Genomic DNA, 906,786 nt, shown 5'->3' with positions numbered 1-906,786 from the left:
GTCCGGCCGGTCGTCGACTTCGGCAAGTGACCGGCGCCGGGGACGCGGTCGCGCGGCTGGTCCGGGACGAGGGCACCCGGGTACTGGCCACGCTGGTCCGCGTCACCGGCAGCGTCGACCTGGCCGAGGACGCAGTGCAGGACGCCGTCGTGCGCGCGCTCGAGACGTGGCCGCGCGACGGCGTCCCGGACAATCCGCGCGGCTGGCTGCTGGTCGCGGCCCGCCACCGCGCGGTCGACGTGGTCCGCCGCGAAGCGAAGCGGCTCGGGAAGGAGGCCGTCGCGATGCCCGCCGTCGACCCGTGCCCGGACCCGGTCTCGGTCCGCGACGACCTGCTGCGGCTGGTCTTCACGTGCTGCCACCCGGCGTTGTCGCTGGACGCGCAGGTGGCTTTGGCGCTTCGCACGTTGGGCGGTTTGTCGACCGCGGAGGTCGCCCGCGGCCTGCTGGTCCCGGAAGCGACGATGGCGAAGCGGCTGACGCGCGCGAAGCAGAAGATCACTCAGGCGCGGATCCCGTACCGGGTGCCTGCGGCGGAGGAGCTCCCTTCCCGGTTGGCCGGCGTGGCGTCGACGGTGTACCTGATCTTCAACGAGGGTTACACGGGCCGCTCGGTGTTGATCGCCGAGGCCGTCCGCCTGGCGCGTCTGCTGGTTTCCCTGATGCCGGATGAGCCGACGGCGCTGGGGCTGCTGGCTTTGGTGCTGCTGCAGGACGCCCGCCGTACTTCCCGCTTCGACTCGGCCGGCTTGCCGGTGCTGCTCTCTTCGCAGGACCGTTCGCAGTGGGACGCGTCGTTGATCAAGGAAGGCGTCGCGTTGGTCGGCCGGAGCCTGCGCCGGACGCCGTCGGTCCCGAACGCGTACGTGGTCCAGGCGGCGATCGCGGCTTGCCACGACCTCGCGCCGACGTATGCCGAGACGAACTGGGACGCGGTGATCTCCTGGTACGACGTGTTGCTGACGGTCCAGGACACGCCGGTGGTCAGGTTGAACCGCGCGGCGGCGGTGGCGGAACGGGACGGACCGTCGGCGGCTTTGGCGCTGGTGGACGCGTTGCCGGGGTTGGCCGAGTACCCGTGGTGGCACGCGTCGCGGGCGGAGTTGTTGCACCGCTTGGGTTCTCCGTCGGCTTTCGCTGCTTTGGAACGCGCGGAAGAAACGGGCTTGCCCGCCGCCCACGCGGCTCACCTGCGGGCCCGGTTGAGTCCGGAGTAGCCGCCCCCGCTGTGGGTGTTTTCCTTACCGGTGAACTGAAAAACCGAGGTTGCGGGCGGCCTTGACCGTGGTCCGGACGGACGCGTTCGATGGACGGACGTCCTACCCCGAGGAGGCCACCATGGCCGAACACCAGAACGCCACCCTCATCCGCCGGGGCTACGAGGCATTCGCCACGGGCGATGTCACCACGCTGTCGGAGCTCCTCGCACCGGACGCCGTGCAGCACATGCCCGGTCACAACGTGTTCTCCGGCGACCACAAGGGCCGCGACGCCATCCTGGCCATGTATGGGCAGTTGGCCGAGCGAAGCGGCGGAACCCTGAAGGTGAAGTTGGAGGAGGTCTACGCGAACGACGAGGAAGTCGTCACCGTCTACCACTCGACGGGCACCCGCGACGGCAAGCGGCTGGACACCCGCCACGCCCTGGTCTTCCGCATGCGCGAAGGCAAGGCGGCGGAACTGACGGACGTTTCGAGCGACGAAGCCGCCGACGACAATTTCTGGTCCTGATACGCGAAAACCCCAGGTCCACAGTAGACACTATGTGACCTGGGGTTTCGCCCTGAGAGCGGATGACGGGAATCGAACCCGCGTATTCAGCTTGGGAAGCTGATGTTCTACCATTGAACTACATCCGCAGTGCGTCGTAAGCATACACGGCACCGTGATCCCCTTGTCCAGGACCCTCCCCTCCTTGACGTTCGCGCGTCAAGTGACAACACTTGTTGTCGACTCCGGAGGTGAGCGTCATGGACGACCCCGAGCTGTTCCGGCAAGGCGGGTTCCGGCTCGCCCAGCGGCTGTTCATCGAGGGCGACATCCGGGGTGACGAGCGGCAGGTCGCGCGGCTGCGGGAGTTCGCCCAGGTTCAGGACCGGCTCGCGGACGACGTCGTCGCCTGGATGGCGCAGCAGCCGAAGGGGCACGGGCGCAAGCTCTTCGAAGACGCCCTGATGAACGGCGTCGACAGCTCGGCGCCGGAGCCGCTGAAGGCCTTCTTCGAGCAGGTGAACACCAAGCCGTACTGGGTTGACGACGGGCGGCTCGAGCGGGGGGCGCGGGCCATCACCCGGGCCGGCCTGCTGGGGCTCTTCCCGCTCGGCGACATGTCGCTGATGGGTGGCTACCTCGCTTCCCGCGCCACGAAATCGCTGGTCGGGACCGGGGAGATCGAGTACAAGGCCACCCGGCGGCTCGTCGAGACCGCCACCTGGTGGATCGACGTCACCACGCCCGGCGCCCTCAGGCACGGTGAGCAGGGGTACGCCTCCGCGCTCCGGATCCGGCTCGTGCACGCCCACGTGCGCGCCGCGATGAACCGGCGGGACGACTGGGACTACGAGGCCTGGGACCGGCCCGTCAACCAGGTGCAGACCGTCGGCACCCTTCTGCTTTTCTCGCTCGTCTTCGTCTTCGGCACGCAGCTGCTCGGCCTGCGCTACTCCGCCCGCGAACGCGGCGACATCCTGCACCTCTGGCGCTACATCGGCTGGCTGATGGGCGTCGACGACGAGCTGCTGCCCACCGGCGAAGAGGACGCCTGGCGGCTGCTGTGGCTGCTCGCGGTGACCGAGTTCATCCCCGACGACGACTCGAAGCGGCTCGCCAAGGCGTTGATCGAGGCCAACGCCGCCGTCGGTGAGGGGCGCGGGGCGGTCGGGAAGGTGCTCTCGCACGTCTCCGTCGCCGTGCACTCGTCGATCAGCCGGCTCGTGCTCGGGAAGAGCAACGCCGACTTCCTCGGGCTGCCGAACGACCCGGTCGCGCAGGCCGCGATCGTCGCCGTGGCGGGCGTCAACTTCGCCGCCGAGACCGTGCGGCGGTTCATCCCCGGTGCCACCGCGCTGCAGGAACGGATCGGTCGCGCCGGACGCCGTGGGTACGTGAAGCGGCTCGAGAAGATCTTCGCGCCGGACACCACCTACGCGCAGCACATGCGGGCGGCCTGAACCCACCGGATAGGCTTCGGGCCGTGCTGCTCAGTGACCGTGACCTCCGCAAAGAGCTCGACGCCGGCCGGCTCGGCATCGACCCCTTCGATGCCGGCATGGTCCAGCCGTCCAGCATCGACGTCCGGCTCGACCGGTTCTTCCGCGTCTTCGACAACAGCAAGTACACCCACATCGACCCGCAGCTGCAGCAGGACGAGCTGACCTCGCTGGTCGAGAAGGAGGGCGAGGAGCCCTTCGTGCTGCACCCCGGCGAGTTCGTGCTCGGCTCGACGTTCGAGCTCGTCGCCCTGGCCGACGACCTGGCCGGCCGCCTCGAGGGCAAGTCGTCGCTCGGGCGCCTCGGGCTGCTCACGCACTCCACCGCCGGGTTCATCGACCCCGGCTTCTCCGGGCACATCACCCTGGAACTGTCGAACGTCGCGAACCTGCCGATCACGCTCTGGCCGGGTATGAAGATCGGCCAGCTGTGCATCTTCCGGCTTTCGAGCTCGGCCGAGCACCCGTACGGCTCGAGCGAGGCGGGGTCCCGCTACCAGGGGCAGCGCGGCCCGACCCCGAGCCGGGCGTACAAGAACTTCCACCGCGTCGACACCTGGCGGTAGTGGATTCGCCCTCGGCGGGAAAGAGTGCCTCGGGCGCTAAACGGCCACCTTCTCGTCCCAGTCGACGCGGTGGTTCCACATGAAGGCGTTCGGGTCCTCGTCGAAAGGCTTCGCGAACGCCCGCTTGATGAAGAAGTCGCGGACGACGCGCCCGACCGGGCCGATCACCTTCTGGTCGCCGTTGCGCTTGCCGGCCGCGACCACCGCCTCGACACGGTCGCGTCGCAAGCTCTCGTACTTCGCCAATGCGGGCTCGACACCGGCCACGTCGCGCAGGCATTTGCCCAGCGTGACGGCATCTTCGATGGCCATCGACGCGCCTTGGCCCGCCGCCGGTGACGTCGCGTGCGCCGCGTCGCCGATGATCACCATGCGGCCGCGGTGCCAGACCGGGACCGTCGGGAAGTCGTACGTCGGCCAGGCCGGGTAGATCTCGCGCGTCGCGCGGATGACCTCCGTCGCCGGTGTCCGGTCGCGTGCGACCAGGTCCAGCAGCTCGGCCCGCAGCTTCTCCCCGGCGAGCGTCGCCAGTTCCGACGTGGTCGGCTCGGTCTTGCGGGCAGGGTTCGCGAACCACCAGACGCGGCCGTCCGGGCTGACCACGTGGCAGAAGAACACGCGCTTGCCGAACACCATGTTCAGCATGCCCGGCTCGTCGGGCAGGTCCAGGCCTTCGGCGAACCCGCCGGTGTTCAGCAGGGGGACGTACCGCGGTGACGGCGCGTCCGGGTCGATGATCGTGCGGACCCGCGAGCGGAGGCCGTCGGCGCCGATCAGGAGGTCGCCTTCCGCGTGGGAGCCGTCCGAGAAGTCGGCTCTGACCTGCGAAGACGTCTGGCTCGCGCCGATCAGGCGCTTGCCGTACTCGGCGTGGATCCCGCGTCGGGCGGCTTCGTCGCGCAACGCGACGTAGAGGTCGGAACGCAGCACGGTCTGGCTCACCGTGCCGTCCGGCAGCGTGCCGCCGAGGGGGAACTCGGCCAGCCGGGTGCCGTCGCCGAGCGCGATCGACATCCGCGGTGAATCGAAGCCCGTGCTCTTGACCACGTCCTTCAGGCCGAGCGGGAGCAGGGCGTCCAAGCCGTTGACCGCCAGCGTCAGGAACGCGCCGACGCCTTCGGCGGTCCGGTCGTACGCCTCGAACAGCAGCGGCTCGTGCCCGGCTTCGTGCAGGGCGATGGCCGTGATCGTGCCCGCGATGCCGCCCCCGATGATCAGTGCCCGTGTCATGTCGTTCGACCCCTCGAATGTCTTAGAAAGTAATTCGTTCTGTCGAACTAAAGAGTGGGCTAGGCTGGTCGCCGTGTCAAGCGAGCGAGCGAAACTGGTCGAAGCAGTCCTGCTCAGGTCGCGGGAGCTGTCGACGGAGACGGTCATGTTCCACACGGCGATCTCGGAGACCCGGGGGCTGTCGGCGGTGGAGAGCAAGGTCCTGGACTACCTCGCGCGGTTCGGGCCGCAGACGCCGAAGGACCTCGCGCGGCACTCCGGGCTCGCGCCCGCGTCGGTGACGGCGATGATCGACCGGCTGGAGAGCAAGGGCATCGTCAACCGCGAACCGCACCCGGACGACCGGCGCAAGATCCTCATCGCCCTGGACCTGCAGACCATCGCGAGTGGCCTGCACCTGTGGGACCACCTCGTCAAGGGCATGTACGAGCTGTGCGACCGCTACACCGACGGCGAACTGCGCACGATCATCGGGTTCGTCGAGGCGGCCACCGCCCTCACCCACGAGTCGACGGCGAAGCTGACCGGTTCCACGAACGAGTGAGATCGAAGGCGTAAGACCGGTTCTCGTGCCACGCTCCCAAGGTCGTCTCGGCCCCGGAGGTGGCGAGGAGTGCCGTTGCCCGAAAGACCGCTTCGCCCGATTCTCGTGCTGGCATTGGTCTTCCTGGCCTCGGCCATCGTGCCGGCGGCGGGCGCGGCCGCCGCCGGGCCCCTCAAGGTCGGCTACGACGCCGTGGTCTACGGCGACTTCCTCTACGCGGGCAACGGCGTCCTGCGCTGCCCGGTCGCCGCGGACGGCGCGCCGACCGCCGGCCCGGTCGCCACCCCCGCGGCGTGCGCGAACACCGCGGACCGCAAAGACACCATGGCCAACGACGACTTCTTCATGCAGTGGGCCGACATCGACGCCGACCCGGGCACCTTCGACTCGGCCAGTGCGTCGGTGAGCGTTCCGCCCGGCGCGAAGATCGTCTTCGCCCGCCTGAACTGGGCGGGGAACACGACCACGTGCGATTCCGGCAAGAGCGTCCCTGTGGCCGTTCCGCCCGGGACGCCCGCGAAGCAGCAGGTACGGCTTTCCGTCGGCAGCGCGAAATCCGTCGACCTGGCGCCCGAGGGCTACGCCGAAGACGCGGGTTACTACTCGGCCCACGCCGACGTGACCGGCCAGTTCGCGAACGCCCCGACCGGAACCGCGCTCGACCTGACGCTCGGCAACGTCTGGGCTCCCAAGGGTTTCGGCTGCGTCGGCGGCTGGTCGGTCGCGCTCGTCTACGCCTATCCGGAGCGCAACGCCGACTACGCACCGGACAAGCGCAAGGTTGTTGTCTACGACGGGCACGTCCGGCAGGCCGCCGGCGACCCGGTCGCCGAGACAACGATCACCGGCTTCCGCGCCGCGGCCGCCGACGCCCACCTCGGCGTCACCGCGTACGACGGCGACTGGGGTGCGTCCGGCGACCAGTTCCTGGTCGACGGCACGCCGGCGGCCGAGCCCTCGACCGGCGGCACGTCGAACTTCTTCGTCGCGAACGCCGAAAGCGTCAACACGGCGGCGGCCGCGGCCCCGGGTGTCAAGAACAACTTCAGTGTCGACGCCAAGGCGTTCAACGTCGACAGCGTCGCCGCCGGCGCGACGAGCACCAGGCTCGGCTTCGTGACCAGCGGCGACGCCTACCTCGCGCAGAACCTCGCGTTCTCGGTGCCGGTGCCCGACCTCCGGGTCGCCGTGCGCGCGGACCGGCCGAAGGCGCACGCCGGTGAGCCGGTCGTGTTCACCGTCGTCGTGACGAACCCGGGCAGCGTCCCGGCGTCCGGTGTGCAGGTCGCCGCCGACGTCGTCCCGGACTGCGCGAAGCCACTCGGCACGCTCGACCCGGGCCGGACGGTCAGCTACTCCTGCACCGGAACCACGCCGGCCGACAGTTTCACGAAAGCGTTCACGAAAGCGTTCACGAACACCGTGAAGGCGACCGGCACGAGCGCGCTCGGCGACGCCCTCGAAGGTGTGGCCGCCGCCCGAGTCGACGTCTTGCACCCGGCACTCGGCCTCACGAAGACGGCCGACCGGCCCGCCTACCGCGCCGGCGACACCGCGACGTTCACGATCACCGCCGCGAACACCGGCGACACCGGGCTCAGCGACGTCGAGGTGACTGACCCGAAGACGCCGTCGTGCACGCGGTCGCCGTCCGGAACGCTCGCCCCCGGCGAAAGCCGCACGTGGGAGTGCGCGGCGAAGACGCCGATCGCCGACGGTGTCAACACGGCCGCCGCCGCGGCCCGCGACGAACTCGGCAAGCAGGTCACGGCCACCGCCGACGCCCCCGCGCCGACGATCGCGCCCGCCGTCGAGGTCACCACCACCGCGGACCACCCGGTGATCCACGCCGGCGACACCGTCACCTGGACGGTCGCCGTGCGCAACACCGGCGACAGCCCGCTCGCGCCGGTCAAGGTCACCGACGACACGACGACGTCGTGCTCGCGCACCTTCGCCGGCCTGGCCGCGGGCGCGACGCAGACGTACACGTGCACGGCGAACCCGTCCCGGACCACGACGTCCCAGGTGACCGCCACCGGCACCGACCTGGGCGGCCGGCCCGTGACCGCCACCGCGGCGGCCACCGTCACGGTGATCACCCCGGCGCTCACCCTCGCGAAGGACGCTGTCCCGGCCGTCGCCCGCGCCGGCGACCCGATCACCTTCACGATCACCGTCGCCAACGCCGGTGACGCGCCGCTGACCGAAGTCGCCGTCACCGACGACCGCACTCCGGCCTGCGCCAAGGCGATCGGCGCGCTGCCGCCACAAGGCAAGCAGGCGCAGGGCAGGCAGACGTACACGTGCACCGCACCCGCACCGGCCGACGACTTCGCCACCACGGCCACCGCCACCGGCAAGGACCAGCTCGGCCGCACGGTCAAGGTCACCGACGACGCCGTGGTCGACGTCATCCACCCCGCCGTCGCGCTGGCCGTCCGGGCCGCACCCGCCCAGGTCCGCGAAGGCGACACGGTGACCTGGACGATCACCGCCGCCAACACCGGCGACGTGCCGCTCACCGGCGTCGCGGTCGTGGACGACCAGGTCGCCGCGTGCGCGAAGCCGCTCGACACGCTCCAGCCGCGGGCGGAGCAGGCCTACACGTGCACGACCGTCGCGGGCGCCACCGGCTTCACGAACAAGCCGACGGTGACCGGCACCGACCCGACCGGCCGCCCGGTCGAGGCGGCCGCCGAGGCCGCGTTCGCCGTGCGGCACCCCGCCGTTGCGATCACCGCGGACGTCGTGGGTGGCCCGTTCCGCGCGGGCGACACCGTGCCCTTCCGGATCACCGTGCGCAACACCGGCGACGTGCCGCTGACCGGCCTCCGCGTGACGGACACGCAAGCCCCAGGCATGCAAGTCACAGGCATGCAAGTCACAAGCACGCAAGGCGCGAGCACGCAGGCCACCAGCACGCGATCCGGCACGTCAGGTCCGCACGCACGAGTCACCGGCTGCACCCAGACGATCGACGACGCACTCGAACCCGGCGCCACACGCGACTTCGGCTGCACCACCACCGCCCCGGCCGACGACGTCACTCGCACCGTGCGAGTCACCGCCACCGCACCGGTAGGCCCGGACGTCACCGCCTCCGCTGGCGCGAACGTGGACGTGATCCACCCGGCCGTCGCGATCACCAGGACCGCCGACCCGAAGGTCGTCCGCGCAGGCGACACCGTGACGTCGGAGATCACGGTCGTGAACACCGGTGACAGCGTGCTGCGAGACGTGTCCGTCGCCGACCAGCTAGCCGCGGACTGCGCCCGCACCTTGGGCTCACTCGAACCGCAGGCGAAGCAGACCTACAACTGCACCCAGTTCGCCGGCGAAGCCGACTTCGCCGCCACCGCGAAGGTGACCGGTACGGACGCCACGAACCGTCCGGTGACAGCCACCGCCGAGGTACCGGTCGACATCATCCACCCGGCGGTCACCATCACGAACGACGCGACGCCCGCGCAGGTCCGGCAAGGCGACACCGTGACGTTCACCCTCGTCGTCGCGAACACCGGCGATGTCCCACTGACCCACGTGTCCGTTGTGGACAGTCGCACTCCGGCGTGCGCTCAAACCATCGGCACTCTCCTTCCCGGCGCCCGGCAGCGCCACTCCTGCAAGGTAAACGCCGGCACCGACAATTTCGTGAGCTCCGCCACCGCAACAGGCACCGATCCGACGAACCGCCAGGTCAGCGCGACCGACGACGCGTCCTACACCGTGCTGCACCCTGGACTGGCGGTCGCCCAGGAGATCCACGGCGGACCCTTCCGGGCCGGCGACACCGTGACGTCCACGATCACCGTGACCAACACCGGCGACGGCTCGCTGACCACCGTCGAGGTCACCGGCGGACCGGCCTGCGTCAAGACCTTCGCCAAGCTGGAAGCCGGTGCCGCGCAGAAGTTCGACTGCACGACGACCGCGCCGGCCGACGACGTCGTCAACACCGCGAAGGCCACGGCGACCGCGCCCGTGGGGCCGCCGCTCGAAACCACGGACTCCGACAAGATCGACGTCATCCACCCGGCCGTGCAGCTCACGGTGGACGCCCCGCCCAAGCCGGTCCGTGCGGGGGACGAAGTCACCTTCACGGTGGTCGTCCGCAACACCGGCGACGTCTCGCTGACCGAGGTGTCCATTATGGACACTCAGGCCTGCGCGAAGAAGTTCGACAGTCTGGCAACGGGCGCGACGAAGACGTACACCTGCACCCGGAAAGCGCCGGACGACGACTTCGCGGAATCCGCGGAGGTGACCGGAATCGACCCGACCGGTCGCGCCGTGCAATCGGCCGATGACGCGAAAGTCGACGTCATCCACCCCGAGATCGCGTTGATGAAGGACGCGACGCCGTACGAAGTGCGCGAAGGCGCGATTGTCACGTTCTCGATCCTGGTGAAGAACACCGGCGACGTGCCGCTCGCCGGCCTGGCCGTCGTGGACGACCACACGACGGCGTGCGCGCACACCGGGCCGGACCTGGCCGTGGACGCGGAAATCACCTACACCTGCACGACGATCGCGGGCAAGGAAGGCTTCACGGGCAAGGCGACGGTCACCGCTCAGGACCCGAACGGGCGTCCGGTGACCGCGTCCGGCGACGCCGTGTTCGTCGTGCGACACGGCTGAATGGAGTAACGAGCAAGCGGCCGATTGCCGCGAAATCCGTGCCTGTCACCGAAAAACACGGGCCGGAAAATGTGACCAGTGCGTTCGCAGGGTTCTCGCTGTAATCGTTCCGTGATACGTTCCTGCGCCGTGTCCCCCATTGGTGAACGTGCTCGCGTGGTGATGGTGTCACTCAGTGTGCTGCTCGGCGTTTTTTCCGCCGCGACCGGCACCTGGATGGCCACCGCGGAAGGAAACACCGCCGAGCTCGGCGCCGCGGCACTGGTGCTGCCGAACGCCCCCGCCGGGGCCGGCGGCACCAGCGGCACCGACCTCTCTGGCCGTCAGGTCCAGACCACCACCACCGGCAAGCCCGCCGTGCCGACGACCTCGGCGCCGCCCCCGACCACGTCCAGCGCGGCGCCGACCCCGACCGAGACGTCCGAGGCCCCGCAGCCGACGACGTCCGAAGCTCCGCCGCCGAGCACCAAGGCCGCGGCGCGGGTCGCGCCCTCGGTCACCGCCCAGGTCGTCGCGCGGGTCAACGACGAGCGGGGGAAGGCGGGCTGTGCGCCGCTGGCCGAGGAGCCGCACCTGACGAAGGCCGCGCAGGAGTACAGCGACCAGATGTCGGCCGGGAACTTCTTTTCCCACACCAGTCCCGACGGCACCACGTTCGACCAGCGCATCAAGAACGCCGGCTACTCGAAGCCGGGCGCGGAGAACATCGCGAAGGGGCAGACGTCCGCGGAGCAGGTCATGGACGCGTGGATGAACTCCGAGGGCCACCGCGCGAACATCCTGAACTGCTCACTGACCAAGATCGGCGTCGGCCTCACGACGGCCGGCTGGTACTGGGTCCAGGACTTCGGCTACTGAGTCACGGGCTCTTGCTCCACCGCTCGGCGATGTCGCCGTAGCGGGCCAGCACCGTCGCCCGCAGGTCCGGGTCGGACCGCGGCACCGGTTCGATGAACACCTCGGTGACGTCGTGGAACGTCTGAGTCAGCTCGCCGGCGAGCCGGACGCAAGCGCGTTCGAGGTCCGCCGCGCCGAGCGAGTCGTCGAAGTCGACGCGGGTGCAGACCAGGACCTGGTCGGTGCCCATCAGCATGGTCTGCAGGTCCACCACGATCTCGATTTCCGGCGCGGCGGAAAGGTGGTCGCGGATGCCGCGGACCAGCTGCGGGTCGGCCTGGCGCCCGACGAGCAGGCCGCGGTTGGTCCGGCCGAGCAGGTACGCGACGCAGGCGAGCAGCAGGCCGATGGCGATCGACGCGGCGCCGTCCCAGACCTCCGAGCCGGTGAGCTGGTGCAGCCCGATGCCGCCGAACGCGAGCAGCAGGCCGACCAGCGCGGCCGAGTCCTCGAACAGCACCGTCTTCGGCGTCGGGTCGTCGATCAGCCGGAGGTAGGTCCACAGCGAGCGGTTCTCGGCCTTCGACTCCCGGACGACCTGGCGCACCGCCTGGACCCACGACGTGCCTTCGAGCACGAACGCCACGGCCAGGACGATGTAGCTGAGCATCGACGTGCTCTGCGATTCGCCGTGCCCCAGCACGGTCGACACGCCTTCGTAGAGCGCGAACATCGCGCCCGAGGCGAAGATCGAGACGGCGGCGAGCAGCGACCAGAAGTAGCGTTCCTTGCCGTAGCCGAAGGGGTGGACACGGTCGGCCGGGCGCGCCGAGCGTTTCAACGCCGTCAGCAGCAGGACCTCGGTGATCGTGTCGGCGACCGAGTGCGCCGCTTCGGACAGCATCGCGCCAGAGCCGCTGATGATCCCCGCGATCAGCTTCATGATGGCGATCGCCAGGTTCACCCCGCCGGCGAGCAGGACGGTCAGGGTGCTTTCGCCGCCGGAATTTTCCTCGCTCACCTCAGTGAGCGTAGTGGTCAGAGCCGCCGCAGGCCGTGCAGAACGCGTTCCATGAGCGCCACCGCCGGGCGGCCGTCGGCGTTGACGCGGCTGTCGTGGATGGTGACCAGGCCCAGTTCGGCCATGTCGTCCAGCAGCACCCGGACGACGCCGAGCGGCACGCTGAGCTTGGCCGCGACCTCGGCGACCGAGCGTGGCTGGTGGCAGAGGGTGCGCACCGAGCGGAACTCGCCGGTCAGCCGCGCGCCGTTCCAGTGCGCGCCCGCCCGCGTCGAGACGAGCGCTTCGATCGCGAGGTGGCGCCGCGACTGCGTCCGGCCGCGCGTGAGGACGTACGGGCGGACCAGTGTCCGCTGGGTGGGAACCGGATCTTCGGGGTCCGGAACGGCGAGCCGGTCTTGGAGGTCGTCGGGGAAGGTGCGAAGTGCGTGCCGCCCGGTCGTGGTGCTCCGCCGGTCCTCGGCCATTCGTGCCGCCCCCTGTTTCTGTGATCGTCAATGGTGCCCTCGCTGGCAACGGCGGCGGCGAGGAAAGGCCAGGATACGCCGGTTGTCCAGGGTTGCGACGATCGTTTGTCTTTGGCTTGATGGGCCATTTCGGTGATTATTGTGAACATGTTTCGTGAAAACGATTACCTCGACGAAGTCCCAGCTAGTGGGCGGTTCGAACATCGAGAACTGCTTTGGTGACAACCGGTAGTTAATCGGCTACGAATAGGCGAGTCGTGTCATGAAAACGGCCCCGGCCAGGAGTCCTGACCGGGGCCGTGCGTTTTCGAGAAATGTGTCACTCCTCCACGAGTGACGGCGCTCCGAGCGCGATCGGCTTCGGTTCCGGCTTGCGCTTGACCGCCTCCAGCAGCATCTGCGCGACGTCGACGATCTCGACCTTCTCGCTCGCGGTGCCGTCGGCCTGACGCGCGGTGAGGCCGTCGTTGAGCATCACCTTGCAGAACGGGCAGCCGGTGGCGATCTTCGACGGCGCGGTGCCGAGCGCCTCGTCGACGCGCTCGACGTTGATCCGCTTGCCGATCTTCTCTTCCATCCACATCCGCGCGCCGCCCGCGCCGCAGCACATCGACTTGTCGCCGTGCCGCGGCATCTCGCGCAGCCGCGCGCCGGTCGCACCGACCAGCTCACGCGGTGCCTCGTAGACCTTGTTGTGGCGGCCGAGGTAGCACGGGTCGTGGTAGGTGACGTCCTCGGCGACCGGCGCCACCGGTACCAGCTGCTTCTCCCGCACCAGGCGGTTCAGCAGCTGCGTGTGGTGCACGACGTCGAACTGGCCGCCCAGCTCCGGGTACTCGTTGGCGAGGGTGTTGAAGCAGTGCGCGCAGGTCACGACCACCTTGCGCGCCTTGCGCTCACGGCCCTCGAAGACCGAGTTCAGGACCTCGACGTTCTGCTGCGCCAGCATCTGGAACAGGAACTCGTTGCCCGCGCGGCGGGCGGGGTCACCGGTGCAGGACTCCTCCGAACCCAGCACCTTGTACTTCACGTCGGCCATGTGCAGCAGCTCGGCGACCGCGCGCGTCGTCTTCTTCGCGCGGTCTTCGAACGCGCCGGCGCAGCCGACCCAGAACAGGTACTCGGCGTCGCCCATGTCGCCGTCGAACACCGGCACCTCGAAGTCGAGGTCCTCGGTCCAGGTCAGCCGGTCCTTGGCGTTCTGGCCCCACGGGTTGCCCTTGTTCTCCAGGTTCTTGAACATGCCGTTCAGCTCACTGGGGAACGACGACTCGATCATCACCTGGTAGCGGCGCATGTCGACGATGTGGTCGACGTGCTCGATGTCGACCGGGCACTGTTCGACGCAGGCGCCGCAGCTGGTGCAGGACCAGAGGACGTCAGGGTCGATGACGCCACCGTCATCGCCGATCAGCGCCTTCTGCGACTCCGCGATGGCGAGGACGTCGATCCCCGCGTACATGTTGTCGCCGGACAGGCCGACCTCGTCGCCCGCCATGTCGCGCTTGCCGCCGGCCAGCAGGTACGGCGCCTTCGCGTAGGCGTGGTCGCGCAGCTGCGTGATGACCAGCTTCGGCGACAGCGGCTTGCCGGTGTTCCACGCGGGGCATTGCTCCTGGCAGCGGCCGCACTCGGTGCACGTCGAGAAGTCCAGCCAGCCCTTCCAGCTGAAGTCCTCGATCTTGCCGACGCCGAAGGTGTCCTCGTCGGGGTCGGCTTCCTCGAGGTCGAGGACCTTGCCGCCGCTCATCATCGGCTTGAGCGCGCCCAGCGCGACGCCGCCGTCGGCCTCGCGCTTGAAGTAGATGTTGAAGAACGCGCTGAAGCGGTGCCAGGCGATACCCATGGTCATCGTGCGCGCGACGACGATCAGCCAGACCGTGGCGCTCATCAGCTTGACGAACGCGAACACCGTGACCAGGTTCGGGCTGGCCGGCAGCAGCTCGCCGATCGGGTTCGAGACGAAGGCGGCCCAGGTCGGCGTCTCGTGCGCACCGAGCGCGGCCTTCGCGGCCCGGACGCCGATGATGCCGATGCCCTCGATCAGGACGACGGCCTCGATGAAGTACGCCCACTTGAAGTTCGAGCCCTGGAAGCGCGACTGGCGGTCGGCGCGGCGCGGGTGGTTGCGCTGGCGGATCGCCATCAGCACCAGGATGCCGACGATCGTGCCGACCCCGAGCAGCTCCATGAGCAGCTGGAACGGCGGGAAGTCGTCGAGGATCGGCCAGCCCCAGCTCGGCACGAAGACCTCGCCGTAGGCCTCGAACAGGGCCAGCGAGCCGAGCAGGAAGCCCCACATGACGAGCCAGTGCGCGGGCCCGACGCTGCGCTTGCGGTTCATCCGCGTGTGCGCGGCGAACTCCTTGATCAGCGTCTTCATGCGCGCCGTGAACGGCCCGTTGCGTGTCGAGTCGGGCTGCCCGAGGCGGATCACCCGCACGAAACGGGCGATCGTCGCGGCGAACATGCCCCAGGCGACGAGGCCGAGCGCGACGGAGATCCCGCCGAGCGTCAGTTGCAGAGCGCCCATCGTTCGGGTGCCTTTCGTCCGGATGCTGCAGTGATCAAAGCAGTGGTGGTGCCGGGAGACTAACCGTCCTTACTGATGAGTAACCCGTGGAGTGGCCCTAAGTCCCACCGATGTGGTGTACGTCGCTCTTTGTTTCGGGACGATCGTTCAGGTACTTTTCACCCTATGGTGAAGCTGCAAGTGGACGGCCGGAAGGCGCGAGGAGAGAAGCGGCGCACCGAAATCATCGAGGCCACGCTGCGGATCATCGAGCGCGACGGCGTCGCGGGCGTGACGCACCGGATCGTCGCGGCCGAGGCCGGCGTCCCGACGACGTCCACGACCTACCACTTCTCGTCGCTGGACGACCTCCTGATCGCGACGCTCATCTCGTGCGCCCGCGACATGGCGACCGAGGTCTACTGGATGATCGACCGGGCCCGGTCACGCGGTTCGCGCGGCGCCGAGGAGGTCGCGGGCCTGCTCGCCGAGGCGTTGGGGCCGCGACGCGGGCGCACGATGGCGGAGTACGAGCTGTACCTGCTGGCCGCGCGGAAGCCGGAGCTGCGCCCGGCCGCGCGTCGCTGGCTCGACGTCCTGACGTCGATGGTCCGGCACGACGACGAAGTGGCGTTCCGCGTGTTCCTCGCGGGCATCGACGGGCTGCTGATCCAGGGCCTGATCGACGACGGGCCGCCGTCGGCGGAGGAACTGCGTCCCGTGGTCGACTACCTGCTGAAACCGCGTTGACTCGCCGTTTAGCGTCGGGACATGCGGATCTTCGGTGACTACGAACTCGACGACGATCGGACGCGGCTCGACCTCGACGTGGTGTGGAAGTTCCTCTCCACCGAGGCCTACTGGGGTCGCTGGCGCACGCGCGAGCAGGTCGAGGCAGCGATCGACGGGTCGTGGCGGGTCGTCGGCGCCTACCGCGGTGACGAGCAGGCCGGCTTCGCGCGGGCCTTCTCCGACGGCGTCTCGTCCGCGTACCTCGCCGACGTGTTCGTCGTCGGCTCCGCGCGGGGGAGCGGGCTCGGCAAGGAACTCGTGCGGGAGATGGTCGACAACGGTCCCGGCGCCGGTTTCCGCTGGATGCTGCACACCGCCGACGCGCACGGGCTGTACCGGCAGTTCGGCTTCGGCGAGCACACCCAGGGCCGTTACCTGGAGCGCGAAGGCACGTTCCCGGCGCCCCTGCGCTGAGGACCAGCGCGCCAGGTCGGAAAGGAGCAGCGATCCGGGCATCAAGATCGGCTGCCAGGTGAGCACCGCGCTTGCCGTCCGCTCGTACTCAACGGGCCCGGCGCCGTTGCCGATCCGCACCAGCGCCGGGCCCGCTCGACAACTCAGCCCTTGTTCTCGTACACCGGCGTGATCACCGCGCGAGCCAGGGTGTGACCGAACATATTGAAGCCGAGGAACGCCGGGGTCGCGTCCTCCGGGACGTCCAGCTTGTCGACGTCCAGCGCGTGCACCGCGAAGTAATAACGGTGCGGGCCGTGCCCGGGCGGGGGTGCCGCGCCGAGGAACCGCTTGACCCCGCCGTCGCCCTTCAGGGTCACCGCTCCTTCGGGGAGGCCGGAGCCGTCGCCAGCGCCGGGGGCCAGTTCCGTCACCGTCGCCGGGACGTTGAACACGGCCCAGTGCCAGAACCCGCTGCCGGTGGGCGCGTCCGGGTCGTAGCAGGTCACCGCGAAGCTCTTCGTCTCCGCCGGGAAGCCCGCCCACGCCAGGTGCGGCGAACGGTCCTCGCCGCCGGCGCCGAAGATGCCGGACAAATGGGGCGTGGCCAGGGTTTCGCCGTCGGCGACGTCGCTGCTGCGGAGGGTGAAGGACGGCACGTCGGGCAGGGATTCGTACGGGCCGGGTGCTTGCGGCATGGATCCTCCTGATCAAGAACTCCGAGTCTGCGCCAGGTTAGGCCCCCGAAGCCGGCCCCGCGTGTCAGGGACGGATCTCAGGGTCTTTCGGGGGGTTACCCCCATGTACCACTCCCGCACCACCCCATAACGTTTTCTCACGCAGAGGGAACGACGCAGAGAAACAACACTGAGGGGACCAACGACCATGGCGCGCCCGCTTCTGGCTCTGGGTGGCATCGTCTTGATCGGCGTCGGCCTGGCGACCGCGTTCGGCTGGGGCTGGGGCTCGGACTTCGACAACACCAACACCGTTTCGCAGACCATCCGCAGCGTAAAACTGGAGAGCGACTCGGGATCGGTGAAGATCCGCACCGGGACGGGACCGTCCACGGTGCACCAAAAGATCAGCTACCACTGGCGCAGCAAGCCGGGTGAGTCGTTCTTCCGCGTCGAGGGCGACCAGCTCGTGCTCGCCGACTGCGGGAACAACTGCTCGGTCGACTACGAGGTCGTCGTGCCGCCCGGTGTCCCGGTGACCGGCCGGATGGACTCGGGCGGCCTGGACGTCGCCGGGGTGGCGAGCGTGGACGTCCGGTCCGACTCCGGCCACGCCCGCGTCGAAGACGTATCCGGCCTGGTGAAGCTGCGGCTGGACAGCGGCGGGATCGACCTGCGGGACGTCGGCCAGGTCCAGCTGAACGCGGACTCGGGCAGCATCAGGGGCACCGAGGTGCGTGGCCCGGTCGACGTGACGTCGTCGAGCGGAAGCGTCGACTTCTCGCTGACGCAGGCGAACGACGTCAAGGTGAAGGCCGACAGCGGCAGCGTCGACGTCGAGGTGCCGGGCGGGCCTTACCGCGTCATCGGCGGCAGCGACAGCGGGCACCGCGACATCGCCGTGCCGACCGACGGCTCCGCGCCGCACACACTCGACCTGACGACCGACAGCGGCAGCGTCACGGTCCGCGCGGCCTGACCTTTCTCTTACTACGGGGGCTTTTCCGATGGGCAGGATCGAACGGCGGGTGCTGGCCGCCGCGCTGCTGGGGGCGGTGGCGATGCTCGGCTTCGTGGGTTTCACCCGCGGCGAGGCGGCCGTGTCTCCGGCGCAGGGGGTGCCGGTCACCGCGGATTACCACTATCGAGTGACTTCGTGGGTCGGCACCCCCGCTGAAGTCGTTGTGCAGCAAGGAAATCCCGATTTCTCCCGCTCTTCCTGGACCGCCCGCCGCTCCTGAGTTGTCGGTGGTCGCTGTTAGGAAGGAAGCACGCCGAAAGCCGGCGTGCAGGGGAGGAAACAGATCATGGACGTGCGCCGGGTCACCGCGGTCATCGCGGCGGTCGTGGTCATGGCGGCGGTACCGGCCGTTGCCGCAGCGTCGGCGCTGTCGTGGCACCCGTGTGCCACAGCAGGAGCCGGCGGCGGAGTGCGCGACGGTCGACGTGCCGATCGACCGCGCACGGCCGGAGCTCGGATCGGCCCAGCTCGCGCTGGCCCGGCTGCCCGCGCTCGATCCGGCCCGCCGGATCGGCTCGCTGCTGGTGAACCCGGGCGGACCGGGCGGCTCCGGCGTCGGGTTCGTGCAGTTCGGCGGGCTGGCCTCGCCGGACCTCGCGCCGCTGCGGCAGCGGTTCGACGTCGTGGGGTTCGACCCACGTGGCGACGGGTTCAGCACCCCGCGCATCACCTGCGACGCGGCGACGCTGTTCGACCCGGCGCTGGACCGGTTCCCGTCGACCCGCGCGGGGTTCGAGGCGCTGGTGGCGCACAACCGGGCGGCGGGCCGGGACTGCCTGGCCCGGACCGGGCCGTTGCTGGCGAACGCGGACACGCAGAGCGCGGCCGAGGACATCGAGACGATCCGCGCCGCGCTCGGCGAGCCGAAGATCTCCTGGCTGGGCCTCTCCTACGGCACCGAACTGGGCGCGATCTACGCGTCGAAGCACCCCGGCCGGGTGCGCACGATGGTGCTCGACGGAGCCGTCGACCACGCGCGGCCGCTGCGTCAGGCGATCCTCGAGGAGGCCGCCGCGACCGAGGACGCGCTGGTCCGGTTCGCGGACTGGTGCCGTGGCTCGGCGGAGTGCGTCCTGCACGGCCAAGACGTCCTCCGCTTCTACGACGACGTCGTGGCCCGAGCGGCGCGAGGGGCGATCTGGTCGAGCGACCTCGGCCGCAAGGCGACGGCCGACGAGGTCTCGGCCGGCGTCTACAACCACCTCTACCTCCGGGAGGAGTGGCCGGCGCTGGGGAAGGCACTGGCCGCGGCCGGCGGGGAGTTCCCGGACGCCAAGGGGCTGACCGAGCGGAACCAGTTCCTGTCCCCGATCTACGGGGCCTACCGGGCGATCGGCTGCCACGACTTTCCGTCGCCGTTCACCGGGCCGGTGGACATGGGCGCGCTGGCCGGGCTGGTCCGCGCGGTGGCGCCGCACAGCTGGCGGTACTCCGAGTTCTGGGACCTCACCAGCGGGTGCGCCGGCTGGCCGGTCCCGGCGAAGAACCCGCCACAGCCCCACCCTGTGCGGGGTGCCTCGCCGATCCTGGTCGTCGGAGGCGCGCATGACCCGGCGACACCGCTGTCCTGGGCTCGTGGGCTGGCCGCGAGCATCGACAACGCGTCCTTGCTCACTCGCACCGACGACGGCCACACCGGGCTGTTCAACTCCGCCTGCGCCCGCGCGGCCGAGGTGAAGTACCTGGTGAACGGCGTCACGCCGGGCCGTGACCTGGTCTGCCGGTGAACCCGCCGAGATCGTGAGCGGCGTCACGCCCGGTTGCGGGGGAGACGGCCGCCGGACCCGGGAACAAGAACCCGAACCGGCTCGTTAGGGTGGGTACGAAGGTTGAGCGCAGCCGACTCAAGTCTGGCTTGACGAGTGCGCGAAGGCCCGATAGAACTTGCCAGAGCCCCGCTCAAGGTGGGGGCGAACGTGCAGGTCACGAACCAATAGCAGGCGAACTGCTTACACAGGAGGAAAGCACCATGGCGCGAGCGGTCGGCATCGACCTCGGCACGACCAACTCGGTCGTCGCCGTCCTTGAGGGCGGCGAGCCGACGGTCATCGCCAACTCGGAAGGCTCCCGGACCACCCCTTCGATCGTCGCCTTCGCCAAGAACGGCGAAGTGCTGACCGGTCAGCCGGCGAAGAACCAGGCCGTGACGAACGTCGACCGGACGATCCGGTCCGTGAAGCGGCACATCGGCACCGACTGGAAGACCGAGATCGACGGCAAGAACTACACGTCGCAGGAGATCAGCGCGCGCGTGCTGATGAAGCTGAAGCGCGACGCCGAGGCGTACCTTGGCGAGACGATCACCGACGCGGTGATCACCGTCCCGGCGTACTTCGAGGACGCCCAGCGGCAGGCCACCAAGGAGGCCGGGCAGATCGCCGGCCTGAACGTGCTCCGCATCGTCAACGAGCCGACCGCCGCCGCGCTGGCGTACGGCCTGGACAAGGGCGAGAAGGAGCAGACCATCCTGGTCTTCGACCTCGGTGGCGGCACGTTCGACGTCTCGCTGCTGGAGATCGGCGAGGGCGTCGTCGAGGTCCGCGCGACCTCCGGTGACAACCACCTCGGTGGCGACGACTGGGACGAGCGCATCGTCAAGTGGCTGGTCGACAAGTTCAAGGCCACGAACGGCATCGACCTGACCAAGGACAAGATGGCGCTGCAGCGCATCCGCGAGGCGGCGGAGAAGGCCAAGATCGAGCTGTCCAGCTCGAACTCGGCCAGCATCAACCTGCCGTACATCACCGTGGACGCGGACAAGAACCCGCTGTTCCTCGACGAGACGCTCTCGCGCGCCGAGTTCCAGAAGATCACCGCGGACCTGCTCGAGCGCACCCGCAATCCGTTCAACAACGTCATCCGGGACGCGGGCATCGCCGTCGGCGACATCGACCACGTCGTGCTCGTCGGTGGTTCCACCCGCATGCCTGCCGTGTCGGACCTGGTCAAGGAGCTGACCGGCGGCCGCGAGCCGAACAAGGGCGTGAACCCGGACGAGGTCGTCGCGGTCGGCGCGGCGCTGCAGGCCGGTGTCCTGAAGGGCGAGGTCAAGGACGTCCTGCTGCTGGACGTCACCCCGCTGTCGCTCGGCATCGAGACCAAGGGTGGCGTGTTCACCAAGCTCATCGAGCGCAACACCACGATCCCGACCAAGCGCTCGGAGATCTTCTCCACCGCGGACGACAACCAGCCGTCGGTGCAGATCCAGGTGTTCCAGGGTGAGCGCGAGATCGCCGCGCACAACAAGAAGCTCGGCATGTTCGAGCTGACCGGTCTCCCGCCTGCCCCGCGTGGCGTGCCGCAGATCGAGGTCACCTTCGACATCGACGCCAACGGCATCGTGCACGTGACCGCGAAGGACCTGGGCACGAACAAGGAGCAGTCGATGACGATCACCGGCGGCTCCGCGCTGCCGAAGGACGACATCGAGCGGATGGTCAAGGACGCCGAGGCGCACGCCGAGGAGGACAAGACCCGGCGCGAAGAGGCCGAGACCCGCAACCAGGCGGAGACGCTGGTCTACCAGACCGAGAAGTTCCTCAAGGACAACGACGACAAGCTGCCCGAGGACCTCAAGGGCAAGGTCAAGTCCGCGATCGACGAGTCGAACGAGGCGCTCAAGGGCACCGACTCGACCAAGATCCGCGAGTCGATCGAGAAGCTGAACGCCGCTTCGCAGGAACTGGGCACCGCCCTGTACGCCAACGCGAACGCCGACGCGGCGGCTGGTGCGGCCGGTGCCTCGGGCGCGGCTGGTGCGGCCGGCGACGCCGGTGCGGCCGGCGGCCAGGCCAAGGCCGATGACGTGGTGGACGCCGAGATCGTCGAAGAGGACGAGAAGAAGTGACCCACAGCTACGACGAATCCGAGAACCAGGGCCGAGGCCCCGAGGAGCCGGTGGTCGTGCGGGATCGACGCCGGGTGGACCCCCAGACCGGGCAGGTCCGCCCGGCCGGTCCGGCCCACGCCGCGCCGGAACCGGACGAGGCGCCCGTGGAACACGCGGGGCCCTCGCTCGGCGAGTCCATTGTGGACGATTCGGTGGCTGTCGTCTCCGACGTGGAGAAGGAGCTGGCCGAGCGCACCGCCGACCTCCAGCGCCTGCAGGCGGAGTACGCCAACTACCGCAAGCGGGTCGAGCGTGACCGCGAGGCGGTCGTGATCGGCGCGAAGGCGACCGTGGTGAACGACCTGCTGCCGCTGCTCGACGACCTCGAGCGGGCCGAGCAGCACGGTGACCTCACCGGTGCGTTCAAAGCGGTCGGCGACAAGCTGATCAGCGGCCTGCAGCGCGCGGGTCTCGAGTCGTTCGGCGCCGAAGGCGAGCCCTTCGACCCGAGCGTGCACGAGGCCGTGCAGCACAACACCTCGCCGGACGTGGCGGGCCCGACGGTCACCGTGGTCATGCGCCGCGGCTACCGCTTCGGGGACCGCGTACTGCGGGCGGCGCTGGTCGGCGTGACCGATCACGAGCCCGGTGCGGCCCCGGTGGACCCGTCCGTCGGTGGCGAGCGGCCACTCGGCGGCGGAGTCGATGAAGAGCAGCAGTAAGCACTATCCGGTTCAAGTGAGAGGAGGAGACGCCCGATGAGCGCACGGGAATGGATCGGTAAGGACTTCTACCGTGAGCTGGGCGTCTCCTCCGACGCCACCGCGGACGAAATCAAGAAGGCCTACCGGAAGCTGGCCAAGGAGAACCACCCGGACGCGAACGCCGGCAACGCGCAGGCGGAGCAGAAGTTCAAGTCGGTCTCCGAGGCCTACGGCGTGCTCTCCGACGCGAGCAAGCGCAAGGAGTACGACGAGGCGCGGCGGCTCTTCGGCGGTGCGGGCGGGTTCAACTTCCCGGGAAGCGGAAGCGGGGGCACCGGCAGCTTCGACGTCGGCGACATCTTCGGCCAGGCCGGCGCCGGTCAGCAGGGCGGTTTCGGCGGGCTCGGCGACATCCTGGGCGGTATCTTCGGCCGCGGCCGGGCGTCGGCGGGCGCGACGGCGAACCGGCCGCAGCGCGGTGCCGACGTCGAGACGGACGTCCGGATCGACTTCACCGAGGCGGTCAAGGGCGCGACCCTGCCGCTGCGGCTGTCGAGCCCGGCGACCTGTGCGACGTGCAGCGGCAACGGCGCGCGACCGGGGACGTCGCCGCGGACCTGCCCGACCTGTTCCGGTTCGGGGCTGGTCAGCCGCAGCCAGGGCGCGTTCGCGTTCTCGGAGCCGTGCCGTGACTGCCGCGGCCGCGGGACGATCATCGACGACCCGTGCCCCGAGTGCGGCGGCGAAGGCATCAGCACGCGGACCCGCACGCTGACCGTCCGGATCCCGCCGGGCGTCGACGACGACCAGCGGATCCGGCTGGCCGGCCAGGGTGAACCGGGCCGGGGCGGGGCGCAGGCGGGCGACCTGTACGTCCGGGTGCACGTGGCTCCCCACGCGCTGTTCGGCCGCAAGGGGCTCGACCTGACGATCACCGTGCCGGTGGACTTCACCGAACTGACCCTCGGTACGACGATCACGGTGCCGACGCTCGAGGGCAAGGTCTCGCTCAAGGTGCCGCCGGGCACGGCGAGCGGACGGGTGCTGCGCGTGCGCGGCAAGGGCATCGCCAAGCGCGACGGTTCGCAAGGTGACCTGCTCGTCACCCTCCAGGCGGCGATCCCCGCCAAACTGGACGACAAGGCGCGCGAGGCGCTGCAGGCGTACGCGGAGGCGATGGCCGGGCACGACCCCCGGCCGGAGATCACCGAGCTGCTGCAAGGTAGGTGAGACAGATGTTCGGCGGGATGCCCCCTGAGGGGGACGAGGAGACCCCGGTGTTCGTCATCTCGGTGGCGGCTCAGCTCGCCGGGATGCACGCGCAGACCTTGCGCACCTACGACCGGCAGGGCCTGGTGTCGCCGGGCCGCACCTCCGGTGGCGGCCGGCGCTACTCGATGCGGGACATCGCGCTGCTGCGCGAGGTGCAGCGCCTCTCGCAGGAGGACGGCGTCAACCTGGCCGGCATCAAGCGCATCATCGAGCTGGAGAACCAGGTCGACGCGCTGCGGGCCCGCGTCGCGGAGCTGACCGAGGAACTGGCCGCGGCCTACGTCGCGGCGGACCAGGCCGCGGCGGCGGCGCACGCGTCCTACCGCCGGGACCTGGTGCCCCTCAACCAGCAGACGGCGATGGTGGTGTGGCGGCCCAAGCGCCGCTGACGACCGCGCCGCTGAAGACTGTGCCGCTGAAGACTGTGCCGCTGAAGACTGTGCGACGAAGGCCTCCCCGAGGTGACCGGGGAGGCCTTCTCGCGTTCAAGGTGCGCCGCGGGGGGTCACACCTTGAAGTTCAGCAGCTGCCCGACCTCCGCCGTCCGCGACTCGATGACCCGCCGGGCCAGGTCGCGGGCCTCGGCGTTGACTCCGCCGCCGGTGCCGTTCTCCGTCCGGGCCAGTTCGGCCGCCCCTTGCTGCTGTCCGATGAGCACGTCCAGGAACTTGCGGCCGAACTCGGCGTCCGGGGCGGTCTTCAATGCGGACACCAGGTCCGGCGAAGTCATCTTCATGCCGCCGTGACCCGCGTGGGCCTGCGGATCCATGTCCATCGTTTCGGGCGCGGCCCAGCCGCGGAGCCAGCCCTTCATGGTGTCGATCTCGGTCTGCTGGGTCGACCCGATCGCCGCCGCCAGTTCCTTCAGCGCGGCCGGCAACGGCCGGTCGGCGGCCAGCCGGACGATCTCGATGCCCTGCCGGTTCTGCGGGATCAGCATCTGCAGGAACATCACGTCGGCCGCGTTGTACGCGGGTGGGGCGGCCGTCGCGCCGCAGGCGGTCAGCAGCAGCGACGCGACGACCAAGACCAGCCTCACTGACGCTGCCAGAGTGCCGGGGTGTTCGGCGGCTCCCAGCCCGCGATCGCCGTGTGTGCCTGGATGCAGCGGTAGCTCACGCCGCCGTAGGTGACGACGTCGCCGACCTTGTACGCCGTGCCCGCCGCCCACGTGCCACTCGAAGGGGGCGTGGTCGTCGGGGTCGTCGGGGGCGGCCGCGTCGTGGTCGGCGGTGGGGTCGTTGTGGGTGGCGGAGTTCCGCCACCGCCGATCTGGAGGTCGACGCAGCTGTAGAACGCGTTGGTCGTGTCGGAGATGTTCCAGATCGCGAGGACCTTCACCCGGCCCGGATAGCCGGCCAGGTTCACCGTGTGCGACACCGTCGCCGGCGGCTGCTGGTTGTGGCCGTCGAACGACGCGACGAGGGTGTTGCCGACGAAGTACTGGTAGTCCTTTGTGGCGTGGCGGGCGGTGAACACCCAGTTGAACGTCACCGTCGTGCCGACGGACTTGGCGGGCCACGGCTTCGACTCGTCGGAGAGCTCCGAGAAGCGCGCGTTGCCGCCGTCGCAGCTGCGCAGGCCCTTGGGACCTTCGACGCTCTGGGGTTCGTAGACGATGCTGCCGCAGGCCGGGACCTTCCCCGCCGCGCAGTTGGCCTGCCTGCTGGGCGGATCCGAGATGTAGCCGTGGGCGCTCGCGGTGGTGGCGGGGAGGACGACGACCAGCACCGGCGCGAGCAAGACACCGGCAGCGGCCGCGAAGAGCTTTCTGTTCCAGGTCATTTCGGCTCCTCGAGGGGGAACACCGTTGTTCCGGGGGAGGACGAACGAGCACATCGGAGGGATCGATGTGGTCTAGACCATAAGGCGATTCGGGCACAACGGTCAACAAACTGCCGCCGTTCGATGAAAGCTCTGCCCCACTTGGCTCAGTGCGAAGGTCGGGACGGCTGCTGCAGGTGTTCGCCGAAGAAGGACGTCACCCGGTGCCACGCGTCTTCGGCCGACTCGTGGTGGTAGGTGAAGCCGACGACCTTGAGCAGCAGGTTCACCGGGGCCGCCGTGTCGATCTTGTTGGCGAACCCGTGGCTGGCGTCCGGGTACTCCTTGACGTCGTGCGGGATGCCACGCGCGGCGAGCGCCGTCTCGAGTTTCGCCGCGGCGCCACGCAGCCCGAAGTCCTTCTTGCCGAAACTGGCGACGATCGGGCACGCGTCGTCGAGGACCGACAGGTTCTTCGGCAACTGGCCGTAATACGGCGCGGACGCGGAGAACCCGCGCGATGCCGCGACGAGCGCGAAGCCGCCGCCCATGCAGAACCCGGCGATGCCGATCCGGCCCGAGCAGTCCGGCCGCCCGGCGAGCAGCGAACGCGAGGCCTCGATGTCGCCGAACGTGCGGCCCTGGTTGGCGAACATGTCCGAAAACACCCGGCGCACGCAGCGGCGCATGCCCCCGCGCGAATACAGGTCGGGGCTGAGCGCGAGGTAGCCCTCGGCCGCGAAGCGGTCGGTGATGGTTTTCGTGTCCTGGCTCAGCCCGAACGCGTCGTGGATGAGCACCACGCCAGGGTGGGGGCCCGCGCCGGCGGGTTCCGCGAGGTAGCCGCCGATGGTGCCGTCCGAAACCGGAATAGTCATCTCCATATCGGTGAAGATAGACCAGAATCCGGTGGTTCGGCTGGAGCGGCTGAGAGTCTCTCAGCGCATTCCGGGCAAAGCTCAGTCCAGCGTAAACGGGTCGTAGGATATTCGTTCCAGGTCGACCCCCCTGTCCAGCAGCTTCGCGACGGTCGCCTGGATCATCGCCGGCGAACCGGAAACGAGGACGTCGTGGTCCTGCCACGTGCCCCGCTGGGTCACGGCGTGGGCGAGCGTCCCCCGGTCGCCGCCGGTCACGGCGCCTTCCTCCGTGACCGGCGTGACCGTCAGCCACTTGGACGTCGCGGCCAGCCGGCGCAGGTTCTCCAGCGCGTACAGGTCTTCCGGTCTTCGGCCCCCGAAGAACAGGTGCACCGGCGGGTTCCGCTTCCAGCGGGAAAGGTCGTCGAGGACCGCCAGCAACGGCGTGATCCCGGTGCCGCCGCCGACCATGAGCAACCGCCGTTTCGCCGTGGCCGGCCGCACGTTCAGCACGCCCATCGACGGCCCGAGGCGCCAGACGTCACCCGGCCTGGTGTGGTTGACGATGCTTCCGCTGACCCAGCCGCCAGGCACGGCGCGCACGTGGAAGGTGAGCTGACCGTCGCCGCGGGGCGCGTTCGCCGGCGAGAGGTACCGCCAGAACCGGGGCCGCTGCGGCACTTCCACGCTGACGTACCCGCCGGGACGATACGGCAGGAGACCGTCGGTGCGCACCTTCACCAGTGCGACGTCGCGGGCGAGCTTCCGGTGTTCCAGCACGGTCGCCGCCCACGCCGCCGGCCCGGTCTCCGCCAGGGCGGCCTCGCGCATGGTCTTGGCGATGAGCCCGTACGCCGCGGTCCACGCGGATTCCACCTCGGTGGTCCACTTTTCCTTGAGAAACCGTTTCAGCGCCGCGATCAGCGCGACCCCGACGGCGTCGTAGTGGCGGCCGACGACGGCGAACTTGCGGTGGTCGCGGCCCAGCTGCCCGAGGAAGGTGACCAGCTCGTCGGGCCGGTCGACCATCTGCACCACGTACACGAGGGCGCGCAGCAGCCTGCCTCGCTGGGTCGCCATGGCGACCGGGAACAGAGCGCGGCAGTCGGGGGCGACCACGAACAACGCGGCGTAGAAGTACTGCGCGAGTTCGTCGGCTTTCGGTTCGATCTGCGCAAAACTTTCACGAATCAACCGGGCCATCTCTCGGCCTTCCACAGCCGAAACGGGAAGCGTTTCGGGCATTGCGGAGATCTTCACGGATTCAGCGTTCATCGGGAACGGTAATCTCCAGTCCTGCAAAGACTTTTGCGCCGTGCATGCGGCGTCGCTGTCGCGGTACCGCCCCCGAGGGTTCCCGACTGTAGGCGAATTCCCGTGCAGATGCGCGTGATTCCGCGCGTTCCGCTCGAACGGAGCAATTCAAGTACGCCCGGTGAGCCCCATCTGTCGCAGCGTAAAAATGATCACGGCGTCGATTCATCCGTTATTGGTTGCCGATTTCCGAAGCGTAACGAAATCATTCACCGGACGGTGGATTGCCGCTGGGCAGATGGTGGTTAGTCGATCGTGAACGGGTCGTACTGGATCTGGTCCAGCGCGCTGCCCGCGACCAGCATGCGCGACACCGTCGCGCGGATCATCGCCGGTGAGCCGGACACGAGGATGTCGTGGCCGGGCCAGGCGCCGTACCGCGTGACGGCCTCCGCCAGCGTGCCCTGTTCGAACCCGGGGACGTCGCCGCCGCGCTCCACCACCGGCGTGATGGTCAGCCACGGGTTGATGGCCGCGAGCGCGCGCAGTTCCTCGAGGTCGTAGAGGTCCTCGCGAGCCGGCCCGCCGTAGAACAGGCGCGTCTTCGGGTTCTCGCCCCACAGCGCCAGGTGGTCGAGGATCGCCCGCAGCGGCGCGACGCCCGTCCCGCCGGCGACCATCAGCACGCCCCGCGACGACTCCCGGTCGACCGCCATCCGGCCCAGCGGCGGGCCGAGGCGCCAGACGTCGCCGGGCTGGGTGTGGCTGACGATGGCGCGGGAGACCCAGCCGCCGTCGATCGCGCGGACGTGGAACTCGATGCCGCCGTCTTCCCGCGGCGCGTTCGCCGGCGAGAAGTACCGCCACAACCTCGGCCGCTGCGGCACTTCGACGCTCACGTACTGGCCCGGGTGGTAGGGCACCGGCTGGTCGGGCCGCAGCCGGACCAGGGCGAGGTCCCAGGTCAGCCGCCGGTGCTCGACCACGGTGGCCTGCCACGACCGGGGGTTCGTGTCGGACGCGGCGGCGTCCTGCATGGCCCGGGCGGCGATGGTGAACGCCTCGGCCCAGGCCCGTTCGACCTCGGGCGTCCAGCCCGGGCCGAGGTGGTTCTTGAGGGACGCCAGCAATGCGGTGCCGACCGCTTCGTAGTGGCGGGGCACGACGCCGAACTTGCGGTGGTCGCGCCCCAGCTGGCGCAGGAACGGCGCGAGGTCGTCGGGCCGGTCCACCATCTGCACGATGTGCACGAGCGCGCGCACCAGCCTGCCGCGCTGGATCTCCATGTTGATCGGGAAGAAGTCGCGCGTGGTCGGAGCGAGGGTGAACAGCATCCCGTAGAAGAACTGGGAAATGTCGGCGATGTACGGCTCGGACCTGGCCCAGCTGTCCCGGATGAGCTGGACCATCGCCGTGACGGCCGGGGGAGCTTCGCGCGGCGCCGAAGACCTGGGGAGCGGGCTGACCGAGTCGGCTGTCATGGGCGGGTGTTCACGGGTCGGTTGAGCTGTGGCACCCCGTCACGCACCGCCGGCCGGGGCGCGGCGACGGCTCTTCCGCTCACGGCCGCCTCCTGGGTCCATCGCCACTGCTTCCACCTCGTCACTCGAACGTGCCGCTCGCACGGCCCGTCCGCAGGGTAGCGGCCGGGCAGCCTTTTGCCCGCATTGTTGCTCCGACCGGGTGTATCGGCCCCGGTCACGGCGTGGGCGACCTCACCGGGCAGATGGTTGTCTTCGGCAAGCGTCCGGCAATAAACTTGTATTGCACAACTAAGGGAGGTGCCGAGATGGGCTTCGGCGACAGCGACAGCGACGAGGACGTCCGGGTCGACCTCATGCGCGAGCTGAAGACCGCTTCCCAGCTCCAGCACGCCTGGATCATGCAAGCCTGGCAAAGCGAACCGGGGCTGCATCCGGCGGCCGCGATGCTGCTCTCGGACCTGCTGAAGAACGGCGAGGCGCGGCCGTCCGAGCTCGCGAAACGCCGGTTCGTCGACCTGTCGGTCGTGAGCAGGCAGATCACCCAGCTCTCCGCCGCCGGGCTGATCGATCGCCGTCCCGCGCCCGAAGACGGCCGGGCGTCGCTGGTGAGCGTGTCCGAGAAGGGCCGGGCCGAGCTCGCCCGCTGGCGTGCCAACTACCTCGAGTTCATGGAGAAGGCGCTCGGCGGCTGGGACGACGAGCGCGTCACCGACCTCACCGGGCGGCTCGCGGAGATGAACACCGACCTCCGCCGGGCTCTCGGCAGCGCCGCCGACTTGGCTGACACGACCAAGTGACGCCCGTGGCCAAGAGGCACACTGGAAGTGGCTTTTTGCCCTTCGGAAAGTGTCCGTTCGGTCCTGACTTGGGGCCATTCGTCAGGGTTAACGTCGGTGGGTGACGCGTAGCCGGGTCGCACTGCTGTGCGCGCTGGGGATCGACAACTTCGGCTCAGGGTTGTTCCTCCCGTTGGCGCTGGTCTACGTGACACAGGTCGTCGGCGTGCCGCTGGCGATGGCGGGTACCGCCGTCACCCTCGGTGCGGTAGGAGGGCTCGTCGTGCCGCCGCTGGCCGGCCGGCTGGTGGACCGCTTCGGGCCGCGCGCCGTGGTGATCGTCGCCCAGCTGCTGCAGGCCGGCGGCGCCGGCGCCTACCTCATCGCCGACGGTCCCGGCCCGGTGGTGGCCGCGGCGGTCCTGCTCGCCGCCGGCCAGCAGCTCTTCTACAGCTCCCTGTTCGTGTTCATCGCCGACGTCGCGGGCGACGTCCCGAAGGATCGGCCGTTCGCCGAGGTGGGGATGGTGCGGGCCGGCTGCTTCGGCCTGGGCGGTCTCGCGGCGGGTGCGCTCCTGACGTGGCTCGGTACCGCCGGCTACCGCATCGCACTCGCTGTCGACGCCGTGACGTTCTTCGTGGCCGCGTCGATCCTCGCCGCTTTCGTCGAGCTCGCACGGCCGCACCGGCAGGTCTGCACGCCGTCGGCCCGGGTGCTGCGCGACCGGCCGTATCTCGCGTTGATCCTCTTCAGTGGCCTTTTCGGGCTCTCGCTCGACTTCTTCCTGATCGGGACGCCGGTGTTCGTGCTCGACCGGCTGCACGGCCCGGCCTGGCTGCCGGGGGCGATCCTCGCGCTGCTGACCGTGGTGACCAGCGTCGGCGGCACGCTCGCGCTGCGGCTCACCGCCCGGCTGAACCGGATCGCCGCGATGCGGGTGGGGTCGGCGTTGTTCGCCGTCTGGTGCCTGGTCAGCCTGGGTGTGCTGCTCGTGCCCGGCGACTGGCGCGTGGCGTACCTGCTGGCCTCGACGCTGGTGTTCGCCGCCGGTGACCTGGTCTTCGGGCCGCGGTCGGGGGCACTGGCCGAGGCCGCGGCACCTCCGGTCGCCCGCGGCCGTTATCTCGCCGCGTACCAGTACGCGTTCACCGTGGCGCAGGTGATCGCGCCCGTCGTGGTGGCGTTGTTCGCCGTTGCGGACTGGTTACCCTGGGTGCTGGTGGGGGCGTGTGCCGGTCTCGCCGTGGCCGGGCTCGGGACGTTGGGCACGCGGTTGCCGGCGAGCGCGGTCGCTCCCGGACAGAGTTGAGCGGAACAGACTCAAGTTTTCGTGCGTTAGGGATAGTGTCAGGTCACGGTCAGGCCTGTCACCAGGCGTTTTTGAGTGTTTCAGCGCAGTACCGAGCATGAGGTGAGGGATGGACGCTTTCAACCCGACCACGAAGACCCAGCAAGCGATCTCGTCGGCGGCGCAGGCAGCCACGATGGCCGGCAACCCGCACGTCTCGGCGCCCCACCTGCTGGGCGCCCTGCTGGCGCAGGGTGAAGGGCTCACCGCGCCGCTGCTGACCGCGGTCGGGGCCGACCCGGAGGTGGTGCACAAGGAGCTCGAGCCGCTCATCGCGGCGCTGCCCTCCGCGACCGGCGCGACCGTGTCGAGCCCGCAGTTCGACACCTTCGCCGTCAAGTCGCTGACGCGCGCCCAGAAGCTCGCCACCGAGCTGGGCGACGAGTACGTCTCGACCGAGCACCTGCTCGTCGGGCTCGCGACCGAGGGCGGGCAGGTCGCCGACCTGCTCAAGCGCCACGGCGCGACGCCGGACGCGCTGCAGGAGGCGTTCGCCAAGGTCCGCGGCTCGGCCCGGATCACCAGCGCGGACCCCGAGAGCACGTTCAAGGCGCTCGAGAAGTACGGCGTCGACCTCACCTCGCGCGCCCGCGCCGGCGAGCTCGACCCCGTCATCGGGCGCGACACCGAGATCCGCCGCGTCGTGCAGGTGCTGTCGCGGCGCACGAAGAACAACCCGGTCCTGATCGGCGAGCCGGGCGTCGGCAAGACGGCCATCGTCGAAGGGCTGGCCCAGCGCATCGTCGCCGGCGACGTGCCGGAGTCGCTGCGCGGCAAGCGCGTCGTCGCCCTCGACCTCGGGTCGATGGTGGCCGGCGCGAAGTACCGCGGCGAGTTCGAAGAGCGGCTGAAGGCCGTGCTCAAGGAGATCACCGAGTCCGCGGGCGAGGTTGTCACCTTCATCGACGAGCTGCACACCATCGTCGGCGCCGGCGCGACCGGCGAAGGCGCGATGGACGCGGGCAACATGATCAAGCCGATGCTCGCCCGCGGCGAGCTGCGGATGGTCGGCGCGACGACCCTCGACGAGTACCGCCAGCACATCGAGAAGGACGCCGCCCTGGAGCGGCGCTTCCAGCAGGTGCTCGTCGGCGAGCCGTCGCCGGAGGACACGATCGCGATCCTGCGCGGCCTGAAGGAGCGTTACGAGGTCCACCACGGTGTCCGCATCACGGACGCCGCGCTGGTCGCCGCCGCGACGCTGTCCGATCGCTACATCACCGCGCGCTTCCTGCCGGACAAGGCCATCGACCTGGTCGACGAGGCCGCGTCCAAGCTGCGCATGGAGATCGACTCGCGGCCGGTGGAGATCGACGAGGTCGAGCGCGCCGTGCGCCGGCTCGAGATCGAGGAGATGGCACTCGCCAAGGAGAGTGACGCCCCTTCGAAGGAGCGTCTCGCCGCGTTGCGCGCCGAACTGGCCGAGAAGCGCGAGACGCTGACGGCGCTGACCGCGCGCTGGCAGAACGAGAAGGGCTCCATCGAGCGCGTCCGCGAGCTCAAGGAGCAGCTCGAGCAGCTGCGCGGCGAGTCCGAGCGCGCCGAACGCGACGGCGACCTCGGCAAGGCCGCCGAGCTGCGCTACGGCCGGATCCCCGCGCTGGAGAAGGAGTTCGAAGCGGCCACCGCGGCGAGCGAGGCCAGCCAGCAGAACGTCATGCTCAAGGAAGAGGTCGGCGCGGACGACGTCGCGGACGTGGTCAGCGCGTGGACCGGCATCCCGGCGGGACGGCTGCTGGAGGGCGAGACCGGCAAGCTGCTCCGGATGGAAGAGGAGCTGACCCGCCGCGTCATCGGGCAGGCCGAGGCCGTGCAGGTCGTCGCGGACGCGGTCCGCCGTGCCCGGGCCGGCGTCGCCGACCCCGACCGGCCGACCGGTTCGTTCCTGTTCCTCGGCCCGACCGGCGTCGGCAAGACCGAGCTGGCCAAGGCCCTGGCCGAGTTCCTGTTCGACGACGAGCGCGCGATGCAGCGCATCGACATGAGCGAGTACGCCGAGAAGCACTCGGTGGCGCGCCTGGTCGGTGCCCCGCCGGGCTACGTCGGCTACGACCAGGGCGGCCAGCTGACCGAGTCCGTGCGGCGCCGCCCGTACTCGGTGGTGCTGCTCGACGAGGTCGAGAAGGCCCACCCGGACGTCTTCGACGTGCTCCTGCAGGTCCTCGACGACGGGCGGCTGACCGACGGCCAGGGCCGGACGGTGGACTTCCGGAACACCATCCTGATCCTGACGTCCAACCTCGGTTCGCAGGCCATCGCCGACCCGAACCTGGACGAGCGGCAGCGGCGGGACGCGGTGCTGTCGACGGTGCAGCGGCAGTTCAAGCCGGAGTTCCTCAACCGGCTCGACGACATCGTCGTGTTCCACTCGCTCGGCACCGAGCAGCTGACGTCCATTGTGGACATCCAGGTGGCCAGGCTGGCCGCGCGGCTCGCCCAGCGGCGGCTGCACCTGGAGGTCACCGACGGCGCCCGCGAGTGGCTCGCGCTGAACGGCTTCGACCCGATCTACGGCGCCCGGCCGCTGCGGCGGCTGATCCAGTCGGCGATCGGCGACAAGCTGGCGAAGGAGCTGCTGTCGGGCGAAATCCGGGACGGCGACACGGTGCGCGTCGACATCCCGGCCCTGGAAGCCGCCGACTCGCTGACCGTCACCAAGGTCTGACCCAAGTCCGTGAAGGCCACCTTGAGGAACTTGTAGTTCCTGAAGGTGGCCTTCACGGCGTTCCGGGCGTCCACAGTGGCGTCTTATGGCGATTTGTCGACCCGGGACCGGGTGAATTGGTTCGAATGGGCACGGCGACACGGGTACCGGCGATCATCCCTCCGGCGTAACAGGCGATACCCTGGCGGTCGTGGGTATTCCGGCGTGGATCTGGTTCGTCATCGCCGCCGTCGCGCTGGTGGCGGGGCTGGGGCTGCTCGCGGCCGACCGGGCGAAGGAGGGCTCGCGCAACCGCGAGCGAATGCGCTGGGCACAGTTGCGCGGCTGGCAGTTCGTCGAGGAGGACGAACGGCTGCCGCAGCAGTGGTCGAACGGCGCCATCGGCTACTTCGGCGCGGACGCCGCCGTCAACGTCGTCGCGGGCTCGACCTTCACCTCCGACGGCCGCCGCCCGGTGTTCATCTTCGACATCGAGACCGAGGGCCAGATCCCCGCGGTCGTGGTCGCCGTGCGCTGCAACAAGAAGCACCGGATCCCGATCGAGATGTGGCTGTCCAGCGTGCCGTTCCAGCGCGCCGACATGCCCGAGATGCTCGGCCCGATCGGCTCGCGCTACGCCTTCGCGGACGACGCCGACGGCGCCCGCGTCGTGATCACCCAGGAGCTCGTCGACGCCGCGGACCAGCTCGGCGGCGACGTCGGCGTGGCCTGGCTGGAGAACGAGTGGGTGCTCGCCAGCGTCGCCCCGACCGCGGGGCCGTCGCGGCTCGAGCGGCTGCTCAGGGATCTGGGCGAGATCGCGGACATCGTCGACCCGTTCGACGAGGACTACGACGCCGGCCGCCACCAGGCGAGCGCGCCGATCCCGGCCGAAGCTTCCGTCCCGTCCGAAGCCACCGCCCCGGGCACTCCGGCGGCCGGGACCCCGGTCCAGCAGCCACCCGCGGACGGCCCGCCGAAGCCGAGCGAGAGCTAGAAGCCGACCACCGGCTGGTCGAGCGCGCTGAGCGACCCCGACCGGTCGAGCGTGCCGCGCACCGACGTCGTGCCGCCTTCGGCGTGGACGACGTGGTCGACGCCGAGGTCACCGCGGATCGAGCCCGCCGGCCCGGCCGGGCCGAGGGACTGGCTCGTCTTCGTCCAGCCCCGGGCCGGGCCGAGCTGACCACCCAGTTCGTGCTGCTGGCCCAGGTCGAGTACGCCGGCGAACTGGCCGGTCGCGTGCTGTTCGGACGTCGTGCCGAGCGCGCCCAGCTGACCGAGGTCGACGGCCTGCCCGGACGACCGGCGGGCTGAGAACGCGCCCTGGAGGTCTCCGGTGAATGTACCGCGCAGGCCGGTGTCGGCCTGTTCGGCGTTCTGGCTCAGCACGTCGACGTCGTCGGCCAGCCAGACGCCGTGGTTGGTGCCTTCGCCGACGCCGATCCGGCGCTCGGCGCCGCCGGCGAGGGGCGAGAGCGACAGGCTGCGCGAACCACCTTGACCGAGCCGCTGGTTGTTCGCGGTGACCGCGCGGACGTCGCCGGACCGCAAGGTGTGCCGTCCGGTGCGGGTGAGCGACTCGGTTTCCCGCGACGCGGCCGACGTCTCCGTCTGCCGCTCCTCGCGGTGGGTGGTTGCGGACTCGGCGAGGTCGTTGGTGACAACCGCGCCGGCGACCTCCTTCGCGAGGAAGTCGTGGCGGGTCGCGGTCAGGGTCTCGCGCACTACCGATGAACCGTCCTGGCCCGAAGTCGAGGCGTCGCGCCCGAACGTGCTGTCTTCGCGGTGGTCGAGCGGCAGGGTCAGCTCGGCCGGGCTCGCGAGCGCGGCCGCGGGCGCCGCGAAAAGCAGCGCGACGGGCGCCGCGCCGGCAGCGACTTTGGGCAGATAGCCGCTTTTGCGCCTGCTGTGCTTACCCATGCGCCGGACGATACTTCCCGGTGAATCGCCGCGCACATCCGGCCCTGACCAGCAGGTATGGTTCACCCACATGACCACCACCGCTCTCATCACCGGAGCCACCGCGGGCATCGGTGCGCAGTTCGCCCGCGCGCTCGCCGCCGAGAAATACGACCTCGTGCTCGTCGCCCGCGACACCGCGCGACTGGAGGCGTACGCCGCTGAGCTGCGCGAAAAGCACGGAGTCGCCGTCGAGGTGCTGCCCGCCGATCTGTCCGAAGTGGACGGACGAGCCGCGGTCGAGGAGCGGCTCGCCACCGGGCCGGTCGACCTCCTGGTGAACAACGCCGGGTTCGGGTTGAACGGCGATTTCTGGACGATCCCGCCGGACGCGCTGCAGCGCCAGCTCGACGTCAACGTCACCGCCGTGCTGCGGCTCACCCGAGCCGTGCTGCCCGGCATGATCGAGCGCGGCCACGGCGAAATCATCCAGGTCAGCAGCGTGGCGGGCTTCTTCAGCGGCCGCGGGTCGACGTACACGGCGAGCAAGAACTGGGTCACGTCGTTCACCGAAGGCATCGCCGCGTCGCTGCCGAAGGGTGTCCGGATGATGGCGCTCTGTCCTGGTTTCACGGCGACCGAGTTCCACGAACGGGCCGGCATCGGCAAACCCGGCCCGAAAATCGCCTGGCTGGGTGTCGAACAGGTGGTCGGCGAGGCGCTCGCGGATCTCCGCCGCGGCAAGGTGATCTCCGTGCCGAGCCTGCAGTACAAGGCCGTCGTCGCGATCGGCGGCCTGCTGCCACGCGCGGTGCTGCGCCGGATCAGCGGCGGCTTCGGCGGCAAAGGCCGCACCTGAGTAGGGCTGTCCCTACCGGGAAGACGCGCGTGCGCACCAGGGTGGCCGGGCCGCTGCCTGCCTAGCGTTTTCCCCATGACGAATGAGGCGGTCCGGCTCGAGGCTGTGCGCAAGGAGTACGGCGGAGTGGTCGCGCTGGACGGGGTTTCGATCTCGTTCCCGCGCGGCGGCTTCACCGCGGTGATGGGGCCGTCCGGCTCGGGCAAGAGCACGTTCCTGCACTGCGCGGCCGGGCTCGACCGGCCGACGTCGGGCCGGGTCGTGCTCGACGGCCAGGACCTCGACGGCAAGAACGAGACCTTCCTGACGAAGCTGCGGCGTGACCGCGTCGGGTTCGTGTTCCAGGCGTTCAACCTGCTTCCGGCGCTGACGGTCGAGCAGAACGTCGTGCTGCCGCTGCAGCTGGCCGGGAAGCGCCCGGACAAGCGGCTCGTGGCGCGGATCCTCGCGCACGTCGGCCTCGACGGGCGCCGCAAGCACCTGCCCGGGCAGCTGTCCGGCGGCCAGCAGCAGCGCGTCGCGATCGCGCGGGCCCTGGTCACCGACCCGGCCGTGCTGTTCGCCGACGAGCCGACCGGCGCACTCGACACGCGGACCGCCGCCGAGGTCCTCGGCCTGCTGCGGGAGTCCGTCCGGTCGTCCGGCCAGACGGTGATCATGGTGACGCACGACCCGGTCGCCGCGTCCTACGCCGACGACGTCGTGTTCCTGGCCGACGGCCGGATCGCCGGGCGGCTGGCGAGGCCGACCGCGGAAGCCGTCGCCGAGCGGATGACCCACCTGGGCGCCTGGGACCGGATGGGGGTGCGCGCGTGATGTTCTCCCTCGCGCTCCGCACGGTTCGCCTGCGTAAAGGCGGCTTCCTGGCGACGTTCGTCGCCGTGTTCTTCGGCGCGCTGATCGTCTCGGCGTGCGGTGGCCTGATGGAGACCGGCATCCGGTCCGAGACGCCGGTGCAGCGGCTGGCCGCGGCGCCGATCGTCGTCGGCGGGCAGCAGGCGCTCAAGCTGCCGGAGGACGACCCGGCCACCCTCGACCCCGAAGACAAGCACAAGGACAAGCACAAGTTCGACAACGCGACCCTGCCCGAGCGCGTCCGGCTCGACGAGGCGCTGGCGGGCCGCCTGCGCGCGGTCCCCGGCGTCACCCGCGTCGTCGGCGAGGTCAGCTTCCCGGCGCAGATCGGCTCCGCGAGCGCGCTCGGGCACGCCTGGGATTCCGCCGTGCTCGCGCCGTACGCGCTGAGTGGCCAGGCTCCGCAGCCGGGTGAGGTCGTCGTCGATGCCGCTCTGGCGCGTTCGGGTGGGCTCGCGGTCGGCGACGTGCTGCCGATCGCCGCGCACGGCACTGTCGGCTCGTTCCCTATCTCCGGCATCGCCGAAGCGCCGCAGGCCATGCGGGATTCGGCGCTGTTCTTCGCGCCTTCGGACGCTTCACGGCTGTCCGGCCACCCGGGTCGCTTCGACACCATCGGCGTCTTCGGCGGTGACGTCGCCGCGGTGTCGGCCGCCGTCGGGGACGCCGGGGTCGTGACGACCGGCGTCGGCCGCGGTGCCCTGGAGTTCCCCGAGGTGGGCAAGGGCGGCGAGGACCTGATCGTGCTGGCCGCGGTGTCGGGCGGGCTGTCGGCGATGGTGATGGTGTTCGTCGTCGCGGGCACGCTCACGCTGTCGACCCAGCAGCGCCAGCGCGAACTCGCGCTGCTGCGCGCGATCGGCACGAGCCCGCGCCAGCTGCGGCGGATGGTGCGCGGCGAAGCGCTCGTCGTCGGGCTGCTCGCCGTCGGTGTCGCGGTCGTGCTGGGTCCGGTGCTCGGGAACTGGCTGTTCGACCAGCTCGCGGCGCAGCACGTCGTGCCCGACGTGCTGCGGTTCGAGCAGGGCTGGCTGCCGGCGACGGTCGCCGCGGGCGCGTCCCTGCCGGCCGTCGTGGCGGCTTCCTCCGTGGCGGGCCGTCGTGCTTCGCGGGTCCGCCCGACCGAGGCGCTCGCCGAAGCCGCCGTCGAGCGGCGCTGGCTGACACCGATCCGGGTGATCACCGCGATCCTGTGCTTCGCGGGCGGGACGGCGCTGGCCATCGTCACGGTCGCCGTGATGACCGGCCCGGTCGCGGCCAGCACGGCGGGCCCGGCGGTGATGCTGTGGGCGTTCGGCCTGGCGGCGATCAGCCCGGGCGTCACGAAGCTGACGGCGTCGCTGCTGCGGTGGCCGGTCCAGGCGATCACCGGCGTCAACGGCCGGATGGCGCTGCGCAACACCCGCGTCGGCGCGGTGCGGACGGCAGGCGCGGTCACCCCGATCATGCTCGCGGTCGGCATCGCGACGGCCAACATCTACCTGCAGACCACCCAGGAAGCCGTCTCGAACCAGGCGTACACCGAGGACCTGCGCGCGGACGCCGTCGTCGCCGGGCCGTCCGGGCTCGATTCTTCGGTGCGGGGGCGGGTTTCCGCCGTTCCGGGTGTGGCGGGTGCCTCGGAGTACGTCACGAGCACGGTGTTCGTCGAGAAACCGTTCGACTCCAACCAGGACAAGGACGGCTGGCCGGCGCTCGGCGTCAGCGAGCTGACCGGGAACGCCGTCGAGGTGCCCGCGAAGCTCGGCCGCAACGTCGGCGACACGCTGTCGCTGCGGCTCGGCGACGGCACGCCGGCGGAGGTGCGGGTGGCCGCCGTCGTGAGCCAGCGCCCCGGGTTCGAACGGCTCGTGCTGCCCGCCGAGCTGCTGGCCCCGCACACGACGCTCGGGCTCCCGCCGCAGCTGCTGGTCCGCGCCGCTCCCGGCGTCGACACGGCGTTGCTGACTTCGCGTCTTCGCTCGGCGACCGCGGGGTTGCCGGTGTTCGTCGGCGATCGCGAAACGCTGATCGCGGCGCACGCGAAGGGCGACGAGATCGGCGCGTGGGTCAACTACCTGCTGGTCGGGATGATCATCGCGTACACGGTGATCTCGGTGGTGAACACGCTGGTGATGGCCACCGCCCGGCGGCGCCGCGAGTTCGGGCTGCAGCGGCTGAGCGGGTTCACGCGCGGCCAGGTGCTGCGGATGGCCGGCATCGAAGGCGGCCTGATCGCGGCGATCGCGGTGCTGCTCGGAACGCTGGTGGCGGCGGGCGCGATCGTCCCGTTCTGCCTGGTGGTGACGGGATCGCTGCTGCCGTCGGGCCCGGTGACGATCTACCTGGCCGTGCTCGCGATCGCCGTGGTCCTGTCGCTCGCGGCCATCCTGGTCCCGGCCTGGGCGGCGACGCGCGGGCGTGCGGTCGACGCCACATCCATCGGTGAGTGAGCGGGCTCGTGTGTAAGACTCACCGCCGTGGCGAACCCCGGGTTGGATCAAGCGGCGAAACTCGAACTGGCCAGGCTGGTCACCGATCTTTCCGTGGTGCACGGAAAAGTGACCCTGGCATCCGGCAAGGAAGCCGACTACTACATCGACCTCCGGCGGGCGACCCTGCACCACGCGGCCGCGCCGCTGATCGGCAAGCTGCTGCGCCAGCTGACGGCGGACTGGGACTACGTCGCGGCAGGCGGCCTGACCCTCGGCGCCGACCCGGTAGCGCTGGCAATGCTGCACTCGGCGGCTTCCGACGGCGTCGTGCTGGACGCGTTCGTGGTCCGCAAGGCGGTCAAGGAACACGGCATGCAGCGGCGCATCGAGGGCATGGAGGTCCGCGGCCAGCGCGTACTGGCGGTCGAGGACACGTCCACAACGGGCGGCAGCGTGCTGACGGCGGTGGAGGCGTTGCGCGAAGCGGGCGCGAACGTGATCGGCGTCGCGACGGTCGTCGACCGCGACACCGGGGCGCGCGAGGCCATTGAGAAGGAAGGCCTGGAGTACCGGTACGTCCTCGGCAAGGACGACCTCGGCCTGGACTGACGGCTCGTCGGAGGTCATGAACGACTCGTTCATGACGTCCGACGAGGTGAAAGAGTCTTTCACGGCATCGCGACGCGTACCGTCGAACCAGTACCCGCACGAGGAACCCACCCAGTACCCCGGCAAGCGCCCGCCGGAATTTCCACCCGGTGTGACCCCTCCGTCACCGCCCAGGTGAACGGGTTGCTCCGCTGGGTTAAAAATCACACGGCGGGGCACTCTTGAGGGCGGCCGAACCCCAGCAGCGGAGTAAAGTCGCTGGTAGGGGGATCGGTGGGAGGGGGGTGCGGATGGCGAAGTTCCTGGCCGACGTGACCGTAGCGGTGCACATTCTGGCCCTCGTGCTCATCGGCTTGGGTGGCTTCCTCGCCTGGCGCTGGCCGAAGCTGATCTTCGTCCACGTCTTCGCGGCGGCCTGGGGTGTCCTCGTCAACGTGACGCCCGTGCCGTGCCCGCTCACCGCGCTGGAGAACTACTTCCGCCACCAGCAGGGCCTCGGCGACCTGCCCGGCGGGTTCAACTCCTACTACCTCTACGGCACCGTGTTCCCCCACTCGTGGCTGCCGGCGATCGGCATCATCGCGATCGTGCTCGTCGCCTACTCCTATGTCGGCGTGTACCACCGCTGGCGCCACCGCCACGACGCCCAGGAAACCCACGCGCGCCCCGTCCACCTCGGCTAGGCGACAATCGACAGGTGAGCACAGTGCCCGGCCCCACCGAGTGGGTCAGCCGCGAAGAGGTCGGCGTCGGTCCTTGGCCGGGTGAGTGGCCTTCGGACGAGCGGTACGACCCGGAGTTGCTGCGGGAAGGCGACCGCCGCAACGTCGTCGACGCCTACCGCTACTGGCGCCGCGAGGCCATCGTGTCCGATGTGGACAGCCGACGGCATCCCTTCCACGTCGCGATCGAGAACTTCCAGCACGACCACAACATCGGCACCGTGGTCCGCACGGCCAACGCGTTCGCCGCGGCCGAGGTGCACATCGTCGGCCGCCGTCGCTGGAACCGGCGCGGCGCCATGGTGACCGACCGCTACCAGCACCTGCGCCACCACGACGACGTCGAGACCTTGGTCGCCTTCGCGGCCGAGCGCGGTCTCGCCGTCGTCGCGGTGGACAACACGCCGGGGTCCCGGCCCGTCGAGACGGCCGAGATCCCCCGCGAGTGCGTGCTGCTGTTCGGCCAGGAAGGGCCAGGGCTTTCCCCGCTGGCGCAGGAAGCCGCGTCACTCGTGGTGTCGATCGCCCAGTTCGGCACGACCCGCTCGATCAACGCGGGCGTCGCGGCCGGGATCGTCATGCACGCCTGGATCCGGCAGCACGCCGACCTCGGCCGCGCCTGGTAGGCCCTACAGCCCCCAGCCCCAGCGCAGCTGCGCCACGCCCGACGTGTTGTTGGTCTCCAGGCCGCTGCCGCTCTGCCGCGTGATCGAGTACGTGTCGCCGGACCGCAGGCCGGGCCAGTAGACGACGCCCATCTGCCGCGACCGCGTCAGGTCGGTGGTGGCGGCGAAGTACGCGGTGAAGTTGTTGCCGTCCTGGTGCCCGGCGGAGTAGTCCAGCCCGGTCGTCATCGGGGCGCCGGCCTCGTCGATGATCGTGCGGGAGGAGTACGACCCGAGCCGGTTGCTGAGGTTGGTGGTCCACGCCGAGCGGGTCGTGTCCGAGGCCCAGTAGCCGTAGAAGTGCAGCGACAGCAGCGTGCCGTTCAACGCGCTCGCCGCGCCGACGCCGGTGACGTTGTCGTTGTAGCCGGTGCCGCTGATCACGACCCGGTCGCGGGGGATGTTCGAGTGCCGGGACAGCCACGACGAGCACAGCGAAACCCAGGCGCTCAGGCTGTAGCCGAACGGCTCGTTCATCGGTTCGAAGTACACGCTGCCGTTGCCGCCGTAGTCGGCGGTGACCTTGTCCCACATGGTGTTCCAGGCATTCGTGTCGTCGACGAAGCCGTCCTTGTTCGCTTCCCAGTAGCCGAAGATGACCTTCATGCCGTGGGCCAGCGCCGAGTCGGCGGCGCCCTTGTACCGCGCCCACCAGTCCGAGTTGACGCTCTGCGGGTTGATCGGCAGCCGCACGGTGTTCGCGCCCAGCTTCTGCTGGAAGCCGGTGATGATGCCGTCCGCCTTGCCGCGGACGCTCTCGTAGCTGTCCCCGGCGGCGAGGCCGGTCGGGATCACCCAGCCGTCCACGTAGTTGTCGCGGGCGTCCGCCCAGTTGACGCCGCGGAACGCATTGGTGGCGGCGGAGGCACTCTGCGGGACCACAAGCAGGGGTACAGCGAGTGCCGCGACCATCGCGGACCGTAGCCAGGCGTGAATGCGGGTGCGCTTCATACGAACTCCGATGTCCGATGGGGGCCGCGATGGTGATCGTGTTTACGTCAACATCCGAGCCGAGAATGCGTCAGGCCCCGCACCGGTGTCAAGGTTCAGGCCGGCGCGACTTCGACCGGAATCCCGTTCAACACCGACGTTCCGGACGGAACGTCCAGCAGTGTCTCGTCGGCGACGAGGTTCGAATTGACGCCGGGGTTCGCGCGCGCCACCCGCATCCGCGAGCCGTCGACGTCGTGGCCCCAGCCGTGCGGGATGCTGACGACGCCCGGCCGGACCTCGTCGGTCACCTCCACCGGGACCTGCAGTTTCCCGGCGCGGGACGTCACCGACGCCAGGCCGCCGTCGGTGAGGCCCAGGCGCGTGGCGTCGGTGGGGTGGACCTGCACGGTGCACCGGTTGCCGCCGCGGATGAGCGGTTCGAGGTTGTGCATCCACGAGTTGTTCGAGCTCAGGTGCCGCCGCCCGATCAGCACGAGGCCCTCTTCCGCGGTTTTCGCAAGTTCTTCCCGCAACCGCGGAACGTCGGCGACGACCGGCTCGGGCGCCAGCTCGATCCGGCCGGACGCGGTGCACAGAATTTCGGGGATCCGCGGCCGCAGCGGCCCGAAGTCCATCCCGTGCGGCGCGGCTTCGAGGTCGGCCAGCGCGACGTCGTAGGGGCCGGCGCGCAGCAGCAGGTCGACCAGGCGCGCGGGCCCGGTGCGGTCCCCGGCGACGCTGACGTCGAGCCCGTTGCGGCGTGCGGTCTCCCCGGCGACGAAGGCGTCGAGTGTCGCGACGTCGGCCTCCGGGCCCTGACCGGCGACGATGCCGGTGAGCCGGAGCATGGTCTCCCACTCCTGCGGCAGCGCGGACGGCAGCGTCGCGGGCGTCCAGTTGGCGACATTGCGGACCGACAGCTGGTAGAACGCCAGGTCGAAGTGCGGTCGCTCGAGCGGCGACGGGCCGGGCAGGATGACGTCGGCGTGGCGGGACGTCTCGTTCAGGTAGACGTCGACCGAGATCATGAAGTCGAGGCTTTCGAGGGCCGCGGCCAGACGGGCGGCGTTCGGCGTGCTCAGGCAGGGGTTGCCGCTGACGGTGAGCAGCGCGCGGACCTGGCCCTCGCCGGGGGTCTCGATCTCGTCGGCGAGCGTCGCGACCGGCAGTTCACCGAGGACCTCGGGGTACCCGCGCACGCGGCTGCGCCAGCGCCCGACGGCGAACGGCCGCCGGTTCCCGGTCGGCCGGCACGCGGCCAGCGGAAACATCGCGCCGCCCGGCTCGTCGAGGTGGCCGGTGAGCACGTTCAGGACGTCGACCAGCCAGCTCGCGATGGTGCCGAAGGTCTGCGTCGTGGTGCCGATCCGGCCGTAGACCACGGCGTTTTCGGCGTCGGCCAGTTCCCGGGCCAGCCGGCGGATCTCGGCGGCGTCGATGCCGGTGCGTGCCTCGACGGCCTCCGGCGTGAACGGCTCGGCCAGTGCGCGGACGTCGTCGAGGCCGTTGAGGTGTTCGGCGAGGCGGCCGGGAGCGACGCGGTTTTCCGCGAACAGGACGTTGACCAGCGCGAACAGCAGCAGCGCGTCGGTGCCGGGGCGGATGGCGTGGTGCTCGTCGGCGAACGCGGCAGTGCGCGTGCGGCGCGGGTCGACGACGACGATCTTGCCGCCGCGGTCGCGGATCCCGCGCAGCCGCCCGCGGATGTCCGGCGCGGTCATCAGGCTGCCGTTCGAGACGAGCGGGTTGGCGCCGAGGATCAGCAGGTGCTTCGTCCGGTCGAGGTCGGGCACCGGGATGGCGAGCGGGTCGCCGAACATCGTGCCGGCGGAGTAGTGCTTCGGCATCTGGTCGACCGACGACGCGGTGTAGAAGTTCTTGGTGCCCAACGCTTTGTAGAGCGGGCCGCCGTAGAGGGTCAGCGCGATGTTGTGCACGCCGGGGTTGCCCGCGTAGACGGCGACGGCGTTCCGGCCGTGCTCCTCGATGATCGGCGGGAGACGGCGGGCGATCTCGTCGTACGCCTCCTGCCAGCTGACCTCGACGAACTCGCCGTCGCGCTTGAGCAGCGGCGCGGTCAGCCGGTCGGGGTCGTGGTGCAGTGCGCCGAGCGACGCGCCCTTCGGACAGATGTAGCCCTTCGAGAAGACGTCCTGCTCGTCGCCTTTGACGCGCGTGACCTGCTGGTTCTCGTCGAGGGTGACCTCGAGGCCGCAGGTCGCTTCGCACAGCGGGCAGGTGACGTGTGCTGTGGTCATGGGCACCTCGCAGGCCGTCGGGACCCTCAACATACCGAGCGGTATGCCGGTGGGCAAGGCAGGATTGCGTCATGGACGTCCCGGCTGCCGAACGCGCGGTGACCGCGCGCCACCTACGCCGCGTCTGGGCGCTGCCGGCCACGGTGCTGGGCCGCAGCGGCTGGCCGGCTTCGGCCGGCCAGCGGGCGCACTGGCACTGGAACTACTGGTGGCAGGCGCACCTGCTGGACACCCTGGTCGACGCTCAGCTGCGCGCCCCTTCGCCGGCGCGCTTGGCCCTGATCCGCGTTTTCGTCCGTTCGGTGCGGCTGCGCAACTTCGGCCGCTGGACCAACGACTACTACGACGACATCGCGTGGCTCGGCCTTGCGCTGCAACGGGTTTCGCCGCTGGGCATCGACGTGGGCCCGGCACTGGCGGCGATCGACGCGCAACTCCTGTCGGGCTGGACGCAGGCGGCGGGCGGCGGCATCTGGTGGCGACGCGGGGACGACTTCAAGAACGCCCCGGCCAACGGCCCGGCGGCGATCTTCCACGCCCGGTCCGGGAATCTCTCCCGCGCTCGCGAGATGACTTCGTGGATGACGTCCACTTTGGTCGATCCTGCGTCCGGCTTGGTCTGGGACGGCATCCGGGCGGCCACGGGTGAGCTGGTGAAGCACATTTACACGTACTGCCAAGGTGTTTATCTCGGGGCGTGCCTCGAGTTGTCCGAAATGGACGATGCGGCTCGGACAGTGCGGGCCGTCGCGGAGCACTGCGCACCGGGCGGAGTCATCCGCGGCCAGGGCGGCGGCGACGGCGGGTTGTTCGCGGCGATCCTGGCCCGCTACCTGGCGTTGGCGGCTCGCGCGCTGCCGGGACCGGAGGCTTCGGTGGCCCGGTCTCTGGTGCTCCGGTCGGCCTCGGCGTGCTGGTCCGGCGCTTCCGAAACCCCCGATGGGCCGTTGTTCAGCGCGTTCTGGGACCGCCCGGCACCGTGGCCGTTGCCGGACGACGCGCCGGAACGGGACATGTCGGTCCAGGTAGGCGGCTGGATGCTCCTCGAAGCCGCGGCAGCGCTGTCCGCCGAAGTGCCGTGAATGGCACATTGAGGGACTCTAAGTCCCTCAATGTGCCATTCACGGCAGCTGAGGGTCAGCAGCCGCAGGAGGCGCCGTGCAGGAACTTCGGGGTCAGGAGCACCGACTCCGGGGGCCGGTCCGGGTCCGCCATCCGGGACGTCAGCAGCTGCACCGCGCGGTGGCCGATGTCCGCCGCCGGCTGGGCCAGCGTCGTCACCGCCGGGCTCACCCGGCGGGCCCAGTCCATGTCGCCGTAGCCGACCACGGCCAGCTCCGAACCGATCTTGATGCCGCGGCGGTGGGCTTCGTACTGGACGCCCACCAGCATCGACTCGTCCGCGACCACCAGCGCCGTCGGGGAGGGCCAGCCGTCCAGGAGCTTGGCCGTCGCCCGGGCCGCGCCGCCCGGGGTCGACAGCCCGCACTCCACCAGTTCGCGGTTGAAGCGCAGGCCCGCCTGCTCCAGCCCCAGCCGGTAGCCGCGGACGCGTTCGCGGCTGACCTCCTGGCTCTCCTCGCCCGAAACCAGCCCGATCTTGCGGTGGCGGCGGGAAGTCAGATGGCGAACCAGGGACGCCACCGCGTGCACGTTCTCCGTGCCGACCTGGTCGACGTCGTTGCGCGCGGCCAGCCGGTCCACCAGCACCGTCGGCACGCCCATCCGGACCAGGCCGTTGATCACCGCTTCGTCGCCGGCCGCCGGCACCAGCAGCACGCCGTCCACCAGGTCCGCGCGCAGGGCGCGCACCACCGCGGCCTCTTCGCCGGCGGCGTCCTCGGTTTCGGCCAGCAAGACGTCACACCCGGCCTGCGCCGCGGCGCCCCGGATCGCGCGCAGCAGCTCGCCGGAGTAGGGGTTCGCTTGCACACCCATCGCGACGCCGATCCGGTAGGTGACCGGGGGGTCCCACAACCGGAGGTCCGGCGAAAGTGCCGTCATAAGCCCTCGCAGACGCTCAGCGGAACGGTATCCGCTGGAGGCCCGCGAAGGGATATCAGGAACCCAGATTCACTGAAGTGAGTGAACCGATGGGCAGCCGCACGACTCACGGTGACGCAGAGTGGGGGGCAACCGCACGGTTTCGGCCTTGCGCGCCGGGTCGTTGATCCGGGCGAGCAGCAGCCGCACCGCCTGGCGCCCGATCTCCTCGATCGGCTGCGCCATCGTCGTCAGCGGCGGGTCGACCAGGTCCGCCCACTCGACCTCGTCGTAGACCACCACCGGCAGGTCACGCCCGATCCGTAGCCCGCGCCGACGCGCCTCGTGCAGCACCCCGACCATCATGCTGTCGTTCCCGACCACCAGCGCGGACGGCGGATCCGGCAGCGCCAGCAGCGTGCTCAACGCCAGGGCGGCGCCCTCGCGCGACGAGTTCCCGCAGGCCACGAGCTCGGACGACCACGTGAGCCCGGACCGGCCGAGCCCCAGCCGGTAGCCCAGCACGCGCTCCTCGCTCGTCGACAGCCCGGGTGCGCCGCTGATCATCCCGATCCGCCGGTGCCCGAGCGTCGCCAGGTGCGCGGTCAGCGCCGACGTCGCCTGGATGTTCTCCGAGCCCACCTGGTCGACGTCGGTGCGGGTGGACAGCCGGTCGATCAGGACCGTCGGCACGTCCAGCGACACCAGCTCGCCGATCACCGGCCCGTCGCCGGGCGCCGGGGTGATGAGCAGGCCGTCGACGCGGCGGGAGCGCAGCGCCCGCACCGTGTCACGTTCCGTGTCCGCGGTGTCGTGCGTGTCGGCGAGCAGCACGGTGTACCCGTGCGCCGACGCCTCCCGCTCGATCGCCTGCATCAGCACCGCGAAGTACGGGTTCGCCACCAGCGAGATCGCCATCCCGATCGACCGCGTCCCGCCCGTGACCAGCGACCGCGCGATCGCGTCACCGGTGTAGCCGGTCGCCTCGATCGCCCGCAGCACGGCCGCTTTCGTGTCCTCCGCGACCGCGCGCGTCCCGTTCACGACGTGCGAGACGGTCGTGATCGACACACCCGCGAGCTCGGCGATGTCCCGCTGGGTCGGCCGCGAGGATCTCGATTGAGGCATACCCATCCTTTCCGGCAAGCGTTTGCGCAAACGCTTGCGTGCACGGAGCAGTCTGTCTACCTTCCCGACCATCGGCAAGCCTCGGACCTATGAAGGACAGGAACCATGAGACACCGAAGTCTCACCGCAGTCGTGCTGGCCGCCGTCCTCGCCGCGACGACCGGGTGCACGGTCGAGCGTCACTGGGGTGGCAACACCAACACGGGCGGGAGCGGCGGCAAGGCCAAGGTCGGCCTGGTCACCAAGACCGACACCAACCCCTACTTCGTGGAACTCCGCAACTCCGCCAGAGCGGCCGCGCAGGCCAACGGCGCCGACTTCAACGCGCTCGCCGGCCAGTTCGACGGCGACAACGACGGCCAGGTCCGCGCCATCGAGAACCTCCGGCAGCAGGGCGTCAACACCATCCTCATCACGCCCAGTTCGTCCACCGGCGTGCTCAAGGCGATCAAGGACGCCCGCGACGCCGGCGTCCTGGTCATCGCCCTCGACACCGCCACCGAACCGCCCGACGCCGTCGACGCCACCTTCGCCACCGACAACTTCGCGGCCGGCGAGCAGCAGGGCGCCTACGTCAAGGCCGCGCTCAAGGGCGTCCCGCCCAAGCTGCTCATGGTCGACGGGACCGCCGGCAGCTCGGTCGACACGCAGCGGCACACCGGGTTCCTCAAGGGCATCGGGCTGACCGACGGCTCGCCGGAGATCAAGGGCCACACCGCGGCCAACGGCGACCAGAGCCTCGCCCAGCAGGGCATGGAGAACCTGCTGCAGCGCAGCACCGACATCAACGCCGTCTACTCGATGAACGAGCCGATGGGCCGCGGCGCGTACGCGGCGCTGAAGGCCCGCAGCCTCACCGGGCAGATCGTCATGGGCTCGATCGACGGCGGCTGTGAAGGCGTCCAGAACGTCAAGGACGGCCTCTACGCGGCGACCGTCATGCAGTTCCCCAAGAAGATGGCCGAACAGGGGGTGCTCGCCGCCGTCGAGTACGCCAAGACCGGCAAGAAGCCGAGCGGGTTCGTCAACACCGGGTCCGCCGTGATCACCGACAAGCCCCTGCCCGGCATCGAAAGCCACGACACCGCCTGGGGCCTGCAGAACTGCTGGGGAGGCAAGAAATGACGACAGCCACCGTCGCTCGTCCGTCCACAAAGGAACGCGAGTCGCTCGGCGAGTTCTTCCTCCGCGCCCCCGCGATCGGCCCGGCGCTCGCGCTGGTCATCGCGATCGTGGTGTTCTCGCTGGCCACGGACACCTTCTTCGACCTCGACAACCTGTCGACGGTCGTCCAGCAGTCGCTCGTCGTCGGGACGCTCGCACTGGGCCAGACGCTCGTCATCCTGATCGCGGGCATCGACCTGTCCAACGCGGCCTCGATGGTCGTCGCGACGCTGATCATGGCGAAACTCGCCGCGGCCGGGACGAACGGCTTCGTCGCGCTGCTCGCCGGGGTCGTGCTGACGATCATCGTCGGCATCTTCATCGGTGGCCTCGCGACGCGGATCAAGCTGCCGGCGTTCATCATCACGCTCGGCACGTTCACCATGCTCACCGCGGTGTCGAAGCTGATCGCCGGCGGCCAGGCCGTGCCGGTGACCGACGGGCTGCTGCAGTGGCTCGGCACCAAGCGCTACCTCTTCGGCGGCATCCCGATCACCTACGGCATGACGCTGGCGCTGCTGATGTACCTCGGCGTCTGGTACGCGCTGACGAAAACCGCGTGGGGCAAGCACGTCTACGCGGTCGGCAACGCGCCGGAGTCCGCGCGGCTGTCCGGCATCAAGGTCAACCGCACGGTGCTGTCGGTCTACATCGTGGCCGGGCTGACCTTCGGCATCGCCGCGTGGCAAGCACTCGGCCGGACGCCGAACGCCGACCCGAACCAGTTCCAGCTCGGCAACCTCGACTCGATCACCGCCGTCGTCCTCGGCGGGACGAGCCTGTTCGGCGGCCGCGGCTCGGTGCTCGGCACGCTGATGGGTGCGCTGGTCGTGGCGGTGCTGCGGTCGGGGCTGACGCAGATGAACGTCGACGGCAACTACCAGGACCTCGCCACCGGCGCCCTGCTCATCGCCGCCGTCGTGGTGGACCGGATCGCGCGGAGGCAGCAGCAGTCATGAGTGAACCCATCCTGCAAGCTCGCGGACTGGTGAAGCGCTACGGCCGGGTGACCGCCATCGACGGCGCCGACTTCGACCTGCTCCCCGGCGAGGTGCTCGCCGTGGTCGGCGACAACGGCGCCGGGAAGTCGTCGCTCATCAAAACCCTTTCCGGCGCGGTGATCCCGGACGAAGGGGAGATCAAAGTGGACGGTGAAACCGTCCACTTCAAATCCCCTCTGGACGCCCGGCACTACGGGATCGAGACGGTGTACCAGGACCTTGCCGTCGCGCCCGCGCTCGACATCGCGTCGAACATGTTTCTGGGCCGGGAAAAGCGGCTTAAGGGACCGCTCGGGCTGTTCCGCAAGCTCGATACCGCCACCATGCGGTCCGAGGCACAGCGGATCCTCGACGAGCTGGGCATCAACATCAAGTCGATCAGCCAGCCCGTCGAGACGCTCTCCGGTGGCCAGCGCCAGGGTGTCGCGGTGGCCCGCGCGGCCGCGTTCGGCACCAAGGCCGTGATCATGGACGAGCCCACCGCCGCGCTCGGCGTCGCCGAGTCCGGCAAAGTGCTCGACCTCATCGGCCGGATCCGCGACCGCGGCCTGCCGGTGGTGCTGATCAGCCACAACATGCCGCACGTGTTCGACATCGCCGACCGCATCCACGTGCACCGCCTCGGCAAGCGCGTCGCGGTCGTCTCGCCGAAGACGCACACGATGAACCAGGTCGTCGGCCTGCTCACCGGGGCGCTGCGGCTCAACGAGAACGGCGAAGTGGAAGAAGCGGCCGCTGCGACGCACGTGGCCGGCTTGAAGTGAGAGTGCTGCTGGCGGGCTTGTGCACGGTGGACGTCGTCCAGCGGGTCGAGGAGCTTCCGGCGCCGGGCGAGAAGGTGCAGTCGTTACGGGTGGACGTCGCCGCGGGTGGACCCGCGACGAACGCCGCGGTGACGGCGGCCGCGCTCGGCGCCGAGGCGACCCTGCTGACCGTCCTCGGTGCACACCCGCTGGCGGCGCTCGCCCGCGCCGACCTCGAAACCCACGGCGTCGAGGTCGTCGATCTGGCTCCCGACCTGCTCGACCCGCCGCCGGTCAGCGCGGTCGCGGTCCGCGACCGCGACGGCGAGCGCACGGTCGTCTCCCGCAACGCGGCCGAGCGCCACTTTCACGTGAAAGTGCCGCTTGGGGAAGCGGACGTCGTGCTGATCGACGGGCACTATCCGGAACTCGCGCTGGCGGTGGCCCGGGGTGTGGAGGCGCCGGTCGTGCTCGACGCCGGGAGCTGGAAGCCCGTGCTCGACGACCTCCTCCCGCTGGTCGACGTCGCCGCCTGCTCCGCGCACTTCACCGCGCCGGAACCCGGCCTCCACGAGCGCGGCGTCGGCACCGTGATCACCACCGCGGGGCCCGGCCCGGTGCGCTGGTCCACTGCGGACGGCGACTCGGGTGAGGTGCCTGTTGCGAGCGTGGAAGCGCGGGACACACTAGGGGCGGGCGACGTCTGGCACGGCGCGCTCGCCGTGGCCGTGGCCCGCGAACGGACGGTGCCGGACCGGATCCGCTTCGCCAACGAGGTGGCCGCCGAACGGGTGCGGCATGTGGGACCGCGGTCGTGGACGACCGCGATCGCAGGAAGGAACAGGACATGACGGCGTTCGACGACCTGCTGGCCCGGGCCGAGGGCCTGACCGTGCGCGGGCAGCGCCACGTGCTCGGCATCGTGGGCGCGCCCGCGTCCGGCAAGACCACGCTCGCCTGGGCGCTGGCCAGTGCACTCGGCTCGCGCGCCGCGGTGGTCGGCATGGACGGCTTCCACCTCGCGCAGGTCGAGCTGCGCCGGCTCGGCCGCGCCGAGCGCAAGGGCGCCCCGGACACGTTCGACGCGGCGGGCTACTACCACCTGATCCGCCGGCTCGCCGAAGGCCGCGAAACGGTGTACGCACCGGATTTCCGCCGCGAGATCGAGGAGCCGATCGCCGGCGCCGTCGCGGTGCCGCCGGAGGTGCAGCTCGTCATCACCGAGGGCAACTACCTCCTGCTGCCGGACGACCCGTGGAGCGCGATCCGGCCGTTGCTCACCGAGGCCTGGTTCCTCGCACCGGACGAGCCCGAGCGGATCGAACGCCTGGTGTCGCGCCACCGCCGGTACGGCCGTTCGCTGGTCGAGGCCCGCCAGCGCGCGCTCGGCTCGGACCAGCGCAACGCCGACCTGATCTCGCAGACCCGGGACCGCGCGGACCTGGTGCTCGAGAACCTGCCGCTGGCCAACTTCGCGATTTGACGCTCATCGTCACCGGCGGCAGCCGCGGGATCGGCGCGGCGATCTGCGAGCTGGCCGCCGGACGCGGCTACGACGTCGTCGTCAACTTCTCCGGCGACCCGTCGCCCGCCGAAGCCGTCGCCGAACGGGTGCGGGCGCACGGCCGTCAGGCGCTCGCCTTCCGCGCCGACGTCTCCAGCGAGGACGACGTCCGCGCGCTGTTCGACGCGGCGGCGGAGCTGGGCCCGGTGACCGGCTTGGTCAACAACGCCGCGATCGTCGGCAACACCCGGGCCGGCTCGAGGACTACGACGTCGGCGTCGTCCGGCGGACCCTCGAGGTGAACGTCACCGGGGTCTTCCTGTGCTGCCGTGAGGCCGTCCGCCGGATGTCGACGCGGTACGGTGGCGGAGGCGGTGCGATCGTCAACATCTCCTCGACCGCCGCGCGCACCGGATCCGCCGGGGAGTGGGTGCACTACGCCGCGTCGAAGGCGGCCGTGGACACGCTGACCTTCGGGCTCGCGCAAGAGGTTGCGGCGGAGGGGATCCGGGTCAACGCCGTCCGGCCCGGCATGGTCCACACCGGTCTGCACGCGGCGGCCGGCCTGCCGGACCGGATGGCGAAGTACGCGCCGCAGATCCCGCTGGGGCGCGCCGGGCAGCCTGCCGAGATCGCCGAAGCCGTGATCTTCCTGCTGTCGACGGCGTCGTCGTTCACGACCGGCGCCGTGCTCGACGTCGGTGGCGGTCGTTGATCCCTTTGAACCGGTAATTCCTGCTATTCGTGTGGTTGACGTTCCCGAAACCGCGCGAAAGGTGAACAGGAGAATGCGTACATTTGAGCTCCCCGATTCGGTGAGCGGGACGACAGTTGATCGAATACTGGGCCGCCAGCTGGTCCGTACCTGGGAGACCGACGGGATCTTCCAGATCGCCGCGACGGCGGAACAGGAGCGCATCACCGAGGAAGCGCTTGCCGCAAGCCGCCGGTTCTTCGGCAGATCTTTGCCGGAAAAGGCGAAGTTCGTGAGCGACCTGACCTACAGCGGCTACATCGCTTCCGGGGAAGAAGTGACCGCCGGTGAAGCCGACTTCTCCGAGATCTTCACGGTGTGCCCGGACGTCCCGCTCACCGACACCCGCGTCACCGAAGGCTGGCCGTGCCACGGGCCGGTCCCGTGGCCCGATGACGGCTACCGAACGGCGATGCGCGCCTACCTCCGGCAAGTCGGCGAAACCGGCGAGAAGCTCCTGCGGCTCGTCGCGCTCGGGCTGGAGGTGGAGATCGACCGGCTGACCCGGCTCACCCGCGACGGCTGGCACCACATGCGCGTGCTGCGGTTCCCCGCCCGGTCCGCGACGACCGAACGCGGCATCGGCGCCCACACCGACTACGGCCTGCTCGTGATCGCCGCGCAGGACGAGGTGGGCGGGCTCTTCATCCGGCCGCCGGTGCCCGGGGAACCCCGCCGCCGCAACTGGCTGCCGGAGGAGAGCACGGCCGGGATGTACCAGGACGACGAGCCGTGGCACTTCGTCGAACCCGAGCCGCGGGTGTTCACCGTCTTCCCCGGCGACATCCTCCAGTTCCTCACCGGCGGCGCGCTGCTGTCGACGCCCCACAAGGTCCGGCTCGCGACGCGGGAGCGCTACACGCTGGCGTACTTCCACGAGCCGTCGTTCCGCACCACCGTCCGCCCGTTGGACGGCGGGGACGACCGCATCCACTACGGCACGCACTTCACGAACATGTTCACCCGCTGCTACCCCGACCGGGTGACGACCAAGCGCATTCACGAGGAGGGACGCCTCGATCGGTTGCGGGCAATCAGCCGGTAGATGTCACCGGCGGTCACCATCCGTGAGACGGGGGTGACCGCTGGTGGGCTCCGTCCGCCTGCTGGGACGGCCGGAGACGGCGAGATCACGATCGGACCGGGAACTTGGTCACCTCGGTTTCGGCGGCCAGGCGCTGTGTAACTCTGGGAAGCCGCCACGCGAAAGGACGGCTTCGGAAGCCATGGCCAAACTCATGTCCGTGCACCACCTCGCGCTCACCGTGACCGACGTGGACCGCAGCGTGCCGTGGTACGTGCGTGTCCTCGACCTCGAGGAGGTCACCCGGCGCGAAGAGCCGGACACGGGTCTGCGGAAGGTCGTGCTGCGGTCCGCCGGGGACGAGTTCTCCGTGGTGCTGGTGCAGCACGCGGACACCGGCAGGCGCGGGTTCGACGAACGCCGGACCGGGCTCGACCACGTCGCGTTCCGGGTCCACACGGCCGCCGAGCTGGCCGAATGGGAGAGCAGGCTCGCCGAGTTCGGCGTCTCCTACCTGCCGGTCGCGCCGTCACGCACCTTCGAGGGCTCGCGCGTCATCGTGTTCCGCGACCCCGACGGCATCCAGCTCGAGATCTGGGCCGACCCGCAGCTCTGAGCCGGGGAGTCACGCCCTCGCGTCGTCGCGGTCGTCCACCGGTCGGCGCATCTCCTGGCGGTAGCGCAGCACGCCGTACCCGGTGCCGAACACGAAGAACGCGATGCTGAGCCACAGCGCGGCCGTCTTCAGCCACGGCAGCGCGTCGAGCAGCCCGGCGCCGTAGTAGCCGAGCAGCACGAGCGTCGGCACCCAGAGCAGCCCGCCGAGCGCGGTCGCCGCCATGAACCGGCGCGGGTCCATCCGGGCGGCGCCGGCGATCAGCGGCGCGAGCGTGCGGATCCACGGGATCCACCGGGCCGCCACGATCGCGAAGAAGCCCTTGCGGTCCAGGAACCGCTGCGCGCGCTCGAGGTTGTGCCGGTTCAGCACCTTCCCGTCGCGGCGCGCGATGAGCTTGGTGCCGCTGCCGCGTCCGATGTAGTAACCGATCTGGTTGCCGAGGACGGCGACGATCAGCGCGGCCCCCGACAGGAACCACGCGTTCGCGTCCGAACCGTGCTGCGCCAGCACCACGCCGGCCCCGAACAGCAGCGAGTCGCCGGGCAGGAACAGCCCGATGATCAACGCGCATTCGACCAGCACGAAGCTCAGCACGATCACCCAGACGAGCAGCGGCCCGGCGGTGTCCAGCCAGCTCACGCCGACGCCCGCGGCCTCGATGCTCACGACGTTCACACCCGGAGCCTACGTGGCCCAGGTGAACTCCCCGCGCCGAACGGTCGAATCGGGCTCGCACGGAAGTCAGCTTTCACGAACGGTACCCGTCCCCTCACCAGGGGTGAAAGTCATGAGGGGCACCTTCATGGCGCTAAGAGCCATGAAGGTGCCCCTCAGGGAACTTCAGTACTGCGGCAGCGACTCGCCTTGCACCGCTTCGATGTCCAGCTCCACCTTCACCGTCGTGCCGACCACCGCGACACCGGCGCGGGCCAGCGCGCTGTAGTTGATCGCGAAGTCGCGGCGGTGCAGGGTCGTCTCGGCGTGGAACGCGGCGCGCACGCCGCCCCACGGGTCCGGGTTCCAGCCGCCGTAGGTGAGCTCCAGCTCGATCTGACGGCGCTCGCCGTGCAGCGTCAGCTCACCGGTCAACGTCCACGCGTCCACGCCACGCTGCCGCATTCCGGTGCTGGTGAACGTGATCACCGGATGCACGTCGACGTCGAGGAAGTCCGGCGAGCGCAGGTGGTCGTCGCGCATCTTGATGCCGGTCTCGACGCTCGCCGCCTTGATCTCGGCGTGCACCGTCGACCGCTCGGCAGGCCGGCCGATCTCGATCCGGCCGGACAGGTCCGGGAACCGCGCCTTGATGCTCGCGATGCCCATGTGCCGCGCGGTCGCGACGACCGACGAGTGCACCGGGTCGATCACCCACGGCCCGGCGGCCGGCAGGTCGACCGCCTCGGCGACCGGGGCCAGCACGACGTCGCCGAGCGAGCCACTGCCGTCCGAGGCGATCTGCGTCGTCCGCGCGACCGGGGTGTACCCGGCCGCGGTGACGACGGCGGTGTAGACGCCCGGCGTGAGCGCCTCGGTGACGACTTCCCCGCGGACGTCCGCCGCTTGGCGGGCGACCTGCCGCCCGGCCGGGTCGGTGACGGTGAGCACCGCGTGCTCCACCGCCCAGCCCTCGGCCGTGCGGAAGGTCGCGCGCAAACCGGTCATGACCGGTCGACCAGCTCGTCGAGCGCCTGGTCGTAGCTCAGCCGGACGTCGTGGCCGGCCTCGCCGCCGGTCAGCTCCACCTGGCTGGTCGCCGGCGGGTAGCCGCTCGCGACCACGGTGTACGCGCCCGCGGGCAGATCGCTGACCACGTACCGGCCTTCGTCGTCGGTCCGGGCCACGGCGGCGACGTTGCCTTCGGCGTCGAGCACGGTGATCCGCGCGTCCGGCACGATCCGGTCGCCCTCGGTCCGCGCGGTGCCGCTCAGCAGCACCGAGCTCGCGAGCTCGACATCGTGACGCAGCACTCCGCTGTCCGGCACGGTCAGCGTCACCGCGAAGGGCCGGTAGCCCGGGCCGCTGGCGACCAGCGTGTACGCCCCGGCGCCGACTCCGACGAAGGCGTAGGTGCCGTCCGCGGTCGTGATGAACGCGCCGTTCACCTCGCCCCGGCCGTCGGTCAGCGTCACGGTCACGTTCGCCAGCGGATCGCCGGTGGCCGCCCGCACGGTGCCGGTCAGCTCGCCGGACCCGGTGAGCGTGACGTCGGCCGTCGCCGGCCCGTTGCTGATCACGACGCTGGAGGCCTGCGGCTGATGGCCGTGCGCGGACACGATGAGCACGTACGCGCCCGGGCCCTGGCTGGGCACCGAGAAGCTGCCGTCGGCCGCCCCGGTGGCCCGGGCGACCTGGCGGCCGCGCTGGTCGATCAGGGTCAGCGCGGCACCCGGCACGTGGCTGCCGTCCTGACGGCGGACGTGCCCGGTCACGGGCACCCCGCCGGTGCCGACGGGGACGTCGATCTCGGAGTCGGCGACCGAGTTCGTGATGGGCAGCGCGCCCGACACGGCCTGGTAGTCGCCGTGGCCGTTCCCGTTCAGCGCGTGCTTCCCGCCGCCGACCAGCGCGGGCTCGCGGTCGGCCGGACGCACCGCCTTGACGATCTCGGTGGGCGCGTCGGCGTGGTCGGCGCTGTTGTCCGCGTCGAGCAGCGCTTCGCCGCCCTCCATGGCCGCCGCGGCCGGGGCCGCGTTGGTCAGCGGGATCTCCTTCATGAACAGCAGCACCAGCGTGGCCAGCAGCGCCACCGCGCCGGCGATGTAGAACACCGTGGTGATCGAGTCGGTGAAACCGACCAGGATCGGCGTCTTGATCGCGGTCGGCAGGGACTGGATCACGCTGGTGTTCTCGGACAGGTTCCCGACGCTCGCGCCGGCGCCGGGGGGTAGCTGCCCGCCGAACGCCTTGGTGATGTTGGGCATCAGGGTGTTGAACAGGACCGTCAGGAAGATCGCGACACCCGCGGTACCACCGATCTGGCGGAAGAACGTCGCCGACGCGGTCGAGACGCCCATGTCGCTGCGCGGGCCGGCGTTCTGCACCGCGATGATCAGCGTCTGCATGCACTGGCCGAGGCCGAGACCGATGATGGCGGCCGCGGTCAGCGGGTGCCACAGCGGCGAGTCGTAGTCGACCTGCGCGAAGAAGAACGCGCCGGCGGCGATCATGAGGGTGCCGACGATCGGGAACACCTTGTAGCGCCCGGTCTTCCCGGTGATCCGCCCGGACACGATCGAGCTCGTCATGATGCCCGCCATCAGCGGCAGCATCAGCAGACCGGACTCGGTCGGCGTCTTGCCCTGCACGACCTGCAGGAACTGCGGGATCATCGTGATCGCGCCGAACATCGCGACACCGACGATGACACCGCCGATGATCGCCACGGTGAACGTCGAGTTCTTGAACAGCCGCAACGGGATCAGCGCGGCGTCCTGCATCCACCGTTCGACCAGGATGAACGCGATGACGCCGACACCGCCGACGACGTAGCAGAGGATCGCCTTGCCGTCGCCCCAGCCCCACTTCTGGCCCTGCTCGGCGACGATCAGGAACGGCACGACCGCGACGACCAGCGTCAGCGCGCCCCACCAGTCGATCTTGTGGTCGTGGCGCTCGTGCGGCACGTTCAGCACCCTGGCGACGACGAACAGCGCCGCGACACCGATCGGGACGTTGATCAGGAAGACCCAGCGCCAGCCGTGGATGTCGTAGCCGAAGATGCTGCCGGCGTGCTCGATGCCGGCGAAGAAGCCGCCGAGCACCGGGCCCAGCACGGTCGACAGGCCGAACACGGCGAGGATGTAACCCTGGTACTTCGCGCGTTCACGCGGCGGCACGATGTCGCCGAGGATCGTCATGGCCAGCGACATCAGGCCGCCGGCGCCGAGGCCCTGCACCGCGCGGAACGCGGCCAGCTCGTACATGGACTGCGCGAAGGCCGAGGCCAGCGAACCGGCCACGAAGATGCCGATCGCGGCCAGGTAGAACGGCTTGCGGCCGTAGATGTCGGACAGCTTGCCGTAGATCGGCGTGACGATCGTCGAGGTGATCAGGTACGCCGTGGTCGCCCAGGCCTGCAGGTCGAAGCCGTGCAGGTCGTTGGCGATCTTGACGATCGACGTGCCGACGATCGTCTGGTCCAGCGCGGCGAGGAACATGCCGCACATCAGGCCGCTCAGGATCGTGACGATCTGGCGGTGGCTCAGCCGAGGTGGTTGCTTCACCTCGGCCTGCAACGGTGCTTCTGTGGTGGAACTCATGCGTTGGCCCCCTTGGCCGGTGCACTGGCGGACGGCTGCGCGTCGGCCAGCTGTGGAGAGTGGTTCTCGATACCTGTGTTGAGCCGGCCGAAGAGCCGGTTGAGGGTCTGGATCTCCCCTTCGGTCCAGTCCCCGAGTACTTCGGCCAGCCACTGGTTGCGCTGCTTGCGGTTCTCTTCGAACACCCGCATGCCCTCGGCCGTCGGCGCGAGGAGGCAGGCCCGCCCGTCTTCCGGGTCGGCCTGGCGTTCGACCAGGCCGTGCTGGACGAGCGAGCTCGACTGCCTGCTGATCGTGGAGATCTCGGAGTGGAGCGACTCGGCGAGCCGGCTGGTCCGCTGCGGGCCCTCGTGGATGAGGGTGAAGAGGATCGCGTACGCCGCCCGTTCGATGCCGTCCGGCCCCTGCTTCGACACCTGCGACTTCGCCTTGTTGATCAGGCGGACCAGGCGCACGAGCTCGTGACCGAGCTGGTCGGCGAGGTCGAGTTCGGCCCTGGGCCGGGCGGCGGCGGTGTTCGGTGCCATGGGTGATCCTTCGAAGGCGTTGGTTGGCGGCTGCAACTAGTTGCCTCAGGCAAGGATGTGCCTTCACAAGCGGTTACGCAAGCGGAGTACCTCGGGTTGTGGTGCAACACACTTTAGTTGTCGTATGCAAGCAGATTTCCTCCGGGCTGCGGAACAACGGCGGTGGCTGAGGGTTGGAAGAACTATGACCGACGACACAGCGTTGAAGGACTTCATCGCCGCGCGCAGCCACGGCGTCCTGGCCACGATCCGCCGCGACGGGCGGCCCCAGCTCTCCACGATCACGCACCACTACGACGCGGAGGCGGGCACGATCATCGCGTCGGTCACCGAGACCAGGGCGAAGACCAGGAACATGCGGCGCGACCCGCGGGTGACCTACCACGTGGGCAGCGAGGACGGCTGGAGCTACGCGGTCGTGGAGGGACGCGCGGAGCTGACGCCTCCCGCGGCCGCACGGGACGACGCGACGGTGGAGGCGCTCGTCGGCTACTACCGGCGGGCGGCGGGCGAGCACCCCGACTGGGACGAGTACCGCGAGGCCATGGTCACCGACCAGCGGGTCCTGCTGACCATCCACGTCGAGAAGCTGCTCGGCCTGGTCCGCTGACGCCGGTTTGCCCGGGTTGGGCCGCAAGGGTTGGATTCGAAACAAACTTTCCGCAGTGCGGACTCCCCGGGCTTACCATCGAGTCATGGGCCACGAAGCTTTTGTCAGCCGGCTGCGCGACTTGCTCGGCAAGAGCGCAGTGCTCACCGATTCCGACGTCACCGCCTCCTACGCCCGCGACATGATGCCGCTGGCGCCGTCGGGGCGGCCGTTGGCGGTGGTGCTGCCGGCGAACGCCGAGCAGGTGCAGGCCGTCGTCAAGGCGTGCGCCGAGGCCAAGGTGCCGATCGTGCCGCGCGGGGCGGGCAGCGGGCTCTCCGGCGCGGCGAACGCCATCGACGGGTGCGTCACGCTGTCGCTGGTCAAGCTGGACCGGATCGTCGAGATCGACCCGGGCAACCGGCTCGCCGTCGTGCAGCCCGGCGTCGTCAACCTGGACTTCCGCAACGCCGTCGAGAAGCAGGGCCTGTTCTACCCGCCGGACCCGTCCAGCTACGACTGGTGCACGATCGGCGGCAACCTCTCCACCAACGCCGGCGGCCTCTGCTGCGTGAAGTACGGCGTGACCACCGACTCCGTCCTCGGCCTCGAGGTCGTGCTGGCCGACGGCTCGCTGCTCAAGACCGGCCGGCGCACCGTCAAGGGCGTCGCCGGATACGACCTCGCGCGGCTGTTCGTCGGCAGCGAGGGCACGCTCGGGGTCATCACGCAGGCGACCGTCCAGCTCAAGCCGCTGCCGCAGGCGCCGTCGACGCTCGTCGCGGGCTTCAGCACCACCGAGGCGGCCGGAGAGGCCGTCGCCCGTGTCGTCCGCGAAGGGCTGGTGCCGTCGCTGCTGGAGATCATGGACGCGTCGTCGATCAAGGCGGCCGAGGCGTACCTCAAGACCGACCTCGGCGCGGGTTCGGACTGCCGGGCGCTGCTGCTCGGCCAGTCGGACGCCGGTGGCGAGGTCGCCCGCCGCGAGCTGGCGGCGCTGGAGCAGATCTGCGTCGACTGCGGCGCCGACCCCGCCTACACCACCGAGGACGTCGAAGAAGGCCGGATGCTGCTGCAGGTCCGCCGGGTCGTGCTGACCGCGCTGGAGATGTACGGCGTCTGGCTGACCGACGACGTCTGCGTCCCGCGGACGCGGATCGCCGAGCTCATCCGCGGCTGCGAGAAGATCAGCGAAGAGGTCGGCCTGCGGATCGCCGTGGTCGGCCACGCCGGCGACGGCAACATGCACCCCACGATCGTCTACGAGCCCGGCAACGAGGACGAGTTCGCCCGCGCCCGCCGCGCGTTCGACGACATCCTCGAGGTCGCCCTGTCCCTCGGCGGGACGGTGACCGGCGAGCACGGCATCGGCAAGATCAAGCGCGAGTGGCTGGAGCGCGAGATCGGGCCGATCGGCATGCGGGTGCACCGGCAGATCAAGCAGGCCCTCGACCCGGAGAACCTGTTCAACCCGGGCTCGATGTTCTCGATGCCCTGACCTGCGCGCCCTGACCTGCGCGAAGAGAGGTCACCCGCCCGGGCCGGGTTCCGGCGAAGTCGCGTCCGGTTCGCGGCTCGCCCGAGGTCTTGAATGACTCATTCAGGACCTCCGAAGTCCTGAATGAGTCATTCAAGACACCGCGGTTACCGCGGGGGTCCGGCAGTTTCGGGCGCCCCGGTACTCGGCGCTCAGTCCTTGATGCGCGGGATCCGCTGCGTGACCTCGGGGTCGGTCTCCGCCACGGCCTTCTTCTCGCGGCGGGACTTGAGGTACTCGAGCCCGATCGGGACCACCGACACGAGCACGATCAGCACGAAGATCGCGTCCACGTTTTTCGCGATGAACGAGATGTTCCCCAGCAGCGAACCCAGGATCGTGATGCCCGCGGCCCACAGGACACCGCCGATCACCGTGTACGTGAAGTAGCGCTTCGGGTCCATGCGGCCGATGCCCGCGATCCACGTGATGAACGTCCGGACGAACGGCACGAACCGGGCCAGGACGACCGCCTTCGGGCCGTGCTTCTCCAGGAACTCGTGCGTCTTGTCGACGTACTCGCGCTTGAAGAACTTCGAGTCCGGGCGGTTGAACAGCTTGGGCCCGGCGAAGTAGCCGACGTAGTAGCCGACGACGTTGCCGAGCAGCGCCGCGACCGTCACCAGCACGCAGACCAGCCACAACGGCGCGTCGAGGGTGCCGTTCGCGATGAACAGGCCCGCCGTGAAGAGCAGGGAATCGCCGGGCAGCACCGGGAAGATGCTGCTCTCGATGAAGATGATCAGGCACAGCACCGCGATGACCGGCGCCGTCAGGCCGCTCAGCAGGTGCTGCGGGTCCAGCCATGACGGCAGGAGCGACATCGTGTTGACCGTGCTCTGGGCGAGAATCACCCCAAAAACGGTACAGGGTCACCCTGAGTCGTGACTGAGACCCGTCAGACCAGCGTCAGCAGGCCGACCACGGACCCCGCGGCGAGCCCCAGCAGCACGGCCAGCAGCAAGATCCAGTACGCGGGCAGCTGCGCCGACGCGCGCGGAGGAGGAGGCAGCGGCGGCGGCGGGGCGAACGTCGTGGGCGCCTCGGACGCGGCGTCGAGCGCCGCCCGCTCGCGCTCCAGTGAGTCCGCGCCCGCGCCCGAGAGCAGGCCGTACGCCGACGGCAGCTCGTTGATCGCGTTGGTCGGGACGGCGTCGGTGCTCGGCTCGGCGTCGCGAACAGGAGCCGGTGGCGACGACGGCGGTGGCGACACCTGCGGGGCGAAGACCGCCTGCGCGCGAAGGGCGTCCGCCAGCAACTGCTCGGGGTCCTTCGGCTCGCTCATCTCCGCCCGTCCGGTCGTCGTGACTATGTGCTCAAGGTAGCCGTTCCGACCTCGGCGACCCATTCACCCCGGCGCAGCACCTTCGCGGGCCGCAGGTCCTGGTCGAGGACCACGATGTCGGCCGCGTAGCCGGAGCACAGCATCCCCGTGTGGCCGGCGATGCCGAGTAGCTCCGCGGGCCGCTGCGACGTCGCGTGCACCGCGTCGAGAATGCCGAGTTTCGCACCCCGGACCAGATTGCGGAAGGCGGTGTCCATCGTCAGGGTGCTGCCGGCCAGGGAGCCGTTGTCGGCGAGCGTGGCGACGCCGTCGTGCACGTCGACCTCGAGCCGGCCCAGCGTGTAGCGGCCGTCGGCCGCGTCGGTGGCCGACATCGCGTCGGTGATCAGCACCGTCCGGTCGCGGCCCGCGTGCTTCGCGGCCAGCCGCACCACGGTCGGGTGCAGGTGCACCAGGTCGCAGATGAGCTCGATGGTGATGCGCTCGTCGTCCAGCAGCGCCCCGATCGGGCCGGGCTCGCGGTGGTGCAGCGGCCGCATGCCGTTGAACAGATGGGTCGCGACGGTCGCGCCCGCGTCGATGGCGGGCAGGAGCTGCTCTTCGACGCCGTCGGTGTGCCCGATGGCGGCGATGACGCCGGACTCGGCCAGCTGCCGGACGGCCTTCACGCCGCCGTGCAGCTCGGGGGCGATGGTGACCATCCGGATCGCGCCCTGGCCCGCGCGCAGGAGCTTCTCGACCGTGCCGGTGTCCGGCTCGAGCAGCGTCTCCGGGTCGTGCGCCCCGCACCGGGCCTTCGAGATGAACGGCCCTTCCAGGTGGATGCCCGCGACCTCGCCGTCCTGGACGAGCTCACGCAGCGCGGCGACCTGCTCACGCAGGATGTCGACCGGGTCGGAGACCAGGCTGGCGAGCATGGTCGTGGTGCCGTGACGGCGGTGCGCTCGCACCGCCGTCAGGAGTTCCCCGGGATCGAGGGAGGTGAACGAAGCACCTCCCCCGCCGTGGCAGTGGGTGTCGATGAACCCGGGGACGACCAGCGCCCCTCCGACGTCCACGTGCTCGCCGGACGGCGGGGTCCCGGAACCCACGCCGGCGATCCGCCCGTCGGTGACGGCTACCCAGCCGTCGTCGAGTACACGGTCCGGGGTGGCCACCCGGCCGCCCATGATCACGAAATCTCCGGCGCCTCTCACGCGCCCCAGCATATATTGGTCTGGACCAAGCATGGTGATACGACTCAGTGATCGGAGTGGTCCACCCGGGTCACTGTGGCGCCTGCATGGCCTTCTGGAGTGCCTCGAGCGCCCGGCTGGCGGTCGATTTAACGGTACCCTTGGAGATACCGGCGGCCTCAGAGATTTCGGCCTCGCTCAGCCCACCGTAGTAACGCAGCACCAGCACTTCGCGCTGGCGAGGCGGCAGCTTGGACAGCGCGCTGACCACTGCCTGGTGCTCGCTGGAGAGCATCGCGAGGCTCTCGGCGGACCGCGCGTTCACCGCGTGCGGCGGCACGTACTCCCGCGCCGTCTTGCGGCGGCGCAGCACGCTGCGCGACCCGTTGACCACCGCGGTGCGCAGGTAGCCGACCGCGGCCGCGGCGTCCCGGAGCCTGCCCCAGTTGCGGTGCAGGCCGGTGAAGGCCTCCTGGACGACGTCTTCCGCCGTCGCGGGCTCGTCGACCAGCAGGATCGCCAGCCGGACCAGCCGCATCCGGTGCTGGCGGTAGAGGTCTTCGAGGGTCAGTGGCGCCGGCGTCTGTGCCGGGGCCGGACCGTCCATGACCCGCAGCTGGCCGAGGGTTGCCTCGACGCTGCGTTCAGCATTGCCCTCGAGCATGAACCCCTGCCTGTTCTCGACCCCGGCTTGCACGGTGTGCCGCGTCAGCAGGTTCACGGTATTCACAGCGCTCACACAGGTACTGACGCATGCCCAGCCTATCCGGTTCACCTGCCCCCGCCACAGATCGGATGCCGGACGCACCTGTGACGCGGGTAGCGTCGGGTCCGTCCGCCCCGCGCACGACCCCGGAGATCCACATGGCCTGGTTCCTCGTCGAAATCACCTACGTCCAGGAGAAGCTGCAGGAGGTGCGGCCCCGCCACCGCGAATTCCTGGTCAAGCTGGCCGAGGAGGGCCGCGTCGCGGTCGCCGGCCCGCTGGGCGACGGCACCGGCGGCATCACGCTCTACCAGGCTGACGACGAGGCGCACCTGAAGGAGACGATCGACCGGGACCCGTACTTCCTGGAAGGGGTCGTCGCCGAGCGGACCGTCCGCGAGTTCAAGCCGGTGATCGGCGCGTGGCTGCCTCAGGAGCCGTGACCCGCCCGGTCAGCTCGTAGTCGGCCGGGTTCACCTTGCGCGTCTGGAGCCAGTAGCGCCAGGTGAACCCGGGCCAGATCGTCCGGTTCACGCCCTGCGCGTCGAGGTACCAGCTCTTGCAGCCACCCTGCGTCCAGACGCCCTTGACCAGCTTGTCCTGGATCTCGCGCTGGAACTCGTCCTGCACGCCCGGCCGGACGTCGAGCGCGGCGGCACCGCGCGAATCGGCGAGCTTGATGGCGTCGGCGACGTACCGCGCCTGCGACTCGATCATGAACACGACGGAGTTGTGGCCGAGCGCGGTGTTCGGGCCGAGCAGGAAGAACAGGTTCGGGTAGCCGGACACGGTGATGCCGTGGTGCGTCCGCATGCCCTCGGCCGCCCACTCCTTGGCGAGGCTGCGGCCGTCGACGCCGGTGATGTCGAGGTACTCCAGCGCGTCGGTCACCTTGAATCCGGTGCCGTAGACGATCGCGTCGACCTCGTGCTCCACGCCCGCGGAGTCGACGATCGAATGCGCCCTGACCTCCTTGATCCCGGACGTGTTCACCTCGACGTTCGGCCGGTTCAGCGCCGGGTAGTAGTCGTTGGAGATCAGGACGCGCTTGCAGCCCATCGTGTAGTCCGGCGTGACCTTCTTGCGCAGCGCGGGATCCTCGATGCCCTTGGCGATGTTCCGCTTCGCGATCAGCTCGCCGGCCTTCATGATCGCCGGGTGGCCGTTGAAGCCGATGGCGCGCGCCTCCAGGAACCAGTACAGCGCGTTGCGGTAGGCGCGCTGGGTGCCCGGGACGCGCTTGAACAGCGTCTGCGCCCACGAAGGCATGGCGTGGTCGGGCTTCGGCATGATCCACGGCGGCGTGCGCTGGAACAACGTCAGCTCGGCGACGTCGGGGGCGATCTTCGGCACGAACTGGACGGCGCTGGCACCCGTGCCGACCACGGCGACCCGCTTGCCGCGCAGGTCGTACTCGTGGTTCCACCGCGCGGAGTGCCAGGTCTGGCCTTGGAAGTCCGCGATGCCGGGCAGCTCGGGGAGCTGCGGGATGTGCAGGCCGCCGACGCCGGAGACGAGGAACTGCGCGACGAACTCGCGGCCGTCCCTGGTCGTTGCCGTCCAGCGGCGCTCCCGCTCGTCCCAGTGGGCGCCGGTCAGCTCGACGCCGAAGCGGATCTTCTCGCGCAGCCGGTACTTGTCCGCGACTTCCTTGAGGTAGCCGAAAATCTCCGGCTGCGGTGAGAACGACCGCGACCAGTCCGGGTTCTGCTCGTACGAGAACGAGTACATGTGCGACTGCACGTCGCACGCGCACCCGGGGTAGGAGTTGTCGCGCCAGGTGCCGCCCACCTCGTCGGCCTTCTCCAGGATCACGTAGTCCCGGATGCCGGCCTTCTCGAGCTGGATCGCCTGGCCGAGCCCGGAAAACCCGGTGCCCACGATCACGACCTTGAACCGCTCGGTCATCTGTCGGCCTCCGCTGTTTCGAGGATGCTGCCCGGATGACGTTACCTCAAGTAACAGTTACTTGAAAGTACTCCCTACTGGTTGGTACGTCCCGTCACCCGGGCCGTGGTGGCGGCCCGCCCGCCGTAGCCGGTGACCGCCGACTCGAACGCGCCGCGCGCCTCGATGTCGGCCAGCGCGGCCTTGTCCGCCGAAGGTACCCGGCTGCGCGAGCCGATCTCGATGATCGGCGGCAGGAACGCGCGGAGCAGCTTGAGGCCGCCGACCCAGCGCGGCACGTGAATGGTCCGGGCGCGCTTGAGGATGCCCGCTTCGAGGTCGTCCAGAGCGACGTCCAGCGGGTAGGTCTTGCCGAGCAGGCCGGGCATCGACGCGCGGAGCTTGCCGAACACCGGGTGCGCGTCGGCGCTCTCGACGAGGTCGGTGCGGATCCACGTCGGGTGCGCGACGCCGACCTTGACGCCCAGGTGGGCGACTTCGGCGCGGAGGCTGTTCGAAAACGCTTCCACGCCGGCCTTGGCGGCGGCGTAGTTCGCCATGCCCGGCGCGTGCGTGATCGCGGCCAGGCTCGAGATGGCCAGCAGGTAGCCCTTGCGCTCGATGACGTGCGGGAGCGTGACGCGGAACGTGCGCCAGACACCGAGCAGGTCGACCTCGATGACCTTCTCGAACGCGGCCCGGTCGACCGAGCGGACGAAGCCCGCGGTCGCGATGCCGGCGTTCGCGATGACGACGTCGATCCCGCCGAAGTGCTCGACGACGCTCGCTGTCGCTTTTTCCAGAGCGTCCCAGCTCGTGACGTCGGCCTCCCAGGCGCGGGCGTTCGGCCCGATCCGGTCGGCGACCTTCTGCTGCTCTTCGGCTTCGAGGCCGACCAGCGCGACCTTCGCGCCGCGGGCGGCGAGCCGCTCGGCCAGCCCGGCGCCGATGCCGCGCGCCGCACCGGTGATCAGCACGACCTTGCCGTCGACCTTCTTGGTGCCGCTCAGCAGCGAAAACGGGTTGGCCACGGTGCCTCCTAGACGTCGCTTGGAGGCACCGTACCTCAACTTACCCGCAGTAAGCTACCCGTGAGTATGTTCAGCTTGCGGCGTCGCTCAGGGCGGTGACCTCGGCGTTCGAGAGGTCGAGGCGCACCGACGCGATCAAGTCGGTGAGCTGCTCCGGCGTCCGGGCGCTGGCGATCGGCGCGGCGACCGTCGGCTGGACGCGCAGCCACGCGAGCGACACTGTGGCGACCGAGACGCCGTGCGCCCGCGCCACTTCGTCGAGTGCCGCGAGCACACGCTCGCCCCGGCCGTCCAAATAGGACGCGGCGCGGGCGGCGCGCGGGCTGTCGCCGGTCTCGTCCTTCGTGCGGTACTTGCCGGTGAGGAATCCCAGCGCGAGGGCGAAGTACGGCAGTGTGGCCAGGCCTTCGCGCTCGACGAGCGGGGCGAGGTCGCGCTCGTAGTCCCGTTCGACGAGGTTGTAGTGCGGCTGCAGGACGGCGTATCGCGCCAGCCCGTTCCGGTCCGAAATGGACAGTGCTTCGGCAAGCCGTCCGGCGGTGTAGTTGGAGGCGCCCAGGTAGCGGACCTTGCCCGCGCGGACCAGCGCGTCGAACGCTTCGAGGGTCTCTTCGAGCGGGGTGTCCGGGTCGTCGCGGTGGGCGTAGTAGAGGTCGATGTGGTCGGTCTTCAGGCGGCGCAGGGAATCCTCCGCGGCCGCCTGGATGTTCTTCGCGGACAGGCCCGGCCTGTCGTCCCACAACCCGACCTTGGTCGCGACGATGACGTCGTCGCGGTTGTGTCGCGCGGTCAGCCAGTTGCCCAGGATCTCCTCCGAGCCCCCGCCGCCGCCGTAGAGGTCGGCGGAGTCCACGAAATTGCCGCCCGCGGCGGTGTAGGCGTCCAGCACGGCGAAGGACTGCGGCTCGTCCGCCGTCCAGCCGAAGACGTTGCCGCCGAGGTTGAGTCCGTACACGTCGAGGTCGGTGGTGCCCAGCTTGGTCATGCGTTCGACGCTAGCCCGTTCCAGCGGTTTTCCACAGAATGGGACGCCGGGACGAAAATCGGTTTCTCGTGCGTTGGAGTGTTCCATGGCAATCGAACTCGGCAAGCTCGGTATCTGGCGGCACTACTCGGGCGTCGACGCGAACTTCGCGGCGGAGGCGGAGAAGCTCGGCTACGGCGCGATCTGGCTGGGGGCGTCCCCGGGCGGCGACCTCGCTTACGTCGACGACCTGCTCGCGGCGACCGACCACCTGGTCATCGCGACCGGCATCGTGAACATCTGGCAGGACGAACCGGCTTCGATCGCGAAGGCGTACGAGCGGATCGCGGGGAAGTACCCGGACCGTTTCCTGCTCGGCGTCGGCGCGGGGCACCGCGAAGCGACCAAGGAGTACAAGAAGCCGTACGAGGCGTTGGTCGACTACCTCGACGGCCTCGACAAGGCGGGCGTGCCGGTCTCCGGGCGGGCGTTGGCCGCGCTCGGGCCGAAGGTCGTCAAGCTGGCCGGTGACCGGACCGCGGGTGCGCACCCATACCTGGCGACGCCGGAGCACACTCGCGGCACCCGGGAGATCCTCGGCTCGGGCAAGCTGCTGGCGCCGGAGCACAAGGTCGTCCTCGGGACCGACGCCGAGGAGGCCAGGGCGATCGGCCGCGCGACGGTGAAGTACTACCTGGGGCTGTCGAACTACGTCGCCAACCTGCGGAAACTCGGCTTCACGGACGAGGACCTCGAAGGCGAGGGCAGCGACCGCCTGGTCGACGCGCTGGCCCTCCACGGCGACGCGGCGACGATCGCCACCGGCCTGCGGGCGCACCTCGAGGCGGGCGCGGACCAGGTCATCGTGCAGGTGCTGAACGAAGACCCGTGGCCCGCATACAGCGCGCTGGCCTCCGAGCTGCTGTGATCCCGATCCGGCCGCCGGTGCATCCGGCGGCCGGGCGGACCCTCTTCTGAACCGATTCCACGTGCGCGGAAGTTTCTGTGCGGGGACCGGTGTGCGGTGGCGGAGGACCTCGTACGATGCGGTCGGGACCACCCTGTGTCAAGGAGGAGTCAACGATGCCCATCGCCACCCCCGAGGTCTACGCGGAGATGCTCGACCGGGCCAAGGCGAACGAGTTCGCCTACCCGGCCATCAACGTGACCTCGTCCGAGACCGTGAACGCCGCCATTCGCGGCTTCGCCGAGGCGGAGAGCGACGGCATCATCCAGTTCTCCACCGGCGGCGCGGAGTTCGCGTCGGGCCAGAAGGTCAAGGACATGGTGACCGGCGCGGCCGCGCTGGCGGAGTTCGCGCAGGTCGTGGCGGCGAAGTACGGCGTGAACGTCGCGCTGCACACGGACCACTGCCCGAAGGACAAGCTGGACGGCTTCGTCCGCCCGCTGATCGAGATCTCGGCCGAGCGCGTGAAGAACGGCCAGAACCCGCTGTTCCAGTCCCACATGTGGGACGGCTCGGCGATCGACCTCGACGAGAACCTCGAGATCGCCCAGGAGCTGCTCGCCAAGACGGCGGCCGCGAAGATCATCCTCGAGGTCGAGATCGGCGTCGTCGGCGGCGAAGAGGACGGCGTCGAGGCGGAGATCAACGAGAAGCTGTACACGGCCGAAGGCGACTTCCTGAAGACGATCGACGCGCTGGGCTCGGGCGACCGCGGTCGTTACCTGCTGGCGGCGACGTTCGGCAACGTCCACGGCGTGTACAAGCCGGGCAACGTGAAGCTGCGCCCGGACGTGCTGAAGGGCGGCCAGGAGGCGGCGTCGAAGAAGCTCGGCCTGGACGCGGGCTCGAAGCCGTTCGAGCTGGTCTTCCACGGCGGCTCGGGCTCGCTGCCGGAGGAGATCCGCGAGGCGGTGTCGTACGGCGTGGTGAAGATGAACGTCGACACGGACACGCAGTACGCGTTCACGCGCCCGATCGTCGACCACTTCTTCAAGAACTACGACGGAGTGCTGAAGATCGACGGCGAGGTCGGCAACAAGAAGGTCTACGACCCGCGCTCGTACCTGAAGGCCGCGGAGGCCGGCATGGCTCAGCGTGTGGTCGAGGCCTGCCAGGCGCTCGGCTCGGCGGGGACGAAGCTCAAGTAGTCACGCGCGAAGGGGCCGCCACGGAAGTTTCGTGGCGGCCCCTTCGTCGTGTTCAGACGTTGTCCGCCTCGGGTAATCGCCTGCGCCGGGCCGGCAGTCGCAACTCGGCGATCTCCACGGCGTCCATGATGTCGTCGAGTTCGTCGCGAAGCTCGACTTCGTCGATGATCTTCATCGAACGAGTATGGGCTACGTCGTGACCCGCCTCGAGGACCATCGGCGCAAAGCCGGACCGGCCGCTGCCCACAGCACGAACACTCCCGCCAGCACCACCGCCGCCGTCCAGTAGGCCGCCGGTGGGGCTGACTCCGTGTGCGCGTCGCCCAGCACCCAGGGCCGGAACTGTGACTGCAGCCAGAACGCGCCGTACCCGAACGCCGTCACCAGCAGGGCTCCGACGCCCGCCGTCAGAATGCCGTGGCCGCGGCCGATCGTGAACGCCAGGTCCACCGCGAGGCCGACGAAAAGCAGGTAGAACGGCACCGTCGACACCGGGAAGCCCAGCCCCAGCAGCAGCGGCCACATCACCGAGCGGTACGCGACGTACGCCAGCGCCACCGCGGAAGCCGACCAGCGGAAACCCAGGGTCCGGCGGGCCAGGGCCAGGATCAACGCCATCACGCCGATGCCCCACAGCGGGTACACCCACTCCGGGATCGGCATCGTGAAGTGCAGGACCGCCGTCCGGTCGACCGGGTGGCCGATCTGGTTGGCCGCGAAGTCCAGCAGCGTCTGCTCGGCCTCCGGCTTCCCGCGCTCCCACGCACGCAGGCCGAGGATGCCGTACTCCTGCTGGCCGTTCGGGAAGAACGTGTTCTCCAGGAAGAACGCCCACAGCGCCAGCAGCACGCCGGTGCGGAACCGGCCGGGCGGGGCGAACTTCAGCCAGCCCAGCAGCACGCCGGCCTGCATGATGCCCGTGCCCAGGTAGAGCATCAGGTGCGACGGGCTCCACGCGGTCAGGTCGAGCCCGTTGACGCGGTGGTTGATCACGTCGAGCGGCGCCGCGACCAGGAACGTCAGCAGGCCGATCTGCATCAGCCGCAGCGACCGCTTGTCGCAGCCCAGGCCCGTGTAGCTGTGGATCGCCACCAGCACCACGATGATCACCGTGCCCACGGTGTTGATCAGGTGCGGAGGTGCCAGGTCGTCGCGCAGCCACCGGAAGTGCCACGACATGTCCCACGACGAGCCGACCAGCTTGAACGCGAACGCCGTCAGCCACATCCCGTAGCAGAACCGCAGCACCCAGTCCGGCGTCGGCTGCCCGGGGGCGCCGCGGTGCCAGTGCCGCGTGAAGAACAGCCGTGTCTTGCCGATCGGGCTGCGCGGGATCACGTCCGCCGGGACGTCGACTGCCTTGGCCATGCGAGACATCATGGCCGGTCATGGTCACGAGTGGGCCAAGACCGTGGCAAAGGACGCGAAAATCGGGGTTCCCCCGACCTTCTTCCCCACCACCGCCCTCAACGGAGGCGCTTCGCGCCAGGGTTCACCCGTAGGGGTGGACGACTTGCTTTCCGCGGCCACGGGTTGGCATGGTGTGCGGCCATGATGCCGAAACGAGTTGTCGCGGGCGTGCTGGTCGCCGCGCTGGTGCTGGCCGGTGCCGGGGTGCTCGGGAGCCTGTTCTTCTGAGGGCACAATCTTCTAGAGGCACAATGGGCGGCATGACGCACAACCTGCTCGGCCCCGGGCCGACGCTGCTGCCCGAGCACACCACCGCCCAGGCCGCGCTCGACGCCGGGAACGACCCGGCCGCCGTCGCCGCCGAACACCCCGACTACAGCGAAGCGTGGGCTTCGCTGGCCGAGAAGGCCCTGGACGCGGGCGAGACCGTCGCCGCGTACGCGTATGCCCGCACCGGTTACCACCGGGGTCTCGACCAGCTGCGCCGCGCGGGCTGGAAGGGCTTCGGCCCGGTGCCGTGGTCGCACCGCCCCAACCAGGGGTTCCTGCGCGCTCTCGCCGTGCTCGGCAAGTCCGCCGGGAAGATCGGCGAGACCGAGGAGTACGAGCGCTGCCGGACCTTCCTCGCCGACTCCGACCCCGCCGCTTCCGAGGCCACCGGCCTGAAGTGACCCCAAGTCCGTGAATGGCACATTGAGGGACTCTAAGTCCCTCAATGTGCCATTCACGGCTTTCGGCAGGGTCAGAACCAGCCGCAGTTGACCGGTGCGGGGAGGCCGGCGAAGCGGCCCTCGAGCCAGGCGAACGCCTCGGGGAACGCCCGTACCGCGCCGAGCACGTGCGTCGGGATCAGCGTCGTGCTGAACTGCACCTTCACGCCCTTGCCGCACCACGTCCGGCCCAGGTCGCGGTCCTGCGCGTAGGGCACGATGTCGTCGAGCGCGCTGTGGACGATCAGCACCGGCACCGCCGGCTTCAGCGACCCGATCTTCTGCTCGGCCACCCGCGACCGGTACGGCTCGTCACCGAGGTACGAGGTCAGCGAGCGGCCGTCGTTGGTCAGCGTCGACGACTGCGTGAACGCGTGCGCGGCGATCGCCTCGACCGTGCACTCGGTCCGGACCTGCTCGAACAGCTGCTTGCCGCGCGTGTTGAGCAGCGCCGGGATGTTCAGCTCCGGGTACGCGTAGTTCATGCTCACCAGCGCGAAGCCGAGGAAGCCGACCGCGTAGTGGCCGTCGAGGTTCTTGGCCACCTCGGCGAGGTCCGCCGGCACCGCGCCGGCGTAGGCGCCCTTGAGGTTCAGTTCGGGCGCGTAGCTCGGCTGGAGTTCGGCCGCCGCGGCTGACGCGCCGCCGCCCTGGGAGTAGCCCGCGATCGCGACCGGGCCGTCGGCCGGGAGCCCCCCCTCCGGCAGCCGCTGTGCCGCGCGGATCGCGTCGAGCACCGCGTGCGCCTCCGCCGCGCGGTTGACGTACGTGTGGTCGCCCGGCGTGCCGAGCCCTTCGTAGTCGGTGACGACGACGCCGTAGCCCCGCGTCAGCAGCCCGGCGATGAACGGCCCTTCGTACTCGAAGCCCGCGGCAAGCGCTTTCGACGGCGCGCAGTCGTCGCCCTCGCCCTGGGTGCCGACGGCGTAGGAGACGATCGGGCGCGCGCCGGTGCCGTGCCACGCCGACCGCGGGGTCAGCACCGTGCCGGTGACGGCGATCGGCGAGCCGTGCGTGTCGGTGCTGCGGTACATGATCCGCTGCACGTTCGCGTCGGCCTTGATCAGCTGGATCGGATCGACGTAGAACGTCGACGCCTCGTGCCGGATGAGGTCGCCGTTGGCGCCGGCGGGGAGGGGGGACGGCGGATCGTAGAAGGACGCGGCCGAAGCCGATGGCGGGCCGAGCGTCGCCAGTACCAGAACGGAAACCGTGGCGACGGCCGCGGGCAGGGCGCGGCGGAGGAAGATACGCATGCTTGCTCCTCGTTGAGCAGGGCGGGTGCGCGGGGAACACCTTTTTGGACAGAGGTGTCGGAAAAAGAATCACGTGAGGTGGAGCACTATGTCAAGCCCGGCCCCGCGCGGGCGGCCGCGCAAGCTGCCGGTCGGGGAGCAGCGCGCCCGGGTACTGCACGCGACGGCGAGGGTCGTCGCGCAGCACGGGATGCAGGGCGCGACGATCGAGCAGATCGCGCGCGAAGCCGGCGTCTCGCGCCAGGCCGTCTACGAGCAGTTCGGCGACCGCGCGACCCTGTTCGCCGAGGTCGTGGCCGCTACCGAGGAAAGCGCCTTCGCCGCCATCGCGGGGCCGTCGGTGGCCGACACACAGCCCGGCCTGCGGGCCTGGGCGCGCGCCAACTACGCCAACATGGTCACCTTCGTCGCCGCCCACCCCGAGGGCTACGGCGTGCTCCGAGCGGCCGAGCGCGCGGGCGACCCCGCTCTCACCCGGTTGAGGGAGAGGCTGGCCGTCGTCTACGCCGAGGCCAGCCGCAAGCGGTGGGCCGCGCACGGCATCGACTCCGGCCGCGCGGACCGAGCGCTCGTCACGCTCTTCTTCGCGATGACCGAGTCACTGGTCCAGGCCACCTGGGACGGCGAGCCGCCGGACCAGGATGCCCTGATCGACCTGCTCACCGAGTTCACCGTCGGCGGGGTCGCCCGCCTCCAGACGAAGGCGAGCGACGTCATCGACCGGCTGCGGTGAGGCCGCTAAGCCGCGGCCAAGGCCACCGCGGCGGACCCCACCACCCGGTTGCGGCCGCCGTGTTTGGCCGCGTACACGGCCGCGTCGGCGGACGCCATCACTTCCTCGATCGACGCCCCGTCGAGTGGATAGGCGGCGACGCCGATGGACGCTGTCTGGCGCTGGATGTCGACGGCGGCGCCTTCGTTCGTCTTGGTGCTGATGATCAGCTCGCTGATCCGTTGCCGGACCCGCTCCGCCGTGACGATCGCGTCCTCTTTGGACGTCGCGGGCAGCAGGGCGACGAACTCCTCGCCGCCGAACCGGCCGACCAGGTCGTGCGCCCGGGTCTCCTGCTTGACCACGGCGGCGACCGCCTTGAGCACGTCGTCCCCCGCGAGGTGCCCGTAGGTGTCGTTGATCCGCTTGAAGTGATCGAGGTCGATCATCAGGGCGCCGAAGCTGCCGTTCTCGCGCTGGGCGCGCGAGATCTCGCGCTGCGCGCCGTCCTGCCAGGTGGTGGCGTTGAGCAGCTGGGTCTTCTGGTCGGTGGTGGCGAGCTCCTCGAGCCGCTTGATCAGCACCGACCGCTGCAGCACGTACAGCGGCAGGATGACCAGCACCGACAGCAGCGGCTCGGTGGTCAGGACCATGACGAGCAGGCCGCCGACGCACAGGGTGGCCAGCTCCAGCAGGTTGTCGTCCATGTTGCCGAGGCAGCCTTCGACGGTCGCCTTCTCCGGGGCGGCCAGGTACAGGCCGAGGCCGGTGAGCGCGGTGTTGGCGGTGAAGAACGCGGTGGCGGCGAGCGCGACGGCCACCATCCCGTGCCCGCTGAAGTAGTCCGCGACGAGACCGGCGGCGAAGCCGGACAGGATCATCGTGGTCGCGTTGGCCGCCACGCGGTGAGCTTCACCCGGACGGGTGCCAGACCAGCTACGGAACGCGAGGTAGACGTAGAGCACCGTGCCCAGGACGGCCACCAGCTGCGGCGGCACCAGCAACCCGGCGGGCAGCAGCCAGACCGACGTCATGTTGATGTGCGGGCCGTTGCTCAGGATCCGGCGCTGGCGTTCGATCCGCCTGCTGACCTCGGTCTGGGTCACCGCCAGGGCCGTGAGCAGCGCGAACGTCCCCAAGTTCGCGAGCGTGACCGGGATCGAGAGCGTCGTGGCCACGGTCCAGGCCAGCATGACGGCGATCGCGGTGAGCGTGACGGCGACCCAGGCTCGTGGCCGGGTCCACAGTGCCCAGTCCGCAACCCCAAAAACCGAGCCTTGTCCAGACCGTTCCCCCGATGTGACCATTTTTCCCCCAGACCCTTGCGCAGCTGACCGGTGACAATCTACTCACGGACAGTTTCAGATCGTTTGCGTGCTGTCCACAAGGGCTTTCGGTGTGTACTTTTTGGTTGACACCGGAACGAGAGGTGGCCAGCGATGCGCGGCAAAGATCAGTGACCGCACAGCGCACCGCAAGGTCGCGCAGGGTCGGGCGCACGCGCGGAGCATGTCAAGCATGTTCGGCGCGTGCGGCTTCTTCGTCATCGGATCGTTGGGACTCGCTCGACAGGGTCCTGGCCCACAGCGTGGCCAGCGGCAGGGTGAGCAGGATCCCGGCGACGCCGAAGATCCCCACCGTCCCGTGTGGCGTGAGCTGATCCGCGAGCACGCCCCCGATCAGCGGGCTGATGCCCATCATCGTGGTGAGCCCGGTGTTGGACAGGCCCATCACCTGCGCGCGCTGCTCGTCGGGCACGGCCAGGGTCAGTGACGCGGTCGCCTGCAGCAGGCAGATCGTGCCGAAGCCGCCCGACACGATGAAGAGCACGATCGACGAGACCGGGCCGGGGTTCAGGAAGCACAGCACCAGCGGGACCGCGCACAGCGCCGACAGCGGGCCGATCAGCTTCGGCCGCAGCCGCGCGGGCACCCAGCGCGTGTAGGCGAAGGTCGCGATGACGCTGCCGATCGGGTCGGCCGCGAGCAGCAGGCCGATCGCTTCGGGGCCGCCGCCCGACGCCGAGACGTACGGCGCGGCGATGCCTTCGTAGACCGGCAGGAACCCCATCAGCCAGGTGAACAGCACCAGTGTCCGCAACGACGAGCTCGCGAACGCCGTCCGGCCACCGCCGCCGAGCGTCGCGAAGAAGGACTTCCGCTGTTCGCCGCTCGCCGCGGCCGGCCGCTCGCGGACGCCGAACCGGACGAAGAGGGCCGACAGCACGAAAGTGGCGGCGTCGACGACCAGCGCCACGTGCGGGTCGAGGGCGATCAGCAGCGCGCCGCCGCCGGCGAAGCCGAGCAGCTGGGCGCTCTGCACGGTCATGCTCCGGATGCCCATCCCGACGACGAACCGGTCGCCTTCGAGCACCTGCGGCAGCAGTGCCAGCTGGGACGCCTTGAACGGCGGGTTGACCAGGGAGACCCCGCCGACCAGCACGCACATCAGCCAGAACGGGATGCCGGGCAGGGCGACCAGCAGGATCAGCGCGGCCCGCAGCAGGTCGACGAGCACCATCACGCTGCGGCGGGGGAAGCGATCGGCGAAGCCGGTCAGGAAGATGCCGCCCAGCAGTGAAGGGGCGTAGGTCAGGGCGTACGTCAGGCCGGTCAGGGCCGCGGACTTGGTCCCGGTGAACACGAGGATGGACAGCGCGACCCTGGCCAGCTGGTCGCCGGCGATCGACAGCAGTTCCCCGAACCAGAGCGCCCGGAACTCGGCGACTCCGAACACCTCGCGGAACGTGACCCGGTCCGGCGGTGCTGCCATGCGTTTCTCCCGAACTGTTAAGCAGACCGCGACTCTCCCATGACCGGCGGTGACAAGACGACCAGTCGGTCATGAGTCAGTTACGGTACGTGAGTCCCCCGATCAGTGTCCCGTGACGGTTGGTAAATATCTAGGTTCTTTCGCTGGTATCCAAAGTGTCACGAAACTTTCCCGAACGGGTCAGACGATAGCCCGCAGTGTCTGGTCGGTCGCTCAGGAGTCACGAATCGATCATTCCGTACCACGTGGTCCCGGGACCAGGGGCAAAAGTAGCCACCTCGCCCTCGCGAGGTGGCTACCTGGGGAAGGGATCAGCGGGTGCCGCGCGCGCGTTCGATCACCTCGATCGACGCGCGGACCTGCTCGAACGTGGGCGGGGCCGCCCGGTTGAACACGACGGTCAGGGACCGGCGCGGGATGACCACGAACTCGACGTCGACCCCGACCGCCTCCGCGGCGGCCTCGACGACGTCCCGCCAGTGCTTCGGGTCGATCCCGTCCGGATCGGCCCACTCGTGGGCGAAGATCGCCCAGTTGCCCTGGAGCAGGGTGCCGACCACGTCCTGCGCGGTGTGGACGCGGTGCGGCGAACCGATCTCATCGGCCACGTCTTCGCGGCGGCGGCGCGAGATCCCCGGCTTCGCCCCGGAGCCGGGGGCGTCGCCACCCGCACCTTCCGGGGAAAGCCGGTGGGAAGGCCCGGGCGCCTGGGTGGACGAGGGACAAATCCGCTCCTTTCGCCGGTGTGCCCGGGGAATTCGGAGCCGGTGGCCGGGACGTATTGGTGACGCGCGGAGGTTGGGCCGTCCGGACGCCGTGAACGACTCGTTCATGGCGTCGGGTGAGGTGAACGACTCGTTCATGACGTCGCCGCGGCACCGGTTCCGCACTGTGGGAAGCGGGGGGCGCGGCGGAACTCGGGCGTAGCTTCGGTTTTGTGGCCGACCATCCGCCGTTCACCCTCGCCGTCGTGGGCGCCGGACCCCGCGGGGTCGGCGTCCTCGAGCGGCTCGGCGCGAACGCCGCGGAGCTGCTCGGCGGCCGCCGGCTCGAGGTGCACCTGATCGACCCGTTCCCGCCCGGGCCCGGCCGGGTGTGGCGGTACGACCAGTCGCCGCTGCTGCGAATGAACTCCATGCCCGAGGACGTCACGATGTTCACCGACGACTCGGTGAAGATGGCGGGCCCGGTGCGGCCGGGGCCGTCCCTGCTGGAGTGGGCGCGGAAGGTGCGGGGCGGCGGGCTCGAGGCCGACGTGCCGCCCGGCGTCGTCGCCGAGCTGACCGCGCTCGACCCCTTCGACTTCCCCACCCGGCGCCTGCAGAGTGCCTACCTGCGGTGGGTGTACCAGACCGTCGTCGAGGACCTGCCCGACGGCATCGACGTCGTCGAGCACGCCGCCCGGGCGGTCGGGGTGGACGGTCACGACGTCAGCCTGTCCGACGGCTCGACGGTGTCCGCGGACGCCGTGCTGTTCACCGTCGGGCACCTCGACGCCGAGCCGGACGAGCGGGAGCGCGAGCTGGTGTCGTTCGCCGCGCGCCACAGGCTCTCCTACTACCCGGCCGGCTACACCGCCGATGTCGACTACTCCGGCATCGAACCGGGGGAAACCGTGCTGGTCCGGGGGTTCGGGCTGGCCTTCGTCGACCTGATGCTGCTGCTGACCGAGGGGCGCGGCGGCCGGTTCGAGGACCTCCCGTGCGGTGGTCTCCGCTACCACCCGAGCGGCGCCGAGCCGGTGCTGCACGTCGGCTCGCGGCGCGGGGTGCCCTACCACGCGAAGATCGGCTACCGGCTGCGCGGGAAACCGGTGCGGCTGCCCAGGTTCTTCGACGCCTACGCCATGGACGCGCTGACTGGGGACGCCCTCGATTTCCGCCGGGACGTCTGGCCGCTGGTCGCGAAGGAGCTGGCCTGGGGCTACTACAGCGAGCTGTTCACCGGGCACCCCGACCGGGTGCGTCTGGACTTCGCCGTGTTCGCCGACGCTTTCGCCGACCTGGACTGGGATTCGCCGGGTATGCGGGACCTCATCGCACGGGCGGTGCCCGCCGAGGCCGACCGGCTCGACCTCGACCGGCTGGACCGGCCGATGGCGGGCCGCGAGTTCGGCTCGGCCGAGGAGTTCGGGAAGGAACTGCGCGAATACGTCGAAGCCGACCTGACACGGCGGGCGGACCAGGAGTTCAGCGCCGATCTCGGCGCGTTCATGGCGCTGCTGTCGGCGTACTCCCAGCTGCCCGCTTTAGTCCACAAAGGACGTTTATCCGCCGGGTCGCAGCTGTCCGATGTGGATGGCTGGTTCCACGGGTTCTTCTCGTACTACGCCAGCGGGCCGCCGCCACGCCGGCTGGAGGAACTGCTGGCTCTGCACGAGGCGAGGCTGGTTTCCTTCGCGGGCGCGGAAATGCGGGTGACGGCGGAACGCGGCGTCTTCGTGGCGTCCGGCGCGAGCCACCCGGAGTCCGTCGAGGCCCGCACGCTCATCGAAGCGCGGCTGCCGGGCCCGAGCGTGACCCGCGCGGCCGACGGACTGCTCCGGCGGCTGCGCGACGCGGGTGAGCTGGCCGAAGAGACGGTCGCGGACCCGGTCACCGGCGACCGCCTGCCGTCGGGCCGCATCCACACGCGCGTCGCGGACTCCCGCCTGCTCGACGGCGCCGGGCGCCCCCACCCGCACCGCTTCGCGGTGGGCCCGCACACGAGCGCCCGCTCGGCGGCGGCGTTCTCCCGGCCGCGGACGAACGCGACGTCCTTCCGCCAGAACGACGCCGTGGCGCGGGAAATCCTGACGCTGGCCAATCCGGCCGGCTGACCCTGCCGCCGGAGTGCCCTGAATGACTCATTCAGGGCGCGGGAGGTCCTGAATGAGTCATTCAGGACCGCGGCTCACGACGCCCAGGTGACCAGTTCCTCCAGAACCTGTTCGGGCGGCGGCATTTCCGCGATCTCGGCCGCGATCCCGCGGGCGATGTCCCGGGCCGCCGGGCCGGCCAGCAGCTCGCGGACCGCCGCCTCGATCGCGTCGATCCGGACCGCGTCGCCCACCAGCGCCTTCGCCGCGCCGAGCGCCGACAGGGTCTCGGCGTTGGCGAACTGGTCGGCGCCCTGGGGCAGGATCAGCTGGGGCAGGCCGGCGGCGAGCGTGGCGAGCACCGTCCCCGTGCCGCCGTGGTGCACCACCAGGCCCGCGTGCTTCAGCACCTCGGCTTGGGGCACGAACCCGGCGACCCGCACGTTGCCCGGCACCGGGCCCAGTGCCGCGGGGTCGCCCGGGCCGACCGCCACCAGCACGTCCACCGGCAGCCGCGACAGGGCGGCGATCGCCCCGCGCAGCACCTGCGTCGCGCCGAACACCACCGTGCCCAGGGTCAGGTACACGAAGCCGTCTTCCGGGAGCGGCGGCAGCGGGACAGCCGCGTCGTACGGCGTCGGGCGCATCCGGAACACCTTCGGCACGGCCGCCGAGCCCGGGTCGCGGACGCTGTCGGGCCAGACGTCGATGCAGGCGTCGCCGAACAGGGCGTCCGCGGGCAGGGTGCCCCAGAGCGGCCGCAGCCGTTCGGTCGCGACGGCCAGGATCGCCGGCGGCATCGACCGCCCGATGACGACCGACACGACGGGAAGACCCGCCTGGCGGGCCGCGATCCCGGTGCCGACGTCGCTCTGTTCGTAGACCACGAGATCGGGACGCAGCCCGGGGAGCAGCGGCGTCAGGTCGTCGAGGTTCGCCCGCGGCAGCAGCTCGGCGAACATCGTGAGGGCGATGTCGAAGATTCCGGCGTCCTCGCCGTGCCGCCGCTTGGCTTCGGTTTCCGCGTCGCCGATCCCGATGCCGACGCGATGAGTCTCGAAGCCGAGTTCACGCACCTTGGGCACGAACGCCTCGCCGGTGCCGAACACGACGTCGTGCCCGGCCGCGCGCGCCGCGTTCGCCAGGGGCAGCAGGGGAAAGAGGTGGCCGTACGCCGGGCGGCACGTGAAGAGGATCCGCACCGCCCGAGCGTACCGGCGTCAGCAGCGGTTGAGCATGTCCGTCAGGGCGGTCTTCTCGGCGGACTTGATCGTCAGCTTGAACTTGTACTTCACCGCGACCCACATCTTCGCGTAGGTGCACCAGTAGCTCACGAGCGGCGGCTTCCAGGCGTCGGGCGACTTGTCGCCCTTCTCCTGGTTGACGTTGTCCGTCACGGCGATCAGCTGCGGGTCGGTGAGGTCGTTCGCGTACGCCTGGCGCTGCGCGGTCGTCCACGACGACGCGCCGGTGCGCCACGCGTCGGCCAGCGGCACCACGTGGTCGATGTCCACATCGGAGGCCGCGGTCCAGGTCGCGCCGTCGTACGGGCTGACCCACTTGCCGGAGGTCGCGGCGCAGCTGGAGTTCGTCACCACGTTCGTGCCGTCGCGCTTCAGCACCACTTCGCGGGTGTTGCAGCTGTTGCCCTGGTCGATCCAGTGCGGGAACTTGTCGCGGCTGTAGCCGGTCTGCGAGCCGTCGGCCTTGACGGTCAGTGCCGCGAGCTCGGACTTCGCCGTGGTGGCCGACGGGATGCCCGGCGGGGTCGCGTCCGCGACGCCGGCCAGGGTTCCGGACAGCACCGCGGTGACGGCCAGCACAGTGAACGAATGACGAACAGCACGCCTGGTGGGCATTTTGCTGCCTCCGTGTCAGAAGTGGGGACAGCTAACCCTGAGGCACGGGAGTGGCGCGTACAACACGTATAGGTGACATGTTGCTGCCCGTCAATGAACACCGCGTTGTCCGCGACGAACCGTACGGTGTGGATCAGCCGGCGCCGCGGACCAGCCGCAGGTCTTCGGTGTGCCGGTACCAGGTCCACTTGTTCACCGCGCGCTCGTGGACGACGTCGTCGAGCACCGGCCGGGTCGGGATGCAGCCGATCTGGAACGCCCGCGAGTACAGCGTCGTCGGCCGCTTGAAGATCGTCCCCTTGACGACGCGGACGGCCAGGCCCGGGCCGCCCGGGTCGGGCGTCACCTCGATCGACGAGGCCGGCCCCCGCAACGCGACCTGCTCGTCGGCGTAGGCGACGCCGCGGACGAGCCGGAGCTGCCCGCGCCCGACGAGCACGCCGCCGACGTCGTCGCGGATCAGCGGCACCGGGTCGACCTCGCCGCGCAGAGCCAGCGCGAGGGCACGCAGCGGCGTTTTCGGCAGCCCCCAGAGCGCACCGACGACCGAGTCCGGCGACGACGGCACGAACCCGACCGACACGCCGGAGAGCGCGTCCTTGCGGAGCAGCCGCAGCACGACCGCGGCGAGGTCGGCGTCCGTGCCCGAGACGACCAGGTGATCGTGTTCGCCCAGCAAGGGGTCGATTTCCGCCTTGCCGGGACGGCTCGGGACACGGATCGACTCGACGTCGTCGACCTCCTCGAAGCCCGCCGCTTCGTCGCCACAAGCCACCACTATTCCGCGCACCCGCGGGTCCTCCGTTACGCTCATGCACCGGCATTTAGCAGCGCCACCGGTGTCCGTCCGGGACACTAAACCTCACGTCCTCGAACACCTGGAGTGTCACATGCCGGCCATCGTGCTCATCGGTGCCCAATGGGGCGACGAAGGCAAGGGCAAGGCCACCGACCTGATGGGTGACCGCGTCCAGTGGGTCGTCCGCTACCAGGGCGGCAACAACGCCGGTCACACGGTCGTCCTGCCGAACGGCGAGAACTTCGCCCTGCACCTCATCCCGTCCGGCATCCTGACGCCGGGCGTGACCAACGTCATCGGCAACGGCGTGGTGGTGGACCCGGGCGTGCTGCTCGAAGAGCTCTCCGGCCTCGAAGCGCGGGACGTCGACACGTCCAAGCTGCTGATCTCGGCCGACGCGCACCTGATCATGCCGTACCACGTGGCCATCGACAAAGTCACCGAGCGGTACCTCGGCAGCCGCAAGATCGGCACCACCGGCCGCGGCATCGGGCCGTGCTACCAGGACAAGATCGCCCGCGTCGGCGTCCGCGTGCAGGACCTGCTCGACGAGAAGATCTTCCGCCAGAAGGTCGAAGCCGCGCTGGAGTTCAAGAACCAGGTACTGGTGAAGGTCTACAACCGCAACGCCCTCGACGCGGACCAGGTCGCCGACGAGGTGCTGGCCGCGGGCGAGAAGTTCGCGCACCGCATCGCGGACACGCGGCTGCAGCTCAACCAGGCGCTGGAGCGCGGCGAAACCGTGCTGCTGGAGGGCTCACAGGGCACGCTGCTCGACGTCGACCACGGCACCTACCCGTTCGTGACGTCGTCGAACCCGACGTCCGGCGGCGCGAGCGCCGGCTCCGGCATCGGGCCGGGCCGGATCACGACGGTGCTCGGCATCCTCAAGGCCTACACCACGCGCGTCGGTTCCGGCCCGTTCCCGACCGAGCTGCACGACGAGTCCGGCGAGTACCTGCGCAAGCAGGGCGGCGAGTTCGGCGTGACGACGGGCCGCTCGCGCCGCACCGGCTGGTTCGACGCGGTGATCGCGCGGTACGCGGTGCGCGTCAACGGCATCACCGACTACTTCCTCACGAAGCTGGACGTGTTGTCCGGGCTGGAGAAGGTTCCGGTGTGCGTCGGCTACGAAGTCGACGGATTCCGCACGCAGGACATGCCGATGACGCAGACCGACGTGCACCACGCGATCCCGATCTACGAAGAGCACCCGGGCTGGTTCGAGGACATCTCGGCGTGCCGCACGTTCGAGGAGCTCCCGGCGAACGCCCGCGCGTACGTCGAGCGCCTGGAAGAGCTGTCGGGCGCCCGGATTTCGGCGATCGGCGTCGGCCCGGGCCGCGAGCAGACGATCGTGCGGCACAAGTTCGTTTGAGCGGCTAAGTCAGCTTCGTGCTGACCGGCGTCTCGTTCCGGAACAGGTCGAGCACCGGGCAGTGCTCGTCGACCTCGCGCTTGAGGTCTTCGTAGCGCTCCCGGCTCGCCGGTCCTTCGAGCTCGACCGACACGCGGACGTCCCCGAAACCGGGGCGGGTGTTGAAGGAGAAGCCGAAGAAGCCGTGCAGGTCGAGGTCGCCGTCGACGGTGACCTTGACCGAGTCGAGCGGGATCCCGCGCTTCGCCGCCCAGAACTGGTAGGTGATCACCTGGCAGGAGCCGAGGGCGGCGAGCGCGAACTCGACGGGGTTGGCGGCGTGGTCGGTCCCGCCGAGCGCCGGCGGTTCGTCGACGGTGAACTCGTGGCCCCGCACCTTGACGGCGACTTCGGTCTTGGTGCCGGGCTTCAGGACGTTGTCGACGCTGAAGGAAACGGCGGCGTTGTGCGGGTCGGCGTCGACAGCCTTGCGGGTGCCTTCGATGACGTCGGTCAGCGACATGGGCTCTCCTGAAGATCGGATTTGCTTCAGGGTGAGCGATTTCACGGCCGTCCGCTCGGGTTCTCACGCGGTGGGAGCACGGGTGCCCGCGATGCGGAAGCGCTTGCTCGACCCAGCCGGTCCGCGCGCGTGATCTTTCCGCAGATCGCGTGGCCCAGCTCGGCTTCCGGCGAGTGGAAGTGCGATGGATTCTGTCGGGGGTCGCGTGCATACTTGTTCGCAATACGCACATGTGTGCGGATGACGTGCACCGACGCACCACCGGAGGTTCCCATGTCCCCTGGCACCCGCTCCTGGGTCGTGCCCCTGGCCTGGACCGCCGTCCTGCTGGACGGGTTCGACCTGGTCGTGCTCGGCACCGTGCTGCCCGTGCTGCTCCGCGGCCACGTCTGGGACCTGACGCCCGCCACGGCTTCGGTCGTGTCGACCGTCGGGCTCGCCGGGATGATGCTGGGCGGCCTGGCGATCGGCACGGTCACCGACGTCATCGGCCGCCGGAAGTCGCTGATCATCTCCGTGGCGCTGTTCTCGCTGTGCACGCTGCTGTGCGCCTTCGCGCCGTCCACGTTCGTCTTCGGCCTGCTGCGGTTCGTCGCCGGTCTCGGCCTCGGCGGCTGCCTGCCGACGGCGATCACGCTGGTCACGGAGTACGCGCGCCGCGGAAAGGCCGGCAGCGCCACGACCACGGTGATGACCGGCTACCACGTCGGTGCGGTGCTCACCGCGCTGCTGGGCATCGTGCTGATCTCGCCGCTGGGCTGGCGCGCGATGTTCGTCGCCGGCGCGCTCCCGGCCGTCGTGCTGATCCCGCTGATGCTGAAGTTCCTGCCGGAGTCCGAGACGTTCCAGCGGGTCCGCGAGACCGAGCGGTCGGCCGGGCACGCCGTCGCCGGCCTGTTCCGCGGCGGCCTGCTGCGCGCGACGATCGCGTTCTGGGCGACGTCGTTCATGGGCCTGCTGCTGGTCTACGGGCTCAACACCTGGCTGCCGGAGATCATGCGCCAGGCCGGCTACCCGCTCGGCGCCGCGTTGAGCCTGCTGCTGACGCTGAACGTCGGCGGCATCGTGGGTCTGCTCGTCGCGGGCCGGGTGGCCGACCGGGTCGGCATCCGCCCGTCGGCGATCGTCTGGTTCTGCGCGGGCGCGTTGTTCCTCGCGCTGCTGAGCGTGAAGCTGCCCGCCGTCGGGCTGTACGCGGCGGTGTTCTTGACCGGTTGCTTCGTGTTCAGCGCCCAGGTGCTCGTGTACGCCTACGTCGGCCGGATCTACCCGGACGCGATCCGCGCGACCGGCCTCGGCTGGGCCGCCGGCATCGGCCGGATCGGCGCGATCTCCGGCCCGATCCTCGGCGGCGCGCTGCTGACGGCGGGAATCGCGTACCCGTGGGGCTTCTACGCGTTCGCCGGCGTCGGCGCCCTGGGCGCGGCGGCGGTCACGGTCGTCCGCCCCGGCCACCACAGCCCGGCCCGCGACGACGTCAGCCCGGCCACCCGCCCGGCCACCACCTAGAGCCGTGAATGGCACATTGAGGGACTTCAAGTCCCTCAATGTGCCATTCACGGACTCTCAGCCGAGTTCCTTCAGTTCCTGCTCCACCGCGGCCAGTTCGGCTTCGGAGCCCTGGACCTTCGGGCCCGTGAACCACTTCCGGGCCGAGACCACCCACCAGATGCCCGCGCCGCCGAGGACCACGAGGAACGCGATCGGCGTGTAGTTGAAGGAATCCACCGTCACCGGCGACGCCGGCGGAAGCATGAACAGCACGAAGATGAACGCGACCCAGACGGACGCGACGATACCGATCGGCTTCCCCCACTTGCCGAGGTGCCACGGACCCGGTTCGAACGAGTCGCCTCGCCGGACCCGGAGGAACACGGGAATCACGTAGGCGACGTAGAGACCCACGACCGCGATGGAGGTGACCGCGTAGTACGCCGTCGCGCTCCACAGGTACGGCAGGGCCAGGATCAAGGCGCCGACGGCGGCGAGCCAGACGGCGTTGGTCGGGGTCTGGGTCCGTTTGTTGATCCGGTGCCAGAAGCCCGAGCCCGGGATCGCGCCGTCACGGGCGAAGGCGTAGATCATCCGCGAGTTGGCCGTCACCGACGACATCCCGCAGAACAGCTGCGCGCCGATGCAGATGAGCAGGAGGAACTTGCCGGTGGTGACCCCGGTGGCGTCGATGAAGATCTGGGCGGGCGGCACCCCCGTCGCGGAGCCGACCGCGCCGTCGTAGTCCTGGATCGCGAAGGTCAGGCCGATCAGCAGGATCCACCCGGCGACCAGGGAGACGAGGATCGAGGTGACGATGCCGCGCGGCCCGGCCTTGGCGGCGTTCTTCGTCTCTTCCGTCATGTGCGCCGAAGCGTCGTAGCCGGTCAACGTGTACTGCGCGAGCAGGAGGCCCAGCGCGAACACGTAGATCGGCGAGGTCCAGCCGGTCTTGTTGACGAACTCCCCGAAGACGAAGCTCGCGTCCTGGTGCTTGGCGGGCACGAAGGTCAGCACACCCACGATGACCAGCACGCCGACGAGGTGCCACCACACGCTGACGTTGTTGAGGATCGCGACCAGCCGGACGCCGAAGGTGTTCAGCAGGCCGTGGAGCACGAGGATGATCACCAGCAGCAGGATCGTGTGCCCCGCCGTGGCCGTGAAGCCCCATTGCAGATCGAGGAACGCGTTGAGGAACAGCGCGGCGCCGAAGTCGATGCCCGCCGTGACGGCGATCTGGCCGACCAGGTTGAACCAGCCGGTGAACCACGACCAGGCCGCGCCGTTGCGCGGGGCCAGTTTCGCCGCCCAGTAGTACAGCCCGCCCGCGGTCGGGTAGCTGGAACACACTTCCGCCATGCCGAGGCCGACGAGGATCACGAAGAAGCCGACCAGGACCCAGCCCCAGATCATCGCGGCCGGCCCACCGGTCTTCATTCCCGTGCCGTAGAGCGTGAGGCAGCCGGAGAGGATCGAGATGATCGTGAAGGAGACGGCGAAGTTCGAGAACGCCGACATCGTCCGTTTGAGCTCTTGCGCGTACCCCAGCTGGTGCAGGCGGGCGCTGTCGTCGTCGGCGTGGTCGGGGGTGGTCTGCTGGTCGGAAACATCCATCGAGCACCTCTTGAAAGGTATACGGCCAGACCTTTGAATTTGCCGAAATTAGCCTGGGTCCCGGTAGGTGTCAAGCCTCCGTGAAGAACTCGTCCAGCCGCAGGAGGGGCCCGCCACCTCGGTGGTTGTTCGAGATCAGGGTCGCGGTGAGCCCGGACGACGGCCGGTGCGTGCTCAGGAACGTGACGCCGTGGTCGCCGCCGACCAGCCGGACCCCGCCGTCCCCGGGCAGCCAGAACCCCAGCCCGTAGCCGTCGGCGTGCGGGCTGAGCATCCGGTCCACCCACTCCCGCGGCACGATCCGGCCGGCCAGGAACGCCGGCCAGAACTTCCGGAAATCCGGCGCGGAGCTGTAGATCCCGCCGTCCGCGTAGCCCACGACGGGCAGGCTGAACACGTTGGTGCGGCCGTCTTCCAGGTACCCGGTGGCCGTCCGGCCGGGCAGCGCGTCCGAGCGGAGGAACGCGGTGTCCGCCATGCCCGCGGGCTCGGTCACGCGGGTCCGGACGAGGTCGGCGAAAGGTATGCCGGCGATCCGTTCGGCGATCAGGCCGAGCACGGCGAACGCGCCGTTGTGGTACCGGAACTCCGTGCCCGGCGGGGAGATCTGCGGATACCCGTCGAGCGCCGCGAGGTAGTCGGCCGACGTGGCGAGGAGCGGGGTCGGCGGCGGGTCCGCTTCCTCGTCGCAGTAGTCGCCGATGCCGGAGGTGTGCGTCAGCAGGTGCTCGACGGTCACCCGGTCGTCGATCAGCGGCAGGTCGTCGCCGAGGACTTCACGGGCGGTGGTCTCCAGCCGCAGCCGTCCCTCGGCGACCAGGCCGACGACGACGAGCGCGGTCAGGCCCTTGGTGCCGCTGGCGATCGCGAACCGAGTGTCGACGGTGTTCTCCACGCCGTACCCGAGGTGCGCGTGCCCGTACGCCTTCGCGAACAACGTCTCGTCACCCCGGCTCACCAGCAGGACACCGGAAAATCCGTGTTCCCCGGCCAGCCGGTCGATCTCCCCCTGCACAGGTCCCCCCCCCGAAGCCGTGAATGGCACATTGAGGGTTCATCCATGCCCCCGCCACCACCCTCAACGGAGGCGCTGACGCGCCACTGCGCCAATTCTAGTCCCTCGATGTGCCATTCACGGCCAATCACTTTCGGGCGAACCTAGCGGCCCAGGAACGCGTGCAGCGACTCCAGCGCGGTGTCCGGCTGGTCGGCGAAGAAGCCGTCGACGCCGGCCTTGAAGAACGCCGCTTCCTCGGTGAAGACGTCGCCGTAGGCGTCCGGCTCGGCCGACGAGCGCAGGTTGGCCGGCAGGAACGGGTTCTCGTTCCGGAACGTGTACGGCTGCACCTTCAGGCCCGCCTTGTGCGCGTCCGCGACGAGCGCGGTCGGCGTGCCCAGGTTGCCGGCGGCGTCCCGCGGGATGACCTGCGCCTTGTCCGGCCCGAAGTACTTCGCGTACTTCGCGACCTCACGCAGCCCCTGCGGCGTCACGAGGTCCGCGTACGTCCGCTTGTCGCCCTTCGCGACGAAGTCCGCCGGGGCGCCGGTCGCCGAGGTCAGCTGCAGCAGCGGCGTCCGGAGCTGCTGGTGCAGGTCGATCAGGTTCGACACCTCGAACGACTGGATGATCGCCGGCGCGTCCGGCCGGTCGAGGCCGTTGCGCTTGAGGATCGAGACCAGCTTCGGCTCGGTCGGGTTGCCGATCGACTGGAAGAACGTCGAGTGCTTGACCTCGGGGTAGGTGCCCAGCGTCCGGTGCAGCTCCCGGCCCAGCCGCTTGGTCAGGTCGAGGACCTCCTGGTAGGAGGCGATCTGGTAGCGGCCGTCGTACAGCGTGTTGTGCGGCCGGTTCTGCGGGATCCGCTCGACCGCGCGCAGCGTCTTGAGCTCGGCCAGCGTGAAGTCCTGGGTGAACCACCCGGTCGTCGTGACGCCGTCGAGCACGACGGTCTTCTTCCGGTTCTCGAACTCCGGGTGCTTGGCGACGTCGGTGGTGCCGCCGATCTCGGGTTCGTGCCGGGCGACGAGCTGGCCGTCCTTGGTCGGCACGAGGTCGACGTCGACCCAGTCCACGCCCATCCGGTAGGCGAGCTCGTACGAGGCGAGGGTGTGCTCCGGCCGGTACCCGGGCGCGCCGCGGTGTCCGATGATCACGGGGTCATGGTGGCCCCGTCCGTGCGCGGCCGCGTCGGCGGACCCGGTTTCTGTGGCGCTCGCCGCCCCGACGGTGAGTCCGGTGACGCTCAGCAACGCCAGCCCGGCCAGTGCCAGTACACCCACACGTTTGCGCTTCATCCGGTGACCTCTTTTCCCAGGGTGTCCCTGATCTACCCGCGTCACCCTTGATGTCGCAAGCGTCCGAAGCGCGTATCCGGGTGGACACCGCGGTAAACGGCGGGTGGACTCCTCTTCCCCGGGGTGCCCGGGGACGGCGAAATGTCCGCCGGGAAGGCGGGCCGATACGCTGTGCGGCGTGCGCGTACTGGTAATCGGCTCCGGCGCCCGTGAGCATGCACTCGTCCTCGCGGCGTCCGGCGACCCCACCGTCACGGCCCTGGCCTGCGCGCCCGGCAACGCCGGGACGGCCGCGATGGCCGAGCAGCTCGGCGTCGAGGCGTCCGACCCCGAAGCGGTCGCGGCGCTCGCGAAGAGCTGGCAGGCCGACCTGGTGGTGGTCGGGCCGGAGGTCCCGCTCGTCGCCGGCGTCGCCGACGCCGTCCGCAAGGCGGGCATCGCCTGCTTCGGCCCGTCGGCCGCGGCGGCCCGCATCGAAGGCTCGAAGGCGTTCGCGAAGGACGTCATGGCCGCGGCGAACGTGCCGACCGCGCGGTGCGAGGTGGTCGACAACCCGGCCCGCCTCGACGCCGCGCTCGGCCGCTTCGGCCCGACGTGGGTGGTCAAGGACGACGGGCTGGCCGCCGGCAAGGGCGTCGTCGTCACCACCGACTACGACGTCGCGCGCAAGCACGCGATCATGCTCCTCGACGGCGGCCACCCGGTCCTCCTGGAGTCCTATTTGGACGGTCCGGAGGCGTCGCTGTTCTGCTTCGTCGACGGCAGCACCGTCGTGCCGCTGCTGCCCGCGCAGGACTTCAAGCGCGTCGGCGACGACGACGCGGGCCCGAACACCGGCGGCATGGGTGCGTACGCGCCGCTGCCGTGGGCGCCCGAGAACCTGGTCGGCGAGCTGGTCGAGAAGGTCGTCCAGCCGGTCGCCGACGAGCTCGTCGCGCGTGACGCGCCGTTCTCCGGCCTGCTCTACGCCGGGCTCGCGCTCACCTCCGAAGGCCCGCAGGTCATCGAGTTCAACTGCCGCTTCGGCGACCCCGAGACGCAGGTCGTGCTGGCGCTGCTGCGCACGCCGATCGCCGGCCTCATGCACGCCACCGCCACCGGCAAGCTCGCCGAGCACCCGCCGCTGGAGTGGGCGGGCGGCGCCGCGGTCACCGTCGTGATCGCCGCCGACGGCTACCCGGGCAAGCCGCGCACCGGCGACGTCATCACCGGGGCCGAGCTGGAAGGCGTCCTGCACGCCGGGACGCGCCGCCGTGACGACGGCGCCGTCGTCTCCGCCGGCGGCCGCGTGCTGTCGGTCGTCGGCACGGGCAAGACGCTCAAGTCGGCCCGCAAGCACGCCTACGAAACCGTCGAGAAGGTCCACCTCGCGGGCTCGCACCACCGCACCGACATCGCGCTGAAGGCGGCGAACGGGGAGATCGGCGCGCCGACGGCGAAGCAACGCGCCTGACTTTCCCGGATCGGGGGAACCGGCCCGAACCGTTCTTCGTCCAAACTCAGGCTGCCGCCACACGCTCGTTGGTAGCCTCGACGGGAGCCGGCCGGTCACTGTCCGTACGACGTCAGGGGAGAGCATGTCAGGACCCTCGTACGACCTCAGCTCGGCGGTCCCGGTGGCGCCCGCGGCCGCGGACGTCCTGGTCCGCCCGGACAAGCTCCTCGACGTCGCCCGCATCGTCGAAGACCAGGCCAACGCCCTCGAGGACCAGCTGCTCACCCGGCTCGGCGAGCTGCGGATCGACGCGCCGTCCGCCGACGTGATCAGCACCCAGTCGATCGAGGCGTGGAACAGCCTGATCGCGGACGGCGACCGGTCCTACGCCGGCCAGGTCCGCGAGTACGTCGCCGGGCTCAAGCGGCTGGTTTCGCAGCTGCGCGAAGCCGCGAAGGACTACAAGATCAGCGACGAGGAGAAGGCGGCAGTGTTCGGTGACCGCGGCAAGCACGGTGCGTAACCGGCGGTGGCGGATCACCGGGGGCGTGCTCGCGACCGCGGCGCTCGCCGGCTGTTCGGCGGGCACCGGCGGCACCCCCTATCCGGTCGAGACGGCCGCGACCGCGGCTTCGCAGAGCGCCAAGGCGGCCCAGCTGCCGCAGCGCCCGGCCGACCTGCCGCTGCTGGGCGTCGACCTGTGCGAGATCTTCCCGCAGGTGCAGCTCGACAACCTGAACATCACGAGCCTCCCTCGAAGTGTCAAAGTCCCCACGGACGGGCCGACCTGCGTGTTCGACGCCGACGGCGCCGAGCCGGTGCACTCCTACCACGTGCGGGCGGTGGCCGCGGACCTCGACCAGTGGATCACCGGGGCCCGCAAGAAGAACAGCATGACCACCGAGCCGAAGACCATCGGCGGTTACCCGGCGCTGACGAACTACCGCGCGGCCGGCGACCCGGCCGACTGCGAGACGCTCGTCGGCGTCGCGAAGGGCCAGACGCTGGCCGTCCAGACCTTCGCCATCACCCGCGGCAAGCTCACGCAGCCGCAGCTGTGCGACATGTCGGCGCACGCCGCCGACCTGGCGCTGCAGTCCCTGAAAGCACGGAACTAGGGAGGGCGCGTGGAATTCTCCGAGCTCGCGGCCGGCATCCAGAACCACCGGTTCGACGGCTGGACCAACACCGCGGTCGCCACCCAGATCACGCGGATGATCAACGGTGACGGCACCGGCAGCATCGGCACCGCCGTCGACGCGCTGAAGGCCGTCGCGACCGCGCTCGCCCACACCGACCAGACACTGCGCGCGCAGCTGCTCAAGCTCGGCGTCGAGTGGCAGAGCCAGGCCGGGGGCGCGGCGAGCCAGGTGTTCACCGAGCAGGCCGGGTTCTCCCAGGACGCCACGACGAAGGTCGCGCACGCCGCGGAAATGGTGTTCGAGCAGGGCGAGGCGTTCAACCGGACGAAGTACAAGCTCCCGGACGCCGAAACCGTCCGGAAGGGCGCGGGCGGCTACACGCTCACCGACGGCGTGCTGCTCAGCCTCATCGGGTTCGAGACCGACCACGCCCGGCAGGTCGAGGCCGCGAACAACGCCAAGGCGCAGGCGACGCAGGCGCTGAACGAGTACGCGCAGGAGAGCGGCACGAACCTGCTCTCGACGCAGTCGCTCGGCGACCCGGAGTCGCTGAAGCTGACCGCCCCGGGCGTCACGCCGGGCGTGCTCGACGTCGCCGGCGCCGCGGTCCAGGTCACCCCGGACGGGGGCGTGAAGCCGGCTTCGGACAAGGTCCGGTCGGTGCACGTCGACCCGCCGGTCGTGCAGCCCGTGTCGCACCACGTGCACGCCGACCCGCCGACTCCCGCCTACGGCATCGCGGCCCAGCCGCCGTCCCGGCCCGCGCAGCAGCCGCGGCAGAGCGGCCTGGTGGGCGCTCCGCCCGCACAGCACACGACGCCCAGTTCGTCGACGACGCCGTCCGGCGTGAAGCCACCGACATCGGCGCCCGGGCCCGGCTGGGTCAACGCCCCGGGGCGTGGCACGGCCCACGAAGGCGGCCACTTCACCTCCGGCCCGTCCGCCGGTGGCGGTGGCGGTGGTGGTGGCGAACAGTTCGTCCCGCCCGGGGCGCCGGGCGCGCTGCCGCCCGGTTCGTCGCCCGCGACGACGCCGATCAAGTCACTCGGCGGCGCGGGCGGGGGTGCTTCCGGCGGCTCGACCGGCGTCGACAGCTCGCCGGGCCGCGCCCCGGACGGGCTGCTGGCCAAGGGCCGCACGGTCGGGGCAGCCCCGCAGGCGTCCCTGCCGCCCGGGCAGTACACGGCCGAACGCGGCTTCGCGGTGAAGCCGGGCGCGACGCCGGGTGAGCTGGGCGCGGGTGCGGCGGCGGTCGGCGCGGGCGCGGCCGGTGGCGCGCTGAGCGGCGACAAGGAGCGCCAGCGGCGGGAAAAGAGCCAGCCGAAGGGCCCGATGCGGCCGCTGCCGGTCGGGGAGCTGCCCGAGGAGGAAGCCGTCGCGCTGAGGAAGTCGGAGCAGATCAGCCCGAAGCAGCAGCCCGGCGAGACGAAGTTCCTGTCCGAGGCGGCACCGCAGGAGGACGACGCCGAGCACGTCCGCCGCTACGGCGTCGACGACCAGGACCTGTTCGCCGACCAGCGGATGGTTTCGCCCGACGTGCTCGGTGACCACGGCGGGGATGTGCGCTGACCGTGTCGCTCGTGCTGTCCGCCCTCGAGTTCGACGTGCTCTGGGAGTCCTTCGAACTGCCCCGGCGGCACGTCGCCCTCGACGTGCCGAGCGAAGGGGCCACCTATGCGGAACGGCGTGAGCTGGTGGAGTCGGCGTGGGCGTCGCTGAGTGAGCGGCGCCTCGCCCGCAACCGCCGGGCGTCCGGCGAGGTGGCGGACCTGCTGCACCTGCTGGGCCGCCCCCAGTTCGGGCTGGACGTGTGGGTGTGGGCCGAACGCGAGATCCGCGGCCGCGCGGTGAGCGTCCGCGGCCAGGCCGTCCTGGCGGTGGTCGACCACGGCGAGGTCTGGCTGATCCCGGCCACGGAGGACGGCCTCCCGGAAGCGGCGGTCTCGGTCGCGGGCGACCTCGGCCCGGGCGTCGGCCAGACGGTGAGCATCCCGTACGCGGCTCTTCGCTCCGCCGACGAGGCGGCGAAGGGCGACGCGAAGGGGCTGGTCACGGCGCTGGAGGATCGCGGGGTGCCGTTGTTCCAGGCCCAGGAGCTGTCCGGGATGCTGCTGGGGCAGGAAGCCCGCGGCCAGTTCGGCGCCGAACGCACTTCACGCGACGGCGTCGTCCACCGGGCGGGCCGGGTGGTGGCGTTCTTCGACACGGACGCGGGAAGGTACCTGTTCCAGGTGGCCCCGGACCGTGACGGCCGCGAGTGGGCCACGGTGACCCCGGCGGACAACGCCCTGCTCGCGACGAGGATCCGCGAACTGATGGCGGAGGCCTGAGCCCTCCCGGGTGGAAGTTCGCGGAGACCGTACGCGCGCCCCGCGCGAAGTCATAAAGTAAGCGCGGGAACCGTCCTGGTCACGGCGACGTCTGACCGGGCGGAGACAAGTTTCCGAAGGGGATGACGAACCGTGCCTGTCTACGACTCGGACTCGCTGGCCATCGCGGCCGGTCAGGTGGAGAAGCTGAAGGACGAGTTCGAGAAGTCCAAGCACAAGGTCACCGGCCTGGACCACGAGAAGGAAAGCCCCTTCGGCGGGATGGACGCCACCGGCGACGCGCACGGCGCGGTCGGCAAGTTCAAGGACGGCGTGCACAGCCAGTTCGACGCCGCGGGCAAGCACATGGAGGCACTGGGGTTCGCCATGCGCAAGGCGGCCGGGCTGATCGCCGAGACCGACCAGGTCGGGGCGAGCGACCTCACCCTCCACGTCGACAAGTGAACCGAGGGGCACGACAGTGGGTTTGAACTCCAACGGCGCCGGAACGCCGGACAACTGGGCCGCCTTCATGGAAAAGGTGAACCAGGTCGAAAAGGTCGACCTGGGGAAGATCACCGCGGCGGCGGCGCAGTTCCGCGAAGCGGGCAAGAACGCCGGCGACCACAATGCGTCGCTGAAGAATTCGACCGACGCGCTCAACAGCGGGGTGTGGGCCGGTCCGGCGGCGGACCAGTTCTTCCAGTACGTCCGCCAGGTCCGCGATGCCGGGACCAAGGTGCAGACCCACCTCGAGGACGTCGCCAAGGACCTCGACGACCTCGCGTCGTCCCTCGAACAGATCAAGAAGAACGTCCAGGACAAGCAGCTGGCGGCGGAAAAGGCCGTCAACGCCCGCAACCAGCAGGCGCAGACCGCCATCGACAACGCGAGAGCCGCGGAGAAGACGGCGCACGACGAGGGCAAGCCCGGTCCGAGCCCGAGCTCGGCGGAGATCCTGGCCACCGCGAAGACGGACATCCACACCATCACCGCCGGTTTCGACGGCGACGTGACCGGTCTGCAGACCCAGGCCGACACGGCGATCAAGGCGTCGCAGAAGCTGATGTCCCAGCAGATCGAGGGCGGCTACGACCAGGTCCCGCTGCCGAGCAGCTCGTCGGCGCCACCCCAGAGCACCGGCGGCGTCCACAGCAACGGCGCCTCCCACCACGGCGGCGGTGGTGGCGGCGGCGGGGGTGGTGGAGGTGGTGGCCTCGGGCCCAGTGGTGGCCCGCCTTCCTCGCCGCCCCCGGGCAATGTGCAGCAATGGATTCAGGAAGCGTTGAAGGCTCTCCAGGCGGCGGGAATTCCGGTGACGGATGCGGATATCCCGAAAATCTGGGCGATCATTCAGCACGAATCCGGCGGAAATCCGAATGCCATAAACAACTGGGATTCGAATGCCGCCGCGGGGCATCCGTCAAAGGGTCTCATGCAATGTATCGACTCGACGTTCAATGCCCATAAACTGCCGGGGCACGACAACATCTACAGCCCGGTCGACAACATCATCGCCGGGGTGCGGTACTCCTTCGACCGGTACGGCGGCCTCGACAACGTGCCCGGCATCAAGGCCATGGCCCACGGCGGTGCCTACCGCGGCTACTAGCCTGGCCGCATGGTCGACCTCGGAGCCTTCGCCGGGCCCGCGCTGCGGGCCGGTGTGCCGCCCTTCCACGTCATGGACGTCCTCTCCGCGGCCGGTGCCCGGCAGCGCAGCCACGGTGATCTCGTGTCGCTCGCCGCCGGGCAGCCGTCCGTGCCCGCGCCGGAGCCCGTCCTCGCGGCCGCTCACGAAGCACTCCGGAAAAGCACCCTCGGCTACACCGAGCAGCTCGGTCTCCCGGAGCTGCGGGAAGCCGTGGCCGGGCACTACCGGACGCGCTACGACGTCGACGTCCAGGCGCACGACGTCGTCCTGACCACCGGCTCCTCCGGGGGCTTCCTGCTCGCCTTCCTCAGCGCCTTCGACCCCGGTGCGAAGGTCGCCATGGCGCGGCCCGGCTACCCCGCCTACCGCAACCTGCTGTCCGTGCTGGGCTGCGAGGTCGTCGAGTTCGCGACCACCGCCGAAACGAACTTCCAGCCCACCGTCGCCCTGCTCGACGAGCTCGGCCCGATCGACGGGCTGATCGTCGCCAGCCCGAGCAATCCGACCGGGACCGTGCTGCCGCCCGGGGAGCTCGCCGCGATCACCGGCTGGTGCGCGTCGCACGGGGTGCAGCTGATCAGCGACGAGATCTACCACGGCATCTCCTACGGCGCCGAACTTGACTGCGCGTGGCAGTTCGGCCGTGAGCCGGTCGTGCTCGGGAGCTTCTCCAAGTACTTCGCGATGACCGGCTGGCGGCTCGGCTGGCTGCTCGCGCCGCAGCGCCTGCACCGCGCGGTCGACGTCCTGACCGGCAACTTCACCATCTGCCCGCCCGCGGTCTCGCAGTACGCCGCCCTCGCCGCCTTCACGCCCGAGGCGTACGCGGAAGCCGACGCGCACGTCGAGCGGTACCGCGCCAACCGCGACCGGCTCTTCGCCGGCCTGAAGCGCATCGGCATCGGCAACCTCGCCCCCGCTGACGGCGCCTTCTACGCGTACGCCGATGTCAGCGCGTACACCGAAGACAGCCTGAGCTGGTGCCAGCGGCTGCTCGCCGACACCGGTCTCGCGATCACTCCCGGCGTCGACTTCGACCCGGTCGACGGCGGCAAGTTCGTCCGGTTCTCCTTCGCCGGCAGCGCCGAGGACATCGACGAAGGGGTGCGCCGGCTGGGTGCCTGGCTCAGCCAGGGGGAACCCTGATTTAACCCCGAACGTTGGCTCTTCGAGGGGAGTTCCACCGCCGGAGCTGGCACTGTGTAGCTATCGGGCCGGTGGGGCCACGGGAAACATCGGAGGAGCCATGTTCTGGAAGATCGTCGGCGGCCTGATCGTCGCCTGGGTGGCGTTCATGGTGCTGGGGAGCGTGCTCGGCTTCCTGTTCAAGGCTGTCCTGTGGATCGCCATCATCGGTGGCGTGGTTTTCCTGGGCACGGCCGCGTACGGCGCCATCACCGGCAAGAAGGACAGCAAGCGCATCAACCGCTACTGAGTTTCACGGGATCCGCGCCACGCCGCACAGCGACGTCCAGTTGACGGGCGTCAGCGGCGCCAGGCGCGGCCCGTCCGGCCACCACAGGTGCGGCGCGGTCAGCCCGGGTTCGAGCAGTTCGAGGCCGTCGAAGAACGACGCGATCTCGGCCCGCGCGCGGTAGCGCGTGTCGAGCCCGGTGCGGCCGAGCCGGTCCTGCAGTGACGCGGCGACGGCGGCCGCTTCGGAGCCGTCGTCCGGGTTGTGCTGGTGCAGCAGGAGCAGGTACGAGCCCGGTGCCATCGCGCCGACGTAGGACTTGACGACCTGCTGCGCCTGCTGGAGGTCCGTGATGTGGTGGACGATCGCGCACATCACGAGCCCGACGGGCCGCTCGAAGTCGATGAACTGCTTCACCGTGTCGTCGGCGAGCGTCTCTTCGGGGTGCAGCAGGTCGTTGCCGGAGAAGTGCGTGAAGTCGTTGTCGACGAGCAGAGCCCGGCCGTGCGCCTGCACCACCGGGTCGTTGTCGACGTAGACGACGTGCGCTTCCGGGTTGTACTTCTGCGCGACCTGGTGGGTGTTCTCCACCGTCGGGAAGCCCGAGCCGAGGTCGAGGAACTGGTCGACGTCCAGCCGTTCGGTCAGGTAGCGGACGGCGCGGACGAGCCACTGCCGCATCTCCTGGGCCATCGCCGGGGACTCGGGCGCGATGTCCAGGATCTGCCGCAGGGCCGCGCGGTCGGCCGCGTAGTTGTTCTGGCCGCCCATGAGCGCGTCGGAGACGCGCGCGATGCTCGGCCGGTCGAAGTCGACGCGGTCGGACGGTCGTTCGCTCGTCGCCATGGCACCTGCCGGGGGAGTCGGGGGACGCCCAGCCTAGGTCATGGGAATCACGGCCGGTAGGCGGCCGTGCGGTGTGGGTGAGTTTCAGTCCAGCCAGGCGCGGGCCGCGTCGGCGCCGTTCCAGACGTGGGCGCGCAGACCGACGGCACGTGCACCGTCCACATTGGACTCGCGATCGTCGAAGAACAGGCAGTCGGCCGGTTCGGCGCCGAGCTCGTCGAGCAGGAGACGGAAGATCTTCGCGTCCGGCTTGACGCACCGGACGTCGCCCGAGAACAACGTCACGCGGAAGTGCCGCGCCCAGTCCTGCGCACGGACCCACTCGCCGAACACCGACGGCGCGTTCGACAGCAGCGCCAGCGCCGCGCCGGCCTCGGAAAGCGCCTCGAGCAGTGCCTCCGAAGCCGGTTCCAGGTGACCCCAGCCCTCGATGTCGATGCGGGTCAGCTCGGCCGACATCGCCTCGTCGACGGGCACGCCCACCGCGGCACCGACGGCCTGCCAGTACTCCAGCGGCGTGCTGCCGGCGTCGTACGGGATCCGGTAGTCCCAGTACGCCTTCTCGAACTCCGGCAGCGGTGCGCCCATCGTCGCGGCCAGGTCCGGGCGCGCCGCGCTCGGCTTGCTGAGCACCTCGCCGTAGTCGAACACGATCCAGTTCATCGGTACCCCCAGTGTCGTCGTCTTCGTCACGCGCCGGTCTTGAGCCGGCGCAAGGCTTCTTCGATGTCGGCCGCGCTGAGGTCCCGGTGGGTGACGAACCGGACCCGGCCCGACACCGCGACCGAGCGGATCCCCAGCGAGTCGAGCCAGGTCTGCGCGGCCAGGCTGTCGGGCACCTCGGCGAGGACGATGTTGGTGTCCGGCTCGCTCGCCGGCCAGCCGTATTCGCGCAGGCCCTCGGCCAGCCGCCGGGCGTTCTCGTGCGATTCGGCCAGCTCGGGGACGCGGTCCAGCGCGACCAGGCAGGCCGCGGCCAGGATGCCGCCCTGCCGGACGCCGCCGCCGAGCATCTGCCGCATCCGGCGGGCTTCCTGGACGAACGCCGCGCTGCCCGCGACGACCGAGCCGACCGGCGCGCCGAGGCCCTTGCTGAAGCAGGCCGACACGCTGTCGACGCCGACGGTGAGCGCGGCCGGCGGCACCTCGAGGGCGACGGCGGCGTGCCAGATCCGGGCGCCGTCGAGGTGCACGGTCAGGCCGGCCTCCTTGGCGACGGACAGCAGCTGGGCGTGCTCGTCGGGCGGGGTCACCGCGCCGCCGGCGGCGTTGTGCGTGTTCTCGAGGCAGAGCAGCGAGGTCCGCAGGGGGAAGTACGGCGCGGGCCGCCCGATCGCGGCCGCGAGGCCGTCGGGCGAGGGGCGGCCGGGGCCGCCGTCGTGTTCGACCGGCTCGGGCATGCCGCCGGCCAGCCACGCCGCCGACCCCAGCTCGTTGGCCAGCACGTGCGCGCCGCGCGTGGCGAGGAAGCGGTCGCCGCGACGCAGGTGGAGGCTCAGCGCGACGAGGTTGGCCATGGTCCCGCTGGGTACCCAGAGGGCGGACGGCATGCCCAGGACGTGCGCGGCCCGCTCCTCCAGCTCCGCGATCGTCGGGTCGTGGTCGAGGACGTTGTCGCCGACCTCCGCGGACGCCATCGCCGCCCGCATCGTGTCATCCGGCCGGGTGACGGTGTCGGAGCGGAAATCCAGCGGCGGCAGCGTGAAGGTCACGGAGCGATCACATCACACCGACGTCGAGGGGATCAATGTGCCCTTGAGTGGTCGAACCCGCTCGGTCCGTGCAACCGTGGACGCCCCTGATTCCGTCCTCCCGGGCGAACGACAACAGAGCGGAGCACGACTGCGCGTGGACCAGCGCGACGAGCAGGAGTTCGCGGAGTACTTCGCCGCCAGGCGGGACGCCGTGCGCCGGACCGCGTACATGCTCTGTGGCGACTGGCACCGGGCGGACGACCTCGCGCAGACGGCGTTCGTCGCACTGCACCGGAGGTGGAAGAAGATCAGGGATCGCGCGGCGACCGACGCGTACGTCCGCAAGACACTCGTCCGGGCGTCGATCGACGAATCACGGCGTCCGTGGCGACGCGAGTGGCAGACCGAGACGCTGCCGGAGCCCGTCGACGACACGCCTGGCCTCGACGACCTCGTCGCGACCAGGGAAGACCTGCTCGCGGCGCTGAAAGAAGTGCCGCCCAAGCAGCGGGCGGTGCTGGTCATGCGGTTCTTCGAAGGACTCGACGTGACCAGCGCGGCACTGGAGCTGGGCTGCAGCGAAGGCAACGTGAAGAGCCAGACCGCGCGCGGGCTGGCGAACCTGAAGCAGGTCCTGGAACGGGAGGTGGAGACCAATGGATGAGCCGGAGCTGCGCTCGCTGTTCTCCGCCGCGCCGGGCGACGCGCCCGAGCCGACGTTCTCCCAGGACGACGTCGTCCGCGAATCCCGCCGCCAGACCGTGCGCCACCGCAACCGGATCACCGCCGGGGTGAGCGCCGCGGTGTTGGTCGTCGCCGGGTTCGGGGCGTACGGCGTGCTCTCCGGAAGCACTCCGGAGTCGCTGACCGCGGCCAAGGACAACGCCGCGTCCTCGGATTCGGGACTGGGCTCCGCACAACCCGGGGACGGCCCGATGCGTCCTCAGGTCGGTGGGGAGTCACCGAACTTCCCGTCTCCGGTACCTCAGCAGGGGGGTACCACGGACGGGAGGACCGGCCAGCTGGCCGAAGGCGCCTCCGGGTGCGAACAGGTGGACAGGGAGCTCGCCATCGCCCTCGCTGGCGAGCTCCCTGTCCACGTCTCCGACACCCAGGCCGTCCCGGGTGGTGCCTGTTCGACGGCGGCGCGGTCCGCCGGGTTCCCGGTCGCGGGCGGCGAGATCGCCGCGGCGGTGTACCCGAAGGGCATCCCGGTGGCCCGCAAGTTCCAGCCCGCCGGCACCGTGACCGCGCAGGTGGGCACGGCGTCCGGGGGCGCGCTGGTGCTGGTCAGCGTGCCTTCCGCCGGGGCGGCGGCGCCGCTCGCGGGGCAGGTCGAGCAGTTCGCGCACCATCTCGCGCCCCGCTTCTGAACCTGGCACGACCCGGTTGGCAGAATGACCGGCCATGACCGCTGCGACCACCCCCAAAGGGGAGCGACGGCGCGCCGCGCTCGTCGAGGCCGCCGCGAAACTGCTCGTCGAGGGCGGGTTCGACGCCGTCCGGCACCGGGCGGTCGCCGAACGGGCCGGCCTGCCGCTCGCGTCGACGACGTACTACTTCAAATCCCTGGAAGACCTGGTCACGGCGGCCGTCGAGCACCACTCGAAGGCCGAGCTGGCGACCGGCCGCCGCCGGCTGGAGGAGCTCGCGACCCGCAACCGCGGCGTGCAGGCGACCGTCGAGCTGGTGCTGGAGATGCTGCTGGGCCCGGCGAGCGGTGACGCCGACGCCGACGCCGAAGCCGTGCTCCTGCGGTACGAGCGGCTGGTCGCGACCGGCCGCCGTCCCTACCTGCGGCCGTTGATGCGGACGCTGTCGGCCCAGCTCAACGAGCTGCTGACGGAGATCTTCGCCCGCTCGGGCACGCCCGTCACGGAGGCCGAGCTGGACCGGCTGGTGGCACTGGTCGACGGCGCGGTCGTCAACGCGCTGATCGCGATCGACCCGGCCCCGCGCGCGGCGGCGGCCCGGATGCTGCGCGGGGCCCTCGAAAGTCCGTGAATGGCACATTGAGGGACTTAGAGTCCCTCAATGTGCCATTCACGGACTTTCACGACCGGGTGCGCTGAGCCTTTTCGAGGTCCTCGCGGGACTTGGCGACCAGGGTGAGCATCGCCTGCTCGGCCGCCGCGGGGTCACGGGCGACGATCGCGTCGAACACCTTCCGGTGGCTCGGCACCGGGTCCTCCGCCGTCGGATCGCCGTGTACCAGCTTGTCGCGCTCGGCCAGGCCGATCGCGATGACCCGTTCCATCCGCACCAGGAAGTTGTTGTGGGTGGCGGCCATCAGCCGCCGGTGGAAGGCGAGGTCGGCCTGGACGCAGGCTTCGGGGTCGTCGCCCGCGGCGGCCATGTCGGACAGCGCTTCCCGCAGCGCCTCGACGTCCTCGCCGGACGCGCGGTCGGCGGCGATCCGCGCGGCGGCGGGCTCCACGACCGCACGGACCTCGGTGAGCTCGTCGAGCAGCCCCGGATCCTCGGCGGCCGCGGTCTGCCAGCGCATGACGTCGGCGTCGAGCATGTTCCACTTCTCGCGCGGCTGGACGAACGTGCCGCGCTTCTGCCGCGCGTCGATCATCCCCTTCGCGGCCAGCACCTTCAGCGCCTCGCGCAGCGCGGTCAGGCTGATGTCGAGTTCTTCGCGCAGCGCGGGCAGGTCCAGGACGGTGCCTTCGCCCCATTCGTCGGAGAGGATCCGGCTGGCCAGTGCCTCCACGGTCTGGCCGTGCAAGCCGCGTGGCCGGTGTTCGGTCAAGGGAACGCCCTCTCAGCTGGCAGGTGGGGAGAATCCTACGGTCAGGGCAGGGAAACCGGGAGCACGAACGTCGGCGACCCCGTCGGGTGGTACCGCAGCTCCGCGTCGCCCGACGCGGTCAGGGTGAACGCCGTGATCGCGTCCTCCGACTGGGCCGCGACGTAACAGGTCCCGTCGACCAGGGCGAAGTGCCGGGGATTCGCGCCGCACGGCTGGTCCGCCACCGCGGCCGTGTCGTCCAGGGCGAACTCCGTGACACAGTCCGGGCCGCGGTTCGACACGTACAGGCGCTCGCCGGTCAGCTCGAGGTGGGCCACCAGGTTCGGGCCCGGAGACGGCGAAAGCGTCGAAACCGTCGAGGAAACCACCGAGAACGCACCCGGCGAGGTCTCCCGGACTGTCACGACCGTCCCGGCCAGCTCCCCGGCGACGTACGCCAGATCCGTGCCCGGGCGGCGCACCAGCTGGCGCGGGCCGGTGCCCAGCGGCAGCGAAGACACCGCCAGCGGCTCCAGCGAACCCGACGAAGACAGCGTGTAGCTGCGGATCTCGTCGGTGCCGAGGTCGACCGCGCTCACGACGGAACCGTCCGGCGACGGCACCGCCATGTGGACGTGCGCGGCCTCCTGGCGGTCGGAAACCGGGCCGCTGCCGCTGTGCTGGACCAGCGCCGTCCGGGCGCCGAGCGCACCCGAAGGCGACAGGGAGAACACCGCCAGGCTGCCCCCGGTGTAGTTGGCGCACAGCAGGAACCGGCCGTCCGGCGTCACCGCCAGGTGGCACGGGTGCGCGCCGCCCGTCTCGGCCGAGCCCAGCACCGACAGCACACCGGAGGAGGAGAAGGACAACGCCGTCACCGCGCCCGGAGCCGTCTCGTTCGCCGCGTACAGCACCGGCAACGACGGGTGGCGCACGAGCCACGACGGGGACTCCAGGGCCAGCGCCGAGATCTCCGTCAGCTCGCCCGTAGGCGAACGCGAGAGCGTCGTGATCCCGGTGCCTTTCCCCGCGTCGCCCGTGTAGCACCCGACGAAGACCAGTTCAGCCATGCGCGCTCCTCAACAGCGTCTCGACCCGGGCCCCCGGCCGGTAGCCAGCGTGGCAGGTCCCCGGGGCCGTTATATTTTCGGATTTAATTTGGCGACGGTCGAGGCGACACGGCATGCTGGTCCTGGCTGACGACGTCCGAGAGGAGACGGCGATGTCCGCGCGTACGGCCGTGGTGACGGGAGCGGCGTCGGGGATCGGAGCGGCGACCGCGGCGAAGCTGCTCGACGACGGCTACCGCGTCCTCGGCGTGGACATCGCCGAACTCCCCGGCGGTGTCACGCCGATCCGGGGCTCGGTGAGCGACGAAGCGACGTGGGCGAACATCGGAGAGGTGGACGCCCTGGTCAGCAACGCCTACGCGCCCAGCACCGGGCCGCTGCACGAGATCGGCCTCGCCGAGTGGCAGCGCCAGCTCGACGTCAACCTGACCGGCAGCTACCTCGCCGTCCGGGCCTGCCTGCCGTCGCTGCGGGCCCGAGGTGGCGCGATCGTGCTGGTCTCGTCGGTGCACGCGCACTTCGGCCTGCCGGGCCACCCCGCGTACGCCGCGAGCAAGGGCGCGCTGGTCGCGCTGGCCCGGCAGCTGGCCGTCGAATACGCCCCCGCCGTCCGGGTCAACTCCGTGCTGCCGGGGCCGGTGCTGACCGAGGCCTGGAAACACATCTCGCGCCAGGACCGCGAACGCAGCGCCCGGGCGACGCCGGCCGGCCGGCTCGGCAAGCCGGAGGAGGTGGCGAACGTGATCGCCTTCCTGCTTTCGGACGCGGCGTCGTTCGTCACCGGCGCCGAACTGACCGTCGACGGCGGCTGGTCCGCCGCCAAGGATTCCGCGTAGATGGGGACACGGGTGAAGATCACCGGCATCGAAACTTTTCTGGTCGCGCCGCGCTGGCTGTTCCTCAAGGTCAGCACCGACGAGGGGATCAGCGGCTGGGGCGAGCCCGTGGTCGAGGGCCGCGCGGGGACCGTCCGCGCGGCCGTGCACGAGCTGTCCGAGCTGCTGATCGGGCAGGACCCGCTGCGCATCGAGGACCACTGGCAGGTCCTGCGCCGCGGCGGGTTCTACCGCGGTGGCCCGGTGCTGTCGAGCGCGTTGTCCGGCTTCGACCAGGCGCTGTGGGACATCGCCGGGAAGGTGCGCGACGCGCCGGTGCACGAGCTGCTCGGCGGCCCGGTCCGCGACCGCGTCCGGGTCTACAGCTGGGTCGGCGGCGACCGGCCCGCCGGCATCCGCGAAGCCGTGGCCGCGCAGGTCGAGGCGGGGTTCACGGCGGTGAAGATGAACGTCGCCGGCCCGATGCTCGCGATCGCGTCGCCCGCGGAAGCCGACGCCGCGGTGGCGCGGGCGTGGGAGGCGCGGGAGGTGCTCGGCCCGCACCGCGACCTCGCGATCGACTTCCACGGCCGCGTCTCACCCGCGATGGCGCGCCGGCTGGTGCGCCTCCTCGAAGACGTCCAGCCGATGTTCGTCGAGGAACCGGTGCTGCCGGAGACGCAGGGTGACGCGCTGCGCTCGGTCGTCGAGGCGTCCACGGTGCCGATCGCGCTCGGCGAGCGGCTCTTCTCGCGCTGGGAGTTCAAGCCGGTGCTCGACGCCGGCGTCGCGGTGGTCCAGCCGGACCCGTCGCACGCGGGCGGGATTTCCGAGCTGCGGCGGATCGGCGCCCTCGCCGAGATGTACGGCGCTTCGCTGGCGCCGCACTGCCCGCTCGGCCCGATCTCCTTGGCCGCGTCGCTGCAGGTCGCGTTCGCGACGCCGAACTTCCTGATCCAGGAACAGAGTGCGGGCATGCACTACCACGAAGGACGGGAGCACAGCTACCTCGCCGACCCGTCGATCTTCGCCTTCCGCGACGGTTACGCGGCCCGCCCGCTCGGGCCCGGCCTCGGCATCGAGATCGACGAGGCCGCCGTCCGCCGGGCCGACGAGGCCGGGCACGCGTGGCGGTCGCCGGTGTGGCGTCACGAAGACGGCGGCTTCGCGGAATGGTGAAAGCGCTTCACAGCAGCGGAATTTCTGGGACCATGCCTGATGCCCTTCACCGTCAGAACCCTGACTGCCGCGGTGTTCGCGCTGGTCGTCTCCGCCGCGCTGCCCGTCACGGCGCACGCGCAGGACACCCCGGCGCCGGAATGCCCGGCGAACCTCGACTGCCGGTTCGTGCCGGCGGGGTACGACTGGTCCAGTGCCGACCACAGCGACCCGAACAACTACGGCAACTACGATCCCGCGAACCGGCCGGCTGACGGCCAGAAGATCCAGTACATCGTCATCCACGACACCGAAAGCTTGCCGAGCAGCACCGCGAGCCCGTACGACCAGGCCATCGGGTCGTTCCGGAACCCGGCGAGCGGGGCCAGTTCGCACTACGTGATCCGCTCGTCCGACGGGCAGGTCACGCAGATGGTGCCGACCAAGGACGTCGCCTGGCACGCCGGCAACTGGACGATGAACGAGCATTCGATCGGCATCGAGCACGAAGGCATCGCGGCCCAGGGCGGCACCTGGTACACCGAGCAGATGTACCGCGCCTCCGCGGCGCTGGTGAAGTACCTGGCGGCGAAGTACCACATCCCGCTGGACCGCAAGCACATCCTGGGCCACGAAGACATCTCGCGGGAACGCACGAAGAACTTCGTGGCCGCGCACTGGGACCCGGGCCCCTACTGGGACTGGGCGCACTACATGGACCTGCTCGGCGCGCCGATCAAGGCCACCGGTGCCGCGGACAGCCAGGTCGTCACGATCAACCCGGACTACGCGGCGAACCAGCCCCCGATGACGACCTGTGACGCGGCCGGGACGTGCACGCCGCTGCCGTCGCACGGCGCGAACTTCGTCTACCTGCGTACCGCGCCCGACGAGACCGCGCCGCTGATCACCGACCCGGTGAACCACCCGGACGGCTCGCCCGGCACGACCGCGATCGACGACTGGAGCGACAAGGCGGTCGCCGGCCGTTCCTACGCGCTCGCCGGGCAGCAGGGTGACTGGACGGCGATCTGGTACGGCGGGCAGAAGGCTTGGTTCAGCAACCCGGGTCACCGCGCGACGCGGCCCGCCTGCGGCCTGCTGCTGACCGCTCCCGACGGCGTCGCCTCGGTTCCGCTCTACGGGCGCGCCTACCCCGAGCAGTCCGAGTACCCGGCGGCGATCCCGTTCGACCCGATCTGGACGGTCGCGCCGATCCCGTGGACGCTGCCCGCCGGCCAGAGCTACCTCGCGACGGGCTCGTTCCGGGCGGAGAACTACTACGCGCGGTTCGACCCGGCCGGCGTGCCCGCGAACCACACGCTCGTCCTCGGCGGTGAGACGTACTTCCAGATCTCGTACAACCACCGCGTCGTCTACGTGAAGGCGTCCGACGTCAAGGCACTGCCCTACGAGTCCTGACCGGGGTGCGGTGGCGGCCCGTGCCCCGGGCCGTCACCGCGCTGACCTGCGCAGGTATCGTGAGGGCGTGACGGACAAGCCCCGCATTCCGAACGTGCTCGCTGCCCGCTACGCCTCGGCGGAGCTGGTCTCGCTCTGGTCGCCGGAATACAAGGTCGTCCTGGAACGGCAGCTCTGGCTCGCCGTCCTCAAGGCACAGAAAGACCTCGGCGTCGAGGTGCCCGACGGCGTGATCGAGGCCTACGAGCAGGTGCTTGACGACGTGCGGCTGGAGTCGATCGCCGCCCGGGAGCGCGTCACCCGTCACGACGTCAAGGCCCGCATCGAGGAGTTCAGCGACCTCGCCGGGCAGGAGCACATCCACAAGGGCATGACCTCGCGCGACCTCACCGAGAACGTCGAGCAGCTCCAGCTGCTCCGCTCGCTGGAGCTCGTGCGGTCCCGCGTCGCGGCCGTGCTGGCCCGGCTGGCCGCCCTCGCCGTCGAGCACGCCGACACCGTCATGACCGGGCGCTCGCACAACGTCGCCGCCCAGGCCACCACCCTCGGCAAGCGGTTCGCCACGGCGGCCGACGAGCTCCTTGTCGCCTTCGAGCGGCTCGACAACCTGATCGACCGCTACCCGCTGCGCGGCATCAAGGGCCCGGTCGGCACCGCGCAGGACATGCTCGACCTGCTCGGTGACGAGTCCACTTTGGACCAGCTCGAAGAGCGTGTCATGCGGCACCTCGGGTTCGGCCGCCGGTTCGTCAGCGTCGGCCAGGTGTACCCGCGCTCGCTCGACTTCGACGTGCTGTCCACTGTGGTCCAGCTCGCCGCGGCGCCGTCCAGCGTGGCCAAGACCATCCGGCTGATGGCCGGCCACGAGCTAGTCACCGAGGGCTTCAAGCCGGGTCAGGTCGGCTCGTCCGCCATGCCGCACAAGATGAACACCCGCTCGTGCGAGCGCGTCAACGGCCTCGCCGTCGTGCTCCGCGGCTACCTGTCGATGATCGGCGAGCTGGCCGGCGACCAGTGGAACGAGGGCGACGTCTCCGACTCGGTCGTCCGCCGCGTCGCGCTGCCGGACGCGTTCTTCGCCCTCGACGGCCTGCTGGAGACGTTCCTCACGGTGCTCACCGAGTTCGGCGCCTTCCCGGCGGTGATCGAGCGTGAGCTTGATCGCTACCTGCCGTTCCTCACCACGACGAAGGTGCTCATGGCGTCCGTCCGCGCGGGGGTCGGACGTGAGACGGCCCACGAAGCCATCAAGGAGAACGCCGTCGCCGTCGCGCTGGAGATGCGGGAAGGCCGCGCCGAGAACGACCTCCTCGACCGCTTCGCCGCCGACGAGCGCATCCCGCTCGACCGCGGTGAGCTGGACAAACTCCTCGCGGACCGGATTTCCTTCACCGGCACCGCCGGTCGTCAGGTCGCCCAGGTGGCCGAGCGTGTCGCGCAGGTTCTCGAGCGGTTCCCCGAGGCGGCGGGCTACGCGCCGCAGCCGATCCTGTGAGCTGACGCACCCGTCCACGGACTGGAACGAATCCACACGAACGGGCGAAATCCCTAATCTCGATCGCTGAAACCGGAGCGTCAGGACGTTTACCCAGTGACCTGACGTGCTTTCCGCGCGCCCCGGCGCGCCAACCTCGGGAAGAAGCGATGAGATCCACGCTGTCGAAGATCGCCGCGGCCGTCGCCGCGAGTGCGCTGACCCTGACCCTCGCCGCGTGCGGCGGGCAGGGCTCCTCGTCGGCCGCGGGCCAGACCCTGCGCGTCGGCACCCTGAGCGACGCCCCGCCGTCGATCTACCTGGAGAACGGCCGCTTCACCGGCTACGACAACGAGCTGCTGCGCGACATCGCCAAGCGTGAGGGCTTCGAGGTCGAGTTCGTCGGCACGGAGTTCGCCGGGCTCCTGGCCGGCGTCGCGAACGGGAAGTTCGACATCGGCAGCTCGACGATCTCCAGCACCGAGGCACGCAAGAAGACGGTCGCCTTCTCCAACGGCTACAACACCGGCTTCACCACCGTCGTCACGGCGAAGGGCGCGAACCTCAAGGACGTCGCCGCGTTGTCGGGCAAGCGCCTCGGCGTGGTCCAGGGCTCGGTGCAGGACGAGTTCGCGGGCAAGGTCGCCGGCGCCCAGGTCGTCCGCTTTCCCGACTACAACGCGGGCTTCGCGCAGCTGAAGAACGGCACCCTCGACGGGTGGGTCGTGCCGCAGGACATCGGCCGGAAGTACCTGGACCAGAACCCGGCGGTCCCGCTGGAGCTCGGGTACACGATCGAGGACAAGGACACGCCGTCCGCGTTCGCCGTCGCCAAGAAGAACACGGACCTGCTGAACAAGCTCAACGACGGCTTGGCGAAGGCGGTCGCGGACGGCACAGTCGCCCGGATCTACGCGCAGTTCTACAAGAACACGCCGTTGTCCAAGGAGCTTCAGCAGGGCGGCCCCGGCCTGCTGGTGAAGAACGTGGGTGTGTGACGTGAAGAAGCTGATCGTCACGGTGCTGGCCGCGGTTCTCACGCTCACCGCGTGCGGTGGCGGTTCGGACAGCGCTTCCCCGGTGTTGCGGGTGGGGACGCTGAGCGACGCGCCGCCGAACATCTTCCTCAAGGACGGCAACTACACCGGCTTCGACAACGAGCTGCTCAAAGCCATCGCGGCCAAGCGGAACCTGAAGCTGGAGTTCGCCGCGACCGACTTCTCCGCGCTGCTCGGACAGGTCGCGTCGGGCCGTTACGACATCGCCAGCTCGGCGATCGCGCAGACCGACGAGCGCAAGAAGACGGTCGGCTTCTCGGCGGCCTACGACTTCGAGACCATGAGCGTCCAGGCCAAGCAGGGCACGCCGGTCACCGACGAGAAGGGACTGGCGGGCAAGCGGGTCGCGGTCATCCAGGCGACCGTCGGCGACCACTGGCTGACCGGCACGGTCCCTGCCGCGCAGGCCGTGCGGTTCCCCGACTACGCCGCCGCGCTGACCGCGTTGAAGAGCGGTGCTGTCGACGCGTACATCCTGGACCAGAGCATCGCCGAGAAGAACGTCACCGACAACCCGGACGCCAAGCTCGTCGTCGTGAAGAGCTTCGTCACCGACGTGCCGCACGGTTTCGCCGTGAAGAAGGGCAACGCCGACCTGCTGCGCAAGATCGACGACGGGCTCAAGCAGGTGATCGCCGACGGAACCTGGCTTAAGCTGCACCAGCAGTTCCTGCCGACCACTCCGGTGCCGGCCGGGTTCCGAGGTTAGGAGAAGCATGAAGAAGACACTGGTCACGGCGATAGCGGCGACGCTGCTCGCGGCCTTGACGGCGTGTGGCGGCGGCTCCGACAGCGGCGGCGGGAAAACGCTGCGCGTCGGCACGCTCAGCGACTCCAAGCCGAACGCCTACCAGGAAAACGGCACCTTCACCGGCTTCGACAACGAACTGCTGAAGGCCATCGCGGCGAAGGAGAACCTGAAGCTCGAGTTCGTCGCGACCGACTTCTCCGCGCTGCTCGGCCAGGTCGCGAACGGCACCTTCGACATCGGCAGCTCGGCGATCTCCCAGACCGAAGCCCGCAAGAAGACGGTCGACTTCTCGGCGCCGTACAACTACCAGGCCCTCGGCATCGAAGCGAAGGAAACGGCCGGCATCACCGACGAGAACTCGTTGGCGGGCAAGCGGATCGGCGTCGTTCAGGGCACCGTGTCCGACAGCTGGCTCGGCTCGAACGCGCCGACCGCGCAGGCCGTCCGGTTCCCGAACGACGCGGCCGCGCTCGCGGCGCTGAAGACCGGCGCGGTCGACGGCGCGGTGTTCGACCAGGCCACCGCCGATGACTACGCGAAGAACAACCCGGACGCGAAGCTCAAGGTGACCAAGGCGATCGCCACGACGATTCCGCACGGGTTCGCGTTCAAGAAGGGCAACACGGAGCTGATCGGCAAGATCAACGACGGCCTGAAGAAGGTCATCGCGGACGGCACCTGGGTCAAGGTGCACGACCAGTTCGAGCCCAACGCGCCGGTGCCTGCCGAGTTCAAGGCGGGGCAGTAGTCCACAATGGACCAATTTTTCGACACCTTCCTCAACTGGGAGTACATCTGGCAGGTCTTTCCCGACCTGCTGAAAACCGGCCTGCTCAACACGCTGATCCTGGCGGTCACGTCCGCGCTGATCGGCACCGTGCTCGGCATGGTGGTGGCGGTGATGGGCCTGTCCACCAAGATCTGGCTGCGCTGGCCGGCGCGGGTGTACACCGACATCTTCCGCGGGCTGCCGGCGATCCTGACCATCCTCGTGATCGGCCAGGGTCTCGGCACGCTCGCGCGGGACGTCGTGGGCACCAACCCGTACCCGCTGGGCATCCTGGCGCTGAGCCTGATCGCGGCCGCCTACATCGGCGAGATCTTCCGGTCCGGCATCCAGAGCATCGACAAAGGACAGCTGGAGGCCAGCCGCGCGCTGGGGATGAGCTACAGCAAGGCGATGCTGCTGGTGATCATCCCGCAGGGCGTGCGGCGGGTGCTGCCGGCGCTGGTGAACCAGTTCATCGCGCTGATCAAGGACTCCAGCCTGGTGTACTTCCTGGGCCTGCTGTCCGAGCAGCGTGAGCTGTTCCGCATCGGGCAGGACCTCGCGGCCAACACGGGCAACCTTTCGCCGCTGGTGGCCGCCGGGTTCGTGTACCTGGTGATCACGGTGCCGCTGACGCACCTGGTGAACTACATCGACAAGAAGCTCCGGACCGGCCGCAAGGTGCGCGTCGACGAACCGGGCGAGGACGAGCTGGACCTGGTGGCCGGCGGGAAGGTCGTCTCGTGACGACAGCGGTGCGTTCGTCCAGTGTGGAACTGCGGGACATCCACGTCAGCTTCGGCACGCTGGAAGTCCTGCGCGGCGTGGACCTCCGCGTGGCGAGCGGCAAGACGACCTGCGTGATCGGCCCGTCCGGCTCGGGCAAGTCGACGTTGCTCCGGTGCGTGAACCGCCTGCAGGAACCGGATTCCGGCGACCTCCTCCTCGACGGCGAGTCCGTGATCCGGTCCGACCCGGACGCACTGCGCCAGCGGGTGGGCATGGTGTTCCAGCACTTCAACCTCTTCGGGCACCGGAGCGTGCTGGACAACATCGTGCTGCCGCTGCGCAGCGTGAAGAAGCTGGGCAAGGAGGAGGCGGTGGAGATCGCCCGGGCCCACCTCGCCGAGGTCGGCCTGGCGGACAAGGCACCGTACCGGCCGAGCGCGTTGTCCGGCGGTCAGCAGCAGCGCGTGGCCATCGCCCGGGCGCTGGCGATGGACCCCGAGGTGATGCTGTTCGACGAGGCCACCAGCGCACTGGACCCCGAGCTGGTCAAGGGGGTGCTGAACCTGATGGCGGGCCTGGCCGAACGCGGGCTGACGCTGATCGTGGTGACGCACGAGATGGGCTTCGCCCGCAGTGTGGCCGACGAGGTGGCGTTCATGGACGCGGGCCGCATCGTGGAGCAGGGCCAGCCGGCCCGGATCTTCGACGAGCCCCAGAGCCCGCGCCTGCAGCGCTTCCTGTCCCAGGTGCTCTAGGTCCGGCCCCACCCGTCCCCGGCAGGGTTCCGGCAATGTCGCGCCCGGTTCGCGGGTCGGCGGCTCGCCGGAGGTCCTGAATGACTCATTCAAGACACCGCGGCAGCGGTGGCTGCCACCCACGCCGGCGAGCGGACAGGCGCTGCCGGAGCCTTGGCGCACCCCGGACGGGCGTCACCTTCGGCATGAAGGGAGCCGTACTCCGAGCGGGTCAGGTCGCGGTCGGCGACGAGGTGATCGTGCACTCCTGGGCCGGCCCGAGCCCGAGCACGGCCGCCGCCGAGCCGCCGTTGACCGCGACCGCGAGCCGTCCCGCCGAATCCGTGTAGAGCACGCTGGCCCCCGCGGGCACGTCGGCGAACGTCCGCCCGATCACCGTCGTCACGGCCACCCGCTCGCTGTGCACCGACACCGCGCCGGACAGGCCCGACAGCTCCAGGTCCACCGGGGTCGCGGCGAGCTGGACGTTGCCGAAGTGGTCGACCGTCAGCACCTCCGACACCAGCTTCCCGGGAAACGCCGCCACGAACGGCTCCGGCATCGCGACCAGGTCGTCGACCGGGTCGCCGAAGTCGGACGGCGGCACCCCCAGCGCGAGGTGCGCGGCCGCGGGCGCGAAGACGTCCCGGCCGTGGAAGGTCGCCGACGTCGTCGGCAGCCGCAGCGACGGCTCCGCCAGCTCGTACGCCGCCCGGACCCCGCCCAGCGCCTGCGCGGCCGGCAGCAGGAGGCCGTTGTCCGGTCCGACCAGAAGCCCGTCCCCGGCGACGACGACCACGCCGAGCCGGGTCGTGCCGACACCCGGGTCGACCACGGCGACGTGCACCGCCTCCGGCAGGAAGGGGACCGTCTGGGCCAGCGCCATCGCGCCGTGCCGGATGTCCTGAGGTGGGACTTCGTGGGTCACGTCGATCACCCGCACGGCGGGGGCGAGCCGCGCGATCACGCCGCGGCAGGCCGCCACGAAGCCGTCGCGCAGCCCGTAGTCGGTGGTCACCGAGATCCAGTCGTACGCCATGCCAGCATCATCCATCGTGGCGGAGGGTGCCCGTTATGGTTCGGTGCGTGACACCCCTCCCCACACTCCGGAGGCTCGCCTCCGCGAAGGTCCGTGACCTGTACGAAGTGGGCGACGACCACCTGCTGATCGTCGCCTCCGACCGCATTTCGGCCTTCGAGAGCGTTTTCCCCAACCCCGTCCCGGACAAGGGCCGGGTGCTCACCGCGATGAGCGCGTTCTGGTTCGGCGAGCTCGCCGACGTCCTGCCGAACCACCTGGTGGCCTGCGACGGGCCGCTCGTGCCCGACGCCGTCCGCGGCCGGGCGCTGCTGGTCGAGCGGCTCGACATGCTGCCGGTGGAGGCGATCGTCCGCGGCTGCCTCACCGGCCGCGGGTACGCGGACTACCGCCGCTCCGGCGAGGTGTGCGGGCTGGCGCTGCCGCTCGGGCTGGCCGAGTCGGCCCGGCTGCCCGAGCCGATCTTCACACCGTCCACCAAGGCGCGACCCGGCGAAAAGGACGAGAACATCGACTTCGGCACGTGCGTGTCGGTACTCGGCCGCGCGCTCGCCGAGGAGGTCCGCGAGGCGTCGCTGGAGCTGTACCGCCGGGGTGCCGCGCGGGCCGCGGAGCAGGGCCTGCTGCTGGCCGACACGAAGTTCGAGTTCGGCACCGACGCGGCCGGCCGGCTCGTGCTCGCGGACGAGCTGCTGACGCCGGATTCGGCACGCTACTGGCTCGCCGACGGCTACGAGCCCGGCGTCGGGCGGCCGTCGTTCGACAAGCAGCACGTGCGTGACTGGCTGGTCGGCCCGGAGTCCGGGTGGGACTGCGTGTCGGCACTGCCGGCGTTGCCACCCGAAGTGGTGACGGCCACGCGCGACCGGTACATCGAGGCGTATCACCGCATCACCGGGCTTTCGCTGGCAGACTGGCCTCGTGATCCTGCTGATCTGCGGCAGCCTGCGAGCCGGCTCGGGCAATGCGGCGGTGCTGGGGACCGTCGCGACCCTCACCGCGAGCAAGACGTACACCGGTCTCGCCGGCCTCCCGCACTTCAACCCCGATGACGACCGCGACCCGCTGCACCCCGCTGTCGCCTCGCTGCGGGCGGCGATCAAGGAAGCCGACGCGGTGATGATCTGCACGCCCGAGTACGCGGGCGGGCTGCCGGGTTCGTTCAAGAACCTCCTCGACTGGACGGTCGGCGGCGGCGAGATGTACGGCAAGCCGGTGGCGTGGATCAACGCGTCGTCGATCGCGGCCCCGACCGGCGGCCGGGACGCGCACGACTCGCTGCGCAAGGTGCTGACGTACGCGGGCGCGAAGATCGTCGAGGAGGCGTGCGTGAAGATCCCGATCTCGCGGGCGGACGTCGCCGACGGCCAGGTCGCCGACCCCGATCTGCGTGGTCGGATCGCTGTCGCCGTGAAGCGCCTGCGTGAGGGTGTCTGACCCTTCCGGCAACGGTCGTCTGCCTGTTCTGCGCAGTTCATGACGACGTCAGGCGCGTGCGTCCCAATGGTGGCGTGGACGCTCACTTGCTGGTTTCGCTGTCGGGAATCACCCCGCGCACGCTGCACCGGTGCGCCGATCTCGCGGCCGAGCTCGACCGCCGCAAGGTGCCGCTCTCGGTGCTGTACACCGCCCGCACCGGCGAAGGCCCGGTGACGGAGTGGGTGCGCACCCGCGCCCGCGGCGGTGATTCCGTGCTGCTGCACGGGTACGACCACACCGTCACGCCCACCCATCGCACGGTCTACCTGGGCAAGAAGGCGGAGTTCGCGACGCTGCCGGCGCACGAGGCCCGGCTGCGGCTGATCGCGGCGAAGGCCGCTCTCGACAACGCCGGTCTCGCCGTCGACGGCTTCGCGCCGCCGCGGTGGGTCGTGTCCCAGGGCACGCTGCAGGCGCTGGCCGAGCACGGTTTCCGGCTGTGCGCGGACCTCGGCGCGGTGCGGGACCTCGTCACCGGCGAGGTGCGCCGCGCCCGCGTCCAGGAGTTCACCAGCCAGTCGCACCGCACGGAGACGGTGCGCTGCTTCACGCTGGTGCTGGCGGCCGCGCGCGCGGCTCCCCCGGGCGGGCTGGTCCGGCTGGGGGCGGATGCCACGGACCTCACCCGCCCCGGCCTCCGCCAGGCTCTGCTCGACGCGGTCGATGTCGCTCTCGAGAACCGCGCGTTCGGCGCGACCTACGGCTCGCTGCGCACCGTGACGGCTTAGAACTTCGCCGGTTCGCCCCGCTCGAGCACCTTGAGCTCGGTGCCTTCGGGCGCGAGGTTGCCGAACAGGCCGTAGTGCATGGCCGGGTTGGCGAGCACGGCTTCGTGGATCGGCACGGCGACCCGCGGCGCGACGGCCCGCAGGTAGTCCACGGCCTCCCCGGCCTTGAGCCACGGCGCCCCGGTGGGCAGGCCGAGCACGTCGATCTTCTGCTCGGGCACGAAGAACGAGTCGCCGGGGTGGAAGAACGCGCCGTCGTCGAAGACGTAGCCGATGTTCGGGATGACCGGGATGTCGGCGTGGATGACGGCGTGCTCTCCGCCGACGGCCTTGATCGAGGTGTCCCCGACGGCGAAGGCGTCCCCGACGTTGGCGACGTCGAACGGCAGGCCCAGCTTCTCGATTTCGGACGCGGAACCGGGATCGGCGATCAGCTTGGCGCCCGGGTTGGCTTCGAGGACCTTCGGCAGCCGCTCGACGTCCAGGTGGTCGAAGTGCTGGTGCGTGATCAGCACGGCCGACAGCTCGCGTTCACCCTCGAAGCCGGTGGAAAACACGCCGGGATCGATCAGGATCCGCTCGGAGCCGGTCTCCAGCAGCACGCAGGCGTGTCCGAAATGGACGATACGCATCGATGGTTCTCCTTCACGGGTAGTCGATTCCAGCCTACTGTGCCGATCGTTACTAATCCGACCACAGTCACGGCCGAATGGCTTCGTAGCTACGGTTACGTGCCGCGTGGGGGTCGGCCTACTTTTGGTCGGATTAGTAACCCCGGTTCGTCAGAGTTGGCCGGTGAGCAACACGTCGCCCAGGTCCGTGCGCCGGTACAGCACCTGGTGTCCTCGGCGCTCCGAAGCGAGCAACCCGGCCCCGCGCAACGCTGTCAGGTGCGCCGAAACCGTCGCCGGGGCCAAGCCGTGCCGCCGCGCCAGGTCGGTCGTCGCCGCGGGAGCGTCGAGTGCCGTCAGCAGCAGGGCCCGCGTCCGGCCGAGGATCTCGGCCAGCGGTTCCGGGGGCACCGCGGAAGACGTCCACAGCGAAGCCACGCCCCGAGCCGGGTAGAGCAGGGAGATCTGCCACGGCGGCACCGTCACCACGCCGACGTTCGGCCACGCGAAGACCGCCGGGATCAGCAGCAACCCGCGCGAATCGATCGAAAGCCGTTCCCGCGACCGGATGTCGACCAGCAACGACGTCCCCGAAAGCCGGACCCGCGGGTGCAGCCCGGCCAGCATCGCCGCGATGCCGCCCGAACCCAGCTGCCGCGTCCGGTACGCGATGTCCGCCGCGAGCAGTTCGCGCAGGCGAGGCCATTCCGGTGCCAGCAGGGCGTGCCACACCTGCTCGAGCTGGCCGGCGAGGAGGTCGCGCGCGGTCGCCGGGTCGGCGGGCAGGCCGGACAGGTCCGCGTCCACCATGCCCAGCTCCAACGCGACCTGCGCGGACGGCGTCGCGCGGACCACCCGCAGCTGCGCTTCGGCGGTCGTTTCCGGGTCGTCGGGCGGCGGGCTCAGGAACTCGGTGATGTAGTGCCGCGCGCTCAGCACCGCGGCCAGCTCGGGAACGTCGGGGACGGCCACGCCGGACGCCCACGGCAGGTTCGCCGGGTGGCCGCGGACGCCGAGCAGCGTCTGGACGGCGCCCAGTACCTCTTCGAGGGGCGAGATCGCGAAGCGGACGCGTTGCGCGCCGGCCGCCGTGAGGATCAGCTCGATCATCGACATTCGCTCCTCTCCGAATCAGTGTGCCGCACGACGACGCCGAGCCAGCGTGTGCGCATGTCGTTGTTCACCCATCGCGCCTACTGGCGCTGGTCGGCCGCCGTCCAGCTCACCCGGCTCCCGTCGTTCATGGCGCCGCTCGCGTTCACCCTGCTGACCACCGCCACGACCGGGTCGTACCGGCTGGGCGGCGTCCTGATGTCCGTCTACGTCGCCGCCGAAATGGTCTGCGCGGTCCCGGTCGGCCGGCTGCTCGACCGGGCCGGCCCGTCGCGTGGGCTGCCGGTGCTGCTGCTCCTGACCGCCGCCGGGTTCGGCGTCCTGGCCGCCGCGGCCGCGGCCGGCGCACCCAGTGCCGTGCTGCTCGCGCTCGTCCTGCTGCCCGGCATCGCGGGCGGCGCGCTGTCGGGCGGCTTCCGGACGCTGCTCGCGGACACGGTCGACGACGCGCTCCTGCCGCGGGCGATCTCCGTCGACGCGATGATCCTCGAAGGTGTCCTCGTCGGCGGCCCGGTGCTGGTCGCGCTGCTCGACGTCGCCGGCACGTTCGTCCCGGTCACGGCCATGGCCGTCGCTTACGTGGCCGCCGCCGCGCTCGTCCCGCGCCGCGCGGCTCCGCACGACGGGGTGGAATCCGAAGCCGGCGCGGCGCCCGCCCGGCTCGTCGCCTACCTGCCCTGGCTGTGCTGCGCCTTCACCATCGGGCTGCTGACGTCGACGATCGAGGTCGCGCCGCTGCCGCTGGTCCAGCGCCTCGGCGCGCCCGAGACGGCCGCGCCGCTGGTGATCGCCGTGCTGTGCGGGGCGAGCTTCGCCGGCAGCGCGGTCTACGCGTGGCGCGGCAAAACCGGTGACCCGCGGCTGTTCCTCGCCGGGTTCGTCGCCGGCGGGCTCACCCTCGCCGCCGACCTCGGCTGGGCCGGCCTGCTCGGATCGGTGGCCGTGATCGGCGCGTGTGGCGGGCCGCTGGTCGCCGCGACCTCGGTCAACCTCCAGCGTCTGCTGCCGAAGAACCGCAGGTCAGCGGGGTTCTCTCTGAGTTTCACCGTGCAGTCGTGCGGCTTCGGGCTCGGTTCGCTGGCGGTCGGCGTGCTGCCGTTGTGGCTCGCGCCCTTGTTCGGTGTCTTTGCCGCGGCGGTCGCCGGTGCAATGCTGGTGGCGAAGCCCGCACGAGCTATTGGCACGATGTCAGTAAGGTCGTAACCTGGGCAGACCCTAGACCTCACAGGAGACGCCGATGACCGCCGTCCAGCCGAAGCCGACGTCGGTCGGCGAGACCTTCGACTCGCTCAGCCCGGCGACCGACGAGGTGGTCGGAACCTACCCGATCCACACCGCGGACGACGTCCAGGCGGCCGTCGAACGGGCGCGCGTCGCGGCGGAGTGGTGGGCGGACCTCGGGTTCGCCGGACGCGCGGAGCGGCTCAAGAGCTGGAAGGGCGTGCTGACGCGGCGGCTGCCGCAGCTGTGCCAGGTGGTGCGCGACGAGACGGGCAAGCCGATCGTCGACGCGCAGCTCGAGAGCGTCCTGGCCATCGAGCACATCGCCTGGGCGGGCAAGCACGCGAAGAAGATCCTCGGCAAGCAGAAGCGGTCCGCCGGCCTGCTGATGTCGAACCAGGCGGCCACGGTCGAGTACCAGCCGCTGGGCGTGGTCGGCGTGATCGGCCCGTGGAACTACCCGGTGTTCACGCCGCTCGGCTCGATCGCGTACGCGCTCGCGGCGGGCAACGCCGTGGTGTTCAAGCCGAGCGAGTACACCCCCGGCGTCGGGAAGTGGCTGGTCGACGCGTTCGCCGAGATCGTGCCGGAGCAGCCGGTGCTGCAGCTGATCACGGGCTTCGGCGAGACGGGCGCGGCACTGGTCGGCGCGGGTGTCGACAAGATCGCGTTCACCGGTTCGACGGCCACCGGCAAGCGGATCATGGCCGCGGCGGCCGAGACGCTCACCCCGGTCGTCATCGAGGCGGGCGGCAAGGACCCGGTGCTCGTCGACGCGGACGCCGACCTCGACGCCGCCGCCGACGCCACGGTGTGGGGCGCGTTCTCCAACTCCGGCCAGACCTGCATCGGCGTCGAGCGGGTGTACGTCCACGAGAAGGTCCACGACGAGTTCGTGGCGAAGGTCGTCGAGAAGTCGAAGGACGTGCGCGCGGGCTCGGACGAGGCCGCGCAGTACGGGCCGGTGACGATGCCGTCCCAGCTGGGCGTGATCAAGCGCCACATCCAGGACGCACTCGCCCGCGGCGGCAAGGCGGTCCTCGGCGGCGAGGACGCGGTCGGCGACCGCTACGTCCAGCCGACGGTGCTGGTGGACGTCCCGGAGGACTCCGAGGCGGTGACGGAGGAGACGTTCGGCCCGACGGTGACGATCGCGAAGGTCCGCGACATGGACGAGGCGGTCGAGAAGGCGAACAGCACGAAGTACGGCCTCGGCTCGACGGTCTTTTCGAAGGCCCGCGGCGTCGAGCTGGCGGAAAAGCTGCGCACGGGCATGACTGCGATCAACGCGCCGCTGTCGTTCGCGGGCATCGCGTCGCTGCCGTTCGGCGGCGTCGGCGACTCGGGCTTCGGCCGCATCCACGGCCCGGAGGGCCTGCGCGAGTTCGCCCGCACGAAGGCGATCGCCCGCCAGCGCTTCACGGCCCCGCTGACGCTGACGTCGTTCAGCCGCAAGCCGTCGACGGACGCCCTGGTCGCCAAGCTGGTGACCATCCTCCACGGCAAGCGGTGACGCGATCCGGGGTTGTGGACAGCTCAGGTCCGCAACCCCGGAACTGTCGGTGCCCGCCGCCAGACTGGATACCGGGGGCCGCGGCCCGCCCTCACCGCCCCCGAATCAGATCGGCGGCCTTCTCGGCGACCATGATCGTCGGTGCGTTCGTGTTGCCGCGCGGCACAACCGGCATCACCGACGCGTCGACCACACGCAGCCCCTCCACGCCCTGCACCCGCAGCTGAGGGTCGACCACCGAACCGATCGCGCACGTCCCCACCGGGTGGTACAGCGTCTGCGTGTGCTCGCGGACGTGCTCGGCCAGTTCGGCGTCGCTGAGGTCGTGGCGCGCCGGCAGGAACGGCTTGTCGAGGAACCGTGTGAGCGGCCCCGACTTCCCGATCTCGATCAGCGCCCGCAGCCCGGCGATCATCGTGTCCATGTCACGGGAATCCGCGTAGTACGCCGGGTCGATTTCCGGTTTCCACAGCGGGTTCGCCGACTTCAGCCGCAGCCGGCCACGGCTCGCGACGTCCACCACGGTCGCCGCCGACGTGAACCCGGAGACGGTCGGCTCGCGCAGGCCGTTGTCGTAGAACAACGTCGGCGCGACGTGGATCTGCATGTCCGGCCCGGCCAGGCCGTCCGTGGTCGGGTAGAACGCGCCCGCTTCGCCGATGTTGGACGTCAGCGGCCCGCGCTTGGTCAGCTGGTAGCGGATCAGGCCGCGCGGCGTGGCCGCGTCGACCAGGTCGGTCGTCCCGCGCGTGGACCAGATGATCCCGCAGGCCGGGTGGTCGTGCAGGTTCTCGCCGACGCCGGGCAGCGCGGCGACGACGTCGATGCCGTGCTCGCGCAGGTGCTCGGCGGGGCCGACGCCGGAGACCATCAGCAGCTGCGGTGAGTTGACCGCGCCGCCGCTCAGGACGACCTCGGCCGACGCGCGCGCGGTCCGCTCGACGCCGCTGTCCAAATAGGACACTCCGACGGCGCGGGTGCCCTCGAAGACGACGCGGGTGGCGGGCGCGCAGGTCTTCACGGTGAGGTTCGGCCGGTCGAGGACCGGGCGCAGGTAGGCGTCGGCGGTGGACCACCGGCGCCCCTTCTTGCAGGTCACCTGGTAGACGCCGGCGCCTTCCTGGCTCTCGCCGTTGAAGTCGTCGGTGCGCTTGAGTCCCCACGAGACGGCGGAGTCGACCCAGGCGCTCGACAGCTCGTGGGTGAACCGGCGGTCCTCGACGTTGAGCGGGCCGTCCGTGCCGTGCAGCGGCCCGCCTAGCCGCTGGTTGCCCTCGGCCCGCTTGAAGTACGGGAGGACGTCGTCCCAGCCCCAGCCTTCGGCGCCGTGCTGATCGCGCCAACCGTCGTAGTCGGCGCGGTTGCCGCGGATGTAGATCATCGCGTTGATCGACGAGCAGCCGCCGAGCATCTTGCCGCGCGGCCAGTACGCCGGCTTGCCCGTGTGCTTCTGCTCGACGGTCTCGTAGTTCCAGTCCCACTTGGTCTTGAACAGTGACGAGAAGGCAGCCGGGATGTGGATCTCGTCCGCGGTGTCCTCCGCGCCCGCCTCGAGCAGCAGGACCTGGGCCGCCGGATCCTCGGTCAGCCGGTTCGCCAGCACGCAGCCCGCGCTGCCCGCGCCGACGATGACGTAGTCGTAGGACTCCTGGACGGCCACGGTGCCTCCTGTTGGCGAGATGTCAACGACTCATCATGGCGCAGCGCCGCGCCGTCGGCCAGTCTAGGTTCCCGGTGGGCCCCGCCAGGGGGGTGAGCGGGTGAACTATGCTCGCGGAGTACCCACGACCTGCGTGAATAAGGAGCAGCCTGCCGTGGCCCGAGTCGTCGTCGACGTCATGCCGAAGCCCGAAATCCTCGACCCGCAGGGACAGGCCGCGCTCGGCGCCGCCGGCCGCCTGGGGTTCACCGGGATCACCGAAATCCGCCAGGGCAAGCACTTCGAGATCGAGGTCGACGACACGGTCGACGACGCGACGCTGGAGAAGATCGCCGAAGGCTTCCTCGCGAACCCGGTCATCGAGCAGTGGACCATCAAGCGGGTCGGCGCGTGAGCGCCCGGATCGGCGTCATCACCTTCCCGGGCACGCTGGACGACGTCGACGCGGCCCGCGCGGTCCGCTACGCCGGCGGCGAGGCCGTGTCGCTCTGGCACGCCGACGAGAACCTGCGCGAAGTCGACGCGGTCGTCGTCCCGGGTGGCTTCTCCTACGGCGACTACCTGCGTGCGGGCGTGATCGCCCGGTTCGCGCCGATCATGACGCCGGTGATCGAGGCGGCTCGCGCGGGCATGCCGGTGCTCGGCATCTGCAACGGGTTCCAGATCCTGTGCGAGGCCGGCCTGCTGCCGGGCGCGATGATCCGCAACCAGGGCCTGCACTTCATCTGCCGCGACCAGTGGCTGCGGGTGGAGAACACCTCGACGCCGTGGACGACGCGGTACGACGAGGGCGCGGAAATCCTCATCCCGATGAAGAACATCGACGGGTGCTACATGGCCGAGCAGTCCACTTTGGACGCTTTGGAGGCCGAGGGGCGCGTCGTGTTCCGGTACGTCGGGAGCAACCCGAACGGGTCGCGGAACGACATCGCCGGGATCCGCAGCGAGAACGGCCGGGTGGTTGGCCTGATGCCGCACCCGGAGCACGCGATCGACGCGCTGACGGGCCCGTCGGACGACGGTTTGGGCATGTTCTTCAGCGCGGTGGACGCGCTGGTGAAGGCCTGAGGGCGGGCCTCGCCCCCCGGTAGCCATTTTACCTGGGCCCACCGACAGTTCCGGGGCTGTGGACGCACGTTGTCCACAGCCCCGGACTGCGACTTCGCCTCGCCGGCCCCGGCCGCGTGTCGACCCTCCAATCACGCGTGTCGACCTTTCGATCACACGTGCCGACCCTTCGCGCCCGGCCTGTCCCTAGCTCGCCGCCGCCACCAGCCGGGCGTACGAGCCGCCAGCCGACAGCAGTTCGTCGTGCGGGCCCAGCTCGGTAATGCGGCCGCCTTCGACCACCGCGACCCGGTCGGCCGCCGCGGCCGTGTGGAGCCGGTGGGCGATCGCGATCACCGTGCGTCCCGCCAGCACGCTGTTCAGCGACTTCTCCAGGTCCCGCGCCGAGCCCGTGTCCAGCAGTGACGTCGCTTCGTCGAGCACCAGCGTGTGCGGGTCGGCCAGCACCACCCTGGCCAGCGCCAGCTGCTGCGCGATCGCCGCGGGCACCGGGTGCTCGCCGGAGCCGAGCTTCGTGTCGAGCCCGTCCGGGAGCGACGCGGCCCAGTCCGACGCGCCCGCCGAGGCCACGGCCGCGAGCAGCTCGTCGTCCGTCCAGTCGCCGCCCTCGCGCCGCGCCGGCAGCGCCAGGTTCTGCCGCAGCGTCCCGGAGAACACGTGGTGCTCCTGGGTCAGCAGCAGGACCTCGCCGCGCAGCACGTCGTCGGCCAGCGCCGAGACGTCCTGGCCGCCGATCCGCACCGAGCCCGACGACGGCGCCGCGATGCCGGCCAGCAGCCGGCCGAGCGTCGACTTGCCCGCGCCGGACGGCCCGACGATCGCCAGCCGCTCGCCGCGTGGCACCCGCAGGTCGATGCCGTGCAGCACCTCGCGGTCGGCGGTGTAGGCGAACCGGACGCCGTGCACGTCGATGTCGCGCCCGCGCGGCACCTCCGTCACCTTCGGCGCGTCCTCCGTCGCGACCGTGTGGACACCGAGGATCCGGCGTGCCGCGGCCGCCGCGACCTGCAGGTCCTCCAGCCAGAACAGCGCCTCGTTGAGCGGCGGGGCCATCGCCTGCATGTACAGCAGCATGGTGGTGATCTCGCCGAGCCCGGCCCAGCCGCGCGTGTACGCGAGCAGCCCGAGCGGCAGCATGACCGCCAGCGGCGCCACGTAGCTGATCTCCAGCGACGGCAGCCACCGCAGCTGCAGCGCCCGCATCCGGCGTTCGCCGAGGATGCTCTGGTCCAGCGCGTCGTGCGCGGCGTCGATCCGCCGCCCGGTCAGCCCGAGCGCCTCGACCGTGCGCGCGCCTTCCGCCGTCTCGTGGACGCTGGTCGTCAGGTCCGCCCAGCGGTCCAGCATCCACTGCATCACCGGCGGGATGCGGCGCTGGTACCAGACGTTGACCGGCACCAGCAGCGGCACCGCGACCAGCAGGCCCAGTGACAGCAGCGGCGACGTCAGCACCATCGCGACGACCGTGAACACCACGGTCACCGCCGCGACCAGGATTTCCGGCGCCGCGAACCGCGCCGCGTGGTCGATCCGGCCGAGGTCGGTGGTGGCCCGGCTGAGCAGGTCTCCGGTGCCGGCCGCCTCGACGGTGCCGAGCGGCAGCTGCAGCGCCGTCCCGACGAACTCCTCGCGCGTCTCGGCCAGCACCAGCTCGCCGAACACCGCGCCGCGCATCCGCGCGATCTTCCGCGCCAGCGCCTGGAACACCAGGATCGCGACGAACGCCACCGCCAGCACATCGACGTGGGCCGTCGTCGTGCCGGCCGCGACGTCGTCGACCAGCGCGCCGAGCAGCTGCGGGCCGGCCAGCCCGATCAGCGTGGCCACGGCCAGCGAACCCAGCAGCAGTGCGAACTCGCGTTTGTGGGTCGCCGCCGTCTTCAGCGCCCAGCGGCGGACGTCCCGCCGGGACGCCGTGGGAAGCCGTTTCATACCGTCACTACCTTCGCCGTGAAGACTTCGTCCGCCACATGTGTCCACAAAGGACTCTGGCTGAACACCACCGTCGTCTTGCCGCGTCGCAGCGCGGCGACGCGTTCGGTGATGCGTGCCTCGGTGTGCGCGTCGACCGCCGACGTCGGCTCGTCCAGCACCAGGACGTCCGCGTCGGTCGCCAGCGCGCGGGCCAGGTTCAGCCGCTGCCGCTGGCCGCCGGACACCTCGCGCCCGCGCTCGCCGATCACCTCGTCGACGCCGTCGGGCAGTGCCTCGACGATGTCGTCGGCGTCGGCCGCGTACAGCGCTTCGGTGATGTCCACGCCGCTCGGTCGCGCCGGCGCCAGCTGCTCGCGCAGCACGCCGGAGAACCAGATGTCCTGGTTGTGCGCGTACACGACCCGCTGCCGCAGCTCCGCGAGCGCGACCTGGTCCGCGCGGACCCCGCCGACCAGCACGTCTTCGCCCTCGGCCGGGTCGGCGAACCGGGCCAGCCGGTCGGCCACCGCTTCCCCGCCGGCGCCGAAGTCGACGACCGTCAGCCGTCCGGCCGCGACGCGGACGCCGGACTCGGTGTCGACCAGCTCCAGCGGCCCTCGGGGCAGCGGTACCGGCGTCTCCGGGTCCGCCAGCTTCGGGCGGATGGCCAGCAGCGCGACGACCTTCCGGGCCGCGACCAGGCCGGAGGTGATCGAGCCGACCGCTTCCGTCGCGGTGGTGACCGGCCAGATCAGGAACGCCGAAACGCCGTAGAACGACACGAGCTGCCCGACGCCGATCTCCCCGGCCACGGCCAGCCGCGCCCCCAGCCAGGTGATCACCACGGTGACCAGGCCGGGCAGCGCGATCTCCGCCGCGGCCAGCCACGACTCGGCCTTGCCGACCTCGATGCCGGCCAGCCGCACCCGCCGGCTGGTTTCCCGGAAGCGGGCGAAGAACCGCCGCTCGCCGCCGATGCCGCGCAGGATCCGCAGGCCGGACACGATGTCGGCGCCGAGCGCGTTGACGTCTCCGCGCTTCTCGCGCTGCTTCGCCTTGCGATTCTGCAGCGGCGCCAGCAGTGGCCCGATGCCCAGCACCGCGACCGGCACGCCGATCAGCGCGACCACGCCGAGTAGCGGCGACGTCGAGACCAGCCACACCGCGACCACGACGAACGCCATCAGCGAACCGAACGCCCGGCTGGTGATTTCGACGGTGTTGCCGATGTGGTTGATGTCCGTCGTGCTGATCGCGACGAGGTTGCCGGTGGTCGTCTGCTCACGCAGGCCGGCGCCGACGCGGGTGGTGTGCGCCGACACCGCGCGCTGCGTCGAGCCGGCGCCGTGCAGCCACAAGCCGAAGTTGAGGAAGTGCAGCCAGGTCCCGGTCAGCGTCTGTACGACCCCGAGCAGGGCGGCGGCCAGCGCCCAGCGTCCGACGGCGGCGCCGTCGTGCGCGCTGACCGCACCGATGCCCTGGCCGACCACCAGCGGCAGCAGCGCGCCCGGCAGCGCCCAGACGACACCGATCGCGGCCGCGCCGAGCACCGTGCCCAGCCGGGCACGGAAGACGGCGAGCAGGAAGCGGCTCGCGCTCGGCCGTGCGGGCAGCCGCAGCGGCGGAAAGGGATACGTGGCGGAAAGCACGATTTCCGACGGTAAGCCGAGGCTCGTGCGAAGGCGACCGATTTTCCGGCCGCCGAGTCCGAAGGCACCCCCGGTGCTCGGGTCGCGCACCGGCCCCGCCGGTCGGCTTTTCCCGGCCGGAGTGCCTTCGCCGCTCGGCCCTGCCCCGGCCCGAGTGCCCTCGCCGCTCGGGGGACCCCCGGTTTCGACGTTACTCGAGGGGACCGACAATTCCGGGCCCGCGCACCGGAGTTGTCCCCAGGGCGCACCCCCGCGTCCCAGGCCGCATCGGGGCGTCCGGGCCGGTCGCGATGTCGGCTCGGTCACACCGGCCGCGGGCCGTCCGATTTCGACGGCCCACCGTCCGGGGCGCCCGGGCCCGGCACGTATCCTGGCGGCCGTGGCGAACCCTGACACGGACACCGTGACCAGCACCGTTGACACCACCGAGCGCGCCGGGGCGACCCCGGACCACACCCAGCCGTATCGCGAGCTCGGGCTCGCCGACGACGAGTACGCCCGCATCCGGGAGATCCTCGGCCGCCGGCCCACCGACGCCGAGCTGGCCATGTACTCGGTGATGTGGAGCGAGCACTGCTCCTACAAGTCCTCGAAGAAGCACCTGCGCTACTTCGGCGAAACCGCCACCGACAAGATGAAGGCCAAGATGCTGGCCGGCATCGGCGAGAACGCGGGCGTCGTCGACATCGGCGAGGGCTGGGCGGTCACCTTCAAGGTGGAGAGCCACAACCACCCGTCCTATGTGGAGCCGTACCAGGGCGCGGCGACCGGCGTCGGCGGCATCGTCCGCGACATCATGGCGATGGGCGCGCGGCCCCTCGCCGTCGCCGACGCGCTGCGCTTCGGCCCGGCCGACGCCCCCGACACCAAGCGCGTGCTGCCCGGCGTCGTCGCCGGCGTCGGCGGCTACGGCAACTGCCTCGGCCTGCCGAACATCGGCGGCGAGCTGGTGTTCGACCCGTCCTACTCGGGCAACCCGCTGGTGAACGCGCTGTGCGTCGGCGCGATGCGCGTCGAGGACCTGCACCTGGCGTTCGCGTCCGGTACCGGCAACAAGATCATCCTGTTCGGTGCCCGCACCGGCCTCGACGGCATCGGCGGCGTTTCCGTCCTGGCGAGTGACACCTTTTCGGGTGACGAGTCGGCGTCGGGCCGCAAGAAGCTGCCGAGCGTCCAGGTGGGCGACCCGTTCACCGAGAAGGTGCTCATCGAGTGCTGCCTCGAGCTGTTCGCGCAGAAGCTCGTCGTCGGCATCCAGGACCTCGGCGGCGCCGGGCTGTCCTGCGCGACGTCGGAACTGGCCGCGGCCGGCGACGGCGGCATGCACATCTACCTCGACCGGGTTCCGTTGCGCGCCACCGGGATGACGCCGGCCGAGGTGCTCTCCAGCGAGTCGCAGGAGCGCATGTGCGCGGTCGTTTCGCCGGAGAACGTCGAGGCTTTCATGGCGGTCTGCCGCAAGTGGGACGTCATCGCCACCGACATCGGCGAGGTCACCGACGGCGAGCACCTGGTCATCACGTGGCACGACGAGGTCGTCGTCGACGTCCCGGCGCACACGGTCGCCCACCAGGGCCCGGTGTACGACCGGCCGATCGAGCGTCCGTCCACTCAGGACGCCCTGATCGCGGACACGTCGGCTTCGCTGCCTCGTCCGTCCACTCCGGACGAACTGCGCGCGGACGTACTGCGGTTGATTTCGTCGCCGAACCAGGCGTCGAAGGAATGGGTGACGTCGCAGTACGACCGGTACGTGCGGGGGAACAGCGTGCTGGCCCAGCCGTCGGACTCGGGCATGATCCGGATCGACGAGTCGAGCGGCCGCGGCGTCTCGGTGGCGACGGACTGCAACAGCAAGTTCGTGTACCTGGACCCGTACCGCGGCGCGCAGCTGGCGCTGGCGGAGGCGTACCGCAACGTGGCGACGGGCGGCGCGACGCCGGTCGCGGTGTCGGACTGCCTCAACTTCGGCGCCCCCACCGACCCGGGCGTGATGTGGCAGTTCGAGCAGGCGGTGCACGGCCTCGCGGACGGCTGCGTCGAGCTGGGCATCCCGGTGACGGGCGGCAACGTGAGCTTCTTCAACCAGACGGGTTCGACGGCGATCCTCCCGACACCGGTGATCGGCGTCCTCGGCGTGATCGACGACGTGACCCGCCGCATCCCGACGGGCATCGGCGCGGAGGCGGGCGAAACCCTGCTGCTGCTGGGCGAAACGCACGACGAGCTGGACGGCTCGGCCTGGGCCCGCGAGCTCCACGGCCACCTCGGCGGCGTTCCGCCAAGGGTCGATTTGGCCCGCGAGAAGCTGCTGGCGGAGATCCTGGTGGCGGGTTCCCGCGACGGAATGATCTCGGCGGCCCACGACCTTTCGGACGGCGGCCTGATCCAGACGCTGGTCGAGACCGTCCTCATCGGACAGTGCGGCGCCCGGGTGTTCCTGGACAGCGACCAGGACCCGTTCGTCCAGCTGTTCTCCGAGTCGGCGGGCCGAGTGCTGGTGGCGGTCCCGCGCACGGAAGAGCTGCGCTTCACGGAGATGTGCACGGCCCGTGGCCTGCCGTGGCGCAAGACGGGTGTGGTGGACCCGGAGTCGGGCACGCTGGAGCTGCAGGACATCACGGAGTTCACGCTCGACGAGCTGCGCGAAACCTGGGAGCGTACTCTCCCCGCTTTGTTCAACTGACCCGGAAACCCGACTTGTCCACAGGCCGGCTCGATTGTGGACAAGTCGGGGCTTCCGAGGCGATTCCAGGGTTTTCGGCAGACCCCACCGGTAGACTGGACTTGGGGACGCCCCCCAGGGAGGGCGGGGGTTCCGGCAAGGTCGTGTCGTTGCAGGCAGCGCAGAGCACTCAATGGACCCACCACCCCGAAGCCGGATTGTGACTACGGCCGGCAGTACCGCGTCAAGGCGGGAAAGCGTGCCTTGACCCGGCACTACCGTCCGTGTTCTGGCTTCGTATCGGGGTTGCGGGGAGGGGGCTGGGTGGGGCGCCGGTCATGCCGTCAGCGCGTCGAGCACACTGGCGAGGCGCCTGCAAAGAGGCGCTACGACTTTGCCGGAACCCTGCCAGGGTGGGCAGGGGAAGTTTCGCGACGGGCAGGGCCCCGGCAAAGTCGTTTCTGCAGTTCAGAGGCTGATTTGTCGGAAGAGGCTGCGCGAGTACGCATGTCGGCGCCCATGCCTGGGAGCGCCTGTTCGCTCACCGGTGTGCGTGGCGGCCGCTGCTGCGGTGTCTTGAATGACTCATTCAGGGCTTGGGAGGTCCTGAATGAGTCATTCAAGACCTCCGGCGAGCGGCCGATCCGCGAACCGGGCGGGACTTTGCCGGCCCCCCGGGAACGGGTGGGGGATGCAGTGAAGCCGGACCGCTCCGCCGGCCGACGACTGTCCGGACGTCATGAACGACTCTTTCCTGTCGTCGGACCCGGATCCACCGGTGAATGTGCTGGCTGGGGGTATGTCGTAAACGGGCAGATGCCCTCTGACCTGGGATGATTGTTCTTGTCTAGGGAACAAACAGACCTTAAGTGAGAGGGCATCTGCTGGATGCGAGCATCTCATACCTGGGGCAGGGTGGCGGCGAGGTTCGACGATCAGAGCGTCGTGTCCCATGCCGGGCTGCTGCCCTTGCTGCGACTGGCCGAGAATGTCGGCTTCGCCGATCTGGCGGCCGAACGGATCAGGATCCCTGGTCCGGCTGGTGCGAACCCGAGCGCGAAGCTGCTCTCGATCGTCGCGGGCATGGCCGCGGGCGCGGACAGTATCGACGATCTGGATGTGCTGCGGGCCGGCGCGATGCACCGGCTGTTTCGCGGGGTCCGGGCACCGTCGACGCTGGGGACGTTCCTGCGCGGGTTCGACATCGGCCACGCCGGTGCGTTGGAGGCGTTCGCCGCGCAGGTTCTGATCCGCCTGGCCCGGGCCACCGGCGGGCGGTTGCTGCCCGGGGTGGGTGAGTACGCGATCCTGGACGTGGACTCGAAGATCACCCAGGTCTACGGTCACGGCAAGGTCGGTGCGAACCGCGGCTACACCCACGTGCGGGGCTACCACTTCCTCGCCGCCACGTTGTCCACCCCGATCGCGGCGCCGGTGCTGCTGGCGACCCGGCTGCGCGGCGGGCAGGCCGACACCCGCCGCAACGCCACCTCGTTTGTGGAGCAGGCACTGCGGACCGCCCGTGGCTGCGGCGCCACCGGGAACCTGCTGGTGCGTGCGGATTCCGGCTACTACGTCTGTTCCCTGATCCACGCCGTCATCGCGGCGGGGGGCCCGGTTTTCGATCACCATGCGCCAGCATCCCGGCCTGCAGCCGGTGATCGAGGGCATCGACGAGCACGCCTGGACCCCGATCACCTACGCCACCCCGGTATTCGATCAGGACACCGGGACCTGGATCCACACCGCGCAGGTCGCCGAGACCAGCTACACCGCCTTCACCAACTCCACCGAACACCCGCAAGGCCCCATCTCCGCCCGGCTGATCGTGCGCCGCTACCGCGTCGAGACCCGCAGCGAACAGGGCGAGCTGTTCCCCGTCTGGCGCTACCAGGCCATCTTCACCAACACCGGCCTGAACACCGTCGATGCGGAGAAACAGCACCGCGGCCGGGCCGGCACCATCGAGCAGGTCTTCGCCGACCTCAACAACTCCGCCCTGGCGCACTTCCCCTCCGGGCAGTTCCACGCCAATCAAGCCTGGCTCACCCTGACAGCCCTGACCCACAACCTGCTGCGCACCCTCGGTGTCCTGGCCAGCCAGGCGCACGCCCGGGCCCGCACCGCCACCCTCCGCCGTCAGCTGATCGCCGTTCCCGCCCGCGTCACCCGCACCGCCCGCACTCTCACCCTGCGGCTCCCGCAGAACTGGCCCTGGCAGGACAGCTGGCTCGGCCTGTTCACCAGCACCGCAGGGCCACCACCGCTCCGCTGAGCCCCTGCCCCGACGACCGGAGACCTCACCGTGGACGAGCTGGACCAGCCAGCACGATCCAGCACGCCCACCACCCACAACAAGATCAACAACCCAGCCCCAAGATCACCAAAAATCACATCGGTGGATCCGGGTCGGACGAGGTGAAAGAGTCGTTCACGACATCGCAGCGGCGCCCACCACGCACTTCCGGAGTCCCGGCACAAGACTTCGCCGGACCCCTCCGCTCAACCCGCCTTGGCGACGATCCGAGCTTCATCGTCGCGGAGTTCCTCGATGGCCCAGCTCGCCGGCAGCCGGATCTCCTTCTCCGTGCGCACCCGCGTGTTGTACAGCGAGACCGCGTCCGGCAGCGAAGCGAACCGCAGGTCCGCCTGCCCGCTGAAGCAAGTCCGCCGCAGGTCCAGTGAATCGAGCACGGTCACGCCCTGGAAATCCGCGTCCCGCGCGAACTTCGCGTCTTTGAACGTGGTCGGCCCCGCGAACGTCGTGTTCGTGAAGTCCGCCAGCTCGGCGAAGCCGGTGCCGCTGAACCACGCGTGGCCCTCGAACCGGGCGCCCTTGCAGCGGAACATCCCGATCAGCCTGCCGGATCCGGTGCCGGCGCCGGTGAAGTACGCCTTGCCCGTGAACACCGCGCCGCTGAGGTTCGTGCTGCTGTAGAGGCTCGCGTAGCGGAGCCAGAGGTCGCCGACCCGGCGCTTCGACAGGTCGAAGTACTCCAGCGTCGCGCCCGTCAGGTCCAGGTCGAAGGACTGCGCCGACGTTTCGGACGCCGGAGGCAGCAACCCGACCACCAGCCGCTGCGCCGTCAGCCGGACCGTCAGCTCCCGCTCCTCCTCAGGGCTGCCCTCGTCGTCGCTGTCGTTCTTCGAGTCGTTCTTGTACCGCGGGTGCTTGAACGGCCGGCGCAGGTACGAGCACAGCACGTCCAGCACCGTCTGCGTGTATTCCGGCCGGCTGCGCGCCAGGCCCGCCAGCGCGTGCAACGCCCCGACCCGCACCTGGTCGGCCGCGTGCCCGAGCAGCTCGACGGCCTTCGCGAACCGCTCGTCGGCGACCCGCTCGCGGTCCTGTTCCGCGCGCTGCGACTCCAGTTCGTGCCGTCGCCGCTCGATGTCCTGGCGTCGTTCCTCGACCCGGCGCCGCCGGTCGTTCAGCCACAGCGCGTACAGCGCCACGATCGCGCCGCCGGCGAGGCCGCCGGTCTTCAGCGCGTCACTGCGGCTGGTGGCGGGGTCGGTCAGCAGCCAGCCGCCGACCCCGAGCAGCAGCGCCAACGACGCCAGGAACGTCCACGCCAGCGGTGATCGCCACAGCTTCACCGGCTCAGGAAACCAGCATGGTGCTGATGCAGAAACCCTTTTCGTCGAAGTTCGTCGCGCTCAGCGTGCCCTTGACCGGCTTGCCGGCGGCGGTCCCGGTGACCTGGCCCTCGGCCAGGTACTCGTCGTCCGGCACCTCGCCGAGCCGCAGCTGCAACGGCGGCTTGAGGAACGTCCTGAGCCACGAGTCGAGCAGCCGCTTCGAGTTGGCGCAGCCCAGGGCGACCGCGCCGGCGTTGTCACCCGCGTTGAGCTTGTCGATGAAACCCTGCAGCACGGCCTTGGCGTCCGAGCCGCCGCCGGACGTCGACGGCTTCGTCTTCGGCGCCGACGGGTTGGCGGACGTGCTCGGCTGCGGGGCCGCGGCGGTGTTGTCCTTCGACAGGAAGAACCCGGGCGTGACGAAGCCCGTGACACCCACCAGGGCGAGCACGACGACCACGGCGGCGCCGACGGCGATCCACATCCCGGTCCGGCTCTTCTTCGGCGGCGTCGGCGGCCCGCCGAAACCCTGCGAATAGCCCCCGGTCGCCGGGTCCCAGCCGGACACCTGGCCGCCCGCGTTCGGGGTCCACGCCTGCTGGCCGTACTGCTGCGCGTTCGGATCCGCCCAGGCCGACTGCTGTGCGTTCGGATCCGCCCATTGCTGCTGCTGCGCGTTCGGATCCGCCCACGCCTGCTGCTGCGCGTTCGGGTCGCCCCACGCCTGCTGCTGCGTGCCGGGATCTCCCCACGCCGGCTGCGGGTTCGCCGGGAACCCGCCGGAAGGCGGCGCGTACCCCTGCTGACTCGGGTCCCAGCCCTGCGGGTACTGCTGCGTCGGGTACGGCTGCTGCTGCTGGTTCGGGTCCCACCCGCCCTGCTGCGGGAAACCGCCGGACTGCGGCGGCCGGCCGTACGGATCGGGCTGACCGGGCTGTCCCGGCTGAGGCGGGTACGTCATCTTTCCATGCCTTCCGGGCGTGGGGAGTCAGTGCGCTTCCGACGTCCGGCAGGCGGAAGCGGTTCCCCCCGGACGTGGCAGCGGCATTCTGCAATGCTCGGACGGTACGGCATGAAACCGGCTCCGGGCCCGCGACGATGCGAAGTCGTCGCGGACCGGAGCCGGGCCGGGAGCGGGGCGGGTGTGGATCAGCCGGTGGCGAGGGCCTGGAGCCGGTCGTAGGCACCGTTGAAGGTGTCCTGGTCGAGCGGGCTCGAGGTGTACTGCCAGACGGTGTAGAAGCCCCAGTTGTAGGGCAGGGTGCCGACCGAAGACGAGTACCGCGCGACCCACAGCGGGGCCGTGCTGGAGAAGTCACCGCTCACGCACTGACCCCACCAGTTCGCCGACGTGTAGATCACCGGCCAGCGCCCGGTCAGGGCGTGGTAGGTGTCGTGGAAGTCGAGGATCCACGACGTCATCCCGGCTTTGCCCAGCCCGTAGCAGGTCGCGCCGTACGGGTTGTACTCCATGTCCAGCGTGCCGGGCAGTGTCCTGCCGTCCTTCGACCAGCCGCCGCCGTGGGCGACGAAGTACCGGGCCTGGGCCGCGCCGCTCGAGGTGTTCGGGGTGGCGAAGTGGTAGGCGCCGCGGATGAAGCCCTGGTTGTAGGAGCCGTTGTACTGCTGCGCGAAGTACGGGTTGGTGTAGCTGGTGCTCTCCGTGGCCTTGGTCCAGACGAACCGCTTGCCTTGGTTCCACCAGTTCGCCCAGTCGACATTGCCCTGGTAGCCGGCGACGTCCATGCCGGCCACGGTGGCCAGCACCTGGTTCGGGATGGCCTGGGCGGGCTGCGGCTGCTGCGCCGCCCGCTGCGTTTCCGGTGTCGACTTGTCGCCTTCGACGCGCCGGATCTGGGACCCCAGCTCGTGGTCGTGCTGCGCGATGTCCGCGTTGATCGCGGACACCGGGTCGACCTCGGGGGAGAACGTCGTCGCCTGGGCCGTGCCGCCGAGCAGGAGCAGCGTGGCCGGGACGATCAGGGCAGCGCGGAACCGCCCTCTTCGGGGAGTGGACATCATGAAATCCCTTCACAGATACCCTCGCTGAGAGCGGCTTACTGCAGGTAGCCGCCCGCGCACGATTGTTGAGGACGAAGTGGCGTTTGTCACTCAGTTCCGTGAAATTGGGTATACGTGTGGGTGATTTTCCCGGGAAGTCGATCTTCAATTGGTCAGCGGTTAACACTTATTACTGGACCGCGGCCGGTCGGCCGAGGGCCAGGGCGAGCAGCCGGTCGGCGCCGCCGTTGAACCAGTTCTGGTCGCCGGGCAGGGTGCCGCGATCGGCGAACTGCCAGATCGTGTGCACGCTCCAGCCGGCGGGGAGCTCGCCGATGAAGGTGTTGTACCGGGCGATCCAGAGCGGGTTGCCGCCGAAGCCGCCGTTGTTGGCGGTGCACCGCTTCCACCAGCTCGTCGACGTGTAGATCGCCGGGAACCGGCCGGTCGCCGCGCGGTAGGTGTCGGAGAAGCCGCGGATCCAGGCGACCATGCCCGCCGCGTCCTTGCCGTAGCAGGTCTCGCCGTAGGGGTTGTACTCCGCGTCGAGCGCGCCGGGCAGGGTCTTGCCGTCGGCCGACCAACCGCCACCGTGGGCGAGGAAGTACCGCGCCTGCGACGCGCCGTCGGAGACGTCCGGCCGCGCGAAGTGGTAGGCGCCGCGGACCAGGCCGGCGGTGTAGGAGCCGTTGTACTGCTGCGCGAACTGCGGGTTGACGAAGCCGGTGCCCTCGGTCGCCTTGACGTAGACGAACTTGGCGCCCGCCCCCGCTGCGCCGGGCCAGTCGACCGGGCCCTGGTGCCCGCTGACGTCGTGCCCGAGCTGCTGGTCGCTGCCCCCGTACGTCAGGCCGGGTACCGCGTCGACGCCTTCCACCTTGGCGATCTGCGAACCCGCGTAGTGGCCTTCGGCGCCGGCGTAGACGTCGAGGGCCTTCGCCGGCGCCTGCCCTGCCACGAGGAGGGTGGCGGCGAGGACGGCGGCGAAGGGCAGCGAACGACTTCTTACCAACGGCACAGCACCCTCTTGCTCCCCACCGGTCTCATGAGACTTCTTCAGCCTCACGATGCACCCGAGTCGCCGGATCGGCGACTCGGGTCGTCACTCGGTGGAGTGAAACCCGCAGGTCAGCGCTGTTCTTCGGTGATGGCCTTCAGCAGGTGCTCCGCCGGCACGACGGCCGTGATCAGGTCGTGCGGGTTGATCGCGACGGGGTGCCCGCCGAGCAGGCCGACGATGTCCCGGCCGAGCACGGCCCGCGCGTGCGGCCACTCGCGCGGCACCAGCGCCTTGCGGGTGTACGCGGGCACCATGACCCGGCCGTCGGTGTTGTGGAAGCCGATGACGGTCCGCTGCACCGGCGACATCGCGTAGACGAACAACGTCGAGTCGAGGACGATCTTCGGCAGGTCCGACGGCGGGCGGTGCTCGGTGCGGACGAGCTGTAGCAGCTGCTCGAGGTCGTTCGCCGGCTCGGGGAAGCCGAGCGCCTTGGGCGAGGGGCGGTAGCGGTCGTTGGGGTGGAAGTCGGCGACGACGTCGCCGGCCGCGTTCACCGGGTAGGCGCCGACGACCGCCCACGACGGCACCGGGCCGTTCGGGTCGAAGGCCTCGTCGATGACGTAGAGCCAGCTGTTGGGATTGGCACGGGCGTTCTCCCGCATCTCCGCGGTGATCTCGGGTGTGCCGTGCTTGCCTGAGCGCCGTGCCTGCCGGCCTTCGCGCCGCGCGGCGCGGTTGTGCTTGCCATGCCTGCCGGGGCGATCGGCCCCGCTTCCGGTGGGCTGCTGCGAAACCGTCCGATCCGCGTCGTCCCGCTGCGCCATCGTCATCCCCACGTTCTCGGGTGTGCCTGCGAACTCTTGGTGCGCCACTCTACTGTTTGCCCATGGCCTCTTCGCGTTCGGTCGACCCCGGACAGTTACGCGCGGCGGTGCTGGTGATTTCCCCGTGGTTGCAGGGCGATGCGCCCGATCCGGCGCGCGCGGAACTGGCCGCGGCGGTCCGGCTCAGCCTGCGGGCGCTGGCGGCGGACGCGCCGGGCCGGGCGGTCGAGGTGCGGGTGCCGCCGTTCGCGGCGGTGCAGTGCGTCGAGGGCCTGCGTCACACGCGGGGCACCCCGCCGAACGTGATCGAGACCGACCCGCGGACGTGGCTCGAACTGGCCACCGGGCGACTGGACTGGACCACGGCCGTGGCGGACGGCCGGGTGTCCGCGTCGGGCACCCGGGCCGACCTTTCCCACTGGCTCCCCCTCGTCCGGCTCTGACGGACGGGTGCGTGGGTTACGGCTTGCGGCCGATTCCGCCGGCGATGGTCCGCTGGGCGACGTTGAGCTCCTTGAGCCGCGGGCCGTCCGGCCACCAGTCGGCGCACCGGACCACGCCCGGGGGCACCATGTCGAGCCCGGGGAACAGGCCCTCGATCTCCTTCTGTGTGCGGAACGTGCCCGAGCCCATCGGGCTGTGCAGGAAGAAGTCCTCCATCCGGCGGGCCGTCGCGGAGTCCTCGTCCTCCGGGTCGAAGAAGTGCGACACCGCCACGAACGAACCCGAGGGCAGCGCGTCGACGTACTCCTTCATGATCTCCGCCGGCCGCTCGGACGGGCCGTTGAAGTGGTGCAGCGTGCCCATCTGGAGGAAGGCGATCGGCTCCGAGAAGTCGATGTGCTGCCGGACGACCTCGTTCTCGAGGATCCGCTGCGGCTCGAAGATGTCCTCGGCGACGAAGTGGGTGTTCTCGTTCTCTTCGAGCAGCGCACGGCCGTGGGCGAGCACGACCGGGTCGTTGTCGATGTAGACGACCTGGATGTCCGGGTTGATCCGCTGGACGACCTGGTGGGTGTTCTCGGCGGTCGGCAGGCCGGAGCCGCAGTCGAGGAACTGGGTGATGCCCGTCTGGCTCGCGAGGAAGCGACAGGCCCGGATGAGGAAACCCCGGTTTTCGAACGCCAGGTCCTGCGCTTCCGGGGCGGCCTTCTGCACCTTGTGCAGGACCTCCCGGTCGATCTCGTAGTTGTCCTTCCCGAGCAGGAAGGCGTCGTACACGCGCGCGATGCTCGCTCGGGTCGGGTCGACCCCCACGGGAACTCGTTCGGTCCGGGTCGCGGCGTCGGGCATTTTGAACCTCGCAAGTTCTGTGTCGAAAGTCTCGTGCTCTACGTACAGTAGGACGGTGCGCGCACGCGGTAAACCGGGTCACCCCTTTGCGCAGGACGGGTTAACGTGTACTTTCGGTAGTCGGGTTAGAACCCCCTGGTGATATGAGTGCGGAAGGTCCGGGAATGAACGCGGTGAACGCGGCCGGTGGCGAACAGAACATCGGCCCGACGGCCCGCCGGATGATCCTGGGCTCGCAGCTTCGCCGACTCCGTGAAGAGGCGGGCATCACCCGCCAGCAGGCCGGCTACAACATCCGCGGGTCGGAATCCAAGATCAGCCGCCTCGAGCTGGGCCGGGTCGGGTTCAAGGAACGCGACGTCACCGACCTGCTGACGATGTACGGGGTCGAGGACTCGACGGAGCGCCAGACGTTCCTCGACATGGTCAAGCAGTCGAACGAGCCAGGCTGGTGGCGCCGCTTCGGCGACACCATGCCGAACTGGTTCACCGACCTCGTCGGCCTCGAAGAAGCCGCCGCGCGCATCCAGATCTGGGAGCCGATCTACGTGTCGGGCCTGCTGCAGATCGAGCCGTACGCGCGGGCGATCTTCAGCCACGGCCGTCCGGAGATGGCCGACGAGCGGGTCGACCAGCTCGTCGCGCTGCGGATGCGGCGGCAGAAGATGTTCAGCAGGCCGGACGCGCCGCGCGTGTGGATGGTGCTCGACGAGTCGGTGCTGTACCGCCCGATCGGTGGCATGAAGGTTCTCAAGGAGCAGATCGAATACCTGCTCGAGATGAGCGCGCTGCCGCACGTGTCGGTTCAGGTGCTGCCGTATTCGCGCAGCGGGCTGTCCGCCGAACACGCGTTTTCGCTGCTGCGGTTCGGTGAGCCGGAACTGCCGAACATCGCGTATGTCGAGTACCTGACCGGTGCGCACTACATCGAGAAACGCGAAGAGATCGAAAAGTACAGCCGCGCGCTCGACATGCTGGCGGTCGACGCGGAGACGCCGGAACGGAGCCGGACTTTGCTCGCGAAGCGTCGGCAGGAGATCTAGAAAGTCCTGGTCGGGCCCTGATTCGACAGCTTGTCAATGCCGCTGAGCGGTAACTCGCCGTAGCTATTAGTCCGATCGGGTATGTGCCTGTCACTCGATCGCTTAACCGCGACCTCGTGATTCTTTACCGTCCGAGAACTTTGCAAGAAATTCTGCACGTGCATTTACCGTTGCAGTCACACGTGCTAGCCTCGGATACGCGGGCAAATGCACATGCAGATGCATAGCCCGCAGCAGATTTCCGCATCGAGAGGTGGGACCATGGCTGAGCGATTCGAGAACGGCATCCCGGCCGATCGGCTCTCCGGCGCCCAATGGCGCAAGGCGAGCTACAGCGGCGCGGTGGGCAACTGCGTCGAAGTGGCACCGCTGTCGAACGGTGAGATCGCGATGCGCAACTCGCGGTTCCCCACCGGCCCCGCGCTCGTGTACACACGCGCGGAAATGGCGGCGTTCCTGGCGGGCGCGAAGGACGGTGAATTCGACGATGTCCTCGGCTGAGGCCGTCGCCCCCGCCATCGACATCGAAACCGGACTGCAGGAGCTGGTGGCTCGCGGCTACCAGTTCGTCCACCCCGCCGACGAGCACGGCGAAGTTCTCGCCGTCGTGGGCGTGCGGGTGCATGACGACGTGGTGGACGTGGTCCGGCTGAACGCCGAGGACGACGTCGTGGCGACCCGGATGCCCGGCACCGAAGAGAACATCTTGGAGCCGGAGCGGTGGCTGTGGCGCCGCCGTGGCGAAGGCGCACAGGTCCTCGCGGAGATCCTCTCGCTGTCGGATGCGTGCTAGGGGTGAAGACTTGCGGGCCCCGTCCGAAGTGGTCAGTGCCACGTCGGGCGGGGCCTGGCTCATGACCGGACCGTCTACACTCGGAACCGGCCTGACCACGTCTTCCCAGGAGCTCCTCGGTGGTTTCCGACCCGCAAGTCGTGTCCGACCAGCCCGACCCGGAACCCCGCGAGGAGTGTGGCGTCTTCGGCGTCTGGGCTCCCGGGGAAGAAGTCGCGAAGCTGACCTACTACGGCCTCTACGCCCTGCAGCACCGGGGCCAGGAGGCGGCCGGCATCTCCGTCTCCGACGGCTCGCAGATCGTGGTCTTCAAGGACCTCGGCCTGGTCAGCCAGGTGTTCGACGAGCAGATCCTGCAGTCGCTGCAGGGCCACATCGCCGTCGGGCACTGCCGGTACTCGACCACCGGCGCGACCATCTGGGAGAACGCGCAGCCGATCTTCCGCACCACCGCGACCGGCAGCGGAATCTCCTTCGCGCACAACGGCAACCTCGTCAACACGGCTGAGCTGCGTGAACGCACCATCGCGGCGGGCCTCAAGCCGCACGCCGGCCTCACCGGCTCGTCCAGCGACTCCGACCTGATCTGCGGCCTGCTCGCCGCGAACGCCGCCGACAAGGGCATCGAGGCGGCCGCCGTGGAGCTGCTGCCCACCCTCAAGGGCGCCTTCTGCCTGGTGTTCGCCGACGAGAACACGCTCTACGCGGCCCGCGACCCGCACGGCGTGCACCCGCTGGTGCTCGGCAGGCTCGAGCGCGGCTGGGTCGTCGCGAGCGAGACGGCGGGCCTCGACATCGTCGGCGCGTCGTTCGTCCGCGAGGTCGAGCCGGGCGAGCTGATCGCCATCGACGCCGCGGGCCTGCGCTCCTCGCGGTTCGCGAACCCGGACCCCAAGGGCTGCGTCTTCGAGTACGTCTACCTCGCCCGCCCCGACACCACGATCGCCGGCCGCGGCGTGCACGCCACCCGCGTCGAGATCGGCCGCCGCCTGGCCACCGAGCAGCCGGTCGAGGCCGACCTGGTGATGCCGGTGCCGGAGTCGGGCACCCCGGCCGCGATCGGCTACGCGCAGGGCTCCGGCATCCCCTACGGCACCGGCCTGGTGAAGAACGCTTACGTCGGGCGCACGTTCATCCAGCCGTCCCAGACCATCCGGCAGCTGGGCATCCGGCTCAAGCTGAACCCGCTGCGCGACGTCATCCGCGGCAAGCGCCTGGTCGTGGTGGACGACTCGATCGTCCGCGGCAACACCCAGCGCGCGCTCGTCCGCATGCTGCGGGAGGCCGGCGCGCTCGAGGTGCACGTCCGGATCGCGTCGCCGCCGGTCCGCTGGCCGTGCTTCTACGGCATCGACTTCGCGTCGCGGGCCGAGCTGGTCGCGAACGGCGTCGACCTCGACGGCATCCGGCGCTCGATCGGAGCCGACTCCCTGGGCTACATTTCCCTGGACGGCCTGGTCGCGGCCACGGAACAGCCGAAGTCGCGGCTGTGCACGGCGTGCTTCTCCGGCGAGTACCCGATCCCGCTCCCGGAGGACGCGCTGATCGGGAAACACCTGCTCGAAACCCTCGACGCGGTCAATGGCGCGGCGACCCCCGTCAGCCCCGCCGGGTACGGTGCCGAAGACGCCGTCCGGCGTCCCTGAGTTCCTTCCAGTAGGGAGTCCGTCCACCGTGAGCGAGTCCACGCGCGCCACGTACGCCGCCGCCGGCGTCAGCATCGACGCCGGCGAGCACGCCGTCGAGCTGCTCAAGCCGCACGCCGAGCGGGCGACGCGGCCCGAGGTCATGGGTGGTGTCGGCGGTTTCGCCGGGCTCTTCTCCCTGAGGCTCGACAAGTGGAAGGAGCCGGTGCTCGCGTCGTCGACCGACGGCGTCGGCACCAAGATCGCGGTCGCGCAGGCGCTGGACAAGCACGACACGGTCGGCATCGACCTGGTCGCCATGGTGGTCGACGACCTGGTCGTGACCGGGGCCGAGCCGCTGTTCCTGCAGGACTACATCGCCGTCGGCAAGGTGCACCCGGAGAAGATCGCCGCGCTGGTCGGCGGCATCGCCGAGGGGTGCGTCAAGGCCGGCTGCGCCCTGCTCGGCGGGGAGACCGCGGAGCACCCGGGGATGATGGGCGAGCACGACTACGACATGTCGGCCACCGGCGTCGGCGTCGTCGAGGCGTCCCAGCTGCTCTCGCCGGAAAAGGTCCGTCCGGGTGACGTCGTGCTGGCCCTCGGCTCGTCGGGATTGCACTCGAACGGGTACTCCCTGGCCCGGCACGTGCTGCTGGACATCGCCCGGATGCCGCTCGGCGGGCACGTCGAGGAGTTCGGCCGCACCCTCGGCGAGGAGATGCTGGAGCCGACGCGGATCTACGCGAAGGACTGCCTGGCGCTCGCCGCCGAGACCGAGGTCCGGACGTTCGCGCACATCACCGGCGGCGGCCTGGAGTCGAACCTGGCCCGCGTCATGCCGCGCGGCCTGGTCGCCCGGCTCGACCGCGGCACCTGGACCCCGGCGCCGGTGTTCGCCCTGATCGGCCAGCGCGGCAAGGTCGAGCGGGCCGAGCTGGAGAAAACGTTCAACATGGGTGTCGGCATGGTCGCGATCGTCGGTGCCGAGGACGTCGACCGGGCGCTGGCCATGCTCACCGCGCGACACGTCCCGGCCTGGGTGCTGGGCGACGTCCAGCCCGCCGGTGACGTCGACGGCCCGCGCGCGGTGCTCTCGGGCGACCACCCGCGGTTCTGAAACGTACTTGATCGCGGCTGTCACACTGGTTGACGTGGCAGCCGAAGACGTGGTGATCGGCTCCCGGTTCGTGATCCCGGGAGCCGAGTTGAGCGAGCGCTTTTCGCGGTCGTCCGGCCCGGGCGGCCAGGGCGTGAACACCACGGACTCGCGGGTGGAGCTGTCCTTCGACGTCGCCGCGTCGCCGTCGATCCCGGAGCACCTGCGTGACCGGGTGCTGACCGGGCTCGGCTCGCGGCTGGTCGACGGCGTCCTGACGATCGCCGCCAGCGAACACCGGTCACAGCTGCAGAACCGTGAGGCGGCGCGTGGCCGCTTGGCGAACCTGCTGCTCGACGCGTCGGCACCGCCGCCCGCCAAGCGACGCCCCACGAAGCCGTCCCGCGGTTCGAAGGAGCGCCGCCTGGCGTCGAAGAAGCGCCGGAGCGACGTGAAACGAGGCCGCTCCGGCCGCTTCGAGGATTAACCCAATGACAGGTGCACGCACTCGCCCGCCGGCCGGTAGCCGACGCGGGCGTAGATGCGCCCGATCCCGGCGTCACCCGGGGTCAGGAACGCGGTGTGCGCGCCCTTCGCGAACGCGTCGCGGGTCAGGAACGCGGTGAGCGCGGCGGCGAGCCCGCGTCCGCGATGGGTGCCGAGCACGCCGATGCCGGCGATCTCCGTGGTGCTGTCGACGATTTCGAGGGCGACCCCGCCGGCGACGACCTCGCCGGTGACCAGGTCCTCGGCGAGTGCCGAAGTGACTCCCGCCGCCTTGCTCTTCTCCGCCCTTTCGGTCTCTTCTTCGGTGACTTCGGCTGGTTCGCCGTACGCGCGGTTCTGCGCCGAGCGCATCCGCCGGTAGTCCTCGCCGGACTCCGGTTCGCGGATGGCGTAACCGCTCGGTGCGGGACGGCCGGTGAACCCGGCCGGCGTGCAGGTCATCAGCGCGACCCGTCGTTCGAGCGCATACCCCGCTTCGACCAGCAGGTTCTCCAGGTCGGGGGCGACGTCGGTGAAGTACTCGAGCCGCGGGAGCAGGTCCCGCCGCCGGTACGCCTCGGTCAGCGCGTCGATCTCGGTCGCCGTCGGCTGCGCGCCGTCGTCCGGGATCGCGTAGTTGAGCATCGGGTGCGCCGTGCCCGGCGAGTAGGTGGCGAGGAACGGGCCGACCCGCTCGGTCGCCCGGCCGCGCGGCGCCGTCTTGCGGACATACGTCTGGATGGCAGACATTCGAGCCTTTCGAAAAGCACGTCAAGGAACCGCAACCCTCGAAAACGGGTCTGCGGGCAGGTCGCTGGGCGTCGGGCCTAGCGGAGGCCGACGCCGGAGACGGCGCCAGGCATAGGCGGTCATTCCTTGACTCGAAGGAGGCTCTTCTTCCGCGATGATCGCACGGCCCGCAACCGGTTTACTGGCGTTCCGGGTGCGCGATGGCCGCGTAACGCGTGTCCCACACCGACCGCGGCACCCGCAGCGTGAGCGCCGGGGCTTCGCAGATCGTGCGGCGAGGCGCCGGGATCACCACCGGGACCGGCGGTGGCACGTCGAGCGAACGCCAGCCGCGGCGGCTGAGGGCCGCCCCGAGCGCCGCGCCCGCCGCGTTCAGCAGGACGTCGTCGGTCGACGTCACCCGGCCGTCGTGGATCAGATATTGCGTACCTTCCACCAGCACCGATGCGATCAACGCGGCCAGCGCGACCCGCGGCAGCGCCCGCAGGCGGCGGATCCGCAGCGGGAGCAGCGCGCCGAGCGGGCTCAGCAGCAGGACGTTGCCGACCACCTGCCAGAGTGAACCGTCGCTGCTGAAAGCCGCGGTGATGTCCGCACCCGGCACGAGGTCGAGCGTGCTGCCGGCGGAGTCGCCCACGGGCATCGTGACCAGGAAGAACACCAGGAAAGCGGCGAAGAAGACAGCGCAGTCGACGCCGGCGGACGCGGTCGCGTAGCGGGCGGGTAGTCTTCGGCGGCGCCGGGCCGCGAGCAGTGGCCAGCCGAGCAGCGCGTACGGCAGCGCGATGGCGGAAACCGGAATCATCCCCCAGAAGGCGCGCAGCAGAGCATCCATGCGCCTCCCTTCTCGAACCCCTCAAGATCGACAATGCGCGATGAAAGTGACCCCTCCCAAGATCACCTTCGCATCACAAGATCGACTCGGCATTCTGAGCGGACCGCACTATTCGGTGATCTTTCCGGTGGCGCCGGTTGTCTTCCCGTGGTTCGGTCAGCGGGTGCACTGTCCACAGTGGAGGCTGTGGACAACCTGTGGATGAATTCGCGCGAGAAGTGCGAAAGTGTTGTGCTGCAAGGAAAGAGCGCGAAGCGGACCTGTGTACTACTTCGCGGCCAGTTCGAGCGCCTGCTCGAGCAAGGTCTGCAGGTGCAGGCCGCGCCGGACGTCGCAGGGGTGCGTCGTCGTGCCGCTCGCGATCATCGCGGCGAAGTCGTCCAGCAGCGCGGTGTACGACTCCTGCGCCGAGCCGGGCTTGCGCCCGAGCGTCCGGTAGCCGTGCTGTCCCCAGACGGCGACCTCGACGACGGTCGGCTGCACCGGCAGCCGCAGGGAGAGCGTGGCGGTGCTGATCACGCCGCCCTCGTGGGCCAGCATCAGGTGCCAGAGGTCGCCGGGGCTCCGCCGAGCCGCCACGACGTCGGTGATCGGGCCGAGCGCCGCGTCCAGCAGGTCGAGCGCGTGCGGGCCGATGTCGTACAGCGCGCCGCCGTCGTCCTGGCGCCACTCCGACGCCGCGTACTGGCCGCCGAGCAGGGCCCCGGACAGCCAGCGCGCCCCACCGCCCGCCCAGCCGCCCGCCTCGGCGAGGCCGGCGAGCCACTCCTGGGTCTGCGCCGCGTAGCGCAGGGTCAGCACGACGAGCGCGGCGACGTCGGCGGACGCGACCGCGTCGGCCAGCCGTTGCGCGCCGTCGAGGTCGGCGGCGATCGGCTTCTCCAGGATCAGGTGCTTCCCGGCTTCGGCCGCGCGCACGCCCAGCTGCGCCTGGATCGACGGTGGAACGGCGAACGCGACCGCGTCCACCTGCTCGAACAGCTCCTCGACGCTGCCCGCGGCGGTCGTGCAGTGCGTCTCCGCAAGCGCTTGCGCCGCCTCCGGCCGCCGGGCCCAGACCGCGGTCAGCGCCGTGCCGGGGTGATCCGCCAGTCCGGGCGCGTGCACCGTCGCCGCCCACGGGCCGGCACCGATCAGGCCGACGCGCAGCTGTCCGTCCGCGATGAGCTGTCCCACGGCCGCAGTCTAGGTGTGTCCCGCGTCGCGCCGGAACCGCACCTCGGCAGCCGCCGACGTGGTGACTGTGCCGATCATTACTAATCCGACCACAGTCACGGCCGAATGGCTTCGTAGCTACGGTTGCGTGCCGCGTGGGGGGTCGGCCTACTTTTGGCCGGATTAGTAAAGTGCCTGCATGATCGCGTCCCGCTTCGTCGCCGTCTGCGCACTGCTGCTCGCTGCCGGCTTCACCGGCGCCGCGCCCGCGTCCGCGGCGGCCACCGAGGGGGCGTGCCCCGCGGGTGGCGGGGTGACGGTGGTCGTCGACTTCGGCGACCTGGGCCCCGGGTCGTCGATCCGCTGCGCTCCCGGGACGCCCGCGAACGGCATCGCCGCCCTGCAGGAGGCGGGGTTCCAGGTGGTGGGCTCGCAGAAGTACGGCCTCGCCGTGGCCTGCCGGATCGACGGCAAGCCCGGCCCCGACGTCGAGCCCTGCGCGGGCATGCCGTCGGCCACGGCGTACTGGAGCTACTGGCACGCGCCGGCGGGCGGCACCTGGCAGTCGAGCCAGGAAGGCGCCCAGACGGCGAAGCCGGCCCCCGGCGGGTTCGAAGGGTGGGCGTTCGCGCGTCCGAAGTCCGCGAACGACCTGCCGGCGCCGCCTCGGGTGCCGCCGGTCCGGCAAACCGGGACAGCTGTCCCGGACGTCGCGGTGGCCGGCGACATCGAATTCCCGTGGGGGTTCGTGATCGGCGCCGCGGTGATCCTGGTGATCGGTGCCGCGGGGGTGTTCATCTCGTCGCGCCGGCGGCGTCGGCGTGAACAGTAGGGCTCTGCACCCCGGCGCCTGGTGGGTCTGGGCGCTCGCGCTGGCCGTCGCCGCCAGCCGCACCACGAACCCGTTGCTGCTCGGCCTGATCATCGCCGTCGCCGGGTTCGTCGTCGCGAACCGGCGGAGTGACGCGCCCTGGGCACTGGCGTTCCGGCTGTACGCCTACGTCGGCGCGCTGATCGTCGCCTCACGCGTGCTGTTCCGGATCCTGATCGGCGGCGAGGACGGCGGGCACGTCCTGTTCACGCTGCCGCGGATCACCTTGACCGCCGGGTTGTCCCTGCTCGGGCCGACGTCGGCGGAGGAACTGCTCGGCGGGTTCTACGACGGCCTGCGGCTGGCGACGATGGTGGTCTGCGTCGGTGCGGCCAACGCCCTGGCCAACCCGAAACGGCTGCTCAAGGCGGTCCCGGGGGCGCTGTACGAGGTGGGCACGGCGGTGACGGTGGCGCTGACGGTCGCTCCGCAGCTCGTCGAGAGCGTGCAGCGCGTGCGGCGGGCCCGCCGGCTGCGGGCCGGCCGGACTCGCGGGCTTCGGGCGGTCAAGGGCATCGTGGTCCCGGTGCTGGAGGACGCGATGGACCGGTCGCTGCGGCTGGCGGCCGCGATGGACTCCCGGGGCTACGGCCGCCGGGCGTACTTGAGTCCCGGCGTGCGGCTGCTGATCGCTTCTTGCGTCCTGGCCGGGCTGGTCGGCGTGTGCGTCGGCGTCTACGGCGTGCTCGACGGGACGACGCCCTGGCTCGGCGTCCCGCTGCTGACGGCCGGGCTGGCGGTGGCGGTCGCGGGCTTCGTCCTCGGAGGCCGGCGCGTGCGGCGGACGGCGTACCGGCCGGATCCGTGGCGGTGGCCGGAGACGCTGGTCGTGGCGGCGGGCGCCGGGGCGTGCGGGCTGCTGTTCGTGACCGCCCGCGTCGCCCCGGGGAACCTCTACCCGTCGCTGAGCCCGCTGCGCTGGCCGGAAGTCTCTTCGGCGCACGCGTTGTCCCTGCTGGTGGCAGTGCTGCCGGCGTTTGTCGCGCCTCCTGCCCCTTCGTCTTCGTCGTCGTCGGAGGTCGTCCGGTGATCGAGTTCTCGCGGGTCACGGTGACCTACCCGGACGCGGCGCGGCCGGCGCTTTCGGACGTCTCCCTGCAGGTCGAAGAGGGTGAGCTGTGCCTGGTCGCCGGGCCGACCGGGGCCGGCAAGTCGACGTTCCTCGGCGCGATCAACGGGCTCGTCCCGCACTTCACCGGCGGACGGCTGGCCGGGCGGGTGCGCGTCGACGGGCAGGACACTTCGCTCTTTCCGCCTCGTGAGCTGGCCTCGGTCGTCGGCGTCGTCGGGCAGGACCCCCTCTCCGGGTTCGTGACGGACACCGTCGAGGAAGAACTCGCGTACGCGATGGAGCAGCTGGCGGTCCCGCCGGACGTCATGCGCAAGCGGGTCGAGGAAACGCTGGACCTGCTGGGCATCGCGGAGCTGCGCAACCGTCCACTTCGGACACTCTCGGGCGGGCAGCAGCAGCGGGTCGCGATCGGCTCGGTGCTGACGGCGCACCCCCGCGTGCTGGTCCTGGACGAGCCGACGTCCGCGCTGGACCCGACGGCCGCCGAGGACGTGCTCGCGGTGATCACGCGGCTGGTGCACGACCTCGGGACCACGGTGGTCGTCGCGGAGCACCGGATGGAGCGCGTCGCGCAGTACGCCGACCGGCTGCTGTACCTGCCGGGCGACGGTTCGGTGCGGTCCGGGCCGCCCGCCGAAATCCTGGCGACGTCTTCGATCGCACCCCCGATCGCCGAGCTGGGGCGGCTCGCGGGCTGGTCACCGTTGCCGCTGTCGGTCCGGGACGCGAGGCGGGTCGCGGGGCCGCTGCGCTCGCGCCTCGCGCCGAGTCTTCAAAAACTGTCGGTGGTGGGTCGTAGTCTCTCGGTGACCGGTTCGGCACTGGATGTGAGAGGGGTGGTGGTCCGATACGGAGATGTCCTGGCGGTGCGCGGGGTCGACCTGCGTGTCGGACCGGGAGAAGTGGTCGCGCTGATGGGACGCAACGGCTCCGGCAAGTCGTCGCTTCTCTGGGCGGTGCAGGGCAGCGGGCCGAGGTCGGCGGGGAAGGTCGACGTCGGCGGCGCCGACCCTGCGTCGCTCAAGCCACGAGTGGCCCGTCAGCGCGTGGGGCTGGTCCCGCAGACCCCGGCCGACCTGCTGTACCTCGATTCGGTGGACGCCGAGTGCGCACAGGCCGACACCGAGTCGGAGGTACCGGCGGGCACGGCCCGGGCCCTGCTGGACCGGCTCGCCCCCGGGATCGCCGGTGAAGCGCACCCCGGCGATCTGTCCGAAGGGCAGCGACTGGCGCTGGTGCTGGCGGTCCAGCTGGCGGCGGCCCCGCCGGTCGTGTTGCTCGACGAGCCCACCCGCGGCCTGGACTACCACGCGAAACGGCGCTTCGCCGCGGTCCTGCGAGAGCTGGCCTCGCAGGACCGGGCGGTGGTGCTGGCCACCCACGACGTGGAGTTCGTGGCCACGGTGGCCGGCCGCGTGGTGGTCATGGCCGAGGGCGAGATCGTCGCGGACGGCCCGACGAGGGAGGTGATCGTCGCCTCGCCGGCGTTCGCGCCGCAGGTGGCGAAGATCCTGGCCCCGGAGCCGTGGCTGACGGTCGACGAGGTGTCGGAGGCATTGAAGTGAGGGTGGCGGAGGCGGGGGTGGGGGGCGGGGGCGGGGGCCGAAGCAGACGAGCGCGCTCCGCCGCCGGCCCGCGGTTGGCGGCCCCTCCGGCGGGGCCGCCGGCCATGGCTCGGTGCCGAGGCGACGCCCCGCGGACCTCGCCTGTCAACGCGCCCAGCCGCGCCTTTGGAGCGGCGGAGGCGGCGGCATGACCGAGTTCCTCGGCGCGCCCCGCGCCGTCCGCCTGACGTTGCGGCCCGCGCTGGTCCTCGGTGTCGCGAGCCTCCTCGGCTTGGCCATGTTCTGCTGGCCGCTCTTCGCGCACCCCCGGCCCAGCGCGGCCGCGCACGCCATGGATGCGCCGTTCGTGTTCATGGCGACGTTGCCCGTGCTGATCCTGGTCGTCCTGGCCGAGCTGTCCCGCGGTGGCATCGACGCCAAGGCGCTCGCGCTGCTCGGTGTGCTGTCGGCCGTGAACGCCGGTCTTCGGCCGCTCGGGGCCGGCACCGGGGGCATCGAGCTGGTGTTCTTCCTGCTCGTGCTCGCCGGGCGCGTGTTCGGGCCCGGCTTCGGGTTCGTGCTCGGCTCGACGTCGCTGTTCACGTCGGCGCTGCTCACCGCCGGTGTCGGGCCGTGGCTGCCGTTCCAGATGCTGGCGTCGTCGATGATCGGGCTCGGCGCCGGGGTGCTGCCGAAGGCTCGTGGCAAGGCGGAGATCGCCCTGCTGGTCGCTTACGGCGTCTTCGCGGCCTACTTCTTCGGGCTGCTGATGAGCCTGTGGACGTGGCCGTTCCTCGCCGGGACCGCTACCGAACTCGGGTTCGTGCCCGGCGCGCCGCTGCTGGACAACCTGCACCGGTTCGCCGTCTACACGGTCCTGACTTCGACCCTCGGCTGGGACACCGGCCGAGCCATCACCAACGCCGTGGCCATCGTCCTGCTGGGACCGGCCGTGCTGACCGTCCTTCGCCGGGCGGCCCGGCGGGCGGCTTTCGACGCGCCCGTCGGGTTCGACCAGAGTCAGCTGTACGAATAGAAGCCGCGGCCGGTCTTCTTGCCGAGCAGGCCCGCGTCCACCATGCGCAGCAGCAGCGGCGGCGACGAGTACAGCGGCTCCTTGAACTCCGCGTACATCGAGTCCGCGATGGCCTTGATGGTGTCGAGTCCGATCAGGTCGGACAGGCGCAGCGGGCCCATCGGGTGGGCGGTGCCCAGCTCCATGCCGCGGTCGATGTCCTCGGCCGAGGCGAAGCCCGACTCGATCATCCGGATCGCCGAGAGCAGGTACGGCACCAGCAGCGAGTTCACGATGAACCCGGCGCGGTCCTGCGAACGGATGACCGTCTTGCCCAGCGCCGTCGTCGCGTGCTCCTCCGCGCGGCGGGTGGTCTCCTCGCTGGTCAGCAGCGAGGGCACCAGCTCCACCAGCGGCAGCACCGGCACCGGGTTGAAGAAGTGGATGCCGACCACCTGCTGCGGCCGGCTCGTCGCCATGCCCAGCTTCATGATCGGGATCGACGACGTGTTGGACGCGAACAGCGCGTCCTCGGCCTCGACGATCTTGTCGAGCTGGCGGAAGACGTCGACCTTCGCCTGCTCCTGCTCGAGGATCGCTTCGATGACCAGATCGCGGTCGGCGAACTCGGCGATGTCCGTCGTGAACCGGAGCCTGCCGAGGGCCGCGTCGGCGTCCTCGGTCGAGAGCTTGCCGTTCTTGACGCCGCGTTGCAGCGACTTCTCGATGCGAGCCTTGCCCGCGTCGAGCGCCGGCTGGTTCACCTCGGTGACCACGACGTCCAATCCGGACCGGGCGTGTACCTCGGCGATGCCGGAACCCATCAGTCCCGCTCCGACGACTCCAACCCGACTTACCACCGGCTCACTCCTTCATCGCTTCGCAGCCCCGTATCCGGGCAGCACGCAGCGCGCGAGGGCAGTCACCGGAAGCCTCCGGCGATGCCCTCGCGCAGTTACGCGTGCTCAACGACGGTACTCGTCGTACCCGTCGTCGTACGGGTCTTGATCATCGCTGTCGGACTCCTCGTAATGACTACCCGAGGAGTTACTCGACAGCTCGCGCTGCAAAGCATCGAAGTCGGTCTCGTGCGAGCTGTACTTGAGCTCACGCGCCACCTTCGTCTGCTTGGCCTTAGCCCGGCCGCGCCCCATGGCTCGACCCCCTCGCACAGGGGCGGGGCGGCCGGGGGAATCGGCGGCCCCGCATCGTCTCGACAATTCTTTCCTGGTCACACCGTACCGTGTCCGGGGGGTTGGATGCGACGTGGCACGGTGTGCCGGAGCCGACAGTGTTCGGCGGACACCGGTTACCGGCCGGTCGGTGGCGATCGGCGCAGGTAAACGTGCCACGATCTACTCGTGCTCCGTCCCTTCGTGGCTTACTTGCGGGTGTACGAACCCCTGCTCGCCCTGGGCGACCCGCCGGACGAACGGCTGTGCGCGGCCGTCTCGGCGGCCAAGCTGCGGCGGACGGACGCGGGCGCGCGCGAGCAGGCCATGTGGCTCAAGTCACAGGTCGCCGCGCCGCGGCGGCTGCTGCCCGCCGAACTCGCCGACGGCCGTCCCGCGCCGAGCCTGCTGACCGACGTCCTGGTGCTCGACGCCGAAGAGGTGCCCGGTGGCAAGGCCGAACACGGTCCGCTGGTCTGCCCGCTCGAGCTGCGGGCCCGCTCGGCCGCCGCGCTGGTCACGTTCCTCGGCGACGCGCACCCGGCGCTGAAGAACGTCGTCCTCGACGAAGGTGGCTTCACCCAGGAGACGATCCGCGGCCGGACCAAGTCGGCCATGGCGGACCTGAGCACGACGGCCGCGCACACGCTGTCCACCACCTGGACCGTCCCGCTGCCGTGGTTCGTGCTGATCGAGCCGGACGAACGCCGGCTGGTGCTCGGCCGCGGCCGCGACGACCCGCAGCGGGAAATGTCCTGGCGAGCCACGCTCGCCGATGCCCAGCATCGCGCGCGCGAGGCCGGTGACCTGCTGGAACAGACCTTCGGCGACTCCGGTCCGGGGCGCGTGCTCTTCGAGACCCGGCGGTGGCTGGACAACTTCCACCCGGACTCCGTCGTCGAGCTGGACTACGGCGGCCTCGTGCAGCTCTTCGCCGACCCGGTCCTGGAGGCCGACAACACGGCCGACGAGGTCCACGACATCCTGGACGCGCTGCGCTCGGGCAACGTCGAGGAGCTGGCCGAGCTGTTCTCCGACCTGCGCGAGTTCTGGGGCGACCTGGCCGCCCGCGAACGCGCGAACTAGCGACGGCGACGGGACCCGCAGGCTGGGGAAGGCCACCATGCCGGACGGCGGTTCCGGCCCGGAACTGTCGGTGCCCGCCGGTAGCGTGGAAAACGGGGGCTGCTCAGCGCAGGTCAGCCGCGCAGCTCCGGCACCCGTACTTCCCCCACGGGGCGGCCGCCACCCGAGACGACAGGGCCGGCGAGGGCTTCGAGGCCGGACACATCCACGCCGAGGTAGCGCAGCGCCGCCACTGCCAGCGGCGCGCAGGCCCGCTTGGCGCCGTCGTCGATCTTGATCGCCACCGCGAAGCCGTCCGGCAGGGCGAAGGCCTGGACTCCTTCGGCGCCGCCCTTCGCGATCAGACCGTCCACGGCGGACATCAGCTCGGTGTCCTCGCGCCCGGTGCCCGCCACCAGCCACGGGTGTTCCCGCATCGCCGACGCCACCGTCCGCAATGGCCCGTCCGCAGCGAGCGCGACGCGGCCGAACGCCCGGGCCAGCCCGGTCAGCGAGAACGCGAACAGTGGCGCGCCGCAGCCGTCCACGCCCGTGTGGGCGATCGGCTCGCCCGTCAGCTCCTCGACGGCCGAAGCGATCGCCTGCTGCAGCGGGTGGTCCGGTGCCTCGTAGCCCGCGGTCGGCCAGCCGGCCCGGACGCACGTGGTGAGCATCGCCGTGTGCTTGCCGGAGCAGTTCATCGTCACGCGCCGCGGCTCGGCCGCGTCGCGCATGCTCGGCACGTGCAGCGGGAAGTCCGGCGGGCACGCGAGGTCGTCCTCGGTCAGGCCGGCCGCCCGCAGCAGTTCGAGGACGCGCTTGACGTGCGCGGGCTCGCCGGAGTGGGACGCGCAGGCCAGCGCCAGGTCCTCGCCCGCGAAACCGAGCCCGGACCGCAGCATGCCGACGGCCTGCAGTGGCTTGTTCGACGAGCGCGGGAAGACCGGCGAAACCACGTCGCCGAGCGCCAGGCGCGCTTCGCCTTCGGGGCCGGTGACCACGAGCGCGCCGCGGTGGACGCTTTCGACGAATTCGGATCGGACGACTTCGGCGAGGACGGGGTTCGTCACTCGCCGCGGCCGCCTTCGTTCTCCAGCAGCTCGTCCACAGTGGCCGAACCCTGCTGGTAGCGCTGCGCGATCTCGGCGTTGAGCGTGTCCATCACGCCCTGGACCTCGCGGCGGAAGGACGACACTGACAGCTCTTCGCTCGCGTAGGTGTCCAAAGCGGAGGCGAGCTTCTCGTCCGAGAGGGACCCGACGTCGGTCAGGTCGGTGTCGCCGATCAGGGCTTCGGCGTGCCGCCGGTGCTCGCCGGCCCGCGACGGCTCCAGCTGCTGGTGACGTCCCGAGCCCGCCGCCGGGCCCAGCGCGTTGTCGGCCAGGATCGTGGCCAGCTGGTCGACGATGCTGGCCTCGCCGCCGGAGCTGCGCCGCGCCTGCTCCGCGCGCACGATGTCGATCCGGGCGTGCAGGAGACGGCGCAGGTAGGACAGGTCGGTCTCTTCCTGGGCGGCTTCGTCGCGCCGCTCGCGCAGCACCTTCAGCGGCAGCTCACCCAAGCCGCTGAGGTACCCCGGGCCGAGCACGCGGTCGATCCGCCGCCTGCCGCCGGGCCGCACTTCGATCACAGCGCAGTTTATCCCGGTTGAGCGTGATCTCGCTGTCAGGGGCTTTTGATCAGCCACGAAGTTGGGCCGCCGCGGCACGCCCCGGTGCCGGCTGTTCCGAAGGCACGGAGTCGGGGTCGATCGCCGCCTGGACGAGGTTGTCCTCCGAGCCGGTCAGCAGCTCCGCGCCCACCGGCGTCGACCGCTTGACCAGGGCCAGCGCGATCGGGCCGAGCTCGTGGTGCTGGATCACGGTACCGATCCGGCCGACCGTCCGGCCGTCCAGCTGCACCGGGTCGCCGGTCTCCGGCGTGACCTCGGGTGAGCCGTCGAGGTGCAGCAGGAGCAGGTTCCGCGGCGGCCGTCCCACGTTGTGGACCTTCGACACCGTCTCCTGGCCGCGGTAACAGCCCTTCGCGACGTGTGCGGCCGACCCGACCCAGCCCACCTCGTGCGGGATGGCGCGCTCGTCGGTGTCGACCCCGAGCCGCGGCCGCAGCGATTCGACGCGCAGCGCGTCGAACACCCAGCTGCCCGCCGCGCGGGCGCCGGCGTCGGTGAGGCGCTTCCACCAGTCCACGAGCGCCTCGCGCGGCACCGCCAGGTCGACGCTCCACCGGCCCGGCCACGGCATCCGCCGCGCGAAGCCAGCGTGTCCTTCCAGCGCCGCCACCGCGTACGGCTCCGGGCCGACTTCGGCGCCGGCCGCGCTCAGGACGCGCTCGGCGTCCGGGCCGAGCACGGTGAGCAGCGCGAGCTCGCCGGTCGTGTCGCGGATGTCCACCTTGGACCAGAACTTCATCGCCTCGAGGTACTCGCGCAGCGTCTGGGGGCCACCCTTGGGCAGGGCGCTCGTCACGCTCGGGGCCGGGTCTGTGTCGAGGTACACAGTGCCGTCGAGGTGCGCCACCACCATGTGGGTCTCGATGCGGCCCTGGCTGTCGAGGACCAGCGCCTCGGTGCCGGAGCCCTCGGCCAGCTCGGTCACGTGCTGCGAGATGACCAGGTGCAGCCACGACAGCCGTTCTTCGCCGGTGACGGCGAGGAACTCGCGGTGCGACCGGTCGATCACGACCACGCCGCGCGAGGCCGTGCGCTGCTCGGCGAAGGGGTCTCCCCAATGCCAGGGCACGCCTGCTTCGGGGTGATCGTCAGGCGGTGGGATGGATCCGGGCACGTCCAGCAGCGGCGAGCGGTACGGCATACCGCTCAGCCTAGGTGAGTACCGTGTCGGCATGCGCGTGCTCGTCTTCCTCGACGGAACCCAGGCCGATCCCGACGTGGCCCAGATCAAGGTCGACGACCTCGGGTTGACGCGCGGTGACGGCGTTTTCGAGACGATCCTCGTCGTCGACGGCCACCCCCGCGAACTCCGGCCGCACCTCGAGCGCCTGGCCCGTTCGGCGGCCATGCTCGACCTGCCCGAGCCCGACCTCGCGGCGTGGGAGAAGGTCGTTTCGCTGGTGCTCGAACGGTGGGCCGGCAGCCGCGAGATGGTGCTGAAACTGGTGTACACGCGGGGATCGGACGGCGATCCGGACGCGGCGCCGACCGGCTTCGTCCTGGGTTCCGAGGTCTCGCCGGCGATCTTGCGGGCCCGCGCCGACGGCGTCGCCGCGATCACCCTGGAACGCGGTTTCGCGCCGGACCTCGCCCAGCGCGCGCCGTGGCTGCTGCTGGGCGCGAAGCCGCTGTCGTACGGCGTCAACATGGCCGCGCTGCGCGAAGCCGGGCGTCGCGGAGCCGAAGATGTGATTTTCACCGCCGCCGACGGTTCGGTGTTCGAAGGCCCGACGTCGACCGTGGTGCTCGCGAAGGGGCGAACGCTCGTCACGCCGCCGTCGAGCATCGGCATCCTGCCCGGCACGACCCAGGCGGCGTTGTTCCGCGGCGCCGGGAAGGCCGGCTGGGCGGTCGAGGTGGCGCCGCTGACCGTGCGGGACCTCGTCGAGGGTGACGGCGTCTTCATGGCGTCGAGCGTGCGCAAGCTGACCCGCGTGCACACGCTGGACGGCGAGCGGCTGCCCGGCTCCTCGGCGGTGTACGCCGAGCTGGTGGCGGCCTACGAGGCCGAGTACGCCTGACCCTGGCTGATCCGGACGACGGCGGGGGCGACCTCTTCGGCGCGGTAGGCGGCGATCTTGTGGTGGCCGTCGATGATCAGCTCGCGTTCGCCGTCGGCCAGCACCACCGCGACCGGCCGGTGGCCGGTGCGGATGGCGGTCCGGTAGTACCCGACGCGGGCTTCGTCCGACGGCGGCCAGGTGTCGGTCGGCGTGAGCAGCCGGCCGTCGGGCAGGCGTTCCGGGCCGCTCACGCGGTAGTCGCCGTCGACGAGCAGGTCGAGGACCGGCCCGAGCGTGGCGGCCAGCGGACGGCGCAGCTGCCCGGTGGCCAGCGCGATCCGCAGGGACTGCGGCAGCTCGGCCCGCGCCCGCGTGTTCACGTCGAGGAAACCCGTGCCACCGCTGATCGTCACCTGTTCCACGCTTATCAGGACGGGCGGCGGCGCGACATGGTTCCGGCCCCTACCCGGACGGGTGCACCGCGTGACCCGGCTCTCACCCGCGCGGCGGTACGCGTTGCTCAGGAAGGCCGGAACCGGATTCGGGTACCCGGCCGGGCTTGCGCGAGCGCGCCGAGCGCGGCCGTCCGGACGACGGCGGCCACGGGATAGCCGCCGGTGGTCGGGTGGTCGGCGAGGAACACCACCGGGAGCCCGCTCGGCGGCACCTGGATCGCGCCCGTGAGAACGCCTTCACTGGGCAGCTCGCCGTCGACGGCCCGGCGCAGCGGAGTTCCGTCCAGGCGCAGGCCGACGCGGTTCGACTCCGGCGTGACCGTCCACCCCGCCGAGAGCCCGCCTGCCGGGTCGTCGAACCAGTCGTCGCGGGGGCCGAGCGTCACCGGGACCACCAGGTCGGCCGGCGCCGGAACGGGCACCACGACGTCCGCGCCCGCCGGAACTCCGGCCGGGACGCCGAGCGGGAGCACGTCACCGGCTTTCAGGGGCTCGGGACCGATGCCGGAGAGGACGTCCCGCGACCGGCTGCCCAGCACCGGCTCCACCGCGATCCCGCCGGAGACGGCCAGGTAGCAGCGCAGTCCCGCGGACGGGGTGCCCAGCGTCAGCGTCTGCCCGGCGCAGACCGGGACGGGCAGGTGGGAGCCGAACGCGCGGCCGTCGACGGAAACCGCGACGGCCGGGCCGGTCACCGCCACCGTCGCCGCCGCGCTGAACCGTGCCGACAGGCCGCCGAGCAGGGTTTCGATTCCCGCGGCGGTTTCGGGGTTGCCGGCGAGGCGGTTCGCGAGCCGCAGCGAGGCCGCGTCCAACGCGCCCGAAGGGGGGACGCCCAGGTGGGCGTAACCGGGCCGGCCCAGGTCCTCCACGAGTGCGTACCGGCCCGGGTCGAGCACTTCCAGGCACCTCATCGGACGCTCCGGAAGCGGACGCGGTCACCGGGCGCGAACAACGCGGGCGGGTCGGCGTGCGGGTCGAACAGCGTCGCCGTGGTGTGCCCGAGCAGCCGCCAGCCACCGGGTGACTCGCGCGGGTAGACGCCGGTGAACTCGCCGGCGAGCCCGACCGACCCGGCCGGGACGCGGGTCCGCGGCGACTCCAGGCGAGGTTGCTGAAGCTGCGGGGGCAGCCCGGTCAGGTAGCCGAAGCCGGGGGCGAACCCGGTGAAGGCGACCGTGTAGACGGCTTCGGTGTGCAGCTCGACGACCGCGTCCGGGGAAACGCCGGCGTCGGCGGCGATCAGGGCCAGGTCCTCACCGTCGTAGCGGACGTCGAGGGTCACTTCGCGGGGCTCGCCCGAAGGCGGGTGCGTGAGATCGGCGTCCTCCAGCAGCGCCCGCACTGCCGCGACGCCGCCGACGACCAGCAGGCTGCGTGCGCCGGGCACGAGGTCGACCACGCCGTCGGGGCGCGCCGCGCAGACGGTCGCGTGGGCCGCCCGCATCTGCTCGAGGGAGTCGCAGTCCAGCAGGGCGGCGTCCTCGCCACACCGCCGCCAGCGCACGGTGTCAGCCGACGACGCGGTGCAGCAGGGCCGAGGTGTGCGGCTGCATCTCCTGGCCCACCATCGCGCGCTCCTCGACATAGCCGAGGGAGCCTTCGATCAGGCCGTACAGGCGCTGGGCCGCGGTGACGTCCTTGGCCGTGGCCGTGCGGACCACCGCGTCCGTGCCGAGCTCCCAGGACGTCTGGTTGCGCGGCTTGCCGTAGTACAGCTCGACGATGCCGGTGTTGTGCGTGAGCAGCAGCTCGATCGTGTCGTCCTCCTGCGGCCGCCAGAACCCGGACTCGCGGGCGGCGGGGCGGATGACGTTGCCGTCTTCGTCCAGCAGCCACGAGCGGGACTCGTGGATGAGGAACGGGCGGCCGTCGTGGGAGATCGTCAGCTGCTGCGCGAACTTGCGCGGGCCGTCGATGGTCGGGTAGCCGACCTCGCCCTCACCGCGCCAGACACCGACGATCGGCAGCAGCGCGAGGCAGGCGTCGTTGAGGTTCGGCCCCTCGCGCAGGTTCGCCGTGTCGTTGGGGATGGGCAGGTCGTCCCACAGCGGAAGGTTGCGCACCCGCGTGCTTTCGGCGCGCTTCTCCGCTGCCGCGATGGCTTCGTCGCCGCTGGCGGTCATGGGTCAGCGCTGGTCCGCGTACAGCCGGTAGACGACATACACGGCGAACCAGGTGATCGCGACGCCCGCGAGGACCAGCAAGGTCGTAAACAGAGCTTCCACGCGCCGGAGTTTAGTCCGCCCGGCCGCGTCCGGTCCTGCCCAGGGTGGCCGCGGTGAGCACAGTCACCGCTTCGGGACCCCGAAAAGCCGTGAAGGCCACCTTCAGGAACTTCAAGTTCCTCAAGGTGGCCTTCACGAACCACGAAACTCAGCCGACGGAGATGGCCAGCTGGTGCACGCCCGGGCCTTCCGCGGTGACGGAGGCTTCGCCGTTGCCGGTGCGGTGCAGGGCGCGGACCGTCCACTCGCCCGGCGCCGCGTAGAAGCGGAAGTCGCCCTCGGCCGACGAGACGACCTCGCCGGTGAAGTCGCCGCCGCCGTCCAGGAGCCGGACGAACGCGCCGCCGACCGGCCCGTTCGCGCCCGTCACCTTGCCGGCCAGCACGACCTGCCCGCGCGTGTCGTAGTCCGCCGGCGTGGCCTCCTGGGCCGGTGCGCCGCAGCTGTCGTCAACCGCCATCACTTGGCTCCCAACTCGACCGGCACGCCGACGAGCGAGCCGTATTCCGTCCATGAACCGTCGTAGTTCTTCACGTCCTCGTAGCCCAGCAGCTCGTGGAGCGCGAACCACGCGATCGAGGAGCGCTCGCCGATGCGGCAGTAGGCGATGGTGCCCTTGCCCTCGTCGATGCCCTCGTCCTGGTACAGCTCCTTGATCTCTTCCTCGGTCTTGAAGGTGCCGTCTTCGTTGGCGACCTTCGCCCACGGCACGTTCAGCGCGCCGGGGATGTGGCCGGGAACCTGGGACTGCTCCTGCGGCAGGTGCGCCGGGGCGAGCAGCTTGCCGGAGAACTCGTCGGGCGAACGCACGTCGACGAAGTTCTTCGACCCGATCGACTGGACGACCTCGTCGCGGAAGGCGCGCAGCGACAGGTCCTGGTCCTGGGCCTGGTAGTCGGTGCCGGCGCGCTTGACCTCGTCGGAGTTCAGCTCACGGCCGTCGAGCTCCCACTTCTTGCGGCCGCCGTCGAGCAGCTTGACCTTGTCGTGGCCGTACAGCTTGAAGTACCAGTACGCGTACGCGGCGAACCAGTTGTTGTTGCCGCCGTAGAGGACCACGAGGTCGTCGTTGGCGATGCCCTTCTCCGACAGGAGCGCCTCGAAGCCCTCCTTGGAGACGAAGTCGCGGCGCACCCCGTCCTGCAGGTCCTTCCGCCAGTCGAACTTCACCGCGCCCCGGATGTGGCCGGCGTCGTAGGCGGTGGTGTCCTCGTCGACCTCGGCGAACACGACGCCGGGGGTGTCCAGGTTCTCCTCGGCCCACTGGGTTGTGACCAGGACGTCTTCACGGCTCATGGACTTGGACTCTCTTTCTGGGGTTGAACTTCTAGGACGCGCGGGCGGGGGTGAAGCGTTTGATGAGCAAGTACATTTCGCAGCCGAGGCAGAAGTCGAAGGCCGCGTTGAGGAAGGCCGCGAACAGCGCGAAGGCCGTCGCGACGATGCCGAGCGGGGTGACGTCGAGCGCGAAGCCGACCGTGCCGGCCAGGGCGAACACGAACCCGACGGCCTGGGCGAACCGCAGCGGCGCCGCGTCCTCCCGCTCGTCCGTCGGACCGAGGCGCGGGGCCACGAGCTTGCGGTAGACGATCGAGTACGGCGCCGGCTTCAGCCCGATGAACGCGCCGATGGCGAACACGACGGTCTGGATCGCCAGCAGCGGCCACCACCCGGTGACCAGCACGACCGCCAGGACGATCGTGGTCAGGATGGCGGCGAACCGCGGGCCTCGCGGGTCGACGGCCGGTCCTGCGGGCATTCGTTCCTCCAGCTGGAGCAGAGGGGGTGCGTGCGAACGGCACGCTTCAGCGGCTTAGGGGCTGGCTGGGACCGGACGTGCTTCAGCGCCGGTCGGACTGAACACGACACAGGCTGCTGCGGACGCGGCAGAGGTCGACTGCGCGTCGCTGCGTCAAGAAGAAGGTGGTCAGCCGGGTCACGGGTGCGAGGGTACCCAGAGCTCCCTCAGAGTGGGAACCACGTTCATCCCTTGGGACGGTTCCCGTTTTCTGGGACAACACCCTGGTCAGGACGTCCGGGTGGTGAGATGCGGCCGCAGGGCGGCCAGCAGTTCGGGCCCCTTGGGGACGCCGCCGACGCGCAGGAGCTCCCGGCCGTCCGGGGTCAGCGCGATCGTGGTCGGCGTCCGCAGCACGGCCAGCGACTGCGCGACCTCCGGCTGGTTCGTCACGTCGAGCTCGACGTGGTGCAGGCCGTCGGTCCGCTCGGCCAGCGGCGCGAGCACGGCCTTCGCGTGCCGGCAGGGCGCGCAGAAGGTGGTGGAGATCTGGACCAGCGTCACGGCGGACGCCGGGTCGAGCACGTCGGTGACGGGCGCGGGCAGCTCGCGGGCGGGTTTGGCGTCCCGGACCCGGCCGTTGCGCGCCCGAAGCAGCGCGCCGGCGGCCACGGCGGCCACCAGCGTCGCCACGAGCACCCACAGCCCCGTCACCGGCCGCTCCTTACTTGCTCAGGTCCGCGAAGGACACGTTCGCCGCCTTGCCCTTGATCGTCACCGATCCGCTCCGCACCTGCACGCCGGTCGGGGTGACCGACAGCGGGAGGTCCTTCGTGGTGATCGATGCCCGGAAGTTCGGCATCAGCGCGTTCTGCACCGCCTGGGGGACGACCGTCGTCTCCTGGTTGTTCCCGAACTGCAGCCGCTTGGGGATGAAGTTGATCGTCCCGCCCTTCGCGTCGGCCTCGATCATCGCGAAGCAGAAGATTTCCAGATCGCGGCCCGCGAACGACAGGTGTCCCGAAATGCGGACACCGGTACTCGACTCGTCCTGGTCGGCTTGACCCTCGGTGGTCTTCGTGGTGGTCGGCGTCGGCTCGCTCTGCCCGGCGTCGCCGTTCTTGACGTACGCGGTGCTCGACGGCTCGATCCGGAGATCCTTGATCTTGTCCAGCGGCGAGACGCGGGCCAGATCGGCGGCCTTGATGGTGACCGAGCCGGTCAGCTCGCCGATGGTGATCGCCTTCGTGTTGCCGTTCGCGAGGTCGGACAGCGGCGCCTTGACGTTCTCGAGTTCGGCGTTCACCGCGACGTCCTGCAGCTTGTCCGCGACCGGGATGCCGGCGGCGGACACGCTGATGTGACTGTAGTCACCGCCGAGTGCCTGCGTGAGGAACGGGAAGCCGTGGATCGTGACCGACGGGTCGTCGTTCAGCTGCAGCTGCGTGCGTGCCTTCTGCGAAATCATGTGCTCGGCGTACGCGGCGGCTCCGAAATCGGCACCGACCAGCAGCAACACCAGAACGACCAGTGCGATCACCCAGCGGCGGGCACGGCGGCCGCGGCGTCGTGCGTCGGGCCTCGGTGCGGGTCGGTCGTCCCGGGTCACGGGCCTGCTCACCATCGCGTCCGTACTCCTGTTCGTCGGGGACACCCGGATTCCTCCAGGTGTGATCGATCCAGCAAGGGTTAGGTGCCCGGCCGTTCAGCCGCTATTCTCACTTAGCACCGACCAACGCCGCTTTGCGGCGACGACTCGAGAAGGCGGTGCGGCTGATGAGCCTGGACCTTCTGGTACTGACTGCGGAGGCCGACGCCACCTCGGTGCTGCCCGCGCTGGACCTGCTGCCGCACACCGTACGCGTCCGTGCTCCCGAGGTGACGGCCCTGCTCGACGCGGGCCACCGCGATGTGATCCTCCTCGACGCCCGCACCGACCTGGCCTCGGCGAAGAGCCTCTGCCGCCTGCTCAAGGGCACCGGCGAAGACGAGGCAGCCACCCCGATCATCGCGGTCGTCGGCGAAGGCGGCCTGGTCGCGGTCAGCGCCGAGTGGCGCACCGACGACATCCTGCTGCCCACCGCCGGCCCGGCCGAGGTCGACGCCCGGCTGCGGCTGGTCACCACCCGCGACGGCGGTTCCGCGCAGGTCGACGCCGAGCTGCGGGTCGGCGAGCTGGTGATCGACGAGGCGACCTACACCGCGCGCCTCCGCAAGCGCACCCTCGAACTGACCTACAAGGAGTTCGAGCTGCTCAAGTACCTCGCGCAGCACGCCGGCCGGGTGTTCACCCGCGCCCAGCTGCTGCAGGAGGTCTGGGGCTACGACTTCTTCGGCGGCACCCGCACGGTCGACGTCCACGTCCGGCGGCTGCGCGCCAAGCTCGGCCCCGAGCACGAGCAGATGATCGGGACCGTGCGCAACGTCGGCTACAAGTTCGAGCGGCCGGCCAAGAGCGGCGGCCCGCGTCCGGGCGTGCCCGCGCAGGCGACCGCCGATGCCCCGGCCGACGCTGTGCCGACCAGTGCGAATCCGACCACAGTCACGGCCAAATGACGTCGTAGCGGCGGTTACGCGCCGTGTGGGGGCCGGCCTGCTGTTGGCCGGCCAAGTACTCCCGAACGCGCGCACTGATCCCCCTTTCGCGCACGAAAGACGTCTCACGCAGCCTTCGCGTTGCGTCCGGCGCGGGTACGGTCGCAGGGTGAGCGGAGACGGCGAGTGGCGCCAGGAACTGGACAAGAAGCAGCTTGATGACGTCCGCGGGCTGCTGCTGGCTGTCCGTGAGGCCGACGGGCGGCCCGAGGTCGGGCCCGAGGGGCCGCTGCCCGGCGAGTTCGACGGCGGTGAGCACCTCGTCGCCTGCGTCGAGGGCGACGTCGTCGGCTATGCGCACATCGACACCACCGGTGACTCCTTCGGGCACCAGGTGGCCGAGCTGTTCGTCCACCCCGCCCACCGCAACCGCGGCTACGGCGCGAAGCTGCTTCACGCGCTCGACGAGCGTGCCGCGGTCGGGTTCCGCGTCTGGGCGCACGGCGACCACCCGGCGGCGCAGCGGCTGGCGCGCAAGACCGGCCTCGAGCGCAAACGCGAGCTGCTGATCCTGCGCGTCGAGGTCGACGGCGCGGACTGGCCGGAGCCGATCCTGCGCGACGGCGTCTCGCTGCGGACGTTCGTGCCGGAACAGGACGAGGACGCCGTCGTCCAGGTCAACGCGCGAGCCTTCGACTGGCACCCCGAGCAGGGCGCGCTGACCGCCGACGACGTCCGCGCCGACGAAGCTCGGCCCTGGTTCGACGCCGAAGGCTTCTTCCTCGCCGTGGAAGAAGACACAGCAGCCGGCAGCGGGAATGACACAGTGATCGGCTTCCACTGGACGAAGGTGCACGAGCCGACGCCGGGCCGGTTCGACGGCGAGCGCGTCGGCGAGGTGTACGTCGTCGGTGTCGACCCCGCCGCGCAGGGCGGCGGCCTCGGCCGGGCGCTGACGCTGGCCGGGCTGCGGTACCTCGCCGGCCGGGGGTTGCGGCAGATCATCCTGTACGTGGAGGGTGACAACGCGGCGGCCTTGGCGGTCTACACCAAACTCGGGTTTGCGCGTTACGAAACCGACGTCCAGTACGGTCGGTGAACACGATGGACGCCGGGCGAACAGTCCGTCACAGTGCGCGAACGCGCAGGTCACGGGCCGGACACGGGCCTCTCTCAGGCTAGTCGCGCTCCTCACATCGAAAGGCTTGTTCACTTTGCGTTCATCTGGACAGGGGAACCCGTCCATCGGCGCTGCCTAATGTCCGGATCCGGCGCGGCAGCACGCCGCGACGACCCGGTCAAGCTCCTGATGGAGGAAACAGCAGTGAAGATCATGCGGCCCCTGAGCGCGGTGGGCATCGTCGCGAGCGCCGCCCTCGTGCTCGCCGCCTGTGGTTCCGACCCCGCGGCGACCAACAGCAGCAGCTCCAACTCGGCTTCGGCCCCCGCTGCGACCGGCACCGCCGACGTGGAGTGCGGTGGCAAGAGCCCGCTCTCCGCGGAAGGTTCGTCGGCTCAGAAGAACGCCATCGACATCTTCACGCAGCAGTACAGCAAGAAGTGCTCGGGCCAGCAGGTCAACTACAACCCCAGTGGCTCGGGTGCCGGCGTCAAGCAGTTCAACGCCAACCAGATCGACTTCGGCGGCTCGGACTCGCCGATCAAGGACGCCGACGCCGCGGCCGCCAAGACCCGCTGCGGCAGCGACGCGTGGAACATCCCGATGGTGGTCGGCCCGATCGCGATCGCCTACAAGCTCTCCGGTGTGGACAAGCTGACGCTGACCCCGTCGGTCGCCGCCAAGATCTTCAGCGGTGGCATCACCAAGTGGAACGACCCGGCCATCAAGGCGGTCAAGGGCAACGAGAGCCTGAACCTGCCGGACAAGCCCATCCAGGTCGTCTCCCGCGCGGACGAGTCGGGCACCACCGACAACTTCCAGAAGTACCTGGGCGCGGCCGCGAAGGCGGACTGGACCAAGGGCGCCGGCAAGAAGTTCAACGGTGGCGTCGGCAACGGTGCGCAGGGCTCCAACGGTGTCGCGACCGCGGTGAAGGCCTCCGACGGCGGCATCACCTACGTCGAGGGCGCGTTCGCCAAGGACGGCCTGACCCCGGCTCTGATCGACAGCGGTTCCGGCGGCGTCGAGCTGAACGCGGCCAACGTGGCGAAGTCCCTGGACGCGGCGAAGTTCCTCAAGGACGGCACGAACGACCTCGCGCTCGACCTCAACGGCATCTACGCCAGCAACACCGCGGGTGCCTACCCGCTGCTGCTGACGACCTACGAGATCGTCTGCTCGAAGTACTCGAACCCGGACGTCGCGAAGGCTGTCAAGGCGTTCCTGACGGTGGCCGCCACCGACGGTCAGCAGCCGCTGTCCGCCAAGGGCTACGTGCCGATCCCGCAGTCGCTGCAGACCAAGGTCCTGGCCGCGGTCAAGGCGATCTCCTGACCTGGTCTTGCGACTTTTCCCCGAGTTGATACAGGCTGGACAGAAGTAGTCGATGAGCGAGTCAAGCTCGACGCGAACGCCCACCGGCGACCCCGGTGGGCGTTCGTCGTCCGCCACAACGCCCCCGGAGGATCCGATTTCGGAGCAACGAACCTCGACGGCGGCGCCCGAGCCGCCCGCGAGCGAGAAACCGAAGAAGGTGCGGCCCGGTGACCGCATCTTCGAGAACCTGACCACCGGGGCCGGGATCTTCGTCGTCGGCCTGATCGGCCTGATCGGGCTCTTCCTGCTCATCCAGGCGATCCCGGCGCTGCAGGCCGACAAGGCCAACTTCCTCTTCAACCACGGCTGGTCGACCAACGACCCGGCGAACATGTCGTTCGGCATCCTCGACCTGCTCGAGGTGACCGTGGCGACGTCGCTCGTCGCGCTGATCATCGCGATGCCGGTCTCGCTGGGCATCGCGCTGTTCCTCACCCAGTACGCGCCGAAGCGGCTCGCTCGGACGTTCGCCTACGTCGTCGACCTGCTCGCCGCGGTGCCGTCGATCATCTTCGGCCTCTGGGGCATCCTGGTGTTCGCCCCGGCGATCGAGCCGTTCTCGCAGTGGATCAACGAAACGTTCTCGTGGTTCCCGCTGCTGGCGCCCGGCAACGTCGCGCCAAGCGTGCGCGGCACGATCTTCACCGCCGGCATCGTGCTGGCCGTGATGATCCTGCCGATCATCACCTCGCTCTCGCGCGAGGTCTTCGAGCGCACGCCGACCCCGCACATGGAGGGCGCGCTCGCGCTCGGCGCCACCCGCTGGGAGGTCATCCGCACCACGGTGCTGCCGTTCGGCAAGGCCGGGTACGTCGGCGCGTCCATGCTCGGCCTCGGCCGGGCACTGGGTGAGACGATCGCGCTCGCCGTCATCCTGCTGATCCCGCAGGGGCGCAACTTCGACTGGAGCCTCTTCGACGGCGGTGCCACGTTCGCTTCGAAGATCGCCGCCAACTACAGCGAGTTCAACAACCAGATCTCGGCGGGCGCGTACATCGCGGCCGGCCTGGTGCTGTTCGTGCTCACCTTCCTGGTGAACTTCGCGGCCCGGTCCGTCATCGGCAAGAAGGGAGACTGAGCATGTCCACCTCCACGCTCGAAGCCCCTGCCACGACCCCCGCGTTCCAGCAGGTCAGCCTGGCCCGCAAGGTCAAGAACGGCATCGCGACCGTCCTGGTCTGGCTGTCGTTCCTGATCGCCGTCGTCCCGCTGGTCTGGGTGCTGTACACGGTCATCGCGAACGGCATCAAGCGCATCCCGTACTCCAACTGGTGGTCGCAGGACCTGGGCAACTTCCTGTCCGACGAGGTCGGCGGCGGCGTGCTGCACGCCATCATCGGCAGCCTGCTGCAGGGCCTGGTCTGCGCGGTCATCGCGGTGCCGATCGGCATGCTCGTCGCGATCTACCTCGTCGAGTACGGCCGCGGCAAGCTCGCGAAGGCCACGACGTTCATGGTCGACATCCTCTCGGGTGTCCCTTCGATCGTCGCCGCGCTGTTCATCTACGCGCTCTGGATCACGACGTTCGGCCTGCCGCGCAGCGGGTTCGCCGTGTCGCTGGCCCTGGTGCTGCTGATGATCCCGGTGGTCGTCCGCTCGTCGGAGGAGATGCTGCGGATCGTCCCGGACGACCTGCGCGAGGCGTCCTACGCGCTGGGCGTGCCGAAGTGGAAGACGATCATGAAGATCGTCCTGCCGACGGCGATGTCCGGCATCGTCGGCGGCGTCATGATGGCGCTGGCCAGGGTGATGGGCGAGACCGCGCCGCTGCTGGTCCTGGTCGGCTACTCCGCCTACACGAACTGGGACATCTTCAGCGGCGAGCAGGCGGCGCTGCCGTTGCTGATGAACAACGAGCGCGTCACCAACTCGATGGATCCGGGCTCGGTCGGCTTCGACCGGATCTGGGGTGCGGCCCTGACCCTGGTGCTCATCATCGCGCTGATCAACCTCCTCGCCACCGTGTTCGCGCGCCTCGTCGCCCCGAAGAAGAAGTGAGCTGTTCCTGATGGCCAAACGACTCGATGTCAAGGACGTCGACATCTACTACGGCAAGTTCCACGCCGTGGACGGTGTCACCCTTTCCGTGCCGCCGCGCAACGTCACCGCGTTCATCGGCCCGTCCGGTTGCGGCAAGTCGACGGTGCTGCGCACGCTCAACCGCATGCACGAGGTCATCCCCGGCGCCCGCGTCGAGGGCGACGTCCTGCTGGACGGCGAGAACATCTACGCGTCGTCGGTCGACCCGGTGCAGGTGCGGCGCACGATCGGCATGGTGTTCCAGCGCCCCAACCCGTTCCCGACGATGTCCATCAAGGACAACGTCGTCGCGGGCCTGAAGCTGGGTGGCACCAAGGGCAAGAAGACCCTCGACGACATCGCCGAGCGCGCCCTGCGCGGCGCGAACCTGTGGAACGAGGTCAAGGACCGCCTCAACAAGCCGGGTGGCGGTCTTTCGGGCGGTCAGCAGCAGCGGCTGTGCATCGCCCGCGCGATCGCGGTCCAGCCGGACGTGCTGCTGATGGACGAGCCGTGCTCGGCCCTGGACCCGATTTCGACGCTCGCGATCGAGGACCTGATCGGCGAGCTGAAGAAGGACTACACGATTGTCATCGTCACGCACAACATGCAGCAGGCGGCGCGGGTTTCCGACCAGACGGCGTTCTTCAACCTCGCCGGCGTCGGCCAGCCGGGCCGGCTGGTGGAACTGAACGACACGGAGAAGATCTTCTCCAACCCGGACGAAAAGGCCACGGAAGACTACATTTCCGGCCGCTTCGGCTGAGACTTCGTTGCGGAACAAGGCCTTTCTCGCCGGCGCTCGGGGGCCGGCGAGAAAGGCCTTTTCTTTTGTCCAAAGTGGATCAACGAAGAAAGCCCCCGGCATCGGCCGGGGGCTTTCTCCTTGTCAGGGCTCAGATGTCTTCGTCGGTGCCGTAGCCCGGCATCTTGCCGGTGACCACGAAGATCATCCGCTTCGCGACCGACACCGCGTGGTCGGAGTAGCGCTCGTAGAAGCGGCCGAGGAGGGTGACGTCGACCGCCGCGGCCACGCCGTGCGGCCATTCGCGGTCCATGATGACCGTGAACAGGTGGCGGTGGATGTCGTCCACCTGGTCGTCCTCGGACTCGATCGACTTCGCCGCTTCGACGTCCTTCGAGTGGATGACCTGCTCGACCTGGCGGGCCAGCTTGACCGCGACCTCGCTCATCTCGGCGAAGTACGGCCGCACCGAGTCCGGCAGCACCGGCTCCGGGTGTCGGCGCCGCGCGGCCTTCGCCACGTGCAGTGCCAGGTCGCCCATCCGCTCCAGGCTTTCCGCGGCGTGGATCGCCGCCAGCACGGTACGCAGATCGGTCGCCACGGGCGCCTGCAGGGCCAGCAGGGCGTACGCCTGCTCCTCGCACTGGGCACGGGCGTCGTCGACCTTGGCGTCGTCGCTGATCACTTGTTCGGCGAGACTGAGGTCGACCTCCAGCAGTGCCCGTGTGGCGCGCTCCATGGCGTCGGCGACCTGGACGGACATCGCGGCCAGGTGGTCGGCGAGCTGTTCGAGTTCGACATGGTAAGCCTCACGCATGGCCCAACCCTACGGCCAACTGTGACCGAATACCGCATCGCCGGGTGAACCGCATGTGAACCCGGTCTAACGATCCTCGCGGCTCAGCCGTTGCTGGTGCTCTTGCGGGTGGTGGTCGACTTGGAACTGCCGCTGCTCTTCGGCTTCGACGTGCTGGTCGGCGGCGCCTGCTCGCTGCGCGGGATCGGCGCGTTCGGGTCGGGCATCGCGGTGTTGTTGCGCAGCGCTTCGAAGAGGGCCTTCGTCTTGCTGACGACGAGGACCTCGTTGCCGCGGCTGTTGGCTATGCCGACCGTCGGGACCGTGAGGAACGTGATCTTCGACGGGTCCAGGCCCTTCATCGACTGCGCCAGCGTCATCATCTGCTTGACGCCGAGGTTGTCGCCGAAGGTGGCCTTCGCGAACGCCGTGATGAAGTCGCTGAGCTTGCCGGGGTCGAGCACGACGTCCGACGACATGACCTTCTTCAGCAGCGCGCCGATGAACGCCTGCTGCCGCTTGATCCGGTCGTAGTCCGACTTCGCCACGTCGGACCGGACGTGCCGCGCGCGCACGTAGTTCAGCGCCTGGTCGCCGGAGATCGTCACGTCACCGGTCTGCATCACGACCTTGCCGAGGACCTCGTCGTCGATCGGTTTGTCGGTGTGGATGGTGACCCCGTGCACGGCGTCGACCATCTCCTTGAAGCCGTTGAAGTCGATGCCGACGAAGTGGTTGATCCGCAGGCCGGTGATCTGCTGGATGACCTTGGTCACACAGGGCGGCCCGCCCACGGCGTACGCGGTGTTGAGCTTGGCGATCTTCTGCCTCGGAGAGACCTGGTCGGTGGTCTTGTTCTGCGCCGGGTCCCATCGCTGGCAGTCGGGCCGGTCGATCTCCAGGTCGCGGGGGAACGACGTGACGACGACGCGCTTCCGGTCGGCCGGGATGTGCGCCACCATCACGGTGTCCGAGCGCGCCCCCGGGGTGCTGTCGGCGGTGCCGACACCTTCCTCGTCGGAGGCGCCGTCACGGGTGTCGGAGCCGACCATCAGGAAGTTCTCGTCGTTCGCCTGCGCCTCGGCGTCCTGGATGTCGGACGAGTTCTCGTCCAGCGCGGAGACCTGCGTGAACTTGGCGTCGAAGTACGTCTGGGCGCCCCACGCGCCGCCGATGCCGAGGAACACGAGACCGGCGACGACGGCCGCGGCGATCCGGCCGAACCGGGCCGTGCGCTCGATCTTCCGCCGCTTCTTCTCCTGCAGCCGGGTCTGCTCGGCCTTCTCGGCGGCGTCGGCCTCTTCGTCCGGCGACGGCACCGGTGCGACGACGCGCTGAAGCGCCGTACGCGTGCTCTCGATCAGCGAAGTCGGCGAGAGGCGGTCACGGCGTTCGCGGCGCTTCGCCTCCTCGGCTTCCATCTCGTCGTGCGCGGCCGAGAACCGGGCGAGCGTGTGGTCGATCTTGCGGCGGTACTGCGTCGCCTCGTCGATCGCTTCCATCTCGTCGGTCATGGTCAGCGGGTCGAGCTCGGCGCGCGGCGGCACGCCGCCGGTCAGGGGCCGGGCCGGCGCGTCGGGTACCGGGGCGGCCTGGGTGCGGCCGGCCTCGGGCGTCGCTGTTTCCGGGACGACGGGCGCGCGGAGGGGCGCGGGCGCGTCGGCCGCGGGGTGCCGAGGGGCTGCTCCCTCGGGGGTGGCTGCCGGGCGCCGGGCGGCCGGACCGGCGGGGCGGCGCGATGGGACGCCCTCGGCGGCCTGCGGCGCGGCGCCGTCGGCGGCCGGGCGGCGGGGCCGCCGTGGCGGCTGGGGTGCGGCCGACGTCTGCTGCGCTCCCGGGTTCGCGGCCGGGCGGCGCTGGAGCGGGGCCTCGGGCAGCGGAGCGGCGGCCGTCGTGCGGCGCGGCTGACGCGGCCGCGGCGGGCGCGATTGACGAGTGGCGTCCGTGGGTACTGGGTCTTCTGCGGGAGCCTGCGCCGGCCGCGGCGCACGCGGCGGCTGCGCGGCCCGGGCCGGAGCCGGCGGGACGGGTGGTTCGGCGGTGCGGCCACGGTGTCCCGGCTGGTCGGAGCGGTCTTGCTGCTCACGGGCCGGCACGGGGCGGACGCCGGTGGTCTTGGCGACGACGTCGGAGACGCTGATCCCGCCCTGGTCCTCCATCGACCGGCGCCTGCCGGCCCGGGGGCGCGCGGGACCGTCGAGGCGGCGACCGGTTCCCGGGCTGTCGTGCTCGTCCGGCACTCGGTCTCCTTTCGAACACGGGTCTACATGGCCGTCTTCCCCCGCAGGAGGTGATCGTTCCCCGGAGGTTTTCGTTATCGTACGGATACCCCCCGTTCGTGACGACACCCTCCCGGAATTTTCTTCACCTTGAGTCGACGAACGGCCGGTGTGCGTCGACAAACGGGTGATGCACCTTGTCGGCAAACCGGAGTAATGCGGTGTTTGTGTTACTCAGAGTGGGTTATTAACTGTGTCGTTTGCGCGTCGTGATAGGCCACTTTGTTCCGGCCCGCACGTTTGGCCGCATAAAGCAAGGTGTCCGCGCTGCGCAGCTGCCGCTCGGGTGACGTGGGCGTCGTCCCGGATCCCGGTGCGTGGTGCGCCAGGCCGGCGCTGATGGTGACCCGCAGCCCCGGCTGGAGTTCTGACCAGGGATGACGGGCGACGCGGAGGCGGGCGTCGTCGACGATGCGGACGGCGTGCCCGGCGTCGACCCCCGGCAGCCACAGCACGAACTCCTCGCCGCCGTAGCGGGCGCAGAAGCCGTCCGGCGGCAGGTTCTCCTGGAGGAGGTCGGCGACCCGGCGGAGGACGCGGTCGCCGACGAGGTGACCGTACGTGTCGTTGACGCTCTTGAAGCGGTCGACGTCGACGAGCGCGATGCCCAGCGGCGAACGCGCCGCCTGTCGTTCGGTGAACGGTCCGTACAGCCGCTCGTCGAGGTAACGGCGGTTGTAGCTCGACGTCAGCGCGTCGCGCAGGCTGCCGTCGCGGGCGATGTCCAGCGCGGACCGCAGGTGCTGGTAGGCACGGCGCCAGTCGCCCTGGGTGGCGAAGAGGCCGGCGATGGCCTCGTGGAGGCGAAGCAGGTCCGGCTGGTGCGGCGGGCCGCCAGGCCGGGGCATCGCGCCGTCGCCCTCGGCGACCATGCCCACCTCCACCACGCATTGGTTGTCGTCGCGGCGGAGGCCGCGCTTGAGACGTCGGTGCGGAAGAAGGTGAATTTCGCTCAAACGGGAGCCGGGCGGTTACTCTGCGGAGTGTGGTGTTGCGAGTCCGGCGAACGGCTCAATGTCCTTGAGCTGGGAGAACTGGTCCTTGGCCCAGTAACTCACATTAGCCGTCGGATCGTTCAGTAGCTCGGTGTAGCCGGGCCAGCTGACCCAGCGCCAGTCGCCGACCTCGGCCGGGTTCGGCGCCGGCTCGGCGTCGGCCCACGCCGCGAACACCGGGCAGAACTCGTTCTCGACGATCCCCTGGAACGGCGGCGTCCGGTAGCGGTAGGCCGGCAGCACGCAGTGCAGCCCGGCCAGCGAAGGCACCCCGAGCTCGTAGGCTGCGCGCCGGAGGACGGCGTCCTCGAGGGATTCGCCGGGTGCGGGGTGGCCGCAGACGCTGTTGGTCCAGACTCCCGGCCAGACCTTCTTGTGGAGGGCGCGCTGGGTGATCAGCAGGGCGTTGTCGCTGCGGCGCAGCACGTAACACGAGAAGGCCAGGTGCAACCGGGTGTGTTCGTGGTGGCTGGCCAGTTTCGGGCCGGTCTCACCGGTGGGCACGCCGTCCTCGGTGACGAAGACGATCTGTTCGGTCTCGGGTTCGGTCGCGGTGTCCACCCGCCCAGTGAACACGACGGGCCGCGGCGAGCCGTACCGCAAGGCGGGTGGGTTACCGCCCGTCCGCCCGGCGGTGTGACGCGCCGTTACCGCGCGTTGAGGTGCTCGACGAGCAGCGTCGTGACGGCCTCCGGAGCCTCCTCGGGAACCCAGTGCGTGACGTCTTCGAGCATTTCGAAGCGGTAGGGCCCGGTGACCCAGTTGGCGGTGTCGAGCGCGGCGGTGGAACCGAACGAGACGTCTTCGGTGCTCCAGATGTACAGCGTCGGCACGGAGATCTTGCCGATCTTCCCGCCCGGCCGGCCCGCGCGATACCAGTTGAGCGCGGCGGTGAGCGCGCCCGGCTCGGCCAGGCGCCGCACGTAGTCGTCGACCTTGGACGGCGACACCCGCCGCTCGAACATGTCGCGCAGCGCACGGGCGTCGTTCTCCAGCATCCGCCGCTCGGTGACGCGGGTCTGCCGCCACTCGGTCAGGTAGCGGGTGCGCAGGTACTGGTCCTCGTCGGTCTTCATGGCGCCGGCGAGCGCGGCGGGGTGCGGCGTCGACACGACGGTGAGGCTGCGCAGCCGCTCCGGGTGCGCGTCGGCGGTCCACCACGCGACGGCGCCACCCCAGTCGTGCCCGACGAGGTCGAACTTCGGCCAGCCCAGTGCTTCCGTGACGGTGACGACGTCCCCGACGAGGTGATCGATCGAGTAGTCGCCCGCCTGCTCGGGCCGCACGTCCGGCGAGTACCCCCGCTGATCCGGCGCGACGGCCCGGAACCCGAGCACCCCGAGAGTGGCGACCTGGTGCTCCCACTCGGTGGCGGCTTCGGGGAAGCCGTGCAGCAGCAACACGGGCCGCCCGTCCTCGGGCCCGGCCGCGATGGCGTCGAAGGTACCGGCCTCGGTGGGGATGCTGATGTGGTCGATCACGGAGGCGAATCTACTTCGCCCGGTTGGACGTCCGGTGTCAGCGGTCCTGGATGGTCACGACGGTGCTGTCCGGTCCGAGCAGCTGCACCCCGACCGGCTCGACCAGATCGCTGACGTGGATGCGGAGCTGCGACCGCCCGGCGAGCGGCCGCAGGTCGAGCCGGCCCATCCCCGTCACGGTCAGCTTCTTGAGCCGGCCGAGATCGGCGAGCGGGGTCAACTCGGGCATGCCGCGCAGATCCCGCAACCGCAGGTCCTCCAGGTGCCGGAGCCCGGACAGCAGCGCCAGGTCCGGCAGGTCGGTCGCGGTCAGGTCGAGCAGCCGCAGGTTGGTCAGTTCGGCGATCGGCGCCGGATCCGCGGGTGGGCATGCGATGAGGCGCAGCCACCGGAGGCCGGCCGCCCACCGGGTGAGCAGCGATACGTCTTCGAGTGCCTTGCAGGAGAGGAAAGCGAGAGAGGTCGGCGCGGCCAGGAACTCGAGCGGTGTGAGGTCGTCGAGCCGGAAGACATGGCTCAGGGACAGTGACCGCAGGCCGGTCAGCGGCACCAGGTCGGCCAGCTCGGCGGCGTCGTGGATCCAGCTCAGCTGCAGGTGCTTCAGCTCGGGCAGTTCGGCCAGCGCCGGCCAGCCGTGGGTGGCGACCCGAGCTTCGATCGAGCGCAACCCACGGACTTCGGCGAGCGGGCTGAGATCCGTCGACTCCCGCAACGGGGGACCGGTCAGCGTCAAGTGGGTCAGTCCGGTGCCCGACAACGAGGGCAGGTCGTAGCCGGCGATGTCCTCGACCACGAGCGAATCGAGCCGAGGCAGATCGCGCATGAAGTCGAGTCGCCCGTAGCCATCGGTGAACCGGCAGCGCAGCCGTTCGAGATGACGGAGGCGGGGCACTATCACCAGCTTCGCCGGGTCGTACAAGCTGAGGTATCCATCGAACAGAGGCGAATCGGCCAGCACTCGTTCTGCGTACTCCTCGGGTTCGAACTGTGCATCGGCCGCGAGGAGTTCACTGACGACTCGAGGGTCGTTGCTTCTGCGATGCCGTGCGATCAGGTCGAGCGCCGCCGGGCCGCCGATGAGAGCGGCGGCGTGGATGAGGAACGGAACCTGCGCCGGCTCAGGTTCGCAGCCGACCAGCAGGTCCAGTACGAACTCGCCCGCCGCCGCCAACGCGTCGGCCACGTCGGAGCTGTTCGGCGGGATCAGGGTGCTCGCGCGATCCTCGATCTCGTTCCGCAACCGCTCACTCAGCTCGGGCGAAGTCTCCAGGCAAGCCAACGCCACCAGGTCCAGCTTCAGCCGCTGCGGCTCTTCCGCGTCCCAGCTGAGGATTCCGTCCAGCAGGCGCTCACGCTGCGCGGGATGAGCGTGCCCCGCGGCCAGCACGACCACTTCACGCCACTCGTCCAGGTGTGCGTTCGCTGTGAGGATTCCGATGTCGTCCTCTTCGACCGCCGCCTGTGCGGCCAGGTACTCCTGGAACGTCCGGTGCACGAAGTCGACCCGGCCTGGAACCGGCTCGCGCAGCACGCCGCCACGATCCAGCAGGTGGCGGAACACCGTTCGCGGGGTGACGTCGATCTGCCCCATCGAACGCAGCTTCGCCGCGATGCGGGCTTCGGCGTCGACGGCCGGGACGTCCGTGTGGCCGTTGCGGACCAGCCAGTACGCCAGGTTCCGCAGCAGCACGAGCTTCTCGGTCAGGGAAAGCCGGACGGTCGCTTCGATCCGGCGCTCGATGTCCCGGCTGTCGAGCAGCATTCGCAATGCGACCTCGTAGAGCTCCATGCGGTTGTCCGGCAGCCGCCCGTTGCCTTCGTGGTGGAGCGCGCAGAGCAGCGCGCACATCAACGGGTTCTCGGCCAGTCGCCGCAACGCGCTTCGGGCGACGATGGCGTCGACCAGCGCGTCGCCGCGGTCTTCGACGGCAGGCATCGCCCGGTGCCACCGCTTGACGAACGTCCGGACGTCACGAGGCGTCATCGGCTGCAGCCGAACCTCGGTGAACCCGTCGCCGCGCAGCCAGCCGGGGGCCACCGCGGACGGGCGGGTGGTCACGACGAACCGGGCGCGCGGGAACGCGCCGACGAGTTCGCGAAGCCACTCGCGTACCTCACGGCGACGCTCGTCCGGGAGCTCGTCCAGGCCGTCGACGAGCAGGACGGCCTGGCCGCGGCGCAGTCGCTGCTGCACCCAGCCGGACGGCATCTCGTCGGCGATGTGCCGGCCGATCTCGTCGAGGAAGTGCTCCGGCGTCGGCAGTGGTGACCGGCTGAACCGCCGCAACCGCACCAGGAAAGGCTCCACGTCCGACCAGCCGTCGACGTCCTGCAGCTCTCGGCTCGCGCACTGGACGGCCAGCCACTGCAGCAGTGTCGTCTTGCCCGATCCGGCCTCTCCGCGAAGCAGAATCCGCGACGATCGCGGCAGCACGTGCTCTATCCGGTCAGCCGGTCCGTCGTCGTGGTCGGCGCTGATGCTCAGACTCAGATACGCCACTGACAGCGGGTACAGGCGGGTCGCGTCGGTCAGGCCCGCGCCGAACAGGGCCATCCGATCCAGTGCCGTCACGACTTGGCGCCTGAAGTCGGCCGCGAAGTCCTCCGGGTGCCGGCGTTCCGGCAATGCCGCGAGCACGTTCCGGACCGTCTCCAGGATCTCCGTCTCACGGCGGAGGATCTCGACGAGCGCGCCCGGCTGGAACCGGGGCAGGGTGCTCGTCACCTGCACGAGGTACGCGCAGCACTCGCGGAGTACTCGCCGATACAGCGCCGTCGCGTCGGCCGAGAGGAGCGCAGAGGCGCCGGGGGCCGTCCGGAGCAGGTAGCGGTACAGGTAAGCCGCGTCGAGGTCGGTGGCGAAGAGGTCGTCGTCGGTCAGCGCGGCACGCTCGAACGTCTCGCGCGCCGCGTTCACCGTGGCGGTCCGCTCGTTGTCCGGCAGGGCCCGGAACTCGACCTCGAGGAAGGGCAGGAGCCGGTCCGCCACGCGGGACTCGAGATTGGTGAACAGCAGCCGCAGCTTGCGCTGGTCGTTGAGGCCCGTGACCTGCTTCTCCAGCAGGTCGAACACCTTCGCAGCAGCATCAGCTGCGATCGGGCGGTCCCGGAGCCAGATCTTCGCGGCGGCCTTCACCACCGCCGTGGTCAACGCGATCGCCGAGGCTTCGAGGCTCACCGAGCCAAGGTTAGCCCAGCACTTCCGCCGTTGTGGCCACCTTCACCAGCGGGCCGTACAGCCGCATGATGTCCAGCGCCTTCGCGTGGCTCTCGTCGTCCACGCTCGCGCACGCGTCGGCCACCACTGTGACGTCGACGCCCGCGTCCGCCGCGGCCAACGCCGTCGAAAGGACGCAGCAGTCCGTGGACACGCCCGCCAGGACCAGGCTCGCGCCGCCCACCCGGGTCGCCATCCGCGCGTGCCACTTGCCGAACGTCGTCGCGTCCACAGTGGACTTGGGCTGGAACGCGCCGACCACTTGGTACAGCGGCGCGTCCGGCGGCTGAAGGGCGAACGGCCACTGCGCGTAGTACTGCTTCCACGCCCCTTCCGGCTGCCGGGGCGCGACGAACCGGGTGAACACGACGTCGTCGCCGAACGCCGTCACCAGGCGCCGGATCGGCGGCACCACCTCGGCGAACCGCGGGGTGAACCACGGGCTCGCCGGGTCGGCGAACACGTTCTGCAGGTCGATGACCGCCAGGACCGCCTTCACGCCGTCTCCTGCGCCCGGACGCGCCGCCGGGTCAGCAGCGTGACGGCGAAGCCGAGCACCAGCGCCAGCAGGACACCGAGGTTCGCGAACGCCCACGAGCCGTCCCGGCCGCCGAGGCCGAACGGCTCGAGGAGGTAACCCTGCCACTTCAGCCAGTCCGCCGACGCGTTCGTCACCAGGCCCCAGCCGAGTGCGGTCGCCACCAGCACCAGCGCGATCGGCCCGGCCCGGACGTCGCCGTAGCGGCCGGCCGGGTCGAACAGCTCCTGCTCGGCGTAGTCGCGGCGCCGCAACAGGACGTCCGCGAGCATCACGCCGCACCACGCCGCGACGGGCACGCCCAGCGTCACCAGGAAACCCTGGAACTGGCCGAGGAACTCGCCGCCGAAGAACACGATGTAGACCGTGCCCAGCACCATGATCACGCCGTCGACGAGCGCCGCCACCGGCCGCGGCACGCGCAGCCCGGCCGAGAGCAGCGCCAGCCCTGACGAATAGATGTCCAGCACCGCGCCGCCGACCAGGCCGAGCACCGCGACGATCGCGAACGGCACCAGGAACCACAGCGGCAGCAACGTCGTCAGCGCGCCGATCGGGTCGGCCGCGATCGCCTTGTTCAGGTCCGGCGAGGACCCGGCCAGCAGCAGCCCGAACACCAGCAGCACCAGCGGCGCCACGGAGGCGCCGAACGTCGTCCAGCCGACCACGCCGCGGCTCGACGACGACCGCGGCAGGTAGCGCGAGTAGTCCGCGGCCGCGTTGACCCAGCCGAGGCCGAAGCCGGTCATCAGGAACACCAGCGCGCCGACCCATTGCTGCGCCGAGCCCGACGGCAGCGCCCGCACCGCGTCCCAGTGGACGTCGCCGGCCACGAGGACGACGTAGACGACCGTGAGCACGCCGGTGATCCAGGTGATCCACGTCTGCAGCTTCATGATCGCGTCGAAGCCGAGCACACCGGCGGCGACGGTCAGGGCGGCCACGACGACCAGCGCGATCGCCTTCGTCGGTGTCCCGCCGCCCCAGCCCAGGCGTTCGAACACCGTCGCCGTGGCCAGCGTCGCCAACGCGGTCAGCACGGTTTCCCAGCCCACCGTGAGCAGCCACGAGATCGCCGACGGCAGCCGGTTGCCGCGGACGCCGAACGCCGCGCGCGAGAGCAGCATCGTCGGCGCCGACCCGCGTTTGCCCGCGATGGCGATGAACCCGCACAGCAGGAACGAGAAGAGGATGCCGACCACACCGGCGACCAGCGCCTGCCCGAACGAGATGCCGAAGCCCAGGGTGAACGAGCCGTAGCTCAGCCCCAGCACCGAAACGTTCGCGCCGAACCAGGGCCAGAACAGCTGGCGTGGCGTCCCGCGGCGCTCGGCGTCGTCGATCACGTCGAGGCCGTTGGTCTCCACCTCGAGCCTGCGGGTACCGGTCATGGTGTGGCCTCCACGAGCTCGTCGATCTCCTCCCGGACCGGCGCGGTCGCCGGGCCGCGGCGGGTCACCGAAAGGGCGGCCGCCGCGTTGGCGCGCACGGCGGCGTCGAGGAGAGTACTGCCGCGCAGCAGCTCCGCGGCCAGTACACCGCAGTGCGTGTCTCCCGCGCCATTGGTGTCCACGGCGTCGACCGGGAAGCCGGGGACGTCGGTGATGTGGCCGTTTTCGTGGACCCGGCACCCCTTCGCGCCGTCACGGACGACAGCGACCGGGGGCAGCTCGCCGAGCACCTCGGCTTCACGGGCGTTGCAGCTCATTATGTCTATTGTGGACAGAATGTCATGAAGGTCTCCAGGGTCGATGTCAGCGATGAGTGGGCCGGGGTCGAACAGGATCCTCGAGCCGGGTAGCCGGGGTAACCAGCCGAGGAGCGCCGCGCGGTTGATCTCGTGCACCAAACTGTATCCGCTCACGTAGACCACGTCGTCATTCTTTGGGAGGACCCGGTCGAGCAGTTCGGCGCGCAGCCGTCCTTCGGCGCCGGTGCCGGTCGCGAAGGTGCGCTCACCGGTCCCGTCGACCAGCACCACGACGACGCCGGTGTCCACTTCGGACATCGGTTCGTGCGCCAGTTCCACGCCCTCGGCCGCGAGGGCCGCGCGGGCGAGGTCGCCGAAACCGCCGGTGCCGTGGCTGCCCGCGTAGAGCACGCGGGCGCCGGAGCGCGCAGCAGCGGCCATGACGTTGAAACCGCCGCCGGGCACCAGGTTCGTCGACGACGCCAGGACGTCACCGCCCGGAGGTGGCAGGGCCGGCACCGCCATGACGAGGTCGACGACGACCTGCCCGGTGTGCACCAGCCGCCCGGTCATCGTGCGCGCCGCCGAAGCTTCAGGAGTTCGTCGACCAGCGGCCCGAATTCGAGCCGGTTGACGGCGAGCACGGTTTCGACGACGTCGGGGCGGAAGGCGTCGATGCCGTGCGCGGCCCCGAGCATCGCCCCGCAGATCGCGGCGACGGTGTCGGTGTCGCCGCCCAGCCCGGCGGCCAGGCGCAGCGCCGCGGGCGGGTCGTCGCCCATGGCTTCGGCCAGCGCGAAGGCGGCCACGACGGACTCCTGCGACGCGACCGACGTGCCGATCACCCGCGCGACCGCGTCGGCGACGGCGTCCGGGGCCATGCCGCGCACCCAGCGGCGGGCCCACCGGATCCGGGCGGCGATCTCGCCGCCGGGCGCCCAGTGCCCGCGTTCCCCGCCGACGACGGCCGCGCGCTCGCCCGCGTCGAGCGCTTCGGCCAGGCTCGCGCCGTCCACTCCGGCCGAAACGGCGGCGGCGACCGCGGCGGCCGACGCGATGCCGAGGCTGGTGTTGTGCGTGACCCGCGCGGTCGCGACGACGGCGTCGACCAGGGCGTGCAGGTCCTCGGCGGGGGTGGCGATGCCGACCGGCGTGACCCGCATGGCAGCGCCGTTGGTCGTCCCGGTGCGGCCGGCTTCGTCCGCCGGGACGCCGTCCTGCAGCCGGGAAAGCGCGCGCTTGGTGGACGGGCCGAGCAGGTCCGCGGAACCGCGGCGGACCATGTCCGCCTCCCAGATGAGCAGCGCGTCGGCGAAAACGTGCGGCTCGACGGTGCCGCGGCCGTCGATGAGCAGGCGGGCCAGCAGGATGGCCTGCTCGGTGTCGTCGGTGACCGACCCGGCGGGCATCGACGGCGCGACCGGCTGCTCGGCGACGGCGGTGAGCAGGCCGGTCACCGGGCCGTAGGTCGCGGCGATGGCGGCGCGGGACATCGACTGCGTCGGCATGCCGAGCGCGTCGCCGACGGCCAGCCCGGTGAACGCGCCGAGCGCCCGGTCCCGCGCGCTCACCGGTGTCCGAAGGTGAGGTGGAACTGGAAGCGGTCCGGGTCCAGCAGGCTGACGACGCGCTCGACGAGCCGGCCTTCGACGTCGACGGAGGTGCGTTCGGCCCGGAGGAAGAGTTCGCCGATGGCGCGGTCCAGCAGATCGGCCGCGCAGGCGTCGAGGCGTTCGGTGCTGATCCACTGGTCGCCGCCGACGGAGACCCGCCCGGCGGCTTCGAGGGTCTTGGTGAGGGAGCCGTCCCGCAGGCCCGTCTCGGGGAGGGCGGCGAGCGGTCCGACGGCGGGCACGGTGGCGGTTTCCAGCGAGATCCCGCGGTCGTGCTCCCGCCGCACCCGCCGGACGGCGACGTAGGTCTTCTCGCCGAACTCCTCGTCGAGGGCGGCGTCTTCGACGGTCTCGATGCCGAGGAGCTCGGTGGTGACCGGCGCACCGGCGTCGGCGAGGGCCCGGGCCCAGCCGATCCGCTGGTCGAGCTGGACCCCGTCGAAGGTGACGAACGATCCGACGCCGGCCTGGGTGGAGATGAGTTCGAGCTGCTGCAGCTCGGACAACGCGCTGCGCACGGTGCCGCGGCTGACCTGGTATTGCAGGGCGAGCTGGTTCTCGCCGGGGAGCCGATCGCCGTGGGCGAGCCGGCCGGAGCGGATCAGCTCCGTGAGGTCCCCGACCAGCTGCTGCCGCTTGCTGAACATGTCCACACCTGTACACCCCGTGTTGTCGCAGGTCAAGCGGCCACGAGTGCACTGGTCTGCGCGTCGGCGGCGATCATCTTGCCCGCCTTTTCGGCGACCTTGCCGGCGACGACCATGATGACCGCGAAGGCGGCCGCGAAGATGGTGGTGCTCAGCCAGACCATGGTCGCGATGGGCAGCGTGAACGCGCCGACGATGCGAACCGAGCTTTCCAGCGCGAAGCCGATGCCCCAGATCACGCTGCAGCGCCGCAGGACGGCGTCGAACTGCGCGGTGCCGCTCAGGCGTTCCCATGCGGCTTCCCGTTCCGCGTTGCCGCGGGTGAGGAAGGGGCGCATCGTCTTGGTCATGATCGGGGCCGCGGTGAACGCGGAGACGAGGATGACCAGGCCGGTGATACCGCTGCCGAGCGAGTCCTTGGCGATCATCATCCGGGCGTCGCCGGAGACGAAGGTCAACAGCATGCCGACGACATTGGTCACGAGGACGACCAGCGCGAGGCCGTTGACGGTCCGGTCCTTCGCGAACTGGTAGAGGGTCCGGGCCAGCGGGAACACCCCGGCGAGGGCGAGCGCGGTGAAGTCGCTCGCGCCGAGCGAGTGAAGTCCGTAGTAGACGCCGGTCGGGACGGCGATCTCGATCGCGAGGGTCTTGAGGAGGTTGCTGCCGGGCTGGTTCGTCTTCGTCGTCATGAGAAGAGCTTGTCGCGGAGGCGGCCGTCGGAAGGATGTCGTCCGCCACGACTTCGGCCTGACAGATGTCACGGGCCTGGCTTGCTAGAATCGGCAGCGCGATTTGAGCCCACCGTCCGCGTTTGGAGGGGCGCAGCAGTGTTCGGTGGCTCGAAAAGATCGCTAGCGCTGCGAGTCTTGGGGCGCAGCCTACCCAGTGGAAACGCTGGTCGGGCTGGCTCGTGCACTTTGCATGCCCGATCGGGTAGGCAAGGAGTGGAGCATGTCAGCCGGACTTCCCGAGCTTGCGGTCGTGATAATCGCGGTCGGATCCATCGTCAGGCCGGTCTGCAAGTGGCTGACCGCGAAGACCTTGGTGTCCAAGGCGCGGCCGGAGGACATCCCCGAGATCGCGAAGGCCCTGCACCCGCCGCTCGAAATCAAGCGTAAGGAACAGCCGTGACGGCCCGGCGACCTCACGTTTCGGATGGCGGCGTCGTCGGGTCCGCATGGCAACCTTCTTGCGCGTCACGATCGCGCTGCAGACGCTGGCCGTCTTCCTTTCACCGGTCACCGCCGGCCTGCTGCTGACCACCCCGAACGGGCACGCGCTGCACAGCGCCTCGGCGTACACGGTGTTCGTCGTGGCGGTGGCGCACGTCGTCGCCGCGATCCTGGCGTGGCGACCGGGTGGCGGCTCGGCCCGCCCGATCCTCCACGCGGCCGTGTTCCTGGGGCTCGCGCCGGCGCAGGTGGCGCTGGGGATCGCGCACGTGAAGACCGTGCACGTCCCGCTGGGGGGCTGCTGTTCGGGATCAGCCTGCTGCGGCTCGCGCAGGTCAGGAATCCGACCAGCGCAGTCCGTAAGTCAGGCCTTGCCTGAGCAGTTCGAACTCGGCGGTCACCTCGCCGATCCGATCGATCGTCATGGGGACGTCTTCGGAATTGATCTCTTCTGCCGCTCGCGGAGGTATGCCGTGGACCGCCCACACGTGCCGCGGCAGGCGGTCCGGGGCGAACTTCACGCGGGCGCTGAAGCGGCTCGTTTTTCGCAGCGGGGTCAGGAAGTAGTACGAGTGCATCAGTTCGGGAGACAGCACCGTGTACTGGATGCAGTACTCGTAGCGCTCGCCGATGTGGAGGGTTTTGGCGAGCTGGACGGTCAAGATCATGTGGCTCGGCGAGGCCTGCCGGTGTTCGAGGATTCTTCCGCCGTACATGAACTCGGCCCGGACGTGGTCCTTCTGGCTCGGCGTCCGCCGCGGCGCTGTCGCGGGAAGCTGGATTTCGTCCAGTCCGTTCACCGACGACACTATCTGGCGGATTTCGGTCAGCACGGGAAATTCGAGGTCGAGCCGGAATACGCCGTGTACTGATTCGGTGTGCCACTGCTCGGCGGAATAGTCGTCCGCGGGGGACTGTTTCTTCTCGATCAGTTCTTCGGCCATCCGGCGGAAGGCGAGGTCGACGCGCCTGCGAGCGGTCCGCGGATCCCGGCCGAGCGCTTCCGCCAGCCACTTCAGGCGCTGGTCGAGGAACTCGCCCGAACAGTTCTCCTCCATGCCGAGGGCAGTCAGTGCCGCCAGCTGCAGGTCGTCGGGCAGCATCGTCGCCAGACTCGTGATCGCCTGGATCAGTTTCTCCCTGATCTGGCGTTCCGTGTCGGTCGTCTGGATCGCACAGGTTTCCCGGAGGATGCGGCCGGTGCGTTGCTCGATGTCCGTGGCGAAGATTCCGCGACCCCGCCGAAGCTCGCTCAGTTCACGAACTGCTTCGTCGATTTCGCTGCCGGCGTCGGAAGGTGCGGGGCTCATTTGCCATCCGTTTTGCGTCGCGACTTCGGAAAGCGGCCTGATATCGTCCAAGGACGGCATTTCGCGTATTCGCGGATCAGGGGAACACGATCCTTGGGGTCGCTTCCGCGAAGGACGAGAGCCAGCCCGATGAGCCAGGTGATCGGGAGGAGGGCAAGAGCCAGTAGTGGCGCCCAGGGCGTGAGCCATGTCCCGATTGCACCCATGAGGTGCCCTTTCTCCGAGGTCTTTGCGACCCGTCACGGAATGTGTCGATCATGCCGGGAGGCGGTTTGTTGATCGACGACAAAGCTCAGTGGGTCTCCATGACATCATGGTGTCCAGCTTGTGTCACCTTTGTCAAGCTTGTGTCATCCGTGTCAGGTCACCTCGGCCGTCGAACGCCTGTCCTCCGCCTCGGCGGACACGGTGACCAGAGCCACCGCGACGGCCAACCCCTCGGTCGGCGCTACCGTCGCACCCCGGACGGCCCGGAACAGGATCCCGCCGGGGACCGACACCAGCACCAGCAAGCTCAGCCCGGCCACGACCGCCCACACCGTGACCACCCGGCCTGTCTGCTTCTGGGCGACCAGTACGGCCACCGCGAGCATCGTGGCGGCCAACGCGATCCCGACCAGCCCAGGCCGGCCATCGTCCAGGCCGGCACCGTGAGCTTGTCCCGGTACAGAAGCCGGAACACCCACGGCCCCGCCCCAAGGCTCGCTCGACGGGCTCGGCTCGACCAGCGCGCGCTCGGGCGCCGAACGGCAACCAGGCGCACGACCCGATCGCCACCGCGACCGCGAGCCAGGTCAGCCCGCTGATCCCGGCCGCGACGAACCCGGCGAACGGCACCAGGCGCGCCCCGGCCTCGGCCAGCGAGATCGCCGCATAGCGACCGCTTTGACCAGCGCCGCGGGCGAGGTCGGCGACCGATCCGCCTCAGCCGCCGGAGTGCATGTCCTCGGCTTCGGGGACGCAGTCGTCGTCCGGGTCGTCGAGCCAGCCGTGGGGCAGCGTCACCTTGCCCGGCGAGCCCTGACGTCCGCGCGGCCCGGTCGCGGCCTCCGGGAACGGCGCCGAGTGGTCGAGCTGCGCGATCAGGTCGTCCAGCTGGTCCATCGAGGACAGCATCGCGAAGCCGCGGCGGAGTTCGGCGCCGACCGGGAAGCCCATCAGGTACCAGGCCATGTGCTTGCGGATGTCGCGCATGGCCTTGTCGTGACCGTCGTGCTCGATGAGCAGCTCCGTGTGACGGCGGAGTACTCGGGCGACTTCGCCGAGATTGGGCGGCGTCGGGAGGGGGCGACCGGCGAAGGCGGCTTCGAGTTCGCCGAACAGCCATGGCCGGCCGAGGCAGCCGCGGCCGACGACGACGCCGTCGCAGCCCGTCTCCGCCACCATGCGCAGCGCGTCGTCCGCGCTGAAGATGTCGCCGTTGCCGAGCACCGGGATGCTGGTCACCGCTTCCTTCAACGCGGCGATCTTGGTCCAGTCGGCCTGGCCGGAGTAGCGCTGCGCGGCGGTGCGCGCGTGCAGGCTGACCGCGGCGGCGCCCTCGGCTTCGGCGATGCGGCCGGCGTCGAGGTAGGTGCGGTGGTCGTCGTCGATGCCGATGCGGAACTTCACCGTGAACGGCACGTCGCCCGCGGCCTTGGCGGACTCGCGGACGATGGCTTCGAACAGCTTCCGCTTGAACGGCAGCGCCGCCCCGCCGCCCTTGCGCGTCACCTTCGCGACCGGGCAGCCGAAGTTGGAGTCGACGTGGTCGGCGAGCCCCTCGCCGACGATGATCCGCACGGCTTCGGCCATGGTCTTGGGGTCCACCCCGTAAAGCTGCATGGACCTGGGCTTTTCGTTCGCCCCGAAGGTCATCATGTGCATGGTCCCGGGGTGCCGTTCGACGACGGCGCGGGCGGTGATCATTTCGCACACGTAGATGCCGGCGCCGTACTCGGCGCACAGCTGCCGGAAGGCGACGTTGGTGATCCCGGCCATGGGCGCGAGCACGACCGGAGGATCGACCTCGTAGGGGCCGATCTCGAGGGCGGGCTTGCTCAGGGTGGCGGTCACGTCCTCCATTGTCGCTTGTGGCGTCGATCACGTCGACCAGGGCTCGATATCGACCGGCCGGCCCGGTCAGCCGTGCTCGGTGCTGCCGGGCCCGACCGGACCGGGACGCTGGTGCCGGCACGTGCGGTGCGGCACGAGGTGGAGGTCGCCGGGCCCGAGCAGGCGCTGGCTGATCAGGTAGTCCGGCAGCTCGTCGCCGTGCCCCTGCTCACCCCATACGGCGTCCATCGTTTCGCGGAGCGCGCGGTCGAGCTGGGTCGCCTTCTCCTGCCCCATGCAGCGCATCGTCTGCGTGCGGCCTTGCGGTGCCGGTGCGCGGAGCCCGGCCGTGAAGTACTCGCGGTAGTGCGCGGCAAGGATCACCCGGTGCACGGGGACCCGCTGCCACAGCTCACGCACCCGGAGCACAGCGCCCGGCACACCGGCTTCGGTGCGTTCGCCGTTCGGCGTGACGACCTTGACGACTTGGTGCGCCGACCCTTCGATCGTCAGCCACAGCCGGCATTCCTTGTTCCACGCGATGACCTCGGCACGACCGTCCGGGAGCCGGACCGAACAGCGTTGCGGCACCTGAACTCTCTTCGGCTCCCCGGTGAAGTGGACCGAGAGCAGGCCGTTGTGCGCTGTCGAATCGTTGTCCAGCCACCAGTCCCCATCCCGATGGCGAAGGCAGGGGGTGTTGGGCCGGCGTGAAATGGCTACTCCGCCATTCGCGCCGGAGAAGAACTCCCGGTCGAGGTAGACCTCGGTGCCCGCCAGGACGTCCCGGTCGGGCTGCGGCGGTGTGATCAATGTCAGGCGAGCCACGGTTGTCCCTGCTTTCGTTCTTCGACAACGTCGGCGACGGCCACGGTCACGTTGTCGGCCGCCCCGACCTGTTTCGCCATTGCCAGCAAATTGGCCACGCATTCCCGGGGCGGCTCGGCACGGGAAGCGAGGAGCGCCTCCTCGAGTCGTTCGGTACCCAGCGAACCGACCAGACCGTCCGTGGCCAGCACGAACCGCTGCCCGACCGACGCGATCTTTTCCCAGTGATCGGGCCGCACCGAATCCGAAAGGCCCACGGCCCGGAGCAGCCTGCCCTTGGCCACCGGATCACGCCGTCCCGCGAGCGCGAAACCCTGTGTGGCGTGAGGCCGCACGAGGCGGCTGATCCCCGCTTCCGTCTGCAGGAGGACCGTGCCGTCCCCGACGTGCAGGCCCTCGACGCGGAATCGGGTGCCGTGCGGCCGCAACACCGCGACGTCGAGGGTCGTCGCGAGCCCGGTGGCCAGGACATCGCCGGCACCGCGGGCGCGGATGGCGCGGTTCAGATTGGCCGCGGTCATGGCGAGATCCTGGTCAGGGCCGGCGTGGCGGACACCGTTCACCGCCATCTGGGCGGCCACCGCACCCGCCGGACGTCCCCCGACCCCGTCGGCCACGGCGACGACCGAGCAGTCCACGAAGAACGCGTCCTCGTTCTTCCGCCGGCCACCGATGACGCTGTCGCCGAAAGCGTCGAAGCACAGCTCTCCCGCGCGGTCGTGAGGGACGACCAGGCTGAGCACCTCCGTGCCGCCGAGGCAGACCTCGTCGCCGTTCCGCAGCCGGACCGGACGGCCCGGCGAAACCTCGTGCCCGTTGAGCGACGTGCCGTTGCTGGTCGGGAAGGCCTCCAGCCACCAGTCCTCCTCGATCTGGCTGATCACGCAGTGCCGTCTGCTCACCCGATCCCCGCTGAGCACGATGTCGCACTGGGAACTGCGGCCGAGAACCGTGCTCGCCCGGCTGAGCAGGAAGTCGTCGGTACCGCGCAGCCAGGCGAGGGTCGTGGCGACGCGGCGACGCTGTTCCCCGCCTTCGGCGTCCGGTGTGGCCTGCCACTCCGCCAAGGCTTTCCGGGACGACGGCGGATCTGCCGCGACGAGTACCTCGGTCGCCGGATCAGCCTGGCGCAGCGGTGTTCCGGACCCCTGCACCACGAGGTCGTGCCCGGCCGGCGTGGCGGCCAGGACCTCGGTGCCCGGCGGCTGATCATCGACGAGCCGGTCGACCGGCTCCGGTACGCGCTCCCGGAGGGTCTCGGCCGCCGGCAGTTCCAACGGCCGGTCTTCCGGTGCCGGCTCCGGTACCACTTCGGTGTCACCGAGCCCGAGTTCGAGGAGCCCGGCCGCCCGGCCCGGCTTCACCTTCCGCCGCGGGCTCTTCCGCAGGCGAACCAGACGTCGGACAACCGCGGCGCGGCGGAAGAGCCTGTACACGCCGGCCGCGGTCGCGATTCCGATGACGAATCCGAGCAGCATCGACAGCACGTTCACCATTTCCCGTCACCTCCGTAGTTGGTGGGAGCGGACGACGGTTCGCCGCCCTCGTCGGAGCGTCCGGCCGCCAAAGCGTTCGGCGGCAGCAGCTGGTACTGCAGGTCTCGGTCCTGAACGTCCTGTCGCACCTGTTCCAGCGCCTCTTGGGCCAGTTCGGCGTGACTGCGGTCCCTGAGCCGGCCTGTCACGCGCTTCGCCGGATCCCGGTCGAGCCACTGCATGACGAGCGCTGCCACCGGCTCGGGCAGCTCGGGGTTGAGCACCCGCGGATCTACCGGGTCGTGGTCACGCAGCAGCTCGACCAGCTGGTGGACGCCGATGCCGTCCGGGTCCCACCCCTTCGCCCGCGCCTCGTGGTACAGCGGCCGCTGTCCGGTGAGCAACTCGTACCAGACGGCCCCGACAGCGCGGACGTCGCTCGCGCTGCTGGCCCAGCCGTTGCGTGGCTGGCGAAGCACTTGTTCGAGCGGTGCGTACCAGCGGGTGAACTTGATCTCCCCGCCGGTCGGCGGCTGGGTGCCGTCGTCGACTGCCTTGGCCAGACCGAAGTCGATCAACCGGACGTTGCCGTCGAGATCCAGCGCGATGTTGGCCGGCTTGATGTCGAGGTGGACGCAGCCTGCGGTCCACGAGTCCATCAGCCCCAGCAGAACTTGCTCCACGATGCGCGTGGACCACTCCAGGGTCCGGACACTGTCGCCGTTGCGCAGCAGCCTGCTCAGCGTCTGCGGATACCGCGGGGTGACGATGTACGCGCCGAACAACGGGTCCCGTCCCACGCCGAGCATGGGGGCCACGAACTTGCTCCGGATCTTCTTGAGGAAGTGGAGGTCCTTTTCGATGGCTTCATGGGCGTAGTCGTGTTCGACGGCCCGTTTGACCACGACGGAGAGACTGGGTTCGCGCAGGTCGTGCGCAAGCAGCACCAGACTGAAGCCCGGGCGGTCCGCCTCGGGGAGAGGACCCTCCACCACCCAGCGACCGTCGAGGACACGCCGGGCCGGCTGCTCCCGCTGTGGCGTGAACTGTGCGGTCTCGGCGGCTGGATCGTCGACCATGGTCAGCCGGTCCGACTCCTCGTCGCGGGACGACTCGAGAACGGTCGTCGTCCCGAACCTGGCCTTGGCCGCCGAAACCTCGCCCTCGTGCCGCCAGCGGTGCACCTGCAGATCCCGGTCGTGATCCAGTTTGAGCCGGTGCAGCCGGAGGTCTTTCTCATTGGCGATCTGCTCCAGCAGCACGTCCTCGTTCGCCTGGATGCTCGCGAGATCGGAGACGCGCTGAGATCGGCTGCGCGCGCCTTCGAGTTCTTCCTCCTCCTGGTGCTGGGTCTCGTCGCGCGCGAAGTACCGGAGGACGGTGCGGCGCGCGACCCGGTCGTGGACACTTCGTGGTGCGAAGAACTTGAAGATGACCGGGAGCAGGTCGACGAGCAGGAAGATTCCCCGCACGACCCACACCCGCAGGCTCAACGCGCTGTTGCCGTCGACGGTCTCGTCCAGGGCCTTCTCCTGGGCGAGCAGGCCGTTGGCCTGTGCGGTGATCCGATCCTGCTCGACGACCTTTTCGTCGATCTCCTTCTTGAGCGCTACGAGGTCGTCGCCGTGCTTCGTCTTCGCCTTGGCCTCTGTGCCCTGAACCGTCCTGACTTCCTCTTGCCGCTCTCTGAGCGTCGCCTGGTAGCTGGCGCAGGGGCTGCCTTCGCGCAGCGAGCACCCCACGCCGGTGCCGTGCTTGCCGGCGATCTCGTCGTCCACGTCCTTCTGCGCCTTGTCCCTGGCGGACTGAGCGCCGACGGTGGCTTGCTGGGCGGTCGCCCACGCCCCCTCGATTTCCGCACGTCGCTGCGCAAATGTCGCTTCGACCTGTTCCCGCGTCTTCTTTTCCTGACCGTTCCGGTCGATGTCGACCTGGTGCGCGATCTCGGGCGCGAACATCGTCAGCAGCACGGGCTCGGAAACCGCGGAGGCGATGACAACGGCGAGGAGGCAGCGGCCCAGAACGGCCGCGATCTTGCCGACGGCACCAGTCCATTCCGGCCGGCTCTCGCCGTCCGCCTTTCCGTATGCCACCGAGCTGACCAAGCTGCGGTCGAGGTTGAAGATGATGAGCGCCCAGAATGCGGCCAGAACAAGGTGCCACCAGGAAAAGGCGTGCCGGACGGTGCCGACCACCATCGTCATCGAAATGCCGCTGGCGAGCGCCGTGAGCAGCACCGCGAGCCCAGTGCACACATAACGGGTTCGTTCGAGCCGCTGTACCCCACTGCCGTCGGTCAACGCCGGATCCGCGCCGGCACACCAGAAGAGGAGATCACCGAACTTTCGATGCACCTCGGTGCCTCCTGCCATGATCACCCCTCGTCGTCTTGTTTCTCACTGTGACACGGACATGTGGCCGCAAGCCGCTACCGAGCGCTACGAGGGTTCGTACTCGTTGCGCCCGTGTGGACCGTCCACTGCGAACTCCGTGTCGCCGATCCGGATCACTTGCCCGGGCAGGACATCCGCCGAACCGTCGATGCGGACTCCGTCGACCCACGTGCCGTTTGTGGAGCGCAGGTCGACGCACCGCACACCCGGGCGAGTCGGCAGCACGTGGCAGTGGCGCCGGCCGGCGCGCTCGTCCTGCAGACGCCCTGGCGCCGGCACCGCGCGGCCGAAAGTGATGCCCTGCGCGGGAAGGAAGAGCCGTACGCCGGTCATGATGCGGATCAGCGATCGGGCCGCGGGCGGCGACGGTGCCGTGACCTGCTGACGTGGGGCGGCCCGGTGCGGTGGCGCGGCGGGGCCGGCCTGTGGCGACTGCGGGTGTCGCAGGCCGGCGGTGGGAACCGCGTCCCTGTCGCCGGGGTGGACCACCTCGACGTGAGACCGGGCCGGGGTCATCGTTTCGCACAGCACCCGGACCGTCCCGAGGGGCGGGCCGTCCCAGGCGCGGAGCACGGCACGTTCGAGCCGGGCGCGCAGTTCCGTCCGGTCCACCGGGAGCAGGCCGAGCATGTGCCCGGCGATGGGAACCCGGACGGTCGGGTTCCGCGGCAGCACCCCGCTCGCCGCTTTCGCAAGCAGGACTTCGACAATGCACCGGCAGAGGTGGTCCTCGAACGAAAGCTCTGTCGCTTCACCAAACCGGTCGGTGTCGAACCACTCGATTCCGGCCATGCGTGAAACCTCCTCGAAAGTCATCTTCGATGGTGCCGGAATCGAGGTCGTCACGGCCGTCCTGGGTATTACGAGGGATCGCAGTATCTTGCGTCAACGGGTTCCAGTTCGTTGTCGAAGTCCGTGAAAAGTCGTCGTCGGGGTATTCTTGGCGCTCGTTCTTCATTCGCTTGCTGGTCGTCGCAAAACTCGGTTCGGTTACACCCCTTGACCTGATCGTCACCCGTCGACCCCGGATCGGGTGATTCCGCCGTCGGCGCCGATCTGCCGGACTCGACGGCGAAAATCGATCACATTGCGGTCCGAAGCCGGGGAACCCTAGGGTTCCGGCATGACCGACAAGCCCCTGCGCTGGGGAATCATGGGTACCGGCCTCATCGCGGGCGTCTTCGCGGAAGACCTGAAGCTCACCGGCTCCGGCGTGGTCGCCGCCGTCGGGTCACGCACTGCCGGGAGTGCCGCGCGGTTCGCGGACGAACACCGCGTCCCGGTGCGCCACAGCAGCTACGAAGCCCTGGCGAACGATCCGGACGTCGACGTCGTCTACGTCGCCACTCCGCATCCCCTGCACCACGGCAACGCGCGGCTCGCGCTCGAGGCCGGCAAGCCCGTGCTGGTCGAGAAGCCGTTCACGATGAGCGCCGGCGAAGCGCGCGACCTCGTCGAGCTGGCGCGCACCAAGAACCTCTTCCTGATGGAAGCCATGTGGACGCGGTTCCTGCCGCACATCCGGCACGTCCGGGAACTGCTGCCGCGGCTCGGCGACGTCGTCACCGTCTCCGCCGACCACGGGCAGTGGTTCGCCGAGGATCCCGCCTTCCGGCTCTTCGCTCCGGAACTGGGCGGCGGCGCCCTGCTCGACCTGGGGATCTACCCGGTGTCGTTCGCGTCGATGGTGCTCGGCGCGCCGGACCGCGTCGCCGCCATGGCGACACCCGCCTTCACGGGTGTCGACGCGCAGATGTCGATGCTGTTCGGCTATCCGAGCGGTGCGCAGGCCGTGCTGACCTGCACGCTGAGCGCCGTTTCGCCGACCACGGCGTGGATCGCCGGCACGGACGGGCACATCGAGATCGAAGGGCCGTTCTACGCGCCCGCCTCGTTCACGTTCGTCCCGCGCGAGGGCGAGCCGAGCCGTCACGAATACCGGGACGAAGGCCGTGGCCTGCGGCACCAGGCCGACGAGGTGGCGCTCCGGCTGGCCGCCGGCGAGACCGAAAGCCCGCTGATGCCGCTGGACGAGACCGTCTCGATCATGACGACCATGGACGCGGTGCTGGCCGCGACCAGGACGTGACCCGGGTTTGAGTAGTGCTACGGATCCGCGGGTGGACGCCGGTGCGTGACCCTGTCCGGCATGACCACCGAAGCAGATGTGCTCCTCCGGCTCGCCGGCGAGATCGACGACCTGGGGCGTCGTCTCGCCCTGGTGGGTTCCGAACTGCGGACCGTCCGGGACGGGCCGGCCGACCAGCCGCAGCCGGCTGAACAGGCGAAACCGGAAGTGCGGCCGGAGCCGGAACCGCAGCCCCAGCCTCGGCCGGAACCGCAGCCGCAGCCTCGGCCGATGCGGCCCGAGTCGATCCCCTTGCCGCAGTACCAGTGGCAGCCGCCGCCCCCGCAGTACGTTCCGCCGCCCCGGCAGTACTACGTCCCGCCGCCGGCGCCCTACCTGCCCGTTCCGCGGGAGACGCTGGGCGCGAAGCTCGGCAAGGAGGGCGCCGGGAGCCGCGTGCTCGCCTGGGTCGGCGGTGCCGTCACGCTGCTCGGCGTCGTCCTGCTGCTCGTGCTGGCCGTCCAGCGGGGCTGGCTGGGGCCGCTGCCGCGGGTGCTCGTCGGGGCCGGGTTCGGCCTGGCGCTGACCGGCACCGGCGTGTGGCTGCACCGCAAGCCCGCCGGCCGCACCGGGGCCTTCGCGCTGGCCGCCACCGGGATCGCGACGCTCTACCTCGACGTCGTCGCCGCGACCACGCTGTACGAGTTCCTGCCGGTGCTCGCCGGGCTCGCCGGCGGGCTGGCCGTCGCCGCCGTCGGGCTGCTCGTGGCTGTGCGCTGGGAGTCGTCGCTGCTGGCCTCCGCCGTCGTCGCCGGCTGCGTCGTGTGCGCGCCGATGATCGTCCGCGGGTTCACCCCCGAACTGGTCACCTTCCTGCTGATGGTCCAGCTCGCGACGACGCCGGTGCAGCTGCGCCGCGACTGGTCGTCGTTGACGCTCGCCGCCGGCGTCCCGCCGCTGTTCGCCTCCGTGATCAGCACGGCGGTGCTGGGCGGGGGTGGCAGCTGGGCCAACACCGCCGCGGCCGGGGGTGCCGGGGTCGCCGGCGTCACACTCGCCCTGATCGTGCTGCGCCGCCGCGAGAACGACCCCGCCGCGCTCTCGCTGCTGGCGACGGCGGTCGTCCCGACGCTGGTCGCCGCGCTGCTGCTGCCGAAGGCCCAGGCGGTGCCGATCACGGCCGGGGCGGGGGCCGTCCTGCTCGCCGTCTGGGCGGCACGTCGCTGGTGGCCGGGGCTCGCCGGGCACCTGGCCGGGCTGGCCGGGGCGCTGGCGATCCTGCAGGCGACGGTCACGCAGTTCGACGGCCCGGCCCGCGCCGGGGTGCTGCTCGGCGAGGCGCTGCTGCTGGTCGTGGCCGGGGTGGCCGGCCGCAACCGGGTCGCGCTGGCCGCCGCGTTCGGGTTCGCGTCCGTCGGTGGGCTGATCGGCGTGTTCTTCGACGTCACGCCGGTACTGCTGGTCGTCCCGCGTGCCCGGCCGGTCGCCGAGCTGACCGGCGCGCTCGCGGTCGCCGCGCTCATCCTCGCCGTGTCGGTCGCGCTGCCGTGGGCGGCGGCCCGTCTCGAGGTCTTCCGCGGACCGGCCGACGACCTGCCGGTGTGGCTCCTCGCCGGCGTTGCGGCGCTGTACGGCGCCGCCGGGGTGGTGCTGTGCGGGTCGCTGCTGGCGGTGCCGGACCGGCCGGGGTTCCTCCTCGGCCACGCGCTGATCACCGTGTCCTGGACGATCGCGGCACTCGTGCTGCTGCTGCGCGGGATCGACGTCGTCGGGCTGCGGGTGACCGGGCTGGTGCTGGTCGGCGCGGCGGTCCTCAAGCTGGTGCTGTTCGACCTGTCGGCGCTCGACGGCCTGGCCAGGGTCGGCGCGTTCCTCGGCGCGGGGCTGGTGCTGCTGGCGGCCGGGGCGCGGTACGCCCGGCGGGTCGCGTCGCGCTGACGCGGGCCACGATTTCCCGGCGGGTGGACGATCCCGCGCCCGGTTATGGTGATTTCGTGCCCGAACACACCGGCGAAACCCGTAACGAGCAGCTCACCCGCAACATCGGCGAGCTGCTGCAAGAGCTGCGTGTCGCCCAGGCGGGGGTGCAGATCCTCTTCGGTTTCCTGCTGTCCGTCGTGTTCACCGACCGGTTCCACGACGCCAGCGGGTTCGAGAAGTCGCTGCACCTGTCCGCGGTGGCGCTCGCGGTGGCGGCCACGGCGCTGCTGACCGCGCCCGCGGCGTGGCACCGGCTGCTGTTCCGCACGGGCAGCCGGGAGCGGATCCTGACCGTCGGCAACCGGCTAGTGCTGGTCGGGCTGGTCTGCCTGGCCCTGGCGATCACGTCGACGGTCGCGCTGATCGCCAAGGTGGTCTACGGCGGGATCGCCATGGTCGTCCTAGGCGTGCTGTGCGTGCTGCTCTTCGGGATCCTCTGGTTCGTCATGCCGATGCGGCTGCACCCGGACGACGGCACTCAGCCGACGGGCCCGCCCAAGTAGAGCGTGTCCTCCTGGACGAAGCACAGCGGGTTGCCGAACGGGTCGTCCGCGTAGAAGGAGCGTTCGCCCCAGAACTGGGTCTCGATGGCGTCGTCGAGCCAGCGCGGCCGGGCGGCGCGCACCCGCTCGAACGTCTCCTCGACGTCGTCGACCGCGAGGTAGACGATCCGCGGGTCCTTCCGCGGCCGCGGCTCGCGGTGTTCGAGCGGGGCTTCGACGCAGGCGAGCACCACCCCGCCGCAGGTGAAGTAGTGCCGGTTCACCGCGATCCGCTCGCCGGGGGCGCCGAAGACGGCGGCGTAGAACGCGACGGCGACTTCGATGTCGTCGACGGGCTGGATCAGCCGGAACACCCGCGGGCCGCTCATGCGGGCACCTCGCTGACGCTCGGTGCGCCCTGAGCGGGAAGCGCAGTGTTGAATGATTCGCTCGCAAGCTCGCTCATGCGGGCACAGTACCGCTGTTCATTCCGTGTTCGGCAGCAGTTGCCGGGGTGGTCGGACGCCGCCCGTAGCTTCCCGCCCGTGACTGACACTTCTCGCCGGACCTTCCTCCTCGGCGCACCGGCCGTCGCCGCCGCGGCGACCCTGCCGAACGTCCTCGGCGCGCCGGCCGCCCAAGCCACTGGCCGGCACCGCCCGGACACCGAAGATCCGCGCTTCACGCTCGTGGTCATGCCGGACACGCAGTACCTGTTCGACGAGGACCGCGGTGACGCGGCCCCGCTGGACGCCTCGCTGCGGTACGTCCTCGAAGAGGAGGACGACAACGTTGTCTTCCTCGCCCACCTCGGCGATCTCACCCAGAACGGCCGCGCGGACGAGTTCGCCCGCATCAGCCGGTCGTTCCAGGCGCTCGACCGCTGCCGCTTCCCCTACAGCACCCTCGCCGGCAACCACGACATCGACGGTTCGAAGGACGACCAGCGCGGTCCGTCGCCGTACCTCGACGCGTTCGGCCCGCAGCGCCAGCGCAACTCCCCGACGTTCCGGGGCGCCACGAAGGACGGCTACAACAGCTACCACGTCTTCCGCGGCGGCGGCCGCGAGTGGCTGCTGCTCGCCCTCGACTGGCGGCCCTCGGCGGGTGGCCTGAACTGGGCGAAGCAGGTCCTCGCGCAGCACCCGACACTGCCCGCGATCCTCACCATCCACGAGCTGGTCTGGGCCGACGACGACGCCCAGGCGCAGTTCTCGACGTTCGGCGAGCACGTCTGGAAGGAACTCGTCGAAGGCAACGACCAGATCTTCCTCACGCTCAACGGCCACTACTGGCCGACCGGGCGCACCGTCCGGAAGAACGCCGCCGGGCACGACGTGCACGTCCACATCGCCAACTACCAGGACCGCTACTACGGCGGCAGCGCGATGATCCGGCTCTACCAGTTCGACCTGGCGCGCGGCGTGATCGACGTCCGGACGTTCTCGCCGTGGCTCGCCGCGCAGGACCACCTGTCCGAAATGCAGCAGGTCGAGGTCGAGCGCAGCGGCACGGCCGACTACTTCAGCCTGGAGATCGACTTCGCCAACCGCTTCGGCGGCTTCGCGCCGGTGCCGGTTCCGCCGGCACGCCCGGCGAAGCAGCTCCTGGTGCCGGGCACGGTCGCCTACTGGCGCTTCGAGGGCGGGAAGGACGGCAAGCCGGTGCCGGACGGCGTCGTCGTGCGCGATCAGACCGGGCGCGGCAACGACCTCACCCGCGTCACCGCGCCCGGGAGCGGGCCCGACGCGCTGAAGTACGCGAGCGCGTTCTCGCCGCGGCAGCCGTCGCGGGCGAGCCTGCGGTTCGACGGCGGCCGCGACCCGAGCCGTGGCGCGTACCTGCGCACCGTCGACGCGGCGCCGATGAACCGCCTGAAGTTCGAGCGCGGGTACACCGTCGAGGCGTTCTTCTGGCTGCCCGCGAACTTCAAGGACGGCCACCACGGCTGGTGCGGGCTGTTCGCCCGGCAGGGCAGCGGCGCGGCCGCCGGCAAGACCGGGGACGACCCGAAGGAATCGGCCGCCACACTGTCCCTTTCGGACGGTGGGGAGCTGCAGTGGGCGGTGTACCCGCTGAACCAGGACCGGACCTCGACGAACTGGGGCCACGAGCTGCCGGTGGAGAAGTGGTGGCACGTCGCCGTGGTCAACGACGGCAGGCGCACGACGGTGTACGTCGACGGCTGCCCGGTGGTCCGCAACCCGGCCACGCCGGCGGTCGGGCTGGCCGATCCGGGCGGGTCGTGGCTGGTCGGTGCCTCGTCCTACGACGGGAAGGTCGACCGCAGTTTCGCGGGGCTGCTGGGTGACGTGCGGGTGGCCGACCGGCCGCTGAACCCGCGTGAATTCATGCTGGGCTGAGGGCCTTGACAGCGGGTGGACAATAAAAAATCGGCGCGCCCTCCAGAGATATCAGGAGAACTCGCCGAACCTGTTAAGAGTCTAACCGCTGTGAGGGGAACTTGTCAAACCAGGGGTACGACGAGGAATTGCGGGAAGAACGGGCCTACGTCGCCGCGCTGTACGAGCGGCTCGACCGCGAGCGCGCGGCGGCGCAGGCCCGCTACCACGGCGCACTCGGGCAAACCGGTCTGACGCCCGGGGAACGGGAGACCGACGTCCGGTGCCGGTCGCGGGAGGCGGTCCGGCTGGACTTCGCCGACAACGGGCTTTGTTTCGGCCGGCTGGACGCCCTTTCGGGCGAAACCAGCTACATCGGCCGGATCGGGCTCTTCGACGCGGAAAACGACTACGAACCGTTCCTGCTGGATTGGCGGGCGCCGGCGGCGCGGCCGTTCTACGTCGCCACCGCGGCGACGCCGGAAAACATGCGCCGCCGCCGTCAGTTCCACACGATGGGCCGCCGGGTCCTCGATTTCACCGACGAGGTTCTGGGGCGTCCCGGCTTGGACGACATCGGGGGGTCTGGGGGGTCGTCCCCCCAGGCATGTCTCAGCGAACGCGGGGACGCGGCGCTGCTCGCGGCCGTCAACGCGCCCCGCGGCGACGGCATGCGGGACATCGTCGCGACGATCCAGGCCGAGCAGGACGAGATCATCCGCCTCGGCCACTCGGGCGTGCTGGTGGTCGAGGGCGGGCCCGGTACCGGCAAGACCGCCGTGGCGCTGCACCGGGTGGCGTACCTGCTCTACACCCACCGCGAGCGGATGTCGCGGACCGGCGTGCTCGTGGTCGGGCCGAGCCCGCTGTTCCTCGACCACATCGGCCGCGTGCTGCCGTCGCTCGGCGAGTCGGACGTCGTCTTCCTGACGACCGGCGCCCTCGTGCCCGGGCTGCGCGTCACCGCCGAGGACTCGCCGGAGGTGGCACGGCTCAAGGGCTCGCTGAAGATCCTCGACGTGCTGAACGCGGCGGTCGCCGACCGCCAGCGGGTGCCCGATGAGCCCGTGCCGGTGGAGCTGGGGGACGTCACCGTGGACCTCGACGCCGGCCTGGCGGACGAGGCCCGGCTCGAGGCGTGTCGCTCGGGCCTGCCGCACAACGAGGCACGCGCGGTCTTCCGCAAGCACGTCCTGGCGCTCGTCGCCGAGCGGGCCGTGGCGAAGATCGGCGAGGGCTGGCTGACCAGGGAGGATCGCGGGGCGTGGGCCGATCTCCGCGACGACGTCCTCGACGAGCTGCGTGAGCACGAAGAGCTCGATGCCACGCTCAGCGCGCTGTGGCCGGAGCTGACGCCGGAGACGTTGCTGGCACCGCTGTACATGTCGCCGCGCCGCCTCGAAGCCGCCGGTGCCGACCCGACCCTGTTCCGCGCGGACGGCTCGGCCTGGACGGTGTCGGACGTGCCGTTGCTCGACGAGCTGGCCGGCCTGCTCGGCCGGGACGACTCCGCCGAACGCGCCGCCGCACGACGTCTGGCGGACGAGGAGGCCGAGTACGCAGCCGGCGTCATGGACGTCATGAAGCTGGACCGCGAGGAGCTGGACGAAGACGTCATGCTGGTCGCCGAGAACCTGCTCCACGCCGAGGACCTGGCCGAACGGTTCGTCGAGCGCGACACCCGCGACCTCGCCGAGCGCGCGGCCGCGGACCGCGACTGGACGTACGGGCACGTCGTCGTCGACGAGGCGCAGGAACTGTCCGAAATGGACTGGCGGGCGCTGATGCTGCGGTGCCCGAGCCGCTCCTTCACGATCGTCGGCGACCTCGCCCAGCGCCGCAGTGCCGCGGGGGCGACGGCGTGGGGCCCGGTGCTGGCGCCGTACGTCGGCGACCGCTGGCAGTACCGGGAGCTGACCGTGAACTACCGCACTCCGGCGGAGATCATGACCGTCGCCGGCGCCCTGCTCGCGCGGTTCGCGCCGGACGTGCGGCCGCCGGAATCGGTGCGGGCGTGCGGCGTCCGGCCGTGGTCCAGACGAGTCGTGGACGGCGAACTGCCCGGCGCCGTCGACGAGTTCGTCCGCGACGAGACCGGCCGCGAAGGCACCAGCGTCGTGATCGGCCCGCCTGGCGTGCCAGGCACGATCCCGCCCGCGGCGACGAAGGGCCTGGAATTCGACGCCGTCCTGGTCGTCGACCCGGCCCGGATCCTGGCCGCGGGCCCGCGTGGCGCGGCCGAGCTGTACGTCGCGCTCACCCGCGCCACGCAGCGCCTCGGGGTGCTGCACCGGGATCCGCTCCCGGCGGCGCTGACCGGGCTCGCCGAAGCCGGGGCCCCCGCGCGGGCCGGGCATCGGCGATTCCTGTAGTGCCTCGTGAGTGAGAAACAGTGTTCCAACGCTGTTTCTCACTCACGACCCCTACGCCGTGAGCCGGCCCCAGGAGTAGTTCTGCTTGGCCAGCTTCAGGTACACGAACAGCTCGGTCCCGGACACGCCCGGGATCTTCCGGATCTCTTCGCCGAGTACCTCGAGCATGTGGTCGTCGTCCCGGCAGACGAGCTCGGCGAGCAGGTCGTAGCGCCCGGCGCACAGCACCACGTAGTGCACGTTCGGCAGCTCGGACAGCTTGTCCGCGACGTCCCGGGGATCAGCCCCGTCGACGCTGATCCCGACCATGGCCTGCCGCGTCAGGTCGACGTTGGCGGGGTCGGTCACCGCGACGATCTGCATGAGGTCGTCGCGCAGCAGCCGCTGCACGCGCTGGCGGACCGCTCCCTCCGAAAGCCCGACCGCTTTGGCAAGCGCGGTGAAGGAGGCTCTGCCGTCTTGTTGCAGCAGAGCGATCAACGATCTGTCCGTATTGTCCAGCGCGCGCGCACGTGTTTCGTCACCCATGCCGTCCCTCCCTGTGTTTCGGCATGTGATTTGTCAAGTGCGCAGCGTATCGAGACCTGCCGAGAAAGCGAGACCCCCGCGCCAGCTTCGCGCGATCCGGCGTACACGCGGCCGTCAGCCGAGGAATCGGTGGCGGGTGACGAAAAAGACAAGGCTTTCCGAGGCGGTTTTGTGCGTCCGCGCACAGCCGGACGCACGTTCGGGCCCGCGCCGGGTACCTTCTGGCGGCTCTGTCGTCTTCAGCAACCTCAGGAGGACCAACGCATGGCGCTCGCTCCCGCCGTTCCCGCGAAAGGGCTGCGCGACGGCGCACTGGGCATGGTGTCGTCGATGGTCATCGGGATGTCGTCGACCGCGCCGGCGTACTCGATCGCGGCCACGCTGGGGCTGATCGTGCTGGCGGGCACCGGGTTCAAGGCGGCGGCGTTCGTCCTGCTGTCGTTCGTGCCCGTGCTGTTCGTGGCCGTCGCCTTCCGCGAGCTGAACACCGCGGAACCCGACTGCGGCACCAACTTCACCTGGGCGGCGCGGGCGTTCGGCCCGCACGCCGGGTGGTTCACCGGCTGGGTCGTCACGGTCGCCCAGCTGCTGGTCATGAGCAGCCAGTCCGCGCTGACCGGCCGGTACACGCTGCTGCTGTTCGGCGCGTCCGGAGCGGCGGGCAACCGGTGGGTGACGACGGCGATCGGCGCCGTCTGGCTAGTGGCGCTGTGCTGGCTGTGCCATCGCGGGATCGAGGTGTCCGCGCGGGCGCAGTGGATCCTGCTCGGGGTGGAGCTCGCCGTGCTCGTGCTCTTCTCGGTCGTCGCGCTGGTCCGCGTCTTCGACGGCACGGCCGGGCCGCAGGCGTCGGTGCCCCGGCTCGACTGGCTATGGCCCGGCGGGGTCGGCGCCGGGACGGCGGGGTCGGCGGTGCTGCTGGCCGTGTTCATCTACTGGGGCTGGGAAAGCTCGCTGTCGGTCAACGAGGAGTCCGCCGACCCGCGCCACGCCCCCGGGCGCGCCGCGGTGCTCTCGACCGTGCTGCTGGTGCTGAACTACCTGCTCGTCACGGTCGCCGCGCTGGCCTTCGCCGGGGCCGGAACCGAGGGAATCGGTTTGGGCAACGAGGCGAACGCCGAAGACGTCCTGGCCGGCTTGGGCGGCGCGGTGTTCGGCGACGGGACGACCGGCAAGGTCCTGGGCGTGCTGCTGATCGTGTCGGTGCTGACCAGCGGCGCGGCCACCAGCCAGGCGACGATCATGCCGGCCGCGCGCACGACGTTGTCGATGGCCAGTCACGGCGCGCTGCCGCGTGTCTTCGGGCGCGTGCACCCGCGGTTCCGGACGCCTTCGGTGGCGACCTGGGCGTTCGGGCTCGTCTCACTGGCGGTGTACGTGCTGCTGGCGCTGCTGAGCGGCAACGTGCTTTCGGACTCGGTCGACGCGGTCGGGCTGACCATCGCCATCGAGTACACGATGACCGCGCTGGCCTGCGTCTGGGTGTTCCGCCGGACGCTGTTCGCGAGCCTGCGCAACTTCCTCCTGCGGGGGCTGCTGCCGTTCACCGGCGGCGTCTTCTTCCTGGCCGTGCTGGTGTTCGCGCTGATCGAGTACGCGCGGCCGGACGCGGGCGAGACGACGGTGTTCGGCATCGGCGGGGTCGCGGTGATCGGCGTGGTGTCGATCGTGCTCGGGGTACCGCTGATGTTCGCCGTGCACCGCGCCTGCCGTGACTTCTTCGCCGGCCGCCGCCTGCCGCGGGGAGTGGTGCGGCGCGGCGGCGACGTCATCGAGCCGGTCTAGAACCACGTGTCCAGCGCGACGTCGAGGGGGCCTTCGCCCGCCCAGGCGATCACGCCGTCGGGCCGGAGCAGCAGCGGGCCGGTGTTCGTCACCGGGACGACGTCGACGCGCGGGCCGGCCGGGTGCCCGGTCGCCAGCAGGAGCCCCCGGCCGGTGCGCGTGTGCTCGAACAGCCGGGACTCGCGGCCGTCGGCGTGGACGAGTTCGAGGTCCGGGCAGTGTTCGCCGACCGGCTTCGGGGCGGGATAAGGGAAGTTGTAGCGGTGACCGATCCCGGACAGGAGATTCGCGAAGTACCGGTTCGCCTCGGGCAGGTCCAGCAGCTCCGCGACGATCTCCCGCAGCGCGTCGACGTGCGGGCCGGGAGCCAGCAACGCCGACTGTGCGCGCGTGTTGCGTAGCACCGCTTCGCCCGCTGGGTGCCTTTCGCGCGTATACGTGTCGAGGAACGCTTCGGGCTTGTCGCCGCGAAGGACGGCGCCGAGCTTCCAGCCCAGGTTGGCCGCGTCCGGGATGCCGAGGTTCAGGCCCTGGCCGCCGCTCGGCGAGTGCACGTGCGCGGCGTCGCCGGCGAGGAAGACGCGGCCGAGGCGGTAGGTGGCGGCCTGGCGAGCCTGGTCGCCGAACCGCCGTCCGTCGCGGACCTCCTCGACGACGACGGCCACGCCGGTGACGCGGTGGATCGCCGCGGAAAGCTCGTCGGGGGTCACCGGTTCGTCGCGCTCGGGACCGGCGGGTTCCGTCACGCCGGCCATGCTGCCGCCGTACAGGAACGCGCCGGTGGCGTAACGGCCGCCCGGCGGGACTTCGCCCGCGAAGCGGACCCGCCCGGCGATCGTGTGCAGCAGCGCGGGGGTGCCGGGGAAGGCGAACCCGGCGAGTTTCCGGACGGTGCTGCGGCCGCCGTCGCACCCGACGAGGTACTTCGCGCGCCACTCCCGTCCTCCCGCGGTGACGGTGACACTGTCCACATCGGACTCCAGCGTGGTGACCTCGTGGCCGCGCAGTACCCGGACGCCTTCGGTGTGCTTCGCGAGCACGCGTTCCAGCTCGGGCTGCCAGATGTTGGTGCGCGGCCGGCCGGGGTCCGGGACGATCTTGTGGATGCTCGCGAAGTGGCCGAGCGTGCTGCCGTGGTCGCGGGCGAGGTCCTTCGTGCCTTCGGCATCCGCTTCGGCGAGCTGGTCGCCGAGGCCGCGTCGCCGGAGCGCCTCGGTCGCCAGGGTGCCCAGGCCGCGTGCCTTGGTCTCTTCGGAAGGCGTCTCGCGGCGTTCGAGCACCAGGGCGTCGGCGCCGGCCAGTGCGAGCTCCGCGGCGAGGAACAGGCCCACCGGACCCGCGCCCACGACGATCACGTCGGCATCCATGCTTTCTCCTTAACTTGTTAAGGGTTAGGATGGCCTTAACAAGTTAAGGCGTCAAGGAGGATCATGCCGCTGGAAGTCGCCGACGCGGTGCGCGTCGCGCTTCGCCTGCTCGAAGCCGACGGCCTGGACAAGCTGACGGTCCGGCGGCTCGCCACCGACCTGGGGGTCAAGGCACCCGCGTTGTACTGGCACTTCCGCAACAAGCGCGCCCTGCTCGACCACCTGACGGACGCGATCGTGGCGCCGGTCGTCGCCGGGCTGACCGACGGCGGGCCGTGGCTGAAGTGGCTCGAAGACGCCGGGTTGGCGCTGCACACGGCGTTGCTCGCGCATCGCGACGGCGCCCGCGTCGCCTTGGGGGCGGACCTGCGGGTGGCCCGCGCGCTCGGGGAGTTCGCCGAGCGCGGGGTCGGCGTGCTGCACGACGCGGGCTTCCCGCTCGGCGACGCCACCCGCGCGGCCGGGGTGCTGGTGCACTTCGTGCTCGGCCGGGCCGTCGAGGACCAGACGCGGCTGCCGCCGGATGAGGAGGCCGCGGCGATCGCGCTCGGCTCGTTCCCCTTTCCGCTGATGGCCCGTGGCCTGCGTGAACGCGCCGGCTCGACGGTCGAGGACGACTTCCGGTACGCGCTCGGGGTGCTCCTGGCCGGGCTGGACGCGGTCAGCCCACGTCGCGGCGGCTGAGGTCTTCCTCGGTTTCGCGGCGCACCAGCAGCGTCGCGACGCCGTTCTTGACGCCGACCAGCGGGGGCCGGCCGACCTGGTTGTAGTTCGACGCCAGCGAATGGTGGTACGCGCCGGTGCACGGCACGGCCAGGAGGTCGCCGGCGTGGAGGTCACCGGGCAGGCCGACGCCGTCGGCGAGGACGTCGCCGGATTCGCAGTGCCGTCCGACGACCGTCATCGGCGTCCGCTTCGCCGTGGATCGCCGTCCGACCAGGCGTGTCGTGTAGCGCGCGCCGTACAGCGACGGGCGGGCGTTGTCGCTCATGCCGCCGTCGACCGCGACGAACGTGCGGCTCCCGCGCTTGACGGCGCAGACGCGGTACGCCGTGATCCCGGCGGGCCCGGCGATCGCCCGGCCCGGCTCGATCGTCAAGCGGGGCAACGGAAAGCCGTGCACCGCGCACTCGTAGGCCAGTGCGACGCGCAGCCGTCGCGAGTAGCCGCCGAGGTCGAACGCGGGCTCGCCACCGGCGTACGGCACCGCGTGCCCGCCGCCGAGGTCGAGCTCCCGCAGCGTGACGCCGTGCGTGTCGCGGATCCGGACGAGCACCTCGGCCATCCGCCGCGCGGCAGCCTCGTACCGGTCGACCCTGCGGACCTGCGAGCCGATGTGGCAGTGCAGTCCCGCGAGCCGCAACCCGGGTTGCGCGAGCACGGCTCTCGTCGCCGCGTCGACGTTGTCGGGGACGCGGTCGAGCAGCGAGAAGCCGAACTTCTGACCTTCGGTTCCGGTGCTGATGGCCGCGTGCGCCCCGGCCGCGACGCCCGGCGTCACCCGGATCATCACCTGCTGGGCGCCGTGGGCGAGGGCCCCGAGCTGCTCGATCTCGTCGAGCGAGTCGACCACGATCCGCCGGACGCCGTATTCGAGCGCGGCTTTCAGATCTTCGGGGGTCTTCGCGTTGCCGTGCAGCAGCATGCGCTCCGCGGGGAAGCCGACTGCGCGGGCGACGGCGATCTCGCCCGCGGAGCACGTGTCGAGCGACAACCCTTCTTCGGCGACCCAACGCAGTACAGCCCGCGTACACAACGCCTTGCTCGCGTATGCGACTTCGGCGTCCGGCAGCGCTTCGCGGTACTCGCGGGCGGTGTCACGGACCTGCTGCTCGTCGATGAGGTACGACGGCGTCCCGAAGCGCGCCGCGAGGTGGCTGACGCGCGCGCCGGCGAAGAGGAGTTCGCCGTCTTCGCCGATTCGGGTGCTTCGCGGCCAGACTCCTGGCTCGAGGTGATCGGCGGCTTCACAGCCGAGGCTGGGAAGAAGCTCGCTGAGCGTCACGGGTGCCTCCGGGCGTCGACGGATCGGATTCCGCCAGGACACTCCCGTCAACGCGGCCGGAGATCCCCCGTGAATGCCGTCCTGACGGGTTGCCGGGATCCGCTTACTCGTCTTTGACGCGTGAGTAACTTCGAACACACCGTGGGTGTTCGAGCGAGGTGCTCAGGGGGCCGCGTGGTCCTGCACCGTGCCGCAGACGCAGCCGCGGTCGGTCCCCTGGCCGGCCGCCGTTGCCGCGCAGTAGCGGCGCGCGATCGCGTCGTGCGTGCCCAGCGGGTGCGGGCAGCTCGGGCACCGCGTGCCGGCGCGGGGCACGTCCGGCGCCTCGGGCACCGGGGCCGTCACGGTGTCACCTTCGTCCGCAGGGGTGCGCTCACCGAGTGGAGGTGCTGCAGCACGTAACCGTACGAGCGGGCCCAGCCGCACTCCGCGTAGGAGATTTCGTGGCGGACGCAGAAGTCCCGGACGATCACCTGGGCGTGTTTCAGGTTCGGCCGGGCCATGCTCGGGAACAGGTGGTGCTCGATCTGGTAGTTCAGGCCGCCGAGGGAGAAGTCGACGATCGGGCCGCCACGGATGTTGCGTGATGTCAGCACCTGCTTGCGGAGGAAGTCGAGCTTGTGCCCGGACGCCAGCATCTCCATGCCCTTGTGGTTGGGCGCGAACGAGCAGCCCATGTACAGGCCCCACAGGAACTGGTGCACGAGGATGAAGATGATCCCGGTCAGCGGCGACAGCACGATGAACACCGCGGCGAGGTAGGCCGCGAGGTGCGCGATCAGCAGCGCGGACTCCAGCTTGTGCTGGCGGACATCCCCGCGCCACACGGCTTTCACGCTCGAGACGTGCAGGTTCAGGCCTTCGAGCAGGAGCAGCGGAAAGAACAGGAACGCCTGGTACTTCGCCACCCAGCGAAGGAAACCACGCTTCCGTGAGCTCTGCGCCTTGCTGAACGCGAGCGCGGCGATGTCGACGTCGGGGTCTTCGTCCTCGTTGTTGGGATTGGCGTGGTGGCGCGCGTGCGTGCCGATCCACCAGCCGTAGCTCAGCCCGGTGAGTCCACCGTGGAACAAGCCGGTCGCGTCGTTCGCCTTGCGGCTGCGGAAGATCTGCTTGTGCCCGGCATCGTGCCCGATGAACGACAGCTGCGCGAACACCATCGCGAAGAACGCCGCGAGGAACAGCTGCCACCACGAGTCGCCGAGGTAGGCGAAGGCGACCCAGCCGCCACCGAACGCGGCGAGGTTGAGCCCGATCCGGACGGCGTAGTAGCGGCGCCGCCGGCGCAGGAGGCCTGCTTCCTTGATCAGCCTCGACAGCTCGGCGAAGTCGCTGCCGTGCGAAGTGTCCGGAGCCTGGAGCGAAGTCATGTCCGCCGTCCTGGTCAGCTTTAATGCTTGTCCAGCAACGGTTTCCGGCGATTGTGAGCCGGTCCGGTCCGGGATAAGGGCACTGGGGCCTGGTCGCGGGTTCGCTCCGCGACATGCGTTCAGCGTCCCACCCGCCGCCCTCGATGGCAATTCCCCGTGGACCACCGAAGAGGTGTACAGTCGGCCACATCGGGATGTCGGTGACGTACCGCACATTCGAGGCTTCCGGCTGGTTCGTCCGGCCGGGGACAGGAGCTGAACCGGGTTACGCAACCCGTTCGTCTCGCAGCCGTGCCGGCCAGTCGGCCGGCGAGCAGCCGCCCGCAGTCGCGCAGAGCGACGCCCGGGGCGCCCAATCAGGTTGCTACGGCGAGGTTCGCACTCGACAAGCTCTTGTCATCGGGTGGCTCGTCGACGAGCCTGGGTTCGGCATCACCGTGCCCCGGCCCGCCGACGAGCCACCATTCAAGACAGCCCCCACGAGGAAAGCAGCCCGAAGAGCTGCTCCCGCTCGGCGCCGGTCAGCGGCCGGCTCGGCGGCCGCACGTCGGGGCGGCACAGGCCGAGTTGACCGAGCGCGTCCTTGACCACGCTGACGTTGTTGGCGTTCCCGTTGGCGGCCCGCAGCTCTTCGAACGGCCGGATCCGCTCCCAGACCACCATCGCCGCCGGGAAGTCCCCTGTGGACAGTGCGCGGAACATCTCCAGCGAGATCGCCGGGTCGACGTTCACCAGCCCGGACGTGAAGCCGGTGGCGCCGACGGCGAAGTAGCCGGGCGCCGAAAGCTCCGCCAGCCCGGCGATCCACACGAACCGCTCGAAGCCGGTGTCCCGCGCGACCGAGCCGAACCGCACCGGGTCCGGCACCGCGTACTTCACGCCGATGACGTTCGGGGCCGTCTCGCCCAGCGCGCACAGCTGCGCGCCGGAGATCGCCGGGTTGCGGACGTAGATCACGACGCCGAGTTCCGGTACGGCCGCGGCGATCGCGGCGTGGTAGTCGACCCAGCCGGCACCGGAGATGTACGGGTGCACCGGCTGGTGGATCATGATCATGTCGGCCCCGGTGTCCCGCGCGTGCTGCGCGGCCCGCGTCGCCGACGCGACGTCGTGACCGACCCCGGCGAGCACGCTCGCCCGGCCGGCCGCGGCCTCGACGGTGACCTCGAGGCACTGCCGGGCCTCGCCCTCGTCGAGCGCGTAGAACTCGCCGGTGTTCCCGTTCGGCGTCACGACCTCGATGCCGCCGGTGATCAGCCGGTCCACCAGTTTCGCGTACGTCTCGCCGTCGACGGCGCCCTCGGTGTCGAACGGCGTCACCGGGATGGCCACCACCCCGGAAAGCCGCCGCCTCTGCTCCTCGAACGTCATCGAGCCCCCTTCGGATCGCCGGTTTCGGTGGTGCGGTCGCCGGGGAGCCCGAAGGCGACCCGGTCGATGAAATCGGTGATGTGCTTGCGCAGCAGGTGTTCGGTCTGCCGGGCGTTGCCGCTCTCGGCGGCGTTCAGGATGGCCCGGTGTTCGGCCGCTTCGCCCTGCCAGGTCGGGCTGATGCCCCAGCCGGTGACGGTGATCAGCGCCGCCTGGTCGCGCAGGCCGTCGAGGACCTCGACCAGGAGCGGGTTCCCGCACCCCGAGTAGAGCGCGCGGTGGAACAGCCGGTTGGTCAGGCTGGCCTTCGCGCGGTCGGTGGCCGCGGCGCCGGTCTCGACCTCGGCCAGCACCTGACGCGCTTCGCCGAAGTCCGCGCCCTGTTCGACCGCGCGCCGGACGGCCTCGGGCTCGAGGAGCGCGCGCAGGTCGTACACCGCGTACGCGCTCTCGGCGTCCATGACCCGGACTGCTGCCCCCTTGTACGTGCTCATCGTGACCAAACCGGAACCGGCGAGGATTCGCAGTGCCTCGCGCACCGGGGTCTTCGACACTCCGAGCAGCGCGCCCACCTCGGCTTCGGCGAGCGTTTCGCCCGGTCCGAACTCGCCGCTCAAGATCGCTTCCTTGATCGCGTCACGGACGAAATCCGTGCGCGAAACGGGCGGCGGCGGTCTCCTGGCCGAAGAAGTGCTCGCCACTGGCATGTCCGATCTGATATACGATGCGACATACAACATTATCATGGACCGAGGGAGCAGCCATGCATCGTCGCACCGGCTTCCGATTCCGGCGAGTGCTGCTGGCGGCAGGCCTCGCCGCCGGCCTGGCGGCCTGCGGCGCGCCCGGCGGTGACGGCGGCCAGGCGGCGAACCCCCAGGCCGTGCCGGACAAGCCGAGCAAGCCGGTCGAGCTGAACATCCTCGACGTCGCCGGCAATCTGCAGCTCACCAAGCAGATGATCGAGAACTTCAAGGCCGCGCACCCGGAAGTGCTCTCGAAGGTCACCTATTCGACGGCGCCCGCGCCGAGCATGGCGGGCAAGCTCAAGGCCGAGCAGGACGGCGGTGTCGCCCAGACGCACCTGGTCCTCAGCGGCACCGACGGTCTCTCGGCCGGCATCGCGAACGGCACCCTGGCCAAGATCCTCCCGGACTTCGCCGGCCGGTTCCCGAACCTGATGCAGAACTACCAGGAACCCGCGGCGAAGATGCAGGAGCTGGCCAACGGCTACGGCGTCGAGCTCGTCTACTCCCCGGCAGGCCCGCTGCTGGAATACAACCCGGGCGCGGTGCCTGCCGCTCCGGCCTCTCCGCAGGAGCTGCTCGACTGGGCGAAGGCGCACCCGGAGAAGTTCCAGTACGCCCAGCCGTCGAACTCCGGCCCGGGCCGGACGTTCCTGATGGGGTTGCCGTACCTGCTCGGCGACAAGGACCCGAAGGACCCGGACAAGGGCTGGGACAAGACCTGGGCGTTCCTGCAGGAGCTGGGCAAGTACGTGAAGTACTACCCGTCGGGCACCACCGAGACCATGAAGAACCTGGCGTCCGGCTCGGTGGCCATGGTGACGTCGATGACCGGCTGGGACCTCAACCCGCGCAAGCTCGGCACCGTGCCCAACACGGTCAAGACCGCGATGATGCAGCCGATGCACTGGGTCACCGACGCCCAGTACGCCCTGATCCCGAAGGGCCTGTCCCCGGACCAGGAGTCGGCGATCCTGCAGCTGATCGCGTGGATGCTCAAGCCGGACCAGCAGGCCATCGCCTACGACGACGGGTACTTCTACCCCGGCCCCGCGGTCAAGGACGTCACCCTGCAGATGGCGCCGCAGAAGAGCCAGGACACGATCAAGCAGTTCGGGCGCCCGGAGTACGAGCAGTGGATCGCGCAGTACCCCAAGGAGACCTCGCTGCCGGCCGAGCAGCAGGTCAAGGCGTTCGACAAGTGGAACCAGCTGGTCGGCGGCTCGAAGGTCGGCAAGAAGTGACGTTCGAGCAGCTCCGGTTGGACGGCGTTTCGCGCAGCTTCGGCACCGCGAACGCCCTGAGCGGCCTCGACCTCGCCATCACGCGCGGCGAGTTCGTGGCCCTGCTCGGCCCGTCCGGCTGCGGCAAGTCGACGGCGCTGAACTGCCTGGCCGGACTGCTGCCGCTGACCGGCGGCAGCATCTGGCTCGACGAGGCCCGGATCGACGGGCAGCCCCCGGAGCAGCGCGGGTTCGGGATGGTCTTCCAGAACTACGCGCTGTTCCCGCACATGTCCGTCCGCGCGAACATCGGGTTCGGCCTCAAGATGCGCAAGGTGGGCCGGGCCGAGGCCCGCCGCCGCGTCGACGAAGCGCTGCGCCTGGTGCAGCTCACCGAGCACGCGGCGAAGTTCCCCGCCCAGCTGTCCGGCGGCCAGCAGCAGCGCGTCGCCATCGCCCGCGCCGTGGTGCTGGAGCCACCCGTGGTCCTGATGGACGAGCCACTGTCCAATTTGGACGCCAAGCTCCGCCTGGAGATGCGGATGGAGATCCGCCGCCTCCACCAGACGCTCGGCCTGACCACCGTGTACGTCACCCACGACCAGGAGGAGGCCCTGTCGCTGGCCGACCGCCTGGTGGTGCTGCGCGAGGGCACGGTCCAGCAGATCGGCACACCCGAGGAGGTCTACGCCCAGCCGGTGAACAGCTATGTCGCGTCGTTCATGGGCTACCGCAACCTCCTGGACGTGACGGTCACGGACGCGGCGGGCTCATCGGTCACCGTGGAGGGCGCGGGAGTCCGCCTGACCGGCCGCGGCTCCCTGACAGAGGGACCCGCGAAGGTGGCGATCCGCCCGGAGGACTTCGTGCTCGGCGACGGTACGGAGAACGCCCTCGACGTGACGGTCGAGATTGTCGAGTACCACGGCCGCGAGCTGTCGGTCTCGGCCCGCCTCGAGAGCGGGACGCCGGTGTACTTCCGGACGGACAAGCGCCTGGCCCCGGGCGACACGGCGAAGATCGGTGTCCCGGCCGAGCGGGTCCTGGTGTTCGCGCCGTGACCGCCGTGGCCACTGCCCGGCCGGCGTTGCGGCACCGGCTCGCCGAACGCGGTGTCGACCGCACCCTGCTGCTCCTCGTGCCTGGCCTGCTGGTCACTGCCTGCCTGTTCCTCTACCCCTTCCTCTACGGCCTCCAGTTGTCCTTCGCCCCACGCAAGGGCGGGGTCTTCGCGAATTACGCGCGGTTCTTCGGCGACCCGTACTTGCGCGACACGATCTGGACGACGCTCGGCATCGCGCTGCCCGCGACGTTCATCAACGTCCTCGCCAGCATCCCGATCGCGTACGTGATGCGCGGCCGCGTCCGCGGCAAGCGCCTCCTGACGACCATCCTGGTCGTGCCGATCACGCTCGGCACGGTGCTCACCGCGCAGGGCCTGATCATGTACGGTGGGCCGGCGGGCTGGCTGAACAAGGTGCTCACCGTCCTCGGTGTCACCGACCAGCCGCTGCCGCTGATCCACAACTACACCGGCGTGCTGTTGTCGCTCGTGATCACCGGCTTCCCGTTCTCCTTCCTGCTCACGTTGTCCTATCTGTCGGGCATCGACCCCTCCTTGGAGAAGGCGGCCGCGACGCTCGGCGCGAACGGCGTCCAGCGCTTCCGGCGGATCACGCTGCCGCTGCTGGCGCCCGGCCTGGCGATCACCTTCTGTCTCTCGTTCGTCATGGCGTTCTCGGTGTTCCCTTCGGCGCAGCTCGTCGGCGACCCCGCGAACGAGACCCGCGTCATCTCGATCGCGGCCTACCACGCCGCCTTCGAGGAGTACGACTACTCGATGGGTTCGGCCGTCGCGATGCTCATGGCGGTGATCATGTTGATCGTGATCGGCCTGGTCATGGCGTGGCGCGGCACGCTGTACCGCGGAGCGACCGGAGGCAAGGGATGACCGGGCAAGGGATGACCGGGCAAGGGATGACCGGGCAAGGGATGACCAGGGAAGGGATGACCGGTTGGGTCGCGCGTCCCGGACGTTGGGTTGTCTGGGCCGTGGTCGTGTTCTTCTTCGTCAACCTCGCGGGCGTGGTGCTCTCGGTGGTCGTCGACTCGTTCGGCACGCAGTGGTTCGGCAGCTGGCTCCCGGACGGTTTCACCGCCCACTGGTACGCCGACGCCTGGCGCGAGTTCGGCCTGTCGGACGTCCTCCTCACGACGGCGATCGTCGCCCTGGTGGTGATCGCCGTGTCGGTGGCGGTCGGCGTCCCGGCCGCCTACGCGCTGGCTCGCCGTTCGTTCCCCGGCAAGCGCCTGGTGATGCTGCTGTTCGTCCTGCCGATCCTGATCCCTCCCATCACCTACGGCATCCCGCTGGCCACCGTGCTGTACAAGTTCCACCTGGCCGGCACGATCACCGGCGTCATCCTGGCCAACCTGGTGCCTTCGGTGCCGTTCGTCGTGCTCACGATGACGCCGTTCATCGAGCAGATCGATCCGAAGATCGAAGCCGCGGCCCGCATGTCCGGCGCGCGCACCGTCTCGGTGTTCACCCGCATCCTGGGCCCGCTCCTGCTGCCGGGGATCCTGGCCGCCTCGATCCTCGTGCTGGTGCGGACGGTCGGCATGTTCGAGCTGACGTTCCTCACCGCGGGCCCGGACTCGACGACCCTGGTGGTGGCGCTCTACAACTCCGTGTTCGCCGCGGGTATCCGGGCCAACCAGTCGGTCGACGCCATGGCGACCATCTACACCGCCTCCATGCTCGTGCTCCTTCTCATCGCGTTGCGGTTCGTGAACCCGACCCAGCTGGTGACCCGGATCCGGGAGGAGACCTAGTTCGTTCGCTCATGTGATCGACTCTACCGCGCATCATCGAACATCTGATCGACACGATCGGGCGAACCTGGACCCTTGCTCCTCCCCCGAGAGGAGGTGCCAGGCTGACGGCATGCGGTATTCGATCGGCGAGCTGGCCCACCGCACCGGGCTGACGATCAAGGCCGTCCGCTTCTACTCCGACCGCGGTCTCGTGCCGCCGTCGGGACGCAACACCGCAGGTCAGCGCCGTTACGACGACGCCGCGCTCGCCCGCCTCGACCTCGTCCGCACCCTCCGGGACCTGGGCCTCGACCTGGCCACGATCCGGCGGGTCGTCGACGGCGAAGCGACCGTCGCCGACGTCGCGGCGAAGCACGCCGAGGCCATCGAGGTGCAGATCCGCGTGCTGCGCGTGCGCCGCGCGGTGCTGACGGCGGTGGCCAGGCGCGATTCGACCCCGGAGGAAACAAGTCTCATGCACAAGCTGGCTCTACTGTCCGAAGTGGAACGACGAAGGCTGGTCGACGAATTCCTGACCGCGACACTGGGCGACCGCCCCGAACTCGCCGGCGTCGCCCGGACGTTGACGCCCGAACTCCCCGAGAACCCCAGCCCCCGGCAGATCGAAGCGTGGATCGAACTGGCCGGGCTGACGCAGGACACCGAGTTCCGCGCTGTCCTGCGCCGGCTCGTGGAGGACCATCGAGGTGGCTTGCGCCGCGACCTGGCGGCCGAGGTCCGTGACGCCGTCACGCCGGCCCTCGAAGCCGGCGTGGCACCGGACTCGCCGCAGGCCGCGGCGATCGTCGACGGTCTCCCGCGCACCCCCGATGACCTGCGGGAATGGCTCGGTTTCGTCAACGATCCACGACGTGAGCGCTACCTGGAACTGCTCTCCGTGGTCAACGGCTGGGCGGCCCCGGAAAGCTTGACGCCCGCGCTCGACTGGCTGGCCGCGGCTACGGCTTGACCTCCGCGTCGATCCGCGCGAGAACGTCCTCGACCGGCTGCGCGTCGAGACGGCGCCCGTCGCGCAGCCGCAGCGAAAGCCGTCCCGCCGCGACCTCCTCCGGACCGATCACGGCCTGGTACGGCACCAGCCGTCCGTCGCGGATCCGCGCGCCGAGGCTGCCCTGCGAGACGATCTCCGCGCGCAGGTCACCGCACCGGTCGAGGACCGACTGCGCGTCGGGCACTTCGGCAAACGACAACGGAAGTAGCCGCAGCTGGACCGGCGCCAGCCAGGCCGGGAACGCGCCGCCGTGGACCTCGACGAGGTGCGCCACCGCGCGCTCCACGCTGCCGATGATGCTGCGGTGCACCATGACCGGCCGGTGTTTCGCCGCGTCCGCGCCGACGTACTCCAGCCCGAACTGCGCCGGCTGGTGGAAGTCGACCTGGACGGTGGAGAGGGTTGACTCGCGGCCCGCGCTGTCGGCGATCTGGACGTCGATTTTCGGCCCGTAGAAGGCCGCTTCGCCTTCGACGGCGTCGTACGGGAGCCCGTCGAGGACGGACCGCAGGATTGCCACCGAGCGGTCCCAGTCGCCGGCCACGTACTTCCCGCCGGCGCCCGGGAGCGAAAGCCGGTACCGCGCCGGGCTGATGCCGAGCGCGTCGTAGGCCTTCCGGATCAGCCCCAGCGCGGCGGCCGCCTCGGCTTCGACCTGATCGAGGGTGCAGAAGACGTGCGCGTCGTTGAGCTGGATCGCGCGGACGCGGTTCAGCCCGCCGAGCACGCCGGACAGCTCGCTGCGGTACATCCCGCCGAGCTCGGCGATCCGCAGCGGCAGCTCGCGGTAGCTGCGCCCGCGCGAACGGTAGATCAGCGCGTGGTGCGGGCACAGGCTCGGCCGCAGCACGAGCTGCTCGCCGCCGACGTCCATGGGCGGGTACATGTCGTCGCGGTAGTGCGCCCAGTGCCCCGAGATCTCGTACAGCTCACGCTTGCCGAGCACCGGCGAATGGACGTGCCGGTACCCCGCGCGCCGTTCGAGGCCGCGGACGTACTCCTCGATGCTGTAGCGGACGATCGCGCCGTCGGGCAGCCAGTAGGGCAGGCCCGCGCCGATCAGCGGGTCGGTGCCGAACAGGCCGAGCTCGCGGCCGAGCTTGCGGTGGTCGTGCATTGTGGACTCCTCGTGGACGGCGAGGCGGGTGACCACAAGACGAAGCCCGGGGCGACCGCCCCGGGCTGGAGACATCGTTCAGCGCGCCGGGACACTTTCCGGCGTCGTCGTGGAAACAGCGCGCTTCATGTCTTCGACGGTAGCAACCGCGGCCAGTCCTTTTACGCCTTCGTGAGCTGGAACGTGTCGAACCGCGGCTTCCCGGCCGGGCGCAGCACGAGCACGTTCACCCCCGTGGCCGTGTGCCGGGTTTCGACGTGTTCGAAGGCTTTCGGCGCCACGCCGTCCGGGAAGAGCCGGCGCCCCTTGCCCAGCACGACCGGGTACAGCCACAGCCGGTACTCGTCCACCAGGTCGTTCGCGATCAGCGTCTGCAGCAGGGCGCCGCTCCCGTGCACCTGGATCTCGCCGCGGTGCCGGGACTTGAGGTCACGGACGAACCCGGCGACGTCCCCGTCCACGACGGACGTGCCGGACCAGGACGGATCCGTCAGCGTCCGCGACGCCACGTACTTCGGCAGGGTGTTGAGCCGGGACGCGACCGGATCGCCGGGGTCGGTGACCTTCGGCCAGTGCGCGGCGAAGATCTCGTACGTCCGCCGTCCGAGCAGGAAGGCGTCCGCGCGGGAGAACCACTCGGCGACGAACCCCGCCATGTCCTCCTCGTAGAACGGCGTCACCCAGCCGCCGAGGTCGAAGCCGCCGGAAGTGTCCTCGTCCTGACCCCCGGGCGCCTGGTAGACGCCGTCGAGGGTCAGGAAGGTCGTCACGGTGAGGTTGCCCATGTTTTCTCCTTCGGGTCGGGCCTGCACCTGACCCGTCGAACAGGGGCCTGCCGGTTCGACAATCCGACCGGAAGAATTTTTCAGGGGTTCAGGAACAGCTCCAGCTGCTCGACGACGAACGCGTGGTCGTCGGCCTGCGGGAGCCCGGACACGCCGACCGTGCCGACCGGGCCGACCCCGCGGACGAGCACCGGGAACACCCCGCCGTGGGCCGCGTACTCGTCCGGGTCGAGGCGGGAGTCCTCCTCGAACGAGCCGCCCTTCGCGCGGAACTGCGCGCCGACCAGGAAGGAGCTGTGCCCGTAGCGATCGACGACGCGGCTCTTGCGGTCGATCCAGGCGTCGTTGTTGGCCGACGTGCCGGGCAGCGCGGCGTGGAAGAGCCGCTGGCCGTTGCGGCGGACGGAGATCGTCACCGGCAGGCCGCGGTCCCGCGCGGCCGCCAGCAGCTGCTGGCCGAGCGCGAGCGCGGTCTCGTTGTCGAAGGTCGCGAACTGGAGGCGTTCCTCCTGGCCGGCGAGCTGGGCGAGGGCGTCGGCGTCGGTCATGCCGCCATTAAATCAACAGTGTTGTTTAATCGCCAGTGAACTCGGTCAGTGACAGCACGTTGCCATCCGGATCGGTGAACCAGGCGATCCGGCCACCGGGCGTGGTCCAGATTTTGTCGGTGTCCTGTGGCAGCGTGTCGAACGTGAGGAACTCCACGCCACGGCCACGCAGCTCGGCCACCGCCGCCCGGACGTCGGTGACCGCCCAGCCGAGCACCGTGAACGGCTGCGGCGTCAACTCGGCCACGGCGGTGACGCGCAGCATGGTCGAGCCACTGCGGAACACACACGCGAAGGGGGTCTGCTCGATGAACTCGAGCCCGGCGACATCCGTGTAGAAGGCACGTGAGCGCTCCAGGTCGGTCGAAGGTGCGAAGGCGACCAGTTCCGCTGAGTCGAGCATGGCTCCACCTCTCTCAGCGGTGAAGGTACTCCCTTGCCCGGGCCGTTGACGTGGGGAAAGCTCGCCCGAGGAGGTGGGCATGGGCCGGATCCGCCGGCGCACGGTGCTCGGTGGCGCGGCCGCGGCGACCGTCGCCGGTGCGCTGTCTGCCGCGTGCGCTCCGGCGGCGCGGAAGGGCACGATCGACGACGTCCGCCACGTCGTGGTGCTGATGCAGGAGAACCGGTCGTTCGACCAGTACTACGGCACCATGGCGGGCGTACGCGGGTTCGGCGATCGTGCGGCCCTGCGTGACGTCTTCCGCCAGCCGGCCAAGGCCGGCGGCGCGCCGGTGCTGCCGTTCCGGATCGACACCTCCGTTGTGGACGGTCAGGACCTCGGCGAGCTGCCGCACGACTGGAACAGCACGCACCGCGCGTGGAACGGCGGCGCGTACGACCGCTGGATAGCGGCGAAGAGCCCCATGACGATGGGGTACTTCACACGCGACGACATCCCGTTCCAGCACGCCCTGGCGAGCGCGTTCACCCTGTGCGACCACTACTTCTGCTCGATCCAGGGCCCGACCCACCCGAACCGGCTGTACCACTGGACCGGCACGATCGACCCGGACGGTCTCGCCGGCGGCCCCACGACGCACAACACACCCGACTACGAGCCCGCCTTCCGCTGGACGACGTACCCGGAGCGGCTGGAGGCGGCGGGCATCTCGTGGCGGATCTACGCGAACACCGAGGAGCGCGGCGTCCCTGACCACTTCGTCGGCGACTACGGCGGCAACCCGCTGTGGCTGTTCCAGAACTTCCACGACGCGCTGCACTCGATGGACCCGGTGAAGCGGCGGCTGGCCGAACGCGCGAACCTGCGCAAGAAGCTCAAGCCCGACTCCGGGAAGGGCAAGGACCTCGACCACGTGCTGGCCGAGTTCATCGCCGACTGCGCGGCGGGGACGTTGCCCGCCGTGTCGTGGATCGTCGCCCCGTACGGCTATTGCGAGCACCCCGCCGCCCGGCCGGTCGACGGCGCCGCCTACGTCCAGCGGATGCTGAAAGCGTTGTGGGACAAGCCCGATCTGTGGGAGTCGACCGTCGTCTTCATCAACTACGACGAGAACGACGGCTTCTACGACCACGTCGTCCCGCCGACGCCGCCGCCCGGCACGCCCGGCGAGTACCTGCCGGCGAACCGGCCGGAGAAGGGCCGCCCGTCCGGGGCTCCCCTCCCGATCGGGTTGGGGCCGCGCGTGCCGATGATGGTCGTCTCGCCGTGGAGCCGCGGCGGCTGGGTGAACTCGCAGGTCTTCGACCACACGTCGGTGCTGCGGTTCCTGGAGACGTGGACCGGCGTGCGCGAGCCGAACATCTCGGCGTGGCGCCGCGCCATCTGCGGCGACCTGACCAGCTGTTTCGACTTCGGCACCCACGACACGACGATCCCGCTGCTGCCGGACGCGGACGCGCTGCGCGCCGAAGCCGACCGGACGCAGAAACGGCTTCCCAAGCCCGGGCTGGGGCCCGGCGCGCTGTGGCAGGAGCCCGGCACGGCGAAGGCGCGTCCCCTGCCCTACCAGCCGGTCGCCTGGGTCACGGCCGAGGCGGACGTCCTGAAGCTGCACCTGGCCAACCACGGCACGCAGGCGTTGCAGCTGGCCGCGTACGCCTACCACGCCGGCGGCACGTCACAACGCTTCGACGTCGGCCCGAAGAGCGAGGTGGCCGGCGAAGTCGCGTACGGCGGGACGTACGACGTCGCCATCCACGGCCCGAACGGCTTCGTCGTCGAGGCTTCGGGAGGCCCGGGCCTCGACGCCGCCGTCACGTTCGTGAACACGCCCCGGCTGCGGGTGACGGTGACCAACAGCGGGCCGTCGCCGGTCACGCTGAACGACGTCACCGTCCCGCCGGGCGGCTCGCACGAGTTCCCGGTGCGGGCGGAGAACGGCTGGTACGACGTCACGTTCGAGACGCCGGGGTGGCGTCGCCGCTTCGCCGGCCACCTCGAGGACGGCCGCCCGTCGCGCACCGCGCCTTAACGCAGGGCGTCCAGCGCGAAGGCGGCGAGCATCGCGACGCCGCTCGGCATCGCGTCCTCGTCGAAGAGCACGCGGTTGGAGTGGTTGGCCGCCGCTTCGGCCGGGTCGACGCCGGGCGGGCAGGCGCCGAGGAACGCGTAGGCGCCCGGAACGCGTTGCAGGACGTACGAAAAGTCCTCGGCGCCCATCAGCGGGTCGGCGAGCAGCTCGACGTTCTCCGGCCCGAGCACGGCCGCGCCGAGCCGCAGCACCTCGGCGGCGATCCGGTCGTCGTTGACGGTCACCGGGTAGCCCGGCTCGACGTCGGCGACCACGCGGCAGCCGTAGGCCGCGCCGACCTGTTCGCACACCTTGGGCAGCTCGGTGCGGACCAGCGCGCGCGTCTGCTCGGACAAGCTGCGGATCGTGCCCTCGAGCTCGGCGGTCTCCGGGATAATGTTGGACGTCGTGCCGGCCTGGATGCGGGTCACCGAGAGCACCGCGGGATCGAACACGCTGACCCGGCGCGTGATCATCGTGTGCAGCGCCCCGACCATCGCCGCGGCCGCGGGCACCGGGTCGATCGTGTACTGCGGCGCGGAGCCGTGCCCGCCCTTGCCGGTGACGCGCACGAAGAACGAGTCCGCCGACGCCATCAGAGGGCCGGGCCGCAGCTGCAGCAACCCGCTGCGCGCGTTGGCCAGGATGTGCACGCCGAACGCGCGCTCGACCCGCGTCCCGGCGGCGTCGAGCACGCCTTCGTGGATCATGAACCGGGCGCCGTGGTGACCTTCCTCACCCGGCTGGAACATGAACACGACCGACCCCGCGAGCCGGTCCCGGCGTTCGGCGAGCAGCCGCGCGGCCGACGCCAGCATCGCGACGTGCGTGTCGTGCCCGCACGCGTGCATCGACTCCGGATCCTCGGACGCGTAGTCGAGCCCGGTCTCCTCGGTCAGCGGCAATGCGTCCATGTCCCCGCGCAGCAGCACGGCCGGGCCCGGCCGAGAGCCGCGCAGAACGGCGGTCAGCGACGTCGTGGCCTTGCCCTCGGTGATCTCCAGCGGCAGGTCGGCGAGCGCTTCCCGGATCGCCGCCTGGGTGCGCGGCAGCTGGAGGCCCTGTTCCGGCCCGCGGTGCACGACGCGCCGGAGCGCGACGGTGCGGTCCTGCAGCGCCCGCGCGGCGTCGAGGAGTCCGGCGAACGGCGTGCCGGGCAGGGTGGGCAGGTCAGTGGGTCCGGTCATGCTCCCGATAGTGGCGCATGCGGCGCTTCGGGCGCACCGTGCGTGCGCCGGATCGACCGGCGGAATACGGTGTGCGCATGGCGGTGGAAGAGCCGGTCACGGGCTTCGCGGTGGCTGTGGTCCGGGAAGACGGTCGGTGGCGGTGCAGTGTGCTCGACCCAGGGGCGTTGACCGAGCTGGACGCAGCGATCACTGAACTGGGCAAACTACGTTCCACCGGCGCGAGCTTCGGGCTGCTGGCGGTCGACGACGAGTTCTTCGTCATCGTCCGGCCGAGCCCGCGGGGGCCGTCGTTGCTGCTCTCGGACGCGGCGGCGGCGCTGGACTACGACATCGCGGCGGACGTCCTCGACGTCCTGCGCGTCGATCCTCCCGACGAAGAGGACGACTCCGTCTGGCCCGAGGGCGACCTGGAGATCCTGACGGATCTCGGGCTGCCCGGGCCGGAGCTGGAGGTCATCGTCGGCGAGGTGGACCTCTACCCGGACGAGCAGCTGCAGATGGTCGCGCAGCGCTGCGGGTTCGGCAACGAGTTCGCCAAGCTCCTGGACGAGCTCTGAGACGCCCGTCCGACACCGAGGCCGTGGAGGCGGCGCTGGAAGCGGCGCGCGCCCCCGGCGCGGACGTGCCGATCGGGGCGGTCGTGTTCGGCCCCGACGGCACCCCCCTGGCCGCGGCCCGCAACGCGCGCGTCGAGCTGGGCGACCCGACGGCCCACGCGGAGGTCCTGGCCCTCCGCGCGGCGGCGGCGGTGGCAGGCGACGGCTGGCGGCTGGAGGGCTGCACGCTGGCGGTGACGCTGGAGCCGTGCACGATGTGCGCGGGCGCGCTGGTGCTGGCGCGCATCTCCCGCCTCGTGTTCGGCGCGTGGGAGCCCAAGACGGGCGCGGTGGGTTCGCTCTGGGACGTCGTGCGTGACCGCCGTCTCAACCACCGCCCCGAGGTGCACGGAGGCGTCCTGGCGACGGAGTGCGCGTCGCTGCTGGAGACGTACTTCGCCCTGCGGCGCTGATTTCGCGCCGGGTCTGGTGGGTACCCCTCCCGAAGGAAGGGAGGTACGTCATGACGATGAAGGACAAGGTCCAGCAGGTGGTCGGCGGCGCCCGCGAGAAGGTCGGCTCGGTGACGGGCAACCGGCGCCTCCAGACGGCGGGCCGCATGCAGCGTCGCCGCGCCCAGGTGACCGAGGTGGCCCACGACCTGCGTACGAAGGCACGCGGCTTGGTACGCGACGCGCAGGTGAGGCGGCGTTCCCGCCGTCCGGTCGACCCCTTGTGAGACTGGGGACGGCCCTCCGGTATTGTTCTCGGCGGTGGCGTGTCCGAGCGGCCGAAGGAGCACGACTCGAAATCGTGTGACGGCTAATCCCCGTCCGTGGGTTCAAATCCCACCGCCACCGCTCGATCCGGACCCCCGGTCAGCTCAGCTGGCCGGGGGTTCGTTCGTGTTCAGGCCGCCGGGAGTTTCAGCGCGAGCACATCCGGGGTGAGCGTCGGGACACGGTCGACGGTCGTGCTTCCGCTGATGGCCAACACGGTGTTTTCGGATTCAGGCGCGGCGGCGAGCGAGGACCTCCCGCGGGGAAGCAGTGTGCTCAGGAGATGCCACTTACCGGTACGCAGATCGTAGATCTCCGTGGTGCGGTGGCGGCTTAGGCGATCCTGGAAGGGCCCGGGGCCACCGCCCACCACGACGATGCGGTCTCCGTCGTCACCGCCGAGGACGGTGGCTCCCGGCAGGGCTCGCGGTTGGTGCATCGAACGCACGGCTTCCCAGGTGTCGGACTTCGGCGCGTACCGTTCCACGGTGCTGAACGCTTCCTGGAAAAAGCTCCGCAGCCCGCCGATCGAATACAGATGACCACCTGCCGCGACAAGTCTGTGGCGGGCTCGCGGACTCAGCATCGAGGCAACAGGTGACCACCGTTCCTCGCGCGGATCGAAGACGAGGACGGAGTCCGTCGCGTGCTCGTCGGTGTCGTTCTCGTCGATGACGCCGCCGGCCACGTAGAGCAGACCGCCCAGTCCGGCGGCCGAAGTCACCGTGCGTGGTGACGGCAGGGGCGGGGCCGTCGTCCATCGGTCGCTGAAGGGGTCGTAGCGTTCGACCACATCGGTGCCGTGGTCACCCTCGATGATGCCACCGACGGCGTAGATCATCCCGTCGACCACGCCTACCCCGTGGTTGCCCCGCGCCGTGGGCATCGGAGCGACTTCGTGCCACTCACTGTCCCCGTGAATTCGGCGAAATTCGACGGAGTTGAGGGCCACATTCGCATCCGCGCCGCCGATGACGTAGATGTGCCCGTGCGTCGTCGCCGCGGCGTGGGCGAACCGCCCGGTGTGTAGCGGCGGCCGGTCTTTCCATTGTTTGCTCATTGTTTCCAGCCTCTTTCTTCGGTGATTCATTCCCTTCCGTTTCCGGGGACAAGGGCAAAGTCTCTGCCACGCCGCCGCCTGTTGCGGGTTCGTGCGCGCCGATATCGAATCGCGTCCCGGGCTTGACTTGAAGGGCTCTTGAAGTGTGACCGTGGGCGGCACAAGCTGATCACGAGGAGCGCACCATGACCGTTCTCGTCACCGGGGCCACCGGCCACTCCGGACGGCACGTCGTCGCCGGCCTGAAGGCCGCGGGCGTCGCTACGAGAGTTCTCGTCCGGGATCCCGCGAAGGCGCCTGAAGGCGTCGACGTCGTCCAGGGCGACATCACCGATCCCGCTTCGGCCGCCAAGGGGGGCGACGCCGTCTACCTCCTCTGGCCCTTCTTCACCGGCGAAGGCATCAAGGCAGCCGTGGAACCCTTCAAGGGCAAGAGAATCGTCTACCTTTCCGCGATGTCCGCCGAAGCAGGAGGCGTCTGGGGAGACGTCGAAGCCGCCGTCGAGGAGGTCACCGATGACTGGACCTTCCTCCGCGTCACCGGGCTCGCCACCAACGCGCTCGGCTGGGCCGAGCAAGCGCGCACCGGCGTCGTTCGCGGGCCGTATGGTCAGGCGAAGCGATCTCTCGTGCACGAACGCGACGTTGCCGATATGGCCGTCAAGGCGCTCACCGAGGACGGCCACGCCAAGCAGCGCTACCTCGTCACCGGCCCGGAATCTCTCGCCCAGGCCGACCAGGCCCGGCTCGTCGGGGAGGCGCTCGGGAAGCCCGTCCGCTGGGAAGAACAGCCCCGGGACGAAGCGAAAAGGCAGCTGGCGTCCTCCATGGGCGAGGAGTTCGCGGAGAGCGCGCTGAACCACTGGGCGTCGCTCGTCGAGGAACCGGAACCCGTCTCAGCGGACGTCGCCCGGGTCACCGGGCATGTCGCGCGGCCCTTCGCGGAGTGGGCCCGGGAGCACTTCAGCTGAGCTCGACGGCGGGGGTCGTCAACGGCTCCAGTTCCGCGGCCAGCGAAGACAGGGTCGCGACCTTCGCGGAAACCGCGCGGATCACGGCGGTGCACGCGGCGCTGACTTCGCTGACCGCCTCGGCGGACCGGTCGCCCGCCAGCACCGCCGCCACCGACGACCCGGCGGAGGCGGCGATGAGGGACACCTCCGCCGACACCGAACTTGCCAGCTCGTCCAGCCGCTCGGCGATCCGGACGCCCACCGCGGCCGTCGACGCGGCCGCGCGGGCCGCCGCCACGTACTGACCGTCCACTGTGTCCGCCCACGTGCCGAAAGTCTCGGTGCTGCCACCGTTTTCCGCGCGGTCGACGCCGGCGCGGAACTCCGCCTGCGCGGAGGTCACCGCCAGCGCGCCGGTGTCGACCGCCGAGGCGGACGTGCGGATCGACGCCGGTGAGCAGTCGAGGTGCCGCAGGGCCGCGACCGGGTCGGGGACACCGAGACGCCCGGCCGCCGCGCGCAACGCGGACAGCCGCGAAGCCGCCGTCGTCAGCGCCGGGTGTTCGAAGACTTCCGAGGTCACGGTGCCACCGCGATCGGCCCCCGGAAGCCGGTGCTCCGGGGGCTCCCGGCCGTCATGCGCAGCCGGCCCGCCAGGTCCGACGTCGCGTCGCCGAGGACGCGCGCGTCCGCTTCGCGCGCGGCGAGGGCGGACGTCCAGCGGGCCGCCAGCTCGCGGGCCTGCGGGGAGATGCCGAACGGCGTCAAATCGACGCGGGCTTCGGCGTACCGGCCGGCCGCCTTGTCGTCGGCGGCCGCCGCCTGGTCGAGCAGGTCGGCCGCGGCGCGCAGCCGGTCGGGATCCTTTGGGGGGTTCCGGGTGGCGAAACCCCTGGGGCGAAGCTCCGGGTTGTCAGTGCCGATCCGCGAGCCTCTGCCTTCCGGCATGGGGACCTCCGTCGTCAAGGGCGCTCACCTGATCGTGGAAGATCTTGCCTCATGCTCCCGCACGGCCCGCATCGCGGTGACCTGCGGCGTTGACCGCGTTCCACCCAGTGGACGTCTTGACCGCGAGCCGGGAAGAAGGCGACCATGAACACATGCCCGTCACCTCGGAAAGCACGCTGATCCGGGCCATCGAGTGGTCGATCGGGGAAGGCGTCGCGGAGCTGCTGCTGCGCCGCGGCCGCCTGGGCTCGCCTCCTGCCTGACGCGAGCCCGGCGTCCGAATTCTCCCGAAAACCCTTGGAGCACAACCATGTCCGTAGAGCTCCCTGCCCGGATTCCGTTGCGTGAGGCCATCACTCCCGCGGATGGCATCTTCGAAGGTCCCCGGCTCCTGCGAGAACCGCAGGAAAAGTACGAGCTGTTCACCATCCGCCCGCTGGGCCGGGTGATCGGCGCCGAGATCGACGGCGTCGACCTCGCCGAGCCGCTCACGCCCGCGCTGCGCGAGGAGCTCAACCGCGCCCTGCTCGAATGGAAAGTGCTCTTCTTCCGCGACCAGCGGATCACTTCGGCGCAGCAGCGCGCGTTCGCCGCGAACTGGGGCGAGCTGGAGACCAACCCGTTCATCCCGAGGGGCGACGACGACGCCGTCACGCGCTTCGAGCGCACCGCGGCCATGCCCGGCTACGAGAACATCTGGCACACCGACGTCACCTGGCGGCCGAACCCCGCCCTCGGTTCGGTGCTGCGGCTGATCGAGGTGCCGCCGGTCGGCGGCGACACGATCTGGGCCGACATGGCCGCCGCCTACGACAACCTGCCCGAAGACGTCCGCGCCCGCATCGACGGGCTCACCGCGGTGCACGACTACCTCCCCGGTTTCGACCGGTTTTCCGATCACGCGCTCCTCGCGCAGTGGCAGGATCGCTTCCCGCCGGTCGAGCACCCGGTGGTCCGGACGCACCCGGAGACCGGGCGGCGCACCCTGTTCGTCAACCAGGCGTTCACCACGCACATCGCCGGACTGGACCGGGCCGAGAGCGACCGGCTGCTGCGGTACCTGTTCCTGCAGGCTCACACGCCCGAATTCCAGGTCCGGTTCAGCTGGCGGCCGAACTCGGTGGCGTTCTGGGACAACCGCGCGACGCAGCACTACGCGGTCAACGACTACCACCCGCACGTCCGGATCGCGGAGCGCGTCGCCATCGCGGGCGACCGGCCGTTCTGACCCGTAACCTGGGGTCATGACCGAAGAACCCCAGGTAGTGGTGACCGGTTTCCTCAAGGCCCTCGAAGACCTCGACATCGACCGCGCGCTGACGTTCGCGGCGAGCGACATCGTGTACCAGAACGTGCCGTTGCCGCCCGCCCGCGGCGTCGCGGCGGTCGAGAAGCAGTGACATGCCGTGGCTTCGCCCCGGGCCGGGGGCTTCGCCACCCGGAACCCCCTCAAGAGGGTGTGCGCGTCATGGCCAAGTACGGCTCGGGGTTCGAAGCACGCACGCACCACATCGCGGCGGACGGCAACGTCGTGCTCACCGAACGCACGGACGTGCTGCGCCGCGGCGCGTGGGAAGCGGAGTTCTGGGTGTGCGGCACGTTCGAAGTCCAAGCGGGCCGGATCGTGCTCTGGCGCGACTACTTCGACTGGACGACGGTGCTGGCCGCGAGCGCGAAGGGTGCCGGGCGGGTCGCGCTGGCCGGCGCGCGCACGCTGCTCGGCCGCTACAAGGCGAGGCAGACGGTGCGCTAGACCCGGTGTTCGCCGCGGTCGTGGTCCCTCAGGTCCACGACCGCGGCTATCCCCAGCACCAGCACGAACACGCAGCTGAGAACAATCAGCCCCCACATGATCGTTCTCCCTCCCCCCGTGTCGTGCCGGTGTGAGCTGTCGGGAGTGGTCTACGCCACTATTTCCGGCGGCTCACGCAGACCGTACCGCCGCTTGACGCCGGTTGTTCCGGTCCTTGAGCTGCATTTAAGGCAGATGCGCCGGATGGGTGACAAGCCGGTGTCGAGTTGTCACAGAACGCGCGCAATCCGTTACGCGCCAACAGGTACCGACGCGATCCCGTCCCGGACGGTCACCGTGGTGGAACGCAGAGCCGAGACCTCCGCGACGTACCGGAGCACCGTGCCCGCTTCGTCCCCGGCGAGCGGTTCGCACTCGTTGTCGGCGTTCCGCCGCACCGGGATGAGCTCGAGCCGTGGTTCGTCGCCGAACATGCAGCCGGCCAGGAGCCCGTCCGGCCATTCGGAGGCGAGGTTGCCGAGGCCGTAGAGGATCGGCCGGCCGCGGTACACCTCGACGGCCTGGATGGTGTGCGATCCGTGCCCGGCGACCAGGTCGGCGCCGGCGTCGATCGCCGCGCGCCCGTACGCGACCTGGTACTCGGTCAGCTCGGGCCCAGGCAGGCCCCAGTGCATCGAGACGACGACGTGGTCACTGGCGGCCTTCGCGCGCTTCACGTCGGCGATGAGCCGGTCGAGGTGCTCGGGGACCGGCGTCGTGCGGACGAGCGGCATGCGGCCCGGAATTTCCGCGACGCGGGGATCGGGCTGGTATGCCGTGGTCGCAAACGCTTGCGCAACACCTGGGGCGTCGGGCTGCGCGGCTCGGCCGGGGAGGCGGAGCGAGGTGTATGCGAGGAAAGCCACCTTTGTGCCGGACCGTTCGAGTACCGCGGGTGCGTGCGCGGCGTCGAGGTTCGAGCCTGCGCCGCAGTGCGCGATCGCGGCATGGTCGAGAACCGCGAGGGCGGCCGGCGGATGGTCGGCGTCGTTGGCGACCGAGACGACGTCGATGCCGGTCGACTTCAGCGCGTCGGTCATCGCTGCGTCGACGGGCCCTTCGAGGTTCACGAACCGGAGGTCGGCGCCTTCGAGCAGCGGATTCAGTCGAGCGAACGCCGACGACGGCGTCGCGCGGCCCTGGATGTTGACGTCTCCGCCGAGGACGAGCGTGATCACGAAACCTGCTCTGCCGAATGAGTGACGACGAAAGTAGTTGTTACGAATCGTTGCATCTTTGTCTTCCTCCTCCTCATCTGTTCGGGGGACTATGCCACGACTGTTCAAGCACAAAGGGGACTCAGGGTGACCAAGACCCACAGATCCAAGGCCGTCTTCACGGTGGCCGTCGCGTCGGGCCTGGTGCTCGGCGGCGTGGCGGCACCGGCGGCGCTCGCCACACCGAGCGCCGACGCGGTCATCGCCGAGGTCTACGGCGGTGGGGGCAACGCCGGAGCGACGCTCACCAGCGACTTCGTCGAACTCGCCAACCACGGCGCCGCAGCCGCGAGCCTCGCCGGCTTCAGCGTCCAGTACCTGCCCGGTTCGGCGAGCCCGTCGAGCACCTGGCAGGTGACGCCGCTGGCCGGCAGTGTCGCGCCGGGCGGGCGCTACCTCGTGGCCGAGGGCAAGGGGGCCGGCGGGACCGTCGCGCTGCCCACGCCGGACGCGACCGGCGCGATCGCGATGTCGGCGACCGCCGGCACGATCGCCCTCGTCTCCGGCACCACCGCGCTGACCTGCAAGACCGCGGCCGACTGCGCTGCCGACGCGCGGATCAAGGACCTCGTCGGGTTCGGCACGGCGACCGTGCGCGAGGGCAACCCGACCGCGGCGCCGTCGAACACGACATCCGTCGCGCGCGGCACGGCACTGGCCGACACCGACGACAACGCCGCCGACTTCACCGTCGGCGAGCCGACCCCGACCAACACCGCGGGCGAGTCGACCGGCGGGGACCCCGGCCCGGCGCCGACCCCGGCGAAGATCCACGACATCCAGGGCACCACACGGATTTCGCCCTTCAAGGACAAGAAGGTCTCCGGCGTCACCGGCGTCGTCACCGCGACCCGGACGTTCGGCTCGTCGCGCGGTTTCTGGGTCACCGACCCCAATCCGGACATCGACCCGCGGAGCAGCGAGGGCCTGTTCGTCTTCACCGGTTCGACGAGCCCGGCCGTCGTGGCCGGCGACGCGGTGACCGCGACCGGCACCGTCCGCGAGTTCTACCCGGACGCGCCCGCGACGTCGAACTACCAGTCGCTCACCGAGCTGAGCAGTGCACAGTGGACGGTCGACTCGCACGGGAACGCCCTCCCGGCGCCGACGGTGCTGAACCCGGACACCGTCCCGGCGCCGTACGCGCCGTCGCCCGGCGGGAACATCGAGCCGCTCACGCTGGAGCCCTCGAAGTACGCGCTCGACTTCTGGGAGGCGCACGAGAGCGAGATCGTTTCGGTCACCGACGCCCGGGTCGTCGGCCCGTCGAACTCGTTCAACGAGCTGTATGTGACGACCAAGCCGGACCAGCACAAGTCGGTCCGCGGCGGCAGCGTCTACCTGGGGTATGACCAGCTGAACAGCGGCGTCATGAAGGTTTCGTCGCTGATCCCGTTCGCCGAGCGGCCGTTCCCGAAGCTCAACGTCGGTGACGTGCTGACCGGCACCACGTCCGGACCGGTCGAGTACAGCAACTTCGGTGGCTACACGCTGTTCGCCAGCGTGCTCGGCACCGAGAAGGACAACGGGCTGCAGGGCGAGACCACGCGCAAGCAGCGTTCCGGCGAGCTCGCGGTCGCGACGTACAACGTCGAGAACCTGGCACCGGGCGACCCGCAGGCGAAGTACGACCGGCTCGGCGAGGCGATCGTGACGCACCTGGCGACGCCGGACATCGTGAACCTGGAGGAGATCCAGGACAACACGGGCGCGACCGACGACGGCACGGTCGCGGCGGACCAGACGCTGCAGAAGTTCACCGACGCCATCGTCGCGAAGGGCGGCCCGCGCTACCAATGGCGCTCGATCGACCCGGTGAACGACCAGGACGGCGGTCAGCCGGGCGGCAACATCCGCGTCGTGTTCCTGTTCAACCCGGACCGTGTGTCCTTTGTGGACCGCCCGGGCGGGACGTCGACGACGGCCGTCGGCGTGGTCCGTGACCACGGCAAGGTGCACCTGACGGCGTCCCCGGGCCGCGTCGACCCCGCGAACGAGGCGTGGACGACCAGCCGCAAGCCCCTCGCGGGCGAGTTCGTGTTCAAGGGCCGCACGGTGTTCGTCATCGCCAACCACTTCAACTCCAAGGGCGGTGACCAGCCGACGCACGGCCGGTTCCAGCCGCCGACGCGCAGTTCGGAGGTGCAGCGGGCGAAGCAGGCGACGGTGCTTCGCGGCTTCGTCGACCAGCTCCTGGCGGCGGACCGCAATGCCAACATCGTCGTGGCGGGCGACCTGAACGACTACCCGTTCTCGCCCGCGGTCCAGACGCTGACGGCCGGTGGTGCGCTGAAGGACCTGATCGCGTCGGTTCCGGAAGCCGAGCGGTACAGCTACGTGTTCGAGGGCCAGTCGCAGGTGCTGGACCACATCCTGGCGTCGAGGGCGCCGCGCGGGGTGGACTACGACGTCGTCCACATCAACGCGGAGTTCGCCGACCAGGCCAGCGACCACGACCCGCAGGTGATCCGGTTCCGGCCGAGCGCGGGCAATGCGTTCGAGGACGGGATCTGGGACCTGCTCGACTGCCTGGAACAGCTGCTGAACAGGCATTAGTCCGCTGACGAAAAGGCCACCGCCGGGCACTGCGCCCCGGCGGTGGTTTTTTTGGTGCTAACTCCTTCGGGTGACGACGAAACCGCGGAGCGTTGACAGCCGTCTTACGGTTGACGAGACCTCAGGGGAGGGTGGCGCGTGGACGGGTATGCGGTGAAGGTCGACGAGCTGGGCAAGCTCATCGACGACCTCGGGACGGCGGCGGACAAGATGGCCGACGCCAACAAGAAGCTCGGCGGCGGCGGAGCGTTCGGCTCGCTCGGGACGGAGGAGCTGGGCAAGGCGGGCGTCGAGTTCGAAGAGGCCTGGGGCTACGGGATCGGCCGCCTCGGCGAAGCGGCTTCGGACATTACGGAGCGTTTGAAGCAGGCGAAGCAGAAGTACGAGCAGATCGAGGCGCAGTTCGGCGACCAGCTGTCGAAGTTCGGCTCGGCGGTGCTGGGCGACGGCGGCGCCCCGATCGGCGACGGCGACGGCAAGGTCGGCGGTGGGGTGACCGGCGGTGTGCCGGGCATCAACGACCAGGCCGAGCGGAAGGATCCGGACGGCGGCATGGTCGGCGGTGGGGTGACCGGCGGTGTGCCGGGCATCACCGACATCCTGAACGGCGGTGACCGATGAGCGCCCGCGAGTTCCCGGCCCTGGGCTTCGACCCCGCGCCGGGTGAGCTGGACGGCATCACCGACCTGGCCGGCAAGTACCGGGCGGTGAGCACCGGCCTGACCGAGGCCGACGATTCGCTCCGGGAGATCGTCCGGAAGCAGGGCATCTGGCAGGGCGAGGCGAGCGAGGCCTTCGCGCAGCGCATCGGCCCGCTGCCGCAGTACCTCGAAGGTGCGGCCCGGTCGATGGGCGAGGCCGCGGACGCGCTCGAAGGCTGGTCCCGCGACCTCGGCGAACTGCAGAAACGCGCGGCGGAGCTGGAGGCCCGCGCCGAGGCGGCGGCCAAGGCGGCCGAGCAGGCACGCGCGAACCCGGACTTGGCCCTGGCCAACCGCGCGTTCCCGGACCAGCAGTCCCTGCAGATCGCGCAGCGGCTCCTCGACAACGCGGGTCAACAGCTCCAGACGGCGATCGACGGCTGCCAGAACATCCAAGACGCGGCGAAGCAGCTCCAGCAGGAGCACAAGGAGGCGGCGGGCCGGGTCGCGGAGGCGCTGCGGAAGGCGAAGGAGCTGGCTCCGGACGAGCCGGACGTCCTCGACAAGCTCACCGACGCCGTCGGCGGGGCACTCGGCGACCTGGCGAACAACCTCGCCGACGGCGTGGACGAAGCTGTGAACTTCGTTCAGGACCACGCGGAGCTGATCTCGAAGGTCTCGGATGTGAGCGGTGACGTCGGCAACGTCCTCGGTGTGGTCAGCGAGTTGTTTCCTGACCCCGCCAAGGAGGTCGTCGGAGGGGTCGCGGTGGGATTCAGCTTGGCCGCGACGACGGGCCACGTTGTCGCGGGTCTCGCTGGGGCGGACGTCGCGCCCGAGACAGTCGCGATCGATTTGGCCGGCGCGGTGACCACCATCGCAGGCCTCGGTCTTCCGGGGGATGCCGGGATCGCGGCGAAGGCCATCGGCCTGGGCCTCGTGGGAGCCCAGTTCCAGACCGATGCCGCCACCGAGGTGGCGGGGTTGAACTTCGAGGGACCCATCGACGACTTCAAGAATTACTGGCTGCCGAAGGACGTGAACCAGGCCGCTGCTGCCGTCTTCGCACCGGCAGGTGTGGCGTATTGGAACGCCGCCGAGGCGGGGCTACAGGCCGACAACGCGCCTCAGCGGGCCCGCGCGCGAGCGGAAGACGAGGTGTGGAACTGATGCCTCTGCAGATCGATCTCCCGCCCGGCTTCGCCGGCATGCCGGTGGGCAGCGACGACAAGATGAACCGGAGCCACGCCTGGATGGTCGCCGAGAACGTCGCGGCCGGTGCCGGGAAGAGCGTCGAGGAGTTCGGCAGCTACCTGATGGCGTTGGTGCCGACGATGCAGGCCAACGGCATCCGGGTGTTCGGCAAGTTCGCCGTCGGCCCGCGGGAGGGGGATGTCGCGACTCTGACGCTCGGCGTGGCGCAGTGGCCGGAGACCGCACCTGGAAACCCCGACGCCGTGGTGGCGGCCCTGGCCGAGCAGTACCGCGGTCGCCACAAGCGCGCGGCGGTGCAGCCGGTACGGCTTCCGATCGGCCCGGCCGTCGTCGCGATCAGCGGTGGTGAGTTCCACCTTCCCGGACGGGACGTCCGCACCCAGATCAAGGCGGAGTACCAGATCCCGCTGCCCGACAGGCGGTCCGTGGTGATCCTTTCGGTGGTGGCGGGTTCGGAGGACGCTTGGCCCGCGATCGCCGACGCGACGGCGAAGGTGGCGTGGAGTCTTCGTAGCGGCGAGGTGGCGCGGTGAGCAACTCGGTCGGGCCCTGGGTCGCCTTGCTTACGATCGTGCTTTGCGGGAGCGCCTTCGCCCTCGTCGTGACGTTGATCATCGTCCGGCTGAGTCGGCGGGGGCAACCGCGCGAACAGCAGCTGGCTCGCCTGGCCACACGGCTGGACGGGCGGAACAAGGTCACCATCCGGGCGGTGGAGTTCAGCGTGTCGCAGGCCGACCTCCTCTGGGTCGCGCGGAGCCGCGGCTACTCCATGATCCATCACCAGTTCGGCAGGTACTACGAGTTCGTCTACACACCGCACCAGCCGGGGAGGTGGGCATGAGCGACAACGCGCGGCTGATCGAGGAAATGCGCTGGCAGCTCAAGCAGATCGAAGACCGCAAGGCCGAAAACCAGCGCCTCCTCGCGGGCATCGCCGGCAGCAACCACACGACCGTCGTCTCGCCGGATCGGAGCGTCACGGTGCTCGCCGGGCCCGGTGGGATCGTCAGCGAGGTGCGTCTCGCGCCCGAAGCCCTGCGGTTCGACGCCGTCACGCTCAGCCGGACCATCACCGCCGCCATCCGGGAGGCCGTCGCCGCCGGACGGCCACCAGTCCAACCCCAGCCGCCGCGCCCGGTGCCACAGGCACAGGCGCAACCACGACGGCGGCCGGTTCCGGTGGACGACGACACTCCCTATGACACAGTGTTCGACGTTTAGGCCGGCGGCGGCTGCTCTGCCCGCTTGGCGGCCGCGCGCTTGGCGCGCCAGCCCAGCGCCAGCACCGCCTGCACCAGCTCCTGGTAACTCGGCTTGACCTCTTCGAGGTACCGCTCCAGGTAGGCCGCCCGGGCCGTGGGAACCGGGCGTGGCTCGTCGCCCGGTGCGAGCCACGTCAGGCCCTGGATGTTGTGCAGCGCCATCTTCCACCAGCGTGTCGCGCGCTCGGCTGCCCTCGCTTCGCGCTCCTTCGCGATCTCGATGGCGTTCTGGGCTTCCTCGATCTCTCCTTTGAGGGCTTCGGCGCGGGCCAGCTCCCACTCGCGCAGGTTCTCCGCCGAACCCCGGGACAGGGCGATGATCTCCTTGTACCGCATGGCCGCGGTGGCGCCTTCGTCGGTCATAGCGCGTTCTCCGGACGCTGGAACGGGATGATCACTTCGGGGGCGCCGTGGGTCGTGCGGTCGAAGAACAGCGCGCGGCCCGGCCGCGGCGACCAGTGCACCACCTGGCCTGCCGCGAACGGCGAGAGCTCGTTGCCCTGGACGTCGAGGGCCGCCCACGTGCCGATGTCGTCCGTGCCTCCGAAACCCAGGGTGTCCTTCAGCCGGGCGATGCTGCGCCACCAGCCGATCGTGTGGATGCCGTGGCCAGGGCCCTGCTTCAGCAGCACCCGCAGGTGGTCGAGCCCGCTCTTCAGCTGGCCGACCGCCTTTGTCTCCAAAACCGGCAGGGCCGCGTCGACTCCGTACAGGAGCAGGATCTTCGCGCCGCTGCTCATCGAGCCCGTCATCGACTCGAGCACCCCGGACAGATCCTCCACCAGGGTCGCCGCGTGGCCGTCGTCACGCAGCCGCAAGGCCAGCTCCATCGCCGCGTCGGCGCACGACTCGATCGGGCAGCTCAACACGAACTCGGCCTCGCCCGGCTCGTACTGCCGGGACAGCGACCGCGCCGACGAGTCCATGATGGACAGAGCTTCGGCGGTGGCCGACCCGAGCACCGCGACGTTGCGGCCCGGCGCCCGCGGCAGGTCGACGCCGCACGCCGTCTCCGTGACGTCGATCGACTGGCCGAGCAGCGCCCGCGGCTTCGAGTTCGGCTTGAGGTCCAGGTACGCCGGGAACCGTTCCAGGACCGGCTGGTGCGCGCCGTCGAACAGACGCGGCCGCGGGAACCGGCCCGCGTACTCCTCCCACAGCCGGTGCTGCAGCCGGACGAACACGTTCTTGCTGCTCGCGTCCGGGATGTGGGCCAGCTGGTTGCCGTGCGCGACGCCGGAGTCGTGGTTGATCACCGCGTGCCACTTCGGTGCCGACACCGCCGCGTTGTTCGTCTCGGCCAGCACGCGCCGCGCCTTCGGCATCGCGATCCGCAGCGTGCACTGCTCGAACACCGCCGGCTTGCCCCAGAACGCCTCGATGCCGGCGACGTCCTGGCTGGCCAGCACCAGGTGGATGCCCTGCGACCGGCCGCGCCGCGCGATGTCCTCCAGCAGCTGCGTGGCCGTCGCCGTCACCTGGTCGCGGCCCGCGAACAGGTACTGGAACTCGTCGATCACCGCGACGATCCGCGGCCAGTGCCCGGACGGGTCGGCTTCGCGGAGGTCGGCGAGGTTCGTGACCTCGTGCTCCTTCGCGGCCGCCGACCGGCGGCGCAGCTCGTCGGCCAGGAACCGCAGCAGCGCCAGGCCGAACTCGCGGTCGGTGTTGACGTTGACGCCGACGAGCCGCGCGTGCGGCAGCCAGCTCGCGTCCTTCCGGCCCGGCGCGAGCCCGGCGAAGGAGACGCCTTCCTTGAAGTCCAGCAGGTACAGCGCCAGCTCGTCCGGTGTGTACCGCGCCGCCAGGCTGCCGAGCAGCGCGTACAGGAAGTTCGTCTTGCCCGAACCGGACGGGCCGCCGATCAGGACGTGCGGGCTCGGGTCGCCGATCACGACCTCGACCGGTTCGCCTTCGAAGAACCCGACCGGGGCCCGCAGTTCGCGCGCCGAACTTTCGTGCCCCAGCTCGGCCGGCAGGAGGTCGTCGAACGACCGCGGCCCGCCCTGCCTGGCGATCAGCGCCTTGGAGATCGTGTCGACGGCGCGGATCACCTGCGCGGACGGCATGGCGTGATCGAGGTCGACGACCAGGTCGGTACCGGACATGCTGCTGATCGCGTGCCGGTCGTCGACCAGGCTCAGCGTTTCGACCGGCGCGCTCACCGCGGTCGGCACGTCGACCATGATCAGGCAGATGCCGGCGGCCAGCGCACCGCTCGCGACGCGCTTGAGGTCGCGGGCGCGTTCGGGTTCGAGGGTCTCGCCGTTGCCGTAGAGCACGACGATGCGGTACGGCTCGCCCCGCTGCTCGTTCTTCTTCCGCATTTCCCGCAGCGACGTGAATCCGGCGGACATGCAGCTGGCGTGGATGCGGCGGATGTGCCCGGCCAGCTCGTCGAGGAGGTCCTCCAGCCGTCCCGGGTCGTACAGCGAGAGCGCGCTGGTGTGGCTGAGTGGGTAGAGGTCGGGCAGGATCGCGGTCAGCTGCCCGATGTCCCACAGGTGCACGCGCACCGCGCCGGGCTCGAACGTCGAGAGCACGCGGACCAGCAGGTTCTGCACGATGCCGTCGATCGCGGGCCGCGTCTTCGGCGCCGACGTGATCGCCAGGTGCGACTCGTCGAGCAACGGGACGGCGACATCGAACGTGCGGGTGGCGTCGCCGCCGGCGGCCGTGGCGGAACCGACGCGCCACAGTCCGGGCGACGTCAGCCCGGGGTTGTTCCCGACCGTGCCGAGCCAGTCGCCCGGTGGCAGCCCGGCCGGGCCGGGTGCGTTGTGCGCGACCAGTTCCCGCAGTGTCGCGGGCCCTTGGCTCCAGTCGGTGTAGAAAGCGCTTCGCACACTGCCGAGGGCGCCGAACACTTCGTGCGCGGCGGCGTGGCGGGACCACTCGTTCTGCTGCTCGGCACTGGCGTGGTTCATGCCGGTCTTGACGATCTCCTGCTCCAGCTGGAGTTTGGCGAGGTCGGCCTCCGCGGCTTGGCGCGCACCGGCCGCCGCCCCCAGCACCAGTCCGATCTGATGACGGACCCGGTCGAGGGCGGTTTCGACGCGGTTGCGTTGCTCGGCTGACTTGTTGGCCATCGGCGTCCCCAAGAAAAGGTGTCCCCTAAAGGATTACAGGCGCGACCGGTATCCGCTCACCAGATCCTCGGCAGCGGACAGGCGGACGAGGAGCTGGTCCAGCCCCTCGCCGGCCTGGGCGTACTGCGAAGGAAGCCAGGGATCGGCCTTGGCCTGGGCATCCACGAGAGCTTGCCGGGCTTCTCCGAGCAGGCTTGTGGCCCGCTCGGAGTGGGCGCGCGCGTCGGCGAGCCCGGTCACGGCAACGGTGAGCAGCTGGTGGAGTTCGGCGAGCGTCATCCGGCTAGAGACGCGCCGAGTAGGAGTCGGCGGAGGAAATGCTGGCTTGGACGGTGCTCTGCAAGCCGTTGATGCCTTGCAGGGCTTCCGCCAACAGTCCGTGTGCCTGGCTCACTTCGTGCTGGCTGCTCCCTTGGGTCGCCTGTGCGAGCGACTGCTGGGCTTCTTCGAGAGACTGCGCTGCCTGTTGCAGGGCGGCGATGCTCGCGGACGCCTTTTCGTTGGCGAGCGCGATGCCAGCGCGGATCTCTTCGACTCCGGCCATCGGGCCTCTACTCCTCGGAATCTGGGGGGTCGTACGGGGACGGTTCCATTGAAACAGATCCAGCGACTCAGCGTGATCATCTGACTTTGCCGAGTGATCGCGGGTCCGGAATCAGCAAGGCCCCGGACGTGGGAACGTCCGGGGCCGGGCCGATCACGGTCTGTGCGGGGGTCGTCCCGACACCAGTACCGCACCTTGAAGTCGCTGGCCAGCGCTACCCCAGGTCAGAGCGGTTTTCGTGCCACTGCTGGCCTTTCTCCACGGGGGCGGGCGAGGTGGGGCTGAGACTAGCGCGACCGGAGTAACGCACTTCGTTCAGCCCTACTCGTAACTCCCCGTACAGGAGCGGAAATTCCCTGCGTCGAAGACATTTTCACGTTCGCCGCGGCCAAAAGGGCCGGACGGGCATCCCGCGGACGTACTGAAAGTTGGCCGCGCGGGCGCGAGGTACCCCGGCCGGCGGTGGGTCCGATGAGAACCGGAACCGGGACGAAGACGACAAAACGCCGGGCTGCCCGTGAAGGCTGCCCGGCGTCTCGTCTGGTTACTGCGGCGGAGGATACAGGATTCGAACCTGCGAGGGCGTGAACCCAACACGCTTTCCAAGCGTGCGCCTTAGGCCGCTCGGCCAATCCTCCGCAGGAGACGATACCGGATGGCCTTCCGGGGCTGCGAAGGTGGGTCTGAGCAGGGCGGCCTTCAGCGCGTGACGTCGGCGACGACGCAGGTGATGTTGTCCGGGCCGCCGCCTTCGTTGGCCAGGCGGATCAGTTCCGGGATCACCTCGGCCGGCTCCGAGCCGGCCGCCAGCACGTCGCGCAGGGTCGCTTCGGAGACCGGGCCGCTCAAGCCGTCCGAGCACAGCAGGTACCGGTCGCCCTCGCGGGCGGTGAACGTCCAGATGTCGGGGTCGCCGGAGCCCGCCGTCTGCAATGCCTTCATCAGCAGCGAACGCCGCGGGTGGGACTCGGCGTCCTCGGCGGCGACGCGGCCGTCTTCGACCAGGGCCTGTACGAGCGTGTGGTCGCGGGTCAGCCGGCGCAGGCCGCCTTCGCGCAGGAGGTAGCCGCGGGAGTCGCCGATGTGGGCCGCGGCGAACTCGACGCCGTCGAAGAGGAGGGTCGTCAGCGTCGTGCCCATGCCTTCGGTCGTCGGCTCGTTCGAGGCGACTTCGGCCAGTCGCTCGTCGATCGACTTGACCACGCCCACCAGTGTCGCGGCGAGGTCGACACTCGTCAGGTCGATCCGGCGCAGGTCGACCTCGAGCTCGCGCAGCACGTCGATCGCGGTCGCGCTCGCGACCTCGCCGTGCGGCTGGCCGCCGATGCCGTCGGCGACGGCGAGCAGGCGGGAACTCGCGTAGACCGCGTCCTCGTTGACCCGGCGTCGCTTGCCGACGTCCGACCCGGCGGCGTACCGCAGGACGTACCGATCGTGTGTCATGATCCCATGAAAGCATTGGTTGACTGAGTTCACAAGCACAGCGACTGAATGGAGCATCCTCCGATAGAGTCCTCGCCATGGACGACGACGCCACAGTCAGCGCGGCCGACATCGCGCGGCTCGCCGGGGTCGGCCGGGCCGCGGTGAGCAACTGGCGCCGCCGTTACCCGGACTTCCCGCAGCCGGTCGGCGGTACGGCGTCGAGCCCGTTGTTCGGCCTGTCCGCCGTGGCCGGCTGGTTCGCCGCGCGCGGCAAGAAGTTCGAGCTGAGTGCCGGCGAACGCGCGTGGCAGCGCCTGCGCGCTCTCGGCGACGACCTCGACCTGGCCGGACGCGTGAGCCGCGCGGGCGCCTTCTTCGCGTTCCAGGCCGGGATCTTCGACACCTTCGACCGCAAGCTCGACGACCCCGAGCTGCTGACTCTGCTCAGCGAGCTGACGCACCGGGCCGGCCCGGTCGAAGCGTTCGAACTGGTGTGCCGCAGGTACTTCGAGGCGCATTCGCGGCGGTTGTCGGCGACGCCGGAGCCGGTCGCCGAGCTGATGGCCCGGCTCGTCGGTCCGGTGTCGACGATCCTCGATCCCGCGTGCGGCTTCGGCGCGCTCGCGCTGGCGAGCGGCGCGAAAACCGTTCTGGGGCAGGACAGCGACCCGACGACGGCGTCGATCGCGGCGCTGCGGCTGCGGCTGCGCGGCATCGAAGCCGAGGTTTACGCGGTCGACGCGCTGCGCGAAGACGCCTTCGCCGGCCGGACCGCCGAAGCGGTGCTGTGCGATCCGCCGTTCAACGAACGGGCCTGGGGGCACGACGAACTGGTCGGCGACGAGCGCTGGGAGTACGGCCTGCCCCCGCGCGGCGAGCCCGAGCTCGCCTGGGTGCAGCACTGTCTCGCACACGTCGAACCCGGGGGCACCGTCGCCATCCTGATGCCGGGTGCGGCGGCCGGGCGGCGCAGCGGAAAACGCATCCGGGGCAACCTGTTGCGCGCGGGCGCGGTCCGCGCGGTCGTCACGCTGGCCCCGGCCGGCCCCGATCTCTGGCTGCTGCGGCGACCGGTCTCCGGCGAACGCCCGCCGTCCACGGTGCTGCTCGGCGAGGCGGGGGACGATCTGTCCACAGTGGACACGAAGTGGACCGGGTTCTTGGCCCGCCCCGAGTCCGGCGTGCGGATCATCGACCTGCTCGACGACGACGTCGACCTGACGCCGGCCCGGCGCCGAGCCAGGGACGAAGACCCCGGGACGGCCTTCCAGGCCGTGCGGGGCCGGTTCGCCGAGCTGGTTCCGCGGCTGCCGTCGCTCGAAGCAGCGGACACCGAACCGGTGTTCACGACGATCGGCGAGCTGGTCAAGGCGGGTGTGGTCGAGGTCAAGCACGCGGCCCGCGCGGACGCCGAGCACCCGGTGGCCGAGGCGGGGGACGTCGTGGCCTCGGTGACCGGGATCGCGTACGTCCACAGTGGACCGTCGCGGCCGGTCGGGGCCGGCCTCACCGTGTACCGGGTCGACGCGGATCGGCTGGACGCGGACTTCCTGGCCGGCTGCCTGCGCGCGGCGGACCTGCCCGCCACGTCGGCTTCGACCCGGATCGACGGCAGGCGCGTGCGGATCCCGCGCGTCCCGCTCGCCGTCCAGCGCGAATACGGCCAGGTCTTCCGGCGGCTGGCCGAGTTCGACGACGTCCTGCGGCAGGCGGCGGAAATCGGCCGTGACCTGGTGCGGTTAGGCTTCGCTGGACTTGTCGAAGGACGGCTCAGGCCGGGCCGTCAGGGGAACGGATGCTGATCGCCGACCGCTACGAGCTCGACGAGCTGCCGCTCGGCCGCGGCGGGATGGGCGCGGTGCACGGCGGGCACGACCGCAGGCTGGGCCGCAGGGTGGCGATCAAGCTGCTCCGCCTGCCGGGCCGTGACGAAGAGCTGGAAGCCCGCTTCGCCCGCGAAGCCCGCATCCTGGCGACGCTCGACCACCCCGGCGTGCCGACGCTGTACGACTACGGCACGCACGACGACCGGTTGTTCCAGGTCATGCAGTTCGTCGACGGCGTGACCGTGGCCGACCTGCTCGCCGAACACGGGCCGCTGCCGGTGCCGTGGGCCGCGGCGATCGCGGCGCAGGCGTGCGCGGTGCTGACCGCCGCCCACGCGCACGCCGTGTGCCACCGCGACCTCAAGCCGTCCAACCTGATGCTCGGTCCCGACGGTGGTGTCAAGGTGATGGACTTCGGGCTCGCTGTGCTCCGCGAAGCCGACGCCGCGCAGTTCACCCGGGCCGGGCAGCTGCTGGGGACGCCGTCGTACATGGCGCCCGAGCAGATCCAGCGCGGCGGCGCCGAACCGCGAAGCGACCTCTACGCGCTCGGGTGCGTGCTGCACGAGATGCTCACCGGCCGGCGGCTCTTCGACGGGCCCACGGCGTACGCGGTGTTCGAACGGCAGGTCAAGGAGCAGCCGCCGCCGGTCCGGGGCGTCCCGAAGCAGCTCAACGCCCTGCTCGCCCGGATGCTCGCGAAAGACCCCGAGGCCCGGCCCACCGGCGCCGCGGCGCTGTACGAGCGGCTCGGCGCGTTCGTCGGCGAGCTGCCGCCGCTGCCGGGGTTCCTGGTGCCGCCGTCGGTGCCCAGCCCGGGCCGGATGTACGCGCGGATGCTCGGGCGGGTCAACGGCTGAGCGCCGCCGGGCGCCGGTCGGCGAGCGGCAAGCCGCGGCGCTGGAGGCGCCGGTAGGTCGTCGCGTTCTGCACCGCGATGCTCACCCCGAGGGTCAGCGCGATCGACGCCGAGGTCAGCGGGCCCGCGACGCCGAGCGCGGTCCCCAGCGCCACCACACCGATCCGCGCCGCGACGGTCAGCATCCACAGCCCGATCGTGACGGCCGAGCCCTTCTGGAACGTCGTGCCGTCGCGCTCGGTGAGAGTGGTCGTCGCGCTGCGCAGCACGCCGAGCCCGGCCAGCACGAGCAGGTCGGCGGCGAGCAGGCCGACTTCGGCGGTGGCCGCGCCGGGCAGCGCTTTCACCGTCAGGTAGCCGCCCACCGCGGTGAGCAGCAGCGGCATCGTGATCAGCGTCTTGCGGTCGAGCAGCGTGCCGCGGACCTGCTGGTACACGACCTTGTAGAGGACGAGGCCGGCGATGGCGGCGTAGAGCAGGACGTTCGCGGCGCTGGGCATTCCGGGGCTCCTCGGTTCGGAAGTCCGTCCAGCTTCGGCGAACGGCGGCCCGGTTTCGCCGGCGCGGGGATCGGGTCCGGGTGGATCCGCGCGTCAACCCGCGGGTGGACGGCTACCCAAATCGTGACCTTTCCCGACGAACCTCGAACGGGTGACCGCCGTCTTTACCGGTGTCCAAACGCGATGATCGAGACAGCTGGGGGTACCGGATCGTGAAGAGGCTTCTGGCGGGAGCGGCCGCGCTGGCCACCGCGTTCGTGCTGGCCGCGTGCTCCGGCGGCGGGGCGTCCGGCGGCCAGAACGCGGGTGGCGGGGCCGTCGCCGCCGCGGGGACCGGCGGTGGGGCGCCGACCACGTCCAGCACCACGCCGGCGCCCACGACGGCCAGTGCCACGCCGACACCGACACCGACGTCCGCGACGCCGACCTCGAAGCCGGCGCCGACCAGCACCACGCCCAAGCCGAAGCCCAAGCCGAAGCCGCAACCGCAGCCCCCGGCGGACCCGGGCGTCCCGTGCGCGGCGGCGGCCGCGGCGCCGGGCACCGCCGCCTGCGTCGACATCTCGGCGCACAAGGCGTGGCTGCTGCAGGGCGGCAAGGTGATCTACGGGCCGGTGCCGATGCTGCCGGGCCGGAAGAGCAACCCGACCCCGACCGGCACGTTCAGCGTCCTTTACAAGGAAAAGATGCATCTGTCGAAGGAATTCGACAATGCTGAGATGCCGAACTCGGTGTTCTTCTACCCGGGTGACGCCTTCCACACGGGTAGCCTCTCGGTGTATTCGCACGGCTGCATCCACCTGTCGGCGGGTGCGTCGTTGAAGTTCTTCACCACGCTGCACGTCGGTGACGTGGTGCAGGTCGTGCCGTAACCGGTACCAAACAATCACTGACAGTAGGTCACGGTCAGATAAATTCATACGGGGGAGTGCAACTGGCTCCCCTTCTCCGGCGATAAGTGATCGCTTGGGAAGGGGGGCCAGATGGCCTTGCGAAAACTTCGCGCACTCCGTCACGCCTTGGTGGCGGCAGTCATGACTGGAGCGTTGCTGCCCGCCGTGTCCACGGGGGTGGCGTCGGCGGCAACACTCCCGCCGGGATTCGTCCTGCAGGACACCGACTCCGGCCTGGGGGCCGGATCACTCACCGATTTCGGCTACCTGCCGGACAACTCGACCATCGTGACCGGCAAGGACGGCACCGTCCGCTGGTTGCCGGTCACCGGAACGGGTAAGACGATCGCCACGCTTCCGGTCCGCACCAACGAGGACCTCGGTCTCATGGGGCTGGCCATCGCGCCCGACTACGCGACGTCACACTCGATCTACCTGACGCGCTCGATCAACATCTCCGGCAGCTTCGTCATGCGGCTGGCGCGGTTCACGGTCACCGTGGACGCGGCCGGTGCACCGGCCGGCCTGACCGGCGAGCAGACGCTGTTCGAGGTGCCGGGCAACTTCAACGTCCACGGCATCGACACGGTCATCGCCGCCGCCGACGGGACGTTCTGGCTGTCGATCGGCGACAACGGCGACTACACCAAGGTGAACCCGATTTCGCTGCGGGCCCAGGACATCAACCAGCCGTACGGCAAGATCTTCCACCTCACGGCCGACGGCAACGGCGTGCCGTCCAACCCGTACTACGACGCGGCCAACCCCGGTTCGACCGCGAGCAAGGTGTTCGCCCGCGGGTTCCGCAACCCGTTCCGGTTCAGCATCGACCCGAACCTCGGCCTGCCGGTCGTCGGTGACGTCGGCTTCAACACCTGGGAAGAGGTCGACGTCGTCCAGCGCGGCGGCAACCAGGGCTGGCCGTGCTGGGAAGGCACCCACCCGACCCCGGGCTACAGCGATCTCGCCGGCTGCGCCGGGGTGGCGAACCAGCCGCCGATCTACGAGTACAACCACGGCGACGGCGCTATGCAGGGCAACAGCGTCAGCGGCGGGATCCTCTACAACGGATCCAGCTACCCGGCCGCGTACCACGGTGCCTACTTCTTCGGCGACTACGCGAAGAACAAGATCTGGACGTTGACGTACGACGACCAGGGCAAGCTCACGCAGGCGCCGCAGAGCCCGCCGCTGTTCACCGACATCGGCGGCCCGGTGAAGTTCGCCGCGGCACCGAACGGCGACATCGTCTACGCGGACATCATCTCCGGGAAGCTGCGCCGGCTGAGCTATTCGGCCGGCAACACCGTCCCGGTGGCGAACGCGTCGTCCACCACCGACCCGGCCACCCGGACCGTGACGTTCGACGGCTCCACGTCGGTCGACTACGACAACGACGTGCTGACCTACGACTGGGACTTCGGGGACGGGCAGGTCGCCCCCAACGCCGGTCCGAAGATGTCCCACGCCTACGCGGCGGGCACCGAGACGTTCACCGCGACACTGACGGTCCGCGACCCGCTGGGCGCCACCGGCACGACCACCATCGCGGTCGCGCCGGGCAACCACACCCCGGAGCTCACCCTCACCACGCCGGGCGACACCGCGACGTTCGCGGTGAAGCAGCAGGTCTCCCTCAGCGCCACCGCGACCGACGCCGAGGACGGCGCGCTGCCGGTCACCTGGACCTCGGCGGTGCAGCACTGCCCGACCGAGGGGACCTGCCACCTGCACCCGGACGTGGGTGGGACCGGGGCGAGCTTCTCGGTGCCGTTCACCGCGCACCCCGACTCCCGGATGACGTTCACCGCTTCGGTGACCGACAGCGCGGGCGTCAAGACGTCCAAGACGTACACGGCCATGCCGCGACGGCACCAGCTCACCCTGGTCAGCACGCAGCCCGCGGTGCTGACGATCGCGATCGAGGGCGGTATCGGTACCAGCTCGGCGCAGGTCACCGAGGGTGCGACGTTCGACGTCGAAGCCGCGGGGACGGCTATCGACGGCGTCTCGACGTTCACCGGCTGGCAGGGCGGTCCGACGGACAACACGTGGGTCATCACCGTCGGCACGACCGACATGACGCTGACGGCGAACTACGCGACCGCGATCGACCAGCGCTACAACGCCGACCCGGCGTTGCAGGCGAAGCTCGGGGCGCCGACGGCGGCCGAGGTCACCGACGGCCCGGTCCACTACCGCGCCTACGCGAACGGACGGCTCTACTGGAGCGCCGCGACCGGGACGCAGCTGGTCACCGGACCGGTGCTGGACAAGTACGTCGCCTTCGGCGGCAGCAACGTCCTCGGGCCGCCGACGAACGACACCACGACGACCCCGGACGGCGTGGCGCAGTACAACCACTTCGTCAACAACGGCAACGTCGGTTCGATCTACTACACGGCAGCGACCGGTGCGCACGCGCTCTACGGTGAGATCCGGAAGAAGTGGGCGGCGCTCGACTTCGAGCGTGGCCTGGGCTTCCCGACGACCGACGAGGGCGGCACGCCGGACGGAGTCGGCCGCTACAACCACTTCCTCAAGGGCACCAACGTCGGTTCGATCTACTACACGGCCGCGACCGGTGCGCACGCCATCTTCGGCGAGATCCGGAAGAAGTGGGCGGCGCTCGACTTCGAGCGCGGTCTCGGCTACCCGGCCACCGACGAGCTCGGGACGCCGGACGGCCGTGGCCGCTACAACCACTTCAGCCTCGGCCACTCGATCTACTACACGGTGGCGACCGGTGCGCACGCCGTGAAGGGCGAGATCCGGAAGCGGTGGGCGGCCCTCGGGTGGGAGGGGTCCTACCTGCACTACCCGAAGACCGACGAGTACGTGACGAACGGGGTGTACCGCAGCGACTTCGAAGGCGGCTACATCACGTTCACCCTCTCCGGCGGGGCGGTCGACCGCCCTTGGTGACGTCGAACTGAACCCGGCGCGGGCCGTCTCCGGAAGTCTCCGGAGGCGGCCCGCGTTTTTTCTGCGCCGGAACGATCAACCTCCTGTGGGGGCCGCACGTCTTGGTGGGAAGAAAGCAGAATCACGGATTCACTGGGGGAACACATGCGTATTCGGCGCACGCTGGTCGGCCTGTCCACTTTGGTCACCGCGGTGGTGCTGACCGCCTGCTCGGCGACGAGCGGCACCGGGGAGGTCCGGCTGGCCGCCGACACCCCGTCGGCGCCTCAGGCCACGTCGGCGCCGTCCACTTCGACGCCGTCCACTTCGACGCCGTCCACTTCGGCCCCGGCGAAGGAGACCAAGGCGGCTCCGGCGAAAACGGCGAAACCGGCGATGGCGGCCGGGGTGCCGTGCACGATCACGGCGAAAGCCTGTGTGTCCCTTTCGGGCAAGCAGGCTTGGCTGCTCGACGAAGGCAAGATCGTGTACGGCCCGGTGAAAATGTTGCCGGGTAAGAAGGACGAGCCGACTCCGGTGGGCAGTTTTCACGTACAATACAAGGAAAAGATGCACCTCAGCACCGAGTTCAACGGTGCACCGATGCCGAACTCGGTCTTCTTCGCCCCCGGCGGCATCGCGTTCCACGAGGGCAGCCTCGGCAGGTACTCGGCCGGCTGCGTGCACCTCTCGAGCGCGGCGTCACTGAAGTTCTTCAACACCCTGGAGAAGGGCGATGTAGTCCAGGTCGTCCGTTAGGTCCGATCAGGACGTTCGCAGGCCGGCCGGGGTCGTTCCGGCCGCCGTCAGCGGCAGGCCGAGGGCGACGCGCTCGGTGAGCCACGGGCTCGGCCGGTAGCGCGGGTCCCCGGTGGCCGCGGCCAGGCCGCGCAGGATGCGCAGCACGACGTCGCCGCCGACGAGGTCGCCCCAGGCCAGCGGGCCGCGCGGGTAGCCGAGGCCGAGCCGGACCGCCGTGTCGATGTCCGCCGGGGTCGCCAGGTGCTGGCCCGCGATGAAGCACGCCGTGTTGACGATCGACGCCAGCAGCCGCTGCGCGATCGGGGCGGGCCCGTCGCGGACGACCGTCACCGGGTGGCCGGTCGCGGCCAGCGCGCCCCAGGCGGCGCGGCCCGCGGCCGGGTCGAGACCGGGGTGCACCGACATCGTCAGGCGGCGTTCGTAGCCGCCGAGCGGGTCGACGCCGGCGACGCGCTCCGGCGGCAGCCCGGCGCGGGCTGCGGCGTCCACAGTGGACTCGCCGTAGAGCGGCACGAGCAGGACCGAGTCCGGGTAGGCGTCGGACACCACCTGGACGCCCGCGGACGACAGCGCGCGGGCGAGGTGCTCGTCCGCGGTGAACACCGGGCTCGCCGGCTTCGGCGGCACCGCCGGGTCCTCGGCGACCCGTTGCTGCCCGTCGACGTAGGAGTAGAAGCCTTCGCCGTTCTTGCGTCCGAACAGCCCGGCGGCCACGCGCGGCCGGGTCAGCCACGACGGCCGCAGCCGCGGGTCGCCGTGGAAGCCGCTCCAGATGCTCTCCAGCACGGCGTGGGACACGTCGAGGCCGGTGAGGTCGAGCAGCTCGAACGGGCCGAGCTTCAGGCCGAGCACGTCGCGGGCGACGCGGTCGATGTCGGCGGGCCCGGCCAGCGCCTCGGCGAGGATCTGCAGCGCCTCGGTGTTCAGGCCGCGGCCGGCGTGGTTGACCAGGAAGCCGGGCGCGTCCTTCGCCAGCACCGGCTCGTGGCCCCAGCCGCGGACCAGTTCGAGCGCCTGGCCGGGCAGCCAGTCGCGGGTGCGGGCGCCGGGCACCACCTCCACCAGGCGCATCAGCGGCACCGGGTTGAAGAAGTGGAGGCCGACGAGCCTGCCGGGATCGGCCAGTTCGGCGGCGATCTCGGTGACCGACAGGGAACTGGTGTTCGTCGCGAAGATCGTCTCCTGTGGACAGACGCGCTCGAGGTCGGCGAACAGGGCACGCTTCGTCGCGAGGTCTTCCCGCACGGCTTCGAGCACCAGGTCGACGCCGTCCGCGGGGGCGGCGGGGGCGGCCACCGGCACCAGCCGGTCCTTGACCACTTGCGGGTCCTCGTCGAGCTTGCCCTTGGCGGCGAGCTTGTCGATCATCCCGCCGATGAACTCGACGGCCTTGGCGACGGCTTCGGGCTGGACGTCGGCCAGCTCGACAGTCACGCCCGCGGTCGCGGCGAGCTGGGCGATCCCGCGGCCCATCACCCCGGTCCCGATCACCCGGATCCTGCCGACCTTCCCGGCCCACCCCGTCACGTCGTGCCGCCTTCCGCCGTTGGACTCTCGCCTCAGCCTAGAGCCCGACGAACTCCGCCATCCGCCTCGCCGAGTGGGCGAAGAACGCGTCGGCCGGGTCGACGCTGCCGACGTACTGGCCGAACAGGTCGAAGCTGATCGCGCCGAACAGCTGGGTCCACGCCATGAGCAGCCGGGCCACGGTTTCGGGGCCGGCGATGATCCCGAGGACCTTCGTGAGTGCCTCGGCCTGGGCACGCAGCTCAGGCGGGACTTCGCCGTCGATCCCGCGCAGCTCGGTGTGGGTGAGCACCTTGACCAGGGCGAGCGCGACGCGGGCGGCCGGCACGACCGTCTCCTGCGGCGCCGCGTACCCGGGGATCGGCGAGCCGTAGATCAGCGCGTACTCGTGGGGGCGCGCGCGGGCCCAGTCGCGAGTTCCCTGCCAGATCGCCAGCCACCGATCGCGGGGCGCGCCCCGACCCGGGTCCGCCTTCTCCGCCGCCTCGCCGATCGCGTTGTAGGCGTCGACGATCAGCTCGGTCAGCAGCCGGTCGCGGCTCGGGAAGTACCGGTACAGCGCGGACGACACCATGCCCAGCTCCCGGGCCACCGCGCGCAGCGACAGCCCGTGCGCGCCGACCTCGGCGAGCTGGCGGCGGGCCTCGTCCTTGATCTCCTGGGTCAGTTCGGCGCGGGCACGTTCACGTGCTGTGCGGGTGGCGGTCATGGGGATCAGTGTGCCACGACGAGAGCAGCGCACAAAACAGAGAGCAGTGCTCTTGACAGCGTGCTCGCGAAGGTGTTCACTGCTCTTAACCGAGAGCACTGCTCTCCCGAAACTCCGGAGGACACCATGAACGACACCCGCTACATCCAGCCCGGCAAGTCCACCGACATCTTCAACAAGGTGGTCGCGAAGCTGACCGAGCTGGGCGTGAGCGTCTGGGGCAGCCGGGTGCTGACCGTCGTCGGCCGCAAGAGCGGCGAGCCGCGCTCGACCCCGGTCAACCTGCTGACCGTCGACGGCGTCCGCTACCTCGTCGCCCCGCGCGGTGAGACGCAGTGGGTGCGCAACCTGCGCGCCGCGGGCCAGGGCACGCTGCGCGTCGGGCGCCGCGTCGAGACGTTCACCTTCCGCGAGCTGGGCCACGACGAGAAGCCGGGCATCCTCCGCGCTTACCTCAAGCGCTGGAAGTTCGAGGTCGGCGTGTTCTTCGACGGCGTCGATGACAAGGCGTCCGACGAGAAGCTGCGCGAGATCGCGCCGGGCTACCCGATCTTCGAGATCTTCACGAAGTAGGTTTGCGCCGGGTCGCCGACGCCGCGACCAGGACCACGCCGACGAGGAACGCGGCGAGCCCGATGAGGAACCACAGCTTCTGGCCGGTCATGAAGCTGCCGGTGATGACACCGACGCCCTGCAGCACCCAGACGGCGCCGACGAGCACGAGCACGACCCCGGCCGCAAGGGTGATCCACCGCTTCATCCACCCAGTCTAGGCGCGGGACATCGCGATCGCCGGGGCGGTTAGGGCAGAGTTGCGGGTGTGCAGGACATCAGGGGGTCACTGAGGCGGCAGTCGCTGCTGGTCGCCCTCGTCTGCGTCGTCTGCGACGCCGCCCTGTTCAGCCTCCGCGGCCCGCTCGGCGAAGCCGGCTGGCGCGCCTGGGTGGTGCTGCTGGCCGGGATCGGCGTCAACGCGGCCCTCGCCGGGGCCGCGCGGTACTCCGGCTGGGTGGCGCTCGCGCACGCCCTGCTCTTCGCGGGCGCGCCGCTGCTGCTCTGCACCTGCCAGGGGTACGTCACCGGCAACAACGCCGGGCTCCTCATCGCCGGGTTCCGGGCCGGGGCCTGGCTGCGGCCGAAACCGGCCGTGCTCGCGCTCGGCGCGCTGCTCGCCGGCGTCACCGTCGGCTGCGTCGAAGGCGGCGGGCGCACGGCGGCCGACTGGCGGTTGATCGCGATCAACGTCAGTGTGCAGGCGCTGCTGCCGTGGCTGGTCGGCCGGTACACGACCGCCCGGCGCGCCTACATCGCCGACCTCGAACGCGAAGCCGCCGAACGCCGTCTGCACGAAGAGGAGGTCGTGCGGAGGGCCGTCACCGAGGAACGCACGACGATCGCCCGCGACCTGCACGACGTCATCTCCCACCACGTCAGCGCGATCGGCGTGCACGCCGGCGCGGCCCGGCTCGGCCTGCCCGACGGCGACTCGCCGGTCCGGAAGTCCCTCGGCGCGGTCGAATCGGCGAGCCGTTCGGCGATGGCCGACCTGCGCCGGCTCCTCGACCTCCTGCACGCCGAAACCACCGCCGCCCAACCGGGTCTGGACAACCTCGACGAGCTGGTCGAGACCGTCCGCGCGGCCGGCCTGCCGATCCGGCTGACCCTGCGCGGCGAACCCCGCGAGCTGCCGGGCTCCCTCGACGTCGCGCTGTACCGGATCGTGCAGGAGGCCCTGACCAACGCGCTGCGCCACGGCGAAGGCCCGGTCGAGGTGGAGCTGAACCACGGCCGCACCGAGGTCGTGCTCACGGTGACCAACGGGCTGCGGCCGGACCGCAGCCCGCCGAGCGAATACGCGCATCGCGGCCTGGCGGGGATCCGCCGGCGCGTCACGCTGTTCGGCGGCCAGGTCTCCTACGGCGAGGCCGGCGAGGACTGGCAGCTGCGCACGACCTTCCCGGTGGAGAGCACATGATCCGCGTCCTGCTGGCCGACGACCACGCGATGTTCCGGTCCGGGATGCGCGCGCTGCTGGACACCCAGCCCGACTTCACGTGCGTCGGCGAGGCGTCCGACGGCCGCGAAGCCGTCGCCGAGACCGCGCGCCTGCGTCCGGACGTCGCGGTCCTCGACGTCCGGATGCCCCGCCTCGACGGCCTCGCGGCGACCGAGGCCATCCTCGCCGCGCCGGGCAACGACACCCGCGTCCTCGTGCTCACGACCTACGACGCCGACGAGTACGTCTACCGGGCGCTGCGCGCGGGGGCGAGCGGGTTCCTGCTGAAGAGCCTGGCCCCGGAGGAACTGGTCGCGGCGATGCGGGTGGCGGCGCGCGGAGACGCGCTGATCGACCCGTCGGTGACGCGCCGGCTGGTGGCGAAGTTCGCGGCGGTCCTCGAACCGGCGGCCGCCGAACCCCCCGAGCTGGCCCGGCTGACGTCCCGCGAACGCGAGGTCCTGCTGCTCCTGGCGGGCGCGTGCAGCAACGCCGAGATCGCGCGGAAGCTGCACGTCGGCGAGGAGACCGTCAAGACGCACGTGTCGCGGGTGCTCTCGAAGCTCGGGCTGCCCGACCGCGTGCACGCCGTCGTTTACGCCTACCGCCACAAGCTCGTCCCGGGCGACTGAGAGAGGTTGGGAACGCCCCGACGCGGCGGGAGGGGTACGCGACAGTCGGGGCGTTCCCGGCACTGGAGGGGGTGGGTCAGCTCGTCGGGCGGGCCGAGTAGGTGCCGCCGCCGTTGCGGCGCTGGCCCGGCTGGCGCTGGCCCTGCTCGAAGCCCTTGCCCAGCGAGGTCGCCGTGGCCGTCTGGCCGTCCACCTTCGCCACCACCGTGATGTTCGTGTCGCCCGTCTTCACGTCGCCCGTCTTCTGGGTCGACGAGTCGATCGTGTACGTCTGCTTGTAGCCGTCCTTGCTGGTCAGCGTCACCGACGTGGCGCTCAGCTCGGTCACGTCGCCCGTCTGCAGACGCTCGGTCGTGTAGCCGCCGCTGCCGTTCGCCACGACGAAGTCGCCGTGCAGGGCGTCGCGCAGCGCTGTCATGCCGCCGCCGAAGCCGCCGCCGGGCATGCCCTGGCCGCGGAACTGGCCACCCGGGCCGCCGAAGCCGCCTGGGCCCTGCTGTGCCGAGTTGTCGGCGCTGCTGGTGCCCGCCCAGATCGCCGCGCCGCCGCCGGCCGCGATCACCACGGCGATACCCGCCGCGATCGCCGTCTTCTTGCCGGACCAGCCCTTCCTGGGCGGGGCGGCCGCGGGGTCACCCCAGTTCGCCGGAGCCGGCTCGCCCGGGGCCGGGGTGTTCGCGGCGGGGGCCGGTCCGCCTTCGGGCGGGGTGTTCGGGGTTGTCATCGTGTCCTCCGGTCGTACCCACACTGGATGAGGCCAGGTTCGCCGCCGTGGCTGTGTCCGAGCTGTGCGGAGCGTCAGCGGGCGCTGTGGCTCCCTTACCCGGGCGAACGACCTTCACAGGGAACGCACAGCGAGCGCACAGTGAGTCCTGAAGAGCCGCCGGGAAGATGGCACTATGACCGCTATGAACGCCACGTCACCAGGCCCCGGCAAGGCCGACCTGCGCCGCGCCGACGGGAGCCCCGTGCGGGTCCTCGTCGTCGACGACGAGGCGACGCTGGCCGAGCTCGTGTCGATGGCCCTGCGGATGGAGGGCTGGGAGGTGCGCAGCGCGGGCGACGGCACGGAGGCCGTCCGGATCGCGCGCGACTTCCGCCCCGACGCCGTCGTCCTCGACGTCATGCTCCCCGACTTCAGCGGCCTGGAGGTGCTGCGCCGGATGCGGTCCGAGGCGCCGAACCTGCCGGTGCTGTTCCTGACGGCGAAGGACGCGGTCGAGGACCGCATCGCCGGGCTCACCGCGGGTGGCGACGACTACGTCACCAAGCCGTTCAGCCTCGAAGAGGTGGCGCTGCGCCTGCGCGCGCTGCTGCGCCGGGCCGGCGGAGTGACCGGGGTGAGCGGGTCGACGCTGGTCGTCGGCGACCTCACCCTGGACGAGGACAGCCGCGAGGTGCACCGCGGCGGCGACCTGGTGCCGCTGACCGCCACCGAGTTCGAGCTGCTGCGCTACCTCATGCGCAACCCCAAGCGGGTGCTGTCGAAGGCCCAGATCCTGGACCGCGTCTGGAGCTACGACTTCGGCGGCCAGGCCAACATCGTCGAGCTCTACATCTCCTACCTGCGCAAGAAGATCGACGCCGACCGCGAGCCGATGATCCACACCATGCGGGGCGCCGGGTATGTCCTCAAGCCCGCAGGCTGAACCGAAGCGCGTCCGCCGGCCGTGGTCGCTGCGGCGGCGGCTGATCGTCCAGCTCGCCGCCCTGCTCGCGCTGGTGTGCCTGGTCGTCGGCGTGGTCACGGAGTTCGCGCTTTCCGAGTTCCTCGTCGGCCAGCAGGACAAGCGGCTCGCCGCGGCGAGCGACCGTGCCTCGCACATCGGGGAACGGCCGCCGCCCTGGACCTACCACGAGACGCCCCCGCCGCCGGACGCGCTGCGCGTGCTCGGCCAAGGCGACGGCACGCTCGCGGTCGTCACGTCCGGCTCGAAGGCCTCGGCCGCGGTGATCGACTCCGCAGCGGCCGGGGCGTCGAAGCGCAGGCCGCCGTTCAAGAGCGTTCCGCAGGACCAGGCCCTGCGCCTGCTGGCGCTGCCGTCCGACGGCAAGCAGCGCAGCATCGACCTGGGCGGCAACCTCGGCGAGTACCGCGTCGTCTCGACGACGTCGTCCACCGGTGAGAAGACGGTCATCGGCCTCCCGCTGAAGGACGTCAACGAGACGCTCTGGCAGCTCGGGTTCATCCTCGGCGGCGTCGCGCTCGCCGGGATCCTGGTGGCGGGCGCGGTCGGCGCGGCGACGATCCGCCGCACGATGCAGCCGCTCGACCGGCTGGCCGCGACCGCGACGCGCGTGTCGGAGCTGCCGCTGGACCGCGGCGAGGTGGCGCTGTCCGAACGCGTCCCGGAGGCGGACACCGACCCCGGCACCGAAGTCGGCAAGGTCGGCTCGGCGCTGAACCGGATGCTGCAGCACGTCGCGAACGCGCTCAGCGCCCGGCACGCGAGCGAAAACCGGGTCCGCCAGTTCGTCGCGGACGCGAGCCACGAGCTGCGGACGCCGCTGGCGGCGATCCGCGGCTACGCCGAGCTCACCCGCCGCAGCGGCGAGCAGGTGCCGCCGGACATCGCCTTCGCGATGAGCCGCGTCGAGTCCGAGTCGCGCCGGATGACGACGCTGGTGGAGGACCTGCTGCTGCTCGCCCGCCTCGATTCCGGACGGCCGGTGGTGCACGAGTGGGTGGACCTGAGCCGGCTGGTGGCCGACGCGGTCGCGGACGCGCACGTCGCGGGCCCGGACCACAAGTGGCTGCTGGACGTCCCGGGCGAGCCGCTCGGCGTCCTCGGCGACGCGGGCCAGCTGCACCAGGTGGTGATCAACGTGCTGGCCAACGCGCGCACGCACACGCCGCCGGGCACGACGGTGACGACCACACTGTCCACTTCGGACGGAATTGTCCGGCTCCGGGTGGCCGACGACGGCCCGGGCATCCCACCCGAGATCCTCCCGAACATCTTCGAGCGCTTCGCCCGCGGCGACAACTCGCGTTCGCGCGCGGCGGGGAGCACCGGCCTCGGACTGGCGATCGTGGCCGCGGTGGCCGGAGCGCACGGTGGCCGCGTCGGCGTCCAGAGCCGTCCGGGCCGCACGGAGTTCGAGATCAGCTTCCCGGAGGCACCGGCTCCCAGAGGTGCCCAAAGTCCGTGAATGGCACATTGAGGGACTCTACGTCCCTCAATGTGCCATTCACGGACTTCTGGTGTGACCGGGGTGGATGCACAGCCGGCACACAGGTTCGGCACAAGTTCACCACATGCGGCGCCGACACGGTGAACGCCATGACGACCACGCTGTCGGCGCCCGAACACGCCCAGCCCGCGCCCCAGGCCGCCCGGAAACCCCGGTGGGTCAAGCCTTCCGTGACCGCCCTGCTGCTCGGCACCGGCCTGCTCTACCTGTGGGACCTGGCGGAAAACCGCTGGGGCAACGACTTCTACGCGATGGCCGTGCAGGCCGGGACGGGGAACTGGAAGGCGCTGTTCTTCGGTTCGCTCGATCCGGGCAACGTCGTCACCGTGGACAAACCGCCGTTTTCCCTGTGGCTCATGGGGTTGTCCGGCCGGATCTTCGGCTTCTCCAGCTGGAGCCTGCTCGTACCGGACGCGCTCGCCGGGGTCGCGTCGGTCGGCCTGCTCTACCTCGCCGTGCGGCGGCTGTCCGGGCCGGGTGCCGGGCTGCTGGCCGGGGCCGCGCTCGCGCTGACCCCGGTCGCCGCGCTGATGTTCCGCTACGACAACCCCGACGCGTTCCTCGTGCTGCTGCTCGTCGCCGGCGCGTACTGCGTCGTGCGCGCGCTGGAGCACGCGAGCACGAAGTGGCTCGTGCTCGCCGGGGTCGCGATCGGGTTCGGTTTCCTCGACAAGATGCTGCAGGCGTTCGTCGTCCTGCCCGCGTTCGTGCTGACCTACGCCGTCGCGGCGCCGACGTCGCCCGGGCGGCGGATAGGGCAGCTGTTCGCCGCCGCGGGCGCGGTGCTCGTCTCCGCCGGCTGGTGGGTCGTGGCCGTCGCGCTGTGGCCGGTCGCGGACCGGCCCTACATCAGCGGGTCGACCGACAACACCGTGCTGGAACTGGCCTTCGGCTACAACGGCCTCGGCCGCATCTTCGGCGAAGGCCGCGGCGGTGGCGGCGGCGGGACGTTCGCCCCGCCGTCCGGGGCCCGCGGCGGGTTCGGCGGATTCGGCGGGCAGACCGGGCTGACGCGGTTGTTCGGCGGCGAGTTCGGCGGCGAAGCGTCGTGGCTGCTGCCCGCGGCGCTGCTCGGCCTGGCCGCCGGGCTCTGGTTCACCCGCCGCGCGCCGCGCACCGACCGGACGCGGGCGGCGCTGCTGCTGTGGGGCGGCTGGCTGGTCGTCACCACGCTCGTGTTCAGCTACATGAGCGGCATCATCCACCCGTACTACACGGTCGCGCTGGCCCCCGGGATCGCCGCCACGCTGGGGATCTCCGCGCGTGAGCTCTGGCGCGGCCGGGCGAACTTCGCGGCCCGCGCGGTGCTGGCCGTCATGCTCGCGGTGACCGCGGTCTGGGGGTTCGTGCTCCTCGCGCGGACGCCGGACTGGCAGCCGTGGGTGCGCTACGCGCTTCTCGTGCTCAGCGCGGCCGCGGTGGTGGCGCTGCTCTTCGGTGCCGATCGGTTCCGGCGGCTGGGCCCGGTCGTGGCCGCACTCGGCCTGTGCGGCGCACTGCTCGGGACCACGTCCTTCACGCTGGCCACGGCGTCGACCGCCCATTCCGGCGGGACGCCGTCGTCCGGGCCGGCCGTCGCGAGTGGACGCGGCTTCGGCGGTGGCCCGCGGGGCTTCGGCGCGGGTCAGGCCGACACGGCGGTGATCGACCTGCTGAAGAACACGACGACGAAGTGGGCGGCGGCGCAGAGCGGCGCGATGCAGTCGGCCGGGCTGGCGCTGGAGAGCGGACGGCCGGTGCTCGCGATCGGCGGGTTCAGCGGCAGCGACCCCGCGCCGACGCTGCGGCAGTTCCAGCAGTACGTCGCCGATGGTGACATCCGTTACTACGTCGCCGGTGGGCGAGGCGGCTTCGGGGGCGGCCGGGGGACCGCGGGCGAGATCCAGGCCTGGGTCGAGCAGAGCTTCGCCCCGGTCACCGTCGGGGGCACGACCGTCTACGATCTGGCTAAATCTATCGCTTGATCGAAATAGGAGGATTTGTTTCAGGCGTGTTAACAGTCGGGGAATCATTCCCCGAATCGCGGAACCGTGCGGTATCGACGGATTCGGACAGGTGTTCGATCGTTGCTCCGACCGGCCGCATATCGCGAACGATTGTTCGGAAATAGTGGATAGCCGTCCGTGCCGAGCCCGGCACTCCGCGCTGTCGCTGTAACGACTGGGAACTATCACTTGTGCAGTTGCACGGTGGTAGGACACGTGCGGGCCGCGATCTTGGCCGGGCGGCCGACAGAAAACACCCCGAAACTGATGGTGAACAGCGTCGATGTTGCTGGTTGACCCACTTGATGGTCACTCGTTCGGATGCACTACCGGGGCGTTGTGGGGATCTTGTGCTAGTCGCTAGGCTCTCCGCCGGGAGAGGGACAAGGGGTGGCTGATCCGGTGCGTTGAGCGCTGGCTTTTTCACTGGACGTAGGTGCTCCCTGTCCTCGTTCTCTCGTCATGACCCGATCAGGTGGGAACGGAAGCGAGCAGCGATGACCGTGCGCGGTGGCGCAGCTCGGCCCGACCCCCCTCCTCGTGGTGACGACCTGTAACCCCCGAGCACCGCAGTCCCCCCTTCGGCACGCACCACTCCACTTCCCCCGCAACCTGGAGTCTCGTTGTGATTTCCCGTCCTCGCCCCCGTCTGCTGACGGTGCTCCTGACCCTGCTCACCCTCGCCGGGGTCACCGCGCTCTCCGGGTGCAGTGACAGTTCCGCGACGGGCAGCGGCAGCAAGATCACCATCGGGTTCAGCGCCTGGCCGGGCTGGTTCCCCTGGCAGGTGGCGCAGGAACAGGGTCTCTTCGCCAAGAACGGCGTCAACGTCGACCTCAAGTACTTCGACAACTACACCGACAGCATCAACGCGCTGGCCAGCGGCGCCATCGACGCCAACAGCCAGACCCTCAACGACACGCTGTCGTCGGTCTCCGGCGGCGCCAAGCTGTCGATCGTGCTGGTGAACGACAACTCCACCGGCAACGACAAGATCATCGCGCGGGACGGGATCACCAGCATCGCCGACCTCAAGGGCAAGAAGGTCGCTGTCGAGCAGGGTGCGGTCGACCACTACCTGCTGCTGCTGGCGCTGCAGTCGGCGAAGATGACCGAAAAGGACATCCAGCTCGTCAACCTCCCGACCGATGCCGCGGCCGCGGCGTTCAAGAGCGGCCAGGTCGACGCGGTCGCCGCGTTCGCGCCGTTCACCTCCACGGCGCTGGAGCGCGCGGGCAGCCGCGCGATCTCCTCGTCGGCCGAGTTCCCCGGCGCCATCCCGGACCACCTCGTCACGTCGCAGAAGCTGGTCAAGGACCACCCGAAGGACGTCCAGGCGCTGGTGAACACCTGGTTCGAGACGCTGACCTGGATCAAGAACAACAAGGACGCGGCCGTGAAGATCATGGCCAAGCGCGGTGGCGTGTCCGAAGCGGACTACAAGTCCTACGACGCCGGCACCACGATCTTCACGCGGCAGCAGAACATCGACGCGTTCACCCCGGGTGTCACCCCGCAGCACCTCGACTTCCAGGCGAACAAGATCATCGACTTCATCACCGGCAACGGGCTCGCCCAGCAGCGGCCGTCGCTCGACGGGTTGTTCGACGACCAGTTCGTGAAGGCCGCGCCGCAGTGACCGGTCCCACCCAGCGCACCACACCGGCGGCGACCCCGGCCGACGAGCGGGCCGCCGAGGCGCTCGAGGCCGAGCAGCGGCTCGCCGAACAGCAGGAGTCCGCCCGGGGCGGCGGCAGGCCGGACTGGTCGCCGCTGCCCCGCCGGGCCGGGCTGAAGCCGTCCGTTTCGCCGCTGTTTTCCCTGCGCACGCCGATTTCCGCGGCGGCCCGCTGGACGCTGGCGGTGCTGTCGTTCGCGATCCCGTTCCTCGCCTGGGTCGCGCTGAGCGTCAGCGGTGCCGTCGACTCGACGTTCCTGCCGTCCCCGGCCGCGGTGCTCAAGGCCGGAGTGGACATGGCGAGCACCGGCGAGCTCTTCGACGACCTCTGGACGACCACCCAGCGGGTGCTCGAAGGCTTCGGCCTCGCCGTGCTGATCTCGGTGCCGCTCGGCATCCTGATGGGCACCTTCACCGCCGGGCAGGCGTTCTTCGAGCCGCTGATCGGGCTGCTGCGCTACCTGCCGGCGAGCGCGTTCATCCCGCTGCTGATCATCTGGCTCGGCCTCGGCGAACCGTCGAAGATCGCCATCCTGTTCATCGGGACGGTCTTCTTCAACACGCTGATGACCGCCGACGTCGTGCGCGGCGTGCCGCACTCGCTCATCGACGTCTCCTACACCCTCGGCGCGCGCCGAGGCGAGGTGCTGCGCAAGATCGTCGTGCCGCACTCGCTGCCGGGCATGCTCGACGCGATCCGGGTCAACGCCGCCGCGGCGTGGAACTTCGTGGTCGTCGCCGAGCTGATCAACTCCTCGGCGGGCCTCGGCTACCGGATCGTCCGCGCGCAGCGGTTCCTGCAGACGGACAAGATCTTCGCGGTGCTCGTGGTCATCGGGCTCGCCGGGCTCGCCATCGACGTCCTGCTGCGCCTGCTGCGCACCCGGGTCGGGAAGTGGGCGGCATGACGCTGGAACTGCGGAACGTCGCCAAGGACTACACCGTCCGCGGCAAGGTCACGCGCGCCCTCGACGGCGTCGACCTCGACGTGCGGCGCGGCGAGTTCGTCTGCGTCGTCGGCGCGAGCGGCTCGGGCAAGTCGACGCTGCTGTCGCTGGTGGCCGGGCTCAGCCGGCCGACCGAGGGCGAGATCGTGCTCGACGGCGTCCCCGTCACCGGGCCCGGCCCGGACCGCGGGCTCGTCTTCCAGCACGGCGCGCTCTACCCCTGGCGCAGCGTCGAGAAGAACGTCGCGTTCGGACTCGAGCTGCTGCCGATCGACGCCGCCGAACGCGCCAAGCGCGTCGACTGGTACCTGGCCGAAACCGGGCTCGACGCCGTGCGCCGGTCGCTGCCGAAGCAGCTCTCCGGCGGCCAGAAGCAACGCGTCGCGATCGCGCGGGCACTGGCCTGCGAACCGGAAGTCCTGCTGCTGGACGAACCCTTCGGCGCCCTGGACGTCCAGACCAAAGAGGACATGCAGGTGCTCATCCGCCAGGTGTGGGCGGACACCGGCACCACGGTGCTGATGGTCACCCACGACGTCGAGGAAGCGGTGTTCCTCGGCGGCCGGGTGGTGGTGCTCGCCTCCGACCCCGGCCGGATCGCGGCCGACGTCGAGGTGGCGCTGCCGGCCGAGCGGGATCTGGCGGTGAAGCGTGAGCCGGGGTTCCTCGCGCTGCGTGCCCGGATCGAGGACTTGGTCCGGGAGCAGCACCGCGGCCACGTCAGCCGGGTTGCCGCGGTCGAGTGAGAACGGAAGACGGGAAGGTGGCGGGATGAGACACGGCAGGTCGGCCGCGCAACGGGCCGGCGGCGGGGGCTTTCTCGCCCGGCTCGGCATTCGCGGCAAGCTGAACCTGCTGCTGCTGCCCCCGCTGATCGCGGTGGCACTGGTGTCGGTGCCGTTCGTGCTGACCCAGGCGAACAGCGCCGGCGCGGCGTCGCAGTCGGCGACCGTGGCGCGGTACACCCAGCAGCTCGGCGGGCTGGTCTGGCAGCTGCAGCGTGAGCGGTTGCTGACGGGTGCGTTCGTCGCGTCGCCGTCGATGGCCGCCGACCAGATGCTCCAGCAGCGGAAGGCGGTCGACGCGACGGTCGACGACGTGCGGAAGTCGCTCGACGCCGACGCGCCGGACGAGCTGTCCGCGGCGCTGACCCGGATCGGCTCCCTCGCCGAGCTGCGGCAGAACGCGGAGCGCCGCGGTGTCGCGCTGGACAGCGTCGCCCGCACCTACCACGCGGTGATCGGCGCGGTAATCGATGCCTTGCGGCTCGTCCCGCAGCTCACCGACGATGCCGAGGGCACCCGGGAGCTGTCCGCGCTGGAGGCACTGCTGCGCGCGAACGAGGAGAACTCGTTGCGGGGCATGGCGTTGATCGTGACCGCGGTGTCGCCCGAGGCCGGCCGGTCCATCCTGGACGACGCGACCCAGCAGGCGCCGATCTTCACCGACCGGTTCGTCCAGCAGGCCGACGACGAGACCGACAGCTCGCAGGCCGCCCTGGTCGTCAACGTCGAGGCGAGCGAAGCCGGCCGGAAGGTCGAGGAACTCGCTTCCCAGGTCGGCAATCCGCGAGACGCGGCAGGCACCGTCAAGTACGTCGCCGACGTCCTCGCCGCTTCGGAAAGCCAAGCGGGGCAACGCAAACTGGTCCAGGAACGGGTCATCGGCGAGATCGCCGACTCGGCGACCAGCCGGGCGAGCGCCGCGACCCGGCTGGCGTGGACGGTCGGTCTCGGCGCGGGCGGGCTGTTCCTGCTGGTCGCCTTCCTCGCCGTCGCGGTCTCCCGCTCGATCGCCGGTCCGCTGCGCCAGCTGACCACCGCGGCGACGTCGGTCGCCGACCTCGCCGGCACCGAGCTCGTCCGCGTGACCGACACCGAGGAGGCCGAGGAGCAGATCCCGCGGCTGGCCACCATCGACGTCGTCTCCGCCGACGAGCTCGGCCAGCTGGCCGCCGCGTTCAACCGGGTCCAGACCACCGCGGCCGAACTGGTCGAACGGCAGGCGCTCACCCGGCGCAACACCAGCCTGATGTTCGCGAACGTCGCGAAGCGCACGCAGAACCTCGTCGGCCGCCAGCTCGCCCTGATCGACGAGGTCGAGCGCAACGAGCAGGACACCCGGCTGCTGGCCAGCCTCTACCGGCTCGACCACCTCTCCACCCGCCTGCGCCGGAACGCGGACAACCTGCTCGTGGTGTCCGGCACCCGCGACGAGACCCGGATCGCCGGCCCGATCGAGCTGTCGACCGCGCTGCGCTCGGCGCTCGCGGAGATCGAGGACTACCAGCGCGTCAGGCTCGGTGTCGTCGCGGAAATCCTGCTGTCGTCGGCACTCGGCGCCGACCTGGTGCTCGTGTTCGCGGAACTGCTGGAGAACGCGACGTCGTTCTCGCCGCCGGGCTCGATGGTCGAGGTGGACACCATGCACCTCGCCGACGGCGCCTTGCTGGTGAGCATCGTCGACCACGGCATCGGCATGACCGCGGAGAAGCTGGCCGAGGAGAACCGGCGGCTCGTCGAGCGCGAGCGCCTGGAGCTCGCGCCGACCAGTGTGCTCGGCCTGTTCGTGGTCGGCCGCCTGGCGCGGCGCCACGAGCTCGGCGTCGAGCTGCTCGCGACGCCGACCACCGGCGGCGTGACCGCGCGGCTGACCATCCCGGGGGCGCTGTTCAGCCACCGCACCGCGCTGCGCCCGAAGAGCGAGCCGGCGCCGGTGATCCCCGCGCAGGCCGTGCCCGCGAGCGCTCCGCGGCACGCGGCACCGGCTGCGCTGTCCACTTTGGACGAGTTCCGGCCGCTCGCGATCGAACCGGCACCCGAACCGGTCCGCGAACGGCTCACCGAGCTGCCGGCGCCGGCGATCCCGGCGCTGCTCGGCCACGGCAACGGCTTCCGCTGGTTCCGCGAGCTGGAACCGGTGTGGCCGGACGCCGAACCCGACGTCAGGCCGGCCGAAGAACCCGCGACCGGCACCGACGGCGAAAACCGCGGCGGGCTGCGCCGCCGCGTCCGCGGCGCCCAGCTGCCCAGCCCCGGCACGTCGGCGCCGACGGCCGACGAGAGCAAACCGCGTCACGACCCGGAAGCGACCAAGGCCGCGATGGACGGCTTCGCGAGCGCCTTCGCGAAGGCCGCCGAGGTCAGCGCGCTGACGACCGACCTGCCGCCCTCGCCGCCCACCATCGTGACCAAACCCGTGTCACCTCTCCCGGTCCGCGTCCCCGTGGACGCGCCGCTGGTGGCCACGGCCCCGATCAGCGCCGCCGAGCAGTCGCGCGACGGCCTGATCCGCCGTGTCCCCGGCGCCCAGCTCGCCCCCGGCCTGCGCCAGCAGACCGCGGGGCGGCCGATCGCCCGAGCCGTCGCCAACCGCACCAGGCGGGACCCGGCGGCCGAGCGAGCGGCGTTCGACGCGTTCTCCGCAGGCCTCGCCAAGGCGGAGGACGTTACGGCAGACAGCCCGCCCCAAGGCGTGGTCGCCGGTCGTGTGATGGAACGAGGAGAAGAGAGCAGGAAATGAGCATCCCCGCACCTGGCGTCAGTGTCGAAGCCCAGAACTTCAACTGGCTGGTGAGCCGCTTCGCGCAGCACACCGCGGGCGCGATAGCCGCCATCGCGGTCTCGGCCGACGGCCTGCTGATCGCGATGTCGACGGAGCTCGAGCGCTCCAACGCCGACCGCCTCGCCGCGATCTCCTCCGCCATGCTCGGCCTCGCCCACGGCGTCTCCGAAAGCCACCCGCTCGGCTCACCCGACAAGGTGATCATCGAGCTGGAGCACGGCTACCTGCTCGTCTGCACGATCAGCATCGGCTGCTCGCTCGGCGTCCTCGCCAACAAGCAGGCCAGCCTCGGGACCATCGCCTACGAGATGGCGATGTTCGCCAACCGCGCCACCGAGGTCCTCACGCCCGGGCTCATCGAGGAGCTGAAGAACACCGTCGGAATGTGACAGCGGCGCCCCGCGCCTCCGTCGAGGGCGGTGGTGGGGGCATGGATGGAGTAAGGGAGCGACGCGATGACCGAAGAACCGGACATCTCGCTGCTGCGGCCGTACCTGATGACCTCGGGACGGGCCCAGCCGGTCGACCAGAGCCTCGAAATCGAGGCGCAGGTCATGACGTCCCGCCTCGGCGCGGCGTCGCACCCGAAGCTCACGTTCGAACGCCAGGAGATCGTTTCCCTCTGCCGGAACACGATGTCGGTCGCCGAGGTGGCCGCCATGCTCGGCCTGCACATCGGCGTGGCCAGGGTGCTGGTGGCCGACCTCGCCGAGCTGGGCTACGTCGTCGTCCGGCGTCCGGGCAACCACAACTCGCACGACCTCGGCATGATCGAAAGGGTCATTCGTGGACTCGAAGCCATTCACTGAACCGGGCACCCGGCCGCCGGCCCCGGTCAAGATCGTCATCGCGGGCGGCTTCGGCGTCGGCAAGACGACGGCGGTGTCGTCCATCTCGGAGATCAAGCCGCTCACGACCGAGGCCGCGATCACCTCGGTGGCGGCGTCCGTGGACCGCACCGGGCACGTCCCGGCCAAGACCACGACGACGGTCGCGCTCGACTTCGGCTGCATCACGATCGACGAAGAGGTCAAGCTGTACCTGTTCGGCACGCCCGGCCAGGACCGCTTCGGCTTCATGTGGCAGGACCTGGTCCACGGCGCGCTGGGCGCGCTGGTGATCGTGGACACCCGCCGCATGGACGACTGCTACCCGGCGGTCGACTACTTCGAGAACGCGGGCCTGCCGTTCGTGGTGGCGGTGAACATGTTCGACGGATCGCTGGGCCACAACCTGGAGGACATCCGGTGGGCACTGGCGGTCAGCGACGACGTCCCGCTGATCACCTTCGACGCCCGGCAGAAGCTGTCGGTGCGCGACGCGCTGCTGGCGGTGCTGCACAACACGTTCAAGAAGGCCAGGGCGCAGGCGGGCGCGGGTGCCTGAGCGGGGCCCGCTACACTGATCCACGGACCCCGCGCGGCGTCCACCCTGTGAACTTCCCCAGGGCCGGAAGGCAGCAAGGATAAGCAGGCTCTGACGGGTGCGCGGGGTCCCCTTCGTTTCGGCTCCGGCTCTCGGGGCTTCGCCCCTTCGCCGGGCCTTCTCTTCGTCCTTTCGCCCGGGGGCCGAGCCCCCGGACCCCCACGGTGCCTCCCGCGCGGCCTGGGTGGTCTGCCGCAGCTCGGGTCGTCCTGCGGTTCGCGAGGTCTGCCGCGGTTCAAACGCCCCAATGTGGCATTGGGGCGCTGGGGCTGGGGCTGGGGCTCAGAACAGGCCCAGGATGTCTTCCGGCGGCTTCGGGGGCGGTGGTGCGTCCGCGTCCGTGATCGGTGCCGCCTTGCCCGCCAGTTTCCGCAGCTCCGCGCCGTACACGCACCTCGCCGGGAACGCCGCCGAGGCGGTGCGGGCCGCGATCTCCGCCGCCGGGAGCTGCCCGGCCGAAGCCGCGAGCACCAGGTTGCCGAAACGGCGGCCGCGCAGCACGCCCGGGTCCGCCAGCAGCAGGACTTCCGGAAACACCGGCAGCAGCGTCGCCAGGAACCGGCGGGCGAACGGGAGGCCCGAGCCGTCCGTGATGTTCGCCAGGTAGAGGCCGTTGGGGCGCAGGATTCCCGCGATCGCCTTCGCCGCTTCCAGCGTCGCCAGGCCGCCGGCCAGCGTCGCGCGCTCGAACGCGTCGACCACCACCAGGTCCGCCGAATCGTCGCGGCGCGTCGCCAGGCCCGCGCGGCCGTCCGTCACCCGGACGCGCAGGCCCGGGACCCGCAGCCCCAGCTGGGCGCGGACCAGTTCCACCAGCTCGCCGTCGGCGTCGAACACCAGCTGCCGCGATCCCGGGCGGGTCGCGGCCACGTAGCGCGGCAGCGTGCACGCCGCGCCGCCGATGTGCAGCGCCTCCACCGGACCCGGCGGCAGCCGGTCCACCACGTCCCCGAACCGGCGGACGTAGTCGAACTCCAGGTGGGCCGGGTCGTCGAGGTCGACGTACGACTGCGCGACCCCGTCGACCGACACCAGCCAGGCGTTGCCGCGGCCGGCGTCCCTGACCAGTTCCGCGGTCCCGAACCGCACCGGGTACGGCCCGGGCACCGGATCGGCTTTCCGCGTACGGCTCACGAAGTCCGAGGTTATCGGAAACATTCCGACCGGCCCCGCGATAAGGAACTGAACGATCATCGATCGAGGGGGTTTTCCTTGCGTGCAAACGCAGTAATCGTCGCTGCGGCACTCGCCGCCGGCGTCTTCGCGGCACCGGCTGCCGCCGACGTCCTGCCCGATCGGGCCCAGGCCGTCTCGCTGCTGGAGACCGGCGGCCCCGGCGTGGCCAGGGCCGCCGAAGCGGCGTTGCTCGGCTCGCCCGCCGATCTGCAGGCCTTCCTGGCCACCGGCCGCCAGCGGGCCCAGGACGACGACGAGCGGGTCCTCGTCGCCCAGGCCCTGTCCGCCGGCGGCCCGGTCACCAAGCGCGCCGCCCAGCAGGCGCTCAGCGGCACCCAGGCCGACATCCGCGAGTTCCTGGCCCACGGCTTGGCCCAGGCCCGGATCGCGGACGATCGGATCGCCGTCGGCCAGGCCATGAGCACCGGCGGCCCGACGGTCAACGCCGCGGCCCAGAAGGCGCTCGACGGCACGCCCGCCGACGTCCGGGCGTTCCTCGAGACCGGCCTGCAGCAGGCGAAGGACATCGACGAGCGCATCACCGCGAACCAGGCGCTCGCCGCCGGCGGGCCCGAGGTCAAGGCCGCCGCGCAGACGGCGCTCGACGGCACCCCGGACGACGTCCGGTACTTCCTCTCCCTCTGGCGGAAGGTCGCCGCGGACGGCGACGCCGAGATCGCCGCGGTCAAGTCCGAGGTCGACTTCGCCAAGGCGGCCGCGGCCAGGCACAGCGCCATCGGCGTCAACCTCGCCCGGAGCCGCGCGAACACGATCGCGAACGACGCCCGGACGGCGAACACGAACCGGCTGGCCGCCCAGCGGGCCAAGGGCCAGCAGGACGGCAGGGCCGCCGCGGCCGCCGAAGCCGCCGCACAGCAGCAGGCCCGCGAGGCCGCGGCGCGCGCCGCGCAGGCCAAGGCGGACAACGACAAGCTGCTCGCCGACGCGGCCGACCCGGCGCTGACCGTGCCGAACGGCCGCCGCGCGTCGGCCTACCTGCTGCGCAACGGCGGTGCCGCGGTCAAGAACGCCGCTCGCGCCGCGCTGAGCGGTTCCGACGACGACGTCGTCACGTTCGTGCGCAGCGGTCTCGCCGTCGCGCAGGAGTCGGACGACCGTGCCGCCGTCGCGGCGATCGCGGCCGACGCTTCGGCTCGTCCCGGACTGCGTCAGGCGGCTCGTGACGCGCTCGCTGGGCCGTACGCCGGTGTAGCCGCGCTGCTGCGCACCGGCGACTACCCGGGCCGCGACACCGACGACCGCGTCGAGGTCAACCAGATCATGGCGGCCGGCGGCCCGGCGACGAAGTCGTGGGGCCAGCAGGCGCTCGACGGCACCGTCGCCGACGTCCGCGAGTTCCTCGCCCACGGTCAGCACGACGCGCACCTGGTCGACCTGGACATCTACGTGACCCGGACGCTGTCCGACGGCCCCGAGGTCGACGCCGTCGCGCAGGGCGTGCTGGACGGCCCGCGGTCGGGTCTGCAGCCCTACCTGGACAACGAGCTGCCCAGGGCGCGGGCGCGGGACGCCTTCACCGCGCAGCACGTCGCCAAGGTGAACGCGCTCCTGGCCCAGCTGCCCTGACCGCACGGCGAAGGTTGTCGGACCCTGCCGGTACCCTCGCGAGGTGGCTCTCGCGCTGTACCGCAAGTACCGTCCGGCAACCTTCGCCGAGGTCGTCGGGCAGGAGCATGTGACCGAACCCCTCCGCACGGCGTTGTCCGCCGGGCGGATCAACCACGCCTACCTCTTCTCCGGCCCGCGCGGCTGCGGGAAGACGTCGAGCGCGCGCATCATGGCGCGCTCGCTGAACTGCGTCCAGGGACCGACGCCGGACCCCTGCGGCGAGTGCAGCTCCTGCAAGGCGCTCGCGCCGGAGGGCTCGGGCAGCGTCGACGTCACGGAGCTCGACGCCGCCAGCCACGGTGGTGTCGACGACGCCCGCGAGCTGCGCGACAAGGCGTTCTACGCCCCGGCCGAGTCGCGCTACCGCGTGTTCATCATCGACGAGGCGCACATGGTCACCACGCAGGGCTTCAACGCCCTGCTGAAGATCGTGGAAGAGCCGCCGGAACACGTCATCTTCATCTTCGCGACCACCGAGCCGGAAAAGGTCCTCCCCACCATCCGCTCGCGCACGCACCACTACCCGTTCCGGCTGATCCCGCCGGGCTCGATGCGCAGCCTGCTGGAGCGCAACATCGCGGCCGAGGGCGTCGAGGTCGAGCCGGCGGTGTACCCGCTGGTCATCCGGGCGGGCGGTGGCTCGGCGCGTGACACGCAGTCGGTGCTCGACCAGCTGCTCGCCGGCGCGGGCCCGGAAGGCGTTTCGTACTCGCGGGCGGTCGCGCTGCTGGGCGTCACCGACGTCGCGCTGATCGACGACATGGTCGACGCACTGGCGACCGAGGACGCCGCCACGGTGTTCGGCACGGTCGAGAAGCTGACCGAGGCCGGGCACGACCCGCGCCGGTTCGCCACCGACCTGCTCGACCGGCTGCGCGACCTGGTGCTGCTGCGCGCGGTCCCGGAGTCCGCGGGCGGGCTGGTGTCCGCGCCGGAGGAGGAGCTGTCGCGGATGGTCGCGCAGGCCGAGCGGATCGGCCTCGCCACGCTCTCGCGCTACGCCGACATTGTCCACAATGGACTCCTGGAGATGCGGGGCGCGACGTCGCCGCGGCTCGTGCTCGAGCTGTTGAGCGCGCGGATGCTGCTGCCGTCGGTGGCCGAAGCGGAGAAGGCGCTGCTGGCCCGGCTCGAGCGGCTGGAGCGCCGCGCGACCGCGCCCGCGGCTCCGGTCGAGGGTGGTGTCGAGCCGCCGCTGCGCGCGGCTCCGGAGCGAGCGTTCTCCCGGCCTTCGCAGCGTCCGGCTTCCGCGGGTCCGGCGCCGGTGCCCGAGCCGGTCAAGCCGCCGGCCCGGCCGGCCGCCGAGCCGGCCCCGGTGGCCAGGCCCGCCGACGACGGCTCGAGCGCTCCGCGGACGCCCGCAAGCGGCCCGTCCGCTCCGGCGGCTGCCTCCGCTCAGCCGGGTGGCGACTCGGGTGGCGCGCGTCCGGCCGCTGCCTCCGCCCCCGCCGCTCAGCCGGGCGATGGCGGCTGGGGCGCGGTGCGTACGCCGGGTGGCGGTACGCCCACGCCCGAGGCTTCGAGCGCCCCCGCGTCTTCCGACGGTGGCCCGTCCGCCCCGGCGCCGGAGGCCGCTCCCGCGGCGACGGGCGGGATGGACGCCGCCGCGCTCCGGAACGTCTGGCCGCAGCTGATGACCGCGTTGCGCAAGTTCACCGGTGGCCGCAGCATCGAGGCGATGCTGACCCAGGCCGCGGTGGCGAGCGTCGAGGGCAACGCCGTGACGCTGACCCACAAGTCCGAGCCACTGGCCCGGCGCCTGTCCGACCAGGACAACGCCCGCAAGATCGCCGGCGCGCTGACCGACGTCCTGGGCGGCGAGTGGCAGGTCCGCTGCGTCCCCGGCAACGCCTCGGCCGCGCCCGCCGCCCGCTCGCAGCAGGCGGCACCCGCGCCGGAGCGGTCGTTCACGCGCCAGTCGGCGGCGGCCGCGCCCGCGGCCCCCGCCGAGCCCGCACGCCCGGTGACCCCGCCTCCGCCGGCGCGCCCGAAGGTCACGACGGCCGAGCCGGACATCCCGCTGCCCCCGGAACCGTCCGACGAAGACGACGAGGACCTCTACAACGAGGACGCCAGCCCGGCCCCGCCGCCACCCCCGCCCCCGCCGGACAAGGACCCGGACGAACTGGCCCGCAAACTCCTGGCGGACCACCTCGGCGCCCGCCCCCTGGACTGACACCGGGCGGCCGTGTCGACCCTGGAATCACGCGTGTCGACTGCCGGATCACGCGTGTCGACTCTCCAAGTACGCGAGTCGCCGCTCCAGCCGGCATATCGGCGTGACGGGAGGGGTGACACGCGTGATCGGGAGGTCGACACGCGTGATCGGAGGGACGACACGGTGGGCCAGGGGTCGAGGCCCGTCACCCGGTCGGCGGTGACGCGCACGATCACCGCCGCCGTCGAGCCCATCGGCGTCCTCACCAGGTGGGCGACCGTCAACGGCGAGGCCGTCGCGGCGGCTCAAGAAGCCAGGTAGGCCTCGATCGCCGCCGTGATGGCCGCGGCGAACTGCTGCCGCCCGTCCGCGCTCGTCATCCGGGCGGCCTCGGCCGCGTTGCGCATGTTGCCGCACTCCACGAGCGCTGCCGGCCGGGTCGAAAGGTTGAGCCCGGCGAGGTCCGTGCGCGCCGAAAGGCCGTTCTCGCCGATGTAGTTCGCCGGGCTGAAGCCGCTCGTGCGCATCGTGTCCCGCAGCGTCCGCGCCAGCCGCGTCGACGGCTCGCCCTGTGCGGCGTTCAGCGGCGGTGACGAATACGCGACGTGGAAGCCGTTCGCGCCGGCCGCGTCCGAACCGTCGGCGTGGATCGAGACGACGGCGTCGGCGGCCGCCTCGTTGCCGAGCGCGGCCCGCCGGTCGACGCAGGGGCCGACGCCGGTGTCGTCCTGTCGCGTGTAGACGACGCGAATCCCCTTGGCCGCCAACGCTTCCCCGACTCGCTGGGCGACGTCGAAGGTGAAGGCGTGCTCGGAGTAGCCGGCGTTGGTCGCCGTGCCGGTGGTGTTGCACGGCTTGGTCTGCCCGCGCCCGGCGGGCACGAGCCGGTTGATCTCCGCCGGGTGCGAGCCGTTCCCGCCGTTGTGCCCGGGATCCAGCACGACGACCTTCCCCGCCGCGGGCGGCACCGGCGTCACGGCGGCGGACGAAGACGCGGACGCCGGCGAAGGTGGGGGCGACGGCGACGTGGCGGGCGGCGTGGGCGTGGCCGTCCGCGTGGTCACCGGCGCCGGCACCGGCGTCGCCGAAATCTCGTCTTCGCAGCCGGTGAGCAGGAGAGCACCGGCCAGCAGCAGGGGGACAGTCGCGCGTCGCACGGCGACCACGGTGCCACAACCCGGCCACCCGCGTGGCGCGACTACCCTGGTGGGGACACAGGCGTGCAGAGAGGACCGAGTGCGATCATGGCCCAACCCGGCGGCGGCTTCGACCTTTCCCAGCTGATGCAGCAGGCGCAGCAGATGCAGCAGAAGCTCGTCGAGGCCCAGGAAGAGCTGGCCAACACCGAGGTCACCGGCACGGCCGGCGGCGGACTGGTCACCGCGACCGTCTCCGGTGACAGCCAGCTGAAGAGCCTGCAGATCGACCCGAAGGTGGTCGACCCGGACGACGTCGAGACGCTGTCCGACCTGATCGTCGCGGCGGTCCGCGACGCGTCGGCGAGCGCCCAGAAGCTCACCGAGCAGAAGCTCGGCCCGCTGGCCGGCGGCCTCGGCGGCGGTGGCGGCATGCCGGACCTCGGCAGCCTCGGCTTCGGCGGCTGACGAACTTGTACGAAGGTGTCGTCCAGGACCTGATCGACGAGCTCGGGCGGTTGCCGGGGGTCGGGCCGAAGAGCGCCCAGCGGATCGCGTTCCACTTGCTGGCCGCGGACCCGGTGGACATCTCGCGGCTGCAGGACGTCCTCGGCAAGGTCAAGGAGGGCGTGCAGTTCTGCGAGATCTGCGGCAACGTCTCCGAGCACCCGAAGTGCCGCATCTGCCGCGACGAGCGCCGCGACCTCACGGTCATCTGCGTGGTCGAGGAGCCGAAGGACGTCCTGGCGGTCGAGCGCACGCGTGAGTTCAAGGGGCGCTACCACGTCCTGGGCGGCGCGCTCGACCCGCTGTCGGGCATCGGCCCGGAGCAGCTGCGGATGCGCGAGCTGCTCAAGCGGATCGGTGAGGCCGACATCAGCGAGATCATCATCGCGACGGACCCGAACACCGAGGGCGAAGCGACGGCGACGTACCTGGTCCGCATGCTGCGGAACTTCCCGGGCCTGAGCGTGACGCGGCTGGCGTCGGGCCTGCCGATGGGCGGTGACCTGGAGTTCGCCGACGAGCTGACGCTGGGTCGCGCGCTCTCGGGCCGGCGCGTGCTCTGAGTGTCGTGAGTGAGAAACAGCGTTAGAACACTGTTTCTCACTCACGGCCGGCAGGGCCGCCGCGCAGAGCTCAGCAGTAGCCGAGCTGCGCCAGGGTGTCCACGACGATCTCGGACGGGTGGTACTTGTCCATCCAGGACTCGCCGCGGCGGTTCTGGTACGTGTCGAGGAAGTTCTGCAGCTTGTCGCCGCGCATTTCCGTCAGGACGACCGTGTCGCCGAGGTGCTGCGGCGTCTCCGTCCGCTCGCGGTGCACCGCGCAGGGCAGGCCGAGGTAGTAGCACTCGGCCGAGAGACCACCCGAGTCGGTGACGACGTACTCGGCGCGCGCGACCAGCGGCAGGAATTTCAGGTACCGCATCTTCGGCTGGACGATGAACTGGTCGTCGAAGATGTTCCCGATGCCCAGCGCGCGGATCTTCTCGCGTTCCGGCGCCCCGGCCATGTACAGGATCGGCATCTTGCGGCTCTGCTCGCGCAGGATCTCCAGCACCTCGCGGTACTTGTCCGGCCGCGAAACCAGCTCGAAGCGGTGCAGCGTCGCCAGGCCGAACTTCTCCGGCAGGTTCGGCACGTCCAGCGGCTGGTTGATCGCCAGGCGCATCGCGTCGATCGCCGTGTTCGCCTCGGTGTCGACGACGACGCCACGGGCGTGCCGCAGGTTGTTGACCTCGCGGACGCTCGGCGCGAAGTGGATGTCGACGATCTTCGCCGCGATCTTGCGGTTGAGCTCCTCCGGCAGCGGCGACAGGATGCTGCCCGACCGCGCCCCCGCCTCGACGTGCCCGACGCGGGACTTGAGGATCCGCTTCCCGATCAGCGAGCCGTACGGCGTGGTGAACGTGTCGCCGTGCACCAGCACCAGCGGCGGACGGCCGTCCTCGGTCAGCGCGGCGCGCAGCTCGTGGCGGCGGCTCCACGCGGTGCGCAGCACCTGCGCGGCCCAGCCGGGCACCTGGGCGGGCGACTCGAGGTTGTGGGCCTTGTCCTCCGGCACCAGCCAGACGTCGGGCTCCGGCATCTTCAGGTCCGCGAGGACGTCCGCGACCTCGTCGACGTGCTGCGCGGTGAACCAGATCTTCGGCCGCATCCCGCGCTCGCGGATCCCGTGGTAGACCGGCGCGATCTTGATCAGTTCCGCGGTGGTGCCGAGAATGAAGGAAATCACCAGAGGAGCCCATTTCCGGTCGGGTGCGGTGGCGTAAGGATACTGGCCGACCCGGCGCCGGGGCCGCCGGGTAGCCTCGGCACGGTGAGTGCGAACCCGCTCCTCCCCTCGCTCAGCGTCGTGATCCCGGTCTACAACGAGCAGGACTGGATCGAACGCAGTGTCGGCGCGCTGCTCGCTTCGGCATCGGCCGCAAGCTGGCCGATCGAGATCGTCGTGGTCGACGACGGCAGCACGGACGCCACGCCGTCACGGCTCGACGACCTGCGCGAACGCCACGGGATCACGGTCATCAGCCAGGCCAACGGGGGCCGGTTCGAGGCCAGGAGCGCGGGCATCGCCAAGTCGTCCGGCGAGTGGATCGCGCTGCTCGACAGCCGCGTCATCGTCGACGAGCACACCCTGACGTTCCTGCGCGACCAGCTCGTGGAGCACCCCGAGCGCGCGGTCTGGAACGGCCACATCAACGTCGCTTCCGAGCACAACCCGTACGCGGGATTCATGGCCGGCCTGGTCAAGGTGCCGTGGCGCAAGTACTGCGCGAACCCGCGCCTGATGTCGTACGGCATCGAGGAGTTCGACGTCTATCCGAAGGGGACGACGTTCTTCTGCGCCCGCCGCGGCCTCCTCGAAGGCTCGGTGACGGCGTTCGCGTCGCTCTTCGACGACATCCGCTTCGCCAGTGACGACACCCGCATGCTGCGCTGGATCGCCGAGCACGAGCGGATCTGGCTGGCCCCGGAGCTGTCGGCGACCTACAACGGGCGCGACTCGTTCAAGAAGTTCACGCAGCAGGCCTACTTCCGCGGCACCACCTACGTGGACTCCTACATCGCTTCGCCCGGCCCGGCCCGCAACGCCCTGTTCGGCGCGCTCGCGGCCGGTGTCCTCGGCCTGGCCTTCGCCGCGAAGAAGCCGAAGACGACGCTGGCCGCCGGTGTCCTCGGCGCGGTCGCGGCGGGCGAAGTCGTCAAGAAGTGCGGTGCGACCGGGCCGGAGGCCCGCGCCGTCACCAAGCTGCTGCCGGTGTTCGCCGGCGGGTTCGGCGCCGGTGTCCTGCGTGGACTGGCCATGGCCGTGCGGACCAAGCTCCGCCGCCGATGAGCACCGACGTGGACGACGCGGCCACGCCGGTGGTGACCAGCAGCGGGCGCACTACCGCGGGCAGTCTCGGCGGCTCGCTGATCGTGTCGATCGGCCTCGGCTACCTGCTCACCGTCGCCTGCCAGCGCCTGCTGCCGCCGCAGGAATACGCGATCTTCGTGACGTTCTGGGGCCTGGTGATGGGCCTCGGCAGCACCCTCTCGCCGCTCGAGCAGGAGCTCTCGCGGCAGTCCGCGGTGGCCGCGCTCACCGGGGGCAAGGCGGGCCGCCCGGCCCTGCGCGCGGTCGCCGTCGGCGTGTTCGTCGCGGCCGCGTTCTCGCTCGCGCTGCTGATCCCGCCGGTCAACGAAAAGCTCTTCCGGGGTGACTGGTCGCTGGCGCTGATCGTGCTGTGCGGCGGCGTCGCGTTCGCCTGCCAGTTCGGCACGCGCGGGCTGCTGATCGGGCAGCACAAGGTGAAGGCCTTCTCGCTGCTCGTGGTCGCCGAACCGGCGATCCGGGCACTGATCCTCGGCGTGCTGTTCGTCTCGGTCGCCTACAACGTCGTCTCGCTGGCGATCGCGGTCGCCGCCGGCTCGTTCGCCTGGCTGCTGTTCGCCCGCCCGGCCCGGCAGCTGGTCGACTTCCACGTGGACGGCGACGGCTGGGGCGTCACGTCCCGCCGGATGGGCATGCTGCTGGTCGGCGCGTTCCTGACGTCGGCGGTCATCACCGGCTACCCGGCGCTGGTCGGCCTGCTGGCACCGGGCGGCGACGGCGACCGCGTCGGCTCGCTGTTCGCCGCACTGGTCATCGCCCGGCTGCCGCTGACCCTGATCGGCCCGGTCCAGTCGCTGGCCGTGCCGTTCGTCGTCCGGCTCTCGGTCACCGAGGACGGCCGCCACAAGCTGCGCCGGGTCCTGGCCCTCGGCGCCGCCGCCGCGCTGGTCCTCGCCGCGCTCGGCGCGCTGGTCGGCATGTGGCTCGGGCCGTGGGCGGTGCGGTTCGTCAGCGGCCCCGGCTACGACATCGACGGCTGGTCGGTCGCGGGGCTGGTGTGGTCGTCGGTGCTGCTGGTGCCGATGCAGCTGCTCACGGCGGTGCTCGTGGCCCGCACGCAGGCCAAGCTCGTCCTGGTCACCTGGGCCGTGGTCACCGGCACGGCGTCCCTGCTGCTGGTGCTCCTGCCCGGCGACACCGTGTTCCGCGCGGTCGTCGCGCTGGCCACGGCGCCGACGCTGGGCCTGGCGGTGGTGCTCGCGTTCGTCCTGCGGCGGGCGCCGGAAACGGGCACCGGGACAACCCCGGGCACCGGTGGAACGTCTTCGTAGCGGCCCAGTAAGGTGCGTGGCGAACCCGCCGGTGGGGACGGGGAACGGCGGGAAACGCCGGTAAGGTTTGGACAGCGAATTCGATGAACGTACTACTCGTTTTGCTCGCGTTCTGGCTGCCTGGTCTGCTGTTCGGCGCCGCGATCCGGTTGCGCGGCTGGACGCTGGCCGCCGCCGGGCCGCTGCTCACCTTCGGCCTCGTCGCCCTCGGCGTCCCGATCCTCGGCAAGCTCGGCATCCGCTGGTCGATGCTCAACGTCGCGCTGTGGACGCTCGTGGTTTCGGCCGCCGGGTTCGGGCTGGCCTTCGCCGTGACGCGGTTCACGCGCCGCCGCCACCCCGACTGGACCGAGCCGGAGCGGCCGGAGCGCAGTGTTCGCGACCACGTCCTGATCGGCATCGGCGTCGCCGCCGGCCTGGGGATCGGCGCCGTCACGTTCCTGCGCGGCGTCCGGAGCCTGAACAACGTCCAGCAGGGCTGGGACGCGCCGTTCCACGCCAACCTCGTCCGCTGGATCGCCGAGCACGGCGACGCCCGGCCGTCGACCGTCGGCACGATCGCGAACCTGCCGAACCAGACGAACTACTTCTACCCGGACACCTACCACGCGCTGCTCGCCCTGGTCTTCGGCAAGGGCGGCCTCACGATGATGCCGACGCTGAACCTGGCGGCGCTCGTGGTGGTCCTCACCGTGCCGATCGGCGTCGCCGCGATGTGCCACGCCTGGCGGATGCCGCCGGTCGCCGTGGCCTCGGCCGCGGCCGTGTCGGCGTGCTTCACGGTGTTCCCGTACGACTCGCTGTGGCGCGGTCCGCTGTGGCCGTTCGTGGCCGGCGTCGCGTTGGTCCCGGCGATGCTCGCGGTCGCCCGGCACCTCCTGGAACCCCGCGCGATCGCCGGGCCGGTCGGTATCGGCGTCGGCGTGGCCGGGCTCGCAGGCCTGCACACGAGCGTCGTCTTCGTGGTCATCGTGTACTTCCTGATGATCCTCGCCGCGGTGCTGTTCAAGTTCGAGAAGATCACCTGGCGCCGCTCGATGCCGTCGCTGGTCGCGACCTTCGTGCTGGCCGCCGCGTTCGGCATCCCGGTCGTCCTGCCCTCGCTGTACAACGCCGGCGGGGTGACCAGCACGTACTGGGCGTCCGAAGCCACCGTGTCCGGGGCGGTCGGCGAGACGATCACGTTCTCCCCGATGGCGTCGTTCCCGCAGTGGTGGATCGGCATCCCGGCCATCATCGGCGTGTTCCTGCTGGTCAAGCACCGCCGGATGATGTGGATGGTCGGCGCGTACATCGTGCTGGGCGCGTTGTTCGCCGCGACCGTGTCGCTCGAAACCGACATCGTGCACCTGCTGAGCAGCCCGTTCTACAACGACAACTGGCGCGTCGCGGCCCTCGTGCCGCTGGCGGGCTGTGTCGCCTTCGGCGAGTTCGTGCACACCGCGTCCGGCTGGTTCACCGAGAAGGTGCGGCCACGGCTGCCGAACCTCCGCCCGGCCACCTTGACCCTGGTCGGCGTGGTGCTGATCGCGCTGGTCGTCGGCGGCCTCAGCCGCGGCGGTTACGTCGGCCGCAACGCCGCTCGCGTGCACTACGCCTACAACGACAGCCCGACCGTCAGCAAGGACGAAGAGGCCGCGTTCGGCTGGCTCGCCGCGCACACCAAGCCCGGCGAGCGCGTGCTGAACGACCGGATCGACGGCTCGGTGTGGATGTACGCGCTGGCGGGCGTGATGCCGACGCAGTGGAGCTTCTACGGTTCGGACAAGGGCACGAACACCGACGAACAGTACCTGAGCGTGTTCGCCAACGACCTGGGCAAGTACCCCCGGGTCCGCAAGGCGCTCACCGACCTGAAGGTCCGGTACGCGTTCGTCGGCAAGGGCAAGGTCATGGCGGACCGGCCGAACGACGTCGGCCTCAAGAACCTCGACGTCACCCCCGGCTTCAAGCTGGTCTTCCGCAACGCCGGGGCCTCGATCTACGAGATCGAGGGGCAGCAGGGCGTCGTCACCTCCGGTGCCGCGCCTGGGTCCACAGCCGGTAACGGGCAGTGACCCATCGGCTTTCGGGGGTCCAGGGGGCTTGCCCCTTGGCTGGGGTCTGGGGTTTGACCCCAGAAGGAAAGGCTAAAGTGATCGCGTGTCTGTGACCTCCGTGACCTCGGTGACCAGCCGCCGGGTGCTCATCGTGATGCCCGCTCTCAACGAATCGGCGAGCGTCGCTTCGGTCATCGAGCAGGTGAAGCGGGCTCTGCCGGACGGCGATCTGCTGGTCGTCGACGACGGCTCGGTCGACGACACCGCCAGGCTGGCCCGCGCCGCCGGGGCCGAAGTGGCCCGGCTGGCCGTGAACCTCGGTGTCGGGGGCGCGATGCGCACCGGCTTCCGGTACGCCGCCGCCCGCGGCTACGACGTCGTCGTGCAGGTGGACGCCGACGGCCAGCACGACCCGGACGAGCTGGACGCGCTGCTGCGCGGCCTGGACGACGCGGACATCGTGATCGGCTCCCGGTTCGCCGGCAAGGGCGCGTACAAGGCCAGCGGGCCGCGCAAGTACGCCATGGTCGCGCTGTCGCTGGTGTTCTCGCGGCTGGCGAAGACGCGGCTCACCGACGTCACGTCGGGGTTCAAGGCGATGGGTCCGCGCGCGATCCGGCTGTTCGCCGGCTACTACCCGGCGGAGTACCTCGGCGACACGGTGGAATCGCTGGTCATGGCCATCCGGGCCAAGCTGACCATCAAGGAGATCCCGGTCATCATGCGCGAGCGCGCGGGCGGCACGCCCAGCCACTCGCCCGTCAAGTCGGCCGTTTACCTGGGCCGCGCCGGGCTCGCGCTGCTGCTCGCGCTGGTCCGCCGCCGCCCCGCGGTCGACTCCTCAGACTCGGCATAAGGAGCTTGGGAAGATGGCCGGTTGGCGCATCCTCAGCATCGTCATCGCTTGCCTGGTGCTCTTCGTCGTCATCGAGATGATGCGGCGGCGCAAGCTGCGGGAGAAGTACGCGGGTGTGTGGCTGGTCGTCGCCATCGGTGTCGTGGTGCTGGCCGCGATCCCGTCGGCCGCGCAGTTCCTGGCCCGGCTGACCGGGGTGGAAACCCCGTCGAACTTCGTGTTCCTCCTCGCCGGCGTCGTGCTGGCGCTGGTGTCGCTGCACCTGTCCACCGAGGTCGGGCACCTGGAGGAAGAGGTGCGGACGTCGGTCGAGGAGACCGCGTTGCTGCGCTGCGAACTCGAGGACGCCAAGCGCGAGCTGGAGCGCCGGATCGTCGAGCTGGAGGCGAAGACGGCGGCGCCCGACGACGTCAAAGGGCTCCCGGAGGTCGAGCGCGTCAGCAAGTGATGCGCTGATCGAAGCCCTCCTCGCCGCACCCGCCCGGCTCGGCCGGGTGCGGGTGCTGGCCATCGACGGTCCCTCGGGTGCCGGCAAGTCCACGCTGGCCGCCCAGGTCGTCGCCGGACTGCGGGCTCGCGGGTGCCGGACGGCCCTCGTCAGCACCGACGCCTTCGCCACTTGGGACGACCCGGTCGCGTGGTGGCCGCGGCTTGTCGACGGCGTCCTGCGTCCCCTCGCCGACGGCGTGGCCGGCGCCTACCGGCGAATGGACTGGTCCACTGGTGTGCCCCGGCCGGGTGAGCTCGTCCGGGTGGCCGTGCCGGATGTCCTGGTGCTGGAAGGCGTGTCGAGCGGCCGCACTTCGGTAAGACCCCTTCTTTCCGGCCTCTGCTGGCTCTCCGGCGGCTCCGAGGCCGAGCGGCTGGCCAAGACCGTCGCGCGCGACGGCGAGGGCGCACAGGCCGAATTAGAGCGCTGGCAACGGTTCGAGCGCGGCTGGTTCGCCGTCGACGGCACTTCCGAGGCCGCCGACACCCGGCTTTCGTAGGCGCCGGGCCCTTCACCCTCCGTGTGCGAGGAGGCCTGGATCGATCAAGAGGATTGTCCGCGAAGACACGACCGGACTAACGTGGGTACCGCCATGTGAGTTAGCGATCCGGCGCCAGATGCCGCCGTAAGCCAGAAATGGTCACATTCCGTCGTGATTAACGGACACATTGCGGTCAAATCGGCGTCCACGTAGCGCGATCGTAACCTCACGTGCTTAAGTGCGGGCCGAGTTCCCGCTAGTGTCGGCGGGCACACCGACCGTCCGTCGAGTTCCTGACCGACCGGACGGTGACTTTGAACCCGAACATCTCCCAAGGGGTGCCAGATGCAGCAATTGCGGCTGACCCGAACACGCCGCGTGGCCCTGATCGGGCTCGCCGGCGCGCTCGCGGTTTCGCTGTCCGCCTGTGCGGAATCCAAGCGTGAAGAAGGCGCGGGGGGTGGTTCCGGGGGCACGATGATCTTCGGCGCGGCCGGTAACCCGAAGCTGTTCGACCCCGCCTTCAACGACGAGGGTGAGACCTTCCGGATCACGCGGCAGATCTTCGACACGCTGATCCAGAACAAGCCGGGCACCGCCGACCTCGAGCCCTCCCTCGCCGAGAAGTGGGAGTCGAGCAACGACGGCAAGACCTGGACGTTCTCGCTCAAGTCCGGCGTGAAGTTCTCCGACGGCACCCCGATGGACGCCGAGGCGGTCTGCGCCAACTTCAACCGCTGGTTCAACATGAAGGGCGCCGCCGCCCAGAGCCAGATGATCTACTACGGCGACGTCTTCGAGGGCTTCGCCAAGAACGAGGGCGACGCGGCGGGCGACCCGGTCTACAAGAGCTGTGAGGCCAAGGACCCGGCGACCGCGGTCCTCAACCTCAACAAGGCCAAGGGCGCCTTCCCGGCCGCGTTCACGCTGCCGTCGTTCGCGATCCAGAGCCCGACCGCGATCAAGCAGTACAACGGCGACACGGTGACCCAGAGCGGTGACTCGTTCACTTACAGCGAGTACGCGAACAAGCACCCGGTCGGTACCGGCCCGTTCAAGTTCGACAGCTGGGACCAGGCCAAGGGTGAGATCACCCTGGTGAAGAACGACACCAGCCCGTCGCCGGCGAAGCTCGACAAGCTGATCTTCAAGGTCATCCCGGACGAGAACGCCCGCAAGCAGGCGCTGAAGGCCGGCGACATCCACGGCTTCGACTACCCGAACCCGGCGGACTACGGCCTGCTGCGCGCGGACAACGAGCAGGTGCTCATCCGCCCGTCGTTCAACGTGCTGTACCTGGGCATCAACCAGGCCAACAACCCGAAGCTGAAGGACCCGCGGGTCCGCCAGGCGCTGGCCTACGGCATCAACCGCGAGCAGTTCGTGAAGAGCAAGCTGGCCGAGGGTTCCGAGGTCGCGACCGAGTTCGTCCCGAAGGTCATCTCGGGCTACACCGACGACGTCACGAAGTACCCGTACGACCAGAACAAGGCGAAGGAGCTGCTGAAGGCGGCCGGCGCCGAGGGTATGACCGTGAAGTTCTACTACCCGACCGAGGTCAGCCGGCCGTACATGCCGAACCCGGCGGACACCTTCACGGCGATCTCCGAGGACCTGAAGCGGATCGGCATCAACGTCGAGGCGCACGCCGAGCCGTGGAACGGTGGCTACAAGGACGACGTGCAGAAGTTCGGCAAGCAGGACCTGCACCTGCTCGGCTGGACCGGTGACTACAACGACGCCGGCAACTTCGTCGGCACGTTCTTCGGCCGCGAGAAGAAGGAGTTCGGCTTCAGCAACCCGCAGCTGTTCTCGGCTCTCGCCGCCGCGGACGCGTCGCCTGCCGGTGACGCGCACGCCAAGGCGTACCAGGAAGTCAACAAGCAGATCATGGACTTCCTCCCGGCGATCCCGATCGCGTACCCGACGCCGGCGATCGTGGTCGGCCCGAAGGTCAAGGGTCTGGTGGCGAGCCCGCTCACCGACGAGCGCTTCAACACCGTGACCGTCAACTGATCTGACTCTCAGCCGGCAGGGGGTGGGTGCTACCGCACCCACCCCCTGCGCCTGATTCCCGGGCTGGCACAAAGGACTGCACGTGCTCCGATTTATCGTGCGTCGGCTGCTACAAGCGATCCCGACGCTCTTCATCCTGTCCATTCTGGTCTTCGCATGGTTGCGTTCCCTGCCCGGCGGCCCCGCCACCGCGCTGCTGGGTGACAAGGCAACGCCCGAGAAGGTCGCCGACCTCAACCGCGTACTGGGGCTTGATCAGCCGATCTTCCTGCAGTACTTCAAGTTCCTCGGCCGGGCGCTCACCGGCGACTTCGGCAACTCGCTGGTCTCGACCCAGCCGGTCGGCGGCGAGATCGTCACGTTCCTGCCCGCCACCATCGAGCTCGGCCTGTCCGCGATGATCATCGCGATCGTCGTCGGCATCCCCGCCGGCTACCTGTCGGCCCGCTACCGCGGCGGTGCGATCGACAACGGCGTGATCGTGCTGAGCCTGATCGGCGTCGCGGTGCCGGTCTTCTTCCTCGGCTACATGATGCAGGACGTCTTGGCGGCCCCGCTGGGCCTGCCTTCGCAGGGACGGCAGGCCGCGGGGCTCGACGCCACGGCCATCACCAACTTCGCCATCCTCGACGGCATCATGACGAGCGAGTGGGACGCCGTCTGGGACGCGATCCGGCACCTGATCCTGCCGGCGCTCGCGCTCGCCACGATCCCGCTCGCGGTGATCACCCGGATCACCCGCGCGTCCGTGCTCGACGTCCTCAACGAGGACTTCGTCCGCACGGCGAACTCGAAGGGCCTGACCCAGCCGGTGGTGCGCCGCCGGCACGTGCTGCGCAACGGCCTGCTCCCGGTGGTCACCACCATCGGCCTGCAGACCGGCGCGCTGCTCGGCGGTGCGGTGCTGACCGAGCGGGTGTTCAACTTCCGCGGCCTCGGGTTCCTGCTGGCCGAAGGCATCGAACGGCGTGACTACCCCCGGCTGCAGGCACTGCTGCTGTTCGGTGCGGTGATCTACGTGCTGGTGAACATGCTGGTCGACATCTCGTACGGGATCATCGACCCGAGGGTGCGTGTGCGATGAACACTCTGCTGAGCAAGAAGAAGGAACCGATCGACAAGCTCGCCGCGGCGAGCGGGCGCAGCCTCGGCGGCGAAGCGATCCGCCGGATGCTGCGCAGCCCGGTCGCGATCACCGGCGGGGTCATCACCGGCCTGTTCCTGATCATCGCGATCTTCGCGCCCTTGCTGGAGCCGAAGGACCCGAACGTCCAGTACCTCGGCGACCAGATCCGGCCGAACCACATCCCGGGCGCACAGGCCGGGTTCCCGCTCGGCGTGGACGACTTCGGCCGCGACTTCCTGTCGCGGCTGATCGCCGGCGCCCAGCAGACGCTGATCGTGGGTGTGCTCGCGACCCTCGTCGGGGTGCTGCTCGGCGTCATCATCGGCGGGGTCGCGGGCGCGTTCGGCGGCTGGGTCGACACCGTCCTCATGCGACTGGTCGACGTCATGCTGTCGTTCCCGTCGCTGCTGCTGGCCATTTCCATCGCGGCGCTGTTCGCGAAGCCGAGCCAGTGGACGGTGATCCTGGCCGTGTCGATGATCGGCGTGCCGATCTTCGCCCGGTTGCTGCGCGGTTCCATGCTCTCGCAACGCGACGCCGACCACGTGCTCGCGGCGACGTCGCTCGGGGTGAAACGCGGGACGATCGTGTTCCGGCACATGCTGCCGAACTCGCTCAGCCCGGTGATCGTGCAGGCGACGCTGACGCTGGCGACGTCCATCCTGGAGGCCGCGGCGCTGTCGTTCCTCGGTCTGGGCGACCCGGACCCGTCGCGGGCGGAGTGGGGGCTGATGCTGGGCAAGGCCTCGCACCAGTTCCTCGACGTCCGCCCGGAGCTCGCGTACTACCCGGCGATCGCGATCATCGTCGTCGCGCTCGGGTTCACGCTGCTCGGCGAGTCACTCCGCGAAGCCCTCGACCCGAAGAACAGGCGGTGAGAACCCATGGCACTCCTTGAAGTCCGCGACCTGAAGGTCGACTTCGTCCGCCGTGGCGAGCGGCCGTTCACCGCGGTGGACGGCCTCAGCTTCGACGTCGAACCGGGCCAGACGGTCGGCCTGGTCGGCGAGTCCGGCTGCGGCAAGTCCGTGACGTCGCTGGCGATCATGCGGCTGCTCGCCCGGCGCGGCAACAAGGTCAGCGGCTCGGTGCGGTTCGAAGGCACCGACCTGCTCAAGCTGTCCGACAAGGACATGCGCGACCGCCGCGGCCGCGACCTCGGCATGGTGTTCCAGGACCCGCTGTCGTCGCTGAACCCGGTCATCCCGATCGGGCTGCAGATCACCGAGGTGCTGGAGCGCCACCGCGGGATGTCGCGCAAGGCGGCGTCCGTCGAAGCGGCGGACCTGCTGGGCAAGGTCGGCATCCCGGACCCGTCACGGCGGCTTTCCGAGTACCCGCACCAGCTTTCCGGCGGGATGCGGCAGCGCGCGCTGATCGCGATCGCGCTGGCGTGCCGCCCGCGGCTGCTCATCGCCGACGAGCCGACCACGGCGCTGGACGTCACCATCCAGGCGCAGATCCTGGCGCTGCTGCGGGAACTGGTGCAGGACACCGGTACCGCGCTGATCATGATCACGCACGACCTCGGCGTCGTCGCCGGGCTGTGCGACGAGGTCAACGTGCTCTACGGCGGCAAGATCGTCGAGCGGGCGCAGCGGCACCAGCTGTTCGCCGAGCCGCGGCACCCGTACACCCACGGCCTGCTCGCGTCGATCCCGCGCCTGGACGCGGGCCGTGGCGAGAAGCTGATCCCCATCCGGGGTTCGGTGGCCGACAACATCCCGTGGGACCACGGGTGCGCGTTCGCCCCGCGCTGCCCGAACGCGCTGCCGGTCTGCCGTGAGGTCCAGCCGCGGCTGGTGCCCGACCAGGGCGGGCTGCTGCGCTGTCACAACCCCGTGCGGCCCGCGGTCGCCGCGGGAGGAGGAACCCGATGACCCGTCCCGGTGGTGACGTGCTCCTCGAGGTCACCGGCCTCAAGGTGCACTTCCCGATCAAGAGCGGTGTCGTGTTCGACCGGACGGTCGGCCACGTCTACGCGGTCGACGGTGTCGACCTGGCCATCCGCCGCGGCGAGACGTACGGACTGGTGGGCGAGTCCGGCTGCGGCAAGTCCACGCTGGGCCGCGCGATCCTGCGGCTGAACGAGCCGACCGACGGCCACGTGGTGTTCGACGGCACGGACGTCGCTCACCTCAAGGGGGAGGAACTGCGGAAGGCCCGGCGCCGGATGCAGATGATCTTCCAGGACCCGCTGTCCAGCCTGGACCCCCGCCAGTCGGTCGAGTCCATCCTGCTCGAGGGCATGCACGCGCACGGCCTCGACAAGGACAAGGAAACGACCCAGCGGCGGCTGCGGCAGCTGCTGTCCGCGGTCGGCCTGCCGGAGACGTCGTTGCGGAAGTACCCGCACGAGTTCTCGGGCGGGCAGCGCCAGCGCATCGGCATCGCGCGGGCACTGGCCGTGGAGCCGGACCTGATCGTCGCCGACGAGCCGGTGTCCGCACTGGACGTTTCGGTGCAGGCCCAGGTGGTGAACCTGCTGGAGGACCTGCAGCAGCAGCTCGGGCTGACCTACGTCGTGATCGCGCACGACCTCGCGGTGGTGCGGCACATCTCCGACCGCATCGGCGTGATGTACCTGGGTGCGCTGGTCGAGGAGACCGACGCGGACTCGCTGTACCGGGATCCGCTGCACCCGTACACGCGGGCGCTGCTGTCGGCCATCCCGGTACCGGACCCGCAGGTCGAGGACACCCGCGAGCAGATCCTGCTCGCCGGTGACCTGCCCTCGCCGGCGAACCCGCCGTCGGGTTGCCGGTTCCACACGCGCTGCCCGTGGAAGCAGGCGAGCCTGTGCGACACCGACCGCCCGCAGCTGCGTGAAATCGGCGGCGGTCACCGGGTGGCGTGCCACTACGCGGAGGACATCCGCGACGGGCGCATCCAGCCGCACGAGGTGGAGCCGGAGCTGGTGGAGCTCACCGGGGCGCTGAACCCCGACCTGGGCCCGCCGGACATCGGCACGTCCGCCGAGATCCTCTAGCGAATGGCCGGCCGGGTTTCCCCGGCCGGCCATCTCGTTTCAGGGCTTGAGGTCCAGCGCCGCGCTCATGGTGCCGTCCATGTAGAACGGCGTCGAGTCGTGCACGTGGGTGATCCGCCACTCGCCGTCCTCCTTGCGGAAGCAGACGGTGGAGCGGAACCACAGCTCGAACGGCTGCGGCAGCCCCTTCGGCGTCGTCGAGAGCCGGTTGAGGGCGTGGCTGTAGGCGATGTCGCCGCCGACGGTGACCTCGAGGTCGCGGATTTCGTACTCGATCGGGCCGTCGAAGCTCGCGAACCAGGCCTTGCGGGCTTCGACGTCTTCGCCGTGGTGCACGAGCGGCGGGGCCAGGGTGAAGGCGACGACGCCGGGCACGTACTGCCGGGCGAGCCCCTCGGCGTCACGCTTCGTCATCGCCTCCGCACGGGCCGACATCAGTTCGCGGATCTGCTTCTCGTCGTGCTCGGTCATGCCATCCTCCTGAAGTGGTGGTGCCGTTCGGAGGGGACGTAGGCGCCGCCACGCGGATTTCGACATCCAGCGGGAGGCGTTCGTGAAATACGTGGTCCTGATCTACGGCAACCCGGAGTCCCGCGCGGCGTGGGCCGGGATGAGCGACGAGCAGCAGGCGGCCGGGCTCGCCTACTACCAGCAGCTCAACGACGACCTCGACGCGTCCGGGGAACGTATCGTCTCCGAGCGGCTCGCGTTCCCGGAACTGACGAAGCGGGTCAGCGTCTCCGGGGGCGCCCCGCTGACGACCGACGGGCCGTTCGCGGAGGCCAAGGAGTTCCTCGCCGGCTTCTACCTGCTGGACTGCGCGGATCTCGACCGGGCGCTGGAGATCGCCGCGCGGATCCCGGAGGCATCGTTCGGGGTGGTGGAGGTGCGGCCGGTGATGGGGCTGCACGGGACGGACCTGTGATCCCGGATCTCCTGCGTTCGCTCGCGCCCCAGGTCCTCGCGGCGCTGGCCCGGCGGTACGGCGACTTCGACGCGTGCGAGGACGCCGTCCAGGAGGCACTGCTGGCGGCGTCGCAGCAGTGGCCGTCTTCGGGGATCCCGGACCACCCGAAAGGGTGGCTGATCACGACGGCGTCCCGGCGTCGCATCGAGCAGTGGCGCAGCGACACGGCACGGCAGCGGCGTGAAGAGGCGGTGGCTTCGCAACCGGACCCGTCACCGGTCTCCGGGGTCGACGACACGCTGACGTTGCTGCTGCTGTGCTGCCACCCGTCGCTGACGCAGCCGTCGCAGGTGGCGCTGACGCTGCGCGCGGTGGGCGGCCTGACGACGGCGGAGATCGCGCGGGCGTTCCTGGTCCCGGAGGCGACGATCGGCCAGCGGATCAGCCGCGCGAAACGGTCACTGCGCGGCGAGCGGTTCGCGTTGCCGGCGTCGGAACGCCCGGCGCGCCTGGCCGCGGTGCTGCAGGTGCTGTACCTGATCTTCACGGAGGGCCACACGGCGAGCTCGGGCGACGTGCTGAACCGCGTCGAGCTGACGACGGAGGCGATCCGCCTGGCCCGTCAGCTGCATGCCTCACTGCCGGCGGACGGCGAGGTCACGGGCCTGCTGGCGCTGATGCTGTTGACGGAAGCCCGCCGCCCGGCCCGGGTGTCCGAGACGGGCGCGCTGGTGCCGCTGGCACAGCAGGACCGGTCCCGCTGGAACGGCGAGTTCATCAAGGAGGGCGTCGCGCTGATCACGGCGGCGTTGTCCTCGGCACCGGTGGGCCCCTACCAGCTGCAGGCGGCGATCGCGACGGTCCACGACGAGGCACCCTCGACGGAGGAAACGGACTGGGCGGAGATCCTGACGCTGTACGACCTGCTGGGGGTGGTGGCACCGGGCCCGATGGTGACGTTGAACCGGGTGGTGGCGTTCGCCCAGGTCCACGGCCCCGCGGCGGGGCTGGCGGAGCTGTCGTCGGTGGCCGCGGACCCGGCGTTGGCCGTGCACCACCGGGTGGACGCGGTGCGCGCCCACCTGCTGGAGTCGACGGGCGACTTCGAGGGGGCGCGGGAGGCGTACACGGCCGCGGCCGGGCGGACGTTGAGCCTGCCGGAGCAGGCGTACCTGCGCTCCCGGGCGGCGGCCTTGGCCGGCCGCTGACCGCGGCGGCCGGAGTTGTCCACAGGCGTCACCCCCATGTGGACAACTCCGGACCCCCGCCTGAAGGAGGACCTGGACCCATACTTGAGTAGGCCGCCCGCAGCGCGCCGCCCCCGGTACTCTGCGGAAAAGCGATTCCGGAACCCAGGGGGTACGAGCAGTGCACATCGACCAATGGCTGGAGGCGATCCCGCCGCTTTCGGTGTACCTGATCGTCGGTGCCGTGATCATGATCGAGAGCCTCGGTATCCCGCTCCCCGGCGAGATCGTGCTGGTCAGCGCGGCGCTGCTGGCCTCGCAGCACAGCAACCTGAACCCGCTGTGGATCGGCATCCTGGCCAGTGCCGGCGCCATCATCGGCGACAGCATCGGTTACCTGATCGGGAAAACCGGGGGACAACGGCTGTTCGCCTGGGCCGGCCGGAAATTCCCGAAACACTTCGGGCCGACACACATCGCCAACGCCGAACGCATCTTCAACAAACGCGGTGTCTGGGCCGTCTTCCTCGGCCGGTTCATCGCGTTCCTGCGCATCCTCGCCGGGCCGCTCGCCGGGTCGCTGCGCATGCACTACCCGAAGTTCCTGCTGGCGAACGCCGCCGGCGGCATCGTGTGGGCGGGCGGCACCACCGCGGCCGTCTACTACCTCGGTGTCGTCGCCGAAGAGTGGCTCGGCAACTTCTCCAAGTACGGCCTGGTCGCCGCGATCGTCCTCGGCGGCGTCGTCTTCTTCGTCATGAAGAAGCGCCTCGGCCGCAAGCACGAAGAAGAGGAAAAGCAGGAAGAGACTGCCGCCTAGACGGTGACGAGTTCGCGCTTGGGCGCCGGCCGCAACGAGCCCAGGAGCACGCCGCCGATCACGACCAGCGCGGCGACGATCTCCAGGCCGCTCGGCCGCTCGCCCAGCAGCGCGAACGACGCCGTCAGCCCGACCACCGGCACCAGCAGCGAGAACGGCGACACCACGCCGGCCGGGTTGCGGCGCATCAGCGTCGTCCACAGGCCCGAGCCGACGACGGTGCCGATCAGCACGACGTAGGCCAGGCCGCCGAGCGCGGTCAGGCCTGTCGGCGTCCCGAGCGTCGTCAGCGAACGCCACTGCGCGGCCGGGCCTTCCATGACCAGCGAAAGCGCGAACATCGGCAGCGGCGGCACCACCGACATCCACAGCGTGAAGTGCAGCGGGTTGTCCGGCTTCGCCTTCCGCGTGCTGAGGTTGCCGAACGCCCAGCTCAGCGCGGCCAGCAACGTCAGGACCATCGGCAACAGAGCCGCGTGCGCGGACCGCTGCCACGCGATCATGGCCATCCCTGCCACCGCGAGCGTGATCCCGGCGAGCTGGTACGGCGTGACGCGTTCGCGCAGGAAGACGGCGCCGAGGAGCACCGTGAACGGCGCCGAAGCCTGCAGCACCAGCGACGCGAGCCCGGTCGGCATCCCGGTGTCCATCGCGATGAACAGGAACGCGAACTGCCCGGTGCCGAAGCCGAGGCCGTAGCCGAGCAGGTGCCGCACCGGCACCTTCGGCCACGGCACGAACAGGATCGTCGGGATGGCGATCACGGCGAACCGCAGCGCACCCGCGAACACCGGCGGGAACTGGCCGAGCGTGGCGTGGATGGCGAGGAAGTTCAGGCCCCAGAGGACGGCGACGAGCACGGCGAGAAGACGATCGCGAGCTGGCATGCCTTCACTCTGGCAACCTTGACGTTGAAGGACCAGCGAGAATATCTGCAGGAACCTTGTAGCAGTGCTTCACGTACGCTGGCGCCATGGACCTGGGTCGCCTGCGCACGCTGCGGGAGTTCGCCGACCGCGGGAGCGTGACGGCGGCCGCGCGGGCGCTGCACTGCACGCCGTCGGCGGTTTCGCAGCAGCTGCGCGCGCTGCAGGGCGAGGTCGGCCTGCCGCTCACCGAACCGGCGGGCCGCGGCCTGCGGCTGACCGACGCCGGCCGCGCGCTGGTCGCCCGCGCCGACGAGGTGCTCGCCGCGCTCGAGCGGGCCGAGTCCGAGCTGGACACCTACCGCAGCGCGCCGCGCGGGCGGGTGCGGATCGCGATCTTCCAGTCGGCCGGGCTGATGCTGCTGCCGGGGCTGCTGACCCGCGTCGCCGGGTACGACGGCTTGGAGGTCGACGTCCGCGATGTCGACATGACGCCGGCGGAGGTGCCCGGCCTGGTCGCGGACTACGACGTCGTCGTGGCGCACCGCGACGAGCACGCGCCGGAGTTCGATTCCGGGCGCCTCGACGTCGTGCCGCTGCTGCGTGAGCCGCTCGACGTCGCGCTGCCGGCCGGCCACCGGCTTGCCGGCCGGCGTCGCGTCGAGCTGGCCGACCTGGCGGACGAACGCTGGATCAGCGTCGACTTCGGTTTCCCGGTGGACGACGTGCTGCGCTCGCTGACGATCCGCACCGGGGTGCGGCCGATCGTGGTGCAGCGGATCAACGACTTCCGGATCACCGAGCGGCTGGTCGCCGCGGGCCACGGAATCGCGCTGCTGCCGAGGTACACAATGGACAGTAGTCGCGGCAGTGGCCTGGTCGGGCGGCCCCTCGCGGGCATCCGCGCGGCCCGGCTCATCGAGGCGGTCTGCCGCACCGGTGCGCTGCAGCGCCCGGCCGTCGCCAAGGTGATCGACGAGCTGCGCGCGGAGGTCGCCCAGCTCACGGCCTGAAGCTGTGGAGGTGCGTCAGCGCGATCCGCAGGGCGTCCTCGAGTGGCGTGATGTCGTGCCGGATGTGGGCCAGCAACAGTCCACCTTGGACGGACGTCATCGCGGCCTGGGCCAGCCGCGCCGGGTCGGCGCCGGGCGCGAGTTCTCCCTTGTCCCGCAACGCGGTCAGGCCTTGCTCCAGGTACGACTCCCATTTCCGGTACGCCTGGTCGACGAGCGGCGCGAGCTTCGGGTTGTCGCCCACCTCTCCGGCGAGGTTGCCCAGCGGGCAGGCGATCGGCCCGCCCGCGCGGCGGTGGATGTCCAGGATCTGCTCGGTCCACGTCTCGAAATCGGTCCAGGAGCGCAGCTCGAAGATCGCGGGCTGGTTGCCGAGGATCTGCTCGAGGTACCGGTCGATCACGGCCGCGACCAGCTGCTCCTTGTTCTTGAAGTAGTGGTACATCTGCGATTTTCCGGCGCCGCTCTTGGCGAGCACCTTGTCGACGCTCGTGCCCGCGACGCCGTCGAAGTACATCAGCTGGGCCGCCGCGTCGACGATCGCGTCGCGGGTCCGCTTGCCGCGTGGGGTCGTGGCCACCGCTTGCGCCTCCATGTACTGAATAGTACAGTCAGTCGTACTGTACCGATCAGTACAACAAGCTGGGGGAATCCATGACTCTCGACCAAGGCCTGTCCGGCATCCGCGCGAACCTGCGGAACGTGGCGCCCGCCGAGATCGCCGACGTGCTGGTCGAGCACCAGCGCGATCTCGTCGGCTCGGCGGACCCGGCGAAGTTCGCCGGGGTCGGCACGACGGCCGCCGGCTTCACGCTGCCGGACGCCGACGGCACCGCCGTCAGCCTCGGCGACCTGACCGCCGACGGCCCGGCCGTCCTGGTTTTCTACCGCGGGCAGTGGTGCCCGTACTGCAACCTGACGCTGCGGGCGTACCAGGCCGAAGTGGTTCCCGAGCTGGGGAAGTACGGGGCTCGCCTGGCCGCGATCAGCCCGCAGCTGCCGGACGGCTCGGCGGCCGTGAAGGAGTCCAACGAGCTGGGCTTCCCGGTGCTCTCGGACGTCGGCAACGTCGTCGCCCGCGCGTTCGGGCTGACGTTCACGGTCGGCGAGAACGTGCGTCCGACGATGGCCAAGATCGGCGCCGACCTCGACAAGCACAACGGCGGCTGGGAGCTGGCCCATCCGTCGGTCGTGGTGGTCGACCGCGACCGGGTGATCCGGTTCGTCGACGTCCACCCGGACTACACGACCCGCACTGAGCCCGCGCAGCTGCTGGAAGCCGTCAAATCGCTTTAACTGCTTAAGGGGGTCCGGGTGGCGGAGCCCCCGGCCCGGAGCGGAGCTCCGGTTGTCACAGCGCTGCGCTTCATGCCGTAGGTGATCGCCGAGCCCAGGATCAGGGCCACGCCGAGGGAGAGCAGCAGGCTGATCCCGGGTTCGGTGACCATCCGGCCGCCCGCGTAGCCGAGGAAGGCCACGTACGACGTCCAGAGTGTGACGCCAATGGCCGAGGCGGGGAAGAACTCCGCCATCGGCCACCGGAGCGATCCGGCGAGGAGGGCGCCGATCGTCCCGCCCGACGGCAGCCAGCGGGCGATCACCAGCACCGGACGGGGATGGCGCTGCAGCCGGCCGTCGAGCCGGCCGAGGCCGGCGGCGAACTTCTTCCGCCGGCTCAGCCGGTCCAGCGCCGCCCGGCCACCGAACCGGCCGAGGGCGTAGAGCGCCTGGTCGGACGCCAGGCACCCGGCACTCGCCACGGCGATCACCAGTGCGAGCGACGTCCCGCCCTGTGCCGCCGCGATGCCCATGCCGAGAAGTGTCACCTCGGTGGGCAGCAGCGGCACCAGCGAGACGACGAACAGCAGCACCAGTCCCGCCGTCGATCCGTCCACGCTTCCATTAACCGCCTGCCGGGCCCGGAAAACTCCTGATCACCGGGTACTCACAGGAACCCGACAGGCGGCGCACAGACTCGGCTACCGGTTGGCGCGGTTCACCGCCGAGACGACCGCGCGCAGCGACGCCGTGACGATCGACGCGTCGATCCCGATGCCCCAGAACACGCGGTCCGAGATCGCGCACTCGATGTACGACGCGGCGCGCGCGTCGTCGCCCGGCGAGAGCGTGTGCTCGCTGTAGTCCAGGAGCCGCAGGTCGAAGCCGACCGTCGACAGCGCGTCGAAGAACGCCGCGATCGGGCCGTTGCCGCGGCCGGTGATCTCGTGCTCGTCACCCTCCACACGGACGGTCGCGGTGATGTCGTACTCGCCGTCGCCGTTGTCTCGGACGTGCTGGCGGACCAGCTCCAGCGGCGTCTTCAGCTCCAGGTACTCGGCCGAGAAGGCGTTGTACATCGTCGTCGGGTCGACCTCGCCGCCCTCGGAGTCCGTGTAGCGCTGGATGACCTTCGAGAACTCGATCTGCAGGCGCCGCGGCAGGTCGAGCTGGTGCTCGGCCTTCATGATGTAGGCGACGCCGCCCTTGCCGGACTGCGAGTTCACCCGGATCACGGCCTCGTACGTGCGGCCGACGTCCTTCGGGTCGATCGGCAGGTACGGCACCTCCCACGGGTACTCGTCGATCGGGACGCCCTGCTTGTCGGCGGCGTCCTTCAGCGCGTCGAGGCCCTTGTTGATCGCGTCCTGGTGCGAGCCCGAGAAGGCGGTGAACACCAGGTCGCCGCCCCACGGCGAGCGTTCGGGCACCGGCAGCTGGTTGCAGTACTCGACCGTCCGCTTGATCTCGTCCATGTCGGAGAAGTCGATCTGCGGGTCGATGCCCTGGCTGTAGAGGTTCATGCCCAGCGCGACCAGGTCGACGTTGCCGGTGCGCTCGCCGTTGCCGAACAGGCAGCCCTCGATGCGGTCGGCGCCGGCCTGGTAGCCCAGCTCGGCGGCGGCGATGCCGGTGCCGCGGTCGTTGTGCGGGTGCAGCGACAGGATCACCGAGTCGCGGCGGGCCAGGTTCCGGCTCATCCACTCGATCGAGTCGGCGTAGACGTTCGGCGTGGCCATCTCGACGGTCGCCGGCAGGTTCAGGATCACCGGCTTCTCGGGCGTCGGCTGCCAGATTTCGGTGACGGCGTTGCAGACCTCGAGCGCGTAGGACAGCTCGGTGCCGGTGTAGGACTCGGGCGAGTACTGGAACCGGAAGTCGGTGTCGGGCTGCTTCGCGGCCAGCTCGACGACCAGTTCCGCGGCCTGCGTCGCGATCTTCTTGATGCCTTCGCGCTCCTCACGGAAGACCACGCGGCGCTGCAGGATCGAGGTCGAGTTGTAGATGTGGACGATCGCGCGCGGCGCGCCTTCGAGGGCCTGGAACGTCCGTTCGATCAGCTCGTGGCGGCACTGGGTCAGCACCTGGATGCTGACGTCGTCCGGGATGGCGCCTTCGTCGATGATCTCGCGGACGAAGTCGAAGTCCGTCTGCGACGCGGCCGGGAAGCCGACCTCGATCTCCTTGTAGCCCATGCGGACCAGCAGGTCGAAGAACTTGCGCTTGCGCGCGGGCGACATCGGGTCGATCAGGGCCTGGTTGCCGTCCCGCAGGTCGACGGCGCACCACAGCGGCGCGCGGTCGATGCGCTTTTCGGGCCAGGTGCGGTCGGGCAGGTCGATGTTCTCGACCACGTCGTACCAGGGGCGGTAGCGGTGGACCGGCATGGACGTGCCGCGCTGGGTGTTCCAGGCGGGCTGGTCAGCGGGCGCGGTACGGGAGGGTTTGCGGATCTTGCTCATGGGAAAGGGGGTGTCTCCAGCTCGACGGGTGCGACCGGCACCACGAAGCCCCGCGACGGGGAGCCGGTCCGGTCAGGCCCCGTCGCGGCAGCGAAGCAGGAGAGCACGCGCCACGACCCCACCATAACCAGGGAACGCGGGCTGAGGGAAGCCGGGCCGCGATGGATTCGTTACCCGGTCAGTTACTTGTGGGTAGCAATCGGCCTGGCCCCGTGCGAAACTGCGGGCATGGGTGAGCACGCAGAGTCGTCGGAGGAGACGCGCGTCTCCCGTCGCGCCGCCGTCGACTGGCGCCGGACCGGGGGCAAGGTGGCTTCGGTGGTGGCGTCGATCGTCCGCTGGATCGGGCTGGTCTTCGCCGCGCTGCTGGTGATCCACGTGATCTTCACGGTCGGCTCGGCCAACCCGGACAACGGCATCGTCTCGTTCGTCAAGTCCTGGGCGGACAGCCTGGCGCTCGGCTTCAGCGACCTGTTCACGCCGAGTGACGGAAAGCTCCGGGTCCTGGTGAACTACGGTATTGCGGCGATCTTCTGGCTCGTCGTGTCCGGGATCCTCGCGAAGGTCATCCGCCGGGTGGGCGGCACCTCCTGATTTCGCGGTGATCACGATCAGCGCGAGCTCGTAACGCACTGTCGCCGCCGGGCGATATCAGCACGCCGGAAGGGGTGCTGATCATGTCCGCTTCACCGTCTGTCGCAACGAGGCCGAGCGCGGTCGCCCGTGTCGTGAGCCTTTGGTATTTCGTCGTCACCATCGCCTCGTTCGGGCTTTTTGCCTGGGTGCCGTTCGTGCACGCCGCCGCCCGGCTGGGCCGGAAATCGTTGTACGTCCGGGCCGTGTTCTTCGCCGCGATCGCCGTGGCGATCGGTGTGCTGGTGGCACTGACGCCGACGGATGCGAACGGCAAGACGGTCGGTGCGACCGGCAGCCTGACCAGCATGATCGGCGCGACGCTGGCCATCGCCGTGATCGTGGTCGCCTGCGTTCAGCAGGCCAAGCTGCGCCGTGAAATCCTCCGGCAGGCCCCCGGCGAACGACTCGACGGGTCAGGCCCGGCCCTTGAGGCCGCACTGGCCGCGCGAGAGCGGCGGGCCGAGGCGCGGAAGCTGGCCCTCGGCGACCCGCTCATCGCGCGCGACCTCCGGGTCGGCCGCCCCGACCTGCAGCGGAACTACGACGACGGCGGGCTCGTCGACCTCAACAACGCGCCGGCGGCTGTCATCGGCTCGGTTTGCGGGCTCGACGCCGCCACGGCCGAAGCGATCGTCGAGATCAGGACCGCTGTCGGCGGGTTCACCACCGTCGACGACGTCCTCACCGCCGTGCCCGTCGCCTCGTGGGACCGCGTGCGCGACCGGGCCGTCGTCCTGCCGGGTTAGAGCGCCGGCTTGCCCCACTGGTCGGTGAAGGCGAACTCCGCCAGCGGCAGCCGCACCCGGTCCGCCTTCTCCCGCTCGATCCGCCAGTCCTCCTCCAGCACGTCCGGCTCGGCTGGTGATCCCACCGCGATGGCCACCTTCGGGACGACGTCTTCCGGGAGGGAGAACGCCGCGCTGACCGCCTCCGGCGAAAAGCCCGCCATCTGGTGGGCGATCAACCCCAGCTCGACCGCCTGCAGCACGAGGTTCTCCGAAGCCAGCCCGAGCCCGTACTCCGCGTACGGGACGTCGCCCTTCTCGTTCGTCGGCACCATCACGCCGATCAGCAGCAGGCTCGCCCGGTGCGCCCAGGCCCGGTTGCCCGAATTGAGCGTCGCCAGGATCGCGTCGAACGACGGGGTGCCGCGAGCGCCCACCAGGTAGCGCGCCGGCTGGGTGTTGCCGAACGACGGCGCCCAGCGGGCCGCCTCCAGCAGGGCTCTCACCTGTTCCGGGGAGACGGCAGCCGACTCGTCGTAAGCCCGCGGGCTCCACCGCTCCGCCATCAGGGTTGCGATCGGGACGCTCGTCACAGCTGGTTTCCGCACGGCCAAGACGTTACCTGTGAGTGCTGTGCATCACTCGGGAGGAAGGGCTCCGCGCATTTCGTTGGTGTTGCGGAAGATTTACTTCCGCGGTACCCGCGGGCGGGGTCCGCCCCACGTCAAGAGGGTGGCGGGCCGCCGAAGCCCCGGTAGGCTCCTGGTCAAATCATGGGACGCGGGGGCTCTCCGGTGCCCACCAGGGAGCCGCCCGGCCCGCGAGGAGGTTCGGGCGTGGCCCTCGTGGTCCAGAAGTACGGCGGATCGTCGCTGGAAAGTGCCGACCGGATCAAGCGCGTCGCCGAGCGGATCGTCGCCACGAAGAAGGCGGGCAACGACGTCGTCGTGGTCTGCTCGGCGATGGGTGACACCACCGACGAGCTGCTCGACCTGGCGCAGCAGGTCAACCCGGCGCCGCCGGAGCGGGAAATGGACATGCTGCTCACCGCCGGTGAGCGCATCTCGAACTCGCTGGTCGCGATGGCGATCGCGGCCCAGGGCGCCGAGGCCTGGTCGTTCACCGGTTCGCAGGCCGGCGTCGTCACGACGTCGGTGCACGGTAACGCGCGCATCATCGACGTCACCCCCAGCCGCGTCACCGAGGCCCTCGATCAGGGCTACATCGCGCTCGTGGCGGGCTTCCAGGGCGTCGCGCAGGACACCAAGGACATCACCACGCTGGGCCGCGGCGGTTCGGACACCACCGCTGTCGCGCTGGCCGCCGCGCTGAACGCCGACGTCTGCGAGATCTACTCCGATGTGGACGGTGTGTACACGGCGGACCCGCGAGTGGTGCCGGACGCGAAGAAGCTCGACACCGTCACGTACGAAGAGATGCTCGAACTCGCCGCGAGCGGGTCGAAGATCCTGCACCTGCGGTCGGTCGAGTACGCGCGCCGCTACGGCGTCCCGATCCGAGTCCGTTCTTCCTACAGTGACAAGCCGGGCACGACGGTGACCGGTTCTATCGAGGAGATCCCCGTGGAACAAGCCCTGATCACCGGCGTGGCGCACGACCGCTCCGAAGCCAAGATCACGGTGACCGGGGTGCCGGACCACACCGGTGCCGCGGCCCGGATCTTCCGCGTGATCGCCGACGCCGAGATCGACATCGACATGGTGCTGCAGAACGTGTCCAGCACGGTTTCCGGTCGCACCGACATCACGTTCACGCTGTCGAAGGCCAACGGCGCCAAGGCGGTCAAGGAGCTGGAGAAGGTCAAGGCGGAGATCGGCTTCGAGTCGGTCCTCTACGACGACCACGTCGGCAAGGTGTCGCTGGTCGGCGCCGGGATGCGTTCGCACCCGGGTGTCACTGCGACGTTCTGCGAGGCGCTGGCCGAGGCCGGCGTGAACATCGAAATCATCAACACCTCGGAAATCCGGATCTCGGTGCTGATCCGGGACGCGCAGCTGGACGACGCCGTGCGCGCGATCCACGACGCGTTCGAGCTGGGCGGGGACGAGGAAGCTGTGGTCTACGCGGGGAGTGGTCGCTGATGGCGGACGGGCTGCGGGTCGGGGTGGTCGGCGCGACCGGCCAGGTCGGCGCGGTGATGCGCAAGCTGCTGGCGGAACGGGAGTTCCCGATCGCCGAGCTGCGGTACTTCGCTTCGGCGCGCTCGGCGGGGTCGAAGCTTCCCTGGCGGGACACCGAAATCACGGTCGAGGACGCGGAGACGGCGGATCCGTCCGGTTTGGACATCGCGCTGTTCTCCGCGGGCGGTTCGACGTCGAAGGCGCAAGGGCCGCGGTTCGCCGCGGCGGGTGCCACGGTGATCGACAACTCCTCGGCGTTCCGGATGGACCCGGACGTGCCGCTGGTCGTCAGCGAGGTCAACCCGCAGGCCATCAAGGAGGCGCGCAAGGGGATCATCGCGAACCCCAACTGCACCACCATGGCCGTGATGCCGGTGCTCAAGCCGCTGCACGACGAGGCCGGGCTGGTCCGGCTGGTCGCGTCGACTTACCAGGCGGTGTCCGGCAGCGGCCTGGCCGGCGTGGACGAGCTGGCCGGCCAGGTTCGCGCCGCGGCGGAACACGCGTCGCTGCTGACCCACGACGGCGCGGCGATCGACTTCCCGAAGCCGGCGAAGTACGTCCGCCCGATCGCGTTCAACGTCCTGCCGCTGGCCGGGTCCATTGTGGACGATGGTGAGCTGGAGACGGACGAAGAAAAGAAGTTCCGCAACGAGAGCCGCAAGATCCTGAGCATCCCGGGGCTCGGCGTGTCCTGCACGTGCGTGCGCGTGCCGGTGTTCTCGGGGCACTCGATCTCGGTGAACGCGGAGTTCGAGCGGCCGCTGACGCCTCTGCGCGCGACGGAGCTGCTGGCGCACGCGCCGGGCGTCGAGCTGTCGGAGGTCCCGACCCCGCTGCAGGCGGCGGGCAACGACCCGAGCTACGTCGGCCGCATCCGCGTCGACCAGGGTGTCGAGGGCGGCCGCGGGCTGGCGTTGTTCGTCTCGAACGACAACCTTCGCAAGGGCGCGGCGCTCAACGCCGTGCAGATCGCGGAGCTGGTGGCCCAGCAGCTCTGACGACCACGCCGAAGGCCCCTCACCGATCGCGGTGAGGGGCCTTCGCGGGAGTTCACGGCCGGGTCGCGCCGTAGCAGGCCAGGTACCGCGTCTTCAGGAACTCGCGTTCCGGGCGGCCGGTGTAGGCCCAGACGAGCGCGTCCGCGTGCACGCCGAGCACCTTGAACTGCTCGACAGCCTCGTTGCCCCGGTCGTTCGCCACCAGCGCCTTCGCCGCGTACGCGCGGTCGCGGAGGTTCGCCGGGTGGTCCCGGCCTTCGCCGTCCAGCCAGGGCAGGACGACGTCCAGGACCAGCTTGGTCCGGTCACTCTTCCAGGCCTCGACGCCCTTGTCCTCCGCTTCGTGCGCGGCGACGAGGGTCAGGCCCGCGAGCTTCGGCGCCTTTTCGACGGCTTCGTCGGCGAACGCGAACATCAGCTCGTGCGAGCCGAACCACTTGGCGCACCAGTACTGCAGCGCCTGCTCGTGGGCCGGCCGGTGGAGCGGGTCGCGGGCCACGAGCTCCGCCCAGACCGCGCGGAAGTCGTCGTTCCCGTACTGGCGTCCGCGGGCGACCATCAGCATGGTGCACCACGGCGTGGGATCTTCGGGCGCGACTTCGACCGCGGCGTGTGCCGCGGCTTCGGCGTCTTCGAGCACGCGGAAGAACCCGGCCCACTGCTCCTCGGAGACGTGCTCCGGGGTGTACGACGAGCGGATCTGCCAGGCCAGCGCGACCAGGCCTTGGGCGTTGACGGCGGCCGCGTCCACGCTGCCGGACGCCTGCCACGCCTTCAGCGGCCCGTCGTCGTCCGCGGCGGCGTCCCCGAGCTGCTGGACCGCGAACGCCCGGCGGTCCCAGTCCGTGCCGAGGTCCGTCAGCAGCGCGGCGGCCGGCTGCCAGTCACCGGCGCGGTAGGCCGTGACAGCCTCGGCGACGCGGGCGTCGGCGACGAACTTCGCCGCCGTCACCTCCTTGTCCGGCGGGAGACCCCACAGCGCGACGTCCGGCATCTCGACCTTCGGTTTGTCGTCCTGGGGGACGAACTGCGCGAGTTCCTCCGGGGAGAGCGTCTTCGCGTAGTCCTCGACGCTCATCCCGCGGGCCTTCGCGGCCTTCACCAGCGCGATGGCGGCCTTGCGCCGCTTGGAATTGAACAATGACAGCACTGTTTCTCCTCAAGAACGGACGGGCAGCGCGCCGACGGCCGCCAGCAGGCGGCGTAGCGGCGCGGTGTCGTGGTCGGCCGCCGCGGCGTCGAGGGCCGCGGCCAGCTCGCTGCCGTGAGGCTCGTCGACGACGAATTCGGGCGGGCCGGACCAGGACAGCTTCCAGTGCGCCACCTCGGCTTCCGCGAGGTACGCCTTGACCACAGTGGACAACCGGTCGCGAACCGAGGGGGCGGCGAACTCGCGCTGGGCCCGGGGACCGGCCGACGCCGGCGGCTTACTCTCCGGGTCGGCAAGCTCGGCGGCCCGGCCGGCGTCGATGAGGTCGAGGGCCTGCGCCAGCGTCTTCCCCGAGCCCAGGATCCTGGCCGCCTCGAGAGTGACGGAGTGCCGGACGCCGAGGTCCACCACCCTGGCCCAGTCCGTGCGGCGCTTGGCCTTCGCCTTGTCGGAAAGGCCGGTGGCCATCGCCGCCTCCAGCGTCGCAGCCGCGTCGCGGAGGATTTCGCTCGCCGGGTGGCCGGCGTCCGGGCGCCCCGGGACCTCCGGGAGCGCCTCGAGCGCCGCGATCCGCTCCGCCGTCGGCGGATGCGTGTCGTAGCGGGAAGTCTCTTCCGCCGGCGGGTTCTGCCGGACGCGGTCGAACTCCTCGGCGCGGCCCTCGTCGGCGAGCAGCGACTGGAAGCCACCGGCCAGCCGGTCGGGCAGGTAGCCGGCGTCCCAGCCGATCGCGACGTAGCGGTCGAAGTAGAAGTCCCACGCGATGTCGAGGGCTTCGATCTCACGCAGCGCGCTGGTCATCGCCGTCGTGCCGGCGACGCGGGCCGCGGCGGCGTCGGCGGCGAGCTCCTGACGGCGGCAGACCGCGGCGGAGACGGCGAAGTACAGCTTCGCGTAGAGCACGAACAGCCTGCGGACCAGCCCTTCGAACCAGCCGTCGCCGCCGAGCCCGGTCAGCGCGCGCTCGATCGACCGGCGGCCGCGGTAGGTCAGCCCGGCCAGCCGGGTGTCGCGGTTGCTGTAGTGCCCGAGTTCGTGCCCGAGCAGGGCACGCAGCTGGTCGTGCCGCAGGCCGGCGAGCAGCTGCGCGCCGATGAACATCTCGCGCCGCCGCACCCGCAGCCCGAGCCACCCGGTCCGCTCGCGCACCCCGGCGTTGACCTGGCTGACCAGCGTGATCGTGTCCGGCGGCCGGGTGCCGACCGCGGCGGCCAGCTCCTCGACGAGCGCCCACAGCGCCGGCTCGTCCGCCCGCGTCACCGGCACGCCGTCCGCCGTGTCCCCGAGGGTCCGCTCGATCGCGAACAGGGCCTTGAGCAGGGCGTACGACACCGGCACCGCGACGATGCCGAGCTTGATCGCCAGGATGCCGGAGTGCCGGAAGAAGAGGTACTCGGCCACGGCGAGGCCGCCGACGACCAGGAACACGAGCACCGGGAACCCGGCCAGCAGGGCGACGGCGACGAGCGCGCGCCACGACGTCTTCACGATGGATCGATCCTCCCCCAGCCGCCCCTCCCCGGACGGTCGGCTCATTGTGCACGAAGGACCGGCTCGGCGGATTTCTTTTTGCTCACGAAGAAATCGCGTTGGTGTTTTCGCGGTGGCCGGGACATCCTGGGGCCCGCAAGCACTTCAAGGGGAGGAAAACCATGTACACCGCTGTCGAAGGCGCCCGCGTCCCGATCCGGATGTGGGCGGACCCCACGTCGGTCGAAGACCAGGCCATGCGGCAGCTGCACAACGTCGCGAACCTGCCGTGGGTGCACGGCGTCGCCGTGATGCCCGACGTGCACTACGGCAAGGGCGCGACCGTCGGCAGCGTCATCGCGATGCGCGACGCCGTCTCGCCGGCCGCCGTCGGCGTCGACATCGGCTGCGGGATGAGCGCCGTCCGGACGTCGCTCACCGCGACCGACCTGCCGGACGACCTCGGCAAGCTGCGCCGCCGCGTCGAAAGCGCCGTGCCGGTCGGTTTCGGGCTGCACAAGACGCCCGTGAACCCGGCCAAGGTGCACGGCGTCGGCGGCTGGGACGCGTTCTGGAAGGGCTTCGGCGAGCTGCACAGCGGCGTCCAGGAGCTGCACGACCGGGCCGCGCGGCAGATCGGCAGCCTCGGCGGCGGCAACCACTTCATCGAGGTCTGCCTCGAGCAGGGTGGCGCCGGCGAGGGCCGGGTCTGGCTGATGCTGCACTCGGGTTCGCGCAACATCGGCAAGGAGCTGGCCGAGCGGCACATGGCCGTCGCGCGCAAGCTCCCGCACAACGCGGACCTGCCCGACCGGGACCTCGCGGTGTTCGTCGCCGGCACGCCGGAGATGGAGGCGTACCGGCGCGACCTGTTCTGGGCGCAGGACTACGCGGCGCGCAACCGCGCCACGATGGTCGCGCTGGTGAAGCAGGCGGTTCGTGACGAGCTCCCGCAGGTCACCTTCGACGACGCGATCTCGTGCCACCACAACTACGTCGCCGAGGAGACCTACGACGGCGTCGAGCTGCTCGTCACCCGGAAGGGTGCGATCCGGGCGGGCTCGGGCGACTTCGGGATCATCCCGGGCAGCATGGGGACCGGTTCGTACATCGTCCGCGGCCTGGGCAACGACTCGTCGTTCCAGTCGGCTTCGCACGGCGCGGGCCGCCGGATGTCGCGGACCAAGGCGAAGAAGCTGTACACCGCCGACGACCTCGCGGCCCAGACGGCGGGCGTCGAGTGCCGCAAGGACTCCGGCGTGGTCGACGAGATCCCGGCGGCGTACAAGGACATCGATACGGTGATTCGTGCGCAGAGGGACCTGGTCGAGGTGGTGGCGCACCTCAAGCAGGTGGTCTGCGTCAAGGGCTGAGCGGTACCTTGGCCGGATGACGAGGGGTGGAATCACGGCCGCGCTGCTGGCCGCGGCCGCACTGCTGCTGAGCGGCTGCGACCAGGTCGGCAGCGCGGTCGACCAGGGGAGCAGGACGGCGGACAAGGTCGGCACGTGCGCGGAGGCGCTCGGGCTCGCCGACCTGAACCCGCTGGTCGACCCGGCCAAGTTCAAGGCCCGGGCCGAGGACAAGGAACGGCGGCTGCGCGAGCTGGCGGGGAACGTCCAGGACCAGCACGTCAAGAACGCGCTGCTCGGCATGGCCGACTCCTACGTCGAGGTGCAGAAGGAACGCATCGAGGACGCCGGCGTCGTGGCCAAGTGGGTGCAGCGCAACGTCAAGAAGATCGACGCGCTGCGCGCAGCCTGCGGCTGACGGTCAGGCTCAGATCGCAAGTCCGTGAATGGCACATTGAGGGACTTGAAGTCCCTCAATGTGCCATTCACGGACTTGCGTGTGGGCTCGCGCTAGTTGCGGCTGTCGGCCAGCGCCGGGACCGGCTCGGGGGCCGGGGAACGGCGGTGCAGCAGGCCGGCCGCCGCCAGGACCAGGCCGCCGAGGCCGGCCGCCGCGAAGCCCCATGCCGGGCTCGAGTGGTCTATCGCGAAGCCGACCACCGGGCCGCCCAGGGCCAGGCCGAGCCGGGTCGAAGCGTCCTGCAGTCCCATGGCCTCGCCGCGGACCTGCGGTGGGGCGATCCGGCTGACCGTCTCGGTCGTCGCCGCCAGTGTCGGTGCGCAGACCAGGTTCGTCGGGATCAGCACCAGCATCAGCAGCCACCACGGCTGGTCGGCCAGCCCGACCGGCACCACCAGCAGCGCGAGCAGCAGCATCAGCACGCCCTGGGGCAGTGACCGCCGCACCGCGCCGTGCACGATGCCGCCGAGGATCGACGCCGTGCACATCACCGCGATGACCAGCCCGGTCACCTGGAGGTCGCCGTTCGAGCGCAGGGCCGCCAGCGTCGCCAGCTCGGTGCCGACCAGCACGAACAACGCGCCGGCGGCGATCAGCAGCGTCGCCACCAGCCGTCCGGTGAGCCAGCTGCGCAGCGGCGGCCGGGGTCCCAGTGGTTCCGGCTCGGCGACCTCCTCGCGGAGCGGGGGGTTGACCAGCCAGATCAGGAACGCCGTGCCGCCGAACAGCACGCCGAGCGCGGTGAGCGTCCAGGTCGGTGAGAACGCCGTGATCGCCGCGATGCCTGCCGCGGGACCGATCATGAACGTCGCTTCGATCGAGATGGTGTCGAGCGAATACGCCGCCCGGCGCTCCTTCAGCGGCACGAGCACCGCCAGGACCTGCCGCGCCAGCGAGCCCGCCGGCACCGAAAGCATCCCCGCCGGAACCGCGACCGCGGCGAGCGCCGCGTACGGCAGGTGCGGCGCGGCGGCCCAGAACACCGTCGTCCCGATCCCGCAGACCGCGACCACCGGGCGCAGCCCGTACCGGTCCAGGCAGCGGCCGAGCAGCGGCGCGCCGACCCCCGTCCCGAGGGTGACGCCGGCGCCGACCACCCCGGCGGCGCCGTAGCCGCGGCCGAGCCCGGTGACGATGTACAGCGTCATCATCATGCCGTTCATGGTCATCGGCAGCCGGGCCAGGAACATCAGCGCCATCGTCGACGGGACACGGGGGACGGACAGGACCCGGCGGTACGGCTGCAGCGACACGCCCTCGATGAGAACCCAAGTTGGTACGCGCGTGCAACATGTTTCCGTGCTCAGCCCCTGGCGCCGGGAGATTTTGAGAGTTACTCTCATTTGGTAGTTGCTATCAATTGGGGGTCGCTATGACTCAACCTCATCCCCGCCGGTGGTGGGCACTCGGCGCGCTCGCGGTGAGCCTGCTGACCGTCGGCCTCGACCTGACCGTGCTCAACGTCGCCGTGCCGACGCTGGCCGTCGACCTCGGTGCCACGACCACGCAGCTGCAGTGGTTCGGGAACGCCTACACGCTGGCGCTGGCCGCCCTGCTGCTGCCGGCCGGCCTGCTCGGCGACCGGTTCGGCCCGAAGAAGCTGCTGCTCGGCGCCCTCGTGGTGTTCGGGCTGGCCTCGCTGGGCTGCGCTTACGCCGGTTCGCCGGGGGAGCTCATCGCCGCGCGGGTCGTACTCGGCGTCGGTGCCGCGTTCCTCATCCCGCTGTCGCTTTCGCTGCTGAACATCCTGTTCCCGCCGGAGGAACGGGCGAAGGCGCTGACGACGTGGGTGATGGCGATGTTCCTCGGCATCCCGCTCGGCCCGCTGCTCGGCGGCTGGCTGCTGGACCACTTCGCGTGGGGCTCGGTGTTCCTCGTCAACGTCCCGCTGACCGTGGTCGGCGTGGCCGCGGTGCTGTTCCTCGTGCCGCTGACCCGGGGCTCCGGCCAGGGCGGGATCGACTTCACCGGCATCGCGCTCTCGGCGGCCGGGCTGGTCGCGCTCACCTACGGCTTCGTCAACGCCGGCGAGCACAGCTGGGCCGACCCGGTGACGTACGGCCTGATCGCGCTGGGCGCCGCGCTCGTGGCGGTGTTCTGCCGGACGCAGACGCGGGTGGCCGCGCCGCTCACCGACCTCGCGTTGTTCCGCGAACCGCGGTTCGTCTGGGGCGCGGTGCTGGCCACGATGGCGTCCTTCGCGCTGATGGGCCTGTTGTTCGTGCTCCCGCAGCTGTTCCAGGCGGTCCAGGGCGCCGACGCGCTGCAGACCGGCGTGCGGTTGCTGCCGCTGATCGGCGGGATGCTGGTGGCGGCGAAGATCGCCGAACGGCTGGTCGCGGTGCTCGGCGTGCGGTGGGTCGTCACCGGCGGGTTCGTGCTGCTCGCGGCCGGGCTGGCCTGGGGTTCGGCGACTTCGCCGTCGGACGGCTACGGCGCCACCGCCGGCTGGGAGACCGTCGTCGGCCTCGGCACCGGGTGCACCCTGCCGCCGCTGATGACGATGGCGATGGGTGCGCTCACCGAGGGCCGGTCGGGGGCCGGTTCGGCGCTGATCCAGGTGCTGCGCCAGGTCGGCGGCACCATCGGCGTCGCGGTGCTGGGCACCGTGCTGAACGGCGTCTACCGCGACGGCGTCGCCGTCGACGGCCTGCCCGCGCCGGTGGCCGACGCGGTACGCGGCAGCGCGTCCGCCGCGGTCGACGTCGCGGCGAAGCTGCACCTGCCGGCACTGGCCGGTTCCGCGCGGGCCGCGTTCACCGACGGCATGGCCGCGACGCTGTGGGTGTGCGCCGGCCTCGGCGTGGCCGCCGCGGCGCTGGCGCTGTTGTTCTTGAGCGCGGCGGAGTTCCCGCCCGGGCGGGACCCCGCCGGAGCGCAGCCGCGAGAATCGGAGCATGACGTCGTCGCCATCTGAGCCGCAGGGACTGCGCGAACGGAAGAAGGCCCGGACGCGTGCCGCGATCCAGCGGCACGCGTTGCGGCTGTTCCAGGAGCAGGGCTACAGCGCCACGACGGTGGACCAGATCGCGGCGGCGGCGGAGATCTCGCCCAGCACCTTCTTCCGGTATTTCCCGACGAAGGAGGCGACGGTCCTCTACGACCCCTTCGACCCGGTGCTCATCGCGGCCGCGATGGCCCAGCCGGCCGAGCTCAGCCCGGCCGCCGCGCTGCGGGCGACCGCGAGCGTCATCCGCGAGGTCGTCTCCGGCGAAGACTGGGAGCGGGAACGCCAGCGGCAGATGCTGGTGTTCCGGGAGCCCGAACTGCGCAGCGCGATCATGGACCAGTTCGCCGAGGGCATCGACCTGCTGGCCGGGCTGGCCGCGCAGCGCACCGGCCGGGCCGTGGACGACTTCGAGGTCCGCAACTGGGCGGGTGCGGTGGTCGGCGTGATCATGGCCGCCTTCCTGGGGGCCGCGGCGGATCCCGACGCCGACACGCTGGTGATCTTCGACCGGGCGCTCGCGCACCTGGAGGCGGGCCTGCCGCTGTGACCGGCAGCCGTGGATTCCGGAATTGATTTCGCATTCGTGCGTCCACCTCGGGGGAACCGTGTGGGTGGCGATGCGAGCGTGGGGGACGCCCCATCTGGAGCAGTCGTGACACGCGGTCCGACGGAGTGATGAAGCTAAATGATCACCGTTTACACTCGTGTGAGTTACCAAGTCGTTCCATAGTGGACCGACGTTACCAGCAGTGATGGTCCGAATCGGTCATGATGATCTTCAGGGGGACGGGCAAGGCTCCGCCGTTAATCAATTGCGGGCCAGTTCGCTTTATTCGCATCCGGCACGTAAGGGTTAGAAAACGTCCCTAACCGGTGATCGGGTGGCTTATCTCCGACACGGCGGGTATCGATTACCTCGTCAGGTCTCCCGAGGCCAGGAGGTAAGGAATGAAAGGCAAGTTCGGGCGATCCATCGCCCTGGTAGCCGCCGGCAGTCTGCTGGCGGTCGCGACGGCGGGGATCGCTTCGGCGAGCCCCGGCGGGGGCAAGGGGTCCTCCAGCACCCAGGCCCTCGCCGCACAGGTGCTCCAGATGCGTGACGACCTGACCAAGGTGGCCTACGCGAGCAACGTCGGGGCGACGCGCACCGACCTGGGTCAGCTGAGCCCGGTCCTCGCGGACATCGCGGCCGGGAAGCGCTACACGGTCCAGACCGACACCGAGCAGCTGGCCGGCCTGGCCAAGGGCCGGGCCGACGAGTCCGCCCGGCTGCTGGCCAACCCGACGGCGAAGCCGCGCCAGCTGCCGCCGTTGCCGCTGCCGCCGATCCCGGACCTGCCCGGTCCGCTGAAGATCGTCAGCGACCTCCTCAAGGCCCTGCTGGGTGCCCTCACCGGCATCCTTGGCGGTCTGCTCGGTGCTCTGCCGGTGCCGCCGTTGCCGCTGCCACCGTTGCCGGTGCCAGGGACGTAGCCCGTCGTAACCACTGAAAACAGGGGGGCCCGGAGCCCGGCCGCGGACATTTCTCCGCGCCGGGCTCCGGGTTCGTCCGGTTCCGGAGGTCGTGAACGACTCGTTCACCTCGTCCGACGTCAGGAAAGAGTCGTTCACGACGTCCGGAAGCGGTGTCAGTCCCGTTTGGACAGACCCTGCCGCAGCGCGCCCGCCGTCTCGGCCAGCGCTTCGCGGAACCGGGTGCCGACGCCGGTGAAGTTGATGAAGCCGTGGATCAGGTCGTCGTGGCGGCGGAGGGCGACGTCGACGCCCGCTTCGCGCAGCTTCTGCGCGTACGCCTCGCCTTCGTCGCGCAACGGGTCGAACCCGGCCGTGACGATCAGGGCGGGTGGCAGGCCGCTCAGGTCGTCCGCGTGCAGCGGTGACAGCCGCGGGTCGGTCAGGTCGGTGCCTTCCGGCACGTAGTGGCCCTCGAACCACTTCATGTGCACGTCGGTCAGGAACAGGTCCTCGGCGAACAGGTCCTGCGAGCGGTAGCGCTGAGCGAAGTCCGTCGCCGGATAGATCAGCAGCTGGAACGCCGGGGCCGGGCCGCCGCGCCGCACGGCCTGCTGGGCCGTCACGGCGGCGAGGTTGCCACCCGCGCTGTCGCCGCCGACGGCGATCCGGGCCGGGTCGGCACCGAGGTCACTCGCCTTCGCCACCGCGTATTCGAACGCCGCCAGCGCGTCTTCCGTCGCCGCCGGGAACGGAAACTCCGGGGCCAGCCGGTACTCGATCGACAGCACCCGCACCCCGGCGTGCTTCGCCAGGTACCGGGCGGCGTTGTCGTGGCTCGAGCGGGTGCCGATCACCCAGCCACCGCCGTGGAAGAACACCAGCAGCGGCGATTGCTCGGGCAGTCCCACCGGCGTGTACAGCGTCGCCGGCAAGTCGCCATCGGGGGTCGGCACGGCGATCTCCCGCACCGAGACCGGCTCGATCGGCTTGCCGCCGACCAGGTGCCTGCCCTGGTCGAGCAGGGCGCGTGACCGCTCGACCGAGCCGCGGACCAGCTCGGCGCGGGCGATCTTCTGGAGCCGGAGCAGCAGCTGGGCGTCGAGCGCGAGGTCCTGGCCGTCGATGCGGACCGGCCGGCCCGCGACCGCGCGCCGCACCGGCGTGGGCAGCCAGAACGAGAGCTGTGACGCGGCCGCCCGGACACGGGTCGTGAGCGGGATCGCCATGGTTCCTCCTGGAGCGTCGGGGCCGCTCAGGACGTTACTTGCCAGTAGGTAACAGGTCCAGCTGTGACCGGCACCTCGGTCCCAGAGTCTGGTCCTCCAGTTAAGTGGAGGGGTTAGCCTGGAAAATGTGACTTCAGCCAGGACGGTGAACGTGCTCGGGATCGGCGGCTCTCTGCGCGAGGGCTCGCAGTCCGAGCGCGCGCTGCAGATCGCGCTCGGCGGCGCGGCCGAAACCGGTGTCCGGACCCGGCTGCTCACCGGCCCGGAGCTGGTGCTGCCGTTCTACGACGCCGGCGTGCCCGAGCGCGACGAGCGCGCGACGCGGCTCGTCGAGGCCATCCGGCAGGCGGACGGGCTCATCGTCGTCTCGCCCGGCTACCACGGCGCGCTGTCCGGCCTGGTCAAGAACGCCCTGGACTACGTCGAAGACCTCCGCGAGGACCGGCGCCCCTACCTCGACGGCCGCGCGGTCGGCCTCGCCGCCGTCGCGTACGGCTGGCAGGCCGCGGTCACCACGCTCGAACAGCTGCGCACGATCACGCACGCGCTGCGCGGCTGGGCGACCCCGCTCGGCGGTTCCATCAACTCGGCCGAGACCAAGTTCGACGAAGCCGGCGGCGCGTCGGACGAGAAGACCGTCCGCACCCTTCGCCTGATCGGGCGGCAGGTCGCCGAATTCGCGGTGACGCGCGCCGCATGACGTTTCGCCCGGTGGCCGCCGGGTACGCGATTCACGTGATGCCTGCCATGTGGGGGCACCATTCCGCGGGTGCGGGATGTTGTGCTCGACGAGAGGCGCCCGCAGTGGGGCGTCCGGGACAGAAGGCAGGCTGAGCATGGGTCAGGCGCTTTACACCGCGGTGGCGACGGCACGCGGCGACGGCCGCAACGGCGAAGTGACGTCCTCCGACGGCGTCATCGACGAGTCGCTGGCCATCCCGAAGGAAATGGGCGGCCCGGGTGGCGACAAGACCAATCCCGAGCAGCTTTTCGCCGCCGGTTACTCGGCCTGCTTCCACAGCGCGCTGCAGCTGGTCGCCCGCCAGGCGAAGGTGTCGCTGAACGGCTCGACCGTGACCGCGGAGGTCAGCGTGCTCAAGCAGGAGGTCGGGTTCGGCCTCGGCGTCGCGCTGAACGTCTCCCTGCCGGGCCTCGAGCAGGCCCAGGCCGACCAGCTGGTCGAGCAGGCCCACCAGGTTTGCCCGTACTCGAACGCGACCCGCGGGAACATCGAGGTCGCGCTCTCCGCCACCGTCTGACCCGCCGCGCCAGGTCCGAGCCAGTTCCGAGCCAGTACTGAGGAAAGGATCAGTCCAGATGAGCAAGTCTCCGATCAAGAGCCCGCTGTCCGAGGCCGACAAGGAGATCACCGGCAACGCCCTCCAGGCGACGCTGGTCGACCTGGTCGACCTCTCCCTCATCGCCAAGCAGGCGCACTGGAACGTCGTCGGTGCGAACTTCCGCAGCGCGCACCTGCAGCTCGACGAGCTGGTCACCACCGCGCGCCAGTACGTCGACGAGGTCGCCGAGCGGGCGAACGCGATCGGCGTCTCGCCGAACGGCAAGGCGAAGACCGTCGTCGAGAGCTCGGGCGTGCCCGAGTACCCGGACAACTGGCAGTCGGTCGAGTCCACGGTCGCCGCGATCGTCGACATCCTCGCGACGCTCATCGAGCGGCTTCGCCGGCGCATCGACGAGACCGACAAGAGCGACCTGGTCACGCAGGACCTGCTGATCGAGATCACCCGGGCGCTGGAAGAGGCGCACTGGATGTGGCAGGCCCAGCAGGCCTGATTTTTCGCACCAAAGGGGCCGTTCCGGACGGAACGGCCCCTTTCGCGTCGGCAGGCGCAGTACGTTCGGTGGCATGGTCCTGCATCAGGGGAAAGCCGACCGCCCGCACCGTGCGCCCGGGACGAATCCGTTGTACGCCGGGGCGAACCCGGCGCTCGCGGCGCATTTCGTCATGCCGCACGACAAGCTGCGCGACGACTCGCTCCCGCCGGACACCGCCCTGCAGCTGGTGCGCGACGAGCTGATGCTCGACGGCAACGCGCGGCTCAACCTCGCCACCTTCGTCACCACGTGGATGGAGCCGCAGGCGCGGGAGCTGATGGCGGAGTGCGTCGACAAGAACATGATCGACAAGGACGAATACCCGCAGACGGCCGAGCTGGAACGGCGCTGCGTGAACATCCTCGCCGACCTGTGGAACGCGCCCGACCCCAGTGACATCATGGGCTGTTCGACGACGGGCTCGTCGGAGGCCTGCATGCTCGCCGGGATGGCGCTGAAGCGGCGCTGGGCCAGGCTCGGGCGCCCCGGGAAGCCGAACCTCGTGATGGGCGCGAACGTCCAGGTGTGCTGGGAGAAGTTCTGCGAGTACTGGGAGGTCGAGCCGCGGCTGGTGCCGATGGACGGTGACCGCTTCCACCTCACCGCAGACGAAGCCGTCGCGCGCTGCGACGAGAACACCATCGGCGTGGTCGCGGTCCTCGGCTCGACGTTCGACGGCAGCTACGAGCCGGTCGCGGAGATCGCGGCCGCGCTCGACGAGCTGGAGAAGCGGACGGGCTGGGACATCCCGGTGCACGTCGACGGCGCTTCGGGCGCGATGATCGCGCCGTTCCTCGACCCCGGGCTGGTGTGGGACTTCCGGCTGCCGCGTGTGGCGTCGATCAACACGTCGGGCCACAAGTACGGGCTCGTGTACCCGGGCGTGGGCTGGGTGATCTGGCGCGACAAGGCGGCGCTGCCGTCCGAGCTGGTGTTCAACGTCAACTACCTCGGCGGCGACATGCCGACGTTCGCGTTGAACTTCTCCCGCCCGGGCGCCGAGGTCGCGGCCCAGTACTACACGTTCGTGCGCCTCGGCCGGGAGGGATTCCGCGCGGTGCAGCAGGCCTCGCGCGACGTCGCGACGCACCTTTCGGCCGGGATCGCGGCGCTGGGGCCGTTCTCGCTGCTGACGAGCGGTGACCAGCTGCCGGTGTTCGCGTTCACGACCCGCGCCGACGCGGGTTTCGACGTCTTCGACGTGTCCCGGCGCCTGCGCGAGCGGGGCTGGCTGGTGCCCGCGTACACGTTCCCGGAGAACCGGGCCGATCTGGCGGTGCTGCGGATCGTGGTCCGCAACGGCTTCACCCACGACCTCGCGGACCTCCTGCTGGCGGACCTGGCCCGGGTGCTCCCGGAACTGGAGCAGCTCGGCGGCCGTCCGAAGGACACTTCGAAGGTGACGGCGTTCCACCACTAGCTCACATCTCGTCGCCAGCGGGGTCTACCGCCGGGTAACGTCGTCCTCATGGGTGTCGCTGCTGACGAACGCCGGGCGCTGAGCGCGCTTTTCGATGACCTCGGGCCCGACGCGCCGACGTTGTGCGAGGGCTGGACCACGCGGGATCTCGCCGCTCACCTCGTCGTGCGCGAGCACCGGCCGGACGCCGCGCCGGGGATCCTCGTGCCCGCGCTCGCCGGGTACACCCGGAAGGTCCAGGACCGCTACGCCGCCAAGCCGTGGGCGAGCCTGGTCGAGCAGGTGCGGACCGGGCCGTCGAAGTTCTGGCCGACCGCGATCGGCCCGCTCGACGAGCTGACCAACGCCGCCGAGTTCCTCGTGCACCACGAAGACGTCCGGCGCGCGCAGCCGGACTGGCAGCCGCGGGCCGCCGACCCGACCCGGGACGCCGCCGCCTGGAAGTCGGTCAAGCAGGCCGCCAAGCTCAACCTGCGCAAGGCGCCGGTCGGCGTCACCCTCCGGACCAAGACCGGTCAAGAGGCCGCGGTCAAGACCGGGCCCGACCCGGTCACGATCGTCGGCGAGCCGGTGGACCTGCTGCTGTTCGTCTTCGGCCGCGACGCCGTCCGCCTCGAGTTCGAAGGCGACGCGACCGCCGTCACGAAGCTGCAGTCGGTGAACCGGGGACTCTGACCGAAACCCACCGGCCGACCGGCAGCGCGACGACGACCGCGGCCAGCACCAGGTGCACCGCCATGAACACCACCGCGGCCGGCACGCTCGGCGGCCCGCCGAGGAACACGATCATGTGCGACGCCCACTTCAGCTCGGCCGGCTTCGCGCCCGCCGACCAGACGTCGTTGAGCAGCCAGAACGTCAGGTCGTTGACGCCCGAGATGACCACGAGGATCGCCGCGACGCCGGTCTTGAGCACGTTGGCCGTGCGGCCGCCGCCGAGGCGGTAGGCCAGCAGCGCGAACAGCACGATGAACGTCGTGACGAACAGCTCGAACTGGTACACCGGCTGGAAGTCGTCGGGAGACCGCGCGAAGTCCTGGATCCGCAGCACCAGTTCCGTGTCCAAATAGGACATGTAGACGAAAACGGCGAACACGATCAACGCGGGACCGAACCGGCCGCGCGGGAACAGCGACACCGTGAGCACCGAGAAGACGAACGGGCACAGCTTGAACGCCCATTCGCCGATGCTGTCCAGCGTCTGGTCCGGCGGCAGGACCACCATGATCAGCAGAGCGGTCACCACGGCCGGCACGGCCGCAACCAGCCACAGCCACCGCCGCTGCCGGTACAGGGCCCCCACCCAGCTCCCGCGCGGGGTGACCGGCGCGGGAGCGGACGTCGTCGTCATTCGGTGTCTTCCTCCAGCCGCGGCTTCTCCGCCCAGAACGGGCCGAGGGCCAGCGCGTCGACGTCGGTCTTCAGGTAGCAGGCGATGGCGTCCTGCGGGCTCGCGACGATCGGCTCGTTGTTGTCGTTGAACGACGTGTTGACGACCATCGGCACGCCGGTGAGCCGGTCGAACTCGCTGATCATCCGCCAGTACAGCGGATTGTCCTCCTCGCTCACCGTCTGCACGCGCGCGGTGCCGTCGACGTGGGTGATCGCCGGGACCTCGTCGCGCTTGTGCGGCAGCACGTCGAACACCAGCAGCATCACCGGCGACGGGTAGTCGCTGACGAAGTACTCGCCCGCGCGCTCCACCAGGCACGACGGCGCGAACGGCCGGAACGCCTCGCGGTGCTTGACCTTCTCGTTCATCCGCGTCTTCGACTCCGGGTCGCGCGGGTCGGCGACCAGCGACCGGTTCCCCAGCGCCCGCGGGCCGCATTCCATCCGGCCCTGCACCCAGCCGACGATCCGCCCCTCGGCCACCTTCGCCGCGGTGTGCGCGGCGATGTCCTCGACGCGCGTGTACTCGACGCCGGCGTCCTGCAGCGCCTGCTCCATCTCGGCTTCGGTGTAGTCCGGGCCGGTGTAGGTGTAGCCGTCCCGCGGCCGCGGCCTGCCGTACTTGCCGACCGACACCTCGAGCGCGGCACCGAGCGCGCAGCCGTCGTCGGCGGCCGCGGGCTGGGCGAAGAAGTCCTCGAACGGCGTCTCCAGCAGGATCCGGCCGTTCATCACGCTGTTCAGCGCGACACCGCCGGCCACGCAAAGCCGCTTCGAGCCGGTCTCGCGCTGCAGCCACCGCGCCAGGTGCAGACCCGCCTCCTCGAGCGTCACCTGCAGCGCGTAGGCGATGTCGCGGTAGTGCTGCGGCACCGGGTTCTCCGCCGTGACGCGGGTCTTCGGCCGCGCCGGGCCGAAGGTGTCGGTGAACTTCGCGGACATCACGTGCTTGCCGGTGCGGTGGTGGCCGAACCAGCTCAGGTCGAGTTCGAAGCCGCCGTCGTCGTTCAGGTGGATCAGCTGCTTGAACGCGTCGACGTAGGTGTCCTCGCCGAACGGCGCGAGGCCCATGATCTTGCCCTCGTCGCGGGTCGGGTAGAAGCCGAGGTAGCCGGTGACGCCGGCGTACATCGCGCCGAGCGAGTGCGGGAACTTGATCCGCCGCAGGTCGACGATCTTGTCGCCGCGGCCGTGCGCGAGGTAGGTCGCCGTGCCGTCGCTGCCGATGCCGTCGAAGGTGAGCACGGCCGACTCGTCCCACGGCGAGATGAAGTACCCGCTGGCCGCGTGCGCGCGGTGGTGGTCGACCAGGTGCGTCTTGAACTTCGTCGGGCCGGTCCAGCCGGCGGCTTCCTTGACGTCCTTCTCCAGCGTGTAGGACCGCTTGAGGTGCGCGAGCACCGCGCCGCCGACGTGGTAGTCGTCGCTGCCCGTGCCGCCGCCGGTCTTGAAGGTGTCCAGCATCCCCGCGGACTTGCCGCCCTCGTCGCCGTTGGCGTTGCGGAAGACGTCCAGGGTGCCGGGGAAGTACCGCGCGAACACCTTGGCCGCGTGGATCCCTTCCTTCCAGCGCTGCCAGTAGTAGGCGACGTGGTCGACGTCGGCCAGGGTGATCCCGCCGCGCTCCAGGCAGAACTTGATGGCTTCGGCGGGGAAGCCGCCGTCGTGCTTCACGCGCGTGAAGCGTTCCTCTTCGGCGAACGCGACGATCTCGCCGTCGCGCACGAGTGCCGCCGCCGAGTCGTGGACCCTGCTGATGCCCAGTACGTACATGACTTTCTCTCCCGGTGAGTCAAACTTCAGTGGCGGCGGAGCAGGCGTCGCAGGACTGCCGCCTTGACCGCGATGGCGAAGACGAGCGCGGCGAAGCCGCCCACCGGGCCGAGCGGGGGGACGAGCAGCACCGCGGCCACGACGGTGGCGGCCAGTGACACGACGGCGGTGCCCGACGTCAGCGTCAGCACCTTGCTGTTGGTGTTTTCGATGAGGAAGCCCGCGTACAGGCCGATCGCGTACAACGTCGTTTCGACGAGCACGAGCACCCCGAGGGCGAGGTAGGCGTCTTCGGCGGTGAGCAACGTCCGGGTACCGGGCACGGCGAGACCGGCGCCCAGCAGCACCACGAACACGATCCCGGCCCGTTCGACGAACCGCAGCAGGTCCGCCGCCCGCGCGCGCCCGGCGGCCGCGCCGGTGCCGCGCATCCGCCGCGACGCCGCCGGCTGGTGCAGCCTGAGCTGGTAGAACAGCAGCGAGCAGAACGCGCTGGAAACGAGCAGTGCCAGGTAGAACGGGCCGCTGTCGGTGGTCCGCCCGGACAGCGCGAGCACGGCGAACACCACCGATGTCGAGATCACGTCGAGCAGCTCGGTGGCGCCGAGCAGGACGGTGCTGCGCCCGAACGCGGGCAGCAACCGGTGCCCGGGGACCCCGCCGCCGCGCAGCCACGGTCTCGGCAGCAGGGCCACCGAAGCGCCGAGGAGCACGAGGAGCCCGCCGAGCAGCAGCACCAGGTGCGTCTCGGGGGACCAGCGCACCGCCCACGTCACGCAGGTGGCGATGCCGACCACGACCGCGCCTGCGGTGAACGCGAGAGCGTCCAAAGTGGACTTTTCGCGCAACCGGTGCAGCCCGGACACGGTCATCAGCAGTCCGCCGCAGATCGACCAGGCCGCCGCCGTCAGGTAGAGCGCCGCGTCCGACCGCGGGGCCGCCACCAGCGCGACGACCATCGCGGCCAGCACCGCGAGCACCGGCGCCGCGGCGAGCCGGACCGCGAGCGCCGCGACGGCGTCCCGGGTCAGCCGCAGCCGCGGCAGGCACTTCAGCGCGGACTTCTCCACCGCGGACGGCACGAAGTTCAGCCAGCCCATCAGGCCGAGCGCGTTGGCGAACCGCCCGTAGTCGTGGGCACCCCACGCCGTGATCAGGACCAGCCCCATCAGCTGGACCGACAACCGGAACGCGCCCCGGCCGGCGAGCAGCCGGAGCACGACCGCCGGCCGCGGCGAGGCCGCGACCGCCGGCGCGGTGGACGGCACGGTCACGGCAGGGGTACCGCCATGTCCTGCTCGTGGAGCAGGAACTTCAGCGTGCCGCGCACGGCGTTCTCCACGGCGAGCAGCTCGGGCACCGAATCGGCGGTGAGCACGACGTAACCCAGCTTGTAGCCGGCCTGCTCGTAGGGCCGGACGAAGGAACCCTCCTCGGCGAACAGGTGCAGCCCGACCAGGCCGGGCAGCGAGCGCACGTCGTCGACACCGTCCACACGGGACAGGTGGCCGCCGCGGTCGGAGGCGAGAATGTGCACCAGGGTCGGCTTCGGCTCGTGCAGGTCCAGCCGCACCTCGCCGCCGGTGGCGGCCGCGATCCCGGCGGCGATCAGGTCGGCGCCGTAGCAGTGCTCGATCGCCTCCGCCAGGCCGTTGCCGCCCATCCGGGCACCCATCTCGATGAGGTAGAGCCGCCCGTCCCGGCCGAGGACGGCGTCCAGGGTGAGCGGGCCGGTGCGGTAGCCGAGCTCGGTGCAGATCAGGTCGAGCGCTTCGATCAGCTGCAGCTCGACGTCCGCCGGCAGCTCGCCGGGCAGCAGGTGCGACGACGTCACGAAGAACGGCGGCGGCGTCAGCGTGCGGTCGGTGACGGCGTGGAAGACGATCCGGCCGTCGACGACCAGTGCCTCGATGGTGAAGTGCGCGCCGTCGAGGTGTTCTTCCACCACCAGGCGGCCCGAGGGCGAGAACGCGAGGGACTCGGTGAACGCCGCGGTCAGCCGGCCGGGGCCGGAGCACGAGACGACACCCCGGCTGCCGGACGAGTCGACCGGCTTGACCAGCGTGGGGAAGCGCAGCTGCTGGGCGGCGGCCACCAGTTCCGGCCCCGGCCGGCCGCCGACACTGCGGTAGCTCGGCAGTCCGAGGTGGTCACACAGCGCGCGGAACACGGACTTGTCGGTCGACGCCTTCACCGCGTACTCCGGCAGCGGATCCGGCATGCCCCAGTGCCGGGTCAGCCAGGCCAGCGTCGGCAACCCGACGTCGCTGGCCGGGCACAGCACGCCGGCCAGGTCGCGGCGCCCGTCGAGCGCCGCCGCGATCTGCTCCGGCGCGCGGACGCTGACCTGCAGGAACTCGTCCGCACAGGCCACCGCGGGCGCGCCGGGCCGGACGTCGACGCAGATCGTGCGGAACCCCAGCTCCCTCGCCCGCTCGTAGGTGCTGACCGAACCGTCCGCGCCCCCCAGGATCACCAGGGTTCTCGTCGGGTCCTTTTTGGAACTCGTCACGCTGAAACGCCTTTCCCCAGATGGACATCGATGAGCCGCGGACCCCCCTGGTCCTCGGCCGTGAAGAGCCGGTCTTCGGCGTCGACGACGACGTTCGCTTCCCGGACGTAGAACTGGCGCGGCCTCGGCTGCCCGGCGCCGACCACGACGAGGTAGCGCACGGTCAGGGAGAGGACCAGCAGCAGCACGGAGAGCAGCGCGAACAGCACCGCGGCCGAGGCGCTCGCCCCGAGCAGCCCGAACGCCGCCGTGCCGGCCGCCAGGACGCCGAGGCCGGCGGCGAACAGGGCCGTCGCGGACGCCGCCGTCGTCAGCCTGCGGGTGAAGCCGACGAACAGCTCGATGGCGTGCGAGGTCAGGAAGCCCATGCCCACTTTGGACTCGCCGCGCTCGCGAGCCCGGTGTGCGACCGGGACGCAGGTGTACCGGCTGGTCAGCCGCGGGACCGTGGCCAGGAAGTACGGCGTGCCGAGCTTCAGGTCGACGATCTTGCGGGCCAGTTCGGCGCGGACCAGCCGGAACGCCGTGGCGCCCTGCGGGATCTCGATGCGCAGCACGCGGCGGCCGAGGAAGTGGAACGCGGCGGTGCCCCACCGCCGCAGCCGCGGATCCTGGCGGTTCGTGCGGACGCCGAAGACCGCGTCGTGGCCGTGTGCGGCGGCCGCGATCAGCTTCTCCGCCTCCGCGGCGGGGAACTGCTGGTCGGCGTCGATGTGCAGGATCCACGGCTTCGTCGCGTACCGGTAGCCGGCCGAGAACGCGGCCTCGAAACCGAAGTTGCGCGAAAAGGACACATACCGCACGCGCGGGTCGGCCGCGGCGAGGGCAGTGATCTTCTCGAGTGTTCCGTCGCTGCTCCCGTCATCGACGTAAAACAGTTCAAGCGAGTAGTGACCTAGTTCGTTGATAATTTCCCGATAGGACGGTTCGACGTTGTCGACTTCGTTGAAGCACGGAATGACTACGCTGAGTCCACCTTGGCCGGGTCCGGGGAAAGTACTGGTCATCGGGTGGACCAAGGCCGTGGACGCGGTCTTGTGTCCGCACGGTCACCGACCGTGGTATTACTCCTCATGAATCCCCCACCTGGATCCGATAAAGCTGTGCGACGTGCGAGTTATAAGCAGAAAACCTTTGGTTTGGGGACGGCAAAGACCGGAATTCGTCCTTTCAGCCCAGGGAGGAGGTCGGGTTGCTACGGCATTCGGCGTGTTCTTCCTCGGGACCGCTTCCCAAGCCGGGCCGGGTGACACAGACTGCTGCGCCATGGGGAATCCGGGGGTGGCGGTGCTTTGGCGCGCCGCCTATTTGCGCGCGGTGCGGTCGGCGTTCGCCACGGTGCCGTTCTACCGCGAGCGCTGGGCGCTCGACGGTCGTGAAGATCCGGTCCTGGTGCCCGGCCGCACCGGGACCGACGGCGGCGCGGCCCCGCTCGCCGAGGCCCTGCGCCAGGTCGTCGACCTGGTCCCGCTGGCGGGCGGCACCCAGCGGACCGAGCCCGGCCGCGGGCTCGGGCGGGTGCTGCGCACGGCCCGGGTGCCCGGGCGCGACAGCCTCGTCGTCCTTCTCGGACCGGACGGTCTGCGCCCGCCGGCCGACCTGCCGAAGGGCGTGCACGGCTGTGTCACCGACCCGGACACGCCGTCCGCGGCGGTGCTCGGCGAGGTGACGGCCGTCCTGCGGCGAGGCCACCGGGTGCTCGCGGTCGGCGACGACAAGGCACTCACCACGTTCACCGCCGCGGTGCCCGACGACCTCGCGCACCGCGTCGAAGCCGTGCCGCACCGCGAACTGGACTCAGTGGACGCCGGTCCGTACGGCGTGCTCCACGACCCCGCGCTCGGCTACCTCGGCGCGCTGGGCAACTGCGGCCGGTGGCACCTCGACTGGCCGCACGTCTACGCGCGGCGGACGTCCGGCGGGCTCGCGTTCACGTTGCTGCGCCAGGATTCCCCGCGGTTCGTGGACGTCATCCCGGCCGGCGGCGTCCACGGCGAAATCGCGTCCTGCCCGCGGCACGGCACCCCGGTCGTCCTGACATGAAGTTCGAGTTCCACGATCCCCGCGTGGATCCGGCACCCGCCGGCTGGGCCGGGTTCTCCCGCGACGCGCGGCTGCACCCGGTGTGGGACTACGAGGTGATGGGCCTCGAAGCCTGGGGCGCCCGCAACCCGCAGCTGCTGGTCGTCGCGGCCGAGGGCGACGAGCTCGTCGCCGGCCTGTCCGTCATGCTCTGCCGTCCCCGGTTGTCGCCGCGGTTCGCGCCCGTGCCGGGACGGCGGCGGCCGCTCGGGCCGTTCTGGGCCGAGGTGTACCAGCCGTGGCTGAGCGGGTTCCCCGGGATCGTGTTCGCCCCGGGCTTTTCCGGCCGCCACGCGCTGGTGCGGGAGTTCGAACGGCAGCTGGGCCGCCACCTCGGGCCGGGCCTGCTCGGCGTGGTCTACCGCTCGATCGGCGAGGACCTGGCCACCGGGATCGGCGGCCGCGGCCGCGTGGTCAAGCGCGTGGACCCGACGACCGTGCTGGAGAACCGGTTCGAGTCCGAAGAGGACTGGTTCGCCTCGCTCCCGAGCGCCCGGCGGTCCGCGCTGCGGCGCCGCCGCCGGCGGATCGAGGAGAACCCGGACCTGGTGGTGCGAAGCGGCCCGGGCCGCGACGACGTCGACAGCGCCGTCGTCGCCGGGCTCATCCGGGAGCACCGCGCGCGCTACGGAGCGCTGAAGATGGACACGCGCACGCTGCCGTCGGCGGGTTTTCTGCACCGGTTCCTCCTGCGGCCGGACGTGCACACGCTGACTTACACCAGTGCCGAAGGCAGGCTGCTCGCGGTGAACACGCTGCTCGACCACCCGGACAGCCCGACCATGCAGCACTGGGCGGCGCTGCCGCTGGACGAGCGCGGTCCGCAGGGCCTGTACTTCGACTCCTACGTCCTCGCGGTGCGGTTGCTCACCGAGCGCGGGGCGAAGGAGCTGTCCGCCGGGCGTGGCATGGTCGAGCTCAAGGAGCAGCTGGGCTTCCGGACCCGCACCATCTACACGGCCGCGGTGCCGCGACCGGTGCTGGGCCGATGACCTGGACCGTCCGGGTGCTCGATCCGCGCACGGATCCCGAGCCCGCCGGCTGGGCCGCGTTCCTGCGGGCGCAGCAGGCCCCGCTGACCTGGGACTACGGCCTCCTGCGCACGGAGTCGGAACGCTCCCGCAGCCCGGACCTGCTGACGGTGGTCACCGAAGGGGACACCCTGGTCGGCGCGGTGCTCGCGATGCTGTGCGGTCCCGGCCGGTGGCGTGGGCCGGCCCGGTGGGGGCCACGCTGGCTGGAAGTGCGGCACGCCTGGGCGCCGTGTCACCCCGCTTGGCTGTTCGCCGAAGAGCTGGACGCGGCCGCGTGCCGCGAAATCCTGCGGCGGTTCGAACGGGCGGTCTGCCGGTTCACCGGGCCGGGCTGCCTCGGCGTCGTGTACCGCGGGATCGCCCCGGACGTCGTCGGCCTGGTGTCCGGGCGGGGCAGGCAGGTCCGCGAGGTCCAGCCGGACCTGGTGCTGGAGAACACCTTCACCGAACTCGACGACTGGCTCGCGTCCCTGAGCAGGAAACGGCGGTCGAGCCTGCGCGGCCAGCTCCGCAAGATCGCCGCCGACCCCGGCGTGGTGGTCCGCACCGGCCCCGCCCGCGACGACCTCGACCCGGCCGAGCTGGCGGCGATGCTGCGCGCCCACCGCGAAGCCAAGGGGCCGCTGAAGTTCGACCCACGCGGGCCCGTCACCGCCGCTTACCTCGGCGAGCTCGTCCGCCGCCCGGACGTCGTCACCACGACCTACCACGACGATCGGGGGCGGCTGCTGGCTTTCACCAACCTGCTGGACCACCCCGTGATGCCGCTGCAGCAGCACTGGGCCGCGCGGCCACTCGCCGAGGGACGGCCGAAGCACCTCTACTTCGGCATCATCGCGGGCGGGGTGCGGCACATGATCGAGCACAACCGGAAGTTCCTGTCGCTGGGCGGTGGAGTCGTCCCGCTCAAGGAGTCACTGGGGTTCACGCCGAGCCCGCTGCGCGGCGTGGTCGTGCCGAGGCCGGTGACGCGGTGGTGATCGACGTCCTCGACCCGCGCCACGACGCGGAACCGGCGTACTGGACGGCGTTGCGGGAGCGGGCCGGGCTCCGGGCCGACTGGAGCTGGGAGGTCCTCGCCACCCAGGCGTGGGCCGCGCGGACCCCGCAGCCGGTCACCGTGTTCCGGGACGGCGGCGAACCGCGGGGCGTGGTCGGCGCCGCGTGGGTGACCGGCCGGACCCGCCGGTACCGGTTCGCGGGCACGGGCCGCGGGCGGCTCGGCGGGCTGGTCGTCCGGGCGCCCGGCGTCAGTTCCCTGCCCGGCTGGTGGTTCGCGGACGCCGGTGCCGACGGCGGGTTGAGCCGCCTGCTCGAGACGTACGTCCCGGCGATGCGGGCCGAGCTCGGGCCCGGGTTCCGCGCGATGCTGGTCCGCCAGCTCGGCGAGCCGGCGGCGGCGGGCGGCCGGGTGCGGCTGGTCCGGCGCACCGAGGACGTCGCCGTGCTCGACGTCGCCCGGTTCGCCTCCCGCGACGACTGGATGCAGTCACTGGCCAGGAAGCGGAAGCAGAACCTGCGCAAGATCTTCCGCACCGTCGACGCCGACCCGTCGATCGCGGTGCGGCTCGTCCCGGGCAAGGAGGCCGATCCGGTCGCCGTCGCGGAGGTCCTGCGGCACAACGAACGCAAGCACCGTGACGTGCCGATCGTCGCGCTGCCGCACTTCGTCGGCTACCTGACGGCCCTGCTGCGGCAGCCGGACGTCTCGGTGGTCGAGTACCACGACACCGCCACCGGCAGGCTGCTGGCGGTGGGGAGCCTGTTCGACCACCCCGGGCTCCCGATCGCCCGGCACTGGGGCGCGGTGGAACGCGAGGACGGCGGGCGGCCCAACCTCTACTTCCACTTCTACGGCGAAGCGGTGCGGTGGGCGCTGGCGAACGGCCGGCCGTCGGTGCTGTTCGGCAAGGGCATGGCCGAGCTGAAGGCGACACTCGGCGCGCGGCTCGTCCCGCAGTACGCGGCGGCCGTCCCGGTGCTAGCTTCGCGGCGTCACGCCTAGCAGCAGGAGCCCCGCCATGCCGATGATCAGCGTTGCCATGTTCCCCGGCCGAACGCCCGCCCAGAAGAGCGCCCTGGTCCGGGAACTGACTGACGCGTTCGTCCGCACCTGCGGCGGCAAGCCGGAAGGCGTCCAGGTGACGCTCGTCGAGGTCGGCGCGGACCACTGGGCCACGGGAGGCGTCCTGCACTCCGAGCGCTGAAGTCCGTGAAGGCCACCTTCAGGAACATAGAGTTCCTGAAGGTGGCCTTCACGGACTTGGCGGGTCAGCGCAGGCCGAGGGCCCGGAGCGCGAAGTGGACCTCGATCGACGTCTGCTTGATCGTCTCGGCGATCACCAGCGAGCCGTGGCCGGCGTCGTAGCGGTAGAACTCGTGGTGCAGGTCACGGCCGCCGAGGCGGTCGAGGTAGTTCTCGATCTGCCGGATCGGGCAGCGCGGGTCGTTGTCGCCGGCCAGCACGAGCACCGGCGCCTTGACCGCGTCGACGTAGGTGATCGGCGAGCATTCCCGGTACACCGCGGGCACGTCCTCCGGCGAGCCGCCGAAGATCCCGCGGTCGAACGAGCGCAGCTGCTCCATCTCGTCCTCGTACGCGGCGACGTAGTCCGCCACCGGCACCCCGGCGACGCCCGCCGCCCACCGCGACGGCTGCGTGCCGAGCGCGAGCAGAGACAGGTAGCCGCCCCAGGAAGCGCCGTTCACGACGCACTTCGCGGGGTCGCTCAGTCCACTCTGGACGGCCCAGTCGTGGACGGCGGCGGCGTCCTCCAGCTCGGTCAGGCCGGGACGGCCCTCGATGGCGTCGCGCCAGGCCGAGCCGTAGCCGGTCGAGCCGCGGTAGTTGACCTCGACCACGGCGAACCCCGCGTCGAGCCAGGTCGCGCGGTAGGCGGAGAAGCGGTCCTCGTCCGCCGCGTGCGGGCCGCCGTGCAGGGAGAACACCGTGGGCAGCGGGCCGTCCGGCGCGCCCGAAGGCCGCGAGACGAGCGCGTGGATCCGCCCGCCGACGCCTTCGACGAACGCGTCGGTCACCGGCTCCGACCCCGGCGCCCGCTCACCCGGCGGCTCGAGCAGGATCGCGTCGGTGCCGTCGGTCGTCCGCGCCCGGACCGCGGCCGGCTCGGCGGCGCTGGACCAGGAGTACTCGACCGTCCCGTCGGGACGGACGCCGGCACCGCCGATCCGCCCGGCCGGAGTGTCCACAGAGGACAGCTCGGCCGTGTCGAGATCGTAGCGGTACAACGAACTGCGGCCCTCGTGGAAGTGGACGACCAGCAGGGCGCGCGCGTCCGGGTACCAGCCCGCGACGACCTCGCCGGGTAGGTCCAGCTCGATTTCGGTCTCGGTGGCGGCCCGCACGTCCCAGACGAGCAGCTCCTCGCGGCCGCGGCGTTCGTGCAGCACCAGCAGCCGCTGGTCGCCGGGCAGCGGGGAGAATTCGAGTGCGGAGAGGCCCTTGCCCTCACCGTCCCACTTCTCGGCGACGGTCTCGAACCCGTCGGTCGCGAGCACCCGCAGCGCGGGGTGCCGCGAGTCGCCGTGCTCGGAGTGCGAGATGGCGATCAGGCTTTCGTCACGGGAGAGCGACGAGATGCCGGCGTCGTCCGGGTGGCTGTAGAAGCGGTGCGTCTCGCCCGCGACGCGGGCGAACAGTTCGCTGCCGTCGTCGGTAGAGACGCCGACCGCGACGATCTTCGCGCCGATCTCGAGCCCGGCCTGGTAGCCGTCGTGGACGTCCGGGACGGCCTTCTCCGGCTCGCTGCCCTCGGTCGCGGCGAACGGCTCGCGGACCCAGGAGCCGAACTCGTCGCCGTCGGTGTCGTCGAACCACCAGATCCACTCGCCGTCGGGCGACGGCGTGGCATGCAGGGTGCCGTTGGGCCGGTCGGTGACGCGGCGGTGCTCGTCCGTCGCGCGGTTCCAGGCGTAGACCTCCCAGACGCCGCTGGCGTTGGAGGCGTAGACGCATGCTTCGGGGGCATCGCGGGCCCATTCGGGCACGGAGATGCGTGGGGCGTGGAAGCGGGCGCGCCAGCGGTTCTCGGCTTCGGCGTCGTCGAACAGCCGGTCCGGGACCACCGCGGGCGGATATTGCTTGGCTGACTGCGTGCTCACCCCTCGATCCTGCCACCTTCTGGCCGTACTGTGTGCGGGGTGCTGGAGGGTTACGCGCCGGGCTACGGGCGAGACGCGGTTTCGATGATGGCCGCGCGCACGGCCGCGGAGCGCGCGACGTTCGCCCAGCCCCTGTTCCGGCCGGGCACGTGGGTGGTCGACCTGGGCTGCGGTCCCGGCTCGATCACCCTGGGCCTGGCCGCCGAGTCGCGGGTGGCGGGCGTCGACCTCGACGCCGGTCAGGTGGCGCTGGCCCGCGCGGCCGCCCGCCGCGCCGGAAGGTCCACAGTGGACTTCCTGGTGGCGTCGGCGTACGACCTGCCGTTCGCCGACGCGAGCGTCGACGTGGCGTTTTCCCACGGGTTGTTCGAGCACCTTTCCCGTCCCGCGAACGCACTGGCGGAGCTGCGCCGGATCCTGCGGCCGGGTGGCAGGCTGGCGTTGTCCACTTCGGACTGGAGCAAGGCGCGGCTGAGGCCGAAGACGGCGAACGTCGACGCGGCCCTGCGTGGCCACTACCTGCTGCGCCGTCGCGCGGGCGGCGACCCGTTCGCGGGCCGTCACATCGCGGACGAGTGCGCGCGGGCGGGTTTCACGGAGGTGGTTTCGCGTGCCCGCTACCGCGAGGACATGAGCTACCGGGACCTGGCGAAGTACGTGGAATCCCGCCTGGACCAGGCGATCGCGGACCCGGAGTTCGGCCGCGACCGCGACCAGCTGGCGAGCGCGGCCCGGTCGGCGTTGGTGTGGACCCGCGGCGGCGACGGTGATTTCAGCCAGTGCTGGGTCGAGGTGACGGCGACCCGCTGAAACCAGAAGAGCCGGTGTCCGAAGACACCGGCTCTTACTCGTCGGGGTGGCGGGATTCGAACCCACGACCTCCTCGACCCGAACGAGGCACGCTACCAAGCTGCGCCACACCCCGAGGTACTGCTTAACGGGTCGTGGAGAAGTCTAGCGGACACTGTCGCGGGCTTTCCGGGGGGCCGACTTACGGGGTTCGTCGGACCCCGATCCGCGCGGGACCAGCGTCAACAGGCTGGCCTCGGGCGGACAGGCGAACCGCGCGGGCGCCCACGGCGAAGTCCCGAGCCCGGCCGACACGTGCAGCCACATGTGCGCTCCCCACCGGGAGGCGCCCCGGGCCCGGCTGCGGTCCAGCTCACAGTTGGTGACGAGCGCGCCGTAGCCCGGGAGGCGGAGCTGACCGCCGTGGGTGTGGCCGGCCAGCACCAGGTCGTAACCGTCCGTGGCGAAGGTGTCCAGCACCCGCGGCTCGGGCGAGTGCGTGACGCCGAGGCGGACGGCGGCGGCGCTGTCGGCCGGGCCCGCGATGTCGGCGTAGCGGTCGCGGCGCAGGTGGGGGTCGTCGACGCCGGCCGCGAACACCGGCTGCCCGCCGACGTCGATCGTGCGGCGGACGTGCGTCAGGTCGGTCCAGCCGTGCTCGACGAACGCCGCGCGCAGGTCGCGCCACGGCAGCTGGACGCCGTGGATGCGCTTCTTCTTGCCGTGCGGCATCAGGTAGCGGGCCGGGTTCTTCGGCTTGGGCGCGTAGTAGTCGTTGCTGCCGAAGACGAACACGCCGGGCCGGTCGAGCAGCGGGCCCAGCGCGCGCAGCACGGCCGGGACGGCCTGCCGGTGCGACAGGTTGTCGCCGGTGTTGACGACGAGGTCCGGGTTCAGCTCGTCGAGCGCGGCCACCCAGCGCTGCTTGCTCCGGTGGCCGGGCAGCATGTGCAGGTCCGAGACGTGCAGGATGGTGAACGGCCGCGACCCGGGTGCCAGCACCGGGAGTTGTGCGGTGCGGAGGGTCCAGTGGCGCCGTTCGATGCCGACGGCGTAACCGAGGGTCGCGGCGCCGAGCGCCAGCGTCCCCACGGCGAGGCGCTTCGCGGTCGCCCCCGACGTGCTTGTGTTACTGAGCGTGCTCACGAAACCCAGGATACGTGCTCAACAGTTGGGTGACTCCGCCCCCGTTCCGGGAACGTGCCGCCTGGCATCTGCGTCGGCCCGGATGTCCCGGGTGACCAGCCGCACGACCGCGTCGCCGCACGACACGAAACTGCACGACGCGATTTCCCAGGCGTACAACGGAAACGCCACCTGCGGCGACGCGTCCCCGCGGCGCGGACTCGAACGTCGCCGACACGCCGAAGGCCCCCGCGCCGGAGCGCGAGGGCCTTCGAACGGTGCGCTAGCGGGCGCCCCCGCCCATGTACTGCGGGTCCGGTTGCGGGAGGTCCGCCGGCGGCTGGCCGTCCAGGATGTTCTTCATCGCGCCGAAGAACGTGCGGGCCGGCGCGTGACCACCGAAGATGTTGCCGTCGCGGCCGCCGCCGCAGAGGCTGACCTGCCCGGGGCCGCCATCGCAGATACCGCCCCGGCCGCCGCCGAACTTGAACGTCATCGCCGCCCCCGCCAGCTGCGGGGTGCCGCCGAAGAAGGCCGCCGAGACGTTGGCCTGCGTCGTGCCCGTCTTGCCGATGCTCGGCCGGTTCCAGCCTGCCCCGCTGGCCGCCTTGAACGACGTGCCGCCCGGCTGGTCGTCCTTCGACATGCCGACGGCCAGGGTGTTCGCCAGGCCCTCGGGCACGGCCTGTTCGCACGGCGCTTCCTTGACCGGCACCGGCTTGCCGTTCCGGTCGGTCACCGCGCCGATCGGCGTCGGCGGGCACCAGACGCCACCGGACAGGATGGTCGCCCCGACGTTGCCCAGCTCCAAGCCGCTGAGCGGGCTGAAGCCGAGGGTGAACGCGCCGTAGCCCGGGTTGTTGCCGTTGGGCCCGTAGACCTGCGCCTGGCTGAGCCGCTTCTTCTCGTCCTGGGACTTCGGGTCGGCCGTGCCACCGCCGATCGTGCTCGCCATCGTGTCGCGCATCCCGAGCCGCCGGGCGATGTCGATCGCCGGCGCCGTGCTGCCGAGCCGATCCTCCAGCTCGACGAACGTGGTGTTCGGCGACGTCGCGAGCGCGGTCTGGATGTTCGCGCCCTGGGCGACCCGGCTGTAGTCACCGGCGTTGCCCACGCAGTACCAGCGCGAGCGCAACGGTGGCCCGGTCTGCGGGCAGCTGTCGCCGCCACCGGTGAACACGTGCGACACGTAGTTTTCCGGCACGTCGACCGGCGTGTAGATCCCGACGATCCCCTTCTCCATCGCCGCGGCGGTGGTGAAGACCTTGTACGACGAGCCGGCACCGCCGGAGTTGTAGACGCCGGCGGGCAGGGTGTACGTCGTCTGGCCGGCGTCCGGGTTCTGGCCGTAGTCGCGGTTCGCCGCCAGCGCGACCACCTCGTGCCGCTGCTTGCCCGGTTTGATCAGCGACAACGTGTTCGCGATGTACGGCTGGGTCTTGTCGACCTGCGCCTCGGCCGACGCCTTCGCCTCGTGGTTGGCGCGCTGGTCGAGCGTGGTCTTGATCGTGTAGCCGCCGGTGTAGAGCTGGTCCTTGGTGAACCCGGCCTTGATCAGGTAGTCCTCGACGTACTGGCAGAAGAACCCGTCCTCGGCGCCCGCGCCGATGCAGTTGGCCGCCCCCTTCTTCGGGCCGTCCGCCACGACGCCCAGCGGCTCGCCCTTGAAGCGGTCGGCGTCGGCCTTGGCCAGCTTCTTGTTCTCCACCATCCGGTCGAACACCAGGTTGCGGCGCGCGGTGGCCTTGTCCGGGTGCTTCCACGGGTCGTTGTTGATCGGGTTGTTCACCAGGCCGGCCAGCAGTGCGGCCTGCGGCACGGTGAGCTTCTCCGGGGTCGTGTCGAAGTACGCGTGCGCGGCCGCGCCGATGCCGAAGATCTGCCGGGAGAACTCGACGATGTTGAGGTAGTTGGCCAGGATCTGCTGCTTGGTCAGCTTCGTCTCGAGGTTGATCGCGATCCGCGCTTCCTTCAGCTTGCGGGAGATCGACTGCTCCTGGGCCTTCTTCTGCCCGATCGGGTCGTTCCGGTAGACGACGTTGATCAGGTAGTTCTTGGTGAGCTGCTGGGTCAGCGACGAGGCGCCCTGGGTGTCGGCTCCGGTGCTGTTGCTGACGGCCGCGCGCAGCGTGCCCTGCCAGTCGACGCCGTGGTGCTCGTAGAACCGCTTGTCCTCGACCGAGACCAGGGCCCACTTCATGGCCTCGTTGATCTGGTTCTCGTTGATCGGCAGCCGGAACTGGTCGTAGAGGGTCGCGATCGGCTGGCCGGCGTTGTCGGTGACCGTCGTGACCAGCGGCGGAGGGATGTCGGCGAGGTCGGACGACGTCTTCTCCACCGTCTCGCTGGCCTGGTTGGACATGACACCGGCGGCCCCCACGACCGGGAAGAGCATGCCGGCGACGAGCACCCCCGCGAGCAGGCAGAGGCCGATGAGCTTGAACAAACCATCCGCTTTTCGCACGAGGGCCAGGCTACCCGGAGTGAACCGGGCGCCGGTGACGCCGTGTCCCCGCAGGTGCGGGATCAGTGACAAAACCGACCCCCTTTGGTGACAACTGGTAACGGAAGGCATTCTGGGCTTGGCGGGGGGAACCGAAGGCCCCTACAGTCCGTCAACGTCTCACGAAGACAAGCCGTCGGATGGATCAACGCGGGTGGGAGTCCGCTTGGTCCGAACGGCGGCACCGGCACCGGGGAGGTGCCCGGGTAACCGACGTGAGCTGAGGGAGACACGCTCGCGGGGGCAAGGAGCGCAGTGCCTTTCCCCGCTGGTGCGTCGATCACCAGGGTAGGGAGCTGGGGGTATGGAAACCAACCAGTCGAGCTGGCGAATCAACGCGTCCTGCCGGGACGCCGATCCGGACGGCCTGTTCGTCCGGGGTGCGGAGCAGAACCGGGCGAAAGCCGTCTGCATGGGCTGCCCGGTCCGCACGGAATGCCTCGCCGAAGCACTCGACGGCCGGATCAACTTCGGCGTGTGGGGAGGCATGACCGAACGCGAGCGGCGCGCGTTGCTGCGCCGCCGCCCCGACGTGGAGAGCTGGGCTGTCCTGCTCGAAGCGGCCAAGCGGAACGCACAGGAGCGGGTCGAGGTCGGCTGAGCCGCCACTTTCACGTGAAAGCGACCACCCGCGGGCGCCACTTTCACGTGAAAGTGGCGCTCAGTCGGCGAGTTTCACGCCGATGTCGCGCAGGCCGTCGAGGTCGTGGACGTCGCCGGCCAGCGCGGGAACCCGGGCCAGCGCCACCTCGGGGTGCGCCCGGGTGAACCGGGCCAGCAGCCGTTCCTCGCGGGCCGCGAGGCCGACGCGGTCCGCGTGCAGCCGAAGTACGGCCTCGGCCAGCGGCGCGTTCTGCAGGGACTCGGCCGCGGCCAGCGCCTCGGTCCCGGACAGCGGGGCGAGCACCGGGTGCGTCCGGTTCGCGATCAACCCGGCCAGCGGCATCGACTCCGCCGAGAGCCGCTCCACGAAGTAGGACGCCTCGCGCAGCGCGTCCGGCTCCGGTGCGGCCACGACCAGGAACGACGTCCCGGACGAGCGGAGCAGCTCCGCCGTCTTGCGGGCGCGCTCGCGGAAGCCGCCGAACATGCTGTCGAAGGCCTGCATGAACGCCGACGCGTCGGTCAGCAGCTGGCCGCCGATGATCGTCGACACGGCCTTGGCGAACATCGAGAACCCCGCGTTGACGACCTTGCGCAGGCCCCAGCCGCCGGCCTTGGCCGGGCCCGTCAGGAGCCGGATCATCCGGCCGTCCAAAGCGGACGAAAGCCGCGTCGGCGCGTCCAGGAAGTCCAGCGCGGACCGGCTCGGCGGGGTGTCGACGATGATCAGGTCCCAGTCGCCGGTGGCCGCGAGCTGGCCCAGCTTCTCCATCGCCATGTACTCCTGCGTGCCGGAGAACGACGTGGAAATGGTCTGGTAGAAGGGGTTCTGCAGCAGCTGCTCGGCGCGTTCCGGTCCGGCGTGCACGCGCACCATGTCGTCGAAGGTGCGGCGCATGTCGAGCATCATCGCCCACAGCTCGCCCTTGGGCTCGAACCCCTCGACCTGCACCTGCTTCGGGTGGTTGCCCAGCTCGCGCAGGCCGAGCGCCTGGGCGAGGCGGCGCGCGGGGTCGATCGTCAGCACCACGGTCTGGCGGCCGCGCTCGGCCGCCCGCAGTGCCAGGGCCGCGGCGGTCGTCGTCTTGCCGACGCCGCCGGAGCCGCAGCAGACGATCACGCGGCTCTCCGGGTCGTCGAGCAGCGCGTCGATGTCGATGGTGGTCACAACCGCACCCCCTGGTCGGTCAGGGCCTCGGCCAGGTCGTACAGGGCGGCGACGTCGACGCCGTCGGTCAGGTCCGGCAGCTCGAGGGTGGGCAGGTCGGCCTCGGCGAGCTGCTCGCGCGCCCGCTGCTCGGCGGCGACCCGCACGGCGTGCTCGACGGTCTCGTCGACCAGCGCCTCCAGCGTCGCCTGCGGCAGCTTCAGCCCGGCGGAGGCGAGTCCGTCGCGGACGCGGGAGGCGTCGACGCGGCCGTCTGCGGCGGCGGTCACCGAACGGGCCGGCAACCGCGGCGGTCTCACCCGGTTGACCAGCACCGCGCCCGGGCGCAGGTCGGCGCCGTCCAATTCGGCCACGGCCTCGACGGTCTCCCGGACCGGCATCTCCTCCAGCAGCGTGGCCAGGTGCACGGCGGTCTCCCCGGAGTGCAGCAGGCGGACGACGCCGTCGGCCTGGCCGCGGATCGGGCCGGTCTTCGCGAGGTCGGTCAGCGCCTTGGTAACGTCGAGGAACTTGACGACCCGGCCGGTCGGCGGCGAGTCGACGACGACGGCGTCGTAGGTGTGCCGCCCGTCCGACTCGGTCCGGCCGACGCACTCCTTGATCTTCCCGGTGAGCAGGACGTCACGCAGGCCGGGCGCGAGCGTGGTCGCGAACTCGATCGCGCCCATCCGCCGCAGCGTCCGGCCGGCGAAGCCCAGGTTGTAGAACATCTCGAAGTACTCGAGCAGCGCGGCTTCGACGTCGATGTGCAGCGCGCGCAGCTCCCCGCCACCCGGGACGGCGGCGATGCGCTGCTCGGCGTAGGGCAGCGGCTCGGTGTCGAAGAGCTGGGCGATGCCCTGGCGGCCCTCGACCTCGATGAGCAGCACCCGACGGCCTTCGCGGGCGAGCGCGAGGCCGAGCGCGGCGGCGAGCGTCGTCTTGCCGGTCCCGCCCTTGCCGGTGACGAAGTGCAGCCGGGCGCGGGCAAGCTCGTCGGTCCAGCCGGCATGGGAAGTGGTCACTTCTTCACCCTAAATCAGCGCTCAGCTGGCCAGCAGCATGACGCTGACCGCAGCGGCGACCGCCGCGACGAGCACCCAGCTCACGACGCCGGGCAGCACGGTGAGGGTGAGCACGCCCACCACGACCAGCAGCGTGAAGGTGATCACGCCGCCGAGCGCGACCTGGCCGGAGCTCTGCGTCCGGTCGCGCACTTTCGCCATCACGACCAGCACCAACGGCAGCCCGGCCGCCGCGAGCAGCGCGGCCGCGATCACCCGCCACGTTTCCACCCACTCACGCTAGCGGTCCATCAGGGGCACCCTCATTGACTTAAGAGCCATGAGGGTGCCCCTCATGGACTTTGTGAAGTCGGCCACAGCCCGGCGCGTCGCGGGCCCTTTTCCGGCGGGGCCCCCCGGCGCCCTTGCCCGCTTGGCTACGCTCCCGGTTCATGAGCGCCACCAAGTGGGAGTACTCGACCGTCCCCCTGCTGATCCACGCCACGAAGCAGATCCTCGACCAATGGGGCGAGGACGGCTGGGAGCTGGTCACCGTGCTGCCGAACCCGACGGGCGAGCAGCACGTCGCGTACCTCAAGCGTCCGAAGGGCTGACCCCGTGAGCTGGAGCGAACGGCTGAAGGAGCTCGGCATCGAGCTGCCCGGCGTCGCGGCCCCGCTGGCCGCGTACGTGCCCGCTGTCCAGAGCGGCAACCACGTCTACACCTCCGGCCAGCTGCCCTTCGTCGACGGCGTCCTCGCCGCGACCGGCAAGGTCGGCGCGGAGATCAGCCCCGAAGAGGCGAAGGGGCACGCCCGCACGTCGGTGCTCAACGCGCTCGCGGCCGTGCACGCGCTGGTGGGCATTGACAACGTCACGCGGATCGTCAAGGTTGTCGGCTTCGTGGCTTCCGCGGAGGGCTTCACCGGTCAGCCCGCGGTCGTCAACGGCGCGTCCGAACTGCTCGGCGAGGTCTTCGGTGACGCGGGCATCCACGCCCGCTCGGCCGTCGGCGTCGCGGAGCTGCCCATCGGCTCGCCGGTGGAGGTCGAACTGATCGTGGAGGTGCAGTGATGGATCCGGACATCGAGCAGTCCACCCACGAGCTGCTGCTCCGGCTGGCCGGGCGGCTGCCCGACCAGCTGCTGTGGCGGTTCCGGGACTGGCTCGGCGAGGGCGCCATGGGCACGCTCGCCCGGACCCTGCCGAGGTCTTTGCTTAAGCACAGGATCGACCTCGACCAGACGGAGTACCGCCTGCTCGTGGCCGGTCTCATCCCGCACGGCGCCGACTGGCACCAGGTCAGTTCGACGCTGGGGGTAGACGACGTCACCGAGAACCGGTACACATTCACGTCGAGTGCGCCCGAATGGGTTAACTCGGTCGACTCCGTGTCCGTGTTGATCCACGCAACGTTGCGAGGTCGCCCGGACGTGGGGGAAGTGCGGCAGAGCTGGCGACACGTCGGTGTGGTCGGGCAGGGAACCGCCAAGCGCGTCCTGCTGATCACGGCGCTGGCGGGGCTACCGAGGTTGACCGGCGAACTGCAGCGGGTGCTGCGGGTCCTGGGCGACGAAGAGCCCAGCGTCGAGCTCATTCCGCCGCGCTTCGACCTGCCGGGATACCACCGGGCCGCGCTGGCCGACTCAGAGCTGGTCTGCGTGGGCGCGGTGGCGGGGACCCGGCTAGTAGCCGCATAACGCTCGCCCGCCAGCGAGCTGGGAGGGAGCAAGGCAATGGTGGAGGTCCACGACGGCCCGCCCATGGACGGGTTCTCGGTGCCCCTGCGCCTGCACAACCTGTTGCTGGCCCTGGCGGGCCGGATCGACGACAGCGCGCTCACCGAGGCGCGTGAGCTGATCGCCCGGGCCCACATCGACGAGGCGGTCGAGCTGACCACCGGCACGCTCATCGCGGGCCGGATCCCGGTCAGCTCCGCCGAGCAACGCGAGCTGGCGCTGGTCCTCGAGATGAGCCGGTCGGACGCGACGCTGGCGAACGACCTGCTGGTCGACGAGACCGAGCCGGTGAACACGCACCGGTTCAGCGGCGAGAACTCCCCGGAGTTCGGCATCGCCGAGGCGCTCGATCGGACGCTGCAGGTGCTGCCGGATGTCCGTTCGGTGCACGCGGTGTGGCGCAACACCCCGGCCGGCAGCGTGCCGGGCGCGTTGCCGCAGCGCGTGGTGCTCGTCGAGCTGGGGCCGGAGGGCAACCCGCCGGCCGTCGCGTTCCGCGTCGACACGGCGTTGCGCCGGGCCGGGATCCACTCGGTCGTCGAGGTCAGCGGCCCCGGCGTCGCGCACTCCGAGTACCACCAGGCCGCTTCGGCGGCCGCGTCGCCGGCTTGGGTGACCGGGAGCACGACGTCGAGCGCGTCGTCGTACCGGTCGGAGCCCGTGAAGCCGAAGGCGCCGGTGACGTCGGAGTCGCTCGCGGAGTCGGGCAGCAGGCACAGCATGCGGTCGGGCAGCACCACGACGGCGCCGGCCGAGCCGGTCGCCCCGGTGGTGCCGATCGTCTCGCCGCCGCCCGCCACCGAGCTGCCCCGCAAGGCGCGGTCGGAGACGCGGGCGGAGCGCACCGCCGACCTGACCCCGGCCGAGGTGGCGCAGCTGCGGCAGGCGCTGGCCGAGGATCCGGAGAAGGGCCGCGAGATCGCCGCGGGCAAGCCGTCGATGCACGAGGTCGTCGAGCTGCCCGCGCTGGACCTGGACGACCCGAGCCTGAGCGAGCGCGACCGGGCGCTGCTGCGCGAGCTGCACGCCGAGCTGGCTGAGCGCGAGCGGGCCGAGGCGGCGAAGATGCGGCTCAACGGCGCGTCCCGTTCCGGTGGTGAACAGCGCGGCTGGACCGCGCCGTAAGACACTGTTCGCGAGAAGGCGGCACTTCCCCTCCGGGAGGTGCCGTCTTTTCCGTGTCCGGCGTGCCACAACTGCGCGACGGGACGTCGGGTGGCGGAGGTATGTTGCCGAGGTGGAGCAGCCAAAGGAGTTCGTCTTCGACATCCCGGTCGGTGCGGGGGTGGCTACGCGCGCCAACGCCGACGGCCCGCCGGCGACGCCGAAGGACGCGGCCACCGTCATCCTGGTCCGGGACGGCGCGGACGGCGTCGAGATCTTCCTGCAGCACCGGGTCAAGGGCATGCCGTTCGCGGGCGGGATGACCGTCTTCCCCGGCGGCGGGGTCGACCAGCGCGACGCCGATGCGTCGGTGGCGTGGGCCGGGCCTGACCCGTCGTGGTGGGCTTCGCGGTTCGGTTGCGACGAGGCCCTCGCCCGGGCGCTGACCTGCGCGGCCGTGCGCGAGACGTTCGAGGAGTCCGGAGTGCTGCTCGCGGGCGGCCCGGACTCGGTGCTCACCGACGTCACGCCGTATGCGGCGGCCCGCCAGGCCCTGGAGACGCGCGAGGTGTCGCTGGCCGGGTTCCTCGCCGACGCGGGGCTGACGCTGCGGGCCGACCTGCTGCGCCCGTGGGCGCATTGGATCACGCCCGAGCAGGAGCCCCGCCGGTACGACACCCGCTTCTTCGTCGCGAGGCTGCCCGAAGGCCAGGAGGCGGACGGCGCGACGTCCGAGGCGTCGAGTTCCGGCTGGCAGCGTCCCGAAGACGCGATCGCCGACGCGCGCGAAGGCCGCCGGATGCTGATGCCGCCGACGTGGCTGACGCTGAGCGAGCTGGCGGAGTTCGCCACCGCCGACGACGTGCTGAACGCGCCCCGCGAGATCGTCCGGATCGCGCCGACGCTGATCCGCGAGAACGACCACGTCCGCGTCGTCCTGGAGAAGCGATGACTGCCCCCGCGTACGGCGTGCTGCGCCAGGTGAGCGAGACGGCGTCGGTGCTGCTGGAGAACAACCCGTCGTCGATGACGCTCGAAGGCACCAACAGCTGGGTGCTGCGGGCGACGCCGGACACCCCGGCTGTCGTCGTCGACCCCGGCTACCGTGATCTCGAGCACTTGGAGCTGCTGGCCGGGGTGGGCGCGGTCGAGCTGATCCTGCTGACGCACTGCCACCCCGACCACGCCGAGGGCGCGCCGTGGTTCGCCGAGCGCACCGGCGCGCCGGTGCGGGCGTTCGACCCTTCCCTGTGTGTCGACGCGTCGTCCTTTGTAGACGGTGAGGTGCTCTCGGCGGGCGGTCTTTCGCTCCGCGTGCTGCACACGCCGGGGCACACCGGCGACTCGGTGTCTTTCGTGGTCGGTTCGCAAGTGCTGACCGGCGACACCATCCTCGGGCGCGGCACCACCGTCCTGCACGACCTCGGCGACTATCTGCGCTCGCTGCGGAAGCTGATCGAGCTGCCGGCCGGGACGATCGGGCTGCCCGGGCACGGTCCGGAGCTGCCCGACCTGGCGGCCACGGCGCGTGAGTACCTCGCCCACCGGGAACAGCGGCTCGACCAGGTGCGTTCGGCCTTGAAGACACTCGGGGCGGACGCCACCCCGCGCCAGGTCGTCGAGGTCGTCTACGCCGACGTCGACCGGGCGCTGTGGGCACCCGCCGAGTGGAGCGTGCAGGCGCAGCTGGACTACTTGCGGTCGGAGGAGAACGGATGAGCAACGTCGAGGTCGAGTTCTATTGGCGGCCGGGGTGCGGGTTCTGCGCCGCACTGGAGCGGCCGCTGTCGAAGAGCGGCTTCACCGTCCGCGCGATCAACATCTGGGAGGACCCGGCGGCGGCTGCGCGGGTGCGCGAGGTGGCGAACGGCAACGAGACCGTGCCGACGGTGATCGTCGGGTCGACGGCCATGGTCAACCCCTCTTTCGCCGAGGTCGAGGCGGCGGTCAAGGCTGCTTCGGCGGGGTGAGTGCGCCGGGCCGCTCTCCGTGGAGGAAGGCGGCCGGCACCGTCGCGACGGTGATCATCGGCTGAGCATCGGCATCAGGTAGTACGTCAGCTCCACCTCCCCGGGCTCGGCGGCCCGCAGGACACAGGCCCGCATCCCCGGCTGGATCGCCAGCGTCACCCGCTCGCCCGCGAACGCCGCCAGCGCGTCGAGCAGATACCGGGCCTGGAACGAAGGCGACGTCCGGCCGCCGCTGATCTCTGCCTTCAGCGTCTCCTCCGCTTCGCCCGTGTTCTGACGGGCGCTTGCCAGGAGGACCTGGGCGTCGCCGACCTCCAGGGTCAGCACCCGGCGGTCCTCCGCGTACACCCCGACGCGGCGGACCGCTGCCGCCAGGGCGTCCGCCTCCACTGACACTGTTGTGTCCGTCGCGCCCGAGGCGATCGACTCCTCCGACAGGAAGCCCGCGTCCAGCACCGCCGTGGCGACCAGGCCGCCTCGCCAGCTCAGCCCGAAGCGGCCCGGGCCGAGGTGGAGCCCGACGTTGCCGCTCGCTTGGCGCGCCGCCTCGGACAGCAGGGCCGCTGGGACCAGGACGTCCAGCGCGCCCGGTGTGCGCAGCGGCAGCCGCGCCACCGCCATCCGGTAGCGGTCCGACGCCGTCAACGTCAGCCGGGAGCCGGCCGCCTGGACCCGGACGCCCGTGAACAGCGGGAGCGGGTCGTCCTTCGCCGCCGTTCCCGCGACGATCCGCAGCGCCGGCGCGAACGCCGAGCCATCCACTTCGGCCACGCGGACCGGCGGGTCGGCAGCGGCAAGAGCGTCCGGCAGCAGTGGCAGCGCGAACCGGGCGTTGTCCAGCCGCAACGCCAGGCGGCTGCCTTCGACGACCAAGCGCACCGACTCGGCGTCGAGCACCTTCAGCGTCTCGGCCAGTGGTGCCGCGGGGACGACGACCGAGCCGTCCGTGTGCGTGGTCGCCGGGCAGTCGAACCGGACGGCGAGATCCGGGTCGCTCCCGGCGACCGTCAGCCCGGCCGCGTCCGCGTGCAGGCGAAGCCCGGCGCGGGCCGGCAGCAGGCGCGACGCGGCGGAGACGGCCGCCGAGAGGCGGTGGGCAGGCGCTGTGACGTCCATGCCCGCAAGCTAGCGGCCGGCACCGACAAAAACCGGAAACCTAGGCGTTGACCAGCTCAGGCACCGGAGCGGACTGGGGCGTCCGGACCGTGCCGCGCAACAGCCACACGACCAGCGCGAGCACCACCCCGGCCACGCTCGCCGCCAGGAACGCCGCGCCCGGCCCGGCGTGCTCGACGACGTACCCGCTGACCGACTGGTCCATGGCCAGCCCCAGCGTCACGGCGGTGAGCACCCAGCCGAAGGCCTCCGCCGCCGTCCCGGCCGGCGCGACCACCTCGATCGCCGCCGAGTGGGCCGTCGACTGCGGTGTGATCAACGCGCCCGCCAGCAGCATCATCAGCGCCAGGCCCCACAGCGACGACGGCCACGCGAGCAGCGCCACCAGCGCCCCGAAGCCGCCGAGCAGCACCGGCAGCCGCAGTCCCATCCGCCGCGGCCACGGCCGCAGGCTGTACGCGACGCCGAACGCGACCGAGCTCAGCGACCACACCGACAGCAGCAAGCCACCCACGGACGCCTGGCCCGCTTCCGTGGCCGACGCCGGCACGGCGACCTCGACGAACCCGATCACGACGCCGAAGCCGAGCGCGGCGAGCGCGAGTGTCCGCATGCCCGGGCTCGCCAGCGCGCCCAGCAGCGACCCGTGCGAGCCGGACGACGGACCCCACGCCCGCACGGCCGGGCTCAACGCGAACAGCACCGCGCCGGTGCACTGCAGCACGACGCCCAGCACCAGGCCGGTCCCCGCCCACGGCGCCATGACCAGCAGCCCGGCCACACCGGGGCCGAGGATGAAGAAGACCTCCATGCTGATCGCCTCGTACGAGAACGCGGCGTTGCGCGCGCCACCCGGGGGCAGCAGCCGTCCCCACAGCGCCCGCGACGCCGACCCGACCATCGGTTCCGTCAGCCCGGTGACCGCGCCGAGCGCGACCAGCACGGGGGTCGCGGCGTGCGACTCGATGGCCGTGACCAAGGCGGTCATCGCCATCGTCAGCAGGAGCGCGACGGTCAGCAGTGGCCGGGTCGGCCCGAACCGGTCGATCAGCCTGCCCTGCACCACGGCGCCGACCGACACACCGACGAGTGAACCGGCCGAGACGAGCCCGGCGATCGCGAAGGAACCGGTCTCGCGCTGGACGTAGAGCAGGGCCGAAATGCCGATCATGGCGATCGGCAGGCGGGCGAGCACGGACGCGACGGCGGGCCGCCGGGCCGCCCTGGTCGTCAGCGCGGTGCGGTAATCGGCAAGGGACGTGCGGCTTTCGTGGTTCGAGGCAGACTGGGACACGAGAACCAGTATGCCGCAGAATGGTACGTCAGTACCAGTTATTTCCGGGTCGTGTGTGTCACCATCGACCGGGAAGTCGATCTTGGTTCGGCGCCGGAGGTCTCGATCGGGTAACACCGGGGATATTCTCTGTGGACTCCTGCAACGAAACGGCCCAGGCGGCGTCCTTGAGAGTGAATGGCCTTGAATTCGTGGGTATGGGCCGTGATGGTTGAACAACAGCAGAAAAACCCAACTCCCTCCGGCACGCGGGTCGGGGCCTGGCCCGGAGGGTGGGGAGCGCGGATCGTCGGGGGATGGTCCGCGCGACAACGAGGAGCCGGTGCGCCACGTCGGGGGTGGCGCCCGGCTCTTCGTTATGTGAAGACGCCGTCATGAAGGCAGCATCATGAAGAAACATCATGAAGAAACACAGAAGGCCCCTCGGCAAGCCGAGGGGCCTTCTGTCGTGAAGAGGACTAGCGGGCCCGGCGGGCCAGCCGCTCCGGGTCGAGGATGAGCACGCTCTTGCCCTCGAGCCGCAGCCAGCCGCGGTGGGCGAAGTCGGCGAGCGCCTTGTTGACGGTCTCGCGGGAGGCGCCGACGTACTGGGCGATCTCCTCCTGCGTCAGGTCGTGCGTGACCCGCAGCAGGCCCGCCTCCTGGCTGCCGAACCGCTGCGCGAGCTGCAGCAGTGCCCGCGCCACGCGACCCGGGACGTCGGTGAAGATCAGCTCCGCGACCATGTTGTTCGTCCGGCGCAGACGGCGCGCGACCACGCGCAGCAGCTGTTCCGCTATCTCCGGGCGGGTCGAGATCCACTGGCGCAGGGCCGGGCGGTCCATGGTGACCGCGCGGACCTCGGTGACCGTGGTCGCGCTCGACGTCCGGGGGCCGGGGTCGAAGATGGACAGCTCGCCGAACATGTCCGACGGGCCGAAGATGCCCAGCAGGTTCTCGCGGCCGTCCGGGGACTTGCGCCCGATCTTCACCTTGCCGGACTGGATGATGTACAGCTTGTCGCCGGGCTCGCCCTCGTTGAAGATGACATGGCCGCGGGGGAACTCCACGGATTCCAAGGTCTGGGCCAGCGCCTCCGCCGCTGCCGGCTCCACACCCTGGAAAATGCCCGCACGGGCCAGGGTTTCGTCCACCTCGGGTGCCTCCTCGTCGAGAAACGATCACGCTCCCCCTTGGCTGGAGGAGCGTGACGCCGATCACTTGCGCGTCAGTCTAGGGCGTACTCCCGAGATCGCTCGCCGGACTCGCACATGGCGGAAACGATCTCGTTCGAACGTGGAGCCTAACTCCGCACGCGACGCGCGCGTAGCCTGGCTGCCCGTCCGCCCAGCCTACGCAGCCGGAACAGCTCCAGCGCGCGGCCGATGCCGTGCCCGTAGAGCGCTCTGACCTCGTTGGGCTGCGCCTGCTCGAGGAACTCTTCGACCTCGTTCTCCTGCACCGCGACGTGCTTGAGCCTGCTCTCCACCCGCTCCATGAACAGCGCGAAGAACATGATCACCAGGGGGACCAGGATGACGAACCAGACAGTCATGACCGGACCCCGAAACACTCGATGAAAAGCATCTACTCCAGATCCTCGCTCATGGCGGCCGGAAAACGCGCCGAGGTGGTGCTCTGGCGTGTCGGTCGTCCACCGGTGCAGTGCCCGGCTCGTCCGACGGCGCCCGTAGGCTATCGGGGTGCCACCTGCCACCACGAACGCCCCCCGTGAGGGCGCTGGTGAAAGCCGGTTAGCTCTGGTGAGACGCGCCAGGCGGATGAAGCGTTGCTTGGACGACGTGTATCCGGACGCCCACTGTGAGCTCGACTTCACCACGCCGCTGGAACTGCTGGTCGCGGTCGTGCTGTCCGCGCAGACGACCGACGTCCGGGTGAACCTCGTCACGCCCGCGCTGTTCAAGCGCTACCGGACCGCCGCCGACTACGCGGGCGCCGACCGCACCGAACTCGAGGAGTACCTCCGGAGCACCGGCTTCTACCGGGCCAAGGCGAACTCCGTGATGGGGCTCGGCGCGGCGCTGGTCGAGCGCTTCGACGGCGAGGTCCCGAACAAGCTGGCCGACCTGGTCACCCTGCCCGGCGTCGGCCGCAAGACGGCCAACGTCGTCCTCGGCAACGCCTTCGACGTCCCGGGCATCACCGTCGACACCCACTTCGGCCGGCTGGTCCGGCGCTGGGGCTGGACGGCGGAGGAGGACCCGGTCAAGGTCGAGCACGTGGTCGGCGAGCTGATCCCCCGCAAGGAGTGGACGATGCTCTCGCACCGGGTGATCTTCCACGGCCGCCGCGTCTGCCACGCCAAGAAGCCGGCCTGCGGCGCCTGCCCGCTGGCCAAGGACTGCCCGTCGTACGGCACCGGCCCGACCGGGTTCGAGGAAGCCGCGAAGCTGGTCAAAGGCGTCGAAAAGGACCACATCCTGGCGCTGGTGGCGCCCCGGTGACGAGAGTCACCAAGTGGGCACTGGCCGCTGCCGTGCTGGCCGTGGCGCTGATCGTCGCGCTGCTGCCGCGCGGAGGTGACGACACCGCCGCGAAGCCGTCCGGCGACCTCGCGCCCGCCCGGTCCGCGGCGGCGCTCCAGCCGTGCCCGGCGCCGGGCACGGCGCAGCCGGTGAAGCAGCTCGAAGGGATCACGGCGGATTGCCTGGGCGACGGCGCGAGCGTCGACGTCGGCAAGGCCCTCGCCGGCGCCCCGGTGCTGGTCAACGTGTGGGCGTCGTGGTGCGAGCCGTGCCGGACCGAGCTGCCCGTGCTCCAGGAGTACGCGAAACAGCCAGGGGCGGTGCGCGTCCTCGGCGTCCAGGTGCAGAGCCCGGCGAAGGACGGCTTGAACCTCCTCGCCCGGCTGGGCGTGCACCTACCGTCGGTGTTCGACGGGGACGGGCAGAGCGGGCCCGTCCGGACGGCGCTGAAGGTGCCTTCGTCGCTCCCGGCGTCGTATCTGGTCACCGCCGCGGGCGAGGTGCGGTTCATCGCGAATCCACGCACGTTCGTGAACACTGACCAGGTGCGCGCGGCAGTCGAGGGGGCATCGTGATCGGACCACTGGTCGAGCCGGAGTCGGTTCCGGAGTGGCTCCGGCCGCTGGTCAAGGTGAGCGGCGAAGTCGATTCGAAGACCTTCACGCGGTTCAGCCCGCCCGAAGACGCCTACACGCGGCCCGCCGCGGTGCTCATCCTCTTCGGCGAACGCGAAGCCGACGGCGAGCCGGACGTCCTCCTGCAGCGCCGCGCCGACACGCTGGGCTCGCACGCCGGGCAGGTCGCCTTCCCGGGCGGCGGCGCCGAGGATGGCGACGGCGGCCCGGTCGGCACCGCGCTGCGCGAGGCCGAGGAAGAGACCGGGGTGGTCCCGTCCGGGGTCCGGCCGGTCGCGGTGCTGCCGGAGCTGTTCGTCCCGGTGTCGAAGTTCGCCGTGACGCCGGTGCTGGCGCACTGGGCGGAGCCGTCGCCGGTGCACGCGGTCGACCCGGGGGAGACGGCGTCCGTCGCCCGCGTCGCCATCGCCGACCTGGCCGACCCGGCCAACCGGTTCACGGTCAAGAAGGCAGGCATGCCGTGGAAGGGGCCGGCCTTCGAGGTCGGCGGGCTCTTCGTCTGGGGGTTCACCGCCGGGTTGCTTTCGGTCCTCCTGAGCCTGGGAGGCTGGGAGCGCGAATGGGACCCGGGCGACGTCCGGGACCTCGACGAAGCGCTCGCGGCGTTCAAGGCACGGCTGGTGGGGAAGGAATGACACGGTGAACTGGGTCGATGTACTGGTGCTGCTGCTGGCCGTGCTGGCGGCGGTGTCCGGCGCATACCAGGGCGTGATCATCGCGCTGCCGTCGCTCGTCGGCGTCGTGCTCGGCGCGGTCGCCGGCGTCAAGCTCGCGCCGGTGGTGGTCTCGTTCTTCGACGACCCCGTCTGGAAGGTGGCCTTCGCGGTGGCGACGGTGGTCTTCCTGGTCGCCTTCGGCGAGGCGATCGGCGTCTACGTGGGCCGGCGGCTGCGGCAGAAGATCAACCCGGACAAGCTCTCCGGCATCGACAAGACGCTCGGCGCGGTCGTGCAGGCCCTGGTCGTGTTCGTGGTGGCGTGGCTGATCGCGACGCCGCTGACCACCGTGTCCAGCCTGCCGTGGCTACCGAAGGCGATCAACAACTCGGTGGTGCTCGGCAAGGTCAACGACGCGATGCCCGAGGCCGCGCAGGGCTTTCCGAACGAGCTGCGCAAGCTCCTCGACGCCTCCGGCTTCCCGTCGATCCTGCCCCCGTTCCAGAAGGCTCCGACGGCCGACACCTCGCCGCCGGATCCCGCGCTGCAGCGCAGCGGAATCGTCCAGCAGCTGCACGGCAGCGTGGTCAAGATCCGCGGCACCGCCAGTTCGTGCTCGCGGTCGCTCGAGGGCAGCGGGTTCGTCGTCGCGCCGCAGCGGGTGATGACGAACGCGCACGTCGTGGCCGGAACCGACACCGTCGGCATCGAGACGACCCAGGGCGACTACCCGGCCCACGTCGTCTACTTCGACCCCGAGGTCGACATCGCCGTGCTCGACGTGCCGCGGCTGCGGGCCCCGGCACTGCAGTTCGCGCCGGAGACGGCCAAGGCGGGCGACAGCGCGATCGTCCTCGGCTACCCGCTCGACGGCCCGTACCGGGCGACACCGGCCCGCGTGCGCGGCCGGATCAACCTGCGCGGCCCGGACATCTACGAGGCGAACACCGTGCAGCGGGACGTCTTCACGGTCCGTGCCGAAATCCGCAGCGGCAACTCGGGCGGTCCGATGGTGACCCCGGACGGCCGGGTCATCGGCGTCGTGTTCGGCGCGGCGGTGGAGGACCCGGAGACCGGCTTCACGCTGACGGCCGAGCAGGTGCGCGCCGAGGTGGACGCGGCCCCGTCGCAGACGGTGGACGCGTCGACCGGCTCCTGCGCGGCCTAGCGCCCGAACCGCAGCGCGAGCCCGTCCAGCAGCGCCCGCATGCCCAGTTCGAAGATGTCGTCGAGCACCAGGTCGTAGCCGGTTTCGGTCAGGTCGGCGAGCATCCTGGCGAACGTCGGGTGCCCGGCCGCCATCGCCGTCACCGCGGGGCCCTGGTGGTCCATCCAGTCCTCTTCGGTCAGCCCGGACGACGCCAGCGCGTTCTGCTCGCGCTCCAGGTGGACAGCCATGCCCTGGACGTGGCTGAAGAACAGGACGTGCAGGTTGCACAGCGTCGCGGCGTCGACGCCGAGTTCGGCCAGCGCGGACAATGCCCACTCGCCGTGCGTGGCGAGGTTGCGCAGCGGTAGCGGACGCGTGATCGGGCCGAGCTGCGCCAGCCACGGGTGACGCCGGAAGAGCGACCAGAGCGTGCGGCCGCCGAGGGTCAGCCGTTCGCGCCAGTCGCCGGACGGCTTCGCCGGGTAGCCGCGCTCGCCGAACGCGGCGTCGGCCATGAGCAGCACCAGTTCGTCCTTGCCGCGCACGTACCGGTACGGCGCCATCGCCGCGACCCCGAGGCGGGCCGCGACCCCGCGCATGGACAGCGCGCCGAGACCCTCGGTGTCGGCGATGGCGATGGCGGTCCGCACGAGCTGCTCCCGCGTCAGCCCGCGCCGCCCGCCGCGGTGCTCCCGGCCCGCGACGACCGTGCCGGACCGAGGCTCCGCGTGCACCAGGCCCTCCTGGCCCAACAGGGCGAGTGCCTTCGCGGCCGTCGCCATCGCGACGCCGTGGTCGGTGGCGAGCCGCCTGGTCGACGGGACTCGCGCGCCCGGCGGCAGATCGCCGCGCGCGATCCGGCCCCGCAGCTCGTCGGCGATGGCTAAGTACTTCACGATGGCCCCCTGACCTAGTACAGCGAGCCATCTGTACTAGTACAGAAATGGCATTGGAGCTGCATGGACTCCATGGTAGTGCACAACAGCGTACAACTCTGGAGGAAACATGCGGAACGTCCTGATCTCCGGCGCCGGTGTCGCCGGCGGCACCTTGGCCTGGTTCCTGGCGCGCCAGGGCTTCACCGTGACCGTGGTGGAGCGGGCGCCCGGCCCGCGCACCGGCGGCCAGGCGATCGACGTGCGCGGCGCCGCGCTCGACGTCGTCGGCGAACTGGGACTCGGCGACCGGATGCGCGCGCTGCGGACCCGGATGCGCGGAATGTCCATGGTGGACGGTGATGGCCACGAACTGTTCCGCTCGGAGGAGCACACCTTCAGCAGCGGCCGGCTGGACAGCGCCGACTTCGAGATCCTGCGCGACGACGTCGTCGCGATGCTGCTGGAGGCACCCGGCGTCGAATACGTCTTCGGCGACTCCATCACCGCCTTGACCGAGGAGGCGCACGGTGTGCGCGTCGACTTCGAGCGCGGCGGCTTCCGGACGTTCGACCTGGTCGTCGGGGCGGACGGCCTGCACTCGGCGGTGCGGCGGCTGGCCTTCGGCCCGGAGGAGGACTTCACCCGCCACCTCGGGCAGTACCTGGCGATCTTCCCGACGGCCAACTTCCTGGGGCTCGAGGACTGGCAGGTCTGGTTCCGGCACGAGCACACCGGCGGCGTGGCCTACCCCGTCCGGAACAACACCGAGCTCCGCGTGACCCTCGGCTTCGGTTCGGATCCGCTGCCGCGCATGGCCGTTCCGGAACAGAAGCGGCTGATCGCCGAGCGGCTCGCCGGGGTCGGCTGGGAGGTGCCGAAACTGCTGGAGGCGATGGCCGACGCGGACGTGTTCTACTTCGACGCCATGGCCCAGATCCACCTCGACCGCTGGTCGGCGGGACGGGTCGTGCTGGTCGGCGATGCCGGATACTGCGCGTCGGCGCTGTCCGGACAGGGGACGAGCCTCGCGCTCGTCGGCGCGTACGTGCTGGCTCAGGAGCTCGGCCGCGCGGCCCACGAAGACGCCTTCGCGGCTTACGAGCGGCGGATGCGGCCCTTTGTCGCGCTCAACCAGGCGCTGGCCACCGAAAACCCCGAAGGACCGGCGGCGGAGGAGTCGGTGGAGCGGGCGAAGAACGCCATCAGTCTCGCTTGAGGAAGTCCACCAGGGCCGCCGACGTGCGGTCCGGCACCTCGAGATGGGGGAAGTGCCCGACGCCCGGCCAGAACTCCGGCTCGGCGTGCGGGCCCGCCCAGCGCACCGACGACGTCGCCGTTTCGGGCAGGATGCAGGTGTCGTCGGCGCCGTGCAGCTGCAGGGTCGGCGCAGTGATCCGGGTGCCGACGGCGTCGGTGAACCGGCGGCCTTCGCCGCGGAACTGGGCGCGGAAGGCCCAGCGGTAGTACTCGAGCGCGCTGTGCGCGACGCCGGGCACGAGCATCGCCTGCCGGAACGCCTCGACGCTCTCGGTGAAGTCCGAAGTGGACCGCCAGCGGTGGCCGGCCCAGCCGCCGAACAGGTCCTCGACGGCCTTCGCCTCCTCCTTGAGCAGCCACTTCTCCGGGGCCATCGGCACCTGGAAGCGGAACAGGTGCCCGGCCGCACGGCCCTGCCCACGCCACGGGCGGACCGACGAGCGCAGCGCGAGGGGGTGGGCGGCGCCGATCGCCGTCACCGACGCCACGAGCCGCGGGTGCAGGGCCGCGACCGTCCAGGCGAGCATGCCGCCCCACGCGTGCCCGACGAGGTGCGCGCGGCGCGCCCCGAGCGACTTGATCAGCCCGCCGACGTCACCGGCCAGCGTCCACGCGTCGTAGCCGCGGGGCGGCTTGTCCGAGTCGCCGTAGCCGCGCAGGTCGACGGCGACCGCGCGGAAGCCGGCTTCGGCCAGTGCCCCCAGCTGGTGGTGCCAGGTCCACCAGAACTCGGCGAACCCGTGCAGCAGCACCACGACGGGTCCGTCGCCGAGCTCGGCGACGTGCAGGCGGATGCCGTTCGCGGACACGTCGCGATGGACCCACGGACCGTCGATCCGGACGATCGACGGGTCGGGGGACGCGTGCAACGAAGAGACTCAGTCGCGCGTGGTCGTCAAGTCGGCTTCGGGCGCGCGCTGCGGCTTGAGCGCGGCGGCGGTCTCCTTGACGCTGGCGATCGTCCGCTCGGGTGCTTTGAACTTCTTCACCTTGCGGTAGCCGAGGAAGCCGGCCACCGCCGCGACCGCCCACATCAGCAGGAGCACGACGCCGAACGCGCCCCAGCGGTGGAGGCCCCGGAACCACTCGGCCAGGCCCTCGGACAGGAAGAAAAAGAGGAAGAACGTGCTGTACAGGACGACCGTCAGTGCGATCATGAAGTAGACGGCCCCCTTGAGGCCCTTCTTCACCTCGCCGATCAGCTCGGACTTCGCGAGCTCCATCTCGGCCCGGACGAGGGTCGAGATGTGCTGGGTCGCGTCGCCGACCAGGCGGCCGATCGACTGGTCACCGGGGACGTCGGTGGCGGAGGACAGCGGGAGGTAAGGCACGGCCCCCACGCCGTCGGGGCCGATGCGTTCGTGCTTGGGGCTGCTCACCGGGTCATCGTGCCATGTGGCCCGAAACCGGGCGCGGCGGCGTCACAGTGTGTCGGAGATTTGCGCGTGAACCTTGCTGCGACGGAGTAGCAGGGCCGCCGCCAGGAGGGACGCCGTCGCCGATGCGATCAGCACCGCGGCCTTGGCCAGTTCACTCGTCTCACCGGGCAGCGCGAGCTCGGCGATCAGCAGGCTGACGGTGAACCCGACCCCGCCGAGCACGGACAACGCGACCAGGTCCCGCCAGCCCATCCCGCGCGGCTTCTCGGCCACGCGCAGCTTCACGGCGAGCAGGCTGGCCCCGAGGATGCCGACGACCTTGCCGCCGAGCAGCCCGGCGAGCACCGCCAGCGGCAACGCCGTCGTGAAGACCGCGCCCAGCGCGTCGCCGTCGAGCGAGATCCCGGCCGCGAAGAGCGCGAACACCGGCACGGCGACGGCGGCCGACCACGGCTGGAGCCGGTGTTCGAGCCGCAGCGCCGGAGCTTCGGCCTCGCCTTCGTCGGCGCGGACGCGGGTGAGCAGGCCCAGCGCGACGCCGGCGATCGTCGCGTGGATGCCCGCCGAGTGCACCGCGACCCAGGTGACCAGCGCCAGGGGCACGTACAGCCACGGCGTCCGGACCCGGCGGTGCTGCAGGAACGCGTACAGCGCGAGCGCCACGACGGCGACGGCCACCGCGACCAGGTCGAAGCCCGTCGTGAACAGCACGGCGATGACGACGATCGCGCCGAGGTCGTCCACCACGGCCAGCGACAGCAGGAAGACCCGCGCGCTGGAGGGCAGGTTCGACGCGGTCAGCGCGAGGACGCCGAGCGCGAACGCGATGTCCGTGGCGACCGGGATCGCCCACGCCCGGTCGATCCCCGGCGTCCCCCAGCCGACGGCCAGCGCGACGAGCGCGGGCACGACCATGCCGCCGATCGCGGCGACGACCGGCAGCACCGCCTGCTTGAAGCGCGACAGCTCGCCGATGACGAGTTCGCGCTTGAGTTCGAGCCCGGCGACGAAGAAGAACAGGGCGAGGAGGCCGTCCTTCGCCCAGTCGCCGAGCGTCAGGTTCAGGTGGAGGAACTCCGGGCCGAGCCGGAAGTCGCGCAGGGCGTGGTAGCTGTCCCGCAGCGGCGAGTTGGCCCAGAGCAGCGCGACCCCGCTCGCGCCGAGCAGGATCAACCCGCCGGTCGTTTCGGTGCGCAGGTAGCGGGCGAACTCGGTCAAGGGACGGGTCACGGGCGGCTCCGGGGTCGCTGATCACTGTTGCCGACCAGGCTTCCCGGCGCACCTTGACGTCACTTTAACTGCCCTTTGTCACGGAATGTCATGACCGCTGTCACACGTCGTGCCGGTGGCAGGTAACACGGTGGGCTCATAGCATGCCAACCAACAACGAAGTCCCCGGACAAAGGAATGACGAGAGTCGTGAGCACCTCAACCGAGGTCCAGCAGGACACGAGGTTCTTCGGGCACCCACGAGGACTGGCGAACCTCTTCGGCGTGGAGATGTGGGAGCGGTTCTCCTACTACGGGATGCTCGGCATCCTGCCGATCTACCTCTACTACAAGGTCGAACAGGGCGGCCTGGGCCTGGCGCAGGAATCGGCGCTCGGCATCGTCGGCGCGTACGGCGGCCTGGTGTACCTCTCCGCCGTCGTCGGCGCGTGGGTGGCCGACCGCCTGCTCGGCTCGGAACGCACGCTCTTTTACAGCGCCGTGCTGATCATGATCGGCCACGTCAGCCTGGCTCTGCTGCCGGGCCTGGCCGGCATCGGCGTCGGCCTGGTGTGCGTCGCGGTCGGCAGCGGCGGGCTGAAGTCCAACGCGACGGCGATCGTCGGCACGCTCTACGCCGAAGGCGACGAGCGGCGCGACGCCGGTTTCACGATCTTCTACATGGGGATCAACCTCGGAGGCTTCGTCGGTCCGCTGCTGACCGGGCTCGCGCAGACCGAGGTCGGCTTCCACCTCGGCTTCGGCCTCGCCGCGATCGGGATGGCGCTCGGCCTCGGCCAGTACGCGATCGGCCGGAAGAACCTCGGCGAGAAGGCCAAGGAGGTGCCGAACCCGCTGCCGTCGTCGCAGCGCCTGCCGGCCGTCGGGGCCACCGTCGTGCTGGTCGCCGCGATCGTGGCGCTGGTGCTGACCGGCGTGGTCAACCCGGGCAACCTGGCCGACGTCGTCGTCATCGTGGTCGGCGTGATCTCGGTGAGCTACTTCCTCGTCATCCTGACCAGCCGCAAGATCACCTCGGACGAGCGCAGCCGGGTCTTTTCGTTCATCCCGATGTTCATCGCCAGCGCGGTGTTCTTCTCGCTGTACCAGCAGCAGTTCACGGTCGTCGCGGCCTACACCGACCAGCGGCTGAACCGGAGCCTGTTCGGCTGGGAGCTGCCGGTGCCCTGGGTCAACTCGATCAACCCGGTGTTCATCATCGTGTTCGCCCCGGTGCTGGCGGCGCTGTGGACGAAGCTCGGCGAGCGCCAGCCGTCGACGCCGATGAAGTTCGTCCTCGGCACGGTGCTGATGGGCGCGGCATTCCTGCTGTTCCTGCCGATGGTGGGCAGCGGCAAGAACGCGAGCCCGATGCTCGCGCTGGTCGGCATCCTGTTCGTCTTCACGATCGCCGAGCTCTGCCTCTCGCCGGTCGGGCTGTCGCTGTCGACGAAGCTCGCGCCGGAAGCGTTCCGGACGCAGATGGTCGCGCTGAACTTCCTGTCGATCTCGTTCGGCACGGCGATGTCCGGCAAGCTCGCCGAGTACTACTCGGTCGACGACGAAGCGCCGTACTTCGGCACGGTCGGCGGGGTCGCCATCGGCGTCGGCGTGGTGCTGTTCCTGGGCATCCCCTTCATCCGCAAGCTGATGAAGGGCGTCCATTAGCCCACGGTGACCCCGAAGATCACCCCGACGAAGTAGGTCACGACCATGGTGAGGGCGCCGACGCCGACGTTCCGGAAGATGGCGCGCCGCACGTTCGCGTCGCCGAGCCTCGCGCTGACCCACCCGGTCAGCGTGAGGCCGACGACGACCGCGGCGGCGCACGCCCACACCCGCAGGGAGACGCCGGCCCAGGCGATCGAGAGGATCGGCAGCAGCGCACCGACCGAGAAGGCGAGCAGCGACGCCCACGCGGCCTGCCACGGGCTGGTCAGGTTGTCCGGATCGATGCCCAGCTCGGCCTCGGCGTGCGCGTGCAGGGCGTCCTTTTCGGTCAGCTCGCGGGCGACCTGGCTCGCCAGCTCCGGCGAAAGGCCCTTGTCTTCGTAGATCTCGGCGAGCTCGCGCTCCTCGGCCTCCGGCATGGCCTTGAGTTCCTGCGTTTCGAGCCGGAGCAAGGCCTGTTCGGTGTCGCGCTGGGTGCTCACGGAGACGTATTCCCCACCGGCCATGGAAAAGGCACCGGCGACGAGCCCGGCGATTCCGGCGGTGAGGATCGTCGTGTTTTCGGTGGTCGCCCCGGCCACGCCGACGACGATCCCGGCGACCGACACGATCCCGTCGTTCGCCCCGAGAACCCCGGCCCGCAGCCAGTTCAGCTTGCCGCCAACGCCCTGGTGTGGTTCGTGGGCGTGCTCCACGGCATCCCCGTCGATCGTTTCGGTCACCAGGACAGTGAAACACGAACGAGGAATCGTGGCGAGACCTGCCATTTCAGTCAGGTGCGCCTAAATAACACATGCCTTACCTAAGCCGGTCCTCTGTGGACTTCCGGCTTCCGGGCGGCTTACCCGGAAAAGGCGGAAACGCCCGGCCCCGCCAAACGCGGACCCGGGCGCTTCCTGAAATGAAGCTCAGCCTTCGGTGAAGCTCAGCCGTCGAGCTCGGCGAGGGCCTGCTTGGCCTTCTCGAGCTCGGCCTCCAAGGCGGCGACCTTCGCGGCCTGCGCCTCGCGGGCCTGGTTGATCACCTCGTCGATCGGGCCGGACAGGTCCGCGTGCAGCTCCTTCGCCGCGCGCGAGACCGCCGCGGCGGGGATCTCCAGACCCTTCGCGACCCACTTGCTGCCGTTCTTCAGCTCGGCCTGCCACTCGCCGTCGGCGGTGCCGGTGACGGTCAGGATCAGCTCGACCGTGCGGGTCTTCTTCGCCGTCGACGCGGTCGCACCCTTCGGGCGGCCGCGCTTGGGCTTGGGGGCCTCGTCCTCGGCGGGCTCGGGCGAGCCCTCCGGGGAGGGGGACGCGGACTCGGTGACGGTCGCCTCGGCGGGGGAGACCTCCGGAGCCGGGGCTTCGGCCGTTTCCTCGTCGTGCGTCAGGACATCCACGGTCATCGTCGTGTCGTCTCCTTGCCCGGGAAGGGGGTGTGGTTCGCGGCACAGCGTAGAACATGCGTTCGAGCCGCGCCACTCGGGGTGTCATGACAGAGCCCTCCCAGCTCGAAACCGGAAGGGCCCTGACGGGGTGAACGCTAGCTCACTCCTCCGACTTGCCCGACTTCAGGCCCGACGAGATCAGGTCCATCACCGATGAGTCGGCCAACGTGGTGACGTCGCCGACCTGCCGGTTCTCGGCGACGTCGCGCAGCAGGCGGCGCATGATCTTGCCCGAGCGCGTCTTCGGCAGCTCCGGCACGACCATGATCTGCCGCGGCTTCGCGATCGGCCCGATCTCCTTCGCGACGTGGTTGCGCAGCGCCTGGATGGCCTCCTCGCCACCGTCCACCGCGTTGCCGCGGAGGATGACGAACGCGACGATGCCCTGGCCGGTCGTCGGGTCGGTCGCGCCGACGACCGCGGCCTCGGCCACCGTCGGGTGCGAGACCAGCGCCGACTCGACCTCGGTCGTCGAGATGCGGTGGCCGGACACGTTCATCACGTCGTCGACGCGGCCGAGCAGCCAGACGTCGCCGTCGTTGTCGTACTTCGCGCCGTCGCCGGCGAAGTAGAAGCCCTGGTCCTTGAAGCGCGACCAGTACGTGTCGCGGAAGCGTTCCTCGTCGCCCCAGACGCCCCGCAGCATCGACGGCCACGGCTTGTCGAGCACCAGGTACCCGCCGCCGCCCGGGCCGACTTCGTTGCCCTGGTCGTCGACGACCTTCGCGGAGATGCCCGGCAGCGCCTTCTGCGCCGAGCCCGGCTTGGTCGAGGTGACGCCCGGCAGCGGCGAGATCATGATCGCGCCGGTTTCGGTCTGCCACCACGTGTCGACGATCGGGGTCTTGCCCGCGCCGATGTTCTCGCGGTACCAGATCCACGCCTCGGGGTTGATCGGCTCGCCGACCGAACCCAGCACCCGCAGCGACGAGAGGTCGTACTTCTCCGGGATCTCCGCGCCCCACTTCATGAACGTGCGGATCAGCGTCGGCGCCGTGTAGTAGAGGGAGACCTTGTACTTCTGGACGATCTCCCAGTGCCGCCCCTCGTGCGGGGTGTTCGGCGTGCCTTCGTAGACGACCTGCGTGACGCGGTTGGCGAGCGGGCCGTAGACGATGTAGCTGTGGCCGGTGATCCAGCCGATGTCCGCGGTGCACCAGTAGACGTCCTCGCCGGCCTTGTGGTCGAAGACGTTGTGGTGCGTGTACGCCGTCTGCGTCAGGTAGCCGCCGGAGGTGTGCAGAATGCCCTTCGGCTTCCCGGTCGTGCCGGACGTGTAAAGGATGAACAGCGGGTGCTCGCTGTCGAACGCCTCGGGAGTGTGCTCTTCGGACTGTCCGTCCACGAGCTCGTGCCACCACAGGTCGCGGCCGTCGGTCCACGGCACGTCGCCTTCGAGCTTGTCGCCCGTGCGCTTGACGACGATGACCTTCTCGACGGTCTCGGCGCCTTCGAGCGCTTCGTCGACGTTGGCCTTCATCGGCGCGGCCTTGCCGCGGCGGAACTGGCCGTCGGAGGTGATGACGACCTTCGCGGCGGCGTCGTCGACGCGGGCACGCAGCGCCGTCGGGGAGAAGCCGCCGAAGACGACGTTGTGCAGCACGCCGATCCGCGCGCACGCGAGCATCGCGAAGATGGCCTCGGGGACCATCTGCAGCTGGATCGCGACGACGTCGCCGGCGGTGACGCCCAGCGACACGAGTGCGTTGGCGGCCCGGGAAACCTCGGTCTTCAGCTCGGCGTAGGTGATGTCCCGGGTGTCACCCGGCTCGCCGACCCAGTGGATCGCGACCTGGTCGCCGTGGCCGGACTCGACGTGCCGGTCGACGCAGTTGTACGCGACGTTCAGCTTGCCGCCCACGAACCACTTCGCGAACGGTGCATTGGTCCAGTCCAGTACCGTGGTCCACTTCGTGTCCCACGTCAGCCGCTCGGCCTGCTTCGCCCAGAACGCTTCGCGATCGGCATCCGCCTCGGCGTAGAGGTCGGCCTTCGCGTTGGCCTGGCCAGCGAATTCGTCGCTGGGCGGGAAGGTGCGGCTCTCGGTGAGCAGGTTGTCCAGGGCTGGGGACTGCTCGGTCATGGTGCAAGGCCTCCTGTAGTGCGCCGAAACGACGGCTAGCGGCACGCTAGCGACGTTAGTCCGCCTTGTAAAAGGTTGCACCCACGTGGCTCGGCCGGTTCACCGTGGCAGGCGAGCGGCGGTGACTAAGCGTTCGTTCAGCCGTGCCTTCGCCGCAGGCCACTCGGGCGCCAGCATCGAATAGGTGACGGTGTCGCGCGAGGAACCGTCCGGCCGGATCCGGTGCGCACGCAGCACGCCTTCGCGAAGCGCGCCAAGCCGTTCGATGGCGCGTTGCGAGCGCAGGTTGCGGATGTCGGTCTCCCAGGCGACCCGTTGCGCGCCAAGGGTTTCGAACGCGTGGCCGAGCAGGAGCAGCTTCGACTCGGTGTTCAGCCCGGTGCGCTGCCAGTCCGCGCCGATCCAGGTGTGCCCGATCGACAGGATCCGGTGCTTCTCGACGACCTGGTAGTACGACGTCGTCCCGGCGACGCGCCCGGAGGCGGCGTCGAGTTGCGCGAAGGGCCGCCGGTCGGGGTCGGCGAGCGCCTGCTCGACCAGCCGTTCGGCGGCCGGGACGTCCGCGGGCTGCCGGGTGCTCAGCCACGCCCAGATGCCCGGGTCGGTGCCGGCTTCGAACAGGCCCTTGGCGTGCTCGCGGGTCAACGGCTCCAGGCGGACGTGCTCGCCGGACAGGGTCGGGAGGGTGCTCCAGTCGCTCACGGGATCACCGTAAAGCCGATAATGGCCGTCTCTGATAGCCAATTTTCGAGCATCTTCAGGTACCACTTCCCCGTTGCCTATGCTCGGCGGACCACGACGAAGGGCGAGATCGATGGCCGAAGAGCGGGAAGAGCTGAGCTGGGAGCTGTTCGGCACGGCGAGCCGTGAACTGGCTCACACCATCGCCGAAGACGGCTTCGCGCCGGACCTCATCCTGTCCATCGCCCGCGGCGGGCTCTTCGTCGCCGGCGCGCTCGGCTACGCGCTCGACGTGAAGAACCTGCACGTGATGAACGTCGAGTTCTACACCGGCGTCGACCAGCGCCTCGACTTGCCGGTGATGCTGCCGCCGGTGCCCAACCTCGTCGACCTCACGAGCAAGAAGGTGCTCATCGCCGACGATGTCGCCGACACCGGCGCCACGCTCAAGCTGGTCCGCGACTTCTGCCTCGAGCACGTCGCCGAGGTGCGTTCGGCGGTCGTCTACGAGAAGCCGCATTCGACGGTCAAGTGCGAGTACGTCTGGCGGCACACCGAAAAGTGGATCAACTTCCCGTGGTCGGTCCTGCCGCCCGTGGTCCGGCGCGAAGGACAGGTGCTCGACGCATGACTGATCCGCTCAAGCCTCTGCTCGACCTCGAAGGCGTCGCCGCGGCGGCGAAGTCCGCGCAGGACGCCGTCTTCGCGGTCCACCGTCTCCCGGCCAACCTCCGCGGCGGTGCGGCGACGGCGGCGGAGGCGTCGGTGCGGGCCGCCCGCGCGTCCGCCGGCATCGAGGGTGCGAACCCCGAACTGCCCGCGGACGGCGCGGTCGCCGACCCGGTCCTCGCGGGCGCGCTGCGCGTCGCGGAGACGCTGGAGTCGCTGCTGCCGACCTGGCGCCGCGCGCCGATGCAGGCCTTGGCGCGGCTGCACGTCCTGGCCGCGGCGGACCTCGTCGACCACCCGGATGCGTTGGGGCGCCCGCATTCCGGCGGCGGCCGTCTCGAACTGCTCGCCCAGCTGGTGACCGGCGCGACGTCGGTCCCCGGCCCGGTCCTGACGGCCGTGGTGCACGGGGAACTGCTGTCGCTCAAGCCGTTCGGCAGCGCGGACGGCGTCGTCGCGCGAGCGGCCGCGCGGCTGACGATGGTCGCGTCCGGTTTGGACCCGAAGTCGTTGAGCGTGCCCGAAGTCGCGTTCTTCCGGCGTGTCCCGCAGTACCTGGCGGCGTCGGACGGCTTCGCGAGCGGGACGCCCGAAGGCGTCCGCGCGTGGTTGCTCTTCTGCTGCGAAGCGTTCGAAGCCGGTGCGCGCGAAGCGAAGAGCATTTCGGACGCAGCTTCCTAAGGCTTGAGCACGATCTTGCCGTGGGTGTGCCGCCTCTCCAGTTCGCGGAAGGCGTCCCGGACCCGCTCCAGGGGATAGGTGCGGGCGATCGGTACTTCGAGCTGTCCGCGCGCGGCGAGCCGGGCCAGCTCGCCGACCACGACCGCGCAGGCCGCCGAACCTTCGCCGTCGGTACGGGCGCCGACCCGTGCCGCGGCCGCCCAGTCGCGGATCGTGTCGATCCGCTCGGGCCGCACGCCCAGCTCGATCGCCAGCTCGACGTAGCCCTCGCCGAACGTGTCGATGAACGCGTCGACCCTGCCGCCGGAGACCTGCCGGATCCGCTCGGCCACGCCACTCCCGTACTCGATCGGGGTGACGCCGTGACCGGCCAGCCAGGCGTGGTTCCGCTCGCTCGCCAGCCCGATCACCGTGGCGCCGCGCCGCCGGGCCAGCTGCACGGCGAGGGAGCCGACACCGCCTGCCGCCCCCGACACGACGACCGTGTCGCCCGGTTCGAGGTCGACCGCGAAGACCGCGGCATACGCGGTCGTGCCCGCCACGGCCAACGACCCGGCCACCTCCCAGGACAGCCCCTTCGGACGCGGGGTCAGCCGGACGTCTTCGACCACGACGAACTCCGCGTGACTCGCCCTCTCGTGGGTGAAGCCGATGACTTCGTCGCCCACCGCGACCCCGCGCACCTCCGGACCGGTCTCGACGACGACGCCGGCCAGGTCGGTGCCCTGCCCGGAGGGGAACGTCGCCGGCCAGCGCCCGTGCCGGGCGCCCTGCCGGATCATCGTCTCGCCGGGCTGGATCCCGGCCGCGCGGACCTCGACCAGCACCTGCCCGGGGCCGGGCACCGGACGCGCCACCTCCGCCACCCGCAGGACGTCGATCCCGCCGTACTCGTGGAACCGCACCGCCTTCATCTGTGCTCCTTTCGTCCCCTCGACCGTGCCGCTTCGCGGCCGGCCCGGGAACGGAGCGGTCTGCCTAGGACCGGCGGTCCGAGGCTGCGCCCGGTGAACGGTGCTATCCATGGACACATGGGAATGCAGCGCGCCGACCTCGCCGGCTTCCTGCGCCGGTCCCGCGAACGGCTGGGCCCGCGGGACGTCGGACTGGTCGAGGGACCGCGGCGGCGTACGCCGGGCCTGCGCCGGGAGGAGGTCGCGGCCCTCGCCGGGATGTCGCCCGACTACTACATGCGGCTCGAGCAGGCCAGAAGCCCGCAGCCGTCCGGGCAGCTGCTGGCCGCGCTGGCGCGGGCCCTGCGGCTGACCGAGGACGAGCGCGACCACCTGTACCTGCTCGCCGGGCACCGCCCGCCGGAGGGCACGCGGGCGGGCGAGCACCTGCGGCCGGGCCTGCTGTACCTGCTCGACCGGCTCGACGGCGTCCCGGTCCAGGTGCTGAGCGACCTCGGTGACCTGCTGGCGCAGAACGACCTGGCGCTGGCGTTGTTCGGCTGCGTCTGCTCGGTGGCCGCCGGCGACCGCAACGTCGTGCTGCGCTGGTTCACCGAGCCGGCCGTGCGGGACCACTTCGCGGCCGAGGAGCACGAGGAGCACGGCCGGGAGCTGGTCGCCGACCTGCGTGCCGCGGTGGCCCACCGCGGCGGCGACACGGCGTCCCGCGCGCTGGTCGCGCGGCTGCGCACGGCCAGCGCCGAGTTCACGGCGCTGTGGGACCGGCACGAGGTCGCGGTCCGCCGGGCCCACCGCTACCGGCTGGTGCACCCCGAGCTGGGCACGATCGAGTTCGACTGCGAAGTGCTGGCGACGCCCGCGACGGACCAGCGGCTGCGGATCTTCACCCCGCCGCCCGGGGGCACCGACGCCCTGGACATGCTGCGCGTCCTCGGCCCGCAGCACCGGTGCGTCACGACAGTTCCGCCGAGCCGGAGTTCATGAAGCAGCTAGGCGAGGACGGCGTCCAGCAGCCCGGGAAACCGCGCCTGCACGTCTTCGCGGCGTAGTTCGACCCAGCGCGTCCGGCCTTCGACGAACGTCGTCGTCAAACCGGCTTCGCGCAGTACGCGCCAGTGGTGCGAGAGCGTCGGTGCGGTGATGTCGACGTCGTACTCGCCGAGCGCGCAGCTGCGCGGCTCGATCACCTTCGCCAGTTCGCGCACCAGTTCCAGGCGCACGGGGTCGGCGAGCGCTTGCAGCACCGGCACGATCTCGATCGCCTCGCGCGCCGGCTGCGGCAGTGTCCGGGCCACGACCTTCCCTTCGACTATTTGACAACAATCGAAGTGTACCCCCATCATGGGCCACATGACGATTCGACGATCATCTAATGATCGGCTGGGGGTCCTGCTCGTCCTCGCGGTGGGCACGTTCACTGTCGGCACCGACGCGTTCGTGCTCAACGGCCTGCTGCCGGCCATCGCCGCCGACCTGCACGTGACGGAGTCCGTCGCGGGCCAGCTGACCACGGTCTTTGCCCTGACGTACGCGATCGCGTCGCCGCTCATCGCCGCGTTCACCGGTGACTGGGACCGCCGGTGGCTGCTGGCGGGCGGCATGGCGCTGTTCACCGCCGGCATGGCCGGGCAGGCGCTCGGCACGTCGTTCGCGGTGGTCGCCCTCGCGCGGTTGCTCGCGGCGATCGGCGCGGCCGCCTTCCAGTCCAACGCCTACGTCCTCGCCGGCGCACTCTCGTCCGAAGCACGCCGTGGCCGCGCGCTCGCCACGGTCGCCGCCGGGATGAGCGTGTCGATGGTGCTGGGCGTCCCGATCGGCGTGCTGGCCGGGACCTGGTTCGGCTGGCGCGCGGTGATGTGGGGGATCGGGGTGGTCGCGGTGGTCGTCGCGGCGCTGATCCCGGTCATCCCCGAGGTCCGGCTGCCCGCGGCCGGGCTGCGCGCGCGGCTCGAGGTGGTCCGCCGGCGCCCGGTCGCCCGGGTCCTGCTCGTGACGATCTCCGGCACGCTCGCCGGCTTCACCGTGTTCGTCTACCTGCCGGTGCTGGTCGCGCCGGTTGCGACCGGCGCCGTGCTGTCGTGGGTGCTGGTCGGGTCCGGGCTCGGCCAGGTGATCGGGACGACCGTCACCGGGCGCGCCACCGACCGCTTCGGCCCGGCCCGCGTCCTCGCGCTTTCGCTGGCGGGCACCGCGGTGGTGCTCGCCGTCCTGGACCTGGCCGTGCGGTCCCTGCCCGGCACGCTGCTGCTCGCGCTCTTCTCGGGTGTCTTCGGCGGAATGCTGATGGTGCCGCAGCAACACCGGCTGTTCACGCTCGCGCCGGACGCTCCGACCGTCGCATTGGGACTGAACGGCTCCGCGATCTACGTCGGTGGCGCACTCGGCTCGGCACTGGGCGGGGTCGTGCTCGCCGCCGCGGGGCCGGCTTGGGTCGGGCCGGTCGGCGCGCTCGCCGCCGTCGCCGCGCTGGGCGCCGCTCTCAGGTCAGCTTCGCCGACCACTTCTCCTCGATCCGCCCGAACCGCCACACCGCCAGCGCGATGACCCAGGTCAGCACGAACAACCCGACGATCCCGAAGCCGACGTAGTCGAGGTCGACCGACGCGATCGCGGCCAGCGGACCCGACGTGATGTCCAGCTGCTCGGCCAGGATCGACACCAGTTCGATGGTCCCGACGACCAGTGCCACCGCGATCGACAGCGCGGTCACCGTGATGTTGTAGAAGATCTTGCGCACCGGTTTCGCGAACGCCCAGCCGTAGGCGAAGTTCATGAAGCAGCCATCCGCCGTGTCGAACAGGGTCATCCCGGCGGCGAACAGGACCGGCAGCACGAGGATCGCGTACCACGGCAGCGCGAACGTCGCGGCGCCCGCGGCGAGCACGAGCAGCCCGATTTCGGTCGCAGTGTCGAAGCCCAGCCCGAACAGCAGCCCGACCGGATAGATGTGCCACGGCTTGCGCACGGCCTTCGTCGCACCGCGCAGCAACCGGTTCAGCACGCCGCGGTTGTCCAGCTGGCGTTCGAGCGCGGCTTCGTCGAACTCGCCGTGGCGCATCTTTTTGAAGACTCGCAGGATCCCGACGAGCACCACGAGGTTGAGGATCGCGATCACGTACAGGAACACGCCGGACACCGACGTCCCGATCAGGCCGGTGGTTTCGTGCAACGCCGAGGAGCCGTCCTCGACCGGCCCGGCGAGCGCGCGGACGCCGAGGGAGAGCAGGAAGCACAGCGCGAAGACGACCGTCGAGTGCCCGAGCGAGAACCAGAACCCGACCGACAGCGGCCGCCGTCCGTCGGCCATCAGCTTGCGCGTGGTGCCGTCGATCGCGGCGATGTGGTCGGCGTCGAACGCGTGCCGCATGCCCAGCGTGAACGCGGTTACGCCGAGGCCGATCCCGAACACGCCGGACGTGCCCAGCGCGTAGTGGTGCGGCGCGACGAACGCCGTGAGCACGCCCCAGCCCACGACGTTCAGCAGCAGGACGAACCCGGCCATCCCGCCGATCGACACCCACTCGCGGCGCGACAGCCCACGCCGCGAGTCCTCGCCCGTGTCCCTCACACCTGAGAGGTTAGACAGATGAACAGATAAAGGTCTAGCTTGCCCGCACGCGGACCAGGTCCAGCGCCTTGCGCACGTGCCCGCCCGACACGTGCAGCGCCTTCGCCGCGCTCTTGACGTCCTCGCCGGAGAGCAGGTGCACCAGCGCCACCTTGAGGTCGCCCCCGGCCTCGGTCAGTGCGTCCGAGCAGTCCGCCATCGTCATGCCGGTGGCTTCCTGCAGGATCCGGATGGTCCGGCCGCGCAGCTTCGCGTTGGTGGCCCGCATGCTGACCATCAGGTTGGAGTAGGTCCGGCCGAGCTTGATCATCGTCGCCGTGGAGAACGACGTCAGGATCATCTTCTGCGCCGTGCCCGCCTTCATCCGGGTCGAGCCGGCGATCGCCTCCGGGCCGGTGTCGACGGCGATGAGCACGTCCACCCCGGCGGGCTTGGCGGCCTTGGCGTTGCCCGAGACCAGCCCGGTCCGGGCGCCCTGGCGCGACGCCGCGAGCAGCGCACCCAGCACGTACGGCGTCCTGCCCGACGCCGTCAGCCCCAGCACGAAGTCACCCGGCTGCACCATCGCCGCCATCTCGGCGGCCCCGGCCGCCGAGTCGTCCTCCGCGTTTTCGACGGCCTGGCGCAGCGCGCGCTCGCCGCCGGCGTGGTGCGCGATGAACCAGTCGCCCGGCACGTTGAACGTCGGCACGAGCTCGGCCGCGTCCAGGGTGGCCAGGCGCCCGGACGTGCCCGCGCCGACGTAGTGCACCCGGCCCCCGGCCCGCAGCGCGTCCACCGCGTAGTCCACCGCGCGCGCCACCTGGGGCAGCACGGCGGCGACGGCACCGGGGACCGTGCGGTCCTCGGCGTTGATCGCGCCCAGGATCCCCGCGGTGGACATCAGGTCGATGTCCGTGGTGCGGGGATTGCGGGTCTCGGTCGGCGAATCGACGTGCACCGCTTGCACGGGGACGGTCATCATGCGCCTCACATTTTCGTCGGTCATTACTTGCCGGTTTCCCGCGGACGGCGACGACCGTCCGGCCTGACCCCCAAGCGGTGCGAGCCGACTGCGTCCCTCGTCGCGTCCAGGGCGTTGACCGACGCGTCCATGTGCCGCTGGGCGACGCCGATGAACAGGCAGTCGATGACGGTCAGCTGGGCGATGCGGCTTGCCGTGGCGCCCGAACGGAAGGTGGTTTCCCGCGCCGCGGTGGTCAAAACGTGGTCGGCGACCTCGGTGATCGGCGAGCGCGGGAAGTTCGTCACGGCGATGGTGTTCGCGCCGTGCTCGCGCGCCACGCGCAGCGCCTCGACGGTGTCGGTGGTCGCGCCGGTGTGCGAGACGCCGATCGCGACGTCACCGGGGCTCAGCACCGCGGCCGAGGTGAGCATGATGTGCGTGTCCGACCACGCGAAGCACACGCGGCCGATGCGGTGCAGCTTCTGCTGCAGGTCGGCGGCGACGAACGCGCTGGCGCCCACGCCGTAGACGTCCACCCGGCCGGCGTTCGCGACGACCTCGATCACGCGCTGCAGCGTGGCGACGTCGAGCTGGTCGGCCGTCTCCTCGACGGCCCGCGCGTCGGCGAAGCTGACCTTGCCGATCACGGCGGCCAGGTCGTCCTCCGGGCCGATCTCGCCGCCGAGGTTGCGCGTGGTCCGCGCCTCGGTGCGGGCGGTGTCCGCGGCCAGCGCGATGCGCAGCTGCGGGTACCCGCCGACGCCGACGGCCTTGCAGAACCGCGTCACCGTGGTCTCGCTCGTGTTGGCGGCCAGGGCCACCTCGGTGATGCTGCGCCGCGCCACGTGCGCGGGATCTTCCAGCACCACCTTGGCCACGCGCTGTTCGGCGCGGGCCAGACCGGGGAGCAGGGACCGGATCCGCACCAGCGGGCTGGAGTCGGCGTCTCGCACGGCCGTCTGGACCGATACGGGCTCGGACGGTGCCGGGCCGACTACGGATTCGGTATCACTCACCGTCGGAAAGTTACTAACCGTTGGCATTTGCGACAAGGCTACCCACACCCTTCGGTACGATCGCAACCCGTCCGTGTCTGCGGATCTAGATTTGCGATTAATCGTTGACCAGAAAGTCGCCAACAGGGTCGACCTTGTTAACGAGGTCAAGCTAACGACTTGGCAACTTAGTGTCGCGGTGCAAGCAGCAAGAGGACGGTAAATTCCGGCGGTTGGTCGACGTTCGGCGACGGAGGGGTCACCGAGAGCTCAATTGCCAACCCTCTGCGACGAAAAAGGCGGGGTCTCGTTCACCGTCGAGGAGTGATCGGCCGCTCTCGGTGACTTTCACACCGTCCACGGAAACCCCTCGTCCTGTGTAACTCGGGTCGGTGCTGTAACGCCACCGCAGGCTCACCGCCGAGCCCTGCGGCACCGCGGCCACCACCTTCCACCAGGCACGGTGCCCGTGTCCGGAGAGCGACGTCACGCTTCCGGAGGGTGCGCCCGGTCCGGATACCGATACGGCGATCGGTTGCCAGTTCACGCCGTCGGTGCTGGCCTGCAGCTGAAGTGGATCACTGCTGCCCTCGGTGTCCACGAAAGCGAAGAAGGAAACGTTTGCTTGATCACTATGCGTAGTAAAGGGCCGAGTACTCAGGGTGGCGACGCCGACGTTACCCAGGGTGCTCGTCCAGGCGTCCTTGCCGACCACCGGCCGGACGGCCATGGCCCTGGCCAGCGACGTCGCCCAAACCTGGCGCGCGGTGTTGATCGAACCCCAGCTGCGGGTCGGGTGCACCCGGTTGGTCAGCAGGATGGCGAACGACCGCGACTCCGGGTCGATGACCAGCGTCGTCCCGGTGAAACCGGTGTGCCCGGCGCTGACCGGCGACGCCAGCGCACCCATGTACCAGGGCTGGTCGAGCTCGAAGCCCAGGCCGTGCGAGTCGTCCGGGAACTGCTGGTTGTAGTTCGTCAGCATCTCGCGCACGGTGTCGTCGCGCAGGATGCGGTGCCCGCGGTAGCTGCCGCCGTTGAGGACGGTCTGGGCCAGCACAGCCATGTCGCTCGCGGTGCTGAACACGCCGGCGTGCCCGGCGACGCCGCCCAGCGACCACGCGTTCTCGTCGTGCACGCTGCCGCGCACCATCCCGCGCGGCGGGTTCGCTTCGAACTCCGTCGCGGCGATCCGGTTCAGCTTCGCCGCGGGCGGGTTGTACCCGGTGTCGGTCATGCCGAGCGGCGCGGTGATCCGGTCGTGGACGACCTTGTCCAGCGGCTGCCCGGTCAATTTCTCGACGATGAAGCCGAGGGTCAGCAGGTTGATGTCCGAGTAGAGGTAGGTCGTGCCCGGCTTGTTCTTCAGCGGGCTGTCGAGCACGGCCTGCCGGCGCGACGGGATGTCCGGGTAGCCGGCCCACAGCGACGGGATCGGGTCGGCGGCGAACCCGGAGGTGTGGGTGAGCAGCATCTTGACCGTGATGGCGGCCTTGTCGCCGGTGGCGAACTCCGGGAAGAAGCGGGAGACCGGGGTGTCGATGGTCAGCTGCCCGCGTTCGACCAGCTGAAGCACGGCGATCGAGGTGAACAGCTTCGAGATCGACGCCATGTCGAAGATCGTGTCGTTCTTCATGGGGACCTGCTGGTCCGCAGGCAGCTCGGTGCCCTTGGCGTCGGCGTACCGCAGCGCGCCGCCGACCGCGTACCGGTCGACGACCACGCCGTCGTGCGCGAGCAGGCCGACCGCACCGGAGAAGTGCGGGTGCCCGGTGGCGTCCGGCTTCGTCCAGCTCGCGAGGAAGTCCTCCGCCGCCTTGATCGGCGCTGGGTCGAGGCCGGCATCCTGGGGTTTTCCGTCCCGCAGGGTCGTCCACGGCGCGGCGAAGCCCTGGTGCGGCCGGTCGAACCGGCCGGCGCCGGTGTCGTGGCGTCCGGTGATGGCGCTGGCTCCCGAGTCCGACACAGTCAACGTGGTCAGCGCGACCAGCACTCCGGTGGCCGCGGCGAGGACCTTCCTAGCACGCACGACTCTTCCTCTCAGCGGTAGAGCAGGTAGCGGCGACGTTTCCGGTCGAACTCGGCCAGCTCGGCCCGCCAGGCGCCGGTGACCTCGTCGACGCCCGCACCGGCGTCGACCATGGTCCGCAGGCGATCGGACCCGGAGAGCTTGTCGATGTAGGTGTCGGGACGCCAGGCGAAGAGGTCCGGGTGCAGGGCCTTCGCCGTGACGAGCATGGCGACCGCGGTCCGGATCGCGTCGAAGGCCCGCGGGTCGTCGACGCTCACCTGCACCCCGCCGCAGGTCTGGTTGACGAACTTGCCGAACGTCGGCACGAAGTAGGTCTCGCGGAACCTCGCCCCGGGCAGCGCGAGGTCTTCGAGCTTTTCTCGCCAGCGCCAGTCGAGCCCGGGCGCGCCGATGATCTCGAACGGCCGGGTGGTGCCCCGGCCCTCGGAGAACACCGTGCCTTCGAACATCCCGGTGCCCGGGTAGACGAGCGCCGTGTCCGGCGTCGGCATGTTCGGGCTCGGCAGGACCCAGTTCAGGCCGGTCCGCGCGAAGAGCGTGTCGCGCTGCCAACCGCGTACCTGGACGACGTCGAGCTTCTGGAGCTGCACGCCTTCGCCGGGGAGGAATTCTTCAGCGAAGAAGCGGGCGAGCTCGCCGACGGTCATGCCGTGTTGCTGCGCGATCGGCTTCCGCCCGATCCCGGACGCGAACTTCGGGTCGAGCACCGGCCCGGCCGCCCGGCCGCCGAGCGGGTTCGGGCGGTCGAGCACGACGAAGGCCGCCTGGGTCCTGGCCGCGGCCACCATGGCGGTGTAGAGCGACCAGATGTAGGTGTAGAAGCGCGCGCCGACGTCCGCGATGTCGAACACGACGGTGTCGACGCCCGCCTTGGTGAACAGCGAAGCGAGCTTCGTCGCGTCGACGCCGTACGCGTCGTATACCGGCACGCCGGTGCGTGGGTCGGTGTAGTCGCCCTCGGAGCCGCCGGCCTGCGCGCTGCCGCGGAAGCCGTGCTCGGGGCCGAAGGCCGCGACCGGTTTCACCCCGGCCGCGACCATCGAGTCGACGATGTGGTCACCGTTCAGCAGGACGCCGGTCGGGTTCGACAGCACGCCCAGTTTGCGGCCCTTGAAAGCTTGCCAGCCCTGCGCCGCCAGTTGCTCCGCGCCGGTGAGGACGCGGCCGTGGTTCTGTGCCTGCTCGGGCCGGCCGGCCTGCTCGGGCTGGGCTCCGGCGACGGCGGAGCCGCCCGCCAGCATCGGAACGGCGAGCGCGCCCGCGCCGAGGAAGTGCCGGCGGTCGAGGTTCACCACGTCAGCCCGTGGCCGAATGGGTACTTCACGGTGTGCACGTCGGCGCCCGCCGGGATGTCGACCGGCAGCTTCCCGACCGGTTTCGTCTCGCCGAGGATGACCTTGGCCAGCGCCTCCAGGGTCGGCCCGATGTAACCGTAGGTGGCCAGCCAGGTCTTCACCGTGGTCGGGAAGCCCGCGTCGTACGGGATCTGGGCGGCGACGGCGACGACCGGTTTTCCGGTGGCCTGCAGGGCTTCCAGGAGCTTGGTCTGGAGGGGTAAGGCGGCGATGTTGTTGGTCAGCACGACGACGAGGTCGGTGTTCTTGGCGTTGGCGACCGCCTGCGCGATCTGCGCGTCCGTCGGGGCCTGACCGGTCGGGTACGCCGTCGCGGCCGTGCCGTGGGCGGTCAGCTTCTGAGCGAGGGACGCCGTCGTCGAGACGCCCCAGCCGGTGACGAGCGCCGTCGCGGGCTTCTGCTTGAGCGGCAGGAGGCCGGCGTCGTTCGCGATGGCCGTGATGCCGCGGTCGGCGATGTCCTGGGCCGTCTTGAGGCTTGCCGGGATGCCGACGGTCTTCATGACTTTGCCGGCGTCGGCGAACGGCGAGAACAGGATGCCGCGCTTGAACTTCAGCTTCAGCACCCGCAGCACGCTCTGGTCGATCCGCCGCATCGGGATCTCTCCCGACCGCACGGCGTCGAGCACGGAGTTGATCGCGACGTCGAGGTGCACCGGCATGAGCAGCTGGTCGACGCCGGCCTTCAGCGCGAGCACCGGGATTTCGGCGTCGCTGTGCAGCTTGCGCACGCCCTCCATCTCGAGCGAATCGGTGATCACGACGCCGTTGTAGCCCAGCTCGTCGCGCAGCCTGCCGGTGACGATCGGCTTCGACAGCGTCGCCGGTTCCAGCGACGGGTCGAGGCTGGGGAACTGGATGTGCGCGGTCATGATCGAGTCGATGCCGGCCGCGATCGCGGCCTTGAACGGCGGCACGTCGTTGGCCCGCCAGTAGGCCTCGGTGCTGTCGATCCGCGGCAGCCCGGTGTGGCTGTCGGTCGGCGCGGCGCCGTGGCCGGGGAAGTGCTTGGCGGTCGCCGCCACGGTCTTCTGGAACCCTTTGACCTCCGCGGTGACGAAGTCACTGGCCAGGCCCGGCTGCCCGGAGAAGGACCGGACGCCGATGACCGGGTTGACGGGGTTGGAGTTGACGTCCGAGTCGGGCGCGAAGTCCTGGTTGATGCCGACGGCGCGCAGCTCGTGGCCGAGGATCGTCGCGGCCTTCGTCGCGCGGCTGGTGTCGCGCCCGGCCGAGATCGCCATCGCGTTCGGGAACTCGGTGGCCGGCGCGCCCATCCGGGTCACCGTGCCGCCCTCCTGGTCGGCCGCGATCTGCAGCGGGATGTGCGCCCCGCTCGTCACGGCGGCTTTCTGGAGGCCGTTGGACAGCTTCGCGACCTGGACGGGGTCGTCGAAGTTGTCGCGCGTGTCGTTGTTGAAGTAGATGACCCCGCCCAGGTGGTACTTCTCGATCACCTGCGCCGGGGTGCCGACGCCGAAGTCCGCCTGGTTCTTCGCGTTGACCTCGTCGGCCGACTTGCCGTTGACCCAGGTGACGAACAGCTGCCCGACCTTCTGCTCGAGCGTCAGCCCGCGCAGCGCCTGGGTCGCCGCGGCCTCGGCCTGGGCGTCCGCGCTCACGCGCGGCGCGCTCGCGGCGGTCGCGACACCCACACCGGTGAGGGCAAGCACCCCCGCGACGGGCAGGGCGAGCGCATGGAACCTCCGATTTCGGGTCGTCACGACCAGCCTCCCAGAAAGTAGCGGGCGCCCGGTGGTGAGGTCAGAAGTCCACTCGGAGGCGCCAGTATCGGGAAGCTACTCACCGAATCCGGTGATGTCCATCGACCGACCGCGCGAACGGTCCAGTCGTACCCGGATCGGTAGGAAATTCGCCGTTCGCAAGATGCCGATGAGGCCGAACGGGTGGCGAGTCACGGCCCCAATCACGCGAGTCACGGGCCCAATCACGCGAGTCACGGCTCCGATCACGCGAGATCCATCCCCGCTCACAGGAGATGCCCCGTTGATCACGGGTGATGCGTAATCCCGCATCTCGCGCGCAACCGCCCCGACGAGATCCCACCCCGGTGTGTCCCCCACATAGACGAGGCGGCGCCCATGGCCGAGGGCCACGGGCGCCGCCTGCAAGCGCGAACTTCTCGGGCGACCAAGCGTGCAACTCTGGTCGTACCTACATGGACTCGGCGTGTGGCGTCCCACTACGCAGTCCCTAGACGACGAGCCTCCCGCGGCGCGCTGCGCGTGGGTACCCGGAGTCCGCGCACGGAGGTTTGCCGGGGTGGAACAGGCTTCTCTTCTACCTGCTCCCTGGCCGACCGAACGTCCGCACCTACTTTCTACGCCGTGAGCCCGGTCACTTCAAGTGCGCGTACGGGTGCACCGGTACAGAGGCTGGATCGGGTGACACGGGCACCCTGCGCGACGGACAATTCGGGGCTGGGCCAAGCAAAGTGGAGGCCTTACGGCCGTGTGGGTGGCCGGCGCGCGGTTATCGGGACCGACGGCGACGGCTGATGCCGTACCAGGTCGCCCCGGCGGCCACCGCGCCGACACCGAGCGCCACCATCCCCGCCGACCGCGTCGGGAGCCGGGTCCGCAGCGACATGGGCCGGTCGAAGGCCAGGATCGGCCAGCCGCGTTCGAGGGCTTCGCGCCGCAGGAGCTTGTCCGGGTTGACCGCGTGCGGGTGCCCGACGACCTCGAGCAGCGGGATGTCGGTGCTCGAGTCGGTGTAGGCGAAGCACTCGGCGAGGTCGTAACCGTGGGTCGCAGCGAGCTGCTTCGCGGCGACGGCCTTGTTGGCGCCGTAGCAGTAGAAGTCGACCTGGCCCGAGTAGCGGCCGTCGACGATCTGCATCCGTGTCGCCACGCTCCGGGTCGCGCCGAGCATCTCCGCCACCGGCGCGACGACCTCCTCGCCGGTCGCCGACAGCACGATCACGTCGTGCCCGTCCGCGTGGTGACGCGCGATCAGCTCCGCCGCCTCCGCGTACACGAGGGGGTCGACGACGTCGTGCAGGGTTTCGCGGACGATCGCCGAAACCTGGGCGACGTCCCAGCCCGCGCAGAGCGCGGAAACCTCGGCGCGCAGCCGTTCGGTCTTGTTTTCGTCGGCGCCGGCGAGCGAGAACACCAGCTGCGCGTAGGCGCTGCGCAACGCGGCGCGACGGTTGATCAATCCCTCTTTGAGCAATGGTCTGCTGAACGCCAGTGCGCTCGACGAAGCGATGATCGTCTTGTCCAGGTCGAAGAACGCGGCCACCGCGTGCTCCGGGCCCGGCTTCCGGATGCGCGACGGCGCGCTGCTCGGTTCGGCCACCCGCCCAGGATAGAAGCTTGATCGAGGCGCGTCCCGTTGATCCACCACGCGCGCGTCGCGGCGGGCGGAAAATCCATGACAGGCAGGCACTTCGGGCGCGCTGTGCCGTTACCGAACTGTGTGCCTCGCCCGGCGCGCGAACCGGTGCCGGGCGGAGTTACAGTGAACGAGCCCGGTGTCCAACCGGGCCGGTTCAGTCCGACCCCCCGGGGCTGAACCCACGGCGGCCCCCGTCCCTCCCCCCTGGCGGGGGCCGCCCTCTTACCTTCCCCTTGCTTTTCTTCGCCCCGGCTTTGATTCCCGTTTTCGCGCGCCTCTCGCCGGGGCCGCCGTCTTGCCTCCCGTTTACCTTTGCCCCTTTCTCTCGGGCGCCGGGTCCGGGTTTCGGCAACGCGGCGAGATCGTCGAAAGCGGGTTTTCGCGGCCATTTCCGCCGCAGGTGCGTCGCGGGCGCGCGCGAGCCTGCCACAGCCCACCGACAAAACCGGTCCGCGAGCCGGTCCCTGGGCGGCAGTTGTCCACAACACCCCGGTTGTCCACAGCCGGCCGTCCGGCCCGTTGTGCCGCCGTGCCCCCGCCCGCGACGGTGGAAGCCGGGCCACCCACGGCCCGCACCGACGACGGGGGAGGAACGCCATGACGGGGGAACGACCGCTGGTGGTCGCCGCGGACGAAACCGTGCTCGACGAGATACTGCGCGTGGCCGCGGTCGCGGGCTGCGAGCTCGACCGCGCACCGGACCTGACCGCGGCGCGCGGGCACTGGGCCCGCGCGCCACTGGTGGTCCTCGACGAAGAAACCGCGCGGCTGCCACCCACCTTGCCCCGGCGCGGCGGGATCCTCCTGGTCTGCAAGGGCAGCCCGGGCCCGCGGACGTGGGAGCACGCGTTCCGCAGCGGCGTAGAGCGCGTGATCTCGTTGCCCGACGAGGAGACCGAGCTCGCCGGCGCGTTCGCCGACATCGTCGAGACACCGGCGGAGCAAGCCGGGTTGGTGCTCGGCGTGGTCGGCGGCCGGGGTGGCGCGGGCGCGTCCGTCTTCGCCGCGACGCTGGCGCTGGTGGCCGACCGCGATCCGGGCGGTGCCCTGCTGGTGGACTGCGATCCGCTCGGCGGCGGCCTGGATGTGCTGCTGGGCTTGGAAAAGACGGCCGGACCGCGCTGGCCGGACCTGCGGCTGGACGGCCGGGTGTCGATGTCGTCGCTGGCGGCGGCTCTCCCGCAACGAAGACATCGCGGCGGCAGCCTGCCGGTGCTGGCGTGCGGCCGCGATGGCGAGGGCCCGGCGGTCGAGTCGCTGTCGGCGGTTCTCTCCGCGGGCCGTCACTCGGGCCGCACGGTGGTGTGCGACCTCCCCCGGACACTCGGCGACGCGGCGGCGGAAGCGGTGGCGCGAGCCGACCTGGTGGTGCTGATCGTGCCGGTGGAGCTGCGCGCGTGCATGGCGGCGAAGCAGGTCTTGCGCGGGCTCGCCGAACTGACGGCCCGCACCGGCGTGGTCTCTTGTGGACGGTCCAAGAACGGCGTCTCGGCCATCCGGACGGCCGGCCTCCTCGGGCCGCCCCTGCTGGCCTCGATGCTCCCGGAGCGCGGCCTGTCCGCCGACGTGGAGCGCGGCGAGTTCCCGGCCAAACCGGCGGGCCCGCTGGCCTCGGCGGCGGCGGAAGTGCTGGCGTCGGCCCGCCGCGAAGCCCGGGCGGCGTCCCGATGACCGCGGCCGCCGATCTCCGCCCGCCGGGCGGCCCGATCAGAGTGGGCGAGCTCCTGCTGTCCACGGTCTTGACCCTGGCGAGCCGCGGCCCGATGAGCGCGGAGAACTTCCTGGCGTTGCTGACGGCCCCGGTGCCGCAGCCGCGCTCGCGCCCGTCGCGCGGCACCCGCGTCACGGCCGGCCACCGGCCGCACGCACCCCGGCCCACGCTCCGAGCAAGGCGGATGAACCCATGACCACCGATTTCGTGGACCGCGTCCGCCACCGCCTGGCCGGCGACCGACGGCGGGCCGATCCGGTCGCCGTCGCGACCGCCGTCCGCGCCGAAGCGGGCGGTGCCCTGGGCCATGACGCGGCCCTCGACGCGGCTCGCCAAGCCCGCGACGAATTCGTCGGCGCCGGCCCGCTGGCCCCGCTCCTCGACGACCCCGCGACCACCGACGTGCTCGTCACCGGCCCGGACGAGGTCTGGACGGACGGCCCCGCGGGCCTCACCCGAACCGGTGTCCGCTTCACCGGCGAAGAGTCCGTCCGTCGCTTGGCCCAGCGCCTCGCCCTCGCGGCGGGCCGTCGTCTCGACGACGCCCAGCCGTACGTGGACGGCTGGCTGCCCGCCGCCGGCCCGCACGGCCGGATCCGCGTGCACGCCGTCCTGCCGCCGATCGCGGCCGGCGGCACCTGTTTGAGCCTTCGCGTCCTGCGCCCGGCGACGCACGACCTCGCCACGCTCGGCGAACTCGGCGCGTTCGACACGGATGGCGCGAAGCTGCTGCGGAACGTCGTTTCGCGACGGATGGCGTTTCTCGTCACCGGAGGCACGGGCGCGGGAAAGACGACGCTCCTGGCCGCGTTGCTCGGCGCGGTCGACCCGGGCGAGCGGATCGTCTGCGTCGAGGACGCCGGCGAGCTGCAGCCCGCGCACCCGCAGTTCGTCGGCCTCGTCACCCGTCCGGCCAATGTGGAGGGTGCGGGCGCGGTCGGCCTGCCCGAGCTGGTGCGCCAGGCGCTGCGCATGCGACCCGACCGGCTGGTGGTCGGCGAGGTCCGCGGCGCCGAGGTCGGCGCGCTGCTCACCGCGTTGAACACCGGCCACGACGGCGGCGCGTGCACCGTCCACGCCAATTCCCCGGCCGAGGTGCCCGCCCGCATCGAGGCATTGGCGGCACTCGGCGGCCTCGGCCGCGACGCGGTGCACAGCCAGCTCGTCGCCGCGATCCGCGTGGTGCTGCACATGCGTCGCGAACCCGGCGGACGGCGACGGCTCGCCGAAGTCGGCGTACTCCGCGCCGAACACGGCCGGGCGCGGGTCGTGCCGGTGTGGCGCGGCGGCCGGTGGACGGTCGATCGCCACCTGTTCGCGACGTCGGGGGCGATCGCGTGCTGAGCCTCCTCTTGGTGCGTTTTTCCTTGCTGGTGAACGTGTTCCCGCGCGTGCGGAGGAGGTGTCGATGATCACCGCATGGGTCCCGCTGTGCGTGGGCGCGGCTCTGGCGTGCTGGCCGGCGCCACCGAACCGCCTCCAAGCGGCGGTCGAGCAACGCACGACAGTCCGGATTCCCGAGGTGTGGCGCGTGGTCCGCTGGCTGCTCCCGGCGGCAGCCGCCGGACTGCCGGCGGGAGCCGGAGGCGCAATCGCCGCGGCTGTGCTGACGCTGGCGTGGCACCAGGAGCGGCGAGCCCACCACCGCGCGGCCGCCGACCTCGCGACGGCGGCGCACACCGCGACGGCGTTGCGGACGATGGTGGCCGAACTGAGGTCCGGAGCCCACCCGGTGACGGCCGCGGAAGCGGCGGCGGAAGTGGTCCCACAGCTGGCGGGCGACCTCCGGGCATGGGCAACGGCAGCCCGGCTCGACACGGAGCCGCCCGCACGGGCACTACCGGAACTGGCGGCGGCCTGGACACTGGCCAAGCGCCACGGCTTACCGATGGCCGACGTCCTGAACGCGGCCCGCCGCGACGCGGAGGCGGCCTTGGCCTTCGCCCGCCGAACACGCGCAAAACTGGCCGGCCCCCGAGCGAGCGCGGCGGTGCTCACCGGCCTCCCGGCCCTGTGCGTCCTGCTCGGCCAAGCCATGGGCGCGGCTCCGCTGGCGGTGTTGACGGAGAGCACACCGGGCGGGCTGCTGCTGGTTGTCGGAAGCGTCCTGCTGTGGGCAGGGACGGCTTGGTGCCGTGCCCTGACCGGACAGGTGCGTGCCCGATGACCGCGGCAGCGCTCCTGCTCTACCCGCGCGGCGGACGGTTTCAGGCGGCGATGGCCGAGTGCCGTGCCCTGACCGGACGGGCGGGCATCCGATGAACCCCACCGCACTCCTGCTCGTCGCCGGAGCCCTGCTCGTCTGGCCGGACGACGTCGCCGTGATGCGGCGCTTCAGCCGGCTGGCCGGCAGCCCCGAGCCCGTGCGCAAGTGGCCCCGCGCGGTACCTCACGTCGCGGCGACCCTGGGCGGCGTTTCGGTGGCGGTGCTGGTCGGCGGCGTGGCCGGAGTGGTGCTGGGCGCGATCGTGACCGCCACCGGGTGGTGGGCGATCCGCCGCACCCGCCGGCCGCGACCACCGGCCGTGGACGTCGCCACCAGGCTGCGGCTCGCGGGGACGCTCGACCTCCTCGCCGCCTGCCTGCAGGCCGGGCTGCCGGTGCCCTCGGCTCTCGATGCCGTGGCCGGTACCGCGCCCGGCGAAGCGGGTGCGGCGTTGCGCTCGACCGCCGGGCTGCTCGCCCTCGGCTCCGGGCCCGGCGAGGCATGGGCGCCGGTGCGGGCCGTCCCGGGACTCGGCGAGCTGGCGGCCGCCGCGATCCGGACGTCCCGCTCAGGCGCGGCCTTCGCCGCGGCGGCCGCCGACCTCGCCGGACGCGTCCGCGACGAGCTGGCCACCGAGGCGGAGGAACGCGCCGAACGGGCCGGGGTGGCGCTCGCCCTGCCCGTCGGCCTGTGTTTCCTGCCCGCCTTCTTCTGCCTGGGCGTCCTGCCGATCGTCCTCGGCCTGGCCGGAAAGCTCGGCCCGCTCTTCTGACCACCGCAACCGAAGGGAAGTCCCATGCGCGCGTTCCACCGGCGGCCGCCCCGCCCGGACGACGGTTCCACGACGGTCGAGTACGCCATCGTCACCGTCGCCGTGGCGGCCTTCGCGGCTGTCCTCTACGGCCTGCTGACCGGGGACTCGGTCGTCTCATGGCTGACGAGCCTGCTCATGAAAGCTCTCTCGGTGCCGTCATGAGCCGCCGAGACGAAGGCTCGGTGACCGTCGAGGCAGCGCTCGGCTTGGCCGGCCTGACCGTGGTGACGGTGCTGCTGGTCGCGGGCCTCACGGTGCTGACGAGCCAGCTGCGCTGCACCGACGCGGCCCGCGAGGCGGCACGCCTGCTGGCCAGGGGCCAGCCCCACGAGGCCGCGGCCGCGGTCCACCGGATAGCGCCATCGGGGGCGAGTCTCTCCGTCCAGCAGACGGGCGACGCGATCTCGGTGCAGGTCACGGCCCGCCCGACAGGGGGCCTGCTCCCGGCGATCCACCTGGACGCCACGGCCTACGCGGTCGCCGAGCCGGGCACGGAGGCCGCCAATGCACCAGGTTGACCGGCGCACACCCACCCGGCCGCCGTCGCCCAGCCAACGAAGCAGGCGTCAACCTCAGGACAGCCGCGACAGCGGGGTGGCCACCATCTGGACAGCCATGGCGGTAGCCGCGCTGAGCGGGGTGGCGGTACTCGGCTTCTGGCTCGGCGCCGCGGTCGTCGCCCGGCACCGCGCCGAGTCCGCGGCCGATCTGGGCGCGCTCGCCGCGGCCTCGCACGCCGCGGAAGGCCCGGTCCAGGCGTGCGAACGTGCCAGGTGGGTTGCCGACCGGATGAGAGTCACGCTCCTCGCCTGCCGATGGCAGCGCCTCGACGCGTTCGTCGAAGTCCAGGTCCCGGCCTCCGGGCTCGGCGGCATGCCCGCACTGTCGGCGCGAGCACGCGCCGGCCCCACTGGCCAGCCGCCGTGACCCTTGAGGGCGGCCCCCTGTGCCGAAGACAAGGCAGCAGCAAGCAGGCGAGCGTCACGCCCGTCTGCCGGGCCAACCACCGCGGCCCGGCCGGCACCGCCCGGCGGACGCCGACCGGTCGGTATGCGGCGATGACCGGCAGATCCACCGGGGCGGGCGATGAGCGGCCGATTGTCACGGGCAGCGGTCGTCAGTGCACGGCGAGCGGTCGAATTGGCTGCTCACCTGGGCCGGACCGGAGCGTTTCGCCTGGCGCGCGACCGCGAAGCGGCGTGTCCGTCCTGGCCTTTCGCGCGACGAACGGTCCGTGTGTGGTCGCCGTTCACCGTCGATCCGCGCCGCCGGATTCGGTCGGGCCGTAGGGATCACCGGGCGTTCATCGCCCCGTAACCACCGGTTGTCGCGCGGGGGTTCCGGGCAATGTGCAACTTGCCGTTAAGTGAGATGTGCGACACCACGACCGGGTCTAGCGGGTCGCGGAGAACCGGACTTGAAGGCAGGAAAGACAATGTTGGACGCGAATTGGCCGGACAGCTGGCGGGGCGCCTTCCGCATCGAACTGCGGGCGGAGGCGATCGGTCTCGCCTGGCGTGGCTGGCCGGTGCTCCCGGGCGTCAACCCCGCTCCGCTCGCCGACGGCGACGACCTCACCTGGCGCCGTCCGGTCCCGGCCAGTGACGCCTGGCGCGAGCAGATCGGCACCCACGCCCACGAGGTCGCCACCTGGTTCTCCGACCGCACGCACAGCCTGCTCGTCGCCACCGGCACCGTCCTCGACGCCATCGAGGTCGACGACGAACTCGGCAAGCGCGCCTGCCGCCTCCTGCGTGCCCTCGGCCACCCGGCGCCCATCATCGCGCTGCCGAACGGCCGCTGGCTCTTCCTGACCACCGTCGCCGACCACGTTCCGGCCGAGTTCGGCCCCCTCACCTCCATCCAGTGGCACGGCAAGGACAGCTACATCCCGCTGCCGCCGTCGCCGCTCCAGCACGGTGTCGTGCACTGGCGCGTCAAGCCCGAGGTGTGCGGCTGGCAGCTGCCGGACGCCGCCGAGGTGCACGACGTCCTCGTCCGTGCGCTGCGCGGTGAGCAGTCCCCGCAGCTGGTCCAGACCAGCGCGGCCTGAACCACCCGCACCACCCCGCAACCACCGCCACCGGCCGGTCCCAGCCCGGCCGGGGCGGAGCAGGACACAACTCCATGAACCACCAAAGTGGCCGTCCTAGGTGCCGTGTTGACGCAAAGCCCCGAGCACGGTTCCCAGTACTGCCACTGCGCCCGCCTTGTCCAGCGGTTCGTTGCCGTTCCCGCACTTCGGCGACTGAACGCAGGACGGGCATCCCGTCGGGCACTCGCAGGAGACGATCGCCTCCCGCGTTGCGGCCAGCCACGGGACAATCGCGGCATAACCGCGTTCGGCAAATCCCGCACCCCCGGGATGCCCGTCATGCACGAACACCGTCGCCTCCCCGGTGTCTTCGTGCCACGCGGTACTCACCCCGCCGATGTCCCACCGGTCGCACGTAGCGAACAGCGGTAGCAGGCCGATCGCCGCGTGCTCGGCGGCATGCAGGGCACCGGGGACCCGTGCCGGAACCAATCCGGCACCCCCCGGTGCCCTGCCACCCTCGTGAGCGGGCCCCCGACCGCTCGCCTGGGTCTCCTCCCCGGTCCCCACCGGCCCCGCAGATTCGGTCCCCACCCGATGGCCCCCGGTCCCCACCTCGCCATCGGAACCACCGGACGAAGCTCGGGCACTCCCGAGCAGCTCCGAAGAGACCGTGTACCAGACCGCCCGCGTGCGCAGGCTCTGCTCCGGCAGGTCTAGCGGCGTGTGGTCCAGCACCTCCCCGGACGGCCGCCGCCGCAGGTAACCGACTACCTGTGACGTCACGGCGACTTCCCCGAGGCAGACGCTCACCCCGCCGAAGTCCTGCTTTTCCTGCGTGCTCAGCACCGAGATGTCGACGATCTCGCGGGGGGTCGTCGTCCAGTCCGGGTTCTCCGCGTGCACCAGCGCCAGCCCCTGCTCCAGGTCCAGCTCGTCGACGACGTACGACGATCCCTGGTGCAGGTACACCGCGCCGGGGTGCACGGCGAAGCAGGCCGAGCCAGGGTCGACCGTGCCGAGCATCCGGCCGGAGTCCGCCTCGACCACCGCGATCTGCTCGCCGCCGGTCCCGCGGATCCCGACCTCGGCGTGCGGACGGTCCCGTGAAGTCCAGTACCAGCCGCTCGACCGGCGCCGCACCAGCTTCTGCTCCGCCAGCTCGGCCAGCACCTCCTGAGCCGCCGCACCGCCGAACACCTCCAGCTCGGAGAGGGTCAACGGCAGCTCGGCCACGGCGCAGGCGAGCTGCGGCGCCAGCACGTACGGGTTCGCGGGGTCGAGCACCGCCGTCTCGACCGGCCGCGAAAGCAGCGCCGCCGGGTGGTGCACCAGGTAGGTGTCGAGCGGGTCGTCCCGCGCGACGAACACCACCAGCGCCGAATCACCCGAACGGCCGGCCCGCCCCGCCTGCTGCCAGAACGAAGCGAGCGTGCCCGGGTAGCCGGCCAGCACCACCGCGTCCAGCCCCGCGATGTCCACACCGAGCTCCAGGGCGTTCGTCGTCGCGACCCCCCGCAGCCGGCCCGACAGCAGCGCGGCTTCCAACGCGCGCCGCTCCTCCGGTAGGTACCCAGACCTATACGCCGCAACGGTTTCCGTCAGAGCGGGGTCTACTTCGGACAGTATGCGACGCGCTCCCAGCGCGGTCAGTTCCGCGCCGCGCCGCGACCGGATGAAGGCCAGCGACCGCGCGCCTTCGAGAACCAGGTCGGCGAGGATTCGCGACGTCTCCGCCCCGGCCGAACGCCGGACCGGCGCGCCGTTCTCCCCGGTCAGTTCCTCCAGCAGCGGCGGCTCCCACAACGCGACCGTGCGCGCCCCGCGAGGCGACGCGTCCTCCGTCACCGCGACGCACGAGACGCCCGTCAACCGCGAAGCGAAGTCAGCGGGCGAAGCCGTCGTCGCCGAAGCGAGCACGAACACCGGCGAAGCGCCGTAGTGCTCGGCCACCCGCCGTAGCCGGCGGAGCAGCAGGGCGACGTGCGAGCCGAAGACGCCGCGGTAGCTGTGGCACTCGTCGACCACCACGCAGCTGAGCCGCCGGAAGAACGTCGCCCACCGGCCGTGCGCCGAGAGGATCCCGCGGTGCAGCATGTCCGGGTTGGTGAACACCCAGTTCGCGTGCGCGCGCACCCAGTCGCGCTCCGCCATCGGCGTGTCGCCGTCGAACGACGCCGCCCGCACCCCCGGCACGTCCAAAGAGGACACCGAACGCAGCTGGTCCGCCCCCAGCGCCTTCGTCGGGGACAGGTACAGCGCGTTCGCCTTCTCGCCCGCGGCCAGCCGGGACAGCACCGGCAGCTGGTAGGCCAGCGACTTGCCCGACGCCGTACCGGTCGAGATCACGACGTGACGGCCCTCGTACGCGTGCGAAGCCGCCTCGGCCTGGTGTGCCCAAGGCGCCGAGACGCCACAGTCACGCAGCGCAGCGACAACCGCCGGATCCGCCCACGACGGCCACTCTGCGTAGCCCGCGGCGCGCCCCGGCAGGTCCGCGACGTGCGTGATCGGGTCCTCGCGCGACGGGATGCCGGCGGTCACCCGCCCCAGCAGCCGCCGCCCCCGTGAGTCGTCCACCCGCCGAGCTTGGCACAGGGGTCCGACAGTTCTCGCATCCCCAACGGCGGCAACGGATCGGCGCATGAGTGATCGATCAAGTGAGGAGGCTCACAGGGTAACGGAATGTACCGTCACCGGGACGGCGTGAAGACGCTGGTTGCAGTACCAATACACTCCCGCAATCCACACCCTCTGTGGTGAGCGTCATGTGAGACGTGCATTGCTGCCCGGCTAGCGTGTCGCTCGGTACAGGGTCCATGCCAGCGCCGGCCGTGTCGAACCCTCGGCTTGCCGTCGACGCTGGCGCACGGCGACGTCTCCTGGAGGACGAATGTCACGGCAGTTCCTCGCGGAGGGCGGGTCCATCACGCTCTCCGGAGGTGGCTACACGATTGTCGGTGTAGTCGCCGTGGTCGCGCTTGCCGCACTCGTCATCGGCTACGTCCTGCTCAAGGAGGTGCTGGCCGCGGGCCAGGGCACCGCCAAGATGCAGGACATCGCCAAGGCGGTGCAGGAAGGCGCGGCCGCATATCTCAAGCGGCAGCGGAACACCCTCGCCATTTTCGGCGTGATCGTGTTCCTCCTGCTTTTCGCACTTCCCGCCGACGACTGGAACGAGAAGATCGGCCGTTCGATCTTCTTCCTGGTCGGTGCGGCGTTCTCGTTCGCGATCGGTTACCTCGGCATGTGGCTGGCCACGCAGGCGAACCTGCGCGTGGCCGCCGCGTCGCGCGAAGAAGGCGGCCGCGAGGTCGCGATGCGCGTGGCGTTCCGCACCGGTGGTGTGGTCGGCATGATCACCGTCGGCCTCGGCCTCTTCGGTGCCGCGGTCGTCGTACTGGTCTACACCGGTCAGGCACCCAAGGTGCTGGAGGGCTTCGGTTTCGGCGCCGCGCTGATCGCGATGTTCATGCGTGTCGGCGGCGGCATCTTCACCAAGGCCGCGGACGTCGGCGCGGACCTGGTCGGCAAGGTCGAGCAGGGCATCCCAGAGGACGACCCCCGCAACGCCGCGACCATCGCGGACAACGTGGGTGACAACGTCGGCGACTGCGCCGGCATGGCCGCGGACCTCTTCGAGTCCTACGCCGTCATGCTGGTCGCCGCGCTGATCCTGGGCAGCACTGCCTTCGGCGTGCACGGCCTGATCTTCCCGCTGATCGTGCCGGCCATCGGTGTCATCACGGCCGTGATCGGCGTCTACATCACGAAGGCGCGCGTCGGCGAGGGCGGCCTGGTCACGATCAACCGCTCCTTCTACATCTCCGCGGTCATTTCCGCGGTCCTGTCGGCGATCGCGGCGTTCGTCTACCTGCCGAGCAGCTTCTCCGACTTCGGCGTGGACTTCGCGAGCACCGCGGGCAACCCGGCGGTCATCGCGACCGTCGCGGTGATCATCGGCATCGTGCTCGCCGCGGTCATCCTGAAGCTGACCGGCTACTACACCGGCACCGAGTACAAGCCGGTCAAGGACGTCGCGCAGACGTCGGAGACCGGCGGCGCGACCGTCATCCTCTCCGGCATCTCGGTCGGGTTCGAGTCCGCTGTGTACACCGCGCTGGTGATCGGCGCGGCCGTGTTCGGCGCGTACCTGCTGGGCGGCGGCGTCGCGCTGTTCGCCGTGGCGCTGGCCGGTACCGGTCTGCTGACCACCGTCGGCGTCATCGTCGCGATGGACACCTTCGGCCCGGTTTCGGACAACGCGCAGGGCATCGCCGAGATGTCCGGTGACGTCGACGAGAAGGCCGCGCAGATCCTGACCGAGCTGGACGCGGTGGGCAACACCACCAAGGCCATCACCAAGGGCATCGCGATCGCGACCGCCGTCCTCGCGGCGACCGCGCTCTTCGGCTCCTACTCGGACGCGATCACGAAGACGCTGTCGGGCATGGGTAACGGCGTGGCCACCGGCCTCGACGCGGCCAAGTCCTTCACCAACACGATCGTCAGCCCGAACACGCTGGTCGGCGTGATCATCGGCGCGGCCGTGGTGTTCATGTTCTCCGGTCTCGCGGTCAACGCGGTGTCCCGGGCCGCCGGCGCGGTCGTCTACGAAGTGCGCCGCCAGTTCCGCGACATCCCGGGCATCATGGAGGGCACCACCCGCCCCGAGTACGGCAAGGTCGTCGACATCGTCACGCGTGACTCGCTGCGTGAGCTGACGACGCCGGGTCTGCTGGCGGTCTTCGCCCCGATCGCGGTCGGGTTCGGCCTGGGCACCGGCGCACTCGCCGGCTACCTGGCCGGCGCGATCGCCTGCGGCACCCTGATGGCGATCTTCCTCGCCAACTCCGGTGGCGCGTGGGACAACGCGAAGAAGCTGGTCGAGGACGGCAACCACGGCGGCAAGGGCTCGTCCGCGCACGAGGCCACCATCATCGGTGACACCGTGGGTGACCCGTTCAAGGACACCGCCGGCCCGGCGATCAACCCGCTGATCAAGGTGATGAACCTGGTCTCCGTGCTGATCGCGCCGGCCGTCGTGCAGTTCTCGATCGGCCCGGACGAGAACGCCGCGGTCCGCATCATCATCTCGCTGGTCGCGGTCGCGATCATCGTGGCGGCGATCGTGGTGTCGAAGCGGCGGGGGACGGTTCTCTCCGACACCCCGACGGAGATCAAGGCCTGAGTCCGGCTCCCAGGTGACCCCGGGCCCGGTGCGCGGCGACGCGTGCCGGGCCCGGGGCTTGCCCGGTCCGGTCAGGTCATCCCAGAAAGGCCCGGCGACTTGCGAAGCAGCACCGAGTCGGTACCGTCGGGGCTGCCGGGACGTCGTCGGGCAGGAGGTACGCGGGTGCGGCAGCGGTCGACCGTTTTCGCCGCCCTGACAACGACGATCGCCATCGGTCTCGCCGGGTGCGGGCAGCCGTCCGCGGTGCCGGCGCCGCCGCGGGACGGGGGTCTTTCGGTGACGACCGGGGTGCCCCCGGCCGATCCGGCGGCCACGTGGGCGGACGCCTACTGCGACGCGATGACGCTCCTGGTCCGCACGCTCGCGGCGCTGCCCGCCGTCGACCCGAGCACGCCGCAGCAAGCGTCCCGGACGTCCAGCGACCTCCTTTCGTCGGTCGTCGGCGGGCTCGACCGGAGCCTGGCCGGGCTGAACGCGCTCGGTGCGCCGCCGGTGCCGTCGGCGGACGGCGGTCGCGAGGCCGTCATCAGGCAGTTCGCCGAGATCCGCGCCCAGGCCGAGAACGCCCGTGAGCGCATCGAGCGGGTCCGCGGCGACGCGGCCGCGACGAAGGAGGCCCTCGGCCAGGCCAGGGCGGCGCTCGACCGCATCGACGCGCTCGACTACTTCAAGGGCCTCAAGGACATCCCGGCCTTGGCGGCGGCGGGGCAGCGCGCTCCGGCCTGCCGCCGGCTGGATCAGCCTGCCGGATGAAGATCGGCCCGAGACCTGCCGCGAATCGAACTTGTGTTCTAGTATGTCGCGGTGGATCGGACGATCTCGCTCTTCTCCGCCGAGGCCAGCGGGCCGGGCCTGGGCGACCTGGCCGGCCTGTTGTGCTGCCACGGCCAGATCACCGGCTTCGGGCGCACGGCCGCCCGGCTGTCGGTGGTCGTCGAGGAGCCGTGGCGGGCACACGTCCTGGTGCGTGAGTTCCGCTGCCGCGGTGCGGACGCGCAGGTGTCGAAGGCCGCCTGCGGCCGCCCACAGGTGCGCACGTCGTTCCGGGTCGACCTGCTCCCGCTGGCGCTGCGGTGGCTGCGTGAGGGCCGCGCGGGCCCGGTGGAGGACGACTCGGGCAAGGCGGTGCCGGAGGGGTTCCGCCTGAGCGGCGCGATGCTGCGGATGTGGGCGCTGGCCGGCGGCCGTCCCGGTACCCAGGGGTACCTCCTCGGCGTCGACCCGCTCGCCCCCGGCATGCACGAGCGGCTGGTCGAAGCGCTGACGCCGTTGGGCGTCGCGGCGAAGCTGACCGGCCCGAAGGCCGAGGTCCCGGCCGTCAAGGTCACCGGGAAACGCCGGTTGGAGGCGCTGCTGGAACTGATCGGGGAGCCGCCGCCGGGCGCCGAAGCGGCGTGGCCAGGGGCCGCACCGGAGCCGCAACCGGAGTCGCACCCGGAGGCCGTGACGAGCACGGCCTGACCGGGTGCGAGAGCCGCGTCAGGGCCGGGGAAGCGTGCAACCGGCCTGGGTGAGGGCGATTTCGTTGGCCGCGGTGAGGCAGGCCGGGATGCCGTAGGTCTCCTGCCCGTAGTTCGTCTTGTAGTGCACCGTGACGGTGCCGGCCTGGTCGACCTCGCACGGGTTGTTCTCCGTGCAGCGTTCGCCGTCCTCGTTACCGGTGTTGTTCACGCCGACGACCTTGCCGCCGGAGATGATCGGCGAGCCAGACGTGCCGCCGATGGTCTGGCAAGCCGGCGTGTAGCGAATCGAGTCCTTCCAGGTCCAGCTGCCCTCCTTCAGCCGGTAGACGAACCCGTCGATGTCGCACGAGTAGACGCGCTTCCAGTACCCGGAGACGACGTCGATCGCCGCGCCGGCCGCCGGATGGGCGTTCGACAGCTCGAGCGGCGAGATCCCGTAGCTGGCCTTGATCTGCGCGTAGGTGGTGGTGAGCTGGTAGAGCGACACGTCGGTGTCGGTCATCGTGCCGTAGACGATCTTCTTGGCGCGGAGCGTGGCCTTGGTGCTGCCACTGGCCGTGAGCAGCGTGAACGCCCGGGTGGAGGCGCGGTTGGTGATCACCTCGCCCGGCCCGGGGAAGCCGGTCTCCATGCAGTGCCCGTTGGACATCACGAGCGCGGGCGCCGAGTCGGGCGTCGCGGCCGGCTTGACCACCGACCCCGAGCAGTTGGACAGGGCCACGGTACCGGCGAAGTTCGCCGCGGCCGCGTTCGCCGGAGTGGCCCCCAGTAATACTGTGGCGGTCGCGGCGGTGAACAGGGCGCCGAGCAGGCGTCGGGTCATGGCAAGTCCTTTCGGCTGGACGGGGAAACCAGTGAAGCTGTGACATCCCCGGGCCCACCACCGTCGAACGGAGGGTATCCGGACGGTCACCCGCTAGGCTGCGCCGGACGTGTCCGAAATCACGTGACGGGTACGTTGAGGAAACATCGCCGAGGTCAGCGGCGATGCGCTGGGCACAGGACCGGCGGCGTGTTGGGCCACCTCCGCGCCGTCCGGGCCGGGAGTGCGTGCACACTGGCAGGTCGAGACGCGGCCCCTGGCGGGTACGTGGTGCAGTCCCGCGGCGGCGGGACGAGATGAGCGGAGAGCAGGACAGCGTGGCAGGAGCACGGACCAATAAGAACGGAGCCGGCGCGGACAACGGCGCCGGGCACCGGCGGCTGGTCATCGTCGAGTCGCCGACGAAGGCCCGCAAGATCGCCCCCTACCTGGGCAGCGGTTACGTCGTCGAGTCCTCCGTCGGGCACATCCGCGACCTGCCACGGGGTGCCGCCGACGTCCCCGCCCAGTACAAGGGCGAGGCCTGGGCGCGCCTCGGCGTCGACGTCGACAACGGCTTCAAGGCCCTCTACGTGGTCACCCCGGACAAGAAGTCCAAGGTCACCGAGCTCAAGAGCCTGCTCAAGGACGTCGACGAGCTCTACCTCGCCACGGACCCCGACCGCGAGGGCGAAGCCATCGCGTGGCACCTCCTCGAGACCCTCAAGCCGAAGGTCCCGGTCCGCCGGATGGTCTTCCACGAGGTCACCGAGCAGGCCATCCGCGCGGCCGCCGACTCGACCCGTGAGCTGGACGCCGACCTCGTCGACGCCCAGGAGACCCGCCGCATCCTCGACCGCCTCTACGGCTACGAGGTCTCGCCGGTGCTGTGGAAGAAGGTCATGCCGAAGCTCTCGGCGGGCCGCGTGCAGTCGGTGGCGACCCGGATCGTGGTCGAGCGCGAACGCGAGCGGATGCGCTTCACCTCGGCGTCGTACTGGGACATCTCCGCGACCATGGACGCCGGCGAAGAAGCTTCGCCGCGGAACTTCCCGGCGCGGCTCGTCGCCGTCGACGGCGCGCGCCTGGCCACCGGCCGTGACTTCGGCTCGGACGGGCAGCTCAAGTCCTCGAACAACGAAATCCGCGTGCTGGCCGAGGCCGACGCCCGGCGCCTGGCCGAAGCGCTGAAGCAGCGTGACTTCAAGGTCGCGAGCGTCGAGGAGAAGCCGTACACGCGGAAGCCGTACGCGCCCTTCATGACCTCGACGCTGCAGCAGGAGGCGGGCCGCAAGATGCGGTTCACCTCGGAGCGCACCATGCGGATCGCGCAGAAGCTGTACGAGAACGGCTACATCACCTATATGCGTACCGACTCCACGACGCTGTCGGAGTCGGCGATCTCGGCCGCGCGCAGCCAGGCCACGCAGCTGTACGGCAAGGAGTACGTCTCGCCGACGCCGCGCCAGTACACGCGCAAGGTCAAGAACGCGCAGGAGGCCCACGAGGCGATCCGGCCGTCGGGCGAGGTCTTCCGCACGCCGGGCCAGGTCGCGAGCGAGCTGGACACCGACGAGTACCGCCTCTACGAGATGATCTGGCAGCGCACGATCGCGTCGCAGATGGCGGACGCCAAGGGCACCACGATGTCCGTGCGCATCGTCGGCAACGCGACTTCGGGCGAGGAGTGCACCTTCGCCGCTTCGGGCCGCACGATCACCTTCGCGGGCTTCCTCAAGGCGTACGTCGAGGCAGTCGACACCGAGACCGGTGGCGAGGCCGACGACAAGCAGAGCCGCCTGCCGGTGCTCGAGAAGGACCAGGCCCTCACCGCGGCCGAGCTGAGCCCGGACGGCCACACCACGTCGCCGCCGGCCCGGTACTCCGAGCCGAGCCTGGTCAGCAAGCTGGAAGAGCTGGGCATCGGCCGCCCGTCGACGTACGCGTCGATCATCAAGACGATCCAGGATCGCGGTTACGTCTGGAAGAAGGGCTCCGCGCTCGTTCCGTCGTGGGTCGCGTTCGCCGTGATCGGCCTGATGGAACGGCACTTCGAGCGGCTGGTCGACTACGACTTCACCGCCGGCATGGAGGACGAGCTCGACCGCATCGCCAACGGCGACGAGCAGCGCGCGCAGTGGCTGTCGAAGTTCTACTTCGGCGGCGACATGGGCGTCGACGGCTCGATCGGCCGTCTGGGCGGGCTGAAGAAGCTGGTCGAGGGCAGCGTCGAGGACATCGACGCCCGCGAGATCAACTCGATCCCGCTGTTCAGCGACGAGAACGGGCACACCGTCGTGGTCCGTGTCGGCCGCTACGGGCCGTACCTGGAGCGTGAGGTCGACGGGAACTCGCAGCGCGCGAACCTGCCGGAGGACCTGCCGCCGGACGAGCTCACCCAGGAGATCGCGGAGAAGCTGTTCGCGACTCCGCAGGAGGGGCGCTCGCTGGGTGTCGACTCGGTGAGCGGGCACGAGATCGTCGCGAAGGAAGGCCGCTTCGGGCCGTACGTGACCGAGGTGCTGCCGGAGATCGAGATCCCCGAAGACGCCACGGCCGCGCAGAAGAAGGCCGCGAAGGCGAAGGCGCCGAAGCCGCGTACGGGATCGCTGTTCAAGTCGATGGACATCGAGACCATCACCCTGGACGACGCGCTGAAGCTGCTTTCGCTGCCGCGCGTGGTCGGCAAGGACCCGGAGTCCGGCGACGAGATCACGGCGCAGAACGGGCGCTACGGGCCGTACCTGAAGAAGGGCACGGACTCGCGCTCGCTCTCGACCGAAGACCAGCTCTTCTCGATCACTCTCGAAGAGGCGCTGAAGATCTACTCGGAGCCGAAGCAGCGTGGCCGATCCGCGACCGCGAAGCCGCCGCTCAAGGAGCTGGGCGAGGACCCGGTGTCGAAGAAGCCGATGGTGGTCAAGGACGGCCGGTTCGGCCCGTACGTGACCGACGGCGAGTACAACGCGACGCTGCGGAAGGGCGACGAAATCGAGTCGCTGACCGTGGAACGGGCGTCCGAGCTGCTGGCGGAGAAGCGGGCCAAGGGCCCGGCGCCGAAGCGGAAGGCGCCCGCGCGCAAGCCGGCTTCGACGACGGCGAAGACGGTCAAGGCGGGCACGACCAAGAAGGCCGCCGCCGCGAAGTCGACCACGGCCAAGCGCTCCACCGCGACGAAGACGAAGTAAGTCCGTCTCGAAGGCCTCCCCGCCTGCTGGCGGGGAGGCCTTCGACGTCACACCTTCAGGTGACACCTCGAACGGATGTTCGGGAAATTGTCGGTGGTGCCGGGTTCCATGAACGCGTGACCAAAACACCACGCACCGTGCACGCGGTGACCACGAAGATCCTCAAGCCGGTCCGGCCGGCGGCCGCCGGCAGTTCCACCGCCACGGACCTGATGGAATCGCTCCCCGGCTTCCTCGGGAGCGGCGGCGTCTGCGGCGTGGCCGTCGCGATGTCCGACGAGCCGTGGACCTCGGCGTTCTTCGACGATCGGACGAGATTCGGCATCGCCGGGGACGGCCTGCGCCTGTCCGGGCCTTCGCCGGGCTCGGTCGCCGAGCTGCTCCGGCTGGCGTTCACCCGGCTGCCTCCGCTCCCGCCGGCGCCGGGCGAGGGGCTGTACCTCGACGCCGACGAGCGCGGGGTGCTGGAACCCGAGCAGGAGTGTCTCGTCCTCGACCTGATGGACGACCTGCGGCGGACCCGGCTCGGCACCGTCCAGCTGGACCTCGTCCGCGACGGCGAGCGGCGGCCGTGGGAGATGCTGGCGTTCGTCGACGACGACCGCGGCCGTCACCTGGCGGCACTCGGCAGACGCCGGGGCGGCCACCGCCGGTTCTGGTGGCTGCCCGGCAGCGTGGAACGGCTGGCGGACTTCGTCGAGGGGCGGGTGCCGGACCATGGCTGAGCCGCCCGCCGACCGCTCGACGAACGATGTCACCCACTCGAACAAATGTGCGAGAAATTGTCGGTGCCAGGGTGTTCAATCGAGGGGTGAGCAACGCAGTCGCCGTCTTCGACGTCATCGACGAGGTCATCGCCCCGCTGTCGGCCGAGGTGCCGGAGCGGCCCTCCGTGATGGAGTTCTACGACCCCGAGTTCGAAATCCCGCCGGTGCTGGCGGACACCTCGCCGCTGCCGGGCCGCCGCTCTTCGCCGCCGGCCGAGCGGAGCCTGGCCGACGAGGTCGAGCAGTACATCCGGTTCGTCGCCGGGATGGCCGCCATCGGCCTCGCGCCCGGCGGCGAGGTCACGGCCGAGGCCGTCGGGCTGTACCGGGCGCTGCGCGGTGGCTTCATCCGCGGCGTGGTCACCGGGGTCTTCCCGGCCCGTGCCAAGCCGTGGGAGGTGCGGTTCTTCGGCGACGAGGACTACACCACGGTCCTGCACAAGCTGGGCAACCGCGCGCGGCTGCGGTCCGGGTTCCTCAGCGAGCTGCCGGGCTGGGTGTTCGACGGGCTGCCCGACCGGCCGCCGGGGCCGGGAGAGCACCTGCGCATCGAGACCGACGAGCGCGGGCTGATCCCACGCCGGTGCGAGCGGGCGGTGGAGCTGATCCGGGCGTGCGCGGCGCGGCCCCGGCTGGGCACGGTGCTCGTCGACCTGGCAGTGCGCGACGCGATCCTGGCCGAGTACCCGCACGGCGCGTTCGGGCTGGTCGACAACGACCTCGGCCGGTACCAGTTCAGCGCCGCCGTGGCCCGGAACGGGCGCTGGACGGTCACCTGGGGTCCGGCGTCGCGGAGCACGGCGGAGCAGTGGATCGTCGAGGCGGTGCAGAACCATGCGTGAGTACGACGGGCACCATCCGGCCCCGGCGGCCGGCGGTCCGGCACCGGAGGTTGCTCCGGCGCCGATGGGTCTCACGGTGGGGGAAGCCATCCTCGAGGCGGCGGAGCTGAACAGCGGCGTGCCGGACCAGCGGGCCACGGATGGCGCGGCCGCTCGGTCCGGTCCGGCCGAGGGTGGGCCGGCGCCAGGGGCCGAGCCGGTCTGCCGCGATGACCACGGCCGCGCGGCGGCCGAACGGACCGGACTGGCGGAGGAGGTGGTGCGCAGTCATGGCTGAACGGACTGCGGCCCGGGAGCTGCTGGAGCTGGCGGCCTGGCCGGTGCTGGCGGCGATGCCGGATCGCGAGCCGGTCGACCGGCTGTACAACCCGGACGTGAGCGACCACGAGATCCTGGTGCACGGCCCGGTCTCCGACGACCCGGCGGACCTGGTCGCCGAGGTCGAGCGGCACATGTCGTGGGCCGCTTGGATCGACGGCACGCCGTTCGGCGAGGCCGGCGAGCTCAACGAGGTCGGCTTCGAGGTGGTGTCGCTGATGCTGCGCGGTTCGGTCCGGGCGGCGCTGTGCGGCGTGTTCGACGGAGGACCGGAGACGGCGGACATCCGGTGCTACGCCGACGGCGAGCGGGCCTTCATGATGGGCTCGCTGCCCGACCGCACGGCGATCCACCTCGCCGACTTCGAGGAGCTGCCGGAAATGCTGGTGGCGGAGCTGCCGGAGGTCCCCTACGGCGCCTCGCCCCGGGCGATCTGGGTGTCGGTGGACGACGACGGACTGGTCCACGACGGCCAGGACGACGACGTGGGCGCGATGCGGGAACTGCTGGCCCGGCCGCGTTCGGGCACAGCGGTGCTGGACATGCTGGCGTTCGGCGGCCTGTGCGCGGAGTTCCCCGACCACGGCTTCGTACTGGTCGACACGGACCTGGGTCGCTTCGCCCTGGCGGCGCTCGACCGTGGCGACGGCCGGCGTCAGCTGGTCCTGAGTCCCTTCAGCCGCGGCATGCTCCGCGACTGGTGCCGGAAGATGATCGACCTCGGACAGGAGGAGACGTCCTGAGAAAAGCGTCCCGGCGGGTGCGGCCGGAGAAGCCGTGGCTCGCAGCCGTGTGATCGGGCTCACTACAATCTGTCACCATTGGCGGTCGACCAGACCACGCCAGGACTGGACACTGCAGAGGTTCGGGCACGGGCTTGCGCTGCGTGACCGACTCTCCACTGGAGACAGAGCCATTGGGCGGATGCGTTATCCGCCATCGTCGCTACCCTGGAAAGGCGAGGACATTCAGTAGTGAGGTGGTCACCATGAGCGCGAACGGTGAGGCTCCCTTCTTCAATGCCCCCGAGCTCACTCAGCGCGACGGCACTCTGTCCGCGGCACCTGCCGAGACGTTCGCGGATCCGGTCTCCGGGCTGGTCACCGCGGCGCCCGAGCCGGGCGTCGAGGTCCCGAACGGTCGCGAGCCCGCCGCCATCCCGGTGGCCGGACCCGTGAAGCCCGACGAAGAGGTCGTGCGCCGGATGGTCGAAGAGACGCTTCGCGACGAGCGGGAAACCGGGTTCAGGGCCCCCGAAGCCATTCCGCCGGCGGGCACCCTGACGTCGGTGGGCGAGACCGTCGCCCCACCACTGGGGGTGCTGCCCCGGCAGCGGAACCGGCAGCGCACGTGGCCGACCCGGCCGCCGCAGCTGCTGCGGCCCGTCCGGCCGGAGGTGCCGTCCGAGGAGGACGCCGACGACGTGGAAGTCGTGCCGATCCGGCGGCGGAAGCTGCCGAAGGTGCCCTCGATGTCGATGCCGGCGTTCAACCGGCCGTCGTCGAGCGCTGCTGGTGTCATGCTCGCGGTGGTGCTGCTGATCGTGTTCGGTTTCGTCGCCATCGAGATGGTGTCCAGCCTGGTCAGCAGCGTGACGGGGCTGTTCGACTAGCGTCCGTCCGCTGTTCACCGCCTGCCCCGCACCACGGGGCCGTGCCGCGCGCCAGAGGCCGATCGGGCTACCCTGGTTTCACGGTCGGACGACCTCCATTGAAGAAGACGGAGGGCGTCCGACGCCGCGGTGACTAATGGGGTGGGCGTATCAGCCAGGGCGTGCGATCGGTATCCGGGGCCGGCCCGGGTACGTCGTCGGGCGCCGAGGCGTCCACGATCAACCGGGTCCGGCGGGTACTGGCGATCAAACCTTTCCGGCGCCTCTGGGGTGTCACGTACCTGTGCAGCGTGGCCGACTGGCTGAACATCCTGGCCCTCACCGGCCTGGCCACGAAGCTCACGAACAACTACTTCGCGCAGAACTTCGCGTTCGTCGGCGTGGTGCTGACCGGCTTGGCACCGGGGCTGCTGTTCGCTCCGATCGGCGGGCTGCTCGCGGACCGCTTCGACCGCCGCAAGGTGATGATCGTCGCCGACCTGCTGCGGTGCGGGTTCCTGCTGTCGATCGCGATCGTCAGCGCGCCGTGGTGGCTGCTCGCCGGCAACTTCCTCGTCGGCAGCGCGGCGAGCATGTGGATCCCCTCGAAAGAGGCTGCGGTCCCGAACCTGCTTCGCCGGCCCGACCAGGTCGAGACGGCCAACCAGCTCGGCATGGTGATGACCTACGGCCTCGCCGTCATCACCGCGGCCGGCGCGAACGCGATCATCACCGGCATCAACACGACGTTCCACTTCTTCCCCAACGACAACGCGAGCTTGAGCATCGCGAAGCTGGTCGTCATCATCACCGGCCTGCTCTACCTGGCCAGCGCGATCCTCATCGCCACCCGGATCCCCGAGCTTTCGCTGCGCAACGTCCACGAGCTGCCGGAGCAGAAGGTCAAGCCGGCCGACGAGGAGAAGTTCGGCGTCGGCCAGATGATCGCCGACGGCTTCCGGTTCATCCGCAGCACACCGCTCGTGCGCGGCCTGCTGGTCGGCGCGTTCGGCGCGTTCGCCGCCGGCGGGGCCGTGATCGGCTCTGCCAAGCCGTACTCCTCCAGCCTGCTGGCCGGTGACTCGGCGTTCAACCTGCTGGTGCTGGCCGTCTTCCTCGGCCTGGCCACCGGCATGGCCACCGCGCCGAAGATCGCCCGGCGGCTCGCGCACGACCGGCTGTTCGGCCTGTCCATCATCGCCGCCGCGCTTTCGCTGCTGGTGGTGGCGTTGTCGCCGCACCTGACCATCTCGCTGATCGGCGTGTTCTTCGTCGGCATCTGGGCCGGCACCGCGTTCCTCACCGGCGTCACGATCATCGGCTCCCGCGTCGAGGACGCCATCCGCGGCCGGATCAACGCGATCTACCAGCTGATGATGAAGCTGGTGCTGTTCGGCACCACCGTCACCGTGCCGCTGCTGATCGGCCTGATCCAGCAGCAGAAGGTCACCCTCTGGGGCGGCCAGGTCACCATCGACGGCACCCGCCCGGTGATGCTCGGCGGCGCCGCCATCGCGCTGGTCGCCGGCCTCTTCGCCTACCGGCAGATGGACGACAAGCGCACCGAGCCGATCCTTTCCGACCTGCGCAACGCGCTGCGCCGCACGCCGCGGCGCGTCAACGGCTTCCTCATCGCCGTCGAGGGCACGACCGCCATCAACACCGCCATCCAGGCCGTCAACCTCGCCGGCTGGATGCGCGGCGGCACCCGGCCGGTCGTCGTGGCCGCCGACCCGGCGCTCGACGACCGGCGGCTCACCGCGCTGGTCTCCGGCGCCTCGCTCACCGGGGCACGCGCCCAGGCGCTGGCGGCCGCCGCGGTGCGGGCCGACATCGTGGAGCGGCACGTCCAGCCGGCCCTCGACGCCGGTTCGGTGGTCGTGATGGAGCGGTTCGTCGACTCGCCGCTGGCGCACCTGTCCGCCGTCGCCGGGCTCGATAGCGACGAGCTCGAAGGCCTCGCCGACTGGGCGACCGGGCGGCTTCGCCCGGACCTGACCGTCCTGCTGGACTCCGCCCCGCACGGGGCGCCGCGGGACAAGTCGGCCACGCTGAACGACCAGTGGCGCGTCCAGCACCTGCTCACCGAGATGGCCGCGGCCGATCCCGACCGTTACGTCGTGATCGACGCCGACGGCACCGACGCCGAGGTCGCCGAGCGCATCCGGACCGCGCTGCGCGCCGTGTTCGTCGGCCGCCTGGCCGCGCTGGCGCCGACGACGGAAAAGCCGGTCACCCTGCCGCTCGACGTCGACATCGACACGACCCTGCCCGTCGAGACCCCGGAAGAGCCTCGCGTGGAGGCGAAGTGACGACGACCGAACGCATCGGCGTCTGGAACCAGCTGGTCGGCCAGGAGCCCGCGGTCGAAACGCTGAGCGCGGCCGCGTCGGCGGCCGCCAAGATCGTCGCCGGCGAGCCCGCGCCGCCCGGCGCGATGACGCACGCCTGGCTGCTCACCGGCCCGCCCGGCTCCGGCCGTTCGGTGGCCGCGCGGACGTTCGCCGCGGCCCTGCAGTGCAGCACCGGCACCGGCTGCGACGCCTGTCCCGGCTGCCACACGACGATGGCGGGCACCCACGCCGACGTCCGGCTCGTGGTCCCCGAAGGCCTGTCGATCTCGGTCGCGGAGATGCGGGCGCTGGTGCAGGCCGCCGCGCGCCGCCCGACCACCGGCAGCTGGCAGGTCGTGATCATCGAGGACGCCGACCGGCTCACCGAAGGCGCGTCGAACGCCTTGCTGAAGGCCGTCGAGGAGCCGCCGGACCGCACGGTGTTCCTGCTCTGCGCGCCGTCCGACCACCCCGAGGACGTCTCGGTGACGATCCGTTCGCGCTGCCGCCTGGTGACGCTGCGGACGCCGCCGCCGGAAGCGATCGCGGACGTCCTGGTGCGCCGGGACGGCGTCGACCCGGAACGCGCGCAGTGGGCCGCTTCGGTGTGCGGCGGCCACGTCGGCCGCGCGCGCCGGCTCGCCACGGACGAGGCCGCGCGGCAGCGCCGGGCCACCGTGCTGCGGATCCCGCTCGGCCTGCGCCGTCCCAGCGACGTCTTCACGTGCGCCGACCAGCTGATCAGCGCGGCCGAGGCTGACGCGGGCGAGGCGAGCAAGGGCCGCGACGAGGACGAGCGCAACGAACTGCGCACCGCGATGGGCGGCGACGGCGTCGGCAAGGGCGTCGCCGGCGCGAAGCGGGCCGCCGAAGCCGCCGTCAAGCAGCTGGAGAAGAAGCAGAAGTCCCGCGCCACCCGGACCCAGCGCGACACGCTCGACCTCGCGCTGGTCGACCTCGCCGGGTTCTACCGCGACGTCCTGGTGACGGGAACCCGCTCGGGCGCGTCGCTCAACCACCCGGACCACGCCGACCAGATCCGCGAAGCGGCTTCGTCGTGGACGCCGGAGTCGACACTTCGCCGGCTCGAAGCGGTGCTGGAATGCCGCGAGGCGATCGACCTGAACGTGAAGCCGCGTATCGCTGTCGAGGCGATGGTCACGACGCTTCGCCAGGGCTGAACGCAAAGGAACCCGCCAGGAGCACCTGACGGGTTCCTTCACACCCCTCGGATCAGTCGCGCGGACGGGGTGACGGCTTGAACGGCTTCTCTTCGACGGCGACGGCGAGCGGGCGACGCCGTCCGCCCGGCATCGCGGCCACCATGACCACGCCGAGCAGCAGCATCGCGGTGCCGGTCCAGAACAGCGGCACGGTGTCGTAGGCGCCGCCGGTGTAGGCGAGGTTCTTCACCGGCCCCTTCGGTGCCTCGCCGCCGGCGGGCGGCGTCGCCGTGGTCCCGCAGATGACACCGCCGGTCGGTGCGTAGGCCCGCGCGACCTGCTCGCCGAGCGACAGCTGGGCCAGCGACGACGGCAGGTTCTTCGCCTGGTCGTCCGGCAGCAGGCTCTTGAGCTTGGTCGTCGGCAGCAGCTGCAGGTCGAACATCCGCGCCGAAGCGCCGAGCTGGAAGCCCTTGAACGGCGTGGTCATGTTCGCGGACTTCTGGTCGAGCCCGGCGATGCTCAACCGCAGCACGCCTAGGTCGAGAACGGTGCCCGCGGTGTCGCCGACCTGCTGGACGCCCTTGGTGAGCGTCGAGACCAGCCCGCCGACCACCGGGATGTCGCTGAGCTGCCCGAACTGGTCGCTCAGCCCCTTCAGCGGTAGCCCGATCGGGATGTCCTTGGCCGGGTGCGCGGCATCCAGCGTGTAGAGCACCTTGCCGCCGGCCGCGATCGTCAGCACCGGCGCGGTGTACTCCACTTTGGACGTCTTCGCGTCGCCGGTGGAGGTCACCTTGAGCGTCGGCTGGCTGGCCACCTTGACGCTCAGCGCCAGCGGCGTGCCCTTGAGAATCTCGATGTCCGCCGCCTGCAGCGTCGACGTCGCCTGCACTGCCTTGTTCTTCGAGCCGGGCAGGTCGACCAGCTTGACCTGCGAACGCGACGACAGTGTGTTCGGCAGGCTCAGCAGCGAACCGGTGCCGTTCGCCGCGGTCTGGCCGCCGCCCTGCAGGAGGCCACCGAGGCTCTGCAGGCCCTTGGTGAGGTCGAACCCGTTCGCCAGCGCGCTCGGGTCGAGCTTCGGCTTGAGGGCGTCGAGGCCGAGCTCCGGCATCGACGGGATGACGTTGAGCAGCGACAGGCTCGCCACCGACGTGCCGGCGTCGGCGATGGTGTCGACACACGGGCCGAGCGTCGGGCTCCACCGCGCGTGCGCGCTCCCGTTGAGCAGCCCCACGTTGAGCAGCGGGTTCGACGGCGCGTTGAGCCCCCCGCTGATCGGCTGCGGGTTGTCCGGCAACGCGGTCTGCACGACACTGCCCGGAGTCTGCGGCGCGTTCCCGCCCACCGACAACCCGAACGGCGACGCCTGCGCGATGGCCTTCTCGTAGCTCAGGTAGGCGTCGGAGTTCGCCGACGCGCTCGACAGGCCCATGCCCGCCTCGAGCGCGGACTGCTTCGGCAGCGTCTGCCCGAACCCCGGCAGGATGGTGCTCGTCGGCACGGCGTTCGGCAGCAACCGGATGATCCCGAGCGCGGTCCCGGCATCGCCGACGGCCTGCCCGAGCGGCTGCGGCCCGATCGGCGCCGAAATGGGCGCCTGCCCCGGATTGGCGGGCTGCGGGATCGGCGTCGTCGGATAGACGGGATCGGCCTGCGCGGGCGCGGCGCTGAACAGGAGCAACACCGCGGCCGCGGGCAGGGCCACCGAACGGGGCAGTCGTCGCCGCATGTGCCAGAGCCTCCAGGTAGGTCGACCGGGGAGTGAGACCGACGTCATAGGGCCCTAACGACGGTCCCCCCGGAAAGTGACGCGCACAGCCTCCGCTACACTTGTGGTCGTCGCCAGCGCGAGCCGGAGACATGCCGCCTTAGCTCAGTCGGCCAGAGCGATTCACTCGTAATGAATAGGTCAGGGGTTCGATTCCCCTAGGCGGCTCCACCACTTGACCAGGGACTTTCCGGATTCCGGAGGGTCCCTGGTTGCTTTCTGTGTAGCCATCTGTGTAGCCAACCCGGGTTTACGCTGGCTACATGACCAGCGCAAACGGCCCTCGGAAGCGCACTCGCGGCGAGATCGTGAAGCTCCCCAGCGGGTCACTCAGGGTGAAGGTCTACGCGGGCATCGACCCCGTGACCAAGAAGCGGTACTACCTGGACGAGGTGGTGCCCGCTGGTCCCAAGGCGGCAGCCGAGGCGGACAAGCTCCGGACCAAGTTCCTCAACCAGGTGGACGAAAAGCGCAGCTCACGGACCCGCGCGACCGTGACGCAGCTGCTTGACCGGTACTTCGAGTTGGTGAAGATCGAAGAAACCACCCGGACGGGCTATGAATCTCTGGTCCGGAACCACATCCAACCCCTGCTCGGAGAGACGGCGCTCGGCAAGCTCGACGGCGAGATCCTGGATTCGTTCTACAAGCAGCTCGGGACGTGCCGCGCTCACTGCCGGGGTCGTGGCTTCGTCGAGCACCGCACAGATCGGCCGCACGAGTGCGACGACCGCTGCGGCCCGCACAAGTGCAAGCCGCTCGCCGACAGCTCGACCCGCAAGATTCAGGCGATCCTGTCCGGCGCTGGCAAGCGCGCGGTTCGCTGGGGCTGGATCGGTGTCAACCCGTTCGACCTCGCCGAGCCGCTTCCGGTGGCTCGGCCCGAACCGAAGCCGCCGACGGTGGAGCAGGCCGCTCGCATCGCTACCGAGGCATGGCGAGATCTCGACTGGGGGATGCTCGTCTGGCTCGCATTCATCACGGGCGCACGCCGAGGCGAGTTGTGCGCTCTCGCGTGGGACCGGCTGGACTTCTCGACCCGCGTCCTGACGATCCGGAGCAGCATTGCCCAGTCGGGTGGCAAGACGTGGGAGAAGCCGACGAAGACGCACCAGCAGCGCCGCATCTCCCTCGACGAGCGCACCGTGGCTCTGCTGCGCTCGTACCGCGAACACTGCGCAGAACGCGCTGGGCTGAAGACGTTGAAGCCCGAGGCCCGGATCTTCTCGCTGAAGCCGGACGGCAGCGAATGGCTGAAGCCGGATTCGGTCAGCCAGCGCTACGCCCGGATGTGCGCCCGTCTGGGTTGGGACATGAACATCCACCAGCTCCGGCACTACTCGGCAACCGAGCTGATCGCGGCCGGCACGGACATCCGGACGGTCGCCGGACGCCTCGGCCACGGTGGCGGCGGTTCGACGACCTTGAAGGTCTACAGCGCCTGGGTCGCCGAGGCCGATGACCGCGCGTCTGGCACGCTCGCAGGACGGCTGCCTGACCTGCCCATCGCGCTCAGTGCGGAAGGCAAGCTCGCGCCGGTCACGCCGGTTGTCGCGCCCGAGGACGAGAGCCCTTACCGACGTATTGCGCAGGATCTTCAGGGAGCGATCGTGTCCGGCGTGCTCGCGCCCGGCCAGCAACTCCCTACCGTCGTCGACTTGGCGAAGCGGTACAAGGTGTCATTCGGGACGGCTCAGCGCGCCATAGCGCAACTCAGGACGGCTGGGCTGGTGAGCGTGAGCCGGGGCAAGCGCGCTGTGGTTGTCGACCCCGCCGCCGCTGTCAATGCCGAACCGGCGAAGGTCGTCGGGTTGCATTCGCCTCGCGATAAGTAGCCGTGTGAAGCTCTAACGGGTGGTCGACTTGACTGAGCTTTGCCCCCGATTGGGTGACTAGCGCACCGAGAGTGCTGGCAAAGCAGAAGTGTCGAAAAGTTGCGTAAGGGAGACCGAGGCTGCGTCTTTCATCAACGTGGAACGAATCGCGTTTACTGCTGTTCTGTCAGCTCAGGAACCGATCCCTGAGCTGCTGCCGTGGGGGGAGTTGGCCCGTGCTCTCGGGCCTTGGGCACTGATAGTCCTGGTCTGCGTGGTACTTGCCTGGAGGTACTGCCAGACCCGGATGATCTTGCGGCAGAGCTTACGTCGCCATGGCAGGAATGTCATCGTCCGCATTCGGCCGTTACGTGGCGTGGAGGTCGAAATTTCTGATCCTCCCTGCGCTGACTCCGCGTCGCCCAAGCTGCCATCCCCGCGTGTCGGCAATCATGACGAGCCCGCGCGTTGAGTTGCATCCGTCGCTGCATCGAGCGCCCGTAGCACCGGGCCGTAGACCTGACCATCGGGAATGAACCGGGTGAGATCGGCACGATCAACCCAGATTGCCGCGACGTTCTCGACGACGTCGACGTTGCGTGCCTCACCGGCCACGTAGTCGCACAGGACGTACTCGCACAGCACGCCGGTCGTCGGGTGCAGCCGAGTGCCGAGCTTGCGCGTGATCACGCAATGGACGTCCGTTTCGGCCAGCGTCTCACGTACTGCGATGACAGCCGGACGTGCGCCCGGCTTGATCACCCCGGCCGGAAACTGCCATGAGAGGCCGTTCGCGTCCTCCGCGCGACGGCAAACGATCAGGACATCGGAGCCGCGAACCACGATGGCAACGGCGACGCGCAGTGGTTGAAACGTCGTTCCGGCCAGCCTGTCGAGCGGCGCAAGGAGCTCATCGATGCTTATGTCGAAGATCCGTTCGAGAAGCCGTGCCGTCGCCGGCCGGACCGGGCCGAGCGGCTTTCCGTCTGGGTGGGAGCCTGCCACGAGCCGCTGAAGGTGTCGGACGCTGAGTGTGCCCGGCTCGCCGTGCTCCCTGGCGAACTCCTCGGCAGACTCGGCGAACTCTTCGAAGGTCTGGCGACGCTCCCAGATCAGTTGTTCGAGCAACGTGCGGGGTGCCGACTCGTCCCTGTCCGCGTCTCGCATTCGTCCTTCTCCCTTGTCGCCGCCCGAGTCGTGCTTATGGCGCCCACAGGTCGTCTGCGAGTCCTGGTTCTCCGCCCGCGCTGACCTGAGACTCATTTCATTCTGTCATGGAGGTCAATTTCGACCCAGCTTGGAAGGCGTGCGGGTGAGCTACGAAAGGCCGGGGAAGGTCGCCGGGTTGTACTTGAGCTGGCATCGATGCGTTGTCGACGGTCGCGATCACGCAGTGACCGATGAACAGTTCCTAGCCGGAACGCAAGCGCAGGACGGCCGTTATGAGGCAGTCTGCGGGCACGTCGTCGACGTCGCCTCGCTCCTCGTGCCTCCCGGTACCCCGTGCGCACGATGCCACGCCTTTCTAGCCGCTCTGGCCACCCTTCGAGATGTGTCCGAGCGGATAGCGCCGCGTCGGCATCCGAAGCGTGGTGTCTGGCGTCGGCTGTTCCGACGCTCGTGCACTCCGGCCGTCGTCGGCCGGACCCCGGTTCCGGCGGGGGCGGGTAGCGCCCCGATCGCATCCGTTCCCGCCGGGCGTCACGCGCTGCGGGGTGCGCGGTGACGGTTCGGCTGGTGTTCGGGCGTCCGTTGCCGGGCACGGTCGGCGAGACGCGTCGAGTGGTGCACGTGTTCGAGCTGCCGACCGGCGATGTGGTCCCGGAGCGGCTCACAGCGCTGTGTGGATCGGCGTTCGGTCCCGGCGAGCTTGAGCACCTCGACCTGATACAGGGGATGCCGTGCGTGTCCTGCTTGCGCCGGACACCGACACCCGATCCGGAGTTGCCCGCTGGTCGTCAGGAGCCGCAGGGCCAGCCCTGAACCCTTCGAGCAGTCTGCTCGGAGTTTGTTGGTAGACAAAGGAAAGAGGCGTGTTGAGAACAACCGTTATTGCGTGCGCGGTCGCTGTGCTGGGGCTTCCCGGTCTGCTCGGTGCCAGCGTGGGTACAGCCGCTGTCCAGCCTGATCTCGTCGGCGGGCAGCAGGCCACAGGCGACACCAGTTGGACGGCGTCGATGGTGTACGACGCCCCCGCCTACGGCCGCTTCGCCGCTCCCTGGTGCGGCGGCGCGCTGCTGTTCCGTAGCTGGGTGGTGACCAACGCCCACTGCGTCACCGACATGCCCGGCAACACCGGGAGCATCCCCATGTCAGCACGGACCTTCTCCGTGCGCGTGGGCTCGAAGGACCGTACTCAGGGCGGGGAGACGGCCAAGGTCGTCGAGATCAAGGTTCACCCCGGCTGGCAGTGGTCGGCCGGGGCGCCCGCCCAGCCGGTCGACGATATCGCCCTGCTCAAGCTGGACCACCCGGTGAACGTGCAGCCGATCCAGCTCGCCGGGCACACGGCCCGGCCCGGTGATCGGGTGACGCTGTACGGCTGGGGCGCGGACCAGCCGGACGGAGATACGAGCCATCGCCCGGTGCAACTTCAGCAGTTGCGCACGACGGTGCTGGCGCCGGACCGGTGCGCCGACGCGGGACAGTCGGCGGGCGAGATTTGCACCGACAACCCGCACGGCACGGACGGTCCCGGCGGCGGGGACTCCGGCGGCCCTGCCGTGGCGCTGGTGCGCGGTGTGCCGCAACTGGTCGGCACGTGCGGCCGCGCAGCTGCCCAGTACCCGGGTGTGAAGCCGACCGTCTACACCAGCGCGCCGGACTTCCGGACCTGGCTGTACGACACGGCCCGAGGAGTCCCGGCCGCTGCCGCGTAGTCCCACGACTGACCGTCAGGTCCCCGGCTGCCCGCCGGGGACCTGACGCCATTTCACGACACGACAAGCAACTGACGAAGGAACGACGAGTGATCGCCGAAGCGCACCGCGAGGGACGACCGGTCGCTGTCCGCAGCCTCAGCCGTGATCTTGACCCGGTGCTGCTGGCGCCCGCGCGGCTGTTCGTCGTGACCCTGCTCGCCGAGATGCGCTGGTGCGAGTTCGGCTTCATCTGCGAAGCGCTCGGCGTCACCCCGGCCGCGCTGTCCACTCAGCTCGGCAAGCTGCGGCGGGAGGGGATCGTTCAGACCCAGCGGAGCAAGGCGCGGCGAACGTGGGTCCGGCTCACGCCCGAGGGCTGCGAGCGGCTTGTGAACCATCTCGAAGCCCTGCAAGCCGTGGTTTCCCGCGCGGCCGAACTGGTCGAGACCGGGGCCGCAGCATCCGACGGCCCACCGGTCGAGAGTGAGGCGTGACGCCACGTCGACACGTCGCCGAAGCGACTCCTGACGGCCCATTTGGGACGGGTGAGACGGGTTCCGGCGAACCTGTCTTACCCGTCACGGACTGCGTATCGCCTGGTCGAACGTGGTTTGTACCCGTCACACCGCCTGAGACGGCGTGACGGGTACCTGAGACGGGTTGTGACGGGTTACGGGTCGTCCTCCCCGTCCCCGGGATCGAGCATGCCCGTCACCACGGCGTCGACGGCGGCCCGGATGTCGGCCGTCGCATAGCCGCGTACTTGCCTCGTCCGGCCGTCCCCGGCGGGCACGCGGAAGCGTTCCGAGCGGCATCCGTGGTCGCCCATCTGCCGCCCGAACGCGGTCGGCTCGACGTCGAGTGCTTCGACCAGTTCTGCCGTCGGTACGAAGTCCCGGCCGTCGTCGAGGTCGTCACCGAGGTACTCGACGACAGCCGCGAGCGGTTCGGGCAACTCGACCCGTTCAGCCGACACGGGCGGCGGTTCCGGCCTGCCCGACCCGATGGCGCGCGCCACGGCCGCATGGTCGAGCGCGGGCCGGGCGTCCTCTCCGGCAGCATGGCCGGATAGCGTCCCTGCCGCTTCTCGCAGCGCCCGGCCCTGCTGGCAGATCGTCTGCCAGTCCTCGTTCGGCATGTAGTAGGTCCGGACCGTCATCGCGAGGACGTCGGCCCCGGCGGCGGTGTCGCCGTCCGGCCGCAGGATGCCGACGCCCTTGTGAGAGGGCAGCAGCCGGGACGAGTCGAACCCGCGCGTGTTCATCTGCTCGCCGAGCACGATGTTCGAGTCGCGCCAGTCCATCACCCGCAGCGCGAACCGCGACCCGAGCACGGCCCGCAGCCCGGACGGGATCGTCTTCGAGTCCGGCCGCTGCGTGGCGAGCACGAGCACGATGCCGGCCGCTGGTCCCTTCTTCGCCAGCCACGTCAGCAACTCGCCGACGTACTCGCCCGCGGTGAGCTTCTTCCCTTGTACCGTCACGGGTGTCCGGTCCTCCAACGGAACCTGTACCTCATCGATGAACACCGCAGTAATCGGCATGTTCAGGCTCGCGTCCCGGGACATGTCCGGGGTGACCTTCGACTCGGGACAGGTCAGGTCGTCGAGGTCGCGCATGCGTCGGAACCGGCCCTGGACCTCGCCGACCAGCTCGACGAGCCAGTCCACCAGGGTCAGGACGTGTTCCGGTTCGTCGCCGGACATGAACCGGTGCGCCACCTGAGCGGCGGCGTCCCAGTCCTTCCCGGCCTTGAAGTCCGCCACGTACAGCCGGACCCAGGCGTCCAGGATCAGGCCGGCCGCCGCGAGCCTCGCGGCGAACGTCTTGCTCTGCCGGGGGATCGCCCCAACCAGCAGCGACGTCCACACCAATGGCAGGTCGATCCGCCGGTCCCGGGCGTCCCGTCCGAACGGCACCGGCCGCCACGCGTCCCATCGGGACACGCCGAGCAGGGGCGTCCGCAGCGGCGGCGACGCGTAGGGGTCCTCGTCGGCCACCCACATCGACACTCGCCCCGCGTGCCCGCCGTTGCCCCGGACTCGCTCCACGATGAGCTGAACCTCGTCGACTGCGAGCGCCGACGCGAGTGCGTCCCGGTTCTTCACCACGTCGGCGGCCTTGCGGGTGGCCGGGAGGTCGACCGTGACCGCCCACCCGTCCCCGACCCGCATGGCACGTTCGACCAGCCGCAAGGACTCGTCCTTGCCGATCAGCTTCGCGTCGCGGAACGCGTCCACCAGGACCTGCGGGTCCATCGTCCACGTCAGCGTCCGAGGGCCGGCCAACGCCGGTTTCCGGCCGGGGCTGCCATCCTTCCGCCGACCGAGGATCGCCAGCGCCACCGACAAGACAGCACCGGCGATCCACAGCGGATTGGAGCCGTACACCAGATCCACCACGGCGACGGCAAGCGCGACGACGGCGAGCACGGCGCCGGTGACCTTCCACCGGAACAGCGTCAGCTCGCGGATTTCGGTGAACTTGTCGGCCAGCTTCTCCGACTCCTCCGCCGCTGTCCGGTAGTCCGCGACACGGACCCAGCCTCGCCACCACCGGACACCGACCACGACACCGCGCACTACGGCGCCGAGGTATCGCCACGGCGACCGCAGTACCGCCACCGCCGTGTCCTTCGTGGCTTGCACTGCCTGTGGCTTGCTCTTCAGCCACAACGGCACCCGAGGTGAGTGCAGCCACCACCGCACGAACCGACGCCGGACGGTCCGGCGGCGCGGCTGCGGCAACGTGTCATCGATCAACTCGCCGTCGAGCACGGGCCCGACGTGCTCGACCGCGCGGGAATCGGCCCGAGCGGGGAGCGTGGCGCCGTTCACGGAGGCGTTCTCATCGGCGTTCATGACTGCTCCTTTCCGGGTTCGGTGGTGTCGAGTTCCGCCGTGAGCGCGGCGGCGAGCCGAGGCGACAGGCCGCGCGAGCAGCCGGTGACCTCGCGAATCCACGCCGGGGTGACGACCACGCCGGCCGACCAGGCGTCGCGTGCGTCGGCGAGGTAATCGGCGAACAACTTGCGCCGCGCTGCTGCCGTTCGGCGGGGCTTGCGCTCCGTGGATTGGTGAACGGCCGGACGACTGACAGGCTCCGCGTGGTCGACCGCATCCATGAACGCCACGTTCACGGCCTCGGTGAGCTTGTCTCGGAGATCCGTGATCGCCTCGGCGGCAGCGAACACGATCAGCGGCGTTACGGAGTGGAGCACCACGCCGGACAGCGAACCGGCCGCGAACGACGCCCAGGTGTTCATGACGTACGTGGCTCCGAGTGCGAGCCATTTCGCCGCGCGAACCCACCGGCCCGTGTGCACCTGGTACCGCGCGGTGACCTGCTCGGCCCGCAGGATCGCCAGCAGCACCAGCGACACCGTGGGGTCGAGCAGCCACGCGGCCAGCCACGGCAGCGACCACGGGACCGAACCGGCAGCGGCGAACCACTGCACGTTGGCCATCGTGAACGCCAACCCCAGCACGATCCCGGCCCAGCACAGCCGGTCCACCTGGGACCGGACGCGCTCGACCCGCAGAGCGATCACGTCAGGGTGGTCTTGCCAGTGCCGGACCTCCGCCGCGTCGGCGGCGTCAGCAGCCAGCCGCTGTGCCCTGGTCCGGGCGGGTGGCCGCCCGGAGGCGGCCACCCCTTCCAACCCTCGGAGTTCCTTCCTCGGTTCCGTCATCGCCGACCACCGCCGTGACGCTTGGCGGTGTCCATCGACGTGACCGTCAGAGCCCGCGTGAGCACGTAGGCGGCGATCAGATCCGGCACGCCGAGCACCACAAGCAGCAGCGTCGGATTGCCAGGGTGTGTGATCACCAGCCACTGAACGCCCGTGAACGCGGCACCCATGAACAGGACGCGTCCGGCCAGCGACACGACCCGTGCGGACGCACGAGCCGCGTCGGCCGCTCGGCGCGCCTTGCGCGCACCGAACCGCCACACCACGAACAAGGCGAGCAGGACCCCGATCCCGGCGAGGATCTGAGTCGGCGTCAGGTTGACCGTCATCGCCGCTCACCCCGTCCACGACCGGCCCGGCGTTCCCGCCAGGCCTGATAGACGGCCCGCCGGTCAGACTCGGGCAGCGCGCCCCAGACCCCGACGGTGTCGGCGCCGGCCGACCGCAGTTCGAGTTCCAGGCACTCGCTCATGACCGGGCAACCGGCGCACAACCGAGCGGCCAACTCCCGGTCCGGCTCGTCCTCTCCGGACAGCTCGGGCATCTCCGAGCGATCGAACGCCCAGAAACAGGCCGTCCCGTGTCACCACCTCGGCGAGCACGTTGTCAGGCACGACGGCATACCGATCCAGGTAGGCAGCAATCTCCTTGAAGTTGTCCCGGCTCACCACGACGCACCTCCCGCCCGGTTGGCTTCGCGCTCCATCCGGCGCTTGGCGATCACCTCGGCGAGGTCGATGCAGCCGCCCGACGCCGTGACCTCGGCAATCAGCTCGTTCAGGGCGGCGGCGGGGATGACATAGCGAGTGCGGATGCGGACTGCGGGGAAGGCGTCGTCCCGGATGGCGCGATACAGCGTCACCGGGTTGACGCGCAGGATGCGCGCCACTTTCCTGACTGTGTAGAACGTCGGTCCGACGTTCTGGTTGGTATCCATGAGTAAACCCTTTGATCGAAGACTAATTTAATCCATGAAAACGGGATGATTTAATCCCGCGATGGCGCAAAAGGGCCGAATGTGTCCACGCTGGCGCGGAGAGTGGGCCCCGGAATCGCGAGCCGCGCTAGTCTCGGCGTCGAGGCGGAGCGCGGAGGGATACGTGTCGGAAGACTGGGCGGCAGTCGCAAGAGCGATCAATCAGCGCATGGCCGAGCTCGGTCTCAGCCAGCGCGAGCTCATTGCGCGCTCGCAGGTCTCCAAGGCCACGGTTCGCGAAATCCAGCACAACACGGCGCAACGACGTCGAAGTGACCGCACGCTTGAGGCGCTGTCCCTCGCGCTTGACCTGCATGCCGGGCATCTCGCTGCGGTTTTGGCTGGCCGACGGCCGCCTGAGCTGGGCGAACCCGTGCTCCGGGGTGATGACGACATCTCGGGCCGACTGGCGGTGATCGAGCATCAGTTGCGTGAGATCACCGATCGGCTTCGCGGGATGAGCGAGCTGAACGAACGGCTCGACGAAATCAACGCTAGTGTCGAAACGGTGCTCAAGCACGTTTCCAACGACCGCGAAATACGTCGCCGCTGAGGGGATCGGATGACTGTTTTCCATGCATCACAGTCAACGCCGAATGCGCGCCTCAAACGATGCATAACCACTGCAGGAGCAGTGCACAAGCAGTGCATCAACGGTGCACTTTGCGAGTTCTGGGGGTACCGCCCGTGGAGTTCGTGAACAACTGGACGGGGCAAACCGCGTGCGCGCTCCAGGCGGCGTTCCGCATGAGCAATGACGCGTTCGCTGAACATCTCGGCGTCGCTGTGCGCACGGTTGCGGCCTGGCATTCGAAGCCGGGCGTCACGCCGCGCGCGGAGATACAGGACGCTCTCGATACCGCGCTAAGCCGAGCATCAGAACTGGTCAAGGCGCGCTTCGCGCGGTATGTCGAGCCGGTGGACAGCCCGGCCGTCACGGGCTCGGAGGGTGCGCAGGCCCTTCGCGTCGCGGTAGCTGTCGTTGTCAACGACGATGACGTCCTTGTTGTATGCCGACGCGGGGAGGACGGGGCAGGGATCTCGTGGCAGTTCCCGGCCGGCATGGTGAAGCCCGGGGTTGCGCCTGAGACCGTGGCTGTGCGGGAGACCCTCGGTGAGACGGGCGTTCACTGTGCGGTCAAGCGCACGCTCGGCAGTCGACTGCATCCGGTACTCATGTTTTCTGCGACTACGTTCTATGCGAGTACCTGACAGGGGAGGCGCAGAACATGGACGTTGTCGAGAATGTTAGCGTGGTTTGGATCGAGAAGTCGAAATTGACGCGATTCATCCCAGCTCAGCAGATTTTTCCGCCGATATTGGAAGCCTTGGAGGTCTCGGAGTGACTTCGGACGAAGTGCGGCCGCCGATCGCGGCCGCCGTCATCGTGCAGGACGGCAAGGTCTTGCTCGTCAAGCGCCGCGTTAAGGAGGGCAGCCTGTCGTGGCAGTTCCCGGCCGGCGAGGTCGAGCCCGGTGAGACTGGTAGCCAGGCGGCGGTCCGTGAGACGCAGGAGGAGACCGGGCTGACGGTGGCCGACGTGAAGGTGCTCGGCGAGCGCGTCCACCCGAACACGGGGCGAACGATGATCTACGTGGCGTGCCAGGTTGTCGACGGCTCCGCTTCGGTGGTGGACGACGAAGAGCTTGTCGAATTCGCTTGGTCTAGTCTGGGGCAGATTGCAGACTACGTTCCATATCCTTTTTATGGCCCAGTGCAAGAGTATTTGAACGAATCCTTGTCAAGCTGACTTGCAAGGATTGTTTTCTTGGCGAGTCTTACTTCTGGAAGATGAGACGGTCCCGTGATCGAATTTCTGTCGCGGTTAAATTGGGGTAACGTTCCCGCCTGGGCGGGTGCGTTATCGCTCATTCTTGCCTTTCGCATATTCTTGCGCGATAGAAAGAATTCCGATCGGCGACATGTCGACCAGTTGGGAATCTGGTTTACGTCCGAGTATAAGCCGGTTGCACCGTGGCGCGTTGACCCCGTTGAGGACGTTCGAGTGGTCGCACATGTTAGAAACGCGAGCGAGACTCCGATCGAGGTTGCAAAACTGGCTTACGAAGTGAGTACCGAATGGAGTGTTGCAGATCGAACTCAGTGGACTCCGCCGACCGAATATGAAGAGTTCGAAGGGCCGGGGGTATGGACGCCTGAACCTGGCCTTAATCCCGCCAAGCTCTTTCCTGGTGACTTCGTAGTTCCGCCGGGTGAAACTTTGGATATTCCCGTTGTATTGAGTGTTCGAAATATGGTCCCCGTCGATGCATTGCAACTTTCTTTTTTTGGCGGCGTTAAGTGTCGAACCTTGTGGGTGCTTGCTATAGATAACTCAGGTCGTCGATGGCGCCTAAATCCTAGCCAGGGATTGGCGCGTCCGATTGGGAGGCTTACGCGCAGACGCGACTTCTATCCCAAGGGTTGGGGTCACGACGTCACGATCGTGTCTGCGCGGGAACTGTTCCTAAAATCATGGTTCGGTTCAGATCGCTGAGAAGGCGTTCGCAGGATTAGCTGCGGTGACCTCCTTTGCTGCACTCGTCAAGATGTGGGTCTAGGAAGGCACGAGTCGCTCCATGGTCTTGAGTGCTCCTGCCTCTACACTTTGATGGATGAGCGACAAGTTCAGAACGATCATTGACCTCCTGGATGCCTTCTTCGGGGCTTCTTGGACTCCTGAAAGCGTCAGTAGGCTCACGGCGGACGAGCTTGATGCTCTTGCTGTAGATGTAGATGATTTCTATGCCGGTTATCAGCCCTCTGTCGCTAAGCCAGAGCTTCTTAGGTGCTTTCGGCGGAGAGCACTTATGGGGCAGGATTTCAGCATTCCTCCGAAGATGAGAACCGGGTGCAGATCAGGGAAGCGCTAATTCGCCTTCATGTTTTGGCGCCAGCCATTCGGCAGGGCTGGGTAATTCCTGTTCCACATTTGCGTATATGGAAGTCTAAGCAGGAATCTCTGCGTGCGCAGATGAGGCGAGATGTGGTGAATCTAGATCTGCTGCAAGTACTAACGTCCGATTTTGAGATTCCTCCGGCTCAATCCGACAACATACGCGGATTAAGTGTCATGCCCGGTGGCGGAGTTGTGCCACAGGATCACGCGCGCTCGGTGATTGAAAGTCCAATGATCTACTTTAATAGCGTGCTGGCGGTTGCGGGCGCAACTGAATCGCGGTTCTTGCCTACCGCAGATTCCGATCTTATGTTGCTACGGCAACGCGTGACCGATGCCGGAAAACTAAATAGGCAGATCCGTGACAGTCTCGCCGTCGGCAGTTTGAAACGAGTACTCGTTCCGGTATTCGATGAGGCTACGTTTGAGACTATCTGCAGCATTAGAGCTTCGGAAGATTCATTCAATGATTGGCGTGACGGTGTCCGCGAACTTGCTGATGGGGGGTATCCGATACCAGCGAACGAAATGCAAGAATATGAGAGCATCATGGATGAGCGCCTCGCTCAACATGTATTGAAGATTGAATCTTCTATCGAAAAAACCGCGAGCCTGCGAGGAAAGATAAATGCGGTCCGACCGAGCAAGCTCGATATTGGCCTTGCGGCAGCTGTATGGCTACTGCCTCCTCAGGCCTCGATATCGAAGCTTGGCGCTGGAGTCTTGGCTCCGGTACTCAAGGCCGCGTTGAATTCTTTCACGACATCACGCGGATCAGCAAATTCGGTTGTCATGAAGCTTCAAAAGAGATCATAAGCTTGTTGAGGCGAGCCGAGTGAGGATCAATCAGATGCGAGCAGTGAAGGTTGGTGCGCGCTGGCTGTTTTATGGGCGGTGGTCGGCACGGCTGCGCTGTCATTGCTGCACGGATCGTGCTGGCAGTGCGCTTAGCCCTGACTTGGCTCAAGATCGCTGATCTTGGGTAGGGTGCTGGCTGTTGAGCTGCGGTTTCGTCGTGTGAACGGCGAAAATCTGCGCACTAAGCGGCCGGTTCTAGGGGTCTGCCCATCGCTTCCCGGTTACGGCTTCAGCGACAAGCCGGCTGCGCCGGGGTGGGGGATCGAGCGGATATCCGACGCGTGGTGCGAGCTGATGGCCCGGCTCGGCTACCGGCGGTTCGGCGCCCAGGGCAGCGACTGGGGCACCAGCATCGCCACGAGCATCGGTCAACGGCAACCCGATCGGGTCGCGGCATCCATCTCATGCCGCCGCTCGCACCGCCCGATCCGGCCACGTTGGACGACCTCACCGGTGCCGAGCGGGCGGCGCTCGCGACACTGCGGGAGGCGGACGAATGGGGCTCCGGATACTCGGCGCAGCAGTCGACCCGGCCGCAGACGGTCGGCTACGGGCTGGTCGACTCGCCGGCCGCCCTCTGCGCCTGGATCGTCGAGAAGTTCTGGTCGTGGACCGGCTCCGGTGGCGACCTGCATCGGGTTATTACCCGGGATGAGCTGCTCGACAACCTGATGCTCTACTGGCTGCCCGGCACCGGTGCCTCATCCGCCCGGCTGTACTGGGAAAGCCTCCGGCAGGTCAACGAATGGATCTCCGGGTCGGCCGGCGCGCCGGTGACCGTACCCACCGGCTGTTCGGTCTTCCCCAAGGAGCTGCAGCGCCCGTCTCGGCGGTGGGCGGAGCGCCGGTTCCCGAACATCCGGTACTGGAACGAGCCCGGCAAGGGCGGCCACTTCGCGGCGTTCGAGCAGCCGGCGTTGTTCGTCGACGAGGTCCGGTCATTCTTCCGGCTGGTTCGCTGATGGTCACCCGTACTCGGTAAGCGGCTGGCTAAAGATCAACAAGTGCCCATCGGGTGTCCGTACGTTGAAGTCGCGCATCCCGTAGGGCCGGTCAGCCAGTGGCTCGACGATGTCGGCGCCGCGGGCGCGCAGCTCGTCGTGGCAGGAATCGACGTCGTCGACGACAACCGTCACCCTGGCCGGGCCGACGCTGCTTTCGGCGTACAGGTGGAACTCGGCGGTGTCGCGGATCACGGCCGCGTAGCTAGGTGGGGTCTCCCAGGTGAATATGGTGTCGAATCCGAGCGCGTCCGTGAAGTACGACCGCGCTGCCTGCACATCTCGGCACGGCAGCACGGGAACCGCCACCCGCATGACCATTCCGTTACCTTACCTGACTTTGGCTCAAGATCGCTGATCTTGGGTAGGGTGCTGGCTGTTGAGCTGCGGTTTCGTCGTGTAAACGGCGAAAATTTGCGCACTAAGCGGCCGGTTCTAGGCTGTCTCTCGTGGCGTATGTGCGCACGGTGAAGACGGCGTCGGGGGCCAGGGCGGTGCAGATCGTGCACTCCTCGCGTCGCGGGTCGCGGGACATCGAGCACATCGGCTCGGCGCATGACGATGCGGCGTTGGAGGCGCTCAAGGCGGTGGCGAGGCAGCGTCTGGCCGTGGGGCAGCCCGAGCTCGACTTTGGCCCGGACTTCGCGGCGTTGCAGGCCGGCAGTGGTGCTGGTGGTGGGCCGCTTGCGATCACGTCGTCGCGGATGGGGTACCTGTGGGACGCGCTCGGCCACGCCTACCAGCTGTTGGGGTTCGAGGAGGCCGCTGGTGGTGACGAGGTGTTCCGATTACTGGTGCTGGCACGGATCGTCGAGCCGACCAGCAAGCTGGACAGTCTGCGGGTGGTCGAGGAGGCAGGTTTCGACCCGCCGGCGTACGCGACCCTCAAGCGGCGTCTGCCCGCGTTCGCGAAAGAGTCCTGGCGGCAGAAGTTGGCCGCGGCGTGCGCCCGCACCGCTGATCTGGGGCCGGCGTCACTGGTTCTCTACGATGTGTCCACCTTGTACTTCGAGACCGATGCCGGGGACGGGTTCCGTGAGCCCGGGTTCTCCAAAGAACGCCGCCTGGAGCCGCAGATCACGATCGGGCTGCTCACCGACGCAAGCGGGTTTCCGTTGATGGTTAACGCGTTCGAGGGCAACCGGGGCGAGACCACTACGATGCTGCCGACCATCCGTGCGTTCATGGATGCCCACCAGCTGGCTGATGTCACGGTCGTGGTCGACGCTGGCATGATCTCTGCGGCCAACCAGCAGGCCATCGAGGCCGCGGGGTTGTCGTTCATCCTCGGCGCGCGGATACCCGACGTGCCGTACGTGGTCCAGGCGTGGCGCCACGAGCACCCGGATGAGCAGATCCCCGACGGGCACATCTTCACCCAGCCCTGGCCTGCGGGCCCCAAGGACCAGCGCCGCGACCAGATCATCTACTACCAGTACCGGGCGGACCGGGCTCGGCGCACCCTGCACGGCATCGACGAACAGGTCGCCAAGGCCGAGCAGGCCGTCGCCGGCAAGACCGCGGTCAAACGCAACCGGTTCATCCAGCTCACCGGCGCCACCAAGAGTGTCAACCGGACCCTGGAAGCCAAGGCACGCGCCCTTGCCGGCCTCAAAGGCTACGTCACCAACCTCCCGGACGTCACCGCCGAGTTCGTGATCGACGCCTACCACCGACTGTTCCACATCGAGAAGTCGTTCCGAATGTCTAAACACGACCTACGTGCGCGGCCGATCTACCACCACAAGCGCGAGTCGATCGACGCGCACCTGACGGTCGTGTTCGCCGCCCTGGCCGTCAGCAGGTGGATCGAGCAGACCACCGGCTGGTCGATCAAGAAGTTCGTGCGCACCACCCGCCGCTACCGCACCATCAACATCCAGGCCGGCGAGCACACCCTCACCGCCGTCGACCCGCTACCCGACGACCTCCGCGATGCCCTCACCAGCATCCACGACCGCGGTGCGCACTAATTTGAGCCAAGTCAGGTTTTATGGGCGGTGGTCGGCACGGCTGCGCTGTCATTGCTGCACGGATCGTGCTGGCAGTGCGCTTAGCGGGTGCCGGCGACGGACGCCGGCATGAACTAGAAACGTTCGGCTGCCTGGTGGGCGCCGGGTGGTCATGGGCTCTGGTCGGCGCCTTCAGGCCGGTGGGACGCGAGACGTGACTCGATGCGGTACAAGCCTGGTCGCCATTTATGCGAACGCAGAGTGACGGTGGTCGACTCGGGCTCGCAGGACGGAATCGTGGCAGCATGGGCACTGTCGTGTAGCTATCCGTGTTGCGAACTGTCGCAGCAAGGGGGCTGAGCAGTAACTGTGAGGCGCTTCTGAGCTGGGGGAAGACCAGGTAGCAACCATAGTGACCAACATCACAGACACTCGTAATGAATAGGTCAGGGGTTCGATTCCCCTAGGCGGCTCGCAGGTCAGCGGTACCCCCGGCCGGGTTCGGGGGTACCGCATGGACCCATTTGTGGACCGGGCGCGCGTACGACCCGGCCCATGGCCACCTCATCCAAGCCCAGGCGGCGCTCTCGCGGCATGATCGAGACCCTGCCCAGCGGGTCACTGCGGGTGAGGATCAAGGCCGGTATCGATCCGGTAACCAAGAAGGAACATCACCTGACCGAGGTAGTTCCCGCCGGACCGGACGCGGCTGTCGAGGCCGAGAAGGTTCGGACGAAGCTCCTCAACCAGCTCGACGAGCGGCGCGCTTCGAAAACCCGCGCGACGGTCAATCAGCTCTTGGACAAGCACTTCGAGTTGCTCAAGGTCGAACCGAAGACGATCGAGGGGTACGAGTCGGTCACCCGGAACCACATTCGTCCGCTGCTTGGTGAACAGCAGCTGGGCAAGATCGACGGGCACATCCTGGACTCCTTCTATTCGGTGCTCCGAACCTGCCGCGCGTACTGCGGAGGTCGCAAGTTCGTGGAGCACCGCAAGCAAGGCGAACACCAGTGCACTGACAAATGTCGACCTCACGTGTGCAAGGGGCTCGGTGACGGGTCTCTCCGTAAAATCCAGGCGGTGCTCTCCGGTGCCGGTAAGCGCGCGAAGCGCTGGGGTTGGATCGGCGTCAACTCGTTCGACCTGGCCGAGCCACTTCCGGGCGCTCCGTCGAACCCGCAACCGCCGAGTGTGGAGCAGGCCGCGCGGATCGCCACCGAAGCATGGCGGGACCTCGACTGGGGAATGCTGGGAGAAGGAGACCAAGTCGTATCAGCAGCGCCGCATCCCGCTCGACGAGCGCACGGTTGCGTTGCTGCGCTCCTACCGCGAGCACTGCGCGGAGCGCGCCGGGCTGAAAGCCATGCCGGCTGCCGCACGGCTCTTCTCGCTCAAGCCGGACGGCAGTACGTGGCTCAAGCCTGACTCGGTGAGCCGGCGGTACGCCCGGATGTGCGAGCGTCTTGGCTGGGACATGAACATTCACCAGCTCAGGCACTACTCGGCAACCGAGCTGATCGCGGCAGGCACCGACATTCGAACGGTCGCCGGACGCCTTGGCCACGGCGGAGGCGGTACGACGACCCTGCGCGTCTACAGCGCGTGGGTTGCCGAAGCCGACGACCGCGCGTCCGGCACCCTCGCCGGGCGGCTGCCCGATCTGCCCGTCGCACTCAGCGCGGAAGGCAAGCTCACCCCGGTCGCGCCGGTTGCCGCGCCCGAGGGCGAGAGTCCTTACAAGCGCATCGCAAAGGATCTTCAGGGAGCGATCGTGTCCGGCGTGCTCGCGCCCGGCCAGCAGCTTCCTACCGTCGTTGATTTGGCGAAGCGGTACGAAGTGTCGTTTGGGACGGCTCAGCGCGCCATAGCGCAACTCAGGGCGGCTGGGCTGGTGAGCGTGAGCCGAGGCAAGCGCGCCGTGGTCACCGACCCGGCCGCCGTTGCCGACGCCGAACCGGCAAAGGTGGTCGGCCTGCACGAGCGTCGCCGGAAGTAGTCCCACTTGCGAGTGTCACTGCGAGCTTCGACGCTGGACCCTCTGCCTTGGAGTAGTTCGAGGAGCTGGATGGCGTGTTTGCGCCCGGCTTCGTCCGCGCGGAATGACCAGAGAACGATGATCAATTGTGTCACGTACCGGACGGCCAAGGCCGTCCCCACGAGCCCGCTCATCGCTGTCGCCACAACTTCGCTGGTCACGGTGCAATGGTGAACGTCGGCCTTGTGCTCGCGCCATAACTGGCGCAAAAACGGGGTCTTTTTTCGGCCGATCTTTCGCAGTCGCGCAGCGGTGACGGTTCCGCGCAGCTCAGCGGCTGTAGAGCAGTCGCCCATGTGGCGCGTGCGGCCGGCGCGCTCGCCGGAGGGCTGGCTGACTTGCCCGTTGCGCTTACACCGACGGAAAGGCCAAGAACAAAATAGAGAATCGTCTGACCCAAGATGAACGACTCCACCTGGCTGGCAATTGCACTCTATCGCCGGCCGCGGCCGCGAAGCACCGGAAAGGACCGGCAACCGACCAGAAGTGCCCGTTTTCCTTGCCGACTTGCCCGTCCGGGACTTCGTCACGTGCCACTACTTCGGTGTTCATCCCGCTCAAATGAGCATGCGAGCCGGAGTGGCCGGGCCGAGCCCGGCACCGAGGACGCCGACCGCCTGGCTCCCGCCGCCGTCCTCGGCACCCGGCAGGTCACGTGCGCTGAAGGGCGCCTTCATCGCACGTGGTGACAAAAGGGCCCTTCAACAACGCTCAAGGCTGTTCGGGCGCCGCATCGTCGGCTGGTGGGGCGTAGATGCGCGTGGGCCGCAGCCGGCCGATCAGTCTGTGCGCGCCGGGTTCGGGCGGCGGGGTCGCGCCGCCCATGTACAAGTCGAACATCTCCTGGTGGAAGGCGCCGTCCGGGTCGTCGGTCAGTTCGACGACGCCGGAGATGGCGGCGTAGGTGAACTCCACTCCGTCCGCGACCAGGCCGTGGACCAGCAGGCTTACCCGCGGATCCCGCTGCATGTTGAGGGTCTTGCGGCGGCCCGCGATCGTGCTGAACAGCACGTCGTCGCCGTCGGGCTTCACGAAGATCACCGAGGCCTGGGGTGAGCCGTCCGGGTTGGTGGTCGAGAGAACCGCCAGGTGGGGCCCGGAGAGAATCCGGGTGGCGACCTGCCGCGCCGCCGCGCGTGGACGGCCGCTCAGCAAAGGGTCGAAGAAGGTGTTATCGGTCATACACATGTTGACTCGGCCGCCGCCACCGAAGAGTCGGCCGGACCGCGATTTCTTTTCGGCGGGAGGGCGAGTCAGCATGCGGTGTGGCCATGCGTGGCGCGAAGACCGACCAGTTCGACGCGGCGACCGCGCCTTCCGGAGGGAGCTGTTCGCCCACTGCTACCGGATGACCGGCTCGATCGGCGATGCCGAAGACCTCGTCCAGGAGACCTATCTGCGGGCCTGGCGGGCTTTCGACCGCTTCGAGCGGCGGTCGTCGGTGTGCACCTGGATGTACCGGACCGCCTGGTCGTCGACGAGCTGCCCGATCCCGCCGAGGTCGTGGCCGCCCGCCATCGCGTTCGCCTCGTCCTGGTGGCGATGTTTCAATTGCTGCCGCCGCGCCAGCGGGCCGCCGTGATCCTGGCGAGCAGCCTGGCGCAGCGTTACGTAGACCCGCGTCAGCGTGGTCCAGAGGCGTTTGTTGGCTTCAGCGAGCGAGCGAGTGACGGCCGACGTCGGCCGATTTTGGGCGCGCACCAGCCACGGTGGTTTTGCTCATCATGGAAAAGTCCTTCGGAGAGTAAACCGCAGCTTTAGGACGCGCTGCCCAGGTCGAGGACCTGGGCGCCCGTCTCGGACTCCAGCCTGGATATCCGGACCTCCCGAGGAGGCGGTTGTATGCCACATGGCGCAGCGACGGAACGATGACGTACAGCGCCTGTGTCCACCTTAGTACTACAGCAGCACTTCGTGATGGCCGTATCGGCGGTACAGTACCCACCAGATAGGTGCCCTCTCCCAGGACTGATCGTGTCTTCGCAACCACCATCATCCCAGGCCAGAGCGGCACCTATCGCCATCTCAGCAGCGTGTCACAGCCTTACTCGCGGATACGGGTCAGAGGTAGTCGGTGTTGGGTTCAAGACCGCAGAGATAGCGCCCGTACAACTCCGCGTTGGTGTCCGGGTGGATGAACGCGTGCAGGTTGATCGCCTGAATATCGCGCTGGATCCGTTGAATCGGCACGTTGCGATAGATCGACGAGCCGCCGCTCGCGGCCGCGAACAGGTCGACGGTCTCCTTCGCCAGCCTGGCGGCCATGCCGAGGTCGGCCCGCGAGGTGACCTTGTCCTCGAGAGTCCACTCCGAATCCTCGATTGCCTTGGTGTCCACCAGGGCGGCGAGGCGGTGCACGTGGAATTCGGTCTCGTCGATCTTCATCGCCGCCTCGGCCACCTGCAGGTGAGTCAGCGGAGCCTCTCGCTGGCTCGGGTAGGTGGTGTAGGTGATCCTTCGATCAAGTCGGTCGAAGAACACCTCGCGCGCCGCCCGCGCCAGCCCGAGCACGGTCCCGACCGGAGACACCGAGGCGACCGGAAGCATCGGCGCGCGATAAATCGGCGAGCGCGCGCTCGCCCGCGCGGGGAGCTGCCCGTTGAGCACCTCGTCCAGCAACAGAACCCGTTCGGCGGGCACGAAAACGTCCTCGGCGACCGTGCTGACACTGCCCGATCCGGCGAGGCCCGAGGTGAACCAGTCGTCCACGATCCGCAGCTCCTTGGTGGGAACCAGGGCCATGATCGTGGTGGGTTGCCCGTCGTCGCTTGGCAGCAGCGCGGTGACCTCTTGCCAGTGCGCGTGCGGGGCGCCGGTGACGAAGCTCCACTTGCCGTTGACGAGGAAACCGCCGGCCGCGCGCGCCGCGGTCCCGGTCGGGGCCAGCGTCCCGCACATCCGCACATGAGGCGTGGAGAAGATCTCCTGCTGAACCGCTTCCGGGAACAGCACGGTCATCCAGCTCGGAATCCAGTAGGTCGACGCGGTCCACGCGGTGGCCCCATCGCCGCGCGCCAGCTCGGTGGCCACCTCGACCATCGTCCGCGCGTCGCATTCGTATCCGCCGTACAGCGCGGGCACCCGCATCTGGAAGATCCCGGCCTCGGCCATCGCCTCGATCGACTCGTCATGGATGCGGCGATGCTCTTCCGACCACGGCGCGTTCTTCCGCAGCAGCGGCACCAATTCCGAGGTCCGGCGGACCAACTGTTCTCTGGTCGGGATAGCACCGGTCAACACGAGTTCCTCCCGGGGTCCGATGACTGGTCGCCAGCCGACGGTCCCACCGGTCATCGGGCCGGTGCGTCTTCCGACTTGCTGTCGCGGAACAGTTCGCGGGCGACGATGGCCCGCTGCACTTCGGTCGCGCCTTCGTAGATGCGCGGCGCCCGCACTTCCCGATACAGGTGTTCGAGCAGATGCCCCCGGCGCAGCGCGGTGGCGCGCCATGGATCTGTACCGAGGAATCCACCACGAACTGGGCGGTCTCTGTGGCCATCAACTTGGCCATCGCGCCCGCGGGGATACTCGGCTCCCCCGCGTCATAGGCGTGTGATTTGGTGAGGCGGAATTTAAGCGACGCGCTTCAACTTCGTCGCTGTTCCAAGGTGTGCGCGTGCGTCTCGATGTTGATCCGGCAACTGCGCAACGTGAGTGGCCAAGGGGTTGGTCCCTTCGTCGTGTAGAGGATGTGACAGAAGGACCAATGGGCAAGCTTGTTCTTGATGTCCCCGTGGACGACACGCTGGAGGACGACCTTGGTGACAAGAGTTGAGGGCGGGTCCGCCAGGGCTGAGCGGAAGACGCTGAACGCGTCGCGACGCAGCGGCGGCCGCGATCGAACCGTGGATGCTTGACCGCGCCTGGTGCGCGCCGGCGTATTCGGCAACCTGCTGTTCAACGCCGCAACTACCGCCCCCGTCGACATCCGGCAACATGAGGCAGCTCGGAGAATTGCTGGTAGCGGCGGTGCCGCTACGGACCGGTGGCACCTTTCGATCCGGGTGGGCGCGAGAGGGGAGGGGTTGGGCGGGCCGACCGGCGCAAGGCTGGCCGTGCTCTAGCCGGTCACGTTCCGTAACGCTCCGACACGCCGGGCGGTGCGACACGCCGATCGGATGGGGCCTGACTCGTCTCGTGGGTGTCCAAGTGGGTGTCTAGGACGCCTGGTCGATGGGTGGAGAAAGTTCCGCAGGTTCACCCGTCACGGGGAAAGCTTCCCGCGCCGACCAGCCGGAGGGGATGTTGGCGGTGGAGCGGGTTGTAGCCGTGATCGGCACTCAGCAGTGGTCGACCTGGTTGCGGATGTCCGGCGGCGGTGTACATCCACGCGTCGGACACCCCTCCCACATAGCACTCGCTGTGGAGCCGATGTTCTGGCCGGCGGGCGGGGGGAGCGGACCCTAGCGGTCCCGTTCGGCGAGCAGTTCCATGCCGCCGGGGCCGAGGCGTAGCACCGACGGGACCAGCTCCGTTGTCTCGTACGGTGAACCGAGCACCTGCTCCCGGATCGTCGCCGCCAAGCCGGATTCCGCCCTGGCGATGTACATCTCGTCCGGGCAGGGCAGGCCCACCAGCAGTTCGCCCGCGCCGAGGTGCTGGGTCAGCTGGGCGTACAGGTCGGGCAGGGCGAGCGCGGACGCCGCCATCAGGTTCTCCCTGGCGACCGAGACCAGCGTGTCCTCGCCCGAACGGCGGACTTCGAACTTCAGGCCTCGCGCCAAGCTCTGGTAGCCGACGCCGAACAGGTCCTCGAGTGGTGGCGTGCCCATCTGCTCGTGCTGGTGCCGGGTGATGTGCTGCATCCCGATCTTGCCCTGCGGGGTCCGCGACACCACCGCGAGCGCGACCGACAACCGGCCCGGCACCAGAGGCTGGTGCGGGAGTGCGTCGAGCAGGCCGGCGCGCGGTGAGGACGTACTCCACAACACCGGCAGCACTTCCTCCTGCCGGGCTTCTTGAGTTTCGGCCATCACGGCGCGCGCTTCGGCGAAGGCGCGCTCCCACTCGCCGGGGGCGGGCCGGGCGAAACTGTAGGTGCACTCGGCTTTGCGGAAGTGCTTGGCCATGAACTTCCGGTCGGCCGCGGAAGGCTGCCATTCGCTGTAGACGGCCGAAACCGCGGACCCGCGTACCTTGTGCTGCTGCCGGATGTTCGCCCACGCCTGTTCGACGGCGTCCTCGGCCTGCGTCGGTGCGCTCGCCATCACCGGCTCGTCGAATCCCTTGAGGCGGAAGACGACGAGGTTCCGCGACACGTCGTCGTTCACGGGATCTCCAGGAACGCGGGGGATCTCGGCACCCCGCCTGTCTATCACATCCGCGACCCGGCAAACCGGCGTTCGGAACCACCCGTCCGAGATCGGCGAAGGGCCCCCGGCGACAAGCCGGGGGCCCTTCGCGCGGCTGGGGGTTACTGGGGCGGGGTCAGCTTCACCACCGTGGCTTTCGCGTCGCCTCGGGGGGTTCGGTAGGTGATCTGGTCGCCGGCCTTGGCGCCGACCAGGGCCAGGCCCAGCGGGCTGTCCGAGGTGATCGCGTCGGCGTCCTCGCCCGGGACCGTCACCACCTGGAACGTCTCTTCGTCTCCGTCGGCGAAGCGCAGGGAGACGACCGTGCCGTCCGGGAGCTGCGCGTTGCCGTAGCCGCCGTGTTCCATCTTCGCGGCCAGGTCGGCGATCTGGCGGTCCAGCCGGGCGGCTGCTTCCGCCCGGTCGATCACGTCCGCCTGGTCCGCCGCGTCACCGGTGCGTTCCTGCTCGCCGGGTTGCGGCGCGAGGGCTTCCCGCTGCGCGCGCAAGTTCGCGATTTCCTTCTCCAGCTGGCTGCGCGCAGCCGGGCTGAGCCCCTTGTCCCCTGAGATCACCATGCCGGGCATTGTCCGCTGCGCGGACCGGGGTGGCCAATCCGGTTTTTCACCCGAAAGCCACCCACAGGACGTCTGCCCTAGGATTTCGGGTTCGGCGTCCAGGAGAAGGTAACGAGAATCACCGTGAGCGCAGTCCCCGGTCGCAGCGAGCGGCTCTCACCCAACCAGCTGGCCAAGCAGGAACAGATCGTCGAAGCCGCCCGCGTCGTCCTCGCCCGCGACGGGCTCGCGGGGTGCACCGTCCGCGCCATCGCCGACGCCGGCCCGCTCACCAAGAGCGCGGTCCACTACTACTTCGCCGACATCGACGTCCTCATCGACCGGGCGATGGCCGCCCACATCACCGCCTTCGCCGCGGGCCTGCGCGAGGTCGCCGCGAAGCACGACGAACCCCGCGAGCGGCTCTTCGCCGTCCTCGAGGAGTACCTGAGCGTCTTCGCCGCGAACCCGAACGCCGCCTTCCTCTGGTTCGAGTACTGGATCGCCGCCGGACGGGCGCAGCACCCGCAGGCCATCGACGTCATGCTCACGTCGCTCACCGAACTGCTCGCCGAGCTGCTCGGCCCGCTCGACGTCGACGACCCGCGGGCGCGGGCCCGCGCGCTGCTGTCGTACCTGCTGGGCACCGTCGTCCAGCAGCGGGTGCGCCCGCGGCCGTTCGCCACGCTGCGTGCCGACATCGAGGCGCTCTGTTTCGCCGACTACGGCTAGAAACGCCCAATAGATCCGTACTGCTACGGCTTGTGTGTTCCGTCCGGCTCCGGCCAAGGTCGAAGGACCCCCGAGAGCAGGAGACGTGATGCGCACACGAACGTGCATGGCGGCGGCCGCGGCCGTCCTCTTGGTGCTCACCGCCGGCGGCCAGGCCGGGGCCGCCCAGCCCGGCGGACCGCAGGTGTACGAGGTGACCGGCACGGGCACCGCCCAGCAGCGCACCGAGGTGGCGAGGACCGGCGCGGACATCCTCGACGCCGAAGGCGCGACGACCACGGTGATCGCCAACCCGGCCGAAGCGGCCCAGCTGCGCGCGCTCGGCTTCGGCGTCAAGGCGCTCGGTGCGGTGAACCGGCCGCAGGGCACCGCGACCGTCGAGGACTTCCCGGCCGGCTACACCGGCTACCACACCTACGCGGAGACGCAGACCGAACTGCAGAAGGCCGTCGCGAACTACCCGTCGCTGACGAAACTCGGCAGTGCCGGCACGTCGTACGAAGGCCGTGCCCTGTCGTTGATCAAGATCAGTGACAACGCCGGCACCGACGAGAACGAGCCCGAGGTCCTCTTCACCTGCAACCAGCACGCGCGCGAGCACCTCACCACCGAGATGTGCCTGCACATCGTGCAGCGGCTGACCAGCGGGTACGCGACGGATCCCGCGATCAAGCGGCTCGTCGACAGCACCGAGATCTGGGTGATCCCGAGCGTCAACCCGGACGGCTCCGAGTACGACATCTCCGGCGGTACCTTCCACAGCTGGCGCAAGAACCGCCAGGGCCCCGGCACCGACCCCAACCGGAACTGGGGCTACAAGTGGGGCTGCTGCGGCGGTTCCTCGGGCTCGACGTCCAGCGAGACCTACCGCGGCACGGCGGCGTTCTCCGCGCCCGAGACCCGCGCCGTCTCGAACTGGGTGAACTCGCGGGTGGCCGGCGGCGTCCAGCAGATCAAGACGCACATCGACTTCCACACCTACTCCGAGCTGGTGCTCTGGCCGTTCGGCTACACCTACGCCGACACCGCGCCCGGCTTGACCGCCGCCGAGGCGCAGAAGTTCCAGACGCTCGGCAAGCAGATGGCCGCGACCAACGGCTACACGCCCGAGCAGTCCAGCGATCTCTACATCACCGACGGCAGCGTCAACGACTGGATGTGGGCGCAGCACAAGATCTGGAGCTTCACCTTCGAGATGTACCCGAAGGGCAGCAGCCCGGGCTTCTACCCGCGGGACACCCAGATCGGGCCGCAGACGACCCGCAACGACCAGGCCGTCGACATCCTGATCAACGCCGCGATCACCGGTTGACCCCCAGCAACCGGCGCGGCTCGCGAACGGCCGCCTTCCCCGTTGGACCGGGGAAGGCGGCCGGCGCGGTTTAGGGTGCGGGCATGCCTCTGTTCTCGTTCGAAGGGCTCAGCCCGCAGGTCCACCCGGACGCCTGGATCGCCCCCACCGCCACCCTCATCGGCGACGTCGTCGTCGAGAAGGACGCCTCGGTCTGGTTCGGCGCGGTGATCCGGGCCGACTTCGGCCGGATCGTCATCCGCGAGGGCGCGAACATCCAGGACAACTCGGTGATCCACGTCAACGACGGCGTCTGCGAGGTCGGCAAGAACGTCACGGTGGGTCACCAGTGCCTGGTGCACGACTGCACGATCGGGGAGCAGGCGCTGATCGGCAACGGCTCGACGGTGCTCGACAAGGCGAAGATCGGCGCGCGGACGCTGGTCGCGGCGGGGGCGACGGTCACGCCGGCGACGGAGGTGCCGCCGGAGGTGATCGCGATGGGCAGCCCGGCGAAGAAGTTCGTGCCGCTGACCGACTCGGCGCGGATGTGGGTCGAGCACAACGCGGCGATCTACCAGGAGCTGGCGCGCCGGCACCGGGCGGGCACAAAACCGGTTTGACCCTCCAGTAGCTGGAGACTCTAGCTTCGGGGCATGGCTCCGAAGAAACTCACCCACCAGGTCACCCTGGAACTCACCGCGGGCAACGCCCCGGTCGTCGACCTCGGCAAGATGCTGGGCCAGACCGGGGTCAACCTCGTCGAAATCAAGAAGGCCTACGACGCGGCGACGGCGGCCCAGCGCGGCGACATCGTCCCGGTGGTCGTCTCGGTGTTCGAGGACCGCTCGTTCGCGCTCCGGCTCAAGACGCCGCCGACGTCGTTCCTCATCAAGAAAGCGTTGGGGGAAAAGGGGTCTTCGCGGCCGGGGCACGAGGTCGCGGGCAAGCTGACCGAGGCTCAGCTGCGCGAGATCGCCGAGCGCAAGCTGCCGGACCTGAACACCTCCGACGTCGACGCGGCGATGCGCACGATCGCGGGCACGGCTCGCTCGATGGGGGTGGTGGTCGTGGGTTGAGTGCACCGATGTCCGAGCGGAGTGGACTAGGCTCTTCCCCGCAGCAGCGACTGGCGCCATCGAGGTGGAGCACCACCGGGAAGCGACGACGAGGCCGGCACCGCGCGCCTGGGTGAAGGCCACTCCAGAGCCGGAGTACGCCATGACACACCAGCCGAAACTGAACGCACTCGCCGCCGCCGATCCCGCCATCGCCGGGCTCGTCGAGGACGAAGCCCAGCGTCAGCACGACAAGATCCGCCTGATCGCGTCGGAAAACTACGTCTCGCAGGCCGTGCTCGAAGCGACCGGCACCGTGCTCACCAACAAGTACTCCGAGGGGTACGCGGGCAAGCGCTACTACGAGGGCCAGCAGTTCATCGACCAGGTCGAGCGGCTCGCCATCGACCGGGCGAAGGCCGTGTTCGGCGCCGACCACGCGAACGTCCAGCCGTATTCGGGGTCGCCGGCCAACCTGGCCGTGTACCTCGCCTTCGCGCAGCCCGGCGACACCGTGCTCGGCATGGCGCTGCCGGACGGCGGTCACCTCACGCACGGCTGGAGCGTGTCCGCCACCGGCAAGTGGTTCACGCCGGTGCGGTACGGCGTCGCCAAGGAGACCGGCCGCGTCGACCTCGACCAGGTGCGCGATCTTGCGCGCCGGCACCGGCCGAAGCTGATCTTCGCCGGTGGCACGGCGATCCCGCGCACGATCGACTTCCCCGCGTTCGCCGAGATCGCCGCCGAGGTGGACGCGGTGCTCGTCGCCGACATCGCGCACATCGCCGGGCTGGTCGCGGGCGGCGCGCACCCGTCGCCGGTCGGGCACGCGCAGGTGATCACGACGACCACGCACAAGACGTTGCGCGGCCCGCGTGGCGCGATGATCCTTTCCGACGCCGAGCACGCGAAGGCCGTCGACAAGGCGGTGTTCCCCGGCCTGCAGGGCGGCCCGCACAACCACACGACCGCGGCGATCGCCGTCGCCCTCGGTGAGGCGCAGCGCCCGGAGTTCGGCGACTACGCGCACACGATCGTCGCGAACGCCCGCTCGCTGGCCGACGCGCTGCTCGCCTGCGGCTACGACCTCGTGTCCGGCGGCACCGACAACCACCTGCTGCTGATCGACCTGACGAACAAGGGAGTCGCGGGCAAGCCGGCCGCGCAGGCCCTCGACCGTGCGGGCATCGAGCTGAACTACAACACGGTGCCGTTCGACCCGCGTAAGCCGTTCGACCCGTCCGGCATCCGGCTCGGCACGTCCGCGATCACCACCCGCGGCCTCCGGCCGGAGCACCAGGTCCAGGTGGCGGAGTGGATCGACCGCACGATCACCGCGGCGGCCGCCGACGACGAGGCCGTGCTGGACACGATCGCCGCGGAGATCCGCGAGTTCCTGACGCCGTTCCCCATCCCGGGCTACTCCGCCTGACCCCGAGTTCGTGAAGGCCACCTTGAGGAACTTGTAGTTCCTGAAGGTGGCCTTCACGGCTTTCGGGGCCGGGAGACGGGGGTCACAGAATAATTGGTTGCTCGATACAAGCTTCTGGGGAATAGTTGGTCGAAGCAAGTAGTTGAGCTGTACAAGCAACTGCGAAGACTTCGAGGGAGACCACCATGAGCGACACCACCACGGCGGAAGGAGCAGCCGCTACGAACGGCAAACTGACTCACCGCCAGATCCTGACCGTGCTGTCCGGGCTGATGCTCGGCATGTTCCTCGCCGCGCTCGACCAGACCATCGTGTCGTCGTCGATGCGCACCATCGCCGACGAGCTCCATGGCCTGTCCCTGCAGGCCTGGGCCACCACGGCGTACCTGATCACCGCGACGCTCTCGACGCCGCTGTACGGCAAGCTGTCCGACCTCTACGGCCGCAAACCCATGTACCTGACGGCGATCTCGCTGTTCCTGGTCGGCTCACTGGCCAGCGGCATGGCGACGTCGATGTACGAGCTCGCCGCGTTCCGCGCCTTCCAGGGCCTCGGTGCCGGTGGCCTGATGTCCCTCGCGCTGGCGATCATCACCGACATCACCGCGCCGCGTGAGCGCAGCAAGTACCAGGGCTACTTCATGGCGGTGTTCGGCATCTCGAGCGTGGCCGGCCCGGTCGTCGGCGGGTTCTTCGCGGGCATCGACACCTTCGCCGGCATCACCGGCTGGCGCTGGGTCTTCCTGGTCAACGTCCCGATCGCGCTGGCCGCGCTGGTCGTCGTCACCAAGGTGCTGAACCTGCCGCACACCCGCGTGGACCAGAAGGTCGACTACTGGGGTGCCGTGGCGCTGGCCACCGGTCTGGTGCCGCTGCTGATCGTCGCCGAGCAGGGCCGCGAGTGGGGCTGGGGTTCCGCCGCTTCGATCGCGATGTACGTCGTCGGCGCGCTGGGCGTGACCGCCTTCGTGTGGATCGAACGCCGGATGGGCGACGCCGCCCTGCTGCCGCTGCGCCTGTTCAAGCGGCCGGTGTTCCGGATGTCGACGATCGTCACGGTCGTGCAGGGCGCCGGGATGTTCGGCGCGATGATGTCGCTGCCGCTGTACCTGCAGATCGTCAAGGGCGCGACGCCGACCCAGGCGGGCCTGCAGATGCTCCCGCTGACGCTCGGCATCATGATTGCGAGCCTGGGGAGCGGCGTGGTGATCTCCAAGACCGGGCGCTACAAGATGTTCGCGGTGGCCGGGATCGGCCTGATGGCGGCGGCGCTGTTCGGGCTGTCGACGATCACCGTCGACACCTCGCTGGCCTTGGTCATGGTGATCGCCTTCGTGATCGGCCTCGGCCTCGGCCTCGGCGCCTCGATGCAGACGCTGGTGCTGGCCGCGACCAACGACGTCCGCCCGCAGGACATCGGCGTCGCCACCTCGGCGGCGACGTTCTTCCGGCAGATCGGCGGCACGGCGGGCACCGCGGTGTTCCTGTCGATCCTGTTCGGCACGGTCGGCGACCGGATCGCGAACGCCATCCGCTCGGCGATGACCACGCCGGCCTACGGCGGCGCTGGCGCAGCACCCGGAGTTCGCGAAGCAGATGCAGAGCGGCCTCGACGTCAACGACACGTCGTTCCTGTCGACGCTCGACCCGACGCTGGCCCGGCCGATCCTGCAGGGCTTCGCCGAGTCGATGAGCACGGTGTTCCTGGTCGGCGGGATCGTGCTGACCGTCGGCTTCGCGCTGGTGTGGTTCCTCAAGGAGAAGCCGCTGTCGGACAAGTCGGCGATGGAGCAGCGCGCCGACGCCGAAGCGGACGCCGCTCCGGCCCTCGCCCTGGCCCACTGACCTGCTGAAAAGCCGTGAATGGCACATTGACGGACTTCAAGTCCCTCAATGTGCCATTCACGGCTTTGGTGGTTCAGTGGCCGCCGTTGGCCGCTTCCTTGGCCAGGCGGTCGGTCTCGCGCTCGTACGACCGGGCGATCTCCGCCTCGGCCTCGGTGCGGCCGACCCAGGAGGAGCCTTCGACGCTCTTGCCGGGCTCGAGGTCCTTGTAGACCTCGAAGAAGTGCTGGATCTCCAGCCGGTGGAACTCGTTCATGTGGTGGATGTCGCGCAGGTGCTCGAGGCGCGGGTCGTTCGCCGGAACGGCGATGACCTTGTCGTCCGGGCCCTTCTCGTCGGTCATCCGGAACATGCCGATCGCGCGGCAGCGGATCAGGCAGCCCGGGAAGGTGGGCTCCTGCACGAGCACCATCACGTCCAGCGGGTCGCCGTCCTGGCCGAGGGTGTCGTCGATGAAGCCGTAGTCGGCCGGGTACTGGGTGGCCGTGAACAGGGTCCGGTCCAGCTTGATGCGGCCGGTCTTGTGGTCGACCTCGTACTTGTTGCGTTCCCCTTTGGGGATTTCGATCGTGACGTCGAAGTCCACGGCGTCCTCGCTGCTTCTTTATAGATCCGGGCGTGCCCGCACGTCGCGGGCGGCAACCTTAGCGACTGTCTTGACGTCTCCTAGTGTGGACTACGCCCTGCCGGGGGGCCGCATCGATGTCGGCCACGCGGCATGTGAGCTTGGCCCCTCCCGGGGCAGGTGAGAAGGAGTGGTGGGTGCCGGAAAACGACCAGCCGATGTGGCCTTCGTCGGACGAAGACCGCTCGTCGTCGGGCGCGCGGAAGACCACTCCGATGTCCCTGCCCGACTCGCCGGAGAGCACCGGGAAGACCCCGGGCGTGCCCAAGGTCACAGGCAGTGAGGCCCCGAAGGGTTCGTGGTTCGCGCCGAACGTCCCGCCCGAGCCGGTCCCGGGGCTCAACGTGCCCGCCGAGGAGCCCGCACCTCCGCCGACCCCGGCCAAGCAGGACCTGGCCGACCGGCTCGGTAGCCGCGCGCCGAAGCAGCCCCCGGCGGCGGAGGAACCTCCGGCGGCGGAGGAACCTTCGGCCGCGGAGGAACCTCCGGCGGTGAAGGAGACTCCCGCGGCGGAAGAACCTGCGGCGGCGAAGGAGCCCCCAGCAGCGGAGGAACCTCCCGCGGCGAAGGAGACTCCGGCGGCGGAGCCCGCCGAAGAAGGCACCCAGTACATCCAGGTCGAGCAGCCCGAGCAGAAGCCGGCCGCACCGGCGTCGGCCACGGAGAGCACCCAGTACATCGAGGTGAAGCAGGCGCCGCTGGTGCCGGTCGAGCGCGACGTCTGGCCCGGCGAGCAGCAGGACCGCCGCGAGGAGCCGCAGCAGCAGTGGCGCGAAGAGCTGAAGTTGTGGCGTGACGAGCAACAGCGCCGCGAAGAGCAGTTGAGCCGCGGAGAAACCCCGCCTCGCGAAGAGGCTCAGAGCGCCGACACACCGCAGCGGACGGAAGAGCTCCGGCAGCAACGTCCCGACGCGCCCTGGGCCCAGCGCCTCGAGCTGCCGGACGACCGCACCGCCGAACCGGGCGACCGCCGTTCCGCGCTGCCGCCGGAGCCGCCGCGCGGGGTGGTGCCCTCGGCGTCCGCCGGGTCGCTGGCCCGGCCGCAGCGGATCGAGCCGGACGGGCAGCGGTTCGACGCCGAGGCGACCATCGGGATCGAGCGGCCCACGCAGTTCCCCGGCGCCTTCCAGCAGCAGCCCCAGCCCCGGGCCGAGCAGCCCCGCGGCGAGCAGCCGCGGACCGAGCCACCCGCCGAGCCACCGGCCCCGCCCGCGGCCGAGACGCCGTCCGCCGGGCCGCCCAAGAAGCGGCGCAAGGGCAAGGTGATCGCGCTCGTCGTGATCGTCCTGCTGGTACTGGCCGGAGCGGGCGTCGCCGCGGCGACGCCGAAGGTGGCGAACCGGCTGGGCCTGCCGTGGGCGCCGAACGCGCCCAAGGGCGACCTGCCCGAGCCGGTCGCGGCCACGCGGCAGCTGCGGGGACCGGCGACCGCCGGGCCGGCACCGACCGCGAACGGCGTCAAGTCCGCGCTGGCGTCGGCGGCCGGGAACAGCGCGCTCGGGCAGCTCACCGGCAGCGTGATCGACCCGGCGACCGGGACCGTGCTCTGGGACCACAACGCGGCGTCGCCGGTGACGCCCGCATCGACGACGAAGGTGCTCACGGGTGCGGCCGCGCTGCTCTCGATGGACCCGAACACGCGGTTTTCGACGAAGATCGTGCAGGGCGCCGACCCGGGCACGGTGATCCTCGTCGGCGGCGGCGACCCCACCCTCACCGCGCTGCCGATCGGCACCGATTCGCCGCTGTACCCGGGCGCCGCGCACGTCGACGACCTCGTCGCGCAGGTGAAGAAGGCCCACCCGGGCGTCAAGAAGGTGCAGGTCGACCTGAGCCTGTTCAAGGGCGCGACGACCGCGCCGGGCTGGGAGCCGGGCGACGCGCCGTCCACGTTCGCCACGCAGATCTCGTCGGTGATGGCCGACGCCGGCCGCACGGACGCGCGGAACAACGGGTCCCAGCGCATCGCCAACGCGGGCAGCGCGCTCGCGGGGACGATCGCGTCGAAGCTCAGCGCCTCGGCCGGCGGTCAGGCGACCGCCCCGAAGGACGCCAAGGTGCTGGCCGAGGTCAAGTCGGCCCCGCTCACCGAGCTCGTCGCCGACATGATGGTGCTGTCCGACGACGTCCTCGCCGAGGCGCTGACGCGGCAGGTCGCGCTGGCCAACGGGCAGGAGGCGAGCTTCGCCGGCGGCGCCGCGGCGACCCTCAAGGTGCTGAAGGACCACAGCTTCGACGTCTCCGGCGTCAAGCTCTCCGACGGCAGCGGCATCTCGACGGAGAACAAGATCCCGGCACGCGCGCTGGTCCAGGTCCTGGCGGCCGCGGCGGCGCCGGAGGGCAAGAACCCGGGCACGGCGAAGCTGCGCCCGCTGCTGGCGGGCCTCCCGGTGGCCGGCGGCTCGGGCACGCTCGCCGACAAGCGGTTCGACACGCCGGCGTCGCAGGCCGGCCGCGGCTGGGTACGCGCCAAGACGGGCACGCTCACCGCGGTGACCACCCTCGCCGGGCTGGTCCTCGACCAGGACGGCCGGGTGCTGGTGTTCGCGTTCATGTCCGGCGGCGCCGACCAGGACCCGGCTCGCGACGCCATCGACGCCCTCGCGACCAGCCTGCGCAAGTGCGGTTGTGCGTAGCGGAGGACGCCGAACCGTACGAAGATCGTGGCCGGAAACCCGTCGGGGCCGGGTAGCGTCGGAAGGGTGAGTCAGGAAACGCAGACCCGGCCCATGGTCGACTGGGCGATCGCCGCGCAGACCGGCGCGTTGCTGGTGCGCGGTGGCCCGCAGGTCCCGCGCGAAGAGGCCGAAGCGGCCGTCACCGACCTGCGCGAGCTGACCGTCGAGGCCGAGGGGCACGTGCGGCAGCTGACGAACCTGGGACTCGACCTGCCGCTGCTGCCCGGCGAGGTCGTCGACCGGCCCGGCTGGGTGCGTTCCGCAGCGGCCGGGCTGGACGCGCTGACCGGGCGGGCGCTGCCGCAGCAGGGCGGGCCGCTGGGTCCGATCCTGGCCGGCGGTGCCGGGGTGCAGACCGGGCTGGTGCTGGCCTTCCTCGCCAGCCGCGTACTGGGCCAGTACGACCCCTTCGGCGGGCCCGACAAGGAAGGCCGCCTGCTGCTGGTCGCGCCCAACGTCGTCGCCGCGGAACAGGCGATGAACGTGCCCGGCCACGACTTCCGGCTCTGGGTCTGCCTGCACGAGTGCACCCACCGGCTGCAGTTCACCGCGGTCAGGTGGCTGCGCGACTACTTCGCCGACGAGGTCGAGCGGCTCGTCTCGGGTCTCGCGGGTGGCGGCACCGACAGCCTTTCCGACCTGGTCGGCCGGCTGCCAGAAGCGATCAAGCAGGGGCCGAAGCTGAACCTCGCCGAGCTGCTCCAGTCGCCGAAGGAGCGCGCGGTGTTCGACCGGCTGCTGGCGCTTTCGACGCTGCTGGAAGGGCACGCCGACTACGTGATGGACGCCGTCGGCCCGCAGGTCGTGCCGAGCGTCGACACGATCCGCGAGCGGTTCACGACCCGGCGCAAGGGCGGCGGCGTCTTCGACCGGCTGCTGCGCGCGCTGCTCGGCGTCGACGCGAAGATCCGTCAGTACGAAGAAGGCGCAAAGTTCACGAAGCACGTCGTGGACGCCGTTGGCATGGACGGCTTCAACGCCGTCTGGCGGTCGCCGAACACCCTGCCGTCGCGCGCCGAGATCTCCGATCCGGCGGCGTGGGTCCGGCGCCTGCACGGATGACCGGGCCGGCGGTCGCGGCCGTCCGCCGGGCCGTCCGCGCCTTCTTGGAGTCCGTCGACGCGCCGCCGGAGCTGTGCGTCGCGGTCTCCGGCGGCGCCGACTCCCTCGCACTGGCCGAGGCCACCGCGTACGTCGGCCACCACCGCGGGCACGTCGTCCGCGCGCTGGTCGTCGACCACGGGCTGCAGGACGGCTCGGCGAAGATCGCGCGTGACGCCGCCGCCGCGGCGAAGGCCTTGGGCGCCGACGAAACCGAGGTGCGCCGGGCCGACGTGACCGGCCCCGGCGGGCCGGAAGCCGCCGCGCGCAAGGCCCGGTACCGGGCACTGGCCGGCCACGACCTCGTCCTGCTCGGGCACACCCTCGACGACCAGGCCGAAACCGTCCTGCTCGGGCTCGGCCGCGGCTCCGGCCCGCGCAGCGTCGCCGGCATGCGGCCGCACGACCCGCCGTGGGGCCGTCCGCTGCTCGCCGTCCCGCGCGCCGCCACCCGGGCGGCCTGCGCCGAGCTCGGTGTCGAGCCGTGGGACGACCCGCACAACGCCGAGCCGCGCTTCACCCGCGTCCGGCTGCGCGCCGAAGTCCTGCCGCTCCTGGAAGACGTCCTCAACGGCGGGGTGGCCGCCGCTCTCGCCCGTACGGCCGCGCAGCTGCGGGAGGACAACGAGGCGTTGGACACACTGGCGGAGGAGATCTTCACCCGCGCGGGCGGCCCCGATGGGCTGGATGTGGGCGTCCTGACGGCGGAGCCCGCGGCGGTCCGGCGGCGGGTTCTCCGCAGGTGGCTGCTGGCGTCGGACGTGCGCGAACTCACGGACGCCCACCTCCGCGCGGTCGACGCGCTCGTCTCCCGGTGGCGCGGTCAGGGCGGCGTCTGGTTGCCGGGCAACTTGGAAGCGCGCCGGGCGCATGGCAGGCTCTGCGTCATCTCCCAACCCACCACCCGAGGGGAATGACCCGTGTACGAGGGCGAAATCGCCTCCGTGCTCGTCACCGAGCAGCAGATCAAGGACAAGATCGCGGAGCTGTCGGAGCAGATCGCCGCCGACTATCCGGCCGACGGGCAGGGCGAACTCCTGCTGGTGGGCGTCCTGAAGGGTGCGGTCATGTTCATGACCGACTTCGCCCGTTCGCTGCCGCTGCCGACGCAGCTGGAATTCATGGCCGTGTCCTCCTACGGGTCGGCGACGTCGTCGTCCGGCGTCGTCCGGATCCTCAAGGACCTCGACCGCGACATCGCGGGCCGGGACGTCCTGATCGTCGAGGACATCGTCGACTCCGGCCTGACGCTGTCGTGGCTGCTGAAGAACCTCGCGAGCCGCAACCCCGCGTCGCTCGAGGTCGTTTCGCTGCTGCGCAAGCCGGAAGCGGTGAAGGTGGACGTGCCGGTGAAGTACATCGGCTTCGACATCCCCAACGAGTTCGTCGTCGGTTACGGCCTCGACTACGCCGAGCGCTACCGGGACCTGCCGTACATCGGGACGCTGGACCCGAAGGTGTACACGGCGTAGTTCACCGCGAGCTTTTCGGGGGCTCCGGGTGGCGGAGCCCCCGGCCTGGGGCGGAGCCCCGGTTGTCACCGACCGTTCACCGCAACCACCGGATTTGCGGAACCCCGGGCTCGCTGTTTGCGTCATAGGCTCTGATCACGTGCGTTAACCTATGCGAAGACCAATCGTGCCCGCGGTGAACCGGGTCGGGGGAACGGGAGAGAGTGCAGATGGGGAACAGCAGCGCTGCCGACGCGAACGCCTTCAAGGCCGCGGCCGCGGCGGGTCAGGTCGGGATCGACCCCGACGCCGCGCAGACCGTGCTGAACAAGATCCGCACCGGCAAGGACGCGGTCGAAGCCTTGCTCGCCGGCGCGGGCACGCTCGCCCAGCCGCCGAAGCTCGGCGACAACCCGGTCGGCCAGGCGATGGCCGCGAAGTTCGTCCAGCGCGCGGACGGCGGCGGCGACTCCTACGCCGCCGCGCTGCAGAACCTGCTCGACCAGTACTCCGCCGCCGAGGAGGGCATCGTCACGGCGATGTCCCGGTATCACGAGATCGACCAGGCCGCCGCCGACCCGTTCCGCAACGCCTGAGTCCAGAGGGGAACTCGTCATGGCTCCGAACCACACCGATCAGCCGTCGGGCGGCAACCCGGGCTCGGTCGTCCAGCTCGGCGACAACTCGGCGTCGCAGAACATCGTCGCCGACGCCCGCGGCCGTTCCGACGGCTTCGACATGGGCAGCGACCGCGCGATCGCCAACCCGCCGAACTGGAACGCGCAGGCGAGCCAGGAGCTGTACAACGGCGCGGTCAACAACAACGACCCCGGCACGGCCGAGACGACCGGGCACGCCTGGGCGCACCACGGCAACGAGCTGAAGCAGGCGTCCGACCACCTGTACAACGCGATCGCCGAGCTGGGCAACGCGTGGGTCGGCAAGGGTGCCGCGGGCGCGCAGGGCTCGCTGGTGGCCATCGCCAACTCCGGTTCGCAGGCGTCCGAGGCCGCGCAGACGATGTCCGACCGGCTCGCCCGGCAGGCCGCGGCGGCCGCCGAGGTCAAGAAGATGCCGGCCCCGAAGGACTACGACCCGAAGCAGGCCATGGCCGCGGCGCTGGCCGGCGGCCCGGCGGCGCTGATCGCCGACCAGAAGGTGCAGGCGGACGCGGCCAACGACGTCAAGGCACAGCAGGTCGCCTTCTTCAACGCCTACACCAAGGCGATGAGCGAGGTCGACAGCTCGACCCCGAGCTTCGGCCCGGAGTCGCTCGGCATGAAGCCGACCGCTTCGCACAACTCCGTTTCGTTCACCGGGATCGACTCCGTCGGCAGCGCGGGCCAGGTGCAGAGCCTGCCCGGCGGCGCGGGTGGCGCGGTCTTCGCTTCCGGCGGCACGGGCTTCGGCGGCCAGGGCGGCGCGTTCGGCGCGCAGCACACCGCGGTCGGCCCGAACGCGACCCACGGTGCCGGGGGCTTCGGTCACGAGGCCGCTGCCGCGCTCGGTGGCGACGCGCTGGGCGGCACGGCCGCGGGCACCGGCACTGGCACTGGCACCGGCGTCGGAACCGGCGCGGGCCAGGTCGCTCCGGGCGGTGCGCAGCACGGTGGCAGCAACCCGCTCGGCAAGGTCGGCATGGGCCTCGGCATCGGCGGCCTCGCCGGTGGTCTCGGCGCGCTGGCGTCGCGGGCGCTGGGCTCCGGCAGCAAGTCCGGCGCGAAGGCGAAGAACGACACGACCCTCGCGTCGGCCGATGGCCAGGGGCAGAGCGCCGCGTCGGCTCAGGCGCCGCAGCAGGGCGTCGTCTCGCCGGCGGGCACCATCGGCGGGCAGACCCCGCCGCCGATGAACCCGGGCATGGGCGGCATGGCCCCGCACGGTGCCCACGCGGAGCAGGACGAGGAGCACACGCACGCGTCCTTCCTCATCGAGGCGGACCCGGACGAGGCCTTCGGCGCGAACCAGGCGACCCCGCCGCCGGTCATCGGCGCGTGGTCCGAGGACGACGAAGACCGCTGATCCGCAGCCGGGCGCGCACCGCGCGCCCGGCTCGTCCTTCACTTGGGGGTGGCTCGATGCCGACCGCTGAGCTGCTCACCCCGGTCGAGGTGGACTTCCTGTGGGAGTCCGCCGGGCTGGGCGAGCTGCCGTACCCGCTGCGCGTCCGCTCACACGGCGAGACCGTCGACGAGCGGTCGATGCTGCGCCGTCGAGTCCTGGAAGGCCTTGCCGCGCGTGGGCTCGCCGACGGCCGCGGCCGGCCCGAACCGCACATCGAGGACTACTTCGGGGTGCTGGCGGCTCCCGAGCTGAGCTTGGACGCCGTCCAGCTGATCGCCCCGGACGCCGAACCGCTCCTCGCCGTCGCCGCCGTGCTGGGCGGCCAGGGGCTGCTGGCCGTGCAGGACACCCGCGGCCTGCACCTGCAGCCGTGCCCGGTCGACGGGCTCGCGAGCGCGATCGTCTCGCTGCTTCCGGGTGCTCCGCGCGGCAGTGAGAAGTCGGTCACAGTGCCGTTGGAGCAGCTGGTCGGCCCGCACGGCGTCGACTTCCTGCAGCGCCGCGGCAACGGCGACGAGCGTGCTTCGGCCGACGAGGACCGCAAGGCGCTGGCGAAGCTGAACGCCCAGCCGCGGCTGCGGGGTGGCCAGATCGGCGCCAACGCCCGCACCCGGATGGGCGGCCGGACGCGCACGCCGGTGCTGAGCTGGTTCGACACCGAGACCGGCCGCTACTTCACCCAGGCCAGCCGCGGCCGCGACGGCCGGGACTGGATCACCATCGCCCCCGCCGACGCTGCCACCCTGCGTCACCGCCTCGGCGAGATGCTCGCGGGAGCCGCGACGACCAGCACCGTGTGACTGGCCTCGGGTTTGCCATGAGGGGCGCCCTCATGGCTCTTATGTCCATGAGGGTGCCCCTCATGGACGCGGGGTTCTTCGGACGTGCCCTGCTCGCCACCGGAACGATCCCGTTTTGTCGGTGGTGCGGGCTACGCTGAGCAAGAGTCCGATCCGGGAGAGTAATGATGCAAGAGTTCTTCTCGCCGCTGGCGTTCGACTTCCTCTGGGAGTCGGCGCAGGTCGGGGAGCTGCCGTATCCGCTGGTCGTCCGGTCGCACGGCGCGACCGAGGACGAGCGCGTCTCGCTGCGCCACCGCGCCGACGTCGAGCTGAAGGCCCGTGGCATCCGGGAGCCGCGCGGCAGGCTCGCGCCGCCGATCGAGGACGCCCTGCACCTGCTGGCCTTCGCCCCGCTGACCATCGACGCCCTGCACATCCCGCAGTTCGAGGCCCCCACCGTGGGCGTGCTCGCGGCGGCCGACGACACCAAGGGCGTCCTCGCGATCCAGGACGCCGACGGCATCTGGCTGCGGGACGTCCCGCCGGACGCCCTGGTGTCCGCGGTCATCGGAGTGCTGCCCGCCGGGCCGCGCGGCAGCGAGGCATCGGTCACACTTCCGCTGGACGACGCGCTGCGCACCGCCCCGATCCGGGTGCCCGTGTCGCTGCCGTCGAACCAGGGTGAGGAAGAAGACAAACGCCGTGGCAAGGCGCGCCGGACGCCGTTGAGCGAACGCGTCACGGCCGATCCGCGCGAGGCCTACGGCCGGCTCGCCGGGCAGCCGCGGCAGCGGGGCGGTCAGCTGGCAGCGAACAGCCGTTCACCGGTCGGGGCCAAGCAACGATCCCGTGTGCTGGCCTGGTTCGACACCGCCACCGGGCGCTACCTGAGCGTCTCCCGCGCAGGTACGGACGGCCGCGAGTGGGTCACGGTCGCCCCCGCCGACCCGAAGACGCTGCGGACCCGGCTGGGCGAGATGGTGAGCAGTGTGTCGGACGGCACGCGATAGCGTTAACGACGCGGACACCCGCCGGGAACCCCGGGGCGGTATCGCCCGTTGACCAGCGAGAGGCTCACAGGGGATGAACGCGGCAGCGGACGGTACCCTGATGGGCAGGTGTCCAGGCACCATCGGTTGTCAAGATCGTGATGGCGGGTATCACAGGAGCCGCCCAACCAGGGAGGGTCGAGGCCACCAGGGCCGAGTCGTATGAACCGGAAGAGCGTGCTCAGGAACCCACTGCTGTGGATCGTCGCGGGGTTGCTGGCGTTGTTCGCGTACAACACGATCTTCGACAGTGATCGTGGGTACACCCAAGCACCCATCTCGGTGGCGAACTCCCAGATCACCTCGAACAACGTCAAGGAAGCCAGCCTCGAAGACAAGGAGCAGCAGCTCAAGCTGCTGCTGATCAAGCCTGTCGACGTCGACGGCCAGCAGGTCACCCAGATCATTTCGCAGTACCCGTCGGACGCCACCCGCCCGATCTACGACTCGTTGATCAAGGCGGAGACCGGCGGCCAGCCGATCAAGTTCACCACCAAGGTGACCCAGCAGGGCGTGCTGACGCAGATCCTCATCTTCGCCATCCCGCTCGCCCTCGTCCTGGGCCTGCTGATGTGGATGATGAACAACGCCCAGGGCGGCGGCAACCGCGTCCTCAACTTCGGCAAGTCCAAGGCCAAGCAGCTGAACAAGGACATGCCCAAGACGACCTTCGGGGACGTCGCGGGTGCCGACGAGGCCGTCGAAGAGCTGTACGAGATCAAGGACTTCCTGCAGAACCCGGCGCGATATCAGGCGCTCGGCGCGAAGATCCCGAAGGGCGTGCTGCTCTACGGGCCGCCGGGTACCGGCAAGACGCTGCTCGCGCGAGCCGTCGCCGGCGAGGCGGGCGTGCCGTTCTACACGATCTCCGGTTCGGACTTCGTCGAGATGTTCGTCGGTGTCGGTGCCTCGCGAGTGCGTGACCTGTTCGAACAGGCCAAGCAGAACGCGCCGTGCATCATCTTCGTCGACGAGATCGACGCGGTCGGCCGCCAGCGCGGCGCCGGCCTCGGCGGCGGGCACGACGAGCGCGAGCAGACGCTGAACCAGCTGCTCGTCGAGATGGACGGCTTCGACGCCCGCGGCGGCATCATCCTGATCGCGGCCACGAACCGGCCCGACATCCTCGACCCGGCGCTGCTGCGCCCCGGCCGGTTCGACCGGCAGATCCCGGTGTCGGCGCCCGACATGCGCGGCCGTCGCGCGATCCTCGAGGTGCACGCCAAGGGCAAGCCGATCGCGCAGGGCACCGACCTGGGCAGCCTGGCCAAGCGGACCGTCGGCATGTCCGGCGCCGACCTGGCCAACGTGCTGAACGAGGCCGCGCTGCTCACCGCCCGCAAGAACGGGCACGTGATCAGCGATGTCGAGCTCGAAGAGTCCGTCGACCGCGTTGTCGGTGGCCCCGCCCGCAAGAGCCGGATCATCTCCGAGAAGGAGAAGAAGATCACGGCGTACCACGAGGGTGGGCACGCGCTCGCCGCGTGGGCGATGCCGGACATCGAGCCGGTCTACAAGCTGACGATCCTGCCGCGCGGCCGGACGGGCGGGCACGCGCTGCTCGTCCCCGAGGACGACAAGGACCTGATGACCCGCTCCGAGATGATCGGGCGGCTGGTCTTCGCGATGGGTGGCCGCACGGCGGAGGAGCTCGTCTTCCACGAGCCCACCACCGGCGCGTCGTCGGACATCGAGCAGGCGACGAAGATCGCCCGCGCGATGGTCACCGAGTACGGCATGAGCGCCCGCCTCGGCGCGGTCAAGTACGGCCAGGAGCAGGGCGACCCGTTCCTCGGCCGGTCGGCCGGGCGGCAGGCGGACTACTCGCTGGAGGTCGCGCACGAGATCGACGAGGAGGTGCGCAAGCTCATCGAGACGGCGCACACCGAGGCGTGGCACGTGCTCAACACCTACCGCGACGTGCTCGACGAGCTGGTCATCGAGCTCCTGGAGAAGGAGACGCTGACCCGCAAGGACCTGGAGCGGATCTTCGCGACGGTCGAGAAGCGCCCGCACATCACCGTGTTCAACGAGTTCGGTGAGCGGACGCCGTCGGACAAGCCGCCGATCAAGACGCCGGGCGAGCTGGCGATGGAGCGCGGCGAGCCGTGGCCGCCGCCGGAGAAGGAGCCGAAGCCGGTCCTGAAGCCGGAGCCGACCCCGGTCGGCACGGCCCAGGGCGCGGGCGACCTGCCCGGCGGACCGCCGTACCCGTCGCCGGTCGACCCCAACGCGAACCCGTACGCCCCGCCGGGCGCCTACCCGAACGGCGGCCGTCCCTACGGCGGCCCGAACGGTGGCCCCAACGGCACGGCGCACTGGCCGCAGAACTACGGCGGCCAGCCGGGTGGCCCGGCGGGCCAGAGTGGCCCGCCGAACTACGGTGCCCCTCCGGGCTGGACCCCCGCGACCTCGCCGGGCGGTCAGCCGGGCCAGTCGTGGCGCCCCGGTGGTGACGAACGCCCTCGTGAGCATGGCTGGTTCGCCGACCAAGCCGGCAACCAGCAGAGCGAGGGGGAGCGTCGTGACGTGGATGGACCAGACAAGCCCCAGTAGCGCCGACCGCCCGGTCTTCGACCTGGACCGGGCGGAGAAGGCGATCCGCGAGCTCCTCCTGGCGTGCGGCGAAGACCCGGAGCGGGACGGTCTCAAGGACACTCCCGCCCGGGTCGCCCGCGCGTACAAGGAGATGTTCGCGGGCCTGTACACCGAGCCGGACTCGGTGCTGGACCGCACCTTCGACGAGGCCCACGAAGAACTCGTGCTGGTCACGGACATCCCGATGTACAGCGTGTGTGAACACCACCTGGTGCCCTTCCACGGCGTCGCGCACGTCGGGTACATCCCGAACGCCGCCGGGAAGGTCACCGGGCTGTCCAAGCTGGCCCGGCTCGTCGACCTCTACGCCAAGCGTCCCCAGGTTCAGGAGCGCCTGACCTCCCAGGTCGCCGATGCCATCGTGCGGAAGCTGGAGCCGCGCGGTGTCATCGTGGTGATCGAGGCCGAGCACCTCTGCATGGCCATGCGCGGCATCCGGAAGCCGGGCGCCCGCACCACCACCTCCGCCGTCCGCGGGCAGCTCAAGAACTCGCCGTCGTCGCGGGCGGAGGCGCTGGATCTCATCAAGGCACGCCGGTGAGCGTCGGGCTTCCCGCGCCCGGCCGGTGCGTTGTCATGGGCGTGCTGAACGTGACGCCCGATTCCTTTTCGGACGGTGGCCGGTACCTCGGGCTCGACCAGGCGCTGGAGCACGCCCGCGCGATGTGGGCGCGCGGGGCCGATCTGATCGACGTCGGTGGTGAGTCGACGCGGCCGGGGGCGTCCCGGGTGGACGCCGGCACGGAAATGCGGCGCATCCTGCCGGTGATCAAGACGCTCGCCGCCGAAGGGGTCGCGCTGTCGGTCGACACCACCCGCGCGGCCGTCGCCGCCGCGGCGCTCGAAGCCGGGGCGCACGTCGTCAACGACGTCTCGGGTGGACTCGCCGATCCGGACATGGCGCGGGTCGCCGCCGAGGCCGGGGTGCCGTGGGTGCTGATGCACTGGCGCGGGCACAGCAAGGACATGCAGGCGCTCGCGACGTACGGAGACGTGGTGGCCGACGTCCGAGCCGAGCTGCTGTCCAGGGTGGACGAAGCGATCGCGGCGGGCGTGGCCGAGAGCGCGATCGTGCTGGACCCCGGGCTCGGCTTCGCGAAGAACGCCGAGCACGACTGGGCTTTGCTGCGCGGGCTCGATTCGTTGCTCTCGCTGGGTTTCCCGGTGCTCGTCGGAGCTTCGCGCAAGAGGTTCCTCGGTCGCCTTCTGTCCGAAAAGGACGGTACGCCGCGGCCGCCGGACGGCCGGGAGGACGCCACGGCCGCGATCTCCGCGCTGGCCGCCGCCGCCGGTGCCTGGGGTGTGCGCGTGCACGAGGTCGGGGCGTCGCTGGACGCGGTCGCGGTGGCCGCCGCTTGGAGGGCGGATGGCTGACCGGATCACGCTGACCGGCCTGCGCGTGTTCGGCCGCCACGGTGTCTTCGAGCACGAGAAACGGGACGGCCAGGAGTTCGTCGTCGACGTCACGGTGTGGCTCGACCTCGGGCCGGCCGCCGCGTCGGACGACCTGACCAAGACCCTGCACTACGGCGAGCTGGCCGAGCTGGCGGCGGGGATCGTCGCGGGCGAGCCGTACGACCTCATCGAGAGCGTCGCGGGCAAGGTCGCCGACGAGGTCATGCGCGACGAGCGCCTGAGCGCGGTCGAGGTGACGGTGCACAAGCCGTCGGCGCCGATCCCGCTGACCTTCGACGACGTCGCGGTGACAGTGCGGCGGGACCGGTGAGCCGTGCGGTGCTTTCGCTGGGCTCGAACCTGGGCGACCGGCTCGGGTTCCTGAAGCTGGCCCTGGACGCCGTGCGGCCCGCGCTGGTCGCCGTGTCGAGCGTGTACGAGACCAAGGCCTGGGGCGTCGAGGACCAGCCGGACTTCCTCAACGCCGTGTGCGTCGTCGACGATCCGGCCCGGGACCACTGGGCGTGGCTGCGCACCGGCCAGGCCGCCGAGCGGGCTGCCGGGCGGGTCCGCGAGCTGCGCTGGGGCCCGCGCACCCTGGACGTCGACGTGGTCACCGTGGCCGGCGTGATGTCGGAAGACCCGGAGCTGCTGCTGCCGCACCCGGGGACGCCGGAGCGCGCCAGCGTGCTGGTGCCGTGGGCGGAGATCGAGCCGGACGCGGTGCTGCCGGGCCACGGCTCGATCGCCGCGCTGCTCGCCGCGCGGCCGGCGGACGAGATCGCCACCGTCCGCCGTACCGAGCTCACGCTGAGCTGACCAAGTCAACCCCTGGTCGCTCGCCGATCGCCGAATTGCTGTCCCAGCTCGGCGACAGGCAGGTCCTCAGCCGCGCAGGGCCGCGATCATGAAACCGACGGCGGGCTGGGTCGTCGGGACCGGCGGCCAGCCGTTGATGGCCGCCAGCAGCTGCCAGTAGCGCTCGGAACGAGCGTCGCCGCCCGAAGCGAAGCGGTCGGCGAGCTCACGGCGGTACGAGTCCGACGTCGCGTCCTGGTCCGGCCGCGCGCAGGCCGCCGCGACCTCCGCCGCAAGCGTTTGCCCCATCGGTGACGTCGGGTTTTCCCCGGCGTCGACGGCCTCCTGGGCGCGGGCGATCCACGCTGTCCAGTTCTCCCGCCAGGCCTCCGCAGGCTGCTGGAACTCGCCGTCCTCGATCTGCTGCGCCTGGGTTTCGCTCATGCCGCGGATCAGGGCCCGGAAGTCCGGGTCCTGGATCAGCTCGGCGAACTCGATCCAGGCTTCGAGCTGCTCGGGCGACGGGTCGTCGGGCAGCTCCGGCTTGCACGAACGCATCCGCCGGTAGAACTCCTGGTCGATGTCGAGCCCGGCGACCATTTCGTCCCAGAACTCGTCGACCAGCCGCTTGCGCTCCTCGTCGGACATCGACGCGAGACGGTTCATCAGGTTCACTTCCTCCAGTTCGGAATTGCGCTTGGCCACCGCGCGCAGCACCGCCCGGCGCAGCCGCAGCCGCCGGATCTGCTCGTCGAGCGCCTCGACGTGCCGGACCGCCAGCTCGCCGACGGTCGCCGACTGGCTCAAAGCGGCGGAGACGTCGGCGAGGCCGAGGCCCAGCTCCCGCAGCGTGCGGACCAGTTCCAGGCGGGCCATCGCGGCCGCGTCGTAGAGCCGGTAGCCGGCGTCCGTCCGCTCGGTCGGTGGCAGGAGGCCCTCGTCCGAGTAGAAGCGGATCGTCTTGACCGGCAGGCCGGTCCGCCGGGACAGCTCGCCGATGGTGAAGGTCGCGGTGGTGCCCACAAGACGCATGATGAACTCTCCAGTCGGTGGAGAGTCAACCGTACTTTGGGAAGCCCGGGTGGCGGAGCCCCCGGCCCGGGGCGGAGCCCCGCAACGTTACTGCACGGTACGGTTGAGGCATGCACTTCACCCGGCCTCGAGACCTGGTGGTGGCCGGGCTGCTCGGCCTGGTCCTCGGCTACCTGCTCTTCCTGGTCGCCTACGGCTCACTGCCGCAGCTGCCGCTGCTCGCCGGGATCACGTTCGCCGTCCTCGCCGTGATCGAGGCCGTCCTCGCGTTCTCCATCCGCTCGCGGATCAAGAACGGCCGCGTCGTTGCCGCGATCGGGGTCGCCCGATCGGTCGCCCTGGCCAAGGCTTCGTCACTCGCCGGTACGTTCATGGCGGGCGCCTGGCTGGCCGCGCTCGCCTACCTTTTTCCCCGACGTGACGAACTCGTCGCGGCCGTGCTCGACACCCGCGCCGCGGTGGTCGGCGTGGTGTCCGCCGCAGCCCTGGTAGCAGCGGCTTTGTGGCTCGAACACTGCTGCCGGACCCCGCGCGGCCAAGACCGGGAGAGCACCCGCGGGACGACCGGTTAGCGCTGGAATCACACCGCTCGCTGGACCAAGTAGGTCTCGTTCGGATTACGAGCAGGTACGGTGTCAGTCATGACCGGCGTGGGTGACGACTCGCGCGGCCGCCTACTGGGCAGGCCGTGGCTTGTCGTCGGCTTTGTCCTCGCCATCGGAGCCACCCTCGCACTGGTGCTCAGCGACGATCTCCGTTATCTCCGGCTCGGGATCGTCGCGGCCCTCTGGGCCGCCCTGATCGGCGCGTTCCTCGCCGTGAAGTACCGCAAGAGCGCGGCACAGAGCGAGGACGCGGTCGCCGAGGCGCAGGCTGTGTACGAGTTGGAGCTGGAACGCGAGATCGCGGCCCGGCGTGAGTACGAGCTGGAGATGGAGGCGGAGAAAAGCAGCGTGGCCGACTCCAAGGGACGCGAGGAGCTGGAGGCGCTGCGCGCCGAAGTTTCCGCCCTGCGCGACAGTCTCCAGTCACTGTTCGGCGGCGAGGTGCTGCTCGAGCGCGTCGCGCTGACTGCGCAGGCGACCCGGATGCGCAAGCTGTCCGACGAGAACCGCATGATCCCCGACAGCGCGCCGAAGAAGAGGCCCGCCCAGCTGATGTCCGGGAAGAAGCCGGTGGTCGAGGGCGGCGAGCGGCCGACCGAACTGATCGACCGCGTCCTCGACGAGCGCCGCCGCAAGGCTTCGAACGGCAAGGGCCTCGGCAAGGGCAAGGGTTTCGGCGGCAAGCCGGCCCCGAAGGCCCCGGCGAACGTCTCCGCGCAGAGCACCCAGCAGATCGCCCGGCCGAAGCCGCTGAGCGAACGCCGTCCGCCGGTGCCGCCGGTCGACCCGGCGCTGAACGCCGCGCAGCGCGAGCTGAAGGCCGCCGAGCTGCGCGCCGAGGCGGCCCGTCGCCAGGCCGAGTCGCAGCCCATGCGGCTGCCGAAGCCGGACGAAGTGGCCGCGGGGCAGCCGGAGCGACGTCCGGAAGCCGCTGCCGAGCCGACGCGCCGCGACGTGCCGCGGCCCGCCGACCCCAAGACCGAGATCCGCCGCCCGCCGGAGCCGAAGACCGAGATCCGGCGCCCGGAGCCCCAGACGCAGATCCGCCGTCCCGAGCCGCCGCCCGCGCGCCGCGCGGAGCTGTCGCGTCCGGCGATGCGGCCGGCGGAGGTGTCGCGTTCGGACATTCCGCGTGTGGAGATGTCGCGTCCGGATATCCCGCGTGTGGAGATGTCGCGTCCGGATATCCCGCGTGTGGAGATGTCGCGTTCGGACATTCCGCGTGTGGAGATGTCGCGTTCGGACATTCCGCGTGTGGAGATGTCGCGTCCGGATATCCCCCGTGTGGAGATGTCGCGGCCCGACATCCCGCGTGTGGAGATGTCGCGTCCGGACATTCCGCGTGTGGAGATGTCGCGGCCCGACATTCCCCGGGTCGAGATGTCGCGGCCCGACATCCCCCGCGTCGAAATGTCCCGTCCGGACATTCCGCGCGTCGGCGGCCAGCCGAACGGCATGCGCCCGGATCCCCGCAAGGCCCCCGAGCCGCCACGGCCCGCGCCGGGCCGTCCGGCGGCCAACGTGCCGCCGCCGAAGCCGTCGGAGATGTCGCGGTCGGACATCCGCCCGGTGAGGGACCTCAGCGCGGCCTTCCAGAACCGCGACGACTTCGCCGAGCGGCAGCGGCCGAACCGGCCCATGCCGCCCATGCCGCAGGAGCAGCCGATGTCGGCCAAGCCGCCGATACCGCGGGACGCCGCGGCGTCCCGCACGAACCTCCCGCCCGTCCCGGCGACGACGCCGGTGCCGAGCAACGGCTCGTCGCCGCGGCAGCCGTCGCGCACCGACCTGCCCCCGGTGGTGCCGCCGACCACGCCGGTCCCGGCCGCCGACGGCCGGCGTCCTTCGCGGCTGGAGCAGTTCTCTCGGGCCGACATGTCGCCTGCCCTGGAGGAGCCGGCGTCCCGGCACAGTGGTTCGCACCGTGCGCCCGCGGAGGTTGCCCCGGCCGAAGCGCCGATGATGGCGAACCCGACGCTGCCGGAGTCGGTCCGCAACTTCCAGGGCGGGTCCGGTGGCCGTCGCCGCAAGCCGGACGAGTCCCAGCAGATGCCCGCGGTGCCCGCGCCGGAGCCGGCGGGTGGCGGCCGCCGCCGTCGCCCGGACGGCGAGCCACCGGCCTGGGAAGGCATGGTCGCCGAACGGGCGTCCATGTCGCGCCGCGGCATGGCCCCGGTCGACCCGGCGGACGTCGAGCAGAACGGCAACGGCAACGGCAATGGGCACGGCGCCCGCAACGGCCGCCGTGCGGCCGAGCCCGCTCCGGGCAGCGGTTCGCACGCCGCGGGCCGTTCGGTGAGCGAACTGCTGGCAGCGAACGGCGGCACGGGTTCCACGCCGCGTCGCCGCCGGCGCGCCGAGGACTGACTCGCACCGCTACGCCGAGTCTCGAGCGCCCCAATGCCACAATTGGGGCGCATGAGCGCGCGCCCGGCGGCCTAGCGGCCCGGCGTGGGCGGCGCGCGGAAGACCGAGGTGGCGTTCCGGTCCCTGTCCGGTCTGCGTAGGGTGACCGGCTGTGAGCGGAACCCTCTCGCCCGCGACGGGACTGGATCGCGGACGGCGGCCTCGCCGGATCACCGTGCTGCTGCCGGTGCTCGGGCTGATCGTGGTGGCCCTGTGCGGCCTGTTCCTGTTCGGCCTGGTCACGGCGCGGGTCGGCCCGCTCGCCGTCACGATCGGGGTGCTGGCGGCGCTCGTGCCGGTCGCCGGGGTGGTGGCCGGGTTCCTGTGGGTCGACCGCTGGGAGCCGGAGCCGGCGAAGTTCTTGCTGCTCGCCTTCGCCTGGGGTGCCTGCATCGCGACGATCACCGCGCTGCTCATCAACACCACCGCCGAAGCGGTCGGTGACGAGCTGCTCGGCACCGGCCACGGCAACACGCTCGCCGCGCTGGTGTCCGCGCCGGTCGTCGAGGAGGCTGCGAAGGCGCTGTTCGTGGTGCTCATCCTGTGGCGCCGGTCCAGCGAGTTCGACGGCGTCGTGGACGGGGTCGTCTACGCCGGGTTCAGTGCCGCGGGGTTCGCCTTCACCGAGAACATCTACTACTTCGGCCGCGCGTTCGCCGACTACGGCTTCGGCGACGGGCACAGCCAGGGCGTCATCACGGCGTTCTTCCTGCGCGGTGTGCTCGCGCCGTTCACGCACCCGCTGTTCGCGGTGCTCACCGGCATCGGGATCGGCATCGCCGCGCGGACGACGACCAAGGCGCTGAAGGTCATCGCGCCGCTCGCCGGCTACCTGGCCGCGGTCTGCCTGCACGCGCTGTGGAACAGCGCCGCGCTGCTCGGCGGGTCGAAGTTCCTCACCGTGTACTTCCTGATCATGCTGCCGCTGTTCCTCGGCGTCGTGTACTTGGTCATCCTGCAGCGGAAGCGGGAGCAGCGGATCATCGCCGCGGCTCTGCCGCACATGGCGGCGGCGCGCTGGATCGCGCCGTCGGAGGTCGAGCTGCTGGCCAGCCTGCCGGGCCGCCGTGCCTGGCGCCGCCAGGCGAAACGGCAGTCGGGCAAGCAGGCGGCGCGGGCCGTCGCCATCTACCAGGCCAGCGTGACGGAGCTCGCGTTCCTCGACCGGCACCAGCTCACCAGCGACACCGACCGGCAGCGCCAGCAGGAGCTGCTGCGGACGTTGAAAGCCGCCCGCGCGGAGGCGACGCGCCTCGCCGACGAGGCCGCCCGCGGGTGACCCGGTCCGGGTGAAGCTGGTCACCCGGGCTCAACGGGGCGCGCTCGATCGAGTTAGTCTCGCGCCGTCGTCCGGTACCCGGAGCGGGACTGGAACGAGAGCAGAGGGAGTCTGCCAGCCATGAGCGTCCACAGGCGCACGCCATGATGAGGCCCGCCCGCCTCGCGGTCGGCGTCGTTTCCGCCGGCCGGGTGGGCAGCGTGCTCGGCGCCGCGCTGGCCCGGGCGGGGCACACGGTGGTCGCCGCGTCGGGCCTGTCCGGCGCGTCGCTGGCCCGTGCCGAACGTCTCCTCCCCGACGTGCCGCTCCTGCCGCCCGACGAGACCGTGAGCCGGGCCGATCTGGTGCTGCTCGCCCTCCCCGACGACGCGCTGGCCGGGATGGTCCGCGGGCTCGTCGCGACCGGGTCGGTGCGGGCCGGGCAGATCGTCGTGCACACCTCCGGCGCGCACGGCATCGACGTGCTGGCGCCGGTGGCCGAGGCGGGGGCGCTGCCGCTCGCGCTGCACCCCGTGATGACGTTCACCGGCCGCGAGGAGGACCTCGAGCGGCTGGCGGCTTGCAGCATCGGCATCACGGCGGCCGCGGACGACGAGGCGGCGTGGCACGTCGGCGAAGCGCTCACCGTCGAGATGGGCGCGGAGCCGGTGCGGATCCCCGACTCCGCGCGAGCGCTCTACCACGCTGCGTTGACCCACGGCGCGAACCACCTGATGACGCTGGTCGCCGACTGCGCGGAAGTCTTGCGGGAGGCGGGAATCGAGCAGCCGGAGCGCCTGGTCGCACCCCTGCTTTCGGCGGCGTTGGATAATGTTCTCCGGCACGGCGATCGCGCGCTGACCGGCCCGGTCGCCCGTGGCGATCTCGGCACCGTCCGCAAGCATCTCGCGGTGCTGGCGGACCGGGCGCCGGACGTGGCGCCGGCCTACCGGGCGCTGGCCAAGCGCACGGTGGCGCGTTCGACGGCTGCCGGGCTGCTGGACACCGCGGCCGCCAAAGACCTCACCGAACTCCTCGACGATCCCGCCGAAGGGCACCCAGACCAGTGACCACACCGAAATTCAGCCGCGGCACCCTGAACACGTTCTCCTCGCCGGAGCACGTGAGCCAGGTCAGCCGGGCGTTGCACGGCGTCGGCCGCAAGCTGGCGCTCGTGCCGACCATGGGCGCGCTGCACGCCGGCCACCGTGAACTCATCCGCCGCGCCAAGCGGCTGCCGAACGCCGTCGTGGCCACCTCGATCTTCGTGAACCCGCTGCAGTTCGGCGCGGGCGAGGACTTCGAGGCCTACCCGCGGCCCCTGGACGCCGATCTCGCCGTGCTGAGGGAGGACGGCATCGAAATCGCGTTCACGCCCGGCGCGGACGCGCTCTACGCCGAAGGGGCCGTGGTGACCGTGCACCCGGGACCGCTCGGCGACGAACTCGAAGGCGCCGTGCGGCCCGGCCACTTCGCCGGGGTGCTCACCGTCGTGGCGAAGCTGTTCAACCTGCTCCGTCCGGACTACGCCTTCTTCGGCGAAAAGGACTACCAGCAGCTGGTGCTGATCAAGCGGATGGTGCGGGACCTGAACATCGACACGCGCGTCATCGGCGTGCCGACCGTGCGGGAGCATGACGGGCTGGCGCTGTCGTCCCGCAACGTCTACCTGACGCCTGAGCAGCGCGAAGACGCCATCGTCCTGTCGGCCGCCCTCACCGCGGGGGCGTTCGTCGGCCGGGACGGTGCGGACGCGGTCCTCGAGACCGCGTGGAAGACCCTCGCCGCGCGTCCCGCGGTCGAGGTGGATTACCTGGAGTTGAGGGGAACCGACCTCGGGCCCGCGCCCGTCGACGGTGAAGCACGACTGTTGATCGCGGCCCGGGTGGGGAGTACCCGGCTGATCGACAACGTTCCGGTGTTGCTCGGCGCTGCCGTCGAACATCCGGAGCGGCTGGACGCAGGGGAATAGGAGTCCACGATGTACCGCACGATGCTCAAGTCGAAGATCCACCGGGCCACCGTCACCCAGGCCGACCTGCACTACGTCGGCTCGGTGACCGTCGACGAGGACCTGATGGAGGCCGCGGACCTGCTGCCGGGGGAACAGGTGTCCATTGTGGACGTCACCAACGGGGCGCGGCTGGAGACCTACGTCATCAAGGGTGAGCGCGGGAGCGGGGTGCTCGGCATCAACGGTGCCGCGGCGCACCTGGTGCACCCGGGTGACCTGGTCATCCTCATTTCGTACGGCCAGATGGACGACGCCGAGGCCGCGACGTACGAACCGCGGGTCGTGTTCGTCGACGCGGACAACCGGATCGTTCACCGGCACACCGACCCCGGCCACGCGCCGGAGGGCTCCGGGCTGCTGTCCGGCACGGTGACGCTGCCGCTCGACGACGAAACGGCGGTCTTCCCGGTCGCCGAGACAGCGGACGCCCGCCGCCTCGACGCGCTGCTGCACGCGGAAAGCTGACCCGCTTGCTGCTCACCGTCGACGTCGGCAACACGAACATCGTCCTGGGGCTGTGGTCCGGCCGGACACTGGTCGGCGACTGGCGGATGCGCACGGACGCGCGCATGACGGCCGATGAGCTGGCGTTGACGGTGCGCGGCCTGCTCGGCCCGCAGGCGGACATGGTGAGCGGCATCAGCGCGTTGTCCACGGTGCCGGCGGTGCTGCGCGAGCTTCGCGTGATGCTGTCGCGGTACTACGCGAAGGTGCCGAAGATCGTCGTCGAGCCGGGCGTGCGCACGGGCGTGGCCCTGCTCGTGGACAACCCGAAGGAGGTGGGCGCGGACCGGCTGGTGAACACGCTGGCCGCGCACCACCTGCACAGCACGGCGTGCGTGGTCGTCGACTTCGGCACGTCGACGAACGTGGACGCGATCTCGGCCCGCGGCGAGTTCCTGGGCGGGGCGTTCGCGCCCGGGATCGAGATCTCGGTGGACGCGCTGGCGTTGCGCGCGGCGGCGCTGCGGAAGGTGGAGCTGGTGCCGCCGCGGTCGGTGATCGGCAAGAACACGGTGGAGTGCCTGCAGTCGGGGATTCTCTACGGCTTCGCGGGCCAGGTGGACGGGCTGGTCCGGCGGATCGTCCGCGAGCTCTCACCGGGCGGGACGGAACAGGTGGCGGTGCTCGCGACGGGTGGGCTGGCACCGCTGGTGATCAGTGAGTCGGAGACGATCACCGACCACGTGCCGGACCTGACGTTGCTTGGGCTGCGGCTGGTCTACGAACGCAATATCCGGTCTTGAGGCCCGGATCGGCGGCTCACCGGAGGTCTTGAATGACTCATTCAAGACCTCCGAAGACCTGAATGAGTCATTCAAGACACCGCGGCAGCCAGCCGGCGCCGTTCCAGCACGTACCCCAACGCCGTCACCGCCAACGCCGGGAAAGCCACTTTCGCCTGCGGGAACCCTTCCCCGCGGTCCGGGTCCACTGCCTTCGAACCCGGGTACGCCAGCGCAGAAATCTGCGTCAGCCAGTACAGCGACGCCAGCACTGCCCCGGCGTCGAGGCTCGCCCGCGCCGAACCCGGGGCCCGCCACAGCTGCCACAGGCTCGTGACACCCAGTGCGAGTCCGAGGCTCATCGTCTGGCCGTTGTGGAACTTCGCGTGCGGTGGCCAGGCCGGGTTGAACACGTGGGTCTCGTTCCAGTCGGCGCGGTACGGGCCCACCGCCGTCACGAGTGACGTCAGGGAGATCAGTGCCCGCCCCAGCCCGCGGCCGCGCAGGAATTTGCTCCGCATGAGTGATCCTTTCGTCGCCTCCACCTCAGTATGGAACCTCGACTTTGATCGAGGTCAATGCGGAATCAGCGGCGCCGGGCGCGGAACACCCAGGTGCGCAACGGCAGCTCGAACTCACCGGACGCCGTGTGCGGATTCGCGGCCAGGAACTGCCGGATCTCCGCCAGGCCCGCGGCCGCGCTCGCCGGGTCCGCGACGATCATGTGCGAATGCGTGGCGATCGTTTCCACGAGGCTTTCCGCCGTGCGCCGTTGCACATGGTGAAACGCCTGGCTTTCGAAGGGGTCGAACGCCGCATGAGTGGCGGGTTCCTGGTTGCCGTCGGTCCAGGCACGGCTCACCCCGGTCCGGCCGAGTTTCCCGAACTCGGCGACCCACGGCACCGATTCGTCTTCGTAGTTCCACATCGGCACCAGTACTCCGCCTGGCCTCAGTACGCGCGCGATCTCGGTCATCGCCGCGGGCACGTCGAACCAATGGAACGCCTGGCCGGCGAAAACCGCGTCGACGCACGTGCCGGGCAGCGGGATCCGTTCCGCCTGCCCCGCCAGTGACGTCGCCGACGGCACGAGCCGCTCGAGTTCCGCGCGCATTTCCGGATCGGGTTCGACCGCGGTGACGTCGAGCCCGAGTTCGGCGAGGCCGAGGGTGAGTTTGCCGGTTCCGGCGCCGAGATCGAGCACCTGGCGCGGCGTTCCGCTCGCCCCGGAAAGGCCCCACTCGATCGCCTCCCGCGGGTAGTCGGGCCGGTGCTCGGCGTACTCGGCCGCGCGGCTGCCGAAGGAAGAAGCGCGCTGGGCTCGTGTGGGATCACTCACCTCGCCCAGGCTAATGGAGGGAAAGGTAAAGGTAATCCGGTTGGCGTAGCGTCCGGCCGGGTTCGTACCCTAGTGGCCATGACCGAAAACCCCGCTTCCACCAGCGAGCCCGCCGAAGACGAACTGCCCGAGCAGATGCGGGTGCGTCGGGAGAAGCGCGACCGGATCCTCGCGGAGGGTATCGATCCTTACCCGGTCGAGGTACCCCGGACGCACTCGCTCGCCGAAGTGCGCGCCGCGCATTCCGGGTTGCCGGCCGACACCGCCACCGGCGAGCAGGTCGGCGTCACCGGCCGGGTGATGTTCCTGCGCAATACGGGCAAACTGTGCTTCGCGAGCCTCCGCGAGGGCGACGGCACCGAGCTGCAGGCGATGATCAGCCTGGCGAAGGTCGGCGAAGACGCGCTGGCGGCGTGGAAGTCCGATGTCGACCTCGGCGACCACGTGTTCGTGCAGGGTGAGGTCATCACGTCCAAGCGCGGCGAGCTTTCGGTGATGGCCGACGCCTGGCGCATCACGTCGAAGGCGCTGCGCCCGCTGCCGAACGCCTTCAAGGACCTGGCCGAGGAAACGCGGATCCGCCAGCGCTACGTCGACCTCATCATGCGCCCGCGCGCGCGGGACGTCGTGCGCACGCGCGCCGGCGTCGTCCGGTCGCTGCGGGAGTCGTTCCACCGCCGCGGGTTCACCGAGGTCGAGACGCCGATGCTGCAGACGCTGCACGGCGGCGCCGCGGCCCGCCCGTTCGTCACGCGTTCCAACGCGTTCGACATGGAGCTCTTCCTGCGGATCGCGCCGGAGCTCTACCTCAAGCGCTGCGTCGTCGGCGGCATCGAGAAGGTCTTCGAGATCAACCGCAACTTCCGGAACGAGGGCAGCGACTCGTCGCACTCGCCGGAGTTCGCGATGCTCGAGTACTACGAGGCCTACGCCACGTACGACACGAATGCGGTGATGACGCGGCAGCTGATCCAGGAAGCCGCGGAGGCGGTGCTGGACTCGTTGGTCGTCACCCTGCCCGACGGTTCGGAGTACGACCTGTCCGGCGAATGGACCACACTCGGAATGTACGAGTCGTTGTCCGATTCCCTCGGCGAAGAGGTGACTCCGGAGACGCCCGCCGCCAAACTCCACGGATTCGCGCAGGCCAGGGGCCTGGAAGTGGACCCGAAGCTCGGGCACGGGAAGCTCGTCGAGGAACTGTGGGAACACCTCGTCGGAGATCATCTGCACGCCCCGACGTTTGTCCGTGATTTTCCGCTGGAGACGTCGCCATTGACCCGCCAGCACCGCTCGCGGCCGGGTGTCGCCGAGAAGTGGGACCTCTACGTGCGCGGATTCGAACTCGCCACCGGATACTCCGAGCTGGTCGATCCGGTCGTCGAACGGGAACGGCTCACCGAACAGTCCCTGCTGGCCGCGCAGGGCGATAGCGAAGCCATGCGGCTGGACGAGGATTTCCTGCGTGCCCTGGAGTACGGAATGCCGCCGAGCGGTGGCGTCGGAATGGGGATCGACCGGCTGCTCATGGCGCTGACCGGTCTCGGTATCCGGGAGACGATCCTCTTCCCGCTGGTGCGTCCCGAATAACCCGGCCGTGTGAGGATAGCCGCCGGTTATGGCAATGAGATTTGCGCTGCCCTCCCGAAGCGGGTACTAATGTTCTAGACAAAGTCTTCTGTCCCGGGGCTCGCCCCGTAACCAGATCATTGAGTAAGCCCCGCAGGAGGAATCGGATGGCACAGAAGGTGCTCGTCTCGCTGGTCGACGACCTCGACGGCAGTGAGGCGGAAGAGACCGTCGAGTTCGGTTTGGACGGAGTCAGCTACCAGATCGACCTCTCCTCGGAAAACGCGGAGGAGCTGCGGGACGCCCTCGCCCAGTATGTCGAGCACGCGCGTCGTGCGGGTGGCCGCAAGCGCGCTTCGGTGCGTCCGGTCGCGGGTAAGGGTTCCGCCCGCCCGGCCGCTGTGGACCGTGAGCAGAACCAGGCCATTCGGTCTTGGGCGCGCAAGAACGGTTACGCGGTCTCCGACCGGGGCCGGATCCCGTCCGAGGTCGTCGAGGCCTACCACAAGAAAAACTGAAGATTGTTCATGCCGGCCCCGGCAGGTCGCTGACCAGCGGTAACCGCCGGGGATGGCATGGAAAATCTCGTCGACGCGGGGTTTCCAGCGGTAGCCGCCGGGCGAATTCGCCCGGCGGCTTTCTTCATGTCCGATCCCTGTCCGGTTCCCGTTCGGGTGCCGTGCGGGCCGTTCGGGCGTACTCGGCGGGCGACTGACCGGTCACCGTCCGGAAATCGCGGATGAAGTGCGACTGGTCGCTATAGCCCAGCCGAACCGCCAGACCGGCGTAATCCGCTCGCCCTTCCGAGGCGAGCTGCTGCGCGGCGTCGTTGAGCCGGTATATCCGGATCGCCCACTTGGGCGGGCAGCCGACGTGTTCGGCGAACAACCGCTGTACAGACCGGGTGGTTAGTCCAGTATCCGCGCACAGTTGCGCCACCCGGGTAATTCCCGGATCCCGTGCGATTGATTCCACCGCCTCCGCGGCCTGCCGCGCGGCCGGGGAGAGCGTCACGGGATTTGCCGACAGCAAGTTGTCGATCGAACTGACCATTTGCGCGTCACCCGCCGCCGTGCACACCGATTCCGCGGCCTGGAGCGCCGCCGGCCCGAAAACGTCCGTGAGCGGGACAGCCCGGTCGGCGATGTCACGCACGGGCCGGCCGAGGAACGCGCGGAAGCAGCCGGGCCGGAAACGCACGCCCAAGCCCTGGACCCGGCCTTCGAGGCGGTACGAAAAGACGTCGCGGCCGGGTCCGTAGACGCCGGAGGCGCCGAGGAAGAAGGTCACGTTGACCGCGAGGTTCGGCAGCACCCGCTGCTCGTGGGGTGGTTTGCCGCGCAGGTCCCACCGCAGGACCCAGTGGTAGTCGACGAAGTCCGCCAGTTCGGGCGCGGGCGGGTGCCTCGTCAGCGTGAACATCGTGCGCGCGGTGGCCTCGGCCACGATGCCGCGCGGGATCCGGTGCGCCACGGGCCCACAGTAGTTGTCGCGTTCAGTTGTCGCGTTCGTCCAAGACGTCGTGGTCGTCACGCGGCTTGGATCACCGGCATGACTGCCGAGTTGCTGCGCCCCGCCGCGGCCGAATTCCTCCGGGTCACGAACGCGCTGGACGACCTGACGCTGCCCACGCCGTGCGCCGGCTACGACATCCGCGGGCTGCTGAACCACCTCCTGTATTGGGGCCCGTGGCTCATCGCCGCGGGACGGCGCGAAGAACCGCCGTCACCGGGCGTCACCGAAGCCGAGGCGGCACTGGTCGGCGACGACTGGCGCGCGGCGGTGGAGAAGCAGACGTCGACGCTCGTGGACGTCTTCGGGACGTCTTCGGCATGGACGGGCACGACGGCGCTGGGGACCGCCTCAATGCCGGCCGCGGTGGTCGGCGACATGGTCCTGGGCGAGTTCGTCCTGCACGGGTGGGACCTGGCACGGGCCGGCGGACAGGAGCTGCACTGCCCGCCGGAGGCGGCGACAGCGGTGTACGACTCGGCGGTGGCCATGGGCGAGCGGGCGCGTTCGATGGGCGTCTACGGGCCGGCTGTCGAGGTGGCTGCCGATGCGTCGCCGCTGGAGCGGGCGCTGGGCGCTTCGGGGCGTGATCCGGGGTGGACGCGGTGATGGTTGTCCACCGGCCTTTGGGACGGTGCCCACGTCGCGCCCAGCCCCTGGGGTGCCTGTCCGCTCACCGGCGTGCGTGGCAGCTGCCGTTGCCGTGGTGTCTTGAATGACCCATTCGCGACCTTCGGAACCACGGTCCCGCCCGGGCTGCCGGCGGTGAAGCGGCGGAGTCGGCGACTCGCCAGACCGCATTGAACGACCCTTTCACCTCGTCCGACGAGGTGAAAGGGTCGTTCAATGCATCGCCGCGGCGGCCATCACGCACTCCGGCAAGGGGGCCGGCAAAGTCGCCCGACGCTGCCGCATCCAGCTGACAGCCGGATGCGGCCGGGTTCCGAAGGTCCCGAATGGGTCATTGGGGACCTCGCACGCCCTGAATGAGTCATTCAGGACACCCGGCGACGCCCCGCTTCCACCGCGGAACACCACGGCGACAACCGACGCTGCCGGGACTGGTGGGGCCCAGGTGTGGAGCCGGATGGCCAACCGGGGGCACTCGCTACCGCGAGCAGGTGCGGGGGCAGCCGTCGCACTCCGATGCCGCCGGGAGCAGGTACGAAAAGCAGCAGCTCTCGCGGCGCCGTGTCCACTCTCGGTGGCCGTCCGGGCCGTCTACCAGGCGCAACGCCGATGCCGACGTCAGTGGCGGGTAATGCGCGTCAAGGACCAACGCCGCGTCCGCGACGCCCGCGCCCTCCGCTTCCGGGGTTCCGCCCTGGCGGCCCGCCCACCACAGCGAGTTCTCCAGCGCGTCCGTCGCCGCGGCCCAGAGGGTTCGGCGGCCCAACCTGCTGATCGGGGCGTACGCCCGGACGAACTGGGCCGCGTGGGCCAGGTAGCGGGCGCGCAGGACCGCCGCCAGGGCACGCTCGTCGCGGACCACCGTGGCCTCCGGGCGGGCCGAGCCCGGGTCCGTCGGCAGGCAGTGGAACGCGTCACCCAGGACGGCCATCCCGTCCGGGTGGGGGCGGTCGTCGGCCAGGCGGAACGCCAGCTCCGCCGGCTTCAGTGACGGCACCCGGCGCTCGTGGTGCAGCAACAGCGCGCCGACGTACGCCGGGACGTGCAGGTACCACGTCATCACCCAGCTCGCCGTCGTGCGGGCCGGTGCCGAGGAGTGCTCGCGCAGCAGCCAGTCGCCCAGCAGGCCGCGCCACTCGTCGAAGTACGCTGGGGTCTCCAGCAGCTCCGAGCAGCGGATCCAGCCCGCCGGGACGTCCTGCCGCAGCTCAGTGCGGTCCTGCAGGCCGGACACCCGCAGCAACGACGACGCGAGGCCGTCGCCGACCTCGCGTGCGTCACGGAAGGACCGCTGCTGGTTCAACCGCGGCCCTCCTCACAGCGCCGTAGATGATTAGGCGTGCCTAACCTTACACGCAAACCGTGGCTGCGCCAATCGAGTGGTACTCCCGGCTTGCGGACTGTTCGCGGTGAGCGGACAGGGCGCGGATGGCGGAATCCACGTGGCCACTCGCACGTTGGGGTTGACGTAAAGGTGCAGGGCAACCTGATGATGGGAGCACCCGGGAGATGCCACGTCCGGGTGCGGAAACAACCGCTGAGAGCCGTAGTGGTACGCCAGCGCGACGACTTGGCTACTAGAGTGGTCTCACGGTGCTGAATCCATCGCGGTGAAAGCACGATGGATACGGGCCGCCGGCGCAGCAGTCGAGGGAGTGCACATGTTTGAGAGGTTCACCGACCGCGCGAGGCGGGTGGTCGTCCTGGCTCAAGAAGAGGCCAGGATGCTCAACCACAACTACATCGGCACCGAGCACATCCTCCTGGGTCTGATCCACGAGGGTGAGGGTGTCGCCGCCAAGGCGCTGGAGTCGCTGGGCATCGCCCTGGAGGGCGTGCGCCAGCAGGTCGAAGAGATCATCGGCCAGGGCCAGCAGGCGCCGAGCGGGCACATCCCGTTCACGCCGCGCGCCAAGAAGGTGCTGGAGCTGTCGCTGCGCGAAGCGCTGCAGCTCGGCCACAACTACATCGGCACCGAGCACATCCTGCTCGGCCTGATCCGCGAGGGCGAAGGCGTCGCCGCGCAGGTCCTGGTCAAGCTGGGAGCGGACCTCAACCGGGTCCGCCAGCAGGTGCTGCAGCTGCTCTCGGGCTACCAGGGCGGCAAGGAGTCCACCGAAACCGGTTCCGGCCGCGGTGAGGGCACCCCGTCGTCTTCGCTGGTCCTCGACCAGTTCGGCCGCAACATGACCGTGCTCGCCCGCGAGGGCAAGCTCGACCCGGTCATCGGGCGCGGCAAGGAGATCGAGCGGGTCATGCAGGTGCTGTCCCGCCGGACCAAGAACAACCCGGTGCTCATCGGCGAGCCGGGCGTCGGCAAGACCGCCGTCGTCGAGGGCCTCGCGCAGAGCATCGTCAAGGGCGAGGTGCCCGAGACGCTCAAGGACAAGCAGCTCTACACGCTGGACCTGGGCTCCCTGGTCGCCGGCTCCCGCTACCGCGGTGACTTCGAAGAGCGCCTGAAGAAGGTGCTCAAGGAGATCAAGACCCGCGGCGACATCATCCTGTTCATCGACGAGCTGCACACGCTGGTCGGGGCGGGTGCCGCCGAGGGCGCGATCGACGCGGCTTCGATCCTGAAGCCGATGCTCGCCCGCGGTGAGCTGCAGACGATCGGCGCGACCACGCTCGAGGAGTACCGCAAGTACATCGAGAAGGACGCCGCCCTCGAGCGCCGGTTCCAGCCGATCCAGGTCGGCGAGCCGTCGCTGGAGCACACGATCGAGATCCTCAAGGGCCTGCGTGACCGGTACGAGGCGCACCACCGCGTCTCGATCACCGACTCGGCGCTGGTCGCCGCCGCGACCCTGGCGGACCGGTACATCAACGACCGGTTCCTCCCGGACAAGGCGATCGACCTGATCGACGAGGCCGGCGCGCGGATGCGCATCCGCCGGATGACCGCGCCGCCGGACCTGCGCGAGTTCGACGAGAAGATCGCGAACGTCCGCCGCGACAAGGAGTCCGCGATCGACGCGCAGGACTTCGAGCGGGCCGCCCGCCTGCGTGACGAGGAGAAGACGCTCCTCGGCCAGAAGGGCGAGCGGGAGAAGCAGTGGAAGGACGGCGACCTCGACGTCGTCGCCGAGGTCGACGACGAGCAGATCGCGGAGGTGCTGGCCAACTGGACCGGCATCCCGGTCTTCAAGCTGACCGAGGAGGAGACCACCCGGCTGCTGCGCATGGAGGACGAACTCCACAAGCGCATCATCGGCCAGGAGGACGCGGTCAAGGCCGTCTCGCAGGCGATCCGCCGTACGCGTGCCGGTCTGAAGGACCCGAAGCGCCCGTCGGGCTCGTTCATCTTCGCCGGCCCGTCGGGTGTCGGTAAGACCGAGCTGTCCAAGGCGCTGGCCTCGTTCCTGTTCGGCGAGGACGACGCGCTCATCCAGATCGACATGGGTGAGTTCCACGACCGCTACACCGCTTCGCGGCTCTTCGGTGCCCCTCCGGGCTACGTCGGCTACGAAGAGGGCGGCCAGCTGACGGAGAAGGTGCGTCGCAAGCCGTTCTCGGTGGTCCTCTTCGACGAGATCGAGAAGGCGCACCAGGAGATCTACAACACGCTCCTGCAGGTGCTGGAGGACGGCCGCCTGACCGACGGTCAGGGCCGCACGGTCGACTTCAAGAACACGGTCCTCATCTTCACGTCCAACCTGGGCACGTCGGACATCTCGAAGTCCGTCTCGCTCGGCTTCGCCGGGGGCAACGACTCCAGCACGAAGTACGAGAAGATGAAGCAAAAGGTCAACGAGGAAATGAAGAAGCATTTCCGCCCGGAGTTCCTGAACCGGATCGATGACATCATCGTGTTCCACCAGTTGACCAAGGAACAGATCATCATGATGGTCGACCTGATGATCGGCCGGGTCGAGACGCAGCTCAAGGCCAAGGACATGGAGCTGGAGCTGACGGCGAAGGCCAAGTCCCTGCTGGCCAAGCGCGGCTTCGACCCCGTGCTCGGCGCCCGGCCGCTGCGCCGGACGATCCAGCGCGAGATCGAGGACCAGCTGTCGGAGAAGATCCTCTTCGGCGAGGTCGAGCCCGGCCAGATCATCCTGGTCGACGTCGACGGCTGGAGCGGCAACCCCGAGGACAAGGACGACCAGGCCAAGTTCACCTTCCGCGGTGAGCGCCGGCCGTCGTCGATCCCGGACGCCCCGCCGGTCAGCATCGGCGCGGGCCACGAGGAGCAGGGCGGCGAAGCCGAGAACGACTGATCTCGGTTCGTAGTTCACAGGAGGGCGGTTCCCCGGAAGGGGAGCCGCCCTTCTCGCGTCGGGCGCATGAGACGATGCCCGCGGGCTCGGGGAGGGAACCGCTTTGGACGTGCTGTCGATCGACTTCGGGACTTCCAGCACGGTCGGCGTGCTCTCCGCCTTCGGGCGCGGGCCCCGCGCCATCGAGGTCGACGGGTCCGTCACCATGTCCTCCGCCGTCTACGTCAACGATGACGGCTTGCTCGTCGTCGGGCAGGATGCCGAGCGGCGGGCTCGGCTCGATCCCAGCCGGTTCGAGCCGAATCCCAAGCGGCGCATCGACGAGGGCGTTCTGCAGCTTGGCGAGACCGCCGTCGCGATACCCGACGCCTTCGCCGCCGTGCTGCGGCGGGTTGGTGAGGAGGCCGAACGGCAGCTGGGCCGGCCGCCCGCGCAGACGCGGATCTCGCACCCCGCCGGCTGGGGCGCCGACCGGCAGGAGGTGCTCCGGACCGCTGCCGCGAAGGCCGGGTTCGCCGATGTCCGGCTGATTCCCGAGCCGGTGGCCGCCGCCGCGCACTATGCGAGTCTCGGGAGCCGGACCAGCGGCCCGGTCGGTGTCTACGACCTCGGGGCCGGCACCTTCGACTGCGCTGTCGTCGCTGTGACGCAGCAGGGTTTCGCCGTGCTCGCCGAGGACGGCCTGCCCGACCTCGGCAGCCTCGACATCGACCAGACGCTGCTCGTGCACATCGGCCGCGAAGTGTCGCACGCCGATCCGGCGCAGTGGCAACGCCTTCTGCGGCCGCAGGCCATCGCCGACCGTCGCGCGCGCCGGGCCTTGCTGCAGGATGTCCGTGACGCCAAGGAAAGCCTGTCGCGGCACGCGCAGACCCACGTGCCGATGCCCGAGCCGTTCGGGGACGTCCTCGTCACCCGGGACGAGCTCGAAGCGCTCGTGCGGCCCAGCCTGCTGCGCAGCGCCGAGCTGCTGGGCGCGACGATCCGCCGCGCCGGGCTGAGCCCCGCGCAGCTCGGGGGTGTCTACCTCGTCGGCGGGCCGAGCCGGATGCCGCTGCTGGCCACCCTGCTCGGACGGCAGCTCGGCGTCACACCCACCACACAGGACCAGCCCGAGACGGCCGTCGCGTTCGGACTCCAGCACGTGCCGCTGGGCACCGCCACCGACCTCACCGTGCCCGCGTTCGCGCCCGTCCGCCCGCCCGTGACGCCGCCGCGGCCGCAACCCTGGCAGCAGCAACCGGCCCGGCAGTACACGCCGCAGCCGAAACCGGAGCAGCGCAAGAAGCCCAAGCTGTGGCTCATCGGGCTCGCGGTGCTCGTAGTCGTCGTCGCGATCGCGGTGCCCGTCGTCGTCCTCGCGACCAAGGGCGAATCCGCCGCCCAGTCCACTGTGGACTGCATGTCGACAGCGCAGCGCGACCGGGCCGGGTTCACCCCCTGCCTGCGCTCGCTGGCCGGCACCGTCCCGGACCGCGCCGCCTGCCAGGCCGCCGACGGCGTGGGCAAGCTGCTGCACGCCCAAGCGGCGGTCAACTGCGGATTCAAGGACGGCCGAAAGGACTACGTCAGCTACTACCAGGGCGTGACCATCGACGACATCGAGGCGAGCGTGAACCTGCAGCCAGGCGGCAACGGCGTCGTGAGCGGGACCTGGGACGGCGGCGGGCTGCACGGCCGGTACGTCGCCGGTCTCGGCAGTGTCGCCGGGATCGTGCTCTTCGACGTGGACGGCCGCCGGGCGGCCGGGCTCTACGTCTCGCATGATGCCCGCCGCACCGAAGACCTCGTCGCCGTCTTCACCGGCGAACTCAAGCCGGCCTGACGCCTCACCAGGCCGGCTGGAACCGCATTCCCTTGTCGTACCAGTCGTTGTCGCCCGCCGGCCCGGACGGTGGCGCGGCGGCCGGGGCGTCCGAAGACCGGTCCTTCAGCACTTTGCCGTCCTGCTCCGCGTGCGGGGCCGCGGGGGCCGCGGGAGGATCGGCCGGCGCCGGCTCGTACTGCACCCGCCAGCGCAGCCGGTCCATCAGGTAGCCGCCGCTGCCCAGCGGCGCCAGCAGCTGCCCGGTCCGCTTCGCCGACTCGCGCTGAGCCTCGACGTAAGTCCGGAGGACGGCGTCCGCGATCTCGGACGGCGACATCCCCGAGACGGCGTCGGTGAGCCGCAGCCGGGTCAGCACGCCGTCGGTGTTGACCGACAGCGCAACCGCGCCGTCGGCGGACGTCGCCGTCGCCGACAGCGCTTCGAGCTCGGCCAGCAGGGCATCGCGGTCCGGTTTTGCCGGACGGTCAGCCATTCATCCGCTCCAGGTGGCCGTCGTCCTGCGAAACCTGGCCGTCGGGGGCGATGTCGACGTTCGCGTCGCGGACGTTCTTCTCGGTCTGCCGCGAGGTGTGGCCGGTTTCGAAGTTCGACGGGTCGAAGCTCGAGCCGGGGCTGACGTCCGGCGGGTCGGGGATCTTCGGCAGGTCCACGGCTTCGTCGCCGATGCGGTTCGCCAGCGTCGTGGCCGCCTCGCCGGCGCCGGCGCGGATCTTGCCCGCGCTGTCGAGGAAGCTCTGGTAGAGGTCGAACGCGTTGTCGCCCTTGATCTCCGCCTGGTTCGCCACCACCGCGCTGATCGCGCCGCCCGCCGCGTTCCCGGCGATCAGCGCGCCCTCGGCGGCGCCGAACGTGGCGGCACCGATCGGCGCGGCGGCCCCGGCGGTGGCCACGGTGAGCAGTCCGGCGACCGCGCCGGCGAACGTCGCCGCCAGTACCTTCGACATCGCCGCTTCGCGCTTGCGGGACTGTTCCTTCTTGTAGTCCTCCGCCGTCTGCAGGAACGTCGTGCCGAGGTTGCTCAGGTCCTGCCGGGCCGCCGCGATGGCCTCGCGGGCGGCGACGACGTCGCTCTCCAGCACGGTGATCTTGGATTCCACGTTGGTGAAGGCGTCCGCGAGTTCGTTGAGGTACGCCTTGACCGCGTTCGCGGCCGAGCCGCGCCACTCCCCGAGGAACTGCCGGGCATCGTCGAGCTTCGGCTTCGAGTCGCGCTGCAGCTGCTTCCAGACGGCGTCGTGGCTCATGATCAGGTGCTGCAGCCCGCCGGCCGACTCGTGGTCGATGTCGGCGTCGGAGAACTCGCGGTAGATCGCGGCGATCTCGTCCTGCATCTTCCGGATGTTCTCGTTGGAATCGTCGAAGCCGAACAGCAGGAAGTCGGTCGTCCGGAGCACGTCGATGGCGTTCAGCGCGTCGTTCGCGCCGTCCTTCAGATCTTCGGAGACGCCTTCGAGGAGTTCGGCGCGGCGGTCGTCCCCGCCGGACATCGGTTCGGCGTCGAGGCCGGTGTCGAAGTAGCCGTCCACGGTGTCAGTTCCCTTCCAGGCCCGCGGCCGCGCGGTTGACGTGCCGCTGCGAGTCCGCGTCCGCCTGTTCGTACAGTTCCGCGACCCGCACCAGCGCGTGACTGGTGTCGGCGGTGGTCTGGTGCAGCTGCGCGACCAGCTTCTGGATCTTCGCCAGGTGGTCGTTGTAGGCCGCCGCGACGGCCGGCATGCCCAGCGAGCGGCCGAACGCGTTGTCCGCGGGGAACATGCCGCCCAGGATGCCGCCGACGACCGAAAGGGGGACGTCGGTGCCGCGCAGGCCGTTCGACGCGGTTTCCGCGGCGTCGGCCGCGTCCTGGAGGGCTCCGGCCGAGTCCCGCAGGTCCTGCAGGTCGGTCTCGAATCCGATCATCACTCACCTCTGCTTCGGATACTTCGGACATGTAAACACCGTTCGATCGACCGGCAGGGTGGTTTGCCGGCGGTGTGCCCCAGATCACGAGCGGCCCGCCGTACCGCCGAACGGGCGAACCTTGTCCTTGCCCGCGGGGTCTGGCGCTCCTCCCTGCATGAGCACACTCACCGAAGCCCGAGCGCCGACCGTGCGGAGCCAGTTGCGCGACGCGAAACGGTTCTCCTGGACCGGATTCGCCGTCACGGTCGCGGCGTCGCTGCTCGGCACGCTCGTCCCGGCCGCGATCGGCGCCGGTCCGGAGGCGACGCTGGTTTCGACGCTGGCGGTCACGGTGCTGGCGGCCGGCGGCTTCACCGCCAAGGACGGCAGCGCCCGCGGCATCAAGGCGATCGCGATCGTGCTGCTGGCAACGGGTGCGCTGGTCCTGACGGTGACCGGGGTGACCGTGCTCGACGTCGTGCGCGGGCGCCCGGCGACGTTCCCGGTGGTGCCCGAGACGGCGGTGCCCCGCGTGCTCGTCCCGGAGTCGGTCGCCTGCGGCGCGACGCCCGTGCGCACGACGACGACGTGCACGGTGGCGATCCGCAGCGTCGGCGCGAGCGCGCTGCGGGTGAGCGGGATCGAGCTGGACGGCCCGGACTTCGCGGTGGACGCGAGCGCGTGCGTCGGCCACGACGTCGAGCCGGGCAAGCGGTGCACGCTGGTGGTCAGCTTCACCCCGGCCGCGAGCGGCGAACGGGTCGTGGACCTGACGGTCCACCACAACGTCCCAGGCCCGGCGGCGTTCGTGGAGCTCACCGGCCGCGGCGGCTAGTGCTCCGCGCCCGCGCTGACCGGCAGGTCCTCGGTGACCGTCGACGCCGTGTCCGCCAAGGCTTCCAGCGCGTCGGCGATCTTCTCGACGCTCAGTGAAGGCGCGGGCTTGCCGGCGGCCGCGACCTGCTCCGGGCTGAACGGGACGTGCACGAAACCGCCGCGCGCGCCGGGGAAGTCCGTTGCCAGCAGGTGCATCAGGCCGTAGAAGACCTGGTTGCACACGTACGTCCCGGCGGTATGGGAGACCGACGCCGGCACGCCCGCGGCACGGATCGCCGCCGCGCACGCCTTAACCGGCAGCGTCGTGAAGTAGGCCGCCGGGCCGTCCGGGACCACCGGGACGTCCACCGGCTGCGCGCCCGCGTTGTCCGGGATCCGTGCGTCGATCAGGTTGATCGCGACGCGCTCCGGCGTCACGTCGAAGCGGCCGCCCGCTTGGCCGACGCAGACCACCAGCGACGGCCGGTGCTCGTCGAGCGCCCGGCGCAACGCGGGCAGCGACGCACCGAACTCACAGGGCAGCTCGACCGCGGCGACGTCGTTCCGGCGCGCGCCCACCGGCGAAACCGCTTGCCACGACGGGTTCACCGACTCGCCGCCGAACGGCGCGAACCCCGTCATCAGCACCCTGGCCATGCCGTCCTCCCGAAGTCCGTGAATGGCACATTGAGAGACTCTAAGTCCCTCAATGTGCCATTCACGGCTTTACCGCGGACTGGTCAGGCGGCCGGCTTCAGGGTGCCGGGGAAGAGGTACTGGTCTGCGGGCTTGCCGGTGCCGTACACCCACGCGTCGAAGAAGCCCTTGAGGCTCCGGTGCGCGACGAGCTCGGTGTAGCACTGGAACTCTTGCATGCTCGCGTTCCCACCGCGGTGCAGCGACGGCCACGTCTTCAGCACGAAGTCGAACGCCGGCTGCCCGATGTAGTTGCGCAGCGCGTGCAGCATCAGCGGGCCCTTCGAGTACACGTACGTGAACTCGTGGCCGGCGCCCATGTCATACAGCTTGCCGTTCCAGAACGCCGTCGACGCCTTCTGGACTTTGGTCGCGTACTGCTTGTTCAGGTCGACGCCCTCCTTTGCCTCGTCCCACAGCCACTCGGCGTAGGAGGCGAAGCACTCGTTGAGGCAGACGTCGCGCCAGTGCGCGACCGCCACCGAGTCGCCGTACCACTGGTGGGCGTTCTCGTGGACGATCACCGGGACGACCCCGGCCCAGCCGCCGGAGTAGATCGGGCGGCTCATCGTCTCCAGCGAGAACCCGATCTGCGCGTTGAGGAAGATGCCGCCCGCCGCGTCGATCGGGTACTTGCCGAACTTGGACTCGAGGAAGTCGAGGATCTCCGGCAGCCGTGCTTCGGCTTGCTTCGCCGAGTCGGGCACGCCGGGGGCGAACGCGCTGACGATCGGCGTGCCGTCCGCGCGCTTCTGGCGGTCGAAGGTCCACTTGTCGATCGCGACCGTCGTCATGTAGGGCACGATCGGCGTCTCTTCGGCCCACACATGCGTGGTGCCGCCCGCTGCCTTGACGGAGCCGCGTTCGCGGCCGTTGGCGATTACGCCCCACTCGTCGGGCACGGTGATCGCCAGGTGGAACGTGGCCTTGTCCAGCGGGGTGTCGTTGACCGGGTACCAGGTGGTCGCCGACTTCGGCTCGCCGGCGACGAAGGTCGCGCCGCCCGGGGTGAACTGCCAGCCGTTGTCGCCGAGCGACGGGTCGCTGATCGGTGCGGGCACGCCGTGGTAGGCAACCTTGACCGCGAAGTTCTGGCCTCGCCACAGCGCTCGAGACGGCGTGACGACCAGTTCGTGGTCCCCGGTCCGGCTGAACTTCGCGTCCCGGCCGTCGACCTTCACCGAGTCGACGGTCAGGCCGTGCAGGTCCAGGTCGAACGAGCTGAGCGACTGGGTTGCCCGCGCCGAGATGTCCTGGACCCCGGTGAGCTGGTGCGACGCGGGGTCGTAGCCGACCTTGAGGTTGTAGTCGGCGACGTCGTAGCCGCCGTTGCCGTCCTGCGGGTAGTAGCTGTCGCCCGCCCCGTCGCTGCCGGGCCGCGCCGGGCCCCAGCCTTCACCGGCCGCGGCGACACCCGCGCCGAGGCAGAGGCTGGCGACCACGGCGGCCACCACCACAACAGGCTTCTGTGCCCTCATTGACGCTCCTGTTCGTGTGGAGTCACTTCGCTCCGCAACGTATCGGCAGGAACGGACGATTCGGTGGCTCACGCCGGATTTGTCCGGATAATCAGCACTTCCGTCTGCCCCGCCCGGCGACGTGCGAGCGTCTGGAAAGCTGGACGCATGCGCGTTGCGCTGCTGGGCCCGCTGCGGGCGGCGGAAGACGACGGCACGCCGATCGACATCGGCGGTGCCCGCCTCCGCATGCTCTTGGCCAGGCTCGCGCTCGACGCCGGGCGCGCGGTCCCGGCCGACGCGCTCGTGGACGGGCTCTGGGGTGGCGAACCGCCGTCCGACGCGGCCAACGCCCTGCAGTCACTGGTCTCCCGCCTGCGGAAAGCGCTCCCGGTGGCCGTCGAATCCGGCCCGGGCGGCTACCGGCTCGCACTGGGTTCCGACGATGTCGACGCCGAGCGGTTCGAACGGCTCGCCGCGGACGGCCGCCGTGAGCTCGCCGCTGGCCGGGACGTTCGCGCGGCCGAGCTGCTCACCGAGGCTCTCGCGCTCTGGCAGGGTGACGCGCTCGCCGACGTCCTTGACGCGCCGTTCGCGGCCGCGCCCGCCCGGCGGCTCGCCGGGCTGCGGGCGGAGGCGGCCGAGGACCGGTTCGACGCACTGGTCCGGCTGGGTGAGCACGCCGGCGTCCTGGCCGACCTGAGCGCCGCGGCGGACGCCGACCCGCTGCGCGAACGGCTCGCCGGGCTGCGGATGCGCGCCCTCTGCGCGGCCGGGCGGCAGCCGGAGGCGCTGGTCGTCTACGCCGGGCTCCGCCGCACGCTGACCGACCAGCTCGGTGTCGACCCGTCGGCCGAGCTGCAGGAGATCCACGTCGCGGCGCTGCGAGGGGAGCTCGCTCCGCCGTCGCCCGTCGCGGACCGGCTGCCGACGCGGCTGACCACGTTCGTCGGCCGCGACGACGAGCTCAAGCTGCTGGCCGAACTGCTCGGCGGCGCCCGGCTGGTCACCTTGACCGGGCCGGGCGGGGCGGGCAAGACCCGGCTGGCCACCGAGGCGGCGTCGCGGCACCCGGCCCACCAGCGCGGCCGGGTCTGGTTCGCCGCCTTGGCCGGCGTGCGCGACCCCGACGACGTCGGCGGCGCGCTGCTGGGCGCGCTCGAGGTCCGTGACATCCGCACGGAGACCGAGGTCCACCGCCGCCAAGCGGACCCCGTGGCGCAGGCGGTCGAGGTGCTCGGCGGCGCGGAGGCGTTGCTGGTGCTGGACAACTGCGAGCACGTCGTCGACGCGGCCGCGCGGCTGGCCGACGAGCTGCTGCACCGGGCGCCGCGGCTGCGGATCCTGGCCACCAGCCGCGAGCCGCTGGCCATCACCGGGGAGGCGCTCTGCCCGCTCGGCCCGCTGCCGGTGCCCGCGGAACGCGCCGCGCCCGCGGAGGCCGCCGAGCTCGACTCGACCCGGCTGTTCCTCGACCGGGCGGCGGCGGTCCGTCCCGACTTCGTGCTCGACGAGTCCACTGTGGACCAGGTCGGGGAGATCTGCCGCCGGCTCGACGGGATGCCGCTGGCGCTGGAACTGGCCGCCGCGCGGCTGCGCTCGATGAGCGTGGCCCAGATCGCCGGACGCCTCGGCGACCGGTTCCGCCTGCTCACTTCGGGCAGCCGCACGGCCCTGCCGCGCCAGCGGACGCTGCGCGCGGTGGTCGAGTGGAGCTGGGACCTGCTGACCGAGCCCGAACTCGTGCTGGCCCGGCGGCTCGCGGTGTTCGCGGGCGGCGCCGAGCTGGAGTCGATCGAGGCCGTCTGTGCCGACAACACGGGGGCCGGCAACCCCGGGGCCGACGAGCTGCTGCCCGCCGCCGACGTGCCGTACGTGCTCGGCAGCCTGGTCGAGAAGTCCATTGTGGACACAGTGGCCGGTGTCGACGGCGAGCCGCGGTACCGGATGCTCGAAACGCTGCGGGCCTACGCCACCGAACGGCTGGCCGAGTCGGGCGAGTACGACCGGATGCGCCGGGCGGTGGCGTCGTACTACGCCGAGCTCGCGCAGCGGCTGGAGCCGACGCTGCGCACCGGCGAACAGCTGCGGGCGATCGACCAGTACGAGGCCGAAAGCGCGAACATGGTCGCGGCTCTGCGCGGTGCCATCGAGATGTCCGATGTGGACAACGCGGTCGGGCTGCTGGACGGCATGTTCTGGTACCTCACCGTGCTCGGCCAGGGCAGCCGGGTCGGCGGGCTGATCCGCGAGGCCCTCGCGTTCGGCGAGCGGTTGCCGCCCGAGGTGGCGGCCGCCTACCGGGCGCTGCTCTACCTCATGGACGAAATCCCGGTCCGCTCGGACCGGGACGGGATCCTCGAGCTGGTCGACGACTGTGTGCGCAGTGACGCGGTGACCCGGTACCCCGGGCTCGCGGTCGCCCTGCCGATGCTGGCCTTCCTCGGCGGTGACCGCGAGGTCGCCGACCGGGAGGTGCGCCGGGCCCAGCAGCACGCGGACCCGTGGACCCGGGCCGGCGGCCACTGGGTGGACAGCTTCCTGCTCGAAGACCTGGGTGACGTCGAGGGGGCCTACCGGGCGCGCGATCTCGCCCACGCCGGGTTCTCGGCGGTCGGCGACCGGTGGGGCCTCGCGATGACGTTGAGCTTCAAGGCGAGCGCGTTGTCCCAGGACGGCGAAAGCGCCAAGGCCATCGAGACCTTCCAGGAGGGCCTGGCGCTTTCGATGGAGCTGCGCTCGCACGAGGACGCCGTGCAGCAGTGGTGGCGGCTGGCCGTCGAACGGGCGCGCACCGGGGACATCGAGGGCGCCTGGCGCGACCAGGAGGCCGCGGAACGCTACGGCGAAGCCATCACGAACGTGCAGCACCGGGCCATCCTGATGTTCGGCCGGATGGAGCTGCTGCTGCGCACGGGTGACGTGGCCGGAGCGCGGGCGCTGCTCGACCGGGTCAAGGAGCTGGGCGGCGACGACTGGTTCCCCGGCGGTATCGGCGACGAGTTCATCCACGTCTTCGAGGCGCGGATCCTGCTGCTCCAAGGCCGCGCCGAAGAAGCGGAGGGCCACCTCGCCGTCGCGATCCAGGCGACGAACCGGCGTGGTGACATGCCGGACATGGCGGGCGCGGTCGAACTGCTGGCGATGGTCCGCGCGCGGCAGGGCCGGTACGAGACCGCCGCCCGGGTGGTCGCTGCCTCCGCTGTCGTCCGCGGCCGGCTGGACCGGGGCAGTCCCGAGCTGCGCGAACTGATCGCCGAGCTGCGCGAAGCACTGCCGGACTACGACGAGCGGTACGAACGAGCGCGTCAAGTGTCCAAAAAGGACATCGTCGCCTGGTTGCTGGACGAAGCGGGCGGAAACGACTGAAGGGGACGTCCGCCCCCCGGCGAACGTCCCCTTCAGCTTCCCCTGGCGCGACTCACCCCCGTGCGTGCGCGCCCCTCAGACCCGCCGGCGGTAAGCCCACGTCGCCAACGGGAAGAACACGACGATCGCCCCAGCCATCCAGGCCAGCGCCCCGGCCAGCGGCCCGGCGACGGCGCCGCCGTTCATCAGGCCGCGCAGCGCGTTCGCCATCAGGCTGACCGGGCTGATGTCGGCCCACGCCCGCAGCCAGCCCGGCATGGTGTTCGTCTGCACGAACACGTTGCTGCCGAACGTGAGCGGCATGATGAAGACGAACATCAGCGCCTGCGCCGAGCCCGGCGTCTTCATCAGCATGCCGACGAACACCGAGCCCCAGCAGAAGCTCAGCCCGAACGCCAGCGCGAGCAGGATCGCCACGGCGAACTCGCCGGGGCTGGTCGCGATCCGGTAGCCCATGATCGTCGCCACGATCATCAGGACGGTCAGGCACACGACATAGCGCACGACGTCGGCGAGGACCGCGCCGATCAGGGGTGCCGAGCGCGCGATCGGCATGCTGCGGAACCGGTCGAACACACCCTTGGTGACGTCGGTGTTGAGCTGCACGCCGACGGTCAGGCAGGCCTGCAGGATGTTCATCACGATGATGCCGGGCACGACCATCTGCAGGTAGGCGTCGGTCGAGCCGGACAGCGCGCCGCCGAACAGGTAGACGAAGATCACCAGGAAGACGATCGGCATCAGGGTGACGTCGGCGAGCTGCTCGGGGTTCTTGCGGATCTTCAGGATGCCGCGCCACGCCAGCGAAAGCGCGTGCTGGACCCCTTTGCCGGGGCTGATGTGCCGGGGCGGGGCGGGGCGGTCGAGGGCCAGCGTCGTCATGCCAGGCTCCCTTCGAGGTCACGGACGTCTTCGGTCGGCTCTTCGGCCTTGTGGCCGGTGAGGGCGAGGAACACCTCGTCGAGGCTGGGCAGCCGCAGCGCCAGCTCGTCCGCGGTGATCCCGGCTTCGTCCAGCTTGCGGACCAAAGTGGACAGCAGGACGGGGTCGTCGACCGGCGCGGTGAGCAGCCCGCTCGCGTCGTCGCGGGTCGGCCGGACGCCGGACAGGTCGCCGAGGATCCGGTTGACGGCGTCCATGTCGGACAGCTGGGTCGGCCGCACCTGCAGTGTCTGCCCGCCGACCAGGCGCTTCAGCTCGTCGGCGCGGCCGTCGGCGACGACCCGGCCGTGGTCGAACACGGTGATCTTGTCGGCGAGCTGGTCGGCCTCCTCCAGGTACTGCGTGGTCAGCAGCACCGTCGCGCCCTCGGCGACGAGGCCGCGGACGACGGCCCAGACCTCGTTGCGGGCGTGCGGGTCGAGCCCGGTGGTCGGCTCGTCGAGGTAGAGCACCTCGGGCCGGCCGACGAGGCTCGCGCCCAGGTCGAGCCGCCGCCGCATGCCGCCCGAGTACGTCCGGATCGGCCGCTTGGCCGCGGCGGTCAGCTCGAACCGCTCGATCAGGTCGGTGGCCCGCGCCTTGGCGGCCGCGCGGGAGTAGCCGTACAGCCTGCCGATCAGGACGAGGTTCTCGATGCCGTTCAGGTCCTCGTCGACCGACGCGTACTGCCCGGTCAGCCCGATCAGGCTGCGGACCCGCACCGGGTCCGCGACCACGTCGTAGCCCCCGACCGTGGCTCTGCCGGCGTCCGGTTTCATCAGGGTCGCCAAGATCCGGACGGCGGTCGTCTTGCCCGCGCCGTTCGGCCCGAGCACCCCCACCACCTGGCCGAACGGGACCTCGAGGTCCACCCCGTCCAGCGCCTTGGTCTCCCCGAACCGCTTGACCAGGCCCTCGGCCTGGATCGCGTGCGACATGGGCGTTCCTCCTTGACTGCTTTTGGGGGTCCAGGGGGCTTGCCCCCGGCCTGGGGTCTGGGGCTGGGCCCCAGAAAACTCAGCTGTCGCTTCCAGGGATCAACAGTGGAGGTCCGGGCTGTCAAGCCACGCACAGCGCGCTGGTAGGCGCTGGCAGCCACTGGTGGAGATCTTGTGGAGGAGTTGCCGTCGCCCGGGCCGCCCGGGGCCGGGCTCGGCATACTCGGCAGCATGGTGATTGCGGAACAGACGCGGTCCCGGCGGAAGAAACCGCTGGTCACGGCCTTACTGATGGTGCCGGTGGTGCTGCTGGGCGCCCTGGCCGCGCTGCGCCTGATCGGCTTCGACGGCGACTGGTACACCCTCGTCGCGCTGTCGCTGACGCCGTACGCGGCGGCCGCCGGCGTCCTCCTCGGCGGCCTCGCCCTGGCGCTGCGGCGCTGGTGGACCGGCGGGGTCGCGCTGGTGCTGGCGATCGTGCTGGCCGTCCTCGTGGTCCCGCGCCTGTCGGCGAGCGACCAGCGCGAGGTGCACGGCAAGACGCTGCGGGTGCTCGCGTCGAACCTGCTCTACGGCCGGGCGGACCCCAAGGCCGTCGTCGACCTGGTGCGGGAGCAGCGGATCGACGTGCTGAACCTGGTCGAGATGACGCCCGGCGCGGTCGACGGGCTGGCCGCGGCCGGGCTGTTCGAGACGCTGCCGTACCGGGTGCTGCACCCGGCGCCCGGCGCGTTCGGCTCGGGGATCGTGTCGCGGTTCCCGCTGACGGAGATCAACCTGACGGGTGATTCGGCGGCCAAGCAGCCGGGTGCCCAGGCCGACCTCGGCGACGGCGTGGTGGCCGAGATCGTCGCCGTGCACCCGGTCTCCCCGGACGTCGACACCCCGCAGTGGGAGCGTGAGATGAAGGACCTCTCCCGTGCGGCGGGCGAGCACGGCCTGCGCGTCCTGGCGGGCGACTTCAACGCGACGCTGGACCACGCGGCGTTCCGGACCGTGCTGTCCCGCGGCTACAACGACGCGGCGGAGGAGCGCGGCGAGGCACTGGTGCCGACGTGGCCGGCGGACCACACCCCGGTGGTGACGATCGACCACGTGGTGGTGGACAACCGGGCGGCGGTGCGGGACTACCGGGTCTTCGACGTCCCGGGCAGCGACCACCGGGCGGTTTTCGCCGAAGTGCGCCTGCCGTGACGGCGTTCCTGGCAGGCTGACCGGCATGCGAAGACTCGTGCCGCTGTTGCTGGTCCTGCTCGTCGCGGGCTGCGGGCAAAAGCCAGCCACTTCGGGGAACGGCTCGCATCCCGGCGACGGCCCGAAGAGCGCCCTCGGCTTCACCGCACACGCCGGGGCGGTCCAGTTCCCGGCCGACGGCGACTGGGTGGCGTCGAACGTCGGGCTGAAGACGCTGGTCCCGGTGGGCGGCTGCGTGCTCGGCCTCGGCAACTATTCGAACGGCTACCGCGAGGTCAACGCGAACTGGACCGGCGACGCGGGCTGCGAGAAGCTGAAGATCGATCCGGCGCCGGGCAGCGGCGGGCCCGGTCCGGAAGTCGTGCGCGCGGGCAACGGCTGGCGTGGCGGCGGGCTGCCCGCGGTGGGGGCGGTGCCGGGGCCGGACGGCTCGGTGCTCGGCGTGTACACCAAGTTCACCCGCCGGGACGCCGACGGCACGCTCACCGAACTCGCCGAGCTGCGCGGTCAGCGTGACCCGAGAGCACTGGCGCGGTCGGGCGGCAACCTCGTTGCCGTCGGCACGGCGTTCCTGGACGGGCAGACGACCCGGCCGGTCGCGTGGGTGTCGGACGACGAGGGCAAGTCCGAACGCACGGTGGTCATGCCGGTCGTTCCGGGGATCGACGGCGCGAACGGCCCCTGGTCGGTGGCGGCGAACGGCGCCGAGTTGCTCGCGGCCGGGTATTCGAACCCGCGGCTGCAGATCTGGGCGTCCCACGACGGCGGCGGCAGCTGGACGGTGTCGGAGCTCTCGACGGCGTCGGACCAGACGCTGGTTTACGGGATCCTGCCGGTCGCCGGGCAGTGGCTGCTCTACGGCGAGGTCTCGAACGGCTTCTCGCAGAAACCGTTCGTGGTCACCGGCAAGCCGGGTGCGTGGTCCACTGTGGACGCTCCGGGGCCGGGTGGGATCGTGGCGGGCACGCTGGACGCGCACGGCAACCCGGTGCTGGCCGGACGGACCTTCGAACCACAGCGGCCGAACGAAAACACCCGGTTCTGTTCGTCCGTGCTGGTGCGGGACGGTCAGGGCTGGCAGCGCGGGGAACTGGGCTGCGGGGGGTCGCAGGTGCGGGTGGCCGCGACCCTGGCCGACGGGCGCGTGCTCATCGCCGGGAACCGGGATCTCTGGCTGCGGCCAGCTTCCTGAGCGTTTCCAGGGCCCCGGCCGCGATCGACACCCCGCGGCCGTGGCGGATCTCCGGCTCCCGCGGGTTGATGCGGATCAACGCGCCGGACGCCGCGCTCGCGAGTTCGGCGTACCGGCGGACGGTCGGGACGGCCTGGCCCGCACCCAGCTCCACCACCACGAGATCACGCGCGGTCCGGCGCCACGCCGTCAGCTCGTCCAGCTGGGCCTGGCTGCGGTCCGGGACCCAGGAGAAGTCGCCGAACATCAGGATGTTGGGCCGCGCGAGCCCGCCGCAGCGGGGGCACGACGGCAGCGGCGGCACCGCGCGCATGGTCTCTTCGCCGACCACGACGGTGACTCCGGACGCGGGCCAGATCTCGGACGTGCAGCCGCCGAGGCACTGCAGGTGGTGGATCGAGCCGTGCGCTTCGGCGACGAACCCGAAGCCCGCCGCCTGAAACTGACCGTCCACATTGGATGTGAACACGCGGACACCGCCGGGCAGGCGCGAACCGAATGACCGCAGCAGCCGGAAACCTTCGTGCGGCACGGTCTTCCGGTACAGCTCCAGCCGGTGCCCGTAGAAACCCCAGGCCAGCTCGGGGTCCTCGGCGAAGTGCCGCGGGTCGGCGATCTCTTCGAACCGCAGCCCGAGCCGGGCGTACGGCGGATAAGCGCGCCAGAACCCTTCCCCACCGCGGAAATCGGGCAGCCCGGAGTCGACGCCCATTCCGGCGCCGGCGCAGATCAGGAGCGCGCCGGCGCCGTCCAGGAGCTCCGCGGCGTGAGCGAGGTCACTCACCCGGCTTCGAGCCGAGGACGACCTCGAACTCCAGGAGGTTCGCCCCGGTGGACACGGGCTTGGCCCGCTCGCCCGAGTGCGCCGCCGCGGCCGGGCCGCCCTTCGCCCACGCCTGGTAGTGCTCCTCGGTCTCCCACTTCGTGTACACGAAGTAGCGCGTCTCGCCGGAAACCGGGCGCAGTAGCTCGAAGCCGAGGAAGCCCGGCTGCTCGTCGACCGCGTGCATGCGGGCGGCGAACCGCTTCTCCAGTTCGGGCCCGGCGCCTTCGGGGACCTCGATGGCGTTGATCTTCACGACACTCATGGCTCCAGACTAGTTGGCCGCGAGGTGTGATCCGTGCCACTGTGGTGGCATGGGGAGTGCAGAGCGCGAACTCGCGGTGGACCTCGCCCGGATCGTCCGCGCCACCGCCGATCAGGTCGCCGGCGGCGGGGGCAACGAACTGATCGAGCGTGTGACCGGCCACCTGGGGGCACCGCTGCCGGAGGTCGTGGTCGTGACCCGCAACTGGCCGATGTGGGAGCACGCCAACATCCAGCGCGGAGCCGACGCCTACCTCGCCGAGCACGGCACGGCCGTGGACTGGTTCGGCGTCGCGGGCGGCCAGCGCACGCACGAAGACCTGATCGGGATGCTCGCCACCGCGCGCAGGCAAGGGATGTACGAACTCGGCTCGGTGGACTACACGACCACGGCGATCGGCCCGGACGACGCGACCGAGGCGGTGCAGCTCGGGCTCGTCGGCACGCACGCCCCGGACGGCGAGCCGGTACTGCTCGCCATCCGCGGCCCGAACCCGCAGTGGGGGCTCGAGCAGTGCCGGCTGGAGGTCCTGGCGACGTCGAGGGTGACCGCCACCGAAGTGCGCGACCGCGTCGAGCGGCTGATGTCCGAGCACGATCTCCTGCGGGGCCAGGTGCTGGCCTTCGGCACCAGTGAGCACCGCGGCAACGAGCTGCTCACGTTCCTCCCGCGGCCGACGCTGACCGGCGAAGAGGTCGTGCTGCCGGACGGCGTGCTCGACGCGATCGAGCGGCACACGGTCGGCATCGCGGAACACGGCGAGCGGCTGCTGGCCGCGGGCCAGCACCTCAAGCGCGGGCTGTTGCTGCACGGCCTGCCCGGCACCGGCAAGACGCACACGGTCCGCTACCTGATGAGCCGCCTGCCGGGCACCACGGTGATCATCCTGACCGGCACGGCGATGCGGTTCATCGGCAAGGCCGCGGAGCTGGCGCGGCGGCTGCAGCCGAGTGTGGTCGTGCTGGAGGACGTCGACCTGATCGCGCAGGACCGCAGCTACGGGCCGATGGTCCAGCCGCTGCTGTTCACGCTGCTCGACGCGATGGACGGCGTGGGCGGCGACGCCGACGTCACGTTCCTGCTCACCACCAACCGGGCCGGCGAGCTGGAGAAGGCCCTCGCGGACCGCCCGGGCCGCGTCGACCTCGCCGTCGAGATCCCGCTCCCGGACGCGGCCGGGCGTGAAGCGCTGCTCCGCCTGTACGCGCGGGGCCTGACGCTGACGGCGGATCTCGGCCCGGTCGTCGAGGCCACGAAGGGGATGACGGCGTCGTTCGCGAAGGAACTGCTGCGCCGGGCGTCGCTGCTGGCGCTGAACGCGCGCCCGGACGAGGACGTCGTCGTCGGGGACGAGGAGCTGGCGGCGGCGTTGCGGGAGATGCAGGACGCGCGGAGTGCGCTGACGCGTTCGTTGCTGGGCAGCTCAGCTGCGCAGTGAGCCGGGGAACAGGTCGGCGTCGGCGGGCAGTTTCGTGCCGCGGAACCAGTCGTCGAAGAACGCGCGCAGGTTCTTGCCGCTGATCCGCGTCGCCAGCGCCTCGAAGTCCGGCCAGGTCGCGTTGCCGTGGCGGTAGCGGGACGGCCAGTCGTGCAGCAGCCGGTCGAACGCCGGGTCGCCGATCTGGCGGCGCAGGGCGTGCAGCGCGAGGATGCCCTTGTTGTAGACGCCCTCGAACTCGTGGCCCTGGCCCATGCCGACCAGCTTCTGCGCCCAGAAGTCGGTGCTGCCGTGGGTGATTTCGATGGCCGCGCGGTAGCGGTCGTCCAGGTTCTGGCCCTCGCGCTCGGCCCACAGCCACTGCGCGTACGACGCGAAGCACTCGTTCAGGCAGATGTCGGACCAGTTCTCGAGCGAGACCGAGTCGCCGAACCATTCGTGGGTGTTCTCGTGCACCAGCGTCGGCAGGTCGGCCCACTTCGCGTACGTCGGCCGGGTCTGTGTCTCGAGCGAGAACCGGACGTCCTCGTTCAGGAAGATCCCGCCGGCCGCCGACTGCGGGTACGGCCCGAACTTGCCGCTCAGGAAGCCGAGCACCTCCGGCAGCCGGTCGCCGATCGCGCGGCGGGCCTCGGCTCCGGGCGAGTACGCCGAGACCACCGGCGTCCCGTCCGGCAAGGTCGACCTGTCGACGTCGAACTTGCCGATCGCGATGGTCGTCAGGTAGCTCGCGACCGGGTTCGGCTCGGTCCAGGTGCCCGGCGGCCCCTCGCGGCCGTTCGAGATCACCGTCCACCCCGGCGGGACGTGCGCGGTGAGCGTGAAGGTGGCCTTGTCGCGCGGGGTTTCGTTCACGGGGTACCAGAACGCCGCCGAGTGCGGCTCGCCGACCAGGTAGGCACCGCCGTCGGCCGAGTGCTGCCAGCCGTTCTCGCTGCCGCCGTCGTGCGGAGTCTTCGCCGGGTCGCCGCCGTACTTCACCCGGGTGCGGAACGTCGTCCCGGCCCGGATCGGCTCCGGCGGCGTGACGACCAGCTCGAACGCCTTCTCCCGGGTGAACCGCGCGGGCTTGCCGTCGACCTCGACGCCGTGCACGTCCAGGCCGCGCAGGTCGAGGTCGAACCGGCTGAGGTCCTGGGTGGCCTTCGCGGTGACTGTCGTGTCGCCGTCGAGGTGCCCGCTCGGCGGGTCGTAGGTCACGCCCACCTGGTAGCCGAGCGCGTCGTAACCGCCGTTGCCGTCGTCCGGGTAGTACGGATCGCCGGCGCCCGCGGCCCCCGGAGCCGGGTGCATCGGCGGTGGCGGGGGTGCCGCCGTGACGGCGTCGCCGCCGCAGGCCGCGGCGACGATCACCGCGGCGCAGACGGCGAGGGCGGTGAGTCGGCGGCGCATACGACCACCATAGGTGATGGAAAGCGATCGCTTCGTCACGTTCCGCACCAGGGGATCTGTGGTTAGGTGGCCGCGTGCTCTGTTTCGGCGGCAGCGGTGTGCCGATCGTCCTGCTGCACGGCCTGATGGGCCGGGCGCGGACGTGGTGGCGGGTCGCGGAGTGGCTCCGGCCCTACGGCGCGGTGTACGGCCTCGACGCGCGCGGCCACGGCAACGCGCCGCGCGTCGGGCCGTGGACGACCGAGCGCTTCGCCGACGACGTCGCCGAAGCGCTGCGGACCCTCGGCGCCGGTCCCGCCGTGCTCATCGGGCACTCGATGGGCGGCCTGCACGCCTGGGCGACCGCCGCGCGGTATCCGGAACTGGTGCGCGCGGTCGTGTCCGAGGACTTCGCGCCGGACCAGCGCGGCCGGACCGTGGAGACCTGGCGCGGGTACTTCGAGAGCTGGCCGGTCTCGTTCAAGTCGCTCGACCACGTGCGGGAGTTCTTCGGCGACGCGGGCGGGTACTTCGCGGACTGCGTCGAGGAGCGCGAGGACGGCTTCCACCTGGTCGCCGACCTCGAGGACCTGTACGTCATCGCCGCCGAGTGGGGCCGCCGGGACTTCTGGTCCATTGTGGACGGAATCGGCTGCCCGCTGCTGCTGGTCGAGGGCGAGCACACGGCGATGCCGCCGGGCCAGCAGGCGCTCGTCGCCGACCGCGTCCCGGGCGCGCACCACCTCGTGGTCCCGGGCTCGGCCCACCTGCCCCACGACGAAGCCCCGGAGACCTACCGAGGCGCGGTGGAAGCCTTCCTCAGCCAGGTCCTGTCCCGCTGAACCGGACGACACGCGTGATTGCGGAGCCGACACGCGTGATCAGAGGGACGACACGCCGCGCACGCCGTTGTGCCGCCGTGTCGACCCTTCAATCACGCGTGTCGACCTCCCCATCACGCGTGTCGACCCTTCAGGTCCGGGACAGGTCCGCTCGCCAGGCCGCCGTCGAGCGGTCGGCCGGGACGATCAGGGGCCAGACGTCCGCGCCGAGGAAGCCGGTCTCGTCGGATGCCTTCGCCGCGGTGCAGGTGTCGCGCGGCAGACCGGCCTGAACGGACAAAGCGGCCACGGCGTCCTTCGTCGATTTCCCGAAGACGCCGTCGGTGGGGACGCCGAATCCGGACGCCCGCAGGAACCGCTGGGCCAGCTGCACCCGACGGCCCGTGTCACCCGGCTTGAGCAGCGGCCACTCCGCCTCGGACCGCGTCACCGCGACGCCGAGGACGCGGCCCACCGCCGTCCGCAGCTCGGGCAGCCGGTTGTAGAGCACCTGGCCGGGGCACTCGGTCGAGTTGAAGTCGCGGTGGCCCTTGATGAACTCGGGCGCGATGCCGTACTGGTGCGCGATGTAGGCGACGAGCGAGACCAGCGAGTTCCACAGCGCCGGCGGCACGTCCACCGTGCTGTACAGGCCTTCGTTCTCGATGCCGATGACCTCGCTGTTGTGGTTGCCGACGTTGGCGCCCTGGACGTGCCGCGTGCCGCCGCGCAGGATTTCCAGGCTGCGATGCCTGCCCTCGGTGACGAACCCGCCGCGGCTGTTCGCGAACTGCTGGCCGCTGTCGATCCAGCCGTTCTTGTCCATGTGCAGGTTCTGGATGAACCGCGAGACGTAGAACGCACGGGCCAGTGAGAAGTCGTTGTTCATCGGCGGGTCCACCGCGTGGTGCACGACGATGTAGGTCGGCTTGTGGTTCTCCACCACGATAGTGCCCGCGGCGGGCCGGGCGCCCCACTCGGACGTCGGGTGGATCGTCGGTGTCGGCACGGCCGCTGTGGCCGTCCCCGTCGTCGTCATCCCCAGTGCGCCGGCCGCGGTCGCGGTCATCCCCGCCTTGAGCAGGGTCCGGCGGTCAACGTGGACCATGGTGAGAAAGGTAACTCCGGTTCGCGCCGATGACAACTATTGACCAACTTTGGTCGTAGCGCGTTAGTGTTCACCTGGCAGGGCGAAGAGGCCGTCCCTGGTCTGTTCGAGCAGGCCGTCGACCAGCAGGGAGTCCAGGCAGCGGTCGCGCTGGCCGCTGTCGTGCCAGACGAGGTCGAGGCGGGCCTTCTCGACCGGGCCTTCGCTGCCGCGCAGGACGTCGAGCAGCCGCCCGCGGACCTGCCGGTCGGTGCCGGCGAACTTCTGGACCGGCTTGGCCGGCCCGGCGTACTCCGGCCGTCCGGCGTGCTGCCACGCGCATTCGTCGTAGATCGGGCAGTCCGCGCATTTCGGCGAACGCGCGGTGCAGATCAGCGCGCCGAGTTCCATGATCGCGGCGGAAAACTTGGCCGCGGGCGCGTCTTTGGCGGGCAGGAGCGCCTCGACGTCGGCCATGTCGCGGGTGTTCGACGCGGGCCCGGCGTCCCCGGCCCCGTGCACGGCCCGCGCGACGACCCGCCGCACGTTCGTATCGACGACCGGCGCACGCCGCCCGTAGGCGAACGCGGCGACGGCGCGCGCGGTGTAGGCCCCGATCCCCGGCAGCGCGAGCAGAGTGTCCACATCGGACGGAACGACGTCGCCATGCTCGCGCGCAATCACCCCGGCGGCCTCGTGCAGCCGCAGTGCACGGCGTGGGTAGCCGAGCTTTCCCCAGGCCCGCACGACTTCGCCTTGGGAGGACGCGGCCAGCGCCGAGGGCACCGGCCAGCGCGCCATCCACTCGTGCCAGATCGGCTGCACGCGGACGACGGGAGTCTGCTGGAGCATGATTTCGCTGACCAGGACGCCCCAGGCCGAGCAGGTGGGCTCGCGCCACGGGAGATCCCGGCCGCGCGCGGAGAACCAGTCGAGCAGTACGTCAGCGTCCACAGCCACGCCGGGAGGCTACTTCACCTCGGGGAGGCGCTCGCGGGCCACTTCGTCCGGGGCGGGCATGGCGGCGATCTCCGCGGCGATCACGCGGGCCGCGTCGCGGCAGGACGATGCCTTCCGGGCCTGTTCGGTGACGGCGTCCGCGCTCAGCTCACCCGGCAGGAGGCGCACCGCGGCCCCCGCCGCGAGGAGCGCCTCGGCGTTGGCGAACTGGTCGGCCCCCTGCGGCAGGACCAGCTGCGGGACGCCGGTGGCGAGCGCGCCCAGCGTGGTGCCGCTGCCGCCGTGGTGCACGACCAGGTCGGCGTGCGGCACGACCGCCGCCTGGTCCACCCACGCCCGGACCGTGACGTTGCCCGGCACGGCGCCGAGGTCTTCCGGTCGCACCCGGCCGGTGGCGACCACGACGTGCGCGTCGAGCGCCGCCAACCCGCGGATCGCCGTGGTGAGCACCTCCGGGGTGCCGAACGCGGTGCCGAGCGTCAGGTAGACCAGCGGGCGGCCGTCGACCGGCGGCGCCGGTTCCGAGAACGGCACCGGACGCAGGGCGATCCGCTCGGCCGTCGCGAGGAAGTGCTCGTCCTGCAGGGACGGCGGGCAGATGTCCAGGTGCGTCCCGCCGTCCGGGCGTTCGAATCCGATACCTTCGGGGAACAGCCGGCCGAACCCGTGCCAGAGCGAGGGAATTCCGGCGCGTCGCGCGGCCACCGCCACCTCCGGGACGCCCCACCCGTGCACGACCAGGTCGGGCCGCAGCCGCGCCAGGTCCGGCTCGAGATCTTCGGCGTAGATCTCGTAGAACGAATCCGTGGGCCGGAAGGGGTTGAGCCCGAGCCGGTGCAATGGCGCGTGGACGTGCTCACCGGCGGCGAAGTGCACCTCGTGCCCGACGTCCCGCGCCGCGACCGCGAGCGGGACCATCGGGTACGTGTGGCCGGCCGACGCGAGGCCGGCGAAGAGCACGCGCATGCTGTCCCCATTCGGATGTCACGAACATCTGAATGGGAACGATAACCTACTCGACCTCGGTGAGCTTCCCCGTCTTCACGTCGTAGACGAACCCGCGCACGTTGTCCGTATGCGGCAGATAGGCACTCCGCCGCACTCGCTCCACCGACGTCCGGACGCTGTTCTCGACGTTGCGGAAGGCCTCGACCGACCACGTCGGCCGCAGGCCGGTGTCGTTCTCCAGCTCGTCCTTGAAGTCGTCCTCGGTGACCATCGAGAGGCCGCACTCGGTGTGCTGGACGATCAGCACCTCGCGGGTGCCGAGCTTGCGCTGCGACAGGGCCAGCGAGCGGATCATGTCGTCGGTCACCACGCCGCCCGCGTTGCGGAGGACGTGCGATTCACCCTGGAGCAGGCCGAACAGCTCGAACACCCGGATCCGGGCGTCCATGCAGGTCAGGACGGCCACCTGGAGCGAGGGCCTCGGCGTCGAGCGGTCACCGGGAGTGACTTCGCCGAGTTCCTGGTTGCGCTTGAGCAGTACGTCGATCGAGGTCATCGGTCACCTTCCGGCCAGTGGCCCCGCGGCGCGGGCGTGCCACTCCATTGCACCCGGTGAGTACCCGATCGGGCAATGCACTACGAGCAATGTCACGGCCGGTCAGCCGCCGAACCAGGGCTCCTCGACGGTCCGCGGCGGCGCCGACGTCCGCCCGATGCGCAGCTCGGTTGGCAGGGTGATCGTCTTCGGCGCACTCCGCTCGCCCGAGCTGAGCAGCAGCCGCCCGGCCGTCTTGCCCTTCTCGAGCACGGGCTGGTGGACCGTGGTGAGCCCGAGCCGCTCGGCCTCGGCGATGCCGTCGAAGCCGGTGACGGTGAGGTCCTGCGGCACCCGCAGCCCGCGCCGCTCGGCCTCGGCCATGGCACCGAGCGCGAGGATGTCCGAGGTGCAGATCACGGCCGTGATCTGCGGGTACGCGTCCAGCAGCTGGCGGGCCGCGGACGCGCCGTCGTCCACCGTGTGGTCGAAGCGCTCGACCACCGGGACGCCCGCCCAGTCGACGCCCGCCGCCGAGAACGCGATGGCCAGCGCCTCCAGGCGGGTGCGCTGGACGTGGAAGTGCGCGCCGCTCTGCCGTGTCGTGGAGACGAAGTCGTCGTTGCGCTCGCGGGCGAGCCGCATGCAGATCACGCCGACCTGCCGGTGGCCCAGCGAGACGAGGTGTTCGGCGATCTTGCCGACCGCCGCCGCGTCGTCCGGGCCGACGCGGTCGATGCCCTCGATGCTCGGCTGGTCGATGATCACCGTCGGTACCGGCCGCTCGAGCACGGCGGCGAGGTGCGGGTCGTCGTCCGGCACGGAGTAGACGACGAAGCCGTCGACGCCCGCGCGGTGCACCGCGGCGACGTCCTCGCGGCCCGGGCTGGCCGGCACCAGGTGCAGGCCGACTCCGGCGTCTTCGCAGGCCAGCGCCAGTCCTTCGAGCACGCCGATGGCGGCGGGGTCGCGGAAGGCGTAGGAGAGGTTCTCGGTGAGCAGCAGTCCGACCGCGCCCGCTTTGCGCGTGCGCAATGAGCGGGCGACCGGGTCGGGGCCGGGGTAGCCGAGGCGTCGCGCGGTCTCGAGGACGCGGCGGCGCAGTTCCGGGGACAGCTGGTCCGGCCGGTTGTAGGCGTTGGACACCGTGGTCCTGGACACACCGAGCTCCGCCGCGAGCGACGCCAGTGTCGCCTGCCTCCGGGTGCGAATAGGACGTCCCATCAGCAAACCGTAACGGTTCAGATCGAATTCATGAAGAGACACCCCGCGTGGTCGATGTCTCGATCCGCATGCGCGGAGATGCATACACCAAAGCGGGATCTGCCGGCCAGAAAGTCATCCGGATGGGGTAAGGTGAATCTGACAACGGTTTCCATTAGCGTCTGTAGGAGTCCTTGGATGAGTTCCCGCCGCACCAGGAGCGTGCTCGCCGCCGCTTCGGCCCTGTCCGTCTTCGCTCTGGCCGCGTGCTCCGGCGGAACGTCCGGCTCAGACGGAGGCGCGCAGTCCGGCGGCTCCGGGAAGATCAAGGTCGTCGCCTCGACCGACGTCTGGGGCAGCGTGGTCAGCGCCGTCGGCGGCGACAAGGTCGAGGTCAAGTCGATCATCCACGACCCGTCGGCCGACCCGCACTCGTACGAGACGACGGCCGACGACGCGCTGGCGGCGAAGGGCGCGCAGCTGCTGCTGTCCAACGGCGGCGGCTACGACGAGTTCTTCGGCAAGCTCACCGAACAGGCGGGTGACGCGAAGAAGCTCGTCGCCTACGACATCGCCGCGACCGGCGACGAGAACGAGCACGTCTGGTACGACCTGCCGGGCGTCGACAAGGTCGCCGACCGGCTCGCGACGCAGCTCGGCGAGCTGCAGCCGGCGTCGAAGCAGCAGTTCGCCGACAACGCCACGGCGTTCAAGGCCAAGGTCGACGCGCTGGAGAAGCGCCTCGGAGAGCTCGGTGCCGCCCACCCGGGCACCAAGGTCGTCGTCACCGAGCCGGTCGCGCACTACCTGCTGGCGAGCGCGAAGATCACCGATGCGACGCCGAAGGCGTTCTCGGACGCGGTGGAGAACGACACCGACGTGCCGGCCGACGCGGTCAGCACCTACAAGCAGCTCATCGCGACCAAGCAGGTCAAGGCGCTGATCAACAACGCGCAGACGGTGACGCCGCTGACCCAGGACGTCGTCGGGCAGGCGAAGGCGGCCGGGATCGGCGTCGTCGATGTGACCGAGACGCTGCCCCAGGGTGTGACGGACTACATTGGCTGGATGACCGGGGAAGTCGACGAGCTGTCGGGGGCGTTGAAGTAGCCATGTCTCCCGCTTCCGACGACGTACGCCCTGCGGTCCGGGTCCGCGGGGCGGGCCTGGCGTTCGGTCCCCGCACCCTCTGGTCGGGGCTCGACCTCGTCGTCGAGCCGGGCGAGTTCCTCGCCGTGCTCGGCCCGAACGGGTCCGGCAAGAGCAGCTTCCTCAAGGCCCTGCTCGGCATGCAGGGCCTGTCGGCGGGCACGGTCGAGATCGCGGGCGGCCGCCCGGGCGGCGCGAACCGCAAGATCGGCTACATCCCCCAGCAGCGCGCGATCGACGAGTCGCTGACCATGCGCGGCGTCGACCTGGTGGGGCTGGGCCTCGACGGGCACCGCTGGGGCCCCGGCCTGTTCGGCATGGCGGCGCGTCGGCGTCTCGTCGCTTCGGCGATCGACGCGGTGGGCGCCACGCGGTACGCGAAGCAGCCGGTGGGGCGGCTGTCCGGCGGCGAGCAGCAGCGGCTGCGGGTGGCGCAGGCCATGGTCGGCGACCCCGAGGTGCTGCTCTGCGACGAGCCGCTGCTGTCACTGGACCTGGCGCACCAGCGCGCGATCAGCGAGCTGATCGACTCGCGGCGGCGCACGGCCGGGACGGCGGTGCTGTTCGTGACGCACGAGATCAACCCGGTGCTGCCGTTCGTCGACCGGGTGCTGTACCTGGTCAACGGCCAGTTCCGGATCGGCAAGCCGGACGAGGTGATGACCACGTCGACGCTGTCGGAGCTGTACGGCACCCGCGTCGAGGTGCTCAAGGTCGGCGGGCAGATCCACATCGCGGGCGCGCAGAGCGCGTTGTGCGAGGCCGAGCCGCACCACCACGAACACGACGTCGAAGAGCAAGTGGGCTGAGTCTTGGATCTGTTCGACTTCGGCAAGACCTGGGAGCTGATCACCGAGCTCGAGGGCGTGCAGACGGCCCTGCTGGCGGCGGCGATCCTCGGCCTGGTGGCCGGCGTGCTGGGCCCGCTGATCGTGATGCGGCGGATGTCGTTCGCGGTGCACGGGACGTCCGAGCTGGCGTTCACCGGCGGCGCGGCGGCGTTGTTGCTGGGCATCGGCGTCGAGTACGGCGCCCTGATCGGCGCGGTGGTGGCGGCCCTGCTGCTGGGGATCCTCGGCGCGCGCGACGCGGACCGCGACTCGGTGATCGGCGTGATCCTGTCGTTCGGCCTCGGGATGGGCGTGCTGTTCCTGTCGTTCTACAAAGGACGGTCCGGGAACAAGTTCGGCATCCTGACGGGCCAGATCATCACCATCGATTCGACGAACCTGACGTTGTTCGTGGTGTCGTCGGTCGTGGTGCTGGCGGTGCTGGGGCTGGTGTACCGGCCACTGCTGTTCGCTTCGGTGGACCGGAACGTGGCGGTGGCGCGCGGGGTCCCGGTCAAGACGCTGACGGTGGTGTTCGCGCTGCTGGTCGGGGTGTCGACGGCGTTGAGCGTGAAGGTGGTCGGGTCGCTCCTGGTGGTGGCGCTGATGGTGACACCCGCCGCGGCGGCTGCTCGAGTGACGGCGTCACCGCTGCGGGCGACGGTGCTGGCGGTGGTCTTCGCGGAGGTGTCCGCGCTCGGCGGGATCGTGCTGTCGTTGGCGCCGGGCCTGCCGGTGAGCGCGTTCGTGACGGCGATTTCGTTCTTGATCTACGTGGTGTGCCGGCTGATCGCCTGGCAGCGCGACCGGCGGACCCGGGTGAGCGCGGTGGAACCGGCTCTCGTCGCGGCGGCCTGAGCGCCACTTTCACGTGAAAGCTACGCCCCCAGGTGGTCGCTTTCACGTGAAAGTGGCGCTCGTCAGCCCAGCATCAGCAGGACCTGGAGTTCGCCGACCACGAACCCGATCACCCCGCCGACGGCGATCAGCTTCCACTCGTCCTGACGGAACGCCGGCCGCAGCAGCCCCTCGAACTCCAGCGGCGTCAACGCCAGCATCCGCTGCTCGATCATCTTCGCGACGTCCATCGCCTCGGTCAGGTACCCCTCGGCGTACCGAGCCGTATCGGGTAGCTGTTCCAAAGCCTTCCGGGCCGCCGCGTGCTTCATCTCCCGCAGGCGCGTGCCACCCAGCGTCCGGGACAGCGGCACCTGCGTGTCGACCGTTTCCGAAACGAGGTTCTCCACCAACGCCGCCAGCCGGTCGGCGCGCGGGCCGCGTAGCACCGCGTCCAGCAGGTTCTGGACCGTCAGGACCTCGTTCGCGATCAGCTCGCCGTACTGCCGGGCCACCTCGGCGCGCCGCCGCTGGAACTTGCCCTGGAAGATCACCCGGCCGACGCGGACCGGCTCGCGGGGGACGAAGATCAGCTTGATCGCCAGCCAGTCCGTGCACAGCCCGATCACGCCGCCGAACGCCGGGAGCACCCACGGCTCGCGCGTGAACGCCCAGACGATCGTCTGCACCAGCCCCAGCCCGAAGCCGAAGTAGATGCCCATCCGCGCGATGAACGCCATCTCGGGCCGGGACGTCTCGCGGATCAGCCGGACCAGCAGCGCCTTGTCCCGCGTCAGCCGCTGGACCGTCATGTGCTGGACGTCGAGGACGTCGTCGAGGTTCTCGCGGACGTCGTCGAGGAACTCCCGCACCAGCCGCGGCGCCGACGCCTGGATCTGCTTGATCAGCATCTCCTGCGCCAGCGTCGGCATGACCTCCCACAGCCGCGGGTGGTGCTCGGCGAGCACCTCGCGCGCGACGTGGCCGACCGCGCGCAGCAGTGGCTGCTCCAGCTCGCTCGTGATGATCACCGGGTCGATCCGGCCCAGCACCTCGCGAAGGTCCAGCAGGTTCGCTGTCAGCAGTTCGGTCGCCACCGCGGCCATCCGCCCGCCGTGCTTGGGGACGACGCCCTGCCACCCCAGAACCGGCGGGATCCCCACGAAATCCAGCGGCCGGAACATCATCTCGATGGCGACGCGCTTGGTGACGTACCCGATCAGCGCCGCGACGAACGGCATCGCCGCGTACAGCGGCCAGTGCAGGGCGAGGTCGTGCAGGACAGCGTCCATTCCGACCTCCCTCGCCGTGCCGAGATCGAAACCGTACCGGGCTACCCGAGCAGGGCCGAAGCCTCCGCCGCCTGCGGGTCGCCGATTTCCTCGAACACGGTCCGGGCGTGCCGCCAGCAGTCACGGGCCTGATCCGGTTCACCCAGCCGGGACAGGGAACGGCCGAGGTTCATCAGCGTCCGTGCCCTGCCGAAGGCGTTCCCGGCGAGGACGTGCTGCTCGATCGCCTGCCGGTAGCGGTCGACGGCGCGGCGGTGGTCGTCCCGCAGGGCGTACGTCTCGGCGAGATTCGCCAGGCAGATCGCCGTGTGGTACCGGTCCCCGCGCCGGCGGAACACGGCCAGCGCCTCGCGGTTGTGGGCCGTCGCCGCCGTCAGCCGGCCCAGCGAGCTGCTGGCCAGCGCTATGTTCATCAGGGCCAGCGCCTCGCCGAGCGCGTTCCCGCGATCGCGGTGCAGCTCCCTCGCCTGGGTGAACGCGGCCAGTGCCGGTTCGAACCGGCGGGTCTCGGCGTAGGCGACGGCCATGCTGTTCAGCGTCACCGGCTCCCGGTCGTGGTCGCCGGTCGCCCGATGGAGTGGCAGCGCTTGCCGGTAGTACCCGATGGCATCGTCGTGCTGCCCGTTCACCCCGTGTGCGGAGCCGAGACAGGCGAGCAGCGCGCCTTCCGCCTTGGCGTCCCCGGCCGCCCGCGCGGAGCGCAGGCCGACCTCGCTGGTCGCAAGCCAGTCACGCCGGCGTTTGCCGACATAGCAGAACGTCGACAGGGCCAGCGCCAGCTGCCAGGCGTGGACGTGCAGGCCGTGGCCGGCGGCGTCGTCGATCGCGGCGACCAGGTTGGCCTGCTCCGCTTCGCACCACCGCATCGCGTCCTGGTTGCCGGAGAAGGCCGGTGGAGTGACGGTGGTGATCGGCTCGACCAGGTCGAAGGGTGGACGATGGGGTCGCAGCCAGGGTTCGGTGGCCGCGACGGTGTGCAGGTACCAGTCCAGGACTCGTTGCCGCGCAAGCGATTCCTCGGGATCTTCGGCGACGAGTTCCGCGGCGTAGTCCCGCAGCAGGTCGTGGCAGCGGTAGCGGTCGCCCGCGTGCCGGTCGAGCAGGTGCGCCCGGGTCAGCTCGGCCAGCGCGTCCCCGGCCCGGTCCGCCCCCGCGAGCGCGGCCGCGCTCGGCGCACTCAGCGTCTGGCCGGGGTGCACGGCCAGCAGCCGGAACAGCCTGGCCGCGGCCGGGCTGAGGGCCCGGTACGACCAGGAGAACACGGTGCGGAGGTTCTCCCCGGGGAGTTCGAAGGCGTCCAGCCGCTGCCCCGCGCGGAGCTGGGTGGTCAGGTCGGACAGCGAGAGCTCGGGGTCCTCCAGCGCGCGGGCGGCGACGATGCTCAGTGCCAGGGGGACGTGGCCGCAGTAGGCCGTCAACGCGGCCACGCCCGCCTGGTCGGCCCGTAGGCGAGCCGGCCCGAGGTAGCCGGCCAGCAGGTCGGTGGACTCGTCCGGGCTGAACGGTCCCAACCGGACGGACGCCGCGTGCTCTCGTGCGATCAGCGCACTCAACCGGGTGCGGCTGGTGACGAGCACGAGACACCGGCGCCCGCCCGGCAGCAACGGCCGGACCTGTTCCGCGTCGGCGGCGTTGTCCAGCAGCACGAGCGTCCGGCGATCGGCGAGCAGGCTGCGCAGCCGGGCGGCCTGCTCGTCCACCGTCGGCGGGACCGAGCCGGGTGGCACGCCGATCGAGTGCAGCAGCCGGGGCAGCGCCTCGGCGGGCCGCATCGGCGCCTCGGTGTGGTCGAAGCCGCGCAGGTCCAGGTACAGCTGGCCGTCCGGAAAGCGGTCGCGGACGTGGTGGGCCCAGTGGATCGCGGTCGTCGTCTTGCCGATCCCGCCCATGCCGTGGACGACGACGATGCCCGCGTCGCCGGTCACGGCGTCCAGTTCGGCGAGCTCCGGCGCCCGGCCGACGAACCCGCGGATGGCGTGCGGCAGCTCCGCCGGGGACAGGGCCGGCTTCGGCTCCGCCGGCGGCGCGGGGGCGGCGAGGATCCGCTGCTGCACCGAGCGTAGGTAAGCGCCCGGTTCGACGCCGAGGCCGTCGATCAGGGCCCGCCGGGCGTGCTGGTACTCGCGAAGTGCTTCGGCGGTCTGCCCGGTGGCGTGCAGGGCGAGCACCAGCCGGCCGCGGAACTGTTCGGCCAGTGGTCGTCCGGCGACCAGGGCACGCAGTTCGCCGAGCACCCCGGCGTGGTTTCCCGACGCCGTTTCGGCGTCGACCCACGCCTCGGTCAGCTGCAGCAGGAACTCTTCCCAGGCGGGCACGTGGCGTTGCCGCAGCAACTCCGAATCGACGTCGGCGAGCAGATCGCCGCCGGAAAGGGCCCGTGCTTCCTTCAGGAGAATGACCGATTTTTCCCGATCGCCGCATTCGGTGGCGGCCTTGTGCAACTCGCGGACGCGGAACAGGTCGACGTCCTGTTGTTCGACGTCGAGCGAATAACCGGGCGCCCTGGTCACAATGCGCGCACGTTCGGTGGCAGGCAGGTTCTTGCGCAGCCTGGTGATGTGGCTGTGCACGGTTTCCCGGGCCGTCGGTGGCGGGTCGTTGCCCCACAGGCAATCGACGAGCCCTTCGGCCGAGACCACCTGCCCGGGCCGCATGGCCAGTGCGGCGAAGACGACGCGCTGCCTCGGCGACGTAATCCGCGTCGTCCTGCCCGAATTGTCGCGAATTTCGAGCGGACCGAGCAGGCGGATTTCCACGCGCGCAGTCTGCCATCGATTTGCCCGCCGGCTGCCAGGCCCGGCGAGGACCCTACGAAAGATCCACGGGCCTGGGGGGCCCGTTTCGAACCGGAAGGACCAAGTCTTGCTCCACAGGATGAAACGAACCGCGATCGCACTCGTGGTGAGCGTGCTCTCCATCGGCCTGTTCTCGCTGGCCGTCCCGGCCACCGCGAACGCGGAACCGCACACCTACGTCATGGAATGCACGTCGTTGAGTGGCAGCCACTCCTACATCGACAAGCCGAGCCAGTGCTCGTGGGGCCTGATCAAGTTCATCAGCTCCTACGACGGCAAGGTCAAGGGCAAGCTGGACATGTACGCCCTGCAGAGCGGCATGAAGCAGCACGACGACAGCCTGCAGAAGCTCTACGAGAAGTGCTCGGCGAACATCATCTGCCAGATCGGGATCGCGGCGATCGACACGCTGATCCTGAAGAAGGTCAAGCTCGCCTACAACTGGTTCAAGGCCGTCCTCGGCTGACGAAGTCCCGGTCCGCCCCGGTCCCCTCCCGGGGCGGACCGTCCTACCTCGCTCACCCGAGCAGGGCGAGCGCCTGCAGTTCCCCGACGAGCCCGCCGATGATCGCGCCGACGGCGATGAGCTTCCACTCGTCCTGCCGGAACGCCGGCCGCAGCAGCTGCTCGAACTCCAGCGCGCTCAGCTTCCGCATCCGGTCCACGATCGTGTTGCGCACGTCGAGCGCGTTGATCGCGTAGTTCTCGGCGTATCGGATCGTCTCCGGGACGCGCTCCGCGGCCTTCGCCGCCGCCGTCTGCTTCATCTCCTGGAACCTCTTCGTGCCGACGGCGATGGCGACGAACGGTTTGACGACGCTCGCCTGCGCGTCGATCGTCTTCTGCACCTCGCGGGTGATCATCGCGAACAGGCGGTCGGACTTCGGGCCGCTCAGCACCGCCTCGAGCAGGTTGGGGATGGTGATGATCTCGCGGGCGATCATGTCGCCGTAGTCGGCGGCCACCTGGTCACGGCGCTTCTGGAAGACGCCCTGCCAGGTGTAGAGCCCGAAGAACCGGCGGGGCTCGCGCGGCAGGAAGATCATCTTCAGGGCGAGCCAGTCGGTCAGCCAGCCGATGCCGAGGCCGAACAGCGGCAGCACGATCGGCGACCTCGTCAGCGTCCACACCGCCAGCTGCACGCAGCCGAGGGTGAAGCCGAAGTAGACGCCCGAGCGGGCGATGAACCGCATCTCGGGCCGCGAGATGTCGCGGATCAGCCGGTTGAGCAGCGCTTTGTCGCGGACGAGGTTCGTCACGACCATGTGCTTGAGGTCGAGGACGTCCTCGATGTTGTCCGCGATCTCCCGCATGATCTTGGTGATCGCCCTGGGCGCCTCGGCCTGGACGCGTTTGAGCAGCAGCAGTTGCGCGCTGTTCGGCAGGACTTCCCACAGCCGGGGCTGGTAGGTCTCCATCACCTCGCGGGTGACGTCCTCGACGACCCGCAGCAGCGGCTGCTCGATTTCCTTCGCGACCTGCGCCGGGTCGAGCCGCGAGAAGATCTCCTTCGGGTCGACGAGGGTGGTCGTCAGCATCTCGGTGGCGGTCGCCGCCATGCGTTCGGCGTTGGCGGGCAGCACGCCCTGCCAGCCGAGGAACGGCCGGATCCCGGTGAACTCGAGGGGCCGGAACATCATCTCGATGGCGACCCGTTTGGTGACGTACCCGATCAGCGCCGCGACGAACGGCATGGTGACGTACACCTGCCAGTGCGTGCCGAAGTCCACGCGCGCACGTTATCGGCCCGGAGCCGCGGCGGCGGGTAGCGACGCCCCCGGTTCACCCGGTGCTGGATGTCCACAGTGGTCTCTGCTGGTCAACCGAGGTCAGGCTGCCATGCGTCACCGGGGGTTCTCGTTTTCGTGATGCATCCTTTTGGCGGTACGTCCTGAAGGACCCTTGCTCATTAAGGTGGCCCGATGGTCGCGCCTGAGAAGCCCAGTCCTGCCCCCAAGACCGCCCAGTTCGCCGTGGGTGTCCGCGGCTACAACCAGCGCCAGGTCGACGAACGCCTCGCCGAAATGAACAAGGACTTGCGGGAGACGTCCCGGAGCCGCGACGAAGCCGTCGCGACGTCCTCGGATCTGTCGAAGGCGCTGTCGTACGCGCAGAAGGAACTGGCCGAGACGAAGGCCGCCCTGGCCAGGATGAGTTCGAGCCCGTCCGGCGCGGGCGCCATGGCCGAGCGCGTCCGGATGATGATGCAGCTCGCCGAGGAGGAGATCGCGGACCTGCGGTCGGCGGCCGAAGCCGACGCGGCGTCGACCCGCGACCAGGCGGACAAGTACGCGCACGAGACCCGCCGCACGGCCGACAAGCTGGCGAAGGACGCGGAGGAGGAGCGCGCCCGCCTGCTGGCGGAGGCAAAGGGCGAGATCGAGAAGCTGAACGCGGCGGCGGGCGCGAAGCGCGTCGAGCTGGCGGCGGCGGCCGAGCGGGCGCGGCAGGAAGCGGACACTGCGGCGGAGGCTGCGGCGGCGGAGGCTCGTGCGGAGGCGGACCGGGTGGCTTCGGAGGAGCTGGCCCGCCGCAAGAAGGACTTCGAAGAGGAGTTCGCGCGCAAGAAGGCGGAGACGGAAGCGGCACTGGCCGACGCACAGGCCAAGCAGGCTTCGGCCGACCAGAACCGGAAACTGGCCCTGGACCTGCGGACGAAGGTCGCCGAGCGCATCGCGGCCACGGACGTGGCGGTCAAGGAGGCGATGCGGCTGCTGGCCCCGGAGCCTTCGGCCGCGGAGAACGGGGACCGGAAGCCGGCTCCGGCAGCGAAGGCTGCTCCTGCTCCCGCCGCTGCTGCTCCCGCTGCTCCGGCGAAGGCTTAGCAGTCCCGGTCGGCCAGGTTGTCCACAGGCATGCGCGAATGTGGACAACCTGGCCGTCGGCGGTGAAGCGCCGAGTCGGCGACTCGCCAGACCACTTGAACGACCCTTTCACCTCGTCGGACGAGGTGAAAGGGTCGTTCATGACATCGCCGCGGCGACCGCCTGGCGAGGGATTGAACTGGCCGAAGCTCGTGGGCGGCTGGCAGTGTGCACATCAGCTGCTTGATCGCCCACGAGACGGGACCTGCGCATGATCCTCGAGACCGAGCGGGCCGCGGTGTGCGCGTACGCGCGTCGGATGGTCGGTGACGGCCTCGTCGTCGGCACCTCCGGGAACGTCTCCCTGCGGGCCGGTGAGCTCGTCGCCGTCACTCCTACGGGGGTCGCCTACTCGAGTCTGACGCCGGCCGACATCCCGGTCGTCGATCTCGGGGGCGCGGTCGTCGACGGCTCGTTCAAACCGACCAGTGAGCTGCCGGTGCACCTGTCCGTCTACTGGGACGTGCGCGATCCCGACAGCGAGCCCGTCACCGCCGTCGTCCACACGCACGCGCCGCACGCCACCGCCGTGTCGACGCTCGTGCGTGAGGTGCCGCCCATCCACTACATCGTCGCCACTATCGGCCCTTCGGTGCGCGTCGCGCGCTACGCCACCTATGGCACGCCGGAGCTTGCCGCCGCTGTGCTCGAAGCGCTCGAGGGGCGCCGTGGCTGCCTGATGGCGAACCACGGCACCCTCACCTACGGTGACGGCCTCGAGGCCGCCTACCACCGTGCGCTGCAGCTCGAGTGGGCCTGCCGCGTGTGGCTGCTCGCGCAGAGTGCCGGCCGGCCCGGCCTGCTGCCGCCGCCCGAGGTGGCCAACGTCGTCGAGCGGCTGCGGGGTTACGGGCAGGGTTAGGAAGCGACCGCGTCCAGCAGTTCGACCACCGTCGGGTCGTCGACGGCCTCCTTGATGCACTGCCACAGCTGCAGGTTCGCCGTCGCCCACCGCGAGTACGTCGCGGCCGCCTCCGGGTTGTAGAAGTAGTACCCCTCGTCGTGGACGTCGCACTGCTCGCCGACGATCTTGTTCGCCAGCTCGCGCAGGCTCAGCCCGTTCTCGCGCAGGTACCGGTGCGCCAGCACGACCGGCGTCACCGGCAGCGCCTTGAACAACGTGTCCGCGTCGCTCAGGGCCTGCGCTTCCAGCGAAATGTCGCGGCCGCGAGTGGCCATTTCCGCCTCGTCGACGATCTCGTCGACCCACCGCGCGACGTCCGCGGGCACGCCGCACTCCGTGAGGATTTCCAGGCGCAGGCTCCGGCCCGCGGCGGCGGGCGAGTTCCGGCGCACCAGGTAGTTGACGTCGTGCACCACCGCGGCCACCTCCACCACGCTGCGATCGGCGCCGTTGTACGCGGCGAAACCGATCGCCTTCGCGCGGACGAAACTCACGTGGTGCCAGCCGTGGAACTGCAGTCGTTCGGCGTACTGGTGGCAAAGCCGGTGGACCCGGTTTCCGACGGCGTCGACGGTGGCCTGGTCGATTGTGCGTTCTTGCGTGCGCATACACCTCTCCCATCCCGGCCGTGGTGTTCAGACGGGTGGAGTAATGGTAAGCGCCGCTGACGCCGGTGTGTAGCTAGATGCGGTCGGCCAATTCCCCCAATCGGACCTCTGTCGGAACGTGCCGGTGACCGATTCCGCTGGCTGGGTCGAACGAAAGGCTGAAACTGCTCACCGGGCGTGATTTCACGAGGAAAGTCATCGTTCCGGCGGCCGCCTCGGGAATCCGGTGGAATTCGTCGGCCAGCATGGTGGCGCAGGTCCCGGCCGCGCACAGCGTCCGGCGGCGCAGCCGCGCGGACGCGATCAGCCCGGTGCCGGCGTCGATCGTCGTCTCGTATCTCTCGTGCAGGTAGTCACCACGGAGGATGGTGGTGCAGAAGTGATACCTGTGGTTGTGCACGGAATCCGCGTAACCTTCGCGCCAGTCTTCCTGGGCCTTGTATTCGTGCAGCCAGAAGGAAAACGGGTCCAGCGGCGCGTCGAGCAGGCACCAGGCGAAGTGGGTGGTCGTTTCCCGTGACGAGCGCAGCACCTTGGCCGCCTGCGCGGCGGACAGCGTGCGGAGCTGTGTGCGCAGCTCCTCCCGCAGCCCGGCCTGGGCGGCCCACGGCCGGAACCAGCCGTCGACCGCGCGCCAGTCCGCGGCGAGCGGGAACCTGGCCGTGCGCAGGCGCGTGGCCAGTTCGGTGAGGGGGGACAGGCGGGTGAGCAAGGTCAGCTCCCTAGCTCGGCGACTGCGGAGAACTCCGCGCGGAAGGCGTGGAACTTGCCCTCCAGCTCGCGGAACTGCTCCTCGGACAACGGAGATCCGGTGATCTTCTCGAACAGCGCCAGGAAATCCGTCCGTGTCGTCGCGGACGTGATGCGGAAGTGGCGGCCGGTCCGGGACTGCGAGACGCGCACGAATTCGGCGCGTTCCATGTTGTAGAGGAAGGAACCTTCGGTGAATCGCAGGGACCGCGGGTAGAGCTTCGTGGCGCCGCGGACGTCGCTGTAGAGCGACACCCACACGCTGTCGTCGAACATCTCGAGCCGGTCCAGCGGCGGGTCGGCGACCACGGTGATGTCGACCTGCGCGCAGCGGCTGCGCGCCAGGAAGAGGCCGACGAGCCCGATCCGGATCTCTTCGTCGAGCCGGGTCTGGATCTGTTCGTAGTCGACGTCGGCCGCCTCGCGGCGCAGCAGGTAGCGGGCGCGCCCGCTGATCGAGCTCGCGTCGCGCGGATCGGCGATGACGGCCCGCAGTTCCCGTTCGGTGCGGGAAAGCAGCAGGCGCGCGGCCGCGTGCCGGCCGGAGAAGCCGCGGAAGAAGTACTGCCGGGTCGCGTCGAGGTCGGCCATCAGCGCGCGGTTGAACGCGGGGTCGGGGTCGGTGGTCGCCTCGAAGACGTCGGTGGGGAAGAACTCCTTGTTCAGCGCCCGGTATTCGGCGCTGAGGTCTTCCAGCGCGCGCCTGCTCTCTTCGATCACCGGCGTCACCAGCGCTCGTTGCGACGCGCTGGCGGTGATCAGCGTCTGGCCGAACCCGACGATGGCGGAGATCAGGGTGCCGGTGCCCAGCGACGTCACCAGGTTCTTGCCGGTGCCGGGCTCCATCAGGCCGGCGATCCACAGGCTCAGGCCGGCGACCACGACGAGCACCGTGAGGAGCAGGCTCGTCCTGGTCCAGAAGATCTCCTGCAGTGGGGTACGGCGGAGGTGTCCGCCAGCCGCGGCCACGTGCTTCACCTCCCTTGAATCACCCGAACGGACGAGAGCAGAAAGTGTCTGTTCGAGCGCGGGGAGTTACTTTACGCGCCTCGGAGGGTGTGCGAAATAAGAAGTTCGGGGGACACTGCTGACGGACAGACGTCACTCTGGGCAATAATTCACCTGGTCGCCCGGTTTTCCGAAAATAGCGAAAAATCCCGGTCAAAGTGCCGCCGGGAGCCCGTTTTCGTACCAGCCGGGCCCGGGTTGGACGGTCTTCAGGAAATCCACGACGACCGGCGCGGGTGCCGGGTGGATCTCCGGGTGATCGCGTTCGTCCTTCGCCGCGTCGACCGGCCAGGCCAGTTTTTCTTCGTGGAGCGAAAACTCCCCGCCGGCGCCGGTGCGGTTGCCGCGGGCGTCCAGCCGTGACCACTTGCTGTGCAGATACACGGCATTCAGCCCGTGCAGCGCGGAGAGTTCCTGGTAGCAGAACCCGGCCGGAATCCCTTGTGCCCGAAGCAAAGCGGCGAGCAGGTGCGCCTTCGCGTGGCAGATCCCGACGCGCTCGCGCAGCACGTCCGAAGCGCGCGAGGTGACACGCGGATCCCCGGCGTCGATCACGTGCTCGACCTCGTCCCGGACGAAGAGGAACGCGGCTTTCGCGCTTCCGACGGGGTCGTCGCCCTTCGCGCGCAGAGCGTCGGCCTGGGCGCGGATCGCCGGGTGCTGGTGATCGACGACGGCATCGGCGGCGAGGTAGTCGCTGATCCGATCGGACGTCGGCGTCGGCCTGGGGTTCATCCACGCATCCTGACAGGCTCGGCCATTCGGGCGAGACCCGTTTTCGAGGCGGCCACGCTCCGCACTTGCCGATTACGGAACGTAAAAGTCGGGCGGAAAGCCGGTCCGGCGCAGTCCGGCGGGAAGGTGGGTCTTGTGGTGAGCCCGGAGGCTCAAGATCGGCCGCGGACGCGGAAGGCTTTCGGACGTCGCCCGGCCTTCTCCTTCTCCGAGGTGAAACCGGAGCTGAGCGAGGCGGTGAAGAAGCCGAGCGTGGCCACCAGGACGGGAGCCAGCACTTCGGCTTTGAGCAAGGGTGACGCCGGGTTGGTCCGGTACAGGTAGAGCGCGCCCAGGGTGACCAGGACGAGGGGAAGCAGGCCCAGCCCGAACCGCAGTGCCCCGGAAATCCACGACCGCCAGCGGGCGGCTCGTTCGATCTCTTCCACCGGGCTGGTCTCCCACTCGCCCCACCTTCCCTGCGCGGCGCTGATCAGCAGGTTCGCCACCTTGTCCGCGACGGACGCCCGGGTGGTCGCCGTCGGCAAGAGGCACTCCTTGGCCAGAAGCCGTATCCGTGCGGCGATCTCCGCGAATTCCCGCTGGGTGTGCTGAGTGATCGACGAGCTGTTCGTGGGGGTGAAGGTCAAGGTCAGGATTCGGGGCAGAAAACGTTCGATGCAGCCGGCGACGTGCTCGAGGTAGTGCGAAGCGATCGGGAAGCAATCCGGTTCCGGGACATTGAGCAGGTTCCAGTGCGTCCCGGCCAGCGTCTGGATGATCTCGTCGGTTGTCCACCTGCTCCAGGAGATGCGGTAGGCGGCCTCGACCAGCGCATTGCCGATCTGGCGAAGAAGCCCGAGTGCGAACAGGGCGGCGGCCGCGTTGAAGATGCCCGAGGACAGCCCGAGGCCCCAGACCGACTGCCAACGCAACAGCCACCACGCCGCGCCCGTGAGCGCACCCAAGCCGAGTAGCCCGGACAGGGTTCTGGCCATGCGTGACGTCGGTGCGCGAGCACCGGACAGGACAAGACCGATCGCGGTGACGACGAGGGCGGTCAAGAGGGCGACAACGGCGTACAGGAGCCTGCGCCAGAACGAACCGTCGACGTAGAACAGCGTTTCGCCGAGAGTGCTCGACAATACCGCGACGATGACGAAAGCGACTGCCCTGTCCACGATCTCGTCGCCCTTCTGGACGTCGCCCCAAATCTGGTACCCGCCGACTCGGAGCGTCGAGTCCCGTATCCGGTCGAGAAGAAGTTCGGGATCGCCGGGTTTCAGGCTTCGTGTCACGGTCGACGCCGCCTGCACATCGCGATCACTTTTTTCGCGCAGCAGGCGGTAGTACGTCCATCGCAGGCCGAGCGCGGACATCAGAAACCGGCCTTTGGCGTACGAGATCAGCACTTCGTCCGTGACTGGAGGAAGCTCCGCCGACGGGATCTTTTCCCCGGATGATTCCTGCGGATTCACGTCGCGGAGCCCCTCTCGCATTTCGACAAGAGGATCGCACATGGCGGCCACCCTGCTACAGGTGGTCACTCGGATGGTCGAATATCATTTGCCGGCCGGAATTCGGCTCAGAACTGGTAGTACAAGAACGGGCTGAACGTGCCCGTCGCGATCAGGATCGCCGCGTACAGCAGGCCCACCGTCATCACGCCGATGCGCATTGCCGTTGCCGGGCGGCTTCGGGATGACTCCAGCAGCGGGCCCGTCACCGGGTGGGCCGGCAGGAGGAACACCGCCAGTGCCGCCAGGAGCAGGACCAGGCGCTGGTTCGTGAACGCCTGCTCCACGCCCGCGCCGAGGCCGTCGAAGTCGGGGATCAGCATGTGGCCCAGCATCGAGAGCGCGTGGCCCAGGTCCGGGGACCGGAAGAACACCCAGCCGAACACCACCAGCAGCATCGTCAAGGCCCGGCGCAGATACCGCTTCCAGCGCACCGCCGGGTCCAGGTCGAAGCCGAAGCGGCGCTCGATCACCAGCAACGCGCCGTGGTAGCAGCCCCACACCAGGAACGTCCACTGCGCGCCGTGCCAGAAGCCCGTCAGCACGAACACTATGCAGAGGTTGCGGTACGTCTGGGCCGCGCCGTGGCGGTTGCCGCCCAGGGGGATGTACACGTAGTCGCGGAACCAGCGGGAGAGCGACATGTGCCAGCGGCGCCAGAACTCCGTGATCGTCACCGACGAGTACGGCCGCGCGAAGTTCTCCGGCAGCCTGAAACCCAGCATGCGGCCCAGGCCGATCGCCATGTCCGAATAGCCCGAGAAGTCGAAGAACAGCTGGAGTGTGTAGCCGATCGCGCCGAGCCACGCCGTGGCGAACGTCATCTGATCCGGTGGCACCTTGAAGCACGCCTCGACCAGCGGGCCCAGCGAATCCGCGATGATCGTCTTCTTGCACAGCCCCAGCGCGAACCGGGGGAAGCCCGCCGCGATGTCGTCGAGGCGGTGGGAACGCAGCTGTGGCAGCTGGTCGGCGATCTCGCGATATCTCACGATCGGGCCGGCCACCAGCTGCGGGAACATCGCGATGTACGCGGCGAACGACACCGGGTTCCGGAGCGCCTGCCGCTCGCCTCGATAAATATCCACCACGTACGAGATGTGGTGGAACGTGTAGAACGAGATGCCGATCGGCACCACCAGGCTCGCGACCGGCACGCTCCCGCCGAACCAGTGCGCCACCGCCGCGATCTGCTGCGTCGCGAACCCGGCGTACTTCCAGATCAGCAGCACCGTGACGTCGAGCGAGACCACGGCGATCAGGATCCGGCGCCGCCGCACGCCGTGGACGTCCCACGGGCTCGGCGCCAGCAGCGGGCCGGCCGCGAAGTTGACGACCATGCAGCCGAGCAGCAGGAAGACGAACGCGCCGGCGCCGATCGTGTAGAACAGCAGGCTGCCGACCGCGATGATGCCGTTGCGCCAGGTCCGCGGGCACACCAGCACGGCGATGAGCACCGCCGGCATGAAGTACCACAGGAAGAGCGGCGAAACGAACGACATCGGTGGTCAGGTCCCCTCGGGTTTATCCGAGGGGACCTTAACCCGACCGGGTGGTGCGTCGTCGTGAAGGTGGGGACTCAGCGGCCCAGGCGCTCAGATCCGCCCGGCGAGACGGCGGCGCCGCGCCACCTCGGCGAGCAGCACGCCCGCCGCCACGGACGCGTTCAGGGACTCCACGCCCGCCGCCATCGGGATCGACACCGTCGCGTCGCACGTCTCGCGGACCAGGCGTGACAGGCCTCGGCCCTCCGAGCCGAGCACGATGACCAGCGGGTCGGCCGCCAGCTCCAGCTCGTCGATGTCCACCGAGCCGTCCGCGTCCAGGCCCACCAGCATCAGGCCGTCGTTCGCCCACGCCTTGAGCTGCCGCGTCAGGTTCGTCGCCACCGCGATCGGCAGCTTCGCCGCCGTGCCCGCGCTCGTCCGCCACGCCACCGCCGTCATGCCCGCGCTGCGCCGCTCCGGCAGCAGCACGCCGTGCGCGCCGAACGCGGCCGCCGAGCGGATCACCGCGCCCAGGTTGCGGGGGTCCGTGACGCCGTCGAGCGCGACGAACAGCGGCACCTCGCCCGAGTTGCGGGCCGCCGCCATCAGGTCGTCCGGGTGGGCGTACTCGAACGGCGGGACCTGCAGGCCCAGGCCCTGGTGCACGGCCCGGTTGGTCTTGCGGTCCAGCTCTTCGCGCGGGATCTCCAAGATCGAGATGCCCTTGTCGCCGGCCAACCGGACGGCGTCGTTCACGCGGTCGTCGATCTCGATGTTCAGCGCGACGTACAGCGCGGTCGCCGGGACGTCCGCGCGCAGCGCCTCGACCACCGGGTTGCGCCCGGCGATCAGCTCCGGCTTGTCGGCCTTCTTCTGCCGCGCCTGGTCGCGCTTGGTCGCGGCGTTGTTCGAGCGGTACGCCTTGTGCCCGGGGCGGTCCTCCGCCTTCGGGGTCGGGCCCTTGCCCTCGAGGGCCTTGCGGCGCTGACCGCCCGAGCCGACGACGGCACCCTTCTTGGTGCCCGTCTTGCGGATCGCGCCCTGGCGCCGCGAGTTGCCTGCCATGGTGAAAGTTTCCTTGCTTGGTAACGAAATCAGTCGGACTTCACAGTCCACTGAGGACCGTTGGGGGTGTCCTCCACCATGATGCCCGCCTGCTGGAGGCGGTCACGGGCGGCGTCCGCGCGGGCGAAGTCCTTCTCGGCGCGAGCCTGCTGGCGCTCGGCCAGCAACCCTTCGACGATCCGGGACAGCGCTTCTTTGGTGGGCGATTCGGAACCGCCCGCCTCGGACCAGCGCGCGGACAGCGGGTCGAGGCCGAGCACGTCGGTCATCGCGCGGACGGCCGCGGCGAATTCGAGTGCCTTTGAGGTGTCGCCCGCGTCGAGGGCGGCGTTACCGTCTCGCACCGTGGTGTGGACCACGGCGAACGCCTGCGGGGTGGCGAGGTCGTCGTCGAGCGCGTTCGCGAACGCTTCCGGGACCGTGCCGACGCCGACGGAGCCCGACTGTGCGGCGCGGCGCAGGAACGTCTCGATCCGCCGGTAGCCCTGCGCGGCCTCGGAGACCGCGGCGTCGGAGTACTCGATGGTCGACCGGTAGTGCGGCTGGACCAGGTAGTACCGCAGCTCCGGCGCCCGGTAGCGCTCCAGCATCGCCGGGATCGACACGGTGTTGCCGAGCGACTTCGACATCTTCTCGCCCGACATGGTCACCCACGCGTTGTGCAGCCAGAACCGCGCGAACGGGTCGCCCGCCGCGTTGGACTGGGCGCGCTCGTTCTCGTGGTGCGGGAAGACCAGGTCGATGCCGCCGCCGTGGATGTCGAACTCCGCACCGAGGTACGCCGTCGCCATCGCCGAGCACTCGAGGTGCCAGCCCGGCCGGCCGTCGCCCCACGGCGTCGGCCACGACGGCTCGCCCGGCTTCGCGCTCTTCCACATGGTGAAGTCGCGCGGGTCGAGCTTGCCGCGGGTCGGCGTCTCGCCCTGCTGGACGTCCTCCAGGACCTGGCCGGACAGCTTGCCGTAGTCGTCGAACGACTTCACCGAGAAGTAGACGTCGCCGTCCGCGACGTAGCCGTGGCCCGCCTCGATGAGGCGTTCCATCAGCTCGACCATCTGGCTGACGTGCCCGGTCGCGCGCGGGTTGATCGACGGCGGCAGGCAGCCCAGCTGCTCGTACGCGGTCTCGAAGGCGCGCTCGTGCGTCGCGCCCCACTCCCACCAGGGCCGCTCGTTCTCGGCGGCCTTGGTCAGGATCTTGTCGTCGATGTCCGTGACGTTGCGGACCAGCAGCACGTCCAGTCCACTGTGGACGAGCCAGCGGCGCAGGACGTCGTAGTTCAGGACGCCGCGCACGTGCCCGATGTGGGGAACGCCCTGCACGGTGGCACCACACACGTAGATCGACGCCGTTCCGCTACGGACGGGGTGGAACTCCCGTGCGCTCCGGGTCGCTGTGTCGAAAAGGTGAAGGGCCACCCTCAAAGGGTACGGGGTGGGCGTGAGCGGCGTCGCAGCCGGTCAGCCGACGCCGTGGGTGCGCAACGCCGTGAGCAGGGCGTCCGGCCGGTCGGCGGTGGGCAGCGGGTCGACCAGCGCGAACTCGCAGCCGAGTGCGCGGGCGCCGCCGTCGGCCTCCTCGCTGTCACCGACCATCAGCGTCTCGGTGGCCGGCACGCCGAGCGACCGGACGGCCGTGCGGAAGATCTCCAGCTCCGGCTTGACCGCGCCGACCTCGAAGGACAGCACGAACTCGTCGACATAGGCGTCCCATCCGCGGGCGGTGAAGGCGGGCCGGATGTCGAAGGCGATGTTGCTGAGGACGCCGACCTCGAGCCCTCGCTCGGCGGCGGCCTTCAGCGCAGCTTCGGCGTCCGGGTAGGGCGTCCACTGGCTGGGATCGATGAGCCGGTCGTAGAGCGCTTCGGCTTGGTCGGCGTGCGGGACGCCGGACTTCTTGAGCACCTCGAGGTAGACCTTGCGGTGCAGTTCCGGGTCGCGGTCCCGGTGGTGCCAGGCGTGCAGGTGCTCGGCATCGAGTTCGACGACCTGCCCGACCGGGGCGGTCATCCGGCGCATCAGCTCGGCCTGCGCCTCGATGTCGAGCGGCTCGCCGTCGTGGTTCGTCAGTTCGGTGAGCCAGGACTCGTCCTGCTCGAGCCGGAAGAGCGTGCCGGAGAAGTCGAACAACACCGCCCTGATCGTCATGGGATCCAGCCTAGCGAGAGCGCGGGCGCCGCAGCGGCGCCCGCGATCCGCATCACGTCACGCCGCGTAGCCGGTGATCTTGTCCGGGACCACGCGCACGACCACCCGGACGATCTCGGGCGGCTCGGTGCGGAAGTCCTTGCCGTCGTACTTGTGCGACAGCTCGTTGATCAGCTCGCGGCCGCCCTCCTCGGTGATCTCGGCCCGGCCGCGGATCTCCACGTACTTGAGCGGGTCCTCGAGGTCGAACACGGACAGCGAGATGCGCGGGTCGCGCCGCATGTTCCGCTCCTTGAGACGCCCGCGGACGGTGGCGAAGAGCACGGCGTCGCCGTCCCGCTTGGCCCAGACGACGGAGGTCTGCACCGAGCCGTCGGCGTTGATGGTCGCGAGGACCGGGAAGTTCTTGCCGTCGAAGAGAGCCTTCGTGGCCTCGTTGAAAGTCACACCCATGGTCTGGACCCTATTTCACATTGCCGGCGATTTTCCCGGCTTTGAGGCGCACGACCACCCGCTGGACGTCGTCACCCTCGGGCGGCGGGTCCTGGGCGAGGTACTTGTGGCTCAGAGTCTTCGGGAGGGCCTTGCCGGGGTCGGGCGTGATCGTCACGGTGCCGCGCAGCTGGGTGTGCCGGTAGGGGTTCTCGGCGTCGGTGATCGAGACGCTGATGCGGGGGTCGCGGCGCAGGTTGCGGACCTTCCGGCGGTCTTCGGTGGCGCTGAAGACGAGCTCCCCGTCGTCGAGGCCGACCCAGACGACGGAGGCGACTCGCCCGTCGACATGAACGACTCTTTCCTGTCGTCCGACGAGGTGAACGAGTCGTTCATGACATCGCCGCAGCGAGGGAAGGCCTATTCCGCCGCGAGCAGCAGCGCCGTCGCGAAGGCCGCGATGCCCTCGCCGCGGCCCGTCAGGCCCAGGCCGTCCGAAGTCGTCCCGGAGACGCTCACCGGGCCGCCCACCGCCTCCGACAGCACCTTCTGCGCCTCCTCGCGTCGCTTCCCCACGCGCGGTGCGTTGCCGACGATCTGGACCGACGCGTTCCCGACCCGCCAGCCCGCCGCCTCGATCAGGGCCCTGACCTCGGCGAGCATGTCCGCCCCGTGGGCGCCGTCCATGCGGGGGTCGCCCGTGCCGAACACCGCGCCGAGGTCGCCCAGGCCGGCCGCCGACAGCAGCGCATCGCACAGTGCGTGGGCCGCGACGTCGCCGTCCGAGTGGCCCGCGCAGCCGTCCGTGTCGGGCCACAGGAGCCCTGCCATCCAGCACTCGCGGCCCGGCTCCACCGGGTGGACGTCGACTCCGTTGCCGATCCTCACAGCGTCTCCTCGTTCTTCGGTGCCGCCGCGATCGCCTCGGCCAGGGACAGTTCGAAATCCGTCGTGACGCGCATCGCGTCCGGGTGGCCCGGGATCGTCGTCGCGCCGGCGAGGTCCACGGCGTCAAGAGAGGAGGGGAACGCCGAAACCGTGAAGCCGATCGGCGTCTGGACAGTGCGCAGCCGCGACCGGTCCTCCGTGCCGATGATCAGGGACTTCTCGTCGGTCACCTTCACCGTGTCGGCCATCGGCAGCACCGGGACGACGACCGAGGCGCCGTCACGGACCGCGAAAAGCACGTCACGCACCGTCTGCGCAGGAACGAAGGCTCGCAGCGCGTCGTGGAGGAGTACAACGGAGTCGCGGGGCAGCTCGGGCTCGACGGCGGCGAAGGCCTGCCGGAGCGAGCCGGGGATCACCCGGCAGCCGAGGCCGCGAAGCGCCTCGGTAAACGACGACGCACACCGCTGGGGGGCCGCCACGAGCACCGAAGAGATTTCCGGCACGTCGAGCAGCCCCCGCACGGTGTGCGTGAGTAGCGGCTCACCATGGACCGGCGTGAGAGCGAGCTCTCCGTCGGAGGCATGATGTGCGACGGTCACGATCGCGACGACATTCATCAGTTCGCGATCGTAGAGGCACCCGCCCGCCCGTCGAGCGGGATGCCCCTGGGCTCAGAACCTCATTCTGGTCAGGACGGCGCCATGGACCGCAGGTCGCCTTCCTGCGGTGACTTCGGCGTCGGCCGACGGCTGAACAAGGTTCTCAGACCGTCGCGGTTTCCAGAACTTCGTCGAGGAGGACCTCAGCCTTGTCCTCGTCGGTGCCCTCCGCGAGCGCGAGCTCGCTGACCAGAATTTGCCGCGCCTTCGCCAGCATGCGCTTCTCACCGGCTGAAAGTCCGCGGTCCTTCTCTCGCCGCCAGAGGTCGCGCACCACTTCGGCCACCTTGTTCACATCGCCGGAGGCGAGCTTCTCGAGGTTGGCCTTGTACCGACGAGACCAGTTGGTGGGCTCCTCGGTGTGCGGAGCACGCAAAACGTCGAAGACCTTGTCCAGTCCTTCTTGCCCGACGACATCGCGGACGCCGACGATTTCGGCGTTGTCTGCGGGCACGCGAACCGTGAGATCCCCTTGCGCGACCTTGAGGACGAGGTACTTCTTTTCCTCGCCCTTGATCACACGGGTCTCGATGGCTTCGATGAGTGCGGCACCGTGGTGCGGGTAGACGACGGTCTCTCCGACCTTGAAAACCATGTGTCCTCTGCCCCTTTCGCTGACCCCATCCTAGCACGGTCCGCCAGTGCCCACCTAGCGGGCCGGACTCGTCCTCGCAGGTCAGCGGCCTGAGCGGGGGTTGACAAACGTCGGACCCCCGTGCTCACGCTGGTAGCGGGGAAGCGTTTCGTCACAGGGCTCGAAATCCTTTGTGGACGGTTGATCTTGGGCGCCGCGCCGCGGCAACGCGGACCGGTTCGGCCCGGGTGATCGCGCCCGGCTAGTCTTCGCGGTGACGAGGCCGTGAAAAGGGAAGGACTGCGACGTGAGGCTGCAGAATCGCCGGGTGCTCGGCGCGGCCGCGCTGGCCCTCGGTGCCGCGCTCGTGCTCGCCGGGTGCGGGGCCGGTCAGATCACCCAGACCGCGTCGCAGCAGGCCGCGGTCAACGGTACGCACGCCCAGGTCAAGGACATCGCGCTGCGCAACGCCGCGGTGCAGTACCCCACCTCCGGCCCGGGCTACCCGGCCGGCGCGACCCCGGCGCTGAGCCTGACGATCGTGAACCTCGGCACCCAGGACGACTCGCTCGTCTCCGTGACGACCGAGGGTGGCGGCCAGGCGACCATCGCCGGCTCCAAGGACATCGTCGCCGCCCACTCCCTCGTGATCGGCCCGGACAACGCCGTCGAGTCCACCAACGAGGTGCAGACCACCTCCCCGAGCGCGCCGACCTCGTCCTCGGGTGCCCCGACCTCGCCCGCCACCCCGACCGGCACCAGCTCGGGGACCAGCAGCTCCACCGCGACCTCGACGTCCGAGGTCCCGCCGGCCGGAGCGACCGCGACGCCGGCCGCGCCCGAGGTCGTCGGCCAGGGCACCGTGACGCTCGCCGCGCTGAAGCAGCCGCTGTGGCCGGGTCAGGTCATCAAGGTCACCTTCGTCTTCAAGAACGCCGGACCGATCACCGTCGAGCTGCCCGTGGCGGCGCCGGCGCACGTCAAGGACTAGGTCCCCGGTTTTGTCGGTGGTCGCCGATAGCCTCGCGGGGTGAAGAAGGGGACCACCTACCGCTGCGGAAGCTGCGGTCACGAAGCGGCCAAGTGGCTGGGCCGGTGTCCGGAGTGCCAGGAGTGGGGCTCGTTCGAGGAGCGCGGGGCGCCGGCCAGGCCGGCCATCCAGCGCGTCGCGGCCGGGGCGCCGAGCGCTCCCGCGCGGCCGATCGGCGAGGTCGACGTCGAAGCGGCGCGGGCGCGCCGCACCGGCGTCTCCGAGCTGGACCGCGTGCTCGGCGGCGGCCTGGTGCCGGGTGCGGTGGTGCTGCTCGCCGGTGAGCCGGGTGTCGGCAAGTCGACATTGCTGCTCGAGGTCGCCTACCAGTGGGCCAAGACCGTCGACCGGTCGCTGTACGTCACGGGCGAGGAGTCCGCGGGCCAGGTCCGGTTGCGCGCCGAGCGCACGGGCAACGTCCACGACCTGATGTACCTGGCCGCCGAGAGCGACCTTTCGGCCATCCTCGGGCACGTCGACGACGTCAAGCCGGGGATGCTGATCGTCGACTCGGTGCAGACGATGGCGTCCCCACAGGTCGACGGCTCACCCGGCGGCGTGACGCAGGTCCGCGCGGTGACCTCCGGGCTGGTCGCGCTGGCGAAGGAACGCGGGCTGCCGGTCGTGCTCGTGGGGCACGTCACGAAGGACGGCTCGGTGGCCGGCCCGCGCGTACTGGAGCACCTGGTGGACGTCGTGCTGCAGTTCGAGGGCGACAAGCACTCGACGCTGCGGATGCTGCGCGGCATCAAGAACCGGTTCGGCGCGTCCGACGAAATCGGCTGCTTCGAGCTGCAGGAGGAAGGCATCGTCGGGGTGCCCGACCCGTCGGGTCTGTTCATCAGCCGCACGGCGGAGCCGGTGCCCGGCACGGCGATCACGGTGTCGATGGAGGGCAAGCGGCCGCTGCTGGGCGAGGTCCAGGCGCTGGTGTCGTCGACGTCGGCGCCCCAGCCGCGGCGCGCGGTCAGCGGTCTCGACTCCGCCCGGGTGGCGATGGTCCTGGCGGTGCTGGAGAAGCGCGGCGGGCTGAAGCTCGGCGACAAGGACGTCTACACGGCCACGGTCGGCGGCATGAAGATCACCGAACCGGGCATCGACCTGGCGCTGGTGCTGGCGCTGACGTCGAGCTTCGAGGACGTCGCCCTGTCGCCTCGGCTGGTGTCGGTGGGCGAGGTCGGGCTGGCGGGGGAGATCCGGCGGGTGCCGAGCGTGGGCCGTCGGCTCGCCGAGGCGGCGCGGCTGGGCTTCACGCACGCGCTGGTGCCGCCGGATTCGGGCAAGCCGCCGGCGGGGATCCGGGTGCTGGAGGTCTCGAACGTCGCCGACGCGCTGAACGCGGCCAACCACGCCCGCTGACCGGAGGACGCACCCCCAGGAGTGTCCTCCGGTCAGCAGATCAGCATCCGCCGAGTCCGTGAATGGCACATTGAGGGACTTCAAGTCCCTCAATGTGCCATTCACGGACTTCAGTGAGGATTTTCAGCGGTCGGTCGGGGTCACCGAGTACGTGTAGATCGTCTCGAGTTCGTTCCGCGCCGATCCGGTCGGTCCCGGAGCCGCCTTGCTGGTGGTACCGGCCTGTGGCTGCGACGTCTGGGAGGTCGTCGAGCTGGAGCCGGGCGTGGTCGAAGGGATCGTGGTGGTCGCCTGCTTCGGCTGGCTCGACGGCTTCGACGGTTTCGGGGGCACCGTGTAGCCGATGAGCTGGGCCGTCTGCAGGTCGGCGATGAGTGTCTCGCCGGTGCCGTCCGCCGTGAACCCGATGCCGGTCCGGCCGTCCGGGCCCGCCTTGCCCGGGGCGGTCACGATGCCGGGCACCTGGGCCAGTGCCCGCCAGAGCGCGACCCGGACGTCGCCGCGGACCACGCCGAGCTCCAGCACCCGCCGGACCATCTGGATCGACATGCCCGGGCTGTTCGGCTTGCCCGGGTGGAGGGCGGTCGACATCGAGCCCTGGTCGTTGACCAGCCGCTCGCGCAGCACCTTGACGTCGGCCGGCAGGGCGGCGAGGAACGGCGCGGTCGGCGTGTCCCACGAGCCCTTGAATTCCTGCCCCTGGTAGTACTCCTGGACGTCGGGGAACATCCCGCCGGGGCCGTTCACGTCGGTCGCTGTCGTCGGCACCGGCTCCTTGTGCGGTGTGGGGACCTGCAGGCCGGCCGGGCTGTTCGTGAACCAAGAATGCCGGCGCCACTTCGCGGCCGTGTCGACCGCCACCCACACGTCGGTCTGTGTTCCCAAGAAGAGGTCCGGCTTTCCGTCCGGCCCGTGGTCGGTCGCGCTCCAGGACGACATGGTCGTGTGGAAGAAGCCGGCCGGGCCGGTCGGGAGGTCCACGCCCTTCAGCTGGTCGAGACCCGGGGCCTGGGCCGTGGCGGCCGGAGTGACGGTGCCCGGCGTGTGGTTGGTGACGACGATCAGGCCGGCGGTCAGCGCGGCGACCGCGGCCGCCACCGAGATCCAGCGCCACGAGCCGCGGGACTTCCGCGGCGCCGGCGGCGCCTGGTGAAAGGGGCTTTCGTCGAGCGGCGTGCCGGCCGCCGCCACCAGCGACGCCCGCGCGAAGGCGAGGCCGTCGTCGGGACCCGGGTTGCCGTGGAGGTCCGCGAGCGCTGCGTCCAGCTCGGCGTCGGACCAGATCGGGTGGACGTTCTTCTCTGTCACGAGGTCTGCGCCTCCTTCGTGTTCTGGGCCGGGGCGTTGGCCCGCAGCCAGCGCCGGATCCGGTGGAGCCGGGACCGGACGGTGCCCGGCGGGATGCCGAGGACCTGCGCGACCTCGGCGGGGTCGAGCCCGGCCCACGAGACGAGCAGGAGCGTGTCGCGGTCGGCCGGGTTGAGCTGCGCCAACGCCCCGGCCAGCTGCGCCGCGCGTGTCTGGGCGTCGACTTGCTCGGCGACGCGGCCGTCGTGCGCCGCGTGGCTGAGCTCGCCGGCGTGCGCGAGCCGCGCGGTCGCCTGCAGGCCCCGCAGCTCGGAACGCACCTGGTGGCGCACCAGGTTCGTCGCGATGCCGTAGAGCCACGAGCGGGCGGTGCCGAGCTCCGGCCGGTAGCTCTCCCGGCGGCGCAAAGCCACGAGGAACGTCTCGGCGACGAGGTCGTTCGCGGTTTCGGGCCCGACGCGCCGCGCGAGGTACCGGCGCAGCTGCGGGGCGTGGACGTCGAAGAGCCGGGCGAACGCCGGCCCGGGATCGAGGCCGCCGAGGTCGGGACGGTCGTCGCCCCAGACCTCGGCGCCTTCTTGGATCACCTGCATACCCCCTGTTGCCCGCAGGCCCCGCGCGCGTTCACGGCAACTTACTTCAGGGGATCAGCAGCCCCCAGTAGATCGCCCACGGGACGAACACCACGCCGCCCGCGAGCGGCAGGCCCAGCCGCAGGGTGCGGTTGCGCCACCACGCCACCGCCGTGCCGATCGCCGCCGCCACCGCGCCGACCGACAGCAGCTGCACCGCCAGCCACGGCAGCGGACGGCCCGCGACGACCGGGCCCAGCCCCTTGCCCATCGTCGTCTGGAGCAGCACGTCGACGACCACGAACCCGAGCACCGCGAGCAACCCCGTCGCCGCCAGCCAGCGGGCCGGACGCGCGCCACCGCGGACCAGTCCCCAGCCGAACGCCAGCAGCAGGAACGCCGGCGCCGCGAGCTGCAGCCAGCTCGACTCGGCCCAGTGCAACGGCGTGATCTCGACGCTCTGCCGGTCCTGCGCCGGTGGTTGGTCGGCACTCGACGTCGCGGGCAGGTCGTGCACCCACGTGCCAACCAGCTCCAGGTAGCCCGGTGCGTAGCCGGGCAGCTTGTCGAAGCCGTCCGTGGTGCGCCGCAACTGGTGCTGGGCGTCCGGAAAGACCCGCAGCGTGTGGTGCGCGACGGAGTCCCGGAAGATCCGGACGGCCTCGCCCGGCGGTGTCAGCACGTCCTTCGCGCCCCACAGCCCGAGCACCGGCTGACGCAGGCTCTGCAGCACCGGCACCGGGTCGTAGTGCGCCTCGGGGAACACGCCGCCGCCGACGAGCTGGCGGATCATCGTCGACGACGCCATCCGCACGATCGAACCGTCCATGTCCAGGCGCCGCAGCTGGTTCTCGATCGCCCACGCCTGCTGTCGCGCGGGCTGGACGCCGTTCGCCCCCAGCGTCACGACGAAAGCGACGTCCGAAGACTTCGACGCGGCGAGAGGCGCCACCCAGCCCCCTTCGCTCAACCCCCAGACACCGACTCTCGCCGGGTCGACCTCGGGCCGCTTCCGCAGCGCCTCGACGGCGGCGAGGGCGTCGTCCGCGAGCGTCGGGTACGAGCGTTCGAACTGCGAGTAGCCCTCGGTCCGCTTGTCGTAGATGAGCGTCGCGATCCCTTGCCGCGCAAAGGCTTCCGCCTGGTCGCGGTAGTCCTCCCGGCTGTGCGCCCCCGAGCCGTGGACCATCACCAGGCCCGGTAGCCTCGCGGCGCCGGGTGGTGCGACGACGGTGCCGTGCAACGTCACCCCGCCGTTCTGGAAAGTCACGTCGCCGTCCGCGGCCGAAGCCGGCGGCGCCAACGTCGTGACGGCCAGGATCACCCCGGCCAATAGAGCCCCTCTTCTCATGTGAAACCCCCTGTTGTCCTGTCATTCCCCTGGTTCCGGGAACGCGAGCAGGCGCACGAGCACACGCCGCGCTTCCGGTGACCGGTCTTCCTCGGCGCGCCAGTACCGGCGGAACAGCTCCATGTAGTCGTTCCAGAACTGGTGCAGCTCCTCGGCGGTGAGCCAGGTGCCGCCGCGCGCGTAGAGCAGTGCGTCCGGCCAGTCGCCGGGCAGCTCGTCGCGCTTTTCCGCGAACCGGTTGAGCTTTTCGAGGTCTTCCTCGAATCCCTGACGCTGCATGTCGTCGAACAGCACCCGGGATTCGGCGCTCTGCGAGCTGCGGCGCGGCCAGCGGATGTCCCGTGGCCGCGTCCGCCACCACCGTTCCTTGCCCCGCGCCAGCTCGGGGACGTCCTCGACGAACCCGAACCGCGCCAGCTCCCGCAGGTGGTAGCTGGTCGCGCCGGTGTTCTCGCCCAGGGCCTTGGCGAGCTTCGTGGCCGTCGCCGGGCCCGCCGACAACACGCCGAGTATCCGGCGGCGCAGCGGGTGCACGACGGCCTTGAGGGCGTCCGGGTCCAGTTCTTCGGGTGGTGGAGCGCTGGTCATGACGCCACAGTAGCCGTGCAAAGGAAGTTATGCAAAGAAATCTATGCACGTAGGAATCCCAGATCGCCGGACCCGCGGCTTACTATCCGTGCCCATGTGGTTCCGAGGGGTCAGTGGACGTGAGTGAGCCGAACCTGCCGGCGCGGCAGATGGGTCGACAGCTGAAGCGGATGCGTGAACGGCTCGGCATGACCCAGGACGAGGCGGGCAAGCCGCTGCGCATGTCGACGAGCAAGATGTCGCGCATCGAGTCGGGGTACCTGCCGCCTTATCACGACTTTCGCGCGCTGCTGGACCGGTACGGGGTGATCGTCTCGGACTGGGACGAGTACATCGCCGCCTTCGACCGCGCCAAGGAGAAGGGCTGGTGGCACCACTACGGGGTCGGCAATCGCGGCTTCCTGCCCATCGAGGCGGAGGCCAGTGCGGTGAAGGTCTTCCAGTTCGGCTACATCCCCGGACTGCTGCAGACCGAGGCGTACATGCGCGAGGTCTTCGCGGCGGCGCGGGTGCCGATGAAGCCGAAGGTGCTGGAGAACCAGGTCGCGGTGCGGCTCCGGCGGCAGTTGCGGCTCACCGTGGATCCGATCCTGAAGTTCCACGCGATCATCGACGAGTATGCGCTCCGGAAGCCGATTCTCGGGCAGGCGGAGAGGAAGGAGCAGTTGCGGCACCTGGTCGAGCGGGCTCAGCTGCCGAACGTGACCTTGCAGGTGGTGCCGGGGGACGTTGGCGCCTACGACGGGCAGAACGGCAACCTCATCATCGCCAGCTTCGACGACCCCGAGGAACCGGATATCGCCTATGTCGAGCACATCTTCGGCTCGGTTCACGTTGAGAAAAGGGACGAGGTCTCCGCTGCTAAGCTGGCCTTCAAGGATTTCGCCGATCGGGCCCTGGACGAGGAGGATTCGATCGCGCTGATCGAACGGCTCTGACCGGGAGGCTGCCATGTCCACTGTAGACACTCGGTGGTTCAAGAGCAGCTACAGCACCAGTGGCAACAACAGCGACTGTGTCGAGGTTTCTTTCAGTGAACCGGTCGCCGTTCGAGACTCCAAGGCGCCCGAGGGTGAACTGCACCTGAGCGCCGCCGCCTGGACCGCTTTCCTCACCAAATCGGGTGGTCGCTGAACTTCCGCAGCGTCTGCATCGACGGCCGCACGTAGAACATCCCCGCCAGGAAGCCCACGGTGGCGAAGGCGAGCGTCGAGATCGTCGTGAGCAGGTCCGGGGCCCGCAGCTCCGGCGAGTCGCGCCACACCCGGAACACGATCGGCACGGCGAAGGACCCGAGAATCAGCACGAGCGTCAGCACGTACGTGAACACGAGCGCGTTGCGCGTCTGGTGGGCGCTGGCCACGACGAGGTAGTTGCCGCGCAGGCACCGGCGGCACGTCAGCACCAGCACGGCCAGCGCGAGCACGCCCAGCGGCGGCAGCACGGCCGCGGCCTTGCCGAGCAGGGTGTCCGGGAAGACGTGGCCGTGGACGACGCCCTGCAGGAACGTGGTGAGCCCGAACAGCAGCACCATCCCGGCGACCATCGAGCACCCGACGACCACGGACCCCCAGCGCACGCGGTCGGCGAACCGGGGCGGCAGCGGTACGAACTCGACCTGGCCGAACGTCCCTTGCACCCACCTCACCTCCGAAGTCCGTGAAGGCCACCATAAGGAACTTGTAGTTCCTCAAGGTGGCCTTCACGAAGATTCAGACCGAAAGGGCTAACTGGCCGCCAGCAGGTTGGCGCAGCGGATCAGCCCGATGTGCGAATACGCCTGCGGGTGATTGCCGAGGGACCGTTCCGCGATCGGGTCGTACTGCTCCGGCAGCAGACCCGTCGGGCCGGCCGCCGCGACGATCTGGTCGAACAGCTCCTGCGCCTCGGTGCGCCGCCCGGTGAGCAGGTAGGCCTCGATCAGCCACGCCGCGCAGATGTGGAACCCGCCTTCGCCGCCCGGCAGGCCGTCGTCGCGGCGGTAGCGGTACACAGTGGACCCGCTGCGCAGCTCCGCCTCGATCGCGGTCACCGTCTGCTGGAAGCGCTCGTCGGCCGGGTCGATCAGCCCGGTGAGCCCGACGAACAGCGACGCCGCGTCCAGGTCCGTGCCGTCGTAGGCCGTGGTGAAGGCCTGGACCTCGTCGTTCCAGCCGTGCGTGAGGACGTCGGTCTTGATGTCCTCGCGCAGCCCCGGCCAGCCGCTCGGGATGCCGCGGCCGTACTGCTCGCCCAGCTTGATCGCCCGGTCGATGGTCACCCAGCACATGACGCGCGAGTAGACCCGGTGGCGCGGCACGTGCCGCTCCTCCCAGATCCCGTGGTCCGGCTCGTTCCAGCGCCGCGTCACGGCTTCCGCCATCGCGCGCACCATCTGCCAGTCCTCGTCACGCAGTTCGCCGCGCGCCGCCGCGAGGGTGCCGACCAGCTCGACGACCGGGCCGAAGACGTCCAGCTGGACCTGGTGGTTCGCCAGGTTGCCGACCCGAACCGGGCGCGAACCGGCATAGCCGGGCAGCGACTCGATGACCGCTTCGGCGCCGATGACGCTGCCCGCCAAGGTGTACAGCGGGTGCAGGCGCTCCGGGCCGGCCAGCGTGGCGAGCACGCCGTGCAGCCACCGCAGGTAGCCCTCGGCCTCCTCGAGCGAGCCCAGGTGCACGAGCTCCCGCACGGTCATCGCCGCGTCGCGGATCCAGCAGTAGCGGTAGTCCCAGTTGCGGACGCCGCCGATCTCCTCCGGCAGCGACGACGTCGCCGCGGCGAGCACCCCGCCGGTGTCGGTGTTGACCAGGCCGCGCAGCGTCAGCGCCGAGCGCAGCACCAGGTCGGTCTGCACCTTCGGGAGCTGCAGCTTCGACGTCCACTCGCTCCAGTAGCGGCCCGCGCGGTCCCGGCGTTCCACTTCGGACAGTTCGTGCGGGCCGAGGTCCGTGGTGCCGCAGCGCAGCTCCAGCACGACCGGCCGGGTCGGCGTCGGCTGCACGAGCGCGATCGCCGTGTCGTGCAGGCCGTCGGAGGTGATGGTCCACTCGACGCCCGGCGAGTACAGCACGAACGGCTCCGACGTGCCGAGCACCCGCACGCCGCCCTCGGTGACTTCCAGCTTCACCGGCACGCCGCCGAACTCGGGACGCGGCGCGAACTTGACGGACGCCGCCGCCTCGCCGGAGATGACGCGGACCAGGTCCGTCCGGTGTGGAGCGCTTTCCGGCTCGAGGTAGTCGGTGACGAGCAGGCGCGACCAGCGCGTCTCGACCGTCATCGTGTTCGGCAGGTAGCGCTGGCCGAGCGGGAGGCCGTTGCGGTGCGGCTTGATGGAGAAGTGGCCCGCCCCCTCGCCGCCGAGCAGGTCCGCGAACACCGCGGGCGCGTCGGGGCCGGGGTGGCACAGCCAGGTCAGCTTGGCGTCCGGGGTGAGCAGCGCGACCGAGCGCTCGTTGGCCAGCATCGACAGCCGCTCGATCGGCGGCGCCGACTCGCCGTAGAGCCAGTTGCGGCGCTCCTCCAGGAGGAAGCCGAGGACCAGCGCGACGTCGACGGTGTCGGGCACGCGGAACCCGGCGAGGGTCTCGCCGTCGCCGACCTTGATCCCCAGGTCCGGGCCGGACAGGCGGGCGAAGGCCTTCTCGTCGGTGACGTCGTCGCCGAGGAAGATCGCCGCCGTCGCACCGACCTGGTGGCGCAGGATGTCCAGCGCGCGGCCTTTGTCCGTTTGGACGACCGCGAGCTCGACCACCTCCTTGCCGTCGGTGGTCGACACGCCTTCCCACGTCGAGGGGCCGGCGTGGACGTCGGCCAGGACCCGGCGGCCCGCTTCGTGCTCGGCTCGGCGCACGTGGACCGCGATGCTGGCCGGCTTGACCTCCAGCGACACGCCAGGGACGTCCAGCACGAGTTGTTCGAGCTCCGACTCCAGCCGCCGGTGCAGCTCCCGCGCCTTCTCGTCGAGGGCGTGAATGAAGCCGATGTCGAACTCCGAGCCGTGGCTGCCGACGAGGTTCACCTCGGCCGGCAGCCGCGAGAGCGTGGCGAGGTCACGCAGCGCGCGGCCGGAGATGACCGCGGTGGTGGTCTCGTGCAGACCGGCGAGCGATCTGAGGGCGCCGACGGACTCCGGCAGTGGCCGTGCCTCGTCCGGGTTCAGCGTGATGGGTGCCAGCGTGCCGTCGTAATCGCAGGCGACCAGCAGACGCGGAGTACGGGCGATCTGGACGATCGCGCGCCGTAGCTCGGCGGGCAGGGCCTCGGCAGTCAACACTCCTCCTCAGGAGCTCGTGCTTGGGGTGGACTGGTTCAGTCGACTCCTTCGGCACCCAACGCTTGCAGGAACGAGCGCGCCCAACGATCGACATCGTGCGTGAGGACCTGGCGACGCATGGCGCGCATCCGGCGACGGCCCTCTGCCGGGTCGAGGGTAATGGCAGCCACTAGAGCGTCCTTCACCCCGTCCAGGTCGTGGGGGTTCACGAGGAATGCGCTAGAGAGCTCCGCGGCCGCGCCGGCGAACTCGCTGAGCACCAGCGCTCCGCCCAGGTCATGCCGGGTGGCGACGTATTCCTTGCACACGAGGTTCATGCCGTCACGCAGCGGCGTCACGACCATGACATCCGCAGCCGAGAAGAAGCCGGCCAGCTCGGTGCGGTCCACGGATTGGTGCAAATAGTGCACGACCGGGTGGCCGACGCGGGCGAACTCGCCGTTGATCCGGCCGACCATCTGCTCGATTTCGCCGCGCATCCGCTGGTAGTGCTCGACGCGCTCGCGGCTCGGGGTGGCGAGCTGGACGAACGTGACGTCGTCCGGCTGCAGCCTGCCCTCGTGCAGCAGCTCGTGCAGCGCCTGCAGCCGCAGGTCGATGCCCTTGGTGTAGTCGAGCCGGTCGACGCCGAGCATGACGGTCTTGGGGTTGCCGAGGTCGCGCCGCAGCTGCGCGGCCCGCTCCTGGACGCCCTTCGTGCGGGCGAGGGTGTCGAGGCCGGCGGCGTCGATGGAGATGGGGAAGGCGCCGACCCGGACGGTCCGGTCGCCGACCTGCATGGTGCCCGGCCGCGACCGGACGCCGACCGCGCCGCGCGTCGACTCGAGGCCGATCAGCTGGCGGCACAGCCACAGGAAGTTCTGCGCGCCGCCGGGGCGGTGGAAGCCGACGAGGTCCGCGCCGGTGAGGCCGCGGATGATCGCGGCGCGCCACGGCATCTGCATGAACAGCTCGACCGGCGGGAAGGGGATGTGCAGGAAGAAGCCGATGCGCAGGTCCGGTCTCAGCTCACGCAGCATCGCCGGCACCAGCTGCAGCTGGTAGTCCTGGATCCAGACGGTCGCGCCCTGGGCCGCGACCTCGGCGCTGGCCTTCGCGAACCGCTGGTTCACCTTGACGTAGCTGTTCCACCACACGCGGTCGAACACCGGGCGCTCGACGACGTCGTGGTAGAGCGGCCAGAGCGTGGCGTTGGAGAAACCTTCGTAGTAGTCGCGGACTTCGTCGGCGCTCAACGAAACCGGGTGCAGCACGAGCCCGTCGTCGTCGAACTCCTCGACGTCGACGTCGGGGACGCCCGGCCAGCCCACCCAGGCGCCCTTCCTCGACCGCAGGAACGGCTCCAGGGCGGAGACGAGCCCGCCTGGGCTGGCCGTCCAGCGGCGTTCGCCGTCCGTCGTGCGTTCGAGGTCCACCGGAAGCCGGTTCGCCACCACGACGAAATCGGCCTGGTTCCCGTTCTCCTTCTGGTCACTCACAGCTGCTGCTCCTCGCGTCCTGGGTCGCGGCCCCAGAGTGAAACCCTATCGCGTGAGCGATGAACAGTCCGTGACCTCTGGGTTACTCCAAGCTCCGCTCGGTCGGTTCGAGCGGACCAGCCATCCGTGGTCCGGCGAACCGCCGCTCGAGCCTGCCCAGGCCGGTCCGCACCGGCTGGGCGAGCCATTCCCCGAGTACCACGCCCGCAGCCAGGGCAAGCCCGATTGCGACGGCCGTCATGAGCGTCGAGATGTCGCCGCTGGGCTCGACCCCGATTTGGTACAGACCACGGTAGGTCGAGAGGCCCGGAAGCAACGGAGTGATCCCGGACACGGCGACCACCAGTGGCGTAACGCCGAGTCGCCGCGCGAGCACGCCACCGCAGAACCCGACCAGCGTCGCGGCCACGGCGGACGAGCTGACGCCGTCGAGCTTGGCCAGCATGAGGGCGCCGTAGACGGCGGCGCCGATGCCTCCGGCGGCCGCCGCGACCAGCATGGCGCGCATCTTGGAGTAGCTCGCGAGCGCGAAGCAGGCGGCCGCGCCGGCGCCGCCGAGGACGACGAGCGGCAGCTGCTGCGGCGTCGAACCGGTCACTTCGGGCAACGGCGTGCGCGGCAGGCCGAGCATGACGGCGATCCGCAGCGCCAGCACGACCCCGGCGATCAGGCCCGCCGACATCAGCGCCGTCTCCATGGTGCGGCCGGCGGCGGTGACGTTGTAGCCGGTGATGGCGTCCTGCACCGCCGACACGGTCGACAGCCCGGACAGCAGCACGGTGACGGCGGCCGCCACGACCAGCGTCGGCTTGTCGGTGGTCAGGACGTCGCTGCTGACGATGACCATGGCCGACAGTGTTGCGACCAGGCCGCCGATCACCTGCTGGAAGAAGAACGGCAGCCCGTAGCGGTTCACGACCCGGCCGACCCGGTCGATGACACCGCTGATGACGAACGCGACGAGCGCGACGTCGAACCCGCCGCCGAGCAGGATGGTGACGAAGGCGGCGACACCGCCCCAGGACAGCGTCGCGACCCAGCGCGGGTACGGGTGCGGCGCGGAGGTGATCCGCTCGAGTTCGGTCTGCGCCTGCTCGGCACCCATGTGCCCGCGGACGATCTTGCGGACGAGCTTCTCGGTCTCGGTCAGCCGGGTGTAGTCGAGACTCCGGCTGCGCACGACGCGCAGAGCGGTGATCGGCGTCAGGTCGGTGCCGCGGTGGCAGGTCACGGTGATCGACGTGAAGATGACGTCGACCTCGCAGTGCGGCAGCCCGAGCGCCCCGGCGATGGCGATGATCGTCGCGGTGACGTCGGAAGCGCCGGCGCCGCTGGCCATCTGCACTTCGCCGATCCGCAGGGAGAGGTCGAGCACGAAGTTGACGGTGGCCTCGTCGGGCAGCTGAGGCCCCATGGCCTCTTCGGCGTCGACAGCGGGGAATTCACCGGTCGGAGCTTCGAGGACGTGCCACGGGCGTCGCTTGAGGAGGTTGGGGCGGTGGGCCCGCTGCTTCTGCGGTCCGGGAGGTTCGAGGAGGGGCCATCTCGTCGACTGGCCCCCGTTGGTGCGCTCGTTGATCTTCATGATCCATCCACCTCCTCGCTCTCTCCTCCCGGACCATCGACGGCCACCCACCGACCGTTGCATGGATCATGGAGTGGCGTCCACCACGTTGCCCCATGGTGGCCAGGACCAGGCGATCTCGCCTCCCGGGCGGATCATGGAGGGCGGCCCGATACACTGGGTGCGGCGCTCCGGCGCCAGGCCGCTATAGCTCAGCTGGTAGAGCATCTGTCTTGTAAACAGAAGGTCAGGGGTTCGAGCCCCCTTGGCGGCTCCGCAAAAGAGGCATTTGACCTGCGCTTTTCCTGAAAATTGGGCAGGGTTTGCTGTGGTAAATGATCGTTGGGGCGCCGTTGCGTCTCCGTTTGCTCTGCTGTGCCGAACGGCCCGTGTGCTGCTCGTTTGAAACCCGCCGGACGGCAGGGCTGGCAGACAGAGATCGTTCGTGTGCAACGGAAGCGATCGGCGCCCACGACCCGACACGGGCCATTTGTTTACATCGGCGACGTCAGGCCGGCTTTACCGAGGCTGACCGCCCTCGCCTGCAGGCCCGCCTCGAACCACTGGAACGACGCAGGCATCCGTTCGCGATCGCGCCGCCGCATCGACGTCGGCCGGGCTGCTGGGGTGAAGCCGAACTGGGCGGCGAGGTCGTGTTCCGTATGTCGATCAGCGCATGCCGCGTCCGCCACACCGCCTGACAAGTGACCTGGTCAGTCCAGCTGGTCGGCTTTGCTGATCATCGGTTGACCTGGGATGGTCGGTCCGCGGAGTGCCTCGGCGCGGCACGCAGGCTTTCAATCCGTAGGTTCTGGGTTCGAGCCCCAGGCGGCCCACCGATGATCACGCGTTTGACCTGCATGTTTAGCCCGTGATGACCAGTGCTCGCTCCCGCGTGCGGACACATGGGGCTCCGTTGCATCTCCGTTTTCACTGGCGTGCCGAACCAGTCGTCGGAGGGAAACGGTCGTGACCGCTGGCAGGCGTCATGCGAACACCTGACCTGTGCCGCGCGGGTGCGCATCCGCAAGGTCCAGGTGCTCACTTGTCACAACTCTCTGCTTCGCACACCGCCTTCTGCCGTGCGCCGCTTGACTTCGGCGACGTCCTTGACCCAGTTCGATACGTGCAGATCCGCTTGACCGGCCGACGGGTCAGCGTGGAAGGTCGCATCGAGGTCACCCGCATAGATGTTGACCTCCGCGTGGCTTGTCGCACCCCATTCCGGACGCGAGACACTCAGGTGCTCCGGTGTGTCACTGGCTCCGCAAGTGACCTCGACGTTGTACCCCAAGAACACCAGCTCCCGGGCGAACGAGGTGCTGATGACCCGATCGGCGGCTGCGCGAGCGGCCATCCCCGCCAATTCACGGGCAGCATCGAGGAGCTCGTCGTCCAACTCCTTGCGTTCAGCGACCACAGCGTCGAGCCTCGCCAGCACATCTCGCTGGTGTGCCGAGAGCTTCCCGGGCTCCTCGGCCAGCGGTGCGAGCGCGATAAGCCACCCAGCGGCAGCTTCGGAGTTCCTCGCGCGGCGCTCTTGCTTCAGCCGTCCTTCGTGGGCCATCAGGTACAGCTGGTCGAGGTGTGCTTTGGCAGCGGCCGGCTGGCGTTGCGCCAGCACCTCGGCCGCCTGCTCGGCCAATGCCGCCAGGTCTTCGCTGCTGACTCCGCTGGCCATCCTGGCCAGAATCGCATCGACCGCTGGCTGCAGGTCGATGGGACCGTTTTTGTGCACCGGATCCGAGGCCGATGGGAAAGGAGCCGGTGCGGTGGGCACCGGCGCAGGTCCGCGGTCGACCAGACTGCGCCTGACCCGCTCGTAGACGACCCGGGCCGATGCGCTCACCGGCTGCTCAAGAGCTGCGCGGATCCGTGCGTCGGACAGCTGGTGTTCGGCCCGCCGCAGGAGGTGGTCCATCTCTGCGCACCAGATTGTGAGGTCCGACAGGGAGTGGCCTCCGTAGACGAACAGCGGCGGCGGAGTCGGCGCGCCCTTTGTGATGGTGGCCAGCCCGCGCAGCCGCACGATGCGGGAGTTGCGAATGAGCACCTCGGCAAAGGCCTCCTCCCAGCCGATAGCATTGGCACGGTTCACGCGCCGTTCTTGCGCCTCGTCCGCGGTCGCGAGACCGCGAAGTGCCGCACGAGTCAGGAACACCGCGCCCGTAGCGGCAGCGGCGCCAGCCACGAAGGGGTCCGCGGCGGCCGCCACCTGGCCAGCTGCATGCATCACCGGGCTGAGCGAGACGCTCGGTGCCGGCGCGAAGAGTGGCGAGGCGTGCGGCATCGCCGAAGCCTCATGTGGCCCGGTCTGCGATGGCGCGGTATGGGCCTGGGTGATGGCGGCTATCCCGGCGTCGGTGTCGATGTTGCGGGCGAGGGTCTCGTGAAGGCGGGCGGCGGACGCTCCCAGGACGGCGTCGAGGTCCGCATCGCTGATCGGGTGCTCGTGGGCGGTCATCGGTCCTCCTGCGGTTGCTGGTCTGCGTAAATTCGGTCTTTGAGGGCCATGCGCGCGCGGGCGGCTGCCTTCGCCACCGCCGCGGGGGTAGTGCAGATTGCTTGTGCGATCTCGCGGTGGGTGAAGCCGTCCATGAGGTAGGCCATCACCAGCCGCTGCTGCTCGGGCAGCGGGACCAGCAACGCGCGGACGGCCTCGGCGGCCTGGGCGACCTCGGCGTAGTGCTCGGGCGACAGAAGCACGGAGCACGCCGAGTCCGGCAGGACGTCAGCGAGGTTCTCGTGCACAGCCGAGACCGGCATCTTGTACAAGGCCCAGGTGACGTTATCGCGCGCCCATCTCCGGGGTGACCTGATTCGCTCCCAGGTCCGGAACATCTCAACCAGCACGGCTTGGGCGATGTCGGGCGCGTCGTGCACTCCGGCCCCGAGCTTCATCAGGAATCCCACCAAGGGCATGGCGTCCGCCCGGTAGTACTCCTCGAAGTTCGCGAACTCCGGCGGTTCGGCGTGCTCGCCGGCCACTTCGACAGCGTGCACCTCTTGCGCCCCGGCCGCGGGATTCGTTGCGGCCGGAGCGAGCGCGGCGGCGCTGGCCGTGTCATCGCCGGTCATGTTGTTCCCGTCCATCCGGTGCTGCGGCGGGCAGCGGGTCGATCTCCACGAGGGTGCACCCGTCTGGGTCGATCGAGGTGAGCCTGCTGCCGCGCGGAAGGCCAGCCGAGGTCTTCATCCGTTCTTCTTCGCGTCGTTCGCGGCATCGTTCGCGGCGCGCCTCGATCGCGATCTTGGTGCCGCACAGCATCGCGACCAGGAGGATCAGCACCCCGATCACCACCACCGTCATCGTCACGCCAGCTCCTTCCCGGAAGCCAACCCCGGTGCGTCGTGGCCAGCTACCCGGTTAGGGTCGCTTCGCCGCCGCGGCAGGACTTTGCGCAGGTCAGCGCCTCTGATGACAGAGGTGCGACTGGATCATCACCACAGTGACGAAGCTCGCCGACGCCCAAACGGCCCAAGAGGCGTTCGCGCCGGCGATGTCCGCCGCCCGGCGCCCCGTCGTGGTCGATCTCGTCGCCGTGACCTACCTGAGCGTGGAAGCCGTCACCCCGCTGGTGGACCTGGTGCACTAGCATCCCAGCTCCACGCAGGCGTCACCAACGTCATGGCCTCATACAGTTAGGCGGCCTTCCAGATCGTGTGGTCGAGTTCCCATGGCGTCCGGCCCAGCTCGACGGCGGCGTCTGCGAGCAGCTGTCGCGCGGCCGGGACGTCGACCTGGTGGCCGAGGTGACGACTCAGCCAGCGATGCACCTTCCGGTCCGGTTTGACCTGTTCGTCGGTGTCGGCCAGCATCCAGAGGTAGCCGAGCCGGACGTCGTGCCGCCGTTGCCGGGGACGGCTCGCAGTCGGCTTTCCACGGCGTCGAGCCGGGTGAGGTCGGACAGGAGCGTGGCCACGTCGCCGAGCGTGTGCACGCCGGAGCCGGCGAGGACCTCGGCGTAGCGCACCGCGGCTTCCGCTTTGAGCACGCCGCCTCGGGTGCTGGTGCCGCGCCGCGAAGCTGCAGAGTCGCTACCACGTAAGCGGCCAAGTCGGTCACCTCGAAGTACTCAGGTGCGTCCAAGTCAATCGTGGTGATTCCCGGCTCAAGAACCCGCAGCAGATCACCTTCGCTGTCGTAGCGCCTGGTGCCGATGAGTAGCTGGGCCCCCACATCTGCGCATCCGCTGGCAATCGGGACAATCAGCTCATGGGCGATGGCTCGCGCCTGCGCGGGGGTGCTGGCCTCATCCAGGGCGTCGATGAGCAGAGTGAACCGACTTGGCTGCTCTCGGCGCTCCGTCAGCGCGGTTCTCAGCAGTGCGGGTAGATCCTCCACCCGTTCCGGAATCGGAGTCGAGGCAGCGCGGGCGATTTCTCGGGCCACGTCCAACGCTGTCTTGCCTTTGGTATGGATAGCGCACGCCACCGACCCGATGGCCGCCCTGGGAACATCATCGTCGTTTATCTCGTCGGATGCCGATGGGAAGGTGAAATCAGAGGTGACCACGATTCGGCCAAGAACAGCGGATTTACCTGCGCCCGGAGACCCGGTAACCACCAGAACCCTCCGATCCGCTACGGGCTGGTCAAGCCAGGCGATGATCCGACGTAACGCGGAGTGTCGTCCGCGGAATCGCTGTCCGCCCTCCGCTGCAGTCATCACACCGCGAGCACGGGGGCGCCAATGTCTGTCGGCTTCCCTGTCTGTGGCCAGCGTCCAGCCCCACGCGGCTTGGGCGATCTCGTCGCTGGCTCCGATACTCCATCGCGCGAGGATACGGATCTTCTCATGCGGAAGGAAACCGTCCGCGTGGTGCAGAGTTACGGCCCGACCGTCGCCGCGCTGGTTGGCCTCGCCCACGACCGCGATGACCGCGTCGTAGTCCGGGCACCACAAGCCACCGCCGCTGAACCCGGGCTCGACAAGATAGCGGGACTCGCTGTCGAGTCTCACCCACCCATAGCCGAGGGCGGGACCAAGCTTGCCGTTGGCAGTATTGCCCTGCCAGTCCCCACCAGGGAAGCCGAACGCCCACCATCGCAGACCCTCCAACTCAGCCGGCGGTGGGCAGCGGATCTGTGCAGCGTAGACCCCAGCGGGGACCGGCGATTCGAGTTCGAGTACGGCAAGATCCGCCATTGCCGCCGCGGATGTGTTGTACCTTGACGCGCGTCAGCATCACATCCGGACCAGCCATCGGAAACGCGACCCACAGCTGGGGTCGCTCGCGATCACCGGTGCGCGTCACGTGCGCCGAAGTGATCAGCCGACGCTCGTCCAGTACCACCGCGGTTCCAAGCGGCGTGTAGTCGTCCCGCGATGCATGGACGGCGGCTATCCAGGAACGATGACGGGGCGCGACATCCACGCGATCTCGCTCAGGGTTTGGCCGCGCCAGGCTCGGCTGGCGGTGAAGGTGTTGGCGACGGGTTCCATGTCATCTCGATCTCGAAGTTGCCCTCGCTGGCCGCTTTGGCCACTAGCCAATTCGTAGTGCCGCTGACCTTTATCCCGAACTTCAGCTTCACCTGATCAGGTCGTGCTTGCTGGACGCGGTCGAGCACGACCCGCGCTGCCTCCACCGCCGGCGCCACGGCCTCCTTGACTCGCCCAGCGATCTCCTGGACACCCGCCGGACGAAACCCCGGAAGGGGATCGATCTCGAACCGCACCACGGTCTCGTCGTCGAGCTCGTACTGCACAACACTGGGCTCCACGCCACCCCTCCTCGTCCAGCCACCCGTCACATATCGATTTGCTAATCGTTTCAGCCGGCCCCACTGCTACAGCACCCCGAGCGTGACGAGCAATCGTCGCGGGTGCGTCGATCCGAGGTGGGGCTGTCCCATGGCGGCAGGGGCGGCCAGTTTGCTGGCTGGAATGTCCGGTTTCTGGCGTGAGGTCGGGCGGGGCGCGTCCGATTAGGTGTCCGATGACCGGTGATCTATACCGGACGCGTCCCGTCGCACCATGATCAGTCGGTTGGCTTGGCGTGTTTGGGCTGGCGAGGGTGGCGAGCGACGGCCGCGGGGGCGTCGATCCAGGTGGTGCCGTCCCAGGGCGACACGGTTGGCATGGTCAGCAACGCGTCGGTGGCTCGCTCCGCGGCGAGTGCTCGCAGCAGGTCCACCGTCGCCGTCTCGGATCGGCCGGCACCGCAAGCTCGTGTCGCCCGGGCCAGGCGGTGCCGGCTCCAGTGGGTGAGGTTCGGTTTGGAGGCGAGGCGGGCTGCGCGGGTGAGGGCTCGTTCGCGGCGGATGACGATCCAGGTTTGGTCGCCGGTGCCGGCGCCGGCGTAGGACAGCAGGTGCTGGCCGAGCGACCGGACGACCTGGCCGAGTCGGCTGAAGCGTTGGCGGGTACCCGTGGCTCGTAGTTCGAGTCCGAGGGCCAAGTGCAGGGCCAGTACCGAGGCCACTGGTCCGCCGAGGGCTCGCCACAGGCTGCCGGGCCATTCCGAGACGAGCAGGGCGGCGACGACGCCGAAACCGGAGAGCAGCCACACGACCGACCCGTACATGCCCGGGCGGCCCGTTCGTTTCAGGTTGGAGCGTATGGCCAGACCGGAGCCGAGCAGCAGCACTTCGACGACGGTGAAGAACGCGACGGCTTCCCAGAGGTGGACGTGGAGCACGTCGTGCCAGACACGGAACGACGCGTCCGCGGAGGCGGCCAGGCTCCGCCGACCCGAAGGCCGAGGTTCAGCGAGTTGCGGCATTCGCAGTAATTGCGCCGACGATGCGCCGATCCGTGTCAGCCTATACAGGGTGCCCCGCCGCGAAGGTCCGGCGGCCGTCACGCACGGGCTCAAGGTCGTCATGCGAGCGGCCTGGGCGACGCAAGACGTCATCGCCGAGGCGTCACCCCTCCAACGACCTCAGGTATCACCGCGGCGATCGAGGTGCGATCCGGGATCGTCCGGCCTCTCTGCAATAGGCCGTCCGGTTGAGATCGCACGCTTGCGGTTGTCCCGGCAGGTGCGGCTGGGATATCCCGGTAGGTCCGGAGGGCGAGGGAGGGCGGGGTGACGTTGTGGAATGGTGCTGACTATCCGAGCTCCCTGGGATTTCTCATCGACTGCCTGGAGCAGATCCCGCCCCTGCGCGACCCTGGCAGCCGCCGCCTCTGTCTGGAGCTGCTGTCCGACCGTCTCGGCAAACCGCTGGTCGTCGAGGAACTCCCGACCGCCCGGGCGAGCCTGATCGGCATCGTGCAAGCCTGCCGCCGGAGGGATCCGCGGGCGCTCAGCGCGTTCGTCGACGCGATCGAGCAAATGGAGCCCGGGTCGATCCCGGTGCAGCGCGCCCGGTCCGCCGTTGAGGACATGGTCGCGCTGGACGAAGACAGGGCCGCGTTGGACCTGGTCACCGAGGACGACCGCCAGGAGCTGCTGCACCTGCTCGGCGAGAATCCCAGCGGCAGGCTGGCTGAGCTGGTCCGGGCGGCCGCCGGGCCCGCGGCCGAGCTGACCTCGGCCGACCATCGCCCGGCGGACGCCCTGGCCACGCTGGAGCGGATCAACGCGCAACCGGATGGGGTTCCGCCGTTGCTGCTGTTCGTCGAGTACCTCGCGGCCGCCGCCGCCGACGACCGGCGCGCGGCGGGCCTGCGTGCGTGGAACGACCGGCAGGCCGCGCGCCTGGGCATGACCGAGCAGATCAAGGCCGTCCGACTGATGCAGGCCACTGAGCCGGCCGTGGCCGAGAAGGTCGTCGCCTACCTCGTCGTCCGCATCGAACCGGACCTCCTCGAAGCCGGCACGCTCGTGGTGGTTCACTGGCGGCACAACGATCCTGCCGCCTGGCGGCCGCTGCGGAGCGAACCGTTCAGCGGCAACCTCGACGCCGTCCGCGCGCATATGGCGGAGCTGGTCGCCGAGGCCGAGACCGGCTGGGCGAAGGACGCCTCGGCGATCCGGATCGAGTTCCTGCTCCCGTACTCGCTGCTGAACCTTCCCGTGGACCAGTGGGACCTGGAGGCAGGCAGCTCGCTGCCCCGCCCGCTCGGTCTGCACTACCAGGTCGTCGTCCGTAGCCTCGACCGCGCGCGCTCGCCGCGCTGGCACCGGGAATGGCGGCGCCGGTGGGACCTGCTCAAGCAGGTGCCCGCCGGGCTGACGACACCGGAAGAGCACTGGCTGTGGAGCGATGGCGCCAAGTGGCGGCACCTGACCGCGCTCGACGCCAAGCTGGCCGCCCAGAAGAAAGTTGTGTCCCTGGTGCTGCGTTCGGCGCCGGACAGCGCGGACCCCGGGGAGGTCCTCGTGGGGGTCCGCAGCGGGGTGCCGGTGATGATCTGGCACCGCGTGGAGTCCGCCCGCCCGGCGTTCGAGGCGGAGATCAAGTCCCTGCGCGACGTCCTGCCCGAGCTCGTCGAACACCTACGCCTGCTGCGCGGTCGGGCCCGACAGGCGGCCCGACCCGATTCACACGTCGGCAGTCGCGTTTCGCTGCTGTGGGACGACCCGGCAAGGCCCGTCGAGCCGCAGGACCCGCCTGCTGCCCCGATCGAGGAGGTGCCCGTGCGATGAGTGGTGCCGAGATCCCGCCATGGTGCCTCTACCACGGTCACGGGCTGCCGCCGCGCGCCGTCGAGGAGGCCGCCGAACTGCCCGCCCCGCCCAGCTGGCGCACGTTCGACGGCGGGCCGCCGCTGCCGGTCCCGCCGGCATCCGACGCCGAGTTCGTCCGGCGGCTCGGGGTGCCGGCCGTGGCCTCGGCGCGGGACGCGGCGCCCGAGGAGATCCTGACCGTGAACGCAGCGCTGTTGCTGCGACGTCCGCTGCTGATCACCGGCAACCCCGGCACCGGCAAGTCCAGCGTGGCCTACAAGATCGCGCGAGAGCTGGGGCTCGGCCCGGTGCTGCGCTGGCCGATCAGTAGCCGCACCGAGTCCCGCGACGGGATGTACACCTACGACGCGATCGGCCGGGTCCAGGCCGCGGCGGCGGAGGATGGCGCAGGCATCGGCGCGTTCGTCCGTCTCGGGCCGCTCGGCACCGCGTTGCTGCCCTACGACCGGCCACGCGTGCTGCTGATCGACGAGCTCGACAAGTCGGACATCGACCTGCCCAACGACCTGCTGGCGGTGTTCGAGGACGGCGACTTCGAAATTCAGCCGCTGACCCGCATCGCCGCCACCCAGCCGGAAGTCACCGTCTTCACACACGACCGCGGCGGCCGGGCCACGGTGCGCGAAGGGCACGTGCGGTGCCGCGCGTTCCCTGTCGTGGTGGTGACCAGTAACGGGGAGCGGGACTTCCCGCCCGCGTTCCTGCGACGCTGCCTGCGGCTCGACATGCCTCAGCCCGGCTTCGAAGAGCTCGTCAGCATGGTCGCGGCGCACTTCCACGACGTGCCCTCGCGCAGCGACGACCTGATCCACGAGTTCCTCGCGAACAGCGGCCGGGAGGGCGGCCTCGCCAACGACCAGCTGCTGAACGCCGTGCACCTCACCACCTCGGGCGCCCACCAGAACGACGCGAGCTGGGACGTGCTGCGCGACACCCTGTGGCGGCGGCTCAACGTCCGGGGAACGGACTGAGGCATGGCTGCCCCGGTCGACCAGCTCGCCACTGAGGCGCTCAACGCCGACGAGATCGCCGACGCGGTCTGGCTTGCCTCCCGCATCGCGGCGGGCGAACCGCCGCGCGCCGCCGCGGATCCGCGCCCCGAGCCCCCGCCGTCTCCCCCGCCCGAACCCACGCCGTCGCCGCCGGAGTCCCGCGCCCAACACCCGCCGCTCGACCGCCAGGTGCCGAGGCCGGCCCGGCTACCCGGCCCGGCCGAACCTGCACCCACTCCGGTCGAGCCGATCCCGGTGCGGCAGCGCGCACGGAAACTCGCGGCGGTGTCGCCGATCCGCTCGATGCCGCCGGGCCTGCCTAAGGGACTGGCGAAGGCGCTGCGGCCGCTGAATCGCCTCGTCCGGCTGAAGCACCAAGTCGAACTGGACGAAGAGGCAACCGCGGTCGCCGCGGCGGAGACCCGGGCGTGGCTGCCGGTGCACCGGCCCTCCCGGGGCCACCCCTTCGGGGTCGTGCTGGTCCTCGACCGCGGTTCTTCCATGGAATTCTGGGAACGCACCACCGTCGCGTTCCGCGCACTCCTGGAACGGCAGGGCGCGTTCAACGACGTCAAGACGGTCTCGGTGGACACCGACGATCCGGTTGTGCGGGCGGTGGAAACCACGCCGGGCACCGGCTGCGAACCGGCGCAGCTCGCCGAACCCAGCGGCCGGCGGATCATCGTCGTCCTCAGCGATGGCGTCGGCCCGGCGTGGCGCAGCGGATCGATGTTCCAGCTACTGTCCCTGTGGGCCACGACGTGCCAGGTCACCCTCTTCCACCTCCTGCCGGGTGAACGCTGGAGCTGGACCGGAGTGCACGCGGTGTCGCAGACCCTGCGCGGCGTCCTGCCCGGCACCGCGAACCCCATTCCCGTGCTGGAGCTGGAACCGAGGCACCTGCGCAGCTGGGCGGAACTTATCTCCGGCGTGGCCGGGGTGCGGCTCCCCGTGCTGGCACCGTCGCTCGTTGAGGACCCCCCGGACAGCGAACCGGCACCCGCCGAAGACGCGTTTTCCCCGGCGGATAGGCTCGACCGTTTCCTCGCCACCAGCACCTCGCCCGCGATCCGGCTGGCCGGGCTGCTCGCCGCGGCGCCGCTGACCCTCCGCGTGATGCAGGCGGTGCACGGCACGCTGATGCCCCACTCCCGGCCCGCGCACCTGGCGGAGATCCAGCTGGGGCACCTGCTTCGCCGGGTTCCGGCAACCGCGGACGGCGAAACGCCGCCTGTCGAGTATGACTTCGCCCCGGGGCTGCGCCGCAGGTTGCTGGCGACGGCGTCGCGCGCGGACACCGCACGGGTCCAGCGGGTAGTCGAAGACGTCCTTGGGCCGCAAGAGCCCTCGGTGGCGAATTTGCGGAGCGCCCTCGCCGCTCCAGACGACGCCCCCCTACCGGTGGTTACCTCGCGCACTGAGCCTCTGATAGCCGTTCAACGTGACGTTCTGAGAGCCTTGTCCGGCCCGTACACCCGTCGGGCAAACCGATTGGGTGACGCCTTGGACCGTTTTCAGAGGTCCCGTAACGATCCCGGGGCGAGTGCGACTCTAGATGGCGAAGCGGTAAGGTCCGCCCCGTCAGATTCCGCAGCTGAACCGATCAAGCCTCGAAGGATTTCTTCAGTGACCACCACCGGTTCGGAGCCAGGCACTGAGGTCCGCCGCTCCGGCAGGCAGCCTGCCGTCTGGGGCGGAGTCCCGCTTCGCAACATCAACTTCATCGGCCGCGGGGACATCCTGCAGGCGTTGCACGATGAGCTCTCGAAGTCGACCCGCACTGCGGTGCTGCCGGGCGCGCTGCACGGCATGGGCGGCATCGGCAAGTCGCAGATCGCTGTAGAATACGTGTACCGCCACGCCGAAGAATATGACCTGATCTGGTGGATTCCCTCGGAGAACCCGTCCGAAATCCAGGCGTCGCTGGTGAAACTGGCGAAGCGGCTGGATCTCCCGGTGGAGCAGTCGGTGGACACCGCAGTGCCCGCCGTGCTGGAAACGCTGGGCTCCGGCGAACCCTATCGCCGCTGGCTGCTTGTGTTCGACAATGCCGACCGGCCAGAGGATGTCCGCGAGTTCTGGCCCCGTCGGGGTGAGGGCCACATCCTCGTGACGTCCCGGAACCCGCAATGGTCCGCGGTGGCGCAGGCCGTGGAGGTCGATGTATTCCAGCGTGAGGAAAGCCGGGCGCTGCTCCAGCGGCGCAACCGGGACCTCGGCGACGAGGACGCCGACCGGCTCGCCACCGTGCTCGGCGACCTCCCGCTGGCCGTCGAGCAGGCCGCGGCCTGGCGCGCCGAAACCGGCATGGCGACCGACGAGTACCTGGACCTGTTCGAGAGCAAGCGCACCGAACTGCTGCAAACCCGGCCGCCAGCGGACTACGACGTCGCGGTCGAAGCCGCTTGGAACGTTTCGCTGGACAGGCTGCGCGACGAAAACCGCGGCGCGCTGGAATTGCTCGAGGTGTGTGCTTTTTTCTCCCCGGAGCCGATTCCCCGGGCAATGTTCAGCGGTGTCCGCAACGTCCCGACGTCCGAGGTGCTGGAAGAGACACTGGGCGACCCCATCCAGCTGGGCCGGGCGATCCGGGAGATCACCCGCTACAGCCTCGCCAAGATCGATCACCGCAGCGACACGCTCCAGCTGCACCGGCTCGTGCAGCTGGTGCTGCGCAACAAACTGGGACCAGACGACCAGGAGCGCGTGCGCCACACCGCGCACCTGTTACTCGCCACCCGCGACCCCAAGCTACCCGACTCGGTCGACTACTGGTCGCGTTACGCGGAAATGCTGCCGCACATCCGGGCCGTCGACGCCCGCAACTGCACCGACCGCTGGGTACGGCGGACGGCGATCAACGCCGTCAACTACCTGTTCGCCTTCGGTGACCCTGCCGGCGCGCTCGAGATGGCCAGGGAATACGCGCAGTTCTGGAAAGAGAAGCTCGGTGAAAAACACCCCGACACACTGGTCGTTTCGCGGTGGTGGGGACGCACGCTGCGCGCGCTCGGCCGGTTCGACGAAGGTCGCGCCGTCGCAGAGCGGACGTTGGCGCTGATGCAGGAAACGCTCGGCGAAAAGCACGAGGAAACGCTGCTCACCATGCATGGCGTCGCCTCGGATCTGCGCGCGAAGGGCGACTTCGAACGCGCGCGGCAAATGAACGAATTTGCCTATCGGAGCGCGCTGGAACGCTTCGGCGAGGACGACCCGGACACGCTCGCCGCGGCCAACAACTACGCGCTGAGCTTACGGTTGGTCGGCGACTTCACCACGGCGCGCGACCTGGACGAGCAGACAGCGCAGCGCAAGCAGACCGTTCTGGGTCCGGACCACCGGCACACGCTGCTGACCTTGGACAACTGGTCCGTCGACCTGCGCGAGACGGGCGACTACCTGCGGGCGCGCACCGAGCAGGAGGACACCGTGCGCCGGATGCGGGCCCACCTCGGCGCACGGCATCCGATGACTCTCTCCGCCGTCAAGAACCTCGCGATCGCCTACCGCAAAGCGGGTCGACACCGCGACAAGAAGGCGCTCACCCTGGCCATGGAGGCCACCGACGGTCTGGTCACCAAATACGGTGAATCCCACCCCGACGCGCTGTCGGCGACGATGGACCTGTCGATCGAGCACCGCCAGGACGGCAACCTCACCGAGGCCCAGCGGCTCGGTGAGCATGTCAAAGGCCTCTACGAAGCGACGTGGGGCGAGAAGCACCCGTTCAGCGTGGCCGCCGCGACCAACCTCGCCGTCACACTGCGGCTGCACGGTTCGGTCGGGCAAGCCCGCGCGCTGAACGAGCGAGCGCTGGCTGACATGACCGAAGCTCTCGGCCACGAGCATCCGTTCACGCTGGTGTGCGCGACGAACCACGCCAGCGACCTGGCCGCGTCCGGTGACCACGAAGGCGCTTACGCACTCGATCGAGCCACCCTCGAACGCTCCGAGCGCATACTCGGCCCAGATCACCCGTCGTCGCTGGCGCTTCTGGTCAACCAGGCCCTCGACCTGCGGGGGCTCGGTCGCGTCGACGAGGCGGACAGACTCCAGTTGACCGCCGTCCAGCGCTTGCGCCAGGTCCTCGGCCCGGAGCACCCGGCGACCACCGACGCGCAGTTCAACCACCGTGCCAACTGCGACATCGACCCGATGCAGATCTAGGCGCCTTCGGACAAACGCCTCCGGGTGAAGGAAATACTCGACCGGAGGCGTTTCTGTATCAGCTTCAGCTGAGCCAACGCGCCAGCCGATCCGGATTCGGCACCACCCCACGACGCGACCGCACCGCGCGGTGCACCGCGTGCACCAGCTCCGGCCGGCTCAGCAGAGCCGGATGCCGGGTCGCCAGGGCGAACCCGGCCCACGCCACCGCTGAATCCGGCGCGGTCATGAGCTGCTGTCGGTACAGCTCGGCCGCGGTCGTGATGTCGCCGTCGACGAGGGCCAGGTCCGCCGCGGACATTCCGGCGATCTCGGCCATCGCCAGGTCCGGCTCGGCGCGGTAGATGTCGTACAGGTCCGGGTCCGTCAGCCACGTCCGCGTGAGCGCGAGCCGGGCGTGCCCGGCGGCCCCCACCGCCGGAGTCAGGCTCGGCGGTGCGGCCGCCCGGAGCGGACACGGCCGGTTCCGCAGCCAGGCCTCGGCCAGCTCCACGACCACCCGGTCTGCTGCCCGCAGGTGCCGCAGCCGCCAGGACAGGCGATGGTCGAGGTTCGCCCGGCCGGCCGCGCGCATGATGTCGTCCGGCAACAGTTCCGTGCCCCACTCGCGAAGCTGCTCCCGCGCCGTGGTCAGGAACCGACGGCCGACCGCCGAGGGGACCGCGTCGGCGAGCAGGGTGCTGATGGCGTGCGCCGCCTGCTCGCGCCGGTAGGCGAACTCGAACTGCGCGGCCCGGGCTGCGAGTCCCGTCTCGACCGGGTAGTGCCCGTGGTAGAACGCGGTGACACCCAGGAACGAAAACGCGCCGTGCAGCAGCCCGGTCGGCGGCCGTGGGTCGTCGCGCCACGGCGCGTAGAGCCTCGGGGTTTCGTTGTCTCCGGCGGGATCGAGCAGATCGACTAGAACCAGCAAAGCGCCGAGTTTGCTGTGCTGGAACTCGTGTACAAGGGTTGCCGCGAACGTTGTTGCGTCCGACGGCCGGGACAGGACCAGAGAACCGAAGACCTCGTTGTGTGACGCACTGTAGGGGGTGAACCGGTCGACGGCCGCCCGCGGCACGAGGGTGCTGAGCCCGGCGGCGAGCTCCGACAAGATCGCGGGATGGTGCTCGGTGAGCAGCCGCCAGGTGTCCCGCAGGCTGTCCGCCCACCGCGCCACCTCGCCGACGTCGAGCCGATGAGGCGGGACAGGGCCGTCGAACTCACGGTACGGGTCGATGTCGTCGAGCCACAGCTCGCCTTCGCCCGTGCGCACGGCACGCAGGGCCAGCCAGCCCGGGCCGTCGGCCGAGCTGTCGTCCGGGAGCTGCATGCTCCCGGCCGGGCCCCGGACGAGGACGTTGCCGCATTCGGCGTGCACCTGCGCGAAATCCCACTCCCGGCGGCTCCGAACGTCGGCGAGGCCGAGTGTGGGCAGCATGACCCGGCCGCGCCACACCGGTACCCGGGACCGGAAGTCGTGCCCGGCGCGGATCGCCGCGGCGGAAGCCAGCCGGTGGAGGCCGCCGAGATCGGCCCACAGCGGCGGGTCTCCGGGCCCGCCCTTCGCCAGCCGCCGCAGGACGTTCACCGCCCACAGGCCAGTGTGCGGGTGCGTGATGACCCGGTCGGTCGCGGCTGGATCACGTCGCTGCGCCTCGATCAGCAACGTCCACGCTTCGTCGAGCGGTGGCAGCGGGGACATCGCGGGCTTCAGCTCGGCGGCGCTGTCGAGCACCGCACGCAGCAACGTCAGCCGCCTGCTGCGGTCGGCTTGCTTGAGCTGCCCGACGACGGCCACGTCACTCCTCCCCGCGGCCATCGCGTCGAGGTTCGTCAGTGACACCCGGTGGGTGTCCAGCATCGCGTCGTAGGTTCCCTAACCCCGGCTCAAGGAGCGTCCGGTGCCTGGTTCTGGAGAACGCCGGTCCGGCTGCATTCGGCCTGCCCGGTGACCAGCCGGAGCGAGCTGAGCAGGGCCGGGTCGTCACTGTCGCGCAATTCGGCCAGCGATAACGCGCTCAGATCGACCATGCTCGTGGTGACTTCGCCCCGCACCTGTCCCATGTCAGGTCCTCCCTCACGACACGCCCCGCGATCGGGGAGAGTAATCATCATGCAACACGAAACGGGATTTGTGAGCGTCCGCATGGCGGATCAATCGTCCCCGATCCGGATACGGTGCGTTTCCGAAGACCCACCGCACCGAGCATGCCATCGGTATTGCTCAGCAGTTCGCGCTGGCTCTTGAACGACGCCAGGAGCATCCAGGCGAGCGGCAACAGCGTCGCGGCGAAAGCGACGGTGAGGACGGGTAGATCAGGGCTCGTGCCCCGTCGCGACGCCGTGAGGTGCCCGCGGCCGTCGCGGCTCGGGCGGAGCGACCGCCCGGCTTGGTGTCTGCGGGGGTGACTGTCATGGCCGATCAGTCCTTCTATCGCAGCAGGCGGAACTGCGCGATGCTCAGCGCAGCGATCACCGCGAACAGCACGTAGCTGGCAGCATTCCCTCGGCGTGGTGCTCGGGGAGCGCGAAGCCGCCGCTTGCGTCAGCGTCCGGGATCGCCTGCGGGGCGACATCCTCGAGTTCACCGGCCGCGCCCAACTGCTGCAGCAGGCCACCGACCTGGTCCACCCCACGGCCGCCGGGATGGCGATGACCTCGGCTTTCGCCGGCGTGGCCGGTGTCGGCAAAACGACCCTGGCGGTCCACCTCAGCCACCGGATCTTGGCCCGGGGCGGTGACCGGACGGTGCTGTTCGCCAACCTGCGCGGCTTCGATCCGGCAGGCCCGCCCGCGGATCCGTTCGCCGTGCTGGAGTCGTTTCTCCGGCTCCTGGGAGTGTCGGGCGAGACAATCCTAAAGACCTAGGACGAACGGGTCCGGCTGTACCGTCGGTGCCTGACCAAGACCGAGGCGCTGATCGTGCTGGACAACGCGCTGGACGAACAGCAAGTCGAGCCGCTCCTGCCCAGGTCGCCGACTAGCCCGACCCTGATCACCAGCCGGAACAGCTTGCAGCGTCTGGACGGTGTCCGCAGCCTGTCGTTATCCGTGTTCACCACCGGGGAAGCGCTCGTCCTGCTGCGCCACACCGCCGGGACGGGCCGGATAGACGCCGACCCGGCGACCGCCGCCCGGATCGCCGAACTGCTGGGGACACCTGCCGCTGGCGCTCTCGATCATCGGAAGGCACATGCGGAACCATGCCGACTGGACGCTCGCCGACTACCTGCCGCCGCTGACCGCTCTCGCCATGGAAGGTGGAGTGCGAGCCGCGCTCGCCTGTCCGACCAAGGGCTACCCGCCGAACTACGACGTCTCGTTCGGCTGCTGATCTGGGCTCCGAACCAGGCGATGAGGTCATCGACGGGGTTGTCACTTCTCCCGGTAGTCGGGGTGGCCGGCGTGCTTCAGGCCGAGCAGGCGCACCATTTCGCGGTACGCCTCGGTGTAGCTGTCGATCGAGCGTGCCGCGAAGGATGTGGTGATCGGTCCGACCAAGACTCATTCGCGTGGCCGCCTGACTCTGGGGCGACCACGGTCCGGTGCTGGAACGACCATGTCCGGGCGTGGCAGCACCATCCGCTGGCCGGCGACGAGGTGGGGCCGTGGCTGTTCTCGGCCCGGCCCGACCGTCGCGCGCCGGTGCAGCCGGGGGTCTCGGACACCGGTTTGAGCGGCTGCGGAGCGGCCGGCTTGCCGGACGCCATGCTGCACCGGCTGCGGCACACCGTGGGCACTCATCTGGTGTCCCAGGGCAAGATCCTGAAAGCCGCCGCCCGGCTACGTCACCGGGACCCTCCACGACCCTGCGGAACTACGCCGATGCCCTGCCTCTCGATGACGAGGACGCCGCCGACGACCTCGACGCTCTCTTCAACGATCTCGGCGATGATGACGACCGTGGATGAGGTTGTCTGTGTGCGCGGCGGACACGCCTCAATCGTCGCCGGTCGCGATCACGGAATGCCCGAAATGTCTGCTCAGGCCCGCCCTATTGACTGCCTAACCGGTTGGTCCGAGCGGCGTGACGGCTGGAGCTCCGCCGCCGGCTTTGCGGCTGGCCGCCGCGCAGTACCTCCTCGGCTGCTGGCCGCGGGGCGGCGGCGGTGCACGGGGCTTCGTGAAGCGCTCGGGCGACGGCGGTGAGGTCACTGCGGCCGCCCTGCTTGTAGACCTTCCACAGGAACACGAGAGTGGCCAGCAAGCTCAGGAAACTGAACAAGGCACTTCCACTTGGCTCTGACTGACCTGCGGCAGGCAGCGAAAGTTGAGCATTCGGGTGAGCGCCGTAGCGACCGCGGTCGTTGTGTCAGCAAGATGATCCAGCCGCAAGCCCGACATCTGAGAGGTATTTGGTGACTGAGGAGTACTCGCAGCCGACGTGCCCCGTCCATGTCCCAGTAGAGATTGAGGGGCGCACGCTGTTCGTCGAGGTTACCCCGGTCGGGGAGCAGGAGGACCAGGAAGTCGCGGCGCGACTTCTGGGTTTCACTGAGTTCACGGACTCGCTCGGGGCGTTGACCGTATCCGTCACCGATGCCCTCCTCGGTGGCGTGCGGAAGATCAAGCCGGCGAAGGTGGCGGTCGAATTCGGCTGCGAGGTCGGAGTGGAGAGTGGTCAATTGACGGCGATCCTGGTCAAGGGGACCGCGAAGGCGAACCCAAAGGTCACCCTCGAATGGAATCCCGGCGAGCAGAGCTGACGTCGTCCGGTTTTATGTGTCACGGCCCTCGAGTCGCTTGAGGTAGTCCTTGATGGGTGCTTCCGTGGTTAGCCCGGCGCGTAGCCGAATGCCTCGGGACACGTCGAGGTTTTGGACTTCGGAAGCGGCATCGAGTCGAACTCTCGGACTGACGGAGGTGTCGAAAGCCACCTGGCGCAGAATCTTGATTCCCAGCGTCTTATCGGTGCTGCCGATCCGTCTGCCGCAGTCGATTCTATCGCCGGCAGCAACCCTAGAAAAGGAGGCTACCTGGAAAATGATGTCGCGGCCCGACTCGCTGTCCAAACGCCAGATCTGCTCGGCGGCGCCTAACTCGATTGCGGGCGAGGATTCGTAGCTTTCCACCAGTCTCTGGGCGGCCTCTATGCCTTTCACGGAGTCCACCTCACCCAGCGCGGTTAATGCGGCCAGCCGTAGTTTCGTGGAGAACTGTTGCGTTGTGATCATTTCTTGGAGGGCGCTGACACCGACTTCTGCATCCAGTTGCGGGGCCTCCCGTGCGGCCCGGATCGATAACTCTTCGCCGTCGGCGCGGGAGGACGACCAATGATCACGGCGGCTGTTGTACTTGCTGTCGACGCCGACCAGGCCGGTCAACGCGCGTGCGGCGGCGTTGGGGTCTATGCGGCCGGCGGCGAGCCCAGCAAGGATTCGCGCGTTGCCGAATGTCGGATCCGCTACGAGCTCGAGCAGAAGTTCCAGGCCAGCTCCTGAGTCGATGGCGGCGATTCGCTCGGCCGTCTCGATCCGGACGTCTTTCGTGACTGTCTTGCTGTCGACGATCGACTTGTACGCGTGCACAGCAGACGCGTCGTCGCGGTCGGTGAGTTCCTGCGCGGCCTCAAGACGGATGTCGACGTTCACTAGATGGTCTTGGGCGAGGGCGAGCAGCAAAGAGGTACCGGCACCGGCGTCCCTGGTTTCGATCGTCAGGGCGGCATCCAAGCGGATACGGTCGGATAACTCGTGGCGGCTGCTGAGGAAGGCCAAGGCGTCCGCATCCGCGCCTGGGCCGAGTGCGCGTCCCGCACTGAGCCTGGCTTCCTCAGAGGCGTCGGGGTCATAGGCGACGGCGCGGAGCAGTTCGCCGCCACGCTGGGAGTCGTGCTCGGCAATGAAGCGCGCTACTTCCACTCGGAGGTCGTCCGGTCGGACGTCGCGGGCGAGCCTTCCGAGCGCGGCCATCCCACGCCGGTGATGGTGCGCGAGCAGGTATTTCGCGGCCTTCAGCCGGTCCGGACCGTCGAGCGTTCCTTCGGTGGTGAGGTCTTCGAGGGCTTGGATGCCGATCGGGGCGTTGTGTTCCAACAACATCAGACTGGAGTCGAGGCGACGTTGCCAGCCTGCACCGTTCCGGGCCGTCACCTGGAGGACCGTGGCGGCCCGCTGGCTGTCGATGCGGTTCAAGCCTTCGGCCGCCGCGCGCCATTCGTCGTGGCTCCGGCCGTGCTCGGCGACCCAGCCGGCCAGTATTTCCACTAGTTTGGTGTGCACCTTCGGCGGCAGTTCCACGCCCTGCCTGTGCAGTTCGACGAGGAAGCGGTAGTTGACGTCGCGGTGGCGGCGCTGCAGCAACCGGCGGAGAACGGGCACGAGGTCGCGGTCCTGCCTGGCCCACAGGGCGGCGAGGAAGCTCTTGACTTCGAGGTCCGGCCACGGCCACGGCTGGGGTTCGATCAGTCTCCGCGCGGCGCGCCGGCGTGGTCGGGCTTGGAGTCCGGCGGGCGGTGCGCCTGGCTTGCTCGCTGTCGCGGCCGTGGCTGCCCGACCGGCAGGCGATGCGCCGAGACACTGCTGCCGGCCCGGCCGGGTGCAGGAACCGGTGCTGGTTCGAACTCGGCTGGGCCAGGTGCCGCCCGACGTGAGTTCAGTGACCATTTTGAGCGGCTCGGCTTCTGTCGAGAGTCGCGAGCGTGTCCCGGGCGGCGTTGGCGTCGGGCACGTCAAGATCGACGAAGAGAGCCAGTGCCTGCCGCACGTGGCGTTGTGCTTGCAGGCGATCACCTACGGCGAGGTCGTACTTGGCGGCTCCGTGGCAGGCATGGGCTTGCTCGTAGGGGTCACCGAGTTCGGTGGCCAGAGCGAGGGCAGCCATGTAGTTGATTCGCGCTTGGTCGAGGAAACCGCTTGCCAGGCAGCTTTCGCCGAGATTGTTGAGCATTTGCGGTTCGGCGGCCCGGTCACCGATATCGCGAGCTGCCGCGAGGGCCTGCCGGTGGTGCTCGGCCGCTTGCGCGTAGTGCCCCTGCCGGCAAAGCACAATGCCGATGTTGTTCGTGGCCAGGGTTTCACCCAACACGAACCCCGTCTCGCGGAACGCGGCGAGGGCCTGCTGGAGATGCTCGACGGCCGGCCCGTAATGTCCCTGTTGGATATGGACAACACCGAGATTGTTCAACGCGAAGGCCTCTCCCATGCGGTCGCCGATGTCGCGGGAGATGGCGATCGACCGTCGGTGCTGCTCGGTCGCCAGTTCGTAACGACCCTGGCGCCGGTGAACAACGCCGCAGTTGTTCATCGCGAAGGCTTCTACCACTCGGTCGCCGATGCGTCGGCCGATCGCCGCGGCGCTTTGGTAACGTTCGATAGCCACCGAGTACTGGCCCTGCTGCGAGTGGACGAGGCCGAGAAAGTTCAGCGTGATGGCTTCAGCTGCTGCGCTGTCGTTGCCACGGGCCAGCAGCAGTGCGTGCTGGTGATCTTCCGTCGCGAGCCTGTAGTTGCCCTGGCGCCAGTGCACGAGGCCGAGATAGCTCAGGGCAAGAGCTTCGGTGACAGGATTGCCGATTTCTCGGGAAACCGTGATCGCGTGCTCGTGATGGTTGATGGCCTGCTCATAGTGACCTCGTTGCCAGTGGGCAATGCCGATGTAGGTCAGGGCATATACTTCGGTGGCGTGATCGCCCGCGTCCTGCGCCGCACGCAGAGCGTGGCTGTAGATGGTCAACGAGTCTGCGTAGTTGTCGCCGAGTTCGACACAGCGAAAGAGCAGTATGACGGCCAACCGGGCGGTGTCAGGGTACGAACCACGGGTGACTGCGTGGGCGATGATCGCGCTGAGGTTGACCCTTTCCGCGGTGAACCAGGCGTCGGCCGTCGCGAGGTCGGCGATCGGTGACGCGGACTCGGCGGGCGGGGGGACATCGGACCAGTACTGGTCCTTCGGATGGTGAATGAAGCGCATCGCAGAAGCGGTCGTCTGCAGGTAGTGGTCGAACAGCCGGGTTATCGCACTGGACCGGTCATCTTCCGGATCGTGGGCCGCACTGAGGTTCACGGCATACGCGCGCAAAAGATCGTGACACGTGTAACGGCCGGGGGTGAATTGCATCAGCAGCTGCGCTTGGACCAGCTCGTCGAGTGTTTCTCGTGTCCGAGCCGGGTCCAGGTCGGCGAGCCGGGCGGCCGCGAAAAGGGCGATGTGGGGACCAGGATGCAGACCGAAGAGGCGGAACATCCGACGAGCCTCAGCACTGAGATGGTCGTAGGACCAGGAGAACACGGTACGGATGCTTGTGGTGGCGTCGCCGGTGTCCAAGCTCGCCAACCGAGTGGATGCGTCGGAGAGTTCTTTGACAAGCACCCTCAGCGCGAAGCTCGGGTAGGTGGTAGCTCGCGCCGCCACGATCGCCAGCGCGAGCGGCAACCGGGCGCACTGCTCGATCAGTTCGGTGACAGCGTCCGGGTCGGCAGCCACACGGTCGTGGCCGAGGTGTCGCGTCAGCAGCGCAAGCGCATCCTCCGCGGTGAGCACGTCCAGCGTGATGAGACGGGCTCCTTCCTGTGCGGTGAGCCCGGCGAGCTGGTTTCGGCTGGTGACGACCACCAGGCATCCCGGGCCGGCCGGCAGCAGCGGTCGCAGGTGCTCGGCATCGCGGGCGTTGTCCAGCACGACCAGCAGACGTCGCTCGGCCGTGAGGCTGCGGTACAACGCCGCTTGCGCGTCCACGGTGGTGGGAATCTGCTCAGGGTGCACACCCAGGCCATGCAGGAACCCGCGCAGGCTCTCGCCGGGTCGGGCCGGTGTGCCGGTGGGATCGAACCCTCGTAGATTCACGTACAGCTGCCCGTCCGGGAACCGCTCGGCGACGTGGTGTGCCCAGTGCAGCGCCAACGCGGTCTTGCCGACCCCCGCTGTGCCGTTGATCGCGGTGATCACGACCGTGGCCACGCCGTCTTGCGTGGATTTCTCGAGCAAGGTTTCCAACTCGGCCAGTTCGTTCGCGCGCCCCGCGAAGCGGGGCGTATGGGCGGGTAGCTGCCGGGGTACCGGTGGCCGCATGGGCGCCGGTTCCGGGATCAATGTGCTCTTCGCGCTCGACAACGGTTCGCCGCGGAGAATCGCAGCGTGCAATGCGCGCAGTTCCGGGCCGGGGTCGCTTCCCAGTTCGTCTCCCAGCCGACTCCGGGTGAGGGAATAGCGATCCAATGCCTCGGAGTCTCGGCCTGCGGCCACCAGGGCACGCATCAGTATCGCGGTCAGTGGCTCGGTCAGCGGGTGTTCGCTCAGCAGTTCCCGTACCGGCCCGATCACCTCGTCGTAGTGGCCGAGCCGTAGTTCGGCTCGTGCCCACGCAACGGTGCCGTCCAGCCGTTGCTGGTTCCAGTCCTCGCGCATCCGGGCGGCCCATTCGCCGGGCAGGTCAGCCAACGGAAGCCCCCGCCACAGACCAAGGGCCTCGTTCAGCAGGCGGACCTGCTCGGCAACCAGAAGCTCGGAGTGGCGGGCCGCGGTGGTCAACCGGTGAAACCGGTGCAGGTCGACGCTATCCGGGTCGATGTCCAACGCGTATCCGCCCGCCTGGCGGACCGGCCCTGCCTGCGGGACCGTTTCGGCCTGATTCAAGGTCTTTCGCAGACGAGAGATGTGGGCGTACAGCGCTGGTCTGGCCGCGACCGGGGCAGCCTGATCCCAGATCCGATCGATGAGCGTCTGCAGCATCACCGGGCGGCCGGCGTCCACGGCCAGCGCCGCCAGGACGGCTCGCTGCTGCGGTGTACCGAGGTCCGGCAGCCGCCTGCCGCGGTCCCAGACCTCGACTACTCCCAGCAGCCGAATTTCCACGACCTCACCACCACCGACGCGCCTTGCAAGACCGGGCACCGGCAGACACCGGCAGCCACCAAGGATCCCGCAAGCTGCCGGCCATTATCCGGCGAGCACCGTCGACCTGTCCACCACTGCGGTGTTGCTTCAGCAAGGCGGCCAGGCCACCGGGTCCGGCGTGTCGACATCCGTGGCGATGAGGAGTTACCGACATCATGAGCAAGTTCAGGCGCTACCTTGGGGTTCTCGTGGGTACGCTGGCTCTGTTCTTCGGCTTTGGCCCAGCGATGGCTCAGGCCAGTACCGCGCCGAATCACCAGGCCAATATTCCGATTGACCAATACTTCGAAATCAGGTCCCAGCTCACCCAGAGATGCCTCGACGTTGAGTCTGCCGGCAACGGAGACGGAGTTCCGGTCGTGGCAGTGGACTGCTGGGGCGGCGCCAACCAGAAGTGGCGCCTCGGCGATGCCGGAAACGGCTACTACGAGATCCATCCACTCAACAGCCAGAGGTGTCTCGACGTAGCAGGGTCCGGCCTCGACCAGGGCGCTCCGGCCATGCAGTGGGCTTGCTGGGGCGGCGCCAAGCAACACTGGCGGCTCGCACCGGTCAGCGCGTAGTACCTGACCCCACGGACCTGGCTCTATACCGGAGCCAGGTCCGTGCGCTTGCTGCGGCCTGGTGATGCTGGTTCCGGCGTCCACGGTCTCGGGGGAGGTCGCCGTCCCAACCGCCGACGCCCAGTTCAGCCGTGGAATTGCGGCGCAGCGACTCCCCGTGTGGACACAGCACTCGTAGCCGTCGGGCTTGAGATCGACAGCGCGCGAGCGGGAACTGTGATCATGATTTGTGTCCGCGCCCGGGGCGAGGTTGACTTTGGCGAACGTGAGCAGGCGCCGGACTTCTGCACCGGCCGCCGAGGGCAGGCCGGTGCAGAGCTGGACGGTCTGCCTCGGCGCGGGATCCGATGTTGGTCAGCGTCTACCGCACCATTTCAGACCCTGAGAAGCTGGCTGCCTACAACAAGCTGCCCCTCCGGCCGTCAAAGCCGGGGACGGTCGGGTCCTCGCCCGTGGCAGTCGGGTCGTGGCGCATGACGCCGGAATCGCCGAGCGCACTGTCCTGGTCGAGTTCGACACTTCGAACAGGCGGTCGTCGCACGTGCGGGTGCGGCCTACCACGAGGCGCTGGCCGCACTTGCTGACGGCGTCGAGCGGGACTAGCGCATCATCGAAGGCCTCGACCGACGATCGTGGCTGCGTCGGCGACGAACACGTAGCCGACTGCGTGGATCACCCCGGCTCGTCAGCGTGCCGCACCGTCGCGAACAGCGTTAGGCCAGTGGCATCGGCGGGGATGCGTTCGACGAGGTTCCAGCGGCTGATGTGGGTCATCAGGGCGGCGTAGAGGTTCGGGGTCGTGATGTTGGAGAAGTAGAACGGGCTTCCGGGGCGGTACAGGCGGGACAGAGTGGTGCGGATCAGGGCTCGGGCGAAGCGTTCTTCGAGGTAGTCGAAGAGGCCTTCGGCCAGGACCAGGTCGAAGAGGCCGTGGTCGCGGGCCAGGTTATGCCGGGCGCCGCCGGGGTGTCACAGGGAACTCGTTCGCCGCGCCGGGCCGTGTTCTGCCTGGCCACCGAATGAGGCCATGGTGCCACCGATGTCGGGCGCCGTCGCTGGCCCTGTGCTCGCTCATCGGCTACTTAAGACTGGGCGGCAGGGCCGGGTCCGGCCAGATTCTGGTCCAGGTGCTCGGTGAGTCGCTCCCACCATCGGCTGCCCGCCGGTGTCATTGGTGTGGCTCTCTAATGGCATGCGTCTCGCCGAGCACCGTGCGAGGAGTGGCTGGAAAGGGGTCTGCCCGGCTCGAAGTAGCGGTGCCCTCCTTGCTGACATCGTCACGTTGATGCAAGGAGAACTGGATGCCGGTGATTATCGGGATGGATTCGCACAAGCGTTCGGCCACGATTGAGGTGATCACCGAACTGGGTGATGTGGTCACGGTCGAGAAGTTCGGTACTGACCAGTCTGGCTATGGGGAAATGCTGTCTTTCGGACGTCGGTTCCCTGAGCGGACCTGGGCGGTGGAAGGCTGCAACGGCGTCGGCCGGCATGTCGCCCACCGGCTGGTGCACGACGGCGAGACAGTCTTGGACGTTCCGGCGAAGCTGTCCGCGCAGGTGCGGGTGTTCGCCACGGGCAACGGCCGCAAGACAGAGCCGGTCGACTCGCACTCGGTAGCCCTAGTCGCGCTGCGGACCTCGAACTTGGTCCGAGTTCGGGCTGACCCGGAGCTGGTCGTGATGGGCATGCTCGTCGATCGCCGTGACGAGCTCGGCCGCGCCAGGACGCAGGCAGTCAACCGCCTTCATCGGCTGCTGCTGGAGCTGTTTGCCGGCGGAGCCAAGAAGTTCCTGCCCGCAGCACAGGCCTGCGCCCTCGTGGCGACGATCAAACCGCGCGACATTGTGGGCAAGACCCGGCGCCGGCTGGCTGTCGACCTGATCACCGAGCTCGAGATTATCGACAAGAAGATCAAGGTTGCGGACAAGGATCTTCGCGAGCTGGTGATGGCCCGCGGCTGCACGTCGCTGGACGGCATTGGACCGTCTGGCGCCGCTTGGCTGCTGGCCGATGTCGGCGACATCCACCGGTTCGGCAACCGTGATCGGTTCGCGTCCTGGAACGGCACCGCGCCACTGGATGCATCCTCCGGTGAACAGCAACGGTACCGCCTGTCCCGTGCCGGCAACCGCAGAATCAACCGGACACTGCACATTATGGGCGTCGTCCAACTTCGTAATCCCACCGCAGGCCGCGTCTATTTCGACTCGAAGAAGGCGGCTGGCAAGACCTCGATGGAAGCGATGCGTGCCCTCAAACGACGCTTATCGAACGTCGTCTACGCCCGTATGCTCGCTGATCAGAAACGAGGTGAGGCGGCAGGCCCGGGAGGGCACTCGGGGACGACTCTGCAATCCAGCGTGACCGGCCTGCCCCCGGACACCGGCCCTTCGGACAAACCAAACCCGAACCTGCCACCAGCCAGCCTACCCCCGCCACGGCCACCCCTTGGCATAAAGGGGAGCCTACTTGTCGGTAAGGGCACTACTTTCCAGCTACCGTATCCAGCGCCTGCCAGTGGTTGACCGCCGGTTGGTCGGGGAGGAAGCTTGCGGGTGTGCCAGGGCGAACGCGGGCCGAACCGAAGCGTGCCGATTCTCAGCGGCGTGCGCCCGATTCCCCGAACCGGGTGCCAGCCTTCGGTGTTGCCTCGGAAATCGACCAGATGCAGCGGTTCGCCGGGAATCGCGCGCTGAGTGGGCTGATGGCCACCGTTCAGCGCCAAGCCATGCCGGTGCTGGGGCGGACGGCAGGGGCGAGTGAACTCGTTAACCGGATGCGGGCCAACCCAGGCACGGCCGGCGACGTCGTGCAGACGCTGGAACAGCTTGCCCGTCAGGCGCCGTCCGATCGAAGCCAGCCCGTAGAGGTGATTGTTCCACCGTATGCGCCGTTAACCGTCGCTTCCTACGAGCTCAGCCTATTGCTGTCGGAGGCGCGGTCGCTCGCGGTCGCGTATCCGGATGGTGCCGCTTCGCTGTCCATGCCGGAGACGACTGCGCTGGTGGCCGGCGATCTGCGTGGCGCGCGAGCGCGCCTGGTCGCCATCAGCACCCTGCTGGCCGACGAGTCGGTCCCGCTGCAGGCGGAGGATCGCCATCGGTTGCGGGCCGCGGTCGCCGTTGCCGAGTCCCGAGTGCTGGAATACGAGCAGCTTCGCCGAGCTGGCTCATCCCGCTCCGAAGCGATGGGTGCGATCGGCTTCGCCGCCGGAGGCGTAGTGGCCGACGATGCGACCGGTATCGGTGCTGCGGACGACTTTCTTCTGCCCTTTCTTGGACTCGCGGCGCTGGTGGCGCTCGCGGTCACCGCGCCACCACCGCGTGAACTGGACCTGGACGCCGCGTGGCGAGATGCCGCACGAGCCTTGGACGACGTCGCACAGCTGGGCACTGGCATTGTCCTCGCAGTCCAAGGCGAGCGGCTGGCGGGCAACACCCGCCAGCTCGCCATTCACCTCGCCCGGCTGCTCGCCCTGGGCAGTGTCGGCGGGATGCCGTCCGGCGAGCCGCCGAAGAACGACGATGAGAACGACCACCACTGGTGGGCCGAGATCAAGGCCTTCGTGCGTAACATCATGCAAGCAACGCGTGGCGCATCCCGGCGGCAGATCATGCGAGAACTGCTTCGTCGCGGGTTCACCGAGGAACAGGTCCTCGAGATCGAAGCCAAGCTGGCCGAGGCTGCCCGCACGATGGGGGAGGACGTGCCGCCCTTCCTGCCGCCGCCGTGATAGGAATGGGTATGGGTGATGGCCTGCTGAGATTCCATGTGCGAGAGGTCGCCGCCGACCTCGCACTGGCGGCCGGGGCACTCGAACAGGCTGCCCGGATCATCCCGGATCGGCCGGGAGTCACTGCCGCTCGGCTCAGTGAAGCGATCAGTCTCCTTCGCCACGACCTCGACCACCATATTCCCGAGATCGGCCGGATCGTCGGGGCGAGCACACCCGGCAAACCCGCAGCGACGACAGAACCGGTCGACACCGCCGCGATCTCGACCGAGCTGACCGCCCTCGCGGCCCGGTTGCGAGCAATCTCCGTGAACTCCGAACTACCGGAACTGTCTGGTCCGATAAGTCGACTGTGGTCCTCCGTGAAAGCGGCACTCCTGCAATTGTCCAGCCTGGAGAAGTCCGTTGCGCAGGCGGCTGACGATTTCGACGCCGATGCGGCCCGCCGTCGGCGTGACGACGAGCTGCTCGCCGTTCCCGAACGTACCCTGACCCACAAAAACCCCCGCGCACTCGCCACCTGCCCTCATTGCGGCGCCGCCCTGACATCCGATGACCGCACTCGGGACGGGGCCTACTGCGAGAACTGCCGGACGAGGTGGGTACCGTCGAAGAACTGATCGACCCGCGGACCAAGTGTTACGGCGAATTCTCCCAGAGTTTGGGCAGACCCTGACCCCGGAAACGTCAGCGACGCGAGACTCAGAGCGGCGGCGACCCAGTCGGCTCGCGTCTGGCGCCCGCTGTCGCTGGGTGGTGGAAGAGCGCGCGCTGAGCTTCCCAGGCCGGACGGGGTCTCTGGAAATTCGACAGCCAATGGGCCGACGCACGTGGTGCGAGGGCCTATGTCGGGTCTGCGGGATGCCGCGGTCGGGCACCGTGTACGTCCTGGCTCCGGTCGGCCAAGTCAACACGCTCGTCGAGATGTGCGGCGGCGCCGTGTGCTCGCCGACACCGTCGGTTCGCGTCCTCTGACATCGCGCGCAGCGGCACGTCATGGTGGGTTAATTGCAGGCGTTCCTGGATAGAGGTGCAATAAGAACCTGGTCGACCTGCACGGGTGTGTCCTATTTGACTGTAAGCGACCATTTATGAGGTATGGGCATTTCGCTAGGCTGGTGGGTTTGAGGTGAATACCCCGCTTGGCCTATTCCTTTTCGCGGTCTGATCGGTCAGGGTGATCTTGGGTTCGTCGGGGGCCCGGCTGTGTGCTGGTGCTCTTGGGCGAGGGGGATCTCGTGGGGTTTTTTGGTGTGCGTTGGCGCGCGCTTTTCCTGGCTGCTGGCGTCGGCGTCTTCGGTCTGCCGGTGCTGGGGGCGCCGGTCGTGTCGGCTGCGGTTTCGGTGCCTGACCAGGCGCAGGACGAGGCGACGGCGACCGCGTGGGCGCGTGAAGCCGGCAAACAGATCTTGGTCACGTCGAAGACCACGGAGACGTCGCAGACGGTGGCGAATCCAAACGGTTCGTGGACGTTGACCGAATACACGCACCCCGTGCGGGTCAAGCACGGTCCGGATTGGACACCGATCGACACGACGCTCGTCCGCAACGCCGACGGGTCGGTGACACCGAAGGCGACGGTGCTGGACCTCGCGCTGAACGCTGGTGGCACCGGCTCCGTGGCCACGCCGATCGTGCAGGCGCGCGAGGCGGGCAAGGAGGTCGGTCTCAAGTGGACGAAGGACCTCCCGGAACCGTCGCTGTCCGGTGACACCGCGACCTACGCCGAGGTGCTCCCGGGCGTCGACCTGACGGTCCGCGCGCTGCCGGAGGGCTACACCGAGAACCTCGTCGTCAAGACCCGGGAAGCCGCACAGAACCCCGGGCTGCGTGACATCCCGTTCGGGCTGCACACCAAGAACACCACGGTGTCCGTCGCGCCGGGCGCCGGACGCGCCACGCCGACCTCCGGTGCCCAGCCTTCGGACGGCCTGGAGGTCAAGGACGACACCGGAGCGGTCGTTTTCACCGGCGACGCGTCGCGGATGTGGGACTCCTCCGGCGCGGGCTCCGAAGCCGAGCGGCAGCTCGGTGAGGGCGGTGGCCGCCGCGAGGCGGTCATGGGTGTGACGCTCTCCTCGGACACGGTCGTGATCTCACCCGACCAGGCGTTCCTGGCCGATCCGGCGACGCGGTACCCGGTGACCCTCGACCCGGACACCTTGTGCTCCACCTGCGGGATGCAGGCGCATGCGGTGGTGCAGTCCGGGTATTCGGACGCGCACAACTACAACGCCTCCGACGGCGACCTGTCCGATCTCAAAGCGGGTTACGAGACCGATGACAGGGCGGGGACGTCGCGGTCGTACCTGCAGATGAACACCGCGCAGATCGCCGGGACGGTCGTGCATTCGGCGAGCCTGAACACCACGGTCACGCACACTCACAACTGCTCGAACGCGGCGGACACCGACCTGTGGCTGACCGGCCCGTTCGGTGGGGACATCACGTGGGCGCACCAGCCGGGCTGGAGCTACTACATGTCGTCGGTGAACGTGGCCAACTGCGGCAACGCGCCGGACGTCACTGGGCAGTTCAACGCGACGCACGCCGCGCAGGACGCGGCGGCGGGCCGCTGGCCGAACGTGTCGCTGGCGCTGGTGGAGGACGGGGAGGGCGGCGGTGTGGCCACCTGGCGGCGGTTCGCGCTGAACCCCTATCTGCAGGTGAACTACGACTCCCCGCCGAACCTGCCGACGGCGCTGTCGATGCAGAACGGGTTGCTGCCGTGCACGAGCGGGGCGAACCGGCCGTGGGTGTACACGAAGAACCCGCAGCTGGCGGGGAAGGTGTCCGATCCCGACGGTGGCACGCTGCTAGCGAAGTTCGCGGTGGCCTACGGCGCGCTGGGGCACAACGTGTACACGCACGACAACGGCGCCAACTTGGTCGCGGTGGGCACGCCGGGTCAGAACCAGCAGGCGACCGCGCAGCTGGCGGCGGTCCCGGCGGGGTGGATCAACGAGGACGGGATCTACAACTGGTCGATGCAGGCATCTGACGGTGAGCTGTCGTCGAACTGGGTCGGCAACTGCGAGTTCACCGTGGACAGCAAGGTCCCGGCGCAACCGGTGGTGGCGATGCCGTCGTGGACGCATCCGGCGGTGCAGGGTGATCCGGTCGAGTTCAGCATCTGGACCGGGATGGCGACCGACAACTTCTACGACATCGACCATTTCATCTACACGACCGATGGTTCCGAGCCGCAGGTCCAAGGTTCGCCGAGTGTTCCGGCGACGCAGTCGACGGACGCCAACGGGAAGATGGTCGCGGTCGGCGGCATCAAGGCGACCGCGCTCAGCGGCAACCAGAACCTGATCAAGATCAAGTCGGTGAACAAGGCTGGGATGCCGAGCCCGGACGCGCAGTGCGTGGTGCTCCCCGAGTCGAACCCCACGCTGGACCCGCCGTCCTGCTCCTACCACGTCCAGCCGCTGACCCCCGGCAAGAACCTGGTCGCCGCCTGGGGAGCCGACGAACCGTCCGGCACGGCGTTGATCGACAGTGCCTCGTCGACGCCGGACAACGCGACGCTGCCGACCCATCCGGCTACCGCGTCCGGGGGTGTCACCCGAGGTGTGGGCTACAACCACGGCACCAGCTGGACCCACCCCGACACCGGTGGCTACAGCGACGGCGTGAAGGGCGCGATCACCCTCGACGGCACCAGCGGCTACGCCCAGACCGGCGACCGGGTGCTGGACCCGTCGAAGTCGTTCACGGTGGCAGCCTGGGCGAAGCTCGCCGATACGACGCATTCGCAGACCGTCATCGCGCAGGACGGGACCCAGGCGATGCCGTTCGCGCTGCAGTACAACAAGGAAAACAACGCCTGGGCGATGCGCGTCACGACAGGAGATTCGGCCACACCGGCGGCCGCCTGGGCCTTCTCCAGCAAGCCGCCCCAAATCGGGGTGTGGACCCATGTGGCGGGCACGTATGACGCGTCGACACAGGTCGCCACGCTCTACGTCGACGGCGCGAAGCAGAGCACGGTGATCGCCCAGCCGTGGGCCGCGACGGGACCGGCGGTGCTGGGCGCGACGAAGTGGTCCGGGGCTCGCGCCGACTTCTTCCACGGGTCGCTCGATGACCTGCAGGTGTGGCAGCGGACGCTGTCCGGACAAGATGTCCACGACTTGGCCGGCGTCGCTGTTCCCCTGGCGAACTACGGCCTAGCCGAAGGCTGTGGGCCGGAGCTGATTTCCGCGACCTCCCGCGTCCCGTCGCTGCAGGCGAGCTGGGCACTGGGGCAGACCAGCGGAAACACCGCGGCCGACAGCACCGGCTACGGCAACACCATCACCCTCACCGGCGGATACGCATGGGTACCAGGTCACGGCGGCGGCGGTCTGCAACTCGACGGTGCCACCGGTTACGGGTCCACCAGCGGTCCGGTGGTGAACACCGCGGAGTCCTTCACCGTGTCCGCCTGGGTGAACCCCACCGACCTCAACGCCGGTTACACCGTGCTGTCCCTGGCCGGCAGTCACGCCGCGAACTTCGTCCTGCGCTATGACAAGGCGGCGAATCGCTGGGCGTTCGGGATGTCCCCGGCCGACGACGCCGCGGCGGCCATGACGTGGGCGACGGGTACCTCGGTGCCGCAGGCGGGGGTGTGGACCTTGCTCACGGCGACGTTCGACAGCACCGCATCGCGCCTTCGGCTCTCGGTGAACGGGAAGCACGAAGCCGATGCCACCGCGGGCGCGCCGTGGACGGCGAACGGACCGCTGCTGCTCGGCGCTGAGCCAGGTGCGAAGAACCTGTTCAAGGGCGTGCTCGACCAGGGCCGGGTCTGGTCGAGGGATCTCACCGACGATCAGATCGCGGCGATGAACGGCCTGCGCTATGTCGACACCGCCGCGCAGGCGACGGCCGCGGCGAGCGGTGGTGTGTCACTCACGACCGAGACGGACGGCAGCGGATCGCCGACCGGCTGCGCCGCGCAGTTCGACAACACCTGGACCGGCCGGCTCGTCGGACCGCGGCCGGCGAACCTGCGCACGGACAAGTCGTTCACGGTCGAAGGCTGGGTGAAGCACACCTGGACCGCGGCCGACGTCGCCGCCTCCGGCCAGGTCGACCCGGCGACGCGGACGCTGATCAGTACCGACGAGGCACAGTTCTCGCCGTTGTTCCTCAGCTACCGCCCTTACAAGGACGCCAACGGCCGTGATCACGGGGCGTGGAGCCTGATCCTGACCGTGCCCAACGCCGGCGGCGTGTTCGCGTCCACGGAGTACAGCGACCTCGACGCGGTCGACAACCAGTGGACCCACCTCGCTGCGAGCTACGACGCCGCCACTAAGACGATGTCACTCTACGTAAACGGCGAGCTGCAACGCGGGAAGTTCTACACCGCGTCCGGGAACGCCACCGGTGTGGACGTGGGGGCCAGCATTGGGGGACTGCTGATGGGCAGCGGGATCTGGACCGGGCAGCGCACCAACAACCTCAACGGCGGCGTCGCGGGGGTGCGGGTGTACTCCGGTCTCCGCGGCACCGCCGGGATCAACTTCGACAAGCGGGCCGACGACCCCGGCAACCTCTTCGGCGTCACCCACTAGCACCGGCTTCGGCGCGTCGAGCGCCCACCAGACTTAGGTAGGCAGACATGACTCACTCGCGTGGCTTCGTGCGCTTCACCAGAAGCAGACGAGCGCTGGCCCTCGGTCTCGCCGTCGTGCTGGTGGGTTCGGCGCAGACCGCGGCGGCGGAAGCCGCGGCCGGGGGCTGGCACGGGCTGGGCTGGGATCTTCCCCCGTTGCAGCAAACCAGCTCCGTTGACGGCGTCGACGGCGGTTTCCGTGCGACACCGGTGGCTCCGGCCGGACCGAGCAGCCCCGCGAAGGTCAGCTGGCCAGCAGCCGCCACCGCTGATGTCGATCTCCCCGTGGGGGCCGCGGCGAAGGTGCCCGCCGGGCAGGCCGTCGCCGTGGCACGGTCGCAGGCGAAGACAGCCGAGGCCCGGCCCACCCCGGGCAAGGTCCGGATCAGCACGCTGGACCAGGCCACGACCACCAAGGCCGGGATCAAGGGCGTGCTGGTCAAGGTGGAGCCGGTCCTCGGCGACACGAGCGGACCGGTGAACGTCGACATCGATTACCGGTCGTTCGGCGACGCCTACGGCGGTGACTTCGGCGGCCGCCTGCACCTCGTGCAGTACCCGTCCTGCCTGCTGACGACCACGGACAAGCCAGAGTGCCACGTCGGTAGCCCGCTAACCTCCGACAACAACACCCGGACCCGGCACGTGGCCGCCGACGTCACGCTGCCCGGGGCGCCGGCTGGATCGCGGCAGAGCGCTGCTGCCCCCGCAGCAACCTCGATGCTGGTGGCCGCCGAAGCCGACACCAAGAGTGGTGGCGGCGATTTCACTGCGACTGACCTCAAGCCGGCCGGCTCCTGGTCGGCGGGTGGTTCGTCGGCGGACTTCGACTACTCGTACCCGATCGGGACGCCCGCGGCGCTCGGCGGGACGGGCCCGTCGGTCAGCTTGAACTACTCGTCGAGCTCGGTGGACGGGCTGACTTCGGCGACCAACAACCAGGCCTCAGGTGTCGGTGACGGGTGGAGTCTCTCGGGTGGCGGGTTCATCGAACGTCGCTATAAGGGCTGCGGCCAGGACCTGGGCGGCAACAACGGCCAGACCAAGACCGGTGATCTGTGCTGGTACAACGACAACGCTACCATCTCCTTCGCTGGCGCCAACGGTGATCTGATCCTGGACAAGAACACCCAGACCTGGCACCCGAAGGACGACGACGGCACGAGGGTGGAACGTCTCACCGGCGGCGTCAACGGCGACAAGTTCGGCGAGTACTGGAAGGTCACCACACCGGACGGCGTCCAGTACTTCTTCGGCCTGAACCACCTGCCCGGCTGGGCCGCGGGCAAGGCGGAGACCCAGTCGACGTGGACTGTTCCGGTGTTCGGCAACAACAACCTCGAGCCGTGCAACGCCGCGACCTACGCGGCGTCCTGGTGCAACCGGGCGTGGCGCTGGAACCTCGACTACGTCGTCGATCCGCACGGCAACGCGATCGCGTACTACTACCAGCCCGAGACCAACTACTACGGGCTCAACCGCAACGCCTCCACCGCCAACAACCCCGGCACGCCCTACACCCGCAGCGGCTACCTGCAGAAGATCGAGTACGGCTTCAACACCAAGGTCGCCGACACCTTCAGCCACGCCCCTGCGCAAGTACTGTTCGACACGGCCGAACGGTGCTTCCCCAGCGGCACCATCACCTGCGACCCCAGTCAGCTGAACTCGGGGACCGCGACGTCGTGGCCGGACGTGCCGTCCGAGACGATCTGCGCCTCGGGTGCGGTCTGCGTCTACAACTCACCGTCCTTCTTCTCACGCAAGCGCTACACCAAGCTCACCACCCAGGTCAGCGACGGCGGCACCGGGTGGAAACCCGTCCGGGAGTGGGCGCTCGCGCAGTCCTTCCCACCCACCACCGACGGGAACAAGACGGCGCTGTGGCTGGACTCGATCACCGAAACCGGGAAGATCGCGAGCTCGAACACCGTCGGCTCGGCGATCACGCTGCCCGCGACGACGTTCCACCCGAAGGCGATGGCCAACCGAGTCAACGCCAACACCCAGTACACCGCACTGAGCCGCAATCGGATCGACGCCATCACCACCCCGCAGGGCGGCTACACCACCGTCAAGTACGCCGACCCCGAGTGCAAGCCCGCGGGGCCGATGCCCGATCCGGCGAACCTGAAGAACAACACACTGTCGTGCTACCCGGTGTACTGGAATCCGCCGGGCGCAACTGATCCGGTGCTGGACTATTTCACCAAGTTCCGGGTCACCGACGTCATCGAGGACGCGAACACCACGCAGCAGCCGCAGCAGAAGGTCACCCACTACGACTTCCTCGGCGGCGCGGCGTGGCACTACGACGACGACCCGTTCAGCGACCCGAAGTACCGGACGTGGTCGCAGTGGCGCGGCTATGGCGACGTCAAGACGACCACCGGGCTCGGCCCGGCGGGCGGTGACCCGTCCGGGCCTCCGGTGGTCACCGAGACGTTCTACCTGCGCGGTATGGAAGGCGCGACGGTCACCAGTCCCAACTGGCACGAGTCGTTCACCGACCGCAAGGAGGTCGCCGGCGTCACCCGGGAGACCGTCACCTACCGCGACGGCCAGGCCGTGAGCGGCACCCTGACTGAGCCGTGGGTGTCCGACCCGACCGCGACCGACGCTGACGGTCGCACCGCGGCCTACACCGGCACCGACACCACCCGCAGCCGGACTTGGCTGGACACCACGAGCACCTGGCGGGTGTCGCGCACGCACACCACCCACGGCAAGTACGGGCTCGCGACCGCGGTGCAGACCGAAGGCGATACCAGCGACCCGAAGCAGACCAGCTGCACTCTCACCACGTACCTGGAGAACACCACCGCCTGGCTGCTGAACTCCTCCAGCCAGGTGCGGAAGATCTCCGGCGTCTGCGACGACAAGACCAATCCACCGGGGCCCGGCAACATCATCAGCGACAGCCGGACCTACTTCGACAAACAGGCCTTCGGCGCGGCACCCACCGAAGGCAATATCACCCAGATCGACAGTCTCGACGACTGGCCGACGGGTGGTGCGGAGAAGATCAAGTCGCCTGCGGCGACGACCGTGTACGACAAGTACGGCCGGGCGGTCAGCGCCACCGACGCACTCGGCCTGACCAGCACAACGTCGTACACCCCGGCAGAGGGTGGCCCGGTTACGCAGGTCGACACCACCGCACCGCCGGTCAGCGCTGCCGCGAACGCGCCCAAGTTCACCTCCACCAAGTACCTCGACCCCGCCTCGGGCATCACCGTCGCCAGCAAGGACGCGAGCGGGTTGCGCACCGACGCGACCCAGGACGCTCTTGGCCGTGTGCTGTCGGTGTGGAAGCCCGGTCACAGCAAGGCGCTGAACGGCCCGGCGGACGTCATCTACAGCTACAGCGTCCGCAACGCCGGTGGCGTCAGCAACGTCACCACCCAGAACCTGCTTGCGAACGGGCAGTACGCGATCTCGTACACGCTCGTCGACGGTCTCGGCCGCACCATCCAAACCCAGGCACCGCGCACTGACGACGGGCCCGGCCGGATCATCACCGACACCTTCTACGATTCCCAGGGCCGCACGTACAAGACCCACAACGCCTACTGGAACAGCGGAGCCCCGTCGGCCACCCTGTACGTCACCGACGACGCGTCGGTTCCGAACACGACGTTGGCCACCTTCGACAGCGCCGGCAGTCCGCGGGCCAGTGCCTACCTGCTGCACGCCGTGGAGCAGTGGCGCACCACGACGATCGCGGACGGCGACCGCACGACCACGATCCCGCCGGACGGCGGCACCGCGTCGACCACGATCAAGAACGGACTCGGCCAGACCGTCCAGCTGCTGCAGTACAAGGACCCGACGAAGTACACACCGGGATCACCGGCCGACACCACGACGTACACCTACACCCGCAGCGGTAAGCAGTCGACGGTCACCGACACGACCGGCAAAAACGTCTGGTCCTTCGAGTACGACCTGAAAGACCGCAAGATCGCCTCGACCGACCCGGACACGGGCCGGACGACGTTCACCTACGACGCCGCCGGTCGCCTGCTGACCACCACGGACGCGCGCAACCGGCTGATCAGCTACACCTACGACAACCTGAGCCGCAAGACCGCCGAGTACGACGGCCCCGCGACGACCGGCACGAAGATCGCCGGCTGGACCTACGACACCCTGCTTCCAGGACAGCCCACCGCCTCCACCCGCTACGTCGGCACCAAGGCCTACATCAAGGAGACCACCGGCTACGACATGGCCGGCCGGCCCACGGGCAGCAAGGTGACCATCCCGCCCGGCGACAAGGGGCTGTCGAACACCTACCAGTTCGGGATCACCTACAACGCCAATACAGGTGCCGTGCGGACGATGAACACTCCCGCTGCGGGTGGCCTGCCGGCCGAGGAACTGTCGCTCACCTACTACGACAACGGCTCGCCGAAAACCATGCTCGCCGCCAATGCTTCGGGCGGCGGCAACACCCTCGTGTCCCTGACCTCGTACAACCCGCTGGGCCAGGCGCTGCGCACCAACTTCAACGACGACGCCAGCCCGTATCAGGTCTCGGTGACCAACACCTACGCCGACGGCACCAACCAGCTCAAGACGGTCCAGGCACAGCGCTCCACGCAATCGGACTACTGGATCGCCAACCGCGTCTACACCTACAACCAGGTCGGCAACCTGACCAAGATCGCCGACACGCCGCCCGCGACTAAGGCCGACGTCCAGTGCTTCCGCCAGGACTACCTGCAGCGGCTCACGGAAGCGTGGACGCCGTCCTCAGGTGACTGCGCTGGTCAACCAACCACGGCGGGCATCGATGGTGCTGCGCCGTACTGGACGTCCTGGACCTTCGACGACACCGGCAACCGCAAGACCCAGGTCCAGCACACCCCGTCGGGCGACATCACGACGGCCTCGACGTACCCCGACCCTGGCCAGAAACACCCCCACGCCGTCCAGACGGCTACAACCGATGGGCCCAGCGGCACGACCCAGACGAGTTACGGCTACACGGGCACAGGCAGCACCGAGACACGCGGCCCCGCAGGCGCCGCGCAGACGTTCACCTACGACGCCGAAGGTCGCGTCGCCACAGTGAAGGAAGCCAACGGCGCGGACAGCAGCTACCTCTACGACGCCGACGGCAACATCCTCATCACGAAGGACCCGAGCGGAACGACCCTGTCGGTCGGGGACATGGAGCTGTTCGTCCCCACCGGGGCCATCTTCGCTTCAGGTACGCGGTTCTACAGCTACAACGGCCAGGCCATCGCGACGCGCGTGTCCTCGACCGGGTTGAGCTGGAAACTGGCCGATCACCAGGGCACGACGTACGCCACGGTCGATGCGGGCAACCTCGCGGTGTCCAGGCGCTGGCAAGACCCGTACGGCGCGACCCGGGGAACGCCGCCGTCGACATGGCCGGACAAGCACGGGTTCGTGGGCGGCTACGAGAACACGACCGGGCTGACCCACCTGGGCGCCCGCGACTACGACCCGCTTACCGGAAGGTTCTTGACTCCAGACTCGTCCCTGGACACTGGCAATCCGCAGGCTCTCAACGCGTACAGCTACGGAAACAACAGCCCGATCTCGTTCAGCGACCCAAGCGGCCTGATGTGGGGCGCAGCGTGCGGCCCCGACGGCGTACTTTGTGGTACTGGCGAGGCGATGTCAGACCCCAACTACATCGACAACCGTGCCTACTTCATGAAACAGCGCGGGTACAGCCAACAATCAATTGACAGCTTCCGGAATATCGCGGCTAACAGTGGCTGCAAGCGAGGGTCTGCCTGCAGTCAAGCTCGGGATGCCAGGCGAAATTGGGTATCGCACCACTCTCCCGCCACGACGAACGCGAATCAGGTCCGGGCGCAGCTGGAGATTTACTCCAATTCGTCCAATACCTCCTATTGGTCTCCCATGACGTGGGACAACTCCGACGGATCAACGGGGAGTCTGTGCTTCGGTCAAACCGCGTGCTGGCATGCGTGGAAATACCTGCGAGAGCACCCGGATGACCTCGCCGGCAGCAAGGGTATTGCGGCGATGTACTGTGTGGAGCACTTTAGCGAGTGTGCTCAGGCGGAGATCGATCAACATCGATCGGACGCGCTCGCGGAGATCTTCAGCGGCATCATGCTCCTCCTGGGCGGTGGCCTTGCGGGTGGCTCGAACGTTCCTCAGGGGCTCTCTTCCGGGCAATTCGCGGAAGCTGGCCAGGCTCTGCGGACAGGATTGGATGCGGCGGGTTACCGGGGGCAAGTGGTCGTCCATGGTAGCCGCGCGGCCGGGACCGCCGGCGAAGCGTCGGACATCGACTTCGCCGTCCGGGTGAGTCCTGGCGAGTTTGATAGTCTGATCAGAGATCGTTTCAAGACCCCCAACCCGGGAAGTGCGAAAGAGCGAACCATGCAACGTGCGATTGAAAGCGGAAAAATCCAGGCTGGAGAAGCTGGCCTGAGCGGTCTTCGAAGGCAGATCGCGGCCCAGTTGGGTATCGACGTTGACTTGTCCATTGTGAAGATCGGTGGCCAGTTCGACAATCCGCCGTTCATCGAGGTTCCGAAGTGATGACAGAAAAATCGTATGAATTCTGCAAGATCTACGTGCGAGCAGACTCCGTCGATGCTGTCGTCGGTGTCTTGTCGGCCGGTCTGGGTGTTGATTTCGATGCGAGGACTGCGACGGTGGAGAGAACTCTGCTCGAGGTGCTGAGAAATGACGATCGACTTCCCCTGGATCAGTCCGGTGACGACTTCGTACGTTGGCCTACCCTGGTCGAGGCCGAATCGTCGGACAGGGCCGACCATGCCAGGATTGTCTGGCTGATCGGCCGCCTTCTCGAGATCTTGTGGGGGAATGACTACGCGGCTGTGGCGTCTTGCGACTTCGAAGATGAGCTGCCCCGTGACGGGGGGATTGGACGAGCCCGATAGTCCAATCCCGGCGGTCGTGCTTGGCATCGACATGTCCTCGGCCGATCTCCCGTACGGGGTTCGCGTCAAGGGTGCCGTGGCGGACGGCGAGCGCGGAGAGCCTGGGCAGGATGGCGCGAACGGTCTTCGCTGAGGTGATGCGGGGCTCGTCGCGGCCGCGCCGGCGCAGGTGGTCGAACACCGGCACGCCCACCTTCGGGTCGTCGACCGTCCGCCTCCGCAACTCGCGACGCGATGCTTGAAGTGTGCGATCTGGCGTTCGATGGCGTAGCGGCCCGGCTGCGAGAGATCCAGTTCTCCTGCCAGCGATAGGTACCGCGGCTACCAGCCACGATCACGGCGGCAGTACCTACCGTGGCCCCGCCGACCAGTGTCGACGTTGTCACTGCAGGAGAGCGTCCCCCGCGGATCGGACATCGTCGAGCCGCTGCCCGCCGCGTTCCCCAGCGGCGGCGCCACCTGGCCCGAGGTCCGGATGTAGCCGCTCGAGGACGTCGTCAGCGACCAGCTCTGCACCCTCTACTTCGGATACGGTGCCGACCGCACTGGCACCTCGGCCCACTACAAGGATCTGGTCGACCTCGTGCTCCTCGCGGTGAATAGGCCCTTGCCTGGCGAGTTCACGCACAAGGTCGTTCATCTCGAAGCCGAGCGACGCCGGTACGCCAGTACGGTTTCCCCGCCGGTTCGAAGTACCCGCCGATGGCTGCATCCGAGGGTGCGCCATTGCTGCCCGCGGTGTCGGCGTTTTGCCGACCAACCTGAGCACCCTCGCTGGCGCATTTGAGCTCGCCGATGTGTCCATCACGCCGCTCCTGTAGCTGACTCCTCTCGCCGGAACCTGGTATCCCGACAAGCAAACTTGGCGGTAACCCTGCGATGCAGGAGTACGCGCCACGTCTATGAGGTCGCGCGCGGTTAGTCCGATCAGGTGGTTCAGCGTGCATTGCCTTAACTTGAATGGAAGATTCATTTCGATAAGCGGAAAGAAAGGTTGCGGTGGCATCACGCCCGCTACTGCAAACGGGTTAAATCTGACGTTGGAGCCTTTTCTTTTCTTTGCAGACCGGTCATCATAAAACATGACGCCCAAAAGGTTCCCATAATAAGGCCGGAAGTCTGTCCTTTTTTGGATGCCTTTTTGATTCCGCTCGCTGATATTAGTCGGCGGGCGTTGAGCCATGTAATCTTTAGCTGGCGTCCAAGCCGTTGTGATCGTTTTGTAGCACTCGGAGGCGCCCCCGCGCGTGACCGGATCCGGCGCGGGGTCGCCGACCTTGCATCGCAAGGTCACCTGCGCCGAGTGAGGAGATGGGTCATGGCTGGCGCGGATGCTGACGAGGACCGCTGGCATTTCCGGGTACGACTGGCGGGACTGCTTGACGGTCTCGCGCTGCTCTTGGAGGTAGCAGCCTCGGCTGACTGCCTCGAAGACGGCAACGGCCTGGCAGCCAAGGCTGCCAGGCTCGCCGCAATCGGAATCCGGATGACCGCCAAGCTGGTGCGCCGGTAACCCTCGTCGAACAGCCGCAGGCGGCGGCCGGTGTCGTCACCATCGGTCGCCGCCTCGGTTTTCCTGCACTGATGCTACCTCATTGGCTCATATTGGCCAAAGCGTTGCCCGCTGGGTGGAATTCGGAAATCTGCGAATCGTGAGTATGTGCCAAAGGTGGTTGGCGTGGAAGTAATTCGCAGACCGACCGGATCTAAGGTGCGCTACCCTGAGGGATCTTCTCGGCGTTGTACTTGGGTGGCTGCGGTGAACGGGCCGGTCTTGCCCAGTGGTTCCTGCAGCTGCGGTGACCGCGGCAAGCGCACCGACGATCGCTTCAAGGTCGCTAAGGAACTGCCGGGATCGAGCCGCCCGGCCGGCGAACGGACGAGCCAGCCTGCTGCGGAGATGACGGCGCACCGCCCGATTTGCACCGCGGGTCGACCAGTCGGCCCGACTCGTGCTACTCGTGCGTATGTCGGACGTTCGGATGCTCTGCCGCCCCCTGGCCGGGATGCCGGTTCACTGCACGCTCGGCGCCAGCTCGCCCCGTCCGGGAGGCCCAGTCCGGGCCTCCGAACCCGCGCTCGTCGCCGCGCACGAGTTTCTATGAACGGCTCAGCGTCGCATACGTCGCGTAGAACTAACGTCACACCACGTGACAGGTGGACGTGAGCGAGGAGAAGCGAGCCCGGAACGCAGGCTGGATCGGCCCAGCCGGCAGCTCCGTCTCCGATGGGGCTCCGTTGCTTGAGTAGTGCTTGACACTTGACGACACTTGAAGACATTGAAAGGCGCTGAAGACGTTGGCTGACCTGCGTTTATTTGCATCCGGTGGCACTTGGTGACACTCGCCGATACTAGTGCACGGCGGACTTGTAAACAGAAGGTCAGGGGTTCGAGCCCCCTTGGCGGCTCCGCAAAAGAGGCATTTGACCTGCGCTTTTCCTGAAATTGGGCAGGGTTTGCTGTCGTAAGTGATCGGTGGGGGCTCCGTTGCGTCTCCGTTTGCTCTGCTGTGCCGAACGGCCCGTGTGCTGCTCGTTTGAAACCCGCCGGGCGGCAGGGCTGGTAGACAGACGTGGCCGTCAGGCCGGGGCAGTCCTGAACCGTCGCCTTCCGACCGAACCGAGCATTCCACGAGTCAGGCGCCGCGCAACGCTCCGCAAGTTCGGGGTTCGCCGGCTCCCCTTGTCCAAGAGCCGCACGCAACCCCGGTGCCGGTCACGGCGTCAAGACGGTGATCACCGATCGAGGAGCGGGGAATGAAGCGTTGGATCTGGGCGGCATTGGCCGCGGCGGTGGTCGTGGGCGCGGGGGTGTGGTGGCTGATGCCGACCTCGGTGGACGTCGCGGTGATCACCGCGACCCACCCCGACGGCACCATCGAGTGGGTCGACGGCGAGTACCGGCGGGCGGAGGAGAACAACTCTGCCGTCTACCCGCTTTCCGAGACCCCGCACGTGTCGAAGCTCGCCCCTGACGCGGTGATCCGCACGGCGCAGGGCTGCGGGACGCCGACCGAGATCAAGGTGGGGTGGAACGGGCTCGGCGCGGTCCCGTGCGGCCGGGATGAGTTCCTGGCGTTGCCTTCCCCGCCTTACGCGCCCCAACTGACGTTCAACGGCGCCGGGGAGATCACCGAGGTCCTGGGGCGTTACCACCCGTAAATCGGGAATCCGTTGCGCGGCGTGATGGTGCCGTGCGCTTGCCAACCCGCGCACGGCACGATCACTTGTCGGATCTACCGGCGTGGCCGGGTCATGATGTCCGACCGACACCGGCGACGATGGCTTTGGTCATGATCGCGGTCGTGCCGACGAGGTCGCCCGCCCGGCCGCGGCCGGGGTTGTCCTTGGTGAGCACGTCACGCTCGCCGAGCAGTTCGTCGGTGGTGGCGTTGAAGATCCATTCATTGCGGACGAAGCCGTCGTCGCGGGCGACGGCGACGCCGTGGCGACCGGCGGCGTCGGTGGCGTCGGGTACGGAAGTGACCCCGGGGATCAGTGCGGCGGCACGGTAGAGCGCGGCGGTGATCTGCGGTGGCGCGACGGATTCCCGGAGCATGTCGCCGATGGTGACGAACGCTTCCTGGTCGGGGGTGACGCCGTGTCCATTGGTCTCGGTGTAGATCCGGTCCAGCAGTGCGCGTGGTTCGGTCGGCAGGGAGGCGAGCAGCCGGTAGGTGGGGTTGTTCAGGCTGCCGCGATCCGGGCAGGATCCGTTGCGCGCGGTGATGTCCAGGTCGCGGCCGTTCTGACGCAGCAAGCCTTTCTCGCACAGGTTGGCGACCGGTTTCCACACCTGCCGCGGTCGTGGCTCGCCGAGCCTTGCGGACACCGGGTCAGGGGACGGGTTGCCGTTCTTGCCGCCGGTGTCACTGCCGCTCGCGAATGCCTGCAACGTGTCGACGTACACGTAGCTGGTGTCGGACACCGCGGGCGAAGGTCCCTTGCCCGCGACGGCTGCGACACGGGCCAGCAGCTGAACTGCCGGCGATTCCGCTGGTGCACCGGGCGGTGCCGCAGCCGGTGCCGGTGCCGGTGCCGGGGTGGGACGGTTGACCCCGACAACGACCCCGACGGCGGTGGCTGCGACGACTGCGCCGAGCGCGGGCAGCAGGACCGCGCGGCGTAGGAGCCTTCGGCGTGGTGCGTTGTAGACGGTGTTGCGGGTTGGCGTGATCTCGCTCAACACCAGCTCCTTGAGTGCGTGGTTGCGACTGGCCGGCAGGGCACGCCCCGGTGGCGTCGGCAGCAGCCGGGCTACGTCGGCGACGGCGTTCTCGTCGCGCCTGTGGTCAGCGCTCATCACGTGCCTCCTGTCCGGGCCAGGCCACGGTTGTGTGGCTGCCCTGTATCTGTCCGCTCGCGCCGTGGCGTTCCCGTGCGGCCGCGGAATCACGCGTCGCTCGCAGGTTCGCCCGAGCACGTGACAGCCGGGATCGCACCGTGCCCACGGAAATGCCCAACGCCTGCGCCGCTGACGCCTGGTCAAGCCCGGCCCACACCACCAGCGCCACGACATCCCGCTCACCCGGTCGAAGCCGCTCCAACGCCGCCCGCGCCGCGGCCACGGCACGGACGTCGTCGACCCGGTCGACCACATCCTGAGCGAAGTCCGGCGTTGCCCGGTCGGCATGCAAGCGGGTCAGCGCGGCCTGATATCTGCGCGCAGAGCGAGTGGTGTTGCGGGCGACGTTCGTGGCGATCCCGAGCAGCCACGGCAACAACGACCCGCCCTCCGGGTCGACCTTGTACCGCAGCCGCCACGCCTCCAGAAACGTCAGCGCCACCACGTCCTCGGCTGTCGACCACGACCAGGTCAGCCGGAAAGCATGGTTGTACACCCCGCCGGCGTGGCGGTCGAACAGCTCGGCGAACGCATCGTGATCGCCCGCGCGTACTCCGGTCCGCATTCTTAGCTCCACACAACCGTCTGTCCGACCACGCCAGCACGTTCCGGTGATCCCGGTCACACCATGGGGCCGGTGGACAAGGATCCGCAGGTGTGCATCCAACAAGGGTTCCGCAACGCGGCGATACACGCTCATGCCGATGACCAAGTCGCCCGCGACACGCCAAAATGTCGGCGGTATCCGACGCGCGCTGTCTGCGGCACAGCCGGCGTGCGATGCAGATGTCCGAAGGGCTTGCCCTGGCTGGGCTGACCACACCTACGGCGTGTTCCTGCCCGAACATCGTGTCGACAACCCAGGTGGTTGCACACCCTACTTCGAACAGCACGCACCGCACATGCTCGCTCATGCCGATGTGCGACCGGCCGCGTCAAGGTTCTGACGAGGCACCCGGCTGTGGTGCTGCTGCGAGGAGAAGGCAACGCGCCCGGTCGGGCTCGAGCTGTTCCGCCGTGTGGACCTTTTGGGGGCTGCGGCATCGCGGCCTACCGGACGCATTCGTCAACACGCTGGTCGCCAGATCGGCGAGTTGTTCACCGGCTGACCGGCCTGTCACGCCGTTTCTGGCCGGCGTGCGACAGAATCGGGGTCATGCGGATGCTGCTGACCTCGAACGGACTGGCCAACGACACACTGCGGCAGGCGTTCGCGGAGTTGCTGGGCAAGCCCTGCGCCGAGGCACGGGTCGCCGCGATCGTGACCGCCTCGCTGGGCCAACCCGGCGACCACGGCTGGTTCGTCGAGGCGCTCGCCGATCTGCACGGCATGGACTGGGGCGAGCTCGACGTGCTCGACCTCAACGGCCTGCCGCGGGACGTGCTGGAGGGACGTCTGGGCCGGGCCGACGTCTGGTGGGTCACCGGTGGCAACCAGTTCCATCTCGCTCAGAGCATCGCCCGCGCCGGCCTGTCCCAGGCGTTCCCGAGGCTGCTGCGGGAGAAGGTGTACGTCGGCACCAGCGCCGGCTCGATGATCTTCAGCCGGCGCTTCGACGAGCGGGCGGCCGACCTGCTCGGTGACCTAGCCGACCTCCACCTCCTCGGCGAGGAGCGGATCAAGCCGGCCTGCCCGCTGTTCGACTGGTACGTCAAGCCGCACCTCGACTCCCCGTCCTTCCCCAATCGCGACGAGGCATGGGCGGACCGGCTGGCGGCGAGCGTGGACTTCCCGCTCTACCTGCTCGACGACGACTCGGCGATCCGGGTCCGCGGCGACAAGGTGGATGTCGTCTCGGCCGGGCGCTGGCGGTTGATCGGGCGATGACGGCGCCGAGCCTGCCGCGAGAAATCTGCGGCACCCGCGGGTCGCCCACGGGAGCATGGCGGCATGACGATGCACCCCGACCAGCTCCACGTCGACGCGCAGACCGTCCGCCGGCGCTCGACCTCGTGGCGGCCTGGCACCTCCCCGACGAGACCAGCACACTTGTCGACATCGTTTTCTGGCGGACTTGTAAACAGAAGGTCAGGGTTCGAGCCCCCTTGGCGGCTCCCTTCCCGCTCGGCGGGTATGCCTCGCGGGCTCCGATATCCCGCGGCGGTTTCGCGGGCGGAACGGTTTCCGAATCGCCTGCCTCGGGTCGATTCGAATTTCGTGGGAATTGTTCCGGAATGACCGGCGCGGCGTGTGTGTTCCGCGTTGGGGCATTCGAGTGGTTGCGACTTCCATGTACTGCCGCCGGTGATCTGTCGCCATAGTGTGATCAGGTCTGGTGGCGTCCTGTTGCCTGGGGTGGGACCTGCGGGTTCCGAGGGGAGATTCACCTTATTATGCAACGGAAATTGTTGCGGCCATTTGTGCTGCGCATTTTGACGTTCACTTCTGCCGCCGCACTGGTTTTCGCGGTTCCGGCGACGGCGGATGCCGCTCTCGCGCGTCGCCGGCGTGACCGACGGCAACGGCGTCAAAATGGTCTACGGCTACGACAAGCTCGACCACGTCGTCTCGATCGCCAAGGCCGACGGCACCGGGCTGGCCGCCTACACCTACGACGAGACGGGCAACCGCACCATCGCCCGCTATGCCGGAGCGACGTTCACCAACAGCTACGAACGGCGCCTGCTCACCCGCGTCACGCGCAACGCGGGAAGCGTCACGCAGGTCGCCACCTACCACTACGACCGGCCCGACGGCACCGACACCGGCCAGGTGCAGTCCCGCACCGACGTCACCGGCACCGCCGACAACACCTACGACGGCTTCGGCCGCCTCACCAAAGCCGGTTCTCGCACTTACGGCTACGACAACGCCGGCAACATCACCGCCGGCGACGGGCACACCTACACCGTCGACAACGCCGACCAGATGACGAAGATCGACAACGTCACCGTCGGCTACGACGGCGCCGGCAACCTGACCACGACCGACCCCGGTGGTCAGGCCCACTACAGCGACACCAACCAGCGGACCTCGGTCACGTCGAGTTCCGGCACGTTGTTCACCGCCGGCTACGACACCCTCGACCAGACCCAGCCCGCGTCGATCACCGAACGCGTCGGGTCCGGCGACGTCACGCACGTTTTCACCCGCACCGCGCTGGGTATTTCGCGGACCGTGGACAACGGCGCTGCCACGACCTACGCCCATGACGTCGACGGCAAGCTCACCGGGCTGGTCGACGCCGCGGGCAAGCACCACAACGCCATCACCGACTACCAGGGCAGCGTCATCGCCCTGATCGACGACACCGGCGCGGTGACCGGCACGTACGGCTATACGCCGTACGGGTTCAACACCGGCATCACCGGCCCGGCCGGCACGTCCAACCGGCTTCGCTGGATCGGTAGCTACCAGCTCGCCGGCAGCGAGTACCTCACCGGCTACCGGCACTACAGCCCGGTCTACGCCCGCTTCACCCAACCCGACCCCACCGGCCAGGAAGCCAATACCTACGCCTACGGCCAGGGCGACCCCGTCAATCGCACCGACCTCGCCGGCGCTGCTTCAGCGGGGTGTGTAAATGCCGGCGCCGGCGCCATCTTCACCTTGCTGGGCACGGCGGCAACATGGGCCGCCACCGGCGCCACCGGGGGCATTACGGCCGGCCTCGCGGTGGGGTCGACCTTCGCCGCGGTCGGCGCCGTCGGTGGCGCGGTGCTCGCTTGCCGCAACGGTTAGTCGAACCAGCCGAACATGAGGAGGACAAACGTGATGAGCAAGTCTGTGAGCATAGCTTTCATGAGCTTTTCGGCAGTTCTGCTCATCGCCCTCGTGGTCATGTCATTGATTTGGCATAGTCCTGTTGTCATCGTTTTGACGGTAATTTTCGCACTGCTGTTTCTTTACTCGATATTCACCCTCAAGCGGAATTGGGCGAAGCTGCAGTAAGGACCTCGATGCCGGCCCCCGGGTTGACGGCCCTGTGACGTCGTCGACTCGGGGCGCGCGACGCGCCGGCGACAGCACCACCCGCCGCCTTCAGGGAGAACGGAGAACGCGTGCGAACGAGCCGCAAACGGACTTGTGTGGTCGCCGGTGTGCTCGCTCTGGCTGCGGTGCTTTCCGCGGTGGTGGCGTTCATCGTCGGCGTCACTTATTTCGAGTACATCGCCGTCGGGCTTGTTTGCGCTGCTGTCGCTGTCCTGATGTCGGTGTTCGCTCGGCATACCCGGTGAATCGGCGGTAACGGACGGAGCGGTGGTGCTCCGATCCGGACCCGGTCACCGGCGGCCCGGCCGGTGTGGAAAACGCATTGACCTCGCGGCGCCGGTGCCTGATGATGGTTCCACACGAACGAACCGAGGAGAGAGCATGACGCACATGCAGAGGCGAGAGGCGTGGCGCACCGCCGTCGCCGTGCCGTGTGCACTCATGTGTCTCCACCTGCGGCGACACGGCCTTTCCGGCTTCCCGCCATGACGTACCCGTCATGTCAGGGAGCCGCCCTCCGGGAAACCGGGACGGGCGGTTTTTTGTTGTGCCCGCAATTGTTTACCGGCGTGCTTCGGAAGCGGCGCGGCCTCCAAAACCGCGGCCTGAGGGTTCGACTCCTTCCGCCGGTGCTCTTTGAAACCTACACAGTGGAGCAGACATTTCCCTGCGCTCGTCTCGGCCGCAACAGTGCGGGCGACGCGAGTGCGCCCCCGTAGCCCAATGGGAAGAGGCAACGCGCTCAGAACGCGTCCAGTCCAGGTTCGAATCCTGGTGGGGGTACCAGTTCGGAGGGGAGACGCGCCGGTGCGCGGGTGATCTTTGCAAGATCGCCTCGGTGGGTTCGACACCCACGTCTTCCACCGTGGCCGATGCCGAAGGAGACGAGGCCCCGGGCTGTGGCCCCGGGCGAAGCCGGTGCGAGTCCGGTCGGCCACTCACGCGCGCGGTTCGGCAACCAGCGGGGCCTCATAAGCCCCGCCTACGTGGATCGACACCACGGCGCGCGACTCAGGACCCGTGTCGTGACGGTCATGGGGCGGCCTGCAAAGCCGCCGGTGCCGGGTTCGACTCCCGGGCGGGTCTCAAGACGTCGGCTCCACTGTGCGCAAGTCCACTGTGCGCAAACCGCGGTAAGCCGAACGGACGCTATCCGTCCACTGTGAACCGGCATAGAGTCCCGTCCGTGCCCGTACCGGGCGTTCTTGGGGGAATCATGCGCACAATCGCGTCACGCCCGTCGGCGACCGTTGCTCTGGCCGCCGCGCTCTTCACACTCGCTTCGCTCGTCACCGGCTTCACGGCCACGGCGGCCGCGTTCAGCTCGCCGCCGTCGACCTTCACCGCTGTCCAGCCGACGCGCTTCCTCGACACCGTTCGCGGCGTCGGCATCCCGGTCGGGGCCGTGGGCGCCAAGACCACGGTGACGGGCAGCGCGGCCGCGCTCGCGCCCGCTAACACCACCGCGGTCGTGCTCAACCTCTGGGCGGAGAGCCCGGCCGCCGACACCGCGATCACGGTGTTCCCGCACGGCCAGGCCCGGCCCGCGCTTCCGAACCTGCTGGTGCAGGCGAACAAGCGACGGTCCAACCAGGTCACCGTGCAGGTCGGCGCGGACCGGACGCTGGACTTCTACAACGAGGCCGGCTCCACCCACCTCATCGCGAGCATCGTCGGTTACTACTCGACCGACCCCGGCTCGCGGTACACGCCGTTGAGCCAGTCGGGGCTGCCGCTCCCCCAGATCGGCGCCGGCGTCACCACCAAGCTGAGCCTGACCGACCGGGTCCCCGCGACGGCCACCGCCGTGACCCTCGGCCTGACGCTGACCGAACCGACCGCGGCCACCTACGTCACGGTCTTCCCGCACAGCACCCCGCGGCCGACCATGGCCAACGTCGCCGCTTACCCCGGTGGCCAGGGCACGAACCTGATCACCGTCAAGATCGGCGCGGACCGGTCGATCGACCTGTACAACCTCGCCGGCACGGTGACCACGTACGTGGCGCTGGCCGGCTTCTACGCGACCGATTACGGGGCCCTGTTCACCCCGGTCGCCCCGGAGCGGGTGCTGGACACCCGCACCGGTCTCGGCACCACGGACGGCAAGCCCCGGAAGATCGGCGCGAACAGCGACCTCTCGTACTGGCTGCAGCCGTCGATCCCGTCGAACGCGCTCGCCGTGGCGCTGAACCTGACCGGCTACTCGGCGACCGCGGACACCGTCGTCACCGCGTGGAACCGCAATTCGTCGAACCAGCCGAACCCGAGCCTGAGCCTCGTCCCCGGACAGACCATCTCGGTGGCGACCGCGCCCCTGGTGTCCGCCGTCGGTCCGGCCGCGAGCAGCCCCTACGACCGGACGCGCGCGGTCTACGTCCACAACCGCGCCGGCTCGGTCGACGTGACAGCCGACCTCTCCGGCTACTTCACCCTGGCACCGGCCGATTGCCAGGCCGGGTGCGTGTCGACGTGGGGCAGCTACTCGTGGCGCCAGGGCGACGGGTACGTCGTGTCACCGAAGCCGATGGCGGGCCTGAGCGGCGTCGTCGCCGTCGCGGGCGGGGTTTCCCACGGGTACGCCCTCGGCGCCGACGGCACCGTCCGCGCCTGGGGTACCAACTGGACCGGTGAGCTGGGCAACGGATGGTCGTCGAGCGGCAATTCGGCCGCGCCGGTGCCGGTCGTGGGGCTCACGTCGGTCACGGCCGTCGCGGCCGGCGACAACGAGGGTTATGCGCGGCGCTCCGACGGCACCGTGTGGCGGTGGGGACAGGACGGCGACACGCCCGTGCAGGTCTCCGGTCTCACCGGCGTCACCGCCATCGCCGCCGCGCGGGACACCGCGTACGCGCTGAAGTCCGACGGCACCGTCTGGGCCTGGGGCAGCAACACCCGTGGCGAGCTGGGCAACGGCTCGACCGCGGCGAGCTCCGCCGTGCCGGTGCGCGTCTCCGGCCTGACCGGCGTCAAGGCCATCGGCAGCGGGGACGGCTACAGCGGTTACGCCGTCAAGACCGACGGCACGGTGTGGGCCTGGGGCGACAACACGTACAGCCAGCTGGGCAACGGCGTCGCGTGCACGGCCTCGAGCTGCGTGTCCCGCACGCCGGTAGCGGTGTCCGGGCTGACGGGTGTCTCCGCCGTGGTCGGCAACTGGCCGAGTGCTTACGCGTTGCGCACGGACGGCACGGTCTTCGCCTGGGGTGAGAACCGGAACGGCCGGCTGGGCAACGGCCTCGACTGCGTCAACCCGGGCCCGAACTGCTCGTCCGCGGTTCCGGTCCAGGTTCGCGACCTGACCGACGCGAAGGCCATCGGGACGTTCAACGACGGCGGTTACGCGGTGCGCGCGGACGGCACGGTCTGGGGCTGGGGTGACAACTCCCAGTTCGCCCTGGGGCAAGGCGTCTTCGGCTATCCGTACTACACCACGGTTCCGGTGCAGGTGCCCGGCCTGAGCGGCGTCAAGGCGATCCTCGAAGGAGTGGCACTCGGGTCGTGACCGCCGGAAACTGTCGGTGGGCCGGTCTAGTCTCCGGGGAGTCCTGAACCGGGAGGAACCCATGACGACGACGCACACACTGGACACGCCCGAGGCCGGGATCGTCTACGACGTCCACGGGCCGGCGCCCGCCGAGAGCCCGCGGCCGCCGCTGCTGATGATCGGGCAGCCGATGACCGCGGAGGGGTTCAGCACGCTGGCGTCGTACTTCCCGGAGCGGACCGTGGTCACCTACGACCCGCGGGGGCTCGGGCGCAGCGTCCGCAAAGACGGGCGGGACGACCACGTGCCCGCCGTCCAGGCGGAGGACATCCACGCCGTCATCCAGGCACTCGGCGCCGGCCCGGTCGAGGTGTTCGGGAGCAGCGGGGGCGCGGTCGCCGGGCTCGCGCTCGTCACCGCCCACCCCGGTGACGTGACAACCCTGGTGGCCCACGAGCCACCGCTGATCAAGCCGCTCCCCGACGCCGCGGCGGCCGAACGCGCAGGTCAGGAGATGCGGGACGCGTACCAGGCCCGGGGTTTCGGCGCCGGGATGGCGGCGTTCATGGTGCTGGGGTCGTGGAAGGGCGAGTTCACCGAGGACTACTTCGCCCTCCCACCGGCGGACCCGGCCCAGTTCGGAATGCCGCCCGAAGACGACGGCCGCCGCGATGACCCGCTGCTGACCGAGCGGTCGTTGGCGGTCACGACGTACCAGCTCGACGTGGCGGCGCTGACCGCGGCGTCGACGCGCGTCGTGATCGCCGTCGGCGAGGAGTCCCGCGAGGTCTTCACGGGGCGCACGGCCCTGGCGACCGCCGAGCTGCTCGGGCAGGAGGCGACGGTGTTCCCGAGCCATCACGGTGGTTTTCTCGGTGGTGAGTTCGGCTATGCCGGGCAGCCGGAAGCCTTCGCGGCGAAACTGCGGGAGGTGCTGTCCACGGAGGGCTGAGGGTTCCGGGGGCGGCCGTGCGGTGTGACTTGGGCTGCGATCGTCCACAGAGGACTACGGGCGGCCGAGGTGCTCGACCAGCCTGGCCAGCTGGTCGGCGTACTGCCGCACGAACTCCGGCGAGGCCGGATCCGTCCCCGTCAGCCCCTCGACCACGTTCGGCAGCGTCACCGGCGCCATCGCGGCGGCCATCAGCAGCACCGTCAGGCTCGCCGGGTCCACCCAGTCCGGCAACCGCCCGTCGGCCTTCATGGCCGTGATCTGGTCCACCGACCCCGCCAGGCGCTGGGTCCTCGCCGCGTGGTCCGGGTCCGGCTCGGCGCCCTCGTACTCCAGCCCGGACCAGGCCACCAGACGCATGCCGTCGCGGCCCGTCGATCCCTCCAGCGCGTAGCGCCGCACCTGCTCCGACAGCGGCATGTCCGGTGCGACCAGCTCACGCTGGCGTTCGGCCCACTGGTCCGACAGCGCCCGGTAGAGACCCTCTTTGCCGTCGAAGTAGTACGAGATCAGCTGCTGGTTCACGCCCGCCCGCGCCGCGATGGCCGCGATCCGGGCGCCCGCGTACCCCTTCGCCGCGAACTCCGCGCCCGCCGCCTCCAAGATCAGGCGGCGGGTGCGTTCCGGGTCCCGTTGCCGCTCCTGCGGCTTCGGCGAACGGCGAGGCTTCGACGCGGTCACGCGCCCGACTATATCCGTCAACCAACTGCTTGACTCTGCGGAACAGAAGGTTGACGGACGGCGGTCAGCGCGAGGGCCAGCACCAGCACCCCGGCACTGACCGTGAGCGCGCCCGTCGTCGCGGACGCGTACCCGTGGTCCAGCCGGGTGAAGAAGACCGTGCCCGCCAAGGCGATCCCGGTCGCCGTGCCGAGCTGGACAGTCGTGTTCACCACGCCGGAGGCCGCGCCCGCCTGCTCCGGCCGGATGCCCGACATCGCAGCCGCGAACAAGGCGTTCAGCACCGCGCCCATGCCGAGCCCGACGGCGATCACGGGAACCAGCAGTGCCCACCCGCTCAGGGCCGGGCCCAGCCACGGCACCAGAACCGCGATCGCGGCGAGGCCGGCCAGCAGCACTGTGACGGCGGCCGCAGTGAACGCGCGGCCGAACCGCGGGGCGAGCCGCATGCTCAGGACGTTGCCCGCGACGATGCCGAGCGTCGACGGCGCGAACGTCAAAGCCGCTTCCCACGGCGAAAACCCGAGGCCGAGCTGCAGGTGCAGCGTCAGGACGAAGAACACGCCGACGCCGGTGTTGACGCAGAGCAGGACCGCCTGGCTGCCCGCGAGGTGCCGCAGCAGGTCCGGCGGGACCAGCGGTTCACCGCCACGGCGGAACTGGCGCCGCTGGTGCAGCGCGAACCCGCCGAAGAGCGGGACAGCGGCGACCAGCAGGGCGATCGACCACGCCGGCCAGCCCAGCTCGCGGCCCTGCACCAGCGGGAAGAACACCGCGAACAACGCGGCCGTCAGCAGGGCGAGCCCCGCCGGGTCCATGCGGTGCCGGGAGAAGCCCGGCCGGTCCGGCATGGTGCCCAGCGAGCCGAGCAGCGCGAGCACCCCGATCGGCAGGTTCACCAGGAAGATCGCCCGCCAGCCGGTGCCGAACAGGTCGGCCTCGGTCAGCGCGCCACCCAGCAGCGGGCCGGCGAGGCCGCCGACCGGGAACGCGGCCGCGTACCACGTCATCGCCTTCGGCCGCTCCCGCTCGTCGAACTCCGCGTGGATGAACGACAGGACCTGCGGCACCATCAGCCCGGATCCGACGCCCTGCACCACGCGCGCGGCGACCAGCACGCCGACGTGCCCGGCGAGACCCGCGGCCAGCGACGCCGCCGTGAACACGAACATGCCCGTCACGAACAGCTTTTTCGTCCCGTGACGGTCACCCAGCCTGCCGCCGGTGATCAGCGTGAGCGCGAAACCCAATGCGTAACCGGCCGAAATCCACTGCAGCGCCGACTCGCCGGTGCCGAGCTCCCGCTGGATGGTGGGCAGCGCCACCGCCACGATCTGGTTGTCGATCATGTCCACCAGGACCGCCGGCACCACGACGGCCAGCGCCCACCACCTCAGCGCGTGCTTCTCCACGACGTCCCCCTTCTTCCCGTACCGGAGTCCACTCGATAATCAATCAGACGAGAGACTGTGTCAACCATCTGTTTGATTAGTGACGGTCGTGGCGACCCGGCTGATCGGGGCGGTGCGTGCCATCATCGGGGCCATGGTCACCACCGAACCCGAGCTCAACAGCGGGATCCTGCCCGGCAACGTGCGCGCCGACGACTGGGTCATGCTCGTCCTCGCCGCCGGCTCGGTGGGGTTGCTGGGGTTCATGGTGCTCAGCCCGCCGGCGCGGGACGTCGGCCTGGTGATCTTCTTCGTCGACTGCGGGATCTGCGCGCTGTTCCTCCTGGAGTTCCTGTGGCGGTGGCGGAAACGGCGGTGGGCCAAGAAGTTCCTGGTGCGCAACTGGTACGAGCTGTTCGCGATGATTCCCGTCGCGCACCCGGTGATGGTCGGGCACCGGTTCGTCACCGTCGTGCTGCTGCTCGTGCGGATCGGCCGGGCCGCGGACCGGGCCGTCGGCGAGCAGTTCACCTACCGGCTCGTCGACAAGCTGTCCGAGCCGATCGTCAAGGCGATCAAGAAGCCGATCACCATCGCGGTGCTCGACGAGGTCGTCAAGGTGCTGGAAACGGGCAACTACCCGGAAAACCTGGCAAAGTCGCTCGGTGCCAACAGGGACGAGCTGCGCACGATCATCGCCGAGAAGATCGCCGCGGACCCGCAGCTCGGGAAGCTCAAGCGGCTGCCGTTCCACGACGAGATCGTGCGCACGGTCGTCGACACCTCGTTCCGGGTGCTGCTCGAAGTGCTCGTCGATCCGCGGATCGACGACTTCTTCTCCGCCGTCGTCCGGGAAAACCGCGAGCAGATCCGGCTGGCGGTGCAGCTCGGGCTCAACGAGATCGACGACGAGGCCGAAGAAAAAGCCCTGCCGGTGCGTACCCAGCGCTCGGCCGCGCACGAGTACGACCGGCTGCACCCGCGGTCACGGCCGTAGCCGCACGTACTCGCCGAGCCGGGCGGCCGCGTCGAGCATGGCCAGGCCGCGTGCGGTCAGCCTGTCCTGCCAGGTTTCGAGCGCCTCGGCCAGGGACTCGGTGCCGCCCGCGGTGCGGACCTGGGTGACCACCGTCGCGATGTGGTCGAGGGGGTAGCCGCCGCGGCGGAGCAGGTGGGTCAGCTCCGCGTCGCGGACGTCGGCTGCGCGGAAGACGCGGTAGCCGGTCGCCGGATCGCGCTGGGGGACCAGGATTCCCGCGCGTTCCCACGCCCGCACAGTCGCCGCGGTGACGCCGAGGCGGTGCGCGAGTTCCCCGACCGTCCGAACGCCATGAGGGTGCCCCTCATGGACCGGACCGGTCGGCAGGGACCCGATCGCCTTCCGGACCGAGTTGAGGGTTTCGCGATCCCGCAGCAACTGCTCGTGGCCGCGGTCGACGAGCGTCAGCGCGCGGACGAGGTCGTCGTCATGGATGGCGTTCATGATCCCGCCGGCCGTCGCGTGTCCGTACGCCGTTACCAAGTCGAGGAACGCGCGCAGGGCGCGCGCGTGAACCTCGGTGTAAACCCGGTAGCCGCTCGCGGTGCGTTCGGCGGGCGGGAGGAAGCCGTCCCGCTCGTAGTTGCGGACCGCCTGGGTGGAGATACCGTGCTCACGGGCGAGGTCAGCAGGTCTCAAGCGAGTCTTCAAGGATACGATTCAACCACATGGACATCACGGACTTCGCCGCCGAACTGCTCGGGCTCGGTGAGCCCACGCACTTCGAACCGGCCATCGGGCGCATCCGCAACGAGCTGTTCGCGCGGCTGGCCGGGCACGGCTTCCGGTCGATCGCGCTCGAGACCGATCGCGTCGCCGCGCTCGACGGCCGGTTTTCGCACAACCTGGGCGAAGTGGACGCCAACCGGCAGCTGATCGCGTGGCTGCGCGAGTACAACGAGCACGCCGGCGAACCGCTGACCTTGCACGGCTTCGACGCCCCGACCGAGATGTTCAGCGCCCCCAGCCCGCGTGCCTACCTCGAACACGCCCGCGACTACCTCGGCCTCGACGTCGACATCGCCGCCCTGACCGGCGACGACGAGCGGTGGAACAGGTCCGAGGCGATCCTCGACCCGGCGGCTTCACCGGGCGCGTCACCCGAGGCCCGTGAGCTGCGGGTGCTCGCCGACGACCTGCTCGTCGCCCTCCACACCCGAGCGCCGCGGCTGGACGCCGCTTGGTGGCGGGCCAAGACGCACGCCACCGCCGGGCGCGGCCTGCTCCGCTATCACGCAGCGTCGGCGCAACCCGGCGACCGGGACACGAGGATCGCGCGCCTCGCAGGCCTGCGCGCGGTGCTCATGGCCGAAAACCTCCTCGACATCCGGGCCATGGAGGCGGGCCGCGGCCCGACTTTGGTGTTCGCGCACAACGGTCACCTGCAACGCTCGGGGGCCGGCGCGGGCGCGATCGTCGCGTCGCTGCTCGGCGACCGATACGCCTTCGTCGCCGGCAGCCTCGGCCACAGCGACGCGATCGGCCTCGGCGAACCGGAGCCGGACACCTACGAAGGCCGGCTGCAGCCTGGCACCGAGACCTGGAAACTGACCGGCCTCCCGGACGGCCGCAAGCGCACCGACACCAAGCCCGAACGCGGCTACTTCGGCCTCGACGCCGACGTGCTCGACGGCGCCGCCGCGGTGTGGCACATCGCCTGACACCGCGGCGGCAGACCGGTTACGGGTAGCTGACCACGTTGACCGGGACCGTGCCCGAAGGCGTTGTGCCGCCCGTGTCGTTGATGACGTGCGTGATCGTGCCGCGGTAGTTGAGCGACACCGTCAGCAGGCTGTGGAACCGCACCCCGGCGTTGTTCGGCACCTCGAACGCGTGATAGCTGGACACCGCCGGATTGGTGTCGAAGAAGCAGTAACTGCCCAGCCCCCACGCTTCGTGGGACGTCACGTTCGCCCCGACCTTGTAGGCGGCATACCCCGCGACGCCCGAAGGCGCGTTCCACGACGCCTGGTTCGGCACGTCGTAGGGCATCTCGTTCTGGAAGAAGATCGTCCGGCCGCCCTGGCCGTTCCAGATCACCTGGTACTTCTGGTAGTGCTCGACGAACAGGCCGGTGGCCAGCACGTTCGCACCGTTGACGAGCAGACCGGTGTCGGCTGTGTTGGTGGTCCAGCCGACCGTGCCCGCGTTGCCGTGGTCGGCGCGCCACGCCCAGATGTGGTCGATGATCGTGTCGTTGCTGTTGACGACCAGGCTGTTCGTCGCCTTGCCCGCGAGCTGGCCACCGATGCGGAAGAAGACGTCCTGGACCGTCGTCGGGTTCGAAGCGTGCGAAGCCGACGAGCCGGACTGGCCGACCGTGAGCAGGGCCTGCGAGTTCGTCGTGCCCGCGTCGAAGAGCAGGCCCTTGAGCCGGACACCGTCCACATCGGACACCTGCATCGCGTTGACGCCGTTGTCGGGCACCAGCGTCGGGTAGCCGATGCCGAGGACCGTCGTGTTCGCCCGCGTCACGTTGAGCGTCTGGTTCAGGTGGTAGATGCCCGGCGTGAAGAACAGGTTGCAGCCGGCGGCGAGCGCGTTGTTGATCGACGCGGCCGTGTCACCCGCCTTCACGACGTAGAACTGGCTCATCGGCGCCGACGTGCCCGGTGTGCTGCCGCTCGCCCAGCTCGGGCCGGACGCGTTCGTGCGCAGGGATGGCAGGAACACGCGGTACTTGCCGGTGCCGTCGACGTAGAGGTAGGGCACGTCCCGCGAGACCGGCGTCGTGGCCAGCGTGGTTTCCGGCGGGCTCGGGAACGTGTTCGCCGGCGCGCCGCTGGTGCCGGAGAAGACCATGTTCCAGACGCCGCCGTTCCAGCTCCCCAGCGACGAGTCGCGGGTGTACCACTGCTGCTGCGACACCGACGCGGCCTGGCCGGACACCTTCGAGTCGGCGATGTAGCCGCCGCTGGCGTAGCCGTAGCTCGCCGGGTACAGCTGCAGCCCGCCGCGGATGTCCATCCGGCGGAACGGCGCGGCCTGCGCCACCGCCCAGCGGTCGTTGCCGCTGGAGGGGTTGACGGCCATGTTCTCCGCCGACCGCCAGAAGTTCTGCAGCGCGACGCCGTTGTCGGAGGCGTTGAAGGCGTCCACGGTGATGTCGCCGTTGATCACCACGCCGCCGGGGTTCTGGCCGAGGCCGGCGACCGAGGTGTAGAAGCCGACGTTGTCGTGCACGTTGTAGGTGCCCGGCTTGAACAGGTGAGCGACGCGCCGCTCGGCGAACTGCGCGGTCAGCGTGTCCTTCTGGTTGTTGAAGTCGGTGTCCAGCTGGGCCTGGATCGTCGCCGCGGACATGCTCGGGTCGAAGACGCGCACGTTCGGCCCGAAGTCGGGGGTGTCCGGCTGGGTGGGGCAGCCCGCCTGGGTGCCGATGGTGTAGCTCGCGCTCGAGACCGCGGAGTTCGCCGAACCGGACTTCAGCGCGATCGCGTTGACCGTGCGGGACGCCGGGACGCTGATCGGTCCACTGTAGAGCGTCGAGGACGCGGTCGGTGTCGATCCGTCCACTGTGTACCGGATGCTCGCGCCGGCGGTGGCGCTGGCGATGGTCACCGTCTGCGCGCTCGCGTAGGTGCCGCCGGGTGGGCTGAACGTCGGCGCGGCGACCGCCGTCGAGCCGCCGCCCACGGTGTAGCCGAAGTGCGGCGTGTCGTACTGCGGGCCGTTCTTTTCGTAGGTGAACCAGTAGTCGAGCACGTTTCCGCTGCTCACGCCGTTGACGGTCGTGCGCCAAGTGCCGGAGCCGTTGGCCATCCGGACGTTCTGCTGGCCCAGGCCCGGCACGCCGGTGTAGTGGACGTCGACGTACAGCGCCGGGGTCGTCGGCGTGAAGTCGATCTGCACCTGCGTCGCGCTCGGCTGGCTGACGCTTTGGGTGTAGTCGTCCGCGGCGAGTGCGACGGGGGCACTGAGCCCCGCCGCCACCAGCAGCGCGGACGTGACGAGCGCGAACCTCGGGCCGCGTCGTCGAAGCTTGTCAAGGGTCCGGTTCACGCCGTGCCACCTCCGCCGTTGGAGAAGCATTTGTTGCGAGTCACAACAAAGTAGCTCCCACTCAGTGGCGATCAAGTCACTTTTTCATAACATTCGTCTGGACCAATCCCGCAACTGGAGGAGACGGTTCGTGACCGTTGGTCCTGTTTGCCATCCGGTGGGCGATTGACTGAACCGAGAAACATTCTTCCGTCGGGTGACCGCGATCGGGTGACATGCGACGATCCCCTGCCACACCTCGTCCACTACCGAGGAGTAGGCATGGCGCCTCCACGGCTGTTCCGGTCCTTCGTCGTCCTCTCTCTGATCGCGGCCCCCCTTTCGGTGGCCGTCGCCGCACCCGCCGAAGCCACGCCGCTGCAGAGCGGCGGCGTCGTCAACTTCGGCTGCGCCACCTCCGGCAAGCTGCACTGCCTCGGCAAGGCGATCCGCTCGCCGAAGGGCAACGGCCCGCTGGTCGTCTCGACGCCGGTCGGGTACGGGCCGGCCGAGATCCAAGCCGCGTACAACCTCGGCGGGCTGCACGCCAACGGCCGCACGGTGGCCATTGTGGACGCTCAGGACGCGCCGACCGCCGAGGCGGACCTGGCGAAGTTCCGGTCGGCGCGCGGGCTTTCGCCGTGCACGACGGCCAACGGCTGCTTCAAGAAGGTGAACCAGAACGGCGCGGCGAGCCCGCTGCCCGCGCCCGACTACGGCTGGGCCGAGGAGATCAGCCTCGACCTCGACGCGGTGTCGGCGACCTGTCCGGACTGCCACATCCTGCTGGTGGAAGCCAACTCCCCGGACACGGACCCGCTGATGACGGCGGTCGACACGGCGGCGGCGACGCCGGGCGTGGTGGCGATCTCCAACAGCTACGGCGGCTCCGAGGACTCGACGATCCTCGCCGCGGACGCGCACCTCAACCACCCGGGCATCGCCGTCACGGCCTCCTCGGGCGACTCCGGCTACGGCGTCAGCTGGCCGGCGTCGTCGCCGTACGTCACGGCAGTGGGCGGCACGACGCTGAAGAAGGCCGCCGGCACCCCGCGCGGCTGGTCGGAGACGGCGTGGAAGGGCAGCGGCAGCGGGTGTTCGACGCTGGAGGCCAAGCCGGCCTGGCAGCACGACGCCGGGTGTACGAAGCGGACGGTCGCCGACGTCTCGGCCGTCGCGGACCCGGCCACCGGCCTCGGGGTCTACGACACGTACAACAGCTGCGGCAGCTCGTCCTGGTGTGACTTCCTGCTGTCGCTGGGACTCGCCCAGGGCGCGGACGGCTGGGTGCAGGTCGGCGGCACGAGCCTGTCCTCGCCGGTGATCGCGAGCGTGTACGCGCTGGCGGGCAACTCGGTCACGTCGGGTTCGTACCCGTACGCGCACACCAGCGGGCTCTACGACGTGACGTCGGGATCGAACGGCAGCTGCGGCGGGACGTACCTCTGCACGTCGGTGGCCGGTTACGACGGCCCGACCGGCCTGGGCACGCCGAACGGCACCTCCGGCTTCTGACCTCGCCAAAAGCCGTGAAGGCCACCTTGAGGAACATAGAGTTCCTCAAGGTGGCCTTCACGGACTTGGGGCTGTCCGCAAGGGGCGCCGAGGGCTGCGGTCAGGTCGGTCGCGTGGAGCGCGCCGAGCGAGCACCCGGGCACGGCCGCCGCCATAGACATCGACCCGGCCCGGGTGCTGCGCGAGCTAACCCAGTGAAATCCGGTCCAGATCCGGGGAGCCGGCGCGGTCGTTGCCGATCCGGATCGTATTGGCGCCCGCGTTCAGCGTCACCGGGACCGAAGTGGTGTACGGCGTGTTGTTCCCGACGCCGCTGACCTTGACCTCCGCGGGCGCACCGCCGTTCACGGACACGAAGTACGAGCGGTCGCCGTTGACCGTGAAGTCGAGGTACAGCGTGTACTGCCCGGCCGCGCCGACCGTGACTTCCGGGAACGTGATCGCCGCGCCGGGGCTGCCCCCGATGTTGCGCACCTTCTGCCCGCCCGAGCAGGGGGAGCAGCTCGTGACACCGGCGTCGCCGATGTCGTTCGCCGAGTCCTCCGCCTCACGCATGAACACCCGGTCCGCCGGGCGCGGTTTCACCTGCACCGGCTTGCTCACCGACTTGGCCCGCCCGAGCGTCGTGAACGACGCCGTCACCGGGATGGTCGCGGCTTGCGCGGCCGGCGCGGTCACCGTCCAGGACCCGCTCAGCACCTGCCCGAGCCGCAGGTTCGCCGCGGTCACCGCGTCACCCTGGAGCGTCCAGCCCGCCGGGACGACCGGCGCCAGCGACACCTGGCCGATCGGGTCGTCGACGTCCAGCCGCAGCGACGCGGTGATCTTCAGCGACTGCTGACCCGGCGAAACCCACTGCACGCCGGCGGGTTGCACGGTCAACGTCGTCTTCGGCGTGTACGACTCGGGTGGCAGCGGCGCCACCGCGATCCGGTCGAGGGCGGCGGTGCCGGACACCTTGATCGTGTTGGCTCCGGCGGTGAGCGGCACGGGGATCGCCGTCGAGGTCACCACACCGGGGGCGGTCGCCGGGACCGTGACCGCGATCGGCGCGCCGCCGTTCACGCTCACCGAAAGCGAACCCGATCCCGTCGTGTCCAGTTGCAGCCGGGACGGGCCCGCGGCCTGGACGTCACGGAAGACCACCGCGCCGCGGTCGAGGCCGGTCACCTCGTTCGTGCCCGAGCACGCCTCGCACCACACCGGCGACGCCTTGCCCTCGAAGCCGTTGCGCCACGACTCCGCTTCCAGCGGCACCTCGCCGCGCGGGTCGGGATAGCCGTAGGCGACGTCGATCTCGTCGAGCGCCAGCTGGTGGAAGAACGGCTTGGCCTGCGGCCCGGACCACGTGTTCAGCACCTCGAGCTCGAGATACCGCGCGTGCACCTCGCCGACGTCGATGAACTGCACCCCGCGGGCGCTGGGGAGCGCCCCGGTACGCACCGTGCGCCAGTTCTTGCCGTCGTCGCTCGCGTGGACGCGGTAGTCCTTGATCCGCGCGGAATCCTCGGCGCGGCCGAAGGACTCGCGTGCGTACGTCGGCGACGATTCGCGTTCGTGCACCGCCAGGTACGCCGTCGACCGCTTCCGGCCCAGGTCCAGCGTCACCGAGACCGGCTGCTGACCGCCCGCGTCCCAGTAGTTCAGGTAGCTGCCGTCGACGAGGTTCGCCGCTGAAGACCCGTTCGCCGACGCGGTCGCCTTGATCGTGTTCTTGTCGTAGAAGTACTGCTGACCCGCGGTGTCCACTTTGAACACCGTGTCGTAGTCGTCCCAGCTCGTGATGTCCAGAATGGACAGATAACCGCCGGACTGCGCGAACCGCATCGGCTTGCCGGTGCGCAGGTCGGACACGCCGGTGACGCGGTAGCCGTTGTCGCGCAGGCGAACCAGGTTCGTCGACGGCCGCGTGACGACGTGCACGTACTGCGTCTTGGCGCCGGGACGAACGGTGATCACGCCGTGCGCGCCGTCGTTCCAGAAGCCGGGCTGCAGGCCGCCGTACATGTAGCCGCCGCCTTCGGTGCCCTGCAGTGACTCCTTGATCGGCTGCGCCCAGGACGCCATGAAGTTGTTGAACGCCTCCTGCTGCGGCGGGAACTTCCCGTTCAGCATGGCGGTTTCGGCCATCAGCGACTTGATCGACGAGCCCGCGTTCGTGATGTAGCGGCCGGTGGAGAGCCGGAAGTCGACGGCCTGGTCGCCGCCGCTGTACCACCAGTCGCCGTTGGTCGGCAGCTTGTAGTCGGCCTCGGTGAGCCGCGGCATCGGCGTGTAGACCGCCTGCGGGTAGTCGTACGACGGCGTCATGCCGGTCTTCTGCTCGTTGCTGACCGTGTCCATGATCGGCGTGTCCTCGTTGTTGTTGCTCAGCAACCAGGACGGCCGCTTCTCGCGGATGTGCTCGTAGAGCCCGTGCTGCTCCCAGTACTCGTTGTCGTTGTCGATCCAGAACCCGGCGAGGTCCGAGTAGCGGTCCATGACCTCGTCGAACAGGTCGTAGCTGAACTCGCCGAAGCCGGGGCGGGTGGTCAGGTCGACGGGCTTGCCCTTGTACGCCGAGTAGGCGGCCGAGTCGAGCGACTCGTGGCCGGTTTCGTTGTGCCACTGCGGGTCGTCGGTCATGTAGAGCATCACGCGGACGCCCTTGGCGTTGCCCGCGGCGATCAGCTCGCCGAGGAAGTCGCGCTGCGTCGAGCAGCTGCCGGGGATCTTCGACGGCCACGGCCGCGCGTACCCCAGCCGGCTGTGGAAAGTGGTGAGGACGACGTAGGACGCGCCCAGCTTCTTCGCCTCGTCGATCCAGTAGTCCGGCGTCCAGCCGCCGTCGGTGACGTCGTGCTCCCAGGCGGCGCAGTCGGTGTGCCGCGGTGCGGTGAACATGCCCCAGTGCAGGAACAGCCCGGCCGTCGAGGCCCGCAGCCAGTCCTGGCGCGGGTGGTAGAGCTCGGCGTTCGCGGGGCTGACCAGGCTCGCCACCAGCGCGACGGCGGCAGCGAGGCAGGCAAGCAGTCGGATTCTCAAAGGACCTCCTCGTCCGGAGAGATCCGATGATTTATTCGTCATATCTCATACGTCAAGGGCAGATACCGCTCACCGGCACACAGTCGTCCGATCTGTCACCACTTCTGGCCGCGAAACGTCAAGTCGTGGCGACGCGGGAGGGCCATCCGTTCTCGGTGCTCGGGTTCACGGCGTCGGGACCGGCCAGGTGTCTTCCTCGACCACCGCGCCGGTTTCGTCCGTGACCAGGGCGATCCCGCCCCCGTCGGCGAAGTGCAGGTACCGCCGTCTGCCGTCCGGGTACTGGCGTACCGCGTCCGCCACCACGACCACCAGCTCGCCGTCCTCGATGGCGTACAGGTCGTCCGGGGTCAGGACTTCGTGGATGCGCGTGCTGTCGGTGACCAGGGTGCGGGCGCGGCGGCCGGTGTGGTCGTAGCTGTACAGCGCGTTGACGCCGTCGTCGCCGTGGACCCCGCGCAGCCGGCCGAACGCGTCGCGGATTTCGCTCCCCGACGGCGGTTCCGGGGCTTCGGCCGGGGGCTCGAGCTCGCGCAGCCAGCCACCCGGGCCGGTGACGACGTGCCGCCCGTCGGCGACGATTTCGCTGACGCCGTTCGCGTAGTACACCGCGATGCGGTGGCCGCGCAGGTCGTAGTGGACGGCGTCGACGAACCCCGGCACGCTCACCAGCCTGCCGACCTCGTCGTACTGGTGGTGGACGGTCAGCCGCCCGTCGCCGGCGTCGGGGTGCACGACCTCCGCCGGCCGCCCGTCGGCCCGGCGCAGCACGTCGAGGCGGAACTCGAGGGCGACGTGCGCCGGGCGCCAGCGCTTCTCGGCCGGGTTGCCGAGCGCGTCGTAGCCGAAGAACGTCTCACCGCATTCGTCGGTGACGCGCACCAGGCGCCCGCAGCTGTGCGGCCCCGCGCCGTGCGGCACCGGCAGCCCGCGGTCGTGGTGGGTGAACGTCGTGACCGGGGTGCCGCGCGGGTCGTCGACGAGCACCGCGACCACCCGGGAGGCCGCGTCGTGCACGCGGAACACCGTGTGCCCGTCCGGAGTCCGCGCCTCCACGGCGTTCCCGGCCGCGTCCCGGACGTGCACGACGCCGTCCGCGCCACGCAGCTCCCGCCCCAGCAGGTCCCGGAGCGGTTCGTGATGGCCACCTTGAGGAACTTTAAGTTCCTCAAGGTGGCCATCACGAACTTTGGAAGTGAGTGGGCGGCCCAGCGCGTCGTAGTGGAATTCCGACGGCGGAGGCGGCGGGTCGCCGTCCCGGAAGCCGCGGCTCGTCCGGCACACCAGGCCCCGCGCGCAGTACTCGTGGCGCTCGTCGACGACGTCGCCGAGCAGGTCGGCGTGCCGGCGTTCCAGCAGCCGTCCGGCGCCGTCGCGCAGCTCGGCGGTCACCAGCACCTCCGCCTCGCCGGACACCGCCCGCTGCTCGGTGGTGACCCGCACCGGCCCGCTGTGGTCGTAGCGGTACCGCAGCGTCGGCAGGTCCGCCGAGTCACCCGGCCGGACGACGGTGCCGGGACGGCCCAGGGGATCGTGGGTCACCGTGGTCGCCGCGCCCGCCGGATCGACCAGCTCGCAGACCGCCGCCGTCCGGACGTCGTACCGCGTGACCGTCACGTTCCCGAGCGGGTCCGTGTCCGCCTCCGGGAAACAGCGGTCGGCCGAGTACCGCAGCTCGCGGGTGTGGCCGAGCGGGTCGGTCGTCGTCGTGCGCAGCCCGGTGACGGTGTCGAGCCGCCCGTGGAACGTCGTGACCCACCAGCCGTCCTCGCCGGAACGGCGGTGGTAGCCGTGGTGCCGGAAGTCCGGGGGCACCCGGCCGTAGACGCCGGCGACGAGCGCGTCGGTGAGCACCAGCTCCTCCCGCGCGGTGAGGACGCCGTGCGAACCGGCCGTCCCGTCGGGTTCTTCGTCGTACCGGAACACCTTGTCCGACAACACTTTCCCGGCGCCGTCCACCTCGCGCACCCGTGCGGGCAGCGCCGCGAACCGGCGTTCGGCGTCGGTCGCGTACGTCGTCCGGGTCTCGCGCACGACCGGGGCACGGCCGGGCCGCTCGATCGTCTCCACCTCCCGAGTCGGGTTCCCGGCGGCGTCGAAGGCCGTGTCGGTCGTGGTGACCGAAACCGGCGTCTCCCGCCGCTCGAACTCCGTCGTCACCGCACGTGTCCACTGTGGACGGCGAGTGTGCTCCACCCGGCGGTACGGCCGGTTCTCGGCGGGTGAGCCGTCGAGGCCGTAGGTCTCCTCCTTGCTCAGGAGCCCGCCGGCGCCGAACCAGCGCACGGTCCGCAGCGTCGGCGCGTACTCGTCGCCGAGCTCGTCCTGGACGACCCGGCCGAACCCGGTGAACGCGCGCGTGTCGCCGAACCGGCAGTCGTGGTACTCGAACTCGGTCACACCGACGTGGCCCGTCGCCGGTTCGCGCAGCGAGACGCGCCGGACCACCGGGACCGTTTCGGCGATCGCGTACTCGATCCCGGTGCACAGCCCGATGCCGTTGTCGATCTCGCTCAGCCGCCCGGTCCGGGGCAGGTCTTCGAGGGAGTAGTACGGCGCCGAGCTGTCGGCGTCGAGCAGCAGCACGCCCTGTCCGGCCCGGGCCCGCGCGGCGACCTGGACCCGCCGCGCGGGCGGGGGTTCCGGGTGGGCGTAGGCCAGCCGCAGCACCGGCGCGGCCGCTTCGGCGCCGTGCGCGTCGAACCCGGTGAGCGCCACCGACGTCAGCAGGGACGCGCCCGTGACGTCGTCGAGGTCGTAGCCGAAGACCCACCGCCGGACGAGCGGCCGCGCGTTCCCCGGCACGCGCAGGTCGATCCGGGCGCAGCGCAGCGCCGTCGTGACGAGGGTGCCGCCGCGGCCCCAGCGCAGCACGTCCGGCCGCGGCTCGTACGTGAAGTCCACTTCGTAAGGTCCGTAGGAGACGCGCGAGAGGTAGGCCTGCCCGCTGTGGTGCGCCCAGTCGAACGTCGTGATGGCGCCCAGCGCGTCCTCGGTCCGTTCGAGGTACCAGGCGGACCCGTCGCTCGGGGCGAGGAAGTGCCGGAGGCCCGACCGGGTTGTGAGCACGAAGCCGTCGCCGACGCGGGCGAGCCGGCCTTCCGTGCCCGGTCGCGCGCGGCCGCCGGACGGCCGGACGTGCGGCAGCGGCACCGTGAACCCGTCGCCGAACGGGCCGCCGGGCGCGCCGGTCGTGTAGCGCAGCGCGAGCGCGGGGGCGGTGCCGCCGGGGCCGGGCGGCAGGTCGAGCGGGACCGGGAAACGGCCACCGCCGGTCGCGGGATCCGGGGTGAAAGCCCCGCCCGGCATGGCGACCGGTGTGGGCCGGACCGGCTCAGGCGCACCCGACCGGAGCAGAACCATGGTGATCTCCCCGCGTGGATATGTGACTTCTCCAGGGCCAAGTGGGTGAGCCGGGCGCCCCAGATACGTCTTCACCCGTTTGCCGTCACCGTTATGCATTCGTGACGTCGGTGTCGTATCCCGGTTGCGGCTCACCGGTCTTTCCCGGGAGCCAGACCTGATCAATCGCGGGGGCAGTAGGAGGGTGGACCGGATGGTCGTCAGGCTCGTGCGGGACGAGACGGTGGAAGTGGCTGAAGCGTCTTCGGAGGACGCGAGCACGCTCAACGAGCTCCCGTCCCCGCCCCGGCAGGTGCTCGACCGGCACGGCGCGCGCGTGCTCGACCCGGCGACGGCCGTCGTCGCGGCCGGGCAGCCGGTCCCGCGCACGACCGTGTACCGGCCGGGCGTGTTCCTCATTCCCCAGCGGTACCTGCGTGACCAGGAAACCCTGGCCGCGATCAACGGCGTGCTCGCCCGCATCGGCCTTTCCTGCGAACCGGCCGACCGCGGTGGCGACAGCGCCGCAGTAAAGGAGCTTGCCCGCGCCCGGCAGTTCGAAGAGCTCCCGGTCCGTGCCCTGCTGCACGTCCGCGAGGACTCCGGCCCCGTCGTCGTCGACTGCTGGAAGGCCCTGCAGCTGCTGCGGTCCGCCGCGGCGGGCGAACGGCCCGAGCTCGACCCAGATGTTGCAGCCGCAACCTCGCCGGAGCACCTGCTGTTCACGACGCCGGTGTTCGGCGGGGTGCCGTGGGAGACCAGCGGCCTCGGCGGCACGCCGTGGGAGACCAGCGGGTTCGGCGCGGGCAGCTCCTACGGGCGCACGCGCGGCGCCAACCGGATCCCGGTGACGCTGGCCGCGGCCCCGCCCTACCGCAGCGAGAAGCCCGGACACCGGCGCCCGGTGATCGCCGTGCTGGACACCGGCATCGGCCCGCACCCGTGGTTCGGGCTGGCCGACCGCAGCGGGCCGCCGCCCGCCGGTGCCGGGCTCATCGTCGCGCCCGGCATCCAAGCCGCGATCCTGCAGGCCGAGCTCGCGTCCGGAACCACGTTGCACACCCAGCTGCTGACGGACTACTGGGACGCGCCGACGACCGGCCAGCCGCTGATCGGCGACGTCGACACCGACACCGGGCACGGCCTGTTCATCGCCGGCATCGTCCGGCAGGCCTGCCCCGAGGCCGACACCCTCGCGATCCGCGTCGTGCACAGCGACGGCGTCGCGTACGAGGCCGACGTGCTGCTCGCCCTGCACCTGCTGGCCGACCGCGTGCGCGATGCCCAGGCGAACAACCGGCCGGAGCACATGGTCGACATCGTTTCGCTGTCACTGGGCTACTACGAGGAGAACCCGGCGGACATCGCCTACACCGGCCAGTTCGGCGCGGTCATCGCGGAACTGCTCGGCCTCGGCGTGCTCGTCGTCGCCGCCGCGGGCAACGACGCCACCACCCGCCGCTTCTACCCGGCGGCCTTCGCCGACCAGCCGCTCGGCGGCGGCTGCGGCCCGCAGGTGATCAGCGTCGGCGCGCTCAACCCCGACGTCGCCACGAGCAAGGCGCTGTTCTCCAACGAAGGCCCGTGGGTGCGCTGCTGGGCGACCGGCGCCGGCGTCGTCAGCACGTACCCGACCGACGTCCGCGGCACCGCGGCCGCCGACCACGAGGTGCCCGGCTTCGGCCGCAACTCGTTCGACCCCGACGACTACAGCGCCGGCTTCGCGGTCTGGGACGGGACGTCGTTCGCCGCGCCGCTCGCCGCGGCCGAGCTCGGCAAGGCCCTGCTCCAGTCCGGGGACCTGGCCACGGTCGACCGCGACACCGTCGTCAAGCGCGCCTGGACCGCGCTGGGCTCACTGTGAACGTGGCCAGGACCGACCACGGCCGCGTCGCGGTCCTGTTCGGCGCCGCGCGGGAGGGCGACCGCGCGGCGCTGGACGAACTGGTCATCCTGCTCACGCCGCTGCTCTGGCAGGTGGCGCGTGACCAGGGCCTGAACGCCGACCAGGCGGGTGACGTCGTGCAGACGACGTGGCTGCGCCTGCTCGGCTCGTTCGCGGAGATCCGCTCGCCGGTCGCGCTGACCGGCTGGCTGATCACCGTCACCAAACGGGAAGCCTGGCGGACTGGGGAAAAACGCCAGGTCGAACGGCCGCTGCCGGAACTCCCGGAGCGGCTTGTCGAGGCGTCACCGGCACCCGAGGAGGGGGTGCTGCGCGACGACCAGCGCGCGCGGTTGTGGCGCGCGGTCGACAACCTGCCCGAACGCTGCCGCCGCTTGCTGCGGATCGTGGCGTTCGTGCACCGGCCGGACTACGCCGAAGTCGGCGTCCGGCTGGGAATGCCGAGGGGGAGTATCGGCCCGACCAGGGGACGTTGTCTCGCGCGCCTGCGCGAGCAGCTACTCGCCAACGGCGAAGGAGATTGGCTGTGACCACCGTCGAACCACCAGGTGCTGACGAGCCCTTGGACGAGCTCGACCTCCGGCTATTGGCGGGAGTGCGCGAGCTGTGGGAAGACGCCGACCCGATGCCCGCCACGCTGGTGGACCAGATCCGGTTCGCGATCCAGCTGGAGGACGTCGACCTGGAAGTGATGCGGATCCGCGAACAGGAGGGACTCGCCACCGCCCGGAGTGCCGCCGAGCAGGGCAGGCTCATCACCTTCGACAGCGAAAGCCTCACCATCATGGTGAACGTGAGCCCGGAGCCCGGCGGGTCGATGCGCCTGGACGGCTGGCTCACCCCGCCGGCCGAGCACCCGATCGAGGTCCGCACCAAGAACGGCACCTTGACGACCACTTCGGACGGAGAGGGGCGGTTCGCCGTGAGCGGCGTGCCGCACGGGATGGTGCAGGTGCTGGTGCGGACGTGCGGGAGTTCGAGGACGGTGAGCACGCCGGCCATCGAGCTGTAGCCCGGGCCCGGGGCCGGAATGTCATGAACGAGTCGTTCACCGCGTCCGACGACAGGAAAGAGTCGTTCATGGCATCCGCAGCCGGTCTGCCGCGGGGCGCTGTGGAGGTACCATCCGGGACGTCCTTCTCGGCCGAGGGGGACGGCCCCGGCCGGAAGGTCAGCCCTTGGTCGCGTCCGCGAAGGTCGAAGACCGGGTCCGCGACCTGCACCGGCGGGCGGTCGCGGCGACCAACGACGGGCAGCCGGTGGTCGGCGGGCGGCTGATCCGCTCGGCCGCGCGGCTGCTCGGCCTGCCCGCGACGAAACCGCCGCCGGACTGGCCGTCCTGGCCGGACCTCGCGACGCGCGTGCTCGGGACGTACGCGGCCGTCGAAACGGCGCTGGGCAACAGCGCCCGCGGGCTGGCCTTGCTCGACGAAGCCGACGTCCTCGTGTCGGACGCCGGGCGCGGGATCCTGCGCCAGCAACGGGGTCTCGTGCTCATCCTGATCGGCCGGATGGACGAGGCACTGGTGTGCTTCGACGAGGCGATCCCGCTGCTGCGGCAGGCCGGCGAGTTCGTCGTGCTCGCCAGGACGCTGCTCAACCGCGCGATGCTGCACCAGTACGCCGGGCGCGTCCGGCCGGCGCTCGCCGATCTCGACCAGTGCGAGCAGATCGGGGCCGGCCAGACCGAAGAAGAGGGCCTGGCCAGGATCTTCGCCAAAGCCGCCCATGGCCGCGGCCAGGCGCGTGTCCTGACCGGCGACATCCCGGGCGCGCTCAGGGACTTCGACGCGGCGAGCGGGTTCTACGCCGAGCAGAGCGTCGGGATGCTGCCGGTGCTGGCCGTCGACAAGGCGCGGGCCCTGCTCGCCGCCGGGCTGCCGCAGGAAGCCGCCGCCGAACTGGACGCGGCGCTCGAGCAGTTCCCGCGGCTGCGGATGAACCAGGAACACGCCGAGGCCGAGCTGACCAGGGCGCTGGCGGCGCTGGCGGCCGGCGAGCCGTCGACCGCGCGGAGCTGGGCGGTGCGGGCCGAGCGCCGCTTTCGGCGGCGGGACAACGAAACCTGGGCCGCGGTGGCGCAGCTGACGGTGCTGCGCGCGGACTTCGCGGCCGGACGGCGGATCGCCCGCGTCGCCGCGGAGGCGACCGCGCTGGCCGGCCGGCTCACCGGGCTGGGCCTGCGCAACGACGCGGAAATCGCCGCGCTGCTGGCCGCGCGGGCCCGGATCGTCCTGGGTGACCTGGACGGCGCCCGCGCCGCCATCGCGCCCCGCGACCGCCGGACCGCGCCGCTGGAGAACCGCCTGGTGCGACGGCTCGCGCTGGCCGAGCTCGGCGCCGCGAGCGGTCACCGGCGGATCACCTTCGCCAACGCCCGGGCCGGCCTGACGCAGCTGCAGCGCCACCGCAGCCGGTTCGGCAGCGTCGACCTGCAGACCGGGACGACGTCACTGGGCAAGGAACTCGCCGACGCCGGCCTGACCGCGGCCATGGCCCAGCGCTCGCCCGGGGTCGTGTTCCGCTGGCTCGACCGGTCGCGCGCGCAGGCGTTCCGGTTCCGGCCGGTGCGCCCGCCCACCCACCCGGGGACCGTCGACGCCGTCGCCGAGCTGCGGTACCTGTCGAAGCAGATCCGCTTGGGCGAACTGGCCGGCAAGCCGGACCCCCAGGCCGTGAAACGCTGTGCCGCGCTGGAACGGGAGATCCGCGCCAAGGGCTGGCAGGCCGAAGGGACCGACGAGGATCATCCCGAGGCGAAGCTCGGCGAGATCGGCGACGAGCTCGCGGCCACCGGCAGCGCGATGGTGTGCTTCCTCGCCGACCACGGCGCGCTGTGCGCGCAGGTGATCGCCGACCACCGCGTCGCGCTGGTCGAGCTCGGCCCGGCGTCGGCCGTCGCGGAGCCGGTCGCCCGGCTGCACAGCGACCTCGACGCGTTGTGCGGACGGCAGCTGCCCTCGAAGCTGGACCAGGTCGTCCGCCGGTCCGTGCGGACGCAGGTCATCGCGCTCGACGCGATCCTGCTGGCGCCGCTGGCTTCGCGGCTCGGCGACCTCGACGTCGTCGTCGTGCCGACCGGCGCGCTTTCGGCGATCCCGTGGGGGCTGCTGCCGACGTTGCACGGCCGCCCGGTGACGGTCACGCCGTCGTCGTCGGCCTGGCTCGACGCGGGCCGCCGTCCCCGCCGGGCCGGTGGCGCGCCCCTGCTCGTCGCGGGCTCGGACCTGCGGCACGCGGAAGCCGAGGTCGCGCTGCTGGCCCCGCTCTACCCGGAGGCCGAGGTGCTGACCGGCCCGGACGCGACGGTCGCGGCGACGCTCAAGGCGTTCGACGGCTGCCGTTTGGCGCACTTCGCCGCGCACGGCCACCACGAGCACGAGAACGTGCTGTTCTCCCGCCTCAACCTGGCCGACGGGCCGCTGATGGCCTACGACGTCCAGCAGCTCGCGACGGCGCCGGAGCAGGTGGTGCTGTCCTCGTGCGACGTCGGCCAGGCGGTCGTCCGCGCGGGCGACGAAGTCCTGGGGTTCACGGCGGCGCTGCTCTACGGCGGGAGCCGCACGGTGGTCTCGAGCGTGGCACGGGTCGACGACCGCACCGCGGGTGGCGTGATGCTGGCCTTCCACCGGGCCCTGTCGGCGGGCACGCCCCCGGCGCGTGCCCTGGCCGACGCGGCGCGGGCCGAACCGCTGATGCCGTTCGTCTGCTTCGGCCGCAGCTGACGCTTGTGGCTGGATCACCCTCGTCACTCGATCGGGTGAAGCGCCGGGCCGCGCGTCATTCCTGGCGCGAGGTCCCCTCTTCCTCGGTGCGGCGGTAACCGGCCGGCACGCCCCCCGACTGGCCGGTTACCGCTGCGAGTTTCCTACTCACGGTGGAGCAGCACGACGGAGTCCGTCCCGTCGACGCGCAGGTACCCCGTGCTCTCCAGCTCCGTCACCGCGGCCGCCTTGGTCGCCAGCGTGGTCGGCCACGACTGTTCCGGGTTCGCGACCACCACCCACTCCGGCCGCAGCGGCGTCACGCCGTCGAAGAACAGCACCGTGCACCGAGACGTCAGGCGCGGGGCCAGCCGGTTGGACGCCAGTACCGTCGCGCCGTCCGGGATCCGCGCCAGCACCGCGTCGATGCCGTCCCGCTGCGACGGGGTCCAGACGCCGCTGGTCAGGTGGGCCGCCTGGAGGCCGAACGAACCCAGCCCGACGAGCAGGGCACACGCCGGCAGATAGCGCGCGAGCCGCCGGGCGCCGTGGACGCCGGCGAGGAACACGATCGGCATCAGCACGGCGCTGTAGTGGTAACCCATTCCCCAGTAGCGGTCGTTCGCCGAGACCAGCCGCCACAGCAGCGTCGGCACCGCCAGCAGCAGCAACGGCGACCGCAGGGCCGCGAACGCCGTCGGTGCCAGCAACGCCAGCAGCATCGAAACCTTGACGATCGCCCCGCCGAAGGGGTTGAAGCCGCCGTTGTGCGCGTAGGCGCCCGCCGGGTTCAGCGCCGGCAACACGACCAGGAACAGCAACGCGGAAGTGACGACGCCGAAGACGATCACCGTCCAGCCCAGCCGCCGTTGCCGGTTGAGCACCAGCACCACGCCGACGGCGGCGAGCGTCAGCGGCAGGTCCTCCTTGACCAGCACCAGCGGCAGCGCGCACCAGACCGCGGCCCGCCACCGCTCGCGCAGCAGGTGCTCGGCGGCGAAGGCCAGCATCGGGACGGCGAAGCAGATTTCGTGGAAGTCGAAGTTGACGGCGGACAGCAGACCCCACGACAGCACGTACCCGGCGCCGACGACCGCACCCCGGCGCGCACCCAGGAGCTCGACCGCGCACCGCGTCACCGGCACCGCCGACACCGCGAACAGCAGGGCCTGGGCGACCAGCAGACAACCCGGCGACGGCCAGAGCAGGTAGCACGGCGCGAGCAGCGCCAGGATCGGGTGGAAGTGGTCGCCGAGCGTCGGCCGGTCCGCGCCGAGCAGGTCCGACACCGGCCAGTGCCCGTGCGCGTACGACCGCACCGCCTGTTCGAAGATCCCCAGGTCGAACCCGCTCGCGTCGAACGTCCGGAGCCGCTGCAGCGACCACGCGGCATACCCGGCGAAGGCGACCGCGGCGACGACGTAAGGGATCGCGCGGGTTTCGCGCGTGCGCCCGGGGACGGGCGCGAGATCGATCAGCATGGCGGGATGCTCGTGCGGCCACGCTGAACGGAAGCTTAAGCGAGCTGAAGAAGCCTTCAGGCAAGCGGTAAGCGGAGTTCCAGCCGGGCCCCGGACACGCTGTCGGCGACGTTCAGCGTGCCGCTGTGCGTCCGCGCGATCTCCGCGGCGATCGCCAGGCCCAGCCCGGAGCCGCCGTCTTCGCGGGCGCGGTCGTCGTCGAGCCGCACGAAACGGTCGAAGACGCGCTCGCGGTCCTCGGCCGGGATGCCGGGGCCGTCGTCCTGGACGCACAGGACGGCCTGGCCGCCGGACGCGGTGAGCGTGATCGTCACGCGGCTCTTCGCGTGCCGCTCGGCGTTGTCGGCGAGGTTGCGCAGGACGCGCTCCAGCCGTCCCGCGTGGCCGCGGACCACCGGTGTGGCCTCGATTTCCGTGGTCACCTCGACGCCGTCCCGGGGAAGCCGCGCGGCGGCGTGCCGGGTCACCAGGTCCGCCAGGGCGACCGGCTCGTGCCGCGCGTGCTGGTCCGCGTCCAGCTTGCTGAGCAGCAGCAGATCCCCGGTCAGCGCCTCCATCCGCGTCACGTCGAGCACGGCGTTTTCGCAGCTGCGGCGCCAGTCGAGCCGGTCCGGGTGGGCGAGCTGCACCTCGAGCTGGGTGCGCAGCGACGCCAGCGGTGTCCGCAGTTCGTGCGACGCGTCCGCGGTGAACTGGCTCTGCCGCCGCACGGACCGGTCGAGCCGGGCGAGCATCTCGTTCATCGTCACGGCGAGCGCGGTGATCTCGTCGCCGGAGTCGGGCACCGGAACGCGCCGGCCGAGGTCGGCCGCGCGCACGCCGTCCACTTCGGCGCGGATGGCGCCGACCGCGCGCAGCGACCGCCGCACGGCGAACCACGCGACCCCGCCGATGAACAGCGCCGCCGCGGGCACGCCGCCCCATAGGATCCGCTCGGCCGTGTCCACGGTCTGGAGGCCGATCGGGTCGAGGAACTCGGCCGCGTCGACGTAGTACCGCTGGTTCGCCGTGGCCGAGCCGACGTACACCTGGTCTGCTTCGCCGTAGGGCATCGCGATGACGCAGTTCGGGGAGAACACCTGGGCGCGGCCCTGGAACGGCACGTCCGGGAGGCCGGTCGAGCAGCGGTTCACCGGCTCCTTGCTGATCATGTACCCGCCGCCCTTTTCCAGCTGCTTGGGCACGTCGGCGGGAGCGACACCGGAGTTGAGCAGGGCCAGCACGGCGTAGACCTTGTCGTTCGCCAACGCCCGCGCGCTGTTCTCGAGGCCGCTTCGCAGCGACTGGACGAACCAGTACGAGCCGAGACCGAGCACGAGCGCCGAGGCGAGCGCGGCGAAGAGGGCGACCCGCACCCGGGTCGACCGGGGCAGGAACCGGGTCATCCGCCGAAGATAACCGCCGCCTCGACCTGCCACGGATCCCGAGTCCGTGAATGGCACATTGAGGGACTCTATGTCCCTCAATGTGCCATTCACGGACATGGGCTCAGGGGGAAGACCAGCCGTCGCCCCACTCGGCGTCCCGGGCCGCCCGGTACCGCGGGCCCTGCTTCTTCGAGACCGCCGCCCCCGGCTTCAGCCCGTCCGCCGTGCAGAGGTCCAGCGCCACCCAGCCCTTGTGCTTCTTCGGGTGCCGGATGATCCGCGCGTCCGGCCGGTCCGGGGCGGACCGGCTCGCGACGACGTACGCGAACTTCTCGTCCTCGAACCCGAGCGTGCCCGCCTTCAGCCGCCGGTGCAGCCCCGACCGCGGGAGCCGCGCGGCGAAGTGACACCAGTCCTCGCCGGGCACGATCGGGCACGCGGCGTCGTGCGGGCACGGCGCGACGACGCTCAAGCCGAGTTCGATCAGCTGGGCGCGGGCGGTGCGGATGCGCTCGTAACCCGCGGGGGTGCCCGGCTCGATCAGCGCGACCGTGCCGGCCTTCGCCGCCAGCCAGCGCACGACGTCGGTACGCGTTCCGTCCGGCAGCTCGCCGAGCACGTACGACAGCGTGACGAGGTCGGCTTCCGGGGACGGCGCCGCCGGGTCGACGAACCCGCGCCGCCACTCCGCGTCCCGGACCGCCGCGAGCCCGGCGCCCGCGGCGAGCCGCTTGCCGAGCCCGATCGCGCCGGCGACCTGCTCCAGCACCGTGCACTTCGCCAGCGACGGCCACACCGCCGCGGCCGCCCACACCGCCGCCCCGGTGCCTCCGCCGACGTCGATCTGCGTACGCGGCTCGAAGCCCGGAGCGCGTGAAGCGGCTTCGGCGAGCACAGCGTGTACAGCCGCGTAGGTCGCCGGCATGCGGTAGCCGGCGTACGCGGCGACGTCGGCTTCGGAATTGAGGATCGGTGAAGTCGCCGCGTCACCTTGGCGATAGCGCGTGCTGAGCCGGTCGACGGACTGCGCCAGCCGGGCCACGGGGTGCCTGGCCAGCTCTTCGTCGAGCGCGGAGGAAAGGTCATTGGGGAGAACCGCCACGGCTGCCGATTCTCCCCTGTCCGGATTGTCCATCCCGGGGCGGCCCGGAGCTGCTAGTTTCCGGCGCGAAAAGTTTTCCGGCGGCGGCTGTCGATCCGGCGCGTGGCCGTTCGACGCGTAGGCGAGAACGAACGAAAGGAGACCGCTGTGCGGTTCATGGTGATCGTCAAGGCGAACGAGGATTCCGAGGCGGGCAATGGCCCCAGCGCCGAGCTGCTGACCGAGATGGCGAAGTTCAACGAAGAGCTGGTCAAGGCCGGGGTGATGCTGGCGGGCGAGGGCCTCACGCCGAGCTCGCAGGGCGCGCGGATCGTCTTCTCCAGCACCGAAGAGCCCAAGGTCGTCGACGGCCCGTTCGCCGAGACCAAGGAGCTCGTCGGCGGGTTCTGGATCCTCCAGTGCCGTGACCGCGACGAGTGCGTCGAATGGATCAAGCGGATGCCCAACCCCGACGGCCAGGCCGGCGTCGTCGAGATCCGGCGGGTCGCGGAGGCGTCGGACTTCGAGCACCTCACGCCGGAAGTGGCCGAACTGGAAGGCAGGCTGCGGGCGCAGTCCGCCGGGGAGGCGTGACGCCGTGCGATTCCTGGTGATCGTGAAGGCCAACGCCGATTCGGAAGCCGGGATCGGACCCAGCGCCGACGAGCTGGCCACGATGGCGCGGTTCAACGACCAGCTGTTCGCCGAGGGCCGGATCGTGTTCGCCGAAGGGCTCACCCCGAGTTCGGACGGCGTGCGCGTGCTGTTCGAAGGCGCCGCGGAACCGAAGGTCATCGACGGGCCGTTCGCGGAGACGAAGGAGCTGATCGCCGGAGTCTGGCTGCTGAACGGCGAATCGCTCGAAGACGTCGTCGAGCTGATGAAGCGCGCGCCGTGCTTCGACGCGCCGAGCGGGGTGTTGGAGATCCGCCCGGTCGACGGCTAGTGGGTTGCACCGCGCCGGATCACCCTGTCTGATGGCCGGGTGACGGTAGCGGACGCCCACAGAACGGTCGAAACGGTCTGGCGGATCGAGGCGCCGCGGCTCATCGCGGGCCTGGCCCGGATGGCCCGCGGCGACGTCGGTCTCGCCGAGGAACTGGCGCAGGACGCGCTGGTCGCGGCGCTGGAGCAGTGGCCGGAGTCCGGCGTGCCGCGCAACCCCGGCGCGTGGCTGATGACCATCGCCAAGCGCCGCGCGGTCGACCAGTTCCGCCGCAACGAGCGGTACGCCGAGAAACTCGAGGAAGTCGGGCGCGACCAGCAGCTCGGCGAGGGGGTGCTGCCCGACTTCGACGCCGCGCTCGACGACCACATCGAGGACGACGTCCTGCGCCTGCTGTTCGTCGCCTGCCACCCGGTGCTGAACACGCAGGCGCGGGTCGCGCTGACGCTGCGCATGCTCGGCGGCCTGACCACCGACGAGATCGCGCGCGCCTTCCTCGTCCGCGAATCGACGATCGCGCAGCGGATCGTGCGGGCGAAGAAGGCCCTCGCCGCGGCGAAGGTGCCCTTCGAGGTGCCGGAGGGCGACGAGCGGGTCGCGCGGCTGTCGTCCGTGCTCGAAGTCCTCTACCTGGTGTTCAACGAGGGTTACTCGGCCACCCGCGGCGACGACTGGATGCGGCCGGCGCTGTGCGAGGAGGCGATGCGGCTCGGCCGCGTGCTCGCCGGGCTGATGCCGGGCGAGCCGGAGGTGCACGGCCTGGTCGCGCTGATGGAGCTCCAGGCGTCCCGGGCGAAAGCCCGCATCGGCCCGAACGGCGAGCCGGTGCTGCTACTGGACCAGGACCGTTCCCGCTGGGACCGGCTGCTGATCCAGCACGGCCTCGCGGCGCTGGCCCTGTCGGAGCAGCTCGCCGAAGGCGCGTACGGGCCGTACTCCGCCCAGGCGGAGATCGCGGCCTGCCACGCGCGGGCCCGGACGGCGTCGGAGACGGACTGGGCGCGGATCGCCGCGCTCTACGAAGGTCTCGGCCAGCTCCAGCCGTCCCCGGTGATCGAGCTGAACCGCGGGGTCGCGGTGGCGATGGCGTACGGGCCGTCGGCGGGCCTGGAGGTCGTCGACGCGGTCGCCGGCGACCCGGCGTTGAAGGAGTACCATCTGCTCCCCAGCGTCCGCGGCGACCTGTTGCAGAAACTGGGCCGGCTTGAGGAGGCCGAGCAGGAGTTCCGGCGGGCGGCGAAGATGACCGAGAACGCCCGCGAACGCGCCCTGCTACTGGATCGCGCGACGGCGGTGGGCCGCTGACGTCGTGCTCGCCTCCCTGCTGCCCGGCTTCCGGGACGTCCGCAGCGCGCTGGTCGCGGGCTACATGTGGTTCTGCGCCGGCTGGCTGCTGATCGGCCACTACCACCCGCCGTCGGCGGATCTGCTGGGGAAACCGGCGCTCGAGCTGCTGGAGCTGTTCGGCACCGGCGGCCGCCTTGCCGCGATCAGCGTGCTGTGCCTGCTGATCGGCGAGGTGACCGGCACGTTCATGCAGTCGGTGTTCTTCCAGCTGAGCGCCGCCTACCTGAGGCGGCTGACGCCGGACAGCCTCGACCGGTGGCCACGCGGGCTGCTCTCGGTGTTCCGGCCGCTCAGCACGCGCGCGCTCGTCCGCGTCCGCGATCGGATCCGCCTGGACTACCGGCGGCACCAGGACAGCACGACGTCCGACGCCACACCGCGCGGGGACGACCGGCACGAGATCGACCGGCTCGCGCTCGACGCGGTGCACCAGGTGCTGTTCATGTCACCGCGGCTGATCGTCGCGAAACCGGAGCTGTACGCCGAATTCAGCCGGATCAAGGGGGAGAGCGAGTTCCGCGACGCCATCTTGCTGCCGTTGCCGATCCTCGCGGTGGCGGTGTGCGTCGACCTGTCCGTGCCCGCGTGGGTCAAGGTGCTCCTGCTGGCGGGGACCGTGATCGTCGACGGCTACCTGTTCGCGCAGGCTCGCCAGCGGTTCCGCCAGTCGCACAGCCTGATCTCGCACAGCATCGCGGACGGGACGGTCAGGTCGGCGGCGATCGCCGACTGGGAGTCACCGATCGCGCCAGGAGAGCGGTGACAACGTCAACGCCGCTTCGGCGATCTTCCGCGCGGTCTCGGTCGTGAGCCCCTTCCGCGCCGACTCGATCCACTCGTCGACGGGCCGCACGCCGATGTCCCGGTATTCCAGCGCCTGCAGCAGCATCTCCAGCTTGTCCGCGTCCTTCGCGCACAACGCCTCGGCCGAGGAACGGGTTTCGTACTCGTCCACCGCGCCGCGGACCAGGTCCCGGGACTGCTCCGGCAGCGACGCCGTCTGGTCCGCCGTGATCTCCCGCGGCTCCGGCTTGCGCAGGTAGCCGACCGCCGTCAGCGGCAGGTCGCCGGTGCGCGTCTCCTGCGTGTCGTGCCAGATCGCCAGGAACGCCGCCCGCTCCGGCGACGCTCCTTCCTCCGCCGCGATCAGCGCGGCCAGCTGCGCGGCCCGGAGGCTGTGCTCGCCGACCGACTCCGGGTCGCGGACCCCCGCGTGCCACCAGCCCGACCGCCGGACGCGCTTGAGCAGGCCCAGCTCGTAGCCGAAGGACGCGAGACCGTCTGAACTCATGCGCCCAGCCTAGGGCGACGGGATCATCGCCGTCAGGATCGTCGCCTGGAGCAGGGAGATCACCCCGACCACCGCCGTCAGCAGCAGTGACCACAGGAATGTCTGCCGCAGCAGTGAGCCTTCCTTGCCGCTCTGCCCGATCGCCGTCGCGCCGATCGACAGGTTCTGCGGCGAGATCATCTTGCCCATGACGCCGCCGGACGTGTTGGTCGCGCCCGCCAGGATCGGGTTCAGGTTCAGCTGCTGCGCCGAGATCACCTGCATCGGGCCGAACAGGCTGTTCGTCGACGCGTCTGAGCCGGTCAGGAACACGCCCAGCCAGCCGATGTAGGCCGAGAACAGCGGGAAGGCCGCGCCGGTCGTCGCCAGGGCCAGGCCCAGCGTCTGCGTCGCGCCCGAGTAGTTCATCACGAACGCGATCGCCAGGATCATGAAGATCGTCGCGAGCGCCCAGCGCATCTGGAACAGCGTGCTCCGGTAGGTCTTCAGCAACAGTCCCGGCCGCGCGCCCATCGCGAAGCCGGCGATCACCGCGGCGATCAGGGCGATCGTGCCCGGGGAGAACAGGAAGTCGACGGTGAGCGTCGCCGCGTACGGCGCGTTCTTCGCCGTGATCGGCGGGTGCTGCACGACGTGGTTGTGCAGGCCCGGCCACGCGAAGACCCAGTCCGCCTTGTGCAGCAGCTTGGTCAGGTCCAGCCAGCCGGGCAGGTTCTTGAAGATCGTGCCGATCCGCGACAGGAAGATCGCCAGGATCAGGATGATGTACGGCATCCACGCGTAGAGCGCGCCGCGCTCGGCCTCGGCGGCTCCCAGGCTCTTGCTCTTGACCGCGGCTTCCTCGCCGTCGAAGCGCCACACCGTCGCCGGCTGCCAGAACCGGGTCAGGATCCACAGCGCGGCCATCGCGGTGAGCGCGGCGAGGACGTCGACCAGGCTGGCGCTGATGTAGTTGGACGCGACGAACTGCATGGCCGCGAACGCGAGCCCGGCGGTCAGCACCGCCGGCCACACCTCGAGCATGCGCTTCCAGCCGGCCAGGACCACGACCAGGAACGCCGGGATGATCAGCGCCAGCACGGGTACCTGACGGCCGACCATCGCCGAGAACAGCTCGGTCGCCTGGTCCTGCTTGAGGTGCATGATCGGCGCGGTCAGCCTGCCGAGCACGATCAGCGGGTTGCCCAGCCCGCCGAACGCCACCGGCGCGGTGTTCGCCAGCAGCGCCAGCACGACGGCCTTCACCGGCGGGAACCCGAGCGCGGCCATCATCGCCGCGGTGATCGCGATCGGCGACCCGCCGCCCGCCACGCCTTCGAGCAGCGCGCCGAAGCTGAACGCGATGAGCAGCGCCTGCAGCCGCCGGTCCTCGCTGAACCCGGCGAGCACGCGCTTGATCGCGTCGAACCGGCCGGTGGCGACGGTGACGTTGTGGAAGTACACGGCGTGGAACGCGATCCAGGCGACCGACCACACGCCGAACACGAGGCCCATCGCCGCGGAGTCGAAGGCCAGCGCGGCCGGCATCCGGTACAGCAGCAGGGCCACGCCCAGCGCGGTGACCAGTGCCAGTGCCGCCGAAAGGTGCGCGGAGAAGCGGATCACCCCGAGCGAAACCAGCAGCACGATGATCGGGAGCGCGGCGAGCAGCGCGGAAACCCACAGCCCGCCCGCCGGCTGGTAGTCCTGGATCCAGGTCACGGTCGGCTCCTTACTAATCTGGCCAAAAAGTAGGCCGACCCCCCGCACGGCACGTAACCGTTGCTACGAAGCCATTCGGCCGTGGCTGTGGTCGGATTAGTAACGATCGGCACAGTGTGCCGGGTTCTTTGCCGGGTTCGGGCGATCAGGCGGGCCGGCCCCGGACGTACCCGAGCCGCAGGGACAGGGCGGCGGCGGTCCCGGCGACGGAGGCACCGAGTTCGTCGAGCCGGCGCAGCACCCGCGGCGCCGGCCCGGCGATGCTGATGGCGGCGATCGGCCGTCCCGAGTGGTCCCGGACGGCGGCGGCGACGCAGCCGACGTCCGGCTCGTTCTCGACCTCGTCGATCGCCCAGCCCCGGCGGCTCGTCTTCGCCAGGTCGTCGAGCAGCCGGTGCGGGTCGCTGATCGTCTTGAGCGTCAAGGGATCCAGCTTCATCCGCCGGACGCGCTCGGCGCGGTCGGCCTCGGGCAGCGCGGCCAGCCAGGCCTTGCCGAGCGACGTCGCGTGCTGCGGCCGCCGCGTCCCGAGCCGGCAAGCCAGCGTCACGGCGCTGGCACTGCGTTCGGTGGCGACGTAGACCATGGTGTCGTTGTCGGGCACGGCGAGATAGGTGGTCTCACCGGACCGTTCCGCGAGCGACGCGAGGTACCGCGGCGCACACCGGTGCAGATCGGTGGCGGCCATCGCCCGCGCCCCGAGCTCGACCAGCCGCGTCCCCAGCCGGACCCGGCCGGTGACCTGGTCGGCTTCGAGGTACTCGAGGTTCTTGAGGGTGCCGACGATGCGGTAGGCGGCACTGCGGGAAAGTCCCAGTTGCCGCGCGATCGCATTGGTGGAAATCTCCTGGTGCCGGCCCACGTGCTCGAGCACTGCCAGCCCGCGTTCGAGAGTGCCGCTCTGTTCCAGCCCGCGCTCCGGTCCCACGTTGTCCTCCGTTGGACGTTCCCCGTTTCCGCTCAGCGGTACGCCTTTCCGCTGGGTGGGGTTGGACGGTAACACCTCCGATGAATCAGCGGAAGATCTTGCAATAACTCGGAACAATGGCGGTACTTGCGAACGCTAATTGGTACAACATCCGATGGTTAAGTTTCCTACCTATGGCGGTTGCGCGCTGGCAACCGGCGGCATTCGACAAGTTCGACAACGTTGTCGTTCATATCCGTGAATGCGCGGGACCGGACCTCCCTGGAGAGGACGGGGCTGCTTTGGGGCCGCCCGGTCTGCCCGGCCGGCGGCTCGCTGGAGGTCTTGAATGACTCATTCAAGACACCGCGGCAGCGGCGTCAGCGCGCCGAGGACTTCGCCGCAACCGGTCCCGAAGAAGTCTCGGCGGCAATAGCCGCCTGTACCTCGTCGAAGGCCAGCCGCGCGGCTTCGCCGAAGTCCCCGCAAGTCGCGGCACCCCACCGCTCATGGGCGATCTTCATCGCGAGCGCGCCCAACTCCGCGGCGACGCACGCAGTCACCTCGGGCACGCCACGCTCCCGAAGTGCTTCGGTCATCGCCGAGGTGAGCGCCAAGCCCTTCAGTGCTTCCCGCTCCCGCAGTTCCGGATTGGCGGCGATCACCGCGCGCCGCAGGGCGCCGAACTCGCGACGATCCGGTGTGAAAGCTTCCCGGCCCACCGCGTCCATCGCGTGGACCACCGCTTCGAACGCCGTGGCGGAGGCCGGCGCCGCGGCGATCGCCCCGGTCAGCAGGCCGGCCAGCGTGCCTCCGCCGAAGAGCACTTCGCGCTTGTCCTGGAAGTGGCGGAAGAACGTGCTCTTCGTCAGGCCCGCGCGCTGCGCGATGTCGATCACCGTCGTGTTCTCGTAGCCGCGCTCGGCGAACAGTTCGAGGGCGGCCTTGCTCAGCCGCTCCGGTGCGTTCGGTTCCCAGCGAGCCATGAAAGGAAGTTTACGGCACTTGGTCCCGTCGCAGGTGTACGGTGACGGGACCAAGTCTTATCACTGGGAGGTCTCCATGAGCAGAGCTGTCATTTACGAGAAGTTCGGCGGTCCCGAGGTGCTGGAGCTGCGAGACGTCCCGGAGCCGCACGCCGGCCCCGGCGAGGTGCGCGTCCGCGTGGCGGCCGCCGGGCTGAACCCGATGGACTGGGGCCTCGCCTCGCGGCCCGAGGCGGCCGCGGAGTTCGGCATCACCCTGCCGTCCGGCTTCGGGTACGACTTCGCCGGCGTGGTCGACGAGGCCGGGTCCGGTGTCACCGGCTTCGCCGTGGGCGATCGCGTCCACGGCGGCGCGCTCGGCCGGGCGGTCGCCGACTTCGTGGTCGTCAAGGCACCCGCGCAGGCGCCCGACGGCCTCTTTCCCACGCCGGACGGCATCAGCGACGAGGTGGCGAGCACGCTCCCGGTCGCCGGGTCCTCCGCGGCCGCCGCGCTGGCCGCCGTCGGCCTGCGGGCCGGTGACACCGTCCTGATCGGCGGGGCCGCCGGTGGCGTGGGCATCTTCGCCGTCCAGCTCGCGAAACTCGCCGGCGCCACCGTGATCGGCACCGCCTCGGAGGGCACCTTCCCGTTCCTGCGCGAGCTCGGCGCCGAGCCCGTCGCCTACGGGCCCGGCCTGGCGGACCGGGTCCGGGACCTGGGCGACATCACCGCGGCGACGGACCTCTACGGCACCGAGGCGGCGGAGGCCGCGCGAAAACTCGGCGTCCCGCCCGAGCGGATCGCCACGATCGCCGCCGGCCCGCAGCCGCCCGGCGGGGTGCGTGCCACCGGCGGTGCCGACGCCGAACCCGGCGCCTTGGCGCGGATCACCGACGCGATCCTCGCCGGCGAGCTCACCGTGCCGATCGCCGCCGTCTTCCCGGTCGAACGGATCCGCGACGCCGTCGCATTGCAGGCCGGGCGGCACGTCCACGGCAAGGTCGTCGTCACTCTCTAGAGAGCGGCGTCACGGACTCAGGAAACTCACAGCGCCCGGCGCGCACGATGCGCCGGTGACCGTCCGAAGCCCTTTCCGCACTCGCGCGTCCGTGGCCGCCGGTCGGCTGACCGCCTGGCTGTCCCGCAGCTCCGGGCTCGGCCGCGGTGGCATGATCGGCGGCCGCGTCACGCTGGCGCTCGATCCGCGTGCCCTGCGCCGCCTCGGGCGGGAACGCACCATCGTGCTCGTCACGGGCACCAACGGCAAGACGACGACGTCGCTGATGCTCACCCGCGCGCTGGAGGCGCTGGCCGAGGTCGCCGCCAACAGCGACGGTTCCAACATGCCCGACGGCGTCCTCGCCGCGCTCACCGCCCGGCCGGACGCGCCGTACGCGGTCCTCGAGGTGGACGAGGCCTACGTGCCCTGGGTCGCCGACCAGGTCCAGCCCGCGGTGCTGGTGCTGCTCAACCTGAGCCGCGACCAGCTGGACCGGGTCGGCGAGGTCCGCGCCACCGAGCGTGACCTGCGAGCCGCGATCGCGGAGCTGCCCGGCACGGTGGTCGTCGCGAACTGCGACGACGTCCTGGTGACGTCCGCGGCGAGCGTGGCCGCGAAGCCGGTGTGGGTCGGCGCGGGCCGCCGCTGGAGCGGTGACTCGACGGCGTGCCCGCGGTGCGAAGGCCGGGTCGAAAGCCACGACCGGAACTGGGGCTGCGCGTGCGGGCTCGCCCGGCCGGAACCCGCCTGGACGCTCGAAGGCGACCTCGTCCGCACGCCGGGCGGCCGCGAAGTCGACCTGGACCTGCGGCTGCCCGGCGACGCCAACCGCGCGAACGCCGCGCTCGCGCTGGCCGCGGCGCACCGGCTCGGCGTGCCGCCGCACACGGCGGCGGCCCGGCTGCGGACCATCACCGACATCGGCGGCCGTTACCGGACGGTCCGCCGGTCGCGGCACTCCGTGCGGCTGATGCTGGCGAAGAACCCGGCCGGCTGGGTGGAAACGCTGCGCGTGCTGGACGAGGACACCCCGGTCGTCGTCGCGGTGAACGCCCAGGAGGCCGACGGCCGGGACCTGTCCTGGCTCTGGGACGTGCACTTCGAGCGGCTCCGCGGGCGCCAGGTGGTCGTGACCGGCGAGCGCGGCGCCGACCTGTCCGTGCGGCTCTGCTACGCCGAGGTCGCGCACTGGGCCGAGCCGGACCCGGTCGCCGCGATCGACGCGCTGCCGCCCGGCGCCGTCGAGCTGGTCGCCAACTACACCGCCTTCCGCGACCTGGTGGGCAGGCTGGCAGATGCCTGACTCGACCGTCCACATCGGACTTCTCCTGCCGGAGGTGCTCGGTACCTACGGTGACACCGGCAACGCGCAGGTGCTGAGCAAACGGCTGCAGTGGCGCGGGTTCGACGCGGAGGTCGTCCCGGTCGGGCTCGGCGAGCCGGTACCGTCCACTTTGGATCTGTATCTGCTCGGTGGTGGCGAGGACGGCGCCCAGACCCTGGCCGCCGCGCACCTGCGGAAGTACCCCGGCCTGCGGCGGGCGGTCGCGGCCGGCGCGGTGGTGTTCGGCGTGTGCGCCGGCCTGCAGGTGCTCGGCACCCGCTTCCGCGGCCTCGACGGCGTCGACCACGACGGGCTCGGCCTGCTCGACGTCACCACCGAACCCGGCGAGCGCCGCGCGGTCGCCGAACTGGTCGCGACCCCCTCGCGGCTCCTGGACGGCGCCTCGCTGACCGGGTTCGAGAACCACCTGGGCGTCAGCAAGCTCGGTGCCGACAGCGAACCGCTCGGGCACGTCGTGCGCGGCACGGGCAACGGCGACGGCACCGAAGGCGCGGTGACGGACCGGGTCGTCGGCACGTACCTGCACGGCCCGGCGCTCGCCCGCAACCCCGCGCTGGCCGACCTGCTGCTGTCCTGGACGGCCGGGCACCCGCTCGGCCCGTTGAGCCTGCCCGAGGTCGAGCGCCTGCGGGGGGAGCGGCTCGTCACCCCGCGCCGCCGCCGGTGAGCCCGTGGTCCAGCCACTTCGCCCCGCCGCCTCTGTCGATTTACGCACCCGACGCCGCATTGGGGCGGGCGGGTTCTGGGCCAGTCGTTACGCTGCGTTGGTGAGACTCGGCAGGGTGATCGCCGCGACCGGCGTCCGGATGCGCACGACCGCGGTGGCGGTCTTCGCGCTCGCGTTGGCCCTCGCCGTCGCGGGGGTGGTCGTGGTGCTGCTGCTGGAGGAGTCCCTCGACCGCAGCGTCACCGAGAGTGCCCGCAGCACCGGACGGCAGGTCGCCATCCAGCTCGTCCGCGAAGGGGCGCGTGACCTGAGCGCGAGCGACGTCGCCAGCACCGGCGACACCGAAGCCGTCACGCAGGTGCTGGACGCGCGGGGCAAGCCCATCGCGAGCGACCCGGCGATCGTCGGGCACCCGCCGCTGACCACGGCGCGCCCGGCCGTCGGGTACGAGACCATCGAGACGCTGCCGCTCGGGCTGAACGGTGACGGCGCCGACTACCGCGTCGTGTCGCAGGACGTGACCGGGCCGGGCGGGCCGTTCACGGTGATCTCCGCGCGCTCGCTGGAACCGGTCACGGAGGCGTCGACCCGGCTGACGCTGCTGCTCGGCCTGATCGCGGTGCCGCTGCTGGCGACCTCCGGTCTCGCGGTGTACCGCGCGGTCGGCTCGGCGCTGCGGCCGGTCGAGCGGATGCGCCGGACCGTCGCGGAGATCTCGACGCGCGACCTCGCCGCGCGCGTGCCGCTGCCGCCGGGCGGCGACGAGGTGCACCGCCTGGCCGTGACGCTCAACGAAATGTTGTCCAGGCTCGCGTCGGCGCAGGCCGCGCAACGCCGGTTCGTCGCGGACGCCAGCCACGAGCTGCGCTCGCCGCTGTCCACGATCAGCACCGCGCTCGACGTCTCCGGGCGGCACCCGGAAAGCACCGGCGACCTGGTGCCGGTGATCGCCCGGGAGACCGCGCGGCTGCGCGAGCTCGTCGACGACCTGCTCATGCTGGCCCGCACCGACGACACGACCGACCGGCCGCAGCGCACCGAGGTCGACCTCGACGACATCGTCCGGGCCGAAGCCGAGCGGGTGCGCGGCGAAAGCACGGTGGACGTCGAGGTCCGGGCCGGGCCGGCGAAGGTGCACGGCAGTGAGGCGCAGCTGCGGCGGGCGGTGCGGAACCTGGTCGACAACGCCCGCGGGCACGCGCGCTCGCGGATCCGTGTCTGCAGCGTGGTGCGCGGCGACCTCGCCGTCGTCGAAGTGAGCGACGACGGTCCCGGCGTCGGGGAAGCCGACCGGGAGCGGATCTTCGAGCGGTTCGTCCGGCTCGACGCGTCGCGGCAGCGCGGGCACGGCGGCACCGGGCTGGGCCTGCCGATCGTCGCCGGCATCGCGGCGCGCCACGGCGGCCGGGCGCGCTACGCCGCGTCGGAGGAGCCAGGCGCGCGGTTCGTGATCGAGCTGCCGGTGATCGCCCTGCCGAAGGAGGAGGAGTAGTGCGCCTGCTGATCGTGGAGGACGAGCGCGAGTTCGCGGAGACGCTGCGGCGCGGGCTGGTCGCCGAGGGGTTCACCGCCGAGGTCGCGCACACCGGTCGCGAGGGGCTCTGGCGGGCGACCGAGCACGCGTACGACGTCGTGGTGCTCGACATCATGCTGCCCGAGCTGTCCGGCTACGAGGTGCTCAAGCGCCTGCGGGCGGCCGAGAACTGGACGCCGGTGCTGATGCTGACGGCGAAGGACGGCGAGTACGACGAAGCCGACGCGTTCGACCTCGGCGCCGACGACTACCTGTCCAAGCCGTTCTCCTTCGTCGTGCTCATCGCCCGGCTGCGGGCGTTGCTGCGGCGCGGTGCCCCGGCCCGCCCCGCCGTGCTGGAGGCGGGCGACCTGCGGCTCGACCCTTCCGCCCGGACAGTCCACCGAGGACAAAAGCGGATCGAGCTGACCGCGCGGGAGTTCGGGCTGCTGGAGTTCCTGCTGCGCCGGGCGGGGACGGCGCTGTCGAAGAACGAGATCCTCGGCCACGTCTGGGACGCGCACTACGACGGCGACGAGAACGTCGTCGAGGTGTACATCGGGTACCTGCGGCGCAAGATCGACGCGCCGTTCGGCACCCACACCATCGAGACGGTCCGCGGCGTGGGCTACCGGCTGGTAGACGTTACCCGATCGTGATATAGCGGCCGTTCGGGGGAAATTGGTCCCGCTGGGTGGTCCGGTGTTGCGCCGTTTGCCCCTGCCGGTTGGGGCGGATCGCCCAATCATCCTCGCGAACCGGTGAAAAATACGGTGCCGTGACCGCGCTGCGTATGTTCGTCGCTGTTGCTACGGTGGGCAGCACCCTCGACAAGGAAAGCGATGACGGAATCGCCTCTGCCGATCCCTGCCCAAAATAAAAACTCTTCGGAAGCCGCCGGGAAATCCGTTTCCGGGCTGCGGCTCGTCGACGCCATCGGCGTGGCGAAAGCCCAGTTCGGTTTGGTGACCGGGCTGACTCCGCACGCCGTGACCGGGGTCCGGAGCCGCCCCGGCGGCGGCTGGTCCGTGCTCGTCGACGTCGTCGAGCTGGCCCGGATCCCGGACTCCACCAGTGTGATGGCCACCTACCGGGTGGACGTCGACGAAGACGGCGAACTCGGCGCGTGTGAGCGGCTGCGGCGGTTCACCCGGGGTGCCACCGATTCCTGAAAGGAAGGTCGACCCGATTGGGCACTTCGTCCGATTCATTGGCGGACATCCTGGAACGCGTGCTCGACAAGGGCGTTGTGATTGCCGGTGACATCGGGGTGAGCGTCGTCGACATCGAATTGCTGACCCTGCGTATCCGGCTGTTCATCGCTTCCGCCCAGACCGCTCGCGAAATGGGCATGGACTGGTGGACGAACGATCCGTTCTTTTCGCCGAATGCCGCCCGCGCCGAGCTGGGCGGCGATGTCGAAAAACTGGACCTGGCGGCTCGCGTCGCCGAACTGGAGGCCCGGCTGCCCGTGCCGGGCGGGAGGGACGAACCGCGGTGAGCACCCCCCACTGGCTGTGCGCGTACGCGATCACCCGCAACCGCCCGGCCGAACTGGACATGACCCCGGCGCCGCGGCTCATCGGCTACCGCGACCTCGGCGTGGTCGTCGCCGACGTGGCGCCGGCGCGCTTCGACCGCATAGACACGCTCGATCCGGTCGACGGCGCGCTCGCCGAGCTGGCCCGCGAGCACGACGCCGTGGTGCGCGCGGTCTTCCGCCACGAACCCGTGCTGCCGCTGCGGTTCGGCACGGTCATCGACGGCGAGGCCGCCGCGCTGCGGCTCCTGGAGACCGCCTACGACCAGGCCCGCGAGTGCCTCGACGAGGTGGCCGGCCACCGCGAGTGGGGGGTCCGCGTGCGGCACACCGAACCCGCCGCGACCAGCAAACCGGACGCCGCGGGCCTGACCGGGACGCAGTACCTCGTCCGGCGGCGCGAACGGCTGAAGGCGATCCAGCAGGCCCGGGAAGACGTCTTCGGCGCCGCCGGGCGGCTCGAGAGCGCGTTGCGCCGGCACGCCGCCGGCAGCGTCGAGCGGGCCCGGCCGCACGGAGTGCTGGTCAACACCGCCTACCTGGTGGAAACCGGGCGGGAGGCCGCGTTCCACGCCGAGTTCGAGTGGTTCGCCCGCGAGCTGCGCATGGTGGGGGCGACGGTCGAGACCTCCGGGCCCTGGCCGCCGTACTCGTTCACCGACGTCGAGCTCGGGGTGGCCGCTCGTGGCTGACGTCGAGATCTTCGAGGTCGGCCGCGGCAACGGCGGCAACGCCGTCGAGGCCGTCGCCGACCTGCTCGACCGGGTCGTGCACCGCGGCGCCGTGGTGACCGGCGACGTGATCATCTCGCTCGCCGGCATCGACCTGGTGCGGCTCGACCTGCGGCTGCTGCTGCTCGGGATCGAGGGGCCGCCGGGATGAGCCAGCCCGTCCGGATCACCGCCGACGCCGGGCGCGGGCTCGGCCACCTGGTCGTCACCGTGCTCGACATCCTCAAGGAAGTGCTGGAGCGGCAGGCGTTGCGGCGCCTCGACGCCGGCACGCTCACCCCGGACCAGATCGAAGCGCTCGGCCAGGCCCTGATCGGGCTGGAGCTCCGCTTCGCCGAAATCCGCACAGCCCTCGATGGCATCCCCGATGGCATCCCCGATGGCATCCCGGACGACATCCCGGCCGGCATCCTGGAAACGGAAGGACGAAGACCGTAGTGACCACACCCGGACAGACCGGCGGCGGACTCGCCGACACCCTCAACATCCTGCTGGACAAGGGACTCGTCATCGACGCTTCGGTGAAGGTGTCCCTGATCGGCATCGAGCTGCTGGCGATCGAGGCCCGGATCGTGATCGCCAGCGTCGACACCTACATCCGCTACCTCGAAGCGATGCAGCGGGTCAACGCGCAGGCGAACACCCCCCACCCCGGGCAGATCTCCATGGGGCTCGGGCAGACCGTCGGGCTGATCCCGCCCCCACCGCCGACCCAGGCCGTCGCTGTTCCGATGGAGCCGGCCGTCACGGTCGACCAGCCGTGACGCTGCAGCTCTACGGCGTCGTGCGGGCCGGGCATCCGCGGGCACCGCGCACGGTGTGCTGGGAGGACCTGGCGATGGTCGTCGGGGAAGCACCCGCCCAGCCCGATCCGGCGGTGCACCTCGCGGTGGTGTCCGCGCTCGTCGAGGGCGGCCCGGTGCTGCCGGTCCGGTTCGGCACCGTGGCCGAGGACGAGGACGCCGTCCGCGCCGACGTGCTGGCCCCGGCCGCCGGCACCTACCGCGCCGACCTCGACCGGCTCGACGGCCTGGCCGAAGTGCACGTCTGCCTCCGGTTCACCGAACCCGGGTCGGCGTGGCGCGCGACGCGCTCCGACGTGCTGCTCTCAGAGGTCGCCGAACGGGCCCGCGACTCGGTGTCCCTGCCGGCGGGCGAGTCCGCCGACGAGCGGTGGGCGTTCCTGGTCGGGCTGGGCGACCTGCTCGTCGTCCGCGACGCCGTCACCGGGCTCGACGGCGGTGGCGAGGTCCGGGCCGAGTGGGTCGGGCCACTGCCCGCGTACAGCTTCCTCGACCGGCGGACGTGTTCGCGCTGGAGCTGGTGATCGGGGGCGGAACAGTCGCTGAACACTCGTCCCGGCCCTGGCCGCCGTGGCTCGCGGCCGGTGATCCTGGTGCCGTGACCAGCAGCGAACTCGCGGCGCTCCCGCGTGCGTTCGGCGGACCCGGCGCCGGGCCGGGGCAGTTCCGCACGCCGTCCGGGATCGCCGTCGACGCCCGCGGCCACGTGTGGGTGGCGGACACCGGCAACGACCGCGTCCAGGCGTTCACCCGCGACGGCGCGCTCGTGCGCGTCCTGGCCGGGCGGCTCAAGGCGCCGGAAGGGGTGGCAGTCGACGCGGCGGGCCACGTCTACGTCGCCGACACCGGCAACCGCCGGGTGGTGCAGTTCTCGTGGTGGGGCGGGTTCGTGCGCGAGTTCGCCGGCCTGGTCCGGCCTCGTGGCGTCGCACTGGACCACGCCGGGCGGCTGCTGGTCGACGACACCGGGCGCGTGGCCCGGTTCTGCACCCGCACGGGCGCCGCGCTGTCCGACACGACCGAGCCGATCGGCTCGCCGAGGGACATGGCCGACGACGGCGTGGGCGGTGTCTGGGTCGCCGAGACGGGCAACCACCGCATCGTCCACTTCGGAGCGTCCGGCTAGTTCTTCGAGATCGCGGCCGTCGCGCGGACCACGGCGGTGCACCGGTTCTCGACGTAGTCCAGGCCGCCTTCTTCGGCGATACGGCGTGCTTCGGCGGAGACGATGCCCTGCTGCAGCCACAACGCCTTGGCGCCGATCTCGACGGCGTCGCGGGCGATGCCGGGTGTCTCCGGGGACGGCCGGAAGACGTCGACGAGGTCGACCGGCTCCGGGATGTCCTTCAGCGACCGGTAGACCTTCTCGCCGAGCAGCTCGGTCGCGGTCGGGTGCACCGGGATGATCCGGAAGCCGTGCGCCTGCAGGACCGCCGGGACGCCGTGCGCGGCCTTGGCCGGGTCCCGGCTCAGGCCGACGACGGCGATCGTCTTCGCGCTCTCGAGGATCTGCTCCGCGTTCATACCGGTGGAACGCGCGGTGGGCGTCAAAGCTTCCACAGGCGCAGGCCACACACGCGATAGACCGGCCAGACGACGTGCCACGGCTTGCGGTGGGCGAAGGTCGCCGCGCACGTCAGGATGTTGCGGGCGGTCGTCGTCGCGACCTCGTGGCGGTCCGGCCAGGTCGAGCCCCTGGCGCCGATGGCGATCCGGAACACGGTCAGCAGGCCACGGCCCTGCAGGTCGTACTTCGCGCCGGTGTCCCCGGCGCCGGGAGCCAGTTCGGCGATTTCGGCGCCGAAGGCGCGGGCCGCCTGCGGGGCCACTTCGGCGGGAACCACGCCGACACTGCGCGTGATCGCCTTGCCGTGCATGCGGCGCGCGTACCGGAACAACAGCGATCGTTCCCACCAGGGCAGCAGGCGGTGGTGCTTGAGGAGGGCGGCGCATTCGCCGTGCCCGATCGCGAAGATGCTCGTGAGCTCGTCGTAGGCGCCGTTCGTCGCCGGCTCGTTCAGGTGCAGTCGCACCTCGAACCGGGTGCGCGCGGTGAGTTCGTCGAGCAGTTCGCGGCGATCGAGCCGCGCTTTCGCGCGGGAGAGCGACCAGTCGGGCATCGGACCTCCAGGCGTCGCGCACAGGTGACTGATCCGGTCAAAAGCAGGCCGGCCCCCTGAACGGCACGTAACCGTTGCTCCGAAGCCATCCGGCCGTGACTGTGATCGGATCAGTCGCGATCGGCACAGGCTAGTTGGCGCGCGACGCCCGGACCACGCTTTCAGCCGATCTTCTCGCCGTACATCTCGCCGAGGGGGTCGGAGATCAGCTCGACACGGGCACCGTCCGGGTCGGACAGATAGATCGACGTCTTGCTTTCCAGGAGGTACTGCACGCCGGCCTCGTCGAGCTTGTCCTTGATGACGCTCCACCGTTCGGGCGTGACCGACAGCGCCAGGTGGTGCAGTCCACCGAGGACTTCCGCGTACGGGCCGAGGTCCAGACCGGGCAGGTCGAAGAAGGCGACCGCGTTGCCGTTGCCGACGTCGAAGAAGAAGTGGCTGGAGCCCGGGTAGTCCCGGTTCTCGATCAGCTCGGTGAGCGGGAAGCCGAGGACGTCCTGGTAGAACTCGATGGTCCGCGCGACGTCGCTGGAGATCAGCGCGGTGTGGTGGATGCCGCGGCCGTTCGTCGCCGGTCGCTCGGCGGCGGGGTGCAGGTGGCGCTCGCGCAGTTCGTCGCGGATCTCGGCGAGCTTGGCGACCTCGGCCTGGGTCGGTGCCATGTCCCTCACGTCCCTTCCTGGTGTGTCTCCCAAGCTACGCCGCATTTATCTCGCGCGCAAGAGATTGCCTGGCGAGAGTTCCGCTGGGTGGAACATCGGTGCTTGTGCCGCGCGGGCGCGCCCGGCAGAGTTCCGGAGGTGGACGTCAGCAGGGTGCAGGAGGCCGCCGCCGTACTGGCGCGGGCCTATGCCGAGCGTGAGCCGATCGAGCCGCTGATCAAGACCTACCCGGACGCGGGGGTCGAGGACGCGTACCGGATCCAGCAGGAGCAGGTGCGCCGCTGGGTCGAAGCCGGCGACGCCGTCCGCGGGCACAAGGTCGGCCTCGCGTCGGCGGCGATGCAGCGGCAGATGGGCGTCGACCAGCCCGACTACGGGCACCTCACCGGCAGCATGTTCCACCTGGAGCACCAGCCGATCCCGACGGCCGCGTTCCTGCAGCCGCGCATCGAACCGGAGATCGCGTTCGTGCTCGGCTCGGCACTGCGCGGCCCCGGCGTCACGGTCGCCGACGCCGTGCGGGCGGTCGACTTCGTGCTGCCGTCGCTGGAGATCGTCGATTCGCGGATCCAGGACTGGAAGATCTCGCTGTTCGACACGATCGCCGACAACGCGTCCTCCGGCGGGGTGGTGCTGGGCAGCAGCCCGACCGCGCTTTCGGCCGCCGACCTGCGGCTGGCGGGCTGCGTGCTGTACCAGAACGGTTCGGTGGCGGCGACCGGTGCCGGCGGCGCGGTGCTCGGGTCGCCGCTGAACTCGCTGGTGTGGCTGGCGAACACGGTGGGGCCGCTGGGCGTCACCCTGGAGCCCGGGCACGTCGTGCTGCCGGGCTCGATGACCCGGGCGATCCCGGTGTCGCCGGGCGACACGATCGTCGCGACCATCGCCGGCATCGGCAGCGTCACCGCGGTCTTCGCTCCCGCTTCGGAGGAATCATGAACGTGCGCGAGGCAGCGGCTTCGCTGCTGGGGACGACCTCGGAGCGCGCGCCGCTCTCTTCCGGCTGGCCGGATCTGGACGTCGAGACGGCGTACGCGATCCAGGACGAGGCCCTGCGGCTGCGGCGCGCCCGCGGCGAGACGCTCGTCGGGCTGAAGCTCGGCCTGACGTCGCGGGCCAAGCAGCAGCGGATGGGCATCGACTCGCCGCTGCTGGCCTGGCTCACCGACGCGATGGTGCTGCCGGCGGGCGCGCCGCTGCCGCACGACGCGCTGATCCACCCGCGGGCCGAGCCGGAGCTGGTGTTCGTCCTGGGCCGTCCGCTGGCGGGCCCCGGCGTCACCGCGGCGACGGCACTGGCCGCCGTCGACCGCGTGTACGGCGGCATCGAGGTCATCGACAGCCGGTACGCCGACTACCGCTTCACGCTCCCGGACGCCGTCGCCGACAACGGCTCGTCGGCGTACTTCGGCGTCGGCCCGGTGGGCCTGCCGCCGGCTTCTCTGGACTTGTCCCTGGAAGCGGCCCTGCTGGAGGTCGACGGCCAGATCGTCGACACGGCGACGGGAGCGGCGGTCCAGGGCCACCCGGCGGAAGCCCTGGCCTTGGCGGCGAACGCGCTGGGCGCGCGAGGCCTGGCCCTGGAACCGGGCTGGCTGGTCCTGACCGGCGGCATGACGGACGCGGTCCCGGTCCGCCGGGGCTCCCGCATCGCGGCCCACTTCTCCCACCTGGGCTCGATAACCCTCTCCGCTTGACCCGTGTCGTCCCTCCAATCACGCGAGATCCGCGCTCAATCACGCGAATGACGCGTCAGTTCGCCGCTTCGGCGCGGTCGGCGATCCGGGTGATGCCCCTGATCACCCGCGGCCACACCGCGCGGGGCAGGTCGTGGCCCATGCCGGGGACGACGTCGAGGTCCGCGCCGGGGATGGCGCGTGCCGTGGCGCGTCCGCCCGAGACGTGCACTAGCGGGTCGCGCGCGCCGTGGACCACCAGGGCCGGCACCCGCACCTTCCCCAGCCGCGGTGAGCGGTCGTGCTCGGCCATGATCGCGGCGAGCTGGCGGAGGGTGCCGCCCGGGTGCACGCCGCGGTCGTACGTGCGCTGGGCCCGGTCCCGCATCCGTTCCTCGTCGAACGGGTAGCCGGGCGAGCCGATCAGCCGGAACGTGCGGACGAGCAACTCGACGTAGTCCGCGCGGGTGCGCGGCGGCGTGGCGAGCAGCATCGAAATCGACATCGACATTGCCCGGGGGCTCGGCCGTCCGACCAGCCTGCCGCCGGTGCTCGACATGATCGACGTCAGCGACCGCACCCGCTCCGGGTGCCGGAAAGCCAGCGTCTGCGCGATCATCCCGCCCATCGACGCGCCGGCCACGTGCGCGGCGGGAACGCCCAGCGCGTCCAGCAGCCCGGCGGCGTCGTCGGCCATGTCCTCCAGCGAGTACGGCGCGCTGCGCAGCAGGTACGCCTGCGCGAGGTTCGGCCGGCCGCGCATCCGGCTCGACCGCCCGGCGTCCCGGTTGTCGAAGCGGATCACGCGGAACCCCTGCGCGGCCAGGCTTTCGCAGAACTCGTCGTCCCACCAGATCATCGGCGCGCCGAGGCCCATCACGAGCAGCAGGGCCCGCCCGTCCACAGTGCCGAACGTCTCGTGGCACAGCTCGATGCCGTTGACCCGCGCGACGCGTTCCGCCATCGTCCCAGGACATCACGGCGGTTCCCGGTCCGCCACTTCGGCCGGTTCGTTCCGGTAGGCGCGGGCCTGGATCTCGTACAGCTCGTGGTAGACCCCGCCCGCGCGGATCAGCTCGTCGTGGGTGCCTTCTTCGATCAGCCTCCCCTTCTCCAGGACCAGGATCCGGTCCGCCGACCGGATGTTGGCCAGCCGGTGCGTCACCAGCACGGTCGTGCGGCGGCCGCGGCCCGACGTGCTCGCGTGCTGGAGCCCGGCGAACACCCGGGCCTCGGCGCGGGCGTCGAGCGCCGCCGTCGGTTCGTCGGCCACCAGCACCGAGGCGTCGCGGTAGATGCCGCGGGCGATGCCCATGCGCTGCCACTGGCCGCCGGACAGGTCGTGGCCCTCGTCGAACTTCTTCGACAGGACCGTGTTCTCCTTGGCGGGCAAGGAGGCGATCACCTCGTCCGCGCCCGAGTAGTCGATCGCTTCGCGCCACGCCCGCCGATCCGGGTCCGGCCGGCCGAGGCGCCCCACCGTGACGTTGTTCGCCGCGGTCATCGGCCACTCCGCGGGCTCCTGCGCGATCACCGCGATGTTCGCGTGCACCGACGCCGGGTCGGCCCGCGCGAGGTCGACGTCGTCCCAGCGGACCGTGCCCTCGTCCGGTGGGTAGAGCCCGGTGAGCAGCTTGCCGAGGGTGGTCTTGCCCGAGCCGTTCTCGCCGACGAGCGCGACCACCTCGCCGCGCCGGATCGTCAGCGAGACGTCCCGCAGCGCGGGGTTTTCCTGGCCCGGGTAGGTGAACGTGACGCCATCCAGCCGGATCTCGGCGGGATTGGCGGGCGCGGTCACCGCCGTCGGCGGTGGTTGCAGCTTGATCGACTCCACGAGCAGCTGGTTGTAGAAGCCGATGTAGAACGAGTCCTCGTACAGCGAGTTGACCGCGCGCATGGTGTTGGACAGCGCCGTCGACGCCGTGCGCATCGCCAGGACCGCCGTGCCGGCCAGGGCCAGCTCCATCGCGCCGGTGTAGAGCAGCCAGCCGAGTACCAGGTACGCGACGGCCGTGCCGAAGCCGGCCGCCGCCCGCCCGGTGGCGCGGACCAGGTTGCTGCGGTGCGCCAGCCGGACCTCCTCCCGGGTGAGGCTCGAGGAGATGCGCCGGTACTCGCCGAGCAGCGGTTCCTGCAGCGTCAGCGCGTGCCGTTCGAGGGCCATCGAGCGCCAGGTGGCGACCTCCTCGACGATCGACTTGCGGATGTTCCGCCCGACGGTGTCGAGGAAATGCCGGTAGTTCAGCTTCGCCACGCGGGCGGCGGCCCAGCCGTCGGCCGCGGCGGCGAGCAGCAGGACCGGCGCGAGCCACGGGTTGAGCAGGCCGGCCGTGATCATCGCCGCCGCGAGCGAGATCGCCGACGACGTCAGGTCCGCCACCCGGCGCAGGCTGGTCTCGATGGCGTGCACGCCGTACCGCGCGCCCTGGCGGGCGAGTTCCCGGAAGTCCGCGTCTTCGAACGCGATCAGCCCGACGCGCACGACCGCCGCCGTCACCGCGTCATCCGCCGCCGCTGTGACACGCGGCCGCAGTGCGCCTTCGACGGCGGCGACGGCCGCGTCGAGCAACGCCCGCGCGGCGTACGACCCCATGACGACCGCGATCGCCGGCAGCGACTGCAGCACCCGGTCCGGGGTCGGGCCCTGTTCGAGCAGCGCGGTGAAGACGTTCGCGGTGGCGAGCAGCCCGAACGCCGTGACGCAGCCGGAGACGACGTGCACGACGGCGGCCAGCAGGGTCAGCCGCGGCGACGTGCGCCACGCGAGCCGCAGCACGACCGCGATGGCGGACGGCAGCGCACGCACGGCTTGCCCGAAGCCGGCCTGGGCGACTCGTTCGTCGACGCGGGCCCACTCGGGCATCTTCATGTTTTCGACCCCGATCAGCGGGGGCGGGTCGGTGGTGGTTTCGGCGGGTCCGGTCACCTCTTCATCTGTACTCCGGGGGTCCGACAGTTTTCAGCGGCGTTGACCGCTCACCGGGTGGCGGCTCGGCCGTTCGGGTGAAAGTAATCGATTTCCCTGGGCCTCCGGCGGCATCGGGGACACACTCGTGACAGAGCCAGAAACAAGGCAAGGGCAAATAATAATAATTGTTTTCTGGTATGCCCGACGCGCGGCCGCCCGGAGTGGCAGGTCCGCGGATGTGGTTGGCAGGGACCGGAAACGGGTGACGTCCTCGTGCAAAGGGGGGAGGGGCGTCGCCCGTTTCCTCTACCCGTTTTCCGGGTGTACCGCGCCCGCAGGAATGGGCTGAAATCGCTGTCTTCGCCCAGCTTGACGTCGATTTCGTGGGTCAGGGCGCCGCCGTCCGGCGTGAGCCGGTGCCGGGCCACGCCGCGGGCGGTCTGTTTCTCCAGGGTCAGCGTCGCGCCGGACCAGGTGCCGCGCGCGGGTGACTCGGGCGGGAAGCCGTAGCTGTCGAAGCCGTACCAGAGCGTTTCGCCGGTGCGCGGATCGGCGGTGAAGACGTTGTGGCCCAGGAACTCCGATCCGTCCGCGCGGCGCTGGCGGTACTGCTGGATCAGGGCGAAACCGTTGAGCGCCAAGCGGTATTCGCAGTCGCCGCGCGCGGTCGAAGCCGGCGCCCACGGCGAGGCCGCGAGTTCTTCGGTGCCGGTCCAGTCGCCGACGAAGGCTTTGAGGGCGTCGTGCGCGGGGCCGAGGCCGGGCATGTCCATGATCGTCTCCATTTCGACAGGTGCCTGCCGATGTGCGAGACTAGCACGCATGCGGTCCCCTCGAGCCGAGACGTTCACCCGGGTGATCGACGCGGTCTTCGCCTGCAACGGAGGCTTCCTCGCGGCAGGCGACGCGCTGACGCAGCCGGTCGGGCTGACGGCGGCGCAGTGGCAAGTGCTCGGCTTCCTCGAGGACGGCCCGGCAACGGCGGCGGAGGTGGCGCGGCGGCGGGGGTTGCGCAGGCAGAGCGTGCAGGAGACGGTGAACCGCTTGCTGCGCAACGGAATGCTCGACCGGTTGCCGAACCCGGCCGACGCCCGGGCCCCGTTGTTGTCGCTGACGCGACGGGCGCGTGTGGCGATGCGGGAGCTGGACGCGGCGCAGGTCGACTGGGCGGAGGGCGTGGCGGCGGAGGTGTCGCAGGAGGACTTGGAGACGACACTGCGCACATTGCGGCGGCTGCGGGAAGTGGCGGCCCAGCCGCGGCTGTCATGAGGTCGTCCACACGGGCTCTGGAACCGCGGTCCGCGACGTCGTGAACGACTCTTTCCTGTCGTCGGACGTCATGAACGAGTCGTTCACGGCATCCTTGTCGCGCAGCGCGGGCGGCTTGGGCGGGGGCGCGACTATCTGGTTGCGCCCGGGCCGGCCAGCAGCTCGACGTCTCCTGCGTGCATCGGGTTGCCGCAGTGGGTGCAGCGTAGGTCGACCGTGGTGATTTCGCCGCATGCCTCGTGGCGGTAGAGCACCGGGGGGCCTGCCTTGCCCGCCAGCCACTTGTCGCCCCAGCGGGTCATCACCATCAGCATGTCCACCAGCTCGGTGCCCTTCTCCGTCAGGACGTACTCGTAGCGCGGCCGGCGGTCGTACGGGCGGCGCTCGATGACCTCCTCCGCCACCAAGTGGTTGAGCCGCTCGGTGAGCACCTTGCGCGAGATGCCCAGGTCCGCCTGGATCTGCTCGAACCGGCTGAAGCCCGCCCAGATGTCCCGGAGGATCAGCGGTGACCAGGGTTCCCCGATGACATCGAGTGTGCGCGCGATCGAGCATGCGGCCAGGTCGCTGAAGTTCGTGCGCTGCATGAAGCCAGTTTAGCACTCGGGGTTCCCTTAGGGAACTTGGACTGCTACGGTTCTGGAGTCTCCTGAAGGAACCCAGAAGGGATGTCGCGATGAGCAAGGTCTTCAGCGCCCACGCCGTGTCGGTCGACGGGTACATCGCCGGCCGCGGCGCCCGTCCCGGGCAGGGGCTCGGCGACGGCGGGATGCTCTTCGACTGGTACTCCGACGGAGACACTCCGAGCCGGGTGTTCGACTTCTTCAAGCTCAGCGCGCCGAGCGCCCGCGTCTTCGACAGCCTCGCCGGGCGGGTGGGTGCGATCGTGGCGGGTCGCAACACCTACGAGGACTCCGACCACTTCGGCGGCGGCAGCCCGCACCCGGACGCCCCGCTCTTCCTCGTCAGCCACCGGCCGGCGCCGGAGCTGACCGAGCGGCAAACCCTCGCCGGCACCGTCGAGGACGCGATCGCGGCGGCCCGGGAGGCCGCCGGTGGCAAGGACGTCGGTCTCATGGGTGGCGGCGTGCTGGCCTCGGCGCTGCAGGCGGGGCTCGTCGACGAAATCGTCCTCCACCAGGTGCCGGTGCTGCTCGGCGGCGGCCGGTCCTTCTTCCAGGAGCTGCCCGGCCAGGTGCGGCTCCAGCTCGTCGAGGCCGTTCCCGCTCCCGGTGTCACCCACCTCCACTACGCAGTCGCCTGAAAAGCAGCCACCCTCACCAAGGAGATGACCACCATGCTCGACGCCGACGTCCGCCGCATCCTCGCCACCACCGCGATCGGCCACCTCGCCACCGTCCTGCCCGACGGCGCTCCCCACACCGTGCCGGTCTGGGTCGACCCGGAAGGCGACCGCATCGCCATCCTCACCGGCCCGGACTCGCGGAAGGCCCGCAACCTGCGCCGCGACCCGCGCGTCGCGCTCTCCCTGACCCCGGTGGACAATCCGTTCGAGCCGGTGATCATCCGCGGCCGGGTCGTCGAGTGGATCGAGGGCGACGCCGCCTGGGAGATCGTCGACCGGATCGCGGCCAAGTACATCGGCGGTCCCTATTCGCGCGAGCAGCAGCGGGTCGTCGCGCTCATCGAACCCGAGCGGCAGAGCGTGGGCATGCGCTGATCTTCAGTCCGGCTTGATCCCCAGCAGGGTCAGGAAGGTGCGGAACCCGGCGGGCATGTCGACCTCCGCCGGGTCGAGGAGCCACTGCAGCTGCAGGCCGTCGAGGACGGCGATCGCGATCGGGGCCAGCTGTTCCGGGGTGGTGCCGGGCGGGAGCTCGTCGCGGTGGCGTTCGAGCATCTCGGCCATGCCCGCCCGGACCCGGGTGTAGCGGTCGTGGAAGTACTTGCGCGCCGGGTGGTCATCCGTGACGCTGTCCGCCGCAAGCACCGTGTACGTCTGGACGATCCCCGGCCGGGTCGCGTTGTAGTCGACGAGTTCGGCCAGCTGGTTCACCGTCATCGCCGACTCTTCGCCCGGCGGGGCGTGGCCGAAGTGCAGTAGGTCCCACTCGTCCCGGGCCTCCAGCACGGCCGTCAGCAGGTCTTCCTTGGTCGGGAAGTAGTGCATCAACCCCTGCTGCGTCAGCCCGACGCGGTCGGCCACGGCCGCCAGCGACGTGCCGCGGTAGCCGCGTTCGGCGATCACCTCGAACGCCGCACGCACGATGCTCGCCCGTCGGTCGGTGCCCCTGGCCCGGCTCATGATCCCGAGCCTACGGGAGAAGTCGTCACGGAACTATAACGTTCACTACTCACCGCCAGGTAGGGTGACGGCAGGACCGACCCCGGAGGACCCGCATGAGCTTCGACGTCGACGCGCTGCTGGCCGAGCTCGACCTGGACGCCAAGGCGAGCCTGCTCGCCGGGCAGGACGTCTGGTCCCTGCCCGCACTGCCCCGGATCGGCCTCGCCTCCCTCGTGCTTTCCGACGGCCCGGTCGGCGTCCGCGGGGTGCGGTGGAGCCCGGACGACCCCTCCGTGACCCTGCCCAGCCCGACGGCACTCGCCGCGAGCTGGGACACGCGGCTGGCCGTGCGCGTCGGCCGCCTGCTCGCGCAGGAGGCCCGGCGCAAGGGCGTGCACGTGCTGCTCGCGCCCACGGTCAACCTCCAGCGTTCGCCGCTGGGCGGCCGGCACTTCGAGTGCTACTCCGAAGATCCGCTCCTCACCGGGATGATCGGCGCCGGCTACGTCACCGGCGTGCAGGACGGCGGGGTCGCCGTCACGGTCAAGCACTTCGTCGCCAACGACTTCGAGACCGAACGCTTCACCGTCGACGTCCGCGTCAGCGAACGCGCGCTGCGCGAGCTCTACCTCGCGCCGTTCGAACTCATCGTCCGGCGGGCCAAGCCGTGGGGGATCATGGCCGCCTACAACAGCGTCGGCGGTGTCACGATGACCCAGCACGCCGAGCTGCTCAACGGCGTGCTGCGCGGCGAATGGGGCTTCGACGGCTTCGTCGTCTCCGACTGGCTGGCCGCGCGCGACACCGTCGCCTCCGCCAACGGCGGGCTTGACGTCGCGATGCCCGGCCCCCGCACGGTGTTCGGCGAACGGCTCGCCGAAGCCGTGCGCGGCGGCGAGGTGCACCCCGACGTGGTCGACGCCATGGTCCGCCGGGTGCTCCTGCTCGCCCGTCGGACCGGCGCGCTCGGCGGCACCCCGGTACCTGTTCAGTCCGATGTGGACGGTGACGCGCTCGCCCGCGAGGTCGCGCACCGGTCTTTCGTCCTGCTCAGCAACGAAACCGGCCTGCTGCCGCTGCGCGAGCCGCAGAGCGTCGCGCTCATCGGCGCGCTGGCCGCGGACCCGAAGATCCTCGGTGGTGGCAGTGCCACCGTGTTCCCCGATCACGTCGTCTCCCCTCTCGACGGCCTGAAAGCGGCCGTTCCCCCGGGCACCGAGCTCACGTACGCCCCCGGTGCCGATCCGCGAACGACGCTACCGTCGGCCACCGACAATTTCCGGCTCCGCGCGACGGCCCGTGCCGCCGACGGCACCCGATTGGCTGAATTTCCCTTGCGGAAAGCCAGGATCGACTGGATCGGCGAACTGCCGGCCGGGCTCGACATCGGGACGCTCGCGTCGGTCGAGATCGCCGCCACCTTCCTGCCGGAGCAGAGCGGCACGCACACCTTCGGCGTCACCGGCCCCGGCGACCTCCGCCTCACCGTGGCCGGCCAGACCCTCTTCGACGGCGTGAACCTGCCGGAGGGCGGGGACATCTTCACGTCCATCATGCAGGTGCACGAACAGCGGCGGGAGATCGAGCTGACCGCGGGTGAGCCGGTGGACGTCAGCCTGACCTACTGGATCCCGTCGGAGATGGCGGAGTTCGCGCGGGGCACCTTCGCCTGGGTCACCTTCGCGCTCGGGCACCGCGGCCCGGTGCTCGACCCGGACGCCGCGATCGAGGAAGCCGTTGCCCTGGCCGGAAAGTCGGAAGTCGCCGTCGTCGTGGTCGGCACGACCGCCGAGGTCGAGAGCGAGGGCTTCGACCGGACTTCGCTCGCCTTGCCCGGACGGCAGGACGAACTCGTTGCGCGGGTCGCCGAAGCCAACCGGAACACCGTCGTGGTGGTCAACGCCGGTTCCCCGGTGGAGATGCCGTGGCGGGACGACGTCGCCGCCGTGCTCCTGACCTGGTTCCCCGGCCAGGCCGGCGGTGACGCGCTCGCCGACGTCCTCTTCGGCCGCGAAGAACCCGGCGGCCGCCTGCCGACGACGTGGCCGGCGAAGCTCGAAGACGCGCCGGTCACCAACGTGACGCCCGAAGAAGGCGCGCTCGAATACGACGAAGGCGTCTACATCGGCTACAGCGCCTGGGCCCGCACCGACCGGCAGCCCGCCTACTGGTTCGGCCACGGACAGGGCTACACGACCTGGGTGTACGAAGAACTCGACGCCTACCCGGACGACGAAGGCGGGGTCCGTGTCCGGGTTCGCGTACGCAACACCGGGCGGCGGACGGGACGCGAAGTCGTCCAGCTCTACCTGGCCCCGACCGAACGCGGCGACCGGCCGCACCGCTGGCTCGCCGGGTTCGCGAGCGTCGAAGCCCGGCCCGGCCAGTCCGTCGAGGCCGACATCGTCATCACGCCGAGGTCGGCCGAAGCCTGGCGCGACGGCTGGCAGCACATCGCGGGCGAGTACGTCCTGGAGGCGTCGCACTCCTACGCCGATCCGCGGCTCAGCACGCGAGTGGTGCTGCAGAAAATCCGTTGATCACCGGGGGGTGGCTCGCCTAGGATCGCGCACGCACCCTCGACCAGGCGAAAGGAGGTGGGACCGATGATCACGCCATCGATCACGCGCTCCCACCCCGCCGCGAGGGTGCCGGCTGTCTGACCGGGAGCGCGCTCCCGGAAGGATTTCCATGACCGAACTGGTCGTGCGCCCGCTCGAAGCGGGCGAAGAAGCACTGTTCACCTCCCTGCCCGACCGCGGTCTCGTCGGCCGCACGCTGCTCGGCGACGACTTCACCGAGATGGCGAAAAAGGGCGAATACCGGCCCGAGTGGACGTGGGTCGCGCTGCGTGACGACGTCGTCGTGGCCCGCGCCGCCTGGTGGGCCAAGCCCGGCGAAGAAACCCCGATCGCGCTGGACTGGTTCGACTTCACCGACTTCGACGCGGGTGTCCACCTGCTGAAGACGGCGCCGCTGCGCGCGGAGTACTCGCTGACCACCCCGCCGGGGTGGCAGGACGATCCGGAAGTCGCGCACGAAGTGAACGGCCGCGTCGAGGCGGCCGAGAAGGCGGGCTTCCGCAAGCTCGTCGAGCGCTACCGCTTCCGCTGGACCCCGGAAAACGGCCTGCCGGAGAAGCCGGGCAGGCTCGAGTTCCGGCCGGAGCCCGACGACGACGTCATCCTCGACGTCTTCAAGCGGGTGCACGTCGGCAGTCTCGACGCGCACGTGCGGAAGACCGTCGAGGAGCACGGCCTCGACGCGGCGGCGCGCGAAGACCTCGACATCATGCGGTGGATGCCAGGGCCGCGGGACTGGTGGCGGCTGGCGTACACGCGCGAAGGCGAGCTCGCCGGCCTCACGATGCCGAGCCGCAACGTCTACGACCCGGTGGTCGGCTACATCGCTGTGGTGCCGGAGCACCGCGGTCACGGCTACGCCTACGACCTGCTCGTCGAGGCGACGCACGACCTCGTCTCCTACGGCGCGGACCGGATCGTCGCGGGTACCGACGTCGGCAACGTCCCGATGGCGAAGGCCTTCGCGAAGGCGGGTTACCCGGTGGCCCAGCACCGCATCGACCTCGTCTGAGCGCCGCTTTCACGTGAAAGTGCCACCGCGGCACTTTCACGTGAAAGCTACGGGCGGTAGGCTCGCTAGAGCGATCTATCAAATCCGGGGGTTGTGATGGACGTTCTTCAGGACAGGGGACTGGCGCCGCTTCGTGTCATCCTCGGCTTCTCGCTGGTCAGCACGACAATCCACTACGCACACAACGCCGTCAGCGTCGCCGACTACCCGCAGTTGCCGGGTGTCCCCACGCTTGGCGCGGGGATCGTCGTCGCCTTCGGCTGGGTGCTCTTCACGACGTTCGGCTGGTTCGGCTACCGCGCGTACCGGCAAGGCCGCTACCCGAAGGCGTTCGCGTTCCTCTTGGTCTATTCGCTGGCCGGGATGATCACCCTCGGTCACTTCCTGACCGGCGTTCCGCGGATTCCGGCGTTCTTCTTCGCGACGATCTTCACCGACGCCGCCGCGGGGTTGGCGCTCTGGGTGTTCCTGACGTGGGCGTGGGCGACCGTCAACCGGGTGACCTCGGGAGATCAAGTTTCTACACAACATTGACGTCCGTCTGACTCATGTAGACAATCGGGAGAGTGACCACCACCACACCGGTGACCTTCGACCGCCGTCCGGACGAGTACCGCCATTGGCGCCTCCAGATCGACGGGGAGGTGGCCTGGCTCGAACTGGACGTCGACGAGCAGGGTGGGCTGGTCCCGGGCTACGAGCTCAAGCTCAACTCCTACGACCTCGGGGTCGACATCGAGCTCTACGACGCCACCCAGCGCCTGCGGTTCGAGCACCCCGGGGTCCGCGTGGTCGTCGTGACCAGCGCGAAGGACAAGGTGTTCTGCGCGGGCGCGAACATCCGCATGCTCGCCGCGTCCGAGCACCACTGGAAGGTGAACTTCTGCAAGTTCACCAACGAGACCCGCAACGGCATGGAGGACGCCACCGAGCACTCCGGCCAGACGTACGTGGCCGCGGTGAACGGCACCTGCGCCGGCGGCGGCTACGAGATCGCGCTGGCCTGCGAGAAGATCCTGCTGATCGACGACAACTCCTCGACCGTCGCGCTGCCCGAGGTGCCGCTGCTCGGCGTGCTGCCCGGCACCGGCGGCCTCACCCGGGTCGTCGACAAACGGCGCGTGCGCAGGGACCTCGCCGACGTCTTCGCGACGCGCCCGGACGGCGTCAAGGGCAAGACCGCGGTCGACTGGCGGCTGGTCGACGAACTGGTGCCGCGTCAGGGGTTCCGCGAGGCCGTGGCGAAGCGGGCACGGGAGATCGCGCGCGAGTCCGGCCGGACCGGCGAGGGCGGCATCGAGCTGACCCCGCTGGAACATCGCCATGTCGACGTCGAGGTGGCCCGTGACCAGGCCACCATCACCATCAAGGGACCCGAGAACGACCCCGGCGACTTGCACGAAGAGGGCGCGGGTGGCTGGTTCCTCGCCATGACCCGCGAGCTCGACGACGCCATCCTGCGGCTGCGCACCAACGAGGTCGAAGCGGGCACGTGGATCCTGCGGACCCAGGGCGACCCCGCGAAGGTCGAAGCGCACGAGCAGGCCGTCCTCGGCGGGAAGGACTGGCTGGCCAACGAGATCACGCACTACTTCAAGCGCACGCTCAAACGCCTCGACGTCACCAGCCGCAGCCTGATCGCGCTCATCGAACCGGGCAGCTGCTTCACCGGCGCGCTGCTGGAGATCGCGCTGGCCGCCGACCGGCAGTACATCCTGGACGGCCCGCCGATCGACGACGAAGATTCCGAAGACCGCGCCACGATCAGGCTCAGTGAAGCCAACTTCGGCGCGTTCCCGATGGGCAACGGCCTGACCCGCCTGCAGGCGCGGTTCTACGGCGACGACGACCACCTCGCCTGGCTCGCGCGCGAGAAGGACCGGAACCTCAGCGCGTCCGAAGCCCTCGAACTCGGCCTGGTCACCGACGCGCCGGACGACCTCGACTGGGAGGACGAGATCCGGATCGCCCTCGAAGGCCGCGCGTCGCTGTCCCCGGACGCGCTCACCGGCATGGAGGCCAACCACCGGTTCGTCGGTCCAGAGACCATCGAGACCAAGATCTTCGGCCGGCTGGCGGCTTGGCAGAACTGGATTTTCACCCGGCCGAACGCGTCCGGGCCGGAGGGCGCGCTGCGCCGCTACGGTACCGGTCAGAAGGCCGTCTTCGACAGGAAGCGGGTCTAGCGCAGATGCCCGAGAAGATCGACTACGACGCCAAGATCCCCAACAACGTCAACCTCTCCGAGGACCGGCGGCTGCAGCGCGCGCTGGAGGGCTGGCAGCCGAAGTTCATGCACTGGTGGGGCGAGATGGGCCCGACGCTGGAGACGCAGGGCGTCTACCTGCGCACCGCGGTCAGCGTCGGCCGCGAGGGCTGGGCGCACTTCGACCACGTCAACGTGCCCGACTACCGCTGGGGCATCTTCCTCGCCGAGCGCGACCCCGACCGGCGGATCGCCTTCGGCGAGCACCAGGGCGAGCCGGTCTGGCAGCAGGTGCCCGGCGAGTACCGCGCCGACCTGCAGCGGCTGATCGTCATCCAGGGCGACACCGAACCGGCGTCGGTCGAACAGCAGAAGCTCCTCGGGCTCACCGCGCCGAGCCTGTACGACCTGCGCAACCTGTTCCAGGTCAACGTCGAAGAAGGCCGTCACCTGTGGGCGATGGTGTACCTGCTGCACGCCTACTTCGGCCGCGAAGGCCGTGACGAGGCCGAAGGGCTGCTGCTGCGCAACTCCGGGAGCCCGGACGCGCCGCGCATCCTCGGCGCGTTCAACGAGGAGACCGCCGACTGGCTGGCCTTCTACATGTTCACCTACTTCACCGACCGCGACGGGAAGTACCAGCTCGGCACGCTCAAGGAGAGCTCCTTCGACCCGCTCTCGCGCACCTGCGAGTTCATGCTCAAAGAAGAAGCGCACCACATGATGGTCGGCACCACCGGCGTCGACCGCGTGGTGATCCGCAGCGCCGAGCTGATCCGCGAGCACGACACGCTCGACATCGGCCCGCACGGCGGCATCCCGCTGGACGTCATCCAGAAGTACATCAACTTCCACTACACCGTGTCGCTCGACCTGTTCGGCAGCGAGACGTCGACGAACGCGGCGAACTACTACACCGCCGGGCTCAAGGGCCGCTGGCAGGAGACCCGCCGCAAGGACGACCACAAGCTCACCGGGGACGCCCGCACCATCGAGCGGCCGAACGGCGACGGTACGTGGACGACCGAGGAACTGCAGGCGATCCTGCTGCTCAACCTCGACCTGCGCAGCGAGTACGTGGCCGACTGCCAAACCGGTGTGAAACGCTGGAACAAGATCCTCTCCGACGCCGGCATCGACTTCACGTTCCGGTTGCCGCACCCTGGCTTCAACCGCGAAGTGGGCATAAACTCCGGCCACCACGTCACTCCCGACGGCACCATCGTCGACGAGACGACCTGGGAAGCCGGCAAACGCAAGTGGCTGCCCACGACCGAGGACCTCACGTTCGTCCGTTCGCTGATGCACCCGGTGTACGAGCGGGGGAAGATCGCGAGCTGGGTCGCGCCGCCGCGGCAGGGCATCAACGGGAAGCCCTTCGACTACGAGTACGTGTACCTCACGTAGGAGGACTGGTGCCGACAGCGTTCAACGCCGCGGAGTACCTGCTCTCGGCCGGGCATCCGGACGCGACCGCGGTCGTCTCGCCCCGCCGTTCGCTCACCTACGCCGAGCTGGCGCGGGAGTCCCGCCGGGTCGCCGGCGGCCTGGCCGGACTCGGTGTGCGGCCCGAAGAGCGTGTCATGTTCTGCATGGTCGACGACGTCGAGCTGCTCACCGGCATCCTCGGCGCGATGCTGGCCGGCGCGGTCGCCGTGCCGGTCTCGACCATGGTCACCGGGCTGGAGCTGGGCCAGATGCTCGCCGACTCGCGGGCGCGGGTGCTCTGCGTGTCCGGGGAGTTCGCCGAGCAGGCGGTGACCGCGCTCGGGCTCGCCCTCGAGGTCACCGACGTCGTGCTCGACCGCGCCGACGCGGCCGGGTTCGACGTCCGCACCCACGACTGGACCTCTTTGGACGGATCACTCCGAAGTGGACGGACCTGGGAGGATTCGCCGGCGTTGTGGCTGTACACGTCGGGGACGACAGGACAGCCGAAGGGCGCGATGCACCGCCACGCGAGCATCCGCGCGGTCTGCGAGACGTACGCCCGCGACGTGCTGGCGGCCTCGCCCGCGGACCGTTTCCTTTCGGTGCCGAAGCTCTTCTTCGCTTACGGGCTGGGCAATTCCTGTTTCTTCCCGCTCGGCGCGGGCGGCACGACCCTGCTGGAGCCGTCGCGGCCGACGCCCGCGTTGTTCGCGCGACGCGCTCGCGAAGAGCAGCCGTCGTTGTTCTTCGCCGTGCCGACGTTCTACGCGGCGCTGCTCGCCAGCGACGTCCCGGACGACTCGTTTTCCTCGGTGCGGTACGCGGTTTCGGCCGGCGAGCCGTTGCCGGCGTCGCTGTTGGAACGGTTCCGTGCCCGGTTCGGGCTGGAGATCCTCGACGGCATCGGGTCCACCGAGGCCCTGCACATCTTCCTGTCGAACCGGCCCGGCCGGGTGCGGCCGGGCAGCACCGGCGTCCCGGTGCCCGGGTACGACGTCCAGCTCCGCGACGAGGCGGGTGCGGTGATCGAAGTCGCCGGGCAGCCCGGCGAGCTGTTCGTGGCCGGGCCGTCGACGGCGACCGGCTACTGGGCCCGTTACGACGCGACGAAACTCGTCTTCCAGGGCGAATGGCTGCGGACCGGCGACAGTTACGTGCGCAACGACGACGGCACCTACAGCTGTCTCGGCCGGTTCGGGGACATGCTGAAGGCGGGTGGGATCTGGGTCTCACCGTCCGAAGTGGAGGAACGGCTGCGGCAGCACCCGGCGGTGGCGGAGGTCGCGGTCGTCGCCGCGCCGGACGCCGACGGGCTCGACAAGCCCGTGGCGTGCGTGGTGGCCGCGCCCGGCTTCGCGGTGGACCCGGCCGAGCTGATCGAGTTCTGCCGCGAAGGACTCGCGGCGTTCAAACGCCCGCGTGGCGTGGTCGAACTGGCCGAACTGCCGAAGACGGCGACCGGCAAGATCCGGCGGAACGTGATCCGCGAGCAGGTCCGCGACGCGCTGCGGGTGGTGGCTCCGCACCCATGATCGACGGCCGGTTCGTGGTCGACGCGCACGTCCACGCGCCGCGGCTGCCGACGCTCAAACCCGCCTGGCTGCAGTGGGCGCACGACTTCGCGGGGTCGTGCCCGTGGCGTTCGGTGTACTCCGCTTCGGGGGAGGTGATCCCCGCGGCGATGGACGAGCTGATGGAGGCCGAAGGGGTCGACCGGGTGCTGCTGTTCTGCGAATACAGCCCCCGGGCGACCGGAATTCAGCCGATCGAGGACAACCTGCCGCTGGTTTCGCACAATCCGGAGCGGTTCCGGCTCGTGGCGAACGTCAACCCGTACCTGCACCACCCGGCCGCGGCCGAGGTCGCGCGGCAGCTGGACCTGGGCGCGGTGGCGTTGAAGATCCACCCGGTGCACGGCGCGTTCTCGCCGGCGGACAAGGAGCTGTACCCGGTCTACCAGCTGTGCCTCGAGCGCGGGGTGCCGGTGATCCTCCATTCCGGAACGTCCAGCTTTCCCGGCTCTCGCACCAGTTTCGGCAACCCCGAGCTGCTGTCCGATGTGGTCGAGGACTTCCCGTCGCTGCAGTTCGTCTTCGCCCACGGCGGCCGCGGGTGGTGGTACGACGTGGCGGCGTTCCTGGCGTTGGCGCGGGACAACGTGTGGCTGGACCTCGCCGGGCTGCCGCCGAAGAAGCTGCCGGAGTACTACCGGCGGTTCGACTTCCCTCGGCTGGCCGGGAAGTTCGTCTTCGGGACCGACTGGCCCGGGGTGCCTTCGGTGGCCGGGAACGTCCGGACACTGGCCGGGCTGGAGCTGCCGGAGGACGTGCTGAGCGGAGTGCTGTCGGGGAACGCGATCAAGCTGATGCCGTCACTGGCCTAGCCGTGCGCACGCGGGGGTGCCGGTAAACCGGGCCGGCACCCCCGCGCCCCCAGCGGGTCAGCCCATGACCTCGTGCAGGCAGAGCACGTTGCCTTCGGAGTCGTTGAACCACGCCGCCCGCTCGTTGCCCAGCTGTGCGATGTGGTCGACCGTCTTCAGGCCTTCCATCTCGAAGTCCTGGAAGTGCACGCCGCGGTCCTCCAGGGCTCTGACTTCGGCAGGCAGATCGCCGACTTCGAAGCTCAGCGCCGTGTTCTCGCTCTGCGTGCCGTCCGGCATCGGGCGGAGGCCGATCGCGCCGCCGGCCGCCGCGAAGTAGAGGGTTCCGTCTTCACCCTTCGCTGTCTGCTTGAGGCCGAGGGCGTCCGAGTAGAAGTGGCCGGCGCGTTCGCTGTCGGTCACCGGGAGCATCGTCGTGATGGTCGATTCGGTCAGCATGGATCTCATCGTGCGCCTTCTCGCGCACGTCCGTGACCTCGGTTTTTCAACGGTCGGCGTTGAACGCGCGGAGTGTCCGCATCGCTTCGGCGAGTGCTGCCGCGTCGTCACCCAGCGGAGTCAAGACGATGCGGCGCAGGATGCCGGCCGCCGCCGCGCGGGCCTTGTTCGCCACCTCGAGGCCGTGGTCGGTCAGGGACGCGAACGTGACGCGGCGGTCGTCGGGGCTCGGGACGCGGCAGATCAGGTCCGCCGCCACCAGGCGGTCCGCCACCTTCGTGAAGCCGCCGCTGGACAGCGCCGCTTCCGTGGCCAGGCGCGTCATCGGCATCCGGTGCTCGGGCGAGCGCACCAGCCGCAGCAGGATGTCGAACGACGCGGGCGCGAGGCCGAACCGGTCGGCGATCTCGCCCATCAGCTTGTCCTGGGTGGCCAGGTAACCCTCGATGACCAGGCCCCACCAGGTGACGATCTCGTCGTCGTCGGTGTTGGGATCGGGTGTCACGACGCCACCTTACCGTAAAGCTTTGCGGGAATATATCTTTCCCGCAAGAGGACAGGCCTGTTTGTACGGAGCGTATATCGGTCGTCCCTACGATCGGCCGATGACTAACGAGGCACTACAGCGTGCTACCCGATTACTGGACGGGGTCATCCTCGCCGACGGGCACAACGACCTGCCGTGGGAGCTGCGCCAGCACGGTGGCCCGAACCCCGTCGAGGCGGCCGCGTCGCTCGACCTGACCGTCCGGCAGCCCGCCCTGCACACCGACTTCCCGAAGCTCGCCGACGGCAAGCTCGGCATGCAGTTCTGGTCGGTGTACGTGCCGTGCGAGTTCGAGGGCGACAGCGCTGTGACCGCTGTGCTGGAGCAGATCGAGGTCGTCCACCAGCTCGCCGAGCGCTACCCCGACCGGCTCCGGCTCGTGACCACCGCGGACGAGGCCGAGGCCGCGTTCGCCGACGGGCGGATCGCGTCGCTGATCGGTGCCGAAGGCGGGCACAGCATCGCCGAGTCGCTCGGCGTGCTGCGGATCCTGCGCCGCGTCGGCGTCCGCTACATGACGCTCACCCACAACTCCAACACCACCTGGGCCGACTCGGGCACCGACGAACCCGCCCACGGCGGGCTCACCGAATTCGGCCGCGAGGTCGTGCGCGAGATGAACAAGATCGGGATGATGGTCGACCTGTCCCACGTCGCGCCGTCGACGATGCGGGCGGCGATCGAGGTCAGCTCGGCGCCGGTGATCTTCAGTCACTCTTCCTGCGTCGCGGTGAACGACCACCCGCGCAACATCCCCGACGACGTCCTGGCCAAGCTGCCCGGCAACGGCGGCGTCGCGATGATCACCTTCGTCCCGGCGTTCATCTCGCCGAAGGTCGCGGCCTGGGAAGAGCAGCTCAAGGCGGCCATGGCGGACGCCGGCCGGGACCACCGGAACTTCACCCAGCGCGGGCAGTTTCTCAAGGAGTGGGACGGGCCGGTCAAGCCGAAGGCCGGGGTCGAGGACGTCGTCGCGCACATCGAGCACGCCCGCGAGGTCGCCGGGATCGACCACATCGGCCTCGGCGGCGACTACGACGGCGTCGGCTCGCTGCCGGAGGGGCTGGAGGACACGTCCAAGTACCCGGTGTTGTTCGCCGCGCTGCTCGAGCGCGGGTGGAGTGAGGACGACTGCGCGAAACTGGCCGGGAAGAACACGCTTCGCGTCCTGCGGGAGGTCGACGGTTTCGCCCGTTAGGGGGTTTGAGGCGGCGCTCCCCGGGCGCGGGACGGACACTGGGAACATGACGCACGCGCGCGGGGGCGCGGCCGACCGCCCCACCGGTCCGACCAACCACGACCTGCCCGGCACCGGCGTGCCCGAAGGTGCCCTGGAACCCGCCGAGCTGCGTGCCGGCGACGTTCGCCCGGGCCCGGAGGAGACGACGACGGCGCCGGCCCGAAAAGAAACCTCGGGCAAGGCCCGTCCGACGCGGATCAGCGGCACGTGGGTGGCGGTGATCGCCGGCCTGCTCGTGCTGGTCGTGCTGCTGATCTTCATCCTGCAGAACCTCGACCCGGCGACTGTGCGGTTCTTCGGTGCCGAAGGCAGCCTGCCGCTGGCCATCGCCATGCTGTTCTCCGCCATCGGCGGAGCCGCGCTGGTGGCACTGATCGGCGGGGCCCGGATCCTGCAGCTGCGGAAGCAGGCGCGCCGCGTCAGGCGATGATCGAGGTCATCCCGAGCAGCAGCGCGCAAACGTTTTCGTCACCGGCCGTCCGGACGCGGTCGAGCGCGGCGCCGTTGCGGGTGCAGAGCCGCCAGAACGTGTCCAGGTCTGTCGTCACGGAGGCCAGCGGGGTGCGTGACGGCGGCGCGCCGCGGTCCAGCACCCAGCCGTCGCGCTCGCGGCGCGCGTACCATTTGCCCTGGCCGGTCACCGCGTAGCCGACCTGCTTGCCGACGCGGGCGTCGACGTCACGCAGGGTGTGGGGCAGTGCCCGCACGAAGGTGTCGGCGATCGGCTCGGCGTACTCGGGTTCCAGCGGCGTGTGCTCCAGCGCCTCGCGGATCTGCACGTGGTGGACCCAGAACTCCGAGTAGTCACGGGCCGCGTCCAGCCAGCGCGGCGCGGGCTCGCCGCCGGCCCACGTCACCGGCTCGCCGAGGACGTCGAGGTCGAGCTGCGCCCAGTACTCGGTCGTCTGGCCCATGAACTCGTACAGCATGGTGAGCAGGACGTCCGTCGAGAGACGGCGGCAGGCGACGACCCACTCCTCGTTGAGCCGGTCGATGAACCGGGGGAACGGCTCACCCGGCCGGGGGCCCTCGGGCGCGTGCCCGTCCCGGCCGCGAGACAGCCGACCGACCTTGTCACCCAGCAGGTGGGCGGCGACGTCCTTGACCGACCAGCCGACGCACTTCGTCGGCCGCGTCCAGTCCTCGACGGTCAGCGCGCTGAGCAGCGTCATCAGCGCTTGCTCTTCTTTGGAGAAGTACGGGAGGACGTCGATCGGCGGGCCCCAGCGCGTCGGACTCATGACCGTCATCATGCCGGTAGTCACACCTCTATTCGGCCTACCCGCAGGTAGCATCACCGCGTAAGCAGAGGGGAGCAGGCCTGTGAACGCAGAGCGACCGAACGGCCGGGGTGCCGCCGACGACGTGGCCGACCTGGCCCGCCGCGCCGGTCAGCTGGCAGGCTGGGCCGCGCGCACCGGGTTCGCGCTCGGCCGCAAGCTCCCCGGCGTGGAGACCGCCGAACGCGGGGTGCGGGAGGTGGAACGTCAGCTGCTGACCGAGCTGCGCCGCCGGCTCGACGAGGTCGACGACCCGTACCACGCGGCGCTCACCGCGGCGTCGGCGATGAACCGGCCCACCGCGGTCGAAGCCACCGTCACGCTGGTGCCGGCGCGGGACAACCACGGCGAGCCGCTGCGCGCCGCGATGGCCGAGCTGCTCAATCACTCCATCGGCTTCGGGCGCGACCGGGCCCGCGAGTACTTCTACGCGATCATCCTGCGCCAGCTGACGCCGGACGAGGCCCGCATCCTGTCCGCGCTGTCCGACGGCTCGCCGTTCCCCGCGATCGACGTCGTCGAGCGGACGGGCCTCGGCGGCAACGGCCGGGTCGTGCTGCGCAACGCGTCCACGGTCGGCAAGGCGGCCGGGGTGTCGCTGCCCGACCAGGTGCCCGGCTACGTCACCCGGCTGATTGGGCTCGGCCTCGTCAACCTCGACGAAGAGGTACCGACGCTGGAGACGCAGTACGAAATCCTGCTGACCGACGAGACCGTCCGCGACGCCGAGAAGCACGTCAAGCGCGCGAAGTTCGTCCGGCGGACGATCCACATCTCGCGCCTGGGGGCGCAGTTCTGGCAGGCCTGCGACCCGAGCTTCGGCTAGCGCGATGGGGGCCTTCCTTGGCGGCATCCTCGCCGACTTCGGGCAGCACTGGCCCCTCTACGTCTCGATCCCGGTCGTGGCCGCGCTGATCGGCTACGGCACGAAGCTCGTCGCGATCCGGATGATGTTCCAGCCGGTGGAGTTCATCGGCCTCAAGCCCTTCCTCGGCTGGCAGGGCATCGTGCCCAAGCGCGCCGCGCGGATGGCGAGCATCGCCTGCGACACGATGACCGAGCAGCTCATCAAGCCGGCCGAGGTCATCGCCCGGCTCGACGCCGCCCGGATCGCCCAGGAGATCGAGAAACCGCTGCTGGCGGGCGTCGAGGACATCGTCCGCGAAGTGGCGGCCCACTACCAGCCGGGACTGTGGGATTCGCTGCCGGTGCGGGTGCAGCGGCTGGTGATCGAGCGCGTCCAGCACGAGTCGCCGCGGATGGTCGCCGCCGTGCTCGACCTGATCAAGTCCGATGTGGACAGTGTGTTCGACCTGAAGGGCATGGTGGTCACCAGCCTGGTCAAGGACAAGCGGCTGCTCAACCGGATCTTCCAGGAGGCGGGCGCGAAGGAGTTCAAGTTCATCGCCCGCTCCGGCCTGGTGTTCGGCGGCGCGATCGGCGTCATCCAGATGGTGGCGTGGATCCTGTTCGAGTTCCCGCCGATCATGCCGGTGTTCGGCCTGTTCACCGGCTGGTTCACCGACTGGCTTGCGCTGCGGATGATCTTCTACCCGATCGAGCCACGCCGCTATTTCGGTGTCCAGTGGCAAGGGCTGTTCCTGAAGCGGCGCGCGGAGGTCGCGGAGGCGTACGGTTCGCTGATCGCGCAGGAGATCATCACGCCGCGCAACGTCATCGAGGCGATCCTCCACGGGCCGCTGTCGGACCGGGTGCTGGCGCTGATCCAGCGCCAGCTCGACCGGGAGCTGGGAAGTGTCGCGAAGCCGTTGCTGGTGTTCGCGGTGGGCAGCCGGAAGTACCAGGACATGAAGCTGGCGATCGCGTCCCAGATCATGTCGCGGCTGCCGGAGACGATGCGCTACATCGAGGATTACGCGACGGACGCGATGGACATCCGGAACGTGCTGGTGTCGAAGATGAAGCAGTTGTCCCCGCACGAGTTCGAGCGCCTCTTGCGGCCGGCCTTCGAGCAGGACGAGTGGATCCTGATCGCGACGGGCGCGGTGCTCGGCTTCGCGGTCGGTGAGGCGCAGGTCCTGATCCTGGAGCACCTGGCCGTTTAGGCGACGTCGAACGCCCGCCGCGCCTCGGCGACCTTCGCCCGGTGCTTCGCCGCCCATGCCGACAACGCGTGCAGCGGCTCGTCCAGCTCGATCGCGTGCGGCGTCATCGTGTACTCGACCCGGGGCGGGACCTCCGGGTAAACCGTCCGCGTCACCAGCCCGTTGCGTTCCAGGCCGCGCAGCGTCAGCGACAGCATCCGCCGGGAGACGCCGGCGAGTGCGCGCTCCAGTTCGCTGAACCGCCGGGGTCCGTCGCCGAGCAGGACCAGGACCCGGATCGCCCATTTGTCGCCCACCAGATCCAGCACCTCGCGCAGGGAGCACATCTCCGCCGGAGGAACTTCGCCGCTGTCCATCGTCGTGACCTCGTTCGTAACAGTCGTGTGCCGTCGTATCAGAAAAGTGCCGTCTTCCTGCGGGAACGCCCCCGGGGCACGATCGATTCCGGCAAGCTCGGCGAAAGGAACCAGGAATGACCAAGACAGTGCGGTTCGCGGGCGAAGGCGGACCGGAAGTGCTGGAGCTCGTGGACGTCGAGCTCGGCGAGCCGGGCCCTGGTGAGCTGCGGCTGCGGGTCGAGGCGATCGGGCTCAACCGTGCCGAGGCGATGTTCCGCGCCGGCCTTTACTTCGAACGCGCCGACGAGTTCCCGGCGAAGCTCGGCTACTCCGCGTCCGGGATCGTCGAAGCGCTCGGCGACGGCGTCACCGCCTTCGAGGTCGGCGACGAGGTCAGCACAGTCGCGGGCTTCTCGATGCGGGACTACGGCGTTTACGGCGAGGCGGCGATCGTGCCCGCGTCCGCCGTGCTCCGGCGTCCCGAAGGGCTCGACGCCGTCGAAACCGTGGCGCTGTGGGGGCCGTTCCTCACCGCGTACGGCGCGCTCGTCGACGAAGGACGTGTACGGCCGGGAGACTTCGTGCTGATCACGGCCGCGTCGAGCAGTGTCGGGCTGGCGACGATCGACGTCGCCAACCACATCGGCGCCATCCCGATCGCCGCGACGCGCACGGCCGCGAAGAAGCAGCGGCTCCTCGACGCGGGCGCCGCGCACGTGATCGTCACCGACGACGAGGACATCACCGGACGCACGCTCGAGATAACCGGCGAGAGGGGCGCGGAGTTCGTCTTCGACGCCGTCGCCGGCGAGGGGGTCCGCAAGCTGGCCGCGGCCACGGCGAAGGGCGGGACGCTCGTCGTCTACGGCGCGCTCGACACGAAGGAAACACCCTTCCCGCTGTGGTTCGTGCCGACGATGCGGCTGTTCAACGCGTTCGACCTGACCCTGGACCCCGGCCGCCTCGCCCGCGCGGAGCACTTCGTCCGCGCCGGCGTCCGGGCCGGGACGTTCCGGCCGCGGGTGGACCGGACGTTCGACCTCACCGCCGTCGCCGAGGCGCACCGCCACCTCGAGGCCAACGGCCAGTTCGGCAAGGTGGTGGTCACCGTGGGGGGCTGAGCGGGCGAGCAAGTCCACCCGAACGGCCGTACACCCGGACGTATCCCCGTGCTCACTTCCGGCCTCTACTGTCCGTCAGGACGACTAGCCGGCAGGGGTGCCCCATGGCCGAAACTGAACCTTGGCAGCAGGAGATCCGCCTGGCCGTGACCATGGTCGGGGGCGCCAGCCTGGCCATCTGGATGGGCGGGGTCGCCACCGAGACGTCGCAATTGCTGCGGGAGTCGCGGGGTGACGCCGAGCCCGGGCTGTACCGGAAGCTCCTCGACGTGCTGCGCGCGACCGTTTCGGTCGACGTCCTGACCGGCACCAGTGCCGGCGGGATCAACGCCGCCTGCCTGGGCCTGGCCGAGGCGTTCGGCTCCACGCCGCAGGTTCTGCGGGACACCTGGATCACCGTCGGCTCGCTGGAGAACCTGATCCGGGATGCCCGCGAGGGCCGGCCGCGGTCGGTGCTCGACGGGGACCGCGTGCTGCTCGGCGACGTCGAGATGGCCCTGCGGGACATCACCGGCAAGGGCACTCCGCCCGCCGAGGAGCCCGACATCACCGTGCTGCTCACCGGCACGATGATCGACGGCGAGACCACCCGGTTCGACGACGCGCTCGGGAACCTGGTGCGCGACACCGAACACCGGATGCTCTTCCGGTTCTGCGGTCCACTGTGGACGAACGGGGTGGAGGGGCCGCTCGCGCTGGCGGCCCGCTCCACCGCGTCGTTCCCCGGCGCGTTCGAGCTGTCCCGGATGCCGGTCGGCGCCGACGGCACCGACCGGCTGCACCCCGACATGACGCCGTACACCGAGCTGACGCGGTCGCACTGGTTGACCGACGGTGGCGTGCTGCTGAACAAGCCGCTGCGGCCGGCGCTGCGCGAGATCTTCGAGCGCCCGTCGCACGCGGACGTCCGGCGGCTGCTGCTCTACGTCGTGCCGACCGGCGAGCGCGAGACCGACGCCGTCGGCTGCGACGCGGCGAACCCGCCGCTGCTGTCGAACGCGATGGCCAAGGTCGTCAACACCGTGATGAGCCAGTCGATCAGCGCCGAGCTGGACGACCTGACCCGGCACAACGACGCCGTGCTCCGCGCCCGGGACACGCGGGTCTCGCTGGCTGCGCTCGGGCTGCGCGGCGGGCCGGAATGCCTGGTGGACGAGCGGATCGCCGCCGCCTACCTCGAGCGGCGGACCGCCGAGGACGCCGCCGAGCTCGTCCGGGTCGCCGCGCGCCGGTACGCACTGTCCGATGCGGACACTCCGGACCGCGAGTGGGCGTCCGGGATGTCGCGGCAGCTGCGCGCGATCGCCGTGACCGGGCTGAGCAGCGGCGTCCCGGCCGGGCCGCCGCCCGCCGCCCTGACGGTGCCCGAGCTGGTCGGTTACCGGACGACCGCGCTCGACGACGCCGTCGCGACCGGCCTGCAGCTGATCAACGCCGGGTTCCGGCTCCGGCCGGACGCCACCCGCGCGAAGGAGCTCAACGACGCGCGCGCCCAGCTGCACGTGGCGCGCCGGACCGCCGGGCGCGGCGTGCGGCTCGCGCAGTGGGTCGCCGCGCACGCCGGGCCCGGCGCGAGCAGCACCCTCGAAGCCTGGATCCGTGAGCTCGCCGAGGAATGGGCGGGCCTTGGTCAGTCGGCGGCGGTCGCCGAGGCGTGGCCGATGGTGATCGCGGGCCTGCGTGCGGCGGCGCCGACACTGCAGGCACTGGCCGCCGAAGACGACGCCGGCACGGTGACCACGCTGCTGAACTGGCTGGCGCTGGGCCCGGACGCCGCGGCCGACGACGTCGTCCAGGCCCGGCTGGTGACGCTGCACGTGGCGACGCGCGGGCTGCTCGCGCAGGCGCCTTCGGTCGACCAGCGGGTCGACTTGGTGCAGGTCAGCGCCGATTCGCGGACGCTGCTGGACATGACGCGGCGCCGGTCGTGGGACAAGCTGACCGGGATGCAGGCGAGCTATTTCGGCGCCTTCTACAAGGCGTCGTGGCGGGCCAGTGACTGGATGTGGGGCCGCGTGGACGGCGCGGGCTGGCTGGCGCAGTGCCTGCTCGACCCGGTCCGCCTGGAGACGCTGCGGGAGATCGTCGGGCGGGACCGGTTCCGCGACGAGCTCGTCGCCGCGTTCGGCCCGCTCTGGCGCAAGCCGGACGAACGGGACCGGTGCACCCCGGCCGAGACGGCCGAGCTGCGCGACCAGCTGACCGCCGAACTGGCGTTCCTCGGGCTCGACGCCGACCTCCAGCCGGTCGAGTTCGAACCCGGCCGGCCACTCAGCATGCCGGTGACGGCCATGGTGCTGGCCCGCGCGCGCCAGGCCGAGATCGCCGCGGAGGAACTGCCGGTCGTCACGCTCGCGTCGCGCTACGACGCCGACGACCGCCGTGGCATCGAGGACGCGCTGAAGGAGGACCTGCCCCGTGCCGACGTCGGGACCGCGCAGGCCCAGTTCCAGGCCTGCCGCGTCTCGGCGGAGAAGCTCGCCGGCGAGCAGGGCACCGCGCGGCTGACCCGGACCCTGGTCGCGCTCGGCGCCGCGACGGTCAACGCCGGGACGGTCGCGTTCCAGTTGCCCGGCGGCTGGCCGCAGACGGTCGCGGGCATGCTGCGGACCGTCGCCAGGAGCACGGCGAAGGTTTCCCAAGGCGCGTCCCGGCTCGGCACGGCGGGCTCGCTCGCGGCCGGCGTGCTGGCCCTGCTGGCCGGGCTGGTGCTCGGCAGCAACGGCGGCTCGGTGCTGCAGTGGGTCGGCCTGCCGGTCCTCGCGGGCGCGGTCGTCTACCTGGCGACGGCCCTGCTCACGACGGGCCGGACCGCGCGGAAGCTGTTCGCCGTGCTCGGCGTCGTCGTCGTCGCGGCGCTGCTGTCGGCGGCGTTCCTGCCCCCGCTGGCCCAGCCGTTCTTCGGCTGGCTCGGCAGCGTGGTGGCGGGCTGGCGGCGCGGCGAAGGCGCCGTGTGGTGGCTGGTGGTCTCCGGACTGCTGATCCTGCCCGCGGTCGTGATGCCGGTGAGCGGGATCTGGCGGCGGATCCGGCACCGCCGCGGCGCCTGATCCGGCCCGTCGCCTTGCGATCAGTCCGGTTTGGGTTCATCGTGCGGGGAGGACGTGCGCCACGAGCACGCGCCCTGGGCGCGTGTGCCCATGCACCATCCGCGTCAAACATGTTTGTGGGACTGCTCACCGGGTACTCCGCGTCGCCGCAGGTCATTGCGGGGGTCGTGAGCTGCGTCGCTGGCGAGCGGAAAATTCTCTGTTACGTTTCCTGAGTATGTCCGTAACGCACTTGATCGAATCCCCGACCAAGGCCGACGGCGCGGAGCTGTGGCGAATCGCGCGTGATTCCGCCAAGCTCGATCTCAACTCGCCGTACGCATACATGCTGTGGTGCCGCGATTTCGCCGAGTCTTCGGTGGTCGCGCGTGAGGACGGCAGGGCGGTCGGTTTCGTCATCGCCTACCGCAGGCCGGACGAGCCCGAGGCGGCGCTCGTCTGGCAGGTCGCGGTCGACGCGTCCCAGCGCGGAAAAGGCCTGGCCGGGGCCCTGCTCGACGCGCTGTACACGCGCCTGGTCGGCGAGGGAGTGCGTTACCTCGAGACCACCATCACCCCGGACAACGAGGCGTCCATCCGGCTGTTCACGTCGTTCGCGAAGCGGTGGAACGCCGCGATGGAAACCAGTGTGCTGTTCGGCGGGGACGAATTCCCCGAAGCCGGGCACCTGGCCGAAGACCTTTACCGCATCGGTCCGCTGACGGCGCCTGCGAATCCGGGCGAGTAGGAGAGAAAGAAACCGCATGAGCATCTTCGAAGAGCTCGAATCCGAAGTCCGCAGCTACAGCCGCGGCTGGCCGGTCGTGTTCGACCGCGCGCAGGGCAGCTGGCTGCACGACGAGAGCGGAAAGCCCTATCTGGACTTCTTCGCCGGGGCCGGCGCGCTCAACTACGGGCACAACAACCCGCGGCTGAAGCAGGCCCTGATCGACTACATCCAGCGTGACGGCGTCACCCACGCGCTCGACATGTTCACCGTGGCCAAGCGCGACTTCCTGCAGACCTTCCGAGACAAGATCCTCGACCCGCGCGGGTACGGCTACAAGGTCGTCTTCCCCGGGCCGGGCGGCGCGAACGCCGTCGAAGCGGCGCTGAAGCTGGCGCGCAAGGTGACCGGCCGCGAGTCGGTCATCAACTTCACCAACGCCTTCCACGGCATGACGCTGGGCGCGTTGTCAGTCACCGGCAACTCGATGAAGCGCGGCGGCGCCGGCGTCCCGCTGGTGCACGCCACCCCGATGCCGTACGACAAGTACTTCGACGGCGCGATGCCGGACTTCCTCTACTTCGAGAAGCTCCTGCAGGACTCCGGCAGCGGGCTCAACGAGCCGGCCGCGGTGATCGTCGAAGGCGTGCAGGGCGAAGGCGGCATCAACGCCGCGCGCCTGGAGTGGCTGAAGGGTCTCGACGACCTCTGCAAGCGCCACAACATCCTGCTGATCCTCGACGACGTCCAGATGGGCTGCGGCCGCACCGGGCCGTTCTTCTCCTTCGAGGACGCCGGGATCACGCCGGACATCGTCTGCCTGTCGAAGTCCATCAGCGGCTACGGCCTCCCGATGGCGTTGACGCTCATCAAGCCGGAGCTCGACGTCTGGGAGCCCGGCGAGCACAACGGCACCTTCCGCGGCATCAGCCCCGCGTTCGTCACCGCGACCGAGGCGATCGACGCCTACTGGAGCGACGACGAGCTCGAGAAGTCGACCAAGGCGAAGGGCGAGCGCATCGCCGCCGCGTTCTCGGGCATCGTCGAGGCCTACCCGGAGGCGAAGCTGTTCGCGAAGGGCCGAGGCCTGGCGCGCGGCATCGAGTTCGCGGACGGTGACCTGGCCGGCCGGGTCTGCGCCGAGGCGTTCGCCCGCGGTCTGCTGATGGAAACCTCCGGCCCCGACGGCGAAGTCATGAAGCTGCTGCCGCCGCTCACGCTGACCGACGACGAGCTCACGCAGGGCTTGTCGATCATCGACGAGTCCATCAAGGCCGTCCTGACCAAGTAAGGGAGTACGCCGTGCTCGTCCGCACGCTCGACGAGATCACCGACACCGACGCCGACATCAAGACCGAGAACTGGCGCAGCAAGCGGATCATCCTCGCCAAGGAGGGCGTCGGCTTCTCGGTGCACGAGACCACGCTGTACGCGGGGACGGTCAACGACTTCTGGTACGCCAACCACATCGAGGCCGTGTTCATCACCTCCGGCGAGGGCGAGATCGAGGACCTGGCCACCGGCAAGGTGTACGAGCTCAAGCCCGGGACGCTGTACCTGCTCAACGACCACGACAAGCACCAGGTCCGGCCGAAGACCGAGATCAAGTGCGTGTGCGTGTTCAACCCCCCGGTGACCGGCCGCGAGGTGCACGACGAAAACGGTGTGTACCCGCTGATCACCGAGGACGCGTAGGAACCGGCGAGGAATCAGGAGGCGAAGCCCGTGACGCTGACGGACACCCGGGTCGACGACCGCTACCCGACCCGGATCACCGGTACGCCGGCGCAGCTGCCGCGCGTGCACCCCACCGTGTGGGGTACCGAAGCCGACGGCCCGATCGACGCCGCGACGCTGGCGAACCACGAGACCAAGGGTTACACCGTGGTCGAGGACACGCTCTCCGTCGGAGAGGTCCAGACGTACTGGCAGGAGCTGGTGCGGCTGTCCTCCGACCGGGAGCTCGCCCAGGACGAGCGCGTGATCGCCGAGGCGAAGACCGGTGAGGTCCGGTCGATCTTCGACGTCCACGAAATCTCGGACCTGATCGCCGAGCTGGTGCGCGACCCGCGCGTGCTGGACCGGGCCCGGCAGCTGCTGGGCTCCGAGGTGTACCTCCACCAGAGCCGCGTCAACTACATGCCGGGGTTCAAGGGCACCGGGTTCTACTGGCACTCGGACTTCGAAACCTGGCACGCGGAGGACGGCATGCCGTCCCCGCGCGCGGTCAGCTGCTCCATCGCGCTGACGGACAACCACCCGTTCAACGGCGGCCTGATGATCATGCCGGGTTCGCACCGGACGTTCGTCCAGTGCGCCGGCGAGACGCCGGACGACAACTACAAGAGCTCGCTCAAGGACCAGCGGGTCGGCGTGCCGAACGAGGACGACATCACGAAGATGGCGGCCGAGTACGGCATCGACCAGTTCACCGGCCAGGCGGGCTCGGCGCTGTGGTTCGACTCGAACATCATGCACGGCTCCGGGAACAACATCACCCCGTACCCGCGCTCGAACATCTTCCTGGTGTTCAACAGCGTGGAGAACGCCCTGCGGGAGCCGTTCGCGGCGAGCACCCCGCGGCCCGCCTTCATCGCCGGACGCGATTCGACGCCGATCTCGCGCTGAGTCATTCCGGGGCTTCGCCCCGGGGCTGGGGGCTTCGCCACCCGGAGCCCCGAAAGACGCTGAGTCATTCCGGGGCTTCGCCCCGGGGCCGGGGGCTCCGCCACCCGGAGCCCCCGAAAGACGTTGAGCCTTCTGTGAGAAAAGGTCATTCGGGACACGACCTGACCCGGCGGTGACTGATCCGGTGCGCTTTGTTACCGTGTCGCCACCGTGCGGACGTGTGGTCCGCGCAACACGTCTTCGCGGACGACCGGCGGTGCTTCGCTCGGGGTGAGCCCACCCGCCCGGTAGCCCTCGGCGGCGGACGGGCGGACCGTGCCCCCAGGCGGCCCGGCCGGAGCTCCAGCACGACCCCGTACCACCGGATCGGGACCGGTGGTACGGGGTCGTGTCATATCCGGCCCAGTCAACCCGGTCCAGTCCAGTCAACCCGGCAAAAGCCGTGAATGGCACATTGAAGGACTCTAAGTCCTTCAATGTGCCATTCACGGACTTGCTGTTCGCCGAAGGGGATGTCGCAGGTCGTCCGGGTCCTCGCTGCGGAATTCGGAGAACCACCAAAACACCTGGTACCGGCGCTGCCCGGCAGCCGGTGCCCACGGTAGGTTTGATTCTCCGGCGAGACCTGGGGAGGTGGCCGCGAGCATGGCCCGAACCCGGCTCCAGCTGCTCGGCCCGGTCCAGCTGTTCCGCGGTGACGACCCCGTCCCGATCGGCGGTCCCGGCGTCCGCGGCCTGCTCGCGCTGCTGGCCCTCAAGCCCGGCAAGGTCGTCGGGCTCGACGAGATCATCGACGCGCTGTGGGGCCACAACCCGCCGGCGACCGCGCGCACCATCGTCCACGGCAACGTCTCGCACCTGCGGCGGATCCTGCGCGAAATCGACGGTCCCGGCATCCACACCACCCCGCCGGGGTACCGGCTGGACGCCGAGCCCGGCTGGATCGACGTCCACCGGGCGCGCACGCTGCTCGACCGCGCGGCGGAGGCCGGTCCGGAGGTCGCGGCTCCGCTGCTCGCCGAAGCGCTCGCGCTGTGGCAGGGCCCCGCGCTGGGCGGGGTGCCCGACTCCCTGCAGGCTCCCGAGCTGGAGGACCTCCGCCTCGCCGTGCACGGCGCCCGCGTCGACGCCGACCTCGGACTCGGCAGGCACGCGGAGCTGATCGTCGAGCTGAGCCCGATCGTCCGGGCCGATCCGCTGGCCGAGCGGACCGCGGGCCAGCTGATGCGGGCGCTGTACCACGCCGGGCGGCGCGGGGACGCGCTCGAGCTGTACCGGACCGTCTCGCGCGCCACTCTCCGCACGCTGGGCGTCGAGCCCGGTGCCGAGCTGCGGTGGCTGCACGAGCGCGTGCTCAACGACGACCTGCCGCCGCTTTCCCGTGAAAGCTCCCACCTGGGGGCGGCACTTTCCCGTGAAAGTGCCGTCGTCGACGAGCCCGTGAGGGCGATTTCCCAGCTGCCCGCCGCGGTGCCCAGCCTGGCCGGCCGCGGCGACGAGCTGGCCTGGCTCGACGGCCTGGTCACCCGCGCCGAGGCCGGGCAGACCACGATCGCCGTGGTCAGCGGCACCGCCGGGGTCGGCAAGAGCACGCTGGTCGTGTGGTGGGCGCACCGGATCGCGCGGCGGTTCCCGGACGGCGTCCTGTTCGCGTCCCTGCGCGGCTTCGACCCGCACCACCCGCCGCTGGAGCCGGCCGAGCTGCTCACGCAGTTCCTGCTGGGCCTCGGCGTCGAAACCGCGAACATCCCGGAACTGCTGCACGAGCGCGTCGCGCTGTACCGGTCGCTGATCGCCGGACGGCGGATGCTGGTGCTGCTCGACGACGCCCGGACCGCCGAGCAGGTGCGCCCGCTGCTGCCGCCGAGCGCGCGGACGATGACGGTGGTGACCAGCCGGTCGCGCCTCGACGGGCTCGCCGTGTCGAACGCGGCCAGGCAGCGGGTGCTCGGCACGCTCGCCCCCGACGACGCCGTGGCGCTCATCGAGGAGCTCGCCGGGCCGGCCAGCCTCAACCACGCCCTCGCACGGCTGTGCGGCTACCTCCCGCTCGCGCTCCGGATCGCGGGCGCGCGGCTCTCGGCGAGCGCGCAGCGCACCGCGGAGGAGCTGGTCGACGAGCTCGGCAACGAGCGCACCCGGCTGGCGGGGCTGCAGGTCGAGGGCGCCGAGGACGGCGTGCGCGCGGCGTTCGACGTCTCCTTCCGCGGCCTGCCCGGCGAAATCGCCGAGACGTTCCTCCAGCTGGGCGCGGTGCCCGGGGTGATGGTGGGGCCGCACCTGATGGCCGCGGTCGCGCAGATCCCGGTGGCCGAGGCTCGCCGCCGGCTGCGCGCGCTGGCCGCGCACAACCTCATCGCCGAGACCGAGCGGGACGTCTTCGTGCCGCACGACCTCGTCGCGGTCTACCTGCGTGAGCTCGCGGAACAGGAGCTCGGCGACAAGGAACGCGACGAAGCACTCGGCTGGACGGTCCGCTACTACCAGGCGGTGGCCGACCGGGCGCGGCGCCTGCTGGGCCGCGTCACCGATCCGCTCGACTTCGCGGGCGTGCTCGCCGAAGACGCGATGCCGCCGCTGGCCGGCTTCGCCGAGGCGCAGGAGTGGTTCGCGGCCGAGTGGCCGAACCTCCTCGCGGTCCTCGACGCCGCGTATGCCGCGGGTCGCCACGACGACGTTTGGCAGCTGGCCCGGCTCGGGCACACCTACCGGGTCGCCTGCCCGCTGCCGGACGAATGGACGCGGATGGCCGACCTCGGCGTCGACGCCGCCGAAGCCGCGGGTGACGTCGCCGGGCAGTGCTGGCTGCGGCTCGCGCGGTGCGAGATCGCGCTGACCTTCGAGCTGCCGGGCTTCGGCCTCGCCGACGCCGAGCGGGCGGCGGAGCTGTCCGCCGGGCTTACCGACGAGCGCCTGGTGACCTCGGCCGACCTGCACCTCGGCCGCGCGCTGAGCCGGCTCGGCGAACACGACAAGGCCATCGAGCGGCTGGCCAAAGCCGTCGAAGAAGCCCCCGACGTCACGCTGCGCGGGCAGGCGCTCAGCAGCTGCGCGCAGGCGGAGAAGCGGGCAGGACGGCTGTCCGACGCGATCGCCCACCAGCTCGACGGCCTGCGCGTCGACCGCGAACTGGGCGACGACGGCCAGGTCGTCGGCTCGCTGGACAAGCTGGCCGAGCTCAGCCTGCGGGCCGGCGACCACACGGCGGCCGAGAGGTACGTCTGGGAGGCGATCGACCTGGCGATCAGCCGCGAGTTCGTCGCGCGGGAGGGCGCGCTGCGGCTGACCTTGGGCCGGGTGTTGCGGGCCAAGGGCGACATCGACGGTGCGCGGGAACAACTCGCGATGTCCGTGCGCATTTACGAGCGGGCGCACCCGAAGCTCGTCGGTGAGGTGCGTGCCGAACTCGCCGAACTCCGGTGAGAGTATTCCTATTTTTTCGAACTGCGACAACTCGGTGTCGGCCGTTCGGATTTATGGAGACCATTTCGGTTGCGAATGGGTCACGACCCGGTCGCACCGGTCAATCCTTAGTGGATTCTTAGTGGGTGCGGGCGGCGTCCGCGTAGGTTCGGCGGTGCCGGCAGAGCCCTAGGGGAGGGGCAGGCTGAGACGCCGGCGCCGGGCCCCGCGCGGGAAACCGCGGCGGGGCCGGGAGCCGCCAGGAGCGGCTCGTGGCGGCCCGGCCGGCCGACGTGGGGGTAGGCCGGCCGGTCGCCAGGCGGTTCTCCCGCGATTTGCCGCGATTTGCGTGAAGGAGTCAGCCGACGTTCGCGGTGCAGAGCGCGATCGTCGTTCCGCTGTTTTCCGCGACCTTCTTGCCGTCGACCAGAATCGCGCAGCTGATTATGTTGTTCACGTTCGAATTGCGGGTGTCCGCGGTGAGCGTCAACAGGTACGAGCCGTTGTTGTAGGAGGCCTGGCCTTCCCAGGCGTCGGTGCTCGCGGGCGCGTTTTCCGTGCGCTGGTCGCTGAGGCTGCCGAACCGGACGGTCGCGCCACCCGCCGAGCTGACCTGGAAGACCACGGAGTGCTTGTCGCCGGCCACCGCGGGCAGGTGCAGCCCGCCCTCGCCGCCGCCGATGAAGGTCGAATACAGCAGCGCCCCGGCCGTGGTGAGCAGCGCGACGACCGTGACGGCGGTGGCGGTGATCGCCAGCCCGCGGTCGCCCACGGTGCCCTTCTTGACCTGGGTCAGCCCGACGATCGCCAGGACGAGCCCGATCCCGCCCAGCGGCCACGCGACGAACTCGACGTCCGGGACGAAGGTGACGACGATGGCGGCCACGCCGAGCAGCAGGCCGATGATGGCGAGGATGTTCCGGCGGGGCCGCGCGTTGGCCTGACGACGCTCCGTGGCCGTCACCGGCGGCGCGGGTCTGCCGTGGCGCGCGGTGGCCGGCGGGTACTGCGGGTCGGTCATCATGCGGGCCCCTTCGGGTGGGAGTGCGACGACGTTAACCCATAAGTGTGGCCCAGAACGAAATTGTTACATTCTGGAAAAAGTCATTGTCCCACCATTTTGTGTCAGGTATCGGTATTTCCTGACATCGCGCGCAGGGTGTGGCCCGGTGATCAATGGGATGAATATCGGAAGTCCCACTGTTCAGCACGGCCTTTCGCGACCTCGCAGCGGGTATCGTAAGTACCGTACGGGCATACCGGCACCACCGTGAGGCCTACGACGTCGGTAGGTACCGGTGTTCAAGACGAAAGTCGCATACCGGACTTCTCAGTCGAAAAGACTGACTTCCGGGCTGATTTCGAGGAGTTCGAAGACGGGCCGCCCGCGGCGGCCGTCGATCGTCGTCGTGCGCACGACGCGCAACCTGGCCGTAACCGGGCGGTCGAGGTTTTCCTTGATCTCGTCGAGCAGGTCCGGCGCGACCGCGCCCTGGATCGTCCCGCCCGACTCGCGGTCGAGGTAGAAGATGCGCCGCCGGGTCCGGACGCCGTCGAGCCGCCCGCGCACGGTCTCGTAGCCGACCTCTTCGCGGGATTCGCGGAGGCTGCCCTGCAGGATCCGGGCCTGTTCGGTCGTCATGCTGCGCGTGACCTGCTCGCCCGAGGTCGGGGTCAGCGCCATCCCGATGCCGGCGTTCTTCGCGACGGCGTTGACGATGTCGCTCACCGCGTTGCGGACCGTGTCGCGCTGGAGCAGCACGGCGTCGAGCGCGCCGTCGTCCGAGCCGTTCGCCGGCAGGAAGTCGCACAGTTCCTTGACCGCGCGCTCGGACAGCGTCTCGATGCCGTCGATGATCAGCGCGTCGTCGGAGACGTCGAGCTCCGGGAAGCCGAAGAAGATCGCGTTGCCCGCCTGGCCCCGCTGGATCAGCGGCGCCTTGTCCCGGTCGTTCTGCTGGACCTGGGTGACCTCGCCGGACGGGTTCCGGATGATGTGCCCGATCTTCGCGGTCGCGTCCTGCAGGGCGCGGCTGATGTCGGAGAAGGTGTAGGCGTCGATGGTCTGCTCGCCGATCACCGAGACGTGCAGCAGCGGCGACCGGGACGTCCGCTCGAACTTGGCGTTGGCGGCCATCGCCGACGCGCGGGCCAGGTCGTCGAGCCAAGTGCCGCCGGGGATCTCGTCGGCGATGCGCCGGAACTCGTTCCTCACCAGATCATCTCCGGGTAGCCCCTGCCGCCCTCGACCATGCTGCCGCCCTCGGCCCAGACCTCGGCCCACACGTCCTCGTCGCCGGGGCGGCACAGGAAGCCGTCCAGCATGCCCCCGACCGGTTGCACCTGATCGAGGTACATCGCGGGCTGCCCGACGATCACCCCGCGCAGCGTGAGCAGGCCGTACAGCGCCGAGCGGCCGGCGTCGTCGAGCCGTTTGAGCGCACCCCACTCGTCCGGGATGAGGACGACGTCGAGGCTTTGCGGCGGGTGCGCGGTCCGCATGACGAGCTCGCCGCCGATCCAGGCCCGGCCGGACGGGATGATCCGCCGGGCCACGCCGAGATAGCTGTTGAGCGCGCTGAACAGGATTTCGCGATCGTTCTGGTGCGGGGCGTCGAACACCAGGCGTTCGTAGACGTCGGCGAGGTCGCCGGCGTGCCGGCCCGGCGGCAGGACCTGCTGCGACGTCCAATGGGGGAGCGCCACGCCACCCCCTCCTCAGCCCTCGCTCACAGTGCGTAGCCGAATTTACCAGGATGGGTGTCAGCCACCGCGCCCAGGCTGGTGCGGCCACTGCGGGTCGGCCTCCGGCCAGGCCGGCTCCTCCTCGGTGGGCCAGTCCTCGGCTTCCGGCCCGCGCTGCGGCGGCAGCGGAAGCCGTCCTTCGCGGTGGCCGACGGGCTCGGGGGCGTCGACGTCCTGGCCGGGTTCCCGGGGCGGGTGCTGCGCCCAGGCGGCGGGGATGAACTGGGTCTGCTCGGCCGCCGACGGCTCCGGCTCGTACCGCGGCTCGGGCGGGGGCTCGGGCTCGGGGCGTGGCGAGGGCTTGGGGCGTTGCGCGGCGCGCAGGACGAGCCACGAGGTGAGCGCACCGAGGGCGAAGGCGACGATCAGCCACAGCCAAATCTGCCCGAACAGCCACATCATCTGTGCATCACCCCTCAAACGACCGTGATTTCGACGCGCCGGTCCTCTTCGCCGCCGGTGGCCGGCCGGGCGTCGCCCAGCCCCCGGTAGGTCACGCGCTTGGCCGTCAGCCCGTTGGTGGTGAGGACCCGCGTGACGGCCCGGGCGCGGTCCCGGGACAGCTTCAGCGCGGCGCTCTCGCCGCCGGGGCCCCGGGCGACGTGGCCGGTGACCCGGTACCGGAAGTCCGCCGGGGCCTTGGCGAGCGCGATGGCGATGTCACGGGCGGCCTGTTCGCCTTCGGGCGTGAGCCGGGCGGTGTCCGGAACGAAGCTGATCGGCGTCTCGGTGAGCATCCGGTCGATCTCGGCCTGCACACCGGCCTTGTCGGTGGGCGGCGGCGCGGTGGTGCTGGTGGTCGGCGGCGGGCTGCTCGGCGCACTGCTCGGACTCGGGCTCGGACTCGGCGCCGGGCTGGGGACGAGGGGGACGACGTCGCCGTCGAACCGGGCGGCCCGCACCCCGTCGACGCCCTGGACGACATCGAGGGCGCGAAGGGCGTCCCAGGGCGGAAAGCCGCTGAGGGTGGCATCCCGCCCGTCGAAGCTGACGTTGCCGGCGGGCAACCCGGCGGCGACCAGCGCGGCCCGGGCCCGATCGGCGAGGTTCCGCTGGATGGCCCCGCCCTGAACCCAGGTCACGGCCCCCGCGAGCAGTGCCGTGACCAGCACCGCGATCGGGATCACGAGGATCCAGCGCCGACCACCGGACATAAAGGGACTGTAAGCCGGGCGAAGCGGGATGGCGACCTGAATCCGGGTGGTGATCCACAAGTTGTCCCCAGGCAAGTCGACATGTGGACAACTGCGGGGGTTGTGAGCGGTTGGGCACTTTCTGTCAGAGTGGGCCGATAGACTGGACTCGGGGCCGCCCCCCAGGGCGGGTGGGGGTCTGTCTGGTGGAGCTGCCGCAGTGCTGTGAACGACTCTTTCCTGACGTCCGACGCCAGGAAAGGGTCGTTCACTACGCCGCGGCAGCGCCCGGTCTCACCTGAGCAGCAAAAAGCCGTGAAGGCCACCTTCAGGAACTCTGAGTTCCTCAAGGAGGCCTTCACGGCATCGAGCCAGGGGCAAGGGGACCCGGACTCTTCAGCTGGCCTGCTGCCGGGCGTTGTCCGGCACCTCGAGCACCTCGAGCACGTCCAACGGCACCAACGGCGCCAGCTGCGGCCGCTTCGGTGACAAGCCGTCCCCCATCGACTCGCCCCGGAGCTGGCGGCGGATCCAGGGCAGCAGGTGCACCTTCGTCCACGTCAGGTCCGAACGCCGCGAGTCGATCCAGCGGCTGGGGAGGACCTCTTCCGGCCACGGCTCGCGCCAGTCGCGCTCCAGGGGGATGCCGAGTGCCTCCGCCGCCCTCAGGGCGATGCGGTAGTGGGCTTCCGGGGAGAAGTGGAGGCGGTCGTCGCTCCAGGCGCGGCGGTCGTGCAGGGGGTCCATCGTCCACAGGTCGACCATGCGGGCGCCGTGGCGGTCGGCGATCGCCCACAGGTTCGTGTTGTAGATCGCCACCTTGCCGCGCAGCACCGACATCACCGACAGCACCTTGGTGTCCGGGCCGTTGAACATCAGCACCGGGATCCCGGCCTCGCGCAGCTTCGCGACGCCTTCCTCCAGGCGCTCCGTGACAGCGTCGACGTCCGCCCCCGGCACGATGATGTCGTTGCCGCCCGCGCACAGCGTCACCAGGTCGGGCTTCAGCTCCAGCGCGATCGGCAGCTGCTCGTCCAGGATCTCGTCGAGCATCTTGCCCCGCAGCGCCAGGTTGGCGTACCTGAAGTCGCTCCGGCCCGCCGCCAGGATCTCCGCGAGCCGGTCGGCCCAGCCCCGGAACGAGCCGTCCGGCAGGTCGTCGTTGAGGCCCTCGGTGAAGCTGTCCCCGATGGCTACGTAGCTGTCGATTCCGTACACGTTGGGTCCCCTTCCCATCCTGCGGCCGACACACCCCGACATGTAGTTGTACACCTCAACTATCGCACCCCCACGATGCGTCCACCGTCACCTCGGGTTCAGCCTGCGGCAACAGTGTCTTATCTTGTCGGCCTTTCCCGCCTCCGTATTACGCGCTCTTCACCCTTGGCATGCCGTGAAACAGCACACTCGGAGGTAAACCTGGCACCCGATGTGGCGAAAATCTCCCCGCCCGGAGCGTCCCGGGCCGGATCCGGCAGGCTGGACACGTGTCCGGAGAACCCCGTGAGTCGCTCGCGCAGATCCTCGGTGGCCGCCGGGGCGCACTCGACGCCAGTATCCCGCCCGTCGGCTTCGTCGCCGGCTGGCTCGCGGCCGGGCAGTCGATCGCCTGGGGCGCCGGCGCCGCCGTCGGGGTCGCCGTCGCGCTCGGCACCTACCGGATCGTGCGGGGTGGCAAGGTCCGCGCGCTGGTCGTGAGCCTGGCCGCGGTCGTCGCCGCCGCGCTGATCGCCCTGCACACCGGCCGCGCCCAGGACTTCTTCCTGCTGCAGCTGATGTCCAACGTGGCCAGCGCCCTGCTGTGGGCGGCCAGCATCGTCGTCCGCTGGCCGCTGCTCGGCGTCGTCGTCGGCCTGGTGCTCGGCCAGAAGGCGCGCTGGCGGCGTGACCCGGTGCTGCTGAAGGCGTACTCGCGGGCCAGCTGGGTGTGGGTGTTCGGCCAGTACGCGCTGCGGGTGGTGGTCTACGGCCTGCTGTGGTGGTCCGGTCAGGTGATCGCGCTCGGCGTGGCCCGCACGGTGCTGTCCTGGCCGCTGGTCGCGCTGACTGTCGCGGTGAGTGGCTGGGTGCTCTACCGGGCGTTGCCGCCGGAGCATCCCGGCCTGCGCCTGGCCCCGGAGACCGGCTCGGACGACGTACCCAGGACATAAGGCGGCCCCCGGCGAGGGGGGAGGGTCCGGGGGCCACTGCCTACGTTACCCGGACTACCCGGGTTCAGTCGACGGTTTCGCGTCTTTGCGCCGCGTTTTGCTCAATCTCTTTACAGCCGGGGTCTCGGCGTCCCCTCGCCGAAGGCCGCCACGGCGGCGAGCCAGGCCGCCCCGAGGACCCCATCGGAGCTGGTCAGCACCTCGAGACCGGCCAATCCGCGGCGCACGAGCGCGCCGACCGGGCTGGTGCCGGTGAGCACCGAGCCGACGAGCACGACCGGAGTCGACTCGCCGGGCTCGCGCGCGGCGAGGGCGTTCGCGACCAGATGGCCGGCCGCGCGGGCGACGATCTCGAGCGCCGCGGGCTCTCCCGCGTCGTGCGCCGCGCTCACCAGAGGCGCGAACCGGGCGAGCCGGACGGGCGCCTCGGCGTTGGCCGTCGTGATGAGCGCCCGTGACGCGGCGAGCCGCCCGGCGTCGGTCCGGACGTCCAAACCGGACGGTTCGAGCGCGGCGGCGAGCACCGCGGACGGCAGCCCCTCGATCGGGAGTCCCCGCCCGAGCGCCTCCAAAGTGGAACGGACTGCCTCGCGGCCGAGCCAGAACGCGGATCCTTCGTCGCCGAGCAGCCAGCCGTAGCCGCCCGCGGTGCCGGCGAGACGGCGCTTCCGGATCCGGCCCGCGATCGACCCCGTGCCGGCGACGAGGACGGTTCCGTCCGGCGCCGGCGTCGCCGACGCGTACGCCACTTCGGCGTCGGTGACGGTCCGGACCACCCCGGAGAGCCCGATCCGCGCCCACGCCGCGTCGAAGACCGCCGCTACCGCCGGGTCGCTGAGCTTGCTGACCCCGGCCATGCCGACGACGCACGCCCGCACGTCGCCGGGGTCGCGGTCGCCCAGCGCCGCGGTGATCGCGTCCGCGATCCGGCCCGCGGCGACCTCGGGCGCGTGCGCGTTGGGGTTGGCGCCTTCGCCGCGTCCGGTGCCCAGTACCGCGCCGGCGGCGTCGACCAGGGCGGCCCTGGTCGACGTGCCGCCGGCGTCGACGCCTACCGCGAAGCTCACCGGGTCTTGGTGACCTTCAGCAGGCCACGCGGGTTGTCGGGGTCGCCGCCGCGGGCGAGCGACAGGCCGAGGGCGATCCGCTGGACGGGCAGGATCTCCAGGATCGGCGCCAGCTCCTCGACGGTCTGCGGGACGTCGATGCGCAGGGCCGCCGGGGTCTCCGCCGACGCCGAACCGACCGCGACGACGTCCGCGCCGCGCTTGCCGACGGCGTCGATGACCTCGCGCATCGCGTCCGCGCCGTGCCCGGCGCTGGTCAGCGCGAGCACGGCGGTCTGGTCGTCGACCGCGGCGACCGGGCCGTGCAGGAGGTCGGCGCCGCTGTACGCGCGGGCGGCGAGGTAGCTCGTCTCGGCGAGCTTGAGCGACGCCTCCAGCGCGGTCGCGTAGGAGTAGCCGCGGGCGGTGGTGAGGACGCGGTTCACGAACCGGTACCGGTCGACCGCGCGCTGCACGCCCTCGGTGGCGCCGTCGAGAGTCTGCTGCGCGAGTTCGCCGATCTTCTCGGCGTCGGCCGCCTTGCCGCCGCGCACCGCGTCGATGAGCAGGTAGAGCGCCATCAGCGTCGCGGAGTACGTCTTGGTCGCGGCGACGGCCTGCTCGACGCCCGCGCCGATGTCGACGCCGAGCTCCGAAGCCGCCCGCAGCGGCGAGTCCGGCGTGTTGGTGACCGACACCGTCAGCGCGCCCTGACGCCGCGCTGTTTCGGTCACTTCGATCAGGTCGGGCGAGCCGCCGCTCTGGCTGACCGTGACGAAGAGCACGTCGCGCAGATCGGGCCGGGCGCCGTAGAGCGTCGCGGTGGAAGGCGAAACCAGACCAGCCGGAAGGCCGAGAAGTACCTCGATCAGGTACTTCGCGTACAACGCTGCGTGGTCGCTCGATCCACGCGCGGCGAGCAACGCGAACCGTGGCGGCCGTTGTGAGATCTTTTCCGCCACCCCGGCGATTTCCGCCTGACGCGCCACCAGTCCCGCCAGGACGTCCGGCTGCTGGGCGATCTCCGCGGCCATGTGCGCGCCGGGCCGTTGTTCGGTCATCATTTTCCTCTCCACCTCCGGCATTATGTACCGGACTCAGGCGGCGTCGGTCAGGTCTAGACCAATGTTATAGGGGCGGCGTGTTTGGGGAAAAGGGTACGTTTCTTACGGGGACATGGCGTGCGATGAGGGAAGACATAGGGAGCCGGGCATGTTGGAGACCACCACCACGGGCGAGGCGGGCGCCGTCGCCGGGATGCGCGGGCAGCGCGAGCCCAAATACTGGGCGCTGAAACAGCACCTCCTCGATCTCCTGGACGTGCTGCCGCCGGGGTCGCCGATCCCGACCGAACGCGCGCTCGCCGGGGAGTTCACGGTCTCCCGCACCACCGTGCGCCAGGCGCTGGCCGACCTGACCGCCGAAGGCCGCCTGCACCGTGTGCAGGGAAAAGGCACCTTCGCGGCCGAACCGAAGCTCGCGCAGCGGCTCCAGCTGTCGTCCTACACCGAGGACATGCGCAGGCAGGGCTTGAAGCCGTCGTCGAAGCTCCTCGAGGTCGAGGAACTGCCGGTCGAGGGTGACCTCGCGAAGCTGCTCGGAATCCGCACGGGCGCGAAAATCCTTCGCCTTCGACGGCTTCGACTGGCCGATTCCCAGCCGATGGCCCTGGAGACGACGCACCTTCCGCTCGGCCGTTTTCGCGGACTGCGCAAGCACGTTTCGGCCGGCGGATCGTTGTACGCCGTTCTACGCGAGCACTACGGCGTCGAACTGGAGCGCGCGGAAGAGACGATCGAGACGTCGCTGGCCGGGCCGCAGGAAGCGGAGATGCTCGGCGCGGACGTCGGCATGCCGGTGCTGATGCTGACCCGCCACTCGTTCGCCACGGACGGGAAGCCGGTCGAGTTCGCCCGCTCGGTCTACCGGGGCGACCGCTACAAGTTCGTCACCACGCTGCTGCCGTAGGCGGCGGTTGACGGGGATCGGCGGGCACGGTGGAGTTGGGCGCGTGACTGCGACTGAAGACACCGGGATCCGGTGGGGCACCCACGCCGCGCGAGGCGTGCTCGCGACCACGATCCTCGGGTCGGGCATGGCGATGCTCGACGGCACCATCGTCAACGTCGCCCTGCCCCGCATCGGCGCCGAGCTGAACGCCTCCGTCGCCGGGCTCCAGTGGATCCTCGACGGCTACATGCTGGCGCTGGCCGCGCTCATCCTGGTCGCCGGTTCGCTCGGCGACCGGTACGGCAGGCGCCGCATGTACCTCATCGGCGTCGTCTGGTTCGGCGTCGCCTCCGGGCTGTGCGCCGCCGCGACGTCCACCGAGATGCTCGTCGCGATGCGCGTCCTGCAGGGCGTCGGCGGTGCCCTCCTGACGCCGGGGTCGCTGGCGATCCTCCAGGCGTCCTTCGCGCACGACGCCCGCGCCCGCGCGATCGGCGCCTGGTCCGGCCTCGGCGGCATCGCGGCCGCCGCCGGGCCGCTGCTCGGCGGCTTCCTCGTGCAGGTCTGGTCGTGGCGGCTGGCGTTCCTGATCAACTTGCCCATCGCCGTCGCCGTGGTCCTCATGGCGCGGAAGTTCGTCCCCGAATCGCGTGACCCGGACGCGACCGGCCACCCGGACTTCGGCGCCGCCGCGCTCGGCGCGGTCGGCCTCGCCGGGATCACCGGGGCGCTCGTCGAGGCGCCCGGCCGCGGCATCGGCGACCCGATCGTGCTGGTCGCGGGCATCATCGGGCTCGCGGGACTGGTCGCGTTCGTCGTCGTCCAGCACCGTTCGGCGGAACCGCTCGTGCCGCCGTCGCTGTTCCGCGACCGCACGTTCACGCTCTCGAACGCCCTGACGTTCGTCGTCTACGCGGCCCTCGGCGGCGTCATGATGCTGCTGGTGATGCAGCTGCAGGTGTCACTGCACTACTCGCCGACGGCGTCCGGCCTGGCCGGGCTGCCGCTCACGGTGATCATGCTGTTGCTCTCCGGCCGCTCCGGCGCGCTCGCGCAGCGCATCGGACCGCGCTTGCAGCTGGTCGTCGGCCCGATCGTGGTCGGCATCGGCATGCTGCTGATGCTGCGCATCGCGCCCGGCGCGTCCTACCTCGGCGCCGTGCTGCCCGCGGTGGTCGTGTTCGGGCTCGGCCTGGCGACAGTCGTGGCCCCGGTGACCGCGACGGTGCTCGCCGCGGCCCCGGACCGCTTCGCCGGCGTCGCCTCCGGCGTCAACAACGCCATCGCCCGCTCGGGCGGCCTGCTCGCGGTGGCGGTGCTGCCCGCCGCGGCCGGGCTGACCGGCGAGGCGTACGCCGACCCGGTCGCGCTCACCGCGGGCTGGCGGACGGCGCTGGTCATCTGCGCGGCGCTGGCGATCGCCGGCGGGCTGATCGCGCTGGGCATCCACAACGGCGTCCTGGAGTCCCCCACACCCGCGAAGCCCGACGACGAGCGCCCCCACCTGGGCGAGTGCTACCACTGCGGAGTCGAAGGCCCGCCGACGCACGTCCGCAGCGGCGGGACCCCGGTCGCCGGCTCGTAGCGCCCGAGCGCCCCAATGCCACATCGGGGCGCTTGAGGTCGGCACAGGTCAGGCGAGGATTTCGGCGAACATGGCCGGGTCCGCGTTGCCCCCGGAGACGATGGCCACCGTGCGGCCGGCGGGCAGCTCGCCGGCGTGGGACAGGTACGCCGCCGTTGTCACGGCGCCGCTGGGCTCGGCCACCAGCCGGGCCTGCCGCGCCAGCGTGCGGACGGCGTCGCGGATCTCGTCCTCGGTGACCGTGACCATGTCGTCGACGACCTTCCGCAGGTGCGCGAAGGTCAGGTCGGACGGTTGCGCGCGCAGGCCGTCGGCGATCGTGCGGGCCCGGTCCGCCACGGGCCAGTCGACCCGGTGGCCGAGGCGCAGCCCCTCGGTTGCGTCGCCGGCCAGTTCGGGCTCGACGCCGATCACGCGGGCCTGCGGGCAGCGGGCCTTGATCGCGGTGCCGACGCCGGAGGCCAGCCCGCCGCCGCTCACCGGCACGAGCACGACCTCGACGTCCGGCAGGTCTTCGGCGATCTCGAGGCCCACCGTGCCCTGCCCGGCGATGATGGCCGCGTCGTCGAAGGGGGGCACGAGGGTCAGCCCGCGTTCGACGGCCAGTTCGTGCGTTTTCGCCTCGAGTTCGCTCATCGGCACCTCGATCACTTCGGCGCCGTACGAGCGGGTGGCCTCGACCTTGATCCGCGGCGCGCCGTCCGGCACGACGATGACCGCGGGCACGCCGTACCGCTGCGCGGCGTACGCGACCGCCTGCGCGTGGTTGCCGCTCGAGTGGGCGATGATGCCGCGAGCGCGGATCGCGTCGTCGAGAGTGCCGATCGCGTTGAAGGCGCCGCGCACCTTGAACGCGCCGACCGGTTGCAGATTCTCGGGTTTGAGCCACAGGGTCTTGCGGGGATCCCAGGTCTGGAGCAGCAGGGGCGTGCGCACTGCGACACCTTGGACGCGCTTCGCGGCGGCCTCGATGTCTGAGATCGTCACCAGTTCCATCTGCCGAGTATGTCAAGAAACCGTTCGATCCGGAGTGTCTAATTTGGACAGACGGAGTGGTCCTCCTCACGAACTGGCAACGGGGGGAGTGCCTCGCGCGCCTTAGCTGTTGGACAGGGGAGAAGACGACTACCTAGATCGGGATCATGAGCAAGGAGAACGTAGCGACTTCGGAGGAGAAGGAAGCCAAGCCGGGCCTGCGGATAGCCCAGGTCCTGGCGGCGGCGCTGGCGGCGGTGACCGCGGCGCTGCTCGGATCGACGCTGGGCGTGGCGGGCACGGTGGCCGGCGCCGGCGTGGCGAGCGTGGTGTCGACGGTCGGCAGCGAGCTGTATCTGCGCTCGCTGCAGCGCACCCGCGAGGCGGCGCTCAGGGCGCGCCAGCTGGCGACGTCGGGAATCCGGCGGCGAGGACCGGCCGTGGACATCACCGACCAGCCGACAGTCCAGCTCAAACCGCCGGAACAGGCGCCTACGGGGCTGTCGTCCCGGCTGCGGAAACTGCGCTGGCCGCTGATCATCGGCACGAGCGCGGTGGCGTTCGTGGTGGCGATAGTGTCGATCGTCGGCTTCGAATCGGCAACGGGCACCCAGGTCGGCGGCGGCACGGGCGAGAGCATCGGCAAGATCCTCGGCGGCGGAGGGGGCAAGCCGGACAAGACCCCGTCGACGACCCCGACGGCCCCGGCGAACGACACCCAGGTGTCCCCGACGGACACGACCACGACGCCCTCGGACACGTCGACGGCCCCGACGACCTCGTCGGAGTCCCCGACACCGACCCCGAGCACGACGACCCAGCAACCGTCGACCTCGGCCCCGGTCGCGACGGCGACCCCGCCGACCAGCAAGGGTGCCGCCGCGACGACTCCGGCCCCGTGACAGTCAGGAGGGGCACCCTCATGGACATAAGAGCCATGAGGGTGCCCCTCATGCACGTCAGGGCAGGCGGGCGCGCAGTTCCCGCGCCGCGGCGGCGGGGTCCTCGGCCTCGGTGATCGCGCGGACCACCACGATCCGTGCCGCACCTGCCTCCAGCACCGAAGGCAGCCGGTCGCCGTCGATGCCGCCGATCGCGAACCACGGCCGGTCCGGGGTCCAAGCCGCCGTCGCGCGCACCAGGTCCAGGCCCGGCGCCGGGCGGCCCGGCTTCGTCGGCGTCGGCCAGCACGGGCCCGTGCAGAAGTAATCCACCCCAGGTTCCGCCGCCGCGGCGAGGGCCTCGTCGAGAGAGTGCGTCGACCGGCCGATCACGACCTCGTCGCCCAGAATCCGGCGGGCCAGCGGGACCGGGATGTCGTCCTGGCCCAGGTGGAGCACGTCCGCTCCCACCGCCAGGGCCACGTCGGCGCGGTCGTTCACCGACAGCAACGCTCCGTGCCGGGCGCAGGCCTCGGCCAGGACCTCCAGCGCCGCGATCTCGCCGGCGGCTTCCAACGCCCCGGTCTTGTCGCGCAGCTGGATGATGTCGACGCCGCCGGACAGCGCCGCGTCCGCGAACGCCGCCAGGTCGCCGCGGTTCGTTCGGGCGTCCGTGCACAGGTACAGGCGCGCCGCGTCGAGGCGGGCTCGGATCTTGTCACCGGAAAGGGCGGGCATAGCGGCGACCGTACCCGGCGAGCTAGGCTGAACGCGTCCGCACGGGAGCCCGAGGCACGGGCTGAGAGGGAGCTGCCGCTCCGACCGTGGAACCTGATCCGGGTCATGCCGGCGCAGGGAGCGTGATTCCATGACGAACCTGACAACGAACCTGGCAGTGGTGGGCGGCGGCGTGATCGGCCTGTCCACGGCGTGGCGAGCCGCGTGCACCGGCAGAAAAGTCACCCTCTACGACCCCGAACCCGTGCGCGGCGGCGCGTCCTGGCTGGCCGGGGGCATGCTCGCCCCCGTCACCGAGGCCTGGCCGGGCGAGGAGGACGTGCTCCGCCTCGGTGAGGAGTCCCTCCGCCGCTGGCCCGGCTTCGCGCGCGAGCTGCAAAAAGAAGGCGTCGACCCCGGTCTGGCCGGGCACGGGACGCTCGTCGTCGCCTTCGACAGCGCCGACGCCGGGCACCTCGACATCCTCGCCGGCTACCTGCACTCGATCGGGCGTGCCGCGGAACGCCTTACCGGCCGCGAGGCCAAGCGGCTCGAACCCGGCGTCGGGTCCGTCCGAAGTGGACTGCACGTGCCCGGCGACTTGGCCGTGGACAACCGGAAACTCCTCAACTCGCTGTACACCGCCTGCGAGAACCACGGCGTCCGATTCAAGCACGAGCGCGTGGAAGAGCTCCCTGACGCCGAGGCCGTCGTGCTCGCCGCGGGCGCCTGGACCGGCCGGCTGCACCCCCGGCTCGCCGACGCCGTCCGCCCGCTCAAGGGCGAGATCCTCCGGCTCCGGCCCCGACGCGGCTGCCTGCCGCCGCCGGAACGCACCGTCCGGGCCGTCGTCGAAGGCCGCCCGATCTACCTCGTCCCGCGCGGCGACCAGGAGCTCGTCCTCGGTGCCACCCAGTACGAGGCGGGCTTCGACCAGGCCGTCACCGCACGCGGCGTGCGCGAGCTGATCGAGGGCGCCGAACGCGTCTTCCCCGCGATCACCGAGTACGAGCTGGTCGAGACCGCCGCCGGCCTGCGCGCCGGCAGCCGGGACGCGCTGCCGTACCTCGGCGTCTTGGACGGCAGTGTTTTTGCCGCCACCGGGCACCACCGCAACGGCCTGCTGATGGCCCCGGTGACCGCGGACGCCGTGGTCGCCTGGCTCGAGGGGGCGAAGCCGCCCGAAGGCACCGAAGCCGCTTCGCCCGCCCGCCTGCACCAGAAGGAGCACGTCTGATGGAGATCAAGGTCAACGGCGAGTGGACGGAGTTCCCCGACGGCGCGACCGTCGCCGACGTCCTCGACGCCACCGGCGGGCAGCGACCCGGGATCGCCGTCGCGGTCGACGGCGTCGTCGTCCGTCGCGCCGACTGGCCCGCCACCGCTGTGCCAAAGGGCGCGGGCGTCGACGTGCTCACCGCGGTCCAGGGAGGCTGAAATGGACGAAGAACCGCTGGTCATCGGCACCACCAAGCTGACGTCCCGGCTGATCATCGGCACCGGCGGCGCGGCCAACCTCGCCGTCCTCGAACGCGCGCTGGTCGCGTCCGGCACCGAGCTGACCACCGTCGCCATGCGCCGCGCCGACGCCGAAGGCGGCTCTGGCGTCCTCGAACTCCTGAAAAGGCTCGGCATCGAGCTGCTGCCGAACACCGCGGGCTGCCGCACGGCCGCCGAAGCCGTCCTGACCGCGCAGCTCGCGCGGGAAGCCCTCGAGACCGATCTGATCAAGCTCGAGGTGCAAGCCGACGACCGGACGCTGCTGCCGGACCCGATCGAGACCCTCGACGCCGCCGAGCGGCTGGCCGCCGACGGGTTCACCGTGTTCGCCTACACGAACGACGACCCGGTGCTCGCGCTGCGCCTGGAGGAGGCCGGCTGTGCCGCGGTGATGCCGCTGGGCGCGCCGATCGGCACCGGCCTCGGCATCCGGAATCCGCACAACGTCGAGCTGATCGTTTCGCGGGCGGGCGTGCCGGTGATCCTGGACGCCGGAATCGGCACGGCCTCGGACGCGACGCTGGCGATGGAGCTCGGCTGCGACGCCGTGCTGCTGTCCACCGCCGTCACCCGGGCGTCGGACCCCGAACGGATGGCGGCGGCGATGCGCTCGGCCGTCGTCGCCGGCCACCTGGCGCGCGGTGCGGGTCGCGTGCCGCAGCGCTTCTGGGCGCAGGCGTCGAGTCCACCCCGGTGAACCGGAGTGCCTTCACACCGTCTGCCCACCACGAGCCCGTAAGGTGGACGGCATTTCCGGCGCACCCGCGGCGGGGCGAAGGTAGAAGGAGCCAGCCGTGACCACATCGGTTCAGGACGTCTCGGGCAGGTTGTACCTCGCCGTCGGCAGGCTGTCCCGGTCACTGCGGCAGGCGGGCGTGCCGGGGCCCGGCCACGGCGCCATCTCGGCGCTCGCGACGCTGGTGCACGCGGGCCAGCTCCGGCTCGGCGACCTCGCGGCCAAGGAGGGCGTCGCCGCGGCGACGATGTCGCGGATCATCGCGTCCCTGGTCGAGGCCGGGTACGTCAGCCGCGAGTCCGACCCGGTCGACCGGCGGGCGTGGCTGGCCAAGGCGACCGAAGAGGGCGAGCGGCTCGTCTCCGGCGTCCGGTCGACCCGCGTGCAGGAGCTGAACCGGCGTCTCGACCGGCTTTCGCCCGAGCATCGGGAGGCGCTGACGGCGGCGATCCCGGCCCTCGAGGCCCTGATCGCGGACGACTGAGGCTTATTCTGGTTAGGCCGCCGTGCCCCGCGCGCATACCGCTGATCAGGGCAAAATCATGCGGCGGCCGAGCTCTTCGAGGACCTTCGCGACGCGCGCGCGTCCGGTCAAGGCCGCCCCCTGCTTCGGTCAAGGATCAGTAAGCGCAGGGATGGTAGCCGGGTGGTCGCTCAGCGCTCTTCGGGAGCCAGCCGCCAGAACGCCGAGACCGGGCCGACCTTGGCACCCATCGGGTAGGCGTGCTCGACGGCGTGCGAGACGAACCACTTGCCGTACCGCGCGGCCTCGACGACGGACATCCCCTTGGCCAGGCCCGCGGTGAGCGCCGACGCCATCGTGTCGCCCGCGCCGTGCGTGTGCGGGGTCGCGTAGCGCCGCCCGGGCAGCTCCACGAACGTCGAGCCGTCGAAGAGCAGGTCGACGCACTCGGGGTCGGCTTGCAGGTGCCCGCTCTTGACCAGGACGTACCGCGGGCCCATCCGGTGCAGGACGACGGCCGCGGTGTGCATGCCCTCGCGGTCGGTCACGGTCATCCCGGTGAGCAGCCGGACCTCGTCGAGGTTCGGGGTCAGCACGGTCGCGCGCGGGAGGAGTTCGTCGCGCAGCGCGTGCAGGCCGGCCGCGTCGAACAGCGGGTGGCCGTGCATCGACGCCGCCACCGGGTCGACCACGAACGGGATCCGGGCGTTCCGGCCGATCTCCGCGTTGTCGCACGCGATCGCGACCGCCTGGATGATCTCGGCCGAGGCCAGCATGCCGGTCTTCGCCGCGCCGACGCCCATGTCCGCCGCCACGGCTTCGATCTGCCCGGCCACGATGTGCGGCGGCAGGTCGGCTCGGTCGTGCACGCCCAGGGTGTTCTGGACGGTGACGGCGGTGACCGCGACCAGACCGTGCACACCGCACGTCAGGAAGGTGCGCAGGTCCGCCTGGAGCCCGGCGGCGCCACCGGAGTCCGATCCGGCGATGGTCAACGCCGAAGGAGGGCTCGTGGTCATGGTTTTCCCGACTTCTGGTCTAGTCCAACTGGTCGCATTTGCTTCATCAACAGTCAACCACGGTGGCACATTGTGGGGGCTACTCACCAGTTCACGGGCGAAGGAGCCTGGATGAAGCTCTTCTCGGTGGTATTCCTCACGGCCGCGCTCACTCTCTCCGGAGCGACCGCCGCCAACGCGGACAGCCCGAAGCTCTCCCACGTCACGACCGTCGGCGTGCACAACACGTATGACCCGGCGGCCTACGGCTACCTCGCCCAGGCGCTCGACGCCGGTTCGTCGCTGATCGAGCTGGACGTCTGGCCGGACTTCTTCACCCACGAGTGGAAGGTCAGCCACTCGAACCCGCTGGGGAACCAGAACAACTGCGTCGCGGCGACTTCGGCGGCGCAGCTGTATTCGGGCGGGAAGAACAAGAACCTGGAGTACTGCCTCGACGACATCCGGATCTGGCTGGCCGCCCACCCCGGGCACACGCCGATCACGCTCAAGCTGGAGATGAAGACCGGCTTCTCGGACAACACCGGGATGGGCCCGGACGAGCTGGACGCGACGTTCCGCTCGCACCTCGGCAGCGTCGCCTTCCGTCCCGCCGAGCTGCTGGGGAGCTACGGCACGCTCGACGACGCGGCCAAAGCGGACAACTGGCCGTCCGTGGACGCGTTGCGGGGCCGCGTGATCACCGAGATCATCCCGGGCACGGTCGAGGAGGGGAACCCGACCGACACGCTGCACACGGACGTCGAGTACGCGCGGTACCTGGTCGGCCTCAAGAACGCCGGCAAGCTCGGCGACGCGAACATCTTCCCGACCGTGCACGGCGCGGCCGGCGGAGACCCGCGGGACAAGTACACCGCCGACCTCAAGCCGTGGTTCGTGGTGTTCGACGGCGACGCGAACGCGTGGGTGACCCAGACCGGGCCGGGGTGGTACGACGCCAACCACTACTACGTCGTGATGACCGACGGCCAGAACGTCGCCCCGGCCATCGACGCTCACAACCCGACCGTCGAGCAGGCCAACCAGCGTGTCGCCGACTTGGCGAAGCAGCACGCATCGGTGGTCACTTCGGACTGGACCGGGCTCACGACGGTGCTGCCTCAGGTACTGCCTAGGGGTTGAGCACCCAGAACGGCGAGACGGGGCCGACACCCGCACCCAGCGGGTAGGCCTCGGCCACGCAGCGTTCGATGAACTTCTTCCCCGCGGCGACGGCGTCCGGCACCGAAGCGCCCTTCGCCAGCGATGCCGTGATCGCCGACGCCAAGGTGTCGCCGCCGCCGTGGGTGTTCTCCGTGATGTACCTCGGTCCGCTCAATTCGATGAATTCACGGCCGTCCGAGAGCAGGTCGACGCAGTCGGTCGTGCCCTGCATGTGGCCGCCCTTGACCAGGACCCACTGCGAGCCGAACTCCAGCAGGGCCTCGGCGGCGGTCCGCTGCGAAGCAGCGTCGACCACGGAAACACCCGTCAGCAGCCGGACTTCGTCGAGATTCGGCGTGATCAGCGTCGCGCGGGGGAACAGCTCCGTGCGGATCGCCTCCAGGGCGTCCTCGCGCAGCAGGGCGTGTCCCGTCATCGACGCCGCCACCGGGTCGACCACGAACGGGAAAGGCCCGACTTCGTCCAAGGTTTTCGCGACCGCGCGGATGATCTCCGCCGTCGCCAGCATGCCCGTCTTGGCGGCGTTGACGCCCATGTCCGACGCCACCGCCTTGATCTGCGCGGTGACGACGTCGGCCGGGATCTCGGTGAAACCCTGTACGCCCAGGGAGTTCTGGACGGTGACCGCGGTCAGCGCGACCAGCCCGTGGACACCGTGGGCGAAGAACGTGCGCAGGTCCGCCTGGATGCCCGCACCACCGCCGGAGTCGGACCCGGCGATGGTGAGGGCCGTCCGTGGTGTCATGGCCCGACCACGGGGAGGTAGACCTTGTTCCCCGACTCCGAGAACTCCGCCGACTTCTCCGCCATGCCGGCCTCGATGGCCTCCACAGTGGACAGTCTGTGTTCCTCGGCGTACTTGCGGACGTCCTGCGTGATCCGCATCGAGCAGAACTTCGGCCCGCACATCGAGCAGAAGTGCGCGGTCTTGGCCGGCTCGGCGGGCAGCGTCTCGTCGTGGAACGACCGTGCCGTGTCCGGGTCGAGCGAGAGGTTGAACTGGTCGTTCCAGCGGAACTCGAAACGCGCCTTGGACAGCTCGTCGTCCCACTCCTGCGCGTACTGGTGCCCCTTGGCCAGATCCGCGGCGTGCGCGGCGATCTTGTACGTGATCACGCCGGTCTTGACGTCGTCGCGGTTCGGCAGGCCGAGGTGCTCCTTCGGCGTGACGTAGCACAGCATCGCCGTGCCGTACCAGCCGATCTGCGCCGCGCCGATGGCCGACGTGATGTGGTCGTACCCCGGCGCGATGTCCGTCGCGAGCGGGCCGAGGGTGTAGAACGGCGCCTCGCCGCAGAGCTTTTCCTCCAGCTCCACGTTCTCCTTGATCTTGTGCATCGGCACGTGGCCGGGGCCCTCGATCATCACCTGGACGTCGTGCGAACGCGCGATGTGCGTGAGTTCGCCGAGCGTCTCCAGCTCGGCGAACTGGGCGCGGTCGTTGGCGTCGGCGATCGAACCGGGGCGCAGGCCGTCGCCGAGGGAGAACGTGACGTCGTACTGCCGCAGGATCTCGCAGAGTTCCTCGAAGTGCGTGTACAAAAAGGACTCTTTGTGGTGCGCCAGGCACCACGCGGCCATGATCGAACCGCCGCGGCTGACGATCCCGGTGACGCGCCGCGCGGTCAGCGGGATGTACCGCAGCAGCACGCCGGCGTGCACGGTGACGTAGTCGACGCCCTGCTCGCACTGCTCGACGATGGTGTCGCGGTAGACCTCCCACGACAGCTTTTCCGGATCCCCGTCGACCTTTTCGAGGGCCTGGTAGATCGGCACGGTGCCGACCGGGACCGGTGAGTTGCGGACGATCCACTCGCGTGTTTCGTGGATCCGCTTGCCGGTGGACAGGTCCATGATCGTGTCGGCGCCCCAGCGGGTGGCCCACACCATCTTGTCGACCTCTTCCTCCACTGAGGACCAGACGGCCGAGTTGCCCATGTTGGCGTTGATCTTCACCAGGAAGTTCTTGCCGATGATCATCGGCTCGGACTCGGGGTGCTTGCGGTTGACCGGGATCACCGCGCGGCCGCGAGCGACCTCGTCGCGCACGAACTCCGGCGAAACCCGTTCCCGCGCGGCGACGTACTCCATCTCGCGGGTGATGACGCCCTGTTTCGCCCAGCCGAGCTGGGTGTTGTGCTCGCGCCCGTCGGCCCAGCCGGCCCGCAGCCGGTGCAGTCCACTGTGGACGTCGATCGCGGCGTCGGGATCGGTGTACGGGCCCGAAGTGTCGTAAACGTCGAAGTGCTCACCGTTGGACAGGTCGATCCGCCGTGCCGGGACGCGGAGCCCGGATTCGGTCTGGTGGTACACCTTGTGCGAGCCCGTGATCGGACCCGTGGTCACCTTTACGGCAGCATTGTTCTCAAGCGTCGTCAACGACTTTCACTCCCTACGCCGGCATTACCCGGTCAGGTTCATGCGGTCGGTGACGCCTGCGAAACGCAAGTCACCCTCTCAGCCCGCCATGGCGCGAGCTCCCGCGGTGTTTGGTTGTGCCCCGACCATGCCACGCCGGAGCGGGATACTCAAGTCCGCTCACCTCACCCGACCAGTTCGGCGGGGGTGGCGTAGACGTCGACCATGGCGCCGTTGCGCAGCACGGTGATCGGCAGTGCGGTGCCGATCACTTCCGCGAACAGCTGCCGCTGGATGCCCTGGGCGTCCGAGACTCGGGCGCGCCCGACCGTCAGCACGAGGTCGCCCGCCCGGAGGCCCGCCCGGTCCGCGGGGCCGCCGGAGACCACTTCGTGCACGCGCAGCCCGGCGCTCTGCCCGGTGCGCTCGGCGATGTCGTCCGGCAGCGGTGCGGGCACGCCGACGACGCCGAGGTACGCGCGCCGCACCCGGCCTTCGACGACGAGCGTGTCGATGATCCGCCGCGTGGTCGCGTTGATCGGCACCGCGAGCCCGAGGCCGATTCCGGCGACCGCGGTGTTGACGCCGACGACGCGGCCGGCGGAGTCGGCGAGTGCGCCGCCGGAGTTGCCCGGGTTGAGCGCGGCGTCGGTCTGGATGACGTCTTCGATCACGCGCCCGGCGCGGCCGTGGCGCACCGGGAGGGCGCGGCCGAGCGCGCTGACGACCCCGGCGGTGACGGTGCCGGAGAAGCCGAGCGGGTTGCCGACGGCCACGACGAGCTGCCCGACGACGAGCCGGTCGGCGTCCCCGAGCACCGCGGGCGGCGGGGTCTCGCCGCGAGCCCGCAGCACGGCGAGGTCGGACAGCGGATCGGCGCCGACGACGTCGAACGGCACCTCGCTGCCGTCGGCGAAGATCGCGACGCCCCGCCGGTGGTCGTCGACGACGTGGGCGTTGGTGAGCAGGTGGCCGTCTTCGGCGAAGACGACCGCCGAGCCGCTGCCGCGGCCGAGCTGCACCCCGGCGACGTGCGGGGTGACGGTCTTCGCGACACTGCTGACCGCGCGCGAGTAAGCGTCCATCGCGTCGTCCATGGGCACCTCGATTACACCGTTGCAGGTACTACAAGTGTGCGCCCGGTTCGGCGGGAAAGCCGTTCGCTGCTGGAGAACCGGCCGCCCGATCAGTGACGGTCAGTGGTTCACCGGATTGGGGCATGTATCCGGCAGAAATCGGCGGCAGACTGCCAGGCGCTTCTGTAACGGTGCAGAGGCGATCTTTCTGTGGGGTTGATATGCGCAAACTCATGTTCGGCGCCCTCGCCGGGCTGCTGGTCACCGGCCTGATCCCGGGGATCGCGGCAGCTCAGGGCGAGGCTCCCGGCGCCCCGGGTGCCCATCCCAGCTGGCTCCCGGCGAACAAGACCGGTTTCGGCACCGCGCACGACCGGTCGAGCAACGTCTGGTTCACCCTCCAGGGTGGCCAGCTGTCCGAGGTCTACTACCCGGACCTGTCGACGCCCAGCGTCCGGTCGCTGAACTTCGTCGTCACCGACGGCCGCGGCTTCGCCGTCACCGACTACTCGGCGAAGTCGCAGCAGGTCCGGCGGACCGGCGACGACAGTTTGAGTTACGAGCAGACCATCACCGACGACCAGCACCGCTGGCGCCTCCGCAAGACCTACGTCACCGACCCGGCCGCCACGACCGTGCTGGTCGACGTCGACTTCCAGTCGCTCACCGGGCGGCCCTACCAGCTCTACGCGGTCGCCGACCCGGACCTGACCAACGACGGCTCCGACGACTCGGCCGCCCGTTCGGGGGACGCCGTCACCGCGCAGGACGCGGCGAACGCCGCCGCCCTGACCGCGAAGCCCGCCTTCACGAAAACCAGCGTCGGCTACGCGGGCGTGTCCGACGGCAACACGCAGCTCGCGAAGACGTTCAAGCTGACCCAGTACGACAGCGCCGCGAAGGGCAACGTCGTGCTCGCCGGGCAGACGACCGCCGACGGCCTGTGGAACCGGCACGTCACCCTCGCGCTCGGCATGGGTGCGAAGGCCGCCGACGCGCTCGGCAGCGCGCAGGCGTCGCAGCGACGCGGCGTCCGCGACATCACCCGCGCGTACGACCGCGGCTGGGAGCAGTACCTGCGTGGTGTGAGCAAGCCGCCGTCGTCGCTGAAGACCCGCGCCGAACGCGACCTCTACAAGGCGTCGATGCTGACGCTGGCCGCGAGCGAGGACAAGCACCACCCGGGCGCGTTCATCGCGTCGCCGAGCATGCCGTGGCGGTTCGGCAACAACGACCCGGAGTGGTCGCCGTCCGGCACCTACCACCTGGTCTGGCCGCGTGACCTCTACCAGATCGCGACCGGGCTGGCCGCCGGCGGCGACACGGCCGCCGCGAACCGTGCCGTCACCTACATGTTCGGCACGCAGCAGCAGCCCGACGGGCACCTGCCGCAGAACAGCCGCGTCGACGGCGTGCCGTACTGGACGTCGATCCAGCTCGACGAGACGTCGTTCCCGATCGTGCTGGCCCAGCAGCTCGGCCGGACCGACCTGTGGCCCGGCGTGCGGAAGGCCGCCGACTTCATCCTCGGGTACCGGGGGCCGAACGGGCAGGCGTCGCCGTACACGCAGCAGGAGCGTTGGGAAGAGCAGGACGGCTGGTCCCCGTCGACCATCGCGTCGGTGATCGCCGGGCTGGTCTGCGCCGCCGATCTGGCGTCGCACAACGGCGCGTCCGCGGACGCCGCCCGGTACCTCGCCGCGGCCGACAAGTTCAAGGCCGACCTGCCGAAGCAGACGATCACCACGAACGGGCCGTTGTCGAAGGACCCGTACTTCGTCCGGCTCACCAAGGACGGCAACGCGAACGCCGGGACGACGTACAACCTCGGCAACTCCAGCGTGACGATGGACCAGCGCGCCGTCGCCGACGCGGGTTTTCTCGACCTGGTCCGGCTCGGCGTCTACCGCGCCGACGACCCGGTGATCCGGAACAGCACTCGCGTCACGGACAAGAACATCGCGTTCACCACGCCGACCGGCCAGTTCTGGCACCGCTACACGAAGGACGGCTACGGCGAGCAGGCCGACGGTTCGCCGTGGGACTACACGTTCCCGGCGGAGAGCCGCACGACGTTCGGGCGGTTGTGGCCGCTGCTCGCCGGCGAACGCGGCGAGTACGAGCTGACGCTCGGCGATCCCGCGTCGGCCGCGCGGCGGCTGCGTGACCTCGGCCGGGTGAGCAGCTCGGCGGAGACCATGCCGGAGCAGGTGTGGGACGAGAACCCGCCGTCGGGACAGACCGGCTTCCCGGCCGGTACGCCGACGACGTCGGCGACCCCGCTGGCCTGGACGCACGCCCAGTACGTCCGGCTCGCCTGGGACGTCAAGGCCGGCGCGGTCCTGGAGACCCCGCGGGTGGTCCGCTGCCACTTCCTCGGCTGCTGAAAGGTCCGTGAATGGCACATTGAGGGACTCTAAGTCCCTCAATGTGCCATTCACGGACCTGTCGGTCAGATGACGGCGCCGTCGTCCTCGGGGGTGCGCGGCGGGAGCCACGAGTTGCCCGGGACGCCCCATTTGTTGTGCTTCAACATCTTCTTCGCGGCGCGCGCGTGCCGGCCGACCAAGCGGTCGAGGTAGATGTACCCGTCGAGGTGGTCGGTCTCGTGCTGCAGGCAACGCGCGAAGTAGCCGGTGCCCTCGACCTCGATCGGGGCGCCGTCGACGTCGGAGCCGGTCACCTTCGCCCACTTGGCGCGGCCCGTCGGGTACGACTCGCCGGGCGCCGACAGGCAGCCCTCCCAGTCGTCGTCCGGGTCAGGCATGGTCTCCGGGATCTCCGACGTCTCCAGCTTCGGGTTGACGACGACGCCCTTGTGCCGCACGCCCTCGTCGTCCGGGCAGTCGTAGACGAACACCCGCAGGTCGAGGCCGATCTGGTTGGCCGCCAGGCCGACGCCCTCGGCGGCGTACATCGTCTCGAACATGTCGCCGACGAGCGTGCGCAGCTTCTCGTCGAACTCGGTGATCTCCCGAGTCGGCTGGTGCAGCACGGGTTCGCCGGCGATAACGATGGGGTGGATGGTCACGGCGAGCCAGTTTAGTCGGACCCCTCTGGTAGACCTGCATCAGACCGTGACGCGCCGACGTCGATGCCCACGTCGGCGTGCTGATCCGTGGTTGAATGACGCCCGCGGAGGAGCTAGGTCTGATTCGCCATGACGCCCGATTGAGAGGGACCCGGATGGACGCCGCGGAGTCGATGGCTGAGCCGCAGCCGTCGCCGCCGAAGCCCGTGCCCGGCCTGACCGAACGCGAGGTCGAGATGCTCGCCTTCGAGCGTCAGTGGTGGCGGCACGCCGGGGCGAAGGAGAACGCCATCCGCGAGCGCTTCGATCTGTCCGCCACGCGCTATTACCAGCTGCTGAACAAGCTGCTGGAGAAGCCGGAGGCGATCGAGGCCGACCCGATGCTGGTGAAGCGGCTGCGCAAGACGCGCGCCGCCCGGCAGCGCAAACGTGGCGCCCGGCGACTGGGGATCGAGCTGAAATGAGCGTGTTTTCGGGTATGTCACGGCCGATGAAGGCCGCGGGCGTCGTGTTGGTCGGCGTGGCCATCGTCGCCGCCGTCATCGGCGGGATCTCCGCGCTGAGCGGGGGCGACGGAGCGAACGAAGCTGGACCGAGCGGCACTTCGACGCAGCCGGGCACGTCCGGCGGGACGTCGTCGCCGCCGGCCACGTCGTCAACGGCCACGCCGCCGTCGACTCCGGCTTCGCCCACCCCGTCGTCGCCGGCCTCGCCGCCGCCCGGGCAGCCGACGTCGCCCAAACCCGGCCAGCCGGGCGGTGACCAGCAGGCGTCCAACAAGTGGGTGACCGTCCGGGTCTACAACAACTCGCTGATCGAGGGCCTCGCGGCCCGCGCGGCCGACGACTTCACCCGGGCGGGCTGGAACGTCACCGAGAAAAAGGGTTATCCGTACGGCACCATCCCGGCGACGACGGCGTACTACCGCCCGGGCACCGACGAGGAAGCGGCCGCGAAGCAGCTCGCGCAGGAGTTCGGCTTCAAGGCCGAGCCGCGGTTCGAGGGCATCCAGGACGCGTCCCCCGGCGTGATCGTCATCGTGACGAAGGACTACGGGACCAACAGCCCCAAGGGCAGCTGACTTCCGGCTTCAGCGTGATCAGCGGGTCGACACGCGTGATCAGCGGGTCGACACGGTGTGGCCGGGTAACCGGCGTCGTGTCGACCCTTCAATCACGCGTGTCGACTCCTGAATCACGCGTGTCGACTCTTCAGTCACCGGCCTGGTTCTTCGCGTAGGCCTCCAGGGCGGCCAGCTGGGCCGGGTCGAGGCTCGGCCGGACGGTCTTGCGGGCCGCGTCGAGGTGCGCTGCGGTGACTTCGCGAGCCTCCAGAGACTCGCGCATCGCGGTCAACGCCGCTTCGCGGATCAGCGCGGCGCAGTCGGCGGCGGAGTAACCGTCCAGAGTGGACGCCACCGCGGCGAGGTCCACATCGGAACCGAGCGGCGTGTTCTTCGAACTCGCCGCCAGGATCGCGGCGCGGGCCTCGGCGTCCGGCGGTGGCACGTAGACGCGGCGCTCCAGCCGTCCCGGCCGCAGCAGCGCCGGGTCGACCAGCTCCGGCCGGTTCGTCGCCCCGAGGACGACGACCTCGCGCATCGGCTCGACACCGTCGAGCTCGGTGAGCAGGGCCGCGACCACGCGATCGGCGACACCCGAGTCGGACGACTGCCCGCGGCGCGGGGCCAGCGCGTCGATCTCGTCCAGGAAGATCAACGACGGCGCGGCCTCCGCGGCCCGGCGGAACAGCTCGCGCACCGCGCGCTCGGACTCGCCGACCCACTTGTCCATCAGCTCGGCGCCCTTGACCGCGAAGACGTTCAGCGCGCCGGTGCCGGCCAGCGCCCGCACGAGGAACGTCTTGCCGCCGCCGGGCGGCCCGTACAGCAGCACCCCGCGCGGCGGTTCGACGCCGAGCCGGGCGAACGAGTCCGGGTACCGCAGCGGCCACAGCACGGCTTCGGTGAGGGACTGCTTGACGTCGACCATGTTCCCGACGTCGTCGAGGGTCAGCCCGCCGGTGGCCAGGTTGTCCGAAGTGGACATCGAGACCGGCCGGACGGTGGCCAGCGCGTCGAGCAGGTCCTGCTGCGAGATGCGCGGCTCGTCGGTGTCGCGCTGGCGCAGCGCCGCCCGCAGTGCGGCGTCCCGGCGCAGGGCGATCAGGTCCGCCGCGACGAACCCCGGCGTCCGCTCGGCGAGTACACCGCAGTCGATGCCGGAATCGAGCGGGACGTCGCGGAGCAGGACGTTCAGCAGCTCTCGCCGGGTCTTCGCGTCCGGCAGCGCCAGGCCGAGCTCGCGGTCCAGCAGGTCGGCGGCGTGCAGCCGCGGGTCGGCCGACTCCGCGCGGGCCGTGGTCGCGACGACGGCGAACCGCTCGCGGCGCAACGCCGTCCGCAGCTCTTCGAGCACGACCGTGGCCACCGGCGGCGGCGTGGCCGCGGGCAGCAGCGCGTCGACGTCGGTGAGCAGGAGCACGGTGGGGCCGTTGGCCGAGCGGATCGCCTCGCGCAGGCGGGCCACCGCGACGTTCGGGTCCAGCACGGCGAGGTTCGGCGCGGCCACCGGTACCACGCGGATGTCCGCGTCGTGGGCCACCGACCGCACCAGCGTCGCCTTGCCGACGCCTTCGGGGCCGGACAGCAGCACGCCGAGGTGGGCGGGCGCGCCCAGCCGCGCCAGCAGCTCGGGCCGCTGGAAGGCGAGGTCGAACCACTCGGCGAGCTTGCGGGCGGCCGTCTCGGCGCCGATGAGGTCGGCCAGCGGCACGGCCGGTTCGGCGACCTCTTCGACCGTGACCTCGTCTTCGACGATCTCGGCGTCGATCCACTCCTCGGCCGCGGTGACGGCGGAGGTGCGGACCAGCGCGGTCGCCGTCCGGGGCGCGGCGGCTTCCGGCGCCGGCCGCACCCCGTCGCGCCAGGTGACCACTGTGGACGGTCCGACCGCCACGGTGCCTGCCGGTTCGGCCGCGGTGACGGTGAGCAGCTCGTTCGTCCAGGTCGCGCCGATCGCCCGCGACAGCTGGCCGCGCAGGCCGGCCGGGTCCGACCCCGGCGACGGCGCGAGGTCCTGCGGCAGCAGCGAAACGGCGTCGCCGACGGTGAGCACCTTGCCGATCAGGGAGAGCCGCAGCATGTGCGGGCTGAGCGAGACGCTGGCCAGCCGCGAGCCCGCGACGGTCACCGTCTTCGCCGCGGCGACCTCGGCCGGCGCGACGACGACCTCCGAGCCCTCGGTGACGCCCAGGTTCGACATCGTGACGTCGTCGGTGAGCAGCACCCCGGGCACGCCGGTCTCGTCGGCGGGGGCGGCGAGCGCGGCGCTGACCCGGGCACCGGTGAGGTGCACGGCGTCCCAGGCCCGCAGGCCGAGCGCGTCGAGGACTTCGGGATGCAGCCGGACGACGCCCCGGCGGGTGTCCAGCGCGGACGGCGTGTGCCGGACGGTCAGCGTGATCTGCGGGTGGCTCACGCCGTTCACCCTAGCGATCCGGCGTCCCCGGAGGAGCCGAGAACCCGTGTCGTCCCCCCAATCACGCGTGATGGCCCTTCAATCACGGGTGATCGCCGGACCGGAACGGCCGACTCGTGTGATCAGCGCCCGATCTCGCGTGACCCGGCCCGTGTCTCGCGTGATTGGGGACGGAACTCGCGTGATTGGGGACGGAACTCGCGTGATTGGAAGGTCATCTCGCGTGATTGGAGGGACGACACGCTACTTGCGGCGGAGGCCGATCTGGCGCCAGGTGCGGCGGCGCGGGCCTTGGCCGTTTTCGCTGCTTCGGGGGGTGCGGACCGTTTCGCGCGGCAACCTGACCGCGCGCATCGCCGCGCCTGCCACCCGGCGGCGCAGCGGCGGGCGCAGGCCGAGACGGCGGGTGGAGCGGGCGCGGCGGATGGCGCGGCGCTCGCGCGGCGGGACCGTCCAGGCCTCCGGGTGCGCGGCCAGCCAGCGGTGCCGGTAGACCGAGTACGGGATGTGCGCCAGGTACAGCACCATCGCCACGACCAGCGCGACCAGCGGGAACTGGATGATCGCCGCGGCCAGCAGGGCCACGCCGAGCAGCAGCGGCGCGATCGCCTTGGCCGGTGCCTTGACCGTCTTCAGCGACAGCGTCGGGATGCGGCTGATCAGCAGGGCCGCGATGGCGACCGTCCAGGCCCACACGACGTACTGCGACGACCACCATCCCTCGCCCCACTGCAGGGAGGCGACCAGCGGCAGCATCCCCAGCAGGCCGCCCGCGGGCGCCGGGACGCCGACGAAGAACTCGCTCGCGTACGGCGGCTGCTCGGTGTCGTCCAGCAGCGTGTTGAAGCGGGCCAGCCGCAGGATCATGCAGACGGCGAAGATCAGCGACGCCACCCAGCCGATCCGGTCCGCGCCGGTCTGCCACACGTAGATGACCAGCGCCGGCGCGACGCCGAAGGAGATGCCGTCGGACAGCGAGTCCAGCTCCGCGCCCATCTTCGACGTCGCGTCGAGCAGGCGGGCGATCCGGCCGTCCAGGCTGTCGAGCACCGCCGCGATGCCGATCGAGGCGATCGCCATCCCGTAGTTCCTGGTCAGCGCGAACTGCACGGCCGACAGGCCCGCGCACAGCGCCAGCACGGTGATGGCGTTCGGCAGCAGCCGGACGCCCGGGGTGGTCACGCGGACCATCGGTCAGCCTTCCGAAAGCGCGGGGAGTTCGGCGATCACGGTCTCGCCGCCGACCGTGCGCTGGCCCTTGGCCACGAGCACGCGCGAGCCCGGCGGGAGGTAGAGGTCCACCCGCGAGCCGAACCGGATGATGCCGTAGGTCGCGCCGGCGCCGACCTTGTCGCCCTCGCGGATCTCGCAGAGGATGCGGCGCGCGACCAGCCCGGCGATCTGCACCACGACGAGTTCGTGGCCGTCTTCGGTGCGCATCAGCACGGAGTTGCGTTCGTTGTCGTCGCTGGCCTTGTCGAGGTCGGCGGACAGGAACTTGCCCGGCCGGTAGGCCACCCGCTCGATCACGCCGTTCGCCGGCACGCGCTGGACGTGCACGTCGAACACCGAGAGGAACACCGACACGCGCATCCGCGGCTCGGCGGGCAGGCCGAGCTCGGCGGGCGGGACGGCTTCCTCGATCAGTGACACGAGGCCGTCGGCCGAGGCGAGCGCGACGCCGTCACGTGGCGGCGGGACCCGCTTCGGCTCGCGGAAGAACGCCGCCGTGGCGACGGTCGCGAGCGCGCCGACGAGCCCGAGGCGCTTGGAGAACCGGCGGGCGAGCAGCGTCGCGGCGACACCGCCCGCCACGAACGGGCGACCCGCGGGGTGCATGGGCGGCAGTGTTTCGCGCGCGAGCTGGAGAGCGTGCGCGACTGGGTTGCCGGCGGGCTCCGGCCGGGTGCCGCTCATGGTCGGGTCCCCTGGTTTCGTGTCGGAAGGACGGGTGGGCGCCGGGGTCCGGCGACCGCGTACGGGCGCCCCCACGCTACCGCTGCCCCAGGTGAGCGTGTCCGCGTCCCCCTGCCCGGTCCTCCGTGAGGGGGTCACCGCGGTGGGTGGGAATGATCGCCGCGCGGTAACACAAGGTCGATTTCGCCGATAACTCTGAGTAGTTGACGCCGCTCGGGGCGCTGCCCCGCCCGACCTGGGAGGACCGATGACCGATCGCCGCGATCCCGCCGACGCTCGTCTTCGCGATCTCCTGGGCGCGTGGCGTCAGGAAATCGACGAGGTGCCCGTGCCGCCGCTCGTCGACCCCGTCCGCGCCGTCGACGTGGTCATCGAGGCGAAGAGACGAAGCCGGGTGCATGCGCCCCCCGACGGCGCACGCACCCGGCCGCGGGATCAGGGCCTGCGAGACGCGCAGAACGACATACATTAGCCGCTGGGACGGCGTTGATCACGGTTTGTCCGGCAAAAGTTACCAACGGTCACCCGGACGACGGCCGATGCCGCTCGCCAGGCGCAGGATCGCCAGCAGCACGACGGCTCCGAGGACGGCCACGCCGAAGCTGGGGAAGTCGAAGTCGAACGTCTTCGCCTGGCCGGTCGCGAGCCGGTAGACCAGCCCGCCCAGTGCCGCCCCGACGACGCCGACGAGCACGCTGACCAGGCAGCCCTGCCGGCGCCGCTCCCGCCCGCCGACGACCAGGTTCGCGGCCCAGCCGACGATCGCGCCGAAGATCACCCATGCGACGAAACCCATGGCGGGAGCTTACGCGAGCAGACGTACAAGAGTCATTGCACAAGAGTTCTTGTACAACTACTCTTGTGCGTCATGGCGAGAGAAGAGAACGTCCGGGAGATCCGGGACTCGAAAGCACTGGCCGCCATCGCGCACCCCCTGCGCCACCGGCTGCTGGACCTGCTGCACCTGGACGGCCCGGCGACGGCGTCGCTGCTGGCCGAGAAGACGGGCCAAGCGGTCGGGAACATCAGCCACCACCTCAAGGTGCTGGCGGCCAGCGAACTCATCGAAGAGGCGCCCGAGCTGGCCAGGGACCGCCGGGAACGGTGGTGGCGGCGGACCTCCAGCGCGATCAAGTGGGGTGCGCAGGACTTCCCCGACGACCCGATCGCCGAGGCGGCGGAGGTGCTGACCCTCGACCACCAGCACGCGATCGCCCGCGAGTGGCTCGCCAACCGGGAGACCTATCCCCAGGAGTGGCGTGGGGCGCTGTTCAGCATCGACGGCTGGGCCCGGCTTTCCGTCGCCGAGCTGGGTGAGCTGAACGACCGGATCGTCATCATGCTCGCCGAGTACCGCAACCGCACCGTGCCCGGCGACGGCGTCGAGCGCCGTCCGGTCTTCTTCGCCGTGCGAGCTTCGCTGGGCCAGCCGTGAAGGGGCTCTGGGGGAACAGGGACTTCCGGCTGCTCTGGACCGGCGAGACCACGAGCATGCTCGGCAGCATGGTCGCGAGCACGGCGTTGCCGCTGGTCGCGGTCGTCACGCTGCAGGCGAGCACCTTCCAGGTCGCGCTGCTGACGGCGGCGGCCTGGCTGCCGTGGCTGATCGTGGGCCTGCCCGCCGGCGCCTGGGTCGACCGGCTGCGGAAGCGCCCGATCATGCTGACCTGCAACACAGTGTCGATGGCGGTGTTCGGCAGCGTCCCGCTCGCGGCCGTCCTGGGGGCGCTGTCCATGCCGCTCCTGCTGGCCGCGGCACTGGTCGGCGGCTTCGCGAAGGTGTTCTTCACCCTCGCCTACCGCGCGTACCTCCCGGCGCTGATCGGCGAAGACGACCTCCTCGAAGGCAACGCCAAGCTGCAGGGCAGCGAATCCGCGACGGAGGTCGCCGGACCGGGCCTGGCCGGGTTGCTGGCGCAGGCGTTCGGCCCGGTCAGCGGCATCCTGGCCGACGCGGTCAGCTTCGGCGTCTCCGTCCTGTGCGTGAGCGCGATCCGCGTGCCGGAGGCTGTGGCCCCGGCGCCGCGGACACCGTTGCGGAGCCAGATCGGCGAGGGCCTGCGGTTCGTCGCCGGCGACCGCTACCTGCGGACGCTGATGGTGTTCGGCGCCGTGTCGAACATCGCGCTGACCGGGTACGGCTCGATCCAGATCGTCTTCCTGTCCCGCACACTCGGCGCCGCCCCCGGCCTGGTGGGCCTGGTCCTGGCGCTGGCCGCCGTCGGTGGCGTGCTCGGCGCGGCGCTGGTCGGCCGGCTCGGCGCCCGCTTCGGCACCGCGCGCGCGTTCTTGCTGTGCGAGATCTTCGCCGCGCCGATGGGGTTGCTCGGACCGCTGAGCCGGCCGGGCTGGGGCCTGGTGCCCTACGTGCTCGCGCTGTTCGGCGTCTGCGCCGGCCTCGTCGCCTCGAACATCCTGACCACGACGTTCCGGCAGCAGTACTGCCCGCCCGGCTTGTTCAGCCGGATCAACTCCAGCGCGGCGATCGTCAACTACGGCACGATCCCGCTGGCCGGGGTGCTCGGCGGCGCGCTGGGCGAGGCGATCGGCGTCCGCGAGACGTTGTGGGTGATGGCCGGCCTGCTGATCGCCGCGCTCCCGATCCTCACGCCGTTCCGGAAGCTGCGGGAGTTCCCGGCTAGAGCAGAAGGACGTCCACCTCGTCGCCTTCCGCAGCCGACGTGACGTCCTCCGGCAGCACGATCAGGCAGTTGGCCTGCGTGAACGCGGCCAGGAGGTGCGATCCCGGGCCGCCGCGCGGCCCGACGACCCCGGTGACCTCCCGCTCCGACGGCGTGAACACGCCCCGCCGGTACTGGCGGCGCCCGGACGGCGAGGACATCGCTTCGGTGAGCCGGGCCCGCACGCGGCGGCGGGAGACGTCGGTGTGGCCCAGCGCCGTCAGGATCGCCGGGCGCAGGAACGCCTCGAACGACACCAGCACGCTGACGGGGTTGCCGGGCAACGTCACCACGGGCACGCCCTGCCAGCGCCCGCAGCCCTGCGGCCCGCCGGGCTGCATCGCGATCTTCGCGAACTCGACGCCCTGACCGGTCAGCGCGTCCTTCACCACTTCGTACGCGCCCGCGCTGACGCCACCGGAGGTGACCAGCAGATCGGCGTCCGCCAGCTTCGGCTCGATGACCTTCCGGAACTCCTCGACGTCGTCGACGACGCTGCGGACGACGTCGACCTCGCAGCCGAGGCCGCGGATCGCCGCCGCGAGCATCACGCTGTTGGACTCGTAGATCTGGCCGTGCCGCAGCGGCGCGGGCGCGTCGATCAGTTCGGTGCCGGTCGAGGCGACCAGGACCCGCAGCGGCCGGTGCACGCGGACTTCGGCGAGCCCGACCGCGGCGGCCAGGCCCAGCTGCGAGTGGCCGAGCACGGTTCCGGCGTGCAGCGCGAGGCTGCCCTCGAGAACGTCCTCGCCGGTGCGCCGGATGTGCGCGCTTTCCCGGGCGGGCGCCGAGATCGTCACCGTTTCCGTGCCGCCGTCGGTGTCCTCGACCATCACGACGGCGTCCGCGCCGGGCGGCAGCGGCGCGCCGGTCATGATCCGGTGCGCGGTGCCCGGCTCGAGGGGCCGGACGTCGACCCGGCCCGCGGGGATGTCGTCGGCGACCGGCAGGGTCACCGGAGGGGTCGCAGTGTCATGGGCACGAACCGCGTAGCCGTCCATCGCGGAGTTGTCGAACGGCGGGAGGGAGACACCGGCCCGCACGTCTTCGGCCAGGACGAGGCCGGCCGCGGCGGCGAGGGGCAACGTGGTCGTGGGGGAGGTGCCCAGGAGCGCGGCAACCCGGTCGCGGTAGTCGTCGACGGAGATCACCGGACCATCCTCCCCGTGTTCGGGGCGCATGCAAGACTCTGCCCGTCACGAGCACGCCGATGGGGAGTACGCATGCAGGTCGGAATCCGTCAACAGCCTTCGTTCGCCGTCGCCCGGCTGATGCTGGCGCCCGGCGAGCCGTGCCAGGTCGAGTCGGGCGCGATGATGGCGACCAGCTACGGCGTGCAGGTCCAGTCGCAGGCGCAGGGCGGGATCATGAAGGGCCTCGGCCGCGCGTTCCTCTCCGGCGAGTCCTTCTTCATCTCCACCTTCACCGCGCCGCCGAACGGCGGCTGGGTCGACGTCGCCGCCAACCTGCCCGGCGACATCCAGGTGATCACCCTCGACGGCCGCGCCGGCTGGGCCGTCACCCGCGGCTGCTGGCTCGCGTCGTCGCACGGCGTGCAGACCGAGACCAAGTGGGGCGGCATGAAGAACCTGATGGGCGGCGAGGGCGGCTTCTTGACGCACGCCACCGGCCAGGGCCAGCTGCTCGTCTCCTGCTACGGCGCGGTCGAGACGATCACGCTGCAGCAGGGCGAGATGGTGACGATCGACACCGGGCACGTCGTCGCGTACGCCGACACCGTGCAATACCAGATCCGCAAGGTCGCGCAGGGCATCATCCAGTCGATGAAGAGCGGCGAAGGCCTCGTGTTCGACTTCGTCGGCCCCGGCCAGATCATGACGCAGACGCGCAACCCGTCCGCGTTGGTGAACTGGATCGTCTCCCACGTCCCCTCACGCTGATGCGCGTCCAGACCCGGCACACCCCCGGCTTCGGCGTCGCCCGCGTCCTGCTCGACCCGGGCGAGGCCGTGCAGGCCGTGCCCGAAACCCTGCTCGCCAGCCGGTTCGGCGTCACCGAGACGCCGGCGGGCCGCGGCGGTGTCCGCGCGAGCAAGAGCACGACGGCCGTTTACACCGCACCGTCCGACGGTGGCTGGATCGACTTCGCGCCGCTGCGCCCCGGCGACGTCTACCCCCTCGAGCTGCGCGGCGGCACGGGCTGGTCGGTGCACCGCGACGCCGTGCTGGTGCGGCCGGCGTCGGTCCGGCACGACACCGGCTGGGTGCCGTTGCACCAGCTCTTCGGCGCCGACACGGGGTTTTTGGAGCACTACAGCGGAACCGGGCCGCTCGTGCTGGCCGCGCCCGGCCCGGTGGACGCGTTCGAGCTGGGCCAAGGCGAGCTCGTCACGGTCCGGCCGGACTACCTGCTGGCCTACCCGGACACCGTGCAGTGCCGGTTGCGGGCCCTCGATCCGGGCGGTCCGCAGTCGCTTCGCACCGGTGAAGGGCTCGCGGTCGACTTCGCGGGTCCCGGGACGGTGCTCGTGCACGCGCGGAACAGGCGCCTTTCGGGTTCGTGATCTTCGGACGAATTGCCCATTGCCGACGGGAATAATTCCGGTAGCGTGATTGACACTTCCGCCGCTGGCATCCGCTCGGGCCAGCGGATCCTTTGTGCTGAGGGAGGGCGCCGTGGCTGTCGGCACCGTCAAATGGTTCAACTCGGAAAAGGGCTACGGGTTCATCGAATCGACGGAGGGTCCGGACGTGTTCGTCCACTATTCGGCCATCCAGTCCGAAGGATTCCGCACTCTGGACGAGGGTGACCGCGTCGAGTTCGAGGTGCAGTCCGGCCGCGATGGTCGTAGTCAGGCAGCCGACGTACGGAAGGTTTCGTAGCAGGCCGGTCAGCTGATCGGCGAACCCCCGGCAAGCGCCGAACCAGGGGCGTTAGGCTTCGGGCGTGACAGGCGATGTGTCGGGGGACCTCACCGGTCGCCGGCTGGGCAACTACCGGATCGACGGGGTGCTCGGCAAGGGCGGCATGAGTGTGACCTACAAGGCCACGGACGTGCGGCTCGGCCGCAAGGTGGCCCTCAAGGTCATCGGTGACCACCTCGGGACCGACGCCGAGTTCCGCGAGCGGTTCGTCGACGAGGCGCGCAACACGTCCGCGATCGACCACGCCAATGTCGTGCCGCTGTACGACTTCGGCGAGCTCGACGGCATGCTCTACATCGCCATGCGGATGGTCGACGGTGGCGACCTCGCCGGGTTGATCTCGGGGGGACCCATCGCGCCCGCGCGCGCCCTGACGATGCTCGACCAGGTCGCGGACGCCCTCGACACACTGCACAACCGTGGTCTGGTCCACCTCGACGTCAAGCCGGCGAACGTGCTCGTGACGAAGAAGGAGACTTCGCGCGAGCACGTGTACGTCGCGGACTTCGGGCTGACGCGGCGCGGCGCGACCGGGCACCGGACGCGCGGCGGCGACTTCCTCGGCTCGCCGACGTACGCGGCGCCGGAGCACCTGCGCGGGGAGCCGCTGGACGGGCGCACCGACCAGTACGCGCTCACGTGTGTCCTCTACGCGTGCCTCACCGGCAGCCCGCCGTTCAAGGGCGACGTGCCGACGGTGATCAAGGGCCACCTCAACGGCGACCCGCCCGCGATCTCCCGGGTCGTCGCCCTCCCGCCGTCGATCGACGAGGTCATCCGCAAGGGGATGGCGAAGAGCCCGGCCGACCGCTACCCGAGCTGCGTCGAGATGGTCGCGGCCGCGCGCCGCGCGCTGGGCCCCCTTGCGATGTCCGACACACCGCCCGGCCCACCCGGGTCCCATTCGGGCGGAATCCCCGCGCCGCAGCGTCCTGGTCAGGTACAACAGGGGCCGCACCAGAACAGCGCACCGCAGGGAGAGGGGGCCCCCGTGCACCCGTACGGAGGACAGCAGCAGCCCGGCTACGGCCAGCAGGGCCCCGGGCCGCAGGGCCCGCCGCCCCCAGGGCCCCCGCCGGGCTACGGCTATCCCCCGCAGGGCCCGCCGCCCGGGATGCCGCAGGGCATGCCGCCCCAGGGACCTCCGCCGGGCTACGGCTACCAGCAGCAGGGCATGCCGGGCCCGCCGCCCGGTTACGGCCAGGACCCGATGCGGCTGCGCCCGCCGATGCCCGCGGGTGGCGCGGGCGCGTTCCACCAGCCGAAGAGCGGCGGCGGCAAGAAGTGGATCTTCCTCGTGCTGGGCCTGGTCGTGGTCGCCGGCCTGGTCGTCGGCGCGATCCTCTTCTTCGGCAGTGGTGACAGCGGTGGTGGCGGCAGCCAGACCACGGCCCCGAACATCCCGGTCGGCCCGGGTGACTCGCAGAGCAACGCCCCCTCTTCGCTGAAGGCGCCCCCGACGTCGATCACCATCAAGCCGAGCTCCTGAATCCGGGCGGCACTGAGCAGGTCTTCTTGCACTCTCCTGCCGAGAGTGCTAAACACGGAGTTGGCACTCGACGCCGTCGAGTGCCAAAGGTCGGGACGGTGAGGCTGACCCCCACTCGGGTCCAGTCGTCCGTCGCGGGCACCGAGCCTGGCCGAGGAAAGAGTCCTGCTGCCGCCGCTGCAAGGCTGGTAACACCAACAGCGCAGCGCGGCGGTGGCGCCCAATACCGGAGGACCACACCGCAATGGCCAAACTGATCGCGTTCGACGAGGACGCCCGCCGCGGTCTTGAGCGTGGCTTGAACATCCTCGCCGAAGCCGTCAAGGTGACCCTCGGCCCGCGGGGCCGGAACGTCGTGCTCGAAAAGAAGTGGGGCGCGCCGACCATCACCAACGACGGCGTCTCCATCGCCAAGGAGATCGAGCTCGAAGACCCGTGGGAGAAGATCGGGGCCGAGCTCGTCAAGGAAGTTGCCAAGAAGACCGACGACGTCGCGGGTGACGGCACCACCACCGCCACCGTGCTCGCCCAGGCCCTGGTCAAGGAAGGCCTGCGCAACGTCGCGGCCGGAGCCGACCCCATCAGCCTGAAGCGTGGCATCGAGGCGGCTGTCGAGGCCATCACCGAGCAGCTGCACAAGATGGCCGTCCAGATCGAGACCAAGGAGCAGATCGCTGCTACCGCCTCGATCTCGGCCGCTGACCGCACCATCGGCGAGCTGATCGCCGAGGCGCTGGACAAGGTCGGCAAGGAAGGCGTCGTCACCGTCGAGGAGAGCAACACCTTCGGTCTCGAGCTCGAGCTCACCGAGGGCATGCGCTTCGACAAGGGCTACATCTCGGGTTACTTCGTCACCGACCCGGAGCGCCAGGAAGCCGAGCTCGAGGACCCGTACATCCTCCTCTTCGGCTCCAAGATCTCCACCGTCAAGGACGTGCTGCCGCTGCTGGAGAAGGTCATCCAGTCCGGCAAGCCGCTGCTGATCATCGCCGAGGACGTCGAGGGCGAGGCCCTGGCCACCCTGATCGTCAACAAGATGCGCGGCACCTTCAAGTCCGTCGCCGTCAAGGCCCCGGGCTTCGGTGACCGCCGCAAGGCGATCCTGCAGGACATCGCGATCCTGACCGGTGGCCAGGTCATCTCCGAGGACGTCGGCCTCAAGCTGGAGAACGCGGACCTGTCCCTGCTGGGCAAGGCCCGCAAGGCCGTCATCACCAAGGACGAGACGACCATCGTCGAGGGTGCGGGCGACGCCGACCAGATCCAGGGTCGCGTCAACCAGATCCGCGCCGAGATCGAGAACTCGGACTCGGACTACGACCGCGAGAAGCTGCAGGAGCGGCTCGCGAAGCTGGCCGGCGGCGTGGCCGTCATCAAGGCCGGCGCCGCGACCGAGGTCGAGCTCAAGGAGCGCAAGCACCGCATCGAGGACGCGGTGCGCAACGCGAAGGCCGCCGTGGAAGAGGGCATCGTCGCCGGTGGTGGCGTGGCCCTGATCCAGGCCGCCGAGGCCGCGTTCGCGGGCCTGAAGCTCGAGGGCGACGAGGCCACTGGCGCCAACATCGTCAAGGTGGCCGTCGAGGCCCCGCTCAAGCAGATCGCGATCAACGCCGGCCTCGAGGGCGGCGTCGTGGTGGAGAAGGTCAAGGGCCTGCCGCAGGGGCACGGCCTCAACGCCGCCACGGGTGTCTACGAGGACCTGCTCGCCGCCGGCGTGCCGGACCCGACGAAGGTCACCCGCTCCGCGCTGCAGAACGCCGCGTCCATCGCGGCGCTGTTCCTGACCACCGAGGCCGTCGTGGCGGACAAGCCGGAGAAGGCTTCGGCCGCTCCCGCCGACCCGTCCGGTGGCATGGGTGGCATGGACTTCTGAGTTCGGCCGCTTGATCGGAAAAGCCCGGTCCGCTTCGGCGGGCCGGGCTTTTTCGATGGACACGGTCTTATGGCTTGGTAAAGAACCACACGGCAAAAGCACCGACGATGACGACGCCGAGCGCGAGCACCCCGAGGCCCCCGAGCCAGGCGGTGCTCGCTTCTTCCGCTTCCAGCGCGACGACGATCGCGCCGATCCCGGTGAGCAGGACCCAGATCGCGAACGCCGCGGCGGTGTAGAGCACGGTCTTGGTGACGGACGGGCTGCCGGTGTCGTCGAACGCGAGCGCGACGAAGGTGGCGAACGCGGTCAAACCCAGTCCCCCGACCAGGTACAGCCCGCCGAGGATGCCGACGACGACCTTCGCGGCCGTTCTGCTCCCTTGATCCACGAGCGCGAACCCTAACCCCTCGAACGGGATTCGCGCCGGGCATTTACGCCGCTCGGCTCAGCTGCCTCGGCCGAACGGCCCGGACGTCCCCTTGGCGTCCGGGCCGTTCCCGTTGCTTGCCGCGTCCCCCGACGGCGGCGTTCCCCCGGACCCGCGCCCCCCGGCGCGGGTGGTTTTCAGCGCCCCCGGCGTCCGGCGGGCACCGGTTCCCCCTGCGAACCGGCGCCCGCCCGCGTCAGGAGTCCTCTTCGGGCGTCAGGATGGCGGCGGCGACGTAGATCGGAATGGCGATCCCGACCGACAGGAACACGGCGGCGACCAGCCCGATGCGCAGGACATTGGCGTCGATGCCGAGGTAGGTGGCCCAGCCACCGCAGACGCCGGTGAGCATCTTGTCGGTCCGGCTGCGGCGGAGCTTCTTGGTTTCCGGGGTGTACACGCTGTTCGTCATGGCTCAATGGTGGCTTCCGGGCACCCCGGGCCACATCGGGAACGGCCCGGACCCCGACCCTGAACTTGCCCTCCGGGGGCTCCCCGGTGCGTACGGCTCCGCCTGGCGGGCCTGCCGCCGGGTCCCGCTCAGCGCAGGGCGCGGACCCGGCTCAGCCGGTCTTCCCAAGCGGCCGCGACCCCGGGTGGTGCCGGGTAACCTGAAGCGGGTTCCGGGGCGGTCCGGAGAACCGGGAGGTATCCGTCCACAGGGGACAGTGACTCGGTGGAGACGTCCCCTTCCAGCAGGGAAAGCGTCCCCAGTCCACAAGCGAATTCCAGTTCCGGGAGGGCGCCGGCCAGCGCCAGTCCCGCCGCCAGGCCGATGCTCGTCTCCACCGCCGAAGACACCACGCACGGCAGCCCGCACGCCTCGGCGACCTCCAGCGCCCGCCGCACGCCGCCGAGCGGGGAGACCTTCAGGACCGCGATGTCCGCCGCTCCGGCGACCGCCACCTTCAGCGGGTCCTCGGCCCGGCGGATCGACTCGTCGGCGGCGATCCGGACGCCCACCCGGCGCCGCACCGCGGCCAGGTCCTCGATCGACGGGCACGGCTGCTCCGCGTACTCGAGCCCGGCCGCCGCCTTGTCGAGGTCCGTGATCGCCCGCACCGCCGTGTCGACGTCCCACGCCATGTTGGCGTCGACGCGGATCGCGCCACCCGGGCCCAGCGCGTCGCGGACGGCTTCCACCCGCGCGCAGTCGTCCGCCAGGGAGACGCGCGGGTCGGCGACCTTCACCTTGGCCGTGCGGCAGCCGGACGCGCGGACCAGTTCGTACGCCTTCTCCGGCCCGACCACCGGGACCGTCGTGTTCACCTCGACCCGGTCGCGGACCGGCGACGGCCAGCCCGCTTCGCTCGCTTCCAGCGCCGCACGCAGCCACGGCACGCTCTCGGCGTCGGAGTAGTCGGCGAACGGGCAGAACTCGCCCCAGCCCGCCGGGCCGTGGACCAGCACGCCCTCACGGACGGTGATACCGCGGAACCGGGTGCGCAGGGGGATCGCGTAGACCTTCATCGAGACCGATCATGCCACCGTCCCGCGTGCGGTAAGCGGGTGCCGAACAGCGCGTTTCCGGCAAGAATGACTCCGTGGTCCTCGATTTCCGCGTGCTGGGTCCGGCCGAGGTCACGGCCGACGGCCGCCCGGTACCGCTCGGGGGCAGCCGGCCGCTGATCGTCCTGGCCGGGCTTCTGCTGCGCGCGAACCGGGTCGTGCCGGTCGACGAACTGGGCCGCTGGCTGTGGAACGACGACCACCGCCGCTCCAAGGGCGCGCTCCAGACGTACGTGCTGCGCCTGCGCCGGGCCCTCGGCGACCAGGTCGCGATCCGCACCGAGAGCGGCGGCTACCGGATCGAGCTCGACGACGACCTGCTCGACCTGACCCGGTTCCGCGCGCTCGCCATCCGTGGCAAGGCCGCGGTGGACCGCGGCGAGAGCCGCCAGGCGGCCGCGTACTTCGCCGAGGCGCTCGCGCAGTGGCGTGGGCCGGCGTTGCTGAACGTCGAGTCGGACGCGCTGCACCGCGACGAAGCCGGTCAGCTGGCCGAGGAACGGCTGCGCGTCCGCGAGCAGTGGGCGGACGCCCTGCTCGAAGTCGGCGAGTACGGCACGGTCGTCCCCGAGCTGGCCCGGCTGACCAGGGAGAACCCGCTGCGGGAGCGGTTGCACGAGCAGCTGATGATCGCGCTGTACCGCTCGGGCCGTCAGGCCGAAGCACTCGACGTCCACCGCCGGATCAGCCGCGTGCTGGCCGAGGAGCTGGGGCTCGACCCGGGGCCGTCGCTGCAGCGCACCCGCCAGGCGATCCTCACCGGCGCCGACGACGCTGCCGCCGCCCCGCTGGCGCGCTACCGGCTCGGCACCGAGCCGCAGGTGCCCCACCAGCTGCCCGCCGACCTGCGGATCTTCTCCGGGCGCGAGTGCGACCTCAAGGCCTTGCACGCGCTGCTGCCGGAGGCGCTCGACGCCGACACGTCGACGCCGATCGCGTCCGTCGAAGGCATGGGCGGCATCGGCAAGACGACCTTGGCCGTGCACTTCGCGCACGAGATCGCCGACCGGTTCCCCGGCGGGCAGGTCTACCTCAACCTGCGGGGCTACGGCCCCGGCGAGCCGGTCGAGCCGTCGGCGGCGCTGGAAGCCGTGCTGACCGCGCTCGGCGTGCCGTGCGAACAGATCCCCGGCGACCTCGACGGCCGCGCGGCGAGCTGGCGGACGCACACCGCGGGGCGGCGGCTGCTGATCGTGCTCGACAACGCCAACCGCACCGAGCAGGTCAGCCCGCTGCTGCCCGGGCCGGGCTGCCTGGTCGTGATCACCAGCCGCTGGCAGCTGCGGGCGCTGGTGGCGACGCACGGCGCGCGGCGGATCGCGCTGGAGGAGCTCGGCGACGAGGACGCCGTCGCGCTGCTCGCGGCCACGATCGGCTTCGACCGGGTGGCCCGCGACCCGGCGGCGGCCGAGCGGTTCGTGCGCTACTGCGGCGGGTTGCCATTGGCGATCCGGATCCTCGCCGTGCGCGCTGCGCAGTTCCCGGACCTGCCGCTCGAGGAGTTCGCCGACGCCCCCGACTTGCTGGATTCGTTCGACCTCGCCGACGGCGAAGGCACCAACATCCGGTCGGTGTTTTCGTACTCCTACCGGGCGCTGCAGCCGTCGACGGCCCGGCTGCTGCGGTTGCTCGGACTGCCCACCGGCGTCGACTTCACCGCCCCGGCGGCGGCCGCGGTCGCCGGCCTGGACCTCGCGGCGACGCGGCCGATGCTGGAAACCCTGACGGCCGCGCACCTGCTCGCCCAGCCGCGGCCGGGCCGCTACCAGTTCCACGACCTCATCCGCGCCTACGCCGGCGAAGCTGCTTCGCAGGCCGAGCCGGCTTCGGAGCGCGAAGCCGCTCTGGATCGGCTGCTGGGCTGGTACCTGGCGTCGGCGCTGAACGCGTCAAAGCGGATGCGGCCGGAGCGCTACTACCGGCTGCTGGAGCTCAACGACCTCGGCGGCGGCCTGTCGTTCTCGGCGCACCACGACGCGCTGGCCTGGTTCGGCGAGGAGGCCGGCAACCTGATCGCGGCGGTGCACCTGGCGCGGCGGCTGCGTCGTGACGACGTCTGCTGGAAGCTGGCCTGGCTGCTGCAGAGCTACTTCGTGACGCGCTCGCGGCTCGACGACTGGCGGTCGGTGTTCGCCGTGGCGCTCGAAGCGGCGCGGGCGAGCGGCCATCGGCCGGGCGAGGCGGGGATCTTGAGCGGGCTGGGCGTCGTCAACGCCGTCGCCCGGCAGTACGCGGAGTGCCGGCGATACCTGGAGCAGGTGCTCGCGATCCAGCGCGAGCTCGGCGCGCGCGAGGGCGAGGCGCGGGCGCAGTACAACCTGGCGATGGCGGCCCACAACCTCGACGACTACGCCGGTGCGTACGACCACGGCATGCGGGCGCTGGAGATCGTCCGCGAGCTGGGGCTGGGCCCGTTCGAGGCGAGCGTGCTGCGGGCCCTTGGGGACATCTGCAGCTCGATGGGCGACCACGAGCAGGCGCTCCGGCTGGCCGACGCGGCGCTGGCGATCCTCGGCCCGGACGGCCAGCCGGTGGACGCGCGGTTCCCCCAGCCCACGCGCGGCCTGGCCCTGATCGGCCTCGGCCGGCTCGACGAGGGAATCACGTGCATAAGCGAGTCGGTGGAGATGTTCCTCGCCATGGGCGAGCAGTACGAAGCGGCGGAGGTGCTGTCCCAGCTGGGCACGATCCACCTCCGCCGGGGAGCCCCGGCGCTGGCCAGGGAGTGCTGGCTCCGATCGGTGCACCTGCTGACAGAGCTGAGCCACCCGGACGCGGACGACGTACGAGCGAAGCTGGCGGCCCTGGTCGGAAGTTGTCCACAGGCGGGCCGTGATGTGGACAGACCGCCGTCGTAGGCCGGTTTTCCCGGCTTCCGTCGGTGGTGGCCGATACGATGGACTTGGGGACGCCCCCTGGGAGCGGTGGGGGATGCGTTGGGGCGGCCGGATACCTGGGTGGCGGCTCGCCTCCGCGGCAGCGGCGGTTGCCACGCTCGCCGGTGGGCGGGGATGTTTGGTCCCTCTTGGCTGTGCGCGGTGGCGGACCGTTCGCGTGCCGACCCCCAGCGACAGCACGCAAGCCGGTCCGGCCCGCTTGTCCACTCAAGCCGATGGCGCTCACTGTTCACTCACTGTCGCGTCGGTGGGGTTACTCCCAGCAGGTCGGCGAGGCATTCGGCGTTGCGGGGCGCCGCCACCTTGACGTCGTTGTCGAAGTAGACGTGCACGTCACGACGGCCGCCGGCGTGCCATGCCCGGATTTTCTCCGCCCACCTGCGCAGGGCTTCGTCCGAGTAGCCGCTGACGTACAGCTCCTCGTCGCCGTGCAGGCGGACGTAGGCGAAGTCCGCCGTCTGGTCTTCGAGGAACGGCCACTTGCCCGCGGTGTCGGCGACGACCAGGGCGATCCCGTGGTCCCGCAGGAGTTCCTTCGCCGCGGGCTCGGCGAAGCTCGGGTGCCGGACCTCCAGCGCGTGCTGGAGCGGCCTCCGCGCCCCGGCTTCGAGGTAGGGCGTTCCCTTCAGCTTGTCGTCGTGCTTCGTCGCCAGCTGGGCGGCGTCCGTCGTCGTGCGCGGCAGGAGGGCGAAGAAGTTCACCAGCCGGTCCGGGTCGAATGCGAGGGTCGGCGGCAGCTGCCAGAGGAACGGCCCCAGCTTCGCACCGAGCGCGAGGACTCCGGAGGCGTAGAAGTTCGCCAGCGCCGTCTCGACGTCGCGCAGCTGCTTCATGTGCGTGATGAAGCGGCCGCCCTTCACCGCGAAGAGGAAGTCCGCCGGGGTCTCGTCGAACCAGGCGCGGTACCGCTCCGGGCGCTGCAGTGAGTAGAACGAGCCGTTGATCTCGACCGCGTTCATCCGCCGCGACAGGTACTCGAGCTCCCGTCGCTGCGCCAGCCCGGGCGGGTAGAACACCCCGCGCCAGGGCGGGTAGCGCCACCCCGAAGTGCCGATCCGGATCTCGGCGATCGCCCTCACCGCCTTTCCGCGGTGGGTGATTCCCGCTCGCCGTCCCGGCCAAACACGGCCGCAGCGGTGGAATCCGGACCGGTGGACCGCGGGCCGGGACAGCCGGCCCAAGTTGGTGGACGCCCGTCTCAGCGGTCCTTTGGCTCGTTTGCTCATGGGCCGGCTTCCGATCTGGACACCGAGGTCGTGCGGGTCCTTGGCCGGGGAATGCCATCGGCGCGCTCGCGGCCAGGCGCGAACCCGGCCGCGGCCGTCCGCGGTTTGTCGCTCGTCGCGAGGACGGGAGTGGCGTGTTTCGATCTCCCCGCGCCACTCCCGCCTCCCAGGGGCTCCGCTCGTCGCCCCCGGCCCAGCCGCCGCCCGGCCCGGCTCCCCGCGCTCATGCCCAGGAGAACCGCCAGTGGCGTGTCTGCACCAACCCGGACGCGTACTCGCGCAGGTTTCCCGGCTGCCCGGCGAAGGTCGGCAGGCTGAACGCCCGGTGCTCGGCCGCGACCGTCAGGGCCCTCGCCTGGTTGCGGGGCGGTGCCGCCACCGACAGCTCCATCGTGTCGAACCCCAGCACCAGCAGCGTCGCGCCGAAGCGGTCCTCCCAGCTGCGTAGCACCGCCGACAGCTCGGCCACCTGGTCCGTGCACTTCACCATTCCTGTCCAGCCCAGCAGGGCCGGGATGTCCGCCGGTCGCTCCGTCTGGACCAGGCCGAGCCGGTGTGGGGCGCGCGTCGCCAGGATCGAACCCGTGTTGCCCGCTTCGGCCAGTGGGTCGGACCTGCGCGGGCTGCGCTTGGCCAGACCCGGGAAGCGGGCGCCGAACGGCCGCAGGCAGGCGCCGTCGCAGCACGAGCCGTCCCACCAGCGGGCCAGTGCTCCCGCCGCGTCCGCCGTGGCGACGCGGTGGCCCGCCGGGGCCAGCCTGCCGCGGTCGTCGATCCAGTCCTCGCCGTTCGCCGCGAACCGCTGGTCGTGCGGGATCAGCACCGGCCACAGCCCCGACCGCTCGAACTCGGCCACGCAGCCGAGGTAGCGCTCGGGCCGGGTCAGCGGCAGGTCCGACACCCACAGCCTGCCGTGCCACGACCCCGGTGGCAGGGTCTGGACCGGCGGCGCGGGCGTACCGGGGCGGAGCGGTGCGATCGTCATGGACGTCCCCTCGAACTTGTGTTCGGCTACTGCATCTCGAACAGTAGTTCGAGGGTCCGACAATTTCCAGCGTTGCGCCCGCTCATCCGTTCGAGTGAATCCGTGAATCCGCTGGTCAGAGGGCTGTCCGAGACTCCTGTGGCGGAAGTTGTTCCTGTGACGATTCGCTAGGCCGAAGGAGTGGGGCGAGGACGGTACTCGCGTGGAGGAGGGGGAACTCCTGACGTGGTGCGTGGTCGCGAACGTGCTCGCCGAAACGACCCACGGGGAAGCGGGCGAAGACACCCAGCGGGGTCTGAGCACTTCGCGCCGGGAGTCGGCCGCCACCGGGGGCGGAGCCGCGAGCGGCTCGCCCGGATGGTCGCCGGAGGGCACCACCTGGCCGAGTTCCGGGTGCGGGGTGTCTACAGCCCCGCTGTCTTCCGTGAACTGGCCCGGCCGCCGGCCGACCGGGGAATTCGCCTCCGGGAGTCCGAAGACGAGGCGTGGCAGGCGGCCCTCGCGATCATCCGCGGTGGCCGGAGGTGGCCACCGGGGATGATCGCGGCTCGCGCGCTCCTCGTGGAAACGGGTTAGAGCGGCCGGAGCAGGTCGTCCGCGTCCACGATGTGGTAGGCGTAGCCCTGCTCCGCGAGGAACCGCTGCCGGTGCGCCGCGTACTCCGTGTCGACCGTGTCGCGCGAGACGATCGAATAGAAGTGCGCCTGCCGTCCGTCGCCCTTGGGACGCAGGAGCCGTCCGAGCCGCTGGGCCTCCTCCTGGCGGGACCCGAACGTGCCCGAGATCTGGATCGCCACCGACGCCTCGGGCAGGTCGATCGAGAAGTTCGCGACCTTCGACACCACCAGCGTCTTGATCTCGCCGCGCCGGAACTTGTCGAACAGCTCCTCGCGCTCCTTGTTGCGCGTCGCGCCCTGGATGACCGGCGCGTCGAGCTCGTCGCCGAGCATCTCCAGCTGGTCGAGGTACGCGCCGATGACCAGGGTCGGCTCGCCGGTGTGCTTCTCCACGATCGACTTGATCACCGGGGTCTTCGTCAACGCCGTCGCGGCCAGCTTGTACCGCACGTCGGCCTCGGCCGTGGCGTACTCCAGCCGTTCCGCGTCGGTCAGCGTCACGCGGACCTCGGTGCACTCCGCCGGCGCGATCCAGCCCTGCGCCTCGATGTCGCGCCACGGCACGTCGTAGCGCTTCGGCCCGATCAGCGAGAAGACGTCGCCCTCGCGGCCGTCCTCGCGCACCAGCGTCGCGGTCAGGCCGAGGCGCCGCCGGGACTGCAGGTCCGCCGTCATCCGGAACACCGGCGCCGGCAGCAGGTGGACCTCGTCGTAGACGACCAGGCCCCAGTCGCGCGAGTCGAACAGCTCCAGATGCCGGTACTCGCCCTTGGTCTTGCGGGTGATCACCTGGTACGTCGCGATGGTGACCGGCCGGATCTCCTTCTTCTCCCCGGAGTACTCGCCGATCTCCTCTTCGGTCAGCGACGTCCGCGCGATCAGTTCGCGCTTCCACTGCCGTCCGGCGACCGTGTTCGTCACCAGGATCAGCGTCGTCGCCTGCGCGCGGGCCATCGCCGCCGCGCCGACCATCGTCTTCCCGGCGCCGCACGGGAGCACGACGACGCCGGAGCCGCCCGCCCAGAACGCCTCCGCCGCCTGGCGCTGGTAGTCGCGCAGCTGCCAGTCGCTCTCGTCGAGCGCGATCGCGTGCGCCTCGCCGTCGACGTACCCGGCGAGGTCCTCGGCGGGCCAGCCGACCTTCAGCAGCGCCTGCTTCAGCCGCCCGCGCTCGGACGGGTGCACGATGACGGTGTCCTCGTCGAGCCGGGCACCCAGCATCGGGCTGATCTTCTTGTTCCGGATGACCTCGGTCAGCACCGCGCGGTCGGTGGTCGACATGACCAGCCCGTGCGCCGGGTGGTTGGCGATCTGCAGCCGCCCGAACCGGCCCATCACGTCGACGACGTCGATGAGCAGCGGCTGCGGCACCGGGAAGCGCGAGTACGTCGTCAGCGCGTCGACGACCTGCTCGGCGTCGTGGCCCGCGGCGCGCGCGTTCCACAACGCCAGCGGCGTGATCCGGTAGGTGTGCACGTGCTCCGGCGCCCGTTCGAGCTCGGCGAACGGCGCGATGGCGATCCGCGCGTCATCGGCCTGGGGGTGGTCGACCTCCAGGAGCACGGTCTTGTCGGACTGGACGATCAGCGGGCCATCAGTCACAACTACTGTTATACGTGCCTCGCTCCGGTCCGCTTCCGTCGCGGTCCGCCGGTGGGACGAGGTGCCGAGGGGATCACTGGAGGGCACGTTGACCACACCACCGTCCGACGACAACCCGTTCCGGACTCCCGAGTACGCCACACCGGCTGCCCCGATGCCGCCGGCACCGGGGCAGCAGGCACCGATTCCGCACTGGTTCACCACCAAGGTGCGGGTCACGCTGGTCGCGTGCGTCGTCGCCGCGCTGGGCCTCGGCGCGCTGGGCGCACTGGGCATCAGCGGGCTCAACCGCTACGGCACGCCGTCGGACGGTGACTGCCTGTACCTGACGCACGAGGGCGGCGGCAAACTCGCCTACCACCGCGCCGGCTGCAGTTCGGACAGCGCGACGTTCAAGGTCGAGAACACGTATCGCGGGGCCATCGCGTGCGGCTCCGGCGACTACGTCCGGTTCCGGCTCGGCTCCGGCACCGGCCAGACGCTCTGCCTGGCCCTGAACGTCAGGTCCGGCGAGTGCGTCCGCAACGTCGAAGACGAGACCACGATCGACAAGCTGAGCTGCGCCGACCCGGCGGCGCAGGAACGCGTCGAGATCCTTTCCGGCTTCGGCCGTGACGACGAATGCACGGGGGCCGACAAGGTGCTCTCCTACGCCGGTCCGCCGTCCCGCACGGTCTGCCTGGTCAGGTCGGGCGAGAACATCTAGCCGAACCACCTGGTCAGGTCGGCCGGGTCGACGGCGTAGCCGTCCGGCCGGACGAGCAGCAGCCGGCCGCGGTACTCGGCGTCGTCGGTGCTCGCGCGGACGAAGCCGACCTGGCCGGTGAAGCCGGGCGGGGTGGCGTGGTCGCCGAGGTCGAGGAGCAGCCCGCGGCCGCTCCGCAGCAACGCCGACAGCCGTGTCGGCCCGGCCGTCGTCGTCAGGTCGAAGTCCGGGACCCGGTGCGCGCCGGGGTAGCTCAGGCCGAGACCGGACAGCAGTCCGCTGAAGTAGCGGTTGGCGTCCGGCAGCCGCATGAGGTCGACGACGATCTCGCGCAGCGCCTCGACGTTCTCGCCGCGGCCGGTGCCGTGAACACGCGCTGGGCGGCCGTGTGCCGCAGGACGCGTTCGGCGGCCGGGTGGCGTTCGGCGTGGTAGCTGTCCAGGAGCCCGGACGGCGCCGTGCCGCGGATCGTCGCGGCCAGCTTCCAGCCGAGGTTCATCGCGTCCTGGACGCCCAGGTTGAGCCCCTGCCCGCCGAGCGGCGGGTGGATGTGCGCGGCTTCGCCGGCGAACAGGACACGGCCGTGGCGGTACTGCTCAAGTTGCCGTGTCGCGTCGTTGAACCGCGAAGCGCCGTACACCTCGCCTAAGCGCGTTTCGGCGCCGTACAGGGCTGTCAGCGCTTCAGTCACTTCGGTGTCCGACACCGGTGCGTCGCGGCCGGGCTCCGTCGGGCCGGCTCCGGCGATCAGGACGTCGGTCATCACGCACTCCTCAAGTAGACTGAGTGCAAAAGTAGACCAAGTGCAAGTTTGGCGGTAGCTAGTAACCGGTCCGGTCGGGGAGCAGCGCCTGGACGTCGAGGCGGTTGGCCAGCAGGCCGGAGTTGTGCATCAGGTCGGCGACGCGCTGGAGCCGGATGCCGTTGAGCGACGCCGGGTACGAGCCGAGCGAGATCAGCGCGGCCGTGGTCGGGTCGATGTCTGAGAACTTCGGCAGCGCGTCGCGCACGGTCGCCGGGTCCGTCGCGCTCTGCTGGGCCGCGCCCAGCGCGGTGCGGAACGCCGTGAGCGTACGGGGGTTGGCCTGCGCGAACGGCTTGGCGGACGCGTAGCCGGACAGCGGGAAGCCGAGCGTCGAACCGCGGGCGCCGTCGGCCAGAATGTGCGCGCCGAGGTCCTTCTCGGCACGGGTGATGTACGGCTCGATCATGAGCGCCGCGTCGGCGTCGCCCGCCTGCAGAGCCTGCGGCATCCGGTCGAACGGCACCGCCGTGAACTTGATCTTCGCTTCGTCGACGCCCGCCGTGCCCAGCACCGAACGCGCGACGAGCGCACCGATGTCGTCGAGCATGTTCACCGCGATCTCGGGCGCCTTCTTCCCCGTCGGCACGGTGTAGCCGGAGTCCGGCAGCGTGACCAGGGCCATCGTGTTGGGGCCGGCCGTGTAGGCCTCGCCCTGCAGCTGCAACGCCGCCCCGCCGGCCGCGGCGCGGAACATGGCGATGTCGGAGGCGAAGGTGACGTCGAGGTCGCCGGAGGCCAGCTTCGCCAGCCCGTCGTCGGCGCCGAGCTCGACGAGCCGCACGTTCAGCCCCGCGGAACCAAACTTCCCGGCCGCCACGGCGATCCGCAGCGGGGCCGTGTCGATGGCGTTGCCCACTCCGATGCGGAGGGTGGTCCGTTCCAGCGGCGGCGGGGACGCGGTGCCGCCGGAAGAGAACATGCTGCAGCCCGCGGTCGCCAGAAGCGCCGCTACCAGCGGAATCGTCCGTCCGCGTCTGATCATGACCCTTCACCTACCGCGAGAATTTGATTCTCGTGCTGGATCGTATGGTCCGGGCCCCATACGATCGCGGGCAGGGCCGTATCGTGCCAGCGCGGCTTTCGGATCTTCATGGGGCGGGCTACCGTTCAGTAGGTTCGAGTGTCGTTCGATCCGCGGGTTCCCGCCCGTGGCGGAAAAGGAAACCAGGTGACCCGTCGCGACAAGCGTCCCCGCAAGGGCGGTGACGCGGCGGGACCACGTCCGGCGGGCGGCCGGTGGCGGCTGCGCAACTGGCGCCTCGGCACGAAGCTCTTCGCCGTCCTCCTGATTCCCGCACTCGCCGTGATCGCGCTCGTCGGGCTGCGGATCAGCTCGGACCTGCGTGACGCCCAGCAGCTCGCGGAGTTCGCCACGCGCGGCCGCGTCGACAACACGGTCGCCGAAGGTCTGCACGAGCTGCAGCGCGAGCGCGACCTCACCGTCCGGTTCGTCGCCCAGAACCGGCAGGGCGACACGGCCGAGCTCGCCGCCCAGCGCAACCGCGTCGACCAGGCGATCGGCAAGTTCGAGCGGACCCTCACCGACAGCAAGCCGCGGCTCGACGCGAAGGCCGCCGAAAGCCTGCAGCAGACCGACGACCGGCTGCGTGTGCTCGGCGGCCTCCGGTACTCCGCGGAGCATTCGGCGTTCCCCGCCGACGCCGTGCTGCGCTCCTACAGCGAGCTGATCTCCGGTCTGCTCGACATCAGCGACTCCGCCGCCGCCGACGTCTCCGACCCGGAGCTCGCGCGGATGCGGCTGGCGGGCAACGCGCTCGCCCGGATCAAGGACCAGATGTCGGTCAAGCGGGCGGTGATGGCCGAGGCGCTCGCCGCGGGCACCCTCGACCGCGACCGCACGCGCGCCCTGCTCGGCGCGGAAGCCGAGCTGGCCGCCGCGCGCAGCGACTACCGCACCTTCGCGACGCCCGAGCAGCAGCGGATGTTCGACGACACGGTGATCGGCCTGGTCGTCGACATCGGCAACGACATCGTCGAGTCCGCGCTCACCCGCACCGAAAACGGCCAGAACCTCTCGGGCCTCGACCCGAACCAGTGGGACGTCTCGGCGACGCACACGGTGAACCTCGCCCACCAAGTGCAGCAGGCGCTGCTGGTCCAGTTGCAGGAACGCACGGACGCCCTGGCGGCGCAAGCCCGTACGGCCGCGCTCTGGGACGGCGGCGCGGTGCTCGGCGTCCTGCTCGTCGCCGGCGTGCTGTCGGTGGTCATCGCGCGGTCCCTGTTGCGCCCCTTGCGGATCCTGCGCCGGACGGCCCTCGAAGTGGCCGAGCACCGGCTGCCCGCCGCCGTGCAGAACCTGCTCACCGATCCCGAGCCCGCCCCCGAAAACCTGCGGAAACGGCTCGCCGTCGCGCCGGTGCCGGTGTTCACGCGCGAGGAGCTCGGTCAGGTGGCGCGCGCGTTCGACGCCGTCCACGGCGAAGCCGTCCGGCTCGCCGGCGAACAGGCGATGCTGCGCGAGAACGTCAACGCGATGTTCGTCAACCTCTCGCAGCGCAGCCAGGACCTCGTCGAGCGGCAGCTCACGGTGCTCGACCGGATGGAGGCCGACGAGCAGGACCCGGACACCCTCGCGGGGTTGTTCGAGCTCGACCACCTCGCGACCCGGATGCGGCGCAACAGCGAAAACCTGCTGGTGCTGTCCGGTCAGGACTCGGCGCGGGAGGACGCCGGCCCGGTCCCGGCCGACGAGATCATCGGCGCCGCGCTCTCGGAGGTCGAGCACTACCAGCGGATCGAGCTCGGCCCGGCCCCGCAGGTCGCGGTCCGCGGCGAGGCCGTCAACGACCTCGTGCACGTCATTTCGGAGCTGCTGGAGAACGCGACGCGCTACTCCGGCAAGGAACCGGTCACCGTGGCCAGCGCCGAAACCCACGACGGCGACTGGCAGATCGAGATCATCGACCACGGCGCCGGCATGCCGAAGGCCGAGATCGACCGCACCAACGCGCGGCTCGCGCACCCGCCGGACGTCGACGTGGAGGTGTCGCGCCGGATGGGCCTGTTCGTCGTCGCGACACTGGCCATGCGCCACCACATCGACGTCAGCCTGAGCGCGGGGGCGGACAGCGGGCTGGTCGCGACCGTGCTGGTGCCCGCGGGCCTGATCGTCGAGCTGCCGCCGATGCCCGCGCCGCCTCCGCCCGCCGAGCCGCAGCGCACTCCCGACGTGGAACCCGAGCTGCTGGCCCCGCTCGCGCCGCTCACCCCGGTGGAACCGGAACCGCCGGAGCCGGAGCCCGAGGAGCTGACGCCGCCGTCGATCGAGGCGGGCCCGCCTCGCCGGGCCCCGGTGGTGGCGCGCGAGCACGCGCCGGAATGGCCCGCCGCCGACGGCGACGTCCACCTCGACCTCGACGCGCCGACCGAGCGGATGCCCGCCTACCGCGACGTCCTGTCCCGCTGGTTCGACGCGTCCGCGGCGCCCGAACAGCCGCGGCGGCAGGCGGAGCCGCTCCCCGTCGCCGATGAGCCACGGCCGGGCGTGGCCCAGCCGCGGCACGCGCTCGCCACGCCGCCACCCCCGCCGCCGCCTCCACCACCCCCGCCGTTGCGGTCGCCCGATCCGGTGGTGACCGAGCCGAACCCGGACGACGAAGACACCGAGCCGCAGCTCGCGCCCGTCGCGCCGCCCGCCGCGGTCGAACCCGACTACCAGTGGCCGAGCCCGGCCGAACTGGAGCAGGAGGACGGCGCCGAGGACACCTGGCCGTTCCTGCAGACCGTCGATTCGGCGGCGAGCCCGGGAGCGGTGCCAGCGCAGCGGCCGATACTCTCTCTTTCCCCGGAAGCGGTGCGCGAGCGGATGACGAGCCTTCAAGGCGGCTTCCGGCGAGGGCGGCACGCGAGGGGAGACGACACCCGGAACCAGTGAAACGGATGAGGCATGAGCTCGAAGACGCCCCTGCTGGAAGTGATCGCGCTGGACGCGGCGGATGCCGAAGGCGCGCAGGCGGGCGGGGCGGACCGCCTCGAACTGGTCGCGGACATGGCGCAGGACGGCCTGACGCCGTCGGTGGAAACCCTGCGTGACGTGCTGTCGGCGACCGACCTCCCGGTCCGGGTCATGTTGCGGGACAACGGTTCCTTCGCCATCGGCGACCTCGAAGGGCTGCGCGCGGACACCGCCCGGCTGGTCGACGCGGGCGCGCGCGAATTCGTCTTCGGGTTCCTCACCGTCGACAGCGAGATCGACCTCGACGCCTGCGAGGCGCTGATCAAGGAGATCGACGGCCTCCCCTGGACGTTCCACCGCGCCATCGACCGCACGCGCGATCCGCTGCGCGCGTACGACCGGCTGGCCTCCCTCGGGTGCGACACCGTGCTCGCCGCCGGCCACCCGAGCGGCGTCGCCAGCGGGCTTTCGGTGCTGCAGCGGCTCGCGCAGCGCGAGAGCGGGCCGGACCTGCTCGTGGGCGGCGGGCTGCGCGCCCAGCAGGTGCACCTCTTGCGCGCGGGCGGGGTGCGCGGGTTCCATGTCGGGAGTGCGGTGCGGCCCGGCGGCTGGCAGGCGGCCGTCGACGCCGAAACGGTGCGCACCTGGGTGGACCTCGTCAAGTCTTGAGCGACTGCGGAAGCCGTATGCGAGACGAGGTTGCCGCCGAAATTCGCAGCCGGTTGGCGAACATTACGCTATTCGCCAACCGGCTATACCAGTATTCGTTTTCTGAATCGTTCCGATGAAATTGCAGCCGCCTTGTGCTGATGCCGGGGCGTCTTCGCCTGTGCGGTCGCACGTGCAGTGCGGTGGTTGGGCTGCTTGGGGGCTGATGGTCCGGCAGGTGCTGGCTATCGTAGAAGTGAAGCCGTGAAACAGTGACGACTGGCGGCTGGGCGAGCCGGTGTGCGATGAACGGGTCGCTGTTCACTCGAATGGTGTCAAGAATTGTTCGACTAGGGCGGAGGCAGCGCTGTGGGCGCGCGTATTCGGTTCGCGGTCAATTCGATGAGAAGCCATCGGGAAACCAGAACTCCGGCCATCCGGTGGATTTCTGACACATGGGGGCGCCTGATTCCTCGTGGGTATCGGCCGAGTTCGTCCGGAACGAGCCGGAAGGTCGAATCGTGACTGCAATGGTACCGCGTCAACGCCGGACCGAAACGTCCGAAGACGAGTTCGCGAAACTGGGGCTCGGTGGGTCGCTCGCCCTGACCGGCGTGCTGGCCGCCGTCAAGATCGCGGAAACCGCCACCGGTGTGGTGTTGACCGCCGCCGGGGTCCTCCCCGGTGCCAGCGCCTCGAAGGAGCGGGCTCCGGCCTGGCCCGGCGGGGAATGAGCGGAGCTGCCCGATCGGCAGCTCTCTACGGACGGAGGGCTGCCATGACCGGCAGTGGAGGGCGGGACGAACCGCGCGGCACACGCGTGGGTCTCGCCGATGCGCGGCGGCTGGAGGACGTCGTCGCCGAACTCAGGGCCTTGGACTACCGCTACGGCGGCGGGGCCTGCCGGGTGGCCGTCGAGTCGCGGCTGGCCGCCGCCGTGGCGCTGCTGGACGGCGTGACGAAGACCGTCGTGCTAGCGCGGCTCTTCACCGCTGTCGCCGACCTGTACAACCTGGCCGGCTGGACGAACTTCGACCAGGATCGCCCGGGCGCCGCGCTGGACGCGTTCGCGCGGGCGCTGGAACTGGCCATCGAAGCCGGGAACGACGACCTCCAGGCCAACATCCGGTACCGCGTCGGGCGGCTGCACCTGCACTACGGCGCGATCGACGCGGCGCTGGCGGAGTTCGCGCGGGGCCGGGAGGTGGCGCTGCTGGCCCATTCCCCGCTCGCGCAGGCGATCCTGTCGGCCAACCAGGCGTGGGCGCACGCCAAGAAGGCCGACGTCACCGCTGCGCTGACCTACTTGCACCGCGCTCGTGCGGAATTCGCGGAGGCCGAGTGGCGGGAGCCGTCGCCGTGGGCCGCGTTCTTCGGGGCGGCCGACATGGCGGCGATGATCGGGACGGTGCACGGGGAACTGGCGCAGATGGCCGACATCCGGCACGGCCGCGACGGTATTCCGGCCCTCATCGAGGCGATCAGGGAGTATCCGCGGGGGATGGCCCGCAGCCGCTCGCTGACCTTGATCTGGCTGGCCACCGTGCACGCGCTGGACGGTGACCTCGACGTCGCCGCGACTGTCGGCGAGGAGGCGGTCGAGCTGGCGGGTGCCCTGCGATCACCGCGGGTGAAGCAGCGGCTGCACTCGCTGTCGGCGGCCGCCCGGCGGTTCTCCGGCAATTCGGCCGCGCGCGAGATCGTCGAACGGATCGAAATGGTCGGACATTCCGGACAATAATGGTTGCGTTATGGCGAGGTAAACCACTCGGAAAATGAAAATGGGATCCGCCGGAAGCCCAGACAAAAGTAGGTTCTCGGCGTGATCATGGGTTCTTATGCTTCTCGGCAACCTGCGGCGAGCATTCCACGCAGGCCCGGTCCCCACCGCCGAGAGGAAATCCCCCCATGCGCTTGCGCAAGCTCGTCGCGGCCGCTGTGCCGCTGCCTGCGTTGCTCGGCCTCGCCGTGGCCGTCCCGGCCGCCGCCGCGCCGGAACCCCTGGTCACGCTGGCCGACAACGCCGCGCCGCTGGTCAACAGCGAGCGCACCGGCGACGTCGCGACCGACCGGCCGATCACCGCCGCGCTCTCGCTGAAACTGCACAACCAGCAGGCTTTGGAAAAGTTCCTCGCCGACGTGCAGAATCCCGCTTCGCCGCAATATCACCACTTCCTGACGCCGGCGCAGTTCAATGCCCGGTTCGGCCCGACCCAGGCCGATGTCGACAAGGCCGTCTCATTCCTCGGGAAATCGGGTGCCACCGGGATCGAGGTTTCCGGCAACCGGCAGGCCATCACGTTCACCGGCTCGGCAGCGCAGCTCGAATCGGCGTTCCGCACCCGGATCGGGACCTACCACGACCGGGTTTCCGGGCGTGACTTCTTCGCCAACGACGCCGCGCCCGCCGTGCCCGCGGGCGTCTCGGACGTCGTGGGCAACGTCGTCGGCCTCGACGACCACGCGGTGCGGACGCACTCGGCGAAGCCGCTCGCCCAGCCCAACGTCGTCAAGTCCGCGACGCCGCCGGTGCTCAAAACCGCTTACGGCACCAGCGCTCTCTCCGCGACCGGCAGTGGCGTCAACGTCGGCTTCGTCGAGTTCGACGGGTACCAGAAGTCGAACATCACCAAGTACGACAGCACCTACGGGCTCTCGGCGGGCTCGGTGACGACGGTGGGGGTCAGCGGCGCGAACTACGACTCGTCGCCGGGCGACGGCCAGGTCGAGGTCGAGCTCGACATCGAGGTCGTGCACGCGGTGGCCGCCGCGGCGAACGACTACGTCTACGAGGCACCGAACTCGGGCGCCGGCGAACTGGCGATGTACCAGAAGATCGCGTCGGACGCGACGGTCGACGTCGTCTCGATCTCTTGGGGCGCTTGCGAAGCCTCGGAGGGTTCGAGCGCGGCGAAGAGCGTCAGCAGCGCGGTCGCGACCGGCACCGCGGAGGGCATCTCGTACTTCGCCGCCGCGGGCGACGACGGCACGACCGACTGCTACCGCCAGACGGGTTCGACGGCGCGCGGAGTGGACTTCCCGGCGTCGAGCCCGAACATCACCGGTGTCGGCGGCACGAAGCTGAACGTGACGTCGTCCAACGGCTACAGCAGCGAGTCGACCTGGAACGACGGCAACAACGGCGGCTCGACCGGCGGCGGCATTTCGACGGTCTTCACGGCACCTTCGTGGCAGTCCTCGCAGAGCACGACCTACCGCAAGGTGCCGGACGTCGCGGCGGACGCCTCGCCGACGTCGGGTTACTACATCTATTCGGCGGGCAGCTGGGAAACGGTCGGCGGCACGTCGGGCGCGACCCCGCTGTGGGCGGCGTTCGCGGCGCTGCAGAACCAGGTCCACGGCGGCGCGCTGGGCAACCTGAACCCGAAGTTCTACTCGATCGGCAACGGGTCCTCGTACGGCACGGGCTTCCACGACGTGACGACGGGCAACAACACCCTCCACGGCACGACCGGGTTCACCGCCGGGACGGGGTACGACCAGGTGACGGGCTGGGGTTCGTTCAAGGCGAGCGGGCTGTCGGGCCTGATCGGCTGAGTGTGTCCGGCTGAGTGTCAGACGGGGCTGTAGCGGATTGGCTACAGCCCCGTCGGCCGTTGTGGTCGGTGGTCGGTCAGCACTCGATGGTCAGTCTTGCTCTTTCTCCGCGCGTGACAGTCTGGCTCTGCTTCGCGAGGTCCATCCTGGACCGGGGCGGATCATGCCTTTCGGAGCAAGTACGGCAGTCGAGCTGAGCCGTGTGTCGCGGATTCGCGACACCAAGGACCGCGCCGGGGGCACGCTCGCCGTTTCTGCGGCCGCTTGGCGGGCTTTACTTCGCAAAACTAAGCGTTAACCTGTCCGCATGATCAAGCGCACGGTGCTGGACGCCACCCGGGAGCTGCTCCGCGAACTCGGTCTCACCACGGTGTTCGGCAACCCCGGCACCACCGAGGTGCCGTTCCTCACCGACTGGCCCGACGACTTCGACTACGTCCTGGGCCTGCAGGAATCCACCGTCGTCGCGATGGCCGATGCCTATGCGCAGGCCACCCGGCAGGCCGTGCTGGTCAACCTGCATTCCGCGGGCGGGGTGGGGCACAGCCTCGGCAGCCTCTTCACCGCCTACCGCAACCGGTCGCCGCTGATCATCGTCGCCGGGCAGCAGGTCCGGTCGCTTCTGCCGCACGAACCGTTCCTCGGTGCGATGGATGCCCCCGAGTTCCCCAAGCCGTACGTCAAGTGGTCGATCGAGCCCGCGACCGCCGAGGACGTCCCGGCCGCGCTGGCGCGGGCCTACCACGTCGCGACGCAGGCGCCGTCCGGTCCGGTTTTCGTTTCCGTTCCGGCCGACGACTGGACCGTTCCCACCGAACGGCCCGTCATCTCGCGGCCCCGCATCCGCGGCTTCGCGCCGGATCCCGAGGCCATCGACGAGCTCAACGCCGCGCTGGAAGGCGCGCAGCGGCCGGCGATCGTCGTCGGGGGAGCCGTCGATCAGGACAGTGCCGTCCCGGAAACCGTCGCGCTCGCCGAACGCCTCAACGCCGGTGTGTGGGTCGCGCCGATGTCCTACCGCTGCTCGTTCCCCGAGAACCACCCGCTGTTCCAAGGGTTCCTGGAGCCCGAACGCGGCGCCGTCGCCGACGCGCTCGGAAAGCACGACCTCGTTCTCGTGCTCGGCGCGCCCGCCTTCACCTACCACGTCGACCGTGGACGCGGGGACGCTCCGCTGCCGCCGCTGTTCATCCTCAGCGACGACGAACAGATCCTCGCCCGGGCCTTCGAAGGCACCGGCATCCGCGCGACGCCGAAGCTGGGCATCCGCGCGCTGCTCAACGTCGTCGAGCGGAGCACGCGGCCCGCGCCGGCGCCGCGGCCGCGGCCCGCCAAGCCCAGCGGTGAGACGCTCACCGGCGAATTCCTCTACGCCACGCTCGCGGACCTGTTGCCGGACAACGCCTTGGTCGTCGAGGAGGCGCCCAGCCACCGCGGGAGCCTGCACGAGCACCTGCCGATCACCACCACCGGCTCCGGGTTCCTGACGATGGCCAGCGGCACGCTCGGCTACGGCATCCCGGGCGCGGTCGGCGCGGCGCTCGCCCGGCCGGACCGCAAGGTCGTCGCCGTGGTCGGCGACGGCTCGAGCATGTACGGCATCCAGGGTCTCTGGACGGCGGCGCGCAAGCAGCTGCCGGTGACGTTCGTGATCTTCGACAACTCGGAGTACGCGGCGGTCCGCCTCCTCGGTGACACGATCGGCGGCGTGAAGCTGCCGGGCACCGAACTGGGCGGCATCGACTTCGTCGCGCTGGCGGGCAGCATGGGCTGCCAGGGCGTGACGATCACCGAGCCGTCCGGCCTGGCGGCCGGCCTCGCCGCGGCACTCGCCGACCCGCGCCCGACGCTGGTGCACGTCCGGGTCGCGCCGACCCACGCGTTGTCGTACTGAACGAAACGGCTCAGCCGTGCCGGGCCCACCGCCCCGATCCGACAGGCCACCCGGATTTCTTTCCGAGGGCCCGCCGGGTCAGCTCCGGGTCCTGCTCTCCGTCACGTCCGAGGCGTGCTCCGCCAGCTCCCATTCCGCGGCGTCGGACGCGGCCTCGGCCGCCTCGACCGGGCTGCCGCCGTGCAGCAGCCGGGCGACTTCGCCGCGCAGCGTCACGAACTCCGCCGACTCGCGCGTGGTGATCTGGTCGCGCTCGGCGGGCAGTCCGACGGGCAGGTCCGCGACGATCGACGCCGGCGACTTCGACAGCACCAGCACCCGGTCGGACAGGTAGACGCTCTCGTCGATGTCGTGCGTGACAACCAGGATCGTGCTGCCCTGCTCACGCTGCACGCGCCGGGTGAGGTCTTCGAGCTCGAACCGCGTCTGGGCGTCGACCGACGCGAACGGCTCGTCCATGAGCAGCAGCGCCGGGCGGCTGGCCAGCGCGCGGGCGATCGACACCCGCTGCTGCATGCCGCCCGACAGCTGCCACGGGTACTTCCCGCCGACGCCGGAAAGCCCGACCTGCTCCAGCGCCTCGGCCGCCCGCTTCCGCCGCTCCGCCTTCGAAATCGATCGCCACCGCAACGGGAACTCGACGTTCTTCTGCACCGAAAGCCACGGGAACAGCGAACGGCTGTAGTCCTGGAACACGACGGCGAGGTCGTCCGGCACGCCCGAGACGCGGTCGCCGTGCAGGCTCACCGTGCCCTCGGTCGGCGGGGTCAGCCCGGCGACGCACCGCAGCAGCGTCGACTTCCCGCAGCCCGACGGCCCGACGATGCTGGCCAGCTGCCCGGCCTCGACGGTGAACGACAGGTTGTTCACCGCGGTGTGGGCCTTCGCGCCGCTGCCGTAGGTGTGGCTGAGGCCGGAAACTTCGAGCATGGTCGACATAGGAGAGGCCTTTCGCGGGCGTCAGTCGCGGCCGAGGCGGGTCGGCTGCCAGGCCAGGACCCGCCGCTCCGCGGCCAGGAAGATCATGTTGAAGACGTAACCGAGGATGCCCAGCAGCACCAGCCACGACCACATGGTGGGGAACTCGAAGTTCTGCTGGGCGTCCATCAGCGACCGGCCGATGCCGTGGTAGGCGCCGACCAGCTCGGAGATCACCATCAGCAGCAGCGAGATGGACAGGCTCACCCGCAGCCCGGCGAAGATCTTGGGCGCCGCCGCCGGCAGCACCACCATGCCGAGCCAGTACCCGCGGGGCGTGCGGAACGACCGGGCCGTCTCCACCTTGACCTGGTCGACCGAGCGGGCGCCGTCGACGGAGTTGAGCAGCACCGGCCACACCGCGCCGAAGATGATCGACCCGATCTGCATGCCCGAGCTCAGTCCGAACAGGACCCCGAACACCGGGATCAGCGTGGGCGGCGGGATCGAGCGGAAGAACGCGAACAGCGGGCCGACGTAGTCCAGCGCCCGCGCGGACCGGCCGATCAGCACGCCGAGCACGATGCCGGCGACAGCGGCCAGTGCCCAGCCGCCGAGCATCCGGCCGAGGCTGGGGACCACGTTGACGAACACCGTGTCGGTGAGGAACAGCTGCGACGCGGGCCCGGTGAACCACAGCTTGGCGGCGGCGACCGCGATCTCCGTCGGCGGGGGGAAGAACTTGCTGCCGCCGGCCCGGGCGGCGAACTCCCAGACGACCACGAGGATCGCGAACAAGAGCCAGTTGCGCAGGACCGTCGCGGCACCGCGCGCGGCGCGCCTGCCGACCCGGCCCGAAAGAGTCGCTGCCGTCACGCGATCGCCTCCCGGTCGACCGAGCTCCACCGGAACAGCCGCTTGCCGACCTGTTCGAGCCCTTCGTTGATCACGTATCCCAGTGCTCCCGCCACGAGCGTACTGGCGAAGACCAGGTCGAACCGGGTCGAGCCGGTGCTGACGAGCAGGATGTAGCTGCCGAGCCCGACTTCCGAGCCGGCCAGGAACTCGGTGCTGACGACGGCGATCAGCGCGATCGTCGCGGACAGCCGGATGCCGGTGAAGACGAACGGCGCGGTCTGGGGCAGCGCGACCGACGACAGGATGCGGAACCGGCTGGTGCCGCACGCACGCGCGGTCTCCATGAGCACCGGGTCGATCTCGTTCATCCCGTAGATCGTGTTGAACATGATCGGCCAGAGCGAGGCGTACACCGCGAGGCTGATCTTCGCTTCGGGCCCGGAGCCGATCACCAGCAGCACCAGCGGGACGAGCGCGGCGACCGGGATCGGGCGGAGGAACTCGACGATCGCGGCGGTGGTGGTACGCAGCACCGGGATGCTGCCCAGCAGCAGCCCGGCGGGCACCGCGATGGCGATGGCGATGGCGATCGCGATCAGCCAGGCGAGCATGGTCGCGACGATGTCGCGGACGAACTGCGCGTCACCCAGCAGGTTCACGAGGCTGACCAGGACGACGCTCGGCGGCGGGACGAACGTCTTACTGACCAGGCCGACCTGGTCGGCGACCTCCCAGAACAGGAGGAAGCCGACCAGGCCGGCCAGGCCGCGGAGCAGTTTTGTCACTTTAGTTGGTCGCCTGCGGGGCGATCATCGGCGCGGCGTCGACCTTGCTGGTGATGACGGCCATCTGCAGCAGCAGGTCCGGGACGCGCTGGAGGCGCCGGGCGTCCAGGACGGAGCCGTAACCGGGCAGGGTCAGCAGCTTGGCGGTGTCTTCGTCGATCTTCGCGTACTTGACCAGCAGCGGCTCGACCTTCGAGCGGTCGGCGAGCGCTTCGCTGGTGGCCTTCTTCATCGCGCGCTGGAAGGCGGCGAGCGTCTTCGGGTTGGCCTGCACCCACTTCGTCATCGCGCCGTAGCCGGTCAGGGGGAAGTCCTGGGTGGCGCCGGTGTTGACGTCGATGACCGGGGTGGCCCCGACGACCTTCGCCGCCTGGGACAGCTGCGGCTCCGGCATGTAGGCCGCGTCCACCTGGTTGTCCTTCAACGCCGCCGCCATGTTCGGCAGCTGGACCGGGACCCAGGTGACCTTGCTGTAGTCGACGTTGTGGTCCTTCATGACCGACTTGGTGAGGATGTCCGACGCGGTGTTCAGCGCGGTGATCGCGATCCGCCGGCCCGCCAGGTCGTTGACCGTCTTCACCGGCGAAGTGGGCACCGTGACGATCGCGTTGCTCTTGGCGTTGACCGACGTGCCGTCGGCGACCAGCTGGATGTCCGCCGTGCCCTTGCTCTTGGCGACGAAGAACGGCGTGTAGGTCGAGAGGGCGATGTCGGCCTCGCCGGCGATCGCCTTCCCCATCGAGTCCTGGCCGCTCTTGGCGATGACCTGCTCGACCTCGAGCCCCTCGGCCTTGAAGTAGCCGTTGTCCTTGGCCAGCCAGAACGGCGCGAGGTCCGTGGTCGGCATGATGGAGACCTTGATCTTCGTCTTCTCCAGGCCGCCTCCGCTCGACGAGGCGCTCGAGCTGTCCGAGCCGAGCGCGCTGCAGCCGCTGACGGCTGTGACGGCTGCGACGGTGAGGGCGAGCCCGAGCGCGGCGCGGCGAGTGCGAACCCGGCCACTGCTCATGGCGTTTCCAAGCAAGGCCTGCTCCTTGAAGAAAGTGAGGGTTGGCGAACCGATTCCAACGGAAGTGCGTGACTCATTCGCGAGGCACGCGGGCCACTGTAGAGAACGTGACAGCTTGCTCACAATGGGTGGAATCACTACCTGATGGGGTGGCGCACGTCACTCTTTCGGCCTCTGGTCTAGACCCACTGCTCCACTCGTCGTAGCAGTTCACCCAGCGTAGGGCCCACATTCCGAATCCGAGACCACCAGCTGTGCGCCGACTGAGCGAACGCTGTGCAACATTCAGCGCGTCCTGTCGGGAGGGTTACATCTTCCCCGGCCGTTCGCTACCCTCTGCACCTGCGGGGAGGTATCAACCTCCGATGTAGTGAGAGAGAGTGCCTGGATGGCCGATCAAGTCGATCCCCGGTTTACCAGGGCACGCTGTGCTTTTCCTGAGCGACTCTTCCCCGCGGAGGCCACTGCCTGGCCGGGCTCAGCCGCCTTGCCGGTGGGCTAGGCCGAACAACAGACCGATGCGAGACCAGCGCAGGGACCCGACCGTGATGCTCGAGCTGAACCGATTCCGTCCCGTGGGACGGGGTTCAGAAACACCCGTCGAAGACGATCTTTTAACCCGTACGGGTAGCGTCTTGCGCTGGACTCCCTCCGATCGGCCGGGGTGCCGGACCGCCGGGAGCGTGCAGACGAGTGGCTGAGGAGAACGCGATGCGCCCTGGCGGGCGCTGGACCGATCAGAGTTTCACGAGCTCGAACGATGATGGTGGTGCGGCGGTGCCGAACGAAGACGCCGCAGGGGTAGGAGGGGCCCCTGCGCAGTCGCCCGGAGTGGATCCGGGCCGGAAGACCGGGCTGTTCTCCGGCATGCGCGACTGGCGGCTGCGGACCAAGCTGGCCGCGGTCCTGATCATCCCGACGCTGACCGCGGCGGTGCTGGGTGCTCTGCGCGTCGTCGACGACGCCCAGCAGGCGGCCGAGTTCCAGCGCACCGCCGACCAGGTCGCGTTCGCGGTCAAGGTCACCACAGTGGTGCACGAGCTGCAGAACGAACGCTCGCTGGCCGTCGCGCGGATCTCCTCGAGCAACGGCCTGCTGCAGACCGGGCTCGACGCGCAGATCTCCAAGGTCGACCGCGAGGTCGCCGACCTGCGCGGCGCGGCGAGCACCCTCGGCTACGACGACCAGGCGACCAAGGACCGCTACACCCGCGGTCTCCAGCGCCTCGACGCCCTGCGCCCGCTGCGGGCGGCGTTCAACACCCAGAACAGCCTGCCCGACATCACGGTGCTGACCGCCTATTCGGGCGTCCTCGACTCGCTCATCGAGCTCGGCCGCGAGGTCACCACCGCGGTCACCGACCGCGACGTGCTGCGCCTCGGCACGAGCACGCAGGCGATCAGCGAGGCCAAGGAGTTCACCACCCGCTCCGACACCGAGCTGCAGATCGCCGCCTACCGCGGCAACTTCCCCGGCGACCTGCTGGACCAGACGCGCGCGTCGGCGTCCAGTGCGGACGCCTCCGTCGCGTCCTTCCTTGCGAACGCCGACGACGACCAGCGCCAGCTCTACAACGACACCTACTCCGGCCCGGAGGTCGACGACCGCCGCCGGATCCAGACCGCGGCGTTCGCCAACGCCCAGCTGGGCACCGCGCCGGTCATCGACACCACCGCGCTCGGCAAGGACAGCACGGTGTCGGCCGACAAGCTGCACGCGGTCGAGTCGAACCTGCTCGCCCAGCTCAAGACCCGCGCGGACGAACTCGCCACGAACGCGGTCAACTCGGCCTGGATCGGCGGTGCCGTCGTGCTCGCCGCGCTGGCCGCCGCGATCGCGCTGATGCTCGTCGTCGCCCGCCTGATGCTGCGCCCGCTGCGGATCCTGCGGAAGAGCGCGCTGGACGTCGCCTACACCCGGCTGCCGGAGACCGTGCAGGCCATCCTCGACGACCCGGACCCGGTCGGCGCCTCGAAGAAGGCCGTCCAGCCGGTGCCCGTCACCTCCCGCGACGAGATCGGCGAGGTCGCGCGGTCGTTCGACATCGTCCACGAACAGGCCGTCAAGATGGCCGCCGAGCAGGCCCTCCTGCGCGAGAACGTCAACGGCATCTTCGTGAACCTCTCCCGCCGGTCGCAGCGGCTGGTGGAACGCCAGCTCGGCGTCATCGACCGGCTCGAGGCCGACGAGCAGGACCCGGACCACTTGGCCAGCCTGTTCGAGCTCGACCACCTCGCGACGCGGCTGCGGCGCAACGGTGAGTCCCTGCTGGTGCTTTCCGGCGCCGGCCTGGCCAAGTCCGTGCCCAAGCCGGTGCCCGCCGCCGACGTCATCGGCGCCGCGGTGTCCGAGATCGAGCAGTACGCCCGGATCGAGGTCGGCATCGTGCCCGACGTCGCGGTCCAGGGCCTCGCGATCCACGACCTCGTGCACGTCCTCGCCGAGCTGCTCGACAACGCGACCTACTTCTCCGAGCCGGAGACGAAGGTCATCGTCCGCGCGGTGGTGACCCGCCGGAAGGCGCTGGCCATCCAGGTCACCGACCACGGTGTCGGCATGAGCGAGGACCGCTTGGCCGAGGTCAACGCGCGCCTGGCCGACCCGCCGGACCTGGACGTGTCGGTGACCCGCCGGATGGGTCTGTACGTGGTCTCGCGGCTGGCCAAGCGCCACGGCATCGAGGTCCGGCTGCGCGAGAACGAGGACATCGAGGGTGGCGTGATCGCCCGCGTCGTCGTCCCGGCCGAGCTGCTGACCCACCTCCGTCCGGGCATGCAGCGGCAGACCCCGCTGCCGGCGAACCGGTCCGAGACGTCGATGTCGATGCCGAGCATCCCGATCCCGGCCGCGCGCACGGACTTCGACCAGACGCAGACGTTCGCGCAGACCCCGCCGTCGGCGCCACCGCCGCCCCCGGCTCCGCCGTCGTACGAGCCGGTGCCGAACCAGGGCGGGCTGGTCCCGCTCGACCAGCCGATCAGCCTGGACGACCTGGTCAGCGGCGGCCGCGCGGCGGGCCCGTTCCTGTCGCCGGAGCTGCCGAAGCCGGAGACGCCCGCCTGGCCGACCGCCGAGGACCTGGCGCCGCTGGCGCCGTCGCCGAACGGCGAAGGTGCCAGCTCGCGGGCGAACGACACGCAGTTCGCGCCGCTGGTGCTGCCCAAGCGCGAGCCGAAGTTCGTCCCGCCCGAGGAACCGCCTCCGGCACCGCCGCCCCCGGCGGAGGTAGGCTCGGCGGCCCTCGAAGACGATGTACCCACCCGGCGGCTGCCCATCTACCAGTCGGTGCTGTCACGCTGGTTCAGTGAGGGCGACGACTCGGCTGCCGACCCCGTGCCGCCGCAGAGCTCGGGTGAAGACCCGAACCTGCCGCCGCTCACCGGCTCCGCAGAGCCGGCCGCGCCCGTCGTGTCCGCGCCGGCCGCGCCGGCGCCCGCGCCTGCTCCGGACGAGCTGCAGCCGACCGCGGCGACCCGGCACCCGCTCCTCCCCGCCGACGACGGCTGGCACAGCGCCTCCGACGACGGCTGGCAGGCGGCGCAGTCGCTGCTGGAGTCCAAGAACGAGGAGATCACCACGGCCGGGCTGCCCAAGCGCATCCCGAACGCCTACCTGGTGCCGGGGTCGATCAACAGTCCGAGCTCGACGTCCGAGTCACCGGCCCAGAACAGCTTCGCGGACGCAGGAGCCGGTATGCCCGGAACGGGTGCGATCACCCGCTCGGCGTCCGCGGCGCGGAGCCGGATGGCAAGCTTCCAACGGGGCTACACCTCGGGACGGCACGCCTTGAAGGAACTCCCGGCCGAAGAACAGCTGGAAGGCAGCAGGGTTCCGGGGCGTGGCAACACCACAGACAGCAGTGAGGAGTGAAAGTGACACGGGCGGGTGCAATGCAGCCGGGTGGCTCCGCGCAGCCGAACGGCCAAGCGCATGCCAAGGCGAACAATTCCGGCAGCTTCGCTTGGCTGATCACGGATTTCGTGCACCGGGTGCCCGGCGCGGCCCACGCGGTCGTGGTGTCGGCCGACGGCCTGCTCCTGGCGGCCTCGAGGGGCTTGCCGAAGGACCGGGCGGACCAGCTGGCCGCGGTGGCGTCGGGGCTGACCAGCCTCGCGCGCGGCGCGGCCAAGGTGTTCGAGGGTGGCACGGTGGCGCAGACCGTGGTCGAAATGGCCAACGGCTTCCTCTTCCTCATGTCGGTATCCGACGGTTCCTGCCTGGCGGTCCTGGGATCGCCGGAGAGTGACATCGGCCTGGTCGTCTACGAGATGACCCTGCTGGTGGAGCGGGTCGGGCAGCAGCTGACCCCGGAGATGCGGGCGCAACTGCAGGGTTCGGCTGTCCGCCGCTGAGGACGTGGGAACCGAGGAGAGAGCCGTGGACGACGGGCGCGTGAGGGGTGATGGCCGGCTCGGTGACGACTTCTCCGGTGGGTGGTCCGATCACCAGGACGACGGCCGGGAGGACTGGCAGTCGTTCCGGGACCGCGTCGACCGTGAGTGGCGAGCACGACGGGTGCAGGCCACCGACAGCGACCCCGTACGGGAACCACCGAACTGGCTGACCGACAGCAACGCCGGGCAGGAACCGCTCCGGCCGATCCAGGCCGGCGGCACCGAGTACCGTGACCGCCTGCTGGGCGGGCCGGGCTCGGAGCTGTTCGGCGGCTCGAGCGGGCCGCTGTACGACGCGCACGAGTTCGCCGCGTACAGCACCGAGCGCGACTTTTCGTCGGGTCCGGACTCCGGTGAGTTCGCGGCGGCCTTGCCGCAGCAGGCCCACCAGGAGTACGTGGACGCGCCGCCGCCGACCGAGATGGAGACGTCCGGCCTGGTCCGGCCGTACTTCCGGACCCGTGGGCGGACGAAGGCGACCCTCGACCTGGCGATCGAAGCGCTGATCTCGACCAGCGAACAGGGCCGGATGCTCGACCGGGTCCGGGTGCCCGAGCACCGGTCGATCTGCGACCTGTGCCTCGACACCAGGTCGGTGGCCGAGGTGGCGGCGCTGCTGCGCCTGCCGCTCGGCGTGGTGCGGGTGTTGATTGGTGACGTGGCGGGTCTCGGGCTGGTGCTGGTGCACTCCAGCAGCACGACCGTGGGCGACCGGCCGAGTATCGAGTTCATGGAAAGGGTGCTCAGTGGGCTTCGGAGAATTTGACTCCGACGCGAACGCGCCGCAGGTGACGGGTCCGACCTCGTCGGCCAAGATCGTGGTCGCCGGCGGGTTCGGTTCGGGGAAGACAACCATGGTCGGGGCGATCTCCGAGATCGACCCGTTGACCACCGAGGCCATGATGACCGAGGCGAGCGTCGGGCACGACGACACCTCGGCCACGCCCAACAAGACCACCACCACCGTGGCGATGGACTTCGGGCGCATCTCGCTGGACTCGGACCTGGTGCTGTACGTGTTCGGTACCCCGGGTCAGCACCGGTTCTGGTTCATGTGGGACGACCTCGCGGTCGGCGCCATCGGCGCGGTCGTGCTGGTGGACACGCGGCGGCTCGCCGACGCGTTCCCCTCGATCGACTTCTTCGAGAACCGGAAGCTGCCCTACGTCGTGGCCATCAACTGCTTCGACCGGCTGCTGCACCACCAGATCGAGGACGTCCGGCACGCGCTCACCATCGCGCCGTCGGTCCCGATCATGGCGTGCGACGCGCGTGAGCGCGAATCCGCCAAGCAGGTGCTGATCTCGGTCGTCCAGCACGCGATCGCGCACGATACGGCCCTGCGCGCGGGCTGAGGGTATGTCCGCCCGGACCGGATGCGGCCGTTGGAGTGAACTCCGCGTGCTTCACCCACTTCGGGGAGTGCTGCCGCCGTCCGGAGGAGGAGGCTGCCGCCCCGGTTCGGTAACGTCGAAGGCGGCGCCGCCGACCCGGACCGCCGGCACCTCCGCTGACCTGCGTGGAAACCCCGCCGGCCCGCGGCGGTGCCGACGCCGGGGAGTGACCTCCGGACGGGGGGAACGGCCTGGCCCGGCGCGGAACGGGCCGCGGTGCACACGTAGGGTGCGCAGCGGCCGCGCGGTGGCGGACTCGACACCACCGGCGGTGCGCATACGCTTTACCGTGGCGTCGCCGACCGGCAGTGCCGGACGCTCCGGGGTGCGGCGCGCGGCGCCGCACGAGCAAGGAGGAGCAGGAGTGACGGCTTCCGGCCAGGGCACATTCGGCTGGCTCATCACGGACTTCGTGCGCCGGGTACCCGGCGCCGCGCACGCCGTTCTGGTGTCCGCGGACGGACTGCTCCTGGCGCCGTCGGAAGGGCTGCCCCAGGAACGCGCCGAACAGCTGTCCGCGGTGGCGTCCGGCCTGATCAGCCTGACCGCCGGGGCCGCGCGCTGCTTCGAAGCGGGCGGGGTCAACCAGACCGTGGTGGAGATGGAGCGCGGCTACATGTTCCTGATGTCCGTTTCGGACGGCTCGTCGCTGGCTGTGCTGGCCGCGCCGACGTGCGACATCGGCACGGTCGCCTACGAGATGACCCTGCTCGTCGAGCGGGTGGGGCAGCAACTGACGCCCGAGCTGCGCGCGCAGCTGCAGGGTGGCGTGCGTGGGTAGGGCGAGATGAGGATTTCGGGATTCGACGATCCGGACTCCAGCGGCTGGGACGCACTGCACCGCGGCACCGAGCGCGAGGGTTTCGATTCGCCCAGCAAGTTCGACATGTCGACACTGTCGATGATCATGCCCAAGCGCAAGCCGTCGCGGCCGAAGCCGGATGCGCAGGGCTACACCGACGAGGACACCCGCGAGTGGGGCTCGTCGGACTCGGACGACGACGGTTACGACCCCGTCGAGCCGGAGTGGCAGGACGAGGAGAGGTACGAGCCGGAGCCGCCGCCGCTGGAGCCGGCGTGGACCCCGCCGCGAGGTGCCCGCCAGCCGGCGCCGCCGCGGCCCATTGCGCCCCGGCCGCTCGCGCCGCGTCCGCCCGCACCCGGTCCGCCCGCGCCCCGGCCACCGGCGCCCAGGCCGCCACTGTCGGGACCAGCGCCGTCGGGACCGTATCCCGCGGCGCCGCCACTGTCGGGACCAGCACTGTCGGGACCCGCACCGTCGGGACCGTACCCGGCGCCGCCGCTGTCCGGACCGTACCCGGCGCTGTCGCCGCCGTCCGGGCCCCAGCCGCAGGCACCTCCGTGGGGTCAGCCGCCCGGTTGGACGCCGCCACCGGACCCGGGGACGCGCTGGATCCCCCACCCGGAACCGTGGGAGGAACCGGCCTGGAACGAACCGGCCCGGGTGGCGCCCGTCGCTTCGCCGGGTTCGCGGGTCCGCCCGTACACCCGCACGGGCGGGCGCACGCGGTCCGACCACAACCTGGCGCTGGAGGCCCTGGTCTCGACGTCCGACGACGGCCGCCGCTACCGCGGGGTCCGCTCGGTCGAACACCGCCGGATCTGCGACCTGTGCCTGGACACGCGTTCGGTCGCCGAGATCGCCGCGCACCTGCGGCTGCCCCTCGGCGTGGTGAAGGTGCTGGTCGGCGACATGGCCGACATCGGGCTGGTCCTGATTCACCAGACCGAGCTGATCCTCGGGGACCGCTCGTCCCGCGAGTTCATGGAACGCGTCCTGGCCGGCCTGCGCGCCCTCTAGCCAAGTCCGTGAATGGCACATTGAGGGACTCAGAGTCCCTCAATGTGCCATTCACGGCTTCGGGTGCTCAGGCTGCGGTGAGGTCGAGGGTCAAGGTGTTGCCGGGGCCGGGGACGACGGCGTTGATCAGCGAAGTCGCCTTGCCGCAGTTCGCGAAGGCGCCGATCGGGTAGGTCGATTCGAGGCGGCCACCCTTGCCCGCGACGAAGTCGTCCGACGCGAGTTCGGTCGTCAGCGGCTCGGCCGTGCCGCACTCCGGGCCGACGTCGTAGGACCTGCCGTTGACCCGGACGTCGGACAGCCGCACCGGCCAGGTCGCCGAACCCGAGAAGCCGCCGAACACCGACCCGTCGGCGTGGCCAGGGCCGAGCGTGACGGTCCCGCTGACCGTGCCGACCCCCGGCAGCGATCGGGTGACCTCCACCGGCGGGAGCGTGATCGTCCCGTAGAACGTGTACGGCCCGACGAGCGTGTACATGTCGAACTGTCCCGGCCCGAGTTCGAGATCGGCGTCCGGCTTCGCGATGTGCATGGTCCCGCCGACGGCGTACTTCGAGTAGACCGGCGGCCCCGCCGCGTCAGCCGCTCCGGCGAACCCGATCCCGCTCAGCGCCGTCGCCGCCGCCAGCGCCGTCACGCGCGTTCCCCACTTCATGCACCAGGCTTACCACCTGTCCGGGCGGTTCGGCGGCGATTCACCGAATCCGGTGGTCAGTCCTCGACGATGGCCGCCGACGTGATGCGGTGCAGGGAGTAGCGCTCGTTGTTCTCGCCTTCGAGGACGCCACCCCCGACGCGCACCGGCCGGACCACGCGCTGGCTGGCGGTGCCGCGGGAGTCGACGAAGCCGATCCACACCTCACGGCGTTCGAGGGTCGCCCGTGACAGCAGCTCCAGGGTCGCCGACGTGTCCGAGCCCCCGCCGACCGGCGCCCGGACCGCCGAGCCGCGGCGCCGGGCCGATGCCGCGTCGCCCGCGCGCAGGTTCGAGACGATCCGGACCGCCTGGTCCTCGGTCAGCACCGCCTGCTCACCCGGGTTCCGGCGCGCCGCCCGCGCCTTCGCCGGCAGGCGGCGGCCGCCGGGCCGGATGTCGACGACCCGGCCGTCCGGGCCCTCCGCGGCCGGGGCGAACCCGGCCGCGCGCAGCGCCGTCAGGACTTCGTGCAGCGGGTCCGGGCTGATCACGACGGTCGGGGCGATCAGCCGCAGGGCGTGCTCCGCGGCGACCGGGTGGGCCAGCACCTCGGCCAGCAGCGCCTCGTCGTCGCACCGCAGGAACGACGCCGCGACCCCGCCGCGCAGCCGCCCGTGCCGCCGGGCGACGTCGTCGACGAGGTAGCTCAGCCCCTGCGGCACCGGCGTCGCCGACTTCGTCTTGAAGAGCGCGTGCAGCTCGTCGGCCGTGCGGCCGGTGTCCAGCGCGCGCCGCACCGAACCCTCGGTGATCCGGTAGACCGTCGCGTGCCCGGACGACTCGACGTCGGCGACCGCGGCCATCTCCACCGCCAGCTCCGGCTCCAGCGGGCCCGGCGCGACGACCGTCAGGTCGGCCTGCAGCAGGACGCGGTCCACCGGCGCGGGCAGCGCGTCCAGGATCGCCTCGACGGCGCGCGGCCGGGCGTCGGCGAGCAGCGCCCGCGTCGCCGTCGTGACGCCGCCGAGCCCGGCCAGCCCCAGCGCCGACGCCTCGGCCATCGTCCAGCGCACGGTCTCGTCCCGCAGCCGCCCGCCCCGCCTCGGCGCGCGCCAGGCCAGCACCGCGACGAGCTCGTCGACGCTCTTCACCCCGGCGCCCGCGGGGAGGTCGGCCAGGGTGGCGAGGATCCGGCGCCGCGCGACCGGCGCCAGCGGGCGGCGCAGCTCCTCCGACAGCGGCGCGATCGGCTTGTCCTTGGCGTCGCGCCCGCCGGCCAGCCCGGGTAGCCGCGGCAGCTCCAGCCACGCCTGGGCGAGTGTCATCCACCGCTGTGCGGTCGGCGACGCGAGCCACGAGTCGGTCAGCGTCGTCGGCACCCACTCGGGCACGGTCGTCTCGCTGTCCGCGACGAGCCCGGCGCCGACGACCAGCTCGGCCAGCAGCGTCGCCTGCGTCTCGTCCATCTCCAGGTCCTTGGCGAGCTTCTTCAGCTCCCGCACGCCGAGCCCGCCCGACTTGAGCACCGGCGGCGGCGCGGCCGACCACGCGCGCAGGAGGGCTTCGGTGCGGCGCAGGAACTCCATCGCCTCGCCGGCCGCCGCCTCGTCGACAGTGGACGGCTGATGCCGGTGGACCGGCAGTTCGGGCTCGGTGAGCGTCCCGGGTGCGAACACCCCGCCGCGGACAGCCATGCCGAGCTCGCGCGGCAGCTCGACGGTCTGGTCGTCGCGCCGCAGCAGCAGCCCGCGGGCCAGCAGCTTCTGCACCGGCGTCTCGGCCTTCTCGAGCGAGAGGTCCAGGCCGGCATCGCGGGTGCGGCCGATCGGCGGCCCGGCGGCGAGGGCGTTCAGCACGGCGCGTTCGTCGTCGGACAGCTCGGCCAGCCGCGCTTCGAGGTCTTCGCCGGCGAGCGAAGGCGACGACGCGCCCAGCCCGGCCGGGAACGGCCCGAGCGCCTCCCGGGCCGCGGGCGGCACGCGCAGCGCGTCGTCCGGTCCCCAGGCCAGCGCTCGCGCGCGCAGCCGGGCCAGCGGCGCGGCGATGTCGGTGCTGACGAGCTTCGCGACGTCTTCGACCGGCACCGGGTCGCGGTCCGCGCCGGCCAGCAGGCACGCTTCGAGCACGGACAGGGTGAAGGTGTCGAGGTCCTCGCAGGCGCGCGCGACCGAGCCCGGTGTGCCGGCCCGGGTGGCCAGCACCGTGCTGTCGGAGGGCGGGGGCGTGGACAGGTCGCGCCGCGTGCGGAGCAGCTCTGTGAGCGCGGCGTCGGACTCCGCTCGCAGCCAGTCCGCCAAAGAGGTCGCGGGCATAGAAGACCAGGATACCGGGCGGTTGCGCCGGGCTGCCCGGGCTCAGGCAGACTGTCTCTCGAGAACCGGACACCGCTGTGGAGGACGTTGTGGCCAAGGGTGAGAAGAAGCACAAGGGCGTCGACCCGACCTGGCCGGGCGAGGACGGCGAACACCCCGTGACCGAGCTCGCGGCCGACCGCCAGGGCGCGCTGTCGCCGTTCGGTGACGTCACGTTCCCGCTCGACACGGTGCCCTACGTGCACCCGGAGACCGAGATCAACCGCTGAGGCCAGCCAGCGGCAGAGTTACTGGTCAGTACCGGTATCGGCCCCTCGTGAGGGCGGTCACGGGAGTAGGTTCGCTCCCGTCCCAGCCCACCTTTCCCATGCGGGGGTAGTGCCATGCCGGTTCCCGGTCCCGGATATTCGATCACCGTCCGGGTGGAGGCCCCGGCCTCGTCCAGCGCCGCCGGTGACCTCACCACCGCCGTGGGGCGCGTCGGCGGCGTGCTGACCGCGTTCGACGTCGTCGAGTCCCACTCCGACTCGATCGTGGTCGACATCAGCGCCAACGCGCTGTCGGAGAACCACGCGAACGACATCACCCAGACGCTGGACTCGCTGCCCGGCGTCAAGGTCCGCAAGGTCTCCGACCGGACGTTCCTGATCCACCTCGGCGGCAAGATCGAGGTCACGCCCAAGGTCGCGCTCCGCAACCGTGACGACCTCTCCCGCGCCTACACCCCGGGTGTCGCCCGCGTCTGCCAGGCGATCGCCGCGAACCCCGAGGACGCGCGCCGGCTGACCATCAAGCGCAACACGGTCGCCGTGCTGACGGATGGCTCCGCGGTGCTCGGCCTCGGCAACATCGGCCCGGCCGCGGCGCTGCCGGTGATGGAGGGCAAGGCGGCGCTGTTCAAGAAGTTCGCCGACGTCGACGCCTGGCCGGTCTGCCTGGACACCCAGGACACCGAAGAGATCATCATGATCGCCAAGGCGCTGGCCCCGGTGTACGCCGGGATCAACCTCGAGGACATCGCCGCGCCGCGCTGCTTCGAGATCGAGAAGCGCCTTCGCGAGCAGCTGGACATCCCGGTGTTCCACGACGACCAGCACGGCACCGCGATCGTGGTCGTGGCCGCGCTGCGCAACGCCCTGCGCGTGGTCGGGAAGAACATCGAGGACTGCAAGATCGTGGTCAGCGGCGTCGGCGCGGCCGGCTCGGCGATCATCCGCCTGGTGCTGCAGAAGAACCCGGGCGACATCGTGGCCGCGGACATCGACGGCATCGTCCACTCCGCGCGCGGAAACCTCGACGACAACCTGGCCTGGATCGCGTCGCACACGAACAAGGAGCAGGTCAGCGGCACCCTGCACGAGGCGCTCAACGGCGCCGACGTCTTCATCGGCGTCTCGGCGCCCAACCTGTTCGGTGCCGAGCAGGTCGCGACGATGAACAAGGACGCGGTGGTCTTCGCGCTGGCGAACCCGGACCCGGAGATCGACCCGCTGGAGGCGCAGAAGCACGCCGCCGTCGTCGCGACCGGCCGCAGCGACTTCCCGAACCAGATCAACAACGTCCTGGCGTTCCCGGGCGTCTTCCGCGGCCTGTTGGACGCGCACGCGCACAACATCGACGACAGCATGCTGCTCGCGGCGGCGGACGCGATCGCCAACGTCGTGGACAACGGCAAGCTCAACGCGTCGTTCATCGTGCCGAGCGTGTTCGACACGGCCGTGGCGCCGGCGGTCGCCGAGGCTGTCCGGAAGGCAGTGCTCGCGGAGCGCTGAGCCTCAGCGGATCCGTTCCAGCAGCCTGACTTCGACGTCGGGAAGGTCGCCGAACCGGGCGCGGCCGTCCGTGGTCACCAGCGTCCGGCCGGTGGCCCGGGCGGTGGCCGCGATGATCAGGTCGTGCGCTCCGCGGGCCTGCCCGGTGCGTTGCAGGTGCACCAGGAGCTCGGCGTGGTGGTCGACGACACTCGCCGAGTAGTCGACCACCGGGGTGACGGCCAGGAAGTCGGCCAGGAACGCATCGTGCGCCGCCCGGCGGGCCGGGTTCGGGTCGAGCAGCAGGCCCACCCGGTACTCGGTGATCGCCAAGGCCGGGATGGCGACGTCGTCCTCCTCGCCGATCGCGCCCGGGGGGAGCCGTTGCCGCGCGGCGTCGACGAGGACCCCGGTGTCGAGGATCAGTCGCGCCACGGGTCGCCGTCCAGCTCGGCGGACGCGGTCTCGCGGACCTTGGCGACGTTCTCCTCGAACCGGTCGTCGACGGGGAGCTTTCCGGCCCAGCGGTGGAACACCGCGCACACCTCGGTGCCGTTCGAGCGCGGCGCGGGCACGATCAGCGCGACCCGCTTGCCGTTGCGGGTGACGACGATCGTCTCGCCCTTCTCCGCTTCGTCGAGCACGGCGGAGAACGACCGGGAGGCTTCCGATGCGCTCAGTTCCAACACCGGATCAGATTATCACATTCAGAAGGTCTGAATCGAGGGTGGTGGCGACCCGGCCGGCGGCTTTCGGAAGTAGCCTCGGCGGGGTGAGTGAACTCAGCCACGTCGACGAGACCGGCGCCGCCCGGATGGTCGACGTCTCCGGCAAGACCGCCACCGCGCGCACCGCCCTCGCGGCCGGGACCGTGCGGACTACCGCCGAGGTGCTGCGGCTGCTGGCCACCGACGGCCTCCCGAAGGGCGACGCGCTGGCCACCGCGCGGATCGCCGGGATCATGGGTGCCAAGCGGGTGCCCGAGCTGATCCCGCTGTGCCACCAGATCGCGCTGTCCGGGGTCAAGGTCGAGTTCAGCCTCGGCGAGGCCGAGGTCGGCATCCGCGCGACGGCGAAGACCACCGACGTCACCGGCGTCGAGATGGAGGCGCTGACCGCGGTGGCCGTCGCCGGGCTGACGCTGCACGACATGATCAAGGCCGTCGACCCGGCGGCGACGCTGGACGAGGTCCGCCTGCTCCGCAAGGACGGCGGCAAGACCGGAACCTGGGAGCGGCCGTGAAGCGCACCGCGCGCGTCGTCGTGGCGTCCAACCGCGCCGCGAAGGGCGTCTACGAGGACAAGACCGGCCCGGTGATCGTCGCCTGGCTGGCGGACCGCGGATACGACGTGCCCGCCCCGGTCGTCGTCGAGGACGGCGACCCGGTGGGTGCCGCGCTGCGCGCCGCGCTGGCCGACGGCGTCGCCGTGGTGCTCACCACGGGCGGCACCGGCATCTCGCCGACCGACCGCACCCCGGACGTCACCCGCGCGCTGCTGGACCACGAGCTGCCGGGCGTCGCGGACGCGATCCGCGCGGCCGGGCTGCCGAAGGTGCCGACCGCGGTGCTGTCGCGCGGTGTAGCCGGAGTGGCGGGGCGGACCCTGGTCGTGAACCTGCCTGGCTCCAGCGGCGGCGTGAAGGACGGCCTGGGCGTGCTCGACGGCGTCCTGGACCACGCGGTCGACCAGCTGGCCGGTGGCGACCACCCGCGGCCGGCCGCTTCGGGGCCCGCGGTGCGTGTGGTGCGGGCGCTGGTCACCGAGGACGTGCTGTCGGTCGAGGAGCACTCCCGCCTGGTCGAAGACGAGGCGGCGGGTGCGGTGGTGACGTTCGCCGGGGTGGTCCGCGATCACGACGGCGGCAAGGGCGTGCGCGACCTGACCTACGAGGGCCACCCGAGCGCGGGCGAGGTGATCGCGGAGGTCGTCGCGGACCTGTCGGCGCGCTGGAGCGGCGTCCGCGCGGTGGCCGTGAGCCACCGCCTGGGGCCGCTGACGATCGGCGACGTCGCGCTGGCCTGCGCCGTGGCGGCGGAGCACCGCGGCCAGGCGTTTTCGGCGTGTTCCGAGCTGGTGGACGAGGTGAAGGCGCGGCTGCCGGTCTGGAAGCACCAGCACTTCACCGACGGCACCGACGAGTGGGTCAACTCGCCCTGACGCGCGGGAGGCCGCAGCGGGGCCTCGAAACGCCCGTGTGGCGCTTGGAGAAGCTCAGACGTGTCCCGGGTGCCCGGACGCGTTCAAGGGGCGCACGAACGGAATCAGCGGGCGTCGCCAACGCAGCAAGCCCTCCACCGCCCGGGGGATTGGCGGTGGAGGGCTTGTGGCGTCACGGCTCGAGGCCGGACTCACGCATCACTGCGCGATCGTCACTTGGTGGCGATCTTCTGCCCGACGAGGATCAGGTCCTTGTTCGGGATGTACTTCGCGTTCAGCTCCTGCAGCTTCTGGTAGCCGCCCTGGACGTTGAACTGCTTGGCGATCTTGGACAGGCTGTCGCCCGCCACGACGGTGTAGTCACCGGCCGGGTTGGAGCTGTTGACGCCGGTCGCCACCGGGGCCACCGGAGCCGCCGCCTGCTTGGGGGCGGTCGTGCTCTTCTTCGGGGTCACCTTCTTGACGGTGGACTTGCCGGTGGCCTTGGGGGCCGACGAGCCGCCGCCACCCTTCTTGCCACAGAGCGGCCAGGCGCCGATGCCCTGGCCCTGCAGGACGCGCTCGGCCACGGCGATCTGCTCGTCGCGGGAAGCGTTCGCCGCGCTGCCGGTGCCGCCGTAGGCCTTCCAGGTGCTCTGCGTGAACTGCAGGCCGCCGTAGTAGCCGTTGCCGGTGTTGGTGTTCCAGTTGCCGCTGCTCTCGCACTGCGCGATGGCGTCCCAGTTCGTCGCCGACGCGGGGGTCGCAGCGATAGCGAGGGGAGCGCCGACCGCAATGCCCGCGATGGCGACGCGAGCGACGGTGCGGGTGGCAGCGGACATCTTGCGGTGCTTGCCTCGGTAAGACATTTGGTCGCTTCTCGGTATCCCAGCGCCTACGAACCAGTGTGAGGGTCAGGATCGGGGTCCCGGCGCCGGCCATCCCAGGCCGGCAGACGAGTCCGACGCACGGCGCGTCTTCGTCGTCCCCTCGTCCCTGTCCGGAAATGCTTTCGCTCGGGGTATGGGTCCGGGAATCCGTCGGACAGGGCTAGGCGCTACGGATTCCCGGTCGTGCTGGTTGGTCGGGGCCAACCGAATAGCGACGGTACGTAACGATCGCCGTGATCGGAAATTATTCGAGGCGTGACCTACGTCACAGTAACGACACGCAACGCTCGTCGATTGGCCTGTTTGCGCTGGTCAGCGGGCCGTTATCTGGCCGTTTCCTAGCCGAGATAAAACACGGATCGTGAGGCTTGCATCACGTGTTTCGGGCAGCGAATGGGCCATTCGCGCCAGCCCGTTCGCGATTGAAGCGCGCATCTTATGACCACTCGCGGCCGCACGCCAGACTTGACAATGCTGCCCCTTGTACCCCAGGAGTCACACCAGTCCCACCTGTTCGGGGGGCCGACATCACCCTGGAGGCGTCGTGATCGGCCGTCTCGGCCGGTCCGGGCGACGCACCGCGACGGACCAGGCGAAACGGGTCACCGGATGGCGTCGTGATCGGCCGGCTCAGCTTGCCGCGAACAGCCGGGTCCGATGGTGCGCCACGCCGAGGGCGCGAAACGGCGTCGCCGAGCGGTCGGCTGCCGTACCCGAGCGGTCGCCGGAATACAGACAAGGCGAACTCGCGTCCCCGGACGGACGGCGCGTGCTCGGACGGGCATCACCCGTGATCAGAAGGTCGGCACGCGTGTCTGGAGGGTCGACACGCGTGTCTGGAGGGTCGGCACGCGTGATTGGAGGGTCGACACGAGGCGGCGGGCTTGCCGTCGGCGTGTCGACCCGCCAATCACGAGAGCCGGCTCTTCGATCACGCGGGGGAGGCTGGTCAGCCGCCGGCGAACGGGGGGAGGACGTCGAGTTCGGCGCCGTCCGTCAGGGGGCGGGTCAGGTCCCGGACCGCGATGCCGTCGAGCAGGTAGCTCGCCGCGTCCAGGACCCGCGGCAAAGAAGAAGGGTGGAGCCGGCGCAGCTCGCCCACCGCGTCGGCGACCGACGCGCCCGCGGGCAGCTGGACCTTCTCCTCCTCCGCGCCCGCCGCGGCACGGGCCGCGGCGAAGTACCGCACCACGATGGTCAGGGTCGCCATCTCAACCGCCGATCGCGCTCATCGGCCGGATCGGCTGCGCGAACCCGGCGTCGTTGATCTCGTGTCCCGCGAGCTTGCCCCACATCGTCGCGCGCCAGGCGTCCGCGATTTCTTCATCACGCGCGCCCGCGCGCGCGAGAGAGCGCAGGTCCGTCTCGTCGTTGCTGAACAGGCAGGAGCGCACGGCGCCGTCCGCGGTCAGCCGCGTCCGCTCGCACGCCGAGCAGAACGGCCGGGTCACCGACGCGATCACGCCGACGTCGCCGGGGCCGCCGTCGACCAGCCAGCGCTCGGCGGGCGCGCCGCCCCGCGCGGCCGGGAACGGGGTCAGGGTGAACGAAGCACCCAGCATCTCCAGGATCTCGGCCGCGGTGATCATCTCGCCGCGGTTCCAGCCGTGCTGGGCGTCCAGCGGCATCTGCTCGATGAACCGCAGGTGGTAGCCCTCGGCGAGGCAGAACTTCAGCAGCGGCACGGCTTCGGTCTCGTTGAGCCCGCGGATCAGCACGGCGTTGACCTTCACCGGCGCCATCCCGGCGTCCCGCGCGGCGGCCAGCCCGGCGACGACGTGCGAGAGCCGGTCGCGGCGGGTGATCTTCAGGAACGTCGCGGGGTCGACGGTGTCGAGCGAGACGTTGATCCGGTTCAGCCCCGCCGCCGCGAGCCCGGCCGCGCGCTTCGCGAGGCCGATCCCGTTGGTGGTCATGGAGAGCCGGGGCCGCGGCGACAACGCCGTGATCCGCGCGACGAGGTCCTCGAGCCCGGGCCGCAGCAGCGGTTCGCCGCCGGTGAGCCGGATGTCGGTGACGCCGAGCTGCTCGACGGCGATCCGCATCAGCCGGACCAGCTCCTCGTCGGTCAGCACCTGCTCGCCCGGCATCCAGTCGAGGCCTTCCGCGGGCATGCAGTAGGTGCACCGGAGATTGCACCGATCCGTCAGGGAAACCCGGAGATCGGTGGCCACCCGGCCGAAGGTGTCGATGAGGTGCGGGTTCTCGGGCCGGGGCACGCGAGACGACCCTCGTGTACCGGGGACGCGAGGAAACCCGAGATCCACTGCTGTCATTACGCCCAGCGTAGCTCCGGAACGGGCGAAGTGAGCTGATCGCTAGGATACTTTGCGGAGTGAGCTGTTCAGTGGGCGAACTAACGGGCGAACCAACGTGCCGGGAGAAGGACTTGTGACGGAAAAGACTTACCCGGTCACCGACGAGGAACTCTTCCGCTTCGCGGAATTGGGTCGGCACAGCAGCACCTTCACCGTCCTGCGGCACGTCCGGATCGCCGAGCAGATGGGCCTGTCCGGCACCGACCACAAGACGTTCGACCTGGTGGGCCAGTCCGACGGACCGCTCACCGCCGGCCGGATCGCCGAGCTGACGGGCCTGTCCACGGGCGCGGTCACCGGCGTCATCGACCGGCTGGAGAGGGTCGGCCTGGTCCGCCGCGTCCGCGACCTCGAGGACCGCCGGAAGGTTCTCGTCGAGGTCGTGCCCGGGGCCGAAGAGCGCTTCGCGCCGCTCTTCCAGCCGGCCTTCGACGCCCTTCGCGAGACGCTGGTGCAGTTCTCCCCGGCCGAGCGAAAAGTGATCGAGCGTTATCAGAATGTCATCCTCGAACAGCTTCGCGCCGAAGTCATGGACAATTCGCGCCCCGCGTAGCTTTTCCTCAACTGCGGAGATAATGTCTGCGGCATGCCGCAATTTCGGTTGTCCGAGGCCGCGCGCCTGCTCGGGGTCAGTGACGACACCGTGCGCCGCTGGGTGCGCGCGGGCCAGCTGACCGCCACCGACGACGCCGCCGGCCGCAAGGTCGTCGACGGCGCCCAGCTGGCCGGGTTCGCCCGGGCTCAGGCCTCGGGCCCCGACGACCCGTCGACGGTCGGCCGCTCGGCCCGCAACAAGTTCGTGGGGCTGGTCACCGAGGTCATCGCCGACAAGGTGATGGCCCAGGTGGAACTGCAGTGCGGGGCACACCGCGTGGTGTCCCTGATGAGTACGGAAGCCGTCCGCGAGCTGGGGCTGCGCCCAGGGGTGCTCGCGGTCGCGGTCGTCAAGGCGACCACTGTTGTCGTGGAAACACCGGAAGGAAGTCGATGAAGAAGCCCGCATTTCGGGGGCCCGGGGCGAAGCCCCGGTTGTCACAGCTTGCTCTGGCCGTCGCGGCCGTCGCCCTGTTCGCGGGCGCGTGCAGCAGCTCGGACGAGCCCAGCACGCAGACCGGCGGGGCGTCGGTCACCGCACCCGCGCCCAAGGGGGCCGGAAACGCCGGCGGCGGCACGCTGACCGTGTTCGCCGCCGCGTCGCTCACCGAGTCGTTCACCGCGCTCGGCAAGGAGTTCGAGGCGCAGCACTCCGGCGTCACCGTGAAGTTCAGCTTCGCGGGCTCGTCCGGCCTGGTCCAGCAGCTGACCAACGGCGCGAAGGCCGACGTCTTCGCCTCGGCCGACCAGACGAACATGGACAAGGCCGTCCAGGGTGGCGTGATCGACGGCCAGGCGACCGTGTTCGCCACCAACAAGCTCGCCATCGCGGTCGCGCCGGGCAATTCTAAGAACATCAAGACGTTTCAAGACCTCAACAAGCCCGGGCTGACCGTCATCACCTGCGCCCCGCAGGTGCCGTGCGGCTCGGCGACGAAGAAGGTCGAGACGGCCACCCGCGTCACGCTCAAGCCGAAGAGCGAGGAGCAGGACGTCAAGCAGGTGCTGAACAAGGTGCAGTCCGGTGACGCCGACGCGGGCCTGGTCTACGTCACCGACGCGACCTCGGCCGCGGGCAAGGTCGACAAGGTCGACTTCCCCGAGGCGGGCCAGGCGATCAACAGCTACCCGATCGCCGCGGTCAAGGGCGGCCAGGCCGACCTGGCGCACCAGTTCGAGGAGTTCGTCCTCGGCACCGAAGGCAAGACCGAGCTGGCGAAGGTCGGGTTCGGCTCTGCGCAGTAGGCGTTCCGCGAGTGGCCGGCCGGGGACTTCCCCGGCCGGCCACTCGCGCGTTCCGTGGGTGCTCGCCGTCCCCGCGACGCTCGCGCTGGCGCTGGTCGTGCTGCCGGTCGTCGGGCTGCTCGTCCGCACCGACCTGACGCGGCTGCCGTCACTGATCGTCACGCCGTCTTCGTGGCACGCGCTGCGGCTGTCGCTGATCACGGCGGCACTGTCCACTCTGGCCTGTGTGCTGCTCGGCGTGCCGCTGGCCGTCGTGCTCGCGCGGGCCCGGTTCCGCGGGGTCCGGCTGCTGCGGCCGATCGTGCTGCTGCCGCTGGTGCTGCCGCCGGTGGTCGGCGGGCTCGCGCTGCTCTACCTGCTCGGCCGCAAGGGTTTCCTCGGCATCCTCATCACCGCCCTGACCGGGGAGTCCGTGCCGTTCACGACGACGGCGGTGGTGATCGCGCAGACGTTCGTCGCGATGCCGTTCCTCGTGGTCAGCCTCGAAGGCGCGCTCCGGAACTCCGGCGACCGCTACGAGCAGGTCGCCGCGACGCTGGGCGCGCGCCCGTGGACCGTCTTCCGCCGGGTCACGCTGCCGCTGCTGCTGCCCGCGCTCGGCTCCGGCGTCGTGCTCAGCTTCGCCCGCGCGCTCGGCGAGTTCGGCGCCACGATCACCTTCGCGGGCAGCCTCGAAGACGTCACCCGCACCCTGCCGCTCGAGGTCTACACGCAGGCCGAAGCGGACGTCGACAGCGCGGTGGCGCTCGCGCTGCTGCTCATCGTCGTGGCGATCGTCGTCATCGCCTTCGCGCGGCCGCGCTCGTGGGAAGGCGGCCTGCGATGAGCCTCGCCGCCCGGATCGACGCCGTCCGCGGCTCGTTCCACCTCGAAGTGGACCTCGACGTGCCCGCCGGGAGCGTGCTGGCGCTCCTCGGCCCGAACGGTTCCGGCAAGTCGACGGTCCTGGGCTGCCTGGCGGGGCTGGTCACGCCGACGACGGCGGAGATCACGGTGGCCGGGCGCGCGCTGGCCGGCGTGCCGCCGCACCGCCGCGGGATCGGGCTCCTGTCCCAGGACGCGCTGCTCTTCCCGCACCTGTCCGCAGTGGACAACGTCGCGTTCTCGCCGCGCTCGACCGGTGCCGGCCGCCACGCCGCGCGGGAGCGTGCCTACTTCTGGCTGGCCGAAGTGGACGCCGTTTCGCTGGCCGACCGGCGGCCCGGGCAGCTGTCCGGCGGCCAGGCCCAGCGCGTCGCGATCGCCAGGGCCCTGGCCGCCGAACCGGAGCTGCTGCTGCTCGACGAGCCGTTCGCCGCGCTCGACGTCGACGCCGCCCCGGCGATCCGCGGCCTGCTGCGGCGGGTGCTCAAGACCGGGCCGACGACCGTGCTCGTCACGCACGACCCGCTGGACGCGCTCGCCCTCGCCGACCACGTCGCGGTGATGAACGACGGCCGCATCGTCGAACGCGGCCCGACGCGGGAAGTGCTTTCGGCGCCGCGGACGGCGTTCACCGCGCGGATCGCCGGGCTCAACCTCGTCGCCGGGACCGCGGTCCCCGAAGGGCTGCGGACGGCGTCCGGCGACGTCGTCAGCGGCATCCCGGCGGCCGACGTGGTGCTGGGCGAGCCCGCCGTGGCGGTGTTCCCGCCGAACGCCGTCGCCGTCTACCCGCACGACGGCGAGCACCGCGGCAGCCCGCGCAACACCACCGACGCCGTCGTCGCGGCCCTGGAGCCGCACGGGCCGGTGATCCGCGTCCGGGCCGAGGGCGACGGCTGGGCCCACGGCCTCACCGCCGACCTCACCCCGGCCGCCGTCGCCGAGCTCGCCCTCGAGCCCGGCTCGGCGGTGACGTTGTCGGTGAAGGCCGCGACCGTGAGCGTGCACCCGGCCGCGGCCTCCTGACCTCAGGCGGCGTCGTGGTGGTGGCCGCCGCCCGGGTGGACGTGGAACTTCGCCACCTCGGGCGGGTGCACGACGAACGGCCGCATCATGCCCTCGTCCTCGTGGTCGAGGATGTGGCAGTGGAACATGAACTCGCCGGTGCCGCCGCCGAACCGGCCGGCGACGCTCACCCACTGGCCGGGGTTCACGATGATCGTGTCCTTCCAGCCCTCCTCGTACTTCTCCAGCGGGACGTCGGTGAACCCGCTGATCGGCGCCGTCGTCCGTTCCGTGGCCTGGTCGAACGTCGTGGTGAAGGCGCGCCGGAACAGCGCCTGGAACTCCGTCAGGTGGACGTGGACCGGGTGTGACGGCCCGCCGTTCGCGACGTGCACGAGGTTCCACACCGCCCACCGGTCGTGGTCGATGAAGATCCCCGTCGTGTCGTCGAAGAGCCGCCCGTTCATCCGGAACGTCTTCAGCCCGCCGTTCGGGTCCTGCAGCTGGATGACTCCCGCGCCGCCCGGGTCCGCGTCGACCTGCTGGAGGTCCCACATCTCCGGGTGTCCCTCGGCGTTGAGCAGCAGCGCGACCCAGACGTGGTCGTGGTCCTCCGGCAGCGTCGTGCCGTGCTGCAGCCGCGTGTACGACGTCGAGATCTTCTCCGGCAGCGCGAACGGGTCGTGCTTCGCCCGGCTGTCCACCCGGAACTCCATCAGGTCCGGCTCGACGACACCCAGCCGCGGGTCGGCGTTGCGCAGCTTGAGCTTCTGCCCCTTGAAGCGGCTGAAGTCGATGAGGACGTCGAAGCGCTCGGCCGGCGCGACGGTCAGCCCGCCGTTCGGCAACGGCGCCGGCGCGGGCAGCAGGCCGCCGTCCGTGCCGATCAGGCGAACGGCGTCGTTGACCGGGACGTTGTTCTCGTCGACCAGGTTGAGCGTGTAGAACCGCGAGTTGGCCGCGTTGAGCAGCCGGAAGCGGTACCACCGCGCGTCGACGTCCAGGTGCGGCCAGATCACGCCGTTGACCAGGTTGAACGGGCCCGTGAACGGAATCATCGGGCCGTTCGGCGGGATGAAGGGCACCTTGAACAGCACCTGGCCGGTCAGCGCGCCGGTCGCCGGGTCGGTGTCCAGGTTGCGGTCGGTGATGATCAGCGGGAGCTCGTGGTCGCCGTGCGGCAGGCCGAGCGCGTCCTCCTCGTCGTCGCGGACCAGGTACATCCCGGCCAGGCCCGTGTGGACGTTGAAGCGCGTGATCGCCATGGCGTGGTCGTGGTACCAGAGCGGCATCGCCTGCTGGCGGTTCTGGTACTCCGCCAGCTGGGACGTGCCCTTGAGACCCGCGTTGTGCGCCCAGCCGTCGTTGCCCGCGTTGGTGCGCGCGCCGTGCAGGTGGACGACCGTCCAGGCCGGCAGGTCGGCGACGCCCTCGATGATCGAGTAGTTCTCCTTGTCGAGCTCGCGGCCCGGACGGCTCGTGGGCCCCGTGGCGATTGGGCCCTTGACGGCGACGAGCGGGAACTCACCGTCGATTTCGTTCGACCACGAAATCCGCAGCTGCCGGCCGCTGCGCACTTCGATAGTCGGACCCGGGAAATGCCCCGCGTACGTCCACAACGTACTTTCGGGCAATTGCGAGTGCAGCTTCTGCTGCCGGGTGACCATCGGAATGGTGATCGTTTCCCGGCTGCGGGGCCGGAACACTGGTGGAACCGGCAGTGGGTCGAGGAACTTGGTGAGTCCCCAGTTCGGCGCGTCGATCGCCGCGGTGGCCGCCGGGCGCTCGATGATTTCGGTCATGGTTTTCCCCCTTGGGTCACGGGGGCAGGAAGAATTGCGCGACGACGAGCGCGCCGCCGTTGCCGAAAAGTATTCCCCCGAACCCCCTCGGTAACCGGATACGCGACTCCCCTCGCGATACCGGCAATTCCCACTGTAGCCCTTTTCGCTGTGCCACGCAGGTGCCTCGCGCGCGTGATAGGTTCCGCCCATGAACGAACGCCGGTGGACGTACCTCTCCGACATGGACGGCGTCCTGGTGAAGGAGGAGCACCTCGTCCCGGGGGCCGACGAGTTCCTCGCCGAGCTGAAGGCGAACGGCATCGACTTCCTGGTGCTGACGAACAACTCGATCTACACCCCGCGCGACCTGCGGGCACGGCTGGAGCGCACCGGGCTCGACATCCCGGAGGAGTCGATCTGGACGTCGGCGCTGGCGACCGCGAAGTTCCTCTCGTCGCAGCGGCCGAACGGCTCGGCGTACGTCATCGGCGAAGCGGGCCTCACCACGGCGCTGCACGAGGTCGGCTACGTGCTGACCGAGCGTGACCCGGACTACGTCGTGCTGGGCGAGACCCGCACCTACAGCTTCAGTGCCATCACCCGCGCGATCCGGCTCATCGAGGGCGGCGCGAAGTTCATCGCGACCAACCCCGACGCGACCGGCCCGAGCGTGGAAGGGTCGATGCCGGCGACCGGGTCCGTCGCGGCACTGATCGAGAAGGCCACCGGGCGCTCGCCGTACTACGTCGGCAAGCCGAACCCGCTGATGATGCGCTCGGCGCTGCGGCGGCTCGGCGCGCACTCGGAGTCGACGCTGATGATCGGCGACCGGATGGACACCGACGTGCACTCGGGCATCGAAGCCGGGCTGCAGACCATCCTGGTGCTCACCGGCATATCCAGCCGGGAGTCGGCCGAACGCTATCCGTATCGGCCGACGCTGGTGCTCGACTCGGTCGCCGACCTGATCGGGCGAACGCTGGACCCGTTCGGCGAAGGCTGACCTACGCTGAGTCCGAAGCAGGGCTTATCGTCACCGGATGAGCAAGTCCACGTATGTGGTCGGTGACGTCCATGGCCACCGTGACGAACTCGCCGACGCCCTGAGAGCCGAGGGCCTGGTCGACGAAGAGGACAACTGGTCCGGCGGCGAGGCCCAGCTGTGGTTCCTCGGCGACTTCGTCGACCGCGGCCCGGACGGCGTCGGCGCGATCGACCTGGTCATGCGGCTCGAGGAGCAGGCGGCCGAGGCCGGCGGCCAGGTGCAGACCCTGCTGGGCAACCACGAGATCCTCGCGCTGGGGATGTACCACTTCGGCGACGAGCCGGTGCCGTCCGACTTCGGCCCGCGCAGCTTCGCCCGCAGCTGGGAGATCAACGGCGGCCTGCTCTCGGACCAGGACCGCCTGACGCCGGAGCACATCGAGTGGCTGACCGCGCGCCCGCTGGCCGCGCTCGCCGCCGATCACCTGCTGCTGCACTCGGACACGCTGGAGTACCTCGACTGGGGTTCCTCGATCGAGGAGATCAACGAGGCCGCTCGCGAGATCCTCGAGGGCAACGACATCGAAGCCTGGTGGGACGTCTGGCGCCGCATGACGACGCGGTACGCCTTCCGCGGCCCGGACGGCGAAGAGAACGCCGGGAAGCTGATGGAGGTCCTCGGCGGCTCCCGGATCGTGCACGGGCACAGCGTCATCGCCGACCAGCTGGGGATCCACCCGACCCAGCTCGAGGGCCCGTTCCTGTACGCGGGTGGCAAGGCGCTGGGCGTCGACGGCGGCCTGTTCGTCGGCGGGCCCTGCCTGGTCGTCGAGCTGCCGTACGAGCCGGAGTCCTGATCAGGGGAGCTCGACGATCTCCTTGCCGAGCGGCATCAGCGACACCGGGATCATCTTGAAGTTCGCGACGCCGAGCGGGATGCCGATGATCGTGATGCACAGCCCGATCCCGGTGACGATGTGCCCGATCGCCAGCCACAACCCGGCGAAGACGAACCAGATGACGTTGCCGAGGAACGACGCGGCGCCCGCGTCACGCCGGTCGACGACGGTGCGGCCGAACGGCCAGAGCGCGTAGCGCGCGATCCGGAACGACGCCAGCCCGAACGGGATGGTGATGACGAGGATGCAGCAGATCACCCCGGCGACCAGGTAGCCCAGCGCCATCCAGAAGCCGCACAGGACGAGCCAGATGATGTTCAGCAAGGTGCGCATCAGACGTACAGCTCCCCACTGACGACCGTGACGGCCTGGCCGGCGAGGTGGACCCGGTCGCCGTCCTGGCGGGTCCGGACGATCCCGCCGCGTTCCGACGCCTGCTCGCCGGTGAGCTCGTCCTTCCCCAGTTGCCCGGACCAGTAGGGCGACAGGATGCAGTGCGCGGAGCCGGTGACGGGGTCTTCGTCGATGCCGACGCCGGGAGCGAAGAAGCGGCTGACGTAGTCGACGTCGTCGCCCTTCGCGGTGACCAGCAGCCTGCCGTTCCAGGTGCCCTTGAGCTTCGCGAGGTCCGGCTCGAGCGCGCGGACGGTCTTGGCGTCGGGCAGGACGGCGAAGAGGTTCTCGACGCCGCGACCGGTGTACTCGATCTCGGCACCCGGGAGAATTTCGGACAGGTCGTCGTCGGTGTCCCGCGGCGGGTCCGACGGGAAGTCCAGCTCGACCCAGCCGTCCGCGGCCTTGGCGCGCAGTTCACCGCTCTTCGTGGTGTACGTCTGCTCACCGCCGAGGACGTGCGTGACCGCGACGGTCGCGTGGCCGCACAGCGCGACCTCGACCTCGGGCGTGAACCACCTGAGCGGCTTCGGGCCGTCCTGGGACGTCACGACGAAGGCGGTCTCGGCGTGCTTCATCTCGGCGGCGACGGCCTGCATCCAGACGGCGTCGGCGGGCTCGTCCAGCAGGACGACCCCGGCGGAGTTCCCGGCGAAGGGCCGGTCGGTGAAGGCGTCGACGATGAAGAAGCGCATGACCCCAATGTAACCGCGGCTCACGCCGCCGATCTTGGCCGGCGCGGGATTTGGGGGATGTCCCCTAGGACGTCTCACCGATGGTCGGCCGCATGATCTTCTCACCGTCGGGCCCGTGGTCCGGCTTGAGCTCGAAGACGTCGTCGTCGACCCCGTACTTGTTCTTGTGCTCCTGGTCGTCTTCCTTCTTCTTGCCGGCCCCGGCCGCACCCGTGGCGCCGGCGCCACCGGCCTTGCCCTTGGCCGCCGCGGCGGCGGTGGCGCCGCGTTCGAGCCGCTCACCCGCTGCCTTGCCCGTGCTCTTCCCCGCGGCCTTGGCGCCTTCTCCGGGCGTCTCCTTCGGGGTACCGGCGCTGCCGGAAACGCGGGAACCGGCGAACCCGGTCCCGGCCCGCCCGGACCCGATGCCGGGCTTGCCGCGCGTGGTGTCCCCGCTTCCCCCGCCGACGCCGGGATTGCCGGTCATCGCGAGCCCGTCGGGAGTGATCCGGCTGAACCCGCTCGCCGCCGGTGCGGCGCGGAAGTTCGTGTTGCCGCTGAAGGTGCCGGTGCCGCTGGTGGTGCCGGGCGGGACGTACGACGGCGGCGTCGTCCCGGGTGGCGTCGTGCCCGGCGGGGTGGCGCCACCGGGGACGTAGGTGCCGCTCGTGCCGCCCGGCCCGGTGGTCCCGCCGGCGGCCGCGGTGCCGCCGAAGCCGGCGCTGCCGGTGCCGCTGCCGCCGTGGAACCCGGACGCGGAGGTGGAGTCACCCTGCCCGAGCTGCGGCGGCGGGGCGTAGGTGGGCTGGGAGCTGGCCGTCTCGTGGTAGGTCGAGTCGAGGTTCTGGAGGACCTGGACGGCCTGCTGGTGCGCGGCGTCGGCCTGCTGCTGCTTGGCCTGGATGCCGCCCATGGTGCCGTTCATGCCGACGAGGTCGCCGGATTCGTACTGCCGTCGCGCCTTGTCCAGCTCGGCCTGCTGGTCGAAACCGGTGGGCTCGGGCATGTTCGTCTTGGCGTAGTGGGCCGCGGCGGACTGCTGGGAGTAGTGGTTCGACGCCAGCTGCATCGCGTTGCCGGTCTGTTCGGTGTGTCCGGCCGTGCTCTGGAAGAACGTGTTCGCCTGGCCGGCCGCCGGTCCCTGCCACGAGCTGCCCGCCGCCGTGGCGGCGTCGCGGAACTGGTTGGAGGCGTCCGCCAGCCAGTTCCCGTAGACGTTGGCGACCCGGCTGCGGTCGTTGAGGTCCTCGAGGTCCAGGTTCTGGTGGACCATGTCGTACAGCGCTTCGTGCGGCTGGTTCGCGTAGTTCTCGCCGGGCGCGGGCGCACCGGCCCGCAGGGTTTGCCCTTCCTGCAAGAGCTTTCCCTGCGCGACCGAATAGTCCGAAGCGGCCTTTTCGGTGAGCCGTTGGCCGTCGGTGCCATGACCTTGGAGCTGCTGGGCGGTTTCCGCGTAGTAGTCACCCTCGGACTGGCGATGCTGCGCCCGGTGCGGCTGACTCATGGCTGGACTCCGTATCAGTTGGTCTTCGGCAGCAGTGGTTCGATCTTCTCCGCGAATCCTTCGACGAGCTTGCACGCGTTCGCCGTGTCCGATCCCGACGTCACGAGAACGAGGGCGCGGGACGCCGGTTTCACTTCCAGCCAGATGCCGCACTGCCCGGGCGACTGCTGTGGTTCACGTTCTTCGACCGCCGCGCGCCCGTTGACCTTTCCCTCACTCGCTTGGCCCGGGTTGCCGACGTTGTTCCGGTAACCACGGCCGGGCTGAAGGGAAAGCGCCAGATCGACGGGGTGCACGTCGCCGGCTCTCGGCTTGTTCGCGGCGCAGCTCTCCTTCGCGTCGGCGACGGTCGGGACCGCCGGCGGGAAACCCGCATCGGTGAGCGCCTGGTCGAGCAGCGAACAGGGGTTCAAGGAGGCGAAGGGGTTGTCCGGATTCCCGGACGGCGGGGCGGAGGTGTTCGTCTCGCCGTGTCCGGCCGGGCTCGGGTTCGCCTGGCCGCCGACCTGATCGGTGCACGCGGCCAGCGCCAACGTCGCGCAGGCGGCGGTCACTACGGCGGCGATGCGGTGGGAAGTCACTGACCCGGCAGATCCTTGTCCAGCTTGGTGAACGCGACGGTGTGGGCGTCTTCGGTGTCCCGGTAGTTCTTCCGCGCGATCACCATCGCCTCACGGGCTTCTTCGACCCCGCGCTTCATGAGGAGGAGGTTGGGGATCAGGGCTTCCGGGTCGCCGTCGGCCGCCGTCGCGTTGAACCGGGCGACGGCTTGGGCGTAGGCGCTGCCGCCCATGCGAGCCGCGCCGGCCAGGACCCGGACGTCGCGGAGCATCTTGTCGTAGCCGTCGATGAAGAAGTCGCAGGCCTTGAGGTACGCCTGGAAGCCTTCCTCGTTGACCGCGAACTGGCCGTTTTCCGCCAGTGACTTCAGGTGGCTGCCGCCGGTGCTGACCCGCTGCGCCGCGGCCGAATCGACCGGGCCGGCGACGATGCCGGAGAGGAAGTTCGAGCCCGCGTCACCGGCGGCGGGCGGAGGCGTGAAGGATCCCGGTGCGCCGAACTGCGATCCACCCATGACGCCCTCCCGTCGCCCGCTGCCACCGTGCGTGGTCCTCCCGCACTGTACTAGTGACGAACAAGGGGTGTCAGTGGTTCCTGGGTGCGGCGGAGTTCCGGCCACGCTCGTGGAGCCAGCTCCGCAGGTGAGAACCATCCGATGGGATGAACCGGACGCGGCTTTCGCCGTCCGGCAGGGCCTCGGTGCACATCAGGAACCGGCCGCCGTCGTTGTCGACGAACGTCGTTGTGCCGACCGGGTGAAGCGCGCCTTGGCCCTGCCGGACCGACAGCTCGAAGGTGCCGTAGCGGTGCAGGGGCCAAGCCGAGAACTCGGCGGCCGCCGCGGCGTCCTGGCGGGAGCCGGGGGAGACGAACGCGAGCTCGGCCAGCGGCACCGGCGGGTAGCTCGGCAGCATCCCGGCCACGAGGTCGACCAGCCGGTCCGGCCGCGCCTGCGCGAACAGGATCTCCTCGCCGGACAGCTCCGAAAACACCCCCAGGCCGTGGCCGATGGCCGCCCGGTAGAGCACCCGGCGACCCGCTTCCGCCGCGCGGACGATGATCAGCACGTCGGGCTGGGTCCACGCGCGCAGCGTCTGCTCGACCTCGACGTCCAGCTTGTCCCGAGCCGCCAGCCCGCGCGCCCGCAGCGATTCCCACGACTCCGCCGCGATGCGCTCGTGCTCCTCGAGGGTGCGCCCCGGGCTGCGGATCTCGAACGGGTGCCAGTTCGCCGGAAGACCGGCCCGCCGGACCGCGACGTCGACCTCGGCCAGGCCCAGTGAGAATTCCTCCGGCACGTCCCCGAGCGTAGCGGAACCACCACCCTGCGCCCGGCCGTCGAGGACCCGGCGAAATCTTCGCGGGGCGGAAACCTTTTCGGGAGCAGCGGCAACTTGGGGGCAGAACCGAGGACGTCAAGGAGAGCTGCGATGAGTGAGACCGGGTCCGCCGGGCTGCGGAAACGCCGACGCTGGGTGGTGATCGCCTTGGCGCTGGCCGTGCCGGCGCTGGTCGTTCCGTACCTGTTGCTGGCGCGCGGCGAGCCGGAGGAGGTGGCGGTGGACACCGCCGCCTACTACCAGTTCGTCTCCGTGCGCAGCGGTAACGCGCTGGACGTGGCCGGCGCGGATCACGCGGACGGCGTCCGGATCCAGGAGGAGAAGCGCGCCGCCGGTGCCGCCAGCCAGCAGTGGCAGGTACAGCTCGTCGACGGCGGCTTCTGCCGGCTGGTCAACCACAACAGCGGGAAGGTACTGGGGGTACGGAAAGCGACCGGGCCTGCCGCTCTCGAGCAGCAGTCGGACACCGGCGCCGCGAACCAGCAGTGGAAGCTCACCGAGGCCGGCCAAGGTGCGGTGAAGATCGTCTCGCGCGGCAGCGGCCTGGTTCTCGGCGTGAACAACGGCGGCGACGCCGCGGTCGTCCCGTCCGCCGACCGCGGCGGCACCGACCAGCAGTGGACGCTGGCGAAGACGGACACCCCCGCCAAGCCCTCGGCGCCCACGAGGCCCGTCGTGACCCAGCCGTCCACCAGCGCGTCCGCCCCGCCGCCGGCGACGTCGGCCGGTTCGGGCGATTACGCCTGGCGCAACGTCCAGATCGCCGGTGGCGGCTTCGTCACCGGCTTCGTCTTCAACCCGAGCCGCAAGGGCCTGCTGTACGCGCGTACCGACATGGGTGGCGCGTACCGCTGGGACGGCGGTGCCGGCCAATGGGTCCCGCTGACGGACTGGGCCGCGGACTGGAACCTGTACGGCATCGAGAGCGTGGCGACCGATCCGGTCGACCCCGATCGCCTGTACCTCGCGACCGGCACGTACACCAACGACTGGGCAGGCAACGGCGCGATCCTGCGCTCCACCGACCAGGGTAAGACGTTCCAGCGCACCGACCTGCCGTTCAAACTGGGCAGCAACGAGGACGGCCGCTCCATGGGCGAACGGCTCGCGATCGACCCCGCCGACCACCGGACGCTGTACCTGGGCACCCGCAAGAACGGGCTGTGGCGCAGCACCGACTACGGCACGACGTGGAACCAGGTCCCCGGTTTCCCCGTCACCGACGGCGCGAGCAGTGGCGTCGGCCTGTCCTTCGTGACCTTCGGCCCGGCCGGCAGCAAGACGATCTACGTCGGTGCCGCCGACAGGAACACCTCGCTGTACCGCTCCACCGACGGCGGCTCCAGCTGGCAGGCCGTGCCCGGCCAGCCGACCGGGCAGTTGCCGCAGCACGGCGTCCTGTCCGGTGACGGTTCGCTGTACGTGACCTACACCGACTCCCCCGGTCCTAATGGCGTGAAAGCCGGTTCGGTGCGGAAGTACACGCCGGCCGGTGGGGCCTGGAAGGACGTCTCGCCGATCCCCGGCGACGGGTTCGGCTTCGGCGGGCTGGCGGTGGACCCGCAGCACCCGGCCACGGTGATGGTCACCACCCTCGACCGCTGGTGGCCGTCGGACGAGCTGTACCGCTCCACCGACGGCGGCTCCACCTGGAAGGCGCTGGGTGCCACGTCCGTCCGGGACGCCTCCGCCGCACCGTACGTCGGCACCGGCATCGGCCACTGGATGGGCGCGCTGGCCCTCGACCCCTTCGACTCGGGGCACGTCATCTACGGCACCGGATCGGGTCTGTGGGCGAGCGACGACGTGACCGCGGCGGATCGTGGCGGCGCCACGCACTGGACGGTCCCCGCCAAGGGGCTGGAGGAGACCGCGGTGCTCGGCCTGGTCGCGCCGCCCGGCGGCAAGCTGGTCAGCGCACTCGGCGACGTCGGCGGATTCCGCCACGACGACCTGGACAAGGTCCCGGCCGGGGCGTCGTCCGGACCGCGCTTCAGCAACACCACCGGCATCGACTTCGCCCAGGCCAAGCCGGACGTCGTCGTCCGCGTCGGCTACAGCGACCAGGCGCGCGGTGCCTACTCCACGGACGGCGGTGCCACCTGGCGGCCGTTCTCCGGGACTCCGGTGAGCGCCGCGGGCGGCGGCAGCGTGGCGATCTCGGCTGACGGCGGCACGGTGGTGTGGACCGCGGCGGGCCAGGTGCCCGCCGTCTCCACCGACCGCGGCGCGACCTGGACGGCGTCCGCCGGCCTGCCCAAGGGCACGGCGGTGGTGGCCGACCGCTCCGCCGCGGGCACCTTCTACGCGCTCAGCGGGGACACGTTGTTCGCCAGCACCGACGGCGGCCGGAGCTTCGCCGCTCGCGCCGGCGGTCTTCCCGGCGGGCATCTCGAGGCGGTCCCGGGCGTCGCCGGGGATCTGTGGATCGCGGACGGCGGGGGGCTCTGGCACTCCACCGACGGCGGCGCGGGTTTCCGCAGGCTGGGTGGTGTCCAGGCGGCGGGCGCCGTCGGCTTCGGCAAGTCCGCCCCCGGGGCGAGCTATCCGGCGCTCTACCTCGTCGGCACGGTGAACGGCGTCACCGGGATCTTCCGCTCCACCGACGGCGGCGGCGCCTGGAAGCGGATCAACGACGACCGGCACCAGTTCGGCGGGGGTGCCGGCTCCGGCGTCATCACCGGTGACCCGGAGGTCTACGGGCGGGTCTACGTCGGCACGAACGGCCGCGGCGTGCTGTACGGCGAGCCCGCCTGACCCGCGCCGGGCCGGCGTTCGCGCCGGCCCGGCCGCGGGTCGCCACTGGTAGGTTGCCGCCTTGGACGGGGGCATGAGCAGGAAGAGGGCAGCCGGGACACATGCTCCTCGATGACACGTCGGCGGAGTTCCACGACTTCTTCGAACGGCACTACGCCGGGCTGGCCCGTTTCTCGTTCCTGCTGACCGGCGAGACGGACGCGGCCGACGACCTCGCCGCCGACGCTCTGATCGCCCTGTGGCAGCGCTGGGACCGGCTGCGCGAGGCCGAGCACCCGCTGGCGTACGCCCGCGGGGTGGTCGCGAACCTCGCACGGGAACGGGTCCGCAGCGTGACGCGCGAGCGCCGCCGGATCGCCCTGTTCTGGTCGCCGGGTTCGCAGCAGGAGCGGAGTCCCGACGTGGCCGCCGTGGTGGACGTGCGGGCGGCCCTGGGCAGATTGCCCTTCGGGAAGCGGGCCTGCGTCATCCTCAGGCACGCCTTCGACCTGTCGGAGAAGGACACCGCGCGGGCGCTGGGCATCTCGGTCGGCGCGGTGAAGAGCCAGACCTCGAAGGGACTGGCCGAGCTGGAACGTCTGCTCGGCGGGCAAGCGGCCGGAGACCTGGCGGCGGAGAGGAGGAGCCGGTGAACGAGGAGATCGGCAGGCGGCTGCGCGAGGCCGCCGAGGCACACCAGCCCGACCGCGACCGGATGCTGGCCCGCGTGCACCGCGGCATGGCCGGCACTGACGCTCCGCGGCGGCGGCCGGGCATCGCGCGGTCATGGCCCAAGGTGGTGCTGGCCGGCTCCGCCGCGGCCGGCATCCTGGCCGTCGCCGGTCTCGCCGTCGCCGGAAGCGTGCAGACCGCTCCGGCGCACCCGGACGGCGAGACCACGCTCAGCGTCCCGAGCCCGAGTACTACGCCCTCCTCGCGCCCCACCGGCGGTTCGGCACCGCCGCCCGCGACGGGGCATCCGGGCCGGACGACCACTGCCCGGCCGTCGCCGGGCAGCCCGAGCCCGGCCGCACCGGCCGGCAGCCGGGTCTCGGACGGGCCGCTGTCGGCGCAGGGCTCCGTCGATCCGCACAGCACCGTGTACTGGGCGCAGAGCGCCCTCACCCTCGACGTCGCCCAGCCGCTGACCGCGCTCACGGTGGAAGTGCGCATCGCGCAGACCGGTGGCGTGCAGAGCACCGGCCAGTGGCAGACCGGGCCCGCCGACGACTTCGCCGTCACCGCGCAGGAGAGCGACGGCGCGGTGGTCTACCGCTGGGAGCTCAAGCCGGGCAGGACCGTGCCGGCCGGGGAGCACCTCTTCGCCGCGCAGTACAACCACGCCGCCGGTATGCGCGACCCCGATCCCGACAGCTACGACGTGAAAGCAACGTCCGCCGCCGGCTCGTACGCGCTTCAAGGCCGCTTCAGCCGAGCGAAGTGAGGTCGCCATGAGCGGGTTCGCTTCCTAGACTCGGGAGGCCCGACGAAGACGTCCGAGGAGCCACCATGCCTGACGCGCCCGCCCTGCCGAGTTACGCATCGGGGATCTCGGAGGTCCCGCTGCTCGGGGACACCATCGGCGACAACTTCGACCGGACGGTGGCCGCGTTCGGGGACCGGGACGCGCTGGTGGACCGGGCCGCCGGCGGGCGGTGGACCTACCGGGAACTGGCGGGCGAGGTGACCGCGCTCGCGCTCGGGCTGGTCGCGCGGGGCATCGGGAAGGGCGACCGGGTGGGGATCTGGTCGCCGAACCGGGCGGAGTGGACCTTCCTCCAGTACGCGACGGCGAAGATCGGCGCGATCCTCGTCAACATCAACCCCGCCTACCGGTCGCACGAGCTCGAGTACGTGCTCGACCAGGCCGGGATCCGGCTGCTGGTGGCGTCGGACAAGTTCAAGACGTCCGACTACCCCGCGATGGTCGAAGAAGTGCGCGAGAAGTGCGCGCGGCTGGAGCACGTCGTGGTGCTCGGCGGCGAGAGCTGGCAGGAACTGATGGACGCCGGCCGGCGCGGGGACCCGGCTCAGCTGGCGCACCTGCGGGCCGGCCTGTCGGCCGACGATCCGATCAACATCCAGTACACCTCCGGGACCACGGGCTTCCCCAAGGGCGCCACGCTGAGCCACCACAACATCCTCAACAACGGCTACTTCGTCGGCGAACTGTGCAACTACACCGAAGAAGACAAGGTGTGCATCCCGGTGCCCTTCTACCACTGCTTCGGCATGGTGATGGGCAACCTGGCGTGCACCAGCCACGGCGCGTGCATGGTCATCCCGGCCCCGGCGTTCGACCCCCGCGCGACGCTCGAAGCCGTCGCGGCCGAGCGGTGCACGTCGCTCTACGGCGTGCCGACGATGTTCATCGCCGAGCTCAACCACCCGGACTTCGGCGAGTTCGACCTGTCGTCGCTGCGCACCGGGATCATGGCGGGCTCGCCGTGCCCGGTCGAGGTGATGAAGCAGGTCATCGACCGGATGGGAATGGCGGAGGTGTCCATCTGCTACGGCATGACCGAGACGTCTCCGGTGTCGACGCAGACCCGCGCCGACGACTCGATCGAGCGTCGCGTGTCGACGGTCGGGCGGGTCGGGCCGCACCTGGAGGTCAAGGTCGTCGACCCCGAATCCGGCCTGACGGTCCCGCGCGGCGAGCCGGGCGAGCTGTGCACGCGCGGGTACTCGGTGATGCTCGGGTACTGGGAACAACCGGACAAGACGGCCGAAGCGATCGACGCGGCCCGCTGGATGCACACCGGCGACCTGGCGGTCATGGACGGCGACGGTTACGTCAACATCACCGGCCGCATCAAGGACATGGTCATCCGCGGCGGCGAGAACCTCTACCCCCGCGAGATCGAGGAGTTCCTCTACACCCACCCGGACGTCCTCGACGCGCAGGTCATCGGCGTCCCCGACGAGAAGTACGGCGAAGAGCTGATGGCCTGGGTCCGGATGCGGGAAGGCGCTTCGCCGTTGACCGCGGAGAAGGTGCGCGAGTTCTGCAGCGGCAAGCTGGCGCACTACAAGATCCCGCGGTACGTCCACGTCGTCGACGAGTTCCCGATGACGGTGACCGGCAAGGTCCGCAAGGTCGAGATGCGCGAGAAGTCGATCACCCTGCTCGGCCTGGAAACGGCGGCCGCGACCAAGCACGCCTGAAGTCCGTGAATGGCACATTGAGGGACTTAGAGTCCCTCAATGTGCCATTCACGGACTTGTGTCAGGCGACCGCGGCGGCGGCTTCCGCGATCGCCTTGGCGTCTTCCTCGCCGAACGTCTCCTCGAGGTGCTCGGGCGAGTAGTCCAGGTCGATCTGCTCCACCGGCATCCCGCGCGCCGACTCGATCGCGCCCAGGCGGCGCTGCGCCCGGTCCGCCGCGTACTGGATGATCTCCTGCGGGTCGTTGTCGAACGGCAGTTCCTCGAACTGGTCCTGCACCCACTGGATCATGTTGAGCGCGTGCGGCAGCAGTTCGCCCATCCGCTGCTGCACCGCGTCCCACAGGGAGTCGTCCGCGGCGACGTGCCGCCGGCAGGTGAACGTGCCCCAGGCCATGTGACGGCGCTCGTCGTCGCCGATGCGGCGGACCAGTTCCTGCATGCCCGGCAGGATGTCGTGCTGGGTGCAGATCAGCTGCCACGAGTAGTAGCCGGTCAGCGCGAGGCTGCCCTCGATGACGTGGTTGTACGTCACGCTCGCGCGGATCTGGTTGAGCGGGCTGGGATCGTCCTCCAGCGCCCGCAGCGACTGCGGGAGCTCTTCGTAGAACAGCTTGCGGTAGTGCGGGTTCTCGGCGACGTACGGATGGAGGTCCTGAGTCAGCCCGACCGCGTCCATCCAGCGCCGGAACACCTCCGTGTGCTTGGCTTCCTCGAAGCAGAACTGCGTCAGGTACATCTCGTCGCCGAACCGGCCGGTCGCCGACATCGCCCGCATGAACGGCTGGATGTCCTCGGTGACGGCCTCTTCGCCGGCGATGAACTGCGCGACCAGGTACGTCGTGCTTCGCTGCTGCTCGGGGTTGAGCGTTTCCCAGCCCTCGCGTTCGCGGCTGAAGTCGATGTCGGCCGGGTTCCAGAACTTCTTGTTGCCTTTGACGAACAGCCGCAGCGGGAAGGAGTCCCAGTTCAGCCCGCCCTTGCGCAGCGAGGAAAAACCGGTCCGGAGTTCGGGCAGCGTGTCGGTCATCGTGTCACTCCGATTGACGATTCAGTGGACGAATTGGCGGATGGCGGGTGCCAGCACCGCGGTGACGGCGTCGGCCGCTTCGGCTGCCGAGTGCGTGGAGAGCACCAGGTGCGACAGGGAGAGGCGCACGGCGGTCTCCGCGAGCAGCGCGGCTGCCTCGGCGGGCAGCCCGGGTTCGAACTCGCGGTACTGCTCGGCGGCGAGGTCGGTGGCCGCGGTGAGGATCGGCTCGCCCTTGGTCGTGAGCAGCGGCAGCAGGTCCTCGGCGACTTCGGTGCCGAGCGCCGCCGCGACCAGGCGGTTCTCCCGCGCGTGCTCGATCGTGTAGACGACGGCGTGGTGGATGCCCGCCAGGAGCCCGTCCGCCGTCTGGAACCGCTGCCGGATCCCGTCGAGGAACTCCGACGCGGTGCGCAGCGCCACCGCCTGGGTCAGCGCCGCCTTGTTCCCGAATTCGTTGTAGACAGTCTGCCTGCTCACCCCGGCCCTGGCCGCGACGTCGGCCATCCGCAGGCCCGCGTGACCCCGGTCCGGCAGCAGGTCCGCGGCGGCGTCGAGCAGGGCTTCCCGGAGGGACGCCTTGGTCCGGTCAGTGAAGCTGGTCACACCTTCACCTTGACACAGTTAGCCTGGCTGTCAAGGCGCTGTACATGATCGGTTTGCGTGTAAACCTGTCGGTGGTGACGGCTAACGTGTCGGTTGTGGGCATCACGGTGGGGTTCGACCTCGACATGACACTGATCGACGCGCGGCCGGGCATGGCCGCGGCGATGAACGCGCTCGGCGTCGAATCCGGCTTACCGCTGGACGGAGACGCGTTCGCGGCCAACCTCGGCCCACCGCTCGACGACATCCTGCGCGGCTTCGAAGCGCCCGAGGAACGCATCCCCGGCCTCGTCGACCGGTTCCGCGCTCTGTACCCGGACATGGTCGTGCCGAGCACGGTCGCGCTGCCGGGCGCGGTCGAGTCACTCCGCGCGGTGCGGGCCGCGGGCGGCCGCACGCTGGTCGTCACCGGGAAGTACGGGCCCAACGCGCAGCTGCACGTGGACGCGCTCGGGCTGGAGGTCGACGAAGTCGTCGGCGAGCTGTGGTCGACGCAAAAGGCCGAAGCGCTTCTGGCGCACGACGCGCGTGTGTATGTCGGAGATCACGCCGGTGACATCCGGGGCGCGCTCGCCGCCGGGGCGATCGCGGTCGGCGTCACCACCGGGCCGTGTGACCGCACACTCCTGCTGAGCGAAGGCGCCGAAGTGGTGTTCGACTCGCTGACGGAGTTCCCGGAATGGTTCGAGCGGACGTTCGCGGGGAGCGCGGTGCCCTAGCCCTCTTTTTTGGCTCGCGCTTCGAAGACCAGCGCGAGCAAGCCCAGCAGCAGGCCCAGCGGCGTGACGACGCCGGCGGCGACGGACAGCCAGATCGGCAGGTTCTCCAGGCCGGCGGCGAACATGATGAACACCGCCAGCACGGCGATCATGCCGAGGGCGAACAACCCGATGCCGACGCGCATCAGGAACGGTTTGCCGGGAGCGGCCACGCCGGCCTCCTTCGTCGTGGTCTTCATGACGCAAGAGGGTATCCGCCGGTATCGACTTCTCCCCAGGGCCTGTGGCGAGATACCCTTTCAGGAGCGCGCCCTGGGTACGCCCCGGGCGCGTTCGTCGTGAGCGGACAGCAGAAGGACTGGTGAGGGAAGTGCCGACCGGCAAGGTCAAGTGGTACGACGCGGAGAAGGGGTTCGGGTTCGTCACGCAGGACGGTGGCGCCGACGTCTACATTCGCAAGGCCGCGCTGCCGCAGGGCGTCGAGGGGCTCAAGGCCGGACAGCGGCTGGAGTTCGGCGTCGCCGACGGCCGCCGCGGGCCGCAAGCGCTCTCCGTCCGGTTGCTCGACCCGCCACCGTCCGTCGCCGAGGCGCGCCGTCGCCCGGCCGAAGAGCTGCACGGCCTGATCGAGGACATGATCAAGCTGCTCGAGCTGAAGGTGCAGCCGGACCTGCGGCGCAATCGCTACCCGGACCGCAAGCACACCAAGCAGATCGCCGAGATCATGCGCGCGGTCGCCCGGGACATCGACCCCTAGGCCGGCGGGATCTCGTCGACGAGCCGGACCCGGACCCGCTCCCGGCCGCGGCTGCCCCACGTCCGGGCGATCCGGTGGCTAAGCCTCGAGCCGGAGACCCCAGACGTCGCTGGGCAGCAGGCCGGACTCGCCGGTGTCCGCGTTGAGCACCGCCGTGTACTTCTGCACGTCCACCGCCGAGATGCGGTCGGCGGGCGTCGGCGGTGTGACCGTGTAGGCGTAGCGGTCCAGCGAGGTGAACGGGATCGGGTCGCTCTGCTTGAACTCGCCCTGCGGGGTCACGTACTCGTAGACGATCTGCCACGGCGCGTCCGCGACCTCGCCGGGCACCGAGATCTGCACCGGCTTGCCCGGGCGGACCTTCAGCGTCTGCGTCGTGCCCTTCGCGCTGCACGGCTGGGAGAGCTTCTGCGAGTAGTCGCACGTGAGCACGGGCGTCGTGTTGATCGTGTGGCCGTCGGCGTAGAAAGTGACCTCGGCCGGGCCGGGTGCCGAGCAGCCGGCCACCGCGAACCCACCGGCCGCAAGCAGGGCCACCACCCGGGAACGTCGCATGGGCCGGAGCCTACCGGCGGGGTGCCGCGTCCCTGGGCAGGCCCTGGGCCGGGAAGCTGCCGGTCGGCTCGGGGCGCAGTGGCCGGTCGCCGCCGAGGCCCGGCACGAGCGAGCCGCCGCGGCGCACCAGGTACGTCTGCGCGCACCCGACGGCCAGCAGGATCGTGATCACCAGGAAGCCGATCCAGTACGTCGGCGGCAGCAGCAGGCCGACCGCTCCGCCGAGGCACCAGGCGAGCTGCAGCACGGTTTCCGAGCGGCCGAACGCGGACGCGCGCGACTCCTCGGGCAGGTCCTCCTGGATGACGGCGTCGAGGCTGATCTTCGCCAGCGCGCTGGCGGTGGCGCCGATCAGGCCGACGATCGCGGCCGTGGCGAGGCCGGGCAGCACGGTCGCGACCAGCGCGGCCAGCACACAGCCCGCCACGCACCCGACGATCACCTGGTCGGGGTTGCCGAAGTGCAGGCGCGAGCCCAGCGCGTTCCCGAGGAACCCGCCGGCGCCCGCCGCGACACCGATCACGCCGAGCAACAGCAGCTGCATGAACGGCGTCTGCCCGCTGCCCTCGGTCTGCGCCTTGACGGCGAACGCGGCGAACATCATGAGGAACCCGGTGAGCACGCGCACCGAGCCGTTGCCCCACAGCGCGACGACGATGTGGCGGCCCATCGGCTGGCGCCGCTTCTTCTCCGTCGGGTGGGCCCAGAGCGACGTCGGGACTTCGCCCTCGGTCGCCTCCACCCAGGCCGGGATCCGCATCGACTGCACGGCGGCGGCGACGCAGATCAGCGCCGTGAACCACAGCGCGCCCGCCGAGCCGGAGATGGCGTTGATGCCGCTGGCCAGCGCGCCGAACACGCCCGCGGCGACCAGGCCGAACGTGGTCAGCCGGGCGTTCGTCTTGGAGAGCGTGATCTCCGACGGCAGCACCCGGGGTGTCACCGCCGCCTTGAGCACGGTGAACGACTTCGACAGCACCATCATCCCGAGCGCGGCCGGGTAGAGCAGCCAGTCGTCGAAGTGCAGCGCCATCACGACGGCCATCAGCCCCTGGCCGATCGAAGACGCGCACATCGCCAGCCGCCTGCCGCGCTGCACCTTGTCGAGCGCGGGCCCGATCACGGGCGCGACCAGCGCGAACGGCGCGATCGTGATGAGCAGGTAGAGCGCCACCTTGCCCTTGCTCTCGCCGCTGGTCGCGGCGAAGAAGAGGGTGTTGGCCAGCGCGATCGCCATCGCCGCGTCGCTGGCGTAGTTCAGCATCACGGCGTAGGTCAGCGAGGTGAGGCCGGACTTCTCGGCGCCGTCGGCCTTCGTCGCGCGCTGGAAGGCGCCGACGGCCTGGCCGGTCAGCTGACGGCTGCGCATCGCGGCGACCCGAGTGACGGTGATCTTCTTCGGCATCTTCGGCGTGCCGCCCGGCGTCCGCGGTTCCTCCCGCGGCGGCTCGGGCTCCGGCGGACGCGGCTCGCCCGCGTAGCCGCCGGTGTCGTAGTGCTCGTATTCGCCGCTGCCGGGATGACGTTCGCCCTGGTAGAAGCCGGGCTGCTCCCGGCGGACGGGCTCGGTGCGGTGCGGGTCGTACGGCCGTGCCCCGCGCGGTGGCGGCGGACGGTGCCCCCGCGGCACGGCGGCGGTCGGTGCCTCGTTCGCGTTCGGCACGCGCTGCCCGGCGTCCTCGCGGTAGCCACCGCGTGGGACCGGCCGTTCGACGCGGGTCGGGGGTGGCGCGCTGTGGTGCTCGACGCGGGTGTGCTCGGCGCGCGGTGGCGCGGCCGCCTCCCGCCACGGCTTGGCCGTGGCCGCACCGGGCTCCGGGGTCCAGCGCCGCTTGGCCTTCCGGCCGCGCGGCTGACCCGGCGGAGTGCCGTCGGAGCGGGAGCCGAAGAGTGCCACGTCTCAATCCTGCCTTACCGGGGGCCGGTTCCGCCTGCTCATCCGTGCTTTCACGCCGGTACCGGGACAAACCTCACCCGGAACGTGACCGGCCACTGCTTCCCCGTGAGGAGGAATTCGCCGGTTCCGGGGATCGCGGCGATACCGTTGAGCACGTCTTCGGAGCCCGTCGCGTTCACTTGGGCACGCAGCTGACCAGCGTCGATGGTGCCGGTGACGTGTCCGGTGGCGGCGTCGACGCGCAGGATGGTGTCGGTGTGCCAAACGTTTGCGTAGACGTCGCCGCCGACGCACTCGAGTTCGTTGAGCTGGTCGCGGCCGACGTCGACGCCGCCGGTGACGGCGAAGGTCTTCGGGTCGCGGAAGGTGAGCCGCGAGGAGCCGTTGCTCATCACCAGCCGTCCGTCGGCCTGGTGGCACAGCCCCCAGCCTTCGCCCTGGTAGGGGACGCGGCGGAGCTCGGCGAGGGTCTTCGAGTCGCGTTCGATGGCGAAGCCGTCTTGCCAGGTGAGCTGCCAGAGCGTCGGCCCGAGCACGGTGACGCCTTCGCCGAAGACGGGCGAGGGCAGGGTGGCCTTCGTCGCCGGCGGGCCGCCGGCGGGGCCCGCGGTGAGTGTCGACTGGCCGGCGAGCCCGGTGCTTTCGTAGAGGGTGCCGCCGGCGAATTCGAGGCCTTCGGTGAACGCGGCGGGGTCGTGCGGCAGGGTCGAGAGCACCTGGACGGTGAGGCGTTCGGGGCCTGGTTCCTGCGCGGGTGCCCCGGCGCAGCCGCCGAGCGAGGCGGCCAGCAGCAGCGAGGTGATGATCGGCGTGCGCACGTTGAACAGCCTGGCACGGGCGCCGCGGATGCGTGCGGCACAATTGGCCGCATGACTCTGCTGCTGACCCTGGACGACGGTTCCGTGCAGCGCAAACTCGCCGACGCGGTGGAGTTCGCGCGAGCCGCGGTGCTGGAGGACGCACCCGAGGAGCAGCTCGGCGCACACGTGGGGGTCTCCCGCGAGGATGCGGTCACGGCGAGTCACCTGTTCGAGGCTCAGGTGCCCGGCTACGGCGGCTGGCGCTGGTCGGTGACGGTCGCGCTGGCGGGCGACGACGAGCCGGTGACGGTCAGTGAGGTCATGCTGGTGCCCGGCCCGGACGCGCTGGTCGCCCCGCCGTGGGTGCCGTGGGAGCGCCGCGTGCGCGCGGGCGACCTGGGTGTCGGCGACATCTTCCCGACGGACGAGAACGACCCCCGCCTGGCCCCGGCGTACCTCCAGTCGGACGACCCGGCGGTGGAGGAGGTGGCACACGACACCGGCCTCGGCCGCGTCCACGTGTTGTCCCGCTTCGGCCGCACGGACGCGGCGACGCGCTGGCACGGCGGCGAGTTCGGACCGCGCTCGGACATGGCGCGCAGCGCGCCGGACGTGTGCGGGACGTGCGGGTTCTTCGTGCAGCTGGCGGGTTCGCTGCGCGGGATGTTCGGGGTGTGCACCAACGATATCGCCCCGGCGGACGGCCACGTGGTGGCCGTGGAGTACGGCTGCGGCGCGCACTCGGAGGTCGAGGTCGAGCTGACCTCCTCGGTCCCGGTGGCGGAGCTGGTCTACGACGATTCGCTGCTGGACTTCACCCCGGCGCCGGGGGTGGTGGAGACGGCGGCGGCCGAGCCGGAGACGGGAGTCGCGGAGTCTGACGTCTCGCCGGCCGAGGAGGAGCCGGAGATCGAGGCGGCGGAGGCTGATGTGGTCGCCGAGCCGGAGTCGGCGGCGGTGACCGAGCAGGCCGAGCCGGTGGTGGTTGCTGAGCCGGCGGCGGAGGAAGTACAGGCTGAGCCGGTGGCGCCTGAGGCTGCTGAGCCGGCAGATCTGGTGGCCGAGCCGCAGGCGGCGGAGGCCGATGTGGCTGCTGAGCCGGTGGCGGTTGAGGTTGCCGAGCCGGCGGAGGCGGTTGCTGAGCCGGCGGTGGAGGAAGTACAGGCTGAGCCGGTTGCCGCCGAGCCGGTTGCGGCGCCGGAGCCTGCGCAGGACGAGTCGGCCGGGGTGGTTGCCGAGCCGCAGGCGGTGGAGGCCGATGTGGTCGCCGAGCCGGTTGTGGCCGAAGTGCCCGAGCCCGCGGAAGCGGAGCCGACTCAGGCCGAGGTGACCGATGCCGAGCCCACCCCGACCGACGAGGCGCAAGCCCACGTTGACGAAGTGACCGGTGACCAGCGCAACGCCTGAGCCGTCCGTGGCCGATCCCTTCGGCACCGCGCGGCTCCGTGAAACCACCCTGCGCGCCTGGCAGGACTCGCCCACCCGGCTCACCGAGGACACCAACGTCGAGCGCGACCTGCGCGTCGGCGCCTATCGGGACCGGCTCTTCGTCGAACTCGCGCAGAATGCCGCCGATGCCGCCATGGCCGGTGGGGTGCCCGGACGCGTTCGGGTGTCCCTTGTGGACTCCGAACTCAGGTTCGCCAACACCGGCATTCCGCTCGATGCGCGTGGTGTCGCGTCGCTCGCTTCGCTGCGGGCTTCCGGCAAGACCGGTGAGACCGTCGGGCGGTTCGGGGTCGGGTTCGCCGCCGTGCGGACCGTTTCCGATGAACCTCGCGTCGTCTCCGTCACCGGTGGTGTCGCCTTTTCCGCCGAGCGCACCCGGCAAGCCGCGGGCATCGACGGGGACGTCCCCGTCCTGCGGCTTCCGTGGCCCGTGCCCGCCGACGTGCCGCCCGGCTTCGACACCGAAGTCCGGCTGCCGCTGCGGGACGGCGTCGACGGGCAAGTCCTTCTCGACGAACTCGCGCACGACGTCGCCGATCTCCTTCTCGCCCTTCCGTGGCTGGGTGAAGTCGACGTCGACGGTCGCGTGTGGACACGGACGTCCGACGGGAACGTCGTCGAAATCCGGGGCCCGCGAACGGAAACCCGCTGGCTGACCCACCGTGGCGACGTCGTGTGGGCGGTCCCGGTCGGCGCCGACGGTACGCCGGAACCGCTCGAAGAGGACGTCCTGCACGCGCCGACCCCCACCGACGACGGGCTTTCGCTGCCCGCCCGGCTGCTCGCTTCCGTGCCCGTCGAACCTTCGCGCCGCCGTGCGCTGCCCGGGCCCGACTTGGCGAAAGCACTTGAAGAGGCCGCGAAGGAGTACGTCGGGCTCGTCCGGCTGCTGCCGCCGGAGCACCGGTTCGCGCTCGTGCCCGTGCCGGGGTTTCCGAAGTCCACTGTGGACGCGAAGCTGCGGGAAGAAGTGCTGGCCGGGCTCAGTGCCGAGCCGTGGTTGTCCACTCAGGACGGAAAGGAGGTCGCGGGGCGCCAGGCGAAGGTGCTCGATGTCGACGTCCCCGGCCTGCCCGGACTTCTCGTCGACCTCATTCCCGGGCTGCTCAAAGGCGCCGCGCCCGCGCAAGCGCTGAAAGCCGTCGCGGTGCAGGTGATCGGCATCGAAGAGGTGCTGGATACGCTCACCGGGGTCACTCGCGACCCGGGCTGGTGGCGGGATGTCTACGCGGCTCTGACGATCGCCGTCGAGTCGCACGCGCTCGCCGCGGAACGGCTCGACGGGCTTCCTGTCCCGCTGTCGGACGGCCGGACGCTGCCGGGTGCCCGGGGGTGCCTGCTCGTCGAAGGCTCGGCCGAGCTGCTCGATCTTCTGTCCGATGTGGACATTCCGGGACTGCGGCTGGTGCACCCCGCCGCGTCGCACCCGCTGCTGGAACGCTTGGGCGCCAAGCAGGCCGACGCTCGCGAGCTGCTCAACGCCGACCAGCTGCGTGACGCCGTCGAGCGCAGTGTCGAGGACGTCCGGTCCGGATTGGACGGTACGACGCTCGCCGGCGCGGTGCTGCGGCTGATCGCCGACTGCGGGGACGACGCTCCGGGCTGGGTCGGCGCGCTCGCCCTCCCCGGCACCGACACCTGGCGCCGCGCCGACGAACTCGTCCTGCCGGCGTCGCCGTTGCTGGACATCTTCGACGAAGAGGTCTTCGAGGAAGACGGCGCGATGGACGTCCTCGACGAGGACTTCGCCGGGGACTGGCCACAAAGCACACTCGAAGCAGCCGGGGTGCTCGACTCGTTCGCGCTCGTCGTCGACGACGAACCGCACGAGCCCGACCACGACCTGCCCGACGAGGAAACCTGGTGGGACTCGCGGCCGGAGCCGCCGTCGACGCTCGTCGCCATTCGTGACCTGGATCTCGTCGCCGACGACGCCTGGCCCGCGGCGCTGCGCCTGCTCGCCGCGCGACCCGAGAACTGGCACGCCCTGCGCGCCCCCCGAGGCCATGCGGCCTGGTGGATCGCCCAGTACGCCGTGCTCGGCGGCCTCGCTCCGAACGAATGGCACCTGCCCGGCGCCGATCTGGCCGGCCTCTACGACGAGGTCCCCGACCTCGGCCTGAGTGCAGAGCTGCTCGAGGTCGCCGGAGTCCGGACCGACCTCGCCTTGTCCACAGTGGAGGAAGCAGGCGACCTCCTCGGCCGGCTCGCCGACCCGGAACGCACGGTCTCGCCCGGACTGACGACGCGCGCTTACGACGCTGTCGTCGATTCCGGGTTCGAGCCGCGTGCGCCGCGCGCCGTCCGGGCCGCGGACGGGTCCGTTGTGGACGACGCGCTGGTCCTCGACGTGCCGTGGGTCGCGGGTGCGCTGGAACCGGCGGAGTACGTGGTGGCCCCCGAGGACCCGGAGCGGCTCGCGGACCTGCTCGACCTGCCGCTCGCGAGCACCGAACCCGCCGAGGTGGCCACCGAGGGCGAGTACGCGCCCTGGGCCGAGCTGCCCGCGCTGAAGCTCGTCGCGGACCAGCTCGGCATCCGGCTGCCCGAGGGCGGTGTCCTGGTACACGACCCGCTCACCGTGCGGATCCACGGCGCCGAACACGACGTCCAGTGGTGGTCCGACGACCGGCTGCACGCGGCCGACACGTCGGAAGGCCTGGCGCGCGCTTTCGCCTGGGCGGCCGGGCGCTGGCCCGACCGGCACCTGATCGCGGCGCTGCTCGACGATCCCTCGCCGAGGACCCTCCTGGGTTAGAGGCGCTGGGCCGACTTCGACCCGCGGCGGGCGGCCGCGCGCTGCCAGCCGATGATCGCCAGGCCGACGAAGCCGAGCGCGAAACCGGACAGCGCCGTCTGCACCCACAGCCCCGAAGTCGTGAAGAAGAGCACCACCAGCGCGACAGCCCAGACCGAGGTGCCTACGATCACCACCGGTGTCAGGTCGGTCAGCCCCTTGGGCAGCTCCGGCGTGTGCCGCAACGAGCCCGTAACCTCCGGTGGATTGATCGGTTCACTCACGTGGTGAAGGCTACTCCGCAGCAGCGACAGAATGGGCAGGCGAATGGCGGAGCAGGAGACGACCCGCACGGGGACGTCCACACTGGACCGGTTCTTCAAGATCACCGAGCGGGGTTCGACCGTGCCGCGCGAGCTGCGCGGCGGACTGGTCACCTTCGTCACGATGGCCTACATCGTGGTGCTGAACCCGCTGATCATCGGCAGCTTCTCGGCCGACGACGCCGGTGCGCACAAGGACGTCCTCGGCGGCATCCTCCCGGTGCCGCAGGTCGCCGCCGTGACCGCGCTCGTCGCCGGCGTCATGACCATCCTCATGGGCCTGATCGCGAACTACCCGTTCGCCATCGCGACCGGCCTGGGCATCAACAGCCTGGTCGCGGTCACCATCGCCCCGCAGATGACCTGGCCCGAGGCGATGGGCCTGGTGGTCATCGAGGGCGTGATCATCGTGCTGCTCGTGCTCACCGGGTTCCGCACCGCGGTGTTCCGGGCCGTGCCGGCCGCGCTGAAGTCCGCGATCGCCGTCGGGATCGGCGTGTTCATCTGCCTGATCGGCCTGGTCGACGCCGGGTTCGTGCGCCGGCTGCCGGACGCCGCGCACACCACCGTCCCGGTGGGCCTCGGCATCAACGGCTCGATCGCGTCCTGGCCGACCGCGGTGTTCGTCGTCGGCCTGCTCGTCACCGGCATCCTGGTCGCCCGCAAGGTCAAGGGCGCCATCCTGATCGGCGTGCTGGCGTCGACCGTGCTGGCCGTCGTCGTCGAGGCGATCGTCAAGGCCGGGCCGTCGCAGGGCACCAACCCGAAGGGCTGGAACCTCGGCTACCCGGCGCTGCCGGACCAGGTGCTCGGCCTGCCGAACCTCTCGCTCGTCGGCGACGTCTCGTTCGGCGCCTGGACGCGGCTGCCGATCATCACCGTCTGCCTGCTGGTGTTCACGCTGGTCCTGGCCGACTTCTTCGACGCCATGGGCACCATGACCGGCCTCGCCAAGGAGGCCGACCTGCTCCCGAAGGACGGCCAGCTGCCCAACGTCGGCAAGGCGCTGTTCGTCGAGGGCCTCGCGGGCGCGGCCGGCGGGTTCGGCTCGGCCAGCTCGAACACGGTGTTCGTCGAGTCGGCGGCGGGCATCGCCGAGGGCGCGCGGACCGGCCTGGCGAACATCGTCACCGGCCTGCTGTTCATCGCCGCGATGTTCCTGACCCCGCTGTACCAGGTCGTGCCGGTCGAGGCGGCCGCGCCCGCGCTGGTCGTCGTGGGCGCGATGCTGATGTCGCAGGTCCGCGAGATCGACTTCACCGACTTCTCGATCGCGCTGCCGGCGTTCCTGACCATCGTCGTCATGCCGTTCACGTACTCGATCGCGAACGGCATCGGCGCCGGTTTCGTCAGCTACGTCGTGATCCGCGCGGCCACCGGCAAGGCCCGCCAGGTGCACCCGCTGATGTGGGTGATCGCGCTGGCCTTCATCGCCTACTTCGCGGTCGGGCCGATCCAGGCGGCGTTCCGCTGATCAGCCGGCGTCCTCGACGTGCAGCGCCGCGTCGAGGACGCCCCGGTTGCGGTCGAACTCGGCGGGCGGCGCCTCGAAGCGGATCGTGACGAGGCTGTCGCCCGCGCCGAGCCCGACCACGGCGGCCCGGGTGGGGATGCCCTCGCGCAGGTACGTGTAGTCCCACTCCGCCGCGTCTTCGAACCCCTCGACGTGGACGGGCTTGACGTCCGACGGATCGTGGTGGGCCTTCGCGGCGATGGCCGCCAAGCCGCTTCGCGGGTCTTCCTGCTCGATCGGCACGCGGTCGGTCTCCAGCAGGAGCTCGCCGTGGCGGTAGGTCGCGCGGTCCTTGTCTTGCGTCACGGCCCAGTCCGCCGGGACCGGGATCTCGATCGCCCAGCCGCGGCCACCCGCCACGTCCGGGAACCGGTACGTCTGGAGCTTTCCTTCGATCACCGGCGGCGGCGACGGCGACGGCGTGGCCGCCGGTGCCTCGTCGCCGCCCCAGAACTGCGCCGCCACGAGGGCCACGACCGCCGCGCCGACCACGGCGGCGCCCACCAGTTTCTTGTTCATCCCGCTCCCCGAAGCTCTGTCCTCTGGAGGGGACGTGCGGGGGTATTCCAGGTTGCCGGTTGAGGGAGATCACCGTGCGGCCGAAGTTTCGTAAGGTATGCTAACTATATGTCCGGCGACACGCACGAGCGCTCCTTGGCGAGCCGTCTGCGTCTCGCGGTGGTCCGGCTCAACCGCCGGCTGCGGGCACAGCGCGTCGGGGACGACCTCACGCTGACGCAGGTCGCCGCGCTGTCCACCCTGCACAAGTGCGGTGCGCTGACCCCGGGTCAGCTCGCCGCGAAGGAAGGCGTCCAGCCACCCTCGATGACGAGGGTGATCGCCGCGCTCGAGGAGATGGGTTTCGTCGAGCGGCGCCCGCACCCGACCGATGGCAGGCAAGCCATCGTCGAGTTGTCCGAGAGCGGGCTGGCCTACGTCCGGAAGGCCATTTCCGTTCGGGAGGCGTGGCTGGACCGGCAATTGGCGGAACTCGGCGACGAAGAGCGTGAAGTGCTCTCGAAAGCCGCCGAAATCATAGACAGGATGGCGGGGAACTAACCACGGTGACGGCTACGGGTAGCGAAACAAAACGTTCGACCGAGACCACTGCTACCCGGGACACGGCCCCACCGCCGTCCGCTTCACCACCATCCCCTTCCAAGCGCGGCAGCATGTTCGCGTCGCTGCGGGTCCGCAACTACCGGCTGTTCTTCACCGGCCAGGTCATCTCGAACATCGGCACCTGGATGCAGCGCATCGCCCAGGACTGGCTGGTGTTCACCCTCAGCGGCAACAACCCCATCGCCCTCGGTGTCGCGGTCGCGCTGCAGTTCACGCCGACGTTGTTCCTCTCGCTGTGGGCCGGCGTCCTCGCCGACCGCGTCGACAAGCGGCGGCTGCTCACCTGGATCCAGGTGGCGGCGTGTTCGCAGGCCGCGATCCTCGGCGTCCTCGACATCACCGGGCTCGTGGCGCTGTGGCAGGTCTACGTCCTGTGCTTCACACTCGGCATCACGGCGTCGCTCGAAGTGCCGACCCGGCAGTCGTTCGTCGCCGAAATGGTCGGCCGGGACCAGATCGCGAACGCCGTCGCGCTGAACTCGTCGATCTTCAACATGGCCCGGATCGTCGGCCCGGCGATCGCCGGGTTCGCCATCACCTGGATCGGCACCGGCTGGCTGTTCATCGCGAACGCGCTCAGCACGGTCGCGGTGATCACCGGGCTGGTCCTGATGAACCCGGACAAGCTGTTCCGCGTCGCGGCGGTGCCGCGAGAGAAGGGCCAGCTGGCCGAGGGCCTGCGGTACGTCCGGCGGCGGCCGGACCTGATGACGGTGATGGTGCTGGTGCTGTTCGTCAGCACGTTCGGCATCACGTACTTCAGCTCGCTCCCGATCGTCGCGGCGAACGTCTTCCACACCGCGGCCGACGGCTACGGCCTGCTGTCGACACTGGTCGCGGTGGGCACGTTCACCGGCGCGGTGATGTCGGCCCGCCGCGGGACGAAGGGCAGGCCGCGGGTCCGGCTGATGCTGGTGTCGGCCTTCTTCCTCGGCGTGTTCGAGCTGCTCACGGCCTTCATGCCGACGTACCTGACGTTCGGCCTCGGCCTGATCCCGCTCGGCTTCGCCACGATGACGTTCCTCAACACGGCGAACGCGCTGGTGCAGACGTCGGTCAGCCCCGAGATGCGTGGCCGGGTGATGGGCCTGTACGTGCTCGTGCTGATCGGCGGCAACCCGATCGGCGGCCCGATGGTGGGGTGGATGGCACAGGCGTTCGGGGGGCGGTCGCCGTTCTACATCGGCGGGGCGGTTTCGGCGCTGGCCGCGGTCGTGTGTGCGGTCGTGCTGATCCGGCGGGGTGGCGTGTCGTGGCCGGTGCGGCGCGGGCTCGGGCTTCGGGTGCTGAAGCGTTCGAAGGTCTGATGGTGATCTTGGCTGGGCGCGGTATAGTGATCTGGCACCCGCCACTAGGCGGGCGAAGTGGACCCGGCAGCCTTCCGGACGGTGGGCGGGCCGGGTTTCGCGTTTCCGGGCTCAGACGATCTTGACGCCTACGACGAAGTCCTTGGCGCGGGTCTTCCACGGCCCGCCTCTTTGCCGGCACCAGGCAAGCGCGTCCGGGATCGCCAGCAGGGGCTCTTCGTGTGCGCGATGGTGGCGGTACTCCAGGGCTTCGCAGCCGTGGAGCCGGGTCGACCGATAAAGGACGCGTCGGTCGAGGTCGAGCACGGATTCGTCGGTCTCGAGGACGAGCATCCGCGTGCTCGTGGTCGCCAGGTCGGCGACCAGGCCGTTGAGGCAAGCCTCGCGCTGTCGTCTGCGGTCATGTGCCGAGCCGTCGTAGATCGTGACCGCGGGATGCAACTCTGCGATGACGTCGAGAATCTGCTTGCGCCGGTTGTCGTTTTCGTGAGTGAAGTGCAACCGCCGCTGGCCGGGCAGGATCAAGCCGCGAACGGCTTGCCGGGCTCGTCCGAGGTCGCTCGGGAGCACGGCGGCCGCGGTGACGAGATAGCCACCGCGCTTGCTCTCGTCGACGAACACATGAGCGGTCACAGCGAGCATTGTGCCGCCAGGTTCGGACGCCACGTGATCGAGATATCACGTTTCGTGGTTGCGACAGGTCATCGCCCGGACGAGTGAGATCCGAGTCTCCGCGGCTCGCCTCTTGCCTCGCAATATGAGGTTAGGCTAACCTCATGCATGTCCGCTTCGTGGTGGGAGCGGCAGTCAGTTCGGGAACGGACGAAGCCCTGGCCCCTGGGAATCCCCAGGCTGGGGCTTCGTTCATTTCACGGCAGTGTCGGGCTGAGCGCCCCGCTCGTCAAGGGACTCTCATCCGGCGGAGTCGGCAGCCGCGTCAACGTCATCCCGAAGTACACGCGGTAGGCCGCGCGGATCGCCTCGGGGCTGGTCAGGCGCAGCTCGTTCCGGACGCCGTCGACCGTCTCGATCAGCTTGTCGCCCGACAGCGTCACCCGGCCCTGTGACGTCGGGCGGGAGCACGTCAACGAGCGCGTGAAGTGCGATGACGGCGAAGTCGCCTGCCACCACGTCATCGGGACGAAGTCCGCCAGTGGGCGCGGGCGGCGTTCTAGGCGGTACTGCGGCTTGCCGTCCAGGAGGACGTCGACGTCGCCGTGGGGTGCGTCCAGCAGCAGGAACTCGCCTTCGGGGTCGGCCTGGGCGTCCACCCCGGACAGGCGCAGCGGGTGCCGGGAAAACCGGCCGAAGCCGACGTCCACCAGCCACTGCTCGTCCAGCGAGACGACGATCGCCGCGTGGTCCAGTGGCGGGCCCGGGGTGCCGTCCGCGTGGAACACCTGCGCCGCGCGCAGCGAAGCGTCGTACCCCAGCGCGCGCAGCAGTGCCGCGAACAGGCCGTTCAGCTCGTAGCAGAATCCGCCGCGCCGCCGGCGGACGATCTTGTCGAAGAGGGCGTCCTCGTCCAGCGTGATGTGCTCGCCGAGGTGGATGCTCAGGTTCTCGAAGGGAACCGCGGCCAGGTGGCGTTCCTGCAGGTGGCGCAGTGTCGCGAGGTCGGCCGCCGCGGGCCGTGCCACGCCGAGCCGGGTCAGGTACTCGTCGACGTCCATGGGATCCACTGAAACACCTCGACCGCACTCGAGGTCAAGCTCTTTACCCGCCGACGAAAACGGGGCCCTCCCTGGAAGGGAGAGCCCCGTCGGACGCGGAGAAGCTCAGCTGAGCAGCAGGCCGTTGCCGCCGGCGACGGCGTTGTCGAAGCGCTTGCTGATTTCGGCCCAGTTGAAGATGTTCCACAGGGCCTCGACGTACTTCGGCTTGACGTTCTTGTAGTCCAGGTAGAACGCGTGCTCCCAGACGTCGACCAGGAGGATCGGCGTGGTCGGCAGCACCAGGTTGTTGTGGTGGTCGCGCAGCTGCTGGGTGATCAGCGTCTTGCCGATCGGGTCCCAGGAGAGCGCGCCCCAGCCGTTGCCCTGGATCGTCGTCGCGACGGCGGTGAACTGCGCCTTGAACTTGTCGAAGGAGCCGAACGCCTCGTCGATCGCCGCGGCCAGCTCGCCGGTCGGCTTGTCGCCACCTTCGGGCGAAAGGATCTTCCACCACACGACGTGGTTGGCGTGCCCGGCCAGGTGGAAGGCCAGCGTGGTCTGCAGGCCGACGATGTCACCGAAGTTGCCGGCCTCACGGGCTTCGGCGAGCTTGTCGAGCGTGTCGTTCGCGCCCTTGACGTAGGTCGCGTGGTGCTTGCTGTGGTGCAGCTCGTTGATCTCGCCGGAGATGTGCGGCGCCAGGGCGCTGTAGTCGTAGTCGAGATCGGGGAGCTCGTAGCGGGCCATTGGCCCTCCTTCTGTCTTCGACACAAGATTCCGGTATCGAACCTAGTAGCACACGCCCCTTCGCGGCGAGCGGGGGCGGGTGGCCGTCACAGCGTGGGACGGCGGGTTCGTAGATGGCGTACCCGACGGTCTGCCGCCTGAAACCGAGCTTGCAACTTGGACTTAAGTGGAGGTCAACGGACTGTGACGACGATCATTCCGCGACGCGGACCTCGTCGAGCCGCAGGGCCAGCTCGTCGAAGACGGCGACGTTGCATTCGAACGCCACCAGTGCCTCGTCGATCACCCGCGCGCGCTCGGCTTCGTCCCACGGCGCGTTGTCCAGCTTCGCCCGATATGCGTCACGGAAGCGAGGCGCGCTGCCGATCCCGTCGAAGTGGTAGAAGTGCGCGCCCGCCTCGGCGACGTCGTAGTTCTTCTCGAGCGTCCGCCGGATGGCCTGGCCGCCGGCGATGTCGCCGAGGTAGCGCGTGTAGTGGTGAGCGACGTAGCCGCCCGCCCACGAAGCCGCTTCGCGGATCCGCGAGACGTACGCCTGCGTGGACGCCAGCGGGGAGATCGTCGAGCGCCATTCGGGGCCGACGAGGTGGGCGAGGTCCTGCTCGAGGTGGGGCAGCCGCCGCAGCTCGTCGAAGACGAACTCGCCCCCGACCGGGTGGCCGGCCATCGCGTCGCTCGCCGCCTCGAGCGCGCCGTAGACGAAGTAGTACTGGATCGCCAGCCGGGTGTAGCCCTCCTGCGTCAGCTCGCCGCCGAGCAGGGCGCGCATGTACGGGGAGTAGTTCGCCCGGTCGTGGACTTGGAGGGTCGACGCCCGCAGCGCCGCCGAGAAGGGGCGGGTGTCCGTGGTCACCGACATGGGCAGGCCTCCCGGCGATCGTTCTGACACGCTGTCAGAACAATGGTAGGGCAGAAACCGGGCTCAGGCCATTGCTGCCCCGACCGCACGCAGCACGAACCGCACCGCCGCCTCGACGACGTCGTCGAGCTGGTCGGCGGGCCCGTCGACGAGGGTCCGGTTGCCCAGTGCCGCGGTGATCATCGGGATGAGGACGTCCGGGTCCTCGGCCGGCCAGCGCCCGAGGTCGGCGCCGTCGGTGAGGATCGCGCGCAGCCGGCCGGTGATCGGGTCGGCGTGCGCGCTGATCCGCCGGTACGCCGCGGGCGCCAGCGCCGACGCGAGTGCCGCGCCCGGCGGCATGTGGTACTCGGCCAGCACGCGCAGCTGCAGCCGGACGAAGGTGGCGAGCCGGTCGACCGGATCGGCCTGGGCCTCGACGGCTTCGGTCAGCCGCGTGACGTACCGGGCGGCCTCGTCCTCGACGAAGGCGACGAGCAGGCTTTCCTTGTCGGGGAAGTGGTTGTAGAGCGCGGTCCGGCCCACGCCGGCCGCCGACGCGACGCCGGCGAGCGTGATCGCGTCGAAGCCGCGCTCGTAGAGCTGCGCGCGCAGGACGTCGAAGACGCGGCTTCGCACCTCGCGCCGGTGCGCCTCGAGCGACTCACCGAGAATCTTCGGCATTCACCCAGGCTAGCGGGAGTGCCGCTTTCACGTGAAAGTGCCGCTTTGCCGCGCAAAGCGTAGCTTTCACGTGAAAGCGGCACTCCGGTCAATCGGCGACGGGCCAGTTGTGTACCGGTTCTCCCGACTCCGACAGCTCCAGGTAGCGCCCGAGCATCAGGCCGAGCGCGGCCTCGCGGTCCAGCCCGCCCTCTTGCGCCCGCAGGACGTAGTCACGCTGCCAGGTCGCCCCGGTCCGCCGCGCGAGGCAGCGGCGCTCGATGATCCCGAGGTAGCGCTCGCGGGCCTCGTCGGAGACGTCGGAGCGGCGCAGCCCCTCGTGGGCGAGCGGCAGCAGCACGCGTAGCGCCAGCTCGTCCGGCGGGATCCAGCCGATGCCCGGCCAGTACAGCTGCGCGTCGAAACCCCGGCGCGCGCCCGCGTAAAGGTTTTCCTCGGCGGCCTGGAACGACATCTGGCTCCACACCGGGCGTTCCGCGTCGGCGAGCGCGCGCTGGGCGCCGTAGAAGAACGCCGCGTTCGCCACCGTGTCGACGACCGTCGGGCCCGCCGGCAGTACCCGGTTTTCCACACGTAGGTGCGGCAGGCCGTCGACGACGTCGTACACCGGCCGGTTCCACCGCCAGATCGTGCCGTTGTGCATGCGCAGCTCGGTGAGCTTCGGCGCCTGGCCCGCGTCGAGTGCCTCGATCGGGTCCTCGGCGTCGGTTTCCGGGAGCAAGCCGGGGAAGTACCGGACGTTTTCCTCGAACAGGTCGAAGATCGACGTGATCCACCGCTCGCCGAACCACACCCGCGGCCGCACGCCCTGGTTCTTCAGCTCTTCCGGCCGGGTGTCGGTCGCCTGCAGGAACAGCGGGATGCGCGTCTCGTGCCAGAGCGCCTTCCCCAGCAGGAACGGCGAATTCGACGCGAGCGCGATCTGCGGCCCGGCCAGGCACTGCGCCGCGTTCCAGTGCGCGGCGAACTCCTCCGGCGCGACCTGCAGGTGCAGCTGCACGCTGGTGCACGCGGCCTCCGGCAGGATGGATTCCGCGTAGCTGCGCAGGCGTTCGGGCTGCTGCCCCGACAGCGGTACGCCTTCCATGGCGAGCACCGTGCGCTCGCCGCGCGCGGCGAAGATCTGGTCGTTCAGCGTCGCGTAGCGGGCCTTGTTGGTGAGCCACTTCTGGTCGAAGTGCTCGTGCTTCAACGTCGGCAGGATGCCGATCATGGCCAGCGACGACCCGGTGTCGCGCGCCTTCGCCGCCGCGGTGTCGAGGTACGCGCGGAGATCGTCTTCGAGCTGGAGGGCCGAATCACCCGCGAGCGGCCGCGGCGGGACGTTCAGTTCGATGTTGTGCTGGCCCAGCTCGGTGGTGAACGACGGGTCGTCCAGCGCCTCGAGGACCGCGGTGTTCGTCATCGACGGACGCATCTCGCGGTCGACCAGGTTCAGCTCGACTTCGAGCCCGATGTTCTTGCGGGGGAACGAGAAACTGCCGTCGGTGAGCATGCGGGCCAACGTGTCCAGGCAGCGCTGCACCTTGCGGCGGTACCGTCCTCGGTCCAGCGTGTTGAACGGCTGAGCGAGGTCCATCCCCATGACCATCCCTGCTTTGCGTCGGCGTGGACAAGACGTGTTTCAGGCCCCGGCGGACAACCGTGTCACAGCCGGTGACCCCGGGCTAGCGGCCAAACTGGTGCTCTCCGTCACGGGTGGTTAACCGAAAGCAAAATGACCCGTTCGCACTACCGCCCGGCGGATGTTCGGACCAGTCCGGCGCCCGGCAAGCGGGTGACAGACTGAGTGGATGGGCGTGATCCACATCGATGATTCCGGCGACCCCCGGGTCGACGATTTCCGCGACCTGTCCACTGCGGACCGTCGGCCCGACCGGCCCGGTGGCCGGGGGCTCGTCATCGCCGAAGGCACCGTCGTGGTGTCCCGGCTGCTCGCGTCCCGCTACCCGGTACACGCGCTGCTGGGCGTGGAGCGGCGGTTCGCCGAACTGGCGGACGAGCTCGCCGGGAGGGACGTGCCGCAGTACGTCGCTTCCGCGGAAACCATGGCCGACGTGGTCGGATTCCACCTGAACCGGGGAATCCTCGCGGTCGCCGACCGGCCGGCGCCACTGGCCGTAGCCGAAGTCGTGGCCGGCACCGGCCCGGTGGCCGTGCTGGAGGGCGTGGGGGACCACGAAAACCTCGGCGCTCTCTTCCGCAACGCGGCCGCGCTCGGAGTCGGCGGCGTGCTGCTCGGGCCCGGCTGTTCGGACCCGCTGTACCGGCGCAGCGTGCGCGTGTCGATGGGCCACGTCCTGCGCGTGCCGTTCGGGTACCTGACGGACTGGCCGGGCGGGCTCGACGACCTGCGGGCGCGCGGGTTCTCGGTCGCGGCGTTCACCCCGCGGCCGGGCTCGGTCCCGCTGCGCGAGCTGCGGCAGGTCGCGCCCGGGCGGGTGGCGTTGCTCTTCGGCGCCGAAGGTCCCGGCCTGACTGAAACGGCGCTCGCGGCGGCTGATCACGCCGTCCGGATACCCATGCCGGCGGGAGTCGATTCACTGAACATCGCGACAGCCGCCGCCATCGCCTTCTACGAACTGGCCCAGGCCGACTAAAGTTCGAATCTTCGAGGCGGGAAGGGACACCATGGAGCTGCGGATCCGCGACGAGCGCGCCGTGCTGGCCGGCCCCGGCGGGGAGCACGCGCGCGAGGTGGATCCGCACAAGCTCGCGATCGGCGCCGAGCTGGCGCAGGCCCTGCACGAATGGGCGCGCGTGGCGTCCGCCGTCTCGACCGATTCCGCCGACTCCGGCGGGGAGGCGGCCGCGGTCGTCTCGCAGCGCGGCCGTCAGCTGGCCGGCCGGCTGGCCGCGGTGATGGGCACGGCCGTGCGGTTCGTGGACCCGGTGACGGGCGCCGACACGGTCGTCGAGCCGCCCCCGCTCGAGGCGAAGGCGGCCCACCGGTTCGTCCGGACGGTGCTCGGGCCGCCCGGCCCGCCCGGCGAGCCGACCCCGTGGCTGACAGGCCTGACCGTCTCGGCGTTCATCGCGGCCGTGGTGGTCGTCGCGATGCTCGCGCTCGCGACGGCGCTGGCCCGCGAGACCGCCGGCTGGCTGGCGCTCGTGGGTGCGGTCATCGTGACGGCCGGGATCGGGCCGTCACTGTGGCTGATCCGCCGCACCCCGATCCTGCGCTGGGTCGCGTACGGCGGGGTGGCCGGCGTCGCGATCGCGTGGATCGGCGTGCTGGTGATCGCCTTCTAGCGCCACCCGCCGTGGGTGGCCGGTGCGGGAGTGCCGAACACCAGCCCTGGACCGGTTTTCCGGAACAGGTGGTTGATGCTGTTGCCGGATCGTGCGCGAGGCCTACCGCCTGGTGGCGCCGAAGACCCTGGCCGCGCTGGTCGGTTGAGGCTCAGCCGCGCTGGGAGCGGACCCCGAGCAGCACGTCCTCCCAGGACGGCACGATCGGGTGGTTCTTCTTGGTCTTCGGCCGCGGCTCGGGGACCGCCGTGTCCTCTTCCGGGTCCGCCGGGACGCGCGGGATCTCGCGGGTGTCGTCGTCCGGGTCCGGCTCGGCCGACGGCAGCTCCGCGCGCTCCGGCGCGACCGAATCCAGCGTCGGCTGGAACTCCGCTTCGCGGGCCGGGTCGAGGGCGCGGACCGTGCGTGGCGGGCGGTAGGCGTTCGGGTCGAGGAGGACTTCGGCGTTCTCGTCCAGCGCCGCCACCGTGCCGCCGTGCGCTCCCGGTGAGAACGCCCAGTGCGCGCGGTTGTCCGACCGCCCGGCCTTCCACTGCAGCACGACGACCCAGCGGCCGTCGTCACCCTTCCAGGAGTCCCACGTCGCCTGGGAGTAGTCGTGGCCGCGGACGCCGAAGCCGTACGCGACGACCTCGCCGAGCGTCTGCACGTCGGGGCCGTCTTCGCGGACCGGGTGGGCGCTCTGCGCCAGCTCGGCGGTCCGGGACCGCTCGAGCAGGACCGGGTAGGCGTAGCGCTCGACGCGCTGCGCCGAGACGCCGGCGCTCGCGGCGACCTGCTCGACGGACTCGCCGGCGCGGATGCGCTGCTGGATCTCGCGTGGCCGCATCTGGCTCTCCAACTCGATTTCGATCTGGCCGAGGCGGGTGATGTCACCCCGCGCCGCCGCGCGCAGTCGCTCATCAGCCGGGAGCAGGAAGCGAGTACGGCTCGCCGGGTCTTCGAGCACGATGGACTTCCCGTCCTCGTGCAGTCCGACCACTCGCAGGGCCCGCATTGTTCTCGCCTCCCCGATCTTCTTCACCGTTGTGGGTACCCACGTTAGAACGGCGCGTCGGCTTGACGTGCGAGGCGCGCCGAGTCCGCGTCGAACTGCCCACTGTTCATTTGGTAACGCCGCAACTATCGACCTCGCAGGTCGGCGGCCATGGGGTGACACGCCGGACACGCAACGTCACGATCGAGTGGATCAAGCGGGCGGCAGCCGGACCGTCACGGTGAGGCCGCCGCGCCGGCCGGGCTGAGCTTCGGCGACGCCACCGTGGGCTTGAGCCACCGAGCGCACGATCGACAGCCCGAGGCCCGCGTTGCGGGTGTCCCCGGTCCGCTCCGCGCCGCCCACCCGCCGGAACGGCTCGAACAGCGTCGGCACCGCTTCGGGCGGCACCACCGGTCCCGAGTTCCGCACCTCCACCGCCGGGTCCCCGCGCACTTCGACGTAGACCCAGCCCCCGGAAGCGTTGTACGTGATGGCGTTGACCACGAGGTTGGTCAGCAGCCGTTCGAGCAGCACGGGGTCGCCGGTCACCGTGCGCCGCCGCAGCCGCGTCTCGACCGTCACCCCGGCCGCCGAAGCCTGCGCCGTCGTCGCCCGGACGACCGACGCGGCGACCTCGTCGAGGCGCACCTGCGTGCGTGCGGTCAGCCCGCGGTCGCTGCGGGCGAGGACCAGCAGCCCTTCGATCATCCGCTCGCTGCGTTCGTTCGTGTGCAGCAGGTGCGTGCCGAGCTTCCGCAGCTCGGGGGCGACATCGGGGTCGGTCATCGCGACTTCGATCAGCGTCCGCTGCACCGCCAGCGGCGTCCGCAGCTCGTGGGACGCGTTCGCGACGAACCGCTTCTGGCCCTCGAACGACTCCGCCAGCCGGTCGAGCATGCCGTCGAACGTGTCCGCCAGCTCCTTCAGCTCGTCCGGCGGGCCTTCGAGGTTGATCCGCCGGTCGAGCTTGCCCGCTTCCAGCCGGCGCGCGGCCGAAGTGATGTCGTGCAGCGGCCGCAGCGCGCGGCCCGCCATCAGCCAGCCGAACAGCACCGCCAGCGCCGCCGTCGTCACCAGCGCGATCGCCGAGCCGACCACCAGCGTCGACAGCGTCGAGGAGCGGTACTCGTCCAGCGAGCCGCTGACGAGCCGCACCGCCGGAGCGGCCTCAAGGGTGTCCAGCCGCTGGGCGACCCCGAACGCCGCGTCCCCGGCGACCGACGTCGAGGCGAACCGGGCCGGATCCGGCAGGGTGCTCTGCACCAGCAGGTAGTTGATGACGACCAGGACCAGCCCGGCGAGCAGGAACAGCCCGCCGTACCAGGCGGTGAGCTTCGTCCGGACGGAAAGGCCGTTCACGGGGTGCCGAACCGGTAGCCGGCGCCGGGCACGGTTTCGATCACCGGCGGGTCGCCCAGCTTGCGCCGCAACGTCATCACCGCGACGCGCACGGCGTTGGTGAACGGGTCCGCGTGCTCGTCCCACGCCTTTTCCAGCAGGTCTTCGGCGCTGACCACCGCGCCTTCGGCCCGCATGAGCACCTCCAGCACGGCGAACTCCTTCGGCGAGAGCAGCAGGAACCGGCCGTCGCGGGCGGCCTGGTGACGCGGCAGGTCGAGCACGACGCCGTCGCGTTCGAGCACCGGCGGCAATGCGGGCCGCGCGCGCCGCGACAGCGCCTGGACCCGGGCGACCAGCTCGGCGAACGCGAACGGCTTCGTCAGGTAGTCGTCGGCGCCGAGGCCGAGGCCGGCCACGCGGTCGGTGACGTCGGCGGCCGCGGTCAGCATCAGCACCCGCGCCTCACCACCCGCCTTCACCACGGCGGCGCAGACCTCGTCGCCGTGCACCTTCGGCAGGTCGCGGTCGAGGACCACGACGTCGTAGCCGTGCACCCCGACCCGTTCCAGGGCCTGCTCGCCGTCGTAACAGACGTCGACGGCCATCGAAAAGCGCCGCAACCCCTCCGCGACCGAGTCGGCCAGCAACCGCTCGTCCTCCACCACCAGCACCCGCACCGGCCCAGTCTGCGCCGGAAGGCCATAAGGAGCGCATAAGCGACTTCGCTTAGCGCGCCGGAATCCCCCGATCCGTAGACATGGCACCCATCCGGACGAAAGGAGCGAGCCGATGCGGACACGGATCGTCGTCGCGGCGCTGGGAGCGGCCCTGCTGCTCGCGGGCTGCGGCGCGAAGGCGGACGACGGGGCGAAGGTCGCCTCGATCTCGACGCCGTCGAAGACGGGGGGCCCCACTGCCGCGGACAACAGCGGCAAGAGCGACCAAGACAAGATGCGCGAATTCGCCAAGTGCATGCGCGAGCACGGCGTCGACATGCCCGACCCGAAGCCGGCCGGTGACGGCGGGGGCATGGCGATCACCTTGGGTGACAAGGACGGCGACACCACGAAGCTCGACGCCGCGCAGCAGGCGTGCAAGCACCTCATGCCCAACGGCGGCGAGATGAAGCCGCCGAGCGCCGAGGAGCTCGACAAGATGCGCAAGGAAGCCAAGTGCATGCGCGAGCACGGCATCGACATGCCGGATCCGGATCCCAGCGGCAAGGGCGGGCGGGCGATCGGCGGACCGGGCGGCGACCCGAAGAAGTTCGAAGAGGCCGCCAAGGCGTGCGGCATGGGCATCTCGGGCCGCACCGAGGCGGGCAAGTGAACGAAGTGACACACCTCAAGCCCCGCCGCCGCGGCCGGACGCGCTGGTTCATCGCCGGAGCGGTCCTGGTCGTGGTGCTGGGCACCAGTTCCGTCGTGATCCTGACGCGGGTGTCGAGCGCGACGCCCGTGCAGGAGGCCGCGCCACCGCCGGTCGAGACCGCCGAGGTCGTCAAGGCGGACCTCCGCGAAGAGGAGGAGGCCGACGGCACGCTCGGCTACGGCGACGAGTCGACCGTCGCGGGCCGCAAGCCCGGCACGATCACGTCGCTGCCCGACGCCGGCGCCACGATCACCCGCTGCAAGCCGGTGTACGGGGTGGACGCGAAGCCGGTGCCGCTGTTCTACGGCACGCTGCCGTTCTACCGCGACCTCGCCGTGGGCGCGGACGACGGCGCCGATGTCAAGCAGCTGGAGGAGAACCTCAAGGCGTGCGGCTTCGGCGGCTTCGGCGCACCGGACAAGAAGTTCACGTCCGCGACGGCGGCCGCGCTGAAGAAGTGGCAGAAGTCGCTGGGGCTGGGGCAGACCGGTACCTTCGGCCAGGGCGACGTCGTGCTCGCGGCGGGCGAGCTGCGGGTGTCGGCGCTGGGAGCCAAGCTCGGCTCGCCGGCCCAGGGCGAGGTGCTCAAGACGACCGGGACCGTCCGCTCGGTGCAGGTCAAGCTGGACGCGGCCAAGCAGAGCCTCGCCCAGCAGGGCGCGAAGGCGTCCGTGACGATCAACGGGAAGATGACGCCGGGCACCATCACCGACGTCGGACGCACCGCCGTCGAGGGCAAGGACGGGGCGGGCCAGGACGACGGCAAGCCCAAGATCACCGTGACCGTCCGGCTCGACGACCCGGCCGCCGCCGGCTCGCTCGACTCGGCGCCGGCGACCGTCCGGTTCACCAAGGACGTCCACCAGGGCGTGCTCGCGGTGCCGGTCGGTGCGTTGCTCGCGCTCGCCGAAGGCGGGTACGCGGTCGAGGTGGACGACAACGGCAAGCGCCGGTACGTCGCCGTCCGAACCGGACTGTTCAGCGGCGGCAAGGTCGAGGTCACCGGCAGCGGCCTGACCGAGGGCATGCGGGTGGTGACGACGTCGTGACACCGGTGCTGCGCGTGCACGAGGTCACGCGCACCTACCCCGGCGGGGTCGCCGCGCTCGACGGCGTCTCGCTCTCGCTGGCGGACCGCGAGATGGTGGCGATCGTCGGGCCGTCCGGCTCCGGCAAGTCCACCCTGCTGCACCTGATGGGCACGCTCGACCGGCCGTCGTCGGGGCGGGTGGAGCTGCGTGGCCACGACGTCGCCGCGCTGCCGGACCGCAAGGTCTCCGCGCTGCGGTCACGCTGGATCGGGTTCGTGTTCCAGCAGTTCTTCCTCGACGAAGGGATGAGTGCGGTGGACAACGTGTGCACCGGCCTGCTCTACGCGGGGGTCCCGCGGCGACGGCGGCGCGCGCGGGCCCTCGCGGCGCTCGACCGGGTCAAGCTCGGGCACCGGGCGTGGCACCGGCCCGGCGAGCTGTCCGGTGGCGAACGCCAGCGCGTCGCGATCGCCAGGGCGGTGGTCAACGACCCGGCGATCCTGCTGGCCGACGAGCCGACCGGCAACCTCGACACCGGCACCGGCGCGTCCGTGCTCTCGCTGCTCGGCGAGCTGTCGGCGGACGGGACCACGATCGTGGTGATCACCCACGACCGGGAGATCGCCGCGAGCATGCCCCGCCGGATCGAGCTGCTCGACGGGCGGCTGCGGCTGGACACCGGCCTGGTGGGTGCGTGGTGACCGCCCCACCGGAGACCAGGCTGCCCGAGCCGGCCCGGCTCAAACCGCCGGACGTCTTCGCGCTCGGCGCCCACGGCATGCGCACGCGGCCGGTGCGCGCGGTGCTGTCGGCGCTGGGCATCGCGATCGGCGTCGCGGCGATGGTGGCGGTGCTGGCGATCCCGGCGTCCGGCGCGCAGGCCCTGCACGACCGGCTGGCCGCGCTCGGCACCAACCTGCTCACCGCCGGGCCGGGGAAGACGTTGTTCGGGGACAACGCGTCCCTGCCCGACAGTGCCGTGCCGATGGCGAAGCGGATCGGGCCGGTGCAGGCGGCCGCCGGCACCGGGACGACGTCGGCCGGGGTGCGGCGCAGCGACAAGATCGCGGCGGACGACACGTCGGGGCTCGCGGTGTACGCGGCTCGTCCGGACCTGCTGGGCGTGCTGGGCGGCAAGGTCCGCGTGGGTGCGTTCCTGGCGGCGGGCAACCAGGACTACCCGGTGACGGTGCTCGGCTCCCAGGCCGCGGCCCGGCTCGGCATCGACCACATCGATCCAGCCCGGCCGCCGCAGGTGCTGATCGGGACGCAGTGGTTCACCGTGACCGGGATCCTCGCGCCGATGCCGCTGGCGCCGGAGATCGAGCGGTCGGCACTGGTCGGCTGGGACGTCGCCAAGCGGCTGCTCGGGTTCGACGGCCATCCGTCCACTGTGTACGTCCGAGCGGAGGAGTCGCAAGTGGACAGTGTGCGGACGGTGCTGGCCGCGACGCTGAGCCCGCAGGCGCCGAACGAGGTCGAGGTGCGCCGCCCGTCGGACGCACTGGCCGCGCAGAAGCTGACGGACACGACGTACAGCGCGTTGTTCCTCGGCCTCGGCGGAGTGGCGCTGCTGGTCGGCGGGGTCGGGGTGGCGAACACGATGGTGATTTCGGTGCTGGAACGACGGCGTGAGATCGGCCTGCGCCGTGCGCTCGGGGCGACGAAACGCCAGATCCGCGGGCAGTTCCTGGCCGAATCGGTGCTGCTGTCGGGGCTCGGCGGGCTGGCGGGGGTGCTGGCCGGGGTGCTGGTGACGGCGGGGTACGCGCTGAGCCAGGGGTGGCCGGCGGTGCTGCCGTCCGCGGCGCTGGCCGGCGGCGTCGGCGTGGCGGCGCTGGTCGGGGCGGTCGCCGGGGCCTACCCGGCGATGCGCGCGGCCCGGCTCGCCCCCACCCAGGCGCTCGCCTGACGGAGGTGTCTTGAATGACTCATTCAGGTCTTCGGAGGTCCTGAATGAGTCATTCAAGACGTCGGTGCGCCGCTCGAACGCCAGGTCAGCCGCGGGAGCCGGGGCGCGCCCGGTAATCTCGGCCGGTCGAAGACCTGGTTCGAGGGGGCATGCGTGTTGGCTGGGTGGCTTTTCGGGGGCTCCGGGTGGCGAAGCCCCCGGCCCGGGGCGAAGCCCCGGATGTCACAGTGGTCCGGGCGGAGACTGGCGTGGTCGCTCGCGGTGCTCGAGGTCGCTGCCGTCGTGACGGTCCTTCTGCTGAAGCGCTTCGACGGTCTCGACCTCGAGGTCTACCTGGGCGGCGCGAAGGCGCTGGCCGAACACGGCTCGCCGTACGACGCCTGGGTGCCGACCACGCACCAGATCCTGCTGCCGTTCACGTACACGCCGTTCGCCGCCGCGGTGTTCCTGCCCGGCACGCTGCTGCCGTTCGCGGTGACGATGAAGCTGGTCAGCATCGCCTCGATCGTCGCGACCGGCGTCGTCGCCTACCTCTACGTCGCCACGCTCAACGGTTCGCTGACCGACCCGGCGAAGGTCCACGGCCGGGCGGTGGCCGCGCTCGTCGCCATCGGCGCGCAGCTCGCCGGGGCCCTGCTGGAACCGGTGCGCTCGACGCTGGGCTTCGGGCAGATCAACGCGCTGCTGATGGTGCTGGTGGTGCTCGACGTCCTGCTGCCCGGCGAGCGGAAGCAGACGAAGGGCCTGCTGATCGGCGTGGCCGCGGCGATCAAGCTGACGCCGGCCGTCTTCGTCGTGTACTTCCTGGTGCGTCGCGACTTCCGGGCGGCCGCGCGAGTGGTGGCCGGGTTCGTCGCCGCCGGGGCGCTGCTGTGGCTGGTCCGGCCGTCGGCGTCGTTCACCTACTGGACGCAGCTGGTGTTCGACGCCGGCCGGATCGGCGGCGTCGACTACGTCGGCAACCAGTCGCTGCACGGGCTGGTCGTGCGCGCGGGCCTGCCGGAAATCGTGTGGGTACTGGCCGCGCTCGCCGTGATGGCCGTGGTCGTGCTGGTCATCGTGCGGGCGGCCGAGCCGGTGCTCGCGCTCACCGCGTGCGCGCTCGGCGGCCTGCTGGTGTCGCCGATCTCGTGGACCCACCACTGGACGTGGTGCGTGCCGGTCCTGGTCCTCGCCGGGTACTACGGCGTCCGCGCGTGGCGGGCGGACCGCGTCGTGGCGTGGTGGTCGGCCGCCGTCGTGGTGGCGGGCCTGACGCTGTTCATCGTGGGCCCGATGTGGTTCGCCCCGCGCCCGGCGCCGTCGCCCGGCTGGTGGCTGGCCACCGAATCCTACGAACTCTTCGGCCTGGCCCTGCTGGTCCTCGCCGCTTTCGCCGCACCCCGCCTGAAAGCCGTGAATGGCACATTCAGGGACGTAGAGTCCCTCAATGTGCCATTCACGGCCTTGTGATCAGCCCAGGCGCTCGACGACGTACTCGATGCTCTGCGTGAGCTTCGTGATGTCGTCCGGGTCGATGGCCGGGAACAGGCCGACGCGCAGCTGGTTGCGGCCCAGCTTGCGGTACGGCTCGGTGTCGACGATCCCGTTGGCGCGCAACACCTTCGCGACGGCGGCGGCGTCCACCTCGTCGCTGAAGTCGACCGTGCCGACGACCTGCGAGCGCAGGTCCGGGTCTTTCACGAACGGCGTCGTGTAGCTCGTCTTCTCGGCCCACTCGTACAGCCGCGACGACGAGTCCTTCGTGCGCGAGGTCGTCCACTCGAGGCCGCCCTGGCCGTTCATCCACTCGATCTGCTCGGCGAGCAGGAACAGCGTGGCCACGGCCGGCGTGTTGTACGTCTGGTCCTTGCGGGAGTTGTCCAGCGCGGTCGTCAGCGACAGGAACTCGGGGATCCAGCGGTCGCTCCCGCCGATCTCGCCGATGCGCTCGACGGCGGCCGGGGAGGCCAGCGCGATCCAGAGGCCGCCGTCGGCGGCGAACGACTTCTGCGGCGCGAAGTAGTAGACGTCGAAGTCCTCGGCCTTGACCGGGAGGCCGCCGGCGCCGGAGGTGGCGTCGATCGCGACCAGGGCGCCTTCACTGCCCTCAGGACGGCGGACCGGCACGGCCACGCCGGTGGACGTCTCGTTGTGCGCCCAGCCGACCAGGTCGGCGCCGGCTTCGTAGGCGATCTCGGGCGCGCTGCCCGGCTCGGCCTTGACGACGATCGGGTCGGCCAGGAACGGCGCGCCCTTGGTCACGGTGGCGAACTTCGAGGAGAACTCGCCGTAGGTGAAGTGCTGCGCGCGCTCGCGGACCAGGCCGAAGGCGGCCGCGTCCCAGAACGCCGTGGTGCCGCCGTTGCCGAGGATCACCTCGTAGCCCTCGGGCAGCGAGAACAGCTCGGACAGACCGGCACGGACGCGCCCGACGAGGGACTTGACCGGCTTCTGCCGGTGCGACGTGCCGAGGTAGGTGGAGCCGGACTCCGCCAGCGCACTCAGCTGCTCGGCGCGGACCTTCGACGGGCCGCAGCCGAAGCGGCCGTCGGCCGGCTTGAGGTCGGCGGGGATGGTCAACTCAGCGTCGGTCATGTGGCCAGTCTCTCAGGTCGGGACGCGGCTGGTGAAGGTGGTGCTGGCCTGTCCGGAATGTGGAATAGCCGACACGGAAACCCGCTTTTCGCCGCGCCGGGCCGTCGGTAGGTTCTGCGCCGGGAGGGGAGGACCGATGTCCGACGAACGGTGGCGGCCGCGCTGGTGGCTGCTGGGGAACTTCGGCGTGATCGTCGTCGTGCACCTGGTCGCGAGCGGCGGCTGGACCACGACGACGACCGTCATGGCGCCGATCTCGCTGGCGCTCACCCTCGTCTTCGTGTTCGTCCGGCGGCTGCCGTGGTGGCTCACCGGCGACCTGCGTGACCTGCGCAACGGGCGCCGGGTCCTGCGCGCGGCCGGCATCGTGGGCTTGCTTCTCGTGGACGCCGTGATCGTGGCCGCGCTGGTGGTGCACCCGCCCCACGGCGACGACGTCCGGAACGCCGGCATGGTCGTCGCGATCTTCTTCGGTGCCACCGGAGCGGGCGTGTACTGGCTCCTGCCGAAGCGGCCGGTGACGCCGCGCTCGGCTCTCCGGCGGCGGTTCCGGACCGCCACCGCCTTGATGTGGGCGACCGCCGTCTTCACGCTCGGTGCCGAGGTGGCGGTCATCGTCGCCGTCGGCGGCTGGCTGCCGTGGGTCCTGCCGGTGGTGGGCGTGGTGGCCGTACTGGCGATCGCCGGGTGGCGCTCGGACCTCGGCGTCGCGGCGCGCTGCTTGGCCAGCGACTCCTGGACACCGGTCACGGCCGCCGCGTTCGACGTGCGTCCCGGCGAACCGGTGAACGGCTGGGCGGTGCTGCCCGGGGACGTGCGGATCCGGCTCCACCTGCCCGCGGTGCCCGCCGACATCGCCGCCGAGCTGGCCGGCCGTCGCCTCTGGCTCGCCGGCTGGCCGTCGGAGTACCTCGTCACCGGCCTTCCGGAGGGCAGCAGCTACGCCGTCGGGCTCATCGGGGCGCACCGCCGTGGGGGTAAAAAAACGGTTACGCCCGAGCCGGCGGCGTCGGTATCTTCGCCGTCGTGACGACCGTGGGCCAAGACCTCGTCCACCGGTTCGCGGCCGCCGTCGCCCGCGCGGCCGGCACCGCCGCCCTGACCTGAGGGCCCCGCTCACCACCCTGGGGGTGTGAGCGGGGCCCCCTTGGTCAGCGCCAGCTCCCGACGCCGCCCGGCACCGGCGCGGCCGGGTCGTACGGGGTGCGGGTGAAGATGAAGGTCGCCAGGTCGAGGTGGGTGGCGACGCCCTCGGCGTTCCGGCCCACTTCGAGCGTCTCGCCGGCGTAGTAGCCGTCGAGGCCGCGGTAGGTGTCCTCTCCGGTCGCGGCGAAGCGTGAACCACGCCCGGCGCCGTCGGCCGGCGCCAGCAGGAGCAGCCCGTCGCCCTGGACGCGCAGGTGGTACGGCGTCGGACCCCAGTGCCAGAGCCCGGTCAGCGCGAGCAGCCCGGGGTCGACCGGGGACGGCAGCCACTCGGCGGGCACGCGCGGCTCGAGCTCGTCGGTCATGGTGATGAGGTCGAGGCAGAGCTGCGTGATGCCGACGCCGGACGTCGAGTTGGCGAGCGCCAGCGCGCCGGTCCCCGCGGCCGGATCGGCGAGCGTGACGGCGAGGAACCCCGGCATCGAGCCGGTGTGCCCGGCCAGCCGCCGTCCCTGGTGGCGCACGAGCATCAGGCCGAGGCCGAACCCGATCGACCAGACGTCGGTGTCGTCGACGGTGACCATGGTCCGCATCTCTTCGAGGGTCGACGGCGCGAGCACCCCGCCGGTCGCCCCACCGAGGAACGCCGTCCAGCGGCCGAGGTCGTTCACCGTGGACCACAGCTGCCCGGCCGGGGCCATCGCGCCCGCGTCCGGGCTCGGCTCCGGGAGCAGGACGTCGGCGAACGGGTGCACGGCGAAGCCCTCGGCGTGCGCGCCCACCGGGTGCGGGGTGGTGCGGGACATCCCGAGCGGGCCGAGGATCTCCGCCTCGACCACGGCGAGCCAGCTCTTGCCGCGGTGGCGGGCGATCAGCTCGCCCAGCACGCCGTAGCCGAGGTTCGAATAGTGGAACTTCGCGCCCGGCCGGTGTTTGGTCGTGCCCCCGTCGAGGCTGCTCACGAGCGCGTCCCAGTCGGCGCCGGGCGTCCGTTCCCACCACAGGCCGGGCGATTCGGCCGTCAGTCCGGAGGTGTGGGACAGCAGCTGGGCGACGGTGGCGCTGCCGAACGGCGTGCCGGGGACGTGCTTTTCGAGGGGATCGTTCAGGTCGAGGCGGCCTTCGTCGCGCAGCCGCATGACGGCGGTGGCGACGAGGGTCTTGGTGATCGAACCCAGCCGGTACTGGGTGTCGGTACCGGGTGTCTCGCCGCCGACGCGTCCGCGGCCACCGGACCAGACGATCTCCCCGTCCCGCACGACGGCGGCGACCAGCGACGGAACCCGGCAGGCCGCCTGCTCGCGGGCGATCCGGCGGAACAGGGCGTGTTCGGTCGACTCAAGCATGAAGGCATTCTGCCGCGCACCCCCGCACCGTCCCGAAGAGCGTGAGGGAAAGGTCGACTCGCGTGATCAGAGGGTCGGCACGCGTGATTGCGAGGTCGACACGGCGGGGAGACCCGGCTGCGGCCGTGTCGGCTCTCCAATCACGCGTGTCGACTGCCCAATCACGCGTGTCGGCGTTCGGATCACGGGTCAGGTGAGGAGGTTGCGGGCCATGGCCGTGGTCACCGCGGCCGTGCGGTCCGAGACGCCGAGTTTGCCGAAGACCCGCAGGAGGTGGGTTTTCACCGTGGCTTCACTGATGTGCAGGGCGCGGCCGATGTCGGCGTTGGTGCCGCCCTTCGCGACCAGCTGCAGCACCTGCACCTCGCGGGCCGACAGCGGCTGCGGTTCCGGGTTGCGGACCCGGTTGACCAGCTTCCCGGCCACCGACGGCGCGAGCACCGTCTCCCCGCGGGCCGCCGCGCGGATCGCGTTCGCCAGTTCCGTGCGGGACGCGTCCTTCAGCAGGTAGCCCGACGCGCCGGCTTCCACCGCGCGCAGGATGTCGGCGTCCGTCTCGTACGTCGTGAGCACGACGATCCGGCGTCCCGGCTGTTCGCGCAGGATCCGTTTGGTGGCGCCGACGCCGTCGAGGCCGGGCATTCGCAGGTCCATCAGCACGACGTCCGGCAGGGCGACCCGGTCGAGCGCGACGGCTTCGTCGCCGGAGCCCGCTTCGCCGACGACCGTCAGGTCGGCTTCGGCCTCGAGCATGCCGCGAAGTCCTTCGCGGACGACGGGGTGGTCGTCGACGAGCATGACGCGGATCAAGCCGGCACCTCCAGGGTGAGTTCGGTGCCGCGGGGGCCACTCCGGACGCTCAGTGTGCCACCGACCTGCTCGGCCCGTGACCGCATCCCGCGCAGCCCGAAACCGGTGGCGTGGTCCGGGTCGAACCCGGCGCCGTCGTCCCGCACCGACAGCCGCACCGCGCAGTCCACAACGGACAGACGCACTGACACCGCCGACGCGCCCGCGTGCCGCCGCACGTTGTTCAGCGCTTCCTGCGCTCCCCGTAGCAGGACCACTTCGCCCGCCATGCCGATCGACGGGAGTGCACCGTCCACTTCGTACTGAACGGGGACGCCCGTCTCGTCGGCCAGCCGGTCGGCCTGGCGGCGGACGGCGTCGACCAGCGAGCCGGCCGCGAGGTCCGCCGGAGCCAGCGCGGCGACCATCGCGCGTGCCTCGGCGAGGTTCTCCCGCGCCGTGCGCGCGGCCAGTTCGACGTGCCGCCGTGCCGCGGCCGGGTCGGTGTCCAATTCGGACTCGATGGCCTGGGCGAGCGTGACGATGCTGGTGAACCCCTGCGCGAGGGTGTCGTGGATCTCCCGCGCGAGCCGTTCGCGCTCGGCCGCGGTGCCCGCCTCCCGGGAGAGCCGGGCGACTTCCGCCTGGCTCGCCTCGAGCTGCGTGATCAGGTCCGCCCGCGCCCGGCTCTCCTCGACGACGTGCAGGATGAACTTCCCGGACAGCACGCCGAAGACGACGAGGATCGCGGTCATCGGCAGCAGGATGTGCAGCGTCGGCCCGCGCAGGCCCTGGTGGGCGATCGCCGACGCGGGGCTCAGCAGGATCGCCACCGTGGTCAGCACCGCGGCCGGGCGGAACTCCAGCGTCGAGAAGATCAGCGGGCAGACCATGAACAGGATGAAGCTGGCCGTGGTGTTGGCGAGCATCGCGATCGCGACCAGCGCCAGGACGATCAGCGCCAGGGTCCAGCGCTGCCGCAGGTGCCCGTCGTCGCGTACCACCCGGCGGCCCCACAGCAGGTAGGTCAGCGCCAGCGCGGTCAGCGCCCCGACCGCGACCGCCGTGCGCGCCGGATCGGCCTCGTCCAGCACCACCAGCAGGGTCGTGGCCAGGTACGCCACCGCGAAGAGGATCTCCCAGAGCCAGTTGAACCGGTCCCAGGCGTCCTTCACTTCGTGTCGGTCCACCGGAAGGTCAGCCGGGCCAGTACCGCCCCCGCCACGCACCAGATCCCGAGCACCAGCGCCACCCGCGGAAGTTCCCATGCCCCGGCCATCTCCATCCTCACGGCGCCGTCCGGCAGGAACACCGACCGGAAACCCTGGCAGATCCACTTCAGCGGGAAGAACGACGCGATGTACACCATAACTTTCGGCAGGTTCGTGATCGGCGAGACGAACACGCCGGAGATGAACTGCAGGACCAGGTACAGCATCTGCACGATGGCGACCGCACCGGTGGCGGACTTCGCGAGCGAGCTGACCGCGATGCCGAGCAGGGTGCACGAGACGATGCCGAGCGCGAACACCCACAGCAGCGTCAGCCACTTCGCCGGGTCGGACGGCAGTTTCAGTCCGAACAGCAGGACGGCGACCGTGGCCATCAGCACCGTCTGGGCCAGGCTCGACACCGCGACCAGCACCATCTTGCCGACGAAGTACGACGCCGGCGGCATCGGCGTGCCGCGCAGGCGCTTGAGCGCGCCGGTTTCGCGGTCGGCCGAGACGCCGGTCGCGATGCTGTTGAACGACGTCGACACGATGCCGGAGCCGATCATCCCGGCCGCCAGCACCTGCCCGGAGGTGACGCCGTCGAACTTCGTCGGACCGTCCAGGATGGATCCGAGCAGGATCATCAGCACCGCGGGCAAGGAGAAGGTGAAGACCACCTGTTCCTTGTGCCGGAAGAACTGCCGCAGTTCGGTGCCGCCGCGGGCGAGGCCCAGTGAGAGCGGGCCGGGCAGCGTCAGGGTTGTCATGCTTTGTCTCCGATCAGGTCGAGGTAGATGTCCTCCAGGCTCGGCCTGGTCACGGTGAGGTTCGTCAGCTCGCGCCCGCCCGCCGCCAGTTCGGTGACGAGCTTGGTCGGGTACGCGGTGCGCTCGACGCGCTCACCGCGTTCGTCGACCCAGCGCACGGTGGCCTCGGCGGCGGCGCGGCCACCCAGGTTCCGCGGGGTGTCCTGAGCGACGATTTCGCCGCGCGCGATCACCGCGACGCGGTCGGCGAGCGCCTCGGCCTCGTCGAGGTAGTGGGTGGTCAGGAGGATGGTGGTGCCCTCGGCGGCGAGGTCGCTGATCAGCGACCAGAACTGACGGCGTGCTTCGGGGTCGAAGCCGGTGGTCGGCTCGTCGAGGAAGAGCAGCTCGGGACGGCCGATGATGCCGAGCGCGACGTCGACGCGGCGGCGCTGCCCGCCGGAGAGCGACTTCACCCGCGCCTTGGCCTTCTCGGTGAGCCCGACCTTCTCGATCACCTCGTCGGGATCACGCGGGTCGGGGTAGTACTTCGCGAAGTGCCGGACGGTCTCGGCGACGCTCAGCTCGGCGGCGTCGGTCGCCGTCTGCAGGACGATGCCGAGGCGGGCCCGCCAGGCGCGGCCGGCCTTACCGGGGTCCTCGCCGAGTACCGTGATCTCGCCGTCCGTCCGCCGCCGGTGGCCTTCGAGGATCTCGACGGTCGTGGTCTTCCCGGCGCCGTTCGGGCCGAGCAGGGCGAACACCTCGCCCGGCGCGATGTCCAGGTCCAGCCCGGCCACCGCGAGGTGGCCGGGGTACTGCTTGCGCAGGCCGCGCACGCTCACTGCTGGGGTCATGGATACAGCGTGGTCGCCCGCGGCGGCGAAGCCGACCAACAGCCGGCTGAATCCGGCTGTCCACCGAACGGTGGACAGCGGCGCGTGGTTCCACGGGAAACCACGAAAACGCTGTCATACAAGCAAAAATCCGAACATCCGGGTCCGCGGAACCGCCGCGAGGGTGAACGCGCTGTTGACAACTTGTCTAACATGACAGAATGTCTCACCAGTGGGTAACGGCCGGCGACGGTGTCCGCCTCTCCGTGACCATCGACGGCCGGTCCGACGGGCCCACGGTGGTGCTCGTGCACGGCTATCCGGACAACAGCTCGATGTGGGACGGAGTAGCCGCCGAGCTGGCCCCGAAACACCGCGTCGTCACCTACGACGTCCGCGGCGCGGGACGGTCGGACAAGCCGCCGGGACGCGCGTCCTACCGGCTGGACCGGCTGGCCGACGACCTGCGAGCCGTCGTCGACGCGGTCCAGCCGACCGGCAAGGTGCACCTGGTCGCCCACGACTGGGGTTCGATCCAGGCGTGGCACGCCGTCACCGGGGACAGCCTGCGCGGCCGCATCGCGTCCTACACGTCGATCTCCGGGCCGAGCCTCGACCACGCCGGCGCGTGGTTCCGTGCCCAGCTGCGCCGTCCGACGCCGAAGCGGCTCAAGAACGCGCTGCGCCAGTTCCTGCATTCGTGGTACATCCTGGCGTTCCAGATCCCGTTCATCCCGGACCTGCTGTGGCGCACCGGCCTGATGGGCAAGCAGATCCAGCGTAGGGAACCGGACGCGGCGCCTCCGGAGAAGTCCGACGGCCTGCACGGCCTGAAGCTCTACCGGGCCAACATGTTTACGCGGCTGTCGCGTCCCGAGCCGCGTCCCGCCGACATCCCGGTGCAGGTCCTGGCCCCGGCCGGGGACGCCTACGTCACGACGCCGCTGCAGACCGAGATCGCGCACTGGGTGCCGGACCTGCGGATCCGCCGGATCGCCGGGACGCACTGGGTGACCAGGGCGCGGCCGGCTGTGGTGGCCGCCGCGGCCGCCGAGCTGATCGAGTACGTCGAGACCGGCGTGGAAAGCCAGGCGGGCCGGCCGTCGTGAGCGATCGCCGGCCGCGGCGGATGTCGCCGCAGGCGCGCCGTGACGACCTGATCAGCGCCGCACTCGACCTGTTCGGCTCGCGGGCGCCGGAGCTGGTGACCGTGGACGACATCGTCTCGCGCGCCGACGTGTCGCGGCCGTTGTTCTACCGGTACTTCTCGAGCCTGCGCGAGCTGCAGGTCGAGGCCCTGCGCACGGTCACCGACGGGCTGATCGACGGCCTCGCCGGCCTCGAGGAGGGACCGCCGGAGGTACGGCTGCGCGCGGCCGTCCGCGGCCTGATCGACGTCGCCGACCACTACCGCGCGGGGTACATCGCCTTGCTGCGCAGCGGTTCGGTGATCGCGACGTCCGAGACGGACGCGGCGATCGACAAGGTCCGCAACCGCGCGGTGGCCCTGATCCTGGACGCCCTCGGCGTCACCGATCCCTCCCCGCTGCTCTCACTCACCCTCCGCTGCTGGACGGCAGTCGTCGAGGGCGCCCTCCTCAGCTGGCTCCAGGAGCGCACGGTCCCGCGCGAATCCCTGGACACGTGGCTGGTGGACCAGCTCACGGCGATGCTCGCCACCACGGCCGCCCACGACCTCGCCCCAAAGCCGTGAATGGCACATTGAGGGACTTCAAGTCCCTCAATGTGCCATTCACGGACTTCCAGCGTCAGTGCTTGGTGACCAGTTCCCAGCCCTCGACGTCCTCGGGGGAGCGCGGTGCCGGGCCGATGTACTTGGCCGACGGCCGCACCAGGCGTCCGGTCCGCTTCTGCTCCAGGATGTGCGCGGCCCAGCCGGCGGTACGGGCCGAGCTGAACATCGCGGGCATCATGTGCGGCGGCACCTGCGCGAAGTCCAGGATGACCGCGGCCCAGAACTCGACGTTGGTCTCGATCGGGTGATCCGGACGCCGCTCGCGCAGCTCCTTCAGCGCCGCCTGCTCCAGCGCGGCGGCCGCTTCGTAGCGGGTCGCGCCCAGTTCCTTGCAGGTCCGGCGCAGCACGCGCGCCCGCGGGTCCTCGGCGCGGTAGACGCGGTGGCCGAAGCCCATCAGGCGTTCCTTGCGGTCGAGGATGCCCTTGACCAGGCCCGCCGGGTCGCCGGTGCGCTCGACCTCTTCGATCATCGGCAGCACGCGCGCCGGGGCGCCGCCGTGCAGCGGGCCCGACATCGCGCCGATGGCGCCGGACATGGCCGCCGCGACGTCGGCGCCGGTGGACGCGATGACGCGGGCGGTGAAGGTCGACGCGTTGAGGCCGTGCTCGGCGGCCGACACCCAGTACGCGTCCAGCGCCCGGACGTGCGCGGGGTCCGGCTCGCCGCGCCAGCGGATCAGGAACCGCTCGGTGATCGAGTGGGCCTCGTCGACGCGGGTCTGCGGGACGGCGGGCTGGCCGATGCCGCGAGCCGACTGCGCGACGTAGGACAGCGCCATCACCGAGGCGCGGGCCAGCTGTTCGCGGGCCTCCTCGTCGGTGATGTCGAGCAGCGGGCGGTAGCCCCAGATCGGCGCGAGCATGGCCAGCGCGGCCTGGACGTCCACCCGGACGTCGCCGGTGTGCACCGGCAGCGGGAACGGCTCGGCGGGCGGGAGGCCGTGACCGAACCGGCCGTCCACGAGGAGGCCCCATACGTCACCGAAGGTCACCTTGCCGGCGAGGTCCTCGATGTCGACGCCGCGGTAGCGCAGTGCACCGCCGTCCCGGTCGGGTTCGGCGATCTCGGTGTGGAAGGCGACGACGCCCTCCAGACCCGGTCGGAAGCCGTCGTCGGGTTGGCCGGACGGCTGTGGCTTGCTGATCGTGGAGGTAGTCACTGTTTCGCGGAACCTTTCGGTGCGCTTTTTCCCCGTCTAGGTGGTGGTGCTCGCGGACGGAATAGCGCACGGAAAGCGCGCACCATCGCACGGATGGATAGACCTTGCTCCCTCGATGGCCGGGGGGCAATCGAAAGAAGCGGTGGTTTCGGTCACGATTACGAGAACGATTCAGTCACCGAAGCCGTCCGACAGGAGAATTTTCACCACACAGTGTGACGAAACCCAGGTTAAAGGTATGTTTCCGAACCAGGCGGGGCCTTGGCCCGGGTGATAGACCTAGCGCATGCACCTCAGCCCGCAGGAGCGCGACAAGCTGCTCATCCACGTGGCGGCCGACGTCGCGCGGAAGCGGCTGGACCGCGGCGTCCGGCTCAACTACCCGGAGGCGGTCGCGCTGATCACCGACCACGTGCTCGAAGGCGCCCGCGACGGGCGCACGGTCAGCGAGCTGGTCGCGAGCGGCCGGACCGTGCTGTCCCGGGCGCAGGTCCTCGACGGGGTGCCGGAAATGGTCGACTCCGTGCAGGTCGAAGCCACGTTCCCGGACGGCACGAAACTCGTCACCGTGCACGACCCGATCGTGTGAAGGGGGTTGCCGAATGCATCCAGGTGAGATCATTCCCGGCGACGAGCCGGTGGAGCTGAACCCCGGCCGCGCGCGCGTCCGGCTGCTGGTCCGCAACCTCGGCGACCGGCCGGTGCAGGTCGGCTCGCACTACCACTTCGCCGCGGTCAACCCCGGCCTCGAGTTCGACCGCGACGCCGCCCGCGGCCACCGGCTCGACGTCCCGGCCGGGACGTCGGTGCGGTTCGAGCCGGGCGTCGAACGCGAAGTCGATCTCGTTCCGTTGGCCGGTGCCCGCCGGGTGCCGGGATTGCGCTCCGAGTTCGCGGGAGAGTTCTGAAAATGCCCCAGATCGACCGCGAGCGCTACGCCGAGCTGTTCGGCCCGACCACCGGCGACCGGATCCGGCTCGCCGACACCGACTTGCTGATCGAGGTCACCGAGGACCGTTCGATGGGTCCCGGCGGCTCCGGCGACGAGGTGCTCTTCGGCGGCGGCAAGGTCATCCGCGAGTCCATGGGCCAGGGCACGGCGACCCGGGCCGAGGGCACGCCGGACCTGATCATCACCGGCGCGGTGATCCTCGACCACTGGGGAATAGTGAAGGCCGACGTCGGCGTGCGCGACGGCCGGATCGTCGGCATCGGCAAGGCGGGCAACCCCGACACGATGGACGGCGTCGATCCCGCGCTGGTCATCGGGCCGTCCACCGAGGTGCTGTCCGGCAACGGCAAGATCCTCACCGCGGGCGGCATCGACTGCCACGTCCACTTCATCTGCCCGCAGCTCGTCGACACCGCGCTGGCCGCCGGGGTGACCACGATGGTCGGCGGTGGCACCGGGCCGAACGACGGCACCAAGGCCACCACGGTCACCCCCGGCGCATGGCACCTGGGCCGGATGCTGGCCGCCATGGACGGTTATCCGGTGAACATCCTGTTGCTGGGCAAGGGGAACACCGTCCGGCTCGAGGCGTTGCGGGAGCAGCTCGCCGCGGGCGCCGGAGGGTTCAAGCTGCACGAGGACTGGGGCACCACCCCGGCGGCGATCGATGCCTGCCTCACGGTGGCCGACGAATCCGGTGTCCAGGTCGGGATCCACACCGACACGCTCAACGAGGCAGGCTTCCTCGAGTCCACTGTGGATGCCATCGCCGGCCGCTCGATCAACGCCTACCACACCGAAGGGGCCGGCGGCGGCCACGCACCGGACATCATCCGCGTCGTCTCGCTGGCCAACGTCCTGCCGTCGTCGACCAACCCGACCCGGCCGCACACCGTGAACACGCTCGACGAGCACCTCGACATGCTGATGGTCTGCCACCACCTCAACCCGTCGGTGCCCGAGGACCTCGCCTTCGCCGAGAGCCGGATCCGGCCGACCACGATCGCGGCCGAGGACGTGCTGCACGACATGGGCGCGATCTCGATGATGAGCTCCGACTCGCAGGCGATGGGCCGGATCGGCGAGGTGATCATCCGGACGTGGCAGACCGCGCACGTGATGAAACGCCGCCGCGGCGCGCTGCCCGGCGACGGTGACGCCGACAACCTGCGCGCGCGTCGCTATGTCGCCAAATACACGATCAACCCGGCCATCGCGCACGGGATGGAGTCCGAAATCGGGTCGGTCGAGATCGGTAAGCTCGCCGACCTGGTGCTGTGGGAGCCGAAGTTCTTCGGCGTCCGCCCGCACGTCGTGCTCAAGGCCGGCATGCCGGTCTGGGCGGCGATGGGCGACGCGAACGCGTCCATCCCAACGCCGCAGCCGGTCATGGCCCGGCCGATGTTCGGCGCGAACATCGGTGCCGCGCTGAGCCTGCACTTCGTCGCCCCGGAGGCCCTGGACAGCGGGTTGCGCGAGAAGTTCGGCATCACGCGGCCTCTCGTCGCGGTGGCGAACATGCGCGCGCGGACCAAGGCGGACATGGTGCTCAACGACGCCACGCCGGACGTGCGCGTCGAGCCGGACAGCTTCGCGGTGCACGTCGACGGCGAGCTGATCGAACCGCAGCCGGTGGCGGAACTGCCGATGGCGCAAAGGTACTTTCTCTTTTGATGGACACTGTCTGATGGACCTTTCGGCACTGATCCTCGCGGACTCCCGCTTCCCCGGCGGTGGGCACGTCCACAGTGGCGGGTTGGAAGAGGTCGTCTCGCGCAAGCTGGTGACGGCCGTGCGCGATCTCCCGGGATTCCTTTCCGGACGGTTGCGGACGGCGGGTTTCCTGGCGGCGGTTTTCGCCGCCGCTTCCGCCCATGCGGCCGCGCGTTCTGTCCCGGGTGGACACTGGTCACTGCTGGATGCCGAGCTGGACGCGCGGACGCCGTCGCTCGCGCAGCGGGAAGCGTCGCGGGCGCAGGGCCGGGGAACCGCGCGCGCGGGACGGATCGCCTGGCCGTCGCCGGTGCTCACCGCGTTGGTGGCGGAAACTCCGCGGCCGCACCACCCCGTCGTGCTGGGCGCTTTGGTCGGCGTCGCGGGCGGCTCGCCGCACGACGCGGCAATGGCGGTCGCCTATCTGTCCGTGAGCGGCCCGGCGAGTGCGGCCGTGCGGCTGCTGGGGCTGGACCCCTTCGCCGTCAACGCCGTCGTGGCGCGGCTCGACCTGCACGCGGTTTGCGCGGAGGCGGCGGCCGTGGCCGGGGACGACCCGGCGTCGCTGCCGTCGCCCGGGTCGCCCGCGTTGGATCTGTTCGCCGAGGCGCACGCCCGGCATCACCAGGAAGAGGTGCGTCTCTTTGCCAGCTGAAGGCCACGGCCACGGTCACTTCCACGAGGTCAACTTCGACCCGACGGCCGCCGACCCGGACCACTACGACGCGGCGCCCACCACGGGCCGGGCGTACCGGATCGGCATCGGCGGCCCGGTCGGCTCCGGCAAGACGGCGCTGACCGCGGCGCTGTGCCGCGCTTTGGGCGACGAGATCCAGCTCGCCGTCGTCACGAACGACATCTACACGACCGAGGACGCGGACTTCCTGCGCCGGGCCGGCGTCCTCGACCCGGCCCGGATCGAGGCGGTGCAGACGGGCGCGTGCCCGCACACCGCGATCCGCGACGACATCACCGCGAACCTCGACGCCGTCGAGCGGCTGGAGGAGAAGTTCCCCGGCCTGGACCTGGTGATCATCGAAAGCGGCGGCGACAACCTGACCGCGGTGTTCAGCCGCGGCCTGGCCGACAGCCAGATCTTCGTCGTCGACGTCGCGGGTGGCGACAAGGTGCCGCGCAAGGGTGGCCCCGGCGTCACGACGGCGGATCTGCTGGTGATCAACAAGATCGACATCGCGCACCTGGTCGGCGCGGACATGACCGTGATGACGTCGGACGCGCACCGGATGCGCGGCCCGCTGCCGGTCATCACACAGTCCCTTGTGGACACTCCGGACGCGCCGGCGGTCGCGGACTGGGTGCGTTCGCTGCTGTGAAGGCCCATGCTCGGCTGACCGCGTGTTTCGACGGCACGCGCACGGTGTTGCGGGAGCTGCGGTCGATGGCGCCGCTGACGTTGTTCCCGCGCCGGCGCTTCGGTCCGGAGGCGGTGGTGCACCTGGTCAACTCGGCGACGTCCCCGCTGGGTGGCGACGACCTGTTGCTCACGGTGCGGGTCGGCCCGGGGGCGTCGCTGCGGATTTCCGGCGTCGCGGCGACCCTGGCGCTGCCCGGCCTCCACGGCGAAGGTTCGTTGTCCACAGTGGACGTCGTGGTGGAGGAGGGCGGCTCGCTGGAATACCTGCCGGAGCCGACCGTGATCACCGCGCGGGCGCGGCACACCGCCGTGTTCCGGGGCGCGCTGGCGTCCGACGCGTACCTGCACACGCGGGAGGTGCTGGTGCTGGGGCGGGCCGGGGAGAGCCCCGGGATGATGTCGTCCACCCAGCAGGTCACGCGGGGTTCGGTGCCGGTGCTGCGGCAGACGCTGTCGATCGGCTCCGCGCTGGACGCGAGCCTGGCGGGGCTGGCGGGCCGCCGGGTGCTGGCGACGGACCTGGTGGTCGGCGGCCCGGAACTCCCGGCGGCCTCGGGCGAGTGGTGGTCCCGCAGCCCCCTCGCCGGCGGCGGCACGCTGACAACCTCGCTGGCCCCGGACGCGGTCACCGCCCTGGCGCCGCTCTGAGCAGCCCCCGTTTTCCACGCTACCGGAGGGCGCCGACAGTTCCGCCCGTCCAAGTCCGTGAATGGCACATTGAGGGACTCTATGTCTCTCAATGTGCCATTCACGGACCTCAGAACTTCGTGGCCAGCCAGGTCATCGCGGCCGGGCCGCCGATCGACACTCCGCCGATGTGTTCCAGCAGCGGGAACTCCTGCCAGGTGACCGCCGCGCCCCGTGCCTGCCAGCGGTCCCGCAACGCCGTGCCGACGCTGAAGGGAATCAGCTCGTCGAGGGTTCCGTGGTACAGGTAGACCGGTGCCTTCGGCTTCACCGTGCCCAGGTAGTTCTCCGCCAGCCGGGCCTGCCAGTGCGGCTCGTGGATCGGGTCCGGCACCGTCACGAAGTCCCGCAGGTGCGCGAACGGCGCCGCCGCGCCCAGCTCGATCGTGCACGCCTGCGACACCTGGACCACCGCCGCGCGGCCGCGGTCGTTCAGGATCGACGCGAACGGCACGTCGGGGTACGCGGCCGCGAAACCGGTTGCCGCGCCGAGGACCAGGCCGAACGCCGGGCCGCCGTCGTTGGCCGCGAACACCGCGTTCAGGTCCGCCGGGACCCCGCCGGCCGCGACGCCGACGACGTTCAGCGAAGGTGCGTACGTGCCTTGCAGCTCGGCTGCCCAGGCCGCTGCCTGGCCGCCCTGCGAGTACCCGAACACCCCGACCGGACCCGACGGGGACAGCCCGGCCCCCGGTACCCGCGCCGCGGCGCGGGCCGCGTCGAGCACCGCCCGGCCTTCGGACTGCCCGACCGCGTAGGTGTGCGTTCCCGGCGTGCCGAGGCCTTCGTAGTCGGTGACCACGACGGCCCAGCCCTGCGACAACGCCTGCGCCAGCAGTGCGCTCTCGTTCTCGATGCCGTGGGCGAGGAGGTTCGACGGCGCGCACTGGTCACCGAGGCCGTGCGTGCCCACCGCATACGTGATCAGCGGACGCGGGCCGCCGCGCAGCCACGGCGTCGGCGGCACGAGCAGCGTCCCGGAGACGGCGTTCGGCGCGCCGGTCGCCGACGTCGAGCGGTAGACGAGGTGCCAAGCCTTGACCGGGGCGGGGAACGGGCCGACGAACACCGTCGTCGGCTGCGCCTCCAGGAGGACGCCCGGATCCGCGTGTGCCGCGGGGGCGGCCGTCACAAAAAGAAGGGCGACAGCGACCAGTAACCGACGAAGCATCATTGCCTCCGGCTGATTTGGTAATGCAGGTTTTCACAAACTAGCCAGCCCCAGTAGGATCTGGCAATCCCTCAGAAGGAGGAGACGACCGGTGGCTCGCACGTACGGCGGCGTCGCACCCGAGCAACGTCGCGCGGACCGCCGGGAGCGGCTGCTCACGGCCGGGCTCGAGCTGTTCACCTCGGCCGGCTTCCGGCACACCAAGATCACCGAGGTGTGCGCCCGCGCCGGGGTGTCGACGCGGAACTTCTACGAGGAGTTCTCCGGTAAGGAGGACATGCTGCGCACCCTCCACGACCGGATCAACAGCCTCGCGCTCGACCACGTCACCGCCGCGCTCGACGAAGTCGCGGAAGCCGACGCCATGACCCGGATCGCCACGCTGCTCGACGTCTTCATCGACACGGTCACCGTGGATCCCCGGCTGCCGAGGCTCAACTACGTCGAGGCGGTCGGCGTCAGCGCGGATCTGGAGCAGCAGCACCAGATCTGGGTCGACCGGTGGGCGACGTTCATCGAGACGGAGGCCCGGCGCGCGGCCCGGCACGGCGCCGCGCCCGACCGCGACTACCGGCTGACCGCGATCGCCCTGGTCGGCGCGGCCACCGGGCTGCTGCGCGAGTGGCAGGCGCACGAACCGCCGCTGCCGGTCGAGGACGTCGGCGCGGAGCTGAGGGCGCTGATGCTGGCGGCCATCATGCGGCCCGGAAAAATCTTGGAAATCTCCGGCAACCCCGGGGCACCCTCCGGCGTGGAACAGTCGAGCCGGGAGGGGGAGTTGGGGGGAAGCCGGCTCACGTGAGAGCCCGTTCCCGGCAGCTGCCGGGAACGGGCTCTCACGGACATCAGGTGGTGCGGACGGCCGGCAGGCCGAGCGCGACCGGGCCGGTCGTCTGGCACATGTCGTGGCAGGTGTTGTCGAGCGTGCAGCACAGCGAGCAGATCGGGCCGTCCTGCTTCGCGCAGTCCGCGACGTCCGGCAGCTCGTACGGATCACCGCAAACCGAGCAGGTGTACGTCGCCTGCAGGTCGACGTCGACGTCCGGACCGGCGACGGTGTTCGGCCGCGCCAGGTAGTACTTCCCTCGTGTCACGACGGCGAGTGTCGGGACCAGCACGATGGCGATGACCAGCGCGAGCAGTGGGCTGAACGCGGCCAGGAACGGCCCGAACGCGCCGAAGTAGGCCGCGATCGACACCGCCGACGCGACCATCATCGAGCCGAACCCGACCGGGTTGATCTTGTGCAGGTAGGCCCGCTTGAACTCGATGTAGCTCGGCGAGAGCCCCAGCGGCTTGACGATCACCAGGTGGGCGCAGACGGCGCCGATCCACGCGATCGCGACGTTCGAGTAGAAGCCGAGGATCTTGTTCAGGAAGCCGAACGCGCCGAACTCCATCAGCGCGAGCGCGATCCCGCAGTTGACCAGCACGTACCAGACCCGGCCGGGGTGCTTGTGCAGCACGCGGGAGAAGAAGTTCGCGAACGACAGCGAGCCGGAGTAGGCGTTCGTCGTGTTGATCTTGATCTGCGAGACGACGACGAACAGCGCGGCGAACGTCAGCGCCACCGGCCCGAGGGCGGGTTTCACCGCTTCGAGGTACGGCGCGATCGGCTCGAGCGCGTGCGTCTTCCCGACGACGCCGAGCGCGAGGAACGCCAGCAGCGCGCCGCCGATCTGCTTCGCGGCCCCGAGGATCACCCAGCCGGGTCCGGCGGCGAGCACCGCGGCCCACCACGACCGCTTGTTCTCCGCGGTTTTTTCGGGCATGAACCGCAGGTAGTCGGCCTGCTCGCCGATCTGCCCGATCAGCGACAGCGCGACACCCATGCCGAGGCCGAACCCGATCGCGGAGAACCCGGAGCCGGTGCCCTCGGTGCCGCCGAAGTGCGCGAACTCGGCGAACTTGCCGGGCTCGCGGACCAGCACGACGACGAACGGCAGCACCAGGCCGGCGAGCCACAGCGGCTGCGTCCAGGTCTGCATCTTCGCGACCGCGCCCATGCCGTAGAGCGCGAAGGGCAGCACGATCAGCGTCGCCAGCAGGTAGCCGATCGGCAGCGGGATGCCGAGGGCGAGCTCGAACGCCTGGCCCATGATCGAGCCTTCGAGCGAGAAGAAGATGACGGTGAAGCTCGCGTACACGAGCGACGTCAGCGTCGACCCGAAGTAGCCGAAGCCGGCTCCACGGGTCAGCAGGTCCATGTCCACTCCGGACTTCGCGCAGGCGGCCGCGATGGGCACGCCGGTCACGAAGATGACGACGGCCGCGGCGAGGATCGCCAGCACTCCCGAGGTGAAGCCGTAGGAGAGGACGATGCTGGCGCCGATCGCGAAGTCGGCGAGGTAGGCGATGCCGCCCAGCGCCGTCGTCGCGACCACGAACGGGGACCATTTCCGGAACGAGTGGGCGGCGAAGCGCAGGGAGTAGTCCTCGCGGTTCTCGTTCGCCGCGAGCGGGGCGTACTGGCGTTTCGGCTGGGCGCCTTCTTCGGCTTCTTCGGCGCTGGACAGGATCTCGGTCATGCCTGCCTCCGGGGTGGTGGGGAACGGGCCGAAGGTAGGTCTTTCCTGTATCGATCCTGGTCCAGCGGGTAACGCGGGGGTTACGGCTTGTTGTCCGGCGGTTACGGGGCGGGGTGGCGGGTGTCACCGTTCTGTGGGTTCCGCCGCAGCTCGGAAGGCCCTAACGTGCCCTAGAGCCGAAGTCGACTGATGCCCCGACCGGGCGTGGAGGTTTGGCGATGATGCCGGAGATCAAGGACCAGGTGGAAGACGCCGTCGTGCGCCTGCCCGGGATGCGCGTCGCCTACGACGGCGCGGCGTTCGACGAATCCGCGTTGGCGGCCACCTGGACCGATCAGCTGCAGGGCTGGCTGAACCAGGCGGTCGCCGCGGGAATCGCCGAGCCGAACGCGATGGTGCTGGCGACGGCGGACGCCGAAGGCCGCCCGTCGTCCCGCACGGTGCTGTGCAAGGGCCTCGACGACCGAGGGGTGGTGTTCTACACGAACTACACGTCGGCGAAGAGCCACGACCTGACGGCGACCAGGTACGCGTCGGTGACGTTCCCCTGGTACGCGCTCCACCGCCAGGTCCACGTCCGCGGCGAGGTCGAGAAGGTCGGCGTCAAGCAGACGGCGGAGTACTGGGCCCAGCGGCCCCGGGGTTCGCAGCTCGGGGCGTGGGCTTCGCCGCAGTCGCGGGTGGTCGACGGCCGGCGGGCGTTGGACAACGCGCTGCACGGAATCGAGCGCCGGTTCGCGGACGTGGAGCAGATCCCGGCCCCGCCCCACTGGGGCGGCTGGCGGGTCCGGCCGGACCTGGTGGAGTTCTGGCAGGGGCGGGAAGACCGGATGCACGACCGGCTCCGGTACGTCCGGACCGATGACGGCTGGCACGTCGAGCGGGTCGCGCCCTGAGGTTTCGTACCCACCACCCCGAAGCCGGATTGTGACTACGGACGGTAATGCCGCGTCAAGGCGGGAAAGCGTGCCTTGACCCGGCATTACCGTCCGTGTTCTGGCTTCGTATCGGGTTGCGGAGAGGGGTCTGGGTGGGGCGCGGTCGGGCCGGGCGGCTCGCTCGACGACATGAACGACTCTTTCCTGTCGTCCGATGTCATGAACGAGTCGTTCATGACATCGCAGCGGCCGCCACGCGGGGCGAGGTAAATCACCTGCGCCGTGATAGTTAGCCCCGCTAAGCTGATATGTCGTGACTGGTGAACCGGGGACCTTGCCGCCCCGCTCGGGCGTTCGCAAACTCCTCGGCCGCATCATCGTCGACACCCGGCCACTCAAGATCCCCGCCTTCCGGCGGCTCTGGCTGTCCACTGTGGTCACCGCCGTCGGTACCCAGCTGACCGCCGTCGCCGTTCCCAAGCAGGTCTTCGACCTCACCGGGTCCTCTGCCTACGTCGGCCTCACCGGGCTCGTCGCGCTCGTCCCGCTGCTGATCTTCGGGCTCTGGGGTGGCGCTGTCGCCGATGCCGTCGATCGGCGGAAGCTGCTCTTCGTCACCAACGTCGGTGTCGCGATCACCTCCGCCCTGCTGTGGCTGCAGGCCTTCGCGCACTTCGGCTCGGTGTGGCTCGTTCTCGGCCTGCTCGCCGTCAACCAGGCGTTCTTCGCGATCAACATGCCCACCCGCGGCGCCGTCGTCGCGCGGCTCGTGCCCGCCGAACTGCTGCCGTCCGCGAACGCCCTCAGCACCACCATGGCCACCTTCGGTGCCGTCTTCGGGCCGCTGCTCGGCGGCGCTTTGATCCCCGTCCTCGGCCTCTCCACCCTCTACCTCATCGACGTCGTCGCCCTTACGATCACGCTCTTCGCGGTCTGGCGGCTGCCGTCGATCCCGCCGCTGAACGGCCCGTCGCGCCGCGCCGGTGTCCGCGACGTCGTCGACGGCTTCAAGTACCTCGCCGGGCAGAAGATCCTGCTCGCCTCCTTCGTCGCCGACATCATCGCCATGGTCTTCGGGATGCCGCGCGCGCTGATCCCCGAGATGGCCGAGCGGACCTTCGGCGACCCGCCCGGCGGCGGTCCCGCGCTCGGCTGGCTCTACGCCGCCCTGCCCGCCGGGGCGATGCTGATCGGGCTCTTCTCCGGCTGGCTGACGCGCATTCACCGCCAGGGTGTCGCCGTCGTCGTGGCGGTCTGCGCGTGGGGCGCCGCGGTGGCCGCGTTCGGGCTGGCGCACTCGCTGTGGCTCGCCGTCGTCTTCATGGCGCTGGCCGGTGCCGCGGACATGATCAGCGCCGTCTACCGGATGGCGATCCTGCAGGTCGCGACCACCGACGAGATGCGCGGCCGGCTCCAAGGCGTGTTCACGGTGGTCGTCGCCGGCGGTCCCCGGATCGCCGACCTCACCCACGGCTGGGGCGCCGCCGCGTTCGGCACGGCCGCCGCCGCGAGCGTCGGGGGTCTGCTCGTGATCGTGCTGGTCTGCGCGGCGATGTTCCTGCTCCCGGCGTTCTGGCGGTACCGGGCCCCGACGACGTAGGCCGTTCGGGTTAGGGTGCGGCCATGCGTACCTTGGTCGTCGCTTTTGTCGCTTTCGCCGCCTTGACTGCCTGCTCTTCGGGGGAAAAGCCGGCGCCATCGTCGTCCGCCGCCCCGAAGCCCGCACCCAGCTCGAAGGCCGCCGCGGCTTCGCTGGACCCGTGCGTGATGCTGCCCGCCGAGGCCGTGTCGAAGGCGATTTCGGTGCCGGGCCTCAAGGCGGTGCCGGGGCCGGCCGAGGACAGCACGGCCAACGGCGGCAAGGCGCGCAGCTGCGAGTACCAGCTGAACGGCAAGGCCGCCGGCGCCCTCGCGGTGACCCGCTACGAGGGCCGCCAGGGCAAGCCCGCCGAGATGGTCGCGTCGATCAAGAAGGCGAAGGCGGGCGCGCAGGACGTCGCCGGCTTCCCGGACGGCGCCGTCTACTACGTCGACGCGCAGAAGACGGCCACGCTCGCCTCGGCCGAGCTGGTGTCGGGCACGCCGGTCCTGATCAACTACACCGGCCCGGCGAAGATGACGGTGGAACAGATGACCCCGCTGGTCAAGCAGGCGCTCGCGGCGCGCTGATCACGCCCAGCCGACGAGCTGCTGAACCTCCAGTCGTCGGAGGCTCAGATGCGGCGGAAGATCATTCGGTTCCGGGAGATCGGCGGCGAAGTGCGGCCAGTTCCACCGGGCTGTGCGCCGAAAACACCGTGACGTCGTCCTGGTGGTCCCGCGCCAGCTCGTGCAACCGGGCCAGGTTCGCCAGCCTCGCCCGGCGCACCGTCTGGACGAGGTTCTGGAACGCCGTCATGCCTGGCGGGCAGTGCGGGGCGACCGGGTCCAGCTGGCCGTGGAAGAAGTAGGCGTCACCGGCGTGCAGGAGCCAGCCGTCGCCGGTGTCGACCGCGACGCCGGTGTGGCCGCGCGTGTGGCCGGTGAGCGGGACCAGCAGGATCTCCTCCGGCAGGCCCTTGAGCGAGCGGACCGCCTCGAAGCCGAACCACGGCTCGCCCGTCTCGTCGTAGGTGCTCCACAGCGGGCGGTGCGCGAACTGCGCTGCCCGGTAGCGGTTCTTCTCGGCCGCGTTCGCCGGTGCCGTCGCGGCCCGGTGCTCCTCGGTCCGGACGTGCACGACGGCGTTCGGGAAGTCGGCCAGGCCGCCCGCGTGGTCGACGTCGAGGTGCGTCGCCACGACGTGCCGGACGTCGGCCGGGTCGAGGCCGAGCGCGCGGATCTGCGCGACGGCGGTCTCGGCGGCCTGGGGCTTCGCGCCGACCAGCGCCTGGAACGCGCGGCCGAGCCACTCGCCGGGCCGGGCCACGCCCTGCGTGCCGAACCCGGTGTCGACCAGCACCAGGCTGTCGCCGGTTTCGATCAGCAGGCAGTGGGCGACCAGCTCCGCCCGCCGCAGCAGGCCGGGCTCGCCGTCGAGCAGCTTGCCGCCGGCCGGCCGCATCGTGCCGCAGTTCAGGTGGTGCACCTTCATACGCTGCTCCTGGTGCTCAGCCGGAGGAATTCGGTCTCGTCGTGCGCGGCGAAGACGGTGACCTCGTCGCCGTGCTCCTGAACAAGCTGGCGCAGCCGGCGGTGGTTGTCCAGCCGGGCACCCTTCACCGTCTCCATGCGCCCCTCGAACCACTTGAGGCCCGGCGGGCACCGCGGCGCGTCCGGGTCGGCCTGCCCGTGGAAGAAGTAGGAGTCACCGGCGTTGAGCAGCCACCCGCTGCCGGTGTCGACGGCGACCCCGGCGTGCCCGCGCGTGTGCCCGGAGAGCGGGACCAGCAGGATCTCCGGCGGCAGGCCGTCGAGCTGCCGGACGGCGCCGAAGCCGAACCACGGCTCGCCGGTGTCCGCATAGGACGTCCACTGTGGACCGTGGGCGAACTGGATCCGGCGGTAGCGGCCGCGTTCGGCGTCGTCCCGCGGCTCGGTGAACGCGCGCAGCTCTTCGGCGTAGACGTGCACCCGGGCCCACGGGAAATCGATCAGCCCGCCGGCGTGGTCGAGGTCGAGGTGGGTCAGCACGATGTCGCGGACGTCCGCCGGGTCGAAGCCGAGCGCGCGGATCTGCGCGATCGCCGTCTGGCTGGGATCGGCGATCGGGTTGGACTGGCGGACGAAGCCGGCGCCGAGCCAGGCGTCGCGGTCGACCGCGGCCGGCGTGCCCATGCCGGTTTCGACGAGCACGAGACCCGTGTCGGTCTCGAGCAGCAGGCAGTGGCAGACCATGGTGGCGCGCCGGAACAGCCCGGGCCTGCCGTCGATCAGCCTGCCGCCGAGTGGTCGCAGGGTGCCGCAGTTCAGGTGGTGGACACGCATCAGGAGAACTCCCGGTCGAGGGTGGTGTGCAGGTGGGCGGCGACGGCGCGCAGCGGAGCGAGGTCGCGGCGGGTGCGGGCCAGCAGCAGCCCGCCTTCGATCGAGGCCAGCACGATGGTGGCCAGCTCTTCGGCGCGTTCGGCGGTAAGTCCTTGCCGGGCCAGGTATTCGACGAGGACACCGTGCCAAGAGGCGTATCCGTCCGCGCAGGCCACGCGGATCGGTTCGCTCGCCGCGGCGGCGTCGAGCGCCACTGTCGCGAGTGGACAGCCGCGCTGGAAGTCGGACTCCGTCAGGAACTTCGCGAGCGCGCCGACGGCGCGGTCGATCCCGGTGGCGGCGTCCGGGGCGTCACGAAGGATCGCTTCGAGCATGGTGCCGGTGCGCTCGCTCGAGAGCCGCACGGCTTCGGCGGCGAGCTGCTCCTTGCCGCCGGGAAAATGGAAGTAGAGCGACCCCTTCGGCGCGCCCCCGGCCGTCGTCAGCTGGGTGAGGCCGGTGGCGTGGTAACCCTGCGTCTGGAACAGGTCGGCGGCGGTGTCGAGCATCCGCTGCCGCGTGTCGGTGCGGCGAACCATGACTCGACCGTAGCGCAAACTATGACGACCGGTCTAGTTATTTCGCGTCTCGGTAAGGTCGTGCCATGGGCAACCCGACCGGTCAGCAGTTCGAGATCACCCGCGGCAATGCGCGCGCCGTCGTCACCGAAATCGGTGCCGGGCTGCGCGCGTTCGAAGTCGGCGGAGTGCCGTTCGTCGAGGAGTTCCCCGAAGACGCCAAGCCCCCGAAGGGCGCCGGCCAGGTGCTGCTGCCCTGGCCGAACCGCACCAAGGGCGGCCAGTGGACGTTCCAGGGGGAGCAGCAACAGCTCGAGATCACCGAGGAGGCGCGCGGCAACGCCATCCACGGCCTGACGCGCCACCTCGAGTGGGAGCTGCTGGAGCACGCCGAGTCGTCGATCACCCTGGCCGTCGACGTCGAGGTGCAGCCCGGCTGGCCGGTGCCGCTGCGCGCGACCGTCACCTACGAGCTCGCGCCGCGCGAACTGACTGTCACCCACGAGATCCGCAACGAGGGCGAGCAGCCGATCGGCGTCGGCGTCGGCACGCACCCGTACTTCCGGATCGGCGACGTCCCGACCGACGAGCTGACGCTCACGCTGCCCGCGAGCCGCGTCCGGCCGTCCCGGCCCGACGAGCAGATGCCCTATGCGCCGGAGCAGGACGTCGAGGGGACGGAGTACGACTTCCGTGCGGGCCGGCTGCTGGCGGGCGTGGACCTGGACACGGCGTTCGGTGGCCTCGCGGCGGCCGACGACGGCTCACACCACATCGTCCTGGGCAGCGAAGACCAGCAGCTGCTGGTCTGGACCGGCCCCGACTTCCGCTGGGCGCAGGTCTTCACCCCGGACGACCTCGTCGGCCGCGGCCGGGCCGTCGCGATCGAGCCGATGACCTGTCCCGCCGACGCGCTCAACACCGGCACGGACCTGATCCAGCTCGAGCCGTCGGCGTCGTGGTCGGGCAGCTGGGGCATCCGGGTCCCGTGAAGCCGCTTCGCCTGAGCGTCGCTGACGCGGGCGAAGCGCTGACGCTGCAACGCGCCGCGTACGTCACCGAAGCGCGCGCGTACGCCGACTTCGACCTGCCGCCGCTGCTGGAAACGCTCGAGGAGACGCGGGTGGCGCTGGCGTCGTGCCTGTCCTGGGGCTTCCGGGAGAACGGCAGGCTGGTGGCGTCGGTGCGGCTGGCGGTGACCGGGCACGTCGGGGTGATCGGCAGGCTGGTCGTCGCGCCGGACCGGCAGGGCCGCGGTTTCGGCGGCGAGCTGCTGCGGGTCGCGGAGGCGGCGGCCCCGCCGCCGGTGACGGTCTTCCGGCTGTTCACGGGCTCGAAGAGCGTGGGACCGCTGCGTCTCTACGCGAAGCACGGCTACCGCGAGACGCACCGGACCCCGGAACTCGACTACGAACTGGTGCACTTGGAGAAGGCCCGTGTTCACCCGTCCGGGCCAGTTCGTTAGCGTGGCGAACTATGGCGAAGGCAATTGTCGGGGGCTATGTCGTCCCCATCGACGGTGATCCCATCGAAGGCGGCACGGTCCTGATCGACGGCGGCAGGATCGTCGCGGTCGGTACCGAGGCCGACGTCGACATCCCGGAGGACGCCGAACTGGTCGACGCGGCCGGCACCTGGGTGCTGCCCGGCTTCATCGACGCCCACGCCCACCTGGGCGTCCACGAGGAGGGCGAAGGCTGGGCGGGCAACGACACCAACGAGATGACCGACCCGAACGGCGCCCGCTTCCGCGCCGTCGACGGCATCGACCCGTACGAGTCCGGCTTCGACGACGCGCTGGCGGGCGGCGTGACGAGCGTCGTCATCAAGCCCGGGTCCGGCAACCCGATCGGCGGCCAGACGATCGGCGTCAAGACCTGGGGCCGCAGCATCCTCGACATGACGTTCGCGGAGCACGTCAGCGTGAAGAGCGCGCTCGGCGAGAACCCGAAGCGCGTGTACGGGGACAAGAAGCAGACGCCGTCGACGCGGCTGGGGGTCGCGGCGATCCTGCGGGAGGCGTTCACCAAGGCCCGCAACTACCAGGCGAAGCGCGCGCACGCGGAGTCCGAGGGCAAGCCGCACGAGGTCGACCTGACGCTGGAGACGCTGTCGAAGGTCCTCGACGGCGAGCTGTACTGGGACCAGCACGTCCACCGCGCGGACGACATCGTGACGGCGCTGCGCCTGGCCGACGAGTTCGGCTACAAGCTGGTGATCAACCACGGCACCGAGGGCCACCTGATCGCGGACCTGCTGGCTGCGCGGAACGTCCCGGTGATCCTGGGTCCGCTGTTCACCACGAAGTCCAAGGTGGAGGTGCGCAACCGGACGCTGCGTTCGGCGGGCATCCTGGCCCGCGCGGGGGTGAAGATCGCGATCACGACGGACCACCCGGTGATCCCGATCAACTTCCTGGTGTACCAGGCGGCCCTGGCGGTGAAGGACGGCCTCGACCCGGCGACGGCGCTGCGGTCGCTGACCGTCAACCCGGCGTCGATGCTGGGGCTGGACGGGCAGATCGGGTCTCTTTCGCCGGGTCTGGACGCCGACGTGGTGCTGTGGTCGGGCGACCCGCTGGACGTGATGAACCGCGCGTTGCGCGTCTTCGTCCGCGGTGACGAGGTGTACCACTTCGACGAGTCGCTGGGCGAGGGCGTGTCGAAGGACCGGCGGTACCGCGAGGCGCGCTGAGTTTCGGACGGCACGCCGGTTACCGGGCGGTTCCGGCGTGCCGTCCGTCTGTATCACGGGCAAGTCAGGCCGGAAACCCGGAACTCGCGTGATCGAAGCCGGAACTCGCGTGATTGGAGCCGGAACTCGCGAGTTCCGGCTCCAATCACGCCAGTTCCGGTCCTGATCACGCCGGATCCGGATTCCGGCACGCCGGGGTCAGGCGTTCTTCAGCTCCCGGGCGATGACGACCCGCTGGATCTGGTTCGTGCCTTCGAAGATCTGCGGCACCTTCGCCTCCCGCATGTACCGCTCCACCGGGAAGTCCCGCGTGTACCCGGCGCCGCCGAGGACCTGGACCGCGTCCGTCGTCACCTTCATCGCGCCGTCCGTCGCCACCAGCTTCGCGATCGACGCCTGCCGCTTGAACGGCATTCCGCGGTCACGCCGCCGGGCCGCGTCCAGGTACAGCGCGCGGGACGCCTCGACCGTCGCCGCCATGTCCGCCAGCATGAACTCGATCCCCTGGAATTCGATGATCGGGCGGCCGAACTGCGAACGGCCCTTCGCGTACGCCACCGCTTCGTCCAGCGCCGCCTGCGCCAGGCCCACCGCGCACGCCGCGATGCCCAACCGGCCCGAGCTCAACGACGACAGTGCGATCCGCAGCCCGTCGCCCGGGGCGCCGAGGAGGCGTGAAGCGGGTACGCGAGCGTCGTCGAAGATCATCTGGGCCGTCGGGGAGCCCGTGAGGCCCATCTTCCGCTCCCGCGGCGCCGCCGAGAGGCCCGGAGTCTCACTAGGAACCAGCAGACACGAGATCTCCGAAGCGCCCGTGCGGACCATCGTCGTGTAGAAGTCCGCCACTCCCGCGTGCGTGATCCACGCCTTCGTGCCCTTCACGACGTAGTCCGAGCCGTCGAGACGCGCGCGCGTCGTGAGCGCCGCCGCGTCCGAGCCCGCCTGTGTCTCCGACAGCGCATACGCGCCCAGGAGCGAGCCTTCGAGCATTTCCGGCAGCCAGCGGTCGCGCTGCTCGTCGGTGCCGTACTCCGCCAGCGCGTAGCAGGACATCGTGTGCACCGACAGCCCGACACCGACCGTCATCCACGCCGCCGCGATCTCCTCCAGGACCTGCAGGTAGACCTCGTACGGCAGGTCGCCGCCGCCCCAGCGCTCCGAGTACGGCAGGCCCAGCAGCCCGGACTTGCCGAGCAGGCGGAACTGCTCGCGGGGGAACTGCTCGGCCTCCTCGGCCGCCGCCGCCCGCGGGGCCAGCTCGTCGCGCGCGATTTCCCTGGTCAGCGCGACCAGTTCCTCGGCTTCCGAGGATGGCAGCAGTCGTTCGGCGGGCATCGGTGTCCTCCAAAACCGTACTGAAAACAGTACTGTGGGTCTGTTCAGAGTACAGTATGACGAGCCTGGGCTGGCCGGAAGACGTAGGAGATAGTGAGCCGATGCGCCCCGAACCCCGCCGACGGCCGACCGCCCGTCAGCGTGCCCTGCTCGCCGACCTCGAGGCGCTCTTCCTCGCCGAGGGCTTCGCCGCCTTCACTCTCGACGACCTGGCCGGCCGCCTGCGCTGCTCGAAGTCGACGCTCTACGCGCTCGCGCCCAGCAAGGAGCAGCTCGCCGTCAAGGTCGTCACCCAGTTCTTCCGGGGCGCCGCGGAGCGGATCGAGGAGCGCATCGCCGGGATCGACGACGCCCGCAAGCTCATCGGCGAGTACCTGGCGGGCGTCGCCGAGCACCTGAACCGGGCGTCGCCGTCGTTCATGCGGGACCTCGCCGAGTTCGGCCCGGCCCGCGAGGCCTACCAGCTCAACAGCCGGTTCGCCGCCACACGGCTCCGGCAGTTCATCGACCGGGGTGTCGCCGACGGCGTCTTCCGGGACGTCCACGCCCGGCTCGTGGCCGAGATGACCGGGCTGATCATCGAAGGCATCCAGACCGGGGTGCTCGGCCGGCGGACGGACGTGTCCGACGCCGAGGCGTTCACCGCTTTGGGCGAACTGCTCCTCGGCGGCCTGAACAAATAGCGGACAGGAATTGTCACCCTGCGGTGAATTAAACTTCCCCGCGTGATCGTCGTAGGCGGAGAAGCTCTGGTCGACCTGGTTCCCGGCGACCCCTTGGATTCCACTGTGGACGGTGGACTGCGCGCGCTGCTGCCGCGGCTCGGCGGCGGGCCGTACAACGTCGCGCTGGCCGCCGGCCGGCTCGGCGTGCCGGCGGCGTTCCTCTCGCGCGTGTCCACCGATCGCTTCGGCGACGCGATGATCGAGCGCCTGCACGCCTCCGCCGTCGACACCTCGCTGCTGCAACGGGGTGACGAGCCGACGACCCTCGCCGTCGTGGCGCTGGACGCGAAGGGCGCCGCGCGCTACTCGTTCTACGTCGAGGGCACCGCCGACCGGCTCGTCGCCGACCCCGGGCCGCTGCCCGAAAAGGTGACCGCGCTCTCACTCGGCACCCTCGGCATGGTCCTCGAGCCCGGCGCCTCGGCGTACGAGACGATGCTTCGCCGCGAAGCCGCTCGTGGCGTGCTGACCGTCCTCGACCCCAACATCCGCGAGGCCCTCATCACCGACCCGGCCGCCTACCGCGCCCGGTTCGCGTCCTGGCTGCCGGACGTCCGGCTGCTGAAGATCTCCGACGACGACGCCGCGTGGCTCACCGACGGCGCCGACCCGGTCGCCGCCGCGAAGACGTGGATCGAGTCCGGTGTGGACGCCGTGGTGCTCACCCGGGGCGCCGACGGGCTCGCCGTGATCACCGCCGCAGGTGAGCTGGCCCACGTCCCGTCGCGAAAAGTCACCGTCGTGGACACCATCGGCGCGGGCGACACCGTCCAGGGCGCCCTGCTGGCCTGGCTGCACACCCACGACGTCGCCGACCTGGCATCTCTCGACGCCGGCGCGTGGCGGGAGGCCCTCGCCTTCGCGGCCAAAGCGGCGTCCATCACGGTGTCCCGCAGCGGCGCCGAGCCGCCCACGTCCGCCGACATGGCGTCGGCCGTGTGAACCTGGTCCCAAAGCGGGCCTTCGGCACAACGTCACCGCTGCGCGGTGACGGGTTTCTCGACTAGCGTAGAGGGGCATTCTTCATACCCCAGCGGGGCGGTGTGCAGCGAGGCGCCAGTGTTTCCTCGCGTGAACACGTGGCTACCTGTGAAACGTACAGGCGCCGCCGGCCCGTGCCCAAACGTGAGAGGGACTTGCATGTCCGACGCGACGACTGCGGGGCAGGCGTACGGCGAAACCGCGAAGCTGACCCTGCCGAGTGGCGAGCACGAGTTCAAGATCGTCCACCCGGTCGAGGGCGCGCCCGGGATCGAGCTGGGGAAGCTGCTGGCGCAGACGGGGTACATCACCTACGACCCCGGCTTCGTCAACACCGGTGCCGCGTCGTCGGCCATCGCCTACATCGACGGTGACGCCGGGATCCTCCGCTACCGCGGGTACCCGATCGAGCAGCTGGCCGAGAAGTCGACCTTCATCGAGGTCTCCTACCTGCTGATCTACGGCGAGCTGCCGACCCAGGCCCAGCTGGCCGACTTCACCGAGAAGATCCAGCGGCACACGCTGCTCCACGAGGATCTGAAGGCGTTCTTCAGCGGCTTCCCGCGTGACGCCCACCCGATGCCGGTCCTGTCGAGCGCCGTTTCGGCGCTGTCGACCTTCTACCAGGACTCGCTGAACCCGTTCGACGAGCCGAACGTCGAGCTGTCCACGGTCCGGCTGCTCGCCAAGCTGCCGACCCTGGCCGCGTACGCGTACAAGAAGTCCGTCGGCCAGCCGCTGCTGTACCCGGACAACTCGCTGGGCCTGGTCGAGAACTTCCTGCGGATGACGTTCGGCTTCCCGGCCGAGCCGTACGAGGTCGACCCGGAGGCCGCCAAGGCCCTCGACCTGCTGTTCATCCTGCACGCCGACCACGAGCAGAACTGCTCGACCTCGACCGTGCGCCTGGTCGGCTCGTCGGAGGCGAACCTGTTCGCTTCGATCTCCGCCGGCATCAACGCCCTGTTCGGCCCGCTGCACGGCGGCGCGAACTCCGCGGTGCTCGACATGCTCGAGGGCATCCAGCGCGACGGCGGCGATGTCGCCAAGTTCGTGGAGCGGGTGAAGAACAAGGAAAAGGGCGTGAAGCTGATGGGCTTCGGGCACCGGGTCTACAAGAACTACGACCCGCGCGCGAAGATCATCAAGAACACCGCGGACGAGATCCTCGGCAAGCTGAAGGGCGGCGACCAGCTGCTCGACATCGCCAAGAAGCTCGAAGAGACGGCGCTTTCCGACGATTACTTCATCGAGCGGAAGCTGTACCCGAACGTGGACTTCTACACCGGCCTGATCTACCGGGCGCTGGGCTTCCCGACGAAGTTCTTCACGGTGCTGTTCGCGCTGGGCCGGCTCCCGGGCTGGATCGCGCACTGGCGCGAGATGATCAACGACCCGGCCACCAAGATCGGCCGCCCGCGGCAGATCTACACCGGCCACGCGTCGCGGGACTACACCCCGATGTCGGAGCGCTGAGCCTGACTGACGTAAACGCCCCGTCGTGCACCTGCACGGCGGGGCGTTTATCGTTCCGGCGTGACCAGAGAAGCGCCGGTTGTCCTGTGGTTCCGCCGCGACCTGCGGCTCGGTGACCACGCCGCGCTGCTGGAGGCGTCACGCCACAGCAAGCACGTCCTCGCGCTGTACGTCCTCGACGAGAAGCTGCTGAAGCCGGGCGGTGCTCCGCGGGAGGCGTTCCTCTACGGCTGCCTGGAGAAGCTGGACGAACAGCTCGGCGGCCGGCTGATGCTGGTGCGCGGCGAACCGGCGGTCGAGGTGGTCCGGGTGGCGCGTTCGGTGGGGGCGGCGGCGGTGCACGTGAGCACGGACTGTGGACCGTACGGCCGCCGCCGGGACGCCTCCGTGGCGAAGGCGTTGGCGGACAACAATATCGACTGGGTCGAGACGGGCTCACCGTACGCCGTGACACCCGGGCGCGTCACCAAGCCGGACGGCGACCCGTATCGCGTTTTCACGCCGTTTTATCGCGCTTGGACGGCACACGGGTGGCGCGCTCCCGCCGATACCGGACCGTCCCTTGTGGACTGGGTGGAGCCACCGCGCTCGCTGAAAATTCCGCGCCCGCCTCGTGCCGACGCCGAATTGCCCGAGCCGGGCGAGCGGGCCGCGCTGGACGCGTGGCACGCCTTCCTCGACGGCGGCGTCGAAACCTACGACACCGACCGCGACCGGCCGGATCTCTCCGGCACCACGCGGCTTTCGCCGTACCTGCGCTGGGGATGCGTGCACCCGCGGACCCTGCTGGCGGACCTCGGCGACGGTGCGGGAGCGAAGTCGCTGCGGAGCGAGCTGTGCTGGCGCGAGTTCCACGCCGACGTCCTGTGGCACCGGCCGGAAACCGCACGCGAGAACTACGACCGCCGTTTCGACGGGATGGAGTACGACGACGACCACGAAGCGTTCGAGCGGTGGTGCGCGGGCCGGACCGGCTTTCCGATCGTCGACGCCGGGATGCGGCAGCTGCTGGCCGAAGGCTGGATGCACAACCGGGTGCGGATGATCGTCGCGAGCTTCCTGGTGAAGGACCTGCACCTGCCGTGGCAGTGGGGCGCCCGGCACTTCATGAAGCACCTCGTGGACGGCGACCTCGCGTCGAACCAGCTGAACTGGCAGTGGGTCGCCGGGTGTGGCACCGACGCGGCGCCGTACTTCCGGATCTTCAACCCGGCCACCCAGGGGAAGAAGTTCGACCCGGACGGCGACTACGTCCGCAAGTACGTCCCGGAACTGCGTTCCGCTGCGGGAACGGATTACCCGGCGCCGATGGTCGACCACGCCCACGAGCGCCGGGTGTCCTTGGAGCGGTACGGCAGGATCACGTCGTGAGCGGGCGGACGCGCCACACGACGGCGAGCGCGGGGTCGCCGGTGGCACTCGGCTCGATCCGGTCCACGGTGAAGCCCTCGCGCTCGTAGAACGCGCCGGCCCGCTCGTTGGCCGCGAAGTGTTCGATGTACAGCCGTCCGGCGTCGGCGGGCAGCTGCTCGACGAGAGCGTCGAGCAGTCGCGGGCCGAGCCCCCGGCCGCGCTGCCCGGGGTGGACGTAGAGCTTGTAGACCACGTGATCGGGAGCGCTGCGGCCGCGTTGCCCGACGCCGACGAGCTCGCCGGCGTCCTCGGCGACCACCACCAGCCCGCCCGCCACGGCCGCGCCGAGGTGCGTCTCGTTCCACCAGTCGCGGACCTGCGCGGCCGCGGCGGCCGCGCCGATCAGCGGAGCGTAGTGCGCCCGGACGTGCACGTCGCCGAACCTGCTGATGGCGGGCACATCGCCGGGCAGCGCCGCCCGCACGTCAGCCACGCAGGGCCTCCGACAGCTTGATGCGGCTGCCGATGCGCAGGACGCTGTTGCCGTAGATCTTGCCGCCCAGCCAGGTCAGCAGCGCGACGCAGGTGACCGTCAGCGCCAGCGACAGCCCGATCTCCCAGCCCGCCGCCGCGCCCGTCGAAATGCGGGCCGGCATGAGGATCGGCGACAGCAGGGGGATCAGCGAGACGATCTTCGTCGCCGAGCCGTCCGGGTTCTGGACCAGCAGGTTGAACCCGGCGATGAACCCGACGACCAGGATGATGTTGAGCGGCCCGACCACCGACTGCGTGTCCTCCTGCCGGGAGACCAGCGAACCCAGCGCGCCGTAGATCGTGGCGTACAACAGGAATCCCAGCAGGTACCAGAGCAGGCCCCACAGCACCGCGCCGGTGGCGAAGCCGGACAGGGTGAACACCCCGGTCGCCGTCGCGGCCCCCAGCCCGACCGCGCCGAGGATGACCAGCTGGGTCAGGCCGACCAGGCCGAGCCCGATCACCTTGCCCAGCAACAGCTGCCACGGCCGCACGCTGGCGAGCAGGATCTCCACGACCCGGCTCGACTTCTCCTCGACGACGCCCTGGGCGACCATCATCCCGTAGGTGATGATGCTCATGTACAGCAGGAACGCCACGACCAGGCCGACGACCAGCCGCTGTGTGTGGTCCGCGGGCTGGGGCGTGATCGCGTCGTCCTGCACGTGGGTGCTGGTGACCCTGGCCATCACCTCGGCGGGCTCGAGCTGCGCGGACGACAGCACGCCGTCGAGCACCTGCTGCTGCGCGACCTGGTCGAGCACCCGGCGCAGCTGATCGTCCAAAGAGGACTTGTAGGTGGCGGTCAGCTTCGCCGCGCTGCCCGAGACGAGCGCGTCGAAGTCGCCGTCCGCCACCTTCTTCCGGCCCTCGGCCGGGTCGGTGACGACGATCGTGGTGATCTCCCGGCCCGAGAGCGCGGCTTCGGTCTGCAGCTGCCGGGCGATCCCGATCGCCTGCCCGGTCAGCCCGACCGTGCTCTTGTTCGACGAACCCGCCAGCGCGGTCTGGAAGAAGACGTACCCCAGCAGCAGCACCAGCAGGACCGCAGTGCCGACCACGAACGACCGCGTCCGCAGCCGCGTGTTCAGCTCGCGCTTCAGCACGAGCCAGACGGCCCGGCGGGCACTCAGCGTCCTCATCGCGGTTCCCCCTTCTCAGCGGCGACATCCAGGGAGACGGCGTCGCGGAACAGCTCGGTCAGCGAACGGCGACGGCGGCTGAACTCGGTGACGGGCCCGGTCGCCAGGGCCGTGGCGAGCACGGCCTGGTCGTCCGCGCTCGGTTCGAGGTCGAGCACGGTGGTGGCGCCGTGCTCCTCCAGCACCCGCACGCCGGGCAGGCCCGCGGCCCAGCCGGAGCGCGCCGCCGGTGCGGTCACGACGAGCTTGCTGCTCGCGCCCGCGGTCAGTTCGGCGACCGTGCCGACGGCGACCATCCGGCCGCCGCGGATGATCCCGACCCGGTCGCACAGCCGCTCGACAAGGTCGAGCTGGTGGCTGGAGAACACCACCGGCACCCCCGCCGCGGCCTTCTCCCGCAGGACCCCGCTCATGACGTCGACCGCGAGCGGGTCGAGGCCGGAGAACGGCTCGTCGAGCACCAGCACAGCCGGGTCGTGCACCAGCGCGGCGGCCAGCTGGACGCGCTGCTGGTTGCCTAGGCTGAGCTTCTGCACCTCGTCCTTGCGGCGGTCGGCCAGCCCGAGCCTGCCGATCCAGCTCTCCGCGTTGCGGTGCGCCTCGTTCGCGCTCAGCCCGTGCAGCTCGGCCAGGTAGACCAGCTGCTCCAGCACCTTCATCTTCGGGTACAGCCCGCGTTCCTCCGGCATGTAGCCGATGTGCGTGCGGGCCTCGTGCGTGATCTTCGCGCCGTCGAAGCGGACCTCACCGCCGTCGGCGGCCAGCACCCCCAGCGCGATCCGCATCGTGGTCGTCTTGCCGGCGCCGTTGCTGCCGACGAAGCCGAACAGCTCCCCGGCGCGGACGTCGAACGAGACGCCGTCCAGCGCGACCTTCGCGCCGTAGCGCTTGGAGATCCCGTCGATCTCCAGTGTCCCCTCAGGCATTCCCCATCCCCTCCTCGAAGTCTTCGGGGTCGTCGTCCGGCAGCGACCAGCCCAGCACGATGGTCGGCATGGTGCTGCCGGTGACCAGCAGCGCGGACAGCATCATCGCGCCGCGCCAGCCCCCTTCCGGCAGGTCCGCGACCGCCATCGCGTAGAACATCGCGACGATCATCAGGTACACGAGCACCTGGTAGCCGATGAACGTGATCCGGTGGCGCCACTCGCGTTCCCGCTCGTCGAGCAGCCGCGAGAAGCCGCCGCTGATCCGCCCGGTCAGGATCCGGAGCAGGACGAACCCGATGCCGCCGACGGCGATCGCGCCCAGCCAAAGCAGGAAGAACACCCAGGGCGGCGTGCTCTTGAAGAGGGCCGCGGCCACGATGAACCCGGCATCGGCGGCCGCCACGACAAGGGCCAGCGTCCGGCGGCGCTTCCGGGTGCGCCAGCCCGGCAGCCGCTTGGCGTGCCGCAGCTCCCGTGCGTCCATCCTGTCCAGCTGACGTTCCCAGTAGGCCGTGAGCCGGCCCTGCTGCTCGGTCATGCTCCCCCCTCGCGGTAGACCTGGGTGGACAGTGGCGTGAACGGTTCGCGGCTGAACACTGCTTCGACCGGCAGATCGAACACCGCGCAGAGCCGGAACGCCAGGTCCAGGCTCGGATAGTGGTCACCCCGCTCGAGCGCCCCGATGGTCTGCGGATTGACCTCGACGGCGTGCGCGAGCGCGGCCCTGCTCATCCCGCGCTCGGCGCGGAGCACGGCAAGCCGGTTGTAGATCGGCAGCTCCTTGCCGCGTCTGACCGGACTCATGAACATACTGTTGCAAAAACCCAACAGCTCGTCAACTTAAGAGAACATCAAGCCCGGTTGGTCTGGTCGGCGAGCGGACTTGTCCACAGGGGCGCGGTGATATGGACAACCGGCCCGGGGCGGCGGCTTTCCGGCGGGTTTGTCGGTGGGCGCCGATAGACTGGACCTGGGCACGCCCCCCTGGGAGTGGTGGGGGCTGCTTTCGGTCAGGTGAGGCCGGCAAGCGACTTGTCGACAAGCTCGGCCACTCGTGGAGCCGCGGTTGTGATGTCATGAACGGGTCGTTCACCTCGTCCGACGCCATGAAAGAGTCGTTCATGGCGTCCGTGTCGTCGGCCGGCCGCGAGGTCACGACTTTGCCGGGCCCTGCCTGGGAGTGGCAGGGGCTGCTTCGGTCAGGTGAGGCCGGCAAGCGACTTGTCGACAAGCTCGGCCACCCGCGGAGCCGCCGCGGCGGCGTCGGCCGGGATCAGCGAGAGGCGTGTCCGGCGCTCCAGTACGTCCTCGACGTCCAGGGCCCCCTCGTTCCGGACCGCCCAGACGATCTCCGCCGCCGTGATCTCCGTTCCCGGGGCCACCGGGGCCGCGAACTCCGCGTCCAGCTCGCCCAGCGCCGCCACGCGCGGGGCTTCCGTGCCGTACCGGGCCACCAAGCGCGGCGCAGCGTCCACAAGGGACAGTCGTGGGCCCGCGCCCAGCAGCGGCAACCGCGCTGTGCGGCACGGGGAAGCGGAGAGGCCCGCCAGTCGCACGGCCGCGTCGACCGCGTCCTCGGCCATCCGGCGGTACGTCGTCAGCTTGCCGCCGACCACCGTGAGCAGGCCGTCCGTGCCGGCCAGGACCGCGTGCTTGCGGGACAGGTCCGCCGACCGGCCGCCCCCGGCCACCAGCGGCCGCAGGCCGGCGAAGGAGCCGGCGACGTCCGCGCGGGTCAGGGGGCGTGCCAGCACCGAGGAAGCCAGCGAAAGCAGGAAGTCCACATCGGACTCGGGCACGACTGGTACGTCGGGGATCGGGCCGGAGATCGGCTCGTCCGTGAGTCCCAGGTAGACCCGGCCGTCCGGCTGGGGGAGCAGGAAGACGAACCGGTTGGTCTCGCCGGGCACGCCGATGTTCACCGACGTCGTCCCCATCGGTACCGTCCCCGGCGCGAGCACCAGGTGCGAGCCGAGTGACGGCCGCAGCCGCACCGCGCCGGTCAGCGTTCCCGCCCACACGCCCGTCGCGTTGATCACCTGGCGCGCGTGGATGTCCAGTGTGCCGCCCGAAACGCCGTCGCGGACCGTGACCCGGTCCGCGGAAAGCGACGACGCCGAAAGCCGCGTGAGAATGCGGGCGCCGAACGTCGCCGCCGTGCGCGCCAGTGAAACCACCAACCGGGCGTCGTCGACCAAGGCGCCGTCGTAAGCCAGCAAAGCGCCGCGCAAACCGTGTGCGGAAAGCCCGGGGGCCAGCGCCAGGGCCTCGGCCGCCGGGACCTTGCGCGGCCGCGGCAGCACCGACGACGGCGTGCGCGCCGCCCGGCGGAGGCCGTCCCCGGCTCGCAACGCGGCCGCGACAACGGCCTCCTGAACCCGCGAAGTGCTGGAGTACAACGGAAACAGCTGCGGCATCGCGCGGGTGAGGTGGGGTGCCGTGCGCGTCATCAGGATGCCGCGCTCCACGGCGCTTTCGTGCGCCAGGCCCAGCTCGCCGTGTGCCAGGTACCGCAGGCCGCCGTGCACGAGCTTCGAAGACCAGCGTGACGTCCCGAAGGCGAGATCGTGCGCTTCGACGAGCGCCACCGACAACCCGCGCGACGCCGCGTCCAAAGCGATCCCGGTGCCGGTGACGCCGCCGCCGACCACGACGATGTCGACCCGCTCGCCCGACGCCAGCGCCGCGAGCTCACGTTCGCGGCGCCGCGCGTTGAGCGAGCCGGACGTCACGGCTTCAGTGCCGCGTCGAGCACGTGGGTGAACTCCGCCATCAACGCCGGCTCGTCGACGTCGACGGTCGCCGGCCGCAGCGAGAACGCGAACGACTGGACCACCAGCAGCACCGACCGCGACTGCGCGGCGACCGGTGCCCGCCGGATCGAACCGTCCTCGTGGCCGGCCGTCAGCAGCTGGTGCAGCACCTGTTCGGCGAACTGCTGGGTCGCGCCGAGCCGCTCGACGATGTACGGCAGGACCAGTTCGGGGTCGACGTCGAGCAGGGTCCGGAACAGCGGATCGCCCGACAGCGCGCGGATCCCGGCCGCGGCGATCAGCACGAGGCGTTCGCGGCTGTTCGCGGCTTCGGCGCCGCGTTCGCTCGCCGTGCGCAGCAGCCCGCTGAACTCGCGGGTCATCAGGGCGGCGAGCACGCTGCGGACGTCCGGGAAGCGGCGGTAGACCGTCATCCGGCTGACCCGGGCGGTGCGGGCGATTTCGGCCAGTGTGGTGCGGCGCACACCGACGGCGAGCACGCACGAGCGCGCGGCGTCGAGCAGCACGTCGTCGGCCACTCGCGTGGCCGTCTGCCGGTTTCGGGTGTCCGCGAGCGCGGAGGAACTCGCCGTCTGGGTAGTGTGACGTTTCACGTCCATATGTCACACTGTAGTCGTGAACGTCCTCATTGACCACCGCCTCCGACGGTCATGGACGGCGGAAGCCGCCGACGCCGCCCAGCTGCCCGCGCGCGTGGGTAGCTGGCTTGAACAGCGTATCGGTCCGGTGGCGCCCGGCGCCGCACCGGCGGCCGGAATGCCGGTGGAAATACCGTCACCGAAACTGGACGAATCTGCTGCCGCCGCGTTGTCAAAAGTGGTCGGTGCGGAGAACGTGCTGGTGGACGACGTGGAACGGCTGGCGCGGGCGACCGGACTGTCCTACCTCGACCTCTTACGGCAGCGTTCGCCCTCCGCGGACTTCCCGGTTCCCGACGCGGTGGTGCTGCCCGCCGGCCCCGACGAGGTCCAGGCGGTGCTCGACGTCTGCGTCCGGCACGACGTCGGGGTCGTGCCCTTCGGCGGCGGCACTTCGGTCGTCGGCGGCGTCGCGGCGCTGCGCGGGGAGAAGGCGTCGGTGATCGCGCTCGACCTCGTCCGGCTCGACGCGCTGGTGTCGGTCGACGCCGAGTCGCGCATCGCCGTCCTGCAGGCGGGCGTCCGTGGTCCCGAGGCCGAGCGCCTCCTCGGCGAGCACGGCCTGACGCTCGGGCACGTCCCGCAGTCGTTCGAGCGGGCCACGATCGGCGGGTTCGCGGCGACGCGCTCGGCCGGCCAGGCGTCGTCGGGCTACGGGCGGTTCGAGGACATGGTGACCGGCGTGCGGCTGGCGACGCCGCGCGGCGCGTGGAAGCTCGGCGTCGCGCCGGCGTCCGCGGCCGGGCCGGACCTGCGCCAGCTCGCGATCGGCAGCGAGGGAACGCTGGGCGTGATCACCGAAGTCGCGCTGCGGGTGCGGCCGGTCCCGGCGGTCCGGCGCTACGAGGGTTACGCGCTGCCCAGCTGGGCAGCCGGTGCCGAGGCCGTGCGGGACCTCGCACAGCACCACGCGCTCGCCGACGTCACCCGGCTCTCCGACGGGGACGAAACCGAGGTCTCGCTGACGCTGAACGCGGGGCTCAAGACGACGGCGCTGCGCCGCTACCTCGCTGCGCGCGGGGTGCGGCGGCCGTGTTTCCTCATCGTCGGCTGGGAAGGCACCGCGCACGACGTGGCGCTTCGGCGCCGCGAGACAACGCGGCGGCTGAAGGCGGCGGGCGCGGTGCGCGTCGGCAAGGCGCTCGGCGAGTCGTGGCGGCACGGCCGGTTCGCCGGGCCCCGCCAGCGCGACGCGTTGCTGGACCGGGGTGTCTGCGTCGAGACGCTGGAGACGGCGACCTATTGGTCCAATGTGGACGAACTGCGGGACGACGTCCGCGCCGCCCTGACGGCGTCGCTGGGCCGGGCGATCGTCATGTGCCACATTTCGCACGCGTACGAGACGGGGGCGTCGCTGTACTTCACGGTGCTGACGGCCCGCGACGAGGCCGACCCGGTCGGCCAGTGGCAGCGAGCGAAGGCGGCGGCCTGCGAAGCGATCACCGGGCTCGGCACGATCTCGCACCACCACGCCGTCGGCGTCGACCACGCGCCGTACCTGAGCGCGGAGATCGGCGCGCTGGGCGTCGAGGTGTTGCGGGCGGCCAAGTCCGCGGTGGATCCGACCGGCATCCTCAACCCGGGCAAGCTGGTCTAGGTGGCTGGTGTCGAACGGGCCTTGACGTGCGTGAGCTGGGCTGTGGGCGTCGAATAGGGCGCTGCGGTTGCCTGCTCTGATCGAGGCGGATCGGCAGGTCAGGGCGCCGTCGTGGCTGGGTGTGGGCTCGGTAACGGCCGTTGCGGGCCATGATGGCCCGCCCCACGCCCGGATCAGGCGGTGGCCACTACCCATTTCCCTGCCGTGTGGGTGATTCCGTGCGTGGCGAGCCGCGCGAGGTTGACCGCGGCGGCCAGCAAGGAGAAGTCGGCGGCGACTTTCACGCGTCCTCGGACACGAGCACGGCGTCCGCCGTGACGGCGGCGCATCAGGTGACCGATCTTGCGTTCCACTTTCGGGCGGGTGGCCCGGTAGTCGGCCTTCCAGCCGGGGTCGTGTTGGCGTTCGCGGGCGGCGACCAGGGTCCTCTCGTGGGGGCCGATGGTGATCCTGCGGCCGTCTTTGGCCGTGGTGCACTGCGCGGCCAACGGGCAGGTGGCGCACAGAGCGCCGAACAGGGCCTGCCCGGTGTGACGCTCGCCGGTCCGGGCGCGGATGGGCACGGTGTTGCCGGCGGGGCAGGTCACGGTCTGACCTTCGAGGTCGATATCGAAGCGATCCTTGGGAAAGTGACCTTTCACCGCCGCGGGCGGCTGCACCTTAAGTCCATTGTGGATACCGGCGTTGTCCAGCCGCTCCAGCAGTTCCCCGGCTCCGTAGGCCGCGTCGCCGTAGGCCGCCGCCTGTTCTGCGGGCTCGACAGGCACTTCGGCTTCGGCTTCGGCTTCGGCTTCGGCTTCGGCTTCGGCTTCGGCTTCGGCTTCGGAGGGCAGGATGTCGGTCAGCAGATCCTCGGCGACCTCGGCGTCACCGCTGTTGCCGGGCGTGACCTCGGTGGCGGTGATGACCTCGGTGTCCGGATCGATCGCGATATGCCCCTTGTAGCCATCGAAACCGCGGGCGTTGGTCTTGTGGCCGTGACGAGCCTGGGGATCCACCGTCGAGATGACCCGATCCGCGGCGACCCGCCGGGCGATCCGAAACACCCCGTCGTCGTCGGTCAGATCCTGGCCCAGCACCGTGGCCACCAGACACGCGGCCTGGTCCACACCCCGCTCGAGTTCGCAGCCCGCCAGCAGCGCCAGCATCGCGAACCCGTCCCGCGCCCGGGAATCGACCAACGCCTCCCGGGCCTCCCGGTCGTCCCAGTCGATGTGCGGCTTCGCGGTGCCGGCGTAGTCATCCCCACTCCTGATCGCGCCGCGCAGCACGGCGGCCAGATCGGCGCCGGCTGCCGCGAGCAGCCCCCGGATCGCCGAGCGGATCAGGGTGATGGTGTCCATCGTGGCGACCGCGTCGTAGATCGGGGTCGAGTCCAGCACCCGCCGCCGCCCGACCAGACCCGCCTGACGGGCGACATCGAGCACGACCTGGAAGATCCGGTCCGGCCGCGGCGAGCGGGCCAGCCGGGCGCGCATGTCGACCAACACCGTGTGCACGAACCCCGGATAGTCGAAATCCAGCCCGCCGGCGGCGTACTTCCACCGCGCGTCGAACGCGAACCGGTCGACCGCTTCCCGGTCCGAGAGGCCCTCGACGCGTTGCAGGACCATCACCACCGCCACGATCATCGGCGGCACCGACCGACGCCCGATGTCGGTGAACAGGTCCGCGAACATCTCGTCCGGGAACAGCGCGAAGCACTCCCGGTGCAGGATCCCGTAGATCGAATCCGCGGCGACCCGGTCCGCGCAGTAGTCCACGGTCGAGCGCAACAGGTCGGTCTGACGGGGTGTGCGTCCCAAAGCCACGACGGTCATCCTGCCGGGCTGATCACCTGCTCAAGGCGACCGACACGCACTGATCCTTCACGACCTAAAACACCAGCCACCTAGGGGAAGGTGCGGCCGTCCGGCGGCGTGACGACAGTGCACGCGACGCCGGGGCTGCCGGCCGGTTCGCCCACCAGCTCCACGGCCTGCGCCTGCGGGACGTCGGCGGTGCGCACCGGCTTGCCGTCGACCAGCAGTGGGTACCGGATCGGCACCGCGCCGATGTAGGCCAGCACGTCGGTGACCGCGCTGCCGTCCTCCAGCGTGATGTCCGGGCCGGTGAGCCGGACGAGGTGGTAGCGGTTGCCGCGGCCTTCGCAGATGTCGAGCACCTTGAGCTGGTCCGGGGTCACGAACCAGACGGCATGCTCCTCGACGCCGGGGAGCGCGGTCAGCGTCGCCGGCCGCTGGCCGTCGCGGAAGCGCAGGCCGGACGCCCACACCGCGGCGAGGCCGTCGCAGCGCGCGTGCGCCACCACGACCGGGCCCTTCAGCCCGAGTTCGGCCCGCATCCAGCTGATCTTCGACGGGTTCGCGTTGGAGCCGTAGGCGAGTACGGCCTGCCGCTCGCGCCAGCCGTCCGGGGCCGTGTCCAGCGGGTACCCGGCGCCGTTTGCGTGCACGAAGGAGAAGCCCGGCCGGGTCCCCGGGTAGGGGTCGGCCGGGTAGTCCGCGTCGGTGAAGAGAGTCAGAACGTCACCACGCTGCGCAGGACGTCACCGTGGTGCATGCGCTCGAAGGCCTGCTCGACGCCGTCGACGCCGATCCGCTCGGTGACGAACTTGTCGAGCGGCAGCCGGCCCTGCAGGTAGAGGTCGACGAGCAGCGGGAAGTCGCGGCTCGGCAGGCAGTCGCCGTACCACGACGACTTCAGCGAGCCACCGCGCGAGAAGAAGTCGATCAGCGGCAGGTCGTTCAGCCGCATGTCGGGCGTCGGGACGCCGACGAGGACGACCGTGCCGGCGAGGTCACGCCCGTAGAAGGCCTGCCGCCAGGTCTCCGGACGGCCGACGGCGTCGATCACGACGTCCGGGCCGAAGGAATTCGTGGCGTCCTGCATGGCCTCGACCACGGCTTCTTCGGAGAGGCCCCGGCTGTTGACGGTGTGCGTCGCGCCGAAGTCCTTGGCCCACGCCAGCTTCCGGTCGTCCATGTCGATCGCGACGATCGTGGTCGCGCCGGCCAGCTTCGCGCCCGCGATGGCCGCGTCGCCGACGCCACCGCAGCCGATCACCGCGACCGAGTCGCCGCGGGTGACGGCGCCGGTGTTGATCGCCGCGCCCAGCCCGGCCATGACGCCGCAGCCGAGCAGCCCGGCGACCGCGGGCTCGGCCTCGCGGTTCACCTTGGTGCACTGTCCGCTGTGGACGAGCGTCTTCTCGAGGAAGGCGCCGACGCCGAGGGCGGGCGACAGCTTGGTGCCGTCGGCGAGGGTCATCGGCCTGGTGGCGTTGAACGTCGAGAAGCAGTACCACGGCTTGCCGCGCTTGCAGGCCCGGCAGGTGCCGCAGACCGCGCGCCAGTTGAGGACGACGTAGTCGCCCGGCTCGAGATCGGTGACGCCCTCGCCGACGGCCTCGACGACACCGGCGGCCTCGTGGCCGAGCAGGAACGGGAACTCGTCGTTGATCCCGCCCTCGCGGTAGTGCAGGTCGGTGTGGCAGACCCCGCAGGCCTGGACGTTCACGACGGCCTCACCGGGGCCGGGATCGGGAACCAGGACGGTCTCCAACGAGACCGGCTCGCCCTTCGCCCGTGAAACAACCCCCTGGACCTCGTACGGCATGCGAATCCACCTTCCGGCTGCTGGTTCTGCCCGCAGCTTGCCACGGATCACGCGGAGATGGCGAGATCCGCATGAGTGAGGTTCTGCGCAACGCGTTGCGCTATTCGCAACTAGCCGATGGTGGCTAGGTTGGCTGCATGGCGTATGTGATCGGGCTTCCGTGTGTGGACGTGAAGGACCGCGCGTGCGTGGCCGAATGTCCCACGGACTGCATCTACGAGGGCGCGCGGAGCCTCTACATCCATCCGGACGAGTGCATGGAGTGCGGCGCGTGCGAGGTGGTCTGCCCGGTCGGGGCGGTCCACTACGAGGAAGCACTCCCGGCCGCCCTGCGGGAGCACGCCCCGGACAACGGCCGGTTCTTCACCGAGGTTCTGCCGGGGCGCGACGCACCACTGGGCTCCCCGGGCGGTGCGGCCGCGGTCGGCCCGCTCGACGCGGACACGACGATGATCGCGGCGCTGCCGCCGCAGAGCCCGCCCGAGCGGCCGCTGCCGCGCAAGACGCCCCGGGGTGGCGGCAGCTGCTGCGCGGGTGAGCGGCCGGACTGAGGCCGATACCGGCTCGGTCTGCTGCGGTGGGTGTGCCTCCGGCCCCCGGTTTCCAGCTTATCGGGAGGGACCGACAGTTCCCGGGGGCTCCGGCAGGGTCATCGACGCGAGCTTGACCGGGTCGGCCACCGCCGCGATGTTCGCGATGCGGCCGTCCGCCACCGTGAACGCCACCACCGAGAGCGGGGTGCCGTCTTCGCGCCAGGCCACCACGCCGGGCAGCCCGCCGACGAGCACCCTTCGCCCGTCCCTGGCCGCGCCGAAGCGGGCGCCCGTCGCGACGTTCGTCGCGCCGAGGACCACCACCATGCCGTCCGGGGTGTCGATCGTCAGGCGCACGTCCGGGTCGAGCACCCGCAGCAGCTCCTCGAAGTCGCCGTCGCGGGCCGCCGTCAGGAACGCCTGGACCACCTCTCGCTGCTCTCGTCCGGCCGCCGCCGGCGGTGACGGGGTCCGGACCTTCCGGCGGGCGCGGCTGGCGAGCATCTTGGTCGCGCCGGCGGACTTGCCGAGGATGCGGCCGATCTCCTCGAACGGCACCGCGAACAGGTCGTGCAGCACGAACGCCAGCCGCTCGCTCGGTCCCAGCGTCTCCAGGACCACGAGCAGCGCGAGCCCGACCGAGTCGGCGAGGGCCACGTCCTCCTCCGGCGCGGCGGTACCGTCGTCGACCTCCACGACGACCTCGTCGTACGGCGCCTCCGGACGCGCCCGGCGCGAGCGCAGCACGTCGAGGCTGATCCGGCCGACCACCGTCGTCAGCCAGCCTTCGAGGTTGTGGATCTCCGCCGCGTCCTGGCGGGAGAGGCGCAGCCACGCCTCCTGGACCACGTCCTCGGCATCGGCGGCCGAGCCGAGCACGCGGTGGGCCACCGCGCGCAGGCGGTCGCGCTGCGCTTCGAACGTCTCGGCCAGCGTGTCGGGCATGTCGTTACCTTCCTCGGTTCCGCTCCGTCGTGGACATGACGGGCCCGGAGGGCCACAGGTAACCGATGGAGGAACGATGGAACCACGCTTGCGGAGCTCGGGCGATCCCGAGGTGTTCGGAGCCATCCAGCAGATCGTCAAGGCGGTGCAGGCCGGCGGCGTCGACCCGCTGCTGCTCGAGCTGGTCCACCTGCGGGCCAGCCAGATCAACGGCTGCGCCCCGTGCGTCTACGGGGGAGTCCACTCGGCGAAGAAGCGCGGGGAGACCGAGGAACGGCTGCACAACGTGGTCGCCTGGCGCGAGACGCCGTTCTTCACCGAGCCGGAGCGGGCCGCGCTCGCGCTGACCGAAGCCGCCACCCGGATCCAGGACGGCGAGCCGGGCGTGACCGACGAGATCTGGGCGGCCGCGGCCAAGCACTTCGACGAGAAGCAGCTGTCCGCGATCACGCTGAACATCGCGCTCACCGGCTTCTTCAACCGGATCAACCGCACGACCCGGCAGCAGGCCGGCGCGACCTGGTGAAAGTCCGTGAATGGCACATTGAGGGACTCTAAGTCCCTCAATGTGCCATTCACGGACTTCTCACGCCGGGGTGATGATGTACGCGACGCCGCCGGGGCCGCCTGCCACGGTGCCGTCCGCGCGGTAGCGCTTGGTGCGCTGCCAGATCTTCTCGAACTGGTCGCGCTTGTAGACGTTGCGCACCCGGTCGTCGCTGCTCGTCGCCGGGTCGTTCGCGATCACGTCGCCGTCCTTCGTGAACCCGACGACGACCATGATGTGCCCCGACGTGCCGTACCCGGCGCCGTCGAGCTCCGAGGCCAGGAACGACTGCGACGTGATCACCGGGATGCCGCGGGCGATGTAGTTCTCCAGCTCGTTGAGCGAGTGCAGCCGGGTGATGTGGCCCCGCAGGCCGCGCGACGCCGCGTAAGCGGTGTTGAACGGCCAGTTCCCGGTGCCGTCGTAGGCGTGGTCGTAGGTGTTGCGCGCCGCGAACGCCACCGCCGGGTCGACGTAGCCCGCCGGGATCCACGACATCTCTTCGGCGGACGGCTTCTTGCCCCAGTACTCGGCCACCATCTCGGTCGACGTCGGGCTGCACCACGCTTCGCCGCCCCCGCCGTACTGCGGGAACTGTCCCTTGTGGAGGTTCTGCGCGTACGCGGGCACCTTCAGCTCGATCCCGGTGGCGCGCCCCGGCTTCGTCGGCTGCACCTCGAAGCGGTCCGGCACCGCCGAAGTCATCGCGCCCAGCAGCGTCACCGACGGCGTCTCGCCCGATCCGGCTTCGCGGTAGAGGCTGATCCGCAGCTTGTACGACTTCAGCGTCACGCCGGTCTTCATCTCCAGCGTGTCGACGTCCACCGTGGCGTTCGCGTCGTCCTGGCCGTCGACGCTGGTGCGGAGGATGTCGGCGTCGCCGCTGGCCCAGCGGCCCATCACGTACCACGCGGTTTCGGCGCCCGCCGACGTCCGGCCCTGCGCCTCCACCTGCAGCCACGTCTTCGACGGCGTGCGCGCGTTCCACGACGCGACGAGCTGCGTGGCGCCGAAGCCGTGGCGGTACGACGGCGACGTCCACTGGCCGTACTCGTACGTCTTCGTCGTGCCGAGCTCCGGTTCGGTGTGCTCCACCGTGCCGATCGGGTGCGTGATGCGCAGGCCGTCCCGGGTCAGGCCGACCCCGGCGAAGCCGCCTTCGTGGAACCGGCCACCGGTCCATTCGTGGTAGTCGATCGCCTCGTCGTCGCCGGGCCGGGCGGGTCCCGCCTCGGCGGCCTGCGCGGTCACCGAGGTCAACACGACCACTGACAACAAAGTGAACAACTCCCGTACCCGCATCCCGGCTCCCTGATAGGCCCACCCAGTTAGCCAGGGATTTTCGCCGGTTCGGCCAGGTATGTAAACAGGTACCTACAGGACGGCCTGTGTCTGTGTCACTTTCGCGACCAACTTGCCGTCGTCGTCGTGGATTTCGGTCTCCACCACGACGAACTTGCGGCCGGCGTGCAGTGGTCTGGATGACGCAACGGCGTAGCCCGAACGCACCGCGCGCAGGAAGTTCGTCTTCGATTCGACGGTCGTGGTGCCCCGCCCGCCCTCGGGCAGGTTGAGGAACGCGCACACGGCGCCGGTCGAGTCGGCCAGCGCCATGAGCGCGCCCCCGTGCAGCGCGCCGCCGAGCGTGCAGAGGCTCTCGTCCCACTTGAGCCTGCTGCGGACGAGCGTGGGCCCGTGCTCCAGGACTTCGACGCCGAGGCGTTCGGAGAACGGCATGGAGCGGTGGAAGAGCTGGGTGCCCTCGGGATCGGTCATGCGACCACTGTGCCGTACGCGGCCGCGGCGGACTCAGCTCAGCGGGTTGACGAGCAGCAGTTCGGTGTTGTGGTCCTCGGCCGCGCCGACGCGGCCGAGGTTGGCGTGGATGTCGTTGTAGGACAGCTCCCGGTACAGCGACGCAAGCGCTTGCGGCGTCCGGGCGCCGTAGTCGGCGGCGTACGGTGCCTCCGCCTCGATCAGCGTCGTGAACAGCGACAACGTGCCGTCGGCGTTGTCGGAGACCTCGACGATCCGGGCGTGCTGCGGGAAATCGACGTGCGACGCGGTGTTGATCTCCCAGAACCCCTGCTGAGGCGTGTTCCCGGCGTGCGGCGTGATCTTGTTGAGGTGCGTGTGGCCGTTGACCCAGGCCAGCACGTTCGGGAACCGCTTGAGCAGCGCGACGAACGCGTTGCCGTCCAGCCGCGGGTCGAGCAGGTGACGCGAGTCCGGCAGCACGTTGCCCATCGTGCCGCTGGTGTGGTGGCTGAACAGGATGAACAGCTCGTCGGTGACGGCGTGGGTGACCTTGCGGCCGAAGAAGTCGTAGTACGCCGAGCTGTTGCGCTTGAGCGTCGACTCGACCCAGCTGTACTGCGCGAGGCCGATCGAGCCGTCGGCGAAGCCGGCGTCGGTGGTGGTGTCGAGGCTGATCCCGGTGATGCCCGGCGCGATCCGGAAGGTGTAGTAGACGTTCTGGCCGTCGGCGTTGGCGCCGGTGAAGCCGTGCCCGACGGGACCGGGGCCGGTGTTGGCGGTGTCGAGGTGCGCGCGGACGAACTCGGCGGTGCTGAACGGGCGGCGACGCGCGTCCGGCGTGATCTCGCGGACGGTGCCCTCGCCGCCGAACAGCTCGGCAACCGGGACGCTCGAGCCGTTCTTGATCGCGTCGGCGAGCTTCTTCGACGTGGTTTCGTCCTTGCCGATGACCTTGTACTTTCCGGTGTACCAGGCGTCGATGCCGGGGATGTGCGCCGGCAGCGAGCCGACGACGCTGTCGTCGTGGTTGCCGAAGGTGCAGAACCACGGCACGTCGAGGCCCGGTGCGGTGAACGTCTTCATGCCCGCTTCGAGCAGGCCCGGCAGCTGCGGGAAACCCTTGGCGGTGTAGGCGTCCTGGCCGGGGGTGGCCGGGTTCCAGAACTCGTGGTTGCCGGAGCTTTGGACGCCCTCGTAGGCGTTCGGGTCGCCGGAGTTCGGCGTGACGCTGCCGCCGTTGAGGACCTTGAGGAACCAGTCGAGCTCGATCAGCTCGTGGTTGTCGGTGTTGTCGCCGGTGGTGACCATGAGGTCGAACGGCCGCCCGGTGAACGGGCCCTGCCGCACGCTGTTGACGCGCTCGACGAGCGCGCTGGTGGCGGCGGTGCCGAGCGCCTCCTGCGGCCGGTGCGCGGAGCCGATGAAGGGGTGCAGGTACTCGAACCGCGCGGGGCTTTCGGCGTCGGTGATGTGGAGATCGGTGAACTGCACGAACGCGCTGAGGGCCCGGCGCCGGTCGTCGCGGCCGGTCTTCGGGGTGGCGAGGTCGCTCCGGACGACCAGTGGCCAGCCGGGCCCGCCCTGGAGGCGGGTGTAGGCCGTCCCGGCGTCGACGGGGGTGGCGACCTGGTCGAGGGTGGTGCCTTGGGTGGTCACCGATCGCGTGGTGGTGAGCCGCAGGGCGCGGTCGAGGGCGTTCGCGGTAGGCGTGCACAACAGGAGCCCGAGCCCGGCGGCGCCCGCGGTCGCGAAGGTGCGACGGGTGAGTTCGGCCATGGTGTTCGCTCCCCAGTCTTTTCGGTTGACCGGCACCATGCCGGACGTGGGTGGACGCGGGGTGAACGTGAAAAACATTCACCGTGACAGTTCAATCCACTTTGTCACAGCATTCGGGGTGGGGTGTACCGCCGAAGGTCGTGGTCATTTCCGCCGCTGAGCGAGGCCGTCGAGGCTCAGCAGGCGATGCCGCACGCGGTGCCGGCCGCGGCGAACAAGCCGAAGAAGAACAGCATGATCACCAGGGCCGGGATCACCGCGATGATGCCGCACACCAGCCCCGCGATGCCCATGCCCTTGCCCGTGTAACCCGGCCGGTCGGCCTGGAGCATGCCGGCCCAGGACAGGCCGATCGCCAGGAAACCCAGGAGCAGGTCGAGGAAGGGGACCCAGAACATGACCAGGGCGACAATGCCGACGACCATGCCGGCCACCGCCATGCCGCTCGTGCGCAGCATCGGGTACGCGGCCATCGGGTACGGCTGTGCGGCATACGGCTGTGCGGCGTACGGCTGGACCGGGTACGGCTGCGTTCCCCATTGTTGCGGCGTTTGCGGCGTTTGCGGCAGTTGCGGCACCGGCGCCGACGGCGGGTACTGCTGCCACGCCGGGTCGACCGGGGCGGGTCCCTGCCGCTCGGGCTGATAAGGGTCGTAACTGGTCACACCGCACCCGTTTCTGTCCGTCCCCAGCGAAGTCGCCCGGACCGCGCATCACGTTACTCAACCTTTCAGGCCCGAGTCCGCCACCCCGCGGACCAGGTAGCGCTGCAGGAACGCGAACAGCAGCATGATCGGCAGGATCGACACCGCCGCCGCCAGGAACAGCAGGTTCAGCTGCGGGTTCTGGGCCGTCAGCAGGCCCGACAGCGCCACCTGGACCGTCCACGAATCGGGGGACTGGGCGATGATCAGCGGCCACAGGAACGCGTTCCAGCTGCCGATCACGGTGATCGCCGCGATCGCGGCGAAGAACCCCTTCGAGTTCGGCACCACGATCCGCCAGAAGACACCCCAGCGGCTGAGCCCGTCCACCCGGCCCGCTTCCTCCAGTTCGCGTGGGAAGTCCAGGAAGTACTGGCGGAACAGGAACACGCTGAACGCGCTGAACAGCCCGGGGATCACCAGGCCGCGGAAGTCCGACAGCCAGCCGAGCGACGAGACCACGACGAAGCTCGGCACGAACGTCACCGACGTCGGGATCATCAGCGTCGCCAGTACCGCGTAGAACACCGGCCGCGAGTGCCGGTACGGGATCCGGGCCAGGCCGTAACCCGCCAGTGAGCAGACCACCAGCAGCCCGGTCGTCTGCAGGGTCGTGACCAGCGCGGAGTTCAGCAAGCTGCGCGCGAAGGGCACGTCCGGCAGCGAGAACAGGCGGGAGAAGTTCTCCCAGTGCACTGTGGACGGAAAGAAAGTCCACTGTGGAGCGGTGATTTCCGTCCGCGACGCCAGTCCGTTGCGCAGCAGCAGGTAGAACGGCAGCAGGAAGAGCACCGCCGCGATGATGAGCGCCGCCCAGCGCAGGGCCGCCCTCACGACGCACGCCCGAAGCGGAACACCCGGCCCTGCAGCAGGGTCACCAGTGCGATGAGCAGCGCCAGGATCACCGCGCCCGCGCTGCCGCGGCCGAGGTCCTGCCCGCCGGAGCCGAGCGAGGTGTAGTACAGGTAGACCAGCGGCGGCCGCGCGAACGGCGGGTAGCCGCGGGCGTCGCCCATGATGTTGTAGAACTCGTCGAACGCCTGGTACGCGTTGATCAGGTTCAGCAGCAGCACCGCCACCGCCGTCGCGCGCAGCTGCGGCAGCGTGATGTACCGGAACACCTGCCACCCCGGTTCGGCGCCGTCGAGCCACGCCGCTTCGTACAGCTGGGCGGGGATCCGCTGCAGCGCCGCGATGAAGAGGATCATGTAGAACCCCAGCTGCAGCCACAGCCGCGCCGTCACCAGCACCACCCAGTACAGCGGCGGGTGCACCGTCCCGGTCCACGCCACCGGGTCCACGCCGAAGACCGCCAGCACCGTGTTCGCCAGTCCATATCGGACACCCGAGAACAGCGACGTCTTCCAGATCAGCGACGCCACGACGTACGAACACGCGAACGGCAAGAAGAACACCGACCGGAAGAACGCCCGCGCGAACCGCAGCTGGTGGACGCCGAGCGCCAGCGCGAGCGACACGACGAACGTCAGCGGCACGATGAACAGCGCGAACACGCTGAACGTGCCGAGGCTCGACAGGAACGGCTCGTCGGTGAGCATGTGCGCGTAGTTGTCCAGCCCGACGAACCGCGTCGGCGTGACCGTGTTGCGCGCGTCGAAGAAGGACAGGTACGCGCTCCAGCCGATCGGCAGGTACGCGAAGATCGCGAGCCCGAGCAGAAAAGGCCCGACGAACAGCCAGAATGCGCGTGCGTCGCGCCCCTTCATCCGAACAGGCGCTTCAACTCGGCCTTGGCCACCTCGACGGCGGTCTTGACCTGCCCGGCCGGGTCCGCTCCCTCCTTCGCGATCTTCGCGACCGCGTCGGACAACGCCGTGTTCGCCTGCTGCGTCCACACCGGGCCGCCGACGAGGTGGCTGTTCTCCTTGACGAACCGGGCCGCGTCGGCGGCCGGGCCGGACTTGAGGTTGTCCGCGCGGTCGATCAGGCTCTGGCGCGCCGGGACGTGGAAGCCGAACTTCGTCGCGAACTCGAGCTGGGCGGCCGTGTTGTCGATCCACAGCCACTTGACGAACGCCTTGGCCTCGGCGACGTGCGCGCTCTTGGCGTTGACCATCGCGCTGTACGCGCCGACCGGCACCGACGGCGCGCCGCTGCCGTCGAGGCGGGGGAACGGCAGCACGCCGAAGTCGTCGTCGAACGCGGCGCGGATCTTCGGCACGTTCCACAGCCCGGTCCACTGCATCGCGGTGAGCCCGTCGACGAACGCGCCCGGGTCGGACCAGTCCGACGGCGCGCCGAGCAGCAGGGAACCGTTGGCGTTCAGCGTGTGCAGCTTCGCCAGGGCGGTCGCCGCGCGGGGGTCGTCGAAGCCGACCTCGCGGTTGCCGTTCTTCAGGTAGTCGAGACCGGCCGACCAGAGCAGCGGTCCGGTGAGCACGCCGACGCCGCCGTCGTTGCCCGCGAAGAAGCCCTTGATGCCGTCCTTCGTGAGCTTCGCGGCCGCGTCGACCAGCTCGTCGACCGTCTGCGGCGGCTGCACGCCCGCGGCCTGCAGCAGGCTCTTGCGGTAGAAGAGCACCTGCGTGTCGGTGGCCTGCGGGATGCCGTAGACCCGGCCCTCGACGGTCTGCGCGGCCAGCACGGCCGGGCTGAAGTCGCCCTTCGCCGCCACGATGACGTCGTCGAGCGGGATGACCTGGTGCTGCCGCACCCAGTCGATCTTGACCTGCGCCTCGAAGACGTCCGGCACGGTGCTGTTCTGCAGTGCGGTGACGATCTTCGAGTCATAGTCGCCCGGGTTCCACTGCACGTTCACGGCCGCGGCGGGGTAGGTCGCGGCGTACCGCTTGACGGCGTCCTGGACGCCTTCCTCGCCGTACGCGTGGTACCACTGCTGGAGCGTGACCTTCGGCGCGTCTGACGGCGGCGGCCCCGCCGAGTACGCCGTCGAGGGCGGCGGGTCACCCTGCCGCCCGGTGTTCGACCCGCACGCCGTCGCCACCGCGCTCACCGCGCCCGCTCCCGCGAGCGCCAAAAAGCTCCGCCTGGTGCGCTGCATCCCCAGTACTCCTCCGCGTAGGTCCGTGAATGGCACATCGAGGGACATAGAGTCCCTCAATGTGCCATTCACGGAACTCAGGGCACGCCGGAGATTTACCCGTTAGAGCTGGGCGATGTCGAGCTTTCCCTCGGAGTAGGACGCGCGGATCCGCTTCTTGTCGAACTTCCCGACGCTGGTCTTGGGCACTTCGTCGACGAACGTCCAGTTCTCCGGCAGCTGCCACTTCGCGACCTTGTCGGACAGGTAGTCCCGCAGCTCTTCCGGCGTGACGCTCTGGCCCTCCTTGAGCACGACGGCGACCAGCGGCCGCTCGTCCCACTTCTCGTCCGGGATGCCGACGACCGCGGCCTCGGCCACCGCCGGGTGGCCCATCACCTGGTTCTCCAGGTCGACCGAGGAGATCCACTCGCCGCCGGACTTGATGACGTCCTTGGCGCGGTCGGTCAGCGTCAGGAAGCCGTCCGGGCTGATCTTGCCGACGTCGCCGGTGCGCAACCAGCCGTCGTGGAACTTGTCCGGGTCGACCTCTGCGCCGCCGTAGTACGAAGCCGCGATCCAGGGACCCTGGACCTCGAGCTCGCCGACGGCTTCGTTGTCCCACGGCAGCACCGCGCCGTCGTCGTCGATCAGCCGCGCGCGCACGGACGCCGGGAAGCGGCCCTGCGTGTAGCGGTACTTCCAGATGTCGTCGCCGGTCGCCGACGCCGGCGGCCGGGCGACGCTGCCCAGCGGCGACGTCTCGGTCATGCCCCAGGCGTGCAGGATCGGGACGTCGTGCCGCTCCTGGAAGGCGTGCATCAGCGACGGCGGCACGGCCGACCCGCCGACGACGACCTCGCGCAGGTGCGAGATGTCCTGCGGGTGGGCTTCGAGGTGGGCGAGCAGGCCCTGCCAGACGGTCGGCACCGCGCCGGCGAACGTCGGCTTCTCGGCGGCCAGCATCGCCGAGATCGGCGCCGGCTGGAGGAACCGGTCCGGCATCAGCAGCGACGCGCCGACCATCAGCGACGCGTACGGCAGGCCCCACGCCATCGCGTGGAACATCGGCACGATGGCGAGGGCCTTGTCGTGCTGGGCCAGCTTCATGCTGTCGGTCATGCAGACCTGCATCGAGTGCAGCCAGATCGACCGGTGCGAGTAGGCGACGCCCTTGGGGTCACCCGTGGTGCCCGAGGTGTAACACATCGCGGCAGCCGAGCGCTCGTCGACGTCCGGCCAGTCGAAGGTGTCGGGCTGGGCGGCCAGGAGCTCGGCGTAGGAGTGCACCTCGACGCCGTCGGGCGCTTCGAGGGACGCGGCGTCGCCGTTGGCCACGATGACGTGCCGGACCGTCTTGAACTGCGGCAGCTGCTTCGCCAGCAGGGGGACGAGGGTGCCGTCGACGATGACGACGTGGTCTTCGGCGTGGTTGGCGACGAACACGAGCTGTTCCGGGAACAGCCGGATGTTCAGGGTGTGCAGGACGGCGCCCATCGCCGGGACGGCCAGGTAGGCGGCCATGTGCTCGGCGTTGTTCCACATGAACGTGCCGACCCGCTGGTCGCCTGTCACGCCGAGGCTCCGGAGCGCGTTCGCGAGGCGGGCGGCGTGGCGGCCGAGGTCGCCGTAGGTCTCGCGACGGGCTTCTGAACCGGTCCAGGTGATGACTTCGCTCGCCGAGTGCACCGATGTGCCGTGACGGAGCAGGTTCGCCAGCGAGAGCTGGCCGTCCTGCATGGTGCTCAACATGGTCGCTCCCGGGGGTTGTTCGCCGGTGAACTGGGGTTGCGCCGACTCTAGTGCGGATCGGGTGAAGCGGACATGGTCAACAACGGCTCCGTTCGGTCACGGTCGTCGCGCGATCGGGCGACCACCGGACGATGATCAAGATCATCAATTTTTCGGGTTTTCCTTATGGGCAAGGAAATGTGCGCAAGAACGGGCTGTAGTGGAAGCTTCACTTCCGGGTGAGTGACGTCATCCCGGACGATTGCTGGGAGCGTTTCCGCAGGCCGGGGCGGGTTGCCCGGTATCACCTCCGGGGGTAATAAGTGCGTGTCGGTTGCACGGGCACGAAGCCGGTGGCGTTTACTGGGCCCGTGGCAAGAGACGGCTGAGCAGCGCTTGCAGGAGCAAGCACTCGTAAAAGCTGTCGGCCGCGAAAGCGGAGACCTGAGAGGAAAGGACACTACGTTGGCTCTGCCTACGTTGACTCCGGAGCAGCGCGCCGATGCCTTGGCAAAGGCCGCCGAGGCTCGCAAGGCGCGTTCGGAGCTGCTCGCGTCGATCAAGTCCGGCAAGGAGAGCATCGAAAAGGTGCTCAAGCAGGCCAAGGAGAACAAGACCATCGGGAAGACGAAGGTCACCCAGCTGCTGAAGGCCGTCCCCGGCCTCGGCGCGGTGAAGGTCGCCGCCCTGCTCGAGCAGGCCGGCATCGACCCGGACCGGCGTGCGGCCGGCCTGGGCGAGCGCCAGCGCGAGGCGCTCATCGACGCGCTCAAGTAGCCTCATCCCCTGGAGCTGACCGCGAGGGAAGTGTCGCTGGCGACACTTCCCTCGCGGATCTCCCGGAGCCTGGGACGCTGGACGTTGTGAGCTCACCTGATCCGGCAACCCCGGCTGACCTCGCCGCCCGCTACCAGCGAGGCGACTTCCTCTTCACGACGGCCCAGCGCGCACTGCTCGCGCAGGGCACGATCCGGACCGTCACCGAGACGGACCCCCGGCGGCTCGCCTCGGTGATCCCGGGCGTCCTGGCCGAGACCGGTGCCCCGCTGGCCGTCGGTGTCCTGCCGTTCGACACCGGGCCCGACACGAAGGTGCCGGGTTATCTCGTCGTACCCCGGACCGTCCACCGGTCCGAAGGGGCGCCGTCGCTGCCCCGCGAAGTCCTGCCGGCGCCCGTGCGGGTGCGTGCGGTGCCGTCTCCTTCGCAGCACATGGAGGCTGTGCGGTCCGCGGTGGCGGCGTTGGCTTCGCGAGAGCTGCGCAAAGCCGTCCTGGCTCGCGCGCTCGACCTCGAGTTCGACTCGCCGGTTCCCGCCGAGAGCATCGTGCGCAACCTGGCGGTCGGCAATCCCCGGCACTTCACGTACGCGGCCGAGCTGCCCGGCGGGCGGTCGCTGGTCGGCGCCACGCCCGAGCTGCTGCTGCGCCGCACCGGCCGCACGGTGTTTTCTTCGCCGCACGCCGGATCGATGCCGCGCTCGGCCGACCCGGTCACCGACCGCGCGAACGGCGAGGCGCTCCGGACGTCCCGCAAGGACCAGCTCGAGCACGCCGTGGTGATCGACTACGTCGTCGAGGCGCTGCGGCCGTTCTGCCGGAGCCTGGACGTCCCGGCGGGGCCGGAGCTGGTGACGACGCCGGCGATCTGGCACCTGCGCACCCCGATCACGGGCGAGCTGGCCGACCCGGACGTCACGGCCCTGGACCTCGCGGCCGCGCTCCACCCGACCCCGGCGATCTGCGGCACCCCGACGGACGAGGCCCGCGAGCTGGTCCAGGAGCTGGAGCCGTTCGACCGCGACTACTACGCGGGCGCGGTCGGCTGGGTCGACGCGGCGGGCGACGGCGAGTGGGCGGTGGCGATCCGCTGCGCGGAGATCGCGTCGACGTCGATGCGCCTGTACGCGGGCGGCGGCATCGTGCCGGCGTCGGACCCGCAGGCGGAGCTGGACGAGACGACGGCGAAGTTCCGCACCCTGCTGACCGCGATGGGCCTGGAGGATCTCGCCGGAGTCTGACCGGGGTTGAGCCGGGGGCCTTCCTACGGGGTCCAGTGTTCCTCGGTGACCGACAGCTCGTCGGTGGTCAGCACCGCGATGGCCGCGCGGTAGCCGTCCGCCGCCTTGAGGTCGGCCAGGCGCGTCGTCGCCGGGTTCAGGGCAGCGTCGCCCGAGAAGACCAGGCGGGCCGGTTCGTCGTGGCGGGAGAACGTGATGCTCTTCAGCGGGATGCGCAGGCCCTTGCCCGTGGCCTTCATCACCGCTTCCTTGCGGGTCCAGTAGACGAAGAACGCCGCCGCGCGGTCCTCCGCCGGCAAGCCGGCCAGCGACGCCGTCTCGGCCGGGCTCAGCGCGTACTCGATCAGGCCCTCGTCCGCTCGGCGGGTGGTCGTTTCGACGTCGAGGCCCACCGGGATCGACGGTGTCGCCGCGAGGCCGATCAGGTCGCCCGAGTGCGAGATCGACAACGCCAGGTCCGCGCCGGGGATCCGCGGGCGCCCGTGCGGCTTGCCGCAGTCCTCGCAGGTCGCGTCGAACTTCACCGACTCGACCGGGACGCCCAGCCGCTCGGCCGCGACCGTCTTCGCCAGGACGCGGCCGGTGAGGAACCGCCGCTTGTCCGCCTCCTGGCGGTACGCGGCGAACCGCCCCTGCTCGACGTCGTCCAGCAGGCGCAGGAAACGCTCTTCGGCGGGCAGCGGCGATGACCAGCGGACCACGATCTCCATCACGTCTCCGATCTTTCCCGGCCCGGCAGCCGTTGTCACGAATTCCGGCCGAGGTCTGGGGTTACCCCGTACTCAGGAGGTACCCTGAACTAAGCAAGCGCTTAGCCAGTGTCGGAGGAGCAGCCACGCCATGGACTTTTCACTCAGCACGGAAGAACGGGAAGTGCGCGACTGGGTCCGCACGTTCGTCCAGCGGGAGCTGATCCCGCTCGAGCAGGAGGTCCTGCGGCGCGAGCGCGCCCACCAGCCCGGCCTGACCGGCGAGGAGCTGAAGGACCTCCAGCTCAAGGCGAAGGAGTCCGGCTTCTGGGGTGTGCTGACCCCGGAGGAGTGCGGCGGCATGGGCCTGTCCGCCGTGATGGCCGCGCTGCTGGAGGCCGAGCTCGGCCGCACCTTCGTCCCGTTCCGCTTCGGCGGCGCCGCGGACAACATCCTGTTCCACGCCAACGAAGAGCAGAAGCAGACCTACCTGCTGCCGACCATCTCGGGCGAGCGCAAGTCGTGCTTCGCGATCACCGAGCCGGGCGCCGGGTCGGACGCCAAGGCCATCCGGACCACCGCTCGCAAGGACGGCGGCGACTGGGTCATCAACGGCGAGAAGACCTTCATCACCGGTGGCAACGAGGCCGACTTCACCATGGTCTTCGCGATCACCGACCCGGAGAAGGGCGCGAACGGCGGCGTCACCTGCTTCCTCGTCGACCGCGAGGCCGGCTGGAAGTCCGAGTACATCGACACCATGGGCGAGTGGGGTCCGGCGTCACTGATCTTCCAGGACGTCCGCGTGCCCGAGACGCAGATCCTCGGCGAAGAGGGCCGCGGCTTCGAGCTGGCCATGCAGTGGATCGGCCAGGGCCGCTACCTGCTGCCCGCCCGCGCGATCGGTTCGTGCGAGCGGCTGATCTCGATGGCCATCGAGCACGCCAACACCCGCGAGACGTTCGGCCAGAAGATCGCGGAGCGGCAGGCCATCCAGTGGATGATCGCCGACTCCGGTGTCGAGCTGGAAGCGCTGCGGTGGCTGGTGCTGCACGCCGCCTGGCAGGTCGACCAGGGCGTCGATTCGCGGCACGCGCAGTCGATGGCGAAGCTCTACGGTGGCCAGAAGGCCAACGAAATCGTCGACCGCGTCCTGCAGATCCACGGTGGCATGGGTTACACGCGCGAGCTTCCGGTCGAGCGGTGGTACCGCGAGCTGCGGCTGCTGCGCATCTACGAGGGCACCGACGAGATCCAGCGCCGCACCATCGCCCGCAACCTGCTCAAGGGGCACGTCAAGGTCGGCGGGACACTGGGCTGAGAACGCGAGAAGCCGTCAAGGCCGCCTTTTCCCGGCGGCCTTGACGGCGCTTCGGCTTGCTTACTTCTTGTTGCGAATGGCGATCGGGACGCCCGCGAGGTCCTCTTCGTTGCACAGGAGCTTCACGTCGTAGTACGGCGAACCCTGACGGTCGTCGTAGTCGAGGTGGATGGCCAGGACATCGAGCGGCTCGCCCAGCCACTCCTGGGCCTGCCGTAGCCACGCGGAGCACCGTGCCAGGGCGGTGGGGAGATCGTCATCGCGGAACTCGACGGGGCGATAAGGGACATCCTGCACCTGATCGCGGGGGCTTTCCGGCGCCGGGAGGCCCGGCGCGAGACCCGAGTCGTCCAGTTCCAGTTGGATCGTTTCCTCAGTCACCCTTCGAGCGTCCCCCACGTACGCCGTCTGGGCAAGGCGTACACAGGTAAAAGCGCCGCTAAACGGACATGCCCCACTCTTTCGCGATGATTTCCCGGCAGCGTGCCAAGTCGTGGACGCCGGGCGGTGCGGTGCAGCCCAGCGCCCTCGACGCCAGCTCCGCGTAGTGCTCGGCGAGCTGGTCCAGCGCCAGCGGGCCGCGTGGGGAATACCACCTCGCGACGCCGCTGCACATCTCCAGCAGAGCCAGCCGGGTCACCGCCGGGTGCGCCACCCGGAACACCCCGGCCGCGACGCCTTCGTCGATGGCCGCGGCCCACAGCCGTTCGTAGGCGTCGCGCAGGGCCACGACGGGCTCGCGCGCGGCCGGGGACAGCACGTCGACTTCGTTGTCCACCACCCGGGTTTCCGCCGGACCGACGGCGTGCGCGAGGACGTGCAGCGCGACCAGCGTCCGCAGCCGGTGCACCGGGTCGCCGCCGCCCGCGGTCGCCTCGCGCGCCGCGTCGAGCAGCCGGTTCAGCGCCGTGTGCATGATCTCCGCGAGGAGATCCTCCTTGGTGCCCATGTAGTGGTACAGGCTGGCCGAGGAGAGTTCCGCCTCCTGCGCGAGATCCCGGATGCCGGTGCCGTGGAAGCCCTTGGTGGCGAACAGCTTCACCGCCGCCGCGCGGACCCGCTCCCGGCTGCTCACAGCCACGCTTCCGCCTTCGCGTCCCAGGACCCGGCGCGCGGGTCGGTCACCTTCCGCAGCTCGCCCTTGGCGACCCGTTCCGACGGCGTCATCGGCAGCCCCTCGGCGAACGCCCAGAACCGGGGAACCTTGAAGTAGGCCAGTTTTCCGGCGCAGAACGCGGCGAGCTCGGCGGGCTCCGGGCGGTCGCCGTCGCAGACGACGTACGCCTTGATCTCCTCGCCGCGCAGCTCGTCGGGCACCGCGACGACGGCCGCCAGCCGCACCGCGGGGTGCAGCAGCAGGGCGCGCTCGACCTCGTCGGCGGAGACGTTCTCGCCGCTGCGGCGGATCATGTCCTTCGTGCGGCCGACGTAGTAGACGCGGCCGGCGGTGTCCATCCGGGCCAGATCGCCGGTGTGGAACCAGCCGTTCCCGAACGCCTTCGCCGTCGCTTCCGGATCGTCGTGGTAGCCGTGCATCAGCCCGATCCCGCGGATCAGCAGCTGCCCGGTTTCCCCGCGCGGCACCGGCTTCCCGTCGTCGCCGGCGATCAGCACCTCGCGGTCGCGGCTCGGCCGCCCGATGCAGCCGGTGCCGACGGTCTCGTCGTGGTCGGCGGCGGTCATCCGGATGTCGCCGCCGGTTTCGGTCATCCCGAACGCCTCGTACCACGGCACACCCCAGCGCGCCTCCAGCTCGGCGTGCAGGTCGTGCGGGATCGCGGACGCGCAGATCGCGCGGACGCGGTGGTCGCGGTCGGCTTCGGACGGTTCCTGCCGCAGCAGCAGCGCCGGCATCAGGCCGAGGCAGTAGAACCAGGTGACGCCGTGCTCGCGCACCTTCGCCCAGAACGTGCTCGGGTGGAAGCGGTCCAGGACCACGAGGGTGGCGCCGCCGGCGAGTCCCAACGCGACGTTCCACTGTGGATCGATGTAGTGGAACGGCTGCGCGGTCAGGATGACGTCGTCCTCGCCGACCGCGGGGAAGTCGGTGGCCAGGCTCACCGCGAGGGTCGTCCAGTAGCGGTTCGGCAGGACACAGCCCTTGGGGGCGCCGGTGGTGCCGGAGGTGTACTGGATGTTGACCGGCAGCTCGGGCACCGGGGTGAAGGCGCCACTTTCACGTGAAAGTGGCGCCCCCAGGTCGGCGCTTTCACGTGAAAGCGACGCTGGCGTGATGACCTCGGTGAGGCCGATCCGGTCGAGGAGATCGGTGAACTCCGGGGCGGCGACGGCCAGCTTCGCGCCGGAGTGGCGGAGGACGTGGGCGCCGTCGAACTCCTGGTAGTTCGTGTTGACCGGCACCAGTTGCGCCCCGATCTTCGCCAGCGCCAGCCAGACGAGCGGGAACTCCGGCTGGTTGCGCAGCATCACGGCGACCCGGTCGCCCGGCTCGATGCCGCGTTCGGCCAGTGCCGCGGCGAGCCGGGAGCTTTCGCGGTCGACGTCGGCGAAGGTGAACGTCCGGTCCAGGTGATCGAACACCCAGGCCGTGCGGTCCGGCCACAGCGCGGCAGCCCGCGTGACGAGCTGCGCGAGGGTCCCGATCTCGGTGAGGGGCGTCACACCCGGCTCCGGAACGCTTCCGTGGACGCGGCGACCGCGGCCGAGTGCTCGGTGATCAGGGCGTGGCTGACTTCGAGTTCGAGAGCGGGCTCGATGTCGGTGCTCGCGTCGAGGACGCGCTTCGCCATGGCTGCCGCCTCGGGCGGGTGCTCCGCGATCCGCTTCGCCCAGCTCAGCGCCTCGGCCTGCAGCTGCCCGGCGGGCACGGCGGCGTTGACCATGCCCAGTCCGGCGGCCTTGCGGCCGTCGAAGCGCTCGCCGAGCAGGAGCAGTTCCTTCGCCTTGAGCGGGCCGACCAGCAGGGGCAGCAGCCGCGACGCCGCGCCGGTGACGCTCAGGCCGAGCGAGACCTCGGGGAACGCGAACACGGCGTCCTCGGCGGCCAGGATCAGGTCGCAGCCGAGCGCGAACTCCGCGCCGGCGCCGATCGCGTAGCCGTGCACCGCCGCGACGACCGGCTGGCGCAGCCCGCGCAGCCGCCGCGTGACGTCCTGAAGCCGGTCCAGCCGCGCCCGCGAGTCACCCTCGGGGGTGGGTTCCTTGAGGTCGTGGCCCGCACAGAAGGCGCGTCCGTTCCCGGAGAGGACGACCACGCGGGCGTCGCTGCGGGCGGCCGCGTCGAGAGCGACGAGGAAGTCGTCGACCAGGACGGCGGCGACGGCGTTCAGCCGCTCGGGCCGGTTCAGCCGGATCTGCGCGATGCCGTCCTCGACGGCGAACTCCACGGTGGGCATGAGGGCGATGCTAGACGTTCGATCGATCGATCGATAGCCTCTGGAGGTATGCGGGTCGACACGGTCTACGAGAACGCCACGGTGTGGACGGGCACCGGCGTCACCAGCGCAGTCGCCGTCCTGCACGGCCGGGTCGTCGCGCTCGGGGACGATGCCCTTTCCCTTTCGGCGCGCTCGCGGATCGACTTGGCCGGCGGGTTCGTCGTGCCGGGGTTCCACGACGCGCACAACCACATGGCGTGGTTCGGGATGAGCCTCGACGACGTCCCGCTCAGCGACTGCCGCAGTGTCGAGGAGGTCTATGACGCCGTCGCCGCGCGAGCCGCGACGCTGCCGCCCGGGAACTGGGTGGTCGGGAGCGGGTACGACCAGAACAAGCTCGCGGGCGGCCACCCGGACCGGCACGGTCTCGACCGCGCCGCGCCGGGGATGCTGGTGCGGCTCAAGCACACGTCCGGCCACATGACCGTGGTCAACTCGGCCGTGCTCGACCAGCTCGACCTGGCCAACGTGCCGGTGGGCGGCGATGTCGTGCACGCCGACGGCTCGCCGACCGGGCTTTTGCGCGAGCAGGCCCAGCTGCTGCTGCGGCCGCTGACCTACCCGACGCCGGTCTCGCGGGTGGTCCGCGGGCTCGAGCGCGCGTCCGAGCAGTACCTGGCCGAGGGCATCACCAGCGTCCAGGAGGCCGGGATCGGCGGCGGGCTGGTCGGCGAGACGCCCGCCGAGCTGGCCGCGTACCAGCTCGCGCGCGACCGCGGCGTGCTGCGCGTGCGCAGCACGGTGATGGTCGCCGCGAGCGTGCTGCACGACCTGCCCGACGGCGCCGGCTTCGGCCTGGACCTCGGCCTGCGCACCGGTTTGGGCGACGAATGGCTGCGCGTCGGCCCGATGAAGTTGTTCGCCGACGGTTCGCTCGTCGGGCGCACCTGCGCGATGCACGACCCGTTCGACGGCGAGCCGGAGAACCGCGGCTACTTCCAGGTGCCCGAGGAGTCACTGGCGGACACGATCCGCCGCGCGCACGACGCGGGCTGGCAGATCGCGACGCACGCGATCGGCGACCGCGCGATCACCGTCGTCCTCGACGCGTACGAAGCCGCGTTGGCCGCTTCGCCGCGTACGGACCACCGACACCGCATCGAGCACTGCGCGGTGCTTCAGCCCACGGAGTTGACTCGGCTCGCTTCGCTCGGGCTGATCGCTTCGCCGCAGGGACGGTTCGTCAACGAGCTCGGCGACGGCATGCGCGCCGCCCTCGGCGAGTCACGCGTCCCCTGGTGCTACCGCCTGCGAAGCGTCCTCGAAGCGGGTTGCGTGCTTCCCGCGTCTTCGGACCGCCCGGTCGTGAAGGGCGCGCCACTGCTCGCACTGGCCGACATGGTGCGTCGGCGCACGGCGTCCGGCGCGCCCTTCGCACCCGAAGAGGCGCTGACGCCGGAGCAGGCGTTGCGCGCGTACACGTATGGCTCGGCGTACGCGACCTTCGCGGAGCGTGACCTGGGCACGCTCGAACCCGGGAAGCTCGCCGATTTAGCCGTGTTGTCCGGTTCGCCCCTGGACGAGTCCGCTTTGGACGACCCTGCTTTTGAAGAACTCCGCGTGCAAGGCACCGCCGTCGGCGGCGAACTGCGTTATCAAGCGTGATGACTCACTTCCTTCCCACGAACTCGAGCGCTTCTTCCGCCAGCGCGGACCAGGGCTGCGTCGACCCCGCGTCCAGCGCCAGCCATTCCTTCATCGGCGTGCCCTTGTTGGCGTCGAAGCGCACGCCGTGCCCGCCCTCCACCAGGTCGTCCACCCGGCTCTTGGGCAGCTTCAGCACCAGCTGCCCGCGGACGAACATCGCGAAGATCCGCCCCTGCGCGCGCAGGGCGGAGCGCCCGAAGCCACTCGTCGCGCCGGGTGGCGTGATGCCCGGCCGTCCGGTGAACTCCTCGACCAGGTCCTCGAACTTCTCCTCTGGTGACATCGACCCCCTCCGCTTCCTTCAAGCCCGACAGTAACGACCACCACCGACAAAACCGGGAGGCGAGATGCCCGTCCGCGACGCCGTCTTCGAAGACATCGAAGAGATCTGCGCGCTCATCGAAGAGCACGCCGTCTACGAGGACAACCACGACCTGAAGCTGGACCGCGCCGAGATGAGCGGCCACCTGTTCGGGCCGGACCCGAAGGCGTGGGTGCTCATCGCGACCCCGCCCGGCGAGCCCGGCACGGTGGCCGGCTTCGCCTTCTGCAGCTGGAACTTCTCCACGTGGGAGGCCCGGCCGGGGATCTGGCTGGACGACCTGTTCGTCCGTCCCGCGCACCGGCGCTACGGGCTCGGCAGCGAGCTGCTGGACGAGCTGCGCACCCGCACGACCGGGCGCGTCGAGTGGGACATGCAGGCCGGCAACGAAAAAGCGGAGGCGTTCTACGCCCAGCTCGGCGCCGAGCCGGTCCCCGGCTGGGTCCGCTACCGCTGGCGAACGTGAACTTTCACGAGAAAGTACGCCGCCCCGTATCGTATGCGGTATGGGAGATGGTTCGGTTCGGCGGTCCTCGTCGGTCGAGGACTACGTCCGGGTGATCTACGGCCTGGTCGAGCGGGGTGAGGCGGTCACCAACGCGTCGCTCGCCGGCCGGCTGGAGGTCAGCCCGTCCTCGGCGTCGGGGATGGTCACGAAGCTGTCCCAGCTCGGCCTGGTCACGCACGTGCCGTACCGCGGCATCGAGCTCACCGCCGACGGCAGGCTGCTGGCGCGGTCGGTGCTGCGGCGGCACCGGCTGATCGAGACGTACCTGGTTTCGGAGCTCGGCTACACCTGGGACGAGGTCCACGCCGAGGCCGACGCGCTCGAGCACGCGGTGTCCGACCGGCTGGTCGAGCGCATCGCGGCGAAGCTGGGCAACCCGGTCCGCGACCCCCACGGCGACCCGATCCCGGCCCCCGACGGCAGCGTCGAGGAAATACCGGTCCGCATCCTCGACGACCTCCCGCCGGGCGCGGTCGGCGAGATCGTGCGGGTCTGGGACACCGACCCGGAGCTGCTGCGGTACCTGACGGAACACGCGATCAACCTGGGCGAACGCATCGAGGTCGTCGAGCGTCAGCCGTTCGGGGGACCGATGGTGGTGAAGGTGGGCTCCCCGCCCGACGCGGCCACGCACGCCATCGGCAAGGAGATCGCGCAGGCCTTGTCGGTCACCCTGCGCTGAGCCGGTCGCGAACGTCATGAACGACTCGTTCCTGACCTCCGACGTCATGAACGACTCGTTCATGACGTCGGGCGAAACGCGTACGCGCGAGTGACGTCGTGAAGCGGATGTGGTGACAAGGCCGCGGCCACGACCATGAGCGGCATGAAACCCTTCCGCTTCGGCATCGTCGCCGGCTACGCACCCGACCTCACGTCATGGACCGCCCAGGCCGAGCGGGTCGAGAAGCTCGGCTTCGACACCCTGCTCGCCACCGATCCCGTCGGCACCGCCGACCCCTTCGTCCTCCTCGGGGCCGCTGCCGCGGTCACCCTGGACCTCACCGTCGGTACCTTCGTGCTCGCCGACCCCTTCCGCGACGCCAGGACGCTCGACTGGCAGGTGCGGACGCTGCACCAGCAGACCGGCGGCCGGTTCGAGCTCGGGCTCGGCATCGGACGGCCCGGTGGCGAGGTGCACGCCGGCACGCTCGGGCGGGAGTACCCCTCACCGGGTGAGCGCATCACACGGATGGCCGAGACGATCACCTACCTCAAGCGCACGGCCGACCGGCCACGGCTGATGCTCGCCGGCGGCGGCCCGAAAATGCTGGCCCTCGCCGCGCAAGAAGCCGACATCGTCACGCTCAGCTGGGGACCGAAGACCACCGAAACCGAAGCGCAGTCCATTGTGGATCGATTCCGCGCGCTCGCGGGCCCGCGGCTGCCCGAGATCGAGCTCAGCCTGAACCTGATGGCCGTCGGGGACGAGCCGTCACCCGCGATCGCTCGCTGGGCCGGGGTCGACGTGCCCGAGCTCGCCGCCGGCGGTGCGGTCACCGTCCTGCCCGCCGACCCCGGGCAGGCCGCGGAAAAGCTTCTCCGGTGGCGGGAGCGGTGGGGGATTTCCTACGTCACGATCAACTCCGGCTATGCGGAACCGTTCGCCGTGATCGCCGACGAGGTGCGCAAGGCAGGTGGGTGAGGGCCCTTCCGATCTTGCGAAGCTGCGCCTACGCTCCAATGTTCGTAATCGGGAGTGAGGCTTGTTCTGGTCAGGTCGCCGCGCCCCGCCCACTCACCGCAGCTGAGGCGCAAAGTCATGCGGCGGCCGACGGCTGAACAAGCCTCAGAGCTTCGGAGCGTTGTGATGACCGGTCAGCGAACACGCACCATCGACCGGGGGGAACAGGCGGAGCTGAGCCGGCTGCTGGCTGCCGGGCCGTTCGACGTCGCCCTGCGGGCGGCGATCCGGGCCCGTGGCCTCGGCCTCGATCGGATCCGCTATCGCTTGCGCGGCAGGGGAACCACGGTCAGCCTGGCCACCCTCAGCCACTGGCAGTCCGGGCGGTGCCGGCCGGAGCGGCCGGAATCGTTGGAGGCCTTGCGGAATCTCGAGGACATCCTGAACGTGCCGGACGGCTCGCTCAGCAGGCTCCTCGGGCCGCCTCGGAACAGAGCGCGCTTCCACGCGCAGCCATCGGTGCTCAACTGAGAGTCTTGCCCGGCCCGGCTCGCTAGCCCGGGCCAAAGGTCTTGAATGAGTCATTCAGGACCTCCGAAGTCCTGAATGAGTCATTCAGGACGTTCGCCCTCGCCGCCGCGCTGTCGACGAACCTCGGACGCGCGACACTAGGCTCGCGCCATGCGAGCTGTGGTGATGGAGGAGTTCCGGGTCCCGCCCGTGGTGCGGGACGTGCCGGAGCCGGTGGCCGCCCCGGGTGGCGCGGTGATCGAGGTCGACGCCACCGGCGTGTGCCGCAGCGACTGGCACACGTGGCAGGGCCACGACACCGCGGTGCAGCTGCCGCACGTCGCCGGGCACGAGCTCGCCGGCCGGATCGTCGCGCTGGGCGAGGGCGTCCGCGGCTGGGAGCTCGGCGCGCGCGTCACCGTGCCGTTCGTCTGCGCCTGCGGGTCCTGTGCCCAGTGCGCCCGCGGTGACCAGCAGATCTGCGACCGCGAGTTCCAGCCCGGCGCGACGCACTGGGGGTCGTTCGCCGAGCGCGTCGCGATCGAGCACGCCGAGACGAACCTGGTGGCCCTGCCGGACTCGCTCGGCTCGGCCGAGGCCGCGGCGCTGGGCTGCCGGTTCGGCACGGCGTTCCGCGCGGTGCTGCGGCAGGGCCGGGTCAGCGCGGGGCAGTGGGTGTCGGTGTACGGCTGCGGCGGCGTCGGGATCTCCGCGGTGCTGCTGGCCGTCGCGGCGGGCGCGAAGGTCGTCGCCGTCGACGTCTCGCCGTCCGCGCTCCAGCTCGCCGCGAAGTCGGGGGCCGCGCTGACCGTCGACTCGGCCGCGTTCGACGGCCCGGAAGCCGTCGCCGCGCACGTCCGGGAGCTGACCGGCGGCGGTACGCACGTTTCGCTCGACTGCCTCGGCTCGCCGTCGACGTGCGCCGCCTCGGTCGGCAGCCTCCGCAAGCGCGGCCGGCACGTCCAGGCCGGCCTGATGCCGCCGGCGCAGGGCGTCGCGCCGATCCCGATGCACCGGGTCGTCGGCGGCGAGCTGGAGCTGGCCGGGGTCCACGGCCTGCAGGCCCACGAGTACCCGGAACTGCTGCGCGTCGTCGAGACGGCCGGGATCGACCTCGCCGCGCTGATCGGCCGCCGGATCGGGCTGGACGACGTCCCGGCGGCGCTGGCCGCGATGAACGACCCCGTTCCGGCCCACGCCGGCGTCACTGTCGTGACATTCCGTGACTGACCGGCGTCGCCGTGGTCAAGAGACCCGTTTGTAGCTGATCCTCGCTGGCATGTGACATTCAGGTGTGGGAATGTCGAACGGTGGTGGCCCAAGGCGAGGGGATCCGGCCGCAGGAGCGTCCCGCTGATCTGCCGGGGCGGCTCCTGCGGCTGTCCGGGACCGCGGACGTCACGTTCCGTGTGCACCGGGAGTCTCCGGCACAATCGAGGTGATGGACGCCCTTCTCCCGCGCCCGCGCGCCGAGGTCGCGCCCGGCGCCGTGCACCTCCCCGGCTGGCTCGGCTTCGACGAGCAGCGCGCGCTCGTCGCGGCCTGCCGAGGCTGGTCCGGCTACCGCCACACCCGGCTGCCGAACGGCGGCGTGATGTCGGTGAAGTCCGTCTGTCTCGGCTGGCACTGGTACCCGCACGGCTACTCGCGCACGACCGGCGAGGGGACGCCGGTGCCGCCGTTCCCGGACTGGCTCGGCGACCTCGGCCGCCGCGCGCTGGCGGCCGCGTACGACGAGCCGTCCGAGGCGTACGCGCCGGACATCGCGCTGGTCAACTTCTACGACGCCACCGCGAAGATGGGGCTGCACCAGGACAAGGACGAGCGCAGCCCCGACCCGGTGGTGTCGTTCAGCCTCGGCGACGCCTGCGTGTTCCGCTTCGGCAACACCGAAACCCGCGGCCGCCCGTACACCGACGTCGAACTGTGCTCGGGTGACGTGTTCGTCTTCGGCGGCCCGTCCCGGCTCGCCTACCACGGCGTGCCGAAGACGCTGCCGGGCACGGCGGACCCGGCGCTGGGTCTCGACGGGCGGCTGAACATCACGCTGCGGGTGTCCGGCTTCTAGTCTTGAGTGGACTCGTCAGTCGGGCAGGTACTCGAAGTGCTGCCGGAAGGACTTCTGTGCGTCCGCGGATCGCGGGTCGAGGCCGGACAGCCGCAAGCCGGAGTGCGAGCGTCGCCTCGGCAGGCCGAGGTCGACGGCGAAATCGCTTTCGGTGAGGTCGCCCGCGGCGATGGTCCAGAACTCCTCCGCGTCCTTCCAGACGGCTCGCATCTTCTGGTTCATCGGAAGGTTCGCCCGGTTCTCGCCCAGTGCGTTGTGGTGGATGTGGAGCAGTTCGTGCATCAGCTCGACCCGGCTGGGTGAATAGTACGGGCGACCCTCCGCGTCGAAGGAGATCGATCCACGCATAATGACGATCAGCGCGTCCCGCGCCGAAAGTGTCTCGAAGATCTTCCACTGCTCTTCCAGTTCCGGGGCGTGCACGGGCGCGCTCAGCACGCTTTCCCCGCCGTGTCCGGGCGCGATTCTGGCCAGCCGGCTCCGGGTTTGTGTCTCGTCTTCCTCTTCGGTCATCTGGCCGGCGTCCGCCGCGGCCGTCGCGTTCACGCCGTGCGCGTTCGGATTCGCGAGCAGGCTGCTCGGTTCGGATTTGTAGACAGTTCCGATGCTCAGGGGCTTCTTGGTCGTGGCCAGCCGTGTGAGGAGCCGGCGTCCCGGGTCGCTCAGCGAGGAAACCCAGAGCGAGAGCACGAGGAGGTTGCCGACGCCGTTGAGGAAGTCCACTTCCCTGTCGCACGTCTTCGGCGTGCGGGCGAGTGGCTTGGCGACGGAGAGGGTGCCGACGACCGCGGCGAGGTCTCCGGAGGGGTCCGGCACGGCGCCGGTAACGGTCGCGACAGCTTCGTAGGCGCAGAACAACACCTCGGCGTAGTCGGTGATTATCCCGCTGCGGTCATTCTGGGTGGAAATGGGCTTGTCGAGTTCGTATCCGGCCAACTCGACGGTAATGCGATTCGCGAAGGCGATCTCGGTCTCGCGCAACGCGCGAAGCAGGCCGGGGAAATCGTTCACCGCTTCGAACTGTGAATACAGGCTGGCCGGTGCCCCGACTCTCGAGATAATTTCCTGCGAGATCTTATTGCCGATTTTTTCATACATTCGGATTCTCCCCACGTGTCCGGCGGAACGAACCAGGTTATCCGGCCGCAGGGAAAAAACTCGCGGGTAACACCCGGGTGGCCGCCCGGTGGGTGCGCGGCGACCAACGGCTGTGCTCCGGTCAGCCGATGCGCACGCGACCGTCAGGATGAAGGCCCGTCTTCTTCGGGCACCACGATGAGCCGGATGGCCAGCGACCGCGAGCCTTCGGGGTGCTGCCCCGGCTCGCTGACGTACTTCCACACCAGGTTCTGGTATTCCTCGACGAACGACGTGACCTGGTCCTTCGTCAGGTGCAGGCCGGAGCGGTAGATCTGGTTCCAGCCCTCGGACTTCTCGTAGCCCGCGTACGCGCGGGTGACCAGACCGAGGTCGTGACTCATCTTGAGCGCGCCGAGCTTGAGCATCGCCTCGCGCTCGTCCGGGGTCAGTTCGAGCCCGGGCGGGGTGTAGATGTCTTTTGAGCGCGACTTCCACCAGCGCTCGCGGCCGTCCCCGCGGTCCTCGAGCTCTTCGATCAGCTCCAGGTCGGCGAGCTTGCGGAGGTGGTAGCTGGTCGTCCCGGTGCTCTCGCCGAGGGCCTTCGCGACGCTCGTCGAGTTCGCTTCGCCGTGTTTGCCCAGGTAGGCCAGGATGTCGCGGCGCACCGGGTTGGCCAGTGCCTTGTAGAAGGCCTTGAGATCCGCGCCGGTGAGCACGCGTTTTTCGGGACGTTGGACCATGCTCGGAGGGTACTACAGAGATTGTTTGCAAAGAATCTCTGCAATCGCTACCTTGGGTCGGGAGAGAACTCGGGGGTTCACATGAAGAAGGTCTTCTGGGCGGCGGGGTTGTGCCTCCTGCCGTGGATCGCAGTACTGGGGATGACGCTGCCGGACGCCGTCCAGGCGCAGCACTGGCGGCTGGCCTGGACCGGCTTCGACGCGGCCGAGGCGTTCGGCCTGCTGGCCACGGCCTGGCTGCTCGGGCGCGGCGATCCGCGGACGCCGTTCGCGGCGATCGCCACCGCGACGCTGCTGCTGGCCGACGCCTGGTTCGACGTCGTGACGGCCGGCGACGACGTCGTGTTTTCCCTGCTCATGGCCGGTCTCGAGGTGCCGCTGGCGCTGGCGTGCCTGTCGGTGGCCCTCCCGCGGCCGGCGGTGCCCGCGCATGTCTGAGCTGGACGCGCGGCTGCGCGACGAGATCGACGACCAGGTCGCGGAGGCCCTCGACGCCTATCTCGCCGAGCAGCAGCCCCGTCGGGTGCGGCGCGGATGGCCGGTGGTGGTGACGGTGGCACTGGGGGTCGTCACCACCTGGCTCGCGCCCGGGGCGGCCTGGGCGGCGTGGCTCGCGATCGCGGCCATCAACGTCGCCTGGCTGGTGGTCGTGAGTGAGTAACAGTGTTAGAACACTGTTACTCACTCACGACGCGGGACGGAAGCGCACTGTCTGGCCCGGCCGCAGCTGGGCCGCCAGATCGAGGTCGTCCTCCTCGACGACCGCGATCACCGGATAGCCGCCGGTCGTCGGGTGGTCGGCGTGGAACAGGATCGGCCGGCCCGACGGCGGCACCTGCAGCGATCCCGGTACGCACGCCTCCGACGGCAGCTCGTCGTGCCGCGCGCGCGAAAGGGCGGGCCCGGTGAGCCGGATGCCGACGCGGTCCGAATCCGGTGACACGGTGTACACAGTGGACAGCAGCTCGTCCGGCGCGGCGAACCAGTCGCGACGCGGACCCGGTGTCACGCGCAGCACCGGCGCGTCCGGCCAGGCCGCCCGGGGCGCGAGGTCCACGACGGGGAAGGCGCGCGGGGCCGGGCCGACCGGCAGCAGCATCCCGGCCGTCACCGGTGGCGGGCCGAGCTTCCCGAGCGTGTCCGTCGCCCGGGAGCCGAGCACCGGCGGTACGTCGATCCCGCCGCGCACCGCGACGTAACAACGCAGACCGGAAACGGCCGTGCCGAGCGCGAGTTCCTCCCCGGGCCACAACGTGATCGGCCCGTTCGGCCCGCCCTTCGAGAGCGGGCAGGAAGCGCCGGTGACCGCCACGGTGGACAGGCCCGACGCGCGCAGCACCAGACCGCCGAGCGTGACCTCCAGGGCCGCGGCCCCGGCCGGGTTCCCGACGAGCCGGTTGGCCAGCCGGAACGACTCGCGGTCGGCCGCGCCGGACCGGCCGACGCCGAGCGCCGCGTGGCCCGGGCGGCCGAGGTCCTGCACCGTCGTCGAGAACCCCGGCCGGACCACTTCCAGCTTCACGGCGTCACCGCCTCGAAACGGACCTTCGTGCCCGGTGGCAACAGGTTCGGCGGATCGCGTTCGACGTCCCACACCGGCACGTCCGTCCGGCCCAGCAGCCGCCAGCCGCCGGGGGACGCGCTCGGGTAGACCGCGCTGTACTCGCCCGCGATCGCGACCGAGCCGGGCGGGATGCGGGTGCGCGGCGACGACCGGCGTGACACGTGCAGCAGCGGATCCGACCCCGCCAGGTACGCGAACCCCGGCGCGAAGCCACAAAAGGCCGAAATGTACGTCCCCGCGGTGTGCCGTGAGATCAGCGAACCCACGCTCAACCCCGTCTCCGCGGCGACGCCGTCCAGGTCTTCGCCGTCGTAGACCACCGGGATCACCACCTCGCCCGCTTCCGACACCGCACTGTCCACAGGAGACACTTGACGCAGCAGGGCGCCCAGGCGGTCCGCGTCGGTCACCGAGGGGTCGAAGCGGACCAGCAGCGTCCGGGCCGCCGGGACGAGCTCCTCGACGCCGTCCGGCAGCGACTGCGTCAGGGCCGCCTGGAAGCCCAGCACGTCGTCGGATTCCACCAGCACCGCGCGCCGCCCGCACGGCAGCAGCCGGACGGTCATCCGGTGAACGCGGCGAGCGGGACGTCCGCGGCGGCCAGGCCGTCGCGGATCCGGCGGGCGAGCTCGACCGCGCCCGGTGTGTCCCCGTGCACGCACAGGGAATCCGGGCGCAGGTCGAGCTTGCCGCCGTCGGCCGTCACGACCCCGCCGCCGGTCGCCATCGCCACCGCCCGCTCGGCGACGGCCGAAGCGTCGTGCAGGACCGCGCCCGGCTGCTTGCGTGAGACGAGCCGGCCTTCCGCGGTGTACGCCCGGTCCGCGAACGCCTCCGCGTACGCGACGACACCAGTTTTTTCCGCTTCCCGCTGCATTTCCGAGTCCGGGAGGCAGAGCAGCGCGAGCGCGGGGTCGTACCGGCGCAGGCCGTCGACGATCGCCGCCGCCTGCTCGGCGTCGGCCGCCGCGGTGTTGTACAACGCGCCGTGCGGCTTCACGTACGTCACGCGGCTGCCCGCCGCCCGGGCGAACGCGTCGAGCGCCCCGATCTGGTAGAGCACTTCGTCGGCCAGCTCGGCCGGCGCGATGTCGAGCGCGCGCCTGCCGAAGCCGGCCAGGTCGCGGTAGCCGACGTGCGCGCCGATCGCGACGTCGCGCTCGGCCGCCAGCTCGCACACCCGCCGCATCACCGGCGGGTCGCCGGCGTGGAAGCCGCACGCGACGTTCGCGCTGGTCACGATGTCGAGCATGGCTTCGTCGTCGCCCATCTTCCAGGCGCCGAAGCCCTCGCCGAGATCGCTGTTCAGATCCATTTCAGCCCACCCGGTATTCGCTGTCGTGCCGATCGGTGATGAACATGTACCCCGGCGAGTGGGTGATCGCAAAGGGAGGCCGCGACGCCATCAGTGCCGCCTGCGGCGTGACCCCGCAGGCCCAGAACACCGGGACGTCATCGGGTTGCGCGTCCACCGGGTCGCCGAAGTCCGGCCGGGAAAGGTCCTCGATCCCCAGCGCACGCGGGTCGCCGATGTGCACCGGGGCGCCGTGCACGGCCGGCATCGCCCGGGTGATCCGGATGGCGTCGTCGACGCGGTCCTCCGGGATCTGGCGCATCGACACGACCATCGGGCCGAACAGCCGCCCGGCGGGCTCGCACTGCCGGTTCGTCACGTACATCGCGACGTTGCGGCCCTGGTCGACGTGCCGCAGCGGGACGCCCTCGGCGGCCAGCGCCGTCTCGAACGTGAAGCTGCAGCCGATCGAGAAGGCGACCATGTCGCTGCGCCACAGACCGGTCGCGTCGGTCACTTCGCCGGCGAGCACGCCGTTCTGCCAGATCCGGTAGCGCGGCAGGTCGGTGCGCAGGTCCGCGCCATCGGCGAGGCGGGTGGCCGGGTCGCCGGGGTCGGTGACGTCGAGCAGCGGGCACGGCTGCGGGTTGCGGGTGCAGAACAGGAGGACGTCGTAGGCCCAGTCCTCGGGGACGGCGATCAGGTTGGTCTGGGTGAAGCCGTTGGCCCAGCCCGTCGTGGGCCGGGCGTTGCCGCGGCGGAACACCGCGCGCGCCTGGGCCGGCGTGAAGGTGGCCGGCTGGTCGAAGGTGGTCATTGGTTCCCCCTCAGTCAACGAGTTCGATCCCGCGGGTTTCGGGCAGGCCGAGCAGCGCGAGGGCCGCGATGCCGTAACCGAGCGCGCCGAACACGATCGCGCCGCCCGCGCCGAGGAAGCCGACGACGGTCGGGAAGATCGCTCCGACCGCGCGGCCGAAGTTGTACGTGAAGCCCTGACCCGTGCCGCGCAACGCCGTCGGGTACAGCTCGGCGAGGAACGCGCCGAAGCCGCTGAAGATCGCCGACATCGAGAAGCCGAGCGGGAAGCCGAGCACCAGCACGAGTCCGTTGGCGCCCTTGGGGATCTGGGTGTACGCGACGATCAGGGCGGCCGAGAGCAGCGCGAACGTCAGGAAGGTTTTCTTGCGCCCCATCAGGTCCGTGAGGTAACCGCCGCAGACGTACCCGACGAAGGCGCCGGTGATGAGGAACGCGAGGTAGCCGCCGGTGCCGATCACGGTCAGCTCGCGCGTCTTCTTCAGGTAGGACGGCAGCCACGTCGAGATCGTGTAGTACCCGCCCTGGACGCCGGTGGCCAGCAGCGCGGCGAAGAACGTCGTGCGCAGGAGGTCGCCCTTGAAGATCTGCGGCAGCGTGCTCTTGGTGGGTGCGGCGAGCCGGCGTTCTTCCGCGCGCGGGGCGTCCTTGACGCTGCGGCGGATCCAGAGCACGAACAGTGCCGGGATGACGCCGGTCCAGAACATGATTCGCCAGGCCACGTCGTCGCTCGCGAAGCTGAACACGACGGTGTAGACGACGACCGAGAGGCCCCAGCCGACCGCCCAGGCGCTCTGCACGAACGCCACGGTCCGGCCGCGGTACTTGGCCTGCGAATACTCGGCGACCAGCGCGGCGCCCGCCGCCCACTCGCCGCCGAAGCCCAGTCCCTGCAGGGCGCGGAAGATCAGCAGCGTCTCGAAGTTGGGTGCGAACCCGCAGAGCACGGTGAAGATCGTGTACATCGCGATGGTGATCTGGAGCGTGCGGACGCGGCCGATCCGGTCGGCGAGCATGCCGGCACCGACCCCGCCGACGGCGGACACGACCAGCGTCGTCGTGCCGAGCAAGCCGGCTTCGCCGCTCGAAATGCCGAAGTACGCGGTGATCGCGGCCAGGCCGAGCGGCAGGGTCTGGTAGTCGAACGAGTCCAGGCCGTATCCGCCGAACGCGCCCACGAAGGCGCGGCGCCCGCGTTTCCCGAGCGTGCGGAACCAGTCGAACGGGCGGGCCTCGGTTGCTGTGGTGGCAGTCATGGGGCTCCTCCTGGCCAGTGTCTCTCATCGTGGCGTGCCTCACACGGTAGAGATTGTTGAACAATTCCACAAGACGGCAATTGGATCGTCCTCGGCGTGCCGGGTACCCTTGTTCACGTGGTCATCGAAGACAGTGCAGTCCCGGGCCTGGAGGCCGACCGTGGCCTGGTCAGCCGCAAGAGCACGGCCGAACGGGTCGCCGGCGTGCTGCGCAAGCGCATCGCGGAGGGTTTCTTCCTGCCGGGCGGCCGGCTGTCGGAGCAGGACATCGGCAACGCGCTCGGCGTCTCGCGCAACACGCTGCGCGAGGCGTTCCGGCTGCTCACGCACGAGCGGCTGCTGGCTCACGAGCTCAACCGCGGGGTCTTCGTCCGCATCCCGAGCGTCGAGGACGTCGTCGACATCTACCGGGTGCGCAAGATCATCGAGTGCGCGGCGGTCCGCGGGGTCACGGCGAAGCCGGCGACCTTCGCCAGGATTCGCGAGAAGGTGGAGATCGGCGACGAAGCGGCCCGCACCGGCAACTGGAAGGACCTCGGCACGGCGAACGTCTGGTTCCACCAGGAGCTGGTGGCGCTGTCCGGCAGCGAGCGGATCAACGAGCTGGTCGGAAGGCTGACCGCCGAGCTGCGGCTGGTGTTCCACATCATGGCCGAGCCACGGCGGTTCCACGAGCGCTACCTGCCGCGGAACCACGAAATCCTCGACCGCATCGAGGCAGGTGACGGGCCGGGGGCGGAGCAGCTGCTGATGAAGTACCTCGAGGACGCGGAGGAGCAGCTGGTCGCGGCTTATGCCGATCGCGCCGCCGCGGCCCGGGCGGCCGTCGCCGGGGAGTAGGCGGCACTGCCCACGTCTTCTCCCTTGCCTCAGCAAGGATCGATGTCCCAGACCGGCGTCCGGTCGCCGGAATGCGCGTTCGGGCAGGCTTGGCGTCCGGACGGGCCGAGCACCAGCCCGTCTCGATCCCCGGTGGTTAACCTCGGTGCGGTTCCGCCGCCGGTACCCCCAGCGGCAGGCGGACCACGCTGCCGGGTCGCCGCCTCCCCCAGTGCCGCGGCCCGGCAGCCCCCCGAAGTTCCGTGAATGGCACATTGAGAGACTCTAAGTCTCTCAATGTGCCATTCACGGACTCGGGCCAGCGTCAGCCGGCGTAGCGGGCGAAGATCCTCGTGAAGTCCCACGCCTGCTGGGAAACGCCGGAACAGGTGTCGTTGTTCGGGTACCCGCCGGGGCACGGGCGGTCGCGGTTCGCCGACCAGAACGTCAGCCGGGCCAGGTGGTGCGTGTTCGCGTAGCCCAGGATCGTCGTGAAGTCGTCGAGCGTGACCGTCTCGCTGTTGTCGGTGATGCCGTTCATCGACGAAATGCCCATGTGCCGGTAGGCCGTGTCGTCGTCGTAGCCGTAGGCCGGCTTGACGACGTTCTTGAGCCCCTCGGCCGCCCGCTGCGTCAGCGTGCCCATGTTCTGGCCCGCGCCGCCGAAGTCGAACGGCATGATCACCCAGCCGTCGACCGTGAGCCCGGACTGCGCCGCCCGGTTCACCAGGCTGTTGTCGGGACCCGACTGGCCGGTGCCGAAGGTGACGTAGATCTTGATGCCCGGGTTGTTCGCGCGGACCGTCTTCAGCGCGTCGACCGTGCGCTGCTGCACAGTCGCGTTGCTGTAGGCGTCGGCCTCGATGTCGATGTCGATCGCCTTGAGGCCGTACGCGTTGATCACCTTCTGGTAGCCCGCCGCCAGCTCGCCCGCGCTGCCGCACGACGACTCCAGCTTGTTGCCGGAGTAGCCGCCGAACGACGGGATCACGTCACCGCCGGCCGCGCGGATCGTGGTGATCGTGTTCTGGTCCACACCACCGGTCAGTGCCCGGCCGCCGTCCCACTGCGGGGTGCAGTAGCCGTTGGACAGGATGAACGCCAGCGTGAACCACTTGACGCCGGTCGCGCCCATGATCGTCGCCGGGTTGGGCGGGTCGCCCCAGCCGTTGTAGAGGTAGGGCGCGACGGCCATCGCCCCCGGCCCGGGCGGTGGTGTCGTGCCGCCGGGCAGCGTCCACTGCTGGTTGGCCGTGCTCGCGCACGTCCAGATCTGCAGCCGCGTCCCGTTGGCGCTCGCGTTGCCGGTCGCGTCGAGGCACTTGCCCGAGCCGGTGTTGACCAGGTTCTTCGCCGCGTTGGCCGTCCACTTCTGGGCGTTGCTCCCGTTGCAGTCCCACAGCTGGATCTGTGTGCCGTCCGCTGTGCCCGCGCTCGTCACGTCGAGGCATTTGCCCAGCGCCTGCAGGGATCCGTCGGCGCCGAGCGTCCACTGTTGAGCGTTGGTGCCGTTGCAGTCGTAGAGCTGGACGGCGGTGCCGTTGGCGCTGTTCGCGCCGGCGACGTCGGCGCACTTGCCGGCGAGGCCGGTGATCGGCCCGGTCGCCGCCCGCGCGACACCCGGGGCGAGCACCATCGCCGACGCCGCGACGAGCGCACCCCAAGCTGCTCGCTTCTTCATTCGTTGCTCCTCAAGCCGGGATGGTCCATTTCTGGTTGGCCGCGCCGGTGCACGCCCAGATCTGCAGCCGGGTACCGTTGGCGCTCGAACTGCCGGTGGCGTCGACACACTTGTTCGAGCCCGACCCGACGATGTCCTTCGCCGCGGTGGCCGCCCATTTCTGGTTCGCCGTACCGCCGCAGTCCCAGAGCTGGAGCTGGGCACCGTCCGCAGTGGACTGTCCGGTGACGTCGAGGCACTTGCCCAGCGCGCGGATCGTGCCGTCCGTGCCGACCGTCCACTGTTGAGCGTTGGTGCCGTTGCAGTCGTAGAGCTGGACGGCGGTGCCGTTGGCGCTGTTCGCGCCGGCGACGTCGGCGCACTTGCCGCCGAGGCCGGTGATCGGCCCGGTCTTGCCGGTGCCGCCGCCGTTGCCCTGGGTGCCGTTCCAGGTGAACGTCGCCGAGGTGTGGCCGGGCAGGGCGTAGGTGAACGACGAGTTGCCCCAGTTCACCCGCACGTTCTGGGTTCCGGTGCCGGAGTTGTACGCGATCAGCGCCTTCGACCCGTCCGGGTTCTTCCAGGCGACGTTGCGCACGGCCGGGTTGTCGTTCGAGTCGATCCGGTGGGCGCCCGGCTTCACGAACTTCGTCAGGTGGCCCATCGTGTAGTACTCGACGGTGTAGTCGACCTGCCCGCTGCGCGAGTCTCCGTTGTGGACGGTGATCAGGCCGGTGCAGGTGCCGCAGCCACCGTTGTGCGGGCCCATGTCCTGGTCGACGCCGAGGCTCCACTTCACGAAGCTCGTCGACCAGTTCCGGGTGTAGTCCACGATGTTGTTCATGTCCTCGGCCTGCTGGTTCGGGATCCAGGTGCCGCCGGAGTGCTCGGTCGAGTAGGCGTTGACGTCCGGGTACTGGTTGTGCACGGTCGTCTGCTGCGCGATGTCGCCGCCGTAGCCGTGCCACGCGACGCCGCCGAAGTTCGGGTGCGTGCGGATCGCCGCGTCGTCCATCGTCGGCGCGCCGTAGGAGGCGTAGGTGTCCCAGTTCCAGTCGAGCGCCAGGACCTTTGTGGACAGTCCGGCGTTGCGCAGGGCCGGCAGCAGGTTGTTCTTCGCGAAGTAGGCCAGACCGGCGCCGTTCCAGTTGGTCGAAGGGTAGCTGGAGCAGCAGGTCGGCTCGTTCTGCATCGAGACGTAGTCGATCGGCACGCCCGCGGCCTGGTAGGCCTGGAGGTACTTGACGAAGTACTGCGCGTAGGCCGGGTAGTACTGCGATTCGACCCAGCCCAGCAGGTAGCTGTCGTTGTCCTTCATCCACGGCGGCGCGCTCCACGGCGACGCCATCACCTTCGCCTGCGGGTTGAGCTGCTTGGCCTGCTTGGTCAGCGGCAGCACGTCGGCCTGGTCGTGCGCGATGGAGAAGTGCGTCAGGTCCGGGTCGGTCTGGCCGGCCGGCATGTCGTCGAAGGTGTAGCTGTAGCGGGCCAGGTCGGACGCGCCGAGCGGGTTGCGGATGAAGCTCAGGCCGATGCCGCTGGTGGGGTCGAACAGCTTGCGCATCGTGTCGTCACGAGTGGCCTGGTTCAAGGCTCCACTGGAGTTCAGCAGCCACGCGGCGGTGTCCGTAAAGGACGCTCCGCCACCTTCGAACTGCTGGTAGGTGGTGTTTTCGTTGACGTTGACGGTCACGCCGCCGGTACCCGTGCCCGCGGCGAACGCGATCGGCGTCTGCTGCTGGAGACCGCGGGTGACCTGGCGGCCGCCGGAGTCGCTGGTGGTGGTGAGCCAGACGTTGACCGGCTCGCCCGCGGCCTGCGCCGGGGCGGCCAACGTCGCCGCGGCGAGCGCCGTCACGCCCACCAGGGTGAGCAGTTTTCTCATGGGAGCTTCCACTTCTGGGGTCGTGAATGGTAAGCCGGGTTCTAACCCGGCTTACCACTCACGAGGGGTGGGTCAGGGAGCGGTCCACTTCTGGTTCGCACCGCCGCCGCAGGTCCAGATCTGCAGACGGGTGCCGTTCGCGCTCGAATTGCCGGTGGCGTCGAGACATTTGTTCGCGTTGGGGTTCACGATGTCCTTCGCCCCGGTCACGACCCATTGCTGGGCGCCGGTGCTGTTGCAGTCGTAGAGCTGCACCGGTGTCCCGTTCGCCGTGCCCGCGCCCGAGACGTCCATGCACTTGCCGAGCGCGCGGATCGTGCCGTCGGTGCCGACCGTCCAGTTCTGGGCGGCGTTGCCGTTGCAGTCGGTGATCTGGATCGGCGTGCCGTTGGCGGTGTTCGCGCCCGCGACGTCGACGCACTTGCCGCCGATGCCGGTGATGGTGCCGGTCCGGCCGCTGCCGCCGCTCGACGTGTCGGTGACGTGCACGTAGTCGACGACCAGTTGCTGCGGGAACTGCGTGCTGCTGTTGGGATCGCCGGGCCAGTATCCGCCGACGGCGAGGTTGAGGATGAGGAAGAAGTTGTGGTCGTACACCCAGCGGTTGCCGTTCAGGTCGGACGGTGTGCGCGTCTCGTAGAGGTTCCCGTCGACGTACCACTTGATCTGGTTGGGGGCCCAGTCGATGGCGTAGGTGTGGAAGTCGTCGGAGAAGTTGGGGCCGTTGTAGGCCGCCCCGATGCCGCCGGAGCCGGAGTAGCCGGGGCCGTGGATGGTGCCGTGCACGGTGTTCGGCTCGAACCCGACGTTCTCCATGATGTCGATTTCGCCGTCGGTGGGCCAGTTGCCGCCGCCGAGCATCCAGAAGGCCGGCCACATGCCTTGCCCGCGCGGGAGTTTCATGCGGGTCTCGAAGTGGCCGTAGGCCTGGCTGAACCGGCCGGCGGTGTTCATCCGCGCGGAGGTGTATTCGCAGCGGCCGTACCAGCAGTTGTAGTTGCCCGGGTTTTCCTTCTTCGCCGTGATGACGAGGTGACCTTGGCCGTCGAGCTGGGCGTTGCTGGTGCCCGAGGTGTAGTACTGCCGCTCGTGGTTGTTCACGTTGTCACCGGTTTCGAGCTGCCACTTCGACCCGTCGACGGCGGCGCCCGCGGGGCCGTTGAAGTCATCGGTGAAGGTGGCCGCGGCGGCGGCCGGGGCGGGGTTGACGATCTGCTGCCCGAGGACGAGCAGGGAACAGGCGGCGAAGAGCGCCGCCCAGCGGTTCTTTTTCGAGGTGGACATCATTGTCGCCTCTCTCACCGTGGGGACCGGCGTTCCGCGCGCAGCACGGAACGCGGGGAGGGGGGAGGTGGCCTCGCGTGCCGGGGCGGCGGCAGGCGCGGCCGTGCGTGTGCTCGCCGGGGCCCGCGCGACGGTGCGCGAGCGGCAGCGTGATCCGGGTGCCTTTGTTGTGCCTGGCAACAAAGTATGCATGGTCCAGACAAGTCCGGCAACAGTCCGGCGGTCATTTTTTTTCAACCCGAATTAAGGGTGTGTGGGTGAGCGGGCCGGGTTCGTTCGGGGTTCCCGCTCAGCGGTGCATCGCGCCATCGCGGTGGGTGCCCTGCTGAGTTGTCCACAGCCTGGCCGAGTTGTGGATGGTTCTGCCTCGGTGGCGGTTTCCGCGGCCTTCTTGTCGGTGGGGGTCGATACGCTGGAGCGGGGATGGCCCCCAGGGCGGGTGGGCCCTGCTTGGCGGGTGTGGCGCGCTGCCGGAGCTGGTATACCGCTGGGTGGTGCGCCGGCCAGGGCCGGCCAGCGTGATCGGAACCGGATCCAGCGTGATCGGAACCGGAACTGGCGTGATTGAAGCCGGAACTCGCGTGATCGGAACCGGAACTCGCGAGTTGCGGCTCCCATCACGCGAATTCCGGTCCTGATCACGCCAGTTACGGCTCTGATCACGCGAGTCACGGCCCTGATCACGGGAGTCGCGGTGGGGCCGCCCACCCGTCGGGGCTGGTGCGCTACCGACGTGATGCAGCGTCAGGGAAGTGCTTCAAGGCCGAAGGAGGTCGTGATGGCGCACGACAAGCCCGCGCCGCCGCCCGGAACGCTCGCTGCCGCGCTTGCGCTGCTGGCCGGGGCCGTTGGTGGTGTCGCCATGGCCGTCGGGCACACCGACAACCTCTACCTCGTCTGCGGTGTCGTCCTCTTCGCGTGCGGGGCGTTCCTCGGCGGCGGTCTCCTCTACGCCTGGTTCAAGGGCCGGCCGTAGTCAGGCCGCGTCGATGTCCGGGGCTCCCGGCTTCGCGATCCGGGGCGTCGCCCCCTGCTCCAGCAGGTCCGCCACCGGCAGCGTCGCCGCGCCGGTCGCCACCGCGTCCAAGCCCAGGGAACCCAGCTGGATCGACGTCTGGCTGAACGGGTGCCTCAGTGCGTGCTCTCCCGCCGCCGCGCGGATCCGCGGCAGCAGCTGCTCGCCCAGTGCCAGCCCCGCCCAGCCGCCGATCACGATGCGCTCCGGGTTGAACAAGTTGATCAGGTTCGCGATGCCCGCGCCGAGGTAGCCCGCCGTTTCGTCGAGCACGCGGGCCGCTGTCTTGGACTTGTCCGCCGCTGACAACAGCGCCGCGAACTGGGCCTGCTCGTCCTCGCCCGCGATCTCCTTGCCGCGTGCTCGGCGGTAGCGGGCCAGGACCGCGCCCGCGCCGATGTACGCCTCCAGGCAGCCGCGCGAGCCGCAGCGGCACTCCTGACCGCCGTACGCGATCGTCGTGTGGCCCCACTCGCCCGCGCTGCTCGTCGAGCCGCGGTACGTCGTTCCGTCCGTCACCACCGCCGCGCCCACACCCGAGCCGATCAGCGCTATCACCGCGTGCCGCGCTCCGCGGCCGGCGCCGAACCACATCTCGGCCTGGCCCTGGGTCTTCGCGCCGTTGTCGACGAACAGCGGCAGCCTGACGCCGGCGTCGAGCAACAGCGAAGCGAACGGCACCGCGTCCCAGCCGACCGTCGGCGCGTGCACCAGCACCTGCGCGCCCTGCTCGACCGTGCCCGGCACGCCGATGCCGACGCCGAGCACGCTCGATTCGTCGATACCCGCGCTCGCGAACACCTCCTGCAGACCGGACGCCACCTGCTCGACCGCGGTCGCCGCGTCGGGGGCCTTCGGCAGCGGGTGCTCGACCGTCGCCAGCCGGTTCATCGCCAGGTCGAACAGCTCGACCTTGACGCCCGTTTCGCCGATGTCGACACCCGCGACGTGCCCGTACGCCGGGTCGACGCGCAGCAGCACCCGGGGACGGCCGCCGTCCGATTCGACCTGCCCGGCTTCCGTGATCAGGCGTTCTTCACCCAGTTCGGCGGTCACGTTGCTCACCGTGGCGGCACTCAATCCGGTCAGCTGGCTGAGTTCGTGCCGCGACAGCGGGCCGTCGAAGTACAGTTTCGACAGCAGCAGGGAACGGTTGTGCCGCCGCAGATCACGGACGGTGGTGCGCTTGCTCGCCATGGGCAACCCATCTAACTTCTTACCGGCTCACTGACAGGATGCCTGATCACCGTAAGTTGTGGCTATGTATTAAGTGGTGAACTAAGTTCCGAACCAGCACTCGTCTGGCACAATCCTCCCGGTGACCCAGGCGGCGCGCCAGACGACCAGAGACCTCCGGCGGCACAACCGCGCGGCGCTCCTCTCCTCCCTCTACCTCCGCGGCCCGGTCAGCAGACTGGAACTGGTAGCTGAATCGGGACTGTCGGCCGCCACCGTTACCAACGTCGTCTCCGAGCTCATCGCCGACGGCGTCGTCGCCGAGGCCGGATCGGTCGAATCGGACGGCGGACGGCCGCGGACGCTGCTGGCGGTGCGGCCCGGCTTCGGGCACGTCGTCGGCGTCGACGTCAGCGAAACGCACGTCGAGGTCGGTCTGTTCGACTGCGCCCTCGGCACGCTCGGGACGGTGCGCCACCCGCTCGTCGGCACCCGGCTCGACCCGGACGAAGTGGCCGGGCTGGTGCGCACCGGCATCGCCGAAGTGCTCGAAGACGGCGATCCGGACGCGGTGTTCGGCGTCGGCATCGGGGTGCCCGGCGCGGTCCGCGACGGCGGGATCGTGCACGCGCCCACCCTCGGCTGGCGCGGGGTGAACTTCGCCGAGCTCATCCACCCGCACATCCAAGCGCCCCTCCACCTGGACAACCGCGCCCGCACGCTGGGCCAGGCCGAGTCGTGGCGTGGCGCCGGCCGGGGTGCGGGGCGCGCCATCGTCGCCCTGCTCGGCGTCGGGGTCGGGGCCGCCGTCGCGACGGCGGGCCGTTCGCACCCCGATATCACGACCAGCGAGTGGGGCCACACCGTCGTCAAGGCGGCCGGAGCGGCGTGCCGGTGTGGGTCGCACGGGTGCCTGGAGGCCTACGTCGGCACCGAGGCGGTCGTCCGCCACTACGCCGGCCGCGTCGGCAAGGAACCGGTCATCGGGGACGAAAGTGACGCCGAACTGGCCCGGATCGTGGCCGAAGCGGCGCAGGGCGGCCCGGCCGCCGACGTGCTCGCCGAGACCGGCGAATACCTCGGCATCGGCATCGCCAACCTGATCAACCTGCTCACCCCCGACCGGGTGGTGCTTTCCGGCTCGGCCGGAGCCATCATGGGACCGGCGATCCTGCCCGCGGTGCGCGACGCCGTCGACCGGCACGCGCTCGACTACCTGGCGGAGCGCACCGAGGTCGTCCTCGGCACGCTGGGGCCCGAAGCCGTTGCGCTCGGCGCGGCGACGTTGCCCATCGCTCAGCTGCTCGCGAACGGCGGCCGGATCGGCTGAAACCCTTGCTGTGCAAGGATTATCTTGAACAAGAGGTCCAGACCGCTTGTTCTTTCAGAACTTAAACTTAGGCCGAAAAAGTTACCGCCATGTTATTGACGTGACCCGAGTCACCCGGGTTGACTTCGGGACGTCGTTCGGTCGCCGGCGGTCGGGGCTCGCTACCAGTCGACAGCACGCAAGTCGTCGATGAAAGCAGGAGGAGCCGATGCGAGCCAAGCGCGCAGCAGTCGCAGCGCTAGTAGCCATGACGGCCTTGAGCGGGCTCACCGCGTGCTCGGGCGGGAGTTCCAGTGCCGCCCAGAGCAACCCGGACGCCGTGCTCAGCGTCGGCAAGCCGGACGGCCCGCAGGCGGAGAACAACAACCCGTTCCTGGAGACGTCCGCCCTGTCGAACATGGGCTACCGGTGGATGATCTACGAGCCCCTCGTCATGCTCAACCGCGTCAAGCCGCAGGAGCCGGGCAAGCCGTGGCTGGCCACCAAGTGGGACTGGTCGGACAACTACAAGAAGCTGGTTCTGACCGTCCGTGACGGCGTCAAGTTCTCCGACGGCCAGCCGATGACCGGTGAAGACGTCGCCTACACCTTCCAGTTGCTGCGCGACAACAAGGCGCTGAACGTCGACGCCGTGCCGTACAAGGACATCACCGCGGCCGGCAACCAGGTGACCCTCGCCTTCGACAACTCGCAGTTCGTCAACCAGGTGAAGATCCTGCAGACCCTCGTCGTGCCGAAGCACGTCTGGCAGGGCATCAAGGACCCGGCGCTCGACCTCGTGAAGAACCCGATCGGCACCGGGCCGTACACGCTCAAGTCGGCCACGCCGCAGACGATGATCGTCACGCGGCGCGACAGCGGCTACTGGCAGGAAGCGCCGAAGGTCAAGGAGATCCGCTATACCTCCTTCACCGACAACAACGCGCAGGTCAATGCACTGGTCAACGGGGCTTCCGAGTGGAGCTTCGTGTTCATCCCGAACTACAAGGCCGTCTACACCACCAAAGACCCCCAGCACTACAAACTGTGGTTCCCCGCGCAGCTGGCCGTCCACGGACTGTGGTTCAACACCGAGAAGGCACCGTGGAACGACGCGAAACTGCGTCAGGCCATCAACAAGGCGATCAACCGCGACGACATCTTCAACCAGGGCGAGGCCGGCTACTTCTACCCGAAGAACGACCAGGTCACCGGCATCCCGACGCCGGCGGGCGACCCGTTCATCGCGCCGCAGTACAAGGGGCAGAGCGTCCAGGTCGACGTTCCGGGCGCGAAGTCGCTGCTGACCGGCGCGGGCTACAAATTCACCGGTGACAAGCTGGCCGACCCGAGCGGCAAGCCGGTCACCCTCAAGCTCACCGTCCCGTCGGGCTGGTCGGACTACATCACCGACCTGGAGATCATCAAGGACAACCTGGCGCAGATCGGCATCACCGCCACGGTCGACAAGATGAACCAGGACGCGTGGATGAAGTCGGTCGACACCGGTGACTTCGAGGGCCTGATGCACTGGACCAACGACGGGCAGACGCCGTACGACATGTACCGCGACGTCATGGACGGCAACCGCTACAAGCCGACCGGCCAGGGCGGCATCAACGGCAACTACGGCCGCTACAAGAACGACGAGGCGACCAAGGCGCTCGAGACCTACGCCAACGCCGAGGACGACGCCGCCCGCACCGCCGCCATGGCGACGCTGCAGAAGATCATGATCGAGCAGCAGCCGATGATCCCCACGTCGGCGGCCAACTCCGGCGGCGAGTACAGCACGAAGAACTGGGTCGGCTGGCCGGACGAAGCCAACCCGTACGCGCCGGCCCAGCCGACGCTGCGCAACGCGCTCGACATCGTCCTGCACCTCAAGCCCGCGGCCTGACTCATGGCGGAGTCAGTCGTGACGACCGAGCAGTCCCCCTCCGGCCCCACCGCTGCCGGGCCGGAGGGGGACCTCCCCGTGGTCCTCGAAGCCGCGGGACTCGCGAAACACTTCCCGGTCCGCCGCAAGGGCCGGGCCGCGCTGACCGGCCCGCGCCGCGCTGTCCAGGCCGTCGACGACGTGAGCCTGACGCTCCGGCGCGGCCACGTCACCGCGCTGGTCGGCGAGTCCGGCTCGGGCAAGTCGACGGTCGCGAGGCTGCTCGCGGGCCTCTACCCGCGCACCGGCGGCGACATCCGGCTGCACGGCGAGACGGTGAACATCAAGCGCGGCAAGGTGTTCCGCGCTTACGCCCGCCGGGTGCAGATGATCTTCCAGGACCCGTTCGCGTCGCTGAATCCGGTGCACACCGTGCGCTACCACCTGACGCGGGCGCTGAAGATCCACGGCCGGGTGGGAGACGACCTCGAGAAGTCGCTGCACGAGCTGCTCACCCGCGTCCAGATGACGCCGCCCGAGCGGTACATCGACAAGTTCCCGCACGAGCTGTCCGGCGGCCAGCGCCAGCGCGTCGCGATCGCGCGGGCGCTCGGCGCGAACCCGGAGGCGCTGCTGGCCGACGAGCCGGTGTCCATGTTGGACGTCTCCATCCGGCTCGGCGTGCTGAACCTGTTGCGGGATCTGAAGGAACGCCTGCACCTGGCGATCCTGTACATCACGCACGACATCGCGTCAGCGCGTTACTTCGCCGACGAGACGATGGTGATGTACGCGGGCCGGATGGTCGAAGGCGGCGACAGCGAGACCATCACCCAACGGCCGGCGCACCCGTACACCCGGCTGCTCATCGAATCCGCCCCCGACCCGGACCGGATCGCGGGCGGGGGCGCTCCCGGGGAGACGCCGGCCGAACGCGGGTCCGGCGAACCGCCGAGCCTGATCGACCCGCCGCCGGGCTGCCGGTTCCACCCGCGCTGCCCGGTCGCGATGGAGCGGTGCAAGACCGACCTGCCGCCGCGGTTCGACGTCGGCGACGCACCCGGTCATTGGGCCGCGTGCTGGCTCTACGATGGAGCCGCCCGATGAGGTTCCTGCTGCAGCGGTTCGCCTTCTACGTCTTCACCGCGTGGGCTGCCGTCACCATCAACTTCTTCATCCCGCGACTGATCCCGGGTGACCCGGTGCAGTCACTGATCGCCAAGAACCAGGGCATGATCAGCGCGGACGCGATCCAGTCGCTGTATGTCCTCTTCGGACTCGACAAGAACGAAAGCCTGATCTCCCAGTACTTCGACTACTGGGGCCAGCTCTTCCGCGGCGACCTCGGGATCTCGTTCACGTTCTTCCCGACACCGGTGTCCGACCTGCTCACCGACAGTCTGCCGTGGACGATCATCCTGGTCGGCATCACCACGGTCGTCGGCTTCGCGATCGGCACCGGGCTCGGCGTGGTCGCCGGCTGGAAGCGCGGCTCGTGGGTCGACGGCCTGCTGCCGGTGACGACGTTCCTCTCGTCGATCCCGTACTTCTGGCTCGGCCTGATCGCGCTGACGCTGCTGGCCGGCCCGGGCAGTTTCTTCCCGTCGTCCGGCGGCTACGACCCGGGCACCATCCCGGGCTGGGACGGGACGTTCGTCGGCAGCGCGATCCAGCACAGCCTGCTGCCCGCGCTCACCATCCTGATCAGCTCGATGGGCAGCTGGATCCTGGGCATGCGCAACATGATGGTCACCGTCGCCTCGGAGGACTACGTGACCGTCGCGCACGCCAAGGGCCTGTCGGAACGCCGGGTGATGGTCGGTTACGCGGCACGCAACGCGTTGCTGCCGAGCGTGTCCGGCTTCGCGCTCGCCCTCGGCTTCATCGTCGGCGGCACGCTGCTGGTGGAGATCGTCTTCTCCTACCCCGGCGTCGGCTACCAGCTGTTCCAGGCCGTCGGCTCGCAGGACTACCCGCTGATGCAGGGCATCTTCCTGATCATCACGCTGTCGGTGCTGGTGGCGAACCTGTTCGCCGACGTCGCCTACCTGGCGCTCGACCCGCGCACCCGGAAGGAGGGCTGACATGGCCGTACCCGCGGCGGACGTCAAGGCCGCCCAGGCCCTCCCGCTCGAAGCGGCCGCGCGCCGGCGCCGCTTCCGGTTCCTGACCGGCGGCAAGACCGGCACCGGCCTCGCCGTCATCGTCTTCTTCCTGGTGATAGCAGTCGTCGGCGACTGGATCGCGCCGTACGACCCGTCGGCGCGCAGCAGCGACCTGCTGGAGTCGCCGTCGGCGCGGCACTGGTTCGGCACCACCCACCTCGGCCAGGACATCTTCAGCCAGGTCGTGGTCGGCACGCGCAGCGTCATGCTGGTCGGGCTGGCCGCCGGGATCGTGGCGACGATCCTCGCGGTGATCGTCGGGGTGACGTCCGGCTACCTCGGCGGCACCCCGGGGGAAGGTCTCTCGGCACTGTCCAATGTGTTCTTGGTGATTCCCGCGCTGCCGCTGATCATCATCATCGGCAGCGCGGTGCCCGCCGGCGGCGACATCCTGGTGGCGGTGATCATCGGCTTCACGTCATGGGCGTGGGGCGCGCGAGTCCTCAGAGCACAGACGCTTTCGTTGCGCGGTCGCGAATACGTCGAGGCGGCCCGGGCGACCGGCGAGTCGACGTGGCGGATCATCTTCTTCGAAATCCTGCCGAACCTGACCGCGGTGATCGCGTCCAGCTTCGTCGGTACGGTGATCTTCGCGGTGATGTCGGAGATCACGCTCGCGTTCGTCGGCGTCTCCGGGCTGTCCAACTGGAACTGGGGCACGATCCTGTTCTGGGCACAGAGCCAGCAGGCCCTCGCCCAGGGCGCGTGGTGGTGGTTCGTGCCGGCCGGGCTGGCCATCGCCGTCCTCGGCACGGCGTTGTCCCTGCTCAACTTCGGCATCGACGAGTTCGTCAGCCCGCGGCTGCGCGGCAGCGGCAAGGCCCGCGTGCGCGGCGCGGACGGGCGGATGCATCGCATGCGCGTGGGCTTCACGCCCGTGCTCGGGCGGGAGGAACAACCATGATGGACCCGGTGCTGGAGATCAAGGGCCTGGACGTCGACTACGGCGTCGGCGACGAAGCCGTGCGCGCGGTCCGGGATGTGCACCTGACGCTGCACCACGGCGAAGTCCTCGGCCTGGCCGGGGAAAGCGGCAGCGGGAAGTCCACTTTGGCCTACGGGCTGACGCGGCTGCTCGCGCCGCCAGGCGTGATCCGCGGCGGCGAGGTGATCTACCACCCCGCAGATGGCGAGCCCTACGACGTCCTTCGCCTGACGGACAGACAGCTCCGGGACTTCCGCTGGGCGGAGACGTCGATCGTGTTCCAGGGCGCGATGAACTCGCTGAACCCGGTGCACAAGGTGGTCACGCAGCTGGTCGACGTCATCAAGGCGCACGAACCGCGTACCACGAAAGCGGGCCGGGTGGCGCGAGCGCGCGACCTGCTCAAGCTGGTCGGCATCTCGGCCGACCGGCTCGAGGCGTACCCGCACCAGCTGTCCGGCGGGATGCGGCAGCGCGTGATGATCGCGATGGCGCTCGCGCTGGAGCCGCGGGTCGTCATCATGGACGAGCCGACCACCGCGCTCGACGTCGTGATGCAGCGGCAGATCCTCGGCCAGCTCGTCGAACTTCGGGAGCGGCTGGGCTTCTCGGTCCTGTTCATCACGCACGACCTTTCGCTGCTGGTGGAGTTCTCGGACCGGATCGCGATCATGTACGGCGGGCGGATCGTCGAGCAGGCGCCGGCGGCGGACCTCTACCGGGACGCGCTGCACCCGTACAGCCACGGCCTGCTGAACTCGTTCCCCGCCCTGCGGGGGCCGCGGCGCGAGCTGTCCGGGATCCCCGGATCGCCGCCGGACACGCGCGGGATGCCGTCCGGCTGCGCGTTCCACCCGCGGTGCCCCCAGGCCTTCGAGCCGTGCCCCGACCGCGTGCCGCTGCTGGGAACGCCCGGCGACCCGGCGCGCGAGGTGGCGTGCTGGCTGCACCCCGCCACTCCTTGACCGTCCTGTCCGGCACCACTGGAGGAGAGCCGCCTTGACCGAGACCACAGCCGTGACCGCCGAGCAGCAGGCGCTGATCGACACCCTGCCGCCGGACTTCCGCTGGGGCGTGGCCACCGCCGCGTACCAGATCGAAGGCGCGGTCTCCGAAGACGGCCGGACACCGTCCATTTGGGACACTTACTGCCAGGAGCCGTGGGCGATCGACAACAACGACAACGGGGACGTGGCGTGCGACCACTACCACCGGATGCCGTCGGACATCGCCTTGGTGAGCGAACTGGGCGCGGACACCTACCGGTTTTCCGTGGCGTGGCCCCGGGTCCAGCCGCGCGGCCGCGGCGGCGTCAACGAAGCGGGAATCGGGTTCTACGACCGGCTCGTCGACGAGACGCTGAGCCGCGGGATCACGCCGTGGCCGACGCTGTACCACTGGGACCTCCCGCAGGAGCTGGAGGACGCGGGCGGCTGGCCGGCTCGCGACACGGCGTACCGGTTCGCGGACTACGCGATGCTGGTGTTCGACCGGTTGAAAGACCGGGTCCGGCACTGGACGACGCTGAACGAGCCGTGGTGCTCGGCGATGCACGGGTACGTCCACGGCGTGATGGCGCCGGGGCGGCGTGACTTCACGGCGGGGCTGCACGCGGTGCACCACCTGCTGCTCGGGCACGGGCTCGCGGTGCAGCGGATGCGGGAATCGGCACAGCGTCCCACGCAGTTCGGCATCACGCTCAACATGAGCACGGCCGACCCGGCGACGGATTCCCCCGAGGACGTCCGCGCGGCGCGTCAGGCGGACGGCCTCGGCGTCCGCATCTACCTGGACCCGCTGGTCCACGGCCGCTACCCGGTGGACGTGGTGGACGACCTGGCTTCGCGCGGAGTGCGCCTCCCGGTCCAGGACGGCGATCTGGCGGCCATTGCGTCCCCGCTGGACTTCCTCGGCGTCAACTACTACTTCGGCCAGCAGTTCTCGGGCGTGGACGAGCAAGGCCTGTCGGTGGACGCGGACGGCGTCCCGGCGTCGAGGGCGGTCCCGTTCGGCGAACCGACGACGGCGATGGGCTGGGAGATCCTCCCGGGCAAGTTCACGGAGCTGCTGACGCGGCTGGGCCGCGACTACCCGGCTCTCCCGATGTACATCACGGAGAACGGCTCGGCCTTCGACGACGACCCGGACTCATCGGGTTTCGTCCGCGACGACAGGCGAACGGCATACCTGGCATCGCACATCGCGGCCGTCGCGGCGGCACGTCAGGCCGGGGCGGACGTCCGCGGGTACTTCGCCTGGTCCCTTTTGGACAACTTCGAGTGGGCTTACGGGTACGCGAAGCGCTTCGGGCTGATCCGGGTGGACTACGAGACGCAGCAGCGGACGATCAAGCAGAGCGGCTACTTCTACCGCGACACGGTCCGCCGGGTCCGCGGCAGCTGAGCCCGAAGTCCGTGAATGGCACATTGAGGGACTTGAAGTCCCTCAATGTGCCATTCACGGCTTTCAGCGGTAGGGAGCACCCCACCGCTGGGGCGGCAGCCTACCCCATGGTCGCTGTCGAAGAGCTTCCCTAGCGTCGGACGGGCAGCCGACCCTGGGGGTAGCCATGACTGTCCGGACGGAGATCAGACCCACGCCTGCGCAGGCAAGGCCGAAGTGGTGGCGGCGGCCGTGGGTGGCGCCGCTCGCGCTGCTCGTCGCCGCGTTCCTCGCGTACTCGGTGCCGCCTTACCTCACCTTCGATCCCGCGCTGTCGCGGGTGCCCGCGCCGCCGGGGTTCGCCGCGCACTACGGGTTCCTCGTCGCGCACATCCTCTTCGGCACGATCGCGATCGTCGGGGTCATCCTGCAGATCTGGCCGTGGCTGCGGCGGACGCACCCGGTCGTGCACCGGCGGGTCGGGCGCGTCTACGTCTTCGCCGGCGCGATCCCGTCTGCACTGATGGCCTTGGTCATCGCCCCGTTCAGCTCGTTCGGCCCGGCCGCCGCCGGGCTGAACGTGGTCGCCGCGCTGTTGTGGCTCGGCTCCACGATCGCCGGCTGGCGGGCCATCCGGCAGCGGCGGTACGCCGACCACCGGAAGTGGATGGTCCGCAGCTTCGCGATGGCCATGAACACGCTGCTGAGCCGCGTTTATGCCCCGCTCGCGTTCCTGGGCCTCGGCCCGTCGTACCCGAAGCTGGGCGAGCTCATCCCGGCCGCGTCGACGCTGGCGGGCACGATGAGCATGCTCACCTTGCTGCTGCTCAGCCAGTGGTGGCTCGACCGGAAGCCGAAGAAGCCAGCCATCGCGCGATGATCGTCCGTTGGATCTCCGACGCGCCTTCGTAGATCCGCGGTGCCCGGACCTCGCGGTACAGGTGCTCCAGCAGGTGCCCGCGACGCAGGGCGCGGGCACCGTGAAGCTGGACCGCCGAGTCGACGACGAACTGCGCCGATTCCGTTGCGAACAGCTTTGCCATCGCCGCCCGGCCGCCGAGGTTCGGCTCTCCCGCGTCGTACGCGCCCGCCGCCGCGTAGACCAGGAGCCTCGCCGCTTCCGTGCGCGTGGCCATTTCGGCCAGCGTGTGCGCCACTGCCTGCTGCTTGATCAACGGGCCGCCGAAGGCTTCTCGCGAGCCGGTGTGGGACACCGTCGCGTCCAACGCCGCCTGGGCCATGCCGACCGCGAACGCGCCTACGCTCGGACGAAACAGGTCCAGGGTCCGCATCGCCACGGCGAAACCGCGGTTCTCCTCGCCGAGCAGTTCCCCGCGCCGGACCTCGACGCCGTCGAAGGTGACCGTGCCGATCGGGTGCGGGCTCACCAGGTCCAGGTGCTCGCCGCCGAGGCCGGGGCGATCGGCCGGGACCACGAACGCGCTGACCCCGCGGGAACCCGCGTCCGGTGTCGTGCGGGCGAACACCGTGTAGAAGTCGGCCTCGGGCGCGTTCGAGATCCACATCTTCGTCCCCGTCAGGCGCCAGCCGTCGCCGTCGGGCTCCGCCGCCAGTGACAGCGCGGCCGCGTCGGAACCCGCGTCCGGCTCGGTCAGCGCGAACGCCGCCACCGCGTCGCCGGCCGCCACCGCGGGCAGCCACCGTGCCACCTGTTCGTCCTGCCCGGACTGGAGGATCGGGTAGCTTCCCAGGCCCTGCAACGCCAACGCCGTCTCGGCTTCGGTGCTCACCGTGGCGAGGTTCTCGCGCAGGATGCACAGGTCCGTCGCCGCCGCCTGCCTCGATGGCGTCCCGGAAGCGACGCCGGGGAAGAGCCTAGCGAGCAAGCCGAGCGCGCCCATCGCCTTGAGCAGCGGGCGGTTCACCGCACCCTCCACACCGGACTCGGCGAGCGGGAGCAGCTGTTCTTCGGCCTGCCGCCGTACCTCGGCGGCGAACGCCTGCTGAGCGGAATCCAGAGCGAAAGTCATGACGAAGCTCCCGGTCGCCAGCGAGCATGGGCGGTCCCCGCCGGACCGGACCGGACGAGGTCGAGACGTGGCTCCGGCCCGTCGGAGCGGCCCGTCTGCGGCTTGCGGTTGCCCGCGGCGAACGGCTTCGGCCACGCCACCGGGTAGCCCTGCTCGGCCGCCGCATGCAACGTCCACTGTGGATCGTACAGGTGCGTGCGGCCCAGCGCGCAGAGGTCGGCGCGGCCGGCCAGGATCAGCGAGTTGACGTCGTCGTAGGAGGAAATCGCGCCGACCGCGATCACCGCGATCCCGTACTCCTCGCCGATTTCGTTGCGGATCCGGTCGGCGTACGGTGTCTGGTAACTGCGGCCGTACTGCGGGCGTTCCTCGCTGACGACCTGGCCGGTCGAGACGTCGATGCCCGCGGCGCCGTGAGCGGCGAACGCCCGCGCGATCTCGACGGCGTCGTCGGCGTCGATCCCGCCTTCGCACCAGTCGGTCGCGGAGATCCGGACCGTCATCGGGCGGGAAGCGGGCCACGCGGCGCGGACCGCGTCGAAGACTGCCAAGGGGAAGCGCAGCCGGTTTTCGAGTGATCCACCATAGGAGTCGGTCCGCTGGTTGGTCAGCGGCGAGAGGAACGACGACAGCAGGTAGCCGTGGGCGCAGTGCAGCTCGAGGACGTCGAACCCGGCGCGCGCGGCGGCTTGAGCACACGCGACGAACTGGTCGCGGATCTCCGAAAGGTCCGTTGTGGATAGTTCGCGGGGGACTTGGTTCCGCTCGGAGTACGGCAGCGCCGAAGGAGCGCAGACCTCCCAGTTGCCCGAGGGGAGCGGTTCGTCGATACCGTCCCACATGAGCTTCGTCGAACCTTTGCGGCCGGAGTGTCCTAACTGGACACCAATCCGTGCGGGCGTCTGCGCGTGTACGAAGTCGACGATCCGCTTCCACGCCGCTTCCTGCTCCGGCGTGTACAACCCGCCGCAGCCCGGTGTGATCCGGCCTTCGGGGGAGACGCAGACCATCTCGGTCATCACCAGCCCGGCCCCGCCGAGTGCCTTGCTGCCCAGGTGCACCAGGTGGAAGTCGCCCGGCACGCCGTCCACCGCGGAGTACATGTCCATCGGGGACACGATGATCCGGTTCGGCAGCTCCAGCCCACCCAAAGAGAACGGCTGGAACATCGGCGGCCGCGACGTCGTCCCGAGCGAGCGGGCGAACCAGTGGTCGAGCTCGGCCGCGAACTCCGGGTCGCGCAGGCGAAGATTGTCGTAGGTGACGCGGCGGCTGCGCGTGAGGAGGTTGAACGCGAACTGCGGCGGCTCCTGGTGGGCGTACTGCGCGATGTTCTCGAACCACTCCAGGCTGGCCTGCGCCGCGCGCTGCGTCGACGTGACGACCGGACGCCGTTCCAGCTCGTACGCCTTGAGCGCCTCCGCGACGCCGTCGTTTTCGTGCAGGCAGGCGGCGAGCGCGAGCGCGTCCTCCATGGCCAGCTTCGTGCCCGAGCCGATCGAAAAGTGCGCGGTGTGCGCGGCGTCGCCGAGGAGGACGACGTTGCCGTGCACCCACGTCTCGCACCGGACCGTGCCGAACGAGACCCACTTCGAGTTGTTCGCCATGATCCGGTGCCCGCCCAGGACGTCGGCGCACAGCTCGCGGATCAGCGCGATCGACTTCTCGTCGCTCTGGCCGGGCGGCAGCGACGTCGCCGCGATGGGACCGAACGTCCGCTGCCAGACGTCCTCCTGGACTTCGAGGATGAACGTGCTGCCGTCGCGGCCGTACGGGTAGCCGTGGATCTGCATGATCCCGGCCGGCGTTTCGAGGACGTGGAACTTGAAGGCGTCGAAGACCAGGTCCGTGCCCAGCCAGATGTACCGGCACCGGCGGGTCTCGACGCTCGGGCGGAACGTCCCGGCGTACCGCGCGCGCATCGCGGAGTTGACGCCGTCGGCCGCGATGACCAGGTCGTACCCCGAGAGGTCGGCCGGCGCCTCTTCCCGGAAGCGCAGCCCGACGCCGAGTTCGGCGCAGCGGCTCTGGAGGATGCCGAGCAGGCGCTTGCGGCTCATCGCGGCGAAGCCGTGGCCGCCCGAGGTGGTGACCGTGCCCCGGTAGTGGACGTCGATGTCGTCCCAGCGCGCAAACTCCGCCCGCATCGCGTCGTGCACCGCCGCGTCGGCGTGCTCGATGCCGCCGAGCGTCTCGTCGGAGAACACCACGCCGAAGCCGAAGGTGTCGTCCGGCGCGTTGCGCTCCCAGACGGTGATTTCGTGGGCTGGGCCGAGCTGCTTCGCGAGCGCGGCGAAGTACAGACCCGCCGGGCCGCCACCGATGACCGCGATTCGCACGCCGTCGATGGTATGTCGTCGCCCGCACGACCGTCAATAATGCGAAAGATGGCGTACCGTGTCCGCATGGAACGCATCAACCCGCCGGAGCTGGGCAAGCCGTCCGGGTTCTCGCACGCGGTGGTGGCCGAGGGCCGGGTCGTCTTCCTCGCCGGCCAGACGGCGCTGGACGCGTCGAACAAGATCGTCGGAGACGGCGTCGTCGAGCAGTTCGAACGCGCGCTCGGCAACCTGCTGACGTCGCTGCGGGCGGCGGGCGGCGCCCCGGAAGACCTCTGCGGCGTGACGATCTACATCGTCGACATGGCGGACTACCGCGCCCACGCGCGCGAGATCGGCGCGGTCTGGCGGCGGCTCGCGGGCACGGAGTACCCGGCGATGGCCGGCATCGGCGTCGACCGGCTTTGGGACGACGAAGCCTTGGTCGAGGTCCAGGGCTTCGCGGTGCTCAGCCGAAGTTGATCGACTTCGCGACGTACTCCCTGGCCGGCGTCTCCAGCTGCGCGTGCAGCTCGAAGAACAGCTCGGCCGCGCGGATCCCGGACCAGTCGCGGGGCAGGAACTCCGCGGGCAGGCCGGGGTCGAGGTAGGGCATCCGCCGCCAGCCGGTCAGCACGCGGACGTAGTCGGCGAAGGCCTCGTGGTCGTCCGCCGACTTGCGGCGCTGCCAGCGGCGCAGCGCCGGGCCGTGCTCGTCGAGGAAGGTCGTGTACAGCTCGTCCAGCCGGTCGAGGTCCCACCACTCGCGGACCTTCGCCACGACGTCGCCGAACGCGAGGTGGTCGGCGCGGAACAGGTCGGCGTACTCGGCCAGGCCGAGCCGGGTCAGCGCTTCTTCGGTCGCCGCGTGGAGGTGCGCCGGGGCGATCCAGACGCCGGACGCGGCCGTCCCGAAGCCCATCCGGGCGAGCTGGGTACGCAGGAGGTGGCGCTTGTGGCGCTCGGTCTCGGGCACCGAGAACACCGCGAGCAGCCAGCCGTCGGCCGGGGTCGCGCGCGCACGGCGGAAGATCCGCTCGTCACCCTCGCGCAGGATCTCGCGCGCCTCGTCGGACAGCTCGTAGCCCGCCGTGGCGTCGCGGCGGACCGCCTCAAGGATGCCGCGCCGCTTCAGCCGCGAGATCGACGAGCGCACCGCGGGCTCGTCGACGCCGACGGCGGCGAGCAGGTCGATCAGCGAGGCGACCGACAGCCAGCCGCCTTCCGTGCGCGAGTAGAGGCCGTACACCGTCACGATGAGCTGACGAGGCTGCGCGGCCCGGCCGGAGCCGTCCAGTTCGGTTGCCTCGGGTACGGCCGTCATCGGGCCACAATAACAACAGACGCCGCGAACTCTCCGCTACGATTTCGCCGCGATGCTGCCAGCCACCAAGGGGATCTTCGACCGGCTCACCCGCCGGGGCCGCCTGATGACCAAGCGGACCTGCGACCGGCAGGGCCACGTCGTGCGCAGTGGCCGCTTCCTCTTCCGCACCCCGACCGCGTGGGAGTACGCCGCCGCGGTCGCCTGCGGCAGTGATCCCGCCGCGCAGCGCTGGCTCGGCTGGCAGCGCGACTCGATCGTGGCCGAGCCGGCGCGGGCGGACGCGCTGCGTGTCGTGCCCGGGACCGGCCCGGACTGGGTGTCGCCCGATCCGCAGTCGCTCGACCTGGTGATGATCGACGTCGAGGCCAACCGCTGCGTCGGCCTGGTGAGCGTGCACACCGGCGAGGACGGCGGCCCGGAGACCGGCGGCTACCTCGCCCCGGACTACCGCGGCCGCGGCCACGGGCGGGTGCTCTTCGCGGCCGGCCTGACGCTGGCGCACGACCACCTCGGCCAGCCGCGGGTGCGCGCCGGCGCGGAGGTGGGCAACGTCGCGAGCGCGCGGTCGCTGCAGGCCGCGGGACTCGTCCGCGTCGCCGGCCCGCCGACGTACCGGCTGCCCGACGGCCGCGTCACCGGGGCGTGGTGGTTCCAGCACGACGTCCCGCGGCCGACGCGCTGCGCCGGGCCGCCGGCGACGTGGTTTCCGCCTTCGCCGATCCTCTGAAGGTTCGGTCCTCGCCGACGTTTTCCGCGGCTACTTTCGGCGCATGACTTCGCTTTCCGCTCCGGTTCCGCCCGTGCCTTCCGACGTTCCCGCGGGGAGCATCGCCTGGTTGCGGGCGACGGTGGCTCGTTTCAGCAACGGCTCCGACCACGTCCGGCGTCGTGCGCTCGCGGTGGATTCGCTGGCTCAGGTCGACGTGGATGCGTTGCGGGAAAAGGCCTTCGCGCGTACGTGCCGAATCATGGCAGGGCTCGACGTCGTCGACGTGATGGCCGAAATCGCGCGGCCGGTGCCGGTCGGGGTGCTCGCGGAGGCGCTGGGCCTGCCGGACGTCTCGGCGGACGTGACTCCGGTCGCGGCCGCCTACCACCCGCACGTCACGCCCGGCGCCGATGCCGAAGCCGCGCTGGGACGGCTGGTCGCGCAGTGCGGCGGACCGACCGAACTCGCCGCGGCGCGGATCGGCCTGCTCGTCCAGGCCTGCGACGCCACGGCGGGGCTCATCGGCAACGGGCTTTCCGCGTCGCTGACCGGAAAACCCGCCGAGCAGCCGGTGCTGCGCACGCGCCGCCGGATCGGCGGCGAAGACGTCACGGTCTCGCTGGCGGGGACGCCGTTCGGTGCCGGACTCCGCGAATGCCCGGGGTCGCGGCACGCGCTCGCCCTCGCGACCGGCGTTCTCGAGGCGTTGCGCGGGTTTCGCCTGACAGAAACGGAAACGACCTGGGTGTCTTCGCCGAATCTCCGGATGCCCGCGGTGCTGCGGGTGACCCGCGGCTGAACCACGAAGGGGTTCTGCTAAGACTTACCGCGTTCATCGTCTTGGGGGAAGGTCGGAAATTGCTGTACTTCGATGGTCTGCTCGGTTTCGTCACGCTCGGGCTGTGGATCTTCTGCCTGGTCGACGTGATCACGACGGACGAGTCGTCCTGCCGCAACATGCCGAAGGGGCTGTGGCTGCTGGTCGTGCTGGTGCTGCCGCTGATCGGCTCGATCGTCTGGCTGGTCGCGGGCCGTCCGCAGCAGGCGATGCGGGCGCGCGGGCCGTACGAGCGCAACGCGCCGGCGTTCCCGGAGTACGACCGCCCGGGCCGCTTCGCGGCGACGAGCCCGGACGACGACGAGGAGTTCCTCCGCAAGTGCCGTGAACGCGCGGAGGCTCAGCGCAAGCTGGCTCGCGAAAAGCGCGGCGACGAATAACGCCGCCTCGGCCGGGCATCACGCGTGATTGAAGGGGCATCACGTGTGATCAGAGGGGCATCACGTGTGATTGAGGGGACGACACAGCGCTAGCAGGCGGGGCCTTCGCAGGTTCCGCGTTCGTACGCCTCGAGGGTGGTGATCACCAGCCGGCGCTCGGCCGGGGTCAGCGGCGTCAGGGCGTCGCTCCACGCCTTCGCGCCGCGGGCCAGCCAGGCGTCGACCGCCGGGCGCTTGTCCTCCGCGATGCTGACGATCGTGCGTCGGCGGTCGGCCGGGTCCTCGTCGCGGTTCAGGAGGCCCTGGCGGCTGAGGTCGCCGATCATCAGGCTCGCCGTCGTCGGCGCGACCTGCAGGCGGGTGGCCAGCTCGGTGACCGTCATCGGGCCGTCGAACAGCAGGTACGAGAGCAGCGAGAGGTGCCGCGGCGCCAGCGCGCAGCCGTTCAGCTCCTCGGGCACCGGCGTACGCTTCGCGCGGCCGACCAGGCGCGGCATGAGCAGCAGGAGCTGTCGCACGCCGTCCTCGACACTCGGTCCGGCTTCCGTTGACACCGCTCACCTCCCGTCGGTAGTTTTGTTTGCAAAGCAAACTCTTCGCCCGAGCGTACTCGCGTGCGGTCGAGCGTACCGGCCAGAAACAGGGGATCCCATGACCGCACCAGCCGACATGAACGAGTTCAACAAGCAGATCGTCGAAGAGTTCCGCGCCAACGACGGCAAGGTCGGCGGCATGTTCGAGGGCAAGAACGTGCTGCTTCTCACGACCATCGGGGCGAAGAGCGGCCAGGAGCGCCTGTCGCCGCTGGCCTACACCCGCGACGGCGACCGGTACGTCATCGCCGCGTCCATGGGCGGCGCGCCGAAGAACCCGGCCTGGTACCACAACCTCGTCGCGAACCCGAAGGTCACCGTCGAGGTCGGCAGCGAGAAGTTCGAGGCCACGGCCACCGTGATCGCCGACCGCGCCGAGCGCGACCGCCTCTACGCGGGCATGATCGCCCACGCCGAGGGCTTCGCCGACTACGAGAAGAAGACCACGCGGGTCATTCCGATCGTCGTCCTCGAGCGCTAGAAACGCTAGGAAACGGGAGCGGGCCGGGGCTCGGCTTCGACGCGCGGTCCGGCGGGCTGCCGGGCCGCGTCCCGCTCCGCACGCCGCGTCTCCTTGCGGGCGATGAGCCGCTTGCCGACGTCGATCAGCGGCTTCTCCACCCAGCGGTGGATCAGGTCCGCGATGGCCAGCGCGACCAGGAACACCACCACCGCGCTGGTCGTGTGGTTCCGCCCCAGCCCGGGCACCGCCAGGATGACGACGAAGTGCACCGGCCCCTGCAGCAGGTAGAGCGAGTACGACCGCTCACCCACGAACCGCATCGGCGCCGTCCCGAGCAGCCAGCGCAGCGGGCCCGGGCTCACCAGCACGACCAGCAGCAGCATCGTCGCGAACGCATACGCCACGAGCAGCCAGAGGTTCATGCGCGTGGCGTGCCACAGGCTGTCGAGGTTCGTGTGGAACACGAGGAACCCGCCCACGATCGGGATCGCGGCCAGCGGGTGCGTCAGCGGCTTGAGCAGCGCGTAGCCCCGGCGGTAGTGCATGAGGATCGCCAGCAGGCAGCCGGCCGCCAGGATGAAGTAGTGCACGGTCGAGCGGTAGATCGGCACGTTCGCGCCGTTCAGCAGCCAGCCGCCGGTGGTCACCGGCACCAGCGCCAGCAGCACGACCATCGCCACGCCGACCAGCAGGAACTTGCGCTTCGCCGCGCCGATCCCGATCGCGACCAGCAGGAACGGCCAGACCAGGTAGAACTTCTCCTCGATGCCCAGCGTCCACGAGCCGCTGAAGAAGTTGTCCGTGCCGTTGGTGAACGACGGCAGGAACTCGTTGAGGAACGTCAGGTAGAACCGCAGCGCGTTGGGGAAGTCGCGGTCGTGGAACTCGCCGCGCAGCAGCACGAACGCGACGATCCCGCCGAGGATGACCAGGTACGGCGGCAGGATCCGGAAGACCCGCCGGATGTAGAAGTTCGACAGCGAGATCCGGCCGGCGCGGTCCTGCTCGCGCAGCAGCAGCGTGGTGATCAGGAACCCGGACAGCACGAAGAAGATGTAGACGCCGACCCAGCCCGACAGCCACGTCCAGTTCGGACCGCCGAAGTGGAAGAAGATGACCATCGTCGCGGCGAGCGCGCGCAGGCCGTCGAGGCCGGGGAACCGTCTCTGGCCGAGGTAGTCCTCGTGGCTCATCGTGCGCAAGGCGGTTCCCCCATCGGTGTGATCGTCGGACGGGAGTATATGACCTGCCTTTACCCGGCCATTTCCCTGCCTGGACTCGGCTTCACCCCGCCAGGTGGGGCGCCGGAAAGACGTTCCCCGCGTCGAGGCGGCGCTTGATCTCCTGAAGCCTCCGAAGATCCGTAGCCGAAAAAACGCTCTCCGCGACCTCCGCCGGCGCGTGTTCGCCGTACACGAACGGCAGCAACCGGCCGGTCGTCCACGGCGCCAGCGCGTCGAACAGCTTCGCGTGCGCACGCCGGACGGCGGCGACGCCGTCGTCGCCGACCATCGACAGGGCGCGGACGACGTACTCGGCCGAGCTGTCCCAGCCCACCCCCGGCGTCTCCGGCTTCCGGGCGAGCGCGCCGCCCAGCCGGTCGACGATCAGGACCGGCGGCGTGGCCGCTCCCGGGCCTGCGTGCTCGAGGACCGCGTCGAGCATGGCGTCGTTCAGCTGGGAGACGGTCACGTTGGTGCCGTGGTAGCCGTGCGGCTGCCGCGGCTCGGCCGCGATCGACCCGGACTCGGTGAACGGCATCGGCCTGAGCGTGTCGGCCAGCGTGGGCGCGGCGGCCCGCAGCGGCGCGACGAGCTCGTCGCCGTCCTCGCCGAGGTAGGCGATCCGGACCTGCGCGATGTGCCGGCCACGCAGGGGTTCGGGCACCATCGGCAGGTCGGGGTACTGGATCATGGCCAGCGACGTCGTCAGCGTGTCCGGCGCCGCCGCCGACCAGGTGCGCCAGGCCCGCAGCGCCGCCGGCACGTCGGCGGTGTCGAAGGTGAGGCTGCCGCCGTAGAGCCCGGCCACCGGGAAGAGGCCGAACTCGATCGCCGTGACGACGCCGAAGCCGTCACGGCCGCCGCACAGCGCCCAGAACAGGTCCGAGCCGGGTTCGACGCGCCGGAGCTCGCCGTCGGCGGTCACGACGTCGAGCGCGCGGACGTGGTCGGCGGCGCGGCCGTACCGGCGGGCCATCAGCCCGAAGCCGCCGCTGAGGGTGTAGCCGACGACACCGACGTCCGGCGACGAGCCGCTGAGTGGCGCCAGGCCGTGCTTCCCGGCGGCTTCGAGCACCGCCTCCCAGCGGGCGCCGGCTTCGACCCTGGCGGTTTTCGCGTCGGCGTCGATTTCCACGCAGGTCATCCTGCGGGTGCTGACCAAGAGGCCGTCGGTGCCCGCGGTCAAGCCGTGTCCGGTGGCCTGGACCGCGACGGACAGCCGGTGCGCGGTCGCGTACCGCACGGCGGCGACGACGTCCTCGGCGCTTTCGGCGGCGACGACGACCGCGGGCGAGCTGGGCACCGCCGTCTGGAATCCGGCGACTTCTTCGGCGTACCCGTCCTGACCTGGGCGGAGGATGTTCATCTCGGCTCCTTTCGTTCGCTGTTCCCAGCTTCGGGCAGAGTCGATCAGAAGTCCAAGATCTGGTTTATCTACTGACTAGAATCAATGCTTATGGAACTGCACCAGCTCGCGTACTTCGTCGCCGTCGCCGAAGAAGGCAACTTCACGCGCGCGGCGGAACGGCTGCACGTGGCCCAGCCCGGGGTGAGCGCGCAGGTCAAACGCCTCGAGCGCGAGCTGGGGCAGGAGCTGCTGGACCGCTCGGGCCGGACGGTCCGGCTCACCGACGTCGGCGCCGCCGCCCTGCCGCACGCCCGGGCCGCGCTCGAGGCGGTGCGGGGCGTGCGCGAAGCCGTCGAGGAGCTGGCAGGGCTCGTCCGCGGCCAGGTCGCGATCGGCGCCGTGACGTCGGCCGGCCCGGTCGGGCTGCCGGACCTCCTCGCCGGCTTCCACGGGCGGTACCCGGCCGTGGAGATCACGCTGTCGGAAGCCAACTCCGACGTGATGCTCGCGGCCCTGCGCGAAGGGCGCCTGGACCTCGCGGTCGTGGGCCTCGCGACCGGCCCGCCGCCGGGGATCGCGACGCAGGTGCTGCTCGACGAGCCGTTCCTGGCCGTCACGGCGCCCACCGGTCCGCTGGCCGGCCGGACGGCCGTCGGCCTCCCCGAACTGAGTGAGGTTCCGCTGATGGCCCTGCCGAAGGGGACGGGCCTGCGTACGGCGCTGGACGCCGCCTTCGCGCGGGAGGGACTGACGCCGCGGATCGCGTTCGAGGCGGCCGACCCGAACGTCCTGGTGCAACTCGCGATGCGCGGGCTCGGCGTCGCGGTGGTGCCGGCGTCGCTGGCCCGGTACCACGAGGCGGACCTGCGGATCGTCGACATCGCCGGGGCCGGGCTGCGCGGCGTGCTGGCGCTGGCGTGGCGGACGGAGGGGCCGCTCAGCCCGGCCGCGCGCGCCCTGATCGCGTTCGCCCGGGCGGCTTACCCCTCTTGACGGGTCGTCAACAACGTCGTTTTCTTGATTGATGACCGAGAACGCCCTTCGTGACGCCGTCATCGGCGCCGGGCTGCTGGCCGGGAGCGCGAACGTGATCATGCAGCTCTCCCGCGCGCCGGTCGGGTACGGCGTCCTGGAGAGCCGGGTCGACAGCGGCAACCTCTTCCGCCACCCGGTGAAGCGGACCCGCACCACGCTGACCTACCTCGCGGTCGCGACGATGGGGACCGACGCCGAGCGCGCGGCCTACCGGCAGGGCGTCAACCGGGCGCACGCGCAGGTGCACTCGACGGCGTCGAGCCCGGTCGCCTACAACGCCTTCGACACCGATCTCCAGCTGTGGGTCGCGGCCTGTCTCTACAAGGGCTTCGAGGACGCCTACCTCGCCTTCGTCGGCGGTGATCCGGAGCGGTTCTACCGCGATGCCGTGAAACTCGGCACGACCCTGCAGGTCCAGCCGGAGATGTGGCCGGCCGACCGCGAAGCCTTCGAGAAGTACTGGGCCGCGGGGCTCGACGAGGTCGCCATCGACGACACCGTCCGCCGCTACCTCACCCGGATCGTCGACCTGGAGTTCCTGCCGCCGGTCCTCGCCGTGCCAGGGCGGCGGTTCCACCGGTTCGTCACCACCGGCTTCCTCCCGCAGCGCTTCCGCGACGAAATGCGGCTGCCGTGGACCGCCGCCGACCAGCGCCGGTTCGACGCGCTCCTCGCCGCGCTCGGCCGGGTCGTCCGCGTCCTGCCGGGGCCGGTGCGGCGGTTCCCGTTCAACTTCTTCCTCGCCGATCTGCGGTGGCGGCTGCGCACCGGACGTCCGCTTGTTTGACAGTTGACCGCTTCGCGCGGGAACGCGAAGGTGAGCCGATGAGCGACGAGGTACGGCACGGCGTCAAGCTGAGCAGTCTCGACCAGGAGGTCTTCCCCGGGGCGACGGTCACCAAGCGCGAGCTGCTCGACTACCTCGAAGCGGTGGCCGACCGGATGCTGCCGGAGCTGCGCGACCGGCCGCTGACCGTGCTGCGGGTCCTGCGCGGGCAGGGGCCGTTCATGCAGAAGAACCTGCCGAAGTACACCCCGGAGTGGGTCGAGCGGTACACGAGCTGGGCGGAGACGTCCAAACGGGACGTTTCGTACGCGCTGTGCAACGACCTGCGCACGCTGGTGTGGTTCGGCAACCAGCGCGCGATCGAGTACCACACCGCCCTCTTCCGCGGCGACCCCGCGAGCGGCCCGACGCACCTGGTCATGGACCTCGACCCGCCCGAGGACGGCTCGTTTTCGCTGGCCGTCGGCGCCGCGAAGCTGGTGCGCGAAGCGTTGCACAACGACGGCCTCGACGGTGCCGTGAAGACCAGCGGGTCCAAGGGCGTCCACATCTTCGTGCCGCTGGCGCCCGGGCAAGCGGTCGAGGACATCGCCGCGGCCACCCGCGCGGTCGCCGTCCGCGCGGAGCGGCTCGACCCGGCGCTCGGCACGACCGAGTTCGTCCGGGACCGCCGTGAGGGCAAGGTCTTCCTCGATTCGACCCGGGCCGGCGGGGCGACGGTGGTGTCCGTCTACAGCCCGCGTCACCGGCCGGGGGCACCGGTCTCGTTCCCGGTCCGCTGGGCCGACCTCGACGGCGTCAAGCCGGGCGACTTCACGATCCACACGGCCCCCGGCCTGCTCAGCGGCGGTGACCCGTGGACCGGGGAGATGCCGGAGCCGTTCGTCCTGCCGGCCGACCTGGTCGAGGAGGGCCACACGATCCCGATCGCCCGGGTGGCCGCGATGCACGAGGGCAAACGCCGGGCCCGCGCGGCCCGCGAGCCCGGCTCTTGACGGCGGGTCAGGCCGCCTGGTTGTGGCCGTAGCCGAGCGGGCGCCGCAGGGTCGCCCGGGTGAGGTGCACGATCCGCCCGGGAGCCTCCGCCGAGACGCGCTGCCGGGCCAGCCAGACGACGTCGCGGCCGAACGACCACACCAGCGCCGTCAAAGCCGCCGCCACCAGGGCGAACGTCACCGCGAGCGGCAGCAGGCCGGACACCGCGACCACCAGCACGACACCCTGCACCGCGGCCACCGTCTTCCGGGCCATGCTCGGGTACAGCGACGCGGTCAGCCAGGGCATGGCCCACGAAGCGGCGACGAAGACGTACCGCATCAGGCCGATCCCCAGCACCCACGGCCCGAGCGCGTGGGACACCTGGACGCACAGCAGGAGGATCAGGAACGCGTCGACCTCCATGTCGAACCGCGCGCCGAACTCCGACGCCGTGCCGGTGCGGCGCGCCACCTGGCCGTCGAGGCCGTCCAGCAGCAGTGCCACGCCGACCAGCCCCACCAGCCACCAGAGAGAAAAGTCACCCTTGGCGATCAGTTCTGCGGCGCACCCGACGAGCGTCGCGCGGGCGAACGTGATCCAGTCCGCCGGCCCGAAGGCGCCGCGGCCGCTGCGGCGCAGCCCCCACTCGGTGAGCAACACCAGCGCGAGGCCGTAAACGACTCCGGTCGCCCAGGCGAGTGGGGTGAAACCGCCCGCGACGACCCCCGCGGCGAGCACCGGCGCCGGCACCACCGCGCGCAGGAGAAGGTCCTGTTTGATCATCGTCGACTCCGCGAATTGCTCATAGGGTGGCGACACCAGCCTCCGGTTGCCGCTGAGGAGAAACACGTGGAACAGGCTTTCTGGGTTCAAAGTCCCGGCACGGGACAGCTGCGGGAGGAGGTGCTGCCCGAGCCGGGGCCCGACGACGTGCTCGTCCGCACGCTGTACTCCGGTGTCAGCCGCGGCACCGAAACCCTCGTCTTCCGCGGCGGCGTCCCGGCGAGTCAGCACGACGTCATGCGCGCGCCCTTCCAGGAAGGTGAGTTCGCCGGCCCGGTGAAGTACGGCTACCTCAACGTCGGCGTCGTCGAGCGGGGGCCCGCGCACCTGGCGGGCAAGACCGTCTTCTGCCTTTACCCGCACCAGACCGCGTACGTCGTTCCGGCAGCCGCGGTGACGCCGGTGCCGGACGCGGTCCCGGCCGGCCGGGCGATCCTCGCCGGCACGGTCGAGACCGCCGTGAACGCCGTGTGGGACGCGCGGCCGCGGCTCGGCGACCGGATCGCGGTCATCGGCGCCGGGATGGTCGGCTGCAGCGTCGCGAAGCTCCTCAGTGGCTTCCCGGCGACCCGGGTGCAGCTGATCGACGTCGACGAGTCCAAAGCGGAGATCGCCGACGCCCTCGGGGTCGGCTTCTCGACCCCCGGCGAAGCGCTCGGCGACTGCGACCTCGTCGTGCACGCGAGCGCCAGCGAGGCCGGGCTCGCCCGCGCGCTGGAGCTGCTCGCGCCGGCGGGGGAGGTCCTGGAGCTGTCCTGGTACGGCGATCGCCGGGTGAGCGTCCCCCTCGGCGAGAACTTCCATTCGCGGCGCCTGGTGATCCGCAGCAGCCAGGTCGGGACGGTCGCGCGGCCGGACCGCAGCTACGCCCAGCGCCTCGGCGTCGCCCTGGATCTGCTGGCCGATCCGGCGTTCGAAGCGCTGGTCAGCGCGGAATGCATGTTTGAGGATCTTCCTTCCGTGCTACCCCAGCTGGTCGCGAATGAACTTTCCGCCCTGTGCCTCCGTGTCATGTATCAGCCGCAATGACCACGTCCACCCGAACGCATCGGAGGTCTTGGTGTTCAGCATCACCGTCCGTGACCACGTAATGGTCGCCCACAGCTTTCGCGGGGAAGTCTTCGGACCCGCGCAACGCCTGCACGGCGCGACCTTCGTGGTGGATGCGACCTTCCGCCGGGCCGAGCTCGACGAGGACAACATCGTCGTGGACATCGGCAAGGCCACGGAAGAGCTGAGGGCGGTGCTGAGCGACCTGAACTACCGCAACCTCGACGACGAGCCGGAGTTCAAGGGCATCAACACGTCCACGGAGTTCCTCGCGAAGGTCATCGCCGACCGCCTCGCCGACGCCGTCCACGCCGGACGCCTCGGCGACGGCGCGCGCGGCCTCGACGGCATCACCGTCTCGCTGCACGAGTCGCACGTCGCGTGGGCGAGTTACGAGCGTGCCCTGTGAACACTCTCTACGTCGTCCTTCCCGGGGACATCGACGACACGTCCGTCCCCAGCGGCGGCAACACCTACGACCGGCGGATGTGCGACCGGCTCGTCGAGGCCGGCCTCGACGTGCGCGAGATCGCCGTCTCCGGCAGCTGGCCGCGCCCGGACACCGAGGCCCGGGCGGTCCTCGGCCACCTCCTCTCCGCGCTGCCCACCGGCTCGGCGGTGCTGCTCGACGGCCTGGTCGCCTGTGGCGTGCCCGAGGTCGTCGTCCCGCAGGCCCGCCGGCTGTCGCTGTCGGTCCTGGTGCACCTGCCGCTGGCCGACGAGACCGGCCTGCCGCCCGCGCTCGCCGCCGAGCTCGACGCGCTGGAGCGCGAGACGCTGCGGGCCGCGAGCTCGGTCGTCGCGACCAGCGAGTGGGCCGCGCGCCGCCTGATCAGCCACCACGGCCTGGCCCCGCACCGCGTGCACGCGGTCACGCCGGGCGTCGACCACGCGCCCCTGGCCATCGGCACCGACGGCATGTCCCGGCTGGTCTGCGTCGCCAACGTGACCCCGCGCAAGGGGCAGGGCGTGCTCGCCCAGGCCCTCGAAACCGTCGCCGACCTGCGCTGGACCTGCGAGTGCGTCGGCGGGATCAAGCGCGAGACGAAGTACGTCGAGCGGCTGCGGGAGCACCGGCTCGGCGACCGCTTCACCCTCACCGGCCCCCGCACCGGCGCGGCGCTCGACGCGACCTACCACACTGCCGACCTGCTGGTGCTGCCCTCCCGCGCCGAGACGTACTGCATGGTCGTCACCGAAGCCCTCGCCCGCGGTGTGCCGGTGCTGACCACCGATGTCGACGCGCTGCCCGACACGCTCGGCGTCGCGCCGGACGGCTCGGTGCCCGGCATGCTCGTGCCGGGCGACGACGTCGAAGCGCTCGGCGCCGCCCTGCGCCGCTGGCTCACCGAGCCGGCGCTGCGGACACGGCTGCGCGCGTCGGCGAGGCTGCGCCGCGAGACCCTGACCGGCTGGGACGACACCGCCCGCCGGATCGCGGACATTCTGCAGCGGCAGGAGGCGGCGGCATGACCGCGTTCGCACCGGACTGGCTCTACCTGCGTGAACCCGCGGACGCCGCGGCCCGCGCCACCGAGCTCCTCGACCCGCTCCGGGAGTACCTCCCGGAGAACGAAGAGGTCGTCATCCGGGACCTCGGCTGCGGCACCGGCTCGCTCGGCCGCTGGCTGGCCGCCCGCCTGCCCGGCGCGCAGCGCTGGATCCTGCACGACCACGACACCGAACTGCTCACGCACGCCCGGGCGAGCATCCCGGAGTCCGCGCTCGACGGCAGCCTGGTCGACGCCGTCGCCGAGCAGCGCGACGTCACCGCGCTGCGGGCCGCGGATCTCGCCGGGACGTCGCTGGTCACCGCGTCCGCCCTGCTCGACCTGCTGACCAGGGACGAGGTCACGGCGCTGGCCACGGCGATCGTCGAAGCGGGCTGCGCGGCGCTGCTGATGCTTTCGGTCACCGGCAAGGTCGAGCTGTCACCCGGCGACCCGCTCGACCCGGCCCTCGCCGCCGCGTTCAACGCCCACCAGCGGCGGGTCACCGGGGGCAGGCGGCTGCTCGGCCCGAACGCGGTGGACGTCGCCGCGACGGCGTTCGGCAGGCTCGGCGCCACGGTCGTCCGCGCGGAAAGCGCCTGGCGGCTCGGCCCGGACCAGGCCGAACTGCAGCGGCAGTGGCTCGAAGGCTGGGTCGGCGCCGCCGTCGAGCAGCTGCCCCAGCTGCGCCCGGTCGCCGACGTCTACCTGCAGCGGCGGCTCGAGATGGCCGCGGCCGGCGAGCTGCACGCGGTGATCCACCACGGCGACCTGCTGGTCCTGCCGCCGAGCATGGAGGCGGCGGCGTGAAGCGCGCCCTCGCCTGGCTGCGGATCGCGGGCGCGCTCGGCATCCTCGCCGTGCTCGTCTGGCAGCTCGGCAGCGCCGCCTTCCTCGACGGGCTCGGCCGGATCAGCGCCGTCGGCGTGCTCGCCGCGCTCGGCATCGGCCTGGCGACGACGCTGTTGAGCGCGGGCCGCTGGCAGATCGTCGCCACCCGGCTCGGCCTGCGGCTTTCGCTGCGCACCGCCGTCGCCGACTACTACCGCGCGCTGTTCCTCAACGGCGTGCTGCCCGCGGGCGTCCTCGGCGACGTCCACCGCGCGGTGCAGCACGGCCGCGACAGCGGTGACGTGCCGCGCGGCGTGCGGGCCGTCGTCCTGGAACGCACCGCGGGCCAGGTCGTGCTGATCGCGTCCGCGGTCACCGTCGTGCTCGCGTCGCCGGGTGTCGTGCCCGGCGCGTTCCGCGAGGTCGTGGTGGGGGCCGGCGTGGTCGTCGTGCTGGCCGCCGTCGCCGGCCTGGTCGTCGGCCGCCTGCTCGGCGGGCGCTGGATCCACAGCCCGTCGAAGTGGCGCCGCGGCTTCGCCGTCACGCTCGCCGACGTCCGGCTCGGCCTGCTGACCCGCGAGACGTGGCCCAGCGTGGGCTTCCTGTCCGTCGCGACGCTGGCCGGGCACCTGGCGCTGTTCGTCGTCGCCGCCCGCGTCGCCGGGGTCGGCGCGCCGGTCTGGCAGCTCGTGCCCCTGATGGTCCTCGCGCTGCTCGCGATGGGTCTCCCGCTCAACGTCGGCGGCTTCGGCCCCCGAGAGGGCGTCTGCGCCCTGCTCTTCGGTGCGGCCGGTCTGGGAGCCGCCCAAGGTGTCACCGTTGCCGTGGTCTACGGCGTGCTCACGCTGGTCGCGAGCCTGCCCGGCGCCGGTGTCCTGCTCGTCCGGAGCGTCGCCGGGTTCCGCGAGACCCGCGCTCCGCACACCGGTGTCGTGCCCGCTCCGCGCACGGCGGCCGACACCGGGATCGAATCGGAAGTGGGGTTGAAGTCATGACCGCAAGTGACGTCATCGGGGATCTGCCGCGCCGGGCGGTGGTCGAGCGGGTCGTCGAAACCCGGCTACCGACCCGGCACGGGACGTTCCGCGCGGTCGGCTACCTCGACCGCACCGGCACCGAGCAGGTCGCGCTGGTCTACGGCGATGTCGCCCCGCTGGGCGCGCTGGTCCGGGTGCACAGCGAGTGCCTGACCGGCGACGTCTTCGGCTCGACGCACTGCGAGTGCGGCGACCAGCTGGCGGCGGCGCTGGACCGGATCGTCGAGGAAGGCTCGGGCGTGGTGGTCTACGTCCAGGGCCACGAAGGCCGGGGGATCGGCCTGCTCGCAAAGCTCGAGGCGATGCGGCTGCAGCAGGACGAGGGCCTCGACACGGTCGACGCGAACGTGGCGCAGGGCCTCCCGGTCGACGCCCGCGACTACCACGCGGCGGCGGGCATCCTGACCGACCTCGGCATCCGCTCGGTGCGGCTGCTGTCGAACAACCCGCAGAAGGTCGAACAGCTCACGCGCTACGGAATCCGGATCAGCGAGCAGGTTCCGTTGCTGGTTCCGCCGAATCCGGAGAACCTGCGCTACCTCCGGACGAAGGCCGAGCGGATGGCCCACCTGCTCCCGCACCTGGACCAGGCCTTCGCCGGCTCGTGACCTGGCTCAAAGGCCGTGAATGGCACATTGAGGGACTCTAAGTCCCTCAATGTGCCATTCACGGCCTTTCCGGCGTGTCAAAAGACTTCGAGGACCCCGGCGAAGCGCTGGACCAGCGTGTCCAGCACGACGTGCCCCTTGGCCGCGCTCGCCAGCGAAGGACGGCCGACCACCCCCGACTCCGTGTACGCCCGCAGGCCCAGCGTCAGCAGGTGCTCCCGGTCGGTGACGTGGTCGGCCGTTTCGTGGCCCGGCCGGACCAGGTGCGGGTGGGCGTGCAGCAGGATCGACGTCTCCAGTTCGCCCGCGTGCATGTCGTCGTCCAGCGACGTCCGCAGGCCGGCCGCGGTGTGCGCCGCCTGCCAGTCGGCGACGCCCGGGAACAGCGCCATCGCGCCCGCCGCCTCCTGGACCACATTGGACAGTACGTAGTTGCCGCCGTGCGCGTTGACCAGCACGAGCCGGTCCACGCCGGACGCTTTCAGCGACGCGGCGACGTCGGTGACCACCGCGTGCAGCGTGCGCGCCGAGATGCTGACCGTGCCCGCCCACGCGGCGTGCTCGTGTGAGCACGAGATCGTGATCGGCGGCAGGTGGAGGACGGGGTACGCGTCGGCCACCGCGCGGGCGAGGGTCGCCGCGATGACCGTGTCGGTCGCCAGCGGGAGGTGCGCGCCGTGCTGTTCGAAGCTGCCGATCGGCAGTACCGCCACCGACGCCCGCCGCTCCTGCTCGTCGGCGGTGGTGGCGAGCGGGAACAGATCGGTCATGCGCGCGGCCCTTCACTAGGTTGGTGGCATGACCGAGCATGCCGCACTACTGGACGTCGCGCGCGAAGCCGTGGCGAAGGCGACGGAGATCGTCAGGTCGCGCCCGAGTTTTTCGGTTTCCGCGAAAGGCGATCGCGACCTGGTGACCGACGTCGACACGGCGGTCGAGGACGCGCTGCGGGAGTTCCTCGCCGCCGAGACGCCGGAGATCGGCATCCTCGGCGAGGAGCGCGGCCGCAGCGGGGAGACCGGCGGCCGCTGGTGGGCCCTCGACCCGATCGACGGAACGGCGAACTTCGCCCGCGGAATTCCGCTCTGCGGGATTTCCCTGGCCCTGGTGGACGGTGAGCACAGCACGGTCGCCGCGATCACGCTGCCGTACCTCGGGGTCACCTACACCGCGGCGCGCGGCGAAGGTGCCTTCGCGAACGGAAAGCGAGTCGGCGCGTCTGTTGCGACCGAGATGTCCGACGCCATGATCGCCGTCGGCGACTTCGCGATCGGGGAGCTCGCCGAGGAGAAGAACCACGCCCGGCTGACGCTGCTGTCCGACCTCGGCGCGCGGGCGCAGAAGATCCGGATGCTCGGCACCGCGGCGATCGACCTCGCCTGGGTCGCGGACGGAAAGCTCGACGCCGCACTGATCCTGTCCAACAACCCTTGGGACACCATGGCCGGCGTGCTGCTCGTGCGCGAGGCCGGCGGCGCCGTCGTGGACCGTGACGGCAGCGAGCACACGGTGGGTTCCGCCGCGACGATCGCCGTCGGCGCCGGGCTGCGCAAGGAGATCGTGGACGCACTTGATCGCGCGTACGGGGTTGTTCGTTAGGATTCCTGGGTACACCGTAAGCCGCGCCACAGCGCGAGTTTGCATCGTCGGGATTGCGCTGTCCGCGCAAGGTTTTCGGCTACGTTGGTACCGGTCGGCCGCCCAGGCTGGCATGCTGACCGGATCTCGTCGGCCACTTCGGAGAATGGTGGATGCTCGTGGAAAGTCGCCGGATCCGCGATCGGTACCGGCTGCTCGAGCCGATCGGCGGCGGCGCGATGGGCACGGTGTGGCGGGCCCAGGACGAAAAGCTCGACCGCACCGTGGCGATCAAGGAACTCCTGCTGCCGCACGACCACGACGAGCAACGCACCGAAGAGGCGAAGAACCGCGCGATGCGCGAGGCGCGGATCGCCGCCCGGCTGCAGCATTCCCACGCGATCACCGTGTTCGCCGTCCTCGAGGAGGAGGACCGGCCGTGGCTGGTGATGGAGTACCTGCCGTCGAAGAGCCTGGCGGCCACGCTCTTCGACGGGCCGGCCACGGTGGACGACGCCATCCGCGTCGGCGTGCAGATCAGCTCGGCGCTGGCCGGCGCGCACCGGGTCGGGGTCGTGCACCGCGACGTGAAGCCGGCCAACATCCTCGTCGCCGAGGACGGCACGGCGAAGATCACCGACTTCGGCATCTCCCGCGCGATCGGTGACGTCAAGCTGACGGCCACCGGCGAGATCGCCGGCACGCCCGCGTACCTCGCCCCCGAGGTGGCCCGCGGCGAAGACGCCGACTTCGCCGCCGACGTCTTCTCCCTCGGCGCCACGCTGTACGCCGCCGTCGAGGGGCAGGCGCCCTACGGCACGGCCGACAACCCGATCGCCTTGCTCTACAAGGCGTCCAGCGGCGAGACCATTCCGCCGGAGAAGGCGGGCCGGCTGACGCCGCTGCTGGTGCGGATGCTCGACGGCGAGCCGGCCGAGCGTCCCTCGATGGACGAGGTCGAGCGGGAGCTGCGGGCACTGCTGCCCGACGCGGAGCCCGGTGAGTCGGTGCTCGCCGCGACGCTCCCGGAGACCGAGCCGGCGCCGGTGCCGTCCGCGCCGGCCGCGGTCACCGTGCCCGCGGGCGAGGTCACCGCGGTGTCGCCGGGCGCGCGCAAGGGCCTGATCGCCGTCGGAGCGGGCGCGGCGCTGCTGTGCGTCGCGGTCGTCGTGGCGATCCTGCTGGTCGTGCGGCAGAAGCCGCCGCAGGACACCGCCGCTCCGCCGGTCCAGTCGGCGCCGTCCACCTCGGCGTCGGAGACTCCGCCGGCAGCGCCGTCGACACCGCCGTCCACCACGCCGTCGTCGGCGACCTCGGCTCCGCCCACTTCGCCGACGATTTCGACCGTGGCTTCGTCGAAGACGGCGGCCGAAGCCCTCGGCGCCTACTACTCGCTGCTCCCGGGCAACATCAACCAGGCGTGGAACCTGCTGACGGATCGCTTCAAGGCGTCCAAGCACCAGACCATCGAGACCTATCAGAACTTCTGGGGCACGTACAGCAAGGTCAGCGCCTCGATCGTCTCGGAAAACGGCCCCGGCCGGGTCACCGCCAAGGTGACCTACGTGTCGAAGAGCGGGGGCACCAAGACCGACACGAACACCTTCACGTTGGTCCAGGACGGCGGCGTCTGGAAGATTGACGCGCAGGGCTGAACCTTCCCGGGCCGGGGTGCGTGTGACGTATGAGCCGTCACCGCCGTCGACCCACGCTGGAGGTTGCCGTGTCCGTCCCCACCGACCTGCTCGGGCGCGAGCGATGAGAGCCGCCGACCCGATGGTGTTCATCCTCCCCGCCGCCCCGCCGGGCAGCGACACCTACGACAAGCGGATGTGCCAGAACCTGCCCGCCGTCGGGCAGCCGGTGCTGGAGCTGCCGATCGCCGGCGGCTGGCCGGAGCCGGACGCGGCGTCGAGACGCCGGCTGGCGCGGTCGCTCGCCGCGCTGCCCGACCGGACCGTGGTGCTGCTCGACGGCATGATCGCCTCGGGCGTGCCCGAGATCGTCGTCCCGCACGCGCGGCGGCTGCGCCTGGCCGTGCTGGTGCACCAGCCCCTCGCCGACGAGCCGGGCCTCACCCCGGCGCACGCCGCGGAGCTGGACGCCTGCGAACGCGAGACGCTGCGGATGGCCGGAATGGTCGTCGCGACCAGCGCCTGGCTGGCCCGGCTGCTGATCGACCGGCACGACCTGGACCCGAGCCGCGTCTACGTCGCCAAGCCGGGCACCGACGCGGCACCGCTCGCGGCGGGCGCGGACGGCGTGTCCCGGCTGCTGTGCGTCGGCGACGTCACCCGCCGCAACGGCCACGACCTGCTGGTCCAGGCCCTCGGCGAGGTCGACCACCTCGCGCTGTCGTGCGTCTTCGCCGGCTCGCTGGAGGTGGACCGGGCGTTCGTCGACGAGCTCGGCTGGTCGATCGAGCGGCTCGGCCTCGGCGGCCGCATCACGCTGGCCGGCGAAGCAGTCGACCTCGGCGCGGCCTACAACGCGGCGGACCTGCTGGTCATCCCGGCACGCGCGGCGACGTCCGGCATGTTCGTCGCCCAGGCGCTGGCCAGGGGCATCCCGGTGCTGGCCGCCGAGGTGGGCGGGGTGTACGACGCGCTGGGCGTCGACGCCGACGGCGAGATGCCGGGCCTGGTGGTCGGCCCGGACGACCCGTTCGCGCTCGCCGACGCGCTGCACCGCTGGTACGCCGACCCGGAGCTGCGCAGGTCACTGCGCACGGCGGCACTGGGCCGGGGCAGCGCGCTGGAGGAGTGGGACGTCGCGGCGCGGCGGCTCACCCACGTCCTGTCGCGGCTGGCGTCCGAACCCCGGATCGTCGCTTGACAGTGAGGCTTATTCAGCCGTCGGCCGCCGCATGGCTTCTGCGATGATCAGCGGTGTGCGGGCGGGGCGCGGCGGCCTGACCGGAATAAGCCTCAGCCTTGCCGGGGTGCTGAGATTCCACGACCCTGGCCCGATGTGGCCCAGACAGCGGTCCTCGTCGCCGACCGAACTCACCTCCGAACGGGGCTTCCTGGAACTGGTCGGACGGCAGCCCGACCTCCCGCTCCGCGAGGTTTTCCTCGGCTTTCGCGATCTTGTGTCCGCGGACATCGAGTGGATCGATTCCCGGAAGAAGCGGTTCAAGAGGCCGGCTTCGCGGGTGCGGATCTCCACACTGGTCCTCACCGCGTTGTCGACGATCGTGCTCGGCATCCCCGAGATCCCGCTGCGTGCTTCCATCGCCTTGCCGCTGGTCGCGGCGGTCACGCTGCTGACCGGCCTCGAAACCTTCTTCACCTGGCGCTCGCGTTGGCTGCTCATGGAAGAAACGCAGTACCGGATGAACCGGCTGCGCGATGAGATCGACTACTACCTGGTGACGACTCCGGCGGCGGACCTCGGTCGAGATCGGCTCGACCGGTTCTACGCCGAGCAGCAGGACCTCTGGGCCGACGTGAGCCGCCGCTGGGTGGAGTTCCGCAAGCACGACCGCGCCCCGCAGCCGGGAGCCCGGCCCTCGCCCTGACCTGGCGGAACGGTTCGCCGGTGCCCCGGCGAACCGGACCGTCACGCCAGGGTGAGCGCGTAGATCTCGACCCGCGGGTCGTTCGGCAGGCTCACCGACTGCAGCGTCTTCCTGCCGTCCACCGCGGCCGAGATCCCGAACAGCCGGACCGGCGGCCCGTCGACGCCGCTGCCGGCCTTGATCCGGTGCGGCATCTCGAGCACCACGGGACTGCCCGACCCGGCCCAGTCGCCGAACGACACGGCCAGGTCCGCGCTCGTCCCGTCGGTGTAGTGCGCGGTCACCGTCGTCGACACCGGGCCGTTGTGCGACGCCCCGACCAGCTTCAACGCCGTGTGCGGCGCGGCCGGGAGCAGCAGCGACTGGCCGCGGGCCTCCACGAAGTTGGGTGAAGTCCCCGAAGCGTCCGGCGCGGCGTAGGTGACGCCGTCCCAGACCACCGGGCCGGCTGCCGGGAGCAGTGCGGCGTCGTAGCTCCAGCCGCCGCCGTCGAAGTTGCCTTCCGACGACGCCGTCACCGTGGCCGTGCCGTCGTGGTTGCGGTCGCGGCCCAAGTCGACCGCGCACTGTGAGCCGGAAGAAGCGCACGCCGAGGGCGTCCGGACCTCGACCGTCGCCGAGCGCGTCACGGTGTTCGCGCCCAGCCCGGACACCGTGACCTGGATCGGGTACGTCCCGAGCGCCGCGCCCGCGGGCACGGTGACCGTGATCGGCACCGTCTTCTGCACCGGCAGCCGCCCGGACCAGACCAGGTCGAAGGGCTGCACCCGGGCCTTCCAGCCTGGAGCCGAGACCGAAACCGTGACCGGCTGCAGTGCCGGGTTCTGTGCGAGGACGTCGAGGTCGAGGTGCACCTGCTGCGTCCCGCCGGCGGGGATCACCACGGACGTCTGCCGCAGCGACGCGTCGACGTGCCGCCGCAGGTCGCCGACGGCGTTGTTCACCGAAGGCGGCGCCGCGGCGGCGGACGTGCCCCACTGGGACGGCTTCGCCCCGAGCTTGTGGTGCAGCGATCCGCCATGGGCGACGGCGGCCCAATCGAGGGAAGTCTGCCGGACGTCACGGCCGTTGAGCGACACGCTCTGGATGTACCGGTTCGTGTCGCTCGCGCCCGGCGCCGACACGGTCAGCGTCCCGCCCTGCGTGGCGCCGTACTGTCCGATCCGGACGGTCGCCGACTCGAACTGCGGGCTCGACAGCGCGAGGAAGTTCGCGCCGCTCATCGTCGGGTACAGCCCGAGCGAGGAGAAGACGTACCAGGCGGACATCGTGCCGAGGTCGTCGTTGCCGGTCATGCCGTCGGGCCCGGTGGTGAACAGGGTCATCGCCGCGCGGACGACGGTCGCGGTCTTCGCCGGCGCGCCGACCCAGTTGTACGTGTAGGGCGCGAGCAGGTCGGGCTCGTTGTTCGGGTTGTAGGTCGGCTTGCCGTAGTAGTCGTACGGGCTGGCGATCCAGTCCTTCCGCGCGGTGCCGGCCGGGTCCTTCAGCAGGTTGTCGTACGTGAAGAAGGAATCGAGGCGCTTCTCGGTCGCGGTCCGGCCGCCCATCAGGGAGACGAGCCCGGCCGGGTCCTGCGGCACGAGCCACTGGTACTGGTACGCGCCGCCCTCGTGGAACTGGTGTCCGGCGTCGACCGGGTTGTACGGCGTGCGGAAAGTGCCTTCGGTGGTGCGGGGGCGGAACTGGCCGATCGAGGAGTCCCACAGGTTCCGGTACCACTGGCCGCGGTCGGCGAACATCCGCGCGTCGGCCTGGTGGCCCAGACCACGCGCCATCAGCGCGAGCGCCGCGTCGGCCGCCGAGTACTCCATGGTCGCCGAGGCCGGGTGCTCGCAGTCGTTGTCGCCGCCCTTGGCCGCGCAGTCCTTGCCGAGTTCCAGCCCGCTGGGGATGTACCCGCGCTCGGTGTAGTAGTTGACACCGGAGCGGCCGTTGTACGGCGAATCGGCGGGTGGCGTGCTGGTCGCGTTCTTCTTCAGCAGCGCGTACGCCTCTTCTTCGTGCCCGGCGAGCAGGCCCTTCGACCACGCCTCGACGAGGAACGGCGTCACGGGGTCGCCGGTCATGATGTTGGTTTCGCTCTCGGCGAGCGCCCACCGCGGAAGCCATCCACCATCACGCCCGATGGCGACGACCGACAAGGCGACGTCCCGCGCGACCTGAGGTTCCAGCATTTCCAGCAGCTGGTTCTGCGGCCGGTAGGTGTCCCACAGCGAGAAGTTCTGGTACGGCGTGTAGCCGCTCGCGGTGTGCACGTTGCCGTCGAAGCCGGTGTACGCGCCGTCGGTGTCACCGGCCAGGTTCGGGTGCAGCTGCGCGTGGTAGAGCGCGGTGTAGAAGGCGGTCTGCCGCTCGGCCGTGCCACCACCGATCTTGATCGCGCCCAGCTTGTCGACCCACTGCTGGTGCAGCGCCGCGCGGGTGGCGTCGAAGTCGTAGTCCTTGGTTTCCGCCGCCAGGTTCTTCCGCGCACCGTCGAGGCCGGTGTAGGAGAGGCCGACCTTGAGGACGACGTCGTGGTCGGCGGTGGCGTCGAAGCTCGCCCAGGCACCGTTGCCGCCGGTGCCCGCGGCGTCCCGGCTGTCGGGGGTGCGCGTCGAGCCGCGCCAGGTGCCGAAGGAGCTGAAGGGGCGGTCGAAGGTGGCGGTGAAGTAGACGGTGTGTTCATCGTGCCCGGCACAGAACCCACCGGCGCGGACGCGGCCCTCAAGCGTCCGGTCACCGACGACGTGGATCTCGGAGTCCTTGACGGACTGGTTGGCCTGGCCGGTGTTGAACAGGACGTTCGCCTGCCCGGTGGCGGGGAAGGTGTACCGCTGCCACCCGGTGCGCGCGGTGGCGGTCAGTTCGGCGTCGATGCCGTATTTCTTGAGGCCGACGCGGTAGTAGCCCGGCTCGGCGTGCTCGTCGTCGTGGCGGTATTCGGACTTGTAGGCATCCTTGTCAACGTTGTCCACGGCGCCGGTGGTGGGCATGATCGGCAGTTCACCCATCACCCCGCAGCCGACGCCGGACAGGTGCGTCTGGCTGAAGCCGTAGATGGTGTTCTGCAGGTAGTCGTAGCCGCCCTGGCCACCGGTGTCGGGGCTGACCTGGACCATCCCGAAGGGCGCACTGGTCCCGGGAAAGGTGTTGCCGAAGTTCTGCGTACCGACAAAGGGGTTGACCAGGCTGACCGGATCCGCGGGCACGGGCGCGGCCTGGGCTACGGCGGGCGCCAGGCCGGCGACCACCACCCCCGCGGCCACGGCGGCGGCCATCCGTCTGCTCTGCGACCACATGGGCGCACCTCCAGGTGCTGACAACGTTGTCAAACGTCAACCGTCGGTCGGGTCCGCGGTCGGTGAGCAGCTTTCCACCTCATCGCGGGTTTGAGAAGCCCTCAACCGGCGCTTCGAGGAGATCGCCGTAGCCGAGCACGAGCGCGGGCACGCCGGTTACGAGCCGGGGAGGGCGTAACCGATTTTCCGCAGGGCCTTGCGGAACTTCAGTTCCTGATCAGGAAGAACGGCGAGGTGCCGGTCACCGATCAGGCGGCAGAGCGAGCGGAGGCTCCGATCGCGGGTGATGAGCGCGGCTGTCGCGGGGTCCGAACACTCGATCAGGCGAACGTGACCGAGATCGACGAGCTGCCCGATCCGGCGCCGGACATCCGAGAGCAACGTGGTCAGTGCGCCGGGCAGTTCGTGTTCGGTCCGTTCGCCGAGGAACCGGGTGAACTCGTCGAGATCGCGCCCGGCGTCGACACCGGCCAGGAGACTGGTTGCGGAGACGGCCCAGACGTAGTCGGCGGTTCGCTCGCCGAACGCGGACAACGTGAGCCGGTCGGCGGCCGGAAGCGGCGTGGTGGCGACGACGTCGAGGTTCGGCAACACCTTCAGGGGCCGGACATCCGGCACCTCGGCCACCGGCGGCTCGTACGTGTCGGTCAGGCCGAGTACGTAGGCACCCAGAGCGTTCAGGCGGATCGCGAGAAGACCGTCATAACGGCTCAAGGCGTCGAGTTCGTCGCCACCCCAGTTGTCACGGAAGTCGTCACGCGCGCCGGCCGGGTGGACGTAGTCGACGTCGATCAGTCCGAGCGTGGCCGCGTACTCGAAGAGGACGGCGAGGGTATAGCGCCCTTCGAGCAGTTCCCACTTGTGGAAGCCGTCGTAGCCAAGACTCCCGTACTGCGGATCTTCGAGGTACAGCTTCCAGAGCGCTCGCTCGGACCGCGCGATGGTCGGGCTCATGTTGCCCCGGCGCATGGTCTTGAACAGGGTGTCGACGTCCAGCCATTCGCCCGGCTCGCATCGGCTCAGCGCCTTGGCGACCATTCCCCGCCGGGTCTTGGCCGCGGTCAGCACGTTCGCGGCGCGTTGACCCTTGATCTGCTCGACGCGGCTGAACTCGTCGATCACGGCGTGCGTCAACCACCGTTGCCACAGCTGGCGAATGGTGTCCGGTCCTGGCTTCGCCGGCGCGGCGCGGCCCTTCGGCGTCAACTGCAGCTTGCCGCGTTCCACCTTCGCGAGGCCGCCGGCCTGGAGCAGCAATGGCCAAGCGAACGCCGCGATCGCGGCGTCAGCGTAGAAGTCGTGGTCGACCAGGTGTTCCGTGACCACGTTCACGGTCGCCGCTGCGGGCAACGAGGTCTTGTCGCTGACTTTCAGTTCACCTCCCGCGCACAGTTCGAGCATCGTGCGCAGGTTCGCCACGGCTACCTGCTCAGTCGACAGCAACCAGCGTTCTTCGTCGTCGTTCACGGTTTCCATCGGCGTCGGTAGGCCTCGTCGTCCATTCACGGCAAGTCGGGATCGGAGTGCTCGGCAACGAATCGATCGGCGGTGTCCCGGTCGACGAGCGCGTTGTCGGCAAGCCATTCCGCCGCGCGACGGCGTGCCCGGATGTCACTGAACTCGTGCCACACGTCAAGAAGTTCCGGATACTCCTCGTGCAGCTCGTCCTTGAAGCGGCGGAAGGCGCCTCTGCCGCGGATGGCCCTCGCCAGCCGCCGGCCGGCTTGCTCGTCGCTGACGCCGTCCGCGAAGTCCGCCATGTCCTGGTGCCAAACGGACGACGGCAGCGGGTTGATCACGACGAGGTCGAGGTCGTCGAGGTCGACCGGGTGCTCGCCGTCGATCCCGCCGTCCGTGGTCCAGAACGCCATCTCGCCCGTCAGTGGGTTGACCAGGTGGAAGTGCTCGTAGTCGGTCTGGTCCTGCAGTGCCATCGCGATGTCATCGAGATCGAACTTGTCCAAGCCGGGCATGCGGACAGGTTATCCCCGGCACTCGCGCCGGTCGGGCGTCAGCTCCGCCGGCGATCCAGCTCGTCGACCCGGGCGAGCAGGCATACGCCCAGGTCGACGAACTCGAGGCCCAGGTCACGCAGGTTCTCGGCGAACTGGTCGGGGTTGCGCTCGCGCGACAGCTTGAGCGGCGCGGTGCGGTCGACACCGCGGGCCAGCTCCTGCACCCGGCTGATCAGTGCGCGGTCGACCGGGTCCATCAGCGGCACCCCGTCCGGGCCGGGTGCAGCCGGACGCACTCGGCGCAGTCGCGCAGCTCCGAGAGGTAGCGCCGGCCGGCCGGGATGCACGCGGTGCCACAGTCGGCGACCCAGCCCATCACGGCGCCGGCGGCGTCGTGCCAGGGGCGGGCGTCCTGCGGGACGAAGTGCCGCCGTCGGTCCGGCGCCCGCAGTTCCTCGGCCATCCAGTGCCCGGCGATCTTCATCCTGCCTCCCTGCCGGTCGGGCCCGGCCCTCGGACCTGGGCGGGAACGAGGGCCGGACCGGATCAACGTATGTCACGTATATACATAGGCGCCACCGATCAACCGTGGTTCACTCTTTCGATGCAGGCGAGACCGTCTATGCTTCGCGGCGACGAGAGGAGCTTGCGTGTCGCCCGGACCCGGTGTGCGCCGTCGCTATGTCGGCAAGACGCTGCGCCGACTGCGCGAGGCGCGCGGGCTGACGGTGTCGGTGGTGGCGAAGAAGCTGGGCATGGCGCAGCCGTCGCTGACCAGGATCGAGAACGGCCGCAACGCGATCATGTCCCGCCACGTGTACCGGCTCTGCGAGATCTACGAGGCCGGCAAGGCCGAGACGGATCGGCTGATGCGCCTGGCGGAGGAGTCCCGCGAGCGCGGCTGGTGGGAGTCGTACTCGGACGTGATCAGCGACTGGTTCGAGATCTACGCCAGCCTGGAGAGCGACGCGGACCAGATCCTGACGTACCAATCGGAGTTCGTGCCCGGCCTCTTCCAGACACCGGGTTACATCCGTGCCTGCTTCCAGGCGAGTAACCCCGAAGCATCCGAGGCGGCCGGGCACCGGATGGTCGATCTTCGTCAGGCACGTCAGCTCCGGCTCCAGGATCGCGACGTCACGGCGTTGGTGAACGAGGGCGCGGTTCGCCGGGGCGTCGGCGGCCCTGATGTCATGCGGGCTCAGTTGGAGTACCTGATCACGGTCATCGAGAAGCAGCACGCCAAGATTCGGATCGTCCCCTTCACCGCGGGCGCGCATCCGGCGATGAGTGGCCCGTTCACCATGTTGAAGTTCCCGGACATGGACGAGATCGATCTCGTCTACCTCGAGAACGAGCGCGGCAGTCTCTACCTGGAGCGTCCCGCCGATCTCCTGCGCTACACCGACGTGTTCACGCAGACGCAGCGAGCCGCTCTGTCACCTGCGGAAAGCGCAGATCTGCTGCGTAAAATCGTCCAGGAGACATAGGACCTGGGCGAAGAGGAAGGGGCGGTCATGACTGACCTCCCTGCGCTGAACTGGCGCAAGAGCAGCTACAGCAACGGCAACGGCGGAGAGTGTGTCGAGGTGGCGGAGACCCCGGATGGCGGGCGCTACATCCGCGACACGAAGGACCGATCGCTCCCACCGCACCACTTCACAGCAGCGGAGTGGCAGGCGTTCATCCAGGGCGTCAAGGCCGGCGAATTCGACTGACGAGAGGAACCGGGTGCGTACCTACTACGACCAGGACGACCACGAGGGCTACGAAGCCGGGGAGGATCTCCTGGTCCGGCGTTTCGCCACCTGGGCTGCCGGGCAAGGCCGTGAGGTCGATCCGTACTCCGTGGTCGCGGCACTCCAATTCCGGCACACCTCGGTCGATGGGCGGCTGACCTATTGGACCGCCGCGCTGGTCCGGGACTTCCTGCTGTCGCATGTGCCGCGCACGCTCGCGGCCACCGCCGACGACGCGGTTCTCGTGCCCGAGACGCTGCGGATGTTCCTCCGGTACCTCCACGAGATCGGGCTGGCCGATCCCATGGGCGAGCCGCTGGTGGATCTCGAGAGTGCCGTCACCAAGGCGACGGCCGAATTCCCGGCCGCGATGGCCGACGAACGCAACTTCGGCGTCGGCAAGTACTGGGTGATGACTGCGGCCCGCAACGGGGTCGACGTCTCGGACGCGGACGCGTTGAACGCGTTCCTCGCCGAGGCACGCGAGGGGCGGCACGGCTACGACGACGAACTCCTCGCCGAGCTGGCCGCCCGGCACTTCATCGAGCAGGCCGGACGGGCCTTGCCGCAGCCGGCGGTCTCGCTGCCGGCGGACTCGGAACTCGCGGAAGCCGCGGAAAGCTCGTCGATCGTGACCCAGCTGCGGAAGCTCGTCGACTGGGTGGGTGACGGCCGTGCGCTGACCGGCACCGGCAACCTGAAGCTCGCCGACGCCCGCGAGCTGGTGTCGCTGCTGGACACCGGCGACGTGCTCGAATGGGAGTCCGGCGGCGAAGTCCAGCGCATTCGCAGCAGCGCCGACCTGGCCAACCTCGCTGTCGTGTTCGAACTCGCCAAGCGCGCGCGGATCGTGCGCGTCGTCAAGGGCAAGCTGGTGCGGGTGGCGAAGGCGGCGCCGCTGGTGAAGAACGCCCTCGCGCTGTGGACGGCGGCGTTCGACGCCCTCCCCGAGCCGGGTCTGCTGGTCGCGCCGACCGGCTGGACGCCCGGCTACGTGCAACTGCTCGACGAGACCCTCGACATCGTGCTGCCGGACGTGCTCAACACGATCTACGGCATGCCGGAGCCGATTCCCGTGGCCCGGCTCGCCGAAAGCGTGTGGCGGGCCTGTACCGAACGCTTCTACCTCGATCTCGAACCGTCGATCGAGCCGGTCTGGCGGGACGGGCTCGCGAGCGAGTTCCGCCGCCTGCTCGCCAGGCTGGCCGAATTCGGCGCGGTCGAGCTGACCGTGGGGCCGCCCGACCCGATCTTCAGCATGGATCTGGTGCCGGAGAACCCCGGGTTCGCGCCGGACGTGCGGGACCGGCTGCGGGCCGCGCTCGACGTCCCGGCGCTCGACCTGGTCACCCTCACCCCGCTGGCCAGCCGCGCGGTCCGGGCGCGGCTTCTGCGGGAGGGCAGGGTCGCGCCTCTGGTGGGTGATCTCGCCGACGCCGCTCCCGCCGCCATGCTGAACACGCTCCTGGACCACTACACCCCGGAGACGGCCGTGGCCGAGATCTCCGGCTGGCTGGCCGCGCACGGTGGCCGGGAGGCCGGCCTTCCCCTCCTGCTGGACGCCATCCGCGGGTGTCCGTTCCGGACCCTGGCGTCGGACATGCTCGAGGTCCTCGTCAATTCCCTCCCGGACCGCGACGCGCTGCTGCACGACCTGCGCACAGATCCGGCCCTGGGCCCGATCGCGACGCGTGTGCTCGTCGACAGCGGTGAACTGGACCTCGCCGAAATCGATGACCGGGAACGCATACTCGGAATGACCGAGCAGTTCCTCGTACTGCTGGAGGCGGCCGGGCCGGAAGGTGCGGCACAGATGCTGAACGCGCTGCCCGGCGCCGAACTCGCGGACCTGACGGAAGCGGTCCTCGATTCGGGACATCCGGACCGGGTGGGGCTCGCGGAGCTGGCCGAGATGTTCGAAAGGTTCGGTCCGAGCCGCAACGCGCCCTGAAGCGCGGCATGTCGGCCGAAACTTGTCGGTGCTGACCGTTACCTTGTCCGTCATGGAGAAAGTCACCACGCTCGATATCGACCCCGACGAGCTCGAAGCCGTGGTGGGCAGCACTTTCTACGGCCGGGGCCTCGACTACGCGCGACGGAACGCGGTTCTCCGCAGCCGATGGAGCTCCCGGGACAACGCGCTGCACGGAAAGGTGCTGGGCCGGGGCGAGATCTACGAGACGTCGGCCTACTTCGAGTCTGTCGACGGGCTGCCCTACGGGTTCGAGCACGGCGAATGCAGCTGTCCGATCGGCTTCAACTGCAAACACGTCGCGGCACTGGTACTGGCGACCATCGGGGCTGACCAGCCGCCGGTCACGCCTGGTCGGCGGCAGGCCCCGGCCACCAGCGCCGGCCGGGCAGCGAAGCCGCCGAGCTGGGAACAGTCTCTCGGAGCCCTCCTCGAATCGCCTCCTGCCGGAGCGTCGCACCGCCAGGAGACCGTTCCGCTGGCGATCGAGCTGTCGCTGTCATCGAACGCACGCACGCCGATGCTGTCGGCGCGGCTGGTGCAGCCGGGCCGGGCGGGCTGGGTCGGCGGCAGCCTGGCCTGGAACAAGCTGGGTACGCTGACCTACCAGGGCTACCGCGCCGACCAGTTGCGGGTGCTCAATGAGTTTTACGCGGTCTACCGGTCACATGATCAGAACTCGGGCTACTACTACTCGGATATGAAGTCGATCGACCTGTCCGGCTACCGGAGCAGCCGGCTCTGGCCGCTGCTCGACGAAGCGGAAGCTGTCGGAATCCGGCTGGTACACGCGAAGAAAGCGCTCGGCGACCTGGCGCCGTACCACACCGCCGAGCTGCGCCTGGACGTCACCGAAGACACCCGTCCCGGATCGCTCGTGGTGACCCCCGCACTGACCGTGGCAGGGAGCACCGACGTCGTCCTGGTGCGGTTCATCGGCGCGAACGGCCACGGTCTCGTCTGCACCGAGCGGGCGGACGTCGAGGCAAGTGCCGATCCCAGCCTCTGGCGCATCCGGCTCGCCCGGCTGGCGACCCCCGCCGCGCCCCAGCTGCAACGCATGGTCCTGGCGGAACAGTCCCTGAAGATCCCCGCCGGACAATCTTCTCGATTCCGGGACGAGTACTACCCGCGGCTCCGGCACATCGCCCCGGTCGTCTCATCCGACGAATCCTTTGTGCCGCCGGAGATCTCCGCTCCGACGTTGACGCTGAACGCGTCCTATCACGACGGTCACGCGCTGGAGCTCGGCTGGGAATGGGCGTACCAGATCGGCGAATCCCAGGTACGCGCGCCGCTCACACCGGCCCGGCCGGAGGACGGCTTCCGCGACCCCGAGCGGGAACGCGCCATTCTCGCCGGACTGGACTTCCCGGCGGAGCAGTTCGGTCCGGCGCTGGTCGATCCGGCCTCGCCCGACGCGCCGGGCGGCGTCCTCGGCGGCATCGACACGATGCGATTCACCACCGAGCTGCTGCCCCTGCTGACCGACCTGCCCGACGTCGCGGTCGAGGTCAGTGGCAGCCCGGCCGACTATCGCGAGGCCGGCGACTCGCTGTCCGTCAGCATTTCGACCGACGACATCGCAGGCGAGACGGACTGGTTCGACCTCGGCATCACGATCAGCGTCGAGGGCAAGGACGTCCCGTTCGCCTCGGTTTTCGCGGCGTTGGCCACCGGCCAGTCACACTTGCTGCTCGACAATGGCGCGTATTTCTCCCTCGAGAAGCCGGAACTGCAGACGCTGCGTCAACTGATCGAGGAAGCCCGCGCCCTGCAGGACCGGGTCGGCGACTCGCTGCGGATCAGCCGCTACCAGGTCGGCCTCTGGGACGAACTGGCCTCCCTCGGGGTCGTCGGCCGCCAGGCCAAGGCCTGGAAACGCCAGCTGGCCGCCCTGCGCTCGATCGACAGCGATGAGCGGGCAAAGCCGCCGGCGACCCTCAACGCGGAGCTGCGGCCGTATCAGCTGGAAGGCTTCCAATGGCTGGCGTTCCTCTGGAAGTTCCAGCTCGGCGGCATCCTCGCCGACGACATGGGCTTGGGCAAGACCCTGCAGTCCCTCGCCCTCATCTGTCATGCGAAGCGGGCTGACCGGAATTTGGCTCCCTTCGTCATCATCGCCCCGACCAGCGTGGTCTCGAACTGGGCGGCCGAGTCCGCTCGGTTCGCGCCGGAGCTGTCCGTGGTGACTATCGGTGACACCATGCGGCGGCGCGGAAGCACCCTGGCGGAGACGATCGCGGGCGCCGACGTCGTCGTCACCTCACACACGCTCTTCCGGCTCGACTTCGACGAGTACGCCGAGCTGCCGTGGTCGGGCCTGATCATGGACGAAGCCCAGTTCGCCAAGAACCACCAGTCGAAGATCTACCAGTGCGCGCGCCGGCTCGCGACGTCGTTCAAACTCGCCATCACCGGAACACCCATGGAGAACAACCTGATGGAGCTGTGGTCGCTGCTGTCGATCACCGCACCAGGGCTGTTCCCCAACCCGGCCCGATTCGCGGAGTACTACGCCCGCCCGATCGAAAAGCAGGACGATACCGACCTGCTCGCCCAGTTCCGCCGCCGGATCAAGCCGCTGGTCAAACGCCGCACCAAAGAACAGGTCGCCGCGGACCTGCCGGCGAAGCAGGAACAGGTGCTCGAAGTGGACCTCGCACCGCGGCACCGCAAGATCTACCAGACTCACCTGCAGCGTGAGCGGCAGAAAGTGCTCGGCCTGATCGACGACCTGAACCGGAACCGCTTCACCATCCTGCGGTCGCTGACCTTGCTGCGCCAGCTCAGCCTGCATCCCGGACTGATCGACGAAAAGCACGGAAACCTCCCCAGCGCCAAGATCGAGGCCCTGCTCGAACAGATGCGGGACGTCGTCGACGGCGGGCATCGTGCCCTGGTGTTCAGCCAGTTCACCGGCTTCCTCGACGTCGTGCGCCGGAACCTGGAGAACGCCGGCGTCGAATACTGTTATCTCGACGGCAAAACCCGGAACCGGGCCGCGGTGGTGAAGAAGTTCAGGAGCGGCACCGCACCGGTGTTCCTGATCAGCCTGAAGGCGGGTGGCTTCGGGCTCAACCTCACCGAGGCGGACTACTGTTTCCTCCTGGACCCGTGGTGGAACCCGGCGACCGAGGCCCAGGCCGTCGACCGGACGCACCGGATCGGCCAGACCCGCAACGTCATGGTCTACCGGCTGATCGCCAAGGACACCATCGAAGAGAAGGTGATGGAACTCAAAGCCCGCAAGGCCGCGCTGTTCGCCGGAGTCATGGACGACGGCAACGCCTTCGGCGGCAGCCTGGACGCCGACGACATCCGCGGCCTCTTCGGCTGAGTCGTCAGCCCTCTTCACGGCGGCGGAGTGGCAGACACGTACTGTGTTGGTCCGTGGCTGGTACTTCTCGCACCGCGGATACGCCCCTCGTCGACGTGATCGCCGCTGTCCTGGCCGAACGCGGGCCGATGACCGAGGAACAGCTCGTCTCCGCCCTGCGCGAGCGTGGGGTGCCGCTGGATGACGAACTGGACGACCTGATCGACGCGTTGGACGAAGGCGACGGGTTGTTGACGACGCTCTCCGACGACCGGTGGGCGTCCGTGCCCGCGCTGCTGAATGGCCGGGTGTTCACGCACCGGCTGACCGCGCCCGAGGCCGAGCACGGTTTCCTCGGCCTCGAATCCGATCTGACCCTGGTCGAGCCGCTGGTCCGGCGCGCCGGGCACCAGCGGCTGATAGACGGCTCACCGGTCGTCCCCGTGTTCCCCGAGCTCCACGGCGAGACACTGGCCGACCGAGGTGTCCCGCCGGAGGCGATCGCCGACGGCGGGGCCCTGCTGCTTCCGCCCGGTTGTCTCCGTGACCTGGGGCTGTCCGAGGGCGACGTCGTCGCGGTGCGGGTCACCGAAGACGGGCTGCACCTGGAGGCGGCCACCGGCGAGGAGACACCGGCCGACCGGCTGGCTGCCTTGTCCCGCGCGCTGAAAGACGAGCTGGCCGTCGTCCCCGGCGGGCCGATCGAGCTGCATGACGCACTCACGACGGCATGCGCGAGCGACCCGGCGTTGTTCACCGAGCCGCTGCCGCCGTTGAGCGAGGCACTGAGCGCCTGCGGACTGCAGTACGACGGCGAATGGCTCGCCCCGGCCACCTTCGACTTCCGGCAGTGGCGGGAGGGCAGCCGCGCGGTGGCGATCGCACGGCGCCATCACCTCGACGACGAGGCGGGTTTCGCGGTTTTGGCGATCCTCGAGCAGTACGAGAGGGTTGCCGCGCTGCACGAGGCGGCTTCCGAGGGCGGCGAGGAGGCGGTCACCGCGATCGTGGACGCGGCCTCCGGTGACGTC

At 70.3% G+C, this 906,786-nt stretch carries 863 protein-coding genes, 9 tRNA genes, 1 other RNA gene, 11 pseudogenes and 2 riboswitches (2 of these 886 cut by a window edge); of the genes and pseudogenes, 490 read left to right on the top strand and 394 right to left on the bottom strand.

What is annotated here, in order from left to right:
- From A3CE_RS0122505 to A3CE_RS0122495, 3 genes are all read left to right on the top strand, one after another.
- Nucleotides 1-30 carry the final stretch of a YciI family protein gene (locus A3CE_RS0122505; RefSeq protein ID WP_020642373.1) on the top strand. It extends 321 nt beyond the left edge of the window, so 30 of the gene's 351 nt are visible here — the last part of the coding sequence; its start codon lies off the left edge, out of view; the stop codon is at nt 28-30.
- On the top strand, nt 27-1,217 hold the full coding sequence (locus A3CE_RS59330) for an RNA polymerase sigma factor (RefSeq protein ID WP_020642372.1): 1,191 nt from the start codon (nt 27-29) through the stop codon (nt 1,215-1,217). Before A3CE_RS0122505 ends, A3CE_RS59330 begins: the two co-directional genes overlap by 4 nt.
- A 121-nt stretch (nt 1,218-1,338) precedes the next feature.
- Nucleotides 1,339-1,731 carry a nuclear transport factor 2 family protein gene (locus A3CE_RS0122495; RefSeq protein WP_026468752.1) on the top strand — a complete coding sequence of 131 codons (393 nt, stop codon included), beginning with the start codon at nt 1,339-1,341 and terminating at the stop codon, nt 1,729-1,731.
- A 57-nt stretch (nt 1,732-1,788) separates the two neighbouring features.
- On the opposite strand, the gene A3CE_RS0122490 is transcribed toward A3CE_RS0122495, so the two are convergent.
- A tRNA-Gly gene (locus tag A3CE_RS0122490) sits at nt 1,789-1,859 on the bottom strand.
- A 111-nt stretch (nt 1,860-1,970) separates the two neighbouring features.
- Between A3CE_RS0122490 and A3CE_RS0122485 the strand changes: the two genes are divergently transcribed.
- Entirely contained in the window at nt 1,971-3,170 is a 1,200-nt protein-coding gene (locus A3CE_RS0122485) for an oxygenase MpaB family protein (protein ID WP_020642370.1), read from the top strand.
- Nucleotides 3,171-3,193: 23 nt separating this feature from the next.
- Entirely contained in the window at nt 3,194-3,775 is a 582-nt protein-coding gene (dcd, locus tag A3CE_RS0122480) for a dCTP deaminase (protein WP_020642369.1), read from the top strand.
- 36 nt (nt 3,776-3,811) lie between these two features.
- Here the strand turns inward: dcd and A3CE_RS0122475 are convergent, their stop codons facing one another.
- Nucleotides 3,812-5,005 (bottom strand): FAD-dependent oxidoreductase, encoded by a 1,194-nt coding sequence (locus A3CE_RS0122475; protein WP_020642368.1) that lies wholly within the window; start codon nt 5,003-5,005, stop codon nt 3,812-3,814.
- A gap of 73 nt (nt 5,006-5,078) precedes the next feature.
- Here A3CE_RS0122475 and A3CE_RS0122470 point away from each other — a divergent pair, with 73 nt between their 5' ends.
- The 3 genes from A3CE_RS0122470 (at nt 5,079) to A3CE_RS0122460 (ending at nt 11,048) form a co-directional block, all read left to right on the top strand.
- A complete protein-coding gene (locus A3CE_RS0122470; RefSeq protein WP_020642367.1) occupies nt 5,079-5,549 on the top strand; it encodes a MarR family transcriptional regulator in 471 nt (156 codons plus the stop codon).
- A 105-nt stretch (nt 5,550-5,654) separates the two neighbouring features.
- Nucleotides 5,655-10,190, top strand: a complete 4,536-nt coding sequence (locus A3CE_RS0122465) for a DUF7507 domain-containing protein (protein ID WP_026468751.1) — start codon at nt 5,655-5,657, stop codon at nt 10,188-10,190.
- A 156-nt stretch (nt 10,191-10,346) separates the two neighbouring features.
- Nucleotides 10,347-11,048 (top strand): CAP domain-containing protein, encoded by a 702-nt coding sequence (locus A3CE_RS0122460; protein ID WP_020642365.1) that lies wholly within the window; start codon nt 10,347-10,349, stop codon nt 11,046-11,048.
- A gap of 1 nt (nt 11,049) precedes the next feature.
- Here the strand turns inward: A3CE_RS0122460 and A3CE_RS0122455 are convergent, their stop codons facing one another.
- The 3 genes from A3CE_RS0122455 to A3CE_RS0122445 form a co-directional block, all read right to left on the bottom strand.
- Nucleotides 11,050-12,048: a cation diffusion facilitator family transporter gene (locus tag A3CE_RS0122455; protein ID WP_020642364.1), complete on the bottom strand. Its 999-nt coding sequence runs from the start codon at nt 12,046-12,048 to the stop codon at nt 11,050-11,052.
- 17 nt (nt 12,049-12,065) lie between these two features.
- On the bottom strand, nt 12,066-12,515 hold the full coding sequence (locus tag A3CE_RS0122450; RefSeq protein WP_020642363.1) for a DUF742 domain-containing protein: 450 nt from the start codon (nt 12,513-12,515) through the stop codon (nt 12,066-12,068).
- 319 nt (nt 12,516-12,834) lie between these two features.
- Nucleotides 12,835-15,048, bottom strand: a complete 2,214-nt coding sequence (locus tag A3CE_RS0122445) for a (Fe-S)-binding protein (RefSeq protein ID WP_020642362.1) — start codon at nt 15,046-15,048, stop codon at nt 12,835-12,837.
- A gap of 168 nt (nt 15,049-15,216) precedes the next feature.
- On the opposite strand from A3CE_RS0122445, the gene A3CE_RS0122440 reads away from it, so the two are divergent.
- Nucleotides 15,217-15,777: a TetR/AcrR family transcriptional regulator gene (locus A3CE_RS0122440; protein WP_026468750.1), complete on the top strand. Its 561-nt coding sequence runs from the start codon at nt 15,217-15,219 to the stop codon at nt 15,775-15,777.
- 21 nt (nt 15,778-15,798) lie between these two features.
- The gene (locus tag A3CE_RS0122435; RefSeq protein ID WP_020642360.1) at nt 15,799-16,233 is read left to right on the top strand and encodes a GNAT family N-acetyltransferase; all 435 of its coding nucleotides are present in this window, start codon (nt 15,799-15,801) and stop codon (nt 16,231-16,233) included.
- Nucleotides 16,234-16,376: 143 nt separating this feature from the next.
- Here the strand turns inward: A3CE_RS0122435 and A3CE_RS0122430 are convergent, their stop codons facing one another.
- Nucleotides 16,377-16,910, bottom strand: coding sequence for a YbhB/YbcL family Raf kinase inhibitor-like protein (locus A3CE_RS0122430; protein ID WP_020642359.1), 534 nt, complete (start codon nt 16,908-16,910; stop codon nt 16,377-16,379).
- A 187-nt stretch (nt 16,911-17,097) separates the two neighbouring features.
- Between A3CE_RS0122430 and A3CE_RS0122425 the strand changes: the two genes are divergently transcribed.
- From A3CE_RS0122425 to A3CE_RS0122395, 7 genes are all read left to right on the top strand, one after another.
- The gene (locus tag A3CE_RS0122425; protein WP_020642358.1) at nt 17,098-17,868 is read left to right on the top strand and encodes a DUF4097 family beta strand repeat-containing protein; all 771 of its coding nucleotides are present in this window, start codon (nt 17,098-17,100) and stop codon (nt 17,866-17,868) included.
- A gap of 28 nt (nt 17,869-17,896) precedes the next feature.
- Nucleotides 17,897-18,130 (top strand): hypothetical protein, encoded by a 234-nt coding sequence (locus tag A3CE_RS0122420; protein WP_020642357.1) that lies wholly within the window; start codon nt 17,897-17,899, stop codon nt 18,128-18,130.
- Between the two features lie 163 nt (nt 18,131-18,293).
- Nucleotides 18,294-19,637: an alpha/beta hydrolase gene (locus tag A3CE_RS51490; protein ID WP_020642355.1), complete on the top strand. Its 1,344-nt coding sequence runs from the start codon at nt 18,294-18,296 to the stop codon at nt 19,635-19,637.
- 242 nt (nt 19,638-19,879) lie between these two features.
- On the top strand, nt 19,880-21,757 hold the full coding sequence (gene dnaK / locus A3CE_RS0122410; protein WP_020642354.1) for a molecular chaperone DnaK: 1,878 nt from the start codon (nt 19,880-19,882) through the stop codon (nt 21,755-21,757).
- Nucleotides 21,754-22,461, top strand: a complete 708-nt coding sequence (gene grpE / locus A3CE_RS0122405) for a nucleotide exchange factor GrpE (protein WP_020642353.1) — start codon at nt 21,754-21,756, stop codon at nt 22,459-22,461. The genes dnaK and grpE overlap by 4 nt, the downstream gene beginning before the upstream one ends.
- A gap of 36 nt (nt 22,462-22,497) precedes the next feature.
- The gene (gene dnaJ / locus A3CE_RS0122400) at nt 22,498-23,673 is read left to right on the top strand and encodes a molecular chaperone DnaJ (RefSeq protein ID WP_020642352.1); all 1,176 of its coding nucleotides are present in this window, start codon (nt 22,498-22,500) and stop codon (nt 23,671-23,673) included.
- A 5-nt stretch (nt 23,674-23,678) separates the two neighbouring features.
- Nucleotides 23,679-24,104 carry a heat shock protein transcriptional repressor HspR gene (locus A3CE_RS0122395; protein WP_020642351.1) on the top strand — a complete coding sequence of 142 codons (426 nt, stop codon included), beginning with the start codon at nt 23,679-23,681 and terminating at the stop codon, nt 24,102-24,104.
- Between the two features lie 116 nt (nt 24,105-24,220).
- Here A3CE_RS0122395 and A3CE_RS0122390 read toward each other — a convergent pair whose 3' ends face one another.
- The 5 genes from A3CE_RS0122390 to A3CE_RS0122370 form a co-directional block, all read right to left on the bottom strand.
- A complete protein-coding gene (locus A3CE_RS0122390) occupies nt 24,221-24,754 on the bottom strand; it encodes a DUF305 domain-containing protein (RefSeq protein WP_020642350.1) in 534 nt (177 codons plus the stop codon).
- A complete protein-coding gene (locus tag A3CE_RS0122385) occupies nt 24,751-25,500 on the bottom strand; it encodes a lytic polysaccharide monooxygenase (RefSeq protein WP_020642349.1) in 750 nt (249 codons plus the stop codon). Before A3CE_RS0122385 ends, A3CE_RS0122390 begins: the two co-directional genes overlap by 4 nt.
- 146 nt (nt 25,501-25,646) lie before the next feature.
- Nucleotides 25,647-26,363, bottom strand: a complete 717-nt coding sequence (locus A3CE_RS0122380) for a dienelactone hydrolase family protein (protein WP_020642348.1) — start codon at nt 26,361-26,363, stop codon at nt 25,647-25,649.
- A gap of 75 nt (nt 26,364-26,438) precedes the next feature.
- The gene (locus A3CE_RS0122375) at nt 26,439-27,542 is read right to left on the bottom strand and encodes a globin domain-containing protein (protein WP_020642347.1); all 1,104 of its coding nucleotides are present in this window, start codon (nt 27,540-27,542) and stop codon (nt 26,439-26,441) included.
- A 356-nt stretch (nt 27,543-27,898) separates the two neighbouring features.
- Nucleotides 27,899-29,074, bottom strand: coding sequence for a globin domain-containing protein (locus A3CE_RS0122370; protein WP_185839797.1), 1,176 nt, complete (start codon nt 29,072-29,074; stop codon nt 27,899-27,901).
- A 308-nt stretch (nt 29,075-29,382) separates the two neighbouring features.
- Between A3CE_RS0122370 and A3CE_RS0122365 the strand changes: the two genes are divergently transcribed.
- The 4 genes from A3CE_RS0122365 to A3CE_RS0122350 all read left to right on the top strand — a co-directional run bounded on the left by A3CE_RS0122365 (nt 29,383) and on the right by A3CE_RS0122350 (nt 34,842).
- On the top strand, nt 29,383-29,874 hold the full coding sequence (locus tag A3CE_RS0122365) for a MarR family winged helix-turn-helix transcriptional regulator (protein WP_020642345.1): 492 nt from the start codon (nt 29,383-29,385) through the stop codon (nt 29,872-29,874).
- Nucleotides 29,875-29,974: 100 nt separating this feature from the next.
- Nucleotides 29,975-31,162, top strand: coding sequence for an MFS transporter (locus A3CE_RS0122360; protein ID WP_020642344.1), 1,188 nt, complete (start codon nt 29,975-29,977; stop codon nt 31,160-31,162).
- A 109-nt stretch (nt 31,163-31,271) separates the two neighbouring features.
- Entirely contained in the window at nt 31,272-33,866 is a 2,595-nt protein-coding gene (clpB, locus tag A3CE_RS0122355; RefSeq protein ID WP_020642343.1) for an ATP-dependent chaperone ClpB, read from the top strand.
- A gap of 190 nt (nt 33,867-34,056) precedes the next feature.
- Nucleotides 34,057-34,842 carry a type III secretion system chaperone family protein gene (locus A3CE_RS0122350; RefSeq protein WP_020642342.1) on the top strand — a complete coding sequence of 262 codons (786 nt, stop codon included), beginning with the start codon at nt 34,057-34,059 and terminating at the stop codon, nt 34,840-34,842.
- On the opposite strand, the gene A3CE_RS0122345 is transcribed toward A3CE_RS0122350, so the two are convergent.
- Complete coding sequence (locus A3CE_RS0122345) at nt 34,839-35,768, bottom strand: hypothetical protein (protein WP_020642341.1); 930 nt, start codon at nt 35,766-35,768, stop codon at nt 34,839-34,841. The two genes, A3CE_RS0122350 and A3CE_RS0122345, sit on opposite strands and share 4 nt — an antisense overlap.
- 70 nt (nt 35,769-35,838) lie before the next feature.
- Between A3CE_RS0122345 and A3CE_RS0122340 the strand changes: the two genes are divergently transcribed.
- From A3CE_RS0122340 to A3CE_RS0122315, 6 genes are all read left to right on the top strand, one after another.
- On the top strand, nt 35,839-36,606 hold the full coding sequence (locus tag A3CE_RS0122340) for an SDR family NAD(P)-dependent oxidoreductase (RefSeq protein ID WP_020642340.1): 768 nt from the start codon (nt 35,839-35,841) through the stop codon (nt 36,604-36,606).
- 75 nt (nt 36,607-36,681) lie between these two features.
- Entirely contained in the window at nt 36,682-37,422 is a 741-nt protein-coding gene (locus A3CE_RS0122335; protein WP_020642339.1) for an ABC transporter ATP-binding protein, read from the top strand.
- Nucleotides 37,422-39,893, top strand: coding sequence for an FtsX-like permease family protein (locus A3CE_RS0122330; protein WP_020642338.1), 2,472 nt, complete (start codon nt 37,422-37,424; stop codon nt 39,891-39,893). The genes A3CE_RS0122335 and A3CE_RS0122330 overlap by 1 nt, the downstream gene beginning before the upstream one ends.
- 27 nt (nt 39,894-39,920) lie before the next feature.
- Nucleotides 39,921-40,484: an orotate phosphoribosyltransferase gene (gene pyrE, locus A3CE_RS0122325; protein WP_020642337.1), complete on the top strand. Its 564-nt coding sequence runs from the start codon at nt 39,921-39,923 to the stop codon at nt 40,482-40,484.
- Nucleotides 40,485-40,774: 290 nt separating this feature from the next.
- The gene (locus A3CE_RS0122320) at nt 40,775-41,167 is read left to right on the top strand and encodes a DUF2784 domain-containing protein (RefSeq protein WP_020642336.1); all 393 of its coding nucleotides are present in this window, start codon (nt 40,775-40,777) and stop codon (nt 41,165-41,167) included.
- A 14-nt stretch (nt 41,168-41,181) separates the two neighbouring features.
- Nucleotides 41,182-41,832: a TrmH family RNA methyltransferase gene (locus A3CE_RS0122315; protein WP_026468748.1), complete on the top strand. Its 651-nt coding sequence runs from the start codon at nt 41,182-41,184 to the stop codon at nt 41,830-41,832.
- Between the two features lie 3 nt (nt 41,833-41,835).
- On the opposite strand, the gene A3CE_RS0122310 is transcribed toward A3CE_RS0122315, so the two are convergent.
- Both A3CE_RS0122310 and A3CE_RS0122305 read right to left on the bottom strand, forming a co-directional pair.
- Nucleotides 41,836-42,822, bottom strand: coding sequence for a cellulase family glycosylhydrolase (locus tag A3CE_RS0122310; protein WP_026468747.1), 987 nt, complete (start codon nt 42,820-42,822; stop codon nt 41,836-41,838).
- A gap of 95 nt (nt 42,823-42,917) precedes the next feature.
- Nucleotides 42,918-45,062 (bottom strand): molybdopterin-dependent oxidoreductase, encoded by a 2,145-nt coding sequence (locus A3CE_RS0122305; protein WP_020642333.1) that lies wholly within the window; start codon nt 45,060-45,062, stop codon nt 42,918-42,920.
- Nucleotides 45,063-45,133: 71 nt separating this feature from the next.
- On the opposite strand from A3CE_RS0122305, the gene A3CE_RS0122300 reads away from it, so the two are divergent.
- The gene (locus A3CE_RS0122300; RefSeq protein WP_020642332.1) at nt 45,134-46,144 is read left to right on the top strand and encodes a glycoside hydrolase family 76 protein; all 1,011 of its coding nucleotides are present in this window, start codon (nt 45,134-45,136) and stop codon (nt 46,142-46,144) included.
- Between the two features lie 55 nt (nt 46,145-46,199).
- Here A3CE_RS0122300 and A3CE_RS0122295 read toward each other — a convergent pair whose 3' ends face one another.
- Both A3CE_RS0122295 and A3CE_RS0122290 read right to left on the bottom strand, forming a co-directional pair.
- Nucleotides 46,200-47,066 carry a LacI family DNA-binding transcriptional regulator gene (locus A3CE_RS0122295; protein WP_020642331.1) on the bottom strand — a complete coding sequence of 289 codons (867 nt, stop codon included), beginning with the start codon at nt 47,064-47,066 and terminating at the stop codon, nt 46,200-46,202.
- A gap of 69 nt (nt 47,067-47,135) precedes the next feature.
- Nucleotides 47,136-48,173, bottom strand: coding sequence for a LacI family DNA-binding transcriptional regulator (locus A3CE_RS0122290; RefSeq protein ID WP_020642330.1), 1,038 nt, complete (start codon nt 48,171-48,173; stop codon nt 47,136-47,138).
- A gap of 105 nt (nt 48,174-48,278) precedes the next feature.
- Between A3CE_RS0122290 and A3CE_RS0122285 the strand changes: the two genes are divergently transcribed.
- From A3CE_RS0122285 to A3CE_RS0122250, 8 genes and pseudogenes are all read left to right on the top strand, one after another.
- Nucleotides 48,279-49,298, top strand: coding sequence for a substrate-binding domain-containing protein (locus A3CE_RS0122285; protein WP_026468746.1), 1,020 nt, complete (start codon nt 48,279-48,281; stop codon nt 49,296-49,298).
- Entirely contained in the window at nt 49,295-50,296 is a 1,002-nt protein-coding gene (locus tag A3CE_RS0122280; RefSeq protein ID WP_020642328.1) for an ABC transporter permease, read from the top strand. Before A3CE_RS0122285 ends, A3CE_RS0122280 begins: the two co-directional genes overlap by 4 nt.
- Nucleotides 50,293-51,102 (top strand): ATP-binding cassette domain-containing protein, encoded by an 810-nt coding sequence (locus A3CE_RS0122275; protein WP_026468745.1) that lies wholly within the window; start codon nt 50,293-50,295, stop codon nt 51,100-51,102. Before A3CE_RS0122280 ends, A3CE_RS0122275 begins: the two co-directional genes overlap by 4 nt.
- A complete protein-coding gene (locus A3CE_RS0122270) occupies nt 51,099-51,932 on the top strand; it encodes a PfkB family carbohydrate kinase (RefSeq protein WP_043790996.1) in 834 nt (277 codons plus the stop codon). Before A3CE_RS0122275 ends, A3CE_RS0122270 begins: the two co-directional genes overlap by 4 nt.
- On the top strand, nt 51,929-52,564 hold the full coding sequence (locus A3CE_RS0122265) for a nucleoside/nucleotide kinase family protein (RefSeq protein ID WP_020642325.1): 636 nt from the start codon (nt 51,929-51,931) through the stop codon (nt 52,562-52,564). Before A3CE_RS0122270 ends, A3CE_RS0122265 begins: the two co-directional genes overlap by 4 nt.
- A pseudogene (locus A3CE_RS51485) lies at nt 52,561-53,300 on the top strand (SDR family oxidoreductase). The gene A3CE_RS0122265 and the pseudogene A3CE_RS51485 overlap by 4 nt, the downstream one beginning before the upstream one ends.
- A 73-nt stretch (nt 53,301-53,373) precedes the next feature.
- Entirely contained in the window at nt 53,374-54,384 is a 1,011-nt protein-coding gene (locus tag A3CE_RS0122255) for a 2OG-Fe(II) oxygenase family protein (RefSeq protein WP_026468744.1), read from the top strand.
- A 181-nt stretch (nt 54,385-54,565) separates the two neighbouring features.
- Nucleotides 54,566-54,979 (top strand): VOC family protein, encoded by a 414-nt coding sequence (locus A3CE_RS0122250; protein ID WP_020642322.1) that lies wholly within the window; start codon nt 54,566-54,568, stop codon nt 54,977-54,979.
- A 9-nt stretch (nt 54,980-54,988) separates the two neighbouring features.
- On the opposite strand, the gene A3CE_RS0122245 is transcribed toward A3CE_RS0122250, so the two are convergent.
- From A3CE_RS0122245 to A3CE_RS0122230, 4 genes are all read right to left on the bottom strand, one after another.
- Nucleotides 54,989-55,657 carry a DedA family protein gene (locus tag A3CE_RS0122245; protein WP_020642321.1) on the bottom strand — a complete coding sequence of 223 codons (669 nt, stop codon included), beginning with the start codon at nt 55,655-55,657 and terminating at the stop codon, nt 54,989-54,991.
- A gap of 165 nt (nt 55,658-55,822) precedes the next feature.
- Nucleotides 55,823-56,644 carry a YceI family protein gene (locus A3CE_RS0122240; protein WP_020642320.1) on the bottom strand — a complete coding sequence of 274 codons (822 nt, stop codon included), beginning with the start codon at nt 56,642-56,644 and terminating at the stop codon, nt 55,823-55,825.
- Entirely contained in the window at nt 56,641-59,241 is a 2,601-nt protein-coding gene (locus tag A3CE_RS0122235; RefSeq protein WP_026468743.1) for an MFS transporter, read from the bottom strand. The genes A3CE_RS0122240 and A3CE_RS0122235 overlap by 4 nt, the downstream gene beginning before the upstream one ends.
- Nucleotides 59,238-59,768, bottom strand: a complete 531-nt coding sequence (locus tag A3CE_RS0122230; protein WP_020642318.1) for a MarR family winged helix-turn-helix transcriptional regulator — start codon at nt 59,766-59,768, stop codon at nt 59,238-59,240. The genes A3CE_RS0122235 and A3CE_RS0122230 overlap by 4 nt, the downstream gene beginning before the upstream one ends.
- 184 nt (nt 59,769-59,952) lie before the next feature.
- On the opposite strand from A3CE_RS0122230, the gene A3CE_RS0122225 reads away from it, so the two are divergent.
- On the top strand, nt 59,953-60,378 hold the full coding sequence (locus A3CE_RS0122225) for a PPOX class F420-dependent oxidoreductase (protein WP_020642317.1): 426 nt from the start codon (nt 59,953-59,955) through the stop codon (nt 60,376-60,378).
- 85 nt (nt 60,379-60,463) lie between these two features.
- Nucleotides 60,464-61,855 carry an FAD-binding oxidoreductase gene (locus tag A3CE_RS0122220; protein WP_020642316.1) on the top strand — a complete coding sequence of 464 codons (1,392 nt, stop codon included), beginning with the start codon at nt 60,464-60,466 and terminating at the stop codon, nt 61,853-61,855.
- Nucleotides 61,856-62,046: 191 nt separating this feature from the next.
- Here the strand turns inward: A3CE_RS0122220 and A3CE_RS0122215 are convergent, their stop codons facing one another.
- The 4 genes from A3CE_RS0122215 to A3CE_RS0122200 all read right to left on the bottom strand — a co-directional run bounded on the left by A3CE_RS0122215 (nt 62,047) and on the right by A3CE_RS0122200 (nt 65,018).
- Nucleotides 62,047-62,748 (bottom strand): DedA family protein, encoded by a 702-nt coding sequence (locus A3CE_RS0122215; protein ID WP_020642315.1) that lies wholly within the window; start codon nt 62,746-62,748, stop codon nt 62,047-62,049.
- A gap of 44 nt (nt 62,749-62,792) precedes the next feature.
- Nucleotides 62,793-63,179, bottom strand: a complete 387-nt coding sequence (locus tag A3CE_RS0122210) for a hypothetical protein (RefSeq protein WP_020642314.1) — start codon at nt 63,177-63,179, stop codon at nt 62,793-62,795.
- A gap of 23 nt (nt 63,180-63,202) precedes the next feature.
- Entirely contained in the window at nt 63,203-64,354 is a 1,152-nt protein-coding gene (gene nagA / locus A3CE_RS0122205; RefSeq protein WP_020642313.1) for an N-acetylglucosamine-6-phosphate deacetylase, read from the bottom strand.
- 91 nt (nt 64,355-64,445) lie between these two features.
- A complete protein-coding gene (locus A3CE_RS0122200; RefSeq protein WP_043792503.1) occupies nt 64,446-65,018 on the bottom strand; it encodes an RNA polymerase sigma factor in 573 nt (190 codons plus the stop codon).
- A gap of 200 nt (nt 65,019-65,218) precedes the next feature.
- On the opposite strand from A3CE_RS0122200, the gene A3CE_RS0122195 reads away from it, so the two are divergent.
- Complete coding sequence (locus A3CE_RS0122195) at nt 65,219-65,503, top strand: YciI family protein (protein ID WP_020642311.1); 285 nt, start codon at nt 65,219-65,221, stop codon at nt 65,501-65,503.
- Here the strand turns inward: A3CE_RS0122195 and A3CE_RS51480 are convergent.
- The 3 genes from A3CE_RS51480 to A3CE_RS0122180 form a co-directional block, all read right to left on the bottom strand.
- Nucleotides 65,463-66,968, bottom strand: a complete 1,506-nt coding sequence (locus A3CE_RS51480) for a flavin-containing monooxygenase (protein WP_020642310.1) — start codon at nt 66,966-66,968, stop codon at nt 65,463-65,465. The genes A3CE_RS0122195 and A3CE_RS51480 overlap by 41 nt on opposite strands.
- Before the next feature lie 74 nt (nt 66,969-67,042).
- A complete protein-coding gene (locus tag A3CE_RS0122185; protein ID WP_020642309.1) occupies nt 67,043-67,978 on the bottom strand; it encodes an SDR family oxidoreductase in 936 nt (311 codons plus the stop codon).
- A gap of 70 nt (nt 67,979-68,048) precedes the next feature.
- The gene (locus A3CE_RS0122180) at nt 68,049-68,963 is read right to left on the bottom strand and encodes an aldo/keto reductase (protein WP_020642308.1); all 915 of its coding nucleotides are present in this window, start codon (nt 68,961-68,963) and stop codon (nt 68,049-68,051) included.
- An 85-nt stretch (nt 68,964-69,048) separates the two neighbouring features.
- Between A3CE_RS0122180 and A3CE_RS0122175 the strand changes: the two genes are divergently transcribed.
- Nucleotides 69,049-69,870 (top strand): LLM class F420-dependent oxidoreductase, encoded by an 822-nt coding sequence (locus A3CE_RS0122175; RefSeq protein ID WP_020642307.1) that lies wholly within the window; start codon nt 69,049-69,051, stop codon nt 69,868-69,870.
- A 155-nt stretch (nt 69,871-70,025) separates the two neighbouring features.
- Nucleotides 70,026-71,057, top strand: a complete 1,032-nt coding sequence (gene fbaA, locus A3CE_RS0122170; protein ID WP_020642306.1) for a class II fructose-bisphosphate aldolase — start codon at nt 70,026-70,028, stop codon at nt 71,055-71,057.
- Nucleotides 71,058-71,109: 52 nt separating this feature from the next.
- On the opposite strand, the gene A3CE_RS59325 is transcribed toward fbaA, so the two are convergent.
- Nucleotides 71,110-71,232: a hypothetical protein gene (locus tag A3CE_RS59325; RefSeq protein ID WP_020642305.1), complete on the bottom strand. Its 123-nt coding sequence runs from the start codon at nt 71,230-71,232 to the stop codon at nt 71,110-71,112.
- A gap of 14 nt (nt 71,233-71,246) precedes the next feature.
- Complete coding sequence (locus A3CE_RS0122160) at nt 71,247-72,425, bottom strand: hypothetical protein (protein WP_020642304.1); 1,179 nt, start codon at nt 72,423-72,425, stop codon at nt 71,247-71,249.
- Between the two features lie 302 nt (nt 72,426-72,727).
- Between A3CE_RS0122160 and A3CE_RS0122150 the strand changes: the two genes are divergently transcribed.
- Entirely contained in the window at nt 72,728-73,138 is a 411-nt protein-coding gene (locus A3CE_RS0122150) for a DUF3151 domain-containing protein (protein WP_026468739.1), read from the top strand.
- A 71-nt stretch (nt 73,139-73,209) separates the two neighbouring features.
- On the opposite strand, the gene A3CE_RS0122145 is transcribed toward A3CE_RS0122150, so the two are convergent.
- A complete protein-coding gene (locus A3CE_RS0122145; protein ID WP_020642302.1) occupies nt 73,210-74,433 on the bottom strand; it encodes a lipase family protein in 1,224 nt (407 codons plus the stop codon).
- Between the two features lie 88 nt (nt 74,434-74,521).
- Between A3CE_RS0122145 and A3CE_RS0122140 the strand changes: the two genes are divergently transcribed.
- Nucleotides 74,522-75,166, top strand: coding sequence for a TetR/AcrR family transcriptional regulator (locus tag A3CE_RS0122140; RefSeq protein ID WP_020642301.1), 645 nt, complete (start codon nt 74,522-74,524; stop codon nt 75,164-75,166).
- Nucleotides 75,167-75,171: 5 nt separating this feature from the next.
- Here the strand turns inward: A3CE_RS0122140 and A3CE_RS0122135 are convergent, their stop codons facing one another.
- The 3 genes from A3CE_RS0122135 to A3CE_RS0122125 all read right to left on the bottom strand — a co-directional run bounded on the left by A3CE_RS0122135 (nt 75,172) and on the right by A3CE_RS0122125 (nt 78,525).
- Entirely contained in the window at nt 75,172-76,338 is a 1,167-nt protein-coding gene (locus A3CE_RS0122135; protein ID WP_020642300.1) for a sensor domain-containing diguanylate cyclase, read from the bottom strand.
- A 319-nt stretch (nt 76,339-76,657) separates the two neighbouring features.
- Nucleotides 76,658-77,917: an MFS transporter gene (locus A3CE_RS0122130; protein WP_020642299.1), complete on the bottom strand. Its 1,260-nt coding sequence runs from the start codon at nt 77,915-77,917 to the stop codon at nt 76,658-76,660.
- Nucleotides 77,918-78,228: 311 nt separating this feature from the next.
- The gene (locus A3CE_RS0122125; RefSeq protein WP_020642298.1) at nt 78,229-78,525 is read right to left on the bottom strand and encodes a hypothetical protein; all 297 of its coding nucleotides are present in this window, start codon (nt 78,523-78,525) and stop codon (nt 78,229-78,231) included.
- Nucleotides 78,526-78,854: 329 nt separating this feature from the next.
- Between A3CE_RS0122125 and A3CE_RS0122120 the strand changes: the two genes are divergently transcribed.
- A complete protein-coding gene (locus tag A3CE_RS0122120; protein ID WP_020642297.1) occupies nt 78,855-80,735 on the top strand; it encodes an FAD/NAD(P)-binding protein in 1,881 nt (626 codons plus the stop codon).
- A 74-nt stretch (nt 80,736-80,809) separates the two neighbouring features.
- Here A3CE_RS0122120 and A3CE_RS0122115 read toward each other — a convergent pair whose 3' ends face one another.
- The 3 genes from A3CE_RS0122115 to A3CE_RS0122105 all read right to left on the bottom strand — a co-directional run bounded on the left by A3CE_RS0122115 (nt 80,810) and on the right by A3CE_RS0122105 (nt 83,387).
- The gene (locus tag A3CE_RS0122115) at nt 80,810-81,916 is read right to left on the bottom strand and encodes a glycosyltransferase (protein WP_020642296.1); all 1,107 of its coding nucleotides are present in this window, start codon (nt 81,914-81,916) and stop codon (nt 80,810-80,812) included.
- A gap of 18 nt (nt 81,917-81,934) precedes the next feature.
- Nucleotides 81,935-82,573, bottom strand: coding sequence for an HNH endonuclease family protein (locus A3CE_RS0122110; protein ID WP_051183781.1), 639 nt, complete (start codon nt 82,571-82,573; stop codon nt 81,935-81,937).
- 133 nt (nt 82,574-82,706) lie between these two features.
- On the bottom strand, nt 82,707-83,387 hold the full coding sequence (locus A3CE_RS0122105; RefSeq protein WP_376741678.1) for a hypothetical protein: 681 nt from the start codon (nt 83,385-83,387) through the stop codon (nt 82,707-82,709).
- A gap of 76 nt (nt 83,388-83,463) precedes the next feature.
- On the opposite strand from A3CE_RS0122105, the gene A3CE_RS0122100 reads away from it, so the two are divergent.
- Entirely contained in the window at nt 83,464-84,750 is a 1,287-nt protein-coding gene (locus A3CE_RS0122100) for an adenylosuccinate synthase (RefSeq protein ID WP_020642293.1), read from the top strand.
- 4 nt (nt 84,751-84,754) lie between these two features.
- Here the strand turns inward: A3CE_RS0122100 and A3CE_RS0122095 are convergent, their stop codons facing one another.
- Complete coding sequence (locus A3CE_RS0122095; protein WP_020642292.1) at nt 84,755-85,252, bottom strand: OsmC family protein; 498 nt, start codon at nt 85,250-85,252, stop codon at nt 84,755-84,757.
- Nucleotides 85,253-85,525: 273 nt separating this feature from the next.
- Here A3CE_RS0122095 and A3CE_RS0122090 point away from each other — a divergent pair, with 273 nt between their 5' ends.
- Nucleotides 85,526-86,761: an MFS transporter gene (locus A3CE_RS0122090; RefSeq protein ID WP_020642291.1), complete on the top strand. Its 1,236-nt coding sequence runs from the start codon at nt 85,526-85,528 to the stop codon at nt 86,759-86,761.
- A gap of 57 nt (nt 86,762-86,818) precedes the next feature.
- Here A3CE_RS0122090 and A3CE_RS0122085 read toward each other — a convergent pair whose 3' ends face one another.
- From A3CE_RS0122085 to A3CE_RS0122075, 3 genes are all read right to left on the bottom strand, one after another.
- Entirely contained in the window at nt 86,819-88,360 is a 1,542-nt protein-coding gene (locus tag A3CE_RS0122085) for an amino acid permease (RefSeq protein WP_020642290.1), read from the bottom strand.
- A 70-nt stretch (nt 88,361-88,430) separates the two neighbouring features.
- Nucleotides 88,431-89,375, bottom strand: a complete 945-nt coding sequence (locus A3CE_RS0122080) for a serine hydrolase domain-containing protein (protein WP_020642289.1) — start codon at nt 89,373-89,375, stop codon at nt 88,431-88,433.
- 143 nt (nt 89,376-89,518) lie between these two features.
- A complete protein-coding gene (locus A3CE_RS0122075; protein ID WP_026468736.1) occupies nt 89,519-90,655 on the bottom strand; it encodes a glycerophosphodiester phosphodiesterase in 1,137 nt (378 codons plus the stop codon).
- Nucleotides 90,656-90,833: 178 nt separating this feature from the next.
- Between A3CE_RS0122075 and purD the strand changes: the two genes are divergently transcribed.
- The 9 genes from purD (at nt 90,834) to A3CE_RS0122030 (ending at nt 98,630) form a co-directional block, all read left to right on the top strand.
- A complete protein-coding gene (gene purD, locus A3CE_RS0122070; RefSeq protein ID WP_020642287.1) occupies nt 90,834-92,108 on the top strand; it encodes a phosphoribosylamine--glycine ligase in 1,275 nt (424 codons plus the stop codon).
- A 124-nt stretch (nt 92,109-92,232) separates the two neighbouring features.
- The gene (locus A3CE_RS0122065; protein WP_020642286.1) at nt 92,233-92,613 is read left to right on the top strand and encodes a hypothetical protein; all 381 of its coding nucleotides are present in this window, start codon (nt 92,233-92,235) and stop codon (nt 92,611-92,613) included.
- Between the two features lie 25 nt (nt 92,614-92,638).
- Nucleotides 92,639-93,208, top strand: a complete 570-nt coding sequence (locus A3CE_RS0122060) for a DUF3558 domain-containing protein (protein ID WP_026468735.1) — start codon at nt 92,639-92,641, stop codon at nt 93,206-93,208.
- A 9-nt stretch (nt 93,209-93,217) separates the two neighbouring features.
- On the top strand, nt 93,218-94,801 hold the full coding sequence (locus A3CE_RS0122055; RefSeq protein WP_020642284.1) for a hypothetical protein: 1,584 nt from the start codon (nt 93,218-93,220) through the stop codon (nt 94,799-94,801).
- Nucleotides 94,802-94,803: 2 nt separating this feature from the next.
- Nucleotides 94,804-95,562, top strand: a complete 759-nt coding sequence (locus A3CE_RS0122050) for an ESX secretion-associated protein EspG (protein WP_020642283.1) — start codon at nt 94,804-94,806, stop codon at nt 95,560-95,562.
- Between the two features lie 132 nt (nt 95,563-95,694).
- Nucleotides 95,695-96,006, top strand: coding sequence for a hypothetical protein (locus A3CE_RS0122045; RefSeq protein WP_020642282.1), 312 nt, complete (start codon nt 95,695-95,697; stop codon nt 96,004-96,006).
- 16 nt (nt 96,007-96,022) lie between these two features.
- The gene (locus tag A3CE_RS0122040; protein ID WP_026468734.1) at nt 96,023-97,153 is read left to right on the top strand and encodes a transglycosylase SLT domain-containing protein; all 1,131 of its coding nucleotides are present in this window, start codon (nt 96,023-96,025) and stop codon (nt 97,151-97,153) included.
- A 9-nt stretch (nt 97,154-97,162) separates the two neighbouring features.
- Entirely contained in the window at nt 97,163-98,341 is a 1,179-nt protein-coding gene (locus A3CE_RS0122035) for a pyridoxal phosphate-dependent aminotransferase (protein WP_020642280.1), read from the top strand.
- 100 nt (nt 98,342-98,441) lie between these two features.
- Nucleotides 98,442-98,630 (top strand): hypothetical protein, encoded by a 189-nt coding sequence (locus A3CE_RS0122030; RefSeq protein ID WP_020642279.1) that lies wholly within the window; start codon nt 98,442-98,444, stop codon nt 98,628-98,630.
- 3 nt (nt 98,631-98,633) lie between these two features.
- Here A3CE_RS0122030 and A3CE_RS0122025 read toward each other — a convergent pair whose 3' ends face one another.
- From A3CE_RS0122025 to A3CE_RS0122015, 3 genes are all read right to left on the bottom strand, one after another.
- Nucleotides 98,634-99,455 carry an SAM-dependent methyltransferase gene (locus A3CE_RS0122025; protein WP_020642278.1) on the bottom strand — a complete coding sequence of 274 codons (822 nt, stop codon included), beginning with the start codon at nt 99,453-99,455 and terminating at the stop codon, nt 98,634-98,636.
- Nucleotides 99,456-99,539: 84 nt separating this feature from the next.
- The gene (locus A3CE_RS0122020; RefSeq protein ID WP_020642277.1) at nt 99,540-100,118 is read right to left on the bottom strand and encodes an HAD family hydrolase; all 579 of its coding nucleotides are present in this window, start codon (nt 100,116-100,118) and stop codon (nt 99,540-99,542) included.
- 26 nt (nt 100,119-100,144) lie between these two features.
- Nucleotides 100,145-101,167 carry a threonine aldolase family protein gene (locus tag A3CE_RS0122015; protein ID WP_020642276.1) on the bottom strand — a complete coding sequence of 341 codons (1,023 nt, stop codon included), beginning with the start codon at nt 101,165-101,167 and terminating at the stop codon, nt 100,145-100,147.
- Nucleotides 101,168-101,303: 136 nt separating this feature from the next.
- On the opposite strand from A3CE_RS0122015, the gene A3CE_RS0122010 reads away from it, so the two are divergent.
- The 3 genes from A3CE_RS0122010 to A3CE_RS0122000 are packed head-to-tail and all read left to right on the top strand — an operon-like array spanning nt 101,304 to nt 103,153.
- Nucleotides 101,304-101,813 (top strand): SigE family RNA polymerase sigma factor, encoded by a 510-nt coding sequence (locus A3CE_RS0122010; RefSeq protein WP_020642275.1) that lies wholly within the window; start codon nt 101,304-101,306, stop codon nt 101,811-101,813.
- Nucleotides 101,806-102,522 (top strand): hypothetical protein, encoded by a 717-nt coding sequence (locus A3CE_RS0122005; protein ID WP_020642274.1) that lies wholly within the window; start codon nt 101,806-101,808, stop codon nt 102,520-102,522. Before A3CE_RS0122010 ends, A3CE_RS0122005 begins: the two co-directional genes overlap by 8 nt.
- A 34-nt stretch (nt 102,523-102,556) precedes the next feature.
- On the top strand, nt 102,557-103,153 hold the full coding sequence (locus A3CE_RS0122000) for a TetR/AcrR family transcriptional regulator (protein ID WP_020642273.1): 597 nt from the start codon (nt 102,557-102,559) through the stop codon (nt 103,151-103,153).
- A gap of 49 nt (nt 103,154-103,202) precedes the next feature.
- On the opposite strand, the gene A3CE_RS0121995 is transcribed toward A3CE_RS0122000, so the two are convergent.
- Together A3CE_RS0121995 and A3CE_RS0121990 are read right to left on the bottom strand one after the other, a co-directional pair.
- Complete coding sequence (locus tag A3CE_RS0121995) at nt 103,203-103,907, bottom strand: FadR/GntR family transcriptional regulator (RefSeq protein ID WP_020642272.1); 705 nt, start codon at nt 103,905-103,907, stop codon at nt 103,203-103,205.
- A gap of 41 nt (nt 103,908-103,948) precedes the next feature.
- Entirely contained in the window at nt 103,949-104,956 is a 1,008-nt protein-coding gene (locus A3CE_RS0121990) for a lactonase family protein (RefSeq protein WP_020642271.1), read from the bottom strand.
- A gap of 152 nt (nt 104,957-105,108) precedes the next feature.
- Between A3CE_RS0121990 and A3CE_RS0121985 the strand changes: the two genes are divergently transcribed.
- From A3CE_RS0121985 to A3CE_RS0121945, 9 genes are all read left to right on the top strand, one after another.
- The gene (locus A3CE_RS0121985) at nt 105,109-105,792 is read left to right on the top strand and encodes an SDR family NAD(P)-dependent oxidoreductase (RefSeq protein ID WP_026468733.1); all 684 of its coding nucleotides are present in this window, start codon (nt 105,109-105,111) and stop codon (nt 105,790-105,792) included.
- 12 nt (nt 105,793-105,804) lie between these two features.
- Nucleotides 105,805-106,950, top strand: a complete 1,146-nt coding sequence (gene dgoD / locus A3CE_RS0121980; RefSeq protein WP_026468732.1) for a galactonate dehydratase — start codon at nt 105,805-105,807, stop codon at nt 106,948-106,950.
- Nucleotides 106,951-106,989: 39 nt separating this feature from the next.
- Nucleotides 106,990-108,351, top strand: coding sequence for an N-acetylmuramoyl-L-alanine amidase (locus tag A3CE_RS0121975; RefSeq protein WP_020642268.1), 1,362 nt, complete (start codon nt 106,990-106,992; stop codon nt 108,349-108,351).
- Between the two features lie 67 nt (nt 108,352-108,418).
- Nucleotides 108,419-109,846, top strand: coding sequence for an adenylosuccinate lyase (gene purB, locus A3CE_RS0121970; protein ID WP_020642267.1), 1,428 nt, complete (start codon nt 108,419-108,421; stop codon nt 109,844-109,846).
- 149 nt (nt 109,847-109,995) lie between these two features.
- Nucleotides 109,996-110,823 carry a substrate-binding periplasmic protein gene (locus A3CE_RS0121965; protein ID WP_020642266.1) on the top strand — a complete coding sequence of 276 codons (828 nt, stop codon included), beginning with the start codon at nt 109,996-109,998 and terminating at the stop codon, nt 110,821-110,823.
- 1 nt (nt 110,824) lies between these two features.
- Nucleotides 110,825-111,592, top strand: coding sequence for an ABC transporter substrate-binding protein (locus A3CE_RS0121960; protein ID WP_020642265.1), 768 nt, complete (start codon nt 110,825-110,827; stop codon nt 111,590-111,592).
- 7 nt (nt 111,593-111,599) lie between these two features.
- Nucleotides 111,600-112,382: an ABC transporter substrate-binding protein gene (locus A3CE_RS0121955; RefSeq protein ID WP_020642264.1), complete on the top strand. Its 783-nt coding sequence runs from the start codon at nt 111,600-111,602 to the stop codon at nt 112,380-112,382.
- Between the two features lie 6 nt (nt 112,383-112,388).
- A complete protein-coding gene (locus tag A3CE_RS0121950; RefSeq protein ID WP_020642263.1) occupies nt 112,389-113,150 on the top strand; it encodes an amino acid ABC transporter permease in 762 nt (253 codons plus the stop codon).
- Nucleotides 113,147-113,887, top strand: coding sequence for an amino acid ABC transporter ATP-binding protein (locus tag A3CE_RS0121945; protein ID WP_020642262.1), 741 nt, complete (start codon nt 113,147-113,149; stop codon nt 113,885-113,887). The genes A3CE_RS0121950 and A3CE_RS0121945 overlap by 4 nt, the downstream gene beginning before the upstream one ends.
- A 211-nt stretch (nt 113,888-114,098) precedes the next feature.
- Here A3CE_RS0121945 and A3CE_RS0121940 read toward each other — a convergent pair whose 3' ends face one another.
- Complete coding sequence (locus tag A3CE_RS0121940) at nt 114,099-114,905, bottom strand: SAM hydrolase/SAM-dependent halogenase family protein (RefSeq protein ID WP_020642261.1); 807 nt, start codon at nt 114,903-114,905, stop codon at nt 114,099-114,101.
- Between the two features lie 47 nt (nt 114,906-114,952).
- On the opposite strand from A3CE_RS0121940, the gene A3CE_RS0121935 reads away from it, so the two are divergent.
- The 3 genes from A3CE_RS0121935 (at nt 114,953) to A3CE_RS0121925 (ending at nt 117,112) form a co-directional block, all read left to right on the top strand.
- Entirely contained in the window at nt 114,953-115,957 is a 1,005-nt protein-coding gene (locus tag A3CE_RS0121935) for a phosphoribosylaminoimidazolesuccinocarboxamide synthase (protein WP_020642260.1), read from the top strand.
- Nucleotides 115,878-116,342 carry an NADPH-dependent FMN reductase gene (locus A3CE_RS0121930; protein WP_020642259.1) on the top strand — a complete coding sequence of 155 codons (465 nt, stop codon included), beginning with the start codon at nt 115,878-115,880 and terminating at the stop codon, nt 116,340-116,342. The genes A3CE_RS0121935 and A3CE_RS0121930 overlap by 80 nt, the downstream gene beginning before the upstream one ends.
- 74 nt (nt 116,343-116,416) lie before the next feature.
- The gene (locus tag A3CE_RS0121925; protein ID WP_020642258.1) at nt 116,417-117,112 is read left to right on the top strand and encodes a DUF2334 domain-containing protein; all 696 of its coding nucleotides are present in this window, start codon (nt 116,417-116,419) and stop codon (nt 117,110-117,112) included.
- On the opposite strand, the gene A3CE_RS0121920 is transcribed toward A3CE_RS0121925, so the two are convergent.
- Both A3CE_RS0121920 and A3CE_RS0121915 read right to left on the bottom strand, forming a co-directional pair.
- Entirely contained in the window at nt 117,109-117,744 is a 636-nt protein-coding gene (locus tag A3CE_RS0121920; protein ID WP_020642257.1) for an MBL fold metallo-hydrolase, read from the bottom strand. The two genes, A3CE_RS0121925 and A3CE_RS0121920, sit on opposite strands and share 4 nt — an antisense overlap.
- A 150-nt stretch (nt 117,745-117,894) precedes the next feature.
- Nucleotides 117,895-118,833 carry an ArsR/SmtB family transcription factor gene (locus A3CE_RS0121915; protein ID WP_026468730.1) on the bottom strand — a complete coding sequence of 313 codons (939 nt, stop codon included), beginning with the start codon at nt 118,831-118,833 and terminating at the stop codon, nt 117,895-117,897.
- A 60-nt stretch (nt 118,834-118,893) separates the two neighbouring features.
- On the opposite strand from A3CE_RS0121915, the gene A3CE_RS0121910 reads away from it, so the two are divergent.
- A complete protein-coding gene (locus A3CE_RS0121910) occupies nt 118,894-120,039 on the top strand; it encodes an MFS transporter (protein WP_020642255.1) in 1,146 nt (381 codons plus the stop codon).
- Nucleotides 120,040-120,073: 34 nt separating this feature from the next.
- Entirely contained in the window at nt 120,074-121,570 is a 1,497-nt protein-coding gene (locus tag A3CE_RS0121905) for an aldehyde dehydrogenase family protein (protein WP_020642254.1), read from the top strand.
- Nucleotides 121,571-121,661: 91 nt separating this feature from the next.
- On the opposite strand, the gene A3CE_RS0121900 is transcribed toward A3CE_RS0121905, so the two are convergent.
- The gene (locus A3CE_RS0121900) at nt 121,662-123,230 is read right to left on the bottom strand and encodes a GMC family oxidoreductase (protein ID WP_020642253.1); all 1,569 of its coding nucleotides are present in this window, start codon (nt 123,228-123,230) and stop codon (nt 121,662-121,664) included.
- Between the two features lie 154 nt (nt 123,231-123,384).
- Between A3CE_RS0121900 and purS the strand changes: the two genes are divergently transcribed.
- Both purS and purQ read left to right on the top strand, forming a co-directional pair.
- Nucleotides 123,385-123,624: a phosphoribosylformylglycinamidine synthase subunit PurS gene (gene purS, locus A3CE_RS0121895; RefSeq protein ID WP_020642252.1), complete on the top strand. Its 240-nt coding sequence runs from the start codon at nt 123,385-123,387 to the stop codon at nt 123,622-123,624.
- Nucleotides 123,621-124,298 (top strand): phosphoribosylformylglycinamidine synthase subunit PurQ, encoded by a 678-nt coding sequence (gene purQ, locus A3CE_RS0121890; RefSeq protein WP_020642251.1) that lies wholly within the window; start codon nt 123,621-123,623, stop codon nt 124,296-124,298. The genes purS and purQ overlap by 4 nt, the downstream gene beginning before the upstream one ends.
- A 186-nt stretch (nt 124,299-124,484) precedes the next feature.
- Here purQ and A3CE_RS0121885 read toward each other — a convergent pair whose 3' ends face one another.
- Both A3CE_RS0121885 and A3CE_RS0121880 read right to left on the bottom strand, forming a co-directional pair.
- Nucleotides 124,485-126,230, bottom strand: coding sequence for an ABC transporter ATP-binding protein (locus tag A3CE_RS0121885; protein ID WP_020642250.1), 1,746 nt, complete (start codon nt 126,228-126,230; stop codon nt 124,485-124,487).
- Entirely contained in the window at nt 126,227-127,861 is a 1,635-nt protein-coding gene (locus A3CE_RS0121880; protein WP_026468729.1) for an ABC transporter ATP-binding protein, read from the bottom strand. The genes A3CE_RS0121885 and A3CE_RS0121880 overlap by 4 nt, the downstream gene beginning before the upstream one ends.
- A 379-nt stretch (nt 127,862-128,240) precedes the next feature.
- Between A3CE_RS0121880 and purL the strand changes: the two genes are divergently transcribed.
- The 3 genes and pseudogenes from purL to A3CE_RS59315 all read left to right on the top strand — a co-directional run bounded on the left by purL (nt 128,241) and on the right by A3CE_RS59315 (nt 132,801).
- Nucleotides 128,241-130,547: a phosphoribosylformylglycinamidine synthase subunit PurL gene (purL, locus tag A3CE_RS0121875; RefSeq protein WP_020642248.1), complete on the top strand. Its 2,307-nt coding sequence runs from the start codon at nt 128,241-128,243 to the stop codon at nt 130,545-130,547.
- 867 nt (nt 130,548-131,414) lie between these two features.
- A pseudogene (locus tag A3CE_RS59320) lies at nt 131,415-132,062 on the top strand (transposase); the annotation flags it as partial.
- A 94-nt stretch (nt 132,063-132,156) separates the two neighbouring features.
- Complete coding sequence (locus A3CE_RS59315; RefSeq protein WP_020642246.1) at nt 132,157-132,801, top strand: transposase; 645 nt, start codon at nt 132,157-132,159, stop codon at nt 132,799-132,801.
- Nucleotides 132,802-133,028: 227 nt separating this feature from the next.
- Here the strand turns inward: A3CE_RS59315 and A3CE_RS0121865 are convergent, their stop codons facing one another.
- From A3CE_RS0121865 to A3CE_RS0121845, 5 genes are all read right to left on the bottom strand, one after another.
- The gene (locus A3CE_RS0121865; RefSeq protein ID WP_020642245.1) at nt 133,029-134,126 is read right to left on the bottom strand and encodes a pentapeptide repeat-containing protein; all 1,098 of its coding nucleotides are present in this window, start codon (nt 134,124-134,126) and stop codon (nt 133,029-133,031) included.
- Nucleotides 134,127-134,130: 4 nt separating this feature from the next.
- Complete coding sequence (locus tag A3CE_RS0121860) at nt 134,131-135,069, bottom strand: hypothetical protein (RefSeq protein WP_020642244.1); 939 nt, start codon at nt 135,067-135,069, stop codon at nt 134,131-134,133.
- 188 nt (nt 135,070-135,257) lie between these two features.
- On the bottom strand, nt 135,258-136,127 hold the full coding sequence (locus tag A3CE_RS0121855) for a lysozyme (RefSeq protein ID WP_020642243.1): 870 nt from the start codon (nt 136,125-136,127) through the stop codon (nt 135,258-135,260).
- A 172-nt stretch (nt 136,128-136,299) separates the two neighbouring features.
- Nucleotides 136,300-137,127, bottom strand: a complete 828-nt coding sequence (locus A3CE_RS0121850; RefSeq protein ID WP_020642242.1) for a lysozyme — start codon at nt 137,125-137,127, stop codon at nt 136,300-136,302.
- A gap of 110 nt (nt 137,128-137,237) precedes the next feature.
- Nucleotides 137,238-137,942: a type VII secretion system-associated protein gene (locus A3CE_RS0121845; protein WP_020642241.1), complete on the bottom strand. Its 705-nt coding sequence runs from the start codon at nt 137,940-137,942 to the stop codon at nt 137,238-137,240.
- A 56-nt stretch (nt 137,943-137,998) separates the two neighbouring features.
- Between A3CE_RS0121845 and A3CE_RS0121840 the strand changes: the two genes are divergently transcribed.
- A complete protein-coding gene (locus A3CE_RS0121840; RefSeq protein WP_043790989.1) occupies nt 137,999-138,379 on the top strand; it encodes a sterol carrier family protein in 381 nt (126 codons plus the stop codon).
- A gap of 16 nt (nt 138,380-138,395) precedes the next feature.
- On the opposite strand, the gene A3CE_RS0121835 is transcribed toward A3CE_RS0121840, so the two are convergent.
- Nucleotides 138,396-139,193 (bottom strand): SAM-dependent methyltransferase, encoded by a 798-nt coding sequence (locus A3CE_RS0121835; protein ID WP_020642239.1) that lies wholly within the window; start codon nt 139,191-139,193, stop codon nt 138,396-138,398.
- A 200-nt stretch (nt 139,194-139,393) separates the two neighbouring features.
- Between A3CE_RS0121835 and A3CE_RS0121830 the strand changes: the two genes are divergently transcribed.
- The 6 genes from A3CE_RS0121830 (at nt 139,394) to arfB (ending at nt 144,276) form a co-directional block, all read left to right on the top strand.
- Nucleotides 139,394-140,272 (top strand): helix-turn-helix domain-containing protein, encoded by an 879-nt coding sequence (locus A3CE_RS0121830; RefSeq protein WP_020642238.1) that lies wholly within the window; start codon nt 139,394-139,396, stop codon nt 140,270-140,272.
- A gap of 261 nt (nt 140,273-140,533) precedes the next feature.
- The gene (locus A3CE_RS0121825; protein WP_020642237.1) at nt 140,534-140,773 is read left to right on the top strand and encodes a DUF397 domain-containing protein; all 240 of its coding nucleotides are present in this window, start codon (nt 140,534-140,536) and stop codon (nt 140,771-140,773) included.
- Nucleotides 140,760-141,065 carry a hypothetical protein gene (locus tag A3CE_RS0121820; RefSeq protein ID WP_020642236.1) on the top strand — a complete coding sequence of 102 codons (306 nt, stop codon included), beginning with the start codon at nt 140,760-140,762 and terminating at the stop codon, nt 141,063-141,065. The genes A3CE_RS0121825 and A3CE_RS0121820 overlap by 14 nt, the downstream gene beginning before the upstream one ends.
- 119 nt (nt 141,066-141,184) lie before the next feature.
- Nucleotides 141,185-142,711 (top strand): amidophosphoribosyltransferase, encoded by a 1,527-nt coding sequence (gene purF, locus A3CE_RS0121815; protein ID WP_020642235.1) that lies wholly within the window; start codon nt 141,185-141,187, stop codon nt 142,709-142,711.
- A gap of 28 nt (nt 142,712-142,739) precedes the next feature.
- Nucleotides 142,740-143,810 carry a phosphoribosylformylglycinamidine cyclo-ligase gene (gene purM / locus A3CE_RS0121810; protein WP_020642234.1) on the top strand — a complete coding sequence of 357 codons (1,071 nt, stop codon included), beginning with the start codon at nt 142,740-142,742 and terminating at the stop codon, nt 143,808-143,810.
- Between the two features lie 49 nt (nt 143,811-143,859).
- On the top strand, nt 143,860-144,276 hold the full coding sequence (gene arfB, locus A3CE_RS0121805) for an alternative ribosome rescue aminoacyl-tRNA hydrolase ArfB (RefSeq protein WP_026468726.1): 417 nt from the start codon (nt 143,860-143,862) through the stop codon (nt 144,274-144,276).
- On the opposite strand, the gene A3CE_RS0121800 is transcribed toward arfB, so the two are convergent.
- The 3 genes from A3CE_RS0121800 to A3CE_RS0121790 form a co-directional block, all read right to left on the bottom strand.
- Complete coding sequence (locus A3CE_RS0121800) at nt 144,273-145,025, bottom strand: GNAT family N-acetyltransferase (protein WP_020642232.1); 753 nt, start codon at nt 145,023-145,025, stop codon at nt 144,273-144,275. The genes arfB and A3CE_RS0121800 overlap by 4 nt on opposite strands.
- Nucleotides 145,026-145,203: 178 nt before the next feature.
- Entirely contained in the window at nt 145,204-145,860 is a 657-nt protein-coding gene (locus A3CE_RS0121795) for a VanZ family protein (RefSeq protein WP_020642231.1), read from the bottom strand.
- A gap of 267 nt (nt 145,861-146,127) precedes the next feature.
- On the bottom strand, nt 146,128-147,036 hold the full coding sequence (locus A3CE_RS0121790) for a Gfo/Idh/MocA family protein (protein ID WP_020642230.1): 909 nt from the start codon (nt 147,034-147,036) through the stop codon (nt 146,128-146,130).
- Nucleotides 147,037-147,214: 178 nt separating this feature from the next.
- Here A3CE_RS0121790 and A3CE_RS0121785 point away from each other — a divergent pair, with 178 nt between their 5' ends.
- The 4 genes from A3CE_RS0121785 (at nt 147,215) to A3CE_RS0121770 (ending at nt 151,538) form a co-directional block, all read left to right on the top strand.
- On the top strand, nt 147,215-147,847 hold the full coding sequence (locus A3CE_RS0121785; RefSeq protein WP_020642229.1) for a hypothetical protein: 633 nt from the start codon (nt 147,215-147,217) through the stop codon (nt 147,845-147,847).
- Nucleotides 147,837-148,916, top strand: a complete 1,080-nt coding sequence (locus A3CE_RS0121780) for a CbiQ family ECF transporter T component (protein ID WP_020642228.1) — start codon at nt 147,837-147,839, stop codon at nt 148,914-148,916. The genes A3CE_RS0121785 and A3CE_RS0121780 overlap by 11 nt, the downstream gene beginning before the upstream one ends.
- Nucleotides 148,913-150,523 (top strand): ABC transporter ATP-binding protein, encoded by a 1,611-nt coding sequence (locus A3CE_RS0121775; protein WP_020642227.1) that lies wholly within the window; start codon nt 148,913-148,915, stop codon nt 150,521-150,523. Before A3CE_RS0121780 ends, A3CE_RS0121775 begins: the two co-directional genes overlap by 4 nt.
- Nucleotides 150,524-150,710: 187 nt before the next feature.
- Nucleotides 150,711-151,538, top strand: a complete 828-nt coding sequence (locus A3CE_RS0121770) for an ECF transporter S component (protein WP_020642226.1) — start codon at nt 150,711-150,713, stop codon at nt 151,536-151,538.
- On the opposite strand, the gene A3CE_RS0121765 is transcribed toward A3CE_RS0121770, so the two are convergent.
- Nucleotides 151,523-152,377, bottom strand: a complete 855-nt coding sequence (locus A3CE_RS0121765; RefSeq protein WP_260473771.1) for a 3-hydroxybutyryl-CoA dehydrogenase — start codon at nt 152,375-152,377, stop codon at nt 151,523-151,525. The two genes, A3CE_RS0121770 and A3CE_RS0121765, sit on opposite strands and share 16 nt — an antisense overlap.
- Nucleotides 152,378-152,482: 105 nt before the next feature.
- On the bottom strand, nt 152,483-152,671 hold the full coding sequence (locus A3CE_RS0121760) for a DUF3073 domain-containing protein (protein ID WP_020642224.1): 189 nt from the start codon (nt 152,669-152,671) through the stop codon (nt 152,483-152,485).
- 207 nt (nt 152,672-152,878) lie between these two features.
- On the opposite strand from A3CE_RS0121760, the gene A3CE_RS0121755 reads away from it, so the two are divergent.
- Entirely contained in the window at nt 152,879-153,775 is an 897-nt protein-coding gene (locus A3CE_RS0121755; protein WP_020642223.1) for a DUF8083 family protein, read from the top strand.
- Nucleotides 153,776-153,888: 113 nt separating this feature from the next.
- On the opposite strand, the gene A3CE_RS0121750 is transcribed toward A3CE_RS0121755, so the two are convergent.
- The 3 genes from A3CE_RS0121750 to ygfZ are packed head-to-tail and all read right to left on the bottom strand — an operon-like array spanning nt 153,889 to nt 156,567.
- Nucleotides 153,889-154,824: an asparaginase gene (locus A3CE_RS0121750; protein ID WP_020642222.1), complete on the bottom strand. Its 936-nt coding sequence runs from the start codon at nt 154,822-154,824 to the stop codon at nt 153,889-153,891.
- Entirely contained in the window at nt 154,821-155,384 is a 564-nt protein-coding gene (locus A3CE_RS0121745; protein ID WP_020642221.1) for an RsiG family protein, read from the bottom strand. The genes A3CE_RS0121750 and A3CE_RS0121745 overlap by 4 nt, the downstream gene beginning before the upstream one ends.
- Nucleotides 155,385-155,433: 49 nt before the next feature.
- The gene (ygfZ, locus tag A3CE_RS0121740; RefSeq protein ID WP_020642220.1) at nt 155,434-156,567 is read right to left on the bottom strand and encodes a CAF17-like 4Fe-4S cluster assembly/insertion protein YgfZ; all 1,134 of its coding nucleotides are present in this window, start codon (nt 156,565-156,567) and stop codon (nt 155,434-155,436) included.
- A gap of 31 nt (nt 156,568-156,598) precedes the next feature.
- On the opposite strand from ygfZ, the gene A3CE_RS0121735 reads away from it, so the two are divergent.
- A complete protein-coding gene (locus A3CE_RS0121735) occupies nt 156,599-157,447 on the top strand; it encodes an aminodeoxychorismate lyase (RefSeq protein WP_026468725.1) in 849 nt (282 codons plus the stop codon).
- On the opposite strand, the gene A3CE_RS0121730 is transcribed toward A3CE_RS0121735, so the two are convergent.
- The 9 genes from A3CE_RS0121730 to A3CE_RS0121680 all read right to left on the bottom strand — a co-directional run bounded on the left by A3CE_RS0121730 (nt 157,426) and on the right by A3CE_RS0121680 (nt 163,474).
- On the bottom strand, nt 157,426-157,851 hold the full coding sequence (locus tag A3CE_RS0121730) for a hypothetical protein (RefSeq protein WP_020642218.1): 426 nt from the start codon (nt 157,849-157,851) through the stop codon (nt 157,426-157,428). The two genes, A3CE_RS0121735 and A3CE_RS0121730, sit on opposite strands and share 22 nt — an antisense overlap.
- Before the next feature lie 98 nt (nt 157,852-157,949).
- Nucleotides 157,950-158,798 carry a 5-oxoprolinase subunit C family protein gene (locus A3CE_RS0121725; RefSeq protein ID WP_043790985.1) on the bottom strand — a complete coding sequence of 283 codons (849 nt, stop codon included), beginning with the start codon at nt 158,796-158,798 and terminating at the stop codon, nt 157,950-157,952.
- On the bottom strand, nt 158,795-159,391 hold the full coding sequence (locus tag A3CE_RS0121720; protein ID WP_020642216.1) for a 5-oxoprolinase subunit B family protein: 597 nt from the start codon (nt 159,389-159,391) through the stop codon (nt 158,795-158,797). The genes A3CE_RS0121725 and A3CE_RS0121720 overlap by 4 nt, the downstream gene beginning before the upstream one ends.
- A 4-nt stretch (nt 159,392-159,395) precedes the next feature.
- Nucleotides 159,396-160,010, bottom strand: coding sequence for a heme-binding beta-barrel domain-containing protein (locus A3CE_RS0121715; protein WP_020642215.1), 615 nt, complete (start codon nt 160,008-160,010; stop codon nt 159,396-159,398).
- Between the two features lie 250 nt (nt 160,011-160,260).
- The gene (locus A3CE_RS0121700) at nt 160,261-160,572 is read right to left on the bottom strand and encodes a DUF1416 domain-containing protein (RefSeq protein ID WP_020642212.1); all 312 of its coding nucleotides are present in this window, start codon (nt 160,570-160,572) and stop codon (nt 160,261-160,263) included.
- On the bottom strand, nt 160,572-161,408 hold the full coding sequence (locus tag A3CE_RS0121695; RefSeq protein ID WP_020642211.1) for a sulfurtransferase: 837 nt from the start codon (nt 161,406-161,408) through the stop codon (nt 160,572-160,574). Before A3CE_RS0121695 ends, A3CE_RS0121700 begins: the two co-directional genes overlap by 1 nt.
- 31 nt (nt 161,409-161,439) lie before the next feature.
- Nucleotides 161,440-161,871, bottom strand: a complete 432-nt coding sequence (locus A3CE_RS0121690; RefSeq protein WP_020642210.1) for a DUF4395 domain-containing protein — start codon at nt 161,869-161,871, stop codon at nt 161,440-161,442.
- 267 nt (nt 161,872-162,138) lie between these two features.
- Nucleotides 162,139-162,564 carry a TlpA family protein disulfide reductase gene (locus A3CE_RS0121685; RefSeq protein WP_020642209.1) on the bottom strand — a complete coding sequence of 142 codons (426 nt, stop codon included), beginning with the start codon at nt 162,562-162,564 and terminating at the stop codon, nt 162,139-162,141.
- A gap of 10 nt (nt 162,565-162,574) precedes the next feature.
- A complete protein-coding gene (locus tag A3CE_RS0121680) occupies nt 162,575-163,474 on the bottom strand; it encodes an LmeA family phospholipid-binding protein (protein ID WP_026468723.1) in 900 nt (299 codons plus the stop codon).
- A gap of 152 nt (nt 163,475-163,626) precedes the next feature.
- Between A3CE_RS0121680 and A3CE_RS0121675 the strand changes: the two genes are divergently transcribed.
- The 6 genes from A3CE_RS0121675 to pstB all read left to right on the top strand — a co-directional run bounded on the left by A3CE_RS0121675 (nt 163,627) and on the right by pstB (nt 169,667).
- Nucleotides 163,627-164,406 (top strand): winged helix-turn-helix transcriptional regulator, encoded by a 780-nt coding sequence (locus tag A3CE_RS0121675; protein ID WP_051183928.1) that lies wholly within the window; start codon nt 163,627-163,629, stop codon nt 164,404-164,406.
- A gap of 148 nt (nt 164,407-164,554) precedes the next feature.
- The gene (gene mshD / locus A3CE_RS0121670) at nt 164,555-165,484 is read left to right on the top strand and encodes a mycothiol synthase (RefSeq protein ID WP_020642206.1); all 930 of its coding nucleotides are present in this window, start codon (nt 164,555-164,557) and stop codon (nt 165,482-165,484) included.
- A 225-nt stretch (nt 165,485-165,709) separates the two neighbouring features.
- Nucleotides 165,710-166,840 (top strand): phosphate ABC transporter substrate-binding protein PstS, encoded by a 1,131-nt coding sequence (pstS, locus tag A3CE_RS0121665; RefSeq protein WP_026468722.1) that lies wholly within the window; start codon nt 165,710-165,712, stop codon nt 166,838-166,840.
- 199 nt (nt 166,841-167,039) lie between these two features.
- Nucleotides 167,040-167,960, top strand: coding sequence for a phosphate ABC transporter permease subunit PstC (pstC, locus tag A3CE_RS0121660; protein WP_020642204.1), 921 nt, complete (start codon nt 167,040-167,042; stop codon nt 167,958-167,960).
- Nucleotides 167,961-167,962: 2 nt separating this feature from the next.
- The gene (pstA, locus tag A3CE_RS0121655; RefSeq protein ID WP_020642203.1) at nt 167,963-168,880 is read left to right on the top strand and encodes a phosphate ABC transporter permease PstA; all 918 of its coding nucleotides are present in this window, start codon (nt 167,963-167,965) and stop codon (nt 168,878-168,880) included.
- A 10-nt stretch (nt 168,881-168,890) separates the two neighbouring features.
- A complete protein-coding gene (pstB, locus tag A3CE_RS0121650) occupies nt 168,891-169,667 on the top strand; it encodes a phosphate ABC transporter ATP-binding protein PstB (RefSeq protein ID WP_020642202.1) in 777 nt (258 codons plus the stop codon).
- 130 nt (nt 169,668-169,797) lie between these two features.
- Here the strand turns inward: pstB and phoU are convergent, their stop codons facing one another.
- The 12 genes from phoU to A3CE_RS0121590 form a co-directional block, all read right to left on the bottom strand.
- On the bottom strand, nt 169,798-170,463 hold the full coding sequence (gene phoU, locus A3CE_RS0121645; RefSeq protein WP_020642201.1) for a phosphate signaling complex protein PhoU: 666 nt from the start codon (nt 170,461-170,463) through the stop codon (nt 169,798-169,800).
- Nucleotides 170,464-170,546: 83 nt separating this feature from the next.
- Nucleotides 170,547-171,989 carry an LCP family protein gene (locus A3CE_RS0121640; protein ID WP_026468721.1) on the bottom strand — a complete coding sequence of 481 codons (1,443 nt, stop codon included), beginning with the start codon at nt 171,987-171,989 and terminating at the stop codon, nt 170,547-170,549.
- A gap of 902 nt (nt 171,990-172,891) precedes the next feature.
- On the bottom strand, nt 172,892-173,593 hold the full coding sequence (locus A3CE_RS0121635) for a GGDEF domain-containing protein (RefSeq protein WP_020642199.1): 702 nt from the start codon (nt 173,591-173,593) through the stop codon (nt 172,892-172,894).
- A gap of 99 nt (nt 173,594-173,692) precedes the next feature.
- Nucleotides 173,693-174,277 carry an isopentenyl-diphosphate Delta-isomerase gene (gene idi / locus A3CE_RS0121630; protein WP_026468720.1) on the bottom strand — a complete coding sequence of 195 codons (585 nt, stop codon included), beginning with the start codon at nt 174,275-174,277 and terminating at the stop codon, nt 173,693-173,695.
- An 86-nt stretch (nt 174,278-174,363) separates the two neighbouring features.
- Entirely contained in the window at nt 174,364-175,197 is an 834-nt protein-coding gene (locus A3CE_RS0121625; protein WP_020642197.1) for an alpha/beta fold hydrolase, read from the bottom strand.
- A gap of 37 nt (nt 175,198-175,234) precedes the next feature.
- Nucleotides 175,235-178,375: an NACHT domain-containing protein gene (locus tag A3CE_RS0121620; protein ID WP_020642196.1), complete on the bottom strand. Its 3,141-nt coding sequence runs from the start codon at nt 178,373-178,375 to the stop codon at nt 175,235-175,237.
- Nucleotides 178,376-178,385: 10 nt separating this feature from the next.
- Nucleotides 178,386-178,913: a cysteine hydrolase family protein gene (locus A3CE_RS0121615; RefSeq protein ID WP_020642195.1), complete on the bottom strand. Its 528-nt coding sequence runs from the start codon at nt 178,911-178,913 to the stop codon at nt 178,386-178,388.
- The gene (locus A3CE_RS0121610; RefSeq protein ID WP_020642194.1) at nt 178,910-180,343 is read right to left on the bottom strand and encodes a purine-cytosine permease family protein; all 1,434 of its coding nucleotides are present in this window, start codon (nt 180,341-180,343) and stop codon (nt 178,910-178,912) included. The genes A3CE_RS0121615 and A3CE_RS0121610 overlap by 4 nt, the downstream gene beginning before the upstream one ends.
- Nucleotides 180,340-181,215 carry a PfkB family carbohydrate kinase gene (locus A3CE_RS0121605; RefSeq protein WP_020642193.1) on the bottom strand — a complete coding sequence of 292 codons (876 nt, stop codon included), beginning with the start codon at nt 181,213-181,215 and terminating at the stop codon, nt 180,340-180,342. The genes A3CE_RS0121610 and A3CE_RS0121605 overlap by 4 nt, the downstream gene beginning before the upstream one ends.
- On the bottom strand, nt 181,212-182,213 hold the full coding sequence (locus tag A3CE_RS0121600) for an ADP-ribosylglycohydrolase family protein (protein WP_020642192.1): 1,002 nt from the start codon (nt 182,211-182,213) through the stop codon (nt 181,212-181,214). The genes A3CE_RS0121605 and A3CE_RS0121600 overlap by 4 nt, the downstream gene beginning before the upstream one ends.
- Nucleotides 182,210-182,902 carry a GntR family transcriptional regulator gene (locus A3CE_RS0121595; protein ID WP_020642191.1) on the bottom strand — a complete coding sequence of 231 codons (693 nt, stop codon included), beginning with the start codon at nt 182,900-182,902 and terminating at the stop codon, nt 182,210-182,212. Before A3CE_RS0121595 ends, A3CE_RS0121600 begins: the two co-directional genes overlap by 4 nt.
- Before the next feature lie 32 nt (nt 182,903-182,934).
- Nucleotides 182,935-183,594, bottom strand: coding sequence for a VC0807 family protein (locus A3CE_RS0121590; protein WP_020642190.1), 660 nt, complete (start codon nt 183,592-183,594; stop codon nt 182,935-182,937).
- A gap of 262 nt (nt 183,595-183,856) precedes the next feature.
- On the opposite strand from A3CE_RS0121590, the gene A3CE_RS0121585 reads away from it, so the two are divergent.
- Nucleotides 183,857-184,036, top strand: a complete 180-nt coding sequence (locus tag A3CE_RS0121585; RefSeq protein ID WP_020642189.1) for a hypothetical protein — start codon at nt 183,857-183,859, stop codon at nt 184,034-184,036.
- A gap of 376 nt (nt 184,037-184,412) precedes the next feature.
- Here A3CE_RS0121585 and A3CE_RS0121580 read toward each other — a convergent pair whose 3' ends face one another.
- The 7 genes from A3CE_RS0121580 to A3CE_RS0121550 all read right to left on the bottom strand — a co-directional run bounded on the left by A3CE_RS0121580 (nt 184,413) and on the right by A3CE_RS0121550 (nt 192,909).
- Complete coding sequence (locus tag A3CE_RS0121580) at nt 184,413-185,447, bottom strand: hypothetical protein (RefSeq protein ID WP_125591846.1); 1,035 nt, start codon at nt 185,445-185,447, stop codon at nt 184,413-184,415.
- A gap of 299 nt (nt 185,448-185,746) precedes the next feature.
- Nucleotides 185,747-185,971: a hypothetical protein gene (locus A3CE_RS0121575; protein ID WP_125591848.1), complete on the bottom strand. Its 225-nt coding sequence runs from the start codon at nt 185,969-185,971 to the stop codon at nt 185,747-185,749.
- A 340-nt stretch (nt 185,972-186,311) separates the two neighbouring features.
- Nucleotides 186,312-187,451 (bottom strand): tRNA dihydrouridine synthase DusB, encoded by a 1,140-nt coding sequence (gene dusB / locus A3CE_RS0121570; RefSeq protein ID WP_020642186.1) that lies wholly within the window; start codon nt 187,449-187,451, stop codon nt 186,312-186,314.
- A 57-nt stretch (nt 187,452-187,508) separates the two neighbouring features.
- Nucleotides 187,509-188,249 (bottom strand): hypothetical protein, encoded by a 741-nt coding sequence (locus tag A3CE_RS0121565; RefSeq protein WP_020642185.1) that lies wholly within the window; start codon nt 188,247-188,249, stop codon nt 187,509-187,511.
- A complete protein-coding gene (locus A3CE_RS0121560; RefSeq protein ID WP_026468718.1) occupies nt 188,237-189,745 on the bottom strand; it encodes an FHA domain-containing protein in 1,509 nt (502 codons plus the stop codon). Before A3CE_RS0121560 ends, A3CE_RS0121565 begins: the two co-directional genes overlap by 13 nt.
- Nucleotides 189,739-192,096 carry a DUF4407 domain-containing protein gene (locus A3CE_RS0121555; RefSeq protein ID WP_125591850.1) on the bottom strand — a complete coding sequence of 786 codons (2,358 nt, stop codon included), beginning with the start codon at nt 192,094-192,096 and terminating at the stop codon, nt 189,739-189,741. The genes A3CE_RS0121560 and A3CE_RS0121555 overlap by 7 nt, the downstream gene beginning before the upstream one ends.
- A 66-nt stretch (nt 192,097-192,162) precedes the next feature.
- Nucleotides 192,163-192,909 carry an FHA domain-containing protein gene (locus A3CE_RS0121550; protein WP_020642184.1) on the bottom strand — a complete coding sequence of 249 codons (747 nt, stop codon included), beginning with the start codon at nt 192,907-192,909 and terminating at the stop codon, nt 192,163-192,165.
- A gap of 331 nt (nt 192,910-193,240) precedes the next feature.
- Here A3CE_RS0121550 and A3CE_RS0121545 point away from each other — a divergent pair, with 331 nt between their 5' ends.
- The 3 genes from A3CE_RS0121545 to A3CE_RS0121535 are packed head-to-tail and all read left to right on the top strand — an operon-like array spanning nt 193,241 to nt 196,668.
- Complete coding sequence (locus tag A3CE_RS0121545; protein WP_020642183.1) at nt 193,241-194,206, top strand: Gfo/Idh/MocA family protein; 966 nt, start codon at nt 193,241-193,243, stop codon at nt 194,204-194,206.
- Nucleotides 194,207-194,266: 60 nt separating this feature from the next.
- Nucleotides 194,267-196,123 carry a DUF2339 domain-containing protein gene (locus A3CE_RS0121540; RefSeq protein WP_245589570.1) on the top strand — a complete coding sequence of 619 codons (1,857 nt, stop codon included), beginning with the start codon at nt 194,267-194,269 and terminating at the stop codon, nt 196,121-196,123.
- Between the two features lie 56 nt (nt 196,124-196,179).
- Entirely contained in the window at nt 196,180-196,668 is a 489-nt protein-coding gene (locus tag A3CE_RS0121535) for a DUF6328 family protein (protein WP_020642181.1), read from the top strand.
- On the opposite strand, the gene A3CE_RS0121530 is transcribed toward A3CE_RS0121535, so the two are convergent.
- Nucleotides 196,644-197,036, bottom strand: coding sequence for a VOC family protein (locus A3CE_RS0121530; protein WP_020642180.1), 393 nt, complete (start codon nt 197,034-197,036; stop codon nt 196,644-196,646). The two genes, A3CE_RS0121535 and A3CE_RS0121530, sit on opposite strands and share 25 nt — an antisense overlap.
- A 156-nt stretch (nt 197,037-197,192) precedes the next feature.
- Between A3CE_RS0121530 and A3CE_RS0121525 the strand changes: the two genes are divergently transcribed.
- Nucleotides 197,193-199,010, top strand: coding sequence for a LamG-like jellyroll fold domain-containing protein (locus A3CE_RS0121525; protein ID WP_020642179.1), 1,818 nt, complete (start codon nt 197,193-197,195; stop codon nt 199,008-199,010).
- Between the two features lie 101 nt (nt 199,011-199,111).
- Nucleotides 199,112-201,361 (top strand): RNA polymerase recycling motor ATPase HelR, encoded by a 2,250-nt coding sequence (gene helR / locus A3CE_RS0121520; protein ID WP_084641670.1) that lies wholly within the window; start codon nt 199,112-199,114, stop codon nt 201,359-201,361.
- Nucleotides 201,362-201,412: 51 nt separating this feature from the next.
- Here the strand turns inward: helR and A3CE_RS0121515 are convergent, their stop codons facing one another.
- Nucleotides 201,413-201,889 (bottom strand): Lrp/AsnC family transcriptional regulator, encoded by a 477-nt coding sequence (locus A3CE_RS0121515; protein WP_020642177.1) that lies wholly within the window; start codon nt 201,887-201,889, stop codon nt 201,413-201,415.
- Between the two features lie 264 nt (nt 201,890-202,153).
- Here A3CE_RS0121515 and A3CE_RS0121510 point away from each other — a divergent pair, with 264 nt between their 5' ends.
- On the top strand, nt 202,154-203,674 hold the full coding sequence (locus A3CE_RS0121510; protein ID WP_020642176.1) for an APC family permease: 1,521 nt from the start codon (nt 202,154-202,156) through the stop codon (nt 203,672-203,674).
- On the opposite strand, the gene A3CE_RS0121505 is transcribed toward A3CE_RS0121510, so the two are convergent.
- The gene (locus A3CE_RS0121505) at nt 203,671-205,041 is read right to left on the bottom strand and encodes an FAD-dependent oxidoreductase (protein ID WP_020642175.1); all 1,371 of its coding nucleotides are present in this window, start codon (nt 205,039-205,041) and stop codon (nt 203,671-203,673) included. The two genes, A3CE_RS0121510 and A3CE_RS0121505, sit on opposite strands and share 4 nt — an antisense overlap.
- Before the next feature lie 63 nt (nt 205,042-205,104).
- Between A3CE_RS0121505 and A3CE_RS0121500 the strand changes: the two genes are divergently transcribed.
- Nucleotides 205,105-205,725 carry a TetR/AcrR family transcriptional regulator C-terminal domain-containing protein gene (locus tag A3CE_RS0121500; protein ID WP_020642174.1) on the top strand — a complete coding sequence of 207 codons (621 nt, stop codon included), beginning with the start codon at nt 205,105-205,107 and terminating at the stop codon, nt 205,723-205,725.
- Here A3CE_RS0121500 and lysA read toward each other — a convergent pair.
- From lysA to A3CE_RS0121475, 5 genes are all read right to left on the bottom strand, one after another.
- Nucleotides 205,703-207,046, bottom strand: coding sequence for a diaminopimelate decarboxylase (gene lysA, locus A3CE_RS0121495; RefSeq protein ID WP_020642173.1), 1,344 nt, complete (start codon nt 207,044-207,046; stop codon nt 205,703-205,705). The genes A3CE_RS0121500 and lysA overlap by 23 nt on opposite strands.
- 162 nt (nt 207,047-207,208) lie before the next feature.
- On the bottom strand, nt 207,209-207,391 hold the full coding sequence (locus A3CE_RS0121490) for an RGCVC family protein (protein ID WP_020642172.1): 183 nt from the start codon (nt 207,389-207,391) through the stop codon (nt 207,209-207,211).
- Nucleotides 207,388-208,416, bottom strand: coding sequence for a fatty acid desaturase family protein (locus tag A3CE_RS0121485; protein WP_020642171.1), 1,029 nt, complete (start codon nt 208,414-208,416; stop codon nt 207,388-207,390). Before A3CE_RS0121485 ends, A3CE_RS0121490 begins: the two co-directional genes overlap by 4 nt.
- A gap of 465 nt (nt 208,417-208,881) precedes the next feature.
- On the bottom strand, nt 208,882-209,787 hold the full coding sequence (locus A3CE_RS0121480) for a dihydrodipicolinate synthase family protein (RefSeq protein ID WP_020642170.1): 906 nt from the start codon (nt 209,785-209,787) through the stop codon (nt 208,882-208,884).
- Nucleotides 209,784-210,488, bottom strand: coding sequence for a GntR family transcriptional regulator (locus tag A3CE_RS0121475; protein WP_026468716.1), 705 nt, complete (start codon nt 210,486-210,488; stop codon nt 209,784-209,786). Before A3CE_RS0121475 ends, A3CE_RS0121480 begins: the two co-directional genes overlap by 4 nt.
- A 62-nt stretch (nt 210,489-210,550) precedes the next feature.
- Here A3CE_RS0121475 and A3CE_RS0121470 point away from each other — a divergent pair, with 62 nt between their 5' ends.
- The 5 genes from A3CE_RS0121470 (at nt 210,551) to A3CE_RS0121450 (ending at nt 215,543) form a co-directional block, all read left to right on the top strand.
- Nucleotides 210,551-211,777, top strand: a complete 1,227-nt coding sequence (locus A3CE_RS0121470) for an extracellular solute-binding protein (RefSeq protein WP_211231858.1) — start codon at nt 210,551-210,553, stop codon at nt 211,775-211,777.
- The gene (locus tag A3CE_RS0121465) at nt 211,774-212,817 is read left to right on the top strand and encodes an ABC transporter ATP-binding protein (protein WP_020642167.1); all 1,044 of its coding nucleotides are present in this window, start codon (nt 211,774-211,776) and stop codon (nt 212,815-212,817) included. The genes A3CE_RS0121470 and A3CE_RS0121465 overlap by 4 nt, the downstream gene beginning before the upstream one ends.
- Complete coding sequence (locus tag A3CE_RS0121460) at nt 212,814-213,707, top strand: ABC transporter permease (RefSeq protein ID WP_020642166.1); 894 nt, start codon at nt 212,814-212,816, stop codon at nt 213,705-213,707. Before A3CE_RS0121465 ends, A3CE_RS0121460 begins: the two co-directional genes overlap by 4 nt.
- A 56-nt stretch (nt 213,708-213,763) precedes the next feature.
- The gene (locus tag A3CE_RS0121455; protein WP_026468715.1) at nt 213,764-214,591 is read left to right on the top strand and encodes an ABC transporter permease; all 828 of its coding nucleotides are present in this window, start codon (nt 213,764-213,766) and stop codon (nt 214,589-214,591) included.
- A 112-nt stretch (nt 214,592-214,703) separates the two neighbouring features.
- Nucleotides 214,704-215,543, top strand: coding sequence for a MerR family transcriptional regulator (locus tag A3CE_RS0121450; RefSeq protein ID WP_020642164.1), 840 nt, complete (start codon nt 214,704-214,706; stop codon nt 215,541-215,543).
- On the opposite strand, the gene thrS is transcribed toward A3CE_RS0121450, so the two are convergent.
- The 4 genes from thrS to A3CE_RS0121430 all read right to left on the bottom strand — a co-directional run bounded on the left by thrS (nt 215,533) and on the right by A3CE_RS0121430 (nt 218,438).
- Complete coding sequence (gene thrS / locus A3CE_RS0121445) at nt 215,533-216,777, bottom strand: threonine--tRNA ligase (RefSeq protein ID WP_084641667.1); 1,245 nt, start codon at nt 216,775-216,777, stop codon at nt 215,533-215,535. The genes A3CE_RS0121450 and thrS overlap by 11 nt on opposite strands.
- An 86-nt stretch (nt 216,778-216,863) precedes the next feature.
- On the bottom strand, nt 216,864-217,487 hold the full coding sequence (locus tag A3CE_RS0121440; protein WP_020642162.1) for a dihydrofolate reductase family protein: 624 nt from the start codon (nt 217,485-217,487) through the stop codon (nt 216,864-216,866).
- Nucleotides 217,488-217,567: 80 nt separating this feature from the next.
- On the bottom strand, nt 217,568-218,035 hold the full coding sequence (locus A3CE_RS0121435; protein ID WP_020642161.1) for a heme-degrading domain-containing protein: 468 nt from the start codon (nt 218,033-218,035) through the stop codon (nt 217,568-217,570).
- 25 nt (nt 218,036-218,060) lie between these two features.
- Entirely contained in the window at nt 218,061-218,438 is a 378-nt protein-coding gene (locus A3CE_RS0121430; RefSeq protein WP_020642160.1) for a VOC family protein, read from the bottom strand.
- 79 nt (nt 218,439-218,517) lie between these two features.
- Here A3CE_RS0121430 and A3CE_RS0121425 point away from each other — a divergent pair, with 79 nt between their 5' ends.
- Nucleotides 218,518-220,470 (top strand): phosphocholine-specific phospholipase C, encoded by a 1,953-nt coding sequence (locus A3CE_RS0121425; protein WP_020642159.1) that lies wholly within the window; start codon nt 218,518-218,520, stop codon nt 220,468-220,470.
- Here the strand turns inward: A3CE_RS0121425 and A3CE_RS0121420 are convergent.
- Entirely contained in the window at nt 220,467-221,696 is a 1,230-nt protein-coding gene (locus A3CE_RS0121420) for a M20 metallopeptidase family protein (protein WP_020642158.1), read from the bottom strand. The two genes, A3CE_RS0121425 and A3CE_RS0121420, sit on opposite strands and share 4 nt — an antisense overlap.
- A gap of 77 nt (nt 221,697-221,773) precedes the next feature.
- Between A3CE_RS0121420 and A3CE_RS0121415 the strand changes: the two genes are divergently transcribed.
- The 4 genes from A3CE_RS0121415 to A3CE_RS0121400 all read left to right on the top strand — a co-directional run bounded on the left by A3CE_RS0121415 (nt 221,774) and on the right by A3CE_RS0121400 (nt 223,095).
- Nucleotides 221,774-222,256: a tRNA adenosine deaminase-associated protein gene (locus A3CE_RS0121415; RefSeq protein ID WP_020642157.1), complete on the top strand. Its 483-nt coding sequence runs from the start codon at nt 221,774-221,776 to the stop codon at nt 222,254-222,256.
- A gap of 23 nt (nt 222,257-222,279) precedes the next feature.
- Nucleotides 222,280-222,708, top strand: coding sequence for a nucleoside deaminase (locus A3CE_RS0121410; RefSeq protein WP_020642156.1), 429 nt, complete (start codon nt 222,280-222,282; stop codon nt 222,706-222,708).
- A gap of 50 nt (nt 222,709-222,758) precedes the next feature.
- Nucleotides 222,759-222,974 carry a CsbD family protein gene (locus A3CE_RS0121405; protein WP_020642155.1) on the top strand — a complete coding sequence of 72 codons (216 nt, stop codon included), beginning with the start codon at nt 222,759-222,761 and terminating at the stop codon, nt 222,972-222,974.
- Between the two features lie 33 nt (nt 222,975-223,007).
- A tRNA-Ser gene (locus A3CE_RS0121400) sits at nt 223,008-223,095 on the top strand.
- Between the two features lie 49 nt (nt 223,096-223,144).
- Here A3CE_RS0121400 and A3CE_RS53585 read toward each other — a convergent pair.
- Entirely contained in the window at nt 223,145-224,074 is a 930-nt protein-coding gene (locus A3CE_RS53585; protein ID WP_020642154.1) for a Kelch repeat-containing protein, read from the bottom strand.
- A gap of 185 nt (nt 224,075-224,259) precedes the next feature.
- Here A3CE_RS53585 and A3CE_RS0121390 point away from each other — a divergent pair, with 185 nt between their 5' ends.
- Nucleotides 224,260-225,045 (top strand): SDR family oxidoreductase, encoded by a 786-nt coding sequence (locus A3CE_RS0121390; protein WP_020642153.1) that lies wholly within the window; start codon nt 224,260-224,262, stop codon nt 225,043-225,045.
- Here A3CE_RS0121390 and A3CE_RS0121385 read toward each other — a convergent pair.
- Both A3CE_RS0121385 and A3CE_RS0121380 read right to left on the bottom strand, forming a co-directional pair.
- The gene (locus tag A3CE_RS0121385; protein ID WP_020642152.1) at nt 225,038-225,610 is read right to left on the bottom strand and encodes a hypothetical protein; all 573 of its coding nucleotides are present in this window, start codon (nt 225,608-225,610) and stop codon (nt 225,038-225,040) included. The two genes, A3CE_RS0121390 and A3CE_RS0121385, sit on opposite strands and share 8 nt — an antisense overlap.
- Entirely contained in the window at nt 225,607-225,975 is a 369-nt protein-coding gene (locus A3CE_RS0121380) for a hypothetical protein (protein WP_020642151.1), read from the bottom strand. The genes A3CE_RS0121385 and A3CE_RS0121380 overlap by 4 nt, the downstream gene beginning before the upstream one ends.
- A gap of 310 nt (nt 225,976-226,285) precedes the next feature.
- On the opposite strand from A3CE_RS0121380, the gene A3CE_RS0121370 reads away from it, so the two are divergent.
- Nucleotides 226,286-227,203, top strand: coding sequence for a TauD/TfdA dioxygenase family protein (locus A3CE_RS0121370; RefSeq protein WP_026468713.1), 918 nt, complete (start codon nt 226,286-226,288; stop codon nt 227,201-227,203).
- Between the two features lie 37 nt (nt 227,204-227,240).
- Nucleotides 227,241-227,728, top strand: a pseudogene (locus A3CE_RS51465) (limonene-1,2-epoxide hydrolase family protein).
- Between the two features lie 290 nt (nt 227,729-228,018).
- Here A3CE_RS51465 and A3CE_RS0121355 read toward each other — a convergent pair.
- Nucleotides 228,019-228,945, bottom strand: coding sequence for a CapA family protein (locus A3CE_RS0121355; protein ID WP_020642148.1), 927 nt, complete (start codon nt 228,943-228,945; stop codon nt 228,019-228,021).
- A 126-nt stretch (nt 228,946-229,071) separates the two neighbouring features.
- Here A3CE_RS0121355 and A3CE_RS0121350 point away from each other — a divergent pair, with 126 nt between their 5' ends.
- The 6 genes from A3CE_RS0121350 to A3CE_RS0121325 all read left to right on the top strand — a co-directional run bounded on the left by A3CE_RS0121350 (nt 229,072) and on the right by A3CE_RS0121325 (nt 234,617).
- Nucleotides 229,072-231,540: an endonuclease/exonuclease/phosphatase family protein gene (locus A3CE_RS0121350; RefSeq protein WP_020642147.1), complete on the top strand. Its 2,469-nt coding sequence runs from the start codon at nt 229,072-229,074 to the stop codon at nt 231,538-231,540.
- Between the two features lie 138 nt (nt 231,541-231,678).
- On the top strand, nt 231,679-232,161 hold the full coding sequence (locus A3CE_RS0121345) for a hypothetical protein (protein ID WP_020642146.1): 483 nt from the start codon (nt 231,679-231,681) through the stop codon (nt 232,159-232,161).
- Nucleotides 232,158-233,351 (top strand): putative T7SS-secreted protein, encoded by a 1,194-nt coding sequence (locus A3CE_RS0121340; RefSeq protein WP_020642145.1) that lies wholly within the window; start codon nt 232,158-232,160, stop codon nt 233,349-233,351. Before A3CE_RS0121345 ends, A3CE_RS0121340 begins: the two co-directional genes overlap by 4 nt.
- Entirely contained in the window at nt 233,351-233,929 is a 579-nt protein-coding gene (locus tag A3CE_RS0121335; RefSeq protein WP_245589569.1) for a hypothetical protein, read from the top strand. Before A3CE_RS0121340 ends, A3CE_RS0121335 begins: the two co-directional genes overlap by 1 nt.
- Nucleotides 233,926-234,237 carry a hypothetical protein gene (locus tag A3CE_RS0121330; RefSeq protein WP_020642143.1) on the top strand — a complete coding sequence of 104 codons (312 nt, stop codon included), beginning with the start codon at nt 233,926-233,928 and terminating at the stop codon, nt 234,235-234,237. Before A3CE_RS0121335 ends, A3CE_RS0121330 begins: the two co-directional genes overlap by 4 nt.
- Nucleotides 234,234-234,617: a YbaB/EbfC family nucleoid-associated protein gene (locus A3CE_RS0121325; protein WP_020642142.1), complete on the top strand. Its 384-nt coding sequence runs from the start codon at nt 234,234-234,236 to the stop codon at nt 234,615-234,617. Before A3CE_RS0121330 ends, A3CE_RS0121325 begins: the two co-directional genes overlap by 4 nt.
- Here A3CE_RS0121325 and A3CE_RS0121320 read toward each other — a convergent pair.
- From A3CE_RS0121320 to A3CE_RS0121295, 6 genes are all read right to left on the bottom strand, one after another.
- Nucleotides 234,614-235,021 carry a hypothetical protein gene (locus tag A3CE_RS0121320; RefSeq protein ID WP_020642141.1) on the bottom strand — a complete coding sequence of 136 codons (408 nt, stop codon included), beginning with the start codon at nt 235,019-235,021 and terminating at the stop codon, nt 234,614-234,616. The two genes, A3CE_RS0121325 and A3CE_RS0121320, sit on opposite strands and share 4 nt — an antisense overlap.
- Complete coding sequence (locus A3CE_RS0121315) at nt 235,018-237,747, bottom strand: FtsK/SpoIIIE domain-containing protein (protein ID WP_020642140.1); 2,730 nt, start codon at nt 237,745-237,747, stop codon at nt 235,018-235,020. Before A3CE_RS0121315 ends, A3CE_RS0121320 begins: the two co-directional genes overlap by 4 nt.
- A 33-nt stretch (nt 237,748-237,780) precedes the next feature.
- On the bottom strand, nt 237,781-238,026 hold the full coding sequence (locus A3CE_RS0121310; RefSeq protein WP_020642139.1) for a hypothetical protein: 246 nt from the start codon (nt 238,024-238,026) through the stop codon (nt 237,781-237,783).
- Between the two features lie 4 nt (nt 238,027-238,030).
- Nucleotides 238,031-238,291, bottom strand: coding sequence for a hypothetical protein (locus A3CE_RS0121305; RefSeq protein WP_003056176.1), 261 nt, complete (start codon nt 238,289-238,291; stop codon nt 238,031-238,033).
- A gap of 553 nt (nt 238,292-238,844) precedes the next feature.
- Nucleotides 238,845-238,929: transfer RNA gene (locus A3CE_RS0121300), tRNA-Ser, on the bottom strand.
- A 61-nt stretch (nt 238,930-238,990) separates the two neighbouring features.
- Nucleotides 238,991-239,734 carry a PP2C family protein-serine/threonine phosphatase gene (locus A3CE_RS0121295; RefSeq protein ID WP_020642138.1) on the bottom strand — a complete coding sequence of 248 codons (744 nt, stop codon included), beginning with the start codon at nt 239,732-239,734 and terminating at the stop codon, nt 238,991-238,993.
- 77 nt (nt 239,735-239,811) lie between these two features.
- Between A3CE_RS0121295 and A3CE_RS0121290 the strand changes: the two genes are divergently transcribed.
- Both A3CE_RS0121290 and A3CE_RS0121285 read left to right on the top strand, forming a co-directional pair.
- Nucleotides 239,812-241,518: an HsdM family class I SAM-dependent methyltransferase gene (locus A3CE_RS0121290; RefSeq protein ID WP_020642137.1), complete on the top strand. Its 1,707-nt coding sequence runs from the start codon at nt 239,812-239,814 to the stop codon at nt 241,516-241,518.
- Nucleotides 241,512-242,402: a serine/threonine-protein kinase gene (locus A3CE_RS0121285; RefSeq protein WP_020642136.1), complete on the top strand. Its 891-nt coding sequence runs from the start codon at nt 241,512-241,514 to the stop codon at nt 242,400-242,402. The genes A3CE_RS0121290 and A3CE_RS0121285 overlap by 7 nt, the downstream gene beginning before the upstream one ends.
- On the opposite strand, the gene A3CE_RS0121280 is transcribed toward A3CE_RS0121285, so the two are convergent.
- Complete coding sequence (locus tag A3CE_RS0121280) at nt 242,392-242,901, bottom strand: hypothetical protein (RefSeq protein WP_020642135.1); 510 nt, start codon at nt 242,899-242,901, stop codon at nt 242,392-242,394. The two genes, A3CE_RS0121285 and A3CE_RS0121280, sit on opposite strands and share 11 nt — an antisense overlap.
- A 212-nt stretch (nt 242,902-243,113) precedes the next feature.
- Between A3CE_RS0121280 and A3CE_RS0121275 the strand changes: the two genes are divergently transcribed.
- From A3CE_RS0121275 to A3CE_RS0121265, 3 genes are all read left to right on the top strand, one after another.
- Nucleotides 243,114-243,773: a L,D-transpeptidase gene (locus A3CE_RS0121275; protein WP_020642134.1), complete on the top strand. Its 660-nt coding sequence runs from the start codon at nt 243,114-243,116 to the stop codon at nt 243,771-243,773.
- A gap of 162 nt (nt 243,774-243,935) precedes the next feature.
- The gene (locus A3CE_RS0121270) at nt 243,936-246,719 is read left to right on the top strand and encodes a PQQ-dependent sugar dehydrogenase (RefSeq protein WP_376741607.1); all 2,784 of its coding nucleotides are present in this window, start codon (nt 243,936-243,938) and stop codon (nt 246,717-246,719) included.
- 144 nt (nt 246,720-246,863) lie between these two features.
- Entirely contained in the window at nt 246,864-247,457 is a 594-nt protein-coding gene (locus A3CE_RS0121265) for a L,D-transpeptidase (protein ID WP_020642132.1), read from the top strand.
- A 6-nt stretch (nt 247,458-247,463) separates the two neighbouring features.
- On the opposite strand, the gene A3CE_RS0121260 is transcribed toward A3CE_RS0121265, so the two are convergent.
- Nucleotides 247,464-248,987: a 3-hydroxyacyl-CoA dehydrogenase gene (locus A3CE_RS0121260; RefSeq protein ID WP_020642131.1), complete on the bottom strand. Its 1,524-nt coding sequence runs from the start codon at nt 248,985-248,987 to the stop codon at nt 247,464-247,466.
- 37 nt (nt 248,988-249,024) lie between these two features.
- Nucleotides 249,025-249,696: a TetR/AcrR family transcriptional regulator gene (locus tag A3CE_RS0121255; protein WP_020642130.1), complete on the bottom strand. Its 672-nt coding sequence runs from the start codon at nt 249,694-249,696 to the stop codon at nt 249,025-249,027.
- A 126-nt stretch (nt 249,697-249,822) separates the two neighbouring features.
- On the opposite strand from A3CE_RS0121255, the gene A3CE_RS0121250 reads away from it, so the two are divergent.
- Nucleotides 249,823-250,269 (top strand): nitroreductase family deazaflavin-dependent oxidoreductase, encoded by a 447-nt coding sequence (locus A3CE_RS0121250; protein ID WP_020642129.1) that lies wholly within the window; start codon nt 249,823-249,825, stop codon nt 250,267-250,269.
- On the opposite strand, the gene A3CE_RS0121245 is transcribed toward A3CE_RS0121250, so the two are convergent.
- Entirely contained in the window at nt 250,259-250,456 is a 198-nt protein-coding gene (locus A3CE_RS0121245; protein ID WP_020642128.1) for a hypothetical protein, read from the bottom strand. The genes A3CE_RS0121250 and A3CE_RS0121245 overlap by 11 nt on opposite strands.
- Nucleotides 250,457-250,516: 60 nt before the next feature.
- Here A3CE_RS0121245 and A3CE_RS0121240 point away from each other — a divergent pair, with 60 nt between their 5' ends.
- Nucleotides 250,517-251,671, top strand: a complete 1,155-nt coding sequence (locus A3CE_RS0121240) for a sensor histidine kinase (RefSeq protein ID WP_020642127.1) — start codon at nt 250,517-250,519, stop codon at nt 251,669-251,671.
- The gene (locus A3CE_RS0121235) at nt 251,668-252,324 is read left to right on the top strand and encodes a response regulator (protein ID WP_020642126.1); all 657 of its coding nucleotides are present in this window, start codon (nt 251,668-251,670) and stop codon (nt 252,322-252,324) included. Before A3CE_RS0121240 ends, A3CE_RS0121235 begins: the two co-directional genes overlap by 4 nt.
- A 76-nt stretch (nt 252,325-252,400) precedes the next feature.
- Here A3CE_RS0121235 and A3CE_RS0121230 read toward each other — a convergent pair whose 3' ends face one another.
- The gene (locus A3CE_RS0121230) at nt 252,401-253,048 is read right to left on the bottom strand and encodes a hypothetical protein (RefSeq protein ID WP_020642125.1); all 648 of its coding nucleotides are present in this window, start codon (nt 253,046-253,048) and stop codon (nt 252,401-252,403) included.
- Between the two features lie 175 nt (nt 253,049-253,223).
- Here A3CE_RS0121230 and A3CE_RS0121225 point away from each other — a divergent pair, with 175 nt between their 5' ends.
- The 11 genes from A3CE_RS0121225 (at nt 253,224) to ffs (ending at nt 265,195) form a co-directional block, all read left to right on the top strand.
- On the top strand, nt 253,224-253,973 hold the full coding sequence (locus tag A3CE_RS0121225; protein WP_026468710.1) for a response regulator transcription factor: 750 nt from the start codon (nt 253,224-253,226) through the stop codon (nt 253,971-253,973).
- Entirely contained in the window at nt 253,951-255,477 is a 1,527-nt protein-coding gene (locus A3CE_RS0121220; RefSeq protein ID WP_020642123.1) for a sensor histidine kinase, read from the top strand. Before A3CE_RS0121225 ends, A3CE_RS0121220 begins: the two co-directional genes overlap by 23 nt.
- 131 nt (nt 255,478-255,608) lie before the next feature.
- Nucleotides 255,609-257,483, top strand: coding sequence for a glycosyltransferase family 39 protein (locus A3CE_RS0121215; RefSeq protein ID WP_020642122.1), 1,875 nt, complete (start codon nt 255,609-255,611; stop codon nt 257,481-257,483).
- A gap of 646 nt (nt 257,484-258,129) precedes the next feature.
- Nucleotides 258,130-259,143 carry an ABC transporter substrate-binding protein gene (locus A3CE_RS0121210; protein ID WP_051183779.1) on the top strand — a complete coding sequence of 338 codons (1,014 nt, stop codon included), beginning with the start codon at nt 258,130-258,132 and terminating at the stop codon, nt 259,141-259,143.
- Complete coding sequence (locus A3CE_RS0121205) at nt 259,140-260,090, top strand: ABC transporter permease (protein ID WP_020642120.1); 951 nt, start codon at nt 259,140-259,142, stop codon at nt 260,088-260,090. The genes A3CE_RS0121210 and A3CE_RS0121205 overlap by 4 nt, the downstream gene beginning before the upstream one ends.
- Nucleotides 260,087-260,875 carry an ABC transporter ATP-binding protein gene (locus A3CE_RS0121200; RefSeq protein WP_026468709.1) on the top strand — a complete coding sequence of 263 codons (789 nt, stop codon included), beginning with the start codon at nt 260,087-260,089 and terminating at the stop codon, nt 260,873-260,875. The genes A3CE_RS0121205 and A3CE_RS0121200 overlap by 4 nt, the downstream gene beginning before the upstream one ends.
- A gap of 25 nt (nt 260,876-260,900) precedes the next feature.
- Nucleotides 260,901-263,651, top strand: a complete 2,751-nt coding sequence (locus A3CE_RS0121195) for a sensor histidine kinase (protein WP_020642118.1) — start codon at nt 260,901-260,903, stop codon at nt 263,649-263,651.
- Nucleotides 263,648-264,082, top strand: a complete 435-nt coding sequence (locus tag A3CE_RS0121190) for a roadblock/LC7 domain-containing protein (RefSeq protein ID WP_020642117.1) — start codon at nt 263,648-263,650, stop codon at nt 264,080-264,082. The genes A3CE_RS0121195 and A3CE_RS0121190 overlap by 4 nt, the downstream gene beginning before the upstream one ends.
- A gap of 66 nt (nt 264,083-264,148) precedes the next feature.
- Complete coding sequence (locus tag A3CE_RS0121185; protein WP_020642116.1) at nt 264,149-264,502, top strand: DUF742 domain-containing protein; 354 nt, start codon at nt 264,149-264,151, stop codon at nt 264,500-264,502.
- Nucleotides 264,480-265,079: a GTP-binding protein gene (locus A3CE_RS0121180; RefSeq protein WP_020642115.1), complete on the top strand. Its 600-nt coding sequence runs from the start codon at nt 264,480-264,482 to the stop codon at nt 265,077-265,079. Before A3CE_RS0121185 ends, A3CE_RS0121180 begins: the two co-directional genes overlap by 23 nt.
- Before the next feature lie 21 nt (nt 265,080-265,100).
- Nucleotides 265,101-265,195: signal recognition particle sRNA small type (gene ffs, locus A3CE_RS54020), an RNA gene on the top strand.
- Between the two features lie 205 nt (nt 265,196-265,400).
- Here ffs and A3CE_RS0121175 read toward each other — a convergent pair.
- On the bottom strand, nt 265,401-266,276 hold the full coding sequence (locus tag A3CE_RS0121175) for a spermidine synthase (protein WP_185839812.1): 876 nt from the start codon (nt 266,274-266,276) through the stop codon (nt 265,401-265,403).
- Between the two features lie 54 nt (nt 266,277-266,330).
- On the opposite strand from A3CE_RS0121175, the gene A3CE_RS51460 reads away from it, so the two are divergent.
- A complete protein-coding gene (locus A3CE_RS51460; RefSeq protein WP_020642113.1) occupies nt 266,331-267,881 on the top strand; it encodes an ALF repeat-containing protein in 1,551 nt (516 codons plus the stop codon).
- A gap of 43 nt (nt 267,882-267,924) precedes the next feature.
- Nucleotides 267,925-270,099, top strand: a complete 2,175-nt coding sequence (locus A3CE_RS0121165; RefSeq protein ID WP_020642112.1) for a DNA polymerase III subunit gamma and tau — start codon at nt 267,925-267,927, stop codon at nt 270,097-270,099.
- Nucleotides 270,100-270,386: 287 nt separating this feature from the next.
- Here A3CE_RS0121165 and A3CE_RS0121155 read toward each other — a convergent pair whose 3' ends face one another.
- On the bottom strand, nt 270,387-271,247 hold the full coding sequence (locus tag A3CE_RS0121155) for an N-acetylmuramoyl-L-alanine amidase (RefSeq protein WP_020642110.1): 861 nt from the start codon (nt 271,245-271,247) through the stop codon (nt 270,387-270,389).
- Nucleotides 271,248-271,325: 78 nt separating this feature from the next.
- On the opposite strand from A3CE_RS0121155, the gene A3CE_RS0121150 reads away from it, so the two are divergent.
- Together A3CE_RS0121150 and recR are read left to right on the top strand one after the other, a co-directional pair.
- Nucleotides 271,326-271,685, top strand: a complete 360-nt coding sequence (locus A3CE_RS0121150) for a YbaB/EbfC family nucleoid-associated protein (RefSeq protein ID WP_013230627.1) — start codon at nt 271,326-271,328, stop codon at nt 271,683-271,685.
- Between the two features lie 5 nt (nt 271,686-271,690).
- Entirely contained in the window at nt 271,691-272,287 is a 597-nt protein-coding gene (gene recR, locus A3CE_RS0121145) for a recombination mediator RecR (protein WP_020642109.1), read from the top strand.
- 70 nt (nt 272,288-272,357) lie between these two features.
- Here recR and A3CE_RS0121140 read toward each other — a convergent pair whose 3' ends face one another.
- A complete protein-coding gene (locus A3CE_RS0121140) occupies nt 272,358-273,455 on the bottom strand; it encodes a UDP-N-acetylglucosamine 2-epimerase (RefSeq protein ID WP_020642108.1) in 1,098 nt (365 codons plus the stop codon).
- Nucleotides 273,456-273,539: 84 nt separating this feature from the next.
- Here A3CE_RS0121140 and A3CE_RS0121135 point away from each other — a divergent pair, with 84 nt between their 5' ends.
- The 11 genes from A3CE_RS0121135 (at nt 273,540) to A3CE_RS0121085 (ending at nt 285,866) form a co-directional block, all read left to right on the top strand.
- Entirely contained in the window at nt 273,540-274,559 is a 1,020-nt protein-coding gene (locus A3CE_RS0121135; RefSeq protein ID WP_020642107.1) for a glycosyltransferase family 2 protein, read from the top strand.
- Nucleotides 274,556-275,869 carry a lipopolysaccharide biosynthesis protein gene (locus A3CE_RS0121130; protein ID WP_020642106.1) on the top strand — a complete coding sequence of 438 codons (1,314 nt, stop codon included), beginning with the start codon at nt 274,556-274,558 and terminating at the stop codon, nt 275,867-275,869. The genes A3CE_RS0121135 and A3CE_RS0121130 overlap by 4 nt, the downstream gene beginning before the upstream one ends.
- Nucleotides 275,870-275,952: 83 nt before the next feature.
- On the top strand, nt 275,953-277,926 hold the full coding sequence (locus tag A3CE_RS0121125; RefSeq protein WP_026468706.1) for a DUF6541 family protein: 1,974 nt from the start codon (nt 275,953-275,955) through the stop codon (nt 277,924-277,926).
- Nucleotides 277,927-278,062: 136 nt separating this feature from the next.
- Nucleotides 278,063-278,764 carry a glycosyltransferase family 2 protein gene (locus A3CE_RS0121120; protein ID WP_185839843.1) on the top strand — a complete coding sequence of 234 codons (702 nt, stop codon included), beginning with the start codon at nt 278,063-278,065 and terminating at the stop codon, nt 278,762-278,764.
- Between the two features lie 13 nt (nt 278,765-278,777).
- Nucleotides 278,778-279,212 (top strand): DUF2304 domain-containing protein, encoded by a 435-nt coding sequence (locus A3CE_RS0121115; protein WP_020642103.1) that lies wholly within the window; start codon nt 278,778-278,780, stop codon nt 279,210-279,212.
- Nucleotides 279,213-279,258: 46 nt separating this feature from the next.
- Entirely contained in the window at nt 279,259-279,753 is a 495-nt protein-coding gene (locus A3CE_RS0121110) for a uridine kinase family protein (RefSeq protein WP_020642102.1), read from the top strand.
- 327 nt (nt 279,754-280,080) lie between these two features.
- Entirely contained in the window at nt 280,081-281,751 is a 1,671-nt protein-coding gene (locus tag A3CE_RS0121105; RefSeq protein WP_185839841.1) for an ABC transporter substrate-binding protein, read from the top strand.
- An 82-nt stretch (nt 281,752-281,833) separates the two neighbouring features.
- A complete protein-coding gene (locus tag A3CE_RS0121100) occupies nt 281,834-282,835 on the top strand; it encodes an ABC transporter permease (RefSeq protein ID WP_026468704.1) in 1,002 nt (333 codons plus the stop codon).
- Nucleotides 282,832-283,755, top strand: a complete 924-nt coding sequence (locus tag A3CE_RS0121095; RefSeq protein ID WP_020642099.1) for an ABC transporter permease — start codon at nt 282,832-282,834, stop codon at nt 283,753-283,755. Before A3CE_RS0121100 ends, A3CE_RS0121095 begins: the two co-directional genes overlap by 4 nt.
- A 6-nt stretch (nt 283,756-283,761) precedes the next feature.
- Nucleotides 283,762-284,757: an ABC transporter ATP-binding protein gene (locus A3CE_RS0121090; RefSeq protein WP_020642098.1), complete on the top strand. Its 996-nt coding sequence runs from the start codon at nt 283,762-283,764 to the stop codon at nt 284,755-284,757.
- Nucleotides 284,754-285,866 (top strand): ABC transporter ATP-binding protein, encoded by a 1,113-nt coding sequence (locus A3CE_RS0121085; protein WP_020642097.1) that lies wholly within the window; start codon nt 284,754-284,756, stop codon nt 285,864-285,866. The genes A3CE_RS0121090 and A3CE_RS0121085 overlap by 4 nt, the downstream gene beginning before the upstream one ends.
- A 39-nt stretch (nt 285,867-285,905) precedes the next feature.
- On the opposite strand, the gene A3CE_RS0121080 is transcribed toward A3CE_RS0121085, so the two are convergent.
- Nucleotides 285,906-286,337, bottom strand: a complete 432-nt coding sequence (locus A3CE_RS0121080; protein WP_020642096.1) for a YybH family protein — start codon at nt 286,335-286,337, stop codon at nt 285,906-285,908.
- A gap of 82 nt (nt 286,338-286,419) precedes the next feature.
- Here A3CE_RS0121080 and A3CE_RS0121075 point away from each other — a divergent pair, with 82 nt between their 5' ends.
- The 3 genes from A3CE_RS0121075 to A3CE_RS0121065 all read left to right on the top strand — a co-directional run bounded on the left by A3CE_RS0121075 (nt 286,420) and on the right by A3CE_RS0121065 (nt 288,780).
- On the top strand, nt 286,420-286,791 hold the full coding sequence (locus A3CE_RS0121075; protein WP_020642095.1) for a YciI family protein: 372 nt from the start codon (nt 286,420-286,422) through the stop codon (nt 286,789-286,791).
- The gene (locus tag A3CE_RS0121070; RefSeq protein ID WP_020642094.1) at nt 286,788-287,981 is read left to right on the top strand and encodes an RNA polymerase sigma factor; all 1,194 of its coding nucleotides are present in this window, start codon (nt 286,788-286,790) and stop codon (nt 287,979-287,981) included. The genes A3CE_RS0121075 and A3CE_RS0121070 overlap by 4 nt, the downstream gene beginning before the upstream one ends.
- Before the next feature lie 160 nt (nt 287,982-288,141).
- Nucleotides 288,142-288,780 (top strand): DedA family protein, encoded by a 639-nt coding sequence (locus A3CE_RS0121065; protein ID WP_020642093.1) that lies wholly within the window; start codon nt 288,142-288,144, stop codon nt 288,778-288,780.
- Here A3CE_RS0121065 and A3CE_RS0121060 read toward each other — a convergent pair.
- On the bottom strand, nt 288,777-289,667 hold the full coding sequence (locus A3CE_RS0121060) for an EamA family transporter (protein WP_026468703.1): 891 nt from the start codon (nt 289,665-289,667) through the stop codon (nt 288,777-288,779). The genes A3CE_RS0121065 and A3CE_RS0121060 overlap by 4 nt on opposite strands.
- Before the next feature lie 86 nt (nt 289,668-289,753).
- On the opposite strand from A3CE_RS0121060, the gene A3CE_RS0121055 reads away from it, so the two are divergent.
- A complete protein-coding gene (locus A3CE_RS0121055) occupies nt 289,754-290,659 on the top strand; it encodes a LysR family transcriptional regulator (RefSeq protein ID WP_020642091.1) in 906 nt (301 codons plus the stop codon).
- Here A3CE_RS0121055 and A3CE_RS0121050 read toward each other — a convergent pair.
- Nucleotides 290,649-291,254: a TetR/AcrR family transcriptional regulator gene (locus A3CE_RS0121050; protein ID WP_026468702.1), complete on the bottom strand. Its 606-nt coding sequence runs from the start codon at nt 291,252-291,254 to the stop codon at nt 290,649-290,651. The genes A3CE_RS0121055 and A3CE_RS0121050 overlap by 11 nt on opposite strands.
- A 59-nt stretch (nt 291,255-291,313) precedes the next feature.
- Here A3CE_RS0121050 and A3CE_RS0121045 point away from each other — a divergent pair, with 59 nt between their 5' ends.
- A complete protein-coding gene (locus A3CE_RS0121045; protein WP_020642089.1) occupies nt 291,314-291,955 on the top strand; it encodes a peroxiredoxin-like family protein in 642 nt (213 codons plus the stop codon).
- Here the strand turns inward: A3CE_RS0121045 and A3CE_RS0121040 are convergent.
- Nucleotides 291,952-292,554 (bottom strand): DedA family protein, encoded by a 603-nt coding sequence (locus A3CE_RS0121040; protein WP_020642088.1) that lies wholly within the window; start codon nt 292,552-292,554, stop codon nt 291,952-291,954. The two genes, A3CE_RS0121045 and A3CE_RS0121040, sit on opposite strands and share 4 nt — an antisense overlap.
- Before the next feature lie 84 nt (nt 292,555-292,638).
- Nucleotides 292,639-294,399, bottom strand: a complete 1,761-nt coding sequence (gene leuA, locus A3CE_RS0121035; RefSeq protein ID WP_020642087.1) for a 2-isopropylmalate synthase — start codon at nt 294,397-294,399, stop codon at nt 292,639-292,641.
- A gap of 228 nt (nt 294,400-294,627) precedes the next feature.
- Here leuA and A3CE_RS0121030 point away from each other — a divergent pair, with 228 nt between their 5' ends.
- Nucleotides 294,628-294,993 (top strand): hypothetical protein, encoded by a 366-nt coding sequence (locus A3CE_RS0121030; RefSeq protein WP_020642086.1) that lies wholly within the window; start codon nt 294,628-294,630, stop codon nt 294,991-294,993.
- Nucleotides 294,994-295,127: 134 nt separating this feature from the next.
- Entirely contained in the window at nt 295,128-295,781 is a 654-nt protein-coding gene (locus A3CE_RS0121025; protein ID WP_020642085.1) for a ComEA family DNA-binding protein, read from the top strand.
- Here A3CE_RS0121025 and A3CE_RS0121020 read toward each other — a convergent pair.
- The gene (locus A3CE_RS0121020; RefSeq protein WP_026468701.1) at nt 295,778-296,368 is read right to left on the bottom strand and encodes a nitroreductase family protein; all 591 of its coding nucleotides are present in this window, start codon (nt 296,366-296,368) and stop codon (nt 295,778-295,780) included. The genes A3CE_RS0121025 and A3CE_RS0121020 overlap by 4 nt on opposite strands.
- Nucleotides 296,369-296,596: 228 nt before the next feature.
- On the opposite strand from A3CE_RS0121020, the gene A3CE_RS0121015 reads away from it, so the two are divergent.
- Both A3CE_RS0121015 and A3CE_RS0121010 read left to right on the top strand, forming a co-directional pair.
- Entirely contained in the window at nt 296,597-297,862 is a 1,266-nt protein-coding gene (locus A3CE_RS0121015; protein ID WP_020642083.1) for an aspartate kinase, read from the top strand.
- The gene (locus A3CE_RS0121010) at nt 297,862-298,902 is read left to right on the top strand and encodes an aspartate-semialdehyde dehydrogenase (protein WP_020642082.1); all 1,041 of its coding nucleotides are present in this window, start codon (nt 297,862-297,864) and stop codon (nt 298,900-298,902) included. The genes A3CE_RS0121015 and A3CE_RS0121010 overlap by 1 nt, the downstream gene beginning before the upstream one ends.
- A gap of 52 nt (nt 298,903-298,954) precedes the next feature.
- Here A3CE_RS0121010 and A3CE_RS0121005 read toward each other — a convergent pair whose 3' ends face one another.
- Both A3CE_RS0121005 and A3CE_RS0121000 read right to left on the bottom strand, forming a co-directional pair.
- Nucleotides 298,955-300,052, bottom strand: a complete 1,098-nt coding sequence (locus tag A3CE_RS0121005; RefSeq protein WP_020642081.1) for a hypothetical protein — start codon at nt 300,050-300,052, stop codon at nt 298,955-298,957.
- 9 nt (nt 300,053-300,061) lie between these two features.
- A complete protein-coding gene (locus A3CE_RS0121000; protein WP_020642080.1) occupies nt 300,062-301,540 on the bottom strand; it encodes a M48 family metallopeptidase in 1,479 nt (492 codons plus the stop codon).
- A 164-nt stretch (nt 301,541-301,704) separates the two neighbouring features.
- Between A3CE_RS0121000 and A3CE_RS0120995 the strand changes: the two genes are divergently transcribed.
- Both A3CE_RS0120995 and A3CE_RS0120990 read left to right on the top strand, forming a co-directional pair.
- Nucleotides 301,705-302,895 (top strand): RtcB family protein, encoded by a 1,191-nt coding sequence (locus tag A3CE_RS0120995; protein ID WP_020642079.1) that lies wholly within the window; start codon nt 301,705-301,707, stop codon nt 302,893-302,895.
- Between the two features lie 16 nt (nt 302,896-302,911).
- Nucleotides 302,912-303,292 (top strand): hypothetical protein, encoded by a 381-nt coding sequence (locus A3CE_RS0120990; protein WP_020642078.1) that lies wholly within the window; start codon nt 302,912-302,914, stop codon nt 303,290-303,292.
- Between the two features lie 92 nt (nt 303,293-303,384).
- Here the strand turns inward: A3CE_RS0120990 and A3CE_RS0120985 are convergent, their stop codons facing one another.
- Nucleotides 303,385-304,524 carry an MFS transporter gene (locus tag A3CE_RS0120985; protein WP_026468700.1) on the bottom strand — a complete coding sequence of 380 codons (1,140 nt, stop codon included), beginning with the start codon at nt 304,522-304,524 and terminating at the stop codon, nt 303,385-303,387.
- Nucleotides 304,525-304,706: 182 nt separating this feature from the next.
- Here A3CE_RS0120985 and A3CE_RS0120980 point away from each other — a divergent pair, with 182 nt between their 5' ends.
- From A3CE_RS0120980 to A3CE_RS0120970, 3 genes are all read left to right on the top strand, one after another.
- Complete coding sequence (locus A3CE_RS0120980; RefSeq protein WP_245589568.1) at nt 304,707-306,251, top strand: DHA2 family efflux MFS transporter permease subunit; 1,545 nt, start codon at nt 304,707-304,709, stop codon at nt 306,249-306,251.
- Nucleotides 306,232-306,831, top strand: a complete 600-nt coding sequence (locus tag A3CE_RS0120975; RefSeq protein WP_020642075.1) for an acyl-CoA-like ligand-binding transcription factor — start codon at nt 306,232-306,234, stop codon at nt 306,829-306,831. The genes A3CE_RS0120980 and A3CE_RS0120975 overlap by 20 nt, the downstream gene beginning before the upstream one ends.
- Before the next feature lie 401 nt (nt 306,832-307,232).
- Complete coding sequence (locus A3CE_RS0120970; RefSeq protein ID WP_020642074.1) at nt 307,233-307,757, top strand: hypothetical protein; 525 nt, start codon at nt 307,233-307,235, stop codon at nt 307,755-307,757.
- A 155-nt stretch (nt 307,758-307,912) separates the two neighbouring features.
- On the opposite strand, the gene A3CE_RS0120965 is transcribed toward A3CE_RS0120970, so the two are convergent.
- Nucleotides 307,913-308,965: an alpha/beta hydrolase gene (locus tag A3CE_RS0120965; RefSeq protein ID WP_020642073.1), complete on the bottom strand. Its 1,053-nt coding sequence runs from the start codon at nt 308,963-308,965 to the stop codon at nt 307,913-307,915.
- Nucleotides 308,966-309,092: 127 nt separating this feature from the next.
- Between A3CE_RS0120965 and A3CE_RS0120960 the strand changes: the two genes are divergently transcribed.
- The 5 genes from A3CE_RS0120960 (at nt 309,093) to A3CE_RS0120940 (ending at nt 312,896) form a co-directional block, all read left to right on the top strand.
- Nucleotides 309,093-309,665 (top strand): NADPH-dependent FMN reductase, encoded by a 573-nt coding sequence (locus tag A3CE_RS0120960; RefSeq protein ID WP_185839840.1) that lies wholly within the window; start codon nt 309,093-309,095, stop codon nt 309,663-309,665.
- 136 nt (nt 309,666-309,801) lie between these two features.
- Nucleotides 309,802-310,224 carry an organic hydroperoxide resistance protein gene (locus A3CE_RS0120955; RefSeq protein ID WP_020642071.1) on the top strand — a complete coding sequence of 141 codons (423 nt, stop codon included), beginning with the start codon at nt 309,802-309,804 and terminating at the stop codon, nt 310,222-310,224.
- Nucleotides 310,225-310,282: 58 nt separating this feature from the next.
- A complete protein-coding gene (locus A3CE_RS0120950; protein WP_020642070.1) occupies nt 310,283-310,759 on the top strand; it encodes a Dps family protein in 477 nt (158 codons plus the stop codon).
- A 73-nt stretch (nt 310,760-310,832) separates the two neighbouring features.
- Nucleotides 310,833-312,221, top strand: a complete 1,389-nt coding sequence (gad, locus tag A3CE_RS0120945; RefSeq protein ID WP_026468698.1) for a glutamate decarboxylase — start codon at nt 310,833-310,835, stop codon at nt 312,219-312,221.
- Between the two features lie 48 nt (nt 312,222-312,269).
- The gene (locus A3CE_RS0120940) at nt 312,270-312,896 is read left to right on the top strand and encodes a TIGR03085 family metal-binding protein (protein ID WP_020642068.1); all 627 of its coding nucleotides are present in this window, start codon (nt 312,270-312,272) and stop codon (nt 312,894-312,896) included.
- Here A3CE_RS0120940 and A3CE_RS0120935 read toward each other — a convergent pair.
- From A3CE_RS0120935 to A3CE_RS0120915, 5 genes are read right to left on the bottom strand one after another with little or no spacing between them, the layout of a single operon-like run.
- Nucleotides 312,862-313,572 carry a hypothetical protein gene (locus A3CE_RS0120935; protein WP_020642067.1) on the bottom strand — a complete coding sequence of 237 codons (711 nt, stop codon included), beginning with the start codon at nt 313,570-313,572 and terminating at the stop codon, nt 312,862-312,864. The genes A3CE_RS0120940 and A3CE_RS0120935 overlap by 35 nt on opposite strands.
- Nucleotides 313,569-315,386, bottom strand: coding sequence for a carbamoyltransferase family protein (locus tag A3CE_RS0120930; RefSeq protein WP_020642066.1), 1,818 nt, complete (start codon nt 315,384-315,386; stop codon nt 313,569-313,571). Before A3CE_RS0120930 ends, A3CE_RS0120935 begins: the two co-directional genes overlap by 4 nt.
- 26 nt (nt 315,387-315,412) lie before the next feature.
- The gene (locus A3CE_RS0120925) at nt 315,413-316,660 is read right to left on the bottom strand and encodes a hypothetical protein (RefSeq protein ID WP_020642065.1); all 1,248 of its coding nucleotides are present in this window, start codon (nt 316,658-316,660) and stop codon (nt 315,413-315,415) included.
- A complete protein-coding gene (locus tag A3CE_RS0120920; protein WP_026468697.1) occupies nt 316,657-317,898 on the bottom strand; it encodes an ATP-grasp domain-containing protein in 1,242 nt (413 codons plus the stop codon). Before A3CE_RS0120920 ends, A3CE_RS0120925 begins: the two co-directional genes overlap by 4 nt.
- Entirely contained in the window at nt 317,895-318,905 is a 1,011-nt protein-coding gene (locus A3CE_RS0120915) for a glycosyltransferase family 2 protein (RefSeq protein WP_020642063.1), read from the bottom strand. Before A3CE_RS0120915 ends, A3CE_RS0120920 begins: the two co-directional genes overlap by 4 nt.
- 310 nt (nt 318,906-319,215) lie before the next feature.
- On the opposite strand from A3CE_RS0120915, the gene A3CE_RS0120910 reads away from it, so the two are divergent.
- From A3CE_RS0120910 to A3CE_RS0120890, 5 genes and pseudogenes are all read left to right on the top strand, one after another.
- Nucleotides 319,216-319,941, top strand: a complete 726-nt coding sequence (locus tag A3CE_RS0120910; RefSeq protein WP_026468696.1) for a hypothetical protein — start codon at nt 319,216-319,218, stop codon at nt 319,939-319,941.
- A complete protein-coding gene (locus A3CE_RS0120905) occupies nt 319,938-320,972 on the top strand; it encodes a hypothetical protein (RefSeq protein ID WP_020642061.1) in 1,035 nt (344 codons plus the stop codon). Before A3CE_RS0120910 ends, A3CE_RS0120905 begins: the two co-directional genes overlap by 4 nt.
- Complete coding sequence (locus A3CE_RS0120900) at nt 320,969-321,994, top strand: GNAT family N-acetyltransferase (RefSeq protein ID WP_020642060.1); 1,026 nt, start codon at nt 320,969-320,971, stop codon at nt 321,992-321,994. Before A3CE_RS0120905 ends, A3CE_RS0120900 begins: the two co-directional genes overlap by 4 nt.
- Nucleotides 321,988-323,019 (top strand): hypothetical protein, encoded by a 1,032-nt coding sequence (locus tag A3CE_RS0120895; RefSeq protein ID WP_020642059.1) that lies wholly within the window; start codon nt 321,988-321,990, stop codon nt 323,017-323,019. Before A3CE_RS0120900 ends, A3CE_RS0120895 begins: the two co-directional genes overlap by 7 nt.
- A 13-nt stretch (nt 323,020-323,032) precedes the next feature.
- A pseudogene (locus tag A3CE_RS0120890) lies at nt 323,033-323,221 on the top strand (tautomerase family protein); the annotation flags it as partial.
- Nucleotides 323,222-323,285: 64 nt separating this feature from the next.
- On the opposite strand, the gene A3CE_RS0120885 reads toward A3CE_RS0120890, so the two are convergent.
- Nucleotides 323,286-325,136, bottom strand: coding sequence for a prolyl oligopeptidase family serine peptidase (locus A3CE_RS0120885; protein WP_020642057.1), 1,851 nt, complete (start codon nt 325,134-325,136; stop codon nt 323,286-323,288).
- Nucleotides 325,137-325,175: 39 nt separating this feature from the next.
- Here A3CE_RS0120885 and A3CE_RS0120880 point away from each other — a divergent pair, with 39 nt between their 5' ends.
- Nucleotides 325,176-325,946: a class I SAM-dependent methyltransferase gene (locus A3CE_RS0120880; RefSeq protein ID WP_020642056.1), complete on the top strand. Its 771-nt coding sequence runs from the start codon at nt 325,176-325,178 to the stop codon at nt 325,944-325,946.
- Between the two features lie 41 nt (nt 325,947-325,987).
- Here the strand turns inward: A3CE_RS0120880 and A3CE_RS0120875 are convergent.
- The 3 genes from A3CE_RS0120875 to A3CE_RS0120865 all read right to left on the bottom strand — a co-directional run bounded on the left by A3CE_RS0120875 (nt 325,988) and on the right by A3CE_RS0120865 (nt 329,514).
- Nucleotides 325,988-326,061, bottom strand: a tRNA-Pro gene (locus A3CE_RS0120875).
- A 29-nt stretch (nt 326,062-326,090) separates the two neighbouring features.
- Nucleotides 326,091-327,017, bottom strand: coding sequence for a metallophosphoesterase (locus A3CE_RS0120870; protein WP_020642055.1), 927 nt, complete (start codon nt 327,015-327,017; stop codon nt 326,091-326,093).
- A gap of 316 nt (nt 327,018-327,333) precedes the next feature.
- Nucleotides 327,334-329,514: a transglycosylase domain-containing protein gene (locus tag A3CE_RS0120865; RefSeq protein ID WP_026468695.1), complete on the bottom strand. Its 2,181-nt coding sequence runs from the start codon at nt 329,512-329,514 to the stop codon at nt 327,334-327,336.
- Nucleotides 329,515-329,857: 343 nt separating this feature from the next.
- On the opposite strand from A3CE_RS0120865, the gene A3CE_RS0120860 reads away from it, so the two are divergent.
- A complete protein-coding gene (locus tag A3CE_RS0120860; RefSeq protein ID WP_020642053.1) occupies nt 329,858-330,154 on the top strand; it encodes a WhiB family transcriptional regulator in 297 nt (98 codons plus the stop codon).
- Nucleotides 330,155-330,214: 60 nt separating this feature from the next.
- Here A3CE_RS0120860 and bagB read toward each other — a convergent pair whose 3' ends face one another.
- From bagB to A3CE_RS0120845, 3 genes are read right to left on the bottom strand one after another with little or no spacing between them, the layout of a single operon-like run.
- Entirely contained in the window at nt 330,215-331,324 is a 1,110-nt protein-coding gene (gene bagB / locus A3CE_RS0120855; RefSeq protein WP_020642052.1) for an ATPase BagB, read from the bottom strand.
- The gene (bagA, locus tag A3CE_RS0120850) at nt 331,321-332,328 is read right to left on the bottom strand and encodes an ATPase BagA (protein ID WP_020642051.1); all 1,008 of its coding nucleotides are present in this window, start codon (nt 332,326-332,328) and stop codon (nt 331,321-331,323) included. Before bagA ends, bagB begins: the two co-directional genes overlap by 4 nt.
- A 21-nt stretch (nt 332,329-332,349) precedes the next feature.
- Nucleotides 332,350-332,598 (bottom strand): hypothetical protein, encoded by a 249-nt coding sequence (locus A3CE_RS0120845; protein WP_020642050.1) that lies wholly within the window; start codon nt 332,596-332,598, stop codon nt 332,350-332,352.
- Between the two features lie 161 nt (nt 332,599-332,759).
- Here A3CE_RS0120845 and sp36 point away from each other — a divergent pair, with 161 nt between their 5' ends.
- The 7 genes from sp36 (at nt 332,760) to A3CE_RS0120810 (ending at nt 337,120) form a co-directional block, all read left to right on the top strand.
- The gene (sp36, locus tag A3CE_RS51455; protein WP_020642049.1) at nt 332,760-332,921 is read left to right on the top strand and encodes a Sp36 family protein; all 162 of its coding nucleotides are present in this window, start codon (nt 332,760-332,762) and stop codon (nt 332,919-332,921) included.
- Between the two features lie 4 nt (nt 332,922-332,925).
- Complete coding sequence (locus A3CE_RS0120835; RefSeq protein WP_020642048.1) at nt 332,926-333,381, top strand: RidA family protein; 456 nt, start codon at nt 332,926-332,928, stop codon at nt 333,379-333,381.
- Entirely contained in the window at nt 333,381-334,007 is a 627-nt protein-coding gene (locus A3CE_RS0120830) for a hypothetical protein (protein ID WP_026468694.1), read from the top strand. Before A3CE_RS0120835 ends, A3CE_RS0120830 begins: the two co-directional genes overlap by 1 nt.
- Before the next feature lie 36 nt (nt 334,008-334,043).
- Nucleotides 334,044-335,171, top strand: a complete 1,128-nt coding sequence (locus A3CE_RS0120825) for a hypothetical protein (RefSeq protein ID WP_020642046.1) — start codon at nt 334,044-334,046, stop codon at nt 335,169-335,171.
- A 112-nt stretch (nt 335,172-335,283) separates the two neighbouring features.
- Nucleotides 335,284-336,102 carry an NUDIX hydrolase gene (locus A3CE_RS0120820; protein ID WP_020642045.1) on the top strand — a complete coding sequence of 273 codons (819 nt, stop codon included), beginning with the start codon at nt 335,284-335,286 and terminating at the stop codon, nt 336,100-336,102.
- A complete protein-coding gene (locus A3CE_RS0120815) occupies nt 336,099-336,869 on the top strand; it encodes an MBL fold metallo-hydrolase (RefSeq protein WP_020642044.1) in 771 nt (256 codons plus the stop codon). Before A3CE_RS0120820 ends, A3CE_RS0120815 begins: the two co-directional genes overlap by 4 nt.
- Entirely contained in the window at nt 336,866-337,120 is a 255-nt protein-coding gene (locus tag A3CE_RS0120810; RefSeq protein WP_020642043.1) for a glutaredoxin domain-containing protein, read from the top strand. The genes A3CE_RS0120815 and A3CE_RS0120810 overlap by 4 nt, the downstream gene beginning before the upstream one ends.
- A 54-nt stretch (nt 337,121-337,174) precedes the next feature.
- On the opposite strand, the gene A3CE_RS0120805 is transcribed toward A3CE_RS0120810, so the two are convergent.
- The 4 genes from A3CE_RS0120805 to A3CE_RS0120790 all read right to left on the bottom strand — a co-directional run bounded on the left by A3CE_RS0120805 (nt 337,175) and on the right by A3CE_RS0120790 (nt 341,064).
- Nucleotides 337,175-338,236 (bottom strand): DNA polymerase III subunit beta, encoded by a 1,062-nt coding sequence (locus A3CE_RS0120805; RefSeq protein WP_020642042.1) that lies wholly within the window; start codon nt 338,234-338,236, stop codon nt 337,175-337,177.
- A gap of 40 nt (nt 338,237-338,276) precedes the next feature.
- Nucleotides 338,277-339,530 carry an MFS transporter gene (locus A3CE_RS0120800; protein WP_020642041.1) on the bottom strand — a complete coding sequence of 418 codons (1,254 nt, stop codon included), beginning with the start codon at nt 339,528-339,530 and terminating at the stop codon, nt 338,277-338,279.
- Between the two features lie 458 nt (nt 339,531-339,988).
- Nucleotides 339,989-340,663 (bottom strand): Crp/Fnr family transcriptional regulator, encoded by a 675-nt coding sequence (locus A3CE_RS0120795; protein WP_003081747.1) that lies wholly within the window; start codon nt 340,661-340,663, stop codon nt 339,989-339,991.
- Between the two features lie 149 nt (nt 340,664-340,812).
- Nucleotides 340,813-341,064, bottom strand: a complete 252-nt coding sequence (locus tag A3CE_RS0120790; RefSeq protein WP_013230551.1) for a hypothetical protein — start codon at nt 341,062-341,064, stop codon at nt 340,813-340,815.
- Between the two features lie 226 nt (nt 341,065-341,290).
- Between A3CE_RS0120790 and nth the strand changes: the two genes are divergently transcribed.
- The 4 genes from nth to A3CE_RS0120770 are packed head-to-tail and all read left to right on the top strand — an operon-like array spanning nt 341,291 to nt 344,454.
- On the top strand, nt 341,291-341,974 hold the full coding sequence (nth, locus tag A3CE_RS0120785; protein WP_026468693.1) for an endonuclease III: 684 nt from the start codon (nt 341,291-341,293) through the stop codon (nt 341,972-341,974).
- Nucleotides 341,971-342,570, top strand: coding sequence for a TlpA family protein disulfide reductase (locus A3CE_RS0120780; RefSeq protein WP_020642038.1), 600 nt, complete (start codon nt 341,971-341,973; stop codon nt 342,568-342,570). The genes nth and A3CE_RS0120780 overlap by 4 nt, the downstream gene beginning before the upstream one ends.
- Entirely contained in the window at nt 342,567-343,265 is a 699-nt protein-coding gene (locus tag A3CE_RS0120775) for an NUDIX hydrolase (RefSeq protein WP_020642037.1), read from the top strand. Before A3CE_RS0120780 ends, A3CE_RS0120775 begins: the two co-directional genes overlap by 4 nt.
- A 4-nt stretch (nt 343,266-343,269) precedes the next feature.
- Nucleotides 343,270-344,454 (top strand): MarP family serine protease, encoded by a 1,185-nt coding sequence (locus A3CE_RS0120770; RefSeq protein ID WP_020642036.1) that lies wholly within the window; start codon nt 343,270-343,272, stop codon nt 344,452-344,454.
- On the opposite strand, the gene A3CE_RS0120765 is transcribed toward A3CE_RS0120770, so the two are convergent.
- Nucleotides 344,451-345,332, bottom strand: coding sequence for a TetR/AcrR family transcriptional regulator (locus A3CE_RS0120765; protein WP_020642035.1), 882 nt, complete (start codon nt 345,330-345,332; stop codon nt 344,451-344,453). The genes A3CE_RS0120770 and A3CE_RS0120765 overlap by 4 nt on opposite strands.
- A 109-nt stretch (nt 345,333-345,441) precedes the next feature.
- Between A3CE_RS0120765 and A3CE_RS0120760 the strand changes: the two genes are divergently transcribed.
- Entirely contained in the window at nt 345,442-346,530 is a 1,089-nt protein-coding gene (locus A3CE_RS0120760) for an FAD-dependent monooxygenase (protein ID WP_020642034.1), read from the top strand.
- Here A3CE_RS0120760 and A3CE_RS0120755 read toward each other — a convergent pair.
- From A3CE_RS0120755 to nhaA, 3 genes are read right to left on the bottom strand one after another with little or no spacing between them, the layout of a single operon-like run.
- Nucleotides 346,517-347,440 (bottom strand): alpha/beta fold hydrolase, encoded by a 924-nt coding sequence (locus A3CE_RS0120755; protein WP_020642033.1) that lies wholly within the window; start codon nt 347,438-347,440, stop codon nt 346,517-346,519. The two genes, A3CE_RS0120760 and A3CE_RS0120755, sit on opposite strands and share 14 nt — an antisense overlap.
- 9 nt (nt 347,441-347,449) lie before the next feature.
- Nucleotides 347,450-347,950, bottom strand: a complete 501-nt coding sequence (locus A3CE_RS0120750; protein WP_020642032.1) for a phage holin family protein — start codon at nt 347,948-347,950, stop codon at nt 347,450-347,452.
- Between the two features lie 42 nt (nt 347,951-347,992).
- Complete coding sequence (gene nhaA, locus A3CE_RS0120745) at nt 347,993-349,180, bottom strand: Na+/H+ antiporter NhaA (protein ID WP_026468692.1); 1,188 nt, start codon at nt 349,178-349,180, stop codon at nt 347,993-347,995.
- Between the two features lie 189 nt (nt 349,181-349,369).
- Between nhaA and A3CE_RS0120740 the strand changes: the two genes are divergently transcribed.
- Nucleotides 349,370-350,827 (top strand): peptide MFS transporter, encoded by a 1,458-nt coding sequence (locus A3CE_RS0120740; RefSeq protein ID WP_020642030.1) that lies wholly within the window; start codon nt 349,370-349,372, stop codon nt 350,825-350,827.
- Here A3CE_RS0120740 and A3CE_RS0120735 read toward each other — a convergent pair.
- From A3CE_RS0120735 to A3CE_RS0120720, 4 genes are all read right to left on the bottom strand, one after another.
- Entirely contained in the window at nt 350,824-351,552 is a 729-nt protein-coding gene (locus A3CE_RS0120735; RefSeq protein WP_020642029.1) for a VIT1/CCC1 transporter family protein, read from the bottom strand. The two genes, A3CE_RS0120740 and A3CE_RS0120735, sit on opposite strands and share 4 nt — an antisense overlap.
- A gap of 203 nt (nt 351,553-351,755) precedes the next feature.
- Nucleotides 351,756-352,217, bottom strand: coding sequence for a DUF6319 family protein (locus A3CE_RS0120730; RefSeq protein WP_020642028.1), 462 nt, complete (start codon nt 352,215-352,217; stop codon nt 351,756-351,758).
- A gap of 142 nt (nt 352,218-352,359) precedes the next feature.
- On the bottom strand, nt 352,360-354,342 hold the full coding sequence (gene acs, locus A3CE_RS0120725; RefSeq protein WP_020642027.1) for an acetate--CoA ligase: 1,983 nt from the start codon (nt 354,340-354,342) through the stop codon (nt 352,360-352,362).
- Nucleotides 354,343-354,441: 99 nt separating this feature from the next.
- Nucleotides 354,442-355,044 (bottom strand): GNAT family N-acetyltransferase, encoded by a 603-nt coding sequence (locus tag A3CE_RS0120720; RefSeq protein ID WP_020642026.1) that lies wholly within the window; start codon nt 355,042-355,044, stop codon nt 354,442-354,444.
- Nucleotides 355,045-355,156: 112 nt separating this feature from the next.
- Between A3CE_RS0120720 and A3CE_RS0120715 the strand changes: the two genes are divergently transcribed.
- Both A3CE_RS0120715 and A3CE_RS0120710 read left to right on the top strand, forming a co-directional pair.
- Nucleotides 355,157-355,654 (top strand): phosphoribosyltransferase, encoded by a 498-nt coding sequence (locus tag A3CE_RS0120715; RefSeq protein ID WP_020642025.1) that lies wholly within the window; start codon nt 355,157-355,159, stop codon nt 355,652-355,654.
- The gene (locus tag A3CE_RS0120710) at nt 355,651-356,373 is read left to right on the top strand and encodes a Fic family protein (RefSeq protein WP_020642024.1); all 723 of its coding nucleotides are present in this window, start codon (nt 355,651-355,653) and stop codon (nt 356,371-356,373) included. Before A3CE_RS0120715 ends, A3CE_RS0120710 begins: the two co-directional genes overlap by 4 nt.
- Here the strand turns inward: A3CE_RS0120710 and A3CE_RS0120705 are convergent.
- Nucleotides 356,370-357,287 carry an NADP-dependent oxidoreductase gene (locus A3CE_RS0120705; protein ID WP_020642023.1) on the bottom strand — a complete coding sequence of 306 codons (918 nt, stop codon included), beginning with the start codon at nt 357,285-357,287 and terminating at the stop codon, nt 356,370-356,372. The two genes, A3CE_RS0120710 and A3CE_RS0120705, sit on opposite strands and share 4 nt — an antisense overlap.
- 123 nt (nt 357,288-357,410) lie before the next feature.
- Here A3CE_RS0120705 and A3CE_RS0120700 point away from each other — a divergent pair, with 123 nt between their 5' ends.
- A complete protein-coding gene (locus A3CE_RS0120700) occupies nt 357,411-358,271 on the top strand; it encodes a helix-turn-helix transcriptional regulator (RefSeq protein ID WP_020642022.1) in 861 nt (286 codons plus the stop codon).
- 5 nt (nt 358,272-358,276) lie between these two features.
- Here A3CE_RS0120700 and A3CE_RS0120695 read toward each other — a convergent pair whose 3' ends face one another.
- Complete coding sequence (locus A3CE_RS0120695) at nt 358,277-358,582, bottom strand: ArsR/SmtB family transcription factor (RefSeq protein WP_020642021.1); 306 nt, start codon at nt 358,580-358,582, stop codon at nt 358,277-358,279.
- Between the two features lie 55 nt (nt 358,583-358,637).
- On the opposite strand from A3CE_RS0120695, the gene A3CE_RS0120690 reads away from it, so the two are divergent.
- Entirely contained in the window at nt 358,638-359,831 is a 1,194-nt protein-coding gene (locus A3CE_RS0120690; RefSeq protein ID WP_051183926.1) for an MFS transporter, read from the top strand.
- On the opposite strand, the gene nicT is transcribed toward A3CE_RS0120690, so the two are convergent.
- The 7 genes from nicT to A3CE_RS0120655 all read right to left on the bottom strand — a co-directional run bounded on the left by nicT (nt 359,767) and on the right by A3CE_RS0120655 (nt 369,507).
- Nucleotides 359,767-360,789 (bottom strand): Nickel transporter NicT, encoded by a 1,023-nt coding sequence (nicT, locus tag A3CE_RS0120685; RefSeq protein WP_245589812.1) that lies wholly within the window; start codon nt 360,787-360,789, stop codon nt 359,767-359,769. The genes A3CE_RS0120690 and nicT overlap by 65 nt on opposite strands.
- A 100-nt stretch (nt 360,790-360,889) precedes the next feature.
- Nucleotides 360,890-361,819 carry an N-acetylmuramic acid 6-phosphate etherase gene (locus A3CE_RS0120680; RefSeq protein WP_020642018.1) on the bottom strand — a complete coding sequence of 310 codons (930 nt, stop codon included), beginning with the start codon at nt 361,817-361,819 and terminating at the stop codon, nt 360,890-360,892.
- Between the two features lie 23 nt (nt 361,820-361,842).
- On the bottom strand, nt 361,843-362,817 hold the full coding sequence (locus tag A3CE_RS0120675; protein WP_425387548.1) for a MurR/RpiR family transcriptional regulator: 975 nt from the start codon (nt 362,815-362,817) through the stop codon (nt 361,843-361,845).
- A gap of 238 nt (nt 362,818-363,055) precedes the next feature.
- Nucleotides 363,056-364,789, bottom strand: a complete 1,734-nt coding sequence (locus tag A3CE_RS0120670; protein WP_020642016.1) for a serine hydrolase domain-containing protein — start codon at nt 364,787-364,789, stop codon at nt 363,056-363,058.
- A gap of 47 nt (nt 364,790-364,836) precedes the next feature.
- Nucleotides 364,837-366,120: an exo-beta-N-acetylmuramidase NamZ family protein gene (locus A3CE_RS0120665; RefSeq protein WP_026468689.1), complete on the bottom strand. Its 1,284-nt coding sequence runs from the start codon at nt 366,118-366,120 to the stop codon at nt 364,837-364,839.
- Nucleotides 366,117-367,856: a glycoside hydrolase family 3 protein gene (locus tag A3CE_RS0120660; RefSeq protein WP_020642014.1), complete on the bottom strand. Its 1,740-nt coding sequence runs from the start codon at nt 367,854-367,856 to the stop codon at nt 366,117-366,119. The genes A3CE_RS0120665 and A3CE_RS0120660 overlap by 4 nt, the downstream gene beginning before the upstream one ends.
- A gap of 820 nt (nt 367,857-368,676) precedes the next feature.
- On the bottom strand, nt 368,677-369,507 hold the full coding sequence (locus tag A3CE_RS0120655; protein WP_020642013.1) for an HAD family hydrolase: 831 nt from the start codon (nt 369,505-369,507) through the stop codon (nt 368,677-368,679).
- Nucleotides 369,508-370,143: 636 nt separating this feature from the next.
- On the opposite strand from A3CE_RS0120655, the gene ssd reads away from it, so the two are divergent.
- The 9 genes from ssd to A3CE_RS0120610 all read left to right on the top strand — a co-directional run bounded on the left by ssd (nt 370,144) and on the right by A3CE_RS0120610 (nt 376,330).
- On the top strand, nt 370,144-371,217 hold the full coding sequence (gene ssd, locus A3CE_RS0120650) for a septum site-determining protein Ssd (RefSeq protein WP_020642012.1): 1,074 nt from the start codon (nt 370,144-370,146) through the stop codon (nt 371,215-371,217).
- On the top strand, nt 371,214-371,453 hold the full coding sequence (locus A3CE_RS0120645; RefSeq protein ID WP_020642011.1) for a hypothetical protein: 240 nt from the start codon (nt 371,214-371,216) through the stop codon (nt 371,451-371,453). The genes ssd and A3CE_RS0120645 overlap by 4 nt, the downstream gene beginning before the upstream one ends.
- Nucleotides 371,450-372,601: a TadA family conjugal transfer-associated ATPase gene (locus A3CE_RS0120640; RefSeq protein ID WP_020642010.1), complete on the top strand. Its 1,152-nt coding sequence runs from the start codon at nt 371,450-371,452 to the stop codon at nt 372,599-372,601. The genes A3CE_RS0120645 and A3CE_RS0120640 overlap by 4 nt, the downstream gene beginning before the upstream one ends.
- A 64-nt stretch (nt 372,602-372,665) precedes the next feature.
- Entirely contained in the window at nt 372,666-373,424 is a 759-nt protein-coding gene (locus A3CE_RS0120635) for a type II secretion system F family protein (protein WP_020642009.1), read from the top strand.
- 91 nt (nt 373,425-373,515) lie between these two features.
- The gene (locus A3CE_RS0120630; RefSeq protein ID WP_020642008.1) at nt 373,516-374,235 is read left to right on the top strand and encodes a type II secretion system F family protein; all 720 of its coding nucleotides are present in this window, start codon (nt 373,516-373,518) and stop codon (nt 374,233-374,235) included.
- Between the two features lie 24 nt (nt 374,236-374,259).
- Nucleotides 374,260-374,439, top strand: a complete 180-nt coding sequence (locus tag A3CE_RS0120625) for a DUF4244 domain-containing protein (protein ID WP_020642007.1) — start codon at nt 374,260-374,262, stop codon at nt 374,437-374,439.
- Nucleotides 374,436-374,795 (top strand): TadE family type IV pilus minor pilin, encoded by a 360-nt coding sequence (locus A3CE_RS0120620; RefSeq protein WP_245589565.1) that lies wholly within the window; start codon nt 374,436-374,438, stop codon nt 374,793-374,795. The genes A3CE_RS0120625 and A3CE_RS0120620 overlap by 4 nt, the downstream gene beginning before the upstream one ends.
- Nucleotides 374,796-374,871: 76 nt before the next feature.
- Nucleotides 374,872-375,204: an Rv3654c family TadE-like protein gene (locus tag A3CE_RS0120615; RefSeq protein ID WP_260473836.1), complete on the top strand. Its 333-nt coding sequence runs from the start codon at nt 374,872-374,874 to the stop codon at nt 375,202-375,204.
- 508 nt (nt 375,205-375,712) lie between these two features.
- A complete protein-coding gene (locus tag A3CE_RS0120610) occupies nt 375,713-376,330 on the top strand; it encodes a bifunctional DNA primase/polymerase (RefSeq protein ID WP_020642004.1) in 618 nt (205 codons plus the stop codon).
- Nucleotides 376,331-376,426: 96 nt separating this feature from the next.
- Here the strand turns inward: A3CE_RS0120610 and A3CE_RS0120605 are convergent, their stop codons facing one another.
- Nucleotides 376,427-378,856 (bottom strand): DEAD/DEAH box helicase, encoded by a 2,430-nt coding sequence (locus A3CE_RS0120605; protein ID WP_020642003.1) that lies wholly within the window; start codon nt 378,854-378,856, stop codon nt 376,427-376,429.
- A 349-nt stretch (nt 378,857-379,205) separates the two neighbouring features.
- Here A3CE_RS0120605 and A3CE_RS0120600 point away from each other — a divergent pair, with 349 nt between their 5' ends.
- From A3CE_RS0120600 to A3CE_RS0120590, 3 genes are all read left to right on the top strand, one after another.
- Nucleotides 379,206-381,503, top strand: a complete 2,298-nt coding sequence (locus A3CE_RS0120600; protein WP_020642002.1) for a sodium-translocating pyrophosphatase — start codon at nt 379,206-379,208, stop codon at nt 381,501-381,503.
- 165 nt (nt 381,504-381,668) lie between these two features.
- Entirely contained in the window at nt 381,669-382,259 is a 591-nt protein-coding gene (locus A3CE_RS0120595) for a hypothetical protein (RefSeq protein ID WP_020642001.1), read from the top strand.
- A 51-nt stretch (nt 382,260-382,310) separates the two neighbouring features.
- A complete protein-coding gene (locus tag A3CE_RS0120590) occupies nt 382,311-382,967 on the top strand; it encodes a hypothetical protein (RefSeq protein ID WP_020642000.1) in 657 nt (218 codons plus the stop codon).
- Nucleotides 382,968-382,985: 18 nt separating this feature from the next.
- Here the strand turns inward: A3CE_RS0120590 and A3CE_RS0120585 are convergent, their stop codons facing one another.
- Complete coding sequence (locus tag A3CE_RS0120585; protein ID WP_020641999.1) at nt 382,986-383,792, bottom strand: S1 family peptidase; 807 nt, start codon at nt 383,790-383,792, stop codon at nt 382,986-382,988.
- Nucleotides 383,793-384,088: 296 nt separating this feature from the next.
- On the opposite strand from A3CE_RS0120585, the gene topA reads away from it, so the two are divergent.
- From topA to A3CE_RS0120545, 8 genes are all read left to right on the top strand, one after another.
- On the top strand, nt 384,089-386,959 hold the full coding sequence (topA, locus tag A3CE_RS0120580) for a type I DNA topoisomerase (RefSeq protein ID WP_020641998.1): 2,871 nt from the start codon (nt 384,089-384,091) through the stop codon (nt 386,957-386,959).
- A 116-nt stretch (nt 386,960-387,075) separates the two neighbouring features.
- Entirely contained in the window at nt 387,076-387,684 is a 609-nt protein-coding gene (locus tag A3CE_RS0120575; RefSeq protein ID WP_245589564.1) for a hypothetical protein, read from the top strand.
- A gap of 86 nt (nt 387,685-387,770) precedes the next feature.
- A complete protein-coding gene (locus tag A3CE_RS0120570; protein WP_020641996.1) occupies nt 387,771-388,568 on the top strand; it encodes a hypothetical protein in 798 nt (265 codons plus the stop codon).
- Nucleotides 388,561-388,845 (top strand): hypothetical protein, encoded by a 285-nt coding sequence (locus A3CE_RS54015; protein WP_020641995.1) that lies wholly within the window; start codon nt 388,561-388,563, stop codon nt 388,843-388,845. Before A3CE_RS0120570 ends, A3CE_RS54015 begins: the two co-directional genes overlap by 8 nt.
- Complete coding sequence (locus A3CE_RS0120560) at nt 388,838-389,629, top strand: hypothetical protein (RefSeq protein WP_020641994.1); 792 nt, start codon at nt 388,838-388,840, stop codon at nt 389,627-389,629. Before A3CE_RS54015 ends, A3CE_RS0120560 begins: the two co-directional genes overlap by 8 nt.
- Before the next feature lie 245 nt (nt 389,630-389,874).
- A complete protein-coding gene (locus tag A3CE_RS0120555) occupies nt 389,875-390,498 on the top strand; it encodes a hypothetical protein (RefSeq protein ID WP_245589563.1) in 624 nt (207 codons plus the stop codon).
- A 161-nt stretch (nt 390,499-390,659) separates the two neighbouring features.
- Entirely contained in the window at nt 390,660-392,789 is a 2,130-nt protein-coding gene (locus tag A3CE_RS0120550; RefSeq protein WP_020641992.1) for a bifunctional MFS transporter/dTMP kinase, read from the top strand.
- On the top strand, nt 392,786-393,991 hold the full coding sequence (locus A3CE_RS0120545) for a DNA polymerase III subunit delta' (RefSeq protein ID WP_020641991.1): 1,206 nt from the start codon (nt 392,786-392,788) through the stop codon (nt 393,989-393,991). Before A3CE_RS0120550 ends, A3CE_RS0120545 begins: the two co-directional genes overlap by 4 nt.
- Nucleotides 393,992-394,043: 52 nt before the next feature.
- Here the strand turns inward: A3CE_RS0120545 and A3CE_RS0120540 are convergent, their stop codons facing one another.
- Nucleotides 394,044-395,708 carry a hypothetical protein gene (locus A3CE_RS0120540; RefSeq protein ID WP_051183777.1) on the bottom strand — a complete coding sequence of 555 codons (1,665 nt, stop codon included), beginning with the start codon at nt 395,706-395,708 and terminating at the stop codon, nt 394,044-394,046.
- 133 nt (nt 395,709-395,841) lie between these two features.
- On the opposite strand from A3CE_RS0120540, the gene A3CE_RS0120535 reads away from it, so the two are divergent.
- A tRNA-Thr gene (locus tag A3CE_RS0120535) sits at nt 395,842-395,918 on the top strand.
- Nucleotides 395,919-396,010: 92 nt separating this feature from the next.
- Complete coding sequence (locus tag A3CE_RS58690) at nt 396,011-397,582, top strand: tyrosine-type recombinase/integrase (RefSeq protein ID WP_125592354.1); 1,572 nt, start codon at nt 396,011-396,013, stop codon at nt 397,580-397,582.
- Nucleotides 397,583-398,011: 429 nt separating this feature from the next.
- Here the strand turns inward: A3CE_RS58690 and A3CE_RS53575 are convergent, their stop codons facing one another.
- On the bottom strand, nt 398,012-398,728 hold the full coding sequence (locus tag A3CE_RS53575; protein ID WP_020641988.1) for an NUDIX hydrolase: 717 nt from the start codon (nt 398,726-398,728) through the stop codon (nt 398,012-398,014).
- 555 nt (nt 398,729-399,283) lie between these two features.
- On the opposite strand from A3CE_RS53575, the gene A3CE_RS0120520 reads away from it, so the two are divergent.
- The 3 genes from A3CE_RS0120520 (at nt 399,284) to A3CE_RS51445 (ending at nt 400,916) form a co-directional block, all read left to right on the top strand.
- Nucleotides 399,284-399,544 carry a hypothetical protein gene (locus A3CE_RS0120520; RefSeq protein ID WP_026468686.1) on the top strand — a complete coding sequence of 87 codons (261 nt, stop codon included), beginning with the start codon at nt 399,284-399,286 and terminating at the stop codon, nt 399,542-399,544.
- 119 nt (nt 399,545-399,663) lie between these two features.
- Entirely contained in the window at nt 399,664-400,440 is a 777-nt protein-coding gene (locus A3CE_RS0120515; protein ID WP_245589562.1) for a S1 family peptidase, read from the top strand.
- Nucleotides 400,441-400,529: 89 nt separating this feature from the next.
- Nucleotides 400,530-400,916, top strand: coding sequence for a transcriptional regulator (locus tag A3CE_RS51445; RefSeq protein ID WP_020641985.1), 387 nt, complete (start codon nt 400,530-400,532; stop codon nt 400,914-400,916).
- Nucleotides 400,917-401,092: 176 nt separating this feature from the next.
- Here the strand turns inward: A3CE_RS51445 and A3CE_RS0120505 are convergent, their stop codons facing one another.
- The 5 genes from A3CE_RS0120505 to A3CE_RS0120485 all read right to left on the bottom strand — a co-directional run bounded on the left by A3CE_RS0120505 (nt 401,093) and on the right by A3CE_RS0120485 (nt 405,049).
- Nucleotides 401,093-403,282 (bottom strand): FtsK/SpoIIIE domain-containing protein, encoded by a 2,190-nt coding sequence (locus A3CE_RS0120505; RefSeq protein WP_020641984.1) that lies wholly within the window; start codon nt 403,280-403,282, stop codon nt 401,093-401,095.
- Nucleotides 403,279-404,112, bottom strand: a complete 834-nt coding sequence (locus tag A3CE_RS0120500; protein ID WP_051183776.1) for a hypothetical protein — start codon at nt 404,110-404,112, stop codon at nt 403,279-403,281. The genes A3CE_RS0120505 and A3CE_RS0120500 overlap by 4 nt, the downstream gene beginning before the upstream one ends.
- Complete coding sequence (locus A3CE_RS0120495; RefSeq protein ID WP_020641983.1) at nt 404,109-404,441, bottom strand: hypothetical protein; 333 nt, start codon at nt 404,439-404,441, stop codon at nt 404,109-404,111. Before A3CE_RS0120495 ends, A3CE_RS0120500 begins: the two co-directional genes overlap by 4 nt.
- Nucleotides 404,438-404,584, bottom strand: a complete 147-nt coding sequence (locus A3CE_RS59615; RefSeq protein WP_342668286.1) for a hypothetical protein — start codon at nt 404,582-404,584, stop codon at nt 404,438-404,440. The genes A3CE_RS0120495 and A3CE_RS59615 overlap by 4 nt, the downstream gene beginning before the upstream one ends.
- Nucleotides 404,585-404,776: 192 nt before the next feature.
- Entirely contained in the window at nt 404,777-405,049 is a 273-nt protein-coding gene (locus tag A3CE_RS0120485) for a helix-turn-helix domain-containing protein (RefSeq protein WP_020641981.1), read from the bottom strand.
- A 163-nt stretch (nt 405,050-405,212) separates the two neighbouring features.
- Between A3CE_RS0120485 and A3CE_RS0120480 the strand changes: the two genes are divergently transcribed.
- From A3CE_RS0120480 to A3CE_RS51430, 8 genes and pseudogenes are all read left to right on the top strand, one after another.
- Complete coding sequence (locus A3CE_RS0120480; RefSeq protein ID WP_043790957.1) at nt 405,213-405,641, top strand: hypothetical protein; 429 nt, start codon at nt 405,213-405,215, stop codon at nt 405,639-405,641.
- A 134-nt stretch (nt 405,642-405,775) separates the two neighbouring features.
- Entirely contained in the window at nt 405,776-406,300 is a 525-nt protein-coding gene (locus A3CE_RS51435; protein WP_211231857.1) for an NUDIX hydrolase, read from the top strand.
- 130 nt (nt 406,301-406,430) lie between these two features.
- A complete protein-coding gene (locus tag A3CE_RS0120470) occupies nt 406,431-406,838 on the top strand; it encodes an NUDIX hydrolase (RefSeq protein WP_020641979.1) in 408 nt (135 codons plus the stop codon).
- 54 nt (nt 406,839-406,892) lie between these two features.
- Entirely contained in the window at nt 406,893-407,585 is a 693-nt protein-coding gene (locus A3CE_RS56635) for a hypothetical protein (RefSeq protein WP_125592358.1), read from the top strand.
- A 118-nt stretch (nt 407,586-407,703) separates the two neighbouring features.
- A complete protein-coding gene (locus A3CE_RS56630; RefSeq protein ID WP_125592360.1) occupies nt 407,704-407,961 on the top strand; it encodes a hypothetical protein in 258 nt (85 codons plus the stop codon).
- Complete coding sequence (locus A3CE_RS56625; protein WP_125592362.1) at nt 407,940-408,803, top strand: hypothetical protein; 864 nt, start codon at nt 407,940-407,942, stop codon at nt 408,801-408,803. The genes A3CE_RS56630 and A3CE_RS56625 overlap by 22 nt, the downstream gene beginning before the upstream one ends.
- A gap of 171 nt (nt 408,804-408,974) precedes the next feature.
- Nucleotides 408,975-409,193 (top strand): annotated as a pseudogene (locus A3CE_RS58685) (alpha/beta fold hydrolase); the annotation flags it as partial.
- A 56-nt stretch (nt 409,194-409,249) separates the two neighbouring features.
- On the top strand, nt 409,250-409,807 hold the full coding sequence (locus A3CE_RS51430; RefSeq protein WP_020641978.1) for an alpha/beta fold hydrolase: 558 nt from the start codon (nt 409,250-409,252) through the stop codon (nt 409,805-409,807).
- 3 nt (nt 409,808-409,810) lie between these two features.
- Here the strand turns inward: A3CE_RS51430 and A3CE_RS0120460 are convergent, their stop codons facing one another.
- The gene (locus tag A3CE_RS0120460; RefSeq protein WP_020641977.1) at nt 409,811-410,167 is read right to left on the bottom strand and encodes a VOC family protein; all 357 of its coding nucleotides are present in this window, start codon (nt 410,165-410,167) and stop codon (nt 409,811-409,813) included.
- A gap of 128 nt (nt 410,168-410,295) precedes the next feature.
- On the opposite strand from A3CE_RS0120460, the gene A3CE_RS0120455 reads away from it, so the two are divergent.
- The 3 genes from A3CE_RS0120455 to A3CE_RS58675 all read left to right on the top strand — a co-directional run bounded on the left by A3CE_RS0120455 (nt 410,296) and on the right by A3CE_RS58675 (nt 413,797).
- Nucleotides 410,296-411,819: an IS1634 family transposase gene (locus tag A3CE_RS0120455; RefSeq protein ID WP_043790955.1), complete on the top strand. Its 1,524-nt coding sequence runs from the start codon at nt 410,296-410,298 to the stop codon at nt 411,817-411,819.
- A 573-nt stretch (nt 411,820-412,392) separates the two neighbouring features.
- A complete protein-coding gene (locus A3CE_RS58680; protein WP_245589561.1) occupies nt 412,393-413,226 on the top strand; it encodes an N-terminal phage integrase SAM-like domain-containing protein in 834 nt (277 codons plus the stop codon).
- Entirely contained in the window at nt 413,114-413,797 is a 684-nt protein-coding gene (locus A3CE_RS58675; protein ID WP_245589560.1) for a GntR family transcriptional regulator, read from the top strand. Before A3CE_RS58680 ends, A3CE_RS58675 begins: the two co-directional genes overlap by 113 nt.
- A 750-nt stretch (nt 413,798-414,547) precedes the next feature.
- Here A3CE_RS58675 and A3CE_RS0120440 read toward each other — a convergent pair.
- Complete coding sequence (locus tag A3CE_RS0120440; RefSeq protein WP_020641972.1) at nt 414,548-415,018, bottom strand: PPOX class F420-dependent oxidoreductase; 471 nt, start codon at nt 415,016-415,018, stop codon at nt 414,548-414,550.
- 4 nt (nt 415,019-415,022) lie between these two features.
- Between A3CE_RS0120440 and A3CE_RS59610 the strand changes: the two genes are divergently transcribed.
- Nucleotides 415,023-415,418 carry a sigma factor gene (locus A3CE_RS59610; protein WP_342668221.1) on the top strand — a complete coding sequence of 132 codons (396 nt, stop codon included), beginning with the start codon at nt 415,023-415,025 and terminating at the stop codon, nt 415,416-415,418.
- 479 nt (nt 415,419-415,897) lie between these two features.
- Here A3CE_RS59610 and A3CE_RS0120430 read toward each other — a convergent pair whose 3' ends face one another.
- The 4 genes and pseudogenes from A3CE_RS0120430 to A3CE_RS0120415 all read right to left on the bottom strand — a co-directional run bounded on the left by A3CE_RS0120430 (nt 415,898) and on the right by A3CE_RS0120415 (nt 419,705).
- The gene (locus A3CE_RS0120430; RefSeq protein WP_043790954.1) at nt 415,898-417,076 is read right to left on the bottom strand and encodes an acyl-CoA dehydrogenase family protein; all 1,179 of its coding nucleotides are present in this window, start codon (nt 417,074-417,076) and stop codon (nt 415,898-415,900) included.
- Between the two features lie 50 nt (nt 417,077-417,126).
- Nucleotides 417,127-417,386, bottom strand: a pseudogene (locus A3CE_RS55295) (acyl-CoA dehydrogenase family protein); the annotation flags it as partial.
- 853 nt (nt 417,387-418,239) lie between these two features.
- Nucleotides 418,240-419,106 (bottom strand): hypothetical protein, encoded by an 867-nt coding sequence (locus A3CE_RS0120420; RefSeq protein WP_020641968.1) that lies wholly within the window; start codon nt 419,104-419,106, stop codon nt 418,240-418,242.
- A 143-nt stretch (nt 419,107-419,249) separates the two neighbouring features.
- Complete coding sequence (locus tag A3CE_RS0120415) at nt 419,250-419,705, bottom strand: GreA/GreB family elongation factor (RefSeq protein WP_020641967.1); 456 nt, start codon at nt 419,703-419,705, stop codon at nt 419,250-419,252.
- A gap of 123 nt (nt 419,706-419,828) precedes the next feature.
- On the opposite strand from A3CE_RS0120415, the gene A3CE_RS0120410 reads away from it, so the two are divergent.
- The 6 genes and pseudogenes from A3CE_RS0120410 (at nt 419,829) to A3CE_RS51420 (ending at nt 426,042) form a co-directional block, all read left to right on the top strand.
- Complete coding sequence (locus A3CE_RS0120410) at nt 419,829-420,416, top strand: TetR/AcrR family transcriptional regulator (RefSeq protein ID WP_020641966.1); 588 nt, start codon at nt 419,829-419,831, stop codon at nt 420,414-420,416.
- 106 nt (nt 420,417-420,522) lie between these two features.
- Nucleotides 420,523-421,728 carry a M14 family metallopeptidase gene (locus A3CE_RS0120405; RefSeq protein WP_020641965.1) on the top strand — a complete coding sequence of 402 codons (1,206 nt, stop codon included), beginning with the start codon at nt 420,523-420,525 and terminating at the stop codon, nt 421,726-421,728.
- A gap of 83 nt (nt 421,729-421,811) precedes the next feature.
- On the top strand, nt 421,812-422,330 hold the full coding sequence (locus A3CE_RS0120400; protein ID WP_020641964.1) for a gamma carbonic anhydrase family protein: 519 nt from the start codon (nt 421,812-421,814) through the stop codon (nt 422,328-422,330).
- Nucleotides 422,331-422,363: 33 nt separating this feature from the next.
- A complete protein-coding gene (gene rplK, locus A3CE_RS0120395; RefSeq protein WP_020641963.1) occupies nt 422,364-422,786 on the top strand; it encodes a 50S ribosomal protein L11 in 423 nt (140 codons plus the stop codon).
- A gap of 142 nt (nt 422,787-422,928) precedes the next feature.
- Nucleotides 422,929-424,197 (top strand): serine hydroxymethyltransferase, encoded by a 1,269-nt coding sequence (locus A3CE_RS0120390; RefSeq protein WP_020641962.1) that lies wholly within the window; start codon nt 422,929-422,931, stop codon nt 424,195-424,197.
- Between the two features lie 185 nt (nt 424,198-424,382).
- A pseudogene (locus tag A3CE_RS51420) lies at nt 424,383-426,042 on the top strand (MDR family MFS transporter).
- Between the two features lie 73 nt (nt 426,043-426,115).
- Here the strand turns inward: A3CE_RS51420 and A3CE_RS0120380 are convergent.
- On the bottom strand, nt 426,116-426,628 hold the full coding sequence (locus tag A3CE_RS0120380) for an inorganic diphosphatase (protein ID WP_020641961.1): 513 nt from the start codon (nt 426,626-426,628) through the stop codon (nt 426,116-426,118).
- A 176-nt stretch (nt 426,629-426,804) separates the two neighbouring features.
- On the opposite strand from A3CE_RS0120380, the gene dacB reads away from it, so the two are divergent.
- The 13 genes from dacB to folK all read left to right on the top strand — a co-directional run bounded on the left by dacB (nt 426,805) and on the right by folK (nt 440,604).
- Nucleotides 426,805-429,303: a D-alanyl-D-alanine carboxypeptidase/D-alanyl-D-alanine endopeptidase gene (gene dacB, locus A3CE_RS0120375; RefSeq protein WP_020641960.1), complete on the top strand. Its 2,499-nt coding sequence runs from the start codon at nt 426,805-426,807 to the stop codon at nt 429,301-429,303.
- 93 nt (nt 429,304-429,396) lie between these two features.
- The gene (locus A3CE_RS0120370; RefSeq protein WP_020641959.1) at nt 429,397-430,407 is read left to right on the top strand and encodes a zinc-dependent metalloprotease; all 1,011 of its coding nucleotides are present in this window, start codon (nt 429,397-429,399) and stop codon (nt 430,405-430,407) included.
- Nucleotides 430,404-431,363 (top strand): tRNA lysidine(34) synthetase TilS, encoded by a 960-nt coding sequence (tilS, locus tag A3CE_RS0120365; protein WP_020641958.1) that lies wholly within the window; start codon nt 430,404-430,406, stop codon nt 431,361-431,363. The genes A3CE_RS0120370 and tilS overlap by 4 nt, the downstream gene beginning before the upstream one ends.
- A gap of 3 nt (nt 431,364-431,366) precedes the next feature.
- The gene (gene hpt, locus A3CE_RS0120360; RefSeq protein ID WP_020641957.1) at nt 431,367-431,918 is read left to right on the top strand and encodes a hypoxanthine phosphoribosyltransferase; all 552 of its coding nucleotides are present in this window, start codon (nt 431,367-431,369) and stop codon (nt 431,916-431,918) included.
- A gap of 209 nt (nt 431,919-432,127) precedes the next feature.
- Nucleotides 432,128-432,493 carry a hypothetical protein gene (locus A3CE_RS0120355; protein ID WP_020641956.1) on the top strand — a complete coding sequence of 122 codons (366 nt, stop codon included), beginning with the start codon at nt 432,128-432,130 and terminating at the stop codon, nt 432,491-432,493.
- A 19-nt stretch (nt 432,494-432,512) separates the two neighbouring features.
- Nucleotides 432,513-433,919 (top strand): hypothetical protein, encoded by a 1,407-nt coding sequence (locus A3CE_RS0120350; protein ID WP_020641955.1) that lies wholly within the window; start codon nt 432,513-432,515, stop codon nt 433,917-433,919.
- Between the two features lie 56 nt (nt 433,920-433,975).
- Complete coding sequence (locus A3CE_RS0120345) at nt 433,976-434,761, top strand: ESX secretion-associated protein EspG (protein WP_020641954.1); 786 nt, start codon at nt 433,976-433,978, stop codon at nt 434,759-434,761.
- Nucleotides 434,762-434,925: 164 nt separating this feature from the next.
- Nucleotides 434,926-435,753, top strand: a complete 828-nt coding sequence (locus A3CE_RS0120335; RefSeq protein ID WP_020641952.1) for an ESX secretion-associated protein EspG — start codon at nt 434,926-434,928, stop codon at nt 435,751-435,753.
- Between the two features lie 201 nt (nt 435,754-435,954).
- Entirely contained in the window at nt 435,955-438,348 is a 2,394-nt protein-coding gene (ftsH, locus tag A3CE_RS0120330) for an ATP-dependent zinc metalloprotease FtsH (protein WP_020641951.1), read from the top strand.
- Entirely contained in the window at nt 438,326-438,931 is a 606-nt protein-coding gene (gene folE / locus A3CE_RS0120325; protein WP_020641950.1) for a GTP cyclohydrolase I FolE, read from the top strand. The genes ftsH and folE overlap by 23 nt, the downstream gene beginning before the upstream one ends.
- Nucleotides 438,932-438,966: 35 nt before the next feature.
- Nucleotides 438,967-439,764 (top strand): dihydropteroate synthase, encoded by a 798-nt coding sequence (gene folP / locus A3CE_RS0120320; protein WP_020641949.1) that lies wholly within the window; start codon nt 438,967-438,969, stop codon nt 439,762-439,764.
- The gene (gene folB, locus A3CE_RS0120315; protein ID WP_020641948.1) at nt 439,757-440,116 is read left to right on the top strand and encodes a dihydroneopterin aldolase; all 360 of its coding nucleotides are present in this window, start codon (nt 439,757-439,759) and stop codon (nt 440,114-440,116) included. The genes folP and folB overlap by 8 nt, the downstream gene beginning before the upstream one ends.
- The gene (gene folK / locus A3CE_RS0120310; RefSeq protein WP_020641947.1) at nt 440,113-440,604 is read left to right on the top strand and encodes a 2-amino-4-hydroxy-6-hydroxymethyldihydropteridine diphosphokinase; all 492 of its coding nucleotides are present in this window, start codon (nt 440,113-440,115) and stop codon (nt 440,602-440,604) included. The genes folB and folK overlap by 4 nt, the downstream gene beginning before the upstream one ends.
- Before the next feature lie 66 nt (nt 440,605-440,670).
- Here folK and A3CE_RS0120305 read toward each other — a convergent pair whose 3' ends face one another.
- The gene (locus tag A3CE_RS0120305; RefSeq protein WP_020641946.1) at nt 440,671-441,606 is read right to left on the bottom strand and encodes a helix-turn-helix domain-containing protein; all 936 of its coding nucleotides are present in this window, start codon (nt 441,604-441,606) and stop codon (nt 440,671-440,673) included.
- Between the two features lie 119 nt (nt 441,607-441,725).
- Between A3CE_RS0120305 and A3CE_RS0120300 the strand changes: the two genes are divergently transcribed.
- From A3CE_RS0120300 to A3CE_RS0120270, 7 genes are all read left to right on the top strand, one after another.
- On the top strand, nt 441,726-442,187 hold the full coding sequence (locus A3CE_RS0120300; protein WP_020641945.1) for a DUF3180 domain-containing protein: 462 nt from the start codon (nt 441,726-441,728) through the stop codon (nt 442,185-442,187).
- 69 nt (nt 442,188-442,256) lie between these two features.
- Complete coding sequence (locus tag A3CE_RS0120295; protein WP_020641944.1) at nt 442,257-444,587, top strand: DUF6779 domain-containing protein; 2,331 nt, start codon at nt 442,257-442,259, stop codon at nt 444,585-444,587.
- 214 nt (nt 444,588-444,801) lie between these two features.
- Nucleotides 444,802-445,905, top strand: a complete 1,104-nt coding sequence (locus A3CE_RS0120290; RefSeq protein ID WP_020641943.1) for a PrsW family intramembrane metalloprotease — start codon at nt 444,802-444,804, stop codon at nt 445,903-445,905.
- A gap of 89 nt (nt 445,906-445,994) precedes the next feature.
- Nucleotides 445,995-446,954, top strand: a complete 960-nt coding sequence (locus tag A3CE_RS0120285) for a Rossmann-like and DUF2520 domain-containing protein (RefSeq protein WP_376741620.1) — start codon at nt 445,995-445,997, stop codon at nt 446,952-446,954.
- Nucleotides 446,951-447,856 carry a pantoate--beta-alanine ligase gene (gene panC, locus A3CE_RS0120280; protein ID WP_020641941.1) on the top strand — a complete coding sequence of 302 codons (906 nt, stop codon included), beginning with the start codon at nt 446,951-446,953 and terminating at the stop codon, nt 447,854-447,856. The genes A3CE_RS0120285 and panC overlap by 4 nt, the downstream gene beginning before the upstream one ends.
- A 9-nt stretch (nt 447,857-447,865) precedes the next feature.
- The gene (gene panD, locus A3CE_RS0120275; RefSeq protein ID WP_020641940.1) at nt 447,866-448,363 is read left to right on the top strand and encodes an aspartate 1-decarboxylase; all 498 of its coding nucleotides are present in this window, start codon (nt 447,866-447,868) and stop codon (nt 448,361-448,363) included.
- Nucleotides 448,364-448,368: 5 nt separating this feature from the next.
- Nucleotides 448,369-449,145 carry a type III pantothenate kinase gene (locus A3CE_RS0120270; protein WP_020641939.1) on the top strand — a complete coding sequence of 259 codons (777 nt, stop codon included), beginning with the start codon at nt 448,369-448,371 and terminating at the stop codon, nt 449,143-449,145.
- A 71-nt stretch (nt 449,146-449,216) separates the two neighbouring features.
- On the opposite strand, the gene A3CE_RS0120265 is transcribed toward A3CE_RS0120270, so the two are convergent.
- On the bottom strand, nt 449,217-449,645 hold the full coding sequence (locus tag A3CE_RS0120265) for a DUF6640 family protein (protein WP_020641938.1): 429 nt from the start codon (nt 449,643-449,645) through the stop codon (nt 449,217-449,219).
- Nucleotides 449,646-449,710: 65 nt separating this feature from the next.
- Nucleotides 449,711-450,463, bottom strand: coding sequence for a class I SAM-dependent methyltransferase (locus tag A3CE_RS0120260; RefSeq protein ID WP_020641937.1), 753 nt, complete (start codon nt 450,461-450,463; stop codon nt 449,711-449,713).
- Between the two features lie 78 nt (nt 450,464-450,541).
- Here A3CE_RS0120260 and lysS point away from each other — a divergent pair, with 78 nt between their 5' ends.
- Both lysS and A3CE_RS0120250 read left to right on the top strand, forming a co-directional pair.
- Complete coding sequence (gene lysS, locus A3CE_RS0120255) at nt 450,542-452,053, top strand: lysine--tRNA ligase (RefSeq protein WP_020641936.1); 1,512 nt, start codon at nt 450,542-450,544, stop codon at nt 452,051-452,053.
- A 146-nt stretch (nt 452,054-452,199) separates the two neighbouring features.
- Complete coding sequence (locus A3CE_RS0120250) at nt 452,200-452,550, top strand: histone-like nucleoid-structuring protein Lsr2 (protein WP_020641935.1); 351 nt, start codon at nt 452,200-452,202, stop codon at nt 452,548-452,550.
- Nucleotides 452,551-452,674: 124 nt separating this feature from the next.
- Here A3CE_RS0120250 and A3CE_RS0120245 read toward each other — a convergent pair whose 3' ends face one another.
- On the bottom strand, nt 452,675-453,505 hold the full coding sequence (locus tag A3CE_RS0120245) for an AraC family transcriptional regulator (protein ID WP_020641934.1): 831 nt from the start codon (nt 453,503-453,505) through the stop codon (nt 452,675-452,677).
- Nucleotides 453,506-453,583: 78 nt separating this feature from the next.
- On the opposite strand from A3CE_RS0120245, the gene A3CE_RS0120240 reads away from it, so the two are divergent.
- A complete protein-coding gene (locus tag A3CE_RS0120240) occupies nt 453,584-454,153 on the top strand; it encodes a TIGR03086 family metal-binding protein (RefSeq protein WP_020641933.1) in 570 nt (189 codons plus the stop codon).
- 499 nt (nt 454,154-454,652) lie between these two features.
- Here A3CE_RS0120240 and A3CE_RS0120235 read toward each other — a convergent pair whose 3' ends face one another.
- Nucleotides 454,653-455,477 (bottom strand): (2Fe-2S)-binding protein, encoded by an 825-nt coding sequence (locus A3CE_RS0120235; protein WP_020641932.1) that lies wholly within the window; start codon nt 455,475-455,477, stop codon nt 454,653-454,655.
- 358 nt (nt 455,478-455,835) lie between these two features.
- Here A3CE_RS0120235 and A3CE_RS0120230 point away from each other — a divergent pair, with 358 nt between their 5' ends.
- A complete protein-coding gene (locus tag A3CE_RS0120230) occupies nt 455,836-458,394 on the top strand; it encodes an ATP-dependent Clp protease ATP-binding subunit (RefSeq protein ID WP_020641931.1) in 2,559 nt (852 codons plus the stop codon).
- A 103-nt stretch (nt 458,395-458,497) separates the two neighbouring features.
- Complete coding sequence (locus A3CE_RS0120225; RefSeq protein WP_020641930.1) at nt 458,498-460,219, top strand: Hsp70 family protein; 1,722 nt, start codon at nt 458,498-458,500, stop codon at nt 460,217-460,219.
- A 4-nt stretch (nt 460,220-460,223) separates the two neighbouring features.
- Here the strand turns inward: A3CE_RS0120225 and A3CE_RS0120220 are convergent, their stop codons facing one another.
- Genes A3CE_RS0120220 through A3CE_RS0120210 form a run of 3 tightly spaced genes read right to left on the bottom strand, consistent with a single transcriptional unit; the run spans nt 460,224 to nt 462,121 of the window.
- Nucleotides 460,224-460,694 (bottom strand): YbaB/EbfC family nucleoid-associated protein, encoded by a 471-nt coding sequence (locus A3CE_RS0120220; protein ID WP_020641929.1) that lies wholly within the window; start codon nt 460,692-460,694, stop codon nt 460,224-460,226.
- Nucleotides 460,687-461,748, bottom strand: a complete 1,062-nt coding sequence (locus A3CE_RS0120215) for a hypothetical protein (RefSeq protein WP_020641928.1) — start codon at nt 461,746-461,748, stop codon at nt 460,687-460,689. Before A3CE_RS0120215 ends, A3CE_RS0120220 begins: the two co-directional genes overlap by 8 nt.
- A 4-nt stretch (nt 461,749-461,752) precedes the next feature.
- Nucleotides 461,753-462,121 (bottom strand): hypothetical protein, encoded by a 369-nt coding sequence (locus A3CE_RS0120210; protein ID WP_020641927.1) that lies wholly within the window; start codon nt 462,119-462,121, stop codon nt 461,753-461,755.
- Nucleotides 462,122-462,278: 157 nt separating this feature from the next.
- Here A3CE_RS0120210 and A3CE_RS0120205 point away from each other — a divergent pair, with 157 nt between their 5' ends.
- Nucleotides 462,279-462,938, top strand: coding sequence for an Ig-like domain-containing protein (locus A3CE_RS0120205; protein WP_020641926.1), 660 nt, complete (start codon nt 462,279-462,281; stop codon nt 462,936-462,938).
- Here A3CE_RS0120205 and pcp read toward each other — a convergent pair.
- Both pcp and A3CE_RS0120195 read right to left on the bottom strand, forming a co-directional pair.
- On the bottom strand, nt 462,935-463,576 hold the full coding sequence (gene pcp, locus A3CE_RS0120200) for a pyroglutamyl-peptidase I (RefSeq protein WP_020641925.1): 642 nt from the start codon (nt 463,574-463,576) through the stop codon (nt 462,935-462,937). The genes A3CE_RS0120205 and pcp overlap by 4 nt on opposite strands.
- An 83-nt stretch (nt 463,577-463,659) precedes the next feature.
- The gene (locus A3CE_RS0120195) at nt 463,660-465,093 is read right to left on the bottom strand and encodes a M1 family metallopeptidase (protein ID WP_026468679.1); all 1,434 of its coding nucleotides are present in this window, start codon (nt 465,091-465,093) and stop codon (nt 463,660-463,662) included.
- 147 nt (nt 465,094-465,240) lie between these two features.
- On the opposite strand from A3CE_RS0120195, the gene A3CE_RS0120190 reads away from it, so the two are divergent.
- A complete protein-coding gene (locus tag A3CE_RS0120190; protein ID WP_020641923.1) occupies nt 465,241-468,441 on the top strand; it encodes an AfsR/SARP family transcriptional regulator in 3,201 nt (1,066 codons plus the stop codon).
- 75 nt (nt 468,442-468,516) lie between these two features.
- On the opposite strand, the gene A3CE_RS0120185 is transcribed toward A3CE_RS0120190, so the two are convergent.
- Together A3CE_RS0120185 and A3CE_RS0120180 are read right to left on the bottom strand one after the other, a co-directional pair.
- Nucleotides 468,517-469,323 carry an ABC transporter permease gene (locus A3CE_RS0120185; protein ID WP_020641922.1) on the bottom strand — a complete coding sequence of 269 codons (807 nt, stop codon included), beginning with the start codon at nt 469,321-469,323 and terminating at the stop codon, nt 468,517-468,519.
- Entirely contained in the window at nt 469,320-470,300 is a 981-nt protein-coding gene (locus tag A3CE_RS0120180) for a daunorubicin resistance protein DrrA family ABC transporter ATP-binding protein (protein ID WP_020641921.1), read from the bottom strand. The genes A3CE_RS0120185 and A3CE_RS0120180 overlap by 4 nt, the downstream gene beginning before the upstream one ends.
- A 231-nt stretch (nt 470,301-470,531) precedes the next feature.
- Between A3CE_RS0120180 and A3CE_RS0120175 the strand changes: the two genes are divergently transcribed.
- Together A3CE_RS0120175 and A3CE_RS53570 are read left to right on the top strand one after the other, a co-directional pair.
- Nucleotides 470,532-471,494, top strand: a complete 963-nt coding sequence (locus A3CE_RS0120175) for an endonuclease/exonuclease/phosphatase family protein (protein WP_185839820.1) — start codon at nt 470,532-470,534, stop codon at nt 471,492-471,494.
- 25 nt (nt 471,495-471,519) lie between these two features.
- The gene (locus A3CE_RS53570; RefSeq protein ID WP_125591929.1) at nt 471,520-472,686 is read left to right on the top strand and encodes a hypothetical protein; all 1,167 of its coding nucleotides are present in this window, start codon (nt 471,520-471,522) and stop codon (nt 472,684-472,686) included.
- Here A3CE_RS53570 and A3CE_RS0120165 read toward each other — a convergent pair.
- Both A3CE_RS0120165 and A3CE_RS0120160 read right to left on the bottom strand, forming a co-directional pair.
- Nucleotides 472,643-473,470, bottom strand: a complete 828-nt coding sequence (locus A3CE_RS0120165) for an SIR2 family NAD-dependent protein deacylase (protein WP_020641918.1) — start codon at nt 473,468-473,470, stop codon at nt 472,643-472,645. The genes A3CE_RS53570 and A3CE_RS0120165 overlap by 44 nt on opposite strands.
- Nucleotides 473,463-473,774 carry an antibiotic biosynthesis monooxygenase family protein gene (locus A3CE_RS0120160; RefSeq protein WP_020641917.1) on the bottom strand — a complete coding sequence of 104 codons (312 nt, stop codon included), beginning with the start codon at nt 473,772-473,774 and terminating at the stop codon, nt 473,463-473,465. The genes A3CE_RS0120165 and A3CE_RS0120160 overlap by 8 nt, the downstream gene beginning before the upstream one ends.
- Before the next feature lie 49 nt (nt 473,775-473,823).
- Here A3CE_RS0120160 and A3CE_RS0120155 point away from each other — a divergent pair, with 49 nt between their 5' ends.
- The gene (locus A3CE_RS0120155) at nt 473,824-475,212 is read left to right on the top strand and encodes an AAA family ATPase (RefSeq protein ID WP_026468678.1); all 1,389 of its coding nucleotides are present in this window, start codon (nt 473,824-473,826) and stop codon (nt 475,210-475,212) included.
- On the opposite strand, the gene A3CE_RS0120150 is transcribed toward A3CE_RS0120155, so the two are convergent.
- Nucleotides 475,198-476,604, bottom strand: a complete 1,407-nt coding sequence (locus tag A3CE_RS0120150; protein ID WP_020641915.1) for a M1 family metallopeptidase — start codon at nt 476,602-476,604, stop codon at nt 475,198-475,200. The two genes, A3CE_RS0120155 and A3CE_RS0120150, sit on opposite strands and share 15 nt — an antisense overlap.
- 74 nt (nt 476,605-476,678) lie before the next feature.
- Between A3CE_RS0120150 and A3CE_RS0120145 the strand changes: the two genes are divergently transcribed.
- Nucleotides 476,679-477,425, top strand: a complete 747-nt coding sequence (locus A3CE_RS0120145; RefSeq protein ID WP_020641914.1) for an alpha/beta fold hydrolase — start codon at nt 476,679-476,681, stop codon at nt 477,423-477,425.
- Nucleotides 477,426-477,555: 130 nt separating this feature from the next.
- Here the strand turns inward: A3CE_RS0120145 and A3CE_RS0120140 are convergent, their stop codons facing one another.
- The 5 genes from A3CE_RS0120140 to A3CE_RS0120120 all read right to left on the bottom strand — a co-directional run bounded on the left by A3CE_RS0120140 (nt 477,556) and on the right by A3CE_RS0120120 (nt 482,158).
- A complete protein-coding gene (locus tag A3CE_RS0120140; RefSeq protein ID WP_020641913.1) occupies nt 477,556-478,512 on the bottom strand; it encodes a peptidoglycan recognition protein family protein in 957 nt (318 codons plus the stop codon).
- Between the two features lie 63 nt (nt 478,513-478,575).
- On the bottom strand, nt 478,576-479,451 hold the full coding sequence (locus tag A3CE_RS0120135) for an HhH-GPD family protein (RefSeq protein ID WP_026468677.1): 876 nt from the start codon (nt 479,449-479,451) through the stop codon (nt 478,576-478,578).
- Nucleotides 479,452-479,460: 9 nt separating this feature from the next.
- A complete protein-coding gene (locus A3CE_RS0120130) occupies nt 479,461-480,417 on the bottom strand; it encodes a glycosyltransferase (RefSeq protein WP_020641911.1) in 957 nt (318 codons plus the stop codon).
- 46 nt (nt 480,418-480,463) lie between these two features.
- Nucleotides 480,464-480,955 carry a beta-class carbonic anhydrase gene (locus A3CE_RS0120125; protein ID WP_020641910.1) on the bottom strand — a complete coding sequence of 164 codons (492 nt, stop codon included), beginning with the start codon at nt 480,953-480,955 and terminating at the stop codon, nt 480,464-480,466.
- 102 nt (nt 480,956-481,057) lie between these two features.
- Entirely contained in the window at nt 481,058-482,158 is a 1,101-nt protein-coding gene (locus A3CE_RS0120120) for a LacI family DNA-binding transcriptional regulator (protein ID WP_026468676.1), read from the bottom strand.
- Between the two features lie 177 nt (nt 482,159-482,335).
- On the opposite strand from A3CE_RS0120120, the gene A3CE_RS0120115 reads away from it, so the two are divergent.
- Genes A3CE_RS0120115 through A3CE_RS0120105 form a run of 3 tightly spaced genes read left to right on the top strand, consistent with a single transcriptional unit; the run spans nt 482,336 to nt 484,974 of the window.
- Nucleotides 482,336-483,247, top strand: coding sequence for a metal ABC transporter solute-binding protein, Zn/Mn family (locus tag A3CE_RS0120115; protein WP_026468675.1), 912 nt, complete (start codon nt 482,336-482,338; stop codon nt 483,245-483,247).
- Between the two features lie 2 nt (nt 483,248-483,249).
- Entirely contained in the window at nt 483,250-484,095 is an 846-nt protein-coding gene (locus A3CE_RS0120110) for a metal ABC transporter ATP-binding protein (protein ID WP_020641907.1), read from the top strand.
- A 3-nt stretch (nt 484,096-484,098) separates the two neighbouring features.
- Nucleotides 484,099-484,974 (top strand): metal ABC transporter permease, encoded by an 876-nt coding sequence (locus A3CE_RS0120105; RefSeq protein ID WP_020641906.1) that lies wholly within the window; start codon nt 484,099-484,101, stop codon nt 484,972-484,974.
- Between the two features lie 62 nt (nt 484,975-485,036).
- Here the strand turns inward: A3CE_RS0120105 and A3CE_RS0120100 are convergent, their stop codons facing one another.
- The gene (locus tag A3CE_RS0120100) at nt 485,037-486,245 is read right to left on the bottom strand and encodes a DUF445 domain-containing protein (protein ID WP_020641905.1); all 1,209 of its coding nucleotides are present in this window, start codon (nt 486,243-486,245) and stop codon (nt 485,037-485,039) included.
- A gap of 41 nt (nt 486,246-486,286) precedes the next feature.
- Nucleotides 486,287-489,001: an AfsR/SARP family transcriptional regulator gene (locus A3CE_RS51410; RefSeq protein ID WP_020641904.1), complete on the bottom strand. Its 2,715-nt coding sequence runs from the start codon at nt 488,999-489,001 to the stop codon at nt 486,287-486,289.
- 118 nt (nt 489,002-489,119) lie between these two features.
- Between A3CE_RS51410 and A3CE_RS0120090 the strand changes: the two genes are divergently transcribed.
- Nucleotides 489,120-489,506, top strand: a complete 387-nt coding sequence (locus A3CE_RS0120090; protein ID WP_020641903.1) for a hypothetical protein — start codon at nt 489,120-489,122, stop codon at nt 489,504-489,506.
- 52 nt (nt 489,507-489,558) lie between these two features.
- Here the strand turns inward: A3CE_RS0120090 and A3CE_RS0120085 are convergent, their stop codons facing one another.
- Entirely contained in the window at nt 489,559-490,734 is a 1,176-nt protein-coding gene (locus A3CE_RS0120085; RefSeq protein WP_051183925.1) for a DUF445 domain-containing protein, read from the bottom strand.
- A 228-nt stretch (nt 490,735-490,962) separates the two neighbouring features.
- Here A3CE_RS0120085 and A3CE_RS0120080 point away from each other — a divergent pair, with 228 nt between their 5' ends.
- Both A3CE_RS0120080 and A3CE_RS0120075 read left to right on the top strand, forming a co-directional pair.
- On the top strand, nt 490,963-491,865 hold the full coding sequence (locus A3CE_RS0120080; protein WP_020641901.1) for a coiled-coil domain-containing protein: 903 nt from the start codon (nt 490,963-490,965) through the stop codon (nt 491,863-491,865).
- A gap of 250 nt (nt 491,866-492,115) precedes the next feature.
- Nucleotides 492,116-492,766 carry a class II aldolase/adducin family protein gene (locus A3CE_RS0120075; RefSeq protein WP_020641900.1) on the top strand — a complete coding sequence of 217 codons (651 nt, stop codon included), beginning with the start codon at nt 492,116-492,118 and terminating at the stop codon, nt 492,764-492,766.
- On the opposite strand, the gene A3CE_RS0120070 is transcribed toward A3CE_RS0120075, so the two are convergent.
- From A3CE_RS0120070 to A3CE_RS0120005, 14 genes are all read right to left on the bottom strand, one after another.
- Nucleotides 492,763-493,416 carry an HD domain-containing protein gene (locus tag A3CE_RS0120070; RefSeq protein WP_020641899.1) on the bottom strand — a complete coding sequence of 218 codons (654 nt, stop codon included), beginning with the start codon at nt 493,414-493,416 and terminating at the stop codon, nt 492,763-492,765. The two genes, A3CE_RS0120075 and A3CE_RS0120070, sit on opposite strands and share 4 nt — an antisense overlap.
- A gap of 73 nt (nt 493,417-493,489) precedes the next feature.
- Nucleotides 493,490-494,128 carry a hypothetical protein gene (locus A3CE_RS0120065; RefSeq protein ID WP_020641898.1) on the bottom strand — a complete coding sequence of 213 codons (639 nt, stop codon included), beginning with the start codon at nt 494,126-494,128 and terminating at the stop codon, nt 493,490-493,492.
- A 2-nt stretch (nt 494,129-494,130) separates the two neighbouring features.
- A complete protein-coding gene (locus tag A3CE_RS0120060) occupies nt 494,131-495,144 on the bottom strand; it encodes a hypothetical protein (protein WP_020641897.1) in 1,014 nt (337 codons plus the stop codon).
- A 183-nt stretch (nt 495,145-495,327) separates the two neighbouring features.
- Entirely contained in the window at nt 495,328-495,909 is a 582-nt protein-coding gene (locus A3CE_RS0120055; protein WP_020641896.1) for a transglutaminase-like domain-containing protein, read from the bottom strand.
- Between the two features lie 152 nt (nt 495,910-496,061).
- Nucleotides 496,062-497,387 carry a hypothetical protein gene (locus A3CE_RS0120050; RefSeq protein ID WP_125591923.1) on the bottom strand — a complete coding sequence of 442 codons (1,326 nt, stop codon included), beginning with the start codon at nt 497,385-497,387 and terminating at the stop codon, nt 496,062-496,064.
- Nucleotides 497,388-497,473: 86 nt separating this feature from the next.
- Nucleotides 497,474-498,907 (bottom strand): MBOAT family O-acyltransferase, encoded by a 1,434-nt coding sequence (locus tag A3CE_RS0120045; protein WP_020641894.1) that lies wholly within the window; start codon nt 498,905-498,907, stop codon nt 497,474-497,476.
- A gap of 93 nt (nt 498,908-499,000) precedes the next feature.
- Nucleotides 499,001-499,957, bottom strand: coding sequence for a 23S rRNA (guanosine(2251)-2'-O)-methyltransferase RlmB (gene rlmB, locus A3CE_RS0120040; RefSeq protein WP_020641893.1), 957 nt, complete (start codon nt 499,955-499,957; stop codon nt 499,001-499,003).
- 29 nt (nt 499,958-499,986) lie between these two features.
- Nucleotides 499,987-501,375 (bottom strand): cysteine--tRNA ligase, encoded by a 1,389-nt coding sequence (gene cysS / locus A3CE_RS0120035; protein ID WP_043790951.1) that lies wholly within the window; start codon nt 501,373-501,375, stop codon nt 499,987-499,989.
- A 42-nt stretch (nt 501,376-501,417) separates the two neighbouring features.
- Nucleotides 501,418-502,104 carry an HAD family hydrolase gene (locus tag A3CE_RS0120030; RefSeq protein WP_020641891.1) on the bottom strand — a complete coding sequence of 229 codons (687 nt, stop codon included), beginning with the start codon at nt 502,102-502,104 and terminating at the stop codon, nt 501,418-501,420.
- 57 nt (nt 502,105-502,161) lie between these two features.
- On the bottom strand, nt 502,162-502,557 hold the full coding sequence (locus A3CE_RS0120025; protein ID WP_020641890.1) for a PPOX class F420-dependent oxidoreductase: 396 nt from the start codon (nt 502,555-502,557) through the stop codon (nt 502,162-502,164).
- 10 nt (nt 502,558-502,567) lie between these two features.
- A complete protein-coding gene (locus A3CE_RS51405) occupies nt 502,568-502,945 on the bottom strand; it encodes a PPOX class F420-dependent oxidoreductase (RefSeq protein WP_245589810.1) in 378 nt (125 codons plus the stop codon).
- Nucleotides 502,946-502,956: 11 nt separating this feature from the next.
- Nucleotides 502,957-503,424 (bottom strand): 2-C-methyl-D-erythritol 2,4-cyclodiphosphate synthase, encoded by a 468-nt coding sequence (ispF, locus tag A3CE_RS0120015; protein WP_020641888.1) that lies wholly within the window; start codon nt 503,422-503,424, stop codon nt 502,957-502,959.
- Nucleotides 503,421-504,044 (bottom strand): IspD/TarI family cytidylyltransferase, encoded by a 624-nt coding sequence (locus tag A3CE_RS0120010; RefSeq protein WP_020641887.1) that lies wholly within the window; start codon nt 504,042-504,044, stop codon nt 503,421-503,423. The genes ispF and A3CE_RS0120010 overlap by 4 nt, the downstream gene beginning before the upstream one ends.
- A 145-nt stretch (nt 504,045-504,189) precedes the next feature.
- Entirely contained in the window at nt 504,190-504,681 is a 492-nt protein-coding gene (locus tag A3CE_RS0120005) for a CarD family transcriptional regulator (RefSeq protein WP_004559016.1), read from the bottom strand.
- 286 nt (nt 504,682-504,967) lie between these two features.
- Between A3CE_RS0120005 and A3CE_RS0120000 the strand changes: the two genes are divergently transcribed.
- The gene (locus A3CE_RS0120000) at nt 504,968-505,651 is read left to right on the top strand and encodes a copper chaperone PCu(A)C (protein ID WP_020641886.1); all 684 of its coding nucleotides are present in this window, start codon (nt 504,968-504,970) and stop codon (nt 505,649-505,651) included.
- A gap of 39 nt (nt 505,652-505,690) precedes the next feature.
- Nucleotides 505,691-507,049: a DNA repair protein RadA gene (gene radA, locus A3CE_RS0119995; protein ID WP_020641885.1), complete on the top strand. Its 1,359-nt coding sequence runs from the start codon at nt 505,691-505,693 to the stop codon at nt 507,047-507,049.
- Between the two features lie 123 nt (nt 507,050-507,172).
- Here radA and A3CE_RS53565 read toward each other — a convergent pair whose 3' ends face one another.
- The 4 genes from A3CE_RS53565 to A3CE_RS0119975 are packed head-to-tail and all read right to left on the bottom strand — an operon-like array spanning nt 507,173 to nt 510,868.
- Entirely contained in the window at nt 507,173-508,357 is a 1,185-nt protein-coding gene (locus A3CE_RS53565) for a CU044_5270 family protein (RefSeq protein ID WP_020641884.1), read from the bottom strand.
- A complete protein-coding gene (locus A3CE_RS0119985; RefSeq protein WP_020641883.1) occupies nt 508,354-508,950 on the bottom strand; it encodes an RNA polymerase sigma factor in 597 nt (198 codons plus the stop codon). The genes A3CE_RS53565 and A3CE_RS0119985 overlap by 4 nt, the downstream gene beginning before the upstream one ends.
- A 46-nt stretch (nt 508,951-508,996) precedes the next feature.
- Nucleotides 508,997-510,280 (bottom strand): alpha/beta hydrolase family protein, encoded by a 1,284-nt coding sequence (locus A3CE_RS0119980; RefSeq protein WP_245589558.1) that lies wholly within the window; start codon nt 510,278-510,280, stop codon nt 508,997-508,999.
- 21 nt (nt 510,281-510,301) lie between these two features.
- Entirely contained in the window at nt 510,302-510,868 is a 567-nt protein-coding gene (locus tag A3CE_RS0119975; protein ID WP_020641881.1) for an ArsR/SmtB family transcription factor, read from the bottom strand.
- Nucleotides 510,869-510,987: 119 nt separating this feature from the next.
- Here A3CE_RS0119975 and A3CE_RS0119970 point away from each other — a divergent pair, with 119 nt between their 5' ends.
- Nucleotides 510,988-511,806 (top strand): helix-turn-helix domain-containing protein, encoded by an 819-nt coding sequence (locus A3CE_RS0119970; protein ID WP_245589557.1) that lies wholly within the window; start codon nt 510,988-510,990, stop codon nt 511,804-511,806.
- A 13-nt stretch (nt 511,807-511,819) separates the two neighbouring features.
- Nucleotides 511,820-512,002 (top strand): DUF397 domain-containing protein, encoded by a 183-nt coding sequence (locus A3CE_RS55290; protein WP_084641645.1) that lies wholly within the window; start codon nt 511,820-511,822, stop codon nt 512,000-512,002.
- On the opposite strand, the gene A3CE_RS0119965 is transcribed toward A3CE_RS55290, so the two are convergent.
- From A3CE_RS0119965 to A3CE_RS0119950, 4 genes are all read right to left on the bottom strand, one after another.
- Nucleotides 511,980-512,507, bottom strand: coding sequence for a hypothetical protein (locus A3CE_RS0119965; protein ID WP_020641879.1), 528 nt, complete (start codon nt 512,505-512,507; stop codon nt 511,980-511,982). The two genes, A3CE_RS55290 and A3CE_RS0119965, sit on opposite strands and share 23 nt — an antisense overlap.
- A gap of 87 nt (nt 512,508-512,594) precedes the next feature.
- Nucleotides 512,595-515,126: a trehalose-phosphatase gene (gene otsB, locus A3CE_RS0119960; protein WP_020641878.1), complete on the bottom strand. Its 2,532-nt coding sequence runs from the start codon at nt 515,124-515,126 to the stop codon at nt 512,595-512,597.
- Nucleotides 515,127-515,164: 38 nt separating this feature from the next.
- Nucleotides 515,165-516,607 carry an alpha,alpha-trehalose-phosphate synthase (UDP-forming) gene (locus A3CE_RS0119955; protein WP_020641877.1) on the bottom strand — a complete coding sequence of 481 codons (1,443 nt, stop codon included), beginning with the start codon at nt 516,605-516,607 and terminating at the stop codon, nt 515,165-515,167.
- Between the two features lie 82 nt (nt 516,608-516,689).
- Nucleotides 516,690-518,192, bottom strand: a complete 1,503-nt coding sequence (locus A3CE_RS0119950) for a threonine/serine exporter family protein (RefSeq protein WP_020641876.1) — start codon at nt 518,190-518,192, stop codon at nt 516,690-516,692.
- A 180-nt stretch (nt 518,193-518,372) separates the two neighbouring features.
- On the opposite strand from A3CE_RS0119950, the gene A3CE_RS0119945 reads away from it, so the two are divergent.
- A tRNA-Thr gene (locus tag A3CE_RS0119945) sits at nt 518,373-518,445 on the top strand.
- 61 nt (nt 518,446-518,506) lie between these two features.
- The gene (locus A3CE_RS59605) at nt 518,507-518,872 is read left to right on the top strand and encodes an ATP dependent DNA ligase (RefSeq protein ID WP_342668220.1); all 366 of its coding nucleotides are present in this window, start codon (nt 518,507-518,509) and stop codon (nt 518,870-518,872) included.
- A 347-nt stretch (nt 518,873-519,219) separates the two neighbouring features.
- Here A3CE_RS59605 and A3CE_RS0119935 read toward each other — a convergent pair whose 3' ends face one another.
- The 3 genes from A3CE_RS0119935 to A3CE_RS0119925 are packed head-to-tail and all read right to left on the bottom strand — an operon-like array spanning nt 519,220 to nt 521,487.
- On the bottom strand, nt 519,220-520,635 hold the full coding sequence (locus A3CE_RS0119935) for a hypothetical protein (protein WP_020641875.1): 1,416 nt from the start codon (nt 520,633-520,635) through the stop codon (nt 519,220-519,222).
- Nucleotides 520,632-521,249 (bottom strand): RNA polymerase sigma factor, encoded by a 618-nt coding sequence (locus A3CE_RS51395; RefSeq protein ID WP_020641874.1) that lies wholly within the window; start codon nt 521,247-521,249, stop codon nt 520,632-520,634. The genes A3CE_RS0119935 and A3CE_RS51395 overlap by 4 nt, the downstream gene beginning before the upstream one ends.
- Nucleotides 521,236-521,487 carry a hypothetical protein gene (locus A3CE_RS0119925; protein ID WP_020641873.1) on the bottom strand — a complete coding sequence of 84 codons (252 nt, stop codon included), beginning with the start codon at nt 521,485-521,487 and terminating at the stop codon, nt 521,236-521,238. The genes A3CE_RS51395 and A3CE_RS0119925 overlap by 14 nt, the downstream gene beginning before the upstream one ends.
- A 133-nt stretch (nt 521,488-521,620) precedes the next feature.
- Here A3CE_RS0119925 and A3CE_RS56620 point away from each other — a divergent pair, with 133 nt between their 5' ends.
- Nucleotides 521,621-521,767, top strand: coding sequence for a hypothetical protein (locus tag A3CE_RS56620; protein ID WP_020641872.1), 147 nt, complete (start codon nt 521,621-521,623; stop codon nt 521,765-521,767).
- A 46-nt stretch (nt 521,768-521,813) separates the two neighbouring features.
- Here the strand turns inward: A3CE_RS56620 and A3CE_RS56615 are convergent, their stop codons facing one another.
- From A3CE_RS56615 to A3CE_RS0119905, 5 genes and pseudogenes are all read right to left on the bottom strand, one after another.
- Nucleotides 521,814-521,990 carry a hypothetical protein gene (locus A3CE_RS56615; RefSeq protein WP_020641871.1) on the bottom strand — a complete coding sequence of 59 codons (177 nt, stop codon included), beginning with the start codon at nt 521,988-521,990 and terminating at the stop codon, nt 521,814-521,816.
- 433 nt (nt 521,991-522,423) lie between these two features.
- Nucleotides 522,424-522,840 (bottom strand): annotated as a pseudogene (locus A3CE_RS60060) (AAA family ATPase); the annotation flags it as partial.
- Nucleotides 522,841-523,234: 394 nt separating this feature from the next.
- Nucleotides 523,235-523,549 carry a hypothetical protein gene (locus A3CE_RS56610; protein WP_125591919.1) on the bottom strand — a complete coding sequence of 105 codons (315 nt, stop codon included), beginning with the start codon at nt 523,547-523,549 and terminating at the stop codon, nt 523,235-523,237.
- 10 nt (nt 523,550-523,559) lie between these two features.
- Nucleotides 523,560-523,898, bottom strand: coding sequence for a CU044_2847 family protein (locus tag A3CE_RS0119910; protein WP_020641870.1), 339 nt, complete (start codon nt 523,896-523,898; stop codon nt 523,560-523,562).
- A 257-nt stretch (nt 523,899-524,155) separates the two neighbouring features.
- Nucleotides 524,156-524,899 carry a hypothetical protein gene (locus A3CE_RS0119905; protein ID WP_020641869.1) on the bottom strand — a complete coding sequence of 248 codons (744 nt, stop codon included), beginning with the start codon at nt 524,897-524,899 and terminating at the stop codon, nt 524,156-524,158.
- Between the two features lie 306 nt (nt 524,900-525,205).
- Between A3CE_RS0119905 and A3CE_RS0119900 the strand changes: the two genes are divergently transcribed.
- Genes A3CE_RS0119900 through fxsT form a run of 3 tightly spaced genes read left to right on the top strand, consistent with a single transcriptional unit; the run spans nt 525,206 to nt 531,912 of the window.
- Entirely contained in the window at nt 525,206-526,711 is a 1,506-nt protein-coding gene (locus tag A3CE_RS0119900; RefSeq protein WP_020641868.1) for a VMAP-C domain-containing protein, read from the top strand.
- Nucleotides 526,708-527,724, top strand: a complete 1,017-nt coding sequence (locus tag A3CE_RS0119895) for an AAA family ATPase (protein WP_020641867.1) — start codon at nt 526,708-526,710, stop codon at nt 527,722-527,724. Before A3CE_RS0119900 ends, A3CE_RS0119895 begins: the two co-directional genes overlap by 4 nt.
- Nucleotides 527,725-527,727: 3 nt before the next feature.
- Nucleotides 527,728-531,912 carry an FxSxx-COOH system tetratricopeptide repeat protein gene (gene fxsT / locus A3CE_RS51380; RefSeq protein WP_020641866.1) on the top strand — a complete coding sequence of 1,395 codons (4,185 nt, stop codon included), beginning with the start codon at nt 527,728-527,730 and terminating at the stop codon, nt 531,910-531,912.
- Between the two features lie 64 nt (nt 531,913-531,976).
- Here fxsT and A3CE_RS0119885 read toward each other — a convergent pair whose 3' ends face one another.
- Nucleotides 531,977-533,755 carry an HEXXH motif domain-containing protein gene (locus A3CE_RS0119885; RefSeq protein ID WP_020641865.1) on the bottom strand — a complete coding sequence of 593 codons (1,779 nt, stop codon included), beginning with the start codon at nt 533,753-533,755 and terminating at the stop codon, nt 531,977-531,979.
- A 26-nt stretch (nt 533,756-533,781) separates the two neighbouring features.
- Nucleotides 533,782-533,958 carry a hypothetical protein gene (locus A3CE_RS56605; RefSeq protein WP_020641864.1) on the bottom strand — a complete coding sequence of 59 codons (177 nt, stop codon included), beginning with the start codon at nt 533,956-533,958 and terminating at the stop codon, nt 533,782-533,784.
- Between the two features lie 447 nt (nt 533,959-534,405).
- Between A3CE_RS56605 and A3CE_RS0119875 the strand changes: the two genes are divergently transcribed.
- Nucleotides 534,406-534,762 (top strand): P-loop NTPase family protein, encoded by a 357-nt coding sequence (locus tag A3CE_RS0119875; RefSeq protein WP_020641863.1) that lies wholly within the window; start codon nt 534,406-534,408, stop codon nt 534,760-534,762.
- A 325-nt stretch (nt 534,763-535,087) separates the two neighbouring features.
- Nucleotides 535,088-535,228: a hypothetical protein gene (locus A3CE_RS56600; RefSeq protein ID WP_020641862.1), complete on the top strand. Its 141-nt coding sequence runs from the start codon at nt 535,088-535,090 to the stop codon at nt 535,226-535,228.
- Between the two features lie 41 nt (nt 535,229-535,269).
- On the opposite strand, the gene A3CE_RS59310 is transcribed toward A3CE_RS56600, so the two are convergent.
- A complete protein-coding gene (locus A3CE_RS59310) occupies nt 535,270-535,395 on the bottom strand; it encodes a hypothetical protein (RefSeq protein WP_020641861.1) in 126 nt (41 codons plus the stop codon).
- Nucleotides 535,396-536,252: 857 nt separating this feature from the next.
- Here A3CE_RS59310 and A3CE_RS0119860 point away from each other — a divergent pair.
- The gene (locus A3CE_RS0119860) at nt 536,253-536,600 is read left to right on the top strand and encodes a CU044_2847 family protein (protein ID WP_020641860.1); all 348 of its coding nucleotides are present in this window, start codon (nt 536,253-536,255) and stop codon (nt 536,598-536,600) included.
- A gap of 12 nt (nt 536,601-536,612) precedes the next feature.
- Here A3CE_RS0119860 and A3CE_RS0119855 read toward each other — a convergent pair whose 3' ends face one another.
- A complete protein-coding gene (locus tag A3CE_RS0119855) occupies nt 536,613-538,214 on the bottom strand; it encodes a hypothetical protein (RefSeq protein ID WP_020641859.1) in 1,602 nt (533 codons plus the stop codon).
- Nucleotides 538,215-538,488: 274 nt separating this feature from the next.
- Nucleotides 538,489-541,686, bottom strand: coding sequence for an AfsR/SARP family transcriptional regulator (locus A3CE_RS51375; RefSeq protein WP_020641858.1), 3,198 nt, complete (start codon nt 541,684-541,686; stop codon nt 538,489-538,491).
- 197 nt (nt 541,687-541,883) lie between these two features.
- Here A3CE_RS51375 and A3CE_RS53560 point away from each other — a divergent pair, with 197 nt between their 5' ends.
- The 10 genes and pseudogenes from A3CE_RS53560 (at nt 541,884) to A3CE_RS51360 (ending at nt 561,720) form a co-directional block, all read left to right on the top strand.
- The gene (locus A3CE_RS53560) at nt 541,884-542,291 is read left to right on the top strand and encodes an RICIN domain-containing protein (protein WP_020641857.1); all 408 of its coding nucleotides are present in this window, start codon (nt 541,884-541,886) and stop codon (nt 542,289-542,291) included.
- A gap of 347 nt (nt 542,292-542,638) precedes the next feature.
- Nucleotides 542,639-542,894, top strand: a pseudogene (locus A3CE_RS59600) (DUF1330 domain-containing protein).
- Nucleotides 542,895-543,592: 698 nt separating this feature from the next.
- Nucleotides 543,593-544,819 (top strand): IS110 family RNA-guided transposase, encoded by a 1,227-nt coding sequence (locus A3CE_RS0119835; protein WP_020641855.1) that lies wholly within the window; start codon nt 543,593-543,595, stop codon nt 544,817-544,819.
- Nucleotides 544,820-544,923: 104 nt separating this feature from the next.
- Entirely contained in the window at nt 544,924-546,027 is a 1,104-nt protein-coding gene (locus A3CE_RS0119830; protein WP_020641854.1) for a hypothetical protein, read from the top strand.
- A gap of 11 nt (nt 546,028-546,038) precedes the next feature.
- Nucleotides 546,039-546,647: a hypothetical protein gene (locus A3CE_RS0119825; RefSeq protein ID WP_020641853.1), complete on the top strand. Its 609-nt coding sequence runs from the start codon at nt 546,039-546,041 to the stop codon at nt 546,645-546,647.
- A gap of 618 nt (nt 546,648-547,265) precedes the next feature.
- A complete protein-coding gene (locus tag A3CE_RS0119815; RefSeq protein WP_245589556.1) occupies nt 547,266-551,597 on the top strand; it encodes a LamG domain-containing protein in 4,332 nt (1,443 codons plus the stop codon).
- Between the two features lie 68 nt (nt 551,598-551,665).
- Nucleotides 551,666-558,193, top strand: coding sequence for an RHS repeat-associated core domain-containing protein (locus A3CE_RS0119810; RefSeq protein ID WP_245589555.1), 6,528 nt, complete (start codon nt 551,666-551,668; stop codon nt 558,191-558,193).
- Entirely contained in the window at nt 558,190-558,558 is a 369-nt protein-coding gene (locus A3CE_RS53555; RefSeq protein WP_020641849.1) for a hypothetical protein, read from the top strand. The genes A3CE_RS0119810 and A3CE_RS53555 overlap by 4 nt, the downstream gene beginning before the upstream one ends.
- A 1,318-nt stretch (nt 558,559-559,876) precedes the next feature.
- Nucleotides 559,877-560,071, top strand: coding sequence for a hypothetical protein (locus A3CE_RS0119795; protein ID WP_020641847.1), 195 nt, complete (start codon nt 559,877-559,879; stop codon nt 560,069-560,071).
- A gap of 1,244 nt (nt 560,072-561,315) precedes the next feature.
- On the top strand, nt 561,316-561,720 hold the full coding sequence (locus A3CE_RS51360) for a hypothetical protein (RefSeq protein WP_020641846.1): 405 nt from the start codon (nt 561,316-561,318) through the stop codon (nt 561,718-561,720).
- 91 nt (nt 561,721-561,811) lie between these two features.
- Here A3CE_RS51360 and A3CE_RS51355 read toward each other — a convergent pair whose 3' ends face one another.
- Nucleotides 561,812-562,861 (bottom strand): CU044_5270 family protein, encoded by a 1,050-nt coding sequence (locus A3CE_RS51355; RefSeq protein ID WP_020641845.1) that lies wholly within the window; start codon nt 562,859-562,861, stop codon nt 561,812-561,814.
- Nucleotides 562,851-563,468: an RNA polymerase sigma factor gene (locus tag A3CE_RS0119780; protein ID WP_020641844.1), complete on the bottom strand. Its 618-nt coding sequence runs from the start codon at nt 563,466-563,468 to the stop codon at nt 562,851-562,853. Before A3CE_RS0119780 ends, A3CE_RS51355 begins: the two co-directional genes overlap by 11 nt.
- 591 nt (nt 563,469-564,059) lie before the next feature.
- Here A3CE_RS0119780 and A3CE_RS0119775 point away from each other — a divergent pair.
- From A3CE_RS0119775 to A3CE_RS0119745, 8 genes are all read left to right on the top strand, one after another.
- Nucleotides 564,060-564,731, top strand: coding sequence for a Type 1 glutamine amidotransferase-like domain-containing protein (locus A3CE_RS0119775; RefSeq protein ID WP_020641843.1), 672 nt, complete (start codon nt 564,060-564,062; stop codon nt 564,729-564,731).
- Between the two features lie 597 nt (nt 564,732-565,328).
- Nucleotides 565,329-566,585: an RHS repeat-associated core domain-containing protein gene (locus tag A3CE_RS0119770; RefSeq protein WP_020641842.1), complete on the top strand. Its 1,257-nt coding sequence runs from the start codon at nt 565,329-565,331 to the stop codon at nt 566,583-566,585.
- 320 nt (nt 566,586-566,905) lie between these two features.
- Complete coding sequence (locus A3CE_RS56595; RefSeq protein WP_157376788.1) at nt 566,906-567,082, top strand: hypothetical protein; 177 nt, start codon at nt 566,906-566,908, stop codon at nt 567,080-567,082.
- Nucleotides 567,083-567,400: 318 nt separating this feature from the next.
- A tRNA-Trp gene (locus A3CE_RS56590) sits at nt 567,401-567,469 on the top strand.
- A gap of 77 nt (nt 567,470-567,546) precedes the next feature.
- A tRNA-Leu gene (locus tag A3CE_RS0119755) sits at nt 567,547-567,623 on the top strand.
- 228 nt (nt 567,624-567,851) lie between these two features.
- Nucleotides 567,852-567,925, top strand: a tRNA-Cys gene (locus A3CE_RS56585).
- 128 nt (nt 567,926-568,053) lie between these two features.
- Nucleotides 568,054-570,342, top strand: a complete 2,289-nt coding sequence (locus A3CE_RS53550; protein ID WP_020641839.1) for an RCC1 domain-containing protein — start codon at nt 568,054-568,056, stop codon at nt 570,340-570,342.
- Between the two features lie 61 nt (nt 570,343-570,403).
- The gene (locus tag A3CE_RS0119745; protein WP_020641838.1) at nt 570,404-571,276 is read left to right on the top strand and encodes an alpha/beta fold hydrolase; all 873 of its coding nucleotides are present in this window, start codon (nt 570,404-570,406) and stop codon (nt 571,274-571,276) included.
- A 54-nt stretch (nt 571,277-571,330) separates the two neighbouring features.
- Here the strand turns inward: A3CE_RS0119745 and A3CE_RS0119740 are convergent, their stop codons facing one another.
- Nucleotides 571,331-571,957, bottom strand: a complete 627-nt coding sequence (locus A3CE_RS0119740; protein WP_020641837.1) for a TetR/AcrR family transcriptional regulator — start codon at nt 571,955-571,957, stop codon at nt 571,331-571,333.
- A gap of 17 nt (nt 571,958-571,974) precedes the next feature.
- Nucleotides 571,975-573,369: an MFS transporter gene (locus A3CE_RS51345; RefSeq protein WP_020641836.1), complete on the bottom strand. Its 1,395-nt coding sequence runs from the start codon at nt 573,367-573,369 to the stop codon at nt 571,975-571,977.
- A gap of 133 nt (nt 573,370-573,502) precedes the next feature.
- On the opposite strand from A3CE_RS51345, the gene A3CE_RS0119730 reads away from it, so the two are divergent.
- A complete protein-coding gene (locus A3CE_RS0119730) occupies nt 573,503-574,345 on the top strand; it encodes a hypothetical protein (RefSeq protein WP_026468669.1) in 843 nt (280 codons plus the stop codon).
- Here A3CE_RS0119730 and A3CE_RS0119725 read toward each other — a convergent pair.
- Nucleotides 574,334-575,026, bottom strand: a complete 693-nt coding sequence (locus A3CE_RS0119725; RefSeq protein WP_020641834.1) for a TioE family transcriptional regulator — start codon at nt 575,024-575,026, stop codon at nt 574,334-574,336. The genes A3CE_RS0119730 and A3CE_RS0119725 overlap by 12 nt on opposite strands.
- 29 nt (nt 575,027-575,055) lie before the next feature.
- Between A3CE_RS0119725 and A3CE_RS0119720 the strand changes: the two genes are divergently transcribed.
- Nucleotides 575,056-576,048 (top strand): erythromycin esterase family protein, encoded by a 993-nt coding sequence (locus A3CE_RS0119720; protein WP_020641833.1) that lies wholly within the window; start codon nt 575,056-575,058, stop codon nt 576,046-576,048.
- Nucleotides 576,049-576,067: 19 nt separating this feature from the next.
- Here the strand turns inward: A3CE_RS0119720 and A3CE_RS0119715 are convergent, their stop codons facing one another.
- Nucleotides 576,068-578,389 carry a chitobiase/beta-hexosaminidase C-terminal domain-containing protein gene (locus A3CE_RS0119715; RefSeq protein ID WP_020641832.1) on the bottom strand — a complete coding sequence of 774 codons (2,322 nt, stop codon included), beginning with the start codon at nt 578,387-578,389 and terminating at the stop codon, nt 576,068-576,070.
- 261 nt (nt 578,390-578,650) lie between these two features.
- Between A3CE_RS0119715 and A3CE_RS0119710 the strand changes: the two genes are divergently transcribed.
- Complete coding sequence (locus A3CE_RS0119710) at nt 578,651-579,883, top strand: S53 family peptidase (RefSeq protein WP_020641831.1); 1,233 nt, start codon at nt 578,651-578,653, stop codon at nt 579,881-579,883.
- Between the two features lie 186 nt (nt 579,884-580,069).
- Here A3CE_RS0119710 and A3CE_RS0119705 read toward each other — a convergent pair whose 3' ends face one another.
- Together A3CE_RS0119705 and A3CE_RS0119700 are read right to left on the bottom strand one after the other, a co-directional pair.
- Nucleotides 580,070-582,907, bottom strand: a complete 2,838-nt coding sequence (locus A3CE_RS0119705; protein ID WP_020641830.1) for an alpha-L-fucosidase — start codon at nt 582,905-582,907, stop codon at nt 580,070-580,072.
- A gap of 165 nt (nt 582,908-583,072) precedes the next feature.
- Nucleotides 583,073-586,270, bottom strand: coding sequence for an RHS repeat domain-containing protein (locus A3CE_RS0119700; protein ID WP_020641829.1), 3,198 nt, complete (start codon nt 586,268-586,270; stop codon nt 583,073-583,075).
- 193 nt (nt 586,271-586,463) lie between these two features.
- On the opposite strand from A3CE_RS0119700, the gene A3CE_RS0119695 reads away from it, so the two are divergent.
- The 4 genes from A3CE_RS0119695 (at nt 586,464) to A3CE_RS0119680 (ending at nt 591,880) form a co-directional block, all read left to right on the top strand.
- Nucleotides 586,464-588,113 carry a S8 family peptidase gene (locus A3CE_RS0119695; protein WP_026468667.1) on the top strand — a complete coding sequence of 550 codons (1,650 nt, stop codon included), beginning with the start codon at nt 586,464-586,466 and terminating at the stop codon, nt 588,111-588,113.
- Entirely contained in the window at nt 588,110-588,685 is a 576-nt protein-coding gene (locus A3CE_RS0119690; RefSeq protein ID WP_020641828.1) for an RNA polymerase sigma factor, read from the top strand. The genes A3CE_RS0119695 and A3CE_RS0119690 overlap by 4 nt, the downstream gene beginning before the upstream one ends.
- Nucleotides 588,682-589,167, top strand: coding sequence for a hypothetical protein (locus A3CE_RS0119685; protein WP_026468666.1), 486 nt, complete (start codon nt 588,682-588,684; stop codon nt 589,165-589,167). Before A3CE_RS0119690 ends, A3CE_RS0119685 begins: the two co-directional genes overlap by 4 nt.
- Before the next feature lie 166 nt (nt 589,168-589,333).
- Nucleotides 589,334-591,880: a CHAT domain-containing protein gene (locus tag A3CE_RS0119680; RefSeq protein ID WP_020641826.1), complete on the top strand. Its 2,547-nt coding sequence runs from the start codon at nt 589,334-589,336 to the stop codon at nt 591,878-591,880.
- A 143-nt stretch (nt 591,881-592,023) separates the two neighbouring features.
- On the opposite strand, the gene A3CE_RS0119675 is transcribed toward A3CE_RS0119680, so the two are convergent.
- The 3 genes from A3CE_RS0119675 to A3CE_RS0119665 form a co-directional block, all read right to left on the bottom strand.
- Nucleotides 592,024-593,340: a DUF2079 domain-containing protein gene (locus A3CE_RS0119675; protein ID WP_020641825.1), complete on the bottom strand. Its 1,317-nt coding sequence runs from the start codon at nt 593,338-593,340 to the stop codon at nt 592,024-592,026.
- A gap of 56 nt (nt 593,341-593,396) precedes the next feature.
- Nucleotides 593,397-594,725 carry a sensor histidine kinase gene (locus A3CE_RS0119670; protein ID WP_020641824.1) on the bottom strand — a complete coding sequence of 443 codons (1,329 nt, stop codon included), beginning with the start codon at nt 594,723-594,725 and terminating at the stop codon, nt 593,397-593,399.
- Nucleotides 594,726-594,828: 103 nt separating this feature from the next.
- Nucleotides 594,829-595,842, bottom strand: coding sequence for a small ribosomal subunit Rsm22 family protein (locus A3CE_RS0119665; protein WP_043790946.1), 1,014 nt, complete (start codon nt 595,840-595,842; stop codon nt 594,829-594,831).
- Nucleotides 595,843-595,956: 114 nt separating this feature from the next.
- Between A3CE_RS0119665 and A3CE_RS0119660 the strand changes: the two genes are divergently transcribed.
- Genes A3CE_RS0119660 through A3CE_RS0119645 form a run of 4 tightly spaced genes read left to right on the top strand, consistent with a single transcriptional unit; the run spans nt 595,957 to nt 598,844 of the window.
- Nucleotides 595,957-596,382, top strand: coding sequence for a YciI family protein (locus A3CE_RS0119660; RefSeq protein ID WP_020641822.1), 426 nt, complete (start codon nt 595,957-595,959; stop codon nt 596,380-596,382).
- A gap of 4 nt (nt 596,383-596,386) precedes the next feature.
- On the top strand, nt 596,387-596,734 hold the full coding sequence (locus A3CE_RS0119655; RefSeq protein WP_020641821.1) for a YciI family protein: 348 nt from the start codon (nt 596,387-596,389) through the stop codon (nt 596,732-596,734).
- A 39-nt stretch (nt 596,735-596,773) separates the two neighbouring features.
- Nucleotides 596,774-598,039, top strand: coding sequence for an RNA polymerase sigma factor (locus A3CE_RS0119650; protein ID WP_020641820.1), 1,266 nt, complete (start codon nt 596,774-596,776; stop codon nt 598,037-598,039).
- 4 nt (nt 598,040-598,043) lie between these two features.
- A complete protein-coding gene (locus A3CE_RS0119645) occupies nt 598,044-598,844 on the top strand; it encodes a hypothetical protein (protein ID WP_020641819.1) in 801 nt (266 codons plus the stop codon).
- Here A3CE_RS0119645 and A3CE_RS0119640 read toward each other — a convergent pair.
- The 4 genes from A3CE_RS0119640 to A3CE_RS0119625 form a co-directional block, all read right to left on the bottom strand.
- Complete coding sequence (locus A3CE_RS0119640) at nt 598,818-599,372, bottom strand: HD domain-containing protein (RefSeq protein ID WP_020641818.1); 555 nt, start codon at nt 599,370-599,372, stop codon at nt 598,818-598,820. The genes A3CE_RS0119645 and A3CE_RS0119640 overlap by 27 nt on opposite strands.
- A gap of 9 nt (nt 599,373-599,381) precedes the next feature.
- Nucleotides 599,382-601,073, bottom strand: coding sequence for an L-lactate permease (locus tag A3CE_RS0119635; RefSeq protein ID WP_020641817.1), 1,692 nt, complete (start codon nt 601,071-601,073; stop codon nt 599,382-599,384).
- Nucleotides 601,074-601,218: 145 nt separating this feature from the next.
- A complete protein-coding gene (locus A3CE_RS0119630; protein WP_020641816.1) occupies nt 601,219-602,001 on the bottom strand; it encodes an IclR family transcriptional regulator in 783 nt (260 codons plus the stop codon).
- A gap of 359 nt (nt 602,002-602,360) precedes the next feature.
- On the bottom strand, nt 602,361-602,966 hold the full coding sequence (locus tag A3CE_RS0119625) for a TetR/AcrR family transcriptional regulator (protein WP_020641815.1): 606 nt from the start codon (nt 602,964-602,966) through the stop codon (nt 602,361-602,363).
- A 76-nt stretch (nt 602,967-603,042) separates the two neighbouring features.
- Between A3CE_RS0119625 and A3CE_RS0119620 the strand changes: the two genes are divergently transcribed.
- From A3CE_RS0119620 to A3CE_RS0119560, 13 genes are all read left to right on the top strand, one after another.
- The gene (locus A3CE_RS0119620) at nt 603,043-603,966 is read left to right on the top strand and encodes an NADP-dependent oxidoreductase (RefSeq protein ID WP_026468665.1); all 924 of its coding nucleotides are present in this window, start codon (nt 603,043-603,045) and stop codon (nt 603,964-603,966) included.
- 91 nt (nt 603,967-604,057) lie between these two features.
- Nucleotides 604,058-605,251 carry a MurT ligase domain-containing protein gene (locus A3CE_RS0119615; protein WP_026468664.1) on the top strand — a complete coding sequence of 398 codons (1,194 nt, stop codon included), beginning with the start codon at nt 604,058-604,060 and terminating at the stop codon, nt 605,249-605,251.
- Entirely contained in the window at nt 605,244-605,960 is a 717-nt protein-coding gene (locus tag A3CE_RS0119610; RefSeq protein ID WP_020641812.1) for a type 1 glutamine amidotransferase, read from the top strand. Before A3CE_RS0119615 ends, A3CE_RS0119610 begins: the two co-directional genes overlap by 8 nt.
- A 100-nt stretch (nt 605,961-606,060) precedes the next feature.
- Nucleotides 606,061-607,452: a sensor histidine kinase gene (locus A3CE_RS0119605; protein ID WP_245589552.1), complete on the top strand. Its 1,392-nt coding sequence runs from the start codon at nt 606,061-606,063 to the stop codon at nt 607,450-607,452.
- Nucleotides 607,452-608,132, top strand: coding sequence for a response regulator transcription factor (locus tag A3CE_RS0119600; protein WP_020641810.1), 681 nt, complete (start codon nt 607,452-607,454; stop codon nt 608,130-608,132). The genes A3CE_RS0119605 and A3CE_RS0119600 overlap by 1 nt, the downstream gene beginning before the upstream one ends.
- A gap of 183 nt (nt 608,133-608,315) precedes the next feature.
- Nucleotides 608,316-608,645 (top strand): gas vesicle protein GvpO, encoded by a 330-nt coding sequence (gvpO, locus tag A3CE_RS55280; RefSeq protein ID WP_020641809.1) that lies wholly within the window; start codon nt 608,316-608,318, stop codon nt 608,643-608,645.
- 17 nt (nt 608,646-608,662) lie between these two features.
- Nucleotides 608,663-608,974, top strand: coding sequence for a gas vesicle protein (locus A3CE_RS0119590; protein WP_043790943.1), 312 nt, complete (start codon nt 608,663-608,665; stop codon nt 608,972-608,974).
- Nucleotides 608,971-609,705 (top strand): GvpL/GvpF family gas vesicle protein, encoded by a 735-nt coding sequence (locus A3CE_RS0119585; protein ID WP_020641807.1) that lies wholly within the window; start codon nt 608,971-608,973, stop codon nt 609,703-609,705. Before A3CE_RS0119590 ends, A3CE_RS0119585 begins: the two co-directional genes overlap by 4 nt.
- Nucleotides 609,698-609,895, top strand: coding sequence for a gas vesicle protein GvpJ (gvpJ, locus tag A3CE_RS51340; RefSeq protein WP_020641806.1), 198 nt, complete (start codon nt 609,698-609,700; stop codon nt 609,893-609,895). The genes A3CE_RS0119585 and gvpJ (A3CE_RS51340) overlap by 8 nt, the downstream gene beginning before the upstream one ends.
- Nucleotides 609,892-610,182 carry a gas vesicle protein K gene (locus tag A3CE_RS51335; protein ID WP_020641805.1) on the top strand — a complete coding sequence of 97 codons (291 nt, stop codon included), beginning with the start codon at nt 609,892-609,894 and terminating at the stop codon, nt 610,180-610,182. Before gvpJ (A3CE_RS51340) ends, A3CE_RS51335 begins: the two co-directional genes overlap by 4 nt.
- Nucleotides 610,182-610,508, top strand: a complete 327-nt coding sequence (gene gvpJ / locus A3CE_RS0119570) for a gas vesicle protein GvpJ (protein WP_020641804.1) — start codon at nt 610,182-610,184, stop codon at nt 610,506-610,508. Before A3CE_RS51335 ends, gvpJ (A3CE_RS0119570) begins: the two co-directional genes overlap by 1 nt.
- Nucleotides 610,505-611,071, top strand: coding sequence for a GvpL/GvpF family gas vesicle protein (locus A3CE_RS0119565; RefSeq protein WP_020641803.1), 567 nt, complete (start codon nt 610,505-610,507; stop codon nt 611,069-611,071). The genes gvpJ (A3CE_RS0119570) and A3CE_RS0119565 overlap by 4 nt, the downstream gene beginning before the upstream one ends.
- Nucleotides 611,072-611,145: 74 nt before the next feature.
- Nucleotides 611,146-611,673, top strand: coding sequence for an NHL repeat-containing protein (locus tag A3CE_RS0119560; protein ID WP_026468661.1), 528 nt, complete (start codon nt 611,146-611,148; stop codon nt 611,671-611,673).
- Here the strand turns inward: A3CE_RS0119560 and A3CE_RS0119555 are convergent.
- The 3 genes from A3CE_RS0119555 to A3CE_RS0119545 form a co-directional block, all read right to left on the bottom strand.
- Nucleotides 611,670-612,071, bottom strand: a complete 402-nt coding sequence (locus tag A3CE_RS0119555; RefSeq protein ID WP_020641801.1) for a CoA-binding protein — start codon at nt 612,069-612,071, stop codon at nt 611,670-611,672. The genes A3CE_RS0119560 and A3CE_RS0119555 overlap by 4 nt on opposite strands.
- A gap of 23 nt (nt 612,072-612,094) precedes the next feature.
- A complete protein-coding gene (locus A3CE_RS0119550) occupies nt 612,095-612,667 on the bottom strand; it encodes a hypothetical protein (RefSeq protein WP_020641800.1) in 573 nt (190 codons plus the stop codon).
- 161 nt (nt 612,668-612,828) lie between these two features.
- The gene (locus tag A3CE_RS0119545; protein WP_020641799.1) at nt 612,829-613,332 is read right to left on the bottom strand and encodes a VOC family protein; all 504 of its coding nucleotides are present in this window, start codon (nt 613,330-613,332) and stop codon (nt 612,829-612,831) included.
- Nucleotides 613,333-613,470: 138 nt separating this feature from the next.
- Between A3CE_RS0119545 and A3CE_RS0119540 the strand changes: the two genes are divergently transcribed.
- Nucleotides 613,471-614,271 carry a 2-keto-4-pentenoate hydratase gene (locus A3CE_RS0119540; protein ID WP_020641798.1) on the top strand — a complete coding sequence of 267 codons (801 nt, stop codon included), beginning with the start codon at nt 613,471-613,473 and terminating at the stop codon, nt 614,269-614,271.
- The gene (locus A3CE_RS0119535) at nt 614,268-615,029 is read left to right on the top strand and encodes a 2-keto-4-pentenoate hydratase (RefSeq protein WP_020641797.1); all 762 of its coding nucleotides are present in this window, start codon (nt 614,268-614,270) and stop codon (nt 615,027-615,029) included. Before A3CE_RS0119540 ends, A3CE_RS0119535 begins: the two co-directional genes overlap by 4 nt.
- 55 nt (nt 615,030-615,084) lie before the next feature.
- Here the strand turns inward: A3CE_RS0119535 and A3CE_RS0119530 are convergent, their stop codons facing one another.
- The 3 genes from A3CE_RS0119530 to A3CE_RS51330 all read right to left on the bottom strand — a co-directional run bounded on the left by A3CE_RS0119530 (nt 615,085) and on the right by A3CE_RS51330 (nt 618,701).
- A complete protein-coding gene (locus A3CE_RS0119530; RefSeq protein ID WP_020641796.1) occupies nt 615,085-615,972 on the bottom strand; it encodes an alpha/beta fold hydrolase in 888 nt (295 codons plus the stop codon).
- A 12-nt stretch (nt 615,973-615,984) separates the two neighbouring features.
- On the bottom strand, nt 615,985-617,877 hold the full coding sequence (locus A3CE_RS0119525; protein WP_051183924.1) for an ABC transporter ATP-binding protein: 1,893 nt from the start codon (nt 617,875-617,877) through the stop codon (nt 615,985-615,987).
- Between the two features lie 107 nt (nt 617,878-617,984).
- Nucleotides 617,985-618,701, bottom strand: coding sequence for a DUF1579 family protein (locus tag A3CE_RS51330; protein ID WP_020641794.1), 717 nt, complete (start codon nt 618,699-618,701; stop codon nt 617,985-617,987).
- Nucleotides 618,702-618,738: 37 nt separating this feature from the next.
- Here A3CE_RS51330 and A3CE_RS0119515 point away from each other — a divergent pair, with 37 nt between their 5' ends.
- The gene (locus tag A3CE_RS0119515; protein ID WP_020641793.1) at nt 618,739-619,185 is read left to right on the top strand and encodes a MarR family winged helix-turn-helix transcriptional regulator; all 447 of its coding nucleotides are present in this window, start codon (nt 618,739-618,741) and stop codon (nt 619,183-619,185) included.
- A 131-nt stretch (nt 619,186-619,316) separates the two neighbouring features.
- Here the strand turns inward: A3CE_RS0119515 and A3CE_RS0119510 are convergent, their stop codons facing one another.
- Nucleotides 619,317-619,772, bottom strand: coding sequence for a winged helix-turn-helix transcriptional regulator (locus A3CE_RS0119510; protein ID WP_020641792.1), 456 nt, complete (start codon nt 619,770-619,772; stop codon nt 619,317-619,319).
- An 89-nt stretch (nt 619,773-619,861) separates the two neighbouring features.
- Between A3CE_RS0119510 and A3CE_RS0119505 the strand changes: the two genes are divergently transcribed.
- Nucleotides 619,862-620,449, top strand: a complete 588-nt coding sequence (locus A3CE_RS0119505; protein WP_020641791.1) for a dihydrofolate reductase family protein — start codon at nt 619,862-619,864, stop codon at nt 620,447-620,449.
- Nucleotides 620,450-620,482: 33 nt separating this feature from the next.
- Nucleotides 620,483-620,866 carry a PPOX class F420-dependent oxidoreductase gene (locus A3CE_RS0119500; RefSeq protein ID WP_026468659.1) on the top strand — a complete coding sequence of 128 codons (384 nt, stop codon included), beginning with the start codon at nt 620,483-620,485 and terminating at the stop codon, nt 620,864-620,866.
- Nucleotides 620,867-620,869: 3 nt separating this feature from the next.
- Here A3CE_RS0119500 and A3CE_RS0119495 read toward each other — a convergent pair whose 3' ends face one another.
- Complete coding sequence (locus tag A3CE_RS0119495; RefSeq protein ID WP_020641789.1) at nt 620,870-621,451, bottom strand: TetR/AcrR family transcriptional regulator; 582 nt, start codon at nt 621,449-621,451, stop codon at nt 620,870-620,872.
- 95 nt (nt 621,452-621,546) lie between these two features.
- Here A3CE_RS0119495 and A3CE_RS0119490 point away from each other — a divergent pair, with 95 nt between their 5' ends.
- The 7 genes from A3CE_RS0119490 (at nt 621,547) to A3CE_RS0119460 (ending at nt 631,047) form a co-directional block, all read left to right on the top strand.
- Nucleotides 621,547-623,973: a beta-glucosidase H gene (locus tag A3CE_RS0119490; RefSeq protein WP_020641788.1), complete on the top strand. Its 2,427-nt coding sequence runs from the start codon at nt 621,547-621,549 to the stop codon at nt 623,971-623,973.
- Nucleotides 623,974-624,124: 151 nt separating this feature from the next.
- Nucleotides 624,125-625,027: a GNAT family N-acetyltransferase gene (locus tag A3CE_RS0119485; RefSeq protein ID WP_020641787.1), complete on the top strand. Its 903-nt coding sequence runs from the start codon at nt 624,125-624,127 to the stop codon at nt 625,025-625,027.
- A gap of 96 nt (nt 625,028-625,123) precedes the next feature.
- On the top strand, nt 625,124-625,561 hold the full coding sequence (locus A3CE_RS0119480; protein WP_020641786.1) for a hypothetical protein: 438 nt from the start codon (nt 625,124-625,126) through the stop codon (nt 625,559-625,561).
- A gap of 32 nt (nt 625,562-625,593) precedes the next feature.
- Nucleotides 625,594-627,213: a 2,3-epoxybenzoyl-CoA dihydrolase gene (gene boxC, locus A3CE_RS0119475; RefSeq protein WP_020641785.1), complete on the top strand. Its 1,620-nt coding sequence runs from the start codon at nt 625,594-625,596 to the stop codon at nt 627,211-627,213.
- A gap of 5 nt (nt 627,214-627,218) precedes the next feature.
- Nucleotides 627,219-628,640, top strand: coding sequence for a benzoyl-CoA 2,3-epoxidase subunit BoxB (gene boxB, locus A3CE_RS0119470; protein WP_020641784.1), 1,422 nt, complete (start codon nt 627,219-627,221; stop codon nt 628,638-628,640).
- Between the two features lie 8 nt (nt 628,641-628,648).
- Entirely contained in the window at nt 628,649-630,196 is a 1,548-nt protein-coding gene (locus tag A3CE_RS0119465) for a benzoate-CoA ligase family protein (RefSeq protein WP_020641783.1), read from the top strand.
- Nucleotides 630,193-631,047 (top strand): amidohydrolase family protein, encoded by an 855-nt coding sequence (locus A3CE_RS0119460; RefSeq protein WP_020641782.1) that lies wholly within the window; start codon nt 630,193-630,195, stop codon nt 631,045-631,047. Before A3CE_RS0119465 ends, A3CE_RS0119460 begins: the two co-directional genes overlap by 4 nt.
- 57 nt (nt 631,048-631,104) lie before the next feature.
- Here the strand turns inward: A3CE_RS0119460 and A3CE_RS0119455 are convergent, their stop codons facing one another.
- Together A3CE_RS0119455 and A3CE_RS0119450 are read right to left on the bottom strand one after the other, a co-directional pair.
- Nucleotides 631,105-631,485 (bottom strand): VOC family protein, encoded by a 381-nt coding sequence (locus A3CE_RS0119455; protein ID WP_020641781.1) that lies wholly within the window; start codon nt 631,483-631,485, stop codon nt 631,105-631,107.
- Nucleotides 631,486-631,531: 46 nt separating this feature from the next.
- A complete protein-coding gene (locus A3CE_RS0119450; protein ID WP_020641780.1) occupies nt 631,532-631,990 on the bottom strand; it encodes a MarR family winged helix-turn-helix transcriptional regulator in 459 nt (152 codons plus the stop codon).
- Between the two features lie 100 nt (nt 631,991-632,090).
- Here A3CE_RS0119450 and A3CE_RS0119445 point away from each other — a divergent pair, with 100 nt between their 5' ends.
- Together A3CE_RS0119445 and A3CE_RS0119440 are read left to right on the top strand one after the other, a co-directional pair.
- On the top strand, nt 632,091-633,230 hold the full coding sequence (locus tag A3CE_RS0119445; protein ID WP_020641779.1) for a dipeptidase: 1,140 nt from the start codon (nt 632,091-632,093) through the stop codon (nt 633,228-633,230).
- Between the two features lie 46 nt (nt 633,231-633,276).
- Nucleotides 633,277-633,702 (top strand): LapA family protein, encoded by a 426-nt coding sequence (locus A3CE_RS0119440; RefSeq protein WP_020641778.1) that lies wholly within the window; start codon nt 633,277-633,279, stop codon nt 633,700-633,702.
- Here the strand turns inward: A3CE_RS0119440 and A3CE_RS0119435 are convergent.
- Nucleotides 633,692-634,513 (bottom strand): maleylpyruvate isomerase family mycothiol-dependent enzyme, encoded by an 822-nt coding sequence (locus tag A3CE_RS0119435; RefSeq protein WP_043792431.1) that lies wholly within the window; start codon nt 634,511-634,513, stop codon nt 633,692-633,694. The two genes, A3CE_RS0119440 and A3CE_RS0119435, sit on opposite strands and share 11 nt — an antisense overlap.
- A gap of 82 nt (nt 634,514-634,595) precedes the next feature.
- On the opposite strand from A3CE_RS0119435, the gene A3CE_RS0119430 reads away from it, so the two are divergent.
- Nucleotides 634,596-635,378 carry an Abi-alpha family protein gene (locus tag A3CE_RS0119430; protein WP_020641776.1) on the top strand — a complete coding sequence of 261 codons (783 nt, stop codon included), beginning with the start codon at nt 634,596-634,598 and terminating at the stop codon, nt 635,376-635,378.
- A 4-nt stretch (nt 635,379-635,382) separates the two neighbouring features.
- Complete coding sequence (locus A3CE_RS0119425) at nt 635,383-636,618, top strand: DUF445 domain-containing protein (RefSeq protein WP_020641775.1); 1,236 nt, start codon at nt 635,383-635,385, stop codon at nt 636,616-636,618.
- On the opposite strand, the gene A3CE_RS0119420 is transcribed toward A3CE_RS0119425, so the two are convergent.
- Nucleotides 636,615-636,974, bottom strand: a complete 360-nt coding sequence (locus A3CE_RS0119420; RefSeq protein WP_020641774.1) for a winged helix-turn-helix transcriptional regulator — start codon at nt 636,972-636,974, stop codon at nt 636,615-636,617. The genes A3CE_RS0119425 and A3CE_RS0119420 overlap by 4 nt on opposite strands.
- A gap of 116 nt (nt 636,975-637,090) precedes the next feature.
- Between A3CE_RS0119420 and A3CE_RS0119415 the strand changes: the two genes are divergently transcribed.
- From A3CE_RS0119415 to A3CE_RS0119385, 7 genes are all read left to right on the top strand, one after another.
- A complete protein-coding gene (locus tag A3CE_RS0119415; protein ID WP_020641773.1) occupies nt 637,091-638,077 on the top strand; it encodes a zinc-dependent alcohol dehydrogenase family protein in 987 nt (328 codons plus the stop codon).
- Between the two features lie 104 nt (nt 638,078-638,181).
- Nucleotides 638,182-641,127, top strand: coding sequence for a patatin-like protein (locus A3CE_RS0119410; protein WP_020641772.1), 2,946 nt, complete (start codon nt 638,182-638,184; stop codon nt 641,125-641,127).
- Between the two features lie 172 nt (nt 641,128-641,299).
- The gene (ectA, locus tag A3CE_RS0119405; protein ID WP_342668284.1) at nt 641,300-641,854 is read left to right on the top strand and encodes a diaminobutyrate acetyltransferase; all 555 of its coding nucleotides are present in this window, start codon (nt 641,300-641,302) and stop codon (nt 641,852-641,854) included.
- Between the two features lie 16 nt (nt 641,855-641,870).
- Entirely contained in the window at nt 641,871-643,124 is a 1,254-nt protein-coding gene (gene ectB, locus A3CE_RS0119400; RefSeq protein WP_020641770.1) for a diaminobutyrate--2-oxoglutarate transaminase, read from the top strand.
- Nucleotides 643,125-643,135: 11 nt separating this feature from the next.
- Nucleotides 643,136-643,528, top strand: coding sequence for an ectoine synthase (locus A3CE_RS0119395; RefSeq protein WP_003071625.1), 393 nt, complete (start codon nt 643,136-643,138; stop codon nt 643,526-643,528).
- Nucleotides 643,529-643,558: 30 nt separating this feature from the next.
- A complete protein-coding gene (gene thpD / locus A3CE_RS0119390) occupies nt 643,559-644,461 on the top strand; it encodes an ectoine hydroxylase (RefSeq protein WP_020641769.1) in 903 nt (300 codons plus the stop codon).
- Nucleotides 644,462-645,106: 645 nt separating this feature from the next.
- Nucleotides 645,107-647,884 (top strand): AfsR/SARP family transcriptional regulator, encoded by a 2,778-nt coding sequence (locus A3CE_RS0119385; protein ID WP_020641768.1) that lies wholly within the window; start codon nt 645,107-645,109, stop codon nt 647,882-647,884.
- Nucleotides 647,885-648,221: 337 nt separating this feature from the next.
- On the opposite strand, the gene A3CE_RS0119380 is transcribed toward A3CE_RS0119385, so the two are convergent.
- From A3CE_RS0119380 to A3CE_RS0119355, 6 genes are all read right to left on the bottom strand, one after another.
- Nucleotides 648,222-648,887: a hypothetical protein gene (locus tag A3CE_RS0119380; RefSeq protein WP_020641767.1), complete on the bottom strand. Its 666-nt coding sequence runs from the start codon at nt 648,885-648,887 to the stop codon at nt 648,222-648,224.
- A gap of 306 nt (nt 648,888-649,193) precedes the next feature.
- The gene (locus tag A3CE_RS0119375; protein ID WP_020641766.1) at nt 649,194-650,078 is read right to left on the bottom strand and encodes a hypothetical protein; all 885 of its coding nucleotides are present in this window, start codon (nt 650,076-650,078) and stop codon (nt 649,194-649,196) included.
- The gene (locus A3CE_RS0119370; protein WP_020641765.1) at nt 650,075-650,569 is read right to left on the bottom strand and encodes a DUF6932 family protein; all 495 of its coding nucleotides are present in this window, start codon (nt 650,567-650,569) and stop codon (nt 650,075-650,077) included. The genes A3CE_RS0119375 and A3CE_RS0119370 overlap by 4 nt, the downstream gene beginning before the upstream one ends.
- A 57-nt stretch (nt 650,570-650,626) precedes the next feature.
- Nucleotides 650,627-651,010, bottom strand: coding sequence for a hypothetical protein (locus tag A3CE_RS0119365; RefSeq protein WP_020641764.1), 384 nt, complete (start codon nt 651,008-651,010; stop codon nt 650,627-650,629).
- Between the two features lie 14 nt (nt 651,011-651,024).
- The gene (locus A3CE_RS0119360) at nt 651,025-651,762 is read right to left on the bottom strand and encodes an OmpA family protein (RefSeq protein WP_020641763.1); all 738 of its coding nucleotides are present in this window, start codon (nt 651,760-651,762) and stop codon (nt 651,025-651,027) included.
- Nucleotides 651,763-652,137: 375 nt separating this feature from the next.
- Complete coding sequence (locus A3CE_RS0119355) at nt 652,138-652,959, bottom strand: SGNH/GDSL hydrolase family protein (RefSeq protein WP_020641762.1); 822 nt, start codon at nt 652,957-652,959, stop codon at nt 652,138-652,140.
- A gap of 269 nt (nt 652,960-653,228) precedes the next feature.
- On the opposite strand from A3CE_RS0119355, the gene A3CE_RS0119350 reads away from it, so the two are divergent.
- The gene (locus A3CE_RS0119350; protein WP_020641761.1) at nt 653,229-653,891 is read left to right on the top strand and encodes a DUF3159 domain-containing protein; all 663 of its coding nucleotides are present in this window, start codon (nt 653,229-653,231) and stop codon (nt 653,889-653,891) included.
- A gap of 110 nt (nt 653,892-654,001) precedes the next feature.
- Here A3CE_RS0119350 and A3CE_RS0119345 read toward each other — a convergent pair whose 3' ends face one another.
- Entirely contained in the window at nt 654,002-654,958 is a 957-nt protein-coding gene (locus tag A3CE_RS0119345) for an N-acetylglucosamine kinase (RefSeq protein ID WP_020641760.1), read from the bottom strand.
- Nucleotides 654,955-656,001: an SIS domain-containing protein gene (locus A3CE_RS0119340; RefSeq protein WP_084641633.1), complete on the bottom strand. Its 1,047-nt coding sequence runs from the start codon at nt 655,999-656,001 to the stop codon at nt 654,955-654,957. The genes A3CE_RS0119345 and A3CE_RS0119340 overlap by 4 nt, the downstream gene beginning before the upstream one ends.
- Nucleotides 656,002-656,149: 148 nt before the next feature.
- Between A3CE_RS0119340 and A3CE_RS0119335 the strand changes: the two genes are divergently transcribed.
- Together A3CE_RS0119335 and A3CE_RS0119330 are read left to right on the top strand one after the other, a co-directional pair.
- Nucleotides 656,150-656,905: a GntR family transcriptional regulator gene (locus tag A3CE_RS0119335; protein WP_020641758.1), complete on the top strand. Its 756-nt coding sequence runs from the start codon at nt 656,150-656,152 to the stop codon at nt 656,903-656,905.
- Between the two features lie 43 nt (nt 656,906-656,948).
- Nucleotides 656,949-658,472: an MFS transporter gene (locus A3CE_RS0119330; protein WP_020641757.1), complete on the top strand. Its 1,524-nt coding sequence runs from the start codon at nt 656,949-656,951 to the stop codon at nt 658,470-658,472.
- A gap of 48 nt (nt 658,473-658,520) precedes the next feature.
- Here the strand turns inward: A3CE_RS0119330 and A3CE_RS0119325 are convergent, their stop codons facing one another.
- Nucleotides 658,521-659,468 (bottom strand): threonine ammonia-lyase, encoded by a 948-nt coding sequence (locus A3CE_RS0119325; protein WP_020641756.1) that lies wholly within the window; start codon nt 659,466-659,468, stop codon nt 658,521-658,523.
- A 146-nt stretch (nt 659,469-659,614) separates the two neighbouring features.
- On the opposite strand from A3CE_RS0119325, the gene A3CE_RS0119320 reads away from it, so the two are divergent.
- A complete protein-coding gene (locus A3CE_RS0119320; RefSeq protein WP_020641755.1) occupies nt 659,615-660,349 on the top strand; it encodes a hypothetical protein in 735 nt (244 codons plus the stop codon).
- A 57-nt stretch (nt 660,350-660,406) separates the two neighbouring features.
- Here A3CE_RS0119320 and thiE read toward each other — a convergent pair whose 3' ends face one another.
- Entirely contained in the window at nt 660,407-661,066 is a 660-nt protein-coding gene (thiE, locus tag A3CE_RS0119315; protein ID WP_020641754.1) for a thiamine phosphate synthase, read from the bottom strand.
- 31 nt (nt 661,067-661,097) lie between these two features.
- Nucleotides 661,098-661,203: riboswitch (TPP riboswitch) on the top strand.
- On the opposite strand from thiE, the gene thiO reads away from it, so the two are divergent.
- The 4 genes from thiO to A3CE_RS0119295 all read left to right on the top strand — a co-directional run bounded on the left by thiO (nt 661,197) and on the right by A3CE_RS0119295 (nt 663,765).
- Nucleotides 661,197-662,282: a glycine oxidase ThiO gene (gene thiO / locus A3CE_RS0119310; RefSeq protein ID WP_020641753.1), complete on the top strand. Its 1,086-nt coding sequence runs from the start codon at nt 661,197-661,199 to the stop codon at nt 662,280-662,282. (Overlaps the previous riboswitch by 7 nt.)
- Nucleotides 662,282-662,482 carry a sulfur carrier protein ThiS gene (thiS, locus tag A3CE_RS0119305; protein WP_020641752.1) on the top strand — a complete coding sequence of 67 codons (201 nt, stop codon included), beginning with the start codon at nt 662,282-662,284 and terminating at the stop codon, nt 662,480-662,482. The genes thiO and thiS overlap by 1 nt, the downstream gene beginning before the upstream one ends.
- 1 nt (nt 662,483) lies before the next feature.
- On the top strand, nt 662,484-663,242 hold the full coding sequence (thiG, locus tag A3CE_RS0119300; RefSeq protein ID WP_020641751.1) for a thiazole synthase: 759 nt from the start codon (nt 662,484-662,486) through the stop codon (nt 663,240-663,242).
- A 97-nt stretch (nt 663,243-663,339) separates the two neighbouring features.
- On the top strand, nt 663,340-663,765 hold the full coding sequence (locus tag A3CE_RS0119295; RefSeq protein ID WP_020641750.1) for a MarR family winged helix-turn-helix transcriptional regulator: 426 nt from the start codon (nt 663,340-663,342) through the stop codon (nt 663,763-663,765).
- A 170-nt stretch (nt 663,766-663,935) separates the two neighbouring features.
- Here A3CE_RS0119295 and thiD (A3CE_RS0119290) read toward each other — a convergent pair whose 3' ends face one another.
- On the bottom strand, nt 663,936-664,763 hold the full coding sequence (gene thiD / locus A3CE_RS0119290; protein ID WP_026468656.1) for a bifunctional hydroxymethylpyrimidine kinase/phosphomethylpyrimidine kinase: 828 nt from the start codon (nt 664,761-664,763) through the stop codon (nt 663,936-663,938).
- A 111-nt stretch (nt 664,764-664,874) separates the two neighbouring features.
- Here thiD (A3CE_RS0119290) and A3CE_RS0119285 point away from each other — a divergent pair, with 111 nt between their 5' ends.
- A complete protein-coding gene (locus A3CE_RS0119285; protein WP_020641748.1) occupies nt 664,875-665,885 on the top strand; it encodes a phosphatidylinositol-specific phospholipase C domain-containing protein in 1,011 nt (336 codons plus the stop codon).
- Here A3CE_RS0119285 and thiD (A3CE_RS0119280) read toward each other — a convergent pair.
- The 3 genes from thiD (A3CE_RS0119280) to A3CE_RS0119270 form a co-directional block, all read right to left on the bottom strand.
- Nucleotides 665,875-666,672, bottom strand: a complete 798-nt coding sequence (gene thiD / locus A3CE_RS0119280; RefSeq protein ID WP_020641747.1) for a bifunctional hydroxymethylpyrimidine kinase/phosphomethylpyrimidine kinase — start codon at nt 666,670-666,672, stop codon at nt 665,875-665,877. The two genes, A3CE_RS0119285 and thiD (A3CE_RS0119280), sit on opposite strands and share 11 nt — an antisense overlap.
- Nucleotides 666,669-668,306, bottom strand: a complete 1,638-nt coding sequence (gene thiC, locus A3CE_RS0119275; protein ID WP_026468655.1) for a phosphomethylpyrimidine synthase ThiC — start codon at nt 668,304-668,306, stop codon at nt 666,669-666,671. Before thiC ends, thiD (A3CE_RS0119280) begins: the two co-directional genes overlap by 4 nt.
- Nucleotides 668,301-668,421, bottom strand: a riboswitch (TPP riboswitch). It overlaps the preceding gene by 6 nt.
- A 49-nt stretch (nt 668,422-668,470) precedes the next feature.
- Nucleotides 668,471-669,382 carry a S1C family serine protease gene (locus A3CE_RS0119270; protein WP_020641745.1) on the bottom strand — a complete coding sequence of 304 codons (912 nt, stop codon included), beginning with the start codon at nt 669,380-669,382 and terminating at the stop codon, nt 668,471-668,473.
- Between the two features lie 200 nt (nt 669,383-669,582).
- Between A3CE_RS0119270 and A3CE_RS0119265 the strand changes: the two genes are divergently transcribed.
- Entirely contained in the window at nt 669,583-671,748 is a 2,166-nt protein-coding gene (locus tag A3CE_RS0119265) for a glycoside hydrolase family 15 protein (protein WP_020641744.1), read from the top strand.
- A 65-nt stretch (nt 671,749-671,813) separates the two neighbouring features.
- On the opposite strand, the gene A3CE_RS0119260 is transcribed toward A3CE_RS0119265, so the two are convergent.
- Nucleotides 671,814-672,392: a peptide deformylase gene (locus A3CE_RS0119260; protein WP_020641743.1), complete on the bottom strand. Its 579-nt coding sequence runs from the start codon at nt 672,390-672,392 to the stop codon at nt 671,814-671,816.
- Nucleotides 672,393-672,547: 155 nt separating this feature from the next.
- Between A3CE_RS0119260 and A3CE_RS0119255 the strand changes: the two genes are divergently transcribed.
- Both A3CE_RS0119255 and A3CE_RS0119250 read left to right on the top strand, forming a co-directional pair.
- Complete coding sequence (locus tag A3CE_RS0119255) at nt 672,548-672,856, top strand: DUF3263 domain-containing protein (RefSeq protein WP_020641742.1); 309 nt, start codon at nt 672,548-672,550, stop codon at nt 672,854-672,856.
- Complete coding sequence (locus A3CE_RS0119250) at nt 672,853-673,473, top strand: LytR C-terminal domain-containing protein (protein WP_026468654.1); 621 nt, start codon at nt 672,853-672,855, stop codon at nt 673,471-673,473. Before A3CE_RS0119255 ends, A3CE_RS0119250 begins: the two co-directional genes overlap by 4 nt.
- Before the next feature lie 130 nt (nt 673,474-673,603).
- Here the strand turns inward: A3CE_RS0119250 and A3CE_RS0119245 are convergent, their stop codons facing one another.
- The 3 genes from A3CE_RS0119245 to A3CE_RS0119235 form a co-directional block, all read right to left on the bottom strand.
- Nucleotides 673,604-675,871 (bottom strand): AAA family ATPase, encoded by a 2,268-nt coding sequence (locus A3CE_RS0119245; RefSeq protein WP_026468653.1) that lies wholly within the window; start codon nt 675,869-675,871, stop codon nt 673,604-673,606.
- A 243-nt stretch (nt 675,872-676,114) separates the two neighbouring features.
- Nucleotides 676,115-677,062, bottom strand: a complete 948-nt coding sequence (gene pssA, locus A3CE_RS0119240) for a CDP-diacylglycerol--serine O-phosphatidyltransferase (protein WP_020641739.1) — start codon at nt 677,060-677,062, stop codon at nt 676,115-676,117.
- Between the two features lie 3 nt (nt 677,063-677,065).
- Complete coding sequence (locus A3CE_RS0119235; RefSeq protein WP_020641738.1) at nt 677,066-677,788, bottom strand: phosphatidylserine decarboxylase; 723 nt, start codon at nt 677,786-677,788, stop codon at nt 677,066-677,068.
- 247 nt (nt 677,789-678,035) lie between these two features.
- Here A3CE_RS0119235 and A3CE_RS55275 point away from each other — a divergent pair, with 247 nt between their 5' ends.
- Nucleotides 678,036-678,260 (top strand): hypothetical protein, encoded by a 225-nt coding sequence (locus A3CE_RS55275; RefSeq protein WP_084641630.1) that lies wholly within the window; start codon nt 678,036-678,038, stop codon nt 678,258-678,260.
- 39 nt (nt 678,261-678,299) lie between these two features.
- Here A3CE_RS55275 and A3CE_RS0119225 read toward each other — a convergent pair whose 3' ends face one another.
- Nucleotides 678,300-678,584, bottom strand: a complete 285-nt coding sequence (locus A3CE_RS0119225) for a GlsB/YeaQ/YmgE family stress response membrane protein (protein ID WP_020641736.1) — start codon at nt 678,582-678,584, stop codon at nt 678,300-678,302.
- 72 nt (nt 678,585-678,656) lie between these two features.
- Here A3CE_RS0119225 and A3CE_RS0119220 point away from each other — a divergent pair, with 72 nt between their 5' ends.
- Both A3CE_RS0119220 and A3CE_RS0119215 read left to right on the top strand, forming a co-directional pair.
- Entirely contained in the window at nt 678,657-679,223 is a 567-nt protein-coding gene (locus tag A3CE_RS0119220; RefSeq protein ID WP_020641735.1) for a winged helix-turn-helix domain-containing protein, read from the top strand.
- On the top strand, nt 679,220-680,473 hold the full coding sequence (locus A3CE_RS0119215) for an MFS transporter (protein WP_020641734.1): 1,254 nt from the start codon (nt 679,220-679,222) through the stop codon (nt 680,471-680,473). Before A3CE_RS0119220 ends, A3CE_RS0119215 begins: the two co-directional genes overlap by 4 nt.
- Here A3CE_RS0119215 and moeA read toward each other — a convergent pair.
- Nucleotides 680,427-681,620, bottom strand: coding sequence for a molybdopterin molybdotransferase MoeA (moeA, locus tag A3CE_RS0119210; protein WP_020641733.1), 1,194 nt, complete (start codon nt 681,618-681,620; stop codon nt 680,427-680,429). The two genes, A3CE_RS0119215 and moeA, sit on opposite strands and share 47 nt — an antisense overlap.
- A 72-nt stretch (nt 681,621-681,692) precedes the next feature.
- On the opposite strand from moeA, the gene A3CE_RS0119205 reads away from it, so the two are divergent.
- From A3CE_RS0119205 to groL, 5 genes are all read left to right on the top strand, one after another.
- The gene (locus A3CE_RS0119205; RefSeq protein ID WP_020641732.1) at nt 681,693-682,370 is read left to right on the top strand and encodes a TIGR00266 family protein; all 678 of its coding nucleotides are present in this window, start codon (nt 681,693-681,695) and stop codon (nt 682,368-682,370) included.
- Complete coding sequence (locus A3CE_RS0119200) at nt 682,370-682,993, top strand: AIM24 family protein (protein ID WP_020641731.1); 624 nt, start codon at nt 682,370-682,372, stop codon at nt 682,991-682,993. Before A3CE_RS0119205 ends, A3CE_RS0119200 begins: the two co-directional genes overlap by 1 nt.
- A 112-nt stretch (nt 682,994-683,105) precedes the next feature.
- Complete coding sequence (locus A3CE_RS0119195; protein WP_003085446.1) at nt 683,106-683,312, top strand: cold-shock protein; 207 nt, start codon at nt 683,106-683,108, stop codon at nt 683,310-683,312.
- A gap of 64 nt (nt 683,313-683,376) precedes the next feature.
- The gene (locus A3CE_RS0119190; RefSeq protein WP_211231856.1) at nt 683,377-684,843 is read left to right on the top strand and encodes a serine/threonine-protein kinase; all 1,467 of its coding nucleotides are present in this window, start codon (nt 683,377-683,379) and stop codon (nt 684,841-684,843) included.
- A 244-nt stretch (nt 684,844-685,087) separates the two neighbouring features.
- Nucleotides 685,088-686,716, top strand: a complete 1,629-nt coding sequence (gene groL / locus A3CE_RS0119185; protein WP_020641728.1) for a chaperonin GroEL — start codon at nt 685,088-685,090, stop codon at nt 686,714-686,716.
- A gap of 67 nt (nt 686,717-686,783) precedes the next feature.
- On the opposite strand, the gene A3CE_RS0119180 is transcribed toward groL, so the two are convergent.
- The 3 genes from A3CE_RS0119180 to A3CE_RS0119170 form a co-directional block, all read right to left on the bottom strand.
- Entirely contained in the window at nt 686,784-687,107 is a 324-nt protein-coding gene (locus A3CE_RS0119180; protein WP_020641727.1) for a hypothetical protein, read from the bottom strand.
- A gap of 235 nt (nt 687,108-687,342) precedes the next feature.
- On the bottom strand, nt 687,343-687,558 hold the full coding sequence (locus tag A3CE_RS0119175; protein ID WP_020641726.1) for a PspC domain-containing protein: 216 nt from the start codon (nt 687,556-687,558) through the stop codon (nt 687,343-687,345).
- Nucleotides 687,559-687,686: 128 nt separating this feature from the next.
- The gene (locus A3CE_RS0119170) at nt 687,687-688,616 is read right to left on the bottom strand and encodes an o-succinylbenzoate synthase (protein ID WP_020641725.1); all 930 of its coding nucleotides are present in this window, start codon (nt 688,614-688,616) and stop codon (nt 687,687-687,689) included.
- A 74-nt stretch (nt 688,617-688,690) separates the two neighbouring features.
- Between A3CE_RS0119170 and A3CE_RS0119165 the strand changes: the two genes are divergently transcribed.
- Nucleotides 688,691-691,513, top strand: coding sequence for an AfsR/SARP family transcriptional regulator (locus A3CE_RS0119165; protein WP_020641724.1), 2,823 nt, complete (start codon nt 688,691-688,693; stop codon nt 691,511-691,513).
- 272 nt (nt 691,514-691,785) lie between these two features.
- On the opposite strand, the gene A3CE_RS0119160 is transcribed toward A3CE_RS0119165, so the two are convergent.
- Nucleotides 691,786-692,631 (bottom strand): DUF72 domain-containing protein, encoded by an 846-nt coding sequence (locus A3CE_RS0119160; protein WP_020641723.1) that lies wholly within the window; start codon nt 692,629-692,631, stop codon nt 691,786-691,788.
- A gap of 370 nt (nt 692,632-693,001) precedes the next feature.
- Nucleotides 693,002-693,763 carry a DUF4253 domain-containing protein gene (locus tag A3CE_RS0119155; RefSeq protein WP_020641722.1) on the bottom strand — a complete coding sequence of 254 codons (762 nt, stop codon included), beginning with the start codon at nt 693,761-693,763 and terminating at the stop codon, nt 693,002-693,004.
- A gap of 357 nt (nt 693,764-694,120) precedes the next feature.
- Between A3CE_RS0119155 and A3CE_RS0119150 the strand changes: the two genes are divergently transcribed.
- On the top strand, nt 694,121-694,339 hold the full coding sequence (locus A3CE_RS0119150; RefSeq protein WP_020641721.1) for a hypothetical protein: 219 nt from the start codon (nt 694,121-694,123) through the stop codon (nt 694,337-694,339).
- Here the strand turns inward: A3CE_RS0119150 and A3CE_RS0119145 are convergent.
- Complete coding sequence (locus A3CE_RS0119145; RefSeq protein ID WP_020641720.1) at nt 694,336-695,982, bottom strand: DNA repair helicase XPB; 1,647 nt, start codon at nt 695,980-695,982, stop codon at nt 694,336-694,338. The two genes, A3CE_RS0119150 and A3CE_RS0119145, sit on opposite strands and share 4 nt — an antisense overlap.
- Before the next feature lie 88 nt (nt 695,983-696,070).
- Here A3CE_RS0119145 and A3CE_RS0119140 point away from each other — a divergent pair, with 88 nt between their 5' ends.
- On the top strand, nt 696,071-696,688 hold the full coding sequence (locus tag A3CE_RS0119140) for an LppU/SCO3897 family protein (RefSeq protein ID WP_020641719.1): 618 nt from the start codon (nt 696,071-696,073) through the stop codon (nt 696,686-696,688).
- On the opposite strand, the gene A3CE_RS59595 is transcribed toward A3CE_RS0119140, so the two are convergent.
- From A3CE_RS59595 to A3CE_RS0119125, 3 genes are read right to left on the bottom strand one after another with little or no spacing between them, the layout of a single operon-like run.
- A complete protein-coding gene (locus A3CE_RS59595) occupies nt 696,685-696,999 on the bottom strand; it encodes an aromatic-ring hydroxylase C-terminal domain-containing protein (RefSeq protein WP_026468652.1) in 315 nt (104 codons plus the stop codon). The two genes, A3CE_RS0119140 and A3CE_RS59595, sit on opposite strands and share 4 nt — an antisense overlap.
- Nucleotides 696,942-697,451, bottom strand: a complete 510-nt coding sequence (locus tag A3CE_RS59590) for an FAD-dependent monooxygenase (protein ID WP_026468651.1) — start codon at nt 697,449-697,451, stop codon at nt 696,942-696,944. Before A3CE_RS59590 ends, A3CE_RS59595 begins: the two co-directional genes overlap by 58 nt.
- 58 nt (nt 697,452-697,509) lie before the next feature.
- Entirely contained in the window at nt 697,510-698,475 is a 966-nt protein-coding gene (locus A3CE_RS0119125) for an ABC transporter substrate-binding protein (protein ID WP_020641718.1), read from the bottom strand.
- Nucleotides 698,476-698,661: 186 nt separating this feature from the next.
- Between A3CE_RS0119125 and A3CE_RS0119120 the strand changes: the two genes are divergently transcribed.
- The 6 genes from A3CE_RS0119120 (at nt 698,662) to mdlC (ending at nt 707,512) form a co-directional block, all read left to right on the top strand.
- Nucleotides 698,662-701,391, top strand: coding sequence for a sensor histidine kinase (locus A3CE_RS0119120; RefSeq protein ID WP_020641717.1), 2,730 nt, complete (start codon nt 698,662-698,664; stop codon nt 701,389-701,391).
- Between the two features lie 12 nt (nt 701,392-701,403).
- Nucleotides 701,404-702,081: a copper homeostasis protein CutC gene (locus A3CE_RS0119115; protein ID WP_020641716.1), complete on the top strand. Its 678-nt coding sequence runs from the start codon at nt 701,404-701,406 to the stop codon at nt 702,079-702,081.
- 454 nt (nt 702,082-702,535) lie between these two features.
- Complete coding sequence (locus A3CE_RS51315) at nt 702,536-703,801, top strand: NsdA family TPR-like regulatory protein (RefSeq protein ID WP_483756903.1); 1,266 nt, start codon at nt 702,536-702,538, stop codon at nt 703,799-703,801.
- A 167-nt stretch (nt 703,802-703,968) separates the two neighbouring features.
- Nucleotides 703,969-705,618, top strand: coding sequence for a S53 family peptidase (locus A3CE_RS0119100; protein ID WP_020641713.1), 1,650 nt, complete (start codon nt 703,969-703,971; stop codon nt 705,616-705,618).
- Nucleotides 705,619-705,781: 163 nt separating this feature from the next.
- Complete coding sequence (locus A3CE_RS55265) at nt 705,782-705,916, top strand: DUF397 domain-containing protein (protein WP_084641627.1); 135 nt, start codon at nt 705,782-705,784, stop codon at nt 705,914-705,916.
- 9 nt (nt 705,917-705,925) lie between these two features.
- Nucleotides 705,926-707,512, top strand: coding sequence for a benzoylformate decarboxylase (mdlC, locus tag A3CE_RS0119095; protein WP_020641712.1), 1,587 nt, complete (start codon nt 705,926-705,928; stop codon nt 707,510-707,512).
- 78 nt (nt 707,513-707,590) lie between these two features.
- On the opposite strand, the gene A3CE_RS0119090 is transcribed toward mdlC, so the two are convergent.
- From A3CE_RS0119090 to A3CE_RS0119075, 4 genes are read right to left on the bottom strand one after another with little or no spacing between them, the layout of a single operon-like run.
- The gene (locus A3CE_RS0119090; RefSeq protein WP_020641711.1) at nt 707,591-708,451 is read right to left on the bottom strand and encodes an ABC transporter ATP-binding protein; all 861 of its coding nucleotides are present in this window, start codon (nt 708,449-708,451) and stop codon (nt 707,591-707,593) included.
- A 21-nt stretch (nt 708,452-708,472) separates the two neighbouring features.
- Nucleotides 708,473-709,306: an ABC transporter permease gene (locus A3CE_RS0119085; RefSeq protein WP_020641710.1), complete on the bottom strand. Its 834-nt coding sequence runs from the start codon at nt 709,304-709,306 to the stop codon at nt 708,473-708,475.
- The gene (locus tag A3CE_RS0119080; RefSeq protein ID WP_020641709.1) at nt 709,303-710,073 is read right to left on the bottom strand and encodes an ABC transporter permease; all 771 of its coding nucleotides are present in this window, start codon (nt 710,071-710,073) and stop codon (nt 709,303-709,305) included. The genes A3CE_RS0119085 and A3CE_RS0119080 overlap by 4 nt, the downstream gene beginning before the upstream one ends.
- Before the next feature lies 1 nt (nt 710,074).
- A complete protein-coding gene (locus A3CE_RS0119075; protein WP_020641708.1) occupies nt 710,075-711,082 on the bottom strand; it encodes an ABC transporter substrate-binding protein in 1,008 nt (335 codons plus the stop codon).
- A 711-nt stretch (nt 711,083-711,793) separates the two neighbouring features.
- On the opposite strand from A3CE_RS0119075, the gene A3CE_RS0119070 reads away from it, so the two are divergent.
- From A3CE_RS0119070 to A3CE_RS0119045, 6 genes are all read left to right on the top strand, one after another.
- Complete coding sequence (locus tag A3CE_RS0119070; protein ID WP_026468649.1) at nt 711,794-714,952, top strand: sensor histidine kinase; 3,159 nt, start codon at nt 711,794-711,796, stop codon at nt 714,950-714,952.
- 20 nt (nt 714,953-714,972) lie between these two features.
- Nucleotides 714,973-715,434, top strand: a complete 462-nt coding sequence (locus tag A3CE_RS0119065) for a roadblock/LC7 domain-containing protein (protein WP_020641706.1) — start codon at nt 714,973-714,975, stop codon at nt 715,432-715,434.
- Nucleotides 715,435-715,459: 25 nt separating this feature from the next.
- A complete protein-coding gene (locus A3CE_RS0119060; protein ID WP_020641705.1) occupies nt 715,460-716,242 on the top strand; it encodes a DUF742 domain-containing protein in 783 nt (260 codons plus the stop codon).
- The gene (locus tag A3CE_RS0119055) at nt 716,223-716,831 is read left to right on the top strand and encodes a GTP-binding protein (protein WP_020641704.1); all 609 of its coding nucleotides are present in this window, start codon (nt 716,223-716,225) and stop codon (nt 716,829-716,831) included. Before A3CE_RS0119060 ends, A3CE_RS0119055 begins: the two co-directional genes overlap by 20 nt.
- Before the next feature lie 403 nt (nt 716,832-717,234).
- Complete coding sequence (locus A3CE_RS0119050; protein WP_020641703.1) at nt 717,235-717,651, top strand: roadblock/LC7 domain-containing protein; 417 nt, start codon at nt 717,235-717,237, stop codon at nt 717,649-717,651.
- Between the two features lie 6 nt (nt 717,652-717,657).
- Entirely contained in the window at nt 717,658-718,692 is a 1,035-nt protein-coding gene (locus tag A3CE_RS0119045; RefSeq protein ID WP_026468647.1) for a DUF742 domain-containing protein, read from the top strand.
- 67 nt (nt 718,693-718,759) lie between these two features.
- On the opposite strand, the gene A3CE_RS0119040 is transcribed toward A3CE_RS0119045, so the two are convergent.
- Nucleotides 718,760-719,347 carry a hypothetical protein gene (locus A3CE_RS0119040; protein ID WP_245589549.1) on the bottom strand — a complete coding sequence of 196 codons (588 nt, stop codon included), beginning with the start codon at nt 719,345-719,347 and terminating at the stop codon, nt 718,760-718,762.
- Nucleotides 719,348-719,403: 56 nt separating this feature from the next.
- Complete coding sequence (locus A3CE_RS0119035; protein ID WP_026468646.1) at nt 719,404-721,641, bottom strand: helicase-associated domain-containing protein; 2,238 nt, start codon at nt 721,639-721,641, stop codon at nt 719,404-719,406.
- Nucleotides 721,642-721,730: 89 nt separating this feature from the next.
- Between A3CE_RS0119035 and A3CE_RS0119030 the strand changes: the two genes are divergently transcribed.
- Both A3CE_RS0119030 and A3CE_RS0119025 read left to right on the top strand, forming a co-directional pair.
- Entirely contained in the window at nt 721,731-721,910 is a 180-nt protein-coding gene (locus A3CE_RS0119030) for a hypothetical protein (protein ID WP_020641700.1), read from the top strand.
- Between the two features lie 114 nt (nt 721,911-722,024).
- Nucleotides 722,025-723,413, top strand: coding sequence for an NAD-dependent malic enzyme (locus A3CE_RS0119025; RefSeq protein WP_020641699.1), 1,389 nt, complete (start codon nt 722,025-722,027; stop codon nt 723,411-723,413).
- A 3-nt stretch (nt 723,414-723,416) separates the two neighbouring features.
- Here the strand turns inward: A3CE_RS0119025 and A3CE_RS0119020 are convergent, their stop codons facing one another.
- Nucleotides 723,417-723,827 (bottom strand): PIN domain-containing protein, encoded by a 411-nt coding sequence (locus tag A3CE_RS0119020; RefSeq protein ID WP_020641698.1) that lies wholly within the window; start codon nt 723,825-723,827, stop codon nt 723,417-723,419.
- Nucleotides 723,815-724,081, bottom strand: coding sequence for a type II toxin-antitoxin system Phd/YefM family antitoxin (locus A3CE_RS0119015; protein ID WP_020641697.1), 267 nt, complete (start codon nt 724,079-724,081; stop codon nt 723,815-723,817). Before A3CE_RS0119015 ends, A3CE_RS0119020 begins: the two co-directional genes overlap by 13 nt.
- A gap of 83 nt (nt 724,082-724,164) precedes the next feature.
- On the opposite strand from A3CE_RS0119015, the gene moaC reads away from it, so the two are divergent.
- Together moaC and A3CE_RS0119005 are read left to right on the top strand one after the other, a co-directional pair.
- Nucleotides 724,165-724,635, top strand: coding sequence for a cyclic pyranopterin monophosphate synthase MoaC (gene moaC / locus A3CE_RS0119010; RefSeq protein WP_026468645.1), 471 nt, complete (start codon nt 724,165-724,167; stop codon nt 724,633-724,635).
- Nucleotides 724,632-725,552 (top strand): molybdenum cofactor biosynthesis protein MoaE, encoded by a 921-nt coding sequence (locus A3CE_RS0119005; protein WP_020641695.1) that lies wholly within the window; start codon nt 724,632-724,634, stop codon nt 725,550-725,552. The genes moaC and A3CE_RS0119005 overlap by 4 nt, the downstream gene beginning before the upstream one ends.
- A gap of 212 nt (nt 725,553-725,764) precedes the next feature.
- On the opposite strand, the gene A3CE_RS0119000 is transcribed toward A3CE_RS0119005, so the two are convergent.
- The 3 genes from A3CE_RS0119000 to moaA form a co-directional block, all read right to left on the bottom strand.
- Nucleotides 725,765-726,400: a LysM peptidoglycan-binding domain-containing protein gene (locus A3CE_RS0119000; protein WP_020641694.1), complete on the bottom strand. Its 636-nt coding sequence runs from the start codon at nt 726,398-726,400 to the stop codon at nt 725,765-725,767.
- A 970-nt stretch (nt 726,401-727,370) separates the two neighbouring features.
- On the bottom strand, nt 727,371-727,631 hold the full coding sequence (locus A3CE_RS0118995) for a MoaD/ThiS family protein (RefSeq protein ID WP_020641693.1): 261 nt from the start codon (nt 727,629-727,631) through the stop codon (nt 727,371-727,373).
- Between the two features lies 1 nt (nt 727,632).
- Nucleotides 727,633-728,640 carry a GTP 3',8-cyclase MoaA gene (gene moaA / locus A3CE_RS0118990; RefSeq protein ID WP_020641692.1) on the bottom strand — a complete coding sequence of 336 codons (1,008 nt, stop codon included), beginning with the start codon at nt 728,638-728,640 and terminating at the stop codon, nt 727,633-727,635.
- A gap of 172 nt (nt 728,641-728,812) precedes the next feature.
- Here moaA and A3CE_RS0118985 point away from each other — a divergent pair, with 172 nt between their 5' ends.
- Genes A3CE_RS0118985 through A3CE_RS0118965 form a run of 5 tightly spaced genes read left to right on the top strand, consistent with a single transcriptional unit; the run spans nt 728,813 to nt 732,468 of the window.
- Nucleotides 728,813-729,292 carry a MarR family winged helix-turn-helix transcriptional regulator gene (locus A3CE_RS0118985; protein WP_020641691.1) on the top strand — a complete coding sequence of 160 codons (480 nt, stop codon included), beginning with the start codon at nt 728,813-728,815 and terminating at the stop codon, nt 729,290-729,292.
- Between the two features lie 33 nt (nt 729,293-729,325).
- Nucleotides 729,326-729,730, top strand: a complete 405-nt coding sequence (locus tag A3CE_RS51310) for a TOBE domain-containing protein (RefSeq protein ID WP_043790937.1) — start codon at nt 729,326-729,328, stop codon at nt 729,728-729,730.
- A gap of 38 nt (nt 729,731-729,768) precedes the next feature.
- On the top strand, nt 729,769-730,578 hold the full coding sequence (gene modA, locus A3CE_RS0118975; protein ID WP_026468643.1) for a molybdate ABC transporter substrate-binding protein: 810 nt from the start codon (nt 729,769-729,771) through the stop codon (nt 730,576-730,578).
- Between the two features lie 58 nt (nt 730,579-730,636).
- Nucleotides 730,637-731,404 (top strand): ABC transporter permease, encoded by a 768-nt coding sequence (locus tag A3CE_RS0118970; protein ID WP_020641688.1) that lies wholly within the window; start codon nt 730,637-730,639, stop codon nt 731,402-731,404.
- Nucleotides 731,401-732,468, top strand: a complete 1,068-nt coding sequence (locus A3CE_RS0118965) for a sulfate/molybdate ABC transporter ATP-binding protein (protein WP_020641687.1) — start codon at nt 731,401-731,403, stop codon at nt 732,466-732,468. The genes A3CE_RS0118970 and A3CE_RS0118965 overlap by 4 nt, the downstream gene beginning before the upstream one ends.
- 2 nt (nt 732,469-732,470) lie before the next feature.
- On the opposite strand, the gene A3CE_RS0118960 is transcribed toward A3CE_RS0118965, so the two are convergent.
- Nucleotides 732,471-734,249 (bottom strand): multicopper oxidase family protein, encoded by a 1,779-nt coding sequence (locus tag A3CE_RS0118960; protein ID WP_020641686.1) that lies wholly within the window; start codon nt 734,247-734,249, stop codon nt 732,471-732,473.
- A 190-nt stretch (nt 734,250-734,439) separates the two neighbouring features.
- Between A3CE_RS0118960 and A3CE_RS0118955 the strand changes: the two genes are divergently transcribed.
- Both A3CE_RS0118955 and A3CE_RS0118950 read left to right on the top strand, forming a co-directional pair.
- Nucleotides 734,440-735,234, top strand: a complete 795-nt coding sequence (locus A3CE_RS0118955) for an HAD-IIA family hydrolase (RefSeq protein WP_020641685.1) — start codon at nt 734,440-734,442, stop codon at nt 735,232-735,234.
- Between the two features lie 37 nt (nt 735,235-735,271).
- Nucleotides 735,272-736,072: a metallophosphoesterase gene (locus tag A3CE_RS0118950; protein ID WP_026468642.1), complete on the top strand. Its 801-nt coding sequence runs from the start codon at nt 735,272-735,274 to the stop codon at nt 736,070-736,072.
- Here the strand turns inward: A3CE_RS0118950 and A3CE_RS0118945 are convergent, their stop codons facing one another.
- The 6 genes from A3CE_RS0118945 to A3CE_RS0118920 form a co-directional block, all read right to left on the bottom strand.
- A complete protein-coding gene (locus tag A3CE_RS0118945) occupies nt 736,073-736,447 on the bottom strand; it encodes a YccF domain-containing protein (RefSeq protein WP_020641683.1) in 375 nt (124 codons plus the stop codon).
- The gene (locus tag A3CE_RS0118940; protein ID WP_020641682.1) at nt 736,447-737,202 is read right to left on the bottom strand and encodes a PhzF family phenazine biosynthesis protein; all 756 of its coding nucleotides are present in this window, start codon (nt 737,200-737,202) and stop codon (nt 736,447-736,449) included. Before A3CE_RS0118940 ends, A3CE_RS0118945 begins: the two co-directional genes overlap by 1 nt.
- Before the next feature lie 64 nt (nt 737,203-737,266).
- Nucleotides 737,267-738,685 carry a hypothetical protein gene (locus A3CE_RS0118935; RefSeq protein ID WP_020641681.1) on the bottom strand — a complete coding sequence of 473 codons (1,419 nt, stop codon included), beginning with the start codon at nt 738,683-738,685 and terminating at the stop codon, nt 737,267-737,269.
- Nucleotides 738,686-738,699: 14 nt separating this feature from the next.
- Entirely contained in the window at nt 738,700-739,266 is a 567-nt protein-coding gene (locus A3CE_RS51305) for a DUF3558 family protein (protein WP_020641680.1), read from the bottom strand.
- Complete coding sequence (locus A3CE_RS0118925; RefSeq protein ID WP_020641679.1) at nt 739,263-739,760, bottom strand: hypothetical protein; 498 nt, start codon at nt 739,758-739,760, stop codon at nt 739,263-739,265. Before A3CE_RS0118925 ends, A3CE_RS51305 begins: the two co-directional genes overlap by 4 nt.
- Nucleotides 739,761-739,830: 70 nt before the next feature.
- On the bottom strand, nt 739,831-740,544 hold the full coding sequence (locus A3CE_RS0118920) for an ESX secretion-associated protein EspG (RefSeq protein WP_020641678.1): 714 nt from the start codon (nt 740,542-740,544) through the stop codon (nt 739,831-739,833).
- Nucleotides 740,545-740,676: 132 nt separating this feature from the next.
- Here A3CE_RS0118920 and A3CE_RS0118915 point away from each other — a divergent pair, with 132 nt between their 5' ends.
- The 4 genes from A3CE_RS0118915 (at nt 740,677) to A3CE_RS0118900 (ending at nt 746,490) form a co-directional block, all read left to right on the top strand.
- The gene (locus tag A3CE_RS0118915) at nt 740,677-743,343 is read left to right on the top strand and encodes an RICIN domain-containing protein (protein WP_020641677.1); all 2,667 of its coding nucleotides are present in this window, start codon (nt 740,677-740,679) and stop codon (nt 743,341-743,343) included.
- Between the two features lie 101 nt (nt 743,344-743,444).
- The gene (locus A3CE_RS0118910) at nt 743,445-743,975 is read left to right on the top strand and encodes a SigE family RNA polymerase sigma factor (RefSeq protein ID WP_020641676.1); all 531 of its coding nucleotides are present in this window, start codon (nt 743,445-743,447) and stop codon (nt 743,973-743,975) included.
- The gene (locus tag A3CE_RS0118905) at nt 743,972-744,766 is read left to right on the top strand and encodes a hypothetical protein (protein ID WP_020641675.1); all 795 of its coding nucleotides are present in this window, start codon (nt 743,972-743,974) and stop codon (nt 744,764-744,766) included. Before A3CE_RS0118910 ends, A3CE_RS0118905 begins: the two co-directional genes overlap by 4 nt.
- A 65-nt stretch (nt 744,767-744,831) precedes the next feature.
- Nucleotides 744,832-746,490: an AMP-binding protein gene (locus A3CE_RS0118900; protein WP_020641674.1), complete on the top strand. Its 1,659-nt coding sequence runs from the start codon at nt 744,832-744,834 to the stop codon at nt 746,488-746,490.
- 61 nt (nt 746,491-746,551) lie between these two features.
- Here the strand turns inward: A3CE_RS0118900 and A3CE_RS0118895 are convergent, their stop codons facing one another.
- Entirely contained in the window at nt 746,552-747,520 is a 969-nt protein-coding gene (locus tag A3CE_RS0118895; protein ID WP_020641673.1) for a R2-like ligand-binding oxidase, read from the bottom strand.
- A gap of 21 nt (nt 747,521-747,541) precedes the next feature.
- Entirely contained in the window at nt 747,542-748,126 is a 585-nt protein-coding gene (locus A3CE_RS0118890) for a TetR/AcrR family transcriptional regulator (protein ID WP_020641672.1), read from the bottom strand.
- A gap of 95 nt (nt 748,127-748,221) precedes the next feature.
- Here A3CE_RS0118890 and A3CE_RS0118885 point away from each other — a divergent pair, with 95 nt between their 5' ends.
- Entirely contained in the window at nt 748,222-748,845 is a 624-nt protein-coding gene (locus tag A3CE_RS0118885) for an HAD family hydrolase (protein ID WP_020641671.1), read from the top strand.
- Here A3CE_RS0118885 and A3CE_RS0118880 read toward each other — a convergent pair.
- Nucleotides 748,842-749,084, bottom strand: coding sequence for a hypothetical protein (locus A3CE_RS0118880; protein ID WP_020641670.1), 243 nt, complete (start codon nt 749,082-749,084; stop codon nt 748,842-748,844). The genes A3CE_RS0118885 and A3CE_RS0118880 overlap by 4 nt on opposite strands.
- Before the next feature lie 131 nt (nt 749,085-749,215).
- On the opposite strand from A3CE_RS0118880, the gene A3CE_RS0118875 reads away from it, so the two are divergent.
- Entirely contained in the window at nt 749,216-749,602 is a 387-nt protein-coding gene (locus A3CE_RS0118875) for a cold-shock protein (RefSeq protein WP_013230216.1), read from the top strand.
- A 78-nt stretch (nt 749,603-749,680) separates the two neighbouring features.
- Here the strand turns inward: A3CE_RS0118875 and A3CE_RS0118870 are convergent, their stop codons facing one another.
- From A3CE_RS0118870 to A3CE_RS0118860, 3 genes are read right to left on the bottom strand one after another with little or no spacing between them, the layout of a single operon-like run.
- Entirely contained in the window at nt 749,681-750,157 is a 477-nt protein-coding gene (locus tag A3CE_RS0118870; RefSeq protein ID WP_026468640.1) for a DUF2771 family protein, read from the bottom strand.
- A 10-nt stretch (nt 750,158-750,167) separates the two neighbouring features.
- Complete coding sequence (locus A3CE_RS0118865) at nt 750,168-752,054, bottom strand: MFS transporter (RefSeq protein WP_020641668.1); 1,887 nt, start codon at nt 752,052-752,054, stop codon at nt 750,168-750,170.
- A gap of 50 nt (nt 752,055-752,104) precedes the next feature.
- Nucleotides 752,105-752,872, bottom strand: a complete 768-nt coding sequence (locus A3CE_RS0118860) for a glutaminyl-peptide cyclotransferase (protein ID WP_020641667.1) — start codon at nt 752,870-752,872, stop codon at nt 752,105-752,107.
- A 51-nt stretch (nt 752,873-752,923) separates the two neighbouring features.
- Between A3CE_RS0118860 and A3CE_RS59905 the strand changes: the two genes are divergently transcribed.
- Both A3CE_RS59905 and A3CE_RS0118850 read left to right on the top strand, forming a co-directional pair.
- On the top strand, nt 752,924-754,261 hold the full coding sequence (locus A3CE_RS59905) for a DUF3027 domain-containing protein (protein WP_020641666.1): 1,338 nt from the start codon (nt 752,924-752,926) through the stop codon (nt 754,259-754,261).
- The gene (locus A3CE_RS0118850; protein ID WP_026468639.1) at nt 754,242-757,061 is read left to right on the top strand and encodes a sacsin N-terminal ATP-binding-like domain-containing protein; all 2,820 of its coding nucleotides are present in this window, start codon (nt 754,242-754,244) and stop codon (nt 757,059-757,061) included. Before A3CE_RS59905 ends, A3CE_RS0118850 begins: the two co-directional genes overlap by 20 nt.
- On the opposite strand, the gene A3CE_RS0118845 is transcribed toward A3CE_RS0118850, so the two are convergent.
- Nucleotides 757,058-757,285, bottom strand: a complete 228-nt coding sequence (locus A3CE_RS0118845) for a DUF2530 domain-containing protein (RefSeq protein WP_020641664.1) — start codon at nt 757,283-757,285, stop codon at nt 757,058-757,060. The two genes, A3CE_RS0118850 and A3CE_RS0118845, sit on opposite strands and share 4 nt — an antisense overlap.
- An 82-nt stretch (nt 757,286-757,367) precedes the next feature.
- On the opposite strand from A3CE_RS0118845, the gene A3CE_RS0118840 reads away from it, so the two are divergent.
- Nucleotides 757,368-758,837, top strand: a complete 1,470-nt coding sequence (locus A3CE_RS0118840) for an NCS2 family permease (RefSeq protein ID WP_020641663.1) — start codon at nt 757,368-757,370, stop codon at nt 758,835-758,837.
- On the opposite strand, the gene A3CE_RS0118835 is transcribed toward A3CE_RS0118840, so the two are convergent.
- Nucleotides 758,838-759,395, bottom strand: coding sequence for a hypothetical protein (locus A3CE_RS0118835; RefSeq protein ID WP_020641662.1), 558 nt, complete (start codon nt 759,393-759,395; stop codon nt 758,838-758,840).
- A 108-nt stretch (nt 759,396-759,503) separates the two neighbouring features.
- On the opposite strand from A3CE_RS0118835, the gene A3CE_RS0118830 reads away from it, so the two are divergent.
- On the top strand, nt 759,504-759,935 hold the full coding sequence (locus tag A3CE_RS0118830) for a MarR family winged helix-turn-helix transcriptional regulator (protein ID WP_020641661.1): 432 nt from the start codon (nt 759,504-759,506) through the stop codon (nt 759,933-759,935).
- Between the two features lie 113 nt (nt 759,936-760,048).
- A complete protein-coding gene (locus A3CE_RS0118825) occupies nt 760,049-761,305 on the top strand; it encodes an MFS transporter (RefSeq protein ID WP_020641660.1) in 1,257 nt (418 codons plus the stop codon).
- A 111-nt stretch (nt 761,306-761,416) separates the two neighbouring features.
- Here A3CE_RS0118825 and A3CE_RS0118820 read toward each other — a convergent pair whose 3' ends face one another.
- From A3CE_RS0118820 to A3CE_RS0118795, 6 genes are all read right to left on the bottom strand, one after another.
- Nucleotides 761,417-761,947 (bottom strand): hypothetical protein, encoded by a 531-nt coding sequence (locus tag A3CE_RS0118820; RefSeq protein ID WP_043790934.1) that lies wholly within the window; start codon nt 761,945-761,947, stop codon nt 761,417-761,419.
- A 227-nt stretch (nt 761,948-762,174) separates the two neighbouring features.
- Entirely contained in the window at nt 762,175-762,978 is an 804-nt protein-coding gene (locus A3CE_RS0118815) for an arylamine N-acetyltransferase family protein (protein ID WP_020641658.1), read from the bottom strand.
- Nucleotides 762,979-763,083: 105 nt separating this feature from the next.
- Entirely contained in the window at nt 763,084-763,707 is a 624-nt protein-coding gene (locus A3CE_RS0118810; protein ID WP_020641657.1) for a superoxide dismutase, read from the bottom strand.
- Nucleotides 763,708-763,900: 193 nt separating this feature from the next.
- The gene (locus A3CE_RS0118805; RefSeq protein ID WP_020641656.1) at nt 763,901-764,566 is read right to left on the bottom strand and encodes a biliverdin-producing heme oxygenase; all 666 of its coding nucleotides are present in this window, start codon (nt 764,564-764,566) and stop codon (nt 763,901-763,903) included.
- Nucleotides 764,567-764,629: 63 nt separating this feature from the next.
- Nucleotides 764,630-765,229 (bottom strand): TetR/AcrR family transcriptional regulator, encoded by a 600-nt coding sequence (locus A3CE_RS0118800; RefSeq protein WP_020641655.1) that lies wholly within the window; start codon nt 765,227-765,229, stop codon nt 764,630-764,632.
- Between the two features lie 88 nt (nt 765,230-765,317).
- Nucleotides 765,318-766,814, bottom strand: a complete 1,497-nt coding sequence (locus A3CE_RS0118795; protein WP_026468637.1) for a glutamate-cysteine ligase family protein — start codon at nt 766,812-766,814, stop codon at nt 765,318-765,320.
- A 208-nt stretch (nt 766,815-767,022) separates the two neighbouring features.
- Here A3CE_RS0118795 and A3CE_RS0118790 point away from each other — a divergent pair, with 208 nt between their 5' ends.
- Nucleotides 767,023-767,829, top strand: a complete 807-nt coding sequence (locus tag A3CE_RS0118790) for a TrmH family RNA methyltransferase (RefSeq protein ID WP_020641653.1) — start codon at nt 767,023-767,025, stop codon at nt 767,827-767,829.
- 31 nt (nt 767,830-767,860) lie between these two features.
- Nucleotides 767,861-768,481, top strand: coding sequence for a DUF2537 domain-containing protein (locus A3CE_RS0118785; protein WP_020641652.1), 621 nt, complete (start codon nt 767,861-767,863; stop codon nt 768,479-768,481).
- 151 nt (nt 768,482-768,632) lie between these two features.
- On the opposite strand, the gene sepH is transcribed toward A3CE_RS0118785, so the two are convergent.
- The 3 genes from sepH to A3CE_RS0118770 all read right to left on the bottom strand — a co-directional run bounded on the left by sepH (nt 768,633) and on the right by A3CE_RS0118770 (nt 771,478).
- A complete protein-coding gene (gene sepH / locus A3CE_RS0118780) occupies nt 768,633-769,478 on the bottom strand; it encodes a septation protein SepH (protein ID WP_026468636.1) in 846 nt (281 codons plus the stop codon).
- A gap of 192 nt (nt 769,479-769,670) precedes the next feature.
- A complete protein-coding gene (locus A3CE_RS0118775; RefSeq protein WP_020641650.1) occupies nt 769,671-770,819 on the bottom strand; it encodes a sensor histidine kinase in 1,149 nt (382 codons plus the stop codon).
- Nucleotides 770,816-771,478: a response regulator transcription factor gene (locus tag A3CE_RS0118770; protein ID WP_026468635.1), complete on the bottom strand. Its 663-nt coding sequence runs from the start codon at nt 771,476-771,478 to the stop codon at nt 770,816-770,818. Before A3CE_RS0118770 ends, A3CE_RS0118775 begins: the two co-directional genes overlap by 4 nt.
- 112 nt (nt 771,479-771,590) lie before the next feature.
- Here A3CE_RS0118770 and A3CE_RS0118765 point away from each other — a divergent pair, with 112 nt between their 5' ends.
- From A3CE_RS0118765 to A3CE_RS0118745, 5 genes are all read left to right on the top strand, one after another.
- The gene (locus tag A3CE_RS0118765) at nt 771,591-772,130 is read left to right on the top strand and encodes a hypothetical protein (protein ID WP_020641648.1); all 540 of its coding nucleotides are present in this window, start codon (nt 771,591-771,593) and stop codon (nt 772,128-772,130) included.
- Nucleotides 772,127-773,221 (top strand): peptidoglycan-binding protein, encoded by a 1,095-nt coding sequence (locus A3CE_RS0118760; protein WP_020641647.1) that lies wholly within the window; start codon nt 772,127-772,129, stop codon nt 773,219-773,221. The genes A3CE_RS0118765 and A3CE_RS0118760 overlap by 4 nt, the downstream gene beginning before the upstream one ends.
- A complete protein-coding gene (locus A3CE_RS0118755; protein ID WP_020641646.1) occupies nt 773,218-773,904 on the top strand; it encodes an ABC transporter ATP-binding protein in 687 nt (228 codons plus the stop codon). Before A3CE_RS0118760 ends, A3CE_RS0118755 begins: the two co-directional genes overlap by 4 nt.
- 77 nt (nt 773,905-773,981) lie before the next feature.
- A complete protein-coding gene (locus A3CE_RS0118750) occupies nt 773,982-775,115 on the top strand; it encodes an ABC transporter permease (protein ID WP_376741610.1) in 1,134 nt (377 codons plus the stop codon).
- A gap of 219 nt (nt 775,116-775,334) precedes the next feature.
- The gene (locus A3CE_RS0118745; RefSeq protein ID WP_051183773.1) at nt 775,335-776,567 is read left to right on the top strand and encodes a glycosyltransferase 87 family protein; all 1,233 of its coding nucleotides are present in this window, start codon (nt 775,335-775,337) and stop codon (nt 776,565-776,567) included.
- Here the strand turns inward: A3CE_RS0118745 and serC are convergent, their stop codons facing one another.
- Complete coding sequence (gene serC, locus A3CE_RS0118740) at nt 776,568-777,692, bottom strand: phosphoserine transaminase (RefSeq protein ID WP_020641643.1); 1,125 nt, start codon at nt 777,690-777,692, stop codon at nt 776,568-776,570. It lies immediately after the preceding gene.
- A 136-nt stretch (nt 777,693-777,828) separates the two neighbouring features.
- Between serC and A3CE_RS0118735 the strand changes: the two genes are divergently transcribed.
- Nucleotides 777,829-778,722, top strand: a complete 894-nt coding sequence (locus tag A3CE_RS0118735; RefSeq protein WP_020641642.1) for a hypothetical protein — start codon at nt 777,829-777,831, stop codon at nt 778,720-778,722.
- A 121-nt stretch (nt 778,723-778,843) separates the two neighbouring features.
- Here A3CE_RS0118735 and A3CE_RS0118725 read toward each other — a convergent pair whose 3' ends face one another.
- The 5 genes from A3CE_RS0118725 to A3CE_RS0118705 form a co-directional block, all read right to left on the bottom strand.
- Nucleotides 778,844-780,184, bottom strand: a complete 1,341-nt coding sequence (locus A3CE_RS0118725; RefSeq protein WP_020641641.1) for a serine hydrolase domain-containing protein — start codon at nt 780,182-780,184, stop codon at nt 778,844-778,846.
- Nucleotides 780,185-780,373: 189 nt separating this feature from the next.
- Nucleotides 780,374-780,994, bottom strand: coding sequence for a response regulator (locus tag A3CE_RS0118720; protein ID WP_020641640.1), 621 nt, complete (start codon nt 780,992-780,994; stop codon nt 780,374-780,376).
- A complete protein-coding gene (locus A3CE_RS0118715) occupies nt 780,991-782,148 on the bottom strand; it encodes a sensor histidine kinase (protein ID WP_020641639.1) in 1,158 nt (385 codons plus the stop codon). Before A3CE_RS0118715 ends, A3CE_RS0118720 begins: the two co-directional genes overlap by 4 nt.
- Nucleotides 782,145-782,954: an ABC transporter permease gene (locus A3CE_RS0118710; protein ID WP_020641638.1), complete on the bottom strand. Its 810-nt coding sequence runs from the start codon at nt 782,952-782,954 to the stop codon at nt 782,145-782,147. Before A3CE_RS0118710 ends, A3CE_RS0118715 begins: the two co-directional genes overlap by 4 nt.
- On the bottom strand, nt 782,951-783,790 hold the full coding sequence (locus tag A3CE_RS0118705; protein WP_084642098.1) for an ABC transporter ATP-binding protein: 840 nt from the start codon (nt 783,788-783,790) through the stop codon (nt 782,951-782,953). Before A3CE_RS0118705 ends, A3CE_RS0118710 begins: the two co-directional genes overlap by 4 nt.
- A 200-nt stretch (nt 783,791-783,990) precedes the next feature.
- Here A3CE_RS0118705 and A3CE_RS51295 point away from each other — a divergent pair.
- Nucleotides 783,991-784,869, top strand: a pseudogene (locus tag A3CE_RS51295) (alpha/beta fold hydrolase); the annotation flags it as partial.
- 29 nt (nt 784,870-784,898) lie between these two features.
- A complete protein-coding gene (locus A3CE_RS0118695) occupies nt 784,899-785,483 on the top strand; it encodes a TetR/AcrR family transcriptional regulator (protein WP_026468631.1) in 585 nt (194 codons plus the stop codon).
- A 55-nt stretch (nt 785,484-785,538) separates the two neighbouring features.
- Here A3CE_RS0118695 and A3CE_RS0118690 read toward each other — a convergent pair whose 3' ends face one another.
- Nucleotides 785,539-786,687, bottom strand: a complete 1,149-nt coding sequence (locus A3CE_RS0118690) for a citrate synthase 2 (RefSeq protein WP_020641634.1) — start codon at nt 786,685-786,687, stop codon at nt 785,539-785,541.
- 286 nt (nt 786,688-786,973) lie between these two features.
- Here A3CE_RS0118690 and A3CE_RS0118685 point away from each other — a divergent pair, with 286 nt between their 5' ends.
- From A3CE_RS0118685 to A3CE_RS0118660, 6 genes are read left to right on the top strand one after another with little or no spacing between them, the layout of a single operon-like run.
- A complete protein-coding gene (locus A3CE_RS0118685) occupies nt 786,974-787,276 on the top strand; it encodes an urease subunit gamma (protein ID WP_020641633.1) in 303 nt (100 codons plus the stop codon).
- 13 nt (nt 787,277-787,289) lie between these two features.
- Nucleotides 787,290-787,595, top strand: a complete 306-nt coding sequence (locus A3CE_RS0118680) for an urease subunit beta (protein ID WP_020641632.1) — start codon at nt 787,290-787,292, stop codon at nt 787,593-787,595.
- A 2-nt stretch (nt 787,596-787,597) separates the two neighbouring features.
- On the top strand, nt 787,598-789,313 hold the full coding sequence (locus A3CE_RS0118675; protein WP_020641631.1) for an urease subunit alpha: 1,716 nt from the start codon (nt 787,598-787,600) through the stop codon (nt 789,311-789,313).
- A 13-nt stretch (nt 789,314-789,326) separates the two neighbouring features.
- Complete coding sequence (locus A3CE_RS0118670) at nt 789,327-790,007, top strand: urease accessory protein UreF (protein ID WP_020641630.1); 681 nt, start codon at nt 789,327-789,329, stop codon at nt 790,005-790,007.
- Nucleotides 789,997-790,686, top strand: a complete 690-nt coding sequence (ureG, locus tag A3CE_RS0118665) for an urease accessory protein UreG (protein WP_020641629.1) — start codon at nt 789,997-789,999, stop codon at nt 790,684-790,686. The genes A3CE_RS0118670 and ureG overlap by 11 nt, the downstream gene beginning before the upstream one ends.
- Complete coding sequence (locus tag A3CE_RS0118660; RefSeq protein ID WP_020641628.1) at nt 790,683-791,375, top strand: urease accessory protein UreD; 693 nt, start codon at nt 790,683-790,685, stop codon at nt 791,373-791,375. The genes ureG and A3CE_RS0118660 overlap by 4 nt, the downstream gene beginning before the upstream one ends.
- Before the next feature lie 109 nt (nt 791,376-791,484).
- Here the strand turns inward: A3CE_RS0118660 and A3CE_RS0118655 are convergent, their stop codons facing one another.
- Nucleotides 791,485-792,585, bottom strand: a complete 1,101-nt coding sequence (locus A3CE_RS0118655) for a lipase family protein (RefSeq protein WP_026468630.1) — start codon at nt 792,583-792,585, stop codon at nt 791,485-791,487.
- 91 nt (nt 792,586-792,676) lie between these two features.
- Between A3CE_RS0118655 and A3CE_RS0118650 the strand changes: the two genes are divergently transcribed.
- Nucleotides 792,677-793,387 (top strand): TetR/AcrR family transcriptional regulator, encoded by a 711-nt coding sequence (locus A3CE_RS0118650; protein ID WP_020641626.1) that lies wholly within the window; start codon nt 792,677-792,679, stop codon nt 793,385-793,387.
- A gap of 43 nt (nt 793,388-793,430) precedes the next feature.
- Here the strand turns inward: A3CE_RS0118650 and A3CE_RS0118645 are convergent, their stop codons facing one another.
- Nucleotides 793,431-795,113: a purine-cytosine permease family protein gene (locus A3CE_RS0118645; RefSeq protein WP_020641625.1), complete on the bottom strand. Its 1,683-nt coding sequence runs from the start codon at nt 795,111-795,113 to the stop codon at nt 793,431-793,433.
- Between the two features lie 218 nt (nt 795,114-795,331).
- On the opposite strand from A3CE_RS0118645, the gene pdxH reads away from it, so the two are divergent.
- The 3 genes from pdxH to A3CE_RS0118630 all read left to right on the top strand — a co-directional run bounded on the left by pdxH (nt 795,332) and on the right by A3CE_RS0118630 (nt 798,160).
- A complete protein-coding gene (pdxH, locus tag A3CE_RS0118640) occupies nt 795,332-796,009 on the top strand; it encodes a pyridoxamine 5'-phosphate oxidase (RefSeq protein WP_020641624.1) in 678 nt (225 codons plus the stop codon).
- Nucleotides 796,010-796,325: 316 nt separating this feature from the next.
- Nucleotides 796,326-797,591: an MFS transporter gene (locus A3CE_RS0118635; protein ID WP_020641623.1), complete on the top strand. Its 1,266-nt coding sequence runs from the start codon at nt 796,326-796,328 to the stop codon at nt 797,589-797,591.
- A 23-nt stretch (nt 797,592-797,614) separates the two neighbouring features.
- Nucleotides 797,615-798,160: a DUF3558 family protein gene (locus A3CE_RS0118630; RefSeq protein ID WP_026468629.1), complete on the top strand. Its 546-nt coding sequence runs from the start codon at nt 797,615-797,617 to the stop codon at nt 798,158-798,160.
- Between the two features lie 61 nt (nt 798,161-798,221).
- Here the strand turns inward: A3CE_RS0118630 and A3CE_RS0118625 are convergent, their stop codons facing one another.
- From A3CE_RS0118625 to A3CE_RS0118615, 3 genes are read right to left on the bottom strand one after another with little or no spacing between them, the layout of a single operon-like run.
- A complete protein-coding gene (locus A3CE_RS0118625) occupies nt 798,222-799,064 on the bottom strand; it encodes an MBL fold metallo-hydrolase (RefSeq protein ID WP_020641620.1) in 843 nt (280 codons plus the stop codon).
- Complete coding sequence (locus A3CE_RS0118620) at nt 799,061-799,897, bottom strand: MBL fold metallo-hydrolase (RefSeq protein ID WP_020641619.1); 837 nt, start codon at nt 799,895-799,897, stop codon at nt 799,061-799,063. The genes A3CE_RS0118625 and A3CE_RS0118620 overlap by 4 nt, the downstream gene beginning before the upstream one ends.
- Complete coding sequence (locus A3CE_RS0118615; protein ID WP_020641618.1) at nt 799,897-800,475, bottom strand: TetR/AcrR family transcriptional regulator; 579 nt, start codon at nt 800,473-800,475, stop codon at nt 799,897-799,899. The genes A3CE_RS0118620 and A3CE_RS0118615 overlap by 1 nt, the downstream gene beginning before the upstream one ends.
- A gap of 65 nt (nt 800,476-800,540) precedes the next feature.
- Between A3CE_RS0118615 and A3CE_RS0118610 the strand changes: the two genes are divergently transcribed.
- From A3CE_RS0118610 to A3CE_RS0118600, 3 genes are read left to right on the top strand one after another with little or no spacing between them, the layout of a single operon-like run.
- Nucleotides 800,541-801,446, top strand: coding sequence for an aldose 1-epimerase family protein (locus A3CE_RS0118610; RefSeq protein WP_020641617.1), 906 nt, complete (start codon nt 800,541-800,543; stop codon nt 801,444-801,446).
- Entirely contained in the window at nt 801,413-801,919 is a 507-nt protein-coding gene (locus A3CE_RS0118605) for a GNAT family N-acetyltransferase (RefSeq protein WP_020641616.1), read from the top strand. The genes A3CE_RS0118610 and A3CE_RS0118605 overlap by 34 nt, the downstream gene beginning before the upstream one ends.
- 11 nt (nt 801,920-801,930) lie before the next feature.
- A complete protein-coding gene (locus A3CE_RS0118600) occupies nt 801,931-803,148 on the top strand; it encodes an amidohydrolase (protein WP_020641615.1) in 1,218 nt (405 codons plus the stop codon).
- Nucleotides 803,149-803,346: 198 nt separating this feature from the next.
- Here A3CE_RS0118600 and A3CE_RS0118595 read toward each other — a convergent pair whose 3' ends face one another.
- Complete coding sequence (locus A3CE_RS0118595) at nt 803,347-804,483, bottom strand: acyl-CoA dehydrogenase family protein (protein ID WP_020641614.1); 1,137 nt, start codon at nt 804,481-804,483, stop codon at nt 803,347-803,349.
- 101 nt (nt 804,484-804,584) lie between these two features.
- Between A3CE_RS0118595 and A3CE_RS0118590 the strand changes: the two genes are divergently transcribed.
- The 4 genes from A3CE_RS0118590 to A3CE_RS0118575 all read left to right on the top strand — a co-directional run bounded on the left by A3CE_RS0118590 (nt 804,585) and on the right by A3CE_RS0118575 (nt 809,036).
- Nucleotides 804,585-805,166 carry a TetR/AcrR family transcriptional regulator gene (locus A3CE_RS0118590; RefSeq protein WP_020641613.1) on the top strand — a complete coding sequence of 194 codons (582 nt, stop codon included), beginning with the start codon at nt 804,585-804,587 and terminating at the stop codon, nt 805,164-805,166.
- 42 nt (nt 805,167-805,208) lie between these two features.
- The gene (locus A3CE_RS0118585; RefSeq protein WP_020641612.1) at nt 805,209-806,150 is read left to right on the top strand and encodes a carbohydrate kinase family protein; all 942 of its coding nucleotides are present in this window, start codon (nt 805,209-805,211) and stop codon (nt 806,148-806,150) included.
- A 198-nt stretch (nt 806,151-806,348) separates the two neighbouring features.
- Nucleotides 806,349-807,665 (top strand): citrate synthase, encoded by a 1,317-nt coding sequence (locus tag A3CE_RS0118580; protein ID WP_020641611.1) that lies wholly within the window; start codon nt 806,349-806,351, stop codon nt 807,663-807,665.
- A 60-nt stretch (nt 807,666-807,725) separates the two neighbouring features.
- Nucleotides 807,726-809,036, top strand: coding sequence for a cryptochrome/photolyase family protein (locus A3CE_RS0118575; protein ID WP_020641610.1), 1,311 nt, complete (start codon nt 807,726-807,728; stop codon nt 809,034-809,036).
- Here A3CE_RS0118575 and A3CE_RS0118570 read toward each other — a convergent pair.
- From A3CE_RS0118570 to A3CE_RS0118540, 7 genes are all read right to left on the bottom strand, one after another.
- The gene (locus A3CE_RS0118570) at nt 809,026-809,511 is read right to left on the bottom strand and encodes a GNAT family N-acetyltransferase (RefSeq protein ID WP_020641609.1); all 486 of its coding nucleotides are present in this window, start codon (nt 809,509-809,511) and stop codon (nt 809,026-809,028) included. The two genes, A3CE_RS0118575 and A3CE_RS0118570, sit on opposite strands and share 11 nt — an antisense overlap.
- On the bottom strand, nt 809,504-810,694 hold the full coding sequence (locus tag A3CE_RS0118565) for an ABC transporter permease (RefSeq protein WP_020641608.1): 1,191 nt from the start codon (nt 810,692-810,694) through the stop codon (nt 809,504-809,506). The genes A3CE_RS0118570 and A3CE_RS0118565 overlap by 8 nt, the downstream gene beginning before the upstream one ends.
- Nucleotides 810,691-811,620 (bottom strand): ABC transporter ATP-binding protein, encoded by a 930-nt coding sequence (locus A3CE_RS0118560; protein ID WP_020641607.1) that lies wholly within the window; start codon nt 811,618-811,620, stop codon nt 810,691-810,693. Before A3CE_RS0118560 ends, A3CE_RS0118565 begins: the two co-directional genes overlap by 4 nt.
- Nucleotides 811,613-812,161, bottom strand: a complete 549-nt coding sequence (locus tag A3CE_RS0118555; protein WP_020641606.1) for a hypothetical protein — start codon at nt 812,159-812,161, stop codon at nt 811,613-811,615. The genes A3CE_RS0118560 and A3CE_RS0118555 overlap by 8 nt, the downstream gene beginning before the upstream one ends.
- On the bottom strand, nt 812,158-812,427 hold the full coding sequence (locus A3CE_RS0118550) for a helix-turn-helix transcriptional regulator (protein ID WP_026468628.1): 270 nt from the start codon (nt 812,425-812,427) through the stop codon (nt 812,158-812,160). Before A3CE_RS0118550 ends, A3CE_RS0118555 begins: the two co-directional genes overlap by 4 nt.
- Nucleotides 812,428-812,822: 395 nt before the next feature.
- On the bottom strand, nt 812,823-814,355 hold the full coding sequence (locus A3CE_RS0118545) for a glycerol-3-phosphate dehydrogenase/oxidase (protein WP_020641604.1): 1,533 nt from the start codon (nt 814,353-814,355) through the stop codon (nt 812,823-812,825).
- A complete protein-coding gene (locus A3CE_RS0118540; protein WP_020641603.1) occupies nt 814,352-814,915 on the bottom strand; it encodes a TetR/AcrR family transcriptional regulator in 564 nt (187 codons plus the stop codon). The genes A3CE_RS0118545 and A3CE_RS0118540 overlap by 4 nt, the downstream gene beginning before the upstream one ends.
- Before the next feature lie 97 nt (nt 814,916-815,012).
- On the opposite strand from A3CE_RS0118540, the gene A3CE_RS0118535 reads away from it, so the two are divergent.
- Entirely contained in the window at nt 815,013-816,632 is a 1,620-nt protein-coding gene (locus A3CE_RS0118535) for an FAD-binding oxidoreductase (protein WP_245589548.1), read from the top strand.
- Between the two features lie 173 nt (nt 816,633-816,805).
- On the opposite strand, the gene A3CE_RS0118530 is transcribed toward A3CE_RS0118535, so the two are convergent.
- The 3 genes from A3CE_RS0118530 to A3CE_RS0118520 form a co-directional block, all read right to left on the bottom strand.
- Nucleotides 816,806-818,443, bottom strand: coding sequence for an IS1182 family transposase (locus tag A3CE_RS0118530; RefSeq protein WP_211231843.1), 1,638 nt, complete (start codon nt 818,441-818,443; stop codon nt 816,806-816,808).
- Between the two features lie 80 nt (nt 818,444-818,523).
- The gene (locus A3CE_RS0118525; RefSeq protein WP_020641601.1) at nt 818,524-819,087 is read right to left on the bottom strand and encodes a gamma-glutamylcyclotransferase family protein; all 564 of its coding nucleotides are present in this window, start codon (nt 819,085-819,087) and stop codon (nt 818,524-818,526) included.
- Nucleotides 819,088-819,152: 65 nt separating this feature from the next.
- Nucleotides 819,153-820,250: an S-(hydroxymethyl)mycothiol dehydrogenase gene (locus A3CE_RS0118520; RefSeq protein ID WP_020641600.1), complete on the bottom strand. Its 1,098-nt coding sequence runs from the start codon at nt 820,248-820,250 to the stop codon at nt 819,153-819,155.
- Between the two features lie 137 nt (nt 820,251-820,387).
- On the opposite strand from A3CE_RS0118520, the pseudogene fdxA reads away from it, so the two are divergent.
- A pseudogene (fdxA, locus tag A3CE_RS0118515) lies at nt 820,388-820,723 on the top strand (ferredoxin); the annotation flags it as partial.
- A 135-nt stretch (nt 820,724-820,858) separates the two neighbouring features.
- On the opposite strand, the gene A3CE_RS0118510 reads toward fdxA, so the two are convergent.
- Complete coding sequence (locus A3CE_RS0118510) at nt 820,859-821,728, bottom strand: sigma-70 family RNA polymerase sigma factor (protein WP_020641598.1); 870 nt, start codon at nt 821,726-821,728, stop codon at nt 820,859-820,861.
- 76 nt (nt 821,729-821,804) lie between these two features.
- Between A3CE_RS0118510 and A3CE_RS0118505 the strand changes: the two genes are divergently transcribed.
- Nucleotides 821,805-822,254 carry a carboxymuconolactone decarboxylase family protein gene (locus A3CE_RS0118505; RefSeq protein ID WP_020641597.1) on the top strand — a complete coding sequence of 150 codons (450 nt, stop codon included), beginning with the start codon at nt 821,805-821,807 and terminating at the stop codon, nt 822,252-822,254.
- 60 nt (nt 822,255-822,314) lie between these two features.
- Here the strand turns inward: A3CE_RS0118505 and A3CE_RS0118500 are convergent, their stop codons facing one another.
- The 8 genes from A3CE_RS0118500 to A3CE_RS0118465 form a co-directional block, all read right to left on the bottom strand.
- Entirely contained in the window at nt 822,315-823,577 is a 1,263-nt protein-coding gene (locus A3CE_RS0118500) for a peptidase C39 family protein (RefSeq protein WP_185839816.1), read from the bottom strand.
- A 72-nt stretch (nt 823,578-823,649) separates the two neighbouring features.
- On the bottom strand, nt 823,650-824,051 hold the full coding sequence (locus A3CE_RS0118495; RefSeq protein ID WP_020641595.1) for a PaaI family thioesterase: 402 nt from the start codon (nt 824,049-824,051) through the stop codon (nt 823,650-823,652).
- Nucleotides 824,052-824,084: 33 nt separating this feature from the next.
- Nucleotides 824,085-825,809 (bottom strand): TIGR03767 family metallophosphoesterase, encoded by a 1,725-nt coding sequence (locus tag A3CE_RS0118490; protein WP_026468627.1) that lies wholly within the window; start codon nt 825,807-825,809, stop codon nt 824,085-824,087.
- A gap of 176 nt (nt 825,810-825,985) precedes the next feature.
- Nucleotides 825,986-826,474 (bottom strand): DUF4190 domain-containing protein, encoded by a 489-nt coding sequence (locus A3CE_RS0118485; RefSeq protein WP_026468626.1) that lies wholly within the window; start codon nt 826,472-826,474, stop codon nt 825,986-825,988.
- A 57-nt stretch (nt 826,475-826,531) separates the two neighbouring features.
- Nucleotides 826,532-827,314, bottom strand: a complete 783-nt coding sequence (locus A3CE_RS0118480; protein WP_051183921.1) for a carbohydrate ABC transporter permease — start codon at nt 827,312-827,314, stop codon at nt 826,532-826,534.
- A gap of 29 nt (nt 827,315-827,343) precedes the next feature.
- On the bottom strand, nt 827,344-828,240 hold the full coding sequence (locus A3CE_RS0118475; RefSeq protein ID WP_020641591.1) for a carbohydrate ABC transporter permease: 897 nt from the start codon (nt 828,238-828,240) through the stop codon (nt 827,344-827,346).
- The gene (locus A3CE_RS0118470) at nt 828,237-829,535 is read right to left on the bottom strand and encodes an ABC transporter substrate-binding protein (protein ID WP_026468625.1); all 1,299 of its coding nucleotides are present in this window, start codon (nt 829,533-829,535) and stop codon (nt 828,237-828,239) included. Before A3CE_RS0118470 ends, A3CE_RS0118475 begins: the two co-directional genes overlap by 4 nt.
- A gap of 102 nt (nt 829,536-829,637) precedes the next feature.
- Nucleotides 829,638-831,266: a long-chain fatty acid--CoA ligase gene (locus tag A3CE_RS0118465; RefSeq protein WP_020641589.1), complete on the bottom strand. Its 1,629-nt coding sequence runs from the start codon at nt 831,264-831,266 to the stop codon at nt 829,638-829,640.
- A 444-nt stretch (nt 831,267-831,710) separates the two neighbouring features.
- On the opposite strand from A3CE_RS0118465, the gene mihF reads away from it, so the two are divergent.
- Together mihF and A3CE_RS0118455 are read left to right on the top strand one after the other, a co-directional pair.
- The gene (gene mihF / locus A3CE_RS0118460; protein ID WP_026468624.1) at nt 831,711-832,022 is read left to right on the top strand and encodes an integration host factor, actinobacterial type; all 312 of its coding nucleotides are present in this window, start codon (nt 831,711-831,713) and stop codon (nt 832,020-832,022) included.
- Between the two features lie 86 nt (nt 832,023-832,108).
- A complete protein-coding gene (locus A3CE_RS0118455; protein ID WP_020641587.1) occupies nt 832,109-833,263 on the top strand; it encodes an isochorismate synthase in 1,155 nt (384 codons plus the stop codon).
- A 23-nt stretch (nt 833,264-833,286) separates the two neighbouring features.
- On the opposite strand, the gene A3CE_RS0118450 is transcribed toward A3CE_RS0118455, so the two are convergent.
- The gene (locus A3CE_RS0118450; RefSeq protein ID WP_020641586.1) at nt 833,287-833,973 is read right to left on the bottom strand and encodes a 4'-phosphopantetheinyl transferase family protein; all 687 of its coding nucleotides are present in this window, start codon (nt 833,971-833,973) and stop codon (nt 833,287-833,289) included.
- A gap of 130 nt (nt 833,974-834,103) precedes the next feature.
- Here A3CE_RS0118450 and A3CE_RS0118445 point away from each other — a divergent pair, with 130 nt between their 5' ends.
- Nucleotides 834,104-835,273, top strand: a complete 1,170-nt coding sequence (locus A3CE_RS0118445; protein WP_020641585.1) for an acyl-CoA dehydrogenase family protein — start codon at nt 834,104-834,106, stop codon at nt 835,271-835,273.
- Between the two features lie 60 nt (nt 835,274-835,333).
- Here A3CE_RS0118445 and A3CE_RS0118440 read toward each other — a convergent pair whose 3' ends face one another.
- From A3CE_RS0118440 to A3CE_RS0118425, 4 genes are read right to left on the bottom strand one after another with little or no spacing between them, the layout of a single operon-like run.
- Nucleotides 835,334-835,654, bottom strand: coding sequence for a hypothetical protein (locus A3CE_RS0118440; protein ID WP_020641584.1), 321 nt, complete (start codon nt 835,652-835,654; stop codon nt 835,334-835,336).
- A 58-nt stretch (nt 835,655-835,712) separates the two neighbouring features.
- Nucleotides 835,713-836,348 (bottom strand): TetR/AcrR family transcriptional regulator, encoded by a 636-nt coding sequence (locus A3CE_RS0118435; RefSeq protein WP_020641583.1) that lies wholly within the window; start codon nt 836,346-836,348, stop codon nt 835,713-835,715.
- Complete coding sequence (locus A3CE_RS0118430; RefSeq protein ID WP_020641582.1) at nt 836,345-837,895, bottom strand: ATP-dependent acyl-CoA ligase; 1,551 nt, start codon at nt 837,893-837,895, stop codon at nt 836,345-836,347. Before A3CE_RS0118430 ends, A3CE_RS0118435 begins: the two co-directional genes overlap by 4 nt.
- A complete protein-coding gene (locus A3CE_RS0118425; RefSeq protein ID WP_020641581.1) occupies nt 837,892-838,629 on the bottom strand; it encodes an enoyl-CoA hydratase/isomerase family protein in 738 nt (245 codons plus the stop codon). Before A3CE_RS0118425 ends, A3CE_RS0118430 begins: the two co-directional genes overlap by 4 nt.
- A 48-nt stretch (nt 838,630-838,677) precedes the next feature.
- Between A3CE_RS0118425 and A3CE_RS0118420 the strand changes: the two genes are divergently transcribed.
- Nucleotides 838,678-840,276, top strand: coding sequence for an amidohydrolase (locus A3CE_RS0118420; RefSeq protein ID WP_020641580.1), 1,599 nt, complete (start codon nt 838,678-838,680; stop codon nt 840,274-840,276).
- 4 nt (nt 840,277-840,280) lie between these two features.
- On the opposite strand, the gene A3CE_RS57420 is transcribed toward A3CE_RS0118420, so the two are convergent.
- On the bottom strand, nt 840,281-840,601 hold the full coding sequence (locus A3CE_RS57420; protein ID WP_020641579.1) for a hypothetical protein: 321 nt from the start codon (nt 840,599-840,601) through the stop codon (nt 840,281-840,283).
- A gap of 64 nt (nt 840,602-840,665) precedes the next feature.
- Here A3CE_RS57420 and A3CE_RS0118410 point away from each other — a divergent pair, with 64 nt between their 5' ends.
- The 6 genes from A3CE_RS0118410 to A3CE_RS0118385 all read left to right on the top strand — a co-directional run bounded on the left by A3CE_RS0118410 (nt 840,666) and on the right by A3CE_RS0118385 (nt 845,350).
- Entirely contained in the window at nt 840,666-841,106 is a 441-nt protein-coding gene (locus A3CE_RS0118410; protein WP_020641578.1) for a GNAT family N-acetyltransferase, read from the top strand.
- Nucleotides 841,107-841,146: 40 nt separating this feature from the next.
- Nucleotides 841,147-841,830: a metal-dependent transcriptional regulator gene (locus A3CE_RS0118405; RefSeq protein WP_020641577.1), complete on the top strand. Its 684-nt coding sequence runs from the start codon at nt 841,147-841,149 to the stop codon at nt 841,828-841,830.
- A gap of 144 nt (nt 841,831-841,974) precedes the next feature.
- Entirely contained in the window at nt 841,975-842,793 is an 819-nt protein-coding gene (locus A3CE_RS0118400; RefSeq protein WP_026468622.1) for an LLM class flavin-dependent oxidoreductase, read from the top strand.
- A 165-nt stretch (nt 842,794-842,958) separates the two neighbouring features.
- The gene (locus tag A3CE_RS0118395) at nt 842,959-843,303 is read left to right on the top strand and encodes a hypothetical protein (RefSeq protein WP_020641575.1); all 345 of its coding nucleotides are present in this window, start codon (nt 842,959-842,961) and stop codon (nt 843,301-843,303) included.
- A gap of 150 nt (nt 843,304-843,453) precedes the next feature.
- Nucleotides 843,454-844,512 carry a zinc-binding dehydrogenase gene (locus A3CE_RS0118390; RefSeq protein WP_020641574.1) on the top strand — a complete coding sequence of 353 codons (1,059 nt, stop codon included), beginning with the start codon at nt 843,454-843,456 and terminating at the stop codon, nt 844,510-844,512.
- 211 nt (nt 844,513-844,723) lie between these two features.
- Entirely contained in the window at nt 844,724-845,350 is a 627-nt protein-coding gene (locus A3CE_RS0118385) for an alpha-ketoglutarate-dependent dioxygenase AlkB family protein (protein ID WP_020641573.1), read from the top strand.
- Between the two features lie 15 nt (nt 845,351-845,365).
- On the opposite strand, the gene A3CE_RS0118380 is transcribed toward A3CE_RS0118385, so the two are convergent.
- Both A3CE_RS0118380 and A3CE_RS0118375 read right to left on the bottom strand, forming a co-directional pair.
- Nucleotides 845,366-846,448 (bottom strand): hypothetical protein, encoded by a 1,083-nt coding sequence (locus A3CE_RS0118380; RefSeq protein WP_125591904.1) that lies wholly within the window; start codon nt 846,446-846,448, stop codon nt 845,366-845,368.
- Nucleotides 846,449-846,591: 143 nt separating this feature from the next.
- Nucleotides 846,592-847,170, bottom strand: coding sequence for an ArsR/SmtB family transcription factor (locus tag A3CE_RS0118375; protein WP_026468621.1), 579 nt, complete (start codon nt 847,168-847,170; stop codon nt 846,592-846,594).
- An 81-nt stretch (nt 847,171-847,251) separates the two neighbouring features.
- Between A3CE_RS0118375 and A3CE_RS0118370 the strand changes: the two genes are divergently transcribed.
- The gene (locus tag A3CE_RS0118370; protein WP_020641570.1) at nt 847,252-847,608 is read left to right on the top strand and encodes a hypothetical protein; all 357 of its coding nucleotides are present in this window, start codon (nt 847,252-847,254) and stop codon (nt 847,606-847,608) included.
- Nucleotides 847,601-847,831, top strand: a complete 231-nt coding sequence (locus A3CE_RS0118365; RefSeq protein ID WP_020641569.1) for a hypothetical protein — start codon at nt 847,601-847,603, stop codon at nt 847,829-847,831. Before A3CE_RS0118370 ends, A3CE_RS0118365 begins: the two co-directional genes overlap by 8 nt.
- 24 nt (nt 847,832-847,855) lie before the next feature.
- Here the strand turns inward: A3CE_RS0118365 and A3CE_RS0118360 are convergent, their stop codons facing one another.
- From A3CE_RS0118360 to A3CE_RS0118340, 5 genes are read right to left on the bottom strand one after another with little or no spacing between them, the layout of a single operon-like run.
- Entirely contained in the window at nt 847,856-848,692 is an 837-nt protein-coding gene (locus A3CE_RS0118360) for a 5-oxoprolinase subunit C family protein (protein ID WP_020641568.1), read from the bottom strand.
- Nucleotides 848,689-849,300 (bottom strand): 5-oxoprolinase subunit B family protein, encoded by a 612-nt coding sequence (locus A3CE_RS0118355; RefSeq protein WP_020641567.1) that lies wholly within the window; start codon nt 849,298-849,300, stop codon nt 848,689-848,691. Before A3CE_RS0118355 ends, A3CE_RS0118360 begins: the two co-directional genes overlap by 4 nt.
- The gene (locus A3CE_RS0118350) at nt 849,297-850,049 is read right to left on the bottom strand and encodes a LamB/YcsF family protein (RefSeq protein ID WP_020641566.1); all 753 of its coding nucleotides are present in this window, start codon (nt 850,047-850,049) and stop codon (nt 849,297-849,299) included. Before A3CE_RS0118350 ends, A3CE_RS0118355 begins: the two co-directional genes overlap by 4 nt.
- Nucleotide 850,050: 1 nt before the next feature.
- Nucleotides 850,051-850,845, bottom strand: coding sequence for a putative hydro-lyase (locus tag A3CE_RS0118345; RefSeq protein WP_020641565.1), 795 nt, complete (start codon nt 850,843-850,845; stop codon nt 850,051-850,053).
- 10 nt (nt 850,846-850,855) lie between these two features.
- The gene (locus A3CE_RS0118340) at nt 850,856-852,100 is read right to left on the bottom strand and encodes an MFS transporter (RefSeq protein ID WP_020641564.1); all 1,245 of its coding nucleotides are present in this window, start codon (nt 852,098-852,100) and stop codon (nt 850,856-850,858) included.
- Nucleotides 852,101-852,217: 117 nt separating this feature from the next.
- On the opposite strand from A3CE_RS0118340, the gene A3CE_RS0118335 reads away from it, so the two are divergent.
- Entirely contained in the window at nt 852,218-852,940 is a 723-nt protein-coding gene (locus A3CE_RS0118335; RefSeq protein WP_020641563.1) for a GntR family transcriptional regulator, read from the top strand.
- Nucleotides 852,941-853,244: 304 nt separating this feature from the next.
- On the opposite strand, the gene A3CE_RS0118330 is transcribed toward A3CE_RS0118335, so the two are convergent.
- The 3 genes from A3CE_RS0118330 to A3CE_RS0118320 all read right to left on the bottom strand — a co-directional run bounded on the left by A3CE_RS0118330 (nt 853,245) and on the right by A3CE_RS0118320 (nt 857,748).
- Nucleotides 853,245-854,600 carry a chitinase gene (locus A3CE_RS0118330; protein WP_020641562.1) on the bottom strand — a complete coding sequence of 452 codons (1,356 nt, stop codon included), beginning with the start codon at nt 854,598-854,600 and terminating at the stop codon, nt 853,245-853,247.
- A gap of 10 nt (nt 854,601-854,610) precedes the next feature.
- Nucleotides 854,611-856,464 (bottom strand): ricin-type beta-trefoil lectin domain protein, encoded by a 1,854-nt coding sequence (locus A3CE_RS0118325; protein ID WP_020641561.1) that lies wholly within the window; start codon nt 856,462-856,464, stop codon nt 854,611-854,613.
- A gap of 72 nt (nt 856,465-856,536) precedes the next feature.
- On the bottom strand, nt 856,537-857,748 hold the full coding sequence (locus tag A3CE_RS0118320; protein ID WP_026468620.1) for a glycoside hydrolase family 16 protein: 1,212 nt from the start codon (nt 857,746-857,748) through the stop codon (nt 856,537-856,539).
- Between the two features lie 778 nt (nt 857,749-858,526).
- Here A3CE_RS0118320 and A3CE_RS0118315 point away from each other — a divergent pair.
- Nucleotides 858,527-858,724 carry a hypothetical protein gene (locus A3CE_RS0118315; protein WP_020641559.1) on the top strand — a complete coding sequence of 66 codons (198 nt, stop codon included), beginning with the start codon at nt 858,527-858,529 and terminating at the stop codon, nt 858,722-858,724.
- Here the strand turns inward: A3CE_RS0118315 and A3CE_RS0118310 are convergent, their stop codons facing one another.
- Nucleotides 858,725-859,960 carry an ROK family transcriptional regulator gene (locus tag A3CE_RS0118310; RefSeq protein WP_020641558.1) on the bottom strand — a complete coding sequence of 412 codons (1,236 nt, stop codon included), beginning with the start codon at nt 859,958-859,960 and terminating at the stop codon, nt 858,725-858,727.
- A 121-nt stretch (nt 859,961-860,081) separates the two neighbouring features.
- On the opposite strand from A3CE_RS0118310, the gene A3CE_RS0118305 reads away from it, so the two are divergent.
- From A3CE_RS0118305 to A3CE_RS0118270, 8 genes are all read left to right on the top strand, one after another.
- Complete coding sequence (locus A3CE_RS0118305; RefSeq protein WP_020641557.1) at nt 860,082-861,269, top strand: ROK family transcriptional regulator; 1,188 nt, start codon at nt 860,082-860,084, stop codon at nt 861,267-861,269.
- Between the two features lie 247 nt (nt 861,270-861,516).
- Entirely contained in the window at nt 861,517-863,148 is a 1,632-nt protein-coding gene (locus tag A3CE_RS0118300) for an ABC transporter substrate-binding protein (protein WP_020641556.1), read from the top strand.
- An 18-nt stretch (nt 863,149-863,166) separates the two neighbouring features.
- The gene (locus A3CE_RS0118295; RefSeq protein ID WP_026468618.1) at nt 863,167-864,234 is read left to right on the top strand and encodes an ABC transporter ATP-binding protein; all 1,068 of its coding nucleotides are present in this window, start codon (nt 863,167-863,169) and stop codon (nt 864,232-864,234) included.
- Nucleotides 864,231-865,211 (top strand): ABC transporter permease, encoded by a 981-nt coding sequence (locus A3CE_RS0118290; RefSeq protein WP_020641554.1) that lies wholly within the window; start codon nt 864,231-864,233, stop codon nt 865,209-865,211. The genes A3CE_RS0118295 and A3CE_RS0118290 overlap by 4 nt, the downstream gene beginning before the upstream one ends.
- A 1-nt stretch (nt 865,212) precedes the next feature.
- Nucleotides 865,213-866,196, top strand: coding sequence for an ABC transporter permease (locus tag A3CE_RS0118285; RefSeq protein WP_020641553.1), 984 nt, complete (start codon nt 865,213-865,215; stop codon nt 866,194-866,196).
- Entirely contained in the window at nt 866,193-867,182 is a 990-nt protein-coding gene (locus A3CE_RS0118280) for an ABC transporter ATP-binding protein (RefSeq protein WP_043790928.1), read from the top strand. Before A3CE_RS0118285 ends, A3CE_RS0118280 begins: the two co-directional genes overlap by 4 nt.
- Nucleotides 867,183-867,216: 34 nt before the next feature.
- Nucleotides 867,217-868,620 carry a GH1 family beta-glucosidase gene (locus tag A3CE_RS0118275; RefSeq protein ID WP_020641551.1) on the top strand — a complete coding sequence of 468 codons (1,404 nt, stop codon included), beginning with the start codon at nt 867,217-867,219 and terminating at the stop codon, nt 868,618-868,620.
- 235 nt (nt 868,621-868,855) lie between these two features.
- A complete protein-coding gene (locus tag A3CE_RS0118270; RefSeq protein ID WP_020641550.1) occupies nt 868,856-869,479 on the top strand; it encodes a DUF2306 domain-containing protein in 624 nt (207 codons plus the stop codon).
- On the opposite strand, the gene A3CE_RS0118265 is transcribed toward A3CE_RS0118270, so the two are convergent.
- Together A3CE_RS0118265 and A3CE_RS0118260 are read right to left on the bottom strand one after the other, a co-directional pair.
- On the bottom strand, nt 869,427-870,590 hold the full coding sequence (locus A3CE_RS0118265) for an acyl-CoA dehydrogenase family protein (RefSeq protein WP_020641549.1): 1,164 nt from the start codon (nt 870,588-870,590) through the stop codon (nt 869,427-869,429). The two genes, A3CE_RS0118270 and A3CE_RS0118265, sit on opposite strands and share 53 nt — an antisense overlap.
- On the bottom strand, nt 870,587-872,929 hold the full coding sequence (locus tag A3CE_RS0118260) for a bifunctional salicylyl-CoA 5-hydroxylase/oxidoreductase (protein ID WP_020641548.1): 2,343 nt from the start codon (nt 872,927-872,929) through the stop codon (nt 870,587-870,589). Before A3CE_RS0118260 ends, A3CE_RS0118265 begins: the two co-directional genes overlap by 4 nt.
- 66 nt (nt 872,930-872,995) lie before the next feature.
- On the opposite strand from A3CE_RS0118260, the gene A3CE_RS0118255 reads away from it, so the two are divergent.
- The gene (locus A3CE_RS0118255; RefSeq protein WP_026468617.1) at nt 872,996-873,391 is read left to right on the top strand and encodes a RidA family protein; all 396 of its coding nucleotides are present in this window, start codon (nt 872,996-872,998) and stop codon (nt 873,389-873,391) included.
- On the opposite strand, the gene A3CE_RS0118250 is transcribed toward A3CE_RS0118255, so the two are convergent.
- Nucleotides 873,378-874,232, bottom strand: coding sequence for a PaaX family transcriptional regulator (locus tag A3CE_RS0118250; protein WP_020641546.1), 855 nt, complete (start codon nt 874,230-874,232; stop codon nt 873,378-873,380). The two genes, A3CE_RS0118255 and A3CE_RS0118250, sit on opposite strands and share 14 nt — an antisense overlap.
- Nucleotides 874,233-874,284: 52 nt before the next feature.
- Between A3CE_RS0118250 and A3CE_RS0118245 the strand changes: the two genes are divergently transcribed.
- From A3CE_RS0118245 to A3CE_RS0118235, 3 genes are all read left to right on the top strand, one after another.
- Nucleotides 874,285-874,962 (top strand): GNAT family N-acetyltransferase, encoded by a 678-nt coding sequence (locus A3CE_RS0118245; protein WP_020641545.1) that lies wholly within the window; start codon nt 874,285-874,287, stop codon nt 874,960-874,962.
- Between the two features lie 121 nt (nt 874,963-875,083).
- A complete protein-coding gene (locus A3CE_RS0118240; RefSeq protein ID WP_026468616.1) occupies nt 875,084-875,743 on the top strand; it encodes a cytochrome P450 family protein in 660 nt (219 codons plus the stop codon).
- Between the two features lie 59 nt (nt 875,744-875,802).
- On the top strand, nt 875,803-876,162 hold the full coding sequence (locus A3CE_RS0118235; protein WP_020641543.1) for a PLDc N-terminal domain-containing protein: 360 nt from the start codon (nt 875,803-875,805) through the stop codon (nt 876,160-876,162).
- 89 nt (nt 876,163-876,251) lie between these two features.
- On the opposite strand, the gene A3CE_RS0118230 is transcribed toward A3CE_RS0118235, so the two are convergent.
- Nucleotides 876,252-876,716, bottom strand: a complete 465-nt coding sequence (locus A3CE_RS0118230; RefSeq protein WP_020641542.1) for a MarR family winged helix-turn-helix transcriptional regulator — start codon at nt 876,714-876,716, stop codon at nt 876,252-876,254.
- Nucleotides 876,717-876,813: 97 nt separating this feature from the next.
- On the opposite strand from A3CE_RS0118230, the gene A3CE_RS0118225 reads away from it, so the two are divergent.
- Nucleotides 876,814-877,236, top strand: coding sequence for a nitroreductase family deazaflavin-dependent oxidoreductase (locus A3CE_RS0118225; RefSeq protein ID WP_043790926.1), 423 nt, complete (start codon nt 876,814-876,816; stop codon nt 877,234-877,236).
- A 5-nt stretch (nt 877,237-877,241) separates the two neighbouring features.
- Here A3CE_RS0118225 and A3CE_RS0118220 read toward each other — a convergent pair whose 3' ends face one another.
- Together A3CE_RS0118220 and A3CE_RS0118215 are read right to left on the bottom strand one after the other, a co-directional pair.
- Entirely contained in the window at nt 877,242-878,411 is a 1,170-nt protein-coding gene (locus A3CE_RS0118220; protein ID WP_020641540.1) for an acyltransferase family protein, read from the bottom strand.
- 91 nt (nt 878,412-878,502) lie between these two features.
- Nucleotides 878,503-879,807 carry an FAD-binding oxidoreductase gene (locus tag A3CE_RS0118215; protein WP_020641539.1) on the bottom strand — a complete coding sequence of 435 codons (1,305 nt, stop codon included), beginning with the start codon at nt 879,805-879,807 and terminating at the stop codon, nt 878,503-878,505.
- 90 nt (nt 879,808-879,897) lie between these two features.
- On the opposite strand from A3CE_RS0118215, the gene A3CE_RS0118210 reads away from it, so the two are divergent.
- The 3 genes from A3CE_RS0118210 to ligD are packed head-to-tail and all read left to right on the top strand — an operon-like array spanning nt 879,898 to nt 882,606.
- Nucleotides 879,898-880,782 carry a LysR family transcriptional regulator gene (locus tag A3CE_RS0118210; protein WP_020641538.1) on the top strand — a complete coding sequence of 295 codons (885 nt, stop codon included), beginning with the start codon at nt 879,898-879,900 and terminating at the stop codon, nt 880,780-880,782.
- Between the two features lie 31 nt (nt 880,783-880,813).
- Nucleotides 880,814-881,611 carry an oxygenase MpaB family protein gene (locus tag A3CE_RS0118205; protein ID WP_020641537.1) on the top strand — a complete coding sequence of 266 codons (798 nt, stop codon included), beginning with the start codon at nt 880,814-880,816 and terminating at the stop codon, nt 881,609-881,611.
- Nucleotides 881,612-881,649: 38 nt separating this feature from the next.
- Complete coding sequence (gene ligD / locus A3CE_RS0118200; protein WP_020641536.1) at nt 881,650-882,606, top strand: non-homologous end-joining DNA ligase; 957 nt, start codon at nt 881,650-881,652, stop codon at nt 882,604-882,606.
- Nucleotides 882,607-882,613: 7 nt separating this feature from the next.
- Here ligD and A3CE_RS0118195 read toward each other — a convergent pair whose 3' ends face one another.
- The gene (locus tag A3CE_RS0118195) at nt 882,614-883,372 is read right to left on the bottom strand and encodes a CDP-alcohol phosphatidyltransferase family protein (protein WP_020641535.1); all 759 of its coding nucleotides are present in this window, start codon (nt 883,370-883,372) and stop codon (nt 882,614-882,616) included.
- A gap of 66 nt (nt 883,373-883,438) precedes the next feature.
- Between A3CE_RS0118195 and A3CE_RS0118190 the strand changes: the two genes are divergently transcribed.
- Genes A3CE_RS0118190 through ribA form a run of 6 tightly spaced genes read left to right on the top strand, consistent with a single transcriptional unit; the run spans nt 883,439 to nt 888,388 of the window.
- Entirely contained in the window at nt 883,439-884,401 is a 963-nt protein-coding gene (locus A3CE_RS0118190; protein WP_020641534.1) for a zinc-dependent alcohol dehydrogenase, read from the top strand.
- A 31-nt stretch (nt 884,402-884,432) separates the two neighbouring features.
- Nucleotides 884,433-884,831 carry a 6-pyruvoyl trahydropterin synthase family protein gene (locus A3CE_RS0118185; RefSeq protein WP_020641533.1) on the top strand — a complete coding sequence of 133 codons (399 nt, stop codon included), beginning with the start codon at nt 884,433-884,435 and terminating at the stop codon, nt 884,829-884,831.
- Nucleotides 884,828-885,895: a glycosyltransferase family 4 protein gene (locus A3CE_RS0118180; protein ID WP_020641532.1), complete on the top strand. Its 1,068-nt coding sequence runs from the start codon at nt 884,828-884,830 to the stop codon at nt 885,893-885,895. The genes A3CE_RS0118185 and A3CE_RS0118180 overlap by 4 nt, the downstream gene beginning before the upstream one ends.
- Nucleotides 885,892-886,722: a class I SAM-dependent methyltransferase gene (locus A3CE_RS0118175; protein ID WP_020641531.1), complete on the top strand. Its 831-nt coding sequence runs from the start codon at nt 885,892-885,894 to the stop codon at nt 886,720-886,722. Before A3CE_RS0118180 ends, A3CE_RS0118175 begins: the two co-directional genes overlap by 4 nt.
- Nucleotides 886,719-887,738 carry a lysylphosphatidylglycerol synthase transmembrane domain-containing protein gene (locus A3CE_RS0118170; protein ID WP_020641530.1) on the top strand — a complete coding sequence of 340 codons (1,020 nt, stop codon included), beginning with the start codon at nt 886,719-886,721 and terminating at the stop codon, nt 887,736-887,738. The genes A3CE_RS0118175 and A3CE_RS0118170 overlap by 4 nt, the downstream gene beginning before the upstream one ends.
- Nucleotides 887,735-888,388 carry a GTP cyclohydrolase II gene (ribA, locus tag A3CE_RS0118165; RefSeq protein ID WP_020641529.1) on the top strand — a complete coding sequence of 218 codons (654 nt, stop codon included), beginning with the start codon at nt 887,735-887,737 and terminating at the stop codon, nt 888,386-888,388. The genes A3CE_RS0118170 and ribA overlap by 4 nt, the downstream gene beginning before the upstream one ends.
- A 77-nt stretch (nt 888,389-888,465) precedes the next feature.
- On the opposite strand, the gene A3CE_RS0118160 is transcribed toward ribA, so the two are convergent.
- Nucleotides 888,466-889,158, bottom strand: coding sequence for a creatininase family protein (locus tag A3CE_RS0118160; protein WP_020641528.1), 693 nt, complete (start codon nt 889,156-889,158; stop codon nt 888,466-888,468).
- Nucleotides 889,159-889,186: 28 nt separating this feature from the next.
- On the opposite strand from A3CE_RS0118160, the gene A3CE_RS0118155 reads away from it, so the two are divergent.
- The 4 genes from A3CE_RS0118155 (at nt 889,187) to A3CE_RS51290 (ending at nt 893,486) form a co-directional block, all read left to right on the top strand.
- Complete coding sequence (locus A3CE_RS0118155; protein WP_020641527.1) at nt 889,187-889,987, top strand: inositol monophosphatase family protein; 801 nt, start codon at nt 889,187-889,189, stop codon at nt 889,985-889,987.
- Nucleotides 889,988-890,139: 152 nt separating this feature from the next.
- Nucleotides 890,140-891,621, top strand: coding sequence for a serine/threonine-protein kinase (locus tag A3CE_RS0118150; RefSeq protein ID WP_020641526.1), 1,482 nt, complete (start codon nt 890,140-890,142; stop codon nt 891,619-891,621).
- A 121-nt stretch (nt 891,622-891,742) separates the two neighbouring features.
- Nucleotides 891,743-892,801 (top strand): glycosyltransferase family 4 protein, encoded by a 1,059-nt coding sequence (locus tag A3CE_RS0118145; RefSeq protein WP_020641525.1) that lies wholly within the window; start codon nt 891,743-891,745, stop codon nt 892,799-892,801.
- A gap of 133 nt (nt 892,802-892,934) precedes the next feature.
- Nucleotides 892,935-893,486, top strand: coding sequence for a DUF4231 domain-containing protein (locus tag A3CE_RS51290; RefSeq protein WP_020641524.1), 552 nt, complete (start codon nt 892,935-892,937; stop codon nt 893,484-893,486).
- A gap of 41 nt (nt 893,487-893,527) precedes the next feature.
- Here the strand turns inward: A3CE_RS51290 and A3CE_RS0118135 are convergent, their stop codons facing one another.
- From A3CE_RS0118135 to A3CE_RS0118115, 5 genes are all read right to left on the bottom strand, one after another.
- Nucleotides 893,528-896,770, bottom strand: a complete 3,243-nt coding sequence (locus A3CE_RS0118135) for a GH92 family glycosyl hydrolase (RefSeq protein ID WP_026468613.1) — start codon at nt 896,768-896,770, stop codon at nt 893,528-893,530.
- Nucleotides 896,771-896,926: 156 nt separating this feature from the next.
- Complete coding sequence (locus A3CE_RS0118130; RefSeq protein ID WP_020641522.1) at nt 896,927-898,246, bottom strand: helicase-associated domain-containing protein; 1,320 nt, start codon at nt 898,244-898,246, stop codon at nt 896,927-896,929.
- 26 nt (nt 898,247-898,272) lie between these two features.
- Nucleotides 898,273-898,743, bottom strand: a complete 471-nt coding sequence (locus A3CE_RS0118125; RefSeq protein WP_020641521.1) for a UPF0158 family protein — start codon at nt 898,741-898,743, stop codon at nt 898,273-898,275.
- Between the two features lie 38 nt (nt 898,744-898,781).
- Complete coding sequence (locus A3CE_RS0118120; protein WP_125591902.1) at nt 898,782-898,982, bottom strand: hypothetical protein; 201 nt, start codon at nt 898,980-898,982, stop codon at nt 898,782-898,784.
- Nucleotides 898,982-899,209 carry a hypothetical protein gene (locus tag A3CE_RS0118115; protein ID WP_020641519.1) on the bottom strand — a complete coding sequence of 76 codons (228 nt, stop codon included), beginning with the start codon at nt 899,207-899,209 and terminating at the stop codon, nt 898,982-898,984. The genes A3CE_RS0118120 and A3CE_RS0118115 overlap by 1 nt, the downstream gene beginning before the upstream one ends.
- 166 nt (nt 899,210-899,375) lie before the next feature.
- Here A3CE_RS0118115 and A3CE_RS0118110 point away from each other — a divergent pair, with 166 nt between their 5' ends.
- The 5 genes in view from A3CE_RS0118110 to A3CE_RS0118090 are tightly spaced (at most 53 nt apart) and all read left to right on the top strand, a layout consistent with a single transcriptional unit that may run on beyond the window.
- Nucleotides 899,376-900,215 carry a helix-turn-helix domain-containing protein gene (locus A3CE_RS0118110; RefSeq protein ID WP_125591900.1) on the top strand — a complete coding sequence of 280 codons (840 nt, stop codon included), beginning with the start codon at nt 899,376-899,378 and terminating at the stop codon, nt 900,213-900,215.
- A gap of 27 nt (nt 900,216-900,242) precedes the next feature.
- Complete coding sequence (locus tag A3CE_RS0118105) at nt 900,243-900,443, top strand: DUF397 domain-containing protein (protein WP_020641517.1); 201 nt, start codon at nt 900,243-900,245, stop codon at nt 900,441-900,443.
- Between the two features lie 13 nt (nt 900,444-900,456).
- The gene (locus A3CE_RS0118100) at nt 900,457-902,415 is read left to right on the top strand and encodes a hypothetical protein (RefSeq protein WP_020641516.1); all 1,959 of its coding nucleotides are present in this window, start codon (nt 900,457-900,459) and stop codon (nt 902,413-902,415) included.
- A 52-nt stretch (nt 902,416-902,467) separates the two neighbouring features.
- Nucleotides 902,468-905,776, top strand: a complete 3,309-nt coding sequence (locus tag A3CE_RS0118095) for a DEAD/DEAH box helicase (protein ID WP_020641515.1) — start codon at nt 902,468-902,470, stop codon at nt 905,774-905,776.
- 53 nt (nt 905,777-905,829) lie between these two features.
- Nucleotides 905,830-906,786, top strand: the 5' portion of a protein-coding gene (locus tag A3CE_RS0118090; protein WP_211231855.1) for a YecA family protein. Its footprint extends 1,590 nt past the window's final position; only the first 957 of its 2,547 coding nucleotides appear in the window; the start codon lies at nt 905,830-905,832; the stop codon falls past the right edge of the window.

The sequence above is a fragment of the Amycolatopsis balhimycina FH 1894 genome (assembly GCF_000384295.1).
Taxonomy (GTDB): domain Bacteria; phylum Actinomycetota; class Actinomycetes; order Mycobacteriales; family Pseudonocardiaceae; genus Amycolatopsis; species Amycolatopsis balhimycina.
Note: the sequence above shows the minus strand (reverse complement) of the source record. Positions and strands in the feature narration are given on the sequence as shown.

Bases quoted from the DNA above. Each gene is read 5' to 3' on its own strand.
- A3CE_RS0121080 (WP_020642096.1), bottom strand. From the start codon at position 286,337: ATGACCGAGCACGACGAGAAGCAGATCCGCGAACTGATGTCGGCCCGT.
- A3CE_RS0122235 (WP_026468743.1), bottom strand. From the start codon at position 59,241: ATGAGTTCCACCACAGAAGCACCGTTGCAGGCCGAGGTGAAGCAACCA.
- A3CE_RS0120625 (WP_020642007.1), top strand. From the start codon at position 374,260: ATGCGCGCGTTCCACCGGCGGCCGCCCCGCCCGGACGACGGTTCCACG.
- A3CE_RS0119045 (WP_026468647.1), top strand. From the start codon at position 717,658: ATGAGGATTTCGGGATTCGACGATCCGGACTCCAGCGGCTGGGACGCA.
- A3CE_RS0118300 (WP_020641556.1), top strand. From the start codon at position 861,517: ATGACGGCCTTGAGCGGGCTCACCGCGTGCTCGGGCGGGAGTTCCAGT.
- A3CE_RS0121045 (WP_020642089.1), top strand. From the start codon at position 291,314: ATGACTCTCGACCAAGGCCTGTCCGGCATCCGCGCGAACCTGCGGAAC.
- A3CE_RS0118155 (WP_020641527.1), top strand. From the start codon at position 889,187: ATGACCGAGCATGCCGCACTACTGGACGTCGCGCGCGAAGCCGTGGCG.
- A3CE_RS0120265 (WP_020641938.1), bottom strand. From the start codon at position 449,645: ATGCGGAGCAAATTCCTGCGCGGCCGCGGGCTGGGGCGGGCACTGATC.
- A3CE_RS0121950 (WP_020642263.1), top strand. From the start codon at position 112,389: ATGGACCAATTTTTCGACACCTTCCTCAACTGGGAGTACATCTGGCAG.
- A3CE_RS0118385 (WP_020641573.1), top strand. From the start codon at position 844,724: ATGGACGCCCTTCTCCCGCGCCCGCGCGCCGAGGTCGCGCCCGGCGCC.
- A3CE_RS0119485 (WP_020641787.1), top strand. From the start codon at position 624,125: ATGACCGAACTGGTCGTGCGCCCGCTCGAAGCGGGCGAAGAAGCACTG.
- A3CE_RS0118340 (WP_020641564.1), bottom strand. From the start codon at position 852,100: ATGACTGCCACCACAGCAACCGAGGCCCGCCCGTTCGACTGGTTCCGC.
- A3CE_RS0118750 (WP_376741610.1), top strand. From the start codon at position 773,982: ATGCGCACGCGGCCGGTGCGCGCGGTGCTGTCGGCGCTGGGCATCGCG.
- A3CE_RS0118465 (WP_020641589.1), bottom strand. From the start codon at position 831,266: ATGTTGAGCACCATGCAGGACGGCCAGCTCTCGCTGGCGAACCTGCTC.
- A3CE_RS0118870 (WP_026468640.1), bottom strand. From the start codon at position 750,157: ATGCGACGTTCCCGGGTGGTGGCCCTGCTTGCGGCCGGTGGGTTCGCG.
- A3CE_RS51360 (WP_020641846.1), top strand. From the start codon at position 561,316: ATGAAGCGTTGGATCTGGGCGGCATTGGCCGCGGCGGTGGTCGTGGGC.
- A3CE_RS0118450 (WP_020641586.1), bottom strand. From the start codon at position 833,973: ATGGAGATCGTGGTCCGCTGGTCATCGCCGCTGCCCGCCGAAGAGCGT.
- A3CE_RS0121500 (WP_020642174.1), top strand. From the start codon at position 205,105: ATGCCGCTGGAAGTCGCCGACGCGGTGCGCGTCGCGCTTCGCCTGCTC.
- A3CE_RS59590 (WP_026468651.1), bottom strand. From the start codon at position 697,451: ATGACCGACGTCCTGATCGCCGGAGCCGGCCCGACGGAGCCCGGCCGC.
- A3CE_RS0121830 (WP_020642238.1), top strand. From the start codon at position 139,394: ATGAACGCGGTGAACGCGGCCGGTGGCGAACAGAACATCGGCCCGACG.
- A3CE_RS0118220 (WP_020641540.1), bottom strand. From the start codon at position 878,411: ATGAGCCACGAGGACTACCTCGGCCAGAGACGGTTCCCCGGCCTCGAC.
- A3CE_RS0122130 (WP_020642299.1), bottom strand. From the start codon at position 77,917: ATGGCAGCACCGCCGGACCGGGTCACGTTCCGCGAGGTGTTCGGAGTC.
- A3CE_RS0118725 (WP_020641641.1), bottom strand. From the start codon at position 780,184: ATGCTTGAGTCGACCGAACACGCCCTGTTCCGCCGGATCGCCCGCGAG.
- A3CE_RS0120630 (WP_020642008.1), top strand. From the start codon at position 373,516: ATGAACCCCACCGCACTCCTGCTCGTCGCCGGAGCCCTGCTCGTCTGG.
- A3CE_RS0121695 (WP_020642211.1), bottom strand. From the start codon at position 161,408: ATGAGCCGTGAAGACGTCCTGGTCACAACCCAGTGGGCCGAGGAGAAC.
- topA (WP_020641998.1), top strand. From the start codon at position 384,089: ATGAGCGGAGAGCAGGACAGCGTGGCAGGAGCACGGACCAATAAGAAC.
- A3CE_RS0119040 (WP_245589549.1), bottom strand. From the start codon at position 719,347: ATGAAGTGGGGAACGCGCGTGACGGCGCTGGCGGCGGCGACGGCGCTG.
- A3CE_RS0121700 (WP_020642212.1), bottom strand. From the start codon at position 160,572: ATGGCGGTTGACGACAGCTGCGGCGCACCGGCCCAGGAGGCCACGCCG.
- A3CE_RS0120610 (WP_020642004.1), top strand. From the start codon at position 375,713: ATGTTGGACGCGAATTGGCCGGACAGCTGGCGGGGCGCCTTCCGCATC.
- A3CE_RS51335 (WP_020641805.1), top strand. From the start codon at position 609,892: ATGAGCCAGCCCGTCCGGATCACCGCCGACGCCGGGCGCGGGCTCGGC.
- A3CE_RS0120180 (WP_020641921.1), bottom strand. From the start codon at position 470,300: ATGTCGCACGCGATCCAGGCCGAGGGCCTGGTCAAGCGGTTCGGGGAG.
- A3CE_RS53560 (WP_020641857.1), top strand. From the start codon at position 541,884: ATGAGCAAGTTCAGGCGCTACCTTGGGGTTCTCGTGGGTACGCTGGCT.
- A3CE_RS0121530 (WP_020642180.1), bottom strand. From the start codon at position 197,036: ATGAGCGGCCCGCGGGTGTTCCGGCTGATCCAGCCCGTCGACGACATC.
- A3CE_RS56630 (WP_125592360.1), top strand. From the start codon at position 407,704: ATGAGCGACAAGTTCAGAACGATCATTGACCTCCTGGATGCCTTCTTC.
- A3CE_RS0119365 (WP_020641764.1), bottom strand. From the start codon at position 651,010: ATGATGTGGCTGTTCGGGCAGATTTGGCTGTGGCTGATCGTCGCCTTC.
- A3CE_RS0120350 (WP_020641955.1), top strand. From the start codon at position 432,513: ATGGCTCCGAACCACACCGATCAGCCGTCGGGCGGCAACCCGGGCTCG.
- A3CE_RS0118310 (WP_020641558.1), bottom strand. From the start codon at position 859,960: ATGGCGAGCAAGCGCACCACCGTCCGTGATCTGCGGCGGCACAACCGT.
- A3CE_RS0118470 (WP_026468625.1), bottom strand. From the start codon at position 829,535: ATGCAGCGCACCAGGCGGAGCTTTTTGGCGCTCGCGGGAGCGGGCGCG.
- A3CE_RS0120030 (WP_020641891.1), bottom strand. From the start codon at position 502,104: ATGACGATCAGGGCGGTGTTGTTCGACTTCTCCGGCACGCTCTTCCGG.
- A3CE_RS0120905 (WP_020642061.1), top strand. From the start codon at position 319,938: ATGAAGTTCGAGTTCCACGATCCCCGCGTGGATCCGGCACCCGCCGGC.
- A3CE_RS0122280 (WP_020642328.1), top strand. From the start codon at position 49,295: ATGACGACAGCCACCGTCGCTCGTCCGTCCACAAAGGAACGCGAGTCG.
- A3CE_RS0118520 (WP_020641600.1), bottom strand. From the start codon at position 820,250: ATGCCGTACGAGGTCCAGGGGGTTGTTTCACGGGCGAAGGGCGAGCCG.
- A3CE_RS0119340 (WP_084641633.1), bottom strand. From the start codon at position 656,001: ATGATGACCGAACAACGGCCCGGCGCGCACATGGCCGCGGAGATCGCC.
- A3CE_RS0119090 (WP_020641711.1), bottom strand. From the start codon at position 708,451: ATGTCGACCATGCTCGAAGTTTCCGGCCTCAGCCACACCTACGGCAGC.
- A3CE_RS0118365 (WP_020641569.1), top strand. From the start codon at position 847,601: ATGTCTGAGCTGGACGCGCGGCTGCGCGACGAGATCGACGACCAGGTC.
- nth (WP_026468693.1), top strand. From the start codon at position 341,291: ATGAAGCGTTGCTTGGACGACGTGTATCCGGACGCCCACTGTGAGCTC.
- A3CE_RS0121795 (WP_020642231.1), bottom strand. From the start codon at position 145,860: ATGGATGCTCTGCTGCGCGCCTTCTGGGGGATGATTCCGGTTTCCGCC.
- A3CE_RS0121195 (WP_020642118.1), top strand. From the start codon at position 260,901: ATGAGACACGGCAGGTCGGCCGCGCAACGGGCCGGCGGCGGGGGCTTT.
- A3CE_RS0120205 (WP_020641926.1), top strand. From the start codon at position 462,279: ATGAGCACACTCACCGAAGCCCGAGCGCCGACCGTGCGGAGCCAGTTG.
- A3CE_RS0120485 (WP_020641981.1), bottom strand. From the start codon at position 405,049: ATGGATACCAACCAGAACGTCGGACCGACGTTCTACACAGTCAGGAAA.
- A3CE_RS0120990 (WP_020642078.1), top strand. From the start codon at position 302,912: ATGACGAGGGGTGGAATCACGGCCGCGCTGCTGGCCGCGGCCGCACTG.
- A3CE_RS0120130 (WP_020641911.1), bottom strand. From the start codon at position 480,417: ATGCGCGTGCTCTTCGCCGGCCTCGCGTCGGCCGGCCACACGTACCCG.
- A3CE_RS0122420 (WP_020642357.1), top strand. From the start codon at position 17,897: ATGGGCAGGATCGAACGGCGGGTGCTGGCCGCCGCGCTGCTGGGGGCG.
- A3CE_RS0119225 (WP_020641736.1), bottom strand. From the start codon at position 678,584: ATGGGTTTCGTCGCATGGGTGATCTTCGGCGCGATCGTCGGCTGGGCC.
- A3CE_RS0121335 (WP_245589569.1), top strand. From the start codon at position 233,351: ATGCCTCTGCAGATCGATCTCCCGCCCGGCTTCGCCGGCATGCCGGTG.
- A3CE_RS0118645 (WP_020641625.1), bottom strand. From the start codon at position 795,113: ATGACCGAGATCCTGTCCAGCGCCGAAGAAGCCGAAGAAGGCGCCCAG.
- A3CE_RS0119720 (WP_020641833.1), top strand. From the start codon at position 575,056: ATGGACATCACGGACTTCGCCGCCGAACTGCTCGGGCTCGGTGAGCCC.
- A3CE_RS0118685 (WP_020641633.1), top strand. From the start codon at position 786,974: ATGCACCTCAGCCCGCAGGAGCGCGACAAGCTGCTCATCCACGTGGCG.
- A3CE_RS0120705 (WP_020642023.1), bottom strand. From the start codon at position 357,287: ATGAAGGCGGTGCGGTTCCACGAGTACGGCGGGATCGACGTCCTGCGG.
- A3CE_RS0118555 (WP_020641606.1), bottom strand. From the start codon at position 812,161: ATGACCGAGCAGCAGGGCCGGCTCACGGCCTACTGGGAACGTCAGCTG.
- A3CE_RS0121760 (WP_020642224.1), bottom strand. From the start codon at position 152,671: ATGGGGCGCGGCCGGGCTAAGGCCAAGCAGACGAAGGTGGCGCGTGAG.
- A3CE_RS0119075 (WP_020641708.1), bottom strand. From the start codon at position 711,082: ATGAGCAGTGGCCGGGTTCGCACTCGCCGCGCCGCGCTCGGGCTCGCC.
- A3CE_RS0120080 (WP_020641901.1), top strand. From the start codon at position 490,963: ATGGTCGCGCCTGAGAAGCCCAGTCCTGCCCCCAAGACCGCCCAGTTC.
- A3CE_RS0118630 (WP_026468629.1), top strand. From the start codon at position 797,615: ATGCGTACCTTGGTCGTCGCTTTTGTCGCTTTCGCCGCCTTGACTGCC.
- A3CE_RS0122285 (WP_026468746.1), top strand. From the start codon at position 48,279: ATGAGACACCGAAGTCTCACCGCAGTCGTGCTGGCCGCCGTCCTCGCC.
- A3CE_RS0122370 (WP_185839797.1), bottom strand. From the start codon at position 29,074: ATGACAGCCGACTCGGTCAGCCCGCTCCCCAGGTCTTCGGCGCCGCGC.
- A3CE_RS0119410 (WP_020641772.1), top strand. From the start codon at position 638,182: ATGGCCGAAACTGAACCTTGGCAGCAGGAGATCCGCCTGGCCGTGACC.
- A3CE_RS0120405 (WP_020641965.1), top strand. From the start codon at position 420,523: ATGGCGGCGGCCGCGGCCGTCCTCTTGGTGCTCACCGCCGGCGGCCAG.
- A3CE_RS0120230 (WP_020641931.1), top strand. From the start codon at position 455,836: ATGTTTGAGAGGTTCACCGACCGCGCGAGGCGGGTGGTCGTCCTGGCT.
- A3CE_RS0120295 (WP_020641944.1), top strand. From the start codon at position 442,257: ATGACCGGCGTGGGTGACGACTCGCGCGGCCGCCTACTGGGCAGGCCG.
- A3CE_RS0122000 (WP_020642273.1), top strand. From the start codon at position 102,557: ATGACCGCTGCGACCACCCCCAAAGGGGAGCGACGGCGCGCCGCGCTC.
- A3CE_RS0121905 (WP_020642254.1), top strand. From the start codon at position 120,074: ATGACCGCCGTCCAGCCGAAGCCGACGTCGGTCGGCGAGACCTTCGAC.
- A3CE_RS0118175 (WP_020641531.1), top strand. From the start codon at position 885,892: ATGACCGCGTTCGCACCGGACTGGCTCTACCTGCGTGAACCCGCGGAC.
- phoU (WP_020642201.1), bottom strand. From the start codon at position 170,463: ATGCGTGAGGCTTACCATGTCGAACTCGAACAGCTCGCCGACCACCTG.
- A3CE_RS0118795 (WP_026468637.1), bottom strand. From the start codon at position 766,814: ATGGGGATGGACCTCGCTCAGCCGTTCAACACGCTGGACCGAGGACGG.
- A3CE_RS0118250 (WP_020641546.1), bottom strand. From the start codon at position 874,232: ATGACGGCCGTACCCGAGGCAACCGAACTGGACGGCTCCGGCCGGGCC.
- A3CE_RS0119170 (WP_020641725.1), bottom strand. From the start codon at position 688,616: ATGAAGGTCTACGCGATCCCCCTGCGCACCCGGTTCCGCGGTATCACC.
- A3CE_RS59315 (WP_020642246.1), top strand. From the start codon at position 132,157: ATGCGCCAGCATCCCGGCCTGCAGCCGGTGATCGAGGGCATCGACGAG.
- A3CE_RS0120335 (WP_020641952.1), top strand. From the start codon at position 434,926: ATGATGCAAGAGTTCTTCTCGCCGCTGGCGTTCGACTTCCTCTGGGAG.
- A3CE_RS0121580 (WP_125591846.1), bottom strand. From the start codon at position 185,447: ATGCCGTCCTTGGACGATATCAGGCCGCTTTCCGAAGTCGCGACGCAA.
- A3CE_RS0121090 (WP_020642098.1), top strand. From the start codon at position 283,762: ATGGCACTCCTTGAAGTCCGCGACCTGAAGGTCGACTTCGTCCGCCGT.
- A3CE_RS59605 (WP_342668220.1), top strand. From the start codon at position 518,507: ATGATCGTTGGGGCGCCGTTGCGTCTCCGTTTGCTCTGCTGTGCCGAA.
- A3CE_RS0118625 (WP_020641620.1), bottom strand. From the start codon at position 799,064: ATGAAGGTGCACCACCTGAACTGCGGCACGATGCGGCCGGCCGGCGGC.
- panD (WP_020641940.1), top strand. From the start codon at position 447,866: ATGTACCGCACGATGCTCAAGTCGAAGATCCACCGGGCCACCGTCACC.
- A3CE_RS0121820 (WP_020642236.1), top strand. From the start codon at position 140,760: ATGTCCTCGGCTGAGGCCGTCGCCCCCGCCATCGACATCGAAACCGGA.
- A3CE_RS0120690 (WP_051183926.1), top strand. From the start codon at position 358,638: ATGACGATTCGACGATCATCTAATGATCGGCTGGGGGTCCTGCTCGTC.
- A3CE_RS0121455 (WP_026468715.1), top strand. From the start codon at position 213,764: ATGACCGGTTGGGTCGCGCGTCCCGGACGTTGGGTTGTCTGGGCCGTG.
- A3CE_RS0121290 (WP_020642137.1), top strand. From the start codon at position 239,812: ATGGACGACGACGCCACAGTCAGCGCGGCCGACATCGCGCGGCTCGCC.
- A3CE_RS0118410 (WP_020641578.1), top strand. From the start codon at position 840,666: ATGCCCGTCCGCGACGCCGTCTTCGAAGACATCGAAGAGATCTGCGCG.
- A3CE_RS0118205 (WP_020641537.1), top strand. From the start codon at position 880,814: ATGACCGAGAACGCCCTTCGTGACGCCGTCATCGGCGCCGGGCTGCTG.
- A3CE_RS0119495 (WP_020641789.1), bottom strand. From the start codon at position 621,451: ATGAGCCGGGCCAGGGGCACCGACCGACGGGCGAGCATCGTGCGTGCG.
- A3CE_RS0122475 (WP_020642368.1), bottom strand. From the start codon at position 5,005: ATGACACGGGCACTGATCATCGGGGGCGGCATCGCGGGCACGATCACG.
- folE (WP_020641950.1), top strand. From the start codon at position 438,326: ATGGACCAGACAAGCCCCAGTAGCGCCGACCGCCCGGTCTTCGACCTG.
- pstB (WP_020642202.1), top strand. From the start codon at position 168,891: ATGGCCAAACGACTCGATGTCAAGGACGTCGACATCTACTACGGCAAG.
- A3CE_RS0121715 (WP_020642215.1), bottom strand. From the start codon at position 160,010: ATGACCGCCAGCGGCGACGAAGCCATCGCGGCAGCGGAGAAGCGCGCC.
- A3CE_RS0119770 (WP_020641842.1), top strand. From the start codon at position 565,329: ATGCCGCTCTCGCGCGTCGCCGGCGTGACCGACGGCAACGGCGTCAAA.
- A3CE_RS0118995 (WP_020641693.1), bottom strand. From the start codon at position 727,631: ATGGCGACCCTGACCATCGTGGTGCGGTACTTCGCCGCGGCCCGTGCC.
- A3CE_RS0120715 (WP_020642025.1), top strand. From the start codon at position 355,157: ATGGCCGAAGAGCGGGAAGAGCTGAGCTGGGAGCTGTTCGGCACGGCG.
- A3CE_RS0118800 (WP_020641655.1), bottom strand. From the start codon at position 765,229: ATGCCGAAGATTCTCGGTGAGTCGCTCGAGGCGCACCGGCGCGAGGTG.
- A3CE_RS0120500 (WP_051183776.1), bottom strand. From the start codon at position 404,112: ATGACGGAACCGAGGAAGGAACTCCGAGGGTTGGAAGGGGTGGCCGCC.
- A3CE_RS0121280 (WP_020642135.1), bottom strand. From the start codon at position 242,901: ATGCCCAGCGCCGCGAACGTCCTGCTCTACGCCGCCATCGCCGGCCTC.
- A3CE_RS0118675 (WP_020641631.1), top strand. From the start codon at position 787,598: ATGCCCCAGATCGACCGCGAGCGCTACGCCGAGCTGTTCGGCCCGACC.
- A3CE_RS0119535 (WP_020641797.1), top strand. From the start codon at position 614,268: ATGAACGTGCGCGAGGCAGCGGCTTCGCTGCTGGGGACGACCTCGGAG.
- A3CE_RS0118330 (WP_020641562.1), bottom strand. From the start codon at position 854,600: ATGAAGAAGCGAGCAGCTTGGGGTGCGCTCGTCGCGGCGTCGGCGATG.
- A3CE_RS0120955 (WP_020642071.1), top strand. From the start codon at position 309,802: ATGGGTCAGGCGCTTTACACCGCGGTGGCGACGGCACGCGGCGACGGC.
- A3CE_RS0120805 (WP_020642042.1), bottom strand. From the start codon at position 338,236: ATGGACGTCACAGCGCCTGCCCACCGCCTCTCGGCGGCCGTCTCCGCC.
- A3CE_RS0118580 (WP_020641611.1), top strand. From the start codon at position 806,349: ATGTCCGACGCGACGACTGCGGGGCAGGCGTACGGCGAAACCGCGAAG.
- A3CE_RS0118285 (WP_020641553.1), top strand. From the start codon at position 865,213: ATGGCCGTACCCGCGGCGGACGTCAAGGCCGCCCAGGCCCTCCCGCTC.
- A3CE_RS53550 (WP_020641839.1), top strand. From the start codon at position 568,054: ATGCGCACAATCGCGTCACGCCCGTCGGCGACCGTTGCTCTGGCCGCC.
- A3CE_RS0118765 (WP_020641648.1), top strand. From the start codon at position 771,591: ATGCGGACACGGATCGTCGTCGCGGCGCTGGGAGCGGCCCTGCTGCTC.
- A3CE_RS0122450 (WP_020642363.1), bottom strand. From the start codon at position 12,515: ATGGCCGAGGACCGGCGGAGCACCACGACCGGGCGGCACGCACTTCGC.
- dnaK (WP_020642354.1), top strand. From the start codon at position 19,880: ATGGCGCGAGCGGTCGGCATCGACCTCGGCACGACCAACTCGGTCGTC.
- A3CE_RS0121605 (WP_020642193.1), bottom strand. From the start codon at position 181,215: ATGACCGGGCGGCTGGTGCACACCGGGCAGGTCGTCGTCGACCTCGTC.
- folB (WP_020641948.1), top strand. From the start codon at position 439,757: ATGGCTGACCGGATCACGCTGACCGGCCTGCGCGTGTTCGGCCGCCAC.
- A3CE_RS0119200 (WP_020641731.1), top strand. From the start codon at position 682,370: ATGCGCGTCCAGACCCGGCACACCCCCGGCTTCGGCGTCGCCCGCGTC.
- A3CE_RS0121295 (WP_020642138.1), bottom strand. From the start codon at position 239,734: ATGACACACGATCGGTACGTCCTGCGGTACGCCGCCGGGTCGGACGTC.
- A3CE_RS0122135 (WP_020642300.1), bottom strand. From the start codon at position 76,338: ATGCTGGCCTGGACCGTGGCCACGACGCTCTCGATCCCGGTCACGCTC.
- A3CE_RS0120830 (WP_026468694.1), top strand. From the start codon at position 333,381: ATGGATCCGGACATCGAGCAGTCCACCCACGAGCTGCTGCTCCGGCTG.
- A3CE_RS0121255 (WP_020642130.1), bottom strand. From the start codon at position 249,696: ATGACCGCCACCCGCACAGCACGTGAACGTGCCCGCGCCGAACTGACC.
- A3CE_RS59905 (WP_020641666.1), top strand. From the start codon at position 752,924: ATGACTCTGCTGCTGACCCTGGACGACGGTTCCGTGCAGCGCAAACTC.
- A3CE_RS0122240 (WP_020642320.1), bottom strand. From the start codon at position 56,644: ATGACCGGTTTGCGCGCGACCTTCCGCACGGCCGAGGGCTGGGCGGTG.
- A3CE_RS0119155 (WP_020641722.1), bottom strand. From the start codon at position 693,763: ATGACGATCGCACCGCTCCGCCCCGGTACGCCCGCGCCGCCGGTCCAG.
- A3CE_RS0120460 (WP_020641977.1), bottom strand. From the start codon at position 410,167: ATGGTCATGCGGGTGGCGGTTCCCGTGCTGCCGTGCCGAGATGTGCAG.
- A3CE_RS0122310 (WP_026468747.1), bottom strand. From the start codon at position 42,822: ATGAAGCGCACCCGCATTCACGCCTGGCTACGGTCCGCGATGGTCGCG.
- A3CE_RS0120730 (WP_020642028.1), bottom strand. From the start codon at position 352,217: ATGACCGTGGATGTCCTGACGCACGACGAGGAAACGGCCGAAGCCCCG.
- A3CE_RS0120710 (WP_020642024.1), top strand. From the start codon at position 355,651: ATGACTGATCCGCTCAAGCCTCTGCTCGACCTCGAAGGCGTCGCCGCG.
- A3CE_RS0120860 (WP_020642053.1), top strand. From the start codon at position 329,858: ATGGAAACCAACCAGTCGAGCTGGCGAATCAACGCGTCCTGCCGGGAC.
- thiD (WP_026468656.1), bottom strand. From the start codon at position 664,763: ATGACCACGAGCCCTCCTTCGGCGTTGACCATCGCCGGATCGGACTCC.
- A3CE_RS0120390 (WP_020641962.1), top strand. From the start codon at position 422,929: ATGACACACCAGCCGAAACTGAACGCACTCGCCGCCGCCGATCCCGCC.
- A3CE_RS58690 (WP_125592354.1), top strand. From the start codon at position 396,011: ATGACCAGCGCAAACGGCCCTCGGAAGCGCACTCGCGGCGAGATCGTG.
- A3CE_RS59325 (WP_020642305.1), bottom strand. From the start codon at position 71,232: ATGAAGATCATCGACGAAGTCGAGCTTCGCGACGAACTCGACGACATC.
- A3CE_RS0122320 (WP_020642336.1), top strand. From the start codon at position 40,775: ATGGCGAAGTTCCTGGCCGACGTGACCGTAGCGGTGCACATTCTGGCC.
- A3CE_RS0121105 (WP_185839841.1), top strand. From the start codon at position 280,081: ATGCAGCAATTGCGGCTGACCCGAACACGCCGCGTGGCCCTGATCGGG.
- A3CE_RS0118510 (WP_020641598.1), bottom strand. From the start codon at position 821,728: ATGCCCGACACGCTGGCCGAGACGTTCGAAGCGCAGCGCGACCGCCTG.
- A3CE_RS0118655 (WP_026468630.1), bottom strand. From the start codon at position 792,585: ATGCTTCGTCGGTTACTGGTCGCTGTCGCCCTTCTTTTTGTGACGGCC.
- A3CE_RS0119100 (WP_020641713.1), top strand. From the start codon at position 703,969: ATGCGCTTGCGCAAGCTCGTCGCGGCCGCTGTGCCGCTGCCTGCGTTG.
- A3CE_RS0120125 (WP_020641910.1), bottom strand. From the start codon at position 480,955: ATGACCTCGATCGACGTACTGCTCAAGCGCAACCAGGAACTCGGCGAA.
- A3CE_RS0121230 (WP_020642125.1), bottom strand. From the start codon at position 253,048: ATGACAACCCCGAACACCCCGCCCGAAGGCGGACCGGCCCCCGCCGCG.
- A3CE_RS0121340 (WP_020642145.1), top strand. From the start codon at position 232,158: ATGAGCGCCCGCGAGTTCCCGGCCCTGGGCTTCGACCCCGCGCCGGGT.
- A3CE_RS0120985 (WP_026468700.1), bottom strand. From the start codon at position 304,524: ATGTTCCTGGCCCGGCTGCCGATGACCATGAACGGCATGATGATGACG.
- A3CE_RS0120400 (WP_020641964.1), top strand. From the start codon at position 421,812: ATGCCTCTGTTCTCGTTCGAAGGGCTCAGCCCGCAGGTCCACCCGGAC.
- A3CE_RS0119625 (WP_020641815.1), bottom strand. From the start codon at position 602,966: ATGGCTCGCTGGGAACCGAACGCACCGGAGCGGCTGAGCAAGGCCGCC.
- A3CE_RS0119795 (WP_020641847.1), top strand. From the start codon at position 559,877: ATGGCTGGCGCGGATGCTGACGAGGACCGCTGGCATTTCCGGGTACGA.
- A3CE_RS0120950 (WP_020642070.1), top strand. From the start codon at position 310,283: ATGAGCAAGTCTCCGATCAAGAGCCCGCTGTCCGAGGCCGACAAGGAG.
- A3CE_RS0119550 (WP_020641800.1), bottom strand. From the start codon at position 612,667: ATGCCCGACTGGTCGCTCTCCCGCGCGAAAGCGCGGCTCGATCGCCGC.
- A3CE_RS0119460 (WP_020641782.1), top strand. From the start codon at position 630,193: ATGATCGACGGCCGGTTCGTGGTCGACGCGCACGTCCACGCGCCGCGG.
- A3CE_RS0119700 (WP_020641829.1), bottom strand. From the start codon at position 586,270: ATGGTTCTGCTCCGGTCGGGTGCGCCTGAGCCGGTCCGGCCCACACCG.
- A3CE_RS0120190 (WP_020641923.1), top strand. From the start codon at position 465,241: ATGCGCGTTGCGCTGCTGGGCCCGCTGCGGGCGGCGGAAGACGACGGC.
- A3CE_RS0121245 (WP_020642128.1), bottom strand. From the start codon at position 250,456: ATGAAGCGGTGGATCACCCTTGCGGCCGGGGTCGTGCTCGTGCTCGTC.
- acs (WP_020642027.1), bottom strand. From the start codon at position 354,342: ATGACCGAGCAGTCCCCAGCCCTGGACAACCTGCTCACCGAGAGCCGC.
- A3CE_RS0121010 (WP_020642082.1), top strand. From the start codon at position 297,862: ATGGCGGACGGGCTGCGGGTCGGGGTGGTCGGCGCGACCGGCCAGGTC.
- A3CE_RS0120110 (WP_020641907.1), top strand. From the start codon at position 483,250: ATGTCTCCCGCTTCCGACGACGTACGCCCTGCGGTCCGGGTCCGCGGG.
- A3CE_RS0118895 (WP_020641673.1), bottom strand. From the start codon at position 747,520: ATGACCGACACGCTGCCCGAACTCCGGACCGGTTTTTCCTCGCTGCGC.
- A3CE_RS0122340 (WP_020642340.1), top strand. From the start codon at position 35,839: ATGACCACCACCGCTCTCATCACCGGAGCCACCGCGGGCATCGGTGCG.
- A3CE_RS0121975 (WP_020642268.1), top strand. From the start codon at position 106,990: ATGCCCTTCACCGTCAGAACCCTGACTGCCGCGGTGTTCGCGCTGGTC.
- A3CE_RS0120980 (WP_245589568.1), top strand. From the start codon at position 304,707: ATGACTCAACCTCATCCCCGCCGGTGGTGGGCACTCGGCGCGCTCGCG.
- A3CE_RS0120100 (WP_020641905.1), bottom strand. From the start codon at position 486,245: ATGGACGCTGTCCTGCACGACCTCGCCCTGCACTGGCCGCTGTACGCG.
- A3CE_RS0119775 (WP_020641843.1), top strand. From the start codon at position 564,060: ATGCGGATGCTGCTGACCTCGAACGGACTGGCCAACGACACACTGCGG.
- A3CE_RS0121675 (WP_051183928.1), top strand. From the start codon at position 163,627: ATGAGCCTGGACCTTCTGGTACTGACTGCGGAGGCCGACGCCACCTCG.
- A3CE_RS0119975 (WP_020641881.1), bottom strand. From the start codon at position 510,868: ATGACCAGCGCTCCACCACCCGAAGAACTGGACCCGGACGCCCTCAAG.
- A3CE_RS0119935 (WP_020641875.1), bottom strand. From the start codon at position 520,635: ATGACCGCCCACGAGCACCCGATCAGCGATGCGGACCTCGACGCCGTC.
- A3CE_RS58680 (WP_245589561.1), top strand. From the start codon at position 412,393: ATGATCGAGACCCTGCCCAGCGGGTCACTGCGGGTGAGGATCAAGGCC.
- A3CE_RS0122265 (WP_020642325.1), top strand. From the start codon at position 51,929: ATGACGGCGTTCGACGACCTGCTGGCCCGGGCCGAGGGCCTGACCGTG.
- A3CE_RS0121420 (WP_020642158.1), bottom strand. From the start codon at position 221,696: ATGACCGGACCCACTGACCTGCCCACCCTGCCCGGCACGCCGTTCGCC.
- A3CE_RS0119065 (WP_020641706.1), top strand. From the start codon at position 714,973: ATGCAGCCGGGTGGCTCCGCGCAGCCGAACGGCCAAGCGCATGCCAAG.
- A3CE_RS55265 (WP_084641627.1), top strand. From the start codon at position 705,782: ATGCCTTTCGGAGCAAGTACGGCAGTCGAGCTGAGCCGTGTGTCGCGG.
- A3CE_RS0118265 (WP_020641549.1), bottom strand. From the start codon at position 870,590: ATGACTTTCGCTCTGGATTCCGCTCAGCAGGCGTTCGCCGCCGAGGTA.
- A3CE_RS0121095 (WP_020642099.1), top strand. From the start codon at position 282,832: ATGAACACTCTGCTGAGCAAGAAGAAGGAACCGATCGACAAGCTCGCC.
- A3CE_RS0121220 (WP_020642123.1), top strand. From the start codon at position 253,951: ATGTCCTCAAGCCCGCAGGCTGAACCGAAGCGCGTCCGCCGGCCGTGG.
- dnaJ (WP_020642352.1), top strand. From the start codon at position 22,498: ATGAGCGCACGGGAATGGATCGGTAAGGACTTCTACCGTGAGCTGGGC.
- A3CE_RS0118935 (WP_020641681.1), bottom strand. From the start codon at position 738,685: ATGAGTCAGCCGCACCGGGCGCAGCATCGCCAGTCCGAGGGTGACTAC.
- A3CE_RS0120965 (WP_020642073.1), bottom strand. From the start codon at position 308,965: ATGGCGATCCCGCTCACGACCCGTGTCCGGGCGGCCGCGTCACAGCTC.
- A3CE_RS0122105 (WP_376741678.1), bottom strand. From the start codon at position 83,387: ATGAGCGTAACGGAGGACCCGCGGGTGCGCGGAATAGTGGTGGCTTGT.
- A3CE_RS0119205 (WP_020641732.1), top strand. From the start codon at position 681,693: ATGCAGGTCGGAATCCGTCAACAGCCTTCGTTCGCCGTCGCCCGGCTG.
- A3CE_RS0122100 (WP_020642293.1), top strand. From the start codon at position 83,464: ATGCCGGCCATCGTGCTCATCGGTGCCCAATGGGGCGACGAAGGCAAG.
- A3CE_RS51395 (WP_020641874.1), bottom strand. From the start codon at position 521,249: ATGACCGGCGATGACACGGCCAGCGCCGCCGCGCTCGCTCCGGCCGCA.
- A3CE_RS0122255 (WP_026468744.1), top strand. From the start codon at position 53,374: ATGCGTACATTTGAGCTCCCCGATTCGGTGAGCGGGACGACAGTTGAT.
- A3CE_RS0119825 (WP_020641853.1), top strand. From the start codon at position 546,039: ATGGGTGATGGCCTGCTGAGATTCCATGTGCGAGAGGTCGCCGCCGAC.
- thiD (WP_020641747.1), bottom strand. From the start codon at position 666,672: ATGACACCACGGACGGCCCTCACCATCGCCGGGTCCGACTCCGGCGGT.
- A3CE_RS0121560 (WP_026468718.1), bottom strand. From the start codon at position 189,745: ATGGTGAACGTGCTGTCGATGCTGCTCGGATTCGTCATCGGAATCGCG.
- A3CE_RS0121060 (WP_026468703.1), bottom strand. From the start codon at position 289,667: ATGCCAGCTCGCGATCGTCTTCTCGCCGTGCTCGTCGCCGTCCTCTGG.
- A3CE_RS0122305 (WP_020642333.1), bottom strand. From the start codon at position 45,062: ATGACCACAGCACACGTCACCTGCCCGCTGTGCGAAGCGACCTGCGGC.
- A3CE_RS0119545 (WP_020641799.1), bottom strand. From the start codon at position 613,332: ATGGCACCGACCCAGGCCGAGGTCGCCAAGCTCGCCGAGATCCGCGAC.
- A3CE_RS0118820 (WP_043790934.1), bottom strand. From the start codon at position 761,947: ATGCTCGCTGTGACCGCTCATGTGTTCGTCGACGAGAGCAAGCGCGGT.
- A3CE_RS0122375 (WP_020642347.1), bottom strand. From the start codon at position 27,542: ATGGCCCGGTTGATTCGTGAAAGTTTTGCGCAGATCGAACCGAAAGCC.
- A3CE_RS0119780 (WP_020641844.1), bottom strand. From the start codon at position 563,468: ATGCGGACCGGAGTACGCGCGGGCGATCACGATGCGTTCGCCGAGCTG.
- A3CE_RS0118325 (WP_020641561.1), bottom strand. From the start codon at position 856,464: ATGAGAAAACTGCTCACCCTGGTGGGCGTGACGGCGCTCGCCGCGGCG.
- A3CE_RS0121725 (WP_043790985.1), bottom strand. From the start codon at position 158,798: ATGAGGTGCCTGGAAGTGCTCGACCCGGGCCGGTACGCACTCGTGGAG.
- A3CE_RS0121590 (WP_020642190.1), bottom strand. From the start codon at position 183,594: ATGACGACGAAGACGAACCAGCCCGGCAGCAACCTCCTCAAGACCCTC.
- A3CE_RS0119505 (WP_020641791.1), top strand. From the start codon at position 619,862: ATGAGCAAGGTCTTCAGCGCCCACGCCGTGTCGGTCGACGGGTACATC.
- A3CE_RS57420 (WP_020641579.1), bottom strand. From the start codon at position 840,601: ATGTCACCAGAGGAGAAGTTCGAGGACCTGGTCGAGGAGTTCACCGGA.
- A3CE_RS0121030 (WP_020642086.1), top strand. From the start codon at position 294,628: ATGGGTGAGCACGCAGAGTCGTCGGAGGAGACGCGCGTCTCCCGTCGC.
- A3CE_RS0121200 (WP_026468709.1), top strand. From the start codon at position 260,087: ATGACGCTGGAACTGCGGAACGTCGCCAAGGACTACACCGTCCGCGGC.
- A3CE_RS0120300 (WP_020641945.1), top strand. From the start codon at position 441,726: ATGCACTTCACCCGGCCTCGAGACCTGGTGGTGGCCGGGCTGCTCGGC.
- ftsH (WP_020641951.1), top strand. From the start codon at position 435,955: ATGAACCGGAAGAGCGTGCTCAGGAACCCACTGCTGTGGATCGTCGCG.
- A3CE_RS0118135 (WP_026468613.1), bottom strand. From the start codon at position 896,770: ATGTGGTCGCAGAGCAGACGGATGGCCGCCGCCGTGGCCGCGGGGGTG.
- A3CE_RS0118950 (WP_026468642.1), top strand. From the start codon at position 735,272: ATGAGCAAGTCCACGTATGTGGTCGGTGACGTCCATGGCCACCGTGAC.
- tilS (WP_020641958.1), top strand. From the start codon at position 430,404: ATGACCGGGCCGGCGGTCGCGGCCGTCCGCCGGGCCGTCCGCGCCTTC.
- A3CE_RS0119070 (WP_026468649.1), top strand. From the start codon at position 711,794: ATGCGCCCTGGCGGGCGCTGGACCGATCAGAGTTTCACGAGCTCGAAC.
- A3CE_RS0119670 (WP_020641824.1), bottom strand. From the start codon at position 594,725: ATGACCCGGTTCCTGCCCCGGTCGACCCGGGTGCGGGTCGCCCTCTTC.
- A3CE_RS0119035 (WP_026468646.1), bottom strand. From the start codon at position 721,641: ATGCCCGCGACCTCTTTGGCGGACTGGCTGCGAGCGGAGTCCGACGCC.
- A3CE_RS0122485 (WP_020642370.1), top strand. From the start codon at position 1,971: ATGGACGACCCCGAGCTGTTCCGGCAAGGCGGGTTCCGGCTCGCCCAG.
- fbaA (WP_020642306.1), top strand. From the start codon at position 70,026: ATGCCCATCGCCACCCCCGAGGTCTACGCGGAGATGCTCGACCGGGCC.
- A3CE_RS55275 (WP_084641630.1), top strand. From the start codon at position 678,036: ATGACCGATCGCCGCGATCCCGCCGACGCTCGTCTTCGCGATCTCCTG.
- A3CE_RS0120810 (WP_020642043.1), top strand. From the start codon at position 336,866: ATGAGCAACGTCGAGGTCGAGTTCTATTGGCGGCCGGGGTGCGGGTTC.
- ligD (WP_020641536.1), top strand. From the start codon at position 881,650: ATGAGCGACGAGGTACGGCACGGCGTCAAGCTGAGCAGTCTCGACCAG.
- A3CE_RS0120250 (WP_020641935.1), top strand. From the start codon at position 452,200: ATGGCACAGAAGGTGCTCGTCTCGCTGGTCGACGACCTCGACGGCAGT.
- gvpO (WP_020641809.1), top strand. From the start codon at position 608,316: ATGACGGAATCGCCTCTGCCGATCCCTGCCCAAAATAAAAACTCTTCG.
- A3CE_RS0118835 (WP_020641662.1), bottom strand. From the start codon at position 759,395: ATGAACAAGAAACTGGTGGGCGCCGCCGTGGTCGGCGCGGCGGTCGTG.
- A3CE_RS0120900 (WP_020642060.1), top strand. From the start codon at position 320,969: ATGACCTGGACCGTCCGGGTGCTCGATCCGCGCACGGATCCCGAGCCC.
- A3CE_RS0121860 (WP_020642244.1), bottom strand. From the start codon at position 135,069: ATGACGTACCCGCCTCAGCCGGGACAGCCCGGTCAGCCCGATCCGTAC.
- A3CE_RS0120640 (WP_020642010.1), top strand. From the start codon at position 371,450: ATGACCACCGATTTCGTGGACCGCGTCCGCCACCGCCTGGCCGGCGAC.
- A3CE_RS0118670 (WP_020641630.1), top strand. From the start codon at position 789,327: ATGGACCTTTCGGCACTGATCCTCGCGGACTCCCGCTTCCCCGGCGGT.
- A3CE_RS0121450 (WP_020642164.1), top strand. From the start codon at position 214,704: ATGCGGTATTCGATCGGCGAGCTGGCCCACCGCACCGGGCTGACGATC.
- A3CE_RS0121990 (WP_020642271.1), bottom strand. From the start codon at position 104,956: ATGGCTGAACTGGTCTTCGTCGGGTGCTACACGGGCGACGCGGGGAAA.
- A3CE_RS0121050 (WP_026468702.1), bottom strand. From the start codon at position 291,254: ATGGAGGCGCAAGCGGTGGCCACGACCCCACGCGGCAAGCGGACCCGC.
- A3CE_RS0118620 (WP_020641619.1), bottom strand. From the start codon at position 799,897: ATGCGTGTCCACCACCTGAACTGCGGCACCCTGCGACCACTCGGCGGC.
- A3CE_RS0118810 (WP_020641657.1), bottom strand. From the start codon at position 763,707: ATGGCCCGCTACGAGCTCCCCGATCTCGACTACGACTACAGCGCCCTG.
- A3CE_RS0118290 (WP_020641554.1), top strand. From the start codon at position 864,231: ATGAGGTTCCTGCTGCAGCGGTTCGCCTTCTACGTCTTCACCGCGTGG.
- A3CE_RS0118550 (WP_026468628.1), bottom strand. From the start codon at position 812,427: ATGAGTCCGGTCAGACGCGGCAAGGAGCTGCCGATCTACAACCGGCTT.
- A3CE_RS0119255 (WP_020641742.1), top strand. From the start codon at position 672,548: ATGGACGCCGCGGAGTCGATGGCTGAGCCGCAGCCGTCGCCGCCGAAG.
- A3CE_RS0121310 (WP_020642139.1), bottom strand. From the start codon at position 238,026: ATGACGCTCGCCGAACTCCACCAGCTGCTCACCGTTGCCGTGACCGGG.
- A3CE_RS0122435 (WP_020642360.1), top strand. From the start codon at position 15,799: ATGCGGATCTTCGGTGACTACGAACTCGACGACGATCGGACGCGGCTC.
- A3CE_RS0119885 (WP_020641865.1), bottom strand. From the start codon at position 533,755: ATGCTGGACACCCACCGGGTGTCACTGACGAACCTCGACGCGATGGCC.
- A3CE_RS0118145 (WP_020641525.1), top strand. From the start codon at position 891,743: ATGGTGTTCATCCTCCCCGCCGCCCCGCCGGGCAGCGACACCTACGAC.
- A3CE_RS0118380 (WP_125591904.1), bottom strand. From the start codon at position 846,448: ATGTATGAAAAAATCGGCAATAAGATCTCGCAGGAAATTATCTCGAGA.
- A3CE_RS0121940 (WP_020642261.1), bottom strand. From the start codon at position 114,905: ATGGCGTACGACTGGATCTCGGTGACCACCGACTACGGGCTGCGCGAC.
- A3CE_RS0118500 (WP_185839816.1), bottom strand. From the start codon at position 823,577: ATGCGGGTACGGGAGTTGTTCACTTTGTTGTCAGTGGTCGTGTTGACC.
- thiS (WP_020641752.1), top strand. From the start codon at position 662,282: ATGGAGATCAAGGTCAACGGCGAGTGGACGGAGTTCCCCGACGGCGCG.
- A3CE_RS0118785 (WP_020641652.1), top strand. From the start codon at position 767,861: ATGGAGCTGCGGATCCGCGACGAGCGCGCCGTGCTGGCCGGCCCCGGC.
- A3CE_RS0121285 (WP_020642136.1), top strand. From the start codon at position 241,512: ATGCTGATCGCCGACCGCTACGAGCTCGACGAGCTGCCGCTCGGCCGC.
- A3CE_RS0120005 (WP_004559016.1), bottom strand. From the start codon at position 504,681: ATGGTTTTCAAGGTCGGAGAGACCGTCGTCTACCCGCACCACGGTGCC.
- A3CE_RS0122275 (WP_026468745.1), top strand. From the start codon at position 50,293: ATGAGTGAACCCATCCTGCAAGCTCGCGGACTGGTGAAGCGCTACGGC.
- A3CE_RS0121910 (WP_020642255.1), top strand. From the start codon at position 118,894: ATGTCGTTGTTCACCCATCGCGCCTACTGGCGCTGGTCGGCCGCCGTC.
- sp36 (WP_020642049.1), top strand. From the start codon at position 332,760: ATGAGCGCCACCAAGTGGGAGTACTCGACCGTCCCCCTGCTGATCCAC.
- A3CE_RS0119905 (WP_020641869.1), bottom strand. From the start codon at position 524,899: ATGCCGCAACTCGCTGAACCTCGGCCTTCGGGTCGGCGGAGCCTGGCC.
- A3CE_RS0119285 (WP_020641748.1), top strand. From the start codon at position 664,875: ATGAAGCTCTTCTCGGTGGTATTCCTCACGGCCGCGCTCACTCTCTCC.
- A3CE_RS0118245 (WP_020641545.1), top strand. From the start codon at position 874,285: ATGCTGCCAGCCACCAAGGGGATCTTCGACCGGCTCACCCGCCGGGGC.
- A3CE_RS0118505 (WP_020641597.1), top strand. From the start codon at position 821,805: ATGGAACCACGCTTGCGGAGCTCGGGCGATCCCGAGGTGTTCGGAGCC.
- thrS (WP_084641667.1), bottom strand. From the start codon at position 216,777: ATGTCTCCAGCCCGGGGCGGTCGCCCCGGGCTTCGTCTTGTGGTCACC.
- A3CE_RS0118955 (WP_020641685.1), top strand. From the start codon at position 734,440: ATGAACGAACGCCGGTGGACGTACCTCTCCGACATGGACGGCGTCCTG.
- A3CE_RS53570 (WP_125591929.1), top strand. From the start codon at position 471,520: ATGCGAAGACTCGTGCCGCTGTTGCTGGTCCTGCTCGTCGCGGGCTGC.
- A3CE_RS0119440 (WP_020641778.1), top strand. From the start codon at position 633,277: ATGACGCACGCGCGCGGGGGCGCGGCCGACCGCCCCACCGGTCCGACC.
- A3CE_RS0122220 (WP_020642316.1), top strand. From the start codon at position 60,464: ATGGGCCACGAAGCTTTTGTCAGCCGGCTGCGCGACTTGCTCGGCAAG.
- A3CE_RS0122195 (WP_020642311.1), top strand. From the start codon at position 65,219: ATGGCCTGGTTCCTCGTCGAAATCACCTACGTCCAGGAGAAGCTGCAG.
- A3CE_RS0119675 (WP_020641825.1), bottom strand. From the start codon at position 593,340: ATGCTGATCGATCTCGCGCCCGTCCCCGGGCGCACGCGCGAAACCCGC.
- A3CE_RS0122085 (WP_020642290.1), bottom strand. From the start codon at position 88,360: ATGGATGTTTCCGACCAGCAGACCACCCCCGACCACGCCGACGACGAC.
- A3CE_RS0122150 (WP_026468739.1), top strand. From the start codon at position 72,728: ATGACGCACAACCTGCTCGGCCCCGGGCCGACGCTGCTGCCCGAGCAC.
- A3CE_RS56605 (WP_020641864.1), bottom strand. From the start codon at position 533,958: ATGGGACAGGTGCGGGGCGAAGTCACCACGAGCATGGTCGATCTGAGC.
- A3CE_RS59615 (WP_342668286.1), bottom strand. From the start codon at position 404,584: ATGAGCGAGTGCCTGGAACTCGAACTGCGGTCGGCCGGCGCCGACACC.
- A3CE_RS0121505 (WP_020642175.1), bottom strand. From the start codon at position 205,041: ATGGATGCCGACGTGATCGTCGTGGGCGCGGGTCCGGTGGGCCTGTTC.
- A3CE_RS0118215 (WP_020641539.1), bottom strand. From the start codon at position 879,807: ATGAACATCCTCCGCCCAGGTCAGGACGGGTACGCCGAAGAAGTCGCC.
- A3CE_RS0121555 (WP_125591850.1), bottom strand. From the start codon at position 192,096: ATGGCAGGAGGCACCGAGGTGCATCGAAAGTTCGGTGATCTCCTCTTC.
- A3CE_RS0120175 (WP_185839820.1), top strand. From the start codon at position 470,532: ATGGTGATTGCGGAACAGACGCGGTCCCGGCGGAAGAAACCGCTGGTC.
- A3CE_RS0118960 (WP_020641686.1), bottom strand. From the start codon at position 734,249: ATGACCGAAATCATCGAGCGCCCGGCGGCCACCGCGGCGATCGACGCG.
- A3CE_RS0122330 (WP_020642338.1), top strand. From the start codon at position 37,422: ATGTTCTCCCTCGCGCTCCGCACGGTTCGCCTGCGTAAAGGCGGCTTC.
- A3CE_RS0122005 (WP_020642274.1), top strand. From the start codon at position 101,806: ATGGATGAGCCGGAGCTGCGCTCGCTGTTCTCCGCCGCGCCGGGCGAC.
- A3CE_RS0118900 (WP_020641674.1), top strand. From the start codon at position 744,832: ATGCCTGACGCGCCCGCCCTGCCGAGTTACGCATCGGGGATCTCGGAG.
- A3CE_RS0121325 (WP_020642142.1), top strand. From the start codon at position 234,234: ATGAGCGACAACGCGCGGCTGATCGAGGAAATGCGCTGGCAGCTCAAG.
- A3CE_RS0119835 (WP_020641855.1), top strand. From the start codon at position 543,593: ATGCCGGTGATTATCGGGATGGATTCGCACAAGCGTTCGGCCACGATT.
- A3CE_RS0119985 (WP_020641883.1), bottom strand. From the start codon at position 508,950: ATGCAGGTGATCCAAGAAGGCGCCGAGGTCTGGGGCGACGACCGTCCC.
- A3CE_RS0120540 (WP_051183777.1), bottom strand. From the start codon at position 395,708: ATGCGGCGACGACTGCCCCGTTCGGTGGCCCTGCCCGCGGCCGCGGTG.
- A3CE_RS0121225 (WP_026468710.1), top strand. From the start codon at position 253,224: ATGACCGCTATGAACGCCACGTCACCAGGCCCCGGCAAGGCCGACCTG.
- A3CE_RS0119710 (WP_020641831.1), top strand. From the start codon at position 578,651: ATGGCGCCTCCACGGCTGTTCCGGTCCTTCGTCGTCCTCTCTCTGATC.
- A3CE_RS0120025 (WP_020641890.1), bottom strand. From the start codon at position 502,557: ATGGGTGTGACTTTCAACGAGGCCACGAAGGCTCTCTTCGACGGCAAG.
- A3CE_RS0120345 (WP_020641954.1), top strand. From the start codon at position 433,976: ATGCCGACCGCTGAGCTGCTCACCCCGGTCGAGGTGGACTTCCTGTGG.
- thiO (WP_020641753.1), top strand. From the start codon at position 661,197: ATGACGAACCTGACAACGAACCTGGCAGTGGTGGGCGGCGGCGTGATC.
- A3CE_RS0120155 (WP_026468678.1), top strand. From the start codon at position 473,824: ATGGGGAGTGCAGAGCGCGAACTCGCGGTGGACCTCGCCCGGATCGTC.
- A3CE_RS0120700 (WP_020642022.1), top strand. From the start codon at position 357,411: ATGCAGCGCGCCGACCTCGCCGGCTTCCTGCGCCGGTCCCGCGAACGG.
- rplK (WP_020641963.1), top strand. From the start codon at position 422,364: ATGGCTCCGAAGAAACTCACCCACCAGGTCACCCTGGAACTCACCGCG.
- A3CE_RS0121315 (WP_020642140.1), bottom strand. From the start codon at position 237,747: ATGGCCAACAAGTCAGCCGAGCAACGCAACCGCGTCGAAACCGCCCTC.
- A3CE_RS0120555 (WP_245589563.1), top strand. From the start codon at position 389,875: ATGAGCGCGAACGGTGAGGCTCCCTTCTTCAATGCCCCCGAGCTCACT.
- A3CE_RS0120825 (WP_020642046.1), top strand. From the start codon at position 334,044: ATGGTGGAGGTCCACGACGGCCCGCCCATGGACGGGTTCTCGGTGCCC.
- A3CE_RS0121680 (WP_026468723.1), bottom strand. From the start codon at position 163,474: ATGGTGAGCAGGCCCGTGACCCGGGACGACCGACCCGCACCGAGGCCC.
- A3CE_RS0120930 (WP_020642066.1), bottom strand. From the start codon at position 315,386: ATGTACGTACTGGGCATCAGCAGGGTCCACGACTCGGCGGCGGCACTC.
- A3CE_RS0119325 (WP_020641756.1), bottom strand. From the start codon at position 659,468: ATGGAACTGGTGACGATCTCAGACATCGAGGCCGCCGCGAAGCGCGTC.
- A3CE_RS0122200 (WP_043792503.1), bottom strand. From the start codon at position 65,018: ATGCTCGAGGGCAATGCTGAACGCAGCGTCGAGGCAACCCTCGGCCAG.
- ribA (WP_020641529.1), top strand. From the start codon at position 887,735: ATGACCGCAAGTGACGTCATCGGGGATCTGCCGCGCCGGGCGGTGGTC.
- A3CE_RS0121510 (WP_020642176.1), top strand. From the start codon at position 202,154: ATGGCGCTCGCTCCCGCCGTTCCCGCGAAAGGGCTGCGCGACGGCGCA.
- A3CE_RS0121965 (WP_020642266.1), top strand. From the start codon at position 109,996: ATGAGATCCACGCTGTCGAAGATCGCCGCGGCCGTCGCCGCGAGTGCG.
- A3CE_RS0121800 (WP_020642232.1), bottom strand. From the start codon at position 145,025: ATGTCTGCCATCCAGACGTATGTCCGCAAGACGGCGCCGCGCGGCCGG.
- A3CE_RS0120195 (WP_026468679.1), bottom strand. From the start codon at position 465,093: ATGAGGGCACAGAAGCCTGTTGTGGTGGTGGCCGCCGTGGTCGCCAGC.
- A3CE_RS0121175 (WP_185839812.1), bottom strand. From the start codon at position 266,276: ATGTTTCCGATAACCTCGGACTTCGTGAGCCGTACGCGGAAAGCCGAT.
- A3CE_RS0119250 (WP_026468654.1), top strand. From the start codon at position 672,853: ATGAGCGTGTTTTCGGGTATGTCACGGCCGATGAAGGCCGCGGGCGTC.
- A3CE_RS0118400 (WP_026468622.1), top strand. From the start codon at position 841,975: ATGAAACCCTTCCGCTTCGGCATCGTCGCCGGCTACGCACCCGACCTC.
- A3CE_RS51330 (WP_020641794.1), bottom strand. From the start codon at position 618,701: ATGGAGACGATCATGGACATGCCCGGCCTCGGCCCCGCGCACGACGCC.
- A3CE_RS0121485 (WP_020642171.1), bottom strand. From the start codon at position 208,416: ATGACTTCGCTCCAGGCTCCGGACACTTCGCACGGCAGCGACTTCGCC.
- A3CE_RS0120355 (WP_020641956.1), top strand. From the start codon at position 432,128: ATGGGGAACAGCAGCGCTGCCGACGCGAACGCCTTCAAGGCCGCGGCC.
- A3CE_RS0122025 (WP_020642278.1), bottom strand. From the start codon at position 99,455: ATGGCGACGAGCGAACGACCGTCCGACCGCGTCGACTTCGACCGGCCG.
- A3CE_RS0120585 (WP_020641999.1), bottom strand. From the start codon at position 383,792: ATGACCCGACGCCTGCTCGGCGCCCTGTTCACCGCCGCGACCGCCACA.
- A3CE_RS0120790 (WP_013230551.1), bottom strand. From the start codon at position 341,064: ATGACTGTCTGGTTCGTCATCCTGGTCCCCCTGGTGATCATGTTCTTC.
- fxsT (WP_020641866.1), top strand. From the start codon at position 527,728: ATGGCTGCCCCGGTCGACCAGCTCGCCACTGAGGCGCTCAACGCCGAC.
- A3CE_RS0120185 (WP_020641922.1), bottom strand. From the start codon at position 469,323: ATGACGACGCTGGCCCTCGACCGCCCCGCCCCGCCCCGGCACATCAGC.
- rlmB (WP_020641893.1), bottom strand. From the start codon at position 499,957: ATGGCAGGCAACTCGCGGCGCCAGGGCGCGATCCGCAAGACGGGCACC.
- A3CE_RS0118495 (WP_020641595.1), bottom strand. From the start codon at position 824,051: ATGACCGATCCCGAGGGCACCCAGCTCTTCCACCGCTCCATGCCGTTC.
- A3CE_RS0120970 (WP_020642074.1), top strand. From the start codon at position 307,233: ATGAAAGGCAAGTTCGGGCGATCCATCGCCCTGGTAGCCGCCGGCAGT.
- A3CE_RS0118825 (WP_020641660.1), top strand. From the start codon at position 760,049: ATGTTCGCGTCGCTGCGGGTCCGCAACTACCGGCTGTTCTTCACCGGC.
- A3CE_RS0119490 (WP_020641788.1), top strand. From the start codon at position 621,547: ATGAGCTTCGACGTCGACGCGCTGCTGGCCGAGCTCGACCTGGACGCC.
- A3CE_RS0122110 (WP_051183781.1), bottom strand. From the start codon at position 82,573: ATGCCCACCAGGCGTGCTGTTCGTCATTCGTTCACTGTGCTGGCCGTC.
- A3CE_RS0120815 (WP_020642044.1), top strand. From the start codon at position 336,099: ATGACTGCCCCCGCGTACGGCGTGCTGCGCCAGGTGAGCGAGACGGCG.
- A3CE_RS0118210 (WP_020641538.1), top strand. From the start codon at position 879,898: ATGGAACTGCACCAGCTCGCGTACTTCGTCGCCGTCGCCGAAGAAGGC.
- A3CE_RS0122300 (WP_020642332.1), top strand. From the start codon at position 45,134: ATGGACGTCCCGGCTGCCGAACGCGCGGTGACCGCGCGCCACCTACGC.
- A3CE_RS0118910 (WP_020641676.1), top strand. From the start codon at position 743,445: ATGCTCCTCGATGACACGTCGGCGGAGTTCCACGACTTCTTCGAACGG.
- A3CE_RS0122495 (WP_026468752.1), top strand. From the start codon at position 1,339: ATGGCCGAACACCAGAACGCCACCCTCATCCGCCGGGGCTACGAGGCA.
- A3CE_RS0122365 (WP_020642345.1), top strand. From the start codon at position 29,383: ATGGGCTTCGGCGACAGCGACAGCGACGAGGACGTCCGGGTCGACCTC.
- A3CE_RS0121405 (WP_020642155.1), top strand. From the start codon at position 222,759: ATGACGATGAAGGACAAGGTCCAGCAGGTGGTCGGCGGCGCCCGCGAG.
- A3CE_RS0120150 (WP_020641915.1), bottom strand. From the start codon at position 476,604: ATGCGCCGCCGACTCACCGCCCTCGCCGTCTGCGCCGCGGTGATCGTC.
- A3CE_RS0120115 (WP_026468675.1), top strand. From the start codon at position 482,336: ATGAGTTCCCGCCGCACCAGGAGCGTGCTCGCCGCCGCTTCGGCCCTG.
- A3CE_RS0119115 (WP_020641716.1), top strand. From the start codon at position 701,404: ATGAGCTCGAAGACGCCCCTGCTGGAAGTGATCGCGCTGGACGCGGCG.
- A3CE_RS0119610 (WP_020641812.1), top strand. From the start codon at position 605,244: ATGCCTGACTCGACCGTCCACATCGGACTTCTCCTGCCGGAGGTGCTC.
- leuA (WP_020642087.1), bottom strand. From the start codon at position 294,399: ATGAGCAAGATCCGCAAACCCTCCCGTACCGCGCCCGCTGACCAGCCC.
- A3CE_RS0121635 (WP_020642199.1), bottom strand. From the start codon at position 173,593: ATGGTCGCCGAGGGCGACGGCGCGATGCCCCGGCCTGGCGGCCCGCCG.
- A3CE_RS0121595 (WP_020642191.1), bottom strand. From the start codon at position 182,902: ATGTTCAGCAAGCGGCAGCAGCTGGTCGGGGACCTCACGGAGCTGATC.
- A3CE_RS0121985 (WP_026468733.1), top strand. From the start codon at position 105,109: ATGTCCGCGCGTACGGCCGTGGTGACGGGAGCGGCGTCGGGGATCGGA.
- A3CE_RS0120940 (WP_020642068.1), top strand. From the start codon at position 312,270: ATGGGTGTCGCTGCTGACGAACGCCGGGCGCTGAGCGCGCTTTTCGAT.
- A3CE_RS0122035 (WP_020642280.1), top strand. From the start codon at position 97,163: ATGGTCGACCTCGGAGCCTTCGCCGGGCCCGCGCTGCGGGCCGGTGTG.
- A3CE_RS0120370 (WP_020641959.1), top strand. From the start codon at position 429,397: ATGGTCGACTGGGCGATCGCCGCGCAGACCGGCGCGTTGCTGGTGCGC.
- A3CE_RS0118445 (WP_020641585.1), top strand. From the start codon at position 834,104: ATGGACTTTTCACTCAGCACGGAAGAACGGGAAGTGCGCGACTGGGTC.
- A3CE_RS0120495 (WP_020641983.1), bottom strand. From the start codon at position 404,441: ATGACGGTCAACCTGACGCCGACTCAGATCCTCGCCGGGATCGGGGTC.
- A3CE_RS0118115 (WP_020641519.1), bottom strand. From the start codon at position 899,209: ATGAAGATCGCCGGGCACTGGATGGCCGAGGAACTGCGGGCGCCGGAC.
- A3CE_RS54015 (WP_020641995.1), top strand. From the start codon at position 388,561: ATGCGTGAGTACGACGGGCACCATCCGGCCCCGGCGGCCGGCGGTCCG.
- A3CE_RS0122335 (WP_020642339.1), top strand. From the start codon at position 36,682: ATGACGAATGAGGCGGTCCGGCTCGAGGCTGTGCGCAAGGAGTACGGC.
- A3CE_RS0119380 (WP_020641767.1), bottom strand. From the start codon at position 648,887: ATGATGACCGACCCGCAGTACCCGCCGGCCACCGCGCGCCACGGCAGA.
- A3CE_RS0120220 (WP_020641929.1), bottom strand. From the start codon at position 460,694: ATGGCTGACCGTCCGGCAAAACCGGACCGCGATGCCCTGCTGGCCGAG.
- A3CE_RS51480 (WP_020642310.1), bottom strand. From the start codon at position 66,968: ATGACCGAGCGGTTCAAGGTCGTGATCGTGGGCACCGGGTTTTCCGGG.
- A3CE_RS0120070 (WP_020641899.1), bottom strand. From the start codon at position 493,416: ATGCGCACGCAAGAACGCACAATCGACCAGGCCACCGTCGACGCCGTC.
- A3CE_RS0119270 (WP_020641745.1), bottom strand. From the start codon at position 669,382: ATGGACGACGCGATGGACGCTTACTCGCGCGCGGTCAGCAGTGTCGCG.
- A3CE_RS0118405 (WP_020641577.1), top strand. From the start codon at position 841,147: ATGGGAGATGGTTCGGTTCGGCGGTCCTCGTCGGTCGAGGACTACGTC.
- A3CE_RS0122140 (WP_020642301.1), top strand. From the start codon at position 74,522: ATGTCAAGCCCGGCCCCGCGCGGGCGGCCGCGCAAGCTGCCGGTCGGG.
- A3CE_RS0121515 (WP_020642177.1), bottom strand. From the start codon at position 201,889: ATGGGTGACGAAACACGTGCGCGCGCGCTGGACAATACGGACAGATCG.
- A3CE_RS0120995 (WP_020642079.1), top strand. From the start codon at position 301,705: ATGTACACCGCTGTCGAAGGCGCCCGCGTCCCGATCCGGATGTGGGCG.
- A3CE_RS0121470 (WP_211231858.1), top strand. From the start codon at position 210,551: ATGCATCGTCGCACCGGCTTCCGATTCCGGCGAGTGCTGCTGGCGGCA.
- pcp (WP_020641925.1), bottom strand. From the start codon at position 463,576: ATGGCCAGGGTGCTGATGACGGGGTTCGCGCCGTTCGGCGGCGAGTCG.
- thiG (WP_020641751.1), top strand. From the start codon at position 662,484: ATGGACGAAGAACCGCTGGTCATCGGCACCACCAAGCTGACGTCCCGG.
- A3CE_RS0119525 (WP_051183924.1), bottom strand. From the start codon at position 617,877: ATGAAGATGCCCGAGTGGGCCCGCGTCGACGAACGAGTCGCCCAGGCC.
- A3CE_RS0119745 (WP_020641838.1), top strand. From the start codon at position 570,404: ATGACGACGACGCACACACTGGACACGCCCGAGGCCGGGATCGTCTAC.
- A3CE_RS0120560 (WP_020641994.1), top strand. From the start codon at position 388,838: ATGGCTGAACGGACTGCGGCCCGGGAGCTGCTGGAGCTGGCGGCCTGG.
- A3CE_RS0121390 (WP_020642153.1), top strand. From the start codon at position 224,260: ATGACCGTTCTCGTCACCGGGGCCACCGGCCACTCCGGACGGCACGTC.
- A3CE_RS0121190 (WP_020642117.1), top strand. From the start codon at position 263,648: ATGAGCATCCCCGCACCTGGCGTCAGTGTCGAAGCCCAGAACTTCAAC.
- A3CE_RS0118925 (WP_020641679.1), bottom strand. From the start codon at position 739,760: ATGGGTGGATCGCAGTTCGGCGCACCGGGATCCTTCACGCCTCCGCCC.
- ectB (WP_020641770.1), top strand. From the start codon at position 641,871: ATGAGCATCTTCGAAGAGCTCGAATCCGAAGTCCGCAGCTACAGCCGC.
- A3CE_RS0119000 (WP_020641694.1), bottom strand. From the start codon at position 726,400: ATGTCTTACCGAGGCAAGCACCGCAAGATGTCCGCTGCCACCCGCACC.
- A3CE_RS0118345 (WP_020641565.1), bottom strand. From the start codon at position 850,845: ATGACCACCTTCGACCAGCCGGCCACCTTCACGCCGGCCCAGGCGCGC.
- A3CE_RS0122425 (WP_020642358.1), top strand. From the start codon at position 17,098: ATGGCGCGCCCGCTTCTGGCTCTGGGTGGCATCGTCTTGATCGGCGTC.
- A3CE_RS0119265 (WP_020641744.1), top strand. From the start codon at position 669,583: ATGCGCAAACTCATGTTCGGCGCCCTCGCCGGGCTGCTGGTCACCGGC.
- A3CE_RS0120635 (WP_020642009.1), top strand. From the start codon at position 372,666: ATGATCACCGCATGGGTCCCGCTGTGCGTGGGCGCGGCTCTGGCGTGC.
- A3CE_RS0122380 (WP_020642348.1), bottom strand. From the start codon at position 26,363: ATGGAGATGACTATTCCGGTTTCGGACGGCACCATCGGCGGCTACCTC.
- A3CE_RS0118420 (WP_020641580.1), top strand. From the start codon at position 838,678: ATGCGGGTCGACACGGTCTACGAGAACGCCACGGTGTGGACGGGCACC.
- lysS (WP_020641936.1), top strand. From the start codon at position 450,542: ATGACCGAAAACCCCGCTTCCACCAGCGAGCCCGCCGAAGACGAACTG.
- A3CE_RS0121425 (WP_020642159.1), top strand. From the start codon at position 218,518: ATGGGCCGGATCCGCCGGCGCACGGTGCTCGGTGGCGCGGCCGCGGCG.
- A3CE_RS0121125 (WP_026468706.1), top strand. From the start codon at position 275,953: ATGAACGTACTACTCGTTTTGCTCGCGTTCTGGCTGCCTGGTCTGCTG.
- A3CE_RS0118355 (WP_020641567.1), bottom strand. From the start codon at position 849,300: ATGACCGTCCGGCTGCTGCCGTGCGGGCGGCGCGCGGTGCTGGTGGAA.
- A3CE_RS0121415 (WP_020642157.1), top strand. From the start codon at position 221,774: ATGGCGGTGGAAGAGCCGGTCACGGGCTTCGCGGTGGCTGTGGTCCGG.
- A3CE_RS0122145 (WP_020642302.1), bottom strand. From the start codon at position 74,433: ATGCGTATCTTCCTCCGCCGCGCCCTGCCCGCGGCCGTCGCCACGGTT.
- A3CE_RS0120760 (WP_020642034.1), top strand. From the start codon at position 345,442: ATGCGGAACGTCCTGATCTCCGGCGCCGGTGTCGCCGGCGGCACCTTG.
- A3CE_RS0120935 (WP_020642067.1), bottom strand. From the start codon at position 313,572: ATGACGACGACGTCCGCTCCCGCGCCGGTCACCCCGCGCGGGAGCTGG.
- A3CE_RS0122250 (WP_020642322.1), top strand. From the start codon at position 54,566: ATGGCCAAACTCATGTCCGTGCACCACCTCGCGCTCACCGTGACCGAC.
- A3CE_RS0122160 (WP_020642304.1), bottom strand. From the start codon at position 72,425: ATGGCCAAGGCAGTCGACGTCCCGGCGGACGTGATCCCGCGCAGCCCG.
- A3CE_RS0118195 (WP_020641535.1), bottom strand. From the start codon at position 883,372: ATGATCAAACAGGACCTTCTCCTGCGCGCGGTGGTGCCGGCGCCGGTG.
- A3CE_RS59595 (WP_026468652.1), bottom strand. From the start codon at position 696,999: ATGCGGCTGCCGGACGCCAACCGCTACTTCAGCGGACTGCTGTCCGGT.
- A3CE_RS0121120 (WP_185839843.1), top strand. From the start codon at position 278,063: ATGCCCGCTCTCAACGAATCGGCGAGCGTCGCTTCGGTCATCGAGCAG.
- A3CE_RS0118790 (WP_020641653.1), top strand. From the start codon at position 767,023: ATGGGCGTGATCCACATCGATGATTCCGGCGACCCCCGGGTCGACGAT.
- A3CE_RS0121185 (WP_020642116.1), top strand. From the start codon at position 264,149: ATGACCGAAGAACCGGACATCTCGCTGCTGCGGCCGTACCTGATGACC.
- A3CE_RS0121885 (WP_020642250.1), bottom strand. From the start codon at position 126,230: ATGAAACGGCTTCCCACGGCGTCCCGGCGGGACGTCCGCCGCTGGGCG.
- A3CE_RS0122020 (WP_020642277.1), bottom strand. From the start codon at position 100,118: ATGAACTGGATCGTGTTCGACTACGGCGAGGTGCTCAGCAAGCCGAGC.
- sepH (WP_026468636.1), bottom strand. From the start codon at position 769,478: ATGCGGGCCCTGCGAGTGGTCGGACTGCACGAGGACGGGAAGTCCATC.
- A3CE_RS53575 (WP_020641988.1), bottom strand. From the start codon at position 398,728: ATGCGAGACGCGGACAGGGACGAGTCGGCACCCCGCACGTTGCTCGAA.
- A3CE_RS53585 (WP_020642154.1), bottom strand. From the start codon at position 224,074: ATGAGCAAACAATGGAAAGACCGGCCGCCGCTACACACCGGGCGGTTC.
- A3CE_RS0122385 (WP_020642349.1), bottom strand. From the start codon at position 25,500: ATGACCTGGAACAGAAAGCTCTTCGCGGCCGCTGCCGGTGTCTTGCTC.
- A3CE_RS0121550 (WP_020642184.1), bottom strand. From the start codon at position 192,909: ATGGCCGGAATCGAGTGGTTCGACACCGACCGGTTTGGTGAAGCGACA.
- A3CE_RS56615 (WP_020641871.1), bottom strand. From the start codon at position 521,990: ATGCTGGCCGACACCGACGAACAGGTCAAACCGGACCGGAAGGTGCAT.
- A3CE_RS0122210 (WP_020642314.1), bottom strand. From the start codon at position 63,179: ATGAGCGAGCCGAAGGACCCCGAGCAGTTGCTGGCGGACGCCCTTCGC.
- dusB (WP_020642186.1), bottom strand. From the start codon at position 187,451: ATGGAGGACGTGACCGCCACCCTGAGCAAGCCCGCCCTCGAGATCGGC.
- A3CE_RS0118940 (WP_020641682.1), bottom strand. From the start codon at position 737,202: ATGCGCTTCTTCATCGTCGACGCCTTCACCGACCGGCCCTTCGCCGGG.
- A3CE_RS0118280 (WP_043790928.1), top strand. From the start codon at position 866,193: ATGATGGACCCGGTGCTGGAGATCAAGGGCCTGGACGTCGACTACGGC.
- A3CE_RS0121270 (WP_376741607.1), top strand. From the start codon at position 243,936: ATGACTGGAGCGTTGCTGCCCGCCGTGTCCACGGGGGTGGCGTCGGCG.
- A3CE_RS0120050 (WP_125591923.1), bottom strand. From the start codon at position 497,387: ATGCGAGAGGGGCTCCGCGACGTGAATCCGCAGGAATCATCCGGGGAA.
- A3CE_RS0121845 (WP_020642241.1), bottom strand. From the start codon at position 137,942: ATGACGATGGCGCAGCGGGACGACGCGGATCGGACGGTTTCGCAGCAG.
- A3CE_RS0119385 (WP_020641768.1), top strand. From the start codon at position 645,107: ATGGCCCGAACCCGGCTCCAGCTGCTCGGCCCGGTCCAGCTGTTCCGC.
- A3CE_RS0121770 (WP_020642226.1), top strand. From the start codon at position 150,711: ATGACCGAGTTCCTCGGCGCGCCCCGCGCCGTCCGCCTGACGTTGCGG.
- A3CE_RS0120645 (WP_020642011.1), top strand. From the start codon at position 371,214: ATGACCGCGGCCGCCGATCTCCGCCCGCCGGGCGGCCCGATCAGAGTG.
- A3CE_RS56600 (WP_020641862.1), top strand. From the start codon at position 535,088: ATGCGGAACCATGCCGACTGGACGCTCGCCGACTACCTGCCGCCGCTG.
- A3CE_RS0118120 (WP_125591902.1), bottom strand. From the start codon at position 898,982: ATGGACCCGGTCGACCGCGCACTGATCAGCCGGGTGCAGGAGCTGGCC.
- A3CE_RS0120055 (WP_020641896.1), bottom strand. From the start codon at position 495,909: ATGAACCCCAGGCCGACGCCGACGTCCGATCGGATCAGCGACTACCTC.
- A3CE_RS0118840 (WP_020641663.1), top strand. From the start codon at position 757,368: ATGGCGGAGCAGGAGACGACCCGCACGGGGACGTCCACACTGGACCGG.
- A3CE_RS0120120 (WP_026468676.1), bottom strand. From the start codon at position 482,158: ATGGGACGTCCTATTCGCACCCGGAGGCAGGCGACACTGGCGTCGCTC.
- A3CE_RS0118680 (WP_020641632.1), top strand. From the start codon at position 787,290: ATGCATCCAGGTGAGATCATTCCCGGCGACGAGCCGGTGGAGCTGAAC.
- A3CE_RS0120085 (WP_051183925.1), bottom strand. From the start codon at position 490,734: ATGCCGTTCGTCGCGGCGCTGATCGGGTACGTCACCAAACGGGTCGCC.
- A3CE_RS0119335 (WP_020641758.1), top strand. From the start codon at position 656,150: ATGTTGGAGACCACCACCACGGGCGAGGCGGGCGCCGTCGCCGGGATG.
- A3CE_RS0119695 (WP_026468667.1), top strand. From the start codon at position 586,464: ATGGTCGTCAGGCTCGTGCGGGACGAGACGGTGGAAGTGGCTGAAGCG.
- A3CE_RS0118915 (WP_020641677.1), top strand. From the start codon at position 740,677: ATGAGTGAGACCGGGTCCGCCGGGCTGCGGAAACGCCGACGCTGGGTG.
- A3CE_RS51290 (WP_020641524.1), top strand. From the start codon at position 892,935: ATGTGGCCCAGACAGCGGTCCTCGTCGCCGACCGAACTCACCTCCGAA.
- A3CE_RS0120620 (WP_245589565.1), top strand. From the start codon at position 374,436: ATGAGCCGCCGAGACGAAGGCTCGGTGACCGTCGAGGCAGCGCTCGGC.
- A3CE_RS0118150 (WP_020641526.1), top strand. From the start codon at position 890,140: ATGCTCGTGGAAAGTCGCCGGATCCGCGATCGGTACCGGCTGCTCGAG.
- A3CE_RS0120915 (WP_020642063.1), bottom strand. From the start codon at position 318,905: ATGACCAGTACTTTCCCCGGACCCGGCCAAGGTGGACTCAGCGTAGTC.
- A3CE_RS0122290 (WP_020642330.1), bottom strand. From the start codon at position 48,173: ATGCCTCAATCGAGATCCTCGCGGCCGACCCAGCGGGACATCGCCGAG.
- A3CE_RS0120680 (WP_020642018.1), bottom strand. From the start codon at position 361,819: ATGATGACCGTCCCCGTGCAAGCGGTGCACGTCGATTCGCCGACCGAG.
- mdlC (WP_020641712.1), top strand. From the start codon at position 705,926: ATGATCAAGCGCACGGTGCTGGACGCCACCCGGGAGCTGCTCCGCGAA.
- A3CE_RS0118350 (WP_020641566.1), bottom strand. From the start codon at position 850,049: ATGGATCTGAACAGCGATCTCGGCGAGGGCTTCGGCGCCTGGAAGATG.
- clpB (WP_020642343.1), top strand. From the start codon at position 31,272: ATGGACGCTTTCAACCCGACCACGAAGACCCAGCAAGCGATCTCGTCG.
- A3CE_RS0121840 (WP_043790989.1), top strand. From the start codon at position 137,999: ATGGCCTCTTCGCGTTCGGTCGACCCCGGACAGTTACGCGCGGCGGTG.
- A3CE_RS0119510 (WP_020641792.1), bottom strand. From the start codon at position 619,772: ATGCAGCGCACGAACTTCAGCGACCTGGCCGCATGCTCGATCGCGCGC.
- A3CE_RS59610 (WP_342668221.1), top strand. From the start codon at position 415,023: ATGTTGACTCGGCCGCCGCCACCGAAGAGTCGGCCGGACCGCGATTTC.
- A3CE_RS51355 (WP_020641845.1), bottom strand. From the start codon at position 562,861: ATGAGCGCTGACCACAGGCGCGACGAGAACGCCGTCGCCGACGTAGCC.
- A3CE_RS0121215 (WP_020642122.1), top strand. From the start codon at position 255,609: ATGACGACCACGCTGTCGGCGCCCGAACACGCCCAGCCCGCGCCCCAG.
- pssA (WP_020641739.1), bottom strand. From the start codon at position 677,062: ATGGTCCGCGTGACCACCCCGGGCGTCCGGCTGCTGCCGAACGCCATC.
- A3CE_RS0118600 (WP_020641615.1), top strand. From the start codon at position 801,931: ATGGCGAAGGCAATTGTCGGGGGCTATGTCGTCCCCATCGACGGTGAT.
- A3CE_RS0118805 (WP_020641656.1), bottom strand. From the start codon at position 764,566: ATGTCGGTGACCACGGACACCCGCCCCTTCTCGGCGGCGCTGCGGGCG.
- A3CE_RS0121855 (WP_020642243.1), bottom strand. From the start codon at position 136,127: ATGTCCACTCCCCGAAGAGGGCGGTTCCGCGCTGCCCTGATCGTCCCG.
- A3CE_RS0118130 (WP_020641522.1), bottom strand. From the start codon at position 898,246: ATGGAAACCGTGAACGACGACGAAGAACGCTGGTTGCTGTCGACTGAG.
- A3CE_RS0119640 (WP_020641818.1), bottom strand. From the start codon at position 599,372: ATGAGTTCAGACGGTCTCGCGTCCTTCGGCTACGAGCTGGGCCTGCTC.
- A3CE_RS55290 (WP_084641645.1), top strand. From the start codon at position 511,820: ATGTCCACTGTAGACACTCGGTGGTTCAAGAGCAGCTACAGCACCAGT.
- A3CE_RS0118880 (WP_020641670.1), bottom strand. From the start codon at position 749,084: ATGAAGACCACGACGAAGGAGGCCGGCGTGGCCGCTCCCGGCAAACCG.
- A3CE_RS0119235 (WP_020641738.1), bottom strand. From the start codon at position 677,788: ATGAGCGGCACCCGGCCGGAGCCCGCCGGCAACCCAGTCGCGCACGCT.
- A3CE_RS0119555 (WP_020641801.1), bottom strand. From the start codon at position 612,071: ATGAACGCGGAGCAGATCCTCGAGAGCGCGAAGACGATCGCCGTCGTC.
- A3CE_RS0119480 (WP_020641786.1), top strand. From the start codon at position 625,124: ATGGACGTTCTTCAGGACAGGGGACTGGCGCCGCTTCGTGTCATCCTC.
- A3CE_RS0118105 (WP_020641517.1), top strand. From the start codon at position 900,243: ATGACTGACCTCCCTGCGCTGAACTGGCGCAAGAGCAGCTACAGCAAC.
- A3CE_RS0119420 (WP_020641774.1), bottom strand. From the start codon at position 636,974: ATGGACAGCGGCGAAGTTCCTCCGGCGGAGATGTGCTCCCTGCGCGAG.
- A3CE_RS0118475 (WP_020641591.1), bottom strand. From the start codon at position 828,240: ATGAAGGGGCGCGACGCACGCGCATTCTGGCTGTTCGTCGGGCCTTTT.
- A3CE_RS0118320 (WP_026468620.1), bottom strand. From the start codon at position 857,748: ATGTCCACCTCGAAAAAGAACCGCTGGGCGGCGCTCTTCGCCGCCTGT.
- A3CE_RS0120505 (WP_020641984.1), bottom strand. From the start codon at position 403,282: ATGAACGCCGATGAGAACGCCTCCGTGAACGGCGCCACGCTCCCCGCT.
- A3CE_RS0121380 (WP_020642151.1), bottom strand. From the start codon at position 225,975: ATGCCGGAAGGCAGAGGCTCGCGGATCGGCACTGACAACCCGGAGCTT.
- A3CE_RS0118595 (WP_020641614.1), bottom strand. From the start codon at position 804,483: ATGCCCGCCGAACGACTGCTGCCATCCTCGGAAGCCGAGGAACTGGTC.
- A3CE_RS0120240 (WP_020641933.1), top strand. From the start codon at position 453,584: ATGACTGCCGAGTTGCTGCGCCCCGCCGCGGCCGAATTCCTCCGGGTC.
- A3CE_RS0122095 (WP_020642292.1), bottom strand. From the start codon at position 85,252: ATGTCGCTGACCGACGTCATCGAAGGCACCCGCAAGGCTGTCGACGCC.
- A3CE_RS0118390 (WP_020641574.1), top strand. From the start codon at position 843,454: ATGCGAGCTGTGGTGATGGAGGAGTTCCGGGTCCCGCCCGTGGTGCGG.
- A3CE_RS0122065 (WP_020642286.1), top strand. From the start codon at position 92,233: ATGTCAGGACCCTCGTACGACCTCAGCTCGGCGGTCCCGGTGGCGCCC.
- A3CE_RS51430 (WP_020641978.1), top strand. From the start codon at position 409,250: ATGCCGCCGCTCGCACCGCCCGATCCGGCCACGTTGGACGACCTCACC.
- A3CE_RS0121480 (WP_020642170.1), bottom strand. From the start codon at position 209,787: ATGACGTTCGAGGAGCAGAGGCGGCGGCTTTCCGGGGTGGTGGCCATC.
- A3CE_RS0118225 (WP_043790926.1), top strand. From the start codon at position 876,814: ATGACCGCACCAGCCGACATGAACGAGTTCAACAAGCAGATCGTCGAA.
- A3CE_RS0120160 (WP_020641917.1), bottom strand. From the start codon at position 473,774: ATGAGTGTCGTGAAGATCAACGCCATCGAGGTCCCCGAAGGCGCCGGG.
- A3CE_RS0118610 (WP_020641617.1), top strand. From the start codon at position 800,541: ATGGGCAACCCGACCGGTCAGCAGTTCGAGATCACCCGCGGCAATGCG.
- A3CE_RS0118375 (WP_026468621.1), bottom strand. From the start codon at position 847,170: ATGGTCCAACGTCCCGAAAAACGCGTGCTCACCGGCGCGGATCTCAAG.
- ygfZ (WP_020642220.1), bottom strand. From the start codon at position 156,567: ATGCCGTACCGCTCGCCGCTGCTGGACGTGCCCGGATCCATCCCACCG.
- serC (WP_020641643.1), bottom strand. From the start codon at position 777,692: ATGACCGACGCTGAGTTGACCATCCCCGCCGACCTCAAGCCGGCCGAC.
- A3CE_RS0118965 (WP_020641687.1), top strand. From the start codon at position 731,401: ATGAGCCTCGCCGCCCGGATCGACGCCGTCCGCGGCTCGTTCCACCTC.
- A3CE_RS0122090 (WP_020642291.1), top strand. From the start codon at position 85,526: ATGTCCCCTGGCACCCGCTCCTGGGTCGTGCCCCTGGCCTGGACCGCC.
- A3CE_RS0122175 (WP_020642307.1), top strand. From the start codon at position 69,049: ATGGCAATCGAACTCGGCAAGCTCGGTATCTGGCGGCACTACTCGGGC.
- A3CE_RS0121735 (WP_026468725.1), top strand. From the start codon at position 156,599: ATGCGCGTGCTCGTCTTCCTCGACGGAACCCAGGCCGATCCCGACGTG.
- A3CE_RS0122295 (WP_020642331.1), bottom strand. From the start codon at position 47,066: ATGACGGCACTTTCGCCGGACCTCCGGTTGTGGGACCCCCCGGTCACC.
- A3CE_RS0119360 (WP_020641763.1), bottom strand. From the start codon at position 651,762: ATGTCCGGTGGTCGGCGCTGGATCCTCGTGATCCCGATCGCGGTGCTG.
- pdxH (WP_020641624.1), top strand. From the start codon at position 795,332: ATGATGCCGGAGATCAAGGACCAGGTGGAAGACGCCGTCGTGCGCCTG.
- A3CE_RS0121305 (WP_003056176.1), bottom strand. From the start codon at position 238,291: ATGGCCGGAGTCGAAGAGATCCGCGCTGGCATCGCGCTCGCCAACGAA.
- A3CE_RS0119950 (WP_020641876.1), bottom strand. From the start codon at position 518,192: ATGAAGATCAACGAGCGCACCAACGGGGGCCAGTCGACGAGATGGCCC.
- A3CE_RS0118395 (WP_020641575.1), top strand. From the start codon at position 842,959: ATGACCGGTCAGCGAACACGCACCATCGACCGGGGGGAACAGGCGGAG.
- pstA (WP_020642203.1), top strand. From the start codon at position 167,963: ATGTCCACCTCCACGCTCGAAGCCCCTGCCACGACCCCCGCGTTCCAG.
- folP (WP_020641949.1), top strand. From the start codon at position 438,967: ATGGGCGTGCTGAACGTGACGCCCGATTCCTTTTCGGACGGTGGCCGG.
- A3CE_RS0118710 (WP_020641638.1), bottom strand. From the start codon at position 782,954: ATGACAACCCTGACGCTGCCCGGCCCGCTCTCACTGGGCCTCGCCCGC.
- A3CE_RS0119150 (WP_020641721.1), top strand. From the start codon at position 694,121: ATGGTCGCCGGAGGGCACCACCTGGCCGAGTTCCGGGTGCGGGGTGTC.
- A3CE_RS0121235 (WP_020642126.1), top strand. From the start codon at position 251,668: ATGATCCGCGTCCTGCTGGCCGACGACCACGCGATGTTCCGGTCCGGG.
- A3CE_RS0119455 (WP_020641781.1), bottom strand. From the start codon at position 631,485: ATGCTGACCGAATCGACCATCACGACGATGCTCCCGGTGACCGACAGC.
- A3CE_RS0119530 (WP_020641796.1), bottom strand. From the start codon at position 615,972: ATGGCGGAACGCGTCGCGCGGGTCAACGGCATCGAGCTGTGCCACGAG.
- A3CE_RS0118695 (WP_026468631.1), top strand. From the start codon at position 784,899: ATGTCGCCGCAGGCGCGCCGTGACGACCTGATCAGCGCCGCACTCGAC.
- A3CE_RS0122345 (WP_020642341.1), bottom strand. From the start codon at position 35,768: ATGGGTAAGCACAGCAGGCGCAAAAGCGGCTATCTGCCCAAAGTCGCT.
- A3CE_RS0122395 (WP_020642351.1), top strand. From the start codon at position 23,679: ATGTTCGGCGGGATGCCCCCTGAGGGGGACGAGGAGACCCCGGTGTTC.
- A3CE_RS0121915 (WP_026468730.1), bottom strand. From the start codon at position 118,833: ATGATCGAGCTGATCCTCACGGCGGCCGGCGCGCAACGCGTCCGCTTC.
- gad (WP_026468698.1), top strand. From the start codon at position 310,833: ATGGTCCTGCATCAGGGGAAAGCCGACCGCCCGCACCGTGCGCCCGGG.
- A3CE_RS0121545 (WP_020642183.1), top strand. From the start codon at position 193,241: ATGACCGACAAGCCCCTGCGCTGGGGAATCATGGGTACCGGCCTCATC.
- groL (WP_020641728.1), top strand. From the start codon at position 685,088: ATGGCCAAACTGATCGCGTTCGACGAGGACGCCCGCCGCGGTCTTGAG.
- A3CE_RS0118945 (WP_020641683.1), bottom strand. From the start codon at position 736,447: ATGCGCACCTTGCTGAACATCATCTGGCTCGTCCTGTGCGGCTTCTGG.
- A3CE_RS0122230 (WP_020642318.1), bottom strand. From the start codon at position 59,768: ATGGCACCGAACACCGCCGCCGCCCGGCCCAGGGCCGAACTCGACCTC.
- A3CE_RS0119025 (WP_020641699.1), top strand. From the start codon at position 722,025: ATGCCGGTTCCCGGTCCCGGATATTCGATCACCGTCCGGGTGGAGGCC.
- A3CE_RS0118160 (WP_020641528.1), bottom strand. From the start codon at position 889,158: ATGACCGATCTGTTCCCGCTCGCCACCACCGCCGACGAGCAGGAGCGG.
- A3CE_RS0119435 (WP_043792431.1), bottom strand. From the start codon at position 634,513: ATGAGTCCGACGCGCTGGGGCCCGCCGATCGACGTCCTCCCGTACTTC.
- A3CE_RS0120440 (WP_020641972.1), bottom strand. From the start codon at position 415,018: ATGACCGATAACACCTTCTTCGACCCTTTGCTGAGCGGCCGTCCACGC.
- A3CE_RS0119500 (WP_026468659.1), top strand. From the start codon at position 620,483: ATGCTCGACGCCGACGTCCGCCGCATCCTCGCCACCACCGCGATCGGC.
- A3CE_RS0121585 (WP_020642189.1), top strand. From the start codon at position 183,857: ATGTCAGCCGGACTTCCCGAGCTTGCGGTCGTGATAATCGCGGTCGGA.
- A3CE_RS0121370 (WP_026468713.1), top strand. From the start codon at position 226,286: ATGTCCGTAGAGCTCCCTGCCCGGATTCCGTTGCGTGAGGCCATCACT.
- A3CE_RS0121130 (WP_020642106.1), top strand. From the start codon at position 274,556: ATGAGCACCGACGTGGACGACGCGGCCACGCCGGTGGTGACCAGCAGC.
- A3CE_RS0120210 (WP_020641927.1), bottom strand. From the start codon at position 462,121: ATGATCGGATTCGAGACCGACCTGCAGGACCTGCGGGACTCGGCCGGA.
- A3CE_RS0120140 (WP_020641913.1), bottom strand. From the start codon at position 478,512: ATGGTCCACGTTGACCGCCGGACCCTGCTCAAGGCGGGGATGACCGCG.
- A3CE_RS0119895 (WP_020641867.1), top strand. From the start codon at position 526,708: ATGAGTGGTGCCGAGATCCCGCCATGGTGCCTCTACCACGGTCACGGG.
- A3CE_RS0119125 (WP_020641718.1), bottom strand. From the start codon at position 698,475: ATGATCAGACGCGGACGGACGATTCCGCTGGTAGCGGCGCTTCTGGCG.
- A3CE_RS0121265 (WP_020642132.1), top strand. From the start codon at position 246,864: ATGCGTATTCGGCGCACGCTGGTCGGCCTGTCCACTTTGGTCACCGCG.
- A3CE_RS0121320 (WP_020642141.1), bottom strand. From the start codon at position 235,021: ATGACCGACGAAGGCGCCACCGCGGCCATGCGGTACAAGGAGATCATC.
- A3CE_RS0120415 (WP_020641967.1), bottom strand. From the start codon at position 419,705: ATGGTGATCTCAGGGGACAAGGGGCTCAGCCCGGCTGCGCGCAGCCAG.
- A3CE_RS0118255 (WP_026468617.1), top strand. From the start codon at position 872,996: ATGGAACGCATCAACCCGCCGGAGCTGGGCAAGCCGTCCGGGTTCTCG.
- A3CE_RS0118125 (WP_020641521.1), bottom strand. From the start codon at position 898,743: ATGCCCGGCTTGGACAAGTTCGATCTCGATGACATCGCGATGGCACTG.
- A3CE_RS0119665 (WP_043790946.1), bottom strand. From the start codon at position 595,842: ATGGACAATCCGGACAGGGGAGAATCGGCAGCCGTGGCGGTTCTCCCC.
- A3CE_RS0118490 (WP_026468627.1), bottom strand. From the start codon at position 825,809: ATGGCCGAACTCACCCGTCGCACCTTCGCGACCGCGGGCGCCGCCGGG.
- A3CE_RS0120600 (WP_020642002.1), top strand. From the start codon at position 379,206: ATGTCACGGCAGTTCCTCGCGGAGGGCGGGTCCATCACGCTCTCCGGA.
- A3CE_RS0118560 (WP_020641607.1), bottom strand. From the start codon at position 811,620: ATGCCTGAGGGGACACTGGAGATCGACGGGATCTCCAAGCGCTACGGC.
- A3CE_RS0121920 (WP_020642257.1), bottom strand. From the start codon at position 117,744: ATGCGTATCGTCCATTTCGGACACGCCTGCGTGCTGCTGGAGACCGGC.
- A3CE_RS0121150 (WP_013230627.1), top strand. From the start codon at position 271,326: ATGGCCCAACCCGGCGGCGGCTTCGACCTTTCCCAGCTGATGCAGCAG.
- A3CE_RS0122030 (WP_020642279.1), top strand. From the start codon at position 98,442: ATGTTCTGGAAGATCGTCGGCGGCCTGATCGTCGCCTGGGTGGCGTTC.
- A3CE_RS0119515 (WP_020641793.1), top strand. From the start codon at position 618,739: ATGCGGTCCCCTCGAGCCGAGACGTTCACCCGGGTGATCGACGCGGTC.
- A3CE_RS0121540 (WP_245589570.1), top strand. From the start codon at position 194,267: ATGACCACCGAAGCAGATGTGCTCCTCCGGCTCGCCGGCGAGATCGAC.
- ssd (WP_020642012.1), top strand. From the start codon at position 370,144: ATGACGGGGGAACGACCGCTGGTGGTCGCCGCGGACGAAACCGTGCTC.
- A3CE_RS0119320 (WP_020641755.1), top strand. From the start codon at position 659,615: ATGAGCAAGGAGAACGTAGCGACTTCGGAGGAGAAGGAAGCCAAGCCG.
- A3CE_RS0121435 (WP_020642161.1), bottom strand. From the start codon at position 218,035: ATGACCGACGCCGACGCCCTCGCCCAGCTCGCCGGCCAGGAGGAACGC.
- A3CE_RS0120075 (WP_020641900.1), top strand. From the start codon at position 492,116: ATGATCCTCGAGACCGAGCGGGCCGCGGTGTGCGCGTACGCGCGTCGG.
- A3CE_RS0121955 (WP_020642264.1), top strand. From the start codon at position 111,600: ATGAAGAAGACACTGGTCACGGCGATAGCGGCGACGCTGCTCGCGGCC.
- A3CE_RS0118745 (WP_051183773.1), top strand. From the start codon at position 775,335: ATGTCACAGTGGTCCGGGCGGAGACTGGCGTGGTCGCTCGCGGTGCTC.
- A3CE_RS0119445 (WP_020641779.1), top strand. From the start codon at position 632,091: ATGACTAACGAGGCACTACAGCGTGCTACCCGATTACTGGACGGGGTC.
- A3CE_RS0118705 (WP_084642098.1), bottom strand. From the start codon at position 783,790: ATGACCCCAGCAGTGAGCGTGCGCGGCCTGCGCAAGCAGTACCCCGGC.
- A3CE_RS0118315 (WP_020641559.1), top strand. From the start codon at position 858,527: ATGGCGCACGACAAGCCCGCGCCGCCGCCCGGAACGCTCGCTGCCGCG.
- A3CE_RS51310 (WP_043790937.1), top strand. From the start codon at position 729,326: ATGCCGCAATTTCGGTTGTCCGAGGCCGCGCGCCTGCTCGGGGTCAGT.
- A3CE_RS0118565 (WP_020641608.1), bottom strand. From the start codon at position 810,694: ATGAGGACGCTGAGTGCCCGCCGGGCCGTCTGGCTCGTGCTGAAGCGC.
- A3CE_RS0119620 (WP_026468665.1), top strand. From the start codon at position 603,043: ATGAGCAGAGCTGTCATTTACGAGAAGTTCGGCGGTCCCGAGGTGCTG.
- A3CE_RS0118370 (WP_020641570.1), top strand. From the start codon at position 847,252: ATGAAGAAGGTCTTCTGGGCGGCGGGGTTGTGCCTCCTGCCGTGGATC.
- A3CE_RS0121440 (WP_020642162.1), bottom strand. From the start codon at position 217,487: ATGGGCAACCTCACCGTGACGACCTTCCTGACCCTCGACGGCGTCTAC.
- A3CE_RS0119175 (WP_020641726.1), bottom strand. From the start codon at position 687,558: ATGACGAACAGCGTGTACACCCCGGAAACCAAGAAGCTCCGCCGCAGC.
- A3CE_RS0122180 (WP_020642308.1), bottom strand. From the start codon at position 68,963: ATGACCAAGCTGGGCACCACCGACCTCGACGTGTACGGACTCAACCTC.
- A3CE_RS0118615 (WP_020641618.1), bottom strand. From the start codon at position 800,475: ATGGTTCGCCGCACCGACACGCGGCAGCGGATGCTCGACACCGCCGCC.
- A3CE_RS0121825 (WP_020642237.1), top strand. From the start codon at position 140,534: ATGGCTGAGCGATTCGAGAACGGCATCCCGGCCGATCGGCTCTCCGGC.
- A3CE_RS0118735 (WP_020641642.1), top strand. From the start codon at position 777,829: ATGTCCGACGAACGGTGGCGGCCGCGCTGGTGGCTGCTGGGGAACTTC.
- A3CE_RS0118425 (WP_020641581.1), bottom strand. From the start codon at position 838,629: ATGCCCACCGTGGAGTTCGCCGTCGAGGACGGCATCGCGCAGATCCGG.
- A3CE_RS0121085 (WP_020642097.1), top strand. From the start codon at position 284,754: ATGACCCGTCCCGGTGGTGACGTGCTCCTCGAGGTCACCGGCCTCAAG.
- boxB (WP_020641784.1), top strand. From the start codon at position 627,219: ATGCCCGAGAAGATCGACTACGACGCCAAGATCCCCAACAACGTCAAC.
- A3CE_RS0120045 (WP_020641894.1), bottom strand. From the start codon at position 498,907: ATGTCGTTCGTTTCGCCGCTCTTCCTGTGGTACTTCATGCCGGCGGTG.
- A3CE_RS0119980 (WP_245589558.1), bottom strand. From the start codon at position 510,280: ATGAGAAGAGGGGCTCTATTGGCCGGGGTGATCCTGGCCGTCACGACG.
- A3CE_RS0118815 (WP_020641658.1), bottom strand. From the start codon at position 762,978: ATGGACGTCGACGAGTACCTGACCCGGCTCGGCGTGGCACGGCCCGCG.
- A3CE_RS0122430 (WP_020642359.1), bottom strand. From the start codon at position 16,910: ATGCCGCAAGCACCCGGCCCGTACGAATCCCTGCCCGACGTGCCGTCC.
- A3CE_RS0120975 (WP_020642075.1), top strand. From the start codon at position 306,232: ATGACGTCGTCGCCATCTGAGCCGCAGGGACTGCGCGAACGGAAGAAG.
- A3CE_RS0118830 (WP_020641661.1), top strand. From the start codon at position 759,504: ATGTCCGGCGACACGCACGAGCGCTCCTTGGCGAGCCGTCTGCGTCTC.
- A3CE_RS0121115 (WP_020642103.1), top strand. From the start codon at position 278,778: ATGGCCGGTTGGCGCATCCTCAGCATCGTCATCGCTTGCCTGGTGCTC.
- nicT (WP_245589812.1), bottom strand. From the start codon at position 360,789: ATGGCCGGGTTCGTCCTGCTGCTGAACGTCGTGGGCTGGGGCGTGCTC.
- A3CE_RS0121250 (WP_020642129.1), top strand. From the start codon at position 249,823: ATGAACGACACCCGCTACATCCAGCCCGGCAAGTCCACCGACATCTTC.
- A3CE_RS0121055 (WP_020642091.1), top strand. From the start codon at position 289,754: ATGGACCTGGGTCGCCTGCGCACGCTGCGGGAGTTCGCCGACCGCGGG.
- A3CE_RS0119415 (WP_020641773.1), top strand. From the start codon at position 637,091: ATGACCAAGACAGTGCGGTTCGCGGGCGAAGGCGGACCGGAAGTGCTG.
- A3CE_RS0120010 (WP_020641887.1), bottom strand. From the start codon at position 504,044: ATGAATGTCGTCGCGATCGTGACCGTCGCACATCATGCCTCCGACGGA.
- A3CE_RS0121690 (WP_020642210.1), bottom strand. From the start codon at position 161,871: ATGCCCGCAGGACCGGCCGTCGACCCGCGAGGCCCGCGGTTCGCCGCC.
- A3CE_RS0118095 (WP_020641515.1), top strand. From the start codon at position 902,468: ATGGAGAAAGTCACCACGCTCGATATCGACCCCGACGAGCTCGAAGCC.
- thiE (WP_020641754.1), bottom strand. From the start codon at position 661,066: ATGCCCGCCCTTTCCGGTGACAAGATCCGAGCCCGCCTCGACGCGGCG.
- A3CE_RS0122225 (WP_020642317.1), top strand. From the start codon at position 59,953: ATGACCGACGACACAGCGTTGAAGGACTTCATCGCCGCGCGCAGCCAC.
- A3CE_RS0121610 (WP_020642194.1), bottom strand. From the start codon at position 180,343: ATGACCGGTACCCGCAGGCTCGAGGTGGAGACCAACGGCCTCGACGTG.
- A3CE_RS0122445 (WP_020642362.1), bottom strand. From the start codon at position 15,048: ATGGGCGCTCTGCAACTGACGCTCGGCGGGATCTCCGTCGCGCTCGGC.
- A3CE_RS0121430 (WP_020642160.1), bottom strand. From the start codon at position 218,438: ATGCTCGACTCAGCGGAACTGGTCGCCTTCGCACCTTCGACCGACCTG.
- A3CE_RS0119220 (WP_020641735.1), top strand. From the start codon at position 678,657: ATGGCGAGAGAAGAGAACGTCCGGGAGATCCGGGACTCGAAAGCACTG.
- A3CE_RS0118590 (WP_020641613.1), top strand. From the start codon at position 804,585: ATGCGCCCCGAACCCCGCCGACGGCCGACCGCCCGTCAGCGTGCCCTG.
- A3CE_RS0121785 (WP_020642229.1), top strand. From the start codon at position 147,215: ATGATCGCGTCCCGCTTCGTCGCCGTCTGCGCACTGCTGCTCGCTGCC.
- A3CE_RS0122075 (WP_026468736.1), bottom strand. From the start codon at position 90,655: ATGAAGCGCAAACGTGTGGGTGTACTGGCACTGGCCGGGCTGGCGTTG.
- A3CE_RS0119425 (WP_020641775.1), top strand. From the start codon at position 635,383: ATGGGGGCCTTCCTTGGCGGCATCCTCGCCGACTTCGGGCAGCACTGG.
- A3CE_RS0120090 (WP_020641903.1), top strand. From the start codon at position 489,120: ATGAAACGAACCGCGATCGCACTCGTGGTGAGCGTGCTCTCCATCGGC.
- A3CE_RS0119730 (WP_026468669.1), top strand. From the start codon at position 573,503: ATGGTCACCACCGAACCCGAGCTCAACAGCGGGATCCTGCCCGGCAAC.